General features: G+C 66.1%; 810 protein-coding genes, 13 tRNA genes, 4 pseudogenes and 2 riboswitches (2 of these 829 running past the window's edge). Of the genes and pseudogenes, 343 read left to right on the top strand and 484 right to left on the bottom strand.

Annotated elements, in window-relative coordinates; all coding sequences use genetic code 11:
* Positions 1 to 66, bottom strand: partial view of a class III poly(R)-hydroxyalkanoic acid synthase subunit PhaE gene (gene phaE / locus QP457_RS13425; RefSeq protein ID WP_205405857.1) — the 5' end (the start) only. 993 nt of this gene lie to the left of the window's left edge; 66 of the gene's 1,059 nt are visible here — the first part of the coding sequence; the start codon lies at positions 64 to 66; the stop codon falls past the left edge of the window.
* 22 nt (positions 67 to 88) lie between these two features.
* Positions 89 to 703, bottom strand: coding sequence for a phosphatidylcholine/phosphatidylserine synthase (locus QP457_RS13430; RefSeq protein ID WP_025879258.1), 615 nt, complete (start codon positions 701 to 703; stop codon positions 89 to 91).
* A gap of 345 nt (positions 704 to 1,048) precedes the next feature.
* Here QP457_RS13430 and QP457_RS13435 point away from each other — a divergent pair, with 345 nt between their 5' ends.
* Complete coding sequence (locus QP457_RS13435) at positions 1,049 to 1,699, top strand: class I SAM-dependent methyltransferase (RefSeq protein ID WP_205405859.1); 651 nt, start codon at positions 1,049 to 1,051, stop codon at positions 1,697 to 1,699.
* Between the two features lie 96 nt (positions 1,700 to 1,795).
* On the opposite strand, the gene QP457_RS13440 is transcribed toward QP457_RS13435, so the two are convergent.
* The 3 genes from QP457_RS13440 to QP457_RS13450 all read right to left on the bottom strand — a co-directional run bounded on the left by QP457_RS13440 (position 1,796) and on the right by QP457_RS13450 (position 3,882).
* Positions 1,796 to 2,284, bottom strand: coding sequence for an 8-oxo-dGTP diphosphatase (locus tag QP457_RS13440; protein WP_100552866.1), 489 nt, complete (start codon positions 2,282 to 2,284; stop codon positions 1,796 to 1,798).
* Positions 2,285 to 2,324: 40 nt separating this feature from the next.
* The gene (locus QP457_RS13445; protein WP_025879261.1) at positions 2,325 to 2,837 is read right to left on the bottom strand and encodes a DUF1249 domain-containing protein; all 513 of its coding nucleotides are present in this window, start codon (positions 2,835 to 2,837) and stop codon (positions 2,325 to 2,327) included.
* Between the two features lie 223 nt (positions 2,838 to 3,060).
* Positions 3,061 to 3,882 carry a pyruvate, water dikinase regulatory protein gene (locus QP457_RS13450; RefSeq protein WP_089236004.1) on the bottom strand — a complete coding sequence of 274 codons (822 nt, stop codon included), beginning with the start codon at positions 3,880 to 3,882 and terminating at the stop codon, positions 3,061 to 3,063.
* Between the two features lie 144 nt (positions 3,883 to 4,026).
* Here QP457_RS13450 and ppsA point away from each other — a divergent pair, with 144 nt between their 5' ends.
* Both ppsA and QP457_RS13460 read left to right on the top strand, forming a co-directional pair.
* Positions 4,027 to 6,405, top strand: a complete 2,379-nt coding sequence (gene ppsA, locus QP457_RS13455) for a phosphoenolpyruvate synthase (RefSeq protein WP_089236005.1) — start codon at positions 4,027 to 4,029, stop codon at positions 6,403 to 6,405.
* A gap of 147 nt (positions 6,406 to 6,552) precedes the next feature.
* The gene (locus QP457_RS13460) at positions 6,553 to 7,446 is read left to right on the top strand and encodes a mechanosensitive ion channel domain-containing protein (RefSeq protein ID WP_205405861.1); all 894 of its coding nucleotides are present in this window, start codon (positions 6,553 to 6,555) and stop codon (positions 7,444 to 7,446) included.
* A gap of 81 nt (positions 7,447 to 7,527) precedes the next feature.
* On the opposite strand, the gene QP457_RS13465 is transcribed toward QP457_RS13460, so the two are convergent.
* The 4 genes from QP457_RS13465 to tadA all read right to left on the bottom strand — a co-directional run bounded on the left by QP457_RS13465 (position 7,528) and on the right by tadA (position 10,926).
* Complete coding sequence (locus tag QP457_RS13465) at positions 7,528 to 8,643, bottom strand: alkene reductase (protein ID WP_205405863.1); 1,116 nt, start codon at positions 8,641 to 8,643, stop codon at positions 7,528 to 7,530.
* 124 nt (positions 8,644 to 8,767) lie between these two features.
* The gene (locus QP457_RS13470; protein WP_180167399.1) at positions 8,768 to 9,640 is read right to left on the bottom strand and encodes an EcsC family protein; all 873 of its coding nucleotides are present in this window, start codon (positions 9,638 to 9,640) and stop codon (positions 8,768 to 8,770) included.
* 113 nt (positions 9,641 to 9,753) lie between these two features.
* Entirely contained in the window at positions 9,754 to 10,326 is a 573-nt protein-coding gene (orn, locus tag QP457_RS13475; RefSeq protein WP_180167400.1) for an oligoribonuclease, read from the bottom strand.
* 75 nt (positions 10,327 to 10,401) lie between these two features.
* Entirely contained in the window at positions 10,402 to 10,926 is a 525-nt protein-coding gene (gene tadA, locus QP457_RS13480; RefSeq protein WP_180167401.1) for a tRNA adenosine(34) deaminase TadA, read from the bottom strand.
* Between the two features lie 158 nt (positions 10,927 to 11,084).
* Here tadA and QP457_RS13485 point away from each other — a divergent pair, with 158 nt between their 5' ends.
* A complete protein-coding gene (locus QP457_RS13485) occupies positions 11,085 to 11,522 on the top strand; it encodes an acetyltransferase (protein WP_205405864.1) in 438 nt (145 codons plus the stop codon).
* Between the two features lie 30 nt (positions 11,523 to 11,552).
* On the opposite strand, the gene QP457_RS13490 is transcribed toward QP457_RS13485, so the two are convergent.
* Positions 11,553 to 12,059 (bottom strand): N-acetyltransferase, encoded by a 507-nt coding sequence (locus tag QP457_RS13490; protein WP_205405866.1) that lies wholly within the window; start codon positions 12,057 to 12,059, stop codon positions 11,553 to 11,555.
* 483 nt (positions 12,060 to 12,542) lie between these two features.
* Between QP457_RS13490 and QP457_RS13495 the strand changes: the two genes are divergently transcribed.
* Together QP457_RS13495 and QP457_RS13500 are read left to right on the top strand one after the other, a co-directional pair.
* Positions 12,543 to 13,196 (top strand): hypothetical protein, encoded by a 654-nt coding sequence (locus QP457_RS13495; RefSeq protein ID WP_132824819.1) that lies wholly within the window; start codon positions 12,543 to 12,545, stop codon positions 13,194 to 13,196.
* Entirely contained in the window at positions 13,193 to 14,515 is a 1,323-nt protein-coding gene (locus tag QP457_RS13500; protein WP_205405868.1) for an XVIPCD domain-containing protein, read from the top strand. The genes QP457_RS13495 and QP457_RS13500 overlap by 4 nt, the downstream gene beginning before the upstream one ends.
* A gap of 61 nt (positions 14,516 to 14,576) precedes the next feature.
* Here QP457_RS13500 and QP457_RS13505 read toward each other — a convergent pair whose 3' ends face one another.
* From QP457_RS13505 to QP457_RS13610, 23 genes and pseudogenes are all read right to left on the bottom strand, one after another.
* Positions 14,577 to 15,977: a hypothetical protein gene (locus QP457_RS13505; RefSeq protein WP_286040605.1), complete on the bottom strand. Its 1,401-nt coding sequence runs from the start codon at positions 15,975 to 15,977 to the stop codon at positions 14,577 to 14,579.
* A gap of 95 nt (positions 15,978 to 16,072) precedes the next feature.
* Positions 16,073 to 17,089, bottom strand: coding sequence for an XVIPCD domain-containing protein (locus tag QP457_RS13510; protein WP_205405870.1), 1,017 nt, complete (start codon positions 17,087 to 17,089; stop codon positions 16,073 to 16,075).
* 57 nt (positions 17,090 to 17,146) lie between these two features.
* A complete protein-coding gene (locus QP457_RS13515; protein ID WP_089236016.1) occupies positions 17,147 to 17,683 on the bottom strand; it encodes a hypothetical protein in 537 nt (178 codons plus the stop codon).
* 358 nt (positions 17,684 to 18,041) lie between these two features.
* Positions 18,042 to 19,085 carry a DUF4189 domain-containing protein gene (locus QP457_RS13520; protein WP_205405872.1) on the bottom strand — a complete coding sequence of 348 codons (1,044 nt, stop codon included), beginning with the start codon at positions 19,083 to 19,085 and terminating at the stop codon, positions 18,042 to 18,044.
* Positions 19,069 to 19,536: a DUF4189 domain-containing protein gene (locus QP457_RS13525; protein WP_205405873.1), complete on the bottom strand. Its 468-nt coding sequence runs from the start codon at positions 19,534 to 19,536 to the stop codon at positions 19,069 to 19,071. Before QP457_RS13525 ends, QP457_RS13520 begins: the two co-directional genes overlap by 17 nt.
* Positions 19,537 to 20,489: 953 nt before the next feature.
* Complete coding sequence (locus QP457_RS21590; protein ID WP_338126713.1) at positions 20,490 to 21,026, bottom strand: DUF4189 domain-containing protein; 537 nt, start codon at positions 21,024 to 21,026, stop codon at positions 20,490 to 20,492.
* Positions 21,027 to 21,589: 563 nt separating this feature from the next.
* Entirely contained in the window at positions 21,590 to 22,138 is a 549-nt protein-coding gene (locus QP457_RS13535; protein ID WP_338126714.1) for a DUF4189 domain-containing protein, read from the bottom strand.
* Between the two features lie 6 nt (positions 22,139 to 22,144).
* Positions 22,145 to 22,465, bottom strand: coding sequence for a hypothetical protein (locus tag QP457_RS21595; RefSeq protein WP_338126715.1), 321 nt, complete (start codon positions 22,463 to 22,465; stop codon positions 22,145 to 22,147).
* A 134-nt stretch (positions 22,466 to 22,599) separates the two neighbouring features.
* Positions 22,600 to 22,740, bottom strand: a complete 141-nt coding sequence (locus QP457_RS21600) for a hypothetical protein (RefSeq protein ID WP_338126716.1) — start codon at positions 22,738 to 22,740, stop codon at positions 22,600 to 22,602.
* Positions 22,741 to 22,911: 171 nt separating this feature from the next.
* Entirely contained in the window at positions 22,912 to 23,451 is a 540-nt protein-coding gene (locus QP457_RS13545; RefSeq protein WP_205405875.1) for a DUF4189 domain-containing protein, read from the bottom strand.
* Positions 23,452 to 23,487: 36 nt separating this feature from the next.
* Positions 23,488 to 24,624 carry a type IV secretion system protein gene (locus QP457_RS13550; RefSeq protein ID WP_205405996.1) on the bottom strand — a complete coding sequence of 379 codons (1,137 nt, stop codon included), beginning with the start codon at positions 24,622 to 24,624 and terminating at the stop codon, positions 23,488 to 23,490.
* 64 nt (positions 24,625 to 24,688) lie between these two features.
* The gene (locus QP457_RS13555; protein ID WP_240196636.1) at positions 24,689 to 25,513 is read right to left on the bottom strand and encodes a hypothetical protein; all 825 of its coding nucleotides are present in this window, start codon (positions 25,511 to 25,513) and stop codon (positions 24,689 to 24,691) included.
* A complete protein-coding gene (locus QP457_RS13560) occupies positions 25,510 to 27,954 on the bottom strand; it encodes a VirB4 family type IV secretion/conjugal transfer ATPase (RefSeq protein WP_025878713.1) in 2,445 nt (814 codons plus the stop codon). Before QP457_RS13560 ends, QP457_RS13555 begins: the two co-directional genes overlap by 4 nt.
* A gap of 76 nt (positions 27,955 to 28,030) precedes the next feature.
* Positions 28,031 to 28,339 carry a VirB3 family type IV secretion system protein gene (locus QP457_RS13565; RefSeq protein WP_025878714.1) on the bottom strand — a complete coding sequence of 103 codons (309 nt, stop codon included), beginning with the start codon at positions 28,337 to 28,339 and terminating at the stop codon, positions 28,031 to 28,033.
* The gene (locus QP457_RS13570; protein ID WP_205405876.1) at positions 28,332 to 28,736 is read right to left on the bottom strand and encodes a TrbC/VirB2 family protein; all 405 of its coding nucleotides are present in this window, start codon (positions 28,734 to 28,736) and stop codon (positions 28,332 to 28,334) included. The genes QP457_RS13565 and QP457_RS13570 overlap by 8 nt, the downstream gene beginning before the upstream one ends.
* A gap of 568 nt (positions 28,737 to 29,304) precedes the next feature.
* Positions 29,305 to 29,769: pseudogene (locus QP457_RS21605) on the bottom strand (lytic transglycosylase domain-containing protein); the annotation flags it as partial.
* A gap of 15 nt (positions 29,770 to 29,784) precedes the next feature.
* Entirely contained in the window at positions 29,785 to 30,828 is a 1,044-nt protein-coding gene (virB11, locus tag QP457_RS13580; RefSeq protein WP_180167411.1) for a P-type DNA transfer ATPase VirB11, read from the bottom strand.
* An 11-nt stretch (positions 30,829 to 30,839) separates the two neighbouring features.
* On the bottom strand, positions 30,840 to 32,111 hold the full coding sequence (locus tag QP457_RS13585) for a TrbI/VirB10 family protein (RefSeq protein ID WP_205405878.1): 1,272 nt from the start codon (positions 32,109 to 32,111) through the stop codon (positions 30,840 to 30,842).
* Positions 32,108 to 32,887: a TrbG/VirB9 family P-type conjugative transfer protein gene (locus QP457_RS13590; RefSeq protein WP_205405879.1), complete on the bottom strand. Its 780-nt coding sequence runs from the start codon at positions 32,885 to 32,887 to the stop codon at positions 32,108 to 32,110. The genes QP457_RS13585 and QP457_RS13590 overlap by 4 nt, the downstream gene beginning before the upstream one ends.
* Positions 32,884 to 33,957, bottom strand: coding sequence for a type IV secretion system protein (locus QP457_RS13595; RefSeq protein WP_205405880.1), 1,074 nt, complete (start codon positions 33,955 to 33,957; stop codon positions 32,884 to 32,886). Before QP457_RS13595 ends, QP457_RS13590 begins: the two co-directional genes overlap by 4 nt.
* Before the next feature lie 89 nt (positions 33,958 to 34,046).
* Positions 34,047 to 34,493, bottom strand: coding sequence for a hypothetical protein (locus QP457_RS13600; RefSeq protein WP_180167415.1), 447 nt, complete (start codon positions 34,491 to 34,493; stop codon positions 34,047 to 34,049).
* Between the two features lie 416 nt (positions 34,494 to 34,909).
* Positions 34,910 to 36,589, bottom strand: a complete 1,680-nt coding sequence (locus QP457_RS13605) for a type IV secretory system conjugative DNA transfer family protein (RefSeq protein WP_205405881.1) — start codon at positions 36,587 to 36,589, stop codon at positions 34,910 to 34,912.
* A gap of 37 nt (positions 36,590 to 36,626) precedes the next feature.
* Positions 36,627 to 36,884, bottom strand: coding sequence for a hypothetical protein (locus QP457_RS13610; RefSeq protein WP_099820666.1), 258 nt, complete (start codon positions 36,882 to 36,884; stop codon positions 36,627 to 36,629).
* A 122-nt stretch (positions 36,885 to 37,006) separates the two neighbouring features.
* On the opposite strand from QP457_RS13610, the gene QP457_RS13615 reads away from it, so the two are divergent.
* The 5 genes from QP457_RS13615 to QP457_RS13635 all read left to right on the top strand — a co-directional run bounded on the left by QP457_RS13615 (position 37,007) and on the right by QP457_RS13635 (position 40,072).
* Positions 37,007 to 37,459, top strand: coding sequence for a phosphohydrolase (locus QP457_RS13615; protein WP_205405882.1), 453 nt, complete (start codon positions 37,007 to 37,009; stop codon positions 37,457 to 37,459).
* Between the two features lie 78 nt (positions 37,460 to 37,537).
* Complete coding sequence (locus tag QP457_RS13620) at positions 37,538 to 38,749, top strand: MFS transporter (RefSeq protein ID WP_100460361.1); 1,212 nt, start codon at positions 37,538 to 37,540, stop codon at positions 38,747 to 38,749.
* A 90-nt stretch (positions 38,750 to 38,839) separates the two neighbouring features.
* Positions 38,840 to 39,313, top strand: coding sequence for a hypothetical protein (locus QP457_RS13625; protein WP_100460362.1), 474 nt, complete (start codon positions 38,840 to 38,842; stop codon positions 39,311 to 39,313).
* A 112-nt stretch (positions 39,314 to 39,425) separates the two neighbouring features.
* On the top strand, positions 39,426 to 39,695 hold the full coding sequence (locus tag QP457_RS13630; protein WP_180167420.1) for a hypothetical protein: 270 nt from the start codon (positions 39,426 to 39,428) through the stop codon (positions 39,693 to 39,695).
* A gap of 128 nt (positions 39,696 to 39,823) precedes the next feature.
* Positions 39,824 to 40,072: a hypothetical protein gene (locus QP457_RS13635; RefSeq protein ID WP_180167421.1), complete on the top strand. Its 249-nt coding sequence runs from the start codon at positions 39,824 to 39,826 to the stop codon at positions 40,070 to 40,072.
* Positions 40,073 to 40,110: 38 nt separating this feature from the next.
* Here QP457_RS13635 and QP457_RS13640 read toward each other — a convergent pair whose 3' ends face one another.
* The gene (locus QP457_RS13640; RefSeq protein WP_205405883.1) at positions 40,111 to 41,646 is read right to left on the bottom strand and encodes an FAD-dependent monooxygenase; all 1,536 of its coding nucleotides are present in this window, start codon (positions 41,644 to 41,646) and stop codon (positions 40,111 to 40,113) included.
* An 82-nt stretch (positions 41,647 to 41,728) separates the two neighbouring features.
* On the opposite strand from QP457_RS13640, the gene QP457_RS13645 reads away from it, so the two are divergent.
* Positions 41,729 to 42,433, top strand: a complete 705-nt coding sequence (locus tag QP457_RS13645; RefSeq protein ID WP_205405884.1) for a TetR/AcrR family transcriptional regulator — start codon at positions 41,729 to 41,731, stop codon at positions 42,431 to 42,433.
* Between the two features lie 11 nt (positions 42,434 to 42,444).
* Here the strand turns inward: QP457_RS13645 and QP457_RS13650 are convergent, their stop codons facing one another.
* Positions 42,445 to 43,023, bottom strand: a complete 579-nt coding sequence (locus QP457_RS13650) for a hypothetical protein (protein ID WP_240196638.1) — start codon at positions 43,021 to 43,023, stop codon at positions 42,445 to 42,447.
* 49 nt (positions 43,024 to 43,072) lie between these two features.
* Positions 43,073 to 43,354, bottom strand: a complete 282-nt coding sequence (locus QP457_RS13655; RefSeq protein ID WP_033831436.1) for a hypothetical protein — start codon at positions 43,352 to 43,354, stop codon at positions 43,073 to 43,075.
* Between the two features lie 209 nt (positions 43,355 to 43,563).
* Here QP457_RS13655 and QP457_RS13660 point away from each other — a divergent pair, with 209 nt between their 5' ends.
* The 8 genes from QP457_RS13660 to QP457_RS13695 all read left to right on the top strand — a co-directional run bounded on the left by QP457_RS13660 (position 43,564) and on the right by QP457_RS13695 (position 50,519).
* The gene (locus QP457_RS13660) at positions 43,564 to 44,238 is read left to right on the top strand and encodes a response regulator transcription factor (RefSeq protein ID WP_205405885.1); all 675 of its coding nucleotides are present in this window, start codon (positions 43,564 to 43,566) and stop codon (positions 44,236 to 44,238) included.
* A gap of 17 nt (positions 44,239 to 44,255) precedes the next feature.
* Entirely contained in the window at positions 44,256 to 45,587 is a 1,332-nt protein-coding gene (locus QP457_RS13665) for a HAMP domain-containing sensor histidine kinase (protein ID WP_240196788.1), read from the top strand.
* A gap of 71 nt (positions 45,588 to 45,658) precedes the next feature.
* The gene (locus QP457_RS13670; RefSeq protein WP_180167426.1) at positions 45,659 to 45,835 is read left to right on the top strand and encodes a hypothetical protein; all 177 of its coding nucleotides are present in this window, start codon (positions 45,659 to 45,661) and stop codon (positions 45,833 to 45,835) included.
* Positions 45,836 to 45,839: 4 nt separating this feature from the next.
* On the top strand, positions 45,840 to 46,331 hold the full coding sequence (locus tag QP457_RS13675; protein ID WP_240196639.1) for a hypothetical protein: 492 nt from the start codon (positions 45,840 to 45,842) through the stop codon (positions 46,329 to 46,331).
* Positions 46,332 to 46,467: 136 nt separating this feature from the next.
* Positions 46,468 to 47,658 carry an efflux RND transporter periplasmic adaptor subunit gene (locus QP457_RS13680; RefSeq protein ID WP_205405887.1) on the top strand — a complete coding sequence of 397 codons (1,191 nt, stop codon included), beginning with the start codon at positions 46,468 to 46,470 and terminating at the stop codon, positions 47,656 to 47,658.
* Positions 47,655 to 49,619 (top strand): MacB family efflux pump subunit, encoded by a 1,965-nt coding sequence (locus QP457_RS13685; protein WP_205405888.1) that lies wholly within the window; start codon positions 47,655 to 47,657, stop codon positions 49,617 to 49,619. The genes QP457_RS13680 and QP457_RS13685 overlap by 4 nt, the downstream gene beginning before the upstream one ends.
* A gap of 90 nt (positions 49,620 to 49,709) precedes the next feature.
* Entirely contained in the window at positions 49,710 to 50,108 is a 399-nt protein-coding gene (locus tag QP457_RS13690; protein WP_180167429.1) for a hypothetical protein, read from the top strand.
* A gap of 33 nt (positions 50,109 to 50,141) precedes the next feature.
* Positions 50,142 to 50,519, top strand: a complete 378-nt coding sequence (locus QP457_RS13695) for an EF-hand domain-containing protein (protein WP_205405998.1) — start codon at positions 50,142 to 50,144, stop codon at positions 50,517 to 50,519.
* Positions 50,520 to 50,566: 47 nt separating this feature from the next.
* On the opposite strand, the gene QP457_RS13700 is transcribed toward QP457_RS13695, so the two are convergent.
* Positions 50,567 to 51,892 carry an XVIPCD domain-containing protein gene (locus QP457_RS13700; RefSeq protein WP_205405889.1) on the bottom strand — a complete coding sequence of 442 codons (1,326 nt, stop codon included), beginning with the start codon at positions 51,890 to 51,892 and terminating at the stop codon, positions 50,567 to 50,569.
* A gap of 26 nt (positions 51,893 to 51,918) precedes the next feature.
* Complete coding sequence (locus QP457_RS13705; RefSeq protein ID WP_205405890.1) at positions 51,919 to 52,782, bottom strand: hypothetical protein; 864 nt, start codon at positions 52,780 to 52,782, stop codon at positions 51,919 to 51,921.
* Positions 52,783 to 53,302: 520 nt separating this feature from the next.
* Between QP457_RS13705 and QP457_RS13710 the strand changes: the two genes are divergently transcribed.
* Positions 53,303 to 53,662, top strand: coding sequence for a helix-turn-helix transcriptional regulator (locus QP457_RS13710; protein ID WP_205405891.1), 360 nt, complete (start codon positions 53,303 to 53,305; stop codon positions 53,660 to 53,662).
* A 73-nt stretch (positions 53,663 to 53,735) separates the two neighbouring features.
* Here the strand turns inward: QP457_RS13710 and QP457_RS13715 are convergent, their stop codons facing one another.
* Positions 53,736 to 54,143, bottom strand: coding sequence for a hypothetical protein (locus QP457_RS13715; RefSeq protein ID WP_205405892.1), 408 nt, complete (start codon positions 54,141 to 54,143; stop codon positions 53,736 to 53,738).
* A 1,037-nt stretch (positions 54,144 to 55,180) separates the two neighbouring features.
* On the opposite strand from QP457_RS13715, the gene QP457_RS13720 reads away from it, so the two are divergent.
* From QP457_RS13720 to QP457_RS13730, 3 genes are all read left to right on the top strand, one after another.
* Entirely contained in the window at positions 55,181 to 55,819 is a 639-nt protein-coding gene (locus QP457_RS13720) for a hypothetical protein (RefSeq protein ID WP_205405893.1), read from the top strand.
* Complete coding sequence (locus tag QP457_RS13725; protein WP_205405894.1) at positions 55,816 to 57,294, top strand: XVIPCD domain-containing protein; 1,479 nt, start codon at positions 55,816 to 55,818, stop codon at positions 57,292 to 57,294. The genes QP457_RS13720 and QP457_RS13725 overlap by 4 nt, the downstream gene beginning before the upstream one ends.
* A 221-nt stretch (positions 57,295 to 57,515) precedes the next feature.
* Complete coding sequence (locus QP457_RS13730; RefSeq protein ID WP_205405895.1) at positions 57,516 to 57,986, top strand: hypothetical protein; 471 nt, start codon at positions 57,516 to 57,518, stop codon at positions 57,984 to 57,986.
* Positions 57,987 to 58,045: 59 nt separating this feature from the next.
* On the opposite strand, the gene QP457_RS13735 is transcribed toward QP457_RS13730, so the two are convergent.
* Positions 58,046 to 58,135, bottom strand: a tRNA-Ser gene (locus tag QP457_RS13735).
* Between the two features lie 85 nt (positions 58,136 to 58,220).
* A complete protein-coding gene (locus tag QP457_RS13740; RefSeq protein WP_025878750.1) occupies positions 58,221 to 59,213 on the bottom strand; it encodes a LysR family transcriptional regulator in 993 nt (330 codons plus the stop codon).
* Between the two features lie 122 nt (positions 59,214 to 59,335).
* Here QP457_RS13740 and QP457_RS13745 point away from each other — a divergent pair, with 122 nt between their 5' ends.
* Both QP457_RS13745 and QP457_RS13750 read left to right on the top strand, forming a co-directional pair.
* Entirely contained in the window at positions 59,336 to 59,923 is a 588-nt protein-coding gene (locus QP457_RS13745) for an NAD(P)H-dependent oxidoreductase (RefSeq protein ID WP_093819104.1), read from the top strand.
* A gap of 134 nt (positions 59,924 to 60,057) precedes the next feature.
* On the top strand, positions 60,058 to 60,408 hold the full coding sequence (locus QP457_RS13750) for an SH3 domain-containing protein (protein WP_205405896.1): 351 nt from the start codon (positions 60,058 to 60,060) through the stop codon (positions 60,406 to 60,408).
* A gap of 282 nt (positions 60,409 to 60,690) precedes the next feature.
* Here QP457_RS13750 and QP457_RS13755 read toward each other — a convergent pair.
* The 3 genes and pseudogenes from QP457_RS13755 to serS form a co-directional block, all read right to left on the bottom strand.
* Positions 60,691 to 60,945, bottom strand: a pseudogene (locus QP457_RS13755) (serine--tRNA ligase); the annotation flags it as partial.
* 19 nt (positions 60,946 to 60,964) lie between these two features.
* Positions 60,965 to 61,984 (bottom strand): SUMF1/EgtB/PvdO family nonheme iron enzyme, encoded by a 1,020-nt coding sequence (locus QP457_RS13760; RefSeq protein ID WP_205405897.1) that lies wholly within the window; start codon positions 61,982 to 61,984, stop codon positions 60,965 to 60,967.
* Between the two features lie 333 nt (positions 61,985 to 62,317).
* Entirely contained in the window at positions 62,318 to 63,598 is a 1,281-nt protein-coding gene (serS, locus tag QP457_RS13765; protein WP_205405898.1) for a serine--tRNA ligase, read from the bottom strand.
* Between the two features lie 113 nt (positions 63,599 to 63,711).
* On the opposite strand from serS, the gene QP457_RS13770 reads away from it, so the two are divergent.
* Together QP457_RS13770 and QP457_RS13775 are read left to right on the top strand one after the other, a co-directional pair.
* On the top strand, positions 63,712 to 64,356 hold the full coding sequence (locus QP457_RS13770) for an energy transducer TonB (protein WP_205405899.1): 645 nt from the start codon (positions 63,712 to 63,714) through the stop codon (positions 64,354 to 64,356).
* A 118-nt stretch (positions 64,357 to 64,474) separates the two neighbouring features.
* On the top strand, positions 64,475 to 65,041 hold the full coding sequence (locus QP457_RS13775; protein ID WP_205405900.1) for an energy transducer TonB: 567 nt from the start codon (positions 64,475 to 64,477) through the stop codon (positions 65,039 to 65,041).
* A 132-nt stretch (positions 65,042 to 65,173) separates the two neighbouring features.
* Here the strand turns inward: QP457_RS13775 and aroA are convergent, their stop codons facing one another.
* The 4 genes from aroA to QP457_RS13795 form a co-directional block, all read right to left on the bottom strand.
* Positions 65,174 to 66,481: a 3-phosphoshikimate 1-carboxyvinyltransferase gene (aroA, locus tag QP457_RS13780; RefSeq protein ID WP_205405901.1), complete on the bottom strand. Its 1,308-nt coding sequence runs from the start codon at positions 66,479 to 66,481 to the stop codon at positions 65,174 to 65,176.
* 74 nt (positions 66,482 to 66,555) lie between these two features.
* Positions 66,556 to 67,746, bottom strand: a complete 1,191-nt coding sequence (pheA, locus tag QP457_RS13785) for a prephenate dehydratase (RefSeq protein ID WP_025878757.1) — start codon at positions 67,744 to 67,746, stop codon at positions 66,556 to 66,558.
* 51 nt (positions 67,747 to 67,797) lie between these two features.
* Positions 67,798 to 68,883, bottom strand: a complete 1,086-nt coding sequence (gene serC, locus QP457_RS13790) for a 3-phosphoserine/phosphohydroxythreonine transaminase (protein ID WP_205405902.1) — start codon at positions 68,881 to 68,883, stop codon at positions 67,798 to 67,800.
* Positions 68,884 to 69,136: 253 nt separating this feature from the next.
* Positions 69,137 to 69,946, bottom strand: coding sequence for an FHA domain-containing protein (locus QP457_RS13795; protein WP_205405903.1), 810 nt, complete (start codon positions 69,944 to 69,946; stop codon positions 69,137 to 69,139).
* A gap of 124 nt (positions 69,947 to 70,070) precedes the next feature.
* Between QP457_RS13795 and QP457_RS13800 the strand changes: the two genes are divergently transcribed.
* The 3 genes from QP457_RS13800 to QP457_RS13810 all read left to right on the top strand — a co-directional run bounded on the left by QP457_RS13800 (position 70,071) and on the right by QP457_RS13810 (position 72,173).
* Positions 70,071 to 70,346, top strand: coding sequence for a polyhydroxyalkanoic acid system family protein (locus tag QP457_RS13800; protein WP_025876985.1), 276 nt, complete (start codon positions 70,071 to 70,073; stop codon positions 70,344 to 70,346).
* A gap of 81 nt (positions 70,347 to 70,427) precedes the next feature.
* Complete coding sequence (locus QP457_RS13805; RefSeq protein WP_205405904.1) at positions 70,428 to 70,919, top strand: phasin family protein; 492 nt, start codon at positions 70,428 to 70,430, stop codon at positions 70,917 to 70,919.
* 237 nt (positions 70,920 to 71,156) lie between these two features.
* On the top strand, positions 71,157 to 72,173 hold the full coding sequence (locus QP457_RS13810) for a restriction endonuclease (RefSeq protein WP_205405905.1): 1,017 nt from the start codon (positions 71,157 to 71,159) through the stop codon (positions 72,171 to 72,173).
* A 101-nt stretch (positions 72,174 to 72,274) separates the two neighbouring features.
* Here the strand turns inward: QP457_RS13810 and hutC are convergent, their stop codons facing one another.
* Complete coding sequence (hutC, locus tag QP457_RS13815) at positions 72,275 to 73,003, bottom strand: histidine utilization repressor (RefSeq protein WP_205405906.1); 729 nt, start codon at positions 73,001 to 73,003, stop codon at positions 72,275 to 72,277.
* Positions 73,004 to 73,031: 28 nt separating this feature from the next.
* Positions 73,032 to 74,402, bottom strand: a complete 1,371-nt coding sequence (locus QP457_RS13820; RefSeq protein WP_205405907.1) for a formimidoylglutamate deiminase — start codon at positions 74,400 to 74,402, stop codon at positions 73,032 to 73,034.
* Positions 74,403 to 74,469: 67 nt separating this feature from the next.
* On the opposite strand from QP457_RS13820, the gene hutI reads away from it, so the two are divergent.
* The 4 genes from hutI to hutU are packed head-to-tail and all read left to right on the top strand — an operon-like array spanning position 74,470 to position 79,746.
* The gene (gene hutI, locus QP457_RS13825) at positions 74,470 to 75,693 is read left to right on the top strand and encodes an imidazolonepropionase (RefSeq protein ID WP_205405908.1); all 1,224 of its coding nucleotides are present in this window, start codon (positions 74,470 to 74,472) and stop codon (positions 75,691 to 75,693) included.
* A complete protein-coding gene (gene hutH, locus QP457_RS13830) occupies positions 75,690 to 77,231 on the top strand; it encodes a histidine ammonia-lyase (RefSeq protein WP_205405909.1) in 1,542 nt (513 codons plus the stop codon). The genes hutI and hutH overlap by 4 nt, the downstream gene beginning before the upstream one ends.
* The gene (gene hutG, locus QP457_RS13835; protein WP_205405910.1) at positions 77,228 to 78,082 is read left to right on the top strand and encodes an N-formylglutamate deformylase; all 855 of its coding nucleotides are present in this window, start codon (positions 77,228 to 77,230) and stop codon (positions 78,080 to 78,082) included. The genes hutH and hutG overlap by 4 nt, the downstream gene beginning before the upstream one ends.
* Entirely contained in the window at positions 78,079 to 79,746 is a 1,668-nt protein-coding gene (gene hutU, locus QP457_RS13840) for a urocanate hydratase (protein WP_205405911.1), read from the top strand. Before hutG ends, hutU begins: the two co-directional genes overlap by 4 nt.
* Before the next feature lie 167 nt (positions 79,747 to 79,913).
* Here the strand turns inward: hutU and QP457_RS13845 are convergent, their stop codons facing one another.
* Positions 79,914 to 80,372 carry an Imm30 family immunity protein gene (locus QP457_RS13845; RefSeq protein WP_205405912.1) on the bottom strand — a complete coding sequence of 153 codons (459 nt, stop codon included), beginning with the start codon at positions 80,370 to 80,372 and terminating at the stop codon, positions 79,914 to 79,916.
* An 89-nt stretch (positions 80,373 to 80,461) separates the two neighbouring features.
* Complete coding sequence (locus QP457_RS13850) at positions 80,462 to 80,875, bottom strand: hypothetical protein (protein ID WP_205405913.1); 414 nt, start codon at positions 80,873 to 80,875, stop codon at positions 80,462 to 80,464.
* 324 nt (positions 80,876 to 81,199) lie between these two features.
* Here QP457_RS13850 and QP457_RS13855 point away from each other — a divergent pair, with 324 nt between their 5' ends.
* The gene (locus tag QP457_RS13855; RefSeq protein ID WP_205405914.1) at positions 81,200 to 82,636 is read left to right on the top strand and encodes a serine hydrolase domain-containing protein; all 1,437 of its coding nucleotides are present in this window, start codon (positions 81,200 to 81,202) and stop codon (positions 82,634 to 82,636) included.
* A gap of 190 nt (positions 82,637 to 82,826) precedes the next feature.
* Positions 82,827 to 84,935 carry a TonB-dependent receptor gene (locus tag QP457_RS13860; RefSeq protein WP_205405915.1) on the top strand — a complete coding sequence of 703 codons (2,109 nt, stop codon included), beginning with the start codon at positions 82,827 to 82,829 and terminating at the stop codon, positions 84,933 to 84,935.
* A gap of 42 nt (positions 84,936 to 84,977) precedes the next feature.
* Here QP457_RS13860 and QP457_RS13865 read toward each other — a convergent pair whose 3' ends face one another.
* The 4 genes from QP457_RS13865 to QP457_RS13880 all read right to left on the bottom strand — a co-directional run bounded on the left by QP457_RS13865 (position 84,978) and on the right by QP457_RS13880 (position 87,431).
* Positions 84,978 to 85,439, bottom strand: a complete 462-nt coding sequence (locus tag QP457_RS13865) for a hypothetical protein (protein ID WP_286040606.1) — start codon at positions 85,437 to 85,439, stop codon at positions 84,978 to 84,980.
* A gap of 102 nt (positions 85,440 to 85,541) precedes the next feature.
* Entirely contained in the window at positions 85,542 to 86,264 is a 723-nt protein-coding gene (locus tag QP457_RS13870) for a hypothetical protein (RefSeq protein ID WP_205405999.1), read from the bottom strand.
* 23 nt (positions 86,265 to 86,287) lie between these two features.
* Positions 86,288 to 86,665 carry a VOC family protein gene (locus QP457_RS13875; RefSeq protein WP_180166492.1) on the bottom strand — a complete coding sequence of 126 codons (378 nt, stop codon included), beginning with the start codon at positions 86,663 to 86,665 and terminating at the stop codon, positions 86,288 to 86,290.
* A 187-nt stretch (positions 86,666 to 86,852) separates the two neighbouring features.
* Positions 86,853 to 87,431 carry a TetR/AcrR family transcriptional regulator gene (locus tag QP457_RS13880; protein WP_180166491.1) on the bottom strand — a complete coding sequence of 193 codons (579 nt, stop codon included), beginning with the start codon at positions 87,429 to 87,431 and terminating at the stop codon, positions 86,853 to 86,855.
* 69 nt (positions 87,432 to 87,500) lie between these two features.
* Between QP457_RS13880 and QP457_RS13885 the strand changes: the two genes are divergently transcribed.
* A complete protein-coding gene (locus QP457_RS13885; RefSeq protein WP_100552923.1) occupies positions 87,501 to 88,046 on the top strand; it encodes a thioesterase family protein in 546 nt (181 codons plus the stop codon).
* A 39-nt stretch (positions 88,047 to 88,085) separates the two neighbouring features.
* Here the strand turns inward: QP457_RS13885 and QP457_RS13890 are convergent, their stop codons facing one another.
* Both QP457_RS13890 and QP457_RS13895 read right to left on the bottom strand, forming a co-directional pair.
* Positions 88,086 to 88,358: a hypothetical protein gene (locus tag QP457_RS13890; protein WP_205405917.1), complete on the bottom strand. Its 273-nt coding sequence runs from the start codon at positions 88,356 to 88,358 to the stop codon at positions 88,086 to 88,088.
* A gap of 222 nt (positions 88,359 to 88,580) precedes the next feature.
* Positions 88,581 to 89,708, bottom strand: a complete 1,128-nt coding sequence (locus QP457_RS13895; RefSeq protein WP_205405918.1) for an agmatine deiminase family protein — start codon at positions 89,706 to 89,708, stop codon at positions 88,581 to 88,583.
* A gap of 144 nt (positions 89,709 to 89,852) precedes the next feature.
* Here QP457_RS13895 and QP457_RS13900 point away from each other — a divergent pair, with 144 nt between their 5' ends.
* A complete protein-coding gene (locus QP457_RS13900; RefSeq protein ID WP_205405919.1) occupies positions 89,853 to 90,713 on the top strand; it encodes a LysR family transcriptional regulator in 861 nt (286 codons plus the stop codon).
* A gap of 72 nt (positions 90,714 to 90,785) precedes the next feature.
* Here QP457_RS13900 and QP457_RS13905 read toward each other — a convergent pair whose 3' ends face one another.
* The 3 genes from QP457_RS13905 to QP457_RS13915 form a co-directional block, all read right to left on the bottom strand.
* Positions 90,786 to 91,508: an SGNH/GDSL hydrolase family protein gene (locus QP457_RS13905; protein WP_240196654.1), complete on the bottom strand. Its 723-nt coding sequence runs from the start codon at positions 91,506 to 91,508 to the stop codon at positions 90,786 to 90,788.
* Between the two features lie 118 nt (positions 91,509 to 91,626).
* Complete coding sequence (locus QP457_RS13910) at positions 91,627 to 92,595, bottom strand: DUF2268 domain-containing putative Zn-dependent protease (RefSeq protein WP_205405921.1); 969 nt, start codon at positions 92,593 to 92,595, stop codon at positions 91,627 to 91,629.
* A 41-nt stretch (positions 92,596 to 92,636) separates the two neighbouring features.
* A complete protein-coding gene (locus QP457_RS13915; RefSeq protein WP_240196642.1) occupies positions 92,637 to 93,056 on the bottom strand; it encodes a hypothetical protein in 420 nt (139 codons plus the stop codon).
* A 7-nt stretch (positions 93,057 to 93,063) separates the two neighbouring features.
* Between QP457_RS13915 and QP457_RS13920 the strand changes: the two genes are divergently transcribed.
* Entirely contained in the window at positions 93,064 to 93,720 is a 657-nt protein-coding gene (locus QP457_RS13920; protein WP_240196643.1) for a hypothetical protein, read from the top strand.
* A gap of 13 nt (positions 93,721 to 93,733) precedes the next feature.
* Here QP457_RS13920 and QP457_RS13925 read toward each other — a convergent pair whose 3' ends face one another.
* Entirely contained in the window at positions 93,734 to 94,057 is a 324-nt protein-coding gene (locus QP457_RS13925; protein WP_205405922.1) for a hypothetical protein, read from the bottom strand.
* Positions 94,058 to 94,212: 155 nt separating this feature from the next.
* Positions 94,213 to 96,675 (bottom strand): prolyl oligopeptidase family serine peptidase, encoded by a 2,463-nt coding sequence (locus QP457_RS13930; RefSeq protein ID WP_205405923.1) that lies wholly within the window; start codon positions 96,673 to 96,675, stop codon positions 94,213 to 94,215.
* Between the two features lie 293 nt (positions 96,676 to 96,968).
* On the opposite strand from QP457_RS13930, the gene QP457_RS13935 reads away from it, so the two are divergent.
* The 3 genes from QP457_RS13935 (at position 96,969) to QP457_RS13945 (ending at position 98,268) form a co-directional block, all read left to right on the top strand.
* Positions 96,969 to 97,283 (top strand): hypothetical protein, encoded by a 315-nt coding sequence (locus tag QP457_RS13935; protein WP_205405924.1) that lies wholly within the window; start codon positions 96,969 to 96,971, stop codon positions 97,281 to 97,283.
* A gap of 11 nt (positions 97,284 to 97,294) precedes the next feature.
* Entirely contained in the window at positions 97,295 to 97,639 is a 345-nt protein-coding gene (locus tag QP457_RS13940; RefSeq protein WP_205405925.1) for a hypothetical protein, read from the top strand.
* Between the two features lie 101 nt (positions 97,640 to 97,740).
* Positions 97,741 to 98,268: a hypothetical protein gene (locus QP457_RS13945; RefSeq protein ID WP_240196644.1), complete on the top strand. Its 528-nt coding sequence runs from the start codon at positions 97,741 to 97,743 to the stop codon at positions 98,266 to 98,268.
* Between the two features lie 64 nt (positions 98,269 to 98,332).
* Here the strand turns inward: QP457_RS13945 and QP457_RS13950 are convergent, their stop codons facing one another.
* Complete coding sequence (locus tag QP457_RS13950; protein WP_025876944.1) at positions 98,333 to 98,668, bottom strand: hypothetical protein; 336 nt, start codon at positions 98,666 to 98,668, stop codon at positions 98,333 to 98,335.
* A gap of 728 nt (positions 98,669 to 99,396) precedes the next feature.
* Here QP457_RS13950 and QP457_RS13955 point away from each other — a divergent pair.
* The 4 genes from QP457_RS13955 to QP457_RS13970 all read left to right on the top strand — a co-directional run bounded on the left by QP457_RS13955 (position 99,397) and on the right by QP457_RS13970 (position 102,558).
* Positions 99,397 to 99,903, top strand: a complete 507-nt coding sequence (locus QP457_RS13955) for a hypothetical protein (protein ID WP_240196645.1) — start codon at positions 99,397 to 99,399, stop codon at positions 99,901 to 99,903.
* Between the two features lie 13 nt (positions 99,904 to 99,916).
* Complete coding sequence (locus QP457_RS13960) at positions 99,917 to 101,347, top strand: XVIPCD domain-containing protein (RefSeq protein WP_205405927.1); 1,431 nt, start codon at positions 99,917 to 99,919, stop codon at positions 101,345 to 101,347.
* A gap of 64 nt (positions 101,348 to 101,411) precedes the next feature.
* A complete protein-coding gene (locus tag QP457_RS13965) occupies positions 101,412 to 102,188 on the top strand; it encodes a HipA family kinase (protein ID WP_205405928.1) in 777 nt (258 codons plus the stop codon).
* The gene (locus tag QP457_RS13970; RefSeq protein ID WP_205405929.1) at positions 102,166 to 102,558 is read left to right on the top strand and encodes a DUF3037 domain-containing protein; all 393 of its coding nucleotides are present in this window, start codon (positions 102,166 to 102,168) and stop codon (positions 102,556 to 102,558) included. Before QP457_RS13965 ends, QP457_RS13970 begins: the two co-directional genes overlap by 23 nt.
* A 4-nt stretch (positions 102,559 to 102,562) precedes the next feature.
* Here the strand turns inward: QP457_RS13970 and QP457_RS13975 are convergent, their stop codons facing one another.
* Genes QP457_RS13975 through QP457_RS13985 form a run of 3 tightly spaced genes read right to left on the bottom strand, consistent with a single transcriptional unit; the run spans position 102,563 to position 104,449 of the window.
* Positions 102,563 to 102,946: an energy transducer TonB gene (locus QP457_RS13975; protein WP_157805975.1), complete on the bottom strand. Its 384-nt coding sequence runs from the start codon at positions 102,944 to 102,946 to the stop codon at positions 102,563 to 102,565.
* A gap of 47 nt (positions 102,947 to 102,993) precedes the next feature.
* Positions 102,994 to 103,533, bottom strand: coding sequence for a DUF4952 domain-containing protein (locus QP457_RS13980; protein ID WP_286040607.1), 540 nt, complete (start codon positions 103,531 to 103,533; stop codon positions 102,994 to 102,996).
* Between the two features lie 7 nt (positions 103,534 to 103,540).
* Positions 103,541 to 104,449 carry a LysR substrate-binding domain-containing protein gene (locus QP457_RS13985; protein WP_205405930.1) on the bottom strand — a complete coding sequence of 303 codons (909 nt, stop codon included), beginning with the start codon at positions 104,447 to 104,449 and terminating at the stop codon, positions 103,541 to 103,543.
* Positions 104,450 to 104,571: 122 nt separating this feature from the next.
* Between QP457_RS13985 and QP457_RS13990 the strand changes: the two genes are divergently transcribed.
* Positions 104,572 to 105,561, top strand: coding sequence for a zinc-dependent alcohol dehydrogenase family protein (locus tag QP457_RS13990; protein WP_205405931.1), 990 nt, complete (start codon positions 104,572 to 104,574; stop codon positions 105,559 to 105,561).
* Positions 105,562 to 105,635: 74 nt separating this feature from the next.
* On the opposite strand, the gene QP457_RS13995 is transcribed toward QP457_RS13990, so the two are convergent.
* The 8 genes from QP457_RS13995 to ligA all read right to left on the bottom strand — a co-directional run bounded on the left by QP457_RS13995 (position 105,636) and on the right by ligA (position 118,707).
* Positions 105,636 to 107,066 (bottom strand): serine hydrolase domain-containing protein, encoded by a 1,431-nt coding sequence (locus QP457_RS13995; protein WP_205405932.1) that lies wholly within the window; start codon positions 107,064 to 107,066, stop codon positions 105,636 to 105,638.
* 87 nt (positions 107,067 to 107,153) lie between these two features.
* Positions 107,154 to 109,685 carry a membrane-bound PQQ-dependent dehydrogenase, glucose/quinate/shikimate family gene (locus QP457_RS14000; protein WP_205405933.1) on the bottom strand — a complete coding sequence of 844 codons (2,532 nt, stop codon included), beginning with the start codon at positions 109,683 to 109,685 and terminating at the stop codon, positions 107,154 to 107,156.
* 130 nt (positions 109,686 to 109,815) lie between these two features.
* The gene (gyrA, locus tag QP457_RS14005) at positions 109,816 to 112,530 is read right to left on the bottom strand and encodes a DNA gyrase subunit A (RefSeq protein WP_099820756.1); all 2,715 of its coding nucleotides are present in this window, start codon (positions 112,528 to 112,530) and stop codon (positions 109,816 to 109,818) included.
* Between the two features lie 232 nt (positions 112,531 to 112,762).
* Positions 112,763 to 113,827 (bottom strand): S-methyl-5-thioribose-1-phosphate isomerase, encoded by a 1,065-nt coding sequence (gene mtnA, locus QP457_RS14010; protein ID WP_205405934.1) that lies wholly within the window; start codon positions 113,825 to 113,827, stop codon positions 112,763 to 112,765.
* Positions 113,828 to 113,873: 46 nt separating this feature from the next.
* On the bottom strand, positions 113,874 to 114,608 hold the full coding sequence (locus tag QP457_RS14015; protein WP_205406002.1) for a DUF3011 domain-containing protein: 735 nt from the start codon (positions 114,606 to 114,608) through the stop codon (positions 113,874 to 113,876).
* 137 nt (positions 114,609 to 114,745) lie between these two features.
* A complete protein-coding gene (epmA, locus tag QP457_RS14020; RefSeq protein WP_205405935.1) occupies positions 114,746 to 115,702 on the bottom strand; it encodes an EF-P lysine aminoacylase EpmA in 957 nt (318 codons plus the stop codon).
* Positions 115,699 to 116,184, bottom strand: coding sequence for a GNAT family N-acetyltransferase (locus tag QP457_RS14025; protein WP_025876917.1), 486 nt, complete (start codon positions 116,182 to 116,184; stop codon positions 115,699 to 115,701). Before QP457_RS14025 ends, epmA begins: the two co-directional genes overlap by 4 nt.
* A gap of 51 nt (positions 116,185 to 116,235) precedes the next feature.
* Entirely contained in the window at positions 116,236 to 118,707 is a 2,472-nt protein-coding gene (ligA, locus tag QP457_RS14030; RefSeq protein ID WP_205406003.1) for an NAD-dependent DNA ligase LigA, read from the bottom strand.
* Positions 118,708 to 118,888: 181 nt separating this feature from the next.
* On the opposite strand from ligA, the gene QP457_RS14035 reads away from it, so the two are divergent.
* Positions 118,889 to 120,013, top strand: coding sequence for a pyridoxal phosphate-dependent aminotransferase (locus QP457_RS14035; RefSeq protein WP_205405936.1), 1,125 nt, complete (start codon positions 118,889 to 118,891; stop codon positions 120,011 to 120,013).
* A 77-nt stretch (positions 120,014 to 120,090) separates the two neighbouring features.
* Here the strand turns inward: QP457_RS14035 and zipA are convergent, their stop codons facing one another.
* The 6 genes from zipA to QP457_RS14065 form a co-directional block, all read right to left on the bottom strand.
* Entirely contained in the window at positions 120,091 to 120,828 is a 738-nt protein-coding gene (gene zipA, locus QP457_RS14040; RefSeq protein ID WP_100552946.1) for a cell division protein ZipA, read from the bottom strand.
* 46 nt (positions 120,829 to 120,874) lie between these two features.
* Positions 120,875 to 124,378, bottom strand: a complete 3,504-nt coding sequence (gene smc / locus QP457_RS14045) for a chromosome segregation protein SMC (protein ID WP_205405937.1) — start codon at positions 124,376 to 124,378, stop codon at positions 120,875 to 120,877.
* A gap of 402 nt (positions 124,379 to 124,780) precedes the next feature.
* Positions 124,781 to 125,233 (bottom strand): 50S ribosomal protein L9, encoded by a 453-nt coding sequence (rplI, locus tag QP457_RS14050; protein ID WP_089236101.1) that lies wholly within the window; start codon positions 125,231 to 125,233, stop codon positions 124,781 to 124,783.
* Between the two features lie 105 nt (positions 125,234 to 125,338).
* Positions 125,339 to 125,569 carry a 30S ribosomal protein S18 gene (gene rpsR / locus QP457_RS14055; RefSeq protein ID WP_002804494.1) on the bottom strand — a complete coding sequence of 77 codons (231 nt, stop codon included), beginning with the start codon at positions 125,567 to 125,569 and terminating at the stop codon, positions 125,339 to 125,341.
* A gap of 11 nt (positions 125,570 to 125,580) precedes the next feature.
* Positions 125,581 to 126,018: a 30S ribosomal protein S6 gene (rpsF, locus tag QP457_RS14060; protein ID WP_025876882.1), complete on the bottom strand. Its 438-nt coding sequence runs from the start codon at positions 126,016 to 126,018 to the stop codon at positions 125,581 to 125,583.
* A gap of 208 nt (positions 126,019 to 126,226) precedes the next feature.
* Entirely contained in the window at positions 126,227 to 126,565 is a 339-nt protein-coding gene (locus tag QP457_RS14065) for an iron-sulfur cluster assembly accessory protein (RefSeq protein WP_033831500.1), read from the bottom strand.
* A gap of 130 nt (positions 126,566 to 126,695) precedes the next feature.
* Here QP457_RS14065 and asnS point away from each other — a divergent pair, with 130 nt between their 5' ends.
* From asnS to QP457_RS14120, 11 genes are all read left to right on the top strand, one after another.
* Entirely contained in the window at positions 126,696 to 128,090 is a 1,395-nt protein-coding gene (gene asnS, locus QP457_RS14070; protein WP_099820767.1) for an asparagine--tRNA ligase, read from the top strand.
* Positions 128,091 to 128,123: 33 nt separating this feature from the next.
* Entirely contained in the window at positions 128,124 to 128,423 is a 300-nt protein-coding gene (locus QP457_RS14075; RefSeq protein WP_006376524.1) for a hypothetical protein, read from the top strand.
* A gap of 7 nt (positions 128,424 to 128,430) precedes the next feature.
* The gene (locus QP457_RS14080) at positions 128,431 to 128,745 is read left to right on the top strand and encodes a hypothetical protein (RefSeq protein ID WP_180166464.1); all 315 of its coding nucleotides are present in this window, start codon (positions 128,431 to 128,433) and stop codon (positions 128,743 to 128,745) included.
* 9 nt (positions 128,746 to 128,754) lie between these two features.
* The gene (locus QP457_RS14085) at positions 128,755 to 129,393 is read left to right on the top strand and encodes an FMN-binding negative transcriptional regulator (RefSeq protein WP_205405938.1); all 639 of its coding nucleotides are present in this window, start codon (positions 128,755 to 128,757) and stop codon (positions 129,391 to 129,393) included.
* Positions 129,394 to 129,466: 73 nt separating this feature from the next.
* On the top strand, positions 129,467 to 130,129 hold the full coding sequence (gene can / locus QP457_RS14090; protein WP_049469052.1) for a carbonate dehydratase: 663 nt from the start codon (positions 129,467 to 129,469) through the stop codon (positions 130,127 to 130,129).
* 24 nt (positions 130,130 to 130,153) lie between these two features.
* The gene (locus tag QP457_RS14095) at positions 130,154 to 130,675 is read left to right on the top strand and encodes a 3-hydroxyanthranilate 3,4-dioxygenase (protein WP_089236108.1); all 522 of its coding nucleotides are present in this window, start codon (positions 130,154 to 130,156) and stop codon (positions 130,673 to 130,675) included.
* Positions 130,676 to 130,842: 167 nt separating this feature from the next.
* Positions 130,843 to 132,117, top strand: a complete 1,275-nt coding sequence (kynU, locus tag QP457_RS14100) for a kynureninase (RefSeq protein ID WP_205405939.1) — start codon at positions 130,843 to 130,845, stop codon at positions 132,115 to 132,117.
* A gap of 29 nt (positions 132,118 to 132,146) precedes the next feature.
* Complete coding sequence (locus QP457_RS14105; RefSeq protein WP_205405940.1) at positions 132,147 to 133,514, top strand: NAD(P)/FAD-dependent oxidoreductase; 1,368 nt, start codon at positions 132,147 to 132,149, stop codon at positions 133,512 to 133,514.
* Entirely contained in the window at positions 133,514 to 134,953 is a 1,440-nt protein-coding gene (gene sbcB / locus QP457_RS14110) for an exodeoxyribonuclease I (RefSeq protein WP_205405941.1), read from the top strand. Before QP457_RS14105 ends, sbcB begins: the two co-directional genes overlap by 1 nt.
* Positions 134,950 to 135,636: a DUF2461 domain-containing protein gene (locus QP457_RS14115; protein WP_089236112.1), complete on the top strand. Its 687-nt coding sequence runs from the start codon at positions 134,950 to 134,952 to the stop codon at positions 135,634 to 135,636. The genes sbcB and QP457_RS14115 overlap by 4 nt, the downstream gene beginning before the upstream one ends.
* A gap of 73 nt (positions 135,637 to 135,709) precedes the next feature.
* Positions 135,710 to 136,261 (top strand): DUF2939 domain-containing protein, encoded by a 552-nt coding sequence (locus QP457_RS14120; RefSeq protein ID WP_108268062.1) that lies wholly within the window; start codon positions 135,710 to 135,712, stop codon positions 136,259 to 136,261.
* 152 nt (positions 136,262 to 136,413) lie between these two features.
* On the opposite strand, the gene QP457_RS14125 is transcribed toward QP457_RS14120, so the two are convergent.
* The 3 genes from QP457_RS14125 to QP457_RS14135 form a co-directional block, all read right to left on the bottom strand.
* On the bottom strand, positions 136,414 to 137,358 hold the full coding sequence (locus QP457_RS14125; RefSeq protein WP_033831508.1) for a 5'-nucleotidase: 945 nt from the start codon (positions 137,356 to 137,358) through the stop codon (positions 136,414 to 136,416).
* 46 nt (positions 137,359 to 137,404) lie between these two features.
* A complete protein-coding gene (locus tag QP457_RS14130) occupies positions 137,405 to 138,178 on the bottom strand; it encodes an NAD kinase (RefSeq protein WP_089236114.1) in 774 nt (257 codons plus the stop codon).
* Between the two features lie 195 nt (positions 138,179 to 138,373).
* Positions 138,374 to 143,350, bottom strand: coding sequence for an NAD-glutamate dehydrogenase domain-containing protein (locus QP457_RS14135; RefSeq protein WP_205405942.1), 4,977 nt, complete (start codon positions 143,348 to 143,350; stop codon positions 138,374 to 138,376).
* A gap of 250 nt (positions 143,351 to 143,600) precedes the next feature.
* Between QP457_RS14135 and QP457_RS14140 the strand changes: the two genes are divergently transcribed.
* Genes QP457_RS14140 through QP457_RS14150 form a run of 3 tightly spaced genes read left to right on the top strand, consistent with a single transcriptional unit; the run spans position 143,601 to position 148,740 of the window.
* A complete protein-coding gene (locus QP457_RS14140; RefSeq protein ID WP_025876846.1) occupies positions 143,601 to 144,257 on the top strand; it encodes a TetR/AcrR family transcriptional regulator in 657 nt (218 codons plus the stop codon).
* Positions 144,257 to 145,552 carry an efflux RND transporter periplasmic adaptor subunit gene (locus QP457_RS14145; protein ID WP_205405943.1) on the top strand — a complete coding sequence of 432 codons (1,296 nt, stop codon included), beginning with the start codon at positions 144,257 to 144,259 and terminating at the stop codon, positions 145,550 to 145,552. Before QP457_RS14140 ends, QP457_RS14145 begins: the two co-directional genes overlap by 1 nt.
* Positions 145,553 to 145,566: 14 nt before the next feature.
* Positions 145,567 to 148,740 (top strand): multidrug efflux RND transporter permease subunit, encoded by a 3,174-nt coding sequence (locus tag QP457_RS14150; RefSeq protein ID WP_205405944.1) that lies wholly within the window; start codon positions 145,567 to 145,569, stop codon positions 148,738 to 148,740.
* Between the two features lie 154 nt (positions 148,741 to 148,894).
* Here the strand turns inward: QP457_RS14150 and QP457_RS14155 are convergent, their stop codons facing one another.
* Together QP457_RS14155 and QP457_RS14160 are read right to left on the bottom strand one after the other, a co-directional pair.
* A complete protein-coding gene (locus QP457_RS14155) occupies positions 148,895 to 149,182 on the bottom strand; it encodes a hypothetical protein (RefSeq protein WP_205405945.1) in 288 nt (95 codons plus the stop codon).
* A gap of 145 nt (positions 149,183 to 149,327) precedes the next feature.
* Positions 149,328 to 150,476 carry an acyl-CoA dehydrogenase family protein gene (locus QP457_RS14160; RefSeq protein ID WP_205405946.1) on the bottom strand — a complete coding sequence of 383 codons (1,149 nt, stop codon included), beginning with the start codon at positions 150,474 to 150,476 and terminating at the stop codon, positions 149,328 to 149,330.
* 162 nt (positions 150,477 to 150,638) lie between these two features.
* On the opposite strand from QP457_RS14160, the gene QP457_RS14165 reads away from it, so the two are divergent.
* From QP457_RS14165 to metH, 3 genes are read left to right on the top strand one after another with little or no spacing between them, the layout of a single operon-like run.
* Positions 150,639 to 151,568 carry a metalloregulator ArsR/SmtB family transcription factor gene (locus QP457_RS14165; protein WP_089236121.1) on the top strand — a complete coding sequence of 310 codons (930 nt, stop codon included), beginning with the start codon at positions 150,639 to 150,641 and terminating at the stop codon, positions 151,566 to 151,568.
* A gap of 7 nt (positions 151,569 to 151,575) precedes the next feature.
* Entirely contained in the window at positions 151,576 to 152,670 is a 1,095-nt protein-coding gene (locus QP457_RS14170; RefSeq protein ID WP_205405947.1) for a homocysteine S-methyltransferase family protein, read from the top strand.
* A gap of 57 nt (positions 152,671 to 152,727) precedes the next feature.
* Positions 152,728 to 155,412 carry a methionine synthase gene (gene metH / locus QP457_RS14175; protein ID WP_205405948.1) on the top strand — a complete coding sequence of 895 codons (2,685 nt, stop codon included), beginning with the start codon at positions 152,728 to 152,730 and terminating at the stop codon, positions 155,410 to 155,412.
* An 80-nt stretch (positions 155,413 to 155,492) separates the two neighbouring features.
* Here metH and QP457_RS14180 read toward each other — a convergent pair whose 3' ends face one another.
* The 5 genes from QP457_RS14180 to QP457_RS14200 form a co-directional block, all read right to left on the bottom strand.
* Entirely contained in the window at positions 155,493 to 156,176 is a 684-nt protein-coding gene (locus QP457_RS14180; RefSeq protein WP_100552962.1) for a DUF2058 family protein, read from the bottom strand.
* Positions 156,177 to 156,186: 10 nt separating this feature from the next.
* Positions 156,187 to 156,426: a SlyX family protein gene (locus tag QP457_RS14185; RefSeq protein ID WP_025876828.1), complete on the bottom strand. Its 240-nt coding sequence runs from the start codon at positions 156,424 to 156,426 to the stop codon at positions 156,187 to 156,189.
* Positions 156,419 to 157,768: a UDP-glucose/GDP-mannose dehydrogenase family protein gene (locus QP457_RS14190; RefSeq protein WP_100552963.1), complete on the bottom strand. Its 1,350-nt coding sequence runs from the start codon at positions 157,766 to 157,768 to the stop codon at positions 156,419 to 156,421. Before QP457_RS14190 ends, QP457_RS14185 begins: the two co-directional genes overlap by 8 nt.
* Positions 157,769 to 157,791: 23 nt before the next feature.
* A complete protein-coding gene (locus tag QP457_RS14195) occupies positions 157,792 to 158,769 on the bottom strand; it encodes an FKBP-type peptidyl-prolyl cis-trans isomerase (protein ID WP_180166452.1) in 978 nt (325 codons plus the stop codon).
* Positions 158,770 to 158,865: 96 nt separating this feature from the next.
* Positions 158,866 to 159,453 (bottom strand): glutathione peroxidase, encoded by a 588-nt coding sequence (locus QP457_RS14200; RefSeq protein WP_100552965.1) that lies wholly within the window; start codon positions 159,451 to 159,453, stop codon positions 158,866 to 158,868.
* A 624-nt stretch (positions 159,454 to 160,077) separates the two neighbouring features.
* Between QP457_RS14200 and QP457_RS14205 the strand changes: the two genes are divergently transcribed.
* The 6 genes from QP457_RS14205 to QP457_RS14230 all read left to right on the top strand — a co-directional run bounded on the left by QP457_RS14205 (position 160,078) and on the right by QP457_RS14230 (position 164,422).
* The gene (locus tag QP457_RS14205; RefSeq protein ID WP_012511573.1) at positions 160,078 to 160,437 is read left to right on the top strand and encodes a GntR family transcriptional regulator; all 360 of its coding nucleotides are present in this window, start codon (positions 160,078 to 160,080) and stop codon (positions 160,435 to 160,437) included.
* Positions 160,437 to 161,327: an ABC transporter ATP-binding protein gene (locus QP457_RS14210; protein WP_089236130.1), complete on the top strand. Its 891-nt coding sequence runs from the start codon at positions 160,437 to 160,439 to the stop codon at positions 161,325 to 161,327. Before QP457_RS14205 ends, QP457_RS14210 begins: the two co-directional genes overlap by 1 nt.
* Complete coding sequence (locus tag QP457_RS14215; protein WP_205405949.1) at positions 161,324 to 162,349, top strand: hypothetical protein; 1,026 nt, start codon at positions 161,324 to 161,326, stop codon at positions 162,347 to 162,349. The genes QP457_RS14210 and QP457_RS14215 overlap by 4 nt, the downstream gene beginning before the upstream one ends.
* Before the next feature lie 23 nt (positions 162,350 to 162,372).
* Positions 162,373 to 163,257, top strand: a complete 885-nt coding sequence (locus QP457_RS14220) for a DUF2807 domain-containing protein (RefSeq protein WP_205405950.1) — start codon at positions 162,373 to 162,375, stop codon at positions 163,255 to 163,257.
* Positions 163,258 to 163,287: 30 nt separating this feature from the next.
* On the top strand, positions 163,288 to 163,890 hold the full coding sequence (locus tag QP457_RS14225; RefSeq protein ID WP_205405951.1) for a DUF2884 family protein: 603 nt from the start codon (positions 163,288 to 163,290) through the stop codon (positions 163,888 to 163,890).
* Positions 163,891 to 163,996: 106 nt separating this feature from the next.
* Entirely contained in the window at positions 163,997 to 164,422 is a 426-nt protein-coding gene (locus QP457_RS14230; protein ID WP_032951937.1) for a hypothetical protein, read from the top strand.
* Between the two features lie 82 nt (positions 164,423 to 164,504).
* On the opposite strand, the gene QP457_RS14235 is transcribed toward QP457_RS14230, so the two are convergent.
* Positions 164,505 to 165,944 (bottom strand): class II fumarate hydratase, encoded by a 1,440-nt coding sequence (locus tag QP457_RS14235; protein ID WP_205405952.1) that lies wholly within the window; start codon positions 165,942 to 165,944, stop codon positions 164,505 to 164,507.
* 289 nt (positions 165,945 to 166,233) lie between these two features.
* Between QP457_RS14235 and purB the strand changes: the two genes are divergently transcribed.
* The 7 genes from purB to QP457_RS14270 all read left to right on the top strand — a co-directional run bounded on the left by purB (position 166,234) and on the right by QP457_RS14270 (position 176,948).
* Positions 166,234 to 167,601, top strand: coding sequence for an adenylosuccinate lyase (gene purB, locus QP457_RS14240; RefSeq protein ID WP_205405953.1), 1,368 nt, complete (start codon positions 166,234 to 166,236; stop codon positions 167,599 to 167,601).
* 772 nt (positions 167,602 to 168,373) lie between these two features.
* Entirely contained in the window at positions 168,374 to 169,771 is a 1,398-nt protein-coding gene (locus QP457_RS14245; protein ID WP_205405954.1) for a cupin domain-containing protein, read from the top strand.
* Positions 169,772 to 169,774: 3 nt separating this feature from the next.
* Entirely contained in the window at positions 169,775 to 170,677 is a 903-nt protein-coding gene (locus tag QP457_RS14250) for a GNAT family N-acetyltransferase (RefSeq protein WP_205405955.1), read from the top strand.
* 186 nt (positions 170,678 to 170,863) lie between these two features.
* Entirely contained in the window at positions 170,864 to 173,695 is a 2,832-nt protein-coding gene (locus QP457_RS14255) for a 2-oxoglutarate dehydrogenase E1 component (protein WP_100460485.1), read from the top strand.
* Positions 173,696 to 173,734: 39 nt separating this feature from the next.
* Complete coding sequence (sucB, locus tag QP457_RS14260) at positions 173,735 to 174,934, top strand: dihydrolipoyllysine-residue succinyltransferase (protein ID WP_205405956.1); 1,200 nt, start codon at positions 173,735 to 173,737, stop codon at positions 174,932 to 174,934.
* 63 nt (positions 174,935 to 174,997) lie between these two features.
* The gene (lpdA, locus tag QP457_RS14265; protein WP_100552977.1) at positions 174,998 to 176,434 is read left to right on the top strand and encodes a dihydrolipoyl dehydrogenase; all 1,437 of its coding nucleotides are present in this window, start codon (positions 174,998 to 175,000) and stop codon (positions 176,432 to 176,434) included.
* 277 nt (positions 176,435 to 176,711) lie between these two features.
* Complete coding sequence (locus QP457_RS14270) at positions 176,712 to 176,948, top strand: hypothetical protein (RefSeq protein ID WP_205405957.1); 237 nt, start codon at positions 176,712 to 176,714, stop codon at positions 176,946 to 176,948.
* Between the two features lie 62 nt (positions 176,949 to 177,010).
* On the opposite strand, the gene QP457_RS14275 is transcribed toward QP457_RS14270, so the two are convergent.
* The 11 genes from QP457_RS14275 to QP457_RS14325 form a co-directional block, all read right to left on the bottom strand.
* The gene (locus QP457_RS14275) at positions 177,011 to 177,271 is read right to left on the bottom strand and encodes a hypothetical protein (protein WP_205405958.1); all 261 of its coding nucleotides are present in this window, start codon (positions 177,269 to 177,271) and stop codon (positions 177,011 to 177,013) included.
* Positions 177,268 to 177,486, bottom strand: a complete 219-nt coding sequence (locus QP457_RS14280) for a hypothetical protein (RefSeq protein ID WP_205405959.1) — start codon at positions 177,484 to 177,486, stop codon at positions 177,268 to 177,270. Before QP457_RS14280 ends, QP457_RS14275 begins: the two co-directional genes overlap by 4 nt.
* 211 nt (positions 177,487 to 177,697) lie before the next feature.
* Positions 177,698 to 179,287, bottom strand: coding sequence for an alkaline phosphatase D family protein (locus QP457_RS14285; protein ID WP_205405960.1), 1,590 nt, complete (start codon positions 179,285 to 179,287; stop codon positions 177,698 to 177,700).
* On the bottom strand, positions 179,287 to 181,530 hold the full coding sequence (locus QP457_RS14290; protein WP_205405961.1) for a TonB-dependent receptor: 2,244 nt from the start codon (positions 181,528 to 181,530) through the stop codon (positions 179,287 to 179,289). Before QP457_RS14290 ends, QP457_RS14285 begins: the two co-directional genes overlap by 1 nt.
* 201 nt (positions 181,531 to 181,731) lie before the next feature.
* Positions 181,732 to 183,162, bottom strand: a complete 1,431-nt coding sequence (locus QP457_RS14295; protein ID WP_099821134.1) for a replicative DNA helicase — start codon at positions 183,160 to 183,162, stop codon at positions 181,732 to 181,734.
* Positions 183,163 to 183,375: 213 nt separating this feature from the next.
* Entirely contained in the window at positions 183,376 to 183,936 is a 561-nt protein-coding gene (locus tag QP457_RS14300) for an NAD(P)H-dependent oxidoreductase (RefSeq protein WP_205405962.1), read from the bottom strand.
* A 66-nt stretch (positions 183,937 to 184,002) separates the two neighbouring features.
* On the bottom strand, positions 184,003 to 185,946 hold the full coding sequence (gene asnB, locus QP457_RS14305) for an asparagine synthase (glutamine-hydrolyzing) (protein ID WP_180166439.1): 1,944 nt from the start codon (positions 185,944 to 185,946) through the stop codon (positions 184,003 to 184,005).
* Positions 185,947 to 185,949: 3 nt separating this feature from the next.
* Positions 185,950 to 188,229, bottom strand: coding sequence for a thiamine pyrophosphate-dependent enzyme (locus QP457_RS14310; protein WP_205405963.1), 2,280 nt, complete (start codon positions 188,227 to 188,229; stop codon positions 185,950 to 185,952).
* Between the two features lie 90 nt (positions 188,230 to 188,319).
* Entirely contained in the window at positions 188,320 to 188,979 is a 660-nt protein-coding gene (locus tag QP457_RS14315; RefSeq protein WP_205405964.1) for a glutathione S-transferase family protein, read from the bottom strand.
* 164 nt (positions 188,980 to 189,143) lie between these two features.
* Positions 189,144 to 189,692 (bottom strand): GNAT family N-acetyltransferase, encoded by a 549-nt coding sequence (locus tag QP457_RS14320; protein WP_205405965.1) that lies wholly within the window; start codon positions 189,690 to 189,692, stop codon positions 189,144 to 189,146.
* A gap of 102 nt (positions 189,693 to 189,794) precedes the next feature.
* The gene (locus QP457_RS14325) at positions 189,795 to 190,634 is read right to left on the bottom strand and encodes a glycine zipper 2TM domain-containing protein (RefSeq protein WP_089236153.1); all 840 of its coding nucleotides are present in this window, start codon (positions 190,632 to 190,634) and stop codon (positions 189,795 to 189,797) included.
* A gap of 164 nt (positions 190,635 to 190,798) precedes the next feature.
* Between QP457_RS14325 and QP457_RS14330 the strand changes: the two genes are divergently transcribed.
* Positions 190,799 to 191,014 (top strand): DUF6116 family protein, encoded by a 216-nt coding sequence (locus tag QP457_RS14330; RefSeq protein ID WP_180166435.1) that lies wholly within the window; start codon positions 190,799 to 190,801, stop codon positions 191,012 to 191,014.
* Positions 191,011 to 191,784 carry a TatD family hydrolase gene (locus QP457_RS14335; RefSeq protein ID WP_205405966.1) on the top strand — a complete coding sequence of 258 codons (774 nt, stop codon included), beginning with the start codon at positions 191,011 to 191,013 and terminating at the stop codon, positions 191,782 to 191,784. Before QP457_RS14330 ends, QP457_RS14335 begins: the two co-directional genes overlap by 4 nt.
* 79 nt (positions 191,785 to 191,863) lie before the next feature.
* Here QP457_RS14335 and QP457_RS14340 read toward each other — a convergent pair whose 3' ends face one another.
* Entirely contained in the window at positions 191,864 to 192,691 is an 828-nt protein-coding gene (locus QP457_RS14340; RefSeq protein WP_205405967.1) for a tRNA threonylcarbamoyladenosine dehydratase, read from the bottom strand.
* 79 nt (positions 192,692 to 192,770) lie between these two features.
* Between QP457_RS14340 and QP457_RS14345 the strand changes: the two genes are divergently transcribed.
* Both QP457_RS14345 and QP457_RS14350 read left to right on the top strand, forming a co-directional pair.
* Positions 192,771 to 193,205, top strand: a complete 435-nt coding sequence (locus QP457_RS14345; RefSeq protein WP_180166432.1) for a cytochrome c — start codon at positions 192,771 to 192,773, stop codon at positions 193,203 to 193,205.
* 130 nt (positions 193,206 to 193,335) lie between these two features.
* Entirely contained in the window at positions 193,336 to 193,833 is a 498-nt protein-coding gene (locus tag QP457_RS14350; RefSeq protein ID WP_100552990.1) for a glycine zipper 2TM domain-containing protein, read from the top strand.
* 88 nt (positions 193,834 to 193,921) lie between these two features.
* Here QP457_RS14350 and QP457_RS14355 read toward each other — a convergent pair whose 3' ends face one another.
* Positions 193,922 to 194,131 carry a cold-shock protein gene (locus tag QP457_RS14355; protein WP_025876765.1) on the bottom strand — a complete coding sequence of 70 codons (210 nt, stop codon included), beginning with the start codon at positions 194,129 to 194,131 and terminating at the stop codon, positions 193,922 to 193,924.
* A gap of 237 nt (positions 194,132 to 194,368) precedes the next feature.
* Between QP457_RS14355 and QP457_RS14360 the strand changes: the two genes are divergently transcribed.
* The 3 genes from QP457_RS14360 (at position 194,369) to arsC (ending at position 196,472) form a co-directional block, all read left to right on the top strand.
* Positions 194,369 to 194,854 (top strand): DUF456 domain-containing protein, encoded by a 486-nt coding sequence (locus QP457_RS14360; protein WP_099821145.1) that lies wholly within the window; start codon positions 194,369 to 194,371, stop codon positions 194,852 to 194,854.
* A 122-nt stretch (positions 194,855 to 194,976) separates the two neighbouring features.
* Positions 194,977 to 196,131, top strand: a complete 1,155-nt coding sequence (locus tag QP457_RS14365; protein ID WP_180166431.1) for a phospholipase A — start codon at positions 194,977 to 194,979, stop codon at positions 196,129 to 196,131.
* Positions 196,131 to 196,472 (top strand): arsenate reductase (glutaredoxin), encoded by a 342-nt coding sequence (gene arsC, locus QP457_RS14370; RefSeq protein WP_180166430.1) that lies wholly within the window; start codon positions 196,131 to 196,133, stop codon positions 196,470 to 196,472. Before QP457_RS14365 ends, arsC begins: the two co-directional genes overlap by 1 nt.
* A gap of 49 nt (positions 196,473 to 196,521) precedes the next feature.
* Here the strand turns inward: arsC and QP457_RS14375 are convergent, their stop codons facing one another.
* From QP457_RS14375 to QP457_RS14385, 3 genes are all read right to left on the bottom strand, one after another.
* Positions 196,522 to 197,157: a glutathione S-transferase family protein gene (locus QP457_RS14375; protein ID WP_205405968.1), complete on the bottom strand. Its 636-nt coding sequence runs from the start codon at positions 197,155 to 197,157 to the stop codon at positions 196,522 to 196,524.
* A gap of 53 nt (positions 197,158 to 197,210) precedes the next feature.
* On the bottom strand, positions 197,211 to 197,555 hold the full coding sequence (locus tag QP457_RS14380; RefSeq protein ID WP_205405969.1) for a hypothetical protein: 345 nt from the start codon (positions 197,553 to 197,555) through the stop codon (positions 197,211 to 197,213).
* 540 nt (positions 197,556 to 198,095) lie between these two features.
* Complete coding sequence (locus tag QP457_RS14385; protein ID WP_099821151.1) at positions 198,096 to 199,613, bottom strand: fumarate hydratase; 1,518 nt, start codon at positions 199,611 to 199,613, stop codon at positions 198,096 to 198,098.
* Between the two features lie 148 nt (positions 199,614 to 199,761).
* On the opposite strand from QP457_RS14385, the gene QP457_RS14390 reads away from it, so the two are divergent.
* From QP457_RS14390 to QP457_RS14405, 4 genes are all read left to right on the top strand, one after another.
* Positions 199,762 to 200,658, top strand: coding sequence for an RNA polymerase sigma-70 factor (locus tag QP457_RS14390; protein WP_205405970.1), 897 nt, complete (start codon positions 199,762 to 199,764; stop codon positions 200,656 to 200,658).
* Between the two features lie 36 nt (positions 200,659 to 200,694).
* Positions 200,695 to 201,144, top strand: coding sequence for a carboxymuconolactone decarboxylase family protein (locus tag QP457_RS14395; RefSeq protein WP_205405971.1), 450 nt, complete (start codon positions 200,695 to 200,697; stop codon positions 201,142 to 201,144).
* Between the two features lie 388 nt (positions 201,145 to 201,532).
* Complete coding sequence (locus QP457_RS14400) at positions 201,533 to 203,404, top strand: ABC transporter ATP-binding protein (RefSeq protein WP_099821153.1); 1,872 nt, start codon at positions 201,533 to 201,535, stop codon at positions 203,402 to 203,404.
* A 79-nt stretch (positions 203,405 to 203,483) separates the two neighbouring features.
* On the top strand, positions 203,484 to 204,263 hold the full coding sequence (locus tag QP457_RS14405; protein WP_049466610.1) for a ferredoxin--NADP reductase: 780 nt from the start codon (positions 203,484 to 203,486) through the stop codon (positions 204,261 to 204,263).
* 111 nt (positions 204,264 to 204,374) lie between these two features.
* Here the strand turns inward: QP457_RS14405 and QP457_RS14410 are convergent, their stop codons facing one another.
* Positions 204,375 to 204,854 carry a glutathione peroxidase gene (locus QP457_RS14410; protein ID WP_205405972.1) on the bottom strand — a complete coding sequence of 160 codons (480 nt, stop codon included), beginning with the start codon at positions 204,852 to 204,854 and terminating at the stop codon, positions 204,375 to 204,377.
* A gap of 162 nt (positions 204,855 to 205,016) precedes the next feature.
* Here QP457_RS14410 and QP457_RS14415 point away from each other — a divergent pair, with 162 nt between their 5' ends.
* The gene (locus tag QP457_RS14415; RefSeq protein WP_099821155.1) at positions 205,017 to 207,182 is read left to right on the top strand and encodes a M3 family metallopeptidase; all 2,166 of its coding nucleotides are present in this window, start codon (positions 205,017 to 205,019) and stop codon (positions 207,180 to 207,182) included.
* Positions 207,183 to 207,322: 140 nt separating this feature from the next.
* Here QP457_RS14415 and cfa read toward each other — a convergent pair whose 3' ends face one another.
* Genes cfa through QP457_RS14430 form a run of 3 tightly spaced genes read right to left on the bottom strand, consistent with a single transcriptional unit; the run spans position 207,323 to position 209,681 of the window.
* On the bottom strand, positions 207,323 to 208,441 hold the full coding sequence (gene cfa, locus QP457_RS14420; RefSeq protein WP_205405973.1) for a cyclopropane fatty acyl phospholipid synthase: 1,119 nt from the start codon (positions 208,439 to 208,441) through the stop codon (positions 207,323 to 207,325).
* A 19-nt stretch (positions 208,442 to 208,460) separates the two neighbouring features.
* Positions 208,461 to 209,342 carry a DUF3298 and DUF4163 domain-containing protein gene (locus QP457_RS14425; protein ID WP_180166420.1) on the bottom strand — a complete coding sequence of 294 codons (882 nt, stop codon included), beginning with the start codon at positions 209,340 to 209,342 and terminating at the stop codon, positions 208,461 to 208,463.
* Between the two features lie 36 nt (positions 209,343 to 209,378).
* Positions 209,379 to 209,681 carry a GNAT family N-acetyltransferase gene (locus QP457_RS14430; RefSeq protein WP_089236171.1) on the bottom strand — a complete coding sequence of 101 codons (303 nt, stop codon included), beginning with the start codon at positions 209,679 to 209,681 and terminating at the stop codon, positions 209,379 to 209,381.
* Positions 209,682 to 209,889: 208 nt separating this feature from the next.
* On the opposite strand from QP457_RS14430, the gene QP457_RS14435 reads away from it, so the two are divergent.
* On the top strand, positions 209,890 to 210,051 hold the full coding sequence (locus tag QP457_RS14435; protein ID WP_165780990.1) for a hypothetical protein: 162 nt from the start codon (positions 209,890 to 209,892) through the stop codon (positions 210,049 to 210,051).
* A 58-nt stretch (positions 210,052 to 210,109) separates the two neighbouring features.
* On the opposite strand, the gene QP457_RS14440 is transcribed toward QP457_RS14435, so the two are convergent.
* Together QP457_RS14440 and QP457_RS14445 are read right to left on the bottom strand one after the other, a co-directional pair.
* Positions 210,110 to 210,736, bottom strand: coding sequence for a rhomboid family intramembrane serine protease (locus QP457_RS14440; protein ID WP_093819014.1), 627 nt, complete (start codon positions 210,734 to 210,736; stop codon positions 210,110 to 210,112).
* 7 nt (positions 210,737 to 210,743) lie between these two features.
* Positions 210,744 to 212,309, bottom strand: a complete 1,566-nt coding sequence (locus tag QP457_RS14445) for an oligopeptide:H+ symporter (RefSeq protein ID WP_205405974.1) — start codon at positions 212,307 to 212,309, stop codon at positions 210,744 to 210,746.
* A gap of 162 nt (positions 212,310 to 212,471) precedes the next feature.
* Here QP457_RS14445 and QP457_RS14450 point away from each other — a divergent pair, with 162 nt between their 5' ends.
* Positions 212,472 to 213,308 carry an endonuclease/exonuclease/phosphatase family protein gene (locus QP457_RS14450; RefSeq protein WP_100460526.1) on the top strand — a complete coding sequence of 279 codons (837 nt, stop codon included), beginning with the start codon at positions 212,472 to 212,474 and terminating at the stop codon, positions 213,306 to 213,308.
* Positions 213,309 to 213,450: 142 nt separating this feature from the next.
* Here the strand turns inward: QP457_RS14450 and QP457_RS14455 are convergent, their stop codons facing one another.
* Positions 213,451 to 214,062, bottom strand: a complete 612-nt coding sequence (locus QP457_RS14455; RefSeq protein ID WP_089236174.1) for a superoxide dismutase — start codon at positions 214,060 to 214,062, stop codon at positions 213,451 to 213,453.
* A 223-nt stretch (positions 214,063 to 214,285) separates the two neighbouring features.
* Here QP457_RS14455 and QP457_RS14460 point away from each other — a divergent pair, with 223 nt between their 5' ends.
* The gene (locus QP457_RS14460; protein ID WP_100553005.1) at positions 214,286 to 214,741 is read left to right on the top strand and encodes a ribonuclease domain-containing protein; all 456 of its coding nucleotides are present in this window, start codon (positions 214,286 to 214,288) and stop codon (positions 214,739 to 214,741) included.
* The gene (locus QP457_RS14465; protein WP_099821159.1) at positions 214,738 to 215,151 is read left to right on the top strand and encodes a barstar family protein; all 414 of its coding nucleotides are present in this window, start codon (positions 214,738 to 214,740) and stop codon (positions 215,149 to 215,151) included. The genes QP457_RS14460 and QP457_RS14465 overlap by 4 nt, the downstream gene beginning before the upstream one ends.
* Positions 215,152 to 215,274: 123 nt before the next feature.
* On the opposite strand, the gene QP457_RS14470 is transcribed toward QP457_RS14465, so the two are convergent.
* Together QP457_RS14470 and QP457_RS14475 are read right to left on the bottom strand one after the other, a co-directional pair.
* Positions 215,275 to 217,026, bottom strand: a complete 1,752-nt coding sequence (locus tag QP457_RS14470; RefSeq protein ID WP_205405975.1) for a hypothetical protein — start codon at positions 217,024 to 217,026, stop codon at positions 215,275 to 215,277.
* A gap of 10 nt (positions 217,027 to 217,036) precedes the next feature.
* Complete coding sequence (locus QP457_RS14475; RefSeq protein ID WP_165377620.1) at positions 217,037 to 217,636, bottom strand: NfuA family Fe-S biogenesis protein; 600 nt, start codon at positions 217,634 to 217,636, stop codon at positions 217,037 to 217,039.
* Positions 217,637 to 217,726: 90 nt separating this feature from the next.
* Between QP457_RS14475 and QP457_RS14480 the strand changes: the two genes are divergently transcribed.
* The 3 genes from QP457_RS14480 (at position 217,727) to zupT (ending at position 219,397) form a co-directional block, all read left to right on the top strand.
* Entirely contained in the window at positions 217,727 to 218,077 is a 351-nt protein-coding gene (locus QP457_RS14480; RefSeq protein WP_205405976.1) for a 4a-hydroxytetrahydrobiopterin dehydratase, read from the top strand.
* Positions 218,074 to 218,490, top strand: coding sequence for an energy transducer TonB (locus QP457_RS14485; protein WP_180166415.1), 417 nt, complete (start codon positions 218,074 to 218,076; stop codon positions 218,488 to 218,490). Before QP457_RS14480 ends, QP457_RS14485 begins: the two co-directional genes overlap by 4 nt.
* 97 nt (positions 218,491 to 218,587) lie before the next feature.
* Positions 218,588 to 219,397: a zinc transporter ZupT gene (gene zupT, locus QP457_RS14490; protein WP_025876721.1), complete on the top strand. Its 810-nt coding sequence runs from the start codon at positions 218,588 to 218,590 to the stop codon at positions 219,395 to 219,397.
* 546 nt (positions 219,398 to 219,943) lie between these two features.
* Here zupT and QP457_RS14495 read toward each other — a convergent pair.
* On the bottom strand, positions 219,944 to 220,918 hold the full coding sequence (locus QP457_RS14495) for an RluA family pseudouridine synthase (RefSeq protein ID WP_180166414.1): 975 nt from the start codon (positions 220,916 to 220,918) through the stop codon (positions 219,944 to 219,946).
* Positions 220,919 to 221,324: 406 nt separating this feature from the next.
* On the opposite strand from QP457_RS14495, the gene QP457_RS14500 reads away from it, so the two are divergent.
* The gene (locus QP457_RS14500; protein WP_205405977.1) at positions 221,325 to 224,561 is read left to right on the top strand and encodes an Rne/Rng family ribonuclease; all 3,237 of its coding nucleotides are present in this window, start codon (positions 221,325 to 221,327) and stop codon (positions 224,559 to 224,561) included.
* A gap of 192 nt (positions 224,562 to 224,753) precedes the next feature.
* Here the strand turns inward: QP457_RS14500 and QP457_RS14505 are convergent, their stop codons facing one another.
* From QP457_RS14505 to QP457_RS14550, 10 genes are all read right to left on the bottom strand, one after another.
* A complete protein-coding gene (locus QP457_RS14505) occupies positions 224,754 to 225,635 on the bottom strand; it encodes an endonuclease/exonuclease/phosphatase family protein (protein ID WP_205405978.1) in 882 nt (293 codons plus the stop codon).
* Between the two features lie 2 nt (positions 225,636 to 225,637).
* On the bottom strand, positions 225,638 to 228,805 hold the full coding sequence (locus QP457_RS14510; protein WP_205405979.1) for a discoidin domain-containing protein: 3,168 nt from the start codon (positions 228,803 to 228,805) through the stop codon (positions 225,638 to 225,640).
* On the bottom strand, positions 228,802 to 229,638 hold the full coding sequence (locus QP457_RS14515) for a carbohydrate ABC transporter permease (protein WP_089236185.1): 837 nt from the start codon (positions 229,636 to 229,638) through the stop codon (positions 228,802 to 228,804). The genes QP457_RS14510 and QP457_RS14515 overlap by 4 nt, the downstream gene beginning before the upstream one ends.
* On the bottom strand, positions 229,635 to 230,516 hold the full coding sequence (locus QP457_RS14520; RefSeq protein ID WP_089236186.1) for a sugar ABC transporter permease: 882 nt from the start codon (positions 230,514 to 230,516) through the stop codon (positions 229,635 to 229,637). The genes QP457_RS14515 and QP457_RS14520 overlap by 4 nt, the downstream gene beginning before the upstream one ends.
* Complete coding sequence (locus QP457_RS14525; RefSeq protein WP_205406004.1) at positions 230,513 to 231,853, bottom strand: sugar ABC transporter substrate-binding protein; 1,341 nt, start codon at positions 231,851 to 231,853, stop codon at positions 230,513 to 230,515. Before QP457_RS14525 ends, QP457_RS14520 begins: the two co-directional genes overlap by 4 nt.
* 4 nt (positions 231,854 to 231,857) lie before the next feature.
* Positions 231,858 to 233,462: a glucoamylase family protein gene (locus QP457_RS14530; protein ID WP_089236188.1), complete on the bottom strand. Its 1,605-nt coding sequence runs from the start codon at positions 233,460 to 233,462 to the stop codon at positions 231,858 to 231,860.
* 246 nt (positions 233,463 to 233,708) lie between these two features.
* Positions 233,709 to 236,795: a TonB-dependent receptor gene (locus tag QP457_RS14535; RefSeq protein ID WP_205405980.1), complete on the bottom strand. Its 3,087-nt coding sequence runs from the start codon at positions 236,793 to 236,795 to the stop codon at positions 233,709 to 233,711.
* A gap of 76 nt (positions 236,796 to 236,871) precedes the next feature.
* On the bottom strand, positions 236,872 to 237,894 hold the full coding sequence (locus tag QP457_RS14540) for a LacI family DNA-binding transcriptional regulator (RefSeq protein WP_089238008.1): 1,023 nt from the start codon (positions 237,892 to 237,894) through the stop codon (positions 236,872 to 236,874).
* A gap of 164 nt (positions 237,895 to 238,058) precedes the next feature.
* A complete protein-coding gene (locus tag QP457_RS14545) occupies positions 238,059 to 238,334 on the bottom strand; it encodes a BolA family protein (RefSeq protein WP_100460571.1) in 276 nt (91 codons plus the stop codon).
* Complete coding sequence (locus QP457_RS14550) at positions 238,331 to 238,630, bottom strand: YciI family protein (protein ID WP_089238010.1); 300 nt, start codon at positions 238,628 to 238,630, stop codon at positions 238,331 to 238,333. Before QP457_RS14550 ends, QP457_RS14545 begins: the two co-directional genes overlap by 4 nt.
* Before the next feature lie 372 nt (positions 238,631 to 239,002).
* Between QP457_RS14550 and QP457_RS14555 the strand changes: the two genes are divergently transcribed.
* From QP457_RS14555 to QP457_RS14565, 3 genes are read left to right on the top strand one after another with little or no spacing between them, the layout of a single operon-like run.
* A complete protein-coding gene (locus QP457_RS14555) occupies positions 239,003 to 239,908 on the top strand; it encodes a ScpA family protein (RefSeq protein ID WP_089236191.1) in 906 nt (301 codons plus the stop codon).
* 13 nt (positions 239,909 to 239,921) lie between these two features.
* A complete protein-coding gene (gene scpB / locus QP457_RS14560; protein ID WP_205405981.1) occupies positions 239,922 to 240,794 on the top strand; it encodes an SMC-Scp complex subunit ScpB in 873 nt (290 codons plus the stop codon).
* Positions 240,787 to 242,514, top strand: coding sequence for a pseudouridine synthase (locus QP457_RS14565; protein ID WP_191077875.1), 1,728 nt, complete (start codon positions 240,787 to 240,789; stop codon positions 242,512 to 242,514). The genes scpB and QP457_RS14565 overlap by 8 nt, the downstream gene beginning before the upstream one ends.
* Positions 242,515 to 242,587: 73 nt before the next feature.
* On the opposite strand, the gene QP457_RS14570 is transcribed toward QP457_RS14565, so the two are convergent.
* Positions 242,588 to 243,466: a helix-turn-helix transcriptional regulator gene (locus tag QP457_RS14570; RefSeq protein ID WP_286040617.1), complete on the bottom strand. Its 879-nt coding sequence runs from the start codon at positions 243,464 to 243,466 to the stop codon at positions 242,588 to 242,590.
* A 45-nt stretch (positions 243,467 to 243,511) separates the two neighbouring features.
* On the opposite strand from QP457_RS14570, the gene QP457_RS14575 reads away from it, so the two are divergent.
* Positions 243,512 to 244,639 (top strand): MFS transporter, encoded by a 1,128-nt coding sequence (locus tag QP457_RS14575; RefSeq protein WP_205405983.1) that lies wholly within the window; start codon positions 243,512 to 243,514, stop codon positions 244,637 to 244,639.
* 95 nt (positions 244,640 to 244,734) lie between these two features.
* A complete protein-coding gene (locus QP457_RS14580) occupies positions 244,735 to 245,028 on the top strand; it encodes a hypothetical protein (protein WP_100460594.1) in 294 nt (97 codons plus the stop codon).
* Here the strand turns inward: QP457_RS14580 and QP457_RS14585 are convergent.
* From QP457_RS14585 to QP457_RS14595, 3 genes are all read right to left on the bottom strand, one after another.
* Complete coding sequence (locus tag QP457_RS14585; protein ID WP_180166407.1) at positions 245,015 to 245,452, bottom strand: hypothetical protein; 438 nt, start codon at positions 245,450 to 245,452, stop codon at positions 245,015 to 245,017. The genes QP457_RS14580 and QP457_RS14585 overlap by 14 nt on opposite strands.
* Positions 245,453 to 245,557: 105 nt before the next feature.
* Entirely contained in the window at positions 245,558 to 246,364 is an 807-nt protein-coding gene (locus tag QP457_RS14590) for an amidohydrolase (RefSeq protein WP_205405984.1), read from the bottom strand.
* A 14-nt stretch (positions 246,365 to 246,378) separates the two neighbouring features.
* Positions 246,379 to 247,527 carry a pyridoxal phosphate-dependent aminotransferase gene (locus QP457_RS14595; protein ID WP_099821180.1) on the bottom strand — a complete coding sequence of 383 codons (1,149 nt, stop codon included), beginning with the start codon at positions 247,525 to 247,527 and terminating at the stop codon, positions 246,379 to 246,381.
* Positions 247,528 to 247,735: 208 nt separating this feature from the next.
* On the opposite strand from QP457_RS14595, the gene ccmA reads away from it, so the two are divergent.
* From ccmA to QP457_RS14650, 11 genes are all read left to right on the top strand, one after another.
* Positions 247,736 to 248,365 carry a heme ABC exporter ATP-binding protein CcmA gene (ccmA, locus tag QP457_RS14600; RefSeq protein ID WP_191077876.1) on the top strand — a complete coding sequence of 210 codons (630 nt, stop codon included), beginning with the start codon at positions 247,736 to 247,738 and terminating at the stop codon, positions 248,363 to 248,365.
* Positions 248,362 to 249,057, top strand: coding sequence for a heme exporter protein CcmB (gene ccmB, locus QP457_RS14605; RefSeq protein WP_100553021.1), 696 nt, complete (start codon positions 248,362 to 248,364; stop codon positions 249,055 to 249,057). Before ccmA ends, ccmB begins: the two co-directional genes overlap by 4 nt.
* Positions 249,058 to 249,100: 43 nt before the next feature.
* Positions 249,101 to 249,874 carry a heme ABC transporter permease CcmC gene (gene ccmC / locus QP457_RS14610; RefSeq protein ID WP_205405985.1) on the top strand — a complete coding sequence of 258 codons (774 nt, stop codon included), beginning with the start codon at positions 249,101 to 249,103 and terminating at the stop codon, positions 249,872 to 249,874.
* On the top strand, positions 249,871 to 250,062 hold the full coding sequence (ccmD, locus tag QP457_RS14615; RefSeq protein ID WP_100460628.1) for a heme exporter protein CcmD: 192 nt from the start codon (positions 249,871 to 249,873) through the stop codon (positions 250,060 to 250,062). The genes ccmC and ccmD overlap by 4 nt, the downstream gene beginning before the upstream one ends.
* Positions 250,059 to 250,520, top strand: coding sequence for a cytochrome c maturation protein CcmE (gene ccmE / locus QP457_RS14620; protein WP_100460633.1), 462 nt, complete (start codon positions 250,059 to 250,061; stop codon positions 250,518 to 250,520). The genes ccmD and ccmE overlap by 4 nt, the downstream gene beginning before the upstream one ends.
* On the top strand, positions 250,521 to 252,440 hold the full coding sequence (locus QP457_RS14625; RefSeq protein WP_205405986.1) for a heme lyase CcmF/NrfE family subunit: 1,920 nt from the start codon (positions 250,521 to 250,523) through the stop codon (positions 252,438 to 252,440).
* Between the two features lie 9 nt (positions 252,441 to 252,449).
* Positions 252,450 to 253,067, top strand: coding sequence for a DsbE family thiol:disulfide interchange protein (locus QP457_RS14630; protein ID WP_025876469.1), 618 nt, complete (start codon positions 252,450 to 252,452; stop codon positions 253,065 to 253,067).
* 34 nt (positions 253,068 to 253,101) lie between these two features.
* Positions 253,102 to 253,530 (top strand): cytochrome c-type biogenesis protein, encoded by a 429-nt coding sequence (locus QP457_RS14635; RefSeq protein ID WP_240196665.1) that lies wholly within the window; start codon positions 253,102 to 253,104, stop codon positions 253,528 to 253,530.
* The gene (locus QP457_RS14640) at positions 253,524 to 254,513 is read left to right on the top strand and encodes a tetratricopeptide repeat protein (RefSeq protein WP_205406005.1); all 990 of its coding nucleotides are present in this window, start codon (positions 253,524 to 253,526) and stop codon (positions 254,511 to 254,513) included. Before QP457_RS14635 ends, QP457_RS14640 begins: the two co-directional genes overlap by 7 nt.
* A gap of 115 nt (positions 254,514 to 254,628) precedes the next feature.
* On the top strand, positions 254,629 to 255,741 hold the full coding sequence (locus QP457_RS14645) for a homoserine O-acetyltransferase (protein WP_205405987.1): 1,113 nt from the start codon (positions 254,629 to 254,631) through the stop codon (positions 255,739 to 255,741).
* Positions 255,741 to 256,085, top strand: coding sequence for a DUF1294 domain-containing protein (locus QP457_RS14650; RefSeq protein ID WP_205405988.1), 345 nt, complete (start codon positions 255,741 to 255,743; stop codon positions 256,083 to 256,085). Before QP457_RS14645 ends, QP457_RS14650 begins: the two co-directional genes overlap by 1 nt.
* A gap of 176 nt (positions 256,086 to 256,261) precedes the next feature.
* Here QP457_RS14650 and cydC read toward each other — a convergent pair whose 3' ends face one another.
* Together cydC and cydD are read right to left on the bottom strand one after the other, a co-directional pair.
* Positions 256,262 to 257,941 carry a thiol reductant ABC exporter subunit CydC gene (cydC, locus tag QP457_RS14655; protein ID WP_205405989.1) on the bottom strand — a complete coding sequence of 560 codons (1,680 nt, stop codon included), beginning with the start codon at positions 257,939 to 257,941 and terminating at the stop codon, positions 256,262 to 256,264.
* Complete coding sequence (gene cydD / locus QP457_RS14660; protein ID WP_205405990.1) at positions 257,938 to 259,683, bottom strand: thiol reductant ABC exporter subunit CydD; 1,746 nt, start codon at positions 259,681 to 259,683, stop codon at positions 257,938 to 257,940. The genes cydC and cydD overlap by 4 nt, the downstream gene beginning before the upstream one ends.
* A gap of 228 nt (positions 259,684 to 259,911) precedes the next feature.
* On the opposite strand from cydD, the gene QP457_RS14665 reads away from it, so the two are divergent.
* From QP457_RS14665 to pgaD, 10 genes are all read left to right on the top strand, one after another.
* Positions 259,912 to 261,495, top strand: coding sequence for a cytochrome ubiquinol oxidase subunit I (locus QP457_RS14665; protein WP_099821188.1), 1,584 nt, complete (start codon positions 259,912 to 259,914; stop codon positions 261,493 to 261,495).
* 15 nt (positions 261,496 to 261,510) lie between these two features.
* Positions 261,511 to 262,665 carry a cytochrome d ubiquinol oxidase subunit II gene (gene cydB / locus QP457_RS14670; protein WP_088101726.1) on the top strand — a complete coding sequence of 385 codons (1,155 nt, stop codon included), beginning with the start codon at positions 261,511 to 261,513 and terminating at the stop codon, positions 262,663 to 262,665.
* 54 nt (positions 262,666 to 262,719) lie between these two features.
* A complete protein-coding gene (cydX, locus tag QP457_RS14675; RefSeq protein ID WP_025876452.1) occupies positions 262,720 to 262,833 on the top strand; it encodes a cytochrome bd-I oxidase subunit CydX in 114 nt (37 codons plus the stop codon).
* 56 nt (positions 262,834 to 262,889) lie between these two features.
* Positions 262,890 to 262,966: transfer RNA gene (locus QP457_RS14680), tRNA-Pro, on the top strand.
* A 138-nt stretch (positions 262,967 to 263,104) separates the two neighbouring features.
* Positions 263,105 to 263,181: transfer RNA gene (locus QP457_RS14685), tRNA-Pro, on the top strand.
* A gap of 226 nt (positions 263,182 to 263,407) precedes the next feature.
* Positions 263,408 to 264,613 (top strand): MFS transporter, encoded by a 1,206-nt coding sequence (locus QP457_RS14690; RefSeq protein WP_205405991.1) that lies wholly within the window; start codon positions 263,408 to 263,410, stop codon positions 264,611 to 264,613.
* A 373-nt stretch (positions 264,614 to 264,986) separates the two neighbouring features.
* Positions 264,987 to 267,026, top strand: a complete 2,040-nt coding sequence (pgaA, locus tag QP457_RS14695) for a poly-beta-1,6 N-acetyl-D-glucosamine export porin PgaA (RefSeq protein WP_205405992.1) — start codon at positions 264,987 to 264,989, stop codon at positions 267,024 to 267,026.
* A 10-nt stretch (positions 267,027 to 267,036) separates the two neighbouring features.
* Positions 267,037 to 268,935: a poly-beta-1,6-N-acetyl-D-glucosamine N-deacetylase PgaB gene (gene pgaB, locus QP457_RS14700; protein WP_205406006.1), complete on the top strand. Its 1,899-nt coding sequence runs from the start codon at positions 267,037 to 267,039 to the stop codon at positions 268,933 to 268,935.
* Between the two features lies 1 nt (position 268,936).
* Entirely contained in the window at positions 268,937 to 270,190 is a 1,254-nt protein-coding gene (gene pgaC / locus QP457_RS14705; RefSeq protein WP_100460680.1) for a poly-beta-1,6-N-acetyl-D-glucosamine synthase, read from the top strand.
* The gene (gene pgaD, locus QP457_RS14710) at positions 270,187 to 270,678 is read left to right on the top strand and encodes a poly-beta-1,6-N-acetyl-D-glucosamine biosynthesis protein PgaD (RefSeq protein ID WP_205405993.1); all 492 of its coding nucleotides are present in this window, start codon (positions 270,187 to 270,189) and stop codon (positions 270,676 to 270,678) included. The genes pgaC and pgaD overlap by 4 nt, the downstream gene beginning before the upstream one ends.
* A 567-nt stretch (positions 270,679 to 271,245) precedes the next feature.
* Here pgaD and QP457_RS14715 read toward each other — a convergent pair.
* The 11 genes from QP457_RS14715 to QP457_RS14765 form a co-directional block, all read right to left on the bottom strand.
* A complete protein-coding gene (locus QP457_RS14715; RefSeq protein WP_205404705.1) occupies positions 271,246 to 272,517 on the bottom strand; it encodes a glutamate-5-semialdehyde dehydrogenase in 1,272 nt (423 codons plus the stop codon).
* Positions 272,514 to 273,671 (bottom strand): glutamate 5-kinase, encoded by a 1,158-nt coding sequence (proB, locus tag QP457_RS14720; RefSeq protein ID WP_205404706.1) that lies wholly within the window; start codon positions 273,669 to 273,671, stop codon positions 272,514 to 272,516. Before proB ends, QP457_RS14715 begins: the two co-directional genes overlap by 4 nt.
* A 10-nt stretch (positions 273,672 to 273,681) precedes the next feature.
* The gene (locus QP457_RS14725; RefSeq protein WP_089236219.1) at positions 273,682 to 273,945 is read right to left on the bottom strand and encodes a YciI family protein; all 264 of its coding nucleotides are present in this window, start codon (positions 273,943 to 273,945) and stop codon (positions 273,682 to 273,684) included.
* Positions 273,945 to 275,240 carry an argininosuccinate lyase gene (gene argH / locus QP457_RS14730; RefSeq protein ID WP_033831569.1) on the bottom strand — a complete coding sequence of 432 codons (1,296 nt, stop codon included), beginning with the start codon at positions 275,238 to 275,240 and terminating at the stop codon, positions 273,945 to 273,947. Before argH ends, QP457_RS14725 begins: the two co-directional genes overlap by 1 nt.
* A gap of 18 nt (positions 275,241 to 275,258) precedes the next feature.
* A complete protein-coding gene (gene argC, locus QP457_RS14735) occupies positions 275,259 to 276,215 on the bottom strand; it encodes an N-acetyl-gamma-glutamyl-phosphate reductase (RefSeq protein WP_205404707.1) in 957 nt (318 codons plus the stop codon).
* Positions 276,216 to 276,225: 10 nt separating this feature from the next.
* The gene (locus tag QP457_RS14740; protein ID WP_205404708.1) at positions 276,226 to 276,825 is read right to left on the bottom strand and encodes a GNAT family protein; all 600 of its coding nucleotides are present in this window, start codon (positions 276,823 to 276,825) and stop codon (positions 276,226 to 276,228) included.
* 5 nt (positions 276,826 to 276,830) lie between these two features.
* Positions 276,831 to 278,159 carry an acetylglutamate kinase gene (locus QP457_RS14745; protein WP_180166388.1) on the bottom strand — a complete coding sequence of 443 codons (1,329 nt, stop codon included), beginning with the start codon at positions 278,157 to 278,159 and terminating at the stop codon, positions 276,831 to 276,833.
* 74 nt (positions 278,160 to 278,233) lie between these two features.
* The gene (locus tag QP457_RS14750) at positions 278,234 to 279,322 is read right to left on the bottom strand and encodes an acetylornithine deacetylase (protein ID WP_205404709.1); all 1,089 of its coding nucleotides are present in this window, start codon (positions 279,320 to 279,322) and stop codon (positions 278,234 to 278,236) included.
* A 125-nt stretch (positions 279,323 to 279,447) separates the two neighbouring features.
* Positions 279,448 to 280,641 carry an argininosuccinate synthase gene (locus tag QP457_RS14755; protein WP_165377653.1) on the bottom strand — a complete coding sequence of 398 codons (1,194 nt, stop codon included), beginning with the start codon at positions 280,639 to 280,641 and terminating at the stop codon, positions 279,448 to 279,450.
* Positions 280,642 to 280,698: 57 nt separating this feature from the next.
* Positions 280,699 to 281,709: an N-acetylornithine carbamoyltransferase gene (locus QP457_RS14760; RefSeq protein WP_025876421.1), complete on the bottom strand. Its 1,011-nt coding sequence runs from the start codon at positions 281,707 to 281,709 to the stop codon at positions 280,699 to 280,701.
* Positions 281,710 to 282,039: 330 nt separating this feature from the next.
* Positions 282,040 to 282,603 carry a hypothetical protein gene (locus QP457_RS14765; RefSeq protein WP_089236226.1) on the bottom strand — a complete coding sequence of 188 codons (564 nt, stop codon included), beginning with the start codon at positions 282,601 to 282,603 and terminating at the stop codon, positions 282,040 to 282,042.
* A gap of 186 nt (positions 282,604 to 282,789) precedes the next feature.
* Between QP457_RS14765 and cysS the strand changes: the two genes are divergently transcribed.
* Genes cysS through QP457_RS14780 form a run of 3 tightly spaced genes read left to right on the top strand, consistent with a single transcriptional unit; the run spans position 282,790 to position 285,917 of the window.
* Positions 282,790 to 284,166 (top strand): cysteine--tRNA ligase, encoded by a 1,377-nt coding sequence (gene cysS / locus QP457_RS14770; protein ID WP_180166386.1) that lies wholly within the window; start codon positions 282,790 to 282,792, stop codon positions 284,164 to 284,166.
* Positions 284,167 to 284,220: 54 nt separating this feature from the next.
* Complete coding sequence (locus QP457_RS14775; protein WP_099821206.1) at positions 284,221 to 284,673, top strand: SufE family protein; 453 nt, start codon at positions 284,221 to 284,223, stop codon at positions 284,671 to 284,673.
* Positions 284,670 to 285,917, top strand: coding sequence for an MFS transporter (locus QP457_RS14780; RefSeq protein ID WP_205404710.1), 1,248 nt, complete (start codon positions 284,670 to 284,672; stop codon positions 285,915 to 285,917). The genes QP457_RS14775 and QP457_RS14780 overlap by 4 nt, the downstream gene beginning before the upstream one ends.
* 603 nt (positions 285,918 to 286,520) lie before the next feature.
* On the opposite strand, the gene dksA is transcribed toward QP457_RS14780, so the two are convergent.
* Positions 286,521 to 287,741: an RNA polymerase-binding protein DksA gene (dksA, locus tag QP457_RS14785; RefSeq protein ID WP_180166384.1), complete on the bottom strand. Its 1,221-nt coding sequence runs from the start codon at positions 287,739 to 287,741 to the stop codon at positions 286,521 to 286,523.
* A 273-nt stretch (positions 287,742 to 288,014) separates the two neighbouring features.
* Here dksA and yidD point away from each other — a divergent pair, with 273 nt between their 5' ends.
* Genes yidD through QP457_RS14800 form a run of 3 tightly spaced genes read left to right on the top strand, consistent with a single transcriptional unit; the run spans position 288,015 to position 290,465 of the window.
* Complete coding sequence (yidD, locus tag QP457_RS14790) at positions 288,015 to 288,269, top strand: membrane protein insertion efficiency factor YidD (RefSeq protein ID WP_205404711.1); 255 nt, start codon at positions 288,015 to 288,017, stop codon at positions 288,267 to 288,269.
* Position 288,270: 1 nt separating this feature from the next.
* Complete coding sequence (locus tag QP457_RS14795; RefSeq protein ID WP_205404712.1) at positions 288,271 to 289,617, top strand: dihydroorotase; 1,347 nt, start codon at positions 288,271 to 288,273, stop codon at positions 289,615 to 289,617.
* A complete protein-coding gene (locus QP457_RS14800; protein ID WP_205404713.1) occupies positions 289,617 to 290,465 on the top strand; it encodes a M23 family metallopeptidase in 849 nt (282 codons plus the stop codon). The genes QP457_RS14795 and QP457_RS14800 overlap by 1 nt, the downstream gene beginning before the upstream one ends.
* Positions 290,466 to 290,596: 131 nt before the next feature.
* Here QP457_RS14800 and QP457_RS21610 read toward each other — a convergent pair.
* Positions 290,597 to 290,686 (bottom strand): annotated as a pseudogene (locus QP457_RS21610) (phytoene/squalene synthase family protein); the annotation flags it as partial.
* A 179-nt stretch (positions 290,687 to 290,865) separates the two neighbouring features.
* Here QP457_RS21610 and QP457_RS14805 point away from each other — a divergent pair.
* Positions 290,866 to 292,404, top strand: a complete 1,539-nt coding sequence (locus QP457_RS14805; RefSeq protein ID WP_205404714.1) for a hypothetical protein — start codon at positions 290,866 to 290,868, stop codon at positions 292,402 to 292,404.
* Between the two features lie 146 nt (positions 292,405 to 292,550).
* Here QP457_RS14805 and QP457_RS14810 read toward each other — a convergent pair whose 3' ends face one another.
* From QP457_RS14810 to efp, 5 genes are all read right to left on the bottom strand, one after another.
* Complete coding sequence (locus QP457_RS14810; protein WP_205404715.1) at positions 292,551 to 293,255, bottom strand: squalene/phytoene synthase family protein; 705 nt, start codon at positions 293,253 to 293,255, stop codon at positions 292,551 to 292,553.
* An 11-nt stretch (positions 293,256 to 293,266) separates the two neighbouring features.
* Positions 293,267 to 293,962, bottom strand: coding sequence for a phosphoglycolate phosphatase (locus tag QP457_RS14815; RefSeq protein ID WP_205404716.1), 696 nt, complete (start codon positions 293,960 to 293,962; stop codon positions 293,267 to 293,269).
* Positions 293,959 to 294,675: a bifunctional 2-polyprenyl-6-hydroxyphenol methylase/3-demethylubiquinol 3-O-methyltransferase UbiG gene (ubiG, locus tag QP457_RS14820; protein WP_033831579.1), complete on the bottom strand. Its 717-nt coding sequence runs from the start codon at positions 294,673 to 294,675 to the stop codon at positions 293,959 to 293,961. The genes QP457_RS14815 and ubiG overlap by 4 nt, the downstream gene beginning before the upstream one ends.
* Positions 294,676 to 294,701: 26 nt before the next feature.
* The gene (locus tag QP457_RS14825; protein WP_089236234.1) at positions 294,702 to 296,045 is read right to left on the bottom strand and encodes a TRZ/ATZ family hydrolase; all 1,344 of its coding nucleotides are present in this window, start codon (positions 296,043 to 296,045) and stop codon (positions 294,702 to 294,704) included.
* 219 nt (positions 296,046 to 296,264) lie between these two features.
* Positions 296,265 to 296,831, bottom strand: a complete 567-nt coding sequence (gene efp / locus QP457_RS14830) for an elongation factor P (protein ID WP_006379771.1) — start codon at positions 296,829 to 296,831, stop codon at positions 296,265 to 296,267.
* A 97-nt stretch (positions 296,832 to 296,928) separates the two neighbouring features.
* Here efp and epmB point away from each other — a divergent pair, with 97 nt between their 5' ends.
* Positions 296,929 to 297,969: an EF-P beta-lysylation protein EpmB gene (epmB, locus tag QP457_RS14835; protein WP_205404717.1), complete on the top strand. Its 1,041-nt coding sequence runs from the start codon at positions 296,929 to 296,931 to the stop codon at positions 297,967 to 297,969.
* Between the two features lie 69 nt (positions 297,970 to 298,038).
* Here the strand turns inward: epmB and QP457_RS14840 are convergent, their stop codons facing one another.
* The 3 genes and pseudogenes from QP457_RS14840 to QP457_RS14850 all read right to left on the bottom strand — a co-directional run bounded on the left by QP457_RS14840 (position 298,039) and on the right by QP457_RS14850 (position 301,349).
* Positions 298,039 to 300,165, bottom strand: a complete 2,127-nt coding sequence (locus tag QP457_RS14840; protein ID WP_205404718.1) for an EAL domain-containing protein — start codon at positions 300,163 to 300,165, stop codon at positions 298,039 to 298,041.
* Positions 300,162 to 300,257 (bottom strand): annotated as a pseudogene (locus QP457_RS21615) (metal-binding protein); the annotation flags it as partial. The pseudogene QP457_RS21615 and the gene QP457_RS14840, both read right to left, overlap by 4 nt.
* A gap of 321 nt (positions 300,258 to 300,578) precedes the next feature.
* Positions 300,579 to 301,349, bottom strand: coding sequence for an RNA methyltransferase (locus tag QP457_RS14850; RefSeq protein WP_180166375.1), 771 nt, complete (start codon positions 301,347 to 301,349; stop codon positions 300,579 to 300,581).
* 119 nt (positions 301,350 to 301,468) lie between these two features.
* On the opposite strand from QP457_RS14850, the gene QP457_RS14855 reads away from it, so the two are divergent.
* A complete protein-coding gene (locus QP457_RS14855) occupies positions 301,469 to 302,296 on the top strand; it encodes an inositol monophosphatase family protein (RefSeq protein WP_089236240.1) in 828 nt (275 codons plus the stop codon).
* Between the two features lie 170 nt (positions 302,297 to 302,466).
* Here QP457_RS14855 and htpX read toward each other — a convergent pair whose 3' ends face one another.
* Positions 302,467 to 303,333 (bottom strand): protease HtpX, encoded by an 867-nt coding sequence (gene htpX / locus QP457_RS14860; RefSeq protein ID WP_180166374.1) that lies wholly within the window; start codon positions 303,331 to 303,333, stop codon positions 302,467 to 302,469.
* A gap of 93 nt (positions 303,334 to 303,426) precedes the next feature.
* Here htpX and gluQRS point away from each other — a divergent pair, with 93 nt between their 5' ends.
* The 3 genes from gluQRS to phaR all read left to right on the top strand — a co-directional run bounded on the left by gluQRS (position 303,427) and on the right by phaR (position 305,830).
* On the top strand, positions 303,427 to 304,347 hold the full coding sequence (gluQRS, locus tag QP457_RS14865; RefSeq protein ID WP_205404719.1) for a tRNA glutamyl-Q(34) synthetase GluQRS: 921 nt from the start codon (positions 303,427 to 303,429) through the stop codon (positions 304,345 to 304,347).
* 17 nt (positions 304,348 to 304,364) lie between these two features.
* Positions 304,365 to 305,105, top strand: coding sequence for an acetoacetyl-CoA reductase (gene phbB / locus QP457_RS14870; protein ID WP_180166372.1), 741 nt, complete (start codon positions 304,365 to 304,367; stop codon positions 305,103 to 305,105).
* A 179-nt stretch (positions 305,106 to 305,284) separates the two neighbouring features.
* Complete coding sequence (phaR, locus tag QP457_RS14875) at positions 305,285 to 305,830, top strand: polyhydroxyalkanoate synthesis repressor PhaR (protein ID WP_108265878.1); 546 nt, start codon at positions 305,285 to 305,287, stop codon at positions 305,828 to 305,830.
* Positions 305,831 to 305,911: 81 nt separating this feature from the next.
* Here phaR and QP457_RS14880 read toward each other — a convergent pair whose 3' ends face one another.
* The 6 genes from QP457_RS14880 to QP457_RS14905 all read right to left on the bottom strand — a co-directional run bounded on the left by QP457_RS14880 (position 305,912) and on the right by QP457_RS14905 (position 313,462).
* Positions 305,912 to 306,859: a TraB/GumN family protein gene (locus QP457_RS14880; protein WP_205404720.1), complete on the bottom strand. Its 948-nt coding sequence runs from the start codon at positions 306,857 to 306,859 to the stop codon at positions 305,912 to 305,914.
* A gap of 2 nt (positions 306,860 to 306,861) precedes the next feature.
* Complete coding sequence (locus QP457_RS14885) at positions 306,862 to 307,791, bottom strand: DUF1684 domain-containing protein (RefSeq protein WP_205404721.1); 930 nt, start codon at positions 307,789 to 307,791, stop codon at positions 306,862 to 306,864.
* A gap of 11 nt (positions 307,792 to 307,802) precedes the next feature.
* Positions 307,803 to 309,704, bottom strand: a complete 1,902-nt coding sequence (gene mutL / locus QP457_RS14890) for a DNA mismatch repair endonuclease MutL (RefSeq protein ID WP_205404722.1) — start codon at positions 309,702 to 309,704, stop codon at positions 307,803 to 307,805.
* 128 nt (positions 309,705 to 309,832) lie between these two features.
* Positions 309,833 to 311,416 (bottom strand): N-acetylmuramoyl-L-alanine amidase, encoded by a 1,584-nt coding sequence (locus QP457_RS14895; protein WP_205404723.1) that lies wholly within the window; start codon positions 311,414 to 311,416, stop codon positions 309,833 to 309,835.
* A gap of 82 nt (positions 311,417 to 311,498) precedes the next feature.
* Positions 311,499 to 311,981, bottom strand: coding sequence for a tRNA (adenosine(37)-N6)-threonylcarbamoyltransferase complex ATPase subunit type 1 TsaE (gene tsaE / locus QP457_RS14900; RefSeq protein ID WP_099821225.1), 483 nt, complete (start codon positions 311,979 to 311,981; stop codon positions 311,499 to 311,501).
* Positions 311,978 to 313,462: an NAD(P)H-hydrate dehydratase gene (locus QP457_RS14905; protein WP_205404724.1), complete on the bottom strand. Its 1,485-nt coding sequence runs from the start codon at positions 313,460 to 313,462 to the stop codon at positions 311,978 to 311,980. Before QP457_RS14905 ends, tsaE begins: the two co-directional genes overlap by 4 nt.
* A 23-nt stretch (positions 313,463 to 313,485) precedes the next feature.
* Between QP457_RS14905 and queG the strand changes: the two genes are divergently transcribed.
* Entirely contained in the window at positions 313,486 to 314,556 is a 1,071-nt protein-coding gene (gene queG, locus QP457_RS14910; RefSeq protein WP_205404725.1) for a tRNA epoxyqueuosine(34) reductase QueG, read from the top strand.
* Between the two features lie 45 nt (positions 314,557 to 314,601).
* The gene (xseA, locus tag QP457_RS14915) at positions 314,602 to 315,942 is read left to right on the top strand and encodes an exodeoxyribonuclease VII large subunit (protein WP_205404726.1); all 1,341 of its coding nucleotides are present in this window, start codon (positions 314,602 to 314,604) and stop codon (positions 315,940 to 315,942) included.
* A 582-nt stretch (positions 315,943 to 316,524) separates the two neighbouring features.
* Here the strand turns inward: xseA and QP457_RS14920 are convergent.
* Both QP457_RS14920 and QP457_RS14925 read right to left on the bottom strand, forming a co-directional pair.
* Positions 316,525 to 317,415 carry a M48 family metallopeptidase gene (locus tag QP457_RS14920; protein WP_025876363.1) on the bottom strand — a complete coding sequence of 297 codons (891 nt, stop codon included), beginning with the start codon at positions 317,413 to 317,415 and terminating at the stop codon, positions 316,525 to 316,527.
* A gap of 102 nt (positions 317,416 to 317,517) precedes the next feature.
* The gene (locus QP457_RS14925; protein ID WP_205404727.1) at positions 317,518 to 319,401 is read right to left on the bottom strand and encodes a formylglycine-generating enzyme family protein; all 1,884 of its coding nucleotides are present in this window, start codon (positions 319,399 to 319,401) and stop codon (positions 317,518 to 317,520) included.
* 84 nt (positions 319,402 to 319,485) lie between these two features.
* Between QP457_RS14925 and rnd the strand changes: the two genes are divergently transcribed.
* Together rnd and QP457_RS14935 are read left to right on the top strand one after the other, a co-directional pair.
* Entirely contained in the window at positions 319,486 to 320,565 is a 1,080-nt protein-coding gene (gene rnd, locus QP457_RS14930) for a ribonuclease D (protein ID WP_205404728.1), read from the top strand.
* 422 nt (positions 320,566 to 320,987) lie between these two features.
* Positions 320,988 to 322,094 (top strand): serine hydrolase domain-containing protein, encoded by a 1,107-nt coding sequence (locus QP457_RS14935; protein ID WP_205404729.1) that lies wholly within the window; start codon positions 320,988 to 320,990, stop codon positions 322,092 to 322,094.
* Positions 322,095 to 322,232: 138 nt separating this feature from the next.
* Here the strand turns inward: QP457_RS14935 and QP457_RS14940 are convergent, their stop codons facing one another.
* Together QP457_RS14940 and QP457_RS14945 are read right to left on the bottom strand one after the other, a co-directional pair.
* Positions 322,233 to 324,563 carry a TonB-dependent receptor gene (locus tag QP457_RS14940; RefSeq protein ID WP_205404730.1) on the bottom strand — a complete coding sequence of 777 codons (2,331 nt, stop codon included), beginning with the start codon at positions 324,561 to 324,563 and terminating at the stop codon, positions 322,233 to 322,235.
* Positions 324,564 to 324,716: 153 nt separating this feature from the next.
* The gene (locus tag QP457_RS14945; RefSeq protein WP_205404731.1) at positions 324,717 to 325,307 is read right to left on the bottom strand and encodes a TetR/AcrR family transcriptional regulator; all 591 of its coding nucleotides are present in this window, start codon (positions 325,305 to 325,307) and stop codon (positions 324,717 to 324,719) included.
* A 101-nt stretch (positions 325,308 to 325,408) separates the two neighbouring features.
* On the opposite strand from QP457_RS14945, the gene QP457_RS14950 reads away from it, so the two are divergent.
* The 4 genes from QP457_RS14950 (at position 325,409) to QP457_RS14965 (ending at position 328,497) form a co-directional block, all read left to right on the top strand.
* On the top strand, positions 325,409 to 326,464 hold the full coding sequence (locus QP457_RS14950) for a sugar phosphate isomerase/epimerase family protein (RefSeq protein WP_205404732.1): 1,056 nt from the start codon (positions 325,409 to 325,411) through the stop codon (positions 326,462 to 326,464).
* Positions 326,465 to 326,484: 20 nt separating this feature from the next.
* On the top strand, positions 326,485 to 327,378 hold the full coding sequence (locus QP457_RS14955; RefSeq protein WP_205404733.1) for an alpha/beta hydrolase: 894 nt from the start codon (positions 326,485 to 326,487) through the stop codon (positions 327,376 to 327,378).
* The gene (locus QP457_RS14960) at positions 327,368 to 328,282 is read left to right on the top strand and encodes an alpha/beta hydrolase (protein WP_205404734.1); all 915 of its coding nucleotides are present in this window, start codon (positions 327,368 to 327,370) and stop codon (positions 328,280 to 328,282) included. Before QP457_RS14955 ends, QP457_RS14960 begins: the two co-directional genes overlap by 11 nt.
* 139 nt (positions 328,283 to 328,421) lie before the next feature.
* Positions 328,422 to 328,497: transfer RNA gene (locus tag QP457_RS14965), tRNA-Ala, on the top strand.
* 54 nt (positions 328,498 to 328,551) lie between these two features.
* Here the strand turns inward: QP457_RS14965 and QP457_RS14970 are convergent.
* A complete protein-coding gene (locus tag QP457_RS14970; protein ID WP_205404735.1) occupies positions 328,552 to 328,725 on the bottom strand; it encodes a hypothetical protein in 174 nt (57 codons plus the stop codon).
* A 180-nt stretch (positions 328,726 to 328,905) separates the two neighbouring features.
* Here QP457_RS14970 and QP457_RS14975 point away from each other — a divergent pair, with 180 nt between their 5' ends.
* Positions 328,906 to 329,358: a hypothetical protein gene (locus QP457_RS14975; protein WP_205404736.1), complete on the top strand. Its 453-nt coding sequence runs from the start codon at positions 328,906 to 328,908 to the stop codon at positions 329,356 to 329,358.
* Between the two features lie 70 nt (positions 329,359 to 329,428).
* On the opposite strand, the gene QP457_RS14980 is transcribed toward QP457_RS14975, so the two are convergent.
* Positions 329,429 to 330,448, bottom strand: a complete 1,020-nt coding sequence (locus QP457_RS14980; RefSeq protein ID WP_205404737.1) for an NADP-dependent oxidoreductase — start codon at positions 330,446 to 330,448, stop codon at positions 329,429 to 329,431.
* Between the two features lie 337 nt (positions 330,449 to 330,785).
* Between QP457_RS14980 and QP457_RS14985 the strand changes: the two genes are divergently transcribed.
* The 8 genes from QP457_RS14985 (at position 330,786) to dxs (ending at position 337,940) form a co-directional block, all read left to right on the top strand.
* Positions 330,786 to 330,861, top strand: a tRNA-Phe gene (locus QP457_RS14985).
* 42 nt (positions 330,862 to 330,903) lie between these two features.
* Positions 330,904 to 330,979 (top strand) — tRNA-Phe (locus tag QP457_RS14990).
* 101 nt (positions 330,980 to 331,080) lie between these two features.
* Positions 331,081 to 331,656 (top strand): hypothetical protein, encoded by a 576-nt coding sequence (locus tag QP457_RS14995; protein WP_205404738.1) that lies wholly within the window; start codon positions 331,081 to 331,083, stop codon positions 331,654 to 331,656.
* A 99-nt stretch (positions 331,657 to 331,755) separates the two neighbouring features.
* The gene (locus QP457_RS15000; RefSeq protein WP_205404739.1) at positions 331,756 to 332,307 is read left to right on the top strand and encodes a lipocalin family protein; all 552 of its coding nucleotides are present in this window, start codon (positions 331,756 to 331,758) and stop codon (positions 332,305 to 332,307) included.
* A 163-nt stretch (positions 332,308 to 332,470) separates the two neighbouring features.
* Positions 332,471 to 332,947, top strand: coding sequence for an LEA type 2 family protein (locus tag QP457_RS15005; protein WP_205404740.1), 477 nt, complete (start codon positions 332,471 to 332,473; stop codon positions 332,945 to 332,947).
* 65 nt (positions 332,948 to 333,012) lie between these two features.
* Entirely contained in the window at positions 333,013 to 334,803 is a 1,791-nt protein-coding gene (locus QP457_RS15010) for an acyl-CoA dehydrogenase C-terminal domain-containing protein (RefSeq protein ID WP_205404741.1), read from the top strand.
* Positions 334,804 to 335,261: 458 nt separating this feature from the next.
* Positions 335,262 to 335,927 carry an HNH endonuclease gene (locus QP457_RS15015; protein ID WP_205404742.1) on the top strand — a complete coding sequence of 222 codons (666 nt, stop codon included), beginning with the start codon at positions 335,262 to 335,264 and terminating at the stop codon, positions 335,925 to 335,927.
* A gap of 105 nt (positions 335,928 to 336,032) precedes the next feature.
* On the top strand, positions 336,033 to 337,940 hold the full coding sequence (gene dxs / locus QP457_RS15020) for a 1-deoxy-D-xylulose-5-phosphate synthase (protein WP_205404801.1): 1,908 nt from the start codon (positions 336,033 to 336,035) through the stop codon (positions 337,938 to 337,940).
* 145 nt (positions 337,941 to 338,085) lie between these two features.
* Here dxs and QP457_RS15025 read toward each other — a convergent pair whose 3' ends face one another.
* The 3 genes from QP457_RS15025 to QP457_RS15035 form a co-directional block, all read right to left on the bottom strand.
* Entirely contained in the window at positions 338,086 to 338,289 is a 204-nt protein-coding gene (locus QP457_RS15025) for a hypothetical protein (RefSeq protein ID WP_032978640.1), read from the bottom strand.
* Between the two features lie 174 nt (positions 338,290 to 338,463).
* Positions 338,464 to 339,027: a DUF3011 domain-containing protein gene (locus tag QP457_RS15030; RefSeq protein ID WP_089236266.1), complete on the bottom strand. Its 564-nt coding sequence runs from the start codon at positions 339,025 to 339,027 to the stop codon at positions 338,464 to 338,466.
* Between the two features lie 130 nt (positions 339,028 to 339,157).
* Positions 339,158 to 339,364: a hypothetical protein gene (locus QP457_RS15035; protein WP_100553073.1), complete on the bottom strand. Its 207-nt coding sequence runs from the start codon at positions 339,362 to 339,364 to the stop codon at positions 339,158 to 339,160.
* A 416-nt stretch (positions 339,365 to 339,780) separates the two neighbouring features.
* Between QP457_RS15035 and QP457_RS15040 the strand changes: the two genes are divergently transcribed.
* The 5 genes from QP457_RS15040 (at position 339,781) to QP457_RS15060 (ending at position 342,111) form a co-directional block, all read left to right on the top strand.
* Positions 339,781 to 340,044 carry a hypothetical protein gene (locus QP457_RS15040; RefSeq protein WP_205404743.1) on the top strand — a complete coding sequence of 88 codons (264 nt, stop codon included), beginning with the start codon at positions 339,781 to 339,783 and terminating at the stop codon, positions 340,042 to 340,044.
* Positions 340,045 to 340,056: 12 nt separating this feature from the next.
* Positions 340,057 to 340,290, top strand: coding sequence for a DUF1653 domain-containing protein (locus tag QP457_RS15045; RefSeq protein WP_100554160.1), 234 nt, complete (start codon positions 340,057 to 340,059; stop codon positions 340,288 to 340,290).
* A 70-nt stretch (positions 340,291 to 340,360) separates the two neighbouring features.
* On the top strand, positions 340,361 to 341,116 hold the full coding sequence (locus QP457_RS15050; protein WP_205404744.1) for a transporter: 756 nt from the start codon (positions 340,361 to 340,363) through the stop codon (positions 341,114 to 341,116).
* Positions 341,117 to 341,192: 76 nt separating this feature from the next.
* Complete coding sequence (locus QP457_RS15055; RefSeq protein ID WP_205404745.1) at positions 341,193 to 341,765, top strand: TetR/AcrR family transcriptional regulator; 573 nt, start codon at positions 341,193 to 341,195, stop codon at positions 341,763 to 341,765.
* A gap of 13 nt (positions 341,766 to 341,778) precedes the next feature.
* Positions 341,779 to 342,111, top strand: coding sequence for an SMR family transporter (locus QP457_RS15060; protein WP_089236273.1), 333 nt, complete (start codon positions 341,779 to 341,781; stop codon positions 342,109 to 342,111).
* 25 nt (positions 342,112 to 342,136) lie between these two features.
* Here QP457_RS15060 and QP457_RS15065 read toward each other — a convergent pair whose 3' ends face one another.
* From QP457_RS15065 to QP457_RS15075, 3 genes are all read right to left on the bottom strand, one after another.
* On the bottom strand, positions 342,137 to 342,310 hold the full coding sequence (locus tag QP457_RS15065; RefSeq protein WP_025876319.1) for a DUF1328 domain-containing protein: 174 nt from the start codon (positions 342,308 to 342,310) through the stop codon (positions 342,137 to 342,139).
* A 104-nt stretch (positions 342,311 to 342,414) separates the two neighbouring features.
* Positions 342,415 to 343,053: a LysE family translocator gene (locus QP457_RS15070; RefSeq protein ID WP_205404746.1), complete on the bottom strand. Its 639-nt coding sequence runs from the start codon at positions 343,051 to 343,053 to the stop codon at positions 342,415 to 342,417.
* 99 nt (positions 343,054 to 343,152) lie between these two features.
* Positions 343,153 to 343,785 (bottom strand): cation transporter, encoded by a 633-nt coding sequence (locus tag QP457_RS15075; RefSeq protein WP_205404747.1) that lies wholly within the window; start codon positions 343,783 to 343,785, stop codon positions 343,153 to 343,155.
* Between the two features lie 160 nt (positions 343,786 to 343,945).
* Here QP457_RS15075 and QP457_RS15080 point away from each other — a divergent pair, with 160 nt between their 5' ends.
* Positions 343,946 to 344,638 carry an aspartate/glutamate racemase family protein gene (locus tag QP457_RS15080; protein ID WP_180166349.1) on the top strand — a complete coding sequence of 231 codons (693 nt, stop codon included), beginning with the start codon at positions 343,946 to 343,948 and terminating at the stop codon, positions 344,636 to 344,638.
* Between the two features lie 21 nt (positions 344,639 to 344,659).
* Here the strand turns inward: QP457_RS15080 and QP457_RS15085 are convergent, their stop codons facing one another.
* A complete protein-coding gene (locus tag QP457_RS15085; protein ID WP_240196462.1) occupies positions 344,660 to 345,028 on the bottom strand; it encodes a hypothetical protein in 369 nt (122 codons plus the stop codon).
* A gap of 275 nt (positions 345,029 to 345,303) precedes the next feature.
* Here QP457_RS15085 and QP457_RS15090 point away from each other — a divergent pair, with 275 nt between their 5' ends.
* A complete protein-coding gene (locus QP457_RS15090; protein WP_205404748.1) occupies positions 345,304 to 345,807 on the top strand; it encodes a DUF3011 domain-containing protein in 504 nt (167 codons plus the stop codon).
* A gap of 115 nt (positions 345,808 to 345,922) precedes the next feature.
* Positions 345,923 to 346,372, top strand: a complete 450-nt coding sequence (locus QP457_RS15095) for a GNAT family N-acetyltransferase (protein ID WP_205404749.1) — start codon at positions 345,923 to 345,925, stop codon at positions 346,370 to 346,372.
* On the opposite strand, the gene QP457_RS15100 is transcribed toward QP457_RS15095, so the two are convergent.
* The 11 genes from QP457_RS15100 to thrS all read right to left on the bottom strand — a co-directional run bounded on the left by QP457_RS15100 (position 346,342) and on the right by thrS (position 354,816).
* Positions 346,342 to 346,683: a phosphotyrosine protein phosphatase gene (locus QP457_RS15100; protein WP_205404750.1), complete on the bottom strand. Its 342-nt coding sequence runs from the start codon at positions 346,681 to 346,683 to the stop codon at positions 346,342 to 346,344. The two genes, QP457_RS15095 and QP457_RS15100, sit on opposite strands and share 31 nt — an antisense overlap.
* A complete protein-coding gene (locus QP457_RS15105) occupies positions 346,677 to 346,880 on the bottom strand; it encodes a hypothetical protein (protein WP_205404751.1) in 204 nt (67 codons plus the stop codon). Before QP457_RS15105 ends, QP457_RS15100 begins: the two co-directional genes overlap by 7 nt.
* A gap of 118 nt (positions 346,881 to 346,998) precedes the next feature.
* Positions 346,999 to 347,075 (bottom strand) — tRNA-Pro (locus tag QP457_RS15110).
* A 67-nt stretch (positions 347,076 to 347,142) separates the two neighbouring features.
* Positions 347,143 to 347,499 (bottom strand): MerR family transcriptional regulator, encoded by a 357-nt coding sequence (locus QP457_RS15115; protein ID WP_005410431.1) that lies wholly within the window; start codon positions 347,497 to 347,499, stop codon positions 347,143 to 347,145.
* Positions 347,480 to 347,779: an integration host factor subunit alpha gene (locus QP457_RS15120; RefSeq protein ID WP_005410432.1), complete on the bottom strand. Its 300-nt coding sequence runs from the start codon at positions 347,777 to 347,779 to the stop codon at positions 347,480 to 347,482. Before QP457_RS15120 ends, QP457_RS15115 begins: the two co-directional genes overlap by 20 nt.
* Positions 347,780 to 347,806: 27 nt before the next feature.
* Positions 347,807 to 350,203 carry a phenylalanine--tRNA ligase subunit beta gene (gene pheT, locus QP457_RS15125; protein ID WP_205404752.1) on the bottom strand — a complete coding sequence of 799 codons (2,397 nt, stop codon included), beginning with the start codon at positions 350,201 to 350,203 and terminating at the stop codon, positions 347,807 to 347,809.
* A gap of 86 nt (positions 350,204 to 350,289) precedes the next feature.
* A complete protein-coding gene (gene pheS, locus QP457_RS15130; protein WP_205404753.1) occupies positions 350,290 to 351,285 on the bottom strand; it encodes a phenylalanine--tRNA ligase subunit alpha in 996 nt (331 codons plus the stop codon).
* Between the two features lie 194 nt (positions 351,286 to 351,479).
* The gene (gene rplT, locus QP457_RS15135) at positions 351,480 to 351,839 is read right to left on the bottom strand and encodes a 50S ribosomal protein L20 (RefSeq protein ID WP_005410435.1); all 360 of its coding nucleotides are present in this window, start codon (positions 351,837 to 351,839) and stop codon (positions 351,480 to 351,482) included.
* A gap of 11 nt (positions 351,840 to 351,850) precedes the next feature.
* Complete coding sequence (gene rpmI, locus QP457_RS15140) at positions 351,851 to 352,048, bottom strand: 50S ribosomal protein L35 (RefSeq protein ID WP_002811096.1); 198 nt, start codon at positions 352,046 to 352,048, stop codon at positions 351,851 to 351,853.
* 274 nt (positions 352,049 to 352,322) lie between these two features.
* A complete protein-coding gene (gene infC, locus QP457_RS15145) occupies positions 352,323 to 352,865 on the bottom strand; it encodes a translation initiation factor IF-3 (RefSeq protein WP_089236282.1) in 543 nt (180 codons plus the stop codon).
* A 49-nt stretch (positions 352,866 to 352,914) separates the two neighbouring features.
* Positions 352,915 to 354,816: a threonine--tRNA ligase gene (thrS, locus tag QP457_RS15150; protein ID WP_089236283.1), complete on the bottom strand. Its 1,902-nt coding sequence runs from the start codon at positions 354,814 to 354,816 to the stop codon at positions 352,915 to 352,917.
* A 417-nt stretch (positions 354,817 to 355,233) separates the two neighbouring features.
* Here thrS and QP457_RS15155 point away from each other — a divergent pair, with 417 nt between their 5' ends.
* Genes QP457_RS15155 through QP457_RS15165 form a run of 3 tightly spaced genes read left to right on the top strand, consistent with a single transcriptional unit; the run spans position 355,234 to position 357,363 of the window.
* Entirely contained in the window at positions 355,234 to 355,530 is a 297-nt protein-coding gene (locus QP457_RS15155) for a hypothetical protein (protein WP_025876254.1), read from the top strand.
* Complete coding sequence (locus tag QP457_RS15160) at positions 355,530 to 355,793, top strand: hypothetical protein (RefSeq protein ID WP_099819071.1); 264 nt, start codon at positions 355,530 to 355,532, stop codon at positions 355,791 to 355,793. Before QP457_RS15155 ends, QP457_RS15160 begins: the two co-directional genes overlap by 1 nt.
* 10 nt (positions 355,794 to 355,803) lie before the next feature.
* Positions 355,804 to 357,363 (top strand): PepSY-associated TM helix domain-containing protein, encoded by a 1,560-nt coding sequence (locus QP457_RS15165; RefSeq protein ID WP_205404754.1) that lies wholly within the window; start codon positions 355,804 to 355,806, stop codon positions 357,361 to 357,363.
* 25 nt (positions 357,364 to 357,388) lie between these two features.
* Here QP457_RS15165 and QP457_RS15170 read toward each other — a convergent pair whose 3' ends face one another.
* Entirely contained in the window at positions 357,389 to 357,781 is a 393-nt protein-coding gene (locus QP457_RS15170; RefSeq protein ID WP_180166340.1) for a VOC family protein, read from the bottom strand.
* 103 nt (positions 357,782 to 357,884) lie between these two features.
* Positions 357,885 to 359,075, bottom strand: coding sequence for a glycoside hydrolase family 18 protein (locus tag QP457_RS15175; protein ID WP_205404755.1), 1,191 nt, complete (start codon positions 359,073 to 359,075; stop codon positions 357,885 to 357,887).
* 205 nt (positions 359,076 to 359,280) lie between these two features.
* On the opposite strand from QP457_RS15175, the gene QP457_RS15180 reads away from it, so the two are divergent.
* Together QP457_RS15180 and QP457_RS15185 are read left to right on the top strand one after the other, a co-directional pair.
* Complete coding sequence (locus QP457_RS15180; RefSeq protein WP_205404756.1) at positions 359,281 to 360,282, top strand: hypothetical protein; 1,002 nt, start codon at positions 359,281 to 359,283, stop codon at positions 360,280 to 360,282.
* 103 nt (positions 360,283 to 360,385) lie between these two features.
* Positions 360,386 to 361,444: a serine hydrolase gene (locus tag QP457_RS15185; RefSeq protein ID WP_205404757.1), complete on the top strand. Its 1,059-nt coding sequence runs from the start codon at positions 360,386 to 360,388 to the stop codon at positions 361,442 to 361,444.
* Here QP457_RS15185 and QP457_RS15190 read toward each other — a convergent pair.
* From QP457_RS15190 to QP457_RS15325, 28 genes are all read right to left on the bottom strand, one after another.
* On the bottom strand, positions 361,413 to 362,972 hold the full coding sequence (locus QP457_RS15190; protein ID WP_205404758.1) for a winged helix-turn-helix transcriptional regulator: 1,560 nt from the start codon (positions 362,970 to 362,972) through the stop codon (positions 361,413 to 361,415). The genes QP457_RS15185 and QP457_RS15190 overlap by 32 nt on opposite strands.
* Before the next feature lie 147 nt (positions 362,973 to 363,119).
* On the bottom strand, positions 363,120 to 365,228 hold the full coding sequence (gene pnp, locus QP457_RS15195) for a polyribonucleotide nucleotidyltransferase (protein WP_025876239.1): 2,109 nt from the start codon (positions 365,226 to 365,228) through the stop codon (positions 363,120 to 363,122).
* 147 nt (positions 365,229 to 365,375) lie between these two features.
* Positions 365,376 to 365,636, bottom strand: a complete 261-nt coding sequence (gene rpsO / locus QP457_RS15200; protein WP_005410445.1) for a 30S ribosomal protein S15 — start codon at positions 365,634 to 365,636, stop codon at positions 365,376 to 365,378.
* A 177-nt stretch (positions 365,637 to 365,813) separates the two neighbouring features.
* Positions 365,814 to 366,722: a tRNA pseudouridine(55) synthase TruB gene (truB, locus tag QP457_RS15205; protein WP_205404759.1), complete on the bottom strand. Its 909-nt coding sequence runs from the start codon at positions 366,720 to 366,722 to the stop codon at positions 365,814 to 365,816.
* 109 nt (positions 366,723 to 366,831) lie between these two features.
* Positions 366,832 to 367,215 carry a 30S ribosome-binding factor RbfA gene (gene rbfA / locus QP457_RS15210; RefSeq protein ID WP_089236289.1) on the bottom strand — a complete coding sequence of 128 codons (384 nt, stop codon included), beginning with the start codon at positions 367,213 to 367,215 and terminating at the stop codon, positions 366,832 to 366,834.
* 99 nt (positions 367,216 to 367,314) lie between these two features.
* Complete coding sequence (infB, locus tag QP457_RS15215; protein WP_205404760.1) at positions 367,315 to 369,957, bottom strand: translation initiation factor IF-2; 2,643 nt, start codon at positions 369,955 to 369,957, stop codon at positions 367,315 to 367,317.
* A 92-nt stretch (positions 369,958 to 370,049) separates the two neighbouring features.
* On the bottom strand, positions 370,050 to 371,561 hold the full coding sequence (nusA, locus tag QP457_RS15220; protein WP_089236291.1) for a transcription termination factor NusA: 1,512 nt from the start codon (positions 371,559 to 371,561) through the stop codon (positions 370,050 to 370,052).
* Positions 371,562 to 371,565: 4 nt separating this feature from the next.
* Positions 371,566 to 372,156, bottom strand: coding sequence for a ribosome maturation factor RimP (rimP, locus tag QP457_RS15225; protein WP_089236292.1), 591 nt, complete (start codon positions 372,154 to 372,156; stop codon positions 371,566 to 371,568).
* A gap of 400 nt (positions 372,157 to 372,556) precedes the next feature.
* A tRNA-Met gene (locus QP457_RS15230) sits at positions 372,557 to 372,633 on the bottom strand.
* Between the two features lie 84 nt (positions 372,634 to 372,717).
* Positions 372,718 to 372,794 (bottom strand) — tRNA-Met (locus QP457_RS15235).
* 129 nt (positions 372,795 to 372,923) lie between these two features.
* Positions 372,924 to 374,384 (bottom strand): NADH-quinone oxidoreductase subunit NuoN, encoded by a 1,461-nt coding sequence (gene nuoN, locus QP457_RS15240; protein ID WP_100553092.1) that lies wholly within the window; start codon positions 374,382 to 374,384, stop codon positions 372,924 to 372,926.
* A 15-nt stretch (positions 374,385 to 374,399) separates the two neighbouring features.
* Positions 374,400 to 375,908, bottom strand: coding sequence for an NADH-quinone oxidoreductase subunit M (locus QP457_RS15245; RefSeq protein WP_089236294.1), 1,509 nt, complete (start codon positions 375,906 to 375,908; stop codon positions 374,400 to 374,402).
* A gap of 23 nt (positions 375,909 to 375,931) precedes the next feature.
* Positions 375,932 to 378,091, bottom strand: a complete 2,160-nt coding sequence (gene nuoL / locus QP457_RS15250; RefSeq protein WP_180166332.1) for an NADH-quinone oxidoreductase subunit L — start codon at positions 378,089 to 378,091, stop codon at positions 375,932 to 375,934.
* A gap of 7 nt (positions 378,092 to 378,098) precedes the next feature.
* Complete coding sequence (nuoK, locus tag QP457_RS15255; protein WP_006381125.1) at positions 378,099 to 378,404, bottom strand: NADH-quinone oxidoreductase subunit NuoK; 306 nt, start codon at positions 378,402 to 378,404, stop codon at positions 378,099 to 378,101.
* The gene (locus QP457_RS15260; RefSeq protein WP_099819058.1) at positions 378,401 to 379,057 is read right to left on the bottom strand and encodes an NADH-quinone oxidoreductase subunit J; all 657 of its coding nucleotides are present in this window, start codon (positions 379,055 to 379,057) and stop codon (positions 378,401 to 378,403) included. Before QP457_RS15260 ends, nuoK begins: the two co-directional genes overlap by 4 nt.
* A gap of 9 nt (positions 379,058 to 379,066) precedes the next feature.
* On the bottom strand, positions 379,067 to 379,555 hold the full coding sequence (nuoI, locus tag QP457_RS15265; RefSeq protein WP_005417924.1) for an NADH-quinone oxidoreductase subunit NuoI: 489 nt from the start codon (positions 379,553 to 379,555) through the stop codon (positions 379,067 to 379,069).
* Between the two features lie 3 nt (positions 379,556 to 379,558).
* Entirely contained in the window at positions 379,559 to 380,653 is a 1,095-nt protein-coding gene (gene nuoH, locus QP457_RS15270; protein ID WP_099819057.1) for an NADH-quinone oxidoreductase subunit NuoH, read from the bottom strand.
* Entirely contained in the window at positions 380,650 to 382,896 is a 2,247-nt protein-coding gene (gene nuoG, locus QP457_RS15275) for an NADH-quinone oxidoreductase subunit NuoG (RefSeq protein ID WP_205404761.1), read from the bottom strand. Before nuoG ends, nuoH begins: the two co-directional genes overlap by 4 nt.
* Complete coding sequence (nuoF, locus tag QP457_RS15280) at positions 382,893 to 384,233, bottom strand: NADH-quinone oxidoreductase subunit NuoF (protein WP_025876206.1); 1,341 nt, start codon at positions 384,231 to 384,233, stop codon at positions 382,893 to 382,895. Before nuoF ends, nuoG begins: the two co-directional genes overlap by 4 nt.
* 4 nt (positions 384,234 to 384,237) lie before the next feature.
* On the bottom strand, positions 384,238 to 384,765 hold the full coding sequence (gene nuoE / locus QP457_RS15285; protein ID WP_025876204.1) for an NADH-quinone oxidoreductase subunit NuoE: 528 nt from the start codon (positions 384,763 to 384,765) through the stop codon (positions 384,238 to 384,240).
* 97 nt (positions 384,766 to 384,862) lie between these two features.
* Entirely contained in the window at positions 384,863 to 386,170 is a 1,308-nt protein-coding gene (locus tag QP457_RS15290) for an NADH-quinone oxidoreductase subunit D (RefSeq protein ID WP_025876202.1), read from the bottom strand.
* The gene (locus QP457_RS15295) at positions 386,167 to 386,913 is read right to left on the bottom strand and encodes an NADH-quinone oxidoreductase subunit C (RefSeq protein WP_089236301.1); all 747 of its coding nucleotides are present in this window, start codon (positions 386,911 to 386,913) and stop codon (positions 386,167 to 386,169) included. The genes QP457_RS15290 and QP457_RS15295 overlap by 4 nt, the downstream gene beginning before the upstream one ends.
* A gap of 33 nt (positions 386,914 to 386,946) precedes the next feature.
* On the bottom strand, positions 386,947 to 387,501 hold the full coding sequence (locus tag QP457_RS15300) for an NADH-quinone oxidoreductase subunit B (protein ID WP_089236302.1): 555 nt from the start codon (positions 387,499 to 387,501) through the stop codon (positions 386,947 to 386,949).
* Positions 387,492 to 387,848 carry an NADH-quinone oxidoreductase subunit A gene (locus QP457_RS15305; protein WP_005414075.1) on the bottom strand — a complete coding sequence of 119 codons (357 nt, stop codon included), beginning with the start codon at positions 387,846 to 387,848 and terminating at the stop codon, positions 387,492 to 387,494. The genes QP457_RS15300 and QP457_RS15305 overlap by 10 nt, the downstream gene beginning before the upstream one ends.
* A gap of 111 nt (positions 387,849 to 387,959) precedes the next feature.
* A tRNA-Leu gene (locus QP457_RS15310) sits at positions 387,960 to 388,044 on the bottom strand.
* A 51-nt stretch (positions 388,045 to 388,095) separates the two neighbouring features.
* On the bottom strand, positions 388,096 to 388,533 hold the full coding sequence (gene secG, locus QP457_RS15315; protein WP_025876192.1) for a preprotein translocase subunit SecG: 438 nt from the start codon (positions 388,531 to 388,533) through the stop codon (positions 388,096 to 388,098).
* 50 nt (positions 388,534 to 388,583) lie between these two features.
* Positions 388,584 to 389,339 (bottom strand): triose-phosphate isomerase, encoded by a 756-nt coding sequence (gene tpiA / locus QP457_RS15320; protein ID WP_205404762.1) that lies wholly within the window; start codon positions 389,337 to 389,339, stop codon positions 388,584 to 388,586.
* A 711-nt stretch (positions 389,340 to 390,050) separates the two neighbouring features.
* Positions 390,051 to 391,028: a 2-oxoglutarate and iron-dependent oxygenase domain-containing protein gene (locus tag QP457_RS15325; protein WP_100461028.1), complete on the bottom strand. Its 978-nt coding sequence runs from the start codon at positions 391,026 to 391,028 to the stop codon at positions 390,051 to 390,053.
* Positions 391,029 to 391,183: 155 nt separating this feature from the next.
* Here QP457_RS15325 and QP457_RS15330 point away from each other — a divergent pair, with 155 nt between their 5' ends.
* From QP457_RS15330 to galE, 4 genes are all read left to right on the top strand, one after another.
* On the top strand, positions 391,184 to 393,067 hold the full coding sequence (locus QP457_RS15330) for a DUF3413 domain-containing protein (RefSeq protein WP_240196463.1): 1,884 nt from the start codon (positions 391,184 to 391,186) through the stop codon (positions 393,065 to 393,067).
* Positions 393,068 to 393,086: 19 nt separating this feature from the next.
* Complete coding sequence (locus QP457_RS15335) at positions 393,087 to 394,232, top strand: glycosyltransferase family 4 protein (RefSeq protein WP_100553098.1); 1,146 nt, start codon at positions 393,087 to 393,089, stop codon at positions 394,230 to 394,232.
* The gene (locus QP457_RS15340) at positions 394,225 to 395,082 is read left to right on the top strand and encodes a polysaccharide deacetylase family protein (RefSeq protein ID WP_099819051.1); all 858 of its coding nucleotides are present in this window, start codon (positions 394,225 to 394,227) and stop codon (positions 395,080 to 395,082) included. Before QP457_RS15335 ends, QP457_RS15340 begins: the two co-directional genes overlap by 8 nt.
* A gap of 70 nt (positions 395,083 to 395,152) precedes the next feature.
* Entirely contained in the window at positions 395,153 to 396,160 is a 1,008-nt protein-coding gene (gene galE, locus QP457_RS15345; protein ID WP_205404763.1) for a UDP-glucose 4-epimerase GalE, read from the top strand.
* A 72-nt stretch (positions 396,161 to 396,232) separates the two neighbouring features.
* On the opposite strand, the gene glmM is transcribed toward galE, so the two are convergent.
* From glmM to trpB, 5 genes are all read right to left on the bottom strand, one after another.
* Positions 396,233 to 397,597: a phosphoglucosamine mutase gene (gene glmM / locus QP457_RS15350; protein WP_205404764.1), complete on the bottom strand. Its 1,365-nt coding sequence runs from the start codon at positions 397,595 to 397,597 to the stop codon at positions 396,233 to 396,235.
* Positions 397,597 to 398,472, bottom strand: coding sequence for an acetyl-CoA carboxylase, carboxyltransferase subunit beta (gene accD, locus QP457_RS15355; protein ID WP_205404765.1), 876 nt, complete (start codon positions 398,470 to 398,472; stop codon positions 397,597 to 397,599). Before accD ends, glmM begins: the two co-directional genes overlap by 1 nt.
* A gap of 216 nt (positions 398,473 to 398,688) precedes the next feature.
* Positions 398,689 to 399,498 (bottom strand): tryptophan synthase subunit alpha, encoded by an 810-nt coding sequence (trpA, locus tag QP457_RS15360; protein ID WP_205404766.1) that lies wholly within the window; start codon positions 399,496 to 399,498, stop codon positions 398,689 to 398,691.
* 1 nt (position 399,499) lies between these two features.
* Positions 399,500 to 400,180 (bottom strand): hypothetical protein, encoded by a 681-nt coding sequence (locus QP457_RS15365; protein WP_100461041.1) that lies wholly within the window; start codon positions 400,178 to 400,180, stop codon positions 399,500 to 399,502.
* Complete coding sequence (trpB, locus tag QP457_RS15370; protein WP_108264918.1) at positions 400,177 to 401,394, bottom strand: tryptophan synthase subunit beta; 1,218 nt, start codon at positions 401,392 to 401,394, stop codon at positions 400,177 to 400,179. Before trpB ends, QP457_RS15365 begins: the two co-directional genes overlap by 4 nt.
* 96 nt (positions 401,395 to 401,490) lie before the next feature.
* On the opposite strand from trpB, the gene QP457_RS15375 reads away from it, so the two are divergent.
* A complete protein-coding gene (locus tag QP457_RS15375; RefSeq protein ID WP_099819045.1) occupies positions 401,491 to 402,378 on the top strand; it encodes a LysR family transcriptional regulator in 888 nt (295 codons plus the stop codon).
* A 54-nt stretch (positions 402,379 to 402,432) separates the two neighbouring features.
* Here QP457_RS15375 and QP457_RS15380 read toward each other — a convergent pair whose 3' ends face one another.
* The 14 genes from QP457_RS15380 to prmB all read right to left on the bottom strand — a co-directional run bounded on the left by QP457_RS15380 (position 402,433) and on the right by prmB (position 421,473).
* Positions 402,433 to 403,137: a hypothetical protein gene (locus QP457_RS15380; protein ID WP_205404767.1), complete on the bottom strand. Its 705-nt coding sequence runs from the start codon at positions 403,135 to 403,137 to the stop codon at positions 402,433 to 402,435.
* Between the two features lie 87 nt (positions 403,138 to 403,224).
* Positions 403,225 to 404,334, bottom strand: coding sequence for a toxic anion resistance protein (locus QP457_RS15385; RefSeq protein ID WP_205404768.1), 1,110 nt, complete (start codon positions 404,332 to 404,334; stop codon positions 403,225 to 403,227).
* Positions 404,335 to 404,377: 43 nt separating this feature from the next.
* The gene (locus QP457_RS15390) at positions 404,378 to 405,085 is read right to left on the bottom strand and encodes a hypothetical protein (protein ID WP_205404769.1); all 708 of its coding nucleotides are present in this window, start codon (positions 405,083 to 405,085) and stop codon (positions 404,378 to 404,380) included.
* The gene (locus tag QP457_RS15395; protein ID WP_205404770.1) at positions 405,082 to 410,454 is read right to left on the bottom strand and encodes a DNA repair ATPase; all 5,373 of its coding nucleotides are present in this window, start codon (positions 410,452 to 410,454) and stop codon (positions 405,082 to 405,084) included. Before QP457_RS15395 ends, QP457_RS15390 begins: the two co-directional genes overlap by 4 nt.
* An 82-nt stretch (positions 410,455 to 410,536) precedes the next feature.
* Positions 410,537 to 412,555: a hypothetical protein gene (locus QP457_RS15400; RefSeq protein WP_180166320.1), complete on the bottom strand. Its 2,019-nt coding sequence runs from the start codon at positions 412,553 to 412,555 to the stop codon at positions 410,537 to 410,539.
* On the bottom strand, positions 412,552 to 413,226 hold the full coding sequence (locus QP457_RS15405) for a DUF1449 family protein (RefSeq protein WP_180166319.1): 675 nt from the start codon (positions 413,224 to 413,226) through the stop codon (positions 412,552 to 412,554). The genes QP457_RS15400 and QP457_RS15405 overlap by 4 nt, the downstream gene beginning before the upstream one ends.
* Before the next feature lie 168 nt (positions 413,227 to 413,394).
* On the bottom strand, positions 413,395 to 414,051 hold the full coding sequence (locus QP457_RS15410) for a phosphoribosylanthranilate isomerase (RefSeq protein WP_100553111.1): 657 nt from the start codon (positions 414,049 to 414,051) through the stop codon (positions 413,395 to 413,397).
* Positions 414,048 to 414,818, bottom strand: coding sequence for a tRNA pseudouridine(38-40) synthase TruA (truA, locus tag QP457_RS15415; protein ID WP_180166318.1), 771 nt, complete (start codon positions 414,816 to 414,818; stop codon positions 414,048 to 414,050). The genes QP457_RS15410 and truA overlap by 4 nt, the downstream gene beginning before the upstream one ends.
* A gap of 32 nt (positions 414,819 to 414,850) precedes the next feature.
* Positions 414,851 to 415,210, bottom strand: coding sequence for a VOC family protein (locus QP457_RS15420; protein WP_025876153.1), 360 nt, complete (start codon positions 415,208 to 415,210; stop codon positions 414,851 to 414,853).
* Complete coding sequence (locus QP457_RS15425; protein WP_205404771.1) at positions 415,207 to 417,189, bottom strand: FimV/HubP family polar landmark protein; 1,983 nt, start codon at positions 417,187 to 417,189, stop codon at positions 415,207 to 415,209. Before QP457_RS15425 ends, QP457_RS15420 begins: the two co-directional genes overlap by 4 nt.
* Before the next feature lie 105 nt (positions 417,190 to 417,294).
* Entirely contained in the window at positions 417,295 to 418,323 is a 1,029-nt protein-coding gene (locus QP457_RS15430) for an aspartate-semialdehyde dehydrogenase (RefSeq protein WP_099819036.1), read from the bottom strand.
* Between the two features lie 90 nt (positions 418,324 to 418,413).
* On the bottom strand, positions 418,414 to 419,451 hold the full coding sequence (locus tag QP457_RS15435) for a D-glycerate dehydrogenase (RefSeq protein WP_205404772.1): 1,038 nt from the start codon (positions 419,449 to 419,451) through the stop codon (positions 418,414 to 418,416).
* Positions 419,444 to 420,547 carry a chorismate synthase gene (gene aroC / locus QP457_RS15440; protein WP_099819034.1) on the bottom strand — a complete coding sequence of 368 codons (1,104 nt, stop codon included), beginning with the start codon at positions 420,545 to 420,547 and terminating at the stop codon, positions 419,444 to 419,446. Before aroC ends, QP457_RS15435 begins: the two co-directional genes overlap by 8 nt.
* Positions 420,544 to 421,473, bottom strand: a complete 930-nt coding sequence (gene prmB / locus QP457_RS15445) for a 50S ribosomal protein L3 N(5)-glutamine methyltransferase (RefSeq protein ID WP_099819033.1) — start codon at positions 421,471 to 421,473, stop codon at positions 420,544 to 420,546. Before prmB ends, aroC begins: the two co-directional genes overlap by 4 nt.
* 123 nt (positions 421,474 to 421,596) lie before the next feature.
* On the opposite strand from prmB, the gene QP457_RS15450 reads away from it, so the two are divergent.
* Positions 421,597 to 422,247, top strand: coding sequence for an SCO family protein (locus tag QP457_RS15450; RefSeq protein WP_025876141.1), 651 nt, complete (start codon positions 421,597 to 421,599; stop codon positions 422,245 to 422,247).
* Positions 422,244 to 423,086, top strand: a complete 843-nt coding sequence (gene asd / locus QP457_RS15455; protein WP_099819031.1) for an archaetidylserine decarboxylase — start codon at positions 422,244 to 422,246, stop codon at positions 423,084 to 423,086. The genes QP457_RS15450 and asd overlap by 4 nt, the downstream gene beginning before the upstream one ends.
* Before the next feature lie 113 nt (positions 423,087 to 423,199).
* Here asd and QP457_RS15460 read toward each other — a convergent pair whose 3' ends face one another.
* Positions 423,200 to 423,547, bottom strand: coding sequence for a ribonuclease E inhibitor RraB (locus QP457_RS15460; RefSeq protein ID WP_180166314.1), 348 nt, complete (start codon positions 423,545 to 423,547; stop codon positions 423,200 to 423,202).
* A 23-nt stretch (positions 423,548 to 423,570) separates the two neighbouring features.
* Positions 423,571 to 425,181: a transglycosylase SLT domain-containing protein gene (locus tag QP457_RS15465; protein ID WP_100553116.1), complete on the bottom strand. Its 1,611-nt coding sequence runs from the start codon at positions 425,179 to 425,181 to the stop codon at positions 423,571 to 423,573.
* Positions 425,182 to 425,303: 122 nt separating this feature from the next.
* Here QP457_RS15465 and QP457_RS15470 point away from each other — a divergent pair, with 122 nt between their 5' ends.
* Positions 425,304 to 426,809 (top strand): helicase HerA-like domain-containing protein, encoded by a 1,506-nt coding sequence (locus QP457_RS15470; RefSeq protein WP_180166313.1) that lies wholly within the window; start codon positions 425,304 to 425,306, stop codon positions 426,807 to 426,809.
* Between the two features lie 78 nt (positions 426,810 to 426,887).
* The gene (greB, locus tag QP457_RS15475; RefSeq protein WP_100553118.1) at positions 426,888 to 427,403 is read left to right on the top strand and encodes a transcription elongation factor GreB; all 516 of its coding nucleotides are present in this window, start codon (positions 426,888 to 426,890) and stop codon (positions 427,401 to 427,403) included.
* A 42-nt stretch (positions 427,404 to 427,445) separates the two neighbouring features.
* Here the strand turns inward: greB and QP457_RS15480 are convergent, their stop codons facing one another.
* The 11 genes from QP457_RS15480 to QP457_RS15530 form a co-directional block, all read right to left on the bottom strand.
* A complete protein-coding gene (locus tag QP457_RS15480) occupies positions 427,446 to 428,270 on the bottom strand; it encodes a DUF3025 domain-containing protein (RefSeq protein ID WP_205404773.1) in 825 nt (274 codons plus the stop codon).
* Positions 428,267 to 429,628 (bottom strand): 30S ribosomal protein S12 methylthiotransferase RimO, encoded by a 1,362-nt coding sequence (gene rimO, locus QP457_RS15485; protein ID WP_180166311.1) that lies wholly within the window; start codon positions 429,626 to 429,628, stop codon positions 428,267 to 428,269. Before rimO ends, QP457_RS15480 begins: the two co-directional genes overlap by 4 nt.
* 147 nt (positions 429,629 to 429,775) lie before the next feature.
* On the bottom strand, positions 429,776 to 429,982 hold the full coding sequence (locus QP457_RS15490) for a hypothetical protein (protein ID WP_180166310.1): 207 nt from the start codon (positions 429,980 to 429,982) through the stop codon (positions 429,776 to 429,778).
* 88 nt (positions 429,983 to 430,070) lie between these two features.
* Positions 430,071 to 438,356, bottom strand: a complete 8,286-nt coding sequence (locus tag QP457_RS15495; RefSeq protein WP_205404774.1) for a host specificity factor TipJ family phage tail protein — start codon at positions 438,354 to 438,356, stop codon at positions 430,071 to 430,073.
* Complete coding sequence (locus tag QP457_RS15500) at positions 438,347 to 438,742, bottom strand: peptidoglycan endopeptidase (RefSeq protein ID WP_180166308.1); 396 nt, start codon at positions 438,740 to 438,742, stop codon at positions 438,347 to 438,349. Before QP457_RS15500 ends, QP457_RS15495 begins: the two co-directional genes overlap by 10 nt.
* Complete coding sequence (locus tag QP457_RS15505; RefSeq protein ID WP_032975025.1) at positions 438,742 to 439,203, bottom strand: DUF1833 family protein; 462 nt, start codon at positions 439,201 to 439,203, stop codon at positions 438,742 to 438,744. Before QP457_RS15505 ends, QP457_RS15500 begins: the two co-directional genes overlap by 1 nt.
* Positions 439,200 to 439,553: a hypothetical protein gene (locus tag QP457_RS15510; RefSeq protein WP_180166307.1), complete on the bottom strand. Its 354-nt coding sequence runs from the start codon at positions 439,551 to 439,553 to the stop codon at positions 439,200 to 439,202. The genes QP457_RS15505 and QP457_RS15510 overlap by 4 nt, the downstream gene beginning before the upstream one ends.
* On the bottom strand, positions 439,550 to 441,934 hold the full coding sequence (locus QP457_RS15515) for a phage tail tape measure C-terminal domain-containing protein (protein WP_286040707.1): 2,385 nt from the start codon (positions 441,932 to 441,934) through the stop codon (positions 439,550 to 439,552). The genes QP457_RS15510 and QP457_RS15515 overlap by 4 nt, the downstream gene beginning before the upstream one ends.
* Positions 441,935 to 441,953: 19 nt before the next feature.
* Positions 441,954 to 442,172, bottom strand: coding sequence for a hypothetical protein (locus QP457_RS15520; RefSeq protein WP_032975028.1), 219 nt, complete (start codon positions 442,170 to 442,172; stop codon positions 441,954 to 441,956).
* A gap of 104 nt (positions 442,173 to 442,276) precedes the next feature.
* Positions 442,277 to 442,621 (bottom strand): hypothetical protein, encoded by a 345-nt coding sequence (locus tag QP457_RS15525; protein WP_100553126.1) that lies wholly within the window; start codon positions 442,619 to 442,621, stop codon positions 442,277 to 442,279.
* Positions 442,621 to 443,079, bottom strand: coding sequence for a phage tail protein (locus QP457_RS15530; protein WP_180166306.1), 459 nt, complete (start codon positions 443,077 to 443,079; stop codon positions 442,621 to 442,623). The genes QP457_RS15525 and QP457_RS15530 overlap by 1 nt, the downstream gene beginning before the upstream one ends.
* Positions 443,080 to 443,446: 367 nt before the next feature.
* On the opposite strand from QP457_RS15530, the gene QP457_RS15535 reads away from it, so the two are divergent.
* Genes QP457_RS15535 through QP457_RS15545 form a run of 3 tightly spaced genes read left to right on the top strand, consistent with a single transcriptional unit; the run spans position 443,447 to position 444,720 of the window.
* Positions 443,447 to 444,118, top strand: a complete 672-nt coding sequence (locus QP457_RS15535; RefSeq protein ID WP_100553127.1) for a dienelactone hydrolase family protein — start codon at positions 443,447 to 443,449, stop codon at positions 444,116 to 444,118.
* Positions 444,115 to 444,537 (top strand): HIT family protein, encoded by a 423-nt coding sequence (locus tag QP457_RS15540; protein WP_205404775.1) that lies wholly within the window; start codon positions 444,115 to 444,117, stop codon positions 444,535 to 444,537. The genes QP457_RS15535 and QP457_RS15540 overlap by 4 nt, the downstream gene beginning before the upstream one ends.
* 15 nt (positions 444,538 to 444,552) lie before the next feature.
* Entirely contained in the window at positions 444,553 to 444,720 is a 168-nt protein-coding gene (locus tag QP457_RS15545; protein ID WP_025876120.1) for a DUF5668 domain-containing protein, read from the top strand.
* A gap of 65 nt (positions 444,721 to 444,785) precedes the next feature.
* On the opposite strand, the gene dcd is transcribed toward QP457_RS15545, so the two are convergent.
* Together dcd and apbC are read right to left on the bottom strand one after the other, a co-directional pair.
* Positions 444,786 to 445,352, bottom strand: coding sequence for a dCTP deaminase (gene dcd, locus QP457_RS15550; RefSeq protein WP_089236335.1), 567 nt, complete (start codon positions 445,350 to 445,352; stop codon positions 444,786 to 444,788).
* 79 nt (positions 445,353 to 445,431) lie between these two features.
* The gene (gene apbC, locus QP457_RS15555) at positions 445,432 to 446,286 is read right to left on the bottom strand and encodes an iron-sulfur cluster carrier protein ApbC (protein ID WP_089236336.1); all 855 of its coding nucleotides are present in this window, start codon (positions 446,284 to 446,286) and stop codon (positions 445,432 to 445,434) included.
* 217 nt (positions 446,287 to 446,503) lie between these two features.
* On the opposite strand from apbC, the gene QP457_RS15560 reads away from it, so the two are divergent.
* The 7 genes from QP457_RS15560 (at position 446,504) to QP457_RS15590 (ending at position 465,510) form a co-directional block, all read left to right on the top strand.
* Complete coding sequence (locus QP457_RS15560) at positions 446,504 to 449,299, top strand: TonB-dependent receptor (RefSeq protein ID WP_180166303.1); 2,796 nt, start codon at positions 446,504 to 446,506, stop codon at positions 449,297 to 449,299.
* A gap of 357 nt (positions 449,300 to 449,656) precedes the next feature.
* Complete coding sequence (locus tag QP457_RS15565; protein ID WP_180166302.1) at positions 449,657 to 452,464, top strand: TonB-dependent receptor; 2,808 nt, start codon at positions 449,657 to 449,659, stop codon at positions 452,462 to 452,464.
* A 389-nt stretch (positions 452,465 to 452,853) separates the two neighbouring features.
* On the top strand, positions 452,854 to 455,658 hold the full coding sequence (locus QP457_RS15570; RefSeq protein WP_205404776.1) for a TonB-dependent receptor: 2,805 nt from the start codon (positions 452,854 to 452,856) through the stop codon (positions 455,656 to 455,658).
* Positions 455,659 to 455,826: 168 nt separating this feature from the next.
* A complete protein-coding gene (locus QP457_RS15575) occupies positions 455,827 to 457,860 on the top strand; it encodes a prolyl oligopeptidase family serine peptidase (RefSeq protein ID WP_205404777.1) in 2,034 nt (677 codons plus the stop codon).
* Between the two features lie 177 nt (positions 457,861 to 458,037).
* Entirely contained in the window at positions 458,038 to 460,899 is a 2,862-nt protein-coding gene (locus QP457_RS15580) for a TonB-dependent receptor (RefSeq protein WP_205404778.1), read from the top strand.
* Between the two features lie 189 nt (positions 460,900 to 461,088).
* A complete protein-coding gene (locus tag QP457_RS15585; protein WP_100553135.1) occupies positions 461,089 to 463,194 on the top strand; it encodes a M13-type metalloendopeptidase in 2,106 nt (701 codons plus the stop codon).
* 309 nt (positions 463,195 to 463,503) lie between these two features.
* A complete protein-coding gene (locus tag QP457_RS15590; protein ID WP_205404779.1) occupies positions 463,504 to 465,510 on the top strand; it encodes a M13 family metallopeptidase in 2,007 nt (668 codons plus the stop codon).
* Between the two features lie 61 nt (positions 465,511 to 465,571).
* On the opposite strand, the gene QP457_RS15595 is transcribed toward QP457_RS15590, so the two are convergent.
* Positions 465,572 to 467,227, bottom strand: a complete 1,656-nt coding sequence (locus tag QP457_RS15595) for an SDR family oxidoreductase (protein ID WP_205404780.1) — start codon at positions 467,225 to 467,227, stop codon at positions 465,572 to 465,574.
* A 125-nt stretch (positions 467,228 to 467,352) separates the two neighbouring features.
* Between QP457_RS15595 and QP457_RS15600 the strand changes: the two genes are divergently transcribed.
* Positions 467,353 to 467,835, top strand: coding sequence for a VOC family protein (locus tag QP457_RS15600; RefSeq protein WP_205404781.1), 483 nt, complete (start codon positions 467,353 to 467,355; stop codon positions 467,833 to 467,835).
* A complete protein-coding gene (locus tag QP457_RS15605) occupies positions 467,832 to 469,418 on the top strand; it encodes an NAD(P)/FAD-dependent oxidoreductase (RefSeq protein WP_205404782.1) in 1,587 nt (528 codons plus the stop codon). The genes QP457_RS15600 and QP457_RS15605 overlap by 4 nt, the downstream gene beginning before the upstream one ends.
* Positions 469,419 to 469,559: 141 nt before the next feature.
* Here QP457_RS15605 and QP457_RS15610 read toward each other — a convergent pair whose 3' ends face one another.
* The 6 genes from QP457_RS15610 to QP457_RS15635 all read right to left on the bottom strand — a co-directional run bounded on the left by QP457_RS15610 (position 469,560) and on the right by QP457_RS15635 (position 475,369).
* Complete coding sequence (locus QP457_RS15610) at positions 469,560 to 470,234, bottom strand: rhomboid family intramembrane serine protease (protein ID WP_180166294.1); 675 nt, start codon at positions 470,232 to 470,234, stop codon at positions 469,560 to 469,562.
* Positions 470,235 to 470,327: 93 nt separating this feature from the next.
* Entirely contained in the window at positions 470,328 to 470,756 is a 429-nt protein-coding gene (locus tag QP457_RS15615; RefSeq protein WP_240196465.1) for an MGMT family protein, read from the bottom strand.
* Positions 470,663 to 471,583, bottom strand: coding sequence for a DMT family transporter (locus QP457_RS15620; protein WP_205404783.1), 921 nt, complete (start codon positions 471,581 to 471,583; stop codon positions 470,663 to 470,665). Before QP457_RS15620 ends, QP457_RS15615 begins: the two co-directional genes overlap by 94 nt.
* Before the next feature lie 398 nt (positions 471,584 to 471,981).
* A complete protein-coding gene (gorA, locus tag QP457_RS15625) occupies positions 471,982 to 473,340 on the bottom strand; it encodes a glutathione-disulfide reductase (protein ID WP_205404784.1) in 1,359 nt (452 codons plus the stop codon).
* 202 nt (positions 473,341 to 473,542) lie between these two features.
* Entirely contained in the window at positions 473,543 to 474,787 is a 1,245-nt protein-coding gene (locus QP457_RS15630; protein WP_205404785.1) for a DUF418 domain-containing protein, read from the bottom strand.
* A 99-nt stretch (positions 474,788 to 474,886) separates the two neighbouring features.
* Positions 474,887 to 475,369, bottom strand: coding sequence for a peptidylprolyl isomerase (locus QP457_RS15635; RefSeq protein WP_025876084.1), 483 nt, complete (start codon positions 475,367 to 475,369; stop codon positions 474,887 to 474,889).
* 111 nt (positions 475,370 to 475,480) lie between these two features.
* Here QP457_RS15635 and QP457_RS15640 point away from each other — a divergent pair, with 111 nt between their 5' ends.
* The 3 genes from QP457_RS15640 to QP457_RS15650 all read left to right on the top strand — a co-directional run bounded on the left by QP457_RS15640 (position 475,481) and on the right by QP457_RS15650 (position 478,509).
* Positions 475,481 to 476,020 (top strand): C40 family peptidase, encoded by a 540-nt coding sequence (locus QP457_RS15640; protein ID WP_205404805.1) that lies wholly within the window; start codon positions 475,481 to 475,483, stop codon positions 476,018 to 476,020.
* Between the two features lie 132 nt (positions 476,021 to 476,152).
* Positions 476,153 to 476,929 (top strand): C40 family peptidase, encoded by a 777-nt coding sequence (locus QP457_RS15645; RefSeq protein ID WP_099819007.1) that lies wholly within the window; start codon positions 476,153 to 476,155, stop codon positions 476,927 to 476,929.
* 227 nt (positions 476,930 to 477,156) lie between these two features.
* The gene (locus tag QP457_RS15650) at positions 477,157 to 478,509 is read left to right on the top strand and encodes a sigma-54 dependent transcriptional regulator (protein WP_205404786.1); all 1,353 of its coding nucleotides are present in this window, start codon (positions 477,157 to 477,159) and stop codon (positions 478,507 to 478,509) included.
* 44 nt (positions 478,510 to 478,553) lie between these two features.
* On the opposite strand, the gene QP457_RS15655 is transcribed toward QP457_RS15650, so the two are convergent.
* The 7 genes from QP457_RS15655 to QP457_RS15685 form a co-directional block, all read right to left on the bottom strand.
* Positions 478,554 to 479,843 (bottom strand): transporter, encoded by a 1,290-nt coding sequence (locus tag QP457_RS15655; RefSeq protein ID WP_180166289.1) that lies wholly within the window; start codon positions 479,841 to 479,843, stop codon positions 478,554 to 478,556.
* Between the two features lie 45 nt (positions 479,844 to 479,888).
* The gene (locus QP457_RS15660) at positions 479,889 to 480,641 is read right to left on the bottom strand and encodes a hypothetical protein (protein WP_100553145.1); all 753 of its coding nucleotides are present in this window, start codon (positions 480,639 to 480,641) and stop codon (positions 479,889 to 479,891) included.
* A 13-nt stretch (positions 480,642 to 480,654) separates the two neighbouring features.
* Positions 480,655 to 481,359, bottom strand: a complete 705-nt coding sequence (locus tag QP457_RS15665) for a C39 family peptidase (RefSeq protein ID WP_180166287.1) — start codon at positions 481,357 to 481,359, stop codon at positions 480,655 to 480,657.
* Between the two features lie 140 nt (positions 481,360 to 481,499).
* Entirely contained in the window at positions 481,500 to 482,882 is a 1,383-nt protein-coding gene (locus QP457_RS15670; protein WP_205404787.1) for an adhesin, read from the bottom strand.
* Between the two features lie 42 nt (positions 482,883 to 482,924).
* Entirely contained in the window at positions 482,925 to 483,539 is a 615-nt protein-coding gene (locus QP457_RS15675) for a hypothetical protein (RefSeq protein WP_205404788.1), read from the bottom strand.
* Positions 483,536 to 484,018, bottom strand: coding sequence for a hypothetical protein (locus QP457_RS15680; RefSeq protein ID WP_338126698.1), 483 nt, complete (start codon positions 484,016 to 484,018; stop codon positions 483,536 to 483,538). Before QP457_RS15680 ends, QP457_RS15675 begins: the two co-directional genes overlap by 4 nt.
* 287 nt (positions 484,019 to 484,305) lie before the next feature.
* Positions 484,306 to 485,640 carry a dicarboxylate/amino acid:cation symporter gene (locus QP457_RS15685; protein WP_025876066.1) on the bottom strand — a complete coding sequence of 445 codons (1,335 nt, stop codon included), beginning with the start codon at positions 485,638 to 485,640 and terminating at the stop codon, positions 484,306 to 484,308.
* Positions 485,641 to 485,794: 154 nt separating this feature from the next.
* Here QP457_RS15685 and QP457_RS15690 point away from each other — a divergent pair, with 154 nt between their 5' ends.
* From QP457_RS15690 to QP457_RS15710, 5 genes are all read left to right on the top strand, one after another.
* Complete coding sequence (locus tag QP457_RS15690; protein WP_180166284.1) at positions 485,795 to 487,501, top strand: alkaline phosphatase; 1,707 nt, start codon at positions 485,795 to 485,797, stop codon at positions 487,499 to 487,501.
* Complete coding sequence (locus tag QP457_RS15695; protein ID WP_205404790.1) at positions 487,498 to 488,043, top strand: WG repeat-containing protein; 546 nt, start codon at positions 487,498 to 487,500, stop codon at positions 488,041 to 488,043. Before QP457_RS15690 ends, QP457_RS15695 begins: the two co-directional genes overlap by 4 nt.
* 601 nt (positions 488,044 to 488,644) lie before the next feature.
* Complete coding sequence (tilS, locus tag QP457_RS15700; RefSeq protein WP_286040708.1) at positions 488,645 to 489,931, top strand: tRNA lysidine(34) synthetase TilS; 1,287 nt, start codon at positions 488,645 to 488,647, stop codon at positions 489,929 to 489,931.
* Positions 489,932 to 489,967: 36 nt separating this feature from the next.
* Entirely contained in the window at positions 489,968 to 490,228 is a 261-nt protein-coding gene (locus tag QP457_RS15705) for an exodeoxyribonuclease VII small subunit (RefSeq protein WP_006381978.1), read from the top strand.
* A complete protein-coding gene (locus tag QP457_RS15710) occupies positions 490,218 to 491,096 on the top strand; it encodes a farnesyl diphosphate synthase (protein ID WP_205404791.1) in 879 nt (292 codons plus the stop codon). The genes QP457_RS15705 and QP457_RS15710 overlap by 11 nt, the downstream gene beginning before the upstream one ends.
* A gap of 70 nt (positions 491,097 to 491,166) precedes the next feature.
* On the opposite strand, the gene QP457_RS15715 is transcribed toward QP457_RS15710, so the two are convergent.
* Positions 491,167 to 491,529, bottom strand: coding sequence for a DUF4870 domain-containing protein (locus QP457_RS15715; protein ID WP_099818995.1), 363 nt, complete (start codon positions 491,527 to 491,529; stop codon positions 491,167 to 491,169).
* A gap of 87 nt (positions 491,530 to 491,616) precedes the next feature.
* A complete protein-coding gene (pmbA, locus tag QP457_RS15720; RefSeq protein WP_205404792.1) occupies positions 491,617 to 492,984 on the bottom strand; it encodes a metalloprotease PmbA in 1,368 nt (455 codons plus the stop codon).
* A gap of 68 nt (positions 492,985 to 493,052) precedes the next feature.
* Here pmbA and yjgA point away from each other — a divergent pair, with 68 nt between their 5' ends.
* A complete protein-coding gene (yjgA, locus tag QP457_RS15725; protein ID WP_100553155.1) occupies positions 493,053 to 493,643 on the top strand; it encodes a ribosome biogenesis factor YjgA in 591 nt (196 codons plus the stop codon).
* 41 nt (positions 493,644 to 493,684) lie between these two features.
* Here the strand turns inward: yjgA and tldD are convergent, their stop codons facing one another.
* The 4 genes from tldD to QP457_RS15745 form a co-directional block, all read right to left on the bottom strand.
* Positions 493,685 to 495,130, bottom strand: coding sequence for a metalloprotease TldD (tldD, locus tag QP457_RS15730; protein ID WP_205404793.1), 1,446 nt, complete (start codon positions 495,128 to 495,130; stop codon positions 493,685 to 493,687).
* Positions 495,131 to 495,194: 64 nt separating this feature from the next.
* A complete protein-coding gene (locus tag QP457_RS15735; protein ID WP_205404794.1) occupies positions 495,195 to 499,064 on the bottom strand; it encodes a YhdP family protein in 3,870 nt (1,289 codons plus the stop codon).
* Between the two features lie 30 nt (positions 499,065 to 499,094).
* Positions 499,095 to 500,582, bottom strand: a complete 1,488-nt coding sequence (rng, locus tag QP457_RS15740; RefSeq protein ID WP_205404795.1) for a ribonuclease G — start codon at positions 500,580 to 500,582, stop codon at positions 499,095 to 499,097.
* Entirely contained in the window at positions 500,575 to 501,183 is a 609-nt protein-coding gene (locus QP457_RS15745; RefSeq protein WP_100553159.1) for a Maf family nucleotide pyrophosphatase, read from the bottom strand. The genes rng and QP457_RS15745 overlap by 8 nt, the downstream gene beginning before the upstream one ends.
* A gap of 130 nt (positions 501,184 to 501,313) precedes the next feature.
* Between QP457_RS15745 and QP457_RS15750 the strand changes: the two genes are divergently transcribed.
* The 4 genes from QP457_RS15750 (at position 501,314) to arcD (ending at position 507,480) form a co-directional block, all read left to right on the top strand.
* On the top strand, positions 501,314 to 502,051 hold the full coding sequence (locus tag QP457_RS15750) for an SIMPL domain-containing protein (protein WP_100553160.1): 738 nt from the start codon (positions 501,314 to 501,316) through the stop codon (positions 502,049 to 502,051).
* A 221-nt stretch (positions 502,052 to 502,272) separates the two neighbouring features.
* Positions 502,273 to 502,923, top strand: coding sequence for an energy transducer TonB (locus tag QP457_RS15755; protein ID WP_180166277.1), 651 nt, complete (start codon positions 502,273 to 502,275; stop codon positions 502,921 to 502,923).
* A gap of 216 nt (positions 502,924 to 503,139) precedes the next feature.
* A complete protein-coding gene (locus tag QP457_RS15760) occupies positions 503,140 to 505,950 on the top strand; it encodes a TonB-dependent receptor (RefSeq protein WP_205407024.1) in 2,811 nt (936 codons plus the stop codon).
* Positions 505,951 to 506,058: 108 nt separating this feature from the next.
* Positions 506,059 to 507,480 (top strand): arginine-ornithine antiporter, encoded by a 1,422-nt coding sequence (arcD, locus tag QP457_RS15765; RefSeq protein ID WP_205406251.1) that lies wholly within the window; start codon positions 506,059 to 506,061, stop codon positions 507,478 to 507,480.
* Positions 507,481 to 507,529: 49 nt separating this feature from the next.
* Here arcD and QP457_RS15770 read toward each other — a convergent pair whose 3' ends face one another.
* The 9 genes from QP457_RS15770 to QP457_RS15810 form a co-directional block, all read right to left on the bottom strand.
* Positions 507,530 to 508,489, bottom strand: a complete 960-nt coding sequence (locus QP457_RS15770) for an alpha/beta hydrolase (protein ID WP_205406222.1) — start codon at positions 508,487 to 508,489, stop codon at positions 507,530 to 507,532.
* Between the two features lie 159 nt (positions 508,490 to 508,648).
* Positions 508,649 to 508,725 (bottom strand) — tRNA-Asn (locus tag QP457_RS15775).
* A gap of 22 nt (positions 508,726 to 508,747) precedes the next feature.
* Positions 508,748 to 509,218, bottom strand: coding sequence for a 23S rRNA (pseudouridine(1915)-N(3))-methyltransferase RlmH (gene rlmH, locus QP457_RS15780; RefSeq protein WP_205406223.1), 471 nt, complete (start codon positions 509,216 to 509,218; stop codon positions 508,748 to 508,750).
* A 63-nt stretch (positions 509,219 to 509,281) separates the two neighbouring features.
* On the bottom strand, positions 509,282 to 509,695 hold the full coding sequence (gene rsfS / locus QP457_RS15785) for a ribosome silencing factor (RefSeq protein ID WP_025879295.1): 414 nt from the start codon (positions 509,693 to 509,695) through the stop codon (positions 509,282 to 509,284).
* A 58-nt stretch (positions 509,696 to 509,753) separates the two neighbouring features.
* Positions 509,754 to 510,419, bottom strand: a complete 666-nt coding sequence (gene nadD, locus QP457_RS15790; RefSeq protein ID WP_205406224.1) for a nicotinate-nucleotide adenylyltransferase — start codon at positions 510,417 to 510,419, stop codon at positions 509,754 to 509,756.
* Between the two features lie 3 nt (positions 510,420 to 510,422).
* A complete protein-coding gene (gene holA, locus QP457_RS15795; protein WP_205406225.1) occupies positions 510,423 to 511,460 on the bottom strand; it encodes a DNA polymerase III subunit delta in 1,038 nt (345 codons plus the stop codon).
* A 12-nt stretch (positions 511,461 to 511,472) separates the two neighbouring features.
* On the bottom strand, positions 511,473 to 512,048 hold the full coding sequence (lptE, locus tag QP457_RS15800; RefSeq protein WP_099818982.1) for an LPS assembly lipoprotein LptE: 576 nt from the start codon (positions 512,046 to 512,048) through the stop codon (positions 511,473 to 511,475).
* Positions 512,049 to 512,187: 139 nt separating this feature from the next.
* Positions 512,188 to 514,827 carry a leucine--tRNA ligase gene (gene leuS / locus QP457_RS15805; RefSeq protein WP_205406226.1) on the bottom strand — a complete coding sequence of 880 codons (2,640 nt, stop codon included), beginning with the start codon at positions 514,825 to 514,827 and terminating at the stop codon, positions 512,188 to 512,190.
* A 105-nt stretch (positions 514,828 to 514,932) separates the two neighbouring features.
* Positions 514,933 to 515,541, bottom strand: a complete 609-nt coding sequence (locus tag QP457_RS15810) for a DUF998 domain-containing protein (protein ID WP_100553167.1) — start codon at positions 515,539 to 515,541, stop codon at positions 514,933 to 514,935.
* A 153-nt stretch (positions 515,542 to 515,694) separates the two neighbouring features.
* On the opposite strand from QP457_RS15810, the gene trxA reads away from it, so the two are divergent.
* From trxA to QP457_RS15835, 5 genes are all read left to right on the top strand, one after another.
* Positions 515,695 to 516,552, top strand: coding sequence for a thioredoxin (trxA, locus tag QP457_RS15815; RefSeq protein ID WP_180166270.1), 858 nt, complete (start codon positions 515,695 to 515,697; stop codon positions 516,550 to 516,552).
* A gap of 107 nt (positions 516,553 to 516,659) precedes the next feature.
* The gene (locus QP457_RS15820) at positions 516,660 to 518,360 is read left to right on the top strand and encodes a FecR domain-containing protein (RefSeq protein ID WP_205406227.1); all 1,701 of its coding nucleotides are present in this window, start codon (positions 516,660 to 516,662) and stop codon (positions 518,358 to 518,360) included.
* The gene (locus QP457_RS15825; RefSeq protein ID WP_205406228.1) at positions 518,357 to 519,991 is read left to right on the top strand and encodes a CHASE2 domain-containing protein; all 1,635 of its coding nucleotides are present in this window, start codon (positions 518,357 to 518,359) and stop codon (positions 519,989 to 519,991) included. The genes QP457_RS15820 and QP457_RS15825 overlap by 4 nt, the downstream gene beginning before the upstream one ends.
* A 90-nt stretch (positions 519,992 to 520,081) precedes the next feature.
* Positions 520,082 to 520,534 carry a DUF4442 domain-containing protein gene (locus QP457_RS15830; protein WP_032975063.1) on the top strand — a complete coding sequence of 151 codons (453 nt, stop codon included), beginning with the start codon at positions 520,082 to 520,084 and terminating at the stop codon, positions 520,532 to 520,534.
* 53 nt (positions 520,535 to 520,587) lie between these two features.
* The gene (locus QP457_RS15835; RefSeq protein ID WP_205406229.1) at positions 520,588 to 521,307 is read left to right on the top strand and encodes a hypothetical protein; all 720 of its coding nucleotides are present in this window, start codon (positions 520,588 to 520,590) and stop codon (positions 521,305 to 521,307) included.
* 7 nt (positions 521,308 to 521,314) lie between these two features.
* Here the strand turns inward: QP457_RS15835 and QP457_RS15840 are convergent, their stop codons facing one another.
* Positions 521,315 to 522,586, bottom strand: a complete 1,272-nt coding sequence (locus QP457_RS15840) for a hypothetical protein (RefSeq protein ID WP_240196699.1) — start codon at positions 522,584 to 522,586, stop codon at positions 521,315 to 521,317.
* Between the two features lie 84 nt (positions 522,587 to 522,670).
* Here QP457_RS15840 and QP457_RS15845 point away from each other — a divergent pair, with 84 nt between their 5' ends.
* From QP457_RS15845 to QP457_RS15890, 10 genes are all read left to right on the top strand, one after another.
* Positions 522,671 to 523,354, top strand: coding sequence for a DUF502 domain-containing protein (locus QP457_RS15845; protein ID WP_100553172.1), 684 nt, complete (start codon positions 522,671 to 522,673; stop codon positions 523,352 to 523,354).
* The gene (locus tag QP457_RS15850; RefSeq protein WP_025879090.1) at positions 523,351 to 524,136 is read left to right on the top strand and encodes a queuosine precursor transporter; all 786 of its coding nucleotides are present in this window, start codon (positions 523,351 to 523,353) and stop codon (positions 524,134 to 524,136) included. The genes QP457_RS15845 and QP457_RS15850 overlap by 4 nt, the downstream gene beginning before the upstream one ends.
* 96 nt (positions 524,137 to 524,232) lie before the next feature.
* Positions 524,233 to 526,176 carry a DUF885 family protein gene (locus QP457_RS15855; RefSeq protein ID WP_180166264.1) on the top strand — a complete coding sequence of 648 codons (1,944 nt, stop codon included), beginning with the start codon at positions 524,233 to 524,235 and terminating at the stop codon, positions 526,174 to 526,176.
* A 16-nt stretch (positions 526,177 to 526,192) separates the two neighbouring features.
* Positions 526,193 to 527,263 carry a serine hydrolase domain-containing protein gene (locus QP457_RS15860; RefSeq protein WP_100553175.1) on the top strand — a complete coding sequence of 357 codons (1,071 nt, stop codon included), beginning with the start codon at positions 526,193 to 526,195 and terminating at the stop codon, positions 527,261 to 527,263.
* On the top strand, positions 527,260 to 527,664 hold the full coding sequence (locus QP457_RS15865) for a VOC family protein (RefSeq protein ID WP_205406231.1): 405 nt from the start codon (positions 527,260 to 527,262) through the stop codon (positions 527,662 to 527,664). The genes QP457_RS15860 and QP457_RS15865 overlap by 4 nt, the downstream gene beginning before the upstream one ends.
* Positions 527,665 to 528,036: 372 nt before the next feature.
* A complete protein-coding gene (locus QP457_RS15870; protein WP_205406232.1) occupies positions 528,037 to 528,486 on the top strand; it encodes a DUF2147 domain-containing protein in 450 nt (149 codons plus the stop codon).
* Between the two features lie 102 nt (positions 528,487 to 528,588).
* Positions 528,589 to 530,667: a methionine--tRNA ligase gene (gene metG / locus QP457_RS15875; RefSeq protein WP_205406233.1), complete on the top strand. Its 2,079-nt coding sequence runs from the start codon at positions 528,589 to 528,591 to the stop codon at positions 530,665 to 530,667.
* A gap of 76 nt (positions 530,668 to 530,743) precedes the next feature.
* Complete coding sequence (locus QP457_RS15880; RefSeq protein ID WP_205406252.1) at positions 530,744 to 531,334, top strand: HAD family hydrolase; 591 nt, start codon at positions 530,744 to 530,746, stop codon at positions 531,332 to 531,334.
* Positions 531,335 to 531,358: 24 nt separating this feature from the next.
* A complete protein-coding gene (gene rnfB, locus QP457_RS15885; protein WP_100461287.1) occupies positions 531,359 to 531,772 on the top strand; it encodes an Rnf electron transport complex subunit RnfB in 414 nt (137 codons plus the stop codon).
* A gap of 821 nt (positions 531,773 to 532,593) precedes the next feature.
* Positions 532,594 to 532,968 carry a hypothetical protein gene (locus tag QP457_RS15890; protein ID WP_180166260.1) on the top strand — a complete coding sequence of 125 codons (375 nt, stop codon included), beginning with the start codon at positions 532,594 to 532,596 and terminating at the stop codon, positions 532,966 to 532,968.
* An 82-nt stretch (positions 532,969 to 533,050) separates the two neighbouring features.
* Here QP457_RS15890 and QP457_RS15895 read toward each other — a convergent pair whose 3' ends face one another.
* Positions 533,051 to 533,398, bottom strand: a complete 348-nt coding sequence (locus QP457_RS15895) for a RidA family protein (protein ID WP_025879081.1) — start codon at positions 533,396 to 533,398, stop codon at positions 533,051 to 533,053.
* A 193-nt stretch (positions 533,399 to 533,591) separates the two neighbouring features.
* Between QP457_RS15895 and mprF the strand changes: the two genes are divergently transcribed.
* Positions 533,592 to 536,156, top strand: a complete 2,565-nt coding sequence (gene mprF, locus QP457_RS15900; RefSeq protein WP_205406234.1) for a bifunctional lysylphosphatidylglycerol flippase/synthetase MprF — start codon at positions 533,592 to 533,594, stop codon at positions 536,154 to 536,156.
* 284 nt (positions 536,157 to 536,440) lie between these two features.
* Here the strand turns inward: mprF and QP457_RS15905 are convergent, their stop codons facing one another.
* The 4 genes from QP457_RS15905 to QP457_RS15920 all read right to left on the bottom strand — a co-directional run bounded on the left by QP457_RS15905 (position 536,441) and on the right by QP457_RS15920 (position 539,311).
* Positions 536,441 to 537,769 (bottom strand): AcvB/VirJ family lysyl-phosphatidylglycerol hydrolase, encoded by a 1,329-nt coding sequence (locus QP457_RS15905; RefSeq protein WP_275890711.1) that lies wholly within the window; start codon positions 537,767 to 537,769, stop codon positions 536,441 to 536,443.
* A 96-nt stretch (positions 537,770 to 537,865) separates the two neighbouring features.
* Positions 537,866 to 538,483 carry a DUF998 domain-containing protein gene (locus QP457_RS15910; protein ID WP_205406235.1) on the bottom strand — a complete coding sequence of 206 codons (618 nt, stop codon included), beginning with the start codon at positions 538,481 to 538,483 and terminating at the stop codon, positions 537,866 to 537,868.
* Positions 538,480 to 538,659 carry an oxidoreductase-like domain-containing protein gene (locus QP457_RS15915; RefSeq protein ID WP_286041622.1) on the bottom strand — a complete coding sequence of 60 codons (180 nt, stop codon included), beginning with the start codon at positions 538,657 to 538,659 and terminating at the stop codon, positions 538,480 to 538,482. The genes QP457_RS15910 and QP457_RS15915 overlap by 4 nt, the downstream gene beginning before the upstream one ends.
* A gap of 49 nt (positions 538,660 to 538,708) precedes the next feature.
* Positions 538,709 to 539,311, bottom strand: coding sequence for a hypothetical protein (locus tag QP457_RS15920; protein ID WP_089236395.1), 603 nt, complete (start codon positions 539,309 to 539,311; stop codon positions 538,709 to 538,711).
* 228 nt (positions 539,312 to 539,539) lie between these two features.
* On the opposite strand from QP457_RS15920, the gene QP457_RS15925 reads away from it, so the two are divergent.
* Entirely contained in the window at positions 539,540 to 540,697 is a 1,158-nt protein-coding gene (locus QP457_RS15925) for a tetratricopeptide repeat protein (protein WP_180166256.1), read from the top strand.
* Between the two features lie 7 nt (positions 540,698 to 540,704).
* Here the strand turns inward: QP457_RS15925 and QP457_RS15930 are convergent, their stop codons facing one another.
* On the bottom strand, positions 540,705 to 541,040 hold the full coding sequence (locus tag QP457_RS15930; RefSeq protein ID WP_099818962.1) for a zinc ribbon domain-containing protein YjdM: 336 nt from the start codon (positions 541,038 to 541,040) through the stop codon (positions 540,705 to 540,707).
* Between the two features lie 179 nt (positions 541,041 to 541,219).
* On the opposite strand from QP457_RS15930, the gene QP457_RS15935 reads away from it, so the two are divergent.
* The 3 genes from QP457_RS15935 to QP457_RS15945 all read left to right on the top strand — a co-directional run bounded on the left by QP457_RS15935 (position 541,220) and on the right by QP457_RS15945 (position 543,308).
* Entirely contained in the window at positions 541,220 to 542,590 is a 1,371-nt protein-coding gene (locus QP457_RS15935) for an Hsp70 family protein (RefSeq protein WP_205406237.1), read from the top strand.
* Between the two features lie 275 nt (positions 542,591 to 542,865).
* A complete protein-coding gene (locus tag QP457_RS15940) occupies positions 542,866 to 543,114 on the top strand; it encodes a YkgJ family cysteine cluster protein (RefSeq protein ID WP_240196701.1) in 249 nt (82 codons plus the stop codon).
* Between the two features lie 11 nt (positions 543,115 to 543,125).
* A complete protein-coding gene (locus QP457_RS15945) occupies positions 543,126 to 543,308 on the top strand; it encodes a hypothetical protein (RefSeq protein WP_025879072.1) in 183 nt (60 codons plus the stop codon).
* A 49-nt stretch (positions 543,309 to 543,357) separates the two neighbouring features.
* Here QP457_RS15945 and QP457_RS15950 read toward each other — a convergent pair whose 3' ends face one another.
* From QP457_RS15950 to QP457_RS15960, 3 genes are read right to left on the bottom strand one after another with little or no spacing between them, the layout of a single operon-like run.
* Complete coding sequence (locus QP457_RS15950) at positions 543,358 to 544,236, bottom strand: DUF4097 family beta strand repeat-containing protein (protein ID WP_180166255.1); 879 nt, start codon at positions 544,234 to 544,236, stop codon at positions 543,358 to 543,360.
* A 12-nt stretch (positions 544,237 to 544,248) separates the two neighbouring features.
* A complete protein-coding gene (locus tag QP457_RS15955) occupies positions 544,249 to 544,782 on the bottom strand; it encodes a hypothetical protein (protein ID WP_099818959.1) in 534 nt (177 codons plus the stop codon).
* On the bottom strand, positions 544,779 to 545,357 hold the full coding sequence (locus tag QP457_RS15960; RefSeq protein WP_180166253.1) for an RNA polymerase sigma factor: 579 nt from the start codon (positions 545,355 to 545,357) through the stop codon (positions 544,779 to 544,781). The genes QP457_RS15955 and QP457_RS15960 overlap by 4 nt, the downstream gene beginning before the upstream one ends.
* A 126-nt stretch (positions 545,358 to 545,483) precedes the next feature.
* Here QP457_RS15960 and QP457_RS15965 point away from each other — a divergent pair, with 126 nt between their 5' ends.
* On the top strand, positions 545,484 to 545,663 hold the full coding sequence (locus QP457_RS15965; protein WP_180166252.1) for a hypothetical protein: 180 nt from the start codon (positions 545,484 to 545,486) through the stop codon (positions 545,661 to 545,663).
* Positions 545,664 to 545,698: 35 nt separating this feature from the next.
* Positions 545,699 to 546,292, top strand: coding sequence for a mechanosensitive ion channel family protein (locus QP457_RS15970; protein WP_080353823.1), 594 nt, complete (start codon positions 545,699 to 545,701; stop codon positions 546,290 to 546,292).
* Between the two features lie 528 nt (positions 546,293 to 546,820).
* Here the strand turns inward: QP457_RS15970 and QP457_RS15975 are convergent.
* Both QP457_RS15975 and QP457_RS15980 read right to left on the bottom strand, forming a co-directional pair.
* The gene (locus tag QP457_RS15975) at positions 546,821 to 547,087 is read right to left on the bottom strand and encodes a DksA/TraR family C4-type zinc finger protein (RefSeq protein ID WP_025879161.1); all 267 of its coding nucleotides are present in this window, start codon (positions 547,085 to 547,087) and stop codon (positions 546,821 to 546,823) included.
* A 106-nt stretch (positions 547,088 to 547,193) separates the two neighbouring features.
* Positions 547,194 to 547,751, bottom strand: a complete 558-nt coding sequence (locus QP457_RS15980; RefSeq protein ID WP_205406238.1) for a DUF2058 domain-containing protein — start codon at positions 547,749 to 547,751, stop codon at positions 547,194 to 547,196.
* Positions 547,752 to 547,812: 61 nt separating this feature from the next.
* On the opposite strand from QP457_RS15980, the gene QP457_RS15985 reads away from it, so the two are divergent.
* The 3 genes from QP457_RS15985 (at position 547,813) to QP457_RS15995 (ending at position 550,748) form a co-directional block, all read left to right on the top strand.
* A complete protein-coding gene (locus QP457_RS15985) occupies positions 547,813 to 548,313 on the top strand; it encodes a M48 family metallopeptidase (RefSeq protein WP_059064772.1) in 501 nt (166 codons plus the stop codon).
* Positions 548,314 to 548,359: 46 nt separating this feature from the next.
* The gene (locus tag QP457_RS15990) at positions 548,360 to 549,058 is read left to right on the top strand and encodes an RNA pseudouridine synthase (protein WP_205406239.1); all 699 of its coding nucleotides are present in this window, start codon (positions 548,360 to 548,362) and stop codon (positions 549,056 to 549,058) included.
* Positions 549,059 to 549,137: 79 nt separating this feature from the next.
* The gene (locus tag QP457_RS15995; RefSeq protein WP_205406240.1) at positions 549,138 to 550,748 is read left to right on the top strand and encodes a phospholipase D family protein; all 1,611 of its coding nucleotides are present in this window, start codon (positions 549,138 to 549,140) and stop codon (positions 550,746 to 550,748) included.
* 3 nt (positions 550,749 to 550,751) lie between these two features.
* Here QP457_RS15995 and QP457_RS16000 read toward each other — a convergent pair whose 3' ends face one another.
* Positions 550,752 to 551,831: an HDOD domain-containing protein gene (locus QP457_RS16000; protein WP_205406241.1), complete on the bottom strand. Its 1,080-nt coding sequence runs from the start codon at positions 551,829 to 551,831 to the stop codon at positions 550,752 to 550,754.
* Between the two features lie 269 nt (positions 551,832 to 552,100).
* Between QP457_RS16000 and QP457_RS16005 the strand changes: the two genes are divergently transcribed.
* Positions 552,101 to 553,198, top strand: coding sequence for a Glu/Leu/Phe/Val dehydrogenase dimerization domain-containing protein (locus QP457_RS16005; RefSeq protein WP_100553191.1), 1,098 nt, complete (start codon positions 552,101 to 552,103; stop codon positions 553,196 to 553,198).
* An 84-nt stretch (positions 553,199 to 553,282) separates the two neighbouring features.
* On the opposite strand, the gene QP457_RS16010 is transcribed toward QP457_RS16005, so the two are convergent.
* Positions 553,283 to 556,120 (bottom strand): autotransporter serine protease, encoded by a 2,838-nt coding sequence (locus QP457_RS16010; RefSeq protein ID WP_205406242.1) that lies wholly within the window; start codon positions 556,118 to 556,120, stop codon positions 553,283 to 553,285.
* Positions 556,121 to 556,301: 181 nt separating this feature from the next.
* Here QP457_RS16010 and QP457_RS16015 point away from each other — a divergent pair, with 181 nt between their 5' ends.
* The 3 genes from QP457_RS16015 (at position 556,302) to QP457_RS16025 (ending at position 558,503) form a co-directional block, all read left to right on the top strand.
* Positions 556,302 to 557,477, top strand: a complete 1,176-nt coding sequence (locus QP457_RS16015) for a thiolase family protein (RefSeq protein ID WP_100553193.1) — start codon at positions 556,302 to 556,304, stop codon at positions 557,475 to 557,477.
* Positions 557,478 to 557,601: 124 nt separating this feature from the next.
* Positions 557,602 to 557,943 (top strand): hypothetical protein, encoded by a 342-nt coding sequence (locus tag QP457_RS16020; RefSeq protein ID WP_089236409.1) that lies wholly within the window; start codon positions 557,602 to 557,604, stop codon positions 557,941 to 557,943.
* A 149-nt stretch (positions 557,944 to 558,092) separates the two neighbouring features.
* On the top strand, positions 558,093 to 558,503 hold the full coding sequence (locus QP457_RS16025) for a hypothetical protein (protein ID WP_089236410.1): 411 nt from the start codon (positions 558,093 to 558,095) through the stop codon (positions 558,501 to 558,503).
* A gap of 307 nt (positions 558,504 to 558,810) precedes the next feature.
* On the opposite strand, the gene QP457_RS16030 is transcribed toward QP457_RS16025, so the two are convergent.
* Positions 558,811 to 560,448, bottom strand: coding sequence for an acyl-CoA dehydrogenase family protein (locus tag QP457_RS16030; protein ID WP_205406243.1), 1,638 nt, complete (start codon positions 560,446 to 560,448; stop codon positions 558,811 to 558,813).
* Between the two features lie 114 nt (positions 560,449 to 560,562).
* Here QP457_RS16030 and QP457_RS16035 point away from each other — a divergent pair, with 114 nt between their 5' ends.
* Genes QP457_RS16035 through pdeM form a run of 4 tightly spaced genes read left to right on the top strand, consistent with a single transcriptional unit; the run spans position 560,563 to position 566,252 of the window.
* Complete coding sequence (locus tag QP457_RS16035; RefSeq protein ID WP_180166246.1) at positions 560,563 to 561,561, top strand: ligase-associated DNA damage response exonuclease; 999 nt, start codon at positions 560,563 to 560,565, stop codon at positions 561,559 to 561,561.
* Entirely contained in the window at positions 561,558 to 563,165 is a 1,608-nt protein-coding gene (locus QP457_RS16040) for an ATP-dependent DNA ligase (RefSeq protein WP_205406244.1), read from the top strand. The genes QP457_RS16035 and QP457_RS16040 overlap by 4 nt, the downstream gene beginning before the upstream one ends.
* Positions 563,162 to 565,621, top strand: a complete 2,460-nt coding sequence (locus QP457_RS16045; protein WP_205406245.1) for a ligase-associated DNA damage response DEXH box helicase — start codon at positions 563,162 to 563,164, stop codon at positions 565,619 to 565,621. Before QP457_RS16040 ends, QP457_RS16045 begins: the two co-directional genes overlap by 4 nt.
* The gene (gene pdeM / locus QP457_RS16050; protein WP_180166243.1) at positions 565,611 to 566,252 is read left to right on the top strand and encodes a ligase-associated DNA damage response endonuclease PdeM; all 642 of its coding nucleotides are present in this window, start codon (positions 565,611 to 565,613) and stop codon (positions 566,250 to 566,252) included. The genes QP457_RS16045 and pdeM overlap by 11 nt, the downstream gene beginning before the upstream one ends.
* A 33-nt stretch (positions 566,253 to 566,285) precedes the next feature.
* Here the strand turns inward: pdeM and QP457_RS16055 are convergent, their stop codons facing one another.
* The 8 genes from QP457_RS16055 to QP457_RS16090 all read right to left on the bottom strand — a co-directional run bounded on the left by QP457_RS16055 (position 566,286) and on the right by QP457_RS16090 (position 572,422).
* Complete coding sequence (locus tag QP457_RS16055; RefSeq protein WP_205406255.1) at positions 566,286 to 566,555, bottom strand: hypothetical protein; 270 nt, start codon at positions 566,553 to 566,555, stop codon at positions 566,286 to 566,288.
* A 177-nt stretch (positions 566,556 to 566,732) separates the two neighbouring features.
* Positions 566,733 to 568,001, bottom strand: a complete 1,269-nt coding sequence (locus QP457_RS16060; RefSeq protein ID WP_180166242.1) for an NAD(P)/FAD-dependent oxidoreductase — start codon at positions 567,999 to 568,001, stop codon at positions 566,733 to 566,735.
* Between the two features lie 288 nt (positions 568,002 to 568,289).
* A complete protein-coding gene (locus QP457_RS16065; RefSeq protein WP_019183439.1) occupies positions 568,290 to 568,496 on the bottom strand; it encodes a cold-shock protein in 207 nt (68 codons plus the stop codon).
* Positions 568,497 to 568,584: 88 nt separating this feature from the next.
* The gene (locus QP457_RS16070) at positions 568,585 to 569,331 is read right to left on the bottom strand and encodes an S-methyl-5'-thioinosine phosphorylase (RefSeq protein ID WP_099818943.1); all 747 of its coding nucleotides are present in this window, start codon (positions 569,329 to 569,331) and stop codon (positions 568,585 to 568,587) included.
* Between the two features lie 81 nt (positions 569,332 to 569,412).
* Positions 569,413 to 569,967: a hypoxanthine-guanine phosphoribosyltransferase gene (locus QP457_RS16075; RefSeq protein WP_025879180.1), complete on the bottom strand. Its 555-nt coding sequence runs from the start codon at positions 569,965 to 569,967 to the stop codon at positions 569,413 to 569,415.
* A complete protein-coding gene (gene nagZ / locus QP457_RS16080) occupies positions 569,967 to 570,974 on the bottom strand; it encodes a beta-N-acetylhexosaminidase (RefSeq protein ID WP_205406246.1) in 1,008 nt (335 codons plus the stop codon). The genes QP457_RS16075 and nagZ overlap by 1 nt, the downstream gene beginning before the upstream one ends.
* Positions 570,975 to 571,136: 162 nt before the next feature.
* Positions 571,137 to 571,844, bottom strand: coding sequence for a DsbA family oxidoreductase (locus QP457_RS16085; RefSeq protein WP_205406247.1), 708 nt, complete (start codon positions 571,842 to 571,844; stop codon positions 571,137 to 571,139).
* 92 nt (positions 571,845 to 571,936) lie between these two features.
* Positions 571,937 to 572,422, bottom strand: coding sequence for a CYTH domain-containing protein (locus QP457_RS16090; RefSeq protein ID WP_100461406.1), 486 nt, complete (start codon positions 572,420 to 572,422; stop codon positions 571,937 to 571,939).
* 93 nt (positions 572,423 to 572,515) lie between these two features.
* Here QP457_RS16090 and QP457_RS16095 point away from each other — a divergent pair, with 93 nt between their 5' ends.
* A complete protein-coding gene (locus QP457_RS16095) occupies positions 572,516 to 573,136 on the top strand; it encodes a hypothetical protein (RefSeq protein ID WP_205406248.1) in 621 nt (206 codons plus the stop codon).
* 49 nt (positions 573,137 to 573,185) lie between these two features.
* Here the strand turns inward: QP457_RS16095 and rlmD are convergent, their stop codons facing one another.
* Positions 573,186 to 574,520 (bottom strand): 23S rRNA (uracil(1939)-C(5))-methyltransferase RlmD, encoded by a 1,335-nt coding sequence (gene rlmD, locus QP457_RS16100; protein WP_099818938.1) that lies wholly within the window; start codon positions 574,518 to 574,520, stop codon positions 573,186 to 573,188.
* 128 nt (positions 574,521 to 574,648) lie between these two features.
* Between rlmD and QP457_RS16105 the strand changes: the two genes are divergently transcribed.
* Entirely contained in the window at positions 574,649 to 575,371 is a 723-nt protein-coding gene (locus QP457_RS16105; protein ID WP_025879186.1) for a response regulator, read from the top strand.
* Between the two features lie 558 nt (positions 575,372 to 575,929).
* On the opposite strand, the gene recO is transcribed toward QP457_RS16105, so the two are convergent.
* The 9 genes from recO to rpoE form a co-directional block, all read right to left on the bottom strand.
* A complete protein-coding gene (gene recO / locus QP457_RS16110) occupies positions 575,930 to 576,649 on the bottom strand; it encodes a DNA repair protein RecO (RefSeq protein ID WP_099818937.1) in 720 nt (239 codons plus the stop codon).
* An 18-nt stretch (positions 576,650 to 576,667) separates the two neighbouring features.
* Complete coding sequence (gene era, locus QP457_RS16115) at positions 576,668 to 577,564, bottom strand: GTPase Era (RefSeq protein ID WP_025877117.1); 897 nt, start codon at positions 577,562 to 577,564, stop codon at positions 576,668 to 576,670.
* Entirely contained in the window at positions 577,561 to 578,241 is a 681-nt protein-coding gene (rnc, locus tag QP457_RS16120; protein ID WP_032977092.1) for a ribonuclease III, read from the bottom strand. Before rnc ends, era begins: the two co-directional genes overlap by 4 nt.
* A complete protein-coding gene (locus tag QP457_RS16125) occupies positions 578,231 to 578,614 on the bottom strand; it encodes a DUF4845 domain-containing protein (RefSeq protein WP_100553201.1) in 384 nt (127 codons plus the stop codon). Before QP457_RS16125 ends, rnc begins: the two co-directional genes overlap by 11 nt.
* Before the next feature lie 34 nt (positions 578,615 to 578,648).
* On the bottom strand, positions 578,649 to 579,443 hold the full coding sequence (gene lepB / locus QP457_RS16130) for a signal peptidase I (RefSeq protein ID WP_025877111.1): 795 nt from the start codon (positions 579,441 to 579,443) through the stop codon (positions 578,649 to 578,651).
* Between the two features lie 54 nt (positions 579,444 to 579,497).
* Positions 579,498 to 581,291, bottom strand: a complete 1,794-nt coding sequence (gene lepA, locus QP457_RS16135) for a translation elongation factor 4 (RefSeq protein ID WP_162291979.1) — start codon at positions 581,289 to 581,291, stop codon at positions 579,498 to 579,500.
* Positions 581,292 to 581,476: 185 nt separating this feature from the next.
* Positions 581,477 to 583,015 (bottom strand): DegQ family serine endoprotease, encoded by a 1,539-nt coding sequence (locus tag QP457_RS16140; protein WP_205406249.1) that lies wholly within the window; start codon positions 583,013 to 583,015, stop codon positions 581,477 to 581,479.
* Between the two features lie 76 nt (positions 583,016 to 583,091).
* On the bottom strand, positions 583,092 to 583,967 hold the full coding sequence (locus tag QP457_RS16145; protein ID WP_205406250.1) for a sigma-E factor negative regulatory protein: 876 nt from the start codon (positions 583,965 to 583,967) through the stop codon (positions 583,092 to 583,094).
* Positions 583,964 to 584,584, bottom strand: a complete 621-nt coding sequence (rpoE, locus tag QP457_RS16150) for an RNA polymerase sigma factor RpoE (protein WP_025877103.1) — start codon at positions 584,582 to 584,584, stop codon at positions 583,964 to 583,966. The genes QP457_RS16145 and rpoE overlap by 4 nt, the downstream gene beginning before the upstream one ends.
* A 235-nt stretch (positions 584,585 to 584,819) precedes the next feature.
* Here rpoE and QP457_RS16155 point away from each other — a divergent pair, with 235 nt between their 5' ends.
* The 5 genes from QP457_RS16155 (at position 584,820) to QP457_RS16175 (ending at position 591,103) form a co-directional block, all read left to right on the top strand.
* Complete coding sequence (locus tag QP457_RS16155) at positions 584,820 to 586,883, top strand: 3-hydroxyacyl-CoA dehydrogenase NAD-binding domain-containing protein (protein ID WP_165377815.1); 2,064 nt, start codon at positions 584,820 to 584,822, stop codon at positions 586,881 to 586,883.
* 629 nt (positions 586,884 to 587,512) lie between these two features.
* On the top strand, positions 587,513 to 588,427 hold the full coding sequence (locus QP457_RS16160; RefSeq protein WP_205406424.1) for an IS110 family transposase: 915 nt from the start codon (positions 587,513 to 587,515) through the stop codon (positions 588,425 to 588,427).
* 318 nt (positions 588,428 to 588,745) lie between these two features.
* Entirely contained in the window at positions 588,746 to 589,609 is an 864-nt protein-coding gene (locus tag QP457_RS16165; protein ID WP_099818932.1) for a pirin family protein, read from the top strand.
* A gap of 121 nt (positions 589,610 to 589,730) precedes the next feature.
* Positions 589,731 to 590,450 carry an aquaporin Z gene (aqpZ, locus tag QP457_RS16170; RefSeq protein ID WP_089236428.1) on the top strand — a complete coding sequence of 240 codons (720 nt, stop codon included), beginning with the start codon at positions 589,731 to 589,733 and terminating at the stop codon, positions 590,448 to 590,450.
* A 194-nt stretch (positions 590,451 to 590,644) separates the two neighbouring features.
* Positions 590,645 to 591,103 carry a hypothetical protein gene (locus tag QP457_RS16175; RefSeq protein ID WP_180166231.1) on the top strand — a complete coding sequence of 153 codons (459 nt, stop codon included), beginning with the start codon at positions 590,645 to 590,647 and terminating at the stop codon, positions 591,101 to 591,103.
* Positions 591,104 to 591,187: 84 nt separating this feature from the next.
* Here the strand turns inward: QP457_RS16175 and QP457_RS16180 are convergent, their stop codons facing one another.
* Entirely contained in the window at positions 591,188 to 592,039 is an 852-nt protein-coding gene (locus tag QP457_RS16180; protein WP_205406321.1) for a pirin family protein, read from the bottom strand.
* A 269-nt stretch (positions 592,040 to 592,308) separates the two neighbouring features.
* On the opposite strand from QP457_RS16180, the gene QP457_RS16185 reads away from it, so the two are divergent.
* Entirely contained in the window at positions 592,309 to 594,390 is a 2,082-nt protein-coding gene (locus tag QP457_RS16185) for a carbon starvation CstA family protein (RefSeq protein WP_025877093.1), read from the top strand.
* Positions 594,390 to 594,614 (top strand): CstA-like transporter-associated (seleno)protein, encoded by a 225-nt coding sequence (locus QP457_RS16190; protein ID WP_089236433.1) that lies wholly within the window; start codon positions 594,390 to 594,392, stop codon positions 594,612 to 594,614. The genes QP457_RS16185 and QP457_RS16190 overlap by 1 nt, the downstream gene beginning before the upstream one ends.
* Positions 594,615 to 595,180: 566 nt before the next feature.
* On the opposite strand, the gene QP457_RS16195 is transcribed toward QP457_RS16190, so the two are convergent.
* Positions 595,181 to 596,437, bottom strand: coding sequence for a DUF819 family protein (locus QP457_RS16195; RefSeq protein ID WP_180166229.1), 1,257 nt, complete (start codon positions 596,435 to 596,437; stop codon positions 595,181 to 595,183).
* Between the two features lie 156 nt (positions 596,438 to 596,593).
* Between QP457_RS16195 and QP457_RS16200 the strand changes: the two genes are divergently transcribed.
* Positions 596,594 to 596,983, top strand: a complete 390-nt coding sequence (locus QP457_RS16200; protein WP_205406397.1) for a VOC family protein — start codon at positions 596,594 to 596,596, stop codon at positions 596,981 to 596,983.
* Positions 596,984 to 597,070: 87 nt separating this feature from the next.
* Here QP457_RS16200 and QP457_RS16205 read toward each other — a convergent pair whose 3' ends face one another.
* Both QP457_RS16205 and QP457_RS16210 read right to left on the bottom strand, forming a co-directional pair.
* Entirely contained in the window at positions 597,071 to 598,351 is a 1,281-nt protein-coding gene (locus tag QP457_RS16205) for a HAMP domain-containing sensor histidine kinase (RefSeq protein WP_180166226.1), read from the bottom strand.
* Complete coding sequence (locus QP457_RS16210; RefSeq protein ID WP_205406396.1) at positions 598,341 to 599,051, bottom strand: response regulator transcription factor; 711 nt, start codon at positions 599,049 to 599,051, stop codon at positions 598,341 to 598,343. The genes QP457_RS16205 and QP457_RS16210 overlap by 11 nt, the downstream gene beginning before the upstream one ends.
* A gap of 132 nt (positions 599,052 to 599,183) precedes the next feature.
* Between QP457_RS16210 and QP457_RS16215 the strand changes: the two genes are divergently transcribed.
* The 4 genes from QP457_RS16215 to QP457_RS16230 all read left to right on the top strand — a co-directional run bounded on the left by QP457_RS16215 (position 599,184) and on the right by QP457_RS16230 (position 606,045).
* The gene (locus tag QP457_RS16215; RefSeq protein ID WP_205406395.1) at positions 599,184 to 600,887 is read left to right on the top strand and encodes a glycosyltransferase family 39 protein; all 1,704 of its coding nucleotides are present in this window, start codon (positions 599,184 to 599,186) and stop codon (positions 600,885 to 600,887) included.
* Between the two features lie 112 nt (positions 600,888 to 600,999).
* Entirely contained in the window at positions 601,000 to 601,752 is a 753-nt protein-coding gene (locus tag QP457_RS16220) for a phosphatase PAP2 family protein (protein ID WP_100553213.1), read from the top strand.
* Positions 601,749 to 603,398: a phosphoethanolamine--lipid A transferase gene (locus QP457_RS16225; RefSeq protein WP_205406394.1), complete on the top strand. Its 1,650-nt coding sequence runs from the start codon at positions 601,749 to 601,751 to the stop codon at positions 603,396 to 603,398. Before QP457_RS16220 ends, QP457_RS16225 begins: the two co-directional genes overlap by 4 nt.
* Positions 603,399 to 604,074: 676 nt before the next feature.
* Positions 604,075 to 606,045 carry a M2 family metallopeptidase gene (locus QP457_RS16230; RefSeq protein WP_205406297.1) on the top strand — a complete coding sequence of 657 codons (1,971 nt, stop codon included), beginning with the start codon at positions 604,075 to 604,077 and terminating at the stop codon, positions 606,043 to 606,045.
* 121 nt (positions 606,046 to 606,166) lie between these two features.
* On the opposite strand, the gene QP457_RS16235 is transcribed toward QP457_RS16230, so the two are convergent.
* From QP457_RS16235 to QP457_RS16245, 3 genes are all read right to left on the bottom strand, one after another.
* Positions 606,167 to 606,559, bottom strand: coding sequence for a hypothetical protein (locus tag QP457_RS16235; RefSeq protein WP_089236443.1), 393 nt, complete (start codon positions 606,557 to 606,559; stop codon positions 606,167 to 606,169).
* Positions 606,560 to 606,636: 77 nt separating this feature from the next.
* Positions 606,637 to 607,533 (bottom strand): siderophore-interacting protein, encoded by an 897-nt coding sequence (locus QP457_RS16240; protein ID WP_205406296.1) that lies wholly within the window; start codon positions 607,531 to 607,533, stop codon positions 606,637 to 606,639.
* A gap of 141 nt (positions 607,534 to 607,674) precedes the next feature.
* Entirely contained in the window at positions 607,675 to 608,901 is a 1,227-nt protein-coding gene (locus QP457_RS16245; RefSeq protein WP_099818917.1) for a multidrug effflux MFS transporter, read from the bottom strand.
* Positions 608,902 to 609,200: 299 nt separating this feature from the next.
* Positions 609,201 to 609,303, top strand: a riboswitch (glycine riboswitch).
* A 61-nt stretch (positions 609,304 to 609,364) separates the two neighbouring features.
* Between QP457_RS16245 and gcvP the strand changes: the two genes are divergently transcribed.
* The gene (gene gcvP, locus QP457_RS16250; protein ID WP_205406295.1) at positions 609,365 to 612,232 is read left to right on the top strand and encodes an aminomethyl-transferring glycine dehydrogenase; all 2,868 of its coding nucleotides are present in this window, start codon (positions 609,365 to 609,367) and stop codon (positions 612,230 to 612,232) included.
* 96 nt (positions 612,233 to 612,328) lie between these two features.
* Here the strand turns inward: gcvP and QP457_RS16255 are convergent, their stop codons facing one another.
* From QP457_RS16255 to QP457_RS16265, 3 genes are all read right to left on the bottom strand, one after another.
* On the bottom strand, positions 612,329 to 612,739 hold the full coding sequence (locus QP457_RS16255; protein ID WP_165377825.1) for a VOC family protein: 411 nt from the start codon (positions 612,737 to 612,739) through the stop codon (positions 612,329 to 612,331).
* Between the two features lie 139 nt (positions 612,740 to 612,878).
* Positions 612,879 to 614,249 carry an amino acid permease gene (locus tag QP457_RS16260; protein WP_306669828.1) on the bottom strand — a complete coding sequence of 457 codons (1,371 nt, stop codon included), beginning with the start codon at positions 614,247 to 614,249 and terminating at the stop codon, positions 612,879 to 612,881.
* Positions 614,250 to 614,330: 81 nt separating this feature from the next.
* Positions 614,331 to 615,053, bottom strand: a complete 723-nt coding sequence (locus QP457_RS16265) for an AraC family transcriptional regulator (RefSeq protein WP_100460033.1) — start codon at positions 615,051 to 615,053, stop codon at positions 614,331 to 614,333.
* Positions 615,054 to 615,171: 118 nt separating this feature from the next.
* Between QP457_RS16265 and QP457_RS16270 the strand changes: the two genes are divergently transcribed.
* Both QP457_RS16270 and QP457_RS16275 read left to right on the top strand, forming a co-directional pair.
* On the top strand, positions 615,172 to 617,268 hold the full coding sequence (locus tag QP457_RS16270; protein ID WP_205406294.1) for a catalase: 2,097 nt from the start codon (positions 615,172 to 615,174) through the stop codon (positions 617,266 to 617,268).
* Positions 617,269 to 617,289: 21 nt separating this feature from the next.
* Positions 617,290 to 617,499, top strand: coding sequence for a hypothetical protein (locus tag QP457_RS16275; RefSeq protein WP_205406293.1), 210 nt, complete (start codon positions 617,290 to 617,292; stop codon positions 617,497 to 617,499).
* Here QP457_RS16275 and QP457_RS16280 read toward each other — a convergent pair.
* Complete coding sequence (locus QP457_RS16280; RefSeq protein WP_205406292.1) at positions 617,496 to 618,242, bottom strand: alpha/beta hydrolase; 747 nt, start codon at positions 618,240 to 618,242, stop codon at positions 617,496 to 617,498. The two genes, QP457_RS16275 and QP457_RS16280, sit on opposite strands and share 4 nt — an antisense overlap.
* A gap of 139 nt (positions 618,243 to 618,381) precedes the next feature.
* On the opposite strand from QP457_RS16280, the gene QP457_RS16285 reads away from it, so the two are divergent.
* Entirely contained in the window at positions 618,382 to 618,921 is a 540-nt protein-coding gene (locus QP457_RS16285) for a hypothetical protein (protein ID WP_180166205.1), read from the top strand.
* 14 nt (positions 618,922 to 618,935) lie between these two features.
* The gene (locus QP457_RS16290; RefSeq protein WP_205406291.1) at positions 618,936 to 619,226 is read left to right on the top strand and encodes a hypothetical protein; all 291 of its coding nucleotides are present in this window, start codon (positions 618,936 to 618,938) and stop codon (positions 619,224 to 619,226) included.
* Between the two features lie 84 nt (positions 619,227 to 619,310).
* Here QP457_RS16290 and QP457_RS16295 read toward each other — a convergent pair whose 3' ends face one another.
* Positions 619,311 to 621,437: a methyl-accepting chemotaxis protein gene (locus QP457_RS16295; protein ID WP_205406290.1), complete on the bottom strand. Its 2,127-nt coding sequence runs from the start codon at positions 621,435 to 621,437 to the stop codon at positions 619,311 to 619,313.
* 234 nt (positions 621,438 to 621,671) lie between these two features.
* Here QP457_RS16295 and QP457_RS16300 point away from each other — a divergent pair, with 234 nt between their 5' ends.
* A complete protein-coding gene (locus tag QP457_RS16300) occupies positions 621,672 to 622,637 on the top strand; it encodes a L,D-transpeptidase family protein (RefSeq protein ID WP_205406289.1) in 966 nt (321 codons plus the stop codon).
* A 4-nt stretch (positions 622,638 to 622,641) separates the two neighbouring features.
* Positions 622,642 to 623,286, top strand: coding sequence for a M23 family metallopeptidase (locus QP457_RS16305; RefSeq protein ID WP_205406288.1), 645 nt, complete (start codon positions 622,642 to 622,644; stop codon positions 623,284 to 623,286).
* A gap of 30 nt (positions 623,287 to 623,316) precedes the next feature.
* Here QP457_RS16305 and QP457_RS16310 read toward each other — a convergent pair whose 3' ends face one another.
* The 5 genes from QP457_RS16310 to hflK all read right to left on the bottom strand — a co-directional run bounded on the left by QP457_RS16310 (position 623,317) and on the right by hflK (position 627,918).
* A complete protein-coding gene (locus QP457_RS16310; protein WP_205406298.1) occupies positions 623,317 to 623,973 on the bottom strand; it encodes a hypothetical protein in 657 nt (218 codons plus the stop codon).
* Positions 623,974 to 624,061: 88 nt separating this feature from the next.
* Positions 624,062 to 625,354 (bottom strand): adenylosuccinate synthase, encoded by a 1,293-nt coding sequence (locus QP457_RS16315; protein ID WP_025877044.1) that lies wholly within the window; start codon positions 625,352 to 625,354, stop codon positions 624,062 to 624,064.
* A 314-nt stretch (positions 625,355 to 625,668) separates the two neighbouring features.
* Entirely contained in the window at positions 625,669 to 625,854 is a 186-nt protein-coding gene (locus tag QP457_RS16320) for a DUF2065 family protein (RefSeq protein WP_089236459.1), read from the bottom strand.
* Positions 625,855 to 625,921: 67 nt separating this feature from the next.
* Positions 625,922 to 626,785, bottom strand: a complete 864-nt coding sequence (locus tag QP457_RS16325) for a protease modulator HflC (RefSeq protein WP_089236460.1) — start codon at positions 626,783 to 626,785, stop codon at positions 625,922 to 625,924.
* On the bottom strand, positions 626,782 to 627,918 hold the full coding sequence (gene hflK, locus QP457_RS16330) for an FtsH protease activity modulator HflK (protein ID WP_205406287.1): 1,137 nt from the start codon (positions 627,916 to 627,918) through the stop codon (positions 626,782 to 626,784). The genes QP457_RS16325 and hflK overlap by 4 nt, the downstream gene beginning before the upstream one ends.
* Before the next feature lie 152 nt (positions 627,919 to 628,070).
* On the opposite strand from hflK, the gene QP457_RS16335 reads away from it, so the two are divergent.
* Both QP457_RS16335 and pilH read left to right on the top strand, forming a co-directional pair.
* Positions 628,071 to 629,066 carry a YhdH/YhfP family quinone oxidoreductase gene (locus tag QP457_RS16335; RefSeq protein ID WP_205406286.1) on the top strand — a complete coding sequence of 332 codons (996 nt, stop codon included), beginning with the start codon at positions 628,071 to 628,073 and terminating at the stop codon, positions 629,064 to 629,066.
* Between the two features lie 88 nt (positions 629,067 to 629,154).
* Entirely contained in the window at positions 629,155 to 629,526 is a 372-nt protein-coding gene (gene pilH, locus QP457_RS16340; protein ID WP_005410644.1) for a twitching motility response regulator PilH, read from the top strand.
* A 99-nt stretch (positions 629,527 to 629,625) separates the two neighbouring features.
* Here the strand turns inward: pilH and QP457_RS16345 are convergent, their stop codons facing one another.
* Positions 629,626 to 630,522, bottom strand: coding sequence for a DnaJ C-terminal domain-containing protein (locus QP457_RS16345; RefSeq protein WP_100460041.1), 897 nt, complete (start codon positions 630,520 to 630,522; stop codon positions 629,626 to 629,628).
* Positions 630,523 to 630,779: 257 nt separating this feature from the next.
* On the opposite strand from QP457_RS16345, the gene QP457_RS16350 reads away from it, so the two are divergent.
* Together QP457_RS16350 and QP457_RS16355 are read left to right on the top strand one after the other, a co-directional pair.
* Positions 630,780 to 631,262, top strand: coding sequence for a peroxiredoxin (locus QP457_RS16350; RefSeq protein ID WP_205406285.1), 483 nt, complete (start codon positions 630,780 to 630,782; stop codon positions 631,260 to 631,262).
* A 30-nt stretch (positions 631,263 to 631,292) separates the two neighbouring features.
* Positions 631,293 to 631,874, top strand: a complete 582-nt coding sequence (locus QP457_RS16355) for a ferritin-like domain-containing protein (RefSeq protein ID WP_180166190.1) — start codon at positions 631,293 to 631,295, stop codon at positions 631,872 to 631,874.
* A 241-nt stretch (positions 631,875 to 632,115) separates the two neighbouring features.
* Here QP457_RS16355 and pbpC read toward each other — a convergent pair whose 3' ends face one another.
* The 7 genes from pbpC to prpB form a co-directional block, all read right to left on the bottom strand.
* Complete coding sequence (pbpC, locus tag QP457_RS16360) at positions 632,116 to 634,500, bottom strand: penicillin-binding protein 1C (RefSeq protein WP_205406284.1); 2,385 nt, start codon at positions 634,498 to 634,500, stop codon at positions 632,116 to 632,118.
* A 49-nt stretch (positions 634,501 to 634,549) separates the two neighbouring features.
* Positions 634,550 to 639,436: an alpha-2-macroglobulin gene (locus tag QP457_RS16365; protein WP_240196703.1), complete on the bottom strand. Its 4,887-nt coding sequence runs from the start codon at positions 639,434 to 639,436 to the stop codon at positions 634,550 to 634,552.
* A gap of 246 nt (positions 639,437 to 639,682) precedes the next feature.
* Positions 639,683 to 641,143: a bifunctional 2-methylcitrate dehydratase/aconitate hydratase gene (locus QP457_RS16370; protein WP_205406282.1), complete on the bottom strand. Its 1,461-nt coding sequence runs from the start codon at positions 641,141 to 641,143 to the stop codon at positions 639,683 to 639,685.
* Between the two features lie 148 nt (positions 641,144 to 641,291).
* On the bottom strand, positions 641,292 to 642,470 hold the full coding sequence (gene prpF, locus QP457_RS16375) for a 2-methylaconitate cis-trans isomerase PrpF (RefSeq protein ID WP_205406281.1): 1,179 nt from the start codon (positions 642,468 to 642,470) through the stop codon (positions 641,292 to 641,294).
* A 51-nt stretch (positions 642,471 to 642,521) separates the two neighbouring features.
* The gene (gene acnD / locus QP457_RS16380) at positions 642,522 to 645,140 is read right to left on the bottom strand and encodes a Fe/S-dependent 2-methylisocitrate dehydratase AcnD (RefSeq protein ID WP_180166178.1); all 2,619 of its coding nucleotides are present in this window, start codon (positions 645,138 to 645,140) and stop codon (positions 642,522 to 642,524) included.
* A gap of 109 nt (positions 645,141 to 645,249) precedes the next feature.
* Positions 645,250 to 646,407, bottom strand: a complete 1,158-nt coding sequence (prpC, locus tag QP457_RS16385) for a 2-methylcitrate synthase (RefSeq protein ID WP_089236472.1) — start codon at positions 646,405 to 646,407, stop codon at positions 645,250 to 645,252.
* A gap of 35 nt (positions 646,408 to 646,442) precedes the next feature.
* The gene (gene prpB / locus QP457_RS16390) at positions 646,443 to 647,336 is read right to left on the bottom strand and encodes a methylisocitrate lyase (RefSeq protein ID WP_089236473.1); all 894 of its coding nucleotides are present in this window, start codon (positions 647,334 to 647,336) and stop codon (positions 646,443 to 646,445) included.
* Between the two features lie 156 nt (positions 647,337 to 647,492).
* Between prpB and prpR the strand changes: the two genes are divergently transcribed.
* Positions 647,493 to 649,076, top strand: a complete 1,584-nt coding sequence (prpR, locus tag QP457_RS16395) for a propionate catabolism operon regulatory protein PrpR (protein ID WP_205406280.1) — start codon at positions 647,493 to 647,495, stop codon at positions 649,074 to 649,076.
* A gap of 151 nt (positions 649,077 to 649,227) precedes the next feature.
* Here the strand turns inward: prpR and pdxH are convergent, their stop codons facing one another.
* Entirely contained in the window at positions 649,228 to 649,827 is a 600-nt protein-coding gene (gene pdxH / locus QP457_RS16400; protein WP_205406279.1) for a pyridoxamine 5'-phosphate oxidase, read from the bottom strand.
* Between the two features lie 40 nt (positions 649,828 to 649,867).
* Between pdxH and QP457_RS16405 the strand changes: the two genes are divergently transcribed.
* Positions 649,868 to 650,695 carry a kinase gene (locus QP457_RS16405; protein ID WP_205406278.1) on the top strand — a complete coding sequence of 276 codons (828 nt, stop codon included), beginning with the start codon at positions 649,868 to 649,870 and terminating at the stop codon, positions 650,693 to 650,695.
* Between the two features lie 6 nt (positions 650,696 to 650,701).
* Here the strand turns inward: QP457_RS16405 and QP457_RS16410 are convergent, their stop codons facing one another.
* Complete coding sequence (locus tag QP457_RS16410; protein ID WP_049465447.1) at positions 650,702 to 650,905, bottom strand: dodecin family protein; 204 nt, start codon at positions 650,903 to 650,905, stop codon at positions 650,702 to 650,704.
* Positions 650,906 to 651,003: 98 nt separating this feature from the next.
* Between QP457_RS16410 and QP457_RS16415 the strand changes: the two genes are divergently transcribed.
* From QP457_RS16415 to mdtD, 5 genes are all read left to right on the top strand, one after another.
* Positions 651,004 to 651,546 carry a shikimate kinase gene (locus QP457_RS16415; protein WP_099818888.1) on the top strand — a complete coding sequence of 181 codons (543 nt, stop codon included), beginning with the start codon at positions 651,004 to 651,006 and terminating at the stop codon, positions 651,544 to 651,546.
* Positions 651,543 to 652,655 (top strand): 3-dehydroquinate synthase, encoded by a 1,113-nt coding sequence (gene aroB, locus QP457_RS16420; protein ID WP_205406277.1) that lies wholly within the window; start codon positions 651,543 to 651,545, stop codon positions 652,653 to 652,655. Before QP457_RS16415 ends, aroB begins: the two co-directional genes overlap by 4 nt.
* 122 nt (positions 652,656 to 652,777) lie before the next feature.
* On the top strand, positions 652,778 to 653,017 hold the full coding sequence (locus tag QP457_RS16425; protein WP_099818886.1) for a WGR domain-containing protein: 240 nt from the start codon (positions 652,778 to 652,780) through the stop codon (positions 653,015 to 653,017).
* 28 nt (positions 653,018 to 653,045) lie between these two features.
* Complete coding sequence (gene hemE / locus QP457_RS16430; RefSeq protein ID WP_205406276.1) at positions 653,046 to 654,128, top strand: uroporphyrinogen decarboxylase; 1,083 nt, start codon at positions 653,046 to 653,048, stop codon at positions 654,126 to 654,128.
* Between the two features lie 91 nt (positions 654,129 to 654,219).
* Positions 654,220 to 655,629 (top strand): multidrug transporter subunit MdtD, encoded by a 1,410-nt coding sequence (gene mdtD / locus QP457_RS16435; RefSeq protein ID WP_100553245.1) that lies wholly within the window; start codon positions 654,220 to 654,222, stop codon positions 655,627 to 655,629.
* Between the two features lie 234 nt (positions 655,630 to 655,863).
* Here the strand turns inward: mdtD and QP457_RS16440 are convergent, their stop codons facing one another.
* The 3 genes from QP457_RS16440 to QP457_RS16450 form a co-directional block, all read right to left on the bottom strand.
* A complete protein-coding gene (locus tag QP457_RS16440) occupies positions 655,864 to 656,778 on the bottom strand; it encodes an IS110 family transposase (protein WP_205406424.1) in 915 nt (304 codons plus the stop codon).
* Between the two features lie 611 nt (positions 656,779 to 657,389).
* Positions 657,390 to 660,920 carry a hybrid sensor histidine kinase/response regulator gene (locus QP457_RS16445; protein WP_205406135.1) on the bottom strand — a complete coding sequence of 1,177 codons (3,531 nt, stop codon included), beginning with the start codon at positions 660,918 to 660,920 and terminating at the stop codon, positions 657,390 to 657,392.
* A gap of 96 nt (positions 660,921 to 661,016) precedes the next feature.
* Positions 661,017 to 664,562: an ATP-binding protein gene (locus QP457_RS16450; protein ID WP_205406136.1), complete on the bottom strand. Its 3,546-nt coding sequence runs from the start codon at positions 664,560 to 664,562 to the stop codon at positions 661,017 to 661,019.
* Positions 664,563 to 664,727: 165 nt separating this feature from the next.
* Between QP457_RS16450 and QP457_RS16455 the strand changes: the two genes are divergently transcribed.
* From QP457_RS16455 to QP457_RS16465, 3 genes are read left to right on the top strand one after another with little or no spacing between them, the layout of a single operon-like run.
* Complete coding sequence (locus QP457_RS16455) at positions 664,728 to 665,372, top strand: YceI family protein (protein ID WP_100553248.1); 645 nt, start codon at positions 664,728 to 664,730, stop codon at positions 665,370 to 665,372.
* Positions 665,369 to 665,941 (top strand): cytochrome b, encoded by a 573-nt coding sequence (locus QP457_RS16460; RefSeq protein ID WP_099818881.1) that lies wholly within the window; start codon positions 665,369 to 665,371, stop codon positions 665,939 to 665,941. The genes QP457_RS16455 and QP457_RS16460 overlap by 4 nt, the downstream gene beginning before the upstream one ends.
* Before the next feature lie 3 nt (positions 665,942 to 665,944).
* The gene (locus QP457_RS16465; RefSeq protein ID WP_099818880.1) at positions 665,945 to 666,517 is read left to right on the top strand and encodes a YceI family protein; all 573 of its coding nucleotides are present in this window, start codon (positions 665,945 to 665,947) and stop codon (positions 666,515 to 666,517) included.
* An 88-nt stretch (positions 666,518 to 666,605) separates the two neighbouring features.
* Here the strand turns inward: QP457_RS16465 and QP457_RS16470 are convergent, their stop codons facing one another.
* Positions 666,606 to 666,836, bottom strand: a complete 231-nt coding sequence (locus tag QP457_RS16470; RefSeq protein ID WP_100553251.1) for a glutaredoxin family protein — start codon at positions 666,834 to 666,836, stop codon at positions 666,606 to 666,608.
* Between the two features lie 101 nt (positions 666,837 to 666,937).
* Here QP457_RS16470 and QP457_RS16475 point away from each other — a divergent pair, with 101 nt between their 5' ends.
* Positions 666,938 to 668,320, top strand: a complete 1,383-nt coding sequence (locus QP457_RS16475; RefSeq protein WP_089236487.1) for an L-serine ammonia-lyase — start codon at positions 666,938 to 666,940, stop codon at positions 668,318 to 668,320.
* 152 nt (positions 668,321 to 668,472) lie between these two features.
* Positions 668,473 to 669,468 carry an alpha/beta hydrolase gene (locus QP457_RS16480; protein WP_205406137.1) on the top strand — a complete coding sequence of 332 codons (996 nt, stop codon included), beginning with the start codon at positions 668,473 to 668,475 and terminating at the stop codon, positions 669,466 to 669,468.
* A 90-nt stretch (positions 669,469 to 669,558) separates the two neighbouring features.
* On the opposite strand, the gene QP457_RS16485 is transcribed toward QP457_RS16480, so the two are convergent.
* Genes QP457_RS16485 through QP457_RS16495 form a run of 3 tightly spaced genes read right to left on the bottom strand, consistent with a single transcriptional unit; the run spans position 669,559 to position 672,886 of the window.
* Positions 669,559 to 670,626 (bottom strand): homoserine dehydrogenase, encoded by a 1,068-nt coding sequence (locus tag QP457_RS16485; protein WP_191078151.1) that lies wholly within the window; start codon positions 670,624 to 670,626, stop codon positions 669,559 to 669,561.
* Entirely contained in the window at positions 670,623 to 671,858 is a 1,236-nt protein-coding gene (locus QP457_RS16490) for an O-succinylhomoserine (thiol)-lyase (RefSeq protein ID WP_205406138.1), read from the bottom strand. The genes QP457_RS16485 and QP457_RS16490 overlap by 4 nt, the downstream gene beginning before the upstream one ends.
* On the bottom strand, positions 671,855 to 672,886 hold the full coding sequence (locus QP457_RS16495; RefSeq protein ID WP_205406139.1) for a homoserine O-succinyltransferase: 1,032 nt from the start codon (positions 672,884 to 672,886) through the stop codon (positions 671,855 to 671,857). Before QP457_RS16495 ends, QP457_RS16490 begins: the two co-directional genes overlap by 4 nt.
* Positions 672,887 to 672,962: 76 nt before the next feature.
* A riboswitch (SAM riboswitch) is annotated at positions 672,963 to 673,081 on the bottom strand.
* 138 nt (positions 673,082 to 673,219) lie between these two features.
* On the opposite strand from QP457_RS16495, the gene QP457_RS16500 reads away from it, so the two are divergent.
* From QP457_RS16500 to QP457_RS16515, 4 genes are all read left to right on the top strand, one after another.
* Positions 673,220 to 674,104: a M23 family metallopeptidase gene (locus tag QP457_RS16500; protein ID WP_205406140.1), complete on the top strand. Its 885-nt coding sequence runs from the start codon at positions 673,220 to 673,222 to the stop codon at positions 674,102 to 674,104.
* Positions 674,105 to 674,178: 74 nt separating this feature from the next.
* Positions 674,179 to 675,783 carry a peptide chain release factor 3 gene (locus QP457_RS16505; protein WP_100460065.1) on the top strand — a complete coding sequence of 535 codons (1,605 nt, stop codon included), beginning with the start codon at positions 674,179 to 674,181 and terminating at the stop codon, positions 675,781 to 675,783.
* A 96-nt stretch (positions 675,784 to 675,879) separates the two neighbouring features.
* Positions 675,880 to 676,518 (top strand): hemolysin III family protein, encoded by a 639-nt coding sequence (locus QP457_RS16510; protein ID WP_099818873.1) that lies wholly within the window; start codon positions 675,880 to 675,882, stop codon positions 676,516 to 676,518.
* A 112-nt stretch (positions 676,519 to 676,630) separates the two neighbouring features.
* Positions 676,631 to 678,604 (top strand): AsmA family protein, encoded by a 1,974-nt coding sequence (locus QP457_RS16515; protein WP_205406141.1) that lies wholly within the window; start codon positions 676,631 to 676,633, stop codon positions 678,602 to 678,604.
* Between the two features lie 379 nt (positions 678,605 to 678,983).
* Here QP457_RS16515 and QP457_RS16520 read toward each other — a convergent pair whose 3' ends face one another.
* From QP457_RS16520 to mtgA, 3 genes are all read right to left on the bottom strand, one after another.
* Complete coding sequence (locus QP457_RS16520; RefSeq protein WP_025877817.1) at positions 678,984 to 679,415, bottom strand: CBS domain-containing protein; 432 nt, start codon at positions 679,413 to 679,415, stop codon at positions 678,984 to 678,986.
* Positions 679,375 to 680,394, bottom strand: a complete 1,020-nt coding sequence (locus tag QP457_RS16525) for a glycosyltransferase family 2 protein (RefSeq protein ID WP_100553260.1) — start codon at positions 680,392 to 680,394, stop codon at positions 679,375 to 679,377. The genes QP457_RS16520 and QP457_RS16525 overlap by 41 nt, the downstream gene beginning before the upstream one ends.
* A gap of 111 nt (positions 680,395 to 680,505) precedes the next feature.
* Positions 680,506 to 681,255 (bottom strand): monofunctional biosynthetic peptidoglycan transglycosylase, encoded by a 750-nt coding sequence (mtgA, locus tag QP457_RS16530; RefSeq protein WP_205406142.1) that lies wholly within the window; start codon positions 681,253 to 681,255, stop codon positions 680,506 to 680,508.
* 77 nt (positions 681,256 to 681,332) lie between these two features.
* On the opposite strand from mtgA, the gene QP457_RS16535 reads away from it, so the two are divergent.
* The 3 genes from QP457_RS16535 (at position 681,333) to QP457_RS16545 (ending at position 686,332) form a co-directional block, all read left to right on the top strand.
* Positions 681,333 to 682,226, top strand: a complete 894-nt coding sequence (locus QP457_RS16535; protein WP_205406143.1) for an Hsp33 family molecular chaperone HslO — start codon at positions 681,333 to 681,335, stop codon at positions 682,224 to 682,226.
* Positions 682,227 to 682,346: 120 nt separating this feature from the next.
* Entirely contained in the window at positions 682,347 to 683,201 is an 855-nt protein-coding gene (locus tag QP457_RS16540) for a hypothetical protein (protein ID WP_032952038.1), read from the top strand.
* 374 nt (positions 683,202 to 683,575) lie between these two features.
* Positions 683,576 to 686,332 (top strand): TonB-dependent receptor, encoded by a 2,757-nt coding sequence (locus tag QP457_RS16545; protein WP_205406144.1) that lies wholly within the window; start codon positions 683,576 to 683,578, stop codon positions 686,330 to 686,332.
* A gap of 139 nt (positions 686,333 to 686,471) precedes the next feature.
* Here QP457_RS16545 and QP457_RS16550 read toward each other — a convergent pair whose 3' ends face one another.
* A complete protein-coding gene (locus QP457_RS16550) occupies positions 686,472 to 687,074 on the bottom strand; it encodes a TetR/AcrR family transcriptional regulator (protein WP_025877807.1) in 603 nt (200 codons plus the stop codon).
* A 142-nt stretch (positions 687,075 to 687,216) separates the two neighbouring features.
* Here QP457_RS16550 and QP457_RS16555 point away from each other — a divergent pair, with 142 nt between their 5' ends.
* The 3 genes from QP457_RS16555 to QP457_RS16565 all read left to right on the top strand — a co-directional run bounded on the left by QP457_RS16555 (position 687,217) and on the right by QP457_RS16565 (position 691,140).
* A complete protein-coding gene (locus QP457_RS16555) occupies positions 687,217 to 688,134 on the top strand; it encodes an alpha/beta hydrolase (RefSeq protein ID WP_033831779.1) in 918 nt (305 codons plus the stop codon).
* Positions 688,131 to 690,608 carry an acyl-CoA dehydrogenase gene (locus tag QP457_RS16560; RefSeq protein WP_099818865.1) on the top strand — a complete coding sequence of 826 codons (2,478 nt, stop codon included), beginning with the start codon at positions 688,131 to 688,133 and terminating at the stop codon, positions 690,606 to 690,608. The genes QP457_RS16555 and QP457_RS16560 overlap by 4 nt, the downstream gene beginning before the upstream one ends.
* Before the next feature lie 64 nt (positions 690,609 to 690,672).
* On the top strand, positions 690,673 to 691,140 hold the full coding sequence (locus QP457_RS16565) for a hotdog fold domain-containing protein (protein WP_089236502.1): 468 nt from the start codon (positions 690,673 to 690,675) through the stop codon (positions 691,138 to 691,140).
* A 513-nt stretch (positions 691,141 to 691,653) separates the two neighbouring features.
* Here QP457_RS16565 and QP457_RS16570 read toward each other — a convergent pair.
* The 3 genes from QP457_RS16570 to QP457_RS16580 form a co-directional block, all read right to left on the bottom strand.
* On the bottom strand, positions 691,654 to 692,004 hold the full coding sequence (locus QP457_RS16570) for a DUF1304 domain-containing protein (protein ID WP_191078159.1): 351 nt from the start codon (positions 692,002 to 692,004) through the stop codon (positions 691,654 to 691,656).
* 76 nt (positions 692,005 to 692,080) lie between these two features.
* Complete coding sequence (locus QP457_RS16575) at positions 692,081 to 693,409, bottom strand: MFS transporter (RefSeq protein ID WP_205406145.1); 1,329 nt, start codon at positions 693,407 to 693,409, stop codon at positions 692,081 to 692,083.
* 130 nt (positions 693,410 to 693,539) lie between these two features.
* The gene (locus tag QP457_RS16580) at positions 693,540 to 693,755 is read right to left on the bottom strand and encodes a hypothetical protein (protein WP_286041644.1); all 216 of its coding nucleotides are present in this window, start codon (positions 693,753 to 693,755) and stop codon (positions 693,540 to 693,542) included.
* Here QP457_RS16580 and QP457_RS16585 point away from each other — a divergent pair.
* Positions 693,697 to 695,097 carry a serine hydrolase domain-containing protein gene (locus tag QP457_RS16585; RefSeq protein ID WP_180166134.1) on the top strand — a complete coding sequence of 467 codons (1,401 nt, stop codon included), beginning with the start codon at positions 693,697 to 693,699 and terminating at the stop codon, positions 695,095 to 695,097. The two genes, QP457_RS16580 and QP457_RS16585, sit on opposite strands and share 59 nt — an antisense overlap.
* Before the next feature lie 127 nt (positions 695,098 to 695,224).
* On the opposite strand, the gene QP457_RS16590 is transcribed toward QP457_RS16585, so the two are convergent.
* Positions 695,225 to 695,983 (bottom strand): SDR family oxidoreductase, encoded by a 759-nt coding sequence (locus QP457_RS16590; RefSeq protein WP_205406146.1) that lies wholly within the window; start codon positions 695,981 to 695,983, stop codon positions 695,225 to 695,227.
* 112 nt (positions 695,984 to 696,095) lie between these two features.
* Here QP457_RS16590 and QP457_RS16595 point away from each other — a divergent pair, with 112 nt between their 5' ends.
* On the top strand, positions 696,096 to 696,998 hold the full coding sequence (locus QP457_RS16595) for a LysR family transcriptional regulator (protein WP_205406147.1): 903 nt from the start codon (positions 696,096 to 696,098) through the stop codon (positions 696,996 to 696,998).
* 82 nt (positions 696,999 to 697,080) lie between these two features.
* Here QP457_RS16595 and QP457_RS16600 read toward each other — a convergent pair whose 3' ends face one another.
* A complete protein-coding gene (locus tag QP457_RS16600) occupies positions 697,081 to 697,608 on the bottom strand; it encodes a histone (protein ID WP_100460080.1) in 528 nt (175 codons plus the stop codon).
* Between the two features lie 184 nt (positions 697,609 to 697,792).
* Between QP457_RS16600 and QP457_RS16605 the strand changes: the two genes are divergently transcribed.
* Positions 697,793 to 698,314, top strand: a complete 522-nt coding sequence (locus QP457_RS16605) for a hypothetical protein (RefSeq protein WP_180166128.1) — start codon at positions 697,793 to 697,795, stop codon at positions 698,312 to 698,314.
* 70 nt (positions 698,315 to 698,384) lie between these two features.
* Here QP457_RS16605 and gcvH read toward each other — a convergent pair whose 3' ends face one another.
* From gcvH to QP457_RS16635, 6 genes are all read right to left on the bottom strand, one after another.
* Entirely contained in the window at positions 698,385 to 698,780 is a 396-nt protein-coding gene (gene gcvH, locus QP457_RS16610; RefSeq protein ID WP_180166126.1) for a glycine cleavage system protein GcvH, read from the bottom strand.
* Positions 698,781 to 698,874: 94 nt separating this feature from the next.
* Positions 698,875 to 699,987 carry a glycine cleavage system aminomethyltransferase GcvT gene (gene gcvT / locus QP457_RS16615; RefSeq protein WP_205406148.1) on the bottom strand — a complete coding sequence of 371 codons (1,113 nt, stop codon included), beginning with the start codon at positions 699,985 to 699,987 and terminating at the stop codon, positions 698,875 to 698,877.
* A gap of 658 nt (positions 699,988 to 700,645) precedes the next feature.
* The gene (locus QP457_RS16620; protein WP_205406149.1) at positions 700,646 to 701,080 is read right to left on the bottom strand and encodes an NfeD family protein; all 435 of its coding nucleotides are present in this window, start codon (positions 701,078 to 701,080) and stop codon (positions 700,646 to 700,648) included.
* 1 nt (position 701,081) lies between these two features.
* Positions 701,082 to 702,041: an SPFH domain-containing protein gene (locus QP457_RS16625; RefSeq protein WP_089236512.1), complete on the bottom strand. Its 960-nt coding sequence runs from the start codon at positions 702,039 to 702,041 to the stop codon at positions 701,082 to 701,084.
* Positions 702,042 to 702,162: 121 nt separating this feature from the next.
* The gene (locus QP457_RS16630; RefSeq protein WP_099818855.1) at positions 702,163 to 702,906 is read right to left on the bottom strand and encodes a FadR/GntR family transcriptional regulator; all 744 of its coding nucleotides are present in this window, start codon (positions 702,904 to 702,906) and stop codon (positions 702,163 to 702,165) included.
* 102 nt (positions 702,907 to 703,008) lie between these two features.
* Positions 703,009 to 705,900, bottom strand: coding sequence for a TonB-dependent receptor (locus QP457_RS16635; RefSeq protein ID WP_205406150.1), 2,892 nt, complete (start codon positions 705,898 to 705,900; stop codon positions 703,009 to 703,011).
* Between the two features lie 243 nt (positions 705,901 to 706,143).
* Here QP457_RS16635 and QP457_RS16640 point away from each other — a divergent pair, with 243 nt between their 5' ends.
* Genes QP457_RS16640 through QP457_RS16660 form a run of 5 tightly spaced genes read left to right on the top strand, consistent with a single transcriptional unit; the run spans position 706,144 to position 713,128 of the window.
* Positions 706,144 to 707,583, top strand: a complete 1,440-nt coding sequence (locus QP457_RS16640; protein WP_205406151.1) for a polysaccharide lyase 6 family protein — start codon at positions 706,144 to 706,146, stop codon at positions 707,581 to 707,583.
* Positions 707,580 to 709,829, top strand: a complete 2,250-nt coding sequence (locus QP457_RS16645; RefSeq protein ID WP_205406152.1) for an oligoalginate lyase — start codon at positions 707,580 to 707,582, stop codon at positions 709,827 to 709,829. Before QP457_RS16640 ends, QP457_RS16645 begins: the two co-directional genes overlap by 4 nt.
* The gene (locus QP457_RS16650; RefSeq protein WP_180166118.1) at positions 709,826 to 711,130 is read left to right on the top strand and encodes an MFS transporter; all 1,305 of its coding nucleotides are present in this window, start codon (positions 709,826 to 709,828) and stop codon (positions 711,128 to 711,130) included. The genes QP457_RS16645 and QP457_RS16650 overlap by 4 nt, the downstream gene beginning before the upstream one ends.
* A 46-nt stretch (positions 711,131 to 711,176) precedes the next feature.
* Complete coding sequence (locus QP457_RS16655) at positions 711,177 to 711,929, top strand: glucose 1-dehydrogenase (RefSeq protein ID WP_089236518.1); 753 nt, start codon at positions 711,177 to 711,179, stop codon at positions 711,927 to 711,929.
* Positions 711,930 to 711,943: 14 nt separating this feature from the next.
* Positions 711,944 to 713,128, top strand: coding sequence for a GDSL-type esterase/lipase family protein (locus QP457_RS16660; RefSeq protein ID WP_205406153.1), 1,185 nt, complete (start codon positions 711,944 to 711,946; stop codon positions 713,126 to 713,128).
* A gap of 33 nt (positions 713,129 to 713,161) precedes the next feature.
* Here QP457_RS16660 and QP457_RS16665 read toward each other — a convergent pair whose 3' ends face one another.
* The 5 genes from QP457_RS16665 to nudE form a co-directional block, all read right to left on the bottom strand.
* Positions 713,162 to 713,464: a DUF962 domain-containing protein gene (locus QP457_RS16665; protein WP_180166112.1), complete on the bottom strand. Its 303-nt coding sequence runs from the start codon at positions 713,462 to 713,464 to the stop codon at positions 713,162 to 713,164.
* A gap of 94 nt (positions 713,465 to 713,558) precedes the next feature.
* On the bottom strand, positions 713,559 to 713,885 hold the full coding sequence (locus tag QP457_RS16670; protein WP_180166110.1) for a YnfA family protein: 327 nt from the start codon (positions 713,883 to 713,885) through the stop codon (positions 713,559 to 713,561).
* Positions 713,882 to 714,718, bottom strand: coding sequence for a nucleoside triphosphate pyrophosphohydrolase (gene mazG, locus QP457_RS16675; protein WP_205406154.1), 837 nt, complete (start codon positions 714,716 to 714,718; stop codon positions 713,882 to 713,884). The genes QP457_RS16670 and mazG overlap by 4 nt, the downstream gene beginning before the upstream one ends.
* A 14-nt stretch (positions 714,719 to 714,732) precedes the next feature.
* Complete coding sequence (gene cysQ, locus QP457_RS16680; protein WP_089236523.1) at positions 714,733 to 715,536, bottom strand: 3'(2'),5'-bisphosphate nucleotidase CysQ; 804 nt, start codon at positions 715,534 to 715,536, stop codon at positions 714,733 to 714,735.
* Positions 715,533 to 716,096: an ADP compounds hydrolase NudE gene (gene nudE, locus QP457_RS16685; protein ID WP_088100969.1), complete on the bottom strand. Its 564-nt coding sequence runs from the start codon at positions 716,094 to 716,096 to the stop codon at positions 715,533 to 715,535. The genes cysQ and nudE overlap by 4 nt, the downstream gene beginning before the upstream one ends.
* Before the next feature lie 77 nt (positions 716,097 to 716,173).
* Between nudE and bioA the strand changes: the two genes are divergently transcribed.
* Together bioA and QP457_RS16695 are read left to right on the top strand one after the other, a co-directional pair.
* Positions 716,174 to 717,565 (top strand): adenosylmethionine--8-amino-7-oxononanoate transaminase, encoded by a 1,392-nt coding sequence (gene bioA, locus QP457_RS16690; RefSeq protein ID WP_218946662.1) that lies wholly within the window; start codon positions 716,174 to 716,176, stop codon positions 717,563 to 717,565.
* Positions 717,556 to 718,293: a 16S rRNA (uracil(1498)-N(3))-methyltransferase gene (locus QP457_RS16695; protein WP_180166102.1), complete on the top strand. Its 738-nt coding sequence runs from the start codon at positions 717,556 to 717,558 to the stop codon at positions 718,291 to 718,293. The genes bioA and QP457_RS16695 overlap by 10 nt, the downstream gene beginning before the upstream one ends.
* Positions 718,294 to 718,394: 101 nt before the next feature.
* Here the strand turns inward: QP457_RS16695 and QP457_RS16700 are convergent, their stop codons facing one another.
* The 7 genes from QP457_RS16700 to pilG all read right to left on the bottom strand — a co-directional run bounded on the left by QP457_RS16700 (position 718,395) and on the right by pilG (position 730,318).
* On the bottom strand, positions 718,395 to 718,859 hold the full coding sequence (locus QP457_RS16700; RefSeq protein WP_205406155.1) for a chemotaxis protein CheW: 465 nt from the start codon (positions 718,857 to 718,859) through the stop codon (positions 718,395 to 718,397).
* On the bottom strand, positions 718,856 to 720,190 hold the full coding sequence (locus QP457_RS16705) for a chemotaxis protein CheB (protein ID WP_100554178.1): 1,335 nt from the start codon (positions 720,188 to 720,190) through the stop codon (positions 718,856 to 718,858). The genes QP457_RS16700 and QP457_RS16705 overlap by 4 nt, the downstream gene beginning before the upstream one ends.
* Positions 720,177 to 726,827: an Hpt domain-containing protein gene (locus QP457_RS16710; protein ID WP_205406156.1), complete on the bottom strand. Its 6,651-nt coding sequence runs from the start codon at positions 726,825 to 726,827 to the stop codon at positions 720,177 to 720,179. The genes QP457_RS16705 and QP457_RS16710 overlap by 14 nt, the downstream gene beginning before the upstream one ends.
* A gap of 100 nt (positions 726,828 to 726,927) precedes the next feature.
* Positions 726,928 to 728,964, bottom strand: coding sequence for a methyl-accepting chemotaxis protein (locus tag QP457_RS16715; RefSeq protein WP_205406157.1), 2,037 nt, complete (start codon positions 728,962 to 728,964; stop codon positions 726,928 to 726,930).
* Positions 728,965 to 729,005: 41 nt separating this feature from the next.
* Positions 729,006 to 729,536 carry a chemotaxis protein CheW gene (locus QP457_RS16720; RefSeq protein ID WP_025877750.1) on the bottom strand — a complete coding sequence of 177 codons (531 nt, stop codon included), beginning with the start codon at positions 729,534 to 729,536 and terminating at the stop codon, positions 729,006 to 729,008.
* Positions 729,536 to 729,898, bottom strand: a complete 363-nt coding sequence (locus tag QP457_RS16725; protein ID WP_025877749.1) for a response regulator — start codon at positions 729,896 to 729,898, stop codon at positions 729,536 to 729,538. The genes QP457_RS16720 and QP457_RS16725 overlap by 1 nt, the downstream gene beginning before the upstream one ends.
* Positions 729,899 to 729,916: 18 nt before the next feature.
* Positions 729,917 to 730,318 carry a twitching motility response regulator PilG gene (gene pilG, locus QP457_RS16730; protein ID WP_005418455.1) on the bottom strand — a complete coding sequence of 134 codons (402 nt, stop codon included), beginning with the start codon at positions 730,316 to 730,318 and terminating at the stop codon, positions 729,917 to 729,919.
* A gap of 240 nt (positions 730,319 to 730,558) precedes the next feature.
* Here pilG and gshB point away from each other — a divergent pair, with 240 nt between their 5' ends.
* On the top strand, positions 730,559 to 731,506 hold the full coding sequence (gene gshB / locus QP457_RS16735; protein ID WP_205406158.1) for a glutathione synthase: 948 nt from the start codon (positions 730,559 to 730,561) through the stop codon (positions 731,504 to 731,506).
* Positions 731,506 to 732,390, top strand: a complete 885-nt coding sequence (locus tag QP457_RS16740) for an energy transducer TonB (protein WP_205406159.1) — start codon at positions 731,506 to 731,508, stop codon at positions 732,388 to 732,390. The genes gshB and QP457_RS16740 overlap by 1 nt, the downstream gene beginning before the upstream one ends.
* A gap of 520 nt (positions 732,391 to 732,910) precedes the next feature.
* Here QP457_RS16740 and tsaB read toward each other — a convergent pair.
* The 4 genes from tsaB to mrcB form a co-directional block, all read right to left on the bottom strand.
* Entirely contained in the window at positions 732,911 to 733,624 is a 714-nt protein-coding gene (gene tsaB / locus QP457_RS16745) for a tRNA (adenosine(37)-N6)-threonylcarbamoyltransferase complex dimerization subunit type 1 TsaB (RefSeq protein ID WP_205405156.1), read from the bottom strand.
* Between the two features lie 9 nt (positions 733,625 to 733,633).
* The gene (locus tag QP457_RS16750) at positions 733,634 to 735,682 is read right to left on the bottom strand and encodes an ATP-dependent DNA helicase (RefSeq protein ID WP_205405157.1); all 2,049 of its coding nucleotides are present in this window, start codon (positions 735,680 to 735,682) and stop codon (positions 733,634 to 733,636) included.
* 575 nt (positions 735,683 to 736,257) lie between these two features.
* Positions 736,258 to 736,794, bottom strand: a complete 537-nt coding sequence (locus tag QP457_RS16755) for a tetratricopeptide repeat protein (protein ID WP_205405158.1) — start codon at positions 736,792 to 736,794, stop codon at positions 736,258 to 736,260.
* Complete coding sequence (gene mrcB / locus QP457_RS16760) at positions 736,791 to 739,232, bottom strand: penicillin-binding protein 1B (RefSeq protein WP_100460104.1); 2,442 nt, start codon at positions 739,230 to 739,232, stop codon at positions 736,791 to 736,793. The genes QP457_RS16755 and mrcB overlap by 4 nt, the downstream gene beginning before the upstream one ends.
* A gap of 95 nt (positions 739,233 to 739,327) precedes the next feature.
* Here mrcB and QP457_RS16765 point away from each other — a divergent pair, with 95 nt between their 5' ends.
* Positions 739,328 to 741,427: a glycosyltransferase gene (locus QP457_RS16765; RefSeq protein WP_205405159.1), complete on the top strand. Its 2,100-nt coding sequence runs from the start codon at positions 739,328 to 739,330 to the stop codon at positions 741,425 to 741,427.
* Here the strand turns inward: QP457_RS16765 and QP457_RS16770 are convergent.
* Both QP457_RS16770 and QP457_RS16775 read right to left on the bottom strand, forming a co-directional pair.
* Positions 741,424 to 742,989, bottom strand: coding sequence for a hypothetical protein (locus tag QP457_RS16770; protein WP_205405160.1), 1,566 nt, complete (start codon positions 742,987 to 742,989; stop codon positions 741,424 to 741,426). The genes QP457_RS16765 and QP457_RS16770 overlap by 4 nt on opposite strands.
* Before the next feature lie 30 nt (positions 742,990 to 743,019).
* Positions 743,020 to 745,176, bottom strand: a complete 2,157-nt coding sequence (locus QP457_RS16775; protein ID WP_205405161.1) for a bifunctional (p)ppGpp synthetase/guanosine-3',5'-bis(diphosphate) 3'-pyrophosphohydrolase — start codon at positions 745,174 to 745,176, stop codon at positions 743,020 to 743,022.
* A gap of 130 nt (positions 745,177 to 745,306) precedes the next feature.
* On the opposite strand from QP457_RS16775, the gene QP457_RS16780 reads away from it, so the two are divergent.
* Positions 745,307 to 745,843 (top strand): hypothetical protein, encoded by a 537-nt coding sequence (locus tag QP457_RS16780; RefSeq protein ID WP_205405162.1) that lies wholly within the window; start codon positions 745,307 to 745,309, stop codon positions 745,841 to 745,843.
* A 107-nt stretch (positions 745,844 to 745,950) separates the two neighbouring features.
* Here QP457_RS16780 and hrpA read toward each other — a convergent pair whose 3' ends face one another.
* Complete coding sequence (gene hrpA / locus QP457_RS16785; RefSeq protein WP_205405163.1) at positions 745,951 to 750,036, bottom strand: ATP-dependent RNA helicase HrpA; 4,086 nt, start codon at positions 750,034 to 750,036, stop codon at positions 745,951 to 745,953.
* An 86-nt stretch (positions 750,037 to 750,122) separates the two neighbouring features.
* Between hrpA and QP457_RS16790 the strand changes: the two genes are divergently transcribed.
* From QP457_RS16790 to QP457_RS16815, 6 genes are all read left to right on the top strand, one after another.
* Positions 750,123 to 750,671 (top strand): Dps family protein, encoded by a 549-nt coding sequence (locus QP457_RS16790; protein WP_025879374.1) that lies wholly within the window; start codon positions 750,123 to 750,125, stop codon positions 750,669 to 750,671.
* Positions 750,672 to 751,224: 553 nt separating this feature from the next.
* A complete protein-coding gene (gene recQ, locus QP457_RS16795) occupies positions 751,225 to 753,030 on the top strand; it encodes a DNA helicase RecQ (RefSeq protein ID WP_099818829.1) in 1,806 nt (601 codons plus the stop codon).
* 165 nt (positions 753,031 to 753,195) lie between these two features.
* Positions 753,196 to 753,582 (top strand): CopL family metal-binding regulatory protein, encoded by a 387-nt coding sequence (locus QP457_RS16800; RefSeq protein ID WP_205406275.1) that lies wholly within the window; start codon positions 753,196 to 753,198, stop codon positions 753,580 to 753,582.
* Positions 753,583 to 753,657: 75 nt separating this feature from the next.
* On the top strand, positions 753,658 to 755,472 hold the full coding sequence (locus QP457_RS16805; protein ID WP_191078722.1) for a copper resistance system multicopper oxidase: 1,815 nt from the start codon (positions 753,658 to 753,660) through the stop codon (positions 755,470 to 755,472).
* Positions 755,469 to 756,434: a copper resistance protein B gene (locus QP457_RS16810; protein ID WP_205406274.1), complete on the top strand. Its 966-nt coding sequence runs from the start codon at positions 755,469 to 755,471 to the stop codon at positions 756,432 to 756,434. Before QP457_RS16805 ends, QP457_RS16810 begins: the two co-directional genes overlap by 4 nt.
* 81 nt (positions 756,435 to 756,515) lie before the next feature.
* The gene (locus tag QP457_RS16815; RefSeq protein WP_205406273.1) at positions 756,516 to 757,028 is read left to right on the top strand and encodes a GNAT family N-acetyltransferase; all 513 of its coding nucleotides are present in this window, start codon (positions 756,516 to 756,518) and stop codon (positions 757,026 to 757,028) included.
* 6 nt (positions 757,029 to 757,034) lie between these two features.
* Here QP457_RS16815 and QP457_RS16820 read toward each other — a convergent pair whose 3' ends face one another.
* Positions 757,035 to 757,358, bottom strand: coding sequence for a zf-TFIIB domain-containing protein (locus tag QP457_RS16820; RefSeq protein WP_025874650.1), 324 nt, complete (start codon positions 757,356 to 757,358; stop codon positions 757,035 to 757,037).
* Between the two features lie 278 nt (positions 757,359 to 757,636).
* Between QP457_RS16820 and QP457_RS16825 the strand changes: the two genes are divergently transcribed.
* The gene (locus QP457_RS16825; protein WP_205406272.1) at positions 757,637 to 758,059 is read left to right on the top strand and encodes a response regulator; all 423 of its coding nucleotides are present in this window, start codon (positions 757,637 to 757,639) and stop codon (positions 758,057 to 758,059) included.
* A gap of 82 nt (positions 758,060 to 758,141) precedes the next feature.
* On the opposite strand, the gene QP457_RS16830 is transcribed toward QP457_RS16825, so the two are convergent.
* The 7 genes from QP457_RS16830 to QP457_RS16860 all read right to left on the bottom strand — a co-directional run bounded on the left by QP457_RS16830 (position 758,142) and on the right by QP457_RS16860 (position 762,212).
* Complete coding sequence (locus QP457_RS16830; protein ID WP_205406271.1) at positions 758,142 to 759,080, bottom strand: alpha/beta hydrolase-fold protein; 939 nt, start codon at positions 759,078 to 759,080, stop codon at positions 758,142 to 758,144.
* 87 nt (positions 759,081 to 759,167) lie between these two features.
* Positions 759,168 to 760,013: an alpha/beta hydrolase-fold protein gene (locus QP457_RS16835; protein WP_205406270.1), complete on the bottom strand. Its 846-nt coding sequence runs from the start codon at positions 760,011 to 760,013 to the stop codon at positions 759,168 to 759,170.
* Positions 760,014 to 760,159: 146 nt separating this feature from the next.
* Positions 760,160 to 760,624: a lysis system i-spanin subunit Rz gene (locus QP457_RS16840; RefSeq protein WP_205406269.1), complete on the bottom strand. Its 465-nt coding sequence runs from the start codon at positions 760,622 to 760,624 to the stop codon at positions 760,160 to 760,162.
* 3 nt (positions 760,625 to 760,627) lie between these two features.
* Positions 760,628 to 761,164: a lysozyme gene (locus QP457_RS16845; protein ID WP_180165661.1), complete on the bottom strand. Its 537-nt coding sequence runs from the start codon at positions 761,162 to 761,164 to the stop codon at positions 760,628 to 760,630.
* Positions 761,161 to 761,358, bottom strand: coding sequence for a hypothetical protein (locus QP457_RS16850; protein ID WP_025874660.1), 198 nt, complete (start codon positions 761,356 to 761,358; stop codon positions 761,161 to 761,163). Before QP457_RS16850 ends, QP457_RS16845 begins: the two co-directional genes overlap by 4 nt.
* A 124-nt stretch (positions 761,359 to 761,482) precedes the next feature.
* Entirely contained in the window at positions 761,483 to 761,911 is a 429-nt protein-coding gene (locus tag QP457_RS16855) for a hypothetical protein (RefSeq protein WP_100553301.1), read from the bottom strand.
* Entirely contained in the window at positions 761,901 to 762,212 is a 312-nt protein-coding gene (locus QP457_RS16860) for a YdaS family helix-turn-helix protein (protein ID WP_240198419.1), read from the bottom strand. The genes QP457_RS16855 and QP457_RS16860 overlap by 11 nt, the downstream gene beginning before the upstream one ends.
* 34 nt (positions 762,213 to 762,246) lie before the next feature.
* Here QP457_RS16860 and QP457_RS16865 point away from each other — a divergent pair, with 34 nt between their 5' ends.
* On the top strand, positions 762,247 to 762,753 hold the full coding sequence (locus tag QP457_RS16865; RefSeq protein ID WP_205406268.1) for a hypothetical protein: 507 nt from the start codon (positions 762,247 to 762,249) through the stop codon (positions 762,751 to 762,753).
* An 88-nt stretch (positions 762,754 to 762,841) separates the two neighbouring features.
* A complete protein-coding gene (locus QP457_RS16870) occupies positions 762,842 to 763,075 on the top strand; it encodes a hypothetical protein (protein WP_025874663.1) in 234 nt (77 codons plus the stop codon).
* A gap of 218 nt (positions 763,076 to 763,293) precedes the next feature.
* On the opposite strand, the gene QP457_RS16875 is transcribed toward QP457_RS16870, so the two are convergent.
* Positions 763,294 to 763,369, bottom strand: a tRNA-Lys gene (locus tag QP457_RS16875).
* A gap of 146 nt (positions 763,370 to 763,515) precedes the next feature.
* On the opposite strand from QP457_RS16875, the gene QP457_RS16880 reads away from it, so the two are divergent.
* Positions 763,516 to 764,475 (top strand): DUF2268 domain-containing putative Zn-dependent protease, encoded by a 960-nt coding sequence (locus tag QP457_RS16880; protein WP_205406267.1) that lies wholly within the window; start codon positions 763,516 to 763,518, stop codon positions 764,473 to 764,475.
* A gap of 72 nt (positions 764,476 to 764,547) precedes the next feature.
* Here the strand turns inward: QP457_RS16880 and queC are convergent, their stop codons facing one another.
* The 19 genes from queC to aspS form a co-directional block, all read right to left on the bottom strand.
* A complete protein-coding gene (queC, locus tag QP457_RS16885; RefSeq protein ID WP_191078216.1) occupies positions 764,548 to 765,213 on the bottom strand; it encodes a 7-cyano-7-deazaguanine synthase QueC in 666 nt (221 codons plus the stop codon).
* A 77-nt stretch (positions 765,214 to 765,290) separates the two neighbouring features.
* A complete protein-coding gene (gene queE / locus QP457_RS16890; RefSeq protein WP_100553344.1) occupies positions 765,291 to 765,992 on the bottom strand; it encodes a 7-carboxy-7-deazaguanine synthase QueE in 702 nt (233 codons plus the stop codon).
* Between the two features lie 139 nt (positions 765,993 to 766,131).
* A complete protein-coding gene (ybgF, locus tag QP457_RS16895; protein WP_088100990.1) occupies positions 766,132 to 766,950 on the bottom strand; it encodes a tol-pal system protein YbgF in 819 nt (272 codons plus the stop codon).
* Between the two features lie 3 nt (positions 766,951 to 766,953).
* Positions 766,954 to 767,472, bottom strand: a complete 519-nt coding sequence (pal, locus tag QP457_RS16900; RefSeq protein WP_089236555.1) for a peptidoglycan-associated lipoprotein Pal — start codon at positions 767,470 to 767,472, stop codon at positions 766,954 to 766,956.
* Positions 767,473 to 767,536: 64 nt separating this feature from the next.
* Entirely contained in the window at positions 767,537 to 768,856 is a 1,320-nt protein-coding gene (gene tolB, locus QP457_RS16905) for a Tol-Pal system beta propeller repeat protein TolB (protein ID WP_100460130.1), read from the bottom strand.
* Between the two features lie 143 nt (positions 768,857 to 768,999).
* Positions 769,000 to 769,416 (bottom strand): TonB C-terminal domain-containing protein, encoded by a 417-nt coding sequence (locus QP457_RS16910; protein WP_100553346.1) that lies wholly within the window; start codon positions 769,414 to 769,416, stop codon positions 769,000 to 769,002.
* A gap of 9 nt (positions 769,417 to 769,425) precedes the next feature.
* Positions 769,426 to 770,478, bottom strand: a complete 1,053-nt coding sequence (gene tolA / locus QP457_RS16915) for a cell envelope integrity protein TolA (RefSeq protein ID WP_191078218.1) — start codon at positions 770,476 to 770,478, stop codon at positions 769,426 to 769,428.
* Complete coding sequence (gene tolR / locus QP457_RS16920; protein ID WP_100553348.1) at positions 770,468 to 770,896, bottom strand: protein TolR; 429 nt, start codon at positions 770,894 to 770,896, stop codon at positions 770,468 to 770,470. The genes tolA and tolR overlap by 11 nt, the downstream gene beginning before the upstream one ends.
* A gap of 24 nt (positions 770,897 to 770,920) precedes the next feature.
* Positions 770,921 to 771,700 carry a protein TolQ gene (tolQ, locus tag QP457_RS16925; protein WP_025874672.1) on the bottom strand — a complete coding sequence of 260 codons (780 nt, stop codon included), beginning with the start codon at positions 771,698 to 771,700 and terminating at the stop codon, positions 770,921 to 770,923.
* Positions 771,701 to 771,710: 10 nt separating this feature from the next.
* On the bottom strand, positions 771,711 to 772,160 hold the full coding sequence (gene ybgC, locus QP457_RS16930; protein ID WP_100553349.1) for a tol-pal system-associated acyl-CoA thioesterase: 450 nt from the start codon (positions 772,158 to 772,160) through the stop codon (positions 771,711 to 771,713).
* Positions 772,150 to 773,190, bottom strand: a complete 1,041-nt coding sequence (gene ruvB / locus QP457_RS16935; RefSeq protein ID WP_180165674.1) for a Holliday junction branch migration DNA helicase RuvB — start codon at positions 773,188 to 773,190, stop codon at positions 772,150 to 772,152. Before ruvB ends, ybgC begins: the two co-directional genes overlap by 11 nt.
* Before the next feature lie 427 nt (positions 773,191 to 773,617).
* Positions 773,618 to 775,537, bottom strand: a complete 1,920-nt coding sequence (locus tag QP457_RS16940) for a potassium transporter Kup (protein ID WP_089236561.1) — start codon at positions 775,535 to 775,537, stop codon at positions 773,618 to 773,620.
* A 49-nt stretch (positions 775,538 to 775,586) separates the two neighbouring features.
* Entirely contained in the window at positions 775,587 to 776,180 is a 594-nt protein-coding gene (ruvA, locus tag QP457_RS16945; protein ID WP_089236562.1) for a Holliday junction branch migration protein RuvA, read from the bottom strand.
* A gap of 13 nt (positions 776,181 to 776,193) precedes the next feature.
* Positions 776,194 to 776,715, bottom strand: a complete 522-nt coding sequence (gene ruvC, locus QP457_RS16950; protein ID WP_089236563.1) for a crossover junction endodeoxyribonuclease RuvC — start codon at positions 776,713 to 776,715, stop codon at positions 776,194 to 776,196.
* Between the two features lie 129 nt (positions 776,716 to 776,844).
* Positions 776,845 to 777,576 (bottom strand): YebC/PmpR family DNA-binding transcriptional regulator, encoded by a 732-nt coding sequence (locus tag QP457_RS16955; RefSeq protein WP_089236564.1) that lies wholly within the window; start codon positions 777,574 to 777,576, stop codon positions 776,845 to 776,847.
* 153 nt (positions 777,577 to 777,729) lie between these two features.
* Positions 777,730 to 778,362: an alpha/beta fold hydrolase gene (locus QP457_RS16960; RefSeq protein ID WP_089236565.1), complete on the bottom strand. Its 633-nt coding sequence runs from the start codon at positions 778,360 to 778,362 to the stop codon at positions 777,730 to 777,732.
* 77 nt (positions 778,363 to 778,439) lie between these two features.
* A complete protein-coding gene (locus QP457_RS16965) occupies positions 778,440 to 778,961 on the bottom strand; it encodes a GNAT family N-acetyltransferase (RefSeq protein ID WP_205406266.1) in 522 nt (173 codons plus the stop codon).
* 32 nt (positions 778,962 to 778,993) lie between these two features.
* Positions 778,994 to 779,332 carry a DNA primase gene (locus tag QP457_RS16970; RefSeq protein ID WP_205406265.1) on the bottom strand — a complete coding sequence of 113 codons (339 nt, stop codon included), beginning with the start codon at positions 779,330 to 779,332 and terminating at the stop codon, positions 778,994 to 778,996.
* Between the two features lie 16 nt (positions 779,333 to 779,348).
* Positions 779,349 to 781,100: an aspartate--tRNA ligase gene (aspS, locus tag QP457_RS16975; RefSeq protein WP_205406264.1), complete on the bottom strand. Its 1,752-nt coding sequence runs from the start codon at positions 781,098 to 781,100 to the stop codon at positions 779,349 to 779,351.
* 160 nt (positions 781,101 to 781,260) lie between these two features.
* Between aspS and QP457_RS16980 the strand changes: the two genes are divergently transcribed.
* Positions 781,261 to 782,013, top strand: a complete 753-nt coding sequence (locus QP457_RS16980; protein ID WP_180165686.1) for a DUF3011 domain-containing protein — start codon at positions 781,261 to 781,263, stop codon at positions 782,011 to 782,013.
* Between the two features lie 112 nt (positions 782,014 to 782,125).
* On the opposite strand, the gene QP457_RS16985 is transcribed toward QP457_RS16980, so the two are convergent.
* From QP457_RS16985 to blaL2, 3 genes are all read right to left on the bottom strand, one after another.
* Positions 782,126 to 782,767, bottom strand: a complete 642-nt coding sequence (locus QP457_RS16985; RefSeq protein WP_205406263.1) for a hypothetical protein — start codon at positions 782,765 to 782,767, stop codon at positions 782,126 to 782,128.
* Positions 782,768 to 782,823: 56 nt separating this feature from the next.
* Entirely contained in the window at positions 782,824 to 784,038 is a 1,215-nt protein-coding gene (locus QP457_RS16990) for a cation:proton antiporter (protein WP_100553355.1), read from the bottom strand.
* A 117-nt stretch (positions 784,039 to 784,155) separates the two neighbouring features.
* A complete protein-coding gene (blaL2, locus tag QP457_RS16995) occupies positions 784,156 to 785,067 on the bottom strand; it encodes a L2 family extended-spectrum class A beta-lactamase (RefSeq protein WP_205406262.1) in 912 nt (303 codons plus the stop codon).
* Positions 785,068 to 785,242: 175 nt separating this feature from the next.
* Between blaL2 and ampR the strand changes: the two genes are divergently transcribed.
* Positions 785,243 to 786,106 carry a LysR family transcriptional regulator AmpR gene (gene ampR / locus QP457_RS17000; protein WP_100553357.1) on the top strand — a complete coding sequence of 288 codons (864 nt, stop codon included), beginning with the start codon at positions 785,243 to 785,245 and terminating at the stop codon, positions 786,104 to 786,106.
* Between the two features lie 91 nt (positions 786,107 to 786,197).
* Here the strand turns inward: ampR and QP457_RS17005 are convergent, their stop codons facing one another.
* On the bottom strand, positions 786,198 to 788,063 hold the full coding sequence (locus tag QP457_RS17005; protein WP_191078226.1) for an ABC-F family ATP-binding cassette domain-containing protein: 1,866 nt from the start codon (positions 788,061 to 788,063) through the stop codon (positions 786,198 to 786,200).
* A 334-nt stretch (positions 788,064 to 788,397) separates the two neighbouring features.
* On the opposite strand from QP457_RS17005, the gene QP457_RS17010 reads away from it, so the two are divergent.
* Both QP457_RS17010 and ybaL read left to right on the top strand, forming a co-directional pair.
* Positions 788,398 to 790,785, top strand: a complete 2,388-nt coding sequence (locus QP457_RS17010) for a TonB-dependent receptor (protein ID WP_205407026.1) — start codon at positions 788,398 to 788,400, stop codon at positions 790,783 to 790,785.
* A 168-nt stretch (positions 790,786 to 790,953) separates the two neighbouring features.
* Complete coding sequence (gene ybaL / locus QP457_RS17015; RefSeq protein WP_099820893.1) at positions 790,954 to 792,654, top strand: YbaL family putative K(+) efflux transporter; 1,701 nt, start codon at positions 790,954 to 790,956, stop codon at positions 792,652 to 792,654.
* A gap of 502 nt (positions 792,655 to 793,156) precedes the next feature.
* Here ybaL and QP457_RS17020 read toward each other — a convergent pair.
* Positions 793,157 to 794,443, bottom strand: a complete 1,287-nt coding sequence (locus QP457_RS17020; RefSeq protein ID WP_180165694.1) for an aminotransferase class V-fold PLP-dependent enzyme — start codon at positions 794,441 to 794,443, stop codon at positions 793,157 to 793,159.
* Positions 794,444 to 794,623: 180 nt separating this feature from the next.
* Between QP457_RS17020 and QP457_RS17025 the strand changes: the two genes are divergently transcribed.
* The 3 genes from QP457_RS17025 (at position 794,624) to QP457_RS17035 (ending at position 797,586) form a co-directional block, all read left to right on the top strand.
* Entirely contained in the window at positions 794,624 to 795,358 is a 735-nt protein-coding gene (locus QP457_RS17025) for a response regulator transcription factor (protein ID WP_205406008.1), read from the top strand.
* Positions 795,355 to 796,644: an ATP-binding protein gene (locus tag QP457_RS17030; protein WP_205406009.1), complete on the top strand. Its 1,290-nt coding sequence runs from the start codon at positions 795,355 to 795,357 to the stop codon at positions 796,642 to 796,644. Before QP457_RS17025 ends, QP457_RS17030 begins: the two co-directional genes overlap by 4 nt.
* Positions 796,645 to 796,785: 141 nt before the next feature.
* On the top strand, positions 796,786 to 797,586 hold the full coding sequence (locus QP457_RS17035) for a MipA/OmpV family protein (protein ID WP_180165700.1): 801 nt from the start codon (positions 796,786 to 796,788) through the stop codon (positions 797,584 to 797,586).
* Positions 797,587 to 797,671: 85 nt separating this feature from the next.
* On the opposite strand, the gene clpB is transcribed toward QP457_RS17035, so the two are convergent.
* Positions 797,672 to 800,257: an ATP-dependent chaperone ClpB gene (clpB, locus tag QP457_RS17040; protein ID WP_180165702.1), complete on the bottom strand. Its 2,586-nt coding sequence runs from the start codon at positions 800,255 to 800,257 to the stop codon at positions 797,672 to 797,674.
* A 194-nt stretch (positions 800,258 to 800,451) separates the two neighbouring features.
* Entirely contained in the window at positions 800,452 to 801,267 is an 816-nt protein-coding gene (locus QP457_RS17045; protein WP_205406010.1) for a DUF3014 domain-containing protein, read from the bottom strand.
* A gap of 148 nt (positions 801,268 to 801,415) precedes the next feature.
* On the opposite strand from QP457_RS17045, the gene QP457_RS17050 reads away from it, so the two are divergent.
* Positions 801,416 to 802,126, top strand: coding sequence for a glutathione S-transferase (locus QP457_RS17050; protein WP_205406011.1), 711 nt, complete (start codon positions 801,416 to 801,418; stop codon positions 802,124 to 802,126).
* Between the two features lie 59 nt (positions 802,127 to 802,185).
* On the opposite strand, the gene QP457_RS17055 is transcribed toward QP457_RS17050, so the two are convergent.
* The 4 genes from QP457_RS17055 to QP457_RS17070 form a co-directional block, all read right to left on the bottom strand.
* Positions 802,186 to 803,793 (bottom strand): hypothetical protein, encoded by a 1,608-nt coding sequence (locus QP457_RS17055; protein WP_205406012.1) that lies wholly within the window; start codon positions 803,791 to 803,793, stop codon positions 802,186 to 802,188.
* A gap of 688 nt (positions 803,794 to 804,481) precedes the next feature.
* Entirely contained in the window at positions 804,482 to 806,200 is a 1,719-nt protein-coding gene (locus QP457_RS17060) for a thiamine pyrophosphate-dependent enzyme (protein ID WP_205406013.1), read from the bottom strand.
* 109 nt (positions 806,201 to 806,309) lie between these two features.
* On the bottom strand, positions 806,310 to 807,170 hold the full coding sequence (locus QP457_RS17065) for an SH3 domain-containing protein (protein WP_205406014.1): 861 nt from the start codon (positions 807,168 to 807,170) through the stop codon (positions 806,310 to 806,312).
* A gap of 36 nt (positions 807,171 to 807,206) precedes the next feature.
* Positions 807,207 to 807,683, bottom strand: coding sequence for a DUF3574 domain-containing protein (locus QP457_RS17070; protein WP_191078236.1), 477 nt, complete (start codon positions 807,681 to 807,683; stop codon positions 807,207 to 807,209).
* Between the two features lie 241 nt (positions 807,684 to 807,924).
* Between QP457_RS17070 and QP457_RS17075 the strand changes: the two genes are divergently transcribed.
* The 4 genes from QP457_RS17075 to otsA all read left to right on the top strand — a co-directional run bounded on the left by QP457_RS17075 (position 807,925) and on the right by otsA (position 814,455).
* Positions 807,925 to 810,357 (top strand): TonB-dependent receptor, encoded by a 2,433-nt coding sequence (locus QP457_RS17075; protein WP_205406015.1) that lies wholly within the window; start codon positions 807,925 to 807,927, stop codon positions 810,355 to 810,357.
* Between the two features lie 158 nt (positions 810,358 to 810,515).
* On the top strand, positions 810,516 to 811,274 hold the full coding sequence (otsB, locus tag QP457_RS17080) for a trehalose-phosphatase (protein ID WP_099820904.1): 759 nt from the start codon (positions 810,516 to 810,518) through the stop codon (positions 811,272 to 811,274).
* A 38-nt stretch (positions 811,275 to 811,312) separates the two neighbouring features.
* Entirely contained in the window at positions 811,313 to 813,094 is a 1,782-nt protein-coding gene (locus QP457_RS17085; protein ID WP_180165718.1) for a glycoside hydrolase family 15 protein, read from the top strand.
* Positions 813,091 to 814,455: an alpha,alpha-trehalose-phosphate synthase (UDP-forming) gene (gene otsA, locus QP457_RS17090; RefSeq protein WP_180165720.1), complete on the top strand. Its 1,365-nt coding sequence runs from the start codon at positions 813,091 to 813,093 to the stop codon at positions 814,453 to 814,455. The genes QP457_RS17085 and otsA overlap by 4 nt, the downstream gene beginning before the upstream one ends.
* 127 nt (positions 814,456 to 814,582) lie before the next feature.
* On the opposite strand, the gene QP457_RS17095 is transcribed toward otsA, so the two are convergent.
* The 3 genes from QP457_RS17095 to rluD are packed head-to-tail and all read right to left on the bottom strand — an operon-like array spanning position 814,583 to position 816,764.
* The gene (locus QP457_RS17095) at positions 814,583 to 815,008 is read right to left on the bottom strand and encodes a thiol-disulfide oxidoreductase DCC family protein (RefSeq protein WP_100553372.1); all 426 of its coding nucleotides are present in this window, start codon (positions 815,006 to 815,008) and stop codon (positions 814,583 to 814,585) included.
* Entirely contained in the window at positions 815,008 to 815,775 is a 768-nt protein-coding gene (gene pgeF / locus QP457_RS17100) for a peptidoglycan editing factor PgeF (RefSeq protein ID WP_205406016.1), read from the bottom strand. The genes QP457_RS17095 and pgeF overlap by 1 nt, the downstream gene beginning before the upstream one ends.
* Positions 815,775 to 816,764: a 23S rRNA pseudouridine(1911/1915/1917) synthase RluD gene (rluD, locus tag QP457_RS17105; protein ID WP_099820878.1), complete on the bottom strand. Its 990-nt coding sequence runs from the start codon at positions 816,762 to 816,764 to the stop codon at positions 815,775 to 815,777. The genes pgeF and rluD overlap by 1 nt, the downstream gene beginning before the upstream one ends.
* A 115-nt stretch (positions 816,765 to 816,879) precedes the next feature.
* Between rluD and QP457_RS17110 the strand changes: the two genes are divergently transcribed.
* Together QP457_RS17110 and QP457_RS17115 are read left to right on the top strand one after the other, a co-directional pair.
* Complete coding sequence (locus QP457_RS17110) at positions 816,880 to 817,764, top strand: outer membrane protein assembly factor BamD (RefSeq protein WP_180165725.1); 885 nt, start codon at positions 816,880 to 816,882, stop codon at positions 817,762 to 817,764.
* A 152-nt stretch (positions 817,765 to 817,916) separates the two neighbouring features.
* Positions 817,917 to 819,116 (top strand): lipase family protein, encoded by a 1,200-nt coding sequence (locus tag QP457_RS17115; RefSeq protein WP_205406017.1) that lies wholly within the window; start codon positions 817,917 to 817,919, stop codon positions 819,114 to 819,116.
* A gap of 99 nt (positions 819,117 to 819,215) precedes the next feature.
* On the opposite strand, the gene QP457_RS17120 is transcribed toward QP457_RS17115, so the two are convergent.
* The 3 genes from QP457_RS17120 to sucC form a co-directional block, all read right to left on the bottom strand.
* On the bottom strand, positions 819,216 to 820,850 hold the full coding sequence (locus QP457_RS17120; RefSeq protein ID WP_205406018.1) for an NAD+ synthase: 1,635 nt from the start codon (positions 820,848 to 820,850) through the stop codon (positions 819,216 to 819,218).
* Between the two features lie 234 nt (positions 820,851 to 821,084).
* Positions 821,085 to 821,960, bottom strand: coding sequence for a succinate--CoA ligase subunit alpha (gene sucD / locus QP457_RS17125; protein ID WP_205406019.1), 876 nt, complete (start codon positions 821,958 to 821,960; stop codon positions 821,085 to 821,087).
* 21 nt (positions 821,961 to 821,981) lie between these two features.
* The gene (sucC, locus tag QP457_RS17130; protein WP_025874298.1) at positions 821,982 to 823,151 is read right to left on the bottom strand and encodes an ADP-forming succinate--CoA ligase subunit beta; all 1,170 of its coding nucleotides are present in this window, start codon (positions 823,149 to 823,151) and stop codon (positions 821,982 to 821,984) included.
* 377 nt (positions 823,152 to 823,528) lie between these two features.
* Here sucC and QP457_RS17135 point away from each other — a divergent pair, with 377 nt between their 5' ends.
* Positions 823,529 to 825,142, top strand: coding sequence for an ATP-binding protein (locus QP457_RS17135; protein ID WP_100553377.1), 1,614 nt, complete (start codon positions 823,529 to 823,531; stop codon positions 825,140 to 825,142).
* 54 nt (positions 825,143 to 825,196) lie between these two features.
* Positions 825,197 to 826,570, top strand: coding sequence for a sigma-54 dependent transcriptional regulator (locus QP457_RS17140; protein WP_100553378.1), 1,374 nt, complete (start codon positions 825,197 to 825,199; stop codon positions 826,568 to 826,570).
* 66 nt (positions 826,571 to 826,636) lie between these two features.
* Here the strand turns inward: QP457_RS17140 and pilB are convergent, their stop codons facing one another.
* The 5 genes from pilB to QP457_RS17165 form a co-directional block, all read right to left on the bottom strand.
* Complete coding sequence (pilB, locus tag QP457_RS17145) at positions 826,637 to 828,364, bottom strand: type IV-A pilus assembly ATPase PilB (RefSeq protein ID WP_205406020.1); 1,728 nt, start codon at positions 828,362 to 828,364, stop codon at positions 826,637 to 826,639.
* A gap of 113 nt (positions 828,365 to 828,477) precedes the next feature.
* The gene (locus QP457_RS17150; protein WP_100553380.1) at positions 828,478 to 828,888 is read right to left on the bottom strand and encodes a pilin; all 411 of its coding nucleotides are present in this window, start codon (positions 828,886 to 828,888) and stop codon (positions 828,478 to 828,480) included.
* Between the two features lie 93 nt (positions 828,889 to 828,981).
* Positions 828,982 to 829,878: a serine hydrolase domain-containing protein gene (locus tag QP457_RS17155; protein WP_205406021.1), complete on the bottom strand. Its 897-nt coding sequence runs from the start codon at positions 829,876 to 829,878 to the stop codon at positions 828,982 to 828,984.
* A gap of 20 nt (positions 829,879 to 829,898) precedes the next feature.
* Positions 829,899 to 831,011, bottom strand: coding sequence for an isoprenylcysteine carboxylmethyltransferase family protein (locus tag QP457_RS17160; protein ID WP_205406022.1), 1,113 nt, complete (start codon positions 831,009 to 831,011; stop codon positions 829,899 to 829,901).
* A gap of 170 nt (positions 831,012 to 831,181) precedes the next feature.
* The gene (locus QP457_RS17165) at positions 831,182 to 831,625 is read right to left on the bottom strand and encodes a pilin (RefSeq protein ID WP_100553383.1); all 444 of its coding nucleotides are present in this window, start codon (positions 831,623 to 831,625) and stop codon (positions 831,182 to 831,184) included.
* A 347-nt stretch (positions 831,626 to 831,972) separates the two neighbouring features.
* Here QP457_RS17165 and QP457_RS17170 point away from each other — a divergent pair, with 347 nt between their 5' ends.
* From QP457_RS17170 to coaE, 3 genes are read left to right on the top strand one after another with little or no spacing between them, the layout of a single operon-like run.
* Positions 831,973 to 833,232 carry a type II secretion system F family protein gene (locus QP457_RS17170; protein WP_205406026.1) on the top strand — a complete coding sequence of 420 codons (1,260 nt, stop codon included), beginning with the start codon at positions 831,973 to 831,975 and terminating at the stop codon, positions 833,230 to 833,232.
* An 8-nt stretch (positions 833,233 to 833,240) separates the two neighbouring features.
* A complete protein-coding gene (locus QP457_RS17175; protein WP_089236602.1) occupies positions 833,241 to 834,104 on the top strand; it encodes an A24 family peptidase in 864 nt (287 codons plus the stop codon).
* 11 nt (positions 834,105 to 834,115) lie between these two features.
* Entirely contained in the window at positions 834,116 to 834,727 is a 612-nt protein-coding gene (gene coaE, locus QP457_RS17180; protein WP_180165743.1) for a dephospho-CoA kinase, read from the top strand.
* A 99-nt stretch (positions 834,728 to 834,826) separates the two neighbouring features.
* Here coaE and QP457_RS17185 read toward each other — a convergent pair whose 3' ends face one another.
* The 10 genes from QP457_RS17185 to QP457_RS17230 form a co-directional block, all read right to left on the bottom strand.
* Positions 834,827 to 835,213, bottom strand: a complete 387-nt coding sequence (locus tag QP457_RS17185; protein ID WP_100553386.1) for a hypothetical protein — start codon at positions 835,211 to 835,213, stop codon at positions 834,827 to 834,829.
* A 564-nt stretch (positions 835,214 to 835,777) separates the two neighbouring features.
* The gene (locus QP457_RS17190; protein WP_100460170.1) at positions 835,778 to 837,148 is read right to left on the bottom strand and encodes a HAMP domain-containing sensor histidine kinase; all 1,371 of its coding nucleotides are present in this window, start codon (positions 837,146 to 837,148) and stop codon (positions 835,778 to 835,780) included.
* Complete coding sequence (locus tag QP457_RS17195) at positions 837,111 to 837,788, bottom strand: response regulator transcription factor (protein WP_025874286.1); 678 nt, start codon at positions 837,786 to 837,788, stop codon at positions 837,111 to 837,113. The genes QP457_RS17190 and QP457_RS17195 overlap by 38 nt, the downstream gene beginning before the upstream one ends.
* Before the next feature lie 8 nt (positions 837,789 to 837,796).
* Entirely contained in the window at positions 837,797 to 838,270 is a 474-nt protein-coding gene (locus tag QP457_RS17200; RefSeq protein WP_180165745.1) for a hypothetical protein, read from the bottom strand.
* Positions 838,271 to 838,359: 89 nt separating this feature from the next.
* The gene (locus tag QP457_RS17205) at positions 838,360 to 838,836 is read right to left on the bottom strand and encodes a hypothetical protein (protein ID WP_205406023.1); all 477 of its coding nucleotides are present in this window, start codon (positions 838,834 to 838,836) and stop codon (positions 838,360 to 838,362) included.
* 253 nt (positions 838,837 to 839,089) lie between these two features.
* Positions 839,090 to 839,968 carry a 30S ribosomal protein S6--L-glutamate ligase gene (gene rimK, locus QP457_RS17210; RefSeq protein ID WP_100553389.1) on the bottom strand — a complete coding sequence of 293 codons (879 nt, stop codon included), beginning with the start codon at positions 839,966 to 839,968 and terminating at the stop codon, positions 839,090 to 839,092.
* Between the two features lie 94 nt (positions 839,969 to 840,062).
* The gene (locus tag QP457_RS17215) at positions 840,063 to 840,305 is read right to left on the bottom strand and encodes a hypothetical protein (protein ID WP_180165749.1); all 243 of its coding nucleotides are present in this window, start codon (positions 840,303 to 840,305) and stop codon (positions 840,063 to 840,065) included.
* A 199-nt stretch (positions 840,306 to 840,504) separates the two neighbouring features.
* Entirely contained in the window at positions 840,505 to 840,885 is a 381-nt protein-coding gene (locus QP457_RS17220; protein ID WP_180165751.1) for a DUF805 domain-containing protein, read from the bottom strand.
* A gap of 342 nt (positions 840,886 to 841,227) precedes the next feature.
* A tRNA-Gly gene (locus QP457_RS17225) sits at positions 841,228 to 841,301 on the bottom strand.
* Positions 841,302 to 841,407: 106 nt separating this feature from the next.
* Entirely contained in the window at positions 841,408 to 843,252 is a 1,845-nt protein-coding gene (locus QP457_RS17230) for an autotransporter domain-containing protein (protein ID WP_205406024.1), read from the bottom strand.
* A 206-nt stretch (positions 843,253 to 843,458) separates the two neighbouring features.
* Here QP457_RS17230 and thiS point away from each other — a divergent pair, with 206 nt between their 5' ends.
* From thiS to QP457_RS17250, 4 genes are all read left to right on the top strand, one after another.
* Positions 843,459 to 843,659: a sulfur carrier protein ThiS gene (gene thiS, locus QP457_RS17235; protein WP_205406025.1), complete on the top strand. Its 201-nt coding sequence runs from the start codon at positions 843,459 to 843,461 to the stop codon at positions 843,657 to 843,659.
* 94 nt (positions 843,660 to 843,753) lie between these two features.
* Positions 843,754 to 844,548 carry a thiazole synthase gene (locus QP457_RS17240; protein WP_089236612.1) on the top strand — a complete coding sequence of 265 codons (795 nt, stop codon included), beginning with the start codon at positions 843,754 to 843,756 and terminating at the stop codon, positions 844,546 to 844,548.
* The gene (gene trmB / locus QP457_RS17245) at positions 844,548 to 845,282 is read left to right on the top strand and encodes a tRNA (guanosine(46)-N7)-methyltransferase TrmB (RefSeq protein ID WP_089236613.1); all 735 of its coding nucleotides are present in this window, start codon (positions 844,548 to 844,550) and stop codon (positions 845,280 to 845,282) included. The genes QP457_RS17240 and trmB overlap by 1 nt, the downstream gene beginning before the upstream one ends.
* A gap of 27 nt (positions 845,283 to 845,309) precedes the next feature.
* Positions 845,310 to 847,157, top strand: coding sequence for an SLC13 family permease (locus QP457_RS17250; RefSeq protein WP_100553409.1), 1,848 nt, complete (start codon positions 845,310 to 845,312; stop codon positions 847,155 to 847,157).
* Positions 847,158 to 847,505: 348 nt separating this feature from the next.
* On the opposite strand, the gene QP457_RS17255 is transcribed toward QP457_RS17250, so the two are convergent.
* On the bottom strand, positions 847,506 to 847,841 hold the full coding sequence (locus QP457_RS17255) for a Rieske (2Fe-2S) protein (RefSeq protein ID WP_049469607.1): 336 nt from the start codon (positions 847,839 to 847,841) through the stop codon (positions 847,506 to 847,508).
* Between the two features lie 178 nt (positions 847,842 to 848,019).
* Here QP457_RS17255 and QP457_RS17260 point away from each other — a divergent pair, with 178 nt between their 5' ends.
* The 4 genes from QP457_RS17260 to QP457_RS17275 all read left to right on the top strand — a co-directional run bounded on the left by QP457_RS17260 (position 848,020) and on the right by QP457_RS17275 (position 851,212).
* Positions 848,020 to 848,301 (top strand): hypothetical protein, encoded by a 282-nt coding sequence (locus QP457_RS17260; protein WP_089236615.1) that lies wholly within the window; start codon positions 848,020 to 848,022, stop codon positions 848,299 to 848,301.
* A gap of 70 nt (positions 848,302 to 848,371) precedes the next feature.
* A complete protein-coding gene (locus QP457_RS17265) occupies positions 848,372 to 849,088 on the top strand; it encodes a fumarylacetoacetate hydrolase family protein (protein ID WP_100553410.1) in 717 nt (238 codons plus the stop codon).
* A gap of 56 nt (positions 849,089 to 849,144) precedes the next feature.
* Positions 849,145 to 849,549 (top strand): large-conductance mechanosensitive channel protein MscL, encoded by a 405-nt coding sequence (gene mscL, locus QP457_RS17270; protein WP_046985469.1) that lies wholly within the window; start codon positions 849,145 to 849,147, stop codon positions 849,547 to 849,549.
* Between the two features lie 241 nt (positions 849,550 to 849,790).
* Positions 849,791 to 851,212, top strand: coding sequence for a M28 family peptidase (locus tag QP457_RS17275; protein WP_205406420.1), 1,422 nt, complete (start codon positions 849,791 to 849,793; stop codon positions 851,210 to 851,212).
* 77 nt (positions 851,213 to 851,289) lie between these two features.
* Here QP457_RS17275 and QP457_RS17280 read toward each other — a convergent pair whose 3' ends face one another.
* From QP457_RS17280 to QP457_RS17325, 10 genes are all read right to left on the bottom strand, one after another.
* Positions 851,290 to 852,741, bottom strand: a complete 1,452-nt coding sequence (locus QP457_RS17280; protein WP_205406419.1) for an alanine/glycine:cation symporter family protein — start codon at positions 852,739 to 852,741, stop codon at positions 851,290 to 851,292.
* Positions 852,742 to 852,754: 13 nt separating this feature from the next.
* Positions 852,755 to 853,747 carry a hypothetical protein gene (locus QP457_RS17285; protein WP_205406418.1) on the bottom strand — a complete coding sequence of 331 codons (993 nt, stop codon included), beginning with the start codon at positions 853,745 to 853,747 and terminating at the stop codon, positions 852,755 to 852,757.
* A gap of 271 nt (positions 853,748 to 854,018) precedes the next feature.
* A complete protein-coding gene (locus tag QP457_RS17290; RefSeq protein ID WP_240196724.1) occupies positions 854,019 to 854,792 on the bottom strand; it encodes a TrmH family RNA methyltransferase in 774 nt (257 codons plus the stop codon).
* Between the two features lie 52 nt (positions 854,793 to 854,844).
* Entirely contained in the window at positions 854,845 to 856,362 is a 1,518-nt protein-coding gene (locus tag QP457_RS17295; RefSeq protein WP_205406416.1) for an alanine/glycine:cation symporter family protein, read from the bottom strand.
* A gap of 180 nt (positions 856,363 to 856,542) precedes the next feature.
* Positions 856,543 to 857,082: a GNAT family protein gene (locus QP457_RS17300; protein WP_180165763.1), complete on the bottom strand. Its 540-nt coding sequence runs from the start codon at positions 857,080 to 857,082 to the stop codon at positions 856,543 to 856,545.
* Complete coding sequence (locus QP457_RS17305) at positions 857,075 to 860,200, bottom strand: efflux RND transporter permease subunit (RefSeq protein ID WP_100553416.1); 3,126 nt, start codon at positions 860,198 to 860,200, stop codon at positions 857,075 to 857,077. Before QP457_RS17305 ends, QP457_RS17300 begins: the two co-directional genes overlap by 8 nt.
* A complete protein-coding gene (locus QP457_RS17310; protein WP_100553417.1) occupies positions 860,197 to 861,303 on the bottom strand; it encodes an efflux RND transporter periplasmic adaptor subunit in 1,107 nt (368 codons plus the stop codon). The genes QP457_RS17305 and QP457_RS17310 overlap by 4 nt, the downstream gene beginning before the upstream one ends.
* Before the next feature lie 286 nt (positions 861,304 to 861,589).
* Positions 861,590 to 863,653 carry a TonB-dependent copper receptor gene (locus QP457_RS17315; RefSeq protein WP_205406415.1) on the bottom strand — a complete coding sequence of 688 codons (2,064 nt, stop codon included), beginning with the start codon at positions 863,651 to 863,653 and terminating at the stop codon, positions 861,590 to 861,592.
* A 72-nt stretch (positions 863,654 to 863,725) separates the two neighbouring features.
* The gene (locus QP457_RS17320) at positions 863,726 to 864,094 is read right to left on the bottom strand and encodes a DUF2946 family protein (protein WP_240196722.1); all 369 of its coding nucleotides are present in this window, start codon (positions 864,092 to 864,094) and stop codon (positions 863,726 to 863,728) included.
* 656 nt (positions 864,095 to 864,750) lie between these two features.
* Positions 864,751 to 865,734, bottom strand: a complete 984-nt coding sequence (locus QP457_RS17325; RefSeq protein ID WP_205406319.1) for a LysR family transcriptional regulator — start codon at positions 865,732 to 865,734, stop codon at positions 864,751 to 864,753.
* 208 nt (positions 865,735 to 865,942) lie between these two features.
* On the opposite strand from QP457_RS17325, the gene cysK reads away from it, so the two are divergent.
* On the top strand, positions 865,943 to 866,902 hold the full coding sequence (gene cysK, locus QP457_RS17330; protein WP_100553421.1) for a cysteine synthase A: 960 nt from the start codon (positions 865,943 to 865,945) through the stop codon (positions 866,900 to 866,902).
* Between the two features lie 321 nt (positions 866,903 to 867,223).
* A complete protein-coding gene (locus tag QP457_RS17335; RefSeq protein ID WP_205406318.1) occupies positions 867,224 to 867,820 on the top strand; it encodes an O-acetyl-ADP-ribose deacetylase in 597 nt (198 codons plus the stop codon).
* A gap of 73 nt (positions 867,821 to 867,893) precedes the next feature.
* Here QP457_RS17335 and QP457_RS17340 read toward each other — a convergent pair whose 3' ends face one another.
* From QP457_RS17340 to gap, 8 genes are all read right to left on the bottom strand, one after another.
* Entirely contained in the window at positions 867,894 to 869,006 is a 1,113-nt protein-coding gene (locus QP457_RS17340) for an ABC transporter substrate-binding protein (protein WP_180165773.1), read from the bottom strand.
* A gap of 136 nt (positions 869,007 to 869,142) precedes the next feature.
* Positions 869,143 to 870,147, bottom strand: coding sequence for a class I fructose-bisphosphate aldolase (locus tag QP457_RS17345; RefSeq protein ID WP_205406317.1), 1,005 nt, complete (start codon positions 870,145 to 870,147; stop codon positions 869,143 to 869,145).
* A 195-nt stretch (positions 870,148 to 870,342) separates the two neighbouring features.
* Positions 870,343 to 871,809, bottom strand: coding sequence for a pyruvate kinase (gene pyk / locus QP457_RS17350; RefSeq protein WP_089236630.1), 1,467 nt, complete (start codon positions 871,807 to 871,809; stop codon positions 870,343 to 870,345).
* Between the two features lie 181 nt (positions 871,810 to 871,990).
* On the bottom strand, positions 871,991 to 872,659 hold the full coding sequence (locus QP457_RS17355) for an HAD hydrolase-like protein (RefSeq protein WP_205406316.1): 669 nt from the start codon (positions 872,657 to 872,659) through the stop codon (positions 871,991 to 871,993).
* Positions 872,656 to 873,831, bottom strand: coding sequence for a phosphoglycerate kinase (locus QP457_RS17360; RefSeq protein ID WP_205406315.1), 1,176 nt, complete (start codon positions 873,829 to 873,831; stop codon positions 872,656 to 872,658). Before QP457_RS17360 ends, QP457_RS17355 begins: the two co-directional genes overlap by 4 nt.
* Before the next feature lie 636 nt (positions 873,832 to 874,467).
* Positions 874,468 to 875,844 (bottom strand): DUF3999 domain-containing protein, encoded by a 1,377-nt coding sequence (locus QP457_RS17365; RefSeq protein ID WP_205406314.1) that lies wholly within the window; start codon positions 875,842 to 875,844, stop codon positions 874,468 to 874,470.
* Positions 875,841 to 878,525, bottom strand: a complete 2,685-nt coding sequence (locus tag QP457_RS17370; protein WP_205406313.1) for a DUF2339 domain-containing protein — start codon at positions 878,523 to 878,525, stop codon at positions 875,841 to 875,843. Before QP457_RS17370 ends, QP457_RS17365 begins: the two co-directional genes overlap by 4 nt.
* Before the next feature lie 129 nt (positions 878,526 to 878,654).
* Entirely contained in the window at positions 878,655 to 879,659 is a 1,005-nt protein-coding gene (gene gap, locus QP457_RS17375) for a type I glyceraldehyde-3-phosphate dehydrogenase (protein WP_025874252.1), read from the bottom strand.
* A gap of 193 nt (positions 879,660 to 879,852) precedes the next feature.
* Here gap and QP457_RS17380 point away from each other — a divergent pair, with 193 nt between their 5' ends.
* The 3 genes from QP457_RS17380 to QP457_RS17390 all read left to right on the top strand — a co-directional run bounded on the left by QP457_RS17380 (position 879,853) and on the right by QP457_RS17390 (position 882,679).
* On the top strand, positions 879,853 to 880,482 hold the full coding sequence (locus QP457_RS17380; RefSeq protein ID WP_025874251.1) for an OmpW family outer membrane protein: 630 nt from the start codon (positions 879,853 to 879,855) through the stop codon (positions 880,480 to 880,482).
* A 567-nt stretch (positions 880,483 to 881,049) separates the two neighbouring features.
* The gene (locus tag QP457_RS17385; protein WP_099820844.1) at positions 881,050 to 881,868 is read left to right on the top strand and encodes a S1/P1 nuclease; all 819 of its coding nucleotides are present in this window, start codon (positions 881,050 to 881,052) and stop codon (positions 881,866 to 881,868) included.
* Between the two features lie 10 nt (positions 881,869 to 881,878).
* Positions 881,879 to 882,679 (top strand): MBL fold metallo-hydrolase, encoded by an 801-nt coding sequence (locus QP457_RS17390; protein ID WP_205406312.1) that lies wholly within the window; start codon positions 881,879 to 881,881, stop codon positions 882,677 to 882,679.
* 41 nt (positions 882,680 to 882,720) lie between these two features.
* Here the strand turns inward: QP457_RS17390 and QP457_RS17395 are convergent, their stop codons facing one another.
* Genes QP457_RS17395 through QP457_RS17405 form a run of 3 tightly spaced genes read right to left on the bottom strand, consistent with a single transcriptional unit; the run spans position 882,721 to position 884,853 of the window.
* Positions 882,721 to 883,281, bottom strand: coding sequence for a hypothetical protein (locus tag QP457_RS17395; protein ID WP_205406311.1), 561 nt, complete (start codon positions 883,279 to 883,281; stop codon positions 882,721 to 882,723).
* Positions 883,281 to 884,495, bottom strand: a complete 1,215-nt coding sequence (locus QP457_RS17400) for a TonB family protein (RefSeq protein ID WP_205406310.1) — start codon at positions 884,493 to 884,495, stop codon at positions 883,281 to 883,283. The genes QP457_RS17395 and QP457_RS17400 overlap by 1 nt, the downstream gene beginning before the upstream one ends.
* A complete protein-coding gene (locus QP457_RS17405; protein ID WP_100553432.1) occupies positions 884,488 to 884,853 on the bottom strand; it encodes a BlaI/MecI/CopY family transcriptional regulator in 366 nt (121 codons plus the stop codon). The genes QP457_RS17400 and QP457_RS17405 overlap by 8 nt, the downstream gene beginning before the upstream one ends.
* A 118-nt stretch (positions 884,854 to 884,971) precedes the next feature.
* On the opposite strand from QP457_RS17405, the gene QP457_RS17410 reads away from it, so the two are divergent.
* The 3 genes from QP457_RS17410 to QP457_RS17420 all read left to right on the top strand — a co-directional run bounded on the left by QP457_RS17410 (position 884,972) and on the right by QP457_RS17420 (position 888,163).
* On the top strand, positions 884,972 to 885,529 hold the full coding sequence (locus QP457_RS17410) for a flavin reductase family protein (RefSeq protein WP_205406309.1): 558 nt from the start codon (positions 884,972 to 884,974) through the stop codon (positions 885,527 to 885,529).
* Between the two features lie 33 nt (positions 885,530 to 885,562).
* Positions 885,563 to 887,515, top strand: a complete 1,953-nt coding sequence (locus QP457_RS17415; RefSeq protein WP_205406308.1) for an acetyl-CoA hydrolase/transferase C-terminal domain-containing protein — start codon at positions 885,563 to 885,565, stop codon at positions 887,513 to 887,515.
* A 99-nt stretch (positions 887,516 to 887,614) separates the two neighbouring features.
* Entirely contained in the window at positions 887,615 to 888,163 is a 549-nt protein-coding gene (locus tag QP457_RS17420) for an NADAR family protein (RefSeq protein WP_180166060.1), read from the top strand.
* A gap of 109 nt (positions 888,164 to 888,272) precedes the next feature.
* On the opposite strand, the gene tkt is transcribed toward QP457_RS17420, so the two are convergent.
* The 13 genes from tkt to QP457_RS17485 all read right to left on the bottom strand — a co-directional run bounded on the left by tkt (position 888,273) and on the right by QP457_RS17485 (position 904,223).
* Positions 888,273 to 890,270: a transketolase gene (gene tkt, locus QP457_RS17425; protein WP_205406307.1), complete on the bottom strand. Its 1,998-nt coding sequence runs from the start codon at positions 890,268 to 890,270 to the stop codon at positions 888,273 to 888,275.
* A gap of 201 nt (positions 890,271 to 890,471) precedes the next feature.
* The gene (locus QP457_RS17430; RefSeq protein WP_180165796.1) at positions 890,472 to 891,806 is read right to left on the bottom strand and encodes a dicarboxylate/amino acid:cation symporter; all 1,335 of its coding nucleotides are present in this window, start codon (positions 891,804 to 891,806) and stop codon (positions 890,472 to 890,474) included.
* A gap of 57 nt (positions 891,807 to 891,863) precedes the next feature.
* Complete coding sequence (locus QP457_RS17435; RefSeq protein WP_205406306.1) at positions 891,864 to 893,564, bottom strand: BatD family protein; 1,701 nt, start codon at positions 893,562 to 893,564, stop codon at positions 891,864 to 891,866.
* Entirely contained in the window at positions 893,561 to 895,426 is a 1,866-nt protein-coding gene (locus tag QP457_RS17440; RefSeq protein WP_205406320.1) for a tetratricopeptide repeat protein, read from the bottom strand. The genes QP457_RS17435 and QP457_RS17440 overlap by 4 nt, the downstream gene beginning before the upstream one ends.
* A 17-nt stretch (positions 895,427 to 895,443) precedes the next feature.
* The gene (locus QP457_RS17445; protein ID WP_205406305.1) at positions 895,444 to 896,448 is read right to left on the bottom strand and encodes a VWA domain-containing protein; all 1,005 of its coding nucleotides are present in this window, start codon (positions 896,446 to 896,448) and stop codon (positions 895,444 to 895,446) included.
* Positions 896,445 to 896,894, bottom strand: a complete 450-nt coding sequence (locus QP457_RS17450; RefSeq protein WP_205406304.1) for a DUF4381 family protein — start codon at positions 896,892 to 896,894, stop codon at positions 896,445 to 896,447. The genes QP457_RS17445 and QP457_RS17450 overlap by 4 nt, the downstream gene beginning before the upstream one ends.
* Positions 896,891 to 897,820, bottom strand: a complete 930-nt coding sequence (locus tag QP457_RS17455) for a DUF58 domain-containing protein (RefSeq protein WP_205406303.1) — start codon at positions 897,818 to 897,820, stop codon at positions 896,891 to 896,893. Before QP457_RS17455 ends, QP457_RS17450 begins: the two co-directional genes overlap by 4 nt.
* 8 nt (positions 897,821 to 897,828) lie before the next feature.
* Positions 897,829 to 898,854 (bottom strand): MoxR family ATPase, encoded by a 1,026-nt coding sequence (locus QP457_RS17460; RefSeq protein WP_205406302.1) that lies wholly within the window; start codon positions 898,852 to 898,854, stop codon positions 897,829 to 897,831.
* 224 nt (positions 898,855 to 899,078) lie between these two features.
* Positions 899,079 to 901,061, bottom strand: a complete 1,983-nt coding sequence (locus QP457_RS17465) for a type IV pilus secretin PilQ family protein (protein WP_205406301.1) — start codon at positions 901,059 to 901,061, stop codon at positions 899,079 to 899,081.
* A gap of 21 nt (positions 901,062 to 901,082) precedes the next feature.
* A complete protein-coding gene (locus QP457_RS17470) occupies positions 901,083 to 901,619 on the bottom strand; it encodes a pilus assembly protein PilP (RefSeq protein WP_170919634.1) in 537 nt (178 codons plus the stop codon).
* On the bottom strand, positions 901,616 to 902,272 hold the full coding sequence (pilO, locus tag QP457_RS17475) for a type 4a pilus biogenesis protein PilO (RefSeq protein WP_100553441.1): 657 nt from the start codon (positions 902,270 to 902,272) through the stop codon (positions 901,616 to 901,618). Before pilO ends, QP457_RS17470 begins: the two co-directional genes overlap by 4 nt.
* Positions 902,269 to 903,165, bottom strand: coding sequence for a PilN domain-containing protein (locus tag QP457_RS17480; RefSeq protein WP_205406300.1), 897 nt, complete (start codon positions 903,163 to 903,165; stop codon positions 902,269 to 902,271). The genes pilO and QP457_RS17480 overlap by 4 nt, the downstream gene beginning before the upstream one ends.
* The gene (locus QP457_RS17485; RefSeq protein WP_032951624.1) at positions 903,165 to 904,223 is read right to left on the bottom strand and encodes a pilus assembly protein PilM; all 1,059 of its coding nucleotides are present in this window, start codon (positions 904,221 to 904,223) and stop codon (positions 903,165 to 903,167) included. Before QP457_RS17485 ends, QP457_RS17480 begins: the two co-directional genes overlap by 1 nt.
* Before the next feature lie 217 nt (positions 904,224 to 904,440).
* Between QP457_RS17485 and QP457_RS17490 the strand changes: the two genes are divergently transcribed.
* Positions 904,441 to 906,867, top strand: a complete 2,427-nt coding sequence (locus tag QP457_RS17490) for a penicillin-binding protein 1A (RefSeq protein ID WP_205406299.1) — start codon at positions 904,441 to 904,443, stop codon at positions 906,865 to 906,867.
* A 727-nt stretch (positions 906,868 to 907,594) separates the two neighbouring features.
* Positions 907,595 to 908,239 (top strand): hypothetical protein, encoded by a 645-nt coding sequence (locus QP457_RS17495; protein ID WP_089236654.1) that lies wholly within the window; start codon positions 907,595 to 907,597, stop codon positions 908,237 to 908,239.
* A gap of 76 nt (positions 908,240 to 908,315) precedes the next feature.
* Here the strand turns inward: QP457_RS17495 and QP457_RS17500 are convergent, their stop codons facing one another.
* The 8 genes from QP457_RS17500 to QP457_RS17535 form a co-directional block, all read right to left on the bottom strand.
* Positions 908,316 to 909,053, bottom strand: coding sequence for a hypothetical protein (locus QP457_RS17500; protein ID WP_205405164.1), 738 nt, complete (start codon positions 909,051 to 909,053; stop codon positions 908,316 to 908,318).
* 69 nt (positions 909,054 to 909,122) lie between these two features.
* Positions 909,123 to 914,360, bottom strand: a complete 5,238-nt coding sequence (locus QP457_RS17505; protein ID WP_205405165.1) for an ESPR-type extended signal peptide-containing protein — start codon at positions 914,358 to 914,360, stop codon at positions 909,123 to 909,125.
* Between the two features lie 62 nt (positions 914,361 to 914,422).
* Positions 914,423 to 915,130 carry a pilus assembly protein gene (locus QP457_RS17510; protein ID WP_205405166.1) on the bottom strand — a complete coding sequence of 236 codons (708 nt, stop codon included), beginning with the start codon at positions 915,128 to 915,130 and terminating at the stop codon, positions 914,423 to 914,425.
* A gap of 16 nt (positions 915,131 to 915,146) precedes the next feature.
* Positions 915,147 to 916,256, bottom strand: coding sequence for a CfaE/CblD family pilus tip adhesin (locus QP457_RS17515; protein ID WP_205405200.1), 1,110 nt, complete (start codon positions 916,254 to 916,256; stop codon positions 915,147 to 915,149).
* A 20-nt stretch (positions 916,257 to 916,276) separates the two neighbouring features.
* Positions 916,277 to 919,000, bottom strand: coding sequence for a TcfC E-set like domain-containing protein (locus QP457_RS17520; RefSeq protein ID WP_205405167.1), 2,724 nt, complete (start codon positions 918,998 to 919,000; stop codon positions 916,277 to 916,279).
* Between the two features lie 51 nt (positions 919,001 to 919,051).
* Positions 919,052 to 919,558 (bottom strand): CS1 type fimbrial major subunit, encoded by a 507-nt coding sequence (locus QP457_RS17525; protein ID WP_205405168.1) that lies wholly within the window; start codon positions 919,556 to 919,558, stop codon positions 919,052 to 919,054.
* Positions 919,559 to 919,850: 292 nt separating this feature from the next.
* The gene (locus tag QP457_RS17530; RefSeq protein WP_100553448.1) at positions 919,851 to 920,216 is read right to left on the bottom strand and encodes a NirD/YgiW/YdeI family stress tolerance protein; all 366 of its coding nucleotides are present in this window, start codon (positions 920,214 to 920,216) and stop codon (positions 919,851 to 919,853) included.
* A 109-nt stretch (positions 920,217 to 920,325) separates the two neighbouring features.
* Positions 920,326 to 921,093: an alpha/beta hydrolase gene (locus QP457_RS17535; protein WP_205405169.1), complete on the bottom strand. Its 768-nt coding sequence runs from the start codon at positions 921,091 to 921,093 to the stop codon at positions 920,326 to 920,328.
* 93 nt (positions 921,094 to 921,186) lie between these two features.
* Here QP457_RS17535 and QP457_RS17540 point away from each other — a divergent pair, with 93 nt between their 5' ends.
* Positions 921,187 to 921,960, top strand: coding sequence for a helix-turn-helix transcriptional regulator (locus QP457_RS17540; protein ID WP_205405170.1), 774 nt, complete (start codon positions 921,187 to 921,189; stop codon positions 921,958 to 921,960).
* 237 nt (positions 921,961 to 922,197) lie between these two features.
* Here the strand turns inward: QP457_RS17540 and QP457_RS17545 are convergent, their stop codons facing one another.
* Positions 922,198 to 922,746, bottom strand: partial view of a hypothetical protein gene (locus QP457_RS17545; RefSeq protein ID WP_205405171.1) — the 3' portion only. The gene runs 546 nt beyond the window's last position; the window shows 549 of its 1,095 coding nt (coding positions 547-1,095); its start codon lies off the right edge, out of view — the gene reads right to left on this strand; it ends in the stop codon at positions 922,198 to 922,200.

Below are 922,746 nucleotides of genomic sequence, written 5' to 3' on the forward strand. Positions count from 1 at the left end.
ACCGAAGTACTGCCGGGCCAGGTTCTCGAAATCGCTGCTGCCGGCGTCGTTGGCCGAGCTGGTCATCGCGCTCCTCCGCAGGGCTGGATCATGGCTTGGGAATGCGCAGGGTCTTGCTGATCATCAGCGACCCGGACAGCGCGAACAGCAGCACCAATGGATGCAGCTGCCAGGGGCCGATCTGCCACTGGCCCAGCCACAGGTCGTGGCCGATGGCATCGGTGCCGGCGGCGATCGCCAGCACAATCACCAGCGCCAGGCTGGTGGGAATCGGCGTTCCCTCGAAGTACTTCACCTTGCCTTCGTCACCGCTCATCGCCTCGGCGGTCACGTTGTACCGGGCCAAGCGGCTGACGCCGCAGCAGACGAAGTAGCTCAGCACCAGCCAGTCCCAGCCGCCCTGCATGCCACAGGCATAGGCCAGCGCTGCCGGTGCGACACCGAAGGAAATGACGTCTGACAGCGAGTCCAGTTCGCGGCCCAGGGTCGAACTGGACTTGCGCCAGCGCGCGATGCGGCCGTCCAGTGCATCGAAAATGAAAGCCAGCGGGATCAGCGCCATGCCGAACAGCAGATAGCCGCGCTCGCCATCCTGCAGGAAACGCATCGCGGCAAACACCGCGCCGGTGCCGCAGAAAGCGTTGGCGAGGGTGAACCAGTCCGCCAGATGGAACTCGCGCAGCATCGAGAAGTGACGTTTCATGAAGTCTCACGGGGCATCAAGGCCCACAGGGTACCGCGAGCGCCGCCACCGGCAACAGCGTGGGCTGACCCCGCCCTTCACCCGTCACTCACCGATCCTCACCGGCGGTGAATTTTTCGCCACCCATCTTGACAGCCTAGGGGGGTGGTGCCTGCCAGTGCTTATCCACAAAGTTGCCCACGCGTAATCCACACCCCCTGTGGACAAGTGGTTCTCACCGACTGCGACGCTGGACATTTCCTGATCACCTCAAGCCGGGGTTTCCCTACTTCCCAAGCCGATCGGCTGGCGCTATGGTCTGCGGCGGACCCGCCGCCGCCACGTCCGACTCCCCACCCACGGACGATGTTGATGCTGGATGCACGCACCCTGGCCGCGCAGTTGCGGCAGCCCCATGGCGAGGCCGCGCTGGCCGTGGGCGAATCGATGAACCGCAGCAACGGCGCCCTCAACCAGGCCGCAATCGCGTTGCTGGCGGTCGCTCCCGGAGAGCAGGTGCTGGAGATCGGACCCGGCAACGCCGCCTTCGCGCCGCTGTTGCTGCAGGCCAGCGGCAGTCGCTACGTGGGCGTCGAGCTGTCCCGTGCCATGGTCGACGCCGGCAACCGGCATCTTGCCGCCAGCGGCCTGGCCGGGCGTGCCGTACTGCGCGAGGGCGATGCCCATGCCCTGCCCTTGGCGGATGCCTGCGTCGATGCTGCGCTGGCGGTCAACACCCTGTACTTCTGGCCGAACCTGGCCCCCGTGCTGGATGAACTGGCGCGGGTGCTGCATCGCGGCGGCCGGCTGTGCCTGGCCTTCGGCGATGCTGGATTCATGCGCAGCCTGCCCTTCGCCGCCGACTTCGAACTGCATGAGCTGGATGCCGTGGAGCTGGCGCTGCGGGTGTCCGGTTTCAGCGTCACGGCATGGCGTTCGCATCGCGAATGCACAGCCGGCAATGACGGCCAGCAGCGGGAAAAGCACTTCCACCTGCTGCTGGCGCAGCGGCGCTGAAGCTCTCCCCGCCGGGCATGGCCCGGCGCTACCGAGGCTGCGCCGGATGGGTAGCGCCGGGCCATGCCCGGCGAGCGCAGCGGCCTCCGGAATGCCTCACAGCCGGCTGAAGGACCAGCTCTGCATGCGTCCATCCCGGTAAGGCATCACACCGTGGAACGGGCGCGGATCGGCATCGAACACCAGCGGCAGGAAGTTGCGGTCGCCCTCCCACATGGGCAGCGTGTCCAGCTTGTCCACGTCCACCCACTCCAGGGTTCCTTCGTGGTTGCCGCCGTGCGGGGCACCCTCGAAGCTGTCGATGACGAACACGAAACCGAACCAGTCCTCGCCGTGCTTGCCGAAGCCTGGCCAACTGATGGTGCCGCGCAGGCGCATGGCGGTGCAGTCGATGCCGGCTTCCTCGGCGATCTCACGGCGCATGCCGGCAGCCACGTCCTCGGTCGGTTCGACCTTGCCGCCCAGGCCGTTGTACTTGCCCAGGTGGTGGTCGCCCGGCCGGGTATTGCGATGGATCATCAGCACCTGGCGACGATCGGGCGAGAGCACATAGCCCAGGGTGGCGACGATCGGGGTATACGGCATGTGCGAATCCGGCGGCGGGTCAGCCGTGGATTATGGCCGATCAACGCACCAGCGACAGGCGACGATCGCCGGCACCCACGGTGTTGCCGTCAGGGTCACGGCGCAGGGTGGCCACGCCATGGCCGCGTTCTGCCAGGTATTCCAGCCATTTGCCGAGGAAGGTGTTCATCCGCATGCGATGGCTGATCAGCTCGGCCGGCGGCGGGTACAGGCCCATGGTGTCCTGCCAGCGGCGGCCGACGTAGCAGTGGGTGGTCTCGGCCTGGCGCGCGTCGCGGTACAGGCGGACGAAGGCCGATGGGTCCGGTTCACCGGTCACCGGGTCGGCCAGGTCGTAGGTCAGGCGCAGCTCCACCGTGTAGCGGTGGCACTCGATCACATCCAGGCGCACGTCCAGGCCGTCACCTACCGAGGAGACGTAGCTTCCCGCCACCAGCTCGGCCGGCGCGAACAGGCGCACCAGGTGGCGGTAATTCTCCGCGTACAGCCCCATCAGCCAGCTCAGCCGGCTCAGGCGGGGAATGCGCTCGGTACGGGGCAATGCTCGGGCCATGGGTTGATCCTACACGTTGGCCCTTCAACGTGGGGACAGTTCAACCCGCAGCCAAGCCGCCAGCGGCGATCACCCCTGTAGAGCCGAGCCCATGCTCGGCTGCTCTTCGGCCAGAACCCGGTGGCCCAGCCGAGCGTGGGCTCGGCTCTACAGGGCGCAGTTGAAGCGCCCATTGGCAGTGCCGACCGCTGGCCGGCAGCGCGGCGCGGCGCGAGGGAAAGGATCAATACAGCTCGCGCTGCAGCCCCAGCGTGCCCAGCACCTTGCTGGAGATCTCCTCGATCGAGGTATGGGTGGTGCTGAGGGTCGGGATGCGTTCCATCTGGAACATGACCTCCGCCGCGGCCACCTCGCGCTTGCAGGTGTCCAGGTTGGCGTAGCGCGAATTGGGCCGGCGCTCCTGGCGGATCTGCTGCAGGCGGTCGGGGTCGATGGTCAGGCCGAACAGCTTGCGTCGGTAGTTGCGCAGCCGTGGCGGCAGACGGTCGCTCTCCAGGTCCTCGTCGGTCAACGGGTAGTTGGCCGCGCGCACCCCGTAGTGCAGCGCCAGGTAGATGCAGGTGGGCGTCTTGCCGGCCCGCGACACCGCCACCAGGATCACGTCGGCATCGTCGTAGTTCACCGCGATGCCGTCGTCATGGGTCAGCGCGAAGTTCATCGCGTTGATGCGCCGGTGGTACGTGTCGAAGTCGACCATGCCGTGGGCCTGGCCGACCCGGTTCAGCCGGGAACTGGACAGTTCGCGCTCCAACGGCTCGATGAACGGGGCGAACACATCCAGCATCAGCGCCCCGCTCTCGGACAGGATCACGCTCAGGCTCTGGTCCACGCAGGAGTTCACCACGATCGGCCGGACCTGGTACCGCTCCCCCGCCGCCTGGATCCGGGCACACGCTTCCCGGGCTTTTTCGGGGTCATCGACAAATGACATCCGGTCGGTAATGAAGCTGAACCCGGAGAACTGGGTCAACAGGCTATGCCCAATGGTTTCAGCGGTGATACCGGTTCCATCGGAAACGTAGAACACCGGACGGATGGTCGACATGCGCGCATTTACCCCCTACGAAGCCTAAAAGGGCCGCCAACACAAGCTTGTGCCGACGGTGGTCTGCCCGGCATCATATCGACTTCTTCCTACGGACGCGGCCATTCAGCCCGCCTCGGGCGATGGCCAAACGGAGCATCGCGCTTGAACGAGAACATCCTGTGGTTGCACGAACTGCGTCTGGCCGACCTGGCCCGCGTAGGCGGCAAGAATTCCTCGCTGGGCGAGATGATCGGCAACCTGGCCGGTCTGGGCGTCTCCGTTCCTGGAGGTTATGCGACCACGTCTGAAGCCTTCAAGGACTTCATCGCGCACAACGACCTGTCCAAGCGCATCTTCGACAAACTGGCCACGCTGGACGTCGAAGACGTCACCGCGCTGACCGCGGCCGGCAAGGAAATCCGTAGCTGGGTCATCGATGCGCCGCTGCAGCCGCAGCTGGACCAGGACATCCGCAGCGCCTACGCCAAGTTGAGCGCCGACAACGGTGGCGGCGACGTGGCCGTAGCCGTGCGTTCTTCGGCCACCGCCGAAGATCTGCCCGATGCCTCCTTCGCCGGTCAGCAGGAGACCTTCCTCAACGTCACCGGTGCCGACGATGTCGTGCACAAGGTCAAGGAAGTGTTCGCCTCGCTGTACAACGACCGTGCCATCGCCTACCGCGTGCACCACGGCTTCAAGCACGAAGACGTGTTCCTGTCGGCGGGCGTGCAGCTGATGGTGCGTTCCGGCGTCGGTTCCTCCGGCGTGCTGTTCACCCTGGACACCGAGTCCGGCTTCCGCGACGTGGTGTTCGTCACCTCCTCGTTCGGCCTGGGCGAAATGGTCGTGCAGGGCGCGGTCAACCCCGACGAGTTCTACGTCTACAAGCCCACCCTGCAGGCCGGCAAGCCGGCGATCCTGCGCCGTTCGCTCGGCAGCAAGGCGATCCGCATGGTGTATTCGGATGTCCCCGGCGAGCGCGTCAGGATCGAGGACACCCCGGCCGAACTGCGCACCACCTTCTCGATCAACGATGAAGACGTGGCCGAACTGTCGCGCCAGGCGCTGACCATCGAAAAGCACTATGGCCGCCCGATGGATATCGAGTGGGCCAAGGACGGTGTCAGCGGCAAGCTGTTCATCGTGCAGGCGCGCCCGGAAACCGTGAAGTCGCGCAGCCATGCCACCCAGATCGAGCGTTTCGCGCTGACCGAAAAGGGCGGCAACGTTCTCGCCGAAGGCCGCGCCGTCGGCGCCAAGATCGGTGCTGGCGTGGCCCGCGTGGTGAAGACGCTGGAAGACATGAACCGCGTGCAGCCGGGCGACGTCCTGATCGCCGACATGACCGATCCCGATTGGGAGCCGGTGATGAAGCGCGCGTCGGCGATCGTCACCAACCGCGGTGGCCGTACCTGCCACGCCGCGATCATCGCCCGCGAGCTGGGCGTGCCGGCTGTGGTCGGTTCGGGCAATGCGACCAAGGTCATTGAAGATGGCCAGCTGGTCACCGTCAGCTGCGCTGAAGGTGATACCGGCTTCATCTACGAAGGCAAGCTCGGTTTCGAGCGCACCACCACCGATCTGGGCAACATGCCGCCGGCACCGTTGAAGATCATGATGAACGTGGCCAACCCGGAACGTGCCTTCGACTTCGGCCAGCTGCCGAACGCCGGCATCGGCCTGGCTCGCCTGGAAATGATCATCGCCAGCCACATCGGCATCCACCCCAACGCGCTGCTGGAATACGACCGTCAGGACGCCGCGACGAAGAAGAAGATCGACGAGAAGATCGCCGGTTATTCCGATCCGGTCGGCTTCTACGTGGACCGCCTGGCCGAAGGCATCGCCACCCTGACTGCCTCGGTCGCACCGAATCCGGTGATCGTGCGCCTGTCGGACTTCAAGTCCAACGAGTACGCCAACCTGATCGGCGGCAGCGGCTACGAGCCGCACGAAGAGAACCCGATGATCGGCTTCCGCGGCGCCAGCCGTTACGTCGACCCGAGCTTCTCGGCCGCCTTCGCACTGGAGTGCAAGGCCGTACTGCGCGTGCGCAACGAGATGGGCCTGGACAACCTGTGGGTCATGATCCCGTTCGTGCGCACCCTGGAGGAAGGCCGCAAGGTCGTCGAGGTGCTCGAACAGAATGGCCTGAAGCAGGGCGAGAACGGCCTGAAGATCATCATGATGTGCGAAGTGCCGTCCAACGCACTGCTCGCCGATGAGTTCCTGGAAATCTTCGACGGCTTCTCGATCGGCTCCAACGACCTGACCCAGCTGACCCTGGGCCTGGATCGTGACTCGTCGATCGTCGCGCACCTGTTCGATGAGCGGAACCCGGCGGTGAAGAAGCTGCTGTCGATGGCGATCAAGTCGGCACGTGCCAAGGGCAAGTACGTCGGCATCTGCGGCCAGGGCCCGTCCGATCATCCGGATCTGGCCGAATGGCTGATGCAGGAAGGCATCGAGTCGGTGTCGCTGAATCCGGACACCGTGGTCGATACCTGGCTGCGCCTGGCCAAGCTGAAGGCCAAGGGTTGAGCTGTTGACGCTTGATGGCTGACGTCGTTTTCATCGACGTCGGCCCATACTGAAGCACGCAAGCCCCGCCTTCGCGGGGCTTGTCGTTTCTGGCGTCCGCACACGCCATGTTCCTGTCGCACCTGTTCCCGTCGCAAAGGAGTCCGCATGATCGCCGCTGCCCCACCCGCCCCCGCCACGACGTCCTGGTTCCATTCGCTCGACTGGGAGCGGCTGCTGGAAACCTATGGCGTGCCGTTGCTCGCTGCCATCGTCGTGTTTCTGGTCGGGATGTGGGTCGCACGCCGACTGTCCAATGCGATGCCCCGCGCGACCGCGCGGATGGGTGTGGACCCGATGCTGGGCAGCTTCCTGCGCAACGTGGTCTATGCGGCCTCGCTGGTGATCGTGGTGTTGCTGGCCATCGGCACGCTCGGTGTACAGATCACGCCGCTGCTGGCCGTGCTCGGCACCGCCGGCCTGGCCGTTGGCCTGGCACTGAAGGATTCGCTGTCGAACATTGCCTCGGGCGTGATGCTGGTGACCCTGCGCCCGTTCCGCGTGGGCGACGTGGTGACCATCGCCGGGCAGACCGGCACGGTGCGCGAAGTACGCATTTTCCAGACCGTGATCACCGGTGCCGACAACCAGCACACCACCATTCCGAACACGCTGATCACCGCCGCACCGATCATCAACCTTACGGCAGAACCCACCCGCCGCGTTGAACTGGTGGTGGGCATCGGCTATGAAGACAACATCCAGCTGGCCCGCGATACCGCATTGGCGCTGATGAAGGCCGACCCGCGCGTGCTGCAGACACCCGCACCGGACGTGGTGGTGTACGAGCTGGGTGCGCACGCGATCAATCTGGGGATCCGCTGCTACGTGAAATCGGCCGATCACTTCGGCACCAAGGTCACCCTGCTGGAGCAGATCAAGCTGGGCTACGACAAGGTCGGCATCAACATCCCGTATCCGCAGCAGGACATGCACCTGTACCTGCATGGCAAGGATGGCGGCGTGGTCGAGGCAGACGCGCTGGTGCGCGACAAGCCGTGATCCATCCTGGTAGTGCCGACCAACGGTCGGCACCCACCCACCAGCATCGGTAGCGCCGGGCCATGCCCGGCGGACGCGGAATCAGGCCTCCACGGCCTCCTCCAGCACCGGATAGTCGGTGAACCCGACCGCGCCACCGCCGAAGTACGTCGCGCGATCCGGCGAGTTCAACACCGCGCCGGTGCGCAGGCGCTCAGGCAGATCCGGGTTGGCGATGAACGGCCGGCCAAAGCCGATCAGGTCGGCCCAGCCTTCCGCCAGTGCCTGCCCGGCACGCTCGACGGTGTACTTGCCGGCGTAGATCAGCGTGCCCGGATAGACCATCCGCAGTGCCTGCTTGAACGCCACCGGCATCAACGGGGCATCCTCCCAGTCGGCCTCGGCGATGTGCAGGTAGCCCACACCCAGCTCGCCCAGCAGGTGCGCGGCAGCCAGATAGGTCGCCTGCGGCGTGTCGTCCACCGCCCCCTGCAGCGTGGTCAACGGCGCCAGACGCACGCCGACACGCTCGCCGCCAGCGACATCGACCACCGCCTGCACCACCTCGCGCAGGAAGCGCAGGCGATTCTGCAGCGCGCCGCCGTAGCCATCGGTGCGCTGGTTGGCCTGCGAATCGATGAACTGGTTGATCAGATAACCGTTTGCACCATGCAGCTCAACGCCGTCAAAGCCAGCGGCCAGTGCATTGCGGGTGGCCTGCGCATAGTCAGCTACGATGCCCGGGATCTCCTCTTCGCCCAGCGCGCGCGGCATCGAGTGCTGGATCATCTCGCCCACTCCGGATTCCGGACCGGCGCCGGTGGGGTCGACAAAGACCTTCACCCCTTCGGCCAGCAGTGCCGAGGAAGAGACCGGCGCCGCGCCGTCCGGCTGCAGAGCAACATGGGACACCCGGCCTACATGCCAGAGCTGGGCATAGATGCGACCACCGGCCGCGTGCACGGCATCGGTGACCCTGCGCCAGCCCTGCACCTGCGCTTCGCTGTGGATGCCAGGGGTCCAGGCATAGCCCTGGCCCTGCGGGCTGATCTGGGTGCCTTCGCTGACGATCAGGCCGGCACCGGCACGCTGGGCGTAGTACTCGGCCATCTCTGCGGTGGCGACATTGCCGGCAGCCGCACGCGAGCGGGTCATCGGCGGCATCACGATGCGGTTGGGCAGCGTCAGCGCGCCCAGGCGGTGGGGGGTGAACAACATGGCGGCATTCTCTTGCGGGGGATTGCCGGCAAGGATGGGGATGGCGCTGCGCGCGCAACAGGCGCGTTCGTGCAAAACAGTTGTGCCGCCGAGGCAACGATGCCGCATCCACGCATGGCGTGGATTACAACGTCGGCTCGATCAACACCCCGCCGTGCGCGATGCGGTCATAGCAGGTGCGCACCACTTCTTCGCCGTATTTCAGCTCCAGCCGGCGCACGATGAAATGGCCGCGGGCCATGTCCTGGTAGTAGTCGGTGAACATGGTGTTGAGCGTCGCGCCGGCTGCCGCACCGACGATCGGCACCGCCTGCGCGGCAAACTTCTCGGTGATCACCACACCGAAGCGCGCGGCGACCTTTTCCACCAGCTTGGCCAGCAGCTTGCCGGCTTCCTTCGGCGCCACGCCCAGGGTCAGGTCGCGTCCCGTCACCACGCGCCCGGCCAGTTCGGCCGACAGGTGGCGCATCACATCGGTGGTGAAGCCACGGGCCAGGTAGTAGCCGGTCTCGCTGGCGTCATCACGCGGTGAATTGCCGCCCAGCGCGAAGACCTCCAGGCAGGCTTGGCGGGTACTGAACTGCGATAGATCGAAGCCTTCACTGCGGGCAACATCGGCCACCGCACGCATCATGATCGTGGTCGACACCGGCAGCTCGATGAACAGCGCGGCAAAGCCGAACGCACCACCGACCGCGCCGGACGTCGCTGCCGCCAGCTTGTGCCAACGTGTCGAGGCGCCCTTGCCCGGGGTGTTGTCCATGCTCCACAGCGCGGCCTGCACCGATTTGGACAACGCCGCCTGCACCGCACCGTGGATGCGGTTGGAGACCGAGGTGGGAAGCGCCTTCACCGCGAACTCCAGCGGCGTGCCGACCAGGTTGGCCATGCGCGCGGTGATCGTGGGCGCTTCCAGCAGGGCTACCGCCCGCTGCAGGTCAGACCAGTCGCCAGCGTCGTGGGCGATATCACGGGGCAGCAGGATGGGCTCGTTCATGGGCCGATCTTAGCGCTGGAGAGTTGAACGCAGCGTAGTGCCGGCCGTTGGCCGGCAGCCCTGCGCCGCCGGCGAGCATCAGGCGGTTGCCGACCAGCGGCCGGCACTACCCATCAAGAGGTCGGCAGCCCCGACAGCGCGCCCATGAACTGGCGATAGTGGCGCAGTTCGTTGATCGAATCGTGCACATCGCTCAGCGCGGTATGGTTGCTGTTCTTGCCCACGCCCGCAGCCACGGTCGGCGCCCAGCGCTTGGCCAGTTCCTTCACCGTGGACACGTCCAGGTTTCGGTAGTGGAAGTACTTCTCCAGCCGCGGCATCTGCCGGTGCAGGAAGCGGCGGTCCTGGCAGATGGAGTTGCCCGCCATCGGCGACACGCCGGCCGGAATCCACTGCGCCAGGAAGGCCACGGTCTGCGCTTCGGCCTGGCCAAGCGTGGTGGTGCTGTCGATGACACGCTGCCACAGGCCCGAACGACGATGCTGGTTGCGGTTCCACTCGTCCATCGCTTCCAGTGTTTCCAGCGGATGGTGGATGGCGAACTCCGGGCCCTCGGCCAGCACGTTGAGCTGGGCATCGGTGACCACGGTGGCGATCTCGATGATCGAATCGTTGTCGGTATCCAACCCGGTCATTTCCAGGTCGATCCAGATCAGTCGCTCGTTGGCCGCGCCGTTCTCTGCCATCGTGTCGCCTCGTTGCTGGGCAGGCACGAGGCCGGCCGGTAAAGGAAAGTGGCGGCCATCATACCCTTTCGCCACTCAGCCCTCGCCAGCGTGGTCCTCCAGCAGCAGCGGCGGCTTGCCGCGCTTGGCCCGGAAATAGTTGGTCAGGCGGTTGCCCGCCTCCTTGGCCAGCACGCCGGCATGGACCTCGACCCGGTGATTGTGGCGGGCATCACCGACCAGATCGAACACGCTGCCACAGGCGCCGGTCTTCGGATCGCTGGCGCCGTAGACCAGGCGCGCCACACGGGCATGCACGATCGCCATCGCGCACATCGCGCACGGCTCCAGGGTGACATACAGCGTGCTGCCGATCAGGCGGTGATTGGCCAGCAACCGCCCGCCCTCGCGCATGGCCACGATCTCGGCATGCGCGCTGGGATCATGCGAGGCAATGTTGAGGTTCCAGCCCTCGCCCAGCAGTTGACCGTCTGCGCCCACCAGCACCGCACCGACCGGGATCTCGTCGAACTCACGCTGTGCGCGTTCGGCCAATGCCAACGCGTGACGCATCCAGTGCTCGTCGGCGTCGTGCACGGGCACGGCCAGGGTGTCGGTCATGGCGGTTCTCGAATTCGAACAGTTCAGAGCGACCGCAGTGTAACGCAGGCCTCTGTGACCACGTCGACAGCGCCTCGCAGGCCGCCTCCAAACGGCCTCTTCCCTCCAGTTCCGGCCGCTATACTTGTTTGCACTTGCGAAGCACCTTGGACATGCCCATGACCACCCTGCGCCCTTCCCGCGCTACCGATGGCGACGCTCTCGTCGACCTCTGGCGCCGGGCCGTCGACGCCACCCATGACTTCCTCAGTGCCGAAGACCGCCAGGCCATCGACGCCGAAGTCGCCGGCTTCCTGCCGCACGCCTCGCTGGTCGTGGCGGTCGACGACCAGGACTGGCCGCAGGGTTTCATGCTGATCGACGGCTCGCACATGGAAGCGTTGTTCATCGATCCCGACGTGCGCGGAACCGGCATCGGCCGCCAGTTGCTGCTGCATGCGGTGGCCCGGCACCCGCAACTGACCACCGACGTCAATGCGCAGAATGCACAGGCTGTGGGCTTCTATCAGCGCATGGGTTTCACTGAAACCGGCCGCTCGCTGGTGGATTCGCAGGGTCGTCCGTATCCCCTCATTCACCTTCGCCATCAAGGCTGACCGACGCCCGGAGCGCCGGCCATTCCCCGATCAACCGACCGCGTCGAACGCCGGCGAGTAGCGCACCTCGCCCTGCGCCATCGGCGGCTGCAGGCACAGGGCCTGGAAATACGCCGCCGGCACGCCGGGTAGGACCAGACCCGGCACGGCACGGAAGCCGAAGCGCCCGTAGTAGGCCGGCTCGCCCAACAGCACGCAGCCCCGCGCGCCCTTCCTGCGCAGAGCCTCGATCGCGGCCCGCATCAATGCCGTGCCCACGCCGCGCCCCTGCTGCTGCGGCAGCACCGAAATCGGCCCTAGCCCGAACCAGCCCTGGCTGCCGTCCTGCACGCTGACCGGGGACAGCGCGACATGACCCACCAGAAGGCCTGCATCCTCTGCCACCAGCGACATGCTCAGCTCGCCACGCTCACGCAATGCATCCACGATGTGGTGTTCGGTATGGCTGCTGTGGACAGCATCGCGGAACGCCATTTCGGTGAGCTTGTGAATGGCGACATGGTCGTCGATGGATTCTGGGCGGATTGCAAGGTTCATGGCAGGCACTTTGTCAGGGTAAGGAAGGTGTGAATTCATGATTCAAGTCACAAATTGATAGTGAGAGCCGATCGCGACATTGAAACGCCTTGGCGCTATCGAATCGCCTGTGCCGCAGTCGATTCACTGGCATCACCCTTCGCCGAATGCGTCAATAAATCGACACCCTTGTCCAGAGACGGCTGGCGCCAGCTTTCCCGGGCACTCCATAATCGCCGGACCTGTCACCAGGGAAGGATGCATGGACATGGATGTACCACGCCGTATCACGCCAAAGGGAGCGCATGAACGTCGAATCGCTCCTGATGCATGTCCCCCGCGCATCGAAGAGATTGCCGGATATGGCGCAAGCGGCGAGGAAGACCCGACGCGCTACCGGGTAGATCTGCGTGACGCGTTACTCTCAACCATGATCACTGCGCAGAATCTCGCGCGGAGAGTGGCCTGCTCCATGTATCCCTCTATGCCCCAGGGAGGCCGACATTGCGCCCCAAGATGCTTCCGTGCCTTGCTCTGCTTCTATTGACCGCCTGCAACCCGGAGTCCGCCATGAACCAGGAACGTGCCGCTGCCGAAGCCGATGTCGCCCAGGGCGGGCGTGGCCTCGCCAAGCTCAACCCCAGCCCGCGCAAGGCCTATGAACTGGTGCTGCGCCTGAAGGATGCCCCCGGCGATTTCGCGGTGGTCGAGGGCGTCGCGCAGTACGACGTCATCAACGAAGACCAGTGCGGTCACATCGAGCCCGCCACAGGCACCGCAGCGCGCATCACCAGCCAGGAACCGGTGCAGCTGCGCAAGGTTGCCGATGGCGAGTATCGCGGCACGTTGTATGTGGACCGTATGCTGGATGAGGACTACTACGGCCGCGGCGTCTGCAGATGGGAATTCAGCGGAGCCGGTGCCATGCTGAAAGCAACCGGCGCCGAAGACGAAACTCGCTTCCTGACCTTCGTCGATGCCAAGCCGCTGACCGACGGCAGCGCGCATACGCTCTACTATCCGGATCTGGTCTATCCGCGGGCAGATCGCGTTCCCAATTTCCCGGCCAGTGGTGAGCCTGATCGCAGCGGCTATGCCGCCGACCTGCAGGACAAGCTGTTCACGATCAGCCTTTCTGCGAGTGAGGTGGCACCGTGACCATCACCTCCCAGGACTACGCTGCGTTATCCGATGACGCCTACAAGGACCGCGCCGTCGGCCGACGTGCACCCGGCCAGGAAGAAAAGGTCACACTCAACGGCCATGAGTACAGAATACTCGAGCATGTCGACAACCGGCTCAACGGCTATCAGGGCACCGTCTATCAGCGCGTAGACAGCAAAGAGATCGTCATTGCCCATCGTGGCACGGAGGATATTGCCCGCGATGCGATCCTGACCGATGGCGGCATGGTGGTAGCGCGCACCAATGTGCAGGCACCTGACGCGATCGCATTGACCCAGAGAACGCTTGAATCTGCCGCACTCCAGTCCCGCTTGAATGGTGGACATACTCCCCAGGTCACCGTCACCGGCCATTCCCTCGGCGGCGCCCTTGCCCAGATCACTTCGCACCACTTCAACGTCAAGGGTGAGACCTTCAACGCCTATGGTGCGGTCAGCCTCAGCTACCGCATCCCCGAAGGCGGCAACACCATGATCAACCACGTCATGGCGTCCGATCCGGTCAGCGCTGCTTCGCCCCACTTCGGCCAGGTGCGCATCTACGCCAACCCGGATGAGATCAAGAGGTTGTCAGCGGCTGGCTTCAGCAACCACCCGCTGCGCGACCTGATCCCGGATCGTCCAATCCTTGCAGCAGGCAGCTCGTTCGGCGCGCACAAGCTGGGCAACTTCCTCGGCGACGGCTCGGTCCTGAAGCATCCGGATACGCAGCAGCTGGCGAAAGACAACGCCAAGATGATCGAGGAGTACCGCGACGACGTGGAATCCCTTCGCAGTGGCGTTACCCGCGCAGCGCGCGGCATTCCCGGCGGCGCCATCGATCTGTACGACCACATCCGTGGCCCGCTGCAGCCCGGTGAGCCGGCACGCCGCGAAGCGGAGAAGAACGGCCATCACACCAGCATGCTGCGCATGGACGATGCCAACCATCTGGGCAACCCGCTGTTCAACGACGCGATCCGTGGCGTGCATACCCAGGATGTGCGGGCCGGGCGCGTGCCGGACGTGATGAGCACGCAGCTGGCCGGCAGCCTGGCCGCCGAAATGCACGCCGCGGGCGGCAAGCGCATCGACGACGTGGTGATGAACGCCGATGCCTCGCGCAGCTTCGCGGTGCAGGGCCAGGGCGGTGACCCTGCCCATCTGCGTGTATCGGTGGACACGGCCGTTGCGATGAACACGCCGCTGGAGCAGAGCAGCCAGCGCATCGAGCAGCAATCTGCCGGTCAGGCCCTGGCGCGCGAGCAGCAGCTGGAACAGACCCAGGCGACCCAGCGCAGCCTGCACGCCTGAGACGATTGCTGGAATGAAAACGGGAGCCGGCACCGCCGGCTCCCGTCGTATCTGCGGTCGATCAGGGGCTGGAAACTGCCGAGTTCACCGTCGACCCTGCCAGCACGTACGCATCTGGGCCCGAGTCCGGGAAACCGCCGCAGGGCTTGTCGCCCGGCGCCACCGGATCGCACGGCCACTGCGCGCGCGTCACGGTATCGCGCAGCTCGAAGCTCGTACCGTTCCAGACCACGAAGGCCAGGTGCTCACGGTTCCAGTCGCTGAAGCTGTGCGGACCGGTCTTCTGCGGCGATTCCGGGTACTGCACGAACCAGCGCATGGCCGGCCCGTACTGCAACTTGCTGTGGTCGAGGCTGATCTTGCCTTCGCGGGTGCGGTGACGGGCACGATCGGCCTCGGCGATCGACGGTGCCGCCGGCATTACCTTCGCAGTGATGTCCTGCGGCACGCCGTCGCCGCCAACCAGGTAAACGCGCTGGCGGACGTAGGCCTGCCCGCAATCGCCGGCCGCAAGGCGGACTGGCTCTGCGGCGTTCTCGTTTGGCAGCGCGCCGTCGGCACAGTCGAATGGGGCCGAGACCAGGTAGGTGGTCGTGGACGAATCGGCGCCTTCAAACGAGCGCATCCAGATGTCGCCCAAGCGGGCGATGAAGTCTGGACGCTGGCCCATGCCTGCCACGGCCTTGAACCACGCCTTCTGGCGCACTTCACGCTCGCGCCAGCTGCGCGGCAGGTGGATGTCCTGCTCGGGCAACGCAACCAACAGCGCCGCCAGATGCGGCGGCAACGTGCCCTGGCAGGCACCGATCATCAGATCGCCCTGCGGTGCCAGGCGACCGGCCAGATCGACCGGGCAGCGCGCACCGAGCTGGCGCTCGGCGGCCTGGTCTGGTGCGAGCGGGATGATGGGTGGCACGACGGGGGCCGGGGCGGACGGCGGGACTGGTGCCGGCGGCACCTGTGCGGTGGCGGCAACCGGGGCCGGCACCTGCGCCGGAGCCGGCGGCGGAGCTGCGACAGGAGCCGTTGCGACAGGCGCAGCATTGGTGGGGGCAACGTCGGCCGCGGGTACTGCCGGTGTTGCAGGTGCTGACGGTGCTGCCGCGGCAGGTTCAGCGGCGACGGCTTCCGGAGCGACGCCCGTCGCCGGTTCCGGCTGCGGTGCGGGTTCGGGTGCGGACGGCATGGACGGCACAGGTGCAGCAACCACGGCAGGCACCGGCTCAGGCGCTGCGACGGGAGCGGGTGCAGCTACGGCAACAGCTGCGGTGTCAGCGGGCGTCTGCGCGTCCGCTGCGGCCACTACCGGTGCTGGCACCGCCTCCTCGACGGCGGGAGCCGCCGGGGCGTCCGGTGCATGCTGTGCGTGGGCCATGGCGGCAGCCAGTCCCAGCGGCAGCAACCACAATGCTGAAGCGCGACCACGCTGGGCCACGTTGGAACGCAGGAAAGTGTTTCGCATGTTGTGTCCTTACAAAGAGATCCATATAGGCACCCGAAGGTGCTCGGTGTCGTGCGATGGGCCCGCCGGTCTCCGACCTGCAGGCGGTGCCCAGATTACAGCGATCGCGGGCGGTTCTGCTCCTGCTCGCGGGTAGCTGAAGCGGTCTGTTCCTGGCGGGAAGAGGCTTCGGCCGCCAACTGCTGGCTGCTCTGCTCGAGCGGCAACTGGGCGGCGGCCTCACGCTCGACCATCGAGCGCTGCATCGCCGGGTCCCCCATGACGCCCTGCACTGCAAACAGCGCCCTGCCGTCGGTACCGGCCACCACGTGATCGATACGGCTCATCCCTGCCCTTTGTGCGCTCAACGCCAAGGCCCCGGCCGCATTGTCCAGTTCCTGCTGGCTGCGCATGCCACTCTGCGGCCCCATCTGCTGCAGATGACCCCGTGCGTCGGTGAACAACCGGTTGCCGGCATGGGCCGGATCGGACATATCGCGCGCGCGCTCAGGCAACTGTGCAGGTTCGCCCACTTCGCCGCGGGCAAGCCGGTCCATCACGTCGGGGGTCAGCTTCTGCTGCCACGCTTCAAAACGCTTGAGCCGGTCCTCCACCCCATTGATGGCGCCGTTGATGGCGTAGGTCGCCTCACGCACGTCCTCGCGCGCGTGTTCCGGCACACGGTTCTGCCATTGCCACACCGCGATGCGCCCTGCGTGTTCCGGCTGCGATGCCAGCTCGGGATGGTTGACCAGATCCAGATCCAGCGCTGCGCCGGCGCGCTCGTAGCTTTCCTTGCCGGTCAGCGGCAGATAACCGCGCCCGTGGTACTTCAGCGCATCACCGGGCGCGTCGTTGCCCATCCGGCCGCCATACATCAGCTCGGCCAGATCCTCCGGACGCCCTCGCAGGGCTTCCTGGCGCGCGGACTCCAGCGCCTCGGTGCCATTGCGCCACGCCGCTTCGACCGGGATCTGCGAGATGCCCCGGGTATAGTTGAAGCTCTCGTTGAGCCGGCTCAGGCCGCGCGACTCGTGCCCTGCCTGCGCCATGAAATTGGCCAGTTCAAGGGGGGAGTCGATGCCGGCTTTGGTCGCCTGCCGCAGCAGTTGCGACTCTCTATCGGTCGACACAGTGCAACTCCTGGATGTTCATCAGCGCGGATTCCTTTCCGCCGGTTGGAGCTTGGCTCATGGAAGCGACACCTCGGCGACACTGGACGGGTCGAAGTCCTCGAACCGCACCCTGCCCAGTTCCGCCACCGAGAAATCCCGGATGTTGGTCGCTTCGGTCTCGATATCCACGACCTTGCGTCTCACCCCATCCACCCAGCACGCCTTGTCCGCCGATGCATAGCGGAACCGGTACGTGCTGCTCCAGCGCTCGCGGCTGCCGCCGTTGGTGATCACGCTGAAGGTGTCTTCCTCAACCATTGCATACGCAAAAGGGTCGCCCGCCAGGCCACCGCGGGTGGAACACGGCACCAGCTTGTCGTTGCGCGCGGCCAGCTGCCAGCGCCCGCGCCCGTCACCGCGCAGCAACAGCAGCACCCGGTTCGGTCCGTGCTGGCCGGGCACCAGCCCTTCCGGCGTCGGCTGATCGATGACCAGCAACTGGTACTCGATGCCATCGCCGTTGAGCTCGCCCCTGACGGCTTCCAGCAGGTTCGCACCGGATGGAACAAATGCCAGGGCATCGTCCATGTGTGCGCCAAACCTGTCTTCCATCCCCTCCCACTCCTTCAATGTCGTCTTGCCGATGCCCGCCTCCCTGGCCGGTCGGAACGCGGTGTCCCGGCTCGCCCGCGCCTGCGCAGATGCGGATCATAGCCCCGCGCACGGCGTGGCCGCGATAGTGGCAAGCGTCACCCGTCGGACGGGCGGAGAGAGTCCTCATTGGACGGAAAAGCTCCTGCAATCGGTGGCGCCGAAGCGTCATTTTTCTGACACCAGAAGAGCTTAGCGCGAGGAGGTCTATTGCGTCGAAGAGCGCAAGCTTGAAAGAGCGCTACCAGTCACAAAACGCGGGTCTGCATCCACGAAGCAAGAAGGCCGCGGACGGCCCTGCGCCCCGTGGCATGCGGCGTCACATGCAATTGTTGAACACCAGAGGACAGGCTTTCGCGTCGGCGTCGATACATGCTCCCACTGCCTTTTCCTCCGCTTCTGGCAGCGTCTTGGCCACACCAGAATAAGTCTGCACACTGTCCCCCCCTCTACTGCGGGCACGGACCACTGCGGCGCACTGGCCGAGCGTGAACGCAGCCACCACTTTGCAGTCACCTGCCCTGCACTGGCTGACTGCGGTGTCACGTGCATCACGCTCGTTCAACCCCATATGGATCGCGTAGGCCTTGGGCGCACTGCCTGCAGCGATCGCGCTCCAAGACTGGGCCATGTTGGCCACCATGCGGCCATCCTTTGCGGTTCCCGTGGACGCGCCTCGCTTGTCGAGTGGCTTTGCGATGAACTCCGTGGCCCCAGGAAACGGCTGAAACTTCGGATCCGCAACCTTGCCCAGAACGTTCAGTGAAACGCGTTGAATGAAGCGCTCGGCCGCCTTGTAGCCGTACTTCCAGCCAGTGCAGAAAGCCTGCTCTGGCGGACTCTTGCAATCGCCACCACCCACCGCGGCACAAGCGCTGCCGGCTCCGGCCGCAGCCTCCTGCTTGCTGGCGCCATGGCCCAGGTACATTCCGCCGTGCTCGCTATACGCCGGGGCCACGCACGTGTTGGCAAAGGTGACAATCGGATAGCAGACGCCCTTGCACTGCTTCATGGCGTTGGTCAGTGCATCGTCGCTTGTCTCATCGTTCAGATGAACGTACCACGACCCATCTTCAGTGTTGACCGCCAGCGACCCCCACCAGTCGCGCTTGGCGTCCTTCCTCAGCTGCGCGTTGCGGGCTGCAGCGATGTTCCGCGCAATCTGGTCGGCGATATAGTCTTCTTCGGTGTACACATAGCTGCTGGCTTGCTGGCTCTGCTGCCACTGCACGTAATTGTTGACGTTCTGCGCGTGCTGCTGCATCTGCGCCTGACGACCATTCTGCGCCATCGCCGGCAACACGGCAGCCGTGAGCAGGACAGCAGACGACCAGCGCAAGCAACGGTCAGAAGCAGTATTCACTTTGCACCCCGCACTTCTCCGCACCCGAAGCCTGGCAACGATCCATCGCCTTGCGGCTCAGTTCGCCGGCTTTCACCGTGCGGCCATCACCTGCTTCCACGAAAGTGGCTCGGACATTGGGCCGGGAGTCTGCGTCGCTGGCGATCACCATGCAGTGGTGACGGATCGGGAATGTAATAAGATCTTCGCATCCGCCCCATTTCTTGCCGCAGTCGCGTCGCGCCATCAGTTTGGCCTCGACCTCCGAACCACCTACCGCGGTTACGACCTGCTGCTTGGCATCGCTCACCGCCATGCCGATATACATTTCCCTGCCTTCGGGAATCTGTGCGGTCATGGTTCCGGGAGGCGGCAACCCCTCCAGGCCAGAATTCTGCTGCGCGATCGCCCCGCCGCTTACGAGCAGCACGGCTGCCAGCCCACATCCCACGTGCTTCATGCGCTTCTGCATGTCCATTCTCCATTCATCGCCAGATCGGGCGCAGATCTTGCGCCACCAAGACGATTACAATAAAGCTCGAAACAGAACTGTAGTATCGGAACTTTCCTACAGTGAATCAGAGGGGGGGGAGAAGCCAAGCGCAAAAGGGGCTGAGCCCTGCTTGCTGCCCAGAAACCCAGCAGCTCGCTTATGCGGATGTGCAGATGCCCCCCTCGGAGCCAGCAACATTATTGAGGATCGTTGCCTCGTCCGGAATCGCATCCAACGCGCTAAACCAGACTAAGAGTCCCATTAACGCAATCTTTTCCAACCTTCTTTTCATCCCAGACGCTCAACGCATACCAATACTGCCGAAGAGGAATGCCCGGCATTGCGCCCGTCTCGCAGAGCGATGGCCCTCGCGGCCCGAGCAAGGATAACGTGGGAGATGTGAGCCAGCAGTGCCTTCCAGGACGCTGCCCGTTCAATTCCGGCAAGAATGATCTCGCGACGGGCTGCGAGCGAAACGGCTCTTTCTGGAACCTCAGTACTTTTTAAACAAAGGCGCCGTGCAGTCGCTATAGACTGCTTCGCAGGCACACGGTTTATCGTTCTCACAAATTCCTTGAGCCAGGCTCTCGGCGCGCTCCAAAGTCTGCCCACTGCACACTTTGCCATGGCATCGCGCTCAGCAGCCTTCTTCGAAAGCTGGCCGGTTGGAACACCCGCGTCTGACGTAGTCGGGGGTGCAGCGACGCCGCCCCAGGTTCTTATCTATTCACCCAAAGGTCTCGGGGGCGGCGACGGGCTCTGCTGCGAAACTCCGCCCCTGCACCTGGAATCGGGGCGCAGCCTTACACACCCTGCCCCCCGATAGCATACATGCCCGGGGGACATCCACCGCTACACTCCGTTTTTTCTACTGCCCGAGGCCTGACCGAATTTGCCCCTTTGCCCGCAGCCCGCTGCGTCAAGCATTCCTGTCAGAAACTCTCGAATCGGGGCTCACTACAGTCAGAATAGACAACCTCACACTGCAAGCCTCCCTCTTTAGTACAGGAATTCATTGCGGTGTCGGACGCGCTCTGTACGGTTGGACCACCTGCAAACGATGAACCGGTGTTGGATGCTTTGGGGGTGGCTATTGCGGCGCATTGATTCTCGTAGGCAAGCATGACCTTGCAGTCATCGCCCCCCCAAGTTGCGCACTGGGCAAGCGCCACCTTCTCGGCTTCTCTTTTTGAGTCCTTCCCCTTCGAAACCCCGGTATCTCCACCTCGCCCGATGGCCATGGCTCCCCACGTCTTATGCCATCGCCCAGTTGGTCGCGGGGGAGGTGCGGGCAACTGTTGAGAGCTCGCTCCACTAGCGCCAGGGATTGGCGCGCAACCCTGCACCCCTTGCCCACCGATGGGGTACATGCCAGGCGGACAGCCACCTTCAGCGACAGCGTGGAATGGCCATACAGAAACAAGAACCATCCCCCCCATGCAAAGGGCTTGTATACCTTTCGAGCTCATACTATTCCGCCTTCTCAATCCGAAGATGCTGCACCACGCTTACCAGTCTGGGGAACTACCATGCCCGAAGTGTCTTGGCCGGCAATACGGCTGGTGCCCTGGGTACCGTGCGAGACAGGGGTTCCCTGAGTTGCCGTAGGCATCGGCGGCGTGAAACCACCGCCACCACCACCACCCTGCGAGCCCGGCGGCTGACCCTGCGGGCCAGGCGAAGCAGCCCCGGCACTACCGCCTATCTGCGAATATGCCATGAAGGTACCCAAGGCACCCTAGAACAACATCGCGGCCATCCGGGCGCAGTAGAATCTGCGTGGTCATGAATTCATGCCCCGTACCGCAGCGTTATGCAGTATGCCCTCGGTCGGATTGGACACGGCCGCGCACTCAACCCGGGCACGGGCCACGACTAAGCAGCCATGCGCGCTACCACCTTCATCGCAGCACGAGTCATTACCACCTGAATTTTTGTTCAGATCATAATGCAGGCACTATCAAAAAAGTAACTTCAAAATATCGGCCTTATCATTCGTTGTTCAAGCATCATCAATCTTACTCGACAAAATTCAGTGGCGATCAAATACGGGTTTCGTACAATCCGCATACACTTCTTCACAGGCTCCCTGCCGATCGTTCTTGCACAACGATCGTGCGGTCTCTAGTGCAGCCTCGGGCGTGGGCCCCGCTCCTATACCAGACTGTCCTCCCCCAGAACGACCACTTGGAATTGCCCATGAGACGCACTGATTGAAATACGTCATGTTTATCGAGCAATCACGAGCTCCGCTCATGCTGCACTTAGACAGGGCCTCTTTCTCAGCGGAGCGCTTGGATCTCAACCCAGTTGAAACACCGGCGTCGGAAGTCGCCTTTGAGACGGCGATCGCACCCCAGGTTTTCACCCATTCTCCAAGCGGGCGTGCTGGTGCTGGCGTGGACGGACTCGTGGAGGCTCCAGCGGCACCAGGAATCGGCGCGCACCCCTGAACGCCCTGCCCGCCAATTGGATACATGCCGGGAGGACAATTTCCTTCTGCGAGAGCGGAGTGGACACCTCCAACCAGCCCAAAGGCAACGAGAAATATTGCTCCTGTCAGACTCCACTTCATTGCCATAGCCCCTTAACAAGAACCGGTCCCAGCACTACCGCCTATCTGCGAATATGCCATGAAGGTGCCCAACGTACCCTGGAAGAACATCGCGGCCATTGGGGGCGCAGTCAAAATCAGCGTCGTGAGGATCAACCCCATGCCGACCTGCTGCAGCGCCATGCTGCTCATGCCTTCGGTCAGGTTGGTGCTTGGCAGCGCGCCCAAGGCGGCAGCACCACAGAACGAGGCGGCAACGCGAGCAACCATTTGCATGGTAATACCCGTCATGGCTGCCAGCACAGCCATCGAGAACATGGTGCCAATGCCATAGAACAACCGGCGCTGGAACAAAGACTTGGCCTGTTCAGACAGCAGGCACAGAATGAACAGGGACCGAAGCCAATGAACATGGCCATCGCGACCTGGTACAGCAGCAACATGGCACCGGCAGTGACCTCAGGGGCACCTGCACCCAGGCCGATGAACTAAATCGCACGCGTCTTCGCGCTCTCCCGGCTGACGTCGCCGGCCACGTCCAGCACTCTCACCAACATCAGCGCCAACTGCATGTAGCCCAGATTGCGGTCGAACAGCTCTTCGGCCCTGTCATCCTTGCCAGTCTCCACCTCAGGCCATCTCTTCCTGAGCGTCCTCGGCGAGGGCACTTCCAGACTCTCGGTCGAATGGCCAGCTCAACCAACGTCAAACCATGGCATTTCGACTAGAGATCCTCGTCACTTCCGAACGAGTGGATATACCCTCGCAAGGACCAGACCCACACCGCAACTAAAGATCGGCTAGTACTTCTTAAAGATCTGCTCCGTGCAGTTCTCGTGAATCACAGTGCATGCCCCTGGCTGATCATTCTGACAGATTCCCTGCGCCATTTCCCCCGCGCGCTCGAGCGTTGGGCCGGTACCAATTCCAGACCTGCCGTTCCCTGTGCGGCCGCTGGGCACTACCCAAGACATACATTGATTAAAGTAGGTAACGCTTACCTTGCAGTCTCGTGCTCCGCTACCTGCACACTTTGCCATGGCATCGCGCTCAGCAGCCTTCTTCGAAAGCTGGCCGGTTGAAACACCGGCGTCTGACGTAGTCGGGGATACAGCGACGCCGCCCCAGGTTCGTATCCATTCACCCAAAGGTCTTGGGGGCGGCGACGGGCTCTGCTGCGAAACTCCGCCCCCTGCACCTGGAATCGGGGCGCAACCTTGCACACCCTGGCCCCCGATAGGATACGAGCCGGGGGGACAGCCGCCTTCCGCGTAGGCGACATGCGCCCCCAAGAAAGCGAATCCAAGAGTGCAAAGGCGTATGGACCGCAAACTAATCATAAGAAACCCTCTTCAAATCTCGAGCGGCACGGTCAATCAAGAGCCATTGGGTACAGCATTGCCTCTTTGGCCAGGAGAGGCGGGCGCAGCATCGTTGATCTTTGGCATGGCAACCTGCGCGGTAGCACTATCGGCCCTGTTCACCGAATGCTGCGGAGGCATGTACGCACCACCACCACCACCACCACCGTGCGAGCCCGGCGGCTGACCCTGCGGGCCAGGCGAAGCCGACCCAGCACTACCGCCTATCTGCGAATATGCCATGAAGGTACCCAGCGTACCCTGGAAGAACATCGCGGCCATTGGGGGCGCAGTCAGAATCAGCGTCGTGAGGATCAACCCCATGCCGCCCTGCTGCAGCGCCATGCTGCTCATGCCTTCGGTCAGGTTGGTACTCAACAGCGCGCCCAACGCGGACGCACCCCAGAACGAAGCAGCGACGCGGGCGACCATTTCCATGGCAATACCGGTCATTGCTGCCAGCACCGCCATCGAGAACATGGTACCGATTCCATAGAACAACCAGCGCTGGAACAGCGATTTGGTCTGCTCGAACAGCAGGCACAGGATGAACAGTGGGCCAAAGCCGATGAACATGGCCATCGCGACCTGGTACAGCAGCAACATGGCACCGGCAGTGACTGCAGGACCGCCCGTGCCCAGACCGATGAACCACATCGCACGCGTCTTCGCGCTGTCCAGGGTGACGTCGCCCGCCACATCCAGCACGCTTACCGATGTCAGCGCCAGCTGCATGTAGCCAAGGTTGCGATCGATCAGCTCTTCGGCCGTGTCATCCTTGCCGGTCACCACATAGGTGATCTCGTCCTGGACGTCCTGGGTCAGGAAGGACTGCAGATCCTTGCCGAACATCGCCATCGACGTGGCAACGGTGACGATGAGCGCCGCGCGCGCCATGTTCGTGGCCAGCGCTGCCATCGAATCGCGGCTGCGCCCGGTCACGATGCGGAAGCCCTGGATCAGCACCCACAGCGTCATCAGCACCAAGGCGATCGAGCCCACCCAGGTCATCATGCGACCGAGCACGCCTTCGCCGAAGTTGGCGATCTCCTCTCGCAGGTACTCCAGGATCAGCTTGAAGAACACAAAATCGCCCACTGAGGCGAACAGCGTTCCGTGCAGCAGATCCCCGATCACCATGCCCTGCATCATTCCCTGACTCATCACATCACCCGCCCCGCATGGGGGCCCTGCTGGAGTGCTTTACGCACGTGGTTCACTTGGAGAGAGCGGTTTTCAGCGCGGCAGCCTTGATCACGGTGCCAAGCGGGTTGCTCTCGCCTTTCAGTGCGCGCTCGGTAAGGTTGCGCTGGCGCCCCTGCAGGGCGGCAATCTGCTGGTCGTACACCTTGATCTTGGTTTCCCATTCCTTGAACGCCTTGTCCATCGCAAGCTGGCTGGCAGTATTGTTGGAAATATCCTCCTGCAAGGCACCCTCGTTGCGGAACGCGTTGCGGATGTTCCGAAGCTGCCCCAGCATCTGTTCCATGGCAGGCATCGACTTGGTCACAACGTCGACGGTTTCGTTGTACTTCTTGTTCTCGAGTACCTGGATGTAGGCACAGATGGAGCGCTGCTGCGCACCGATGTCACCACCCGGGCTGACACCCAGCAACGACATCAGGCCTTCCTGGCTGACCATCGAACCACCGCCGCATTTCTCGGCAACGTTCCAGGTCTCGGGAATCCGGGTAAGCACGGGCGTGGGCGGCATCAGGGGTGAAGCGATGATCTGGTACCAGTTCTGCAGCCTGGAGATCCAGTTGTCCACCGTCTTCATGTACTGCCCGGCGGTTTCCGACCAGCGCCCGGCCTCAGTGAGGTACTCACCAGCGGACTTGTATTCCTGCAGGAAGTTCATGATCCAGTTCGCAGGATCGTAGACAGTCATTGCCTGCGCCTGATGGGTTCCGGTACTGAACGTCGTACCCAAGGTCAGCATGGCGGCAAAGATCGGCGCCAAGCGCCGGCGACGCGGCGCGTTCTGTCGGGTTTCATTTGCCATGGCAGTTTCCTTGTGCAGATCGGTGATGGTCTTCATGCCGCCTCCTCGTCCTTATCGGCCCGCTTTCCCGAGCCCTTTCGATTCTTGTAGAAGGTGTCCAGCCACTGGTCCGGGGTCAGCTCGTCGACGGTGACCCGTGCACGCACTGCAGCGGTCTGCAGCACGCGATGCATGACCTCGATGTTATCGGTCGATGCGGAAATGACCGACAGGATGTCATCCATGCCGCGCAGGTTGAGCTGACACACGCTGGACGCGTGACCCTGTTTGACCAGGAAGCATCGCGAGCGTTCGTCCAGCGCAGTGACCACCTTGAACTCGGCCTCGGTCAGCTTCAGGCCGTCCATGTAGTCGCTCTTGCTGGCGTTCGGGTTGGGCAGCAGGATCAGCGTCGCGGTCTGCTCGATCAGCGCTGCGGAGATATCGCTCTTCAACGCATCTTCCGGGCTCTGCGTCGCGAAGATGCCGAGGCCGTTCTGCTTACGGATGGTCTTCTGCTTGTTCTTGGCGAACTCCTTCAGGCCACCTTCGCCGTCCAGGATCTTCCAGAACTCGTCCATCACGTAGATCAGCGGGCGACCATCGATCAGCGACTCCAGGCGGTGCAGCAGGTAGTTGATGACCGGCACGCGCACTTCAGGATTGTCGATGATGTCGGTGTAGTCGAAACCGATGATGTTGGCCTTGCTCAAGTCCACGGTATCGACCGGGTTGTCGAACACCCAACCCAGCGAATTTCCCGACGTCCAGCGGCGCATGCGCGCGTAAAGGCCGTCATCGCCCATGTTGGGCAGGCTCTTCTGGAAATTGGTCATGCTGCGCAGGTGCATCGGCGTGTCGAGCATGCTCTCCACCGCGCGGTAGATGTCCTCTTCCTCGCGGGCGCTGTACTCGCGCTTGCCGGCCAGCACCTTGATCAGGTCAGCCAGGAACTGCACGTTACTTTCGTTGTTTTCGCACTGGAAAGGATTGAAGCCGGTCGGCGCACCGTTCTCCAGGGCCAAGTAGTTGCCGCCGCAGGCGCGCACGAAAATCTCAGCACCGCGATCCTTGTCGAAGAAGAAAATGGTCGGCGAAGGCTCGTACTTCTGTACCTGGCTGAGCAGGAAGTTGATCAATGCCGTCTTACCGGTACCGGACTTACCAATCACCATGGTATTGGCGATCGCCTTCTCGCCCAGCGAATTTTCCGACGGGTGGGTCGCATGAAAATTGAAATAGTACGGCTGACCGTTGGTGGTCTGCAGAGTGGTGACGCAATCGCCCCACGGGTTGTTGTGCTGTTTGCCGGTGGCGAAATTGTGCAGCGGCGACAGACCCAGGAAGTTCAGCGAGCTGACGTTGGCCAGGCGCGTACGGAAGCGCCAGTTGGCCGGAATCTGCGAATAGAACGACGAGGTGACAGCCAGATCTTCCTTGGTCGACACGAAACCGGCGTTGGACAATTCAGCGCGCGTCGTGGCGACGTTCTGAGACAGCTTGGCCTGACTGTCACCGTACACGGCCATGATGAAATGATACTCACCCAGCACGAAGTTGCCCGACGACAGCTGATCCATCGCGTAGTCGAGCTCGGCGATCTGACTGACGGCCTTGTCACCGGACGAAATCATCATGCCCTTGGTGCGATCCAGCACCTTCAGCGCATCTTGCCGACCCATCGGACTGAATGAATGGGTGATGACGTATTCGTAGTCCAGGTACTTCAGGCCATTAAGGATGCCGGGATATGTGCCCTCCGCATACTCTTTGATATTGAGGATGGCGCCAAAGTGATTGACGCCATTTGGAGTATTGATGACGAAGTCACCGGTCTTCGCCGAAAACATATGACGACTGATCGGAAGATAGTCCTTCACCGGGGCGGACAGCACCGGCACCGGCTCGTCGACCCGGTTGATCAGGTAGCCGAACAGCTCCAGCGTTTCGGAGAAGACGACACCATTCTTGGCTTCATACATGCCCAGGCGGTACGGCGCATAGTCGCGGATGACTGCTTCAACGTTGCCGGCCAGCTCAAGCAGCTTTTCCACCGCCTGATCCTGTTCCCCCTGCAGCTTCTCGATGCTGGCCGATTTCTCGACGAAGCGCTTACCGGCCACGACCGGACGATAGATCATCGTCAGGTAAAGCTCGTTCTGCATGATGCGCTGCGATGACAGCATGCCCATGTACTGATCGGACACGTCCTGGTTGAAGCGCTGGTTGTAGCGACTCCCCCCCTTGAGCGTGCGGCGGCGACGGATGTCGTGCACCCAGAAGGCGACATTGACGAAATCTGGTGCGCGCAGGGTCTGCAACAGGCGGTTGAAGGTATTGTGACGGTGCTCCAGCTCCCATTCCTCGCGACCGACGAACGGCAGGCCTTCCAGGTACCACGTCAACAGATAGTCCCCGCCCGTGGTTTTGACCACGTTCGGTGCCACGTGTGACGAGAGAGGAACGAACTCGCTGATGGAGGTATCTGGAGAGAACATGCGACTGCTTCCAAAAAGTGCGCCAAGGAACTGCAAAGTGGGCAGGCGGGAGCGGGCACCCGCCTGCCGATGCCCGTCAATCCGTACGGGCGGCCTTCTTCCGGTAGTGGTTCGGGCTGAACACCCACATTCCATCGTGGTCCTGCAGGTTGCGCGCCTTGAACTTGAAGAGTAGACGCAGGCCCAGCAGGCGGAAAATCAGCTCATCCCGCTTGGCCATCTGTCGCATGATGAAAATCGCGACTGGAATGGCGAGCAGGAACCAGAAGTTGGTGTAGACGCTCAACAGCAGCAACCCACCTGCCACCATGAAGAATGGCAGGTAGGGAACGCCCAGAAACATCGCAGGGCGAGTGCAGCCGCGGAACAGGACGTTCTTATGCACTGTAGTACTGCAGTACGTTGTTGATGACGGCCGCCGAGCTGCCCGAGCAGTTGCCGTCACTGCCTTCACCCAGCAGCATCCGTGCGATCTGGCCGGCAGCACCGATCAGCACGCCACCGATGAGGATCGGCGCGACATCGGCGATGCGCTTGTGGGCGAAGGCGATCTGATAGCCAGCGAAGATCACGGCAATCGTCACCACGGCGATCGAGGCGATGTTCAGCAGGCCATTGATGTTATTGAAGAAGCCGCAGACCTTCTCGTCGGTGCCGCCGAAGTCGGTGGGGCCGGCAGCAAACACCTGCGGAGCGAACACTGCACCAGCAAAAACGGTGGCCATCAGCAGGGTCTTCAGCGTGCGCTGAGCCTGGACGAGATCGAGATTGGATCGCTTCATGGATTGATTTCCTTGTTGATGGACTAACACAACTGAATCGACCAGCCGGGGGACTGGCCGCACCACGACTTCGTCAGAACACGAAGGCCGCATCCCCTGCGGGAATCTGTTGCACTGGCATCTGTTGCGCCGGCGCGTTGTACATGTTGCCGGACGCTGCGGCGGGCGCGCCCTGCGCGCCCCATGGCTGCAGCATGACCGGACTTTCGCCACCGCCGGCGATCGCGCCGGGCAGCTGCTGCGGCATCATCGGCGGTTGGCCCGCCTGTGCTGCAGCGGTCTGCTGCGGGTAGCCCTGCTGCTGCGGGTAGCCGCTCTCCGGCTGCACCTGCGGCTGCATCATGCGGTCAACCGAGCCGAGCACAACCCGCGACAGCGCCTGGTCGGCGAGGTTGACCAGACTGCCGCGCGCCATCGCCCCAGTGGACGGATAGACGGTGTAAGCACGCGCCGGATCATTGGAGGGCACATAGACTGGGCCATTGGCCTGGGCAACGATGCGCGCCTGCGCTGGCGAGGCCAACTGCGGATGATGCTCCACCTTGACGCTACGACGTTCGCCACGGCCAACCACGTCGATGGGTAGCGCGCCATTGCTGGCCACCTGCTGCCCACGGCGCATCGAATCAAAGACCTTCTGCACGTAGCCGTGGCGGAAACCCGTTTCAAAGTTGCCCGAGTAGTAGCAACTGAAGGACTTGCCCCAGTCCTTACCCGAGCGCTTGTAGCACTCTGCAAGAATGCGAGAGCCGGCCTGCAGGTTCGGACACTGCTGGAACGCCTTCTCATAGGAGTCCAGACCATACTTGCCAAGATTGTAGCGATTGACCTGGGCCAGCCCGATGGAGAAGTTGTAGCCCTTCTCCTCGAGCATGCGCACGGTGGCCAAGGCCTCATCCAGCGCCTTGGGCTGGCGTACCAGCGCCCCACCAACCACACCGATGGCGTAAGGATTACGAGACGATTCAACGTTGATGACGTGCTGCATCACGTCCATCGAGACGGCCATCTCTGGGCACGCCATCATTTCCAGTCCTGGCAACATTGCTCAAGCCTCCTGCCCCTGGGCGCGCCCAGGATTGAAATCGATACCGGTGATATAGCGCGCACCTGCATGCGCCTTGATATGCACGACGATGTCGATGGTCATCATCAGTAGACGCTTGATGACGTTGAATTCCAGACCTGAGCCCTCGGTTGACGCTTTCACCATCAGCGCCAACTGGTCCCACGTCTGCTCCGGGCTGCCGGCGTGGCAGCTGGTGATCGAACCGGGGTGACCCGAGGCGCAGTTGCGGATGAAGTAGAACGCTTCATCGCCACGCAGCTCGGCCAGGATGATGCGCTCGGGCTTCATGCGCAGACAGGCTTCCATGCAGCTCTTGGCCGTGACGTTGCTGGCGCTCTGCCCGCCTTTCGAGTACAGCAGGTGCACCACATTGGGCTGGGTCAGGAACAGCTCGCGCGCGTCCTCGATCGTGACCAGACGCTCGCTGTCCGGAATGTGGTTGACCAGCGCCTTCATGAAGGTGGTCTTGCCGCTACCGGTCGCGCCAGAGACGACGATGTTCTTGCGATACATCACCGCGCGACGGAAAAACTCGGCGTACTCGCGGGAATGGCGCAGTTCCAGCAGCTCGCGGTCCTGCTCACTGACGCTGCCATCCTGCTCGAGAATCTGGTTGAAGAAACCATCCTCGTGGTACTGCGCAAGCGATTTGGTGTGCTTTGACGGCAAACGAATGGTGATCGAAACCTTGCCGGCATCACATGCCGGCGGGATCACGAACTGCGCGCGCTGCCCGGTTGGGAAGGTGAGCGACACCACCGGATCGGCATCGGTGATGCGCTGGCCCGTGTTGCTCTCGTTGACAACCGCGGTGCAGAACTGCCGCGCCCGCTCGAACGTCAGACTCGGCACGTCCATGCGCTGCCACCCTGACCGCGTCTCCAGGTACAGCTCACCCGGACGGTTGATGCAGATTTCCGTCACTTCGGGCGAATTCATGTACTCGGCGATGCCCAGCACTTCATACTGATAGCGCAGGAAATCGCTGGAGACGAGGGCGAGGGGTGACACTTCGGCGTCCATGGTCGTATGGGTTACCTGCGCGGGTTCAACACATTGGCGAAGTCGACGTCCTTGGCGACGTAGACATTCACGATCGTGCCTTGGTTGATCGTTACGGTCGGCTGACGACGACCTTCGCTGAGAGCCTCATTGGCCAGTCGCTCCATGGTGCGCGCCGTGGCACTTTCATACGGCGAGCGGACAGCAAACCCATTGCTTGCGACGGTCGTCGACTCCGGACCGTGCTCTGCAGCGGCGTATTTGAAGGCGTCGGCAATCAGGCTGATCATCAACGCCGAGGCGATGCGACTGCCCCAATGTGCGCTGTACTGGCCCGGATGACCTGCACCGCCAAGCTGGTCGACGCCGGGGCTGGACATGGCCACGTCGATGCCATTGGGGGTGGTGATGCGATCCCAGATGACTTCCACGCGCTTGCCATTCGGGCCACCGCCATATGCGCCATAGATCTTCGACCCCTTCGGCAGCAGCAGGTTGCGTCCATTGATCGAATAGACCGGCTCGGTCACCAGGCAGGAGGTATAGCCCGCGATGTCGGTGATGATGCGGGTTTCCAGCACGCACCGCAGGTAAGTACCACGAACCAGCAACGCATCAGGGCTGCGGATGAAGGCGGCATTGGAGACGTCTTCAACATCCGGGCCGCGGCGCACTTTCTGCTGTTGCTGGGCCTGCGGGTTTGCCGCCTGCATTGCAGCAATCATTGCCTGACTGTAGTCGGCACCCTGCCCCGGCGGCTTGCCGGAAGCATCGCCTGAGCTAAATCCGGCACTGCTGCCGATACGACGATCCAGCAGCGACGGCCCGCGGGGTTCATCGCTCTGCCGCAAGCGCGCACGGTCTGCATCCTGCAGACTGACCATCGGAATATCCGGCTGCGGCGCAGGAGGCAGCATCGGAATGGGATCGGCAGGTGCAACGGGCGCCGGTGCATTCGCCGTCGGCCCAACCGTTGGCAGATCCGGGGTGGACACGCGGGATTCCTGGCGGTTGCTTGGCGTGGCGTTCTTGTCGTCCTGCCCCTTGCGGAACAGCAGGAAACCCATGGCGACGAGCAGCACCACAATGCCACCAAGGAACATAAGTGCCTTGCGGTTCAGGCGCTGCTCTTCGGCGGAGCGCAACTGCGGTGCAGCGGCATCGAGGTTGGGCGCAGCTTCTGCCTGCTGAGCACCGAAGTAAGGGTTGGTCGGCGTTTCGGCCGGACCCTGCCCACCATAGGGGCCATGCCCTTCGTCGCGTCCGTTGTTGGGATCGTTTCCGGGAGTGTTCTGCTGGCTCATTTCTTCACGTTCCTTCGCAGACCAACGACATAGTCGCCGTGGCGGATGACCAGGTACGGGTAGGTCCCGTGGACGATCAAGGTGTTGCCTTCTACAGTGGTGTTGACGACGAAGTCCTCGCCGTATTCCTTTTCACGGCCGAACACGGCCGGGAAGATGCCGGTTTTGTATTCAGGTGAATTCGGCAGCTTCAGGTACGTGAAACGACCGTCGTCGTAGGCGTTGACCGGAATCAGCCACCCCATCTTCTTCGCCTTGCTGGTCGAATAGGAGTAGTTGAAGTTGTACTGTCGATCCTTGGCCAACTCGGTACTCAACAGCGGTTGCGCCTCTTCCTCCACGGCTTCCTGAGCAACACCGAACACGGTGTCGTTGGGATAGGTGAAGGCGATCTTGTACTGTACACCGGCACGACGGGCCTGCTCGAGCTGACGCCAGTCTGTTGCTACCACCTTCAATTCGAAGATGTAGGAATGAGTCTCGGTGCGAACCATCATGTTGGTGTCGACGTCGACGTTCTTCGGCTTGATGTAGAACACATTCTCGCGCCGGGTCAACTCCCACCCATTACTGAAACCGGTGCTGTAGTCGAGGATCTTTTCGCTCGGGCTCAGCTCGATCTGGGTGGTGAGACCCAGGCCGGTGCGAACCGGATAAATGCGATCCTTCTCATACTCGTAATGGTCTACCGCCTGCGCCATTGCCGCGTTGGAGAAAACCAGCGACAACAACGACAGCAGCGCCAATGCGCTCCCCCTGACTTTTCGACTACTCATCGGTTGCTTGCTCCATCAGCATTTCCGGTGGACTGATTCTGTACTGGCCTCATGGCCGGTTGACCGGGCATGGGCTGCCCTGGCGCGGCTTGCCCCTGCGTCGGCTGCTGCATGGGCTGTCCCTGCATGGGCTGTCCCTGCATGGGCTGTCCCTGCATCGACTGGCCAGGCATCGGCGGGGTGATCTGGACATCGCCTGGCACCGCCAGTGGCTGTCCCGTTGCCGGATCGATCATGGTGGCCGCTGCCGGGTTGTTCGGGTCATACACGCCCTGTTGTGCCTGCGCGGCCTGCTGTTCGGCCTGCTGCTGCAACTGCGCATCATCCGGACCCGGCACACCGCGCGAGTAATCATTGTCGCGGCGATACTCAAAGACCTGCATGCCCAACGGATTCAGAATGCGCTGCTGTTCGTTCAGCGCAAGATTCGAGTCATAACGGAACCGCAACGTGATCAACTGATTGTCCAGGTAGGACGTCGTCGCCTTGTTCTTGTCATAGACGCTGCGCTGGATTCGCACCGAGGCCCCGCGGAAACCACCGTTAACCTGGGCCTCCAACGGTGTAATGCTGAGAATCTTCACCCGGATGGCACGATCCTTGCCATACAGGGTCACCGGGCTCTGTGGGTTGTTCGGGGAATAGAAGGCACGGATGGCGGCGCTGGTGCGCGTGTCGGACATGACGTGCACCAGTGCCCAGTCACGCAGGCCCATGACAGCGAAATCGTAGGATTCGCGTGCCATGACGTACTGGGCTACGTTGCTGCGATTGATCGCATCGCTCGCGGTGATCGACTGCCCTTCAAAATTGCCGGTCAGCCGCGCAACCGTCGCCGTGCCCGTATAGGCATCGGCCATCACCAGGAACGGCACCTTCTCCTTCAACGGCAGCATGTAGTAGTAGCCACCGGCCAGCGCCAGCGACATCAGCAACGAGCCGGTGGCGACCCACCAGGCACGACGCTCGCTGCGCCGGGCCATGTCGGCCACGGTGATCTCGTAGCTGACCGCCTTGGCGACCGACTGCTCGACCTTGGGGCTGTTGCCTGCATCCTTCTTGCGGAACATGGGTTCTTCCGTACTGCTGAAACATCAATGGGCGCGACGCCCCTGCGCCAGGCGCGGGGTGCGGCACGTTCGATGATTTCGACGCGGTCTCAGCTGCCGCTGCTGGCTTGAGGATCCTGGGCCGACGCGGTTGGCGTCGATCCAGCGCTCTGCACGACGATCTGGTTGCCGACGATGGAGACGGAAACGCCCTGCGCCGCATAGGCCGCCGTGAGATCGATCACGGCCTGCTGTGCGTTGGTGGTATCGATCTCCGACACCGCGCCATACAGGGTGAAATCCGAACTGAGGCGATAGTCCAGCGTGCGACCGGAATCCTTGGCCCAGCGCTCGAGCATGGCCTTCAGCGTGCGATCCATCGGCGACGCCTGATAGACATAGCTGGAGTACAGCGGAATCTCGGTCGGAGCCGTCGCAAAACGGTTGACCGGCTTCCAGCGCCCTCCGAAGTCGGGTGCGGGCTTGGTAGCACAACCTGCCACCATCAACGCCGCCACTGCGGCGATGGACATTTTTGCGATAAACGCCTGATTCATACGGGCTTCACTTTGACGTACGAAAAAGCAGTCCCGATGTTGGTCCCTTGGTCGTCCGGCACTGCGCGATGCACGCCGGAAACGTAACGAATGCACTGCTTAACAGCACATGGGCACGGTTCCCCTGCAGCTCGAAAGCTGCCAACCAAGTCGCGTGAAGCAACCTCATCCGAGGCCCCTCTCACGCACCCTCACCAACGTCGGAACCATCCCTGTTCCCATGGCTGAAACTCCTGGCCACTCTGAAAGCATGACGAATCACACAGATTCGCAAGCCACGCATAGAGTCGCACAACTACGCGTCAATTCGATGTCAGACAAATCTGAATTTTGACCAACGTATGGCGCTTCTTTGACGCGCTTCACTAATTCACTTCCATGAATTCGTGCATCCGTCACACTTTCAAGTCTGCAACTTAGACATCAAGCATCGGCACGTCAACCTTTGGCAGTAGTCGTGACGTGAAATAGCGGTCCTTGTAATAGCGAATCTTGTCGCATTTGACCGGATGCGGAATGCCTTCGTACAGGAAGACCTCCTTGTCCGGCCCCATCGCCTTGAGCTCCTGCGGCAGCATCAGCGCGCGGCGCTCCTCGGTGAAGCTGTGGGTCTTTTCGCGCGCGTGGGTGACGTTCTTCTTGCGGATGGTGGTGTAGCCCAGCATGTCCGAATAGTCATTGGCGTCCTGCTGTTCGCGCGGGGCGTACAGGATCTGCAGCGCATGGTTGGTGATGATCGTGCGCGAGACTTCACGGCCATAGGTGGCATCAAGCTGCGACATGCTCTGGATGATCGGCAGCAGGCGCACGTTGTAACCGGCCATGTAGGACACCGCCGAGGCGATGATTTCGACCTTGCCGATCGAGGTGAATTCGTCCATCAACAGCAGGCACTGGTACTTCAGGTCCGGATTGGACTTTGGCAGTTCCTTGGTGTTGAGGTTGATCAGCTGGCTGAAGAACAGGTTGATGATCAATCGGCTTTCGGCCAGCTTGTTGGGCTGGATGCCGATATAGATGGTCATCTTCTTCTTGCGCACGTCGGTGAGCAGGAAATCGTTGGTGCTGGTGGCCTTGTCCAGCACCGGGTTGATCCAGGGATTCAACGGCTCCTTGAAGGTGCCCAGGATCGAGGCAAAGGTCTCGTCGGCCTGGGACAGCATGTTGGCGAATGCCGAGCGCGCGTTGCTGCTGAGGAATGGACGCTCGGACAGGCCCTTGAGGAACCTCTTCAGGTCGCTGCCATCGCCGGAGGACAGGCGGTAGACCGCACCCAGGGTCGGCGTGCCCTGCCCGCCCGGGAAGCCACTGCTGCGCTCGTCGTCCCAGTTCTCGAACAGATACAGGGTGAAGGCGATGAAGGCATTGCGCGCCTGGCTGATCCAGAACTTCTGGTCTTCCGAACCGTCGGGATAGAGCATCGCACCGATGCTCATCAGGTCCGACACCCGGAACGCCGGGTCGTCGGAGACGTAGCTGAGCGGGTTCCAGCGATGCGTACGGCGATCTTCGGCGAACGGGTTGAACAGGTAGATCTCCTGGCCCTGGCTGGCGCGCCAACCACTGGTCAGGTCGAAGTTTTCCTGTTTGATGTCCAGCACCACCAGTGATTCGCCGTACTCCAGCAGGTTCGGGATGACCACGCCGACGCCCTTGCCCGAACGGGTCGGGGCGGCCAGGATGACGAACTGCTGGCCATCCAGCCGCACCAGCTTGCCGCCATGGCTGCCGACCACGATGCTCTGGCCGCTCTTCTTGAACATGCCATGCTTGGCCAGATCGGCGCTGGTGGCAAAGCGCGCGTCACCGTGCAGTGAGCGTTTGTCCTTCTTCAACAGCACGACCAGGCCGACGATGGCCAGCACCAGCAGCGGCAGACCAAAGCCGAGGTAACCGGCCCATTTGATCTTGCCCACGAACGGGGCAACCTGCGGTTGGTCAATGGCGTGGAAATACTGGTAATAGGTATTCCAGGTGAGCAGCTTGGTATCCAGACCAAGCAGCAGCAGCGTCAGGTAACCGGAAAGCACGAACCCGAGCAGCAGGGTCGCCAGCGTGATGATGGCGATGAGCAGATACTTCTTACTGGACAACACCCGAATCCTCCATGATGCGCCCCATGGGCGCGACGGCTTAGCGGCGGCGTCGCTGCGACGCCTTCTTCCGCAGGTTGACTTCATTCTCCAGCCCGGGCTCCACACCCTCTTCCCGCACCAGTTCCTCAAGGTACCGGCGCGCATCGGCCAACGACATCAGGTCGGTCAGACGCTCCCCATCGTCGACGATGACCGCATGGCCGACCACATCGCCGGGAGCGTACACCGGCTCGTGGGTCACCGCTACCAGACGGAAGCGGCCGCGTAGTTCCAGCTGATGGGTGTATTCCTGCATGTCTCATCTCCCTGATGGAATCCAGATGCCATTCCTGCAGCGTCCGATGATGCCTGCACGGCCGTGGTGGCGGCATGCACACGACCCGTACGACAATACACGCTCGGGACGGAGAGATCGCGATGGACTGGGTGGCACGCGCACGCACGCTGGCGATGGAGGCCCATGCCGGCCAGGTCGACAAGGCAGGACAGCCCTACATAGGCCATGTCGGCCGGGTGGCCGCTGCCGTGCGTGGCGATGATGACGCCGAGGTGGTGGCCTGGCTGCATGATGTGCTTGAGGACTGCCCTGCCTTCGCTGAGCGGGTTCAGGCCTTCCCAGACCCGTTGCAGCACGCGGTGCGGTTGCTCAGCAGGACGTCTGCGGCGGATGCCGACACGTACTACGCGCGGATAGCGGCAGATCCGCTGGCGCTGAAGGTCAAGCTGGCCGATATCGCCGACAACGCCGATGAAGCGCGGCTGGCATCACTGGATGCCGCCACCGCCGAGCGCCTGCGCGACAAATACAGACAGGCGCTGGCGGCGCTTGGCCAGCAGGCAGCGCGGGCAGCACCACCCATCGAACACTGATTTACCCCCAGCCCGGCTGATGCCTGTTGCGGTGCAGCAGTACAATGGGGCGCTTCCCTGCCCCTTTGCGCCCCCCGAATGAGCCCCAATTCCCCCCTGGCCGCTCGGCTGACGCCGCGCCAGCGCACCCTGATCATCCTCGCCCTGTCATTGGGCGGCTTCGCCATCGGCACCAGTGAATTCGCCAGCATGGGCCTGATGCTGGAGATCAGCCGTGGCCTGTCGATCAGCGAAACGCAGGTCGGCCACCTGATCAGCGCTTACGCCATCGGCGTGGTGGTGGGTGCACCGATCCTGGCCTTCGTCGGCGCCAGCTTCCCGCGCCGCAAGCTGCTGCTGGCGCTGATGGGCTTCTATGCCGTCGGCAATCTGGCCAGCGCGTTGGCACCAAACTACGGCACGATGCTGGTGGCACGCTTCGTCGCCGGCCTGCCGCATGGCGCCTACTTCGGCGTGGCGATGCTGGTGGCGGCCGCGATCAGCCCGGCCGGCCAGCGCGGGCAAGCAATGTCGCGCGTGCTGCTCGGCCTGTCCGTGGCGATCCTGATCGGCAATCCGCTGACCACCTGGCTGGGCCAGCAGCTGAGCTGGCGTACCGCCTTCGCCCTGGTCAGCGTGCTGGCCATCGCCACGGTGGCGATGATCGCGCGCTTCCTGCTGCCCGACCCCGATGAGGTGCGGACCTCACCGATGCGCGAGCTGCGCGCGTTCAACACCACCCAGGTGTGGCTGGCGCTGTCGATCGGCGCGGTGGGCTTTGCCGGCATGTTCTGCGTGTTCACCTATCTGGCGCCGACCCTGGTGCAGGTGACCGGCGTGGCCGAATCGTGGATGCCGCTGGCGGTGGGCGTGTTCGGCATCGGCGCGATCATCGGCAACATCGCCGGCGGCTGGCTGGTCGACAAGTTCCACTTCAAGGCAGCCGCCGTGGTGCTGCTGTGGTCGATCGTGATGCTGCTGCTGTACCCGCTGGCCGCCGAGTCGGTGTGGACCATCGGCCCGATGATCATCACCGTGGGTACGATGGGCGCCCTCGCTGCGGTGCTGCAGACCCGCCTGATGGACGTGGCCGGCGAAGCGCAGACCCTGGCCGCCGCCTCCAACCATGCGGCGTTCAACACCGCCAATGCGCTCGGCCCGTGGCTGGGCGGCATGGCGATCAGCGCCGGCTTCAGCCCGGCCACCACCGGTTACGTGGGTGCGGCGACTGCGGTCGGCGGCCTGCTGCTGTGGTGCGTGTCGGTGATGCTGGAGAAGAACCGCAAGGCCGCTGTTGCCGGCAGCCGCTGAAGGCCCAGCTTCTCATCGCCTCGGTGATGCCCCACCATCTGCGCAGATCGGCCGCAACCGGCGGCCGAGGGTCTTGCTCAAGGATGCTCCGTGGCAGTCACTCCCCATAGACGCGAGAAGCTGCTCGACGACCTGCTTTCGCTGGGCCGCAACTGGGCCCTGGCCATCGCCATCGCCGGTGCCGGCGCGGCGGTGCACTACAGCGAATCGGTCTACGAGGCTGGGCTCTGGCGCGGGCTGCTGCCAACGCTGTGTTTCCTCGTCAGCGTAGTCTGGATCGTGCTGAGCATCATCCGCTTCGACCTGACGCTGCAGCAGCACGTCGAACGCAAGCGCTCACGATGGCTCAGCCGCCTGCTGTATGTGGTGCTGCTGGGTGCTGGCATCACCGCGGTGTTCTTCGTGATGGAGCTGGCCGGGAACAACCATATCGCCAAGATGTGCGACTCGGTGGCAAACGAACCTGGCAGCCGCATCCATCGCTCTGAGGAGTGCCAGCGGCTGTTCAAGCACCGCGCCGAGTACCGGCGTCGCCTGGAAGCGGCGGACGGCGAGTTCGACTGAGGCGACCACGCTGCGCGTGCGGTAACCACAGTGCAGGCTGACGAACACGCGGCGTAGATCCGCCTTGCTGCAGAGTTGCGCACGCCAGCTCCCCACGCGCGACACAACCCTCATGCACCGCCAGATTTCCCCCACCTGCCACGATGCGATTGCCCTGCGGGCCGGCGCGCTGGGCAGTGTGCTGGGCGTGGCGCTGTTCAAGGCCTTTGCGTTGTCCACCGCAGCGGCCGGCTCGATGATGACGGTCGGGCTGTGGCTGCTGGGATGTGTGCTGCTGGCGGCCTGGGCGCTGGCGGCCTGCCTGACCTGCCTGGCCCTGAGTCGGCGCGTGTTCGTGTTGATGCTCGCGCTGTCGACGGTGTTCCTGATCTGCATTGCCTGAGCGGCAGCCGGCAGCTTCCGAGTATTCCCACAATTGTTATTCAATAACAAGTGCTGCCAGTCGGCTTGCGCGTGCGTCGGGTCACGGATTGAATTCGATGGCCAGATCGGCCCCTTTCCGAGACCCTCATGCACCTCCTGCAGCCCCTGTTCCGCTCCGCCCTCGGTGTTCTCGCACTCGCGTCGATCAGCGCCTGTGCCACCTATGATGATTCGGCCATGCATGCCGCCTGCCAGGAGTCGCCGCATGTGAAGGACCTGCCGCCGGAGGTTGCCGCCCGCGAAAGCCGATGCAGCAAGAGCGTTGAGGTGTGGTCGAGCGAGCGTAAAGGCAGCGACCAGCCGCTGGACCTGAGCGGGAAGAAGAAGGACCTCTGAAAGAGGGCGGCGCAGCCCTGTGCGGACTGCGCCGGAACTCACGCAATCGCTTCCCTGCCAACGGGGCACCCCCATTGCCGTACGGCCTGCGCCAGTCCTGCCGCATCGGCACCATCACTGGCCCAGGCGACAATGCCATCCGGACGAACCAGCAGCGCGGACAGGCCCAGCGAATCCACAGCCGGCTGCGCGAAGGACAAGATGCGGGCTCGTTCGACATCAACCGCCGCGGACAACGAGGCAGCAGCATCGAACACCAGCAGCACCGCCTGCCCTGCCCGCAGCAGCTCTCCCATGCGACGACCATCGGCCAGCAGGAAATCCGGTGTGCTGCGGCCGACCAGCGGATGGGCCTGACCCAGATCCAGCTGCTGGCCCACGCCCCACACGCGCTCGGCAAGATACGTGGCGCCATCACGTGTTTCTGCCAGATCGGCCACGATCGCAGCCAATGCGCGTGAGCCCGCGCCCGGGCGCATCAGTGCGACCTGCGCGCGCGACCACTCCAGCACGCGGGCGCCGATCGGATGGCGTTCGGCCTGATAGGTATCCAACAGCGCTTCATCTGCGTCGCCGCGCACGACGGCGGCGAGCTTCCAGCCCAGATTCATCGCATCCCCCAGGCCCAGGTTCAGCCCCTGCCCGCCCAGCGGTGAATGCACATGCGCGGCATCGCCGGCCAACAGCACGCGGCCACGACGATAGGCGGTGGCCTGCCGTGCGCCATCGGTCCAGGTGGTGGCCAGCTGCAGTGTGGTGATCGTTGCGTCGCGGCCGGAGATACGCCGCAGCAGCGCCTGTGCCGTATCGCGGTCGAGTGGCTGGCGATGGCCGGCGCCGCCGTCGAAATCAGCCAGGGCGATGGTGCCCGGCGGATTGAAGTTGCACATGCCCTGGGCGGTAGTGTGACGCCCCGGGCTGAGCACCGTCGGATCTTCCAGCTCGACGCTGAGCGAGTGGCCGGTGAACTCCGGATCGGTGCCGGCGAAGGCAAAGCCGCACTGCTTGCGCACGGTGCTGCGGCCACCATCGCAGCCGACCAGCCAGCGCCCGCGGAAGGATTGCCCGCCTGCCTCGACCTGGACCTGATCGGTACCCGAGCGCACGTCCTGCACGCCCGCACCACGCAGGATCACCACGCCCAGCGCCTGCGCGCGCTCGGCCAGTACGGTCTCCAGCGCCTGCAGTTCCACCGCCATCTGCGTGCCGACCGGGCTGGGCAGCCGCCAGGGCCAGCGATCGCTGTCGACGTTGTCCAGCGCGAACGGGATACCCGCGAAGTGCCCGCCCAGCCTGCGCGGCTGCGACAACCAATGCGCGGTGCCAGGCGGCGGCGGGCCCTTCTCCGGTTTCAGCACCTGGCCGGCAGCCACGGCGTCCAGCAGACCGCGCCGGTCGAGCGCCTCCAGCGTGGGGGCATTCAAGCCGCGCAGCCCGAACGGCAGGCGCTTCAACGGCGAATCCGGCGAGGCCGCCTGCTCCAGCACCAGCACCGAGCATCCCGCCTGGCCCAGTTCGCAGGCCAGGAACAGCCCAACCGGGCCAGCCCCGGCAATGACGACGTCGTACAGCATTGGAAATCCTCGTGAGCACCGGGTCGGCGCTCTGGCGGCGACAATGTTACACTCGGTGCACGTTTCCACAAGTGAACCGCCCATGATCCCGTCACCCGGCCGTCGCGAGCAGCGCAAAGCCGAGACCCGCCAGGCGATTTCCGACGTCGCCACCCGGTTGATCATCGAGCGCGGCTTCGAGGCCGTGTCGATGAGCGAGATCGCCGACGCCGCTGGGGTGTCGCGCAAGACCGTATTCAACTACTTCGCCAGCAAGGAACAGCTGGTGTTCGACCGTGATGAGGAAGCGCGGCAGCTGCTGCGCGAGGGTATGGGGGCGCGCACGTCCATGGCGCCACTGGCCGCCTTCCAGGCGCTGGTGCGGGAACTGCTGGACACCGGCCACCCATTGCTGCGGATCAATGCCGGCGCAGCGTCGTTCTGGAAAACCGTGGCCCAGAGCGCGGTGCTGGTGGCCCATGCGCGGCAGCTGCAGGCGCTGCTGACCGATGACCTGGCGCAGTTGATGGCTGAGTCTGCGGGGCGACCCGTCGAGGATGCCGACGCGCGACTGGGTGCATCGATGCTGATGGCGTCGGTGGTGACCGCCTACGAACAGGGACTGCGCGTGCTGTCCTGCGGCGGCGATCCGCGGCAGGCGATGGTGCCGCTGATCGTGCGCGGCGCGACAGGAACGCTGGTGGCATTGGCCGGCACACCGTATACCGACCCGGCGCAGCGCCTGTCCAGCGCCCTGCGGATCGGGGCGCTGGACGAGGCCCCGGCAACTACCGCCCGGGGCCCTTGATGGCAGGCGTTTTACTGGACGTTGATCACCACATCGTCCGGGGCCAGGAAATTGCCGCTGTTGCTGCGTGATGCCGAGATCACGTAGGTCCCGGGTGCAGTGATCGTGCCATTGCAATGCCGTACGGGCGTGGTGTTGCCACCATCCAGATTGCCGCTGGTCTCGCACAGCATCTTGCCGTTGGCGAACACGTAGAAATTGCTGGTGCCATCCACCCTCCCGCCACCGGTGATGTAGATTTCCGACGGCGATCCGGCTACGCGTGGCAACGTTCCAACTTCGAACCGTGCCTTCACCGGGTGTGGCAACAAGCTGGGACAGGTCATCACGAAACCGTCCCGCGAAAAGCAGACTTCGGCATGGGCTACTGCGGGAGCGGCCATCAGGGCCACGAGCAATACAGACGTTCTGAACTCCATTCCAGCGTCTCCAGATGATCCCAGCGGAATCGCTGGGACCACCGTGGTAGCGATGATGGTGTTACAGGGGCATGAAGCAAAAGCAAAGCGCGGCGCTGCCGGCGGATGGTCGCGCCGCTGAAAGCCCCTGATAGCGAGCATCTGCAGGAAAATGATGCGTCGCGCACCCATGCGTGCAGGATGTCCACGCATCCCTGCCAGATGATCGGCGCGGCGATCGTCAGCCGGAGCAGGACACCAGCATCGAGCGCGTGGCCATCTGGGTGGAGGTGAAGCCGTTCTTGTTACCCACCGCAATGGCATTGCCCTCGTCGCCATCCTTGCTGAAGACCACGTAGCCACCGGGGCACATCTGCCCGGCTTTCTCGTAGCAACCGCTCCAGGAACTGGAGCCGCTGCAGTCGATGGAAACGCCACGGCGGCCGTCGGGAGTGACCGTCATCTTGGCGGTGGTGCAGCCGGTCAGCGTGGCGAGGAACAGCAGCGGAACGAACAACTTCATGGTGACTCCAGGGATGGGAACTGCGAAGGGCGCCAAGGCTGGAGCGCCTGGATTGCGTGAACCTTGCGCCGGCCCCTCGGTTTCACCGTCTCCTGCCATGGCCTTCCGGCAGATGCGGAGGCACGCCATGTTCACGCAATGTTCCTGTAATACGGTGCCGGCGCGTGCCGAACCGCCCTCTGCGGCCCCTCCCTGCCCAAGCCCTGCTGATGCACATCCTGCTGATCGAAGACGAAGCCGAACTGGCCGCCACCCTCAAGTCTGCCCTGCAGCGCGAGCGCTACGTGGTGGACCTGGCCAATACCCTGGCACTGGCCCGGGAGGCGGCGCTGTGCGGCCTGCACGATCTGGTGCTGCTGGACCGCACCCTGCCCGATGGCGATGGCCTGGCGTTGATTTCCCTGCTGCGCGAGCGCAATCCCGGGGTGCCGATCATCGTGCTGAGCGCGCTGGGCCAACTACCGGACCGGATTGCCGGCCTGGATGAAGGGGCCGATGACTACTTGGCCAAACCCTTCGCGCTGGAGGAACTGTTCGCACGGATCCGTGCTGCGGGCCGTCGCCCCAGCGGATTGCAGGTGGAGTCCATCAGCATCGGCCGATTGGTGTTCGACCCCGCCTCGGGCGAGGCCAGTGTGGGCGGCCAGCGGCTGGAGTTGCCGCGTCGCGAGATCCGGGTGCTGGCCGCCCTCGCACGGCGCCTGGGCCGCACCGTCTTGCGCGAATCCATCGAGATGGCGGTGTATGGCTTCGACGACGGCATCCATTCCAACACGCTGGATTCGCACGTCTCGCGCCTGCGCCGCAAGCTGGCTGATGCCGATGCTGGGGTGGAGATCCACGCCATTCGCGGGGTGGGCTATCTGATGCGGGAAAGCAAGTGAAGGCGCGTCGACCGTCGTTGAAGCGCCCACTGATCGTCAAGACGCTGATCTACCAGTTGCTGGCCCTGCTGGTGGCGTTCTTCGCCCTGCTAATGGTGCTGGTGCGCGCCGACAGCGGTGGCTACTACACCATCCAGACCTTCGCGCCGGTGGCTGCGGAGGCGGTGCACCGCGACCGCAATGGCGAACTGTACGTGCAGCACACGCCGGAGCTGGCCGAACTGCTGAAGATCGTACCCGGTGCGTGGTTCATCGCCGAGGACGAGCATGGGCACCACGTCACCTTCGGCCATGTGCCACCGGCCTATGCCTCGCTGGTCGGCGCCCTCGATGGCATCCCCTATGGCGACCTGCGCGGGCGCGATCGCAGCGATGGCCTGGCGGTAGTGGTACGCCAGCACAGTGGGCCGGCCGGCAAGCTGACCATCATGGCCCATGGCGAAACCGATTCGCTGACCATGCAGATGGCGTTGGCCGCGCACATCATCACCCTGCCGATCTTCCTGTTGCTGGCACTGGCCACCATCATCCTGACCCCGATCATCGTGCGGCGGGCACTGGCCGGTGTCGAACGCATCGCGCAGGAAGCCCGCAATATTTCGGCCAGCCGCCGCGGCATCCGCCTGACCGAGACCGCCGTGCCGGTGGAGATCGCGCCGCTGGTGACCGCCGTCAACGATGCCTTGGGTCGCCTGGATGAAGGGCACGAGCGGCAACGCCGTTTCATCGCCGCAGCGGCGCATGAGCTGCGCACGCCGATCGCGATCCTGCGGGTGAAGATCGATGCCGCTGATGATTCGACGTCGCGCAGCCTGGCGGTCGAAGTCGCGCGTCTGGCGACGCTGGCCGAGCAGCTGCTGGACCTGCATCGCATGGAGGAGGACGGCCCGAAGGAAACCCTCAACCTGGCCCGGGTGGCCAAACGGGTGGCGGCCGACCTGGCACCGCTGCTGATCCAGTCGGACAAGACCGTGGCAGTGGCAGTGGAGCCACATTTCCCGGTGCTGGGTGAGGCCGGCGCGGTCGAGCGGGTGATCTCCAACCTGGTGCTGAATGCCGCCGAGCATGGTGGCCGCCATATCATCGTGCGGGTGCAGGGCAGCTGCCTGGAAGTGGAAGACGATGGCCCCGGCATTCCGGTCGACCAGCGCGAACGCGTGTTCGAGCCGTTCCAGCGGCTGCGTCCCCGCCAGACCGGCGCGGGCCTGGGACTGAACCTGGTGCGGCAGGTGATCGACCGTCACGGCGGCCACGTCACGATTCTGGATGCCGCCGGTGGTGGCGCGCTGATCCGCGTCGAGTTTCCTCTGCATCCGGGTGTTGCCTCGGCACCGCCGGTAGAGCACTGAAGGCGCCCACACATCCGTGACTGCCGCCTGTCCATGCGCAGCAGGCAGCGGCGCAGGGCAAGGTTGCGGCAATGTTCGCTGCGCAGCATCGGGCCGATGACATCTTTGATGCCATCGCGTTCCATCCTGACAGGAAGCCTGCACGTGACCGAAGGAGTTCCTCCACCCTCCTCTTCTGCCCGATTCCGCGCGACGCCGGCTACATCCGGTTTGACCGCAGCTGCCTGGAATCGGCGTTCGCGCGCTGATCGAATGCGCGCGTTGCCGCATTGGCCGCGCTGGTTGCGCGTGATACCCGCAACGAATCGCCCGGACGCGCTGATGCGTGTTTTTGCCGTGCTGTTCCTGCTGCTGCCGGGCGGTGCGCTGGTGATCTCGACGCAACGCCATGCCCATGCAGCCATGGCCAGCGCCGTGCTGTTCTTCGTCGTCGCGCATGCCGCGCTGCATGCGCTGTCGGCATGGCGATCAACCACATCGCGGCTGCTCCCCGTACCTCTGCGCTACATCGACAGGCACGCGGCCTGGACGATGCTGGGCAGCGCGTGGGTACCCTTGGCGATACAAGGCGTGCACACGCAGCCGATCAGCATGCTCGCTGTCGCAGGGCTGGTAATCGGCGGGCTATGTCAGCTTTGCAGCGTACGCGTGACAGCCGACCGCCTGCGCAACGTGCTGCTGGTGGTGGGTAGCGCGTTGCAGTTCATCGCAGTAGCGCTTCTCAGCAGCATGGCCGTGGGCTGACAACCACGGCAGCACCGCAAGGTTCACGCAACCCATTGCATCGAGACTCGACGGCCATCCACGCGCGGCACCCGGCGCGTGAATCTCTCCTGCCGCGAGGACCACCAATGACTTGCCCCTTCTGGATGCTGTGCGAATGAGCACCGCGCCGCGCAAACACCGCCGACCGCTGATCATCGCTGGCGCCGTACTGTGCACTGCCATTGCCGCGTGGCTCTGGCTGCGACCCGCGCCGCCGCCACCGCTGCAGCTCGCGCCCGTGGTGCGTGGGAACATCGAAAAGGTGGTGGAGGCCACCGGCACCCTGAAGCCATCGCGACTGGTGAGCGTGGGCGCGCAGGTCTCCGGTCGTATCGAAACACTGCACGTAAAGCTGGGCGACAAGGTGAAGGCAGGCGATCCGATTGCTGACATCGATTCGCGTACCCAACGCAATGCACTGCTGAGTGCGCAGGCCGCACAGCGCACCGCACGCGCCAACCGCGATGCATTGGCCACCGATCTGCGCCAGTACGAACTGACCCTGCAGCGGCAGCAGAAACTGGTGGCATCACAGCTGGTGGCACGTGCCGACTTCGATGCTGCAAAGGCCAAGGTGGACGCGACCCGCGAACAGATCACCGCGCTGGACGGTGAGATCGTGCAGCGGCAGACCGAGGTGGACATCGCGCAGACCAACCTGGAGTACACCCGCATCACCGCCCCCACGGACGGCACAGTGCTGGCGGTCGTCGCCCGTCAGGGGCAGACGGTGAATGCGGTGCAGAGCGCACCGACCATCGTCATGCTGGGCAACCAGGACGTGATGACCGTCTATGCCGAGATCTCCGAGGCCGATGTTGTGCACACCACGGTCGGCCAGGAGGCCTTCTTCACCATCCTGGGCGATGCGGGCCGCCGCTACAGCAGCACCCTGCGCGACATCGCGCCAGCGCCCGAATCGATCACCAACGAAGATACGTCCAGCCTCGCGTCGCCAGCGCTTTCCGGTGGCAGTCGTACAGCCATGTACTACAACGGCCAGTTCGACGTGGACAACACCGACGGCCGCCTGCGCAGCTACATGACCGCGCAAGTACGCATCGTACTCGGCCATGCCCACAACGTGCTGACCATCCCCTCCGCGGCCTTGGGTGCGCGGGCTGGTGACGGCAGCTACACCGTGCAGGTGCGTGGCGCAGACGGGCGCGCCGTGGCGCGGCATATCACCATCGGACTGGACGACCAGATCCAGGTGGAAGTGCGCGGCGGCTTGAAGGAAGGCGATCAGGTGGTGCTAACGCAGGCCAGCGACGAAGCCGCCACCGCTCCCACGCAGCCCCGATGAACGCAGCCATGAGCGAGCCACTGCTGAGCGTGCGTGGGGTGCGCCGTGAATTCGCCGCCGGTGAACAGACCCTGGTGGTACTGGACGGCGTGGACCTGGACATCCGCGCCGGTGAACTGGTGGCCATCGTCGGCCAGTCGGGCTCGGGCAAGTCCACGCTGATGAACATACTCGGCTGCCTTGATCGGCCCTCTGCGGGCGCATACGAGATTGCAGGTCGCCAGACCGCGCAGATGTCGCCAGACGAGCTGGCCGAGCTGCGCCGCGAACACTTCGGCTTCATCTTCCAACGCTACCACCTGCTGACCGATCTGACCGCGTTGAGCAATGTGGAGGTGCCAGCCATCTACGCCGGCATGCCCGCCGCTGAGCGCCACGCACGGGCTGCTGAACTGCTGGCGCGGCTGGGCCTGGGCGAACGCATGCAGCATCTGCCCGGCGAGCTGTCGGGTGGCCAGCAGCAGCGCGTGTCGATTGCCCGCGCACTGATGAATGGTGGTGCGGTGATCTTTGCCGACGAACCGACCGGCGCGCTGGATACACAGTCGGGCAAGGAAGTGATGAAGATCCTCGGCGAACTGCATGCCGAAGGCCACACGGTGGTGCTGGTGACCCACGACATGGCCGTGGCCGAGCACGCCCAGCGCATCATCGAGATCCGCGATGGGCGGATTGTCGATGATCGTGCCACGGCTACCGCGTCGGCAACGGCCGTGGCGCCAACCACCTTGCCGCAGCCCAATGATGGTGGCGGATGGCAGGCTGTGCGCGATCGCTTCGCCGAGGCCTTCCGCATGGCCCTGCGCGCCATGAACGCACATCGCATGCGCACCTTCCTGACCATGCTCGGCATCATCATAGGCATCGCCTCGGTGGTGTCGGTGGTCGCGCTGGGTACGGGTGCGCGCCAGGCCATCCTGTCCAACATCTCCTCACTGGGCACCAGCACCATCGAGATCTATCCCGGCTCCGGCTTTGGCGATCTGCACGCGGCGCGGGTGGAGACCCTCACTCCTGGTGACAGCGTGGCCCTGGCCGGGCAACCGTTCGTGGACAGTGCCACTCCTGGCGTGGCCACCACGGGCACCGCCCTGCGCGGCAACCGTTCGGCCAGCGTGCAGGTACAGGGCGTCAGCGAGCAGTACTTCCGCGTACATGGATTGAAGCTGGGGGAAGGCGCCTTCTTTGGCGCACCGGGTGTGGTTGGCTACCAGCAGGTGGCGATCATCGATGCCAACACGCGTGCGCGCTTCTTCGCCGCAGCCGAGAACCCCATCGGGCAGACCCTGCTGCTGGGCAACGTGCCGGTGCGCGTGGTGGGTGTGGTGAAGAAGGACGCTGGCGCGGCCGGCGATGCCTCGCTGCTACGGGTGTGGATGCCCTACACCACGACCATGGCGCGGATGCTCGGCCAGAGCCATGTGTCCAGCATAACCGTGCGCGTATCCGATGCGATCAGCATGGAAGCGGCCGAGCAGGCCATTGCGCGCTTGCTGACGCGCCGCCATGGCAGCACCGACTTCTACATGAGCAACAACGCACAGATCCGCCAGTCGATCGAACAGACCACCGGCATCCTCACCATGATGATCAGCTCCATTGCCGCCATCGCGCTGGTGGTGGGTGGTATCGGGGTAATGAACATCATGCTGGTATCGGTGACCGAGCGCACCCGTGAGATCGGCGTACGCATGGCCGTGGGCGCGCGCCGCAGCGACATCCTGCAGCAGTTCCTGATCGAGTCGGTGCTGGTATGCCTGCTTGGTGGTGTGCTGGGCATTGGTGTGGCGTTGCTGCTGGGCGCGGTGCTGGCACTGGCCGACGTAGGCTTCAGCCTGGTGTTCTCGGCGAGTTCGATCATTGCGGCGTTCGCGTGCTCCAGCCTGATCGGCATCGGTTTCGGCTTCCTGCCTGCACGTCGCGCGGCGCAGCTGGACCCCGTGGAAGCGCTGGTCCGGTAGGCGCTGCAATTGCCTGCGGTGACGGCAGGTTCGCGCAATGTCTGCGGTGTGTACTGCAGCTACCGACGATGTCCGCACAGGAGCTGGACGATGTTTCTGAAAACAGGAAGAACTGCGCTGCTGCTGGCAGCAGCCGCACAACTGCTGGTGCTGATTCCCTACTCCGGCGACGCCCATGCGCAGCGTGGCGATCGCTACAACCCGCAGTGGAACCAGGACTATCGCGACCGCGAGCGCGATGACTGGCAGCGTCGCGAACGTGAGCGGGAGCGTGACCGCGAACGGGAGCGCCGACACGACGCCAAGACCACAGGCGTGGTGGTGGGCGTAGTGGGTGCGGCCGTGGTTGCCGGCGTGATCGCGGCGGCGGCAAAGCGCGAACGCGAAACCCGCGAGCGTGCCGACTACTGCATGAACCGCTACGGCAACTACGACCGCCGTACTGACAGCTATCGCGACCGCGATGGCTACACCTACCCCTGCCGCTGATCTCCCCTCATTGAAGGATTACACGCAATGCGTATGAACAAGACCGCCCTGCTGATTGCGCTGTGCGCCATCCCGCTGATTGCACAGGCCGCGCCCGCCGACCCGAAACAGGCTTATATCGATTCCACGTTCACCGCGATGGACAGCAACAAGGATGGTCGCGTCGACAAGGCCGAATTCACGGCGTATCAGCAGGCGCGCTTCAGCAAGCAGGCCGACTCGATCGATGCCGCGTTCGCTGCGATGGACAAGAACAAGGACGGGAAGATCAGCAAGGAAGAAGCGACCGTGGTGCCGGAGATCGCGAAGTACTTCACGGGGCTGGATACAGACGGCGATGGCCATCTGTCGCTGAAGGAAATGCAGCAGGCGATGGTGGCTGCGCAGACGGCGGATGCGCCGGGCAAGTGACCGGTGTGGGGCAATGGGAACACTCCATTGCTCCGCCCTGCTGCGCACTACGCCATGCGCATCTGCGGATGCTCGCGCACCTGGTTGTCCAGTTCCTGCTGCTGGCGTTGCGCCACGGCCTGCTGCCGTTCCGCGCTGGCCAGCTCCAGTCGCTGCAACGACTGCTCCACCGGCGTCTGCACCGCCACATCGGTGGGCATGGAAGCCCTCAGGTGCGCCGGGTCGTTGATATCACCCTGCACCACGAACACGTTGCGGCCCGCAGGGTTGTCCGCCGTCTGCGCGCTGAGCAGCACATGGTCGGCACGGTCCAGGTTGTTCTGACGGGCAAGGGCCATCACGCTGGCGGTCAGTCGCTCACTGCTTTCATCCGGCGTCCGGCCTGCTTTTGCGTCGATGCCGGCGACATGCCCGCTGACCTGCTGCAACAGGCCGTAATCGACGTGGCCCGGTCCGATATCTGCCAGACGCGTCGCGCCGCGCTGGAGGTCGGGCACGCCGTCAACCGATGCAGTGAGCGGGCTGCGTGTGATGGTTCGGTACGGATCTTCCGGGTGGAACTGGGTGGCCTTCTGCTGCCGCTCCAGGCGGACTTCACGCGCGTCGTTGAGTTCAGCGATGCGGCCAGGATCAGTGATCTCGCGCAGCGAACTGTGGCCGCCGCCGGAGGTGACACTGGCCCACTTGCCGTCTTTTTCAAAGTACAGCGCGTAGTCGTTGAGGCCGCCGATGACGTTGGGATCGACCGAAGAGCGGCCGCCCAGTGCCTGGGTGACTTCATGGAACGCCAGCGTGCCGAGGTACTGGCTTCCCTTGCTCAACCCCATCTGGGTGAACGCATCGCGGCTGGTACTTCCCACCCGCGGAAGCCCTACGCCATCGTTGTCGAGCATGTTGGTCCAGATCTGCTCCAGCTTCTGCGGGCCACTCTTTTCCAGAGCGGCCTGGAGGAGCACGCGGGGTGTCCAGCAGTTGGGATCGAGACGATGCTGCTCGAACGCACGGTCGTGCGCGGTCATCACATCCTTGCCGGGCAGGTTCAAGGCAAGTTCCGGGCGCTGCTGCTGCGACCAGTATTGCCGCAACACGAGGTCCTGTTTGAGCAGACTCTGTCCGAACGCCTCCCATTGCCGTTCACTCAACACCGCATTGGGGAAGCGTGAACCATCGTCGTGCTGCGTCCGTGCATGTTCCTGTGCGTAGCTGTTTGCCACCCGCCCAGGCAGGCTGTCGTTGCGCACAACGCCCAACGCCAGCGTTCCATACCCGTCTGCACCTGGCAGTTGCGATAGATAGTTCCAGTAGAGCTCCCGATTGCCCGAATCCGCATAGGCAGTGAGGATCCTGATGTCCTTCTGGGTCAGTCCACCCATGACTTACTCCTTGAGCTGTCTTCTGATCACCTGGCCTTGGTGCGTGCCAGGACATCACGTACCGCATCTTCCATGCGCTTCCAGTCCTTCAGGAACGCCCGCTTGTAGTTCAAGGTGATCGAAAGCTTGTTCTCGACATCCACGAAATAGTGGGTACAACCCGCTGCGACCGGGTCTTCCAGGTCGACGACCTGATCGCCTTCCAGGCGCACGCCATCACCCCGGAATCGGGTGGTTTCGCACTTCAGGAACGTTGTGAGCTGACCAGCGTCATCACGCGCAACGTACCAGTCATCCTCATAGGCCGGGTTGCGAACAGGAGGCTTGCCGTAGCGTGCTTCGTAGTCCTTCGAGTAGCGTGCCATCTTCTCTTCATCGATGGCATACGGGATCAGTCCCAGTGTCGGTGACCGGGCAATACGCAGGTCCAGGCGTGCCCGTGGATCACCTCGCTCCACCGATCCCTCCTCGGTGAGGGCCTCGTTGGACGACAGTCGGGCAAGCGAAGTTTCGATTGGAATCCTGTCGATGTAGTTCACCGCCACCGCGATCTCCTTGCGGAAATCATTCGTACGGGGATTGGCCCGGGCCCCCGGCAGCGTCGGCGTCATGTCCGGCCATTCGATCACCAGCGTCACACCCTCCCCCGGCCATGGCGCGATCTGGCTGTCCAGATAGTTGGCGGGGATACGGAAAGTAGTCGGTCCCAGCTTCACGTCCACGGGCGCGTTGGTATAGGTGTGGCCGTTGAGGGTGCGGCCGGTCTGCGTTGCGCCGGACATGGCAGGATTCCTTTCGTTTTCGGTGGACGGCGCACGTGCGCAGGCACTGGCGCTAATGGCGATTGCGATTACGAGTGCCAGGCACCGCGCGGAGGACATCGGGTGCATCGGGCCATTCCATTGCGGGGTTTGGAGCCACTATAGGCAATGGGAGATCAACGGGACAGGAACGTCATCACTACCCGCCCAGGATCAGATTTTCCCTACACATCTGCACCGTCTTGTCGGAGGGAGCCTTCAACGCCACTGCAGATCGACGTGGCATCGCGGGCAGGAGTGGTAGGCAGATGATGGGCGGACCACGAGTGCGCCCACAATGCCGATCAGAATCGACAGAGCGAGCATCCCAAGCACGCCCATCAGTACGAAACCGAATACCCCCCCAAGCAGCGCCAGAAACGTGAAGGCCCTCCAGGAGCCAGACCAATGCCTGCGGCCATCGCTGATGGCCATCGGGCCGCGCTATCCGCAGGCAAGGCAGATTGCCGATGTTGTGCTGCCACGCGGCGTTGGCCTTGAAGACGGCTTCATACGCTACTCCGACCCACAATGCTACAAATAATGTAGCATACGAATTGTGGGACGATTGCCATCCTGTGGACCGTTACAGAATGCGCCCAGGCGGGTAATGTCGCCCACACCTCTCCGCGACCAGTTCACCAAGCGCCTCAAAGAAGCGCGCTTGGCGATGGGCATTTCCCAGCGCGAGCTGGGCCGGCGCATTGGCTTGTCTGAGGATGTGGTGTCCAGCCGGGTGACACGTTACGAACAGGGCACGTCGGAGCCGGACTTTGCCACTGCCGGCAAGATGGCTGCCGAACTGGGCGTTCCTCTCGCCTATCTATTGGCCGATAGCGATGTACTGGCCAATGTCATTCTCGCCGCCGCCAGGATGCCGCACGCAGAACAGCGACGATTGGCGACTGAATTGAAAGAGCGCGCGAAGCGGTCGAGCGGCGCAGAGCAAGCAGAATGCGACAGCGACTAGCACGGCGCTTGAACTGCAGGCATGGGGACCACGTTGGAAGTCCCCACCCTTCCCGTTGCGGCGCACCTGTGAATCAAGGGTCAAGACAGCGCTCTACCTGCAGCGACAGTGCTTCGCATGCATCAAACAGACCATCGACCAGCGCCGCCGACGGATAGAAGCCCGGATCGTCGTTCTCCCGCGCTACGTGTGCGGCGTGCAATATGGCAGTGAGCGCAGTGATGCCCGATGCGCTTCGAGTGGCCAAGGCCAAGTCGAAAGCACGACCGGGCGTGAGGCGGTTTTCGGCCCACGGTGTGCCGTCCGCACGATGGCCTTTGCCGTGGCCTTGCAGGAACGTGAAGAACGAAGAGGGATGCGCGGACTCGGCGGCATCACTGAGTGCGTCTTCCATCTTTTCGGCGAGAGCATTGGGAAGATCGCGTACGGCATCGCCGAGCAGCGCGTGCAGACGGGGATAGTCGGGAAGCAGGTCAGGCATGGCAGCAACCTCGCGGTGTGGCCACCTGCAGATGCAAGGTGGCGGACGGTGCGGGTTGGCGTGCCGGATACGTACCGCTAAAGCCGGCGGATCGAGAGATCCCCACGCACCGTCCGCCATGGACTGGCCGTCGGTGCATTGTCGTGATTGCAGTTGTGGCTGCAAGCAAGACCGGTAGCGGTACGTAAGTTCGGGACGCCAATCCCGGCCAGGGCGGGTGCCCTAGCGAGGACATGGTTGCCTCGTTGCGACGGCGATGAAAAGTGAGGAAAGCTAGTACTGGCGCGTAGTCGCGGATGTTGCGTCATCGAATGCCGACTTGCGCATTGAGTGGCGCACTTCGCATGCCGGATACCGCTGAGAATCTGGACCGCCCGTACGCAGCGTGGTGTCAGAAGTGACATGTACCAAGCGGAGCGCTACGAGATCCGGACGGGTTCTACTACCCCGCCTCCCGGGACCCACTGTCCGAGACCGTCAAGCGCGCCAGATCTACGACAAAGCCAGGCCGCCTTCAAGCAAGGCACAGTGCAGGAGAAGAGACGCCGCATGATGACGGAGTAGGCCAACCTCTGCAGGTAGGCATTGCCGTGGACATCCGAATGGCCCCGCAGGCTCTCACGCCTCAATCATCTGCGCCGCCATCGGAAAATAGTCATGGGATGAGGCATTCTGAATGTGTGATCCAGCGCTCATACCTTGGCATGAAGGGTCGAGACCTTGGAGCCCGACCGATGCGGGTCGTATAGTCAGATGACGCAGAGCAATGGAGCGCCGGTGAACGCAATCCCGCAAAGCCCCGAATCACTGGGTCGCATGGATGAAGGCCGTGGAAATGGACAGCCAGCAGGGCCAAGGCTGTCGCGTTTGCCCCTAAGTTTGGCCCAAGGCGCCGTGTCCCACAACCGAACCCCGTGTCGGGCCCACAGGCGATCAGGCCAGCCCTATCGGCGGTTTCGCGCATTGAGAACCATGCTCCGTAGTCGCCCTGTGCAAGCCTACCCCCGTAGTACTTCAATCAGCGACATGGACCGCTCATGCTGAAATTTCTTAGAGCCCTTCCACACGTGGCATTGATCGCGTTGATCACCCTCGCCGTTCCAGGCTGCAACAAGGAACGCTCATACCCGGTCTACCGCGAGAATCCCGCACCAAAGGATGCGCTGCCGATTGTGATCCGGGTCCATGACGCACCTGTGGACGTCCCAATTCCCAAAGTAACCGTCTTGTACGAGATAGACCCGCTTTGCCTCCCCCCGATCAACAACTACGAGGGCGTGCATTACGAACCTAAATGGCACTCTGTTCAATTACAGGTACAGCGCGTAAGCCCAACCGACTTCACCACCACAGCGTTCAAAGATGGGATGGCGGTCGCTGACTATTACGGGCATGGCCCATGCAAATGGACGCCAAACACCCTGCAAGCTGCATTCCCAATGATCATTGATGGGCGCTCAATCTACGCAACAGTCGGCGTCTCTTTCCGGAGAATTGAAGAGGAGGGAGGCTCTACTACTTACGTAGAGAAGGCACTAAAGCCCCTGATCCCAGGGCAGACACCTGAACGGGCGTGGACATTGTCTAAGACTATGTTCGATAAGCGCCCACTCGCTGATCACCCGAAGTACTTCCCAATTGAGATCTCCACACGGATTCAAGGAGACGCTCCATGAACCCTATTACCAGCGCCACGCTCTCGGACCATGCCTACAATGAGCTATCTCCGGATGCTACGTCCGTCACCATTGCAGGAATCGAGTACGAGATATTGGCCAGACGGGATTCCAGCACTGGATACCAAGGTATTGTCTATCGCAAAGTTGAAACCGACGAAGTCATCATTGCCCATCGCGGCACCGAGTTCGATCGTCAGGCACTGCTTGATGGCGGCATCGACGCTGCGATGGTTACCGCGAGAATCAACGTACAACTCGACGACGCCCTGGCACTGACCCGGCAAGCTATCAAGCTGACCGATGAAAGGGGGATTGGGGCCGTGTACGCCACCGGTCACTCACTGGGCGGCGCGCTTGCACAGATCACTGCGCATCACTACAACCTCCCCGGCGACGCATTCAATCCTTACGGCGCCGCCGGGTTGGCCTATCGCCTTCCCGAAGGCCAGCCAGCCAATGCGGCCCCCTTCACCAACCATGTCATGGCAGGCGACCTGGTCAGCGCTGGCGGCCCGCACTACGGCAAGGTCGAGATGTACGCGCTCCCCAAGGAACTCGAGGTTCTTCGCAATGCCGAGCAGGGCCAACGCGTCGCGTCCCTCATAGCACCCGGATTGAGGAGCGGCCACGCCATCTCCGCTGCCGTGGCGGTCCAGCTGGGTGACTCCCATCGAATGGTTCATTTCCTTGACCGTATGACCGAAAAGGGGCCAGTGCAGTCCGTGTTGGATGACCCCAATGCCCGGGTTACAGATCCTGAAGACCTGCGCCGGATTGCCGACTACCGCAGTGACATCCATCAACTGCGCGCGGGAGTCACGGTGCTTGCAGGCGGTGGACCTGGCCTCCTGCGCGACGGGATCAATTACCTGCGTGGCACCGAGGATGCAGGCGCATACGCTCGCCGCGAGGCCGAAGCGGAGCAGCAGCCCCGCATTGCGCTCAAACCCGGTGAGCGAATGGCACAGGACGCAACTGACAAGGGCTCTCCCTCTCTCAGCAATCCGGGCTTCTCTCCCAAGAGCCTGTTGCAGCAAAGCATCGAATCCACATTGGACAAGGCAGGCTTGGATCCCAGGAAGGAAGGCCATCCTGACCATTCGCTCTACCAGCAGATTCGCGACGGCGTATCCGCCGTGGATGCCAAGCACGGGCGCAGCTTCGACGAAACCAGTGAGCGGGTAACAGCCAGCTTGCTGGCAACGGCCAAGAGCAACGGCCTGGAGCGCGTGGATCATGTGGTACTGGGCAAGCCGCCCAGCAACGAGTCTGGCCCGCGCATGTTCGTCGTGCAGGGCGAGCTCGACAACCCGACACACCTGCGCGCATCGGTGGCGGTCAGCGAGGCAGTCAACACACCCGTTGAGCATTCGCTTGCCAAGATCGAGCAGGTTTCGCAGGCTCAGCAGGTCGCGCAGCACGACATCGACCATGCCCAAGAGCAGACGCGAGCAGCGATGCGCAAGGGCTGACTGCAGTCACTCAAAGGCGGTGTGAATCGGCACCCCCGCCCGCAGAATTCATCAGCGAAACGCCCATCTGATAGTCAGACTCAGCAGTACTTATGGCGACCTGCTGGCGAAAACCGACGTTCCTGTAGAGCCATGGACGAAGGTACCTCGGCTTCCTGTAAAGTCGCGCCAACAGAGCGAGCTTTCGCGCTGGGACAGGTCTTTTCTACAGGGAGGGAAGCATGTATCGCAGAACCGCCAAGATCATGATGTGTACCGCGATGTGCGCCGTTCCACTGCTGGCCACGAGCTGCGCCTTGCCTACCCGGCAGCCCGAGGTCGCTGACGTAAGGCCAGTGCCCGCTGAGCGGGTATTCCCACTTGCCGATCAGGGGCCCTCCACTGGCAATGTCGTAGTGACACGCGATATAGGTGCGATCAACGGGATGTGCGCCGTGGGCGTCATGGTTGACGAAAAGATGGCCGCCCATCTCAACACTGCTGAAACGGTGACGTTTGCCTTGAAACCGGGTCGGCATCTGATGACCGCGACTGTGCTGGAGGCTACGGGCCTGTGCGCGCTGGGCGTGACCAAGGCTGCGATGGCCAGGCGACGCTCCACCGAGATCCTGGTGGATGTGGACACCACGCGGAAGTATCGGCTTTCCTACCCGACGGCGGATTCTTCTCCGGTGATCGAGCCTGCATTCTGACGAAAGGGCCTCGGTCCTGTGCAAACGCAAACGCCCCTTACGGGGCGTTTTTGCATTCTTGGCGGAGAGAGTGGGATTCGAACCCACGGAAGGTTTAACCCTTCGCCGGTTTTCAAGACCGGTGCCTTAAACCGCTCGGCCATCTCTCCGTATCGGCCCAGCCTGCTGGCCGGGCACGCATTCTCGCACGGCCGGGCGATTTGCCCAAGACCGTCGTTCCGTTGGGCTTGTTCCTCAGCCCGCGTCCACCGCCAACGCCCCCAGCGCACTAGCCTTGATGCGCTCCTTGGCCTTTTCGCAGGCGCCACCGCAATCCAGGCGCGAGGCCTCCAGTTGCGGCGGCAGGTGCTCGGCCAGGAAGTCGATGAACACCCGCACCGCCGGCAGCAGGCCGCGGCGCGAGGCGAACACGGCATGGCACACGCCCTGCGGCAGCGACCAGTCCGGCAGCACCACTTCCAGCTCACCATTGCGCACGGCATCGGCGCAGACCGTTTCCGGCAGCATCGTGATGCCGAAACCGTCCTTCACCATGCTCTGCAGCAGCGGGAAGTCGAAACCGGCCACGCGCGGCTGCAGGTCCACCCGGCGTACCGCGCCTTCCGGTCCGTGCAGTTCCCAGCGCTGGCGTGCCTCGTCTTCGCTGATGCTCAAGGTGACGTGGTTTGCAAGTTCTTCCGGGTCCTTCGGGCGGCCGGCGCGGTCCAGGTACTTCGGGCTGGCCACCAGCAGTTCCTGCACCTGGCCGAAGCTGCGCATCACCAGACTGCCGTCGTCGTCCAGACGCGAACGCACGCGCAGGGCGACGTCGTAGCCTTCGTTGATGATGTCCACGCGACGGTTGCTGATGTTCAGCTGCAGCCGCACCTTCGGGTACTGCTCCAGGAACTTGGGCAGCAGCTTGGGCAGCTGCATCTGCGCCAGCGAGACCGGCACGCTGGCGCGCACCAGGCCGCGTGGCTCGGCGCTGAGACGGTCCACCACCTCGCGCGCGGCCTGCGCCTCGGCCAGCATGGTCTGGGCGTGGCGGTGCACGCTGGTACCGACGTCGGTGACAGCAAAACGCCGCGTGGAGCGCTGCAGCAGGCGCACGCCCAGGTCGGTTTCCAGCTGGCTGATACGGCGGCTCAGGCGCGACTTGGGGATGCCCAGTGCGCGTTCGGCGGCGGCGAAACCGCCGTGGTCGACCACCATCGCGAAGTAGTACAGATCATTCAGGTCATGCATACCCTAGTTCCATTAGTAGAACAATACGTGGCATTCAACCACCTTTATCCCGCCCTTGCAACAACCTATTGTTCTCTCCGTCGGCGGCAAGTCCGCCATCTCTCCCGAACATAGGTACTGCCATGAAGCTTCTGCACATCGACGCCAGCGTGCTTGGCGACAACTCCGTCTCCCGCCACCTGACCGCCGCCGTGGTGGCCCAGTTCAAGCAGCAGATCGACGGCCTGCAGGTTGATTATCGCGATCTTGACGCCAATCCGGTACCGCATCTGCGCAGCGGTTCGCTGGCCAAGACCGATCCGGCCGAAGCTGCCGATGCTGAACAGGTGCTCGAGCAGTTCCTGGCTGCCGACATCGTGGTGATCGGCGCGCCGATGTACAACTTCAGCGTGCCCTCCACCCTGAAGGCCTGGATCGACCGCGTGGCGGTGGCCGGGCGCACCTTCAAGTACACCGAGAACGGCCCGGTGGGCCTGGCTGGTGGCAAGCGGGTGATCGTGGTCAGCAGCCGTGGCGGCATCTACACCGACTCGCCGGCGGACTTCCAGGAGCCCTTCCTGCGCCAGACGTTCGCCTTCTGGGGCATCAACGACATCGAGTTCGTGCGTGCCGAGGGCATTGCCTATTCGCCGCAGCACCGCGAAGACGCGATTGCCGGTGCGCTGGCGGCACTGCCGTCGCATGAGACGGCAGAAGTGGCAGCGGCGTAACGCGGTCCAGCGTTCGGCGCCTCTCTCCCTCGTCTGGGCGCTGAACGCGGGCCGGGATTCCTCCCCCATCCCGGCCCACCCTACCCTGGCGGCCCTGCTCTTGCGGGGCCGTCTTTTTTTGCCACCATGGCGCGATGAACTACATCGTGACGGCTGCGCATCGCAGCGAGTTTCCGCACCCCATCACCCTGCACCGTGGGCAGGCGCTGGTGGTGGGTGAGCGTTATGAGGGGCCCGAGGGTTGGGAAGACTGGTATCTGTGCGAGGCCGAGGGGCAGCAGCCGGGGTTCGTGCCGGCGCCGGTGATCGGTTGCGATGCGCAGGGCGGCGCGTTTGCCACGGAGGACTACTGCGCGCGGGAGCTGGATGTGGACCCGGGGCAGGCGCTGCGCGGGGTACGCACGCTCAATGGATGGGCGTGGTGCGTGCCGGAGAGTGGGGAGGCGGGCTGGGTGCCGCTGGAGAAGCTGCGCTTGGCGGGCTGATGGATTGCGCTATCCACGCATGGCGTGGATCTACTGCAGCGCCTCAGGCCCCCAGCGCCTGGATGCCGCACTGCCTCAGTAGATCCACGCCATGCATGGATGCCGCACCGCCCCAGTAGATCCACGCCATGCGTGGATGTCGCACCGCCTCAGTAGATCCACGCCATGCGTGGATGCCGCACCGCGCCAGTGGATCCACGCCATGTGTGGATGAGGTGCCATGCAAGCATGGCACCCACCAAAGCCAGAGCAGTGCCATGCAAGCATTGGCATCTACCGGGTTCAACCGATGGTTTCGATACCGCCCATGTACGGGCGGAGGGCTTCAGGCACGGTGATACTGCCATCGGCGCTCTGGTAGTTCTCCATCACCGCGATCATCGCCCGGCCCACCGCGACGCCGGAGCCGTTGAGGGTATGCAGCAGCTCGGGCTTGCCGGTGGCCGGGTTGCGCCAGCGCGCCTGCATGCGGCGGGCCTGGAAGTCACCGCAGTTGGAGCACGACGAGATCCCCGGGTAGGTGTCCTGCGAGGGCAGCAACAGTGCAGAAACGGCGTTACAAGACTGGCGCTGGAAGGTTGACCACACAGCGCGCGGTGATCTCAGTGCGATGGAAGCGGCCCTTATCGCTGTACCCCTCTGGCTCACGCGCGCTGCGCGCCGTTGCCAGTGCCCCACCCCACTGATGATTCGGCTGCTCGGATACGCGCTGCACCTTCATGCCATTCCCAAAGTAGCTTTTGGTTACGGGCCCATCCGGCCCCTGCGGATCCTGCAGAGGCGAGTACTGGTAGTAGTCCCTGTCGTACCAATCCTTCACCCACTCCAGCCCGTTGTCGGTCATGGCATACAGGCCCAACGGATTGGGAGGAAACTTATCAACGGGAAGCGGCGGCCTGCGTGCCATCACGCCGCTAGGCCACCCCATAAGCTGCGCAAAATCACTTCGGTCCCCCGATGTCGATACATTTATCCCTCGCGGACCGCCGTCCCATTCATAAGACGTGTAGGGAGCATTGGTACCCCTGAGCGTTCCGTCATTCGTTGCAGCATAGACAAAGTCACCGCGGCTGCGTGCTGCGTATTCCCATTGCGCTTCCGTGGGGAGCGCGAAAGGCAGCTTGGAGACTTCAGCCAACCACTTGCAGTACTGTTCCGCCTCATGCCAGTCCATCCTTGCCGGCAGGTTTGGAACGGAACTGATGGCTACTCTAAAATCATCTGGATCCCCATTCTCATGCGTAGTGCGCAGCGTCTTGCCGTTATGCTTGAGATATATCTGGTATTCCCGGTTTGTCACCTTGAACTTGGCAATGGAATAGCTGCTTAACCTTACCGTGTGCATGGGCGAGGCGTCATCATCGCTGCCGTGGAAAGGTTTCTCTACTGCGTGGATGGGCAGGTAGGCACCCATCAGAAATTCCCCCCCTTCGACGAAGATCATGTTCTTCTTGATCAGCCCGATGCTGATCCGTGTGTCTTCGTCCAACTCCGCAGTTGCACCAGATGAAGTCGAGGCTCCGCCGCTCCGGCATCCCGCTAGAATCGGGGTCAGGCCGAGCAGAATCACCAACATTAGCTTGGGCACGGTGGCTGTTTCCTGTTCATGAATTCAATTCCGACGGCCAATGCAGGCATCCGCGCTGAACCTGGCCAGACATCATCGGCCGGCAGGGCGTCGGGGATTTGGCGTTCAGCATGGCGCAGGCTTCGTCCCCCGACCATGCAACATGTACGAAATTTGCTCAGATCAGAATACGCAGGCCGATGCGGCCGGGGCGCGGGCAGCCACGTATGACGTGGTTTGCCGCGAGGATGCCGGGGGAACGGGGCGTCAGGTTCCGGCGGGCCATGACGCAAACAAAAAACCCGCCTTTCGGCGGGTTTTTTCATGCGTCACGGCGCTTGATCAGCCGATGGTTTCCAGGCCACCCATGTACGGGCGCAGGGCTTCAGGCACAGTGATGCTGCCGTCGGCGTTCTGATAGTTCTCCATCACTGCGATCATCGCGCGGCCGACGGCCACGCCCGAGCCATTCAGCGTATGTGCCAGCTCCGGCTTGCCGGTGGCCGGATTGCGCCAGCGGGCCTGCATGCGGCGGGCCTGGAAGTCGCCACAGTTCGAGCACGAGGAAATCTCGCGGTAGGTCTCCTGCGACGGCAGCCAGACTTCCAGGTCGTAGGTCTTGATCGCCGAGAAGCCCATGTCGCCGGTGCACAGCAGCACCTTGCGGTACGGCAGGCCCAGCTTTTCCAGCACCACTTCGGCGCAGCGGGTCATGCGCTGGTGCTCGGCGTCGCTGTCTTCCGGGCGGCAGATCGAGACCAGCTCGACCTTCTCGAACTGGTGCTGGCGGATCATGCCGCGCACGTCGCGACCACCGCTGCCGGCTTCGGAACGGAAGCACAGCGAGTGGGCGGTCATGCGCAGCGGCAGGCGCTCGGCGTCGAGGATCTCGTCGCGGGCGATGTTGGTCAGCGAGATTTCCGAGGTCGAGATCAGGTAACGCTTCTGCTCACCCAGCTGGGTGATGAACATGTCCTCTTCGAACTTGGGCAGCTGGCCGGTGCCGTACAGGCTGTCGGCGTTGACGATCACCGGCACGTTGGTTTCCTGGTACGCGTGCTCGCCGCTGTGCAGGTCGAGCATGAACTGGGCCAGGGCACGGTGCAGGCGCGCGATCGGGCCACGCAGCACGGTGAACCGCGAGCCGGACAGCTTGGCCGCGGTCTCGCCGTCCAGCCACTTGTTGCGCGCGCCCAGTTCGACGTGGTCGAGCACCTTGAAATCGAACTGGCGCGGGGTACCCCAGCGCGACTGCTCGACGTTCTCGCTCTCGTCGGCGCCGGCCGGTACGTCATCGGCAGGAAGGTTCGGGATGCCCATCGAGATCGTGTCGATCTTCTCGCGCAGCTCGTCCAGGGCCACTTCCGAGGCCTTCAGCTCGTCGGCGAAGGCGGCCACCTCGGCCATGATGGCCGAAACGTCCTCGCCCTTGGCCTTGGCCTGGCCGATGGCCTTGGAGCGGCTGTTGCGCAGGCTCTGCAGCTCCTGGGTACGCACCTGGATGCGCTTGCGATCCGCCTCCAGTGACTCCAGGGCAGACACGTCGAGCTCGAAGCCGCGGCTGGTGCGCAGGCGTTCGGCGAGGTCGGCGGGCTGGTGGCGGAGCAGGGCTGGATCAAGCATGGCAGGCGTCGTGGTGGGTAACAGGAACGGGATTATCGCCTGTTATACGGAATTCTGCCGCCCGGTTCATTCCGGCCGTGGCAGAATCGAGGCATTCCGTACTGGTCTGGTCCATGTCTGCTCCCCGTCCGTCGCCTGCCAAGTCGTTCACCGTGCATATCCCGCGCAACGCCCTGAAGATCGCCGGCATCGCCTTCGGCGTGGGCATCCTGCTGTTCGTGCTGGTCTGGCTGACCGGACGCGACAAGCAGTTCTTCCGCGCCGACCCGGCCGCGCAGACGCCGCAGGAAACCGCCCAGGTGGAACCGCTGCCCGAGCCGCTGGCCGCAGCGGCAGGCTCCAGCGACATGCCCGACGCCAAGCCGGCCCCGGTGCCGGACGAAGAAGATGCGCCGAAGCTGGTGGAAACCGCCCCGCCGCCGCCGCCGGCCGCGGTTGAACCAACCCCGGCGGCGCCGGGCACTGCGGCACCGGCAACCGCCAATGCGCAACCGATGCCGATTGCCGGCCAGTCGCCGCCGCCGGCCTACCCGGCCGCCGCCCTGCGACGCGGTGAAGCGGGCAGCGTGGTGGTGCGGGTGGAAGTGGACGCCACCGGTTATCCAAACAACGTGACGGTGATCCAGCGCAGCGGTTCGCGTGAACTGGACCGTGCGGCAACGGACGCGGTGCGTCGCTGGCGCTTCAGCCCGGCAGTGAGCAATGGCCAGCCGGTGCCCGGCAGCATTGAAGTGCCGTTCGATTTCAAGCCGCAATAACTGAACGTTTCCCCGCAGAAAAGCTGAACCTTGCAGGTTGCGTTGACGCAATGCTGACACGCTGCGACGCCGCCTCGGGCAACACTCTGGGCGTCGTTACTGACGTGAGGAGTTTGCGATGACTGCCACCACCCACGAAAACCTTCATTCCCCGCAGCTGCAGCAGGATGGCGCGCTTGCGCCCCGCTCGGCCTCTCCTTGGCTGTGGCTGGCCCTGATCGTGGCGATGTTCGCCGCCGCGCTGGTCTGGCTGCGCTTCGCCAACCATGACGAGGTTGCGCCAGCGCCAGTAAGCGAGCGCATGCTGCCGGCCACTGAAACACCGGTTGCCATCGCACCGGCCCCCGCTAAGCGCCAGGCCGCGCCCGCGCAGAGCGAGCGCAAGGCGGCTCCGGCCGTACGCAACCGTGAGGCGCGTCCGCTGGCCAGCAACAGCAAGCCCAGCTATCCGGCCGCCGCGCTGCGTAGTGGCGTGCAGGGCAGCGTAGTTGCCAGCTTGAATGTGGATACCCGCGGCAACGTGACCAATGCGGCGATCGTGTCGCGCAGCGGTGAACGCAGCCGCGATCTGGACCGCGCCGTGTTGAACACCGTGCAGGCTTGGAAGTTCGAGCCGGCGGTGCAGCAGGGCCGTGCCGTGGCCAGCGTGGTGCGCGTACCGGTGGATTTCCGCACCGAGCGTTGATCTTCGGTAGCGTCTGAAATGGAAACGGAGGCTTCGGCCTCCGTTTTTTTATGCGCAGAAGCGTGCCAACCGAGGTTGGCACCTACCAGGCCATGTGATCCGCCAGGCCACGCCCGGCGGATGCGGTGCCGATCAGGCCAGGTTGAAGCCGGCGCTGCGGGCCAGGCCGTCGAAGTCCGGGAAGGACGTCGCGACGTTGGCGATGTCGTTGATGCGCACTTCGCCATGGCTGATCTGGCCGGCAATGGCGAAGGCCATCGCGATGCGATGATCACCGTGGCTTTCAATGGTGCCACTGCCCAGCGATACGCCGCCGTGCAGGGTGGCGCCATCTTCGGTTTCGTCCACCTGCATGCCCAGCGCGCGCAGGCCGGTCGCCATCGCCGCCAGACGATCGGATTCCTTCACCCGCAGTTCGGCGGCGCCGGTCACCACGGTCTGCCCTTCAGCGGCGGCAGCGGCCACGAACAATGCCGGGAACTCGTCGATCATGTCCGGCACCAGTTCCTCGGGAATGCGCGCGCCCTTCAGCGGCGCGTAGCGCACCACCAGGTCGGCCACCGGTTCCCCGCCCTGCTCTGCCGGGTTCTCTTCGGTGATATCCGCGCCCATCAGGCGCAGCGCGTGCAGCAGGCCGGTACGGCGCGGATTGAGGCCGACCTGCTTCAGGCGCAGCTCGGAGCCGGGAATGATGCTGGCCGCGACCAGGAAGAACGCAGCCGAGGAGAAGTCGGCCGGCACCACGATGTCGGTCGCGCGCAGGCGCTGGCCACCGCGCAGGCGGGCCTTGCCCGGCGAGAACGCGATGTCCACGCCGAACGCGGACAACATGCGCTCGGTGTAGTCGCGGGTCGGGTGCGGTTCGGTCACGCTGGTCTCGCCATGCGCATACAGGCCGGCCAGCAGCACGGCGGACTTGATCTGCGCGCTGGCCACCGGCGAGGCAAAGTCGATGCCGTTCAGCGTCTGCCCGCCATGCACGTGCAGTGGCGGCGTGCCGTCTGCCTCGGTGTCGATCTTCGCGCCCATCTGCGACAGCGGACCGGTGACGCGGCGCATCGGACGGCCGGACAGCGATTCGTCGCCGACCAGCGTGCAGTCGAATGCCTGACCGGCCAGCAGGCCGGCCAGCAGACGCATGCCGGTGCCGGCATTGCCGCAGTCCAGCGGTGCGCTGGGTGCCTGCAGGCCGTCGATGCCGACGCCATGCACGATGCGCCGCGACGCGCTGGGGGTTTCGATGCGCACGCCCAACTGGCTGAAGATGCGCGCGGTGGCGCGGGTGTCTTCGCCTTCCAGGAAGCCTTCGATGTGCGAGGTACCGTCGGCCAGCGCGGCGAACATCACCGAGCGGTGCGAGACCGACTTGTCGCCGGGAATGGTCAGGCTGCCCTGCAGGGGCTGGCCCTTGCGGGCGATCCAGTGCTGCGCGTTGCTCATCGTTGAATTGTTCCGTAAACGCCGGGTCACCGGCGATGCATCAGGGACGGCGGCCGCAGCCGCCGCAGCAGGGATCAGGGCACGGCCACCGGATAGGAGCCAAGCACCTTGATCTGCGCCGAGTGCGCTTCCAGTTCGGCCAATGCGGCCTGCATCGGCGCGTCGTCGATATGGCCAGCCAGATCGATGAAGAAGCCGTATTCCCACTTGCCGTGGTGCGAGGGACGCGACTCGATGCGGTTCATGCTGATGCCATGGCGCGCGAACGGGCTGAGCACATCGAACAGCGCACCCGGCTTGTCATGGATGAACACCAGCACCGAGGTACGGTCGTGACCGGAGGTCGGGAAGATGTTGCGGCCCACCACCAGGAAACGGGTGGTGTTGTCGGCATCGTTCTGGATCGGCTTGGTGACGACCTTCTTCAGGCCGTACACGTGGCCGGCGCTCTCGCCGCCAATGGCCGCGGCGTCGTCGGCATTGCGCGCACGGCGCGCACCTTCGGCGTTGCTGGCCACCGGGATCTTCTCGGCCTTGGGCAGGTTGGCGCGCATCCATGCCGAGGTCTGCATGAACGACTGCGGATGGCCGTAGACGCGTTCGATGTCTTCGATGCGGCCACTGCGCGACATCAGGTACTGCTGCACGCGCAGTTCCACTTCGCCGCAGATCTTCAGGTTGGAGGTGAGGAACATGTCCAGGGTGATCTGGATGGTGCCCTGCCCCGAATTTTCCACCGGCACCACGCCGAAATCGGCGTTGCCCGCTTCCACTTCCTGGAACACTTCTTCGATGCTGGCCATCGGCAGGCCCAGCGCCGAGCGGCCGAAGTGCTTGAGCACGGCCTGCTGGCTGAAGGTACCTTCCGGGCCGAGGTAACCGATCTTCAACGGCTCCTGCTGGGCCAGGCAGGCCGACATGATTTCGCGGTAGACATGCACCAGCAGTTCATCGCTGAGCGGGCCTTCGTTGCGGTCCACCACCATGCGCAGCACCTGCGCTTCGCGTTCGGGGCGGTAGTAATCGACGGCGGCGGCGAGCTTGCCCTTGGCCTTGCCGACCTGGTGGGCGAACTGTGCGCGCTCGGCGATCAGGCTCTGGATGTCACGGTCGATCTGGTCGATCTTCGAACGCACATCGGCCAGCGCCAGTGGCGCCAGGGTCGGCACCGCGGTTGCCTTCGACTTGCCCTTCGGCTTGGAGGTGGCGCTGTCCTTGGCCGGTTCGGCCTTCTTCGACGCCTTCTTGCTGGGTTTGCTTGCCATCGGAATTCCTTGTTGCGGGGCGCGCACCCGACGATGCGCGCCGTTCATTGCTCAGCCGTGACGCTGCTGGAAATCGGCCATGAAGGCGACCAGCGCCTCGGCCCCGGCCAGCGGCATGGCGTTGTAGAGCGACGCACGGATGCCGCCGACCACCTTGTGCCCCTTCAGCGCCAGCAGGCCGGCGGCCTTGGCTTCGGCGACGAAGCGGGCATCGAGGTCGGTGCTGGGCAGGAAGAACGGGATGTTCATCCGCGAGCGCGCCGAATGCGCGACCTCATTGCGATAGAAACCGCCGGAGGCATCGATGGCGCCGTACACCAGCGCGGCCTTGGCGGCGTTGCGCTTGGCGAACTCGACCACGCCGCCTTCGGCGAGCATCCACTTGAACACCAGGCCGGCCAGATACCAGTTCCAGGTCGGCGGCGTATTGAGCATGGAATCGCGGGCGACGTGCGAGCGGTAATCGAAGATGTCCGCACGCGGCTGGCCACTGCGCTCCAGCAGGTCGCGTCGGATGATCATCACCGCAATGCCGACGGGGCCCAGGTTCTTCTGCGCACCGGCATAGATCACGCCGTAGCGGCGCACATCCAGCGGCTCGCTGGCGATGGACGAGCTGAAATCGGCCACCAGCGGCACGTTGCCGGTCTCGGGCACATCACGGAACTCGACGCCGTGGATGGTCTCGTTGGCGGTGATGTGCACATAGGCAGCATCGGGCGACAGCTGCCAGCCGGCGCGCTCGGGCAGCTGGCGATAGCCTTCCGCTTCGCTGCTGGCGGCGACGTTGACGTCCACGTACGGGCTGGCCTGCTTGACTGCGGTCTTGCCCCAGTGGCCGGTGACCACGTAGTCGGCACGCTGGCCGTGGCAGGCGAAGTTGAGCGGGATCAAGGCCTGCTGGGTGGTGGCGCCACCGGGCAGGAACAGCACCGCATAGTCCTCGGGGATGTCGAGCAGGCGACGCAGGTCGGCCTCGGCCTCGGCGGCCACCGACATGAATTCCGGTCCGCGATGGCTCATTTCCACGATGGAGGCACCGCTACCGTGCCAGTCCAGCATTTCCGCCTGCGCCTGGCGCAGGACCGATTCCGGCAACGTTGCAGGGCCGGCACTGAAGTTGAACGCGCGCGTCATGGCACACCTGTGGGGCAAGACCCCTAGTATGCCGCACTGCACCAGCCTTGCGGCCTAGTGGCGCAAGGGAAATTTGGTTGCATCCGTATCCATTGGCCGCGCGCGGTGCGGGGCCGTACATGGTCTTGGTAGCCGCCAACCGTGGTTGGCGTGCGCCGGCAGGCGTCATGCGTGCGGAGGGAACGTGCCAACCAAGGTTGGCATCTACCAGAGCGAAGGCCGGCAGCGCCGGGCCATGCCCGGCGGATGTGGCTCAGCGCGCGCCGAACCAGAGCAGCAGGCTGAGCACGGCTGCCAGCAGCAACGCACTGCCCAGCAGCCACGGCCAGCGGCGCACCCGACGGGGGGCCGCAGGCACCACGGGCGCCTGTTCGGCTTCGTCGCTGCCTTCGTCATCGGCCAGCGGCGGGCGCCGGCGCGGGTCGTGCGGCACTTCCAGCACGAACCGGTGCTGGCCATCGAACACCACCTGGTCGCCAGCCTGCAGCCAGCAGTGGCGGACGGCAACACCGTTGACCCGAGTGCCATCGGCACTGCCCAGGTCACGCAGCAATACCCGCTCGCCGTGTACTTCCACCCGCGCGTGCTGTTCGGCGAAGGCAGGCTCATCGATCTCGATGTCGACATCGCTGCCACGGCCGATCACCCGCGTGCGCGACAGGGGGTAGCTGCGGCCGTGATGCAGGCCACCGACACCGCGCAGCAGGCGCTGCTCGTCACCGTTGCCTTCAACGCTGGCGGCCGGTGCCGGTGCCTGCAGCAGGGTGTCGACCTGGCCCTGCAGGACCATTTCCACGCCGTCCACGTATACCGCGTCGCCGGCGCGCAGCAGGGCCATGCGCCGTACCGGGCGACCATTCACATGGATGCCGCGGATACCGTTGCCGACCTGCAGCCAGAGGCCGCGGTCGTCCATGCAGAACTGCGCGAGCAGCAGTGCGCCGTTGCCGGCATCACCGAGGCGCACGCTGCCGTTTGCCTGGCGCACGATGCGCTGCACCCCGGGCCGTAGCGGCTGGTCGGGCTGTTGTTGTTGACTGAAGTGAACTAGCAGGTTCTGCACGCGGCGCAGACTAGCAGGTTGGCCGCCCACGAAGAAGAACCTGCGATGAGCGCTTGGCGTGGGCGCTGTCGATGCGCACAATGCTCGCCCTCTCACTGATCCCCGCCCTGCGCCAGGAGCCTGCATGTCCACGATCGATGTCCGCCACGCCCATACCCTGCCCGACACCCAGGCGCGTGAGGCGATCGAACAGGTTGCCGCCAAGCTGGGCGAACGCTTCGGCCTGAAGTCGTCGTGGGCCGCCGACGTGTTGAACTTCTCCGGCAGCGGCGTGGACGGTGCGATCGAACTGCAGCCGGGCGCGGTGCGGGTGACGGCCAAGCTGGGCTTCCTGCTGTCGGCGATGAAGGGCATGGTCGAAAGCGAGATCCAGCGTGTGCTGAAGGAAAAGCTGGGCTGAACCTGCGCTGCGGCCATCACGGCCCAGCAACGTCGGCGCGCGCTACTCTCGGGGGTAGGCCCAACTCCCCCGGGGAATGCGATGAACCGTTACGAGAATGACGACCGCCGCGACGACGATGCCGGCTTCGGCGACCAGGCAGAACGCTTTTCACGCAAGCTGAGCGATTCGGCACAGCAGGTCTGGCTGGCCGGACTGGGCGCTCTGGGGCGCGCGCAGGCAGAAGGAGGCCGTTTCTTCGATGGCCTGGTGAAGGAAGGCGAAGCCTGGGAAGCCCGCCGCCGTGAGCGTAGCGGCGAGCAGGAACCGGGCTGGCGTGACAACGTCGAGCACTCGCTGGACGAAGCGCGCGAGAAGGCCTCTGGAACCTGGGACAAGGTCAACAGGGCGTTCGATGACCAGGTGCAGGGCGTGCTCAAGCGTCTGCACGTGCCGACGGCCGATCAGGTGACCGCGCTGGAAGCACGCATCGACGCGCTGACCGCGCGCTTGGCCAAGCTGGAACACCGCGCCTCCGCCGACGTCGATGCCCCCTCACCCGGCAGCCACCAGTCACCGGGCAGCACGCCCTGAACCGCCTTTGTTGCAACGCAATAAATTTTCGTTGACAATCGCGTAGAACCCGCCAATCGCTTCGGCTGCCGTTTGTTCCCTCCCCTCACGGCTTCAGGATTGGCGGGTTTTTCGTGTCTGGCGCGTGCGGATCTGCGGGCTGCATCACGCTTGCTGTCGGGGTCACCCTGACGCAATCAACCGGTCGGCCCTTTACACTGTGGGCTTCCGTTTTCGCCCCTTCCGTCGTCGCCCTGCATGCTTCCCTGGATTCTGGCCCTGCTGTCGGCCTTGCTTACCTGCACCCTGGCCACCGTCTATCTCTGGTGGTTCAAGCGCCGACGTACCGAAATGCAACTGGGCCTGCAGGCCCTGGCTGGCATGCACTGGCGCGAGTTTTCCACCCTGATCAAGCGCATGCTGCGCGAGCAGCGCGGCCTGCGTGAACTGCAGGACCCGAGCGAGGAAAGCCGCGAGCCGAGCAGCGATTTCCTGCTCAGCGACGGCCCGAACAGCTGGCGGGTATCGTGCAAGCACGGCCTGGCCTATCGCATCGGCACCGCTGCGGTGAACGAACTGGGCGCTGCCGCGCGACTGGCGGGCGCCAAGGGCGGCATGCTGATCACCGAAGGCCGGGTTGAGCGCGATGGCCTAGGCGCTGCGGAGAAGCAGGCGGTGGAAGTGATCGATGGTCCGCGCCTGTGGCCGCTGCTGCAGCCCTACCTGCCGACCGATGTTGACACCCGCGTACGCGCGATCGCCCGCCATGAAGCGCTGCGCCGCATCGCCATCGCTGCGCTGGCTTCAGTGACGCTGGGCCTGCTGGTCGGGCTTGGCCTGCAGGGCCTGCGTACCGGACAAACAGACCCGACTCCGGCACCCGCTGTCGCCCCCGTGGCGCCCCCGGCCGCACAGCCCTCGCCGACGCCCGCCGAGCCGGACAAGGCCGCCGATGCGCCTGCCCAGGCGGCTGCCGCACCCGCGCCGCAGAGCACCGACGACGCGCGCAGCAACCCCAACCCCGACGCTGCCACGCTGGACCGCTACCAGGCCGAACTGGCCCGCGCCCTGGCGGGGCAATCCGGCATCGCCAGCGGTGTCTGGCTGACCCGGCAGACGCTGGCGATCAACCGCACCGGCGAACTGGAAACAGTGTGGCCTCGCGTGTGCCAGGAAGTGCTGCGCTACCCTGCCCTGCGCAATGTGCGCGTGCAGCTCAACGCCCGCCCCGGCGTGGATGAGCCGGTACGCTGGCGGCAGTGCGCGACGTATTGATCAGGCAGCATCCACGCATGGCGTGGATCTACCCGGGGTTCTCGCGCACCGCGTAATCCAATCCGGGATTCAGTAGATCCACGCCGTGCGTGGATACGACCCTATCGCGCTCCGGGCGCGAAGCGGGCAACCAGATCCCACGCATCCCCCAAGAACATCTGACGCACGCGGGTGATCGGCTGTTCGCCGCGCCAGGTCAGGCGCTCGATCACCAGGCAGGCGGTACCGGGCTTCACGTCCAGCAGCTTGGCGGTGGGCGCGTCGGCGCCCCAGGCGCTGATACGGTGCTGGGCGCGCGTCCACGACACGTTCTGCAGCAGCCAGCTGCCCGGCGCAGTGGTACTGAAATCCACGTCCAGCACCTCGGGCACGCCGACCGGGCTGATCAGGCGATGCTCCAGCGCCAGCGGCCGGCCATCGGCCAGGTGCAGGCAGCGCATCGCCAGCAGCTGCTCGCTACCCGCCAGCTCCACTTCGCCGGTATTGCCGGCGTCAGCCAGGCGCAGCTCACGCTGCAGCAGGCGGTAGCCGTACTGATGTCCGCGCGAGCCGACCTCCATCGCGATGTCCGGGATCTCCAGCGCCACCTGCTCCAGGTGCGGTGGCTGCCGGGCCACGAACGAGCCCGCCCGGCGGCGGCGCTCGATCATGCCGCTCTCGGCCAGCGCGGTCAGCACCTTGTTCACCGTCATCCGCGAGCAGCCGTACTGCTCCATCAGCTCGTGCTCGTACGGAATACGGAAGCCCGGCGCCCACTCCCCGCTGAGGATGCGGCTTTCCAGGTCGCTGCGGATGCGCTGGTTGAGCGTGGCGGACTTGCTGGCCTTCACGTAGTGGGGTCTCGATGGTGGGAGGCGATCAGCCCAGCACGCCACGCAGGGCAGCGGCGAAGGCGGTGGTGATGGCCTCGCGCTGCAGGTGGCGGCCCTCGGCCACGCACTGGCGGCCATGGCGCCAGACCGATCGCAGCGCGCCATTACGTGCGGCGAACACCCAGCTGTCAAGCCATGCGTCACCGTGTCGCGCCTGCAGCGCGGGATGCGCGGCATCCAGTTCAACCATGTCTGCACTGGCGCCCACCTGCAGGCCGGCAGACACGCCCAGCGCCTGTGCACCGCCCTGCAGCGCCCCTTCAAACAGGAAGCGCCCGGTGCTGCGACCGGCATCCGGGGCCAACACGTTGCGACCCCGCAGGGTCAGGCGCTGGCCGTATTCCAGCAGGCGCAGCTCTTCTGCGGCATCGATCAGCACGTTGGAATCGGAGCCGACGCCGAAGCGCCCGCCCTCGCGCGAGAAGGCCTGCATCGGGAACAGGCCGTCACCCAGGTTGGCTTCGGTAATCGGACACAGGCCGGCCACAGCCTTGCTGGCGACCATCTGCGCACGCTCGTCGTGGGTGATGTGGGTGGCGTGCACCAGGCACCAACGCGCATCGACCGGGGCATGTTCGTACAGCCACTGCACCGGGCGCATGCCGCTCCATGCCAGACAGGCTTCGACCTCGCGCACCTGCTCGGCGATATGGATGTGAACCGGCCCGTCGGTCAGCGGCAGCAGCGCGCTCAGCTCGTCGCCGGTCACCGCGCGCAGGCTGTGCGGGGCGATACCAAGCACCGCATCGGGCAGCGTGGCCAGCGCGGTGCGGGCACCATCAAGCAGCTGTGCGAATCCGTCTACGTCATGGATGAGGCGGCGCTGTGCCGGGTTCGGCGGCGCCCCACCGAAATCGGCGTGGGCGTAGAACACCGGCAACAGGGTCAGGCCGATGCCGGTCTGCTCGGCCGCAGCGGCAATCTGCACGCTCATCTCGGCGCGGTTGGCGTAGGGGCGACCATCGGCATCGTGGTGCAGGTAGTGGAATTCGCCGACGCGGGTGAAGCCGCTTTCCAGCATCTCCATGTAGGCCTGGGCAGCGATGGCCTGCACTGCGTCCGGGCGCAGATGGGCCAGGAAGCGGTACATCAGTTCGCGCCAGCTCCAGAAGCTGTCGCCGTCGCCGCCGCCGATCTCGGTGAGCCCAGCCATGCCGCGCTGGAAGGCGTGGCTGTGCAGGTTCGGCAGGCCCGGCACCAGGATGTCCACGAGGATGTCGCCCTGCTGCGCAGCCTGCCCACGCGTGACCGCGGCGATGCGCCCCTCCTGCACCTGCAGGCGGACGTCGGCGGCCCAGCCGTCGGCCAGCAGGGCGTGGGCGGCATGGAAGGAGTGCGGGGAACGCGAATCGGACATGGCTGGACAACCCGAATTGGACGCCTATATTGTATAGACATATAAGCACAGCCGCGTTGTGGATGCCATGCACGTCGATACCCTCTGGTCCAACGTCCACCTGATGACCCTCGATGGCGAGGGGCTGGGTGTCCTTCGCGATGCAGTACTGGCCGCCACCGATGGCCGCATCGTGCACGTCGGCCCCGCCGGCAGCGATGCCCACCTGCAGCCGACCACCCGCATCGACGGCGAAGGCCGCTGGATGTCGCCGGGCCTGATCGATTGCCACACCCACCTGGTCTACGCCGGCAACCGCGCCAACGAGTTCCAGCAGCGCCTGCAGGGTGTGAGCTATGCCGAGATCGCCCGTGCCGGTGGCGGCATTGTTTCCACCGTGCGCGCCACCCGCGCAGCCTCGCCAGAGCAGTTGGCACACGAGAGCCGCCCGCGCCTGTTGGCGATGCGTGCCGAAGGCGTGACCACCATCGAGATCAAGTCCGGCTACGGCTTGACCCTGCAGGACGAGCGCAAGCAGCTGCAGGTGGCCCGCGCATTGGGCGAGGAATGCCGGGTGAACGTGGTGCCGACCTTCCTGGGTGCGCACGCGGTGCCGCCCGGACGCGAGGCGCAGGAATACACCGACGAGGTGTGCGAGGTGATGATCCCCGCCATCGCTGCCGAAGGCCTGGCCGAAGCCGTCGACATCTTCTGCGAGAACATCGCGTTCTCGCCCGCACAGGCACGCCAGGTCTTCGAAGCCGCCCGCGCGCATGGGCTGGCGATCAAGATCCATGCCGAACAGCTGAGCAACCAGCATGGCGCCGAACTGGCGGCCGGTTTCGGTGCGCTGTCGGCCGACCATATCGAACACCTGGACGACGCCGGCATTGCCGCGATGGCGGCCGCAGGTACCGTCGCCGTGCTGCTGCCTGGCGCGTTCTATTTCACCCGCGACACCACCCTGCCGCCAATCGCTGCGCTGCGCTCGGCCGGCGTACCGCTGGCGCTGGCCACCGACAGCAACCCGGGCACCTCGCCGCTGACCAGCCCGCTGCTGGCGATGAACATGGGCGCCACCCTGTTCCGCCTGACCGTGGACGAATGCATCGCCGGCTTCACCCGTGAAGCGGCGCGCGCGCTGGGCCATGGCGAGCGCATCGGCCGCCTGGCCGTCGGCATGGACTGCGACCTGGCGATCTGGGACATCGACGCGCCCGCCGACCTGGTCTATCGCATTGGATTCAACCCGCTGCACGCGCGCGTGGTGCGCGGACAGCCCGACCTGCCTGCCTCCTGGAGCAACACATGAGCAACACCCTGGTTCTTCGCCCCGGCCATGTCACCCTCGCCCAGTGGCGGCAGGCGTATCGCGGTGCGCCGCTGTCGCTTGACCCGGCCGCGTTGCCGGCGGTGCGCGCCAGCGCTGCGACGGTGGCTGCCATCGTCGCCAAGGGCGCACCGGTGTATGGCATCAACACCGGCTTCGGCAAGCTGGCCAGCGTGCGCATCGAGCGCGAGGACCTGGCCACCCTGCAGCGGAACATCGTGCTTTCGCATGCCGCGGGCGTGGGCGAGCCGATGCCGGGGAATGTGGTGCGACTGATGATGGCGTTGAAGCTGGTCAGCCTGGCCCAGGGTGCTTCCGGCGTGCGCGAGGAAACGCTGCTGCTGCTGGAAGCCATGCTGGTGAAGGGCGTGCTGCCGGTAGTGCCGGCGCAGGGCTCGGTTGGTGCTTCGGGCGACCTGGCGCCGCTCTCGCACCTGGCCAGCGTAATGATCGGCGTCGGCGAGGCCTTCGTTGGCGATGAGCGCCTGCCCGCCGTGGACGCACTGGCACGTGCTGGCCTGCAGCCGGTGGAACTGGGCGCGAAGGAAGGCCTGGCCCTGCTCAACGGCACCCAGTTCTCCACCGCGTACGCACTGGCTGGCTTGTTCGAGATCGAAACCGTGTTCCAGGCCGCACTGGTCACCGGCGCGCTGTCGGTGGAAGCGGCCAAGGGCTCGGACACGCCGTTCGATCCGCGCATCCACGCGCTGCGTGGCCAACGTGGGCAGATCGCCACCGCCGCCACCCTGCGCACGTTGATGCAGGATTCGGGCATCCGCGAATCGCACCGCGACAACGACGTGCGCGTGCAGGATCCGTACTGCCTGCGCTGCCAGCCGCAGGTGATGGGTGCGGCACTGGACATCCTGCGCCAGGCCGCGACCACGCTGGAAATCGAAGCCAACGGCGTGTCCGACAACCCGCTGGTGTTCACCGATACCGGTGAGGCGCTGTCCGGCGGCAACTTCCATGCCGAGCCGGTGGCCTTTGCCGCCGATATGCTGGCGATGGCGGTGTGCGAGATCGGTTCGATCAGCGAACGTCGCCTGGCGATGCTGGTCGACCCGGCGCTGTCCGGCCTGCCGGCGTTCCTGACCCCGCGCCCCGGTTTGAATTCCGGCTTCATGATTCCGCAGGTCACCGCCGCTGCGCTGGTCTCGGAAAACAAGCAGCGCGCCTACCCGGCCAGTGTCGATTCGATCCCGACGTCGGCCAACCAGGAAGACCATGTGTCGATGGCCGCGCACGGCGCACGCCGGCTGATGCAGATGGCCGAGAACGCGGCCAACGTGATCGGCATCGAGCTGCTGGCCGCCGCGCAGGGCTGCGACTTCCATGCGCCGCTGCGCTCCAGCACTGCACTGGAGAACGTGCGTGCCACCCTGCGTGCACAGGTGCCGACGCTGGAAGAAGATCGCTACTTCCACCCGGACATGGTGATCGCGACCGATCTGGTCCGCAGCGGCGCACTGGCCAAGGGCCTGGTAGAGCTGCTGCCCACGGTGGAACCGCAGGCATGAGCGGCCATCCCGATTGGCTGACCGTGCACGAGGGCGATGCCCCGCTGATCGTCAGCTTCCCGCACACCGGCAGCGAACTGCCGCATGACCTGATCGGCGCTTTCCATTCGCCGTGGTTGGCGCGTCGCGATGCAGACTGGTGGGTGCATGAGCTGTACGACTTCGCACGCGGCATGGGCGCGACCACCGTGCGCTCGGCCATCTCGCGCTCGGTGATCGATCTCAACCGCGATCCCAGTGGCGTGTCGCTGTACCCGGGCCAGAACACCACCGGCCTGTGCCCGCTGACCACCTTCGACAACCAACCGCTGTACCACGCGGGTCGCGAGCCGGACGACGCAGAAATCGCCCGCCGCCGCGACACGTATTTCGCGCCGTACCACGACGCACTCGCCAAGCAGATTGCACGCCTGCGCGCACGCCACGGCACCGTGGTGGTGTACGACGCGCATTCGATCCGCTCGCACATCCCGCACCTGTTCGATGGCGAGCTGCCGCAGTTCAACCTGGGCACTGCCGGGCCGTCCGGTGCACCGGATACCTCCTGCGACAACGCGCTGAGCGATGTGGTGGAAAACCTGCTGAAGATCAGCGGCATGAGCCACGTGCGCAATGGCCGCTTCAAGGGCGGCTGGATCACCCGCCACTACAGCAGCATTGCCGGTGGCGTGCACAGCCTGCAGATGGAACTGGCTTGCCGCGGCTACATGCACGAGCCCCTGCCCGACCAGGTGGACGAGCACAGCTGGCCCACCCCGCTCGACCCCGACCACGCCGCACCGCTGCGCCACACCCTGGCGCAGGTGCTCAATGCCTGCCTTGAATTCGCTACGAACCGGAGCGCCGCATGACCCGCAACGACCCGTCCCGCACCATCGCCGCGCCGACCGGCACCACGCTGAACGCAAAGAGCTGGCTGACCGAAGCGCCCCTGCGCATGCTGATGAATAACCTGCACCCGGACGTGGCCGAGCGGCCGCAGGAACTGGTGGTATACGGCGGCATCGGCCGCGCGGCGCGCGACTGGGAGAGCTTCGACGCCATCGTCGAAACGCTCAAGCGCCTGGACGATGACCAGACCCTGCTGGTGCAGTCTGGCAAGCCGGTGGGCGTGTTCCGCACCCATGCCGATGCACCGCGCGTGCTGATCGCCAATTCCAACCTGGTACCACGCTGGGCCAACTGGGACCACTTCAACGAGCTGGATAAGAAAGGCCTGGCGATGTATGGCCAGATGACCGCCGGCAGCTGGATCTACATCGGCGCGCAGGGCATCGTGCAGGGCACCTACGAAACCTTCGTGGAAATGGGCCGCCAGCACTACAACGGCAGCCTGGCAGGCAAGTGGCTGTTCACCGGCGGGCTGGGTGGCATGGGCGGCGCGCAGCCGCTGGCCGCCGTGATGGCTGGTGCCTCGTGCCTGGCGGTGGAGTGCCGCAAGAGCAGCATCGAGATGCGCCTGCGCACCGGCTACCTGGATACCTGGACCGACAACCTGGATGAGGCCCTGCGCCTGATCGAAGAATCGTGCACCGCCAAGAAGCCGCTGTCGGTCGGCCTGCTCGGCAATGTGGCCGACGTGCTGGACGAACTGCTGATCCGCGGCGTGAAGCCGGACCTGCTGACCGACCAGACCTCCGCACACGACCCGGTCAACGGCTACCTGCCGCAGGGCTGGACGGTGGAAGAATGGGATGCCAAGCGCGTAACCGCGCCGAAGGAAGTGGAGAAGGCCGCGCGTGCGTCGATGGCCAACCACATCCGCGCCATGCTCGGCTTGCACTCACTGGGCGTGCCTACCGTGGACTACGGCAACAACCTGCGGCAGATGGCGCTGGAAGAAGGTGTCGAGGACGCGTTCGATTTCCCGGGCTTCGTGCCGGCCTACATCCGCCCGCTGTTCTGCCGTGGCATCGGCCCGTTCCGCTGGGCCGCACTGAGTGGCGACCCGGAAGACATCGCCAAGACCGACGCCAAGGTGAAGGAGCTGATTCCGGACAACCCGCACCTGCACCGCTGGCTGGACATGGCCGCCGAGAAGATCAAGTTCCAAGGCCTGCCGGCGCGCATCTGCTGGGTCGGCCTGGGCGACCGCGATCGCCTGGGACTGGCCTTCAACGAGATGGTCGCCAATGGTGAGCTGAAGGCGCCGGTGGTGATCGGCCGTGACCATCTGGACAGCGGCAGCGTGGCCTCGCCGAACCGCGAAACCGAAGCGATGGCAGACGGCTCGGATGCAGTGTCCGACTGGCCGCTGCTGAACGCCCTGCTCAACACCGCCAGCGGTGCGACCTGGGTGTCGCTGCACCACGGCGGCGGCGTCGGCATGGGCTTCTCGCAGCACGCCGGCATGGTGATCGTCTGCGATGGCACTGAAGCGGCAGCCAAGCGGATTGCACGCGTGCTGTGGAACGACCCGGCGACGGGCGTGATGCGCCATGCCGATGCGGGCTATGAGATCGCGATTGAATGCGCGAAGGAGAAGGGGTTGGATCTGCCGGGAATCCTCGGCTGATCCGACTTGAGGTAGTGCCGGCCGCCGGCCGGCACCGGCCGATGCGTTGCCCGTGCCGCCGGGAATGGCCCGGCGCCACCTGGAACTCCCGTGTCACCGGCCGATGTTCGCTCGCCCGGATGCTGGGACGCTCTGGTAGATGCCGACCTTGGTCGGCGCTCGCACCGCTACATCAGTGCCGAAGCGACCACCGATGCCTTTGCTCGGATACTGTCCGACGCATCATCGTTCAGCGCTTCGATCAGGAAGACGACTTCTGCTGCGCCCTTCGTCGAGGCCATGTTTTTCAGGTAGGCAATCAACACATCTCTATGTAGATCACTATTCAGCAATCTGCAGATGAACGTCTCCAACCATTCTGGCGCCAGGCGACGCATGTAGGGAGCTGATTGGACAAGCGCGGAAATCAAAACCTCGCTGTCACTTGTCTCGACGAGATGAACAAGCCCCCACATGACTTCATGATGCGGAGTGTCATCGGCGAATATCGAGAAGAGAAATCCCAGCTCTCGACTGGAGAATTCCAGTCCTGATAGCACCTGAACCGTCCGGTCAAATACGGCAACCTCTTCTGAAGTAAGCATTCGCGAAGCCCGCAACAGCTCGTCCAGAAGTTGGTCTTTCATCACAGCTTCATTGGCGGAACCTGGCATTACTTGCACCGGTGCATCAGCGGAGTGGCATCCAACTGTGCCAACCTCTGATGCTGCCCGGCTCATTCCTCATCGTCGGGCGATTCGCACTCTTCAACAATGGACGGTATCCACTTCGTTTCGTCGTCCACCGGTTGCGGCAATCTCCCCTCCAGCCACTCAAGCACTTCATTTGGTGTGATGCCGGGTAGCGTCGACTCGATGCGCCAGCCCAGGTACCAGCAGGCAGGACCGTTGAGATAAGGTGGTGGCGCCGTAGGCAGGAAGCGGGTAGGTAGATGCTCCGCCACCGAAAGCGTATTGAGTACATGTGCCAGTTCCTGCACTGCGCTCCACGCCAGCGGGTGCTCCAAGGCAAGCGAAAAGCCGACATACCAAGTGCCATCGTCGCAGCGCTGCCAGTGGATGGGCTCGGACAGCGCAGGAATCTTTTGCAGGTATGCCACCAGTTTTTTGAATTCACGGGGCTTGGCCATTATTTGCTTCCAGTTGCGGGTGACCGCAGATTCACTCGATCCGGCAGTCACAGTGGTACGAGGTGGTGACGCGGTCAACAGACCTTCAATGGACAGGTCTATCCAGTTGGGGCTTGATCCAAGATCGCCGCGCTCCGGTCCGACGTTGTATCTGAAGGCCCCGCGCGCCAGAAGGGTCAATCGCGACAGGCCTGCCACAAGAGGCTTCCGCCTTACTTCATTCCTGCTCCCCCTATGTCCCTGCGTGGAACAAAGAATCGGCCCGGCTTGACCCCAACTCCCGCCGTGACCAAGATGCGCCATCGCCGCTGACGGAACACCGCGATGTACCGCACGCTTGCTGCCCTATTGCTCTGCGCCCTGGCCATCGCCCTGCCCGCTTCTGCGCGTGACGTTCCAGGCGAGCTCACCACGCAGCTCGACGCACAACTGCAGGCCAACCGCGAGCGCTACGGCATCGCCGGGCAGGCAGTGCTGGTCGCGCACAACGGCTCGGTGCTCTACCAGGGCACCAGCGGCGAACGCGACCCGTCCACGCATGCGCCCGCCACCATCGATTCCATATTCGCCGCGCAGTCGGTAGCGAAGCTGCTCACCAGCACGCTGGTAATGCAGCTGGTGGAGCAGGACAAGGTGGATCTGGAAGCACCGGCCAGCCGCTATGTTCAAGGCCTGCCCATCGCGTGGCAGGAGATAAGCCTGCGCGATTTCCTCAATCACAGTTCCGGCATCGCCGAGTACTACGACCGCAAGGGCGAACACTGGGTGAGCAAGGGCTACAACGGCCTCGCACCCGATCTTGCCGCCGCACTGAAGGTCGCCGGTTCGGCGCCAATGCAGTTCGCACCCGGCAGCCGCGTGCAGTACACCCAGGCCAATTACCTGGTGCTCACCGCGTTGCTGGAAGCGCATTACCGCAAGGCCTATCCAGCCATCGCGCGCGAGCGCATCCTGCAGCCGCTGAAGATGACCAGCACCTCGTGGGGCGTGGCCAGCGTACCCGCGCAGCGCGCGGCGGTGCCTTACATCGGCAAGGACGGCCAACTGCAGCCGGCCAACGAAGATCCCTGGCCGGACTATGGCTGGGGCCATGCCGATCTGCAGACCACCGTCGGCGACATGAATCGCTTACTGCAGGCGCTCGCCACCGGCAAGCTGGTGCGGACGGCAACGCTGGAAACGCTGTGGCAGCCACAGAAACTGACCGGTGGCGGCAGCAACTTCTTCTCCACCGGCTGGGATACCACCCGCAGCGACGGCTACACCCAGGTCGGCCACGATGGCGGCACCCGCGTGCGGGCGCGGCTGGCCTACAAGGGCTCGCTGGCCAGCGGTTACTGGGTGTTCGTGTACCTGACCAACGGCAGCGCCCGCAATGTCTGGTCGAGCACGCTGGTGGAAAGCACGATGGCGGTGGCTGCGCCGCAGGAGTTTCCGCATGCAGTGCTTTCCGAGCGGCTGATCGGCTATGCGCTGGATGAAAGCACCGATGCGACACAGGCGATGCGTAGCTGGCTGCGCGACAGCAATGGGGTTCCCACGGGCGAACTGGAGCGTGCGATCAATGCCGATGGTTACGCTATCCGCGAGAGCTTCGGGGCACGCAAGGCGTTGAAGGTTTTCGCCCTCAACAGCGAGCTGTATCCGGAGTCGGCCAACGCTTGGGACAGCCTGGCCGAGTGCCATGCCGCGTTGGGGGAGAAAGAAACCGCTGATCGGCTGTATGCGAAGTCGAAGGCGCTGGCGAAGCCTTCGCCGTAAACCCTGTAGAGCCGAGCCCATGCTCGGCTGCTTTTCGTTGCGATTGGAGAAAACCCGCGCTGCGCGCGATAGCCGAGCGTGGGCTCGGCTCTACAGGGACACTGCGGGCGGCCATACGCAGGTGGAGGGTGACGTGGGGCCATCGACCTGTTAACTTGCGCGCCAATCTCGTGGTTTACAGCATTCCTGCATGTCGCTCTCGTCTTACCGCCCCACCCCGTCGCTGTTGTTCCTGGCCGTATCCCTCGGCCTCGCTACCACCGCCCAAGCCGCCCCGCAGGCCACCACCCTCGATGCGGTGCAGGTCACTGCCGCCGATGCCAGCGCGCAGGCGCGCGAAGCGCTGAAGCGCGTGCCGGGCGCCAGCAACGTGATCGACGTGGCCAAGGCGGACAGCCGCCTGGCCAGCAGTGCCGATGTGCTGGCCTACCAGCCGGGCATCAGCGCGCAATCACCGGGCAACGAAGGCACCAAGGTGTCGATCCGCGGCTCGGGCATCAACCGCGGCCCGGGCGCGCATGCTTCCGGCATCGCGGTATCGATCGACGGCCTGCCGCTGACTGGCCCCGGTGGCACACCCTACGAATTGCTGGAGCCTCTGTGGCTGTCGCGTGTGGAAGTACTGCGGGGGGCGAACGGCTTCGAACGCGGCGCCCTGGCACTGGGCGGTGCCATCGACTACATCAGCCGCAGTGGCCGCGATTCGGCCGGTGTGCAGCTGCACTACGAAGCCGGCAGCCGTGGCTACCAGAAGCGCGGCCTCAGCTGGGGCGGCGTCAGCGGCGACGTCGATTACTTCCTGGCCTACACCGATACCGAATTCGATGGTTACCAGCGCCATGCGTCCGGCGATGGCAAGGGCGCGATGGCCAACATCGGCTGGCAGATCACGCCCGACCTGCAGACCCGCTTCTTCGTGCGCTACCGCGAAACCAACCACGAAACACCCGGGCGCCTGACCCGCGACCAGATCCGCAACGATCCGCGCGCGGCGAACCCGGCCAACCTCGCGATCGATGCGCGCCGTCCGCAACCGGGCAGCACCTGGGTGGGCAATGTCACCACGCTGCAGATCGACGAGGATTCCTCCCTGCAGGCCGGGCTGGTCTATCACAAGTATCCGATGGACTTGAACGAGAGCCTGTACCGCCAGCAGCTGGACTACGCCAACCTCAACGCCACTCTGGACTACCGTCGCCGCCATACGCTGTTCGGTCTGGACAGCGAAACCACCATCGGCCTGCGCGTTACCCATGACCTGGATGCCGATGTGCGCGAGTCGCTGCGCTTTGCCAACAACGGATATGTCGCCGGCACCCGCACGCGCGACTTCCGCCACCATGGCACCGACAGCACGCTGCATATCGGCAACAACCTGGCAGTGAATGAGCGGCTGCGCGTACAGACCGGGTTTGCGCTGATCAACACCCGCCGCGATGTGCAGGTCACCTGGCCGAGCAGTGGTGGCCGCCTGCGCGAGCACGATTGGGATTACGCGCCGCGTGTGGGCTTCACCTGGCAGCAGACGCCGCAGACACAGTGGTTCGGCAACCTCAGCCGTTCGGTGGAAGCGCCCCATCCGTGGTCGATGATCTGGGGCTCGAACCAGTACTTCGGCGCGGGCAATGGTCCGTCCACCGGCCGCCAGCGCGCGCCGGTACCAATGCAGAACCAGACTGCCACGACGCTGGAACTCGGTGCACGCGGCGACAACGCGCTGGGCCGCTGGGAACTGACCGGCTACTACGCGCACGTGAACCATGAACTGCTGAGCGTGGAACTGCAGCCGGTGCCGAACCTGTTCATCGCCGAGAACAACGCCAGCCCCACCGTGCACCGTGGCATCGAGGCCGGTCTGGACAGCACCCTGTGGCAGGCCGCAACGGGCCGTTTGTCGCTGCGCCAAGCCTATACCTTCAGCGACTTCCGCTATCGCCATGACACGCGCTTCGGCAGCAACCGCCTGCCGGGTCTGCCGCGCCATGCGTACCAGGCCGAACTGCGCTTCGACCACGCCTCGGGTCTGTATGCCGCACTGAACACCGAATACGCCTCGCGCATCGCGGTGGACTACGCCAACAGCTACTGGGCCGACAGCCACGTCATCTTCGGCAGCCGCATCGGTTACGACGCTCCGGGCGGCCGCTGGCAGCTGTGGGCGGAGATGCGCAACATCGGTGACCGCCATTACGCCGCCACCGTCACCCCCGGTTACAACGATGCCGGCAAGGACGTGGCGCGCTCCACGCCCGGCGAAGGCCGCGGCGTGTATGCGGGCGTGCGCTGGCGCTTCGATTGATTCGTAACGGGAGCGCCGGACATGGCCCGGCACCCCCTGGGATCACGCAATGCGCCAGGACGGAAGGCGCTCACTGCGCCGCCAGACCGTGGGCGCGAAGCCCATCATCAACAGCCCCGCCAGCCACTTCGGCGACGTACTGAGCAGCGTAGCGGCCAACGCAGCATCCAGCGGCGCGGCGTCCTCCTGCCAGGGGTTGTAACCGAGGTAGATGATGCTGCCCGCCCACCACAGCAGGGCCACCCCGATACCCACCAGCAGCATGGCCATCGTGCGGCAGGTCCAGCGCTGCGAGGTCGTCCCCCATTCGCGGGAAATGGCTACAAGCAGGCCGACCACCAGCAGCGACACCAAGGCCACCAGACCGATGTCGACCTTGTGCCCGATGCGTTCATAGGTGCAAGCGCGGCATTGGGCTTCTTCTGCGGCCGCCTCCGTTGTGGGCGGAGCCGCTGTGGGTCCCGACTGGGCCATCACCGCGAAGGGCATCAGCAGCGCGATCATCGCCACCATCAACCAACGAACGAACTTCCTGTTACTGCGTGCAGCGACATCCATGCGCTTCTCCTTGCGTTTGATTGAAATTCAACGTGGTGGCAGATCCTGCTAAAACGCCTTGAACACCTGCATCAGGCTGACCGCATCCGGCGCCAGCTCCTGCGCAAGCCAGCCCAGACCGGCGAAGAACACCAGCAGGCCCAGCAGCGGCCAGATCGTATGGGACAGGCACAGCCGCCACCAGCCCTGCTCCTGCATCCCCTGCATACGCTTGTACAGACCGCCGGCGATGGCCGCATCCACCAGCAGTTCGGCCATCAGCACGGGCGCCGACCAGACCACCCAGACACTGGCCAGGAGCACCGTAGCCACCAGCGCTATGATGCCGAGAACGGCCAGCAGCGGCAGGCCTGCCTCGCCGTCGGCTACGTCCAGCAACGACGCGCTGTCGGCGCTCGTGCTGGAAGACGCTGCGGCTTCGCCCCAGGAAGCGGACGCGCCACCACCGCCGGAATGCCCGCCGCTGCCGGTCCACGGCGATCCCGGGCTGCCACCGCCTCCGGGCCCGGAACCCAATCCGTCGGCCACCGCATCCCAGCGCCAACGGATCCAGAGCCACATCAGCAGCAGAAACACGCCATAGGCCACCAGCACGGCCAGTGGATAGCGCAGCAGCATCGCGTCCATGCCCGCCAGGCGCAGCACGTGCGAGGCGAGGAACCCCGCAGCACCCGTCAGCACCACGATCAGGGCCATCTGCAACCGTGGCCAGCCACGATGCTGCAGCTGCCGGCGTGCGTGCATCGCTTCAGTGCTGCGGCTGCTCGGCATGGAAACGGGCGGGCGTCCGTTGCTCATATCGCCGCCTTGGTCACCGCCTCGATGCGATGGCCGTCAGGATCGATCACGAACGCGGCGTAGTAACGGTCGCCGTAATCCGGGCGCTGGCCCGCAGGTCCGTTGTCCTGGCCTCCGGTTGCCAACGCAGCACGATGGAAGGCGTCAACAGCCGCGCGCGTGGTTGCCGCCAACGCCAGATGGAAGCCGGGTCCCGGCGCCGCCGCATCGTCGCGCAGCTTCAGGCAGAGCAGGTCTTCATCGTCGACCAGGCCATAGCCGATCGCGGTGTCGTCTTCGAAGACGCGGCGATAGCCAAGCGCTGCGAGCACTGCATCATAGAAGCGGCCTGCAGCGTGCAGATCGCGAACCCCGAAAGAAAGATGGTGCAGCATGCGGACATCCTTGCCTGGCACGCGGGTGATGGTTGGCGGATTGTAACCACGAATCGCGGCCGCTGCCTGCCAACTCACATGCGTGCCGGATGCTGCAATGCAGGACGACGAGGGAGGCGGCGACATTGCAACCGGCCCATCGTGGCAACCAGCCAGGCCTCGCGATGCGTCTCCCGGCGCGGATGATTCAAACGGGCGGTGCAGCCGCCTTCAACAACTGCGCCGCCACCCGGTCGAACGGGGCGATGTCCTGCAGCGCGCGGCTCATCGCAACCGCCCCTTCCACGCTGGCAATCACCAGGCTGGCCAGCCCGTTCGCCGCAGCAGGTTCGTGGCCATCGGCAATGAAGGCAGCAGCCAAGTGCCCCTGCCAGCGCACGAACACTTCGGCGGCCGCTGCACGCGGCTGGCTCGGCGTAGCCTCCACCGGCTCCTCGACAGCCGCCGCCAGCACCGGGCAGCCGGCACGAAAACCGGTGCGCAGCAGGCGCTCGCGCCACAGTGCCAGGAACTGCTGCAACCCCTGCACTGCACCGCCCTTCAACAGCTCGATCAGCAGCGCCTCCACCTTGTCGCCGGCCATGGTGGTGGCCCGCGCCAGCAGCTCCTGCTTGCCGCCCGGGAAGTGGTGATACGTGGACCCCAGCGGCGCTTCGGCCAGCTTGGTCACTTCGCGGATGCTGGTGGCATTGAGGCCCACCCGCGCGAGCATCTGCGCTGCAGCATCGATCACGCGCTGGGGGGCATCGGACGATCGCGGGCTCACGGCAGGCTCCTTGCTAAGACAGTCGTCATAGACTAGCGTATCGACCGTTCTATAACAGTCGTAATAACCATGAATCTCTGGTTCCGCCTGCTCCACCTGCTGCTGTGCAGCCTGTTCCGGCCCAAGCTGGACGCGCCATTCGGGGTCTCGCGCCTTTCGTTCCGGGTGCTGCCCAACGACCTGGACAGCAACCTGCACATGACCAACGGCCGCTACTGGAACATCTTCGACCTGGGCCGGCTGGACCTGATCCTGCGCATGGGGCTGGGCAAGGTGGCGCTGCGTGAGAAGTGGGCGCCGATCGTTGGCGCCGGCACCATCCAGTTCCGCCGCGAGCTGAAGCCGTTCCAGCGTTTCACCCTGGAAACGCGGCTGGTCGGCTGGGTCGGCACACGCGGCATCATGGAGCAGCGCGTACTGATCGGCCCGGAACAGAAAACCGCCACGCGTGCGCTGCTGATCACCGGCATCTACGATCGCCGCGCGCGACAGTTCGTCGGCATGCCGCAGATGATGGAATCGATCGGCGTGGTTGCTCCGCCTTCGCCGGCCCTGAGTGCGGCAGCCGAGGCACTGCTGGCTGCCGATGCTGCATTGAAGCGCGACGATGCATGAGCAACACGACCCGTAGCACACGCCGGCACGGTCAAGCGTTCAGCGGAGAACCTGTACCAATCCGACCACGCCAGCAGCCACACCTGCCAACATGATCGAATAGATCAGCCACACCGGGCCGCCCTGCGTGTAACCGTAGGTCACCAGCGCCTCACGGATCGGGCGACGTGACAGCCAGGAAACCAGTACCAGCGCCAGCAGCGCAGAACCGCAGCTGATGCCCATACCCAGCAACAACGGACGCGAATCGGTATGGGGGTAGTGGCCCAACGGCCAGATCAGCAGGCTGCCAGCGATCCCAAGCAGGAACAACGCGTTCGCACTCCATACCGCAACACGATGCCTGCGCCGCAGATACGTCAGGCTGCGGCCGCGGTAGTGGCTTGGAAGCCGCTCAGCGGCTCGCCGCGCAATGACTGTGGCGATACTGCCACCGACCATGCCACTCCAGACCGCAGTATCCAGATCCATTTGTCACTAGGCATGCCACTGTTGCCACATCATGGCATGCCGTCGGCAATGCCGGTAAGGACCTTACCCGACCCGCGGCATGTTCTTGGTCACGCAATGGATGCCGCCGCCACCGCCGGCGATCGCATCGATATCCACCTGCTCGATGGTGCGGCCGGGATACAGGTCTTCCAGCAGTTCACGGCAGTAACCATCCGCCTTCGCGTCACCAAACTGCGGCGCGATCACCGCACCGTTGATCGGCAGGTAATTGATGTAGCCCCGGGCCAGATCGTCATTGTCGCGGGTGTGCACATTGTCGCGCCCGCCCAGCGGCGGCGGCAGCGTATGCACCTGCAGCCTGCGACCGTCGGCATCGGTGGCGCCGCGCAGGATGTCCAGATGCTCGCGGGTCAGATCGTAATCGTACGACTCCGGGTCGTTGTCCAGGTTGGCGATCACCACGCCGGGGCGCACGAAGCGTGCGTAGAAATCCACGTGCGCATCGGTGATATCTTCGCCAGCGATGCCGGGCAACCAGATCACCTTGCGCAGGCCCAAGTGGTGCTTCAACTCCGCTTCGATATCCGCGCGTGACCAGCCTGGATTGCGGTTGCGGTTCACCCAGCAGCTTTCGGTCAGGATCGCGGTGCCGTGTCCATCAACTTCGATGCCACCGCCCTCGCCCACCAGATCGCTTTCCAGCAGCGTCGCGCCGGTCATCTGCGCCAGCCACGGTGCTACTGCACCGTCGTTGCGCGCACTCTGCTTGCCGCCCCAGCCATTGAAGTTGAAGTCGACCAGGCCCAGCTCGCCCTTGCCATCGGTAACGAAACAGCCGCCGTAGTCACGCACCCAGATATCGTCCAGCGGCACGTCGAGGAATTCGGTGTTGTCACTGCCGCAGCGCTCCTGCGCCTGCCGGCGCTGTGCAGGACGGCACAGCACGCTGACCGGCTGATGGCGGGCGATGGTGCGCGCCAGCCGGGCGACGGCATTGTTCACTGCATCGGCCTGCGCGCCCCATACCCGCGGCTGTGCAGCGAAGGCCAGGAAGACGCGTTCCTGCGGACCGTGCTCATCGGGCATCTGCCACCCGGCCGGTGCAGCAGCGCGGGCGCGGGCGGGCAGTCCGGTCAGACCCAGCGCGGCCAGGCCGCCCAGGCCGGCGGTTGCGGCGAGTTGGGTGATGAAATGGCGTCGGGTAGACATGACAGGCTCCAGAGACGGACCGTGAAGTCCAGCTGATCAATTCAAGCGCACCGACTGATGCGCGACGGACCCATGTTGCCCTTGCTTATGGATGAGAACAAACGATAGATTCAGCGGGAATACGATCAGCCAGGCTTATCAATCATGCTCAAGCATTGGCCCCCGTTGAACGCCCTGCGCGGCTTCGAGGCTGCCGCCCGACTCGGCAGCTTCCATCGTGCCGCCGAGGAGCTGCACCTGAGCCAGTCTGCCATCAGCCAGCAGATCCGCGGGCTGGAGGACTCCCTGGAACAGCCGCTGTTCTTCCGCCAGGGCCGCAGCGTGACCCTCACCGATGCCGGCATCGACCTGCTGGAAACCACGCAGTCGCTGTTGCGGCAACTGGCCAGTGGCATCCGTCGGCTCGATCAGTACCGCAAGCCGAATCAACTGATCGTCAACACCAGCCCCGCCTTCGCGCGTCACTGGCTGGTACCGCGGCTGGGCGATTTCCGCCGCCACCACCCGCAGGTTGACCTGTGGCTGCTGACCAGCGAAGAGGCGCCGGACATGACCGCGCAGACACTGGACATCAGCATCCGCGATGATCTGCAGGCACAGGCGCATTGCGAGCATCGCGTACTGCTGCAGGACCGGCTGTATCCGGCCTGCCACCCCAGCGTGCTGGCGCTACCGGCTGCCGAGCGCAGCACCCTGCACGGCGAGCGCGAAATGGACTGGAGCCAGTGGCAGGTGCAGGGCGGCGCCGACGTCGGCCAGCAGCGCGAAGGCCTGAATTTCTCCGAGCCAGGACAACTGCTGGATGCTGCCTGCCAGGGCCTGGGGATCGCACTGGTCAGCGAACTGCTGGCCGCACCGGCGCGCGCGCAGGGCCTGCTGCAGCCGCTGGATGAGGCCTATGTGCGCGGACCGCGCTGGAGCTGGTTGCTGCACGAGGACAGCGCCCGCGATCCGCTGGTGATGCGGTTCTGTGGGTGGCTGCTGGCGGAACTGGCGATAGGGTAGTGCCGGCCGCTGGCCGGCAATCCGTTCGCCATGCAGATTGAGGTTGCCGGCCAGCGGCCGGCACTACCCATCTCAGCGCTTGGGCGCGTTCGCCTGCGCGCGCTTGATCGCCGCTTCGGCCAGCGGTGCCATCAGCGCATAGCCCTTCGCCGTCGGGTGCACGCCATCGGTTGCCAACTGCGCATCCAGTCCACCAGCACGGTTGGCCATCGCTGCGTAATAGTCCAGATAGACCAGACCCCGTGCATCGGCATGGCGCTTCAGCGCAGCATTCAATGCACGCACCTTGGGCGCAGGCGTGATGCCCGGCATCCACGGGTACTCGCTGACAGGCAGCACCGACGCCAGCACCACCGCGATGCCATGCGCCTTCGCCAGATCCAGCATGGCCTGCAGGTTGTCCTCGATCATCGCCTGCGTGGCCGGACCGGTGTTGCCGGCGATATCATTGGTGCCGGCCAGAATCACCACCACGCTCGGGCGCAGCGCCAGCACATCCTGCGAAAAGCGCACCAGCATCTGCGCGGTGGTCTGCCCGCTGATGCCACGATTGATGTAGCCCTTGCCCGGGAAGAAGGTGCTGCTGCCGTCCGCACCCCACCCTTCGGTGATCGAATCGCCGAAAAACACCACGCGTGAGTGACCGGCCCGTGGCGCTGGCAGCGCGGCATTGGCCGCGCGGTACTTCTGCAGCTGCGGCCAGTCGGACAGGCGCTGCTGCATGAAACGCACCTCGTCCGGCTGCACCTGCTCGACCGGCCTGGTCAGCAGCGGAGTGCTGGCTGCCTGCACCATCACGGGCGTGGCCAGCGAGGCAATGAGCAGACCGGCCGGTAGCCGGACCATCGAAACCATCCTGCGCATGAGCGTCCTCCGCTGTCGACACGGGCAGTCTAGCGCGGCCTGCGAATGGTCATTTTGCCGATGCAGCCGCCCTTGCCGCTACACCGGTCACCTTGGCCGGCATCCACATCCCCGGCGTCCAGCCACTGGCCTGCAGGATCTCCTTCGGGTTGTCCTGCTGGATCAGCGCACGCACAGCATCGCGTTTGTTGTCGGCCTGCAGGTAATACGCCTTGGCGATGCGATAGCCCACCCAGTAACCGAGGTCGTAGGGCTCCTGCGAACCCGGCGTGTAGTTGTACAACCAGGGCTTCAGATCGGTGCTGTCCATATCCAGCGCGAACGCGCTTTCGATATGCACTTCCCTGCCCCGCGTCCATCCAGCGTGGCGACCATTGCCGACGTTGCCGGAAATCAGCTCGGCGATGAACTCGGCGATCCCCTCGCCCAGCGACTCGCGCAGCACCGTCGCCTGCGGGTCGCCCGCTTCGTATTCGCTCACGCCGGTCTGCTGGATATGCACGTACTCGTGCGCAATCACGTGCACAAAGCGGTCCTGCGCATTGGCGTTCATGAAGTCGGCCGCGCACAGCGCTTCCAGGCCGATCACCACCCCGTCCGGGTACGTCATGCCTACTGGCTTGCCGCGCCCCACCACGATCGCCACGGGCGGGAACTTCGCCTGCGGGTAGATCGCCTGCAGATTGGCGAACACCTGCACCAGTCGCTGCCGCACCGCCGGCAACTCCGCCAGACAGGCCCGTCCATTGGCATACACCGCAGGCTCGCGCGCCATCGCCTCGGCCATGCGCTCGGCGGTCACTCGGCGCAGCTTCGCGAACTGGGCCAGGCTCGGCGTGCCCTGTGCCAGATACTGCCCCAACTGGGCCACGCTGGGCTTGCCGCCGGCCGCCTCGTACAGCGCGTAGAAGCGGGTGGCGTCGGAGGTCAGGATTTCCGGTCCCGGCACCGCCGCCTGGGTGGTGCCGACCACCCCGCCGAGGGCCAGGGCTAGCAGGCAACGCAACGACACGAACATGGCTCCGTCCTTGGTGGAGTGCACGCGAAGCGCGCAATCTATCACCGTGGCGGCGCATGCGCTGCCGTATCGTGCAACGCCCTCCCCTGCTGTGCCAGACTCGCGGCGACCGGCTGCCATGGACGCAAGGGGAAGATAGGATGATGATCGTTCCAGCCTACTGGGCCGAAGCCCGCCTGCAGGACAGGTACAAGGGCCGGCCGGTGGTGGTACGCCGGTTCGGCTGGTCCGACGACGACCAGGATGCCGCACAGGCCCACGCCGATGCGCGTGCACGCGAAGCGCTCGATGACATCCTCAGCGGCCAGTCCGTGCCGCGTCGCGAGCGACGAACCAACTACGGTGTCGAGGGCATCCCGATCCGCGAGCAGATCGTGCAGCGCAGGGATGATGTCATCGTCACCCGCAACAGCTACGGCGCGTTGTGCCTGAACACCCCCCGACGTCCTGTTTGCGGACATCGACCACGTGCCCACTCCATCAGGCTGCGCATTGCCGCTGTTCGGCGCACTCGGGCTGCTGGCAGCCGGCGCACTGATCGGCGTTGCATTGGGCAACTTCAACATCGGCCTGGCGGCCGGCGGCATCGCGATGGTGGTGGTCAACCAGATCATGTCGGGGCGGCGCAAGCGCCGGCTGGCCCGGTCCGGTGGCGTCGAAGGCCTCGCGCTGCAGCGCGTACAGGCGTTCGTCGAACACCATCCCGACTGGCATCTGCGTGCCTACCGCACCCCGGCCGGGCTGCGCGTGCTGGCGATGCATGCCACGTTCGAACCACAGGATGCGCAGGTGCATGCCTTCTTCAAGGCACTGGGCACCGACACGTTGTATGCACGCATGTGCACGCTGCAGCATTGCTTCCGTGCACGGCTGACACCGAAACCGTGGCGGCTTGGCATCATCGCCCGCATCCGTCCGCCGGTGGCCGCCTGGTCGGCCGAGCAGGCCAGCAACCCCGACCGCCTGGCCTGGATTGCCGAATACGAAAGGGAAAGTGCCGGTTTCGCCGCATGCGCCTATGTGCGCAGCTTCGGCGATGAGCGACGTGTGGACGCCAAGGCCGAACGCGTGCGCGACCTGCACGATCGGATGTCGCGCGCACTGGATAACCTGCCGCTGGGATGAGAGCGGATCTCGCTCAGCGGCCGCCCTGCACGAAGGGCTGACCCGCCAATGTGGTTCCCACCTGCAGAGCGACCTGCTGCCCATCCTTGGCGAAGGTGCTGCTGCAGTTGTTGCCGCCCTTCTGGCAGCCCACTTCCGGGAAACCCTCCAGTGCTTCAGGCGCATCGCGTGGCGGGCTCGCCTGCCATCCAGCAGCATCAAGCAGTCGCTTGGCCTTGGTGTAGGGCATGCCGGGGGTGATGCCCAACGCTGCCAGCTCAGCCGGCAGCGGCTGGGCGAATGCAGCGCACGGGACAACGGACATCGACAGCGATGCGGCGAGGATGAAGGCCTTCATGGAGCGAACCCGTAGCGGACATCAGATGCGCAGCGTACCGCAGCTTTGTGGCCGGTCCATGCCTGCATCACAGATGGTTACGCAACACCCACAGGGGGATACCTGGAGACGACGCCTGAAACAGAAAGGCCGCCCCGGAGGGCGGCCTTGCCGGATTACTTCGCGTTCTTCACGTAAGTGTCGAACCAGTTGAGCATTTCATAGACCAGCTGTTCGTTCGACTCCAGCGCGGTGTACCAGTGCGGCTCGTTCGGCAGCATCACCAGGCGGGTGGTACCGCCATTGCCGCGGATCGCCTGGTACAGCTTGCGCGACTGGAACGGCTCGGTGCCCGGGTTGGCATCGTCCTCGCCATGGACCAGCAGCAGCGGCAGCTTGATCTTGTCGGCGTAGAAGAACGGCGAGGCCTTCAGGTACACATCCTGCGCCTGCCACACCGAGCGGCGCTCGTTCTGGAAGCCGAACGGGGTGAAGGTCTTGTTGTACGAACCACTGGTCGCCACGCCGGCCTTGAACAGGTTGGTGTGGGCGATCAGGTTGGCAGTCATCAGGCCACCATGGCTGTGGCCGGTCACGCCGATGCGGTTGCGATCGACCACGCCCAGTTCCACCGCCTTGTCCACCGCCGCCTTGGCGTCGGCTTCCAGCTGTTCCAGATAGGTGTCGTAGGCATTCTTCGGGTCACCGACGATCGGGAACGAGGCGTTGTCGATGATCGCGTAGCCGGCCAGCAGCATCAGGCGGTACGGCTGCAGACGGGTGAAGGTCTGCTGCGAACCGGAGACCTGGCCGGCCTGTGCGGCATTGGCGAAGTCGGCCGGGTATGCGTACAGGATCGCCGGTACGCGCTGGCCTTCCTTGTAGCCCGGCGGCGTGTACAGGGTGAACGACAGGTCCACGCCATCGGCGCGCTTGTAGGTCACCAGGCGTTTCTGGATCTGCCGCACTTCCGGGGTCGGGTCGACCAGCTTGGTCAACGCAGTGGGCTTGGACTCGAACTGCGCTTCGCCGGCCTTGGCATCGGCGATGCGCTCACCGAGCAGACGCACGAACGCGTTCGGCGGGTCCATCACCGACTGGTGCCAGGTGACCAGATGGCCCGGCGTGGCACTGAAACCGATGACCTGCTCATACGCATCGGCAGCGCTGCGGAACAGGCGTTCGCTCTTCAGCGTACCCAGGTTGAGCGCATCCAGGAACGGACGGTCGCCCTGCGGCGACGCGCCCTGCCCGCGCAGGAAGACGGTGTTGCCCTCCTGGCGCACCACCGGCGCACCGCTCGGCAGGCGCTTGAACACCAGGTTGCCCGGGTTGCCGTACAGCTCATCGCTGGACATGTCCCACAGCAGGCGACCTTCCTTCTTCGGCTGGTCCACATCGACGATGCGGGCCTGCATCCAGTGGCGGTTCTCGTCGTTCTCGAACTGGAACGACACGGCCGGGTCGGCTGACCACGCAAAGCCCTCGAAACGCTGCGCGGTGCGGGCGATTTCCACCGGCTTGCCGGTGAACGGCGCCTTCAGCATCAGCACGCGATCGCGATGCGGCACGCTCACCTTCCAGTCGCCCTTGTCCAGCGCTTCGGCATAGACCAGGGTGGCCGGGTCGGTGGAGCGCCAGTCGTAACCGCGCGGGCCTTCCGGCACCCCGTGTACCGGCACGCGATCGGCCAGCGGCAGGCTGGCCAGCACCGTGTTGCGGCCATTGCCGAGGTCCAGCACGGCCACATCGTTGGCGAAGCGCTGGTAGGTCACGGCATGCGAGAACGGCGCCTTCAGGGTTTCGGTCAGCACATGCACGCCATCGGGTGCGGCGTTGACGTCGTTGTACAGCGCAGGCTGGCCAACTGGGCGCACGCTGCCGGCAGCGGCATCGACCACCGCCAGCTGCGAGGCACCGTAATAGGCGAACAGCTTTTCATCGTGCACGCTGGTCAGCGTGTCGCGCGCTTCATAGGTGCTGCTCTCGCCACTGCTGCCCAGCGATTCCTGCGCGTCCGGACCTGTGGGCGTGCCGCCGTTGGACGGCGCCGGCCCCTGATTGGCCGGCACCAGCTTCACCAGCAGACTCTGGCCGCCACCCAGCCACTGCACGGTGCTGCCGAAAATGGGATTCAGCTGCACGTTCGGCACCTGCTTCACCTGGCCGGTGGCGGCGTCGCCCACCCACAGCTGCACGCTGGTATCGACCGCATTCTGGAAGGCGAAACGGCTGCCATCGGCCGACCACTGTGCGGCCCCTGCGCAGCCCTGCGGCAGGTTGACCTTGGTGCTCTTGCCGCTGGCGATCTCGATCAGGGTGAAGTCGGCCACACAGGCCGGAATGCCATAGCCGCCGGGGGTGTCGTGGCGGCTGCGGTTCTTCGGTTCCAGGCGCACGCCGGCCAGCTTCAGGTACGGCTGGGCCACGCGGGTGATGGACGGATAGGTCTGCGCGGTGGTCAGCAGCAGCCGTTGCCCGCTGGGGTCGATGTTCGGTGCTGGCGGCGGCGGGGCCTTGAGTACCTTGAGCAGGTGTTCCGGCGGCTTGGCGTAGTCGGCGAAGGCCGGGCCGGCGGCCAGCAGGCCGAGCGTGGCAACGGCAACGGCCGCCGCCAGAGAGGTACGACGGATGAGCATCCTTAATCCCCTGGGCTATGGATGGGAGCCCGAAAACGGGCAAGGTCCCGAATCTAGCACCGCAGGGGTTGTCGTGAATGGGCCGGAAGGACTAGTGGCCGGATGGGGCAAAGCCTGGCCTGAAGCGCCCCCCCCCGCTTGCCAACAGCCAATCGCGGGGGGAGCAAGCCTTTCGGGCCAACGCTTCCAGCGCATTTCGGTTCTGTCTGCGGCTATTGCCGTTCGAGTCAACCATGGCATGTGGGTCTGCGCGGCGCCTAAAATTGGAAACGCGATCCCCAACCCCGTGATTCATGATCCTGCGCAAAATCTATCTGTACCTGAACCCAGACGAACATTGGGGTGATCTGATTTCAGATCTCGGGTTTCCGCTGGACACCGCGTTCGGATTCAAACCAGATATATCTGCAATTATCTGGAACGCCACCTCAAGAAGCTCAGGTTCAGAACGACTGGCTTCAACAAGATCTGTATTCAAGGGTCAAAGCTGGAAACCGCAACGTGGGCCGTACAAGGGGCCAATGCCGTTGTTCCGCGCGTTTCATTTTACGCCAACCTGTATGAATCGCTTGATGACCACAGCAGGCATGAGCTTTACATCTCCATGATCTTGGACGGAATGTCCAGTCTCGCCAACCACCAGGTCATCCCGATTGCGGAGATCCTCAACGGGATCGCCGAATTCAGGGCCGGCGGGCACAAGAACGAATGGATCCACCAGTCCAAGTACTACCGCACTGATCGGGTTCGGGCAACGCTCAACTGTAGCCTCACACCAAACAACTTCACCTTGACACTGGAAATCAACAAGGACGGTCATACCGTGCTGAAAGAGATCATTCTGGAATCGCTCCCGGACGAAATCATTTTTGCCCATCAACTGGGCAGCCTTGAGCGGAGCGAGGACACTATCATTGTCCGCCAGAAGGGTGGGGCGAACCTCTATCGCTCTACGAGCATATGACTTCCTCAAGTCCGGACACAAGGTCGATAGGGACTATCAGATGGAAGACTGGGCAACATGTCGTCCTTCAGCTGAGGGACGACCTGTTCACAATTGCGCAGATGCGCAACCGACCTGTGATGCGCTTTTTCGATATCTACTCAAATGAAGACTCTTGGGATTCCCCTGACCTGAGCCAATATCGCCCATTGTTCCAAGCTTTCGTCGGCAAGGTAGTTCAGCAACGACTTGTGACGCGCAAGATAACCATAGGCACACCTTGTCCGACCGAGCTTCCTCACTACTGGATTCGCCCCTATACCTCCTTGGACGGGCAGTACTTCAAGGGCGGCCCTGACCGCCTCTTCTTTGGCGGACGTCTAATCGACCTTGGAGCCGGGAATGACATTTGTGTCACCCAAGCTCCTGTAGTCAAACAAGGCTTGTCCATTGAAGAAGACCGAGAAGCAATCGAACGCTATGAGCTGACCAACATGTGGGGAAACCATGACCTGCAAGACAGGCTCATCCGGCACTTCACAAGTGGCGTAAATCGTGATGATCTCAAGTTTGAAGTCTTCCCCGACCTTTGGCCAGATCGGCGGGACTTGAGTCCACTTACACGACGGCTGCCGGAGCGGCTCCGCTAGCTCCGGCGTCATAAGTCTTCCGTCTTCGCGCGGTCGGCCAACAATTGCCAGGCATGGCCTGGCACTACTGCCGTGCGTGCAGCTCCCAGGTGGACAGATAATCGGGATCGATCACCGTCACGCCACTGGACCGCAACTGGTACTCACCCGGCGCGGCCGGCAGGTACTGGTCCAGCATCGGCGGTAGGTAGCGCTCATGTCCGTCATCGCCATCGGCCAGCACCAGTCCCTCTTCGGCACTGACCCGCAGCACGGTACCGGCAAACTGCTCCAGCCCCTGCACCTGGCCATCGCCGCCAAAACGGGTAACGCCCACCAGCACCAGCTTGCCAATCATCTGCGCGGCCTTGGCATCATCCAGATCCAGGGGCGGCAGGGCTCCTCTCGATTCGTTGCTCATCGTGCACCTCGGAAGCCTGCGTGGACATCGTGGACGAGATGCGCGCCCAGTGCTGCGAACAAAGCAGCGTCGTGGGGCGACTCGCATGCATGTAGTGGCTCCGCGCACTGCGGGATGCAGAGCCAACCATCGGTGCTCAACTCACGGAAGAATTCTGTCTGACGCTGCATGAACCGCAGCAGCGGTTTCAGCATGTTCGCCGACACCAGCGCGTTTGGCCTGGGCAACAGGCCGGTCGCTGATGCGGTAGGGGTACGCGTGAACAAGACAGTGCATCGCGGGCCTCCTTGCCGGGGGAGTGGCCTCGCAGGACCACCTTCAACGCTGCGCAATGTGCCGGATACGAGTTGCGAAGTGCCGGTCGCGGGAAAGCGGCAGGGACACCCGCTACGCAAGGCCACGCCTGCGCTTGATCGTCTACACGGTTGGATGCTGCCACCGCTGACGGAATGGCGAAGTGAAGAAGTTCCGTGGCATCCGGGCCCGGGGCCACTCCGCTTGCAGCAAGTACCTGAGCCGAACGCACCCTGCCCCGATTCCAGCAATCGTCAATTACATTTAACCTGTGATTCACCTGGCCCACTTTACGGTCAGCGCTCAACATGCAGGGAACGCTTATGTTTGGGTACGCATTCACACGGCCGTGGGCAATCGCCCTATGTTCGGCCTCGCTCTGCGCCTGCACACACGCGACTGATCATTCGTCGACTTCTCAAGGACCCGTTACCATGGCATCGACCGCCTCCGACGCCGCAACGCCTTCTGCGCTCAGCGCAGACCAACTGCTGTTGCGCCTGCTGGATCTGATCAAGGACACCACCTCCACCCGTGAACTGACCCTTGAACGGGTATCGCAGGCCATGCGGGCGCCCGCGCAGCGTTTCGGCCCGGGACATTTCGGCTATGGCGGCACACTGACGCCGGAATGGAGCTACGGCCTCGAGATCAAGAAGGCTGGCGCCGCCGATGCGCGTCTCGATCTCAATTTCATCGACACCACCGCCGACCGCAAAGCCAACGCAGCGGCGATCTGCCAGGTCGACTTCGACCAGTTCGCCTCGGGTCTGCAGGCCGCGGGCTTCAAGCGCGACACCATCCGCGGCGAGCACGGCCGGGTCATCCATGACCGTTTCGATCGCCCGGATCTGACCATCAAGGTCGACACGATGGCTGAGGATGCAACCCCGTCTGGCAAGCCGGCGCATGCCTGCGTCCGCCTTGTGACCGTGCAGTAAGGAGCACCGCACCATGCCTACGCTTTCAGCGGATACGGAACGCCTGCTGACCGAATTTGCAGGAAAACCCGATGTTACGGCCGATCAGGTCGACAACCTTCGCAAGGCCATTGCCAATTCTCCGGCGCTGGCAACCCAGGTCGACTTGGCCATCACCGCCGGTCATCTGCAGCGCTTCGAGCTGTTGCCCGCCGACAGCAATGTGGGCGGCGAGTACGTCAGCGGCGCAAAGGCCATCCGCCTGCCGGCATCCAGTCTGTCCACGCTGGCAGCCCCGGACAAACACGATGCTGCAGAGCTGACCTTCGTCCTGGGCCATGAGATCCAGCATGGGCTCAATGATGCAGCGACCGAACGGGCCTACGAGCAGTTTGAATCCGATATTGCAGACATTGCCGCGCGCGATTCGACCCACGACTACACCCAGGCCATCGGCACCCTGCTCGCAGCCAACCGGCGCGACGAGGCATCGGCGAACATCGAGGGCTGGAATGCACTGGTCGGCATGGTCAAGACCGCCAATCCGGACGCCACGCTGGAAGATGTATACAACGCAAGTACCCGTGCAAACGAGTTCGTGCGCGTGCAGCCCGGGCCGCCGATGACCTACGCCGCGCATCCGGACCTGACGCTCAACGCAGACCTGAGCATGACCGCCACCGCTGCCAATATCGAGGGCATGGGCAAGCACTACTACGACGAAGGCGTGTCGTCCGGGCTGGGGCCCAACGGCAATTCTGACTACCAGAATTTCTACGCTGCCTCTGCCATCAGCCGCGCCTGCGAGGAAGAGGCCAGGAATCCGGCACCCGATGGCATCAGCAGGATGTCGGTGAACATGGCACAGCTGGGCCTGCAGGAAAGCCTGCTGGAACAGAACGGGCTGTATCTGGGCAAGGGCACGCCGCCACGGCAGCCCTACTTCGATACCAGCACCTCGCCGTCCACGCTGCATTATTTCGACCACACCGAGGGCACCTACGCCCACGTGCCCATCACCGCGCAGGCGACCGCCGCTCCCTCGAACGAGGCGCAGGTTGCGTTGGCGGGCGGCAACGACCGTGCCCTGCACGATCAGATCCGCGGCAAGGTGGCCGAGCTGGATGCCGCCAACGGCCGCAGCTTCGACGCCTCCAGTGAACGCCTGAGCGCAAGCCTGCTGGTGCTGGCCCGCGAGAACGGCCTGGACCGCGTGGATCATGTGGTGCTCAGCCGTCAGGCGGGAGAAGTCGCCGCGGCACAGAACGTGTTCGTGGTGAAGGGTGCGCTGGATGATCCTGCGTCGCTGCGTGCGTCGGCAGCTACGGCTGAAGCCGCCCAGCGGCCGGTGCAGGAAAGCCTGGAAAGCCTCGCCATCGTCAACCAGCGCCAGGCTGACCACACCTCGCAGGAACAGACACGCCAGCAGGTGCAGGAACAGCAGCGCAGCGCACTGTCGCATTGAGGTCAGGGACGGCGCCGGGCATCGCCCGGCGCAACCCGCGCATGGGCCACGCTAGAATGCGTGCATGCGTACCGTCCATGCCCTTCGCTACATCACCCCCTTGCGGGAAGGTGGCTCACTGCCTGCCGTGGTCGAGACCGACGACGACGGCATGGCCGTACTCAAGTTCCGTGGTGCCGGCCAAGGGCCGAAGGCGCTGATTGCCGAGTTGATCGCGGGCGAGATGGCACGCGCGGTGGGCCTGCCGATTCCGGAGATCCTGTTCGTGGAGCTGGACAGCGAGTTCGCCCGCACCGAGCCCGACCCGGAGATCCAGGACCTGATCCGCGCCAGCGAAGGCCTGAACCTGGGCCTGGATTACCTGCCCGGCGCGATCAACTACGACCCGGCTGCGATGCCGGTGGACGCCGAGCTGGCCTCGCGCATCGTCTGGTTCGATGCGTTCACCAGCAACGTCGACCGCACCACGCGCAATCCGAATCTGATGGTCTGGCACCGCAAGCTGTATCTGATCGACCACGGTGCGGCGATGTACTTCCATCACGACTGGGCCAACGCCGGCGATGCCTGCGAGAAGCCCTTCGTGCTGATCCGCGACCACGTGCTGCTGTCGTTCGCCAGCCGTATCGCCGAGGTGGATGCCGAACTGGCCGCGCGCCTGCCGGATGCGGAAATCGAGCGCATCGTCGGCCTGGTGCCGGACAGCTGGCTGGTCGATGAGCCGGCCTTCGAGAGCCCCCAGGCCTACCGGCAGGGCTACATCAACTACCTGAAGCATCGCCTGAAGGTGCGTGCGGTGTTCGTGCAGGAGGCCATCCGTGCCCACGCTGCACACGTATGACTATGCCGTCATCCGCGTGGTACCGCGGGTGGAACGCGAGGAGTTCATCAACGTCGGGGTGATCGTGTCCTGCCCCGGCGCACGTCACCTGGAAGCGGCGATCGAGCTCGATGCCGCACGCCTGCAGGCCTTCGCGCCGACGCTGGATATTGAAGCGCTGCAGCCGTGGCTGGATGCCATCGTGGCGATCTGCCGGGGCGATGCCAACGCCGGCCCGATCGCGCAGCTGCCCGCGCGCGCGCGCTTCCATTTCCTGACCGCCAAGCGCAGCTCGGTGGTGCAGATGTCCAGCACACATGTGGGCCGCACGGCGGACCCGGCCGGCGTGGTCGAACACCTGATGGCGAAGATGGTGCGGGTGCCGACCTAGCGCGCTACTTGCCGCCGCCCCAGCGTGCGGTCATTTCGCTGCGGATCGGCGTGCGTTCGGTGTTGCTGTCCGTGGCGGTGAAGCGCATCGCCTTGACCGCGTTCAACGCCCAGCCGCTGAAGGCCGTCGACGGCTTGGCATCCACCACCTTTACGTCATACGTGCGGCCGCGCTTGTTGACCGAATAGGCCACGGTCACTTCCTCTGCAAACTGCACACGCCCGGGATCGGCATTCAGTCGTGGGCGGAAGGTGCCTTCCACCGGCTTCCAGTATGTCAGCGCTTCGGCCTGCTGCAGCTGCAGCGGCTCGGGAGACGCGGCGATGGCCATCGGACTCATCGCCAGGGTGAGCGCGAGGGCAGCAGCGCGGAGCAGCATGGGAGGCATGGTTGTCATTCCTTGTACGCCAGTGGTCGGTGCTCAAGCGTACGCCATCACGGGCTTTTCCGGTTCACCGCAACGGTCACCGAGAAGTAGGGAATCGCGCTCCACTGCCCGCGCGGATGATGCAGCGATTCCACGCCCATGCCGATCTGGTAGTTCACGCTGCCCGGCTGCTGGCGCCAGAAATAAGGCGCACCGTTGCTCCAGCCACAGCAGACGTACGTCAATGACGGCATGCCGAAGGTCTGCTGCAGGTAGGCTTCAACACCCGCCGCCGATGCGCCGCTGACGCGATACAGCGCTTCCATTGGCTGGAGGTAGGAAGCGTCGTCCTGGGTGCAACCGACGTATTCCAGATCGGCGGGTTTTCGGCCCATCGCCTGCAGGAAATCCTGGCAGACGGTATCGGGCCGGGCCAGGCCTTCGGCGCGGCCGTGCAACTCCCACTCAGCGATCGCAGCGGCGGGCGTCTGTGCGCTGGCAGTGACGACGCTGCCAATCAGCAAAAGATGCAACAGGGTGATGGCAGATCCTCTGCGGGCGTGGCAAGACGTCATCGTAAACGACCGACGCCACCACTCGCTGCGCACGCTTCGATCAACGCTCACGCGCCATGCTCTGTTCGGTGAAGCGCGCCACGCAGAACTCCAGGAAGCTGCGCAGCTTCGGCGTGACCTGGCGATCGCGGGGATACAGCAGGTTGATCGAAGTGGACACCGGCACGAATCGAGGCAGCACCTCCACCAGTTCGCCGCGCGCCAGAGCAGCGGACATCATCTCGAACGGCTGCAGGATCAGTCCCAGCCCACCGACCGCAGCGGTCAGCAGCGGCTCGGCCTGGTTGACCATGAAGCGACTGGAGACCGGCACGGTCAACACCCCGCCCTGCGGGTCATGGAAGCTCCACCGCGTACGGATCACCGAGTGGGCGAAGCCCAGGCATTCGTGCCGGCTCAGGTCCTGCGGGTGAACGATCGGTGGCCGTGCGGCGAGATAGCCGGGGGCAGCGCACAGGGCCAGCGGATACGGCCCCAGCCGCCGTGCGACCAGGCCGCTGTCGGCGAGATCACCCGTGCGGAACACCAGGTCGTAGCCGTCTTCAACCACGTTGACCAGGCTGTTGGACAGGTTCAGATCCACCTGCACGTCGGGATACTGCTGCATGTAGGCCACCACCGCCGGCCCCAGCGCGTGCACGCCGAAGGTGACCGGCGCACTGATCCGCAGCCGGCCCATCGGTCGACCGCGCGCGATTTCGGCCAACTGCTCGGCACTCTCCACTTCTTCCAGGATGACCCGGGCGCGGGCCAGGTACGCCTGCCCGAAGTCGGTCAGGCTCTGCTTGCGCGTGGTGCGGTTGAGCAGGCGCACGCCCAGATGCTGTTCCAGCGTCTGCACATGCTTGCCGACCAGCTGCGGCGACAGGTCCAATGCGTCGGCAGCAGCGGCGAACGAGCCCACCTCGGCCACCTTGGCGAAGCTGCGCAGGGGTACGATCAGGTCCATTGCAAACTATTGTTTTCCAATGAAACGCCAGATTACCCCTTCTATCGTTCGCCGGCCACGCGCACAGTAGCGCTCTGTTCCCCCTGCCCGGCCACCAGCCGGCGTTCCCTTTGGAGACCCCCATGACCCAGGTTGTCCGCATCCACGCCTATGGCGACGCCGATGTGCTGCGCGTTGACGATATCGACGTACCCGCTCCTGCCGCCGATGAGATCCAGATCCGGGTCAAGGCCATCGGCCTGAACCGCGCCGAGGTGATGTTCCGCAACGGCGCCTATCTGCAGCAGGCAGAGTTCCCGAGCCGCCTGGGCTATGAGGCGGCTGGCCTGGTTGAAGCCGTCGGCAGCGCGGTGACCGGCTTCGCTGCAGGCGATGTCGTCAGCGTCGTGCCGCCGCTGGATATCGCCCGCTGGGGCACCTACGGCGAGCTGGCCAACGTGCCGGCGCGACTGGTGGTGAAGCATCCGTCGTCGTTGGGCTTCGAGCAGGCCGCTGCGGTGTGGATGCAGTACGTCACCGCCTGGGGCGCGCTGCTGGAGCAGGCCAAGCTGGGTGCCGGTGATTTCGTCATCATCACTGCAGCGTCAAGCAGCGTTGGCCTGGCCGCCATCCAGATCGCCAATGCGGTGGGCGCAACGCCGATTGCGGTGACCCGTGGCCCGGGCAAGCGCCAGGCGCTGCTCGATGCCGGCGCCGCTCATGTCATCGCCACCCAGGAGCAGGACCTGGTAGCCGAAGTTGCCCGCATCACCGCAGGCGCTGGCGCACGCGTGGTATTCGATCCCATCGGCGGCCCGCAGTTCGTACCGCTCACCGAGGCGATGGCACGCGGCGGCATCCTGCTGGAGTATGGCGCGCTGAGCAGCGAGCCGACGCCGTTCCCGCTGTTCAACGTATTGGGCAAATCGCTGACGCTGAAGGGCTACCTGTACTCGGAAATCGTGTCCGATGACGCGGCGCTGGCGCGTGCGAAGGCGTTCATCGTCGATGGCCTGGACAAGGGCGTGCTGGCGCCGCTGATCGCCAAGGTGTTTACGTTCGCACAGATCCAGGACGCGCACCGTTACCTGGAATCGAACGAGCAGATCGGCAAGGTGGTGGTGACGGTTTAACCGGTTGCGCGATACCCCTGTGGCGTTGGGAATGTACCCGCAGGGGTCGTCAATGCTGTTGCCAGCGCCGTGTGCTACAGAGGCACGCGGCGGGCGATGTAGTTGATCACATTGCCCACGGCATCCGGATCGACGTTGGCCAGGCCGACCAGTACGTATCCCTGCTCAGGCATCACCACAATGGCGCTGTTCGAACCGGGCGCCCCGCCCTCGTGGCCGAACTGGCGCTGCCTTCCCTCGCCCTGAACCATGAACCCGTAGCCATACCAGCCCTTGTGGTTCTGTGGACGGGTGGCCTGCTGCAACCACACTGGCGAGACCAGCTTGCCGGTACGCAGGGCCTCGGCGAACTTCAACATGTCGCCTGCGGTGCTGTAACCGCCGCCGGCGGCAGTCCCTCGCCATGGCAGGGACTTGGTTTCGCTCACCCACAGCCCTTTCACTAGGGTATAGCCGGTTGCACGATGTGGAACGTCCACCGATTCCGGTTCAAAACCGGTTTCCGTCATGTTCGCCGCGCGCAGAACATGCTCGTTGACATAGTCGTAGTACGTCTGCCCAGACACCGCCTCGATGATCCGGCCGAGCACGACGAAACCATAGTTTGAATACCCATCCTGGCTGCCTGCAGCAAACTGCGGAGCACCCTTGGCGAAGCGCTTCACATAGTCGCTGTGCGTTTTCAGCGACGCCGCGTAGTGCTCGAAATCATCACCGAAGAAATCTCCGAGGCCGCCGGTATGGCTGAGCAGTTGCCGGATCGTGACCGTGCCTGCCACCGTTTTGTTCGGATAGTCCGGCAGGCGCTTGCCGATGGTGTCATCCAGGGCCAGGCGACCTGCTTCGGCCAGTTGCAGGATGGCCACTGCGGTGAACATCTTGTTGGACGAAGCAAGGCGGAACTGCGTCTGCGCATCGACGGGCACGTGCTGCTCGCGGTTGGCCAGCCCTCCCTGCCACTGCAGCAGCACCCTGCCATCGTGCGCGACCAGCACGGTGCCAGACAGCGAATCGCTTGCCTGCAGGGCGTTGAGCCGGGCGGTACTCTGGACCAGGAGTGCCGGCAGCTCCATGCGCACAGGCTGGAACTGCGGCGGTGTCGGTACGCCTTCCAACTGGAACACCTTCACGTGGCGCGGCGCGGCAGGGTCCATTTCCGCAGTCAACAGCATCGCCCGTTCGCTGTCTTCGCCCAGCACCAGCACTTCGGCCTTCTCAGGCGTGTTTGAGCGTACTTCGAGCACCTTCATCGGCCCATTGGACGCACGGAACTCCAGGTAATCCTGCGGACCGCTGCCGGTCCTCTTTGCGTACCTGTCGGCGAACGCCTGCAACGCCTGGAGACTGTTGGCATTGAAGGCGGACAGCCATTCATCGACGGCGTTCTGTGCGCGTGAGCCGGTTGATTCAACTGGCACTGCAGCCGCACCAGCACTGAATGACACCGCCAACAGCAAGGCGAAGGTCAGTGGGAAGACACAGAAGCGTCGACGACGCACGGACATGGCGGATCCTTCGCAGACAGGGCGTAGCCCCATCCTAGACGACAACCGCGCAGGTCGCTGCACTGCAGCCGGCATCAGATGCCGACGCTATTCCGGCAACGCATACGCCATCACATAATCCCCCGCCGGCGTCTCCATGAAATGATGCCCGCCGGCCATGATCACCACGTACTGCCGCCCGCCCTGCTCATACACCATCGGGTTGGCCTGGCCACCTGCTGGCAGTTTGGTATGCCACAGTTCCTTTCCGGTCTTCAGGTCGATGGCGCGCAGCAGGTCATCGGTCGCTGCGGCGATGAAGATCAGGCCACTGGCGGTCACCACCGAGCCACCATTGTTCGGCGTGCCGATTTCAATGGGCAGGCCGGAGCGGATGCCGAAGGGCCCGTTGCCGCGTGCGCTGCCGAACGGCCGGTCCCACAGCAGTTTGCCGCTGCGCAGGTCGATCGCACGGATGCCACCATAGGGTGGCTGCTTGCACAGCAGGCCGGTGAACGGCAGCCGCCAACCGGCGTTGACGTCGATGCCATAGGGCGTGCCCACCTGTGGGTCCCCTGCCCCTTCGGCACCGCCCCTATCAGCGCGGATCTGCTCGCGCGGCAGCCAGCCTTTACGGTCGGCCTCGGCGCGCGGCACCAGCCGGTTGTAGTTGGGCATGTCGTTGTAGTTGGCCACGATCACGCCACGTCGCGTATCGATGGCCACGCTGCCCCAGTCCGAGCCGCCGTTGTAGCCGGGGTATTCGATGGAATGGTGATCGCTGCTGGGCGGCGTGTAGAAACCTTCGTAATGCGCCTTGCGGAACTGGATGCGGCAGACCAGCTGGTCGATGGGAGTGATGCCCCACATGTCGCGCTCGGTCAGCGCATCGTCGCGCCGCAGCGTGTGGTACAGCGAGAACAGCTGGGTGGCGGCACGCTGCTCGGGCTCTACACCGCCCTGCGGCACCTTGCGCTCTTCGGCCGGAGTCAGCAGCTGGCCGTTGCGACGGTCGAGGATGTACATGTCGCCCTGCTTGGTGGGCAGCAGGATTGCCGGCACCTTGCCGGATGCTGTCGGGTAGTCGATCAGGCTGGCCTGCGAACCCAGGTCGTAATCCCAGACGTCCTTGCGCACCGCCTGGAAATGCCAGACCGGCTTGCCCGTGGCTACATCGATGGCGACCAGCGAGGTCGCGTACCTGTTCTGGTTCTCCGTGCGCGAGCCACTCCAGTAGTCGCCCGCGGCATTGCCCATCGGCAGGTACACCAGGCCCAGTGCTTCATCACCGGTCGCGGTGGTCCACATGTTCGGTGTGCCACGCGTATAGGTCTGCTCGCGCGGTGGCAAACCGCTGCGCTCGGGCTGGTCCATGTCCCACGCCCAGCGCAGCTTGCCGCTGATCGCATCGTAGGCCTGGATGACGCCGGAAGGCGCGTCGCGGCGCTGGCCGTCCAGTACCTGGTGGCCGGTGACGATGACACCGCGGACGATCGCGGGCGGCGAGGTGATCGAGACGTAACCCGGCGGCACCTCGCCCATGCCCAGGGTGATGTCGACCTGGCCGTTGTTGCCGAAATTCGCACAGGGGCGACCGCTGTCGGCGTCCACCGCGATCAGGCGGCCGTCCAGGGTGCCTTCGATGATGCGTGCACTGCACGCTGCGCGGCTGCCGGGCGCCGCGCTCCGGCTGGTACGGGTCGGCGGTGGTGCGGGCAGCGCCAGATCGGCGGCGACGTCAGCCAACGCGGCATCGGCGAGGGTCGGCGCACTGGGCTGTTCGTAATAGGACACGCCACGGCAGGCGGCCGTGTACGGGATCGAGGCATCCTTCACCTTCGGATCGAAACGCCACAGTTCCTTCCCGCTTCCGGCATCGAGGGCGATCAGCTGGTTGCGGGCGGTGCACAGGTACAGTCGGTCGCCGATCTTCAAGGGCGTGGTTTCCGCACCCCAGCGCTTCTTGGGCAGGTCGCCGGTGCGGAACTGCCACGCGAGCTGCAGGGAGCCTACATTTTCAGGGGTGATCTGCTGCAGCGGCGAATAGCGGGTGGCCGCATTGCTGCGCCCCCAGGCCGGCCAGTCGCCCTCCGCCGGCTGGTCGGCCGGCTGCAGACCGGTGGTCTCACGGGTCGGATCGAGCCCGGCGCTGACCGCCGGCTCCGGGAACGGCTGGTGCCCGTCGACCAGGCCATGGGGGGCGAACGCGAGACCGAAGGCGGCCACGAACACCAGCATCAGCACGGCGGCCACACTGCGCGACAGGCGCTTGGGTACCGGCGCCTGCAGGGTCGGCGCCAGCAACGCCAGGATGATGCCGAGCACCGTCACCAGGCCCAGCCGCGGCACCCAGCGCCAGTACTCGCTGCCCGACTCCCACCAGGTCCACAGCAGGCTGCCGAGGGAGACCAGTGCATACAGCAGCGCACCGCTGCGGCGATTGCCCCACAACAGAATGCCGCACACCAGCAGGCCGAGGCCGGCGATGGCGTAGTACCAGGAGCCCCCGAGGCTGGCCAGCCAGCCACCGAGCCCGCCGATGATCAGGCCGAGCACGATCAGCAACAAGGCCAGGACGGTGATCAGCGGGTGGCGCGAGGTGGGCGTTGCGGCGGAAGCGGACTGCGGCGTGGCGGACATCGACGCTCTCCGGGGGCAGCATGCGCCCTTATGCCACCGTCACCGTGAAGTGCGTGCGTATTTTGGACGGCAGACACGACGACGCCGGCACAAGGCCGGCGTCGTCGGGTACCTCAGCATCGCGGCAGGATCACTCCTGCGCGGCGTCCTCGCTGCTGGCAGCAGCCGGTGCGCCGTCGGTCGCGGCCGGGGTGGCGGCGGCCACCTCGTCCTCGTCCTCGTCGATCGAGGCATCCATGCGCTCCACCGCCTGCAGCTTCTCGTCCTTGGACAGGCGGATCAGGGTCACGCCCTGGGTGTTGCGGCCGACGCGGCTGATTTCCGAGCCACGCGTACGCACCAGGGTGCCGCCGTCGGAGATCAGCAGGACTTCATCGTCGGTACCCATCAGCACCGCGGCGACCAGCTTGCCATTGCGCTCGGTGGTCTGGATGCCGATGACGCCCTGCGTGCCACGACCCTTGCGCGGGTAGTCCGGCAGCGGGGTGCGCTTGCCGTAGCCGTTTTCGGTGGCGGTGAGGATGTAACGCAGGTTGGCATCGTCGGCACCTTCGATCACCGCGTCGCCGGTGGCGATGGCTTCCTCGACACCGTTGTCGTCCTCGCTCTCATCCTCGACGCCGCCAGCACTCTCGGCCACGATCAGGCTGACCACTTCCTCGCCGGCCGGCATCTTGATGCCGCGCACGCCGGTAGCGGTACGGCCCATCGAGCGGACCTTGTCTTCGCCGAAGCGCACGGTCTTGCCGTTGGAGGCGAACAGCAGGATGTCACGCTCGCCATCGGTCAGGCCGACGCCGACCAGGGCATCGCCCTCGTCGAGGTTGATCGCGATCTTGCCGCGGGCCAGACGGAAGGCGAACTCGCCCAGCGGGGTCTTCTTGACCGTACCGTTCTTGGTGGCGAAGAACACGAACTGGCCATCGGCGTACTCGCGCACCGGCAGCACGGCCTGCACGCGTTCGCCCGGCTCCAGCGGGATCCAGTTGATGATCGGACGACCGCGGGCGTTGGAACCGGCTTCGGGCAGCTGGTACACCGGCAGCCAGAACACCTTGCCCGAACTGGTGAAGGTCAACAGCGTGTCGTGCGTGTTGACCAGCCACAGCTGTTCGATGAAATCCTCTTCCTTGGTCGACGCCGCGCTGCGGCCACGGCCGCCACGGCGCTGCGCGCGGTACACGCTCACCGGTTGGCGCTTCACGTAGCCGGCGTGGGAGACGGTGACCACCACGTCTTCCGGGGCGATCAGGTCGAGGATGTCGAGATCTTCCTCGCTGTGGCGGATCTCGGTACGGCGCTCGTCACCGAACTCGGCACGCACGTTGATCAGCTCTTCGCGGATCACCTGCAGCAGGCGGTCGGGATCTTCCAGGATGTGGATCAGCCCGGCGATCACTTCCAGCAGCTGCTTGTATTCCTCGGTCAGGCGGTCCTGCTCCAGCCCGGTCAGGCGGTGCAGGCGCATTTCCAGGATCTGGGTCGCCTGGATCTCGGTCAGCTGGTAGCCGCCTTCGATCAGGCCCACACCCTTGGGCAGGTCATCGGGACGCGAGGCTTCGGCACCGGCGGCGCCGAGCATCGAACCGACCAGGCCCGGTTCCCACAGGCGCGCAAGCATGCGCTCGCGTGCCTCGGTGGGGTTCGGCGAGGTCTTGATCAGTTCGATCATCTCGTCGATGTTGGCCAGCGCAACGGTCAGGCCTTCCAGCACGTGGGCACGGGCGCGCGCCTTGCGCAGCTCGAACACGGTGCGGCGGGTGACCACTTCGCGACGGTGGCGGACGAAGGCCTCCAGCATCTGCTTGAGGTTCATCAACTGCGGGCGGCCGTCGACCAGCGCCACCATGTTGATGCCGAACACCGACTCCATCTGGGTCTGCTGGTAGAGGTTGTTGAGCACAACCTCGGCCGACTCGCCGCGCTTGATTTCGATGTAGATGCGCATGCCGTCCTTGTCGGACTCATCGCGCAGCTCGCTGATGCCTTCGATCTTCTTTTCCTTGACCAGCTCGGCGATCTTCTCGATCAGACGCGCCTTGTTCACCTGGTAAGGAATTTCAGTGACGATGATCGATTCGCGGCCGTTGTCGGCCACTTCGACATCGGCCTTGGCACGGATGCGCACGCGGCCACGGCCGGTGCGGTAGCCGGCGATGATGCCGGCGGTGCCGTTGATGATGCCTGCGGTCGGGAAATCCGGGCCCGGGATGAACTCCATCAGGCCGTCGATATCGATTTCCGGATTGTCGATCAGCGCGATGCAGGCATTGATCGATTCGGTGAGGTTGTGCGGCGGAATGTTGGTCGCCATGCCCACCGCGATACCGGCCGAACCATTGACCAGCAGGTTCGGGAACCGGGTCGGCATGACCGTCGGCTCCAGTTCCTTTTCGTCGTAGTTGGGCTGGAAATCGACGGTTTCCTTGTCGATGTCCGCCATCAGCTCATGCGCGAGCCGCGACATGCGCGCCTCGGTGTATCGCATCGCCGCGGCGGAGTCGCCGTCGACCGAACCGAAGTTACCCTGGCCATCGACCAGCATGTAACGCAGCGAGAACGGCTGTGCCAGACGCACCAGCGTGTCGTACACCGACTGATCGCCATGCGGGTGGTACTTACCGATGACGTCACCGACGATACGTGCCGACTTGAAGTAGGGCTTGTTGCTGTGCGCGTTGAGTTCATTCATCGCAAACAGCACACGACGATGCACCGGCTTGAGGCCATCGCGCGCATCTGGCAGCGCGCGCCCCACGATCACGCTCATGGCGTAATCGAGGTAGCTCTTGCGCATCTCGTCTTCCAGGTTGACCTGGATGATTTCCTTGGCGGTTTCTGCCATTCGGGTTCCGTTGTCTGGTAGCGGTCCAGTCCGGCGCATCCACCCGGGGGCGGTCGTGCCGGAACCTCGATTCAACCGCTGGATTCTACCACACGGGGCCGTTTTCCGCCTGCTTTTACGGTGATTTTACCGGCACAAATCAGGAACTTAGGGGTTTGCCGGCCAGCGCCCGGCACTACCGGACGCTGGGCCGGGGCGCTTTCCCGTGGAAAGGCTCCCGCCCCTGCCCGCGTCAGCCGCCGAAGGCGGCGCGCATGTTCTCCGCGGTCGGGTTCAGGATCACCCCCCGCTCGGTCACGATGGCATCGATCAGCTCGCCCGGGGTGACATCGAACACCGGGTTCCAGGCAGCGATGCCCTCGGCCACGGTGCGGGTGCCGCCCACGCCGTACAGTTCGCCCGGATCGCGCTGTTCGATCTCGATCTGGCTGCCGTCCACGGTATCCATGTCCACCGTCGAGGACGGTGCCACGACCATGAACTTCACCCCGTGGTGGCGGGCCGCGATGGCCAGCTGGTAGGTGCCGATCTTGTTGGCGGTATCGCCATTGGCGCAGATCCGGTCGGCGCCGACGATCACCCACTGCACGGCACCGGTCTTCATCAGGTGGGAGGCGGCCGAGTCGGCGATCAGCGTCGCGTCGATGCCATCCTGCTGCAGCTCCCACACGGTCAGGCGCGCACCCTGCAACCACGGCCGGGTCTCGCCGGCGAACACCCGGGCAATGCGGTCCTGGGCCATCCCGGCGCGGATCACGCCCAACGCCGTACCGAAGCCGGCGGTGGCCAGCGAACCGGTATTGCAATGGGTCAACACGCCGCTGCCGGCCTCGATCAGGCCGGCACCGAGGGCGCCCATATGGCGGTTGGCGGCCAGGTCTTCTTCAGCGATGGCCTGTGCCTCGGCCTCCAGCAGCGCCTTCCAGTCGGCACCGGCGGCACTCAGGCAACGTCGCATGCGTGCCAGCGCCCAGGCCAGGTTCACTGCGGTCGGGCGTGAGGCGTTCAGCCGCTGCAGCGCCGGCTCCAGCTGCTGCAGGGCATGCGCGCCGTCGGCGGCCTGCACATCACGTGCGGCCAGCACCACACCCCAGGCGGCGGCGATGCCGATGGCCGGCGCACCGCGCACGGTCAGGGCGTGGATGGCGGCGGCCACCTCATCGCTGTCATGGCAGGCTACATGCTCGACCACGAACGGCAGCTTGCGCTGGTCAAGCAGTTGCAGGGTATCGCCGGTCCACAGGATCGGGCGGATGTGGTCGTAGCGGGCGTAGTCGAGGTCGGTGGCGGTATTCATGGGCCCATTGTAGGGCCACGCCACGCGCGGATGGATCCTGTCCGGATCAGTTCACCGAGAATTCGGCGCGGCAGCCGCCGTCGACCCAGATGCCGTTGCGGTTCCAGCCCCAGGTGCTGCCTTCCTCGCACGGGGTGCTGGAAAGCTGGTTGGAGATGGTTGCGCTGGTGGAGATGCTGGCGCCACAGAAGCGGCGCTTCTTGGACTTGGATTCGCAGGTCAGCCGGCGCGGCATGTCGACGAAACGGCCCTGCTCGTCGGCCACCTCGAAGTCACCCTGGCACCCCCGGGTGGTCCATACCTCATTGCGCTTGTAGCCCCAGCCCTGCCCTTCCCGGCACGGCAGCACCGACAGCTGGCGCAGCAACCGCACCGGCGCACCATCCAGGCGCACCGGGCAACTCTGCGGGCGACCGTTGGACTCACAGCGCACCACCCGCCGCACCAGACGCTTGCGACCCTCGGTCGACGGCGCCGCTGCGTCCGTCTCTGCCGGGCGCGCGCGGAACTCGGCACGGCAGCCCAGGGTCACCCACACGCCACTGCGGTCGGTGCCCCACTCGCTGCCACGGATGCAGCTGTTGCTGGACAACTGGCGGATCAGATCGACGCCGTTGCTGACATCGATATCGCAGTGCACCCAGCCCATGTCGCGGGATTCGCAGGTCACCACTTCGCTGTCATAGCCAAGCGACTGCGCCGATGCGGTCGACGGAAGCAGGCCACCCCATATCGCCACGGAGTACATCGGTGCCGCTACGACCGCGAACCACTTGACCAAAGCCTTCCCCATGAATGGATGAACCACGACGCAAGTGTGCGGTATCGGCTGTGATAAGAGCATCATCGTGCTTGCTGAATCAAGCGCGACAAAGCGCGTTTTCGTTCAGCCTGCCAGGTCCATGGGAAATCGTCGGGTCATGCGTGGGCGAAATCGAATGCAAGTACATCTGCAATGCGCGGTGTACGGTGCATCGCCATCAACAGGCGATCAATGCCGACGGCAACGCCGGCACAGGCCGGCATTGAAGGCAGTGCACGCAGCAACGCTTCATCCAGCGCGGGCTGCACCTGCCCCCGTACATGACGGCGCTGCAGGTCATGCTGGAAACGCGCGCGTTGTTCAGCCGCATCGTTCAGTTCGTGATAACCGTTGGCCAGTTCCACCGTGCCCAGGTACAGCTCGAAACGCTCGGCCAACGGCGGTGTGCCGGCGCGGATGCGCGCCAGTGCCGCCTGGCTGGCGGGCCAGTCGTGGACGACGGTCATGACCGCGTCATCGAAATGCGGTTGGATACGGTGGGTCATCAACAGATCCAGCCAGTCATCGCGGGTCAGGCCCACCGGATCAATGTGCACTTCGCCAAGTGCGGCGCGCAGCGCTGCCTCATCGGCATCGAACGGGTCCACGCCGGCGTGTTGCTGGAACAGTTCGCGATAGCTCAGCACACGCAACGTCGCGCTGCGACCCACCAGCGCCAGCGCCTGCCCCACCAGTTCTGCGGTTTCCTGCAGCAGCCGATGGTGGTCCCAGCCAACCCTATACCACTCCAGCATGGTGAACTCGGGATTGTGGCGGCCGCCCGCTTCGCCATTGCGGAACACCCGGCCCAGTTCATAGCAGTCGCCCACGCCGGCAGCGAGCAGTCGCTTGAGCGGGAACTCCGGCGAGGTGCGCAGCCAGCGGCGGCGACCGCCCGCATCGACGTGACCGCTGAAATCGGTGTGGAAGCTGTCGATGTTCGGCTCGGTGTTGCCCGCCACCGACAGGATCGGCGTTTCCACTTCCAGCACGCCGCGCTCGGCGAAGAAGCGCCGCACCAGTGCATTGAGGGTGGCGCGCTGTTGCAGGCTGCGCAGCAGTGCCTCGCTCACAGGATGCCCTCCGGGCGCGGATGATCCAGCGGCAGGGTCAGCAGATCGCGGGTGTCATCGATGTAGCCGCTGGCCAGATACAGGCGGCGCGCCAGTTCGTTGTGATGATTGACCTCCAACCGCAGCCGGCTCACGCCGCGCCCCCGCGCGCGCTGTTCGCAGATGGCCAGTGCCCGCTTGCCACGGCCACGGCCGCGTGCGCGGTGGCTGAGATAGAGCTCGTCCAGCAGCATGAAATGGCCGCCCTGCTCCAGGCTGAAGCCCATCGCGATCACCGCATAGCCGACGACGGCTGCGGCCTCGTCCAGCCACAGCAGCACTTCACCGTTGCGCGGATCGGCCAGCAGCGCATCGACACCACGGCGCACGCGCGCATCGTCGAATTCGATCTTGTCTTCGGCGTAGAAATCGCGCATCAGCGCGATCAGCAGTTCCTCGTCGGCACGGGTGGCCAAGCGGAAATCCAGCGGAGCGGTCTGCATCAGTGTTCCTCTGCGGTTGCGTGCCGGGCGCCTGCGCACCCGGCCGATTCATCATTCGTGTTCGGAGAGGTAGGCCAGCAGGCGCTCTTCATCCCACACCGGAACGCCCAGCGCTTGCGCCTTGTCCAGCTTGGAACCGGCCTCGGTGCCGGCCACCACGAAACTGGTCTTCTTCGAGACGCTGCCGGACACCTTGGCCCCCAGCGCCTCCAGGCGCTCCTTGGCGGTATCGCGATTGAGCTGGGCCAGCGTGCCGGTCAGCACCACCGTCTGCCCGTCCAGCGGGCCGGCCACCACTTCGGCCAGGGCCGGTGCGCTGGCCAGGATGTGTTTCATCTCCACCTCGGCCGCGAGCAGCATCGCGCCATGGCCCTCGCTGTCCAGCCAGTCAGCGAAGCCTCGCGCGGTGTCATCGGGCAGACCGGCGTTGACGAACTGGCCGTGTTCGGCGTCCAGCACCGACTGCGCGCTGGGCAGCGCTGCGACCAGCTTCTCGGCACGCAGGCGGGTGATGCCGGGAATCTCCGCTTCAACCAGCAGTTGCGCCAGGTCAAGACCTTCGCGCAGCTTTGCGCTCGGCGGATGCACGTCGCTGATACGTACCTGCCCCACCTGCAGCAGTGCATCGATGGCCTGCTGGTTGCCCTCCTGTTCGAAGAAATGGCCCAGCGAGCGCGCGACCTCGCCACCGATATCCGGCACGCGCTTGAACAGCGGCCACGGCAGACGGCGGATCAACGCCAGATCGCCAAACCACTGTGCCAGCGCCTTGGCGGTGCTCTCGCCGACGTGCTCGATGCCCAACGCGAACAGCAGTCGCTCCAGCGTCGCATCACGGCTGGCGTCGATCGCAGCAATCAGGTTGTCCGCCCACTTGGTGGCGATCTTCTTCGTATTCCATTCGAAGGCTGCCGGCTGCGCCAATGCCTGCGCGCGCCATCGCGCATCGTTGCCATCCAGCTTCAACACGGCGTTGAGCACCGCGCCGCTGCCTTCGGCCGGCAGGTGCAGTTTCAGGCTGGCTGCGAGTGCCGAAGGGTCTTCAGCATCCAGCACCAGCTTCAGGTGCAGCAGCTGGTCACGGGTGAGGCGGTACAGATCGGCCACGCTCTTGACGATGCCGGCGTCCACCAGGGTTTCGATGTACTTGTCGCCAAGGCCGTCGATATCCATCGCCCGTCGCGAGGCGAAGTGGGCGATGGCTTCCTTGCGCTGCGCCGGGCAGGACAGCTCGCCCGAGCAGCGCCACGCGGCGGCCCCCTCCTCGCGCACGATCTCCGAGCCGCACACCGGGCAGCTGGTCGGCATCTGCCAGGGCGTGGTGCCCGCAGGACGGCGGTCGAGGATGACGCTGACCACTTCCGGGATCACATCGCCAGCACGGCGCACGATCACACTGTCGCCCACGCGCACGTCCAGCCGCGCGATCTGGTCAGCGTTGTGCAGGGTGGCGTTGGAGACGATCACCCCAGCCACCGCGACCGGCGCAAGACGTGCCACCGGGGTGGCAGCACCGGTGCGGCCGATCTGGATTTCGATGGCTTCCAGCGTGGTGCTCTGTTCCTGCGCCGGGAACTTGTGCGCGATGGCCCAGCGTGGCGCGCGCGAAACGAAGCCCATGGTCTGCTGGCCGGCGCGGTCATCGAGCTTGTAGACCACACCATCGATATCGAATGCCAGGCTGTCGCGACGCTCGCCGATGTCCCGGTAATAGGCCAACAGGCCGTCGCTGCCTTCCACCACCTTGCACAGGTCGCTGACCGGGAAGCCCCATTCGCGCAGCTGTGCCAGCGTACCCGAATGCGTATCGGGCAGCTCACCGCCCTGCACGTCACCGGTGCCGTAAGTGAAGAAGCTGAGCCTGCGCTGCGCGCTGATCTTCGGGTCGAGCTGGCGCAGCGAACCGGCGGCGGCATTGCGCGGATTGGCCAGCACCTTGCCACCGTGCAGGCGCGCGCGCGCGTTGTAGGCCTCGAAGTCGGCGCGGGCCATGTAGACCTCACCGCGCACTTCCAGCACATCCGGCCAGTCCTTGCCTTTCAGACGCTTGGGGATGTCGCCGATCTCGCGCAGGTTGGCGGTCACGTCCTCGCCGGTGCTGCCGTCGCCACGGGTGGCACCCAGCACGAAATGGCCGTCCTCATAACGCAGGCTGATCGCCAGGCCGTCCATCTTCGGTTCGGCGGAAAAACGCAGGGTGCCGCGGCGCAGACGCTCATCGATGCGGCGTACGAAGTCAGCTACTTCCTCATCGCTGAAGGCATTGGACAGCGACAGCATCGGCACCGCATGGGTGACTTCGGCAAAGCGTCCCGACGGCCGGGCGCCCACCTGCTGGGTCGGGCTGTCGGCACGGGCGAGATCGGGATGCTCGCGCTCCAGCGCCTCCAGCTCACGCACCAGACGGTCGTAGTCGACGTCGGGGATCTCCGGCGCATCCAGCTCGTGATAGGCGCGGTTGGCCTGGGCGATCTGCCGGCGCAGGTCTTCGGCACGTTCGGCGGGGCTGGGGCTCATCGGAATCCGCGGGTTCTGGGATGGCCGGGAATTCTACCGCGCCTGCGCGTCAGGCCCTGTCTGCAGCGTCGAGCCAGGCTCAACGGGCGGCGAACAGCAGACGTGCGCGGCTCGACTCTGGACAACCGCTTGCCGGCAATCACTGCCAGCGCTAGCGTGCGTCGATAGCCCTTCAGGAACCGCGCCTGTGACCCTGCCTGCCTCCCGCCGCCACTTCCTGCAACTGGCCGGCGCCGGTCTCGCTCTTGCCAGCAGCGGCCTGCCTCGGCCCGCCCTGGCACAGCCAGCAACTGTGGCCCCGCCAACCGCCAATGAAGGCGCGGTACTGCTGAATTTCAACGAGTGCCCGTATGGCCCCTCGCCCGCCGCACAGCAGGCGGCGCGCGACAGCATCGCCAGCTGCGGGCGTTACCGCTTCGCCTTGGCCGGTGAGGTGCGCGATGCCTTCATCGCCCAGGCCGGCGTTCCCGCCGACCACGTGCGCCTGTATCCGGGCTCCAGCGAGCCGCTGAACCGCGCGGCGACGCTATGGACCGGCCCGCAGGCGGGCCTGGTGGTGGCCGACCCGACCTTCGAGACATTGGGTGAGATGGCAGCCGCGCGCGGCGCGCATGTGCAGAAGGTGCCGCTGCGCAGCGATGGTGCGCACGACCTGCGCGCGATGGTGGCCGCCGCGCACGCGCGACCGACTGGCCTGCTGTACGTGTGCAACCCCAACAACCCCACCGGCTCGATCAGCCCCGCCGACGAGCTGGCCTGGCTGCTGGTCAACAAGCCCGCCGGTACCCGCGTGCTGCTGGACGAGGCCTATCTGCAGTACAGCGAACAGCCCAGCCTGATTGCACAGGTGGCCCGGCGCGATGACCTGATCGTGCTGCGTACCTTCTCCAAGCTGTACGGCATGGCCGGACTGCGCCTTGGCGTGGCGGCGGCACATCCCGAGCGCCTGCGCGAGCTGGCCAGCCTGGGCGAGAACCCGCTGCCCGTGCCCGCACTTGCAGCGGCACTGGCCAGCCTGCGTGACCCGCAGCTGGTTCCGCAGCGACGCCTGCAGAATGCCAAGGCCCGGCAGACCACCATCGCCTGGCTGGGCAAGCGTGGCTTCGACTGCCTGCCGACGGAAGCGAACTGCTTCGTGGTGGATGTGCAACGTGACGGCGCGGCCTTCGCCAAGGCCATGGCGGACAACGGCGTGGTGATCGGCCGCAGCTGGCCGATCTGGCCGCAGCGCGTGCGCGTGACCGTGGGCACCGAAGAAGAGATGGCGCGCTTCCGCAGCGCGTTCGCGAAGGTGGCGGGCGTGCCGGCGTAGACCGCATCCACGCACGGCGTGGATCTACTGGTCTGGTGGGTGCCGACCGTTGGTCGGCACGCCAGGACCTGCTGCGCTTACCAGCGCGGGGTCTTGGTCAGCGGGGGGGCCTGGTGCTGGCGGTCATAGGCGCGCAGCTCATCACGGATATGGGCGATGCGCTGGCGACCGAGCGCGTTGCGGCCGTCATCCAGTACCACGCCATCCAGCAGCTCGGCCATGCGCTGCACGGTCGGCAGCATCTTCTCCCAGGCGTCCAGCGCGGTCAGCGGCGCCGGCAGGGTCAGGAAGAAGGCGATGGCCGGGGTTTCCATGGCGCGGATGTTGCCCATGTCGAAGCTGCCCGGCTTCATGATGCTGGCCATCGAGAAGATCGGGCCGCGTTCGGGATGACCCTCGACCAGCCGGTGGAAGACATTCATGTGGCCAAACACCAGGCCGGTCTTTTCCGCGGCCACGACGATGTCTTCGCCACGAAGCTGTTCGCCGGCGCGGGCGGCCACGAACAATGAAACGATCTTGTCGAAATCCTGGGTCGCACGCTTGCCCAGGTCGCTGGCCGCGCCATCGACGTCGGGCAGTCCCAGTTCGGCCTGCTCGACCGCATCGCCCATGCCAGGCTCGACGCGGGCATCGGCCACGGGCACGCCATCCTCGCCCAGCACCGGCTCGCGGCGCTCGCCGCTTGCCGGCTCGGCGCTGTCCAGACGACGGCCCTGGGGCTTCTTCTTGGGACGGCCAAACAGGAAGATCGCAGCGACCAACAGCAGGCCGGCGGCCAGGATGCCGATGCGCAACAGTGCCGTGTCGGACATTCGTTAGGTTCTCCGGCTAGTTCATTCAGGTAACTAGGATGGCACGTCAGGCCGCGCCCGCCAATCGCGCGGCTTCTTCCAGGTCCACGCTGACCAGGCGGCTGACGCCCGGTTCGCGCATCGTCACGCCCGACAACTGGTGCGCTGCTTCCATCGTGGCCTTGTTGTGGCTGACGAACAGGAACTGCACCTTCTCGCTCATTTCCTTGACCATGTTGGCCAGGCGGCCGACGTTGGCTTCATCCAGCGGAGCATCCACCTCGTCCAGCAGGCAGAACGGCGCCGGGTTGAGCTGGAAGATCGCAAACACCAGCGCCACGGCGGTCATCGCCTTTTCGCCACCGGACAACAGCGAGATGCTCGACACCCGCTTGCCCGGGGGGCGCGCCATGATGGTCACACCGGTGTCGAGAAGGTCTTCGCCGGTCAGTTCCAGGTAGGCGTGGCCGCCACCGAACAGGCGCGGATACAGCGCCTGCACACCGGCATTGACCCGATCGAAGGTGTCCTTGAAACGGCCGCGGGTCTCGCGGTCGATCTTGCGGATCGCATCTTCCAGGGTCTCCAGCGCCGTGGTCAGATCCACGTGCTGGGCGTCCAGATACTCCGAGCGCTGCGAGGCTTCGCCATATTCGTGGATCGCGGCCAGGTTGACCGGCTCCAGCCGGCGCATGCGGCCATCGATCTGGTGCACGGCTTGTTCCCAGTCGCCCAGGCGCGCCTCTTCGGGCAGCGTGTTGATCACATCCTGCAGCACGAAACCGGCCTTCTCCACCGCGCCCTGCAGGGTTTCGGCACTGAGCACCAATGCCTGCTGGTCCAGCTTGCGCTGCGAAATGCGCTCGCGCTGGGCCAACGCCTGCTCGTCGCGCTGGTGGCGGGTCTGCTCGTAATTGCGCAGCTCGGCGTCGATGCCATCCAGCAGCGTGCGCGCCTCGGTCAGCACGCGATCAGCACGTACTCGCTCTTCCAACGCGTTCTGATGCTCTGCCTGCAGCGACTCGACTGGTGTATCGCCTTCGTCCAGCTGCGAATGCAGTTCGCCCAGGCGCGAATCCAGCTGGCCACGCTGGGTGTTCATGCGTTCCAGTGCCTGGCTCAACGAAGCCACCTGGGCACGCTGCGATTCCAGGGTCAGCGCCAACGCGTGCGAACGCTCGCGCACCGCACGGGCGGCGTCGCGGGCCAGATCACGCGCCTCGGTCAACTGACGGCGTTCGCCCTCCAGGCCCTGCCGGTTCGACTCCAGGTCGCCCATGCTGTTGACCGCATTCTCCAGCCGCGAACGCGCTTCACGCGCCTGTTCGCGATTGATGTCCAGGGTCTCCAGCAACTGGCTGAGCTCGCCTTCGATGCGGTCGATGCGCGTACGTGCCGCCTCGACCTTGCCCTGCTGGCCCTGCAGCTGGCCAGCCAGTTCGGACACCGCGCGGTGCGCCAGGTACAGCGCCCGCTGCGCATCCTCGCGCTGCTGTTCGGCCGCCAACAGATGCTCACGGAAACCGGCCAGCTGTTCTTCCAGTTCGGTTTCGCGCGACTGCAGCTGTTCGATCTGCTCGCGCAGTTCATTGATTTCGCGTTCGCGCAGCAGCGCGCCCTGCTTGGCAGCGCCGGAGCGCGACACGCGCACCCAGCCCTCGCCCAGACGCTCACCGCCCTGGGTGATGATGGAATCGCCCTCAGGCAGGCTGGCCTGCAGCGCATTGGCTTCGGCCAGGTCGCGCGCACCGTGCAGGCGCGCAAGCAGGCGACGGATCGGCGCCGGTCCACGCACACGTGCAGCCAGCGAGGTTGGTGCGACCTTCAGGTCCGCGCCGTCATTGGCGACCAATGCAATGCGGCCTTCGCCCAGCTCGCCCAATGCATCGACCAGGCTGGCCGGATCATCGACCAGCACGCCTTCGATCAACTGGCCGAGGGCGCTTTCCACTGCATTTTCCCAGCCGGCATCGACATCCAGGCGTTCACCCACGCGTGCGGCCGAATCCAGGCCACGCGACTTCAGCCACGCCACCGCCGCGCCCTGCTCCTGGCCGAGTGCGGCCTGCTGCAGGGTTTCCAGCGAGGACAGGCGCCCACGCAGGCCATTGACCTGCTTGCGCAGCTCGGCCAGTTCGTTCTGGCCGTTACGTTGCTGCTCCTGCACGGCGGCAACACCGTGCTTGCGCTCCTCGACCTGTTCGGTCAGCTCATCCAGCGCGGTCTTCTGCGTCTCGTGCTGCAGGTGCAGCTGCTCGAAGACCTCGTCCAGCGCATCCACGTCCAGGCCAGCGCGCTCGGCCGCCAGTGCTTCGCGGCGACGATCGGCATCAAGGATCTGCTTGTCCAGGTAGTCCACGCGGGTGCGCTCGACCTCACCGGCGCGCGAGGCCTCCGAACTCTGGGAGGTGTGCTGCTCCCAACGCTGCTGCCAATCGGACAGCCGCGTTTCGGCCTCGCGCAGGCCTTCCTGCTTGATCTCGTTCTCTTCCTGCAGTTCTTCCAACTGCGGGGTGGCCGCATCGACCGCTTCGCGCAGCACCATCAGCTTGGCTTCGTCACCACTGATGTGCTGGCCCAGTTCGGCCAGTGCCTGGCGGGTTTCATCGCGCGCCTTGTGCAGGCGCTGCGACAGTTCGCGCTGGTGCTGGATCTGCTGTTCGAGACGGGCCAGCGTGCTGCCCACCTGGTAGACCTCGGCCTGCGCGGCATTGAGCGCGTCTGCAGCCTCCTCGCGACGCACACGCGAGGTCTCGATCCGCGCCTCGGCGTCACGCTGGTCGGCGATCAGTTGCTGCAGCTTGGTTTCTTCCTGCGACAGGCCTTCGCGCAGCTTGGACAGGCGACCATCCAGGCCGCGGTATTCCAGCGCCTTCCACTCTGCGTCCTTGACCCGGCGCTCTTCCTGCAGCGCCTGGTACTGCTCGGCCTGTTTCGCCTGCCGCTTGAGGTGTTCCAGCTGCTTGGTGATTTCCTCGCGCAGATCGCCAAGGCGGTCCAGGTTCTCGCGGGTGTGGCGGATGCGCGTCTCGGTTTCCTTGCGGCGCTCCTTGTACTTGGAGATGCCGGCAGCCTCTTCCAGGTACACGCGCAGGTCTTCCGGACGCGCCTCGATGATCTGGCTGATCATGCCCTGCTCGATGATCGAGTAGCTGCGCGGGCCCAGGCCGGTGCCGAGGAACAGGTCGGTGATGTCGCGGCGGCGGCACTTGGTGCCGTTGAGGTAGTAGTTGCTGCTGCCGTCACGGCTGACGGTGCGCTTGACCGAGATCTCGTTGAACGAGGCGTACTCGCCGGAAATCGTGTGATCCGAGTTGTCGAAGATCAGCTCGACGGTGGCCTGCGAGACCGGCTTGCGGGCATTGGAACCGGAGAAGATCACGTCGGTGAGCGAGTCACCCCGCAGGCGGCTGGCCGAGCTCTCGCCCATGACCCAGCGTACGGCGTCGATGATGTTCGACTTGCCGCAGCCATTGGGGCCTACCACGCCGGTCATGTTGGTCGGCAGGTGCAGGGTGGTCGGATCGACGAAGGACTTGAAGCCGGACAGCTTGATCGTGGAAAGACGCATGGCGTGATTGGGTTCCGGGCAAGGGCCTTACGGCCGCCACCATAGTGGATGTCAGGTCAGCCAGCACCTCAAGCCCTTGATTTCAAAAGAATTCAACAGGGCCAAGGGTGACGCAATGGAATGAGTATAGCGGGGCCAATGTTCCACGGGCGGGATGACCGGGGGAGGAAGCTCCGCGCTCACGCCCGCCCCTGCTCTCCGGCGTCGCCGCAGGCCGCCCGGGACACCTACCCGTGTCCGGAAAATGAGAGCAACGTGTTGATATTCATGGATTCATGCTGAATCCGCCGGCACATGCGTCACCCGCCAAGCACCGGCCCGGCCAGGTCGCCTTCGCCCAAAACAAAAACGGGCACCCTTGCGGGCGCCCGTTCTGGTGATACCAGGCCTTGCGGCGTGGGATCAGGCCTTTTCGGCTTCAACCACGACCTTGACGGTGGTCTCGACGTCCGCGTGCAGGTGCACCAGGACTTCGTACTCGCCAATGTTGCGGAAGGCGCCTTCGCCCAGGATGACTTCGCTCTTGCTCAGCGGCAGGCCGGCAGCGGTGAAGGCATCGGCGATTTCGCGGGCGCCGACCGAGCCGTACAGCTTGCCTTCGGTCGAAGCGTTGGCGGCGACGGTCACGCTCGCGCCTTCCAGCTTGGCCTTGCGGGCTTCAGCGTCGGCGTGGATGGACTGGGCCTTGGCTTCGTAATCAGCGCGCTTGGCTTCGAACTCGGCCTTGTTGCTCTCGGTGGCCGGAACGGCCTTGCCCTGCGGCACGAGGAAATTACGGCCGTAGCCCGGCTTCACGTCGACCAGGTCGCCGAGGTTGCCGAGGTTGGTGACTTTCTGCAGGAGGATCAGCTGCATGGTATTGCTCCAGATAAGTTATTCGTTAGCGAGGCGCGGGCCCCGCAACAAAGGCTGTCCGAATAGCTGGCACAGCGGGGGCAGCGCGGAGCTGCCCCGCCGGCATCAGACGTCGTGGTTGTCGGTGTACGGAATCAGGGCCAGGAAGCGAGCGCGCTTGACGGCGGTCGCCAGCTGACGCTGGTACTTCGACTTGGTACCGGTGACGCGGCTCGGCACGATCTTGCCGTTCTCGGTCAGGTACTGGCGCAGGGTGTTGAGATCCTTGTAGTCGATCTCCTTGACACCTTCGGCCGTGAACTTGCAGAACTTGCGGCGACGGAAGAACTTGGACATGTCAGTGCTCCTTAGGCGGCCGAAGCGGCGTCGTCGCCGGCATCGTTGTCAGCGGCGGGGGTGGTTTCGCCTTCTTCGTCATCACGACGACGACGCTCACCACGCTCGGGCTTGTCGCCCTTCTCGTCCTTGCTCTTCATGATCAGCGACTGCTCGGTGTCAGCCTCGTCACGCTTGATGACCAGGTTGCGCAGCACGGCGTCGTTGAAGCGGAAGCTCTCGGTCAGTTCGGTCAGAACGGCCTGGTCGACTTCGATGTTCAGCAGCACGTAGTGCGCCTTCACCAGGTTCTGGATCGGGTACGCCAGCTGGCGGCGGCCCCAGTCTTCCAGACGGTGGATGGTGCCGTTGCCGTTCTCGACCAGCGACTTGTAGCGCTCGATCATGGCCGGGACCTGCTCGCTCTGGTCCGGGTGGACCATGAACACGATTTCGTAATGACGACTCATGTTTTTCTACCTTTCGGATGTGGCCTTGCGGCCGGACAGCCCCCCGCCGTTGATACCGCGGTGGGGCAAGGGATCCTGCCAGGGAGGCAGGAAGCCGCGCATTATGGCGCAGATGGGGGGGCTGGGCAACCGGTGGGTAACCGGGCCACCTGAATCGGGGGCGCCCTGCTCCCGTGCCGACCAAGGTCGGCATCTACCCAAGCGGGGCTCAGGCCTTGTCGGCGTCGGTGGTGAAGCTCTCGCCGCAACCGCACTCGGCGGTGGCATTCGGGTTGCTGAACGTGAAGGTCTCGCTCAGGCCGTGCTTGCCGAAGTCGATCACGGTGCCGTCCACCAGGGCCAGGCTCTTGGCGTCGACGTAGATCTTCACCCCGTCCTGGTCGAACACGGTGTCGTCCGCGCGCTCGTCGCGGGCCAGGTCGGTGATGTGGCCCCAGCCGGAGCAGCCGGTCTTGGTCACGCCAAAGCGCAGGCCCAGCGCGCCGGGGGTCTGGGCGACGAAGCGCTGCACGCGCTCGAAGGCAATAGGGGTCAGGCTGACAGCCATGGTGGATCACTCCAGAGGTACCGGGACATTATAGGGAGCCGATGACCGCAGAAATGCCTCGCAAGCAGAACGCTGCAACCGGTAAACTCCCGTGTTCAGAGATCGAGTCGATCAGCAGAGGATTCAAGTCATGACGGTGGTCAGCGTTGAACATGCGCTTGCCGGGAAGATCCCGGAAGGTGGCGAAGTCACGGTACGCGGTTGGGTGCGCACGGTGCGCGGTTCAGCAAATCTGGCTTTCGTGAATGTGACCGACGGCTCCTGCTTCGCCCCGATCCAGGTCGTGGCCGGCGACGCGCTGGCCAACTTCGACGAAATCAAGCGCCTGACCACCGGCTGCTCGCTGGTGGCCACCGGCACTTTGGTGAAGTCGCAGGGCAAGGGCCAGTCGTTTGAGATCCAGGCCAGCGCGGTCGAGGTGGTCGGCTGGGTCGAAGACCCGCTCACCTACCCGATCCAGCCCAAGCCGATGACGCCGGAGTTCCTGCGTGAAGTGGCGCACCTGCGCCCGCGCACCAACCTGTTCGGCGCGGTCACCCGCATCCGCAACTGCCTGGCCCAGGCCGTGCACCGCTTCTTCCACGAGAACGGCTTCAACTGGATCAGCACCCCGATCATCACCACCTCCGATGCCGAAGGCGCCGGCCAGATGTTCCGCGTGTCCACCCTGGACATGGTGAACCTGCCGCGTGATGCCCAGGGCGGGATCGACTTCAGCCGCGACTTCTTCGGCAAGGAAACCTTCCTTACCGTGTCCGGCCAGCTGAACGTCGAGGCCTACTGCCTGGCGCTGAGCAAGGTGTACACCTTCGGCCCGACCTTCCGCGCCGAGAACAGCCACACCACCCGCCACCTGGCGGAGTTCTGGATGATCGAGCCGGAAATCGCCTTCGCCGACCTGGCCGAAGACGCACGCCTGGCCGAAGAATTCCTGAAGTACCTGTTCCGCGCGGTGCTCAACGAGCGCGGCGACGACCTGGCCTTCATCGCCGAGCGCGTGGACAAGAACGCGATCACCAAGCTGGAAGACTTCATCAACGCGCCGTTCGAGCGCATCGACTACACCGATGCGGTCGCCCTGCTGCAGAAGTCCGGCAAGAAGTTCGACTTCCCGGTCGAATGGGGCCTGGACCTGCAGACCGAGCACGAGCGCTGGCTGACCGAGGAACACGTCGGCCGCCCGGTGGTGGTGACCAACTACCCCGAGCACATCAAAGCCTTCTACATGCGCCTGAACGATGACGGCAGGACCGTCGCGGCGATGGACGTGCTGGCCCCGGGCATCGGCGAGATCATCGGCGGCAGCCAGCGCGAAGAGCGTCTGGATGTGCTGGATGCACGCATGGCGCAGTTCGGCCTGGATCGCGAGCATTACAGCTGGTACCGCGATTTCCGCCGCTACGGCTCGGTGCCGCACGCCGGCTTCGGCCTGGGCTTCGAGCGCCTGGTGGTCTACGTCTGCGGCCTGTCCAACATCCGCGATGCGATCCCCTACCCGCGCGCCCCGGGCAGCGCGGACTTCTAAGCCCACACGCCCGACCACGGAGGTACTGCCCCCATGACCCTGTTCTTCGCCCTGTGTTTCGTCGGCGTTGCAGTGGCCGGGTTCAGTGCCTTCGTGATCTTCTGGCCGCTGACCCTGGTGCATGTGCGCGATCGCCATCCGGCGCTGGCGCAGCGCTTCGGCAGTGGTGCCTTCCTCAAGCCCGATGCGCTGGGCTGGCTGCTGCGGCGCGAATACCGCACCCAGCCGGACCGCTCGCTGTCCGGGCTGGCGACGCCCGCCTGGGTATCGCTGCTGACCCTGCTGGCTGGACTGGGCATGGCTGCCCTGCTCTGGCTGGCCTCGCTCTGGTAATACACACATGAACGACCTTTCCCACGCCCGTGACAGCTGGTGGCTGGCCAGCCTCGGCAACACCCTGATCTGGGCACGCCTGCGCATCCGCGAGGCCGGCACCGCCGAAGTACTGGACAGCGATGGCAATACACTGAGCTACGACAGCGAAGACACCGCCCGCTCGCAGCTGTTCGACGCCGAGTTCGTCGAGTACGACGGCCTGGACGAAGAAGATGCGCTGGTGCGCGGCTTCTCGCTGCATGAAGTGCAGCCACCGCAGGCGGGCAGCGACGAAGGCCTGCGCGGGCGCATGGTGCAGTCACTCGGCAGTCGCGCCTGAGGCCAGCCGATGTTCACCCCGCGCGCTTTCGCACAGACCGACCTGCAGTGGCTGGATCGCCTGCTGGCGCGTGATCCATTCGTCACCGTGCTCACCGCCGGTGGCGATGGCCTGCCGGAGCTGACCCGGTTGCCGGTGCTGTACCAGCGCGACGGCGACCACATCGAGCTGCGCGGCCACTGGGCCCGCGCCAACCCGCAGGCACGCCACAGCGGTGCGGCCAAGGTGCTGGTGGACGGGCCGCATGGCTATGTCTCGGCCAGCTGGTACCCGGACAAGGAGCCCGCCGCGCGGGTGCCTACCTGGAACTACGCCGCCGCCGAACTGCGCGGCCAGCTGCAGACCTTCGACGATACCGATGCCCTGGCCCAGCTGGTCAGCGATACCGGTGACCGCTTCGAAGCCAGCATCGGCCAGGCGTGGCGGTTCGAACCCGAGCGTGACGACCACCGTCGCCAGCTGCGCGGCATCATCGGCTTCCGCTTCACCGTCGAACAGGTGCAGCTGACGTTGAAGCTGAGCCAGAACCACCCCGAGGCCAACCAGCAGGCGGTGATGGCCGAGCTGGAACGCCTGGACAATCCCCATTCCACCGAACTGGCGCAGTGGATGCGCCGGTATCGCGACGAAGCCGCCGCAGGCAGCTGAGCGCCCTGTTTCCCGCGACGACGCGACCAGAACGGCCGCGCCTTGCCCCCACCCGACGTCAGGGACCCCGAACATGAAAGACATCCACAAGCTGCTGCAGAACAACCGCGACTGGGCGGACCGGATCGAGAAGGAAGACCCGGACTTCTTCCATCAGCTGGCCAAGCAGCAGCATCCGGAATACCTGTGGATCGGCTGCTCTGACTCGCGCGTGCCGGCCAACCAGATCATCGGCATGGCTCCGGGCGAAGTGTTCGTGCATCGCAACGTAGCCAACGTGGTGGTGCACACCGACCTGAACTGCCTCAGCGTGATCCAGTACGCCGTGGACCAGCTGAAGGTGAAGCACATCCTGATCGTCGGCCACTATGGCTGCGGCGGCGTGCACGCCAGCTTGAACAACACGCGGGTGGGCCTGGCCGACAACTGGCTGCGCCATGTCGGTGACGTGGCACAGAAGCACGCGGCGATCATGGACGCGATCGAGGAGCCGGAGCTGAAGCATGCACGCCTGTGCGAACTGAACGTGATCGAGCAGGTGGTCAACGCCTGCCGCTCGACAATCGTGCAGGACGCCTGGGCACGCGGCCAGAAGCTGATGGTGCACGGCTGGGTGTACAGCCTGAAGGATGGCCGCGTGCGCGAAATGGGTATCGACGTGGGCGCACCGGAAGACCTGCAGCCTGCATATGAGAAGGCCCTGTCCTACGTTCCGCGCCGCGGCCGCCGCGACTGACCCCCCCTCCCACGGACACTCCACATGCTTGCCTCCCCCATCAACCTGCTGGGCTGGATCGAGGAAAACCGGCATCTGTTGAAGCCGCCGGTCGGCAACAAGATGATCGACAACGGCGATTTCATCGTGATGGTGGTCGGCGGGCCGAACAGCCGCACCGATTTCCACTACGACGAAGGACCGGAGTGGTTCTATCAGCTGGAAGGCGAAATGGTGCTGAAGGTGCAGGAGGATGGTGCGGTGCGCGATATTCCGATCCGCGCTGGCGAAATCTTCCTGCTGCCGGGCAAGGTGCCGCACTCACCGCGGCGCCCACCCGGCGGCGTCGGCCTGGTGGTGGAACGCAAGCGCCTGCCGCATGAGCGCGACGGCGTGATCTGGCATTGCGAGCGCTGCAACCACAAGCTGTACGAAGAGTACTTCACGCTGCAGAACATCGAGACCGACCTGCCGAAGGTATTCGCGCGCTACCAGGCCAGCCTGGAACTGCGCACCTGCAGCGAGTGCGGCCACGTGGATCCGTTGCCGGCACCGGCGACGGCCTGACAGCGCCACCGCGCTGGTAGATGCCCACCTTGGTGGGCGCTCGGTCGGAAGTGCGCCAACCAAGGTTGGCGACTACCGCATCATGCGGCGCTGGTGTTGGGTTGGCAGGCACCGGGTCATGCCCCAGGCGCTACACTGGCAGTCCCGTTGCAGCCTGTTGCCCGACCATGTCCGACCTGCTCAGCCGCACCCACGCCATTGCCCTTGATGCCGCCGATCCGCTGCGGCCGCTGCGGCAGGAATTCCTGATTCCGCGCCACGGTGGTGGTGAGCAGACCTACTTCGTCGGCAACTCGCTGGGCCTGCAACCGCGCGGCGCGCAGGCGGCGGTGCAGGAAGTGATGAAGCAGTGGGGCGAGCTGGCGGTGGAAGGTCACTTCACCGGGCCGACCCAATGGCTGTCGTACCACCGTCTGGTCAGCGCGCAGCTGGCACGCGTCGTCGGCGCACTGCCCAGCGAAGTGGTGGCCATGAACACACTGAGCGTGAACCTGCACCTGATGATGGTCAGCTTCTACCGGCCCACGGCCGAACGCCCGGTGATCCTGATGGAAGCCGGCGCGTTCCCGACTGACCGCCATGCAGTGGAAGCACAGATCCGCTTCCATGGCTTCGACCCGGCCGACTGCCTGGTGGAAGTGCAGCCGGATGAAGCCAACGGCACGATCTCGATGGCCGCGATCGAACGCGCGATCGCCACGCACGGTCCGCGCCTGGCGCTGGTGCTGTGGCCTGGCGTGCAGTATCGCAGCGGCCAGGCCTTCGACCTGGATGCGATCACCCGCGCCGCACGCCTGCAGGGCGCGCGCATCGGCTTCGACCTGGCGCACTCGGTCGGCAACCTGCCGCTGCACCTGCATGACGTCGCCCCGGACTTCGCCGTGTGGTGCCACTACAAATACCTCAACAGCGGCCCGGGCGCCGTGGCCGGTGCATTCGTGCACGAACGCCATCATCGCGACACCACGTTGCCGCGTTTTGCCGGCTGGTGGGGCCATGACGAAGCCACCCGCTTCCAGATGGCCCCGCAGTTCCAGCCCGCGGTTGGCGCCGAGGGCTGGCAGCTGAGCAATCCGCCGATCCTCGGCCTGGCGCCGCTGCGTGCATCGCTGGACCTGTTCGAACGTGCCGGCATGGACTCGCTGCGCAGCAAGTCGCTGGCGCTGACCGGCATGCTCGATGCACTGGTACGCGCGCGCCTGCCGCAGGTACTGGAAATCGTCACCCCAGCCGAACCCGAGCGCCGCGGTTGCCAGCTGTCGCTGCGGGTGATTGGCGGCCGCGAGCGCGGACGCGCCCTGTTCGAGCATCTGCGCGCCATCGGCGTGCTGGGTGACTGGCGCGAACCGGACGTCATCCGCATCTCGCCCACCCCGCTCTACAACCGTTACCTGGACGTGCACCACTTCGTCGAGGAAGTGGAAGCCTGGGCCGGCCTGTAAGCCGCCCTCCCCTACTGCTGGACAGTTCGTTGATCGCACATGCATCCCGCTCGCTGAGCATTGTCGGCGCCGGCCTGGCCGGATCCCTGCTGGCCATCCTGCTGTCACGGCAGGGCTGGCGCATCACCCTGTACGAACGCCGTGGCGATCCGCGCATCGCCGATTACGAAAGCGGCCGCTCGATCAACCTGGCCCTGGCCGAGCGCGGACGCAACGCGTTGCGTCAGGCCGGTGTGGAAGACGAAGTGATGGCGCGTGCGGTGATGATGCGCGGGCGCATGGTGCATCCGCGCGAAGGCGAGCCGCAGTTGCAGCGCTACGGTCGCGACGACAGCGAAGTGATCTGGTCGATCCATCGCAGCGACCTCAACACCACACTGCTGGAACTGGCCGAGCAGGCCGGTGCCACCGTGCATTTCCACCGCCGCCTGCACACGGTCGATTTCGATGCCGGCTACGCGCGCTTCATCGATGATCGCGACGACAGTCCGCACGATATCCGCTTCGATACGCTGGTGGGTGCCGACGGCGCAGGCTCGGCGCTGCGTGCGGCGATGAACCGTCGCGACCCGCTGGGCGAGGACATTGCCTTCCTCGACCATTCCTACAAGGAACTGGAGATCCCGCCCACCGACGATGGCGGCTTCCGCATCGAGCGCAATGCGCTGCACATCTGGCCACGCGGCCACTACATGTGCATCGCCCTGCCCAACCACGAGGGCACGTTCACGGTGACCCTGTTCCTGCCCAACCAGGGCGATCCGAGTTTCGCTACGGTCAACACCGGCGTCCAGGCGGAAGCACTGTTCGCGCGCGAGTTCGCCGATACCCTGCCGCTGATTCCCAACCTGCGTGCGGACTGGGAGCAGCATCCGCCGGGCCTGCTCGGCACGCTCACCCTGGAACGTTGGCACCAGCAGGACCGCGCCGTGCTGATTGGTGATGCTGCGCATGCAATGGTGCCGTTCCACGGCCAGGGCATGAACTGTGCGTTCGAGGACTGCGTGGCACTGGCCCGCCATCTGATGGAGGCGGACGACCTGCAGAGCGCCTTCGCCGCGTTCGAAGCCGAGCGCAAACCGAATGCGCGCGCGATCCAGCAGATGGCGCTGGAGAACTATCTGGAAATGCGCGACCGGGTGGCCGATCCGGCCTTCCTGCTGCAGCGCGAGCTGGAACAGGAACTGCAGCGGCGCTGGCCGACGCGTTTCGTCCCGCACTACACGATGGTGACCTTCCTGCACACGCCCTATGCCGAGGCCCTGCGCCGCACCGACATCCAGCGCGAGATGCTGATCACCGCCACCGCAGGCCACGACACGCTGGACAACATCGACTGGAACGCACTGGAGGCGCAGATCCATGCGCGGCTGCCGGTGCTGGAGGGCGCGCACTGATGGCCGACAGCTTCCTGTTCTACGACCTGGAAACCTTCGGCCAGGATCCGCGCCGTACCCGCATTGCCCAGTACGCGGCGATCCGCACCGACAGCGATCTCAACGAGATCGACACGCCGGTCAGCTTCTTTGTTCGTCCGGCCGATGATCTGCTGCCCTCGCCGATGGCCACGATGGTCACCGGCATCACCCCGCAGCAGGCGCTGGCCGAAGGCACCAGCGAAGCTGAAGCATTCGATCGCATCAACGAGCAGCTGTCGCGTCCCGGCACCTGCGCGCTGGGCTACAACACCCTGCGCTTCGATGACGAGTTCATCCGCTACGGTCTGTTCCGCAACTTCCACGACCCGTACGAACGCGAGTGGCGCAATGGCAATTCGCGCTGGGACCTGCTGGACATGCTGCGACTGATGCATGCCATCCGTCCGGAGGGCATCCATTGGCCCAAGCGCGAGGACGGCGCCACGTCGTTCAAACTCGAACACCTGGCCGAGGCCAACGGCGTGCGCGAGGGCGATGCCCACGAAGCACTGTCGGACGTGCGCGCGACGATCGGCATGGCGCGCCTGTTCAAGCAGTCGCAGCCGCGCCTGTGGGACTACGCGTTGAAGCTGCGCGACAAGCGTTTCGTCGGCAGCCTGCTCGACATCACGGCGCTGAAGCCGGTGCTGCATATCTCGATGCGTTACCCGGCCAGCCGCCTGTGCGCGGCGCCGGTGTTGCCGCTGGCGGTACATCCGACCATCAACAACCGGGTGATCGTGTTCGACCTCGATGGCGATATCGATGACCTGCTGGAACTGCCTGCCGAGGTGATCGCCCAGCGCCTGTACCTGCGTGCCAGCGAGCTGCCCGAAGGCGTCGCCCGGGTGCCGTTGAAGGAAGTGCACCTGAACAAGGTGCCGGCGCTGGTGGCCTGGAACCACCTGCGCGCCGATGACCACGCACGACTCGGGCTGGACGTGGCAGCGATCGAAGCCAAGGCTGAACGACTGCGCACGTTCGCACCGCAGCTGGCCGAGAAGGCGCGCCAGGTCTACAACCAGCCGCGCGCGGCGAGCGTCTCCGACGTGGACGCTTCGCTGTACGACGGCTTCCTCGGTGCCGGCGACAAGCCGCTGCTGGCACTGGCACGGACCACGCCACCGGAACAGTTGGCTGCACTGGAAGGCCGCTTCCGCGACCCGCGCCTGCCCGAGCTGTTGTTCCGCTACCGCGCCCGCAATCATCCCGGCAGCCTCGCACCGGAAGAACGCGAGCGCTGGAATGCCTATCGCCGCCAGCGCCTGCTCGGTGAGGAAAGCCTGGGCGAACTCAACCTGGCCCAGTACCAGCAGCAGTTGGATGCGCTGGCGGCCGAAGCACCCGACGATGTTCGCCGCGCCACGCTGCTGCAATCGCTGCGTGACTGGGGCCAGCACCTGCAGGAGGACCTGTGAGCACCTATTTCTCCGATGCCAGTTTCAAGTTCCTGCGCAGCCTGGCGCTGCACAATGACAAGACCTGGTTCAACGACCATCGCCAGCAGTACGAAGACCACGTGCGGCAGCCGTTCCTGCGCCTGCTGGGCGACCTGCAGCCGGCACTGACCGAGGTAAGCGGACACTTCCGCGCAGACACCCGTGGCGTGGGCGGCTCGTTGTTCCGCATCCACCGCGACGCGCGTTTCTCCAACGACAAGTCGCCGTACAAGACCTGGCAGGGCGCGCGCCTGTTCCATGAGCGCCGCCGCGAAGTGGCCGCACCCTCGTTCTACGTGCACCTGCAGCCGGGCGAGAGCTTCGTCGGTGCGGGGCTGTGGCATCCCGAACCGGAAACCCAGCGCCGCGTCCGCCACTTCATCCTCGACAACCCGGGCAGCTGGAAGGCAGCCGCGCATGCACCGGCGCTGCGCAAGCGTTTCGACTTCGAGGAAACCGAGAAGCTGGTGCGACCGCCGCGCGGCTTCCCGGCCGACTTCGAATTCATCGATGACCTGAAGCATCGCAACTGGGTGATGTGGCGTTCGCTGGACGATGCCACGATGACCGGTCCGCGCCTGCTGTCCACGCTTGGCAAGGATCTGGCAGGATTGGGCCCGTTCGTCGACTACCTCTGCGCCGCGCTGGATCTGGAGTTCTGAACTGCGCCGGGGCCATCACCGGCATCACCCGTCGTTCACCACCGGTACCCCCACTTGCGGCAGGCTGTGCACCATGAAGAAGCTCATTGGCATCCTCGTTCTGCTGATCGTCGTGATGGCGGGCTGGTGGTTCGGCGGCCCGTACCTGACCGTGCATGGCCTGTCCAAGGCCATCGAACAACGCGACACCGCGCGCCTGGAGCGCTACGTGGATTTCCCACGCGTGCGCACCAGCCTGCGCGCCCAGCTCAATGATTACCTGGTGCGCCAGGCCGGCCCCGAGGTGGCTGCCAGCCCCTTCGGCGCGCTGCTGTACGGGTTGGGCGACCAGTTGGGCGGTGCCGCGGTGGAAACGATGGTCACCCCCACCGGCATCGGCGCGATGCTGCAGGGCCACGTGCTGTGGAAGCGCGGCCGCAATGAACTACAGGGTGGTGATGCCTTCGGCACGACCGAACCGGCGCGACCGCTGAAGAACGCCGAACACCACTTCGAAGCCCTGGACCGCTTCGTGGTGGACGTTGATCGCGGTCCCGGCCAGCCACCGTTGAAGGTAGTGCTGGAACCGCAGGGCCTGCGCTGGAAGGTGGTGGACCTGCAGCTGGGGATGTCAGCCACGCCTTGATCGGTAGACGCCCACCTTGGTGGGCGCCGATACAAAGAAGTGCCAACCAAGGTTGGCAACTACCGGGGCATGGCACCCTGGTAGACGCCCACCTTGGTGGGCGCCGATGCATGGCAGTGCCAACCAACGGTTGGCACCCACCGGCCATGGTTTCAGCCCTCGTTGGCGACACCATGCGGCACATGGCCGGCCGCCACGTGTTCACGCGCACTGTCGATGTTGTGCTGCGAATCATCAAAGAAGATATCCGCGCCGAACGCCTGCAGGAACGGGCCCTTGTGCCGCCCACCGAGGAACAGCGCCTCGTCCAGGCGCACGCCCCATTCGCGCAGGGTGCGGATCACGCGCTCGTGCGCCGGTGCAGAACGCGCGGTCACCAGCGCCGTGCGGATGGGCGCGCTGTCGCCAGCCGGGAATACTTCCTGCAACGTGTGCAGCGCAGAGAGGAAACCACGGAACGGACCGCCACTGAGTGGCTCGCGTGCACGCTCGCGTTCGTGCCGGCCGAAGGCTTCCACGCCCTGCTCGCGCGAGATGCGCTCGCTCTCATCGCCGAAGATCACCGCATCACCATCGAAGGCGATGCGCAGCTGCCCGGCCGGGCGGGTGATGTCGATCTGGTCGGCGGCAGCGGCAGCGGTCTCGCCCGGTGGCTTGGGCAGGATGGTCGCCGCGGCGATGCCATGGCGCAGCGCGCTGCGTACCGATTCCGGGTTGGCCGACAGGAACAGGTCGGTGCCGAACGGCTTCACGTATGGCCAGGTCGGCTCACCGGCGGTGAAGGTCGCGCGGATGATGCCCAGCCCGTAGTGCTGGATGGAATTGAAGATGCGCAGGCCGGTATCGGCCGAGTTGCGCGACAGCAGGATCACTTCCACGCGCGGGTTCTCGGGGCTGGCGCCCTGGTTCAGCGCCAGCAGCTTGCGCACCACCGGGAAGGCCACGCCCGGCCCGAGGATGTCGTCCTCGTGCTGGCGCTGGTACTCGGCATAGGCGGCCACGCCATCGCTCTCGAACAGCGCATGGCTTTCTTCCAGGTCGAACAGCGCACGCGAGGTCACCGCGACGGTCAGCAAACGGGGGGAGTTGTCGCCCATCGGTGGGGTCCTTCAAGCGGTCGGCAGTGCCGGCCGCCTATTGTCGTCAAAAAACGAACTGTTCGCTCAGGATCCTGTCTTCCAGGTTGTGCTCCGGGTCGAACAGCAGGGTCACCCGGTGCTCGCGCGACTCGCGGATCGTCACTTCGACCACATCACGGGTCTCGTGCGAATCGGCGGTGACGCTGACCGGACGCTTGTAGGGATCGAGCACGCGGAAGCGCACTTCGGTGTCGGCTTTGAGGATGGCGCCACGCCAGCGCCGCGGGCGATACGGGGCCAGCGGCGTCAGGGCGATGGTGTGCGAGCCCAGCGGCAGCACCGGTCCATGCGCCGAGTAGTTGTAGGCGGTGCTTCCGGCCGGGGTTGCCACCAGCACACCATCACCGATCAGTTCGCCTACCCGCTCCTGGCCATTGAGGTCGATGCCGATATGCGCCGCCTGCCGGGTCTGCCTCAGCAGCGAGACATCGTTGTAGGCCAGCGACCCGGTGGTGGTGCCCGATTCGGTCAGCGCCACCATTTCCAGCGGGCGCAGGTGGGCCGGCTCGGCGCGGGCGATACGCGCGTGCACGTCGTCGTCGCCACGGTACTGGTTCATCAGGAAACCCACCGTGCCCAGCTTCATTCCGAATACCGGTTTGCCCAGGTGTCCGTGCCGATGCAGGGTCTGCAGCATGAAGCCATCGCCGCCGAGCGGGCACAGCACGTCGGCCTGGTCGGGCGCGTGGTCGCCATAGCGCGAGACCATCGCTGCGCGGGCCATCTGCGCCGGTTCGGTGGTACTGGCCAGGAAAGCGATGCGGGGGGTGTCGCTCATCGGTGGATCCGGGGAGGTTTGATGGAGAGCATAACCGAGCGCCGGGAGTTGGACCCCGTGGGGCGGATGACCGGCAGGTTCACGGCCGGCGTCGGGTCAGGTGGTCGCAAAGGTCAAGGGCAGAAACAGAACGGCCCCGCTTTCGCGGGGCCGTTCCGGTTCACGCATGCCAGGCATGGCCTGGCACTACATCACTTACGCGCCGTGGGCAGCGAGCTGACCCAGGCGCTGCACTGCGACCGAAACGGTCGGGTAGTCCAGGGTCTTCTGCTCGGCCAGTTCAGCCAGCATCGCCAGGGTGAAGCGCAGGCTGCTGTCGTCACGACCGATCCACGCGGCCACCTTGGCTTCAGCGGTGCTGCCCTTGGTGGCCAGCACCTGGCCAGCCAGGCTGCGGTGGTGCGCGGCCAGTTCGTCGCGCAGCACGCCACGTGCCACCGCGTGCCAGCGGCCGTTGACCTCCAGCGCGTCGATCTGCTCGAACAGCCACGGCAGCTGCAGGGCGTCGCCCAGGCGGAAGTGGATCTTGGAGACATCCACCGGCTTCAGCTTGCGGGTACGGGCCAGTTCGATGATGTCGAACGCCGGTTCCAGGAAGTGCAGTTCGGCCAGCTGCTGTGCCAGTGCCGACGGCAGGCCCTTTTCCTTCCACTCGGCCACCAGGGCTTCGTAGGTCGGACGCTGCGAATCCGGCAGCACACCCGAAGCAACACGGATGTCGTTGAACGGACCCTGGTAGCGGTTGACCGCCTCGGTGATGCCCGGCATCGGGCCCGGGCGCGACAGCAGCCAGCGTACGAACGAACGCTGCAGCTTCCAGATCACTTCCAGCGCATCGATCTGCACCGACTCCGGCAGAGTGCCGTCGAGGGCGTCGATCTGCGCCCACAGCGCGCGTGCATCCAGCGTTTCGCGGCTGATGGTGTAGGCCTTGGCGACCTCGGCGATGGTGCGGCCGGTGTCTTCCTGCATGCGCATCAGGAAGGTGGCGCCCATGCGGTTGATGGTCTGGTTGGTCACGGCCGTGGCGATGATTTCGCGCTTCAGGCGGTGACGCTCCATCGCGTCGGCGTACTTCTTCTGCAGCGGGGTCGGGAAGTAGCGCTGCAGTTCCTTGGACAGGTACGGATCTTCCGGGATGTCCGAATCCAGCAGCTGGGCGAACGCCACCAGCTTGGAATAGGACAGCAGCACCGACAGCTCCGGACGGGTCAGGCCCTGGCCGCGCGCCTTGCGCTGGGACAGCTCGGCATCGGATGGCAGGAACTCGATCTGGCGATCCAGCAGGCCCTGCTGTTCCAGGGTACGGATGAAGTGCTGCTTGGAACCCAGGCGCTTGACCGCCATCCGCTCCATCAGGCTCAGGGCCTGGTTCTGGCGGTAGTTGTCGTTGAGCACCAGTGCGGCGACTTCGTCGGTCATCGACGCCAGCAGCTTGTTGCGCTGCTCGACGGTCAGCTTCTTGGCCCGCACCACATCGTTGAGCAGGATCTTGATGTTGACTTCATGGTCGGAGGTATCCACACCGGCCGAGTTGTCGATGAAGTCGGTGTTGAGCAGCACGCCAGCCTGGGCGGCTTCGATGCGGCCCAGCTGGGTCATGCCCAGGTTGCCGCCCTCGCCCACCACCTTGCAGCGCAGCTCGCCACCGTTCACGCGCAGGGCGTTGTTGGCGCGGTCGCCGACATCGCTGTGCTGCTCGCTGGCGGCCTTGACGTAGGTACCGATGCCGCCGTTCCACAGCAGGTCGACCGGTGCCTTCAGGATCGCGCTCATCAGGTCATTCGGCGACAGCGCCTTGACGCTCTCGTCCAGGCCCAGCACCTCACGCACCTGCGGGGTGATCTCGATCGACTTCAGGCTGCGCGGATACACGCCGCCGCCCTTGCTGATCAGCTTGGCGTCGTAGTCCGCCCAGCTCGAACGCGGCACGGTGAACAGACGCTCACGTTCGACGAACGTGGTCGCTGCATCCGGGTTCGGGTCCAGGAAGATGTGGCGGTGGTCGAACGCAGCGACCAGGCGGATGTGGCGCGACAACAGCATGCCGTTGCCGAACACGTCGCCGGACATGTCGCCGACGCCGACCGCGGTGAAGTCCTGGGTCTGGCTGTCACGGCCCAGTGCACGGAAGTGGCGCTTGACCGACTCCCATGCGCCGCGCGCGGTGATACCCATGCCCTTGTGGTCGTAGCCGACCGAACCACCGGAGGCGAACGCATCGCCCATCCAGAAGCCGTGCGCGATGGCCAGGCCGTTGGCGATGTCGGAGAAGGTCGCGGTGCCCTTGTCGGCAGCCACCACCAGGTACGGATCGTCCATGTCATGACGCACGACATCCACCGGCGGCACGATCTTGTTGTTGACGATGTTGTCGGTGATGTCCAGCAGGCCCTGGATGAACAGCTTGTAGCAGGCCACACCGTTGGCGAAGATCGCATCGCGATCGCCGTTCACCGGCGGCATCTTGGCGAAGAAGCCACCCTTCGCGCCGACCGGCACGATGACGGTGTTCTTGACCATCTGCGCCTTGACCAGGCCCAGCACTTCGGTACGGAAGTCTTCGCGGCGATCCGACCAGCGCAGGCCGCCACGGGCGACGGCACCGAAGCGCAGGTGGGTACCTTCCACGCGCGGGCCATACACGAAGATTTCGCGGTACGGGCGCGGCTTCGGCAGGTCCGGCACCAGGGCCGAATCGAACTTGAAGCTGATGACATGGCCATGCTGGCCGTTGCCATCTGTCTGGTAGTAGCTGGTGCGCAGGGTCGCATCGATCACGCCCATGAAGGAACGCAGGATGCGGTCCTCGTCCAGGCTCGACACGCGGTCCATCAGCTTCAGCAGCGCTTCGCGCGCGGCCTGCATCTGCGCATCGCGGTCGCCCTTGCGGGCGTCGACCACAGTCTTGAGCACCTTCAGGGTGGCCTCGTCGCCGGCAGCCGGCACGTCGAGGTGGGCCTTCAGCTGGGCCTGGCCGGTGGCGATGTCTTCCTTGCTTTCATGACCGGTGGCCGGATCGAAGCGGGCTTCGAACAGTTCGACCAGCAGGCGTGCCAGCAGCGGGTAGCGGGTGAAGGTACCTTCGACGTACGCCTGCGAGAACGGCACGCCGGTCTGCAGCAGGTACTTGCAGTAGCCACGCAGCATGGCGACCTGGCGCCAGTGCAGGCCGGCCGCCAGCACCAGGCGGTTGAAGCCATCGTTCTCGGCATCGCCGTGCCACACGCGGGCAAAGGTCTCACCGAAGGCTTCATCGACGCTGGCCGCGTCGATCGCACCGGCGGTCGATTCGACTTCGAAGTCCTGCACGTACACCGGCGCGTTGTCCACCGACAGGCGGTACGGACGCTCGGCGATCACGCGCAGGCCCATGTTTTCCATCATCGGCAGCGCGTCCGACAGCGGGATGTCATCCAGCTGGCGATACAGCTTCAGGCGCAGGCCATCGCCGGATTCGCGCGGCACGGCCTGCAGGCTCAGGCGCAGGTCGTCCGGGCCGGTCAGCGCGTCGAGCTGGCTGACATCGTTGGCGGCAACGGCGGTGCTGTTGTCTTCGATGTAACCGGCCGGCAGCGCCTTGCCGATACGCGCAGCAATGCGCAGGCCTTCGGCTTCGCCATGGCGGGTGACCAGCGCTTCGCGCAGATCGTCCTGCCAGTTGCGCAGCACCTGGGCCAGCTTCTGCTCCAGTTCGGCGGTATCGACGTCGAGCATTTCGCCCGGCTTCGGACGTACGATCAGATGCACCTGGGCCAACGGCGATTCACCCAGCACCACCGAGCTGTCCACGTACTCGCCGTGCAGTGCTTCCTTCAGCATCGCTTCGATGCGCAGACGCACGTCGGTGTTGAAACGCTCGCGCGGCAGGTAGACCAGCGCGGAAATGAAACGGCTGTACTTGTCGCGACGCAGGAACAGGCGGCTGCGCACACGCTCCTGCAGGCCCAGCACGCCCATCGCGGTGCGGAACAGTTCGTCCTCGCTGGACTGGAACAGTTCTTCGCGCGGCAGGGTTTCCAGGATGTGACGCAGGGCCTTGCCGCTATGGCTGGAGCCGGCCAGGCCGGACTGTTTCATCACGTGTTCGTAGCGCTGGCGCACCAGCGGGATTTCCCACGGGCGGCGGTTGTAGGCGCTGGAGGTGAACAGACCGAGGAAGCGCTGTTCGCCGATGATCTTGCCCTTGGCGTCGAATTCCAGCACGCCGATGTAGTCCATGTAGCCGGCGCGGTGCACGCGCGAACGGGCATTGGTCTTGGTCAGGATCAACGCGTCCTTCAGCCCGGACGTAGTGTTCAGGCCCTGGGCGGCCAGGGTCTTGACCGGACGTGCGGCCGACTTGTCCTTGCCGCGCATCAGGCCCAGGCCGGTGTCGTTCAGCGGTGCCAGCACGTCTTCCTTGCCCTGCTTCTCGACGCGGTACTCGCGGTAGCCGAAGAAGGTGAAGTGGTTGTCGGCGGCCCAGCGCAGGAATTCCTGTGCTTCCTTGCGCGAGGCAGCGTCGACGGGCAGCTGGCGGCTGCCGAGGTCGTCGGCCAGCGCCAGCGCCTTGTCCTGCATCGGCTGCCAGTCGCGCACGATGGCGCGCACTTCATCCAGCGCCTTGTTGATGGCCTGCTCGATGTCTGCCATGGCTTCGGCCGGCTGGCGGTCGATCTCCAGCAGCATCACCGATTCCAGCGGGCCCTCGCCGACCTTGGTCAGCTTGCCGGCCTTGTCACGGGTGAAATGCAGCACCGGGTGACCCAGCACATGCACGCCAACGCCGTGCTCGGCCAGCGACATGGTCACGGTGTCGACCAGGAACGGCATGTCGTCGTTGATGATCTGCAGCACGGTGTGCGGCGATTCCCAACCGTTGGCCTTCACCGTCGGGTTGAAGACGCGGACGTTGGCCTTGCCGGACTTGCGGGCGCGGGCGAACTCCAGCGTTTCGGCGGCAAGCGCGGCCCATTCCTCAGCGCTGTGATGGGGGAACTCGTCGGCCTCCATGCGCTTGTAGAAGCTGGAGGCAAATGCCACTGCCTCGGCCTGAGCGGCCGCGGGGTAACGCTTGCGCAAGGCCGTGTACACCGGCTCCAGGGAGAAACCAGCGGTCACTGCGACCTCCGACTCAACTGGTTTGCTTTTGTTTTTCACGGTCTTGGCTGCGGTTTTTTGCGGTTTCATGGCAGAGCGGCGCGCTTGCTCAGTTGGGAAAATGAAATTGTAGCCCTACCGCACGAAAAGGCCTTGCTGCAGGACGGAATAACCAGATTCGGGTTTGCTGCGGTTTAGACGCCCTATTCAGTTCGCACCGGTATGGGCATCGCGGTCGCACAGCGTTGCCGACAGGATCGGCAAAACGTGTTACCGGAAGACACATGCGGCAACATCGGCGCGATTCCACAATCCTGAACTGGACGGTATAGTCCACCGCGTGAATCCGGCCTACCTTCCTGTCGCCCTCGACGCGCGTGATGAGCGCGTGTTCGATGCCGTGCGCGAACTGCTTGCCCAGCAGGGCATGCAGATGAGCATGGACGCGGTTGCCCAGCATGCCGGCTGCTCGAAGCAGACCCTGTACTCGCGCTACGGCAACAAGCAGGCCCTGCTGCGGCGGGTGATGCAGCGCCATGTCGGTCACGCGACCGGGGCCATGCTACGTGCACTCCGCGGTGACGACCTGCGTGGCAGCCTGCTGCAGTTCGCCACCGACTTCCTGGAGCACTTCAACCAGCCCCACGTCGGTCAGGCCTGCCGCCTGATCGCCGCCGATGCAGCACAGTTTCCCGAAGAGGCGCGTACGCTGTACCGGCATGGCGCCGGCGCGCTGACGCTTCATCTTGCTGAATGGATTGAAACCGTTTGCAGTCGCGGTCTGCTGCGGCATGACGACCCGCACTTCATGGCCGAACTGCTGCTGAGCATGATCGCCGGTCAGGATTTCGACAAACAGCGCTTCCATACCCCCCATCGTGATGACGCAGCGTTGCGTCGGCGCTGGGCAGAGTTCTCCGTCGATGGCTTCCTGCGCGCGTTCGCGCCGCAGCCCTCGCCGGCCCCGTCTTCAAACCAACCCCGGAGTTCCTCCTGATGACCGCCCCACTCCGCACCCTTGCCTTGACGTGCGCCGTTGCTGTCGCCGTAGCTGCCTGCAAGAAGCCGGAACAGCCGACGCCCCCACCGCCGGAGGTGGGCGTGATCGACGCCAAGCCGCAGACCCTGCCGCTGCAGCGCGAGCTGGTCGGTCGCCTGTCGCCGTTCCGCAGCGCCGATGTGCGCGCCCGCGTACCTGGCGTGCTGCTCAAGCGCGTCTATCAGGAAGGCAGCGAGGTCAAGCAGGGCCAGACCCTGTTCCTGATCGATCCGGCACCGCTGCGCGCCTCGCTCAGCGCCTCCGAAGCCCAGCTGGCGTCGGCCCGCGCGACCTACGCCAACGCCAAGGTCGCCGCTGACCGCGCCCGTTCGCTGGCACCGCAGAAGTTCGTGTCCAAGGCCGACCTGGACAACGCCGAGTCGGCCGAGCGCACCGCGCTGGCCGCAGTCAAGCAGGCCGAAGCCTCGGTGACCAGCAGCCGCATCAGCCTGGGCTACACCAACGTCACCGCCCCGATCAGCGGCGTGGCCAACAAGCAGCAGGTGACCGAAGGCGCGCTGGTCGGCCAGGGCGATGTGACCCTGCTGACCACCGTGGACCAGCTCGACCCGCTGTACGTGAACTTCTCGCTGAGCGTGGATGAACTGACCCAGCTGCGTGCGCAGCAGGCCAAGGGCACGCTGGCCCTGTCCGGCGACGGCAAGGCCACGGTCAACGTCAAGCTGGCCGACGGCAGCACCTACAGCGAACCGGGCACGCTGGACTTCTCCTCGACCACGGTCGACCCGGCCACCGGCGCGGTGTCGCTGCGTGCGGTGCTGCCGAACCCGCAGAAGATCCTGCTGCCGGGCGCCTTCGTCAGCTTCCAGGCCAACCTGGGCGAACGCAACAACGCCTACCTGGTGCCGCAGCAGGCGCTGCTGCGCGATACCACCGGCGGCTATGTGATGGTGGTCGGCGCCGACGGCAAGGTCGTCCGCAAGAACGTCAAGACCGACGGCGCGCAGAACGGCAACTGGCTGGTCAGCGAAGGCCTGGCCGCCGGTGACAAGGTGGTCGTCGCCGGCGTACAGAAGGTCAAGGAAGGTACGCCGGCCACGGCCAAGCCGTGGACCCCGGGCCAGGACGCCAACGGCAAGCCTGCCGCCGGCGCCGCTGCTCCGGGTGCCGCTGCTCCGGGTGCCGCTGCTCCGGGCGCGGCTGCTGCGGCTCCGGCCGACGCCAAGGCACCGGCCAAGGCTGACCAGGCCGACAAGGCCGAGCCGGCCGCCACCGAATCGAACAAGCAGTAACGGGACCTTCCGTCATGCCTAAATTTTTCATTGAACATCCAGTCTTCGCCTGGGTGGTGGCGATCCTGATCTCGCTCAGCGGCGTGATCGCGATCCTCAACCTCGGCGTAGAGTCCTACCCCAACATCGCCCCGCCGCAGGTGACCGTCTCGGCCACCTACCCGGGCGCGAGCGCGGACACCACGGAGAAGTCGGTCACCCAGGTGATCGAGCAGCAGCTGACCGGTATCGATCACCTGCTGTACTTCAGCTCCTCGTCCGCGTCCAACGGCCGCGCCTCGATCACCCTGACCTTCGAGACCGGTACCGATCCGGACATCGCCCAGGTGCAGGTGCAGAACAAGGTCTCGCTGGCCACGCCGCGACTGCCTTCGGAAGTCACCCAGCAGGGCGTGGTGGTGGCCAAGGCCAACGCCGGCTTCCTGATGGTGGTGGCGCTGCAGTCCGATACGCCGACCATCAACCGTGACGCGCTGAACGACATCGTCGGTTCGCGTGTGCTCGACCAGGTCTCGCGCATCCCCGGCGTCGGCAGCACCCAGCAGTTCGGTTCCGAGTACGCCATGAACATCTGGCTCAACCCGGAAAAGATGCAGGGCTATGGCCTGTCGGCCAGCCAGGTGCTGGCGGCGGTACGTGCGCAGAACGTGCAGTTCGCCGCCGGTGCACTGGGCTCCGACCCGTCACCGGAAGGCCAGCACTTCACCGCCACGGTATCGGCCGAAGGCCGCTTCAGCTCGCCGCAGGAGTTCGAGAACATCATCCTGCGGGCCAACGCTGATGGCTCGCGCGTACTGTTGAAGGACATCGCCCGCGTTGCCTTCGGTGCCAACAACTATGGCTTCGATACCCAGTACAACGGCAAGCCCACCGGCGCCTTCGCGATCCAGCTGCTGCCGGGCGCCAACGCCCTGAACGTGGCCGAGGCCGTGCGCGGCAAGATGGACGAGCTGCAGCCCAGCTTCCCCTCCGGCGTCACCTGGTTCTCGCCGTACGACAGCACCACCTTCGTCAAGATCTCGATCCAGGAAGTGGTCAAGACCCTGTTCGAAGCCGTGTTGCTGGTGTTCCTGGTGATGCTGATCTTCCTGCAGAACTTCCGCGCCACCCTGATCCCGACGCTGGTCATCCCGGTGGCCCTGCTGGGTACGTTCCTGGGCATGTGGATGATCGGCTTCACGATCAACCAGCTGACCCTGTTCGCGATGGTGCTGGCGATCGGCATCGTGGTCGATGACGCGATCGTGGTGATCGAGAACGTCGAACGCATCATGACCGAGGAAGGCCTGGCGCCGAAGCCGGCCACGCAGAAGGCGATGACCCAGATCACCGGCGCGGTGGTGGCCATCACCGTGGTGCTGGCGGCGGTGTTCATCCCCTCGGCCCTGCAGGGCGGTGCGGCCGGTGAAATCTACAAGCAGTTCGCCCTGACCATCGCCATCTCGATGGCGTTCTCGGCGTTCCTGGCACTGGGCTTCACCCCGGCGCTGTGCGCGACGTTCCTCAAGCCGACGCACAACGACAACCCGAACATCATCTATCGCACCTTCAACAAGTACTACGACAAGATCAGCCACACCTATGTGGGCCACATCACCTCCGCGGTGCGCCATGCACCGCGCTGGATGATCCTGTTCGTGGTGCTGACCGCGCTGTGCGGCTTCCTGTTCACCCGCATGCCGGGCAGCTTCCTGCCGGAAGAAGACCAGGGCTATGCACTGGCGATCGTGCAGTTGCCGCCGGGCTCGACCAAGAGCCAGACCAACGAAGCGTTCGCACAGATGCGCGGTATCCTGGAAAAGCAGGATGGCTATGAAGGCATGCTGCAGGTGGCCGGCTTCAGCTTCGTCGGTTCCGGCGAGAACGTGGGCATGGGCTTCATCCGCCTGAAGCCGTGGGAAGAGCGCAAGTTCACTGCTCCGGAGTTCATCCAGAACATGAACGGCGCGTTCTACGGCATCAAGGAAGCGCAGATCTTCGTGGTCAACCTGCCGACCGTGCAGGGCCTTGGCCAGTTCGGTGGCTTCGACATGTGGCTGCAGGACCGTAGTGGCGCCGGTTACGAGCAGCTGACCCAGGCCCGCAACATCCTGCTCGGCCAGGCCGCGCAGAAGCCGGACCATCTGGTCGGCGTGCGCCCGAACGGCCTGGAAAACGCCCCGCAGCTGCAGCTGCACGTGGACCGCGTGCAGGCGCAGTCGATGGGCATGTCGGTGTCGGACGTGTACAGCACCATCCAGCTGATGCTGGCCCCGGTGTACGTCAACGACTTCTTCTACGAAGGCCGCATCAAGCGCGTGACCATGCAGGCCGATGGTCCGTACCGCACCGGCCAGGAATCGCTGAAGAGCTTCTACAGCCCGTCCAGCCTGACCACCAATGCCGATGGCACCAACGCGATGATCCCGCTGAGCACGGTGGTCAAGTCCGAATGGGTCTCGGCACCGCCGTCGCTGAGCCGCTACAACGGCTACTCGGCAATCAACATCGTCGGTTCGCAGGCACCGGGCACCAGCTCCGGTGAAGCGATGCAGACGATGGAAGGCATCGTCAACGACGACCTGCCGGCGGGCTTCGGCTACGACTGGTCCGGCCTGTCCTACCAGGAAATCCTGGCCGGCAACGCCGCGACGCTGCTGCTGGTGCTGTCCATCGTGGTGGTGTTCCTGTGCCTGGCCGCACTGTATGAAAGCTGGTCGATTCCGGTGGCGGTACTGCTGGTGGTACCGCTCGGCGTGCTGGGTGCACTCGCCCTGTCGATGATGCGCGGCCTGCCGAACGACCTGTTCTTCAAGATCGGCCTGATCACCGTGATCGGCCTGGCCGCGAAGAACGCGATCCTGATCGTGGAGTTCGCGGTGGAGCAGCGTGCGGCGGGCAAGACCCTGCGCGATGCCACCATCGAAGCGGCGCGCCTGCGATTCCGCCCGATCCTGATGACGTCCTTCGCGTTCATCATGGGCGTGATCCCGATGGCGATCTCCACCGGTGCAGGCGCCAACTCGCGTCACGCCATCGGCACCGGCGTGATCGGCGGCATGCTGTTCGCCACCCTGCTCGGCCTGCTGATGATCCCGGTGTTCTTCGTGGTCGTGCGGCGCATGCTGGGCGACAAGCTGGATGAACCGTCGAAGGAATTCCTCGGCCGCCAGCGTGACGCGGAATCCGCCCACCGCCCGGATCGTTGATCCAACGGTGAGTTGAAACGAGAAAGGCCCCGGAGCGATCCGGGGCCTTTTTCTTTGCTGCTTTTGAATCCATGCCAACCAAGGTTGGCATCTACCAGAGCAGCGGCACGCCCGGTAGCCGCCAACCTTGGATGGCGCTCTCCAAGGCGACGTGTCAGCGCAGCACTGCGGTCACCACGCACACAGCCACGAGAATCAGCGCAGCCCACTGCATCGGCACGAAGAAGAAATGATGGGGTGCGGCCTCTCCCTTCTGCCGGGGCACACGGTTCAGCCACAGGCCCAGGAGCACGTTCACTGCCGCACCGATGCCACCGCCCAGCAGCACCTGCTGCAGCGGAATGTTGCCCTTGGGGCCGTCGTGCGGGAAGAAGTACGCCAGCAACAGGATGCCTGCGATCGGCGTCACCAGCGTCATGAAGCCCCAGCCGCGGTAGATCATGCGGTATCTCCAGAAAAACGATCCGCATTACAGCAGCATGGATCCTGGCAGGCCAGAGGCGGGTACGCCACTTGGACACAACGCCATCCACGCGTGGCGTGGATCTACGGCCGCGCCGCCATTGCAGCGGCGCGGCCGTTGGTGATCAGCGCAGGCCGGTCTCGTTGCGGGCGATCACGAGGCGCTGGATCTCCGAGGTACCTTCGTAGATCTCGGTGATCTTGGCATCACGGAAGTAGCGCTCCAGCGGCATTTCCTTGGAATAGCCCATGCCGCCATGGATCTGCACGGCCTGGTGGGTGATCCACATCGCCGCTTCCGAAGCAGTCAGCTTGGCGATGGCCGCCTCGTTGCTGAAGCGCTTGCCCTCGCCTTTCACCCAGGCCGCACGCAGGGTCAGCAGCAGCGCCGCGTCCAGCTTGCACTTCATGTCGGCGATCTTCGCCTGAGTCATCTGGAAGGTACCGATGGCCGCACCGAAGGCCTTGCGATCCTTCACGTACTCCAGGGTCGCTTCATAGGCGGCACGCGCGATACCGATCGCCTGCGAGGCGATGCCGATGCGGCCAGCGTCAAGCACGCCCATGGCGATCTTGAAGCCCTCGCCTTCCAGGCCCAGCACGTCTTCCGGCTGCGCCACGTAATCGTTGAACTCGATCTCGCAGGTGGCCGAGGCACGGATGCCCAGCTTCGGTTCGGTCTTGCCGCGACCGAAACCGGACTTGTCGGTGTCGATCATGAACGCCGTGATGCCGCGCGCGCCCTTGTCAGGCTCGCTCATCGCGAACAGCACGATGTACTTGGCCACCGGGCCCGAAGTGATCCAGCTCTTCTTGCCGTTGATCACGTAGCTGCCGTCGGCCTGCTTGATCGCACGGCAACGCATCGCGGTGGCGTCCGAACCCGACTGCGGCTCGGTCAGCGCGAAAGCACCGATGGCCTCGCCCTCGGCGATGGCGCGCACGTATTTCTGCTTCTGCGCTTCACTGCCATGGGTCAGGATGCCATTGCAGAACAGCGAATTGTTGACCGACATGATGGTCGAATGCGCAGCATCACCGGCGGCGACCTCCACCATCGCCAGCACGTACGCGATCGGGTCCATGCCTGCGCCACCATACTCGGACGGCACTTCGATGCCCATCAGGCCGTTCTCGCCCAGCAGGCGGATGTTGTCCAGCGGGAACTCGCCCGTACGGTCATGGTGCTCCGCACTCGGGGCGATCTTTTCCTGCGCAATGCGACGCGCCACGTCCTGCAGCATCAACTGCTCTTCGGTAAAGCTGAAATCCACAACACCCTCCCGGGTACATGATGTTATGGGCGCGCAGCGCGCGCCCAGGTGCCCCGATTGTACCGGGGCCGCGCATCGGCGGCTGACTGGCGGGGAGCTGCGACTTGACCACAAGGGGGACGGTCGGCGAATATATCTCTATATCGCGATAGGTAGATATTTATGGATCTGGAAGACTGGTCGACCCGCCTGAAGGTGTTCGCCGACGCTACCCGTGTGCGCCTGCTGGCGCTGCTGGAGCAGGAAGAGCTGACCGTGGCCGAACTCTCGGCCATCACCCGGCTGGCGCAGCCGCGGGTGTCCACTCATCTGGCGCGCCTGAAGGAAGCCGGCCTGGTGCGCGACCGCCGGGCGGGCGTGTCGGCCTATTACCGCTTCGACGAGGCCCAGCTGGACCCGGCGCAGCGTGCATTGTGGCATGCACTGAGCAACGGAAGCGACGACCCCTTGCTGCGCCAGGACGCTGAGCGGGTTGCTGCGGTGCTTGCCCACCGCGCTTCCGACCAGAACTGGGCCGACAGCGTGGCCGGTGACATGGAACGCCACTACTCTCCGGGGCGCACCTGGGAAGCGCTGGCGCGCACCGCGCTGCCGTTGCTGGAAACCGGCGACGTGCTGGATATCGCCTCCGGCGACGGTGTGCTGGCCGAACTGGTTGCCCCGCACGCCCGGCGTTACGTGTGCATCGACACCAGTGCGCGCGTGGTGGCCGCCGCCAGCGAACGCCTGCGGCGCCTGCCCAATGTGGAAGTGCGCGAGGGCGACATGCATGCCCTGCCCTTCAAGGACCGCAGCTTCGACCTGGTCGTGCTGATGCACGCGCTGACCTACGCCAGCAAGCCGGCGCAGGCCGTCACCGAGGCCGCGCGCGTGCTGCGCCCCGGCGGTCGCCTGCTGCTGTGCAGCCTGGCCCGCCACGAGCACAAGGCCGCGGTCGATGCCTATGGCCACGTCAACCTCGGCTTCAGCGACAAGGAGCTGAAGAAGTTCGTCGACAAGGCCGGCCTGCAGGTCTCCAACCTGGAAACGGTCACCCGCGAAAAGCGCCCGCCGCATTTCGAAGTGATCTCGCTGATCGCCAACAAGCCCTGAGGTCGACATGCCCGCCCTGCCCTGGCTGCACCCGGAACGCGTGGAATTGCTGCTCGCCGCCCTGCGTGATCGCATCCTGATCATCGACGGCGCGATGGGCACGATGATCCAGCGACATGGCCTGCAGGAAGAGGACTATCGGGGCGAGCGCTTCGCCGGCGGTTACGACCACACCCATGGCCCTGGCTGCGACCATGGCGCAACACCGGAAGGCCACGACCTGAAAGGCAACAATGATCTGTTGCTGCTGACCCGGCCGGAGGTCATCGCCGGCATCCACAGTGCGTATCTGGAAGCCGGCGCGGACCTGGTGGAAACCAATACCTTCAACGCCACCTCGGTCAGCCAGGCCGACTACCACCTCGAACACCTGGTGTACGAGCTGAACAAGGCTGGCGCTGCCGTCGCCCGTGCCTGCTGTGATGCGGTGGCGGCGACCACGCCGGGCAAGCCACGCTTCGTCATCGGTGTGCTCGGCCCGACCAGCCGCACGGCCTCGATCAGCCCGGACGTCAACGATCCCGGTTTCCGCAACACCAGTTTCGACGAGCTGCGCAGTACCTACCGCGAAGCCATTGATGGCCTGATCGATGGTGGTGCCGACACGATCATGGTCGAGACCATCTTCGATACGCTCAATGCCAAGGCCGCGCTGTATGCCATCGAGGAAGCCTTCGATGCACGTGGCGCGCGACTGCCGATCATGATTTCCGGCACCATCACCGATGCCTCCGGGCGCACCCTGTCCGGGCAGACCGCCGAGGCCTTCCAGGCCTCGCTGGCGCATGCACGGCCGTTGTCGATCGGCCTGAACTGCGCGCTCGGCGCCGACGCGATGCGTCCACATGTGGAAACCCTGTCGCAGGTGTCGGACTGCTACGTCAGTGCCCATCCCAATGCGGGCCTGCCCAATGCGTTCGGCGAGTACGACGAAACACCCGAGGAAATGGCGGCCACCCTGCGCGGCTTTGCCGAAGATGGTCTGCTGAATCTGGTCGGTGGCTGCTGCGGCTCCACCCCGGACCACATCCGCGCGATCGCGCTGGCGGTGGCCGGTCTGCCGCCGCGCGCCCTGCCGGCCGCCCAGGTCCAGGCCGCATGAGCAGCACTGACACCGCCATCCATCTTCCGCCCTGTTGCCGCTGAGCCGCCGCCCGCCATGACACCTGTCCGCCCTACCCGCCTGTCCGGCCTGGAACCGCTGGTCATCACCCCGGACCTGCTGTTCGTCAACGTCGGTGAACGCACCAACGTCACCGGCAGTGCGCAGTTCCGTAAGCTGATCAAGGAAGGCCGTTACGAAGAAGCGGTGGACGTGGCCCGGCAGCAGGTGGCCAGCGGCGCACAGATCCTCGACGTCAACATGGACGAGGGCCTGATCGATTCGGAAGCGGCAATGACCCGCTACCTCAACCTGATCATGTCCGAGCCGGACATCGCCCGGATTCCGGTGATGGTCGATTCCTCCAAATGGAGCGTGATCGAGGCTGGCCTGAAGTGCCTGCAGGGCAAGAGCGTGGTCAATTCGATCTCGCTGAAGGAAGGCGAGGAGCTGTTCCGCGAGCATGCGCGCAAGGTACTGCGCTATGGCGCCGCCGCGGTGGTGATGGCCTTCGATGAGGCCGGGCAGGCCGACACCTGCGCGCGCAAGGTCGAAATCTGTACCCGCGCCTATCGCCTGCTGGTCGATGAGATCGGCTTCCCGCCGCAGGACATCATCTTCGACCCGAACATCTTCGCCGTCGCCACCGGCATTGAAGAGCATGACAACTACGCGGTCGACTTCATCGAAGCCACCCGCATCATCAAGCAGACGCTGCCGCACTGCCATGTGTCCGGCGGCGTGTCGAATGTTTCGTTCTCGTTCCGTGGCAACGAGACCGTGCGCCAGGCGATCCACTCGGTGTTCCTGTACCACGCGATCGCCGCGGGCATGGACATGGGCATCGTCAACGCCGGCGCGATGCCGATCTACGACGAACTGGAACCGGACCTGCGCGAGCGGGTGGAAGACGTGATCCTCAACCGCCGCCGTGATGCCACCGAGCGCCTGCTTGAAATCGCCGAGCGCTACAAGGGCAGCAAGGGCGCGGCGAAGACCGAAGACCTGGCCTGGCGCGAGAAGCCGGTGGACGCACGCTTGGCGCATGCGCTGGTGCATGGTCTGGACGCGTGGGTGGAAGCCGATACCGAAGAAGCCCGGCAGCGCTCCAGCCGTCCACTGGACGTGATCGAAGGCCCGCTGATGGATGGGATGAACGTGGTCGGCGATCTGTTCGGTGCCGGCAAGATGTTCCTGCCGCAGGTGGTGAAGTCCGCACGCGTGATGAAGAAGGCGGTGGCCTACCTGCTGCCCTACATCGAGGCCGAGAAGGCACGCAGTGGCGACACCGCCCGCAGCAATGGCAGGATCATCATGGCCACGGTCAAGGGCGATGTGCACGACATCGGCAAGAACATCGTCGGCGTGGTCCTGGCCTGCAACAACTTCGAGGTGATCGATCTCGGTGTGATGGTACCGGCGCAGAAGATCCTGGATGCCGCGCGCGAGCACCATGCCGACATCATCGGCCTGTCCGGCCTGATCACGCCGTCGCTGGAGGAAATGAGCCATGTCGCCCGTGAAATGCAGCGACAGGGCTTTGACCTGCCGCTGATGATCGGCGGTGCGACTACCTCGCGCGCGCACACCGCGTTGAAGATCGACCCGCATTACAAAGCGCCGACGGTCTGGGTGAAGGATGCCTCGCGCGCCGTGGGCGTGGCGCAGTCGCTGATCTCGCGCGAGCTGCGCGATGCGTTCGTCGCTGCCAACGAGGCGGACTATGCCGAGATCCGTACCCGCCATCGCAACCGCGGCGACGCCAAGCGCCTGGTCTCGCTGGAGCATGCACGCGGCCAGAAGTTCAAGTGCGACTGGGAGGCGTACACGCCACCCGCACCGAAGCAGCCGGGTCTGCATGTATTCGATGACTACCCGCTGGCCGAACTGGTGCCCTACATTGACTGGACGCCGTTCTTCCAGGCATGGGAACTGGCCGGCAAGTACCCGGCCATCCTCACCGATGAAATCGTCGGCACCCAGGCCAGCGAGCTTTACCAGGACGCGCGCGCGATGCTGGACCGCATCGTCAACGAGAAGTGGCTGCAGGCCAAGGGCGTGTTCGGCCTGTGGCCCGCCAACAGCATCGGCGACGACGTACGCGTGCAGCATCCCGATGGCGAGGCCACCCTGCACTTCCTGCGGCAACAGGTGGACAAGCCTGCCGAACGCCCGGATTTCTGCCTTGCCGATTTCATCGCCCCGATCGACAGCGGCAAGCAGGACTGGATCGGCGCCTTCGCAGTCACGGCAGGCATCGGTATCGACGCGCACGTGGCTCGTTTCGAGGCCGACCACGACGACTACAACGCGATCCTGTTGAAGGCGCTCGCCGACCGCTTTGCCGAAGCCCTGGCCGAACGCCTGCACCAGCGCGTACGCACCAGCTTCTGGGGTTACGATCACGCCGAAACGCTCGACAACGAAGCGCTGATCGACGAAAAGTACCGCGGCATCCGCCCCGCGCCCGGCTACCCCGCCTGCCCCGAGCACAGCGAAAAGCGCCGATTGTTCGACCTGCTGGGCGCGGAAACCAACGCCGACATGCAGCTGACCGAGAGCTTCGCGATGCTGCCGACCGCGGCAGTGTCGGGCTATTACTTCAGCCACCCGCAGAGCCAGTATTTCGTGGTCGGCCGTCTCGGTCGCGAGCAGGTCATCGATTACGCACGCCGCAAGGGCGTGGACCGCGCGCAGGCCGAGCGCTGGCTGGCATCGAACCTCGACTACGACCCGGAATGAAAAAGGGGACGGAGGGGATTACGTCGTTTGTGCGATAAACGACTTAATCCCCTCCGTCCCCCTTTAATTTATGCCGGTGCTTACCAGACCAGGTCGTCTGGCACCTGGTACTGCGGGTCGGCGTAGGGATCATCCTCGGCCGGCGCATTCGGGTCGACCTTCAACGCCACCGACGCGGCAAACACCGCCTCGGACTGGGCCAGAACGTCGGCCGTCACCAGCAGGTAGCGACCGTTGAGCTGGACCACGCCCAGTTCGCCGGCGTTGAGTGCCTTGAGCTGCTCGGCGGTGACGTAGATGCGCTTGATCTTGCCGCCGTACGGGAAGTGGCGCGCGATATCAGCCGCTTCGGCATTCAGGCTCTTGTCCTTCAGCAGCTCTTCCAGCTTCACCTTGGCCTCGCGGCGCTGGCGTGCCTCTTCCTGCTTCAGGCGCTCGGTCTCGATGCGCTCTTCCTTTTCGCGCTGCGCACGGATCGCGTAGGCCTTGGCCAGATCCATTTCCTCAGCGGTACGTGGCTTGCGCGGGCCCTGCCCCTGGCCCTGGCCACGCTGCTGGCCGGGCTTGCCCGGACCACCATTGCCATGCGCCCGCCGCTCGCCAGGCTTGTGTTCGCCCTTGCCTGCGTGCTGCGGCTTTCCATTGCCAGCGCCACCCTTGCCCTGCGGGCGGCCATCACGGCGGGGGCCATCATTCTTGCGCTCGGGCTTGGGCGCGGGCTTGAAGCCCAGGCCCATCAGCTGGTCGCGGAGGGTATCGCTCATAGGATATGGATCAGTAGTGCGGCGGCGGCGGTTCGCTCGCCGGATCAGAAGAATTCAATGCATTGCGGACCTTGCCCAGGTCCTCCAGCAGCACGCGCAGGATGCCGGCATTGCGGCTGCCTTCCATACGCGCGTCTGCCAGCGCATCGCTCAGTTCGGCCAGCGCGTGTTCCTGGAAGGACACGCGCATCTCCAGTTCGACCAGGCGCGCTTCCAGCGCCTGCTCGCGTTCGGTCGGCACTTCAGACATGCAGCGAACGTCCCCGGCCTATGCCGTAATACGCAAGGCCAGCGGCCTCGACTTCGGCCGGCTCGTAGAGATTGCGGCCATCGAACACCACCGCATCCTTCAGCCGCTCGCGCAGCATCTGGAAATCGGGGCTGCGGAACTGCTTCCACTCGGTCACCACGACCAATGCATCGGCGCCCTGCAGCGCGTCGTCGGCGCTGTCACAGAACACCAGATCGTCGCGCTCGCCGAAGATCCGCTGCGATTCATGCATCGCCTCCGGATCGTAGGCACGCACCGTTGCACCGGCTTCCCACAACTGGGCCAGCAGGCGGCGGCTGGAGGCCTCGCGCATGTCGTCGGTATTCGGCTTGAACGCCAGGCCCCACACGGCAAACGTCCTGCCGCGCACGCCTTCGTCTTCGCCCTTGTCATAGTGCCGCTGGATCAGGGCGAACAGGTGCCCCTTCTGCGATTCATTGACCGCCTCCACTGCGTTCAGCAGCTTCGGCTCAAGGCCGGCCTGCTGCGCGGTGCGGGCCAGTGCCTGCACATCCTTGGGGAAACACGAACCGCCGTAACCCGCACCCGGATAGATGAAGTGCCAGCCGATGCGCGGGTCCGAACCGATGCCCTGGCGGACCTGCTCGACGTCGGCGCCCACGCGCTCGGCAATGTTGGCGATTTCATTCATGAACGAAATCTTGGTTGCCAGCATTGCATTGGCGGCGTACTTGGTCAGCTCGGCCGAACGCACGTCCATCTCCACCACGCGATCGTGGTTGCGATTGAACGGTGCATACAGGCGACGCATCACGGCGACCGACTCGGCGCTGGTCGCACCGATGATGATGCGGTCAGGCCGCATGCAGTCGGCAACGGCGTCGCCCTCCTTCAGGAATTCGGGATTGGACACCACATCGAAGGCGATATCCGCGCCACGCGCTGCCAATTCCTCGGCAATGGCCGCACGGACCTTGTCGGCGGTGCCCACCGGCACCGTCGACTTGTTGACCACCACCGTCGGCACCGAGATGTACCGGCCGATGGTGCGGGCCACGGCCAGCACGTACTGCAGGTCGGCGCTGCCATCCTCGTCCGGCGGCGTGCCCACGGCGATGAACACCACCTGGCCGTGGCCGATGGCGGTCGCCGCGTCGGTGGTGAACGCCAGCCGCGACGCGGCGTGGTTGGCCTTCACCATCGGCTCCAGGCCGGGCTCGTAGATCGGGATGATGCCCCGGTTGAGGCCATCCACCTTGGCCTGGTCGATATCGACGCAGACCACTTGGTGGCCGACGTCGGCCAGGCAGGTGCCGGTCACCAGGCCTACATAGCCCGTACCAAAAATCGCAACGCGCATATCCGTACTGACTCCGTGGTGGCTTACGGCAGAACGCCCAGCAGCTCGACGTCGAAGGTCAGGGTGGCGTTCGGACCGATCGGACCACCCGGGGTGCCGTTCTCGCCGTATGCCAGTTCACCCGGAATCCAGAAGCGGTACTTCGAGCCGACCGGCATCAGGGCCACGCCCTCGGTCCAGCCCTTGATGACCTGGTCCAGACCGAACTCGGCCGGACCACGGCCCGCGGAACTGTCGAACACGGTGCCGTTGAGCAGCTTGCCTTCGTAGTTCACGCGCACCTTGCTGGACGGCAACGGACGCTCGCCGCTGCCCGGACGGATCACCTGGTACTGCAGGCCCGACGGGGTGGTCACCACGCCCGGCTGGGTCTTGTTCTTGGCCAGGAACGCATTGCCTTCCTGACGGTTGGTCTGCGCGGCCTGTGCGGCCTTGGCCTGCATTTCGGCCTGCTTGGCGCCCATGAACGCCTGGATGGTGGCAGTGGCGTCAGCTTCGGTCATCTTCGGCTGGCCCTTGCTCAGGCCAGTGTTGATCGCGTCAAACAGCGAGGCGGTATCGATATCGTCCTTCAGCTGTGCCAGCGACGGCCCGACCGAATAGGCGCCGATCATCTGTGCGACCTTGACCCGGTCGACCTTCGCCGGCTGCGAGCCCGGCGCAACGCCCGGCACCTGCTGGCCGCTGCGGGCCATCACGACCTGGCGCAGGGCGGCATCGGTGGCCTTGGCCTGTTCCTGGGTGATCTGCGGCTGCAGGCCTTCGAAGGAACGTTCCACGGCAGTGCGCAGCGCGGCCGCATCGATTTCATCGGCGATCGGCGCGAACGACTTGGCCACATCCAGACCAATGGCGTAGCCGAGCTTCTGCTTGGGGGAATTCAAGGGTGCGGTCTCCTTGGCGGCCGAGGGAGCGGCCGGTTGTTGCGACAGGGCGACACCGGAGGTGCCCATCGCCAGAATCAGAACCGACGCCGCGGCGCCGCGCATTCCCATTTTCATTCGCTGCATTCCTGGAAGTGACTGGACGCCGACGTCGGCGCGAAAACACGTATTGTCGCACGCATGCCGTCGATGTCGAGGCATCCATGCCGGCATTCAATGTGCAGCTGGTGCTGCAAGCGCCTTGTCGATGGCCGCTTTCAGCTGCGGATCATCCGGGGTGACCTTGCTGGCGAACTGGGCAATTACCCTGCCATCGCGCCCGACCAGATACTTGTGGAAATTCCAGGCGGGCGCCACGCCGGTGGCGGCGGTCAAGCGCTGATACAGCGGCGTAGCCTGCGCGCCGGTCACGTGCACCTTTTCGAACATCGGGAACTTCACACCATAAGTAAGTGTGCAGAAATCCTGGATCTGCTTTTCGTCACCGGGCTCCTGTCCCTTGAAATCGTTGGACGGGAAGCCGAGCACTGCAAATCCCTTGCCGGCGTACTGCTTCTGCAGCGCTTCCAGGCCTTCGTACTGCGGGGTATAGCCGCACTTGCTTGCGGTATTGACCACCAGCAGCACCTGGCCGTGGTAACGCTGCTGCAGGTTGACCTGCTGCTTGCCCGCCAGCGGCCGATACGACAGATCCAGCAGATCGGCGGCGAACGCGCCGGCCGACGTGGCCAGGCCTGCGGCCAGCAGGGTCAACAGGGACAGGCCGCGAAGGCGGCGAGAGGAGGCAGTCGACAAGGGCATGGGAGACGTTCCGCGGTAGCCGTTCCAGGGGTCCGGCCGTGGCCGGCCGGGAATCGGCCGAACTATAGCACCGGGGTCTGCCCCCCTCTGGAGCACAGGCGCTGTTGCGCTTTGCGCGGCGTGGCGGAAGTCGCCGGAAACGCGTCTCCGTCCTCAGCTGATGACATAGCATGGACATGACTGAATGGGAGATTGGCCGAGAACAGCCTTCCGAAATTTAGCTTTTTCAATGAAAATCAAATGGTTGAATAATTATTTCGGTGCCATGACCACCCCTGCCATCAGTTGGGTAGGGGCAGGACTTGCACACAGGCGTGCCGGTGTTATAGTTGCATACAACACCAGTCACCTGAGACAGGGGGGAACCATGAACACCCGGATGCGTCGCAGCCTTACCGCCCCCGCGGTCACCGCGGTATCAACCCTGTTCGTCCTGGTCTGGCTGGCCATGCCGGCCCCACCGGCCGCTTCCTCCCCCGCCCTCTCCGACGACAGTACGCAGGACGCAGCAGTACCCCCGGCAGGGAATGCCGCTCCCTCCCCCTCCCCCCCGCGTCGGCTGCACAGCTCCCTGTCCATGCCGTATTTCTCGTTCGCACAGCCGCTGACCCCACGGAGCTGAATATGAGCGACATCCAGTGGAGCGACGGCGCTCCCATCTACCGCCAGCTGAAGGAACGCGTGATCGCCATGATGCTTGACGGAATCCTCAAGCCGGGCGATGCCCTTCCCTCGGTGCGCCAGGTGGCCGCCGATTACCAGCTCAACCCCATCACCGTTTCGCGCGCTTACCAGGAGCTGGCCGATGAAGGCCTTGTCGAGAAGCGCCGCGGGCTGGGCATGTTCATGACCGAACAGGCGGCCACGCAGCTGCGCAGCAGCGAGCGCGAACGCTTCCTCAATGAAGAATGGCCGGCCGTACTGGAACGGATCCAGCGACTGGGCCTGAGTCTCGACGAATTGTTGCCCCAGGGGAAATTCTGATGAATGCCAGTCCCACTACCGCTGTGCCAAGCGACGCTGTCATTACCGCCCGTGGCCTTCGCAAGGCCTACAAGAACACGCTCGCGCTCGACAACGCCAGCTTCTCCATTCCGGCAGGCCGCATCATCGGCCTGATCGGCCCCAATGGTGCCGGCAAGACCACCGCGCTGAAGGCGGTGCTCGGCCTGACCTCGGTGGAAGGCGAGCTGAGCGTGCTCGGCCGAGACCCGCGTGCGCACCGCGACGATCTGATGAACGACATCTGCTTCATCGCCGATGTCGCCGTGCTGCCGCGCTGGCTGAAGGTGCGTGAGGCGATCGACTTCGTCGCCGGCGTGCACCCGCGCTTTGATCGTGCCCGCTGCGAGCGCTTTTTGGCCAACACCAAGCTGCAGCCCAAGCAGCGCGTGCGCGAACTGTCCAAGGGCATGATCGTGCAGCTGCACCTGGCCCTGGTGATGGCCATCGACGCCAAGGTGCTGGTGCTGGACGAACCCACGCTCGGCCTGGACATCCTGTACCGCAAGGAGTTCTACCAGCGCCTGCTGGAAGACTACTTCGACGAGCAGAAGACCATCATCGTCACCACCCACCAGGTGGAAGAGATCGAGCACATCCTCACCGACGTGATGTTCATCCGCGACGGCCGCATCGTGCTCAATGCGGAAATGGATGAGGTCGGCGAGCGCTATACCGAGCTGCTGGTCGGCGCCGACCAGCTTGAAACTGCCCGCGCACTGAAGCCCATCGACGAGCGCAGCCAGGCCTTCGGCAAGACCGTCCTGCTGTTCGACGGGGTGCCACGCAGCCAGCTGGCCAGCCTGGGTGAAACCCGCAACGCCGGCCTTGCCGATCTGTTCGTCGCTGTCATGAAGGGGACCTACGCATGAATGCCGTCAATCATCCCGTCAGTCCGGCCGGCACCCTGCGCTGGCTGCTCAAGCGCGAATACTGGGAAAACCGTGGTGGTTTCCTGTATGCCCCGGTGATCGCCGGCATCGTTTCGCTGCTGATGAGCGGCATCGGCATCGGCCTGGGCCTGTTCGCCCTGCATCGTGCCGCGCGCGATGGCGGCCTGCACATCGACGGCGAGAGCGTGAACATCAACGGTCTGGATCTGGCCGTGCTGACCCGCGACATCAGCGCCAAGGACATGGCCGACCTGGGCAACGGCCTGGACCTGGCGATGGTACTGACCTCGTCCTGGCCGCTGATCGTGCTCGCGTTCGTGGTGTTCTTCTACTGCCTGGGCGCGCTGTATGACGACCGCCGCGACCGCAGCATCCTGTTCTGGAAATCGCTGCCGCTGTCGGATACCCAGACCGTGCTGTCCAAGGTGTTCAGTGCGCTGATCGTCGCACCGCTGATCGCCATCATCGCGTCCAGCCTGACCCTGCTCGTGTTCATGCTGGTGCTGTGCCTGGTGGTGGTCTCGCACGGCGGTGACGCGATGCAGCTGATCGTCGGCCCGGCCAACCCGATGAGCCTGGTGCTGGGCATGTTCGTGTCCATCCCGGTGTACGCCTTGTGGGCGCTGCCTACCGCCGGCTGGCTGCTGCTGTGCTCGGCCTGGGCCAAGAGCAAGCCGTTCCTGTGGGCGGTCATGCTGCCGCTGTTCGCCGGCATCATCGTCAGCACCACCAAGCTGATGCACCTGTTCGACCTGACCACCGGCTGGTTCTGGCAGCACATCGTCGGCCGCCTGCTGCTGGGTGCGATGCCGGGGATGGACCTGCTGTACCGCGCCGGTGGCGGCGAATCCAGGCAGGATCTGGACTCGATCGTGGCGCTGATGGCGCCCGCCGCCCAGCTGAAGTCGCTGGCAATGCCCGACCTGTGGATCGGCGCGGCCTTCGGCGTGGCCTTCATTTTCATCGCCATCCGCCTGCGCAAGCGCGCCGGCGAAATCTGATCTTCAACCTGGAGGCACCACCCATGCGTTCCTTGATTGCCTGTAGTGCGCTGTTGCTGTTGCCCTTGTCGGCGCTGGCCGCCGATGCACCGAACTGCAAGTACTCCGCGCCGCGCGCGCTGAAGATCGACACGGCCGGCGCCAAGGCGGTGGTGTTCGAGATCAACCAGCATGACCTGAAGGTGGTCGCCAGCGCGGGTGGCGGCCAGCTCGACGGCCGCGCGTGCGCGTCCAACAAGGACTGGCTGGATCAGTTGGTATTGGACCAGCGGCGCGTGGGCGACAAGCTGGTGGTGAGCCTGCGCCGCGACAGCCGCGACGCGCTGTCGATGGGCAACAGCTATGCCTGGCTGGACATCCGTGGCAGCGTGCCGGACAACCTGCCGCTGCAGTTCAAGATCGGCTCCGGTGATGGCAGCATCGAGAACGCGCAGTCGCTGAGCATGGACGTGGGCTCCGGTGATGGCATCGCCCGCGGCACCCGTGGCAGCGTGCATGCCGCCGTGGGTTCGGGCGACCTGGACGTCGATGGCGCCGCATCGTTCAACCTGCTCTCGCTCGGTTCGGGCGACGTCAACGCCCGCAACATCGGCGGTGATGCCAGCGTCGGCACCGTCGGCTCCGGTGACCTGAAGGTGACCGACGTGCGTGGCAACGCACGGCTGGATACCGTCGGCTCCGGCGACATCGGCTTCAAGCAGGTGCAGGGCAACGTCGAGATCGGCGTGGTCGGCTCCGGCAATGTCGAGATCGAGCAGGTCGGCGGCAATGTCCGTGTGCGCAGCCACGGCTCGGGCGACATCGATGTCGATGGCGTCCGCGGCAACCTCACCGTCGAGCACAGCGGCAGCGGCGACGTCCAGCATCGCAGCGTGACCGGCACCGTCACCCTGCCCCGCGGCAAGTAACGCCCAACCATCCGATTCGAGGGGAATGCCATGAACCTGCTGCGCCTGCTGCCTGCTGCCCTGCTGTGCCTGCCGCTGATCGCCTGTGGCGACACCTCCAGCCCCGACAAGACCGCCGGCAAGGCGGTGGCCGAGACCGCCGGTGGTGTCGGCCAGACCGTCAAGGAAGCGATGGACGACGCCCGCAAGGAAATCGCCGAGGGCAACATCAAGATCTCCGCCGACAACCAGCCGCGCGCGGAGATCACCCCGCAGGGACAGCTGTTGATCGGCGGCAAGCAGGTGACGCTGGACGATGGCCAGCGCCGCCAGCTGCTCGATTACCGCGGCCACGTGGTGGCGGTGGCGATGGACGGCATGGATGTGGGCCTGGCGGGGGCCAAGCTCGGCGCCAACGCTGCCGGGGAAGCACTGAAGGGCATCTTCAGCGGCGACAGCGAAGGCATCGAAAAACGGATCAACGCCGAGGCCGCCAAGATCGAGGCGCAGGCCAAGCGCATCTGCGACCGCATGCCGGCCCTGCTGGCCAGCCAGCAGGCGCTGGCGGCCTCGCTGCCGGCGTTCAAGCCCTACGCCACGATGGACCAGAGCGATGTGGACGACTGCGGCAAGGACACCGTCGTCAACCGCTGACCCTGTGACAGATCAGCGCACCCGGCCGGCAGCGCGCAGGCGTTGCCGGCTGCTGCGCCCCAGCGGGCTTACAATGGCGGCCCCGGATGCACTCGATTGAACCGCCATGAAAAAGCTGTTTCTGCTGCTGGCCGCCCTGCTCTGCCTGGGCCTGGTCGGCTGTGACCAGGATTACCGCAACCACCGCGCCGAGCGCGGCAAACCGAAGATCTCGGTCAGCGAAAGCATCGTGACCGTGCGTCGCCAGCCGGCGCCGAACATCATCATCCTGCCCGACGGGCAGATGAAGATCGACGAGATCCTGATCCCGCTCAACGCCGAGCAGAAGCAGATGCTGCAGACGATGTTCGGAAAGCTGCAGGTGCTGCGCCAGAACACGTTGGTGGCCGCCCCGGCCGATCCCAACATGCAGCCGGTGAAGATCGTGCCACCGGAAGGCATGCAGGTGATTCCGCCGGACCTGGTGCAGACCATTCCCGAGTTCAAGGATTACACCGAGACCTTCGGCAACATCGTCGCCGACCGTCGCTGAAACGAGAACGCCGCCCTCCCGGGCGGCGTTTCCGTTTGTAGGGCCGAGCATAGGCTCGGCTCTACAGAGTGCAGATTGCAGATCAGCCGCCGGCACCACCTCCACCGGCCTGGATGCCACCGGCGGTCAACGCGGCCGGGTCCAGCAGCCGGCGCAGCTCGGCTTCGGCCAGGCCACTGTCTTCCAGCGCCACGTCCAGCACCGGTCGCTGTTCCTTGTAGGCACGCTTGGCGATCGCTGCGGCTTTCTCGTAGCCGATGATCGGGTTCAGTGCGGTCACCAGGATCGGATTGCGTGCCAGCGCTTCGGCCACACGGTCTTCGCGCACCTTCAGGCCGGCAATGGCGCTGTCGGCCAGCAGGGTCGACACATTGGCCAGCAGGCCGATGCCATCGAGCAGGTTCACCGCGATCAGCGGCAGCGTCACATTGAGCTGGAAATTGCCGGTCTGGCCGGCCACGGTGATCGCCGTGTGGTGGCCGATCACCTGCGCGCAGGCCATCACCGTCGCCTCCGGAATCACCGGATTGACCTTGCCCGGCATGATCGAGGACCCCGGCTGCAGCGCAGGCAGTTCGATCTCGCCCAGGCCCGCCAGCGGACCGGCATTCATCCAGCGCAGGTCGTTGGCGATCTTGATCAGGGCCACCGCCAGCGCATTGAGCTGGCCCGACAGTTCCACCGCATCATCCTGCGCGGCCAAGCCTTCGAACTTGTTCTCGGCACTGTCGAACTTGAAGCCGGTCTGCTGCTTCAGCGCCTTGGCCACCTGCGCACCAAAGCGCGGGTCGGCATTGATGCCGGTGCCGATGGCGGTACCGCCCAGCGGCAGGCGGCGCACGCGCTTCAGGCTGTCCTCGATGCGCTCCTGTGCCGAGGCCAGCTGCGCCGACCACGCACCAAATTCCTGTTCGAAGGTCAGCGGCATCGCGTCCATCAGGTGGGTGCGGCCGGTCTTGACCACCTTGCGCAGGCTGCGGCCCTTCTTGTCCAGCGTCCTGCGCAGGTGCACCAGCGCCGGCAGCAGCTGCTCATGGGTGGCCAGCACGGCCGACACGCGCAGCGCCGTCGGAATCACGTCGTTGGAGCTCTGCCCCTGGTTGACGTGATCGTTCGGGTGCACGGTGGTCTTGCCTGCCTTGCCGGCACGGTTGGCCAGCGTGGCGATGACCTCGTTGGCATTCATGTTCGAGGAAGTGCCCGAGCCGGTCTGGTAAACGTCGATCGGGAACTGCGCGTCCCACGTGCCGTCAGCCACTTCGGCGGCGGCAGACTGGATGGCCTTGGCTACGGTCCTGGGCAAGTGGCCCAGCTCGGCGTTGACGCCGGCGGCGGCTCCCTTGACCAGGCCCAGTGCACGGATGAAGCCGCGCGGCATGCGCTGGCCCGACACCGGGAAATTCTGTACAGCGCGCTGGGTCTGCGCGCCCCACAGGGCGTCGGCAGGCACCTGCAGCTCGCCCATGCTGTCGTGCTCGATCCGGAAACCCTTGGGGGCGCTCTTGCTTGCAGCTTTGCTCATTGCATCAACTCCGCACTACTTCGGTTGGGGAAAGGGAAGCGGCGGCTGGCAGGGTGTCGCTTCCCGGGCTGGCGGCTGCGACAACGATACTCCCTTGTCCGCAGCGTGGGATGGCGAGGACGGGCCAGATCGTTTCATCCGAAGGGCCGATTGAACGGGTAGCGCCGGGCCGCGCCCGGCGAGCGCGCAGCGCGGCCATCCTCCGCCGGGCATGGCCCGGCGCTACCAAGCATGCGATGGCCACGCGTCGTAGAATATCGGCCCCGCCGCTCGTCCCAGCCCTGCCGACATGTCCGAATCCGCCCTGCTCGCCCTGTCCCCGCTCGATGGCCGCTATGCCGGCAAGGTCGACGCCCTGCGCCCGATCTTCTCCGAGTACGGCCTGATCAAGGCCCGTGTCACGGTCGAAGTGGAGTGGCTGCTGGCCCTGGCCGCCGAGCCGGGCATCGTCGAGCTGGCCGCGTTCTCCGATGCCGCGATCGCCCGCCTGCGTGCGCTGGCCAGCGGCTTCAGCCCGGCCCAGGCCGCGCGCGTGAAGGAAATCGAGCGCACCACCAACCATGACGTCAAGGCGGTGGAGTACTTCATCAAGGAACAGCTGAAGGACGATGCCGAGCTGGCCCCGGCGCTGGAATTCGTGCATTTCGCCTGCACCAGCGAAGACATCAACAACCTCAGCTACGGCCTGATGCTGGAACAGGCCCGTCGCGACGTGCTGCTGCCGACCCTGGACGGCGTCGCCGATGCACTGCGCACGCTGGCCCACGCCCAGGCGGGCCAGCCGATGCTGTCGCGCACCCACGGCCAGACCGCCTCGCCGACCACCCTGGGCAAGGAGCTGGCCAACGTGGTCGCCCGCCTGGAGCGCCAGCGCCGGCAGATTGCCGCGGTCGAACTGACCGGCAAGATCAACGGCGCGGTCGGCAACTACAACGCACACATCGCCAGCTACCCGGACGTGGACTGGCCGGCCTTCGCCGAGCGCTTCGTCACCGGCCTGGGCCTGGTGTTCAACCCGTACACCACGCAGATCGAGCCGCACGACAACATCGCCGAAATCGGTGATGCCGCCCGTCGCGCCAACATCATCCTGATCGACCTGGCCCGCGACATCTGGGGCTACGTCTCGCTGGGCTACTTCAAGCAGCGCCTGAAGGAAGGCGAAGTCGGTTCGTCGACGATGCCGCACAAGGTCAACCCGATCGATTTCGAGAACGCCGAAGGCAACTTCGGCATCGCCAACGCGCTGTTCGAGCATTTCAGCGCGAAGCTGCCGATCAGCCGCTGGCAGCGCGACCTGACCGATTCCACCGTGCTGCGCGCGCTGGGCACCGCATTCGGCCACAGCCAGGTGGCGCTGGATTCGCTGGCCAAGGGCCTGGGCAAGCTGGAAGTGAACCCGCAGCGCCTCGACGCCGATCTGGATGCGGCCTGGGAAGTGCTGGCCGAGGCCGTGCAGACGGTGATGCGCCGCCATGGCCTGCCGAATCCGTACGAGCAGCTGAAGGCACTGACCCGTGGCCAGGGCATCACGGCCGAGTCGATGCGCACGTTCGTGCAGGGGCTGGAACTGCCGGCCGATGCCAAGCAGCGCCTGCTGGACATGACTCCGGGCAGCTATACCGGCCTGGCGGAGTCGCTGGCGAAGAAGATTTAAGGGTTTTCCTTGCGGCGGCGGCCGCGGGCGCTGCCTGCGGCAGGCTTGTACTGCCAAGGCAACGGCAACGGCAACGGCAACAGCAACTGCAACGGCAACGGCAACGGCAAAAGCGGCTCTGGATTGCTGCTCGCTGGGCGGGTCGGGATGGGCCAACGGGACACGCCGTGAACCCATCCATGGGGGCTCGATGGCGCCATCCATGGCGCCAACGGTCCCGCTGGCCCATCCCGCCCCACCTCTGACAGTTGTCCGGTGACGGATCGAAGAGCATTGGGTTGTCGGGACGGAATTTGAAAGAGGGACGCGGCTTCGCCGCGTCCCTCTTTGTTTTGGTTTTTGGGGTCTTTGTAGAGCCGAGCCCATGCTCGGCTGCTTGTTCCAACAGCAAGCCGAGCGTGGGCTCGGCTCTACAGATGCACGAGCAAGCGCAGCGCGCGACCCGCTCTTGCCTTTGATTTTCTTCTTCCATTCCGTGGCGGGCCACGCAGGAAACTGTCAGGGCCGGGCGGGTGGGCCATGCAGGGGCGTTGGCGCCATGGATGGCGCCATCGAGCTTACAGGGACGTACTTGCAGCGTCCCCTGCATGGCCCACCCGCCCGGCCAAGCGCGGCTTTTGATTGTGAACCACCCGCCACGAGGGGCTCAGCCGTTGGCCGGAACCTCGCGACAAACCACCACACGTGCGCAATCCCAAGGAACGTCGGACAATGGAGGCCTTGGCGGCCCGCCACGCCGCCCCTCCCGCTTTCCGCTGCAAGGAACTCCCCCATGGCCGCCCGCAAGTCCACCTCCCCCCTGATCGAAGTCCACGCCCGTCGTGGCCAGCCGCTGGGCATGTCCCCGGCCGTGTTCCTGCGCGACTTCTGGCAGAAACGCCCGCTGTTGATCCGCAACGCCTTCCCCGACTTCCAGACCCCGGTACAGCCGGAAGACCTGGCCGGCCTGGCCTGCGAAGAGGGCGTGCTGGCCCGCCTGATCGAGCACGACAAGGCCCAGGACAGCTGGCGCGTGCGCAGCGGCCCGTTCCAGGAAGACATCTTCCCGGCCCTGCCCGACCACGACTGGACCCTGCTGGTGCAGGACGTGGACAAGTGGGACAAGGACGTGCGCGCCCTGATCGAACACTTCAGCTTCCTGCCGCGCTGGCGCATGGACGATGTGATGATCAGCTTCGCCGCTACCGGTGGCTCGGTCGGCGCCCATGTCGACCAGTACGACGTGTTCCTGCTGCAGGCCCACGGCCACCGCCGCTGGCAGATCGATGCCAGCGAATCGATCAAGGGCAAGCGCCCGCCGCTGGGCTTCCGCCCCGACGTGGAACTGAAGCTGCTGCAGGTGTTCAAGCCGACCCACGACTGGGTGCTGGCGCCGGGCGACATGCTGTACCTGCCGCCGAACGTGCCGCATCACGGCGTCGCCGAAGACCCCTGCCTTACCTTCTCGTTCGGCATGCGCGCGCCGTCCTCGGCCGAGCTGATCAGCGACTACCTGGACACGTTGATCGCCGATGCCGACGAAAACATCCGCTACCAGGATGCCGACCTGAAGGCACCGGCCGACCCGAACGAAATCGACACCGTGGCAATGGCGCGGGTGATCACCGCGCTCAACGCCATCCGCATGAACGACCCGGACAAGCTGGGCGACTGGTTTGGCCGCTTCATCACCACCTACCGCGCCGCCGGCGAGGTGATGGCCCACCAGGCCGCGCCGCCGCAGGAAGAAGTGATCGAAGCCCTGCAGTCGGGCCTGCTGCTGCAGCGTCACCCGTGGGCGCGCCTGGCCTGGCGCCGGGCCAAGCGCGGCGCCAGCCTGTATGTCAGCGGCCAGGACTTCGCCCTGCCGGTCAAGGACGCGCAGCGCCTGGCCGGTGCCGAGCAGCTCGACGCTGCCGCCTACCGCGGCCTGTCCGACAAGGGCCGCACAGTACTCCAGCAGCTGCTGGTCGGCGGTGTGTTCCAGCTGATCGATCCGAACGAGGTGTATGCCGACGAGGAGGAAGCGGTGCTGGGTGAGGTGATCGAGGGCCGCGAGCAGGTCGAGGTCATCGACGCGGACGCCATGTCCGATGACGTCCGTCTGGTGACCGTGCACGACGACGGCATCGAAGTGATCGTCAACTTCGACGACCACGACGAAGACGACAGCGACCCCAGCCGCGACTGAACCATGAGTCCGCTCCGGGTCCAGCAGGTACGCCATGCCGAGGCCCACGTCGCCATCCACGACGTGCGCCAACGGGTGTTCGTGCAGGAACAGGGCATCGACGCCGCACTCGAGCGCGATGACCTGGACCCGGTCTGCGCCCACGTGCTGGCGCTGGATGCCGACGGGCAACCGGTCGGCACCGGGCGGCTGGCGCCGGATGGTCGCATCGGCCGCATGGCGGTCTTGGCTGCGTATCGCGGCCACGGCGTTGGCGAGGCCCTGCTGGAGGCGCTGGTACAGGCCGGGCGCCAGCTCGGCCTGGCCGAGCTGCACCTGCATGCGCAGCTGCCGGCCCGCGACTTCTACGCCCGCCAGGGCTTCCTGCCGGAAGGCCCGGAATTCGAAGAAGCCGGCATCGGCCACCAGCAGATGCGGCGCCGGCTGCAAGCCGTTTCCGCCATCGACAGCCGTGCTGAAGCGGTGGCGATCACCACGGCAATCATCCACCGCGCACGCCGCCGGCTGTGGCTGCACAGCCGGCAGCTGGACCCCGGCCTGCTGGATGCGCCACCGGTGCAGGCGGCCCTGCGCCGCTTCGTCACCGCCCGCCACGACAAGCAGTTGCGGGTGATCGTGCATGACGCGGCCGCCATCGCCAGCGCCGGTGCGCCACTGCTGGCGCTGTTCCAGCGCCTTCCCAGTGTGATCCAGTTCCGCGAGGTGGCCGATCCGATCGATCGCGCCCTGGCCTCGGCCTGTCTGCTCAACGATGCAGGCGACTTCTACTTTCGTCTCATCGGTCATCGCCTCGACGGCGAATCCGCAATCGCGCTGCCGGCACGTTCGCAGCCGTTCGAGCAGCAATTGCAGCGTGTCTGGGACCGTTCGCGCGAATGCAGCGAATTGCGCGCACTCGGCATCTGACCGCGACCGGTGCGCTCAACCTGTCTGGGACCGACACCGGGGGACGCCCGATGCCCTCGTCGCTGCCCCTTCGTGTCCGGATGGGGGTACAATTTGGCCGTTTGAACGCGCCCGTGCATGGCTATTCATCTTCGTGCCGGGTCCTTCTGAAGCCATACCCCACAAAGCGAATCAGCACCCTCCATCGTGGACAATCAACTGAAGCAGTTTGCGCAATCTTCGCAACTCGCCGGCGGCAACGCCTCCTATGTCGAGGACCTGTACGAGCAGTACCTGGTCTCCCCGGATAGTGTCGATCCCAAATGGAAAACCTACTTCGACGGCTTCAAGGGCCGCGAAGCAGGCGACATTCCGCACTCGGCCGTCATTTCCCACATCGCGGACGCGGCCAAGGATGCGCTGAAAGCAGGCACCGGCACCGGTGCAGGCGATGAGCGCGAGCGCAATGTCGGTCGCCTGATCACCGCCTACCGTTCGCGTGGTCATCTGGACGCCCGCCTGGACCCGCTGGGCCTGGCCGCTCCGGTCAACACCCCGGACCTGGGCCTGCCCTTCCACAACCTGTCCGATGCTGACCTCAACAGCGAGTTCAGCACCGGCGGCGTGGGCGGTCAGCCGCGCATGAAGCTGCGTGACCTGCTGGCGCGCCTGAAGGCGACCTACACCGGTTCGATCGGTGCGGAGTTCATGCACATCTCCGAGGTCGAGCAGCGCCAGTGGATCTACAAGAAGCTGGAACTGGCCGGTGGCAACTACCAGCTGGACGCTGACACCCAGCGCCGTACGCTGGAGCGCCTGACCGCCGCCGAAGGCCTCGAGCGCTACCTGCACACCAAGTACGTCGGCCAGAAGCGCTTCTCGCTGGAAGGCGGCGACTCGCTGATCCCGATGATGGACACCATCATCCGCAGCGCCGGCAAGGATGGCGTCAAGGACGTGGTGGTGGGCATGGCCCACCGTGGCCGCCTGAACGTGCTGGTCAACACCCTCGGCAAGAACCCGCGCAAGCTGTTCGACGAATTCGAAGGCAAGTTCGAGCACGACGAGCACGCCTCGGCCGGCGACGTGAAGTACCACATGGGCTTCTCCGCCGACGTCGCCACTGAAGGTGGCCCGGTCCACCTGGCGCTGGCGTTCAATCCGTCGCACCTGGAAATCGCCGACCCGGTGGTTGCCGGTTCCGTGCGTTCGCGCCAGGAACGCCGCAAGGACACCGCGCGCAAGCAGGTGATGCCGATCCTGATCCACGGCGACGCGGCCTTCTCCGGCCAGGGCGTGGTCATGGAGCTGTTCCAGATGTCGCAGGCCCGCGGCTTCGCCGTCGGCGGCACCGTGCACATCGTGGTCAACAACCAGGTTGGCTTCACCACCTCCAATCCGCTGGATACGCGCTCCACGCGCTATGCCACCGACGTGGCGAAGATGATCGCCGCACCGGTGCTGCACGTGAACGGCGATGATCCGGAGGCGGTGGTATTCGCCGCGCAGCTGGCCTTCGAGTTCCGCCAGAAGTTCGCCAAGGACGTGGTCATCGACCTGATGTGCTACCGCCGTTGGGGCCACAACGAGGCCGACGAGCCGGCGATCACCCAGCCGCTGATGTACCAGGTGATCCGCAAGCACGCCACCACCCGCGAGATGTACGCCGAGCAGCTGGAAAAGGCGGGCGTGATCGCCGCCGGTGCCGGCAAGGCGATGGTCGATGCGTACCGTGAGAAGCTCGATGCCGGTGAAGTGACCACCGAGCTGGCCAAGGTCGAAAAGACCCCGCCGACCAGCCCGCTGTTCGTTGATTGGCCCAAGCTGCTGGAAGGCAAGCTGTCCGACCCGGTGTCGACGAAGGTCGACAAGGACAAGCTGGTCGCGCTGGCCAAGCTGATCAACACCGTGCCCGAAGAAGTGCAGCTGCACTCGCGCGTGTCCAAGGTGTACGACGACCGCCGCAAGATGGCTGCCGGCGAGATCCCGGGCGACTGGGGCTTTGCCGAGAACCTGGCCTACGCCACCCTGCTGGATGAAGGCAGTGCCCTGCGCCTGGTCGGCCAGGACGTCGGCCGCGGTACGTTCACCCACCGCCACGCGATCCTGCACGACCAGAAGACCGACAACTACTACCTGCCGCTGCGGCAGCTGGTGGATTCGCCGGAGAAGGCCACCATCATCGATTCGCTGCTCAGCGAAGAAGCCGTGATGGCCTATGAGTACGGTTTCTCGACCACCGATCCGAACACCCTGTGCATCTGGGAAGGCCAGTTCGGCGACTTCGCCAACGGCGCCCAGGTGGTGATCGATCAGTTCATCGCCGCCGGTGAAGCAAAGTGGGGCCGTATTTCCGGCCTGACCCTGCTGCTGCCGCACGGTTATGAAGGTCAGGGTCCGGAACACAGCTCGGCGCGCCTGGAGCGCTTCCTGCAGCTGTGCGCGCTGGAGAACATGCTGGTGGTGGTGCCGTCGACCCCGGCGCAGGCCTTCCACATGCTGCGTCGCCAGCAGCACCTCACCACCCGCAAGCCGCTGGTGGTGATGTCGCCGAAGTCGCTGCTGCGCCACAAGCTGGCCGTGTCGACCCTGGACGAGCTGGCCAATGGCGAATTCCAGCACCTGATCGGCGATGCCAATGCAGATGCCAAGAAGGTCAAGCGCGTGGTGCTGTGCTCGGGCAAGGTCTACTACGACCTGCTGGAAGACCAGACCAAGCGTGGCCAGGACGACGTGGCGATCATCCGCGTGGAGCAGCTGTATCCGTTCCCGCGTGCGCTGCTGGCTGCCGAACTGAAGAAGTACGGCAAGGCCACCGACGTGGTGTGGACGCAGGAAGAGCCGCAGAACCAGGGGGCGTGGTACCAGATCCGCCACCACCTGCAGTTCTGCCTGGCCGATGGCCAGAGCCTGCACTACGCCGGTCGCGCACGTTCGGCTTCGCCGGCTGCCGGTCACATGGCTGACCACGTCCGCGAACAGCAGCAGCTGGTCGCCGATGCACTGGTCAACCCGTTCAACGACTCGTTCGCTGAATAACTCTCCCCCTATTTAGAAGACAAACCAGGAAGCTCCCGCATGGCCACCGAAGTCAAAGCCCCGGTACTGCCCGAATCCGTCGCCGACGGCACCATCGCCACCTGGCACAAGAAGGTGGGCGACGCCGTCAAGCGCGACGAAAACCTGCTTGACCTGGAAACCGACAAGGTCGTCCTGGAAGTGCCGTCGCCGGTCGATGGCGTGATCAAGGAAATCAAGTTCAAGGAAGGCGACACCGTCACTTCCAGCCAGGTCGTGGCGATCATCGAAGAAGGCGCCGTGGCCGCTGCCCCGGCTCCGGCTGCCGAAGAAAAGAAAGCTGAGGCCGCTCCGGCCGCTGCTGCTCCGGCCGCTGCCGCTGCTCCGGCCCCGGCTGCCAAGTCGGCTGCCGATGCACTGCCGCCGGGCGCCCGTTTCAGCGCCATCACCGAAGGCGTGAATCCGGCCGACGTCGATGGCACCGGCCGTCGTGGCGCCGTCACCAAGGAAGACATCGTCAACTTCGCCCGCAACGGCGGTGCCGGCAAGGCCGGTGGCGCACGTCCGGAAGAACGCGTGCCGATGACCCGCATCCGCAAGCGCATCGCCGAGCGCCTGATGGAGTCGAAGAACTCCACCGCCATGCTGACCACCTTCAACGAAGTCGACCTGTCCAAGGTGTCGGCGGCGCGCAAGGAACTGCAGGACGAGTTCGTCAAGGCACACGGCATCAAGCTCGGCTTCATGAGCTTCTTCGTGAAGGCCGCCGCCAACGCGCTGCAGCGCTTCCCGCTGGTCAATGCCTCGATCGACGGCGACGACATCATCTACCACGGCTACTCGGACATCTCGATCGCCGTGTCGACCGAGAAGGGCCTGGTCACGCCGGTGCTGCGCAACGTCGAGCGCATGTCGTTCGCCGACATCGAAAAGACCATCGCCGACTACGCCAAGAAGGCCCGTGACGGCAAGCTGAGCCTGGAAGAACTGCAGGGCGGCACCTTCACTGTGACCAACGGCGGCACCTTCGGTTCGCTGCTGTCGACCCCGATCATCAACCCGCCGCAGAGCGCCATCCTCGGCATGCATGCCATCAAGGAGCGTCCGATCGCCCAGAACGGCCAGGTCGTGATCGCGCCGATGATGTACCTGGCGCTGTCCTACGATCACCGCATCATCGACGGCAAGGACTCGGTGCAGTTCCTGGTGGACATCAAGAACCAGCTGGAAAGCCCGGGCCGCATGCTGTTCGGCCTGTAAGAGACCTCCCGCCCCTCCGCGCCTGCGCGGAGGGGTTCTGGTAATGCAACAAGGACTATTTCAATGGCTGAACAATTCGACGTCGTCGTCATCGGTGCCGGCCCGGCCGGTTACCACGCTGCCATCCGCGCGGCCCAGCTTGGCCTGAAGACCGCCTGCATCGACGCAGCGCTGGGCAAGGACGGCAAGCCGGCCCTGGGTGGCACCTGCCTGCGCGTGGGCTGCATCCCGTCCAAGGCGCTGCTGGATTCCTCGCGCCAGTTCTGGAACATGGGCCACATCTTTGGCGACCACGGCATCAGCTTCAAGGATGCCAAGATGGACGTCGAGGCGATGGTTGGCCGCAAGGACAAGATCGTCAAGCAGTTCACCGGCGGCATCGCCATGCTGTTCAAGGCCAACAAGGTCGCCGCCTATTACGGCTTCGGCGAACTGCAGCCGGGCAACGTGGTCAAGGTCACCCAGCATGACGGTTCGGTCGTCGAGCTGAAGGGCACCAACGTCATCATCGCCGCCGGTTCGGACTCGATCGAACTGCCGTTCGCCAAGTTCGACGGCGACACCATCGTCGACAACGTCGGCGGCCTGGACTTCACCGAAGTGCCGGCGCGCCTGGCCGTGATCGGCGCCGGTGTGATCGGCCTGGAGCTGGGCAGCGTGTGGAAGCGCCTGGGTTCGGAAGTGACCATCCTGGAAGCGCTGCCGGACTTCCTGGCGGCGGCCGATACCGAAGTGGCCAAGACCGCCGCCAAGGAATTCAAGAAGCAGGGCCTGGACATCCGCCTGGGTGCCAAGGTCTCCAAGGCCGAAGTGACCGGCAAGGGCAAGAAGAAGGAAGTCGCCCTGACCTACACCGACGCCGAAGGCGAGAAGTCGCTGGTGGTGGACAAGCTGCTGGTGGCCGTCGGCCGTCGCGCCGCCACCAAGGGCCTGCTGGCCGAAGGTACCGGCGTCAAGATCAACGAGCGTGGCCAGATCGAAGTCGACGCGCACTGCCACACCGGCGTCAACGGCGTCTGGGCGGTGGGTGACTGCGTGCGCGGCCCGATGCTGGCACACAAGGGCTTCGAGGAAGGCATCGCGGTTGCCGAACTGATCGCCGGCCTGCCGGGCCACGTCAACTTCGACACCATTCCGTGGGTCATCTACACCGAGCCGGAGCTGGCCTGGGTCGGCAAGACCGAGCAGCAGCTGAAGGCCGAGGGCATCCCGTACAAGGCCGGCAGCTTCCCGTTCGCCGCCAACGGCCGTGCCGTGGCGATGATCGAGCCGGCAGGCTTCGTGAAGGTTCTGGCCCACGCCGAAACCGATCGCATCCTGGGCATGCACCTGGTCGGCGCCAACGTGTCCGAGCTGGTGCACGAAGGCGTGCTGACCATGGAGTTCAGCGGTTCGGCCGACGACCTGGCGCGCATCTGCCACGCCCATCCGTCGCTGTCGGAAGTGGTGCACGACGCGGCAATGGCCGTGAGCAAGCGCGCGATCCACAAGGCGAACTGATCCATCTGACGGTGCCGGCCGCTGGCCGGCATCCCCGGATGCTGAAAGCCCCGCCTCGGCGGGGTTTTTTGTTGCACGATGACTGCGGAGCAAGGGCGGAGCCCATTGGCACTCGGCGCGTGGCAGGCAAACAGTGTCACCCTCGCCCTCACACGGGCCTCGACCTCCAGTGCGGTAGGCTCACCGCTGAGGTCGCGTTGCATCGCCAAGCCACGGATGCGCGACAGGTGGTGCTCCCGCACCTGCTCGTGGGGCTGCTCAGACAGTGGAGATCTCCATGGAAAACGAACGAATCGAGACTCGCGGCGAAGATGGCCGAAGAGTGTTGGTGTTCAAGTTCTGGCCGCAGTTCGACGCAACGATTCTTCCAGGCACAGGCCTGGTCGAAGACGTGCCGAGGTATGCGCTGGCAAACGGCAATTCCGTAACCTTCAACGGCGTGGATTTCGAAATCGCAGCGACCGGTGAAGAGCTGGTCCGGTCGTTGGCCATCAGCCGACCGCCATCGGGCTGAGTCGTTCGTCGTCCGGGTCCTGCCGCACACCGGGACTGCCTGACCACATCGCGGGTCGCGCATCAACGCTGCGGCGGTGCAGTTTCCCGGTCCGTAGTGTCCGGCTTCGGCGGATCGTCACAGATACGGTGCTGGGCGATCACCTCACCCACCTTCCATTCCTTCACCACCCGGCAGCTCTCCTTGCCGGCGTCCTTGTCGGTCGCCTTGGCTTCCGTCTTGCCGGCAGGGTGCTGACGCTCAAGGTAGGCCGACGTCGGTTGCCTGGCCAAGGCCGGCGCCGCCATCAGCAGCGCCAGCGTCGCGACGGCAAGCGGCCTCATGCCGTCACCGCGCCGCGGCCACCGCCGAGCAGGCGTGCCGGCAGCATGAACAGCGCGCGCAGGAAGGCGAACAGCGCCGAGAACGTGATGCCGACCATCCGGAACGGCAGGCTCAGCAGCCATACGAACGGCCACGCGATCAGGGCGAGGATCGCCAACGGCCAGCACAGCACGAACAACAGGCACCACACACCGAGCGCGAACAAGGTCTTCATCACAGGCTCCCTCGGCGGCACCTCGCCGCCTGCCATCACCTTGGCGCCCTGCCCCGGCCCGGGCAAACGGTTTGCGATGAAACCCGGTTGGGGGCGACGAAACCGGTCGATCTGCGCCCTGCCTCTGCCCGGTAGCGCCGGGCCATGCCCGGCGGGTTGCATGAGTGTGCGGACCAAGGTCCGCACCCACCGAGGAGGTCCGCACCCGCCATTACACCGGCACTGCCCCCGGACGACCGTGGCTCACCTGGAACCGGGCGGCAGTGCGAACTTCCGCATCGCGCCGCAGCACGCTGTCGGCGAAGCGCAGTTCTGCGTCCACGGTCTGCCGGTTCAACTGCAGCTTCCACCAGCCACGCCGGTCGCCATCGAAGTACCGGATGTGCGGATTGTGCGGGAACGACGGGCCGTAATACGGGCCATACGGGGTGTCATCGCCACCGCTGCTGATCGCCGGGGCGATGAACTCGGTGGCGATCACCGCTGCATCCGCGGCATCGAAATCCAGCTTCAGGTCATTGACGAACGTGGAGTGCCAGTCGCCGCCCAGTACGATGGCGTTGCCCTGCCCACCGGCCTGCATCGCCTGCAGCAGGCGCTTGCGGGCGGCCGGGTAGCCATCCCAGGCGTCGTTCCAGAAACGTTCGCGCGGCGTGCCCTGCTCCAACCGCAACTGCGCCATCAACAACTGCTGCACCACCACGTTCCAGCGCGTTCCCGCCGCAGCCGCCATCGACTGCGCGAACCAGGCTTCCTGCCCCACCCCGAGCATGCTCATGCGCGGGTCCAGCGCCGCCCCGCAGCGCGCCGATTCGCCGACGCCACAGGGATTGGCGGGACGGAACTGACGGCAATCCAGCAGCGTCAGCTGGGCCAGGTCGCCGTAGCGCAGGCGACGGTGCACGCGCAGGCCACCGTTGCCGGTGGGCGTACTGCGCATCGGCAGGTGTTCGTAGAACGCGCGATACGCCGCGGCGCGACGGACGATGAAGTCCTCGGTCGGTACGTCGCTCTTTTCCGGATGGATGCCGGAATAGTCGTTCTGCACCTCGTGGTCGTCCCAGATCACCGCGAAGGCGTGTGCGGCGTGCGCGGCCTGCAGGTCCGGGTCGAGCTTGTACAACGCGTACTGGTCGCGATAACGCTCCAGGCTGAGGGTTTCACCGCTGAAGCGCTGTGCATCCAGGGTGCTGCCACGCGCGTTCTGCAACGGGCTGTATTCGTACAGGTAGTCACCGGCATGCAGCACCAGATCAACATCGCTGCGGGCGATATCCGCCAGTACCGGGTAGTAGCCACTGTTCCAGGCCTGGCAGGTGCACAGCGCCAGCCGCAGCTGCTGCAGCTGCGCATCCGGCAGCGGCGCGGTGCGGAAATGCCCGACCGCACTCTCCTCGCCGCCGTCGCAGGCGAATCGATAGTAGTAATCGCGCCCTGGACGCAGGCCGGTCACTTCCACGTGCACCGAATGGGCAAGCTCCGGCACGGCCGCCGCCACGCCACGCTGCACCAGCCGGCGCATCGACGGATCTTCGGCAACGAACCAACGCACCGGGATCGCCCGCGACGGCATGCCACCGCCGTTGAGGGGATCCGGTGCAAGACGCGTCCACAGCACCGCGCCCTGCGGATCCGGATCACCTGCGGCGATGCCGAGGGTGAACGGATCGCGCCCCAGTCGCGGCCGCGGACCGGTGGCGGCGACGCCGGGCATGGCCGCCAGTGCGATCGCCGCTCCGGTCCCCTGCCAGGCCAGGCGCAGCAGACGACGGCGGGTTTCCGGATCGGCGATGTGCTTCATCAGAAGCGCACGGTTGCGGTGGCCATCACCTGCCGCGGCGCACCGACCTGCATGGTCGCCAGGCTGCGGGTGGGATCAGCGGCGTAGGTACCGTTGGTGTTGATGGTTGCCAGATACTGCTTGTCAGCCAGGTTGGTCAGGTTCAGTGCCAGGGTCAGGTTCTGCGCCGGGCCGAGCTTGCCCATGTCATAGGCCACCGACGCATTGATCAGCCAGTAGCTCGGCACGGAGACGTCATTGGTGTAGGTCACGTAGCGCTTGCCGACGTGGTTGGCGGCCAGGCGCAGGTCCCACGGGCCCGGCGTCCACGCCAGGGTGCTGGCGAACATCCATTCCGGCGTGTCGACCGTCTTCTTGCCGCGGGTCGGCACCACGCCGTTGTTGACGTAGTCGTTGTCGTAGCTGCTGTCATTCCACGACAGCGCATTGGACCAGCTCAGGTCGCGCATCGGCTTCAGCTGCAGGGTCGCCTCGGCACCGCGGCTGGTTACCGAACCCACGTTGGAATACAGCGCCGGGCAACCCAGGATGCCAACGCACTGGGCGATGGCCAGCAGGCGGTTGTCGAACTTGACGTCGTAGACCGCGACCGAGGCTTCATAGCCCTGGCCGTAGCCGCGCCAGCCCAGTTCGATGGTGCGCGACTGTTCCGGCTTCAGGTCCTTCGCACTGGCATCGAACGCCACCTGCGGGACATTGAACGGACTGCCCACGCCCAGCGCATAGGCCGCGATGTTCTTCGCATAGGAACCGAAGATTTCATTGCGCTCGTCCAGCTTGAAGTTGAAGCCGGCCTGCGGCAGCAGCCCCTTCTTCGCGGTCAGGCTGCTGTTGCTGGCATAGCTGCCCAGCGGCGTGCGCACGCTGGTGCGGGTGTTGGGCGACTTGGCGCCGACGTCGATGGTCAGGCGGTCATCGAACAGGCGGAAGCGGTCCTGCACGTAGAACTGGCGGGTGATGGTGGTGTAGCGCTGGTGCCACACGCGCTGGTCCGGGTTGCGCAGGAAGAAGTCGTCGGTGATCGGCCCATCGATGTAGTAGAAGTTGCGCTGCACGCTGTGGCCGTTGTCTTCGTACCAGAGGCCCGCTTCCAGCTCATGGCCACCCACGTTCCAGGTGAACGCCGAGGTCACGCCGGTGCGGTCGATCGCATATTCGGTGGTTCGGATCGAGATCGGAATCTCGCGGCTGGTGCCCGGGTTGGACGGATTGGACGGGCTGAACCAGTGGCCCTGGCCGCGGTTGCTGTGGTTGTAGACGTTGACCTTCAGGCGCATCGTCTCGTTGAGGCCGAAGTCACCGGCGATGCTGGAGACATCATCGTTGCGCAGGCCGTGGCCCGAGTAGTACGCATCCCACGGGCTGTTGACGCCGCCGCTGTACTGGCCACGCGCAGCGGCCAGGGCACGGTTCCAGTCCGGCGCATAGTTGTCCCAGTTCCAGCCCAGGCGATCGATCATCTCCAGCGACAGATCCTGGTAATCGGCTTCAACCCGGCGCGAGGCGTTGAACAGCGCGGTGATGCGGCTGTCGACGCCGAAGTTGTAGGTCGCCTTGCCGTTGAACTGCTTGAGTTCGTGCGAGCCCTTGCCCTTCCACTTGTCGCTCTCCGAATACGCACCGGACAGGTAGGCGGCGAAGCCCTGGTGTTCGCCGGTTTCCAGGCGGGCATAGCTGCGGCGTGCGCTGTCGCTGCCCAGGCTCTGCGCCAGCACGACACCGTATTCGGTGGAGGGATCGATGGAATAGAACTGGAACACGCCGCCCAGGTTGCTGGTCGACGGCGTGCCCAGCGCGCCGATACCGGTGGAGACCTCGGCGCCGCCCAGGTTCTCGCTGATCACCGCGCGGCTGATGTGCAGGCCGTTGCTGTTGCCATAGCTCATGTTGCCCAGCGGGATGCCATCGAGCGTGTAGCCCAGGCGGTTCTGATTGAAGCCGCGCAGGCTGATGCTGGTGGACCACTCGTAGGCACCGGTGGCATCGGCCGATTCGAAATGCACGCCCGGCTTGCTGGCCAGCAGCTTCAGCGGGTTGGCGCCGGGTGGCAGCACCTTCATGTCCTCGGCGGTCACGCGCTGGACCTGGCGCGCCTCGCCGCGGCCGATCACCGAGACCGAATCCAGGGTAGTGGCCGACTGTGCGTCGACGGCAGGAGCGGTTTCAGCGGCGGCCAGCGAAGGCAGTGAGGCACAGACCAGCAGGGCCAGCAGATTGCGGCGAAGCGGAGCATGGCAAGACATGGGGATTCCTTGGGCGCGCTGGACGCCGAAGGGCGGCGTCAAAAGAGCAGCAGCGGCGGAATCGTAGAAGCGTTGCGTTACATGTCATTTACACGCCACGTACGGATTTTTGGCGATCCGGACGGAGAACATGAGGTCGCGGGCCCGAACGAAAAGAGCCGAGCGTGGGCTTGGCTCTCCAGGGCGCGCCGGAATCGTCGGTTATTCGAACGAACCGACCGAGTCGTGGGCCAGGTTGTCGAAACGGGTGTACTCGCCGAAGAACTTCAGCTTGCACGAGCCGGTGGGGCCACCACGGTGCTTGCCGATGATGATCTCGGCCAGGCCCTTGTCCGGCGAATTTTCCTTGTTGTAGTAATCGTCGCGGTAGATGAAGACGATCATGTCCGCATCCTGCTCGATTGCGCCCGATTCGCGAAGGTCGGCCATCACCGGGCGCTTGTCGGTACGTGTTTCCAGCGAGCGGTTGAGCTGGGACAGCGCGATGACCGGCACGTGCAGTTCCTTGGCCAGGCCTTTCAGCGAACGCGAGATCTCGGAGATTTCGGTCGCGCGGTTCTCGCTGTTGCCCGGCACGCTCATCAGCTGCAGGTAGTCGATCACGATCAGGCCCAGGTCGTGCTCGCGCTTGAGGCGGCGGCACTTGGAACGCAGGATCTCCGGCGACACGCCCGGCGTATCGTCGATGAAGATCTTGGTTTCCTTCAGCATCTTGATCGCACCGGTCACCCGGCTCCAGTCCTCGTCCTCCAGCTGGCCGGTACGCAGGCGCTGCGCGTTGATGCGGCCATTGGAGGAGATCAGGCGCATCGCCAGCTGCGATGCGGACATTTCCATCGAGAACACCGCCACGCCCTTCTTCGACTTGATCGCCGCGTACTCGGCGATGTTCAGGGCGAAGGTGGTCTTGCCCATCGCAGGACGCGCGGCAAGAATGATCAGGTCGGTCGGCTGCAGGCCGGCAGTCATCGCATCGAAATCGGTGTAGCCGGTCGGCAGGCCGGTGATGTTGCCGCCATTCTCGAAGCGGTTGCGCAGCTCTTCGAACGCGTCCTTCAACGCGCCGGGCATGGCCACGAAGTCGGTACGGCCGCGCGCGCCCTGTTCGGCAATGGCGAACACGCTCTTTTCCGCAGCAGACAGCAGCTCGCTGCTGTCGCGGCCCTCGGGCTGGAAACCATCGTTGACGATATCGGTGCCGACCTGGATCAGCTGCCGCAGCACCGCCTTGTCGCGCACGATCTCGGCATAAGCCACGATATTGGCCGCCGACGGCGTGGTGCTGGCCAGTTCGATCAGATAGGCGCCATCGCCCACCAGCTCCATCTTGCCCTGCGATTCGAACCATTCGCCCAGGGTCACCGCATCGAACGGACGCTCGCGCTCGGACAACTCGCGGATCGCCCGGTAGATCATCTGGTGGTCGCGGCGGTAGAAGTCACCCTCGGTCAGCTGGTCGTTGACCCGGTCGTAGGCGTCCGGTGCCAGCATCAGGCCACCCAGCACCGCCTGTTCGGCTTCCACCGAGTGCGGCGGCACGCGCAACTGGTCGATACGCGATTCATCGCGATCGCGATCGAAGCCATCGCCGCGCTCTCTGCGGTTGGAACGGAAGCCGGAACGGGCGGACATGCTGCGGTGTTTCCTGCAAAAGGGGCCAGACCAGTGTAGGCATGCGCCGACCCCGGCGGCCATGGACAAATCTGTGGATAAGCCGTGGAAGAACGGGGGATATCCGCCTGAGCCTGTCCAGACTGGCGCGGGGGCGTCGCATTGCCTGCGACGGGCGTCGTTGCGACGCCCGCAGCGGAGCATTATCGCAGATGGCGACCGCGGCCGCTGGCGTCAATCGCCCTTGGCATGTACCGCGATCAGGGCCAGGAACCGGTCCACGTAGCCCTTCAGGAACGTCTGCGTGCCTTCATTGTGGATCGTGCCGTCGGCATCGATCAGGCCATCCTTGAAGTGGATGAACGCCTCGGGCTGGCCAAGCACGTGCATGTCCAGGAAGGCCAGGCTGTTGCGCAGGTGCTGCTGGGCCACCGCCGTGCCGATCTGGCCGATGGAGGCGCCGATCACCGCCGCTGGCTTGCCGGCGAAGGCGCTGTCGCCGTAAGGGCGCGAGCCGATGTCGATCGCATTCTTCAGCACGCCCGGCACGGAACGGTTGTACTCAGGGGTAACGAACAGCACGGCGTCGGCGGCACGCACCTGGTCTTTCAGGCGCGTGCCCTGCGCCGGATAGCTGGCGTCGAAATCCTGGTCGTACAGCGGCAGGTCGCCGATCTGCACATACTGGAAGCGCGCCTTGTCGCCGGCCAGCTTCTCCAGCGCGTGGGCCAGCTTGCGGTTGCACGATTCCTTGCGCAGGCTGCCGACGAAAACGGCAATGGTGGGGACGGACATCAGGACATACTCCTCACGGTGCGGAAGAGCCAGCCTAGCGGCCGCGCCCTTCCCCACCGGTGAAGATCAGCCGCGCTGTACGCCTGCGCGCACCTGCCGCCAATGGTCCTGCCAGGCCTGGAACATCAGCACGTTCCACAGGTGCGTGTGCCACTTGCGCTGGCCGCCCAGGAACTGCTGCCACAGCGGCTGCACAGCCGCGGCCGACAACACCCCTTCACGTTCCAGCCGCGCCGGCTGCAGCAGCTCGTCCGCCCAGGGCTTCAGATCGCCCTTCAGCCAATCACTGACCGGCGCGCCGAATCCACGTTTGGGCCGGTGCACCATCGACTGCGGCACGTACCGCCCCAGCACGCGCTTGAGCAGCACCTTGCTGGTCGATTCGCTGCGCTTGAAGCCCAGCGGCAGCGACCACGCGAACTCGGCCACGCGCCAGTCCAGCAAGGGCGCGCGCGCCTCCAGGCTGACCGCCATCGAGGTGCGGTCGACCTTGCACAGCAGGTCATCGGGCAGATAGCTGACGAAGTCGGCCAGCATCATCGCGTCGGCCGGCGTACCGGCACCATGCAGCGGATCGGCCAGATCGTAGAAGCTGCCCGCCTCGCTCGCACCGATCACCGCCGCCGCCGGATCGCGCCAGCGCGAAATGCGGTTGCGATACACATCGCCGATGCCGCGCGCGCCGGTTTCGGCCAGCAACGCGGCCAGCCCACCAGTGCGCGATGCTTCACCCTGCTGGTGCGCACGCGCGCCCATCCAGCGCCGCAGCGGTGCGGGCACCCGTCCCAGCATCTGCCAGTTGCGCAGCGCGCGTACATAGCGGGTGTAGCCGAAAAACAGTTCATCGCCACCGTCACCGGACAACGCGACGGTCACGCCCTGCCGGGCGAGGCGGGCGACCAGCGCGGTCGGCACCTGCGAGGCATCGGCAAAGGGTTCATCGAACATCGCCGGCAGCTGCGGCACCACCGCCAGCGCGTCCGCGCCGCTGACGTACAGTTCGGTGTGATCGCAGCCAAGGTGGGTGGCAACTTCCCTGGCCAAAGGCGCCTCGTCGTGGTGGGAGCCGCTGAAGCCGATGCTGAAGCTGTGCACCGGCTGCCCGCTCTGCGCCTGCATCAGCGCCGCCACCAGCGACGAATCGGTGCCGCCGGACAGGAACACGCCCACCGGCACATCGGCCACCATGCGCAGCGCCACCGCATCGCGCAGCAGGCCATCCAGCTGCTCCTCGGCCTCCTCGATGCGGCCCTGGAACGGTGCGGCCAGTGCGGCCTGCATGCGCGCACGCGCGTCCCAGTACGGGCGCTGTGCCTGCTCAGGGCGATGTGCGCTGGCCCCTGCCGCCACCGCCGCCGCATCCAGCCGCAGCACGCGGCCAGGCATCAGCTTGTAGCAGCGCTGGTGGATGCTGTGCGGTGCGGGGATGTAATCCAGCCGCAGCAGCAGCGTCAGCGCATCGCGGTCGATATCGTTGTCGAAATCCGGATGCTGCCACAGCGCCTTCAGCTCGGAGCCGAACACCAGCGCATCACCGGCCCAGCCGTAGTACAGCGGCTTCTTGCCGACCCGGTCACGGGCCAGCCACAGGCACTGTTCCTGGCGATCCCACAAGGCGATGGCGAACATGCCGTTGGCGCGCTGCAGGGTGTCCTCGACGCCCCACTGCAGGATCGCGGCCAACAGCACCTCGGTATCGGAATGGCCACGGAATGCATGGCCCAGCGGTTCCAGTTCGGCGCGCAGGGCGGCAAAGTTGTAGACCTCGCCGTTGTAGGCCATCACATAGCGGCCGTCGGCCGAGGCCATCGGCTGGTGGCCCAACGGTGAAAGATCGAGGATGCTCAGGCGCCGGTGGGCCAGGGCGATGCCGGCGGCGGCATCGACCCAGGTACCGCCATCATCCGGCCCGCGATGGTGCAGCGCCTGGCCCATGGCCAGCGCCTGCGCCTGCAGGACCTCGGCCGGCGTCTGTGCCGCCGGCAACAACATACCCGCCAATCCACACATGCATCAGGGTTCCTGCGCCAGGTCGAGGGCGGCGCCAATCACCGCATTGTCGCTTGGAAGCCCGAACATTGCTGCCCCCGCCAGCGGCGTATAGGTATCGGCACCGCAGACCCGGCGCACCGGCAGGTGGCCATGGCCGGCCTCGACCAGCGCGGTGATCACGCCCTCGCCGACGCCCCCGCTCTGCCGCCCCTCGTCCAGCACCAGCACCCGTTGCGCGGTGGCGGCCTGGGCGCCGATGAAGGCGGCATTCAACGGCACCAGCCAGCGCAGGTCGACCACCCGCACCTGCCAGCCCAGCTGCTGCTCGATGCCGGTCGCTGCGCGCAGCGCCATCGGCACACCGTTGCCGTAGGTGAAGATCACAAGATCGGTGGCATCCGGCGCGTACACCCTGCCCTCGCCCAGCACCAGCGCCTGCCCGGGTGCGGGGTAGTCGAACAACCACTGGCCATCGCCGGCAGCGTGCAGATCCTTGGTCATGTACAGGGCGATCGGTTCCAGGAACACCGCTACCCGGCCGTCCACGCGGGCCAATGCCGCCAATGTGCGCAGCATCATCACCGCATCATCGCCACGCGACGGGCAACCCACCACCAGCCCCGGGATGTCACGCAGCGCCGTGATCGAATTGTCGTTGTGGAAATGGCCGCCGAACCCCTTCTGGTAACCCAGCCCGGCCACCCGCACCAGCATCGGGTTGCGGAACTGGTCGTTGGAGAAGAACTGCAGCGAGCAGGCCTCGCCGCGCAGCTGGTCGATGGCGTTGTGCAGGTAGGCCAGGTACTGGATTTCCGGAATCGGCAACATGCCCATGTTGGCCAGACCCTGGGCCATGCCCAGGATCATGGTCTCGTCCAGCAGCGTGTTGAATACCCGGCGCGGGCCGAAGCGGCGCAGCAGGTCGCGCGTCACCGTGTAGACGCCGCCTTTCTGCGCGACATCCTCGCCAAACAGCAGCGCCTGCGGATACTTGCCCAGCAGTTCCTGCAGCCCGTGGTTGATCTGGATCGCCAGGTGCCGCGGCGGTTGCCGTTCGGGCAGCGCGTCGGCGCCGCCGTACAGCGCCTGCCGGGCCTCGACGGGCGCCACGCGCTCGGCCTCGGCCTGTACCGCTGCCGGCGTATAGGGCGCCAACGGCGTGATCACTTCCTGCAATGTCTGCAGCTTCGGACGCGTATCGGCATCGATGGCAGCGGCCATGCAGCGCGCGCGCAGGGTTTCATAGGCGGCCTCGACGCCTGCCGCATCCATCCAGCCCGATTCCAGTGCGATCTGCGCCGAGCGCAGCAGCGGGTCCTGCGCCTCGGCCGTGCACAGCTCCGCCAGCGCACGCCATTCCACCTCGAAGTCGGTACCGGCATGGCCCATCAACCGCGTGGTCCGCAGGTGCAGGAAGGTGGGCCGACGCGTGCGCCGGCAATGCTCGACCGCCGCCTGCACCTGCGCGTGCCCGGCCGCCAGGTCCAGGCCATCGGCGAAGAAATAGTCCAGGCCCGGTTGCCGGCTGAAGCGCTCTGCGATCCATCCTTCAGGTGTCTTCACCGAAATGCCGAGACCGTTGTCTTCGCACACGAACAGGATCGGCACCGGCAGCTTCTGGTAGGCCGACCACATCGCGGTATTGAACGCAGTCTGCGCGGTGGCGTGGTTGGCCGAGGCATCGCCGAAGGAGCACATCACGATGCTGTCGGCTGGAATCGGCAGCGGCTGACTCAAGCGCCTGCCACTTTCGATCGCCAGCGCGGTACCGAGCGCCTTGGGCAGGTGCGATGCGATGGTCGAGGTCTGCGGCAGCACCCACAGCGGCTTGCTGCCCCACACTTTGTGACGGCCGCCACTGGCCGGATCGTCGGCACTGGCGGCGAAAGACAGCGCGGCGTCGCGCACGGGATCCATGCCGGGCACCAGCCGAGCGCGCTCGGCCATGAAGGCGCCGGAACGGTAGTGCAGGAAGGCGGGATCGGTGTGCCGGCAGGCGCGCGCAAGCAGCGCGTTGCCCTCATGACCGGACGAGCCGATGGTGTAGAAGACCTTGTTCTGCACGCGCAGCACGCGCGCCATCAGATCCAGCTGGCGACTGAGCAGCTGCGATTCGAACAGGTCGCCGAAGGCGGCGGCCGTCAGGGTGCTGCCCGGCAGGATCGGCGCATCCGGCGCCGGGCGCGGTCGCGGCATGCCGCGCCAGGCGCGCACGGCCTCGAGGAAATTGACGTCACAGACTTCGGCGCGGTTGAGACCGCGCATGCGTGCGGGAATGGGATCTGGAACCACAGCGAACATCGAACACCCTCCGTGCCGTTGTTGCGAACCGTGGCGTCAGGCCTGCGCGACCCTTTCCACCGGTCGAGCACGCCCGACGCTGCAGGGGAATCAATCCGGTGCGTTGAACCGCGCGCGCACCTCGGCAGTCACCGCGGGCATGGGCACGAAGCGAGGCTGCGCACGCACCCGCTGCAACCAGGCCCGCACCTGCGGGAATGGATCCAGTGCGATGCCACCGTCGGCGGCGACATCGGAATAGGCAAACAAGGCGATATCGGCGATACCGTAGTCATCGCCGGTGAACCACTGCGCCTGCCGCAGATGCTGTTCCATCACCGCCAGCGCGCCGGCAGCGCGCTCCTGCAGGCGCGGCAGTTCAGCACGGCGTGGCGAGTCGGCCGGCGTCCAACCGCGGATGAAGCGTGCCACCGCCACGCACGGCTCATGCGTGTACTGCTCGAAGAACATCCAGCTCAATGCCTGCGCACGCTGCCAGCCGTCGGCGGGAAGATAGGGCGTGCCCTCGGCCAGCCAGAACAGGATCGCATTGGATTCGGTCAGCACGCGGCCGTCGTCGCGCACGATCAACGGCACCTTGGCATTGGGATTGAGGGCGAGAAATTCCGCGGTATGGGTCTGGCCGTGGGCACTGTCCACCTCCACCCAGCGGTAGCGGCTGCCGAGCTGTTCCAGCAACAGGCGCACCTTGTGGCAATTGCCCGAGACCGACATGCCATGCACCGTCAACGGAATGCGCTCTTCCACCATTGCCTGCTCCAGAGAGGTCCCGGCCTGCAGCCGGCTGCCCGCAGTCTGGCAAGCAGCCCGGCGATTGCCAAGCGCGGGTGCAGCATGGCGGGCGATGCATCCTCTAGATGCCGAGCCCATGCTCGGCTGCTGCTCGCCAAATGCAGCCGAGCATGGGCTCGGCTCTACAACGGCGAACGGCGCTGCTGCCATTGCCCGCGCGATTGCCCCCAGATTTCCAGCGGCTTGCCTTCATAGGGCGGCGGCAACTGCCCCATGCGCAGCAGCGTGCTGCCCAGCTTGCGCGCAACCACTTTCGAGTTCTCGTTGTCTTCGGCGATGGTGTGGATCACCTCGTCCCAGCCCAACGTATCGAACGCCCAGTCGATGGCGGCGATCGCCGCCTCCGGTGCGTAGCCCTTGCCCCAGCTGGCACGGCGGATGCTCCAGCCGACCTCGGTACCGGGCCAGTCCTGCGGCTGCCACGGTCCCATGCGGCCGATCCATTCACCGCTGGATTTCTCGATCACGCTGAACATCGAGAAGCCGAACAGCTGCCACGCGCCGGCCAGGCTGCAGAAGCCGCGCCATGCCACCGACGGTGACTGCACGCCACCCAGCGTGCGCATCACCTCTTCGTCGGCACAGAACGCCAGATAGGGTGCGTAGTCCTGCCGCTGCGGCGGGCGCAGGATCAGGCGTTCGGTTTCGATGCGCAGGTCAAAGATGCTCATGGGGTCATGGTAGATCCACGCCACGCATGGATGAACCCCACCCATGCAAAAAAAACAGGCCGGCAAAAGCCGGCCTGTTCCATGCTGCGTCGTAGTCTGGGATTACTGGCGGTTGGCCGTCGAATCCGCGGCGGCGGCGGTCTGGGTGACCAGCTGCCCATCCACCACCGGCAGGCGATCGCTGGCCGGCTTGTTGTCCAGACGCACGGTCTTCTCTGCACCGTCGTAGCGGTAGGTCACGTTGTAGCCCTTGACCACGTCGCTGGTGCCCATGGCGATGCGGTTGCCCGGCTTGCTGCCCATGCGCATGGTGCCGGTGGTGCCGTCTTCATTGCGGTAGGTCACGTTGTAGCCGGTGACACGGCTCGACTCGGAGGTCGCCGTTTCGGTGTGGCACTGGCGCTCGGTGCGGTTGACCACGCGGCCACCCACGTGGCGCTTGTCGACCTGGTTGCCGATGAAGCCACCGGCCACGGCACCGGCAGCAGTTGCAGCCTTCTTGCCGTTGCCGCCGCCCACCTGGTTGCCCAGCAGGCCGCCGACCACGGCACCGACCACGGTGCCACCGACGTTGCCATCACGCTCGGGCAGGCGCTCCTGCACCACCACGTCCTGACAGACCTCATGCGGGGTCTGGGTAGTGGACGTCTCGCGCACCGGATCGGTGCCGATCACAGTGGCATAGGCCTTCTGCTTCTCGGTGATCGGATCGACCTTCAGCACATCGGCGTATTCCAGACCACGCGGCGCAGTGGCGTCCACTGCGTCGCCACGCGCGCCATCGTCGGTGGCATTGCCATCGACCAGACGCGATTCACTCGGGTTTCCGGCGCTGAGCTGCTCAGGCGACTTGTCGCCACTCTTCATGAAGGCGGCGGTTGCGATACCACCGACCAGCAGCGCGCCCGCTGCGACCAGGACAGTTGTAGTTGTGCTTTTCATGACCTGCTCCTTGCGGACCGTCCGCAACGTTCTCAGGCCAGATTGCAGCATGCGGTGCCTGAACGGAATCTCCACATTTCCTGCTCACCGCCGTAACCCATTCAGCATCGGGAAATGCTGGGCCCGTGGTAGCGTTTGCACATTCCCCCCAGGAGCACCCCGTGATGGCCAATCCGATGCTGCTGCCGGTCCTGCAATGGGCGCGCCGGCTGCGCTACCCCACCCTGTTCAAGCTGACCGCCGGCCTGTTCGCGCTGACCCTGTTCATCCCCGACCCGATTCCGTTCATCGACGAACTGATGCTGGGCCTGGGCACCCTGCTGCTGGCCAACTGGAAGAGCCGCAGCGCGACCACGCCACCACCGCTGGAGCAGCGTTGAATCTGCTGGTCGACAGCCACTGCCATCTGGATGCCAGCGAATTCGACGGCGACCGCGAGGCGGTCATCGACCGCGCACGCGCTGCCGGCGTGCAGTGGCAGGTGGTGCCGGCCGTCACTGCGGCCAGCTGGCCAAAGCTGCGCGCGGTCTGCCAGCAGGCGACGGGGCTCTACCCCGCCTATGGCCTGCACCCGATGTTCCTGGACCAGCACCGGCCTGAACACCTGCCGCAACTGCGTGCGTGGATCGAGCAGGAGCGACCCTGCGCGATCGGCGAATGCGGGCTGGATTTTTTCGTCGAGGGCCTGGATGCCGAGGCCCAGCAGGCGTATTTCCTCGGCCAGCTGACGCTGGCGCGCGAGTTCGATCTGCCGGTGATCGTGCATGCCCGCCGTGCAGTGGATGCGGTGATCGCCGCGATCCGCCGCATCGGTGGCCTGCGCGGGGTGGTCCACAGCTTTTCCGGCAGCCCGGAACAGGCCGCGCAGCTGCACAAACTGGGATTTCTGCTCGGCCTGGGCGGACCACTGACCTACGAGCGCGCGCAGCGCCTGCAACGGCTTGTCCGCGAGATGCCAATGGAACAACTGCTGCTGGAGACCGATGCGCCGGACCAGCCCGACGCGGGGATCCGTGGCCAGCGCAACGAGCCGGCGCGGCTGGCGGTCATTGCCCGCCACATCGGCGCGCTGCGCGGAATGGACATTGAAGACGTGGCGCGGGCCACCACGGACAACGCGCGGCGGCTGTTCAGCCTGCCCGCACCATAACGCTAGTGCCGGCCGCTGGCCGGCAACCCCGAAACGTTTGAATCAGCGCAGATGCCGGCCAGCGGCCGGCACTACCCGATCACACCCCGGCCTCTGCCTCAACCGCTTCGGCCTTCACCTTCTTCGGCTCCAGCAGCATCTCCAGCGCCTTGCCCACGGCGGCAAATGCGAACGCGCCGGTGATGTGGGTGGCCGCGCCCAGGCCAGCGCCGCAATCCAGCTTCAGCGCCGCATCCGCGCCCAGGTGCGGCCGCAGGCCACAGACGCTGCCGTCGGCCTGTGGATACTTCACGTTCTCCAGCGAATACACCGCCGGCACGCCGAAATAGCGCTTGGCATTCTTCGGGAAGTTGAATTCGCTGCGCAGCTTCTTGCGGATCAGCGCCAGCATCGCGTCATGCTCGGTGCGCGAGACATCTCGGATGCGCACCAGGGTGGGATCGGTACGGCCGCCGGCCGCGCCGACGGTCAGCAACGGCAGCTTGCGGCGGCGGCACCAGGCGATGGTTTCCACCTTCACCCGGAAGCTGTCACAGGCGTCGATCACCAGGTCGAAACCGCGGTCCAGCAGTTCGGCCATGTTGGCCGGGGTCAGGAACGCCTGTACGGCGTCGACCTCGATCTGCGGATTGATCGCTCGGCAGCGCTCAGCCATGGCCTCGGCCTTGTTGCGCCCGTAGTTGCCTTCCAGCGCCGGCAGCTGGCGGTTGGTATTGGATACGCAGATGTCGTCGGCATCGATCAGGGCCAGATGGCCGACCGCAGAGCGCGCCAGCGCCTCCACCACCCACGAGCCGACACCGCCCATGCCGACCACGGCGACACGGCTGCCCTGCAGGCGCTCGAGCGCGCCGACGCCATACAGCCGTTCGATGCCGGCGAAGCGTTGTTTGACCTGTTCGTTCATCGGGCTATTTTAGCGTGCAGATCCCATCACTACTGCACGCCGACACCGAACCCACCGTTGCATGTCCGGAGCGCCCGCCATGAGTGCCAGCCCACCCCGCCGCCCGTCCACCGCCTACCGCTATCTGTTCGTACTCGGGCTGGGCCTGCTGATCGGCCTGATTGCCACGGTGATGGTCGGCCGTGCCCTGCAGGCGCGCCGCGACCCGTTCCCGGACAGCCTGATGCAGGTGATGCAGCGACAGGCGGATCTGCTGCAGCAGGCGCAGCAGCAGAACCGCTGCAGCCTGGGCGACAGCGTCCCGCGCCTGCAGGTGCTGCGACTGCTGTCCAACGACCTGGACCTGGCCTTCCCCGGGTTGAAGGACAGCCGGCAGTTCCAGCAGCACGCCAGCAAGTACCGCGCCGACCTCAATGCGGCTTTGGCCAGCCCTCCCACCGACTGCACTGCGTTGGCGCAGCAGGTGCAGGCCCTGAAGGACGATTGCCGGGCCTGTCATCAGGATTTCCGCTGATTCATCTTCGAGTGGGCGAAGGCACATGTGGTTGGCGCCTTGTTCACGTTGAAAAGAGGAGGATTCGCTCACCCTGCTGCATGACGCAGTACCACCCAACGCACCCGCCTTCACGGCCAGGAGACGCCCCATGAAGATCCAGCTCATCGCCGCCAGTGTCATCGCAACCGTCGGCCTGGCCGGCTGTGCCACCTCGCCGGGCTATGGCGGTGGTGGTTACAACAACAACGGCTACAACAACGGCGGCTACGGCAACAACTCCGGTTACAACCAGGGTCGTTGCGCCGACTGCGGCATCGTCACCCGCATCAATGCCGTGCAGTCTGGCCGTACCGCGCCTTCCGCCACCGGCGCGATCCTCGGCGGCATCGTCGGCGCGGTCGCCGGCCATGAGATCTCCGACCACACCGGCGGCAGCCGCGGCAACAAGAACATCGCCGCCGCCGCCGGCGCCGTGGGTGGTGCACTGGCGGGCAACCAGATCCAGAAGAACGTCACCAGCGATACGTATGACATCAGCGTGCGCATGGATGACGGCCGCACCATCGTGGTCAACCAGCGCGACCTCGGCGGCATCCGCGAAAACACCTATGTCCGCGTGGTCAACGGCAAGGTCATCCTGCGCTGAACCGAAGCGGGCCCCGGCCGAACAGAACCGGAGCAACAAAAAAAGGCCCGCTTGCGCGGGCCTTTTTCATGCCGGCAAGCGGCAGGAATTACGCCGGCTGGACCTTGTCGGCCTGCAGGCCCTTCTGGCCCTGCACGACTTCAAAGCTCACAGCCTGGCCTTCCTTGAGGCTCTTGAAGCCCTGGGTCTCGATGGCACGGAAGTGCACGAACACGTCCTCGCCATTCTGCCGGCTGATGAAGCCGAAGCCCTTGGCATCATTGAACCACTTCACGGTACCGTTCTCGCGATCAGCCATCTCACTAACTCCCTTTGACTCTCTACTTGTTGTTGGATACGCCTGTTGGGCGGCTGACAAGCAAGGGGGAAGCGAGGTGCATCGATGCAGCGGATCGGAACGATCTTGCTTCATCAGGCCACGATCCACGGTGACCTTGCCAAGCTCAGCGACTGCAACTTAACCCGACCAAAACGAAAAAGCAACTGGCAAAAACCTTTCACTGTCAACCCCAAAAACACAACCATACTGGACAGCATGGACCTCTCATTCATCTTGTATCTGCTAGCGGTCATTTTTGTCCTGATCGGCATCGCAGGCATCGTCCTGCCGGCCCTGCCGGGCATCCCGCTGGTCTTCGTCGGATTGGTACTTGCTGCGTGGGCAGACGGCTTCGTCCATGTCGGCTGGCCCACCCTGCTGATCCTCGGCGTACTGACCGCGCTGTCGCTGCTGGTCGACGTGCTGGCGACCGTGGTTGGCGCCAAGCGCGTGGGCGCCAGCCGCAAAGCACTGTGGGGCACCTTCATCGGCAGCATCGTCGGCCTGTTTTTCATGCCGATCGGCTTGTTCGCCGGGCCCTTGCTCGGCGCCCTGCTGGGCGAGTACTGGCATACCCGCGAGCTCGGCCGCTCGACCAAGGTCGGGCTGGCCACGTGGCTCGGCATCCTGCTGGGTCTGGCGCTGAAGCTGGCGCTGGTGATCGCGATGCTGGGCCTGTTCGCCTTCGCCTGGTTCCTGTGAGGCAGGCGGCCTTCACGCAGCGCGCACGCACACGCCGGGCATAAACCCGTGGGGCTGGCCGTTACCGGATGCAGCCGCCACACTGTGCCTCTTTCCGCATTCATTCCGAAGGGCCTGCTGCAATGACCCTCTCTCCGTTGTTCCCCCGCCTTGCACCGCTGGCGTTGGCCCTGGCCAGCGCGCCAGTGGCAGCGCAGGAATTCGCGCCCAGTGCCGAGGCCTCGCCGGCCGCCTGCGCGGCCATCACCACCGATGCCGCACGCCTGGCCTGCTACGACCGCCAGTTCGGGCGCACGCCGCAGGCCACCGCCGAAGCTGATGCGGCCGCCGAAGCCGCCGCACAGGCACGCCGCGAGCAGCGCAACACCACGCGGGTAAGCCAGGGCGAGGAAAAACTGCGCGAACGCGTCAGCGATCTGTTCCGTTCCGAAGCGCCGGACAGCGCACTTGCCAACGCCGGCCGTGGTTCGCTGCTGGACAGCCGCTGGGAACTGGCCGAGGACTCCAAGCTGGGCCCGTTCCAGCTGCGTGCGTACAAGCCCGTGTACCTGCTGCCGGCCTTCTGGACCAGCGATCGCAACACCATGCCGCACTCGCCGAACCCGGCCAACAGCGTGACCACCCCGCAGGTGCTGGACAGTGCCGAGCTGAAATTCCAGATCAGCTTCAAGACCAAGATCGCCGAAAACCTGTTCGGCGACAACGGCGACATCTGGGCCGGCTACACCCAGAGTTCGCGCTGGCAGGCCTACAACGGCGAGGACTCGCGCCCGTTCCGCGAGACCAACTACGAGCCGGAAGTGATGATGGTGTTCCGCAACGGCTACTCGATCGGTGGCTGGCGTGGGCGGATGACCGGCATCAGCCTCAACCACCAGTCCAACGGCCGTGCCGATCCGCTGTCGCGCAGCTGGAACCGGGTGATCCTGAATGTCGGCCTGGACCGCGAGAACTGGGCACTGGTGCTGCGTCCCTGGTACCGCATTCCTGAGACCCGCAGCGACGACAACAACCCGGACATCGAGGACTACATGGGCCGCGGCGACGCGACCCTGACCTGGAACCGCAAGGGTCACGAGGTCTCGTTGATGGCGCGCCACTCGTTGCGTACCGGTGACCGCTCGCACGGCGCCCTGCAGCTGGACTACGGCTTCCCGATCAGCAACCTGCTGCGCGGCCATGTGCAGATCTTCGACGGCTATGGCGAAAGCCTGATCGACTACAACCACAAGGCGACCTATGTCGGCGTGGGCGTGTCGCTGCTGGAATGGTTCTGATGGAGGTGACCATCTGGCATAACCCCGCGTGCAGCAACTCGCGCGGGGCGCTCAAACTGATCCGCGACGCGGGTGTCGAACCGCTGGTGATCGAGTATCTGGGCAGCCCGCCCGACGTGGCCACGCTGCGCCAGGTGCTGGCCGAATCCGGCCTGGCAGCCACCGAACTGGTGCGCAGCAAGGAACCCGAGTTCGCCGCACTGGGCCTGCACGGAACCGACGACGACGCCCTGCTGGCCGCCATGGCCACCCACCCACGGCTGATCAACCGCCCGGTGGTACGCACCGCAAAGGGCACCCGCCTGTGCCGGCCACCGGAAACGGTGCTGGAGATCCTGTAACCCGCCCCGCTTTGGTAGAGCCGAGCATGGCTCGGCTATACAGAACGGGTTACCGCCAGTCGGTGATGCCTTCGCGGCGATAGACCTCGGCGAACGCCGGGCGCGCCTTCAGGCGGTCCGCATACGCCTTCAACACCGGCCAGTGGTCGCTGGGCGTGGGCATGTTGCGCGACCAGCGCATCAACATCACCAGCATGAAATCGACAACGCTCGGCGCATCGCCAAGCAGGTAGGGGCCGCCGCTCTGCAGGTGCGTGGCAACGTGCTGCCACGCCGCTTCCAGCTGCTGCCGCGCCATCGCACGCACGCCGTCGATGCACTCGCCACCCGCCGCTTCATGCGCGTAGAACCAGGCGCGGTACGCCGGCTGCACGGTGTTGGCACACCAGAACATCCAACGATAGGCCTCACCGCGTGCGGGCGCACCGACGGCAGGCAACAACCCTGCCTGCGGATGACGATCTGCCAGATACAGCGCAATCGCGGCCGCCTCGGTCAGTATCTGGCCGTCGATCAGCAGGGTCGGCACTCTGCCTGCCGGATTGAGCGCCAGATAGTCAGCTGATTTGTGCTCGCGCGTGTCGAAATCGAGCAGCACCAGTTCGTGCTCGATGCCCAGCTCGATCAGCAGCCAGTGCACCACCAGCGAGGCGGTGCTGGTGGAACCATACAAGGTGGTGCGCATATGACCGGTCCTGTGCGGGGAACGGATGATTATGCGCGCTGTCGCCGGCGTGGTCAGCCGCAGCTGCTCATACAGGTATCACGACGCTCACCGCAGCCCATCATCGGCGCCCGCAGCGTGCAGTCGTGCGCCTTCAATTCGCAGGAACGACGCAGTTCCGGATGCTCGATGTCCTTGCAGCGTTTGTCCGGCGTCGGCGCCACCTGCTGCTCGCAGCTGGACTGGCGGCTGCCGATCCCCGCGCCTTCGGCCATGCAGCTGCGGTAGCTGGCCTGGCATTGCATCTGGCACTGGGCACCGGCGCTGAAGCCACCCCCACCGTCATACGACGAGGACGATGTACTGCATCCGGCAAGAGCCAGCAGAGTGACCAAGGGAAGGCTGCGCAACAGGTTCACAGGACACTCCTTGTTCAATAGACCGGAAGACTGCCGGAAGAACGGGTTTCGCTTACCGATCCGCCGCAATCGAGTACACACTGGGCCCGGGTCGCATCACAGGCGCGCGTATCGGCTGCAACGGTGCAGTATGCGCCGGCGCCACGTGCGCCCTCGCAACGATGCCGCATCTTTTCGTCAGCGATATCGCTGCACTTGTCGATGACACGTGCTTTGTCCGCCTGACAGCTCTGCTGCGCCGTTTCGGCCATAGAGCGCGCCTGACCCGCACATTGCAGATGCCGCTGTACGCACCCTGCCGCACACACGCGGCCGGCCTCACTGGTGGGTTGCTCCACGTAGTACTGCGGCGCGCAGCCTGCCATCAACGCAATGGCGACTGCAGCGAAAACGATCCGTATTGCTTGACGCACAAGCGGCTTCCCTTCCATGGCAACGCGCTCACCCTAGCAAAGCCGCGCGAGTGCAAACGTTAAACGACGAACGGCGCCACCAGGGCGCCGTTCTGCAATCGGACAGGCATGGATGACGCCGCGCCGATCACTCCACCACGACAGGAATCTTGCCGATACGGGCCTGCCATTCGCGCGGGCCGGTCTTGTGCACCGACTCGCCGGTGGAATCGACGGCCACGGTCACCGGCATGTCTTCCACGGTGAACTCGTAGATCGCTTCCATGCCCAGGTCGGCGAAGCCGACGACCTTGGCCGCCTTGATCGCCTTGGACACCAGGTAGGCCGAACCACCGACGGCCATCAGGTAGGCCGACTTGTGCTTCTTGATCGCTTCGATCGCGGCCGGGCCGCGCTCGGCCTTGCCGACCATGCCCAGCAGGCCGGTTTCGCTCAGCACCTGTTCGGTGAACTTGTCCATGCGGGTGGCGGTGGTCGGACCGGCCGGGCCCACCACTTCATCACGCACCGGATCGACCGGACCGACGTAGTAGATGAAGCGACCCTTGAGATCGACCGGCAGCTGCTCGCCCTTGTTGAGCATGTCGACCATGCGCTTGTGCGCGGCGTCGCGGCCGGTCAGCAGCTTGCCGTTGAGCAGCAGGGTCTGGCCCGGCTTCCAGCTGGCCACGTCTTCCGGCGTGATCGTGTCCAGGTCCACGCGGGTGCCCTTGGAGGCGTCGTAGGTCAGCTTCGGCCAGTCTTCCAGCGACGGCGGGTCCAGCATCACCGGGCCGCTGCCATCCAGGGTGAAGTGTGCATGCCGGGTGGCGGCGCAGTTCGGAATCATCGCCACCGGCAGGTTGGCCGCGTGGGTCGGGTAGTCGTTGATCTTGATATCGAGCACCGTGGTCAGGCCACCCAGGCCCTGAGCGCCGATGCCCAGCGCGTTGACCTTCTCGTACAGCTCCAGGCGCAGCTCTTCAATGCGGTTGGACGCACCGCGGGCCTGCAGCTCGGTGATGTCGATCGGCTCCATCAGCGCTTCCTTGGCCAGCAGCATCGCCTTTTCGGCGGTGCCACCGATGCCGATGCCGAGCATGCCCGGCGGGCACCAGCCCGCGCCCATGGTCGGCACGGTCTTCAGCACCCAGTCGACGATCGAGTCGGACGGGTTGAGCATGGCGAACTTGGTCTTGGCTTCCGAACCACCGCCCTTGGCGGCGACGATCACCTCGACGGTGTTGCCCGGCACCACCTTGACGTTGACCACGCCGGGGGTGTTGTCCTTGGTGTTGATGCGCTTGCCGGCCGGATCGGCCAGCACCGAGGCGCGCAGCTTGTTGTCCGGGTACAGGTAGGCGCGACGGATGCCCTCGTTGGCCATGTCCTCCACGCCCATGGTGGCGTCATCCCAGCGCACGTCCATGCCGATTTCCAGGAACACGGTGACGATGCCGGTGTCCTGGCAGATCGGCCGGTGGCCTTCGGCGCACATCCGCGAGTTGATCAGGATCTGCGCGATCGCCTCCTTCGCTGCCGGCGACTCCTCGCGCTCGTAGGCGGCGGCAAGGTTCTTGATGTAGTCGACCGGGTGGTAGTACGAGATGTACTGCAGAGCGTCGGCGACGGACTGGATGAGGTCTTCCTGCTTGATCGATGTCACGGATTGCTCGCTTGCTGAAGGCTGGCGGGGGTAATCCGCCCATTTTACCCCCTCCCTCGGCCGCGGGGTGGCAGTGCCGGCCGCCGGCCGGCAAGATCTGAGCCCTGCCCTCTGTCACGCCCGCGCCTGCCCCGGCGTCCTTGCCCATATGAACGCCGAAACCGCCTTCCATACCCACCGCCCGCGCCTGATGGCGCTGGCCTACCGCCTGCTGGGCAGCCGCAGCGACGCCGAGGATGTGGTGCAGGACGCCTGGCTGCGCTGGGCCGGCGCCGATACCGCGGCCATCGCCGACCCGGAAGCCTGGCTGGTCACCACCGCCACCCGCCTGGGCCTGGACCGGCTGCGCGCGGCCAAGCGTGAGCGCGCGCACTACGTGGGCCCGTGGCTGGCCGAACCGTTGGCGATCACCCTCGAACCTGATCCGGCGCCCGGCCCGGCCCAGCTGCACGCGCTGGCCGATGATGTATCGGTGGCCTTCCTGACCCTGCTCGAGCAGCTCGGCCCGGAGGAGCGCGCCGCCTTCCTGCTGAAGGAAGCCTTCGACCACGACTATCGTGAGATTGCCGAGCTGATCGGCCACAGCGAAGCCAACTGCCGCCAGCTGGTGCACCGGGCCCGGCAGCGCCTGCAGGCGGGCCGACCGCGCTTCAACGCCGACGCCAGCCAGCACCGGCAGCTGCTGGCGCGCTTCATGGACGCCTCCCAGCGCGGCGACAGCGAGGCCATCCAGGCGCTGCTGCATGCCAATGCGCTGCTGGTCTCCGATGGCGGTGGCGTGGTTACCGCGGCGGTGCGTCCGCTGCTGGGCGCCGAGCGTATCGGCCGCCTGTACTGGGCGATCGCCCGCCGCGGCGCAGCGCATCCGGCGCAGATCGGCTACGTAAACGGCGAGCCGGCGATCCTGCGTTTCGAAGGCGACCACCTGCACTCGATCACCACCATCGAGGTGGTCGATGGCCGCATCGCCAATCTCTACAGCGTGCTGAATCCGGAAAAACTGCCTGCGGTTGTCACGCGCGCCGACACTGCGGCGTCCTTGTAACGAAAGGCGGCCATCGTGGCCGCCGTGGAGCTGAAGATGTCCAACCATGCCTCTCCCCGCGTTCCCTACACCCGCCTTGCCGCTGATGCCTTCAAGGGTCTGCTGGCCACCAGCAAGGCGGTGCATGACAGTTCGATCGATCCGACCCTGATGGAACTGGTGTTCCTGCGCGTCTCGCAGCTCAACGGCTGCGGCTACTGCATGGACATGCATGCCACCACGCTGCGCAAGGGCGGCATCGAGCCGCGCAAGCTGGATACGCTGCCGGCCTGGCACGAGAGCCGCTTCTTCGACGAACGCGAACGCGCGGCGCTGGGCTGGGCCGAGGCGCTGACCCGGTTGACCGACGGCGCACCGTCGCAGGCGGCGTTCGATGCGTTGGCGCCGCACTTCGATGAGAAGGGCATCAGCGACCTGAGCATGGGTATCGCGGTGATCAATGCCTGGAACCGGTTGGGCGCCGGGCTGCTGCCGCCACTGCCGTAAGGGGGTTGCCGGCCGGGCTGCGCCCCGCACCCGCCTGTAGTGCCGGCCGCTGGCCGGCAACCTCAACAGCAACAGCAACAGCAACAGCAGAAGCTGGCTTCCTGCGGGATGGCGGGGTGGGGCAGGTCGCAGGGGACGCTGCAAGTACGTCCATGTAAGCTCGGTCGCCGCATCCATGCGACTCACGCCCCTGCGACCTGCCCCACCCCGCCTTCGACAGTTTCCTGCGGCTGTTCGGTAGCTGTCGACCTTGGTCGACACGGTAGATCCACGCCACGCGTGGATGTGGTTGGGTCGGCCCCCTTCGCACTGCGAAGGGCTCTGACCCCGCGCTGCCACACGGCTGCACTGACCCCATCTGCACGCATCAGGCGCGCACAATGGCGGCATGCCTGCTTCCCCCATTGCCGGCGCTGCCGGCGCCAAGAAACCCAGCCTGCGTCAACGCTTCAAGGCGATGCGCAACCTGCCGCCGTTCCTGCGCCAGGTGTGGCAGACCAGCCGCGCCCTGACCATCGCCAGCCTTGGCCTGCGCCTGATCCGTGCGCTGCTGCCGGTGGCGATGCTGTACGTCGGCAAGCTGATCATCGATACCGCGCTGCACCTGAGCCAGCACGATGCCGGCTTCCCACCGCTGGGAGAGGCCCTGTCCAGTGGGCTGCTCAACCCGTTGCTCGGCCTGCTGGCGCTGGAACTGGGCCTGGCGATCGCCTCGGACCTGCTCGGCCGCCTGGTCAGCTACGCCGATGCGCTGTTGTCGGAGCTGTTCGCCAACGCCACCAGCGTGCGCCTGATGGAACATGCGGCGACCCTGGACCTGGAGGACTTCGAGGACCCGGACCTGCAGGACAAGCTGGACCGTGCGCGGCGCCAGACCATGGGCCGGATGAACCTGATGAGCCAGCTGTTCGGCCAGGTGCAGGATGCGATCACCGTCGCCAGCCTGGCCGTCGGCCTGCTGGTCTACGCGCCGTGGCTGATCCTGCTGCTGGCGCTGGCGCTGGTGCCGGCCTTCATCGGCGAATCGCACTTCAATGCCGCCGGTTACAGCCTCAATTTCCTGTGGACGCCGGAACGCCGCCAGCTGGACTACCTGCGCCAGCTCGGTGCCAGTGTGGAGACGGCCAAGGAAGTAAAGATCTTCAACCTGCACCGGTTCCTGGTCGACCGTTACCGCAGCTTGTCGGCGGCACTGTTCCTGGCCAACCGCGCGCTCGCCCGGCGGCGTGCGTTCTGGGGCACGCTGCTGGCCGCGCTGGGCACGCTGGGCTACTACACCGCGTATGCCTATATCGCCTGGCGCACGGTGCGCGGCGATTTTTCGATCGGTGACCTGACCTTCCTCGCCGGCAGCTTCCTGCGTCTGCGCCAGTTGCTGGAAGGCCTGCTGATCGGCTTCTCGCAGGTGGCCAGCCAGGCGTTGTACCTGGACGACCTGTATTCGTTCTTCCAGATCGAACCGGAAATCCACTCGCGCAAGGACGCGGTGCGCGTGCCGCAGCCGATCCGCGAAGGCTTCGTGTTCGAAGACGTGGGCTTCCGCTACCCCGATGCCGAGCAGTGGGCCGTGCGTCACCTCGATTTCCAGCTGCACGCGGGCGAAGTGCTGGCACTGGTCGGTGAGAACGGTGCAGGCAAGACCACCCTGGTCAAGCTGCTGGCACGCCTGTACGAACCGGACGAAGGCCGCATCCTGCTCGATGGCCGCGACCTGCGCGACTACGACCTGGACGACCTGCGCGCCAACCTCGGCGTGATCTTCCAGGACTTCGTGCGTTACAACCTCAGTGCCGGCGAGAACATCGGTGTCGGCCAGGTCGAAGCGATGGACGACCGTGCGCGGATCACCGATGCCGCCCGCCGCGGCATGGCCGAGGAAGTGATCGCTGCCCTGCCCGGCGGCTACGACCAGCAGATCGGCCGCCGCTTCAAGCAGGGCGTGGACCTGTCGGGTGGCCAGTGGCAGAAGATCGCGATCGCCCGCGCGTGGATGCGCGATGCACAGGTGATGATCCTGGATGAGCCCACCGCGGCGCTGGATGCCCGCGCCGAGTTCGAGGTGTTCCAGCGGTTCAGGGAGTTGGCGGATAATCGCACTGCAGTGCTGATTTCCCACCGTTTCTCATCCGTGCGCATGGCCGACCGCATCCTGGTACTGGCCGATGGCCGGATCGAGGCCAGCGGCACCCACCAGGAGCTGATGGCACAGGGCGGCCGCTATGCCGAGCTGTTCGAACTGCAGGCGGCAGGTTACCGCTGAGAACGCCTCTCGTTCCGCCTAATGAGAACCTGTCTCATTTGAGATAGAATTGTCCCGACGACTTCCGATAGATACGCCCATGTCCTCCGCTTTCGGCGCCGAAACGGTGCTTGAGGTCCGCCACTGGACCGACGCCTACTTCAGCTTCACCCTCACCCGTGACAGCGGTTTCCGCTTCGAGAACGGCCAGTTCGTGATGATCGGCCTGGAGACCGACGCGCGGCCGCTGCTGCGCGCGTACTCCATCGCCAGCGCGAACTGGGAAGAACAGCTGGAATTCTTCAGCATCAAGGTGCAGGACGGCCCGCTGACCTCGCGCCTGCAGCACATCAAGCCGGGCGACAAGGTCCTGGTCGGCAAGAAGCCCACCGGCACCCTGCTGATCAGCGACCTGCACCCCGGCAAGCACCTGTATCTGCTGGGCACCGGCACCGGCCTGGCGCCGTGGCTGTCGGTGATCAAGGACCCGGAGACCTACGAGCGCTTCGACAAGGTGATCCTGTGCCACGGTGTGCGCTACGAAAAGGACCTGGCCTATCGCGATTATTTCGAGAAGGAACTGCGCGAGCATGAGTTCCTGGGCGAAATGGTCGGTGACAAGCTGCTGTACTACCCGGCAGTGACCCGCGAACCGTTCCCGAACCAGGGCCGCCTGACCTCGCTGATGGAAAGCGGCGAGATGCAGCGCACCCTCGGCCTGCCCGAGCTGAGCCCGGAAAACGACCGCGCGATGATCTGCGGCAGCCCGCAGATGCTGGCCGACCTGCGCACCGTGCTGGACAGCCGCGGCTTCCAGACCTCGCCGCGCATCGGTACGCCCGGCCACTACGTGTTCGAGCGCGCGTTCGTCGAGAAATAAGCCGGGCTGTCGTAGAGCCGAGCCCACGCTCGGCTGCTCTGCCGGCCGACCATGGCAGGCACGCACGCTGCGCGCGTAAGCCGAGCGCGGGCTCGGCTCTACAGAGAGCGGCTACAGCAGCGCCTCGATGCCGCCGCGCAGCTGCTCCGGCGTGGTGGTCGGCGCATAGCGATCCACCACCTGCCCTTTGCGATCGACCAGGAACTTGCTGAAGTTCCACTTGATGCGGGCGATGCCCAGCAGCCCGCGCTTCTCGTGCGACAGCCACGCCCACAGCGGGTCGGCCCCCTCGCCGTTGACCTCGATCTTCTGCGACAGCGGGAAGCTGACCGGGTAATCAATCGAACAGAACTGGCGGATCTGCGCGACATCGCCCGGTTCCTGCGCGCCGAACTGGTTGCAGGGAAAGCCGATCACCACCAGGCCGCGATCACGGTAGTCCTGCCACAGCTGCTCAAGCCCGGTGTACTGCGGGGTGAAGCCACAGCGGCTGGCCACGTTGACCAGCAGCAGCGGACGGCCCTGGTACTGCGCCAGCGCGTGCGGCTGGCCGTCGAGGTCGCGGAAGCTGAAATCGTAGGCGGTGGTCATGGCAACGGGCCTGGGGGGCGGTGTTCTCCATGGTACCCGGGCAGCCACCCATGGAGTGGCTCTGCAGCAGGTCTGCGTTGCCAACATGCCTTTTGACACAAGTGCAGGCGCGCCGGGCCGGGTTACCCTCGGGCCCTTGTTTGCCTTACCGGAGTATCGACCTTGACCACCCGCCTTGCCCTTGCCGTGGCCATGACCCTCGGCCTTGCCCTGCCCGCCTATTCGGCCAGCGCCGCCACCCCGGCCGCTGCCAACGCCCAGCAGGCCAATCCGTTCTTCGCCGACAGCCCGCTGCCGCTGCATTTCCCGCAGTTCGACAAGATCAAGGACAGCGACTTCGCCCCGGCCTTCGACGCCGGCATGGCGCAGCAGCTGAAGGAAGTGGAAGCGATCGCCAACACCAAGGCCAAGCCGACCTTCGACAACACCATCATCGCTCTGGAAAAGAGCGGTGACACCCTTGATCGCGCGACCACCGTGTTCTTCAGCCTGGTCGGCGCCGATACCAACGACACCCGCAAGAAGCTGCAGGCCGACTACTCGGCGAAGTTCGCCGCGCACAGCGACGCAATCGCGCTGAACGGCAAGCTGTTCGCGCGCATCCAGGCGCTGTATGACAGCCGCACCACCCTGGGCCTGGACGCTGAAGGCGTGCGCCTGGTCGAGAAGTACTACGACAACTACGTGCGCGCCGGCGCCAAGCTGTCCGAGGCCGACAAGACCAAGCTGAAGGAAATGAACGCCGAGCTGGCCAACCTGGGCACCAAGTTCAGCCAGAACGTGCAGTCGGAAGTGAACGCTTCGGCGATCACCGTCAACGACGTCAAGGAACTGGACGGCCTGTCCAAGGAGCAGATCGCCGCCGCCGCCGAAGCCGCCAAGGCCCGCGGCCTGGACGGCAAGTACGTGATCACCCTGCTCAACACCACCGGCCAGCCGCCGCTGACCAACCTGGCCAACCGAGCCCTGCGCCAGAAGATCTACGAAGCCTCCACCACCCGCGGCAGCCGCGGCGGTGAGTTCGACAACACCGCGCTGGTCGCGCGCATCATGCAGCTGCGCGCCGACAAGGCCAAGCTGATGGGCTTCCCGAACTTCGCCGCCTACAACCTGACCAACCAGACCGCCAAGACCCCCGAAGCGGTCAATGCGATGCTGGGCAAGCTGGCCCCGGCCGCGGTGGCCAATGCCAAGCGCGAAGCCGCCGACCTGCAGGCGATGATCGACCAGGAACAGAAGGCCGCCGGCAAGCCGACCTTCAAGCTGGAGCCGTGGGACTGGGCCTTCTACAGCGAGAAGGTGCGCCAGGCCAAGTACAACTTCGACGAATCGCAGCTGAAGCCGTACTTCGAGATCAAGAACGTGCTGGAAAACGGCGTGTTCTTCGCCGCCAACCAGGAATTCGGCCTGACCTTCAAGCAGCGCACCGACCTGCCGGTCTACCACGACGACGTCACCGTCTATGACGTGTTCGATGCCGACGGCAGCCAGCTGGCGATCTTCATCTTCGACCCGTACGCACGCGCCTCCAAGCGCGGTGGTGCATGGATGAACTCGTACGTCTCGCAGTCCAAGCTGACCGGCTTCAAGCCAGTGGTGGCCAACCACCTGAACATCCCCAAGCCGCCGGCCGGCCAGCCGACCCTGCTGACCTGGGATGAAGTGAGCACCACCTTCCACGAGTTCGGCCACGCCCTGCACGGCATGTTCTCGAACGTGAAGTATCCGTACTTCTCGGGCACCGCGGTGCCGCGCGACTTCGTCGAGTTCCCCTCGCAGGTCAACGAGATGTGGGCCGACAACCCGGCCATCCTGAAGAACTACGCCAAGCACTACCAGAACGGTTCGGTGATGCCGCAGGCACTGCTGGACAAGGTGCTGGCCGCGGCCAAGTTCAACCAGGGCTTTGCCACCACCGAGTACCTGGGCGCCGCCATGCTCGACCAGCGCTGGCACCAGATCGGCCCGGACCAGGTGCCGGCCGCCAAGGACGTGATGGCCTTCGAGCGCGCCGCGCTGGAGAAGGACGGCATCTACTACGCGCCGGTTCCGCCGCGCTACAAGACCCCGTACTTCAGCCACATCATGGGCGGCTACTCGGCCGGCTACTACGCCTACATCTGGTCGGAAGTGCTGGACGCCAACACCCAGAAGTGGTTCCGCGACAACGGTGGCCTGAGTCGCAAGAACGGCGACCACTTCCGCGCGACCCTGCTGTCCAAGGGGGGCAGCGTGGATGCGATGCAGCTGTTCCGCGATTTCGCCGGCCACGAGCCGCAGATCGAACCGCTGCTGGAAAAGCGTGGCCTGACCGGCACCGGCAACTGATCGCCGGCACCGTAGCGTGAAATGAAAACCGCCCGGGAGACCGGGCGGTTTTTTTTATGCGTCATCCACGCATGGCGTGGATCTACCGCAGGGTTGCGTGATCCCAGTAGATCCACGCCATGCGTGGATGCTCTTCCAGATCACCTCGGCGCCACATATCCCCCGGGTACGCCCTGCGGCGACAGCACCAGCTGCCACAGCTGCGCATGCCGGCTGCGGAACGTCGCCATCGATCCAGCCAGGTAGAACCGCCACAGGCGACGGAACCGCTCGTCATAGCGTCGCGCATCCAGTGTCGGCCACGCCGCTTCCACATTGCGTCGCCACGCCTGCAGCGTCAGGTCATAGTCGGTACCGAAGTTGTGCCAGTCCTCCAGCACGAAACGCCCTTCAAACGCGCGACTGATCTGCGCCGCCGACGGCAGCATCGAGTTGGGGAAGATGTAGCGCGCGATCCACGGGTCGGTGCGATGGCGCGAGATGTTGCTGCCAATGGTGTGCAACAGCAGCAGCCCGCGCGGCGACAGGCAGCGCCGCGCCACGTCGAAGAAACTGCGGTAGTTCTTGTCGCCGACGTGCTCGAACATGCCGATCGAGAAGATCGCATCGAACGGCTCGTCCAGCTCACGATAGTCCTGCAGCCGGATCTCGATCGGCAGGCCCGTGCACAACTCACGCGCGTAGTCGGCCTGCTCCTGCGAAATGGTGATGCCCACGCCACTGACACCGTAGCGCTCGGCCGCGAACTTCAGCGCCTCGCCCCAACCGCAGCCGATATCCAGCACGCGTTGCCCGGGGCGCAGCCCGAGCTTGCGGCACACCAGATCGAGCTTGGCTTCCTGCGCCGCATCCAGATCGTTGGCGTTGCGCCAATACCCGCAGCTGTAGACCAGGCGCTGGCCAAGCATCGCCTGGTACAGATCATTGCCGAGGTCGTAGTGGCGACGGCCGACTTCATAGCTGCGTTGCCCGGCCTGCAGGTTGAACAGACGCGCCTTCAAAGCGTCGGCCACCTCGCGCCAGCCGTGCACCCGTTCGTCCAGGTGCGCCTGAATCAGGTGGTACAGAAACTCATCAAGGACGTTGGCATCCCACCAGCCGTCCATGTAGCTCTCGCCCAGGCCGAGTGAGCCGTGCGCCATGACCCGCGCGAAAAAGCGCGGGTCATGCACCTGGATATCCTGCGGCCGGGTTCCATCGATCTGGACCCCGGCCTCGTGGAGCAGGCCGGTGACCCGCTCCTGCAACCCTGTATCCACGACACCTCCTCGTCTGCGGTTACCCGCGCGCGAACAGCTCCACGTAGTCCTTGGCCACGTGCGGCAACACCACCGAGGCCGGTACATCGGCGGTCTGGGTGCCATCCGAGTATGGACCCACCTGGTAGGGTGGGAACACGAAGCGCAGCGCGGTGATCTGACCCTTGTCGTCGGTCAGCGGCTGGAACTGGCTGAAATTGTCGGCCTGCGGACCGGTGCCGTCGGCGATCATCCGCGAGGCATTGCGCAGCGATTCCTGCAGCTGCGACGGGTCCATGTCCTCGCCGCTGAGGCGGGTGGCCACGCGCTCGCGCAGCTGGTCGGCGACGAAATCGCTGATCGCCTTCCAGCCCTTGGCATCGGTCACCAGCTTGTCGGCGCTCAACATCTGCTGCTGCGCCGGCAACCACACGAAACGTGCAACCAGCGGTTCGCCGTGGGCGCCACCGGTGTAGCGGCTGCCGTCGGCGCTGACCACCACCAGCTGCGGCGTCTCCAGCAGCTTCTCGAAGCTCAGCGACAGCTCATAGGGCATGGTCGGCTTGTCGTTGCCCAGACCGTCCAGCGCCTGCTGCAGATCGCTGCGGGCGGAGGTGGCATAGGCCTGCAGCGCGCGCGCCAGGCCCGGATAGCGATCGATGCCCGCCGGGTAGCTGATGCCGACCACTTCACGTTCGTTGTTCTCGATCACATCGCGCAGATCCAACGGCGCTTCCGCTGCGGGTGTCTCGGCGGTGCCAGTGGCTTCGGCCGCAGGCGCGGCGTCGGTGGCCGGTGCCGCCTCGTTCTCGCGCTGGCAACCGGCCAGCAACAGCACGCCCATAGCGCCGGCCAGCACGCTGGCGTGCAGTGGCCGGTTGTTTCCAATCTTCATCGGGATCCCCTGTTCATGTTCATACATCATCGCCTGCCCTGGCTGAAGCGTTGCCCGCTGGATTCAGCCCACAAGCAGATCGTGATACTCCTCGTGCCGCTGCAGGAAGGCCTCGGCATAGGCACATGCCGGCACCACCTTGTACTTCTGCTCCCGGGCGAAACGCAGTGCGACCCGGGTCAGCTCACCGGCAATGCCACGGCCGGCGATCGGCTCGGGCACTTCGGTATGGGTGATGACCATCCGCCTGCGTTTGATCTGGTAGTCCAGCAGTGCCACCTGCCCGCGCACGCGGGCGGTGAACCGGTGGTTGACCTGATCGTGTTCGACCTCGTAAGCCAGACCGGGGGGCGTGACCGAAGCCATGGGACTGTCTCCTGCGGCGACTGCGTGGATGGTGCGCAGACGGGCGCCATGATCGCGTGAAGCCTGAACAGGGACAAGTCTGTGCCTGCTGCGTCAGTTATTGCCCTCAAGCTGCAGCCCGGCCGGCCGCTAACCCCTCTGCAGGGGTGCGCCAGGCTGGCATGCCCCTTGCGACAGTCGACCAAGCGATCTGCCGTGGAGGCCCGCGATGCACCCCAGCGATTCCCATTCCGATACCGATCACGCCCTGCTGGAGGGCCTGCTGCAACTGGCCGTGGAGGGACAGACCGAAGACCAGGCGTTCCAGAGCATCGGCGAGGAAGTGTTCTCCCGCCTGCTCGATACCTACGGTCAGGAAACCCGGGCCTGACCCGGAGCGGGGCCGCAGCCCCGGGGGTCGGATCCCGTGGATCCGACCCCAGCCACCCTCAGCCGCCGCCGAGGCGGAAGGTCGGGTTGGACAGCTCGCGCAGGAAGTGACTGAAGATGCTCGGCTGCATGGCCAGCATGAAGATCACGCCGAACGCCGCACCGGCCAGATGCGCGCTGTGGTTGATGCGATCGCCACCGCGCTTGTCCATCCAGATGCTGTAGCCGACGTAGAACGCGGCATAGACGATCGCCGGCGCCGGGATGAAGAACACCAGGATGATCGACCACGGCTTGATCAGGATGAAGGCGAACAGCACCGCCGACACCGCCCCGGACGCACCGAGGCTGAGGTAGTTCGGGTTCTTCTGGTTCTTCAGGTAGCTGGGCAGGATCGAGACCAGCAGCGCGCCGATGTAGAACGCCGGATAGACCAGGTAGCTGCCGGTCAGCTGCACCATCACGCTCTCGATGAATCCCCCGAAGAAGAACAGGGTGATCATGTTGAAGATCAGGTGCGACCAGTCGGCGTGGATGAAGCCGTAGGTGATCAGCCGGTCGTACTGGCGGTGGCGATCCACCGCCGGCGGCCACAGGATCAGGCGGTCGGCCAGCTTGCGGTTGTTGAACGCCATCCACGACAGGATGGCGGTGATGGCGATCAACAGCAGATTGACGGGGGTCATGTCAGGCTCAAACGGTGCGGTAGTTGTCGACCATACGATAGCGTTTCGCATACCAACCGAAGGCCAACGCCGCGACGAAAGCAAAACCGGCGAAGAAGAACATCAGGAATGCCGCCTCGCTCAGGCCCGTACTGGCGATCCTGTGGGTGACCGTGTCATTGCGCACGGCGGCATTGGACAGCAGCACCCACAGGTTGCCGATGGTGGTGGTCAGGTTCCAGAAGCTCATCACCACGCCCTTCATGGCCTGCGGTGCCTGGCTGTAGGCGAACTCCAGGCCGGTGGCCGAGACCAGCACTTCACCGAAGGTCAGCAGCGCGTACGGCAGCATCTGCCAGAAGATCGACATCGCGTTGCCACCGTCCATCACCACCTGGATGCCACCGACCACGATCCAGGCCAGGCCGCTGAAGGCGATGCCGGCGGTCATCCGGCGCAGCGCGGTCGGCTCGAAGCCGAAACGGCGCAAGGCCGGGTACAGCACCAGGTTGTTGAACGGAATCAGGATCATCACCAGCAGCGGATTCAGCGCCTGCATCTGCGAGGCGGTGAACCAGCTCGGCATCTGCATCTGCTGGCCCTGCAGCACCCAGGTCGAGGCCTTCTGGTCGAACAGCGAGAAGAACGGGGTGGTCAGCGCGAAGATCACCAGCACCCGCAGCACCGAGCGCACGCCCTCCACGGCTTCGGCCGGGTGCTGGCCACGGGCGCGGTCCAGCTGCAGCCAGGTGCCGCCACCGATGCCTGCCAGGATCGACACCAGCGCCAGGCACAGGCAGATCACGATGCCGAGCGAGCCGACCAGACCGAACGAGGCCACGGCCAGCACCAGCCCGACCACGGCCATGACCAGGCCCGGACGGCCCTGGCCGGCAACGCGCGCGGTCAGCGCGGTGCGCACCACGTTGGCGAACGAATGCGGGTCCTTCGGCGGCAGCGGCACCAGCACGTAGCGCTTGCGGCCCAGCCAGAACACGAAGGTGGCGATGAACATCAGGATGCCCGGAATGCCGAAGGCCCACTGCGGGCCCCAGTTCTTCAGCACCAGCGGAATCAGCAGCGAGGCGAACAGCGAGCCGAAGTTGATGATCCAGTAGAACGCGTCGAAGACGATCTTGGCCAGGTGCTTGTTGCTCTGGTCGAACTGGTCGCCCATGAACGAGGCCACCAGCGGCTTGATGCCACCGGCGCCGAGTGCGATCAGGCCCAGGCCGAGGAAGAAGCCCTCACGGCTACCCTCGAACAACGCCAGGCACAGGTGGCCCATGCAGTAGACCAGGCTGAACCACAGGATGGTGTGGTACTTGCCGAAGAACTTGTCGGCCAGCCAGCCACCGAGCAGCGGGAAGAAATACACGCCGATCATGAAGCTGTGCATGATGTCCTTGGCTTCACCGGCACGGCCTTCCGCAGTGATTTCCTGCAGCAGCAGCGAGGTGATCAGGAACTGCACCAGGATGTTGCGCATCCCGTAGAAACTGAACCGCTCGCAGGCCTCATTGCCGATGATGTACGGGATCTGGCGCGGCATCTTTCCCTGGCCGGCGATGGGGGCGACTGCGTCGTGGCTCATCCTGTAAGGCATTCCTGCAAAACGAAAGGCGCAAGAGTACCGGAACCTGTGCGTGCGAAGCACGCTGCAGGGCTGCATGACAGCCGCGCCAAAGCATGGCAGGCACATGCAGCCCTGCCGGAAGTCACGGAACCTGCACGGCAAAAGCGTAAACTTATCGTTATGCGCCCCCTGCCCTTTGCCCGCATCCTGCCCAGCTGCCTTGCCCTCATGCTGGCCGTGCCTGCGCTGGCCAGGCCACAGGCGCCGCCGGCCACAGGCCTTGCCACAGAGGTGCGGCAATTGACCGTCGCCGCACTGGAACTGCCCAGCCGTGACGAAGGCCAGTGGAAACAGCGCCGCGAACAGGTGCTGCAGCTGCTGACCGATCTGCAGCCGGATGTGATTTCGGTGCAGCAGGTATTGCAGCAGCAAGGGCGCAATCCGGCCTGCTGGTTGGCCAGCCGGCTGCGCTACAGCTGCGATTTCGTCACGGCCGACCCGCCGAGCCAGCCGGTCCGGCACGGCAACGCGATGCTCAGCCGGCTGCCGGTCAGCGAGGACGGGGTCACCCTGCTGCACCCGCCGGGCACCTTCAGCGCCGCCGGCATGATGCGCCTGCGCCTGGGCGACAACGACGTCAACGTCTACATCGCGCGCCTGCGCCCGGATCCCGACGAGGCCAATGCCCGGCAACATCAGACCAGCGACCTGATGACCTGGATCGGCGCCACGGCCGAGGGCATGCCGAGCCTGATCGCCGGGGATTTCTCCGCCAGCACCGTCGAGCTGGTGCGCAGCACGCCCGGCTTCCAGCCGGCCCGGCGCAACCCCGGCGCACCGGCGGCCAGCGGCGGGGGGGCCAGTGGCCATGGGTTGGATGTCCTGTTCCAGGTCAAGCACTTCGGTGGCATCCGCCAACAGGCGATCCTGCTGCCCGCCGATGGCGACCTGCCCGGCCTGCGCCTGGGCGTGATGGCGACGCTGCGGCTGCAGGACGTACCCGCCACCACCGAATGAACGCGCCGCTGCGCTCGCCGGGCACGGCCCGGCGCTACCCCCGTTTCCGGTAGCGCCGGGCCATGCCCGGCGGGTGCGGTCACAGACAAACAAAAAGGCCGGGGTCTCCCCCGGCCTTTCTGCGTTCACGCAGGCACTGCGATCAGGCGATCGCTTCCTGGTAACGACGCTCGACTTCATTCCAGTCGATGACGTTGAAGAACGCGCCGATGTATTCCGGACGACGGTTCTGATACTTCAGGTAGTACGCGTGTTCCCACACGTCCAGACCGAGGATCGGGGTGTTGCCTTCCATCAACGGGCTGTCCTGGTTGCCGCTGCTTTCGACCACGACCTTCTTGTCCGGGGTCACGCTCAGCCAGGCCCAGCCACTGCCGAAACGGGTCAGTGCGGCCTTGGTGAAGGCATCCTTGAACTTGTCGAAACCGCCCAGGTCCTTGTCGATCGCCTTGGCCACATCACCGACCGGATTACCGCCAGCGTTCGGGGCCATCACGGTCCAGAACAGCGAGTGATTGGCGTGGCCGCCACCGTTGTTGCGCACCGGCCCCTGCAGGTTCTCCGGCAGCGACTTCAGCTTCTTCACCAGTTCTTCGACCGGCAGGTCGGCGTACTCGGTGCCTTCCAGCGCAGCGTTGACGTTGTTGATGTAGGTCTGGTGATGCTTGGTGTGATGGATTTCCATCGTCGCCGCATCGATATGCGGTTCCAGCGCGTCGTAGGCGTAGGGCAGCTTGGGCAGGGTGTAGGCCATGATGCATCTCCTGATAGCGAGGGCACCCGACGGCATCGTCGGGCGGTGCGCGGTGAATGATGGGGACAGACCGCAAGATTACCAAGGGGGATGTAAAGGAAATTGCGTCCTGCAGGTGAGCATGCCGGCAATTGTTACGCAGCAGTGACGCAGCGCGTGCCCTCATGCAGGGTGCAGCGCGCAGGCGCTACAGTGGGCGTACCACCCTCGCCCGCTCCTGCCCATGCGCAACCCCCGGCTATTGATCACCGCCATCGCCCTGCTGCTGCTCGGCCTGGTCGTCAATCATTTCCTGCAGCGGCCGCCGCCGCCGCAGTTCGCGCCTGACCTGCAGAGCACGCCGGCCGCCAGTGCACCCGCGGTGCGCAGCAACGGCACTGACAGCGGCCTGCCCGCCTTCCTGCCGGCCGAAGCCCGCCAGACCATCGCGCTGATCCAGCGCGGCGGCCCGTTCCCGCATCGCCAGGACGGCAGCACCTTCGGCAACCGCGAACAACAACTGCCACAGCGTCCGCGCGGTTACTACCGCGAGTACACCGTCGACACGCCTGGCGCGGGCAACCGCGGTGCGCGGCGCATCGTCACCGGTGGCAACCCGCCCGATGCCTGGTACTACACCGATGACCACTACGAATCGTTCCGCAGCTTCACCGTACCGGCCTCAGGAGAACGTCCATGAGCCACGATGATTTCGGCCTCGGCCTGCATGACATCAACAATGCCGGCGTCTACGCGATCGACACCTCGGATATCAGCGCGCTGTCGGCAGCGATGCGCGATGCCGACCTGAAGGTGATCCGGATCGACCTGGATGGCGTGAGCGACAAGCGCACCCTGCTGGCACGGCTGGCCGCCCAGCTTGATTTCCCTGCCGGCTTCGGCGGCAACTGGGATGCACTGGCTGACAACCTGCGCGACCTGCAATGGCTACCGGCCAACGGGTACGCACTGTTCCTGGCCGATGTCGATGCCCTGCGCGCCGGTGCAGGCAAGGAGTTCGACACGCTGCTGGACATCCTTGATGAAGCCAGCCGTGACTGGGTGGGCCGCGACGTCCCGTTCTGGGTATTCCTGTCGCAGAGCGCGTGACCCGGTAGAGGCCGACCTTGGTCGGCATGCACGCGCAAGCGCATGGATCATCCACGCATGGCGTGGATCTACCCGGTGCAGCTGGATGCTCAGTAGATCCACGCCATGCGTGGATGCGGCACCCTACCGGCTGCCGTTATCTTCCTGCAGCTCTTTCTTGAACGGGATATCCGGCGGCGGACGCGCCACCGCCGGCTGGTCCTGCATGTTCGGATCGGTGAGGCCGCAGCCGCCACCGGCCTGCAGGATCGAGATCACGCAGGAAATCTTCGTGCTGGTGCCCGGCAACGGAATCTCCATCGCCTTGACGCCCTTGCGCACCCATTCGGCAAGCAGCGATTCCTGCGGCACCCAGTACTTATCGAACGAGGTGGGCGTGTAGTCGTACGGCGGCCGCTTCAACCATTTGCCGGACTCGGCGATGCGTTCCTTGCTCCAGCCGTCGTTGGCTCCACCAGGTGCGCCACGCTCGGCCTTGCCGGCACCGTCCTGGGCGGTCACGCGCACGCTGCCGTCGGCATTGAACAGACCTTCCCCCTTGCCGGCGCTGGCCTGCGCGGCGCCCTGATTGGCACCATCGCGATTGCGGCTGGAAGCGCCCCAGTCGTCCCCGCGTGCAGGTGTCGCCCAGTTGCCCGGGGTCGGCGCCGGGCGTGCACCCGCCTGCGCGGGGGCAGTACTGGTCGCCGCAGGACGCGCCGCGCTGGCGCTGTTCTGGGCTGCGCTGCCTGCGGGTGCCGGCGTAGGCGTGGTCGCACTGCCGGCCGAGGTCGACGCAGCCGGTAGCGGAGCGGCTGCAACCTCGCGTTCGCGCACCTGCACTTCGCGCCCGGCAGGCACACGCACGGTGGGCTCGCGCCCTGCGACGGCGGCCATGCGCACCTGCGGATCGGTCATGGCCTGCACTTCGCGTTCGCGCACCTGCACCTCACGCTGCGGCACGCGCACCTGGATGTCGGTGGTGCGCATCGGCTGCGAGGCCACCGGCGCTTCGACCGTGGCGATTTCGCGTTCCTGCACCTGCACGTCGCGCACGCGCGGCGCCTGCACCGCCACCTCAGGCGTGCGCACCGGCATTGGTGTCGGCGCAGCCTGTACCGGCTGCACGCTGCGCTCACGCACGGTCGGAACGGTGTCGCGCGGGACGATGCTGACCTCGGTCCGCGGCGGCGCCATCGGCGGCACCACGAAATCGGTGGTCGCCTGCGCCACTTCGGTGGCCTGCACCGGTGAGGGCGGTGGTGCGGCCACCGGCGCCGGCTCGACCTCGGGCGGCGGCGGCACGCTGGCGGTCGGAGACGTGGCAGCGGCGGCGGATGACGGCGCAGGCGCAGCAGGCTGCGGGCGCGGCGCAGTGGCAGCTCCCGCCTCCTGGCCGGCGGCTACGGCACCGGCTGCTGCAGCCGCCGCCTCGGCTCCGGCTTGGTCGCCACCGCCTTCCTGCGCAGCACGGCCGACGAATTCAATCTGCACGCGCTCACCCTCGCTGCCCTGCTCGTCCGGCGAAGACGTGCGGATCACCGCTACCCACAGCAGCAGCAGGAAGAACAACAGATGCAGCAGCGCGCTGAGCAGCGCCGAGGTCCAGCGCATCCAGCGCTGGTCGCGAGGCGCCGGATCCCAGTCCTGCCAGAACAAGCGGCGCAGGGACGCCCATGGTCCCAGCGCCGGCAATTGCCCAGGGGGGCCTGGCAGCGGTCGCGGCAGCAGCACCGCGATCACTTCGCGCGCGTGCAACGGACGTGGCAGCGGCGTCAGCGTCCGCAACCAGATCGCCCAGCCGTACGGCAGGCCGGTGTTCTTCTCGAGGATGGGCGGTCGCTGCTGGCGCGCCAGCAGCAGGTCGATGAGTTGCTCGGCTCTGGGCAGAGGCACGCGTTGGCGATCAGGCGGCGTTGCCGCGCGGAATATACGGGGCGTGGCCGCTGTCGTGATCGGTGGCGTCACGCACGGCGGTCACTCCGGGCACACGGCCCATCAGGGTCTTCTCGATGCCCTGCTTGAGGGTGACGTCGGCCATGCCGCAACCCTGGCAGCCACCGCCGAAGCGCAGCAGCACCACGCCGTCGGCCGAGACTTCCTGCACGGCCACCTTGCCGCCATGCGAGGCGAGCTGCGGATTGACTTCGTTTTCCACCACCCAATGCACACGTTCGACCAGCGAGGCGGCATCGCCGGGCGCTTCGCCCTTGATCCGCGGCGCTTTGATCGTCAGCTGCTGGGTGCCGGCCGTACCGGGCACGATGTCGATCTCCGCGCCGTCGAGCCAGCCAACGCTGGTGGCGTCGACATAGAGCGTGAAGCCATCACAGTCCACCGCCCACTCGTCGCCGAGCAGGTCGGTCGGCTCGGCGAACTCCAGCCGGGCGTCGGCACGCGGGGTTCCGGGTTCGACCGCACTCAAGCGCACGCCCATGCCGGGCACGCCCTCGCGTTCGATCAGCTTGCGGAAATGGGTCTGGGCAGTGTCGGAGATCTGGATCATCAGGCTATTCTAGCCAAGTAAGCGTCAGCCGCTCATTCGTTTTATACACCGGCCGGCGCATTGTTCAGTCAACACGAGGTGGAGGAACCCATGGTCGACCTGATTCCGCTGGCGCAGGCCCGTTGCGTGCCGCGCAAAGGCAGCGACCACAAGCTGGGCGAGGCCCGCCTGGCCGAACTGTTGCCGCAGGTTCCCGGCTGGGAGCTCGCCGAGGCCGGCCAGGCGCTGGTGCGCACGTTCCGCTTCAAGGATTACTACGCCACCATGGCCTTCGTGAACGCGCTGGCCTGGATCGCCCACGGCGAGGACCATCACCCGGACCTCGGCGTCCACTACGACCGTGCCGTCGTCCGCTACTCCACCCACGACGTGGGCGGCCTGAGCGAGAACGACTTCATCTGCGCAGCGAAGACTTCGGCCCTGACGGAGCAACTGAAATGAACGTGCGATTGCTGAGCCTGTCCCTGCTTGCCGCGACCACCCTGGCCGGCTGCGGCACCTCCGAGCCGCCGGCAGCGCCGGCTGCGGCCCCCACCGAAGTGGCTGCGGTAAAGACCCCGCCGCCGCAATACCCGCTGGAACTGGCCTGTACCGGCGTGGGCGGCACCAGCACCTTCAAGGTGGTGATCGGCACCGACGGCAAACCCAGCGAGGTCACCCTGCTGACCGGCGCGGGCAACCCGCAGCTGGACGATCTGGCCAAGACCGCCGTGCAGGGCTGGCAGTTCAAGGCCGCTACCCGCAATGGCGAGGCCGTGCCGGCCACGATCCAGGTGCCGGTCAGCTTCAACCCGCCGCAGCCGAAGCCGGACCAGTGCTTCGCCATCGAAGAAAGCCTGCGCCGCGGCGGCTGATCGCCTGTCGCTGACGAGGCCAGCCGACGCCCGCCTCGCCTTTGCCGCCCCGGCCCGCGCCGGGGCGATTGCTTGATGACAAGGAACGCGTCGGTACATGCTGCAGATTCCCCCCGAAAACATCTGGATCGCCCTGGCGGTCACCCTCGCTGCTGGCCTTGCCACCGCCATCGGCAGCCTGCTGGTGCTGTTCTCGCGCCGCCCCAACCCGCGCCTGCTGGCCTTCGGCCTGGCCTTTGCCGGCGGCGCGATGGTGTACGTCTCGCTGTCGGAGATCCTCAACAAATCCATCGCCTCGTTCGCGCTGGCCTATGGTGAGCGCACCGGCTTCACCTACGGCACCCTCGCCTTCCTGCTGGGCGTAGTGGTGATCGTGTTGATCGACCACTTCATTCCCAACCCGCATGACAGCTTGGACAAGCAGGACCCAGCCTTCCGCGAGAACAGCCGCGAATACCTGAAACGGGTCGCCCTGCTAACCTCGGTGGCGATCACCGCGCACAACTTTCCGGAGGGGCTGGCGACGTTCTTCGCGACGCTGGAGAGCCCGTCGGTGGGCATGCCACTGGCCTTCGCCATCGCCATCCACAACATTCCCGAGGGCATCGCCATTGCAGTGCCGGTGTACTTCGCCACGCAGAACAAGTTCTACGCGTTCGCCGCCAGCCTGCTGTCAGGCCTGGCCGAACCGGTCGGCGCAGCGATCGGCTATGTACTGCTGTCCGGCTCGCTGTCCCACGCCACGTTCGGCTGGGTGTTCGGCCTGATTGCCGGGGTGATGGTGTTCCTGGCGCTGGACGAGCTGCTGCCGGCGGCCAAGCGCTACGCCAAGGGGCACGAGACGGTGTACGGGCTGGTGGCGGGCATGGGCACGCTGGCGATCAGCCTGGTGCTGTTCAAGTGGTGAAGGGTGTCCGGCCAACGGGCTGAGCCCCCTCGCGGCTGGCAGAGCGAAATTCTGCGGTTGGGCCGGGCGAGGTGGGTTTGCGGCGGACGCCGTAAACCCATCCATGGGGGCTTGGGCGCGCCATCCATGGCGCTTACACCCCCGCAAACCCACCTCGCCCGGCCTCGGACAGGCTACGTGCGTGCCAGCCGCGCAATGAAAGAATGAAAAGCGAAGCCCGCGCTGCGCGCGTGAGTCGAGCGTGGCTCGACTCTACAAAGGCTGCGTGCGGCCATGGGTCTACGCTGCGGCTGTCGGGTCCGCCTTGCAGCGAGCCGAGCACCGCAGGTCCGGCGAGGGCGAAGAGGCGCGGATGTCTGAGCGCAGCGAGTTCCGCGCCGCCCCTCGGCGGAGCGAGGAGCACAGGGTACCGGCGCGCAGCGCCGGCTCGCGGATGGCGGCGTGTTTCTTTGGTTACTTTCTTTGCACGAGCAAAGAAAGTGACAAGCCCACTCATCGCGGGGGAACGACGACACCGACCAGGCCCCCGGCGCCGCCGAACTGCCGTCAGCGGAGTCTGTCCAGCGCCTCGACCAGCTCATCCGCCAGCGGCGCACTCAGCACATACGGGCTCTTGCCGTCGTCCAGTGCGAACTCCAGCGACGCGGCATGCAGGAACAGGCGCTTCAGCCCGATCTGCTCACGAAGCCGCTTGTTGACTGCAGGATCGCCGTATTTGTCGTCTCCGGCTACAGGATGCCCCAGATGCTGGGCATGCACACGGATCTGGTGGGTGCGGCCGGTTTCGATGCGCACCTCGCAGTAGGAATGGCCGCCCTTGCGCTCCAGCACCCGGAAATGACTGATGGACTCCTTGCCGATCGCGTTGACCTGCACATGACGCTCGCCGCCCTGGCGCAGGCCCACGTGCAACGGCGCATCGACCGTCATCACACCGTCCGGCATGCGCCCGGCAAGCAGGGTCAGGTAACGCTTGCGGATGCCCGCGCCGTGGTCTTCACGCAGCAGCGCCTGCAGCTCGCTCAGTGCCGAACGCTTCTTGGCCACGATCAGCAGGCCCGAGGTGTCACGGTCCAGCCGGTGGACCAGCTCCAGGGTCTGCCCAGGGCGCAGGGCGCGCAGGGTCTCGATGGCACCGAAGCTGATGCCGCTGCCGCCATGGCTGGCGACGCCGGTCGGCTTGTTCAGCGCCAGCAGGCGGGCGTCCTCGAAGACGATGGCCTGCTCCAGCCGACGCATGAACGCCTCGGGCGGACCCGCCTTGTCTCCTTCTTCGGTGAGACGAACCGGCGGTATCCGCACTTCGTCGCCGGCCTCCAGCTTGCGCTCGGCCTTGGCGCGGCCGCCATTGACGCGCACCTGGCCGCTGCGGACCAGCTTGTAGACCAGGCTGCGCGGGGCACCCTTGAGCTGGCCGAGCAGGAAATTGTCCAGGCGCTGGCCGGCGCGGTCGGCCGGAACGGTGATCATGCGCACGGAAGGCTTGTCGCCGGCCGGCTTGGTGGGGTCTTGTGCAGTCATCAGCCTGTTTATTCTGTTACACTCGGGGGGCGAGATAAGGGATTGATTTCGTTGGAAGTTACTCAGGGCCAGAAGCCCCGCTTCCGACGAATCCGGCACAGTGCGCGACCACCGCCCGCGGGGCGGCCATGTTAGCGGCTCACCGGCGTTCCCGGCCATCGCCGATTGCCTGACACGCAGTCGCGCTGAACATGTCCCGTGCGGCGCTCCAGCCTGGCTGACAGCTGCCTCCGGCCCTGCAACACCCAAAACCAGAAAATTGAAGCGCTCCCGCGGCCTGCCGTGGTGTCGTAGCGCTGGAAACCCAAGCCGCCCTCCCCGCGCTTGCGCGAATGGGCGGCGAGCCGTGTCCAGAGGCGAAACTCCATGGCGTTCCGCGCGGTAGCCGCTTGCGAGGAACGCAACAATGAAGCGAATGCTGATCAACGCCACACAGGCTGAAGAGCTGCGTGTTGCCATCGTGGATGGCCAGTCGTTGTATGACATCGACATCGAGCAGCCGTCCAAGGAACAGAAGAAGTCCAACATCTACAAGGGCCGGATCTTCCGCATCGAGCCCTCGCTGGAAGCGGCCTTCGTTGAATACGGTGGCGGCCGCCACGGCTTCCTGCCGCTGAAGGAAATCTCCCGCGATTACTTCCAGGCCGGTGTCGACCACAACAAGGCCGGCATCCGCGAGCTGCTGAGGGAAGGCCAGGAAATCGTCGTCCAGGTGGACAAGGAAGAACGTGGCAACAAGGGCGCTGCCCTGACCACGTTCATCTCCCTGGCCGGACGCTACATGGTGCTGATGCCGAATTCGCCCAGCGCCGGCGGTGTTTCCCGTCGCATCGAGGGTGAAGACCGGGCCGCCCTGAAGGACGCCCTGGACAAGCTGAACATCCCCGACGAAATGGGCGTCATCATCCGTACCGCCGGCGTCGGCCGCGATGCGGAAGAGCTGCAGTGGGATCTGGACTACCTGCTGAACGTATGGCGCGCCATCGCCGAAGCCGCCCTGAGCAAGCCGGCCCCGTTCCTGATCTACCAGGAATCGCGCCTGATCGTGCGCGCCCTGCGTGACTACCTGCGCGCCGACATCGGCGAGATCCTGGTGGACACCGAGGAGATGTACGAGCACGCCAAGGAGTTCATGCAGCAGGTGATGCCGCAGACCCTGCGCAAGCTCAAGCATTACAAGGACGACATCCCGCTGTTCAACCGCTTCCAGATCGAATCGCAGATCGAAGGCGCCTACGAGCGCAACGTGCGCCTGCCGTCGGGTGGCTCGATCGTGGTCGACCAGACCGAAGCGCTGACGGCCGTCGACGTCAACTCCTCGCGCGCCACCAAGGGCAGCGACATCGAGGACACCGCGTTCCAGACCAATCTGGAAGCGGCCGAAGAAGTGGCCCGCCAGCTGCGCCTGCGCGATCTCGGCGGCCTGGTGGTGATCGACTTCATCGACATGGCCTCCAACAAGCACCAGCGCGAGGTCGAGAACCGCCTGGCGAACGCGCTGAAGTACGACCGTGCACGCGTGCAGGTCGGCCGCATCTCGCGCTTCGGCCTGCTGGAAATGAGCCGCCAGCGCCTGCGCCCGAGCCTGGGCGAGTCCAGCCAGATCGTCTGCCCGCGTTGCGACGGCCATGGCCGCATGCGCAGCGTCGAGTCGCTGTCGCTGTCGATCATCCGCGTCGCTGAAGAGCATGCGATGAAGGAGAACACCGGACAGGTGCTGGTACAGGCCCCGGTGGAGATCGCCAATTACCTGCTGAACGAGAAGCGCGGCGCGCTGGGCGAAATCGAGAAGCGCCACGAGGCGCCGATCGTGATCGTTGCCGACGAGCAGCTGCACACCCCGCATTACACCGTCACCCGTCTGCGCGACAACGAACTGGGCGAGGAAAGCGGCAAGCCAAGCTACCAGCGCGGTACCCCACGCAAGCTGCCGGTACATGCGCTGACCAAGGGCCAGCTGAACATCCCGCCGCCGATGGTGACCCAGGTCAAGCACAACTCCCCCGCCCCAGTGCGTGACGAAGTGGAACCGACCGCAGCGCCGGCGCCCGCGCCGGTGGCCGCAGTGGCTCCGGCTGCTGCCGCCAGTGGCGGTGTGGTTGGTTGGCTGAAGCGCATCTTTGGCGGCGAGCCGGCACCGGCGCCCGCACCGGCCCCGGCCGCACGTCAGCCGCAGCAGGATGGCGGCCGTCGTGACCGCAACAAGGATCGCAACAAGGACCGCAAGGACCGTCGCGAGGACAGCCGTGGCAACGGCGGCAATGGCAATGCGCAGCAGCAGAAGGACGGCGGCAACCGCAAGGACCGCGGTGAGCAGCGCAAGGATGGCCGCAACGGCGGCAACCAGTCCAATGGCAATGGCCAGCAGCAGCCGCAGCAGCAGGGCAAGCCGAAGGATGCCCAGCAGCCGCAGCAGCAGAACAAACCGCGTAACGAGCAGGGCCAGGGCCAGCAGCAGCCGAAGCTGAAGCAGCCGAAGCAGCCGCGCCCGCAGGACGGTGACAAGCCGGCCGAGAAGCCGCAGCGTGCCGCTGCCGAAGCCCCGGCCGATGTGGTGACCGCAGCAGCGGCCGTCGCCACCACGACCGCGGTTGCCGCCACGGCCGTTGCGCAGGAAGAGAAGGCACTGGCACCGGCCGTTGCTACTGAAAACGTGGTCGACACTGTCGCGGCCGTGGATACCACCGCCGCCGCGACCGACGCCGAGGTCGTGGTTGCGACCGGCGCTACCGAAGAGGCTGCAGCCGATGCCGCAGGCGATCAGACCGGCGAAGGCGCAACGCGCCGCCGCCGTGGTCGTCGCGGTGGTCGTCGTCGTCGTCGTGGTGGTGCCGAGAACGCCGCCGGTGGCGACGCGCTGGGTGATGACCTGGACGACGGCGATGATGCCGAGGGCGATGACAACGACGGCGATTCCGTCGAACACAACGCCCAGGCTTCGGTGAACACCCCGGTTGCCGCCGTGCAGCCGTCGCGTTCGCAGCCGGAATTCGATTTCGATGACGAAGTCGAGCCGGCCGCCGCTGATGCCGGTAAGCCGGCACGTGCACCGGTTGCGGTAGCCGCCGCAGTTGCTCCGGTCGCTGCCGTCAGCAGCGCCGTGGTCGAAGCAGCCGTTCCGGTGGCAGCCACGGTGCAGACCCCGGCCCCGGTGGAAGCCGTCGCCAAGGTCGAACCGACCCCGTCGCCGGTGCAGACCAGCATGCTGGATGCCATCGATGCAGCGACGCCGGTACAGCCGGCGCCCGAAGCAGCGGCGGTGAGCGAGGCGAAGCCGCCGGTGGTCGAGACCGCTGTCGCGATCGAAGCCGCCCCGGTCGCTGAACCGACCGCGGTGGTCGAAGCCGCTCCGGCGGCCGAGCCGAAGCCGGTGGTAGCCGACCTCGCGCCGGTGGTGGACGCTGCTCCGGCAGTCGAATCGAAGGCCGCGGTTGAAGTCGCCCCGGTCGTCGAGCTGCCGGCTACCCCGGTGGCTGTCGAAGCCGCACCGGTGGAAACCGCTGCACCGGTCGCCGATCCGGTCGTACCGGCGGCGGTCGACCCGATCGCTGATGGCCATGCCGACGCTGCCGCACAGGCCGCCGACGCGCAGGCCTCGGAAGAAGACGAGGACGCTGGCAAGCGCACGCCGCCTGCCGCCTGATCCATCGTTGATCGGCAACAACGAAACGGCGGGGATCGATGATCCCCGCCGTTTTTTTGTGCGTCTGCCGCCCAGCGCCCCCTGCCATCAATAGGGCACGCTCTGCTAGAGGCCAACCTTGGTTGGCGCCGTGGGTTTCATGCGCGCGGCAGCGCCTGTGCCAACCAAGGTTGGCCTCTACCAGGGCGTGCGTCAGTTTGCCGGCGCGAACTGCAGCCGGGTCCACACCCCGTAGTGATCCGACGCCCAACGGCCGCCGTCATCGGGCTGATCGAACAGGATCTTCGCTTCGCGCGCGACCATCTCGTCCTGTTGGAAGAAGATGTGGTCGATCCGCGACGGCGCCTGGTAGTAGTGACGGTTGAGCGTACTGACACCGGCCAGGTCGGTGTTGACGTGCACGCTGCCGTAGCTGTCGCCGTAGTGGCTGCGCAGCTCGCTCAGATCGCCGGCATCGACCAGTGCATTGAAGTCGCCGGCAATCACCACCGGCGCACCCGCAGCGCTGCCGGCAATGAAACGCAGCAGATCCTCGACCTGGCTGCGGCGGATGCGCTGGCCGGCGTCGTCACTGCGCTCGTTGAGATGGGTCGCATAGACATTGACCGGCTTGCCGTCCACGTCGATGCGCAGATGGGCCACGGTGCGGTAATCATCCAGCGGCAGCAGCAGGTGCTCGCTACGGGCCAGGATCGGGCGCCGGGTCAGCAGCGCATTGCCGTAGCGCTTGGGTGCCCCCACTGGATCGGTGGACACGAACACGTAGCGGTAACCGAGCTGGCTGGCCAGCCACTGCGCCTGGTTGCGCACGTTGCGCTTCTGGATCACTTCCTGCAACGCGATGGCATCGGGCTGCAGGCGCTTGAGCTCGGCCACGATCGTGCGACGGCGGCTGGGCCAGTCCTCGCGGTCATGGTGCAGGTTGAACGTCACCATGCTCATGCCGGGCTCGCTGACGGCCGCCGCGTTCGCCGCGGCGACCGGCGCAGCGGCTGCGGCCAACCCCGGCAGGGCCAGCGCGATCGCCAGCCCCAGCACGCAGAGACTGCGGCCGATTCCGAGCGGACCTCGCATGCTTACTTTTCCTTGCGTTCGGCGCGGCGCACTGCGCTGGGCACGTCGATCTCGACCCGTGCCGGCAACTGGTGCACATGCAGCTCGTTGTTGATCCATTCCACCGTCTCGCCATTGACCGTCGCCTGGCCGGGTTCGCCTGCATACGGCCATGGCAGCACCACGCCGCCGGCGGGTGGTACCAGCCCGGGTTGCACGTCCAGCACCAGCTGCTTGTCGCTGCGCTGCAGGCGATAGTTGAGCTGCCCCTGCGGCGTGCGCAGGCCCTGCACGGCGATGCCTTCGCCCTGCAGCCACGCCACCGGGATACCGGCGGCGAGTACCAGTGCCTCATCCGCATCGCGGTTGTAGGCGAACATGTCCAGCGCCGAACGGACGAAGTCCGAGGCCACCCAGGCATGCGGCAGGTCACCCACGAAGAACGGCTTGCGCGGCGTACGCGAGACCACCTCGGCCCACTGGTTCCAGGCCTGCGGCGCGCGATCCTTGAAGAAGAACTCGGTGGCCTGCCAGGCACGATCACGCCAGCCTAGGCGCACGAACGCGGCGACGTTGCGCCATTCGTACGGCGTGTAGTCCTTCCATTCGCGCTTGCCATCGCGGCGCGCGACGAATTCATTCCAGTAGCGCTGGAAGGTTGCGTCCAGCGCCTCCTGCGGCAACCGCCCCTGCTCGCCGCCCGGTGCCAACGCAATCGTGGTGGAGGTGGCGTCGAAGTCACCCAGCTCGGCCGAACCCGGCAGGTAGTCGATGCGATGCTGCTGCATGGCCGCCAGCAGCGAGGCCTGCAGGTCATCACGGAACTGATCGCGCGATTCGCTGATCTGCATCGCCTCGACCTTGCCCAGCTGCGCCGCCAGCTGCGCGGCATCCTTGTAGCCACGCAGCGCCCAGAAGTTGTCCCAGTACGAATGCATCGGCTTGGCCGAATAGCCCTCGTGGCTGATCGAGGCCGGCATCATCCCGTAGAAGGCAGGATTGCGCGCACGGTTCTCCTCGGTGCGCTCGCTGCCGCGCAGTTGTTCCATGTAGCTGTAGGCGCCCAGCACGTGCGGCCACATCTGCTCGAGGAAGGCGGTGTCGCCGGTGTAACGGCCGTATTCGGCGATGTTGTAGATCAGCTCGCCATGGCTGTCGTTCTCCGGCACCGGATCGCTGCCACGCGCATCGACACAGCACGGCACCTTGCCATTCTCAAACTGATAGGGCGCGTACCACGTCACGTAGTCGCGCACGGCATCGCTGCGGCCCATCCGCAGCAGGCCTTCGGAGATCATCGCGCCATCGCGGATCCAGCTGCGCGCGTACGAGCGCGTACCCGGCTGCAGGCGCGGGCCGACCCGCGAGATCAGCATGTGCGCCACCGCGGTGCGCAGGGTTTCCACCAGCGGTTGGCCGGCAGCCGGCACCTGCAGGGTCACAGCACCCAGCTTGTCGCGCCACATTGCCGCAACCTGCTGCTGTGCCTTGGCCACGTCCAGCGCCTGCGGCGCCCAGCTGCCGGTCTGCGGCAGCACGATCGCCACCTCGCGGCTCTGCCCGGGTTCGAGCTTGATCGTGTACAGCAGTGCGCCGGACGCCATGCCGGTCGGATCCTTCACGGCGGTGGTGGCGGGCAGCTTGCCGCTGGCCAGGTGCATCGCATCCAGCTTGCCGTCGAAACTGCTGGCAAAGCGCGCATCCGGCACCTGCAGGGGATACAGCCGCGGTTCGCCATTGATGCGCACCAGCTGCTCGCCCACGTCCACGCTGTCGATGCGGCTGAAGCCGCCCACCGTGTTGAGGAACTGCGTGGGCGGATTGACCTGCCACGGGCGGATCGCCAGTGCCAGGGTGTATTCGTGCGCGACCTTGTCCGGGTTGCTCAAGCGGTAACGCCCGATCAGCTGCGCGCGTTCGGGCGTGCCCTGCACGAAGCTGGTCACCGACAGGCCGGCCTTCTCGTGCACCCAGTCGACCGTGGCGATCGGCAGGTAGCGATCCTGCAGCGACTGGGTGATGGCAACGTCGGCCCAATCCAGCAGCTTGCCGTCGAGGCGGATGAACGGCTCGATGCTGAAGCTGCCCTTGGCCGGCTCCAGTGCGCCGTCCTCACTGATCAATGCCTGTTCCTGGCCACCGTCCAGGCCCAACAGGGTCCAGTACGGCTGCTCGCCGACGTAGGCGCGCGGCAATGTGCCACGCGGCAGGTCGGCCGCCACCGAGGACAGGAAGGCATTGGGAGTCGCGGCGAACGCCAGCGGCTTCAGGGTGATGTCACGGATGCCGTAGCGCCAGTTCGGTCCGCCCTGCAGGTCGAAACGGACGTAGCGTGCATCGGTGTCGGGCAGTGCCAGCCAGTCACGGCCGCCGGCACCGGCGGTCACTTCGCGCACGGTACGCCAGTCACGACCGTCCTCGGAGGTACGCACGGTATAGCGGTTCGCTTCCAGGTCCGGCAGCCAGTCGATCACCGCACCGCCGATCTCGCGGCTCTTGTGCAGGTCCAGGCTGATGGTCTGCTGCTTGACCCCGCCACTGATCCAGAAGGTATCGGACTTGCCGTCGATCATCCGGTCCTGCAGCGCGGTTGCGGTATCGGCGATCACCGAGGGCCGCAGCGCCGAATCATCCTGCGCGGGCAGGCCCTGCAGGGTCAGCTTGTCGAAGCACACCGTGCCACGGCCGCCGACCTTGCTGTAGATCGTGAATTCCATCGACGCGCTGCGCGCCATGTCCTTCTCTGGCGATGGCCCCCAGGCCTTGTCGATCTGCCGCCGCCGGTACTCCACCGGCGTCCACGCCTTGGGGAAGGCGTAGCCGGGGCGGTTGACCCACCACACGTTGTCGCCGCTGGCGTCGATCAGCTTGAACTGCAGGTCGTTGGCCGGCGAATCACCGCGCAGCTGGAAACCGAAACGGTAGTTGGCCGGGTACTCGATGTTCAGCGGGCGACGGATGCCGACGTAGCCGGAGACCTCATGGAAGTCGTAATCCAGGCACAGCGCGCGGCCACCGCCGGCGCCACTGACCGGCCGCAGCGAGCCGCTGACCTGGTCGGACAACACCAGCTTCCATGCGCTGATGTCGTCGAAATCATCCAGCACCTTCGGCGCGGGCAGCGCCGGTGGTGCGGCGATCGCCAGGGAAGACCACAACAGGCCCAGTCCAACGGCGATCGCACGCTTCATCCCTTCACGCTCCCCAGCAACAATCCTTGGATGTAGTACCGCTGCAGCACCAGGAACAGCGCCAGCACCGGAACCACGGTGACCACCGCGCCGGCCATCATCATTTCCACGTCCATGATGTGTTCGCGCGAGAGGGTGGCCAGCGCCACCGGCAAAGTGTAGTGCTCCTGGTCGGTCAACACGATCAGTGGCCACATGAAATCGTTCCATGCGCCCATGAAGGTGAAGATCGCCAGCGTCACCAGCACCGGCTTCAGCATCGGCAGCACGATCTGGAAGAAGATCCGCAGCTCCCCCGCCCCGTCGATGCGCGCCGCTTCCAGCAGCTCATCGGGAATCGAGCGGGCGTACTGGCGCACCAGGAAGATGCCGAACACGCTGGCCAGCGCCGGCACGATCACGCCGCCGAAACTGTTGACCAGGCCCAGCTGCTTCATCAGCAGGAACAGCGGCAGCATCGCCACCTGCGCCGGGATCACCAGCGCCGCCATCAGCACCTGGAACAGGCGCTCACGACCGACGAAGTTGAGCTTGGCGAAGGCGTAGCCGGCCATCGTGTTGAGCAGCAGCGAACCGAGGGTGATCGCCAGCGACACCAGCAGGCTGTTGGCGAAGTTGCCGCCCATGCCGGTGCGCGCAAACAGCTCCGTGTAGTTGTGCGTGGTGATGCTGGACGGCAGCAGCGGCGGCGGGAAGTGGGTGGCCTCGCCCTGCGGCATGAACGAGACCGACAGCATCCACAGCAATGGTGCCAGGCTGACCAGGGCCAGCACCAGCAGCGCGCCGTTGATCATCCACGGGTGCCAGCGTGACTGGCCGATTTCACGACTCATACCAACTGCCTCTTGCGGCCAAAGCGCAGCATCACGGTGGTCACCGCCAGGATGATCAGGAACAGCAGGAACGCCACAGCCGAGGCGCGTCCCAGGTTCCACCACTTGAAGCCTTCCTCGAACATGAAATACAGCACGCTGACGGTGCTCTGCAGTGGATCGCCGCGGGTCATCACGTAAGGTTCTGCAAACAGCTGGAAGTAACCGGACACGGTGATCACCCCGACCACCAGCAGCACCGGGCCGAGCATCGGCAGGGTGATGTGCAGGAACTGCTTCCAGCGCGAGGCGCCATCGATGCGCGCGGCCTCGTACAGGTCATGCGGGATCGCCTGCAGGCCGGCGAGGAAGATCACCATGTTGTAGCCGAAGTTCTTCCACACCGCGAACAGCATGATGGTCGGCATCGCCCAGTTGGGGTCGCCCAGCCAGTCGATCGGGCTGATGCCCAGGTGGCCGAGGCCGTAATTCACCAGACCGTAGCTGGTGTGGAACAGGTAGCGCCAGATCACTGCCACTGCCACCAGCGTGGTCACCACCGGGGCGAACAGCGCCGTGCGGAACAGCGCCTTGAAGCGTGCCGCCGGGGCATTGAGCAGCATCGCCGCGCCCAACGATACGCCGATCGACAACGGCACGCCGATCACCACGAAATACGTGGTGTTCCACAGCGACTTCCAGAACATCGGCGTCTGCAGCAGGTCGATGTAATTGCCGAGGCCCACGAAGCGCAGGTTGCTGCTGTCGGCCAGCGCGTACAGGTCAAAGTCGGTCACGCTCAGCGCCAACGCCGAGGCTACCGGCAGGCCGAAGAACACACCAAGCACGATCAGCGAGGGGCCGGCGAAGATCCAGCCAGCAAGGGAAGAACGTTTCATTGCGGGCTCCCGGCCGCGACTGCACTGGTCGAACCCGAGGGGGGTGCGCTGCGCTGCAGGCGTTGTTGTTCATGCATCCAGCGACGCTTGGCCAGCACCTTGTCCACGCGCTGGTCCAGTTCGGCCACGGCTTTGTCCTGCGGCAGGCCACCGCGCACCACCTGTTCGGTGACGATGCGCATTTCCTGCACGATACGCTCCCATTCGAGCACCTTCGGGGTCGGCTTGACCCGCTCCAGCTGGTCGCGGAACGCGGCGGCAAGCGGATCGTTGGCCAGCGACGGCGCGTTCCAGGTGCTGCGGCGCGGCGGCAGGTCGCCGATGATCGCGTGGAAGCGCGCCTGGATTGCCGGCCGCGACAGGAACTCGATCAGCTTCCAGGAGGCTTCCTTCTGCTGCGACTTGCGGAAGATCACCAGGCTGGTGCCACCGGCGATGCCCGCGCCCGGACCCTCCGGGCCCGGCAGCGCGGCGGTGCCCCACTGCCCTTCCAGCTCCTTCGGCTGCAGCTTCTTGAACTCGCGGATGTTCCACGGGCCGGAGATGTAGAACACGTTGAAGCCGCGGAAGAATTCATCCCAGACGTTGGAGATCTGCGTCTCGGACATCTTCGGCGCCCAGCCCTGCTCGAACATGTTGGCGTAGAAACCGAGCGTGCGACGGAAGCCGGGGCTGGAGAAATTGCCGCGGGTGTCATCGTCGCGCAGCAGCGGATCGGGCTGCTGCAGCGCCAGCGACAGCTGCTGCTCGAACTCGTTGATCGGCATCAGCACGGCATAACGGTTCGGGCCCTGCATGCGCTTGATCGCGGCCATCTGCTCGTTCCATTCCGCCCAGGTGCGCGGCGGGTGGTTGAAGCCGGCCTTGGCCAACAGGTCCTTGCGGTAGTAGATCAGGCGGGTATCGACGTACCACGGCACGCCGACCAGCTCGTCGTGGATCACGTTGGTATCCCAGATGCCCTGGAAATAGTCCTTCGGATCGACCACGGTCGAGCGCTGCACGAACGGCTGCAACGGCGTCAGCGCGTTGAGTTCGGCGAACTCGGGCACCCAGGTGTTGCCGAGCTGGCATACGTCGGGCAGGCCATCGGCGGCGAACGCGGTCAGCAGCTTCTCGTGCGCGGCCGTCCACGGGATGTTCTGCACATCGACCTTGATGCCGGGGTTCTCCGCTTCGAATTCGTGGATCAGCTCGCTGACCACTTCGGCCTCGCGGCCCATCGCCCAGAAGCGCACGGTGGTGGTGCCCTGCTCGGGGCGGGCACAGCCGGCCATGACCAGCGCGGCCAGTGCAGGCAATGCCCAGCGTCGCAGGCGGTGTTTCCAGTCGTGCACCTTGTTACTTCCCCTGGCCGGTGTTGCGGTTGGCATTGTTTTTCTGTTCCTGCGCGGCGGCCGCACGTGATTCAGCGATACCGACCGCACGTGCCGCTGCGGCCTTCTCATCCTTCTGCAGCTCCAGCGGCTGGAAGGAACCTTCCGGCGCCAGCCAGCCACCACTGAAGCCCGCCCGTTCCAGGCCCTTGCGGATGTACGGGTTCTTCTTCATCACATCCCAGACGAAGTCATTGCGGTAGTTGGCGATCATGGTCAGGATCGGGCCCTGGTCGATGGCGATGTAGTCGCTGGCGACCCAGCCGCGATCAGGCACCACGCGCCCGGTCTTGATCGGGATGTCGTAGTTGAAACTGGGATTGAACGAATCCAGGAAGCCATAGCTGGAGTAGATGTAGTCGCCGTAGCGCTTGTGCATCTCCAGCGTCGCCGGGATCACTTCCTCGGGCGCGAACACGACCGAGGAGATCGCGGCGGTTGGCGCGATCGTGCCGTCATCGAAATTCTCGCGCAGGCCTGCGCCGCGCGAAGAGTAATGGCGGAACTGGCGCTGCTCGCCGCGGTATTCCTGGGTGGTGTTCTGCGGACCATCACTGGCGGTCAGGCCCCACACGTTCTCGCCGTACTCCTTCCAGTTCATCGGATTGGCGATGGCGTACTCACGCTGGGCCAGCGCGGCCGAACGGCTGTTGAGGAAGTAGGTGCTGCCACGCTCGCGCATGTAGGCATCCTGGATGTCGCGGAAATCGATCCAGACGTGGCTGTACTGGTGGCCGAACAGCGGGCCGAAGGACAGGTATTCCTGGCCCTGGTAGACGCCCCAGTCGTTGTCGTAGGTGCGCGTCCACACCGTCCACGCATCCGGACTGACCGGATGGCTGGGCGAACCCAGGGCAAGGATGTAGACCATCATCGCCTCGTTGTAGCCCATCCAGTCATGGTCGATGAAGCCGTTCTCGGGGAACCAGCCCATCGAGATCAGCGGCGCACGCTGCTGCAGCCACGGCCAGTCGACCTGCTTGTACAGGGTGTCGGCGATCTGCCGGATTTCCTTCTCGCGCGGATCGTCGCCATCGTAGTACGACTGCGCGAACAGCACGCCCATCATCAGCAACGCGGTGTCCACCGAGGACAGTTCCACCCAGCTGTCGTAGCGGCGCCCTTCCTGCATGTCCAGGAAGTGGTAGTAGAAACCCTTGTAGCCGGCCTTGCCGGTGCGCTGCGGGCCCATCGGCACGTCGCGGAAGAACTTCAGGGTGGTCAGGGTGCGGTCGATCGCCTGGTTGCGGCTGACCCAGCCGTTCTCGATGCCGATCGGATAGGCGGTCAGGGCGAAGCCGACCGAAGCGATGCTGGCAAACGGCCGCGACGGATAGCGGTCCGGGGTGAGGCCGTTGATCTCGTTGGTGGTATCCCAGAAGAACTGGAAGGTGCGGCGCTCGAGGTCATCGAACAGCGGCGGCAGCTCAGGCTTCATCGGCCGAGGCGGTGCGTCGGCCTCGATCAGGATCACCGGCGGGCGCGGCTTGGCAGGCTCCTGCTGGGCCGGTTTGCAGGCGGCGATGGCCAGGGTCATCGCAGCGGCGGTCATCAGGTGGCGTGCCTGCATGGCGCGGTTCCTCCGGTGGGCTGATCGATGAAAGAGCATAACGTCCAATGACCTGAAATCGTTTACAAAGTGCGGTCTTAAAAAACCACGGAAACGTGGTCGATGACACCGCGGTCATTGCCCACGCCATTGCCCCCTGTCTGGCAATGGCGTGGGCAATGGACCGGCCCGGAGGCCGGCCATTGCCGTTGAAGCCGGAGCCATCGGCGAACCGATGGCTCCGTGATGCTGCATCAGGCGTTCCGCTTAGAAGCGGAAGCCCACTTCGGCCTTGACCTGGCGCGGAGTACCGATGACGTCGCCGGTCTCGTTGTAGCTCACCAGCAGCGTGCCGTCCTGCTTCACGTAGTTCAGGTTCGAGAAGTTGTCGAAGTTGAGCACGTTGATGATGTCGATACGGGCATACAGCTCGGTATCGCCGGCCAGCTTGAAGGTCTTGGTCGCCTGCAGGTCCAGCGAGCGGTAGCCGAAGATCTTGCCGCCGAGCAGGAAGTGGCCATTGCCCGACGGGGTGCCGGCAGCCGGGGTCGGCATGCAGTTCGAATTGCCGGCCTGGGCGATGCAGGACCAGTCGTTGCCCGGGGTCGGCGTAGCCAGGGTCAGCTTGCCGCCAAAGGTGATGCCCCAGAAGCCGTCATACGAACCGGTGACCACCAGGCGATGACGCGGCGCGCCATTGGACTTGATGGTCGGGTACTCGCCGATGGTGCCGCGATCGAACGAGTAGTGCTCGTTGATGTTGCGGTTGTGGCGCGCATTGGTCCAGGTGTAGGCGATCGAGGTGCCCCAACCGCTTTCCTTGGTGTACGGCTTCTGCGCCGACAGCAAAATCTGGGTGGAACGGGTCTTGATGCCCTGCTGGCCGATGATCAGGCTGCCGAAGCCCGGGATGTTGCAGTTCCACGGCTGGCCATAGGTCGGCTCCTTGGCGCCACACAGCATCTGGTTGTCAAAGAAATTGCCGTTGTTGAAGCGGTTGCCCAGGGTGAAGGCGAAGCCGTCATAGGTCAGCGTGCGCGAGATCGTGGCATCGGTCAGCCACTCGCCGAACTGGTTGCTCATGCCCAGGCTGAACTGGTCAGCGTAGGGCACCTTCATGTTGTTGTTCAGCAGATCGACTTCCATGCCTTCGTTGCTGGTGGAACCCAGCAGCGCCTGCACGTTCTCGATGCCGTTCAGCAGGTTCGGGTTCCAGTCGAAACACGGGGTCTGGCCATACATGCAGTTGCCGGTGGCCGGGTTGCGGAAGAACACGGTCGGCTGCGGCAGTGCCAGCTTGGTGGTTTCCAGTGCCAGGTTGTCGAACAGATCGCGATCATAGGAACGGCCGGCGCCACCGTGGAACACGTGCTGCTCGTCGGCGTTGACGTCATACGAGAAGCCCAGGCGCGGCTGCCATGCATTCTTGAAGTTCTTGCGGTTGCGACCGGTGCTGATGTAGTCGTTGACGTCCAGACCGCTGCGCGCGAGGGTTTCGGCGTAGGTCTGGGAGACGCCTGCCGGCGCGTTCGGATCCTGCGAGAACAGTGCTTTCACAACCTCCGGCGGGGTCACGAAATCGGTGTAGATCGGATTCTTCTCGTAATCCCAGCGCAGGCCGATGTTCAGCTGCAGGTGGTCGTTGACCTGCCAGTCATCCTGGATGAACAGACCGATCTGCTTGACCTTGGCGCGCACTTCAGACTGCACGCCGGTGACGCCGGTGCTGGCCTTGGTGAACTGCGCCTTGTACGGGGTGCCGGACGGGAAGGCGGGGTTGTCGATGGTGTAGGAGAACTGCGGATTGATCTGCGCCGCGTCGGAGGCGTACAGATCGATCTGCTTGTACTTGGCACCCATCTTGATGGTGTGGTCACCGGCCCACTGCAGACCATCGAGGGTCAGGTTGTCCTCGATCGCCCAGCCCTTCTGGCCCTTCACCTGCGAGGCGAAGGCATCTGCCGCGCCGACCTGGACGAGGGTCTTCTCCTGCGGACGGTTGGCGTCGGAGTCACCAAAATCCGGTGCGGTGTAGATGATGCCGTTGCCGTAGTTCAACGGCAGCGGGTTGTTGAAGGCTTCCTCGTGGGTCACCATCAACTCGTTGTAGAAACGCTCACCGCTGTGGTTCCAGCGCAGGGCGTAACGACGGTCGGTGTTGTCCACGACCTTGCCGTGCACCTTGGCGGTCTGGCCACTGAACTGCTGCTGGGTTTCGTCGCGGTCCTGGAAGGTCAGTTCGATGCGATCGTTGTCGGTCGGCTCGAAGTCGATCTTGGCGAAGATCAGGTCCTGCTGGAACGGCTGGCTGGCCGGGCCAAGACCGGCGGCACCGTCAGCCGGCAGGTTGGCGGCCGAGGGGGTCACTGCGCCGTCCGGCGCGATGGTCACCGGCAGGTCGAAGCGCTTGGCTTCATAGGTGACGAAGAAGTGGGCCTTGTCCTGGATGATCGGGCCGCCCAGGGCGAAACCGTATTCCTTCTCTGCCGACTCTTCCTTGCTCTTGCCCGGCTGGCGCTCGGCCGGGGTCATCGCACGCATGCTGTCGTTGGTGTAACGGTAGAAGGTTTCACCCTTGAACTCGTTGGTACCGGACTTGGTCGCTGCAGTGATCGCGGCACTGGAAACCTGGCCGTACTCGGCCTTGTAGTTGCCGGTGATGACCTTGTACTCGCCGATGGCCAGCTGCGGGAACGGATTGCCGGCGCTGCCGGACTGGCCGGAGATACCACCGCCCTTGACGTAGCTCTTCTGGCCCACGCCGTCGATATAGACGTTGGTGCCGTCGGAGTTGGTGGCGCCGCCGCGCAGCGAGGTGTTGCCCTTGGCATCGCGGGTGAAGATCATGCCCGGCACGGCGTCGGCAAACTCCAGGAAGTTGCGCGACACCTGCGGGGTGGTCTGGATCTGCTGCAGGCTGACGGTCTTGCCGACTTCGGAGGTGCGCACTTCCTGCAGCAGGGTCGGCGCGACGACGTTGACGGTGTCCAGGTTGGTGGCGGCGGTCGTGCCGGTACCACCAGCAGCCGCCTCGCTGAAGTTCAGCGTCGCGGTCGAAGCGACGGTAACGGTGATCTTCTGGGTCTGGCCGTTGGCAACGACATTGTAGGTGCCCGGGTCCAGGCCCATCAGCGAATAGCTGCCGTCGGCGCGCACGGTGCCGCGACGCACGGTACCGGTGGCGATGTTGGTGGCGGTGACTTCGGCACCGGCCTGCGCGCCGGACACCTGGCCACGCAGGCTGGCGTTGGCCGACTGCGCCATGACGTTCGGGGCGGCGGCCAGCATCAGGCAGCTGACCAGGGCGGTGCTCAGCAGCCGGCGCGCCGGCGTGCGGATCGTGGAATGCATCATCAACTCAATCTCCGGGTGGCGGTGACCGCTTGCGCGGCACCTGCGATCAATCAAAAAAGAAGGAACGCCTCTGGCTTCAATGGCCGGATGGCGGAGTGGTGGAATCGCGAACAATCAGGCGCGGGACCAGGGTCTGCTTGTCCCCTGTCCCATCCGTGGAGGTGCCGTCCATCAACTGCAGCAAACGCGACATCGCCCGATCGCCCAGCTCGGCGATGCTGACCTGCATGGTGGTCAGCGACGGGTGGACGAAACGCGCAAGCGGAATGTCATCGAAACCGGCCAGGGCGACATCGGAGGGCACATGGACACCTGCCTGCGCGAAGGCATACAGGCAACCCAGGGCCATCATGTCGTTGGCGGCGAATACGGCATCGGGCAGCGTGCCGGCTGCCAGCAACTCCTGACCGGCGCGATGGCCGGAAGCTTCGTCGAAATCACCGGGCAACTCGATCCCCTCGGCGCCACCGCCAAAAGCCGCCAGCGCATCACGGAAGCCGCGCAGGCGCTCACGCGCGTCGAAGTTGAGGTCCGGGCCAGAAATGAATGCAATGCGCCGATGGCCGGCGTCGAGCAGGTGGCGGGTCATCGCCATCGCCCCGGCGTGGTCATCGATGCTCAACACCGGATGGTCCTGCCCAGGCAGGTAGGTGTTGATGAGTACCGTCGGCAATGCCTGCGGCAGGTTGTCGGTCAGGAACCCCGGGCTCTCGGCATAGGGTGAGAGCACCAGCAGACCGTCGACCCGGCCGCGCATGGCACGCAGGGCTGCGCCCTGCTGCTCCTGGTCGCCGTGATAGCTCGACACCAGCAGGTGCTGGCGCCGGCTGCGGGCGACGTTGTCGATGCCACGCATCAGTTCGGAGAAGAATTCGCCGTACAGGTCTGGAAGCACCACGCCCACCGTATTGGTGCGGCGGCTGCTCAGGCTGCGGGCGGCGGCGTGCGGGGTGTAACGCAGCCGTGCGGCCACCTCCAGCACAAGCTGGCGGACCGGTTCGGCGACATTTTCATGCCCGTTGAGCGCGCGCGAAACGGTGGCCACAGAGACCTTGGCTTCACGGGCGACGTCTTTGATTGTTATGGCTGCTTTGTTCACGAAGCCGCCCTCCACGGCTTGGATCTACCAGCAATGGCGCGGAATGTAAGCGTTTCCATCTGCGCTTGTAAACAGTCCGTTAGGCGAATGTCCCTAAACGGACACAGAAATCTGTCCTTGGCAGGCCCCTCGACGGACCTGCCAGGACAGCTCGGGACAGGGTTTCAGCCCTGCTCTGACGGGGTGTGTGCGCGTATGGACAACGCGTGGATGTCGGTTTCCATCAGGGTGCCCAGCGCCGCGTAGACCGCGCGATGACGGGCCAGCGGAGCCATTCCCGCGAAGCGCTCGCTGACCACGTGCACGTTGAAATGGCCACGACCATCGCGCGCTCCGGCGTGGCCTGCATGGCGATGGCTGTCGTCTTCGATCTCAAGCACGCTGGGGGCCAGCGCTTGCTGCAGCGCATCACGAATCTGCTCGATCCGTTTCGCGTTCACGGCAGCACCTTGCGGAACGGACGCACCTGCACCCGCACGTAGACGCCTGCGGCGACGTAGGGGTCGGCATCGGCCCAGGCCTGGGCCTGCGGCAGCGAATCGAAGCTGGCAATCACCACCGAGCCACTGAACCCTGCCGGGCCCGGGTCTTCGCTGTCGATCGCCGGACACGGCCCCGCCAGAAGCAGGCGGCCTTCATCGCGCAGTGCGGTCAACCGCGCCAGGTGCTCGGGCCGCGCCTGCAGCCGCTGGGCCAGTACATCCTGGCCGTCGTAACCTTCAATCACATACCACACCGGCATTTCCTCGCTCGCGTTGCTGGTGAAGCGATTCTAGCCAATCCCGCCCCCTGCCCGGCCTCGGCTGGACACTGGCGCGGCAAAGGCTTACCCTAGCAACCATTGCACGTGGCTGGATGCAGCAGCCCGTCGGTTTTTGCGGCCAACGCAGCCCCCGACGACCGACCCGCTGCTTCGAACCGGTCCACATGACCGGGCCCCGTAGACGACCTCCCGTAGTCCTGTCGCTGCCGTGTCCTGCGGAGCGTCCTGTTGTTTGATGTGTGGAACCGCGCCGAGACAGGCGCGCCTGGTGTCCTGGCGGTCCGTGGCAGTTGCCCGGTATGCCAGCTGCCGCGACTGGTCCGTTGCAATCCTGATCTCCATTAGATGACTTCCGAACTCGCGCTCGACGCGAACACGCCAACCCGGCCGCCCGCCCCCCAGCAGCAGGAAATGCCGCTGGCCGTGGTGCATGGGCAACCGGTCCTGCAGATTCCGCAGGACCTGTACATCCCGCCGGATGCGCTGGAAGTCATCCTGGACGCCTTTGAAGGACCGCTGGACCTGCTGCTGTATTTGATCCGCCGGCAGAACCTGGACGTGCTGGACATCCCCGTGGCCGAGATCACCCGGCAGTACGTGGAATACATCACCGTGATGCGCGAGCTGCGCTTCGAGCTTGCCGCCGAGTACCTGGTGATGGCGGCGATCCTGGCGGAAGTGAAGTCGCGCATGCTGCTGCCCCGTCCCCCCAGCGTGGAGGGCGAGGAAGCCGATCCGCGTGCGGAGCTGGTGCGACGGCTGCAGGAGTACGAACGCTTCAAGCAGGCCGCCGAGGATATCGATGCCCTGCCCCGGCAGGACCGTGACACCAGTGTGGCGCATGCCTTCATGCCCGAGCGCGCCGCAGTGAAGCTGCCGCCGCCGGTGGACCTGAAGGAAATGCTGATGGCGCTGCACGACGTGCTCAAGCGCGCCGAGCTGTTCACCGGCCACGCGATCAAGCGCGAGGCGCTGAGTGTCCGGCAGCGCATGGGCGAAGTGCTGGGACGGCTTGAAGACGGCAGGTTCTACCGTTTTGAAAACCTGTTCACCGCCGAAGAAGGCAAGCTGGGCGTGCTGGTCACGTTCCTGGCCGTGCTGGAACTGGCCAAGGAGCAGCTGCTGGACCTCGTGCAGGAAGAACCGCTGGCGCCGATCTACGTGAAGTCCCTGGCCGCCGGCAACACCAATGCCCCGCTGCAGTTCAGCAGCGAATTCGACGACAACGACGCCGCCAATGAAAACGAGTGAGCGCTGACTGCCGATGGATCAAACGCTGATCAACCGCATTGTCGAAGGTGCGCTGCTGGCCTCCAGCCAGCCGCTCACCCTGGCCCAGCTGAAGGACCTGTTCCCGGAAGATGAGCCGGCGCCGCCTGGCAGCATCGAACGTGCGCTGGAACGGCTGCGCGAGAGCTGCCAGGACCGTGGCGTGGAACTGGTGGAGGTGGCCTCCGGCTTCCGCTACCAGGTGACTGCCGAAGTACATGGCTGGATCAGCCGGCTGTGGACCGAACGCAAGACCCGCTATACCCGCGCCACCCTGGAAACGCTGGCACTGATCGCCTACCGGCAACCGATCACCCGTGGCGAGATCGAGCAGGTGCGCGGCGTGGCGGTCAGCAGTAACATCATCCAGGCGCTGGAAGAGCGCGAGTGGATCCGCGTGGTCGGCCACCGCGACGTACCCGGCAAGCCGGCCCTGTTCGGCACCACCAAGGGCTTCCTGGACTACTTCGGGCTGAAACGCCTGGACGAACTGCCGCCCCTTTCCGAGCTGAAGGACCTGGGCGACCTGGAACCGCAGCTGGCGCTGGATCGCGACGCACCGCCGGTCGCCAGTGCCGACGGCCCGGACGTGAGCGCCGACCCGGATACCGCTGCAAATGACGACACCAGCATCACCGCTGGCGACACCCCTGATTCTGCCGACGCACGTCCTGCGGCGGCCGACGATGAGCAAGCACCTTCGCCCTCCGATGATGGGCACCCCGATTCCGCGCCGGGCGAGCGCGCGGTGACAGTGAACGAACGCGAAGACAACGCCGTCGCGAAGACGACCGTGGCTGTTGACCAAGCCGATTCCGAACCAGAGGCCGACCTCGAAACCGTCGGCCGGAGCAAAACTGATGAGTGACACCCCCCGCAAGCCCTCGTTGAACAAGCTTTCGCTCAAGCGCGAAGCCACGTCCGAACAGTTCAAGCTGGAAGAACGCCTGCACAAGGTCCTGGCCCAGGCCGGCCTCGGCTCGCGTCGTGCGCTGGAACAGCGCATCGCTGAAGGCCTGGTCAAGGTCAACGGTGAAGTCGCGCAGACCGGCATGTCGGTCAAGAGCGGTGACAAGATCGAGCTCGACGGTCGCGGCTTCGTCGCCACCGCGCTGGCCGAACCGTCGCGTGTGCTGGTCTACAACAAGCCGGAAGGCGAAGTAACCACCCGCGAAGACCCGGAAGGCCGCCCGACCGTGTTCGAATCCCTGCCGGCGCTGAAGGGTGCCCGCTGGATCGCCGTCGGCCGCCTGGACATCAACACCACCGGCCTGCTGCTGGCGACCACCGACGGTGAGCTGGCCAACGCCATGATGCACCCCTCGTTCGAGGTCGAGCGCGAGTACGTGGTGCGCGTGCGTGCCCCGGAAGGCGAGGACAAGGTGCCTGACGCCGTCGTCGACCGCCTCACCCGTGGTGTCGCGCTGGAAGATGGCCCGGCCAAGTTCGATGAGATCGAACGCATCGGCGGCACCGATTCGCACGACTGGTTCCGCGTCGTGGTGAAGGAAGGCCGCAACCGCGAAGTGCGCCGCCTGTGGGAATCGCAGGGCTGCCAGGTCAGCCGCCTCAAGCGCACCCGCTACGGCAAGGTCAGCCTGCCGCGCGAACTGGCCCGCGGCCAGTCCGTCGAACTGCCGGGCAGCCAGGTCGAAGCGCTGCGCGCCGAACTGAAGCTGGAAGAAGGCGCGCCGTCGGCCCTGACCCTGCAGCCGGTGATCGGCCAGCGTCGTGCCGCCAAGACCACCGTGCGCGTGCGCGAAGGTGGCCGCGGCAACGCCTACGTCAACGGGCACAACACCGCCGATGAAGGTCGCGAACTGCGTCGCTTCGACAACGTCCGCGAAGACCGCGGCCGCGGTCGCGGCGGCAAGGGTGGCGGCGGTTTCAAGGGCGGCCTGACGGTCAGCGGTGAAGCCGCAGCCAAGCAGGCGCAGCGCCCGTTCAAACAGCGCGCGCCGAAGAACGACCGCTCGCTGCCGGAAGGCAACCCGGCCGCATTCCGTACCTGGTACGTGCCTGATGGCGTCAGCACCGGCCCGAGCGGCCACCGCAATGCCGGTCCGGGCGCACGTGGCCCGGGTGCCCGTGGTCCGGGCGCAGGTGCAGGTGCAGGCGGCCAGGGCCGTCCGTACGGCAAGCCGAAGGGTCCGGGCGCCGGCGCCGGTGGCGGCCAGGGTCGCGGCGGTTACGGCGGTGAAGGTCGTGGTGGCTACGGTGGAGAAGGTCGTGGTGGCGCCGGCGGCCAGGGTCGTCCGGCCGGTGCGGGCAACCGCTCGCAGGGCCAGGGCAACAAGCATCCGTACGGCCATCCGGGCAATGCCCCCAGCTTCCCGTCCGACCACGCCAATCCCGGCTTCAGTCCGTACGGCACCTCGCGTCCGGCCGGCAACGGTCGTCCGGGCGGCAATGCGAATGCACGTCCGGGTGGTAACCGTGGTCCGGGTGGTCCGGGCGGCAATCGCGGTCCGGGTGGCCCCGGTGGCAATCGTGGTCCCGGCGGCCCGGGTGGCAACCGCGGCCCGGGTGGCCCCGGCGGCAACCGTGGCCCGGGTGGCCCACGTCGCAGCGGCCCGCGCGGCGGCTGATCGGCCGCACTGCTGACACATGAAAAACCCCGGCTCCGGCCGGGGTTTTTCTTTAAACAGGGGACAAAGGGGATCAAGTCGTTTTTGCCAGACTGTGTGTCAAACGGGCGAAAGCGACTTGATCCCCTCCGTCCCCTTTCGCGTGGCGCTGGAAGGCGGCGGGTGTGGTGCCAGCCATGCTGCGGAAGAAGGCAATGAACGGGCTCTCTGCCGAGAAGCCGGTGTCCTGCGCGACGTGTGCGACGCGATGGCCAAGCAGCAGCAGTTCCATCGCCCGCATCAGGCGCCATTGCTGGCGCCAGGCTTGGTAGCCCATGCCGGTGTCGCGCTGCATCAGCCGGCCCACGGTACGCACGCTCAAGCCCGTACGTGCGGCCAGCTCCCCCAGTTCGGGCGGCAGGTGTTCGGCCAGCGGCAGGCAACGTGCGATGCGTGGATCGTGCGGCAATGGCAGGTCCATCGGCGCTACCGGTGCGGCGGCGATCTCCAGCAAGCACAGCGCGAGCCGGTGGTGCGCACGTGGCACCTGCCAGTCGTGATCGAACGGTGCCTGCGCGATCGGCTCCAGCAGCGCCTGCAGCAAGGGCCCCACCCCGATGATTGCCGGCTGCTGCGGCAGCTGTGCCGACAGCGTGGTATCGAAGTACAGCGAGCGGTAGTCCACCGCCTGACGCATCTGCGCGCGATGGCGCAGGCCGCCAGGGATCCAGGCCGCGCGCGACGGCGGCAGCAGACTGATGCGGTCACCAAAAGTCAGCCGCGTGCAGCCCTGCCGCGTGTACAGCAGCTGCGCACGTGCGTGCTGATGCCAGCCCGAATCGTGATCAGCCAGCGACGAGGCAATGCCCAGCACCGGCGCGTCCCAGGCATCGGCATCGAAGTGCGCATCCGGCTGCAGCCAGGCCATGTCCGATTTCCTACACTTTCTGTCAGGATCGACAGCTTGCGCCAATGCGCCGGCCACCACAATGCGCGGCCCCGATTCCGGAGCGCCCGCATGTCGCGTCGCCTGTTGCTGCTCACCATCGCGCTGCTGATGTTCCCGCAGCTGGCCCAGACCCTGTACAGCCCCGCCCTGGCCGATCTCGCCGGGCGCTTCGCGCTGCCCCCGGGCGCCGCCAGCCAGGCGATGAGCCTTTACCTGTTCGGTTTCGCCGCCGGTGTCGCGCTGTGGGGATGGCTGGCCGACCGTATCGGCCGCCGCCCAGCCCTGCTCGGCGGCCTGGCCGTGTTCGCACTGGCGGCCTGCGGAGGCCTGCTGGCCAGCACGTTCGGCCAGGTCCTGCTGGCCCAGGCACTGGCCGCGCTGGGCGCGGCGACGGCCTCGGTGGTGACGCAGACAGTACTGCGCGATCACCTGCAGGGGCCGGCCTTGGCGCAGGCGTTCTCGTGGATCGGCATGGCGCTGGCATTGAGCCCGGCGATCGGGCTGGCACTGGGGACGTTGCTGGTTGCCACCCATGGCTATGCCGGCGTGCAGGCAGGCCTGCTGCTGATTGCCCTACTGCTGATGCTCGGATGCACATCCGGCCTGCACGAGAGCCGCCCTGCCAACGTCGGGCACACCCCTCTGCTGCCACTGCTGCGGCAACTGCTCTGCGACCGCTGGATCTGGTCACAGGCGCTGCTGGTGATGGCATTCAACGTGGCCATGTACAGCTGGTACGCCCTGGGGCCCTTCGTGTTCGAGCGACTGCACTGGCCGCTGGCCTGGTTCGGTGCCAGCGGAGCGCTGCTGGCGCTGGGTTCGGCGCTGGGCGCCTGGGGCAATGGCCGCCTGCTACGCGCAGGCGCGTGCGCCACCACCCGCATCCAACTCGCCGCGGGGCTGGTGCTGGCCGGTGGCCTGTTGGCTGTACTGCTGCATGATCGACCCGCTCTGGTCGTGGCGATGGTGCCGGTGGTGACCGGCTTCGGCCTGGCCATTCCCAATGTGCTCGGCCAGGCCCTGTGCGGCTATCCGCATTGCCTCGGCAGCGCAGGCGCGCTGTTCGGCCTGCTCTATTACCTGTTGATCGGCGTGGCGATGGCCGTGGTCGGTGCACTGCAGCTGCTGGCACCGACGCTCATCGCATGCGGGCTGCTTGCACTTTGGCTGCAGCGGCCGCGCGCCGTTGTGGCCTAGGAATTATTGCAAAGGCCATGCGCTGTGCGCTGCTTCCGGAATCGCCCCCTATGCACTGGCTATCGTGCGCACTCTCCCCAACGAGGCAGATGCCCATGATCACCATCACCGCCGAACAGGCCCGCGCCAACGCAGATGCCGCTACGCGTCCTGTCGACCAGTACTACCGCGATCTCGACACGTCGATCCAGGCGGGGTCGGAAAATGGCCGCCGCTACATCGTGTTCGGCTTCAGCCAGGCTTTGGCCAGCGAGCGGCTCGTCGAGGGCGTCGTCGCGCAGTTGCAGAAGAATGGCTTCGAGGTCGAACGACTGCCCAGCGATGCCGAGCAGCATTACATCCGCATCAGCTGGGAAGGAGCCGCGCCGGCCCGGCTCAACGCCGGCTGATGGTGAACGCCGCGCCGTCCACACCCAGGTCCCAGCCCTTGCCGGTGCCGGACAGTGCCAGCGAGATATCGCCCTTGGTCATCACCTGCGCGTTGCTGGACTTCACTGCACCCGCGTGCGCGCCTACCGAGGCGTAGGTGCCCAGCAGCTCGCCGACGCTGCTGGCGCCGGTGAAGCTGCCACGGCCATCGGTGATCTTCGACTTGCCGACGGTCAGGCCGCCACCCTTCAGTTGGATCCGCACCGGCATGCTGGCGCCGTTGGTGCAGTGGATGGTGCCGTTGCCCGAGGCGGTCTTGTAGATCAGCGACCAGCCCGACAGGTTGTAGCGCAGCTGGCAATCAAGATTGCCACCGGCCTGCGCGGTCGGGGCCAGGGAGGCAGTGGCCAGCGCCAGCAGCAGGGCAAACGGCTTGGTATTCATCGGCAGAACGTCCACATCGGTCGGAATGTGGGCGAATCTAGCAGCGCGCGCGTGCACGATGGATGCAGGCGCGCGCGGTGAGGCGGGAGGCGTTCAGCCGCCGTATCAGGCCTGCACATCCAGATGGAAGGCATCGGCATCGAGCATCGCCGGGAAGCGTGCACGGTGCGAGGCCAGCGCTTCGGCGGAGATGGTGGTGGTCACCACCTGCTCGCGCTCGCGGATCTCCACCTGCGGCTGGCCAAGGAAGTCGATGACCGCGCTGTCGCCAGCGTAGTGCAGCTGGTTGCCGTCCACGCCTACGCGGTTGACCGCAGCGACGAAGCACAGATTCTCGATCGCCCGCGCGCGCAGCAGGGTCTTCCACGCATAGGCGCGCGCCGACGGCCAGTTGGCGACGAAGATCTGCAGGTCGAAGTCCAGCTGTTCAACACGCTCGACGTTGTAGCGGTTGCGGCAGAACACCGGGAAACGCAGGTCGTAGCAGACCTGCGGATTGATCCGCCAACCCTTCCATTCCACGCACAGGCGGTCGCGGCCGGCGGCGTAGCGCTCGTGCTCGCCGCCGTAACGGAACAGATGGCGCTTGTCGTAGTACTGCAGGCCACTGTCGGGGGTGGCGAACAGCAGGCGGTTGTAGACACCCTCGCCATCGCGCAGCTGCACGCTGCCGATCACCGCCGCGTTCAAGGCCTTGGCCTGTTCGCGCACCCAGGCCACGGTCGGGCCGTCCATGCCTTCGGCCTGGGCGATGGCTTCGTTGGAAAAGCCACTGGTGAAGGTTTCCGGCAGGATCACCAGATCGGTGGTCCCCGCCAGCGGCGCCAGCAGCGCACCGTAGTAGGCGCGGTTACCGGCCGGGTCGTGCCAGCGGGTGTCGCCTTGCACGAGGGAAATGCGCAGGTCCTGCATGCCGTCTACTCCGCTCACAGCAGGCGCAGGCGTTCGATCGCCGCGTCCAGGGTGGCCTCGTTCTTGGCGAAGCACAGGCGCACCAAGCGCTGGCCGGCCGGCGCGGTTTCGTAGAACGGCGACAGCGGGATGGCGGTGACGCCCTTCTCGATGGTCAGCCACTTCACGAACTCGTGGTCCGGCAGGTCACTGATGGCCGAATAATCGACCAGCTGGAAGTAGCCGCCCGGCACCGGCAGCGCCTTCAGGCGGGTACCGGCCAGCTGCTCGCGGAACCGGTCGCGCTTGGCTTCATAGAACGCGCCCAGTTCCAGATGGTGCTGCGGTTCGTCGCGGATCATCGCGGCAAAACCGTACTGCGCCGGGCCGAAACTGGTGAAGGTGTTGTACTGGTGCACCTTGCGGAATTCAGCGGTCATCGCCGGCGGCGCCACCGCGTAGCCGATCTTCCAGCCGGTGCAGTGGTAGGTCTTGCCGAAGCTGGAGATGACGAAGGTGCGCTCGCGCAGCTCCGGGTAGCGCAGTGCCGATTCATGACGGCGGCCGTCGTAGATGATGTGCTCGTACACCTCATCGGAGATCAGGTAGATCTGCGTGCCGCGCAGCACATCGGCCAGCGCCTGCATGTCCGCTTCGTCCAGCATCGCGCCGGACGGGTTGTGCGGGGTGTTGACCATCAGCAGGCGGGTGCGCGGGGTGATCGCCGCACGCACGCGGTCCCAGTCCACCGCGAAGGTCTGCGGGTCCAGCGGCACATGCACCGCCGTAGCACCGGCCAGTTCGATCGCCGGTTCGTAGCAGTCGTAGGCCGGGTCGAGCACGATCACTTCCTCACCGGCACGCACCACGGCGTGGATGGCGTTGAAGATCGCCTCGGTGGCGCCGCTGGTGACGGTGATCTCGGTGTCCGGATCGATCTGCGCGCCGTACAGGTCCAGCGACTTCTGTGCGATGGCCTGGCGCAGCGGCGCCACGCCGGTCATCGGCGGGTACTGGTTCAGGCCGGCGGCCATCGCCTTGCTGGTTTCGTCGATCAGCCGCTGCGGCGCGGAGAAATCCGGGAACCCCTGGCCGAGGTTGACCGCGCCATGTTCGGCGGCGAGCTGGGACATCACGGTGAAGATCGTGGTACCGACCTTGGGCAGCTTGGTGTTCGGTTGCATCGGCCTGGGCTGTGGGGAAACAAGGGCTGGAAGTGTACGAAATCCCGACCCGGCCTGCGGCGCCGACGGTAGCGCCGGGTCATACCCGGCGGCTCTTTGCACATGCCACACCGGCGCCTGGCAGAGCTGCCGGCCAGCGGCCGGCACTACCCGATGCGGTTTCACCGCTACAATTGCCGCCGCACTCCTGCATGAAGACCCCTGCGCCTTGAACACCCCTGCATTGCTGGCTGCCAGCGGCCTGAGCTTCTCCCGCAATGACGAGCCGGTGTTCGGCCCGCTGGACTTCCACGTGGATGCCGGCGAAGCGCTGCTGGTGCAGGGCGGCAACGGTGCCGGCAAGACCACCCTGCTGCGCGTGCTGTCGGGCCTGGCGCGCCCGGGCGCGGGCCAGGTGCTGATCGACGGCAAGCCGGCCAGCAACGCCGAGCGTGCGCGCTATGTCGCCTACCTCAGCCACCTGCCGGCGCTGAAGCCGGACCTGGACACGCTGGAGAACCTGCATTTCCTGTGTGGCCTGCACGGTCGCCGCGCACGGCAGATGCCGGGCAATGCGCTGGCCATCGTCGGCCTGGCCGGCTACGAGGACACCTTGGTGCGGCACCTGTCGGCCGGACAGAAACGGCGCCTGGCACTGGCCCGCATCTGGCTGTCGCCAGCACCGCTGTGGCTGCTCGACGAACCCTATGCCAACCTCGACCTGGAAGGCATCAACCTGGTCAACCGGATGATTTCCGCACACCTGCGCAGCGGCGGCGCCGCCCTGGTCACCACCCATGGCGCCTATGCCGCACCGCCGGTACGCACCCGCCAGCTCGATCTCGGCGGTGCCGCATGATCGCGCCGGGCACTGAACCGGGCCTGTGGCAGACCGCCCGCGCCCTGGTGGCGCGCGACCTGCGCCTGCTCTGGCGCCGTCGCGGCGATGCACTGCAGCCGCTGCTGTTCGCCCTGCTGGTGGTGGTGCTGTTCGCCCTCGCCCAGGGCCGGGATCCGCAGCCGCTGGCTGCCACCGCCGGTGCGGTGCTGTGGTTGGCGGTGCTGCTGGCCGGGCAGCTGGCGCTGGATTCGCTGTTCCGCTCCGATGCCGAAGACGGTTCACTCGAACAATGGCTGCTGGCGCCGGTGCCACTGGCGTGGCTGGTGCTGGTGCGCGTGCTGCTGCATTGGGCGACCACCGCCCTGCCGTTGATCCTGCTGAGCCCGCTGCTGGCGGAAATGCTGCATCTGCCGCATGACCAGCTGCCGATGTTGCTGGCATCGTTGCTGTTGGGAACACCGTTGTTGAGCCTGATCGGTGGCGTGGTCGCTGCACTGACCGTGGGCATCCGGCGCTCTGGTATTCTCGTGGCGTTGCTGTCGTTGCCGCTGTACGTACCGGTGCTTGTCTTCGGTGCCGGCAGCCTGGCGGCAGCCAGCCGCGGACAGGATCCGGTCGGTGCGCTGCTGATGCTGGGCGCTGGACTGGTGATCGCCCTGGTGCTGGCACCGCTGGCGACCGCCGCTGCGATTCGTATTTCTCTGAGTTGACCGAGCTGAGAGCCAATCCACCCCTGCTGGATAGCCGCCACGCATGAATCCGATTGTCCGCTGGTTCCATCAACTCGGCTCGCCTCCCACGTTCGATCATTTCGCTGCCCGCTGGTCGCGACTGTTCTACATCGCCGCGGTACCGGTGCTGCTGGTCGGCATGTGGCAGGCGCTGCTGGTGGTGCCGCCGGAAGCCCGCCAGCTGGACAGCTTCCGCATCCTCTACATCCACGTGCCCAGCGCCTGGATGAGCCTGTTCGTGTTCGCGCTGATGGCGCTGTATGCCGCCATCGCATTGATCTGGCGGATCAAGATCTGCGAGATCCTGGCCATGGCGTGCGCGCCGATGGGCGCCGGTTTCACCCTGATCACCCTGGTGACCGGCAGCATCTGGGGCAAAGGCACCTGGGGCACGTGGTGGGACTGGGACCCGCGCATGACCAGCGAGCTGGTGCTGCTGTTCCTGTACCTGGGCGTGATCGGGCTTTACCACGCCATCGAAGACCGCCGCAGTGCCGCGCGTGCCGCCGGCCTGCTGGCCATCGTCGGCGTCAGCCTGTTGCCGGTGATCCGTTACTCGGTGGACTGGTGGGGTGGCCTGCACCAGCGCCAGTCGATCAGCGTGTTCGGTGAATCGGCCATCCGTACCGAGCTGATTGCTCCGCTGTGGTGGATGGTGGTCGCCACCAAACTCTGGTTCTGTGGTTCGCTGCTGGCCAAGGCACGCGCCGACAACCTGTACCGCGAAGCCGGCAAGGCCTGGGTTGGCGACCGCGTGGATGCCCGTGCAACCGAGGTGGAGGAATCGCGGCCATGACTCACCTGCCCTTCGTGATCGGCGCCTACGCCGTGTTCGTGCTGGTGCTCGGCGCCGATGCCCTTGGGTCGTGGCTGCGCCTGCGCGCGGCACGCCGCCAGGCGCAGTCGCGCCAGCAGCGGCAGCAGGCCCGTCAGGCCGCACAGCAGGTCACCGCGCCTGCGCTGTCGGCGGAGCTGGAGCGATGACGCCGGTACAGCGCCGCCGTCTGGTCTGGGTGCTGCTGGCCCTGCTCGCCTCCGGGCTGGCCACAGCGCTGGTGGCGATGGCGCTGGAGCGCAACATCGCCTACCTGTACACCCCCTCGGAAGTACTGCGCGGCGATGTCGATGCACAGACCCGGTTCCGCCTCGGCGGCATGGTGGTGAAGGGTTCCTTCAACCGCCCGCTCGGCTCGTTGGAAGCGCATTTCAAGGTCACCGACGGCGATGCGCAGTTGCCGGTGTCCACCTCGCGGATCCTGCCGGACATGTTCGCCGAAGGCACTGCCGTGGTCGCAAGTGGTCGCCTGCAGGACGGTACGTTCGTCGCCGACGAGGTACTGGCCAAGCACGATGAAAAGTACGTGCCCAAGGAAGTGGCCGACAAGATGGGCCAGGCCCATCGCAAGCATGATGTGCCGGTCACGGCGCCCGAGGTGCGCTGAGTGCTTCCCGAATTCGGTCAGATCCTCCTGCTCTGCGCATTGCTGGCCTCGCTGCTGCAGGCAGTGCTGCCGCTGGTCGGTGCGCAGCGCGGCAACGACGCATGGATGTCGGTTGCCCGTCCGGCTGCATTTGCCCAGCTTCTGCTGCTGGCTGGCGCCTTTGCCGTACTGACGGCGGCCTTCGTGCAGCAGGACTTCTCGGTGCGCTACGTGGCCGAGAACTCCAATTCACTGCTGCCGCTGATCTACCGCTATTCGGCGGTGTGGGGGGCGCACGAAGGCTCGCTGCTGATGTGGGCGCTGGTGCTGGCGCTGTGGACCGGCGCGGTGGCGTTGTTCTCGCGGCACCTGCCGGCACCGGTACAGGCGCGCGTGCTGGCGGTGATGGGCGTGGTCAGTGTCGGCTTCCTCGCCTTCCTGATCTTCACCTCCAATCCGTTCCTGCGCTTGAACCCGGTGCCGCTGGAGGGACGTGACCTCAACCCGCTGCTGCAGGACCCGGGGCTGATCATCCATCCGCCGATGCTGTACCTGGGCTACGTCGGCTTTGCGGTGCCGTTCGCCTTCGCCGTGGCGGCGTTGCTGGAAGGCCGCGTCGACGCACGCTGGCAACGCTGGACGCGACCCTGGACCAACGTGGCCTGGGGCTTCCTGACGCTGGGCATCGCACTGGGCAGCTGGTGGGCGTACTACGAGCTTGGCTGGGGCGGCTGGTGGTTCTGGGATCCGGTCGAGAACGCCAGCTTCATGCCATGGCTGGTTGGCGCGGCGCTGATCCATTCGCAGGCGGTGACCGAGAAGCGCGGCACCTTCGGCAGCTGGACGCTGCTGCTGGCCATCGCGGCGTTCGCGCTGTCGCTGCTGGGCACCTTCCTGGTCCGCTCCGGCGTGCTGACCAGCGTGCATTCGTTCGCCGCCGATCCCTCGCGTGGGCTGTTCATCCTGATCTTCCTGTCGGTGCTGGTGGGTGGCAGCCTGCTGCTGTATGCGCTGCGTGCGCCACGGCTGGCCGTGGATGCTGGCGATCCGCGCCGCGGCTTCACCGCGACCTCGCGCGAAACCCTGCTGCTGGCCAACAACCTGCTGCTGGCCAGCGCCTGCGCGATGGTCCTGCTCGGCACGCTCTACCCGCTGCTGGCCGATGCGCTGTCGCTGGGCAAGATCTCGGTGGGGCCACCGTACTTCGGCAGCCTGTTCCTGCTGCTGATGGCACCGATGGTGATGCTGCTGCCGTTCGGTCCGCTGGTGAAGTGGCAGCGCGACCAACCCTCGCGCGCACTGGCATTGCTGCTGCCATGGGCGGGTCTGGCCGTGCTGCTCGGTGCCTGGGCCTGGTGGCAGGCGCCGCAGAATGGCTGGAAGGCCGGCATCGGCGTCGCGGCTGCAGCCTGGGTCGGCCTGGGCACCGCCCGTTTCGTCTGGCAGCGCCTGCGTGGCAATGGCCGCTTCACTGCCGAGATGCTTGGCATGATCGTCGCCCACGCCGGTGTCGCGGTGTTCCTGGCCGGCGCGCTGCTGGTGGAAGCGTTGAACGTGCAGCGCGAAGTGGCGCTGTCACCCGGCCAGCAGGTGGTGGTCGCCGGCCACGAGGTGCGCTTCGAGGGCGTGGACCACCGCGAAGGCCCCAATTTCATCGCTGACCGCGGCCATCTGCGGGTGCTGCGCGAGGGTCGCGAACTGGCCCTGCTGCATCCGGAGAAGCGCCAGTACGCCAGCGGCGGCCAGGTGATGACCGAAGCAGGCATCGATGCACGCCTCAGCGGTGATGTCTACGTGGCATTGGGCGAGCCGCTGGGCAACAATGCGTGGGCGGTACGGGTGCACATCAAGCCCTTCGTGCGCTGGATCTGGCTGGGCGCGCTGTTGATGGCCCTGGGCGGATTCATCGCCGCCGCCGATCGCCGCTTTCGTCGTCCGTAGGAGTTCCCCATGTCCGAGTCACCCGCCCCACGCCCTTCCCGCCCGCTGCCGCCGGTAGCCATCGTGATTGGCGTCCTGTTCTTCTTCGGCCTGCTTGGCCTGATGATCTACGGGGTGATGAAATCGGGCGATCCGCAGCGCGATGTGCTGCCTTCGGCACTGATCGACAAGCCGGCGCCGGCGTTCGCGCTGCCGGTGCTGCATGACCCGCAGATGATCGTGCGCAGCGAAGAGCTGCGTGGTGCGCCCTACCTGCTCAACGTCTGGGGCAGCTGGTGCGCGGCCTGCCGCGAAGAACATCCGGTGCTGACCCGCTTCGCCGAGAGCAAGCGCGTACGCGTGATCGGCTACAACTGGAAGGATGAACCCACCGACGCGCTGCACTGGCTGGAACAGCTGGGCAACCCGTTCATGGTCGTGCTGAGCGACATCGAAGGCCGCACTGCCATCGACTGGGGCGTGACGGCCGCACCCGAAACCTTCCTGGTCGATGGCAGTGGCATCGTGCGCTGGAAGTACAGCGGTGCGATGACCCAGCAGGTAGTCGACGAAAAATTGATTCCGGCGCTGGAGAAGCTTGAAAAGGCCCAAGGCGATGCCGGCAACACCCTGCACGCCTCGCCGTAAGCACATGCGCTGGCTGCTGCCGCTGCTGCTGGCGATGACCCTGGCGCTGCCGAACGCCGGCCTCGCCCAACAACCGGTGCATGATGCGCGGCCGCTGGTGTTCCGCGATGCGGCCGAGGAAGCGCGCTTCCACGACCTGGCCGCGCAGCTGCGCTGCGTGCAGTGCCAGAACCAGTCACTGGCCGATTCCAATGCGCAGATCGCCCAGGACCTGCGCCGTGAAGTGCTGCAGTTGATGCAGCAGGGCCTCGACGATGCGGCCATCAAGCAGTTCCTGGTCGCCCGCTACGGCGAGTTCGTGCTGTATCAACCGCCGCTGCAACCCGGCACCTGGCTGCTGTGGGGCGGTCCGCTACTGGTACTGGGTGGCGGCGCGCTGGTGGTGATGGGTATCGTCCGTCGTCGCAGCCGACAGATGGATGCGTCCGCTGTGGTGAACCCAACCGAGGGAGAAGACTGGTGACGCACTGGTTGCCGATGCTTGCTGCGGTGGCCGCTGCGCTGTTGGCGGCCGTGGTGCTGTGGCCGCTGCGCCAGCAAGGCCGTCGCAGCTTCGTGCTGGGGGTGGTGGCTCTGGGTGTGGCAGGCGCCTGCCTGTACCTGCTGGTCGGCAATCCACGCGCTGCACAGGTGCAACCCGCGCCTTCGGTGGCCACCCTGCGCGACGGCGTAGAGGCACTGCAGCAGGCGTTGCAGCGTGACCCGCAACGCGCCGATGGCTGGGCACTGCTGGGCCGTTCGCAGGCCGAACTCGGCAATGCCGCCGCTGCAGCCGATGCCTTCAACCGCGCCGCAGCACTGGCGCCGGACGAACCGGGCGTGCTGGTCGAGGCCGCGCAGGCACGCGCGCAGGCCGATCCGGGCAAGCAGTTCGATGACACCGCGCTGGCATGGCTGCAGCGTGCGCATACCTTGTCGCCCGATGCCGAGCGCGCCAGCTGGTTGCTCGGCATCGCGCTGCGCCAGCGTGGCCGCAACGCCGAGGCTGCCGACCTCTGGAGCACGCTGCTGCCTCGCCTGGAACCGGGCGCGGCGCAGGCGCTGCAGGCGCAGATCGCCATCGCCCGAGAGGCGGCTGGCCAGCCGTCGGACACACCGGCAGCGGCACCGCCGCTGCTGCAGGTGCGGGTGCACCTGCCCGCATCGCTGAAAACGGGTGACTGGCCGGCCAGCACCCAGGTGTTCGTGCTGGCGCGCGCAGTGGGTGGCCCGCCGATGCCGGTGGCTGCACGCAAGCTGCCCTTGGCCAGCTTCCCTGCAACGGTCGGCCTCGGCGACGGCGACAGCCCGATGCCGACCGCACCGTTGTCGGCGCATCGCGAAGTGGAAGTACTGGCACGCATTTCGCGCAGCGGCAGCGCCAACCGCAGCGAAGACGACCTGCAGACCGCGCCGGTCAAGGTCAGCCTGCCGCATGACGGCGTGGTCGAGCTGCGGTTCCCGTAACGTACCCGCGCGCACCAACGGTAGCGCCGGGTCATGCCCGGCGGATCCACGCTCAGCCCGCCCATGGAAACCAGCGTGTCGCCAGCTGCACATGCCGCCCCGCTAGAATGCCCACATGACCGAATTCATTCCGCCCGGCACCCGCTTCCATGCACTGCCCTCGCCCTTTCCGTGCAAACGCGGTGGCGCCCTGCACGGTGCGCGCGTGGCCTACGAGACCTGGGGTGCGCTGGACGCAGACGCCGGCAACGCGATCCTGATCGTCACCGGCCTGTCGCCCGACGCACATGCAGCGGCCAACGAAGCCAATCCTGCGCCGGGCTGGTGGGAAGCCATGATCGGCCCCGGCAAGCCGATCGATACCGACCGCTGGTTCGTGGTCTGCGTGAACTCGCTGGGCAGCTGCAAGGGCTCCACGGGCCCTGCATCGATCAATCCAGCCAGCGGCGAACTGTATCGTCTGGATTTTCCGGAACTGTCGATCGAAGACGGCGCACGCGCGGCAGTTGACGTGGTACGCGCGCTGGGCGTCGAGCAGCTCGCCTGCGTGATCGGCAATTCGATGGGCGGGATGACCGCGCTGGCGGTGTTGCTGCTGCATCCGGGCATCGCCCGCAGCCATATCAACATTTCCGGCAGCGCGCAGGCATTGCCCTTCTCCATCGCGATCCGTTCGCTGCAGCGCGAAGCCATCCGCCTGGATCCGCGCTGGAACGGTGGCCACTACGACAATGAGGCATACCCGGAATCGGGCATGCGCATGGCACGCAAGCTGGGTGTGATCACCTACCGCTCGGCGCTGGAATGGGATGGCCGCTTCGGTCGCGTGCGGCTGGATTCCGACCAGGCCGACGATGATCCGTTCGGTCTGGAATTCCAGGTCGAAAGCTATCTGGAGGGACATGCACGCCGGTTCGTGCGCTTCTTCGATCCGAACTGCTATCTATACCTGAGCCGCTCGATGGACTGGTTCGACCTGGCCGAATATGGCGATGGCGATGTGCTGGCCGGACTGGCCAGCATCCGCGTCGACAAGGCGCTGGCAATTGGCGCCAACACCGACATCCTGTTCCCGGTACAGCAGCAGCAACAGGTGGCCGATGGCCTGCGCGCCGGCGGCGCGGATGCGCGTTTCATCGGCCTGGAATCACCGCAGGGCCATGACGCGTTCCTGGTCGACTTCGAACGTTTCGGCCCGGCCGTGCGCGGCTTCCTCGACGAACTGTAATGGTGTGGCGGCGCAATCTCGCACTGGCCGCGTTCGGTGCGTTGATCGGCTTGACCGCAACCGGCGTGTTTCCGCTGTGGCTGGGCGCATGGTGCGCACTCGCCAGCGCGGTGTCGTTCGGCTTGTATGGACACGACAAGCGGGCAGCGCAGCGCAATCAGCAGCGGACGCCGGAACGCACGCTGCAGCTGCTGGCATTTGCTGGCGGCTGGCCTGGTGCCCTGCTCGGCCAGGCGGTATTCCGCCACAAACATCGCAAGATGCAGTTCCAGTGGGTGTTCTGGCTGTGCGTGCTGGCCAACGTGGCCTCGATCGCGGTGATGCTGCGCGAATTTTCCCGGTAGCCGCCCTGTAGATCCACGCTACGCGTGGATATGCCGACCAAGGTCGGCATCTACCGAAGCGTCTCGCGAATCAACACCCCTTCGCATAGTGCAGTTCCAGCGGGTGCTCTGGTCGTACATGCTGGCCAACGCTGTAGATCCATGCCACGCGCGTATGTGCCGACCAAGGTCGGCATCTACCGAAGCGGTTCGCGGACCAATACCCCATCGCGCAACCGGTACTGCACATCCACCACACCGGCCGGCAGGTCATCGTGGGTGATCATCAACAGGCTGCGTCCTTCCAGCAGAGCTGGCAGGTCCTGCAGCAGTGCGCGCGCGGTATCCACGTCCAGGCCTTCGGTGGGCTCATCCACCAGCAGGATCGGCGCATTGCGCAGCAGCGCGCGGGCAAGCGCCAGGCGCCGCGCCTGGCCGGCCGACATCGTTGCGCCGTTCTCGCCCACCCAGGCCTGCAGGCCGCCATTGCGCTCGGCCCATTCGCCCAGCCGTACCCGTTGCAGCGCCGACCACAACGCCTTGTCACTGGCCTCGGGATCGCCCAGTCGCAGGTTTTCGGCCACGCTGCCGGCAAATACCGGCGCGTTCTGCGGCAGCCATGCCAGATGCCGGTGCCAGTCGGCCTGGGCGACATCGCGCAGGTCCTGGCCACCGTAGGTCAGCCGTCCGTGCTGCGGATCCCACAGACGCAACAGCAGGCTCGACAACGTGGTCTTGCCGCTGCCGCTGTCGCCACGGATGGCGATGCGCTCGCCCGGCGCCAGCGTCAGCTGCAGGCCACACAGCACCGGCCGCGCGGCGCCCGGCCACTGGAAGTGCACATCGTCCCAATGCACAGTCGCGGCCGACGCCAGTGGCTGCGGCGATGCAGGTTCTTCCACCGAAGGCGGTTGCTCGACGATGGCCTGCAGACGCGCGGCGGCAATGCGGCCCGATTGCAGCGATTGCCAGGCCAGGCCCATGCCCGCCCACAGCTCGATCATCGCTACCGTCAGGAACACCAGCCCGGCGGCCATTTCCGGTGCGATGCGCTGTTGTTCGGCCGCATGCAACGCCAGTGCCAGCATCGCCACCAGGCCGAGCCCGGCCAGCACGCCATGCAGCGTCGATGCAGCGATCAGCCGCAGGCGTCGACGACGATCGCGCGAGGCCACCTGCTTGGCCGCCACCCGCACCTTCAACTGCCAGGCGTTGCCAGCATTCAGCGCGGCCAGATCAGCCGCCCCTTCCAGTCCCTCGAATGCTGCCGTGCGCAGCGCCGCACGATGGGCAGCGCGGTCGGCCTCTTCGCTGTCATGGCCACGTACGCCCAGCCACGGCACGCCAACACCGATCAGCAGCGCCAGTACCGCCAGCAGCAGCGCTGCCGATGGCAGGATCAACGCCGCCGAGCCCACGCCCACCAGCGTCAACGCAGCCAGCGCCAGCAGCGGGCCGATGGCACGCACCAGCAGGCCGTCTATTTCGCCGATGTCGCCCAGCAGCCGCGCCAGCAGATCGCCGGTGCGGGTCGCACCCAGCCGTGCCGGCGCCAGCGGCAGCGCGCGGCGGAAGAACCACACGCGCAGGTCGCGGGCGATGCGCAGGGTGGCGTCATGCCCCACCAGTTTTTCGAAGTAGCGCGATGCGATGCGCGCCATGGTCAGCCCGCGGATGCCGGCCGACGGAGTGAAGAAATTGAAGCCCTGGCCAAGGCCCGCTGCACCGGCCAGCGCTGCAGCGGTCAGGAAGCCGCCGGACAGGCCCAGCAGCGCGGTGCCGGCCAGCATCGTGGTCCACAGCAGCAGCACCGCCAGCAGCAGGCGCGGGCGATGGCGCAGGAACACCGCTCGCAGTGAATCGGAAGAGCGGCTCATGCGCGCACCGCCTGCGCCGGCTCAACCAGGCGCCCTTCGGGCAGCAGCAGACAGCGGTCGGCCCAGGCGATCACCGCCGGGCTGTGGGTCGCCACCACCACGCTGCGTCCGCGCGCATACGCAGCCAGGCTGCGCAGCAGCGCCGCTTCGGTTTCGGCGTCGAGGAAGGCAGTAGGCTCATCCAGCAGCAGCACCTGCGGATCGCGCAGCAGCAGACGCGCCAGGCCGATGCGACGTGCCTCACCACCGGACAGGCCGAAGCCGCGTTCGCCGATCAGCGTATCCAGCCCTTCTGGCAGGCGCTGCGCGAACTGCAGCACCTGTGCGGCTTCGGCAACAGCGCGCAGGCGCGCGTCACTGGCACCGGGATCGGCCAGGCGCAGGTTTTCGGAAATGGTGCCGTGGAACAGATAGGGACGCTGGCTGGCATAGGCCACCTGCAGTCCCGCCCGCAGCTGCACCCGGCCCGCGCGCGGCGGCAGCCACCCGGCCAGCGCTTCCAGCAGCGTGCTCTTGCCGCTGCCACTGGGGCCGACCAGGGCCAGGCGCTGGCCCGGTTCCAGCTGCAGGTCGAGGTTCTGCAGCACGTCGTGAGTAGCGCCCAACGGACGCAGTACCAGACCGTGCGCCTGCAGCGGCGGCAAGGCGGCCTCGGCCGGCTCCGGTGCCAGCGGCACGCCGTCCTGTGCAATCCTGGCCTCGTCTTCCGGCAGCGTCTGCAGCAGGCGCTCCACCTCGGCGGCAGCGGCCAGCGCGTTGGCGCGGTCGTGATAGTGCGCGGCCAGGCGCCGCAACGGCGCGTAGAACTCCAGTGCCAGCAGCAGGCAGAACAGGCCAGCCCCCAGCGTCGGCACGGTCGCATGCAACGACATCAGGCCCAGATAGCTCAGGCCCAGATACAGCGCGACCATCGCCACACTGACCGACGCAAAGAATTCCAGCACGGTGGAGGACAGGAAGGCGATGCGCAGCACCTTCATGGTGCGCACGCGAACGCCCTCGGCCGCAGCCTCGATGCCGGCCAGCTCGGCCTCCCCGCGGCCATACAGGCGCAGCAGGCCAAGGCCCTTGATGCGATCGGCGAAGTGCCCGCTCATGCGCGCCAGTTCGCCCAACTGCGCGCGTCCGGCCGCTTCGGCGCCCCAACCCACCAGCATCATGAAAAACGGCACCAGCGGTGCGGTGAACAGCAGGATCAGTGCAACCACCCAATCGACCCAGGCCACAGCAGCCAGGATCAACAACGGCACCACCACCACTTCGGTGCGTACCGGCAGGAAACCACTGTAGTAGTTCTCGATGGCATCGCCGTGATGCAGCATCAGCTCACCCAGCTCGCCGGTGCGGCGCTGCCGCAGCCACAGCGGACCATGCCCGAGCAGACGCGCGAAGACACGCTCGCGCAGGGACAGTCGTGCGGCATCGGCAACGTCACCGGCCGCAGCCTGGGTGACACTGCCCAGCAGGGTGCGCACCACCAGGATCAGCGCCAGCGCGGCCAACACCGGCAGGCCCTGGGCCAACGGCGCGCGCTCGACCAGCACCTGCTGCACCAGCCAGGCGATGGCGGCGGCTTGACCGATCAACAGCGTGCCGGACACGCTGATGCACAGCGACGCCAGCCGCTGCCGTCCCTTCGCGGCGCGGGCCAGATCGGCCAGCCACGCGGTGCGGACACGCCGCAGGCGGGTCGATTCGTCATCCCGATCAGGGGCGTCGGCGGTCGGTTCGGCAGCGCTCAAGGCTCTTCACAGGCAGCAGGGGGATGGACGGCATTGTAGGCGCAGGCAACCGCCTTCCCCTGCGGCCGGCGGTCGCAGTCTTCATCGGGTTGGCATACGATCCCCCTGAACACGTGTTCATACATTGATCTGGATCAAGGCTGTTTGAAGTAGTCGGTCACATCATTCACCCCGTAGACCACCCTTCCCGCCACCTGCAACGGCACTATCCAACGAGGTAGCCAGGCCATGATTGATCAGACAGTCGTAGAACTGTCGCGGCTGCAATTCGCTCTGACCGCGATGTACCACTTCCTATTCGTACCGCTCACGCTTGGCCTGTCCTTCATGGTGGCCATCATGGAAAGCGTGTACGTCATGACCCGCAAGCAGGTCTGGCGGCAGATGACCCTGTTCTGGGGCACCCTGTTCGGCATCAACTTCGCCATCGGCGTGGCCACCGGCCTGGTGATGGAGTTCCAGTTCGGCATGAACTGGTCGTACTACAGCCACTACGTGGGTGACATCTTCGGTGCGCCGCTGGCCATCGAAGGCCTGATGGCGTTCTTCCTGGAAGCGACCTTCATCGGCCTGTTCTTCTTCGGCTGGAAGCGCCTGAGCCCGGTCAAGCACCTCACCGTGACCTGGCTGATGGCGCTGGGCACCAACCTGTCGGCAGTGTGGATCCTGATCGCCAACGGCTGGATGCAGAACCCGACCGGTGCGGTGTTCAACCCCGAAACCATGCGCATGGAAGTGGTCGATTTCGCTGCGGTGCTGCTGAACCCGGTGGCGCAGGCCAAGTTCGTGCACACCGTCAGCGCCGGTTACGTGACCGGTGCGATCTTCGTGATGTCGATCAGCGCCCTGTACCTGCTGCGCAACAAGCACAGGGACATGGCCCGCCGTTCGTTCGCGGTCGCCGCGGCCTTCGGCCTGCTGTCCTCGCTGTCGGTGGTCGTGCTGGGTGACGAAAGCGGTTATGCCGCCAGCGAACACCAGAAGATGAAGCTGGCCGCGATCGAAGCGATGTGGGAGACCGAGCGTGCACCGGCGGACTTCACCGCCTTCGGCATTCCCAACCAGGACACCCATACCAACGATTACGCGATCAAGATTCCGTACCTGATGGGCCTGATCGCCACCCGTTCGCTGGACCAGCCGATTCCGGGCATCCTCGAACTGGTCGACCGTGCAGAGCACCGCATCCGTGGTGGCCAGATCGCCTACGGCGCGCTGGAACGGGTGAAGAAGGACAAGAACGACCTCGAAGCACGGGAGATGTTCGACCGCCATTGGCAGGATCTCGGCCATGGCCTGCTGCTGAAGCGTTACCGCGAAGACATCCTCAACGCGACGCCGGAGGAAATCTCCAAGGCCGCGATGGATACCGTGCCGCGCGTGGCGCCGCTGTTCTGGACCTTCCGCATCATGGCCGGGCTGGGCTTCTACCTGATCGCCTTCTTCGCGCTGGCCTTCTACTACTCGTGCCGCAACAACTTCCAGGACAAGCGCTGGTTCCTGAAGCTTGCCGTGTGGAGCCTGCCGGCGCCGTGGATCGCGATCGAATGCGGTTGGTTCGTGGCCGAGTACGGTCGCCAGCCGTGGGCGGTGGATGGCGTGCTGCCCACCTTCTATGCGGCATCGGGCCTGGCACTGCATGAAATCCTGACCACGCTGGCGGTGTTCACCAGCCTGTACACGGTGCTGCTGATCATCGAAATCAAGCTGATGCTGAAGGCGGTCCGCAAGGGTCCTGATGACATCCTGCCGACGCTGCAGGCCGACATCCGCCCTGTTTCCCCCAATGCCGTTGCCCCCGGCCAGGCCTGAGGCAGGAGAATCCAGATGGAATTCATTGCACTTGATTACACCACGCTCCGCGTGATCTGGTGGCTGCTGCTCGGCATCCTGCTGGTCGGCTGGGCCGTCATGGATGGTTTCGACCTGGGCGTCGGCACCCTGCTGCCGTTCGTGGCAAAGACCGATGAAGAACGCCGACTGGTGATCAACACTGTCGGCCCGGTCTGGGAAGGCAACCAGGTCTGGTTGGTGCTGGGTGGCGGCGCGATCTTCGCCGCATGGCCGCCGCTGTATGCGGTCAGCTTCTCCGGCTTCTACCTGGCGGTGTTTGCGATGCTGTTCGGGCTCATCCTGCGCCCGGTCGGCTTCAAGTACCGCAGCAAGCTGCCGTCCAAGCGCTGGCGCGACAACTGGGACCGCGTGCTGTTCGTCGGTGGCCTGCTGCCGGGCCTGATTGCCGGCGTCGCGGTGGGCAACGTACTGCTGGGTGTGCCGTTCCACTTCGATGACACGCTGCGCGTGACCTACACCGGTTCGTTCTTCGGCCTGCTTACGCCGTTCGCGCTCATCGCCGGCCTGATCAGCGTGGCCATGCTGGTATCGCACGGTGCGGCCATGCTGGTGCTCAAGACCGACGGCCCGGTGGCCGAACGTGCGGCGCGCTACGGCAGCATCGCCGCCATCATCAGCTTCGTGTTGTTCGCCGCTGCCGGCGCCTGGGTGGCCTTCGGCCTGCCGGGCTACCAGATCACCTCGCAGGTGGTGACCGACGGACCGACCAATCCGCTGTTGAAGACCGCCGAACTGGGCACCGCCGCCGGTGGCTGGCTGCGCAACTACAGCAGCATGCCGGCAACGCTGGTGTTCCCGGTGCTGGGCCTGCTGGGTGCACTTGCCAGTGCGGTGCTGTTGCGCGCGCGTCGTGGCGGCCTGGCCTTCATCGCCTCGGGCGCGTCCATTGCCGGCATCATCCTCACCGTCGGCTTTGCGATCTTCCCGTTCCTGCTGCCGTCCTCCAGCCAGCCCACCTCCAGCCTGACCGTCTGGGACAGTTCGTCCAGCCACCTCACGCTGTGGGTCATGCTGCTGGCCACGGCCATCTTCCTGCCGATCATCCTCGCCTACACCACCTGGGTGTACCGCGTGCTGAAGGGCAAGACGACGGTCGAGGACATGGACGACAACCCCAACGCGTACTGATTGCCCGTGTGCCGGCCCAGGGTCGGCACACCCCTCGCACACAGGAGATTGACCATGTGGTATTTCGCTTGGATTCTCGGCGCTGGCCTGGCTTCGGTCGTGGCCATCCTCAACGGGATGTGGTTCGAAGCACGCGAAAGCGCGCGCGCCGACAAGGAAGTGCGTTGAAACTGTAAAAAAGGGTTGCCGGAACGGCCTTCACACCGTATTCTTGGCGGCTCCTTCGGGGTGTAGCTCAGTCTGGTAGAGCGCTACGTTCGGGACGTAGAGGTCGCAGGTTCGAATCCTGTCTCCCCGACCACTTCGGTGGTCGCATTGAAGCCTGGTGAAGTCTTCCAGGCTTTTTTGTTCCCGCAGGAGTCGCTGTCACGGCAGCGAAGCAGAACGGTCTTCCCCCTTGCCGCCATCGGGGGAAATGGCTAGAATAGGCGGCTCCCTTCGGGGTGTAGCTCAGTCTGGTAGAGCGCTACGTTCGGGACGTAGAGGTCGCAGGTTCGAATCCTGTCTCCCCGACCACTTCGGTGGTCACCAAGAAGCCTGGAAGACATCCGTGTCCTCCGGGTTTTTTTGTGCCTGAATTCCGGGACAACCGGCTACGCCGCCATCAGCACATGCCGCCGGGGACCTGGCCCGGCCCGGCCACGTACAATGGCCGCCACTCCCCCACCTGCCACACCGGCCCTGTCCGGTGCGGGCGCTGCACGTCACCTGCGCGGCGTGCGCCACCTGCAAGGAACACCGCATGACGTCCCCCACCTCCCCTTCGCCATCATTGCTGCACGGTCGCCTGCTGGCGTTCGCCGCGATCCTGCTGGCAGCGGTCAACCTGCGTACTGCGGTCACCTCGATCACTCCGCTGCTGGACGTGCTGGGCCAGCAGTTCGGCTTCGGCACCACCATGACCGGTGTGCTGGGCATGCTGCCGACCGCCTCGTTCGCATTGTTCGGCGTCGCCACCCCGGCGCTGGCACGACGCCTGGGCCTTGAGCGCACCACGCTGCTGGCCATGCTGATGGCCGCCACCGGCCTGCTGCTGCGCTCCAGCGCCGGCAATGTCGGCACCCTGCTGCTGGGCTCGGTGATCGCACTGGCCGGCATGGGCATCGGCAACGTGGTGGTGCCGCCGCTGGTGAAGCGCTACTTCGCCAACAAGGTCGGCACCATGAGCACGCTGTACATCAGCGTGCTGCAGCTGGGCACGATGATGCCGGCGCTGCTGGCGGTGCCGGTGGCCAACGCCGCAGGCTGGCGGGTGTCGCTGGGCATGTGGGCGCTGCTGGCGCTGGCGGCGACCCTGCCATGGATGCTGCTGGCACGCAGTGCGCCCAGGCCGGTGCTGGACAGCAGCGATCCCACCGCGCAGCCGCACGGGAAGGTCTGGCGTACCTCGTTGGGCTGGAGCATGACGCTGATGTTCGGCATGACCTCGCTGATGACCTATTCGATGTTCACCTGGCTGCCGCGCATCGTGGTCGAAGCCGGTGCCACGCCCGCCTTCGGTGGGGTGATGGTGGCGGTGTTTTCGGCATTGGGCCTGCTGCCTTCGCTGGTGATCCCATCGCTGGCGGTGCGCCTGCAGAACCCGTTCCCGCTGGTGCTGATCGGCTTTTCCGCTTTCGTCATCGCCTTCGCTGGCCTGCTGTTCGCGCCGATGAAGGCGCCGTTGCTGTGGGCCTGCCTGCTGGGCGTCGGGCCGTCCACGTTCCCGCTGGCGCTGACCCTGATCAATCTACGTACGCGCACCCCCACCGGCTCGGCCGCCTTGTCCGGCTTCATGCAGGGCGTGGGCTACAGCTTCAGCTGCCTGGGCCCGTTCCTGGTCGGCTGGCTGCATACCGTCAGCGAGGGCTGGACCCTGCCCTTCGCCTTCCTGTTCGGCTGCGCGGTGCTGATGCTGTGCGCCTCGTGGGTCGCCTGCAAGCCGCGCAAGCTGGAAGACCTGTGGTGACCGCCCCGGCTGCCTGACGCCCGCCGCCGTGAAGCTGGACCCACACACCCCACTACCGCGACCTACACACCGCCACCGCAGCGGGTGACGTAGCGTGTCCAAAGCTGACCCGGTTCGCGTCCAGAGCCGGGCGCGGCTTGGGGTGCCGGACAGCCCGGGGACGTGCCGTGCTGCCGCCCCCTTGCCGCCGGAGCAATCAAAAATACCTTTTTCAACAATGCGTTGCAGAAGGGTTGGCCGATCCGTCACGGACTTTCCGTCAATCTGGTACGGACCGCAACTGCCCGCATCGGCAAAGCGTCAGCTACAGTTGGCATGTGATGTGCGTCACACTTTGAGCGCATCGTTCAGGTATGGATGCTTAGGGGGTCTCATGGTTGTCTACCGTCCGCTGGCGTTCTGCGTCGGCCTGGCCTGCGCCACTCTGGCGTCCTGGGCTGATGCGGCGCCGCCGCCCACCGCGACCACGCGCGCCGAACGGCTCGCCGAAATCGGCCACTACCGTGACCAGGCGCGCTGGGTCGATGCCCTGGCGGCAATCGAGCGGGCGCAGCTGCGCGAGCCCAACGACGACCTGCTGTACAAGCTGCAGGTATTGACCCTGGGCGACATCGGCAATGCCCATCGCGCCTGGCGGCTTTACCAGGCCCGGCCCAACCTGTTCGACCAGGACCAGAAGGCGCGGCTGGAAGCCAACTACGTGGCCAAGCTGGTCAACTGGAGCCTGGCCTACGGGGAAACCGAAGACACCCGGCTGGACGAGGCCGAGGCGTCGCTGGCGGAAATGGAGCAGTACGTCGAGCGCGATGGCACCGCGCAGGCGCAGGCGCCGCTGCGGATCCGCATGGACCGGCTGATCCTGCTCAACCGCCTGGCCCGTCACGCGCAGGTGCGCGACGAAGCCCGGGCGCTGCAGCGCGAGGGCCATGCCCTGCCCGACTACGTGCTGCCAGCGGTGGGCGACTCGCTGATGTCCACCCAGAATCCGGAAGAAGCCATCCCGTTGCTGGAGGCCGCCGCGAAGAACGATCCCTCGCGCTTCCAGTCGCGCTCGGAGCTGGCCTATGCCTACCTGGAAACCGAGCAGGCGGAGAAGGCGGTGGGCTACCTGCAGGCGTGGCAGAAGGATGAACCGGCATGGCGCTGGGGCGGTGGCAAGACACCCTTCCAGAACTGGGCACGCTACGAAGCCGACCTGAACCTGGCGATGGTGCGGGCCTACAGCGGCGATCTGCCCACGGCCCAGCGCGAGCTGGAAGCGCTGGTCGACGTCGGCCCGGGCAATGGCAGCCTGCAGACCTCGCTGGGCAGCGTCTACCAGATGCGCGGCTGGCCACGGCGCGCACTGGAACGTCACCAGATGGCCTACACCCTGGACCCGCGTGACATCGCGCCGCGGCTGGGCATGTACGAATCCTACGTGCAGCTGCAACGCGACGACCTGGCGCGACCGCTGCATGACGATCTTCTGGCCCGCTATCCAAGCCAGCCGTCGGTGCAGCGCATGGACCGCGACTGGCGCGCCCATCGCGGCTGGCAGCTGTTGGCCAAGGTCGAGGGCGGCCGCAGTTCCGGCGGTGGCGGCACCTCGCCGCTGGGCAACGACGACCTGCACTACGGCATGGAAGTCGCCTCGCCGGTGCTCAACGACCGCTGGCGCCTGTTCGCCTTCGCCGACCGCCGTTCGGTCACCTTCCAGGATCAGGATATCGATCCGCTGTGGATCGGTGCCGGCGTGCGTTACCGCTTCGACCGCGTCGATGCCGAGGCGGCGGTGCTGCGCCCCAATGACAGCATCGGTGACACCGGTCTGCGTGGCAGCGTCGGCTGGCAGTTCAACGATCGCTGGCACGCGGGAGTAACCGCTGCCCGCAATGACCCGGAAGCCTCGATGCAGGCACGCGTGGCCGGCATCACCGCCGACAGCGTCGCCGTTGCCGTGGATTACACGCGCAACGAACGCACGCACTGGAGCATCGGTGGCAGCCAGTTCCGTTACGACGATGGCAACCGCCGCGACACGCTGAACAGCGCGATCGAACAACGGCTGTTGACCCGCCCGCGCCTGTTGATCGATGGCCTGGGCAGTGTCTACACCAGCCGTGGCAGCCGCGACGATGCGCCGTACTTCAACCCCTCGCGGGATCGCTCGGTGGAAGTGGGCCTGCGCATCGATCAGCAGTTGTGGCGCCATTACGAGCGCCACTTCCGCCATCGCCTGACGGTGTCCGTTGGCAACTACTGGCAGGAAGGCTTTGGCAGTTCAATCATTCCGACCGTGGCCTACCGCCACGAATGGCAGTTCGATCAGAGGCGGATCCTCGAGTACGGCGTGAGTTGGTCGCGGCCGGTCTACGACGGCCAACGTGAACGACATATCGGCTTCGATGCCGCGCTGCGCTGGGGAGAATGAGATGGAACGGATGCTTCGCAACCTGACGATCGTACTGCTGCTGGCGCTGCTGTGCCTGGCCCTGCCCGCCGCAGCCCAGCGCGACCGCTCGGCCGCGGACCTGGACGCGGCCGACAACGGCCTGCTGGTCCTCAGCTATCACGACGTGCGCGATGATGTGCTGGAAAAATCGGATGCCGACGCCTACGCGGTCAGCACGCAGAACTTCGCCGCACACCTGGACTGGCTGTCCGCCCATGGCTATCACCCGGTCTCGCTGTCGCAGCTGATCAAGGCCTCGCGGGGGGAAGCAAAGCTGCCGCCGCGGCCGGTACTGCTGACCTTCGACGACGGCCTGCGCAGCGTGTACAGCCGTGTCTATCCACTGCTGCGCGCGTACAACTATCCGGCGCTGGTGGCGGTGATCACCGACTACGTCGACATGGCACCGGGCCGCACCATCGACTACGGCTACCGTCCGTTCGGCCATGACGATTTCCTGACCTGGGACCAGCTGCGCGAGATGCAGGCCAGCGGCCTGATCGAACTGGCCAGCCATACCGACAACCTGCACCACGGCGTGCAGTCCAACCCGCAGGGCAACCAGACCCCGGCGGTGATCACCCGCATCTACGACCCGAAGGCGCAGCGCTATGAAAGCGCGCAGGAGTACGAGAAGCGCCTGCGCGATGATCTGGGCCGCAGCGTGCAGCGCATCGAGAAGGAACTGGGCGTACGCCCGAAAGCGATCGTCTGGCCGTATGCCGCCTACAACCAGTTGAGCAATGACATCGCCGAGCAGCTGGGCATGCCGGTGTCCTTCGACCTGGAAGGGCGCAGCACGCCTGTAACCGCCGACCTGCACGGCCTGGCACGCCTGCTGGTGACCAGCAATCCGAACGTCACCTCGCTGGCCTTCGAGCTGCGTCGCAACGTCAACCTGGACGGCACCCGTGCACTGCAGATCGACCTGGATTCGGTCTACGACAGCGACCCTGCACAGCAGGCGCGCAACCTGGATGCCCTGATCGAGCGCGTGAAGCGGATCGGCCCGACCCATGTCTACCTGCAGGCCTTCGCCGACCCGGACGGCAACAACACCGCCGATGCCCTGTACTTCCCGAACCGCCACCTGCCGATGCGCGCGGACCTGTTCAACCGTGTCGCCTGGCAGCTGAAAACCCGCGCCGGGGTGAAGGTCTACGCGTGGCTGCCGGTGCTGGGCTATGAACTGCCCGACGCTGCGCAGCGTGCGGCGCTGGGCATCCAGAGCCCGGAACGCGATGGCATGTACCGCCTGGATTTCACCAAGCCGCAGGCACGGCAGATCATCAAGGACATCTACGAAGACCTGGCGATCAATTCGTACTTCGAAGGCCTGCTGTTCCATGACGACGGCTACGTACGCGATACCGAACTGACGCAGCTGCCACAGGAAGGCAGCGACGGTGGCCGCACCCAGGCGCTGATCGATTTCACCCTGGAACTGCGCGACAGCGCACAACGCTGGCGCCCCAAGCTGGGCACCGTACGCAACCTGTACGCGCAGCCGGTGCTGGAGCCGCAGAGTGCGGCATGGTTCGCCCAGCGCCTGGATCTGTTCAACAAGGCCTATGACCGCACCGCGCTGATGGCGATGCCGTGGATGGAAGGCAGCCGCCGTCCCCAGCGCTGGATGGACCGCCTGGTGGTGGCAGTGCGCGAGCACGACCCGGACCTGAAGCACACGATGTTCGAGCTGCAGACCGTGGACTGGCGCACGCAGACGCCGATCAGCGGCGAACAGCTGCGCGCGCAGATCCGCCGCCTGCAGGCCCAGGGCGTGCGTCATTTCGCGTGGTACCCGGACGATTTCATTGCCGACAAGCCGTCGACCCAGGATGCACGCGCGGCGATGTCCGCGCGCAACTTCCCGTATCCGGAGAAGTGACGTGGACATGAACCCGTGGCTCAACGCCATGTTCCAGTTCGCCTTCTTCTACCCCATGGTGATGGCGTTCTTCTGGATGTCCGGTGGCCTGTACTACTTCTTCCGCCGTGAGCGGAAATCGCGGCCGCGCAACGATCCACCGCCCATGGCGGAGTATCCGTTCGCCAGCCTGTTGATTCCCTGCCACAACGAATCGGCCAACCTGGACGACACCCTCGGCGCGGCATTGGCGCAGCGCTATCCGGACTTCGAAGTGATCGCCATCAACGATGGCAGCAGCGACGATACCGGCGCCCGCCTGGACGCACTTGCGGCCCTGCACCCACGCCTGCGCGTGGTCCATCTGGATCGCAACCTGGGCAAGGCCAACGCGCTGCGCATGGGCGCCCTGGCTGCCCGATCGGAATACCTGGTGTGCATCGACGGCGACGCCATGCTGGAAGAATTCGCCATGCACTGGATGGTCTGGCACCTGACCAGCGGCCCACGCGTGGGTGCGGTGACCGGCAATCCACGCATCCGCAACCGCTCCACCCTGCTCGGCCGCCTGCAGGTGGCGGAGTTCTCCTCGATCATCGGCATGATCAAGCGCGCCCAACGCGTGTACGGCCGCATCTTCACCGTCTCCGGCGTCATCGCCGCATTCCGTCGCACCGCCCTGCACCGCATCGGTTACTGGGCCGATGACATGGTCACCGAGGACATCGACATCAGCTGGCGCCTGCAGCTGGATCATTGGGACATCCGTTACGAGCCCAACGCGCTGTGCTTCATCCTGATGCCGGAAACACTGAAGGGACTGTGGCGGCAGCGCCTGCGCTGGGCGCAGGGCGGTGTGGAAGTGCTGCTGCGCCACGGCTCCTCGTTGTTCAGCTGGCGCAAGCGGCGCATGTGGGGCGTGCTGCTGGAATACATCCTCAGCGTGCTGTGGGCCTACACCATGCTCGCGATCATCCTGCTGTGGGCACTGGGCAAGTTCATCCCGGTGCCGCCGCAGTTGTACATCGACACGTTGCTGCCGCAATGGCATGGCGTGATCCTGGCGTTGGTCTGCCTGCTGCAGTTTGCCAGCAGCCTGATCATCGACAGGCGTTACGAAACGCATATCGGCCGCAACTATTTCTGGGTCATCTGGTACCCGATGGCGTACTGGTTGATCAGCCTGTTCACAACGCTGGTGGCGCTGCCCAAGACCCTGCTCAGGCGGCGTGGCAAGCGTGCAACCTGGGTCAGCCCAGACAGGGGTATCCGATGAACGCACATCGCCAGACCGCCACGAGGAAGCCGTCCAACCGCTTCGACTCGCGCCTGATCCAGAAACCGCGCCAGCAGCCCCGCCTGCAGCGCACCGCCTGGGGGTTTGTGACCCTGGCGTTCTGGGGGTTCTACTTCTATCTATGGGCGCCGCTGATCACCCTGGTGTCCTGGGTGCTGGGTGGGCAGCAGGCGTGGCTGCAGCTGTACGAGCGCAAGCAGCAGCTGGATCCGTTCGTGATCATCGCCCTGCCGGTGATCCTGGCCGGCTGCGCGCTGCTGCTGATCGCCTGGGCCGAATACAACCGCTACCGCTTCGCCGGCAGGGAACGGCGCAACCCACGCGAGGACGCCAGCCGCTCGGAGATCGCCCGTTCGCTTGGTGCTAGTGATCAGCTCGCCGAACAGATGTTCAATGCGAAGGCCATCACCCTGCACATGGATGAGCATGCGCGGCCGCTGGGCATGACTGCGCAGCTGTTGCGGTGACGGGGTTCGGCCGGGCTGCGCCCGGCACCTGCAGAGGCAACGGCAACGGCCGAAGCAACAGCAACAGCTGGCATTCCGTGGGATGGCGGGGCGGTGTCGGATTGCGGGGACGCCGCAAGTACGTCCTTGTAGGCTTGGCCGCGGCATCCATGCCGCGGACACCCCGCAATCCGACACCGCCCCACCTCTGACAGATTTCCGCAATCTGGTAGATCCACGCCATGCGTGGATGAATCTCCATCGGAATCGAATATTTCGAATTCGGAATGAAAAGCATCCACGCATGGCGTGGATCTACGTGTCGACCAAGGTCGACACCTACCAACAGCAGCACAGAATGCCGTTCCGACAGCTCGCGGAAATCTGTCGAAGGCGGGGTGGGTCCGGTTGCGGGGGTGTAAGCGCCATGGATGGCGCGCCCAAGCCTACAGGGACGTACTTGCGGCGTCCCCCGCAACCGGACCCACCCCGCCATCCCACAGGAACCCAGCTGTTGCCGTCGCTTCGGCCCTTGCTTCGGCATTTGCCGTTGCCTCTGCGGGTGCCGGGCGCAGCCCGGCCATGAACCTAGCTACGAACCTGGCCTTCGCCGCGCACCACGAAACGTTCGACCGTGAGTGCTTCCAGTCCCATCGGGCCATAGGCATGCAGGCGCGTGGTGGAGATGCCGATTTCGCTGCCGAGGCCGAGCTGGCCGCCATCGGAAAAGCGCGACGACGCGTTGACCATCACCACCGCCGAGCGCAACGCGTTGACGAAACGTTCTGCACTGGCCACGTCTTCGGTGGCGATCACTTCGGTGTGGTCTGAGGTGTAGGTGCGGATGTGCGCGATCGCTGCGTCAAGATCGTCGACCACGCGGACCGCCAGTACCAGATCAAGGAACTCGGCGGCATAGTCGTCCTCGCTGGCAACAGTGCTTCCCGGCAGCAACGGCTGCGCGCGCGCGTCGGCACGCAGCTGCACACCACGTTCGGCCAGCGCCTGCGCAGCGCGCGGCAGGAAGTCTGCGGCAATGTCCTGGTGCACCAGCAGGGTTTCCAGTGAATTGCACGCGGACGGGCGACTGCACTTGCCATCCACCAGCAGATCGAGCGCTTTGGCAGGGTCGGCACTGGCATCGACGAACAGGTGGCAGACACCCTTGTAGTGCTTGATCACCGGTACCCGTGCGTGTTCTGCAACGAAGCGGATCAGGCCCTCGCCACCGCGCGGGATCGCCAGGTCGATCAGTTCATGCAACTGCAGCAGTTCCAGCATGGCTTCGCGGCGCAGGTCGGTCAGCACCGTCACCGCGGCAGGGGGCACGCCGTTGGCCTTCAATGCCCCGGCCAATGCCTGGGCGATGGCAGTGTTGGAATGGATGGCCTCCGAACCTCCACGCAGAATCACGCCGTTGCCCGCCTTCAGGCACAGCGCGGCGGCTTCGGCGGTCACGTTCGGGCGTGCTTCGTAGATCATCGCGATCACTCCCAGCGGCACGCGCACCTTCTGTACGCGGATGCCGTTCGGTCGCACGTCGTCGCGGGTCACCTGCCCGACCGGGTCCGGCAGGCCCGCCACCTCACGCACGGCGTCGGCCATCGCCAGCAGGCGCGCCGGGTCCAGCGCCAGGCGGTCGAGCATCGCACTGCCCACGCCCTTGTCGCGGGCGGCGGCGAGGTCGCGCGCGTTGCCTGCAAGAATCTGCCCGGCATTGACCTCCAGTGACTGCGCCATCGCCTGCAGCAGCGCCCTGCGGGCACCGCTGTCGAGGCCAGCGACCACCTGGGCTGCGTCACGGCAGGCGCGGGCCTGCGATTCGATCTCACTCATCGGGACATCCTGCAATGGGTTCATGGCAGCACCAGATCGTCACGATGGACGACGGTACCGCCGTAGTTGTAGCCGAGCACGGTCTGGATGTCGCGCGTGTGGCGGCCGGCAATGCGGCGCACGTCATCGGCGGCGTACTGGCTGACACCACGGGCCACGCAGACCCGGCCGGCTTCGGTGTTCCAGCACACCTGCACCATGTCACCACGGCGGAACGCGCCTTCGGCACCGGTGATGCCACCGGGCAGCAGTGAGGCGCCCTTCTCGCGCATCGCCTGCGCTGCGCCGGCGTCGATCAGGATCGCGCCTTCGGCCAGCGGCGCGTGCCGCAGCCAGTGCTTGCGGGCGGCCTCGCGGCTGCGCGCCGCGTGGATGCGGGTACCGAACAGGCGATCCTGCGCCAGCGCGCGCACCACCTCGCCGCTGCGGCCGTTGAACAGATAGGTTTCGATGCCGACACGACCGGCCTTGGCCGCGGCCTCCAGCTTGGTGCGCATGCCACCGGTACCGGCGACTGAACCGGCACCACCGGCCATCGCCAGCACGGCATCATTCAACTCGGGCACGTCGTGCAGCGGCCGTGCATAGGCATGCGTGCGCGGGTCGGCACTGTAGAGGCCATCGATGTCGGTGGCGATGAACAGTGCATCGGCATCGACCAGCGCCGCCACGGTCGCAGCCAGGTTGTCGTTGTCACCGAGCTTGAGCTCGTCCACCGACACGGTGTCGTTCTCGTTGACCACCGGCAGCGCACCCAGCCGCAACAGCTCGTTGAGGGTGGCCCGCGCATTGAGGTAGCGACGGCGGTTGCGCAGATCGTCATGGGTCAGCAGCACCTGCGCCACCGGGCGCTCGAAGAAGCGCTGCCACAGACCGATCAGCTGCGCCTGGCCAAGCGCCGCCAACGCCTGTCGCGCAGCCATCGCTGCACCGGGTTCATCGGCCCTGGGCAGGATCGCGCGGCCGGCAGCGACCGCGCCGGAGGAGACGATCACCACTTCGCGCCCAGCCAGCACGTTGGCCGAGACGAACTGGGCCAGGCCCAGCGCATGACGCGGCGACAGGCCACCGCCATCGGCCGCGAGCAGGCTGCTGCCGACCTTGAGCACGGCACGCCGCCACGACGGCAGCGCTTGTTCGGGGAACGGCGATGCAACGGTGGCGGCGTGGACAGTCATCAGGAGCGCCTCAGCGGGTATTCCATTCGTGGACACTCAGCGCCGATGCCTGCATCGTCACCAGCGGATCGGTGGCGACGATGGCCTGTGCCTGCGCCAGGCTGTCGACGTTGCACAGCACATAGGCGCCGCCACTGCCATCGGCAAAGCCACCGGTCAGCTGCAGCTTGCCCTCGGCCTGCAGCGCATCAAGAAAGTCGCGGTGCGGTTGCACCACGGCGTCGGTGAAACCGGGCTGGCGCATCGCCAGCACCAGGTAAACGGTGCCGGCCATCAGGACAGCGCCTGCCAGCGCGCGCGCAGTTCATCCAGGCGCAGGTCCGACGCCGACCCCGGCGATACACGCGCCGCCAGGCTGCCTTCCGGCGTACGCCCCTGCCCCGCGCTGTCGGCGCCGGCAGCAGCGGCCTTGTAGGCCTCGCGGAAGGGTACGCCCGCGACCGCAGCTTCCACCGCTACATCGGTGGCGTACATGCCCGAATCGATCGCTGCGCGCAGCTTGTCATCGCGCCATTCCAGGTTGGCCAACAGCGCCGGCAGCAGCTCCAGCGCGGCCAGGCCACGACCGAAGCCGTGGAAGATCGCGCCCTTGGACGACTGCAGATCGCGGTGGTAGCCCGACGGCAGCGACAGCAGCTGCTCGATCTCGGTGCGTGCGGCTGCGACGCTGGCATGGGTCGCCCGCATCAGCTCGATCACGTCCGGATTGCGCTTGTTGGGCATGATCGAACTGCCGGTGGTGTACTGCGCCGGCAGCGCGACGAAACCGAATTCGGCGCTGGTGAACAGCGACAGGTCCCAGGCGATGCGGCGCAGGTCCAGGGTCGCACCGCCCAGCGCTTCCAGTGCAGCCAGTTCGAACTTGCCACGCGACAGCTGCGCGTAGATCGGCGAGATCTGCATGCGCGCAAAGCCGAGCGCAGCGGTGGTGTGTTCGCGATCCAGCGGCAGGTTCACGCCGTAACCGGCAGCGGTGCCGAGCGGATTGGCATCAACCAGTGCATGGGTATCGCGGGCACGCACAGCGTTGTCGATGAAAGCCTCGGCCCACCCAGCCCACCACATGCCTGCCGAGGACACCACGGCACGCTGGATGTGGGTGTAACCGGGAATCGGCAGATGCTGCTCGGCCTGCGCACGGTCGAGCGCCACCTTGGCCACTTCGGCACTGACCTGCGCGACGCGCTGCAGCTTCTCCTTCAACCACAACCGGGTGGCGACCAGGATCTGGTCGTTGCGGCTGCGGCCGGTATGGATCTTGCGGCCGGCATCACCCAGGCGCTCGGTCAACCGTGCCTCGATGGCGGAATGGCCATCTTCATACTGCGTATCCAGCACGAAGCGGCCTTCGCGGAAGTCCTGCGCCAGCACCTCCAGTTCGCGCAGCAGGCCAGCGAGTTCATCGGCGCTGAGGATGCCGATGTGCTGCAGGCCCTGCGCGTGCGCGGCGCTGGCGGCGATGTCATGCAGGAAGAATTCGCGGTCGAGGATCACGTCGTCGCCGGCGAGGAAGGTCTGGATCTGGGCATCGACAGCGACGCCGGGCTTCTGCCAAAGAAGGTCTGCCATGGGGGCTCCTGTGCGGTTTCAGTGCGGGATCGACGTCAGTTCGTCGATGCCCAGCGCGAGATTGAGGTTCTGCATGGCCTGGGTGGCCGCGCCCTTGAGCAGGTTGTCCAGGGTCGCCACCACCACCACCCGCTTGCCGCCCGGGGCCAGCGTGAAGCCGCCGACCTGGGCGCCATGGCGGCCAGCGATGCGGCTCACCCACGGCGCCTCGTCCACGACCTCGATGAGTGCTTCACCGGCATAGGCCTGCTGGAAGCGCTCGACGATCTGCTCGCGGGTCTGCACACGGTTCAACCACAGGTTGGCGGTGAGAGTGATGCCACGGAAATGCGGCGCGACGTGCGGCATGAATTCGACGGCCACGCCGAGCTGCACGGACACCTCACGCTCGTGCACGTGGTTGGTCAGCGCGTACGGCATCAGGTTGTCGGCCAGCAGCTCGACATTGTTCTTGTCCGACGGCGAGGTGCCGGCACCGGAGTAGCCGGACACACCGAAGCACTGCGGCGGGCCCGCCAGCAGATCGCGCAGCGGATGGATCGCCAGCTGCATCGCGGTGGCATAGCAGCCGGGATTGCTGATGTGCTTCTGGCCGTTGTAACGGTCGCGGGTAAGCTCGGGCAGGCCGTAGTACCAGGCAGTGTCGAAACGGTAGTCGGCCGACAGATCGACGATCACCGTGTCCGGCTTCGCCGTTTCCAGCGCCGCCACGAACGGAGCAGCCAAGCCATTGGGCAGCGCCAGGATCACCGCATCCACGCCCTTGGCGGCAACGGCATCGGCGTCGAGATTTTCGAACTGCAGATCACCCTGCCATTGCGGGTAGTGGTCGGATACGCGCTGCCCGGCCAGTTCGCGCGAAGAGACGAAGCCCAGCTGCAGGCTCGGATGCGCGGCCACCAGCCGGATCAGCTCGGCACCGGTATGGCCGCGGGCGCCGACGATGCCGACGGTGAACGAGGAGGAAGTGCTCATGCGTGCGTGCTCATGCGTGCGAGTCGAGGCGGTGCTGCAGGTGGCGTTTCACGCCCTGCCATTCCGTGTCGATGATGGAGAAGATGACGGTGTCGCGCGGCGTGCCGTCGGGATGACGACGGTGATTGCGCAGCACGCCATCCTGCTTGGCGCCCAGGCGTGCGATCGCGGTACGCGAGGTGAAGTTGAACCAGCTGGTTTCAAACACCACGCTCAGGCATTCCAGCCGCTCGAAGGCATGGCTGAGCAGCATCAGCTTGGTTTCGGTGTTGACTCCGGTGCGCTGCACCGACTCGCCATACCAGGTGTAGCCGATGCTGAGCCGCGGCACGTCCGGTTGCAGGTCGTAGTAGCGGGTGGTGCCGACGATCTGGTCGTTGGCATCGAACACCACGAACGGCAGCACCTTGCCCTCGGCCTGAACCTGCAGCGCGGCCTGCACATAGCTGGTCATGGTCTTCGCATCAGGCACCTGGGTGTACCAGAGCTTCGACAACGCACCGTCACCCAACGCACCGCGCAGGCCGTCGATATGGTTCATCTGCAGCGGTTCGAGCCGCGCATGCGTGCCGGTCAGCGTGGGTACCCGGGTCCAGTCGGCGTGGTTCATCGCGCTCAGCCCTCCAGGCTCGGTGCGCGCACGGCGCAGTGGTCGACATAGGTCCTGATCCGGTCGATGCCATCAGCACCGTACCAGAACACCTTCCAATGGCCCTGCTTGTAGCAGCCATCGGATTCGGCGTAGTAGAAATGGTTGATCGGATTGCCGTTGCGCGAGCGCCAGAACAGCTGCGGGGTTTCCTCGCGCATCACGTTCCAGACGGCGCGGCCAAGGCCTTCGCCCTGCGCATCGTCGAGCACGGCGAACTTGTCCAGGTACACGCCCTCGGCCTCATCGGTGAGGATCACCGCCGTGCGGTAGTTCTCACTCACATAGGCGCGCAGCAGCGTGGTCTTCTGGAAATAGTCCGCCACCAGGGTACGACCGAAACTGGATTCGATCAGGCCCTTCAGGCGCGGCAGGTCCAGCTCGCTCCAGGCGGTTGCACGCAGCACCTTCTCGCCCTTGCGCACCAGCGTGCCCGAGCCCTTGTGGGTGAACAGTTCCTTGGCCAGGTCGGCGGGCCGGGTGATCGACACCGACGATTCCAGCGGCAGGCGATCCAGCAGCGACTTGATCTGTTCGATCTTCACCTTCATGCCGCCATGGATCCACGGTTGCGCGATCAGGTGGTCGTACTCGGTGGACAGGTTGATCGAATCGATCACGTTGCCCGCTTCGTCCAGCAGGCCGCCGGTACCGGTCAGGAAGATGATCTTGTATGGCTGCAGTTCCTGCACCAGTTCGTTGGCGGCGAAGTCGGCATTGACGTTGAGGATCTGCCCGCCGGCGGTCTCACCGAGGCTGGTGATGACCGGGATCGAGCCGGCACGCAGGCTGGCTTCGATCGGTGCCAGGTTGACCTTCTTCACCTCGCCGACCAGGCCGTAGGTATCCAGGCCCAGGTACTCCGCCTCGAACACGCCACCCGTGATGGACGTGGCGCGCGCGCCGTTCTGCTGCAGGGCTTCGACCAGGCGCAGGTTGGATTGCTGGAACACCCGGCGCACGATCGCCAGCGCTTCCGGCGAGGTCACCCGCAGGCCGTTGACCGTCTGCTTTTCAATGCCGGCGGCCGCCAGTTCCGCATCCAGCTGCGGGCCGGCGCCATGCAGCACGATCGGGGTCAGGCCGACCTCCTGCAGGAACGACAGCGACGAGGTCAGCGCGTCGAGATCGTCGCGCAGCACTGCGCCGCCGACCTTGACCACGGCGAAGCGCTTGGCGTCCAGCTGCGAAAAGCGCTTGAGGTACTGGCTGATCTCCTTCGCGCTGGCCATGCTCGAGAGCAGGCGCACGATGGTCTGGCGGGTCTGACGGTGGGGCTGGAGGGCAGGAGACATTTCGGTTTCGTCACAGGCGGCGGTCGCCGCGTTGCAGTTCCGCCGCGCAGAAGCGCAGCGGCGTTGTAGGTCGATCAGGCGCCGGCGGCGATGATCCGGTGTACGGCGTCGGTGTAGCGCTGCAGCTGCTCCAGCGTCACGAACTCGTCGGCGGTGTGGGCCTGGGCGATGTCGCCCGGGCCGAACACCAGCGTGGTATAGCCAGCGGCCGAGAACAGCGACGCCTCGGTCCAGAAGTCCACCGCGTTGCCGATCGGAATATCCAACGCATCGGCCACGTCGCGCGCCAGCAGGCGGCGGTTCTCGGCTTCGGCGATGTCGCCCGCCGGCAGGCTGGGGCCACGGAAGGTTTCGGTGAACAGTGCCGCTTCCGGTTCGGCGAAACCGGCAAAGGTCGCCAGCAGCGCATCGATATCCATCGACGGCAGCGGCCGGAAGCCGAAGCGCACTTCCGCCGCCGGCGCGATCATGTTGGCCTTGATGCCACCTTCAACGCGCCCGATGTTGAAGCGCAGGCCGGTCAGTCCACCAAAGCGTGCAGAAGCCAGCGATTCGACGTGGTCCAGCGCGCGGTTGCCCCAGCGCATCGCCTGGTGCAGCGCGCTGGCGGCGGCATCCTGCTTGCCCGACGCATGGCCGGCACGGCCGGCGAACTGCATCAGCACCGAGCTGATGCCACGATGCGCGAGCACCGCTTCGCTCATGGTCGGTTCGGCCACCAGCACCGCTTCGTACTTGATGCCCCGGGCCAGGAACGCAGCAATACAGCGCGGATCGTTGGCTTCTTCATCGCTGGAGAACAGGAACGCCGCGTCGCCATCACTGGCATTGGCTGCAGCCACCAGCGCAGCAGCCGCCCCCTTGATGTCACACACACCGAGGCCGACCACGCGGTCGTCCAGGCGGCGCATCACGTGCGGATCGGCACTCCAGTGCGGCGAGTCCGGCACGGTGTCCAGATGCACGTTGAACAGGTACTTCGGCGTACCGCGCACGGCATACAGGCTGACCGCGCCAGCGCCATGGTCGATCACCTCGACATTGAACCCGGGCAGGTTGTCGCGCAGGTAGTCGAAGATGCCGCCGGTGGTGATCGCACGCGGCGGGTTGCGCGTGTCGAAGGACACCAGTGCCTGCAGGTGATCGAGCGTCTGTTCAAGCATGAATCAAAGATCCTTCAGTACAACGTGTACCGGCTGGAGGAGAGCCCCCTTGATGTTCAAGGGGGCGCGCCAACGGCGCGGGGATTAGGTGAAATGCGCGGGAGACGCGCGCGCAATTCAATCGCTCAGCGATTGACTTGCGCGTAAAGCGTCGAGCTCATGCCGAACAGCTTGATGAAGCCTTCCGCTTCTTCCACGCCCCAGTCGGCCGACTGCGCATAGGTGGCGCCCTTGGTGTTGAGCAGGTGCGGCGACTTCACCGCCACGGCGTCGACGCGACCGCCACGGGTTTCCAGCACCACTTCGCCGTTGACCTTGGCCTGCGAGGATTTCAGGAAGGCTTCGATGTCGGTCTTCAGCGGGTCGTGGTAGAAGCCTTCGTACACCAGCTCCACCCACTTGCGCGCCACGTCCGGCTTGAAGCGGTTCTGCTGCTTGGTCAGCACCGCATCTTCAAGCGCACGGTGCGCGGCCAGCAGCGAGACCAGGCCCGGTGCCTCGAACACGATGCGGCCCTTCAGGCCGATCACGGTGTCGCCGGTGTACACGCCACGGCCGACGCCGTAGGGGGCAAACAGCTTGTTGAGCTGGGCCAGGATCTGCTCACCCGGCAGGGCCTTGCCGTTGAGCTCCACGGCTTCGCCTTCGACAAACTTCAGGGTGACGGTCAGCGGTGCTTCCGGCCATTCGCTGCGCGGTGCGCACCAGCCACGGGCGCCCTCGCCCGGTGCTTCCCAACGATCGATCTCGCCGCCGGACATGGTCAGGCCCAGCAGGTTCTCGTTGATGGTGTAGGCCTGCTGCTTGGCGCGCACGCCGAAGCCACGCTCTTCCAGGTACTTCTGCTCGTAGGCGCGGGTCTGGGTGTGTTCCTTCTGGATCTCGCGGATCGGCGCGATGATCTGATAGTCACCCAGGGCCTTCACTGCCAGGTCGAAACGCACCTGGTCGTTGCCCATGCCGGTGCAGCCGTGGGCGATGATGTTGGTGCCCAGTTCGGCGGCGCGCTTGAGCGCGGCATCGACGATCAGGTAACGGTCCGACACCAGCAGCGGGTACTGGCCCTGGTAGCCTTCACCGGCCCACACGAACGGCTTGACGAAGCCGGACCAGATGGCCGGACCGCCATCGACGGTCTGGTGGCTGGTGACACCCAGTTCGGCGGCACGCTTCTCGATGAAATCGCGCTCTTCGTCATCCACACCGCCGGTATCGGCGAACACGGTATGCACGTTGTAGCCGCGCTCCTGCAGGTACGGCACGCAGAAGCTGGTATCAAGGCCGCCGGAGAAGGCGAGAACGACGTCTTTGTTGCTCATGGGGGTATGTCCTGGTAGCGCCGGGCCATGCCCGGCGGAAATGTTCGAATGGAGAAATCAGCGCCCGGCAACAGCGGCCATGATCGCCTTCTGCACATGCAGGCGATTCTCGGCCTCGTTGATGGCGATGCACTGCGGCGAATCCATCACGCCGTCGGTCGCCTTGACGTTGCGGCGCAGCGGCAGGCAGTGGCTGAACACACCGTTGTTGGTCAGCGCCATCTTCCGCTCATCCACGATGAAGTGCTTGAACTGGTCGCGGATCGGCTTCTCCGGTTCCCAGTTGCCGAAGAACGGCAGCGCGCCCCAGCTCTTGGCATAGACCACGTCGGCACCGGCATAGGCGCTGTCGATGTCATGGCTGATCTTCAGCGAACCACCGCTCTCGGCCACGTTCTGCTCGGCCCAGCCCATGTAGCGCTCGTCGAGGATGTAGTCGGCGGTCGGGCACAGCAGCGTCACGTCCATGCCCATGCGGGTGGCGATGGTCAGCGCCGAGTTGGCCACCGCGGTGTTCAGCGGCTTGGGATGGTAGGTCCAGGTCAGCACATACTTCTTGCCGCGCAGGTCCTGGGTACCGAAATGCTCCTGCAGGGCCATCACGTGCGCCAGCTCCTGGCACGGGTGGGTGATGGTCTCCATGTTGATCACCGGCACCGGCGAGTACCTGGCGAAACTCTCCAGCACGACGTCCTGGCGGTCGTAGGCCCAGTCGACGAACTTCGGGAACGCACGCACGGCGATGATGTCGCAGTAACGGCCGAGCACCTTGGCCACTTCAGCGATGTGCTCTTCGGTATCGCCGTCCATCACCGTGCCGAGGTTGAACTCGATCGGCCATGCATCCTTGCCCGGCTGCAGCACCACTGCGTGGGCACCGAGCTGGAACGCGCCCAGCTCGAAACTGGTGCGGGTACGCATGGACGGATTGAAGAACACCAGCGCGATCGACTTGCCCTTGAGCTGGTCGCCGAGCTTGTTGCGCTTGAACAGCGCAGCCTGGGTCAGCAGCGCGTCAAGTTCGCTGCGGCTCCAGTCCTGGGTGTTCAGGAAGTGCTTGGGGGACATCATCATTCCTTGCATGAGCGGCGCCGGTGGCCGACGCGGTGGAAGGTGGAAGGGAAAACCGGGAACCAAGGTGATACGAAAAGGTTGCAGATGAAGCTTTTCAGAACGCGGAAACGAAAAAACCCAGCCGGCGGGCTGGGTTTTTTTCGGACGAACAGCAGAAAGCTCCGGATTACCCAGCGAGAATGTGGGGTTCCGGTCGACGGGCACGCGACGTCATGCCAGTGGCCTGGCGGGCGGCGCTGCTGTCGTGCTGGAAGTCGGTGAGCTTCATTGGTCGGCAATCTTTACATGCGGCCGAGGCCGGCGCAAGAGGCCGGCGTCGCAGAATCAGGGGGTACCAGCGGCAGCCTGCTCGGGGCCTACCCACGGGGTGATCGAAACCCGGATCTTCAGCCGGTTGCCAGGGTCCTCCGGCAGCCGTGAACGGTACTTGGTGCCCTTGTAGACATAGTCCACGTCGTAGGCGATGGGGCGGCGGAACTCACGCCCGACAGGCACGATGCGACAGTCACGGGTCAGCATCGGACCGGTATTGGCCGGCGCCGGGGCGGGGGTTTCCGCCGGAAGCTCCTCCAGCGTCTCCTCGTCGCTGCGCTTGAACATCGAGCGCACCGAATCCCACAGGCGGCCGATGCGGCCCTTGTCCTCGACCGGCTCCTCGCCGGTGACGTTGACCGGGGCCAGGGTGCGGGTCGAGACCGGCTCGCAGTGCTCCTCGGTACGGGTTGCGCGCAGGGTCTGGAACACCGGCTCCACGTTGAGCACCTGAGCGTAGTCGAACTTCACGTTCTCCACGATCACCACCCGGTTGCGGGGCTCGGCCTCCTGGGCCAGGACCACGGCGGGCAGCGCCGACAGGCAGGCCAGGGTCAGCAACGCGGTGGTTTTCATTGGCGATGGGAGCAGGGACACGGCAATAGTGTAGGCAGTGGTGACCGCAAGGGGCTGAACATTACCCGTCCGCGTCGTTCCTGCCCACCCCACCCACCCGCCGGTGACGTCCACCGGTGGCAATGGTCCCCCCAAAGGGGCCCGACACGTTCTAAAATCACAGGCTTGTCCCCCAGTCACAGACCCATGACCCTGCGCCTGCACAACAACCTGACTCGCCAGCTCGAACCGTTCACCCCGCTCGACCCGGCCTGTCCGACCCTGTATGTGTGCGGCCCGACGGTCTACAACTACGTGCACATCGGCAATGCCCGTGGACCGGTGGTGTTCGGGGTGCTGGCCGACCTGCTGCGGCGGCGCTTCGGTGCCCTGCGCTATGCCCGCAACATCACCGACGTGGACGACAAGATCAACACCGCCGCACGCGAGCAGGGGGTGCCGATCAGCACCATCACCGACCGTTTCGCCGCGGCCTACCGTGAAGACATGGCCGCGCTGGGCGTAGTGCCGCCGGACATCGAGCCGGAAGTGACCGCGCACATGGCGCAGATCATCACCATGATCGAGCAGCTGGTCAGCAGCGGGCATGCTTACGCTGCCGAGGGCCATGTGCTGTTCGCCGTCGGCAGTTTCGAGGGCTACGGCAAGCTGTCGCGCCGCGATCCGGACGAAATGCTGGCCGGCGCCCGTGTCGAGGTTGCTCCCTACAAGCGCGCGCCCGGCGACTTCGTACTGTGGAAGCCGTCCGGCGACGACCTGCCCGGCTGGGAATCGCCGTGGGGCCGCGGCCGTCCGGGCTGGCATATCGAATGCTCGGCGATGGCCGCCGCACACCTGGGCGAGACCATCGACATCCATGCCGGTGGCGTCGACCTGCAGTTCCCGCACCACGAAAACGAGATCGCGCAGAGCGAGTGCGCGCACGGCGGCAAGGTGTTCGCGCGCTTCTGGCTGCACAACGGCATGCTCAACTTCGGCGGCGCCAAGATGAGCAAGTCGATCGGCAACATCGAGCGCGTCCACGACCTGGTGCGTAAACACGCCCCCGAGGCACTGCGCCTGGCCTTGCTGTCGGCCCACTACCGGCAGCCGCTGGACTGGTCCGACGCGCTGATCGAACAGTCCGGGCGCACCCTCGACCGCCTGTACGGCACGCTGCGCGAGCTGGCCGATGTGGCCGCCACGGCAGTGATCCCGGCAGACATCGAAGCAGCATTGGATGACGATCTCAATACGCCGCAGGCGCTGGCCGAAGTGGCCCGTATCGCCGGCGAAGCGCGCCGCGCCACCGATCCCGGCGAACGCGCACGCTTGAAGAGCGAACTGCTCGGCGCCGGCCTCGCCCTGGGCCTGCTGCAGGCCGACCCGGCGCAATGGTTCGGCAACGCCGCTGGCGACAGCGACGACGACGCGCGCATCCAGGGCTTGATCGACGAACGCGCGGCGGCCAAGCAGGCGCGCGACTTCGCCCGTTCCGACGCCATCCGCGACCAGCTGGCCGCCGAGGGCATCGTGCTGGAAGACACCCCGCAGGGCGTGCGCTGGTCGCGCAAGCGCGGCTGACCTGCCCTGCCCCGTGGCCGGCCCGCCGGCCACGCTCCCACTGTAGAGACTGTTGTGATCGACTCCCCATTCCCGCTTGAACCCACTGCCGCCGAGGCACAAACGGCCATCGCCGAGGAATTCGGTTTCTTCGGCGACTGGTCCGAGCGCTACCAGTACCTGATCGACCTCGGCCGCAAGCTGCCCGCCTTCCCGGAAGCATGGAAGACCGAAGAGCACCGCCTGCTCGGTTGCCAGTCGATGGTCTGGATCGTGCCGGAAGGCAATGCGCAGTCGCTGCGTTTCCACGCCATCAGTGATTCGGCCATCGTCTCCGGCCTGATCTTCCTGGCGCTGCGCGTGTACTCCGGGCGCACCGCGCAGGAGATCCTGGCCACCGAACCCAGCTATATCCAGGATATCGGCCTGTCCCGCCACCTGTCGCCGACGCGCAGCAACGGCGTGGCGGCGATGCTGGCCTTCATCCGTGAGACCGCGCAGGCCCAGCTGCAGCGCGATCCGTCGTGAGCGAACCTGCCACGGCCGAAGACACCGCGCTGGGCCTGCTGTCCCGGCCCGGTTTCGCCCGGCTGCTGGCGTACCGCATCTTCGCGATGCTGTCCTACCAGGTAGTCGCGGTCACCGTCGGTTGGCACATCTACGAAGTCACCCGCAATCCGTTCTCGCTGGGCCTGATCGGCCTGGCCGAGGTGCTGCCGTTCTTCTGTGTGGCCCCGTTTGCCGGTTATCTGGTGGATCATCTGCCGCGCCGCAAGCTGGGCATGGTCGCCTGTTCCGGACTGATCGCCACCGCGCTGGTGCTGACCAGCGTAGCCAAGGGCTGGCTGCCGGTTGACGGCGTGTGGCCGATCTATGCAGCCATCGCCCTGACCGGCATGGTCCGCGCCTTCCTGTCGCCGATCTACAACGCCCTGTTCGCCCGCGTGCTGCCACGTGAACATTTCGCCCGTGGCGCCGGCCTGGGCGCCGTGGTGTTCCAGACCGGCATGATCGCCGGCCCGGCACTGGGTGGGGTGCTGGTCGGCTTCGGTGGCAAGGGCCTGTCCTATGCGGTGGCCACGGCCTTCGCGCTGGTGGCGATGGGCTGCCTGGCCACGCTGAAAGTGGAAGAACCGGTGCATGCCGGCCCGGCCGCCCCGATCTTCAAGAGCATCGCCGAAGGCGCCCGCTTCGTGGTTGGCAACCGGATCATGGTCGGCGCCATGGCGCTGGACATGTTCTCGGTGCTGCTGGGCGGCGTGGTGGCGATGCTGCCGGCGTTCCTGCACGAGATCCTGCACCACGGCCCGGAGGGACTGGGCATCCTGCGCGCGGCCCCGGCGCTGGGTTCGGTGTGCGTCGGCCTGTGGCTGGCGCGCCACCCCCTGCACCGCAACGCCGGTCGCGTGCTGCTGTTCGCCGTGGCCGGCTTCGGCCTGTGCGTGATCGGCTTCGGCCTGTCCCAGCACTTCTGGCTGTCGGCGTTGATCCTGCTGTTCTACGGCGCCTTCGACGGCGTGTCGGTGGTGATCCGCTCCACCATCCTGCAGCTGGCCACGCCGGAAGAGATGCGCGGCCGGGTATCGTCGATCAACGGCATCTTCATCAGCTCGTCCAACGAACTGGGCGCGTTCTATGCCGGCACGATGGCCAAGGTGCTGGGGCTGGTACCGGCGGTGGTGCTGGGCGGATTCGCGGTGCTGAGCGTGGCCGGGATCACCGCGTGGAAGAACCCGACGCTGCGGAAATTGAATCTGCGCGATCTGCAGTAGCGTCGGCTCGTCGTTTCCGCGACAGCGGGTTTACGTGCGCCGACGCACTGGTAGCGCCGGGCCATGCCCGGCGGCCCTTTTCCGCGACCGCGGCGGGAACGCGCCGCCATCCGCGAGCCGGCGCTGCGCACCGGTGCCCTGCGCTCCTCGGTGAATCAGGGGACGGCGCCGAACTCGCTGCGCTCAAACAGCGGCGCCTCTTCGCCCCTGATTCCCCTGCGGTGCTCGGCTCACTACAAGGCGGACCCAACAGCCGCGAGCGCACGCATGACCGCTCCTGGTAGAGCCAAGCCATGCCTGGCTGCTCTTGCTCTTGCTCTTCCCTGCCATCCGGCTTCGGCCTGAGCCGAGCATGGGCTCGGCTCTACAGAGGCTGCGCGCGCAGGGAAGCGTCGAGAGCCTGCGGGTGGGTGCGGGCAGGACCGTCCGCGGCATGGATGCCGCGGCCGAGCTTACAGGGATGTACTTGCAGCGTGTCCTGCCCGGACCCACCCGCAGGCTCACCCCGATACCCGGAAGGCGCCGCCCTACGCAGCCAACTCGAACCCAACAAAAAACCCGGCCGAAGCCGGGCTTTTCGCATGACATCACAACGAACCGGAATCAGTCGCCCTGCTGCTTCTGCAGGTGCTCCCAACGCTCCTGGGCGTCGATGGTGCGCTCGGCGGTCAGGCGCGCTTCGAGGCGCTCCAGGCCGATTTCTTCACCGGTGTCCACGCAGTACCCGTAATCGCCCGCTTCCAGGCGCTTGAGGGTGCTGTCGATCTTGCCGATCAGCTTGCGGTAACGGTCACGGGTGCGCAGTTCCAGCGAGTTCTCGGTCTCGCGGGTCGCGCGCTCGGCTTCATCGCCGATGTCACGCACTTCCTCACGCAGGTTCTCGATGGTCTGCTTGGACTCTTCCACCAGGTCGGCGCGCCAGTTCTGCAGGCGCTGGCGGAAGTACTCCTGCTGCAGCGGGCTCATGTACTCCTCGTCCGAGGCCGGCTTGTAGCCTGCGGGCAGGATCGGGCGGCCAGTGGCCTCGTCGGTCTTGTATTCGACGACCTTGTACTTGCTGCGCGGCGCAGGTGCCGACGAACGGGCGGCGACGGCCACGGCAACCTTGCCCACGGGGCGGGTCACGGTCTTCGGAGCGGAATCGGATTTCACGGCGGTTTTAGCAGGCGATTTCGAAACGGGCACGGGATTCTTGGATTGCGGGGCGGTCGATGCTGCAGAAGCGGCGGCCGGGGCCGGCTTGGAGGCCGGTTTGGCTGCTGCCACTGCCGCGGTCTTGGCCGGGACAGACTTGGCCGGGGCCGGCTTCGCAGCTGGCTTCGGTGCGGACTTCACTACAGGGGCCGGCGTCGGCTTGGCAGCCGGCGGGGCGACATTCTTGGCAGTCTTGGCGGCAGGTGCCGGCTTGGCAGGCGCCACCTTCTTTGCTGCCGGCTTCGCAGCAGGCGCGGCGGCAACCTTCTTCACCACCGCCTTCGGCGCTGGCTTGGCTGCTGCCTTCTTCGGTGCCGGCTTGGCAGCGGCCTTCTTCACCGGCGCAGCCTTGCTGGCAACCTTCTTCACCGCCGGTGCCTTCTTGCTGGCAGCGACAGGTTTGGCCTTGACCGGCGCAGCGGGTTTCTTCGCCACTGCCGGCTTGCCGGACTTGGCCGGCGCTTTCTTTGCGGTGGCCTTCCTGGCCGCCGGTTGTGAGGATGCCGCCTTGGTCACCGGCTTGCTGGCCGGCTTCTTGGCAACGGGCTTGGCCGCCAACTTCTTCACAACAGGCTTGGCGGTTTTCTTGGCGGCCTTGACGGCCTTCTTTGCAGTTTTTTTAGCAGCCACGAAACGCTCTTCCTTGGATTCCCCGGGGCCCGGGAAAGCGGGCCTTTATAGCCTACCCGACCCGCAGCAGCAACCTTGGGGGCCCGCTCCATTCAGTCCAGGAGTCAACGGGTCCAAGGTGCGGTCCGACGAACACGGACCGCCTTGCGCGGTACGGAACCTGTCCGGCACCTGGAGGGGTGCCGATAGCGGTCGCAGGCCATCTACGACATGCGACCAACGGCCCATCCTGCACAAATGCGGCCTTCATGCCAACTGGCTTAAGATGACTGAGTGATCTCGCGCCTGCTCATCGCCCTGCTGCGCTTCTACAAGCGCTTCATCAGCCCGCTGCTGGGGCCTCGCTGCCGTTTCGTGCCGAGCTGCTCTGAATACGCCATGGACGCCATCTCCCGGCACGGCCCGCTGCGCGGCAGCTGGCTGGCCGCGCGACGGCTGGGCCGCTGCCATCCGTTCCATCCCGGCGGCTTCGATCCAGTACCCGAATCTCCCGACGCCCATTCTTGCCGTTGCACAGGAAAACACTGACATGTCCTCCACGCTCATCACCAACGCCCGCCTGGTCAACGAAGGCCGCACCTTCGAAGGCGACCTGCGCATCGAGAACGACCGCATCGCGCAGATCGGCAAAGGGTTGACCCCGCGTGATGGCGAACAGGTGGTGGATGCGGCCGGGCGCTGGCTGCTGCCCGGGATGATCGACGACCAGGTGCACTTCCGCGAACCAGGCCTGACCCACAAGGGCGACATCGCCAGCGAGTCGGCCGCGGCCGTGGCCGGTGGCCTGACCAGCTTCATGGACATGCCCAACACCAACCCGCCGACGCTCGACTCGACCATCCTCGAAGCCAAGTACGAGCTGGCACGCGGCCGTGCCTGGGCCAACTACGGCTTCTACCACGGCGCCAGCAACGACAACCTGGACGCCATCCGCGCGCTCGACCCGAAGAAGGCGCCGGGCGTGAAGGTGTTCATGGGTGCGTCCACCGGCAACATGCTGGTCGACAACCCGGAAACCCTGGACGCGATCTTCCGCGAGTGCCCGACCCCGATCATCACGCACTGCGAAGACACGCCGATGATCGATGCCAACCTGAAGGCCTTCCAGGAAAAATACGGCGACGCGCTGACCCCGGAGATGCACCCGGACATCCGTTCGCGCGAAGCCTGCATCAAGTCGACGCGGCTGGCCATGTCGCTGGCGCGCAAGCACGGCACCCGCCTGCACGTGCTGCACATCTCCACCGCCGACGAACTGGCGCTGTTCGAGAAGGGCCCGCTGATCCGCGCCGACGGCAGCCGCAAGCAGATCACCGCCGAGACCTGCGTGCATTTCCTGCACTTCGCCCGCCCGGACTACGCCACCAAGGGCAACCTGATCAAGTGCAATCCGGCGATCAAGGACGTGGCCGATCGCGAGGCGATCACCGCCGCATTGGCTGACGACGTGCTGGATGTCCTGGCCACCGACCACGCCCCGCATACCTGGGAAGAGAAGCAGAAGCCCTATGCGCAGGCGCCGTCCGGCCTGCCGCTGGTGCAGTACGCGCTGGTCGCCGCACTGGAACGCGTGCACGAAGGCAAGCTGACCCGCGAGCAGGTGGTGCAGAAATTCGCCCATGCTCCCGCCCAGTTGTTCGACGTGGAAGAGCGTGGTTTCCTGCGCGAAGGCTACTTCGCCGACCTGGTGCTGGTGGAAGACGTCCCGTTCACGGTCAAGCGCGAGGACGTGCTGTCCAAGTGCGGCTGGTCGCCGTTCGAAGGCACCACGTTCCAATCGCGCATCGCCTCCACCTGGGTCAACGGCCAGCTGGTGTGGGACGGCAGCAAGCTGGTGGGTCAGCCCGCCGGCCAGCGCATGACCTACGACCGCTGATGCGTTCGGCACTCATGTTCGGGGCGCTGCTGCTGGCGACGCCCCTGTTCACCGCACCGACGGCACAGGCGCAGGACGGCATCGGCGACCTGATCGACAGCCGCGTGGTGTTCCCGGCCAGTGCGTCGCAGGGCGCGCTGGTGATCGGCAAGGTTCCCGCCGGCAGCAGCGTGCGCTACGCAGGCCGCGAGCTGCGCGTGAGCAGCTATGGCAGCGTGGTGTTCGGCATCGGTCGCGATGAGAAGGGACCGCTGCAGGTACAGATCCGCCGACCGGATGGCGGCAGCGAGACGGCCACCATCACGGTGACCCCGCGCGACTGGCCCACCGAGCGGGTCAACGGCGTGCCGCCGAAGACGGTCAATCCGCCGCCGGCCATCGCCGAGCGGATCAAGCGCGAGCAGGCGCAGGTCGCCGCGGCGCGCGCGCGCGACGACAACCGCACCGATTTCACCCAGACCTTCATCTGGCCGGTGCAGGGTCGCATCAGCGGCCGCTTCGGCAATGCGCGCGTGTACAACGGCCAGCCGGGTGCCGGTCACTCCGGCATGGACATCGCGGTGCCGACCGGCACCCCGGTGAAAGCACCGGCCGCTGGTGTAGTGACGTTCGCAGGCCCGGATCTGTACCTGACCGGCGGCACCTTGCTGCTCGATCACGGCTTCGGGGTCAGTTCGAACTTCCTGCACCTGTCGCGCATCGACGTGAAGGTCGGTGATCGCGTCGAACAGGGCCAGGTGATCGCCGCCGTCGGCGCCACCGGTCGCGCTACCGGCCCGCATCTGCACTGGGGCATGAACTGGTTCGACACCCGCATCGACCCGTTGCTGGTGCTGGAACGGAAATAACGCCCATCGCCCGTTGCGGTGGTGGGCCGCTGCCGTAGAGCCGAGCCCACGCTCGGCTCTACAGACAGCATGCAATCAACCCTGCAGGGGGTAGCGCCGGGCCATGCCCGGCGAGCGCAGCGGCCGAGGGCTCAGCCGCGCGCGGCCCACCACACGCGCAGCAACGTGCGCACCGGCGTCGCTTCAATCGGCTTGCCTGCGGCCTGCGCCGCCAGGCGGGCGCAGCAGCTGGAGATTGACGTAATCGGCCAATCGAGCGATCAGGGACGTATCGCCAGCGCCCCTGTAAGCTATTGATATCTATAAAATCCCCGATTGATGAACAGCGAAGTGGGCGAGCAAATTGTCGGCATGAACGCTCTCCTCCTACCTTTGGGCGTTTCCCACAGGGTGCCTATCCATGCCCAAGGCCGGAGACATCTTCGCAAGCTTCAATCAACGCCTTGAAGCCTTTGTCGCGTTCCAGCTCACGCCTCGGGAGTCAGGCGGTTCTTGGCCTGTCTTAACCCTGGACTGGAGCGGCCCGGCGTTGCCCACCAAGTCAGAAATCAACGCCATGCGCCCCGCTGAGTTCACCTATCCGACCCTGCTGAAAAGACCCGCTCCCTATCAACACGTGGTCGCATGGTCTGGCGCCATGCCTCGCAGCTACCAGCACGTGGGCTGGCGCGAACCAATGATTCTGGACGCTCCAAGGATGTTCAGTAGATGGCCCGACGGAACCGCCATTGTTCATCAACGCGCATGGGATGCGCATGATTCGAAGATGATGCAGGCCTACCTGGCGTGCCAACAGGAGCCGGATCAGACGGTGCTTCTCCAAGGCGAGGAGTGGGCGGTAACCCGTAGTGCCAAACGCGTGGACAGCCAAGCCTTATCTATCGCCGAATCATTTGAAGTATTCGACCAACTCCCCATGTTGGAATTCATTCGCATCACTCAATCGCATGACGGCCTCTTCCGCTGGCTTCGCACACGCTCATTGATCACAAGGATGCAGATCTCAGGGCAGAAGGATCCAGTTCTCGATCTGCGAGGAACCCATCTCCGCAACCTCGAGCTGGACGTTGCCGGCCTGAAGGATGTCCGTCTCAACAGCTCCCTTGAGCACCTCACCATTACAGGCACCTGCGACCCTTCGCTCGTCATCAGCTGTGAGTGCAACGGTCGTAATCTGATCGTCAACGCGACAGATCCAACTCTCACGTGGGAAGGTCTGCCCGAACTTGGAGGACTGGAACTCTGGGAGGTGGACGGCTTCGATCCTGATCTTGTGGTTGCGCGGTTCCCTGAACTGACCGCGCTGGCTGTAGCTGGGCGCATCTGCCGCACTTCGACGCTGCTTCCATTGGGCAGACTGTCACGCCTTCAGTTCCTTTCACTTACGGAAGTCTTTCCCGAGCAGGCCGAATTTCCCTCACCAGCCTGCTGGCCACAACTGACCCTGCTCAGGCTCCACAGTGTCCCTGATGCGATCGCGAAGGCAGTCAAGAAGTCCTTCAAGTCGTTGGCTCCGGACGAGCTCGACCTTGATGTCCGCCGCCCACGCAAACCCGAATGGCTGGCGGCCAACATGGACAACCCGTTCCGTGACTGGGAGGGCAGATCAGGCATCAGCACCAGTCAAGCAAAGAAGGCGGCCACGCTCTATCGGAATGCGCGAAGTAGCGCACTGGATCGTGCTACTCAACTGGCTGGGCAGCCTGCAGCGCTGACGGAAACACTGACGCAGATCGCAACAAACTACATCGATGGATTCAACGCGATGGACCGCCGCGCGCAGATCATCGAAACCGTTGAACGCGAGGAGATCCTGGATGCCTTGGCCACCGTCATCGGCGCAGTGGAGAGTGTGCGGCAGACGCAGCTGGGGGCTGATGTTGTCCCGCTGGACCGACGGCCGATCCTCGTTTCGGTCGAGGCGCTGCGGGAGTTCTGAGCGTGATCGGGCAGCGGGTATTCATCCACGCATGGCGTGGATCTACTGCCGCCTCGGCGGTAGTGCTGACCGCTGGCCGGCAACCTCATGATGTTCAGCAACCTACCCGGATTGCCGGCCAGCGGCCGGCACTACAAGGCAATCGATCAGCCGCGCGCGGCCCACCACACGCGCAGCAACGTGCGCACCGGCGTCGCTTCAATCGGCTTGCCGGCGGCCTGCGCCGCCAGGCGGGCACGCGCCAGGCTCGACCACACGCGGCGCGCGCGCGGACCGGGCACACGGGCGCCCCACCCTTTCAACAGCTGCTGCGCCCAACGCTGCGCAGCGTTGCCGGCATCCTCGTCCAGCAGGCTGCGCGGCACGCCGGCCACACCAGCGTCCTGCAGGCGCTGGGCCAAGGTCTGCAGCAGCACTGCACGGCCAGCGCCCTTGCGCGGCGTGTCGGCAAACACCACCGCTTCGACCGCAGCCACTGCTTCGGCATAGTTGCCCAGTGCGCGCTCGGCAGCGGCAGCGTCCAGCGCGACGGTGCGCGCCTCGACCAGATCCGGCAGCGTGTCGGCCAGCTGCACCCACGGTGCCCGCACCGGCTCCAGCACGCGTCCCAGCGGATGCCGCGAACGCTGCGCGGCCCAGCTGCGCAGTTCCTCGCCCCACCAGGCCAGCTTGGCGTCGGCCGGCAGCGGGTCGCCACTGGTGTTGAGCATGTCATCGAATTCCTGCAGCAGCGCGAACCACGCCAGCGCCACAGGGCGCTGCGGTTCGGCCACGAACGGCTCAGCCACCGACCATTCCGGCCAGCGGCTGCGCCACTTGTCGAGGAAACTGTCCAGCGCGGTACTGCTCACTACGTTGTTCCTTACGGCTGGGCCGGGGTCGCCGGCCGGGTCGGCCAGAGGCTGGCCAGTTGCAGGAGTTCGGCGTTCTCGACCAGCACATCGGCCTGCCAGGCCAACGGGTCATCGCTGTGCAGGCGGTAGCCCCACAGTGCCGCCACCGACGGCATGCCGGCGGCACGCGCGGCGATGATGTCGCGCTCATCGTCGCCGACATACACGCAGTCTTCCGCTGCGATGCCGATCAGCTGCGCGGCGTGCAGCAGCGGCAACGGATGCGGCTTGCGCTCGGCCAGGGTGTCACCACCGACCAGCACCGCGCAGCGCTGCTGCCAGCCGTACTGCGGCACGATCAGCCGCGCCAGGTACTCGGGCTTGTTGGTGACGATGCCCCACACCGTACCGGCCGCGTCCAGCGCATCGAGCATGCCGGCGACGCCGTCGAACAACACGGCGTGCTGGCCGATCAAGGCTTCGTAGCGCTGCAGGAATTCCGGAATCAGCGCATCGCGCGCGGCCGCTTCCAGTTCTGGAAACGCGGCCGACACCATCGCCCGCGAGCCCTTGGACACCACCGGACGCAACTGCGCCGGATCGATCGGTGCGCGGCCACGCTCGGCCAGCATCACGTCAAGCGTGGCGACAAAATCCGGTGCGCTGTCCAGCAGGGTGCCGTCCAGGTCGAACAGCACCGCACGCGGAAATGCTGCGGCGGTCACGGCGCCTTGACCGCGTGGGCCAGGTAATTGATGTCGGTACGGCTGCTCAGGCGGGCGCGGTTGCGCCACGGCTCGTAGGCCATGCCGCTGACATCGGCCAGCTGCAGGTCGGCTTCGCGCAGCCAGCGCGCCAGCTCGGCCGGCTTGATGAATTCCTGGTAGTGGTGGGTGCCCTTGGGCAGCAGCCGCGCCACGTACTCGGCACCGACAATGGCCACTGCAAAGGCCGCGGCCGTGCGGTTGATGGTGGACAGGAACAGGTGGCCGCCCGGCTTCAGCAGGCGCTTGCAGGCCTCGATGATCGCGCCCGGATCGGGCACGTGCTCGAGCATTTCCATGCAGGTCACCACGTCGAAGCTGCCCGGCTGTTCGGCGGCGAGGTCTTCGGCGGCCTGTACCCGGTAGTCGACGCTGACACCACTTTCCAGTGCATGCAGGCGCGCGACCTTGACCAGCTCCGGCGCCAGGTCGATGGCAGTCACCTCGGCACCGGCCTGGGCCAGCGCTTCACTCAGCAGCCCGCCACCGCAACCGATGTCGAGCACGCGCGCACCACGCAGCGGCGCGCGGTCAGCAACGTACTGCAGGCGCACCGGATTCAGTGCGTGCAGCGGCTTCTGCGGGCCATCGGCGTCCCACCAGCGGTTGGCCAGCGCGGCGAACTTGTCCAGCTCGGCCTGATCGAAATTGGAAGAAGCGTGGGGGGCAGTCATGACGGTTGTCCTTGCGGCGCCTGTACTCAGGCGCGGATATGACGGATACGCTCGCGCCACTGGCGCGCGTTGGCGATGATGCCCGGCAGGTCCATGCCGACCAGCTCACGCTGCACCAGCTTGGGCTTGCCGGCGATCCAGACATCGCTGACCTGCTGGCGGCCGGTGGCGTACACCAGCTGCGACAGCACGTTGTGCAGCGGCTGGGTCTCCAGCGCGGACAGGTCGACGCAGACCAGGTCGGCCTGTTTGCCGACCTCGATCGAGCCGATGCGCTCGCCGAAGCCGAGCGCGCGGGCGCCACCCAGCGTGGACGCGCGCAACGTGGTCGCCGCGTCCAGCGCGGTGGCGTCGTCGGCCACGGCCTTGGCCAGGATCGCCGCGGTGCGGTTCTCGCTGAACATGTCCAGGTCGTTGTTGCTGGCGCAGCCGTCGGTACCGATGGCCAGGTTCACGCCAGCGCGCTGCAGGGCGCAGGCCGGGCAGAAACCGGAGGCCAGTTTCAGGTTCGATTCCGGGCAATGCACCACGCTGACGCCGCGCTCGGCGCACAGGTGGATCTCGGCCTCGGTCAGCTGGGTCATGTGCACCGCGATCAGGCGGTCGTTGACCAGGCCGAGGCGATCCAGCCGCGCCAGCGGACGCTGGCCGTGCAGCTTGATCGAATCGGTGATTTCCTGCGCGGTTTCATGGGTATGCAGGTGCACCTGCATGTCGAGCTGGTCGGACAGCATCCGCACCCGCTCGAAATTGGCATCGTTGACTGTGTACGGCGCATGCGGGGCGAACGCGGTGCCGATCAGCGGGTCGGTGCGCCACTGGTCGTGCAGTTCACCGGCCTTGGCGAAGTACTCGTCGTCGGTCTTGGCCCAGGCGGTGGGGAAATCGATGATCACCGCGCCGACCAGCGCGCGGAAGCCGTGCTTCTTGTAGACAGCGGCCTGCACGTCACCGAAGAAATAATTTTCGTTGGCGCAGGTGGTACCGCCACGCAGCATCTCGGCGATGGCAAGGGTAGTGCCGTCGGCCACGAACTCGGGGCCGATCACCGCCGCTTCCACCGGCCAGATGTGCTGCTGCAGCCAGGTCATCAGCGGCAGGTCGTCGGCGACGCCGCGCAGCAGGGTCATCGGGTTGTGCGTATGTGCGTTGACCAGGCCCGGCATCAGCGCGGCCTCGGGCCGGCTGACTACCTGGGTGGCGCGGAAGCGCGCACGCGCCTCGGCACGCGGCAGGATGGCCACGATCTCGCTGCCACGCACGGCAACGGCATGGTCTTCCAGCACCACCGCATGCGGCTCGATCGGAACGACATAACCGGCTTCGATCAGCAGATCGCAGGCTTCGGGGAGGTGCGGGCTATCGCTCATGCGGGCTCACTGGCTATGGGGGAAGGACCGTACGTAGCCTTGGCTCCGACCTGGCGACTGATCACCGGTCAAACGGCTACCGCTGAGCTTCTGGAAGGCAAGCCCCTGAGTCAGGGGCGGCCGCGAAGCGGCGGGGTGTGGGTGCTGGTGAGCGGGGGCCCACGATCCGCATGGCGGATCGTGGGAGCGCCAGCGCGAATGCGCCGGCGCATACCCGGATTACTTGACGCGCGAGGAGTACTCGCCCGAACGGGTGTCGACCTTGATGATTTCATCCTGGTTGACGAACAGCGGCACGCGCACCACGGCACCGGTTTCCAGGGTGGCCGGCTTGCCGCCGCCGCCCGAGGTGTCGCCACGGACGCCCGGGTCGGTCTCGGTGATCTTCAGTTCGACGAAGTTCGGCGGCTGCACGAAGATCGGCGAGCCATTGAACAGGGTGACGATGCAGGACTCTTCGCCCTTCAGCCACTTCTCGGCGCCGCCCATGCCGGCCTTGTCGGCCTGCACCTGCTCGAAGGTTTCCGGGTCCATGAAGTGCCAGTACTCGCCGTCGCTGTACATGTAGTCCATGTTGGTATCGACCACATCGGCCACTTCCACGTCGTCGGTCGCCTTCATGGTCATTTCGACCGTGCGGCCCGACTTGATGAAGCGATAGCGCACGCGGGTGAAGGCCTGGCCCTTGCCCGGCTTGATGAACTCGGTCTCGGAGATGACGGCCGGTTCATTGTTGACCAGGATCTTCATCCCGTTCTTGACATCGTTCATGCCCGCAGTGGCCATGCTCAAGCTCCTCAAATGGCGAAACCGCCGCGCGTGCGGCGAGCCGGATAGAATGGAAAGCCCACCGGAACCCCGGCGGGCAACTGTTTATGTGTCCATGATAACCGCAGGCCCCCTCTCCATGCAGCTTTCCGCCTTCCCCCGGACCCAGTCGCCAGGCGCGCCCGCGCGCTGGCAGCAGCTGTGGCGGCAGGCCCTGCGCGACCCGCAGACGCTGCTGGCCCGGCTGGATCTGGATGCCGCGGCGCTGGGTGTATCCGAGGCCGCCATCGCCCAGTTCGCGCTGCGCGTGCCGGAGGGTTTCGTCGCGCGCATGCGCCGTGGTGATGCCCACGATCCGCTGCTGCGGCAGGTGCTGCCGATCGACGCCGAGATGCGCCCGGCCCCCGGGTTCAGCTTCGACGCGGTGGGCGACGGTGCAGCAAAGAAGGCCACCGGGGTCATCCAGAAGTATCGTGGCCGGGCCCTGCTGGTGGCCACCGGCAGCTGCGCGATCAACTGCCGCTACTGTTTCCGCCGACATTTCGACTATGGCGCCGAAAATGCCGCCAAGGGGGGATGGCAGGAGGCGGTGGAGGCCATCGCTGCAGACCCGGACATCGATGAGGTGATCCTGTCCGGCGGCGACCCGCTGTCGCTGGCCACCCACAAGCTGGCCGAGCTGACCGATGCACTGCGCGGCATCGCGCATATCCGCAGGCTGCGCATCCACACGCGCCTGCCGATCGTGCTGCCCGAGCGGGTGGATGACGAGCTGCTGGCCTGGCTGGGCGACCTGCCCTGGCCGCTGGCGATCGTGGTCCACGCCAACCACGCCAATGAATTCGACGCCAGCGTCGATACCGCGATGGCCCGCCTGCGCGGCATCGGCGCCCAGCTGCTGAACCAGGCGGTACTGCTGCGCGGGGTCAACGACAGCGTGCAGGCGCTGCAGGACCTGAGCGAGCGCAGCTTCGCCGCCGGCGTGCTTCCCTATTACCTGCACCAGTTGGATAGGGTCGAGGGCGTGGCCCATTTCGAAGTGGACGACGTCCAGGCCAAGGCCCTGATTGCCGGGCTCACTGCGCGGCTGTCCGGCTATCTGGTACCCAAGCTGGTCCGCGAACTGCCCGGCGACCCGAGCAAGCGCCCGGTGTAACAGCAGGTCCACGCCATGCGTGGATGCTTCTGCCAGGAAAGCCCATCCACGCATGGCGTGGATCTACTGTCACACGCCCGCCTCGATCATCCGCACCACCTCGGTGGCAGTGACCGGGTGGCTCAACCTATAGCCCTGGCCCAGATCGCAGCCACGCTGGGCCAGCAGCTCGAACTGCGCCTCCTGCTCGATACCTTCGGCCACCACCGTGATGCCCAGTGCGTGGGCCATGGCGATGATCGCCGTGGTCAGGGCCAGATCGTCAGGGTCGCGCTGCATGTCGGCGACGAAACTCTTGTCGATCTTGACCCCGTCCACCGGCACCTGGCGCAGGTGGCTGAGACCGGAGAAGCCGGTACCGAAGTCGTCCAGCCACACCTTCACCCCCGCCCGGTGCAGACGGTCCAGCAGCTGCGCGGCCAGCATCTCATCGCCGATCACCGCCGTCTCGGTCAGCTCCAGGTGCAGCCGCGAGGCCGGCAGGCCCGACTCCTGCAGGCACTGCGCGACCAACGCCGGCAGCTCGCCACCGCGCAACTGCCGTGGCGACACATTGACCGAGACGAACAGCTCGTCGCCGGCCACGCCACTGGGCCACTGCACGGCTTCCATGCAGGCGGCACGCAGCACCTTCGGGCCGATGATCTCGATCAGGCCACTCTGCTCGGCAACCTCGATGAACACCGATGGCGGGATCGTGCCCAGCGTCGGGTGCTGCCAGCGCAGCAGCACTTCCACACCGACCATGCGGCGGTCGCGCATGCGGAAGATCGGCTGGTAGGCCAGCCGCAGCTCGCCGCGCTCCCAGGCGCCGCGCAGCTCCTGTTCCATGTGCACGCGGCGTTCGACAGCGTGATCCATGGCCCGGCTGTAGTAGCGGTAGCAGTTCTTGCCCGCCATCTTCGCCTGGTACATCGCGATGTCACCGTTCTTCAGCAGCGTTGTCGCATCCGCAGCGTCGTCAGGGAACAGGGTCACACCGATCGAAGTGCCCAGGAACAGTTCCCTGCCCTGCACCACCAGCGGCTTGCCCAGCTCGCGCACCAGCACTTCGGCCAGCAACCGCGCATTGGCCGCGACATCGCCATCGCCAACCAGGATCACGAATTCATCGCCGCCGAACCGCGCCAGCAATGCGTCATCGCCGCCGGCCTCGGTCACGGCACGGCCGATGCGCTGGGCGAACTGCAGCAGCGCCTCGTCGCCGGCCTCATGACCCAGCGTGTCGTTGACCCGCTTGAAATCATCGATATCGGCGAACAGCAGGCCCAACCGGTGATTGGACGCACGTGCGGCCATCAACCGGTGGTCCAGCGCCTCGCGGAATGCCAGCCGGTTAGTGAGCCCGGTCAACGCGTCGGTGTAGGCCATGCGCCGCACTTCGCGGTCGTGGCGGGCAATCGCATCACGCATGCGTGCAAAGCCGCGCACCAGTTCACCCACCTCGTCATCGCGGGTGTTTTCCCGCAGCGGCGCCTGGTAGTCGCCGGCTTCGATGCGCCGGGCAGCCGCGGCCAGATCGCGGATCGGCGCCACCAGCGTGCGCTGCACGTACAGGATCACCACCACGCCGATCACCACCAGCAGGCCCAGCATCAGCAGCAGCCAGCCCAGATGCCGGCTTCCCATCTGCTGCAGCCGCTCGTCGAGGGTCGCATTGGCCGCCTGCTCTCGCTGCAGCACTTCATCCAGCGCCATGCCGACGCGGACACCACCGATGCGCTGATTGCCCATCCTGATCGGCATCGCGTTGTCGAGCACCGTGGGCGATTGCTGCACCACCAGCGACTGGGCGGCAACCGCCCCGGCAGCCAGCGGATCGTTCATCGGCTGTCCGGATCCGGGCACCCCGGCCGAGCCGTCGTGGACCAGCCGCCCGCGGTCGTCGAACACCAGTACGTAGCGCACCACCGGCTGCCGCGAAATGCTGCGCACCAGCGCTCCAACCTGGTCCAGGTCGTTGTTGCGGAGCGGACCGGCAAGCGCATCGGACAGCTCGCGCACCATGGCCTCGCCACGGCTGCGCACGCTGCGGTCGAACAGTTCGTGGATGACGCCGTTGCTGAGCGACCTCACCTCGCCCTGCATCGCCGCCTGCCGCCCCAGCAGCACAGCCAGGATCGCCACCACCACCAGCATCGCCCCGCCCATCGCAAGCAGGAACCGGGCCTGCATCCCCGAGCCGAGCAACTTCATTCCACTTCCATCCGCACGCGCGTCAACCCTTGTTTCAATCCATCCAGCCACGGCTGCGCATGCGCGTCGACGCGGCGGAAACCGGAAGCCCCCAACACCTTCTCAAACGCACTCTGCACCCGCCGATAACAGACGACACGCGGCAGCACGCCGGACGCGCGGCCGAACGCCGGCGGCGCCGGTCCGGCAACCGCACGGTCCACACTGCCGAGCGCATGATCCTGCGTCATCGCGAGTCGCCCCTCTCCGCTGCCCAACGCCCCCATCGCCGACCCGGCGCAGCGCGCGCCGTCCCGGCCAGCAGGGCCAAGGCCAGGCTCAGCAGTTCCCCCTGCATTGCCCTACGCAGACCCGACACAAGCTTCATCCCCCAAGGGTATCCAGACAGACTACCCGAAAAAACGGGACTGTCGTCAGCTGTCCTTGCCGTTGTTCTGGGCCAGGCGCGCCATGCGCTGGGTATCGGCCAGGATCCCGCGCAGCAGGCGCACTTCCTGCTCGCTTGGCTCGCTGCGCAGGAACAGACGGCGCAGCTTGCGCATCGCCGACTCGGGCGCGCGCCCCTTGTGGAAATCGATCTCGTCCAGCGTCTCGCCGAGCTGGGCGAAGAAGCTCTCCATCTGATCGTGGCTGGCAGCCTGCTCACGGCTGTCCGGCTCGGTCGCGGCCACGGGCTGTGCGCCCAGCAGCTGCATGCGCACTTCATAGGCCAGCACCTGCACCGCGGCCGCCAGGTTGAGCGAGCTGAACTCAGGATCGGACGGAATGTGCACTGCGGCATGGCACAGCTGCAGCTCCTCGTTGGTCAGGCCGGTACGCTCACGGCCGAACACCAGCGCCACCTCGGCGCCTTCGCCGGCCTTGGCCACTGCGCGGGCGGCGGCATCGGCCGGCAGGAACTCCTCCAGCTGGACCCGGCGCGCACGTGCGGTGCAGCCCAGCACGAACCGGCAGTCGGCCACGGCTTCGGCCAGGGTGGCCACCACCGGTGCGTCGCCGAGCACGTCCTCGGCACCGGCCGAGCGCCGGAAGGCCTCTTCATCAAGCGGCTTCTCCGGTGCTACCAGGACCAGGCGGGCCAGGCCCATGGTCTTCAGGGCACGGGCGGCGGCGCCCATGTTGCCGGGGTGTTGGGTCCCGACCAGGACGAATCGGAGGCGGGTGGCGGCAGGAAACTGGGACATGAACAGGGAAAATGTCGAGCTGGACGAAGACCAATGGTAAACTGTGCGGCCGGCCACTGCGCCGGACCCGCTCTTTTCCCCGCCAGCCCTTCTCTTCTGCCCTTCCGGGAGCCCATGCCATGCAGAAACCCGCCGTAACCGTCATGGTCAAGGCCGCCCGCCTCGCCGGCAACGTCCTCTTGCGCAACATCAACAAGCTCGAGGCACTGAATGTAGTCCAGAAGGGCCGCATGGACTACGCGAGCGAAGTCGATGCGGACGCGGAAAAGGTGATCGTCAAGGAACTCAAGCGCGCTTACCCCGAGTACGGCATCTTCGGTGAAGAAGGTGGCGTGCAGAGCGAGCGTCGCCACATGTGGGTCATCGACCCGCTGGACGGCACCAGCAACTACCTGCGCGGCGTACCGCACTACTGCGTGTCGATCGCCCTGGTCGAGAACGGCGAGCCGACCGACGCGGTGATCTTCGACCCGCTGCGCAACGAGCTGTTCACTGCCAGCCGCGGCGCCGGCGCCGTGCTCAACGACCGCCGCATCCGCGTGGCCGACCGCAAGGATCTGGAAGGCACCATGATCCACACCGGTTTCGCCCCGCGCGAGCGCGCACGCGCCAGTGCGCAGCTGAAGTCGGTGGACGCCCTGCTGGTGCACGCCGAGGACATCCGCCGCTCGGGTTCGGCCGCGCTGGACCTGGCCTATGTGGCCTGTGGCCGCGCCGACGCCTACTTCGAGGCCGGCGTGAAGGCCTGGGACATCGCCGCCGGCGTGCTGCTGGTGCGCGAGGCCGGTGGCAAGGTCTGCGACTTCAAGGGCGCGACCCCGGCCCGCATGGACAACCGCGGCCCGGACACCCAGCAGATCGTGGCCGGCAACCTGAAGGTGGCCGAGTCGCTGCAGAAGGTGCTGGTGAACACGGGCTACGCCGCCGAGTTCGACGCGAAGTTCTGATTTTCTGCGTAAAGCGGTTCATGGAGACGGCACCTGCGAAGGTGCCGTTTTCGTTTGCGCGCCCACGCATCGGTAGCGCCGGGCTCGCCCGGCGCCAGCAATGCCTCCCCGCAAACAAAAACGCCCGGCGCGAGGCCAGGCGTTCCTGCATCTCCATCGGAAGCCAGAGCTTACGCCGCGGTTGACGCCCGCAGCGCGGCAATGCGCTCTTCCAGCGGCGGATGGCTCATGAACAGCTTCTTCGCCGTCGAACCGGCAATACCGAACGCGGCGATCTGCGTCGGCAAGGTGCTCTGGCCGTGGTTGAGCTGCAGGCGCTCCAGCGCCGAGATCATCTTCTGACGACCCGCCAGCGATGCACCGCCGGCATCGGCACGGAACTCGCGGTGGCGCGAGAACCACATCGAGATCATCGTGGCGAACAGGCCGAACACCATCTCCAGCACGAATACGATGATGTAGTAGGCAAAGCCACGGCCGCCGCCTTCGCGGTTGCCGGACAGCGCGCTGTCGATCACGCCGCCGACCACGCGGGCCAGCACGATCACGAAGGTGTTCAGCACGCCCTGCAGCAGAGCCATGGTGATCATGTCACCGTTGGCGACGTGGGCGATCTCGTGGCCGAGCACGGCTTCGGCTTCGTCCTCGCTCATGTTGTGCAGCAGGCCGGTGGACACCGCCACCAGCGCGTTGTTGCGGTTCGCACCGGTGGCGAACGCGTTGATCTCCGGGCCGTCATACACCGCCACTTCCGGCATGCCGATACCGGCCGCCTTGGCCTGTCGTTCGACAGTGGCCAGCAGCCAGCGCTCGGTCTGGTTGCGCGGCTCGGTGATCACCACCGCACCGGTGGAGCGCTTGGCCATCCACTTGGACAGCAGCAGCGAGATGAGGGAGCCACCGAAACCGAAGATCGCGGCCATGACCAGCAGGCCACTCATCTGGTTCGAATTGACCCCCAGCAGCGACATCACGATGCTGGCGAGGATCAGGACCGCGAGATTGGTCGCCAGGAACAGGGCAATGCGGGTAAACATGGGAAATTCCGGCTTGGAAGGGGTTGATATCCGTCAATTTGCGGTGCGGTCAGCTTGAATTCAAGCGCCAACCTGACCGACGATTCAGCCTGCATGACCTCCAACCTTCCCTGCGGCCGTTTCGCGCCCTCGCCCACCGGCCTGCTTCATCCCGGCTCCCTGCTTGCCGCCTTCGGCAGCTGGCTGCTCGCGCGCCACCATGGCGGCCTGTGGCGGTTGCGCATCGAGGACGTCGACCCACCCCGCACGGTGGCCGGCGCGGCACAGGCGCAACTGCAGACCCTGGCCGCGTTCGGCCTGGCCCACGACGGGCCGGTGATCTGGCAAAGCGCGCGCGGCGACGCTTATCAGACTGCGCTGGACCGCCTGCTGGCCGATGGCCACGCCTTTGTCTGCCACTGCAGCCGCAGCGATCTGGCCGCCAATGGCGGCATCCATCACCACTGCGTTGCGCGGCAGCCACGAGCGGACCCGGCCGTCCGCTTCCGGGTACCTGCGGGCAGCGTGGTGCATTTCGAGGATGGCCTGCGCGGCCGGCAACAACAGGATGTCCACGCCGAGGTGGGCGACTTCGTATTGCGCCGCGCCGACGGCTGCTGGGCCTACCAGTTGGCGGTGGTCGTCGACGATGCCGCGCAGGGCGTGAACGAGGTCGTGCGCGGCGCCGACCTGCTCGATTCCACCGCCCGGCAGATCCTGCTGCAGCAGGCGCTGGACCTGCCGACGCCGCGCTACTGGCACCTGCCGCTGCTGCTGGATGCACCGGGCCACAAACTGTCCAAGTCACTGGCCGCGCTGCCGGTGGAAGCCCGCGAGCCGGTACCGGTGCTGCGCCGGTTGTGGGAACTACTGGGCCAGCTGAGCACCGCACTGGAAGGCATCGACGAGCGGGATGCGCTGTTGGCCACCGCGCAGCGCAGCTTCGACCCCGGCCTGCTGCCGCGCGCGGACATCCTGCTGCCGGCGGGCGCACTTTCCGCGCCGATGTTGCAGAATCCCCCTTCCCCCACCTGATATCCGGACAGCTTTCCATGACATCTCGCGTCGCACTGGTCACCGGCGGAACCGGCGGCATCGGTACCGCCATCTGCCAACGCCTGGCCGACCAGGGCCACCGCGTCGCCACCAACTACCGTGACGAGGCCAAGGCCCGAGCCTGGCAGCAGACGATGACCGAACGCGGCTACCAGGTGTCGATCTTCCCGGGCGATGTCTCCGACTCGGCCAGCGCCGAAGCCCTGATCCGTGCGGTCGAAGCCGAACTGGGCCCGGTCGAGATCCTGGTCAACAACGCCGGCATCACCCGCGACACCACCTTCCACCGCATGCGCGCGGAGCAGTGGCACGATGTGATCAACACCAACCTCAATTCGGTGTTCAACGTCACCCGCCCGGTCATCGAAGGCATGCGTCGACGCGGCTGGGGCCGGGTCATCCAGATCAGCTCGATCAACGGCCTGAAGGGCCAGTACGGCCAGGCCAACTACGCCGCCGCCAAGGCCGGCATGCACGGCTTCACCATCTCGCTGGCGCGCGAGAATGCAGGCTTCGGCATCACCGTGAACACCATCTCGCCCGGCTATGTGGCCACCGACATGGTGATGGCGGTGCCCGAGGAAGTGCGCGCCAAGATCATCGCCGACATCCCGACGGGGCGCCTGGGCAAACCGGAAGAAATCGCCTATGGCGTGTCCTTCCTGGTAGCCGAAGAGGCCTCCTGGATCACCGGCAGCAACCTCGACATCAACGGCGGCCACCACATGGGCTGGTAAACGGCGCCAACATCGAAGGTTCCTGTGCTGCACCCTGCCGTTGGTCATGCTGCGCAGCACGCAAAGCCTTGTTGCGCAACATTCCGGCGACGGAAAACCAAGCCTGGCGGGGGCTGGGGCGGTTGCAACCGCTGCTGCACTGCGCCATGCTGCGCGTCTACTGTGACGAGTACCGCTTCATGGCTGCGACCCGCATCATCAAGAAGTATCCGAACCGCCGTCTGTACGACACCGAGATCTCCAGCTACATCACCATCGAGGACGTGCGCCAGCTGATCCTCGACGGCGAAGACTTCGAAGTCCGTGACGCCAAGAGCGGCGACGACCTGACCCGATCGGTCCTGCTGCAGATCATCGCCGACCAGGAGCAGGACGGTGAACCGATGCTTTCCACCCAGCTGCTGAGCCAGCTGATCCGCTTCTACGGCGATTCCCTGCAGGGCTTCATGGGCAACTACCTGGAGCGCAGCATGCAGGTCTTCCTCGACCAGCAGCAGCAGTTCCGCCAGCAGATGGGCAACCTGCTGGGGCAGACGCCGTGGGCGATGATGAACCAGCTGACCGAGCGCAACCTGGAGCTGTGGCAGGAATTCCAGCGCAACATGGGCAGCGGTTTCGGTGGCCCGCGTCCCGGTGGCACCGGAACGGGCACCGGCACCGGCACGGCCGGCAAGCCGAGCGAGCCGACCGGCGGCACCGGTACCGGCGGCAAGACCCGCCGCTGAGGCAACCGCCCCGGGTGATACGAAAACGGCGCGCCATGGGCGCGCCGTTTTGTTTTCAACGACACCACGCGCGGCGTGGATCTACGGACGTTTGGCCTTGCATGCCGAGCACACCCGCTCGACCTTGTAGCCCTTCGCGCGCAGCTTCTCCACCACGCCATCGTTGCCCAGCAGGTGCAGGCCGCCCACCACCACCAGCGTACCGCCCTGCCCGGCCTGCAGGTACGGCAGCAGCTTGGGCACCCATGCATCGTTGCGGTCGGTATTGATGCGCTGATAGAGCTGCGGATACTTCTGGCGCATCTCCACGCCCATCCGGTTCCACAACAGGCGATCGTCGCCGCGACGCCAGGCCTCATGCAGCATCTGCGCCTGGGCATCGCCCTTGCCTGCTTCGTCCAGCGCCTCGGACAGCATCTGCCGCTGCTCCTGCACGCTCATGCCATCGAGCAGGTTGATCTGGCTGGACATGTCTTCCAGGCCTGCGGTCTTCTTGCCCGCCTTCTGCGCCCGCTGCATGAAGTGACGGTCCAGCCCCAGCTCCGGGTCCAGCCCCAGCTTCTGCATCTGGCCCACGGTGATGGTCAGGCCGACGAACCACGCCTTCATGCCCTGCAGCTGCGCCAGTGGCAGTTTGTTCTGCGTCGCATAGGCCTGCAGCTTCTGCCAGGTCGGCGAATCCAGGTCACGCTTGAGTTCGCTGCCATCCTTGCGGGTAGCCACCTGCACCATCTGGCTGGCCATCTGCGGCGACTGCAGTTCCTCCGGCGTCACTTCGAACAGCACGCGCTGCGAGGCTTCGAATGCCTGCTCGACGTCGCTCGACAGCGGATAGTCCTGTGGCTTCAACAGATGGAAAGAACCCAGCAGGTACAGGCGTGCATCTCCCTGTCCGGTGACCTTCCACAGCAGCGGCACCGGCGGCTTGCCAGCCGATGTGTCGGCTGGCGCATCGCGCGCGATGGCCAACGGGCCGGCGGCGCAGGCAACGAGAAAAACGGCACTGCGCAACAACAGTTTCATCAACATGTTCAGCCCTCTCCTTCAGGCAGGTGATACGCCTTTTCACCCGCTTCCACGCGCAGATCCAAGCGGTTTTCCGGCGGCGCCAACGGGCAGGTCGCATAAGCGGTGAACGCGCACGGTGGGTTGTGGGCGTGGTTGAAGTCGATCGTCACGTGACCGTCGGCGGTGGGCGCATCGGTATCCAGATAGCGGCCAGCAGGATAGCTGCCGTGGCCACTGGTCCGGTCGGCGAAGATCAGGAACAGCGGCTGCCCCGGCTCGCCGATCGCTTCCAGCCGCCAGCTGCGGCCGTCACGATCGAATTCCACCGCACCGGCGTTGGGCATCTCGGTGGTCAGTCCGGTGATGTCCACGATCGGCAGGGTCTTGCCTGGTGGATGCGCGATGAAACGCGCCTGCACCTGCCATTGCGGTCCACCGGGCCAGTACTGCAGGCCGGCGAAATCGCGGCGCGCGGGTGCATCGGCATGCTTGACCCGCAGCGCATCGCGCGCGCCGCGACGGATCAGGCTGAGCTGGCCCTTGCCACCATCGAAGGCCAGCAGGGTCGGCTGCGGATCCTTGTCGGTATCCATGCGGACACGCCCGCGCACAGGCTGTCCGTCGAGGGTGACATCCGTGCCGGACTCCGGCGTGAACCACCACTGGTCGCCTTCACGGCGCAACAGCCCCAGCTTGGCCGGCCCCACCGCCAGGCGGACGCCGCTGGTGGCACCACTGCCGACGAAGTGCGACCGGTTCTGCAACCAGTGCAGGCCGACCAGCGCGGTCCACCCATCGGGCCGGGTCAGGTCCTGGTAACGCAGCACCCGCCATTGCTGTTGCTGCGCGGCGAATGCCGGATCCTCAACGACGGCTGGCGCCGGCGTCGATGCCGGGCTGCAGGCCGCCAGCAACAGGGCCGCCAGCAGGCCGCCCATTCCCCAAAGTCGCATCGGTGCTCCCCTCAACGTCCGCGCAGGAACCAGCGGTCGATCTCCGCCAGCGAAAAACGGGCCCAGGTCGGCCGGCCGTGGTTGCACTGGCCGGACCGCTCGGTGATTTCCATGTCGCGCAGCAGCGCGTTCATTTCCGGCACGGTCAGGCGCCGGTTGGCACGCACGGCGCCATGGCAGGCCATGGTCGACAGCAGCTCGTCGCGCGCAGTGGCGATGCGACGGCTCTGGCCATGCTCGCGCAGGTCGGTCAGTACGTCGCGCAGCAGGCCTTCGGGCTCGGCATGGGCCAGCAGCGCCGGGATGCTGCGCACGTGCAGTGCGCCCGGTCCGGCGCGGGTGATCTCGAACCCGAGGGCGGCCAGCGTATCGGCCTCCGCTTCAGCGGTGTCGGCTTCGCGCTCGCCCACCGCCAGGGTGATCGGCACCAGCAACGGCTGAGACTGCAGGCCGATGCCATCGTGCGCATTCTTCAACCGCTCGTAGCCGATGCGTTCGTGCGCCGCATGCATGTCGACCACGATCAGGCCTTCGGCATTCTCGGCCAGGATGTAGATGCCATGCAGCTGAGCAACGGCGTAACCCAGCGGCGGCACCCCGGCGTCGGCACTGGTGACCGGCAGTCCGTTCTCCATCGGCATCGGCGGCAGTGCCGCACCGCGCTCGGCACCGGCGGGCGAGGCATACAGCGCAGCATAGGCCGCGGGTGCATCGGCAACCTGCAGGCCCAGCGGCTGCTGCGGGCGCCAACCGGAAAAGCCACCACTTCCGCCCTGTCCCGCACCGGGTGCCGGACCGCGCACGTAGCCGAAGCTGGAGGCCGTGGCCCCCGGCATCGCAGACGCGCTGCCGCCCTCGGCCGGATGCACGGCTCCTGCACCGATCTCCTGCGCGCTCATGCCGGCGCGGGTGTCGGCCAGCGCATCCTTCAAGGTGCGGTAGACGAAGTCATGCACCAGCCGCGAATCACGGAAGCGCACCTCATGCTTGGCCGGATGCACGTTCACATCGACGCGCGTCGGGTCCAGTTCCAGGAACAGCACATAGGCTGGCTGCCGACCGTGATACAGCACGTCGCCGTAGGCCATCTTCACCGCGTGGGCAACACTGCGGTCACGCACCGAACGGCCGTTGACGTACAGGTACTGCTGATCGGTGCTGGCACGCGAATAATGCGGCTGCGCGATCCAGCCATGCAGGCGCAGGCCGGCACTGCTGTGGTCCACGCGCACAGCCTGGCTGGCGAAGTCTTCGCCCAGGGTCTCGGCCAGGCGCACGTCCGAATACAGGTCACCCGGCTTGTAGCGACGCGATGCCTTGCCGTTGTGCGAGACACGCAGCTCGACATCGGGACGGGCCAGTGCCAGCGAGCGCAACCACTCTTCGATATGCCCCAGTTCGGTGCGCTCGGCACGCAGGAACTTGCGCCGCGCCGGCACGTTGTAGAACAACTCGCGCACTTCCACCGTCGTGCCCGGCGCATGCGCGCGCGGGGTCACCTCGCCGAGCTTGCCGCCTTCGATCTGCAGTGCCGAACCGTGCTCGTCGTGGGCACGGCGCGAGGACAGGGTGAAACGGCTGACCGAAGCGATCGACGGCAGCGCTTCGCCACGGAAACCCAGCGTGGCCACTGCTTCCAGCTCGTCCAGGTTGGCGATCTTGCTGGTGGCGTGCCGCGAGACCGCCAGCGGCAACTGTTCTGCGGCAATGCCGCTACCGTTGTCGCGGATGCGGATCAGGCGCACACCGCCTTCTTCCAGTTCGATGTCGACGCGACTGGCGCCGGCATCGATCGCGTTCTCAACCAGTTCCTTGACCACCGATGCGGGCCGTTCGACCACCTCACCGGCGGCAATCTGGTTGATCAGGATTTCCGGCAGCGGCCGGATCGGACGCGGATCGGGCGCGTTCATGGGCAGATGGGGCAGGCAGACGTCATGCCACGATGATAGCGGAGCGGCGACAGGTAGAGTCGAGATCCACCGTGTGCAGCGCAAGCCAGGCAGGGTCTGGCTCCAGCAGAATCAGACGGTCCAGCGGTTTACTTGCTGCCGCCGGCCACGGTGCTTGCGGCGTCGATCTCGGCCTGCGCGCGCGCGGCGTACAGCGTCCCCGGCGGCGGTTGCCGGCTGAAGAACGTGTGCACGCCGTCCAGCACTGCACCGGCGACCTTGCGCTGGTAGGCCGGGTCGATCAGGCGGCGCTCTTCATCCGGGTTGGAGATGAACGCGGTTTCCACCAGCATCGCCGGCATGTCCGAGGTGCGCAGCACGGCGAAGTTGGCGCGCTCGATGTTCGGCTTGTGGTTGTTGCCGATCCGCTTCAGCCCGCCCAGCACGTGCCCGGCAGCATCCTCGGAGGATTTCATGTAACCGCTCTGGGCCAGATCCAGCAGGACGTTGGCCAACGTGCCTTCGGTCTGCTGCAGGCGCACGCCACCGACCAGATCGGCCGCGTTTTCCTTGTCCGCCAACCAGCGCGCACGCTGCGAAGAGGCGCCCTTGGTCGACAGCACGTACACCGACGAACCGGTGGCCGAACGGTTCTCGGCGGCATCGGCGTGGATCGAAATGAAGATGTCGGCCTTGTTCGCGCGTGCCTTCTGCGCACGCATCGGCAGCGGAATGAACACATCGCTGTCGCGGGTCAGGAACGCTTTCAGGCCGGGCGTGGCATTGACCTGTCGGGCCAGTTCACGCGCCACCGCCAGGGTGACGTCCTTCTCGCGCTTGCCGGTCGGGCCGATGGCACCGGGGTCCTGGCCGCCATGGCCCGGATCGATCGCCACCACCAGATGACGCATGCCCGGCTGCATACGGATGCGCGAGGCATCGCTGGGCATGGTCGGACGTGGCGACTCGGTCGGCGCAACAGGGGCCGGCACCGGCTTCGGCTGGGTGGTCACCACCGCGGTGGTGGCCTGACCGGCCAGGATCGCAGCCGGCGATGACGTCGGCGTGCTGCTGGCGGTGGTGCCCGCTGCCGCCATCTGCACCGGCGCGGTGCTCGGCGCAGGCGTCGGCGCGGCGGGTGCCGCGGCGCTGGCGCTGGCCTGCTGCTGGACCTGCGCGGTCAACAGCGCGGTGGCCCGCGCGGCATCACCACGGGACTGAGCGGTCTGTGCTGGGGTCGGGGTCGGGTTCGGGGTCGAAGCCAGACTCACCGAAGATGCTGCAGGCGGCTGCGTCGGCACAGGGGTCACCGCGGGTCGGCTGGCGGCCACGGCCGGCCCATCGCCCGGCCACTCGATCACCAGCTTGGATTCATTGCCTTCGCGCTGCATCTGCGGGCGGAAGGGCGCGACCGTCTCGGCCAGGTCGAATACGACACGGAAGGTGCCCGGTACCGGCTGCCCGGTGCGCACCGCTGTGACCACGCCCTGCGGCGAAGGCATCTTCAGGTTGCGCACCGCGCTGGAATCGGGGAAATCGACCACCAGCCGGTTCGGACCGGCCAACGACAGGGTCTTGTAGCCGCCACTGCCGACCAGCGCGATTTCCGCACGGGTTCCGGTAGAACCGGTATTCAGCAGGACCTGACGGACCTCACCGGCCCACGCACTGACGCTCGCCAGACCAAGTCCGACGGCGGCACAGATGGCAATGAGTCGATTCCCCGGGCGCATGACTCAGGATTCAATCACCGCACTGAACGGAATGCAACACCTTTTTCCTTAATAATCCGTAACCTGCCGGTGTTTGTTCTCGTCAGCCGACAGAAAGGGCCTGCAAGTCGCCACCTTCGGGAAGCCGCAACAGCCATTCACGTCCCGCGTCGCTGACGCCAGTGAGACGCACGCGACGCCCCTGCCCTTCAATTTCCAGTGCCACGACCAGATCGGTGGGCGGAAGTGCGCCGGCACCGCGCTCGGGCCATTCGACCAGCCACAGCACCGCGCTGCCCTCGTCCAGCCCAAGGAAATCCAGCTCGCCGGCCTGGCCGATGCGATACAGGTCCAGGTGCCAGGCTTCGCCGCCACTGGACAACGGATAGCGCTCGACCAGGGTATAGGTGGGGCTGCGGATCGCACCCTGCACGCCCAGCGCACGCAGCAGCGCGCGCGCCGTAGTCGATTTGCCGGCGCCAAGATCGCCGCGCAGTTCGACCAGCGCCTGTGGCGGACGTGTGGCTGCCAGCCACTGCCCCAGCAATTCGGTGGCATCGCTGTCGGCAAGGAAGAATTCGGTCATCGGGAACATTCCGGGTTGGCCAGCCGCCGCAGGGGCGCCAGCAGATCAGTGGGAAGCAGCCCGCGCGCACCGTCGGCAGCGGCGACGTCACCGGCCAGGGCATGCAGCAGCGCACCGCCTGCCGCCGCATCGAATGCAGACAGGCCCTGCGCGCGCAGGCTGGCGATGATGCCGGTCAACAGGTCACCCATGCCACCTACCGCCATTCCCGGGTTGCCGGCAGCAATCAGTCGAAGTGTGCGGCCGGGCGCGGCGACGATGCTGCCAGCGCCCTTCAGCACCACCACCGCGTGATAGCGCCCGGCCAGCGCCTGCGCGCTGCCGTAGCGATCGGCCTGGATTGCCGCCGTGGTGGTTTCCAGCAAGCGCGCGGCTTCGCCGGGGTGCGGGGTCAGGATCGCATCGGTCATCGCATGCGCGTCCTGCGCCAGCAGGTTCAGCGCATCGGCGTCGATCACCAGCGGCAGGCCCGACTGCAGCACACGCGCATACAGCGCGCGCGCCCATTCGTCCTGGCCCAGACCCGGGCCGATCGCTACGACCTTGGCTTTTGCCAGCAACGCGGGCAGCGCAGCGCCATCTTCCAGCGCATGCGTCATCGCCTCAGGCAACCTCGCCAGCAGCGGGCCGACATGATCCTGACGCGTGCCGATGCTCAGCAGACCTGCACCAGCGCGCAGCGCGGCTTCGGCGGCCATCGCGATGGCACCGCCGCTGCCATGGTTGCCGCCCACGCACAGCACATGGCCGGATTCACCCTTGTGGCTGTTGGCACGGCGCGGCGGCAGCAGATCCGGCAGGCGCGACTGTGTCCAGCACTCTGCATCAGCAACGACACCCTGCCAGGCCTCGTCGGGCAGCGTCAGCGGTGCCAGCTGTCTGCGCCCGGTGTATTCCAGCGCGTCGCCGGTGTACAGGCCACGATGGGCGACGATGAACTGCAAGGTCAGGGTCGCGCGCACGGCGGCGCCCGGCACGCAGCCACGGTCGGCATCGACGCCGCTGGGCACATCCAGCGCCAACACCGGTGCCTGCTGCGCGTTCAGCGCCTCGATCAAGGCCTGTGCTGCACCGCCCGGTGCGCGGGCGAAGCCGAGACCGAACAGGGCATCGACCCATACATCGGCCTGGGCCAATTCGCCGTTGAAATCAGCGACGGTTCCCCCGGCGGACCTGAAATCCGTTGCGGCACGCTGCGCCAGTGCCGTGGAAGGCGGGCTGCCCGGCAGCGCGACCACCTGAACCTGCAGCCCCGCCTGCAGCGCATGGCGGGCCAGCACGTAACCATCGCCGCCATTGTTGCCGCTGCCAACGACCACGCCGAGCCGGCGCGCCTGTGGCCAGTGCTGCAGCAGGCACTGCCAGGCCGCCTGCCCCGCCTGGGCCATCAGGCCCCAGCCACCCTCGCCCGCCAGCGCGGACGCCTGGGCATCGAGTGTGCGTGCGGCACGGGAATCGAACAGATCGGCAAGGTTGGCCATGCAGGGATTTTATACTGGTGCACATGTCCCCCGCCCCTGCCCTACTCGATCCGGCCCTGGCCGTACAGCGCATCCGCGACCTCGCGCGTGCGCATGGTTTCCAGCGCTGTGGTATCGCCGGCATCGAACTGGGCGAGGATGAGGCGCACCTGGCCGACTGGCTGGGCCAGGGCCTGTACGGCACGATGGACTGGATGGCCCGCCACGGCACCCTGCGCGCGCGCCCGGCAGAACTGCTGCCCGGCACCGTGCGGGTGATCTCGGTGGGCATGGACTACAGCCACAAGGATGACACCGAAGCCTGGGCCACGTTGGCCGATCCGGGCCGCGCCTATGTGGCGCGCTACGCACTCGGCCGCGACTATCACAAGCTGATGCGCAACCGCCTGCAGAAGCTGGCCACGCAGATCAACGATGAGGTGGCGCCGCTGGGCTACCGCGTGTTCGTCGACTCTGCGCCGGTGCTGGAGCGCGCACTGGCACGCAACGCGGGGCTGGGCTGGATCGGCAAGCACACCTGCCTGATCGACCGCCACGGCGGCTCGTGGTTCTTCATCGGCGAGATCTACATCGATATCCCGCTGCCGATTGATACGCCGGCCAGCGCCCACTGCGGCACCTGCACCCGTTGCATCGACGTCTGCCCGACCCAGGCCATCACCGGCCCGCAGCGCCTGGATGCACGCCGCTGCATTTCCTACCTGACCATCGAGCATGACGGTGCGATCCCCGTGGAGATGCGACCCCTGATCGGCAACCGCATCTATGGCTGCGACGACTGCCAGCTGGTCTGCCCCTGGAACAAGTTCGCCAAGCGCACCGACGAGGCCGACTTCCGCGCCCGCAACAACCTGGACACCGCGCGCCTGGACCAGTTGTTCGCGTGGGACGAAGCTGAATTCCTGCGCCGTACCGAAGGCAGCCCGATCCGCCGCAGCGGCCACGAGCGCTGGCTGCGCAACATCGCCGTGGCACTGGGCAATGCGTCGACCACGGCAGAGACGCTGTCGGCACTGCAGACACGCGCCGAAGATGCTTCACCCGTGGTCCGCGAACACGTGCAATGGGCGCTGGGCCAGCACGGCCTGCGCTGACGTGCGATCCTGAGGCCCCTGCTCCATCTGCCCCACGCCGTAACCATGCAGCCACGCAACAACGACGTCTTCACCCCCAGCCAGCTCAATACCCTCGCCCGCGACCTGCTGGAAGGCAGCTTCCCGGCGATCTGGGTCGAAGCCGAACTGGGTAGCGTGGCGCGCCCGGCGTCCGGCCATCTGTACTTCACCCTGAAGGACGCGCGTGCACAGTTGCGCGCTGCGATGTTCAGGATGAAGGCGCAGTACCTGAAGTTCGTGCCGCGCGAGGGCATGCGCGTACTGGTGCGCGGCAAGGTGACCCTGTACGACGCCCGTGGCGAGTACCAGATGGTGCTGGACCACATGGAAGAAGCCGGCGAAGGTGCACTGCGTCGCGCATTCGAGGAACTGAAGGCGCGGCTGGAGGCCGAGGGTCTGTTCGACCCTGGACGCAAGCGGCCGATGCCGGCCCATGTACAGCGCCTGGCGGTGATCACCTCGCCCACCGGTGCCGCCGTGCGAGATGTGCTGAGCGTGCTCGGCCGCCGCTTCCCGTTGCTGGAAGTGGATCTGCTGCCGACCCTGGTGCAGGGCGCGACCGCTGCCGCGCAGATCACCCGCCTGCTGCAGGCCGCCGATGCCAGCGGCCGCTACGACGTGATCCTGCTGACCCGCGGCGGTGGCTCGCTGGAAGACCTGTGGGCGTTCAACGATGAAGCCCTGGCCCGTGCAATCGCCGCCAGCCGCACGCCGGTAGTTTCGGCGGTGGGTCACGAAACCGACTTCAGTCTCAGCGATTTTGCCGCTGACCTGCGCGCACCGACGCCATCGGTGGCCGCAGAACTGCTGGTACCCGATCAGCGCGACCTGGCCCTGCGCCTGCGCCGCAACGCGGCTCGCATGGTGCAGCTGCAACGCCACACCCTGCAGCAGGCCATGCAGCGCGCCGATCGTGCCCTGCTGCGTTTGAATGCACAGAGCCCGCAAGCACGGCTGGATCTGCTGCGCCGACGCCAGCTGGACCTCGGGCGACGACTGCATGCGGCGCACAACCAGCAGCAGGAGCGTCGCGCGGCCCGCCTGCGCCACGCCGCCGCAGTGTTGCGAGGTCATCATCCGCAACGGCAGATGGAGGCACTGCGACGTCGCCTTGCCGCGCTGGGCGGGCGCCCACAGGCGACACTGCAGCGCCTGCTGCAGCGTGATGCGCTGCGTCTGCGTGGCCTGGCGCGTTCGCTGGAAGCAGTCAGTCCACTGGCGACCGTCGCCCGTGGCTACAGCATCGTGACCCGTGCAGACGACGGCGCGCTGGTACGAAGGGTCGAACAGGTGCAACCGGGTGACGCACTGCAGGCCCGCGTCGGAGACGGCGTGATCGACGTCCAGGTGACGGCGGTCAAGTAAGGGGTGTTCGGCAGGGCTGCGCCCTGCACCTGCAGATGCGTTCAAGCAACGGCAACGTCAAATGCAACAGCCGGCGCTGAGCTATCTGTGGGTTTGGTGGGGCGGTGTCGGATTGCGGGGACGCCGTAAACCCGTCCGTGGGGGCTTGGCAGCCGCATCCATGCGGCTGACACCCCGCAATCCGACACCGCCCCACCTTCGACAGTTTCCCGGTGACGGTTGGCACATCCACGACATGCGTGGATGAATCTCCATCGAAATCGAATATTTCGATAATTCATCGAAGAGCATCCACGCATGGCGTGGACCTACGTGTCGACCAAGGTCGACACCCACCAAGAGCAGGCAATGCCATTCCAACAGATCGCGGAGATCTGTCGAAGGCGGGGTGGGTCCGGTTGCGGGAGTGTCCGCGGCATGGATGCCGCGGCCAAGCCCCCATGGATGGGTTTACGGCGTCTCCCGCAATCGGACCCACCCCGCCATCCCACGGATAGCCCGCTGTTGCTGTTGCTGTTGCTGTTGCTTCGGCTGGTGCTCCAGCCTCGGCGGGTGCAGGGCGCAGCCCTGCCCAACCACCCTTTACCTGGCCTGCTCGCAGAACTTCTGCCGGTACTCCAGCGCCTTCGGCATCAACGCCTGCAGATTCTGGATACGGGTACCCGGATTTGGGTGGGTCGAAGCGAATTCCGGCGGCGACTGGCCGCCACCGGCCTGACCCATGCGCTGCCACAGCGGCACCGCCTCGCGCGGATCGAAACACGCCGCCGCCGCCAGCATCAGGCCTACTTCATCAGCCTGCGTCTCGTGGCTGCGCGCATACGGCAACAGATAGCCGTAGCCCATCGCCGACATCATCATCTGTTGCTGCTGCGCATCCATGCCGCTGGCGGCGCCGGCCACCTGGCCGATCTGGGTCAGCTTCTGCTGGGCCATGCGCTGTGCACCGTGGCGCAGCAACGCATGGGCGATTTCATGACCCATCACCACCGCCATCGCATCGCGGGTGCGCGCGACCGGAATCAGCCCCGTGTACACGGCCATCTTGCCGCCGGGCAGGCAGAACGCATTGGCCTGTTCGGACGGAATCACATTCACTTCCCACTCGAAGTCGCGCGCGAAGTGTGCCGGTTGCAGCCCGTGTTCCTGCGCCAGCGCGGTCTCCACCACGTCCACCTTGGCGATCAGTCGCTCGGCAATCGCCCGGACATCCCGCGAGACCTGTTCGTTCGGGCCCAGCGGGCGCTCCTGCGACAGGATCTGCTGGTAGGCCTGCAGGCCCAGTGCCTTCTCCTGGCTGGCGTCCAGGCTGCTGTCGATCAGCACCTTCTCGCCGGTATAGGGGTCGACCGCACGGTTGGAGAACCAGTAGAACGCCGCATAGCCGGCGGCCAGCAGCAGCACCCACCAGCGGATGTTGCCGAACAGGCCACGCCGCTGCTGCGGCGAGCGGGAAAAAGGATCATTGCGCATCGGCAGGTCTTCCAGCTGACCCCGCCGGCCGGCGGGCACGGCGCAATCTTAGTGCGGCGCTGCCTGCGGCGGGTGAAACCGGCGCCGATCCAGGCGTGCCCGTCAGATCCCGCGGACCAGCCGGAAGCCGATGCGCGCGCTGGTGGTATCCGAATCCTGCGACTGCCGCCAGGCCGCCCGGGTCTGCTCCGGGGCATTGGCCCAGTTGCCACCCCGGATCACCCGTGAACGGCAGCCCGGGTTGAACCAGGCCACACCATCGGCCGGAGCGCGCCGATAGCTGGCATGCCAACAGTCGGCCACCCACTCGCTCAGGTTGCCGCCCATGTCGTGCAGCCCGAAGCCGTTCGCCTGGAAACTGGCGACCGGTGCCGGCCCCCACCAACCATCGCCATAGCCGACGAAGGCATTGTGCCAATGCCTGCCGGACGGTGAAACGTCCTTGCTGCCGGTGTAATTGCCACTGCCTTCCGGCGGCAGCCCGGCATCGCCCCACGGGTAACGGCCACTGCTGCCGGCACGCATCGCGTACTCGAACTCGGCCTCGCTGGGCAGGCGGTAGCTGCGGCCGGTCTGCTCGGAGAGCCAGGTCGCGTAGTTCTCCGCATCACGCACGCTGACGTGCATCACCGGCGAATTGCCCAGCGCGCGCCCACCGTCATAGTCGGATCGCCAGTCCACGCCGCTGCGACGGATGAAATTGCCGCTGCGCTCGTCATAGACCACCGAATGTCCACGCCGGGTCGCGCGTGGACGAGCGTTGGTCGCCTTCACATAGCGCTCGAAATCACCCACGGTGATCTCGGTGATCGCCATCGCGTAACCGCGCTCGAAGCGCACATAGTGCGACGGCCGCTCCGCATCGGTTGCGCCCGGCTCGGTATCACTGGCACCCATCTGGAATCCACCGTGCGGTACCACGATCATCTGCGGTCCACGGCCGCCATCACGCAGTGCGTCGCTGAACACCTGCCCCGGCCGGAAACTGCCGTAATGGGTGGCCAACTCGATGCGCTCGCGCAGCTGCGCCACCACCGCGTCGCCCGGCAAGGCGATGCGCAGCGCTTCGGCCAGCTTCTCGCGCGCAGGCTTCAGTCCCTGCGGAGTGGTGAGATCATGCAGGCCGCCATCGCGCAGCTGGACCAGCGCTGCTGCGCGGATCTGCTCGATGCGCTCGAACGCATCGGCGATGGTCGGTGACGAGTCACGCACCTTGCTGGCTTCTGCCAACCACGCGCCGGCGCTGGCGAAATCGCGGATGCGCGCGGCATCCTCGGCCCGCCGGATCAGTCCGCTTTCGGCAGCGGCCAGACCCTGCCGCGCACGGCGGTTGTTCGGGTCCAGCGCCAGTGCCTCGCGGAAATTGCCGATGGCGCCGTCGCCCGCCTCACCGATCCGGTCGGCACGCAGATCGTCCTCGCCCGCGCGGTTGTAGGCGACCACACGCTGCGCCGTCTCCACCCGGCCCTGCAGCGCGCGCACCTTCTCATCCTTCGGCGCCAGGGTCAGCAGTACCAGCGCCTGCCGCCCGGCTTCGGCCAGTGCCTCACGCTGCTGCAAGGGCCGCTGCAGCAACGCATCGGCCTGCTGCAGCAACTTCTGTTTCGCGCGTTGCAGCCCCTGCCGCGCCTGCCGATCATCGGGCTCCTCTTCCTGCACCGCCAGCCACAGCGGCACCGCCGCATCGCCATCTTCGTACAGGTGCCCCTGCGCGAACGCCTGTTCGGCGGCCCGGCGCAGCTGTGCCAGCGTACGTCCCTGGCGATCGACCCGCGGCGGCGTCCACTGCTGGATGTCCTCGGCCGCATCGTCACCGGCAATGGTCACCGTGCCCTGCCCGCTACCAGACGCCGGATCGGCCTCTGCTGCGGGATCGGCCGGCTGGCCTGCGGTGCCATTGGAGGTCTGCGCAGGGGGCGACGGCGTGCAACCGGCCAGGCCCACGGCCAAGGCGGTAGACAGCGCGGACGACAGCAGAAAACGCAAGCAGGGCCTCCTTCGGCACGGATGCGGACCGACGTTAGGCTATTCTCACCTGCCTGAGCAAACACGAGTAGTAGGCCCCGACCTGTGGCAACCTGGATCACCACCCCCGCCGAGCTGGACACATACCGCCAGCAACGGCCGACCCGCATCGGCCTGGATACCGAATTCATCCGTGAACGCACCTTCTGGCCGCAGCTGGCGCTGGTGCAGATGGCCGTCGGCGAGGACATCCTGCTGATCGACCCGTTGATTCCCGGCATGCCCGAGGCGTTGGCACCGTGGCTGGCCGATGAATCCATCACCAAGGTGATGCACAGCGCCAGCGAAGACCTGGTGGCGTTCAAGTGGACCTGCGGCGTGCTGCCGCGCCCGTTGTTCGACACCCAGATCGGCGCCGCCCTGGCCGGCATTGGTGCTGGCATGGGCTACCAGAAGCTGGTGCAGGAGATCACCGGCGTGGCACTGGAAAAGGGCGAAACCCGCTCGGACTGGATGCGCAGGCCGCTGTCGGACTCACAGCTGAAGTACGCCGCCGACGACGTCGAGCACCTGTTCGCGATGCATGACGCGATTTCCGCCAGGCTGGAATCGCTGGGGCGCCAGCAGTGGCTGCACGACGACGGCGAGCGCCTGCTGGCCAGCGTCGCCAATGACGAGGACCGCTGGCCACACCTGGGCATGCGCTCGGCGCAGTTCCTGGACGCGCCCGCGCAGCGCCGCCTGCTGCGCCTGCTGCGCTGGCGCGACGTGCAGGCGCGCGCCAGCGACCGTCCGCGCAGCTGGATCCTGGACAACGAACTGGCCGCGACCCTGGCACGCACGCCGCCAGCCGACGCGGCTGCATTGAGCAAGCTGTTCGAACAATTCCCGAAGGCGCCGCGCAAGCTTGCCGCTGCGGTATGGGAGGCGCTGGATACCCCGTTGGCCGACGAAGCCGATGCACCATTGGCAATGCAGGCCAGCGATGCCAGCAAGCAGCTGCTGAAGAAGCTGCAGGATGCCGTAGCCGAACGCAGCCGCGAGCTCGGTCTGGCTGACGGCGTACTGGCCTCGCGCAAGCATCTGGAAAGCTATCTGGAGCATCGGCAGTGGCCTGCCGCATTGGCCGGTTGGCGCCAGCAGGAACTGGAGCCGGTGCTGGCACCGCTGTTGCCCGCCGCCTGAGTATCCTGCCGTCGTCGCGCACGCAGCGCGGCGACGGTACACCCTGGCACTGCCATGAGATCTCGCGGCGCGTGCCTGCTGCGCGAGACACGTCGCGCTGCCGCCTCTCGAAACCCATGCGGCGCTGATTGCTCCTTGGAGCGAGCCCTGCCGCGATCCTGTATGTCCGCCAACAGGATCGCGCCGCTCGGTTTATGTACATGACTGCAGACACATACGCCTGCGTCGGCGGCGTGCAAGAGTGAATCGCACGTCACCTTGTACGCCTGTTCAAGGCACGAGTGGACGATGCACCCCGCAGGACCGATGCCGTCGGCGCAGGTCCTGCCCACGCTGCTGCGCAAAGGACTCCCATGCACACGATCATCTCCGAACGGACCGCAGCTTCCCCCTCTCGCCCTATGCGCCACCTGCGCCGATGGTTGGGCGTTTCACTCCTGTGCGTCGCTGCCAGTGCAAGCGCCGCCGATAACCTGCAGGCACGCATCGCTCAGGCATTACAGGGCACGACGACGCCGGCCATGGGTGTGCTGATGATCCGCGACGGCAAGATCGCCGAGCAGGCCGTCAGCGGCGTGCGCCGCAATGATGAAAAGGTGGCCGTCAGCACCGGCGATGCCTGGATGATCGGCTCGACCGGTAAACCGATCACCGTGGCGATGATCGCGCGCCTGGTCGAACAGGGCGTGCTGAAGTGGGATGCGCCGCTGTCGACGATGCTGCCCGACCTCGCGGCACAGATGCAGCCGGCCTACCGCAACGTCACGCTGGTGCAGCTGCTGTCGCACCGCGCGGGCCTGCCGGAAAACCTCACCGATGGCACCGCTCTGGATGCGTTCTTCACCGACACGCGTGCCCTGCCGGTGCAGCGCGAGGCCTACATCAAGGCCGCGCTGTCAGAGGCGCCGGTCCACCCGCCGGGAACGGAATTCGCCTACAGCAACAGCGGCTTCCTGATCGCAGCCGTGATCGCCGAGCGCGCCACAGGCAAGGACGTGGAGACGCTGATCCAACGCGAGGTGTTCCAGCCACTGAAGATGACCGGTGCCGGCTTCGGGCCGACCACGGCAGGGCAGCCGTTGGGCCACCGCGGCGGCAAGCCGGTCACCCGCGCGCCGCAGAAAGCCGACGATGGCGTACCGCCGATCTACACCGCCGCCGGCAACCTGCACATGCGCCTGCAGGACCTGGCACTGTTCGCCATCGACCAGCTCGCCGGCAGCCACGGCAAGGGCACGCTGTTGACGCCGGCGTCCTACACGCTGATGCAGAGCGCGCAACCGGGCAGCCCCTCAGGTCTGGACTGGGGCGTGCAGCCGTCCATCGCCGGTCGCCAGGGCCCGGTGCTGGTGCACGGTGGCTCCGATGGCAACTGGCTGGCCTGGGTGGTGCTGTTCCCCGCACAGAACAGTGGTGTGATCGCCATTGCCAACGCCGCCGAAGACATGGGCGCCGACACGGCAACCATGGGTGTGCTCGGCGGCCTGTTCGCCGAGCTGGCCCCTGCTGTCACGCCCGCCGCCAAGTAGACCCGTTACGACGCCCTGCACCTGCGGGGCGTCGATTCCGCGTGTCAGTTCCCACAACGGCAAACGCCCTGCACAGGCAGGGCGTCTGGAAGGTAGTGCAAAGGTGTCGGTACCGCGTGCGGTACCGACCGATGCGTCTTACCAGTTCATGTTCAGCGACACACCCACGGTGCGCGGTTCGTTGTAGACCGCCGCCATGTAGTTCTCGATCACACCCTTGAGGTTCTTCTCGTTGGTGATGTTGCGCGCGAACAGCGCCACTTCGTAGGCACCGTAGTTGCCCGAGTAGCCGATCTTCAGGCCGCCCTCGAAATCACCCTTGGAGTTGAACTCCTGGCTGTCGTACAGCACGAAGCTGGTGTAGCCCTGCTTGTTCCAGTCGGTGGACACGAACATCGTGCCTGCATCGCTGACCGGGAAGTCGTAGCGCGCGGCCAGGTTGATGTTGTACTTCGGCGCGTTCGGCAGCGGGTTGCCATCGATCTGGGCGAAGGTGTTGGCACCGACCTTGATGGTCGGGTCATCGACGGTGCACACCACCTTGCCGTTCAGGGCGCAGACCTGCGCATACACGCGCTTGTCCTTGATCTCGCTGTGCAGCAGGCTCAGGCCGGCACTCAGGGTCAGGTTCGGGATCGGGCGCAGTTCCATGTCCGCTTCGAAGCCGTAGGCCTTGGCCTTGTCGGCGTTGAACAGCACGCCGTTGCCGTCCGAATCGTTGCCGTTGAGCTGGATGTCGTTGACGGTGTAGGTGAACGCGGTGGCATTCAGGCGCAGGCGGTTGTCCCACAGGCTGCTCTTCACGCCCGCTTCCCAGGACAGGATCGTCTCCGAATCGGCGGTGGTGAAGTCAGCGTTGAACACGGCCGAACGGCCCTGGATGGTCGGGCCGCGGAAGCCGCGCGCGACCTTCGCGTAGACACTCACGTCCGGGGTGATCTGATACATCGCGCTCAGATCCCAGCTCGGGGTGGTGTCGGTCATCTTGACGTCGGTGCGGCCCTTGTAGGTGACCAGGCCGGCGGCGGTATCAGCCGTCTTCAGCAGGCGGGTGTGCTTCTCATCGCGGGTCTGGCGCAGGCCGGCAGTGACGGTGAACTTGTCGGTGAAGGCGTAGCTGAGCTGGCCGAATCCGGCCCACGAGGTGTTCTTGTTGCGCAGGCGCACCCAGTTGTTCGGGTTGCGCGCCGCGCCCTTCAGGAACCAGGCGCGCTGGTAGAAGTCGGTGGTGTCGCTGCCGTTGAAGTAGAACGCGCCGGCCTGCCACTGCAGGGCGCTGTCATCGTGGCTGGCCAGGCGGAATTCCTGGGTCCACTGGTCCAGGTCACGGATCTGGCCCATCGACTGGCCAAAGCCGTTCGGCACGCCATTGACCGGGAAGTTGACCGCAGCGCCACCGTCGGTGTCACCACGGCTGTAGCCGGAGGTGGTTTCGTAGGCGGTGATCGAGGTGAAATCGATCGCGCCGAAGTCATAACGCGCCTTCACCGAACCGCCGTAGGTCTTGTACGCCTGCGGGTTGTTGTCGGCCTCGTCATAGGCGACCTGGTCACGCGGCACGTCGGTCTTGTTCGAGCCCTTGGTCAGCGCATTGCGCAGGAACAGGGTCGAGGTGCCTTCGTAGTCGCGGGCGTGGGCCGAGGCGAGGATCGAGAACTGGTCGCTCGGGGTCAGCAGCAGCTGCGCGCGAACGTTGCGGTCGTCGAAGCCGCCCATGGCGTTCTTCCTCGGGCTGACCGTGCCGTCGGCGCTGGGGCCGGTGTAGGTGTTGTCGACGTAGTCGTCGCGGTGCTGGTACAGGGCCGACACGCGGAACGAAGCGATGTCGTTGATCGGGCCACCGAAGCCACCGTCGATCGACACGCTGTTGTAGGAAGCGTAGCTGGCGCTGACACGGCCGCTGTAGTCCTGGGTCGGCTTGAGGGTGTCGAACTTGACGATGCCGGCGGTGGTGTTGCGGCCGAACAGCGAGCCCTGCGGACCGCGCAGCACTTCCACCTGGTCGACGTCATAGACCGGGTTGGACTTCAGCACCACGTGTTCCAGCACGACGTCGTCCTGGATGATCGACACCGGCTGCGACGCACCCAGGTAGAAATCGATGTTGCCCAGGCCGCGGATGTAGAAGCGCGGGAAGATGCGGCCGGTGGTGGTTTCCGCATACAGGCTCGGCACGCGGCCGGACAGCGCCAGCAGGGTGTCGTCGCCGCCGGCGGTGAAGTCGCGCATGCGCTCGCCCTGCACCACGCCTACCGACACCGGCACTTCCTGCAGGTTCTGCTCGCGGTGCTCGGCGGTCACGGTGATGGTGTCCAGCCCGGTCGGGGTCGGCGCACTGTCCTGCGCGGCAGCACCGAAGCTGGCAGCCAGGGCCAGGCCTGCACAGGCCAGGGCCAGCGGATGGCGACGGAAGGAAACGAGGGAGGACGACATGCCCGACGAACGGCGGGAATCGGAATGGGAAGGCATCGAAAGCTCTGAGGAGGCGTCCGTGCGGCCTGCGCTGACCGGGCGGCAAATAGGAGGAAAACTGCGCAAGCGGCCATTATCCTCCAAATTGTTACAATTTCGTTGCGTCGACAGACCGCGGGGTGATCAGGCCGATTTCGGCACAGTCTGCCCTCAGCCCTGCTGCGGCAACGGCGCCAGCGCAACCTCGACCATCGCCAGCAGGCGCTCGCGGCTGACCCCATCACGCGCCTGCACCGAGATGCCATGCAGCACCGTGGCGAAATGATCGCCCAGGGCCTGCACGGACAGATCGGCAGACAGCTCGCCGGCTGCCTGCGCCTGCTGCAGCCGCGCGATGATCGCCGCCGTGCGCTGGCGACGATGGCTGGCCAGCCAGTCTCGTACGCCCTCGCCCTCCGGTGACACGCTGCTGGCCGACGACACCACCAGGCAGCCATGCGGACGACCACGACGGGTATAGGTCAGCACGGCATCACGCAGCATGCTGCCGATCGCATCGCGCAGTGACGCCTGTTCCAGCGCGCGCGGCGCGAAGCCGCCCTCGCCTTCCTCGTACAGCGCCACCGCTTCGCGGAACAACTGCTCCTTGCTGCCGAACGCGGCGTAGATGCGCGCCGAGGCAATGCCAAGCGCTTCGACCAGGGCCGACATCGAGGTGCCCTCATAGCCGTGCTGCCAGAACAGCAGCATCGCCCTGCGCAATGCCTGGTCCCTGTCGAATTCGCGCGGTCGCCCTGCCATCTGCCTGCCTGCCGTTCTGAGGCGCGCAGTGTAACGCGGGTGTTGACCATCCCGATGCACGCGCCTATTCTTTGTCGACCGACAAACAATTGGAGCAACACATGCAAACCCTCAAAGGCCCCAGCCTGCATCTGGCGCAGTTCGCTGGCGACCAGCCGCCGTTCGACAGCCTGTCCGGCATCGCCGCCTGGGCGGCCGGCCACGGTTTCAAGGCCCTGCAGATTCCGGCCTGGGACGCGCGCCTGTTCGACCTGGCCACCGCCGCCGACAGCCAGGACTACTGCGACGACCTGCGTGGCACCCTGGCCGAGCACGGCCTGCAGGTCAGCGAGCTGACCACCCACATCCTCGGCCAGCTGGTGGCCGTGCATCCGGCCTACGATGAACTGTGCGATGGCTTCGCCCCGGAGGCGCTGCGCGGCAACCCGAAGGCCCGCAGCGAATGGGCACAGCAGCAGTTGCATCTGGCCGCCCGCGCCTCGCGCCGGCTCGGCCTGCAGGACATGGGCACCTTCTCCGGCTCGTTCGCCTGGCCCTACCTGTTCCCGTTCCCGCAGCGTCCGCCGGGCCTGATCGACGCCGCATTCGATGAGCTGGCACGACGCTGGCGGCCGATCCTCGATACCTGCGAGGACAACGGCATCAACCTCTGCTACGAAATCCATCCCAGCGAAGACCTGCACGATGGCACCAGCTTCGAACGCTTCTTCGAGCGTGTGGGCCAGCATGAGCGCTGCCGCATCCTGTTCGATCCCAGCCACTTCGTGCTGCAGCAGCTGGATTACCTGCAGTTCCTGGACATCTACCATCCGCTTGTCCGCATGTTCCATGTCAAGGACGCGGAGTTCCGCCCCAATGGCCGCCAGGGCATCTACGGTGGTTACGCCGACTGGACCGAACGCGCCGGCCGCTTCCGCTCGCTGGGCGATGGCCAGGTCGATTTCAAGTCGATCTTCTCCAAGCTGGCGCAGTACGACTACGCCGGCTGGGCAACGCTGGAATGGGAGTGCTGCCTGAAGGACCAGGAAGCCGGTGCGCGCGAAGGTGCCGCCTTCATCCGCGACCACATCATTCCGGTCACCGACAAGATCTTCGACGACTTCGCCGGCGCGCCGATCAGCAGCGCCCAGATGCAGCACATGCTCGGCATCGCCTGAGCCCCCACAGGAACATCCCCATGAAGAACATCCCCACCGCTGGCACCTCCGGCGACGATACCCTGCGCCACCACTACCTGCGCATCGACGGCCAGCGCGTGCATTGCGTCTCCGCTGGTAGCGGGCAACCGGTGCTGTTGATCCCGGGCTGGCCGCAGACCTGGTACGCCTGGCGCCACGTGCTGCATGCGCTGGCCGAGGCCGGCTTCGAAGCGATCGCGGTCGACCCGCCCGGCATCGGCGAATCCGATCGTCCCGCGCACGGCTATGACACCGGCAGTGCCGCCGCGGTACTGCACCAGACCATGCAGGCCCTCGGCCACGAGCGCTACCAGGTGGTCGGCCATGACATCGGCATGTGGATCGCCTATGCGCTGGCCAGCGACCAGCCGCAGGCGGTACAGCGCCTGGCCGTGACCGAAGCGGTGATTCCCGGGTTGGCACCTGAGCCGGGCATCTTCGCCGCGCCAGCCGACAACATTTTCCTGTGGCACTTCATGTTCAACCAGGTGGCCGATCTGCCCGAGGCACTCATCAGCGGTCGCGAACGCGCCTACCTGGACTTCATGTTCGACCGCTGGTCGTACCGGCGCGATGCGGTAGCCAGCGAAACCTACATCGCCGCCTACAGCCGCCCCGGCGCGTTGCGTGCAGGGTTTGCCTGGTACCGCGCGATTCCGGAAACCATCCGCCAGAACCAGGTCCGCGCACAACGCCGGTTGACGATGCCGGTGCTGGCCATCGGCGCCGAGCACGCCACCGGCAACGCCCCGATGCTGACCCTGCAGCCGCACGCCGATGATCTGCGCGGCAGCGTCGTTCCGGGCTGTGGCCACTTCATCATGGAAGAAGCACCGCAGGCCTTCCTCGCCCAGCTGCTGCCGTTCCTGCAGGAGGCTGACCATGCCGCTTGAACCTGCGTTGCAGGCGTTCGTGGATGCGGTGGCGGCGCAACCGCTGCCGGACGATCTGCTGGAACTGCGCGCACTGAGCGAGCAGGCGCTGCCCACGCTGCAGGGCGCCACCGAGGCGATATCGCATGTCGTGGAGCACGTCATCAGCGCGCGCGACGGCCATGCGCTGGTCGTGCGCCTGTACACGCCCGCGGCCATCAGCACGGAACCGCGCCCGGCCCTGTTGTTCGCCCACGGCGGTGGCTGGTTCCAGTGCTCGCTGGCGGTCTATGACGGCCCCTGCCGGGCCTTGGCCAATGCCAGCGGCCATGTCATCGCTGCCGTCGGCTATCGCCTGGCCCCGGAGCATCCGTTCCCGACGCCGCTGCACGACGTCGTCGACGCCTGGCTGTGGCTGCAGGCCAATGCCGCAGACCTGGGGCTTGATCCAGCACGCCTGGTCATCGGCGGCGACAGCGCGGGCGGCAATCTCGCCGCAGCGTGCTGCCTGCTGCTGCGCGATCAGGGACTGCCGCTGCCATCGCATCAATTGCTGCTGTACCCGGCATTGGATGCCACCATGGCCAGCAGCACCTACGGCGAGTTCGCCGACGGCTACTACCTCAGCGCCGAACTGATGCAGCGCTGCTGGCAGGCCTATCTGGGCGACGGTGACCGCCGACAGGCGCTTGCTTCGCCCCTGCATGCCCGCGATCTGCGCGGGCTGCCGGCGGCGACGGTACTGAGCTGTGAGTTCGACCCGCTGCGCGACGAAGCTGAACAGTACGCCGCGCAGCTGCGGGAGGCGGGCGTGGACTGCACGCTGGAGCGCCTGCCGGGAATGATCCACGCCTGCATCCACCTGCATGGCGTGTCGGCTGCGACCGACATCGCGATCCAGCGCGCGGCGGCCCTGCTGCCCTGAAACGACGGGCCGCAGAGGGATGCAGCGGCGATTCCGCTGCGTCCCTGCGTGCCCCTTGGCAGCCGGCACCGGCCAGCGCTATGCTAGGGCCGTCACGTGGCGCCAGCTCCGCTGCCCACGGGATGCAACACCACCCCTTGGGGCCATAGCTCAGCTGGGAGAGCGCGTCGTTCGCAATGACGAGGTCAGGAGTTCGATCCTCCTTGGCTCCACCATATGAAAAACAGAAAGCCCCGGCACTGCCGGGGCTTTCTGTTTTGGCGAACCGCTCAGGCCGGGTCCTGCCCGCCGTCCTTGCGCACCGGTGCACGCGAATGCGCGTCACGTACCTTCTGGTCCTGCTGGCCAGGACGCTGCTTGGCCACTTCATCCTGCTGCCGGTCCTGGCGACTCTCCTGCACGCCTTCGTGGGCGTTCGTGGTCTTCTTGTCGTGTTCGGTCATGAATCGCTCCCATGGCGCCGGCAACAGGCCGGCGTGACGCAGACAACGCTATCCGCGCCTGCGTGATGCGGTGGTCGGCTGCCTGCGAACAACGCGTGCAGCCATCACGCTCCTGCAGTGCTTGTGATCGTCATCGTCGCGTGATCACAATCGGCGGATCACCTCGCACAAGGACGCGCCATGTATCGCCCTGCCCTGTTGATTCCACTGCTGCTCGCCACTGGCTGCGCGCATCGCCTTGACCGGCAACCGATGCCGCCACCGGGCTATATCGGCAACTACGAAGCGGTGCGTGCGGCGCAGGATGATCCCTCTCGCGGCATCTCCGGCGTTTTCGTGCTGACCGTACAGGCCACCGGTACCGAAGGCGAGCGCATCTACCTCAACAGCGAGCGCGATTACCGCCATCCACTCAACATCACGCTCAACATCGATGCCGCGCTGCGCCCGGAACTGGAAAAAGCGTTCGGCATGAAGCTCGAACAGCTGCAGAACCGGCGCCTGCTGGTGCGCGGTACCGCGGGTCGGGTACGCATCGCCTTCATCGATTCGAACGGCCAGCAAAGCGACAAGTACTACTACCAGACCCAGATCGAGATCCGCGACGCCAAACAGCTGCGTTTCGCCCCGTAAGCCCACGAACGGCGCGCGTCGAAGATTGAGGGCACCGGTTCCGTTCCGGTGCCCTCAATGAAGCAATCGCTCAATCCAGCTTCACCACCAGCTTGCCGAAATTGCGCCCCTGCAGCAGGCCAAAGAAGGCTTCCGGCGCACTCTCAAGCCCCTGCACGACGTCTTCGCGGTACTGGATGCGCCCATCGCGCAGCCACTGCGGCATGTCGCGCTCGAAATCCGGCCACAGATGCTTGAAGTCGTGGACGATGAAGCCACGCACGGTCAGCCGCTGGCGCAGGATCTGGCTGAACAGCGCCGGCAGCCGATCCGGCCCAGGCTGCGCGACGCCGCGGGCGTTGTAGGTGGCAATGGTGCCGCACACCGGAATGCGCGCGAAATCATTGAGCAGCGGCAGCACGGCGTCGAGCACGTGCCCGCCCACGTTCTCGAAATACACGTCGATGCCATCCGGCACGGCAGCACGCAGCTGCCCGGCAAAATCGGAGGCGCGATGGTCCAGCGCCACATCCACGCCCAGTGTTTCCAGGTACGCCCGCTTGGCCTCGCCACCGGCGATGGCAACCACGCGCGCACCCTGCAGCTTGGCCAACTGCGCCACGGTGGCACCGACCGGCCCACTGGCAGCAGCCACCACCAGGGTCTCCCCGGGTTGCAGCTTGCCGATTTCGATCAGGCTGGAGTACGCGGTGAACCCCGGCATGCCGTACACGCCCAGCGCCGTGCTCAGCGGCAGCCCGGCCGGATCCAGGCGCCGGCTGATCGCATCACCCGCCACCACAGCATGGGTCTGCCAGCCGCCAGGGGCCAGCACCAGGTCGCCCACCGCCAGGCCAGGCGCCTGCGACTGCAGCACTTCGGCCACGGTCTGGCCCTCCATCACCGCATCCACTGCCACCGGCGGTGCGTACGACGGGCCATCGTCCATGCGTCCGCGCATGTACGGATCCAGCGACAGGTAGCGGTTGCGCAGCAGCACCTGGCCGGGGCCCAGCGCCGGAAGGGGCGCCTGTTCGAGGCGGAAATTGGCGGCGACCGGCGCGCCTTGCGGACGCGAGGCGAGCACGATGCGGGTGGTTGAATCGGACATGTCCAATGGCTCTGCTGCGGGCAGCGTCGGGGAGGGAACCGCGACAGTACGCCGCGCCGTGCCCTCGTGGGCGCCATGAAAACAGCGTTCCATCGGCGCCTTCCCCACGCCGGCGCTGTATCGCTTGCCCCGTCAGCTTTGGCGTCAGCGACGGGCTGCTGTTTTCCGCCTCCAGCATTTCCGGCCAAGCTGGCTCAACGCAGGATCAACCACTTGCACGGCCTTCCACCGGTCGCAGACACCAATGTGAAGATTTTTTTCCAAAACGCTTGCCGAACCTGTCCTACGTCCGTAATATGCGCGTCCTCGGCAGCGACATCGCTGCAACGAAACAAGTGGCCGAGTAGCTCAGTTGGTAGAGCAGGGGATTGAAAATCCCCGTGTCGGCGGTTCGATTCCGTCCTCGGCCACCACTTTCGAAGACCTGCAGAAATGCGGGTCTTTTTTTTCTGCATGGCCGGGTAGCTCAGTTGGTAGAGCAGGGGATTGAAAATCCCCGTGTCGGCGGTTCGATTCCGTCCTCGGCCACCATGTTCGAAGACCTGCAGAAATGCAGGTCTTTTTTTTTGGCGTATTCATTGTCGCTGGCACTGTAGTACCGTCCACGGTTCACTGCATGGAGCACTGATGACATGGACGACACCCTGGCCCTGCCCCGCCTGCAGCAGTCACTGCGCCGTCTGCAGTACCTGGTTGCCGCATTGGCCACCCTGCTTCTGTTGCTCGCGGGCATGACGGGCTGGCTGCTGCTGCAGCGGAACGCCCCGCTGCATGCCGACAGCATCAGCACGCAAAGGCTGCAGGTCCTGGATGATCGCGGCGTGGTACGAGTGCAGATCGGCCAGGATGCGGACGACGACGACCGACGCAGCCGCTCCGCGGGCCTGCTCATCTTCGACCGAAGTGGTGTCGAGCGCGGCGGCCTGAGTACCTTTGAAGACGGCAGCACTGCTCTCGCACTGGACGCCCCGCTGGGCATGGGGGACGCCCGTTTGCGCGACCGCGCCGGGCTGCGCGTGGACGCCGATGGCTCGGCCCAGCTGTTGCTGACCGACAACCTCACCCGTGGCGTGGTGCGCCTGCATTCGAAGGGCACCGGCGGCGGCGGCATGGACACCTTCAGATGGGACATGTCCAACGGTACGTTGCACACACGTACCCTTACATACGATGGCGACGAGCGCAGCCAACGCGCCTTCGACCCGTAGCTGACCGCCGGCGGCAGGCACGATCCGGTGCCGCATGGAACTTTTACACCGGCATGCCGCCGCTGGCCTAAGCTCCAATCCTCCTGCCGGAGCCGACCAATGCACCTGCGCCCTGCCCTGCTGACCTGCCTGCTGCTTTTCGCCGCACCGGTACTCGCTGCCGAGCCCGTGCGCGCCGTCAGCGAACTGGACATCGATCGCTACGCCGGCCAGTGGCACGAGATCGCACATCTGCCGGTGTCGTTCCAGAAGCAGTGCGTGGGCGAGATCACCGCCAACTACGGGCTGCGCCGCGATGGTCGCATCAGCGTCACCAATGCCTGCCGCAAGGCCGATGGCGAGCGGGTTGTCGCCGAAGGCGTGGCGCGGCCCGTTGCGGGACAGCCCGGCCAGCTGCAGGTGCGCTTCGTTCCTGACTGGCTGAGCTGGGTACCGCTGGTCTGGGCCGACTACTGGGTGATCGCGCTGGACCCCGACTACCAGTGGGCGATGGTCGGTGAACCCGGCCACAAGTATCTGTGGATCCTCGCGCGCCTGCCGGAGATGGACCGCGCCCTGTTCGACCGGCTCAAGGCCAAGGCCGAAGCGATGGGCTACGACCTCGCACCGCTGCGCATGATGGCGCCCCTGCGCGACGCGCCCGCCGATTGAGGCGCCGCCCAACCGGGACACGCTACGTCCGCAATCCGGCATCGCGCACGCCTCGCGTACATCTTCACGCGCTACCCTCTGTGGCCGGTCGCCGCAGGCGACCCATTCCACCATACGCCGTAGTATGCTTACTCCACGCACCGCCTTCAGAGGACCTGCGCCCATGCTCCACCGCTTCCGTACCGTCTTGATCGTCCTGTGCACCCTGGCCCTGGTCGCTTGCGGCGATGGCATCGTCAAGCGTGTTTCGGAACCGGCCGCGAGCCTGCAGCAGCTGACCGTGCAGGCCAACGGCGACTGGACCGTCGCCCTGCGTCTGCAGAACTACAGTTCGATGCCGATGAGCTTCGACGACGTCGCGCTGACCCTGACCATCGGCGACACAGAAGCCGGACACCTGTCCGCCAAGCCGGGCATCTCCATCGGCGGCGTCTCTGCCGATGTCATCAACGTCAACTTCAAGCCCAGCCCGGCTGCACGCCTGGTGATCGCCGACGCACTGGCCAGCAACCGCACCCTCGCCTACAGCCTGAAGGGCACGGTGTCGGCCACGCCGCAGGAAAAGAAGCAGCGCACCTTCGATATCAACAGCCGCAGCACGCTGAACCAGGCCCCGGGCCTGCCGGGCGTGTTGCGCTGATCTCCGCTTTCCGCCGCGACGCATCGCGCCGCTCCCCCTGTTACCGATCAAATCGAGACGCACCGATGAGCAGCTACACCGCCCCGCTTTCCGACCTTCGTTTCGGCCTGCACGATGTGCTGAAGGTCGAGCCGCTGTTCGCCCGTCTTGGCTTCACCGACGCCACCGCCGATGTCGTCGATGCCGTGCTGGAAGAAGCCGGCCGCTTCAGCGCCAGCGTACTGGCCCCGCTCAACAGCGTGGGCGACGAGATCGGCTGCGTGCTCGACCAGGCCAGCGGCGAAGTGACCACCCCGCCCGGCTTCAAGCAGGCCTACGATCAGTTCGTCGACGGCGGCTGGACCGGCCTGACCGCGTCGCCGGAACTGGGCGGCCAGGGCCTGCCGCACACGCTGGGCGTGCCGCTCAATGAAATGATCAACGCCGCCAACCTCGCCTGGGGCAACTTCCCGCTGCTGTCGCACGGCGCCATCGAAGCGCTGAAGCAGCACGGCGAAGCCTGGCAGCACGAGGCGTTCCTGAAGCCGCTGATCGAAGGCCGCTGGACCGGCACCATGTGCCTGACCGAGCCGCATTGCGGCACCGACCTGGGCCTGCTCAAGACCAAGGCCGAGCCGAACGCCGATGGCAGCTATTCGATCACCGGCACCAAGATCTTCATCACCGCCGGCGAGCACGACCTGACCGGCAACATCGTGCACCTGGTGCTGGCCAAGCTGCCCGACGCCCCGCCGGGCGCCAAGGGCATCTCGCTGTTCGTCACTCCGAAGTTCAAGGTCGACCGCGACGGCAACGTCGGCGAGCGCAACGCGCTGCGCTGCGGCTCGATCGAGCACAAGATGGGCATCAAGGGCTCGGTCACCTGCGTGATGAATTTCGATGGTGCCCAGGGCTACCTGGTCGGCCAGCCGCACAAGGGCCTGCAGGCGATGTTCACCATGATGAACACTGCGCGCCTGGGCGTCGGTCTGCAGGGCATCGGCCTGTCCGAGCGCGCCTACCAAAATGCGCTGAAGTACAGCCGTGAGCGCCTGCAGTCGCGTTCGCTCAGCGGCGCCAAGTTCCCGGACAAGCCGGCCGACCCGATCCTGGTGCATCCGGACGTGCGCCGCATGCTGCTGACCATCAAGTCGCTGGTGGAAGGCAGCCGCCTGCTGGCCCTGCATGCCGCCACCCTGATCGACGTCGCCCACCATGCAGAAGATGCCGGCGAACGCGAGCGCGCCGACACCCTGGTGAGCTTCCTGACCCCGATCTCGAAGGCCTGCCAGACCGAATGGGGCATCGAGAACACCTACAACGCCCTGCAGTGTTTCGGTGGCCACGGCTACATCCGCGAACACGGCATGGAACAGCTGGCCCGCGATGCCCGCATCACCACGCTGTATGAAGGCACCACCGGCATCCAGGCGCTGGACCTGATCGGCCGCAAGACCGCGTCCAGCCAGGGCGCTGGCCTGAAGCTGATGCTGGCCGAGATCGAAGCGTTCGCCAAGGCCAATGAAGGCAACGAAAGCCTGGCCGAGTTCATCGGCCCGCTGCGTGCCAAGGCCGCCGAGTGGGGCAAGCTGACGATGGACGTGCTGCAGCGTTCGGCCGCCAACCCGGACGAACTGGGCGCAGCCAGCTACGACTACCTGTTCTATTCGGGGTATGTGGTGCTGGCCTACTGGTGGGCGCGCAGCGTTGCCGCCGCCGATGCCAGCGCGCACGGCGCAGCATTCGCCCAGGGCAAACGCGAGACCGCGCGCTTCTACTTCGCCCGCGTGCTGCCGCGCGCCCTCAGCCACGCCGCCGCCATCCAGGCGGGTGCCGCACCGCTGATGGCAATGGACGACGAACGCTTCGGCGCCTGAGCCGGGCCGCGCCCGGCACCCGCGGTAGTGCCGGCCGCTGGCCGGCAACGGCAACAGCTGGAGCAACAGCAACAGCTGGTTTCCTGCGGGATGGCGGGGTGGGTCCAATTGCGGGGGACGGCGCAAGTACGTCCCTGTAGCCTCGGTCGCGCCATCCATGGCGCTCACGCCGCCGCAACCGGACCCACCCCGCCTTCGACAACTCCCCGCGGCTGTTGGTAGGTGTCGACATTGGTCGACACGTAGATCCAGAAACCACCTAAATCCATCTGGAGAAAAGCCCCCCTTTGTTAAGGGGGGCGCGCCGACGGCGCGGGGATAGGAGGAATGCGTGGGCATCCCAACCCGCCATCGGCGGGCTGGGATGCGGAATGCGCGGACCTGAATCTTGCGATTTGGGTATCGCCCTCCAGGGAGATACCCAAATCGCAATGATTCAGGTATAAGCTGTTTTCCCGATGGAGACAGACACTACACGCTTGGGTCTGATCGAAGCCGGAGCTCCGTTTTCTGCTCCGGGCGCCGAAGCATCGCCCAACGTCACGACGCTGCATCGCCCCGGCACGGTCCGGTTGCTCTCACTTGATGGTCACGGGCGGGTCCTGGATTGGATCACCTGGCAGGACGCCGCCTGCCTCTACGCCCGCGATGCGGTCGCCTGGACGCTCGGCGACCCCTGCCTGCACATCCACGGTGGGACAAATCGTCGCAGTGGCATGCAGAGCGGGATGGACCTGCACCCGATCATCGCCGCGCGCGGCCACGCCCGCTCACGCGCGCTGGACCCGACGCCGAACCTGACCAACCCGGCCCTGTTCGCCCGCGATGCCCATCTCTGTCTTTACTGTGGCCAGCAGTTCGGACGCCCTACCCTCACCCGCGACCACGTCATGCCCTTGTCCAAAGGCGGCCTGGATACCTGGGAAAACGTAGTCACCGCCTGCTTCCACTGCAATTCGCGCAAGAGCGACCGCACCCCGCAACAGGCCGGCATGCCACTGCTGGCGGTGCCCTACCGGCCGAGCTGGATCGAGCACCTGATCCTGTCCAACCGCAACATCCTGGCCGACCAGATGGCGTTCCTGAGGGCCCAGCTGCCCAAGCGTTCCAAGCTCTGCACCTGAACTGCCGGGAATGCAACCCTCACCGTCCTGTCACGGACGGCGGCGTTTGCTTGCCCCACCCCCGTTTGAGGGCGAAAATGGGCGTTCAGAACAAGTGCGAACATGATGATCGACTCTGCCCGCTATCCCCGCCTCGCGCGCATCCAGACACCGGATGACCTGCGCACGTTCGACGAATCCGAACTGACGGCGGTTGCCGATGAACTGCGTGCCTACCTGATCGAATCGGTTGGCAAAAGCGGCGGCCATTTCGCCGCTGGCCTGGGCGTGATCGAGCTCACCGTGGCCCTGCACTACCTGTACCAGACCCCGGTCGACCAGCTGGTCTGGGACGTCGGCCACCAGACGTACCCGCACAAGATCCTGACCGGCCGCCGCGACGAGATCCACACCGTCAAGCAGAAGGATGGCGTCGCGCCGTTCCCGAAGCGCGAAGAGAGCGAATACGACACCTTCGGTGTTGGCCACTCCTCGACCTCGATCTCGGCAGCGCTGGGCATGGCCATCGCGCGCCAGACCGAAGGTGACGACCGCAAGGTCGTGGCTGTGATCGGCGACGGCGCGATGACCGCCGGCATGGCGTTCGAAGCGCTGATGCACGCCGGTGGCATGGAGCCGGAACCAAACCTGCTGGTGATCCTCAACGACAACAACATGTCGATCTCCGAGGCAGTGGGTGGGCTGACCAAGATGCTCGGCCGCGCCACCGGCAGCCGCACGCTCAATGCGCTGCGCGAAGGCGGCAAGAAGATCCTCGGCGACAAGAAGAACAACCCCGCCCGTTTCGTGAAGCGCTGGGAAGAACACTGGAAGGGCATGTTCGTGCCGTCCACGATGTTCGAGGAAATGGGCTTCCATTACACCGGCCCGATCGACGGCCATGACCTGCCGGCGCTGCTGTCCGCGCTGAAGACGCTGCGTGCCTCCAAGGGCCCGAAGCTGCTGCATGTGATGACCACCAAGGGCAAGGGCTACGAGCCCGCCGAAGGCGATCAGATCGGTTACCACGCGGTGGGCCCGTTCGATCCGGACAAGGGCCTAGTGGCCAAGACCGGCGCCAAGAAGCCCACCTATACCGACGTGTTTGGCGACTGGCTGTGTGACGCCGCCGCGGCAGAGCCACGCCTGTATGGCATCACCCCGGCGATGCGCGAAGGCTCCGGCCTGGTGCGCTTCAGCAAGGAGTACCCGCAGCGTTACTTCGACGTGGCCATCGCAGAGCAGCACGCGGTGACCCTGGCTGCAGGCATGGCCACCCAGGGTGGCAAGCCGGTGGTCGCGATCTATTCCACCTTCCTGCAGCGCGCGTACGACCAGCTGGTGCACGACGTGGCCATCCAGGATCTGGATGTGCTGTTCGCGATCGACCGCGCCGGCGTCGTCGGCCCCGATGGTGCAACCCACGCCGGCAACCTCGACCTCAGCTTCCTGCGCTGCGTGCCGAACATGGTGGTGATGGCTCCGTCCAACGAAGCCGAGTGCCGGCAGATGCTCAGCACCGGACTGCAGCACCCCGGCCCGGCTGCAGTGCGCTATCCGCGCGGCAGCGGTACCGGCGTGGATGCCGGCAGCGATCTGTCGACCCTGCCGATCGGCAAGGGCGAGCTGCGCCTGCAGGGCAACCGCGTCGCCCTGCTCGCCTTCGGCAGCACCGTCGCCGCCGCCGAACAGGTCGGTCGCGAACTGGGTTTGAGCGTGGTCAACATGCGTTTCGTCAAGCCACTGGATCGCGAACTGGTGCTGGCCATGGCCAACCAGCACGACGCACTGGTGACGATCGAAGACAACGTGGTGGCGGGCGGCGCCGGTTCGGCCGTGGCCGAACTGCTCAATGCCGAGGACGTGCTGCGCCCGATCCTGCACCTGGGCCTGCCCGATGCCTTCCAGCATCACGCCAGCCGCGAGGACCTGCTGGCCGAGGCCGGCATCGATGCCGCCGGCATCCGTGCCGCCCTGCTCAAGCGCTGGCCGCAGCTGGCCGCTGGTAACCCGCCGCTGAGCGCGACGGGCTGAGAAACCGCGGAGGTATGGGCCACGTCATGCGTGGCTCCCCAAGCCCCTCATCCACGCATGGCGTGGATCTACCAGGGTGCTGGTGACGCAACAGTAGATCCACGCCATGCGTGGATGCCGCAGACCCTGCCGGCGATCGGCGCTCTCAGCCGTAGCTGATCGCTTCGACAAAAGCACCGCTGGACTCCACCCGCACCGAGGCGCGCTGGCCGGTATCGGTGAAATGCAGGCGGGCCAGGGTTTCGGCGAAATCGAAGGCACGGACGCCATCGCGGAACTCGATCGGTTCCGGCTTGTCCGGGTGCAGCACGCGCCATTGGCGCTGCTCACATTGCAGTCGGATCAACATGCGTTGCTCACTCCTTGAACAGCGTATCGACGACGAGAGAATGACCGCACCAGGCGCGACAGGGATGGCCAGTGCGAACCTGGACGCGCAAGGCGTCCCGGGAGTCGACAATACGAGGAAAGAAGTGTGATCGCTATCAGATTTCTCTGATCTTGAGCCGATTGCGTCGGCCGCTCAATTCACCTGGAACTGGGCCCTGCAGCCGTTGCTGACCCAGATACCACGGCGGTCCCAGCCCCAGCTCTGGCCTTCGATGCAGGCACTGCGCGATTCCTGCCGGACCAGACGCACGCCGCGACGAACCTGTGCGTCGCAGTACTGCTGGCGCCGGTCATTGGAATGGCAGGCAATCACCTGGCCGCCACCACCCCACTGGCTTCCACCCCAGCCGTTGCCACCACCGCCGCCCCAACCACCGCCGCCACCGCCCGGTCGCCGATATTCACCGACGAATTCGGCACGGCAGCCTTGGGTAACCCAGACACCGTAACGGGACTGGCCCCAGGTCTCACCTTCCACACAGGGGGAGCCGGACAACTGGCGGATCATGCGCGCGCGCCCTTCCAGCCGGCACTCGTTGCTGCGGTTCTTGATCGATTCGCAGCGCACGATGCCATTGCCACCACGATCATCGTAGCGATCGTCGTAGCCATAGTTCTGCGCCTGCACGCCGCCAGCGGCAGCCATCATCGGCAACAGGGTGCACGCCACGGTGCGCCAAGTGAGTCCCTTGCCCATCCCTCGTCTCCAGGTGAATACGGTGGAGGCAAGCATCGGGGATTCCGGGCGTGGCGCACAGAGGGAGCTGCGACGGCGGTTTTTCCCCCATTCAACCAACCCAACCGCAACTGACTGCGGCTGCGGCGGCTCAGCGGCCGAAGTGCAGCGCGTCGACCGCGGTGCCCAGTGCTTCCACGCGCACGGTGCTGTGCTGGCCTGTACGGCAGTGATGTTCGCTGGCCCGCGAGGCAGCGGCGTCGAAGGCGGCCGCACCGGTGCTGAACTCTTCGGTCGCGCGTGTCTGCGGATCCAGGACGGACCAGCGCTGGGCGGTGCATTGGACAGTGATGACCATGGTGGGCTCCTGCGTTTCTGGGAAATCCGGGACCGGCGCAAGGCCGATCTCCGATGCCCGACCAGCCTAGCCAGCGCCCCGGGGAAGACCTATCGGATTTATCCGAAAACTCCCTACCGGCACCTCAGAAAGCGCCGCCCATCACATCCCTGAGGCCATTTAGGAAATCCATTCCGTGACCCTTGTCACGAAGTCAGCCGCGCTTCACACTATCGTCATCAACAGGGGCCCCTTCCACATGCGCACCTCGCTTCCACTGCAGCGTTCGACGCTGCTGAAGTTCTATTTTGCCGCCAGCTACGTGGTATTGATCGAGGAACTGGTCCGCGCATCGCTGAGTTGAGGATTGGCCAGCGATGCTTGCCGCTGCTGCGGGGACCGAACAAACTGTCGGTTTACGGCACGGAGCCGCGCCCATGAAAGTCTTGTTCCTGATCCCGCTGCTGGCCCTGGCCGCGTGCGCCAGCCCGGAAAAACCGGCCACCCATGACACCGCCACGCCCGTGGTTGGTGGTGACCGCGATGCACACGGATGCATCGGTTCGGCCGGCTATCAGTGGTGCGAGCACAGCCAGCGCTGCGAGCGCCCGTGGGAACTGGCGCAAGCGCAGGGCCTGGCCAACACTGCCGAAGCCATCGACGCCTACTGCGCCACGCCGGCAACGCCGGCGCGCAGGTAACGGGTGCTGCCGATGACCGACCTGGCCCCACTGCCCGCGCTGACACCTGGCCGCTACCGTCACTTCAAAGGTGGCGAGTACGAGGTGATCGACATCGTCCGCAGCAGTGAAACGCTGCAGCCGATGGTGCTCTATCGCGCCCTGTACGGCGAAGGCGGACTGTGGGTGCGTCCCTATCCGATGTTCATTGAACAGGTGCCCGGCGAGCACGGCCCGCAAGCACGCTTCGCCCGTATCAGCGACTGAACGGCGCGACTCACGCCGCGCGCACGGCATCGCCGCGCATGCTGAAGCCTCCCTGCGAGACGGAGCCCGCATGCGCCACACCCTGTTGATCGTCCTGTCGCTGGCCAGCACCCCGGTGCTGGCCGCAGAACCTCCCAGCTTCGACCGTCCCGGCATCGGCTTCGGCACTGACACGGTGCCGCGTGGCGGCCTTGCCGTCGAAGTGGGCCTGCCCAGCTATCAACGTGATCGTGATCGCGACGGCCTGCGTACGACCTCGCTGTCGAGCGACCTGTTGCTGCGCACCGGGTTGGCGCCGGGCTGGGAACTGCAGTTGGCGTCCACACCGTGGCAGCGCCAGCGCGAACGTGGCCCTGACATGCCACGCACGCAGCAGCGCGGCGCCGGCGACAGCACGGTCGGAGTGAAATGGGCCGGTCCCGGCAGTACCGAGCGCACGGCCTGGGCGCTGCTGGCCAGCGGTGTGATCGCGCGTGGCGATGCCGCCTTCAGCGATGGCCGCCAGTACGCGCTGGCCGCCAGCGTCGAACACACCTTCAACGAGCGCTGGAGCGGTGCGCTGTATGGCAGCCATCAGCGCGGCGCAGGCCAGCGCAGCACGACCTGGTCGCCAAGCCTCGCGCTGAGCGTGACCGAGCGGCTGGGCACCTATCTCGAAGCCGGCTTTACCCACGCCAGGCAGCAACCCGACCAAGCCATCGCCGGCGCAGGCCTGACCTGGATGCTGCGGCCGAACGTGCAGCTGGACGCCTCTTTCGATCTCGGCCTCAATCGCAACAGCCCCGACCTGCAGCTCGGCACCGGCATCGCGTTCTATCTGCAGTGACCTGCTGAACTGATCGTGCGCGTCGGGCAAGTCGCCCCCGCGCTACAATCATACCGTCCAGTCGGTTTCGTCTCCCATGCCAGAATCCCCTCCCCGCTCCCGCCGCAAGGCGCCCGACAGCGTGCGCCAGGCGCTGTTGCAGGCGACCGCCCACACCATCGGCCAGAATGGACTGGCGGCCCTCACCGTGCAGGACGTCGCCGACGCGGCCGGTGTCAGCAAGGGCGCGCTGTTCCATCATTTCGGCAGCAAGCAGGACCTGATCGAGGCGACGCTGACTTCGCTCATCGCCGACTTCGAGGACAGGGTGCGCGAGGTGCTGCGGCAGTCCCCGCCGCGCCATGGCGGCTTCAGCCGTGCCTATGTGCAGGTCAATTTCGAACATCTGCTGCAGCAGGAGCAGATCAACGACATCGGGCTCACCATGGGCAACATGCTGGAGCCGGCGCTGCTGGTGTACTGGCGAACGTGGCTGCGCGGCATGCTGGCCGAGTTTCCGGATGAAGCCTGCGATCCGCGGCTGTATGCCGCACGTTGCGTTGCCGATGGGTACTGGGCCACCGCCTATGGGCGGCCCTTGGATGAAAACGAACGCCAGAACGCCCAGGCCATGGCCCTGGAGGCACTGAAGCTGTGCGAACCGGCATGAGCGGGAGACTGCGATGAACCCCTATTTCTACCTGGCCGGCGCGATCGTGCTGGAAGTGATCGCCACCTCCCTGCTCAAGGCATCGGAAGGCATGACCCGCCTCGGCCCCACGCTGGGCGCGCTTGCCGGTTACGGTGTGTGCTTCTACCTGCTGTCGCTGACGATGAAGTCGATCCCCACCGGCATTGCCTATGCCATCTGGTCCGGCGTCGGCATCGTGCTGATCTCGCTGATCGGCCTGCTGGTGTTCAAGCAGCGCCTGGATGCACCGGCGCTGATCGGCATCGGCCTGATCTGTGCCGGCGTACTGGTCATCAACCTGTTCTCGCACAGCAGCGCGCATTGAGCGCGCCGCTGTACGAACTGCCGGGCTAGGCGACCTTCTTCGCGACGGTCATGCCGAGCACAAAAAGTACGACGGCGATGATGATGCCGGCCCAGAACAGGAACTTGGCGATCCCCACCGCGGCGCCGGCAATACCGCCGAAACCCAGCGCACCGGCGATCAGGCCGATGATGGCGAAAATGATGGCCCACTTGATCATGTCGATCCTCTCCCTGACGGGAATACTGAAGGTGCGATCAGGTTAGGCAGGCCGCGATGCCACACGCGTGAACAGGTCGCAGGCGCGGCGTGAAACGATCCGGTTCAGCGCGGCCGGAAGCGCAGCAGCGCCACTGCGAAGGCGAGAAACACGCTGCCGACCAGGCGTTCGAACCAGCGTTGCGCAAAGGGCTTTGCCAGCCAACGGCGCAGCCCATGTCCACCCGCCGCGTACATCACGTACCAGAACAGTTCGCAGGTAGCGAAGGTGGCCACCAGCACCGTGTACTGCACGGCCTGGCCACGCGCGGGGTCGACGAACTGCGGCAGGAACGCGGCGGCGAACAGCAGCAGCTTGGGATTGCTCAGCCCCACCAGCAGACCACCACGGAACACTGCCCAGGCACCATGCACCGGCGCCAGCGCTGCATCGACGTCTGTCGCCACCGGCGCCTGCCGGTAGCTGTCCCGCCAGGCCTTGATGCCCAACCAGGCCAGGTAAGCCACACCCAGATAGCGCAGCACATCGAACAGCATCGGCGACGAGCGCAGCACCGCGCTCAGGCCGGCCGCGGACGCCGCAAGCACCAGCAGCATCGCCAGCAGGCAACCGGCCATGGCGGGCACGCTGCGACGGAAGCCCAGGCCGACACTGCGCCCCAGGATGTGCAGCATGTTCGGACCCGGCGTGCCGCACAGCACGAACACTGTCGCCAGGAACCACCACCAGGTATGCAGGGCCATCACTTCGTCCACCGGAATAATCCCTGCAAGGATAGTGCGCAGCGGCTGTCACCACCATGCACAGTCCAGGGTCGATTCGACGGTTACAGCTGCTGCGACTCAGCCGCTGGCAACGCGCGACGCACGCAGTTCGGCCATCGCGATGCGCAGCACCCGCAGCGCCGAGCGCAGGAACACGACCAGCAGTGCGACCGCGACCAGCAGGTCCGGCCAACCGGTACCGAACAGCGCCACCAGCCCCGCCGCCAGCACCACCGAAATGCCCTCGAAGATATCGTTGCGCGCGCATTCCCAGGCCGATGCCAGGTTCACGTCGTCATTGCGATAGGGCGTCAGCAGCCACAGGCAGAAACCGTTCGCGGCCAGGTTCAGCAGCGCGGCCAGGCCCATGCTTTCGAACAGGGGAACCTGCGGATGCGCCAGCCGCCATCCGATCTGTACCGCCACTGCCACCGCCGCCGCCAGGATCAGCACGCCCTTGAACAGCGCAACCCGCGCCTTGGCCGCCACGCCGGCACCCACCACCAGCAGGCTCAGCAGGTAGGTGGCGGCGTCACCCAGGTTGTCCAGCGCACCGGACAGCAACGCGGACGAGTGGCTGTACCACGACGCACCGACCATCATCAGGAAGGTCGCCAGGTTGATCAGCAGCACGATCCACAGCACCCGCCGGTGGCGCGCCTGCATGGCCGCCACATCCAGCGTCTTGCCGCAGCCACAGCATTCGCCCATCGCCCTGCCCTCTGCCTGTCGTGGCCCATTATCACGCCGATCAGCCGTGTCGGCAGCTGCTGCGGCGGGCCCATCTGCGATTGCGCGCCCCGGCCGCGCCGGCACGCGGTGTCCCGGCCTGCGATGTGCTGCAATGGCACTCCCCGGCACGGAGAGACCCATGAAGACGCTTGGCCTGATCGGTGGCATGAGCTGGGAAAGTTCGGCGCAGTACTACCGCCTCATCAACGAAGAGGTACGCGCGCGGTTGGGCGGTGCGCACTCGGCGCAGTTGCTGATGTGGTCGCTGGATTTCGCCCGCATCAAACAGCTGCAGCATGACGGTGACTGGGATGCGCTGGGCAACGAGATGGTCGATGCGGCCCAGCGGCTGCAGGCCGGTGGCGCCGAACTGCTGCTGATCTGCACCAACACCATGCACAAGCTTGTTGGTGAGATCGAGGCGGCCTGCCCGCTGCCCCTGCTGCATATCGCCGACCCGACCGCCACCGCGATCGTGCAGGCCGGTCTGCAGCGTGTCGGCCTGCTCGGCACGGCCTTCACCATGGAAGAGAACTTCTACCGTGGCCGGCTGAGCGAGCGCTTCGGCCTGGACGTACTGGTTCCGGAGGCCGACGACCGCCGCGATGTGCACGCGATCATCTACCAGGAGTTGATCGCCGGCGTGGTCAACGAGCGATCACGGCGGGTGTACGTCGAGGTGATCGAACGCCTGGTTGCCCGCGGTGCCGAAGCGATCATCCTGGGCTGTACCGAGATCATGCTGCTGGTGCGTGCCGAAGACAGCCCGGTGCCGCTGTTCGACACCACGACCCTGCATGCGCGCGCGGCGGTAGACGCGGCGTTGGCATGACGCACATCGCCGTACACCCGGTCACGCAGTCGGTTCGGGCTGCACTGCCAGCGAAGTGACCAGCCATTCCACCACCGGTGGCGAATCGCACAGGAAGAACACGGCGTCGCCGCTGCGGGCTTCGGTCAGCATCCGGTAGACGCTGATCGCCACGCCCGATTGGTTGGCGATGAAAATCTCACTGCTGCGCGGCCCGTCGGCCTGGCGGGAAACCAGCCGCAAGGCACGCCGGGCCGCGACCGTATCTTCCGGCTCGGCTTCGCGGGTCAACTCCAGGCCACGCAGGCCCCAGGCAACAAAAACACGCTTGCCCTTGAACGTCGTGTCCAGGACCTGCACTTCGACCGCGCCTGTGCCGGCCGACCGATGAATGACGATACTGCTGATCAACGCAACCCCCTGTGGTCGTCGTGGTCCGCACATCCTTGTCCGCACCCGCGCCAGCAGCCACGGGCGAGGCCCGAAGGTCGCGTTCGAAAGCGCTGGAACGTGTAAAAAACTGTAAACCGATGCAATCGGATGTGCCGGGGATGATACGGGATGTAACGCCCTGCATGCGCCGCCGGACACTTATAAATCCGTCCTGAGCCGGCGCAGGGCCCGGTCGTCGCAGAGCGCCGCACGTGCGCCATTCTTGCGTCCCACTCCCAACCCGAGGTTTTTCAATGAGCCTTCGCCTGTTACTGCCCCTGGGCGGTTCTGCGCTTGCCCTGCTGCTGGCCGCCACCACTGTCTCGGCCCAGGATTACGACATCGAGTCGTCACCGCGCACCACCTGCGAATCGCACTTCAACAAGACCCAGCAGTGTCCGTTCGAGGGACGCGCGCGCCTGGCGCGGCAGCTGTCGGTGACGCGGTGCGTGGAAGATGACAACTGGGGACAGCGCCGCGGCATGCTGTGGGTCACCGACGGCTGTCGTGCCGAATTCGTCGCCGAAGAGCGTGGGCGAGGCCGTTGGCCCGGACGTGACCGTGATCGCGATGGCGAGCGCCTGGTCTGCGAATCCTATGAAAACAAGGAGAAACAGTGCCGCATCCGCGTCCGTCATGACGTGCGGCTGGTCAAGCAGAAGTCGGTCACCACCTGCACCGAGGACCGCAACTGGGGCTGGGACCGACGCGGCGTATGGGTCAGCGACGGCTGCCGCGCCGAATTCCGCGTCTACTGAGTGCGATGGCGGCGCGCCCATCCTCGCTAGAATGAGGCTCCCACAGCAGGAAACACCGCATGGAACGCTGGAATCTGGGAACGATGATGTCCTTGCTGCTGCGCAGCCGTCCGCGATGACCCGGCAGGCTCCAGCACTTCAGATACGCGCGGCCGCATGCACGGATCTTCCGGCACTGATCGCCCTCGACAGCGTTGCGGCGCATGACCCACGACGTGCGGTGCAGATCGGCGAGTGGCTGGCGGACGGCCACATGCACGTTGCCGAGCTCGATGGCACGCTGGGCGGTTACCGCGTGCAGCATCGGCACTTCTTCGGCGAAGCCTTCATCGAGATGCTGATGGTGGCCGCGCCGCTGCGCGGATACGGCATCGGCAGCGCGTTGCTGCTGCATGCCACGTCGATCAGCGCTGGCACCCGACTTTTCAGCTCGACCAACCAGTCCAATACCAGCATGCAGCGGCTGCTGGCAGCCGCTGGCTTCGTAAGGTGCGGGATCGTGCACGGCCTCGACGAAGGCGACCCGGAGCTGATCTACCGCTTCGCCACTGACGATGTGAGGTAAGGGGCGACCTTCGCTTCCAGCAGCGCCATCAACGTCGGATCCATGCAGCGATAGTCGTCGGTGATATCCAGGCAGTGCAACGGCGTGTGTTCAAGCAGGCGCGCGAAATTCGCCTGCAGCCGATGCTGGTGCTTGGGCTCCATCACGAAGATGACATCGGCCCAGCGGATATCCGCTGGGCTGATGGGCCGGCGCGCGTGCGGGCTGGTGCCGGCAGAGCGCGCACTGATACCGGGCCGGCGCTGCCACATCGCTTCGGCGGTGGGGCTGCGCAGCTGGTTGCGGCTGCAGACAAACAACAGGTTCAACATTCCTGATCCAGCAGTTGCTGCGGGCTGAGGACCGGATAGGTGAAACCCAGCTGGCGCGCCCGCAGCAGCTTGTCGCCACGCGTATACATCAGCTTCCAGTTCTTTTCCGGCTTGAAGATCGGCACGGGTGCCGTGTGGTCGCCGCCGTGATGGCGCGACTGCGAGCGCCTCCAGGCGCGGTTCCTTTGCGTTTCCATGATCGTGTTCTCGTGGGTACCGGGTTCAGCAGCCGCGGTAGTACGAGTGCGCGCAGGATACAACGCCGCAACAAAAAAGCCCACGCATCGCTGCGCAGGCTTGTCTGTTTCATCACAGTGGTCGGGACGGCCGGATTCGAACCGACGACCCTCTGCCCCCCAGGCAGATGCGCTACCAGGCTGCGCTACGCCCCGACTGATGCTGCGATGTACCCGCCAGTGCGGCGGGCCGTGAAGTATAGCGGATTACGGCGGAAATGGGTCAGCGACGCAGCAGTTGCAGCACTTCTTCCAGTTCCATCCGCACCTGCTTGATGATCTGGTTGCTCAAGGCCGATTCCTCGCGCGCATCCGGACCATCCAGGCGCAGGCGCGCGCCACCGATGGTGTAGCCCTGTTCGTACAACAGGCTGCGGATCTGCCGCACCATCAGCACGTCGTGGCGCTGGTAGTAACGACGGTTGCCACGGCGCTTGGCCGGCTCGAGACTGGGAAACTCGGTTTCCCAGTAGCGCAGCACGTGCGGCTTGACGTCGCACAGTTCGCTGACTTCACCGATGGTGAAGTAGCGCTTGGCCGGAATCGGCGGAAGTTCGCGGTTACTGCCCGGATCCAGCATAAGCTTCCACCCTCTCCTTGAGCTTCTGGCCCGGACGGAAGGTAACCACCGTACGGGCGGAAATCGGAATTTCCTCGCCGGTCTTGGGGTTGCGACCCGGGCGCTGGTTCTTGCGCCGCAGGTCGAAATTGCCAAAGCCCGACAGCTTCACCTGACGTCCCTGTTCCAATGCTTCACGCAGCACATCGAAGAACGCGTCGACGAATTCCTTGGCTTCCCGCTTGTTCAGACCGACTTCGTCGAACAGCTTTTCCGCCATCTCCGCCTTGGTCAATGCCATTGCCTGCTACCCCCGAGTGCTGCCCGCTCAGCCGCGGATCCGGGCGTGGTGTTCACGCTCGATGGCAGTGACCGCCTCGGCCACTACCGCTTCCACGTCGCGGTCCGTCAGAGTGCGCGACTTGTCCTGCAAAATCAAGCCCATAGCGAGACTCTTGAATCCCGGCTCGACGCCCTGGCCGACGTAGCGGTCGAACAGGTTCAACTCGCGCAGCAACGGGCCGGCAGCCTGGCGGATGGTCGCGGCCAGGTCACTCCAGGCCACCTGTTCAGGCACCAGGAAGGCCAGGTCGCGGCGCACCGCCGGGTAGCGCGACAGTTCACCGGCGCGCGGCAGCGCACGGGCGGACAGCGCTTCCAGATCCAGCTCGAAGGCGTACACGTCCACGTCGATGTCCATCGCCTTGGCCAGGCGCGGGTGGATCTGACCGATCCAGCCGATCGCCACGCCGTCGCGGAAGACTTCGGCCGAACGCACCGGATGGCCGTAGGCACGGCTGGACGGGCGGAACTCCAGCACCGCGCCACTGGCAGCGGCCAGCGATTCCAGGTCGCCCTTCAGGTCATGGAAATCGACCTTGCGGGTCGGCAGGCCCCACTGCACCGCCTGCGCTTCACCGCAGACCGCAGCGGCCACGCGCGAGGTTTCCAGCGGCGCCGGCCGGCTTTCGCCGAGCGACGCGTCACCGGCCTGCTGGGCGAACACCCGGCCGATCTCGAACAGGCGCACGCGGCCCAGCTGGCGGGCGGCATTGCGGCCCAGGGTAGCGACCAGGCCCGGCAGCAGCGCCGGACGCATCACCGCCAGCTCGGCCGACAGCGGGTTGGCCAGCGGCACCAGGTTGTCGCGCAGCTGCCACTGGCTCAGCAGTGCGTCGTCGACGAACGCGAAATTGACGGTTTCCTGCAGGTCGCGGGCAACCAGCTGGCGGCGCACGCTGAGCGTGTCCAGCTGGGTCTCGGTCGGCATCGCAACACGCGATGCACCACCCGGCAGCGTGGTCGGGATCTGCTCGTAACCGTGGATCCGGGCCAGCTCCTCGATCAGGTCTTCTTCGATGGCGATGTCGAAGCGGCGGCTCGGTGCAGTGACCTGCCAGCCTTCGCCAGCGACCACCACCTGCATGCCCAGCGCGCGCAGGATGCGCTCGACTTCGGCGTCTTCAATGGTGATGCCCAGCACGCGGGTGATGCGTGCGCGGCGCAGCAGGATCGTGGCCGGCTGCGGCAGGTCGGCCGCGTTCACCGCCTCGGTCACCGGTGCCGGGGTACCGCCGGCCAGGTCCAGCACCAGGCGGGTGGCGTATTCGATGGCGGTACGCGGCAGCGCCGGGTCGACGCCACGCTCGAAACGATGGCCGGCATCGGTATGCAGGCCCAGCTTGCGGCCACGGCCCATGATCGCGGCCGGTGCGAAGTGCGCCGCTTCCAGGAACACGGCGGTGGTGGCATCGGTAACGCGCGTATCGAAGCCGCCCATCAGGCCGGCCAGGCCGACCGCGCGGTCAGCGTCGGTAACCACCAGGAAGCTGTCGTCCAGCGCAGCATCACGGCCGTCCAGCAGCTTCAGGTTTTCGCCGGCGCGCGAACGACGCACGCCGATCGTGCCCTGCAGGGTGCCCAGATCGTAGGCGTGCATCGGCTGGCCCAGTTCGAGCATCACGTACTGGGTGATGTCGACCAGCAGCGACACCGGGCGCACGCCACTGCGACGCAGACGCTCGGCCATCCACAACGGAGTCTTCGCCGCAGCGTTGACACCTTCGATGACACGACCGAGATAGCGCGGCGCTTCGGCACCGGCATCGAGCTGGATCGCCAGCTCGCGGCTGCCGTGGGCAGCGATCGGCTCTGCGATGAAATCCAGTACTTCGCTGCGCGTGGCTGCAGCAACGTCATAGGCGATGCCGCGGATGCTGAAGCAGTCGGCGCGGTTGGGGGTCAGCTTGATCTCGATGCTGGCGTCCGGCAGGCCGAGGTACTCCACCAGGGTCTGGCCGACCGGCGCGTCATCCGGCAGTTCCAGCAGGCCGGAGGCATCGTTGTCCAGGCCCAGCTCCTTGGCCGAGCACAGCATGCCGTTGGATTCGACGCCGCGCAGCTTGGCCGGCTTGATCTTCAATTCACCGATCTGCGCACCGACCATCGCCAGCGGCGCGACCAGGCCCGGGCGCGCATTCGGCGCACCACAGACGATCTGCAGCAGCTCAGCCTGTCCCGCATCAACCTTGCACACCTGCAGGCGGTCGGCTTCGGGATGGCGTTCGGCTTCGACGATACGCGCGACGACCACGTGCTGCAGGCCGTCGCCAAGCGCGGTCACGTCTTCCACTTCCAGGCCGATGGCGGTCAGCACCGCGCTCAGCTCATCGCGCGAGGCAGTGGTCGGGACGTGGCTGCGCAGCCAGTTTTCGGAGAATTTCATGGGGTCACCCTGGTGGGCCCGGCGCATGCGCCTGGGCTTCGGATTCAAGTGCAGCCGGGCATGGCCCGGCACGACATGGTTGTGGCTTACGCGAACTGCTTCAGAAACCGCACGTCGTTCTCGAAGAACGCGCGCAGGTCGTTGACGCCGTAGCGCAGCATCGCAAAACGCTCCACGCCCAGACCGAAGGCAAAGCCGGTGTAGCGCTCCGGATCGATGCCGACGTTGCGCAGCACGTTCGGGTGAACCATGCCGCAGCCAAGCACTTCCAGCCAGCGGGTGCTGCCATCGGGCTGCTGCCAGGCGATGTCCACTTCCGCGCCGGGTTCGACGAACGGGAAGTAACTGGGGCGGAAACGCATCTCGAAATCACGCTCGAAGAACGCGCGCACGAACTCGGACAACGTGCCCTTCAGATCGGCGAAGGTCGAGTGCTCGTCGACCAGCAGGCCTTCGACCTGGTGGAACATCGGCGAATGGGTCTGGTCGCTGTCGCTGCGATAGACCTTGCCGGCGGCGATCATGCGCAGCGGCGGCTGGTGTTCGCCCATGTAGCGCACCTGCACACCGGAGGTATGCGTGCGCAGCAAGCGACCGTCACCGAAGTAGAAGGTGTCATGCATGGCGCGCGCCGGATGGTGCGGCGGGAAGTTCAGCGCCTCGAAGTTGTGCCAGTCGTCCTCGATCTCCGGCCCTTCGGACAACTCATAGCCCAGCCGGCCGAAGATGCCGGTGATGCGCTCGAGGGTGCGGGTGATCGGGTGCAGGCCGGCGCGTTCGCCGCTGCGGCCGGGCAGCGTGATGTCGATCGCCTCGGTGGCCAGGCGCGCGTCGAGTGCGGCATCTTCCAGCACCGCCTTGCGCTCGCCCAGCGCGCTGCTCAGCGCATCGCGGGCCTGGTTGATGGCTTCACCGGCGGCCTTGCGCTCGTCGGCCGGCAGCGCACCGAGCTGCTTGAGCTGCGAGGTGATGCTGCCGCTCTTGCCAAGCAGGGCCACGCGCAGCTGTTCCAGCGCGTCAGGGCTCTGCGCGGCGGCCACGTCGGCCAGCGCCTGGGAAGTGAGGGATTGAATGTCGCTCATGGGTAGCCGGAACTCCAGTCGGTCTGCCATCGCGATGCGCGAAGGGCCGCGCCGTCGCCACCGCTTGCCGGTCGCCCGCCATCTGCACAGCTGCGCCCGGCACAAAAAAGAATGGGGAAGGACTTGCGCCCTTCCCCATGCATTGCCTCTACCTGACACCGTTCTCCGTGAACGGCAACGGCATCGGGAAGGACTTATGCCGCCAGTGCGCCCTTGGCCTTTTCGGCCAGTGCAGCAAAGCCAGCTGCGTCGTGCACGGCGATGTCAGCCAGAACCTTGCGGTCCAGGGTGATGCCAGCCTTCAGCAGGCCGTTCATGAAACGGCTGTAGCTCAGGCCGTTGATGCGGGCAGCCGCGTTGATGCGGGTGATCCACAGCGAACGGAAGTTGCGCTTCTTCTGCTTACGGCCGATGTAGGCGTACTGCTGTGCCTTGATGACCGCCTGCTTGGCGACGCGGAAGACCTTGCGACGGGCATTGTAGTAGCCCTTCGCCAGATCAAGGATTTTCTTGTGGCGGCGACGCGCCTGTACGCCACGCTTAACTCGTGCCATTTTTCAGTTCCTCAGAGGTAAGGGAGCATGCGGTCCAGACGGCCTGCGTCTTCTGCGCGGACGTGATTCGTCTGACGCAGGTTACGCTTACGCTTGGTCGCTTTCTTCGTGAGGATGTGGCTACGGTTGGCGTGGCCGCACTTGTACTTGCCCGAGGCGGTCTTGCGGAAACGCTTGGCCGCCGCCCGGTTGGTCTTGATCTTGGGCATTGCAATGTCCTTGATGGGATATGACCCTGGTTTCTGACTGATCTGGCGGCGGCCTGGGCCGCTCTTTCCGTCCTGCCATGATCGGCGTACGACCCGTCCTGGGTGGGTCGAGCCGGGCATGATACAGGCAAAACCGCCCTGTAACCAGCCCCCATACAGCTTTTCATCCGCAACCCGGCTGCGCCGGACCCGGAAAAGCAAAAGGACGCCAGCGGCGCCCCTTCACCTTCATCCATTCAGCCGCCAGGCGCCCCGCGACGCAGCCCGTCAGGCCTCAGGTCTTCTTCTTCGGCGCGATCATCATCACCATCTGACGCCCTTCCAGGCGCGGACGGGATTCGATGACGATGTCCTCGCCCAGATCACCCTCGATCCGGCTGGCCATCTCGCGACCCAGTTCCTGGTGGCTCATTTCACGGCCACGGAAACGGATGTTGACCTTGATCTTGTCGCCTTCTTCAAGGAAACCGCGCATCTTGCGCAGCTTGATCTGGTAGTCGCCCTCGTCCGTGACCGGACGGAACTTCACTTCCTTGATCTCGACCTGCTTGGTCTTCTTCTTGGCCTCGCTGGCCTTCTTCTGGGCTTCGAACTTGAACTTGCCGAAGTCCATGATCTTGCACACCGGCGGGTCGGCCTGCGGCTGGATCTCGACCAGGTCCAGGCCTTCATCTTCGGCCATGGACAACGCTTCGTCTCGCGTCAACACGCCGATCATTTCTCCGTCACTGCCGATCACGCGGACGCGCGGCACACGGATTTCCTGATTCTTGCGGTTCTGTTTGTTGTCAGGGGTACTGATATTGCGATCTCCCAAGGGTGTCGAACCCGGCCCGGGCGCCAATGCGCACGGGCCGGACCTTTGTTTACGCGCCCTCGGCCTGGAGCCGCTCGGTGAAAGCCTGGAGGCTCATGCTGCCGAGATCTTCGCCAGAACGCGTACGCACCGCCACAGCGCCGTTTTCCTTCTCGCGGTCACCAATGACCAGCAGGTACGGCACGCGCTGCAGCGTGTGCTCGCGAATCTTATAGCCGATCTTCTCGTTACGCAAATCGGCGCTGACGCGGAAGCCTTGATCCGCAAGGCTTTTGGTCACGGCAGAGACGTATTCAGCCTGCGCATCGGTGATATTGGCCACCACCACCTGGGTCGGCGCCAGCCAGGCCGGGAACTGGCCGGCATGGTGCTCGATCAGGATGCCCAGGAAACGCTCCATCGAGCCGACGATGGCCCGGTGCAGCATCACCGGATGCTTCTTCTGGCTGTTTTCGTCCACGTATTCAGCGCCCAGACGGCCAGGCATCATGAAATCGACCTGCATGGTGCCCAGCTGCCAGGTGCGGCCGATGGCGTCCTTCAGGTGGTACTCGATCTTCGGGCCATAGAAGGCGCCCTCGCCCGGCAGTTCCTGCCATTCCACCCCGCAGCTGGACAGTGCCGAGCGCAGCGCGCCCTCCGCCTTGTCCCAGGTGGCGTCATCGCCCAGGCGCGATTCGGGGCGCAGCGCGATCTTGACCTGGATCTCCTCGAAGCCGAAGTGCTGGTACACCGCCAGCGCCTGCTGGTGGAACGCGGTCACTTCCGCCTCGACCTGGTCTTCGGTGCAGAACACGTGACCGTCGTCCTGGGTGAAGCCACGCACGCGCAGGATGCCGTGCAGCGCGCCGGAGGGCTCGTTGCGGTGGCAGGCGCCAAACTCACCATAGCGGATCGGCAGATCGCGGTAGCTGTGCAGCCCCTGGTTGAACACCTGCACGTGGCCCGGGCAGTTCATCGGCTTCAGCGCGTAGGTACGCTTCTCCGACTCGGTGAAGAACATCGCGTCCTGGTAGTTGTCCCAGTGGCCCGACTTCTGCCACAGCGACACGTCCAGGATCTGCGGGCAGCGCACTTCACCGTAGCCGGTGCTGCGGTACACCTTGCGCATGTACTGCTCGACCACCTGCCACAGCGCCCAGCCCTTCGGGTGCCAGAACACCAGGCCTGGGGCCTCTTCCTGCAGGTGGAACAGGTCCTGCTGCTTGCCGATGCGACGGTGGTCGCGCATCTCCGCTTCTTCGATGCGCTTGATGTACGCATCGAGCTGCTTCTTGTCGGCCCAGGCGGTGCCGTAGACGCGCTGCAGCTGCTCGTTCTGCGCGTCGCCGCGCCAATAGGCGCCGGAAATGCGGGTCAGCTTGAAGGCCTTCAGGAAGCGCGTGTTCGGCACGTGGGGGCCACGGCACATGTCCACGTATTCCTGGTGGTAGTACATGCCCATCGCCTGGATGTCAGGCGACATGTCCTCGATCAGGCGCAGCTTGTAGTCCTCGCCACGGGCCTTGAAGATCTCGATGACTTCCGCGCGCGGCGTCACTTTCTTGATGACGTCGTAGTCCTGTGCGATCAGCTCGCCCATGCGCTTTTCGATCGCCGCCATGTCTTCGGGCGTGAACGGACGCTCGGAGTAGATGTCGTAGTAGAAGCCTTCGGCGATCACCGGACCGATGACCATCTTCACGTCCGGGTACAGCTGCTTGACCGCATGGCCGACCAGATGGGCGCTGGAGTGGCGGATGATTTCCACGCCCTCCTCGTCCTTGGCGGTGATGATGCGCAGGGAGGCATCGTGGTCGATGACGTCACTGGCATCGACCAGCACGCCATCCACCGAACCGGCGATGGTGGCCTTGGCCAGGCCGGCACCGATCGACTGGGCGACGTCCATGACGCTGACGGGATGTTCGAATTCGCGGCGGCTGCCGTCGGGAAGGGTAATCGTGATCATTGCAATGGCTTCATGCGGGGCCCGCCGGGCGGGCTGGAAAGCGCTCCCGGGGCAACGCCCGGGCAATAAAAAAGCGCCGCGAGGGCGCCTGGAATACAGGGCCTTCGGGGCAGGTCAACAGTGGGCGGTGGTAGTGCTCATGTCGCACGCTCGGCCGGCGCTGGGCGCGGGCCACCTTGTTCCAGGATGGGGTTACCGATGATCTTAAACCAGTGGCCGACAAAGCCCAAGCGGCGCCTGAATGGCGCTGGCTGGCGGCGTGAAAACGCAATGATTACCATGTGCGCGCAGCCAGCCCCCGTGCCGGCCTGCCCGCTTCCCCCAGGACCCTGCAATGCGCCACCCGCCCCGACCGGCGCCCGCCGGTCCCGCCCGTGCCCCGCGTTCACCGGCCGTATGCCGGGCTCGGAGCCCGCAATGATCACCGTTGGCCTGTCGACCCTGGGCTTCTGCAGCCTCGGCATGCTGTCGGCGATGTTCTCCGCGCTGGCGTTCTATGCCGCCTCCCCCCACTGCCGTTGGCCACGGCTGCGCCGTGCCGGGCGCCTGGGCCGGCAGATCGGCCTGGTCGCTGCCGTGGCCGCACTGTGGCTGTGGATGGCCGAACTGGGCTTTGCCGCCGGCCTGGTGGCGATGCTGTGCACCTGGATGCTGGCCGCCATGCTGCTGCCGGCACTGGCTGCGTGGCACCGCCCCGATGTGGAGCCGCGCTGATGTGGTCGCGCGCACTGGCCGGCATCGTCGCCGGCTTCTTCCTTGCCGCTGCGGCGACCGGCCTGGTCGCCTGGCTGCCGCCGGGCCCCTGGCAGAAAGCCCTGGTGCCGAGCCTGATCGCGTTCGTCCCGTTGTGGATGCTGGCCGCGCTGTGGGCCTTCAGTTTCCGCAGCCCGTTGCGCGCCTGGCTGACCCTGGCCGGTTGCGCGGCCCTTGGCTTTGCCGCACTCGGCCTGCTGCGCCTGACCGGCGCGGTGCAATGAGATCGACCGCATGAAATTCAGTTCCCAGACCCTGCGTACGTTCACCACCCTGCACACCTGGGTTGGCCTGGTCGCCGGCTTCGGGCTGTTCGTGGCGTTCTATGCCGGCGCGCTGACCCTGTTCCACCACGATCTCCCGCTGTGGCAGACGCCTGGCGCGGCAACCGCATTGCCCGCCGGCCTGGATGACGCGCAGTACCTGCTCGACGACGTGCTGGCCACGCACGCGGAGGCGCGTCGCCACGTCGGCATGACCTTCCCGGGCGCCGATCATCCGCAGCCGCTGGCCTACTGGCAGGCCGAGGACGGCAGCTGGCGCTATGCATGGCCCGGACAGATCGGCGGCAGCCCGACGCCACCGCAGACCGGGCTGGCCGAACTGGTCAACGAACTGCATTACAGCCTGGGCCTGCCGGTGGCCGGCATCTACGTGATGGGCATCGTCAGCCTGCTGTACGGCATGGCCCTGCTCAGCGGTCTGGTGATCCACCTGCCCAAGCTGCTGGGCGATCTGTTCGCGTTGCGCCCCGGCCGCAACCTCAAGCAGCAGTGGCAGGACGCGCACAACGTGATCGGCGTGCTCAGCCTGCCGTTCCATCTGATGTTCGCAGTGACCGGCGCCCTGCTCTGCCTGGTGTTCATGCAGATGGCCGTACTCAATCCCCTGATCTACGACGGCAAGGCACTGCAGGCGGTACCGACGGCGATGGATACCGCGCCGCTGCGCGAAGCCAGTGGCATCCCGGCTGCACCGGGCAGTCTGCGCGAACTGCACGCACGGGCGCTGGAAGTGGCGCGCGCGCAAGGCGTGGCCAACTTTGAACCGGCCTACCTGAAACTGGCCAATGGTGGTGATGCCAACGCGACCATCGAGATCACCGGCGAGGCCAGCGGCACGCTTGGCCCGCTCGGTGCTGTGGCGCTGGATGTCGAAAGCGGCCGCGTGCTGGCCAGCCAGCTGCCTGGCCAACGCGATGCCAACCACGCCACGCTCAGTGCAGCCTATGCCCTGCACTTCGGCGAATTCGGCAATGGCGTGGTGGTCTGGCTGTACTTCCTGCTCGGCCTCGGCGGCGCCTTCCTGTTCTATTCGGGCAACCTGCTGTGGATCGAGTCGCGCCGCAAGCGCCGTCAGCCGCAGCAGTCACGCGCTGCCATCAACATGGCGCGGGCCACGGTGGGTGTCTGCATCGGCCTGTGCGTGGCAATCTCGGTGGCCTTCGTAGCCGCACTGGTGCTGGAGCGGGTCGCCCCTGCCCAGGTCGACCACGGCATCCGCTGGGCCTGCTTCGTGACCTGGGCGGCGTGTGCGCTGTGGGCAGCCCTGCGCCGCCCGGCACAGGCGGCGCGCGAGCTGCTGTGGGCCGCAGCGATCAGCACCGCGCTGGTGCCGGTGGCACACGGCGCCCTCAACGGTGACTGGCTGTGGTTGGCCGCCGCACGCGGCCACTGGCCGTTGTTCTGGATCGATGCGATGGCACTGGCGATGGCCTTCGGCTTTGCCTGCCTGGCATATGCGAGCCAGCGGCGGGCCCGCAATGGTGACCCCAACAGCGTGTGGGCGAACTGACCACGCGTGCGCGCAGCCTGCGCGGTTACGTGGCGTCCACGTAGCGGGCAACTTCAATCAGGTTCCCGTCCGGATCACGGAAGTACACCGACTCGATCGGCCCAAGCGCTCCCGTACGCGGCACCGGCCCTTCTTCAACCGGCACCTGCTCTGCCTGCAGGTGGCCCAGCACCGCCTGCACGCCCATCCGAGTGATCAGGCAGAGATCGGCACTGCCGCGGGTAGGCTGCAACGCGTGGGGCTGCAGCGGCGCGCTGGCCGGGTGCAGGTTGATCTTCTGCTGACCGAACTGCAGGGCGACGCGACCGGCGCCGAAGCGCACGACCTGCATGCCCAGCACGCGCTGGTAGAAGTCACAGCTGCGTTCGATGTCGGCAACGGTAAGAACCAGATGGTCCAAGCGGTCGATGATGATCATGCACGCAGCTTAGCGCTGCGTGCGTGGCGCAGATGTGCGGTTTCGGGCCGCAGGCCGTGCCTGGAACCGCCGAACCCGGACTGGCTCGAACATGTTGAAGCGCTCAGTCGCCAACGCGCGCCTTCTGCCAAGGAGCCAGCATGGCGTTGAGCAGGCTGGCCTGCTCGTCGTCACCGGTCAGCTCCCACATGAAGACACCGGCCAGGCCCTGCTCGCGCGCGAACTGCGCCCGCAGCCCGATCGAACGCGGGTCTTCATAGCTGATGAAGATCTTCTCGGTCGGGTTGTACAACCACGGGCTCTGCGCCTGCGGCTGCCAGTGTTTGTTCCAGCCCGGCTGGTCGAGATAGCGCGCCTTGATCACCCGCCAGTCACCGGCATCGGCCGGAGCGCTGTAGGCCTGGTACAAGCCATCTGCCGACTCGCCGGTGACCTTGAAACCGCGCCCATAGAACGGCACGCCCAGCACCAGCTTGCTCGCCGGTACGCCGTGCTCGCGGTAGTACTGCACGGCACCGGCGACGTTGTTCCAGCGCCGCAGTTCCGGCGCCAGCGGGTCGGCAGGCACTTCATGCAGGGGGGCATTGAAGGTCGAGACCGACGAGAAGCCGGTGCCCATGTCGTAGCTCATCAGGTTGATGAAATCGAACACCTTGGCCAGCGCCGGCAGATCGTAGCTGGCGACGGGATCGTACGGACCGTCGGTCTGCAGGCGACCTGCCGCCAGCGCCGCAGTCAGCAGCATCGGCTGCCCCGCCTTTCTGCCGCGAGCATCCAGCGCCACGCGGAAGGCCTGCGCAAGCTTGGTCAGGTTGGCACGGTCCTGCGGACGGTGCGCCAGTTCCTTCGGGCCACCACTGACCGGGAATTCCCAGTCGATATCCACACCATCGAAGCTGCCGGCATGGCGCTCGAAGAACAACGCCATGCACGAGTCGACCAGGCGCCTGCGGCTGGCCTCGGTCAACGCAGCGTCGGAGAATCCTCCTGCGCCCCAGCCACCGATCGAAATCAACGTGCGAAGATGCCGATGACGGCGCTTGAGCTCGGCCAATGCGGCGAAGTTGGCCGGCGCCTCGGCTCCGATCGCACAGCGTCCGTCCTCGATGGTGGAAAACGCATAGAACAGATGGGTGAGCCGTTCGGCCGGGATGCTCGATACCGGATAGCGCTCGGCCGAACCGCCGGGGTAGTACGCACCGAAGATCGGCGTTTGCGCGGGTTGCGCCTGCGCGGCAATGGGCAGGGTACCGGCGATCAGCACTGCAAGTACGGCCAAGGTCTGGCGGAACATGGAAACTCCCGGGTCGAAGGCGCAGCCACGTTAGCAAACAGATCGGCCCAGGGTGCGGATGTCCGTGCAAGTCGTCCGCCGGACAGTGGCCGGCCACTGGAAGCTGACACGGTCGTGGCTGCGTAACGTCGAAAGCACTTCGCTGCAGGACAACACACGACCTGCCTGAGCTAAGGTGGCGCTGGATCTTCAATGGCACACGGACATGACCGCAGACCACGACGCAGACGACAAACTGCTGGACGACGAAACCCTCGAAAAGCTGCAGGCAATGGAAGCGCGTGCCTATGTAGCGTTCGATGCTGGCGACCTGGCGGAAGCCACTGCCCTGTTCGGCGAGCTGATCGAACTCACACCCGAACTGCCCAATCTGCACTACATGCGCGGGTTGGCGCACAAGTACCTGCGCGACTGGCCGGCGTCGCTGCAGGACAACCTGCGCTCGGAACAGCTGCGCGATGCATTCGACGAGGCCAGCGCATGGAACGCCGGCATTGCCGCCACCGGCGCCGGTGACTGGGCCGAGGCGCGCCGGCAATGGACCCGTTGCGGCATCACACTGCCCGAAGGCGAAGGCCCGATCGACGGCAATTTCGGCGTTGCCTGTGTCCGCTTGAATCCGTGGTCCAGCGGCGAGACCGTGTACATGCGCCGATTGGATCCGGTGCGTGCACGGGTGGAGAACGTACCGCTGCCTGAGAGCGGGTTCCGCTTCGGCGACATCGTGCTGCATGACGGCGCATCCACCGGGCATCGCAGCCATGGTGAGCGCCAGGTACCGGTGTTCAACGCCATGCAGCGTCTGCAGCAATCGGACATGGCAACCCATGCCGTGTTCGTGCGGTGCGACGGGCCGGAGGACATTGCCGCGCTGCGTGCGCTGACTTTGCCGGGCATCGGCCTGGTCGAGGACTGGACCGAGTCGGTGCGTCACCTGTGCCTGCGCTGCAGCTATGGCACGCCGCACCAGCACGATGACGACCGTGGCGATGACGAGACCCGTGATGATGACGATCACTGGGAAAGCGAACGCAACCTCGGTATCGCCGCACAGGGCCGGACCGCGGTGGAGAAGTTGATGGCGGTATGGACGGCAGCCGGCAGGGGGCGCGTGCTGGAGGCGATTGAACAGCGCGAGCATCCACTTCCGGATCCGGAGCCCGGCCAGGTGTGGTGGCTGGGGCACGAAGAAGAACAGCCCGTGTAGCGCCGAGCCTTGCAGCGCAAGGCTTTCAGAATTCTTCAGGGGAATTTCCAGCACTTCAGCCGCTGCTCTGGCCCAATCGGGCTCCTTTCGATGGAGCCCGATCATGCGTTCACTCCTGGCCATTTCCGGCCTGCTGGCATCTCTTCTCAGCCTGCCCTGCACTGCCGCCCCACCCGACCCTGCGCGCCTGCAGGCACTGGAACACGCCATTGCCAGCGATGAACTGAAGCAGATCCGCAGCGTACTGCTGCAGGTGGATGGCAAGGTCGTCTACGAGGGCTACTTCAACGGCGCCGATGCGCAGACCCTGCACGACGTGCGTTCGGCCAGCAAGAGCGTGACCGCCCTGCTGGTGGGGGCCGCCATCGGCGAGGGCAAGCTGCCGGGCGTACACGCGCGCGTCTATGACTACTTCCCCGCTTACACCGCGCTCCATGCGGTGGACCCACGGCTGCGCCAGACCACCGTGGAAGACCTGCTGACCATGAGTTCCCTGTGGGAGTGTGATGACGAGAATGCGTTCTCGGCAGGCAACGAAGAGCGCATGTACGTGACCGAACGCTGGCTCGATTTCACCCTGGGGTTGCCGGTCAAAGGATTTGCACCGTGGATGCAGCGCCCGGCGGACAGCCCGCACGGGCGCGCTTTCGCTTACTGCACCGCCAATTCCTTCGTGCTCGGCGCGGTGCTGGAAAAGGCGACCGGCCAGCCGCTGGCAGACTACGCCGCACGCGTGCTGGAGCGACCGCTGGGAATCACCGCAAGCCACTGGAACCGTTCACCCGAGGGCATCGGCATGGGCGGCGGCGGCACCCGCTACCGCAGCCGCGATCTGGCCAGGCTGGGCCAACTGGTACTCGATGGCGGCCGCTGGCAGGGCCGACAACTTCTGCCGCGCGGCTACATCGCCGCCATGATCCAACCGCAGGCACAGGCCGGCGATGGCAGTGACTACGGCTATCAATGGTGGGGATTGAAACTGGTGGTCGACGGCAAACCACAGACGGTGTGGGCAATGTCCGGCAATGGTGGCAACTATGTCTTCGTGCTGCCGCAGCATCGCGCCGTGGCCGTGGTTACCAGCCAGGCCTACAACCGCAGCCTGGCCCACCCACAGTCGCGACGGATTCTCACCGAGTTCCTGTTGCCGGCGCTGCGCTGAGGCCCGAGAGATCGGCGGGACGCCAGTCGGCAGCCAGTACCCGGCTGCGTTGGCGCGCGATGTCGGCATCGATGCGCGCCAGCAGTGGCATCCATTCCGAAGTGTTGTGCAAGGGCGCGAACAGCGGCGTGGCGCGCAGCCACGCCGCATCGCGGAAGCCATCATTGACCGCCTGCTGCAGCGCCGCCATCGCCGCAGCGGTGTTGCCTGACGCCTGCAGCAGCAGGGCCCGCTCCAGAGCAGCATCGGACCAGCCATCACCGGCCTGTGCCTGCAGCGACGTGAGGCGGTTGCCAATCCATTCCGGTGGCGGGCCCGGCACTGCGTACAGCATGGCCAGGGTCTGCCCGAACGACTGCTGCGGGCGCAGTTGGCGCCCCTGCTCGAAGGCAGCGGCGGCGGCGGCGCGATCCCCGGCCTGCAGCGCCAGTTCGCCCTGCAGCCGCAGCAGTTGTGGATGCGGGGTGCCGCGCGACAGCGCTTCGGACAGCGCCTGTCTGGCTGGCCCGTATGCACCGGCTGCAAACAGGCTGCGCGGCCAGGCGATGTTGGCAAAGACGTTGTCGGGGTACAGCTGGAAGTTCCGCGCGTGACGTTGTGCCGCCGCTTGGGTGAAGCCCAGCAGCTCCAGTTCACGTGCCACCTGCACGTCGCGGAAACGCAGGCGCTCGGGCGCCTTCAATGCGAGATTGTCGCGCAGCGCAAGAACAAGATGGCCCTGCTCCTGGTGAAGATAGGCCAGCGATGCGCGCGTGCGCTCATCAGCGGGATCCAGCTGGATGGCGCGCTGGTAATCGGCAATGGCCTCACCCATCTGCCCCAGGCAGTCGTAGGCATAACCGCGCAATGCGTGTGCCGCACCGTCATCGAAAGCGCGACGGAGTTCAGCGTCCGCCAGGGCAAGGGCTTCGTCCATCTGCACAGTCGAGCCATTGAACAGGCAGCCCTGCGCGGACAAGGCACGTGACAGCCCGCGTCGTGCGCTGCTGGATTCGGGATCCACCTGCAGTGCCTGCCGGTACAGGGCAATGGCACGCTCGTTGTTGCCGGCCTGGCCGATGCTGGCGTAGTACTCGGCGCGCTGCAGCAAGGCCTGTGCGGCCGGCGGCGATGGCGTAGCGGGCCACAGTAGAACAGTGGCCAGTACGGCAACGACGGCGGCACCGCCGGCCAGCCAAGGCCACTTGCGGCGTGCAGCTGGCGGCGAGGTCCGCTCCAGCACGACCGGCGCAGCGCACAGCTGATAGCCACGCCCACGTACCGAGCGGATATAGCGCGGGCGGCGGCTGTCGTCGCCCAGCGCCTTGCGCAGCAGCTTCACCCGCTGGCTGATCGCATCTTCGCCGACGACCGCTGGTGCCCAGACCTGTTCGGCCAAGGTGTCGAAATCGACGATGTCGGTACCACGCTCCAGCAGCACTTTGAACAGGCGCCAGCTCAGGCCATGGAGCGGCAACGCCACACCTGCGCGGGTGACCCGCTGTGCAGGGCAATCGATTTCAAGGTCGAGCAGACGCAGGCTGTCCATGCGCGAAGCATAGCGGCCGGTGCGGCCTGCGGGACGACAGGCAAAGAAAAAGCGGGCCGAAGCCCGCTTTTTCATTTCGGCGTGTCAACCAAGGTTGACACCTACCGGAATCGAGGCGTGCCAACCAAGGTTGGCACCCACCGTCGATTACTCGGCGGTGGCGCCTTCGCCTTCCTCGACGGCCTTCATCGACAGGCGGATACGGCCCTGCTTGTCGACTTCCAGCACCTTGACCTTGACCACATCGCCTTCCTTCAGCACGTCGCCGACCTTCTCGACGCGGTCGCTGGAGATCTGCGACACGTGCACCAGGCCGTCCTTGCCCGGCAGGATGGTGACGAACGCACCGAAGTCCATGATCTTGGCGACCTTGCCTTCGTAGATGCGGCCCGGCTCGACGTCCGAGGTGATCTGCTCGATGCGGGCCTTGGCAGCCTGCGCAGCGATGGCATTGACCGACGCGATGACGATGGTGCCGTCATCCTGGATGTCGATCTGGGTGCCGGTTTCCTTGGTGATGGCCTGGATGGTCGAACCACCCTTGCCGATCACTTCGCGGATCTTGTCCGGGTGGATCTTGATGGTCAGCAGACGCGGCGCGTAGTCCGACAGCTCTTCGCGCGGAGCGGTCAGGCCATGGGCCATTTCGCCCAGGATGTGCAGACGGCCAGCCTTGGCCTGCTGCAGAGCCTGCTTCATGATCTCTTCGGTGATGCCTTCGATCTTGATGTCCATCTGCAGGGCGGAAATGCCCTCAGCGGTACCGGCAACCTTGAAGTCCATGTCGCCCAGGTGATCTTCGTCACCCAGGATGTCGGACAGGACGACGAAGCGATCGCCTTCCTTGACCAGACCCATGGCGATACCGGCAACCGGTGCCTTCACCGGCACGCCGGCGTCCATCAGGGCCAGCGACGAGCCGCAGACCGAGGCCATCGACGAGGAACCGTTCGACTCGGTGATTTCCGACACGACGCGGATGGTGTACGGGAAGGATTCCAGCGACGGCATCACTGCCAGCACGCCGCGCTTGGCCAGACGGCCGTGGCCGATCTCGCGACGCTTCGGGCCCATCATGCGGCCGGTCTCACCCACCGAGTAGGGGGGGAAGTTGTAATGGAACAGGAAGTTCTCTTTGTACTCACCGGAGACGGCATCGATGACCTGGCCATCACGGGCGGTGCCCAGGGTGATGGTCACGATGGCCTGCGTTTCGCCGCGGGTGAACAGCGAGGAACCGTGGGTACGCGGCAGGATGCCGGTCTTCACTGCGATCGGGCGGACGGTGTCCAGCGCACGGCCGTCGATGCGGACCTTGGTGTCCAGCACCGAGTTGCGCATGGTGCTGTATTCCAGCTCGCCGAATTCCTTCGACAGCTCGGCCGGGTTCCAGCCTTCAGCGGCCACGCGGCCAGCCAGCGACTCGACCACGTCTTTCTTGATCGCCGAGATGGCGTCGCGGCGCTGCAGCTTGTCGCGCACCTGGAAGGCTTCGCCCAGACGCGGGCCGATGGCTTCCTGCAGGGCGCTGATCAGCACGTCGTTCTTGGCCGGGGCGACCCAGGTCGACGGCTTGGTGCCGGCTTCCACGGTCAGCTCGTTGATCGCGTTGATGACCTTCTGCATTTCGCGGTGACCGAAGGTCACGGCGCCCAGCATCACGTCTTCGGACAGCAGCGCGGCTTCGGATTCCACCATCAGCACAGCGTTGGCGGTACCGGCAACGACCAGCTCCAGCTCCGAATCCTTCAGTTCGGTCACGGTCGGATTGAGGATGTACTCACCGTTCTTGTAACCGACCTTGGCAGCGGCGATCGGACCCTTGAACGGGGTGCCGGCCAGCGACAGCGCAGCCGAGGCACCGATCAGCGCCGGGATGTCACCGTCGATGTCCGGGTTCAGCGACATCACCGTGGCGATGATCTGGACTTCGTTCTTGTAGTCTTCCGGGAACAGCGGACGGATCGGACGATCGATCAGACGCGAGATCAGGGTTTCCTTCTCGGTCGCGCGGCCTTCGCGCTTGAAGAAGCCACCCGGGATACGGCCACCGGCGTAGAACTTCTCCTGGTAGTCACAGGTCAGGGGGAAGAAGTCCTGGCCCTCACGCGCGCTCTTGGCGGCAACGGCGGAGACCAGCAGCACGGTATCGTCGAACTTGACGATGACGGCGCCACCGGCCTGGCGGGCGATTTCGCCGGTCTCAAGCGTGACGGTGTGCTTGCCGTACTGGAAGGTTTTGGTGATTTTTGCCACGGGGGTGTCCTTGGGGATGCTGTCTGCGAATGGACCGGGGGCGACCCTTGCCGCCAACGGATGACCGGTCGTTCCGGTCTGAAAAAGGTATTGCGGTGCTACAAAACAAAACCGCGGCGCATCGCTGCGCCGCGGGGGATTCGTTGCTTAGCGACGCAGGCCAAGCTTCTCGATCAGGGCCTTGTAACGCTCGACGTCCTTCTTCTTCAGGTAGTCGAGCAGGCTGCGGCGGCGGTTGACCATCTGCAGCAGACCGCGGCGGCTGTGGTGATCTTTCTTGTGGGTCTTGAAGTGGCCGGTCAGCAGTTCGATGCGGGCGGTCAGCAGTGCAACCTGGACTTCCGGGGAGCCGGTGTCAGCCGAGCTGCGCTTGTTGTCTTCAATGACCTTCTGGGTGTCGATCGACATGTCTTTTTTCTCTGTGATGCGTGGCCGGCAGGAACGCGCTTTCGCGCACCGCCTGGCTCGCCGTGAACCAACAAATGGATGAAACCCGCCTTCGGCAGGCTGCCGTAAAACGGCCGCGGAATTGTAACGGCCAGGGGGCTTTGGAACAAGGTCCGGGGCTGAACCGGGCCTCCCCGTTCAGAGGTTGAAGCGGCGCTGCGGGGCCAGCAGACCGCTATCGTCGACCTGGCCCAGGCCCTGCGCCGCCGATCCGGGACCGAACACGGCCACCAGGCCGCGCGGCCAGAAAGGGTCGCGCTGGCGCTGGCCCACGCAGAAACGCTGGGTCTGCTCGGCGTCCAGGTCGACCCGGGGATACTCGGACAGACCGGCTGCCAGCGGCAGCAGCAGCGCGTCCATGGCGGTCTCGTCCTGCGCTTCCACCAGGGCCCTCAGCTGCTCCAGGGTGACCATCGCCGGTTCGTGGAACGGCTCCACCCACAAGCGACGCAGGGCACTGATGTGCGCCCCGCAGCCCAGCGTTTCACCCAGGTCACGGGCCAGACTGCGGATATAGGTGCCCGAGCCGCAGGTGACCCGCAGCCGCAGCCGCTCGGGCTGCTGCTCCAGTATCTCGATGGCATGGACCTTGACCTGGCGCTCGGGCGCCTCGATGGCGTCGCCTCGGCGGGCCTTCACATAAAGCGGTTCCCCGCCCTGCTTGAGCGCGGAATAGATCGGCGCACGCTGCAGGATGTCGCCCAGCAGCGGCGCGATCGCCGCCTGCAGGGTCTCGGGACTGATCGCAGGCACCGGCCGCTCGAGCAGCACCTGGCCCTCGGCGTCGTCGGTATCGGTGGTCTGGCCCAGCACGATCTCGGCGTCGTAGGCCTTGGCCGAGCCCAGCAGCAGGCCGGCGATCTTGGTGGCCTCGCCGAAGCACAGCGGCAACAGGCCGGTGGCCAGCGGGTCAAGGCTGCCGGTGTGGCCGCCCTTTTCCGCACGGAACAGGCGACGGGCGACCTGCAGCGCGGCGTTGGAGCTCATGCCGGTCGGCTTGTCGAGCAGCAGGATGCCATCCAGGCGGCGGAACTGAATTCGGGTCATGACAGGTACGGGTAGCGCCGGGCCATGCCCAGCGAGCGCGCAGCGCGGTCTGCATCAGACATCGCGCAGCCGGAATGCAACAACGCCGGGCATGCCCGGCGTCGCGCGGTTATTCTTCGTCGCCTTCGCGACGCTTTTCGGCGGCCACGGTATCGGGCAGGTCGCGCAGCAGGTTGTCGATGCGCTCGCCACGATCGACCGAGTCGTCGTAATGGAAATGCAGCTCCGGCACATGCCGCAGCTTCATCGCGCGCGCCAGCTCCATGCGCAGGCCCCAGGCCAGTTCCTTCAGGCCCTTCATGGCTTCAACCGAACGTTCCGGCATCAGCGCGGTGACGAACACCTTGGCGTGGGCCATGTCGCGGGTGATTTCCACGTCGGACACGCTCACCGAGGGCAACCCGTGCTCGCGCACGGCGTTGTGCACCAGGGTGCCGAGTTCACGGCGCAGCTGGGCGGATACACGGTCGGTTCGGTGGAAAGTCTTGGGCACGCGGCAGGCTCTTGATTCGATTGTGGCCCGACCGAGGTCAGGCACTACAGTTTACGGGATGAAACGAGACCGGCCCGTGAGGGCCGGTCCGTTGCAGCATTACAGGGTGCGCGGCACTTCGATACGCTCGAAGCACTCGATCTGGTCACCCGGCTTGACGTCGTTGTAGGCCTTCACCGCGATACCACACTCGGTACCGTTGCGGACTTCCTCGACGTTTTCCTTGAAGCGGCGCAGCGATTCCAGTTCGCCTTCGAAGATCACCACGCTGTCGCGCAGGACGCGGATCGGCTTGTTGCGCTTGACCACACCCTCGATGACCATGCTGCCGGCGACCGCACCCAGCTTGGAGCTGCGGAAGACGTCGCGGACCTCGGCGATACCGATGATCTCTTCGCGGATCTCCACGCCCAGCAGACCGGAGGCCACCTGCTTCACCTGATCGATCACGTCATAGATGATCGAGAAGTAACGCAGGTCCACGCCGTTGGATTCGATGATGCGACGGGCCGAAGCATCCGCACGCACGTTGAAGCCGATGACGGTGGCCTTCGAAGCGGCAGCCGAATTGGCGTCCGACTCGGTGATGCCGCCCACGCCGGAGTGGATCACGTTGATGCGGATGTCGTCGTTGGACAGCGCCACCAGGGCCTGGCTCAACGCCTGCACCGAACCCTGCACGTCGGCCTTGATGACCAGGTTGAGGACCTGCTGGCCCTCGCCCTTGCCCAGGGTCGCCATGATGTCTTCCATGCGGCTGCCAGCGGTGGCGACCAGGCGCGATTCACGGCGCTTGGTCTCACGCTGCTGGGCAACGTCCTTGGCCAGACGCTCGTCGTCGACGACGACGAAGTCGTCACCGGCTTCCGGCACGCCGGACAGGCCCAGGACCTGCACCGGGATGGACGGACCCGCGAACTCCGGCTGCTTGCCGGTTTCGTCGAACAGCGCACGCACGCGGCCGTACTGGATACCGCACACCAGGTAATCGCCCTTCTTCAGGCGGCCCTGCTGCACCAGCACCGTCGCGATCGGGCCACGGCCCTTGTCCAGCGACGATTCGATGACCACGCCGTTGGCACGACCCTCGTCGACCGCCTTCAGTTCCAGCAGCTCAGCCTGGACCGAAACAGCTTCCAGCAGATCGTCGATGCCCAGGCCGGTCTTGGCCGAGATCTCCACCATCTGGGTGTCGCCACCGAAGTCTTCGGCCACGACCTGCTCGGAGAGCAGCTCGTTCTTGACCCGCATCGGGTCGGCGCCGGACTTGTCGATCTTGTTGATCGCCACGATCAGCGGCACACCCGCCGAACGGGCGTGCTGGATCGCTTCCTTGGTCTGCGGCATGACGCCGTCATCGGCAGCCACGACCAGTACCACGATGTCGGTCAGCTTGGCACCGCGGGCACGCATCGAGGTGAACGCGGCGTGGCCCGGGGTATCCAGGAAGCTGATGACGCCCTTCGGCGTTTCAACGTGGTACGCACCGATGTGCTGGGTGATGCCGCCGGCTTCGCCGGTGGCGACCTTGGTGCGACGGATGTAATCAAGCAGCGAGGTCTTGCCGTGGTCGACGTGGCCCATGATGGTGACCACCGGCGGACGTTGCACAGCCTCGCCCTTGTTCTCACCCGCCGATGCCAACAGCGCGTCTTCGGCGTCGTTGTCGCTGGCGCGGATCGCCTTGTGGCCCAGCTCTTCGGTGACCAGTGCCGCGGTGTCGTGGTCGATGGACTGGGTGATGGTGGCCATCACGCCCATCTTGAACAGCGCCTTCACCACCTCGCCGCCCTTCAGCGCGAGCTTCTGCGCCAGGTCGGCCACGGTGATGGTGTCACCGATCGCCACTTCACGCACGACCGGTGCGGTCGGGCGCTCGAAGGCGTGCGGGCCGGAGTTGCCACCGCCGCGCGACATGTCGCGACGGCCGGACGTCGGACGGCTGCCCGGGCGACCACGGCTGTTGCTGTTGTTGCTGTTGCCACGGCGTGCACGATCGGCAGCGGACAGGTGCATCTGACCGGCAAAGCGGTCACCCGGTCCACGCTCGTTGCGCGGCGCGTTGCGGTTGTTGCGGTCGTCGCTGCGCGGCGGCGCTGCACTACGCGGAGCAGCCGGGGCTGCGGCCGGAGCGCGCGGCGGGCGCGGCGCGGTTTCGTCGATCGGAGCACGCACCTTGGGCTTGCTGGCAGCCAGGGCCTCGGCAGCCTTGGCGGCAACCGCAGCTTCCTCGGCCGCCTTCTTCTCGGCCTCGGCACGCTCCTTGGCAGCGACCTCTTCCTCGCGTGCACGAACGATGGCCTCGTCACGCAGGCGGTCCTTCTCGGCCAGGGCCTGCTGCTCGGCAAGGTTGCGTGCGCGCGACTCTTCCAGCTTGCGCAGGATGTCGGCACGCTCTTCGTCCGGGGTCATCGCACGCGCACCATCCTTGACGTAGGTGCGCTTCTGGCGCACTTCCACGTTCACGGTTGTCTTGCTGCGACCGGAACTGACCGTCACTTCCTGTTGCTTGCGACGGTTGAGGGTGATCTTCTTGGCAGATTGATCAGTCTCTTCCGGGGCCTGCTCGGGCTTGCCGTGCGAGCGACGAAGGAAGCCCAGGAGCTTCACTTTCTCGGAACTGGTCACGACCTGGTCGGGACCGCTGAACTTCATGCCGGCACCAGCCAGCTGTTCCAGCAGTTTTTCGACCGGTGTATTGACCAGTTCAGCAAGCTTGCGGATGGTGGTTTGCTGCGACATTCGGATCCTATGATCTTGTGGGCGCCCCCCCGCATCTGGAGGTGGCGCGGATTCTACGCCCTGATCGGCTCAGGGCCCTGTTCATTGCCGGCTCATTCGCCGCGTTCCAGTCGGGCGATTTCCTCGGCACGCGCGGCCAGGATCAGCGCCGCGGCGCGCTCCTGGTCCAGCCCTTCAATGCCGAAGTCCATGACCTCGTCGGCGGCCAGGTCGGACAAGTCCTCGCTGGTACGCACGCCGTGGCCGGCCAACGCATATGCGGTGGCTTCGTCCATGCCCTTCAGGGACAGCAGGTCCTGTGCCGGCTGGCCGTCCTCCAGGCCTTCCTCGACTGCCAGGGCCTCATTGAGCAGCGCATCGCGGGCACGTGCGCGCAGCTCTTCGACGATGTCTTCGTCGAAACCTTCCACGGCCAGCAGTTCGCCGACCGGTACGTATGCAATTTCCTCGACCGTGCCGAAGCCTTCGCTGACCAGGATGCCAGCGATTTCCTCGTCCACTTCCAGCTTATCCATGAACAGCTGGCGGGCCGAAGCCTGCTCGGCTTCCGACTTGGCGGTCACCTGGTCCTGGGTCATCACGTTGAGCTGCCAGCCGGTCAGGCGGCTGGCCAGGCGCACGTTCTGGCCGCCCTTGCCGATCGCCTGGGCCAGGCGGTCTTCAGCAACGGCCAGGTCCATCGAATGCTTGTCTTCATCGACGATGATCGACTGCACTTCGGCCGGCGCCATCGCATTGATGACGAAGTTGGCCGGGTTCTCGTTCCACAGGACGATGTCCACGCGCTCGCCATTGAGCTCGTTGGACACGGCCTGCACGCGCGAACCACGCATGCCGATGCAGGCGCCGATCGGATCGGTGCGCTGGTCGTGGGCGAGCACGGCGATCTTGGCGCGGTCGCCCGGATCGCGGGCACAGGCCTTGATTTCCACCAGGCCCTGGCCGACTTCCGGCACTTCCAGCTTGAACAGCTCGATCATGAATTCCGGCGCGGCGCGGCTGATGAACAGCTGCGGGCCACGCGGCTCCGAACGCACTTCGGCCAGGTACCCGCGGACGCGGTCGCCGGCACGCAGGACATCACGCGGAATGCCCTTGTCCTTCGGAATGAAACCTTCAGCGTTGCCGCCAAGGTCGACATAGATGTTGCCGCGCTCGGCGCGCTTGACCACACCGGTGATCAGTTCGCCCACACGGTCGGCCCACGCATCGACAACCTGCTGGCGCTCGGCTTCGCGCACGCGCTGCACGATCACCTGCTTGGCGGCCTGGGCGGCGATGCGACCGAAGTCGGGGTTCTCGATCTGCTCTTCGATGTAATCGCCGACGTCCACGCCTTCGGCTTCGTCGATCGCGTCCATCAGGCGGATCTGGCGATCCGGCGATTCCATCACCACGTCATCGGCCACCACTTCCCAGCGGCGGTAGGTTTCGTAGTTGCCATCCTTGTGGTCGATGACCACGCGGGTCAGCACTTCCTCGTCGGGATAGCGCTTCTTCGCTGCCGAGGCCAGGGCGGCCTCGATGGCATCGAAGATTACTTCACGCGGCACGCCCTTCTCGTTGGCGACCGCGTCCACTACCAGCAACAGTTCCTTGCTCATTGGCTCACTCCGCGCGCGGCTTCTTTGCCGCCGGCTCGTTGGAAGAAGAATTCTTGTTCGGCTTCGGACGCTTCGGTGCCGGACCGGTCGGCTTGCTCGGGGCCAGCCCCAGCGCCACCCAGTCAGGCATGATCCGCGCCTTGTCGATGTTGTCGGCCGACACCACCAGTGCGGTGTTGTCGACGATGAAGGTGATGCTGCCCTGCGCCTCGTCGATCGCGTCGATGCGACCCTGCAGGCGACGGCGGTTTTCCTGCGGCAGCTTCAGGGTGACCTTGGCCGATTCGCCGAGGTGACGACCGAACTGCTCCAGGTTGAACAGCGGGCGATCCACGCCCGGCGAGGACACTTCCAGCGTGTAATTGCCGCTGATCGGGTCCTCGACGTCCATCTGTGCAGAGACTTCGCGGCTTACCCGCTCACAGTCGTCCACATTGATGATGCGCTCGGGCTGTTCCGCCAGCGGCACGTCGATGTAAAGGCGAAGGGTCGCACCGCCGGGGGCCGGCAGATACTCAACGCCCAGCAGCTCCAGGCCCAGCGACACAACGGTCGGGGCGAGCAGATTCGCGATGTCGGTTGCCTTGTCGCTCACAGCCTGCCTTGATCTCTTGGTTGGGTGCCGGCCGTGGCCAGCATGGAAACATGACGCCCCGAAAACGACGAAGGGCCCGCTGGGCCCCTTTTCCGGAAAGACTCCGGTGACTGGATTCCGGTTGCAACGCGCTGAACAAGCGTGTTGCGGCCCTCCTTCCGGGTGGATCTCCGATGGGGAGCGCCGCCGTCAGGGGTACTTCTAGGCCGCTGATGATAGCCCCTGCACCGCTCTGGTGCAAGGCTGCGGCCGTGCTGAAACCCTCCGCTGCGCTCGCCGGGCATGGCCCGGCGCTACCGGATGACCGCGCGATGGCAGCGCCGGGCCATGCCCGGTGGATCAGCGGAAGCGCCAAAGAAAAACGCCTTCGAAGCAGAACTTCGAAGGCGCATTCTTTACTTGGTAGCGGGGGCAGGATTTGAACCTGCGACCTTCGGGTTATGAGCCCGACGAGCTGCCAGACTGCTCCACCCCGCATCAGAAGCGGAATTATGAGGGATGACTTCAAAACCTGCAAGCTTTTCCTCATTCATCGAACTGGTTGGCGCCGATTCGATGTGTTGGTAGCGGGGGCAGGATTTGAACCTGCGACCTTCGGGTTATGAGCCCGACGAGCTGCCAGACTGCTCCACCCCGCACCGGAAGTGTTTGAACCGCTGCCTCCACTCTGGCGAGGGAGGCGCTCCGCAACGATGTTCTGGCTGAACCGCTGCAGTGACAACTCAAGCTGCGTATATTACACGAATCGCGCAGCTTTGTGTCAACTTTTATGCAAGATGCGCAAATGCCTGCTGGCACCAGACCATGATCGGGTTCCAGGCCAGGCCCAGCGCCAGCAATGCCAGTGCGTTCACGCCCAGCACCACGCCCAGCACACGGTCCTTGCTGCGCGGCATGGCCTCACCCACCGGCTCATCGAAGTACATGACCTTGATGACGCGCAGGTAGTAGAAGCACCCGACCACGGCACACAGCACGCCCAGGATCGCCAGCCACAGCAGGCCACCGTTGACGGCGGCGCCGAGCACGGCCAGCTTGGTCCAGAAACCGAGGAACGGCGGGATGCCTGCCAGCGACGCCATGATGCACAGCACCAGGCCGGCCATCCACGGGTTGCGGGCGTTCAGGCCCTTGAAGTCCTCGATGTTCTCGGCCTCGAAGCCAGCACGCGACAGCGCGATGATCGCGCCGAAGGCCGCAGTCGACATGATCGCGTAGGCCAGGGCGTAGAACAGCGCCGCCGCATAGCCCTGCGAACCGCCACCGGCGATGCCCATCAGCAGGAAGCCGATGTGCGACACGGTGGAGAACGCCAGCATGCGCTTGAGGTTGCTCTGCGCGATGGCCATCAGGTTGCCGATCACCAGCGACAACGCGGCAAGGCCGGCAATCATCAGCTGCAGTTCGGTCGACAGCGGGCCCACGCCCATTTCGAGCAGGCGATAGGCCATGCCGAAGGCGGCCAGCTTCGGTGCCGAGCTGATGAACAGCGCGATCGGTGCCGGAGCACCCTGGTACACGTCCGGCAGCCACATGTGGAACGGTGCGGCACCCAGCTTGAAGGCAACACCGGCAATCATGAATACCGCGCCGGTGATCAGCAGCACGCGCTCTTCCGAGTGCGGGATGGCGGCCTGGATGGCATCCAAGTGCAGGCTGCCGGTAGCGCCGTAGATCAGCGACATGCCGTACAGCAGCAGGCCCGAAGCCAGCGAGCCGAGGACGATGTATTTCATCGCCGCTTCCGAGGCCAGGCCGCTTTCGCGGTTGCTGGCGACCAGCGCGTAGGAGCACAGGGCCAGCAGTTCCAGGCCCAGGTACACCATCAGCAGGCTGCCGGCGGAGACCAGGATCATCATGCCGGCGGTACCGAACAGGATCAGCACCGGGATTTCACCCTGGAACAGCTTGCGCTCGCGCAGGTAGCCCCAGCCATAGATCAGGGTCAGGCCGCTGAGCAGCACGATCCCGGTCTTCATCACGTCCGCGGCGGTATCGCGCACGAACATGCCATGGAAGACCTCCCCCTGCCCGCCCACGCCGGTGGCCAGCATGAACAGCACTACGGCCAGTGCGGCGACCGAGAACAGGTGGGTGACGATCTTGTTCCGTTCACTGACGAACAGGTCGAGGATCATCAGGGCGAAGGCGCTGCCGATCAGCACCAGCTCGGGAGCGAGCGGTGGCAGGTCAGCGGCGGTCAGTGGCAGCAGCGGCGAGGTGGTCATCATCAAATCCTGGAATTACAGCAGCTTGCTGGATGCGATCTGCATCGCCAGCTTTGCGATCGAGGGCTCCATCAGGTCGGTCAGCGGCTTGGGATAGATGCCCAGGGCCAGCACGCCAATGGCGAACACGCCCAGCACCAGCCATTCGCGGCCGTTGATGTCCTTCAGTTCGGCGACGTGGCTGTTGGCCACCTCGCCGAAGAAGACGCGCTTGTACAGCCACAGGGTGTAGGCCGCGCCGATGATCAGGGTGGTGGCTGCGCCCAGGGCGATCCACGGGTTCCGCTGGAACGCCGCCAGGATGACCATGAACTCGCCGACGAAACCGCTGGTACCCGGCAGGCCAGCATTGGCCATGAAGAACAGCATGGCGAAGGTGGCGAACCAGGGCATCACGTTGACCACGCCGCCGTAATCGGCGATGCGGCGGCTGTGCATGCGGTCGTACAGCACGCCGACGCAGGAGAACATCGCGCCGGACACGAAGCCGTGCGAGATCATCTGCACCATGGCGCCCTGCAGGCCCAGGCGGGCCGCATCGACGTTGCCCGCTTCACGCACCAGCCACAGGGCAATGAAGGTGCCCAGGGTGACGAAGCCCATGTGCGCGATCGACGAATAGGCGATCAGCTTCTTCATGTCGTCCTGCACCAGGGCGACCAGGCCGACGTAGATCACCGCAATCAGCGACAGCGCGATGACCAGCCATGCCCACTCCTGCGACGCATCGGGGACGATCGGCAGGTTGAAGCGCAGGAAACCGTAGCCACCGATCTTCAGTGCGATGGCGGCCAGGATCACCGAACCGGCGGTCGGCGCTTCCACGTGCGCGTCCGGCAGCCAGGTGTGCACCGGGAACATCGGCACCTTGACCGCAAACGCGATCAGGAAGGCGAAGAAGATCCAGGTCTGTTCCTTGCCCGACAGCTGCAGTGCATAGAGGTCGGCCAGCTGGAAGCTGCCGCCCTTCATGTACAGGTAGATCAGCGCCACCAGCATCAGCACCGAGCCGAGGAAGGTGTACAGGAAGAACTTCAACGCGGCGTAGATGCGGCGCGGGCCGCCCCAGACACCGATGATCAGGAACATCGGGATCAGCATCGCCTCGAAGAACACGTAGAACAGCATCGCGTCCGTGGCCGAGAAGATACCGACGGTGACACCTTCCAGGATCAGGAAGGCAGCCACGTACTGGTTCACGCGCTTGTCGATCGCGCTCCAGGCACCGATCAGGGCGAGCACGCTGACCAGCGTGGTCAGCAGGATCAGCGCTACGGCGATGCCGTCCACGCCCAGGTTGTAGCCGATGTTGTAGGTCGGGATCCAGGCGTGGGTCTCGACGAACTGCAGCGCGTCGATGCCCGGGTTGTAGCCGCCCAGCAGCGAGAGACTCGCCACGAAGGTCAGCACCGCGACGCCCAGCGACGCCCAGCGGGCGGTCTGCGCATCACGGATCGCAAGGATCAGGGCACCGCCGAGGATCGGCAGCCAGATGAGGACACTGAGTAGAGGCCAGTTCGACACGTCTTCTTATTCCGTACAGGTCATCAACGCAGGTAATGCATCAGCACGCCCAGGAGGGCAATCAGGCCGATGATCATCGCGAAGGCGTAGTGATAGAGGAAACCGGATTGGGTACGACGCAGCACGCTGGCTGCGACGTCCACAACACGTGCCGAGAGATTGACCACGCCGTCGACGATGTTGCTGTCGATCCAGCGCGAGACCTTGCCCAGCTTGACGCTGCCACCGGCGAGGCCATCGATCCACAGCTTGTCGAAGCCGTACTTGTTTTCCAGCACGGACACCACCGGGGCGAAGGTCTTGCGCGCCTTGCCCGACAGGTCCGGCTTCCACAGGTAGAACAACGCAGCCAGCAGGAAGCCTGCCAGGGTCAGCCAGAACGGCGGCAGCATCATGCCGTGCAGCGCGAACGCCACCGGACCATGGAACTCCTCGCCCAGGAAGGCCACGGTGTTCTTGGCCGGATCGTAGAAATCGACGATGCCGGTGAAGAACGTGTTGACCTGGCCCTTGATCGCCGCATGGGCGTGGTGACCGGCCCAGTCGGTGCCGTGCAGCATCGGACCGATGCTGAAGAAACCGATGGCGATCGACGGGATGGCCAGCAGGATCAGCGGCAGCGTCACCACCCACGGCGTTTCATGCGGCTCATGCGGACCGTGGCCATGGCCGTGGTCGTCATGCGCGTCGGCATGGTGTGCGTCGGCAGCATGGTGGTCGTCATGACCATGGCCGTGATCATCGTGTGCATCGCGGAAGCGTTCCTTGCCGTGGAAGGTCAGGAACAGCAGGCGGAAGCTGTAGAAGCTGGTCACCAGCACGCCACCCAGCACTGCCCAGTAGCCATAGGTGGCCACCCAGCTGTTCTGCATGTGGGCATGGATCTCGGCGGCCTCGATGATGGTGTCCTTCGAGTAGAAGCCGGAGAAGAACGGCGTACCGACCAGGGCCAGGGTACCGATCCACATGGTGATGAAGGTGATCGGCATGTACTTGCGCAGGCCGCCCATCTTGCGCATGTCCTGCTCGTGGTGCATCGCGATGATGACCGAGCCGGCACCCAGGAACAGCAGCGCCTTGAAGAAGGCGTGGGTCATCAGGTGGAACACAGCAGCGGAGTACGCCGACACGCCCAGCGCCACGGTCATGTAACCCAGCTGCGACAGCGTGGAGTACGCGACGACGCGCTTGATGTCGTTCTGCACGATGCCGATCAGGCCGGTGAAGAACGCGGTGGTGGCACCGATGAACAGGATGAAGTTCAGCGCGGTCTGCGACAGCTCGAACAGCGGCGACATGCGGGTGACCATGAAGATACCGGCGGTCACCATCGTCGCGGCGTGGATCAGCGCCGAGATCGGGGTCGGGCCTTCCATCGAATCCGGCAGCCACACGTGCAGCGGAACCTGCGCCGACTTGCCCATGGCGCCGATGAACAGGCCGATGCAGATGACGGTGGCGATCGACCAGATCACCGGCTCGTTGAGCAGCTGCATGCCGAACATGGTGCCGTCCCAGATCTGCAGCTGGGCGCGCGGGTCGGCGAGCATGCCGGCCTGCGAGAACACCTGCGAGTAATCCAGGGTACCGAACACCCACAACACACCGGCGATGCCCAGCAGGAAGCCGAAGTCACCGACGCGGTTGACCAGGAACGCCTTCATGTTGGCGAAGATCGCGGTCGGACGCTTGAACCAGAAACCGATCAGCAGGTACGACACCAGGCCCACTGCTTCCCAGCCGAAGAACAGCTGCAGGAAGTTGTTGCTCATCACCAGGGTGAGCATCGAGAAGGTGAACAGCGAGATGTAGCTGAAGAACCGCTGGTAACCCGGATCGTCCTGCATGTAGCCGATCGTGTAGATGTGGACCAGCAGCGACACGAAGGTCACCACCACCATCATCATCGCGGTCAGCTTGTCGACCATGAAACCGACGTGGGCCGAGTACTGGCCGACTTCGAAGAACGTGTACAGGTTCTCGTTGAACGGCTGAGCCCCGCCCCACAGCAGCTGGTAGAGCGTGTGCATCGACAGGCCGCAGGCAACGGCGACACCGAGGATGGTGATGGTCTGCGCGCCGAAGCGCTTGACCTGGCGACCGAACAGGCCGGCGATGATGCTGCCGAACAGCGGTGCAAGCACCACTGCGATCAACAGACTCTTGGAGAGAGTGATTTCCATCTGTGGATCAGCCCTTCAACGAATCGACTTCGCCGACATTGATCGTTCGGCGTGTACGGAACAGGGTCACCAGGATCGCCAGGCCGATGGCGGCCTCGGCTGCGGCGACGGTCAGGATGAAGAACACGAACAGCTGACCGGACGGATCACCCAACTGACGCGAGAATGCGACGAAATTGACGTTCACCGACAGCAGCATCAGTTCGATCGACATCAGCAGGACGATGACGTTCTTCCGGTTGAGGAAGATGCCGGCCAGGCTGATGGCGAACAGCACCGCGCCGAGCGCAAGCATGTGGCCAAGGGTAATCACGGCTGGGTCTCCTCGCCGGCAACCGGCTTGCTGTTGCTGTGCACGACCGGCACTTCGGCGCCCATCTTGACCATGCGCAGGCGGTCGCCCGCCTTGACCATGGTCTGCTCACCCGGGTTCTGGCTCTTTACACCGGTACGACGACGCAGGGTCAGCATTACCGCGGCCACCACGGCCACGGTCAGGATGACGGCAGCGAACTCGAACGGCAGCAGGTATTCAGTGAACAGGGTGCGGGCCAGCCAGGTGACGTTGGAGCTGTCGGCGGCGAGAGCGGCGGCGTTGTCGGCCGGGAACGGAGTGACCGCCCTGCTCTTCACGCCGATCAGGGTCAGCATCTGCACCAGCATCGCCACGGCAACGATGAGGCCGACCGGCAGGTAGCGCACCCAGCCTTCACGCATCTTCGTAGGATCGATGTCGAGCATCATCACCACAAACAGGAACAGCACCATCACCGCGCCGACGTAGACCAGCACCAGCGCAACACCGAGGAACTCGGCGCCGACCAGCAGCCACACGCAGGCGATGGAGAAGAAGGTCAGCACCAGGCACAGGACAGCATGCACGGGGTTGCGCACGCTGATCACTGCAGCGGCCGAAACCGTTGCCGCGATGGCGAAGACCCAGAAAGCGATATTTACCCAATCCATCTCTCGACCTCAGCGGTAAGCGGCATCGGCGGCACGACGCTCGGCGATCTCGGATTCGAGACGGTCGCCCAGGGCCAGCAGCTGCGGCTTGGTAACGATGTTTTCGCCACGATTCTCGAAGTGGTACTCGAGGATGTGGGTCTCGACGATCGAGTCCACCGGGCAGCTTTCCTCACAGAAGCCGCAGAAGATGCACTTGAACAGATCGATGTCGTAGCGCGTGGTACGGCGGGTGCCGTCCTCGCGCTTGGCCGAATCGATGGTGATGGCCAACGCCGGGCACACCGCTTCGCACAGCTTGCAGGCGATGCAGCGCTCTTCACCGTTGGGATAACGGCGCAGGGCGTGCAGGCCACGGAAGCGCGGCGACTGCGGGAACTTCTCCATCGGGTACATCATCGTGTACTTCGGCTTGAAGCTGTACTTCAGCGTCAGCCAGAGACCGGCCAGCAGTTCGAGCAGCAACAGGCTCTTGAAGTAATGGGTAATCCTGTTCATCACTTAGACGCCCTTTTGAATCACGCCGAAGAACACCATGACGGCGGTAACCGCAATCCACAGAATGGCCAGCGGGATGAAGACCTTCCAGCCCAGGCGCATGATCTGGTCATAGCGGAAGCGCGGGAAGCTGGCACGGAACCAGATGTAGGCACTGGCGAAGAAGAACACCTTGACGAACAGCCACGGTGCACCGCCCTTCCAGATCCAGTCGACCAGTGGCGAGATATCGCCCGGGTTGACCCAGCCCTGGATCGGGCTCAGCCAGCCGCCGAGGAAGAAGATCGAGATCAGGAAGCTGATCAGGATCATGTTCGCGTATTCGGCCAGGAAGAACAGCGCGAACGCACCGCCCGAGTACTCGACCATGTGACCGGCGACGATTTCCGACTCACCTTCCACCACGTCGAACGGCGCGCGGTTGGTTTCGGCAACGCCCGACACCCAGTAGATGACGAACAGCGGGAACAGCGGCAGCAGGAACCAGTCGAAGAAACCGGAATTGCCGGCCTGCGCCATCACGATGTTGCTCAGATTCAGGCTGCCCGCAGCGATCATCACGCCGACCAGGGCGAAGCCCATGGCGATTTCGTAGCTGATCATCTGCGCCGAGGCGCGCATCGCACCCAGGAACGCATACTTCGAGTTGGATGCCCAACCGGCCAGGATGATGCCGTAGATGCCGAGCGAGGTCATCGCCAACAGATACAGCAGGCCGGCGTTGGCGTTGGACAGCACGATCTGCGAATCGAAGGGCACCACCGACCAGGCCGCGAAGGCCGGAGCCAGGGTGATCAGCGGCGCCAGCAGGAAGATCGCCTTGTTGGCGCTGCTCGGCTGCAGGACTTCCTTGAACAGCAGCTTGAAGACGTCGGCGAAGGCCTGGAAGATGCCCATGCCCACGTACATCGGGCCGTGGCGGACGTGCATCCAGCCGATCAGCTTGCGTTCCCAGACCACGTAGAAGGCCACCGAGACGATCACCGGAACGGTGATCACCAGGATCTTCAGGATGATCCAGATCAGCGCGCCGATGTCACCGAGGCCAAGCAGCCACTGGTGCAGCGGATCGACCGCGTTAATCAGCAATTCGTTCATGCAGCCACCACCGAAACACGAGCGGCACCCAGCGGCGCGGTTGCGCCGTGGCCCGATTCAATCCAGACCGAACCCGCAGCGACGCGGGCGTCGACCACCACCGGCAGGGTGGCCTTGCCGGCATCGGTGCCGACCTTGGCCATCTGCCCTTCCTGCAGCTGCAGGCGGGCGGCATCGTCAGCGTTGAGCACGATGCGCGGGGCGTTGTTGAGCGGATGCGACTGCAGCGCCGGGGCGCGACGGACCACCGCATCGGTGCGGTAGATCGCAGCGGTCGAGGCCACTTCCAGGCCTTCGCCGGCAAGGGCCGGCTGGGCCGAGGCAGCGACGGCAACAGTCACCGGGGCCAGGCTGGCGCGCAGGCCGGCCAGGTCGATGAACTCGAAGCCGGCGACGGCCAGCTCAGCGCCAAGCGCACGCAGCACTCGCCAGCCCTCGCGGGCCTCGCCCGGCAGCTTGCCGCCGGCACGGGCCGACTGCTCGCGACCGTCGAGGTTGGTCAGGGTGGCATCGATTTCCGGCAGTGCACCGATCGGCAGGATCACGTCGGCGACGTCGCGGGTCGAGGCGCAGGCGAACTGGCTGAAGGCCACCACCTGTGCGCCGACCAGCGCCTTGCGCGCGGCCGGAGCATCGGCGAAGTCCAGGCCCGGTTCCAGGCCGTAGACCACGTAGGCCTTGCGCGGATCGGCCAGCATCGCGGCGACGTCCTTGCCGGCCGGCAGCACGCCGGCGCGGGTCAGGCCGATCGCGTTGGCGCCCTGCGGGATACGGCACAGCTTGGCACCGGTGGCGGCGGCGAAGTCACGCGCAGCGGCGCGGATCGCGGCAGCCTGCGGATGGTTCTCGGCGATGCCACCGACGATCAGCACGGTGTTGGTACCGCCCTGCACCGCCGAACGCAGCTCGGCGTTGGCCAGTGCATCGGCGAACTTTGACGGGGCCACGATCTGCTTGCCGGCAATGCTGAACGCGAAGTCGAAGTCGACCGGGTTGACGACGTGGATCTTCGCGCCGTTGGTCGTCTGCGCCTTGCGCAGGCGGGCGTGCAGCAGCGGCAGTTCGTGGCGGATGTTGCTGCCCAGAACGACGATGCGGTCGGCGCCTTCGATCTCGGCCAGCGGCAGGCCGAACACTTCGGCGGTGGCGGCGTCGGAGAAGTCGCGGTTGTTGATGCGGTGGTCGATGTTGCTCGAACCCAGGCCAGTAGCCAGGCGGGCCAGCAGTGCGCCCTCTTCGTTCGAGGTCGACGGGTGCACCAGCACGCCCAGGTTGTCGCCCTGGTTGGCCTTGAGGATCTCGGCGGCCGCGGCCAGGCCTTCGGCCCAGCTCACTTCCTTCCACTCGCCATTGACCTTGCGCAGCGGCTTGACCGCACGGTCTTCGCTGTACAGGCCCTGGTGCGAATAACGGTCACGATCGGACAGCCAGCACTCGTTGACCGACTCGTTGTCGCGCGGCACGGTACGCAGCACTTCGCCGCGACGCACGTGCAGGAACAGGTTCGAGCCCATCGCGTCGTGGTAGCCCAGCGATTCGCGCGCGGTCAGTTCCCACGGACGGGCGCGGAACTGGAACACCTTGTTGGTCAGCGCGCCGACCGGGCACACGTCGACCACATTGCCCGAAAGCTCGGTGGTCAGCGGCTTGCCGTCGTAGGTGCCGATCTGCAGGTTTTCACCGCGGTACATGCCACCCAGTTCGTAGGTACCGGCGACGTCGGCGGTGAAGCGGACGCAGCGGGTGCACTGGATGCAGCGGGTCATCTCGGTGGCGACCAGCGGCCCCATGTCCTCGTCGGCCACCACGCGCTTGCGCTCGTTGAAGCGGCTGACCGAACGGCCATAACCCAGCGACACGTCCTGCAGTTCGCACTCGCCGCCCTGATCGCAGATCGGGCAATCCAGCGGGTGGTTGATCAGCAGGAACTCCATCACCGAGCGCTGGAACTTCAGCGCCTTCTCACTGCGGGTGGCGACCTTCATGCCGTCCATCACCGGCGTGGCACAGGCCGGCGCCGGCTTCGGCGACTTTTCCACGTCGACCAGGCACATGCGGCAGTTGGCAGCGATCGGCAGCTTCTCGTGGTAGCAGAAGCGCGGAATCGAAATGCCCGCCTTGTCGGCGGCCTGGATGATCATCGAACCCTTGGGCACGACCAGCGACTTGCCATCGATCTCAATGGTGACGTGATCCGGTGGCACGCTGGGGGTCACTCCAGGATTATTGGGTTGCGCGCTCATGCAGCGGCTGCCTCCACCTTCTTGCCGTCAACCATCGAATGACCGTTGACGATGTAGTACTCGAATTCGTCCCAGAACTGGCGCAGGAAGCCCTGGATGGGCCACGCCGCCGCTTCGCCGAACGCACAGATGGTGTGACCTTCGATCTGACCGGCCACGGTCTTCAACTGGTGCAGGTCTTCCATCGTGGCCTTGCCGGCGACGATGCGCTCCAGCACGCGGTGCATCCAGCCGGTACCTTCGCGGCACGGGGTGCACTGGCCACAGGATTCCTTGTGGAAGAACTGGCTGATGCGGCAAGCGAACTTGACGCAGCAGACGCTGTCATCCAGCACCACGACCGCACCGGAACCCAGGCCGGAGCCCAGCGCACGGATGGTGTCGTAGTCCATCGGCAGGCCCTTCAGCTCGGCCGCAGTCAGCACCGGCATGGACACGCCGCCCGGGATCGCGCCCTTGAGCTTGCGGCCCGGCTTGAGGCCGCCAGCCATCTCCAGCAGGTCGTCGAAGGTGGTACCGAGCGGCACTTCGAAGTTGCCGCCCTTCTGCACGCAGCCGGACACCGAGAAGCACTTCGGACCGCCATTGGCGGTCAGGCTCAGGCCCTTGAACCACTCGGGACCATTGCGGATGATCGCCGGCACCGAACCATAGGTTTCGGTGTTGTTGATCGTCGACGGCTTGCCATACAGGCCGAAGTTGGCCGGGAACGGCGGCTTGTAGCGCGGCTGGCCCTTCTTGCCTTCCAGCGATTCCATCAGTGCGGTTTCTTCGCCGCAGATGTAGGCGCCGGCACCGAGGGCGCCGTAGATGTCGATATCCACGCCCGAGCCCAGCACGTTCTTGCCCAGCCAGCCGTTTGCATAGGCATCGGCCAGGGCCTGCTCGAAGTGCTCGAACGGCTCGTGGTGGAACTCACCGCGCAGGTAGTTGTAGCCCACGGTGGAACCGGTGGCGTAGCAGGCGATCGCCATGCCTTCCACCACCGAATGCGGGTTGTAACGCAGGATGTCGCGATCCTTGCAGGTGCCCGGCTCGGATTCATCCGAGTTGCAGAGGATGTACTTCTGCACGTTGCCCTTGGGCATGAAGGACCACTTCAGGCCGGTCGGGAAACCAGCGCCGCCACGGCCGCGCAGGCCCGAGGCCTTGACCATCTCGATGACCTGCTCCGGCGGGATCTTTTCTTCGAGGATCTTGCGCAGGGCGGCGTAGCCACCGGTCTTCAGATAGCTTTCGTACGACCACGGGGTGTCGTAATGCAGGGTGGTGTAGACCACCTGGTGCGGCAGCGGCGCGGGGCCGACCGGACCCTTGGATTCGTGGTGATGTGCCATGCCCTTACTCCAGCCCGTCCAGAAGCTCGTCGACCTTTTCCAGGGTCAGACGCTCATGGTAGTGACCATTGATGACCATCATCGGTGCACCCGCGCAGCCGGCCAGGCACTCTTCCTCACGCTTGAGGTAGACGCGGCCGTCAGCGGTCGACTGACCGTTCTTGATGCCCAGCTTCTTCTCGCAATGGCGGACGATGTCTTCGGCGCCATTGAGCCAGCAGCTGATGTTCGTGCAGATGGCCACGTTGTTGCGACCCACCTTCTCGGTCTCGAACATCGAGTAGAAGCTGGCAACCTCGTAGGCCCACACCGGCGGCAGGTCCAGGTACTTGGCCACGCCGGCGATCAGCTCGTCGGTCAGCCAGCCCTGGTTCTGCTCCTGGGCAGCATGCAGACCCTGCAGCACGGCAGAGCGCTTGCGGTCCGGCGGGAACTTGGACAGCCAGTGATCGATGTGAGCGCGGGTTTTGTCGCTCAACACCACCATCGGGTCGACGTCGCGCGCCGCCTCGAAATTACCTGTCGCCTTCATCGGCCGACCTCAGCGAAATGCATAACGTGAAATTGCAGAAACTGCGGCGCCGGCTTGCGCCGGCTGCCTGCAGCGGGCGTTGGCGTGGCGGACGGCATTACCGGTCAACCTCGCCGAACACCAGATCGTAGGTACCGATCATCGCCACCACGTCGGCCAGCATGTGGCCGCGCACGATCGAATCGATCGAGGACAGGTGGGCGAAGCCCGGCGCACGGAGGTGTACGCGGAACGGCTTGTTGGCGCCGTCGGAAACCAGGTAGCAGCCGAATTCGCCCTTGGGCGCTTCAACCGCGGCGTAGGTCTCGCCGGCCGGCACGCAATAGCCTTCACTGAACAGCTTGAAGTGGTGGATCAGCGCTTCCATGTCGTCCTTCATGTCCTCGCGCTTGGGCGGAGCGACCTTGAAGTTCTTGACCATGACCGGGCCTGGGTTGGCCTTCAGCCACGCCACGCACTGCTTGATGATGCGGTTGGACTCGCGCATTTCGGCCACCCGGCACAGATAGCGATCGTAGCAATCGCCTTCCTTGCCCAGCGGGATGTCGAAATCGACGGCATCGTACTTCGCGTACGGACGCTTCTTGCGCAGGTCCCAGGCGACGCCAGAACCACGCAGCATCACGCCGGTCATGCCCCACTGGTGGGCCAGTTCCGGGGTGACCACGCCGATGCCAACGGTACGCTGCTTCCAGATACGGTTGTCGGTCAGCAGGGTCTCGTATTCGTCGACACGGCCCGGGAATTCATTGGTGAAGTTTTCCAGGAAGTCCAGCAGCGAACCTTCGCGCGAGGCGTTGAGGTTCTTCAGGGCCTTGCCCTTGTGCCAGCGCGATTCCTTGTACTTCGGCATGTGGTCCGGCAGGTCACGGTAAACGCCGCCCGGACGGTAGTACGCCGCGTGCATGCGCGCGCCGGAGACCGCTTCGTAGCAGTCCATCAGCTCTTCGCGCTCGCGGAAGGCGTACAGCATCACCGCCATAGCACCCAGGTCGAGTGCGTTGGAGCCCAGCCACATCAGGTGGTTCAGGATGCGGGTGATCTCGTCGAACATCGTGCGGATGTACTGCGCGCGCTCCGGCGCCTCGATCCCCATCAGGGTCTCGATCGAGCGCACGTAGGCGTGCTCGTTGCACATCATCGACACGTAATCCAGGCGATCCATGTAGCCGATCGACTGGTTGAACGGCTTGGACTCGGCCAGCTTCTCGGTGCCCCGGTGCAGCAGACCCACGTGTGGGTCGGCACGCATGATGGTCTCGCCGTCCATCTCCAGGATCAGGCGCAGCACACCGTGCGCGGCCGGATGCTGCGGGCCGAAGTTCATGGTGTAGTTGCGGATTTCCTGCCGGCTTTCGGCAGCATTGCTGGCGAATGCTTCGCCGGCCTGGTGTACGTGACTCACTTCACTGCCTCCTGCGAGCGCTCGCCGGCAGCGGTCTGCAGGCGGGCGTCGTCGCGGATCACGCGCGGCACGCCGACACGCGGCTCCACCGAGGTGACCGGTTCGTAGATGACACGCTTCTTTTCTTCGTCGTAGCGGACTTCGACGTTGCCGATCAGCGGGAAGTCCTTGCGGAACGGATGACCGACGAAACCGTAGTCGGTCAGGATCCGGCGCAGGTCCGGGTGACCTTCGAAGATCACGCCATACAGGTCGAACGCTTCGCGCTCGAACCAGTTCAGGCCCGGCCAGATGCCGGTCAGCGAGGACACCACCGGCAGCGCTTCGTCAGGCGCGAAGCAGCGCAGGTGCATCATCAGGTTGTGCTGGTACGAACGCAGCTGTGCGACCACGGCAAAGCGCTGGGTCGGCATGTGCTGCGGGCGGGCACCGTCGGCGCTTTCTTCGCTGGGGAACTCGCCCCAGGCGAAGCGGCCCTGGGCCTTGCCTTCGACACCGCGGCTGAAGCCCTGCGAGGACACGTCGGCGGTGTCCCACTCATCGGAGCCGTAACCGAGGTAATCGACGCCGCAGAGGTCCACGGCCTGCTCGAAACCAAACTCGTCACGCAGCGCGAGGGCGGTGGCGTGCCACTCAGCGGCAGGCACTTCCAGCGTCACTTCGCCGCGGGGTTCGACCACGATGACCTTCGCACCTGCGAAACGTGCGGAGAGTCGGTCGATGAAGGATGCTTGCTCTGCCATGGGGGCTTGGCGCGCTCTTGTCAGGTGAAGGGGTCAGCGGGCGATGGTCTGTGTACGCCAGATCTTCTTCTGCAGCTGCAGGATCCCGTACACCAGCGCCTCGGCGGTCGGCGGGCAGCCCGGGACATAGATGTCCACCGGCACCACGCGATCACAGCCGCGCACCACAGAATAGGAGTAGTGGTAGTAACCACCGCCGTTGGCGCAGCTGCCCATGGAGATCACCCACTTGGGGTCGGGCATCTGGTCATAGACCTTGCGCAGCGCCGGGGCCATCTTGTTGACCAGGGTGCCGGCGACGATCATCACGTCGGACTGACGCGGCGACGGGCGGAACACCACACCGTAGCGGTCAAGGTCCAGACGCGCCGCACCTGCGTGCATCATTTCGACCGCACAGCAGGCCAGACCGAAGGTCATGGGCCACATCGAACCGGTACGTGCCCAGTTCAGCAGGGCATCGACGCTGGTGGTGACAAAGCCCTTTTCCAGCAGCGGGTTGTCGCCTTCCGGCCGCAGGATGTCATCAACCCGCCCTTCCGGGACAGGATTGGTCATCAGGCCATCGAGAGTCTGAATCACTCCCATTCCAGCGCTCCCTTCTTCCAGACATAAATGAAACCGAGGAACAGCATGCCGACGAACAGACCCATGGTGACGAGCGAACGCGCGCCAAGCTCCATGAAGACCTGCGTCCACGGCACGATGAAGATGATTTCCAGGTCGAAGACGATGAACTGGATCGCGATCAGGTAGTAGCGCACGTCGAACTTCATGCGTGCGTCTTCGAAGGCTTCGAAGCCGCACTCGTACGGCGACAGCTTTTCCAGATCGGGGCGGCGGGGACCGAGGAATCGACCAACCAGCATCAGCGTAATGCCGATACCGGTGGCAACGATCAGAAACAGCAGAGACGGCAAATATTCGGCCAGCACAGCGATTCTCTCTTGCCTCTGCCGCTGCGCCTGCAGGCGCTTTGGCATGGGGGAGTGGACGGGAATCTGCCTGGCGCCTTGCGCGCCAGACCAACCCGCTTACTTACTAAATGGTGCCCAAGAGGGGACTCGAACCCCTACGACCTAAGTCGCTACCACCTCAAGGTAGTGCGTCTACCAATTCCGCCACCTGGGCAAACGATCACATCAGACTATCTTCCCGATGCGCCGCGTATTGTAACCGGCTTCAGTCTTTCTGGGAGCCTTCCGAAGGCTTTTCTTCACCAGAAACCGAAGATTCCGCCTGAGCCGGCACAGTTGCGGCCGGAACCGGGGCGGCCGGGACCGCATCGGCCTTCGGAACGGCCGGCAATTCGCCCGCCGGAGCGGCCGGAGCACTGGCCGCCGGGGCGGACATCAGGCCCAGATCCTGATCGGCGGCCGGGCGGTTGCCATGGCCGGCGTACCAGGCCATGAAGAGGCTGATGCCGAAGAACACCACAGCCAGCCACTTGGTCGACTTGGACAGGAAGTTGGACGCGCCACGCGCACCGAACACGGTCCCCGAGGCGCCAGCGCCAAAGCCCGAACCTGCCGCCGCACCCGAGCCACGCTGCATCAGGATCAGCGCGACCATGGCTACGGCAACCAGCACGTAGACGACATTGAGGATCAACATCAGCATTGGAAATCCGCCCTCGGACTAGAGTGCCGGCAGCTAGCCGGCAACCGTAACTAATTGTTTGCCGCCGCCTCTGCGATGGCCAGGAAGTCGGCGGCCACCAGGGAGGCACCACCAACCAGCCCACCATCGACATCCGGCTGCGCGAACAGTTCCCCGGCATTGTCGGGCTTCACGCTACCGCCGTAAACAATGGGCAGTGAATCAGCAATTCTAGCATCGATGCGCGCGACTTCGCCACGAATGAACGCGTGCACCTGCTGCGCCTGCTCCTTGGTGGCGGTACGGCCAGTTCCGATCGCCCAGACCGGCTCGTAGGCGACCACGGCATTGGCGAAGCCTTCCGCCCCGACAAGCTCCAGCACCGGGGCCAGCTGGCTGGCGATGACCGACTCGGTCTGCCCGGCCTCGCGCTGCTCAAGGGTTTCACCGACGCACAGCACCGGCACCAGGCCGGCGTGCAGGGCGGCAGCGAACTTGCGCGCGACCAGCTCACTGCTCTCGTTGTGGTACTGGCGGCGCTCGGAGTGGCCGACCAGGCCATAGCGGGCACCCACCTCGTGCAGCATGGCTGCGCATACCTCACCGGTGTAGGCGCCCTTCTCGTTGCTGCTGACGTCCTGTGCACCAAAGGCCAGGCCGGCGTCGCCGAAATCTTCGACCAGCTCACCCAGGTAGGGCATCGGCGGCAGGATCACCACCTCCACCCCGCGCTTCGGCAGCCCGGCAGCGACCTGCCCCAGCAGTTCGGTGGCGAATTGACGGCTGCCGTGCAGCTTCCAGTTTCCAGCGACGATCTTGCGGCGCATGAGCGGGTGGCTCCTGTGTGAACTCAGCCGCCCATGATACCTGCTGCGGCAAAAAACCGTTTCTTTGTAAGCGGTTACATGGATTTTCAGCCAACGGCGCAGCCCCTCGTAGCGGGGGCTTGGGTTGGGTTGGTCGCGGAAAGCTCCGGCTGGGTTCGTGGGGTTGGCCGAGCGGGCGGGGCTGGCAGGGGTCGCTGCAAGTACGTCCCTGTAAGCTCGGGCGCCGCATCCATGCGGCTCACGCCCCTGCGCAGCCCCACCCGCCCGGCCCATGACACATTGCGGCGATTCGCCCGCCACGGAAAGAAAAAAGAAGATCAAAAGCAAAAGCGAAAGCAGAGCTTCGGCCCCCTCCCCTGCTTCAAGATCTGACAGATCTCATCCACGCATGACGTGGATGGATCGTGTCGACCAAGGTCGACACCTACCAACAGCCGCGGGAAATTGTCGGGGGTGGGGCGGTGTGAGCTGGCAGGACCGTTGGCGCCATGGATGGCGCCATCGAGCCCCCAGGAATGGGTTTACGGCGTGTCCTGCCAGCCCACACCGCCCCGCCCAACCCGCAGAAACCCGGAGCTGCTTTGGCTTTAGGCTTTGGCCCTGGCCTCTGCGGGTGCAGGGCGCAACCCTGCCGAACACCCTCCGCTGCGCTCGCCGGGCATGGCCCGGCGCTACCCGTAATGAAAAAGCCGCCTTTCGGCGGCTTCTTCATTACTTCAGCTTGATCTCGCGCAGGCGCTCTTCGAGGAAGCCGTGTGCGGTGATCGGCTCCGGGTACCGGCTCGGGTTCTCCTCGCTGATGCACGAGGGCAGCACGTCGATCAGGAAATCCGGGTTCGGGTGCAGGAAGAACGGCACCGAATAGCGCGGCTGGCGGGCCAGCTCGCCCGGGGGATTGACCACCCGGTGGATGGTCGACGGATACACATGGTTGGTCAGGCGCTGCAGCATGTCGCCGATGTTGACCACGATGGTGTCCGCGTCCGAGGTGAACGGCACCCAGTCCCCATCATGCGACTGCACTTCCAGGCCTGCCGCGCTGGCACCGACCAGCAGCGTGATGAAGTTGATGTCGCCATGTGCACCGGCACGCACGTTCGGGATGTCGTCGGTGGTGATCGGCGGGTAATGGATCGGGCGCAGGATCGAATTGCCGAAATTGGTCTTGTCGGCGAAGAAGTGCTCCGGCAGGCCGATGTGCAGGGCCAGGGCCGACAGCACGCGCGAACCCAGGTTGTCCAGCGCCTGGTACAGGCCGTAACCACGCTCACGGAAGCCCTCGACCTCGGACGGCCACAGGTTCGGCGCCATCACGTCCCGGTACTTGGAGTCGTCGGCGATCTCGCGGCCGATGTGCCAGAACTCCTTCAGGTCGAAGTGCTTGGAGCCCTTGGCGGTCTCCACACCGAACGGGGTATAGCCACGGGCGCCGCCGCTGCCCGCCACGTGGTACTTGCGCTTGGTCTCATCCGGCAGTGCGAAGAAGGCCTTGAAGACGTCGTAGGCCGCATCGATGTCGGCCTGCGGGATGCCGTGGTTGCGGATGCCGGCAAACCCCCATTGGCGATATGCCGCCCCCAGCTCGGCCACGAAGGCGTCGCGGTCACTGTCGAAACGGGTGATGTCGAGGGTGGGGATCTGGCTCACAGCGGTTCCTGGCTTGTCGTTGAGTCGGTACGGGCCCGCCATGTCATGGCGACCGATCTGAACATTGTGACAGATAGATCGGGGCACGCCACCGACACACTGAAACAAACCGATACAATGCGCCACCCGCGCGCGGTTTAACGACTTCGTCACGCCGGGAAACGCCACCCCTTACCCCATCCCAACCCGCCTTCTCCATGGACGCCGCCCTGCCCGACGCCACCGCAGCCGCTCTTCCCGGCCCCGCCCGACGCTGGCGCAGGCTGGCCTGGTGGTCCCTGTTCATCGCGGCCAACGCGGTGCTGGCCGCGATCATCGCGCTGGGCAACGTTCCGCTGCGCGACAACCCCGGCGGGACACTCGGCCTTGCCTATCTGGCGATTGCCCTGCCCGGCCATCTGCTCGCGTTCGGCGCACTGGCCGGCCTGCTGCCGCTGGCCATCGGCCTGTGGCCGCGCAGCGCGCGCGCGCTCAGCGTGTCGGCGGTGATCTGCCAGGGTCTGTGGCTGTGCCTGCTGCTGGTGGATGCCAAGGTGTTCGCGCTGTATCGCTTCCACCTCAACGCGATGGTCGCCAACATGGTGTTCGGCGGCGCACTGCAGGATCAGGTGAGTCTGTCCTGGAAGACCTGGCTGCAAGCGGCTGCCATGGTATCGGCGATCTTCGCCGCGCAGGGCCTGCTGGCCTGGGCCTGCTGGAAGCTGCTGCCCGCAGCGCCGCGGCGGCGGCGGGTACTGCAGGCCTGGGCGGTGATTGCCCTGCTGATGGGCGGCGGCCAGGTCGCCACTGCCTACTACGACGCGCTTGGCGAACGCGCAGTGATCAGCCAGTGGAATTACCTGCCATGGGCGCAACCGATCACCGCCAAGAGCGCGATGCGCCGCTTCGGCGTGGTCAGCCAGCACCAGGTCGGCCTGCCCGATCCGCGCCATGCCCAGCTCAACTATCCATTGCAGCCGCTGCGCTGCCAGAGCCACCAGCGGCCGAACATCCTGATGGTGGTGCTGGAGTCGGTGCGCCATGACGTGCTCACCCCGCAGTTCATGCCCAACGCATCGGCACTGGCCCGCTCCTCGCGGGTGTACGAACATCATTTCAGCACCGGCAACGCCACCCGCTATGGCCTGTTCGGCCTGCTGTATGGCCTGCCGGGCGGCTACTGGCCCAGCATGCTCGACGAACAGCGTGGCTCGCAGCTGTTCAAGGTGCTGGGACAGCAGGGCTATGACCTGCATCTGTATGGCAGCGCGCCGCTGTACAGCCCGGAGTTCGATCGCACTGCGTTCGCCGATGTCCGCGACCAGCTGCACCAGGGACCGTCCGAACTGACGTCCGACGGCCGCGATGCCGCCATCGTCGCTGGACTGCAGAAGGACATCCGCGCCAGCCAGGCTGCACAGCGCCCATGGTTCGGTTTCGTGTTCCTCGATTCCACCCACGCGCCTTACCACATGCCGGCCGGCTATCCGCCGCTCGCCACGCCGATGGCCGATGCCATCGATTTTCTCAAGTTCGGCCCCGAGCACGATCCAACGCCGGAATTGAACCGTTATCACACCGCGGTGCATTACGCCGACAGCCTGATTGGATCACTGCTGGATGATCTGCGCGCACAGGGACTGGACCAGGACACGATCGTGCTGGTGACCGGTGACCACGCCGAGGAATTCAACGACCTCAAGCTCAACTACTGGGGCCACAACGGCAACTTCTCCAACTACCAGTTGCAGGTGCCCTTCGTGCTGCATTGGCCCGGCCAGGGTGGCGGCCGCGACGCGCGGGTCAGTTCGCATGAAGACTGGGTGCCGACGCTGATGCGCCACGGCCTGGGCTGCGAGAACGCATTGACCGACTACAGCACCGGCCATGACCTGCTGGCTGCACCGACCGGCAAGCGCGCGCTGGTGGTGGAAAGCTGGTCGCAGCGCGCGGTGCGCAATGGCGAGGCGATCTACGTGTTCGACAAATTCGGCAATGCCACCGCGCTCGATGCGCGCTACCGCCCCCTGCCGCAACAGACCCCCGACGCCGCCAGCCTCCGCGCGGCATGGGAAGCGCTGACGCGCTTCCGCAACCGCTGAATCCAAGGACCGATCCACCATGAACCGTCCGCTGCGCATCCTGCATACCGAAGCCGCCAAAGGCATGGGTGGGCAGGAGATCTACATTTTCCGCCACATGCAGGTGATGCGCGCGCGCGGTCATGACGTCGCCCTGCTGTGCCAGCCGGACGCGCGCCTGGCCACCCGCGCGCGCGATGATGGCTTCACCGTGCATACGCTGCGCATGGGCGGCATGGGCCGGCTGCTGCGCGGCATCTGGTCGGTGTCACGGCTGGTGCGCCGCGAGCGCTACGACGTGGTCAACACCACCAGCCGTCGCGATGCATTGATTGCCGCCGCGGGTGCACGCCTCGGCGGCACACCGCTGGTGGTGCGCTCGCGCCACCTGATGAGCCCGGTGAATTCGCTGCTGACCTACACCGGCCTGCCGCACCGGGTCATCACGGTAAGCAACTTCGTCAAGCAACTGCTGGCGGACCGCGGAATTCCCGCCGACCACATCGGCATCGTGCCGCCGATGGCGGTTTCTCCAACCGGCATCGACGCCGCGCAGGAGCCGTCCTGGCAGGCGCTGCAGGAGACGCGTTCACGCGTGCGCGCCGAGCTCGGATTCGACGAACAGGACATCGTGGTGGGCTGCGTGGCCGTGCTGCGCGAACCCAAGGGCCACGCCGAACTGCTGCAGGCCATGGTGCCGCTGTGCAAGGCCAACCCCCGCCTGCATCTGGTGGTGGTCGGCGATGGCCAGGCCGTGATGCAGCGCCTGCAGGCCACCTGCGCCGAACACGAGCTGCAGCGCCAGGTCCATCTGCTGGGCTTTCGCAGCGATGCCAGCCAGCTGATGCCGGGCTTCGACATCTTCGCGCTGGCCACACACAAGGAAGCATCGGGCACGGTGTTCCTGGAAGCGGCACAGGCGGGCCTGCCGATCGTGTCGCACCGGGTCGGTGGCGTGCCCGAAATGCTGGTGGAAGGCAGCAATGCCATCCTCACCCGGCTGGGTGACAGCGCCGCCCTCACGGGCGCGCTGCGGCTGCTGGTGGACGATCCCGAGCGTCGCCGGCAGATGGGACGTTCCGGCTGGGACTGGATCCGCAGCGCAAAGCGTTTCAGCCCCGAAGGCCACGCTGAAGCCACCGAACACTACTACCACCAATGGATGAAGGAGCTGGGTCATGGCTAATGCCAGAACCGTACCGGTGCTGATGCATCATCACGTCAGCAACTCGCCCGGCATGATCACGGTGTCGCCGGAAAATTTCGAAAGCCAGATCGCCTGGCTGGCGCGCACCGGCTGGACTTCGTTGACGCTGGACCAGTACGCCGGCTTCCTGGCCGGCAAGCCGGTGCCGCGCAAGTCGATCGTGATCACCTTCGATGATGGCTACCTGGACAACTGGGTCTACGCCCACCCGATCCTGCAGAAGTACGGCATGCACGCGGTGGTGTTCGTGGTGACCGGCTGGATGCACGAGGGCCCGATGCGCCCGCATGCCGGCATCACCGGTGCCACGCTGCCGGAAACGCCCGAGCATCGCGCCTGCGAAGACCTGATCTACAAGCAGGGCCGCAGCGACGAAGTGATGATGCGCTGGAGCGAAGCACGTGCGGCCATCGAGGCCGGCACCTTCGAGATCCATTGCCATACCCACACCCACACGCGCTGGCTGCGCCGCCAGGACCTGGACCGCGCCCAGCGCCGTGCCGGTATCAGTGGCGACCTTTCGAAGGCCAGGGAAGTGCTGCTGGAGAAGCTGGGCGAGGTATCGGACACGCTGTGCTGGCCGTACGGTGATTTCGACCAGGACTACATCGAAGTGGCACGTGAGCAGGGGTTCCGCTACCTGCACACCACCCATCCGTTCGGACGCAACGTGGTCGGCGGCGATCCCGAGCGCATCTACCGCTTCGCCATCCGCAACCGGCCGGCAAGCTGGCTGCGCAAGCGCATCGCGTGGAGCTACAACCCGCTGATCGCACCGCTGTTCAATGGCTTCAAGGCGCGGCAGAAGAAGATGGTGCCCGGGCCGTGATGGCGCTGCCAGCACTGGGCTGACACGGCTTCGGCAAGGAAGCTCCAACAGAGTGGAAGGACTACAGGAAATGAACGTTCTGGTTACCGGCGGCGCTGGATTCATCGGCTCCCACACCTGTGTGGAACTGCAGCAGCAGGGCCATACGGTGGTCGTCGTCGATTCACTGTGCAACAGCGACGCCGGGGTGATCGGCCGGATCGGCGACATCACCGGCATCACGCCGCTGTTCGTACAGGCCGACGTGCGCGACCGTGCGCGGATCACCGCGGTGCTGCGCGAGCATTCGATCGATGCGGTGCTGCATTTTGCTGCGCTGAAGTCGGTTGGCGAATCGCGGCAGATGCCGCTGGACTACTTCGACAACAACATCAGCGGCACCCTTGCCCTGCTCGGCGCCATGCGCGATGCCGGCGTGGGCACGTTCGTGTTCAGCTCGTCGGCAACGGTGTACGGCGACCAGGACCATTGCCCGGTGGCCGAGACGGCCTCGACCTGCGCGATGACACCCTATGGCCGTTCAAAGCTGGTGGTGGAGCAGCTGCTGTCCGACCTGGTCAGTGCCGATGCAACGCTGCATGCGGCAACGCTGCGCTACTTCAACCCGGTGGGTGCGCATTCAAGCGCTCTGATCGGCGAGCTGCCGCACGGAACCCCCAGCAACCTGATGCCCTACATCGCCCAGGTCGCTGCCGGCCTGCTGCCCGAAGTGCAGGTATTCGGCGATGACTACCCGACCTGCGACGGTACCGGCGTACGCGACTACATCCATGTGGAAGACGTGGCGCGGGCCCACGTGCTGGCGCTGCAGTACCTGCGCGACAAGCGCCGCAGCATCACCCTGAACCTGGGCACCGGGCAGGGCCACAGCGTGCTGGAACTGATCAAGGCCTTCGAGCAGACCATCGGCCGGCCGATTCCGTTCCGGATCACCGGTCGCCGCACCGGCGACATCGCGGTGAGCTTTGCCGACCCGTCCCTTGCCCTGCGCGAGCTGGGCTGGACCGCGCGCCATGGCCTGGCGGACATGTGCCGCGACACCTGGAAATGGCAGACGGCGATGCCGCGCAGCGCCTGATACCTTGCTTGCGCCAGACAGCAACATGGCCGCACAGGCGGCCATGTTGTCGGTTCGATCCAGCGACAGGGCTCAGGTCGCAGCCGCTGTCCTGACCGCCGCCGAAAGCCGATCCAGGGTGTCCTGCATCAACGTCGCGTCATCGGCCTCGACCGTGACCCGCACCACCGGCTCGGTGCCGGAGGGACGCAGAAAGGCACGCCCTCGACCGGATACCGCCTGCTGCGCTTCGGTCAGCGCAGCCTGCACGCTCTCGGCCTGCACGGTGGCCTTGGCCGAGACATCGCCGAGGCGCACGTTGACCGTCTTCTGCGGCACCTTGGACAAGGGCTGCAGCGCTTCGCGCAGGTTCTTTCCCTGCTGCTTCAGCGCCACCAGCACCTGCAGGGCACTGACGATGCCGTCACCGGTGGTGGCCCGGTCCAGGCACAGCAGATGGCCGGACGCTTCACCACCGAGCACGCCGCCTCCCTCCACCAGCGCCTGATGCACGTAGCGGTCGCCGACGTTGCTGCGCTGGAACGGAATCTGCAGTTCGGCGAGGGCCTTTTCCAGACCGAAGTTGCTCATCAAGGTACCGACCACCGGGCCGTGCAGGCGACCTTCGGCCTGCCACGCGCGCGCCAGGATGTACACCAGATCATCGCCGTCGACCGGGTTGCCGCGGTCATCGGCCATCAACACCCGGTCACCATCACCGTCGAAAGCGATGCCCAGGTCGGCGCGGGTCTCACGCACCTTGGCAGCGAGGTTGTCGATGTGGGTCGAACCGACGCCGTCGTTGATGTTGACGCCATTGGGTTCGGCACCGATGCCGATGACCTCCGCACCCAGTTCGCGGAACAGCAGCGGCGCGATCTGGTAGGTGGCGCCATGCGCGCAGTCGAGCACCAGGCGCACGCCGCGAAGATCGAACGAGCGCGGCACGCTGGACTTGCAGAACTCGATGTAACGGCCGACGGCCTCGCGTGCACGCGAGGCCTTGCCGAGCTTCTCCGAAACGGCCGTGGTGAACGGCACGTCCAGTGCAGCCTCCAGCGCCAGCTCGGTGGCATCGTCGAGCTTCTCGCCCTGGGCGGAAAAGAACTTGATGCCGTTGTCGTAGTGCGGATTGTGCGACGCACTGATGACGATGCCCGCATCCACGCCGAGGGTGCGGGTGAGGAAGGCAACGGCCGGGGTCGGCATCGGGCCGAGCAGCTGCACGTCAGCCCCGGCAGCGACCAGCCCAGCTTCCAGCGCCGCTTCGAACATGTAGCCGGAGATCCGCGTGTCCTTGCCGATCACCACGATCGGACGGCGCCCATCCTGGCCACGCTGGGCGACCAGCACGCGGCCCAGGGCGTTGCCCAGGCGCAGCACGAAATCAGCCGAGATCGGCCCTTGGCCGACCCGACCGCGGATGCCGTCGGTACCGAAGTACTTGCGGCTCCCCATCAAACCTCCTCCGGTGCCGGCTCGCGGCGCAGCATCGCCAGCAGGTCGGCCAGGCGGTCGCGCAGTTCACGGCGGTCACAGATCTGGTCGATGGCACCGTGCTCGAGCAGGAACTCCGAACGCTGGAACCCTTCCGGCAGCTTCTCGCGCACGGTCTGCTCGATCACGCGCGGGCCGGCAAAGCCGATCAGTGCACGCGGTTCGGCGATGTTGATGTCGCCCAGCATTGCGAACGACGCCGACACACCGCCGGTGGTCGGGTGGGTCAGCACCGAAATGTACGGCTGCCCGGCTTCACGCAGTTTGCCCAGCGCGGCCGAGGTCTTGGCCATCTGCATCAGCGAGAACAGGCCTTCCTGCATGCGCGCGCCACCACTGGCGGAGAAGCACACGTAAGGTGCGCCAATCTCGGCGGCAGTCTCGGCGGCAAGGGTGAAGCGCTCACCGACCACCGAACCCATCGAGCCGCCCATGAAGGCGAAATCGAACGACGAGGCCACCAGCGGACGGCCCTTGAGCAGGCCGCGCATGGCAATCAGCGCGTCGTACTCACCGGTGTTCTTCTGCGCGATCTTGATGCGCTCGCCGTACTTCTTCTGGTCCTTGAACTTCAGCAGGTCGGTCGGCCCCAGGCGGGCAGCGATCTCGGTGGTGCTGTCGGCGTCGAACAGCGCGGCCAGGCGCGCACGCGCACGGATGGCCATATGGTGGCCGCACTTCGGGCAGACCTCCAGATTCTCTTCCAGCTCCGGACGGTACAACGCACTGCCGCAGTTGCTGCACTTTTCCCACAGGCCCTCGGGGACGCTGCGCTTCTTGCTGGGGGTGTTGTCGGTGCGGATGCCAGACGGCATCAACTTGCTGAGCCAACTCATGCGGGAGGACACTTCCGTTCAGGGCGGCCCGGGGGCCGCAAAGGCGGACAGTCTAGCTCCGCTTTCCCCGCCCGTGCACCCCCTGCCCGGCCTTGGCCCCGATGGAAAAAACCATGCTGGGACGTACGTTTAGGTGTTGGGGAGTGCCTGCCGCTGGCCGGCAGCGCTTGCAGGCGGGCAGGTACGGAGGATGCCGGCCAGCGGCCGGCACTACCGTTACGCGTCGAGCGCCTGCCGCAGCGGAGCCAGGAATGCAGCGGCGCGCTGCGCAGCCTCCTCGGCGGAACCCGCTTCGGCGAGCACCGCCACCAGCGCACTGCCGACCACCACGCCGTCGGCCTGGCGGGCCATGGCCGCCGCACTGGCTGCATCCTTGATGCCGAAGCCGGCCACCACCGGCACGCTGGCCTTGGCCCGCAGCGCCTGCAGACGTGCACTGGCCGCGTCGCTGTCCAGGCGTTCGGAAGCGCCGGTGACACCGGCAAAGCTGACGTAGTAGAGATAGCCGCGGGCCAGCGCCAGCAGCTTGTCGGCGCGCGCCTCGCTGGTGGTCGGCGATGCGAGCAGAACCAGTGCCAGGCCTGCGGCATCGAAGGCCTGCTGGGCTTCAGCGGCCTCTTCCGGTGGCAGATCGACCAGCAGCACGCCGTCCACGCCAGCGGCCACCGCCGCATTGGCGAACGCCACGTAACCGTGGATCTCCACCGGGTTGAGATAGCCCATCAGCACCACGGGCGTCTGCGCATCGCGTTCGCGGAACCGCGCAACCGCCTGCAACACATAGCGGGTGCCCGCGCCGCGGGCCAGCGCACGCTCGGAGCTGCGCTGGATGGTCGGGCCGTCGGCCATCGGATCGGAGAACGGCACGCCCAGTTCGATCACATCGGCACCGGCCTCGACCAGCGCGTGCATGACCGGCACCGTGGCTTCCAGGGAAGGATCACCGGCGGTGATGAAGGGGATCAGGGCCTTGCGCTGCTGCTCGCGCAGGCGCTGGAAACAGGCATCGAGTCGGGATACGGACATCTCAGGCACATCCTTCAATCAGTTCAATCGCTTCACTGGTTCCCCAGTACATCTGGAGGACCTTCCCTTCAAACAGTTCCACGCGGATGCCGAGGGCCGAGCCCGGGTCCTGCCAGGTCAGGTATTCGCCCTGCTCGCCGTCGTAGGCATGCGGGCTGGACACAGGCGGCTTCGGGAACCGGGCGACCGCCTGGGCGCGGGTCATTCCCACGCGCAGGCCAAACGGGCCGGGCTGCTCGGCTGGCGCCCCGCTGTCCGGATCCAGGCCGAGGTCGAAACGAACCACGCGGTCCTCGTCGGTCATCATCGACACGCCCGCCGGCAGGGCCGTGCCGTCGTAATACTCGCAACTGCCGCCGAGGGCTTCGACCGCCCCTTGCGCCGTCCACGGCCCGAGTGCCTTGAGATCGTTCAAGTGCTGGCCGATCAGCACCTCGCCGGCATGATCCAGCGCCACCGAGACCACGGCCGGGCCCTCGTCGTCGCCCTCACCTTCCGCTGCGGGCGGGTCATCAATCGGCGTGCGCGCCAGAGGGTCGACATCTTCATTGGCGGCGGCCTGCTGCGCAGGCTGCGTGGTTGCCTTGGCCGCCGGCGCCAGTACGGGCGGCTCCGGCGGCTGGCACGCGGCCAGACCGAATGCCAGCAGCAGTACGCTGCTGTTGCGCATCAGCGCACTCACAGCACCAGGCCTTCGCGCGCCGCGATGGTATGCACGTCCTTGTCGCCGCGACCGGAGAGGTTGCACAGCACGATCTGGTCACGCGGACGCCCGCGCGCAAGCTTCATCGCCTGCGCCAGTGCGTGGCTGGACTCCAGCGCCGGCAGGATGCCCTCGGTGTGGGCCAGCAGATGGAAGGCCTGCAACGCCTCTTCGTCGGTGATGCCGACGTAGCGCGCGCGGCCGCTGTCGGCCAGGAACGCATGCTCGGGGCCGACGCCCGGGTAGTCCAGGCCGGCCGATACCGAATGGGTCTCGATGATCTGGCCGTCGTCGTCGCACAGCACATAGGTGCGGTTGCCGTGCAGCACGCCCGGACGACCGGCGGCGATGGAGGCAGCGTGGCGGCCGGTGTGGATGCCATCGCCGGCGGCTTCAGCGCCGACAATCTCGACCTCGCGGTCGTTGAGGAAGGCATGGAACAGGCCGATCGCATTGCTGCCGCCGCCGACGCAGGCAGTGATCGCATCGGGCAGGCGACCGTACTCGGCCAGCATCTGCTCGCGCGCCTCGCGGCCGACGATGGCGTTGAAGTCACGCACCATGCGCGGGTACGGGTCCGGGCCGGCGACCGTGCCGATGATGTAGAAGGTGTCCTGCACGTTGGTGACCCAGTCGCGCATCGCCTCGTTGAGGGCGTCCTTCAGGGTGGCCGAGCCGGAAGTGACCGGTACCACCGTCGCACCGAGCAGCTTCATGCGGTAGACGTTGATCTTCTGCCGCTCGATGTCGGTGGCGCCCATGTACACCACGCACTCCAGGCCCAGCCGTGCGGCGACGGTGGCGCTGGCCACGCCATGCTGGCCGGCGCCGGTCTCGGCGATGATGCGCTTCTTGCCCATCCGTGCAGCCAGCAGCGCCTGGCCGATGGTGTTGTTGATCTTGTGCGCGCCGGTGTGGTTCAGGTCCTCGCGCTTGAGCAGGATCTGCGCGCCGCCGACGTGGTCGCTGAGGCGTTCAGCATGGTAGATCGGGCTTGGCCGGCCCACGTAATGGGCCAGGTCGCGGTCGTAGGCCAGCTGGAATGCCGGGTCCTGACGGGCCTGGTCATAGGCCTGAGCCAGTTCCTGCAGCGGGCCAACCAGGGTTTCGGCGACGAAGCTGCCACCGTAACGGCCGAAGTGGCCCTGGGCGTCAGGGAATGCGTGGAAATCGGCAATGGGAGAGGCAGACATGGAGACGACCGGTCGTTCAGACAGGTGGATACTCTAGCGCACGGATTGTGTCCGGAAAATGGATATTATCTGGCGCATCCCGTCAGGAAATCTCACATGAGCACGTCACTGCTGCCGCCGCTGAATGCCCTGCGGGCATTCGAGGCCACCGCACGCCTGGGCGGCGTTGGCCGCGCTGCACAGGCCCTGCATGTGACCCATGGCGCGATCAGCCGCCAGCTGAAGCTGCTGGAAGACCATCTGGGCCTGGCCCTGTTCCAGCGTGCAGGCCGCGGCCTGCGCCTCACCGCCGCCGGCACACGCCTGCAGGAAGCCTGCAGCGAGGCCTTCAGCGGCATCGAGGACTGCGTGCGCGCATTGCAGCGGCCAGCGGCTTCGCCGGCGCTGGTGCTGGGGTGCAGCGGCAGTGTGCTGGCGCGCTGGATGATTCCGCGGCTGCCGGCCCTGCAGGCGGCCCTGCCCGGCGTGCACCTGCAGTGGTCGGCCCTGGATGGCAGCTTCACAGAGACGCAGGCCACCCTGGATGCGGTGCTGCTGCTGGCGCAGGGGCCGTGGCCGCGCGGCTGGCAGGTACGCGAACTGGCACCGGAACGGGTGGGCGTGGTGGTGGCGCCCTCGCACCCGGCGGCGCATCGGCTGCGCCATGTGCCGCCGTCCACCCTGCTGCAGGAAACGCTGTTGCATACCAGTTCGCGCCCGCAAGCGTGGCCGGCGTGGGCGCAGGCACATGATCTGGATCCGGCCCAGCTGCAACTGGGTACCGGCTTCGAACACCTGTACTACCTGCTGGAAGCGGCGGTGGCGGGGCTGGGCCCGGCGATCGCGCCGGAGCCACTGGTGGCCGAGGACCTGGCCGCAGGGCGGCTGGTGGCACCGTGGGGGTTTGCCGCGACCGGCGGTTTCTGGGTGCTGGCGCGGCCGGATGGCCCTGTCGATGCGCGCGTGGACGCGCTGGCGGATTGGGCCGCCGCCCAACTGCAGTGACGATCGCCGCGCAGAGACGGACGCGACAGCCGGCAGAACCTCGCTTTACGGGCATTACATGCCGCTGGAAAACACTTCGAGCGTGTCTGCGCTGACCCAGCCCTGCGCGCAGTTCCCCGCATAGTGTCCCGGCGCTGCCACGTGGCAGGCTTCGCCCCTGGTGCCCTTCATGCCGCTGATGGGCCTGTCGCCATAGGTGTCACACAACGCGTTGCCCTTGCACTTGCCGACCGTGTTGGCCGGAATGGCGACAACGTAATAGAACAGCGGATTCTGTCCGGTGCGGCCGATGCCCTGCACGCAGACCAGTTGCCCCTTCGACAGTTTCGCGGTGGCGGAGGCCTTGCTGCCGCTGCCCGGTACCGCGTCCAGCGTCTCCACGCCCTTGGCCTCGGCCACGCCAGCGAAGAATCCCTGGTCGCCGCAGTCCGGCGACAGTTCGACGTCGTAGAAGTCGCCGCTGTCGGCATCACCTGCCGTGCAGCCAGTACCGGCACTGGCATTGCTGCACGCCACCGCGCTGGCGCGGATCAGCACGGCCAGTCCATCGCGGGCCACTGCCGTAGTGGACACGGGTACCGCTGTCGCTGCAGAGACCGGGACCGGGGCCGCGGCAGGCGCGGCAACAGCGGCGGGCGACACTGCGGCGGGATTCGATGAATCTCCCGCTGCACACGCGCCCAGGGCAAGCAGCAAGCCGGGAACCAGCGCAACGCGGGCCACGCGGAAACAGCGGGAGGAAAGACAGAGCAAATCCATTGCGACCTCATTGAAGGCTTGACGCACCGCAGGCGCGAGAAATGTACACCCGCTCAAACCCGACTGTGGCGGGGGCGCAGGTCCAGGCTACGACGCCGTCGGCGCCGCCAGGCGTTGCTGCAGATCCTCGCGCAGGCGCGACAACTCGACTTCGGCCTGCTGACGCTGCTGCATGCCCTCGCGATGGATGCTGCGCACCTCTTCGACCGTTGCGATCAGCTGATCGTGCACGTGGCGCAGAGTCGCCACGTCGATCACGCCGCGCTGGTTGCTGCGTGCGGTGTCCACCGAGGCCTGGCGCATCAGATCGGCATTGCGTCGCATCAGCTCATTGGTCGCATCATCGATGGCATTTGCCAGCTCGGCCGCGTTCTTCTGCTCGCCCAGCGACAACTGGATCGCGAACTGACGCTTCCACGATGGGATGGTGATGTCGCGGACGGTGTTGAACTTCTCGATCAGCTGCAGCGCATTGGCCTGGATCAGGCGGATCATCGGCAACGACTGATCAGCCGCATGCTGCATCAGCTGCAGGTCGGAAACGCGCTTCTCGATCAGGCGGATCGCATTGTCGATCTCGCTCTGACGGATGCGCTGCTGCGGATCTTCGCTGCCCTGCCCCAGCAACTGCTCGGACTGCAGCTGGGCCAGGCGCTGCTTGCCGGCAGCGGCATACAGGCCCAGGGCGTGACGCTCCTCGCGGACGATGTCGTGCATGCGGTCGAAATCGCTCACCCGATTGCCCATCAGCGCCTGTTGCGCGCCGACGTCGCCGAGCAGCTGTTCGATCTGCGAATTGGTATCGCTGAACTTCTGCACCAACTCGCCCTTGGAGGAACGCAGGCGATCGATCAGGCCACCGATCAGCGGCACCTTCGAGCGTTGGGAAAAACCATCCAGCTTGAGCTCGCGCGCGATGCGTACCACTTCGCCGAGCTTCTCGCCGTTGGCGTCGAGGTCACGATTGCGTACCTGGTCCAACAACTGGCTGGAGAAGGCCGTCGTCCGTGCGGCGGCTTCACGGCCGAACACCTGCAGGTTGCCTGGGCGCAGATCTTCCAGTTCGCGGCCGATTTCGGCGATGCGCGGCAGGTCGTCGCGGACCAGGCCGAGGGCCTTCAACATGCTGTCATCTAGTTCCGGGGCGGGCGTGGTGGCGGGCACGAGCGTGCCGGAGTTCTGGCTGTCCTGGGTCATCGGGCAGTGTCCTTGCGGTGGATAAGCGGCAGCGGCGGCCGGCTCAGGGCAGTCTAGCCTGAGCAGCGGCCACTTCGTCGTCGATCTGCGCCTGCAGCGTAGCTGCCTGCGTGGCCTGTGCTGCCTGCGCCTGTGCCTGGCGTGCCAGCGCGGCCTGGCGCCAGGCGGGAAGCAGCACGTCATGGATGCGGACGAAGCGCCGCAGCAGGGCTTCGTCCTGCTCCTGCAGCAGCTGCCATTGCCCGCCTTCGATGCGCCGCAGCGTGGCCAGACGCTGCAGGTGGTCTACGCGTGGTGCCAGCGCGGCCTGCGCAGCGCCTTCCAGGCTCGCCAACTGCGCGGCGCCGAACGTGGCCCAGGCCTCCAACGCGGCGGCAGCCGCGTCGTTGTCGATGATGGTCTGGGCACGCTGCTGCACTCGCTGCGCGAGGCCCTGCGCCTGCTCGCGTGCCTGCAGCGCCAGCACGCCCAGCTGCGCCTGCAGCTCCTGCGCCTGCGCCTGGCGTGCCACATCGCGACCGAGCAGACGCCCCCACCAGCTCTCCTGCCGCCGCAGCCGCGCCGGATCGCCGGCCTGCAGGGCCAATGCGATCCGCGCCAACGCAGCCACCAGCCCTTCGCCGCCGCTGCCGGCCTGCAACGGTGCCGGCTCACCCAGCACCTGCAACAAGGGACTGCCGTACGCAGCCAGCGCGGCCACATCGGCGCACGCCGGAAGCGTTGGTCCGGGCAGGGAGCGCGCGCGGGTCACGGCAGTGGCGGCGGCCGTGGGCCGTCATCAGCCACCGTTTCCGGCGGCAATGATTCGCCGTAGAAGTGGCGCATCAGCGCTTCGTCGAGCGCACGTTCTTCCGGTGTCGCTGCACGACGCACGCGCGGACGACGACGCGTGTCGGCCGTGGCCACATCGGCAGTCACCTGCTGCCGTGCCCACCCGGCGAAGGCCGCCAACGTCTGCGACAGCTGCACCTGCTGCTCCTGCGAAGCGACCAGCAGCTGCAGCAGCGGTGCCAGCCCGGCCTGAAGGTCTTCGGCCAATGGCGTGGCGACCGGCTGCGGTACGGCAGCGGCCGGCGCGCTAGCGGGGCGTGCATCCGCCAGGCGCTGCAGCGCCGCCAGCAGGGCCGGCCATGGCGCAGGCTCGGGTGCGGCGGCTACCTCCGCCGGCGCTGGCGGCAGCTGCAACGCGCTGGCGATGTCGGCCAGCTGCGCGACCACGCGGCCACCGACATCGCTGTCACCGGCGCCCATCGCCTTGTTGCGCAGGAAATCTCGCTTGATCTGCGCCCAGCGTTGCGCGCGCTCGTCATCGAGCACACCACGCATCTCGGCCAGCTTCAGCAGATTCTCTTCGGCACCGGTGGTCAGCAGCTGCGCTTCGCCCAGGTAGTGGTCGGAGATCAACTGCTGCAGCTCGTCGTCATTCATCACCGGCGAAATCTTCTCCGCCAGTTTGTTCATGTTGCGGTAGCTGCCCTGCAGGCGGAACGGCGGCTCGGTGCGATAGCGGTCGTCCTGCGCAGCGCTGGCGATGTACTGCTGGTTGACCCTGTAGACCACGTCGCGCACGCGCAGCATGCGCTGCAGGGTGGCGGTGATTTCGTTGACCTCGGCGCCACTGTAGGCATGGCTCAGGCCGTTGCTGGAGACATCCTTGCCCATCGCGCGGTCGACCAGCAGGTACAGGTCGGCCATCTCGCGCGTGGCCAGCGGCGCCAATACCGGGTTGGAGGTCAGGCTGTTCTCGATGTAGCTGAGGGTGAAGGCCGTTTCCATGCCGCCAAGCACGTCGCCGAGGTTGTAGATGTCGGCACGGTTGGCCAGCATGTCGGGGATCTTGAACACTTCGCCGGACTCGGTGTACGGGTTGCCGGCCATGACCACGCAGAACTTCTTGCCACGCATGTCGTAGGTCCGGGTGCGCCCGCGCCAGACGCCTTCGATGCGCCGCGTGCCATCGCACAGCGAGATGAACTTCTGCAGGAACTCCGGGTGGGTGTGCTGGATGTCATCGACATACAGCATGGTGTTGTTGCCCATCTCCAGCGCCAGGTTGAGCTTCTCCAGTTCCTGCCGCGAGGTCGCGTCCGGCGCCTGCTGCGGATCCAGCGACCGCACTTCGTGGCCCAGCGCCGGTCCGTTGATCTTCATGAAGACCAGGCCGAGGCGATGCGCCACGTACTCCATCAACGTGGTTTTGCCGTAGCCGGGCGGCGAGATCATCATCAGCAGGCCCATCAGGTCGCTGCGCTTGTTCTCGCCAACGGTACCCATCTGCTTGGCCAAGTTGTCGCCGATCACGCCGAGATACACGTCGTTGATCAGCTTGTTGCGCACGAAGGACGACAGCGGCCGCGCCTTGAACTCCGACAGCCGCAGGGTTTCGCGCTCGCGGCCGATGATGCCCTGGCGCACGGCCTGATAGGCATGGAATGCCGGCACGAAGGACTGCAGGTGGTGCTGCAGGCGTGCCAGGAAATCATCCAGTGACACGGTCAGGCTGCCATTGTGGATGCGGGCATGCTCGCCCAGCAGGCCATTGACCTCCGCCTGCAGCGGTGCATCGCTGGAACGCGTGCGCAGCTGTCGCTGCACCAGCAGCAATGCTGCCGCTTCTTCCACATAGCCGGCGTGCGCCGATTGTGCCGGCAGCCCGGCGAGCGCCCGCAGCCATTGCCCGGCCAACGCCCAGCGCGTGGCCAGCAGATCCTGCGAGCGCTGCAGCGCACGTTCAAGCGCTTCACGCTGGCCCGCCTGCTCCAGTTGCTGCGACAGCGCGTCCAACAGCGCCTGCGCGTGGCGGCTGCTGCTGAACACCGGCTCGCCGGCGACCAGTTCTTCGCCCAGATACGCCGCTGCAGCATCGGCGGCGGCGGCGTCGAACGGCAGTGCATGGGTCTGTGCGTAGTCATGCAGCGCCTTCGCCATTTCCGCGCGCAGCGCCTGACGCCCCTCATCGGAACCGAACAGGCGCGCGATGGCCTCTGCACCGGCCTGCCGACCAGGCCACTGCGCCACGGCTTCATCGCGTTGCCGCGCGGCCCAGAACAGCAGCGCCAACGCACGCACGTGGGGCGAATGCCGCAGCGGGCCGGCGGCCTGCTGCAACGGCAACAGCGCGCGCAGGATCAGGGCGGCGTCATGGTCATGGATACCGCGCTCGTAACCCTCGCGGTAACGCGGCGCGGCAAAGGCACGGACCCGCTGGTCCAGCGCTTCGGGTTCGGCTGCATCGTGCTGCAGCTGGGCCAGGTCCAGGCCATCGCGGCCCTCCTCCGCCGCCAGCAACAGGCACCCGGCCAAGTATTCGCCGCGGTAGATCGCGTCCGATTCCGAATCCAGGGTCACCTGCCAGAATGGCTTCAGCGCATCCAGCTCGGGATCGTGCAGGGTCTCCAGGAAGTCGGTACCGGTGAGATGGATGGCAAGGGTTTCGCCACGCGGCAGCAGGGTCAGGTCCAGCGCCTGGGTGTTCACGCTGAAACGATGGCGCGGGCCAAGGCGGACGACGTTGCCTCCTGCCTCGTACAGGTCGCTGCGGTCGCGCAGCTGGCGCACGGCCTGGTCGCGCACACCCTTCAGGCGCGCCTCGACATCGTCAGCCTTGACGTTGTCGCGCAGCGCACGCAGGCGCTCGGCCAGTTCACGCAACTTGAGGATCAGCGGATCGCCGGCGAAGAACGCGTTCAGTTCGTCGGCCGTGCCGAACCGCTCGGTGCGCTTGCCCAGGCCGTCGAGGATGCGGTTGGCGGCATCGAGCACCGAGCGCGCCTTGCGCTGGCGATCATCCAGCAGGGCCTGCTTGTGCGTGTCGAAGGCTTCGACCAGCTCTTCGCGTTTGCTCAGGATGTCGCCGAGGAACTGCTCGTGCTCGCCGAACTGGCTTTCCAGTTCTTCCAGCTGCACCAGCAGGCGCGACAACTGTTCGTCGGCCCGCTCAGGGTCGCTGGCCATCGCCAGCGCGCTGGTGATCGACTGCGAGAACAGGGCGAACTGGGCGGCGAACTGGGCCACGGCTTCGGCCGAGCCCAGCGTCTTGCGACGCTGTTCGGCCCTTGCGCGCGCCTGGTTCAGGCGCCCGTACAGCAGCGAGATCGATTCGACCACGCGGGTGCGCGCGGTCGCATCGTCGACCTTCAGCCCGGCCATCAGCTCGGACAGCATGTCCAGATCACCGGCCATGTCGCGCAGGCCGTCCAGCTGCTCATCCAGCTGGCGTGCACTGGCGGCCTGCTGTGCGGCCTCGTCCAGCGCCTGCATGCGGGCGGTCAAGGGCGCCAGTGCCGCATCGCCGGCGAGGAAGGTACCGGTGGCGGCGCCGACACGGTCGTGCGCCTGCACCAGCTCCGCTGCCATCGCCTCGATGCGCGCGGTGTCGATGTAGCGCAGTTCGCGGATGGTCAGCAGGCGACCGCGCAGCGCGGTGATCGCGTTGAGCGCTTCAACGAAGGCCTGCACCTCGTTCCAGTTTTCCGGCTGCAGCCGGCCCAGCAGCGCCTTGTGCGTGCTCTCGGCCTCGGCCATCGCCTGCGCCGACTGCTGGCGGATCGACTGCACTTTCTCGTATTCGTCCAGCACCGACTCGCCGGTGGCGCTGATCTGCCGCAGCAACGCTTCGGCACCATCACACGCCTCGTCGCCCAGCCAATGATGGGCATCGAAAAGCCGCCGGGTGTCGGCCACCAGACGCTGGTAGCGCTGCACCGATACATCCTGGCCATCGATCTCGCGCGCCAGGTTGAACAAGTTGGAGATGCCACGCACCAGCTCGGCGTTGCCGATGCGCCCCATGAAGGTATTGCCGGGCGGACGGCTGGCGGCGAACTCATCGCTGCTGAAGGGCGTCTGCCAGACCTGCATCGGATGGATGCGGGTCGGCTCGGTGCCTTCGGCATGGAACAGCACCATGCGCCCATCCTGCATGAAGGCATAGCCGTGGCCGAAGACCGGGTTCTGCAGCACGCGCTGGATGGTGTTGTAGACGAACAGCGCCGAGCGCCCGCCTTCGCGCTCGTAGAAGATGTACAGCACGTCCTCGCCGTTGGGCGAACGGATGCTGCGCTTGAACTGCATGCCATCCATCGAGGCGTCGAACGCCTTGTGCTCGCCACCCTGCAGGTAATAGCCACCGGGGAAGATGATGCCGTGGTCTTCGGGCAGCTGCACGCAGGCCTGGACGATGGCATCGTTGCGCACGATGTCACCGGTGAGCGTGTTGTAGATCAGTCCGCGCCATTCGGTTTCGCGGTAGGGCAGCACTTTCAGCAGCACCAGCGAGCCGACACGGGCAAACTCGAACTGCGCGTCGTCGAGCGACTGCGTGCTGTCTTCCACCGGTTCGCTGTAGATGCCCTGCCCGGTTTCGGTGTTGTTCTCCACCTTGATGGTCAGATCACCACCGGTGGTTTCCACGAACAGGGTATCGAGGATGTTCAGATGCGAGTGGCGGCCGTTGACAGCAAGGTCGCGCGTGGCGCGGGTCCATTCGAAATCGAACGGCGGTGGCAAGGCGATGTCACGCTCGCCACGTGCATCGAGATAGGTCAGTTCACCTTCGCGTGACAGCGCCCAGCGGAACACGCGCACGTCGCTGCTGCGCTCGCCGATCTGGAACGAGGCCAGCAGCTTGTCGCCCACCACGATCAGCTGCAGCAGGCGCGCGTGCTTGTAGTACGCGTACAGCTCGTTGAAGTCATGCACGAAGCCGGGCTGGTCGAGGAAACTGCCCTTCAGCTCCAGCGCGGCGACGTCGTAGCCCTCAGTGCCCTGCACCAGCCGGTACAGGCCGAACACATCTTCGATGCGGGTCTGGGTCTTGAGCCCGATGAACACGTTGTAGCCGAACAGCAGGCGGTCCGGGCCGACCTGGACGATGTCGCGGCCTACGCAGTTGTTCTCGCTGCGGATGCGGAAGCGGCCGACCACCTCCAGGCGGCTGTCGCCGAACTCGGCCAGGCGCTGGCGGTTCAGCTGCTCGGCAACGGCCTGCAGGCGCTGGCCCTGTTCGCCAAGACGGCGTCGCAGGACTTCATAGGCGCCGCCCTGGGCTACGGCCTGGTCGACGGTATCGCCGGCAGCCTCTGGTGCGGCGGACTCGGTGGACGGTTTGGTTTCGGACATCAGCAGGTTTCCGGCTCACGGACGGCCGGCCGTCAATGCGGCCGGCACGGGTGGGCGATGGCCGTGGCCATCGCCGGGTGGATCAGCGCGCGCTGTCGACCACAACGGTCGCCGCGACGGGCGCGGTCTCTGCGTCCTCGGCGATCTGCCGCGGTGCATTGTCGGCGACGTTGACGCCCAGGTAGCGCTGCATCAGGTCCTGCACGATCGGGCTCTTGCCGGCGAAGCCTTCGATCGACTTGCCCAGCGAAACCGCCTTGATCAGGTTCTCGAACATGCCGCCGTCGCCGCCAACCAGGTCGATGTCGGCGTTGCGCAGCGCGCTGGCGATCACGCCCGCGTTTTCGCGCGAGACTTCCTTGCCGGCTTCGATCGAAGCCAGCGCCTGCTTCAGGCTGTTGTCCAGCATCATGCGGAACTCTTCATGGCCACGTGCCTGGTCGCTCAGCGAGGCGATCGCTTCAAACTTGCGGACCAGGCCTTCGGCTTCGGCCAGCAGCTTCTTCTGCACCACGCCGGCTTCGGCATTGCCCAGCGATTCGGTGGCGGTAGCGCGGGCCAGGCCCATCTTCTCTTCGCCCTGTGCCTGTGCCTGCAGCGTCTCTGCAAGCACGCGCGCCTCGTTGCTGCCCTGCTTCAGGTTCGCTTCGGCCTTGGCTTCGATCACGCGTGCTTCGGCGATGCCGACCTTCTCGATGGCCAGCGCCGACGCTTCGCGTACCTGCGCTTCGGCAAGACCCGGTGCGGCCTGCTCGGCACGGAACGCGTCGGCCAGCAGGCGCTTGGCTTCGGCCTGCTTGCCGGCCGCTTCGTGCTCGGCCTGCGCCAGCGTGGTCAGCTCCACCGCGCGGTGCTTGGAGGCGGTCTCGCGGGCCTGCGCTTCCTTCACTTCGCGCACCAGCGATTCCTGCGCCTTGGCTTCAGCTTCCAGGATCAGCACCTGCTTCTGGCGGTCGGCCTCGGAAACTTCGCGCACTTCCTTGATGCGCTCTTCTTCCTGCGCCACGGTCTTGTCGATGGAGATGCGTTCGCGGGTGATGTTGGCCACGTCCATCTTGCCCTGCTCGACCACCTTGTCACGCTCCACGCCCTGCAGCTGTACTTCGCGGTCGGTGGTGACCTGCTCCAGCTGGCGTGCACGTTCGACGCGCTCGGCTTCGATGGCCACGGCGCGCTGGCGGTTCTGTTCGGCCACTTCAACTTCGCGCATGCGGTTCTGCTCGCGGATGTCGATCACCTGCTGCGCTTCGATGCGGGCGTTCTCGGACAGCTGGCGCTGCTCTTCCTGCACCTTGGCGGTCTCGGCTTCCTCGCGCGCACGGATGGTTTCGATCTCGCGCTTCTGCCGTGCCTCGGCCTCGGCCTGCTGGCGTTCAAGCGCCAGCAACGCTTCGCGCGCTTCCACGTTTTTCTTGGTGATGGCCAGCTTCTCGTTCTGCTCCAGTTCGTTGGTCACCACGTTCTGCGCAGCGGTCAGCTCGGTGATCTTGCGGATGCCCTGCGCGTCGAGGATGTTGAACTGGTCCAGCAGAGATTTCGGCGTCTGCTCCAGATAGTCGATGGCCACGTCTTCCAGCACATAGCCATTGAGGTCATTGCCGATCACCGCGATGATCTCGTCGCGGAATTCCTGGCGCTTCTCGAACAGCTCGGTGAAGTCGAATTTCTTGCCGACCGTCTTCAGTGCTTCGGAGAACTTGGCGTTGAACAGTTCATCGACCGCGTGCTTGTCAGAGGCGCGGTCGGCGCCGATGGCCTTGGCCACACGCAGCACGTCGGCCTGGGTCTCGTTGACGCGCAGGTAGAACGCCACGGCGATGTCGGCGCGCATGTTGTCGCGGCAGATCAGGCCTTCCTTGCCGCGGCGGTCGATCTGCAGGGTGATCAGGCTGATGCGCATCAGCTCGGCGCGGTACAGCACGGGAATGATCAGCGCGCCGGTGAAATGCACTTTCGGGGTGGAACTCATGTCATTGACGATCAGGGCCACGCCCTGGTCGACCTTGCGGTAGAACGCCTTGAACAGGCCGGCCACGCCGAGCAGGAGGGCAAGCACGCAGCCCACGATGAAGAGGAAGGGGAGCACGGAAGCCAACGTCATTGATGATTCTCCTTGTTGCCCGGAAGCAGGTTGTCCTGGAAGTCGAGGGCGACCGCGTCGGCGCGGACCACCCGGTAATGGTGTTGTGCTGCCACATGCTCGACCAGCACGATGCGCTCGCCGCGCTGCAGTTCGATGTCGCTGCGGATCTGCAATACCAGGCCGGCACCGCCGTCATCGACGGTGGCATGGCCACTGCGCGTGTCGACCTTCGGCGAAGCGACCACGCCGACCCGGCCCAGCAGCGAGGCCTGCGGCACCGGACGCAGGCGCAGCAGGAAGCGGCGGATGGGGCGCAGCAGCAGCGCGGTGACCGGCACGGCCGGCAGTGGTGCGAGCACCGCCACCACGGTGCCCAATGACCAGCGCAGCAGGTCGGGCAACGGCAGCAGCAGGTACAGATGGATGAAGTAGGTGAGGGTCCAGGCGAACAGGCTCAGCAGCGTCACCACCACCATGAGCGGCACACCTCCGAGACCCCAGCGCGCCAGCAGGGCGGACAGACCGCTGAGATGGGCGTCGCCTTCGAGGGCACCATCGGCACCGGCCTCGCCGAAACCGTCATCGACCAGGCCGAAGGCGGCAATTGCCCAATACAGAACCGCCACCGCCAGCGCGACGCTGTACGGGAGGGTCGGATAACCGAGTACAACGGTGAGGAATTCCTGCATCGCTTGCCTTCCTGGGCGGGGGCGCCAGGCGCCCGTTCGGAGCACGCCAACAGCGGCTCCGTCGATCCTCGTGCCGGCCCTCATGGCCAGCACGCTTGGGATCATCCTATGTGAAGAAGGTGTGCAGGCTCAAATGTGAAGGCCGGACACGCCAGAATGGACCACGACTCAATCCAGCACGGCGCAATCGGAGCGGCGGACTTCTTCCACGAACGTGCGCATCTTGTAGCCGTCCTTGATGCCCGGCTCCAGTTCGATGCCACTGGACACATCCACGCCCCACGGCAGGGTCGCCAGCACGGCGTCGTACACGTTTTCCGGGGTCAGGCCACCGGCCAGCAGGAACGGACGATGCAGTCCGGTCGGCACGCGCGACCAGTCGAAGGCCACGCCGGTACCGCCGCCGCCGCCCGGGGCATGGCTGTCGAACAGGAACCCGGCGGCGCTGGGGTAGCGCAGCTGCAGGGTGCGCGCATTGATCTCCTCACGCCCACCCATGGCGATCGCCTTCAGGTACGGCATGTTGAAGCTGCGGCAGAAGCTTTCGTCTTCCTCGCCATGGAACTGCAGCAGGGTCGGCCGCACGGTGCGCAGCACCTCACGCACTTCTTCCTTGCTGTTGTTGCGGAACAGCGCCACCACGTCGACCATCGGTGCGATCGCCTGGCGCATCGCGCGCGCTTCGGCCGGTGCGACCCGGCGGCTGCTCTCGCGGGCGAAAATGAAGCCCACCGCATCCACGCCCAGCTCACCGGCCAGGCGCACGTCGCCGGCGCGGGTCATGCCACAGAACTTGATGCGGGTACGGTAGTAGGAGCGGCTCATAGCGTTACCTCGGCGGGCAGATGCCAGTTGTCGGGGTACAGCGGCCCCAGGAACACCAGTCCCTGCGGAGGAGCGGTGGGACCGGCTACGGTTCGGTCGCGCCCGGCCAGCAGTTCGGCGATCCACTCCACCGGTTTCTCCCCACTGCCAACCAGAATCAACGAGCCGACAATATTGCGGACCATGTGATGAAGGAATGCATTGCCACGCACCGCCACCTCGATGACGTCGTCGTGGCGGCTGACCTGCAGTGACTGCAGCTCACGCCGCGCATGCAGGGCCTGGCACTGGACGGAGCGGAAGGCGCTGAAGTCGTTCTCGCCCAGCAGGGCCTGCCCGGCCAGGTGCATGCGCTCGGCATCGAGCGGGCGGCGCTCCCAGCTGAGGGTCTGCCGGCCCAACGCCGGACGCACTTCGCGGTTGAGCAGGCGGTAGCGATAACGTCGTGCCCGCGCGGAGAAACGGGCATGGAAGTCATCGGCCACCGGCACGCACCAGCGCACCGCGATCGAACGCGGCAAGCGGGTGGTGGTGCCGAGCATCCAAGCGCGCGGATCACGCACCACGTCGGTCTCGAAGTGCACGACCTGGCACTGACCATGCACGCCGGCATCGGTGCGGCCGGCGCAGACCACCTGCACGGGGGTGTCGGCCACCGATGACAGGGCCTGTTCCAGGCTGGCCTGGACACTGGGTCCGCCCTCGCCCAGATTCTGCCATCCCCTGAAATCGCTGCCGTCGTACTCGACGCCGAGCGCGTAACGCATGTGCTACCTCGATGTTGCGGGTGGGGCGGCGCTCAGGCCGGGTCGCGCTCGGACCAGACCGCCAGTTCATTGCCACCGGGCTCGACGAACTGGAAACGGCTGCCGCCGGGAAAAGAGAACACGGTTCGCACGATCTGGCCACCGGCCGCGCGCACCGCCGCTTCCATCGGCGCCAGCTGGTCGGCATACAGCACCAGCAGTGGCGCGCCTTCGCTGGCGCGCTGTGGCTGGCCGCGGAAGAAGCCTCCCTGCAGGCGGCCATCATCGAAAGCGGTGTAGTCGCTGCCGTAATCGACAAACGACCAGCCGAACACGACCTCGAAGAACGCGCGGCTGGCAGCCGGGTCGCTCGAGGCGAATTCAACGTAGTCGAGACGGCGTTCGCGGGTCATGGCAGACGGGCCAAAAGTTCGCGGGCCTGCGCCTGGCAATGCAGATCACCACCTTCGGCAACCTCCTGCAGCAGGGTGCGCGCAGTCTGCGCGTCGCCCAGATCCAGATAGGCGATGGCCAGTTCCAGCCGCTCCTGGCCGACGCGCGGGGCCCAGTCATGGCCACTGTCTGCCGGAGATCCGACGGCGTCCTCGTCGGCAGCATGGTCGTCGTGCAGGTCAACCGGGGCACCCGCCTCATGCTCATGCGGTTCGGCAGGCAGATCGAACACGCCGCGGAACTGCGGCTCCTGTTCGGCCTGCAGCGCGTAGTCGGGCACGGCCACCTCGGCCGGTCCGGTCGGCGCGACCGGGGCAGCGGCAGCAGCATCGTCCCAGCGCGGCAGGTCGTTCACCGCAGCAGGCAGTTCAGCCAGTTCGTCGTCATCAAGCTCACCCGCCCGCCACTCGGCCGGCGCGGCATCCGCACGGATGTCCGCATCCGGCGCATCATGGTCAGCAGGGCTGGCCCAGGCCGGCATCGCCGGTTCCTGACGCCCGCCTTCGGCTGCGAAGCCCGCCCCAGCGTCGTGCTCGGCCAGGGTATCGAGCGCGGCACCTGCCGGCAGCGCTGCGGCCAGGCCGGCGGCATCGTGCTCCTCGCGCAGCGGCGGCAGCGGCGAGGGCTTGCGACGACGCAGCAACCAGGCGCCCAGCGCAACCAGCACGAGCAGCGGCAGGCCCAGCCAGTACCACGGCGTGCCGGCACCCGGCGCACCCGGCGCCTGCGCCAAGCGCTGCTGCGCGGCGGCCAGGTCATTGTCCTTCATCGCGATCAGTGACTGCTGCTGCTCCTTGAGCTTCTCCAGCTCCGCCACGCGCTGCTTCAGATCGCCGATCTCGGCATCGCGGGTGGCGATGTCCTCCTTGGCCTGGCGCAGTTGTTCGTTGCCCAGCATGTCACCCTCGCTGCCGGCAGTGGTGCCGGTGGTTGTGCTCGCGTGCGCGGCGTCGGACGCCAGCGCCGGAGCGATTTCAAGTCGTGCCCCTGTGGCCGCAGCCGGGGAAGAAGCCGCGCCGTCGGCCTTGGCCACTGGCACCGGGGCGCCAGCCGGCTGCGGCACGGTGCGTGCCTGTCGCCACTGCGCGGCATGCTCGCGAACCAGTGCGGTGGCCTCGGCCGCATCCACCGCGGCCAGTGCGGTATCGCCCGGCATGCGCAGCACCGCGCCCTGCTTGAGCAGGTTGACGTTGCCTCGAATGAAGGCTTCGGGGTTGGCACGCAACAGCGCGATCATCGCCCGGTCGCGACTGATCTGATTGCCACGGGCCAGCGACCCGGCAATCTGCGAAAGGGTCTGTCCGCGCTGCACGGTCACGCTGCCGTCTGCGGCCAGTGCGGGCGCTGCTGGTGCTGGCGCAGATTCCGCAGCGCGCGGACGCGGTGCAGGCGGTACGGCTGCCGGCGTGGCTGGTGCCGGCTCGGCTGCGGTTGCAGCGGCGGCAGGCGCATCGCGGACGATGGTGTCCGACAGCACACCGGCCGGCGCGACGATCTCCGGTTCGGCCACGGCCAGTGCACTGGCCGGTGCATCAACCAGCGCCGAGTACTCACGCACCAGCCGACCCTGGCCCCAGTCGGCCTCGACCAGGAAGCTCAACGACGGTGTTTCCACGGGCGTCTGCGAGGTGACCCGCACCACCGCCCTGCCCTGTGCATTGCGGGTCAATTCGAACTGCAGTTCGCTGACCAGGCCTGCCGGACGCTGCAGGCCAACGCGCTCGAAGGTGACCGGCGAGGCGAGCGCGACACGCAGGTTCTCAAGTTCGGACGGATCGGCCGAGATCACCGGGATCTCGGCCAGCAACGGCTGTCCCGGCTTGGACAGGACCCGGATGTCGCCCAGGCCCAGGGCCATGGCCGAACTGCTGACCAGGGCCAGCAGCGCGGCGGAGAGACAGGTGAGCGGACGCCATGCGCCCTTGGCTCGTTTATTCATGGGCGACACTATAAAGCGTGCGGACCAAGGTCCGCACCCACCGGGGAGGCGGCCTGCGGCAATGCCGGCCAGTGGCCGGCACTACCGGTCAGGCAACAGCGGCGATCAACGCGTCTCGGCGGCGACCAGCTCGGCCAGCTGCACCGCGTTGAGGGCAGCACCCTTGCGCACGTTGTCCGACACGATCCACAGGTTCAGGCCACGCGGATGCGACAGGTCCTCGCGGATGCGGCCGACATACACCGCGTCCGTGCCCGAGGCATGGGTGACCGGCGTCGGGTAACCACCGGCTTCGTGACGATCCACCACTTCGATGCCCGGCGACTGTTCCAGCAGCGCGCGCGCTTCGGCCACGGTCACCTTGTCACGGGTTTCGATCGCCACCGATTCGGAGTGACCGTAGAACACCGGCACACGCACTGCGGTCGGGTTCACCAGGATGCTGTCGTCACCCAGGATCTTGCGGGTCTCCCAGACCAGCTTCATCTCTTCCTTGGTGAAGCCGTTGTCCAGGAAGTCGTCGATGTGCGGGATCAGGTTGAAGGCGATCTGCACCGGGAAACGCTGCGGATCGATTTCCTGGAAGCTCAACAGCTGGCCGGTCTGCTTGCCCAGTTCTTCCAGCGCCGAACGACCACCGCCGGATACCGACTGGTAGGTGGACACATTGATGCGCTCGATGCCGTACTTGCGGTGCAGCGGTGCCAGCGCGACCAGCATCTGCATGGTCGAGCAGTTCGGGTTGGCGATGATGCCGCGCGGACGGTTGCCGATCTGGTCCGGGTTGACCTCCGACACCACCAGCGGCACGTCATCGTCGTAACGGAAGGCCGAGGAGTTGTCGATCACCACCGCGCCAGCGGCGGCGAACTTCGGGGCGTATTCCTTGGACACGCTGCCGCCGGCCGAGAACAGGGCGATATCCACGCCACTCGGGTCGAAGGTGGCCAGGTCCTGGATCTTGACCTTGCCGCCGTTGAACTCGACTTCACCGCCGGCCGAGCGCTCGGAAGCGAGCAGGCTCAGGGTGCCGACCGGGAAATCGCGCTCGGCCAGGATGGCCAGCATGGTCTCGCCGACCGCACCGGTGGCGCCGACGATGGCGACGTGGAAGCTGCGTTGTGCATTGCTCATGGGGGAACTCTCACGAAAACGGGAAGGGGGAAAACTCACGCACGACAGCTGGGTTCGGGGAGCCTCCTCGGATGGATGCGCGGAGGTTCCCTATCGTTTCCCGCTTTTTTCATCCATCGAGGCGCGCGCGGCAAGGGCCGCGTCGGCGTTGATCGCGCTCGGCATGTGCGACGGGCTGCCGTCCAGGCCAAGGCCGGCCAGCAGATTGTCCACGGCCATCTGGACCATGGCGGTACGCGTGGCCAGCGAGGCGCTGCCGATGTGCGGGGTCAGCACGATGTTGCGCAGGGCCAGCAGCTCCGGCCGCACGTTTGGTTCGCCTTCGTAGACATCCAGGCCGGCCGCCGCCAGGCGACCGTTGGCCAGTGCGTCGGCCAGCGCCAGTTCGTCGACGATGCCGCCGCGGGCGATGTTCACCAGCGTGGCAGACGGCTTCATCTTGGCCAACGCGGCGGCGTCGATGATGTGGTGCGAAGCGGCGCTGTACGGAAGTACGGTCAGCAGATGGTCGGATTGTGCCAGCAGCGTATCCAGGCCCACGTAGGTCGCGCCGAGCGCGGCTTCGACGTCGGCCGGCAAGCGCGAACGGTTGTGGTACAGCACCTTCATGCCGAAGCCGTGCGCACCGCGACGGGCGATACCCTGGCCGATGCGGCCCATGCCGAGGATGCCGAGCGTGCTGCCATGGATGTCGGCACCGAGCATGGTCTGGAACGACCACTGCCCCCACTGCCCCTCGCGCAGCCAGCGCTCGGATTCGGTGATCCGGCGTGCGGTGGCCATCAGCAGGGCGAAACCGAGATCGGCGGTGGTCTCGGTGAGGACGTCCGGGGTGTTGCTGGCGAGGATGCCGGCGGCGCTGAGCGCGTCGACATCCAGGTTGTTGTAGCCGACCCCGACATTCGCGATCACCTGCAGCTGCGCGGCATCGGCAACCTGGGCCGCGCCGATGCGCTCGTTGAGGGTGATGATCGCGCCGTCAACGTCAGCCAGCTGCGCGGCGATCTGCTGCGGCGACCAGGCGGTGACGGTATCGGTGGTGCGCAGCTGCACGCGATCGCGCAGCGGCACGATGGCCGCGTCGATCAGCGGCTGGCTCACCCACACCGTCGGCCGCGCATCAGCCATCAAGCTGGCCGGGAATGCGCGGGGTGATGGTGCCGACGTCACCGCACTGCGCGCGGTGGCGCAGCGCCTGGTCCATCAGCACCAGTGCCATCATCGCCTCGGCGATGGGGGTGGCGCGGATGCCGACGCAGGGATCATGGCGGCCGGTGGTGACCACCTCCACCACATTGCCGGCCGTATCCAGCGACTCACCCGGCAGGCGCAGGCTGGAGGTCGGCTTGAGCACCATCGAGGCAACCACCGGCTGGCCGGTGGAGATGCCACCGAGAATGCCGCCGGCGTGGTTGCTGGCAAAACCCTGCGGGGTCAGCAGGTCTCGGTGTTCGGTGCCCTTCTGCATGGCGCTGGCGAAACCGTCGCCGATCTCCACGCCCTTCACCGCGTTGATGCTCATCAGTGCGGCTGCGAGCTCGCCATCAAGCTTGCCGTAGATCGGCTCGCCCCAGCCCGGTGGCACGTTGTCGGCGACCACGTCCACACAGGCGCCGACCGAATCACCGGACTTGCGCAGCGCATCCATGTACGCCTCCAGCTCGGGCACCTGTGCAGCGTGCGGCCAGAAGAACGGGTTGTCCTCGACCACCGACCAGTCGAAACCGGCCGGGGTGATCCCGCCCAGCTGCGACAGGTAGCCGCGCACGGTGATGCCGAAGCGTTCGGCCAGCCATTTCTTGGCGACCACGCCAGCAGCCACGCGCATGGTGGTCTCGCGCGCCGAGGAACGGCCGCCGCCACGCGGGTCGCGGATGCCGTACTTGTGCCAGTAGCTGTAGTCGGCATGCCCCGGACGGAACTGCTGGCCGATGTTGCTGTAGTCCTTGCTGCGCTGATCGGTGTTGCGGATCAGCAGCGCGATCGGGGTGCCGGTGGTCAGGCCCTCGTACACGCCGGACAGGATCTCGATCTCATCGGCCTCGCGCCGCGCCGAGGTATGCCGGCTCTTGCCGGTGGCACGGCGCTGCAGGTCATGGCTGAATTCGGCCGCGTCCAGCGCCAGCCCCGGCGGGCAGCCATCGATCACGCAGCCGATGGCCGGCCCGTGCGATTCGCCGAACGTGGTGACGGTGAACAGCTTGCCGAACGAATTGGAGCTCACGGGCGCTGTGCCGCCAGTTCGGTGATGCGTGCGCTGTGGGCGATCAGCTCGCGGCACTCGACCGCGAAGATGCCCATCTGGCCGACCTTGAATTCGACCCAGGCGAAATCGACTTCCGGCAGCAGCTTGATCAGGTGCTGTTCGGATTCGCCCACTTCACAGATCAGCAGGCCGTCCTCGCTCAGGTGCAGCGGCGCGTCGCGCAGGATCTTCAGCACCAGGTCCAGGCCGTCGTCGCCGGCACGCAGGCCCATCTCCGGCTCGTAGGAGTATTCCTGCGGCAGGGCATCGGTCTCGTCGTTGGTGACGTACGGCGGGTTGGTGACGATCAGGTCGTAGTGGCGGCCGGTCAGGCCGTTGAACAGGTCCGACTTCAGCAGGGTCACGTTGTGCGCCTGCAGGCGTTCCTTGTTTTCTTCGGCCAGCGACAGCGCATCATCGCTGAGGTCCACGCCGTCCACTTCCCAGTTCGGGTAGTAGTGGCCCATGGCGATGGCGATGCAGCCCGAACCCGTGCACAGGTCCAGCGCGCGGCTGACGTCGCGGCCAGCCAGCCACGGCTCGAAGCCGCACTCGATCAGCTCAGCGATCGGCGAGCGCGGCACCAGGGCGCGCGTGTCGCTCTTGAAGCTGAGGCCGGCGAACCAGGCTTCACCGGTCAGGTAGGCCGCCGGGATGCGCTCGTCGATACGGCGCTGGAACAGCTCCAGAACCGCCAGCTTCTCTTCCCGCAGCAGGCGCGCCTGGCCGTAGGCCGGGCCGAGGTCGTGCGGCAGGTGCAGGCCGTGCAACACCAGCTGGGTGGCCTCGTCCAGGGCATTGTCGTAGCTGTGCCCGAAGGTCAGGCCCGCAGCATTGAAACGGCTGGTGCCGTAGCGGATCAGATCGATGATCGTATGGAGTTCGGCGGCCGTTTCAGCGGTCATGGCGGTACTGCGGGCAAAGTGGCCCCCGATTATAGGGGTTGCCGCCTGCGCCGGCATCCGTTGCGGCAGAAACGATCCAGTCGCAGCCGGTATGATGGTGGCCACTTCCTGCGGCGGAATCCCATGTTCAATCGCAACGTCGGCATCATCCTGCTGATCGCCCTGGCGGCGGGCCTTGGCCTGCTCGCCGCCCAGCAGGTGTTCGCGCCGAAGCCGCCGGCCGGGCAGCCGGCCACCGAAGCGATCACCCTGTACCCGCAGCCGCGCGCCCTGCCCGACTACAACCTGGCCCAGTCCGACGGCACGCGCCTGATTCCCGGCGAGCTGAAGGGCCACTGGACCCTGGTGTTCCTCGGCTTCACCTTCTGCCCGGACGTGTGCCCGACCACCCTGGCCGAGCTGGCCGGTGCGCAGAACCAGTGGGAAGCCCTGCCCGATGGCCTGCGCCCGCGCGTGCTGTTCGTCTCGGTCGACCCGGAGCGCGACACCGCCACCCGCCTCGGCGAATACGCCCATGGCTTCCACAAGGACACCCTGGCGGCGACCGCCGACATCCCCTCGCTGGAGCGCTTTGCCACCTCGCTGGGCTTCGTGTTCCAGAAGGTACCGGGCAAGCACTTCGACGAGAATCCCGAGGATTACACCCTCGAGCACTCCGCCAGCCTGGCCGTGCTCGATCCGCAGGGCCGGCTTGCCGGCCTGGTGCGGCCCCCGTTCAACGCGCCGGCGATCGCCCGCGACCTGCAGAAGCTGACCGAGAAATCCGCCCCATGAGTCTGACCACCGCCCTGACGTACGTCCTGCCCCACCGCCTGCTGTCCTCGATGGCGCGTTCGCTGGCGTACTCGGACAACCCGCGCGTATCGCGCTGGCTGATCGACACGGTCACCCGCAAGTTCAACGTCAACCTGGATGAAGCGGCCAACCCTGACCCGCGCAGCTACCCGACCTTCAACCAGTTCTTCACCCGCGCGCTGAAACCCGGCGCGCGCGTGGCCGATGCGGATCCGCGCAGCCTGGTGATGCCGGCCGATGGCCGCATCAGCCAGCTCGGAAAGATCGACGCCGGCCGCATCTTCCAGGCCAAGGGCCAGTCCTTCACCGCCGCCGAGCTGCTGGGCAGCGCCGAGGATGCCAAGCCGTTCAACGATGGGCTGTATGCCACGGTGTACCTGTCGCCGCGCGACTACCACCGCGTGCACATGCCGTGGACCGGCACCCTGCGCGAAACCGTGCACGTGCCCGGCCGCCTGTTCAGCGTTGGCCCGGCCGCGGTGAACAACGTGCCAGGCCTGTTCGCACGCAACGAACGCCTGGTCTGCCACTTCGACACCAGTTTCGGCCCGATGGTCAGCGTGATGGTCGGCGCGCTGCTGGTGTCGGGCGTGGAAACGGTGTGGAGCGGCGAAGAAATTCCGCATTACGGCGACCGCATCACCCGTAAGGATTACCGGGGTCGCGGCATCACGCTGCAGCGCTTCGAAGAGATGGCGCGCTTCAATTACGGCTCGACCGTGATCGTGCTGCTGCCTCCGGGCGTGGCCGAATTCGCCCCGCATCTGGATGCCGAGCATCCGGTGCAGCTGGGCCAGGCACTGGCGAAGCTGCGCTGAGGTTCATGTAGAGCCGAGCCGTGCTGGGCTCACGCTTGGCCAGTGGATCCACGCCATGCGTGGATGGCTTCAACGGAATGCCGGCCAGCGGCCGGCACTACCGGATGGGGGCGTTACTGCAGGGTCGGCGCCGGGCCGACGTCCATGCCGTCGTAGTCTTCCACGCCCATCTGCGTGGCCAGCGCGCTCAGTTCCTGGTTGCGCTTGTCCAGCGAGGTTTCGTCGTGGACTTCCACGCGCTCCACGTGCAGCACGTGGAAGGCAGCGTCACCGTCCTCCGGCTCCTGTTCGAACATCTCCACCAGCACATAGCCCTGCGCCTGCAGGTGGGTGGCCAGTGCCTGCAACGGCTCGGCGGTGGAGTGCACGAAGAAGTAACCCCACAACAGCGGGGCGTCCAGGTTCCAGTCGGTGTTCTCGCGGAGGTTGGTGAACAGGTTGCGGGTGTCTTCGAGGTCCATGCGATATCCAGAGTGCGGAGAGATTATTTGTCGCAGCCCTGCAGCTTCAGCACCTGGCCGTGGCGCAGGCTGTAGCCCGGGGCCTTGAGGCCATTGGCGCGGGCCAGCACCGGCACATCGCACTGGAACTTCGCGGCGATCCGGCCCAGGGTCTCACCCTTGCCCACCTTGTAGCTGCGGGCCGGCTTGGCGCGCGGGGCCGGCGCCGGGCGCGGCGCAGCCACGGGCGCTGCAGGCGTGGTCGGCACGCTGCTGGCGGCATTGGGATCGACCACCGGCACCACCCCGCCCACGGCCACGCTGCCGGTATAGCTGGCGGCGCTCGGGCGCACGATCGCGGCATTGAGGTCGGCGGTGATCAGGGTGCGGGCCAGATCCGCACGCGGGCCGCTGACGCAGTTGCGCGCGTACAGGCCGGCAATGCGGTTGGTGGCGTTGATGAGGGTCCCGGCCGGGATCCAGCCATCGGCTTCATAGCGCGGGTTGAGGTTGCGCAATGCGCGCATGTAGCCATCGCGGGTGCCATGGCTGCCCAGGCAGATGGTCAGCTCGTAGATCGTGGTCGAGCGGGCCAGGCGGATGGTGGCCGGCTGTGCATTGATCTTCGGGAACTCCACGCCGTACTGCTGCGGGTGCAGGAAGATCCAGGACGCGGCGATCACCATCGGCACGTAGTCCTTGGTCTCGCCGGGGAACTGGTTGTAGACGCTGTCCACCCAGAAGCTCTGGCCCGGGTACTGCTTGTAGACGCGCGCCGCGCGGCCCTCGCCGCCGTTGTAGCCGGCCAACGACAGTTCGACGTTGTTGTTGAGCTCGCGCATGCGCTCGTTGAGGTACGTCGCGCTGGCTTCGGCGGCGCTGCGCGCGTCGAAGCGGGTATCGAAACCGGTACCGTCCGGGCCCAGGCCGAAGCGGCGGCCGGTGGCCGGCATGAACTGCATCAAGCCCGCCGCGCCAGCACGTGAGGACGCATGCACGCGGCCATTGGACTCCTTGGCCATGATGCCGAACAGCAGCGCCTCGGGCAGGCCGCGCTTCTCCCATTCCGGCCACATCACCGCGCGCAGGTTCTGGTAGTTCTCGTAGGTGGTCATCAACGCCGGACGCATGTCGGTCAGCCAGCGGCGGATGCCGGCCTGCACGGCCGGGTTGTACTCGACCATGTTGTCGAAGGCATGGCGCTTGTCGTTGAGCAGCGCCGCTGCGCGGGCGGCCTCGGGCACGTCGGCAGCCAGCGGGCCGACATGGTCCGGGTCGGCTTCCAGGCGATCGCCGGCTTCATCGGCCACGTCATCATCGGCGGCGGCATCGGCGTCATGCTTGAGCAGCCGCTTGTAGGTCGCCAGCATGTTGCTCATCTGGCAGCCCTTCTGCTTCACGCACTCGCTGATGACATCTTCCATGTCCTCCAGCGCGGCATCGGCCTCGTTGCGACCCTTCGGATCGGCGTTGGCCACCAGCAGCACGGCATCGCTGTAGCGCTTCTCGGCAGCCGTCATGCGCTGCTGCAGTGTATCCACCTTCACCTTGTCCCGGGCCGAAACCCGCTGTGCGTGGGCCTCCGGCGCCAGGGAAACCAGGCCAGCCAGGGCCAGCAGCGGCCAGGTACGGGAAATCAGGACAGGAACGGGCATTGGTGGCACTGTGTATGAAACAGGCAGGCAGAGTAGCGGCGCTGCCAAGGTCGGGGCAAGCCGACCTTCGGCCCGTCACTGTCGGCGGTTAACATTGGCACATTCATCACAAGGGCTGGACCATGGATCCGATTCTGCTCGGCAAAGGCATCACCGACGATGTGGCTGTCACCCTGCTGCCGAAACTCGGCAACCGCCATGGGCTGGTGGCCGGCGCTACCGGCACCGGCAAGACCGTGACCCTGATGACCCTGGCCGAGGGTTTCTCGCGGATCGGGGTGCCGGTGTTCCTGGCCGATGTGAAGGGCGATGTGTCTGGTCTGGCGGTGCCGGGTACCGGCGCTGAGAACCTGCTCAAGCGCGCGGCCGAGATCGGCGTGGGCGACTACGCCCCGGCGGCCAGCCCCACCGTGTTCTGGGATCTGTACGGCAAGCTCGGCCACCCGGTGCGCACCACCGTGAGCGAGATGGGCCCGACCCTGCTGGCACGCATCCTGGAATTGAACGACACCCAGGCCGGCGTGCTCGACATCGTGTTCAAGCTGGCCGATGACCGCGGCCTGCTGCTGCTGGACATGGACGATCTGCGCGCCCTGCTCGGCCTGGTGGCCGAGGAGCGCAAGGACATCTCCACCGAGTACGGCCTGGTCAGCGCGCAGTCGGTGGCCGCCATCCAGCGCGCCCTGCTGCGCCTGGCGCAGGACGGCGGCGAGCACTTCTTCGGCGAACCGGCGCTGGAGCTGGCCGACATCATGCGGGTCAACCATGACGGCCGCGGTGTCATCGGCATCCTTGCCGCCGACCAGCTGGTGCTCAAGCCCAAGCTGTACTCCACCTTCCTGCTGTGGCTGCTGTCGGAGCTGTTCGAGCAGCTGCCCGAAGTCGGCGACCTCGACAAGCCGAAGCTGGTCTTCATTTTCGACGAAGCGCACCTGCTGTTCGACGATGCACCGCCTGCACTGGTACAACGCATCGAACAAGTGGTGCGGCTGATCCGCTCCAAGGGCGTGGGCGTGTATTTCTGCTCGCAGTTCCCGGACGACGTACCGGCCAACATCCTCGGCCAGCTCGGCAACCGCGTGCAGCACGCGCTGCGCGCATTCACCCCGCGCGACCAGAAGGCAGTGAAGACCGCCGCCGAGACCTTCGTGCCGAACCCGAAACTGGATGTGGTGAAGGTACTCAGCCAGCTCGGTACCGGCGAGGCGCTGGTGTCCACGCTGCAGGACAAGGGCGTGCCGATGCCGGTACAGCAGACGATGATCGCCCCACCGCGCTGCCGCATGGGACCGGTCACCGAGGCCGAACGTACGCAGGTGCGTGCCGGCAGCCCGGTCGGCACGCGCTACGACACTGCCGTCAACCGCGAATCGGCCGCCGAACTGCTGGCCCAGCGCGCGCAGAAGGCGGTTGAGAAAACCGATGCGCCGGCCGCACGCAGCCGTGAGCAGGACGAGGCGCAGGAAGGTGGCTTCGGACAATCGATCAAGGACGCAATCTTTGGCACCAAGCGCCGCCAGGGCATGATCGAGACGATGGCCAAGCAGACAACGCGTACGGTCGGTACCAAGCTGGGCAACCAGATCGTGCGCGGCATCCTCGGTGGCATCTTCGGCGGCAAGCGCTGAGAACCCCGGCAGCACCTTCGCGGCGCGCCGGCAGCGGCGCGCCGTATTTGTTTCATTCCGTACGAGAAGCCGCATTACATGTCGCGTTGGCGTCCCCCCGCAGAAAAGAGCACCGCGCTGATCACCGCCGCCGGCCATGCACGCTTGAAAGCCGAGCTGGATGAGCTGTGGCGGGTACGTCGACCCGAGGTGGTCAAGGCGCTGGCCGCCGCCGCGGCCGAAGGTGATCGCTCGGAGAATGCCGAATACACCTACCGCAAGAAGCAGCTGGGCGAGATCGATCGTCGCGTGCGCTACCTGACCAAGCGCCTGGAATCACTGCGCGTGGTCGACACCACGCCGACCGATCCGCAAGCGGTGTTCTTCGGTGCCTGGGTGGAGCTGGAGAACGTGGACAGCGGGCAGACCAGCCGCTACCGCATCGTCGGGCCGGATGAGACCGATGCAGGACTGGGCTGGATCAGCATCGATTCACCGTTGGCGCGGGCCCTGTTGAAGAAGCGCCTGGATGATGAGTTTTCGGTGGAACTGCCCAGTGGTCATCACACCTTTGCGGTGATCGATGTCGAGTACGAGACTGCGGCCAAGGGCTGAGCCTCTGGCGGGCGGCAGCGCTCAACGAGCACGGGCTCGGCTCTACAGGAGCGGCAGCGGCGGCGGGTAACGACGGCCTTCGCGCAGCGGGCGGAAATAATCGGCGTTCGCGAAGAAGGCTGGCGTCTGATCGGTGTGCCAACCCGGAATGCCCGCCAATGGCAGCGGGCGCAGCTCCAGAGGGTCGAGCAGCACCCTGCTCTCGTCGATGGCCTGCGCGACCGCACCGACGCAGTCCGCATCGTCATCGCCCTGCAGCACGATGCATTTGCCCACCAACAGCCGGCCCGGCAGCAGCGCCTGTTCCATCAAGGCATGACCAAATACAGCGGCAATGGCGATCCGCCCTGACTGCCAATGGCTCGGTTCGAACAACGCGCGCCAATCGTGAGCATCCCAGACTGCCAGCAACGCCGGATCGCGCACGCGCACCACCACGCCGGTTTCGTCGAACTGGGTCAGCGCAGCCTGCGCGCGGTTGCGCTGTCCGGCGGCCATGCGCTCGATGTGCCGGCATTGCTGCGTGTTGAGTGCGCACTTGATCGGCAGGTAGCATGCCCAGGCCAGGGCATTGAACAGGTCGTGCCAGTTGTCGGCACGGGTGGCGATGCGGCCTTCGGCGATGCGCGTTTCATAGTGCAGGCCATCGGCCAGCAGCGCCGCATCCTGTTCAACGATGCGCTTGCCCGGCAGCGCCAGGCGCGCGTCCAGGTCGGACACGCGCGGCCAGTCCGCTGTGGTCAGCAGATCACCGAATTCGGCGATACCGGCAAACACTGGATGATCGAACGCAGACCGATCCACCGCCGCGCGCAGCGGTGCCACGAAGCGGCGGGGGCCGCCATCAGCAGCCTCCGCCCCGGTCACAGCACCTTGAGGTCGAAGGCCGGGCGCGTGGTCGGCGGCAGTGCGTCGCCGTAGAGGTCGTGCTCGTCGCTCTCGGTGATTTCCACGTCGACGAACTCACCCACGCGCAATGTCACCTGGTCGGCGTTCTGGATGTGCACCAGGCCGTCGATCTCCGGCGCATCGGCCTTGGAACGGGCCACGGCGATATCGCCTTCGATGGCATCGACCAGGCATTGCTGCACCGTGCCGATCTTGGCTTCCAGACGCGAGGCCGAAATCTGCGCCTGCTTTTCCATGAAGCGCGCCAGTCGTTCCTGCTTCACCTCTTCCGGCACCGGGTCCGGCAGGTTGTTGGCCGTGGCGCCCTCGACGGGCGAATAGGCGAACGCACCGACGCGGTCCAGCTGCGCTTCGTCCAGGAAGGACAGCAGCTCTTCGAACTCGGCCTCGGTCTCGCCCGGGAAACCGACGATGAAGGTCGAACGCACGGTGATGTCCGGCGCGATGCGGCGCCAGTTCTGCACGCGCTCCAGGGTCTTTTCGACCGCGCCGGGGCGCTTCATCAGGCGCAGGATGCGCGGGCTGGCGTGCTGGAACGGGATGTCCAGGTACGGCAGGATGCGGTTCTCGGCCATCAGCGGCACCACGTCATCGACGTGCGGATACGGATAGACGTAGTGCATGCGCACCCACGCATCCAGCTCGGACAAGCCTTCGCACAGTGCCTTCAGACGAGTCTGGTAGGCCTTGTCGCGCCACATCTTCTCGGCGTACTTCACATCCACGCCGTAGGCCGAGGTGTCCTGCGAAACCACAAGCAGTTCGCGCACGCCGCCGCGCACCAGGCGCTCGGCTTCGCGCAGCACGTCATCCACTGGGCGCGAGACCAGCTTGCCGCGCATCGACGGAATGATGCAGAAGCTGCAATGGTGGTTGCAGCCCTCGGAAATCTTCAGGTAGGCGTAGTGGCGCGGGGTCAGCTTGATGCCGTAGTCCGGCACCAGATCCACGAACGGGTCGTGCTTGGGCGGCAGCGCTGCATGCACGGCTTCCATCACACTCTGGTAGTCCTGCGGCCCGGACACCGCCAGCACGTTCGGGTATGCCTCACGGATCTGCTCCGGGCGCTTGCCTAGGCAGCCGGTGACGATGACCTTGCCGTTCTGGTTCATCGCCTCGCCGATCGCATCCAGCGATTCGGTCACCGCCGAATCGATGAAGCCGCAGGTGTTGACCACCACCACGTCGGCCGAATCGTAGGACGGGACGATGTCGTAGCCTTCCGACCGCAGCTGGGTGAGGATGCGCTCGGAATCGACGAGGGCCTTCGGGCAGCCAAGGCTGACGAAGCCGACTTTGGGGTTCAGCTGGGACATGGAATCGCGGGACTCTGGGGGCCTGGGCCCCTGCCGGCATGGCAGGGGAACCTGGGGGCCGGGGCCTTAAAGGGCGCCAGTATACCGGGGTTGGGCCATGGTCCCTGAACTGCCGCGACAGCCCCTTGTCCGCCCCATCCCGACCTTTCAGGACAGGGCGGAGGGCAATTCGTCCACTTCCACCGGCTCGAACCGATACAGCCCCCCGAACTTCAGGGCGTAGGCATCGGCCGGTGCCACCGGAATCACCATCTGCGGCAGGACCGCCTCCCCCTCCGCGCGGAAGTGCAGGTTGACCACGCCGGGTTGCTCCACGGCGCGGGTAAGCAGGACAAGTCGAGCATTGAATTTCATGAGAACTCCAGGAAAAAAAGAGGCCGCTTTCACCGGCGGCCGATACGGTTGACAAGCAAGGCGTCTGCCGTCGCCGGCAGACGCCCTGTCACCACACACCCATGCGCACGCGCAGACGTCCGGCTTCGTCGAAGACACGCCAGTTGCCGTCGCTGTACTCGGTACGCCGGCCGCCGCCCGGTGCGCTGACGCTGAATGCATCGGCCACCACGTCGAAGCGCGAGACCAGACCATTGGAAGCCAGCTGCACACCCCCTACCCTGCCGTCGGCGCGGACGTTGACCGACCACTGTGCCGATGACTCGGTGCCACCTGCCGACCAGGTCGGTGGCGTGGTTGCTGCCGCATCCACCTGACTGAGCATCGGGCGGAACAGCCAGAAATAAGGCGTATCTCCACCGGTTCCAATCACGATGACGCGGAAGCGCGCAAAAGACGCCGTTGCGGGTGCCTTGGTGATCAGGAATGTCCGCGACAAGCGGTCGAGCGTGATCGGAGTTCCCGTATCGCTCCTCACACCAGGGCTGTGGACCAGGCCAAGATGATTGCCGGACGCATCGAAGAACGTCATCTCCAGCTTGGCTTCCACGCGATGGGTATTGATCCAGGCAGACGCGCAATAGGTCTTGCCCCCCTCGATGGCGATGTCGTACTCGGTTCCCCACCACGCCACTTCACCTGCCGCGACGATACCGGGTGTCACCGCGCCCAGCCCGAAGATGCCCTGCGGATGCCAACTGTCATCGCCGGTGGGGTTGCCAAGTTCGGACCAGCGCGCGTTCGGATTGCTTCCCCATCCCCAGCCCGAGCGCTGCCAGAACGGGAAGGTGGTGTTCATCAGCAGGTTGCCGCCCGAACCGAGGTTCCTGACCTGCGCCTGCATGCTGGTAACCACGGCAGCGTCCGCCTTGCCGCCCAACGATGCCTGCACGCCATCCACGCGCCCGGACAGTGCCGTCAGCTGTGTTCCCTGCTGGCTCACCTGGCTTTTCAGCTGCGAGAAGCCGCTGGCCGACACATCGCCCACCTGCGTCTTGAGCTGGGTCAGGTCACGCGCGGTGGTGTCCAGCTTGCTGCCCTGCTGCGCAACGGACGTGCTGAGCCCGCTGATCGCTGAGGCATTGGCATCATTGGCCAACTGATCGGTGATGTCGTACACCTGCACACTGTCCACGCGCACCTGGCCATTGTCCGGATAGGCATACACATTCAGCCGCCACGCGTCGATCCCGCTGTTGAACGCATCGAAATCGAACGTGCGGGTCTCGAATGCCTCCACAGCGAACACGGCACGCAGGTCCTGGTTGGACTGCTGTCCGGCGACGCTTCTGCGATACATCCGCACCATCAGGTTGTTCGCCCCACCTGCGCCACAGGCACGTACGACCACGCGCAATCGACGCGCACCATTGATTGGCACCCACTTGCCACCATTGGGCTGCAGCGTGGGATTCACACTGGTATATCGATTGAGCAGCACGCCCGGACGGCCGTCGCCGTTGACCGTGCTCCACACTGCGCCGTTGGCGGCTGCCGATGCGGTCCAGCCTCCCAGGCCCTCTGCGAAATCGGGATTGGGCAGCAGGCCGCTGCCGGTATTGAGCACTCCCTTCAGGCTGCTGGAAAGATCAGTGACCTGCTGTGCCTGTGCATCGATCCTGGTGCCCTGCTGGTCCACCTTCGTGGTCAGCGCAGTGACTGCCGTTGCCGTGGCGGCGGCGCTCTGCTGGGCGGCGTAGGCATCGGTGACATCGATCATGCGGATATCATCAACCTGTACGCGGACGCCCACTTCCCGTGCGCCATTTCCACCCGGGATACTGACGAGCATCCGCCACTTCGCGGCAGAGGCCGCAGTATCCATGTAGCCGCTGACCTTGGTCCATGCATCCTTGCGCAGGGAGGCCAGTGCATAGGCCTGCAATGGCCACAAGCTTTCCGCGTTGGCTTCGTTGGTAGTCTGCCAGCCCACCCGGATGGAACCTCCGGTCGGCTGGATGCTGTCCGGATGCAGGCGTGCGTAGTACTCCACGTAGATGCGACGATTGCCGGTGATGGGGGTCCACTGGCCGACGTACATGTCCGCGTTTGTGCTCTGGCTGGTGTTGGCTGCGACATTCACGTCCAGGCCCCGCTCACCGGTCCGGCGCGCATCGGCGCGGGCGGTGTAGATCGTGCCCGCCGCACTCGCCAGCAGTTGGCCGTCCTGGAAGGTTTCGAACGATCCCAGCGGGAACAGGCTGTCGCTTCCGTTGAGAATCGACTGCACATCCGACTGCAGCTTGACCACATTGGTCGCGCTGCTGGTGACGCGGTCGCCAAGCTGCACCACGTCGGTGCGCAGGTTGGAGATCGCCGTGGCATTGCCGGCGATGTCCTGTGCATCGGTGATGTCGTAGAACTCGACGCGGTCGAACAGCACCTTGCCATTCGCATTGGTCAGATGCACCTGCGGCATCACTTCATTGCGGTCAAGCCCCGTCGACCACTCCGCCGTGTACGTTTTCCAGGCACCGTCAGTCAGGTTCAATGTCACGTCCGCATGGCTTTCGCCAACGCCCGTGGTGCGCACCCTCAGGCGACATACCAGCGTCGCCGTCGCGCCATCGAAGGCACGGGCGATCATCACCATCCGGTACCGGCGTGACTTGCCGGCAGCCACCGGCAACCAGCGCGCATCATTGGCCGTGATTGCCGGATTCTGGCCCGCCTGCGGCCCGTGCGTCATCAACAACGCATCGCCGCCCTGGCCAGAGGCCTTCACCCACTCCACGGTGTTGGCCGGCAGCGTGCGGGTCAACGTCCACCACGCGGCACTGCCGGCGAAGGTGCTGTTGCGCAGCAGGTTGTCATTGCTCACCACGGACGTATCGATCCGTGCACCCAGACTGGTGATGCTGTCCGCCGCAGATGCCAGGTCGGTGCCGAGCTTGCCCACATCGGTGCGCAGCCCGGTCAGCGCTTCGGCATTGGCCCGCGAGGCACGGTCGAGCGCCGACGAGTCCTGCGATCCGGTCGGCACACCATTGAGCAGGGTGATGGTCATTTCCACCCACATGCCAACGCGGCTGGCATCCAGCGCGGGCGGAGACAGGATCTGCCTGCCGCCACCGGCGCCACTCTTCCTGCGCCCGACCATCACCAGCATCCGTCCGCCGGAAAGCGCCACAAGATTCTCCTGCGACAGACCGGCATCAAGCAGGCGCGTGCGCAGGCCGACGGTGTCGGCGTTGGTACCACTGCTGATCGCCCCCACCGCGTCAGACGTATAGGCGATGAAGTACTGGTTGTCCTTCAGGGTCTCGTCGTACCAGGCGTTGAAACGGGCCGATTCAGCCTGCAGATTGCCGTACGTGTCGAACACAGCGGTACTGCTGATGCTGTTGTCCGCATTGATCACCCCTACCCGCAGGCCGCGGTTGGCCCCCATGCCGGCCACGATGCTGCCGTTGGCGCGGTAAACACCCGATGCACGCGGTCCGCCGGTGGGCCAGGCGTTGATGTGCGCATTGGCAATGATGTTGTAGGCCACCATGTTGCCGATACCGGACGCCAGGCGTGTCACATCCTCGGCGGCGGTCGTCAGCTTGCCATCGATCTGCTCCACCTTGGTCGACAGACCCGTGATCGCCGAAGCATTCGCATCGGCGTCGGTCACCTCCTCCACCCACAGGTCATCCAGCCACAGCGTGCCGGCCGTGCCGTTGCGATTGATCGTGACCTTGATGCCCTGCACCGTGCCGGAGGCCGGCAGGTTCACGAAGGTCTCGGTTTTCACCCAATCCACGGACCTGGGGAACGACGCTGTCGCAGCCGCCATCAGATTGCCGTTCTGGTCGCCGATACGAAGCTTGGTATTGTCGGCCGTACCATCGAAGTCCTCGCTGGTCCGCGTCCAGCAGGAAACGCGATAGCGGCGCCCGGCCGTCAAGGCAATGATCCGCCCCTCATTGACCGCCGCGCTGACCACCGTGTTGGCGCCACCGGCATAGGGGCCGGCCTTCCAGCACAGGCTGTTGCCACGCCCCTCCCGCACCACCGATGCAGCCGTTGTATTGAAGAACGTCCAACCTTCGGGGCCCAGGTTGAAGTCACCATTGAGCGCGAGGTTGCTGCCCGCCCCCATCACCGCCTCCATCCGGCTCTTCAGCTGCACCAGGTCCTGGCTGCTGGTGGTGACTTTGCCGTCAAGTTGCCCCACTTCCGACTTCAGCGCATTGAAGGCACTGGAGCCGACCTTGTCACCCATCGTGGCGTCCAGGCTGTCCACACGACGCCCCAGCGCGGTATCGGCAGTGACCATTGCCTGTTGCAGGCTGCTGACGCTTGCATTGGTAGCCACCGCGCCGGTACCTGCGGGCATGCGTGCCTGCAGTGCCTGGATCGATTGTGCGTTGACCTGGTCACCGCTGAGCCGCGCGGACTTCTCCGCCGCGATCAGGCCCTGGCTGACGCCCGCCAGATCGCTTCCTTCGTAACTGCCTCGCAGCTGCACGCCGAGTGTCTCTCGACGACTGGCCTCGCTGGAATCGGCTGCGATGCGTGCACTGGCTTCGTCCTGCAGCATCGCCACCGATGCTCCCGGTGTCGGTCGGCCGATCGCCACCCAGTCCAGCAGGAAGTAGTGGGCATCGGTCTGCGCCTTGGACAGATCCAGGCGGATCTGGTCGACCACGGTTCCGTTCCACGGAATGTTGTCCACATCCAGCGTCGCGATGCCATTGCTGTCATAGCCCGGCTCTGCGAACTGCACCATGCGCGCGTCGTCCCACGACTGGCCGGGGCCGTTCCACAGCAGTCGCCCGTCCCAGGCAGGACTACCCACCTTGCGGATGCGCAGCTTGACGAAGCGGTGCGCCGCGCCCTGGACGTCCTGGCCACGCGGGCTGGTCACGAAGGCATCGCTGGCGTGGTTGGCCGGACGCAGCCAGCCAGCCACCAGCGTAGGACTGCCACCGTTCGCGCCCCATCCTTCCACGCTGCTGTCGAAGTACCAGATGCGCTTGCTGTCAAACTGCACGCCACTGCCGGCCGACAGCTGGCTCACCATCCGCGTGAGATTCTCGACATCCGACCGGCGTTCGCTGGTTTCGCGGCTCACCGCCGTGGTCAGCTCGGTGCGGGTATTCAGATCGCCTGCAGCGCGGTCCAGCACTTCGCGCGCCAGGCCATCGGTGCTTGCCTTGATCGCCAGCGCCTGCTGGTCCAGCTGCCCGGCCTGCTGGGCAAGGTGCGTGGCACTCTCGGTGATCTGTCCCTGCAGACGCAGCGATTCACTGCGCAGTGCTTCGGCCGCCTGGGTGGCGTTGGCCAGGTCGTTGTCGATGCGGGCAGTGATTTCCTTGCCCAGATCCTGCTTGACCGACTCCACCACGCCACCGATTCCCTCCAGCGTCTGCCCGACGTTGCGGCCAAGCGAACGTCGCACGTAGCGGGCGGCCGTCGACAGTACGCCCGAGGTGTTGCGACTGCGGCAGGCAAAGGTCCAGCTGCCCGACGCCGGCAGCACCGCTTCGATCGCGGCAGTGAAGAAGCCACCCGCATCGCCGAGCGGTGTCATCTGCTCCCACAGCGGGTTGTCGATGCTGCCCGCGGTGTAGCGGATCTCCACACCGGCGAAGTCGGTCGATTGCACCGTATCGCTGAAGAAGCCCCATACGTAGCGGCGCACACCGCCACTGAGCTCTTCGATGTCGAACAGGTCGACCAGGACAGGCGGGGCATCGGCGCCCATAGTGGTGTACTGGATGGATACCGCCACGCCGGCGCGTCCCTCCGGACTGTACGGACGCACGACGACGGGATAGGTGCCCGCACCGGGGATCGACCAGCTTGCCGAGCGCGTCGTGGTGCGTGCGACTTCCTCCAACGCGGCATTGCCGTCTGGATCGGACAGCACCAGCGTGTCACCCACCGGCCCGCTGATGTCGAAGCTCGCCTGCAGTTCGGTATGGACGCTGCCGCCCTGACTGACCTGCCGTTCGATCACTTTCAGGTTGCTGGCGATCGGCCGGGTCTGCAGCGACGATTCGTTCGACGGCGGCACGTACTGGCCGGTGCGCACGTAGTGCCAGAACGCGGGCCCTTCCTGCACCACGTCCACCGATGCACCCTTGAGGTCGCCTTCCGGACGGATGCCGGTCACGCGCACGCGGGTACCCGGCGTCTGCTTGAAATCGTAGATCCAGATCGTGTCGTGGGCAGGATTGTTCTCGCTGCTGCCAGGCAGCGACGCGTCGGCCGGCCAAGGGTCCGCCAACACCAGGGTGTCGCTCGGCTCACTGCCAGGTACCACGCGCAGTACGCGGTAGACGCGCTCGCCCGGGATGCGCAGGCCAATGAACGCACTGCCCACCGCCGGCGGCGGCACCGGCTCGTCCAGCTGCAGCGTGGTCACACCTTCGGCATCGACCGTCGCGCCGATCAGGCGGCCACCGAAGCCCCACTGGGTCAGGTCGTGCTGCAACGCCAGCACCGACAACCGCGAGTAGGCCAGGTGCTCGATGTCGGTGCTGTAGCTGATCGACTTGTACTGATAGACGCTCTGCGCCAGATGCCAACGCGCCAGCATCGCGGCGTGGGCTTCGGTGCTGACGCCCTCGCCGGTGATCTTGGCCGGGTTGAGCATCACTTCCACACCCGGTGCCGGCACGCGCAGCGTCGCCGCCTTCCAGGTGCGGCGGTCCAGATAGCTGTACTCGATGCCGTCGGCGGCATTGGCCAGGGTGTAGTCGACCTGGAACTGGCCCTTCTTGATCGTCGCCATGTTGACTACGCCGGAGAGCGGCTGCTCGTCGGCGGCCCATGCCACGCCCAGGCGACCCTTTGCCCATGTCACCTGGCCGAAGCCGGCCAGGGCGATGGCGTCCAGTACCGCCTGGTGGCTGCGCACTTCGGTCAGCCAGTAGTCATAGCCAAGCGCATTGTCTGCGCAATGCAACATGAAGGCCTTCAGGCTTTCAATGTCGATGCGTCGATCCGCCATGCCCAGGCCGGCGATACGCTTGCCATTCTCGTCGTTGATGCCACGCACGTAGGCCAGAATCTGCGCGCCCGGGTTGCTGGTCTCCTCGGTCACCCAGCCAACCGCATCGCCCTTCCACACCGGGATCGGCCGCGAATGGGCCACGCAGCGGATTTCATCCGGGGTGCCGTTGAGCTGGCCGGAGGCCTTCATCTGCAGGCCGATCGCGGGAATGCCGGCATGGCTGGCATCGTCACGCTGCACGCTGACCAGCGTGGTCCAGGTGAAGTTCGCCTGCGCACCGCTGCCATCGGTGTTCTGTCCAGCCACGCGCACACGCACGTCGTACTGGCCAAGCTCCACATCGCGACCGTAGCTCACCCGACGCGCTTTCTGCGTGCGCCCCACAAGGTTGTAGTTGCCGAACAACTGCCAGTTGGTGGTGCCTACCGGGCGGTACTGGATCTGGAGCTGCTCGCGGTTGTCCTTGTCCTTGCCCTTGGAGGTCGTGTCCCACAGACGGAATTCAACGTTCACCTGCAGGCGCAGCGTCTCGGCCGAACTGGTGCGCTCCACCCACGGGCTGGCCACATGCTTGGCGTCGCTGCCGGTATCCAGCAGTTGAGCGCCTTCGATCACGTCCGCATTGCTGTACAGCGGAATCGCTTCGTCCGGCATCTGCGGGAAGCCGCGGAACCAGGTGCGCACCCCCTCATAGCTGGACAGCGGTGACTCACCGTTCTGCAGCGCCTCGACACGGCCGACATTGATGCCTGGGCTCAGGGTCATGCCGACGAACTGTTCATCGCCCTCGAACCAGGTATAGGGACGGCTGATCAGATCGGGCGCCACGCGCGTGGAGCCGAACAGCAGGCCCAGCGGCTCATAGGCGCGCACGCGGTTGCGAGGCGCAGCCAGCGAATAGGCGGTATCGGCAACACCACCACCACCGGGCCGGGGAGGCTTCGGGCCCAACACCTTGTTGATCAGCACGCTGCCGGCCACGTACACCGCTGACGCCAGAGCAGTGCCGTAGGTGGCGCTAAGCCCCGCTACCGCGCCCGCGCCCCAGGCCGAGCCTGCCACCAGCGTGCCGATGCCGAAGGTGAAGTAGGTCAGCGCGATCATCGCCACCAGCGGGATCACCGCTTTGCCGACCACGCTGCGCACCTCGATCAGCTGCCCATGCCGCGGGCGCACCTGCATCCACTGCTCACGCGGGACATCGATACCATCCACGCAGACCTGCCAGGCCTGCCCATCGAGGCCATCGATATGGCGCATGAGGAAGGCGTACAAGCTTTCGCCCGGGCGCAGGTCGACCGGCACGTTGCGCTGGCCATCCAGCAGCACCGGATGCGGGGTGATGATGAGGCGACCGTCGGTCGCCGGTTGTGGGGTCAGTTCCATGCGTAGTATCCCTCGATCCTCAGCCCATATCCGGGCAGGTCACGAACGCGGTGCAGCACGCTGCAGCCGTTCGTTTCATTGCTGTGCAGAACCCAGCCCTCGTGGGCCAGGAAAAAGAAAACCCCGGCATGGCCGGGGTTGTGCTGTCCGCGTTCAATCATCAGTACCAGGTCGCCATCCTGCGGTGGGCCCTCGCGGGCAACCGCCTGCGCGCGCGACAGCGCGCCCAGCTCGGCCGAGCCGCGCCGCCCGCGCGGTCGCCGTCCGGGCAACTCCACTTCACGGGCGAACAGCGCCCGCTGCACCTGCACCACCAGGTCGGCGCAGTCGCACGCGGCTTCGTCATAGGGAATGCCCACCCATCGCTCGACGTCGACCAGGCGCATCAGAAGATCCCCGGCAACGTGAAAGGATTGGCGTGCAGCAGCACGGCCTGCTGGCGCATCAGGAAATCGACGCCGCACTGGGCGCTGACCGTACGCGTGTTGACCGATACCTGGGTCATCGGCAGGTCGTACTCGGCCTCGATGGCATCCGGGTTGGCACGGTCGGTCAGCATCAACCGGGCGGTCACCATCTCGCCCGGGGCCAGTGCTTCCAGGTCTTCGGTGAGTGCGCGGCCGATATTGTCGATCACCAGCTGCGCACGCGGAGCCTGCCCGCTGACGTCGTCGGGAAGCTGAAAGCCGAATGGCGCGGCGATGAACTCGCTGCCGTTGCTGGTCCAGTTCACGTTGTCGTTGACGATCCGCAGTACTTCCGGCATCGATGGTGCCGACACTTCCAGCAGCATCAGCGGCCCCTGGGTATCGGCCAAGCGCTGGCGACGTTCATGGAACGAGCTCATCGCATGTACTCCAGCACCAGATCACGCTTGGAAAAACGGAACTGGGTGTTGAGCGGCATCAGGCGGCCGATCCCCTGCGGAAAGCGGGCGCTGATCGGCTGCCCGGTCCGCGGGTGCTCCATCGTGAACCAGCCGACACGACCGACATCGCGCAGGTACCACTCCTCGAACGCCTCGGCGTCGGCCGCACTGCGGAACTGCACCGAGGCATACACATTCTTCATCACCCGGCTGTTGAGCGCGCGCATCTTGCTCGGCCCGCGCTCCATGTCGGTCCGCTCTTCGGACGCGACGATCTCCTCGCCATAGTCGGCGAAACGAATCTCTGCATACTCTGGCCAACTGCTCATCCCACTGCCTCCGTCCATCCATATCGGGCCCGTCCAATGGCGCCCAGCTCGCCACCGTTGAGGCTGTCGCCCACGATGTCGATCACCAGTCGCCGCACTTCGCTGCCATCCGGCATGCGTTGTCGCTCTTCCCGGGTATTGACCCGGCTTTCGCCGTAGTTGTTGATTTCCACGTTCATCCCACCCTCGCCGGCTCGGGCGATCGGCACCTGCACATAGCCACCGCTGTCGCCACCGGACAGGCCATTGCCGGTCCGCAGCGACGTGCGCAGGGCAAAGAATGCCGATGGACCGCCGAGTGCTGCCATGTCTTCCTGGCTGAGTACACCTTCGCCCTTGTGGACGATGCCGGCCGGTTCGTACTTGCCACCGGGGCCTGTGTAACCGCCGATGGAAAAGCCGGTGATCTTCGGCCCGAACAACTGCCCGACCGACCTGATCAGTCCACTGACCATCTGTTTGGCTGCCAAGCGCGCCAGATCGGCGATGATCGAGTCGGCCAGGTCGGAGAAGGACAGCTTGCCGGTCTGGGCAAACTTGACCAGGCCTTCTTCCAGCCCCCCCAGGGCATTGCTGAACACGCCGTGGCTCAGCTCGGCAGCGTTGGCGGCAGCGTCGGCGTAGTCCTCGAAGGCCCGCATCGCGCCGTTCTTCCAATCGGACTGGTATGCCTTCTTGCTCTCCTGGAACGCGGCCTCGCGTTGCAGGGACTGCTCATGGAACGCATCGAGCTCGGCCAGCAGGGTCCTGTAGCGCTCCGATTCGATGACCTTGCCGTCTTCACTGCGCGACTCGTCGTCCAACGCACGCTTTCGGTTGTCGCGGTCCTCATCCAGCGCGGAACGGCGTTGCATGCGATCCACGCTCGCTGCGCCATGGCCGATGCCGAACAGTTCCTGGTCGTTGCCGCGCTGCTGTGCCTGCGCCGCCTGCTGGAGCTCCCGCTGCAGCTTCAGCAGGTCCTGCTGGGCCTTCTTCGTAGCCTCAAGTGCTGCCGCTTCCTTGGCGTTGACGACAGCGCCCGCGAGCGATGCTTCGATCCGCTGGCGCCTTTCCAGACTCAGCTGTTTTTCGGCATGCCGCATTTCATCCAGCAGGGTGATCTGCAGCTTCTCTGTCGCAGTCATGCCCTCCTTCAACTGGCTCTGCACCCGGTCCTGTGCGATCTGCTTGTCAACGCGGTCGATAAGAGATTGATAAGCCGCCGCTTCAGCATCGACCCGCTCAACAGTCCGCTGCGATCCCTGCTGTTGCTCGCGCAACCGATCCTTGCGCTCGATGTCCGCCTTCTTCAGCGCCGCCAGCGCATTGAATTCGGCGCGGCTACGCGCGTTCATCTTGTCCGGGCCGCCGGCTGCATTGATCTGCTTTCCACGCTCGACCATCCACGCCGCGTACTCGCCACGGGTCTGGCGGATCCATTCCACCTCATCCCGCCACGCATCACCCTGCATTCCGCCCAACATGCCGCTGATGGCCGAGCCCGCCTGCAGCGCCTCCCACTTGGCAGCGCCAAGCTCCGCCTTGAGCTGGACCAACGTCTGGATGTCGAGATTGCTGATGGCGTCCTGGACCCTCTTGAACAGCTCTGGATCCATTGAGCCACGGATATGTTCCTGCAGCTCCTGGAACTGGCGCCGCACCGGATCGGTCTTGCCTTCAAACTCCTTCAAGGCGTCCTGCGCGGCCTTCAGCCCTGCGTAGTCGGCCCCCGCGCTCATGCCGGCGCCCTCCCGCGCCGACTGCTGGCCATAGGCCACGCGCCCTTCCCAATGGGTGACGGCCCCCTCCAGCGCGCGCTTGCGCGCTTCGAGCTCGCGCATGGCCTTCGCCTGCTCATGCAGCGAAGCGACGGCGACATCCATCGGCATGCTGCGATCCCGCAGACCCTTGCCGACTTCATCCATCGTGAACGACATCAGCTTCAGCGATTGCATCTGTTCATTGAACTCGGCGCGGGCACGTTCGGATGCCTTGACCATGTCCACGTACGCTTCGCCCAGCTTCTGCACCGACGCGATGGCGATGCCCCATGGGCCGCCTGCAGCAGTCAGCAGGCCGTTGCCAAGCTCCTTCACGCCGCTGCGGAGTACATCTTCCCCGCCTTTTGCGCTTGCCCCTGCCTTTGCCGCCGCGCCTTCCGGTGCCGAATGCACACGCGCCAGGGCCGCTGCCGTCCGCTCTGCCTCTGCGCGCAGCGTCTTGAGATTCTGCGTTGCCAGGCGGCTGGCCTCCGCCATTGCGTTACGGAAGCCCGTCGTGTTGACCCGCAGTACTACGTCTAGATTCTGGTTAGTGGACGCCATATGCGTTCCTCCAAGAATGATGAGGGGCCCCGCAGGGCCCCAGGTTCGATTGCATGCCTCACCTCGGAGAAGCAATGCCCTGCCCCGCCTGGGTTCACGGCGCAGCGTTGCGGCGCGATGCGCTGCCGAACATCTCCAGCAGCTGCTGCGAGCGTTCCTTGGCAGCCTTCTCCGGCGAGGCGCGCGGCCGCACCAGCAGGAAGTCCTCGGCCGTGGTCGCGTTGCCATGCACCTGGGCCAGCACACTGGTCAGCTGCGCAAGCATCCCCTGCAGTGGCTGATCCATCGGTTCCAGGCGTGCGAACGCGTACATCTCCGAGAGCTGGCGAGAGGTCACTCCCGCCAGCAGGTGGTCCGGATGCGGGAGGCCCAGCCTCCACGCAATCCGGAACTGAAGCCGGCGCTCAGGCCGGCGGATCAGTTTTTTTCCAGCTCTCCCACGGCCGCATCGCCGAGCGCATTGAGCGTCTGTGCGACACGGAACACGCGATCCAGCGCCGCGGCCGATTTCGCGCCCAGCTGGGCCACCTCATGGTCGGAGAACAGGCGCCCCCCCATTTCATCGACCAGACACAGGCCGACGAAGCGCGCACGGAAGTCATCCACCTTGGGCGTATCACCGCCATAGGTCTCCTGCTCCCAGCGGTCACGGTCGCTGGCCGACATCATCGCCACACGCACATTGCCGCCCCATTCGGGCACGGCGATGTCCTCATGGCGGCGATCATGTGCATCCAGGATCTGCTGCTTGCCCAGCAACATCACGGATTGCCGCCAGCAGCAGCGGTGACGATGGCGAAATCACGCGGCAACAGATCGGCGGTGAAGGTCAGCACCTGGTTGGTACCCGGGGCGACGTTGAAGGCTGCGACCTTGGCCACGAAGGTGGCGGCATCGCCGGTGGGCAGCACCATCAGGAAGTGCAGGTCGGCATCCGGATCGGCGTCACGCAGGATTTCCTGACCGGCCGAGCTGCCCACCGGCCAACGATGGCCGGACACCTGTACGGCCTGGCCGCCGGACAGGCCTGCGATGTTCTCCATCTGCTTGGAACGCAGGTTGGTTGCATCCAGGGTGTTGGCCTGACCACGGCCGAACGGGAAGGCGGTGAGACCGTCGATCTCGGTGTAGCCCGCCGGATTGTTCGGCGCGGTCGGCGCGGTGCCGGCCTTCACATACAGCGCGGAGTCCTGGGCGGAAATGGCTTGATTGATGGACATGGTGTTGATTCTCCTGGAAATGAAAAAGCCGCCTTGCGGCGGCTGGGTTTCGGGGTTGTCAGGCTCGGGTCGGCCTGGATGTCTTCGTCGCGGTTGGCCCGGCACAGCCGCCTGTTTCCACGCCGCCCTCGGGCAACGCGCGGGCAACAAAAAAGCCCCCGGCTTGCGCCGGAGGCTTGTATGTCATCCTGGCTGAAAGCTTAGGCTCCGGGTGTGCACCGGTCAATGCGAAAACCACCATCTGCACCGCCTTGGGAAACCACCGCCATTTCCCCGTAGCCGCCCGATGCGGCACAGCCGCTGACATCGCGCTAACCCTCACAACGTCGACAATGCCGTTCTGTTCCCTGCAACGAGGTACCCCCCGATGTCCGAATGGATCACCCTGGATACGCATTACGGTCCGGTCCGTGCCTGGCAGGTCCTGCCCGAAGGCCCTCCGCGTGGCAGCCTGGTGGTGGTGCAGGAAATCTTCGGCGCCAACCCGCACATCCGCAGCGTGGCCGAACGTTTCGCGGCCGAGGGCTACGCGGTGCTGGCACCGTCATTCTTCGACCTGGTGGACGGCCCCGAGGCCGATCCGGATGCCCTGCCCTATACCCCCGAAGGCGTGAAGGATGGCCTGGAACGGGTCACCGCCCTGGGCATGGAAAAGGCGCTGGAAGTGGTCCGCGCCGCAGCCACCCGGCTGGCGCCGCACGGCAAGGTGGGCACGGTCGGCTACTGCTGGGGCGGCAGCGTCGCGCTGCTGTCCGCGCTGCGCCTGGGCCTGCCCTCGGTGAGCTACTACGGGGCGCGCAACGTGCAGTTTCTGGATGAAACGCCGAAGGCCCCGGTGATGTTCCACTTCGGCGCGCAGGACAAGAGCATCCCGCCGGCGGCGATCCAGGCCCACCGCGAGAAGCTGCCGCAGATGGCGACCTACGTCTATCCGGCCGATCATGCCTTCAACCGCGAGGTCGGACATGCGTATGATCCAGACAGCGCCGCCCTGGCGCTGCAACGCACCCTGGACTTCTTCTCGGAGCATCTTGGATGAGCGATTTCGAACTCGATTCACGCCTGGCCACCGATAGCGTGCTGGTGGCCGAAGGCCCGTTGTCGCAAGTGCGACTGATGAACGACGAACGATTCCCCTGGCTGGTCCTGGTGCCGCGCCTGGCCGGGGTGACCGAGTGGATCGAGCTGGACTGCGATCAGCAGGACAAGCTGCGCACCGAGCTCAACCGCGCCTGCAAGGCGCTGCACGGTTCCGACGGGGTTGAGAAGATCAACATCGGCGCGCTGGGCAACATCGTGCGCCAGCTGCATTTCCACGTGATCGGCCGCCACGACGGCGATCCGGCATGGCCGGGACCGGTCTGGGGCAGCGGCCCGGCGCACCGCTATGAACCGGCCGCGCTGGACCAGCATGTCGCCTACTGGAAGGAACGGCTAGGATATCCGGCCCATTCCTGAGCCAGTGCCGACCCGATGCGATTCAATATCGTCGCCGCCATCCTGCTGATCCTGATAGGCCTGTTCATGCTGGCCAGCAACCTGGGCTGGACCAACCTGAACCTGTCGCGCCTGCTGCTCACCTGGTGGCCGCTCGGCCTGGTGGCCGTAGGCATCGCGATCCTGTTCGGTCGCGGCAAATAAGCAAAGGCGGCGCATGCGCCGCCTTCGTGATCACGCAGAACGCCGGGCATCGCCCGGCGCCACCTTCAGGTGCGCGGCAGGGTCACGCCGGTCTGGCCCTGGTACTTGCCGCCGCGGTCCTTGTACGAGGTCTCGCACACTTCATCGGACTGGAAGAACAGCATCTGCGCCACGCCTTCGTTGGCGTAGATGCGTGCCGGCAGCGGCGTGGTGTTGCTGAATTCCAGGGTCACGTGGCCTTCCCACTCTGGCTCCAGCGGGGTCACGTTGACGATGATGCCGCAGCGCGCATAGGTGCTCTTGCCCAGGCACACCACCAGGGTGTCGCGCGGGATGCGGAAATACTCGACCGTGCGCGCCAGCGCGAAGCTGTTCGGCGGAATGATGCACTCATCGCCAACGATATCGACGAAGCTGCCCGGATCGAAATGCTTGGGGTCCACGATCGTCGAGTTGATGTTGGTGAACACCTTGAACTCGCGCGAGCAGCGCACGTCGTAGCCGTAGCTGGAAGTGCCGTAGCTGACGATGCGCTCGCCGTTGACCTGCTTGACCTGCCCGGCCTCGTACGGCTCGATCATGCCGTGCTGTTCGGACATCTGGCGGATCCAACGGTCACTCTTGATGCTCATGCTCTGTCCTGGGTGCAAGGGGGCGCGAGGATTCTAACAGGGGGCCGGGCGTCGCCGCCGCAGCCCCGCCAGCGGCCCCTTACAGCAGCGAGGACAGGATCGGGATCGAGGCGCGCGGGCGCTTGCCCACCTCCTCGACCAGACGCTGGGCAGCGCGATGGTAGGCCTGGGCCGCCGCCGAATCCGGCTGCGCGGCGGTGATCGGGGTACCGGCATCGCCCTGCTCGCGGATGCCGATCTGCAGCGGCAACGACCCCAGCAGCGGCACGCCGTACTGCGCCGCCATGCGCTCGCCACCACCCTCGCCGAACAGGTGCTCCACGTGCCCGCAGTTGCTGCAGGTATGCACGGCCATGTTCTCGACCACGCCCAGCACCGGCACCTCGACCTTCTCGAACATCTTCAGCGCCTTCTTCGCGTCCAGCGTAGCGATGTCCTGCGGCGTGGTGACGATCACCGCGCCGGCCAGCGGGATCTTCTGCACCAGCGTCAGCTGGATGTCTCCGGTGCCCGGCGGCAGGTCGATCAGCAGATAGTCCAGGTCGTCCCACAACGTGTCTTCGAACAGCTGGGTCAGCGCCGCCGTCGCGCGCGGTGCGCGCATGATCAGCGGTGTCTCGTCCTCGACCAGATAACCGATCGACATGGTGTCCACGCCGAACGCACGCATCGGCTCGATGCTCTTGTTGTCCGGGCTTTCCGGGCGGCCGGACAGGCCAAGCATCGCCGGCACGCTGGGGCCGTAGATATCCGCGTCAAGCACGCCGACGCGCGCGCCAAGCTGCTGCAGGGCAACGGCAAGGTTGACCGCCGTGGTCGACTTGCCCACCCCACCCTTTCCCGAGCCCACCGCGATCACGTTGCGGATGCGCGCATGCGGCGCCAGTCCCTTCTGCACCTGGCTGGCATGCGGACGACGGGAAGAACTGTTCACTGCGGACTCCGGGGTGAATCGATAAGAAGAGCCGGACATCATACTAGCTGGACGTACGCTGACTGAAATTCAGGATTGCTACAGATTCGTGCACAGATTGTTAAGTTCATGTTACGTTCGCTGAGCACTGGTTTTGGGCTCCGCGGCTGGTTGTTGCAGCACGCACGATGGCGCATGCGCAGTGCCGTACTCGTATTTGCTCTTTGAACGGAACTACATGAAAGACCTTCGCAATTCCGCACGTCGCAACACCCTCGCTGTCGCCTTGATCTCCGCCCTGGTTGCCGCCTCGCCGGCAATGGCCCAGGACAAGGCCACCAACCTGGACAAGATCACCGTCACCGGCTCGCTGATCCCGCAGACCCAGGTTGAAACCCAGACCCCGGTGATGTCGATCTCCGCCGAGGACATCCAGACCCGCGGCTTCAGCAGCGTTGCTGAAGTGCTGCAGCAGTCCTCGCTGACCACCGGCGGCCTGCAGGGCGGCCAGACCTCGGGCGCCTTCACCCAGGGCGCCGAAGCGGCCGGCATGTTCGGCCTGAACCCGGGCTACACCAAGTACCTGATCAACGGCCGCCCGATGCTTTCGTATCCGGCGCTGTACAACGGTAGCGAAACCTTCAACAACATCAGCGGCATTCCGATCGACATCGTCGAGCGCATCGAAGTGCTGCCGGGCGGCCAGTCCTCGCTGTACGGCTCGGACGCGATCGCCGGCGTGGTCAACATCATCCTGAAGGAGCGCATGGACGGCGGCACCGTGACCGTCCGCGGCGGCACCTACACCGAGGGTGGTGGCAACAACATCCGCTTCAGCGCGGCCAAGGGCTTCAACGCCTTCGATGACCGCTTCCATGCCCTGGTCAACGTGCAGCTGGAGAACAGCAGCCCGATCTGGGGCTTCCAGCGCGACATCACCAAGCAGAACAACCCGGTCGGTTACACCGCGCAGCTGCCGTCCAACGACTTTGCCGTGATCGGCAACTCGGACAACAAGCTGTACATGATGGACCCGACCCGCTGCGGCAACGTGGCTGGCCTGTATGACGGCACCACCACTGTCGGCAAGCGCACCTCCGGCGAGTCCTGCGGCTCGGTGTACAGCGCCGGCTACAAGACCCTGAAGAACGGCAAGGACAGTGGTCAGTTCTACTCGTCGATGACCTTCGACGTGAACGACAACTTCCAGCTGTTCGCCGATGTGCTGTACAGCAAGGAAAAGACCGAGTTCACCTCCGGCTCCAGCGCCCTGTGGTGGGGCACCAAGTCGGTCATGGGCGGCTTCTACGACCAGGGCCTGGGCAAGGTCGTCAATCTGCAGCGCGCTTTCGCACCGGAAGAAATCGGCCCGGGCCACTACGACAACATCCTGAACTCGGATGAGAGCCGTTCCTACCAGGTCACCCTGGGTGGCAAGGGCATGGTCGGCGACTGGGACTACAGCGCCAGCTTCACCCGCGGTGAGTACCGTCTGGACCAGAACCGCTTCGTGCGCTGGAAGGACAAGATCGAGGACTTCTTCGGCCAGACCGTGCTGGGCCCGCGCCTGGGCACCACCGCTGATGGCTTCGGCATCTACAACCCGAACTACGCTGCGTTCTACTCGCCGATCACCCCGGACCAGTTCGCCAGCTTCACCGGCTACGGCACCCACCGCAGCAAGACCTGGCAGAACCTGGCCCGTGCACAGGTGACCAACGGCTCGCTGTTCCAGCTGCCGGGCGGCGACGCCGGCCTGGCGATCGTCCTCGAGGGCGGCAGTGAAGGTTGGGATTACTCCCCGGACCAGGCGTTCGTCGATGGCAACGTGTGGGGCACCACCGCCGTGGCCGGCGCCGGTCATCGCAGCAACTACGCGGTGACCAGCGAACTGCGTATGCCGGTACTGGAGACCCTGACCGTCAGCGCCTCAGGCCGCTATGACGCGTTCAAGATCGGCGACGGCACCGTCGACAAGGCCACCTACAGCATCGGTCTGGAATTCCGTCCGATCGAAAGCCTGCTGTTCCGCGGCAAGTACGGCACCGCCTTCCGCGCGCCGACCCTGTCCGATGCCTACCAGGGCATGAGCGGCTCCTACGCCTCAAGCCAGAACGACTACTACCGTTGCAGCCAGCTGGGCTACGCCCTGCGCGACGAAGCCTGCTCGTTCTACAAGACCACCTCGGTGTACAGCGAAAAGTCCGGCAACCCGGAACTGAAGCCGATCACTGCCGACGTGTGGAGCGCAGGCGTGGTGTGGGCTCCGATCAGCAACTTCTCGCTGTCGGCCGACTACTACAACTGGAAGATCAAGAACGAGGTCAAGACCCTCAGCACCGACCAGCTGCTGCTGGCCGAGTACCAGTGCCACAACGGTCTGCCGAACAACACCTCGGCCAGCTGCCAGAACGTGACCGACTGGGTGACCCGCGATGCCGGCGGCAACCTGACCCGCGTGTACACGCCCAAGCTCAACGTTGCCAGCCAGAACCTGGAAGCGGTGACGGTCAGCGCCAAGTACCTGCAGGACATGGGCCGCTTCGGTTCGCTGCAGTTCTCGGGCAACTACACCAACATGCTGAAGCGTGAAGTGACCCCGCTGCCGGGTGCACAGAAGCTGGATCTGCTGAGCGATCCGTACAACATGTGGTACTACGACAACTTCGCCAAGGTCCGTGGCGATCTGTCGGTAGGCTGGAACATCGGCAAGTTCACCACCACCGTGTATGCCAACTACGTCGGCAGCACCCCGAACTACCTGGCCTACACCGGCCGCAGCTATGACTACGTCCACTCCTCCGGCGCCAAGGCCGGCAAGTGGGGCTCGTACACCACCTACAACATGAGCCTGAACTACCAGGCGCAGGACGATCTGACCCTGTCGCTGATGGTCAACAACGTGTTCAACAAGCTGCCGGAAGGCCAGCGCTACAACTACCCGGGCAATGAATCGACCCCGTTCAATGGCGGCTTCTACAGCGTCTACGGCCGTCAGATCTCCGCCCAGGTGAAGTACGACTTCGGCAAGTAATCCCGTCGTTTTCCGGGTCATATTCCGGACCAGGCCCCGCTTCGGCGGGGCCTTTTTTTTGGGCTGGACACGCCGCGCCAAATGCAGCGACGCCTCAATTGTTAATCAAAAAATATTTACACAACATTCATTCCGCCAAACTCGGCAAAGCATGGAAGATCTCGCAAAATGTTGTTTTTAAAGACCTTTTGATTAACCTCACATGCCGCCCCATTGGAACGTTACAAAGCCGCGCAAATCAAGTTAAGCGTGTGTTACGTTCGGAAAACGCCGCCTTTCTGCGTCTGCAGGCTGCTGAACAATCCATGAGTTCCCAGGAAAGGGAAACGCGTCTCTCACGACCACACGGAGTACCGCATGTCTCGCAATGGCTTCCCGCGTCACCCGCTCACCCGCGCCGTCCTCAGCGGCCTGATCCTGGCCAGCAGCAGCGCGATCGCGCTCGCCCAGGAGAACACTCCCACCGATCTCGGACGCGTGACCGTCACCGGCTCACTGATCCCGCAGACGCAGATCGAGAACCACACGCCGGTCCTGACCGTCACCGCCGAGGACATCCAGACCCGCGGATTCACCAGCGTGGCCGAGGTGCTGCAGCAGAACTCGCTGACCACCGGCGGCCTGCAGGGCGGCCAGACTTCCGCCTCGTTCACCCAGGGCGCTGAAGCCTCGGGCATGTTCGGCCTCAGCCCGAGCTACACCAAGTACCTGATCAACGGACGGCCGATGCTGTCCTACCCTGCCCTCTACAACGGCAGCGACACCTTCAACAACCTCAGCGGCATCCCGATCGACATCGTCGAGCGCATCGAGATCCTGCCAGGTGGCCAGTCGTCGCTGTACGGCTCGGACGCGATCGCCGGTGTGGTCAACATCATCCTCAAGGACCGCATGGACGGCGGCGTGCTGAACGTGCGCGGCGGCGGCTACACCGAGGGTGGCGGCAACGATTTCCGCGTCAGCGGCGCGCATGGTTTCAACGCCTTCGATGACCGCTTCCACGCGCTGGTCAACGTGCAGTACGAGAAGAGCAGCCCGATCTGGGGCTACCAGCGTGACCTGACCAAGCAGAACAACACCAAGGGCTATACGCCGCAGGTGCCGACCAACGACTTCCTGGTCTACCTGCCGGACCAGCAGAACGCTTACGTGATGATGGACCCGACCCGCTGCGCCAACGTGGCCGGTCAGTTCGGCGGCACCACCGTACTGGGCACGCGTGCCACCGGTGAATCCTGTGGCTCGCCCTTCAGTGCCGGCTACAAGACCCTGAAGAACGGCAAGGAAAGCAGCCAGATCTATTCGTCGATGTCCTTCGACGTCAACGACAACTTCCAGCTGTTCGCCGATGCGCTGTACAGCCTGGAAGAGGTCCAGTACAACGCCGGTTCGGGCTATGCCTTCTGGGGCAGTGATGTCGGCTTCGGTGCGTTCGTCGACCAGGCCAGTGGCGAATACATGAACCTGCAGCGCGCGTTCGCGCCAGAGGACATCAGCGCCGCCGGCTACCGCGACATCATGAGCACCGATCGCAACAAGGCCTACCAGGTCACCCTCGGCGGTCGCGGCAACGTCGGCAACTGGGACTACAGCGCCAGCTTCAGCCGCGGCGAGTACAAGCTGACCGAACGCAGTTTCGCGCGCTGGGCCAACGAGATCGACAGCTACTTCGAAGATCGCGTGCTGGGTCCGGTACTGGGCGTCACCGACGACGGCTACAACATCTACAACCCGAACTGGGGCGCGTTCTATTCGCCGCTGCCGGCTGGTGATTTCCAGACCTTCACCGGTTTCACCTACAACAAGAGCCGCACCTGGCAGAACCTGGGCCGCGCGCAGATCACCAACGGTTCGCTGTTCAAGCTGCCCGGTGGCGATGCAGGCCTGGCCGTGGTCGCCGAAGCCGGCAGCGAAGGCTGGTCGTATACGCCGGACCAGCGCCTGCTCGATGGCAGCGTGTGGGGCACCACCTCGGTCGCCGGCGCCGGCCATCGCAGCAACTACGCGCTGACCAGCGAACTGCGCATGCCGCTGCTGGAGTCGCTGACCGTGACCGCCTCCGGCCGCTACGACGCGTTCAAGATCGCCGACAAGACCGTCGACAAATCGACCTACAGCATCGGCGTGGAATTCCGCCCGATCGAAAGCCTGCTGTTCCGCGGCAAGTACGGCACCGCCTTCCGCGCGCCCAGCCTGTCCGATGCCTTCCAGGGCCGCAGCGGCTACTACGCCAACGGCTCGGTCGACTATTACCGCTGTGGAGAGCTCGGCTTCAACCCGAGCGACACGGTGGGCTGCGCGTATGCCAACGAATCGGTGTTCGGCGAACAGTCCGGCAATGCCGAGCTGGAAGCGATCACCGCAGATGTATGGAACGCCGGCATCGTGTGGGCCCCCATCAACAACCTGTCGGTGTCGGTGGACTACTACAACTGGAAGATCAAGAACGAGGTCAACACCCTCAGTTCCGACCAGTTGCTGCTGGCCGAGTACTACTGCCGCAACGGCCAGACCAACAACACCTCGGCCAGCTGCCAGAACGTGAGCGACTGGATCACCCGTGACGGCACCGGCAAGCTGGAGAAGATCTACACGCCGAAGATGAACATCGCCAGCCAGAACCTGCAGGCGGTGACGGCCAGCTTCAAGTACGTGCAGGACATCGGCCGCTTCGGTGCGCTGCAGTTCTCCAGCAACTACACCAACATGATCAAGCGCGAACTGCAGCCGCAGCCGGGCGACGACTACCTGGACCTGCTGCGCGACCCGTACGCGATGTGGAACTACGACCAGTACGCCAAGGTGCGTGCAGATGGTGCGGTGGGCTGGGCGAAGGACAAGTGGACCACCACGCTGTACTTCAACTACATCGGCAAGACGCCCAACCGCATGGCCTATCTGGGCAAGGGCTATGACTACGTGCATCCGTCTGGTTACGAAGCCGGAAAGTGGGGCTCGTACACCACCTACAACCTCAGCGTGAACTACCAGGCGATGGACAACCTGACGCTGTCGATGATGGTCAACAACGTGTTCAACAAGATGCCCGACGGCCAGGCCCACAGCTACGCCGGCAACATCGGCGCGCCGTACAACAGCAGCATCTACAACCCCTACGGCCGTGCGGTCTACGTGCAGGCCAAGTACGAGTTCGGCAAGAAGTAAGCGCCGCTCTCGCAGCAACCCAAGGGCCCCGCTTCGGCGGGGCCTTTTTTCATGCCCGCCAATTGAGACGAATCAAAGCAATAAGTCCCATAAATTAAATAATCAGAAAGAATCTGAAAGCGACCCCAAGCCTTTGATCCTGAAGACAAATATTGCTGTCGAAGCATATTGTTCTGCATCGCAACATTTTGAAACATTCCCAGACAAATCCGTTTATCCATTGATTACAAAGGAATTTCCCGGGAGCACGTGGCACATCCGTATGACCGCACCATTCTGACAACGTGAACGTCGTGTTACGGTCCTGCTGAATGGATTGCAACTGAACAAATCATGAAGATGTCACGGAGGACATCAGCCAGACGACATCGCTCACACGGGGATCCATCATGTCTCGCCATCGCTCCACGCCATCGCGTCACCCCCTGACCCTCGCCCTGATCGGCACCCTGCTCGCCTCCGGCGCGGCCCACGCGCAGGACAACGCGCCGACCCAGCTCGACCGCGTCACCGTCACCGGGTCACTGATCCCGCAGACGCAGATCGAGAACCACACGCCGGTCCTGACCGTCACCGCCGAGGACATCCAGACCCGCGGTTTCACCAGTGTCGCCGACGTCCTGCAGCAGTCCTCGCTGTCGACCGGCGGCCTGCAGGGCGGACAGACCTCTGCTTCGTTCACCCAGGGTGCCGAGGCAGCCGGCATGTTCGGGCTCAGCCCCGGCTACACCAAGTACCTGATCAACGGCCGCCCGATGCTCTCGTATCCGGCGCTGTACAACGGCAGCGACAGTTTCAACAACATCAGCGGCATTCCGATCGACATCGTCGAGCGCATCGAGATCCTGCCCGGTGGCCAGTCGTCGCTGTACGGTTCGGATGCGATCGCCGGCGTGGTCAACATCATCCTCAAGGAGCGCATGGACGGCGGCGTGCTGAACATCCGCGGCGGCGCCTACAGCGAAGGGGGCGGCAACAGCTTCCGCTTCAGCGGCGCCCGCGGGTTCAATTCCAAGGACGACCGCTTCAATGCCCTGGTCAACGTGCAGTACGAAAAGACCAGCCCGATCTGGGGCTACCAGCGCGACCTGACCAAGGTCAACAATCCCGACGGCTACAGCCCACAGTACGTCTCCAACGACTTCCTGGTACTGCTGCCGGCCAACAGCAACCGCTACGCGATGATGGACCCGAACCTGTGCGCCAACGTGGCGGGCCAGTTCGACGGCACCACCGTGCTCGGCACCCGGCCGACCGGCCAGGCCTGTGGTTCGGTGTATGGCACCGGCTACAAGACCATCAAGAACGGCAAGGAAAGCGGGCAGATCTACAGCTCGATGACCTTCGATGTGAACGACAACTTCCAGCTGTTCGGCGACGCGCTCTACAGCCTGGAAGAAGTGAAGTACGCCACCGGCTCAGGCTACACCTGGTGGGGCACCTCCTCCGGCTGGGGCCGCTTCTATGATCAGGACAGCGGCCAGTACATGAACCTGCAGCGCGTGTTCGCGCCGGAGGACATCGGCGGCGGCGGCTACCGCGACATCATGAACACCGATCGCAACAAGGCCTACCAGGTCACGCTCGGCGGTCGCGGCACGGTCGGCAACTGGGACTACAGCGCAAGCTTCACCCGCGGCGAGTACAAGCTGACCGAGCGCAACTTCGTGCGCTGGAACGATCCGATCAACGATTACTTCGAGCAGCGTGTGCTGGGGCCCGTGCTGGGTACCACCAGTACCGGCTACGACATCTACAGCCCGGACTGGGAAGCGTTCTACTCGCCGCTGCCGAGTGGTGATTTCCAGAGCTTCACCGGCTACACCTACAGCCAGAGCCGGACCTGGCAGAACCTGTTGCGTGCGCAGGTCACCAACGGTTCGTTGTTCAAGCTGCCCGGCGGCGATGCCGGCTTCGCAGTGGTGGTCGAAGGTGGCAGCGAAGGCTGGGACTATACGCCGGATGCACGCCTGGTCGATGGCAGCGTCTGGGGCACCACCGCGGTGTCCGGCGCAGGCCATCGCAGCAACTATGCAGTGACCACTGAACTGCGCATGCCGTTGCTGGAATCGCTGACGGTAACCGGCTCCGGTCGCTACGACGCCTTCAAGATCGGCAGCAGCACCGTCGACAAGGCAACCTACAGCGTCGGACTGGAATTCCGTCCGATCGACAGCCTGCTGTTCCGTGGCAAGTACGGCACCGCATTCCGTGCGCCTACCTTGTCCGACGCTTTCCAGGGTGTCAGCGGCTATTACGCCAACGGCTCCACCGACTACTACCGTTGCGGCCAGCTTGGCTACGACCCGGCCAACACGACGGGCTGCCCGTATGACAGCGTGTCGGTGTTTGGAACGCAGTCCGGCAACCCCGACCTGGAACCGATCACCGCAGATGTATGGAACGCCGGCATCGTGTGGGCCCCCATCAACAACCTGTCGGTGTCGGTGGACTACTACAACTGGAAGATCAAGAACGAGGTCAACACGCTCAGCTCCGATCAGCTGCTGCTGGCCGAGTACTACTGCCGCAACGGCCAGACCAACAACACCTCGGCCAGCTGCCAGAACGTGAGCGACTGGATCACCCGTGATGCCTCCGGCGTACTCGATGAGATCTATACGCCGAAGATGAACGTGGCCAGCCAGAACCTGCAGGCGCTGACGGCCAGCTTCAAGTACGTGCAGGACATCGGCCGCTTCGGTTCGCTGCAGTTCTCCGGCAACTACACCGACATGCTCAAGCGCGAACTGCAGCCGCAGCCGGGCGATGAGTACCTGGACCTGCTGCGCGACCCGTATGCGATGTGGGTGTACGACTCGTACGCCAAGGTGCGCGCCGACGGTTCGATCGGCTGGGCCAAGGACAAGTGGACCACCACCCTGTATGCCAACTACATCGGCAAGACGCCGAACTACATGGCCTACCTGGGCAACGGCTACGACTACGTCCATACCTCCGGCTACAAGGCCGGCAAGTGGGGCTCGTACACCACCTACAACCTCAGCGTGAATTATCGGGCGATGGACAACCTGACCCTGTCACTGATGGTCAACAACGTGTTCAACAAGCTGCCCGACAACCAGCGGTACAGCTTCGCCGGCACCAGCGGCCAGCCGTACAACAACTACCTGTACAACGCCTACGGCCGTGCCATCTACGTGCAGGCCAAGTACGAGTTCGGCGACCACTGATCCGTCGATACGTTCGCGTACAGCAGAAGACCCCGCCCCGGCGGGGTCTTCTGCGTTGAGGCCCGCCCAGCCTGTCCGGCGGGGGCATTTCACGCCAAGTTGACGGGCGAAGGCTGTTCGTTCATCTTCAGGTCATCTTCCAGTCACGCTGCCAAGGATGCCCTGTACATGAAAGACGCCCGCCTCGCCGCCCGCCTGGGCATCGCTGCCACCCTGCTCGGCCTGGCCGTGGGCCAGGTGCTGGCCACCCCTCTGCCTGTCGACGACTTCGCCAAGATCCCGGCCATCCAATCCGTGACCATGAGCCCTGATGGCAAGCAGCTGGTTGCGATCATCGCTGCCCCGGGCAGCGACAACGGTGACACCGCACTGGCCAACTGGAACCTGGACAATCTGGGCGCCGGCCCGGTGGCCATCACGCCTTCCGGCGATCGCATGAAGTTCATCGCCGCCAGCGCCCTGAAGGCCGGCCGCAGCCTTGTCATCGGTCGCCAGGAACTGACCGCGCAGCTGGCCGGTTGCGGAGAAGGCAACTCGGTGGGAACCACCAAGACCTTTCTGTCGAAGGCTTACCTGACCGACACTACCCAGACCAAGTTCGACGAGGCCTTTGCCGACAATTCGCGCAAGCTCGGCATCAGCGAACAGACACAACGCTGCCTGGAGCTGGCAGGTACCGCGTCGCTGGTGCATTCGCTGCCGCTGGACCCTGACAAAGTCATCATTTCGCAGATCAACCAGTCAACGTTCTCTGCAAGCTACTACCTGTTCAACCTCAAGAGCGGCCAGACCGAACTTCTCTTCCGTGGTGATGCGCGCTCGACTCCGGGGCTGTTCCACCCCCGCAGCGGCGAGCTCCTGACCAGGACCCAGATCGAACCGGCCGGGTCGAACGAGTACGAACAGCAGATCCTGATCAAGGACAAGACAAGCGGCAAGTTCGAGAAGCACGATGCGCTGACGACCAAGCTCAGTGAGCGCTACACGATGGACGTGGCCGGCATCGACGACCAGACCGGCAAGCTCTACATCCTCACCGACAGATATTCCGAGCAGGTGCAGGCCCGCCTGTACGACCCGGCAACCCGGAGCTTCGACAAGGAGCCGTTGGCCGCACACCCGCAGTACCCGATCAGCGGCCTCATCCTGGGCAGCAAACCCAGCAACTTCAACCAGGTTCTGGGCTTCTATGTAGATGGGCCGCGACGCGAGGCGATCTATGTCGACCCGCAGATGAAGGCCCTGTATGACGGCCTGAAGCAGGCCTATCCGGGAAAGTACGTCGCCATCACCGGTTACAACGACGACCTCTCCCGCGTGCTCTTTATCACCAACGGCGCCAACACTCCCACCACCTATCACGTACTCAGCGACCGCAAGCAGGTGACGACCCTGGGCAGTGAACGCCCGTGGATCGATGGCAAGCAGATCGGTGAGCAACGCTGGGTGACCTACACCGCTCGCGACGGACGAAAGATTCCTGCCATCCTGGATCTGCCTGCTGGCTGGAAAGAAGGTGGAGAACCACTGCCCGCGCTCGTGCACCCGCACGGCGGCCCGTGGGCGCGTGACTATGCCGGTTGGGATGTCTCCGGCTGGGTGCCGTACTTCACTTCGCGTGGCTACGCCGTCATCCGCCCCCAGTATCGCGGTTCCACCGGCTTCGGTCGCGACCACTGGATCGCAGGTGACAAGCAGTGGGGCCTGACGATGCAGGACGACAATGACGATGCGGCGGCGTGGCTGGTGCAGCAAGGGATCGCCGCAAAAGACCGCCTGGCGATCTTCGGATACTCCTACGGCGGCTTCGCTGCAGCTGCAGCCACTGTCCGCAGCCCCTCTCCTTTCCAGTGCGCCATTGCCGGCGCACCTGTCACCGATCTCGGCAGAGTCGGCATGTCCTGGAGCGAGAACCGCCTGCAGCGCATCCTGCAGGGGCAGACCGTCAAAGGCATGGACCCGATACAGAACACGGCCAAGGCGAACATTCCGGTACTGCTGTACGTCGGAGATCGTGACGTACGCACTCCGGCGTTCCATGCCCGATCCTTCTACAACGCCGTCCAGGGCAAGGTTCCGGCGAAGTTCGAACTGATTGCCGACATGCCGCACAGCATGCCGTGGTACCCGAGCCACTACCGGGCCACGTTGCCGCTGATGGCCGACTTCCTGGCCAAGGACTGCGGCCCCGGCGGCCTGTAAGCCACCCGGGTGGAAACCGCCACCCCGCTGGTCAGGCCAGTGGGGTTTTTCACGCCCGAACCCCTGAATTTCCCCTTAGCAACAGTGAGTTACACAACGAGGGTATTCATGTTGCATTTAATTTACGCTGTGCATACACTCCGTTAACCGAAGCATAACAAGTGGGGATCCGACACAATGCGCAAGACCAACCGCCTTATTACGCCCAGCCGCCTGCCGCTCGCCCTGGCAGTGCTTGCCTGCCTGCAGGCAGCTCCGGTGCTGGCCCAGGAATCCACCCGCGAGGAAGCAGCGGCGTCAAGTGCTTCGAAGTCTGACAAGAAGGCAACTGACCTTGACAAGGTCACGGTCACCGGCTCCCTGATCCGTCGGGCGGACTACGAGACCACCTCGCCGGTGTTCACCATCGACACCGAGCGCAATGCCGCCCAGGGCCAGACCAGCGTCAGTGAATTCCTGCAGAAGTCGGCGATCGGCGCCGCCGAAACGCAGATCACCAATCAGTTCGGTGGTTTCACCACCAACGGTGGTACCGGCGTACAGACCTTCTCGCTGCGTGGCCTGGGCGCGAACCGCACGCTGATCCTGCTGGACGGCCAGCGTCCCGGCCCGGCCGGCACCCGCGGCGCGGTCGGCGCATTCGACCTGAACGTGCTGCCCACCGCTGTCCTGCAGCGCGCCGAGATCGTGAAGGACGGTTCGTCCTCGATCTATGGCTCCGACGCCGTGGCCGGCGTGGTCAACCTGATCACCAAGAAGAATTTCGAACGTCCGGAACTGACCATCAGCGGTCGCGTTCCGACCGAGGGCGGCGGCGAAGTGTTTTCCGCATCGCTGGCCAACGGCTGGAACTTCGACAACGGCAGCATCGTTGCCGCCGTGGAATGGTATCGCCAGAACGAACTGACCCGCGGCGACCGCGATTTCTTCAAGTGCGCTGAAGACATCGTATGGGACGACAAGGGCAACCGCATCGACCGCGTTGACCGTTCGATCCTGGCCGGCACCAATCTGGCCAACTGCCAGAACATGCTGCACAACGTCATCGACGTCGGCGCTACCCGCTACGTGCCCAGCACTGATGGCAGCACGGTCGGTCCGTTCCCGGGCTATCGTCCGCGCGCGAACCAGACCTATGCCAACGGCAATCCGCTGGCGACCTATCAGGAGCCGTACAACTTCCCGGCCTATGGTCAGAGCCAGATCATCAACCGCCAAGAGCGCAAGACGGTCTACTTTGCCACTGACTTCGGCTTTGACTCGTTCAACTGGAAGACCCAGTTCCTGTACAACAACCGCACCACGGACAACTTCGCCTGGCGCCAGTTCTTCCCGACCGTGCTGATCCCGGGCACCACCACCCGCGCCCAGCCGGTGCTGCCGTTCAAGTCAGCTTCGGAGACCGAAGTTGACTACTACTACTTCGCCAACAAGTTCGATGGCGGCTTCGGCAGCAGCACCTGGGGCTGGGAAGTCAACGCCAACTACAGCCACTCCAGTGGCAAGTACAGCAACCTCGGCATCCGCAACTCGATCAGCGGCGACATCGGCCGTCCGGGTACCGGCACCGCAGCGGCGAACTACTTCGATCCTGGCTATCTGAATGGCTCGAAGGTCGACGAGCTGGTCTCGATCCTCGGCGTCTGGGCCAAGGGCAAGACCACCTACGATCAGACCACGGTCAACGCCGTGTTCAGTGGTGAGCTGTTCGATCTCCCGGCCGGTGCCGTGGCCACCGCCGTCGGTGTCGAGTACCGCAACTACAAGATCGACGACCAGCCGGGTGCCGATTTCGCCGACATCTGGGGTTCGACCACTGCGGGTCGCACCAAGGGCGATGAGAAGGTGAAGGAAGCCTTCCTGGAACTGGACGTGCCGGTCATCAAGGGCGTTCCGGGCATCGAGTCGCTGTCGCTGAATGGCTCGGGCCGCGTCTTCAAGTACGACACCGTGTCCGGCTCGGACAAGGTGTGGAAGTTCGGCGTCAACTGGCAGATCATCCCGTCGCTGCGTCTGCGCGGCACCATCGGCACCTCCTACCGTGCACCGGGCCTGTACGAGCTGTATCTGGGTAACCAGACCGGCTTCCAGGCGCAGACCGCCATCGATCCCTGCATCCGCTGGGCCGAAGGCAACAACAGCAACGCAGCTGCCAACTGCGCCGCTGCCGGTATTCCGGGCGACTACACCGCTGCGGGCAACAGCAGCGCCACCGTCTTCACCCGCGGCGGCGCTGGCGGCGACCTGAAGCCGGAAACCTCGCGTGCACGCAGCCTCGGCCTGGTGTTCACCCCGGAATTTGCTGACCTGAGCATCGCGATCGACTACTTCGACTACGAAGTCAGCGACCAGATCACCGCGCTGAGTGCAGCCTCCATCCTGGAAGGCTGCTACGAGTCGACCACCTATCCGAACCGGTACTGCGACCTGATGCGTCGTAACCCGAATTCGGGTGCCAACGCCAACATGGTCACCGAGGTGTACGCGCAGTACTTGAACATCAACCGCCAGCGTACCCGCGGTTGGGATCTGACCCTGAACTGGGAACACGAGTTCAGCTTCGGCAAGTTCTCGCTGGATTCGCAGGTCACCTATACGGTTGAAGACACCGCCGAGCTGTTCGACAGCGCAGCTGCCAGCGGCCTGTCCTCGTCCGATCAGCTGGGTGATTTCGGTCGCCCGGACCTGGTCGGCAACCTGGGCCTGAGCCTGGAGCGCGGCGACTGGACCTACAACTGGATGACCCAGTACATCGCGTCGACCCAGGACCCGGACCTGTCGGAGACCTTCACCTATCAGGGTCGTCCGAATTCGTACCGTGACATCACCGCTGGCAGCCGCTGGTACCACACCGCCTCGGTGAGCTACGAGCAGGCCGATTGGCAGATCCTGGTGGGCGTCTCGAACGTGTTCGATGCCAAGCCGCCGCTGATCTCCAGCAGCGTGTACTCCTCGCGCTACGGCAACACCCACCCGTTCGCCACCCAGTACGACTACTACGGCCGCACCCCGTTCGTGCGTCTGAAGTACAAGTTCTGATCCAGCAACAAATGCAGTACCCCCGACAGACCCGGCTTTTGCCGGGTCTGTCTTTTTCCGGTGCCGGCAAGGCCCTTGCGCCCGGCCATGACCTTCGACACCCTTGCAGTGCGGGCCGGCGGCGTATCGTTCGGCCCACGGCCGTCACCACGGCCCTTCCCTGACTCACTCGGCCTGGAGGCCATTCAAGTGACCCGTACTCCCAAGATCGTGCTGCTGACCCTGGCCGTTTCGGCCGCGCTGGTCGGCTGCGGCAAGAACGAAACCCCGGCAAAGGATGCCACCGCCTCCACGCCGGCCGCGGCCGACGCCGCCACCACCTACAAGCTCGACGAGAGCAAGCTGCCCGCCTACAACGCCTTCCAGGCCAGCGATCTGGACAGCAACCTTGACGCCTGCACCGCCTTCGGCGACTACGTCAACGGCAAGTGGCTGGCCGCCAACGAGATTCCGGGCGACCGCACCAGCTGGGGCGCCTTCACCATCCTCGACGAGCGTTCGGTGGCCGTGCAGCACCAGCTGGCCGAGCAGGTCGCGCAGGTCAAGAACCCGGCCGGCATCGAGAAGATCGTCGGCGACCTGTGGGCCACCGGCATGGACGAAGCCAAGGTCAACGCCCAGGGCATCGAGCCGCTGAAGGCCGACCTGGCTGCGATCGATGGCCTGCAGGACAAGGCCGCCATCGCCAACTACCTGCGCACCAGCGCCGCCAAGGGCGAGAACGTGCTGTTCGGCTTCGGCGCCGAAGCCGACTTCAAGAACTCGGCCGTGAACATGGCCTACGCCAGCCAGGGCGGCCTGGGCCTGCCGGACAAGACCTTCTATACCGACGCGTCCAAGGCAGACAAGCTGAAGGCCTACCAGGCCCACGTGGCCAAGGTGCTGGAACTGTCCGGCGTCGCCGCTGCCGATGCTGCCAAGCAGGCTGAAGAAGTCGTCAAGTTCGAGACCCGCCTGGCCAAGGCATCCAAGTCCAGCGTCGAGCTGTCGCGCGATGTCTCGCTGTACTACCACCCGGTCAGCCTGGCCGAGGCCGATGCGCTGACCCCGAACTTCAGCTGGACCGAGTTCTTCAAGTCGCAGAACGTGGCCGCGCCGGAGAAGTTCTCGCTGGCCATCCCGGCCTTCCACCAGGAAGTGAGCAAGGCGCTGGGCGACACCGATCCGTCGGTGTGGCGCGCCTACCTGCGCTTCCACACCGTGGACAGCGCTTCGCCGTACCTGGCTGATGCCTTCGTGCAGGAAAACTACGAGTTCTACGGCAAGACCCTCAATGGCCAGAAGGAACAGAAGCCGCGCTGGAAGCGCGTGCTGGGCACCATCGAGAGCGACGCCGGCGAAGCCTTCGGCCAGCTGTACGTGAAGGTCGCCTTCTCGCCGGAAGCCAAGGCGAAGATGGAAGAGCTGGTGAAGAACCTGGCCGCCTCGCTGAAGGAACGCATCCAGGGCCTGTCCTGGATGAGCGAAGAGACCAAGGCCAAGGCGATCGCCAAGTGGGAAACCTTCACTCCGAAGATCGGTTACCCGGACAAGTGGCGTGACTGGTCGGGCCTGCAGACCAACCGTGACAGCTACCTGGGCAACGTACGCGCGGCCACCGCGTTCAACTACCAGTACAACCTGGCCAAGATCGGCAAGCCGGTGGACAAGACCGAGTGGGGCATGACCCCGCAGACGGTCAACGCCTACTACAACCCGCTGCAGAACGAGATCGTGTTCCCGGCCGCCATCCTGCAGCCGCCGTTCTTCGACCCGAAGGCCGACGACGCGCTGAACTACGGCGGTATCGGTGCGGTCATCGGCCACGAAATGACCCACGGTTACGACGACCAGGGCAGCCGCTTCGGGCCGACCGGCAACTTCGAGAACTGGTGGACCGAAGCCGATTCGAAGAACTTCGCTGGCCTGACCGGCAAGCTGGTCAAGCAGTTCGACCAGTACAAGGTCGACGGCCAGGCCGTGAACGGCCATCTGACCCTGGGCGAGAACATCGCCGACCTGGGTGGCCTGGCCACCGCCTACGACGCACTGCAGAAGGCGTCGGCCGGCAAGGAAGACGCGAAGATCGATGGCTTCACCCGCGATCAGCGCTTCTTCTTCAACTGGGCTACCGTGTGGCGCACCAAGTACACCCCGGAGAACGCCAAGGTCCGCCTGGCAACCGACCCGCACGCGCCGGCGCAGTTCCGCGCCATCGGTGCGCCGTCGAACCTGCCGACCTTCACCGCGGCCTTCCAGTGCAAGCCGGGTACGCCGATGTCGCGCACCGGCGACTCGCAGGTGGTGATCTGGTAAGCCACGGCTGAGGCCACGGTTTGCCTGCAGAGGCCCGGGATTTCCCGGGCCTTTGTTTTTTTGCGGCGCCAACCATCCACGCGTGGTGTGGCTCTACTGGCGCCGGCGCTGGCCCAAGCCGTTGATGGAGGCCGACCTTGGTCGGCGCATGGCGCGAAGAACCACCGCGATGCGTGCATGCCGTGCCCATGCCACCCACCCGGTAGCGCCGGGCCATGCCCGGCGGATGCACCGTGATGCGTGCATGCCGCGCCCATGCCCGGCTTGCTATAGTTCGCCCGCCCTCAATCCATCACGGATTCGTTCTACATGCCCAACTTCCGTCCGCTTGCCATCGCCCTGGGCATCAGCCTGGCGACCCTGGTTCCGACCCACGATGCGTTCGCCGCCAAGAAGAAGGCCGCGCGCGCCCCGGCCGTCAGTGCGCAGTGCAGCGATTTCTACGACGCCACCAACGCGGGCTGGCTGAAGGCCAACCCGGTGCCGCAGATCGGTGCCGCCACCGCGTTGGGCCAGCTGGTCGACCGCAGCCGTCAGCAGCAGCGTGAGCTGCTGGAAGCCTCGATGAAGGCGCCGCAGGGCAACGTGCAGAAGCTGCTGGGCGACTTCTGGGCCAGCGGCCTGGACGAAGCTGCAGTGGAGGCCGATGGTTCCAACCCGATCGCGCCGTTGCTGACCCGCATCAACGCGATCAAGAAGGCCAAGGACATTCCCGCCTCGATCGCTGCGCTGCACCAGGTCGGCATCCCGGTGGCCTTCAACTTCGGTCCGGACGTGGACCTGAAGGCACTGGACCGCCACATCGGTTACTTCATGCAGGGCGGCATGGGCCTGCCTGATCCGGCCTTCTATACCCGCACCGACGCCGACACCGTCGCGCTGATGGGCCGCTACCGCAACTACGTCAAGCAGATCCTGGCACTGACCGGCACCCCGGCGGCCAAGCTGGACGCCGAGTCGCAGGCAGTGATCGCGCTGGAAACCGAACTGGCCCGCAACGCGCAGTCGCTGGCGGGCATCAACAACCCGTTCAACAACTACGCGCCGATCTCCACCAAGGACCTCAACAGCCGCTATCGCAACCTGCAGCTGGATGCGTTCCTGAAGGCGCAGGGCGTCAACGATGACCTGGTCTCGCTGGCCGATCCGGCGCTGTTCAAGCAGCTCGACGGCATGGTCACCAAGCTCAAGCCGGACCAGTGGAAGGCCTACCTGCGCTGGCGCGTGGGTGACTCGATGGCACCTTACCTGTCCAAGGCGTACCGCGATGCGGAGTTCGAATTCCGTGGCCGCGTGCTGCGTGGCGAGACCCTGCCGCCGCAGCGCTGGGAAAGCGTGCTGGACGCGATCAACGTGGCCGCTGGCCCGATGGTCGGCCGCGAATACGCCGCGCGTTACCTGTCTGCCGAAGACCGTCGCCAGGCGGCGTGGATCGTCGACAAGGTGCGCGAAGTGCAGATCGAGGCGGTCAAGAACAACAGCTGGATGAGCGCCGAGGCCAAGACCGAAGCGCAGGCCAAGCTGGCCGCGCTGAAGATCGAGATCGGCACCCCGCTGCGCGACCTGGATTACAGCGTGCAGCCGATGGGCCGTGGTTCGTTCGGCGGCAACATGCTGATCGCTTCGACTTGGCGTCACCGCGAGGAAATGAAGCGCATCGGCAAGGGCAACGCCGACCGCCGCTGGGACGTGCTGCCGCAGCAGCCGTCGCTGGCCTATGACCTGGCGCAGAACCGGCTGATCGTCACCGCCGCGATCCTGCAGGGTCCGGTGTTCAACGCCAAGGCCGATGCCGCCGACAAGTTCGGCAGCTTCGGTGGCCTGGTCGGCCACGAGCTGACCCGCGCGATCGACGCCAAGGGTGCGCTGGTCGATGCCAAGGGTGAACTGCGCAGCTGGTGGACGCCGGCCGACAAGACCGCCTGGACCCTGCTCGGCAGCCGTGTCGCCACGCAGTACGGCGCCTACGAGTTCCCCGGCGTGAAGGGAGCCAAGGTCAACGGCACGCTGACCCAGGAAGAGAACCTGGCCGACATCGCCGGTCTGGAACTGGCCTGGGCCGCCTACACCGCGCAGGAGCCGAAGGCCAAGCCGGCACAGCAGCAGGGCTTCTTCCGCGCCTGGGCCGCGCTGTGGCCGCAGCAGCTGTCGCCGAACGAGGCCGCACGCCGCCTGACCGCCGACATCCGTGCACCGGGCCGCTGGCGCACCAACGGCCCGCTGTCGAACCTGCCGGCGTTCGGCGCCAGCTTCAGCTGCAAGCCGGGCCAGCCGATGCAGCGTACCGACGCCGAGCAGATCAAGGTCTGGCGCTGAGGTTGATGCAATAGCCGTAACGGAAAGGGCGCCTTCGTGGCGCCCTTTTCGTGGATGGGCATCAACCCGGCCTCAACGTTCCCCTGTAATGCACGATCCGCCCCACCACTGGCGCGCCGATCTCCACGTCGAAGACAAAGCATCCGTCCTCATCACTCTCGAAACTGTTTTCCCCCGGCAGCAGCCATTGCGGCAACGGCATGCCCAACAGCGACCAGCGTCGTGGCACCAGTTGCAGCCGCCCGTTGTCGACCAGCAGCGCCAACGCTACCGAGATCACGCCGAAGCGCTCGACCAGCAGTGCCTCGTTGCGCCCCTGCCCCTGCGTCTGCAGCGAAGAGAAACGACGGCCCGCAAAGGTCCGCGTCCAGCGCTCACCGCCGGCCTCCGGGGTGAACTCCACACTGACCGGCAGACTCTCGCCCGCCGCGGGAAAGCCGAACACCTTCCCCAGCAACCGCGACAGCAGCCCGCGACCACGTTCGACCGATGCCGTGCCGCTCCAGCGCTTGGCTGCAGACGGTGCGTGCAACGCCTGCACGCTGGCCGGCAGTTGCGCGTATGCGCTGCCAAGCACGCGCTGGTACAGGCTGGCACCCGGCATGTCCCGGCGGAAACCGGTGTGGATGGTGCGGCCTTCAAACAGGCGGTCGTAGTCGCTCAACTCCAGCGCATGCGTGGCCGCGCGCGCCCCAGGCGTCGGCCGATCACCGGCCAGCTGCTTGCGGATTACCGCCTCGATCGCCATCGACGGAATGTACGGACCGTCATCGGCCTCGGCCAGCAGGTGCCAGCTCTGTTCGATGCGCGCACCATCGCGGGTGCCCACCGCGCGTACGATCATGCCGCCGCGATGTTCACCGAACTTCATCAGGTTCAATACGGTGTAGAACAACCGCGAGCACGGCTCCAGCGACGGTAGTTTCAGGTGCAGCCGCGCCTTGGCCAGCAGGTTCAGCACGCGATGCAGGATTTCCGGCACCGGGCCAGCCCCCATCCAGATGTCGGTCATCGTCGGATGTTCGGGTGGCAGCACCTGCAGATCAGGCACATCCACCAACGAGAAATGCAGGTTGCGCAGCGGCAGCCGCCCCGGCACCGCGACGGTGAAGCGGCGGCTCTCGGCCAGGCCGATGCCGTGCCCGTCGCGACCGTTGCGGCGCAGCTTCACCGGCGAACCGGCATAGCCGACCACCGCACGCATCACGTTCAGGCCGATGCCGGCATACGGCGATGGCGCGATGCCGCCTTCCACGCTGACGATGTCCATGTGCGAGGCCATCTCGCGCAGCACCGCCGCAGTCAATACCGGGAAGCTGCTGACGCCGGACAGCACGTAGATACCGGCCGCCCTGGCCTGCGCGTCGTACTGCGAAACGCCGAATACGAAGTCCGCCGCGTCGGCGAAGTCCAGATAATCAATGCCGGCAGCGATGCAGGCTTCGATCGCCGCGTAGCGATGTTCGCCGTAGTCCTGGAAAGGACCGGAGGCATCCACCACGAGGTCCGGTCGCTCGGCCTGCAGGGCCGTGGCCAACTGTTGCCGGTCGACCTGCAGCGGGCGCAGTGTCGATTGCCCCACGTAGCTTGCACAGAAGGCCTGCGCCGCCACCAGGTTGCGGCCACCGATCAGCAGTTCCAGCATCGGCAGGTCCGCCAGCAAGCGGACCAGACGCCCCCCGAACACCCCATATCCACCCAGAATCAGGATCTTCACGCATCGTCCCTGTCGTGTCGTCTGCCCATGGTAGCGCGACGCCGCCAGCTCCCGCAGTGCAGCACGATCCGGCATTAACACGACCCATGCTATCGCTGCGCCTTCGTCCACTGCGGAGCCCCGCCATGGCTCACAAGAACACGATCTGCGTCTGGTACGACAACGGTGCACTCGAGGCCGCCACGTTCTACGCAAAGACCTTTCCCGACAGTGAAGTAACCGCCGTGCACCACGCGCCAGGCGACTTCCCCGATGGCAAGCAGGGCGACGTCCTCACCGTCGAATTCACGGTCTGCGGTGTCCCCTGTGTCGGCCTCAATGGCGGCCCGACCTTCAAGCACAGCGAAGCGTTCTCGTTCCAGATTTCCACCGAGGACCAGGACGAGACCGATCGCCTGTGGAATGCCATCGTCGGCAATGGTGGCCAGGAGAGCCAATGCGGCTGGTGCAAGGACCGCTGGGGCATTTCCTGGCAGATCAGCCCACGCATGCTGATCGAAGCGGTGACCAGCAAGGACAAGGCCCTGGCCAAGCGCGCCTTCAACGCGATGATGCCGATGAAGAAGATCGACATCGCCACCATCGACGCGGCGATCCGCAACGCATGACGACGTGGGACACGATCATCGTTGGCGGCGGCCACAACGGGCTGGTGTGTGCGGCGTACCTGGCGCGCGCGGGGCAACGGGTGCTGGTGCTGGAGCGCCGCGGTGTACTCGGCGGTGCGGCGGTCACCGAAGAGTTCCATCCCGGCTTCCGCAACTCGGTGGCCTCGTACACGGTGTCGCTGCTGCAGCCGAAGGTGATCGAGGAACTGCAGCTGCATGCGCACGGGCTGCGCATCGTCGCGCGGCCGGCCAACAACTTCCTGCCATTGCCCGATGGTCGCTACCTGCTGTCTGCACCGGGCCGCACCCAGGCGGAAGTGGCGAAATTTTCCGAGCGCGATGCGCAGGCGCTGCCCGCCTATGAAGCGCGCCTGGAAGTATTTGCCGACGTGCTGCGCGACTGGGCGCTGCGTCCGCCGCCCGACCTCGGGGTGACAGCTGGCTGGCGCGCGCTGCCCGCGCTGTGGCAGATGGGCCGGCTGGGGCGCGAGCTGGCCGCACTCGATCCTGCATTGCGGCAGGAACTGCTGGATCTGTTCACGCTGTCGGCCGCCGAATACCTGGACCGCTGGTTCGAGAGCGAGCCGATCAAGGCCCTGTTCGGCTTCGATGGCATTGTTGGCAACTACGCCAGCCCCTACACGCCCGGCAGCGCCTACGTGCTGCTGCATCACGTGTTCGGCCAGTGCAACGGGGTCAAGGGCGCCTGGGGCCACGCCATCGGTGGCATGGGTGCGATCAGCCAGGCCATCACCGCATCCGCGCGTGCGGCCGGTGCCGAGCTGCGCGTGGATGCCGGCGTGCAGCGCCTGCTGGTTGAAGACGGACGCGTGGTCGGCGTCGCGCTGTCCGGCGGCGAGAGCCTGCGCGCACGTGCCGTGGTGGCCAACGTGAATCCGAAGCTGCTGTACGAACAACTGCTTCAGCCCGCCCAGGTTCCCGCCACCACCCGCGAACGCATGGCGAACTGGCGCTGCGGCTCGGGCACGTTCCGGATGAACGTGGCGCTGTCGCGGCTACCGGATTTCCGCGCCCTGCCCGGCCCCGGCGACCACCTCAGTGCCGGCATCATCATGGCGCCCAGCCTGGATTACATGGACCGTGCCTGGCTGGATGCACGCCGCGATGGCTGGTCGCGCGAGCCGATCGTGGAGATGCTGATTCCGAGCACGCTGGACGACTCGCTGGCGCCACCCGGCCAGCATGTGGCGAGCCTGTTCTGCCAGCACGTGGCGCCGGAGCTGCCCGATGGCCGTCACTGGGATGACCACCGGGATACCGTCGCCGACCTGATGATCGCTACCGTCGATCACTACGCCCCCGGCTTCGCCGACAGCGTGCTCGGTCGACAGGCGCTTTCACCGTTGGACCTGGAACGGACGTTCGGGCTGATCGGCGGCGACATCTTCCACGGTGCGCTCAGCGCCAACCAGCTGTTCTCGGCACGGCCGATGGTCGGCCAGGCCGGCTATCGCGGCGCCTTGCCCGGCCTTTACCTGTGCGGCGCGGGCACGCATCCGGGCGGCGGGGTGACCGGTGCGCCCGGGCACAATGCGGCGCAGGTGGTGCTGCAGGACCAGTAGATCCACGCCATGCGTGGATGTGGGTACAACCCGCCGCCTGCATTGCCCGCTGTTGGTAGGCGCCAACCTTGGTTGGCACAACGTGGCAGAGATGATTGCCAACCAAGGTTGGCATCTACCGGCGTCAAATGAGCCTGCGGCTCATTTGACGCTGCGCAGATGATTCGGGCGCTTCGGCGGGCCGGGGGGACGACGCTTGTTGAACGGCGGTTGGCCACGCCAGTAGCGGATCAGCAGCCAGCCGAACAGCATGCCGCCCAGGTGCGCGAAGTGGGCCACGCCCGGCTGCCAGCCGGTCATGCCCAGCACCAGCTCGCCCACGCCGAACAGGATCACGAACGTACGCGCCTTCATCGGGATCGGCGGGAACAGCAGCATCACCCGCTGGTTGGGGAACAGCATGCCATAGGCCAGCAGCAGGCCGAACACACCACCGGAAGCACCCAGCACCGTGGCCGGGTTCTCCAGCATCGTGCCGACCAGCAACTGGCACAGGCCGGCGCCGACAACGCACACCAGGTAGTAGATCAGGAAGCGCTTCTCGCCCCAGGTCTGTTCCAGCGGCGCGCCGAACATGAAGACAGCCAGCATGTTGAAGAACAGATGCCCGAAGCTGCCATGCAGGAAGCCGTAGGTCAGTAGCTGCCACGGCTGGAAGTTGCCACCCGGCGAGAACGCATCGAAGCCCTGCTGCAGCGGCTGCAGCATGAACGGTTCGAAGGTCTGCATGCCGAGCAGGAACGGCTGCTGCAGCAGAAACAGGATCGCGTTGGCGATCAACAGGGCCTTGGTAACGGTTGGCAGTCGCGGGAACATGGGGACACCGGCATGGAACGGCCTCCATCATAGCCGCAGCACCGGCCCTTTTTGACCCGAGCGGACGGTCGCCCGTTCAGTCGCAGGCAGCGATCAACCCGGTCCCCATACGGCCGCATCCAGCGCCGCCGCCGGGTCGGTCGCGGGCATCCGCACTCGGCCGTTTTCCACGACGACACCCTCCGCACGCAGCCGCTGCGATTGTTCGCGCCAGCCGGCCGAACCTTCGGCCATGGCGATGCGCCCATCCGAGCGCAGCACCCGGTGCCAGGGCAGTGTGGGATCCTCATTCTGGCCGAGGATGCGCGCGGTCAGCCGGGCGCGTCCGGGCAGGCCCGCGCGCATTGCGACCTGGCCGTAGCCCATCACCTGTCCCGGCGGAATCGCATGGATCACCGCCAGGATGCGCGCACGCGCCTGCTCCGGTGTCAGCGGCGCAGCCGCGTCACCAGCAGTACGCCGAGCAGGACCAGCACGGTGCCGGCGATCTGCGCCGGCCCCATCGGTTCGTCGAGCAGCCATAGGCTCATCACGATGGTGGAAACCGGGCCCAGCATACCCACCTGCGCGGCCAGCGACGAGCCGACGCGCTGCACCGCCAGCATGATCGCCAGCACCGGCAGCACGGTGCAGACCGTCGCATTGATCAGCGACAGCCACTGCACCGCAGCGGGGGCCTGCCACAGCAACGGCAGTGGATGGGTGATGGTGAAATGCAGCAGCACCAGCACACTGGCCACGCAGCTGGCATAGGCGGTCAGACGCACCGCGCCGATACGGGCGACCACCTGACCGCTGCCGAACAGATAGAGCGCATAGCTGAGCGCACTGCCAAGCACCAGCAGGCTGCCGAGAATGATCTGCCCACCTTCGCGCTGCAGGTCATGGCCGAACGCGATCAGCACGCCGAGATAGCTGAGCACCAGCGCACCGATCTGCCAGCGACCCGGCCGCTGCCGCGCCAGCAGCACGTTGATCAGCAGCACCAGGGTCGGGTTCAAGTACAGGATCAACCGTTCCAGGGTCACACTGATGTACTGCAGGCCCTGGAAATCCAGCAGGCTGGACAGGTAGTAACCAGTGAAGCCGAGCCACAGCACGCGTGCGCGGTCAGCCCAGGACAATCGCTCCGCACGGCGCGACGCCCACACCGCCATCAGCGCGAACAGGGGCAGCGCCATCAGCATGCGCAGCGCCAGCAGCGTGGTCGCGTCCACGCCATGGCGCAGCCCCAGCTTGACGATGATGGCCTTGCCCGATGCGGCAATGGCGCCGATCGCAGCCAGGCCGATGCCGCCCAGGGCGATACGCGGGGACGTGGTGGCAATGCGGGTGGAAGAGGTAGACATCAGGAAGAAGACGGGCCGCACGGGCGGCTGGAAGGAGCCGGATAGCTTCCAATTGTCTCATGGCACTTCCGGGCGAACGATCCGATTCCCGTTCATGCCCACTGCAATTCCTGATCCACGCATGGCGTGGATCTACGTGTCGACCAAGGTCGACACCTACCAACAGCAACACAGAACGCCGGTCCGACAGATCGCAGCAATCTGTCGAAGGCGGGGTGGGTCCGGTTGCGGGGGACGCTGCAAGTACGTCCCTGTAAGCTCGGTCGCGCCATCCATGGCGCTCACGCCCCCGCCACCGGACCCACCCCGCCATCCCACGGAATGCACGCTGTTGCTGTTGCTTCGGCTGTTGCTGTTGAGGTTACCGGCCAGCGGCCGGCACTACCGTGAGTGTCGGCTCAGCGCATCAACACCACTTCTTCAGCAGACGTCGGGTGAATCGCCACCGTGTCGTCGAACTGGGCCTTGGTCGCACCCATCTTCACCGCCACCGCGAAACCCTGCAGGATCTCGTCGGCCGCTTCACCCAGCAGGTGTACACCCACCACACGCTCTTCCGGCCCGGCACAGACCATCTTGAACAGGCTGCGCTGGGTGCCGTTGGCCAGTGCCTGCAGCATCGGCCGGAACCGGCTGTGGTACACCGTCACCTGCTCGAAGCGCGCACGTGCGTCTTCCTCGCTCATGCCCACTGCGCCCAGCGGCGGGTGCGAGAACACCACGCTGGCCACGTTGTCATAGTCCATCTTCGCGTCCGGGCGGCCACCAAACAGACGATCCATCAGACGACGCGATGCAGCCACGGCAACCGGCGTCAGGCCGACCTTGCCTGCGATGTCACCGACCGCATGCACGCTCGGCACCGCCGTGGTCTGCCACTCGTCCACCTCTACCTGCTGGTGTTCGCCGATGCCGATGCCCAGTGCCTCCAGACCGAGATCCCTGCTGTTGCCGCGCCGGCCGGTCGCGAAGAACACGGCGTCGAACACGCTGTCGATCGGACCATCATGACCGAACGCGCGCACGCGTTCGCCCTCGCGCTTCAACTCACGCAGGCGGTAATCGAAGTGGATGCGGACACCCTGCTGGCGCAGGTTCTCGGCCAGCTGCGCGGTCAGCTCGTAGTCGAAGCGCTCCAGCAGGCGACTGCCACGTACCAGCAGGCTCACCTTGCTGCCCAGCGCCTGCAACAGCCCGGCAAGTTCCACCGCGATGTAGCCGCCGCCGATGATCGCGACCTCGGCCGGTGCCGCGCGCAGGTCGAAGAAATCGTCGGACACCAGGCCCAGTTCGGCGCCGGGAATGTCGGGCCGCTGCGGATGGGCGCCGGTAGCAATGAGGATGTGTGCAGCGCTGTACTGCACGTCATCACTGCACGCCACGGTGTGCGCATCCAGCAGATGGCCACGGGCCGGGATGCGCACCACGCCGGTTTCATCCAGGCGCTTGTGGTAACTGGTGTGGATGTTGCTGATGTAGGCCTGGCGATGGATCACCAGTTCCTTCCACGACAGCGCCGGACGCGCCTCCACGTCGAAGCCCATCGCGCTGGCCAGGCCGATGCGCTCGGCCAGATCGGCGGCAAGCCACATCGCCTTCTTCGGCACGCAGCCTACATTCACGCAGGTGCCGCCCAGTTCACCCGGCTCCAGCAGGGCAACACGCTTGCCATGCTGCGCAGCGCGGATGGCACCGGCCAGGCCAGCGGAACCGCCGCCAAGGACGATCAGATCGTAGTCATAAGAGGGAGTGTTCATCGGAATCGCTCGGGTCGACAGGGAACAGGATCGATGACGGGCGCGTGCCCGCAGAAAAGATCGACAGGCAGCTGGCTGGCGCAGGCGCTCATGTTGCTGCGAGCATGCCATGGCCCGCTGCAGGCCAGACGTGAGGGTATGCAGCGACACGCGTGGCGATGCACGCAGCCACGCAGGACGATGCACGCGCAGTCGGCATCGATCAGCCCTGCCCGGCCCTACCGCGCATTGCCGGCCACTGCTGGTATGTCATCGCACGCCACAGCCATTCCATCGGACCGAAGCGGAAACGGCGCAGCCACAGATGGCTGAGGATTACCTGCACAGCGAACAGCAGCAATGCCAACAGCAGCTGCCAGGCACGCGGCACTGCATCGAACCACCCCAGCCCGTAGTGATAGAACAGCAACGTACAGACCAGCGATTGACCAAGGTAATGGGTCAGCGCCATCCGGCCGACCGGCGCCAGCCAGCCCATGCGCGCGCGCCAGTGCACGATCCAGGCCAGGTAGCCCAGGCACGTCGGCACGCCACCCACGGCCACCAGTGCCATTGCCGCAGTGGTCGGCAGGTCATAGACACCCGGCGCCAGATAGGGCTTCCACAACACACCCGCCAGGGTGACCAGCAGGCCCAGAGGCAGCGCGACCCAGCGCAGGCCGGCATACAACCGGGGGAAACGCTCGGGCGCGGTCAATGCGCCGCTGCCAGCGAACCAGGCACCCAGCAGGAACATACCCAGCACTTCGGGTCCGGAAATGAACATGCCGCCCAGCGACGCGCCGAACTCATGCAGGCGCTGCACGTTGGCCTGCATCCAGTCGCCCTGGCCATACACCAGACGTTGCTGGTCGATGCCCTGCTGCGCGTCGACCAGCATTTTCTGCAGGTCCTGCGGGGTGGCCATCGACACCATTGCGCCGACCAGCAGCATCAGCGCGACACCCAGTGCATACACCAGCAGCCCCATCCACGGCAGCCAGCTGCGCGGTGCTTCGCGGCAGGCCAGCAACGGCAGCGAGGCCAAGGCATACAACACCAGGATGTCGCCGGACCAGACCAGCAATGCGTGGCACAGGCCGATCAGCAGGAGCCCGGCGCTGCGGCGCAGGTAGAACGGCGTGAACGGGCGGCCCGCTGCCTCGGCACGCTGGGCCATCACCGCAAAGCCCGCCCCGAACAGCAGCGAGAACAGGGTGAAGAATTTTCCCTGCACGAACACATAGACGAAGGCATCGGCCCAGTAGTCGATGCCCTGCCAATGCGCGTCGATGCCCGTAAAGGCCAGGTCCAGCGGCCCGCTGAGGGCCTCGATGTTCATCAGCAGGATGCCCAGCAGGGCAAACCCGCGCAGTACGTCCAGCAGGGCGATGCGTTCGCCGGAAGCCACCGGTTGCAGGGAAGGGGAAGCGGTGTTCACGGGGCATCCGGCGTGCAGGTCCGTCATTATGCCGCCGGCCTGCGGACCATGGATGGCTCCGCCCTGTTCCACATACGCAACGGCCCGCCGAAGCGGGCCGTTGCTGCCATCACGATCGCAGCGCGATCAGTGCTGGTGACCGCCGTCGCCGTGGACGTGGCCGTGTTCGAGCTCTTCCTTGCCGGCTTCGCGCACGTCGACGATCTCGACGTCGAAATGCAGGTCCTTGCCGGCCATCGGGTGGTTCAGGTCGACGTCGACCACGCTCATGCCGACCTTCTGCACGGTCACGGCACGCGGGCCGAAGTTGGTCTGCAGCACGACCTGCTGGCCCGGGACCAGCTTGGCGGTACCGAAATGCTTCTTCGGCACGCGCTGGGACAGGCCATCACGGCGCTCGCCGTAGGCATCGGCCGCCTTGACGTCGACGTCGAAGGTCGCGCCGGCTTCCTTGTCCATCATGGCGTTTTCCAGGCCCGGGATGATGTTGCCGTGGCCGATCAGGATCGCCAGCGGCTCGCCGCGGTCCTTGGACGATTCGATCGGCTCCTGGCCGGCCTCGGAGACGGTGTAGTGGAAGCGGACAACGCGGTCTTTTTCGATCTTCATGCGCAACTCTGTCTGGATCTGCCGGAGGCAGGCGGGTTGGGGCGGGTTGTCGCCCGGCGGGGACGCCGCCATCATGACGGCCAATCCAAGGTCGCGCATTATCCGGAGAACATGCACATCACGCCAGTTTCGTCCGGCACGCGCCGGCGCCTCGCGCCCGCCCTGCTGCTCGCCCTGCCCCTGCTGCTGACCGCCTGCGGCGGCGGCAAGGCCGTTCGTTCCGCCCCGCCACCGCCTTCGGCAAGCTGGCCCAGCACCACGCCGGACAACCCCGAGGCCGCCAATTCGGTGCTGATGCGTGCCATCAGCCTGGTCGGCACGCCCTACCGCTATGGCGGCAACACGCCCGAATCCGGCTTCGACTGCAGCGGCCTGGTCGCCTACGTCTACCGTGAAATGCTGGACCTGAAGCTGCCGCGGACCTCACGCGACCTGGCGGCGGTACAGGGCCCGAAGATCGACCCGAAGCGCCTGGCAACCGGCGACCTGGTCTTTTTTGGCAGCCGCGGCAGTGTCAGTCACGTGGGGATCTACGTCGGCGAAGGTCGATTCGTGCATGCCCCGAGCACCGGCGGAACGGTCCGCCTGGATTCGCTCAGCGGCCCCTATTGGAAGGACCACTACACAGGGGCAAAACGCGTCCTTCGCTAAAATGAACAGGCGATATGTTAAAAACTGTGACAACCATCACTATGAAACTAACGATTTACTAACGGAATTTTTAACTTATTACCGCTTTTACAGGGCATGATGCCCCATCGTTTTTTTCCTTGTGACCGACGCGTGACGACAAACGACCCGACGTGCCAAGGCCAGACCGCCGCTTCTTCGCGTAGTGTCCGCCCGCTTCTGCTGGGCTTGGCATTGTGTCTGACCAGCCTTCCGGCCTGGTCGCAGTCCGCTCCCACCCGTACCGATGCGACCCCGGCTTCGACCGCCGAGACCGCCCCCCGCGCAGCCGCCAAGGCCGACGCCACCGCTCCGCAGCGCAGCCGCGCCGATGCCGCCGCCAGCGCCACCCTGGCCGCCCTGCTGCCGCATCTGGCCGCCAATGACACCATTCCCCTGATGGACCGCTCGGCCATGGTGGCCGGTGACCTCAGCCGCCTGCTCGCCAATTACGACACCAGTAGCGCCGCCAATGGCAGCATCGTGGTCGGCAACGCTGCCGACAACGGCAAGGTGCAGTCGCTGCTGCGCCGGGCCATGACCCTGCTTGGCACCCCCTACCGTTGGGGTGGCAGCAATCCAGACAGCGGCTTCGACTGCAGCGGCCTGGTCGGTTATGTGTTCCGCTCGGCTCTGGGCATCGAGCTGCCGCGCGTCTCGCGTGAAATGGCACATGACGCCAATGCCGAACTGATCAACGACCGCGCCGCCCTGGCCGCAGGCGATCTGGTGTTCTTCGGCCGCAAGGGCCGGGTCGACCACGTCGGCATCTATGTGGGCGACGGCCGCTTCCTGCATGCCCCGAGCACCGGCAAGGACGTCCGCGTCGACACCCTGCTCAGTGGCTACTGGGGCAACAAGTTCATGCAGGCCCGCCGGGTCGATCTCTGATTCGAGGCCGCCCACGCGTGACCTGACAAGCCGCTGCCCTGCAGCGGCTTTTTTGTTGGCTGACCGAAAGCATGGCCGCTGGTCGACGCATGCTGCGTTGGTCATTGATGTCACGGTCCGGTTGGGCCGCAACCGGCCACCCACGTGCGGCCGCAGCATCCCGGCGTGGGGCGGCACGCCGAGATGGCCCGTCTGCCGCTCGCGTTGCCCGGATGCTGGGGGAAGGCATGGCGGCAAGCCTGGAGATTCCATCGCGCTGCGTGATCTGGTTTGGCCAGCCACCGGCAGCCGAGCGCGGCGCGCTGGCGGCCGCCGGCTGGCAACTTCGCTGTGTCAGCCCGGCACCTGCCATGGCCATTGGCCTGCGCGGCCGCGACCATCTGGTCGCCGTGGTCGATCTTCGCCATCTGGATGCAGAGGCGGCGCAGTTGCTGCTGCCGTGGATCGAAAAGCACCATCACCTGCCGTGGTTGGCCGTGCTGCCCGCGGGGCTGGGCAGTCCTCCACCGGCCTGGGGGGCGCTGCTGCGGGCCTGCCAGGATCAGTTCTCGCTGCCGCTGGAGCTTCCCGATCTCCTGTCGGCGATGCAGCGCCAGTGCGACGGCGACGACGTGCCGCTTGCCGCGACCCACAACGGTGGCGGTCTTCCCGCACTGATCGGCAACAGCGCCCCCCTGCTGGCCGTCCGCGCTGCCCTGCACAAGTTCGCCCCGGTCGAGCTGCCGGTGCTGGTGACGGGCGAGACCGGCACCGGCAAGGAGCTGGCCGCGCAGGCGCTGCATGCGCTGTCCGGGCGTGCGGGAAAGCCCTTCCTGGCGGTGAACTGCGGCGCCATTCCCGCCAACCTGGTCCAGTCCGAACTGTTTGGCCACGAGCGTGGCGCTTTCACCGGTGCCTCCCAGCGTCGCATCGGCCTGTTCGAAGCGGCCCACGGCGGCACCGTATTCCTCGATGAGGTTGGCGACCTGCCCGCGGATGCGCAGACCAGCCTGCTGCGGGTGCTGCAGGAGGGCACGCTGGAACGGGTGGGCAGCAACCAGCCACTGCGGGTGGATGTGCGCGTGCTGGCGGCCACCCATGTCGAACTGGAGCAGGCAGTCGCCCACGGCCGCTTCCGGCGCGATCTCTATTACCGCCTCAACGTGCTGCGCCTGCCGATGCCATCGCTGCGCGAACGTGGCGCCGATGTCCTGTTGCTGGCCGAACACTTCCTGCGCGCATTCCGCCAACGTCATGCCGGCCGTGCACGTGGCTTCGATCCTGGCGCGCACCAGGCGATGCGTGGGTTCGACTGGCCGGGCAACGTGCGCGAACTGTTGAACCGCGTACAGCGGGCGGCGATCGTGGCGGAGGGAGAACTGATCAGCGCGGCCGACCTGGATCTGGTCGAACCCGATGCGCCCGCACGGCGCGCGCTGCTGCAGGATGCGCGTGGCCAGGTGGAGCGCGATGTACTGCTGCAGGCCCTGCGCCAGCATGGCTACAACGTGTCGGCGTGCGCGCGGCACATGCAGATCTCGCGGGTGACGGTCTATCGGTTGTGCCGCAAACATCATCTTGAGCTGCCGGCGCAGCGCTGACCGCTGGCAGCTTGAAGCAGCCGGGCATGGCCCGGCCGCCCCGCCTACAACATGTACGGCACCTTGAAGGCCAGCGTGAAGTCCGGCGCATCCGGGGTCAGGCCGATGCCCAGCATCGTCACCAGCGTGGTGTGCTGGTTCAACGCGTAGGTCACGCCGAGATTGAGCGAGGCCGCATTGGCATCGCTGCCGATCACCTTCACCCATTCACCGCCCTTGAAACGCGTCGAGGCGCGCGTGCTGATCTTGTCGCTGAAGGAAATGCTCAGGCTGGTGCGCTCGTTGAACGCGAAGGCCACACCGGCACCGAAGTACACCGAACCACCCAGCTTCACGTCACCGGGGTTGACCGTGTCCGGGTTGCTGTCGATATCGCTGAAGCCACGCGGGAACGAGTGGATATAGCCGGCGTTGGCGAACAGGATGGCCGGATCGGCGGTCTTCACCATCGACACGCCCAGGTTGGCCTGCCACACCCCGTTGCCGGTCGGCTGTTCCTGCGGCACCGCGAAGCGGATGTAGTCATCGTCATCGCGCTCGATCACTTTCCAGTCCAGGCCATAGGGCGCGCGACCCGTTGGAGCAGTCACGCCACCGGTCAGTACCGTCTCCGGGCGCCAGCCGCGTTCGGCGAACAGCCGGTAATTGGCACTCAGGCTGACATCGCCGATGCCACTGCCGTTGGTTTCTTCCTGCGCGATCGCCGCTGCTGCACCGCCGGCACCGCCCTTCTGGTAGACCGTGCGCCGGGCCAGATATGGGACGTCCAGGTTCAAGGTGAGGTTGGGGCTCACGCCCCAGCGCGCGGCCAGGTTGTAGGTCAGCGAATCGGATTCGACGTTCTCGATCGCGATGTTGCCGAGGAAGATCGCATCCAGGGCGAGGAAGCCGTTGAGGGTGAGTTGCTTGCGGTCATAGCGCGCATAGGTGAGGCCGTTTTCGATGGTGAACCGGCGCGAGAACAACGCCGCCTGCTGCTGCTTGACGTCGTCCACGCTGCGCCGTGCCTCCTGCTTGGCCTGCTGTGCCTCGGCCGCGCTGCTGGCATAGCCTTCGCTGCTGGGCGGAACGGCGGATGCTGCAGCGGGCGCCAACGGCGCTGCGGGCGTTGTACCGGGACCTGCGCGACCACTCAGCCGCGCCTGCATCGCCTGCACCTGCATGTCCAGTTCGCGCAGGCGGCGGACCTCCTGTGCGTAATTGGCCTTGAGCTGTTCCAGTTGCGCGATCAATGCCTGCATGTCGGCGCCGTCACTGGGCGCGGGCTGCTGGGCGAAGGCAGTGACCGCCAGCGCCGCCAGCGCCAGCGGAGTAAGCCGGTAGAGAGTGTGCATGTCGGTGACCTGCGTTGTACGTCGATTCCCCCCGACCAGGCCGTGTTACTGGCCTGGGCCCATGCCGCGGTTCATCCCGATCGCCTGGGCCACGTTCTGGCTCAAGGGCAGGTTGTTGGCCGCGGTATTGCGTACCAGCTCCAGCTGCAGCCGGTTGCTGGCGGTCTGACCATCGCCGGCCAGGGCAATGCCCTGCCCCACGCTGCCATTGCGGATCCATTGCTGTACCAGGCTCTGCCCGTCGACCTGCAGCAGCAGGCGCGCCTGGTTGCCATCGAGCATGGCCGTGGCGGTAGCGCCACCCTGTTGTGCCTGCGCCATGCGGCTGCCGTCATCGGTCATCGCTGTCGGCACCGCGCCATCACGCACGGTCAGCGTGGTCACGTTGCGCGCTGTGTTGCCATCGCCGGCCACCTGCACGCTCTGCACCAGTCCGCTGGCATTGGCCAGGCCGGTACTGTCGATGCTGCGCCCTGCCGTGGTCGGCAACGGTGCGTCAGCGGCAGTGACGTGGACGCTGGGCTGGAAGCTCAGTTTCGGTGTCCCGCCATTGCGGAAATCCATGCCCAGGGTCAGCGCGCCCTGCACCACCGCACCGTTGGGTCCCTGCCACTGCGAAATCATCGTCACCCCGAACCACGCCACGTTGTTGCCACCGACGGTGTAGCGGCCACGCATCAGGTTCAGTTCGGGATCGGGTATTTCCTTCAGGCCACGCCCCGGTGCACCGTCTGCCGCCATCAACGGCGACACCGACAGCATCAGCAGCAGGGCGAGTACTACACGTTGGCATTGCATGATCGTGCCTCCTTCAGAACAGGTCGGCGTGGCTGAAGCCGAAGTCGACCAGTTCGGCATCGGTGATCGGTCCCTGCCGCGCATACAACGCGCGGGCACTGGGCCGTTCGCTGGGTTGCAGCAGCACCGTGTTGCGATCGAAGTCGCTGCCGATCACGACGAAAACAGCACGTGACGGCCAGGCGGCGCTGAACTCTTCCAATGACAGGCTGCGGTTGCCCAGAATCGGATCGGCCACTTCCACCACGCCGTCGCGCACCTGCTTGAGCACGACGAAATGCCGGAAGCCGCGTACATCCATCAGCACCAGTCCAGGAACCCGCAACGTGCGCAGCCGCGATTCATCGATGCGATAGCCGCGTCCACGCATGCCCAGCGATTCGACATAGCGTTTGATGTCCAACAACGAGAAACCGCGTTCCTTGACCAGCTGTGGATCGGATACCCCCATCATTCCCTCGATCACCGTCGCCTCGGTGGTGTCCAGGTGGTAGGCATAACGCAGGATGGTGGCCAGAGCGGCCGCCCCGCAGCTGTAGTCGGTGTGCTGCCGCACCAGGTTGCGATAACGCCGCTCCTGCATGCTTTCCACCTTCTGCTGCAGCAGCGCACCATTGGGCAGCACCCCGCTGAACACCACCTCGCCCGCCCAGCCAGATGCGCTGGTCAACAGCAGCAGGCAGGGCAGCAAACGCAACCACCAGCGATGACCGGCCATGCTGTTCTCCACGAGAAGGAAGGAGCCCCTGCCCCAAGGGGGAGGAGGGACAGGGGCTCCCGGGGGAACCCGGCCATTGGCGGATGGCCGGGCTTGTTGCGCTCAACGCAGGTTCGCTGCGAAAGCGGTCACACCGTGGATCATTCGCCGCCGCCGGTCCCACCGCCGGTGCTCGGCTGTGCCACGGCCAATGCCAGGCTGTTGGCCTGCAGGTTGCCGGTACCCGATGCCACGTTCACGCCGATGTTGCCGGACGCGCCGGAGAACGCGCTGCCGGACAGTGCCGAGGTGTTGGTCGCATTGACGTTCACCCAGCGGGTGGTGCTGACCGTGCCACTGAGGCTGGCATACAGGTCGGCCACGCCCAGCTCGACGAACTGGCTGGTGCCGCTTTCACGCGTATCGAAGCCCAGGCCACCCACTCCCGGCCGGTTCGGGTTCATCGTTGCGTTCTGGATCTCGTTGTCCAGATCGATGTGCCCGGTCGCATTGCCACCCGGATGCGGCAGATCGCCACTCCACGTATCGAGGTAGTAGTTGGCCATCTGGTAGGCATTGCCGGTGCCGCGATAGGTACCGGCACCCACGGCCAGGGTACCGCCAGCGACGCGACCGCTCAGGCCGACCTGCACCGTATCGGTGTAGGACTGCACGAAGCCGGCGTTGGACACGGTGTTGCCGGTGGACACCTGGTTGGAGCTGATGCTCGACTGCGCCATCGCACTGGTGGCTACCGATGCAGCAAGTGCGTTCTTCTGCTCGTTGTTGTTGCCCGAGGCGATGTTCACACCGATGTTGCCCGATGCACCGCCGAAGGCATTGCCACCGAGGCCTGCGGCGTTGGTGACGCCGGAGTTCATGGTGGTGTTGCCGAAGCCGGCCTGGTTGACGAACACCTCGGCGTCGGCCATGCCGAAGCTGAAGGAGGCATCCGCAGCCGACAGCGACGCAGCATTGTCCTGCGCGTTGTTGTCACCAGCCACCACGTTGAAGCCGAGGTTGCCGGAGGCACCGGCGCCGACATCATCGGCGATCGAAGCGCTGTTGGTGACCAGGCTGTTGCCGGTGAGGTTGTTGCTGATCGACTGGCGGTTGTCGATCACGGCGATGGCGGCCGAATCCAGATCGATGTCACCGGTGATGGTCGGATCGCCGGAGAAGTTGATGTCCGAACTCAGCCGCAGGTCCTTCTCCAGGTTCACGTCGACGCCGTGGTTGTTCTTTTCCTTGCGCTCGTCGGCCTGGATGTTGCTGTTCTTCTGCACCTGCTCGTTGACGTTCACCGTGCGATTGCGGGTCACGTTCGAGGTGTCGGTGCTGTTGCGTACCGTGGTGTTGGTGCGGGTCCAGTTGCGGACTTCGTTGTCGGTGTGGTTGTGCGTGTCGTTGCGGGTTTCGGTCACGACGTGGTTGTGGTTGATGTTCGCGTTGGCGTTCTGGTTGTCCCAGCCATTGGCCGCAGCAGCGGTCGAGGCAGTGGCAATTGCCATGGCGAGTACGGTCTTTTTGACAGTCGCTTTCATGGTGCCCTCTCTCTCATCAGTGATACATCGGGTGGGTGGTACTCACGGGTTGCCCTGCACGACCAGGCCCAGAACATTGGCCGTATCGTTTCGCGCTCCCGCGATCTGATTGAGTTGCAGGACACCGTCGAAGCCCCGCAGTGACGTCGAGGAAACGCCGACACTGCGGATACCCGCCGCAACACCGTCACCGGTATCGCCCTGCCCCCCTGCTGACGCGATGTCCGAGGCGGCCAACGCCGTGTCATCGGACTCGCGTATTCCTTGCCGGGCCAGCGTCGCGCTGACGACATTGAGCGTCGTGTTGGCGATGCCGCTGGCCTGGTTGATCGATGCAATGCCGCTGGCCCCTGCCAGCGCCTGTCCGGCGATGTGCGCGCTGGCTTCCAGTGGTGCCGACAGCACGACATCGTTGCTGTGCTGCTGCCGTGCGGCGATGGCCACGTCGGCGCGGTCGCCGCTGGCCATGCCATGCAGGTTGGCCTGGATGTTGAGATCGCCCGCCGCCTGGTTGATGGCGATGGCACCACTGGCACCGGCCAGCGCGCGGCCGTCGATGCGGGTCACATCGAGGTAGGCCAGCATCCCGCTGTAGTCGTCGGCCAAGGCTACGGCCGGCACTGCCAGCCAGGCCGCCAGCAGCACTGCGCGCTTCACTTGCCACCCGCCTGCGCCGGTGCGCCCAGCGGGAACTGCGACAGTGCGCCGCGCACGGTATCGCCGATGCCGCGTGTGGTATTGCCGACCGCACCCAGCGGGCCGCTCATCGCACCGCTGAGGCTGCTGCCACTGATCATCCCCTCGCCCGAGCGGCCGAGGGTTCCGCCCAATGCCTGCTGGGTCACCCGCTCGACGGTGGTGACACCGTGCGCGTGCACGTTGCCGGACTGACCGGCACCGAGACCGGCGTAGTCGTCCTCGCTGAGTTCATCCATGCCGCTGGCGGCGCCACCGCTGCCGAGTGCAGCGGCGATCTCCTGTTGCGGTTTCGGATCGGCGATCAATGCCACGCCGGGCGGCGCCATGCGGTAGGCCGGGCGCGTGGCGACATCGCGCAGCAGGACGATTTCACCCGGCTGCGCCTTCACCCCCTGGCGGGCACCCGAGGCCGCAGCCGCCAGCGGAACGACCAGCATCAGCAGCAGCGCCAGCTGCCGGCCCGAAACAGTGAAAAGGGTGGTGCTGCCGTCCATGCCGCTCTCCCGTTGCCTATGCGCAGGGAGTGAGCAGCTTTCGTGCCAACTCCGGGAGGCTGTCGCAGCAGGGGTTTGACCGGCAACAGCACGGCGGCATGACGCCGCAGTGTTACAACTTCGTTCGGATTTCGTTGGCCTTAACGCGCAGGAAACACCACTGCGCAAGGCGCCATCGGGGCTGTATCAGCAGTGTTACAGGTACTGATACAGCCCGTTGCAGTGCCGCTTCAGGCGCGCGGCGGGCTCGGGTCGGGATCATCGATGCCGACGTTGGTGGACGGGTTGTCGTACACCGTCTGGTCGAGCAGGCCCGTTTCCTTGGCCACCAGCACCGGCACCAGCATCTGACCGGTCACATTCGTCATCGTGCGCATCATGTCCAGGATGCGATCGATCGCGTACAGATAGCCGATGGTTTCCAGCGGCAGGTTGGCCGCGCTCAGTACCACCGTCGCCATGATCACCGCCGTACCCGGCACGCCGGCGGTACCGAAGCTGCCCAGCACCGAAGCGATCAGCACCACCACGTACTGCTCGGGCGTCAGCGGCACACCGCTGTACTGGGCGATGAACACCGCGCACAGCGCCGGATAGATCGCGCCGCAGCCGTCCATCTTGATGCTCGCGCCCAGCGGCACCGCGAACGAACCGTAATCCTTGTTCACGCCCAGGTTGTGGGTGATCGAACGCAGCGCGACCGGCATCGCCGCGAAGCTGGAGGAGCTGACGAACGCCACCTGCATGCCCGGCGCCGCGCCGCGGAAGAACTTCAGCGGGTTCAGGCCGTGCGCCAGCAGCAGCGCGCTGTACACCACCACGATGTGCAGCGCGCAGGCCACGTACAGCGCCAGCACGAAGTGGCCCAGCGGCAGCAGCTTCTCGAAACCATAGCTGCCGACCAGGCCGGCGATCAGGCCGAAGGTGCCGATCGGGGTGACTTCCAGCACGAAGCGGGTCACCTGGATCATGATGTCGCTCATCTGCCCGACCAGCTTGCGCGCTTCGGTCACCTTCTCGCCGAGCTTGACGATGGCAAAGCCAACCAGGCCAGCGAAGAAGATCACCGGCAGGATGGAACCACGGCCTGCGGCCAACACGGTTTCACCGGCGGCGTTGACCTTGGTGCCGATGCCCGACAGCGCGTAGAACACGTTGGACGGCACCACATCCAGCAGCACCTGCACCACGCTGGGTACTTCGCGCGGAACATAGTTGCTGGCCATCGACAGCTGCAGGCCACCGGCGCCGGGCTGCAGCACCGTACCCACGCCCAGGCCCACGCATACCGCGAGCGCGGCAGTGATCACGAACCACAGGAACGTGCGCCCGCTGAGCGCGGCCACCGATTTCTGGCCATGCAGCGAAGAGATCGCGTTGATGACCGCGAAGAACACCAGCGGCACCGCGATCATCTTGATCAGGGTGACGTACAGCTCGCCGAGCGGGCCGAACCAGGTTTCAGCGGCCGGGCCAAGCGCCCAGCCGGCCAACGCACCGAGCACGAAGCCACCGACCACGCGCTGCCAGAATGGAATCCGCAGCCAGGCAGAGACCAGCTTCATAGGCAATCCAAGGGGGTAGGAAGGGATGCTGGCACGATAGCCCAAGGCGGGCCGCAGAACGACCGCCCACATGGCAAATCAGTGTGTCATCGGCGTGCCTTGCGAGGCCGGGCATAATGAACGTCCCGTTACACTTTGTGAGATCCCAGCGTCCATGCGTCGTTCCGTCTCCCTGTTGGCCGCCTGCGCCACGACCCTGCTGCTGGGCGCCTGCGCCAGCACCGCCCCTGCGTCCGCCCCGGCCGGCCTGAAGGTCAGCGTCGCCCCCGTCGCCCACCCTGCCGGTGAAACCCCGCAGTGGTGGTACCGCAGCGGTGCCGCCCAGGCGGCCGCCAATGGCGCGATGGCCGGCAAGGCCAAAAACGTCATCCTGTTCCTGGGTGATGGCATGAGCCTGACAACCGTGGCTGCCTCGCGTATCTACGAAGGCCAGCAGAAGGGCGGCTCGGGCGAAGAGAACCTGTTGTCGTGGGAGCGCTTCCCGGCCACCGCGTTCAGCAAGACCTACAACACCGATTCGCAGACGCCGGATTCGGCCGGCACCATGACCGCCATCACCACCGGCGTGAAGACCCACATGGGTGCGATCGGTGTCAGTGCCGGCAGCCGCACCGACTGCGCCGACAGCCTGTCCAAGGGCCTGCTGACCTGGCTGCAGCTGGCCGACAGCGCCGGCCTGGCCACCGGCGTGGTCTCCACCGCACGCCTGACCCATGCCACGCCGGCCGCGACCTACGCGCATTCGCCCGAGCGCAACTGGGAAAACGACACCGACCTGACCGAAGCGGCCAAGGCCGCCGGCTGCAAGGACATCGCCCAGCAGCTGCTGTCGACCTCGCGCTACGGCCGTGGCCCGCTGGTCGCCCTGGGCGGCGGTCGTGGTGAATTCACCACCGTGGAAGAGCGCGACCCCGAGTACGACGACAAGGTCGGCCAGCGCCTGGACGGCCGCAGCCTGGTGCAGGAATGGCAGCAGGCGCACCCGCAGGGCGCCTATGTGTGGAACAGCAAGCAGCTGCAGGCCGCCGCCAACGCTCCGGCGATTCTTGGCCTGTTCGAGCCGGACCACATGCGCTACGAGTACGAACGCCCGCAGGACCCGGCCGGTGAGCCGAGCCTGGCCGAGCTGACCGCTGCAGCGATCAAGAACCTGTCGCGCCATCAGGAAGGCTACGTGCTGATGATCGAAGGCGCGCGCATCGACCACGCCAACCACAGCGGCAACGCCTACCGTGCGCTGACCGAGACCGTGGCCCTGTCCGATGCCGTGCGCGTGGCCAACGAGCTGACCTCGGCCGACGACACGCTGATCATCGTCACCGCCGACCATTCGCACACCCTGAACTTCGTCGGCTACCCGGCCCGTGGCAACCCGATCCTGGGCAAGGTGAAGGACAAGGGCGGCGAAGACGGCGCGGGCAAGCTCGACCTGGCACTGGATGGCAACGGCCAGCCCTACACCACCCTGAGCTATGCCAACGGCCCCGGCCACACCGGCACCAGCAACCAGCAGCCGGCAGGCCCGAAGCGCTACCCGCACAACCCCAGCAGCTTCGAGCCGGCCAACGGCCGCCCGAACCTGCACGATGTCGATACCGAGCATCCGGACTACATGCAGGAAGCGTTGGTCCCGATGAAGTCCGAATCGCATGGTGGCGAGGACGTCGGCATCTGGGCACGCGGCCCGGGCAGCAAGGCGATCCGCGGCACCTTGGAACAGAACGCGATCTACCACATGATCGTGCAGGCCACCCCGGCCCTGCGCGACCGCCTGTGCAAGGCCGGCACCTGCGACGACAAGGGCGTACCGGTGGAACTGCCGGCACCGGTCACCTTCGAACGCAAGGCTGACAGCAAGTGATGGCCCGGCCGGCACGCCCTGCCCTGGCCAGCCTGCGCCATGCGCGCTGGCTGGCCCTGCTGGGCGTGCTGGCCAGTACCTGCGCGTCAGCGCAGGGGCCGGCCTGCAAGGTCATGACCGAAGAACACGGGTTGTGGATGCTGCCCGGCTGCAAGCTCGTCGATCACAAGCCGCAGATCAGCGCGGACACCCTGCAGGATCTTCCCTACGACGCCGATGGCCTGGCGCTGGTACAGACTGCCGACGGTTTCCACTACGTCGACCGTCGCGGCCGCAGCCAGGCGGTGATCACCTGGGACAACGGCGCAGATCCGCTGCAGGAAGGCCTGTTCCGCGGCCGCGTCGGCGACCGTGTGGGCTACTTCAACGCCGCCTTCGAGCAGGTGATTGCGGCCACGTTCGATTTTGCCTGGCCATTCCAGGACGGCGTGGCCGAGGTCTGCAACGGCTGCCGCCGAGGCACGCCCGATGGCGACGGGCATACGCCGATGGAAGGCGGCGAGTGGTTCCGCATCGATCGTTCCGGTCGCCGGCTGAAGTAAGGGGTTTATCGGCAGGGCTGCGCCCTGCACCTGCCGAAACAACGGCAACAGCCGAGCAACAGCGACAGCAACAGCGGCATTCCGTGGGATGGCGGGGCGGTGTCGGATTGCGGGGACGCCGTGAACCCATCCATGGGGGCTTGGCAGCCGCATCCATGCGGCTGACACCCCGCAATCCGACACCGCCCCGCCTTCGACGGTTGGCCGGTGGCCAGTAGATCCACGCCATGCGTGGATGCTCTTCGATCAACTGTCGAAATATTCAATTTCGATTGAAATTCATCCACGCATGGCGTGGATCTACGTGTCGACCAAGGTCGACACCCACCAAGGGCAGGCCATCCAAGGGCAGGCCATGCCGTTCCAACAGATCGCGGAGATCTGTCGAAGGCGGGGTGGGTCCGGTTGCGGGGGCGTAAGCGCCATGGATGGCGCGACCGAGCTTACATGGACGTACTTGCAGCGTCCCCCGCAACCGGACCCACCCCGCCATCCCACGGAATGCTCGCTGTTGCTGTTGCTTCGGCTGTTGCTTCGGCTGTTGCTCCAGCCTCTGCGGGTGCAGGGCGCAGCCCTGCCGACCCACCCTATACTTGCCGCCGTGACCGCCTTCCCCGCCCTCGTTCCGCTGGATGTACCGCTGCTGGTCGGGTACAGCGGCGGCCTGGATTCGACCGTGCTGCTGCACTGGCTGTGGCAATCGGCGCAGGCCGCCGGCACGCCGCTGCGTGCCATCCATGTCCACCACGGCCTGCAACCGGCTGCCGATGATTGGGTGCGCCACTGCCAGCAGCAATGTGCTGCGCTGGGCATCGAACTGGCCGTGCACCACGTGCAGGTCACGCGTGAGGGCGGCCATGGCCTCGAAGGTGCTGCCCGGCTGGCACGCCGCGCGGCATTCACCGCCGAATTGCAGGCTGGAGAAACCCTGGCGCTGGCCCAGCACCAGGACGACCAGGCCGAGACCTTCCTGCTGCGCGCGTTGCGCGGCTCGGGCATTGATGGGCTGGCGGCGATGACCGCTGACAGCCAACTCGACGGCCATCGGCTGTGGCGGCCATTGCTCGATGTGCCTCGCAGCAGCCTGCAGACCTACGCCACGACTCACGGCCTGCAGTGGATCGAAGACCCCAGCAACAGCGAAGACCACGCCGACCGCAATTTCCTGCGCCTGCGGGTACTGCCACTGCTGCGCCAGCGCTGGCCACACGCCACGGCCGCATTGGCCGGCAGCGCCGCGCTTTGCGCGCAGACCCGTGCATTGCTGGATGAAGAAGACGCCGAGCTGCTCGCTCACCTGGAAGTAGCACCACGGGTGCTGTCGCTGGAGCTGCTGCGCCAGGTTGCACCGGAGCGTGCTGCGCGCGTGCTGCGTGCGTGGGTACGCCGCCATGACGCAGCACCGCTGCCGGCGCACGTACTGCGGCAGGCACAGAACGAATTGATGATCGCCGGCGCCGATCGGCAATCGCAGGTGCGTTGGCAACAGCACGCCATCCGCCAGTGGCGCCAGCACGCCTACCTGCTGCCGGCAGAACTGCCGGCTCTGCCGAAGGACTGGCAGGCGGCGTGGGACGGCCGCGCGCCGTTGCAGCTGCCCGACGGCGGCCAGCTGCGCCTGCTTGGCACGGACGGCTTCGAACACCCGCTGCAACTGCGCGCCCGTCAGGGCGGCGAACGCATCGTACTGCCCGGCCGTACGCATTCATCCGCGCTGAAGGACTGCCTGCAGCGCGAGCATTTGGCGCCCTGGCGACGCGCGCAGCTGCCCCTGCTGTTCGACCGAGAGCAGCTGCTGGCGGCCGCCGACGTGGTTGTTTCCGCACCGCTGCAGGCCTGGCTGCAGGCACACAATGCACAGTTGCAGTGGCATCCGGGCGGCTGGTGAATTGACCCTCGCGCGCGCGCCGTCCACACTTGTCGCATGGCCAAGAAGTCCCCCGAAAACGCCTCCCCGGTCGCCCAGTTCGAGCAGTCGCTCGAATCGCTGGAACAACTGGTGGAGCAGATGGAAACCGGCGAGCTGAGCCTGGAAGCCTCGCTCAGTGCTTACGAACGTGGCGTCGGTCTGTACCGCCAGTGCCAGCAGGCGCTGGAGCAGGCCGAACTGCGCGTGCGTTTGCTCAGCGATCCGGCCCAGCCCGAAACCGCCGAACCCTTCGATCCGCCCAGCCATGACGGCTGAGGCGTTGTTCGCGCGCTGGCGCGACCGTATCGAAAGCCAGCTCGACGCCGCCCTGCCCTCACCGGCCGAAGCCCCGCAACGCCTGCACCAGGCAATGCGCTATTCCGTGCTCGGTGGCGGCAAGCGCATGCGCCCCTTGCTGGTCTATGCCGCCGGCCAGGTGTTCGGTGCCCCGCTGGACAGGCTCGATTCCGCAGCGATGGCGGTGGAGCTGATCCACGCCTATTCGCTGGTGCACGACGACCTGCCGGCCATGGACGACGACGCCCTGCGCCGTGGCAAGCCCACCACCCACATCGCCTTCGACGAAGCCACCGCGATCCTCGCCGGTGACGCACTGCAGACCCGTGCGTTCGGCCTGCTGGCCGATGCGCCCCTGCCGGCGGCATTGCGTGTGGCATGCCTGCAGACCCTGGCCCATGCCTCCGGCGCGGCCGGCATGTGCGGCGGCCAGGCGCTGGATATTGATGCCACCGGCCAGCAGCAGTCGCTGGCAGCGCTCACCCGCATGCATGCGCTGAAGACCGGTGCGCTGATCCGCGCTGCCGTGCGCATGGGCGCGCTGTGCGGTGAAGCGCCCGAACCCGTGCTGGCCCAGCTCGACGGTTTCGCCGATGCGCTCGGCCTGGCCTTCCAGGTCCGCGACGACATCCTCGATGTCGAAGCCAGTTCCGAGCAGCTGGGCAAGACCGCCGGCAAGGACCAGGCCCAGGACAAGAGCACCTTCCCCGCCCTGCTCGGCATGGATGGTGCCAAGGCGCAGCTGCGCGAACTGTCCGCTCGCATGCAGCAGGCGCTGGCGGGCTATCACGAAGAAGCCGATGCGCTGCGCGCGCTGGCCACGCTGGCGGTGGAACGCGACCACTGAGGCAGCGTGCCGCCACCAACAAAAAACGCCCGGCAGTGCCGGGCGTTTTCGTATCCGCGTACAGCCTGTCTTACTTGATCAGGCGCAGTGCGAACGGGTAACGGTAAGCTTCGCCGTTGTTGGCCTTGACCGCAGCGATGATGCTGAAGACCAGGCTGATCAGGCCGACGATCGGCATCAGGATCGCGCCGATGACCACGATGGTCAGGATGATGCACACCACCATTGCGATGGCCACGGTGATCTGGAAGTTCAGCGCTTCCTTCGACTGGTCGGTGACGAAGGCCTTGCTGGCGTCATCCTTGTTGATCAGCCAGATGATCAGCGCGCCGATGAAACCGGTGAAGATGCCCAGCAGGTGCGCTGCCAGGGCCATGGTGCGCTGGTCGGCAGGCACGCTGCTCGCCGCCGGGACGTTCTCGAATTCGCTCACGACAAAACTCCTTTTTATTGGGTGGTCTTGACCGACCGGCGGCAAGCCGGTCGCGTCAGGCGGGCCTAGCTTACGCCATCAATGGCATCAATCATTGCCGGCGATCGTCATCCGCCCCACCAGGATCGAGCCGGTGCGGATATGCGAGCGCGGATCGACGTCGCTGCCAACCGCCTCGATGGCCATGAACATGTCGCGCAGGTTGCCGGCGATGGTGATGCCGTCCACCGGATACTGGATCTGGCCGTCCTCCACGCGGAAGCCGCCGGCGCCGCGCGAGTAGTCGCCGGTCACCCCGTTCACCCCCTGCCCCATCAGCTCGGTCACCAGCAGGCCGTTGCCCATCTGCGCGGCGATCTCCTGCAGCGAACCGGCATTGGCCGCCAGCTGCAGGTTGTGCACGCCGCCGGCATTGGCGGTGGTCTGCAGGCCCAGTTTGCGTGCCGAATAGCTGCCCAGCACGTAGCGCTGCAGCACGCCGTCGCGAACCAGGGCCGACGCACGCGTGGCCACGCCGTCGCCATCGAAGGCGGCCGAGCGCAGGCCGCGGCGCAGGTGCGGCAGCTCCTCGATCTGCATCCAGTCGGGGAACAGCTGCTGGTCGACGCTGTCCAGAAGGAAGCTGGCCTGGCGGTACAGTGCGCCGCCGGACACCGCCGACAGCAGATGGCCCACCAGGCTGCGCGCCACTTCCGGCGCGTACAGCACCGGCATGCTGCCGGTCGGCAGCGAACGCGGCTGCAGGCGGGCGATCGTGCGCTCGGCGGCGCGGCGACCGACGCTGGCCGGATCTTCCAGGTCCTCGCGGGCCAGTGCGCCGGTGTACCAGCCGTCGCGCTGCATGCCATCGCCGGTGCCGGCGATCAGCGCACAGCCGATCGAATGGTGGGTACCGCGCTCGCGGCCGATGAAGCCGTGCGAATTGGCATAGACCGACACGCTCTGCATGCTCGACACCGAGGCGCCATCGGAATTGCGGATCTGCGCATCGGCCTCGCGGCCCGCGGCCTCGCAGGCCAGTGCCAGGTCCACCGCCTCGTCGGCCTGCAGCTCCCAGGGATGCCAACCGTCCAGTTCGGGGAAGTCGCGGGCCATCAACCCGGCGTCGGCCAGGCCGGCGGCCGGGTCGTCCTCGGTATGACGGGCGATCGCGCAGGCCTGCTCGACGGTGGCCAGCAGGCTGGCCTCATGCAGGTCGGCGGTGCTGGCACTGCCCTTGCGCTGGCCGAAGTAGACGGTCACGGCAATGCCGCGGTCACGGGTGGACTGCACGGTCTCGACCTCGCCGAGACGCACATTGACCTCCAGTCCGCGGTCCTCGCTGCAGCTGACCTCGGCCTGGCTGGCGCCCAGCGCGCGGGCACGCAGCAGCAGCTGCTGGGAGATGTCGGCCAGCCGTTCCAGCCTGGCCGGGCTGTCGTCGCCGACGGCAACTTCAGGGGCGATCACGTTCAATGCTTTATCCTGTGCGGGTTGGGCCCGGCATCACGCCGGGCGACTTTTTTTGAAATCAGGTATGGACGATGCGCGGACGCGACGAAGAAACCGGTGAATTCCACGACAAGAGCCGCAGCCAGAACCGGCGCGATGCGCTCGACGTCCTGGCCCTGGGCGAGAAGCTGGTGTCGCTGACCCCGGCCCAGCTGGCGCGCCTGCCGATCCCGGAGGACCTGCTGCCGCACATCGCCGAGTGCAAGCGGATCACCGCCCATATCGCGCACAAGCGGCAACTTGCGTTCTTGGCCAAGCACATGCGCCGCGAGGACGATGCCGCGCTGGACGCGATCCGCGATGCGCTGGACGCCAACAGCGACACCGGCCGCCGCGAAGTGGCGATGATGCACCGTGCCGAAGACTGGCGCGAACGCCTGATGAACGAGGGCGACACCGCGCTGGCCGCACTGCTCAACGATTACCCGCAGGCCGACCGCCAGCAGCTGCGCACGCTGGTGCGCAACGCCCAGGCCGAAAAGGCCAAGAACAAGCCGCCGCGTGCCTACCGCGAAATCTTCCAGGTGCTGCGCGCGCTGATGCTGCCGGCCGCGCTGGGCCTGAAGGCATCCGGTGAGGATGTCGAGGCGGACGCGCCGGTCGACGACACCGACGAGGACTGAGTCCCCGTCGGGCATGGCGGTGGCGGTGGCCATCGCCGTGCTCAGGCCTGGGTACCGCCGACGGTGATGCCCTCGATCAGCAGCGAAGGCTGGCCGACACCGACCGGCACACTCTGCCCGTCCTTGCCGCAGATACCCACGCCCTCGTCCAGGGCCAGGTCGTTGCCGACCATGCGCACCTTCTGCATGGTTTCCGGGCCGTTGCCGATCAGGGTCGCGCCCTTCACCGGCGCGGTGATCCGGCCATCCTCGATCAGATAGGCCTCGGTGGCCGAGAACACGTACTTGCCGCTGGTGATGTCGACCTGGCCGCCGCCGAAATTGACTGCGTACAGGCCCTTCTTCACCGAACGGATCATTTCCTGCGGATCGTGCTGGCCGGCGCGCATGTAGGTGTTGGTCATGCGCGGCATGGTCATGTGCGCGAACGATTCACGACGGCCGTTGCCGGTCGGCGCCACGCCCATCAGCCGCGCGTTGAGGCTGTCCTGCATGTAGCCGACCAGGATGCCGTCCTCGATCAGCGTGGTGCACTGGGTGGGATGGCCTTCGTCATCGATGTTGAGTGAACCACGGCGCCCATCCAGGGTGCCGTCGTCGACGATGGTCACGCCCGGGGCGGCCACGCGCTCGCCGATCCTGCCGGCGTAGACGCTGGTGCCCTTGCGGTTGAAGTCACCTTCCAGGCCATGGCCGACCGCCTCGTGCAGCAGCACGCCCGGCCAGCCCGGCCCCAGCACCACCGGCATCACCCCGGCCGGCGCCGGCACTGCCTCCAGGTTCACCAACGCCTGTCGCAGCGCCTCGCGGGCGAAGGCTTCCGGGCGGCCATCGGCAAACAGGGTTTCATAGCCGTAGCGACCACCGCCGCCGGCATAACCCGACTCGCGGCGGCCGTTCTGTTCAACGATCACCTGCACGTTCAAGCGCACCAGCGGGCGCACATCGGCGCCCAGCACACCATCGGTGCGGGCAACCAGCACGGTATCGACGCCACCGGACAGGCTGACCATCACCTGCTTCACGCGCGGGTCGGCCGCGCGCAGGTAACCGTCCAGGCGCTTGAGCACCTCGACCTTGGCTTCGTTGCCGATGCCGTCGATCGGGTCCAGTGCCGGATACAGCACGCGCGCATCGCCGCGCAGCAGCGAGCGTCCGGTCTGTGCGCCACCTTCGCGCGAGATCGCACGTGCCGACTGCGCCGCAGTCAGCAACGCACCGGCGTGGATGTCGTCGGAATAGGCAAAGCCGGTCTTCTCGCCGGCAATCGCGCGCACGCCCACGCCCTGCTCGATGGAATGGGCGCCGTCCTTGACGATGCCGTCTTCCACGCTCCAGCTTTCGCGCCGGGCGTGCTGGAAGTACAGGTCGCCGAAGTCCACACCGGGGCCGAGCAGTTGGCCGAAGGTGCGCTCCAGGCCGGCGGTATCCAGGCCACCGGGGCGCAACAGGCGGTCTTGGGCAAGCGTCAGGGCGTTGTCAGTCATGGTCTCGATCTGGGGGTGTGAAGGCGGCCAGGCAAGTCCGCCGGGGGAAACGGGGACGCCGGGCTCAACGCGGCGGCGGCGGTTCGGTGACGGTCGGCGGCGCGGCCGGCAATGGTTGTATGCGCGGCGGCGGTGCCGGCGCTGGCGCGCGTTCGCGGCTGCGCTCGATCACTTCCACCTTGGGCTCCTTCCACGGGCCGGTCACCTTGTAGGTGCGGGCGCCGATCTCGCCCAGTGGCTTGGACAATACCGCATTGGTGGCGGCACCCAGCGCCGCGCCGACCGGGCCGCCGGCCACCGCACCGACCACGGTCAGCAGGTTGCCCGCGCGCGGGTTGACGTCGATGGTCTGGTCGAACTGCTGCTTGCGCAGGTCGGCTTCGCCACGGATGGTGATGTTCGCTGCCGGCCCTTCGATCAGCACCTTGTCGGTACGGGCCATGCCCTCGCCGAACTGCACGCTGCCCTCGACCTGGTTGAACGCGAAGCCCTTGGAGAAGAAGTCGCGGAAGTCGAACATCAACCGCCGCGGCAGCTGGGCGACGCTGAGCAGGCCCAGCACGCGGCCGGCACCTGGCTCCAGCTCCAGCAGCTGGCCATTGCGGGCATTCACATCCAGCTGGCCCTGCAGGTTGCCCAGCTGGAAGTCCGAAGGACCACCGGGCCACGACGCCTGCAGCTGGGCGTGGCCGGAGCCGCCGCGCAGCTGACCGCCGTAATCGAGGTTCTGCAGCAACCCGCCCAGGTCTTCACTGCGCACCTGCGCATCGAGCGCGGTGCGCGAGCCGCCGCCCTTGCCGAGCCAACGGCCACGGATGTCGATCTCCTGGCTGGGGGCACGGAAGCGCAGTTCTTCCACGCTCAGGCCGTTGGCGATCGGCCGCGTGCGCAGCACCGCCTGGCCCAGCACCACCTTGCCGAACTTCAGGTCGGCGATGTCCAGTGCGAACGGCGGCAGTTTGGCCGGGTCCATGTCGTCGGCACCGGCCTGCACCCGTGCCGGTGCCGCAGTGGCTCCGGGAAGGGTCGGCAACGATTGCCAGTACACCCGCTCAAGCTGGCCGCTGATGGTGCCGCCCTCGGCGTTGGGTACGTTCAATTTGCCGGCCAGCGACGGGCCATCCAGGCGCACGTCCAGCGCCTGCGGGCCGGGATGCAGCTGCAGACGGGTCTGCTCGAACACGCCACCGATCAGCATCAGCTGGCCGACCTGCACGTCAACCGCGCGCAGCGGCATCGGATCGCCATCGCCACCGGCGCCACGGGCCAGGCCGATCCATTCCAGCGCATCCAGGGTCGGGCTGCGGCCATTGATGGTCAGCCCGCTGGGCGGTGGCTCGCGGTCGACACGGTCGCTGCCCAAGGTGACCTGCACACCCGTCTGGTTGTTGTGGCTGCGCGCGGCCAGCGCCAGACGCTGGCCGAATGCCACGTCGATGCGGCCAGCGCCCATCGGCAACTGCGCGGCTACGGTGGTCGGCAGCGGCTCGCTGGCGGGCTTCTGCAGCGGTGCCGGCAGGTCCAGGCGGGTGCCCACCAGGTCCGAACGCAGGCGCAGCTCACTTGGCGGCGCAGGCGCACCCGGTGCCACCTTCGGCAGGTTCACCGCGATGGTCCACGGCGAGGTGCCATTGATGTACGGCTTCAGCCACGCCATTTCCGGTGCACGGTCGATCAGCACGCCCGCGTCGAGCGTGGCGGCCAGTTCCGATTCGAAGGCCAGCTTGGGGTCACGCACGAAACCACCGGCGCGCAGGCTCAGCCGGCCGTCCTGGCCGAGGTGGCGCACCGCCAGTTCCTCGGCGGCAAAGCCGGCGTTGCTGTAGCGGGCCTGCCCGCGCATGTTGTCGAATTCCAGCTGGAAGCGCTTGTCGACCAGCTTCAGCCCTGCCAGGTCCACGGTGCCCTGCAGGTGGCCACCACCTTCGTCATGATGCAGAGGCTGCAGCAGGTCGAAATGCACCTTGGCCGGACCGCTTGCCGCGAGGTTGTCCAGGGTGTCGCCGTACTCCTTGTGCAGCGGACTCTGCCTCAGCATTGCCAGCAGCTTGCCGGCATCGCCCTGGCTGTCGGCGCGCACGTACAGCGGTTGCTGGCCGAAGTCCTGGATGCCGGCTTCGAATTTCTGCACTGCGACACCAGCCAGATCGCCGCGGCCCTGCATGTGGAAACCGGGGCCGATGAAGGCGACATCGGCGTCCACCTGGCTCATCAACGGCCAATCGTGCTGGAAGCGGATGTCACCGTTGGTGATGTGACCGGTGGCCTCGAAGCGGCCGTCGTTGTTGTCGAACGGCCAGTCGTCCAGATCACCGCTGACCAGGCCGATGCCGTTGCGCACCTGGCCACCGGCCAAGGCCATGTCCAGCCAGTCGGTGGCGCCCTTGCTCATTTTGGAATGGATCCAGAAACGTTTGGCGGCGGTCATCGGCACGTCGTCCAGCTTGGCCACCAGCTGCATCCACGGCCGGGTGCCATCGCCCTGGAACCAGAGGCCACCGCGCACGTCGGCGGCGTAGTCGGTACCTTCCACGCGCATCGCCGGGGTGCCGATGCGCCAGCCACCGGCCTCGTCGCGCCAACCGACAATCTGTCCGGCCAAGTGCAGGTCGTGGCGCACGCCGAAACCGGTCGGCCAATCGAACTGCAGCTGGCGTTGCGGCTGCAGCTGCAGGCTGAAGCCATCGGCATCGCCCTCGAAGCGGCCGCCCAGGCCGCGCAGGCCCGGCGAGTTGCCAACGCTGGCAAAGCCCAGCGACTGCAGCTCGCCCTGTACCCACAACGGGCCATCCTGCTGACCGCGCACCTGCAGCTGCGCCACGTCCAACTGCGGCTTGGCCAGGTACAGCCAATGGCGCAGGCCCGCATCCAGCCGGTCGCCGAGTGACAGCGCGCGCAGCGCGAGACCCGCCTGCGCCGCCCCTGCCTGCACCTGCATCTGCTTGCCCATCCGCACGTGCAGGCCGTCCAGCTGCTGCTGGCTGCCCTCGGCCTGCAGGCGCAGGCGCGGCACCTGCAGCGCCCAACCGTCTGCGGTCCGCTGCCAGCGCAGGCGCGCCTGCAGCCGTTGCAGCTGCATCTGCGGAGCCGCGATGCCAGGCATCGGCGCGCCTTCGATACGCAGATCACGCAGATCCGAATCGGTGGTCAGCGCCACCGGCGCGAAATCCCGCAGGGTCAACCACAGGTTGAGCTCGCCCTTGCCCTCGCGCAGGCGCATGCCACCGGCCGCCAGCAACGGCGACCAGGCGCGGAAATCAACCGGATCGGCACCCACCCAGGCCTGGCCGTTGCCGCGCTGGCGATCCAGGTCCAGCACCGCCGTCAGCGGCAAAGCGTCGATCTCTGCCCAGGCACGCACGCCCACCCGCAGGCGGTCGCCATCCACGCGCAGGCGCAGATCGATGCGTGGCAGGCTGGCGTCGACGCCCAGCGCAGGCGCATGCACGCCCAGGCGGCCGCCAATCACCTGCAGTTCGCCCAGCCGGCGCAGCGCATCCAGTGGATCGCCGCCAGCACTGGACTGCGGCAGGCCCCGCACCGACCAGCGGCCATCGGCGGCCTGCTGCAGGTCCAGCGCCAGGCCGCGCAGGCGTAGTTCGGTCAGCGAACGGCCCGGCAACAGGCCGCTGTACATCGACACCAGTACCTCGGCTTCGCCGATGGCCAGGCCCTGGCCCGCGCCGATGCGCAGGCCCTTCAACTGCAGCAGTGGACCGCGTCGGGTCCAGGTGGTGTCCAGGCGTTCGAAGCGCACCGGTTGCCCGGCGCGCGCGCTCAGCCAGGCCGCGATCCTGTCCGGATGGCGCTCAGCCAGCGGCAGCAGCTGGCTGAGGGTGCCGACCAGCAGGGCAAGCCCGACCAGGCCGACCGCGCATGCGGCGATGAAATGACGGCGGATCCTTCGCAGTCGCAGGCGCGGCGGCGCGCTCATCGGCCACCGAAAGCAGACAGTCGGCCTGGATCAGAGCAGAACAACATCGAACTGCTCCTGCAGGTACTGCTCATCCGCCTGGAAGCGGATGCTCTTGCCGAGGAACTCCTCCAGCTCGGCCACCGCCGTGGATTCCTCATCGGTGATCCGCGCCACCACCTTGCTGGAGGCGATCACCAGCAGGCGCGCGGCATCGAACTGGCGCACCGCACGGGTGATCTCGCGGAAGATTTCATAGGTCACCGTTTCGGTGGTCTTGATGGTGCCGCGGCCACTGCACTGCGGGCAGGTCTCCGACAGCTGGCGCTCCAGGCTTTCCACCGTGCGCTTGCGGGTCATCTCCACCAGCCCCAGCGGCGAGAAGTCGTACACCGTGGTCTTGGCGTGGTCGCGGGCCAGCGCCTTTTCCAGGGTACGCAGCACCTGGCGGCAATGCTCGGCGTCATCCATGTCGATGAAGTCGATGATGATGATGCCGCCCAGGTTGCGCAGGCGCAGCTGCCTGGCCACCGCCTGCGCGGCCTCCAGGTTGGTGCGGAACACCGTCTCTTCCAGGTTGCGCTGGCCGAGGAACGAGCCGGTATTGACGTCGATCGTGGTCATCGCCTCGGTCTGGTCGATCACCAGATAGCCACCGGACTTCAGCGGTACCTGCTTGTCCAGCGCACGGCCGATCTCGTCCTCGACCCCGAACATGTCGAAGATCGGACGATCGCCGCTGTACAGCTCGATCTTCTCGGCCAGCACCGGCATGTACTTGGCCACGAAGGCCTGCAGCTGGGCGAAAGTCTCCTTCGAGTCCACCTTCACCTTGTCCACGTCCTTGCGGATCAGGTCGCGCACCGAGCGCAGCGGCAGGCTCAGGTCTTCATAGATGTTGCTGCACGACGCCGCCTCGCGGCCGCGACGCTCGACCACGTTCCACACCCGTGACAGGTAGGCGATGTCTTCGGCGATGGCCTCGGCCGGCTGGCCCTCGGCATTGGTGCGCACGATGTAGCCGTAGCCACCGTGCTGGGCCGACAGTTCGGTCACCAGCGTCTTCAGCCGTGCGCGCTCGCCTTCGTCCTCGATACGCGCCGACACGCCCACCACCTTCGATTGCGGCAGCAGCACCATGTAGCGCGAGGGAATGCTGATCTGGGTGGTCAGGCGTGCGCCCTTGGTCCCGATCGGATCCTTCACCACCTGCACCACGATGTCCTGGCCGTCGCGCAGCAGTTCCACGATCGGCACACTGGACGGCGGCGGCAGGGTCGTGTTCTCGGTATCGGCACTGGCCACCGGCGCCGGCCGCACCACGTCGTTGGCGTGCAGGAACGCGGCGCGGTCCAGCCCCACTTCGACGAAGGCCGCCTGCATGCCCGGCATGACCCGCTGCACCTTGCCCTTGTAGATGTTGCCGACCACACCCCGGCGCCAACCGCGCTCGATGTGCAGTTCCTGCAGCATGCCGTTCTCGATCACCGCGACCCGGGTTTCGCGCGGGGTCACATTGACCAGGATTTCCTCAGACATCGGCAGCCTCCCTGGCGGCATCAGCAGTTGGGGCCAGCACGCCGCAGCGGGCCAGCAGACGATCGGTATGCAGCAACGGCAGCCCCATGACGCCGGAGTAGCTGCCGGAAAGGTGTTCGATCCAGCGCTCGGCGCCGCCCTGGATGGCATAGGCGCCCGCCTTGTCCAGCGGCTCGCCGGTGGCGACGTAGGCGGCGATGTCGGCGGCACTGATCGGGGCGAAAGTGACTTCGGAAACGACCAGTTCGCTGTCCAGCCCCTGCGCGTCCACCACCACCACGGCGGTCATCACCTGATGGGTGCGCCCGGCCAGCCGCGCCAGCATCGCCCGCGCGTCGGCGGCATCGGCCGGCTTGCCGAATACGTCGCCATCGAGCACCACTTCGGTATCCGAGCCCAGCACCCGCGCCTGCGGGTCCTCGGCCAGCACCCGCGCCAGGCCGGCGCGCGCCTTGTCGGCGGCGACCCGGCACACATAGTCCTGGGCACTTTCAGAGGCCGCGCGCTGCTCGACGACCTCCAGGTCCAAGGCCTGGAAAGGGCGTCCGAGTCGGGCCAGCAGCTGGTTGCGTCGGGGGGAGCGGGAAGCAAGATAGAGCATCGACACAGCATAACCTGACGCCGGTACCTGAATCGTCGGACAATCCTTCCCCGGCGCCTGCAACCCCGAATGGACTCACAGCGCGTTCATCGCTACGACACCACCCTCACCGCCACAACAAGGAGATCCCATGCGCCGCACCGCCACCCCGCTGCTGCTTGCCCTGTCCCTCGCTCTTGGAGCTTCGATGACCGCCCATGCCGACCCGTCGTCGCCGTCGATCGCCGCCGCGGCCGAAGGCACGCTGCTGAACATCTCGGCCAACGCCGAAGCCACCCGCGTGCCGGACGTCGCCACCCTGTCGGCCGGCGTGGTCACCCAGGCCGCCGACGGCAACAGCGCGATGCGCCAGAACGCCCAGCAGATGGACAAGGTACTGGCCGCGATCAAGGCCGCCGGCATCGCCGAGCGCGACGTGCAGACCAGCGGCGTCAGCCTCAACCCGCAGTACCGTTACGCCGACAACGAAGCACCGAAGATCACCGGCTACCAGGCCAGCAACACCGTCAGCCTGAAGGTCCGCGACATCGCCAAGCTCGGCAAGGTGCTGGACGCGCTGGCCGCGCAGGGCGCCAACCAGATCAACGGCCCGCAGTTCGAGATCGACCAGCCCGAACCGGTCTATGACGAAGCCCGCCTGGCGGCACTGAAGAAGGCCCAGGCCCGCGCCCAGACCTATGCGAAGTCGCTTGGCCTGCAGGTGCGCCGTATTGTCAGCATCTCCGAGAACGCTGGTGGCGGTTTCCGCCCGCCGATGATGATGCGATCGATGGCAGCGGGCGCGGCGATGGACAAGGCCACCCCGGTCGCCCCGGGCGAATCGACCGTCTCGGTCAACCTGGACGTGGTGTTCGAACTGGGCCGCTGAAGCCCCTGCCCGCTTCCTGCAACGGCGCCCTGCGGGGCGCCGTTTTCGTTTCCGTCGCCGCCGTGCCCGCCCCGCTAGATGAAGGCCAGCTCAACGCTGCCGCCCCTGCCTCTAGGCAGTGGTGGAGGCGGCGCGCTAATGATTGACTGCCAGCCGCGTGCGGCAACCCCGATGGCGGCCCTGGTGCGTTGAGGACTTCAACACTGGCATGGAGGTGGACCATGGTTCGTACGTATCCCGTAGTACCCCTGCACTTCGATCCCGCCCGCGTTGCCGCCTGGAGTGCGGCCATCGCCCTGCATCTGCTTGCGTTCCTGATGTTGCTGATTCCGGCGACCTACCAGGCCGTCACCGCACTTCCCCGCGACCAGACCACGATCCGGTTCATTCCGAAGGAAGAACCGAAGCCGCCGGTACCGCTGCCGACCGAACCCGAAAAGGTGGAGGTGGTGCACAAGCGGCAGGCCACGCCGGTGCCCGCACCGCTGCCGACGCCTACCGCCACCGTCGAGGAGGCCCAGGGCATCATCCTGCCGGCCGCCGAGCCGACAGTGGTGCAGACGGCGCCGACGATCGCCCCGTCCACGCCGTTGGCCGGTGCCCAGCTGCAGTACCGCAGCAACCCGCCGCCCAGCTACCCGATCCAGGCGCTGCGCAACCACGAGCAGGGCACGGTGCTGCTGCGGGTGGAAGTGGACCCCAGTGGCCAGCCGGTGAATGTCAGCATCGAACGCAGCAGCGGTTCCCGCAGCCTGGACCAGGCCGCGCGCCAGCAGGTGCTGCGCCACTGGCGTTTCGTGCCGGCCGAGCGTGATGGCATGGCCGTTCCGGCGATCGGCATGGTGCCGGTGCAGTTCTCCCTGCCCGACTGAGTCAGAGGCCGGCCCGGCAGCGCGCCGGGCCGGCCACAACGGTGAATGGGCCGGAACAGGGCCAATCTGCCCGGTTATTTGAACTTCGTTGGAAAACCGTTACGAATTTAGTAAAACTTCACACCTCCGTCACCTGCCGGAAACCTAGATTGACGCGTCCCGGGACACACCGGAGACAGCCCTCAATGCTCGAGTTTTCCAGTCAGGAGAGAAGCTGTGAAACACCCGATCCAACGGCCCGCCAGCCGCCGCCGCAACCACCTGGCAACATCCATCACCCATATCCTCACCGGCGGCGCCCTGCTGCTCGCCGGCGCCGTGGCCTCCTCCTCTGCATTCGCACAGGAACAGGCCACCAACCTTGACCGGATCACCGTCACCGGTTCGAACATCCCGCGCACAAACACCGAGACACCGTCACCGGTGCAGGTGGTGACCCGCCAGGAGATCGATCGCACCGGCAAGACCACACTTGCCGAGTACCTGCAGACCATCACCGCCGATGGCGCCGGCTCCATCCCCAAGACCTTCGGCAACGGCTTCGCCGGTGGCGGCGCCGGCATTTCGCTGCGCGGCCTGGGCGCCGGCTCGACGCTGGTGCTGTTGAACGGCCGCCGCATGGCCACCTACGGCCTGGCCGATGACGGCCAGAAGGTGTTCACCGACCTCAGCACCATCCCCCTCGATGCCGTCGAGCGCGTGGAAGTACTGAAGGACGGCGCCTCGGCGATCTATGGTTCCGATGCCATCGCCGGCGTGGTCAACATCATCCTGCGCAGCGACTTCCAGGGCGCGATCCTGCGTGCCTCCTACGGCACCTCCGGTGATGGCGACGGCGATGCCAAGAAGGCCACCCTGACCGCCGGTACCGGCGATCTGGCCACCGATGGCTGGAACGCATTCTTCAGCCTGGACGTCGGCAAGACCGATGCCATCAAGATCAGCGACCGCAAGAACCGCAAGTGGATCGGTACCGGCGATACCCGCCCGTGGGGCTACGACGCAGCCGACTCGCAGTTCCTGGGCGGCGCGTATCTATCCAGGGGCACGGCAGGCGGCGTCGGCCCCAATGGTTCGGTCTTCGACGACCGCAATGTAACCAGGGACAATCCTGCCTTCCTGGTTGCGCTGCCGGGTTGCGCGAACCTCACCACAATTCCGGGCCAGACGGATGCAAGCGCGCAGGCGCAAGGCTGCCTGTGGGATCCGGCGCAGCAGTATCGCGACCTGACTCCCGAAGAGAAGTACATCAACGTGTTCGGCCGTGCCAGCTTCGCTTTCGGCGAAGGCGGCGAGATCTACACGGAGATCGGCTACTCGAAGAAGGAAACGATCTTCAGCAACACCCCGTCAGGCGCTGCGGGTACCTGGGGCTATCCAGGCGGCGTCGTCACCGCGAACAGTGGCTCCAAAGCCACCGTGCTCGGCCCGAACCATCCTGACAACCCGATTCCCGGCCAGGCCTCCAGGCTGCGCTATTCGGCGTGGGATGTCGGTCCGCGCGTGACCAACAACACCAACGAGTTCAACCGCTTCCTGGTGGGCGTCAAGGGCAACTGGGGTGACTGGAGCTACGACACCGCCTACCTGCATTCGGCGACCGACCTGGTCAACAAGCGCACTGGTTTCCTGCGCTACAGCGCCGTGCAGTGCGCGCTGGGCAATCCGAACTGCGCAGGTGGCGTGTGGCGCATCGGCGACAATGCCAATCTGAATTCGCAGGCGTTGTACGACTACATCTCACCAACCATCAGCGCCCGTGCGAAATCCGGCCTGGACATGTTCGACTTCACCGTGTCGCGCAGCCTGATGGACCTGAAGGGTGGTCCACTGGGCCTGGCAATCGGCACGGAATGGCGCAAGACCAGCAACAGCCTGACCCCGCAGACCTACACCGACACGGGTGACATCATCGGTCTGGGTTACTCGGCCTACGACGGCACCCAGAACGTGTATGCCGGTTACGTCGAACTGTCCGCACCGGTGCTGGAACAGCTGGAACTGTCTGGTGCCCTGCGATACGACAAGTACGAAAGCGGTGAAGGCAAGGCCACGCCGAAGCTCGGCGTGAAGTGGACTCCTGCCGACTGGATCGCACTGCGTGCCAGCTATGCTGAAGGCTTCCGCGCACCGAACCCTGCCGAAAATGGTGACGGTGGCCTGGCTGCATTCTCGAACGCATCCGACCCGGTTCGTTGCGCCATCGACGCCGGCGAATGTACCGCCCGTACGGTAGCGATCATCACCCGCCCGAACAAGGATCTGAAGCCGGAGGAATCCAAGAGTTACTCGGTGGGCATCGTGCTGCAGCCGACGTCCTCGACCTCGTTGACCGTCGATGCGTGGCAGATCAAGCGCACCAACGAAATCGCCCAGGGCAGCACGACGGCAGCGATCCGGGCCGGCAATGTGGTGCGTGACATCAACAACATCGGCGGCGTTCCCAACAGCGGCAACATCCTCGCAGTCAACACGGCCTACGTGAATGCCAACTCTTCACGTGTTCGCGGCATCGATACCGATATCCGCCAGACCTTCGACATCGGTCCGGGCCAGCTGGAAATGGACCTGCAGTGGAGCCACGTCCTGAAGTTCGAGCGTACCGAAGGCGATGAGACTGTCGACTATGCCGGCACCCACGGCAATTGCGACGTCACCAACTGCATCGGCACCCCGAAGGACAAGATCAACTTCGGTACCACCTGGCGGCAGGGACCCTGGAGCGTCAGCGGCATTGCCAACTACATCGGCAAGATGGACAACACCGACAAGCGCGGCGGCACGTATCAGGCGTTCTATGAAGATGGAACGCCGGTGAAGAAGATCTCTTCGTTCACCACCTTCGATCTGTCCGGTCGCTGGAACATCACCGAAGCCTTCGAGCTCAATGCCTCGGTGGCCAACGTGTTCGACCGTATCGCCCCGCTCGATCCGACCACCTACGGCGGCGTGAACTACAACCCGATGCACTTCTCCGGTGCGCTGGGCCGTTACTTCACCGTCGGTGCCAAGTACACGTTCAAGTAATCCTGCTGCAACGTCATCAGCAAAGGCCCGGGCTCTCGCCCGGGCCTTTGCTTTTTTCCGCACGCGACAGCGTCCATCATGGACACCCCTACAGCTGCGGCGCGCGTGATGCCCTCTTCCAACCAACGCCTTGGCCTGGCCGCACTGACCGCACTGGTGGTCGGCTCGATGGTCGGTGCCGGCATCTTCTCGCTGCCGCAGAACGTGGCGCGCAGTGCCGGTCCGGCCGCCGCACTGATCGGCTGGGCAGTGAGCGGCGCCGGCATGCTGATGCTCGCCTTCGTGTTCCAGGCCCTGGCCAATCGTCGCCCCGACCTGGACACCGGCATCTATGCGTACGCGCGCGCAGGCTTCGGCAACTACATCGGATTCTCTGCGGCCTGGGGCTACTGGGTCGCTTCGGTGCTCGGCAACGCCAGCTTCTTCGTGCTGATCTTCAGCGGCATCGGCCACTTCGCGCCGGTGTTCGGCGAAGGCAATACACCGGCCGCCATCGCAGCATCGTCCGTGCTGCTGTGGACCGTGCACCTGCTGGTGCTGCGCGGCCTGCGTACCGCCGCGATCATCAATAGCCTGGTCACCGTGGCCAAGCTCGTGCCGATCGCGCTGTTCCTGGTTCTGGCGGCCGGTGCGTTCCGCATGGACGTGTTCCGCGCCGACTTCTTCGGCGCTCCCGCACTGGGGGACATGGGTCAACAGCTGCGCGGAATGATGCTGGTCACCGTGTGGGTGTTCATCGGTATCGAAGGCGCCAGCATCTACTCGCGCCGGGCCACACGACGCGCCGATGTCGGCCGCGCCACCGTGATTGGCTTCATCGGCGTGTGGCTGCTGCTGGTGCTGGTCAGCCTGCTGTCGATGGGCGTGCTGTCGCAGGCCGAGCTGGCGGGCCTGCCCAATCCCTCGATGGCCTATGTGCTGCGTGCGATCGTGGGCGAATGGGGCGCAACGGTGATCATCATCGGCTCGATCATCTCGGTGCTGGGTGCACTGCTGGCATGGGTACTGCTGTGCGCCGAAGTGCTGTTTGCCGCCGCTGGCGATGGCACGATGCCGGCATTTCTCGGCCGCGAAAACGCGCGCGGCGTACCTGCCAATGCGCTGTGGCTGAGCAACGGGCTGATCCAGCTGTTCCTGCTGCTGGTGCTGTTCAATTCGGGCAGCTACACCAGCCTGGTGCTGCTGGCGGCGTCGATGAGCCTGGTGCCATATTCTCTATCCAGCGCATTCGGCGTGAAGCTCGCCTGGCAGGGCGAGGCGTACGCCAGCGCGGGCGGCGCCCGCTGGCGCGACTTCATCGTCGCGCTGCTGGCCAGCGCCTATGCGCTGTGGCTGGTGTATGCCGGTGGCCTGGACAACCTGCTGCTGTCGGTGCTGCTGTATGTGCCGGGCGTGGTGCTGTACGCGTTGACCCGGCACCAGCGCGGCGAGCGGATTTTCACGCGCTGGGAGTGGATATTGTTCGGCGCGATCCTGGTGGTGGCGATCGCAACGCTGGTGGCATTCTGGAAAGGCCAGCTGACGCTGTAGAGCCGAGCCCGCGCTTGGCTTCGCGCAGGCAGCCGAGCAGGGCTCGGCGCTACAACCGGCGTTTCGGCAGCATGCCGATGTCGTGCATCCAGCGTTCGGCCAGGCTGGGCCATGCCGACACCGGCGCATCTTTCAGCCGCAGGCCGAACGCGTGACCGCCACGCGCGAACAGATGCATTTCCACCGGCACACCGGCCTCGATCAGTGCGCGCTGATAGGTCAATGCATGACGGACATCGTCCGTCGGATCATCGGCGGCCTGCACGATGAATGTCGGCGGCACCTTGGCATCGACCACGATGTCTTTTTCCAGCGAATCATCCTTGCGTACCCAGAGATGCCCCGGATACAGCAGCATCGCGAAATCCGGCCGGCTGGACTGCGCATCCGCCGCATCCAGCGGTGCATAGCTGCGCTGCACATGCGTGCTCAACCCGGCCACCACATGGCCGCCGGCCGAGAAGCCGATCACGCCCAACCGTTGCGGATCGATGTTCCAGTGCGCGGCCTGCGCACGCAGCAGGCCCATTGCCCGTTGCGCATCCTGCAATGCCATCGGCACGGCGGGAATGTCGCGGCAGTTGCATTCGCGATTCCAGTTCGGTCCCGAGGCGGGTACGCGATACTTCAGCAGCGCACAGGTGACGCCTTGTGCGGTGAGCCAACCACAGATCTCGCTGCCTTCCAGGTCGATCGCCAGCACGTTGTAGCCACCGCCCGGTACCACCATCACTGCGGTGCCGCTGGGCGTGCCTTTCGCCGGGAACACGGTGAGCGTGGGCACGGCCACGTTCTGCAGCATCATCCAGTGCTCGCCACTGGCCCTGGAGACGGTTTCGCTGACCTGCTCGGGGCCTTTCAGCTTCGGCGGCGCCATCACCTGGCCGTCGGGCCAGAGCGGCAGTTCCGTGGTGCCGGCGGGCGGTTGCCAGGTCGCTGGCGCGGCGGCAGATGCAGCGAACGGCTGCAAGGCCAGCAGCAGTGAAACAGCGAGGCCGATCGCACGCATCGTCAACATCCACATGATGAAACCGCATTGTAGAGTCGGGTTCGCTCGACAGAGTGCGCGCAGTGCATCCACGCATGGCGTGGATCTACCCGCGCACGCGACTGCATGGTTCGACGCAACAAAAAAGGCCTGCATCTTGCGATGCAGGCCTCTTGAATGTGGCGCCCGAAGTTGGACTCGAACCAACGACCCCCTGATTAACAGTCAAGTGCTCTAACCGGCTGAGCTATTCGGGCAGACCGCCAGTATAACGACTCTTCACGCGCGATGGTAGGGGTGATTGGCCAACATCGCAGCGGCGCGATACAACTGCTCGGCCACCAGCAGCCGCACCAGCATGTGCGGCAGCGTCAGCGGGCCGATCGACCACTTTTCATCGGCCAGCGCAGACACTTCCGGCGAATGGCCTTCCGGCCCGCCAATCAGGAACGCCAGGTCCCTGCCCTGTCCGCGCCAGTGTTCCAGGCGCTGTGCCAGCTGTTCGGAACTGAGCTGGCGGCCCGGCACGTCCAGTGCAACGACATAGGCATTCTTCGGCAACGCAGCGATCACCCGCTTGCCTTCGTCTTCGGTGGCGCGACGTGCGTCCCGCCCTTTGCCGCGCAGGCCGGGCTCGATCTCAACCAGCTCAAAGGGCAGCCAGTGCGAGAGCCGCTTCTGGTACTCGGCAAATCCCTGCGCTACCCAGCTGGGCGCGCGTTCGCCAGTGGCGATCAGGCGGGCTTTCATCAACATTCCTCCAAAACGTCGACGGCGCCATCGGCGCCGTCGAAAACCGCATCAACGAATGGCTCAGGCCACTTCGTCGTCGTCGTAGGACGGCGGCTGGTCGCCAACGGTCCACAGGCGCTCGAGCGCGTAGAACTCGCGCACGCGCGGCAGCATCACGTGCACGATGACGTCGCCCAGGTCGACCAGCACCCATTCGGCTTCACGCTCGCCTTCAACACCCAGCGGCATGACGTCGATGTTCTTGGCGAAGCGCACGACTTCGTCGGCGATGGACTTCACATGGCGGGTAGAAGTACCCGACACGACCACCATGTAGTCGGCGACGCTGGACTTGCCGCGCACGTCGATCTCGACCGGGTCCTTGGCCTTCAGGTCTTCGGTGGCTTGACGGACGCTGGCCAGCAGTTCCGGCACGGAGGGCGGCGGGCTGGGCAGATCGACCTTGATGGTCTGGGGCTGGGTCTGGTTGCTCAAAGCGGGTCGACTCGATAAACGTGGGGGCGATTATACGGCCACAGCGCGGCAACCGTATTCACGAGGTGGCGGAGCGGTACAGGCCGTGGCCAGAAACATAGTCGGCCACCGCCGGCGCCAGCATGGCCCGCCAGGGGCCGCCTGCGGCGATCTGGGCGCGGACGGCACTGGCCGATTCCTCGCGCAGCGGGTGGTGCAGGCGCAGGATGCGGCCGGCCGGGCTGGCAAACAGGGCCTGCTCGTTGTCGGCCCAGCGGCCCTCGGTGGCCTGACCCAGCGCGCCATCTACGCTGGCCCGCAGCGGACTGCCCGGACGCTCGGCGACGATGAAATGGGCCAGCCCGAACAGCGCCTGCCACTCATGCCAGCTGGGCAGGCCGAGCAGGCTGTCGGCCCCCACCAGCCACGCCAGCGGGCGGCTTGGGCCAAGTTCGGCACGCAGTTCGCGCAGGGTGTCGACGGTATAGGACGGCCGGCCGGGAGAGCGCGCGGCCCGATCCAGCTCATGACGGTCCAGCAGCAGGCCCGGCTCATCGCCGATGGCCAGGCCGAGCATGGTGCAGCGTTGTTCGGCGGTCGCGCCCGGTACCGCGCGGTGCGGCGGGTCGGCGGCAGGCAGCATGCGCACCGCCACCTGCAGTTCATCGCGAGCAGCGCGCGCGATCGCCAGATGGCCCAGATGCACCGGGTCGAAGGTGCCCCCGTAATAGATCCGCAGGCTCATGGATCAGGCCCGGGCGAGCAGCCGCACCGCGCGTGCCTCGGCCACCGCCACCAGCAGGCGCTCAAGTGCAAGCCAGGCGTCGCCGTCGGCGCGCCCCTTGGCGATGCGGTCAACCAGCCCGGCTTCGGCCACGAAACGCTCCCAGCGCTTGCCTTCCGGATGCCGCTGCAGCGCGCGCTTGTAAGGTGCCTGCCGCGATTCCCAGATACCGCGGGATTTCATCTCCGCAGCCAGATTTCCGCCGCGTGCCTGGACCCGCGCCAGGCCGGCACCGGCCAGCAGCTCGCGGATCACGATCGGCATCAGCGCGGCCACGGCCTCGCCCTCACCGCGCAGGCCGGCCAGCATCCTCAGCACCGCCTGTGGCTGGCCGGAGAACGTCGCCTCCACCAGCCGGAACACGTCGTAGCGGGCGGCATCGGCCACCAGCGATTCCATCCGTTCCACGTCCAGGGCCTGGCCATCGGCCAGCAGTGCGAGCTTGTCGATCTCCTGCGCCGCGGCCAGCAGGTTTCCTTCCACGCGCTCAGCCAGGCGCTGCACAGCAGCGGGCTCGGCGCGCAGCCCCCTGCTGCGCAGGCGCCGCTCGATCCAGTCCGGCAGCTCGTGTGGCTTGATCGCCCAGGCCACCGACAGCACGCCGACACGGTTCACCGCCTCGGCCCACTTGCCCTGGTGGGCCTTGCTCCATTCATTGGCGGTGATCATCAGGATCACGTCCGGCGCCGGATTGGCGCAGAACTGGCTGATCACCTCGCCACCCTCCTTGCCCGGCTTGCCGCTGGGCAGGCGCACTTCCACCAGGCGGCGCGCGCTGAACAGGCTGGGGGCGTGGAAACTGGCGTCGAGCTGGTTCCAGTCGAAATCGCGGCCATCGGCATCGAACACTTCGCGCTCGTCGATGCCGGCTGCGCGTGCGCGGGCACGCACGGCGTCCGCCGCCTCCAGCACACGCAGTGTTTCCGGACCGGCGATCAGATAGACCGGCGCCAGCGCCGTGTCAGCGCCCTGCCCGGCCAGCTGTTCCGGTCGCAGTTCCATCAGGCGCCCGGCTCAGTGCTGGACGGCGGGTGCGGGTTCGACCGGATCGTGCTCGACCGGCTTCGGCGCCGACAGGCTGCCGCCCTTTTCCAGTTCGGCGCGGACCACGCTGTCGATACGGCGGATGATCGAGGCCGACATTTCGCGGCGCAGTTCGTCAGCCAGGATCTCGCGTTCGGTGGTGGTACCGGTGGCGTCGGTCGGCGGCGACACGTAGTCGCGCGACAGTTCGATCACCTGCTGCGGCACCAGCTCGCTGCCATCTTCGCGGCGGAAGATGAAGATCACCGCATAGCGCAGGCTGTATTCCTGCGCGCGGCCCTGCGAGTCGATGGCGATGGGCAGGTCGCCCCAGCGTTCGGACAGCACCTGCAGCTGGGCATTGGGACCCTTGCTGTCCTCATCGGCCAAGCGTGCACCGGAGGCCAGGAGGCTGCGGTTCAATAGCTTGACCAGTTCGCTGTAGGGTGCGGTGGATACCACCTTCACCGGCGCCGTATCGGTCGGCAGCATCAGCTTGTTGCGCAGGTGGAAACCACAGCCGGCGAGGCCGAGGGCGAGAACGAGGGCAAGCAGGATTCGGGTCATGGAGACAGTCTGGCGGAGCCGGGCGATCACGGCAACAGACAGGGTGCCCGAGGCCGCGTGAACGCAGGGCCATCGGCCGGGCACGCCCGGCGTGGCGACAATGCACCGGCCACCAGGGTGGCGGCCGGTGCCGGGGACATCAGGCAGCAACGATGTTCACGATCTTGCCGGGAACGATGATGATCTTGCGCACCGTCAGGCCTTCCAGGAACTTGGCCGCGTTCGGCTCGGCCAGGGCCAGCGCTTCGATCTGCTCGCGCGCGGCATCGGCGGCGACCTCGATGGTGCCACGCAGCTTGCCATTGACCTGCACGGCCAAAGTCAGCGCATCGCGCACCAGCGCACTGCTGTCGGCCTGCGGGAACGGCTGGTCTTCCAGCAGCGTTTCGCCATGGCCCAGCACCTGCCACAGGGCGTGGCTGGCATGCGGGGTGATCGGGTTGAGCAGCAGCACGATGGCCTGCAGTGCTTCCTGGCGCACGGCGCGCCCCTGTTCACTGCCGTCCTCGAACTTGGCCAGCGCGTTCATCAGCTCCATCACCGCGGCAATGGCGGTGTTGAAGCTGTAGCGGCGGCCGTAGTCGTCGCCGACCTTGCCGATGGTCTCGTGGGTCTTGCGGCGCAGGGCCTTCTGGCCGGCATCCAGCGCGGCCGCGTCGAGCGCCGGTGCGGCACCCTCGGCAGCGTGCTTCTGCACCTGTGCCCACAGGCGGCGCAGGAAGCGGGCCATGCCGTCCACGCCGGCTTCGTTCCATTCCAGCGACTGTTCCGGCGGTGCAGCGAACATCGAGAACAGGCGCACGGTATCGGCGCCGTACTTGCCGACCATCGCCTGCGGGTCCACGCCGTTGTTCTTCGACTTGGACATCTTCTCGGTACCACCGACCACCACCGGCTGACCGTCGGCGATCAGGGTGGCGCCGGTGATGCGGCCGCGCTCGTCGCGCTGCACTTCCACATCGGCCGGGTTGATCCAGTCCTTCGAGCCGTCCGGGTTCGGGCGGTAGTAGGTCTCGGCGATCACCATGCCCTGGCACAGCAGGTTGCGCGCCGGTTCGTTGCTGTCCACCATCCGCGCGTCGCGCAGCAGCTTGTGGTAGAAGCGGAAATACATCAGGTGCAGGATCGCGTGTTCGATGCCACCGATGTACTGGTCCACCGGCAGCCAGTAGTTGCCGCGCTTGTCGACCGCATCGCGGGCGCCCGGCGAGGTGTAGCGGGCGTAGTACCAGCTCGACTCCATGAAGGTGTCGAAGGTGTCGGTCTCACGCTCGGCCGCACCGCCGCAGTCCGGGCAGGTGGTCTTGCGCCATTCCGGATCGGTCTTGATCGGCGAACCGGTACCGGCGAACGCCACGTCTTCCGGCAGCACCACCGGCAGCTGGTCTTCCGGCACCGGTACCGCGCCACACTTGTCGCAGTAGATCACCGGAATCGGGCAGCCCCAGTAGCGCTGGCGGCTCACGCCCCAGTCGCGCAGGCGGTAGTTCACCCGGCGCTGGCCCTGGGCCTTGCGCTCGAACCGTTCGGCCAGCGCCTCGAAGGCGCCCTGGAAGTCCAGGCCGTCGAACTCTTCGGAGTTGACCAGTTCGGTCTCGCGGGTCTTGTCGCCGTACCAGTCCTGCCAGCGCGTCGCGTCGTAGGCGCCTTCGTCCTTGCGCAGCGACTTCAGCGCGATGACCTGGCGGATCGGCAGGTTGTACTTGTTGGCGAATTCATTGTCGCGCTGGTCGTGGCCCGGTACGGCCATCACCGCGCCAGTGCCGTAGCCCATCAGCACGAAGTTGGCGACCCACACCGGCACCTGGGCACCGGTAACCGGATGCACGGCGCGCAGGCCGGTATCCATGCCGCGCTTTTCCTGGGTCTCCAGCTCGGCCTCGGACACGCCGCCCTGCTTCATTTCCGACAGCAGCGCAGCCAGTTCCGGGTTGTTCTTCGCCGCATGCAGGGCGAGCGGGTGTTCGGCCGCGATCGACACGAAAGTCACGCCCATCACGGTGTCCGGGCGGGTGGTGAACACGCGCAGCGGATCCAGTGCGGCACCGTCGACGTCGCGCACGTCGAACTGGATTTCCAGCCCTTCGGAGCGGCCGATCCAGTTGCGCTGCATGGTCTTGACCGAATCCGGCCACCCATCCAGCTCATCCAGGCCATCCAGCAGTTCCTGGGCGTAATCGGTGATGCGCAGGAACCACTGCGGAATCTCGCGCTTCTCCACCAGCGCGCCCGAGCGCCAGCCGCGGCCGTCGATGACCTGCTCGTTGGCCAGCACGGTCTGGTCGACCGGGTCCCAGTTCACCACCGCGTTGCGGCGATAGGCCAGGCCCTTGCGCATCAGGCGGGTGAACATGCGTTGCTCGTGGACGTAATAGTCCGGGCGGCAGGTGGCGAACTCGCGCGACCAGTCGATGGCATAGCCCAGCGACTGCAGCTGGCTGCGCATGTGGTCGATGTTCTTGTAGGTCCAGGCGGCCGGTGCGGTCTTGTTCTTGATCGCGGCGTTTTCCGCCGGCAGGCCGAACGCGTCCCAGCCCATCGGCTGCAGGACGTTGTGGCCGGTCATGCGCTTGTAGCGGCTGATCACGTCGCCGATCGTGTAGTTGCGCACGTGGCCCATGTGCAGCGCACCGGACGGATACGGAAGCATCGACAAGCAGTAGTACTTCGGCTTGTCCGAGGCTTCATCGACCTCGAAGGCACGGGTAGCATCCCAGTACTGCTGGGCGGCGGATTCAACCTGCTGCGGATCGTAAACGTTGGGTTCGACGCTGGTCATGTAACACGCGGTTGCGGCGGCAAAGCGGTACAGCGTACCGCAGTGCGGCAAATGGCTCCAATCCTGCCTGCCGGGCCGGCGCGCGGCGAGGCAGCAGAAACCGTCTCAGCGCCTGCGCGACAGAGGCAGGGCCAGGGCCAGCCACAGCGCCCAGCAGGCAAAGGCCAGCCGCTGCGCCAGCGCCGCCGGCAGTACGCCCGGCAGTCCAAACGCGAGCAGACCGGCACCGATCCCGCAGCCCAGCGCCAGCAGGCCCAGCCTGCGCCCGCCGGAATGCCGCAGTCGTGCCGCCCCCAGCATCACGCTGCCGGCGACAAAGGCCAGTGCCCAGACCATCCACACGCTGGCGTGCAGCTTGCTGGCCGGGCCCTGCATGTCCATCTGGTCCTCGAAATCCAGCGGCAGCAGGCCCATTGCGATGAAGGCAAGCGCGGCCAGCAGCAGCATCTGGCTGCCCACGCGTGCCGTCCAGGCGGCGTCCACCGGCAGTTGCCGGCGCAGGCGCTCGGCCACGACCACCGCCAGTGCACCTGGCAGCACCAGGCCCAGCAGGTTGAAACCCAGCGCATGGGGAATGCCGTGCGCGCCCAGCCAGGTCACCGGATGCAGTGCCTGCGAATAGTCCGGCAGCGCCGCACCGAAGCCGACCACCGACAGCACGAACAGGGCTGCGGCGAGCACGCCCACCCAACGATCCAGCCGAACCACGGACATCGCAGCCACTCTTCAGAAGAACATCAGCACATTGTCGCGGCAGGCGGCACCTCCGCCAAGCTGTCCAGGATTTCACGATGGGTATGACCGCAGGGTTGAGACCGACATGGTTCGTCACCATAGAATCGGTCTCCAGATGCCGAACGATGCCCCATGACCGAGACGACCTACGTATTCGACGCCACCACCGCTACCTTCGAGGCGGAAGTGCTGCAGAAGTCGCTGCAGACGCCGGTCCTGGTGGACTTCTGGGCGACCTGGTGCGAGCCGTGCAAGACCCTTGGCCCGATGCTGGAGAAGCTGGCCGGCGAATACAACGGCGCCTTCGAGCTGGCCAAGGTCGATGTGGACAAGGAACAGCAGATCGCGGCGGCCTTCCAGATCCGTTCGGTGCCCACCGTGTTCCTGGTCAAGGGTGGGCAGCTGGTGGACGGCTTCCCCGGCGCGCTGCCGGAAGGTCAGCTGCGAGAATTCCTGGCACAGCACGGCGTGGTGCCGGCTGATATCGGCGACACCATTGCCGAGGACGAGGCCCCGCTGGACCCGCAGGCGCAGGTAGACGTGCTGCGCGCGCAGATCGCCGCCGAGCCGGACAAGGACGAGCTGAAGCTCGACCTGGCCCTGGCCCTGCTGCAGGTTGGCGGCGTGGACGAGGCCGGCACCCTGATCGATGCCCTGCCCGCCAACCTGGCCACCGACGACCGCGCCGTGCGTGGCCGCGCGCGGCTCTCCTTCGCCGCCGCGCTGAAGGAAGCCCCGCCTGCGGAGGTGCTGGATGCGCGCATCGCCGCCGATGGCAAGGATCTGCAGGCGCGTCACCTGCGCGGTGTGCAGCTGCTGCTGGCCGGCCAGGACGAAGCCGCGCTGGAACAGTTCCTGGAGATGCTGCGGATCGACCGCGGCTTCCAGGAAGGACTGCCGCGCAAGGCGCTGATCGATGCCTTCAACGTCATCTCCGATGAAGACCTGGTAGGCCGCTCGCGGCGCCGGATGGCCTCCCTGCTGTTCTGAACGGCAACGGCACCGTTCAGAATCCCTGCACTGAACGCGGGCAATAATGCCCGCGATGGTGGCCTCCAGGGCCGCCACGATCCGTTCGGGGGGATGAGGTCGGGGCCATGGGGTCTTGCAGCTGCGCCCCCGCTTTGCCGGGACAGCATTCCGTGACCGTTGGCCGCTCGTCGTCTTTAATCATCCGTTTCCTGCGCACGGTGTTGTGTGCCCTCTTCCTGTTGCCGGCGCTCGCCGGCGCGCAGGACTGGAACTATCGGGTCCGCCCCGGCGATACCCTGTGGGACCTGGGCGCTGCCTACCTCAAGCCGAGCGTGGGCTGGCAGCAGCTGCAGCAGCACAACCGCATCGACAACCCTTACCGGCTGCCGCCGGGCGAACTGCTGCGCTTCCCGATCGGCTGGCTGCGCGTTGAACCCGCCCCGGCGCGGGTACTGGCCGTGCGTGGGCAGGTTGAACTGAGCGCAGCCGATGGCAGCAGCAACCGCGCCGTGCGCGCAGGCGAAGAGCTGCACATCGGCGATGCGATCCAGACGAAGGCCGATTCCAGCATCACCCTGGAATTTGCCGACGCGTCGCGGTTGCAGCTGCGCGAGTACTCACGCCTGCGCCTGGACCAGCTCAGCCGCTATGGCCGCACCGGCATGGTCGATACCCGCCTGCGCCTGCAGCAGGGCCGCGCCAGCAACCGGGTCACCCCGGCGCGCGGGCCGGCCTCTCGCTACATCATCGATGCACCGACGGCCACCAGCAGCGTGCGCGGCACCGTGTTCCGGGTCAGTGCCGGCGACGACGCCCAGGCCGGCGCCACCGAAGTACTGGAAGGCAAGGTGCAGGTCGGCAACCCGCATGGCCAACGTCTGGTGCACCCTGGCCAGGCCAGCCGCAGCGCGGGCAGCGGAACGGCACCCGAAGCGGTTTCCGGTCTGCTGCCGGCACCGCACCTGCGTGCCGATTCGACCCGCCTGGGAGCCCTGCCGGCCCAACTTGCCTGGGAACCGGTGACGGGTGCCGATCACTACCGGGTGGAAGTCGTGCAGGCCGCAACTCCGGAAATCCTGTTGTTTGCGGCCACCACCACCGACACCGGGCTGGCGATCGGCGAGCTGCCGCCGGGAGCGCTGCGCCTGCTGCTGCGCGCAGTGGATGCACAGGGTGTGGAAGGTCTCGATGCCAGCGAGGATTTCCTCCTCGGCGACCAGCCGCCACCGCCGCTGACCATTTCCCCGGTGCAGGGACAGACGGTCAACAGCGACCGGCCGCGCTTCCACTGGAGCCAGGCGCCCGGTGCCAGCAGCAGCGTGCTGCAGGTGGCCGACGAGCCTCAGTTCCTGCAGCCGCTGCGCGAGCAGAGCACCGGCAGCACCGACCTGCGCCTGGGTGAGCCGCTGCCGCCCGGCCAGTACTACTGGCGGATCGCTTCGCGTGATGGCCAGGGCCACCAGGGTCGCTATGGCCAGGCGTTGGCGCTGCAGTTGAGCGATGAACCGGTGGACCCGGCACTGCAGCCGCCCGAGGCCATCGACGGCGAGCTGACCCTGCGCTGGCAGGCGGGAAGCGATGGCCAGCGCTACCGGGTGCAGGTCGATCGTCGCGGTGATTTCAGCGCGCCGCTGCTCGATACCACCGTTGACGAACCGCAGGTCAGCTTCAAGCGCCCGTGGCGCGGCACGCTGCACATCCGTGTGCAGTACATCGATGATGACGGCCACGCGGGCCCGTTCTCGCCTGCCCAGCAGGTCAAGCTGCCGTGCCGCCTGTGCTACGGCGCGGGCGGCGGTGTCCTGCTGCTGTGGCTGTTGCTGTGAGGCGCTCGCCGCTGCCGTGGTCGCGACGGATCCTGCTGGCCCTGCTGGCAGGTGTAGCGACTGCGGTGGTCAGCCACGGCCAATGGCTGTGGCGGCAGGACGAAACGGCGTACGACATGATGGTCGGCAGCTGGGATTACCGTCCTGACCCCAGCGTGCTGATCGTCGCCATCGACGAGGGCAGCCTGCAGCGGCTGGGTCAGTGGCCGTGGCCGCGCTCGGTGCATGCCCGCCTGCTGGACCGCCTGACCGACGCCGGTGCCGAGCGCGTCGCGCTGGACCTCATGCTGTCCGAGCCCGACCGCCGCGATGCACGCCAGGACGCCGAGCTGGCCGCGGCGATCCGTCGCAACGGCCGCGTGGTGCTGCCGGTGCTGGCCGCGCCGGCCGCCGGCGACCGCATGGCCGAGGAGATGCTGCCGATCCCGCTGATTGCTGCCAGCGCTGCCGCCATGGGCCACAGCGATGTTGAAGTCGACGGCGATGGTGTCGCCCGCGGGGTCTACCTGCATGCCGGCATCGGCCAGGCGCACTGGCCGGCACTCGGCCTGGCGTTGACCGGTCTGCCGCCGCAACGCGCACACGGCCTGCCCGACCCCGACCCGGCGCTGGACTCGCCCTATCAATGGCGCCGCAATGATTACGTGCGCATGCGTTATGCCGGGCCACCGGAACGCCTGCCGCAGGTGTCCTACGCCGATGTGCTGGATGGGCGCGTGGATGCCTCGATGCTGCGTGGCAGGCGCATCGTGGTCGGCATGACGGCCAGCGGCATCGCCCTCCGCCTGTTGACACCCACCACCCGCGAATACTGGATGAGCGGCAGCGAGTACCAGGCCAACCTCGCCTCGATGCTGCTGCAGGACAAGCAGATCGACGTGTTGCCCCGCGCCTGGCAGGACACCCTGGCCGGCGTGCTGGTGGCGATGTGCGTACTGCTGCTGGGGCTGCGTCTGCCCTGGGTGGTTGCCCTGTGCTCGCTGCCGGCCGCGCCGCTGCTGAGCTGGCTGCTGCTGCGCACCAGCAGCCTCTGGTGGGCGCCGGCCAGCGCGCTGCTCGGCGTCGTGCTGGTATTGACCGTATGGGCGACCTGGCGGATCGCCTCCTGGCACCGCCAGGCCAACCGCGATGCGCTGACCGGACTGGGCAACCGCCTGCGCTTCGAACAATCGCTGCAACAGGAATGCGACGCGGCACGCCGCAGCGGCAAGCCACTGACCCTGGCCCTGATCGATGTCGACCACTTCAAGCACCACAACGATCGTCATGGACATCAGGTCGGCGATCGTGTGCTGTGCGAAGTGGCCCGCCTGATCCAGGCGCATGCCCGGCGCCCCCGTGACATGGCCGCCCGCTATGGCGGCGACGAGTTCGCATTGGTGCTGCCCGACACCCCGGTTGAAGGCGCACGGCAGGTGATCGAAGACCTGATCTCCTGCATACGCGCCCTGCCGCCACCCGGCGATGGCAGCGACACGGGTGTCACCCTGACCATCGGCGTCTATACCCGCGTGCCGGACAGCGACCTGCAACCGCATCATTTCGTCGAAGGCGCCGACAACGCGCTTTACCGGGCCAAGGACAATGGCCGCGACGGTTATGTGATCGACGGCGGCACGCCCGGGCCATAGCGGCCAGCAGGCCTGATGTGGATGCCACGGGCTACAACATACGCATGCGAATGGTTAGACTGGGATCCCTGCCCCCTGCCCGGTTCCCGCATGAAAGCCAGCACGTTCCGCTTCGGCATCAATCTGTGGCCACCGTTCCTGTTCACCGGCATCCATGTCACCCGGATCACCCCGGACTACCGGCAGATCGACGTGGAACTGCGCCTGCGCCCCTGGAACCGCAACTACGTCGGTACCCACTTCGGCGGCAGCCTGTTCGCGATGACCGATCCGTTCTGGATGCTGGGCCTGATGCATACCCTGGGCCGTGACTATTACGTCTGGGATCGCGCCGGTGCGATCGATTTCCTCAAGCCCGGCCGCGGAACGGTGCGTACCTCGTTCCGCATCGATGACGCCCTGCTGGATGAACTGCGTACGGCGGCGGCCGGCGGCGAAAAAGTGCTGCGCTGGTTCAGCAACGACGTGGTCGACGAAGCTGGCGAGGTCGTCGCGCAGGTACGCAAGCAGGTCTATGTGCGCCTGAAGCCACACGCACGGTAAAGCGGGTCGGCCGACGCCCCGCTATCCTCTGCAGCCCTGCCATGGAGGCTGCAATGCGCCTTTCGTTGTTTGCTGCGGCGCTGGCCGCCCTGCCCTTCACCGCCACCGCACTGGACGTGCCGCCGGTGCGCTATCCCTCCCTGCCGGCGCACGCCGCTACGGCTGAGGGGTTCGTGCCTGCCGGCTGGGCGCTGGAATACAGGATCGAAGGCGACCTCGACCACGACGGGCGCGCCGACCTTGCGCTGGTACTGCGCCAGCACGACCCGCGCAACATCATCGAGCACGATGGGTTCGGGCCGTCGCCGTATGACAGCAACCCGCGCATCCTCGCCATTGCCTTTGCGCGACCGTCGGGTTACGTGCTGGCGGCGCAGAACCACACGCTCATTCCGCGCCCGGACTCGCCCGTGCTCAGCGATGCGCTGGCCGAAGGCACCGGCGTGTCGATCCAGCGCGGCGCACTGCGGGTGGGCCTGTACTCGTTCTCCAGCGCGGGCAGCTGGTCGACCAGCACCACCACGTTCACGTTCCGCTGGCAGGAAGGCCACTTCGCGCTGATCGGCTACGACCGCGACTCGATGATGCGCAATTCCGGGCAGACCGAAGGCCTCAGCGTGAACTTCTCCACCGGCAAGGTGAAGCTGACCCAAGGCAGCATGCAGGACGACAAGGAACAGGTGCGCTGGCAGACCCTGGCTGACCGCAAGCGCTGGACGCTGGACAGCGTTGGCGATGGCTGGGCGTTCAATCCGCGCGGCGACGGCGGCTGAGCCCGGGTCAGTCCGCCCGCAACGGCATCGACAGATACGGGCCCTCGCCTTCGCGCGCCGGTCCACGCCGCAATACCTGCAGATGGCGACCGTCGGCAGACAGTTGTGGCATGCGGGTGTCCGAACGCCACTGCGCCGGCAACCGCGCCAGTGCCTCGTCGGCTGGCCCGGCCTGTTGCCGCAGCCAGCGCTGCGCCCCAAGCAGGCGGATCATCGCTGCTGCGTCCTGGCTGCGCGCCGCGTACTGCGTGTAGGACGGCCCGGCGATGGCGCTCACTGTGCATCCCAGCGGATTGGCCACGCAGCCCACATCCCATCGGGGTGGTGGCGGGACAAGGAGCGGGACATCGGCTGCCAGCGCCTTGGCTGCAGCGGGGCGGCATGCCCAACCGAAATTGCCGGCGATCCGGGCCAGGGTGTGGTCGCGATCCAGCAGCAGGCGGCTGCCTGCTGTCTGCGTGGACGCCTCGATGGCCGCCTTGTTCATCGCAAATTCGCCCTGCATCGCTTGACACAGGCTCTGCTCGTCGGCGTCCAGCGGCTGCAGCGCCACCTCGCAGGAGGCGGGCAGCACGTAACCCGGCGATTGCTCGACCAGCATGTCGCCCAGCAACGCGGCATGGGTCCTCACCACAACAGCGCCCATCATGCTGTCCATCAGCGTGCTGCTGGTGCGCATCATCCGCCGCCCGAACCGAACCGATCTGCAGCCTGCCTCGACGGCACCGGCAACATCGCCCTGCAGATAGGCCAGTGCCTGCGCACTGGCGCCATCCAACAGCGGCGTGTACGCCGGTAGTGGCATGAGTTCGATTCCGCTGGGCTGGAACGGGGAATCGAAACGATCGAAGTCTGCCAACCGGGCCAGTCGCTGGTGCAGGCCGGCATGCCCGGTGTGGGCGTCAGCGAAGCGCTGCGGATCAGCGCGCACCTGCGCCAGGCAGCCCACGGGCCCAACGGCACAACGACCTGCCCCATCCAGAGTCAACGGTGCGTGTTTGGCCGCCAGCAACGAGGCGTGCGACGCCTGCGATGGCGAGGCCTTCCAGCGCTGCACATCGTCGGCCAACGCCGCCTCACGCTGGGCCTGGTCGAGCCCATCGAAGGGCAGCGTCCACAGCAGGGCGAAGCCGTTGCGACCTTCGTTGGGTTGCACGGCCTCAAGCAGACGCCTGTCTTCCCGCTGGGCGGCCGACAACGGCCAGAACCTCGACAGCAGCCATGCCGCGACGGCCATCACCACCAGGGCCAGCATTGCCCAGCCCAACCACCGCAGCATCTTCAACACAGCATCCTTTCCCTGCATGGCCAGCACCGCCAACGGACAGCGTAAAGGAGCGGCCGCGACCGCTACAATGCGCGCATGTCGCTCGAAGCCCCCGCCCTGGTTCCCCGCCCCTCCCTGCAGCGCCTGTTCCTGACCGGCCTGCTGACCCTGTTGCCGATCTGGCTGACCTGGGTGGTGGTCAAATTCGTGTTCGTGCTGCTGTCGGGCATTTCCAGCCCGCTGGTAGTGCCGCTGTCCGAACAGATCGCGACCAACTTCCCGCATTACCTCGGCTGGGTCCGCGCCGAATGGATCCAGAACACCATCGCCCTGCTGGCCACCCTGCTGGTGATCCTGGCGGTGGGCGTGGCCAGCCGCCGCGTGGTCGGCCAGCGCCTGCTGCGCTGGGTTGGTGCAGTCATCAAGCGCATCCCGCTGGCCAGCATCATCTATGACAGCGCCAAGAAGCTGCTGGACATGCTGCAGACCGAGCCGGGCAGCACCCAGCGCGTGGTGCTGATCGACTTCCCGCATCGCGACATGAAATCGGTCGGCCTGGTCACCCGGGTCATCAAGGAACAGGGCACCGACCGCGAACTGGCGGCCGTCTACGTACCCACCACGCCGAACCCGACCTCGGGCTATCTGGAAATCGTGCCCGTCGAGCTGCTCACCCCGACCGACTGGACGGTGGACCAGGCGATGAGCTTCATCATTTCCGGCGGTGCAGTGGCGCCCTCCAGCGTTCCGTTCACCCGCGCTGGCGATCGTTCCGAATGAGTGAGGCGTCGCACGCGCGCCCGCTGCAGGACCGCGCGGTCCTGCTGTTCATCGTGCTGGCCGCGTTCTTCTGCGGCAACGCCGTACTGGCCGAACTGATCGGGGTGAAGATCTTCGCCCTGGAAGACACCCTCGGCATCGATCCGCTGAACTGGAACCTGTTCGGCCAGACCGGCTCGTTGAGCTTCACCGCCGGCACGCTGCTGTGGCCGGTGGTGTTCATCATGACCGACACCATCAACGAATTCTTCGGCAAGCGCGGGGTGCGTTTCATCTCGTGGCTGGCGGTGGTGCTGATCGCCTACGGTTTCCTGTTCGCCTTCGCTGCGATCTCACTGGCACCGGCCAGCTGGTGGGTGACCTCGATGGATGCCCACGGCGTGCCCGATTACCAGGCCGCGTTCGCGGCGGTGTTCGGACAGGGCATGTGGACCATTGCCGGTTCGCTGGTGGCGTTCCTGTTCGGCCAGTTGATCGACGTGGCGGTGTTCCATCGCATCCGCCAGGCCACCGGCGAGCGCCATGTATGGCTGCGTGCCACCGGTTCCACCGCGGTCTCGCAGCTGGTGGACAGCTTCGTGGTGATCTGGATCGCCTTCGTGCTCGGCCCCCAGCACTGGCCGACATCGCTGTTCCTGGCGGTGAGCAGTGTCAACTACGTCTACAAGATGGGCTTTGCGATCGCCCTGATTCCGTTGCTGTACCTGATGCGGCGTGCAATCACCCGCTATCTGGGCGAACACCGCGCCGCCGACCTGCGCGCCGCAGCCGCGGCTGACTGAAGCCCCAGCGGCGCGCAAGCTGACTGCGCCCTCACGCTGGCCGTACGCGCGCGGATCGTGCAAGCTCCACGGTCTGTGTTCCACGGAAGCTTCTTGATGCCGTATTCCCCCCGCGTCCTGGCCGCCGCCATCGCCGCGTTGTTCCTGTTCAGCGCCGTTCCGCCGGCCGAAGCAGCGAAGAAGAAGGGCAGCCGCCCCGCCGCCGCGCAGACCCGCCAGGCGGCCAAGCCGAAGGCGCGCGCCGGCACACGTGCCACCCCGCCGGCCCGCGGCAGTTCGGCGCGCCGCGCCGCGCCGCGTCCGGTCGCCCCGGCCCGCGCAGTGCCCAAGCAGGTGCAGCTGGAGCGCTTGTACGACGAATACTGGGATGCCTCCATGCGGTTGAACCCGCTGCAGGCGACCTTCCAGGGCGAGCCGCGCTACAACGACCAGCTGCCCAACATCCTCTCCGCCGCCTGGCGCCAGCAATCGCACGACTTCACCACCGAATGGCTGGGCAAGGTCGAGAAGATCGGCAGCGACGGCCTGCAGGGGCAGGACCTGCTCAGCTACGAGATCTTCGTGCGCGACGCCCGCGCCTCGCTGGCCGCCGAGCGTTATCCAAGCTGGATGATGCCGATCAGCCAGTACTACAACGTCGGCAGCATCATGGCCATCCTCGGCGCCGGTGCTGGCGCGCAGCCGTTCAACACGGCCAAGGACTACGACACCTGGTCGCGCCGCTCGCTGGGCATTCCCGATCTGTTCGACCAGGCCATCGCCAACATGCGCCAGGGCATGAAGGCCGGCGTGGTGCAGCCGCGCGACCTGATGGAAAAAGTACTGCCGCAGCTGGACGCGGTGATCAAGCCGACCGCCGAAGAGAGCATCTTCTGGTCGCCGATCCGGACCATGCCGGAGTCCATCTCCGCCGAAGACAAGGCGCGCATCAGCGCCGAGTACAAGCGCATGATCGAACTGCGCATCATGCCGGCCTACCGCGCCCTGCGTGGCTTCATCGCCACCGAATACCTGCCTGCCACGCGCAGCAGCAGCGGCCTCGGCGCACTGCCCGATGGGCAGGCGTGGTACGCCAACCTGATCGTGCAGACCACCGCCAGCCAGCAGACCGCCGCGCAGCTGCATGCGCTGGGCGAGCAGCGCGTGCAGGAGCTGCAGGCACAGATCACCACGGTGATGCGCGATGGCAAGCTGCGCAGTTCGCAGGCCAAGCTGCTGCGCAGCATGCGCAACGACCGCCAGTTCCAGTACAGCGACGCCAACGCGCTGCTCAACCGTTACCGGCAGGTGCAGCAGCAGGTCGATGCACGCCTGCCGCTGGTGCTGGACACCCTGCCGAAGGCGCCGCTGCAGATCCATGCAGTGGAACCGGAACGCGCCATGACCGCCGCCGCAGCCTCCTACCAGCCGTCGCCCCCAGGGCAACCCGGCGTGCTGTTCGTCAACACCCGCGACCTGCCCAGCCGCAAGCGCTGGAACGTGCCGGTGCAGTACCTGCATGAAGCCATTCCCGGCCACCACGTGCAGCTGGGCCTGCAGCAGGAACTGACCAAGCTGCCGCGCTTCCGCCGCCTCGGCGGTGACCTCGCCTTCGTCGAAGGCTGGGGCCTGTATGCGGAGACCCTGGGCGAAGACCTCGGCGCGTACACCGATCCGTACGACCGCATCGGCTATCTGTATTCGCGCCTGCTGCGCGCCGCGCGCGTGGTCGCCGACACCGGCGTGCATGCGCAGGGCTGGAGCAAGCAGCAGGCCGTGACCTATCTGCAGAAGACCGTGGACATGAGCAGCGACGACGCCAACGCCGAGGTCGAACGGATCATGGCCCAGCCTGGCCAGGCGCTGTCCAACGTGGCGGGCCTGACCACGATCATCGCCCTGCGCGACAAGGCCAAGGCACGCCAGGGTGCAGCGTTCGACCTGCGCCGCTTCCATGCCGAAGTGCTGAAGGACGGTTCGATGCCACTGGATGTACTGGACCACAAGATCGAACGCTGGCTGGCCCAGCCGGCCACGGCAACACCAGCACCCGCACCCTGACCGTCACGGAGCTGCCATGCGCCCTGCCGCCCTGCTGTGTATCGCCGTCCTCGCTGTGCTGCCGTCGATCACCCTGGCGGCGGCACCGCTGGCGCCGCCGGATGCAGGCATCGATGGCCTGATGCAGGCCTACGATGGCCAGGTGCCGGGTGCGGCGGTGCTGGTGCTGCACGACGGGCAGCCGGTATTCCGCCGCGGCTACGGGTTGGCCGTGGTCGAAGATGGCAGCGCCGTGACGCCGGCCAGCAATTTCCGCCTGGCATCGGTCAGCAAGCAGTTCACCGCTGCGGCGGTGCTGTTGCTGATCGAGGACGGTCGCCTCGCACTGGACCAGCCGGCGCGGCGCTGGCTGCCGGAACTGCCGCCCGCCGCTGCCGCCATCACCTTGAGGCAGTTGCTGTCGCACACCAGCGGCCTGCTGGACTACGAAGACCTGATGGACCCTGCCGACACCCGGCAGGTGCACGACGCCGATGTGCTTGCCCTGCTCGCCCGCGAAGATCGGCTCGCCTTCGCACCCGGTACGCAGTACCGCTACAGCAACAGCGGCTACGCATTGCTGGCGCTGATCGTCGGCCGCGCCGCCGGCAGCGACTTTGCCAGCTTCCTGCAGCAGCGCATCTTCCGGCCACTGGGCATGGCGCATACCGTCGCCCACCAGGACGGTGTCGATGTTGTGGCGCAGCGTGCCTATGGCTACAGCGAGGTTGACGGCCACTGGCAACGCACCGACCAGAGCACGACCAGCGCCGTACTCGGCGACGGCGGCATCTACGCCTCGCTGGACGACCTCGCGCGCTGGGATGCGGCCCTGTACGACGACCGCCTGCTGTCAGCCGCATCGCGCAAGGCGATGTTCAGCCCGGCCACCGCCACCACCGAAGCGGACGTACCGCACTACGGTTTCGGCTGGCGCTTGAACGGCCGCATGCAGTGGCACAGCGGCGAAAGCATCGGCTTCCGCAACGTGATCCTGCGCTACCCGGACAAACACCTGACCGTGATCGTGCTGAGCAACCGCAACGCCCCCGAACCCTATCCGCTGGCGCTGAAGATCGCCCAGCGCTGGCTGGACACCCTGCAATGACCCCCGATACCACCGGCCTGCTGGGCATCCACCATGCCGCACTGATCTGCAGCGACTACGCGCGCTCGAAAGACTTCTACGTGCGCGTGCTGGGCCTGCGCATACTGGCCGAGAACCACCGCGCCGCACGCGACTCGTGGAAGCTGGACCTCTCCCTGCCCGATGGCGGCCAACTGGAGCTGTTCTCCTTCCCCTCGCCGCCCGCAAGGCCCAGCCGCCCCGAAGCCCAGGGCCTGCGCCACCTCGCGTTCCGGGTAGCCGCGCTGGAACCGTTCATCGAACGCCTGGCCAGCCACGGCGTAGCCTGCGAACCGATCCGCGTGGACGAATACACCGGCCGCCGCTTCACCTTCTTCGCCGACCCCGACGACCTGCCGCTGGAGCTGTACGAGATCGGTTGAGCGATCCTCAATCGCGAAGTTCATCCACGCATGGCATGGATCTGCGTGTCGACCAAGGTCGACACCTACCAACAGCAGGCCATGCCATTCCGACAGATTGCGGGAGCCTGTCGAAGGCGGGGTGGGTCCGGTTGCGGGGGCGTGAGCCGCATGGATGCGGCGACCGAGCTTACATGGACGTACTTGCAGCGTCCCCCGCAACCGGACCCACCCCGCCATCCCACAGAACAGCCGCTTTTGCCGTTGCTCCGGCCGTTGCCTCTGCGGGTGCCGGGCGCAGCCCGGCCAAGCCCCCCTTCCCCATACCCCGCCGAATGGGTATACAGTCGACCCGTACCGGCATCGTGCCGGAATGAACCCTGGGAGGGGACCATGCGCAAGACCTTCAAGACCCTGCTGCTGGCGCTGCCGCTGTGCCTGGCCGCGCTCTCCGCGCAGGCCGCCGACAGTGCCGCCGGCCGCTGGAAGACCATCGACGACAAGACCGGCAAGGTGAAGTCGATCGTCGAGATCAGCCAGGCCGCCAACGGCACGCTGACCGGCCGGGTGGTCGAGATCCTGCATTCGGACAAGGGCCCGAACCCGGTCTGCGACGGTTGCGAAGGCGCCAACAAGAACAAGCCGGTGCGCGGCATGACCATCCTCTGGAACCTGGCCCAGGACAAGGGCAGCACCAGCAAGTGGTCCGGCGGCACCATCCTCGACCCGGGCAACGGCAAGACCTACAAGTCCAAGCTGGAACTCCAGGCGGGTGGCACCAAGCTGGATGTGGCCGGCTGCATCGCCTTCATCTGCCGCACGCAGACCTGGGTGCGCGAGTAAGCGCACCGGTCCTGCACGGCCCCCAGTGACCCGGCTCCGGCCGGGTCACCGCGTTGCGGGCATGCGATAATCCCCGGTTCCCCCTGGCTGCACCCCGTGACCATGACCCGTACCGCGCTCGTCACCACCGCCCTGCCCTACGCCAACGGCCCGCTGCACCTGGGCCACCTGGTCGGCTACATCCAGGCTGACATCTGGGTGCGTGCGCGTCGAATGAGCGGCGGCAAGGCCTGGTTCGTGTGCGCCGACGACACCCACGGCACGCCGATCATGCTGGCTGCGGAGAAGGCCGGGGTCACCCCGGAAACCTTCATCGCCAACATCCAGGCCAGTCACGAACGCGATTTCGCCGCCTTTGGCGTCGCCTTCGACCACTACGACTCGACCAATTCAGCCGCCAACAAGGCGCTGACCGAGGCGTTCTACCTGAAGCTGGAAGCGGCCGGCCACATCAGCCGTCGCTCGGTGGCGCAGTTCTACGACCCGGCCAAGGGCATGTTCCTGCCCGACCGCTACGTCAAGGGCATCTGCCCGAACTGCGGCAGCGCCGACCAGTACGGCGACAACTGCGAAGTCTGCGGCGCCACCTATGCGCCGACCGACCTGAAGGAACCGCGCTCGGTGATCTCCGGGGCCACCCCGGAAATGCGCGATTCCGAGCACTTCTTCTTCGAGGTCGGCCACTTCGACGGTTTCCTGCGCGACTGGCTGGCCGGCGATGTCGCCCTGCCCGGCGTGAAGGCCAAGCTCGGTGAATGGCTCAATGCCGAAGGTGGCCTGCGTGCGTGGGACATCTCGCGCGATGCGCCGTACTTCGGTTTCGAGATCCCCGGCCAGCCGGGCAAGTACTTCTACGTCTGGCTGGACGCGCCCATCGGCTACCTGTCCAGCTTCCAGACGTTGTGCGGCAAGATCGGCGAGGATTTCGAAGCGCACCTGCGCGCCGGCACCAGCACCGAGCTGCATCATTTCCTCGGCAAGGACATCGTCAATTTCCACGGCCTGTTCTGGCCGGCGGTGCTGCACGGCACCGGCCACCGCGCGCCGACCCGCCTGCACGTCAACGGCTACCTGACCGTCGATGGTGCGAAGATGAGCAAGTCGCGCGGCACCTTCGTGATGGCGCGTACGTTCCTGGATGCCGGCCTGGAACCGGAAGCGCTGCGCTACTACTTCGCCGCCAAGTCCGGTGGCGGCGTCGACGACCTCGACCTGAACCTGGGCGACTTCATCGCCCGCGTCAACGCCGATCTGGTCGGCAAGTTCGTCAACCTCGCCAGCCGCTGCGCCGGTTTCATCAGCAAGCGCTTCGATGGCCAGCTGGCCGCGCAGCTGCCCGACGCGGCGCAGTACCAGCGCTTCGTCGATGGTTTGGCGCCGATCCGTGAAGCCTACGAGCGCAACGACCCGGCCGCGGCGATCCGCCTGACCATGACCCTGGCCGATGAAGCCAACCGCTACATCGATGACGTCAAGCCGTGGGTGATCGCCAAGCAGGAAGGCGCCGACGCGCAGCTGCAGGCGGTGTGCAGCCAGGGCCTGAACCTGTTCCGCGTGCTGGTCACCGCCTTGAAGCCGGTGCTGCCGGCCACCGCCGCGCAGGCCGAGGCCTTCCTGGCTGCACCGGTGAATGACTGGACCGAGTTGGCGCAGCCGCTGCTGGGCCACCGCATCACCGAATACACCCCGCTGTTCACCCGTATCGACCCGAAGAAGATTGACGCCATGATCGACGCCTCCAAGGACACCCTGACTGCCGCCGCGGCTGCCCCCGCTGCCAAGGTTGAAGCAAGCAAGCCTGCCGCACCGGTGGTGGCCAAGGACGAAGCAAACAGCGCTGACGCGCCGGCCTACATCGGCATCGACGACTTCGCCAAGCTCGACCTGCGCATCGGCAAGGTGCTGGTGTGCGAGTTCGTGGAAGGTTCGGACAAGCTGCTGCGTTTCGAACTGGATGCGGGCGAACTCGGCAAGCGCCAGATCTTCTCCGGCATCCGCGCCAGCTACGGCGAGCCGGAAGCACTGGTCGGCCGCAGCGTGGTGTTCATCGCCAACCTGGCCCCGCGCAAGATGCGCTTCGGCCTGAGCGAAGGCATGATCCTGTCGGCCGGTTTCGATGGCGGCGCGCTGGCCCTGCTGGACGCCGACAGCGGCGCGCAGCCGGGCATGCCAGTGCGTTGATGCAACACGGGCGCGGCCCCGGCCGCGCCCAGCCTTGAGCACCGCGAAGGGAGGTACCGTGATGGGAGATGCTGCGTTGGAACTGGCGCTGTTCGACTTCGACCACACCGTTACCACCTGCGACACCTACGGCCGCTTCCTGCGCCGGGTCGCCACCGCCGAACAGCTGGCACAGGCGTGGTGGAAAGTCGGCCCATGGCTGCTGGCGTACAAGCTGAAGCTGATCTCTGCCGAGCGCATCCGTGCACGGGTGACCCGGTTGACCTTCAGCGAGCGCCACGCCGATGACATCGAGACGCTGGCGGCGGGCTTTTCCCGCGAGTTCCTGCCCGATGTCGTGCGTCCGGAAATGCTGGAGCAGATCCTCTGGCACAAGGCGCAGCAGCACACCGTAGTGGTGGTATCCGGTTCACTGGATCTGTACCTGCGGCCGTGGTGCGAACAACTGGGCCTGCAGCTGATCTGCAATCGACTGGAAAGCGAAAGCGGACGCCTGACCGGCCGCTACGCCGGCGGCGATTGTGGCCCGCGCAAGGTCGAGCACATCCGTCGCCAGTTCGATCTGTCACGCTACACACGCATCCATGCCTACGGTGACAGCGCCGAGGATCGTCCGATGCTGGCGCTGGCGCACGAGCGCTGGTACCGCGGCAAACCCCTGAAGTAACCACACGCGCAGCCTTCGCCACGCATGAGCCTGATTCCGCCCCTGACCGAACGCCTGGACCGCTTGCTGCCGCAGACCCAATGTGGGCAATGCGGCTACGACGGCTGCCGCCCGTACGCGCAGGCGATGGCGCGTGGCGAGGTGGGGGTGGATCGTTGTCCGCCGGGCGGCGATGCCGGTGCGCGGGCGTTGGCGCAGGTGCTGGGTGTGCCGGCGCTGCCGTTTGATCGCAGCCGGGGCGAGCACAAGGCACCGCAGGTGGCGTTGATCGTGGAGGCTGACTGCATCGGGTGTACGAAGTGCATACAGGCGTGCCCGGTGGATGCGATCGTCGGCGGGGCGAAGTACATGCATACGGTGATTGCAGATCTGTGCACCGGCTGCGAGTTGTGTATTCCGCCGTGTCCGGTGGATTGCATCGAGCTGGTGTTGGTGTAGGTTTCTTTTGCGACGCGGCGGCGTCGCGTTGCGCGTTTTCAAGCAACAGCAACGGCAACAGCCGGAGCGTCGGCTGGCTGGGTTTGATGGTCCGGGCTGGTGGGCGGGGGCAAGCGGGACACGCCGTGAACCCATCCATGGGGGCTCGATGGCGCCTTGCTCGTGTGCGCTATCCTGCGCACACGGCAAGACCGGGGTTGGGCGTCCTGCCCAACCCGCCAGGCGGCATGCGCCTGGCCCATGGCGCCAACGGTCCCGCTTGCCCCCGCCCACCAGCCCCCGACAGATATCCGTCACGGACGGTCGAGCAACTGCAATGCTATGGCTGGGATGTTGGTAGGTGCGGACCTTGGTCCGCACCATCTTTCCGACGTCATGGACCTTCGTCGCAAACGACCTGCCCTGTGTGCACTGGCAACTATCGAATCACGATGCATGTCGCAGATTGCTCGATCATTCGCGACCCTTGCGCCAGCTGCGCTTGAGGCCGTTCAACAGCATGCAAAAATGCTGAAAGCGTCTTGATGGTGCGAGCAATGCAACTCGTCTGATTGGCATTCCGCCGCAGCGGGTTTACAGATGGTGAGCCACCGGAACAGGGTGGCCGGGTGTCGAAAACCCGCGACGCAAGATGTTTTTTACGCTTGCCAGCCGGCGTCACTTTGCGTGGCGCCGGCTGGCAATCCGTCTGCCGGCTATGGCGGGCGGAGCGTGGGGGCTTTCGGGTCCACCGGTTTCGTCTTGCGTCCCGGTTTTCGAGCCACGTCTCCGTCCGCCACCTTTGAGTGGCGGCTACCGTCTGTCCTGCACGGAGCCTTGCCATGAACGCATCGGATTATCGTCATCTGCACGCTTGCCTCGACCCGGCTGCTGCCGGCGAGGACACGGAACCGTCGCCAGCGCTTGATCCCAACACGCTGGTTGCGACCTTGCGCCGTATCGGCACCGGCGCTGCAGCCGATGGCCAAGCGTGGCCGGAGCGGCATCAACTTCCCAGCCGGTGCATGGCACTGGCCGATGCCGACTGCGCGCTGGCCGGGCTGCGGGTGGTGCAGGAGGTCATGCTGGCCGCCGAACGCACCCGGCAGAACGGTGCGCCGGAGGAATACGTCGGCGACCGGGTCATGGAAGGGTTGATGCTGGCCTGCCTGGCCTTGTGTGCGCAGGCAAGCTCACGGTTACAACCGCCGCTGTAACGGATGTTGCAGCGTCAGCCCCCGGGCAAACGGGGTCAGATCCCTTTTCCGGAGGAAAAGGGATCTGACCCCTGTCCGGTCATTACGGCACGGCCGCCGTCACGATGATCTCGACCTTCCATTCGGCGTGCGCAAGCTTGGCTTCGACGGTGGCACGGGCCGGGGTCGCGCCCTCCACCACCCACTCGTCCCACGCCTTGTTCATGCCTTCGAAGTCAGCCATGTCGGCCAGGAAGATCTCCGCACGCAGCACGTGCTGGCGGTCACTGGCGACCAGCGCCAGCAGCTTGTCGATCTCGGCCAGCACCTGCCGGGTCTGCCCGGTGATGTCCTGGCTGGTGTCCTCCGGAATCTGGCCGGAAAGGTAGGCGACCTTGTTGTACACGGTCATCTCGGACATGCGCGGTCCGACGTCGTAACGCTCCATCATGGGCGTGGCTCCTGCGGGTGGTCTGAACTGCATTCTCACCCAGCCGGCGTTGCAAGTGTGTGCCCGGTGCGGCCACTGAATACCGCCAGCGGCGGCACAGCCGCACCGCTGGTCAAACCGCGCTGGCAGGCGCACGATGCGCGACGCCCTGCGTTGACACCGCCCTCGCCCTTGCTGCCGCACCCTTGCGCCGATGACCGCCCCTACCGATTCCGTCCCTGCCGCCTCTGCCCCGACCTGGAAGCGGGTCGTCACCATCGTCGTTCCATTGTTGATCCTGGCGCTGGCCCTGCACGGGCTGGCCGGTGAATTCGATGAGCACGGCTATCGCGCGATCCGCCAGGCCTTCCGTCAGCTCAGCGGTGCCCAGATCGCACTGACCGTGCTGCTCGGTCTGGCCAGCTACGCGTGCCTGATCGGCTTCGATGCAATCGGCCTGCGCCGCAGCGGCATCCGCGTGCACCCGGCGCGGATCGGCATCACCGCCTTCCTCGCCCATACACTGGGTCAGACCGTGGGCTTTGCCGCACTCACCGGTGGTGCCGTGCGCCTGCGTGGCTACCGCAGTGCCGGCCTGGACCTGGCACAGATCGGCCAGGTGGTGCTGATGAGCACGCTGGGCTTCATCTTCGGCGCGTGGCTGCTGATCGGCGTGGCGCTGTGCATGGAGCCGGCCGCTGCCGCGCTTGCGCTGCCGCTGGATCCCGCTGCAGTGCGCGTGGTCGGCATCGTTGCACTGATCGCCTTTGCCGCCACCTTCATCCTGGTCGGTCGCGACGGTCGCCAGTTCCGCATCTTCGGCCATGGCCTGTGGCTGCCCGACCGACGCACCATGCTGGGTGTCACCGTGCTCAGCGTGGTCGAGCTGGTGTTGGCCAGTGCCGCGTTCTACGTGCTGCTGCCGGATTCCACGCCGACCGGCCTGCCCGGTTTCGTCGGCCTGTATCTGGTCGCCGTGCTGGCCGGTCTGGTCTCCACCGTACCGGCCGGCCTGGGTGTGTTCGAGTGGAGCCTGCTGAAGCTGCTGCCGCAGGTGGCGCCCGCGGCGGTGCTGGCGGCGGCGTTGATCTACCGCGTCAGCTACTACGTGCTGCCGCTGCTGCTGGCCACCGTGCTGGCACTGGCACCCGCACTGCGGCAACCGCTGCAGGCCAGCGCAGGCGCAACCCGAGCTGGTTGGTACGCGCTGCGTCCGTGGTTGCCGCAGATCATCGCGCTGGCGGCCTTCAGTGTCGGCGCCGCGCTGGTCATCGACGGCACCCTGCCCACACCACGGCGGCACCTGATCAATGCCTCGCTGCCGATCCTGGAAACCTCGCACCTGATCGGCAGCCTGGGCGGCGTCGCCCTGCTGCTGATCGGCCAGGGCCTGGCCCGCCGCAGCCACGCGGCGTGGATGCTGGCGATGGCGATCTGCGTGATCGCGCCGCTGCCGATCTGGCTGCGCGGCGGCCAACCACTGATCGCCTTGTCGGCGCTGCTGGTGGCGATGGCGCTGTGGGCGGCGCGACGCGAGTTCTATCGCCAGGGCGCGCTGCTGGACGAAGCCTGGTCGTGGCCATGGCTGCGCAACCTCGGCCTGGTGCTGGTGGCGGTGACGTGGCTGCTGTTCTTCACTTACAGCCATGTCGAATACCAGAACGAGCTGTGGTGGCAGTTCGCGGTGTCCGGCAATGCACCGCGCGCGCTGCGTGCGCTGCTGCTGGTGGCGATGGCACTGGTGATGTTCGGGCTGGCGCGGTTGCTGCACAGCACGCGCAGCCCGCTGCCGCCTGCCGACGATGCAACCCTGCAGGCGCTGGCACCGGTGCTGGCCGGCGCTACCGACACCCAGGCCTGCCTGGTGCTGACCGCCGACAAGGCGGTACTGCGCGATGCGGAACACAAGGGCTTTGTGATGATGCAGCGCTACGGCGGTTCCCTGATCGCGATGGGCGATCCGGTCGGGCCACCCGAGGTGGCGCGTGCACTGATCTGGCGCTTCCGCGAGGAAGCCGACCGGCTCGGCCTGCGCCCGGTGTTCTACCAGGTGGGTGAGGCGTATTGGCAGACCTATCTCGATCTCGGCCTGGGCCTGGTCAAGCTGGGTGAAGAGGCCATGGTGCCGCTGCACGACTTCGGCCTGGAAGGCCGCGAGCGTGCCGACCTGCGGCAAGCCTGGAACCGCGGCAAGCGCGGCGGGCTGTCCTTCCGCGTTGCACCGGCGGAAGAAATCCCTGCCCTGCTGCCACGCCTGCATGCCATTTCCAACGCGTGGCTGGACGACAAGTCCGGCGACGAGAAGGGCTTCTCGCTGGGCAGCTACGACCCGGATTATCTGGTGCGTTTCCCGATCGCCCTGGTCGAAGCCGAAGGCCGGATCGTGGCCTTTGCCAACCTGTGGCAGGCACCAGCTGGCGCTGAGTTGTCAGTGGATCTGATGCGCCACGTCAGCGACGCACCGAAGGGCACGATGGATTTCCTGTTCATCGAGCTGTTCCTGTGGGGGCGCGCACAGGGGTATGCGCGATTCTCGCTGGGCATGGCGCCGCTGTCCGGCCTGGCCCAGCACCGCCTGGCCGGTCGCTGGAACCGCCTGGCCGGCCTGCTCGCGCGGCATGGCGAGCGCTTCTATGGCTTCAGCGGCCTGCGCCGGTTCAAGTCGAAGTTCGATCCGCAGTGGCGACCGCGCTACCTGGCCGCGCCCGGCGGCATGCACCTGCCGGCCGCGCTGCTGGATGCCACGCGGCTGATCTCGCTGGACCCGCGGCGGAATTGAGGTCACGATCCGCCGGGCATGGCCCGGCGCTACCTGCCGCCCGGTAGGTAGCGACCTTGGTCGACACGCTCCCTTCCGTGATGGTCCAAGCCGCAGCGCCGACCAAGGTCGGCGTCTACCAGAGGCCTACGCGCCGTCCTTACCCGCGGCGGAATTGAGGTCACGATCCGCCGGGCATGGCCCGGCGCTACCTGCCGCCCGGTAGGTGTCGACCTTGGTCGACACGCTCCCTTCCGTGATGGTCCAAGCCGCAGCGCCGACGAAGGTCGGCGTCTACCAGGGACCTACGCGCCGCCCTTGAGGATCACCTCGGCCAAGCGATCGTAGTCACCGCCGAAGTGATGGTCGCCCGGCAGCTTGACCTTGTGCACGCCGTCGTTGCCCGGCAGATCGGGGCACAGCGCGTCCTTGTCCTTGTCGCCGTATACGCACAGAGTTCTGTCCGCCGGCAGCTTGGCCACTTCCGGCGCGATCGGCAAACCGTCGCCGCCACCGCCCAGCCAGTTGCTGACATGGAATTCAAAGTCGGCGTTCCTGCCCACCGACAGCAGCACGATGCGCTCGAGACCGGCGCGGGTGCCCGCATCCAGCTGGTTGATGGTGGCCGGCAGCACATCAGCGCCCTGCGAGAAACCGATCAACATCACCTTGTCGCGCTGCCATTGCTGGCGGTAGTGACCGATGATCTTCTGCAGATCGACAGCAAATCCCTGCGGCGTGCGTTCGCTCCAGAAGTAACGCAGCGAATCGAGGCCAACCACCGCCACGCCATGTTCGGCCAGGGCACCCGCTACATCCTTGTCCAGGCCGGCCCAGCCACCATCGCCGGAAACGAACACCGCCAGTGTGTCACCGCTGCCCTGCGCCGGCACTTCCACTACCGGCAGACCCTTCAGGGCATCCGGCGGCGGTGCCAGCGCGACCCCGGCCTGCGCGCCGATCACCCGGGCGGCTGCCACCAGCCCCGGTGTCGCATCGCCGGCAACGGTGCGCTTGAATTCACGGGCCATCGCAACCTGCTGCACGAACGGGCCTGCACTGTTGGTTGAACACCCCGGCGCACCGGCCGCGTTCAACCACGGGAAATTCAGTTCACTGGGCTGCAGGCGGTCGTGCTTCACGCCATCGCCGCAGACCATGCGCTCGTGCGTGTGCGCCGGGCAGAAACCCGAGGTCAACAGGCCGGCGAAGACCTGGGTGTCGGCCTGCGCTGCCAGCGCATAGGCCAGTTCGGCGCCTTCGCCGCTGCCACCGACCAATGGCAGGTGATACCCCGGTAGATGCAGGAATGCCTGCACCCAACGCGAGAAATTCTCGACATCGCCCGCCCCGAACGCGCAGCTGCTGTTGCCTTCGCGCTTGAGCACGCCGCGCAGGTGGGCCACATCCACCGATGCGACCAGCGCACCATCGGCACGCAGCGCTTCGATCGGGCTGCGGCCGGCATCAGCACCATCATGGAACCAGATCACCACCCGTTGTGGCGCCCCGGCCGGCACATGCACCGGTACCTGATCGAAGCGTCCGTGGCTGACCTGCTGCACTGCCGCCACCGCTGGCAACGCCGCCAGCGCCAACACCAGTCCCATCGCCCTGCCCAGCCCTGCACGCATCGTTTCGCATCCCGTTGGAATGCGCACACGATACGCCGCCACTGCGTGCACGGCACGTACCGGTACAGGCGACCCGCAACGCAGCGGGTAGTCGATTCAGCGGATGCCGGTGGCACGCCCGCGGCGATACAGCGCCAGCGCCAGCCACAGCAGCCAGCCAACGATCACGGCGATCACCAGCTTCTGCCCCAGCCCACGCGGCGGACCGCCGCGCCAGAGCACGTGCATCCACAGCAGCACGAAGGCCAGCCATGCCCAGCCCCACAGCAGCGCCGCATTGCCTTGCCAGCCAGGCTCGCGGCGCAGGTACCAGGCCTGCAGCAGCATGCCGACACTGGCGCACAGGAAGGCGGTGTTGGCGGCCAGCCCGTGGATCAGCGGTGCCAGCAACGGTGTTGCCTCGGGCAGCCAGCTGTCACCGATGGCAACGGTGGCGAGGCCGCCGGCAGCCACGCAGAACAGCAACGGTGCCGCTGCGCTGCGCCGTGGCCCCACGCTGTACCGGTACAACGCAATACCGAGCACGGCGATGGCCAGTGCCAGCAGGCAATAGGCCGTGCGCAGCGCCAAGCCCCACGGCCCATGCAGGTACAGGCTCAGGGTAGCCTTCACCCAATCCAGATCCGCACGCGCGAACTGCGTCCACAACGCGGTCGCCACGAACAACAGCAGTGCCACCAGCGCCAGCATCGCGGCTGGACGGGCACGACTCATGGGTCGGCGTCCGGGTGCCGTGCCTTCCAGTCAGCCAGCGCCTTGCGGTAACGCTGCAGCTCCTCGGTGTACAGGTCGAGCACGCACAGCGGGCAGCCACTGCCGCAGCATTCGTTGGGGCCGGGTTCTTCCGGCGGCAGCGGACGGGGATCGGCAGGGGTATCGGAGACGGTCACGGCTGGAAACAACACCACGCGGTTGCAGGTGGATAGTGTAGCGGCGCGCTCAGGCGCCCAGTTGGCGGCGCAGGTTGGCCCGCGCGGCAGCATCAAGCCGCTGGTCGAAAAAGTCGCTGAGGAAGATCCGCGGCGCACGCAGCAGCCCCTGCAGGAAGCGCCGGCGCCCGGCGCGGTACAGGAAGCCCGGCACCACGCCCTTGTACTCTTCGGCCACGCCACGGTCGTAGGCGGAGAACACCGCTTCCGGCGCCGCCAGGATCGCCATGTCGCAATCGAGGAACAACGCGGCTTCGGCATCGACATCGGCCGGGCCCAGCGCGCCATGGCGGGCGGTAAGCAGGATCAACTGCTCGACCCGGCCGGCGTCCACCGATGCCAGCTCCGGTGAGTCCGCGATGGCCTGCAGGGCCAGCGCTGCCGACTTTGCCTCGTTGTCCTTGCGCCCGGCCTGGTAGACCGCATCGTGGTACAGCGCCGCCAGGTAGACCTCGGCCGGCTGCTGCCAGCCCGGCCCCTCGGCCACCGCCTGGCAATGCTGCAGGACCGCGCGCACGTGGCCGAAGTGGTGGTAGGCGCGCGGCGGCGTCGCATAGGCATCCTGCAGTGCCTGCCAGTGCGCGGGAGCGAGGGTCAGCGGGGCGAAGTCCATGCGTGGATGATCCCGCCCTTGGCAACGCCGGGCAAGCTGGCTGTTTTTTCACCATCATTTCACGCGCCGCGCCAGGCAAGGCCCGGCAGCAGTTGTCCACAGGTTTGTCGCGCGCTGGTCCACACCGGCTGTGGATGATCGACGCGCTGATCGCCAGTGGATGCGGACCGCCACATGCAGGTCTACACTGGCTGCAGGCGGGAGCGCCCGCCGCTGCCGGAAACCGTCATGCGCCGTCTTGCCGCTCGATGCTTTCTCCTGTCACTGGCCGCGCTCGGCGCGCCAGCCCTGTCCGCGCAGGATGCTGCGGCTCCTGCGCCCGCCATCCCGACCATCTCCACCGTAAAGGTCACCGCCGCCAGCGTGCCGACGCCCGAACAGGTGTTCGCGATCCCGCCGGCGATGCGCGAGATGCTGCAGAAACAGGTGATCAGCCGTAGTTACTCGCGCGATCAGCGCCTGCAGGCGCTGGTGGAAATGATCTTCAGCCAGCACGGCCTGGACCTGCAGTACGACGCCGATGCGACCTACACCGTCAGCGAGATCTGGCAGCACCAGCGCGCCAACTGCCTCGCCTTCACCCTGCTGTTCGTCACCCTCGCCCGTGAGGCCGGCATCCAGGCGCGGGTGCAGGAAGTCGGCCAGGTAGTGTCGTGGTACCAGGACCAGGACCAGGGCGTGGTCTACAACGTCGGGCACGTCAACGCCGGCGTGGATGTCGGCGGCCGCTACGGCACCGTCGACCTGGACCGCAACGTGCTGTACGACCGCCATGGGCCGCAGCCCATCGGCCGTGAGCGGGCGCTGGCGCACTACTACAACAACCGTGGCGCGGAACATCTGGCCGACGGCGACCTGAGCGGCGCGCGTGCCTTCTTCGATGCCGCGCTGGCGCAGGACCCAAGCTTCGCCTCGACATGGAACAACATTGGCGTGCTCGACAACCGCCTGGGTGACGACCAGGGAGCTCGCACGGCGCTGGACACCGCCCTGCGCCTGGACGGCCGCCAGAGTGCCGCGCTGAACAACGCCAGTGCGCTCTATCGCAAGCTCGGCATGACCGCGCAGGCGCAGTCGATGCAGAAGAAACTGCAGTCGGTGCAGCGCGAGGATCCGTTCGCGCAGTACATGCAGGGCGCCCAGGCCGAACGCGCTGGCGACCTGGACAAGGCGATCACGTACTACCGGCGGGCGGTGCGCCTGTACGACACCGCGCACCAGTTCCACTTCGGCCTGGCGCGGGTGTATTTCCTGACCGGCCGGCTGCAGCGTGCAGACCGCGAACTGCTGCGGGCGCAGGAACTGGGCGGTTCAACCCAGCAGGCCCGCTACCAGGCCAAGCTGGACAGCCTGGCCCGCTGGCGGGCGCAGCAGGCCAAGCGCTGAGGCGCGATCAGGCCTTCTTGAGGAAGCAGGTCTTCAGCACCAGCCCCTTGATCTTGTCCGAGTTGCCTTCGATGTGTTCGGCATCGTCTTCGACCAGGCGGATGTTGCGGATCACGGTGCCCTGCTTGAGCGGGATCGAGGAACCCTTGACCTTCAGGTCCTTGATCACGGTGACGGTGTCGCCGGTCTGCAGGGTATTGCCGTTGCTGTCACGCACGACCAGGGTCGAGCCAGCACCTTCTTCGGCCGTCCACTCGAAGCCGCAGTCGGCGCAGATCCACAGCGCGCCATCGGCATAGGTGTTTTCCAGGGTGCACTGCGGGCAGGCGGGAACAGAAGACATCGCAAGTACCTCAAAATGAATCAACAGCCGCCATTGTAACCGCCCGGCCTTTTCGTTCATTTTCCGGCGGCGTCCCGGCTGGGCCCCCGCCCGCCCCCGCACAAGGCAGGCACCGGAACTTGCAGCGCGCGGCAAACTCCAGCAGAGTGCGCGGCCCCTGATCGTCCCCGGACCTCCCCATGCGCCTCGGCATCGACTTCGGTACCAGCAACTCCGCCGCCGCCATCGTGCGTGATGGGACGCTGCTGCCGATCCGCTTCGGCGAGGCCGAACAGTTCCGTACCAGCGTCTACTTCCCCGGCGTGGTGCCCGATCCGGAGGATTTCCAGCTCGACGCCGGGCAGGAACACGAACTGCAGCAGCTGATCGACAGCGCCGCCCGTGCCGCCCGCGCCGCCCGCGCCGCCGGCCAGGAACGCACGCCACAGGCCCTGCGCCGCGAGGCCTTGCGCGCCCTGCGCCGGGAGTGGATGGAGGCGCGCGCTGGAAAGGAACGCAGTGCCAGCGACCTGCTGCAGAACGCGGTCTATGGCGACGACGCGCTGGAAGCGTATTTCGAGGAGCACGAGGGCAACCTCGTGCAGAGCCCGAAGTCCATGCTCGGCTACAACCTGCACCCGCGCGCACGGCAGACCATCACCGGCATCGCCGCGCACATCCTCGAACACATCCGCTTGACTGCCAGTGCCCAGCTCGGCCAGCCGCTGCGCAGCGCCCTGCTCGGCCGCCCGGTGCAGTTCCGCAGTTCGATCGGTGAGGCCGGCAACGACCAGGCCCTGGACATCCTGCGCGAAGCGGCCAGCCAGGCCGGCTTCGACCAGATCGACTTCCTTGAAGAGCCCGCCGCCGCAGCCATGCATTACCACGCTGAAAGCAGCGATCGCCATCAGGCGGTGATCGTCGATATCGGCGGCGGCACCACCGACATCGCACACGCCGAAGTGGGCGGCAGCGAAGCGCCACGCATCCACCGTGCCTGGGGTATCGCCCGCGGCGGTACCGATATCGACCTGGCCCTGAGCCTGTCCGGTTACATGCCGCTGTTCGGCCGTGGCATCACCCGCGTACCCACCCACCACTACGTGGAAGCGGCCACCGTGCAGGACATGACCCGCCAGCGCGAGTTCCGCCAGCACAACTACGACAACGTGGATGCGCCGTGGGGCGCGCGCCTGCAGGCACTGCAGGACACCGGCAACACTGCCCGCCTGTACCGCGATGTCGAGCGCGCCAAGATCGCCCTCAGCGGCGCCAGCGAGCATCGCAGCACACTGGACTACATCGCCCGCGACCTGCACGTGGACAACAGCGCCGACGGTCTGGCCGCCGCCGCCCATGGTTACCTGACCCAGATCCGCGAACTGCTTGCGCAGGTCCGCAATGACATCGGCGGCGACCCGGACGCGGTGTTCCTGACCGGCGGCATGTCCCGCGCCCGCTACCTGCGGCAGGCCGCTGCCGAGGCCTTCCCGGGCGCCCGCATGGTCCACGGCGAGCCCTCGCTGGGAGTCGTCCAAGGCCTTGCGCTGGCGGCAGCCAGCCGGGATTAACAAAACGTTACGCGGTCTGCGCTACCCTTGGCCGGCTAGAAAACCGCTGCACCTTCCGCTGGCCTCGCCGGTGTGTGTACCCATGGTGCAGCCTGCCCCGCCCAGCGGGTCTGGCGACCATGCCCTCTGGCTCGAACATGGTCTGCGTACTACCCGAGCCGCCATCGAGACCCGCTTTGGGCACCCGCCAGGCCCCTGTGGCCGTACAACCTGACGCTGAACCAGCACCCATCGACTGCCGCCGTTGTGACGCGGTCTGTTGCCGGTTGCCGGTCCTGCTGCAGCCCGGCGACCACGTGCCCGGCCAGCTCCTGTCGCGCGACGCCCACGGCCGTGCCGTGATGGCGCGCAACGAGGAAGGCTGGTGCGCGGCGATCGATCCGTATCACCTGCGCTGCACGATCTATTCGCAGCGCCCGGCGATCTGCCGCCAGTTCTCGATGGGCGGCGACGACTGCCGCCGCGAGCGGCAGGACTACCTGCGCCAGGCTGAGTCCTGCGCGCTTTCCTCCCCTTCCACCTGACAGGAGCAACCATGCCCCGCAAGGCAAAGACCCCCGCGAAGGCCAGCAACAGCATCCGCAGCGAACGCAAGGGCGCATCCGCCAGCACCGTGGTCAACAGCGACTCGATCGCCTCCGACCTGGCCGCGTTCCGCAAGAGCGGTGGCAAGATTGAAGTTCTCGGTACCACCTGGGCGCTGAAGAAAGCCAGCTGACCCACCCCCGACCGCGGCGGCGCTGCCGCCGCGGCCTGCCGGGCCGCGCTCAGCGGTCCAGGCGTACCTGCACACTGCCCGAGTGCGACTGCACGCGGATATCGCCGTCGCCGCTGCCCAGGCGGGCATCCAGGCTGCTGCCCGGTCCATAGCGCGGCCGCTCGACCTTGCCGGCGTCGCTGTTGATCGACCCGCTGAAGCTGTTCACCGACAGCTGCGCCGACACCGTGCGCGGCAGCCGCAGGCTGACCGATGCACTGACCGACTCCACGTTGATGCGTCCGCCCGGCGCCAGCCCGGCCGCCGACAGGTCGATGCTGCCCGACACGGTTTCCACCGCAAGCCGCTGCACGCGACCGGCGTCGACCTCGACCCGGCCGGACACCGTCTGCGCACCGATATCGCCCGACACGCCGCCGCCGGCTTCGATGCGGCCACTGACCGTGTTCACGTCCAGCTTCGGCGTCTGCAGTCGCGCATTGACACTGCCACTGACCGTATTGAGCTTGCTGTCGCCACTGCGACCCGATGCACTCAGGCTGCCACTGACCGTATCGGCCTGCAGGCGGCGCACGTCAATGCCGCTGATGTCCTGGCTGGCACTGACCGTGCTCAGCAGCAGTTCCACCGAGCGCGGCACGTTGAGGGTCAGGGTGGCGCCGCCACTGTTGCCGCGTCGCGGATACTCGATTTCCCAACGCACACGGTTGGCGCTCTTTTCCTGGCGCAGCTGCAGGCCGTCGCTGAGCGTGCCGGTAAGCTGCACGTCGTTGCGGTCCCAGCCGCGCACGCTCACCTTGCCGGCCACATTGCTCAATTCGATACGACCGCCCGCAGCCAGCGTGTGGCGTTCGTCGATGCGGGTGTCGGCCAGCGCCATGGTGGGCACCAGCAGCAGGGCCGCGCAGAAGGGGAAAAGGGTTCGCATCGGGGGGTCTCCTCAGGTCGTCAAGCCGGATTCGGCGGCATAGGCCGCCTGCCGGGTCAGTTCCAGCCGCAGCGCGTAAGTGCGCCTGAGCTGGCCAAGCAGGTGCGGTGCACGCGGGTCCTGCGCCAGCGCGGCACGGATCTGTGCCGCACTTTCATCCAGTTCGTGCAGGGCGGGCTGCCATTCCGGCGCCCGCCCATCAGGCAGCGAAGCCACGGCCTGCTGGTACTGCTCGGTCATCGCCGCGGCCTGCAGTTGCAGGGCGGACGGTGCCGGCGCGTCCAGCTGCGCATGCCGCCATGGCGCCACCGCGTAGAGCGCGAGGCTGGCCGCCAGCGCCGCGCCAACCGGCAACCACCAGCGTCGACGGCTGCGCAGTGGCAACGCCACTACGTTGTCCGTCGGCACCTGCGCGGCAACCGGCTCGCGGGGTGGCAACCGCGCCGACAGGCGTTCCCAGCCATCGGTGGGTACGCTGCGTTCGCTCGGCAGCGCGCGCAGCCGGGCCAGCAGGTCGTGGTCGGAATCGTGGTCGTGTGTACTCATGTCATGTCTCCCAGCCGCGCGCGCAGCAGGCCACGCGCGCGATGCAGCTGTGCTTTGGAACTACCGACCGCCATCTGCAGCTGGCCGGCGATTTCATGGTGTTTCCAGCCTTCGATATCGTGCAGCACCAGCACCGCACGTGCGCGCGGTGGCAGGGTCGCCAATGCGCGTTCCAGATCGCGTTCGGTGCCGGCGCAGCCGTCATGCACCGCCATCTCTGGTATCCCACCGTCAACGTCGTCCAGGCTGTCGTGGTCATGCCCGGCGGCGCGGCCGCGCAGTTCCATCAACGCGGCGTTGACCCCCAACCGATGCAGCCAGGTCGACACGCTGCTCTCGAAACGAAAGCCGGGCAGTGCCTTCCATGCCTGCAGGAACGCCTCCTGCAGTGCATCCTCGGCACGTGCCTGCTGGCCGCCGCACAGCCGCCACAGGGTGGCAAACACCCGCGGCGAGTGCCGCCGATACAGCAGTTCGTAGGCAGCGGTATCGCCGGCCGCCGCCGCACGCACCAAAGCGGTTTCGTCGACGACGTCGTTGGCGGCAGGCGGCGCGGGCATGGTGGTGTCGAGCATATCCGTTGGATGCGGCCTGCCGGAAAAAGGTTTAGATCTGCCGACGCGCTTTCTGCTTGCAACCTTTTCGCGGCTGGCTGCATCCATCACAGGTCCCCCGCAGGCCTGCCCGGCCAGGAGCCTCCCATGTCCAGTCCTTCCTGCGCCGCCCTGCTGGCGATCGTGGCCTGCATGCTGCTGCAGGCGTTCGGCGTTTCCCTGCACTGGCGTGCCGAGAGCGGCCGCGCCTGCCTGCAGCAGCACAAACAGGATCTTGTCTGCCTTGCCTGGGTACAGGCGGTCGAAACGTCGACACGCGCCGGGTAACATCAAGACCCGTTTCCGTCACATGTTGTCGCCCCATGATGTTGTCGCTGAAGGACCACCTGCCCGCCTGGACCCACCCCTGGCTGCATGACATCGGGATCGCCCTGCAGATCCTGATCACCCTGCTCGCCGCCTGGCTGCTGCGGGTGCTGGCCCGGCGCCTGATCCGCCGCTTCGCCGATCACTACACGCTGCCACCGGAAATGGTGATGGGTGCGCGCCGGATCACCAGTTTCGTGGTCTATTTCAGCGCGGTGCTGTACATCCTCAGCCTGCTCGGCGCATCCCCCTCGGTGTTGTGGACGGCCTTCACCGGTTTTGCTGCGGTGGGCGCGGTGGCGTTCTTCGCGGCCTGGAGCGTGCTGTCCAACATCTTCTGTACGCTGCTGATCTTCACCACGCGGCCGTTCCGCCTGCATGACTACATCGAAGTGCTGGAAAACGGCGAAAAGCCCGGACTGAAGGGCCGGGTGATCGACGTCAACCTGATCTACACCACGTTGCAGGAAACCGGTGACGGCCACGAGGGCACGGTGCTGCAGCTGCCGAACAACCTGTTCTTCCAGCGCACGGTGCGCCGCTGGCGCGACCCGACGCAGGCGCCCGGCGGCATCCAGGGCGACGGCTGAGGTTGGGTTGGTCGGCAGGGCTGCGCCCTGCACCCGCCGAAGCGGTAGTGCCGGCCGCTGGCCGGCAACCTCAACAGCAAAGGCTGGGTTCCTGTGGGATGGCGGGGTGGGCCCGGTGGCAGGGGCCGCTGCAAGTACGTCCATGTAAGCTCGGTCGCCGCATCCATGCGGCTCACGCCCCTGCCACCGGCCCCACCCCGCCTTCGACAGATCTCCGCGATCTGTAATCCACGCCATGCGTGGATGCTCTTTCATCAAATTCCAATATCGAAATATTCGATTTCCATCGGAATTCATCCACGCATGGCGTGGATCTACCAGGCACCGGAAAACTGTCAGAGGTGGGGCGGTGTCGGATTGCGGGGTGTCAGCCGCATGGATGCGGCTGCCAAGCCTACAAGGACGTACTTGCGGCGTCCCCGCAATCCGACACCGCCCCACCACCCCACGGAATGCCAGCTTTTGCTGTTGCCTTTGCCTTGGCTTGAAGCATCTGCAGGTGCAGGGCACAGCCCTGCCGCCCCCCCTTCACCGCAGCTGGCTGTCCTTGCTCCCGCGCCGGTTGTAGCCACTCTGCGCCTGTTCCTCTTCGTCGTGCGCCTGCTGGCAGTTCACGCACAGCCGAACCCCAGGCACCGCCTGACGCCGCGCCAACGGAATCGGCGCGTCGCATTCCTCACAGTGTTCCAGACCTGGGCCCTGGCGCAGCTGACGCCGCGCGCGGGCAATCGCATCGTCGACGGTGGCGTCGATCTGGTCCTGGACCGCGCCATCTCCGGCCCAACCGGTAGCCATGGCCATCCTCCGCAGGGGTGTCGCCTGATATGGGGACGATACACCCCGCCGCAATCGGTAGCGCCGGGCCATGCCCGGCGGACGCTGCGGCCGGTTCAGCGCCGCCTTACCAGACCAGGTCGTCGGGAACCTGGAACTGCGCGTAGTAGGCGTCGTCCTCGGCGTTGCCGGTGGAAATCTCGGCGCTGGAGCCGGGCGTGCCATGGTCGACAACAATCGCTTCCGGGGCGCGCTCACGCACTTTTTCAGCCGCCGCGCGCGGCAGCACCGCGTAGCCGTCGCCGTGGGCCACGATGACCAGCACGCCCACCGACAGCGCCTTGCGCAGCTTGGTATCGATCAACAGGGTGCGGATCACCGCGCCATCGCTGAAGCGGTACTCGTCCTCGCCTTTGTGCGGCACGGCGTGGGCGCTGATGATCTGTTTCGCCTGCGCCTTCTGTTCAGCCAGCTTGGCCTGCGCGTTGCGTTCGGCGGCCAGCGCGCGGTCGCGCTCGACCTTCTCGGCGCGAGCGCGTTCAGCTTCACGCTGGACTTCCGCCGACGTCGACTCGGCCTTGCCCTGGCGGGCCTTGGCCTGTTCACGCGCGGCGGCGCTGGCCTGCGACTTCTTGGCCAGGCCGGCCTTGAGCAATTGTTCCTGCAGCGCGTTGGGCTTTGCCATGGTCGATACGTACCGCGTGTAATCTGGATGCCCCATTCTACCGACGCGCCGACGCCCCTGCATGGCTGTCCTGAAGTACCTCACCGGCTACCCCGAACCCCTGGTCGCCCAGGTCAGCGACCTGCTGGCCCAGGGCAAGCTGGGCCCCTGGCTGCAGCAGCGCTACCCGGACCCGCATGAGGTGCGCAGCGACCGCCAGCTGTACGACTACACCCAGGACATGAAGGACCGCTACCTGCGCAAGTCGGTGCCGCTCAATAAGGTCTGCTACGACAACACGCTGGAAGTCATCAAGCATGCCCTGGGCACCCACACCGCCATTTCCCGCGTGCACGGGGGCCGGCTCAAGGCCAGCCGCGAGATCCGCATCGCCACCGTGTTCCGGCAGGCGCCAGCCGCCTTCCTGCGCATGATCGTGGTGCACGAACTGGCGCATCTGAAGGAGGCCGACCACAACAAGGCCTTCTACCAGCTGTGCCAGCACATGGAGCCCGATTACCTGCAGCTGGAGTTCGATACCCGGCTGTACCTGACCGAGCTGGCCAACCGTGGCCAGCGCTGAAACGGCGTAGCGGCTACACTGCGCGCCCCCTGCCCGACCTTTCGCCATGGAACCGACCCGACTCGACAAACGCCTGTCCGCCCTGCTCGGCATCCCGCGTGGTGAAGCGCGGCGCTATATCGAGGGCGGCTGGGTCAGCGTCGATGGCGAGGTGGTGGAACAGCCGCAGCGCCCGGTGGACGAGAGCGCCAGCATCGTGGTGGCCGAGCAGGCCAGCGACAGCAAGGCCGAGCGCGCCAGCATGCTGCTGCACAAGCCGGCAGGCGTGCCGGCCGATGCCCTGTGCGCGCTGATCCGCACCGAAGCCCGCAGCGAACTGGATGCCAGTGACATCCGTCCGCTGCAGCGGCACTTCCACGGCCTGCAGCTGGCCTCCTCGCTGCCGGCCGACGACAACGGGCTGGTGGTGGTCAGCCAGGATCCGGCCGTGCTCGCGCACCTGCAGCGGAACCTGGGCCGCACCGAACAGGAATATCTGGTCGAAGTGGCTGAAGGCGGCCCGGAACGTGGCCCGTGGCTGATGGCCCGGCTGCAGCATGAAGCCGGCGGCCCCAAGGTCAGCTGGCAGAGCGAGCAGCGCCTGCGCTTTGCAGGCAAGGGGCTGACCGCGAAGGGACTGAGGACTGCGGTGACGGCCGCCGGCCTGCAGGTTGTGGCCGTACGCCGCCTGCGCATCGGCCGGGTGGCGCTGGGCCCGCTGGCCGTGGGCCAGTGGCGCTATCTGGGCAGCGACGAGCGGTTCTGAGTCACGGCGCTTCATCCACGCATGGCGTGGATCTACTGATGGCGCTTCATCCACGCATGGCGTGGATCTACTTCCAGGCGTGGCGTGGATCTACGCGCGGCGTGGAACTACCATCGGCGTCATGAGTCTGCGCAAACCCCTATGGCGGCGTCTGCTGCGCGTCGCCGCGATCATCATCGCTGCCCTGCTTCTGCTGGTCCTGTCCGGCCTGCTGCTGGCCGACCACCTGGCCCCGCAGGCGCGCGGTGAAGCGTCGCAGGTGCTGCCACTGCAGCCTGCGCAGACGCCCATTGATCGACAGATCATGCCGCTGCAGGCTGCCCATCCTGGGCAGTCTGGCGTGGCCTTCCTCAGCGATGGCATGGATGCGTTCGCCGCCCGCGCGATGATCACCGAACATGCAGGCCGCAGCCTGGACCTGCAGTACTACATCTGGCACGACGACCTGATCGGCCACCTGATGGCCAAGGCGCTGTACGACGCTGCCGAACGTGGCGTGCGCGTGCGCATCCTGCTCGATGACATGAACGCCAAGGACAAGGATGCGCTGATGATGGCGCTCGATGCGCATCCCAACATCGAGCTTCGCCTGTACAACCCGTTCCGCAACCGCAGCGGCATCGCCCGCACGCTGGAACTGGTGCAACGCGCCTTCAGCGTGAACCACCGCATGCACAACAAGAGCTGGATCGCCGATGGGCGCATCGCCATCGTCGGCGGCCGCAACATCGGTGAAGAATATTTCAGCGCGCGCAGCGATGTGAACTTCCAGGACCTGGACCTGGTGGTGGCCGGCCCGGCCGTGCAGCAGGCCAACCAGATCTTCGACGACTACTGGAACAGCGACGCGGCCATTCCGATCTCGGCGCTGGCGACCTACACCGATGCGCAGCTGCGCCAGCTGGTACGCCAGTCCGATCTGGACGCGCTGCATGCGCAGGCGCAACCGTACCTGCAGCGCGTGGCAGAGTCGCGCCAGCGCCAGCGCGCCAGCCCCGAGCCGCTGCACTGGAGCACGCAGGTACGGATCCTGTCCGATCCACCGATGAAGCACCACGGCGATGCGCATGACGACTGGCTGGTCACCGCGCTGGTCCGGCAGCTGCAGTCGACGCGCTACAAGGCACTGTTGATCTCACCGTACTTCGTGCCCGGCAGCGAAGGGCTGGACGGCCTTTCGGCGATGGCGGGGCGTGGCGCCCAGGTCGGCGTGGTGACCAACTCACTGGCGGCCAACGATGTGGCTGCCGTGCACGGTGGTTACATGGGCTACCGGGTGCCGCTGCTGAAGGCCGGCGTGCAGCTGTACGAACTGAAGGCGAGCGGCCAGACCGGTGACAGCAGCCTGTTCGGCAGCAGTGGCGCCAGCCTGCACACCAAGGCATTGCTGGTCGACGACCAGCGCGGGTTCGTCGGATCGTTCAACCTCGATCCGCGTTCGGCCTATCTCAACACCGAGATGGGCGTGCTGTTCGACGACCCGGTGCTGGGCGCGCAGCTGCGTGCGGAATACCTGCGCCTGGCCAGCCCGGAACACAGCTGGTGGCTGGCGCTGGGCGCTGATGATGAACTGCGCTGGCTGCAGCGCGAGCCGCCACCGCATTGGGTCGAAGCCGAGCCCGGCAGCAGCCTTGGCAAGCGTTGGACGGCGCGGGTGATCAGCTGGTTGCCGCTGGAATCGCAGCTGTAACGATCAGCGGGCGAGCCCTTCGCCATCGCCGTGCAGGCTCTCGTCCAGGGTTTCCACATTGCGCCCGTGCAGGCGCCGCCAGATCCAGCGCAGCGCGTGCGGCGGCGCTGCCGGCAGCTGTTCCAGCAAAGCCAGCATGCGGCCCTGGCTGGCATGCCCGTGCCGGCACAGCAGGCTGGCCGCCGCAGCGGCGCTGGCCAGTCGCAGGCTGTCGGCCAGCGGACCGTCAGCGTCAGGCGCCAGGGCCTGATGCACCGGCTCGGGCAGTTCCCAGGCGGCAGCCACCCGCTGTGCCAGCGGTAGTGACCACTGCTGCAGCAACTGCAGGGTCAGCGCCGGCTCCACCTCTTCGCCGCGTGCCTGCGCTTCCTGCAGCAGTTGCCGCATGACCAGCGCTGCGCCCAGGCCCTGCACCAGGCCCAGCCATTGCGCAGCGAAGGCATCGCCGAAGGTGACCGTGCGCGCGTGGTCGGCGGCCGCGCGCGAAGCCAGCAGCGCGTGCTCCCAGATGATCGAACTGAACTGCGGGAACACCTCGCACTGCACCTGCATCACCGGCTGCACCAGCACTGCGCTGATGATCTGCCGCACGCCTTCGGTGCCGACCAGGGTCACCGCCCGCTGCAGGCTTTCCACGGGCCGCTCGTGCACCTTGTAGGCCGGGCTGTTGGCGATCCGCAGCAGGTTGCCGGTCAGCACCGGATCCTGGCCGATGATCGCGGCCATCACCCGCGCCGATGCAACGTCGTCATTGACCGTCTGGATCAGCTGCGGCAGCAGTTGCGGACGCCGCGGCAGCTGCCGGGTAGCCCAGTCACGGTCCTGCAGCGCGCGGTCCACCGCCTCGGCCAGACCCGACGCGCTGACCGCGGTCGGTTCGCCGGCCAAGCGCGGATACAGGGCCAGTGCATGCAGCCCGCGCTGCAGGTGAGCGGCGACCTCGGCCGCCGGCAAGGCGTCACCCTGCAGGCTTGCCGCCGCCGCGGCCACGGCCTGGCGGGGGGCTGCGGCCAGACGTGCCGGGGCCTGCCCGGTCAGCTGCGACAGCCAACGCAGCACAGATCGCCACCACGCTGCGGTCATCGCCGCCCATCCTGTCGTTTTCCTGCTGCTGCCACTGCCTGCGCCTTCATCACATCCGGCCACCTGCCGTCGTCGCAGCATCGGCCGCACTTTCATCTTCTTTAACCCGGGCGCTTCCTGCGTCGACGGCATATCCCGGGCGAATGGACTAGAATGGCGCCGCGCGACCCGTCCCCCTGTACCGACGACGTCGCTTTTTTTGTTTTCGGACCCTACCGTTCATTGGCAGTTCGCCGCAGTTCACCGCAGATCGCGCCATCGGAGACCCCATGCTATTCGAAACCCTCGCAACCACCGGCCACGAACAGGTGGTGTTCTGCCACAACCAGGATGCCGGCCTGCGGGCGATCATCGCCATCCACAACACCACCCTGGGCCCCGCCCTGGGCGGGGTGCGCATGCGCCCTTACGCCAGCACTGACGATGCGCTGGCCGATGTGCTGCGGCTGAGCCGCACGATGACCTACAAGAATGCGCTGGCCGGTCTCAATGTCGGTGGCGGCAAGGCGGTGATCATCGGCGACCCCAAGGTCGACAAGACCGAAGTGCTGTTCCGCGCCTTCGGCCGCTACGTCGATTCGCTGGGCGGTCGCTACATCACCGCCGAGGATGTCGGTACCGACGTCAACGACATGGAGAACATCTACCTGGAGAGCCAGTTCGTCACCGGCGTGCACCAGGTCCATGGCGGCTCGGGTGATCCGGCCCCGTTCACCGCCTATGGCGCGCTGCAGGCGCTGATGGCCTCGATGCGCTTCAAGTTCGGCCATGAGGAAGTGGGCAAGACCAGCATCGCGGTGCAGGGCCTGGGCCATATCGGCATGGAACTGGTGAAGCTGCTGCGCGACCGTGGCGCCAAGCTGTATGTCACCGATCTGGACAGCGCGCTGGTGGATCGTGCGGTCAACGACTTCGGCGCCGAGGCCGTCAAGCCGGACGAGATCCACGAAGTGAACGCCGATGTGTTCGCGCCGTGCGCGCTGGAAGGCGCGATCAACGCCGACACCCTGCCGCGGATCAAGGCGAAGATCATCTGTGGCACTGCCAACAACCAGCTGTCCAGCCTGGAGATCGGCGACGAACTGCATGCGCGCGGCATCCTGTATGCGCCTGACTACGCGGTCAACGCCGGTGGCGTGATGAACGTGTCGCTGGAAATCGACGGTTACAACCGCGAGCGCGCGATGCGGCTGATCCGCAGCATCTACCACAACCTGACGCGCATCTTCGAACTGTCGCAGCGCGAGAACATCGCCCCGCAGCGTGCCGCCGACCGGATCGCCGAAGCGCGCATCCTGTCGATCGGCAAGCTGAAGATGCCGCTGGGCCGCAGCACGCCGCGCCTGGGCAATCTGCGCGGCGGCTGATCGCCGCCTCGCGAACCGTGCGCGTGCCGACCCATGGTCGGCAGCGCCGGATGAACGCGCCGGGCGGCAGGCCCGGCGCTACGATCAGAAGCCAGCGCTGTAGCGCAGCGCCGCCTGACGTGCATCGTTGCCACCCACGCGCTGGTCGATACCCAGGCTCAGGCGGCCATTGCGGCCCCACCATGATTCCAGCGCCAAGCCGAACAAGGCACTGCCCCGCGGTGCGTCGACACCGGCCAACGGCGCCCAGGCATCAACACCGACGAAGCTTGCCTGCCAGGCCTGCTCACTGCCATCCAGCCGTTGCTGCCACTCGGCATGGCCGCGCAGGGTCCAACGACCCCACTGCCGCTCGCCGCGCAGGCCCGCCAGCATCTGGCTGCGCTGTGCACGTGACGCCTCCCCGCGCAGGCCGAAGCCGAAGCCACCCTGCTCGCTGAAGCCATCGGTATCCAGGCGCGTGCTGCTGGCCCCCAGGTACGGGGTCAACGACGCACCGATGCGCCCGAAACGATAGCCGCCTTCGACGCTGGCACTGCTGAAACGCCCGCCGTAGCGCGCGGACACACCGTAGGCACCGGCACCCAGCAGCAACTGACGGTCCAGTTCACGGGCGAACTGGCCGGTGCCGAACTGGGCCAGGGCATAGCCACGCCCCAGGTTCCAGCCGGCATAGAGTTGCGCCTGCGTCTGGCGGTCGCGACCGCGATCGCCACTGAAGTTGCTGCCGCCGTTGCTGCGGGTTTCACCGAAAGCCATGCCCAGCAGACCGTTGCTGCCCAGTGCTACGTCCTGGCCGGCCATCCAGCCCCGGCTGTCGGCGGCATTGCCGGCAAAACTGCCCTGCCCGGCTTCACCCAGCGCGCTCTGCCAGGCGCCACGCAGCTTCGGCGCCGCCTGCACGCGGTCGAAGCGCTCGGCAACCGCACGGCGCGACATGTCCACGCTGTCGAAGGTCGAGGCTTCGGCACGCGCATGCGCCTGTCCGGACAGGCTCTCCAGGCTCGCCGACAGGCCATCGGTGCCGCCCGCCGTACGCTGCAGCGCGCCGGCGGCCGCACCGAACGCCGAACCCTGCAGATCCGCATTGCGGTCCAGCGCGGTGAATGCCGACTCCACCCGCAGTGCCGATGCCTGTGCATTGGCGCCCAGGCCGGACGCAGCGGCGGAAACATTGACCTGGGTCAGGTCCATCCACGCGTCGTTGCTGCCATAGCCGTACTGTGCCTGCAGCAGGGTCAGGCCGTTGGCGCCGGTGTTGGACACCGGTGTGGTGAACGTACCGTTGATACCGCCGTTGGCGTGGATCAGCGCTTGGCGGCTGCCGACCTGCGGCACGTAACCGGAAACGATGCCATCGACCACCACGCCGCCGGCCAACCGTGCGGTACCGGTCACCTGCAGCGCGTTCACGCCCAGCGCGACGATCAGCCGCGCATCCGGACGCTGGCTGTAATTACCTTCGATGGTCGCGGTGGTGTTGGCGTTGATCAGCACCACGCTGGCGCCGTTGTCGACGTTGCCGATCACCCGCGGCGTGCCCGGCATGAACTGCAGGCCGGCCATCGAGACACCGCCGGCACCAGAGATGCTGACGTTGGAACGGATCACTGCGCCGCCCCGCAGGGCCAGGCTGCCGCGCTCGATGCGGGTATCGCCGCTGTAGCTGTTGTTGCCGCTCAGCTCCAGCCGGCCATCGCCGCGCTTGACCAGGCCGCCAGCGCCAGCAATGTCGTTGCTCCAGATCGAGCCCGAGGATGGCGCGTCGACATTGACCGTGACATCGCCCCAGTCGAAGCGGCCGGGACCGTTCACCGCCTTGCCGACGTTGAGCAGGCCGTAGCCGTAGATCGGATCGACGCCGGGCGCACCGATGTCGGTGGCCGTGCCGAGCAGGGTCTGCCGCACCAGGTCGTTGTCGAAGTACGGGTAGCGCTGCCAGACCAGCGCCGCAGCGCCGGAGATCAGCGGCGCGGCGAAGGATGTGCCGTAGTTCCACAGATACTTGCCGGTACCCGGTTCGGGGAACACCGCGCTGCCGGGAGCGGTCAGGCAGTAACGCGCGGCGTCGCCACAGGCATTGGCCCAGGGGGCACGCTCACCCGGCTTGTTCGGATCGATCGCGGTGGCCACCAGCCAGCCTTTTTCCAGATCGGCTGCGGGCAGCGATCCGCCGAGGCCACGCTGGCTGGGCAACGCGGCCACGCTGCTGGGCTGGTCGCGCCCCTCATTGCCTGCGGCGAACACCACCAGGCCACCGTGGTTGATGATGAAGGGGCGGTATTCGGCCGCGACCTGCGCGGTGGTGCCGAGGTCGGTCCAGTACAGGCCGCCCCAGGAATTGTTCATCACCTTCACGCCGTAGCCGATCAGGTCCTGGTGGACCCCGGCCACGCCCAGCGTGCCGCTGAAGGAGTTGCCCTTGCCGCTGCCGTCATCCTGGGGCGCGGTGTCGGAAATGATCCGCGCCGAGACGATCTCCGCACCCGGTGCGATGCCTCCGGGCCAGACCCCCACCGATGCACCGGCAGCCAGGCTGGCCACGGCCGTGCCATGGCCAAGCACGTCATCGACGTTGAGATTGTTGCGGCTCGGGTCGATGTAGTTGAGGTTGGCCACTACCCGTCCGTTCAGTGCCTCGGCGTTGCGCAGCACGCCCGAATCGACAATGCCGATGCGCACGCCGCGGCCGGTCACGCCAGTGGCCTGTGCGGCACGCGCGTTGGTCTGTGCCAGATGCGCATCCACCGCCGGCTCCAGCGGCTTGGACGCGGGAGGCGGGGTGACCGGGGGCGTGACCGGTGGCGTAACCGGTGGCGGGTCGATGCGCACGTTGCTGCCGCCCCCTCCACCGCCACACGCCGACAGCGCCACCGCCAGCGCCGATGCCAGGACCGACCTTCCCATCGTCTTACGTTCCATCGTTTCCTTCCCATGAACGTTGGCCTGCCGCCATCCGGGCAGGCATCCAGGACTGCCCAGCGGCAGTCTTCGCCGACCCTCTATACTGAGCCGACCCCCACGCAGTCTGCCGGGAAACGGCGCCGCTTCCAACGCCCGTCGTCTCCTTTCCGAACATTGCTCACGCATCAACGAGATTGCCATGTCCAACATCGTCATCGCCGCCGCCAAGCGCACCGCCATCGGCTCCTTCCTCGGCCAGTTCAACGGCGTTCCGACCCCGACCCTCGGCGCGGCCGCCATCGCCGCCGCGCTGGAACAGTCGGGCGTTCCTGCCAGCGACGTCTCCGAAGTCCTGATGGGCTGCGTGCTGCCGGCCAATCTCGGCCAGGCCCCTGCCCGCCAGGCAGCGATCGCCGCCGGCATCCCGCTGTCGGTCGGCGCGACCACCCTCAACAAGGTCTGTGGTTCGGGCATGAAGGCCATCATGCTCGGCCATGACCTGATCAAGGCCGGTTCGGCCAAGGTCGTGGTCGCCGGCGGCATGGAATCGATGTCCAACGCCCCGCACCTGCTGCCCAATTCGCGCACCGGCAACCGTTTCGGCAACTTCCAGGCTGTGGACCACATGGCCCACGACGGCCTGGTCAACGCCTATGACGGCAAGGCCATGGGCGAGTTCGCCGAATGCGCCGTGGACAAGTACCAGTTCACCCGCGAAGAGCAGGACGCTTACTCCATCGAATCGGTCAAGCGCGCACAGGCAGCCCAGGCCAACGGCGCGTTCGCCGACGAAATCGTTGCGGTGAAGGTCGCCACCCGCAAGGGTGAAGTCGAGGTCGCCAGCGACGAACAGCCCGGCCGTTCGGACATCGCCAAGATCCCGACCCTGCGCCCGGCCTTCAAGAAGGACGGCAGCGTGACCGCCGCCAGTTCCTCCAGCATTTCCGATGGCGCCGCCGCCGTGGTCCTGCTGACCGAAGAAGATGCTGCCGCACGCGGCCTGCAGCCGCTGGCGCGCATCGTCGGCCATGCCACCCATTCGCAGGAACCGGAGTGGTTCACCACCGCCCCGATCGGCGCCATCCACACCCTGCTGGAGAAGACCGGCTGGTCGCTGGACCAGATCGATCTGTTCGAAATCAACGAGGCCTTTGCCGTGGTGGCGATGGCACCGATGCGCGAACTGGGCATCCCGCACGACAAGCTCAACGTGAATGGCGGTGCCTGCGCGCTGGGCCATCCCATCGGTGCCTCCGGCGCACGCCTGGTGGTCACCCTGGTCAACGCATTGCGCACGCGCGGCGGCAAGCGCGGCATTGCCACCCTGTGCATCGGCGGCGGCGAAGCGACGGCTATCGCCATCGAGTTGATCTGAAAGGGTTTAACGTCTATTTCGCAAAAATGAATGCGGGATCGCTTGACACCCAATCTTGGCTTGTCATCATGTTGTCGGCGCGCAGCATGCGCGTTGCCTAATTCTAACGACGAGGATTTACACAATGAGCATCAACAAGCTGCTGGTCGCGATGTCCCTGGCTCTGGCCCTGGCCGCCTGCTCGAAGCAGGAAGCTGCCCAGGACGCCGCTGCTTCGGCCAACCAGGCCGCCACCGAAGCCCAGGCTGCTGCCGACCAGGCCGCCGCTGCTGGCGCCCAGACCGCCGACGCTGCCCAGCAGGCCGCTGACACCGCCGCCACCGCTGCTGACGCTTCGGTTGACGCCGCTGCCCAGGCTGCTGGCGCTGCCACCGACGCTGCTGCCGGCGCTGCTGCCGACGCTGCCAAGGCTGCTGAAGGCACCGCCGAGAAGGCCAAGGACGCTGCTGAAGAAGCCAAGAAGTAATAACTTCTTTCTTCAAGCTGTTCTGAAGAAGCCGCTGGTTCGCCAGCGGCTTTTTCTTTGCGCGCAGTTCCGTGTGCAGGTCACCACCACGTCTTCACAACGGTATGAATAGGCTGGCGTCCCCATCCATTGCAGTACCGGAGACCGCCATGAAGATTCGCCCGCTGACCACCACCCTGCTGGCCGCCTCCCTGCTGCTTGCACTGGCTGCCTGCAAGGGCCCGGAAGCCGAACAGGCCAAGCAGGATGCCGCGCAGGCCGCCGACAGCGCCGGTGCCGCCGCACGCGATGCCGTCGACAAGGCCGCCGCAGCCACCCGTGACGCCGCCGACAAGACCGCCGCCGCCTCCGAGCAGGCTGCCGCCGACACCCAGCAGGCGCTGGACAGCGCTGCCGCCGCCACCGCCAACGCGGCCGACAAGGCCAAGGTCGCAGCGACCGATGCCGCCGCGCACGCCAGCGACGCCACTGCCGATGCCGCGCAGAAGGTCGCCGACAAGGCTCGCGATGTGGCCGACGACGCCAAGGCCACCGCCGCCAAGGAAGAAGCCAAGCACTAAGGCCTTCGCGTTCGCCGGGCATGGCGCGGCGCTACCGGAAAAGCCGAGCACGGGCTCAGCTCTACAGGAAAAGCCGCGGCATCGCCGCGGCTTTTCTGCTTTTCGCTTCTTCTGTTGATTCCGTGCTGGGCGCCCACGGAAACCGCCCAAGGCCGCGCGGGTGGGCTGCGCAGGGGCGTGAGCCGCATGGATGCGGCGACCGAGCTTACAGGGACGTACTTGCAGCGCCCCCTGCGCAGCGCACCCGCGCGGCGCTGCTCACACTCCAGCAGCGCCCACCACGAGGGGCTCCGCCGTTGGCCGTCACCTACGGCAGCGCGCGCGCCAGCATCCCCGCCACATCCACCCCGGCCGGCAGCGTGCCGAATGCCAACCCATGTTCGCCCTGCAGCCGGCTGCGGATGAATGCATCGGCCATCGGACTGCGTGCACGCAGCAACAACGCCGCCTGCAGCAGCAAGGCCGTGCGTTCGCAGAACACCCGCGCCTGTGCCTCCTCCGGTGCCGCCGCATCGCGCCACTGCTGCAGCACCGCCGCATAGCGCGCATCACGGTCGGATACCGCCTCCAGTTCACCGCGTAGTGCCGCCAGCACCTCCGGTTCGCGCGCCAGCGCGCGCAGCACATCCAGGCACTGGATGTTGCCGCTGCCCTCCCAGATCGAATTCAACGGCGCCTGCCGGTACAGCCGCGGCAACATCGATTCCTCCACGTAGCCGGCACCGCCCAGGCACTCCTGTGCTTCGTTGACGAACGCAGGCGCACGCTTGCATATCCAGTACTTGCCCAATGCCGTACCCAGCCGCGCAAGTGCGGCCTCGGCCGGATCGCTACCGGCGTGATCGACCGCGCGCGCGATACGCATCGCCAGCACCGTGGCGGCTTCCGACTCCAGCGCCAGATCGGCCAGCACGTTGGCCATCAGCGGATGGTCCATCAGTGGCTTTCCAAAGGTGCGTCGATGCCGCGCGTGATGCAGCGCCTGTGCCAGCGCCATGCGCATTTCCGCCGCAGCGCCAAGCATGCAGTCCAGCCGGGTCATCATCACCATGCCGATGATGGTGGCCACGCCACGCCCTTCCTCGCCCACCCGCCAAGCCTGCGCACCGCAGAACTCCACTTCACTGGAGGCGTTGGCCCAGTCGCCCAGCTTGTCCTTCAAGCGCATCAGGCGAAACGCATTGCGATCGCCGTCGGCCAGCCGCCGTGGCATCAACAGGCAGGTCAATCCGGCCGGCGCCTGCGCCAGTACCAGGAAGCCATCGCACATCGGTGCGGAGAAGAACCACTTGTGCCCGATCAACCGATAGCGCTCGCCATCGATGGGTTCGGCGCGGGTAGTGTTGGCGCGCACGTCCGAGCCGCCCTGCTTCTCGGTCATGCCCATGCCCAGGGTGATGCCGGCCTTGTCGGCCACCGGCACATCACGCGGGTCGTATACCGGTGCGGCGGCCTTGCGCGACCACTCGGCCAGATGCGGCTGCCCGCGCAGCACGGCTACCGCTGCATGGGTCATGGTCAACGGGCAGCTGGTGCCGGCCTCGGCCTGGTGGTGCAGGTAGCTCAGTGCAGCGCGCGCGACATGGGCGCCGGGCTGCGGCTCATGCCAGGACAACCCGGCAACGCCATGCTCCTTCGCCGTCTGCATCAGCTGGTGGTACGCCGGATGGAATTCCACGGTATCGATGCGATGGCCCTGCGCATCGTGCGTGCGAAGGCGTGGGCGGTCGCGGTTGGCGTCGAAGCCGATGCGGTACAGCTCGTCCCCGGCCAGCCCTCCATACACCGCCAGGCGTGGCGCGAACGCTGCCGCACCCTCGCGCTGCACGGCCTCCATCAGTGCGACGTCGTCGGTCCACAACTGGCGACCGGCGAACGGTGGCGGCTGGTTGAGCACCACGTGGGTTTCGTAGGGAGCGCTGCTGTTGAAGCTCGGTCCACTCATCGGTTCCTTCCCCGCCGGCAAGAGGTGTGCGGCCCGATTGTGCCGTATCGTCCGGCAACCCCGCGTTCAGGCCGATTCTCGCCGCGTGCACGACCGCCACGCCACAGTGAGGGCATGGCAGGCAATGACGATCTGGTGGTACTGCGGCCGGAAGGGCTGTACTGCGCGGCAGGCGATTTCCATATCGATCCCTGGCGGCCGGTGCCGCGCGCGGTCATCACCCATGGCCATGGCGACCATGCGCGTCCGGGCATGGGGGAATACCACTGCAGCACCGGCAGCGTGCCGATCCTGCGCTGGCGCCTGGGCGATGTGCCGCTGCACGCGCATGCCGAGGGCGTGCCGTTCGCGCTGGGCCGGGTGCAGGTATCACTGCATCCGGCCGGCCACGTGCTCGGCTCGTCGCAGGTGCGCATCGACGACGGTGAGCAGGTCTGGGTGGCGTCGGGCGACTACAAACGCCAGCCCGACCCCACCTGCACACCGTTCGAAGTGGTGCCCTGCGATACCTTCATCACCGAGGCGACCTTTGCACTGCCGATCTATCGCTGGCCGGATACCCGCGCCGTGGCGGCCGAGATCGCCGCCTGGCGTCGTGAGTGTGCGCAGCGCGGGGAGGCGGCCGTACTGCTCTGTTATGCACTGGGCAAGGCGCAACGTGTGCTTGCCGAGCTGCGCGCGGTGGATGACCAGCCTGCCTGGCTGCATGGCGCCATCGCCAACGGCGTCGCCGTCTATCGCCAGGCCGGTGTACCGATGCTCGAAACGCTCACGGTTGCCGAGCAGGGACGTCAGCCCGATGCCGCAGGCCAGCTGATCCTGGCGCCACCCTCGGCCGCCGGCACGCCATGGCTGCGTCGGTTCGGCCGCCACCAGCTCGGCTTCGCCTCGGGCTGGATGCAGTTGCGCGGCAACCGCCGCCGCCGCAACGTCGACCGTGGCTTCGTGATCTCCGACCATGCCGATTGGCCAGCACTCCTGCAGACCATCACGCAGACCGGCGCGCAGAGGATCATCGCCACCCACGGCAACACCGATGCGCTGATTCCGTACCTGCGCGAACGCGGCATTGCCGCCGAAGCCTTCCGCACCGATTTCGGAGGCGAGGAATGAAGGCCTTCGCCGCGCTGTACCAGCGGCTGGATCGCAGCACCGCGACGCTGGACAAGCGCGCGGCATTGATCGACTACTTCCAGCATGCACGACCGCACGACGCGGCGTGGGCGCTGTACCTGCTCAGCGGCGGCAAGGTGAGCGGCGCGCGCCGCAAGATTGCAGGCAGTGGCGAACTGCGGGCGTGGATCGCCGAAGAATCCGGCCTGCCGCCATGGCTGGTCGAGGACAGCTACGCGCAGGTCGGCGACCTTGCCGAAACACTCACGCTGCTGCTGGATGATCCTGACAGCGAAGGCGAGGATCGCCCCCTGGCCGACTGGATCGAACAGCACCTGCTTGCCGTCGCCAACCAGCCGGAGCCCGTGCGTCGTGCCGCTGTAGTCGAGGGCTGGCGACAGCTTGCATCGGCCGAACGCCTGGTCTTCAACAAGCTGCTGACCGGCGCACTGCGCGTTGGCGTGTCGCAGCGCGTGGTGCAGCAGGCATTGGCCGAGTGGTCCGGACTGGACATCGCTCGTATCGCCCAGCGCATGCTCGGCGACTGGGTGCCCTCCCCCGGCCTGCTGGCCACTTTGTTGTCTGCCGAAGAACTGCCGACCGATCGCCAGCAGCCCTATCCGTTCTTCCTGGCCTCGCCGCTGGAAGGTGAGCCCACCGAGCGGCTGGGCGACATCAGCAACTGGCTGCTGGAATGGAAGTGGGATGGCATCCGCCTGCAGTTGCTGCGGCGCCAGGGTGAGGTGGCGCTGTGGTCGCGCGGCGAAGAACGGCTGGACGGTCGCTTCCCGGAGATCGAACAGGCCGCCGCATCACTGCCCGATGGCTGCGTGCTGGATGGCGAGCTGCTGGCATGGGACGATGCTGACAATCTGCCGCGTGCATTCACCGCGCTGCAGACCCGCATCCAGCGCCGCAAACCCGGCGCCGCCACCCTGCGCAACACACCGGTGCGCGTGCTCGCCTACGATCTGCTTGAACGCGACGGTGAAGACCTGCGTGCGCTGCCACTGCAACAACGTCGCGCGCAGTTGGCCGAGGTGGTCGGCGCGCTCGGCGATCCGCGCATCCAGCTGTCGCCCGAGGTGCCCGCCGACGATTGGCAGCATGCCGCGCAGCTGCGCGAAGCATCGCGCGAGCGCGGCGTGGAAGGGCTGATGCTGAAGCGCCGCGATTCGATCTACCAGTCCGGGCGTCGCCGCGGCGACTGGTGGAAGTGGAAGGTCGAGCCGCTCACCATCGACGCCGTACTGCTGTATGCACAGGCGGGTCATGGCCGGCGCAGCACGCTCTACACCGACTACACCTTCGGGGTCTGGGACGGCGACACGCTGGTTCCCGTGGCCAAGGCCTATTCCGGGCTGGACGACAAGGAAATCCTCGCCCTCGATCGTTGGATCCGCGCGCATACCCGCGAGCGCTTCGGTCCGGTACGCAGCGTCAGTGCCGAGCAGGTGTTCGAACTCGGCTTCGAAGCGGTCAACCGCAGCGCGCGGCACAAGTCCGGCATTGCCGTGCGCTTTCCACGCATCCTGCGCTGGCGTCACGACAAACCGGCTGCCGAAGCCGACCACCTGGCCCAGTTGCAGGCACTGGCGCGATGAAGCGCAGCGATGCGCTGCAGCGCCTGAACGACTGGTTCGGCAGCCGCGGTTGGCGCCCCCTGCCCTTCCAGCGCGCGATGTGGCGCCACTATCTGGCCGGAGAATCCGGCCTGCTGCACACCCCCACCGGCAGCGGCAAAACTCTGGCCATGTTCGGCGGCCCCTTGCTGCAGGCGATGCTCGACCCGCCCCCCACACCGCGTCGTGCCAGCGCGGTACGCCCGCTGCAGGTGCTGTGGGTGACACCGCTGCGGGCGCTGGCCAGCGATACCGCACGCGCGCTGCAGGCACCGATCGACGGCCTTGGCCTGGGCTGGCGCGTGGGGCTGCGCAGCGGCGATGCCAGCAACCGCGACAGGCGCCTGGCCCGCGAAGGTCGCATCGACGTACTGGTGACCACACCGGAGTCGCTGGCGCTGCTGCTCAGCTATCCCGACACCCTTGAACGCATGCGCCAGCTGCGCTGCGTTGTGGTGGACGAATGGCACGAACTGCTGGGCAACAAGCGCGGCGTGCTGCTGCAGTTGAACCTGGCGCTGTTGCGTCAGACAGCACCCACGATGCAGCTGTGGGGGCTGTCGGCAACATTGGGCAACCTGCCGCAGGCACGCGACGTACTGCTGCCGCACCAGCCACAGGCACCGATCGTGGAGGGCGCACGGCAGCGGCCGGTAAAGATCCGCAGCCTGCTGCCCGAACCCGGCGAACGCTTTCCCTGGGCCGGGCATCTAGGCCTGGCGCAACTGCCGCGTGTGCTCGATGCAGTGTTCCGCGCACGCAGCAGCCTGCTCTTCACCAATACCCGTGCACAGGCGGAACTGTGGCACCAGGCCCTCGCGGCGGTGTGGCCGGAGGATGCCGGGACGCTCGCCCTGCACCACGGCTCATTGGATCCCACGCTGCGCCAGCAGGTGGAAGACGGACTGCGTGCCGGCACGCTGCGGTGCGTGGTGGCCACGTCCAGCCTGGATCTGGGTGTGGACTTTCCGGAAGTGGACCAGGTGCTGCAGCTGGGCAGTCCGAAGGGCGTAGCCCGCCTGCGCCAGCGGGCCGGGCGTGCGCGCCATCGGCCCGGCGCCAGCGGCGAGATACTGTGCATTCCCAGCCACGCGCTGGAACTGGCCGAGTACGCGGCGGCCCGACGCGCGCTGCATGACGGGGTGATCGAAGCACGACGTCCCCCTACCTTGTCACTGGATGTACTGGCCCAGCATGCCGTCAGCCGCGCACTGGCTGGCGGCTTCGATGCCGATGCACTGTTGCAGCAGGTTCGTGACACGCATGCCTTCGCCGCGCTGGACGACGCACAGTGGAATGCCGTGCTCGATTTCATCGTGCAGGGCGGACGAGCACTGTCCCGGTATCCGGAGTTCCACAAGGTGGTACGCGATGCCGATGGTCTCTACCGCATGCCCGATCGCCGCCAGGCGCTGCGCCATCGGCTGTCGATCGGCACCATCAGCAGCGACGGCAGCGTGCGCGTGCAGTTCCTGCGTGGCGGCAGTCTGGGCGCGGTGGAAGAGCAGTTCGCCAGCCGCCTGCGCCGGGGCGACCGCTTCCAGTTTGCCGGGCGTCTGCTGGAGCTGGTGCAGCTGCGCGACATGACCGCGTTCGTGCGCGTGGCACGCGGTGGCGGCGATGGCGTGGTGCCGCGCTGGCAGGGCGGGCAGCTGCCGTTGTCGATGCCACTGGGGCGCGAACTGGAGAGGGTGCTGTCGGGCGCCGACCAGAGTGCGGAGTCGCGCTGGCTTGCGCCGCTGCGGGCGTTGCAGTCGCAGCTGTCTGCGCCGCCATCACCTGGCCACCTGCTGGTGGAAGATGTGCGTCGGCGCGAGGGCCAGTTCCTGTTCGTCTATCCCTTTGCGGGCCGCCATGTGCACGAAGCGTTGGCCGCGCTGCTTGCCCTGCGCTGCACCCGGCAGCAGCGCAACAGCATCGGCTATGCGGTGAACGACCATGGTCTGGTACTCGCGCCGGCAACGCCGGTGGAACTGCAGGAACAGGACTGGCGGGCGATGCTGGATGCTGACGGTCTGCTGCAGGACCTGCGCGAAGCGGTGAACCTGGGCGAGCTGACGCGCCGTCAGTTCCGCGGCATCGCGCGCGTGTCGGGCCTGCTGGTGCCCAGCCTGCCCGGTGGCATGCCGCGCTCGCTGCGCCAGCTGCAGGCTTCCGCCGGTCTGCTGCATGACGTGCTGCGCGAGCACGACCCGGAGCATCTGCTGCTGGCATTGGCCGAGCATGAGGTGCTGCACGACAGCCTGGATCTGCCCGGACTGCAGCAGGTGCTGGCAGGCATCGCCACACGTTCGTTGTCGTTGCAGCAGCCATCCTCACTGACCCCACTGGCATTTCCGCTGTGGGCCGAGCGCCTGCGTGGGCAGTTCAGCAATGAAGACTGGCGCACGCGCGTGCAGCGTGCGGCGCAGCAGCTGGAGCGCCGCCATGGCCGCTGATCTGCCGCTGCAGCTGGGCGGTGAGTCGATGCTGCTGCTGGGTGGTCGGGCGCTGCTGTGGCCGGCACGTCGCGCGTTGTTGATCGCCGACCTGCACCTGGGCAAGGCGGACGTATTCCGGCGCGCGGGAATCGCCCTGCCGGCCGGCGGTACCGGCGATGACCTGAAGCGCCTGCAGGAACTGGTGACCACCCACCACTGCCAGCAACTGTGGATTCTCGGCGACGTCCTGCATGGTCCGGCGCATCGCGCGGCCTGGTACCAGCAATGGCTCGGTTGGCGCGAGCAGCATGCTGCGCTGGACATCCACGTGGTGCGCGGCAATCACGACCGTGATCTACCGAAGGCCGCGCTACAGGTGCAGATGCATGACGACGCACGCTTGGGGCCGTTCCTGCTGCGGCACGAGCCGCTGGCCGATGCCTCCACGCACGTGCTTGCCGGCCATGTGCACCCGCAGGTTGCGTTGCCGGCGCTGCGTCGACGCTTTCCCGCGTTCTGGCTGCGCCAGGGCATCACCATCCTGCCGGCGTTCTCTGCATTCACCGCCGGTGTCGTGCCTGTACTGGCACCGGGCGAACAGCTGCTCGCCTGTGTGGAAGACAGCGTGGTGCCGCTGCCGGTTCGCTGACTCGTCGAGGCCTGCGTCGAGGCCTGCCCTGCATTACGACGGGCGGGCGACGATCCCGGGCATCAGGCTGAAATCCGACACTTGCTCGTCAGCGTGGCGCGGCAGCGCCTGTATCGCCACCAGCATCTCGTGGGCGCAGGCGCGGATATGGTCGTGGTTTTCCGGTGATGCGTGGCTGATCAAACTGCCGACATGGAACTCGAACACATCTTCCAGTACGTCGGGCTGGTCCTCGTGCAGCATCCGCAGCAGACCGCGCAGCTTGCAGATTTCCGATTCCAGCTTCTCGACCGCGAACAACATGGCGTCCTCCTCGTGCATCGTGCGGCGCATCCGGGCCGCAGCAGGCAGCGACGGCGGCGCCACCCGGGCCACGCGATGATCGATCACGAAAAGGAAAACGGGCGACGCGGCTGCCGCGTGCTCATCTCTTGTCGCATATACGGGGTGAGGTAATCGTTAATCGACGTGACGAAAGATTCACGCGGTGGCCGGAATTGCCACGCTCTGTGCGGCCGAGGGTGCGGCGGCCAGCGCGTCGATGAATGCCGGATCGAGCGGCAACGCGCCCAGCCACCCGTGCTGGGTACCGCTGAGCACGCGCAGCATGTGCCCGCGCCCGCCAGGCAGTCGTCCCATCGGCCCCAGCAGCACGTCGCGGGCTTTTGCCCACGCATCGCGATCGGACTGGAACAGCGGCGTCAGCCAGCGGCTCCAGCGCTGATAGACCGCCACGTGCGCACGCCGTTGCGCTTGGTAAGCCTGCAATGCAGGTTCGCCTGCACCGTGGGTGCGCAACGCGTCGCGCAGTGCCAGCGCATCCAGCAGCGCCATGTTCACGCCCTGCCCCAGCTGCGGGCTCATCGCATGTGCTGCATCACCGACCAGTACCAGCCGGCCCTGATGCCAACGCTTCATCACGGCATCGCGGTACACCGCGCGCGCCAGTTGCCCAGCGTCCTGCAGATGGGTAAAGCGCGCGCCCGCCTGTGGCCACAGCGTATGCAGTTCTTCCAGCCAGGGCGCCATGCCGTCGCCCTGCCAGCGCTCGAAATCCGCGCGCGGCAGGCTCCAGAAGAAGCTCAGGCGAGGCGTATCGTCACCCGGACGGGTACCGACCGGCAGCAGGCCGATCATCTTGCGCGCGGCGACGTAGCGCTGCCGCAGCTGCTGCATGTGCGGCCAGTCTTCGGCCGGCAACAGGCACCACAGCGCGCCCCACGGGTACACCCGGTCCAGCGCCGCGCCACCGTCGATGCCGTTGCGCAGCGTGGACGCAGCGCCGTCGGCGGCAACCACCAGATCGAACGGTCCATGCGTGCGGCCGTCGCTGTCGCGCAAGCGCCCCTGCTGGTGGTCGACCTCGACGATGGTCGTACCGACGTGCAGCTCGCCGGCGCCTTCGCGCGCCTGGTCCAGCACCGAGAACAACGCGCCCCGCTGCATGCCCAGGCCATGCAGGCGCGCATCCAGGCCGTCATAGCCCATGTCCATCACCGCGCGCTCGCACGGGGTATCGCCATACAGCCGGCGCACCGGCATGGCGTAGCCACGCACCGCATCGAGCAGGCCCATCTGCCACAGCACCTGCAGTCCGCTGGGCTGCAGCAGGAATCCTGCGCCCACCGGCCCTGGCGTCGGCACGCGTTCGAAGATCTCCACCTCGTGGCCATCACGGGTGAGCAGGATGGCCAATGCCTGGCCAGCGGTGCCGTATCCAATTACGGCGATGCGCAGTCGTTCCGTCATGCCCGCATTGTGCCATCGGCGCAGGGGCGGTACATCAGCTGCCTTCCCAGCAGAAGCGGTGCATCGGGCTCCGCCGGCTTTCATGGCCTCTGTTGGCGCGCGCGTGATTCCGCAACGGAAGCGCCTGTCCTTGCGTGCGAAGTAAAGGAGGAGGCGATGGCCGCAGGCCGGCGCCGGGGGACATTCGCACGCAAGGACAGGCGCTCCCACAGCAAGGGCATCTTCACGTTCACGGCCCGCAAAAAAAAACCCCGCCGAAGCGGGGTTCTCAACGCACTATCGAGTGGATCACTCGGCCGGAACGATGTTCGAGGCCTGGGCGCCCTTCGGGCCCTGGGTCACGTCGTAGGTGACCTTCTGGCCTTCCTGCAGACTGCGGAAGCCCTTGGAGTTGATCGCGGAGAAGTGCGCGAAGACGTCGGCGCTGCCGTCCTCCGGCGAGATGAAGCCAAATCCCTTGGCGTCGTTGAACCACTTGACGGTACCGTTCGGCATGGTGATGCGTGACCTTATGCAATGAATGGGTGGTGTACGCTGAACCCGCGCACAAGCTGAGTATGCAAAGCTTGTTACGCGAAGACAATCACCCCCGCGCCAATTCGCCGACCAGTTCCGGAAGTCCGTTGCTGGCGGCCTGCACATTGGCCAGTACTTCGGCCATGGTGATTTCCTCGCCGTCACCGCACCCGGCGGCCCAGTTGGCAACGATCGCCAGGCAGGCGTAATCCAGCCCCAGCTCGCGTGCCAGCGCCGCTTCGGGCATACCGGTCATGCCCACCAGGTCGCAACCATCGCGGCGCATACGCGCGATTTCAGCGATGGTTTCCAGTCGCGGGCCCTGCGTTGCGCCGTAGCAACCGCCATCGTGGACCTTCACGCCGGTCACCTTCGCCGCCGCCAGGATCTTGCTGCGCAGCATCGGCGTGTACGGATGGCCGAAGTCGACGTGCACCACGTCGGTGCCTTCTTCTTCGCAGATCGTGCTGATCCGGCCCCAGGTGTAATCGATTACCTGATCCGGACAGGCCAGCACGCGCGGACCGAAATCGTCACCGATGCCGCCCACGGTATTCAGCGCCAACACACGCTGCGCGCCGATCTGCTGCAGCGCGGCCAGGTTGGCGCGGTAGTTGATCTTGTGCGGCGGCAGCGAATGACCTTCACCGTGGCGCGCCAGGAAAGCCACGCGATGACCGAGCAATGTCCCGACCCGCACCGGGCCGGACGGCTGTCCGAAACGGGTCGAGACTTCGTGGGTCTGCACGTCGTCAAGCTTGGCCAGGTTGTAGACACCGGTGCCGCCAATCACGGCCAGGGCGATCTGTTGCATGAAGAGCACTCCAGAGAAAAAAGAACGCCGGCACCCGAGGATGCCGGCGGCAGGAAACGCGGGCCGCAGGCGGCCGCGTTGTTATTCCTTCATCGCGTAGATGGCCGGCACGCAGCGCAGGGTTTCGTTGACGTCCATGCCGAAACCGAACACGTAGCGATCCGGCAGTTCGATGCCGGCGTAGTCGGCGGTGACGTCCGGCAGCGCGCGATCGTGCTTCTTCACGGTCATCGCGGCAATGCGCACGTCGGTCGCGCCCTGCTCCAGGCACCAGGTGCGCACGCCCTGCAGGGTGTAACCCTCGTCGAGGATGTCATCGACCAGCAGCACGCGGCGACCGAACAGCGCGGTGGCCGGCTTGTGCTTCCACACCAGGTCGCCACCGGTGGTCTCGCCACGGTAACGGGTGGCGTGCAGGTAATCGAACTGCACGTCCTGGCCACGCGCCCCCAGTTCCAGTGCCAGCTGGCCTGCGAACGGCAGCGCACCGTGCATGATCGACAGGAACAGCGGCACCTCGCCCTGGTAATCGCGCGCGATGGCGTCGGCGATGCCGGCAATGGCCTTGTCGATGGTGGGACGATCGACCAGCAGGTCGGCTTGGGCCAGGGCCTGGGAAATGGTGAGGTTCGGCATCAGACGGTTCTTCCAAGGGTTTGAAGCAGACGGGATTGGGTGTCGCCATGGCGGGCATCGGCCAGCAGGCCATCCCAGCCAAGCGCGCCGCGGCCGAGCAGGCCCAGCAGCGCGGCGGTATTGAGGGAGCGTCCCTGCACCGCGTGCAGGGCTTCATCGACCAGTTCCGGGTGGCAGACCAGCACCACGTCGCAGCCGGCATCCAGGTGTGCGTGCACGCGCGCCGGCACGCCACCGGCGCTGTGCGAGGCGGCCATGCCGATGTCATCGGAGAACACCACGCCGCGGAAGCCGAGCTCGCCACGCAGGATCTGCTGGATCCAGCGCGGCGAGTAGCCAGCCGGTTCCGGCGCAACCTGCGGATAGATCACGTGCGCCATCATCACCGCATCGGCACCGGCGGCGATACCGGCCGCGAACGGGACCAGATCCTGTGCGCGTAGTTCATCCAGCGCACGCGGATCGATCGCGGTATCCACATGGGTGTCTTCCAGCACGGTGCCATGGCCGGGGAAATGCTTGAGGGTGGCGGCCATGCCGACCGCGTGCATGCCACGCACATAGGCGGCGGTGAACGCGGCCACGACCTGCGGGTCTTCACTGAAGGCACGGTTGCCGATGGCGCGATTGCCACGCCCAAGGTCGACCACCGGCGCGAAGCTCAGGTCCACACCGCTGGCACGCACTTCACTGGCCATCAGCCAGGCGTGCTGCTCGGCCAAGGCAAGCGCAGCGTCGGGGTCCCTGGCGTACTGGACACCAATGTCCTGCAGCGGCGGCAGCTCGCTGAAGCCCTCGCGGAAGCGCTGCACGCGCCCCCCTTCCTGGTCCACGCAGATCAACTGCGGGCGCGGTGCGGCAGCGCGGATCGCCGCCGACAGTTCGGTCACCTGCTGCCGCGAAGCGAAGTTGCGCTTGAACAGCACCACCCCGGCCACAGCATCGTGCTGCAGCCAGTCACGTTCCTGGGCGGTCAGTTCAGTGCCGGCAACGCCGATCAGCAGCATGGTCGATCTCCACAACGGGCGCCCGCATGGCGCAGTGCCGCATTGTCGCAGAACCGGCCAACAGGCGCAGTGGTCAAAAAAGGGGACGGAGGGGATTAACGCGCAATCGGCCCACTGGTGCCGAATACGACTTAATCCCCCCCGTCCCCTGTTGCGGTCCGGTCAGACCTTGCAACCGTCCGCGCCGCAGGCGTCGTCGCTGCCATCCGGGGCACCCTGCGCGCCCCGCCCTGTCGCCTGCTCGACGGCAATCTGGCGCAGCGCGTTGGCGAAGGCTTCCGGCGGCTGCGCGCCGGATACAGCCCAGCGGCCGTCGATGACGAAGGTGGGCACCGAGGAGATACCCAGGGCATGGGCCTGCGCCAGGCCCGCTTCCACTTCGGCCAGGCCACGATCGCCGGCCAGCATCTGCTGGATCTCATCTGCGCCCAGACCACCTGCGGCGCCGGCCTCGACCAGCACCGCCGGGTCGGCCAGATTCCGCCCATGCTCGAAGTGGGCGCGGAACAGCGCCTCGCCGACCGCCTCCTGCACGCCGTGCTGGCCAGCCAGCCACAACAGGCGATGCGCCGGCAGCGTGGTTACCCGCACCTGGCCCTGGCCGAAGTCCATCGGCAAGCCCTCGGCCCGCGCAGTGGTCTGGGTCTGGCCAAGAATCTGCTCGGTGCGCTCGGCACCGCCGAACTTGCGCTCATAGGCCTCGCGCAGCGGCACCGGGGTGGCGTCCGCATCCGGATCGAGCTGGAACGGCTGCCAGTGGATCTCAAGTTCGGGCGCGTCGGCGCCCAGCAACTGCACACCCTGCTGGAAGCGATGCTTGCCGATCCAGCACCAGGGGCAGACCACGTCGGAGTAGATGTCGATTCTCATCCCTGCGACATGTGGCCTGCTCGCCCCGAAAAAAGGGGACGGAGGGAATTAAGTCGCATTCTGCACAGCTGGGATCAAGACGCCCCTCTACTTCACCACTGTGAATAGGGATTATTGGCCAACGCCACGTTGTAGTAGCGCGCGTCGTCGGTCACCTCAGCGCCGATCCAGTCCGGCAGGTCGATGGCCTGATCAGCGCTGTCGAGCTCGACTTCGGCAACCACCAGGCCGGCGTTGTCGCCAAGGAACTCGTCCACTTCCCAGGTCAGGCCGGCGTACTCGACCAGGTGCCGGCGCTTGTCGATCAGGCCGCCGACGCACAGCGCCAGCAGGTCGCGCGCGTCCTGCACCGGGATCGGGTAGTCGAACTCCTGCCGGGTATGGCCCAGCGTTCGCGACTTCAGGTTCAGTGCGGCCTTCTCGCCTTCGATGCGGACCCGCACCGAGGCGTTCTGGGTGCCGCGGTCGAGCGCACCCAGATCGTTGATGTAGCCCTGCGCCATCGGGATGACCCGGTGCGCGGCGGTGCGCCACCCATCATGGGTGACGAGGAATTTGCGTTCGATTTCAATGCCCATGGGCACAGTATGCGGCTCACGCCAGACGCTGCCTATCGGCGCGGCGACAGGCACGACTACACTGCGCGGCCCCCAACCAAGGAATGGTCGCTCATGACACTTTCCCGTCGTCTTCGTCGCTGCCTTGCCCTGTCGGCACTGCTGCCGTGTGTGGCCGCCAATGCCGCATCAACGGCGATGCCATCGCTGCAGCAGGCACAGGCCGCGATGGACCGGATGTTCGATCAGGCCATTGCCGATCGCCCCGCCAGCGACAGCAGCCGCCTGGTCGCCGAGACCTTCCGGCCCCGCCTGCAGGCCCTGGACAGCTGCGCAGCCGCCGAGGCCGGCGACGCCGTCGATTGCATCGCCACCGCCAGCGCAGGCATCGATTCGCGACCGCAGCTGCTGCGGCTGGCACTGGTGGGCGGCGTGTGGACCCTGCCTGACCAGCGCGATGTCCCGGTTCCGGCGCCGCCGAAGGATCGGGTGCAGGCCCTGCTGCGGGAACGGATCGCCGCACAGGCGCAGCAGCAGGCCGACCCCGCCCTGCGCGCACGCTACGAGCAGGCGGCCGGCACCCTGCAGGTGCAGGACGTGAGGAGCTGCGACGTTGCCAGCGACAGGGCCGTCATCGAATGCACGGTGCGCGCCGGCGACGGCAACGAGCACGGCGAGCAGTCCATGGCCTTCGTGCGCGTGGACGGCCAGTGGCAGAACGCCCCGGCCGACTGAGCGCGCTGCTTCCGCAGCAGGCGCCGGGCAGACCCCGGCGCTGCATTCATCAACGCTTTTCGAACACCGCGATGCTTTCCACATGCGCGGTATGCGGGAACATGTCCATCGCACCGGCGCTGACCAGAGTGAAGCCCTGTTCGTTGACCAGGTAGCCGGCATCGCGGGCCAGCGAGCCCGGATGGCAGCTGACATAGACGATGCGCTTGAACTGCTTCAACGGCAGCTGCTGCAGCACTTCGATGGCACCGGAACGCGGCGGATCCAGCAGCAGTTTGTCGAAGCCCTGGCGCATCCACGGCGTGCTGCGCTGGTCCTGGGTCAGGTCGGCGCTGTAGAACTGCGCGTTGGCCAGTCCGTTGCGCTCGGCGTTCTCGCGCGCACGCGCCACCAGCCCGGCATCACCTTCCACGCCCACCACTTCGCGCACCTTGCGTGCCAGCGGCAGGGTGAAGTTGCCCAGGCCACAGAACAGGTCCAGCACGCGCTCGTCGGCACCCGGCTCAAGCAGGTCCAGCGCGTGGGCGATCATCTTCTCGTTGAGCTTGGCATTGACCTGGATGAAATCCAGCGGACGGAACGCCAGTTCGACATCCCACGGCGCCAGCCGGAACGACAGCGCCACGCCCTGCCCGTCCAGCGGCTGCACGGTGTCCACGCCACCCGACTGCAGGTAGATGACAAAGCCCTGCTGCTGGCCAAAGGCCGCCCAGGCAGCGCGATCAGCGTCACTCAGCGGCTGCAGGTGGCGCACGGTCAGTACCACCGCCTGGTCACCGGCGATGAACTCGATCTGCGGGATGTCGCGCTTGCCGTCCAGGGATTCGATGAAGGTCGACAGCACCTCCACCTTGGTGCCGATTTCCGGGATCACGGTCAGGCACTGCTGCAGGTCCGCGACGAAGCGCGGGTCCTGCTCGCGGAAGCCGACCAGGGTCTTGTCCTTCTTCTCGACCCGGCGCACAGAGAACCGGCCCTTGCGGCGGTAGCCCCAGCTGTCGCCGACCAGCGGCGGCAACACGGTGCCCGGCTTCACATGGCCGATGCGCTCCAGGTTGTCCATCAGCACGCGCTGCTTGGCGACGATCTGCTGGTCTTCATCCAGGTGCTGCAGCACGCAGCCGGCGCAGGTGCCGAAATGCGGGCACTTGGGGGTGACCCGCTGCGGCGAGGCCTGCAGCACCTGCACCGTGCGCGCCTCATCGAAGTGGCGGCTGCGGGCGGTCTGTTCGGCCATCACCACTTCGCCCGGCAGGGCGCCGCTGATGAAGGTGACCTTGCCGCCCTCGCCTTCACGGCGGGCAACACCGCGACCATCATGGCTGAGGTCGAGGATCTCGGTCTGGAAGGGAGTACGGTCGATACGGGAGCGGGATCGGGCCACGTGGCAACAGGCTGCGGGCAAAAGTGGGGCCGTATTGTCGCAGATCCTGACCGGCGGGGCCGCTGGCCGCTTGCGCCCGCCGCCGCCGTGCTTGATGATTGACCCCAGCTGACATGGAGGCAGCCCTGATGCAGATGACCCCGCGGGCCAGTCGACCCCGCTTCCTGCTTGTCGAGGACGACATCATCAGCCGCGGTTTTTTCAAAGCGGCGTTGGAAACGTTACCAGCGGATGTGGACACCGCCGATTCACTGGCCAGCGCTTTGGCACGCGCCGAGCCCGGTGCCCACGATCTGTGGCTGATCGACGTCAACCTGCCCGATGGCAATGGTGCCCAGCTGTTGCACCAGCTGCGCCGCTCGCACCCGGACACCCCGGCGCTGGCGCATACCGCCGACGGCGATGCCGCCATTCACGCACGCCTGCGCGAGGCTGGCTTCAGCGACACCCTGGTCAAGCCGCTGGGCCGCGACCAGCTGCTGAAGGCGGTCCGTCGTGCGCTGGTCAACAGCCCTGCCGGTTCCACGGTGCCGCCAGCGGCGGTCGAGCTGGCGCTGGAGGACTGGGATGAAACCGCCGCTCTGGCCGCGCTCAATGGCCAGCGCAACCACCTGATTGCCCTGCGCGAACTGTTCCTGGCCGAACTGCCGGGCGTGCGCGACGCGGTCGAACAGGCCGTGGACCAGCACGACGAGCGCCAGCTGCGCAGCCAGCTGCACCGGTTGCAGGCCAGCTGCGGGTTCGTGGGTGCAGCGCGACTGGCACGCGCGGTGCGGCAGCTGCACCACACGCCCGAATCGGGGCAGGCACAGGCGGGGTTCCGCGCCGCCGTAGCGGCCCTGCTGCACTGAGGGGTTCGGCCGGGCTGCGCCCGGCACCCGCAGAGGCAACGGCCGGAGCAACGGCCAAAGCAACGGCCAAAGCCAAAGCGGCTTCCTGCGGGATGGCGGGGCGGCATGGGCTGGCAGGACACGCCGTAAACCCATCCATGGGGGCTCGATGGCGCCATCCATGGCGCCAACGGTCCTGCCAACCCATGCCGCCCCACCCCTGACAGTTTCCCGTTGTCTGGTAGATCCACGCCATGCGTGGATGAATCCATCGAAATCGAATATTTCGACAATTGAACGAAGAGCATCCACGCATGGCGTGGATCTACGTGTCGACCAAGGTCGACACCTACCAGAGCCGGAAGCCGTTCCGACAGCTCGCGGACAATTGTCGAAGGCGGGATGGGTCCGGTGGCAGGGGCGTGAGCCGCATGGATGCGGCGACCGAGCCTACAGGGACGTATTTACGGCGTCCCCTGCCACCGGACCCACCCCGCCTACCCACGGATAGCCAGCTCTTGCCGTTGACGTTGACGTTGATTCGGCAGGTGCAGGGCTGCAAGCCCTGCCGAACACCCCTCAACGCCTGGGCGCGAGCTGCTCCAGCATCTCCCACGACTTCAACCCGCGCGCGCCAAGGTGATGAGCCAGCACCCGCCGCATCGGCAGGCGCAGGCTGGCCAGATCGGCTGCGTCCGGCTCATCGTCGGCTGCCAGCGCCAACAGTGCTGAGCCGGTAGCCGCTGCACGACGCTCGCCGCCGCGCTCGCTGAGCAGGCGCTGCGGTCCTTCCTGCGGGTCCAGTTCATAGCGCGCCGCGGGGTCGATCGGCTGGCCATCGCTGGCGGTCTCCAGATCGAAGCCCACGCCCAGCGCCGCCAGCAGCTCGCGTTCGAAACGACGCAGGGTCCAGGCCAGGCCGGCACCCACGGCCAGGCGCGCACGCGCTTCGCCGTAGGCCAGGTACAACTCCGGCAACGGATCCTGGCGCGGCGCCAGGCGCAGGGTCAGTTCACTCAAATAGAACCCGGCCAGCATGGCCTGGCCGAGCAGGCGCGGCGCCACATCCAGCGCTTCAGCACCGCGCAGCTGGGCCAGTTCGCCACGCTGCAGCGCGCTGAAGCGGATCCACTGCAGGGGCTGCAGGGCCGCTCTCAGCACCTGGCCCTTGGCGGTGGAAACGCCGCGCGCGAGCAGGCCGATCCGGCCGTGCTCGGCGCTCAATACCTCGACCAGCAAGCTGGTCTCGCGATAGGCCCGCGCATGCAGCACGAAGCCGGTGTCGTCCTCGATCAGCATCGAAGCGACCGTCGCGGCTTATTCGTAGCCGAAGGCCTTCAGCGCGGCCTCGTCATCGGACCAGCCCTCACGCACGCGCACCCAGGTTTCCAGGAACACCTTGGCCCCGAACAGACGCTCCATCTGCAGGCGGGACTTGGCCCCGATCTCCTTCAGGCGGGTGCCGCCCTTGCCGATCACGATCGCCTTCTGGCCTTCGCGCTCGACCCAGATCACCGCACCGATGCGCAGCAGGTTGCCGTCCTCGGTGAAGCGCTCGATCTCCACCGTGGTGGCGTACGGCAGCTCTTCGCCCAACTGGCGCATCAGCTGTTCACGCACGAGTTCGCCCGCCAGGAAGCGCTGGCTGCGGTCGGTGATTTCGTCTTCGCCGAACATCGGCGGGGCTTCCGGCAACAGCGCCAGCACATCACGGACCAGGGCTTCCAGGCCGTTGCGCTTCTGCGCCGAAATCGGATGCACCGACGAGAAGTCACGGCCAGCGGTCACTTCCTGCAGGAACGGCAGCAGTGCGCCCTTGTCCTTCATGCGGTCGATCTTGTTGACCACCAGCACCACCGGAATACCGGCGTCACGCAGCACGTTGAAGGCCAGGCTGTCCTCTTCGTCCCAGCGTCCGGCTTCGATCACCAGCAGGCCGGCGTCAACGCCTTCCAGCGAACCGCGCGCGGCGCGGTTCATGACCCGGTTCATCGCACGCTTCTGCACCTTGTGCAGGCCGGGCGTGTCGACCAGCACCAGCTGCCCTTCCGGGTAGGTGGCGATGCCCAGCAGGCGGTGACGGGTGGTCTGCGGCCGGTTGGACACGATGCTGACCTTGGCCCCGACCAACGCATTGGTCAGGGTCGATTTGCCCACGTTCGGGCGGCCGATGACGGCCACGCTGCCGCAATGATGGGGAGTTTGTTCGCTCACTTGGAATCCAGTTGTTCAAGGACGGCCGCAGCCGCTTGTTGTTCGGCGATCCGCCGCGAGGAGCCTTCGCCCTCGGTGCTGGCGGCGGGGTCGGCTACGTTGCAGCGTACCCGGAAGTGTTTGGCGTGGTCGTCACCGGATTCTGACACCAGTTCGTACTGGGGCAACGCCTTCTGTCGGCCCTGCAGCCATTCCTGCAGGCGGGTCTTGGGATCCTTCTCCGGTCGCCCGGTGGCCGGCAGCGCCTCCATCGAGGCGGCAAACCAGGGCAGGACCATCGCCCGGCAGGCTTCAAAGCCCACGTCCAGGTAGATCGCCGCGACCACGGCCTCGAATGCATCGGCCAGGGTCGAGTCGCGGCGATGGCCGCCGGACTTCATTTCGCCAGGCCCCATCGTCAGCCGATCACCCAGCTGCAGGGTGCGGGCGATCACCGCCAGCGCACCCTCGCGCACCAGTTCGGCGCGGGCGCGGGTCATCGCGCCTTCGTCTGCCTTGGGCCAGCGCAGGTACAACGCCTCGGCGACCATCATGTTGACGATGCTGTCGCCAAGGAATTCCAGCCGCTCGTTATGCGGCGCGCCGGCACTGCGATGGGTCAGCGCCTGCTTGAGCAGGTCTGGATCGCGGAAGGCATGACCGATCAGGTCTTCACGTTGGAAAGATTTATTCGGCACCGCTACGGGTCAGGTCCTGGGAAGAATCGAATTTGCCAACCACGTCCAGGTTGCCGACCAGCGGGCGGCGCACTTCGTAGTTGACCTTGAGGGTCCAGCCATTGTCGCGACGGTCGAACTTGACGTTGGCCGGCTTCACATTGTCCGAGTAGTTGATGTACAGCCGCTTGAAGAACAGGTCCTGGATGTTGGCCGGCGCCATGCTGCCGATACCGGGTTCCTTGGCCAGGCTCTTCATTGCCGAGCGCACCGCGTAATACTCCTGGTACATCGGGAACAGCTTCATGCCGACGTAGAGGAAGAAGCCAACCACGATCAGGACTACCAGGAACGAAGTCAGGGTCATGCCGCGCTGCGTGTTCATCGTCTTCATTGCGTTCTCCCCAGATACGCGAGTGGATGTGAAGTCAGTTGATGCTCGAGCCGATCCGCGACGGTTCGAAGCCGTCCTTGCAGAACCAGCCCTGGCAGTTCAGCCAGATCAGGAATGCCTTGCCACGCAGGTTCTCTTCCGGCAGCAGGCCCCAGAAACGGCCGTCGTCGCTGTTGTCACGATTGTCGCCCATCACCAGGTACTTGCCAGCCGGCACGGTCCACTGGCCCTGGCCACGCGGATAGTCGGTCTCCAGCACGGTGTGGGTGCGGCCCGGCAGGTGCTCGACCAGCAGGTTGGCGCCCTCGCCCTGGCCCTTGTGGCCGGCGTAGATGCCCTTGTTGTCGTACTTCAGCGGCTCGCCGTTGAGGATCACGCCGTCGCCTTCGAACACCACGGTGTCACCCGGCACGCCGATCACGCGCTTGATGAAGTTCTCGCCCTTGGCCGGGTCGTTGTCGCCATGGCCGGGGAAGTGGAACACCACCACGTCACCGCGGGCCGGATCGCCGACCGGCACGAAGCGGGTATTGGTGATCGGCAGGCGCAGGCCGTAGGAGAACTTGTTGACCAGGATGAAATCGCCGATCAGCAGGTTCGGCATCATCGAGCTGGACGGGATCTTGTACGGCTCGGCGATGAAGCTGCGCACGATCAGCACGATCGCCAGCACCGGGAAGAACGCACGCGAGTAGTCCACCAGCACCGGCTCGGTGTCGAGCAGGCCGGCGCGCTGGGCGCGACGCTTGGCCAGGTACAGCTTGTCGGCCAGCAGGATCAGGCCGGAGGCCAGGGTCAGCACGACCAGGAGGATCTCAAACAGTTTCATTCAGGGTCCTTTGCAACGTCACCGGACGATCGGCCCGAAGGCCGGTTTCGGGGCTTATTTGTTGTCCATCTGCAGCACGGCCAGGAAGGCTTCCTGCGGAATTTCCACGCGGCCGACCTGCTTCATGCGCTTCTTGCCTTCCTTCTGCTTTTCCAGAAGCTTCTTCTTGCGCGAAACGTCGCCACCATAGCACTTGGCCAGAACGTTCTTGCGCATGGCCTTGACCGTGGTGCGCGAGATGATCTGCGAGCCGACGGCGGCCTGGATGGCGACGTCGAACTGCTGGCGCGGGATCAGGTCCTTCATCTTCTCGCACAGCTCGCGACCACGACGATCGGCATGGCTGCGGTGCACGATCAGCGACAGCGCATCGACCTTGTCGCCATTGATCAGCACGTCCACGCGCACGAACGGACCGGCATCGAAGCGCACGAAGTGATAGTCCAGCGAGGCATAGCCACGGCTGACCGACTTCAGCTTGTCGAAGAAGTCCAGCACCACTTCGGCCATCGGCAGCTCGTAGCTGATCTGCACCTGGCTACCCAGGTAGTTGATGCCGAGCTGGCTGCCGCGCTTTTCTTCGCACAGCTTGATGATGTTGCCGATGTACTCCTCGGGGGTGAGCACGTTGGCGCGGATGATCGGCTCGCGGATCTCCTGCACATGGTTCACCGGCGGCAGCTTGGCCGGGTTGTCCATGTTGATGATCGTGCCGTCGGTCTTCAGGACTTCATACACCACCGTCGGCGCGGTGCTGATCAGGTCCAGGTTGTATTCGCGCTCCAGGCGTTCCTGCACGATTTCCATATGCAGCATGCCGAGGAAGCCGCAGCGGAAACCAAAGCCCATCGCTTCGGAACTTTCCGGCTCGAAGCGCAGCGCGGCATCGTTCAGACGCAGCTTGTCCAGCGCTTCGCGCAGATCCGGGTAATCCTCGGCATCGACCGGGAACAGGCCGGCGAACACGCGCGGCTGCATTTCCTGGAAGCCCGGCAGCGGCTTCGGCGCCGGGTCGGCAGCGAGGGTGAGGGTGTCACCGACGGGCGCGCCGTGCACGTCCTTGATGCTGGCGGTGACCCAGCCCACCTCGCCCGCGCGCAGTGCCGGCAGCACCTTGCGCTTGGGGGTGAACACACCGACGTTGTCGACCTGGTGGTTGCGGCCGGTGGACATCACCTGCAGTTTGTCGCCGGCCTTGATCTCGCCCTGCATCACGCGCACCAGCGAGACCACGCCCAGGTAGTTGTCGAACCACGAGTCGATGATCAGCGCCTGCAGCTTGTCGGTATCACGCGGCACCGGCGGCGGAATGCGATGCACGATCGCTTCCAGCACGTCGACCACGTTCAGGCCGGTCTTGGCACTGACCGGGACCGCGTCGCTGGCATCGATGCCGATCACGGCCTCGATCTCGGCCTTGGCGCGCTCGATATCGGCGGTAGGCAGGTCGATCTTGTTGATCACCGGCACCACTTCCAGCCCCTGCTCCACCGCGGTGTAGCAGTTGGCCACCGACTGCGCCTCCACACCCTGTGCCGCATCGACCACCAGCAGCGCGCCCTCGCAGGCGGCCAGCGAGCGGCTGACTTCATAGGAGAAGTCGACGTGGCCGGGGGTGTCGATGAAGTTCAGGTGGTAGGTCTGGCCGTCCTTCGCCACGTACGGCAGCGACACCGACTGCGCCTTGATGGTGATGCCACGCTCGCGCTCGATCGGGTTGGAGTCGAGCACCTGCGCTTCCATCTCGCGGGCCTGGAGGCCGCCACAGAGCTGGATGATGCGGTCGGCCAGCGTGGACTTGCCGTGGTCGACGTGGGCGATGATGGAGAAGTTGCGGATGTTCCGCATCGAATCAGAGGACATAGAGAGGTGGCGGCGGCGCGCGGCGTCGTCAGGGTAACGGTCGATTATCGCATGCCCGGAGGGTGACCGCGTGGTTGGCCTGTCCGGGCAAGCCCCGGAATGGCCGAAGCCCCGCCGGGGCGGGGCTTCGGGGATACCACATGGGCCGCCGTGAAGGCGGCCATCCGTTGTTACGGGCCGGCCTTGACCGCCACGAAGGCGCTGTTGCCGCTGCCGGTGCGGACCAGCAGCATGACCACGTCACCCTTCTTGTACCCGGAAAGTGCACGGTTCAGGGTTTCCACGCTGCCGACCGGGGTGCTGGCCACCTGCAGGATCACCATGCCGCCGGACAGGCCGGCATCCCGGGCACCCTCGCCCTTCACTGCGGTGATGCGGACACCTTCGCCCGTCTCCAGGCCCAGCTGCTTGCGCTGCGGCGCAGTCAGGTCGGCAACCTCCAACCCCAGCAGGGCATTGGCGCCGGTCTGCGGGGCTGCCGTGTCATTGCCTGCGGACGGGCTGCGGGCGTTGCCCTGCGCATCCTCGGCCAGGGCCGTCAGGGTCGCGCTCAGGTCACGCGGCTTGCCGTCGCGGATCACGCCCAGGGTGACCCGGCTGCCCGGCGCCATCGCACCGATCAGCGGCGGCAGATCGGACCAGCTGTTGACCGGCGCGCCGTTCACCGTGCGGATCACGTCACCGATCTTGACCCCGGCCTTGGCCGCAGCGCTGTCCGGCACGATCTGGTTGACCAGCGCGCCGCGGCTGTCGGGCAGGCCCATCGCCTGTGCCTTCAGGCCGTCGATTTCCTGGACCACCGCGCCGAGCTGGCCACGGGTGACCTTGCCGGTCTTCTTGATCTGCTCGACCGCACTCATCGCCAGGTCGATCGGGATCGCGAAGCTGATGCCCATGTAGCCACCCGAGGCCGAGAAGATCTGCGAGTTGATGCCGACTACTTCACCGCGGGTGTTCAGCAGCGGACCGCCGGAATTGCCCTGGTTGATCGCCACGTCGGTCTGGATGAACGGCACATAGCGCTGGTCCGGCCCACCGGTATTGCGGCCGAGGGCGCTGACCACGCCGGCGGTAACCGAGTGGTCCAGCCCGAACGGCGAGCCGATCGCGACAACCCACTGACCGGGCTTCAGGCTGTTGGAATCACCCACGCGCACGGTCGGCAGGTTCTTGCCGTCGATCTTCAGCAGGGCCACGTCGTACTGCTGGTCGCTACCGACCACCTTGGCGGTGAATTCGCGACGATCGCCGAGCTTGACCTTCACTTCACTGGCGTCGGCGACCACGTGGTAATTGGTCAGCACGTAGCCGTCAGGCGAAATGATGAAGCCCGAGCCCATGCCGCGGCCCTTGATGCTGGGTCCGCCGTCCTGGCCGCCGGGGCCCTGCCCCGGCATCGGGAAATCCGGGCCGAAGAAGCGGCGGAAGAACTCCGGCATCTCGTCATCACCCGGGCCCATGCCGCCCCGTGCCTGGCGGTTGCTGCGCACGATGGTGGTGTCGACGTTGACCACACCGGGGCCGACCTGTTCCACCAGATTGGTGAAATCAGGCAGACCGCTGACCAGCGGTTGCGCCGGTGCGCGGGGCGCCGCAGCAGCGGCTGCGGCCTGCGGCTGGGCGGCAGGCGCCGCCGGTTGGGCGCAGGCCACCAGCGGCAGGGTCAGGGCGAACAGGCCAATGGCATGTGTGCGCAGTCGGGGAGTCATCGGACGGCAACCTCCGGGTCGGATGGAAAGGGAAAGAAGCGCCCCGCCGACGGCGGGGCGTGGGACGGCACCCGGCTCAGTCGCGCGGGCGCTGCGACGCCGGCAGGTCGTCCTGCAGGCGTGGCTCGAATGGATAGAACGCGGCGCCACCGGCATGGGCCGGGAAGCTGGCATTGAGAGCGCCACCGGCGGCGGGCGCCAGGCTGGAACGCGGCCACGGCCGTGCCTGCAGGCTGCCGACCTCGCCAAATGGCAGGTTGCGCGCGCTACTGGCGGGCACGGTCGGGGTCAGCGGCGTCTGGCTGGCGACCGCGCGCAGCGGTGCGTCATCGCGCTGGGCCACGCGTGCGGCCTGCTGGCTGCGGGTGGCGCTGGCGCGGCGTGCGTCCTGGCGGCGGCTGGCTGCGGCCATGGCCACCGCCGGCACGCTGGCCACGGCCATCGCGGCGGTGTCCACCGATGCCTCGGTCACAGCCGCAGGCTGCCCGGATGCCGGCGGCAACTGCGCCTGGCTGGCAATCACCTGCGGTGCGGAGACATCGACGGGCGGTGCCTCCTGCAGCTTTTCGCGGCCTACGAACAGCGCCACGGCGGCAACCGAAGCCACCAGCGCGCCACCACCCCAGGCACGCCATCCACTGCGGCGGGCCTGACGCTTCGGCTCAGCCTGCGGCGCAGGCTCGGCGGCGATGGCGGCAGCCACGGCGGCACTGAAACCGGCCGGTGCCAGCAGTGACGCCTGGCCACGCATGACGTCACCCAGCAGCTGCCAGCGTTCCTGGCAGCCTGCCAGTTCCGGATCGTGTTCCATGCGGCGCACCAGGAAGCGCGCCTCGTCTGCCCCCAGCTCGCCGTCCACCAGCGCCGACAACTGCTGGCGATGGCGTTCGTCCAGGCGTTGCCCGGCGGGAGACTGGTGGTTGTGCGATTCGTTGTTCGGAATGCGGGTCATATACGGCTCTTCTCGCGGGTGGCGCTGCCGATGTCCAACAGCGGCCGGAGTTCGGTGTCGATCGCCTCGCGCGCCCGGAAGATCCGTGAACGCACGGTGCCGATCGGGCACCCCATCTTCTGCGCGATTTCCTCGTAGCTCAGGCCTTCCACCTCGCGCAGGGTGATCGCTGACCGGAGTTCTTCCGGCAGCGCATTGACGGCCTTCATCACCGTCTGTTCCAGTTCCTGGCGCATCAACTCGCGCTCGGGCGTGTCGGTGTCGCGCAGGCGTGTTCCGCTGTCGAACTGCTCGGCGTCGCCGATGTCGATGTCATCGGTCGGCGGGCGGCGATTGTGCGAAGCCAGGTGGTTTTTGGCGGTATTCACGGCGATCCGATGCAACCAGGTTGAGAACTGGGCGTCGCCACGGAAGCTTCCAATCGCACGGTAAGCACGGATGAAAGTGTCCTGGGCCACGTCCTGACATTCACTCCAGTCGGCGATGTAGCGACCGACCAGGGCCACGACCCGATGCTGGTACTTGCGCACCAGGACATCGAAGGCGGCACTCTCGCCGTGCTGCACGCGCCGGACCAGTTCCAGATCCAGCTCCTGTGGTGTATCAACATCGGCCATGAGGGGCCGCACTCCTGTCAGCCCAACCGACGTCGGGCAATGAGACTGCCAATCCCGGGAAAAGTTCAGTCGCCGATCACTTGGCGCCGCACCAGCTTTTAACCACCGTTCCGTTAACGTTCCGGTCCAAGGCCTGCGATCCGGGGCGCCACACCCCTGCTATTGGGATTTGACGCGGGGGAAACAACCTCTGGATCATAGCCCCCTTCTCCATACACAACCGGATGGAACGTCCATGCTCTCAAGCTTCGATGGTCTCCGCTTCAGCCACTGGCACCCCGAGATCCGCGACGATGGCGTGGTGGTCCTCTCCCTTGATCGTCAGGACAGCAGTGTCAACGCAATGTCGCAGGATGTCCTGCTGGAGCTGGGCGATCTGCTTGAGCGCATCGCCATGGACCCACCCAAGGGTGTGGTGATCCAGTCGATCAAGAAGGCAGGCTTCATCGCCGGCGCCGACCTGAAGGAATTCCAGGAATTCGATCGCCGCGGCACCGTCAACGATGCCATCCGCCGTGGCCAGTCGACCTACCAGAAGCTGGCCGAACTGCCCTGCCCGACCGTGGCCGCCATCCATGGCCATTGCCTGGGCGGCGGCACCGAGCTGGCCCTGGCCTGCCGCTACCGCGTCGCGTCCAATGACAGCTCCACCCGCATCGGCCTGCCGGAAACCCAGCTGGGCATCTTCCCGGGCTGGGGTGGCAGCGCGCGCCTGCCGCAGCTGGTCGGCGCGCCGGCGGCGATGGACATGATGCTGACCGGACGCACGCTGTCGGCCTCGGCCGCACGCGGCATCGGCCTGGTCGACAAGGTGGTGGCACCGGCCGTAGTGCTCGACACCGCCGTGGCGCTGGCGCTGTCCGGCACCACCCGCCCGTTCAAGCAGCGCGCGACGGCGTGGGCGACCAATACCTGGCTTGCACGCCAGCTGCTGGCACCGCAGATGGTCAAGCAGGTTGCGCGCAAGGCGAAGAAGGACCAGTACCCGGCGCCGTATGCGTTGATCAGCACCTGGCAGCGCAGCGGCGGCAAGCCGGTGCAGGCACGCCTGGACGCCGAACGACGCGCGGTGGTGAAGCTGGCCAGCACGCCGACCGCGCGCAACCTGATCCGCATCTTCTTCCTCACCGAACGCCTGAAGGGCCTGGGTGGTGGAGATTCCGGCATCCGCCACGTGCACGTGGTCGGTGCTGGCGTGATGGGCGGTGACATCGCGGCGTGGGCCGCCTACAAGGGCTTCGACGTGACCCTGCAGGACCGCGAGCAGCGTTTCATCGACCCGGCCATGGAACGCGCGCAGGCGCTGTTCGCCAAGAAGGTGCGTGACGAGAGCAAGCGCCCGGCGGTGGCCGCACGCCTGCGTGCGGATCTGGAAGGCAACGGCGTGGCGCAGGCCGATCTGGTGATCGAGGCGATCATCGAGAACCCGGAAGCCAAGCGTGCGCTGTACCAGACGCTGGAGCCGAAGATGAAGCTCGACGCGTTGCTGACCACCAACACTTCGTCGATTCCGCTGGTGGAACTGCGCGATCACATCCAGCGTCCGGCGCAGTTCGCCGGCCTGCATTACTTCAATCCGGTGGCACAGATGCCGCTGGTGGAGATCATCCATCACGACGGCATGGCCGCTGAAACCGAGCGTCGCCTGGCGGCCTTCTGCAAGGCGCTGGGCAAGTTCCCGGTGCCGGTTGCCGGCACTCCCGGCTTCCTGGTCAACCGCGTGCTGTTCCCGTACATGCTGGAAGCGGCCACCGCGTATGCCGAAGGCATTCCGGGTCCGGTGATCGACAAGGCGGCGGTGAAGTTCGGCATGCCGATGGGCCCGATCGAACTGATCGACACCGTGGGCCTGGACGTGGCCGCCGGCGTGGGCAAGGAACTGGCACCGTTCCTGGGCCTGCAGATTCCGGCGGCGCTGCAGACGGTGGAACCGGACAAGCGCGGCAAGAAGGATGGCCAGGGCATCTACACGTGGGAAAACGGCCGGGCCAAGAAGCCGGACGTGGCGCGCGACTACCAGGCGCCTGCCGATCTGGAAGATCGCCTGATCCTGCCGCTGTTGAACGAGGCAGTGGCGTGCCTGCACGAGGGCGTGGTCGCCGACGCGGACCTGCTGGATGCGGGCGTGATCTTTGGTACCGGTTTCGCACCGTTCCGCGGCGGTCCGATCCAGCACATCCGTGCAGTCGGTGCCGATGCACTGGTGGAACGCCTGAAGGCGTTGCAGCAGCGTCACGGCGACCGTTTCGCACCGCGCCCAGGCTGGGACAACCCGCTCCTGCGCGAACCGGTGGTGTGATCGGCCGGGCCTGCGGCCCGGCACCCGCAGAGGCAACAACAACAGCTACAGCAAAAGCCAGGGCCAAAGCGGCTCTGGCTTTTCTGTTTGTTGGGCGGGGCGATGTGGGTTGGCAGGACACGCCGTAAACCCATCCATGGGGGCTCGATGGCGCCATCCATGGCGCCAACGGTCCTGCCAACCCACACCGCCCCACCCCTGACAGTTTCCCGGTGACGGTCAGTGAACTGCGATTGCTGGTAGGTGTCGACCTTGGTCGACACGCTTGATCCACGCCATGCGTGGATGCGAGCGAAGCGACCAGCGTTTGATTTTGATTTTCTTTTTTCTTCTCCGTGGCTGGACGACACACGGAAACTGTCAGAGGCCGGGCGGGGTGGGTTCGCGGGGGTGTCCGCGGCATGGATGCCGCGGCCAAGCCTTATCTGATTGGAATCTGGCAGCGTAGGTGTCGAGAGCCGGCGTGGGCCGCCGTGTAAGCCTGGATCTCGACGATCGCCTTGGAGCTTGGCGCCCACGCCGGAATCTCCCTTGATCCGCCCGAACAGTTGCTGGAGCTGACACTCGCAGTAATAAGACTGGGCAAGCGGGGGAGCTCTCGACCCTTCCAGACTATACGGAGTCCGGTGATGAACGGGATCGGGATTGATGTCAGCAAGCGCCAACTGGATGTCGGCACGACGGATGGAGAGGTGCTGCAGGTCAGCAATAGCGCTTCGGGTTTCGCTGAATTGGATCTCTGGTTGAGGAAACATCCGGTGAGCCAGATCGTGCTGGAGGCCACTGGGGGCTACGAACAGTCAGTACTGAACTTCCTGCACAACGCCGGTCATGCGGTGGTCCGTGCCAACGCGCTGCGGGCTCGCAGGCTGGCCCAGGGAATGGGCCAGGTGGCCAAGACCGACCGTCTGGATGCCTATGCATTGGCGCAGATGGCGGCCTTGGTGAAACTGCCCGCTTATCAGCCACTGGAGCCCTGGCAGCAAAAGCTGCGGGAATTTGTGCGGGCGCGTCGACAGACGATGGAAGCCCTGACCGTAGCGCGCCAGCAGCAGGAGATGGTGACCGATCGTGAGTTGCGCCGACTGCTGCAAGCCAACATCAGCCGCCTGCAGAGGATGGTTGGGCGTTTGGGACAGCAGATTGCCGAGCAGGTTGCCCAGCAACCTCAGCTGGCGGTACTGAAGTCGATGAAAGGCGTGGGCCCTGTCCTGCAGGCGGTATTGGCCAGCTATCTGCCGGAGCTGGGCAAGATCAGCGGCAAGGCCATCGCCAGTCTGGTCGGTGTAGCACCCATGTCCCACGACAGCGGAACCATGCGCGGCAAACGAAGCATCCATGGCGGCAGGGCCGAGATCCGTCAGGTGCTTTACATGGCCAGCATGTCGGCCATGCGGCATGAACCTCGACTGCGCGATTTCTACCAGTCGCTGCGAGCCCGAGGCAAAGAAGGAAAAGTAGCCATCGTGGCGGTGATGCGGAAGATGCTGGTGATTCTCAACGCCCGCATGCGTGACGCTCAAGGCGGATCGATCCCCGCCTGAAGCCAGTCTGCGCGTGCCCCAAAAGGCTGCCGGCCAGCGGCCGGCACTACCGTGCGTGACTGTCGGAGGGGCCGAGGCCCCTCTCTCAACACAGTTGCTCCAAGGACGGATTCACGGCGTCCCCCGCGAACCCACCCCGCCCGGCCAAGCGCGGCTTTTGATTTTGCTTCTGCCTTACGCGACCAAACAACCAACCAACCAACAGCCACGAGGGGCTGCGCCGTTGGCTGGAACAACCTGTTACCCGAACGGGGAATGTCACCGTCACGACAGCATGCGATCCTGACCGCCTTGATCCCTGCCAGCGAGAACGCCCGCATGACCACCATCATCGCCCCGCGCGTACACGACATCGGCGGCCTGGAAGTGCGCCGTGCAGTGCCCACCCTGCAGGCCCGCAGCATCGGTTCGTTCGTGTTCGTCGACCAGATGGGCCCGGCACTCATGCACCCCGGTACGGCCATCGACGTGCGCCCGCATCCGCATATCGGCCTGGCCACCGTCACCTATCTGTGGTCGGGCGCCATCGGCCACCGCGACACGCTGGGTTCGGACCAGGTGATCCGCCCCGGCGACGTCAACTGGATGACCGCCGGCCGCGGCATCGCCCATTCCGAGCGCACGCCGCAACCCGATCGCGACCATGACAACCCGATCCACGGCATGCAGACCTGGGTAGCGTTGCCGAAGTCGCATGAGGAAATCGAACCGGCGTTCTACCACCATGCGGCTGCCACCCTGCCCGAGCAGCGTCGCAACGGCGCCTGGCTGCGGGTGATCGCCGGGCGCGCCTACGGCGAGGAGTCGCCGGTAAAGGTGTTCGCCGATACGCTCAACGTGGCGATCGACCTCGACCCGGATGCAGAGATCGACATCGATGATGGTCACCGCGAGCGTGCGCTGTACATCCTCGAGGGCGAAGCGCAGCTGGATGGCGTGGACATTCCGGCCCAGCACCTGGTGATTCCCGAAGCCGGCGCGCGCGGCCGCCTGCGCGCGAAGACGCCAGTGAAGGCGATGCTGTTCGGTGGCGAGCCGCTGGATGGCCCGCGCCATCTGTGGTGGAACTTCGTTTCCAGTTCGAAGGAACGTATCGAGCAGGCCAAGCACGACTGGGAAGCCGGGCGTTTCGGCACCATTCCCGGCGACGACAAGGAATTCATTCCCCTGCCCGAGCATTGAGCATCGCGTGTTGCACACATCCGAGGGTGTATCCCTGCACCCGGCGTTGACGCTACAGTCACCCGCTGATCACTGAAATGTGACATAAATCACACTTTCGACCGTCAAAGGAGTGCAACACATGAGCATGGGTAAACGCTTGTCCGCCGAGTTCCTCGGCACGTTCTGGCTGGTTCTGGGTGGCTGTGGCAGTGCCGTGCTGGCCGCCAAGTTCGGTGGCGACGGCAATCCGCTGGGTATCGGTTTCCTCGGCGTGGCGCTGGCCTTCGGCCTGACCGTGGTGACCGGCGCCTACGCGTTCGGCCATATCTCCGGTGCGCACTTCAATCCGGCCGTCAGCGTGGGCCTGTGGGCCGGCGGCCGCTTCCCGACCAAGGATCTGCTGCCCTACATCATCGCCCAGGTGGCCGGCGGCCTGCTGGCGGGTTTCATCCTGCTGCAGATCGCCTCCGGTGCCAGCGGCTTCGCCATTGATGGCAGTCAGGCGGGTGCGTTCGCCAGCAACGGCTATGGTGCGCTGTCACCCGGTGGCTACAGCGTGGCGGCCGCGTTCCTGTGCGAAGTGGTGCTCACGGCAGTGTTCCTGATCGTGATCATGGGCGCGACCCATGGCAAGGCGCCGGCAGGTTTCGCGCCGCTGGCCATCGGCCTGGCCCTGACCCTGATCCACCTGATCAGCATTCCGGTCACCAATACGTCGGTGAACCCGGCCCGCTCCACGGCGGTGGCCTTCTTCGCCGGCAGCGGCGCAACCGGCCAGCTGTGGCTGTTCTGGGTCGCCCCGCTGCTGGGCGGTGCGATCGGCGGCATCATCTACAAGTGGATCGGCAACGACCGCTGAGCCGTGACCGTGCCATTGCGGCCGACCTTCGGCCGCAATGGTTACGGATGTAACCGCGATTTGTGCGATCGCTCACGTTCCGTTAAGGTCTGGTCATCCGCCCGTGCTTGTGCCGGGCAGAACGGCATCCGGGGATGGGATGCCTCGGCCGCCGGTGACCGGCGGTGCCAACGACACGTCACCTTGGGGGATGCATGAAGTTCGCGCCTGTTGTTTTGTCGAGCCTGCTGTTCGTTGCGGCGTCTGCCTGCGCGCAGGCCCCGGTCGAATGCCCTTCGTTGCCCGCCAGCAGCGGCCTGCAATGGCAGCAGCAGGTACAGTCCGGTTTCCTGATCTGCCGTGCGGCCACCGGCGACGGTCGCGAAGTGCTGAGCCTGATGCTCAGCCAGCGCGATCCGGGCATTCCCCTGACCCGCTCGCTGCGCCAGGAAAAGGGCAGCTTTGCCGGTGAATCGATGTACTGGTATCAGCCGGATCTGGGCGGCCAGGAGCCACCGGGTTATGCCGAACGCCGCATCAGCGTGGTCAAGCTGGACAAGGGTCGCTACGCGCAGATCGCGCTGTATCCCGACAGCTCCCAGGAACTGGGCACACTGCAGCAGCTTGCGCAGGGCATGAACCTGACGCCGTCTGCCGTGGCCGACGGCCGCTGAGAGGGTGCGGGGATGACTGCTTGGCAGCGTCCCCGCAGGATCCAGTACACCGGGCATCCGCCGGGCATGGCCCGGCGCTGCCCCTCAGAACCTGCCTTCCTGGAAATCAACGAAGGCCTGCATCAGTTCTTCGCGGGTGTTCATCACGAACGGGCCGTGGCGCATCACCGGCTCGCGCAGCGGTCGACCCGCCACCAGGATCAACCGCGCACCGTCAGCACCTGCCGACAGATGCAGCTGCTCGCCGCCGCCCAGCACCGCCAGTTCCTGCCGTGCCACGTCGCGCGCAGCATCCTGCTCACCCACCGTCAGCGCGCCTTCGAACACGTAGACGAACGCGTTGTGGCCTTCCGGCAGCACATACGTCCAGGCGCGGTCGGCGGCCAGTTCGATATCCAGGTACAGCGGATCGGTGGCGGGCTGCGCGATCGGGCCCGCCGTTCCCTCGACCGTACCGGCGATCACCTTGACCTGCACGCCTTCGGCCGGCCGCACCACCGGAATCTTTTCGGGAGCGAATTCCTGGTACTTCGGCGCGGTCATCTTGTCGCGCGCCGGCAGGTTCACCCACAACTGGAAGCCGCGCATCTGCCCGCTTTCCTGCTCGGGCATCTCCGAATGCACCAGGCCACGGCCGGCGGTCATCCACTGCACGCTGCCCGGGGTCAACAGGCCTTCGTTGCCGTGATTGTCGCGATGCCGCATGCGGCCATCGAGCATGTAGGTGACGGTCTCGAAACCACGATGCGGATGCTCGGGGAAACCGGCGATGTAGTCCTCGGCACGATCGGTGCCGAACTCATCGAGCAGCAGGAACGGATCAAGGTCGGGCAGCGACGGACCGCCGATGACCCGGGTCAGGCGAACACCGGCACCGTCGGAGGTGGGCATGCCACGGATGGTGCGCAGGACGCGGACCGGCTCGGGAAGGCTCATGGTGACTCCTGTTGGATGGATGCCAGTAAAAATGGACGCTGCGGCGCGCAACGCCAATGGATGCCGTCGCAACCGATTGTTCCATCCCTGGTGTTCGCCGCATGTCATGTCCGCACGCCGGCACCGCCTGCGTTGTGGGCAGCGAGGGAACATCGCCACCTGCCACCCCCATGTACGACCAAAGTACTACCGCAGAATGGTCCCGTGCACATTGACCCTGCCAGGGGCACGCGGGACTCTTTGCCTGTCTTTCCGGGAGAGAGCACCTCATGAAAGGTTTTTCCAAAATAGGCTGGGCGGCCCTCGCCCTGCTCGGCGCGTTCTGCCTGGGTACGGTGGCGCTGCGGCGCGGTGAGCACATCAATGCGTTGTGGATCGTGGTGGCGGCGGTATCGCTGTACCTGGTCGCCTACCGCTTCTACAGCCTGTTCATCGCCGACAAGGTGATGCAGCTCGATCCGACCCGGGCCACCCCGGCGGTGATCAACAACGATGGCCTGGATTACGTGCCGACCAACAAGCACGTGCTGTTCGGCCACCACTTTGCCGCCATTGCCGGTGCCGGCCCGCTGGTCGGCCCGGTGCTGGCCGCACAAATGGGCTACCTGCCCGGCCTGCTGTGGTTGGTGGTCGGCGTGGTGCTGGCCGGCGCTGTGCAGGACTTCATGGTCCTGTTCCTGTCCAGCCGCCGCAACGGCCGCTCACTGGGTGACCTGGTGCGCGAGGAAATGGGCCAGGTGCCCGGCACCATCGCGTTGTTCGGTGCCTTCCTGATCATGATCATCATCCTGGCCGTGCTGGCGATGGTGGTGGTCAAGGCACTGGCGGAAAGCCCGTGGGGCATGTTCACGGTGATCGCCACGATGCCCATCGCGATCCTGATGGGCGTCTACATGCGCTACATCCGGCCAGGCAAGATCGGTGAGATCTCGGTGGTGGGCCTGGTGCTGCTGCTGGCCGCAATCTGGTTCGGCGGCAAGGTGGCAGCAGACCCGACCTGGGGCCCGGCCTTCACCTTCACCGGCACCCAGATCACCTGGATGCTGATCGGCTACGGCTTCGTCGCCTCGGTGTTGCCGGTGTGGCTGCTGCTGGCACCGCGCGACTACCTGTCGACCTTCCTGAAGATCGGCACGATCATCGCGCTGGCCATCGGCATCCTGGTGGTGATGCCGGAACTGAAGATGCCGGCACTGACCCAGTTCGCCGCCAGCGGCGACGGCCCGGTGTGGAAGGGCGGCATGTTCCCGTTCCTGTTCATCACCATCGCCTGCGGCGCGGTGTCGGGCTTCCATGCGCTGATTTCTTCGGGTACCACGCCGAAGCTGCTGGCCAATGAAGCGCACATGCGCTACATCGGCTACGGCGGCATGTTGATGGAATCGTTCGTTGCCGTGATGGCACTGGTGGCCGCTTCGATCATCGATCCGGGCATCTACTTCGCGATGAACAGCCCGGCGGCGGTGATCGGTGCCGATGCGGCCTCGGCCGCGCACTACATCACCAATACCTGGGGCTTCACCATCACCCCCGAACAGCTGACCGCCACGGCCGCAGCGATCGGTGAACCGACCATCCTGCATCGTGCCGGTGGTGCGCCGACGCTGGCGGTGGGCATCGCGCAGATCCTGCATGAGGCGATCCCCAGCAGCAGCGACGCGATGATGGCGTTCTGGTACCACTTCGCCATCCTGTTCGAAGCACTGTTCATCCTCACCGCTGTGGATGCGGGTACCCGTGCCGGTCGCTTCATGCTGCAGGACCTGCTCGGCAACTTCGTTCCTGCACTGAAGAAGACCGAGTCGTGGACCGCGAACATCATCGGTACCGCCGGCTGCGTGGCGCTGTGGGGCTACCTGCTGTACACCGGCGTGGTCGATCCGTTCGGCGGCATCCAGACGCTGTGGCCGTTGTTCGGCATCTCCAACCAGATGCTGGCGGGCATCGCGCTGATGCTGGGCACGGTGGTGCTGTTCAAGATGAAGCGTGACCGTTACGCGTGGGTCACTGCGGTGCCTGCAGTGTGGCTGCTGATCTGCACCACCTATGCAGGCTTCATCAAGATCTTCGACAGCAACCCGGCGCAGGGCTTCCTGGCCCAGGCACACAAGTTCCAGGACGCCCTGGCCAGCGGCACCATCACCGCACCGGCGAAGTCGGTCGCACAGATGCAGCAGATCGTGGTCAACGCCTACGTCAACACCGGCTTGACTGCGCTGTTCCTGCTGGTGGTGGCGTCGGTGCTGGTGTATTCGATCAAGACGATCGTGGCGGCGCGCCGCAATCCGCAGCGCAGCGACCGCGAGACCCCGTACGTGGCCCTCAAGCCGCATGAAATGGTGGACCTGTAATGAGTACGCAACTGGTTCCGGTGGGGCAGTACCAGGCGCATCGCCGCCTATGGCGACGTCTGGTGCAGACAGCACGACTGTGCTGCGGCATTCCCGACTACGACAACTATGTGCGGCATGTGCGGGAGAAGCATCCGGACCGCGAGCCGATGGACTACAAGACGTTCTTCCGCGAGCGGCAGGAAGCGCGGTATGGCGGGCGCAACGGCGGTCGCTGCTGTTGAAGTGTGAAGTGGGTGCCGGGCTTGCAGCCCGGCGCCCGCAGAAGCGACGGCAACTGCAACGGCAACGGCAGCAGCCGAAGCGTCGGCTCTGGGGTTCTGTTTGGTTGGCGGGGCGGTGTGGGCTTGCAGGACACGCCGTAAACCCGTCCATGGGGGCTCGATGGCGCCATCCATGGCGCCAACGGTCCTGCAAGCCCACACCGCCCCGCCTTTGACAGATTTCCGGTGACGGCGCGAAACATCTGGGGTCGGATCCGTTTTCCTTGGAAAACGGATCCGACCCCTTCTTTGTTCATGGAGACCGATGGAATTCATCCAGGGATGGGATGGATCCAGCAGATCGCGGAAAACTGTCGGAGGCGGGGTGGGTCCGGTTGCGGGGGTGTCCGCGGCATGGATGCCGCGGCCAAGCCCCCAGGGATGGGTTTACGGCGTCCCCCGCAACCGGACCCACCTCGCCATCCCACGGATAGCCCGCTGTTGCTGTTGCTTCGGCTGTTGCCGTTGAGGTTGCCGGCCAGCGGCCGGCACTACCGCGGGTGCCGGGCGCTGGCCGGCTGGACTACTCAGCCGTTGGCCATCCACTTCAGGATCAGCCCGGTCACGTATGCCAGTCCGGTACCGGTGGCATAACCGACCGTGCCGAGCAGCACGCCTACCGGCGCCAGCGTCGGATGAAACGCTGCCGCCACCACCGGTGCCGAGGCAGCGGCGCCGATGTTGCCCTGGGAGCCAATCGCGAAGAAGAACAGCGGCGCGCGCACCAGCTTGGCAACGATCCACAGCACCAGCACGTGGGTGGCCATCCAGATCGCACCGAGCAGGAACAACCACGGACGATCCAGCAGCGAGAGCAGGTTCATCTGCATGCCGATGCAGGCGATCAGGAAGTACAGGAACACGGTGCCCAGGCGCGAAGCACCGGCCGCTTCCAGCCGCCGTGCGCGGGTGAAGCTGAGGGTCAGGCCCATCGCGGTGGACAACAGGATCACCCAGACGAACTGGCTGTCGAGGCTGAACTGGCTGGCCCAGCTGACATTGGCCTTGAACCAGCCGGACAACGGTGCGGCGATGGCATGGGCCAGGCCGACCCCGCCCAGTGCCACGCCGACAATCACCATCAGGTCGGTCATGCTCGGGATGCGGGCATTCTGCGCCTCGTAGGCGCTGATGCGTGCCTTCATCTCATCGATGGCGCGGGTGTCGGCACCGTTGCGTGCATCGATCTGCTGGGCGCGGTTGGCCATGAACAGCAGGATCGCCATCCACAGGCTGGCGCAGGCCACGTCGACCACGGCGAACTGGCCGAAGGTGGTGGCATCAGTGCCGAACACTTCGCGCATGGCGACCATGTTGGCGCCGCCGCCGATCCAGCTGCCGGCCAATGCAGCCATCCCGGCCCAGGTGTCACCGGCGACGGTTTCCGGATGGATCAGCTTCATCACCTGGAAGGAGACGATGGCACCGAGCATGATGCCGGCGGTGCCGGCGCAGAACACCAGCAGCAGCTTCGGGCCGAGCTTGGCGATGCCTTTCAGGTCGATCGACAGGGTCAGCAGGACCAATGCCGCCGGCAGCAGCACGTCACGTGCGACCGGGTTGTACAACGAGGTGTTGTGGCCATCGATGACACCGGCGGTGTTGTAGATGGCGGGGATGAAATAGCACAGCAGCAGTGCGGGTACCCAGGCGAAGATCTTCTTCAGCAAGGGCGTTGGGCCGCTGGCAGCCCAGAAGATCAGGGCGAGGGTGGCGGCAATCAGACCAAGGCCAACGATGTCGTTGCTGATCAGGGCAGTAGCGGTAGCGGGTTCGGTCGGCATGGGATCCTCTGTCGATCGAAAGAGCGGAAAAGAAAAGCGCCGCATAAGCGGCGCGGGTCGAAATTAACATAGTCTTCACGCAGGGTCATGCTGCGCTGCTTGCGGCAACGCGCAGGCCTGCCGAGAATCGCAGCATTCCCTTCTGGAGCCTGCCCCATGCAACTCGGCGCTTTTTCAGTCAGCCTGGCGGTAAAGGACCTGGCCACCTCGCGTGCGTTCTATGAGGCGCTCGGGTTCTCGGTAACCGGTGGTGATGCGGCGCAGAACTGGCTGGTACTGCGCAACAACGGCATCGTGGTCGGCCTGTTCCAGGGCATGTTCGAGGGCAACCTGCTGACCTTCAATCCCGGCTGGGACCAGCACAAGCAGGAACTGGCATCCTTCCAGGACGTCCGCGAGATACAGGCCGAACTGGATGCCAAGGGCATTGAACTGGCGCTCCGCACCGATCCTGATGGCCAGGGCACGGGCTACCTGCAGCTGGCTGATCCCGACGGCAACGTGATCCTGATCGACCAGCATGTGGCGCGGCCGACGGCGCGGTGACGCGGCCAGCGTGCCAACCAAGGTTGGCACCTACCAGAACGCACGCGGCCATTGCCTGGTAGGCGTCGACCTCGGTCGACGGACAGGTCAGCCTGGCCGCGATGTACCAAAGTCGAGCGAAGCCAGGGTGCCGCGCGGTTCGCAGGGCTGCAGCTGCAGGGTCCAGCCCAGGTGTTCGCACAGCCGCGCGATCAGTTCCAGGCCGATGCCGCCGCGGTCACCACGCTCCCCGCGTGCCATCCGCGCGTGGATCGCAGCGATCTCTTCCGGACTCATGCCATGGCCGGGGTCCTGCAGGGTCAACACCGCTGCCGAGGTCAGGCGCAGCTCGATATGACCGCGCCCGCTGTTCTCGATGGCATTGCGCAGCAGGTTGCCGATCGCTGCCTGCACCACGGCCAGTGGTGCAACGATGTCCACCGGCGCAGCCTGGATGCCGATGCTCAGGTCCTTGTCGCCCAGCAGATGGCGATGGTCGTCGACGATCTCCGGCAGCAGCTGGTCCAGGGCGATGCGCTCGGCGCGGCTGGCCAGACGTGCGGGATCACGCGCCAGCACCAGCAACAACTCGATCAGCTGCTCGACACCCTGCGCGGTGCGCAGTACGCGCTGCATCTGCTGGCGTGCGCGCTCGGGCAGGCCCGGCTGCTCCAGGGCCAGCTCGGCGGCACCGGTCATCACCGCGATCGGCGTGCGCAGTTCATGGCTCGTGGTGCTGATGAACACCCGCTCACGCTCGACGAACTGCTCGTTGCGATCAAGGTAATCGTTCAGCGCATCGGCAATGGTATGCAGCTCGGAACTACCGCGCGGATCGACGTCGATGCGCTGGCCCTGCACGCCAGGCCGCAGTGCACCGATGTGCTGGGCCAGCAGGCTCAGCGGGCGCACCATGCGCTCCATGCCGAACGAGGCCATCAACACGGTGACGAAGATCATGATGATGCCGGCAAGCATCACCCAGCGTGTGGCGAACTGTTCCAGGTCGTGGAAATCGGAGATGTCCAGGGCCAGCGCAACCCGTCCCATCGAACCGGTATCGCGCACCATCACCGCCGTCTCGCGCTCGCCGATCATCACTCCGTCATGCAACCCCGGATGCAGGGTGCGCAGGCTGGCGGGCATGTTGGCTTCGTTGAAGCGGAACAGGCTCAATGTGTCCGAATCCTGCCAGCGATAGTGCGGCTCGTGCTCGGTGTGATCGACAATGCTGTCCAGTTCCGAATTGAGCAGCGCGCGCCACGCGGCATGCTCGGCGTGTTCGTGCACGTAGTTGCCCACGCTGAACACTGCCAGCGAGATCAGCGCCAGGTAGCCCAGCAGCCACCACACCACCCGCCGGTACAGCGGCCCGGGTTTACGCGCCATCGTCATCGTTCCGTACGTCGGCGCCTGCAGTCGACGCCAGCCGGTAACCGACCCGAGGCAGGGTGTGGATCAACTTGTCGGCAAACGGGCCGTCCACGCTGCGCCGCAGCTCGTACACATGCGAGCGCAGCAGGTCGCCATCCGGCGGCTCATCACCCCACAGGGCGAATTCCAGCTGCTGCCGGGTCACCGCACCCGGGCTGGCCCGCATCAGCACTTCCAGCAGCTTGCGGCAGGCCGGGTACAGGTGCAGCACCTGGCCGGCACGCTGCGCCTCCAGGGTCGCCAGGTCCAGCACCAGGTCGCCCACCTGCAAGCGCTTGCGCGGATTCCGGCCCTGCGCCCGCAGCAGCAGCGCCTCCAGGCGCACTTCCAGTTCCGGCAAGGCGAATGGCTTGGTCAGGTAGTCATCCGCGCCGGCACGGAAGCCCGCGATCTTGTCCGGCAGTTCGTCGCGCGCGGTCAGCATGATCACCGGCACTTCCGAGACGTGCTCGGAGCGCAGCCGGCGCAGCACCTCCGGGCCCTCCATGCGCGGCAGCATCCAGTCCAGGATCACCGCGTCGTACGGGTGGCTGCCGGCCAGGTGCAGGCCGGTGATGCCATCCGGGGCAACGTCCAGCACATGCCCGCGCGACTCGAAGTAGTCGAACAGGTTGGCCACCAGCTGGCGGTTGTCCTCGATCACCAACAGGCGCATGCACGAAACATCCACGGGAAGTGCCACCATGGTAGCGCCGCGGATGTCGGAATGCGGTCGCCATGGCGGCGGCTCCGACGGCTTTCCCACGTGCCCCTCATCAGAATGGCCGTTTTGCTGCCGGAGCCCCCCGTGCCCGTTGCCCTGCCCCGCCGCTGGCACCTTCCCCTGCTGTGGCTGCTGATCGTGATGGCGCTGGCTGCCGGTCTTGGCATGCGCCAGCCGCAGCCACCGGACGAGCCACGGTTCGTACTGGCCGCGCGGGCCATGGTGGAGAGCGGCGAGTGGCTGCTGCCGCACCGGGGCAGTGAGCTGTACGCCGAAAAGCCGCCGGTGTTCATGTGGCTGCAGGCCGCTGCCCATCAGGTGGTCGGCAGCTGGCAGTGGTCGTTCCTGCTGCCGTCGCTGCTGGCCGCGCTGCTCAGCCTGTGGCTGGTTTCGGACCTGGCGCGCCGGCTTTGGTCGCCACGCCATTCGCTGTATGCACTTGGTGCACTGTTCTGCACCCTGCAGTTCGGCCTGATGGCCAAGCGCGCGCAGATCGACATGGTGCTGGTGGGCATGACCACGCTGGCCCTGTGGGGCCTGCTGCGCCACCTCTGCGAGCGCCGCAACCTGCCGGCGCTGTGGCTGGCCGGCTTCGCCGCTGGCGTGGGCACGGTGACCAAGGGTGTGGGTTTCCTGCCGCTGCTGATGGTGCTGCCCTGGTTCGGCTGGTGGCTGTACCAACGCCGTCGAGGCCAGGTGGTGGACGGCCCCCACCCGGCCAGCCTGCTGTGGCTGGTCCCGGCCTTCCTGCTGGGCACCGCGGTATGGCTGGCGCCGCTGGGCTGGGCGCTGCTGCATGAACCCAGTGCATCGCTGCAATCGTACGCACACGAGCTGCTGTTCAAGCAGACCGGCACCCGCTATGCCAACGCCTGGCACCATCGCCAGCCGGCCTGGTATTACCTGCAGGTGATCGCCACCCTGTGGCTGCCCGGCGCCCTGCTGCTGCCGCTGATGATCAAGCCGTGGTGGCGTCGCCTGCGTCGCGGTGACCAGCGCCAATGGCTGCTGCTGGGCTGGGCCGCGCTGGTCCTGCTGTTCTTCACTGCCAGCCCCGGCAAGCGTGAGGTGTACGTGCTGCCGATGTTGCCGGCGATGGCACTGGCAGTGGCACCGTTGCTGCCCGGCCTGCTGCGTCGCCTGTGCGTGCGCCGCTACCTGTTCGGCTACAGCCTGCTGCTGATGCTGGCTACCGGCGCGCTTGGCGTGATGATGCTGACCGACAGCCCCTGGGCGCAGGCGCAGCTGGCACGGCGGGCGATGCCCGACACGTTGCTGCCCGTATTCGGCGACGGCCTGCTGACCTTCGCCATCGCCGTGGCGACGCTGGCGGTATGGCTGCGGGTGCGACGCGCGGCCACACTCGTACTGCTCACCCACGGCCTGCTGTGGATGCTGTATGGACTGGTGCTGATACCGGCGCTGGACCCCTATGCCTCGGCGTCGGCGGTGATGCGCCGGGTGGGTACGCGGATCGGGCCCGATGCGGAACTTGCGCTGGTGGCCTGGCGCGAACAGAACCTGCTGCAGGCCGACCGGCCGGTGCGCGAGTTCGGCTTCAAGCGGCCGTGGGCGGAGCAGTGGCACGACGCGGGCCCATGGTTGGCCGAGGCCCCGGACAAGCGCTGGTTGCTGGTGCTGGACGAGGCGATGAGCCCCTGTGTCGATCCGGCCCAGGTCATCGAGATCGGTGTTGCAAACCGCAATCGTTGGCAGTTGCTTCCGGGGACTGCGTGGGACCCGGCGTGCCACGCCGAACGCGCCGGCGCCAACGACGATGAAGACTGAACGACGATCTGCGCCGGGTGCGTATTAACCCGGCGCAAACGCATGTACGACCCTTCTCCGACATGCCAGTGACGAGCATGGCCGCGGATTCCCGTAACGGCCCCTTCCCTGCATGCCCGCTCGTCCTCTTGCCCCGGCAGTCTCCTTCGCGCCATCGCTGTTGGCGTCGCGTTTTGCCGTTACCCATCTTTGGCTGCCCTCTGTCATCGGCATTGCGGTGTTCACCCTGCTGATGGGCTTCGGTGGCGATCAGTGGCTGGCCGACCATCTGTTCCGCCTGGAGGGCGGTCAATGGGCCCTGCAGAACAGCTGGCTGACCCGTTCGGTAGTGCATAAAGGCGGCAAATGGTTGAGCACCGCTGCGGCCCTGGTGGTGATGCTGCTGTGCTTCCACCACTGGCGTCGTGGTCGCGATCGCACGCTGCGCTGGGCGCTGCTGTATGTGGTGATTGCCATGGCTCTGGGTACGGGCGCGATTTCCCTGCTGAAGTCGCTGGTACCGATGGACTGTCCGTGGGATCTGCTGCGCTATGGCGGACACGAACCGTTCGTCGGCCTTTTCAGCAACCGCCCGACCGGCATGGCCGCCCGCGCCTGTTTCCCCGCCGGCCACGCAAGCGCCGGTTACGCGTGGCTGTGCCTGTACTTCTTCGCTCTGCTGTGGCGACCGTCGTGGCGCCGGGCCGGCCTTTGGATCGGCCTCGGCAGTGGCCTGGTGTTCGGCATCGGTCAGCAGCTTCGTGGCGCCCATTTCCTTTCGCATGACGTTGCTACCGCGTTGATATGTTGGCTGCTGTCGCTGGGCCTGTACCTGATGGTCCGCCGTCAGTTGGACCGCTCGACCCGCCAGGAGGCGATTGCATGAACGCATCGGTCCAACGTTCCTTCCGGTTGCCGACATTGGCCAGCGTCCGCGCATGGCGGCCACAGCTGTCCACCGAAGCGCTGATCATTCTCACCAGCCTGTTCTTCGCTGTGGCCGGCAATGGCCTGTTCTGGCACAGCGCCATGGCCAGCCATCCGGGCAGCCTGCGCTATGCGCTTTCGCTGCTGTTGCTGCTGCTGGGTGCACACGGCGTGCTGCTGGGCATCCTGGTGTGGCGCTGGAATGCCAAGGTGGTGATCAGCGTATTGCTGCTGGTCACCGCGTTCGCCGCGCACTACATGAGCCGTTACCACATCTATCTGGATGCGGACATGCTGCGCAACGTGCTGGCCACCGACCCGAAGGAAAGCCGCGAACTGATGACGGTGTCGCTGCTGTGGCCGGTACTGCTGCTGGCCGCGCTGCCGATGGTGGTGCTGTGGCGCGTTGAACTGCGCCGCCGCAGTTGGGGCCGCAGCCTGCTGTGGCGCATCGGCTTCCTGCTGGTCGCTGCGGCCACCGCACTCGGTGGCGCGCTGGTGTCCTTCCAGGATGTGTCGGCCCTGATGCGCAACCAGCGCGAAGTGCGCTACCTGGCAACGCCCGCCAATGTGCTGCTGGGGCTGCCGCGTGCGCTGCGCGGCGACAACCCGGTGCAACGCGCGCCGAAGTTGCCGATCGGTACCGATGCCAAGGCGACCCCGCGCGCACCGACCAGCAAGCCACGCCTGCTGGTGATCGTGATGGGCGAAACGGTACGCGCGCAGAACTGGGGCTTGAATGGCGGCCGCAACACCACGCCGGAGCTGGCCCAAGCGGCGGTGGTCAATTTCCCGGACATGCACTCCTGCGGCACCAGTACCGAGGTGTCGCTGCCGTGCCTGTTCTCGCCGTGGGGACGCCACGAGTACGACGAAAAGAAGATCCGTGCGCACCAATCGCTGCTGCATGTACTGAACCGCGCGGGCATCACACCGCTGTGGCGCGACAACCAGTCCGGCTGCAAGGGCGTATGCGAGGGCCTGGATTTCCAGTCACTGTCGGATGCGACCACGCCGGGGCTGTGTGCCGATGGCCGTTGCATGGACGAGATCCTGCTGCAGGACCTGGCGACCCAGGTGCGTGCACGCCCGGGTGACCGGGTGGTGGTGATGCACCAGCTGGGCAACCATGGCCCGGCCTATTTCGAGCGCTACCCGCCCGCCTTCCGCCGCTTCACCCCGACCTGCGATACCCGCGACATCGGCCGCTGCACGCGCGAAGAAATCACCAACAGCTACGACAACGCCGTGCTGTACACCGATCATTTCCTGAGCAAGACCATCGGTACGCTGCAGGGCCTGCAGGACTACGACACCGCGATGATCTACCTGTCCGACCACGGTGAGTCGCTGGGCGAAAAGGGCCTGTACCTGCACGGCGTGCCATACGCGATCGCACCGGCCGAGCAGACCCGGGTACCAATGACGATGTGGTTCTCACCGGGCTTTGCCAGCAGCCGTGGACTGGATCTGCAGTGCGTGCGCAAGCGCTCGGCCAGCTACACCGACCACGACAACCTGTTCCCGTCGGTGCTGGGGCTGATGCAGGTGAAGACCTCGCTGTACGAGCGTGATCGCGATCTGTTCGCTGGCTGCGAGAGTTAGGGTTTGTCGGCAGGGCTTGCAGCCCTGCACCTGCAGAGGCAACGGCAACGGCCGAAGCAAAAGCAGAAGCGGGTTTCCTGAGGGTTGGCGGGGTGGGTCCGGTGGCGGGAGACGCCGTAAACCCGTCCATGGGGGCTTGGCCGCGGCATCCATGCCGCGGACACTCCCGCCACCGGACCCACCCCGCCTTCGACAGTTGGCCGCAATCTGTCAGGCCATCTCTCGGGGTCAGATCCGTTTTCCGGAGGAAAGCGGATCTGACCCCGTTTTTATTGTCGATACCTGACAGATGTGTCGACCAAGGTCGACACCCACCAACAGCCGCGGAGATCTGTCAGAGGTGGGGCGGTGTCGGAGTGCGGGGTGTCAGCCGCATGGGCCCGAGGCATGCCTCGGGCGGGTTGGGCAGGATGCCCAAACCCGGTCTTGCCGTGTGCGCAGGACAGCGCACACGAGCAAGCGGCTGCCAAGCCTACAGGGACGTACTTGCGGCGTCCCCGCACTCCGACACCGCCCCGCCATCCCACGGAATCCCCGCTTTTGACGTTGACGTTGACGTTGCCGTTGCTTGAAGGCCTCTGCGGGTGCCGGGCGCCGCCCGGCCGACTTCCGCCACTTGCGGTGGCAAGCCCTGCCCACTAGCCTTCGGCGGTCGTTCACCACCCAAGGATCGCCCGTGAAACACCGTCATCTCCTGCTGGCCGCGGCAATCGCCGCCGCTACGCTGGCCCTGGCCGCCTGCAAGAAGGAAGCTGCCCCAGGCACCGATACCGCCAGCAGCAGCGCACCGGCCGGCGAAACCGCTGACCAGTTCGTGGCCCGCATCAATGCCGAATTCAAGGCGGCCTACCCGGAGATGACCTCGGCCCAGTGGCTGTCCTCCACCTACATCAACGGTGATTCAGAGCGCATCGCGGCCAAGGCCAACGAGCGTTCGCTGACCCAGCTCAACAGCTGGATCGAGCAGGCCGGCAAGTTCGACGGCAAGCCGATGAGCGAGGACAGCAAGCGCGCGATCCACCTGCTGAAGCTGATGTCGTCGATGCCGGCACCGCGCGACCCGGCCAAGCTGGCCGAACTGACACAGATCGCCACCCGCATGGAAGGCAGCTACGGCGCAGGCAAGTACTGCTCCGACGCCAACGATCCGAACTCCTGCCGCCAGCTGGGCGAGCTGGAGCAGGTGCTGGCGCGCAGCCGCGATTACGACCAGCAGCTCGATGCCTGGCAGGGCTGGCACAGCACCACCAAGAGCATGCGTGGTGACTACCAGAAGTTCGTCGGCCTGGTGAATGAAGGTGCCAAGGGCATGGGCTTCACCGATGCCGGGCAGATGTGGCGCAGTGGCTATGACATGCCGCCGGAGCAGATCGGCCCGGAAACCGATCGCCTGTGGGAACAGGTCAAGCCGATGTACGAGCAGCTGCACTGCTATGCGCGCGGCAAGCTGGACAAGACCTATGGCAAGGACAAGGCCGAGGTGGGCAACGGCCTGATCGCCGCGCACCTGATGGGCAACATGTGGCAGCAGGACTGGTCCAACCTGTGGGACCAGCTGGAACCGTACCCGGGCGCCGGCAGCCTGGACATCACCGCGGCGCTGGAAAAGCAGTACCAGACCAACCTGAGCGCGGCGCTGGCCAAGGCTGGCAAGGATGCGAACGTGGCCGCGCAGTACAAGGCGCAGCGCGAAGCCGAACTGCGCACAGCCAAGCAGATGACCGAGCGTGCGCAGGACTTCTACGTGTCGCTGGGGATGCCGTCGTTGCCGCAGTCGTACTGGGACAAGACGCAGTTCATCAAGCCCGACGACCGCGACGTGGTCTGCCACGCCAGCGCCTGGGACATGAACATGGAAGGCGACGTGCGCACCAAGATGTGCATCAAGCCCAACGAAGAGAACTTCACCACCATCTACCACGAGCTGGGCCACATCTATTACGACCTGGCGTACAACCCGCTGCCGCCGCTGTTCCAGGGCGGTGCCAACGATGGCTTCCATGAAGCGATCGGCGACACCATCGTGCTGGCGATGACGCCGAAGTACCTCAGCTCGATCGGGCTGGTCGATGCGCCGACCGAGAGCCGCGAAGCGGTCATCAACAACCAGATGCGCATGGCGCTGTCGGGCGTGTCGTTCCTGCCGTTCGGGCTGATGATCGACCGCTGGCGCTGGGGCGTGTTCGATGGTTCGATCACCGCGGACAACTACAACAAGGCCTGGTGGGACCTGAAGGCCAAGTACCAGGGCGTGGCACCGGCCAGCACCCGTGGCGAGGAGTTCTTCGACCCGGGTGCCAAGTACCACGTGCCGGGCAACACCCCGTACACCCGCTACTTCCTGGCGCGCATCCTGCAGTTCCAGTTCTACAAGGGCCTGTGCGATGCCGCCGGCTTCAAGGGCCCGCTGCACGAGTGCACCTTCTACGGCAACAAGGAAGCCGGCCAGAAGTACTGGGCGATGCTGAGCAAGGGTGCCAGCCAGCCGTGGCAGGCCACGCTGAAGGAACTGACCGGCTCGGACAAGCTCGATGCCGGCCCGATGATCGAGTACTTCAGCCCGGTCAATGCCTGGTTGAAGCAGCAGAACGAAGGCCAGATGTGCGGTTGGCAGGCCAACGCGGCACCGGCAGCGGCGGCGAAATGAAAGAAGGGGCGGGTCCGCGAGGATCCGCCCCTTTTGATCCGGTAGCGCCGGGCCATGCCCGGCGGCTTTTCATCACACCGCTGCGCTCGCCGGGCATGGCCCGGCGCTACCGCGATGACGATCAGTTGCTCTTCTTCGCCGCCAGCTGCGCGGCCAGCGCGGCCTTGAATTCCTCGAAGGTCTGACCCTTCTCGTTGGCTTCGGCCTGCGCTGCATCGCGCAGCGCATCCGAATAGATCAAGCGCACCGGCGTGCCCTGCCGTTCGTGCAGTTCACCGGCCTGCATGATCAGCGCCAGCACCTGCGCCGCACTTTCGCTCTGACCGGCAATGCGGCCATCCATGCCCAGCACCCATTCGCCATCGCGACGGACGACGCCGGCCAGCAGCGTGCGCTGGGTGTCGCGCAGTTCGGCATGCGGCTCGACGGGCGAGGCGGTGGCGGCAGCCTTGTTGGCAGCCTGCTGTTCCTGGCGACGGCGCTGGTCGCGGCGGGATTTGGAAGAGGTCGACATCAGTGGGGCTTGCATTGCGGGGGCGCAAGGATAACCCACGCCCCCTGCATGCTGGTTCACACCGGCACGGTATCGACTCAGTCCAGCACCCGCCCCTGCCGCCAATAGCCCATGAAAGTGATCGCGCGGCGATCCAGGCCGCAGTCCTTCACCAGATACCGGCGGATCGCCATCACCGCGCCGGCCTCGCCCGCCACCCAGGCATACATCGCGCCGTCCGCGCTGGCATCAGCCTGCTCCCACAGGATCTGCGCGTCGACGTCGATCTCGTCCAGTTCTGCAGCCTCGGCCACCGCCGGGGCCGCCACCAGCCGCGCCTGCACGGCCTGCAGCAACCGCTGCCCATGGGCCTGCTGCCCGCGCGGCAACCACACCAGTTCGGCCGTGGCCGGTGCCTTCAATGGCACCGCATCGCCCGCCTGGGCGATCTCCAGCAGGGCCAGCGTGCGCGGCGGATCGGCCAGCCCGGCCAGTTCCTCGAGGATGCCGGCCACTGCCGGCAATGCCGTCTCATCGGCCACCAGCAACACCTGGCCGACCCCGGCTGGCGGCTTCCATTCCCAGCCCTCGCTGCTGTCCGCACAGTCGGCATCCGGGGCCAGCAGCACCACGCGGTCGCCCGGCCGTGCGTGCGTGGCCCAGCGCGAGGCCGGTCCGGTCTCGCCATGCAGCACGAAGTCAACGTCGACCTCGCACTCCTCAGCGCGCAGTTGGCGGATGGTAAAGGTGCGCATCGGCGGCCGCGCGTCATCGGGCAGTGCGCGGTAACGGGCGTACCAGTCTTCGCCGCTGGGCACGTCCGGCGCGTCCTGGCCGGGCAAGGGGAAGAACACCTTGATGCGTTGGTCCGGGCCTTCGGTCTTCATGCGCGCTACGTCGGCGCCGGTGAACACCATGCGGTCCAGGGAAGGAGAAAGAACGCGGCGCTCCTTCAGCGCCACCTCGAACAGGCGGTAGGTCTGCTGCGCAGCCATGCGGGTACCTCATACGACGACATCGGAATGGCTGGCTGTCGTGCATCCACGAACCGGCTCGCTGGAAACCCCAGCCTAATCCCTGCCCGCGGCGCCGCAACGGGCCCGCGCGTGATGGCGCACCCTACCCCTGCGCGACGCTCAAAGCGCCGTGCCGGCTGCCTCTGCTGCGCGCTCGCGCTGATGTTCCCAATACCAGAACACGAAGCCGGCCGCGAAGAAGGCCGCCTGTCCCAGTGCCAGATGCAGCGGGCTGTCGTGCAGCAGTGGCGATACCACGCCGGCCACCACGGTGCTGATCATCAGCTGCACGAAGGCCTGCAGCGACGAGGCCAGGCCGCGCTGCTGCGGATACATGTCCAGCACTGCCAGCGCCAGGATCGGGAAGATCAGCGCCATGCCCATGCCGCCGAGGAAGATCGGCATCACCGCCCACGGCAGCGCGAACTGCGGCGCCAGGCTGACGTAGCCGATGTTCAACACGGCAGAGACCGCGCACAAGGTAAAGCCCAGGGCCACCTGCCGCGTCGGTGTGCTGTGCCCGGCCATGCGCCCGGACAGGAACGAACCGGTGGTCATGCCGCCGATGGTGGGAATGAACAGCCAGGCAAAGCCGCCTTCACCCAGATGCAGGTGCTGCATCACGATGGCCGGCGCCGAGGAGATGTACAGGAAGATGCCGCCGAAGCCGATGCTGCCGGCCAGCGCCAGGCGCAGGAAACGCGGGTTGAAACCGATGCGCACGTAGTCGCGCATCAACGTGCGTGGCGACAGTGCGACCCGTGCCTGCGCCGGATGGGTTTCCGGCAGGAAGCGCGCGGTGGCCGCCAGCAGCACCAGCGCGAATACCACCAGGAACCAGAAGATCAGCGGCCAGCCGGCACCGCTGAGCAGGATCCAGCCGCCGATGATCGGCGCGATGGCCGGGGCGATACCGAACAGCATCGACACTTGGCTCATCAGCCGCTGCGCGTCGTGGCCGTGGTACAGATCGCGGATCACCGCGCGGCCGACGATCATGCCGACACCGGCAGACAGGCCCTGCAGTGCGCGGAACGCCAGCAGCGTGGTCAGGTCGGTGGACAACGCACAGCCAACCGAGGCACCGACGAAGATCACCAGGCCGCCGAGGATCACCCGCTTGCGCCCCCAGGCATCGGACAGCGGGCCGTGGGCCAGGCTCATCAGGCCGTAGAACAGCAGGTAGACGCTGATGGTCTGCTGCACCGCCACCTCGTCCACCGCCAGGCGCTGGGCCAGCTGCGGAAACGCAGGAAAGATGGTGTCGATCGAGAACGGACCGAACATGGCCAGGCCAGCGAGCAACAGGGCCATGCGGCGGGTGGAAGGAGCAACAGCGGCGGTCATCGGGCAAGCGTCCGGCAGGGCCATGCGTGACACGCACGGCGGGCGCCGATCCCCTGCAGCAGGGACGGCGCCAGATGAATACGAGAATCCGACCATCATAGGTGGGGAATGCGTGCGACGCCATGCACGGGTGCACAGAACGCACGCCCGGGCCATCGGCCATTCAGGCCTGTGAGGCCGCTGCGGGCCACCGTCGGGCACCGGCAAGAGGCTATAATCGGCGGGCAACACGGTGGGAGAAGCAGGTCACCGCTGCCGAAGGCGCAACGCCCGTAATCGCTCAGGCCCGATACCACCCGTAACAGAACTCTGGAGAGACCGGTTCGATCCGGCGCCGAAGGGGCACGAAGCTGCGGTTTTCCGCGCTTTTAAACTCTCAGGCAAAAGGACAGAGGGGCGCCCGCAGACCGCCGACCGGCGGCTTGTGCCCGTGCGTGTGCCCTTTCCTGACGGATCCTTCGCCATGTCCCAGAACACCCCTTCCCTGCGTGAGCTCGAGCACCATTCGGCGTTCGTCGAGCGCCACATCGGCCCCAACGATGCCGAGATCGCGCAGATGCTCGGCGTCATCGGCCACGCATCGCTGGATGCGATGACCGATGCCATCGTCCCGGCCAAGATCAAGTCGCCGGCACCGCTGGCGCTGCCGGAGTCGATCACCGAAGTGCAGGCGCTGGCGAAGATCCGCGCGATCGCCGACAAGAACACCGTGCTGCGCAGTTTCATCGGCCAGGGCTACTACGGCACCCACACGCCGAACGTGATCCTGCGCAACATCCTGGAAAACCCGGCCTGGTACACCGCCTACACCCCGTACCAGGCGGAAATCTCGCAGGGCCGCATGGAAGCGCTGATCAACTTCCAGACCCTGTGCGCCGACCTGACCGGCATGGAAATCGCCAACGCCTCGCTGCTGGACGAAGCCACTGCCGCTGCTGAAGCGATGACCCTGGCCAAGCGCTCGGCCAAGTCGAAGTCGGACACCTTCTTCGTGCACGATGCCGTGCACCCGCAGACACTGGAACTGCTGCGTACCCGCGCCGAGCCCATGGGCATCGTGCTGCGCGTGGGCACCCCGGCCGAAGCGCTGGAAGCGGAAGCCTTCGGCCTGCTGCTGCAGTACCCGGATACCTTCGGCCAGGTCGGCGACTACAAGGCGCTGGTCGATGCCGTGCACGCGCGCGGCGGCCTGGTGGCCGTGGCCACCGACCTGCTGGCCCTGACCCTGCTGGCCGCCCCGGGCGAATGGGGTGCGGACATCGTGGTCGGCAACAGCCAGCGTTTCGGCGTGCCGTTCGGTTTCGGTGGCCCGCATGCGGCGTTCATGGCCTGCCGTGACGCCTACAAGCGTTCGATGCCGGGCCGTCTGATCGGTGTCTCGATCGACGCGCAGGGCAATCCGGCCTACCGCCTGACCCTGCAGACCCGCGAACAGCATATCCGCCGCGAGAAGGCCACCTCCAACATCTGTACCGCACAGGTGCTGCTGGCAGTGATGGCCTCGATGTACGCCGTCTACCACGGTCCGGAAGGCCTGACCCGCATCGCCCGCCGCACCCATCGCCTGGCCGCGATCCTGGCCAGCGCGCTGCGCACCGCCGGTGTGCAGGTCGGCGCCGACTTCTTCGACACGCTGCACGTGACCGGTGTCGACGCCGACGCGATCCATGCCAAGGCCCGTGCGGCCGGCTACAACCTGCGTGCGATCGACAGCAGCTCGGTGGGCATCAGCCTGGACGAGACCACCACCCGCGCCGACATCGTCGCCGTGGGCGCGCTGTTCGGTGCCAACGTTGATGTGGACGCGCTGGATGCCAGCACCGCCGACGCGCTGCCGGCCGGCCTGCTGCGCCAGTCCGCGTTCCTGACCCACCCGGTGTTCAATACCCACCACAGCGAGCACGAACTGCTGCGCTACCTGCGTTCGCTGGCCGACAAGGACCTGGCGATGGACCGCACGATGATCCCGCTGGGCTCGTGCACCATGAAGCTCAACGCCACCGCCGAAATGATTCCGGTGACCTGGCCGGAGTTCTCGCAGATCCACCCGCTGGTGCCGGCCGAGCAGGCGCTGGGCTACAAGGAACTGATCGATTCGCTGGAAGCGATGCTGGTCGAGTGCACCGGCTACGATGCCGTCAGCCTGCAGCCGAACTCCGGCGCGCAGGGCGAGTACGCCGGCCTGCTGGCGATCCGTGCCTACCACCGCTCGCGCGGCGAAGATCACCGTGACATCTGCCTGATCCCGGATTCGGCGCACGGCACCAACCCGGCCTCGGCACAGATGTGCGGCATGAAGGTCGTGGTCACCAAGACCGACGCCAACGGCAACGTCGACGTCGAGGACATCCGCCTCAACGCCGAGAAGTACAGCGACCGTCTGGCCGCGATCATGATGACCTACCCGTCCACGCACGGCGTGTTCGAGGAAGAGGTGGTGGAGATCTGCGAGATCATCCACAAGCACGGCGGCCAGGTGTACACCGACGGTGCCAACATGAACGCCCTGGTCGGCGTGGCCAAGCCGGGCAAGTGGGGTTCGGATGTTTCGCACCTGAACCTGCACAAGACCTTCTGCATCCCGCACGGCGGCGGCGGCCCGGGCGTTGGCCCGTGTGCGGTCAAGTCGCACCTTGCCCCGTTCCTGCCGGGCAAGCTGGGTGACAATGGTCCGGTCGGCATGGTCAGCGCCGCCAGCTTCGGCAGCGCCTCGATCCTGCCGATCAGCTGGATGTACATCGCGATGATGGGCACCGAGGGCCTGCGCAAGGCCACCCAGGTCGCCCAGCTCAACGCCAACTACATCGCCAAGCGCCTGGCCCCGCACTTCAAGACGCTGTACACCGGTCGCAACGGCCTGGTCGCGCACGAGTGCATCCTGGACGTGCGTCCGCTGGAGAAGACCAGCGGCATCGGTGCCGAAGACGTGGCCAAGCGCCTGATCGACTTCGGCTTCCATGCCCCGACCCTGAGCTTCCCGGTGGCCGGCACGCTGATGGTCGAGCCGACCGAAAGCGAATCGCTGCACGAGCTGGACCGCTTCATCGACGCGATGATCCAGATCCGCGAAGAGATCACCGCGATCGAAGACGGCCGCCTGGACCGCGAGGACAACCCGCTGAAGAACGCGCCGCACACCGCCACGGCGGTGACCGCCAGCGAATGGACCCACGCCTACCCGCGCGAGCTGGCCGCCTTCCCGCTGCCGAGCCTGAAGCTGCAGAAGTACTGGCCGCCGGTGGCACGTGTGGACAACGTGTACGGCGACAAGAACGTGATGTGCGCCTGCATCCCGGTCGATGCCTACAAGGACGATGAAGTCGAGGCGTAAGCCTTCGCGCTATCGGTGATTCGGTAACAGAACGGCCCGCGCAAGCGGGCCGTTTTCCTTTCCAGTAGATCCACGCCATGCGTGGATGCTTTGCCATCACGGATCCGGCACCTGCCCCAGGCTCAATTGCCACGACACGCCGAAACGGTCCTGCACCCAGCCATAGCGGCTGCTGAACTCGTAGTCGCCTACCGGCATCAGCCAATGCCCGCCGTCGCCCAGCACGCGCGCGGCACGTTCGAACGATTCGGCACCCGCACATTCCACGAACAGCGACATCGAGGGCGTGAACGTGAAGTCGTGCACATCCAGACTGTCGAAGCACAGGTAGTGGGTGCCGCCGAGCAGGAAAATGGCCTGGCGGACCTGGCCGGGCACGCCCGCGCCCGCCCCGTCCGGATGGCGCTGCAGGGCCAGCAGGCGGAATTCGGCGAAGGCTTCGGCGTACAGGGCCAGCGCTGCTTCGGCCTGGCCGGTGAACATCAGGAAGGGACGGCTGCGCAACATGCGGTGCTCCCGTTCGTCGGGCCGGTATGGCCCACGCGATCAGCATCGCACGCGGGACGTATGCCTTCTGTAGAGCCGAGCCCATGCTCGGCTGACGTCTGCCCGAACAGCAGCCGACCGTAGGGTCGGCTCTACAGAATCACGCCTCGCGCATGCGCCGGGCGATGGCGCTGCTGGCCGCGATGGTCGCCGTCAGCGCCACCATCGACAGGAACTGGAGGCGCGTATGCGCTTCGCTCAGCAGCAGGCCGAAGATCAGCGCCAGGATCGCCAGCGCACAGACGGTCAGCCACGGGAAGCCGGCCATGCGGAACGGCAGGCGCGTGCCCAGGCGGTCGGCGCGACGGCGCAGCACCAGCTGCGAGACCAGCGACAACGTCCACACCAGCAGGCAGGTGGAACCGACGATGTTCAGCAGTACCGGCAACACCTTGTCCGGGAACAGCAGTTCCATGATGGTGGCAGCGAAACCGAACAGGACGCTGGCCAGCACCGCGATCACCGGTACCTGGCGCGGGTCGGTCCAGCCCAGCACGGCCGGTGCTTCGCGGCGTTGCGCCAGCGAATACATCATGCGCGAGGCGCCGTAGAGATTGGCATTGAGCGCCGACAGCAGGGCGATCACCGCGATCAGGGTGATGGCCGTGGCCGCACCCGGAATATTGGCGACATCGAGAACCGCGGCGAACGGTGATTTCAACGCTTCGCTGGTCCACGGCACCACGGCGATGATCACGCTCAGCGAACCGATGTAGAACACCAGGATGCGCCAGGCGACGGTGCGGATGGCACGGGCGATGCTGCGCTCGGGGTCTTCGGTTTCCGCCGCCGCGACGGCCACGATCTCGGTGCCGCCGAAGGCGAACACCACCACCAGCAGCGCAGCACCGATACCGGCCAGGCCCTTCGGTGCGAAGCCACCGTGCTCGGTGAAGTTGCTCAGGCCCGGCGAGGCCACCTGCGGCAGCCAGCCCATCAGCAGCGCCACGCCAACGGCGATGAAGGCCAGGATCGCCGCCACCTTGAGGATGGCGAACCAGAATTCGAACTCACCAAAGTTCTTCACCCCGAGCAGGTTGATCGCGGTGAAGAACAGCATGAATGCCAGTGCCGCCATCGGTACCGGCACCACCGGCCAGACCGTGGCCAGCAACCCGGCCGCGCCCACCGCCTCGGCGGCGATGACGATGACCAGCTGCACCCACCACAGCCAGCCCACGGTGGCACCCGCGGTGGCGCCCATGGCATCGGCTGCATACACCGAGAACGCACCGCTGGTCGGCTTGGCGGCCGCCATTTCGCCCAGCGCGTTCATCACGATGATCACCAGCGCACCGGCCACCAGGTAGGACACAAGCACCGCCGGACCGGCCGCCTGCACGCCCACGCCGGAGCCGAGGAACAGGCCGGCGCCGATGGCGCTGCCCAGCCCCATCATGATCAGCTGGCGTGGCTTGAGCGAATGGCCGAGGCGGGAGGGCGAAGCAGTCTGATCGGGGGTGGCGGGCATCGGCAGGGCTGGCGGCGGCGATAAGGGCGACACCTTACCGTGTCCTGCCGCCGCGGGGATAGGCACAGCGCAGCAGGGAACTCAGGCCGGTAGCTGCTCGCCGACATTCCCACCAATACGGGCGCGGTAGGCGCGCGGCGAGAAACCGGTTTCGGCCTTGAACTTGCGGGTGAACGCGCTCTGGTCGCTGAAACCGCAGGCCTGGCCGATGCAGGCGATGCTCTCGTTGCCATGCAGCAGGTGCATGGCCATCTGGATCCGCAGCCGGGTCAGCACCTGCTGCGGGGTCATCTGGAACACCTTGCGGAAGCTGCGCTCCAGCTTGGACAACGAGAATCCGGTGATGTCCAGCAGGGTCTGCATCCGCACGTTCTCGGCGTAATGCGTATTGAGGTGGGCCAGGGCCAGCCGCAGCTGCTCGTACTGGGTGCCGAGGCTGTCCTTCTGGCCGAGGTCGCGGGAGATGCCGATCAGCCCTTCGACCTGCCCGTCCACCACCAGCGGGCGCTTGCAGGTCAGGCACCAACCCGGTTCGCGGTTGGCGAACAGGTGCAGTTCCATCAGGTTCTCGATCACCTCGCCGGACAGCACGCGGGCGTCCTGGTCGACATAGTCCGCGCTCAGGCCGGTGGGGTAGATCTCGGCCGCGGTGCGCCCGATCACGTCCTTGCGCGCACGCAGGCCCAGCCGTCGCAGCATGGTCTGGTTGACGTAGGTGTAGCGGCCCTGGCGGTCCTTCATGAAGAACAGCACGTCCGGAATGGCGTCGAACAGGGCTTCGATGTCGGCGGGTTCGACTCGCATGCGGCAAGCATACCCGAGCCGCCGATTTGTCTGCGCGTTCACTCCCACGGGACCCTGTATTAACGCCGCCGGCGCCAGTGTCTGGGGTCTGCCCCCTACCCGCTCCAGGAGATCCTCCATGGCCGCCAGCAAGCCGACCGGCAAGCGCGCTCCCGCCACTCCCGCCGCCGACCGTGACAGCCGCGGCCAGGGCGATGAACTGCATCAGCTCGCAGGAGGCGCCCATCCGGTACTGACCAGCAACCAAGGCATCCCGGTCGCCGACAACCAGAATTCCCTGCGCCAGGGGCCGCGTGGACCGACCCTGCTGGAAGACTTCCTGCTGCGCGAGAAGATCACCCACTTCGACCACGAGCGCATTCCCGAGCGCATCGTCCACGCGCGCGGCTCGGCTGCCCATGGCTTCTTCGAACTGACCAAGTCGCTGGGCAAGGTGACGCGGGCGAAGATCCTCACCGAGGTCGGGGTGAAGACGCCGGTCTTCACCCGTTTCTCCACCGTCGCCGGCGGCGCCGGCTCGGTCGACACCCCGCGCGACGTGCGCGGCTTCGCGGTGAAGTTCTACACGAAGGAAGGCAACTGGGATCTGGTCGGCAACAACATCCCGGTGTTCTTCATCCAGGACGCGATCAAGTTCCCCGACCTGATCCATGCGGTGAAGATGGAACCGGACCGCGCGTTCCCGCAGGCCGCCAGCGCGCACGACACATTCTGGGATTTCGTCTCGCTGATGCCCGAGTCGATGCACATGATCATGTGGGCGATGAGCGACCGCACGATCCCACGCTCGCTGCGCACCATCGAAGGTTTCGGCATCCACAGCTTCCGTCTGCTGGATGACGAAGGGAACTCCACCTTCGTCAAGTTCCACTGGCGCCCGAAGCTGGGTCTGCAATCCACGATCTGGGACGAGGCGCTGAAACTGCAGGCCGCCGACAATGATTTCCACAGGCGCGACCTGTTCGAGGCGATCCAGCGCGGCGACTTCCCCGAGTGGGAGCTGGCCGTGCAGTTGTTCAGCGAGGAACAGGCCGACGGCTTCCCGTTCGACCACCTGGACCCGACCAAGATCATCCCCGAGTCGCTGGTGCCGCTGCAGGTGATCGGACGCATGGTGCTGGACCGCTGGCCGGACAACTTCTTCGCCGAGACCGAGCAGGTTGCGTTCTGCCCGGCCAACGTGCCGCCTGGCATCGACTTCAGCAACGATCCGCTGCTGCAGGGGCGGCTGTTCTCCTATCTGGATACCCAGCTGATCCGCCTCGGCGGGCCGAACTTCAACCAGATCCCGATCAACGCACCGAAGTGCCCGTTCGCCAACCACCAGCGCGATGGCCACATGCAGATGCAGGTGCCGAAGGGACGCGTAGCCTACGATCCCAGTTCGCTGCAGGAAGACAGCCCGCGCGAGACCCCCGCCGGTTTCCGCAGCCATGCCAGCGCCGATGACGGGCGCAAGGGTCGTACGCGTGCGGAGAGCTTTGCCGACCACTACAGCCAGGCACGGATGTTCTTCCGCAGCCTGGAGAAACCGGAGCAGGCGCACCTGGCCTCGGCGCTGGTGTTCGAGCTGTCGAAGGTGGAAACGGAGAAGGTGCGCGTGCGCACCGTCAGCCATCTGCGCAACATCGACGAAGGACTGGCCAAACGCGTGGCCGATGGGCTGGCCCTGCGTACCCTGCCCGACCCGGCACCGACGGCGACCCCTGCACAGGACCTGCCCGCCGCTCCCGAAGTACGGGTGATCGGCCGCAGCAAGCCCCTGCTGCAGGGGCGCAGCATCGGCATCCTGTTCGATGAAGGTTCCGATGCACGGGTGATCGCCAACCTGCGCAAGGCCGTTGAAAAGGCCGGCGCCAGCGTCAAGCTGGTCGCACCGAAAGTCGGTGGCGCCACGCTCAGCGACGGCAAGGTGCAGGCCGCCGATGGACAGCTGGCCGGTACCCCGTCGGTGGTGTTCGATGCAGTGGCGGTAGTGCTGAGTGCCGATGCCGGCAAGGCCTTGGCCAAGGAAGCGGCGGCCATTGGCTTCGTCAGCGACGCTTGGGCGCATCTCAAAGCGATCGCCAGTGACGAAGGTGCACAGGCCCTGCTGAAGGCAGCGCGCGTCGGCAACGATGCCGGCACCGTCGAGGCAGAAGACAGCAAAGCCTTCCTCACCGCTGCCGCCACCCGCCAGTGGGCGCGCGAGCCGAAGCTGCGCCTGCTGGCATGATCATCCAACAGGAGAATTCCCATGCCCCGTGGTGACAAATCCGCCTATACCGACAAGCAGAAACGCCAGGCCGAGCACATCGAAGAGAGCGAGCGCGAACGCGGTGCAAGTGAAGGCACCGCCGAGCGCATCTCATGGGCCACCGTGAACAAGCAGGATGGTGGCGGCAAGCGCAGCGGCAGCGCGCGCACGAGTACGAAGAAGGCAGCGCCGGCCCGGGCCAGCAGTTAACCCGCAGTCGGCAGCGCCCTCACCCAACCGGCCACCACGGCGGCGGCCGGTTCGGCACAGGCCTGCAGCAGCAGATGCGGCCCTTCCAGTGCAACGTGCCGCGCATGCGGCAACAGCGCCTGCAGTTCGGCCACACTCGGCGGCCACAGCAACCGGTCCTGGCGCGCCTGCAGGCACAGCGTCGGCACCGTGATCTGCGGCAGCAGTGCGCGTACGTCCACCCTCAGGGTTGCTGCGGCGCGCTGCCGCAGCGTGGCGGCCGGGATCTGAGCCAACGCATCGCGCAACATCGACAGGTGCTCGCGTGTGCGCCATCGCCCCAGCAGCAGGCGTGCCAGCAACGCTACCGGAGGCATCGGCCAGGCCGGCGACAGCAGTGCCGCGCCGGCTGCCGGCAATGGCACGGGCCGACGTGCGAAGGTAGCGGCCAGTACCACTCCGCGCAGCCCGGGCGGATGCCGCATTGCGAGTTCAACCGCCAACGGGCCCGAGAAGGACTCGGCAAGCAATATGAATGGTCCGTGTGGCAACCGTGGCCACAACCCCTCGGCAAGCGTGGCGTAATCCTGCCCTCCCTGTGCAGGCAGTGCGATGGCCTGCGTTGTCAGCCCATGAGCCTGCAGCGCGGACAGGAGCGAGGTCGACATCCTGCCGGTGCCATCCAGGCCTGGCAGCATCACTACGTGCAGCGGCGTGGTCGACGCGGCATCACCGCCCTGCTTTTCCTCGCGTCCAATTTCCATGCCATCTCCTAGGCTGACAAGCATCGCCCGGATCGGCGGCCGAAGGAACCTCTTCTTTGGCTATCCCCTGCTGTGCCGGTCAAGGTTGCGCGATACTGCCGGCTTCGCCGCAGGATGCGGCTACCAGGGAGAACCGTTGATGCGATGGACCTACGCACTGGCCATGATGGCCCTGATGCTGCCACTGACCACCTTTGCCGGCGATGGCTGGATAGATGGCGACGGAAAGGCGGTGCCGCAGACCGATGCCATGAAGTCCAAGGATGGATTTGCGGCATCACTGCTGGTCACCTCCGACGCCGATTGGCGGGCCAAGTGGGAAACCCCAGCGGACACCACGCCGAACTTCACCGAGGCCAGCGACGTGCAGCTGGGCGGAGAGTTGTTCGTGCTGACGTTCCTGTCCAACCCGCAACTGGGCGAGGATGGCGCAGCCAAGGTCCACTGCGACGTGCGCATGCTGCGCCCGGACGGCAGCACCAGCGCGGATGAGCGCGATGTTCCCTGCTTCACCGCCCGTCTGCCGGGACCACCCACCTTGTTGTACATGACCAACGTGCAGCTGAAATTCGTCGCCGAGCCCGGCGATCCGAAAGGTACGTGGACTGCGCAGGTGGTGGTCAAGGATCTGCTGCGGGGTGTGGGCCTGCCGCTGCAGGCGCGCTTCGAGGTCCGTTGAAAGGAAGCCTGCGGATGAAGAAGCGACGACTCCTTAGCTGGGCCGGCCTGGCGCTGTGCGTGGCCTACCTGCTGTTTACCGCGTGGCTGGTTCACGGCGCGCAGTCGGATGCGGACCCGAAGGGTACCTACATCCTGATGGCCCTGCCCATCACCCTGCAGTCTGCTGCGCTGGATGCCATCGGCGCAGGCAGCCTGCTGTACGGCAAGCCCTGGTCGACCGCGTATGCGGTGCTGGTACCACCAACGCTGCTGTTGCTGTACGCGGCCGGTTGGTTGATCGAACGCTCGGCGCGCGGGCGCTGACGGCACTCAACCGTTGCGTGCATCGACGCCCTGCATGCGGGTCATCGCATGCAGGGCGCCCTCCAACATCGCGCTGCCGTTGGCTTACGCCGCGCGTGCAGGCACGATGGGCATGCGCGCCCCTTGCTCCAGCTGGAACACCGACACCGAGGTCGTCAGTGCATGTGCCTGCTCTTCCAGCGCGCGGCTGGCAGCGGTGGCTTCTTCCACCAGGGCCGCGTTCTGCTGGGTCACCTGGTCCATCTGCACCACCACCTGGTTGACCTGCTCGATGCCAGCCGCCTGTTCCTTGCTGGCGGCGGCGATGTCGCTCATCAGCAGGGTGGTACGCGAACTGGCCTGCGCCACGCGCGCAATGGCAGCTTCGGACTGCACCGTCACCGCCAAGCCGCTCTGCACCTTGGCGGCGGCGTCCTCGATCAGTTCCTTGATCTCCTTGGCAGCGACGCCGGCACGCTGTGCCAACGTACGCACTTCGCTGGCGACCACCGCGAAGCCGCGGCCCTGCTCACCGGCGCGCGCCGCTTCCACCGCGGCATTCAACGCCAGGATGTTGGTCTGGAAGGCAATGCCATCGATCACCGTGGAGATTTCCGAGATGCGCGCGGAAGACTGATCGATCTCGCCCATCACGGTCGCCATCTGTGCCATGGCCTGCTCGGTCTCGCGCACGGCAACGCCGGCAGCGTGCGCTTCGCTGTCGGCCTGGCGGGCCAGCTCGGCGTTCTGGCGCACGGTCGAGGTCAGCTCTTCCATCGAGGCGGCGGCCTCTTCCAGATTCGCGGCCTGTTGTTCGGTACGGCGCGACAGATCGTTGTTGCCGGCGGCCAGTTCCTGTGCCGCGTTGTTGATGCTGTCGGCCGCTACCTGGATGCCGCGCACGATGCCGGTCAACTGCGCGGTGGTGGTGTTGGCGTCGTCACGCATGCGCGCGAACACGCCTTCGTACTCGCCATCCATGCGCGCGGTGAGGTTGCCATGCGAGATCGCGCGCAGCACGTCGGAGACATCGGCAATGCTGGCCTGCGAACTGGCCATCATGCCGTTGAGGTGGTTCACCATCGCCTGGAACTGATACTGGAATGCCGCGGCGTCGCCACGCATGCTGAAATCGCCGGCGCGCGCGGCACGGGCCAGTTCATCGATCTGCGCGTTGATCGCCATCAGGCTCTGCTTGACCGCCGCCAGGGTGCGGGTCAGCGTGCCCTTCTCGCCGGGGTACTCGGGCAGATCGCGGCTGAGATCGCCGATCGCATAGCGCTGCATCACCTCGGCCATCAGCAACTGCACCTGCACGTGCGATTCGACCAGGTGATTGGTGGCCTGCACCATGCGACCGAAGTCGCCGGGGAACGCACTGGCATCCATCCGGTAACGGATCGCACCGGCTTCATGCTGCTCGGCCATCTGCAGCTGCGCGCCGATCGCCGCCTGCACACTCTGGCGCACGCTGGCCATGGCCTCGCCAAGCTGGGTCAGCTCGTCACGACCGCCCAGGCGGAATTCCTGGTCCAGTTCGCCCTTGGACAAGCGCTCGGCCAGCTGCACCGCACGTGCCAGCGGGCCGGTCATGCTGCGGCCGATCAGCACCGACGCGGCGATGCCGACCAGCAGGGCCACGCCGCCCAGCGCCAGCAGCTGCAGCAGGCTGCGCTCGCCCAGGCGGATCGCCTCGGCAGCGGCCTCGCGGCTCTCCTTTTCCTCATAGGCCACGCCATCGGCCAGGGACTTGTTCCAGCCATTGGCCGCTTCCTGCACCGGGCCCAGGGTCAGCGCCACGGCAGCGGGGAAATCGCCCTGCTCCATCAGCTCACTGGTCTGCTTGTTGAGCGGACGGGCGAGCGCGCGCTTGGCGGCGATGGTCTCGCCGATCACCTTGCCCTCGGCATCGCCGGGCAGGGCCTGGTAGGCAGTCCAGCTGGCCTCGTAACGCTTGACCAGATCGGCGATGCGCTGCTCGTCGTTGGCGCGGTCTTCGCCCTGGCGGATCAGCATCTCGCGGCGCACGACCATCATCTGGTTGTTGGCATCGAGCATCTCCGACAGCAGCCGTACCTTGGCTACGCCAACCTCGACCACCTGCTCCATCGCGCGCTTCTGCACGGTGGTGGCGGTAGCGCCGGTGGCCACCACGGCGGCAACCAGCAGCAACAACAGGCCAAAGCCAAGCCCAAGACGCCAGGCAACCCTGACGTTCCTCAAGTAGTTCATGGGGTGAATCCAAAACGGGGGGGATGCGCCCATATCGGCCTGCCGACCGGGAATCTTGATCGCCCCACGCTCGCCTGCGTCGGAAGCCGTTCACCTTGGTGAGGCGCCGCCCTTCGCTTCTGCGGTGGGAAGGTGGCCCTGCGGCTTGGCCCCACTGCTCATGCTGGCATCAGTTTTCTTTCACGGCGGCTGCGCAGCATGTACGGGCAGGGTGGAGGCGTGATCTGCCTGGAGATGCCCATGCCCGTATGCCGCCCCGCCCTGCTCGCCCTGTCGCTGCTGATGTCGCCCGCCTTTGCGCAGACGCCCCCGCCCGCCGGCCTGCCAGCGCCCATCGCCGAAAAGGCCGGCCCTGACACTGCGGCGCACTCGCCCCTGCATGCACAGGTACTGCTGGATCGCGCGAATTTCTCTCCGGGCGAGATCGATGGCGAAGTGGGCAGCAATCAACGCCGTGCGGTGTCCGGTTTCCAGGCTGCGCACGGGCTGACCGTCAGCGGTGAACTGGACGACGCCACCTGGAAGGCCCTGCAGGCCGATTCGGCTGGTCCGCTGGCAAGCTACACGCTGACCGCCGAAGACGTGGCCGGTCCGTTTGTCGCCATCCCGAAGAAGCCGGCCGAACAGGCCAAGCTGAAATCCCTGGGCTTCAGCAGTATCGAAGAATCACTGGGCGAACGTTTCCATGCCGCCCCGGAGCTGCTGAAGGCCCTCAATCCCGGCGTGGATCTGAGCAAGGCCGGCAATCGCATCCAGGTGCCCAACATTGCGCCTGCCGCTTTGCCCAAGGCGGCCAAGCTGGTGGTCGACAAATCCGACTCCACCCTCCAACTGCTGGACGTGCAGGGCAAGGTGATCGCGCAGGTACCGGTGTCGTCGGGCAGCGAGCACGACCCGCTGCCGATCGGGGAGTGGAAGATCCTCGGCGTGTACCCGGACCCGCCATTCCACTACAACCCGAAGCTGTTCTGGGACGCGAAGAAGGGCGATCGCAAAGCCACGATTCCACCCGGCCCGAACAATCCGGTCGGCCGGGTCTGGATCGACCTGTCCAAGCCGCATTACGGCCTGCACGGCACGCCGGTGCCCGGCCACGTCGGCAAGACCGAATCGCACGGCTGCGTGCGCATGACCAACTGGGATGCACTGCGCGTGGCCGCGGCGGTGGATACGTCGGTAGTCGTGGTGATGCAGGAGTAAGCCGATGCGACTTGCGCAACTGATCGTGCTGGGACTGGTGATGGGCGTGGCTGCCGGGTGGTGGCTGCAGCGCGATGGCGAGCCGTCCGATGGCGCGACTGTCCACCCTCCTGCAGTGGTTGCGGCGGACCACGCACATGCCGTACCCGCGGAGCAGGCAGCGACGGCAATCGCTGCGCCCGCCCCAGCAGCCACCGGCGACACACCCTCCGGTCTGCTGCTGCCGGTACAGGGCATTGCGCCGTCGCAACTGCAGGACACCTTCACCGACGCACGCAGCGAAGGCCGTGTGCACGATGCCATCGACATCATGGCCGCTGCCGGCACGCCGGTGCTGGCCGTGGCCGATGGCCATGTCGAGAAACTGTTCGACAGCAAACGCGGCGGCCTGACGATCTACCAGTTCGAACCCAGCGGCCGCTGGTGCTACTACTACGCGCATCTGCAGCGCTACGCCGACGGCCTGGCGGAGAAGCAGACCCTCAAGCGCGGCGATGTGATCGGCTACGTCGGCAGCACCGGCAACGCCAACCCCGAGGCCCCACACCTGCATTTCGAAGTACACGCGCTGGGACCGGAAAAACAGTGGTGGAAGGGCGAATCGCTCAACCCCTATCCGCTGCTGAAAAAAGGGGACGGAGGGGATTAAGTCGCAACCCCCACGGTTTGTCCGGGGCGTCTATGCAGCGCGTGGTCCCTTCCTGCGCAGCGCGATGGTGAAGATCACCAGTGCGATGCCTGGAATCAGCAGCAACAGCGCCACCAGTTTCCAGAAGAAGAATGGCCACAGCCAGATGTAGTCCAGGTCGGTCAGTTTCAGAAGATCCAGCGGCGGTTGCAGCTCGACGGTTGCCGGCCTGCCGGCCAGCGCCGGCTCCACCTCCAGCACGGTTACCCGCAGCCAGGATCGGCCACGGGGCAATGCGTCACCGCGGCCATAGCCGAAGTACGCGGCGGTGAAACCCGCCGTTTCAACGGTTTCCACCCGGCGCACGACCTCCGTCGCGGGCGGGCCAGATCGCAGGCTTGCGCGGAAGTCCGCGTGCTCGTTGGGCGTTTCGATGCGCATCAGCACCTCGGGGTCGAGGGCCGGGTCGGCAGCGTTGGGCGGGTAGCGCAGCCGCAACCGCAGGCGATCGTCAATGAAGCGGTAGACCGTGATCTCCGCGCTCGCTCCGGGGCTCAGCACCAGCGGCAGTGTCTGCGTGCGTGAGGCCAGGTGGTTGGCCACAGCGCCCACCGCCAGCACCACACAAGCGGCTGCCCACAGGCCCCAGAACACCCACAGGGTGATCCGCAGCACCCTGGTCCCTTTTACGCTGACATCGTCGGTCATCGGTCCGCTTCCCTGCTGGCACGGCGTACACACTAACGAAAAAGCCCCGCTTTCGCGGGGCTTTTCCTTCACGTCAGCGTGCGGTCGCTCAGGCGAACGGATCCTGCAGGACCATGGTGTGGTCGCGGTCCGGGCCGGTGGAGACGATGCTGATCGGGCAGCCGGCCAGTTCTTCCAGCGAACGCAGGTAAGCGCGCGCGGCCGGCGGCAGGTCGTCCCAGTTGGTGATGCCGTGGGTGTTCTCGGTCCAGCCCGGGAACTCCAGGTACACCGGGGTGCACTCTTCCCAGCCCTGCGCGTCCAGCGGCGCGTACTCGGTACGCTTGCCGTTGTATTCGTAGGCGATGCAGACCTTCAGCTTTTCCATGCCGTCCAGCACGTCCAGCTTGGTGATGCACAGGCCGCTGATGCCGTTGATGGCCACGGCGCGCTTGAGGGCGACGATGTCCATCCAGCCGCAACGACGCGGGCGGCCGGTCGAGGCACCGTACTCGGCACCGCGGTCGCGGATGCCCTGGCCGATTTCATCGTCCAGCTCGGTCGGGAACGGGCCACCGCCAACGCGGGTCGCGTAGGCCTTGGCGATGCCCAGCACGTAGTCGATCGCATCGGCGCCGACGCCGGCACCGGCCAGCGCACCACCCACGGTGGTGTTGGAGCTGGTGACGTACGGGTAGGTACCGTGGTCGATGTCCAGCAGCGCGCCCTGCGCACCTTCGAACAGCACACGCTTACCCTGCTTGCGCAGGTCATGCAGGATGCCGGCAACGTCCGACTTCATCGGCTGCACGTACTCGCCGAAGGCCAGCGCCTCGTCGAAGGTCTTCTGGAAATCGACCGCGTCGGTGTTCAGGTACTTGGTCAGCACGAAGTTGTGGTAATCCAGCGCGGTGCGCAGGAGTTCTTCCAGCTGCTTGGGGTAATGCAGGTCGGCGATGCGGATGCCGCGACGCGCCACCTTGTCTTCGTAGGCCGGGCCGATGCCACGGCCGGTGGTGCCGATCGCCTTGCCGCCGGCAGCGCGTTCGCGCGCCTGGTCCAGGGCGATGTGGTACGGCATGATCAGCGGCGCGGCCGGGGAGATCTTCAGGCGCGAACGCACTTCCACGCCGGAGGTTTCCAGCTCGGCGATTTCCTTCTGCAGCGCAGCCGGCGAGATCACCACGCCGTTGCCGATCAGGCACAGCGCATCGTCACGCAGGATGCCCGACGGGATCAGGTGCAGGACGGTCTTCTTGCCGTTGATGACCAGGGTGTGGCCGGCATTGTGGCCGCCCTGGAAGCGCACGACCGCGCCGATTTCCTCAGTGAGCAGATCGACGATCTTGCCCTTGCCTTCATCGCCCCACTGGGCACCAAGCACTACGACAGACTGACCCATGACGGGTTCCTCTATTTGTTGCGGCCATCGGGGCCGCGGACGGGTAAACCGCAGCGGGGCTGGCCAGCGCTTGGGTGGCGGCTCCAAACGGGGAGCGGCCGGCGATGGAAGGCCCAGACACGGAAAAAGCCGAACGGGGAGGCCCGTCCGGCTTTTGTGCATTATCCGGGTTTCCGGGGTCGGCTGCCACCTTTCCGACGGACGGCTTCACCGGCCGGTCAGGCGCCCTGCCCCGGTGGTGCCGGCCGCTGGCCGCCAATGCCAACCAAGGTTGGCATCTACCAGAGCCAGACGCAGGCGGCCGTGCCGGGCCCTCAGTGCCGCACCCACCACAGCAGGCTCAGCCCGGCCAGCAAGACCAGGCCACCGAAGCTGCGCAGGGCCGGGCTGGGCAGGTCCAGCAGGCGTTCGGCCATGCGCTTCCATGCCACGGGGGCGGCGAACAGCAACAGGCCTTCCAGCACCGCGACCAGGCAGACGGCGGCGAACAGATCTTTCATGGGGGAACTCCGGAAAAGCACGGGGCCCGGCGTATGGCCGGGCCCCGTGAGGTACTGCCGTGCGGACTCAGCGATCGTTCTTGAGGTACTGCAGGAACGGGTCGTTCTTGTCCAGCACGATCACGCCGTTGCCGTCGGTCATCGAGCCGCGATAGGCCTCGAGGCTGCGGTAGAACGCGTAGAACGACGGGTCAGCCGAACCAGCCTTGCCGTAGATGCGCGCGGCCTCGGCATCGCCTTCACCACGCAGGCGCTGGGCATCGCGTTCGGCTTCTGCGATCAGCACGGTGCTGTCACGGTCGGCCTGGGCGCGGATGGTCAGCGACTGCTCCTCGCCTTCGGCGCGCAGCTTGGCGGCTTCCTGCTTGCGCTGGGCGCGCATGCGCTCGTACACGTCATTGATCACCTGGCTGTCGGTCGGCAGATCCACCTGCTTGATGCGCAGGTCGATCATCTGCATGCCCAGACCGGCAACGGCTTCGTTGATCCCCTTCAGCTGCTCGGCGATCAGCTCGCTGCGGTCGCCGGAGACCAGCTGCTGCAGGGTGCGCGAGTTGATCTGGTTGCGCAGCGAGTCGGTGATGATCGGTGCCAGGCGGGCGTTGGCGATACGCGGATCGCCACCGGTGGCACGGAAGTAATCACCCACGTTGGAGATGTAACCGATGGCGAAGAAGTCGACGCTGACGTCCTTCTGCTCGGCGGTGAAGTAGCGTGCCGGGGCAGTGTCCAGCACCTGGAAGCGGCGGTCGAACACCCGCACCGTTTCCACCACCGGCAGCTTGAAGTGCAGGCCCGGCTTGATGTCCGAACGCACCACCTTGCCCAGGTTCAGGACCATGGCGGTCTGGTCCTCACGGACCACGTACACCGAGCCCAGCAGGCCCAGCAGCACCGCTACGACAACGGCGATCCACATTGAATTTCTCATCGGCTGCCCTCCTCACGGCCGCTCGAACGCCCGGTCGGGCGGCCCACCGGCCGGCCCGGATCACGGGAAGCTTCCACTGCCGTGGTACCCGGCAGCGACGGCATCACCACGTCCGGGTTCGGTACCGGCGCCTGTGCCGAGGTGCTGGCACGGGTATCGCCGGTCATCGGCACGTAGATCAGCTGACGGCCATCGCCGCCAATGACCTTGCGGTTCTCGCTCAACACCTGCTGCACCGTTTCCAGCCACAGGCGCTTGCGGGTGACTTCCGGTGCTTCCTTGTACTGGGCCTGCAGCAGGCTGAAGCGCTGGGCATCACCCTCGGCCTTGGATACCACGGCCTGCTTGTAGCCTTCGGCGGTGGTACGGGCACGCGAGGACTGGCCACGCGCTTCAGGCACGACCTTGGCCGCATAGGCCTGGGCTTCGTTGATCAGGCGCTCCTTGACCTGCTGGGCACCGTTGACCTCGTCGAAGGCCGGCTTGACCTCTTCCGGCGGACGGGCGTCCTGCAGGGTCAGGCCGGTCACGGTCAGACCGGTCTTGAAGGCCGCCAGCAATGTCTGCAGGCGCTCTTCAGCGGCCACGGCCAGCGGGCCACGGTTGTTCAACACGGCGTTGAGGTCGGCGCGGCCGACTTCCTCGCGCACCGCGCTCTGCGCCGACTGTTCCAGCACCTGGTTGGCATCGACAGTGCCGAACAGATACTGCTGCGGGTCATCGATGCGGTACTGCACGTTCAACGAGACGTTGACGATGTTCTCGTCGCGGGTCAGCACCGGCACCTGGATCGAGAAGGTCTTGATCTCGGTGGCGTTGACCTTGGTGACCGATTCGATCGGCCAGGGCAACTTGAAGTTCGGGCCTGGGGTCAGGATGCGCGAGAACTGGCCGAAGCGCAGCACGACGCCACGCTGCTGTTCGCCGATCAGCTGGAAGCTGGAGAACAGCACCAGCAGGACCACCGCTGCCACCACCCAACGCAGGATGCCGCCATCGAACAGGTCTTTCAGCGGTCCGGGCAATCCGCCCCAGCCGCCACCATTGCCACCGCCGCGCGACCCGAACGGCCCGCGTCGATTGTCCTCGGGGCCTTGTCCGCCCTTGTTGCCGCCGGGTGTATTCCAGGCCATGCACGCTCCATCAAGATGTGGGCTGCGACGCGGGCCCTTCCCGCAACGCCAGCCATGAACCACTACCGATCATACAAGATGGGGCTGACCGGCAGGATTGAAAGGGTCCGGAACGGGTAAGGTGGCGTTTTCCTTGAAGTCAGGCAACGCCGATGGCCCCCACCACCCCGTTCACCGCCTTCCGCATCGAAAACGACGACGCCGGTTACCGCAGCGGCCTGGTGCCGCTGAGCCTGGACGACCTCAACCCCGGCCAGGTGCTGATCCGTGCCCACTGGTCCTCGGTCAACTACAAGGATGCCCTGGCTGGCACCGGCAAAGGCCGGATCCTGCGCCGATTCCCGCTGGTGGGCGGCATCGACGTGGCCGGCACGGTGGTCGCCTCCACCGATCCGGCCTGGCGCGAGGGCGATGCGGTCCTGGCCACCGGCTGCGGCCTCAGCGAAACCCGCGATGGTGGCTACAGCCAGTACGTGCGACTGGAATCGAGCGCGGTCATCGCCCAGCCGGCAGGCCTGAGCCCGCGCGAGGCAATGGTGCTGGGCACCGCCGGCTTCACCGCAGCGCTGGCCCTGCTGCGCCTGCAGGACAACCGGCAGACGCCAGAGTTGGGGCCACTGGCGGTCACCGGTGCCAGCGGTGGGGTCGGTGCCCTGGCTGTGGACATCTTCAGCCGCGCCGGCTATGCCGTGCACGCGATCAGCGGTAAACCGGAGCAGATCGACTTCCTGCGCGGCATCGGTGCTGCCGAAGTGTTGCCGCGTGATGCCCTTGCCGACACCGGTCCGCTGCAGTCGGCACGCTTCGGTGGAGGCCTGGACAACGCCGGCGGGCCGATGCTGGCCAGTCTGCTGGCACAGACCGTGCCCTATGGCAGCGTGGTCAGTGCAGGCCTGGCCGCCAGCCCGACGCTGGACATGACCGTGATGCCCTTCATCCTGCGCGGTGTATCGCTGCTTGGTGTGTCGTCGGCCAATGCCCCGCGCGCGCTGCGCGAAGAAGTGTGGGCACGCTTGGGCGACGCGTGGAAACCGCAGCACCTGGACCGCATCTGCACCGCCGAAGTCGGCCTGGACGGCCTGCCTGCGGTGTTCGATCGCATGCTGGCGGGCGGCTCGCTTGGCCGCACGGTGGTGCGGATCGACTGAACGTCGCAGGCAGGCGACGGACGGCAGCTGTCGCCCTCCCGCCAACCGGATGCCGGCACTACACTTCCGGCATCACATGGGGAACAACATGGCACGCATTCTGATCGTCGACGACTCACCGTCGCAGCTGTTGGGGATACAGCGCATCGTCGAGAAGCTCGGGCACCAGATCCTGACCGCCACCGATGGCGCGGCCGGGGTGGAGACCGCCAAGGCCGAGCTGCCCGACCTGGTGCTGATGGACGTGGTGATGCCCAACCTCAATGGCTTCCAGGCCACCCGCACCCTCGCCCGCGATGAAGCGACCCGGCACATTCCGGTGATCCTGGTGACCACCAAGGACCAGGACACCGACCGCATGTGGGGCATGCGCCAGGGTGCCAAGGCCTACATCACCAAACCGTTCTCGGAAGACGAACTGTCCGAAGTGCTGGAGCGGGTGTTCGCCGGCCAGGGCTGACACACCGCTCTGGCAGGTGCCAACCTTGGTTGGCACCCCGCCCTGGTAGATGCCAACCTTGGTTGGCACGCCTTTGCCGGCCAGCGGCCGGCACTATCTTCAGATCGTTTCGCCAAACGCCTTGGCCAGATTCCGATAGGCCTTCTTCTGCGCCTCGTCGGTCGCCGCCGGGGCGACAATCTCCAGCTCGACGATCTGATCGCCTTCCGGGCTGCCCGGCAGGCCGCGCCCACGCAGGCGCAGCTTGCGACCGGCATCGGAGTCGGCCGGAATCTTCAGCTCCACCGCTCCGCCCAGGGTCGGCACGCTGATGCTGGTGCCCAGCGCCGCCTGCCACGGGGTGACCGGCAGCGTGTACAGGATGTTGCGGCCATCCACCTCGAACTGCGGATGCGCGGCGTACTCCACTTCCAGCAGCAGGTTGCCGCCGTGGTTGCCCTGCCCGGCCAGGCGGATCACCTGCCCGGGACGGATGCCCTTGGGCACGCGCACGTCCAGCTGCTTGCCGTTGACGGTGATGCGCAGGCTGTCGCCGTTGTAGGCCGCCTCCAGCGGTACCGACAGCTTGGCCCGGGTGTCGCGGTTGGGCGCGTGGCCGTGGCTGCTGAAGCCCGGACCGGGGCCCGCGCCCTGGCCGCCGCGCTGGCGCGCGAACAGGCTCTCGAAGAAGTCGCTGAAGCCCCCGTTGGGGCCACCGCCACCACCACCGAACACTTCCTCGAAATTGAAACCGCCGCCGCCATAGTTCGGCGGCACGTTGAATTCCTCGCCCGGGCGATAGCCCTGCGCGCGCAGCTGGTCATAGGCCGCGCGCTTCTCGGGATCGCGCAGCGCCTCGTAGGCCTCGTTGATGGCCTTGAACTTGTCTTCGGCCCCGGCCTCCTTGCTGACGTCCGGGTGGTACTTGCGTGCCAGCCGGCGATAAGCGGTCTTGATTTCCGCTTCGCCCGCGCTCGGTTCCACCCCCAGGGTGGCGTAATAATCCTTGAATTCCATCCAGCTACCTCGATTCGCTTCGGCGGCGCCGGTGGCGCCGCCCCGGGTTCATTCTACGCGCCGGCGATGCTACGCCGCCGGTCGTGCGGCAACGGTGAGGCCGACTGATCCAGCGCAATGCGCCTGCCATCGCCCTGCCCCATGCTGTGGCTGAGAGCCCCCGCAGACGACGGAAATGGGGTGTATACATGGGTTTTCCAATGTCTTGACGCGTCCGTCCCCTCCTGGCCCCTACCCTCATCCAGCAAGGAGTTCCCATGACCATCCATGTCGGCGACCGCATTCCGGAAGTCACCCTCAAGCGCATCCGCGAAGGTATCGAGACCCTCGATACCCACGCCCTGTTCGACGGGCGCAAGGTGGTGCTGTTCGCCGTGCCCGGTGCCTTCACCCCCACCTGCTCGGCGCGCCACCTGCCGGGCTACGTGGAATCATTCGATGCCTTCCGCAAGCGCGGCATCGACGTCTACTGCATGGCGGTCAACGATCCGTTCGTGATGAAGGCCTGGGCCACCGACCAGCACGTGCCCGACGGTCTGCTGATGTTGTCCGACGGAAACGCGGAACTGACCCGCGCGCTTGGCCTGGAGCTCGATGCCAGTGCCTCGGGCATGGGCACCCGTTCTCGCCGCTTTGCCCTGTACGTGGTGGACGGCACGGTACGCGCAGCCTGGATCGAGGAACCCGGGCAGTTCGAGGTGTCTTCGGCCGAGTATGTGCTGGAGCACCTTCCAACCTGAAACCCTGACTGCAAAGGAAACCGGCCAGCCATGTCCAACAAGCCAGCCAAAGCCAGCAACGCCTCCCCTTCGGCCAAGGTCGCCGGCATCAGCGACCGCCAGACCCTGCGCGAGCGGGCGCGGAAGAACATCGAAGACGGTGCGATCACCGACAGCTACAGCGCCGACCGCAAGGTGGTGATCAAGCTGCTTAACGACGCACTGGCCACCGAATATGTGTGCGTGCTGCGCTATTACCGCCACTATTTCATGGCCAAGGGCATGCTGGCCGATGCAGTCAAGGGGGAGTTCCTCGAGCACGCGCAGCAGGAACAGGCACATGCGAGCAAGCTGGCCGAGCGCATCGTCCAGCTCGGCGGCGAACCGGACCTCAATCCGGACACGCTGACCGCACGCTCGCACGCCGAATACAAGGAAGGCAGCGACCTGCGCGACATGGTCCGCGAGAACCTGGTGGCCGAGCGCATCGCCATCGACAGCTACCGCGAGATGATCAACTTCATCGGCGACAGCGATACCACCACCAAGCGCATTCTGGAGGAGATCCTGGCGCAGGAGGAGGAGCACGCCGATGAGTTCGCCGACCTGCTGGAGGGCTGGATCGGGGAATAACAGCTCCGGGCCATGGCCGGCGAATACTCCGGTAGTTGCCAACCTTGGCTGGCAGTTTCTGCGCATGCCAACCAAGGTTGGCATCTACCGGGTCATGGTGCATCAGGGGTGCCGGACCATGCCCGGCGAACGCCTTGGTAGTCGCCCACCTTGGTGGGCAGCTTCTGCGCGTGCCAACCAAGGTTGGCACCTACCGGGTCATGGTGCATCGGTAGCGCCGGGCCATGGCCAAGGTCGGCACCTACCTGAGGACGTTGAACCTCACCTGCGTCCAGGCGCCGTCAGCGGCCAGCGCGGTCAACGTATGCGTCCCCGGATCGGCGAACTCGCGCTGCATCAGCTGCGCACCGCGCGTCTGCGCGATCCAGCGGCCATCCAGCAGCCAATCCACCGCCTGCTCGCTGCCCAATGCGCGCAGCTGCAGGCGTACACCATGCTCGGCATTCGGCGCACGCGCCAGCGTCGCGCCCTCGTTGAGGCCATCGATATGCAGGGCCACGCTGGCCTCGCGACCATCGTCGCGGCAGTCCGGCGACAACGCGGGAAGCTGTGAGGCATCGCGCGTGGCCTTGGGCAGCCAGGGCGACAGCAGCGCCGGCCATCGCGCGATCTCACGCGCGACTTCGTCATGCGGTGCGCTGCAGTCGGCCGATACCCGCAGGCCGGTGCGCGCGTCGGCCAGATAACGCTGACGACCGGGCTGCCAACGCCGCGCGTCGCGCTCCGGGAACGTGGGCGGCGCAGCACCGTCCAGCAGGTAAGCCGACAGGCGTCGCTGGCAGAGCTCGGTGGGCAACGCTTCGGCCAGTCCACCGGTCGGCCAGCAGATGTCCGCTTCGGTCACGCTGGCCGGCATCGGCGCGGCCGCCGCATCGCCGCGCTGGCGCGGCAGGCTGTCGACCACTTCGAACATCAGCGGCAACGCCGTGACCGCACCGTACTGGCCCGGCAAGGGCGTGCCATCGGGCCGCCCCACCCACACACCCACGGTGTAGTGGCGGGTACTGCCGATCGCCCACGCATCGCGGTAGCCGTAGCTGGTGCCGGTCTTCCAGGCCACGCGCGGCCGCCCGCCAACATCGAACGTGCCAACGCCATAGCCCGGGCGCGGGTTCGATTCCAGCATCTCGCGCACGATCCAGCTGGCACCGGGCGACGCCAGGCGCCGTTCGATCATCGGTTCGTCATCGGTATAGCGCACGCGGCCGGCAATACCGTTGCGGTTGAGTGCGGCAAACGCACCGACCAGGTCTTCCAGGCGCGCGCCGGTGCCGCCAAGAATCAGCGACAGATTCGGCGAGCTGCCCGGCGGGAAACGCAGCTGGATGCCGGCGTGCGACAAGCGCGCGGCGAAGCGTGCGGCACCCACCCGTTGCAGCAGGTCGACCGACGGCACATTCAACGACAGACGCAAGGCACTGGCGGCACTGATCGGTCCGTTGAAGGCCATGTCGAAGTTGCCTGGCCGGTAGTTGCCGAAACTCTGCGGCGCATCCACCAGCAGGCTCTCGGAATGGATCAGGCCATCATCAAGTGCCATCGCGTACAGGAACGGCTTCAGCGTGGAGCCCGGGGAACGCCAGGCCTGCACCATGTCCACGTGACCCAGCCGTTGCCGATCACCGAACGACAGCGTGCCGACGTAAGCACGCGCCTGCAGGGTCTGGTTGTCGACCACCAGCAGCGCCGCCGAGGTGCGCTCGGGCAGCGTGGAGAAATAGCTGGCCACGCGCTCTTCCAGGGTGCGCTGCAGGCCGATGTCGATGCTGCTCTGGATCCGCGCCTTGCCCGGCTGCGCCGAATGCAGGCGCTGCGCCAGCAGTGCGGCATGCAACGGCGGACGCAGTGAGCGTGCAACCACGTTCTCGATGCGCGCATCTTCCACTTCGTCCGGCGTCCACGCGCCGAGCTCGGCCATGCGCGCCAGCACCTTGTCGCGCGCCTTCTGCGCGGCTTCGGGATGACGGTCCGGGCGCAAGCGACTGGGCGCCTGTGGCAGCACCGCCAGCAGCGCGGCCTCGGCATGCGAGAGCTGCGCGGCCGGTTTGCCCAGATAGGCCCAGCTGGCCGCTTCCACGCCCTCGATAGTGCCACCGTAGGGCGCGCGCTCCAGATACAACGCGAGGATCTCGCGCTTGGACAGGTGCACTTCCAGCTGCACCGCACGCAGCATCTGCTTCAGCTTGCCCCAGGGGGTGCGTGTATGCGGATCCAGAATGCGCGCGACCTGCATGGTCAGGGTCGAGCCACCGGAGACGATGCGGCCACCGCGCAGCAACTGGCCGCTGGCACGCAGGATCGCCAGCGGATTGATGCCCGGGTGCTGCCAGAACCAGCGATCCTCGTAGGTCAGCAGCGCCTGCAGGTACAGCGGCGAGACGCTGTCGACCGACGCCGGATAGCGCCACACGCCCTCGGCGTCGGCGAACGCACGCAACGGGCTGCCGTCAGCGGCAACCACCAGCGTGCTGGTGTCGCGCTGCTTCGGCAACGGTGGCGGGAAGACGACATCCAGCACCAGCAACAGCGCCAGCAATGCAGCCGTGCCCCAGCGCAGCCACGGCCACAGCGGTTGCAGCCGCTGCGGCAGGCGCGGCAGCCGCGTTTTCAGCGATCCCACCTTCATCCACGGCATCCCGTGGGACGGGCCGCGCCGTCGCGGCCCGTCCGCACGATCACGGCTGTACCACCGTCAACGTGGTCGGGTTGCTGCGGCCGACGCCACGCAGCTGCGGCCGGTACATGTCCTCCACCAGCGACGGCGGCACCGTGTAGGTACCCGGAGTGACCGCACGCACCAGATAGAACACATTGGCCTTGCTGCCGCGCGAGAGCTTCAGCGCCGCCACGTAGCGGTCATCGCGGAACTCTTCGTGCTTGGTATCGGCCGCTTCGCTGCGGTCGCTGATGGTGATGCCATCCACCACCACGTCGGCCCACTGCTTGGCATCGCCCAGGTTGAGGTTCTCGATCTCCAGGCCTGCCGGCAGCAGGTCGGTCAGCAGCGCATCGGGCATCTCGCTGTCGGCGGTGATGGTGACGCGCACGATCAGCGCTTCACCCTCCTTCAGCGGACGCGGCGACCACGGCTTGCCATCGGTGCCGAAGTAACTGCGCTCGACGCCGATCACGCTGTTGTCCGGTGCCGGTGCGCTGCGCGGGATGCCGGCCACGTCGATGCTGGCGAACATCGGCGGCTGCCCCTGCGGCGTGAAGCGCACGCCCGCGGCCAGCTTCCCTGCGTCGAAGTTGCGGCCAAACAGCTTGCGCTCGCCGATGGCCTCGGTGCTGCCACCAATCACCAGCTCACCGGCCACCAGTGCCTTCTGGTTGGCAGCCAACGCCTTGCCGAGGCGGGCGATGGCCACCTGTTCCTGCGTGCTCAGCCACATCCAGCCACTGTTGCGGCGCGCATCCAGGCCGCGGCCAAGATCGACCGCGCGTGCATCCCATGCCGGCTTGGCCAACTTGTTTTCGTGGGTCAGCGCGATCATCAGTGCGTCGTCGCGTACGGCACTGCCGTAGTCGCCGAAGTACGACGGACGTTCGCTGCTGGACTTGGCGAAGCCGGCCGCAAGAGCAGCCTGGCCACGCTTGGCATCGCCCTGCAGCGACAGTGCCACGCCCAGATGCACCAGCGACAGGCCACCCACGGCCTTGCTGCGTTCGTTGTCGTACAGCGTGCGCAGGGTGCCCAGCGGCGCGCGATTGACGCGGGCCAGCACGTAACCCGAGTACGCCTGGTTGGCGAACTTCAGGCTTTCGCGTTTTTCCTGACCGTAGAACTGGTTGCCACCGGACAGCAGGTCTTCGCTCAGGCGGTTCAGCGCCTTCTGCAGCACGTTGTCCGGCACCGCAAAACCACCGTCCTTGGCATCGAGCAGGAACTCGGCGATGTACGGCGTCAGCCACGGGTTCACGTAGCCGTCGTCACCCCACATCGAGAAGTTGCCGTTGGCCACCTGCATCGACGCCAGGCGACCGAACGCACCTTCCATGCGCTCGCGACGGGTCTTCGCGTCCAGCCCATCAGCGCCGAGCATGGACGAAGTCGCCTGGTCCAGGATCAGCGCGGCGTAGCCCTTGCTGGTGGTCTGTTCGGCGCAGCCGTACGGGTAGTTCAGCGCGCCCTGCAGCGCACTGGCGAACGGGATCGGCGGCAGCGGGCTGACCAGCAGGCGGGCATTGACCGATTCGGACATCAGCCCGTCCATCAGGCTGCCATCCAGGCTCACCGCAGCCAGCGGATCGAGCGTGCGCACCTGCGAACGCAGCACCTGCGGCCACGCCGCGCGTACCGGCAGATCGTAGCGGCGGTCGGCTTTGAAGCCGTTGCCATCCACGCGCACGCGCACCTTGGCCACGCTGTGGCCCTCGCGCGCCGACAACGGGAAGCTCAACGTGGTCTTGGCATCAGCATTGAGCTGCACGCTACGGGTGCCCTCGCTCAGGCTGAGCGGGCCTTCGCTGTCCACGCGCACGTTGAACTGACCGGGCTTGCCGGTGAAGTTCTGCACGTCCAGGGTGACGGTGCTGCGGTCGCCCGGGGCGAGCACGCGCGGCATGCTGGCCTCGGCCAGGATCGGCGCGCGCACGATGGTTTCCACATCGCGCTTGCCGTACTGGTCATCGCTGTAGACCAGCGCTGACACGCGCAGGGTGCCATTGAAATCCGGCACCTTCAGGCGGATGCGGGCAATGCCCTTGGCATCGAGCTGCACCGGGCCGGAGAACAGGTCCACGGTCTGCACGCGCGCGGTCGGCCGCTTGGCCTGCGGCAACGCCTGCAGTGCCATGTCGCCACCGAACTTCAACTTGCCACTGCTGCCGTCGAAGCTCTCGATCACCCGGCTGTAGATGTCATAGGCATCGATGCCAAGGCGGCGCTGGGCGAAGAAGTGCGCGCCAGCATCAGGCACCGGGAAGCGGGTGATGTTGAGAATGCCCACGTCCACCGCCGAAACAGTGACGTGCGCGGTCTTGCCGGCCAGCTGCGGTGCGCTGACCGTCACCGGCAGATCCTGCTCCGGTCGCATCTGCTTGGGTGCGGCCAGGCCGACGGCTACGGTGCGGCCCTTGCGGTCCATCGGCACGTGCACCACGCCCACCGCGCGGGCCGGGGTGATCTTGCTCGGCGCACTACCGCCGCGGAACACCAGGGCGGTGATGTAGACGTCGTGGCGCTCCCAATCGGCGGTGACCGGAATCTTGTAGGTGGCACCGGGCTTGGCGTCGATGTCCTGCACGTACAGCATGCGGTCGGTCTCGACCATCAGCACACCCTTGCCGGCGTGCGGCGGGGTCACCGTCACTTCCAGGGTATCGCCGGCCTTGTAGCCGGTCTTGTCCAGGCCCAGCTTGACCTTGTCCGGGCGGGCATCGAGGCCACGGTTGTCATCGCCCCAGCTCCAGCCGGCGCGGAAGGGATAGCGGCTGGTCAGGCCGGTGGACGGATCGAACACGTCCACCCGGTATTCGCCCCACTCCACCGGGAAGTCGAAGGCGACCGCGCTGCCGCCCGCATCGACGGTACGGGTTTCCTTGTTTTCGAAACGGCGGGTGAAATCGTAATCCCAGCGGTTGTCGTTGAAGGTCCAGTGGTAGTCGCGCAGCTCGCGCACCAGGGTGATCTTCAGGCCCTTGGCCGGCTGCGGCTTGCCGTCCGCATCCACGCGCATCAGTTCAAAGCGCGCGTTGCCGTTGGAATCAGCGCCGTCGTCCGGGTTGAACAACGGGCGCACGCCGACCAGTGCGGCGGCCGGCCACACCACCCGCTTCAGGGTGCGGGTGACCGTGCGGCCACCGGTTTCATACAGGCTGCCAGACAGTACCACCGCGATCGGCGCCTTCGCTTTGACCGCTTCTTCCGGCAACGACACGTCTTCGCGCAGCTGGCCATTGGCCGGCAGCGTGGTGTCGATCACATCCTTGGCTTCGCGCGGCAGCTGCAGGGTCGGGTCGCCGAAGAAGTAACCCGGCAGCCCCTCCACCGGCTTCTGTTCGGCGGCCACCGCCATGCGCGCGGTGAAGCGGTTGCCATCGGCCGGGGCACCATACAGATAGGCACCGTTGGCCTGCAGACGCAGGTCTTCGCCCGGCTTCAGCGTCTTCTGGGCGCTGTCCAGGTCCAGCTTCATGCGCTCGGGCAGGAACTCCTCGATGCGCAGGGTCATGCCCTGGATCGCTTCCTTGCTGGCCGGGTCGGTGCGGAACTCGACCTGCCAGCGCCCGGTCGGCGCCTCGGCGGGAATGGTCTGCTCGAAATTGATGTAGCCCTGTTCGCCCGGTTGCACGCGGGTTTCGCGGAAGGTCTTGCCGTCGGGCTGCTTCAGGCGCAGGAACACCGGCTGACTCTTCACCGGCTTGCCATCGTTGTCACGCAGCAGCGCCGACAGGCGCACCGTCTCACCCGGGCGGTACAGGTCGCGGCCCGACCAGGCGTAGACATCGAACCAGGCGTTGTCACGGCCGGCCACGGCGAACTCGCTCAGGTCCAACGCGGGCTGGTTGAAGGGCAGGAAGCTGGTGTCCTTGCCGCTGCTGGCCACCAGCACGTGGGTGGCGTCCAGGGTGTAGTTCAGCAGCGCATTGCCGTTGCTGTCGGTGCTGCCCTTCAGCACCACCTCGCCCTTGGCATCGAGCACGCGAAGGTCGATACCCTTCAGCGATGCACCGTCCTTGAGCGCGGCGGTGTGTACGAACAGCTTGTCCTTGTACGCGCGGGTGTGCAGGCCGATGTCGCTGACCGAGAAGAACGCGGTATCGAACTCGCCCTCGTAGTCACCGGTGCGCTTGAGCAGGGCGAAATACAGCCCCGGCTCCTGCAGCTCCTTGATGTCCTGGGTCGGCAGGTAGGTCAGCACCCGCTCGTTCTGCTTGCCACCCAGAATGAAACGGTTGACGTAGACCGGCTCGGCCAGCTTGTTGATCGGGCTGCGCTCGTAGTCGCTGCTCAGTTCCCAGCTGCCACGGCGACCGCCGCGCTGGTACTGGCTGAAGAAGGTCGGCAGGTCCTTTTCGCGCACGCGCAGGAACTCGACATCGACCTCCGGCACGTTCACCGACACCACCGGCAGGCCGCGGCTGTCCTTGGCCGGCAGCACGCTGCCCTGCGAGGCGAAACCGGCCACCGGCTTCAGCTCGCCGCTGAACACCTTCTGCTTCAGTTCCTTGCCCAGGCGGCTGCCATCGGCGGCCAGCAGGTCCGGGGAGACGACCAGACTGAATTCCTTGCCGGCTTCGACGAAGGGGTAGCGCAGGGTCAGGCCGTCATCGGACAGGGTCCAGCTACTGTCATCGTTGCCGACCTTCTCTTCGAAGCGCACCAGCTTGTCGAAGTCCTGGGTGCCGACCAACGGGCGCGAGAACTCCAGCGCCAGCGACAGTCCTTCACTTTTCTGGTCCGGGTAGGCTCGCAGCAGGGTGAACTCCTTCACCTGCTCGGCCTTGGTGGCGATGGCCTCGCCGCTGGCCTTCGGCAGCTGCCCGCTGTCGTTGCGGCAACCGGCCAGGCCCAGCAACAGGCCTCCTGTCAGCAAAGCTGCCGTCCATCCCCACCGCATCCGCCGTGCCGGACCGCTCATGTCGTCACTCCTTGATCGAGGTACCCATTATAGGGCCGCCGCGTCAAGGCGTTGACGCCGGGCACCCGGTAGACGCCAACCTTGGTTGGCGCTGTGCCAATCGAGGTTGGCACTCACCAAAGCAGGTCCGGAAGCCCGGTAGTCGCCAACCTTGGTTGGCGCCGGACCTCGACCGGGCGATGCCGAGGCCGTGCCAACCAAGGTTGGCACCCACCAAAGTGCGCCCTACCCCGGCAGGTACAGGTCCACGTAGTCGGTCACCGGCATCGCCGCCAGCGCGACCGGGTCCAGCGAGGCAGCCAGGATCCGTTGCTGCTGGGCAGTCGGGAAGCGGTGCGCCAGATGCCGGCGGAACTTGTCCATCAGCAGCGGAATACCCTCTGCGCGCCGGCGCGCGTGGCCCAGCGGGTACTCCACCAGCACCTCCGGCAGCGCGCTGCCATCACTGAAACGCACACTCAGGCCGTTGGCGATGCTGCGCTTGTCGGGATCCAGGTAATCGGCGCTGAGCTGCGGGTCTTCATGGCAGGCCATCTTCGCCCGCAGCGTGTCGATGCGCGGATCGGCCGCCATGTCGTCCTCGTAGTCCTCGGCCACCAGCCGCCCATGCAGCAGCGCGATGGCGACCATGTACTGCACGCAGTGGTCGCGGTCGGCGGGGTTATGCAACGGGCCCTGCTTGTCGATGATGCGGATGCAGGCTTGCTGGGTACGGATCGCGATGTGCTCGATGTCCTCGACCTTCCGCCCCAGCGCGCGGAGCTGATGGTGCAGCAGGACCGCAGCCTCCACCGCTGTCTGCCCGTGGAACTCGGCCGGGAAACTGATCTTGAACAGCACGTTTTCCATCACGTAGCTGCCGAAGGCGCGGCCGAGGGTCAGCGCCTGGCCATGCATCGATACCGCCTCGAAGCCCCAGGTCGGTGCACTGAGCACGCTGGGGTAGCCCATCTCGCCGGTGGCGGCCATCAGCGCCAGGCGCACGCCACGGCTGGTCGCATCACCGGCTGCCCAGCTCTTGCGCGAGCCGGTGTTGGGCGCATGCCGGTAGGTGCGCAGCGCCTGCCCATCCACCCAGGCCAGCGACACCGCATTGAGCATGCGCTCGCGGTCCAACCCGAGCATCTGCGCGACGACGGCGGTGGTGGCCACCTTGACCAGCAGCACGTGGTCCAGGCCAACGCGGTTGAAGGAGTTCTCCAGCGCCAACACGCCCTGGATCTCGTGCGCCTTGATCATCGCCAGCAGCACGTCGTGCACGGTCGGCGGCGGGCGTCGCAACGCGGCCGCATTGCGGCCGAGCCAGTCGGCTACGGCAAGGATGCCACCCAGGTTGTCCGAGGGGTGGCCCCATTCGGCGGCCAGCCAGGTGTCGTTGAAATCCAGCCAGCGCACCATTGCGCCGATGTTGAAGGCCGCCTGCACCGGATCGAGTACGAAGTTGGTGCCGGGGACACGCGCGCCATTGGCCACGCTGATGCCCGGCACCAGCGGCCCCAGCAGCTTGCTGCAGGCGGGGAAGGACAGCGCCTCCAGCCCGCAGCCAAGCGTGTCGAGCAGGCAGTGATGCGCAGTCTGGAACGCCAGCGGTGAATCGATGCGGGTGTCACGCACGTAGTCGACGATATCCATCAGCAGCGCATCCCAGGCTGCACGCGTGTTGGACGGGGTGTGATTCTCGGACATCGTCGATCTCCTCGTAGGTTTGCCAGGCCACGCCAGACCCGGTAGTCGCCAACCTTGGTTGGCGCGGACGTTCACCCGGCGCTGCCTTCTCCATGCCAACCAAGGTTGGCATCTACCGAAGCATGTGATGCCACCGCCGACCAGCCCATCACTCGGCGGGCACCCGCACCTTGCCTTCCATCAGCACGCGGGCACTGCGGCTCATGATGGCCTTGGACACCGTCCACTGGCCGTCAACGAGCGCCGCCTGCGCACCCACACGCAACGTGCCGGAGGGATGACCGAAGGTCACCGCTTCACGTTCGCCGCCACCGGCCGCACGATTGACCAGCGTGCCGGGGATTGCCGCGGCGGTACCGATCGCCACTGCAGCGGTGCCCATCATCGCGTGGTGCAGCTTGCCCATCGACAGCGCGCGTGCATGCAGATCGATGTCCGCAGACGAAATCGCCTTGCCGCTGGACGACACGTAGTCCTGCGCAGGGGCAACGAAAGCCACCTTCGGCGTGTGCTGGCGGGTGGCCGCATCTTCCAGCGCCTGGATCAGGCCCATGCGCAAGGCGCCATGGGCACGGATCTTCTCGAAGCGCTCCAGGGCCGCCTTGTCTTCATTGATCGCCGGCTGCAACTCGGTGCCGGTGTAACCGAGGTCGGCAGCGTTGAGGAAGATGGTCGGGATGCCGGCAGTGATCATCGTCACCTCGAAACTGCCCACGCCCGGCACGTCCAGCGTATCGACCAGGTTGCCGGTGGGGAACATCGCGCCAGCATCGCCATCGTCGGACGGGTCGATGAATTCCAGCTGGATCTCTGCGGCCGGGAAGGTCACGCCATCCAGCTCGAAATCGCCGATCTCCTGCACTTCACCATCGCGCATCGGCACATGGGCGATGATGGTCTTGCCGATGTTGGCCTGCCAGATGCGCACGGTGCACAAGCCATCGCGCGGCACCCGGGCCGGATCGATCAGGCCGTTGGCGATGGCGAACGGCCCGACAGCGGTGCTGAGATTGCCGCAGTTGCCGCTCCAGTCCACGAATGCCGTGTCGATCGACACCTGGCCGTACAGGTAATCCACGTCGTGGTCGGGCACCGAAGCGGTGGAAATGATCACGCACTTGCTGGTGCTGGACGTCGCGCCGCCCATGCCGTCGGTCTGCTTGCCATACGGGTCGGGCGAACCGATCACGCGCATCAGCAGCGCATCGCGCGCGGCGCCCGGCGTCTGCGCGGCTTCGGGCAGGTCCTGCAGGCGGAAGAACACGCCCTTGCTGGTGCCGCCACGCATGTAGGTGGCGGGGATGCGGAGTTGCGGGAGAAATGCCATGGATCGATTCCTTGCAATGAAAGACGGCCCTTTTCCGGGCCGTCGGATGTCTCACGCCACCTTGGCGCCTTCCAGGAAGTCCTGGGCGAAGCGCTGCAGCACGCCGCCGGCCTCGTAGATCGCCACTTCCTCGTCGCTGTCCAGGCGGCAGGTCACCGGCACGATCACGTCCTGGCCATCGCGGCGGTGGATGACCACGCGCAACTCTGCGCGCGGCGTCCGCTCGCCGATCACATCGAAGGTCTCGGTGCCGTCGATGCCCAGGGTCAGGCGGGTGGTTCCCGGCTTGAACTCCAGCGGCAGCACGCCCATGCCGATCAGGTTGGTACGGTGGATGCGCTCGAAGCCTTCGGCAACGATGGCCTCTACGCCAGCCAGACGCACGCCCTTGGCGGCCCAGTCACGCGAACTGCCCTGGCCGTAATCGGCACCGGCGATGATGATCAGCGGCTGCTTGCGCTCCATGTAGGTCTCGATCGCCTCCCACATGCGCATGACCTTGCCTTCCGGCTCCACGCGCGCCAGCGAGCCCTGCTTCACGCTGCCATCTTCGTTGCGCACCATCTCGTTGAACAGCTTCGGGTTGGCGAAGGTGGCACGTTGCGCAGTCAGGTGGTCGCCGCGGTGGGTGGCGTAGGAATTGAAGTCCTCTTCCGGCAGGCCCATCTTCGCCAGGTACTCACCGGCAGCACTCGACGCCAGGATCGCGTTGGACGGCGACAGGTGGTCGGTGGTGATGTTGTCCGGCAGCACTGCCAGCGCACGCATGCCCGCCAGCGTGCGCTCACCGGCCAGTGCGCCCTCCCAGTACGGCGGGCGGCGGATGTAGGTGCTCTGCGCGCGCCAGTCGTACAGCGGACTGACCTTTGCAGCGTGCTCCACGCGCACGTTGAACATCGGGTTGTAGACGCTGCGGAACTGCTCCGGCTTCACTGCAGCCTTCACCACCGCGTCGATTTCGGCGTCGCTCGGCCAGATGTCTTTCAGGCGCACCTCGTTGCCGTCGGTGTCCACGCCCAGCACATCCTTTTCGATGTCGAAGCGGATGGTGCCGGCGATGGCGTAGGCGATCACCAGCGGCGGCGAGGCAAGGAACGCCTGCTTCGCGTACGGATGGATGCGGCCGTCGAAGTTGCGGTTGCCCGACAGCACCGCGGTGGCGTACAGGTCGCGATCGATGATTTCCTGCTGGATCTTCGGATCCAGCGCGCCGCTCATGCCATTACAGGTGGTGCAGGCGAAGGCGACGATGCCGAAGCCCAGCTTCTCCAGGTCCGGCAGCAGGCCGGATTCCTCAAGGTACAGCTGCACGGCCTTCGAACCCGGCGCCAGCGACGACTTCACCCACGGCTTGCGCAGCAGGCCACGCTCGTTGGCCTTGCGTGCCAGCAGCGCCGCAGCGATCACATTGCGCGGGTTGGAGGTATTGGTGCAGCTGGTGATGGCGGCGATGATCACCGCACCGTCGGGCATCAGGCCCTGTGCCTGTTCGGCCTTGCCGGCCTCCAGCTTGGCGGCATCGGCGATGCCACGCTCGACCAGTTCCGATACCGGCAGGCGGCGATGCGGATTGCTCGGGCCGGCCATGTTGCGCACCACCGTCGACAGATCGAAGTGCAGTACGCGCTCGTACTCCGCGGTGACCAGGTCATCGGCCCACAGGCCGGTGCTGCGCGCGTAGTTTTCGACCAGTGCGACCTGCGTTTCCTCGCGACCGGTCAGGCGCAGGTAATCAAGCGTCTGCCCGTCGATATAGAACATCGCGGCGGTGGCGCCGTATTCGGGGCACATGTTGGAGATGGTGGCGCGATCACCGATGGTCAGTGCGGCGGCACCCTCGCCGAAGAATTCAAGCCAGGCGCCGACCACGCGTTCCTTGCGCAGGAACTCGGTCAGGGCCAGCACCACGTCGGTGGCAGTGATGTCCGGCTGCGGCTTGCCGGTCAGCTCGACGCCGATGATGTCCGGCAGGCGCATCCACGACGCGCGGCCCAGCATCACGTTCTCCGCTTCCAGGCCGCCCACGCCGATGGCGATCACGCCCAGCGCATCCACATGCGGGGTATGGCTGTCGGTGCCCACGCAGGTATCGGGGAAGGCCACACCGTCCTGCACGTAGATCACCGGCGACATCTTCTCCAGGTTGATCTGATGCATGATGCCGTTGCCCGGCGGAATCACGTCCACGTTCTCGAAGGCCAGCTTGGTCCAGTCGATGAAGTGGAAGCGATCTTCATTGCGGCGATCCTCGATGGCGCGGTTCTTCTCGAACGCCTGCGGATCGAAACCACCGCACTCCACCGCCAGCGAGTGATCGACGATCAGCTGCACCGGCACCACCGGATTGACCTTGGCCGGGTCACCGCCCTTGTCGGCGATCGCATCACGCAGGCCAGCGAGGTCGACCAGCGCGGTCTGGCCGAGGATGTCATGGCACACCACGCGCGCCGGGAACCACGGGAAGTCCAGGTCGCGACGGCGCTCGATCAGCTGCTTCAGCGAGTCGGTCAACGTGGCCGGGTCGCAGCGACGCACCAGGTTTTCGGCCAGCACGCGCGAAACGTACGGCAGCGTGGCATAGGCACCGGGCTGGATGGCATCGACCGCGGCGCGCGCGTCGAAGTAGTCCAGCGAGGCGCCGGGGAGGTTCTTGCGATAGTCGATATTCATGGGCTGGCGGAATGCTTGAGGCGGGCCGGGTGCCGGCGATGCGGCGGCGAAAACATCCGGCCGGCACGGGGCCGGCCGGATGCATGCAGCAGTGCAACAGTGGCGATGATCAGGAACGCTTGTCGATGGCCACGAACTCACGATCTTCCGGGCCGATGTAATTGGCGCTCGGGCGGATGATCTTGCCGTCGATGCGCTGTTCGACGATGTGCGCGCTCCAGCCGGCGGTGCGGGCGATCACGAACAACGGGGTGAACATCGCGGTCGGCACGCCCATCATGTGGTAGCTGACGGCGCTGAACCAATCCAGGTTCGGGAACATCTTCTTGATGTCCCACATCACCGTTTCCAGGCGCTCGGCGATGTCGTACATCTTCAGGCTCGACTGTTCTTCGGACAGTTCGCGGGCGACGTCCTTGATCACCTTGTTGCGCGGATCGGACACGGTGTAGACCGGGTGGCCGAAACCGATCACCACTTCCTTGCGCTCGACGCGGGCCTTGATGTCTTCCTCGGCTTCGTCCGGGTTGTCATAGCGCTTCTGTACTTCGAACGCCACTTCGTTGGCGCCACCGTGCTTGGGACCGCGCAGCGCACCGATGCCACCGCAGATCGCGCTGTACATGTCGCTGCCGGTGCCGGCAATGACGCGGCAGGCGAAGGTCGAGGCGTTGAACTCGTGTTCGGCGTACAGGATCAGCGAAGTGTGCATCGCCTTCACCCACGAATCCTGCGGCTTCTCGCCGTGCAGCAGGTGCAGGAAGTGGCCACCGATGGAGTCATCGTCGGTTTCCACGTCGATCGCGCGGCCGTTGTGGCTCCAGTGGTACCAGTACAGCAGCATCGAGCCCAGGCAGGCCATCAGCTTGTCGGCGATGTCACGTGCGCCCGGATGGTTGTGGTCGTCCTTCTCCGGCGACACGCAGCCGAGTACGGACACGCCGGTGCGCATCACGTCCATCGGGTGCGCCGACGGCGGCAGCTCCTCCAGCGCAGCCTTCACCGCAGCCGGAATGCCACGCAGCGACTTCAGCTTGGCCTTGTACGAAACCAGCTCGGCGCGGGTCGGCAGCTTGCCGTGCACCAGCAGGTAGGCGATTTCCTCGAACTCGCTGGTATTGGCCAGGTCCAGGATGTCGTAGCCGCGATAATGCAGGTCGTTGCCACTGCGGCCGACGCTGCACAGCGCGGTGTTGCCGGCGGCGGTGCCGGACAGGGCGACGGACTTCTTCGGCTTGAAGGTCGGGGTTGCGGTCGTATCGTTCATGTTTCCCTCCGAAACTTGATGGTGCAGGGTACTGCTTATTTCTTGGCGGCGAACAGCGCATCGAGCTGCTGCTCGAACGCGTGGTAGCCGATACGGTCATACAGCTCCTCGCGGGTCTGCATGCTGTCGATCAGGTTGCGCTGGTGGCCTTCGCGGCGGACCGTCTGGTAGACGTTCTCGGCCGCCTTGTTGGCAGCGCGGAACGCCGACAGCGGGAACAGCTGGATGGCCACGCCGGCCGAGGCCAGCTCGTCGCGGCTGAACAGCGGGGTCGCGCCGAATTCAGTGATGTTGGCCAGCACCGGCACCTTCACCGCATCGACGAAGCGGCGGTAGGTCTCCAGGTCGTAGGCGGCCTCGGCGAAGATGCCGTCGGCACCGGCTTCGACGCAGGCGATGGCGCGCTCGATGGCCTTGTCCACGCCGTCCACCTGGATGGCGTCGGTGCGTGCGATCAGGAAGAAGTCCGGATCGGTCTTGGCATCGGCAGCCGCCTTCACGCGGTCGACCATTTCACCCTGCGAGACGATCTCCTTGCCCGGGCGATGACCGCAGCGCTTGGCGCCGACCTGGTCTTCGATATGGCAGGCGGCCGCGCCAGCCTTGATCAGCGACTTCACGGTGCGCGCGATGTTGAACGCGCTCGGGCCGAAGCCGGTGTCGATGTCGACCATCAGCGGCAGGTCGCAGACATCGGTGATGCGGCGCACGTCCACCAGCACGTCTTCCAAGGTGTTGATGCCCAGGTCCGGCAGGCCCAGCGAGCCAGCCGCAACGCCGCCGCCGGACAGGTAGATGGCACGGAAGCCGGCGCGCTTGGCCAGCAGCGCATGGTTGGCGTTGATCGCGCCGATCACCTGCAGCGGCGATTCGGCAGCCAGCGCCTCGCGGAAGCGGGCACCAGCGGAGAAGGGGGTGGAAGCGGTCATGCGGCGATCCAGGTTGAAGGACAGGGAGGTAAGCGCAAGCACCGTGCCAACCTGCAAGCGATTGATTTCACGGGGATGACCGCCCAACCCCGGCTAAACATATGAAACATTGAAACAGATGTATCATGAAACATCGCCACACCCGATCCCCGCGCCATGTACCTGCCCCGCTCGCCCTTGCGCCATGCCGATGCCGACCCCGGCCGCCCGGTGATCTGGACCGTCAGCGTCTCGCGCCTTACCGGCCTGCTGGGCGATGTCATTCCCGAATTCGACCGCCGCGCCCGCATCGAGCAGATCAACCTCGGCTTCGAGGAAGCAGTGGAAGTGATCGGCCAACGCCTGCGCCGCGAGCACTGCGATGTCGTGATCGCTGGCGGCTCCAACGCGGCCTGGCTGCGCGGCCGCCTGGACCTGCCGCTGGTGCCGATCCAGGCCAACGGTTTCGATCTGATGGAAGCGCTGGCGCGGGCGCGCCGCATCGCCCCACGCATCGGGCTGGTCACCCACGCCAGCGACGTGCCGGTGTTCAGCAGCTTCCAGCAGAGCTTCGGCCTGGACATCGAGCATCGCCGTTTCGTCACCCGCGAAGACGCCCGCGATTGCATCGCCGACCTGCGCGCCAACGGCATCGAAGTGATCGTCGGCACCGGCATGGCCATCGACCATGCCGAACAGGCAGGCCTGCCCGGCGTACTGCTGTACTCGGCAGATTCGGTGCGGCAGGCCTTCGAGCACGCGCTGGAACTGACCCAGACCCTGGCACGATCGGCGGACGCGCGCCCGGCTACGCGCCGACGGGCCACACCGCGCGCCGATGCGCATGCGCTGCTCGGCGACAGCAACGCGATGGCCGACGTGCGCGCTCAGATCGCGCTGTACGCCCCGCACGACAGCACCGTACTGGTCACCGGCGAGACCGGCACCGGCAAGGAACTGGTAGCGCGGCAGCTGCATGCGGCCAGCGGCCGGCGGGGTCGCTTCGTCGCACTGAACTGCGGCGCGATCAGCGAATCGCTGCTGGAGGCCGAGCTGTTCGGCTACAGCGATGGCGCCTTCACTGGTGCGCGGCGCGGTGGTCGCGTCGGCCTGGTCGAGGCCGCCGACGGCGGTACATTGTTCCTGGATGAGATCGGCGAACTGCCGCTGCCGTTGCAGACCCGCCTGCTGCGCGTGCTGGAAGAACGCGAGGTGCTGCGCGTCGGTGCAACCGAACCGACGCCCGTCGACCTGCGCGTGGTCGCCGCCACCCTGCAATCGCTGGAACAGCGCGCGGCGGCTGGCAGCTTCCGTCGCGATCTGTATTACCGGCTGGCCGCGTTGCGCATCGCGTTGCCCACTCTGCGCGCGCGTCGCAGCGATATCCCGCTGCTGACCACGCACTTCTTCCGCGAACTGCGCGGCATCGATGCACCGCTGGATGCAGAAGCGCTGGCCCTGCTCGGCGCAGCCGATTGGCCGGGCAATGTGCGTGAACTGCGCAATCTGGTGGATCGGCTGCGCATCCACTGGCAGCCCGGTGAAGGGCTGATCGATGCCGCGCGACTGCTGCAGCTGGCGCCGGAGCTGTTGAACGAAGGCGTCGCGGCACTACCGGTGGAAAGCAACGGCAAGCGACCGCCGCGTGCGCAGCTGGAGGCGCTGCTGCAGGAACACCGCAATGACCGCGAAGGCATGGCACAGGCGCTGGGCGTATCGCGCACCACGCTGTGGCGGTGGCTGCGTGCGGAGGGGTTGTAACCGCCTGTTGCCTGGTGAGTGCGAACCGATGTCTGGTGGGTGCGAACCTTGGCTCGCACCGCTCTTCCGTCAAACACCTCATCCACGCATGGCGTGGATCTACTGGCATCGCGGGGCACTACAAGTGCCACACGCGCCTCATCACTACGCCTTACGGGTACAGCAGGCGCTTGCTCCAGCGCCCTTCGGCACCCGCTTCATAGCACCAGCGCTCGTGCAGGCGGAACTGCGCGCCGTACCAGAACTCAATACGGTCGGGCACTACCCGCAGACCACTCCAGCCGTCCGGACGCGGCACGTCCGTGCCGTCGAAACGTGCCTCGACCTCGGCCACGCGCGCGTCGAACTCCTCGCGCGTGTTCAAGGTCTTCGACTGCAGCGACGCCCATGCGCCGATCTGGCTCATGCGCGGACGGCTGGCGAAATAGGCATCTGCCTCGGCGTCGGCCACCTGCTCCACGCGCCCCTCGATGCGCACCTGGATGCCGGCCTCGCGCAGGCTGCGCCACAGGAACAGCAGCGCCGCCTGCGGATTGGCCTGCAGCTCGCGGCCCTTGTGGCTGTCCAGGTGGGTGTAGAACACGAAGCCGCGCTCGTCGAACGCCTTCAGCAGCACGGTGCGCGCCGACGGCCGGCCCTGCGTATCGGCAGTGGCTACGGTCATCGCATTGGGCTCCACCTCGCGGCTCTGTTTCGCTTCTTCGAACAGGGCGGCAAAGGTCGACAGGGCTTCGGCGTACAGGTCGCTCATGACAGCATTCTTCTCACACGGTTTGGGCTATTGTGGCGGCATGGTCGCTGCTGCGTACATGCCCCAGGTGAAAGGATTCCCCGAAACAGTGGTCGAGCAGGCGCTGGATGACGCGCTGGGCAGCAGCACAGCCGTTCCAGTATTGGCGATCAGCGGCCTGCAGGGGAGCGGCAAATCGACGCTGGCCGCGCAGGTGGTCGCCCGTGCCCAGGCTCGTGGCCTGAACGCCGCAACGCTCTCCATCGACGATGTCTACCTGACCCGCGCGCAGCGCCAGCGCCTGGCCCGGCAGGTGCATCCGTTGTTGATCACCCGTGGACCGCCAGGCACCCACGACCTGCCACTGGCGCACGCGGTACTGGATGCAGTGGCCGCACGACAGCCGCTGGCCCTGCCCCGCTTCGACAAACTGGCCGACGAGCGCCTGCCCGAAGCGCAGTGGCCCCACCTCGAAAAGCCGCTGGACCTGCTGGTGTTCGAGGGCTGGTTCCTCGGCACTCCGGCGCAGGACGAGGCCGAACTGGATACTCCTCTGAACGCCCTGGAGCGGGAGGCCGATGGCGATGGCCGCTGGCGGCGCTGGTGCAACCAGGCGCTGGCCCGCGACTATCCGGCGCTGTGGCAGCGCTGCGACCGCCTGTGGTTCCTGCAGCCCCCGGATTTCTCGGTGGTGCCGCGTTGGCGCTGGCAGCAGGAGCAGAACCTGCAGGCGGCCCAGCCGGGCCGGCACGGCATGAGCCGGCCACAGCTGGAGCGCTTCGTGCAGTACTACGAGCGGGTCAGCCGGCAGGCATTGCGTGCGCTGCCGGCCATTGCCGACCGGATGGTGGTGCTGGATGCGCAGCGCCAGGTGCTGGGGCTGCGCTGAGCAGGCTCACTCCACCAGGAAGGTGATCCGCAGGTTCACCCGCCATTCGGTGATCTCACCGTTGCCGTCGGTGACCACCTTGGTCTCGTTGATCCAGGCGCCCTGGATGCCCTTGACCGTCCCGGACACCTTCTTCAATCCGCTGCGCACCGCGTCCTCCACGCTCTTGGGCGAGGACGCATTGATTTCGATGACCTTGGCAACCGACATGGCAGGTACTCCGTCAGGCGCGGGAAACCCCGCAGGAACCTCCACCCTGACGTGAAGAACGTAAAGGCCAAGGCACGGAGGTGTTAGCATCAGAGGGCATGAATCCCGCTCCGAACCTGATCCTGATCGGCCCGATGGGCGCCGGTAAAACCTGCATCGGCCGCCGCCTCGCCGAGCGCTTCACGCTGGACTTCGTCGACGTCGACCAGGCCATCGTCGATGCGACCGGGGCCAGCATCCCCACGATCTTCGAACACTCCGGCGAGGCCGGCTTCCGCGCCCATGAGCGCCAGGCACTGGCACAGGTGCTGGCCGGCCGTGGCCAGCTGGTGTCCACCGGCGGTGGTGCCGTGCTCGATCCGGACAATCGCGCCCTGATCGCCCGGCGTGGCTTTGTCGTCTACCTCCGGGTCAGCGTCGCGGCCCAGCTGGAGCGCCTGTCACGCGACAAGGCGCGCCCCCTGCTGCAGCGGCCGGACCGCGAACAGGTACTGCAGGATCTGGCCGCGCATCGCGACCCGCTGTATCGCGAGCTGGCCGATGTCACCCTTGATACCGACCCGTTTACCGCAGCCGATGCGACCGCCCAGCTTGTGCTCAAGCTGGCCACGCACTGGCAGCGACAGGACCCCACTGCATGACTTCCCCTGCCCTGCTGCAGGTCGCCGTTGGCGGCGACCGCCCCTACTCCATCACCATTGGCGCCGGCGCCCAGACCGAAGGTTCCGCGCTGGCCAACCATGTACGTGGCCGCCATGTGCTGCTGGTCAGCGACAGCGAGGTTGCGCCGCGCTATCTGGATGCCGTCAAACAGACCCTGCTGGCCGCACGCCCGGACCTGATCGTGGGTGAGCATGTGCTGGCTGCCGGCGAAGCCTCCAAGACCCTGGCCGAGTTCGGCTCGGTCATCGAGGCGCTGGCTGCGCTCGGCGCAACCCGGGATGCCTGCGTGTTCGCCCTCGGCGGCGGTGTGGTCGGCGACCTTGCCGGCTTTGCCGCGGCCTGCTGGATGCGCGGCGTCGACTGCGTGCAGCTGCCGACCACGCTGCTGGCGATGGTCGACTCCTCGGTGGGCGGCAAGACCGCCGTGGATATCCCGGCCGGCAAGAATCTGGTCGGCGCGTTCCATCCGCCGCGTGCGGTGATCGCCGATACCCGCGTGCTGGCCACCCTGCCGCCGCGTGAACTGCGCGCCGGCCTGGCTGAAGTGGTGAAGTACGGTGCGCTGGGTGATGCGCTTTTCTTCGAGTGGTTGCAGCAGCATGCCGACGCCCTGGTGGCCGGCGAGGATGCCGTGATCGCCGAAGCCATCGCCCGCAGCTGCCGGCACAAGGCGGCGATCGTCGAGCGCGATCCCTTCGAGAAGGGCGAACGCGCCCTGCTCAACCTCGGCCACACCTTCGGCCACGCCATCGAAACCGAACAGGGCTATTCCGCGCCGGGGCGCGATGCGCTCAACCACGGTGAAGCCGTGGCGGTGGGCATGGTGCTGGCCGCCCGCCTCTCCACCCAGCTGGGCCTGGCCGAGGACGCCGACCGTGTGCGCCTGCAGGCCCTGTTGGAGCAGTTGGGCCTGCCGGTGGCAATCCCCGCCGGACTGGACCCGCAGGCCCTGCTCGGCCGCATGCGCCTGGACAAGAAGAACGTGGCCGGCCGCCTGCGCCTGGTGCTGTGGCGCGGCATGGGCCGTGCCGAAGTGGTGCCGGATGTGGATGAAGCGGCGGTACTGAAGGTGCTGGGCGAAGGCTGACCGCTTCCGCGTTCGCCGGGCATGGCCCGGCGCCACCGGGGAGGTTTCATGAGGTTGCCGGCCAGCGGCCGGCACTACCGCGTTGCGGCAGGGGTCACACCACCCCCGCTACAATCGACGCCATGCACGTCCACCTGCAACAACCCGCCGACGGTGCCCAGGCACCGCGCTTCCTGCGCCTGACCCTGGTCCCGGACCTGTTCGGCGGCTGGGAGCTGCTGCGCGAATCCGGCCGCGTCGGCGCCCGCTCGCAGCTGCGGCGCGAGCTGTACCTCAAGGCCGACGAAGCCCGCCACGCCTACGAGAAGGCCCGCGATGCCGAACTGCATCGGGGCTTCCAGATTCTTTCGCACGGCGACTGACTGCGCCGCTGCCCTTTTCGCCCAAGGAATGCCCACTGTGACCAGCCCTCTCCGCAACGATCGCCTGCTGCGCGCCCTGCGCCGCGAACCGGTGGACTGCACCCCCGTCTGGCTGATGCGCCAGGCCGGCCGCTACCTGCCGGAATATCGCGCCACACGGGCCAAGGCCGGCAGCTTCCTGGCCATGGCCAAGAACCCGGAGATCGCCTGCGAAGTCACCCTGCAGCCGCTGCGCCGCTTCCCGCTGGACGCGGCCATCCTGTTCTCGGACATCCTCACCATTCCCGATGCAATGGGCCTGGAGCTGTACTTCGTCGAAGGCGAAGGCCCGAAGTTCCGCCACCCGGTGCGCGATGAAGCGGCCATCGCCAGGCTGACGGTCCCGGACATGGAACAGGACCTGGGCTACGTAATGGACGCGGTACGCCTGATCCGCCGCGAACTGGACGGCCAGGTGCCGCTGATCGGTTTCTCCGGCAGCCCGTGGACACTGGCCTGCTACATGGTCGAAGGCGGCGGCAGCAAGGATTTCGCGCGCATCAAGGCGATGGCGCTGAATCATCCGCAGGCCCTGCACCGCCTGCTGGAGGTAACCACCGACGCGGTGATCGCCTATCTCGGCGCGCAGCGCGCGGCCGGTGCGCAGGCCCTGCAGGTGTTCGACACCTGGGGCGGCGTGCTGTCGCCGGCGATGTACCGCGAGTTCTCGCTGCGCTACCTGCAGCGCATCGCCGAAGGCCTGGAGCGCGGCGAAGGCAGCGAGCGCACGCCGCTGATCCTGTTCGGCAAGGGCACCGGCCTGCACCTGGAAGCGCTGTCGCAGACCGGCGCCGATGCGCTCGGCCTGGACTGGACGCTGGACCTGGATGAAGCACTGCGCCGCACTGGCGGGCGCGTAGCCCTGCAGGGCAATCTGGACCCGACCACGTTGTATGCCTCGCCCGATGCGATCGCCGCCGCGGCCGCACGCGTACTCGACACCTATGCCGCCGGCAATGGCGGTTCGCGCGAGGGCCACGTGTTCAACCTCGGCCACGGCATGTCGCCGGACATGGACCCGGCCCATGTACAGGTGCTGGTCGACGCGGTGCACGCGCACAGCCAACGCTGAGCATTCCGCATGCAGTCGCGGCGCGATGTTGATCGCGCCGTGACCCGCAGTGCGCGATCATGGTGCCCCCACGCTGCACCGGCCCCACCCCATGTCCACAGCGCCATCGACCTACACCCGCCAGCGCCCACTGCTGTGGCTGGTGTCCTTGGCGATCTTCATGCAGATGCTGGACTCGACCATCGTCAACACGGCGCTGCCGGCGATGGCGGCCAGCCTCGGCGAAAGCCCCCTGCAGATGCAGTCGGTGGTCTTCAGCTACGCACTGGCCGTGGCCACCTTCATCCCCGCCTCCGGCTGGATCGCCGACCGCTACGGCACCCGTCGCACCTTCCTGGTAGCGATCATCCTGTTCACCCTCGGCTCGCTGGCCTGCGCCTTGGCCCAGCACCTGCACCAGCTGGTCGGCGCACGCGTGCTGCAGGGCATCGGTGGTGCGATGCTGCTGCCGGTCGGGCGCCTGGCGGTGATGCGCTCGGTGCCTCGCGAGGACTTTCTGCGTGCGATGAGCTTCATCGCCATCCCCGCACTGGTCGGTCCGCTGATCGGCCCGACCCTGGGCGGCTGGCTGGTCGAAATCGCATCATGGCACTGGGTGTTCCTGATCAACCTGCCGATCGGCGTCATCGGCTTCATCGCAGCGATGAAGATCATGCCCGACCACTACGCCAGCCACCGCACCCGTTTCGACCTGCGCGGCTACGCCATGCTGGCCTTTGCGATGGTGGTGCTGTCGCTGGCACTGGATGGCATCTCCGGGCTCGGCACACCGCACGCGCTGGTGATGCTGATGACCGTGGCCGGCCTGGCTGCGCTGGTCGGCTACTGGCTGCACGCGGCAAATTCAACGGCACCGCTGTTCTCGCTGGCGCTGTTCCGCGTGCCCAGCTATCGCATCGGCATTCTCGGCAACCTGTTCTCGCGCATCGGCAGCAGTGCCATGCCGATGCTGATTCCGCTGCTGCTGCAGGTCGGTCTTGGCCTGGGGCCGATGAACGCCGGCCTGATGATGGTGCCGGTGGCGGCCGCGGGCATGGTGTCGAAGAAGTTGGCGGTGAAGCTGGTTGAACGCTACGGCTATCGCCGCGTACTGATGACCAACACCGTGCTGGTCGGCCTGGCGATGGCCAGCTTCATCCTGATGACACCGGGCCAGCACCTGAGCGTGCGCCTGCTGCAGCTGGCCTTCTTCGGTGCGGTCAATTCGCTGCAGTTCACCGTGATGAACACCGTCACCCTGCGCGACCTGGATCGCGAGTTCGCCAGTTCCGGCAACAGCCTGCTGTCGATGGTGATGATGCTCGCCGCCGGCTTCGGTGCGGCAGCTGCAGGCAGCCTGCTGGCCGCGTTCGGCACGCAGCTGGAAGGCCACGGCGCGACGGCTGCGCTGCATGCCACGTTCCTGTGCGTGGGCGCGATCACCCTGACCTCGACGCTGATCTTCTGGCAACTGCCCGACACCAAGCCGGAGCCGCGCGAGGTCGAGCACGTAGCGGAGTAGTGGGTTCGGCAGGGCTGCGCCCTGCACCTGCAGAGGCCAGAGCAACGGCAACAGCCGAAGCAACAGCAACAGCTTGCTATCCGTGGGATGGCGGGGTGGGTCCGGTTGCGGGGGACGCCGTAAATACGTCCCTGTAGCAACTGTGTTGAGAGAGGGGCCTCGGCCCCTCCGACAGTCACGCACGGTAGTGCCGGCCGCTGGCCGGCAGCCTTTTGGGGCACGCGCAGACTGGCTTCAGGCGGGGATCGATCCGCCTTGAGCGTCACGCATGCGGGCGTTGAGAATCACCAGCATCTTCCGCATCACCGCCACGATGGCTACTTTTCCTTCTTTGCCTCGGGCTCGCAGCGACTGGTAGAAATCGCGCAGTCGAGGTTCATGCCGCATGGCCGACATGCTGGCCATGTAAAGCACCTGACGGATCTCGGCCCTGCCGCCATGGATGCTTCGTTTGCCGCGCATGGTTCCGCTGTCGTGGGACATGGGTGCTACACCGACCAGACTGGCGATGGCCTTGCCGCTGATCTTGCCCAGCTCCGGCAGATAGCTGGCCAATACCGCCTGCAGGACAGGGCCCACGCCTTTCATCGACTTCAGTACCGCCAGCTGAGGTTGCTGGGCAACCTGCTCGGCAATCTGCTGTCCCAAACGCCCAACCATCCTCTGCAGGCGGCTGATGTTGGCTTGCAGCAGTCGGCGCAACTCACGATCGGTCACCATCTCCTGCTGCTGGCGCGCTACGGTCAGGGCTTCCATCGTCTGTCGACGCGCCCGCACAAATTCCCGCAGCTTTTGCTGCCAGGGCTCCAGTGGCTGATAGGCGGGCAGTTTCACCAAGGCCGCCATCTGCGCCAATGCATAGGCATCCAGACGGTCGGTCTTGGCCACCTGGCCCATTCCCTGGGCCAGCCTGCGAGCCCGCAGCGCGTTGGCACGGACCACCGCATGACCGGCGTTGTGCAGGAAGTTCAGTACTGACTGTTCGTAGCCCCCAGTGGCCTCCAGCACGATCTGGCTCACCGGATGTTTCCTCAACCAGAGATCCAATTCAGCGAAACCCGAAGCGCTATTGCTGACCTGCAGCACCTCTCCATCCGTCGTGCCGACATCCAGTTGGCGCTTGCTGACATCAATCCCGATCCCGTTCATCACCGGACTCCGTATAGTCTGGAAGGGTCGAGAGCTCCCCCGCTTGCCCAGTCTTATTACTGCGAGTGTCAGCTCCAGCAACTGTTCGGGCGGATCAAGGGAGATTCCGGCGTGGGCGCCAAGCTCCAAGGCGATCGTCGAGATCCAGGCTTACACGGCGGCCCACGCCGGCTCTCGACACCTACGCTGCCAGATTCCAATCAGATAAGGCTTGGCCGCCGCATCCATGCCGCGGACACCCCCGCAACCGGACCCACCCCGCCTTCGACAGATTTCCGCGATCTGTCGGAACGGCGTTCTGTGTTGGCTCTTGGGGTCAGATCCGTTTTCCGATGGAAAACGGATCTGACCCCAGAATTATTTCGATATCTGACAGAGATTTATCCAGGCATGGCGTGAATCCATCAGCCACCAGAAATCTGTCGAAGGTGGGGCGGTGTCGGATTGCGGGGTGTCAGCCGCATGGATGCGGCTGCCAAGCCTACAGGGACGTACTTGCGGCGTCCCCGCACTCCGACACCGCCCCGCCATCCCACGGAATGCCAGCTTTTGCTTCGGCTGTTGCCGTTGCTCTGGCCTCTGCAGGTGCAGGGCGCAGCCCTGCCGAACTTCTACCGCCCCAGCACGCGGGCGATCGCTTCCACCAGCAGCTCACCGGTCACCGGCTTGCGCAGGAAACCACCGATGCCCGCCGCTTCCACCTGCTGCTGCAGATCGGGGTCGGTACGCGCGGTCACTGCCAGCAGCGGCAGCGTGTAGCCCTGGTTGCGCAGATGCTGGGCGAGTTCGAAACCGCTCAGGCCCGGAAGATCCAGATCAAGCAGGCCGACATCGAAATCACCTGCGCTGATCTCACGCAGTGCGGCCAGCGCGTGGGCGGCGTGGACCACCTCATGGCCACGGGTCGCGAGCAGGCCACACATCACATCGGCCACGGTCGCATCGTCCTCCACCAGCAACACCCGCAGCGGTGGCATGTTGACCGCGGCAGCAGCAGCATCACTGTCGGAACCTCCGTCGCTGGCCGCACCCTGTTGCAGCGGCAGCGGCAGGCTGACACCGAAGCAGGTACCGCTGCCCAGCTGGCTTTCCACGCGGATCCGGCCCTGCATGGCCAGTGCCAGCTCGCGGCAGATCGCCAGGCCCAGGCCGCTGCCACCGTACTGCGCGGCCGTGCGCGCGCCATCAGCCTGTTCGAAACGCCGGAACAACCGTTGCTGCTGCTCCTGGCTGATGCCCGGGCCGGTGTCGCGCACCTCGAAATACAGCCCACGCGGCCCTTCCTCGCAGCGCGCGTGCAGGGTGATGCTGCCGCGGCTGGTGAACTTGACCGCGTTGGAGAGCAGGTTGAGCAGGATCTGTCGCACCCGCATCGCATCGCCGGTCGCTTGCAGCCCTGCCGGCAACTGGTTGTCGAGGATGAACCGCAGGCCCTTCTGCGCAGCCAGCGGTCCCATCAGCGCGGCCAGATCCTGCAGCAGACGATTGAGACCGAACGCATTGGATTGCAGTTCCAGGCGCCCGGACTCGATCCGCGCCAGATCCAGCGCATCGTTGACCAGATGCAGCAGGTGCTCACCCGCATGCCGGATCGACTGGGTGTAGCCGCGCTGCTGCGGATCCAGCGGCGAGGCCAGCAACAGTTCACTCATGCCCAGCACGCCGGTCATCGGCGTGCGGATCTCATGGCCGAGATTGGCGAGGAAGCGCGTCTTGGCCGCCGAGGCGTGCTCGGCCAGATCCTGCTTGTGCAGGGCGAGCTGATAGGCGTGCTGGCGCTGCAGCCGGCGCCGGTAGAGCCAGGCGAACCAGCTGGTCAGCAGCAACGCAATCGAGGCCAGCACCAGCAGGCCGGACAAGCTGCGCCACCATGGCGGCTGCACGTGGAATTCCAGGGTCTGCACCCGCGACCACACGTGGTCGGCCGAGCGCGCCTGCACTTCCAGCCGGTAGGCCCCGGGTGGCAGGCGTGAGAACAGGCGCTCGCCTGCCGGGCCCACCTCGACCCAATCAGGGTCATAGCCGGCCAACCGGTAGCGGTAGGTGTTGGAGGCCGAATCGGCGAAGGACAGCAGGCGCGCGACGATACGCAGGTCGCGGTCGCCATCGGCGATCTGCAGCGGCGTGTCATGGGTCAGGTCCAGCAACTGTTCGTTGCGGCGCACCTCCACCCGCTCGATCACAAGCGGCGCACGCCGGGTGGAAGGCCGCACCTGCTCAGGATCGAATACCACCACACCAGCGGGGGTACCGGCCACCATGCGCCCAGCGGCGGAGGCAATCAGGGTGTGTTCGCGGAACTCCTGGCTGGGAAGCCCATCGTGCACCCCGTACAGGCGTACGCTCTCGCCATCGGCACTGACCCGCACCAGGCCACGGGCACTGGTCGCCCACGCCACGCCCTGTGCGTCGACCACCAGACCGGTGGCGGAGATCGCCGGATAGCCCTGCTCCGCGCCCACTACCGCCTGCCGTTCCAGCCTGCCCTGGCTCCAGAGGTAGCGCGACAGGCGACCATCTTCGGACAACCAGACCTGCCCGTCCTTGCCGACGTGCAGGGCATACACCGCCGTGGCCGGCGCGCCGGGCACCGGCTGGAAGCGCTGCGCGTCCGGTTGCCATTGCAGCAGGCCACGGCTGCTGGCCAGCCAGATCCGGTCCTGCGGACCGCATTCCACGTCCAGATTGAGCTGACCCGCCTGCAGACCGTCCTGGCCGTTTTCCAGCTGCCGGCGCACGTGCCCGTCCAGGTCGCGCTGCTGCAGGCCCGCCGACAGCATCAACCACAGGCTGTCGCCATCGCAGGTCATCATCGCCTCGATGTTGCCTTCCATGGTCGCGTCGGCACCGGCATCCCGGCCCCAGCGCCGCAGCTCGCCCCGGCGCGGGTCGTAGCGCATCAAGGCGTCGGTCGAACCCACCCACACCCGTCCCTGCCGGTCTTCGCGCACCGACGTCAGCCAGTGCATGCCGTTGACGAAGGTGCGGTGCTGCTCGATCACGCCCGTGCGTGGATTGAAACGGTCCAGCGCGCCATGGCTGCCGACGGTCCACACGCCACCATTGCTGGAGGGGCTGGTACCCAGCACATAGGAATTGCGCAGCGAGGACGGATCATCCTCCAGCCGCGAGAACACCGAGAACTGCCACCAGCGCGGCAGTAGATGCCACAGGCCGGCATTGGTGCTGGCCAGCCAGATGCCGCCTTCGCGATCCTCATAGGCGCCGGTCCAGTTCGGCCGCACCAGGCCACGGGCGATGGCGCTGTACAGCGGCACTGTCTGGTAACGGCCATCGATGCCCCGGCCCAGGCCACTGCGGGTATCCAGCCAGTGCCCGCCCTGCTCGTCGCGCAGCATCATGCCCAGCACCTGGTCGCCGGCCGGCAATGTCCAGGGCACGGATTCGAAACGGCCATCCGGGCGGCGCACGGTGGCCCCGGCCATCGTGCTGATCCAGAGGCTGCCGTCGGGCTCGGCGGTCAAACCATTGATCAGCAGGCTGGGCACCAGGTCGCCGCCGATGCGTTCGAAATCGGTGCCGGTCCAGCGCGCCACACCATGCTTGGTGCCGACCCACAGGCTGCCGTCGGCAAGCGTGGCCAGGTACGGTACCGATGCGGCCGGCAGACTGCGCGGGTTGTTGGCTTCGGGCAGGAACCGCTGCAGGCGGTCATTGCTGTCCAGCCGGTACAGGCCGCCCTCGTGGGTGCCGAACCAGATCGCGCCATCCGGCGTCGCAGCCAGGCTCCAGACCGTATTGCTGCCCATCAGTGGCTGGCTGCTGCGGTCGTAGAAGCGCAGCTGCCGGCGATCGGCCGACATCCGCACCAGGCCGGCATTTTCAGTGCCGATCCACAACTCGTTGCGGGCATCGACCAGCACGCTCCAGATGCGGTTGTCGCGCAGGCCGTCTTCGGAACGCCAGATGCGGTAATTGCGCCCGTCGTAGCGGGCCAGGCCATCGTTGGTGGCAATCCACAGGTAGCCGTAGCGGTCTTCGGCCATGCGGTTGACGGTGTTGGACGGCAACCCATCGAACACGGTGACCTGCCGCGGCGAAGGTGGCACCGGCTGCGCGGCAGCGGGCGCCAGGCAGCACAGCAGCAGCATCAGCAGCGTCACTGCCCGCAGATACACCACCGATGGCCTCCTCACGCTGCTGTTGATGATGCCCACGCCGTGGGCGTCGGCATGGTAAACCGAAAGTTGCGGGATTCACGCCGCAAGATGCCGTACTCAGCTGAGGATCTGGCGTTTACTGCGCGCCTGGGCAATCGCCGCCACCAGCAGATCGCCGGTCACCGGCTTGCGCAGGAAACCATCGAATCCGGCCGCAAGCACCTGGGTCTCGGCATAGGCATCCGAGCGCGCGGTAACGGCCACCAACGGCAGTTCGTAGCCCATCGCGCGCAGCTGGCGGGCGATGGCGGTGCCGTCGAGTGCCGGCAGGTCGAGGTCGAGCAGGCCGACATCGAATCCCTCGGTGGATATCTCCGACAGTGCGCCCAGGCCATGCAGCACGTGCACCACCTCATGCCCGCGGCCGCGCAGCAGGCCAGCGATGACCTCGGCAACGGTTGCATCGTCCTCGACCAGCAGGATGCGCAGTGCAGGCAGGGTCGGCGACGCTGCCTCACCAGGGCTGGAGGCCTGCTGCCGGCTCCATGGCAGCGGCAGCCGCACTGCGAAACGTGCGCCGCGCCCCGGCTGACTGTCGACATCGATGCGGCCGCCCATCGCCACGGCCAGCTCCTGGCAGATCGCCAGACCCAGCCCGCTGCCGCCATAACGCGAGGCGGTGCGCGGGCCATCGGCCTGTTCGAAGCGGTGGAACAGGCGCTGCTGCTGTTCGGCATTGATGCCCGGCCCGCTGTCGCTGACTTCAAATGTCACCGCGCCACCGTCCTCGTCCAGACGCGCCGCCAGACCGACATGGCCGCGCTCGGTGAACTTGATCGCGTTGCCCAGCAGGTTCAGCAGGATCTGGCGGACGCGCATCTCATCGCCACTGACGCAGATCGGGCCAGGCAATGCATCCCCGCGCTTGAAAGCCAGCCTGCGCTGTTGTGTCATCGGCTGCATCAATGCCTGCACCTGGTCCAGCAGTCCGCCCAGGTCGAACGGCCGGATGTCCAGTTCAAGCCGGCCGGCCTCGATCCGTGCCAGGTCCAACGCATCGTTGACCAGCCGCAGCAGATGGCTGCCGGCCTGCTGGATCGAGCCGGCATAGCTGCGCTGCACCGGATCCAGTTCGGTGGCCAGCAGCAGTTCGCTCATGCCCAGTACGCCGGTCATCGGCGTGCGCACTTCGTGGCCCAGGGTCGCCAGGAAGCGGCTCTTGGCCTGCGATGCCTGCTCGGCGATCTGCTGCTTGTGCACCGTCAACTGCCACTGCTGGCGCCGCCGCAGCCGCCTGCGGATCGACCACAGCAGTGCCAACAGCAACAGCGAGCCCAGCATCACGTAGCCGAAGATCGCCATGCCGCTGCGCCACCAGGGCGGCAACACCTTGATGTGCAGCTGCTGCGAGGGTGTCCACGGGCCACTGGCCGATGCGGCCTGCACCTCGATCGAATAGGCCCCGGGCGGCAGCCGCGACAACGTACGCTGGCCATCCCCGCCCTGTTCCACCCAGTTCTGGTCGTAGCCCTCCACACGGAACCGGTAGCGGTTGCCCTGCGGGTTGGCATAGGACAACAGCCGCGCATCGATCTGCAGGTCACGGTCATCGGGCCCCAGCAACAGCAGGCCGGAGGTCGGCAAGGGCTGCCAGCCGCGCGCATCATCACGACGCACGCGCACCTGCGCGATCACCAGCTGCGACGGTGGCAACTCGACATCCGCAGCATTCGGATCGAAGCCCACCATGCCGGTCTGGGTAACGGCCAGCACCCGGCCATCCGCATCGATCGCCGGCGGGCGTCCGGTGAACTCGGCATCGAGCAGGCCATCGCGCTCATTGAATATCTGCAGGCGACGCTGTTTCGGATCCCAGCGCAGCAGGCCACGCGGTGTCGTCGCCCACAACTGCCCGTTCGCGGCCAGGGCCAGCCCACCCATGCTGACCGGCGGCACTCCGGCGCCAGCATCGACGCGCTGGATCAGGCGCAGGCTGAGGCCATCCCACTGGTAGCGTTCAAATGCGCCCTGGCGTGCGATCCACATCTGCCGGGGATCGATCCACACCAGATCGTAGATCGGGCCCCTGGAAACGCCGGGTACCGCTTCGAAGCGGTCACCCTGCTCGCGCAGGATGCCCATTTCCCCCATCACCCAGGCCCGCCCCGTGGCATCGAAGCGGATCTGTTCGACCGGTGCATCGGTATCACCACGCAGCATGGCGCCATCGAAACTGCGCAACAGGCGGCCCTCGGCACTGCGCTGCTGCAGGCCCAGATTCATCACAGACACCCAGACCGTGCCATCAGGCGCCTGCCGCATCAGATCGATCCGCTGCCGCAGGTCGGAGCCGCCGCCGATGCGCCAGTCGCGCAGCGCACGGGTGGCGGGGTCATAGACGCTGATGCGTCCGGCGCGGCCCAGCCATAGCCGCCCATCGGGACGTGGCAGCACCGACCACACCGCGCCACCGCCGAGCTCGCGGTCGCTGGCCAGCAGCCTCAACGTCCCCTGCGCATCGATCTGGTAGACACCATGGGCAGAGCCAACGTAGTAGCTGCGACCGTCACTGGCGGCGCTCAACAGGTACTGGCTGTCGAGCGGTTTGCCATCAAGCTGGTACCAGGTCGAAAAACGCCGCCAGTCTGGCGGAAGGTAGGCCAGGCCCTGGGTCAACAACGCGACCCACAGCCCTCCTTCATGATCCTGCAGCAGGTCGAGCACGCCACTATGGCCCGTCAGGAAGCCACTGCCACGGTCGCCTTCCAGCTTGCGCAGCACCTGGCCGTCACCGCGCAGCAGGCCATCGGAGGTTCCCGCCCAGTAGCCTCCGCGGCTGTCGGGCAGCACCAGTGCCGAACGCAGACCGGCGCTGTCGGCCCAGGCAGGTCGCGTTACCCGATCCTGCGCATCGATGCGGTACAGGCCGTCGTTCTGTGTGCCGACCCAGACTGCGCCATCGGCATCGCGGCTCAACCGCAGCACACTGACCGCTGCCAGTTCGCGCGGCGCCACTACTTCAAAGGCCTGGCCATTCCAGCGCGCCACGCCGGCTTCGGTTCCCACCCACAGCCGTCCCTGCGCATCAACCAGACTGCTGAAGACGGTGTCGCTGGGCAGCCCACCGGGCTGCGCCGGATCATGCTGGAAATGTCGCAATGAGCCATCTTCGCCGAAGCGGCAGACCCCATGACTGCTGCTGCCGATCCATAGCGCATCCTCGGCATAGGCCAGCGTCCAGAACTGTCCCTGGCAGCCTTCAGTGACGGAATCGAAGGTCTTGAAGCGCTCGCGATCGGCATCCAGGCGGGCCAGCCCCTTGCCGTTGATGCCGACCCATACCCGGTCGAGCGGGTCGACCAGCAGGGTTTCGATCTCGTTGCCGGGCAGCGAATCCGGTTGTGCCGGGTCGTGCTGCCACACCCGCAGTTCACCACCGTCATAGCGGGCCAGGCCGCCGTCGGTGGCAGCCCACACACGGCCCTGACGGTCTTCGGCCAGCGCGACCACCATGCGCGAGGGCAACCCCTCGGCCGCGCCGAAACGGCGCAGGCGCGGCGTTTCGCCGGCCATGTCCAAGGTCGCGGCTGCCGCGGAAAGCGCCAACAGCACCAGACCTGCTCCTGCAATGCCTTGGCACCACCGGCGCCAGCCGCTCGTCATCCTGAACCCCCTGTCCTGTGCCGATTGTCACACAGGGCTGCAGCCATCGCTGCAACAGCCTGTTTCCGGCCACATCGGCACCACGAACTGTTGCAGCCATGCACACAGCGTTGCGCAGGGGCTATGGGTATGATCGAACAGTCTTTTTCCCGGAGTCCACCGCCGATGCGCCACTGCCTGGCCCTGCTGCCGATGCTGCTTGCCGTCGCCCCCGCCTGGGCAGGCAACGATGCCTACCGCATCGATCCGGTACACACCCGGGTGCTGTTCGCCATCGACCACGCCGGCTACTCGCAGGCGCTGGGTACGATCTCCGGAAGCCAGGGCCAGCTGCAGTTCGATAGCGACAACTGGCGCGATGCAACGCTGGACGTCGAGATTCCGGTAGCACGACTGGACCTGGGTGATGCCAAGTGGAACCAGGCCACGCTGGCGCGCAGCCTGCTCGATGGCGAACGCTTTCCCACCGCCCGCTTCGTCTCCCACCATGTCGAACCGATCGACGCGAAACGTGCCCACGTGACCGGGACATTGACCCTGCGCGGGGTCAGCCAGGAGGTCACGCTGGAGGTGACCTTGAACCAGGTCAAACGCTATCCGCTGCCGCCGTTCCGGCGTACTGCAGGATTCTCCGCCACCACGACACTGAGCCGCCGCGCCTTCGGCATCACCGCCTGGCCGGGCGTGATCGGTGATGCGGTGCAGGTGCGGATCGAGGCTGAAGCCACGCTCGACCGCAGCGATTCTCCGGGAACTCCCGCGCCCCAACCCCACTCCGACAGCCAGACGGCCACCAAGGACCCTTCATGACCGCCAAGAACACCCCCGCCGCCTGGGGGAGTGTCAGCCAGACCCTGCACTGGCTGATCGCATTGCTGATTCTCGCCCTGGGCATCGTCGGCCTGACCATGGGCGAACTGCCGAAGACGCCCAAGTATTTCTGGGTCTATACCGCGCACAAGTCGATCGGCATCACCGTGCTGGCACTGGTGGTGCTGCGCCTGGGCTGGCGCCTGTATGCGGGTGCCCCCAAGCCGGTACCCGGCGTGCCGGGCTGGCAGGAGCGCATCGCCAGCGCCACCCATGTGCTGCTGTATGTGCTGATGTTCGCCATCCCGTTGTCGGGCTGGCTGTACGACTCGGCCAGCGGCCTGCGCCCGTTCCGCTGGTTCGGCCTGGTCGAGGTGCCCAAGCTGAGCGGACCGGACCCGCAGGTCGTGGCGGTTTCCCATGCCCTGCACGAATACGGCTTCTGGCTGTTGATCGCGGTGGTACTGGCCCATGCCGGTGCTGCCTTCTACCACCACCTGTTCCAGCGCGATGCCACCCTGTCCCGGATGTTGCCGCGTGGCTGGCTCGCCTCTCCCCAGAAGGACTGACCGATGAACCTGAAACTGACCACCCCGGCCGCCGTGGCCGCCGCCCTCGCCGGCATGCTGGCCACCGCACCGGTGCTCGCCGCCGATTACGCCCAGGCGCCAGGTGCCGGTTCGTTCCTGGCCTTTGCCACCAAGTACGACGGTGAAGTGTTCACCGGCAGCTTCCCGGGCTTCGCCACCAAGCTCAGCTTCGACCCGGCCAATCCGGCTGCGGGTTCGCTGGACGTGGTGATTCCGCTGGCCGGCGCCAAGAGCGGCAACAGCGATCGCGACTCCACCCTGCAGGGCGCGGACTTCTTCAACGTCGGCAAGTTCGCTACTGCACGCTACACCGCCAAGGGCTTCCGCGCGCTTGGCAACGACCAGTTCGCCGCCGATGGCACGCTGGAACTGCGCGGCGTCAGCAAGCCGGTCACCTTCACCTTCACCTGGAAGCCCGGCGCGCAGCCGGTGCTGACCGGCAAGGCCACGGTCAAGCGCCTGGACTTCGGTGTCGGTGGTGGCGACTGGGCCGATACCAAGACCATCCCGGACGAAACCGCGATCAGCACGATCGTGAAATTCGACGCGAAATAAGACGCCTTGGCGTCCGCGGTAGCGCCGGGCCATGCCCGGCGGCTTCCCCCGATGGCCGCGCTTCGCGCTCGCCGGGCATAGCCCGGCGCTACCTGCCCGCAGCCAACCAGGCCTGCACCGCAGCCGCATCAAACGGCCAGTCCAGCTCCCGCCCGCCGGTCTCATCACGCAGCACCGGCACCCGCGCCCCATAACGCGCCTCCAGCGCCGGCTGGTCATCCAGGAACACCGATTCGAACTCGGGCGCCCGCGCCTTGGCCAGTTCGGCCAGGGCCATGTCACACAGATGGCAGTCGTCACGCTGGAACAGGGTCAACACCGGGGTTTGCTCCCTTGGCGGAAATGCTGCGCCGCAGCCATGGAAGTGCGGCGTGAACCGCTAGAATAGCGGTCTCTCCCGGTACCCGCAGTACGGCAACCATGGCTGTCAGCACGTTCGACGTTTTCAAGATCGGCATTGGCCCGAGCTCCTCGCACACCGTCGGGCCGATGAGGGCCGCCGAGCGTTTCATCCATCGCTGGCTGCTCGACCCGGGCAAGCTGGGGGAGGTCGCACGCATCCGTGCCGATGTGTACGGCTCGCTGGCGCTGACCGGTCGCGGCCACGGCACCGACAAGGCGATCCTGCTTGGCCTGGAAGGGCAGCGTCCGAACCTGATCGACCCGGACATCATCCCGTCCACGCTGGAGCGCATCCGCAGCAGCAAGCGGATCATGCTGATGGGCCAGCACGAGATCGCCTTCGACGAAAAGCGCGACCTCGGCCTGAACAAGCGGCAGAAGCTGCCCTACCACACCAACGGCATGCGCTTCACCGCGTACAACGCCGATGACGAAGTGCTGGCCACCCGCGATTACTACTCGGTGGGCGGTGGTTTCGTGGTCAACCAGGACGACGCGGCCGATGACCGCATCGTGCCTGATGAAACGCCGTTGCCCTACCCGTTCAAGAGCGGCGACGAGCTGCTGGCGCAGACCGCACGCAGTGGCCTGAGCATCGCCCAGTTGATGTTCGAGAACGAGAAGTGCTGGCGCACGGAAGACGAGATCCGCGACAACCTGCGCGAGATCTGGAGCGCAATGCAGGCCTGCGTGGCGCGCGGTATCCGCGAGGAAGGCGTGCTGCCGGGTGGCCTGAAGGTGGGCCGCCGCGCGCCGGCGCTGTACCGCGAGCTGTCGTCGAAGCCGGAAGCGGCGATGCGTGATCCGCTGACCACGCTGGACTGGGTCAACCTGTACGCGCTGGCCGTGAATGAAGAGAACGCCGCCGGTGGCCGTGTGGTCACCGCGCCCACCAACGGCGCGGCGGGTGTACTGCCGGCGGTGCTGCACTACTTCGACCGCTTCTGCCCCGGCGCGAACGAGCAGCGGGTGTTCGACTTCCTGCTGACCTCGGCGGCGATCGGCATCCTGTACAAGGAAAACGCCTCGATCTCCGGCGCCGAAGTGGGCTGCCAGGGCGAGGTCGGCGTGGCCTGTTCGATGGCCGCCGGTGGCCTGGTCGCGGCGCTGGGTGGCAACCCGAGCCAGATCGAGAACGCGGCGGAAATCGGCATGGAGCACAACCTGGGCCTGACCTGCGATCCGATCGGTGGCCTGGTGCAGATTCCGTGCATCGAGCGCAACGCGATGGGTGCGGTGAAGGCGATCAACGCCTCGCGCATGGCCATGCGCGGCGACGGCAAGCACAAGGTGTCGCTGGACAAGGTCATCAAGACCATGCGCGATACCGGCCGCGACATGCAGGACAAGTACAAGGAAACCAGCCGCGGCGGGCTGGCGGTGAACGTCATCGAGTGCTGATGGTTGGCGCAGCCAGGCATGGCCTGGCTCTACTGTGCAGCCGAGAATGGCCTGGCTCTACTGTGCAGCCGAGCATGGCCTCGGCTCTACAGCGGACAACACCGTCCCCGCTTTCCGGTTAGGCTCGGGCATCCCCTGCTCCGGAATGTCCCATGCGTGTGATCGCTGCTGCCCTGCTTGCCTGCGTTCCGTTGTCCGCTCTCGCCGCGCCGGCCTACGGGCCGCGGCTGGAGGGGTTCGATTACGGCTATCCGGTGAAGACCTTTGCGTTGGAATCGCAGCGCCAGCCGCTGGAGATGGCCTATCTGGATGTCGCGCCGAAGAAGAAGCCGATCGGCGTGGTGGTGCTGCTGCATGGCAAGAACTTCTGCGCAGCGACCTGGAAGGAGACGATCAAGCCACTGGTGGCTGCAGGCTACCGGGTGATCGCACCGGACCAGGTGGGTTTCTGCAAATCGAGCAAGCCCGAGCGCTACCAGTATTCATTCGGGCAGCTGGCCGACAACACCCATGCGTTGTTGCAGCAGCTGCAGCTGGGTGACGTGCCGGTGCATGTGGTCGGTCATTCGATGGGCGGCATGCTGGCCATCCGCTATGCGCTGATGTATCCGCAGGAACTGCGCAGTCTGTCGCTGGTCAATCCGATCGGGCTGGAGGACTGGAAGGCGCTGGGCGTGCCCTGGCGCAGCGTGGACGCGTGGTATGCCGGCGAAATGAACATCAGCTATGACAGCATCCGCCGCTACCAGCTGGACGTGTACTACGACGGCAAGTGGAAGCCGGCGTACGAACCGTGGGCGCGCATGCAGTCAGGCATGTACGAAGGCCCGGGCAAGCAGCAGGTCGCCTGGAGCCAGGCGTTGACCTCGGACATGGTGTTCAACCAACCCGTCGTCCATGAACTGAAGAACCTGCAGGTGCCGACCACCTTGTTCATCGGCCAGAAGGACCGCACGGCGATCGGCCGTGACCAGGCATCACCCGAACTGAAGGCGACGCTGGGCAACTACCCGGCACTGGGCAAGGCGGCAGCGGCGGCGATACCCGGCTCGACCCTGGTCGAGTTCGCGGCACTGGGCCATTCGCCGCAGGTGCAGGACCCGAAGCAGTTCAATGCGGCGTTGCTGAAGTCGCTGAAGGCGCGTTGACGTTCCATGACCGCCGGGCATGGCCCGGCGCTACCAGGATCGGTATCGGTAGCGCCGGGCCATGCCCGGCGAGCGCAGCGGCGGCTGGGGTCAACCCACGATCCGCAGCACGTCATCCAGCAGCGCCGCTGCGGTGACTTCCGCACCCGCGCCCGGCCCCTGGATCAACAGCGGCTGCGCGCGGTAGCGATCGCTGTGGATGGCCACGCGGTTGTCGGTGCCCGCGCCCTGTGCCAGCGGATGGTCGGCCGCCAGCTCACGCAGGCCTACCTGCGCACCCTCACCATCCACACGTCCGACAAAACGCAGCACCCGACCGTTCGCGCGCGCCTGCTGCCAACGCGCCTGCAGCGGTGCATCCAGCTGCTCCAGCGCATTCACTGCATCTTCCAGCGGCAACGCTGCCAGCGTATCCGGCACCAGTGAATCGACCTGCACCTGCGAAGCGTCCAGCGCCAAGCCGCTGCTGCGCGCGAGGATCAACAACTTGCGGCGCACATCCTCGCCGGAAAGATCCAGTCGCGGGTCCGGCTCAGTGTAGCCGGCCGCCAGCGCTTCACGCACCGCTGCCGAGAACGGTGACTGGCCGTCATACCGATTGAACAGCCACGCCAGCGAGCCGGAAAGCACGCCTTCGATGGCATGGATGTGGTCGCCACCGGCCACCAGCGCACGCAGGCTGCTGAGCAACGGCAGACCCGCGCCGACGGTGGCACTGTCGCCGTAGCGCGCACCGCTGTCGGCGCAACGGTCGGCGATGGCCTGCGCACGCGACAGGTGCGCGCCACGGCCGAGCTTGTTGGCGGTCACCACGTGCACGCCGCGCGCCAACCACTGCACATGGCGCGCCGCTACGTCTTCGCTGGCGGTGGCATCGACCACTACGTCACCACGCTCCAGCCCTTCGGCGCTGGCCCACGGCGGCGAACTCTGACCATCACGTGGCGCACGGCGTGCCAGTTCCAGCGGCAACGCCAGATCACGGTCGATCGCCAGCGCCGTGCGCGAATTGGCCAGCCACTGCACGCTGGGCAACTCCAGCCCACGTGCCTGCAGCGCCTGGTAGCGCTGTACGAAGGCCGAACCGACGGTGCCGGTTCCGAGCAGCGCCAAGCGGCCGGTACCCAGCAGCGGAATCTCGACAGGCAAAGCGCTCATGCGTCTGCCACCTGTTTGCCACGCGCCACCGCATCGATCACCGCCTCCGCACGCGCCAGTGCAGCGCCCAGATCCGCCAGCAGATCGCGCTCGCCTTCGATGCCAACCGACAACCGCAGCAGGCCTTCGCTGATGCCCGCAGCAGTGCGTGCTTCGGCCGTCATCGCCGCGTGGGTCATGGTTGCAGGGTGTGCGATCAGGCTCTCCACCCCACCCAGCGACTCGGCCAGCGTGAAGTAGCGCAGGCCATCGACAAACGCGCGCACAGCGGCATGCGGATCATCGCCGGCACAGCTGGCCAGTTCGAAGGACAGCATTGCGCCGAAACCACTCTGCTGGCGGGCGGCAACGGCGTGGCCCGGATGATCGGCCAGGCCCGGATAGTAGACCTTGGCCACCGCCGGATGCGCATCAAGCAGTGCCACGATCGCGGCAGTATTCTCCTGGTGCGCGCGCAGGCGTGCATCCAGCGTACGCAGGCCGCGCAGGGTCAGGAACGCATCGAACGGTGAACCGGTAAGGCCCAGTGCATTGCCCCACCACACCAGCTGTTCGTGCACGGCGGGATCGCGGGCAATCACCGCGCCGCCGACCACGTCGCTGTGGCCGTTGATGTACTTGGTGGTGGAATGCAGCACCACGTCCGCACCGAACGACAGGGGCTGCTGCAATGCCGGCGACAGGAACGTGTTGTCGACCACCACCAGCGCACCGGCCTTGTGCGCCGCGTCGATGACGAAGCGCAGGTCGGTGATGCGCAGCAGCGGGTTGGATGGCGTTTCCACCAGCACCAGCTTCGGCTGCGTGGCCAGCGCCTGGGCCAGCGCGCGCGGGTCGGTCAGGTCGGCGGTGACCAGTTCGAAATGGCCCTTCTTCGCCAGCGCGTTGAACAGGCGCCAGCTGCCGCCGTACGCATCATGTGGCACCACCAGGGTATCGCCGGGCTGCAGCAGTGCGTTCAGCACCAGGTTGATCGCGCCCATGCCGGTGGCCGTGACCACGCCACCGGCGCCGCCTTCCAGTTCGGCCAGCGCTTCACCCAGCAGGTCGCGGGTGGGGTTGCCACTGCGGGTGTAGTCGTACTGGCGCTTGTTGCCGAAGCCTTCAAAGCTGAAGTTCGACGACAGCACGATCGGCGGCGTGACCGCGCCATGGGCGGTGTCCCGATCGATGCCGGCGCGGACGGCGGCGGTGGTGCGACAACAGGACGGTTCAGCGGCGTGCAGGCTCATGCGGACTCTCCAGAAGTGCGGAAGGCGGTGGCGAGGATCGCGTCGATGCGATCGGTTTCTTTCAGGAAGGCGTCGTGACCGTAGGGCGAGCGCAGCACGCGCAGGCTGCCGCGCGGGCCCAGTCCCTCGACCAGGCCGACCAGGTCGGCAAGCGGAACCAGGCGGTCGCCTTCAACGGCAACCACCACGGTCGGCGGCAGGATCGCGCTCGGGTCCACGCGGTGCAGGTCGATCGACTCGGACAGACGCAGGTAGGCATTGACCGGCGTGCGCGCCACGTACTGCGCGCCTGCGGCGTCGAGATAATCTTCGGCGGCGACTCGGACGCGGCCATTGACTACTTCCGGTGCTGCGTCGAAGCGCTCGCCGAATTCTTCCGGCGTGCGATAGCTGAGCATCGCGAACTGGCGTGCCAGCGCCAGACCGTGGTCTTCGCCACACTGCAGCTGGCCCAGCGCCACGGCACGACGCTGCAGCGCACGCCAGGCGGCGGCATACGGATGCGGGCGGTGCGCGCCGCTGACCAGCACCAGCTGGCGTACCCGTGCGCGGTGGCGGATCGCGAACTGCTGGCCGACCAGCGCACCATACGAATAGCCGACGAACGCCTTCAACGTGCGGATGCCGAGGTGATCCAGCAGCAATGCCAGCGCATCGGCCTGGTCGGCGGTATCGATCGGCACATCCAACGCACCGTCGGCGCCGATGAAATCGAACGCGAGCACACGCAGCTGCTGCGGATCCAGTGCGCGACCACTGCCGACCAGGCCTTCGGCCCAGCCCTTCTCGGTGAACTGCGCATTGGAGGCCACATGGCGGTGCGCGGAAATGCCGCCGGCCAGCACCACCACCGGTGCGTTGACCGGACCGACCCATTCATAGCGCAGGCGCACCGGGCAAGGGCCGGCATGGCGCATCGACAGCACGGCGGCGAACTCGCCGCGCTCGGCGTGCACGCGGTCATCGACCGGCACGCTGACGGGGACAAAGGGTTCGGGGCGAAGCACGGTGCTGGTGGCGAAGCTCATGGCGGGTTCCGGTAGGGAAATCGGCCATCGAGCCTTCGCGGGGCTCGCGTTCGAAATGCACGTTGTGTGCAGGTTCGAACCATCTTTCGGTGGACGCCACGGTCCCCGCAGGATTTGGCACCTACGCAGGCGCTTTCGCGTCTGCGGGCTGCCCCGGCTTCAAAGGGCCTGTCCCTCTGCCGGTCTCGATGGTGGAGCCACGATGCCAGTCCTTTCCGGGCATGTCAATCCCTTCATGCGGATAAAGAGATGAATAAGCAGAGAGCCCGCCGCCCTTCCCCCTTCCCGGCAGCTTGCGTAGAGTCCCGGCGGTCCATGTCGCTGGAGCCATCGATGCGCCGCTTGCCCCTGTCCTGCCTGCTGCTGCCCCTGTTGGCGAGCGCCTCCGCGAACGCCGCCGACTGGCGCCGGGGCTGGGGAATGGTGCCGAAGACTGCAGCCGCGCCCAGTACCGAGGCTGCGCCGCAAGCGACGTCGATGGCGCACCTGCGGCTGCAGCCGATCGGCGACCAGTGGCAGGCACGAATCGACAATCCGCTGTCCGGCCCGGTGCAGATCGAGCTGCGCGCGGCCCCCGGCACGCAGGTGGACGGCCTGCCGCTGCAATCACTGGTGCAGGCGACCGGCAGTCTGGTGGTGGGCCACCTTCCCTCCCCTTCCAGCGGCAAGGCACTGGACCTTCGCCTGCAGTCGGTGCCGGGCAATCCGGCCGCGCGCGCCGAAGACGTCGCCTATCGCCTGCCCTTCGAGGCTGTCCAGCTGCGCGTGGACCAGGCCCCACAGGGCCGGTTCAGCCACGATGACGAGGAGAACCGCGACGCCATCGACTTTGCCCTGCCCGAAGCAACGCAGGTCCTGGCCGCCCGCGAGGGCACGGTGATGCAGGTACAGGACGGTTTTCGCGGCAATGGCCTGGATCGTGAACGCGATGCCGGACGCGCCAACTTCGTTCGCATCCTGCACAGCGACGGCAGCATGGCGATGTACGCCCACCTGCAGGCCGGCGGCATGCGGGTCCGTCCCGGCCAGGCCGTGCAGGCGGGCCAGCCGATCGGCCTGTCCGGCAACAGCGGCTACAGCACCGCACCGCACCTGCACTTCGTGGTGCAGCTCAACCGGGGCATGGGGCTGCGTTCGGTGCCGGTGCGCATCCTCGCCCCACAGGGCGAATTGCACTTCGCCCGCGAGGGCAGCGGCGACGCCAGCGCCGGGCGCTGACCCGCCGACGCCAGCAGGCCGGTATAATCGGGCGCTTATCTCTTTGAAAAGCGCCCCGTGCGGGCGCCACTGCCATGTCCGAAGTCGCCACCGAAGCGTCGCGTCGCCGCACGTTCGCCATCATTTCCCACCCTGACGCCGGCAAGACCACGCTGACCGAAAAGCTGCTGCTGTTCGGCGGCGCGATCCAGATGGCCGGCTCGGTGAAGGGCCGCAAGGCTGCCCGCCACGCCACCTCGGACTGGATGGCGCTGGAAAAGGAGCGCGGCATCTCCGTCACCTCCTCGGTGATGCAGTTCCCGTACGAAGGCAAGATCATCAACCTGCTCGACACCCCCGGCCACGCCGACTTCGGCGAGGACACCTACCGCGTGCTGACCGCGGTGGACTCGGCGCTGATGGTGATCGACGTGGCCAAGGGCGTGGAAGAGCGCACCATCAAGCTGATGGAAGTGTGCCGCCTGCGCGACACCCCGATCATGACCTTCATCAACAAGCTCGATCGCGAGGGCAAGGAGCCGATCGACCTGCTGGATGAGGTTGAAAGCGTGCTCGGCATCCAGTGCGCACCGGTCACCTGGCCGATCGGCATGGGCCAGCGCCTGAAGGGCGTGGTCCACCTGATCACCGGCGAAGTGCACCTGTACGAACAGGGGCGCAACTTTACCCGTCAGGATTCGACCATCTTCCCGTCGATCGATTCGCCCGGGTTGGCCGAGAAGATCGGCGAGCGCATGCTGGCCGATCTGCGCGACGAACTGGAACTGGTGCAGGGCGCCAGCCACCCGTTCGACCTGCAGGCCTATCGGGCCGGCAAGCAGACCCCGGTGTTCTTCGGTTCGGGCGTGAACAACTTCGGCGTGCAGCCGCTGCTGGACTTCTTCGTCGAGCACGCGCCGTCGCCGCAGGCACGCTCCACCACCGGCCGCGACGTCGCCCCGCAGGAGCCGAAGCTGACCGGCTTCGTGTTCAAGATCCAGGCCAACATGGATCCGCAGCACCGTGACCGCGTGGCGTTCATGCGCGTCTGCTCGGGCCGGTTCACTGCCGGCATGAAGACCCTGCACGTGCGCACCGGCAAGGACATGAAGCTGGCCAATGCGCTGACCTTCATGGCCAGCGACCGCGAAATCGCCGCAGAGGCGTGGCCGGGCGATGTCATCGGCATCCACAACCACGGCACCATTTCCATCGGTGACACCTTCACCGAAGGCGAAGCGATCACCTTCACCGGCATCCCCAACTTCGCCCCGGAACTGTTCCGTCGCGCCCGCCTGCGCGATCCGCTCAAGCTCAAGCAGCTGCAGAAGGGCCTGGCACAGTTGTCCGAGGAAGGCGCGACCCAGTTCTTCCGTCCGCTGACCAGCAACGACCTGATCCTGGGCGCGGTGGGCGTGCTGCAGTTCGATGTGGCTGCCTACCGCCTGAAGGACGAGTACGGCGTGGAAGCCACGTTCGAGCCGGTCAGTGTCACCACCGCACGCTGGGTCCATTGCAGCAACGAGAAGAAGCTGGAGGAGTTCCGCGAGAAAAACGCGCTGAACCTGGCCCTCGACGCCGCTGGCCACCTGGTCTACCTGGCGCCGACCCGGGTCAACCTGCAGCTGGCGCAGGAACGCGCGCCGGATGTGCGTTTCTCGGCAACCCGGGAAGCCGCGCATACGGTCACCGGCAACTGATCGCAGCGACCATACGGTGGCGGGGGTGCACGCGCCCGCCATCGCGGCGATGATAGGGGGGTGCGGGTCCCCCTCCCTGCAGACGATGCCCATGCCATGTCCACGACTTCTGTTGCTTCGATCCGTGAAGAAATCGCCAGCGCCCTGACCCACGGGCTGGGTGCGGTGCTTGCCCTGGCCGCCAGCGCGGTACTGATCACCCTGGCCGCGATCTACGGCGATGGCTGGCAGCTGGCCAGCGCGATCGTGTTCGGCATCGCCCTGCTGCTGCTGTACACCGCCTCCACGCTGTACCACGCCATCCAGCACCCGCAGGCCAAGGGTCGCCTGAAGGTGTTCGACCACTGCGCGATCTATGTGCTGATCGCCGGCACCTATACCCCGTTCACACTGATCGGCCTGCGTGGTCCCTGGGGCTGGGGCATGTTCACCGCGATCTGGGCGCTGGCGCTCGGCGGCGTGGTGTTCAAACTGTTCTACACCGGTCGCTTCAAGCTGCTGTCCACGGTGATCTACATCGCCATGGGCTGGCTGGTGGTGGTGGCGATCAAGCCGATGTGGGCCTCGATCGATGGCGGCACCCTGGCCTGGCTGTTCGGCGGCGGCCTGTCCTATACGCTGGGCACCTACTTCTACCACCGCGAATCCATCCCCTATTCGCATGCGATCTGGCATCTGTTCGTGATTGGCGGCAGCGTCTGTCACTTCGTCGCAGTGACCCGACAGGTGCTGTGACCGCTGATCTGCGGTAGCGCCGGGCCCTGCCCGGCAAGCAGGCGTCCACTGTGCACGCCATGCACATGAACGCTTCGCGCCCCGTCCACCGCGACGGGGCAACCATGGCAACGTGAATGCTGCCTCTGCTCCTGCTGCTCCCAAGGCGTCGCGCTGGCGCCTGCGTCGCCCCGGTCCACGCGGGCAGCGCTGGCTGGCCGTGCTGGTGTTCCTGTTCGCGGCAATCCTGATCCTCATTGCCCTCTGGGACTGGAACTGGTTCAAGGGCCCGGTGGAACGTGCGGTGCAGGCCCGTACCGGGCGCGCCCTGCACATCGGCAACCTGGATGTCGACCTCGGCCGCACCACCACCGTGCGCGCCGATACCCTCACCTTCGCCAATGCGACGTGGGCGAAACAGCCGAACATGGCCAGCGCCGACCGGGTCGAGATCGACGTGCGCGTATGGCCACTGCTGCGCGGCAACGTGCAGCTTCCCGAAGTGCGCCTGACCCGCCCTGACGTACTGCTGGAGACGGCGCCGCGCAAAGGTGACCCGGGCAACTGGAATTTCCTCGGCGACAGCAAAGGCGGCACCACACCGCAGCTCAAGCGCCTGCACATTGATGATGGCCGCCTGCAGTTCCTCGACGCGCTCGGCCGCACCGATATCCTGGTAAACGTGCGCAGCGGCGAACCGAAACGGGCCGACGCCGCACCACCCTTGCTGGTCGCCGGCAAAGGCCGCTGGCGGGGCAATCCCTTCATCCTGAGTGGTGGCACCGAATCGCCGCTTGAACTGACCGACAGCGCCCATCCCTTCCGCATCCATCTGGATGGTCGCGCTGGCGCGACCCACGCCGTTGCCAGCGGCACCTTGACCAACCCGTTCCAGCTGCAGGTGTTCGACCTGCAGTTCGCGCTTAGCGGCAACGACCTGGCCGACCTCTATCCACTGCTGGGCATCGCCATTCCACCCTCCCCGCCGTATGCCCTGGACGGTCGCCTGAAGCGTGATCACCAGGTGTGGCGCTACGAGCGCTTCACCGGCAAAGTCGGCGACAGCGATCTGGGCGGCGATGTGCAGTTCGATGTCTCCCGCGAACGACCACGGATGACCGCGAACCTGGTGTCGCGTCGTCTTGATTTCGATGACCTTGCCGGCTTCGTCGGTGCGCCGCCGAAGACCGGTGGCGGCGAGACCGCCAATGCAGAGCAGAGGGCCGAGGCTGCGCGCGTGGCCGCCAGCGCAAAGGTGCTGCCGGCCACCCCGTACAACCTGGGCAAGCTGCGTGCAATGGATGCCGACGTGCGCTGGAAGGCCCAGCGCATCAATGCGCCGAAGCTGCCGCTGGACGACATGGATGCGCATCTGCTGCTGGATGATGGTGTGCTGCGGCTGGACCCGCTGAACTTCGGCGTTGCCGGCGGCGACATCCGCAGCACGATCCGTATGGACGCACGCCGCCCGCAGATCGCCACTTCGCTCAAGGCCAGCGTGCGCGGCGTGCAGCTGGGCCAGTTGTTCCCCGATGCCAAGCTGGCCGAGCAGGCCAAGGGGGGTATCAGCGGCGACATTGATCTGACCGGCAACGGCAACTCGATCGCGGCGATGCTCGGCAGCAGCAGCGGCAACGTGGCCTTGGGCATGGGCCGCGGCCATGTCGGCAACCTGCTGATGGAAGTGGCAGGGCTGGACATCACCGAGTCGCTGAAATTCCTGTTCACCGGCGACAAACAGATTCCGCTGCGCTGCGCCTTCGCCGATTTCGGCGTGCGCGAGGGCCTGATGCATACCCGGTCGATGGCAGTGGACACCACCGATACGATCATCCTCGGCGAGGGCGATGTGAGCCTGCGCGATGAAACACTGGACCTGCTGCTGAAGCCACGACCGAAGGACAGGAGCATCCTGGTGCTGCGCTCGCCGCTGCGCATCGGCGGCACCTTCAAGGACCCGTCATTCCGCCCCGACTTCAAGGCGCTGGGTATCCGTGGTGCGGTGGCGCTGACGCTGGGCAGCATCGCGCCGCCGGCGGCACTGCTGGCAACCATCGAGCTGGGCCCGGGCAAGGATGCCGACTGCGGTGGGCGCTACGCGAAGTAGAGCGGTCGTTCGGCGCCTTGATTCCCATGCGGAGAGCCGGAGCAAGGCAACAGGCAGGACACGCCGTAAACCCGTTCATGGGGGCTCGGTCGGCGCATCCATGCGCCTCACGGTCCTGCCTGCCGCCTTGCTCCGGCTTCGGACAGTTTCCTGCAGCCGTGTAACGAGAGCAGGAATTCAAAGTCAAAAGAAAAAAAGCAGAATCAAAAGCAGTGCCAACCAAGGTTGGCATCTACCAACGGCAGATTGTCGGGGCTGAAGCCAGCCGCGCTGGCAGGAACATGCCCTCCGCCTCCCCGCACATCAGGAAGGCGCTGCTTTGGCTTTGGCAGTTGCTTGAAAAAGCGGCCGGCGGGCCGCAGGCCCGCCAGCGACAAACTCACCCCGCCACGATGTACTGCTGCAACTGATCCAGCTCGCGCCGCTGCGCATCGATCACCGACTTCACCAGGTCACCGATGGAAATCACCCCCAGTACCTGCCCGCCCTCGACCACCGGCAGATGGCGGATGCGGTAATCGGTCACCAGTTGCAGGCAGTGTTCCACCTGCTCACCGGGACTTACTGTCACTACTTTCGCGGTCATGATCTCCGACACCGCCGTGTCGCGCGACGAACGATCGTGGAGCACGATCTTGCGTGCGTAGTCGCGCTCGGACAGGATCCCGACCAGTCGCGGTCCGTCCATCACCAGCACCGCACCGATGCCCTTCTGCGCCATCAGCCGGATCGCATCGATCACCGCCGCGCCAGGCGCGACCGCATGCACTTCAGGGGACTTGCCGTCCAACAGTTGCCGTACCGACGTCATCTGCCTGCCCTCCCAGGGTGGGTTGCAGCTCCGAGTCTGCCACGGAAGGGGCCAACCATGCGTCAACCAGGTACAACGGCCGCTGCTTGGACTCCTCGTACAGGCGTCCCAGGTACTCGCCGATAAGCCCCAGCGCGATCAACTGCACGCCCCCCAGGAACAGGATCACCGCCATCATCGTCGGCCAGCCGGCCACCCGGTCGCCATACATCGCAGCCTTGGCGATCACCCAGATGGCAAACACGAAGGCCACGCCCGCGGTGGCCAGCCCCATGTAGGTGGCCGCCCGCAGCGGGACCGTCGAGAAGCCGGTGATGCCTTCCAGCGCGAAGTTCCACAGCCGCCACAGGCTGAACTTGCTGCTGCCGGCCAAACGGGCATGCCGGTGATACGGCACCGCCACGCGGCGGAAGCCGACCCAGCTGAAGAGCCCCTTCATGAACCGGTGACGTTCGCGCATCTCGCGCAGTGCGCTCAGCGCGCGCGGCGACAGCAAACGGAAATCGCCGGTATCGGCAGGGATGGGCGTGCGCGAGAGGCGGCCGATCACCCGGTAGAACACCGATGCGGCAGCACGCTTGCTCCAGCTCTCACCGTCACGCACCAGACGGGTGCCATAGACGTTGTCGTAGCCTTCGCGCCAGCGCTCGACAAAGTGCGGCACAAGTTCCGGCGGGTCCTGGCCATCGGCGTCGAGGATCATCGCCGCGCCTTCGCGCACATGGTCCAGGCCGGCGGTCAGCGCCGCCTCCTTGCCGAAGTTGCGCGACAGCTTCAGCGCCGATACCCGCGGGTCGGCCTGGGCCAGCGATGCGATCAACGACCAGGTCGTGTCACTGCTGCCGTCATCCACGTACAGGATGTGTCCATCGATTCCGGCCAAGCCGTCCAGTACCGCGCACAATCGCGGATGCAGCTGGGGTAGAACCAGCTCTTCATTGTGCGCGGCGATGACGAAGGTAAGACGCTCACGAGTCATCGCCGGATTGTACGTGGTTGACGGGCGTGCAGCCCGCCCGTCCACCGTTCACGCCACCCGCTTCCGGCACCAGAAGCAAAGGCAGCACGGACGCCGCTGCTGTCGGCGCCCTCAATCCTCGGCCAGATACCCCGCTCCACCCAGCTGCCGTGCCTGCCGCTGGATCCACGCCGCGCGCCGCTGCACGTACGGGCCTGGCTTGGCCGCGTTGTAGCGACGCGGCGCCGGCAACACTGCCGCCAGACGTGCGCTCTCCGCAGGGCTCAGCCGCGCGGCGTCCTTGCCCCAGAATGTCTGCGCCGCCGCCTGGGCGCCGTACACGCCGTCGCCGAACTCGGCGATGTTGGCGTACATCTCCAGGATCCGCTGCTTCGGCCAGAACGCTTCGATCAGCACCGTGTACCAGACCTCCAGGCCCTTGCGGATCCAGCTGCGGCCCTGCCACAGGAACAGGTTCTTGGCCACCTGCTGGCTGATCGTGCTGGCCCCGCGCAGGCGCCCGCCGCGCGCGTTGTGGTCGCGCGCCCTTTCAATAGCCTGCAGATCGAATCCGCTGTGGTCAGGGAAGCGCTGGTCCTCCGCGGCCACCAGCGAAATGGGAAGGCTCGGCGCCATCTGGTCCAGGTCCCGCCACTGGTAGTGCAGCCGGTAGGACCAGTCGCCTTCACCCAGTGCCTCGCCGAAACGCCAGACCATCACCGTGGACAGCGGCGGATCGATGAAACGCAGCACCAGCACCTGCAGGCAGCTGAAGGCCACGAACAGCACCGGCAGCCACAGCAGCCGCTTCCAGCGCCAGCGCCGACGCGGCGCCGTTTCGGCGGCGGCCACTACCTTGTCCTGCTCTCCCCCTGCCCCCATTACTGGTGCATCCTTCTTATGCCTGGTTGTCGGCGCATTATCCGGCAACCATCCCCGTTTCCGCGCGATGTGAGCCGATGACCGCCCAATCCGATTCCCTTATCCGTTTCCTGCTCCCCGACGCCGGTGTCCGTGGCGTCCACGTGCGCCTGCAGGCCACCTGGCAGGACATCCAGTCCCACGGCGAGTATCCGGACAGTGCCACCGAACTGCTCGGCGAGGCCTGCGTGGCCTCGGCGCTGTTCACCGGCCACACCAAGGTGGACGGCCGCCTGTCGATCCAGCTGCGCAGCAACACGGCCCTGCGCACGCTGTTCGCCGAATGCACTGCCGCCGGCACCCTGCGCGGCATCGTCCAGCTGGCCGAGGGCGGTGACGCCCCCCGCGACCTGACCGACCTGGGCCAGGACTCGCTGCTGGCCATCACCATCGAGAATCCGGGCCTGGATCCGCGCGAACCGCAGCGTTACCAGAGCCTGGTCGCGCTGACCGCGCCGGAACTCGATGAAGCGTTCGAGGACTACTTCCGCCAGTCCGAGCAGTTGCCAACGCGCCTGCTGCTGGCCGCCGACCGCGAAGGCGCTGCCGGCCTGCTGCTGCAGAAGCTGCCGGGCGACGAGGGCGACGACGACGGCTGGGCCCGCGCCAGCGCGCTGTTCGACACCCTGGGCAAGGCCGAGCTGCTGGCTACCCCGGCCGAGGAGCTGCTGCACCGGTTGTTCCACGAGGAAAAAGCAGAGCTGGTGGGTGACAAGGCGCTGTCCTTCGCCTGCTCCTGCTCGCGTGAACGGGTTGCCTCGATGCTGGTCTCGCTGGGCGAGGAAGAGGCTCGTGCGGCTGCCGAAGACACCGGCGCGGTGGACGTACGTTGCGAATTCTGCGGACAGGAGTATCACTTTCCGTTGACGGAGTTCGGCATACTGTTCCACGGTGCCCAGGGGGCTGTACCGGCACCTGAACGTCTTCAGTGAAAACGAATGAGTCTTGTATCTGGGGAGGAACAAGGCTTGTTAAGAATTCATAAACACCCTAGGATCGAGTTCCCGCCCCAGCGGGAACTTTCACTGTCCGTCCCTGTCTGAACTGGTCCGATGCGTACCTTCCTGCGTCTACCGCTGGCCCTGCTGATCGCCCTTGGCGCGATCACGGGCGTGCATGCGCAGAGCAAGGACACCCGCACCGTGATTCCGGTCTGGAACAAGGGCAGTGGCAAGGTCGAGGCCCTGCTGTACCTGGAGCCGACCGGTGAACAGGCCGTCGGCGCACGCTGGCATTTCGGCCGCAATTCGCTCGATGCTGCGTTCGGCCTGTCCTCGGGCGACTCGCTGGGCCTGCTGTGCAACAGCAGCAGCGGTTCGAGCATCAGCGGACTGGCGAGCCATTGCATGCTGGCCAGCCTGGGTGACGACGATGACGCCATCGGCTCCAACCGGCGCCTGACCGGCACCGCCGCGCTCAACCGTGGTACCGGCCGCCTGGGAATCACTGCCGGCACCGGTCGCGAGACCCTGCCCGCCTGGCTGGCGACGCCCAGCAAGACCCCCTCGCTGCGCGCCGAACAGAATGACCTGACCGTGTTCGCACAGAAGAACATCGGTCGCGAGGGCTTTGTCTCCATCGCCGGCACGTATGCCAAAGCACGCCTGGTACCGCTGGCTGACGCCTCGCCGGCCATCGTCGACCGCTGGGACAGCAAGAGCCTGAGCCTGGGCGCCGGCTACGGCAATTTCAGTGGCAGCATCATCGGTCGCGTGGTTGACGTTCCCGGCAAGCCCGGCAAATGGGAAGGCTTGGGCATCGGCCTGACCTGGCGCACCCCGTGGTCCGGCCAGCTCACCGTCGGCGCGGAAAACGTCATCAGCCGCGGCAAGAACCCGTTCTCCCCGCGCAATGAAAGCAACGATGACGGCACCGTGCCGTACGTGCGCTACGAGCAGGATCTGTAGCCGCTCATCGACTGGTAACAAGCAGTGTTCAACATCGGGCGCCCTGGGGCGCCCGAATTGTTTCCGGACACCTCTGTCAAGTGCGAAAAGCACTCATCTGTTACAAACAGATACATCACGACATGCATCAACTGAAACTTTTTTGTGCTTCGGAGGCGGGCAGACGCAGTGGCGCCCGCCCGCGCACCAGCATAACTCGTTGAAATAAAAGAAATCTAAGCGCATTCACGTGTAACCACAGCGTGAATTAACACAGCTTTAATTTTTGGCAGAGGGCCGTTACTATCGATTCAGCCTCGCGATTTTGGAGCCCTCTTTTGGACTCCGCCGCGCAGGCACTACCCCAGCCAAGATTTCTTGGAGAGAGAGAGCCAATGAATTTCCAGTCCAACAAGCTGCGTGACGCTGTCGTCGTCGCGCTGATCGCCGGTGCGGCGACGTCCGTAACAGCCCAGGCGCAGGAAGCGACCAACCTGGATCGCATTTCGGTAACCGGTTCGCGCATCAAGAGCACCGATATCGAAACCTCGCAGCCGGTCCTGAGCCTGACCCGCGCCGACATCGAGAAGCAGGGCGTGACCTCGGTCGCCGACATCCTGCAGCGCGTTGCCGCCAATGGTGCCGCACTGAACCGCACCTTCAACAACGGCGGTGACGGTTCGGCCGGCGTAAGCCTGCGCAACCTGGGCGCCGAGCGCACCCTGGTGCTGGTCAACGGCCGTCGCTGGACCACCGGTCTGGACGGCAGCGTCGATCTGAACACCATCCCGACCGCGATGATCGAGCGCATCGACGTACTGAAGGACGGCGCTTCCACCATCTACGGTTCGGACGCCATTGCCGGCGTGGTGAACATCATCACCAAGCAGAACTTCGACGGCGCCGAAGCGAACTTCTACAAGGGCCAGTACAGCGCAGGCGACGGCGAGCGTGAAGCAGCCGACTTCACCATCGGCACCACCACCGATCGCGCATCGCTGGTGTTGGGTGTGTCCTATGTGAACGAAAAGGAAGTCATGGCGGGTGATCGCAAGATCTCCGCAGGCGGCCCCCCGTTCTTTGGCGGCCAGAGCAGCACCGGCATCCCGGGTTCCTACATCCGCAATGACGAGCGCTACGTCATCGTCAATGGCGTTGAAACTCCGTTCGACTCCAATGTGCACGGCTACAACACTTCGCCGGACAACTACCTGCTGACCCCGAACGAGCGCACTTCGCTGTTCGCCACCGGTTCCTACAACGTCACCGACAACATCACCTTCCGTACCGAGGCGATGTACAACGAACGCAAGTCCGAGCAGCTGCTCGCGGCGATGCCGGTGACCGGCCGTCGCCTGAGCGCCAGCAGCATGTACAACCCGTACGGTGTAGACCTGACTGGTGTGAATCGCCGCTTCAATGAAACCGGCGGCCGTTCGTTCAACCAGAACGTCAAGAACTGGCACTTCTACGGTGGTTTCGAAGGCTTCTTCGAATTCGCCGACCGCAACTTCGACTGGGACGTTGGCTACCGTTACGACAAGACCGACCAGAATGATCTGACCTATGGCCTGTTCAATGTCCAGCGCTTGAACGAGGCCTATGGCCCGTCGGCCATTCGTGATGGCCAAGCCGTCTGTCTGACCGCAGGTGGCGCTGTCATTCCGGGCTGTGTGCCGATGAATCCGCTGGGCGGGCTGGGCTCGATCTCGCAGGAAGCACTGGACTACGCCTCCTTCACCGCGCATGACTCGGCCAGCCTGGTCTCCAAGAGCTACTACGCCAACATCTCCGGTGAAATCGTGCAGCTGCCGGCCGGCGCGCTGGGCTTTGCAGCCGGTTATGAAGGCCGCAAGGAAAGTGGCCAGTTCGATCCGGACGCGTTCATTGCCGCTGGCCTGAGCACCGGCAACGGTGCTGCACCGACCAAGGGTTCCTACGACCTCGACGAGTTCTTCCTGGAACTGTCGATTCCGATTCTGGCTGACCTGCCGGGTGCCAAGCTGCTGGACTTCAGCGTGGCTTCGCGCTACTCGAAGTACAGCAACTTCGGCAATACCACCAACAACAAGTTTGGTTTCCGCTGGAAGCCGATCGACGACCTGATGGTGCGTGGTAACTACTCCGAGGGCTTCCGCGCTCCGAGCATCAACAACCTGTATCGCGGCGACGCTGATTCGTTCGAAACCTATGCCGACCCGTGCTCGGCCTCCAGCGGTCGTCGCACCGGTGCGGTGGCTGCGCAGTGTGCCGCTGAAGGCGTGCCGGCAAACTTCCAGCAGCCGGGTGCCGGCAGCGGCGCCAACAAGCAGACGCCGGAAGCGTTCACCTGGAAGTCGAATCCGGATCTGAAGCCGGAAACCTCGACCAGCAAGACGCTGGGCCTGGTGTGGAGCCCGAGCTTCGTCCAGGGCCTGAACGTGACCTTGGACTGGTGGCAGATCAAGATCGAAGACGCGATCACCCGCCCGGCGATCCAGGACATCATGGATCGCTGCTACGGTGGCTCCCCGCAGGAACAGGCCGCCTACTGTGGCCTGATCACCCGTGATCCGAACTACGGCACTGCGACCCAGCGCTACACGATCACCAACGTCGACATGCCGCTGCAGAACCTGTCGTCGTACAAGGTGGAAGGCTGGGATCTGGGCATCCTGTACAAGCTGCCTGAAACCTCGTTCGGTCAGTTCACCATCAGCCTGGACGGCACCTACCTGTCCAAGTGGGACACGAAGTCGACCGAGGATGCACCGCTGGATGGCCGCGCCGGCCGTTATCTCGACCAGGATCCGTACTGGCGTGTCCGTTCCAACCTGTACGTTGATTGGAGCTACGGCGATTTCGGCGTGAACTATGGTCTGCGCTACAAGTCCGGCATGACCGAAGACTGCCCGTTCGATCCGGTGGCTGATTCCGATCTGGTCGGCTACTGCTCCGATGGCCAGAACGGCAAGAACCACATGGGTGCCACCACCTACCACGACATCCAGTTCCGCTACAACACTCCGTGGAAGGGCACCATCATGGTCGGCCTGAACAACGTGTGGGACAAGGATCCGCCGGTCTCGTACTCGACCTCGTACAACATGTTCGACCCGCAGTACGACCTGCCGGGCCGCTACATGTACATGCAGTACAAGCAGAAGTTCTGATCGATTCATTGATCAGCTGATGCAGCAACGGCCCCGAAAGGGGCCGTTGCTTTTTGTGCGTTCGTCGCTGGCGTCATCGACAACGAAAAAGGCCGCGTCACTGCCGCGGCCTTTCTGCATGCAGCGGAAGAAAAAAGCCTCAGCCGTTCGGAATCAACGTATCGATCAGATGCTCGACGTACGCTTCGAAATCCTCGCGCGCCTGCTTGGGCTGCTGCAGCTGCAACGACAACTGCAGGAAGCCCACATACGCTGCATAGGCCAGGCGCGCACGATGGCGCGCATCGGTCGAGCTGAGCCCGGCCTGGCGGAACGAGGCGATCAGGTAATCGAGTCGGCGTTGCGAAACACGGTCGATCACCGGCCGCACCATCGGATGGTCAAGGGCCTTCAGCAGCTCGCTGTAGATGATGTGCGGCTGCACTTCGTGCGCCACCATCTGGAACAGCTGGCGCAGGCGCACGCGCGGGTCCGGCACGTCTTCCAGGCTGCCGAACACCTGTTCCTGCTCGAACAGTTCCCAGCGTTCCAGCGCGGCCTGCAGCAGCGCGTCACGCGAGGGGAAGTGCCAGTAGAAACTGCCTTTGGTCACGCCAAGGCGGCGCGCCAGCGGCTCCACCGCGACGGCGCTGACACCTTGCTCGGCAATCAGATCGAGGGCCGCCTGGGCCCAGTCTTCGGCACTCAGGCGGCTGTTGCGGCCGGCACGCGGTTCGCCGGCGGAAGCGTCAGGTTGATTCATTTGCTGATTTAACCATACGCCGGGGTTCGTTGCAGTACGCGGTTGCGGCCGAAACCGTCGGCAACCGGGACAGAAGGGATTCCTGCAGCGCACCATACCGTGCAGTATTGACTTCCTGCAGAAGCAATCCATACTAGCGAGTATGGTTATGTCCCCTACTCCCGCTGCATTCCATGACCTGCGCCTGGAGGCTGCCCACGGCGCCTCGCTGGCTGCAACTGCCAGCACCTCCGGCCGTCGCGGACGCGTGCTGTTCGCACACGGCTTTGGCCAGACCCGCCACGCTTGGACGACCACGGCCAAAGCACTGTCGGCCGCTGGCCTGCAGACTCTGGCCTACGACGCCCGCGGCCATGGCGATTCCGACTGGAATGCAGCCGATCTGGCCTATCACGGCGAGCAGTTCGCCGATGACCTGATCGTGCTGGCCGGCGAGCAACCGCGACCGCCGGTGCTGGTGGCCGCGTCCATGGGGGGCCTGTTCGGCCTGTTGGCCGAATCACGCTGGCCCGGGCTGTTCTCGGCCATGGTGCTGGTGGACATCACCCCGCGCTGGGACACCGCTGGCGTCGAACGCATCCTTGCCTTCATGACCGCGCACCCGGAAGGATTCGCCTCGCTGTCGCAGGCTGCCGACGTGATTTCGGCCTATGTGCCGCACCGCCCGCGCAAATCCGAGGATTCACTGCGCGCCCTGCTGCGCGAAGATGGCCACGGCCGCTGGCGCTGGCATTGGGACCCGCGCCTGGTGGCCGAACTGGCCCGCGACAGCGAGCAGCACCAGGATGCACTGGCCGAGGCCGCGCGCCAGGTGAAGTGCCCCCTGTTGCTGGTCAGCGGTGGCCGCAGCGACCTGGTCACCCCGCAGACGGTGGCCGAATTCCTGGCATTGGCGCCGCACGCGCGCCACGTACAGTTGCCGCAGGCCACGCACATGGTCGCCGGTGATGACAACGACGCCTTTACCGCTACTGTGTTGGACTATCTGGACGTGTTGCCCGCAGCGGATGCTGCAGCTTCGTCCGCCATAAACGAGCACGTCACCGGAGCACGCTCATGAGCCTCGTCATTCCCTTCCTCGCCCTGCTGCTGGCAGGCGCGTTCGTTGCCTACCACCGCATGCGCCTGCTGACCTGGACGCTGATCAGCGTGGCCCTGCTGGTCGCCTGCTGGTTCATTCCCTACGTCAACCAGACCGCCACGATCGTCGCTGCTGCCGTACTGGCCGTGATCGTCGTGCCGCTGCTGCTGCCGTTCATCCGCAAGCCGCTGCTGACCGGCCCGATGATGAAGGTGTTCCGCAAGGTGCTGCCGCCGCTGTCGCAGACCGAGCGCATCGCCCTGGAAACCGGCTCGGTCGGCTTCGAAGGCGAACTGTTCACCGGTGACCCGGACTGGAACATCCTGCTGAACTACCCCAAGCCGCAGCTGAGTGCTGAAGAACAGGCCTTCCTCGATGGCCCGGTCGAAGAGCTGTGCAAGATGGTCAACGACTGGGAGATCACCCACGTCCATGCCGACCTGCCGCCGGAACTGTGGAGCTTCATCAAGAAGAACAAGTTCTTCGGCATGATCATTCCGAAGGAATACGGCGGCCTGGGCTTCAGCGCGCTGGCCCACCACAAGGTGATCCAGAAGCTGGCATCAGTGTCGAGCGTGGTCAGCTCCACCGTTGGCGTACCGAACTCGCTGGGCCCGGGTGAGCTGCTCAACCATTACGGCACCCAGGAACAGAAAGACCAGTACCTGCCGCGCCTGGCCGATGGCCGCGAAGTGCCCTGCTTCGGCCTGACCGGTCCGTTCGCCGGCTCGGACGCCACCTCGATCCCCGATTACGGCATCGTCTGCAAGGGCGAGTGGAACGGCGAGCAGGTCCTCGGCGTCAAGCTCACCTTCGACAAGCGCTACATCACGCTGGCCCCGGTGGCCACGCTGATCGGCCTGGCCTTCCGCATGTACGACCCGGATGGCCTGATCGGCACCACCCGCGATATCGGCATCACCTTGGCCCTGTTGCCGCGTGACACCGCCGGTGTGGAAATCGGCCGTCGCCATTTCCCGCTCAACTCGACCTTCCAGAACGGCCCGATCCGTGGCAAGGATGTCTTCATCCCGCTGACCCAGCTGATCGGCGGCGCCGAGAAGGCCGGCAAGGGCTGGAACATGCTCAACGAGTGCCTGGCCGTCGGCCGCTCGATCACCCTGCCCTCCACCGCCAGTGGCGGTGCCAAGGCCGGCGCGGTGGTGACCGGTGCCTACGCGCGTATCCGCAAGCAGTTCGGCCTGTCGGTCGGCCGCTTCGAAGGCGTGGAAGAAGCGCTGGCCCGCATTGGTGGCAAGGCGTACAAGATCAGCGCGCTGTCGCAGGCCACCGCTGCCGCTGTGGACCGCGGTGACGTGCCGTCGGTGCCGTCGGCGATCGCCAAGTACCACTGCACCAACATGAGCCGTGAAGTGATCTCGGACGTGATGGACGTGATCGGCGGCAAGGGCATCATCCTGGGGCCGCGCAACTTCGCCGGCCGCAGCTGGCAGGCCGCACCGATCGCGATCACCGTGGAAGGGGCCAACATCATGACCCGCAGCCTGCTGATCTTCGGCCAGGGTGCGATCCTCTGCCACCCGTGGGTGCTGAAGGAAATGAAGGCCGCGCAGGATCCGGACACCCGTGCCGGCCTGCAGGACTTCGACCGCAGCCTGTTCGGCCACATCCGCTACGGCATTTCGAATGCCGTGCGTTCGTTCTGGTTCGGCCTGACCGGCGCGCGCTTCGGTGCCGCCCCGGGTGACGCCTACACCCGCCGTTACTTCCGCAAGCTGGACCGCTACTCGGCCAACCTGGCGCTGATGGCCGACATCTCGATGATGACGCTGGGCGGCAAGCTGAAGTTCAAGGAATCGCTGTCTGGCCGCCTGGGCGACGTGCTGAGCCACGTCTACATGACCAGCGCCATGCTCAAGCGCTATCACGACGAAGGCGCACCGCAGGCCGACCAGCCGCTGCTGGCCTGGGCTTTCCATGACAGCGTGCACAAGATCGAGGAATCGCTGTCGGCCGCGCTGCGCAACTTCCCGATCCGTCCGATCGGCTGGCTGATGTGGGCACTGATCTTCCCGCTGGGCCGTCGTGCCGAGGCCCCGGGCGACCGCCTGAGCCGTCGCGTGGCTGCGCTGCTGATGGCACCGAACGAAGCCCGCGACCGCCTCGCCAGCGGTGTGTTCCTGACCCCGTGCGAGAACAATCCGGGTGGCCGCATCAACAGCTACCTGAGCAAGGCGATCATGGCCGAGCCGGTGGAGCGCAAGTTCATCAAGGCGCTCAAGACCAAGGGCATCGAAGCGCTGGATTTCGTCACCCAGTTGGACGAGGCCGTGGCCGAAGGCGTGATCACCCAGGACGAACGCACCCTGCTCGAGGAGCTGCGCACGCTCACCCTGGAAACCATCACCGTGGACGACTTCGATCCGGAAGAGCTGCGCTCGGCGGGCTACTACAAGCGCGAACAGAAGGGCGCGCAGTCGCAGGCCGCGTGATCGCAGCCACCATGTAAACGACAACGGCGGACTTCGGTCCGCCGTTTCTTTAGGGAGACACGCGATGTCTGCTCCACTGCTTACGCTTTACCACCGCCTGCAGCGCTGGCCTGCCGGCAACTGGTTGTTCTCGCGCGCGGTGTGCTTCAAGGCACCCTACTTCGCCAGCATCGCCCCGCGCATCACTCTTCTCGAGAACGGCCGCTGCGAGGGCACGCTGGCCGACCGCCGCAAGGTGCGCAACCACATCGGTACGGTGCACGCGATCGCGATGTGCAACCTGGCCGAGCTGACCGCCGGGCTGATGGTGGATGCGTCGCTGCCGAAGGGCATGCGCTGGATTCCGAAGGGCATGCAGGTGCAGTACCTGGCCAAGGCCCGCGGCACGCTGCATGCGGTGGCGTTGCCGGCGCAGCCGATCGTGGTGGCGGCCGAAGGTTACGCGTTGCCGGTGACGGTGAGCGTGCGCGACCGCGCGGGCACGGAGGTATTCAGTGCGGTGATCGACATGTGGGTGTCGCCGGCGAAGTGATGTTCCTGCGAACGGCGCAGCCCCTCGTGGGTGGGACGCTGGAAGCGGGTCATGGGTTGGGCCGGAGGGCTGGGGCCAGGCGGGGACGCCGCAAGTACGTCCCTGTAGGCTTAGCCGCGCCATCCATGGCGCGGATAACCCGCCCGGCCCCAGCCCTCCGGCCTCTGACAGTTCTCTGCGGCGTCCACCCACGCAAGAGAAAAAAGAAGAGCAAAAGCAAAAGCAAAAGCAAAAGCGGCCCGGTGGCCGCTTTTTTCATGCGCGCAGAACCCACGAGCGCAGCGACCCGCTGTTGCTCTTGATCTTCTTTTTCTTCTCCGTGGGCTGGCCGCGCACGGAAACTGTCGGGGGTCGGGCGGGTTGGGTTCGCGGGGGTGTCCGCGGCGTGGATGCCGCGGCCAAGCCTACATGGACGTACTTGCGGCGTCCCCCGCGAACCCAACCCGCCCGACCCAACCACATGACCCGCTCTACGCGACCCACCCACGAGGGGCTGCGCCGTTGGCTGGAAACTCACGCCACCGCGCGAAGGATCAACGCCAGGATCGCCGGCACCGCCTGGATCATGAAAATGCGCCGGCTCACGCTGTACGCGCCATAGCACCCCGCCACCACCACGCACGCCAGCGAGAACGTCACCAGCACCGGCTGCGCCAGCACCAGCCCCACCACGATGCCTGCCGCCAGGAAGCCGTTGTACAAGCCCTGGTTGGCCGCCAGCACGCGCGTGGTCTCCGCCTTCTCCGGCGTATTGCGGAACGTCTTCAGGCCCAGCGGGCGGGTCCACAGGAACATCTCCAGCACCAGGAAATAAACGTGCAGCAGTGCGACCAGCAGGGTCAGGGCGAGCGCGATCCAGTACATGGGCGGTTCCTTGAACAGGGATGGAGAATGGGGTCAGATCCCTTTCCCTGCGGGAAAGGGATCTGACCCCGGAAAATCAGCGGTCGCGCGGCAGCTTCTTTTCTTCGCGCAGCACGCCGAACGCCGCAGCGGTCATGCAGGCAGCCACCACCACGCCACCGATGAACACCACGTGCGAACCGAACAGGGACAGCCCCTTGTGCAGCCAGGCGAAGCTCAGGTCAGCACCACGATAGACCACGGTGTCGATGGCCGCACCGGCCTTGTAGCGCCACTGGCGGTCCACGCGGGTGTAGATGGTTTCGCGGGCTGGCTTGGCCAGGGCGAATTCGCTGGCGCGGGTCATCACCTGCACCACCGCCACCATCAGCGGCATCGGCGAGGCGGCCAGCACCGAGAAGCCGATCAGGATCGCAAAGCCCGGAATCAGCAACGCCGGTGCGATGCCATGGCGCGACAGCAGCCAACGGGTCAGCCCGAGCTGCATCAGCAATGCCAGCGCATTCACCGCCAGGTCGATGCGCGAGAAGAACGCGGTACTGACAGCCGCATCGGTGAACGAGGCACGCACGATGGCGGCCTGCTGGTTGTACAGCAACGTGCCGACACCCACGCCGAACACCACCATGATCGCCAACCAGCGCAGCAGGGGCTCGCGCACGATCAGCTTCAGGCCATCAAGCACACTGCCGCCCATCGGCTGCTCACCGGACACCAGCTGTTGTTCGCGCTCGCGCAGCACCGCCCAATGCCGCAGGCGCCAGATGCACAGCAGGCAGACGGCCAGGAAGCCGGCCGACACCAGCATCAGGTTGGCGATGCCGACGCGCTGCACCAGCGCACTGGTGATGATCGGACCGAGGAACGCGCCGACGGTACCCGCTGCACCGATATAGCCGTAGTACGCCCGCGCCTGCGCATTGGAGAACACGTCGGCCATGAAGCTCCAGAACACCGCCACTGCGAACAGGTTGAACACGGTGATCCAGAAGAAGAACGCCATGCCACGCCCCGGCATGCCACTGTCGAACAGGGCATAGAACCCGAGCAGGGTGGCGATGAAGAAGCCATACACCGCCGGCAGGAACACCCGCCGCGGGAAGCGACTGACCAGCCAGCCATAGACCGGCTGCAGCACCAGCATGATCACGAACACGCAGGAAAACAGGAACTGCAGGACGAAGTCCTTCAGCGCGATGCCGTGGCTGGCGAACCAGGCGATCAGCACCGGCGGGAACACCGTCTCCAGGTCGGCCGAGGCGGCCATCGCCTCGCGTACCGGGCGCAGCACGTAGTAGCCGCTGAGCAGGCAGAAGAAGTACAGGAACGACCACCAGAGCGCCGGCGACTCGCGCAGCGCTGCGACCAGCTTCTTCAGCGGACCGCCCGCAGTGGCCGCGCTCACGCGGCTCCCCTCGCCAGCGAACGGCGGTTGGACAGCGGCATGGCAGGCTCCGGGGGCAGTGAAGCGCGTACGTTATCCAATGCACTGCAACATCGCCAGCGCAGGCCGCACCGATGGCTGCAACGAAGTGTCACGGCATCCCACGCACGACACCTTCTGATACCCGCTTTTCTGGCGTCAAAAATCCAACTTTTTCAACGAGATGCGCATTCATCTTCGCTTTGTTTGTGCACAGGCGAAAAGCGGCGCTAGAATCATCCCCAGCAGTCGCGCACGGGTTCCAACCGATGAAAAAGAACAGCCTGCGTCGTCCGATCCGTTCGGCGGCCACCGGTTTGCTGGGCATGTTGATGCCCCTTGCCTTGTCCACCACCGCGCAGACCCCGCCGGCCTTGCCGCCGATGCCGACCAACATCGAGACCGCTGCCGGTGGCGCCATCCCCCACACTCAGCCGGCGGCTTACCGCACCGGCCTGGTGCCGCAGGTGCAGTTGCCGGCCGCCGGTTTCAACGTCGCCAACATCGAATCGATGGCGCAGCAGCTCACCTATGGCGAGCGCGTGCCGGGCATGGCGGTGGCCATCGTGCAGGGTGGTCGCGTGCTCAGCGCGCGCGGCTACGGTGTCACCGACGTCAACAACCCGTTGCCGGTCGACGCCCACACCGTGTTCCGCCTGGCGTCGCTGTCCAAGGCCTTCGCCGGCACCATGGCTGGCCTGCTGGTCAACGACGGTACCCTGCGCTGGGACAGCAAAGTCACCGACTATGTGCCGGGCTTCCGCCTGAACTCGCCGGAGGCCACCGACCGCCTGACCGTGGCCGATGTACTCAGCCATCGCGTCGGCCTGCCGTACAACGCCTACGACCGCGACATCGAAGGCAATGCCGAGTACTACGCGCTGACCCAGAAGCTGGCCAACACCAGCCTGAAGTGCCTGCCGGGCGACTGCTACGCCTACCAGAACGTGGCCTTCAGCCTGATCGGCGATGTCGTGTATGCCGCCTCCGGCAGCTTCTACGAGCAGTCGGTCGAACGCCGTATCTTCAAGCCGCTGGGCATGAACGATGCCAGCCTCGGCTTGGCCGGCATCCAGGCCAGCTCGCGTTGGGCACGCCCGCACGTGCGCAGCCGCAACGGCTGGGTATCGCTGACGCCGAAGCCGACCTATTACCGCGTTGCCCCGGCTGCCGGCGTCAACGCCAGTGCCAGTGACATGGCGCAGTGGCTGCTGGCCCATACCGGCCACCGCCCGGACGTGCTGCCGGCGCCGCTGCTGGCCACCCTGCACTCCAGCCTGATCAACACGCCGGGCGAGATGCGCTCGGGCTGGCGCCGCGAACGCCTGCACTCGGCCGGCTACGCGCTCGGCTGGCGAACCTTCGACTACGCCGGTCACGATGTCGTGTTCCATGCCGGCGCCGTGCAGGGTTACCGCGGCCTGGTGGCATTGGTGCCCGAGCGCGACCTCGGCATCGCCATCATGTGGAACGGTGAAAGCGGCCTGCCCAGCGGCCTGCTGCCGACCGTGCTCGACGCCGCCCTCGGCCTGCCGTCGCAGCGTTGGCTGGACGTGGACACCGACTTCGGCAGCGACAACCTGATGGCCGAGGGCGCCGCCCCGGCACAGCAGGACAAGCGCAAGGGCAAGGGCGCCTCGGGCAACCGCGCGGTGGCCTCGCCGCGCTGAACTGGCGAGCTCGACCGTAAGCAGAAGGGCGGCCCTCGGGTCGCCCTTTTTTTGTTGTTGCAAAGCCGAGCCCATGCTCGGCTGATTCAAGCAGCCGAGCCTGGCTCGGCTCTACCGTTCCGCAGCGCTAGTGGGCGAAGTAGTGCATTCCGCCATCCACCGGAATCACCGCGCCGGTGATGTACCCCGCCAACGGTGAGGCCAGGAACGCGACCAGGTGCGCCACCTCCTCCGGTTCGCCGAAACGCCCCATCGGGATGTTGCGGGCGATGAACTCACGCCGGCTCTCTTCGGTGGGATGCAGTCGATCCAGGATCTGCGCACTGTTGATACGCCCTGGTGCAATCGCGTTGACGGTGATGCCCTCGCCTGCCACGTCGCAGGACAGCCCCTTGCTCCACAGATGCAGCGCCGCCTTCGCCGGGCTCGCGGCATTCACCGCGCGCGGCTCCATCGACCCACTGAGGTTGATCACACGCCCCCAGCCATTGGCCCGCATCGACGGCAGCAACGCCTGCGTCAACCGTCTTGCTGCCGAGAAGTTCAGCGCCATCGCCTCGTCCCACACGTCGTCTGCGGCAGCCACCCCGGCCAGCCGCGCGCCACCAGCCGCATTGACCAGGATATCCACGCGCTGCAGCGCCCCCAGCGACGCGCTGGCGATGCGCTGCACGTCGTCGGTGTCGGTCAGATCGCCCAGCAGCACGACCGGTGCTGGCCCACCCGCCGCCTCGATCGCGGCCGCCACCGATTGCAACGGCGCCTGCCGCCGCGCAGTGATCGCCACGCGCACACCCAACGTCGCCAACACCCGCGCGACACCGGCGCCGATGCCACTGCCTGCGCCGGTGACCAGCGCGGTACGTCCTTCAAGATCCAGTTTCATGTGTTGCCCTGCCAGGTTCTGACGGCCCATCTGGCCGTGCGGACATGCTCTTTGAATACCCTCGATTGATAAACTCCAGCGAGGTTTCAACATTCAGAACCCGGGGTGTCAGATGAACCTGTTGGAGAGCATGCAGGTCTATGTGCTGGCCGTGGAAAAGGGCAGCCTGAGTGCCGCGGCGTCGGCACTGGACATCTCCGCGACGATGGCCGGCAAGCACCTGCGCGCCCTGGAGGAACGGCTGGGCATGCAGCTGTTGAGCCGCACCACGCGACGGCAGCACATGACCGCTTTCGGTGAGGCCTACTACGGCCGCTGCAAGGAGATCCTGCGCCTGGTCGAGGAAACAGATGCGCAGGCACAACATCACCATCTGGCACCGGCGGGCACGCTGCGGATCAGTGCACCGGTGATCTTCGGCACGCATGCGCTGGTGCCGTCACTGTCGACCTACATGGACCGCTACCCCGAGGTCAGCGTCGAACTGGTCCTGACCGATCGCGTGGTCGAACTGGCCGATGAGGGATTCGAGGCTGCCATCCGCATCGGTACGCTTGCCGACACCAGCCATCTCGTAGCGCGTCCGCTCAGCCCCTACCGGCTGACCTTGTGTGCATCACCGGCCTATCTCGCGCGGCATGGCACGCCGCACAGCGCGCAGGCGCTGCAGCAGCATCAATGCCTGTCGCTGGATCCGGCTGCGCTGTCGCACTGGCTGGGCAACGAGGCAACATCGGCGGTGCAACCGCCCTCAGGACGCCTGCAGATCAACAACGGCGAAGCGCTGCGGCTGGCCGCGCTGCAGGGCCTGGGCATCATCCTGCAGTCGAGCCTGCTGCTGGCAGCGGACATCGATGCGGGTGGCCTGGTCCCGTTGCTGCCGGAACTTGGTCAGCGCGGTCGGCCCACGCACGTGGTCTATCCGCACGACCGTTATCACTCGACCCGGCTGCGCAGCTTCGTGGATTTCCTGGTCGAGCGGTTTCCCGGTGAAGCAGCTGGCCATCGCAGCTAGCCAACGCTGATGCCCATAAAAAAACCCCCTCCCCGCTGGGCAGTCGGGGAAGGGGTCTCAGGGTACGGCTATCGGGAGGTGCTTAGATCAGCGGTGCCGGCGTTGCCGGAAGGGCCACCGGGGCGGCCTTCTTCTTGCGGGCGGCCGGCTTGCGCTTGGCAACCTTCTTGGCAGCCTTCTTCGGGGCAGCCTTCTTGGTGGCCTTCTTCGCAGTCTTCTTCACCGCCTTCTTGGCGGTCTTCTTTACCGCCTTCTTCACTGCCTTCTTGGCGACCTTCTTGGCCGGCTTGCGGGCAGTGGTCTTCTTGGCGGCTTTCTTGGCAGTCTTCTTGGTGGCCTTCTTGGCTACCTTCTTGACGGCCTTCTTCGCGGTCTTCTTTACGGCCTTCTTGGCAGCGGACTTCTTGGCTACCTTCTTCGCAGCCTTCTTCACTGTCTTCTTCGCCGTGGCCTTCTTGGCGACCTTCTTGGCAGCCTTCTTCACTGCCTTCTTGGCGGTCGCCTTCTTCGCGACCTTCTTCACTGCCTTCTTGGCAGCGGCCTTCTTGGCGACTTTCTTCACCGCTTTCTTGGCGGCGGGCTTTTTCTTCGCAGCTTTCTTGGTTGCCATGGTGATGGCTCCTCGTCAGTGATAGGGAGTTGAAACGCCCAGGTGGATCAAACCCGCCCATGCTGCGTGCGGGGACCGCCGGCGCGTCAGGCGCGCCGTTACGGATGCGGTGATGCCCGCCACGATCAGCGGAGCAGGCATCGGAACAGGGGTCGCCTTGCATTTCTCCGGGGGAAGCGGGGCCATGTCCACCGTCTTGAGGATCGCGGTGGTCTTCGAGGGGCTGCTTCGCATCGGACGATTGATTCTTCGCACTCGGTTTGGCAGGCAAGGTCTGCTGAGGCGAAACCTAATCACGGTTTTTTTTACTGTCAACAACCCCCGCGAAAAATTTTCACATCCGCCGCGTCCCGGGAGCCCTTCCCGCGCCTGCCGATGTTCCTCCGCGAGCGCCGTCAAACACGGCATCGCGCATCGTCGCTGCCATCGGCTGCGTACGAACAGCGAAGAAAAAACACTTGAAACAAGCACTCTGCGTCATGTAGAGGTCTGGAGTGGAACGCCACACGGCGACGTGGTCGTGCACGGCGATGCACTCGCCAACGCCAGCACAACGGACCTGCAACAAGGCCAAAAACTTTTCACATCCGGGCGCGCCGCCGCGGGGGTGGAAACGCGGATTTGCGCAAAACTGCGCACGCCTTTTGGCCGCGCTCAACTCCGGCTGATGCCATGGCGATGGCATGCGGCGAACCGGTCGGCATAAGTTCGACGCGTCCTCCAAAACGAAAACGGCCACCCGAGGGTGGCCGTTTTCGTACCGGGGAAACGACGACTCAGTGCTCTTCGTCTTCCAGGCCTTCGGCGTACGCGTCCGGGTCCAGCAGCTCGTTGAGCTCTTCGCTGTTGGACACTTCGACCACGAACATCCAGCCTTCGCCGTAGGCGTCCTCGTTGATGGTTTCCGGCTTGTCGGCCAGCGCCGAGTTGACCTCGACGATGGTGCCGCTGATCGGGCTGTAGACGTCGGAGGCGGCCTTCACCGACTCGACGACCGCGATCTGCTCGTTGGCCTTGGCGGTCGTGCCGACTTCCGGCAGCTCGACGTAGACCAGGTCACCCAGCAGGCCCTGAGCGTGGTCGGAAATACCGACGGTAACGCGGCCATTGCCTTCGACACGGGCCCACTCATGGGACTTGAGGAACTTGAGGTCGCCGGGGATCTCGCTCATGGGACTGCTCCAGAGATATGCAGGGGGTGGAAAAAACGGGGCTAGTGTAACCAACCGGCCGCCACTGCTGGCAGTGACGACCGGCACGTTTGGATCACGCGTCGGTGAGCACGCCGGGCTGGGCCTGGCCTTCGCGCACGAACGGGAACTTGACCACCCGCACCGGCACCTGGCGGCCGCGGATGTCGACGGTGACCTGACCGAGTTCACCGGCCGGTACGCGCGCGAATGCGATGCCCTTGGTCAGGGTCGGCGAGAAGGTGCCGGACAGGATCTCGCCCTGGCCGCCGGCCGTGGTGACCGCCTGGCCATGGCGCAGCACGCCCTTCTCATCCATCACCAGGCCGATCATCTGACGTGCGTTGCCGGCCGCCTTCTGCGCCTCCAGCACGTCGCGACCGATGAAGTCGCGACCTTCGTCCAGCGACACCGTCCAGGCCAGCGCCGCCTCGTACGGGCTGATCGCTTCGTCCATGTCCTGGCCGTACAGATTCATGCCGGCTTCCAGGCGCAGGGTGTCGCGCGCGCCGAGGCCGGCCGGCTTCACGCCAGCAGCAAGCAGGCGGTTCCAGAACGCGACCACGGCATCCTGCGGCAGCAGGATCTCGAAACCGTCTTCGCCGGTGTAGCCGGTGCGGGCGACGAACAGTTCAACGCCGTCATCGGACTGCACCTGCAGCGCGGCGAAGCGGCCGAGCTTGCCCAGCGACTCACGGTCGGCTTCGCCGGCCAGGCCGATGACGATGTCGCGCGCCTGCGGACCCTGCACGGCGAGGATCGCCAGGTCCGGACGCTGCTCGACGGAGACGTTGAACGGCGCCGCCTGCTCGCGCAGCCACGCCAGATCCTTCTCGCGGGTGGAGGCGTTGACCACCATGCGGAAGAAGTCTTCGCCCAGGTAATAGACGATCAGGTCATCGATGACGCCGCCCTGCGGATTCAGCATGCACGAGTACAGCGCCTTGCCGGTGGCCTTGAGCTTGTCGACCGAGTTGGCCAGCAGGCGGCGCAGGAACGGCTTGACCTGGTCGCCGCGCAGGTCGACCACGGTCATGTGGCTGACGTCGAACACGCCCGATTCACGACGCACCAGGTGGTGCTCGTCCAGCTGCGAGCCGTAGTGGATGGGCATGTCCCAACCCCCGAAATCGACCATCTTGGCGCCAAGGGCGCGGTGGGTATCGTTGAGCAGCGTCTTCTGGGTCATGACCGGGTCCGGCAGCAGAGGAAACAAGAACGCGCATTATCCCAGATCGGTCGGCCGCAGGTCGCGCCGCAGCGCAGCGGGGGATGTTGGCCGGCCTGCGGCCGGCGGGTGCTTTCTACAAGCCAGGCAACGGCAACGGCCAAAGCGCATCGGCTCGGCGACGTCTGTGGGGTGGTGGGGCGATGTGGGGTTGCGGGACACGCCGCAAGTACGTCCCTGTAGGCTCGTAGGCGCCATCCATGGCGCCTGCGGTCCCTCCACCCCACACCGCCCCACCCCGACAGGTTCCCGGAGACGGGACGGAAGGCAAGAGCGGTTGTGGATGTCGATACATATGATGTCGATACATATAAGGAGAGGGGTGGGATTTCTTTTCCTGCCGAAAAGAAATCCCACACCGGCCATGACCCGCGAGCGCAGCGACCCGCTTCTGCTTCGCTCTTATTTTCTTTTCCGTGGGTGGACGCCACCGGAAACTGTCAGAGGTCGGGCGGGTGGGCTGGGCAGGGGTGTCCGCGCCATGGATGGCGCGGCCAAGCCTACAAGGACGTACTTGCGGCGTCCCCTGCACAGCCCACCCGCCCGACCCAACCCAACCCAGCATCTGCTTTTGCTTTCAGCGACCACCCACGAGGGGCTGCGCCGTTGGCTGGAAAACTCAGCCGGCAGCTTCGACCACCAGCGCACTGCCCTGCACCGCCACTACCCGAACCAGCGTGCCGGCCGGCAGCTCCGGCCCACTCACCTGCCACGACGCGTCATCGATGCTGACCCGGCCCTGCCCGCCGACGATGGCCTGCTGCAATGGCACCACCCGGCCGACCAGTTGTTCAGCGCGACGGTTCAGCAGCGGCGCGTCGCTCTGCCGCGCACGCGGCTTGCCCCAGCGCCGGTAGCACTGGATCGACAGCACGCTCAGCACCACGAAGGCGACCACCTGCCACAACACCGGGATATCGGCGAACACCGCCACCAGCGCGAACACCGCCGCCGCACCGATGCCGATCCACAGCATGAACGCGCCGGGCGCCAGCGCTTCGGCGGCGAACAGCAACAACGCCAACGCACCCCAGGCAACGACTTCCCAGCGCATGTCAGCCTCCAATCGGCGGCGGCCGCTTGGCCGGCGACCGGGTTTCCTGGTTGGACAGCGCCTGCTTGGCAAGCTCGGCCACGCCGGCGATCGAACCAATCACGCCGCTGGCTTCCATCGGCATCAGCACCAGCTTCTGGTTCGGCGACGTGGCCAGTTCCTTGAACGCTTCCACATACTTCTGTGCGATGAAGTAGTTGATGGCCTGGACGTCGCCGTCGGCGATCGCCGCCGACACCACCTGGGTCGCCTTGGCTTCGGCTTCGGCCAGGCGCTCACGCGCTTCGGCGTCGCGGAACGCGGCCTCGCGCCGCCCCTCCGCTTCCAGCACCGTGGCCTGCTTCTCGCCTTCGGCACGCAGGATCTCGGACTGTCGGGAACCTTCCGCCTCGAGGATCTGTGCGCGCTTCTCGCGCTCGGCCTTCATCTGCCGCGCCATCGCATCGAGCAGGTCGCGCGGCGGCTGGATGTCGCGGATCTCGATGCGGTTGACCTTCACGCCCCAGGGATTGGTCGCATGGTCGACCACACTGAGCAGCTTGGCGTTGATCACCTCGCGCTGGCTGAGTGATTCATCCAGGTCCATCGAGCCGATCACGGTACGGATGTTGGTCTGCACCAGGGCGATCATCGCCACTTCCAGCACCGACACCTCGTAGGCGGCCTTGGCCGCGTCCAGTACCTGGAAGAACACCACGCCATCGACGCGCACGGCGGCGTTGTCCTTGGTGATCACTTCCTGGCCGGGCACGTCCAGCACCTGCTCCATCATGTTCACCTTGCGCCCCACCCCGTAGACGATCGGGATCAGGAAATGCAGGCCGGGCGACATCGTGTGGGTGTAACGGCCGAACCGCTCGACGGTCCACTCATAACCCTGCGGCACCATCCGTACCGCCTTGAACAGGATGACCACGGCCACGAAGGCCAGTACCGCGCTGAAGAACATGGTCGGGAACATCGCGCTTTCCTTATGGGAGACGTCCGGAGCCCAGCATAGCGCGCGGATGCAGGCAGTGCGGGTGCGGGAGGTTCCAGCGGAAAGCAGCAGAGCGTGGCCCGGCTCTACAGCATGGGCCCGGTCAGATCCGGGTCGTGGCCAGGAAGCGCTCGCGGTCCTGCTGGGTCTGCCGGCGGATCTCGGCCAGCGCCTGGCTTTCGGTCGCCTCCAGCATCGCCTCGAACAGGCGCTGGAAGTGATGCCGCATCGCATTGCGTGCCGCGACCGGATCGCGCGCGCGCAGACCTTCGAAGATCGCCATGTGCTCGTCGGCGCGGCTGGCACCATCGTCATGGCACACCCGGGCATAGACCTCGGTCACCCGCGGCAGCTCACTGCGCATGCGCCAGATCTGCTGCACGAAATACTCGACCACCGGATTGCCCGACAGGCGGGCGATGGTCAGATGGAAGCGGCGATCGTAGTCGCCGGCCTCTTCATCGCTGAGGTCACGCCGGCACAGTGCTTCGGCCAGCACCTGCAGCTCGGCGATGCCGGCCTCATCGATATTGCTTGCCGCCAGCGCGGCGGCTTCTGCCTCGAACACGGCACGCGCAGCGGTCAGGTCGAAGGCGCTGATATCGGGCAGCCCGCCGGCAGCCTGTGCCGGGCGCGGCTTCACATAGACACCCGAGCCGATACGGATCGCGATCCAGCCCTGCGCTTCCAGGGCGATTTCCGCCTCGCGGATGGTGACCCTGCTGACGCCGAAGCGTTCGGCAAGTTCACGTTCGCCCGGCAGGCGCGAACCCGACGGATATTCGCCATCTTCGATCAGCTTGCGGAGCTTGGCGGCGATGGTCTGGTAGAGACGGTTGGCGGACATGCGGCTGACCCTTGGCGGTTCCCTCCGGGCCCGTCCCCGGCCACCGGGCACGGTGCGGGTCCGGTTGGAGCGACGGCGCGACCATTGGCCGCGCCGCCCTGTTCAGAACTTGTATCGTACACCGAAATACGCACGCCGCCCGTAGCTCACCACCTCGCGGAAATTCCCGTAAAGCGGCTGGTACGCCACGCGTGGCTCGTTGGTCAGGTTCATCAGTTCCAGCGACAGCGACAGCTGCTTGTTCACCCGGTAGCGCAGGCGCAGGTCGACGCTGGTGTTGTCATCGTAATAGCGGTTCTGCTGCGCCGTGTTGCCGGTGAAGTCCTGGTAATAGTGCGAACGGAACTTGCCGATGGCCTGGATGTTGAAGCGGCCCACGTCCCAATAGATCGAACCGGACAGCACGTGCCGCGAGAATCCGCTCAGGCCGGCCGGCGGCACGATGGCCGGGATGATCGATCCGTCGGCGGCCAACTGCTCGCCCAACCGCGAATCCTGGGTCTGGTAGTCGGCGTCGGCATAGTTGTAGCTGACCTTGAAGCCGAGGCCATCGAACGGCTTGGGCAGGTACGAGAACCGGTGCGTGGCACTGAGCTCGATACCGGTCAGGGTGCTGTCCTCATCGGTGGTCACCTGCTGGCGCACCGGCACGGTCACCGTCTGTCCGTTGATGGTGTAGGTTTCCGGCACCAGCGCGGTGGCGGTGCCGCCGTTGAACTGCTTCCAGTACACCGCACCGGCCAGCAGCGTGTCCGGGTTCGCATACCACTCCAGCGAGACATCACCGTTCCAGGACATCAACGGCTGTGCGGCCGGATTGCCGCTGGCACTGATGTCGTCCAGCGCGTCGGCCAGGCCGGTATAGGTGGCATCGCTGCTGACATTGATGGTTCGACCGGCACCGAGTGCGGCGATATCCGGGCGTGACATCGCCCGATACGCGCCCACCCGCAGAAGCAGGTCCGGCTTCAGCTCGAAGGCGGCATTCACGCTTGGCAGCAGCTTGTCGTTGCCCGACTTGAACACCTGGGTGGTGAAATCACCCGTGGGCTGCAGGCGGATCGTGCCGTCGCCGTTGTCGATGATCGCCAGGTCGGTGCGCACACCTTCCGAGCGCACATCGGTCTTGACCCAGCGCAGGCCGACATTGCCGGTGACCGGCAGCCCGAACAGTGTGCTGCTGAACTCGCCCATCAGGTACAGCGCGCGGGTTTTCTCGGTCACATCGACGTTGTTCGGATCCTGGAAATCCGGATCTAGGCCGCTGTCGCTGGTGCCGCGGAAGGACTCGTAGAGGCAGCTCGGATCGAAGTACGCCCACGAGGAGATCGTGTTGCCGCTGGCCGCATCCATGAAGTCATCCTGCGGGAACGGTGCACGGCAGGCACGATTGGCGGCAATGATCTTCGCCTTGTCTGCCGCAACGCGCTGGTCGTAGTCGGTCACCAGGGTGTTGTCGCGCAGGCGGTAGTCGGCCTGGCTGGCGCGCACGCCGCCCTTGATTCGGGTGAAGAAACCGGACTCGGGCATGAAGCTGGCATCGAAGCGGCCAGCCTTGATCTTGTGGTCGTTCTCGGTAGCGCTGGAGGTGACCCGCGCTGCACCGGTGTAGGCATCCCAGTTGTTGGGATCGAAGTTCGGCGCCAGCGCCACGCTCGGCACCTCGCCATGCCAGTCCCAGTCGTAGTCGACATAGCCGGTGGCGCCGCTGCTGATGCCCGGCACGATGGCGTTGTTGACGTCGCGCTGGTTGGCGCGCAGCCGGGTCATGCGCTCGCTGTCCAGGCGGTTGGTATGCGAATAGGAAAGATCGGTGGACAGCTCCCAGGCCGGGCTCGGGCGCAGGATCAGGTTGAGGCCGCCACCGGTGTACTCCTCGCCACGCCAATAGCGGTTGGAGGTCGAATCGATGGAGGTGCTGCCATGCAGGTGGCGGACGATGCCGTCCTCGTCCACGTCACGCTGGGTGATGCCGCGACGCGCGTTGGACAGGCTCAGGTCGCTGCGGTTCTCGTCCCAGTTGCGCTCGGTATGCTCGAAATCGAGGTTGACCTCGACCACGTCGTTGGGCCGCCACTGGAGCGCCGCGAACTCGCTCTGGCGATCATTGCGTTCCTGCTTCATGCGATAGATGCGGCTGCTGGGCACCAGGTAATACGGGGCACCGTTGGCGATGGCCTGGGCGCTGACTTCACTGCAGTTGGCATTGGCCACGTTCTGCCTGCCGTCGCAGGCATACCAGGTGGAGCCGCTGGTAATGCTCTCCTCCGGATCGGTGCCCTCCAGCCGCTGGATGCCCAGCGAGATACCGAGCTTCTGGCCGTTGCCGAATTCGAACTGGTCGATGTAGCTGGCGGTACCGCGATAGCCGATGCCATCGTCGTCGCGGTACTTCTTGTCATACTCGGCCCAGCTGCCACGCAGATCGATCTGCGCCGAGCGCTTGCCGTACTCCAGCGGCTTGACCGTCTCCAGCCCGATGGTGCCGGCGACACCGCCTTCGATGATGTCGGCACGCTGGGTCTTGTAGATCGCCACCGTGTTGATCAGCTCGGCTGGGAACATGTTGAAGTTCACCGAGCGGTCGCCGCTGCCGTTGGTGATCTCGCGGCCATTGAAGTTGGTGCTGCTGAGGAATGCGCCAAGCCCACGGATCGAGATTTCCGACGCGCCGGTCTTGTCGCGGGTCGAGGCTGCACCGGTCAGCGTTTCGATCGCATCGGCCAGCGATGGCGCGGGCAGGTCGCCGATGTCATCGGCCGACAACACATCGGCGATCACCGTGTCGTCCCGCTTCTTGTTGATCGAACTCTGCATCGACTCGCGGATGCCGGTGACCTGGACCTGGTCCAGGGTGGTGGCGTCCTGCCCGGAACCGGTAGCGGCAGACTGCGCCTGTACGGCCGGCGAAGCGGCCAGCGCAGCGAGCAGTGCCACGATCAGTGGTGTGGGTGACAACGGTGTACGACGTACAACTCCGGCAGGTTGCCGCATGGTTTTCCTCCTCCCAAAGGATCGCCCGGACGGTAGGCGTGGGACGCAGCTTCGACACGCCGACACAGAAATGTCAACCAACTGGACTGGATTTTTCGTAATACCTTTGATTCAGACCGGTTGCCCGCCATTTCATGTGCTGATGCAGCATGACTTTGCGCGCAACGTGGCTTACAACACACCCAACAAGTGGTATGCACACCCACTCTGAAACCGCGGCATCGCCGTCTCTGGAAGGACTTCATGCGCATTCAATCGACTTCGCACCGCCTTTCGAAACCTGCGCTTGGATATTGCCTGGCAATTGGACTGGCAACATGCCTGACCAGTTCGCCGGCAACAGCTGCCAGCTGGCTCGTACACGACGTCGGCGCGTTCGCCACCGCCGCTGCCGCCCTGCAGCCTGGCGATGAGATCGTGCTGGCCGATGGCACCTGGACCGACGCGCGCCTGCTGCTGAAGGGCCAGGGCACGGCCGCCGCACCGATCGTGCTGCGCGCGCAGACACCCGGCAAGGTGATCCTCAGCGGGGCGTCGGACCTGCGCCTGGCCGGCAGCTACCTGCAGGTCTCCAACCTGGTGTTCCGCAACGGCTACACCCCGGGTGACGCGGTGGTGGCCTTCCGCGAGTCGAGCAAGGCGGTAGCCAGCCACAGCCGCGTCACCGGCCTGGTCATCGATGACTACAGCAACCCCGATGGCAGCGACCAGGACTACTGGGTGTCGGTGTACGGCAGCAACAACCGCCTCGACCACAGCCAGCTGCGTGGCAAGACCAACGCTGGCCCGACGGTGGTGGTGGTGCGCGATGCCACCCAAGGCCTGGACAACCAGCACCGCATCGACCACAACTGGTTCGGCCCGCGCCCTGCACTGGGCGTCAATGGCGGCGAAACGATCCGCGTCGGCACCAGCGACACCTCGCTGAGCGATTCCAACAGCACTGTCGAGAACAACTGGTTCGAGGGCTGCGATGGCGAGACCGAGATCGTCTCCAACAAGTCCGGCGGCAATACCTTCCGCGGCAACGTGTTCTATCGTTCGGCCGGCGCGCTGACCCTGCGCCATGGCAACGGCAACCGGGTGATCGACAACCTCTTCCTCGGCGACGACAAGGCCGGCACCGGCGGCGTGCGCATCATCAATGCCGACCAGACCGTCAGCAACAACTACTTCGAACGGCTGGCCGGCTCCAGCAACCGTTCGGCGCTGGCGGTGATGGACGCACAGGCCAATCCGCCACTGTCCGGCTATGCGCCGGTGGTCAACGCAACCATCAGCCGCAACACTTTTGTCGACGTGGCGAAGATCAGCTTCGGCGTTGGCCACGACGAGGCCAAGGGGATCGTGGTCGCGGCCAGCAACAGCCACTTCAGCGGCAACCTGATCGTCAACCGCACCAGCAAGAATCCACCGAATGCGGCCAGCTCGCTGGCGGGCATCGCCTTCAGCAACAACGTGCAGTCGCCGCAGGCCAGCAGCGTATTCCCGGGCGGAGTGAGCAGCGCCAGCATCGCCCTGCAGCAGGCCGCCAGCGGCCTGTGGGTGCCGGCAACGCCGCTGCCCACCATCGGCGCCGATCCGGCGCTGGCGATGACCCCGCGCGAACAGACGGGGGTGGACTGGTATCCCAAGGTGGGCGAGGTTGCCCTGTCACGCACCAGCACCGGAGTTGATCGATGAGGTTGCAGCCGCTGTCCCTGTGTTCCCACCGCCTGGCGCTCGCCCTTGCCCTCGCCGCTCCCTTCGCCCTGATGCCGACGGCACCGCTGCACGCGGCACCTGCCGCAGCCGCGCGACAAGGCGATACCGCGCCGGTCCTGGTGACCGCTGCGCAGTGGCAGCAGATGGCCAGCGAGGGCAGCCGCTACCCGTGGTTCGCCAAGGAGCAGGCGCGTACGCAGAAATCGCTGCAGAAGATGATGAAGGCCGGCATCGACGTGCCGGTGCCGAAGGACAAGGGCGGCGGTCGCACCCATGAGCAGCACAAGCGCAACTACCAGGCACTGCTGGCCGCCGGCACCCTGTACCGGCTGACCGGCGACAAGGCCTATGTCACCTATTCGCGCGACATGCTGCTGCAGTACGCCAAGCTCTACCCGACCCTCGGCCCGCATCCGGAAGGACGCGGGCAGATTCCCGGCCGGGTGTTCTGGCAGGTGCTCAACGATTCGGTCTGGCTGGTCAACGCCATCCAGGGCTACGACGCGATCCGCGATGCGCTGTCGCCGCAGGATCGGCAGACCATCGAATCGCAGGTGTTCCGGCCGATGGCCGAGTTCCTGGCCAGCGAGCCGAAGAACTACGACCAGATCCACAACCACGCAACCTGGGCGGTGGCGGCCACCGGCATGACCGGCTACGTTCTGCGCGATCCGGAACTGGTGGAGAAATCGCTGCGCGGCAGCCGCAAGGATGACCAGTTCGGTTTCCTGCGGCAGATCGACCTGCTGTTCTCGCCCGATGGCTATTACGAGGAAGGCCCCTACTACCAGCGCTACGCGCTGGCGCCGTTCCTGCTGTTCGCCAACGCCATTGAGCGCAACGAGCCGCAGCGGAAGATCTTCGCGCGCCGCGATGGCGTGCTGCTGAAAGCGGTGGACGTGCTGGTGCAGACCAGCTACGACGGCCTGTTCTTCCCGATCAACGATGCGATCCTGGACAAGGGCATCGACACCGAAGAGCTGGTGGCGGGCATCGGCATCGCCTATGCGCAGGCCGGCGATGATCGCCTGCTGTCGGTCGCGCAGCAGCAGAAACGCCTGCTGCTGTCGCCGGAAGGGCTGCAGGTGGCGCAGGCGTTGGCCGCCAACAAGGCCAAACCGTTCGATTACCGGCCGATGCTGCTGCGCGATGGCCCGGATGGAGAGCGCGGTGGTCTGGCGATCCTGCGCATGGGCGGCGAACACGGCCAGGCGCTGGTGCAGAAGGACACCATGCAGGGCATGGGCCACGGCCACTTCGACAAGCTCAACTGGTTGTTCTACGACAACGGCAATGCCGTGGTGACCGACTACGGTGCGGCGCGCTTCCTCAACGTGGAAGCCAAGCGAGGCGGCATCTACCTGGCCGAGAACCGCAGCTGGGCCAAGCAGACCGTGGCCCACAACACCCTGGTGGTGAACGAGCAGAGCCACTTCAAGGGTGACTGGAAGCGCGGTGAGGAACATGCACCCACGGTGCGTTTCTTCCAGGCCAACGCCGATACCCAGATCGCTTCGGCGACGATGCGCGATGCTTACCCGGGCGTGGTATTCACCCGCACCCAGGCATTGCTGCGCCACCCCGAACTGGGCCTGCCGGTGGTGCTGGACCTGCTGCAGGTGCACGGCGACAAGGCCGCGCGTTACGACCTGCCGCTGCACTTCAACGGCCATATCGTCACCACCGGATTCGAGGCCGAGCATTTCCCCACCCAGCGCCCGGTGCTCGGCGGCGACAACGGCTATCAGCACCTGTGGCTGGACGCACGCAGCAAGGCCGGCAGTGAACCGCGCACGCTGGCATGGCTGCTCGACGGGCGTTTCTACACCTATCGCTTCGGCAGCAGTGCGCCATCGCAGGCGTTGCTGGTGGAAAGCGGCGCCAACGATCCCGAATTCAACCTGCGCCGCGAACCTGCGCTGCTGCAGCGCGTGGAAGGACAGAAGGATGTGACCTTCTTCAGCGTGCTGGAGCCGCATGGCGAGTACAACGGCACCGCCGAGTACGTGCACGGCGCCGACAGCCGCATCAGGGAGATCATCCGAACGCGCGGCAATGATGCCGAGGTGCTCGAACTGCGCCTGGCCAGCGGCGCACGCATCGCACTCGGCGTGGCCGACGACAGCGACGCGAAGGGCGAACACAGCGTGACGGTGGACGGCCATGCCTACCGCTGGAGCGGCAGCCATGCGCGCATGGACCGCGGCAAGGGTGACGTGCGATGAACGGCCCCTCGGCCCTGGCCACGCTGCGCAAGGTGCCGGTGCGCTCGGCCGTGCGCTGGCTGATCGTCGGCCTGATCGCGGTGGCCACGGTGATCAACTACATCGACCGCAATGCGCTGGCGGTGATGTGGCCGGAGATCGCCAAGGAGGTCGGCGCGACCAAGGACGACTACGCGCTGCTGGTAACGGTGTTCATGCTGTTCTACGCCGCTGGCCAGTTCCTGTTCGGGCGCCTGTTCGACATGATCGGGACGCGACTGGGGTTCGCGTTGTCGATCAGCGTGTGGTCGATCTCGATCGCGCTGCATTCGGTCACCCACTCCATGCTGTCCTTCAGCGTAGTGCGGGCGATGCTGGGCGTCAGCGAAGCCGGCGCCTGGCCCGGTGCGGTGAAAGCCAACGCCGAATGGTTCCCCGCGCGTGAGCGCGCCCTCGCACAGGGCATCTTCAACGCAGGTGCGTCCATCGGCGCCATCGTTTCCGCACCGGCCATCGCCGGCCTGTACCTGTGGCTGGGCTGGCGCGGCACCTTCGTGCTGGTCGGTGCGCTTGGCTTCCTGTGGCTGCTGCCGTGGCTGTTCGTCTATCGCGCCGGCCCGGACAAGCACCCGTGGGTGAGTGACGCCGAGCGACGCCTGATCATGGAAGACCAGACCGGCCAGCAGCGCGCGGATGCGCCCAAGGTGAGCGTGCGCTCGCTGCTGGCGCACCGGCAGAGCTGGGGCATGTTGGCCTGCCGTTTCCTGCTGGACCCGATCTGGTGGCTGTTCGTATCGTGGCTGCCGATCTATCTGGCCGAGACCTTCGGCTTCGACATCAAGCAGATCGGCCTGTTCGCCTGGGTGCCGTTCGTCGGCGCCATGCTGGGCAGCCTCAGCGGCGGCTGGCTGTCGGGGCGGCTGATCAATGCCGGCCATGGCGTGGACCGCGCACGCAAACTTTCGATTTCGCTCGGCTGCGTGATCATGGCACCGGCCCTGCTCGGTGCGGTACTGGCCAACCAGCCGCTGTTTGCGGTGCTGGCGATCGCTGCGGTGCTGTTCGGTTTCCAGATCGCCATCGGCAACATCCAGACCCTGCCCGGCGATCTGTTCGACGGCCGCTCGGTCGGCACGCTGGCCGGTCTCGGCGGCCTGGCCGCAGTGGCCGGCACGTTGATCACCACCTGGCTGGTGCCGGTGCTGACCCGCCATTCCTACGCACCGATCTTCATCCTCGTTGCCGCACTGGTGCCGCTGTCGCTGGTGGCGCTGTGGTGGTGGACCGGACCAATCCACAAGCTCGACCGCAACGACGGTTGAGCCCCCCTTTCCCTCGCATTCCCCCGCAAACCAAGGAGTTTCCCGCATGTCGTTCCAGGACAAGGTGGCCATCGTCACCGGTGGTGGCCGTGATATCGGCCGTGCCGTCTCGATCAAGCTGGCTGCGGCCGGTGCACGCGTCTGCCTCAATTACGCCAACGACGAAGCCAGCGCACAGGAAACGCTGGCGCTGATCAAGGCGGCCGGTGGCCAGGCCATCGCTCACCGCGCCGACGTCACCGATCCGGCCGCGGTGGCCGGTCTGGTCGCAGCAACCCAGGCTGCATTCGGCCAGCGCATCGATGTGCTGGTGAACGTGGCCGGCGGCATGGTCGAGCGTCGTCCGCTGGCCGACATCGATCCCGCGTTCTTCCACAAGGTCATCGACCTCAACCTGACCTCCACCTACCTGACCACCCACGCCGTGGTACCGCACATGGGCGAAGGTGCGGCGATCGTGAACTTCGCCTCGCAGGCCGGTCGCGATGGCGGTGGCCCTGGCGCGGCGATCTACGCCACCGCAAAGGCCGGCGTGATGACCTTCACCCGGGCCATGGCAAAGGAGCTGGGGCCGAAGGGCATCCGCGTGAATGCGCTGTGCTGCGGCATGATCGCCACGCGCTTCCATGATGAATTCACCAAGCCGGAAGTGCGCACGGCGGTGGCCGGCGCGACGCCGCTGCGTCGCCAGGGGCTGCCGGACGAAGCCGCCGATGCAGCGGTGTACCTGGCGTCGGACGCAGCAGCGTTCGTCACCGGCGCCAATCTGGACGTCAACGGCGGCACCTACTTCTCCTGACCGGACCGAAGCCCATGCAGCGCTGGATCACCCTGCTTTCCCTGGCCATCGGCAGCGCCGTGGCCGCCCCCGTGGCGCTGGCCGCACCGGTCTGGGTCACCGCCTGGACCGCCTCGCCCGCGCCTGACCGCAAGGATGGCAGCGCCGACGCGCCCGTACAGTTCGCCGCGCAGACCGTGCGCCAGGACATGCGCCTGGGCAGCAAGGGCGATGCGCTGCGTCTGCGCATCAGCAACGAGCTGGGCACCACGCCGCTGCATGTGGAAGAGGTACGGGTGCGCCTGAAGGATGGCAGGGCGACAGCGCTACCGGTCACCGTCGATGGACGCGCGTCCATCGACGTACCAGTGGGTGCCGCGCTGCTGAGTGATGCGTTGCCATTGCAGGTCGCCGCACTGCAGGAGATCAGCGTGACCGCGTACTTCCCGCAGCCCACCCGCCCTGCGGTGCGCCGCACCGTGGTGCGGGTGGCCGACGGCAAGCAGGATGCGGTGGCCGACAGCGTGCGCGTGGGTTACCAGCAGAATGTGTTCTCGGCCGTGCTGGTGCAGCGCGCGGATCGGCCGCAGGTGATCGTGGCCCTGGGTGATTCCATCACCGAAGGTGCGACGGCCTCGCGTGGCTCCTTCAACCAATGGCCCGAGCGGTTGGGCCAGCGTCTGCAGCAGGCCTGCCCGGACCGCTTCGTGGTGCTCAACCAAGGCATCAGCGGCAACAAGCTGCTGGACCATGGCCGCAGCCACAGCGCGCTGTCACGGCTGGATCGCGACGTTATCGCGGTTGCCGACGCCGACCAGGTGATCCTGTTCGAAGGCATCAATGACATCCGCCACGGTGGCGGTGCACAGCCGCTGCCGGGACGCAGCACGACGGACATGCTGCTGGGCTACCGCCAGGTGGCCGCACGACTGCATGCGCATGGCATCCGCGCTCATCTCGGCACACTGACGCCCTTCGGCGATTCGGAGCGCTACGAACCGGTATCGGCCGCCACCCGTACCGCGATCAACCAGTGGGCGCGTGGCAAGGACACCGGCTTCGATGGCGTGGTGGATTTCGATGCGGCGCTGCGTGATCCGAAACAGCCGGAATCACTGCCAGCCGGCATCACCCGCGATCACCTGCACCCGAACGACGAGGGCTACCGGCGCATGGCCGATTCGATCGACCTGGCGATGCTGGGCTGCACGGCGCGTTGAATCACGCAGCGCGGGCCAGCTCCCCGGGCAACATCACCATTTCACCCTGCCGCGCAGGATGTCGGCGAACATCACCCAGTCACCGATGAAGGAATACAGCGGATGGCGGAAGGTTGCAGGGCGGTTCTTCTCGAAGAAGAAGTGGCCGACCCAGGCAAAGCCGTAGCCGCAGGCCAGTGCAGCCAACAGCAGCAGCGGCTGCCCTCGCAGCACGGCGGCGGCGACCAGCAGCAGCACGCCGCAGCTGCCGATGAAGTGCAGGCGACGCGACACCGTGTTGCGGTGCTCGCTGAGATAGAACGGGTAGAACTCGCGGAAGCTGGCGAAGCGGGACATGCGCATGCTCCGTTCGTTGAGGGTAGTGCCGGGCCATGCCCGGCTTCCTTTGCCAACAGCGGTCGAACATCACTCGACTCTACACCGCCGCGGCTTACCCCGGCTGCCGCGGCCCGAACATGATCACCGCCATGCCGGCCAGGCAGAGTGCAGCACCCAGCATGTCCCAGCGGCTGGGACGGATGCCGTCGACCAGCCACAGCCAGAACAGCGCCGTGCCGATGTACACGCCACCATACGCGGCGTAAACGCGGCCGCTGGCGGTCGGGTGCAGGGTCAGCAGCCAGGCGAACAACGCCAGGCTGGCCGCCGCCGGCAGCAGCAGCCAGATGCTGCCGCCCCTGCGCAGCCACAGCCAGGGCAGGTAACAGCCGACGATCTCGGCCAGCGCGGTCAGCAGGAACAGACCCAGCGTTTTCACGCTTTTTCCGCAGCCTTGGCGTGCTGCCAGAGCGCTTCCTGCGCATCCAGATCGAGTGCAGCCAGCGAATCGCCGTGTGCCTCGGCCTGCGCCTCCATCGACCGGAAGCGACGTTCGAACTTGTGGTTGGCCCCACGCAGCGCGGCACCCAGATCGATGTCCGCATGCCGTGCCAGGTTGGCGCAGACAAACAGCAGGTCACCCAGTTCCTCCTGCAGGCGCGCCTTGTTGCCGGCGATGTCACCGCGCTCGAACTCCTCGCGCAGTTCCTGCAGTTCCTCGGCTGCCTTGTCCAGCACCGGCAGCGGGCCGGGCCAGTCGAAACCGACCTTGGCTGCGCGAGACTGCAGCTTCACCGCCCGCTGCCATTCCGGCAGGCCACGCGAGATGCCCGCAAGCGCCGAGGTGTCCCGCTCACCCTTGGCCGCGCGCTCGGCACGCTTGATCGCGTCCCAGTTGCGCATCACACCATCAGCATCGTCGACGCTGACATCGGCGAACACATGCGGGTGCCGCCGTTGCATCTTGTCGCTGATCGCGCGCGCGACCTCGGCAAAGGCAAACGCGCCCTGCTCTTCGGCCATGCGCGCATGGAACACCACCTGCAGCAGCAGGTCCCCCAGTTCATCGCAAAGGTCGTCAAGATCGCCCCGATCGATCGCATCGGCCACCTCATAGGCTTCTTCGATCGTATAGGGGGCGATGGTGGCGAAGTTCTGCTCCAGGTCCCAGGGGCAACCGCCCTGTGGGTCGCGCAGGCGCGCCATGATGGCCAGCAGGCGCTCCAGCTCCGCGCTGGCGTCGCCGGTGGCAGGGGTGTCGTGCGTGCTCATGCGTTTCTCCAGCATCAATCAGACAACCAGTCGCGCCACGGCAGGCTGGTATCGCCCAGCGCCATGAACTCGCCGTTCAACAGCGTCGGCCGGCGGTTGTAGCGGAACGGCTTGCCGGTGCCGACCGAGAGCACCGCACCACCGGCCGCGTGCAGTACGCACTGGCCAGCAGCGGTATCCCATTCGGAGGTCGGGCCCAGCCGCGGATAGACATCCAGTCCGCCTTCGGCGATCCGGCAGAACTTCAGCGACGAGCCCTGCACCACGGTCTCGATGTCGCCCATCCGGGCCAGCAACGCATTCGTCTCGGCTGAGCGATGCGAACGGCTGGCGGCGACCCGCAGCGGCGCAGTCGCGGGTGTACGGGTACGCAGTACGGTGTCATGTACGCCCTGCCGGCGATACGCCAGCTCGCCCCGCATCGCGTGCCAGACAATACCGGTGACCGGCGACTGGACCACGCCGAAGGCCGGAGCACCCTGGTAGATCAGCGCAATGTTGACGCTGAACTCGCCATTGCGCTTGACGAAATCACGGGTGCCATCCAGCGGATCGACCAGCCAGTACGCGCCCCAGTGCTGGCGCTGCTCCCACGGCACCAGCGGCGACTCCTCCGACAGGATCGGCAGGTCCGGGGTCAGCTGCCGCAGCCCCTGCTGGATCACCCGGTCGGCAGCGAGGTCGGCAGCGGTGACCGGGCTGTCGTCGTCCTTGAGTGTCACGTCGAAACCGTTGCTGTAGATCTGCATGATGGCCTGCCCGGCTTCCTGGGCGATGGCGATCGCGGTCTCGCGCAGTTCCGTGGTCAGCTTGATCATCGTGCTCCCTGCAGCCACTGGCGGGCGATGAACAGCGCCGCCAGCGAACGCCCTTCGGAAAAGTCCTCGCGCAGCATCAGCTGGTCCAGATCGGCCAGCTTCCACGGCACCACTTCCAGCTCTTCCGGCTCGTCTCCGGCCAGCTTCTCCGGATACAGGTCGCGCGCGACCACCAGCCAGGACTGATGGCTCATGTAGGTCGGCGCCAGGGTCATCGCGCGCAGCACGTCGACCTGCCGTGCGCCATACCCGGCCTCTTCCTTCAGCTCACGGTCGGCGGCCTGCTCCGGCGTTTCGCCGGCATCGATCCGGCCCTTGACCAGGCCAAGCTCGTAGCGATGCATGCCGGCCGCGTATTCACGCACCAGCAGCACGGTTTCATCATCGAGCATCGGCACCACCACCACCGCGCCATGGCCACGGCTGACCAAGCGTTCGAAGCGACGGCGTTCGCCGTTGGAGAACTCCAGGTCCAGGTGCTGGCGCTGGAAGGGCCCGTTCTCCTCGTCGGTGATCCGATGGATGATCGGCAGAGGACGCCTGGCGCGGTCATCGTTCATGCGGAATCTCCGTGGCAACCGGCGCATGCGCCGAGGCCGATAGAATGTGCAGGCAGCAACATGTTCATGAGCCCGAAATGCTAGCAGACCCAACCCCCTCTCCGCTGGTCCAGCACTGGCGGCAACGCGACCTCCAGGTCCTATGGCACCCGTGCACGCAGATGCGCGAGCATCCGCACACGTTGCCGCTGGTGCCGATCGCCCGCGGCGAAGGCGCCTGGCTGATCGATCACGACGGCAACCGCTACCTGGATGCCGTCAGCAGCTGGTGGACCAACCTGTTCGGCCATGCCGAGCCGCGCATCGGCGGTGCCATCGCCGCCCAGGCCGGGCAGCTGGAACAGGTGATGCTGGCCGGCTTCGGCCATGAACCGGCGATCACCCTGGCTGAACGCCTGCTGGCCCTGGCGCCGCGCCAGCCCGGCCGCGCGCCGCTGGCCAAGGTGTTCTACGCCGACAACGGCTCGGCCGGCGTCGAAGTGGCGCTGAAGATGGCCTTCCAGTATTTCCAGAACCGCGGTGAGACCCGGCGCACGCGCTTCGTCTCGCTGGAGAACGGCTACCACGGCGAGACGCTGGGCGCCCTCGCACTGGCCGACATCCCGCTGTATCGCCGCGTCTATGCGCCATTGCTGGCCGAGGGCCTGTTCGCGCCCTCGCCCGACGCCTACCTGGCCGAGCCCGGACAGAGTGCGGCCGACCGCGCACGCCAGGCCGCCGACGGCCTTGCCACGCTGTTCGACCAGCATCCGGGCGAAATCTGCGCGGTGATCCTGGAGCCACGGCTGCAGTGCGCCGGTGGCATGCGCATGCACGATCCGGCCTATCTGCAGCGCGTGCGTGAACTGTGCGACGCCCATGGCGCCTTCCTGATCGCCGACGAGATCGCCACCGGCTTCGGCCGCACCGGCACGATGTTCGCCTGCGAGCAGGCCGGGGTGATGCCTGATCTGCTGTGCCTGTCCAAGGGCCTGACCGGCGGTTTCCTGCCCTTGGCTGCGGTGCTGGCCACGCAGGCGCTGTATGACGCGTTCCTTGATGATTCGCGCGAACGTGCCTTCCTGCATTCGCACAGCTATACGGGAAACCCGCTGGCCTGTGCGGCGGCGTTGGCCACGCTGGACATCTTCGGCGACGACGATGTGATCGCGCGCAACCGCGGCATCGCCTCGGTGATGGGAACCTTGGCCGCACCGTTCGCCGACCATCCACACGTGGCCGATGTGCGCCAGGCCGGGATGGTGGTGGCCTTCGAACTGACCCGCAACGGCGACAAGCGCACGCCCTTCGATCCGGCGCTGAAGCTGGGGCTGCATGCCTACAAGGCGGCGCTGAAGCGCGGTGTGGTGCTGCGCCCGCTGGGCAACGTGCTGTACTGGATGCCACCGTACTGCGTGGACGACGAACAACTGGAGCTGCTGGCGCATACGACGCTGGCAGCCATCGACGAGGCGATTGCATGCGCGTGACCCGCTGCCCCATCGACCTGGCGCTGCACAGCGGCCAGACCGTGACCCTGCCGGAAGAGACGGCCAACCACCTGGTGCGGGTGATGCGCCTGCGAGAGGGTGACACCTGCGTGCTGTTCAACGGCGATGGCCACGACTATACCGCGACGCTGACGCTGGCCGGCAAGCGCGAAGTGCAGGCGCGCATCGACCAGGTGCAGCCGATCGGCAACGAATCGCCGCTGACCATCACCCTGCTGCAGGGCATTGCACGCGGCGAGAAGATGGATCTGATCCTGCAGAAGGCCACCGAACTGGGGGTGAGCGCGATCGTTCCGGTGAATGCCGAGCGTACCGAGGTGAAGCTGGATGCAGCACGCGCGGAAAAGCGCGTGGCGCACTGGAACAACGTGGTGCAGTCGGCCTGCGGGCAGTCCGGCCGTGCGCGCATTCCGCAGGTAGGGCCGCCGCAGTCGCTGGCGCAGGCCAGCGCGGCACTGCCCGCCGACACGTTGCGGTTGACCCTGGACCCGCTGGGAGCGCACCGGCTGTCGACACTGCAGGCGGCGCCCGCCGGCGGCGTGGTGATCGCCATCGGCCCGGAAGGTGGCTGGTCGCCACGTGACCGTGAACAGCTGGCGGCCGCAGGCTTCCAGGGCCTGCAGTTGGGCCCACGTATCCTGCGCACGGAAACCGCAGGCCTGGCCGCGATCGCGGCATTGCAGGCACGGTTGGGCGATCTGGGATAAGCGACGGATCGCGCGACCACTGCGCTCGCCGGGCATGGCCCGGCGCTACCCGATATCCGGAACGCCTGCGGTAGCGCCGGGCCATGCCCGGCGGATTCCGGTCACGCCGTCAGCGAATCCAGCGCGGCTTCCAGTGCGTCGAGATTCGGCAACAGCGCGCTCTGTTCACCCAGCAACACGCGCATGTGCACGATGTCGGGCAGGTTTTCCTCGGACGCGTCGGCCAGCAGGCCATCGCGCGGTACCGAGATCAGCTGCGGGAAGCTCTGCGTCAACAGCGCGTAGTAGGGACGCTCCGGGTTGCCGCTGAGTGTCTTGAGCACCACCACCTTGTTGTGGCCGGCCACCGTCTCTTCGCCCAACCCGGAGAGCCGTGCGAACGACACCAGCGGCACCTGCCAGCCGTGCCAGCCGATCTCACCCACCAGCCAGCGCGGAGCGTCGTCCACCGCCTGCACCGGCACCCGCGACATCATCTCGGCCACGGTGGCATTGGGCAGCAGGACCCGTTCGGCACCGGCCGAGATCAGGACGCCGCGGATCTCATCATTGCTGGCGTAGCTCATGCGGCATCTCCGTCGTCATCCAGGCCCCAGCGCGCGGCGATCACCTGCGCCAGTTCCTGCGGTTCACCGGCCACCATGCCGGCTGCGACCACGGCCGTTGCCGCAGCCGGGTCGTAGCAGCCTTCGCCCACCTGCCCGGCTACCCAGGCGCCGGCGGCGGCAAGATCCAGCGCCGGGCCGACATGGGCCAGATCGGCACCACTGAGCAGCACCAGCGCGCTGTGCTCGGCCGACAGCGCGGCAATCGAGATGCCCTGCGCTTCGGTCTGGAAATACAGGCCGTCGGCAGCAGCGTGCACGCCGATGTCATCGGCCAGCACATGCACTTCGCCCGCGGTGGCGCGCTGGCCGGCTTCGGCCAACTGCACCGGCAGCGGTGATACGCGCGCCATCTGCTTGACCAGGTTGCCGTAGCGGCCGCCGTCCAGGCGCATGTGCACCAGAACCGGCACGGCCAGCCCGCTGGGCAGTGCCGCGAGCAGGCGGCGCAACGCATCGGGGCCGCCGATACCGGCCAGGACCAGCAGCGCACCGGCGCGGCTGCCTGCGGGTGCGGCGGCGTCCAGGTCGACCAGTGACAGATGCTCGGTGTCGAACGCCGGTTCCGGCGCCGCGACCGTCGCAGCAGCACGCGGCTCTGCCGGCGCGTCGCTGGCCTCGTCGACCAGCGACCAGGCCGTGTGATCGGTGAACGCCGTCGGTGGAGCTGCCGGCACCGGCGGCGGTGCAGCCGCTGCATCAGCGGGCGTCGCCGTCTCCGCCAGCACCGGCTGCAGCGCCGCCAGTGCCTGCTCCAGCGCGATCGGCTCATGCAGATGTGCCGGCGGCGAATAGAGGCCATCTGCCGGCACGTCGTCGGCCCACGAACGGGCCTGTTCCAGGTGCGGCTGCAGCGCGGCTTCCTTCGGCACCGGCGGCGGCGTCGACGGCCGGCCCGGCTCAAGCTGCAGTGCCGGTTCGTCCTCGGCACCCGGCGGCAGCACCTGCTGGTGGCCGTGCAGCTTGGCGGCCAGGTGGCGGCCCCAGCGTTGCGCTTCCCACCCATCGCGGCGCGCGGCCAGTTCAGCCTCGTCGAACACCAGGGTCAACCCGGGTGCCGACAGCGCCGGTTCCAGGCGCTCCAACGCATCTTCAATGGCCGCTTCCAGCGCGATCACCACGAACTGCGGGCGTGCATCCTGCAGCGCCTGCGGTTCCAGCGTGATGGGATCGTCTTCCAGCACGATCTGCACGTCGGCATGGGCCAACGCCTCGCGCAGGCGCTCGCGCGCCGCGCCCGGGCGGGCCAGCAGGGCTACGGCCGGAACCGGATCGAGGTCACTCACGGACACGGGCAATCCCCAGCAAGTCGTACACGTTACGCATCAGGTCCAGCTCCTGGTACGGCTTGCCCAGGTAGCGCTGCACACCGATTTCGAAGGCGCGCTGGCGGTGCTTGTCGCCGCTGCGCGAGGTGATCATCACGATCGGCACGTCCTTGTAGCGCGGGTCGGCGCGCATTGCGGTAGCCAGCTCGTAACCGTCCATCCGCGGCATTTCGATATCCAGCAGCATCAGGTCCGGCACGCGCTCTTCCAGCTGTTCCAGGGCTTCGACGCCATCGCGGGCGACGCTCACCTCGAAGTTGTGACGCTCCAGGATGCGGCCGGTGACCTTGCGCATGGTCAGCGAATCGTCCACCACCATCACCAACGGCACCTGGCGTTCCTGACGGGGTGCATTGACCAGCACCGGCGCGGTCGGGTTGGCCAGGAAGCGACGCACCAGCGGGGCCACGTCCAGGATCACCACCACGCGGCCATCGCCGGTGATGGTGGCGCCATAGATGCCCGGTACCGAGGCGATCTGCAGGCCCACCGGCTTGACCACGACTTCGCGGTTGCCCAGCACCTGGTCGATCGCAACGGCGGCGCGCAGGTCGCCCGCGCGGACCAGCAACAAGGGCACCTGGGCCTGGCCGTCGGCGCGCGCCGGCGCCTGGCCGACCAGACTGCCGAGGTCGTACAGCGGATAGTCTTCGCCGCCGTAGCGGTAGCTGCTGTCGGCCGCTTCGAAGCGTTCGTGCGACAGCCGTCCAATGCCACTGACCGACGCCACCGGTACTGCGAAGGTGGTTTCGCCGATCTGCACGAACACCGCCTGGGTGACCGCCAGCGTCTGCGGCAGGCGCAGGGTGAAACGCACGCCCTGGCCACGTACCGACTGGATATCGACCGAGCCGCCGAGCTGGCGCACTTCGTTGCCGACCACGTCCATGCCGACGCCACGGCCCGCCAGCTGGCTGACCTGGTCGGCAGTGGAGAAGCCCGAAGCAAAGATCAGGTTGTCCAGTTCCTGCTCGCTCGGCTGCGCATCGGCAGGCAGCAAGCCGCGTTCGATGGCGCGACGGCGGATTGCCTCACGATCCAGGCCCGCGCCGTCGTCGGCCACGTCCAGCACGATTTCCGAGCCTTCACGGTGCAGGCGGATGGCGATTTCGCCCTCTTCCGGCTTGCCGGCGGCACGACGTTGTTCCGGCGCTTCCAGGCCATGGGCAACCGAGTTGCGCAGCATGTGCTCCAGCGGCGCGACCATGCGATCAAGCACGTTGCGGTCGAGTTCGCCGTGGGTGCCTTCCAGGGTCAGGTGGACCTGCTTGCCGGTGTCCATGCCGGCCTGGCGGACCACCCGGCGCAGGCGCGGCACCAGGCCGTCGAACGGCACCATGCGCGCGCGCATCAGGCCGTCCTGCAGTTCCGAACTGACACGCGACTGCTGCTGCAGGAGCGAATCGTACTGGCGCGACAGATCGTCCAGCACGCCCTGCAGGCCACCCAGATCGGCGGCGGACTCGTTCAGCGCGCGGCTGAGCTGCTGCAGGGTGGAGAAACGGTCCAGTTCCAGCGGATCGAACTTGTGGTCGGCCTGGTCCTGCTCGCGCTGGTAGCGGGCAACGATCTGCGCCTCGGTTTCCAGGTCCAGGCGACGCAGCTGGTCGCGCAGACGCGCGTTGGTGCGTTCCAGCTCGCCCATCGCGCCGCGGAAGGCACCGAGCTGCTGTTCCAGGCGCGAACGGTAGATCGCCACTTCGCCGGCGTGGTTGACCAGGCGGTCAAGCAGGTCGGCGCGCACACGCACCTGTTCCTGCTGCGGACGGGCCAGCGGGTCTTCTTCGGTGGAGCCTTCCACCGGCAACGGTGCCGACAACGGGGCGTCGACCACGGCCACGGCCGGAGTGACCTGCGGAGTCTGCTCCGCCTCGGTGGCAGCAGCGGCTGCAGCTGCGCTGGCAGCGGCGGCGATGTCGGTCGTGGTCCGTGCTTCAAAGGCATCGAGCAGATCCTGTGCCGGCTCGACAACGCGATGTTCACCAGTGCGCGTCAGCAGCTGGTGCAGGCGGTCGAAACCGCGCTCCAGCATCTGCACGTCACGACGTTCGATCTCGGTGCGCCCGCCGGCGACAGCCTCCAGCAGCGATTCGATGCTGTGGCCGAGATCGCCGATGGCGTTGATGCCCGCCATGCGCGCGCCACCCTTCAGCGTATGCAGATCGCGCTGCAGGCCGGCCAGGGCTTCGCGATCCTGCGGCGCTTCGCGCAGTTCGCTGATCAGCCCATCGCAATGATCCAGCAGGTCCTTGCCTTCCTCGACGAAGATGTCGACCAGCTCGCGGTCATAGACGCTGAAGTCGAGCAGGTCGGCGCTGTCTTCGGACTCGGACTCGGTCTGGGCCTCGAGTACAGCCGTATCCGCCGGCACCACCGCATCGGCGCTGTCGACGGTGACAGGTTCGGCGTCGATCGCCGCAGCCTCCATCGCGACCGGCACCACGATCATGCCGCTGTCCGCCACGGTAGGCTGGCCCGGAGCATCTTCCAGTTCGAAGAAACGAGAGGGCGAAACGGCGTCCTGCGTCGAGTCCGTGGACTCGGCGTCTTCCACCGTCGCCGGGGACGGCTGGTCAGTGCTCTCTCCTTCACCGACCGCCGCCTCCCCGCCGACGTCCGCATCCTCGGCAAAGGCTTCCGCCTCGCCAGGCGCGAGTTCGCTGGCCTGCAGGCCGAGCACGGGCCATTGTCCGTCTTCGTCCCGGCCCTGCTCCTCGTCGATCACGTGCAGGCCGGCCTCGAGCGCGGCTTCCAGCGTGACCGGGTCTGCGAAGCCCGGCACAGCCATTTCATCCTGCAGGCTGGACAGCTCGCTGTCGAGTGGCACTGCAGCAGCGTCGTCATCCACCGCTGTTTCAGGTGTGAACGGCAGCGGCGTATTCAGGTCGTTTGCGACATCCGGGTCGCGGTCGTCAACCGGCAGCGCGCTGGCGTCCAGATACGGCGACAGATCGTCCACCGCAGTCAACGCGGCGTCTTCCAACGCAGTGTCTTCCGATGCCGCCACCGCCTGTCCGGCTTCAATCTCCGCGGCAACGAGCGTGGAAGCAGCCACTTCCAACGTCGATTCCGGTGCCGGGGCGTCCGGCATCGAAGGCCACCCTGCGTCGAAGTAACGCGACAGATCATCGCTGCCGGTCAACTCAGCGGACTCCAGGCCCGCGTCGCTCAACGCGTCCTCGCTGACCTGCACTGCATCCAGCACGTCGGTATCGACATTATCGGTATCACGCCCGGCTTCCGGCTCGATCCCGACCTCATGCGTCGACACGTCCACATCGGTATCGGCATCGGCGACCAGCGAAAGCAGCTGGTCGTCTTCGTCTTCATCCTCGACGTCCAGCCCGGTCATCGGCCAGCGTGCTTCCGGCAGTTCACCGGCCAGCGCCTGCAGGCGCTGCGCCAGTTCAGCCTGCGGCGCAATCCGCGGCTGCTCGGCCTGCAGCGCGTCCATGGTCGCGTTGATCGCCTGCGCGGTCTCGTCCAGGGCCGCCACGGCGTCATCACCGGGCACCACCTCGGCGGCCAGCGCGCGCTTGATGTACGACTCGGCGCCGCCGGTAACGGCGGTGATTTCCGGCACTTCGGTCATCGCGAAGGCGCCGTTCATGGTGTGCACCGCACGCAGCAGCGCATCGCTGACCGGCTGCGGCGCCTGCTGCGCCGAGCGCAACCAGCCCTGCAGCGTGGCCTGGTGCAGTTCCACCTCGGCTTCCAGGATTTCGCGCAGCACGCTGTCGATGTTGGCCGGCGTACCCGCCGCTTCGACAGCGCTCTCTGCCGGGGCGTCGACAACCGGCTCGGCGCTGCCAACGGGCTCGACAGCATCGGCCGCTGTCACCAGCGCCGGTGCAGCAGCGCCCGGCAGCGCAACGTAGAACGTCTCTTCGCCTGCACCTACGCGATCGGCGATGGCCTGCATCGCCTGCAGGTCCACACTGACACGCTGCCCGTCGCGCAGTGCCGCGTTCAACTGCGGCAGTGCCGTGTATGCGTGATCGACCATCGCCAGCACCGCCGGCGTGGGGGCACGGGTGCCATCGAGCACGCGATTGAGCATGCCCTCGATCTTCCACGCGAACTCACCCAGGGTACGTGCGCCGACCAGGCGGCCACTGCCCTTCAGTGTGTGGAAGATGCGCCGGATCGGCCGCAGCCGATCCATGTTGTCCGGCTGCATGCGCCATGCCGGCAGCAGCGTACCGAGATTGCCGAGCTCGTCGTCGAATTCTTCCAGGAACACCTCGCGGATGTCCTGGTCGATGTTTTCGGCATCGTCGTCGAAACCCGCATCGAACCCGCCCTCGGCCACGGCCGGCGGTACGGTTTCGGCCGGCCCGGCAGTTGCCTGCATGGCCTGGGGATTGAAGTCGGCGGCGGCGGCATTCAGCTCTGCGAAGAACTGCGCATCGGCCTCGCTGAAGTCGATCGGCGCGATGGTATCCACATCGACCAGAGACACGGTCGGCGCAGCCGCCGATGCCGGCAGGTCTTCGGGCGCGCGCAGATCAGCGACCGGTTCAACGTAAGCCTCAGCCTCGGTCTCGGCGGTGGCGTCGGTCAATTCGGCAATGGCCAGGCCGTCGTCGAACTGCGGCACCGCAACTGCATCAATGAGTTCCAGCGTCGCAGGCGACTCCTGTTCGTCGTCCAGCGACAGCGTTTCCATCGCCTCCAGCGACAGCACGTCATCGGCGTTGTCCAGCAGGCTGCTGTCGAAACGGAACACCACATCGTCGTTCGGCTGCGGCTGGCCGTCCTGTTCGGCGGCAACCGGATCGAATGCCGGCGAAATGACCGCATCCAGCGGCGCAGCCAACGACGCCTCGTCCAACGACGTCGCCAGGAAGGCGTCATCGTTGCCGTCCACGGTGGCTACCTGCGCGTTGCCGTGTTCCAGCACCGGCGCTTCGGACAACGTCCAGGCAGCGGTATTGGACTGCTCGGCGGACAGCGGATCGAAGCTGACCGGATCGAAGCTGGCGAAGGTCGGTGCACGCTCGTCGCTGTGTTCGGCAGCCGTACCTGCCGGCGCGTCGAACCCGCCCAGTTCCCATTGCGGCACTTCCGGCGCGGGTGCGCTGGAGGCGGCAAACAGCAGTGGCGCCGGGGTGTCGCGCGGTTCGGCAGGGACAGCCGGCGTAGCCAGCGATCCGAACATCAGGCCATTGTCGGCGGCCGGGGCCTCCGGCAGCGGATCAAAGGTGAAATCGGGCAGCGAGGCGGGCACGTCGCCCGGTGTCGGCGCGGCGGCCTGCACGATGGCGTCCAGCGGTTCGATCTGCAGCGGAACGGCCGACACGGGCACGGCTTCGCGCTCGACCGGTTGCACCTGCTCGGCTGCGGCCACGCCGCGCTCGGGCAGCGGCCAGTAGCGCAGCGCTTCCAGGCTGCTGCGGGTGATGTCGAGGATGTCTTCGCGACCCGGACGGCGGTCGCGCAGCGCTTCCAGGTAGTACTCCAGGCTGGCCATGGCATCGGCCAAGGTGTCCAGCTGGCGTCCACTGGGCACGCGCTGGCGACCGATCAGTTCAGCTTCGATGTACTGCTGCACGCCGCGCAGGTAGTCGGCGGCGGTGCCCAGGTCGAGCATGCGCAATGCGCCGGAAACATCGCCGAGCAGGCGCGGCACGTCCTGCAGCTCCGCGTGGTTCCAGCTGGTTTCAATGAAGGCGACGAAATGCTCGCGGGCGGCGGCGAAATTGGCGATCGCCTCGTGCGCCAGCACTTCCACCGTGCGCCGGTTCTCCACCGCGCTCGGATCATCCTGGCCACTGCCACTGGCACCGAGGTGTGCGACCTGGTCGTCCAGCGATGCATCGACATAAAGCAGCGCACCGGCGATATCCAGCAGCATGTCTTCGTCGATCTGCTGGCGGCCTTCGACAACCCCGCGCAGTGCATCACGCTGCTGCACGACCACGCCGCGCGCGGCGCCCAGGCCGAGCATGCCCAGCGTATCGGCCACCGAGCCCAGCTTGGTCACCTGCTCCTGCAGCTGTTGCGGCGCGCCGTCGGTACGCAGGTGCAGGTCCAGGGCGTCCTTGACCTGCAGCAGTTCTTCCTTGACCGCGTTGCCGACGGTATCCAGCAGTTCGCGGTTGCGGCCGCTGAGGCTGCCACGCGCGTGGTCCAGCTCCGCTTCGGTGGCGGTCACCGAATCGGGCGCGAACGCGAACAGCACGCTGTCGTTGATCAGCGCTTCGCCACGTGCGGCGCGGATCTCGTTGAGCAGCGGCTGCAGCACGATCGGAATGTCACGGTGCCCGTTCTGCAGGCGCTCCAGGTAATCGGGCAGCAGCACGCTGCCGCGCATCAGGGTAGCGCAGGCCTCATCGCGCTCGGCCACCTCGCCCTTGCCGACAGCAATGGCGAGCTGTTCCAGCTCTTCGGCCACCATCGCCGGTGCATACAGTTCAACCATGCGCAGCGTGCCCTGCACCTGGTGCAGATAGCCGGCGCAGATGCGCATGCGGCTGCTGTCGCCCGGGTCTTCGGCGAAGTACTCGACCTCGTTGCGCACCAGGCGCAGGGTCTCGTCCAGCTCGGGCTTGACCCAGCCCAGGGCCGCGTGGCTCATCGCATCGCGCAGGCTGCTCATGGATGCGCTCCGGTCGCCGCCGCGCGACGGTCGCGCGGATCCTGGCGTGGGAAATGGAAATGCTTCATCGACTGGTTCCTTGCTCGCCGCCCTGCCCGTGTCACGCCGGCAGCTTGAAGTCGGCGACCGAACGACGCAGGTCGGCCGCCAGCTGCGCCAGGTGGCCGATCGACTCGGCGGTCTGCCCGGCACCCTGCGAGGTCTGGCCGGTGATCTGGCGGATCACGCCCATCGTGCGGGTGATGTCCGACGCCGCCGACGACTGCTGCTGCGCGGCGATGGAGATGTTCTTGATGAGGGTGTTGAGTGCGTTGGACACGCGCTCGATCTCGGTCAGTGCGGTACCGGCGTCTTCGGCCAGGCGTGCACCGGACACCACTTCGGCGGTGGTCTGTTCCATGGAGGTGACCGCTTCGTTGGTATCGGCCTGAATGGCCTGGACCAGGTTCTCGATGCGTCGGGTCGCACCGGAGGTGCGCTCTGCCAGGCGCTGCACTTCGTCGGCCACGACCGCGAAACCGCGACCGGCTTCACCGGCCGACGCCGCCTGCACGGCCGCGTTCAACGCCAGGATGTTGGTCTGCTCGGAAATGTCGTTGATCAGTTCCACGATCGAGCCGATCTCCTGCGAGGACTCGCCCAGGCGCTTGATGCGCTTGGAGGTTTCCTGGATCTGGTCGCGGATCTGGTCCATGCCCTGGATGGTCTCGCGGACCACGCCGGCACCCTCGGCGGCGATCACCACCGAACGCTGTGCCACGTCGGCCGACTCGGCCGAGTTGCGCGATACCTGCTCGATGCTGGCGGCGATTTCGCCGATCCGGTCCGATGCCGAGGTGATCTGGTTGGCCTGGTGGCCGGCCGCTTCGGCCAGCTGCATCGCCGTTGCCTGCGTTTCCTGGGTCGACAGCGCGACCTTGGCCGAGGTGTCGTTGATGGTGGTCACCAGGTGGCGCAGTTCATCCACCGCGTAGTTGATGGCGTCTGCGATCGCGCCGGTCATGTCCTCGGTCACCGAGGCTTTCACGGTCAGGTCGCCCTCACCGAGCGAGGAGATTTCATCCAGCAGCCGCATGATCGCCTGCTGGTTGCGGCTGTTGAACTCCACCTGGGTCTGGTAGCGCAGTTCCTGTTCGCGCGAGCGGCTGCGCACGTTGGTGGAGACGAAGCCGATGATCGCGATCAGCGACAGCGCACCGGATACCACGCCGATCCAGAAATTCGGGAACAGGCGGGTGTCGGACACCGAGCCGAACGAGGAGAACGCTTCGAACAGCTTGCGGCTGTCGGTCAGCATCTTCGCCGAACCCTGGCCCAGCGTGGCGGCAGCGGACTGCGCGGCGAACAGCTGGCGCGAGCTGGCCAGGATCGCGTCGGCGTCCTGCTTCATCGCCTCCCACTTCTGCTGCGACTGCTCCAGCGCCGCAACGGCGGCAGCGCCGCGCACGGCGGTGATGCCCAGATCCTCGTTGCCATTGCGCAGCGCATCGAGCACCTGCGAGAACACGGTGATGTCGCGGGCCAGCGCGTCGCCGGCAGCGGCCGCAGCCGTGCCGCCGGCACGGATTTCAGTCACGCGACGGGCCATCGAACCGGCCACCACCACCTGCTGCAGGGCACTGTAGACCTGCGACGCCGGGGCGCCGGAGGCGGACATCGCACGCACCAGTTCGTTCAACTGGGCCTGCAGGCCCGGCACCGCACCGGAGAAGTTGTTGGCGTTGCCGGCCAGGGCCAGCACCGCCGGCTCGCTGGCGACCAGCTGGCCGGCCTGCTTGCCCAGCGGCGTCCAGGTGTCGGCCAGGGTCGAGATCGCCCCGGAGACGCCCGGCTCGTTGCCGTAGCGCCCCTGCAGGGTCGACACGTTCTGCTCGATCGCGTTGCGGGTGGCCTTGAAGGCGGTGAAGGCCTGCGCGTTGCCGCCGACCGCGTCACGACCCTGGTTGGCCAGCTGCTGCGACAGCACCTGCAGGTCCGCTGCCTTGGAGCCGGCATCGGCCAGGCGGCTGCCCTGCCAGGTGGACACACCCGTGTTCACGCCGAACAGGATCATCGACAGCGCCAACAGCGCCAGCCAGAGGTTGCTGCCGCCCAGCCGCAGCTTGCCGGTCTTGGTGGCATCCGAAGCAGTACTCATCGTTCAACCTCGATTTTCAATGCAGGGGGCGATGCCCGGCCTCAGGCCGCGGCTTGCCGGAATTCAGGGGTACGCGACAGCAGCGAGAGCGAGAACACGCCCCAGTCGTTGCCATCGGCATGGAAAGCGCGATCGACGAAGTGCCCGTAGCGTCCTTCGGCCAGTGAACCGGCCTCGATCTGCTGGGTCAGCTCGAAACTGCGCTGGCCGAACAGTTCGTCGATGGTCAGGGCGACGTCGCCACCGGCCTGGCGCATGATCAGCACGCGCTGGCCTTCCTGCTGGACGGTGCGCGCACCTTCCAGGAAGTACTTCAGGTCGACCACCGGGAACAGGTTGCCGCGCAGGTTGCCCACGCCCAGCAGCCATGGCTGCGCGCAGGGCACCGGGGTCACCGGCGGCATCGGTACGATCTCCACCACTTCGCGGAAATCGGACACCAGCCGGCGCTGGCCGACACGGAATCCGACGCCACGCCACAGGTCCTGGGCGAACTGTCGCCCGGGTAGCTGCACCGCGTGGGCCAGGCTGCGCCGTTCGTAGGCTTCAAGAATGTCGAAGGGCGAGCGCATCAGGCCACCAGCTCGTTGATCCGCGCGATGAGTTCTTCCTCGCGCGGCGGCTTGACGATGTAATCGGCGGCGCCCTGGCGCAGCCCCCAGGCCTTGTCGGTTTCCATCGCCTTGGTGCTGACGATGATGACCGGGATGTGCTTGATCGCGGCGTCGCGGGCCATCGCCCGGGTCGCCTGGAAACCGCTCATGCCCGGCAGCACCACGTCCATCAGGACCAGCTGCGGCACCTGGTCGCGGACCAGCTGCAGGCCATCTTCGGCATTGTCCGCTTCCAGCACCTCATGGCCGGCACGGCGCAGCCATTGGGTGAACACCGCGCGGTCGGTCGGTGAATCCTCGATCAGGACGATACGAGCCATTGTGCCTTTCCCCCCTGGTCAGGCGTTGACGTACGTGCGGATGGCACCCAGCAGTTCTTCGCGCGTGAATGGCTTGGTCAGGTACTGCTCCGAGCCGACGATGCGCCCCCGCGCCTTGTCGAACAGACCATCCTTGGACGACAGCATGATCACCGGGGTCGCCTTGAACAGCTGGTTGCCCTTGATCAGTGCGCAGGTCTGGTAGCCATCCAGGCGCGGCATCATGATGTCGACGAAGATGATCTGCGGCTGCTGGTCGGCAATCTTGGCCAAGGCCTCGAAACCGTCCGTTGCGGTCACTACTTCGCAGCCTTCGCGCTTCAGTAGTGTTTCCGCAGTCCTGCGGATGGTCTTCGAGTCATCGATGACCATCACCCGGAGTCCTGCGAGCTCCCCGCCCGCAGTCGTGTTTTCAGTCATTGCCATTCCCCAAGCGCGCGGCCCAATCTTTGGCGGGAGCCGCTGCGAAAGCGTATCTATATCGCACTTCCCGCGCCCGCTTCAAGGGCGGTCCGTGGCGCGGGGCGTGGCGCCGGGCTGAACGTGACCGGATTGGCAATCACTGCGCAGCCGGGCAAGGGACGCTGCGTTGCACATCGCCGGGGAGGCGCACAGCCGGCGTTGCCGCTACCATCAACGCCTTGCCTGACAGGTGCGCCCATGCCGTTGAACGTCATCGTGGTGATGGATCCCATCGCCCACATCAAGATCGCCAAGGACACCACGTTCGCCATGCTGCTGGAAGCCCAGCGCCGCGGCCACGCCCTGCACTACGTGCGCCCGGGCGGACTGGCGCTGGAAGGCGGGTTGGCCGTGGCCTGGACCGCCCCCCTGCAGGTGCGCGACGACCCGGCCGGCTGGTACGAGCTGGGCGCATTCAGCCGGACTGAATTCGGCCCCGGCCAGATCGTGCTGATGCGCAAGGACCCACCGGTCGACGCGGAGTACGTCTACGACACCCAGGTACTGGATGTTGCCGCCGCCGCCGGTGCTTGCGTAGTCAACAACCCGCAGGGCCTGCGCGACTACAACGAGAAGCTGGCCGCGCTGCTGTTCCCGCAGTGCTGCCCGCCGACCCTGGTCAGCCGCGATGCCAAGGCGCTGAAGGCCTTCGCGCTGGAGCATGGCCAGGCCGTGCTGAAGCCGCTGGATGGCATGGGTGGGCGCTCGATCTTCCGCAGCGGCCAGGGCGACCCCAACCTGAACGTGATCCTGGAAACGCTGACCGACGGCGGCCGCAAGCTGGCCCTGGCCCAGAAGTTCATCCCCGACATCACCGCCGGCGACAAGCGCATCCTGCTGGTCGATGGCGAGCCGGTCGACTACTGCCTGGCGCGCATTCCGCAGGGCGATGAGTTCCGCGGCAACCTGGCCGCCGGTGGCCGCGGCGAAGGCCGCCCGCTGAGCGAACGCGACCGCTGGATCGCCGCCCAGGTCGGCCCGGAGATGAAGCGTCGTGGCATGCGTTTCGTCGGCCTGGACGTCATCGGTGACTACCTGACCGAGGTCAACGTGACCAGCCCGACCTGCGTGCGCGAACTGGACGCGCAGTACGGCCTGAACATTGCCGGCACCCTGTTCGACGCGATCGAGGCCGATCTGCACTGATGGATGCCGCACCTGCCGTCCTCGCCCCGCCGCCGCGCGAAGCGCAGCGGCTGGGCGCCACCATCGCCCTGTCGGTGCTGGTGCACGCCCTGCTGATCCTCGGGGTCGGCTTTGCCGTGAAAGGCGATGCGCCACTGGTGCCGACCCTCGAAGTGATCTTCAGCCAGACCCGCACCGCGTTGACCCCGAAGCAGGCGGATTTCCTGGCCGCCGCCAGCCAGGAGGGCGGTGGCGAACATGATCGTGCGCAGCGCCCACGCGACAACCAGGCCGGCATCGTGCCGCAGGCGCAGTCCGGCATCAGCCCGGTACCGCAGCAGCAACAGTCGGCAGCACCGGTGCCGCCGCCGCAGGCGCGCGTGGTCAGCAGCCGCAATGGCGAGGACACGGTGGCGCTGGCGCAGTCGCGCCCTACCCCGCTGCAGCCCACGCCGGATGCACCACTGACCGCACGCGAACAACGCGATGCCGAGATGGCGCGGCTGGCGGCGGAAGTGCACCTGCGTTCGGCGCAGTACGCCAAGCGCCCGAACCGGAAATTCGTTTCGGCCAGTACGCGCGAATACGCCTATGCCAATTACCTTCGCGCGTGGGTGGACCGCGCAGAGCAGGTCGGCAACCTGAACTACCCCGACGAAGCACGACAGCGCCGGCTGGGTGGACAGGTGGTGATCAGCGTGGGGGTGCGCCGCGATGGCAGCGTGGAAAGCAGCCGCATCCTGCGCTCCAGCGGCACGCCCCTGCTGGATGAGGCGGCGCTGCGGGTGATCCAGCTGGCGCAGCCGTTCCCGCCGTTGCCCGACAGCGACGATCAGATCGACATTCTGCAGGTCACGCGCACGTGGGTGTTCCTGCCGGGCGGCGAACTGCGCGACGACCGGTAAGGTTTTCTGCCCGGGCCTGCGGCCCGGGACCCGCTGGAAGCAACTGCCACTGCAACGGCAAGATCAAGAGCGGCGGTTGGGCTGTTGGTTTGGCGGGGCGGTGTGGGCTTGCAGGACACGCCGTAAACCCGTCCATGGGGGCTCGATGGCGCCATCCATGGCGCCAACGGTCCTGCAAGCCCACACCGCCCCACCTCTGACAGATCGCGGCGCATCTTTGCTGTTGGTAGGTGTCGACCTTGGTCGACACGACGTATCCACGCCATGCCTGCACAGTAGATCCACGCCATGCGTGGATGCGAGCGAAGCGATCTGCTTTTGACTTCGATCTTGTTTTTTTGATTTTGCGTGGCGGACGCGCACGGAAACTGTCCGTGGCCGGGCGGGTGGGCTGCGCAGGGGCGTGAGCCGCATGGATGCGGCGACCGAGCTTACATGGACGTACTTGCAGCGTACCCTGCGCAGCCCACCCGCCCGGCCAACCCACGGCTTCTGCTTTCAGCGACACGCCACGAGGGGCTCAGCCGTTGGCTTTCGCCTTCGCGTCCCGCGCAGCCTGCTGCTCGACCAGCGTCAGCGCCACGTTGTCACGCAGGTACGCCGGCTCGACCTTCTCCGCAGCAATACCTTCGCCGCGTGCGAACGCCGGCACCGCCAGTGCCAGCACATCCGCTGCATGCGGCAGCGCCGTCGCATCGAAGCGGCGCAGACCCGCACCCAGCTGCGCGACCAGCGCGCCCTCCGCCGCGGCAAAACCGGTGCCGACGCCGTAGACGGATGCGTCTTCCGGCAACGACACCGCCGTCGGTACGCACACGCGCTCGGCATCACGCGCCACCGGCAGTCCATCCACGCGCTCGAAACGTGCCACGTACAACTCGCCCATCCGCGCATCGATCGCCGACAGGATCTGCTTCTCTTCCATCGGCGCGCGCAGTGCCAGCACCTGCAGCGTCGACACCGGCAGCAACGGGCGATCCAGCGCCAGCGCGATGCCCTGCGCCAAGGCGATCGCCAGGCGCACGCCGGTGAACGCACCGGGACCACGACTGAGTGCGATGCCGTCCAGCTGGCGGCGGCTGATGCCGGCCTCGGCCAGCAGCTCCTCCGCCCACGGCAGACTCAGTTCGGCATGCCGGCGGGGGGCGATCTCGAAGCGTTCCAGTACCTGCCCATCGACATGCAGGGCTACGGAACAGGCTTCGGTGGCGGTTTCAAAGGCGAGCAGTTTCATCGGATCGGGTCAGAACAGGGGGAACGTGGCACCGGGGGCCGGCTCCGGGCCCGCCACGGCGGCGGTCGGGGCTGCGGCATCTGCCACGGGGGCCCATTGTGGCGCAAAGAAGGCCTGCACATCGGCCAGTGCCCGGGTTCGCCGGAACGGCGGCAGCGACTGCAGGAAGACCTTGCCATAGCCACGGTTGAGCAGACGCGGGTCGCACAGCACCAGCACGCCGCGGTCGGTCTCGCTGCGGATCAGCCGGCCAACGCCCTGCTTCAGGGCAATGACCGCCTGCGGCAACTGCTCGTCGCGGAACGGATTGCCGCCCTGGGTACGGATTGCTTCCAGCCGCGCTTCATACACCGGATCATCGGGCGTAGCGAAGGGCAGCTTGTCGATCACCACCACGCTCAATGCCTCGCCAACCACATCCACACCCTCGCGGAAGCTGGCCGATCCCAGCAGCACGCCATTGCCGGATTCGCGGAAACGCTGCAGCAGGGTCGCGCGCGGCGCTTCGCCCTGCACGAACAGCGGCCAGGGTCCATCACGCAATGCCTCGGCTGCTTCGCGCAGCGCACGATGCGAAGCGAACAACAGGAACGCCCTGCCCTGCGACGCCTGCAGCACCGGGCGCAGCACCTGGATCAATGCGGTTCCGAAACCGCGCGCGGCCGGATCGGGCAGACCTTCAGGCAGATAGCACAGTGCCTGCTCGGGCCAGTTGAACGGGCTGGGCTGCACCAGTGTCTGCGGATCGTCCAGGCCCAGGCGCGTGGCGATGTGCTCGAAGCCGCCGCCAACGGTCAGCGTGGCCGAGGTGAAAATCCATGCGGCATGGCTGCGCTCGCGATGTTCGCGCAGCGGCGCGGACACATCCATCGGCGTGCGCTGGCAGCGGAAACCGCGCGGGGTCAACTCGTACCAGAGCACGTCGCCGGCGGCGGCGCTCGTTTCGGCGGGATCGGCATCGAAGTCGAGTGCGGGCTCTTCATCGCCGAGCCAACGGCCCAGCCGCGAGATCGCCTCACGCGCGCGTGCATGACAGGCATCCAGGCCGGCAGCGGCTTCGCGCAGCGGTTGCAGTGCCTGCTCCAGCACCACCAGGCTGGACATCACCGCATCGAAACCCTCGCGCACCTGCGGCATTGCCAACGCCCGCCACTGCGTACCGCGCGCGGGCAAGCCCTCCATCGCAGCACGCAGCGCAGACAAGGCCTGCTGCAGATGATCGACCGGTTCCTGCAATGCCGACTGCGCGCCACCCACGCCGCGCGCTTCAACCAGACAGTCACGGCCCAGCTCCTGCCAGGGGCGCATGCCGAAGCCCTCGCCGAAGAACTGCGCGGCCAGCTCGGGCAACTGATGGGCCTCGTCGATGACGAAGGCCTGCGCGCCGGGCAACAGCTCACCGAAGCCCTCCTGCTTCAGCGCGAGATCGGCGAGCAGTAGATGGTGGTTGACCACGACCAGGTCGGCGGCCTGAGCACGCTGGCGGGCACGCACGACGAAGCAGTCATCCCAGAAGGGACACTCGTTGCCCAGACAGTTGTCGACGGTGGAGGTGACCATCGGCAGCAGCGGCGAGTCATCGGCCAGGCCATCGAGTTCAGCGATATCGCCCGAATCCGAGCGGCCGGACCAGGCCAGGATGCGCTGGAACTGTGCCGCCTGTTCGGGGCTGGAGAATCGCGGTTCACCGCGTGCCTGCTGCAGGCGATAGCGGCACAGGTAGTTGCTGCGTCCCTTCAGCAACGCGCTGCGCAGGCCGACGCCCAGCGCTTGGCGCACGCGCGGCAGGTCACGGTGATAGAGCTGGTCCTGCAGCGCGCGGGTACCGGTGGAAATGATGGTGCGCATTCCGGACAGCAGCACCGGCACCAGATAGGCAAAGGTCTTGCCGGTGCCGGTACCGGCTTCGGCGAGCAGCAGGTCGCGCTGCTGCATCGATGCGGCAATGGCCTCGGTCAGGCGCAGCTGCGCAGGACGCGGAACGAATGCATCCAGATGGGAGGCGAGCGCGCCGCCTTCGCTGAGGGCTTCGCGGCTGGCATGGACAAGGTCGGACATCAGGTGGAAAGGATACCCGGCCGGGCGCTGCCCGGCACCCGTTTCAAGCCGGAGCACAGGCAAAAGCAACGGCAACCGCGTTTGTTCATGGCTCTGGGTTGCTACGTGCTGGGGTGGGTCGGACAGGGCAGGCAGGACACGCCGTGAACCCATCCCTGGGGGCTCGATGGCGCCATCCATGGCGCCAACGGTCCTGCCTGCCCTGCCCGCCCCACCCTCGACAGTTTCCCGGTGACGGGAGGCAAAGGCGGAGCAGAAGCGGTTGGTTTGGACGGGGAAAGTAGAACGGGTCGGAGCCGTTTTCCCTTGGAAAACGGCTCCGACCCCTCAGCGAGCGCGCGCAGCGCGCGACCCGCGTTTGAGTTTGATTTTGTTCTTGCCTGCGGCGGCCACAGGAAACTGTCCGTGGCCGGGTGCATGGGCTGGACAGGGGCGTGAGCCGCATGGATGCGGCGACCGAGCTTACATGGACGTACTTGCAGCGCCCCCTGCCCAGTCCATGCACCCGGCCAACCCACATCAGGCCATCAGCCCGCCCGCCGCAGAGGGGGCAGCGCCCGATGGAGGGGAATACCTCAGTACCGCTTGATCCCCGGCACCGTGCAACCTTCAATCTGCGCATGCGCCGACACCGCATTCTCCTTCTCGCCCCGCGCCAGGCGCGCCTGTTCGATCGTCGCCCAGTGCCGGCGGCACAGCGGCCCCGTCTTCGAACCCAGGTCCACGGCCTTGCGCGCGAACGTTTCCGCCTCTGCCCACTGGCCCTGCAGCAGCGCCAGTTCCGCGCGTTCCTGCAGTACCGACGGATCACCGGCCACGATCTGCAACGCCTGGTCCAGGCTGGCGGCCGCGCCGGCCAGATCACTGGCCTGGCGCTGGCTCAGCGCCGTCTGCCGCAGATCCTCAACCTGTGAATCGCGCAGCGGCTGCACCGACAGCTCCTTGTCATCCGGGCCTGCTGCTGCTTCCACGGCTGCCAGCCGCTGTGCGGGCGTGGTGGTGTCCACCGGCTTGGTGACCTGCGGCGCGCTGCTCACGCAGGCCGCCAGGGCCAGGCTGAGGCCACTCAGGACCAGGGGCTGGAACAGCGAACGGATAGTCATCGGCATCATCGGCTTGGAGGAGGAGTCGCTGCAGCGGGTGCTGCGGCAGGTTCAGCGGCGGGTTCCGGTTTACGGTCAAGGCCGAACCAGCTGCGCCAGCCGCCGCCCTCGCCTTCGGCACCGCCCTGGGCGTCCGGCACGGCGGCCGGTGCACACGGTTCGTAGGCAGGCGCATAGCCCACCACGAACGGGAATCGCCGCGCGCCCGGGCAGCCTTCATCGGTGCTGTTGGTACCGGTCGCCGCAACCGGCTGCCAGTCGAGGCCCTTGTTGCTGACTTTCAGCGGCGCGGTCGGCAGGCGCTGGAAGATGCCTGACCAGACGCGCATCGCGCCGGTGGCGCCGTACAGGCCGGCCTGTTCGTTCTGGTCGTTGCCCATCCAGATCACCGCCAGATGGTCGCCGGTGTAACCGGCATACCAGCTGTCGCGGCCATCATTGGTCGTGCCGGTCTTGCCGGCCGGCTGCAGCCGGCCCAGGCCATCGGCATTCAAGCGCTGCGCGGTACCACTGGCCACCACCTGCTGCAGGCCGATGCTGATCAGGTTGGCGGCAATCGAGTCGCCTTCCTGTGCCGGTGCGGGGGTCTTGTCGTAGCGCTTGAGCAGCTTGCCTTGCGGATCAAGGACACCACGCACTGCGTGCAGCGGCTGGATCTCGCCACCTGATGCCAGGAACTGGTACAGCTGCGCCATCGCGTACGGGCTCTGGTCGGTCGAACCGAGGATCACCGCCGGGTTTGCCTCGGCCTTGATGCCGGCCAGCACGTGGATCAGCTGGGTCACCCGTTCCGGGCCGACCTGCATGCCCACGCGTACCGTGGCCTGGTTGTAGGAATGAGCCAGCGCATCGATCAGGCGCACGGTGCCATGGCTGCGGTTGTCCGCATTGCCGGGATTCCAGTTGCGGCCGCGGCTGAGCTGCACGGTCACCGGTGAATCGTCGACCCAGCTGGCCAGCGAGTAGCGGTCCGGCTGCGCGAGTGCTAGCAGGTACACGAAGGGCTTGAGCAGCGAGCCAACCGGGCGCTGCGCCTCGATGGCGCGGTTGAAGCCGACCTCGGACACTTCGCGGCTGCCGATCACCGCCACCACGTCGCCGTTGTGCACGTCGGTCATCACCAGGCCAGCCTGCAGCTCGGGGCGACGCTTGCTTTCCAGCGACTTGATGGTGCGCGTGACCGCGCCTTCGGCATAGGCCTGCGCGGACGGCGACATGCCGCTCATCACGCTCAGGCCGGCACCCTGCAGGGCAGATTCCGGATAGTCGTGGCCAAGCTGGCGACGCACCAGGTCAACGTAGGCGGGGAAGCGGTTGGCCGCCACCAGGCCCGGGGTCTTGGGCACGCCCAGCGGCGCCTTCAACGCACGCTGGTACTCGGCATCATCGATCAGGGTCGCCTCGTGCAGCTTGCCCAGCACGAAGTTGCGACGGTCCAGCGCACGCTCGGGATTGCGGCGCGGGTCGTAGTACGACGGCCCCTTGACCAGGCCGATCAACAGCGCGATCTGCTCGGTTTCCAGCGAGGAAAGATCGCGCCCGAACCAGAACTCGGCACCGGAGGACATGCCGTGGATCGCCTGGCTGCCGCGCTGGCCCAGATACACCTGGTTGAGGTAGGCCTCGAAGATGGTGCGCTTGTCATAGCGCGCTTCCATGATCAACGCATACAGCACTTCGTTGAACTTGCGGGTATAGGTCTGTTCCTTGCCGATACCCAGCAGGCCACTGCGGGCCAGCTGCTGGGTCAGGGTGGAAGCGCCCTGCCGGCTCTGCCCGCCGGAACGGACCGTCACCCAGACCGCGCGCGCGATGCCGGACAGATCGATGCCGTGATGGCGGTTGAAATCCTTGTCCTCGACCGCCTGCAGGCCAGTGACCAACAGGTCCGGGGCCTCGTTCATGCGGATCAGGCGGCGCTCTTCCTGCTTCTGCCCATACAGCGTGGCGATGCGCGCAGGATCCATGCGGGCCGCCTTCAGCGCCTTGCGGCTGTCGGCGTCGCGCAGCGAGGCGATGCTGCCGCCGGACAGCGACAGCTCGACCCGACGCGCCGCGACCTGGCCGTCGACATCGTTGTAGCCGCGGCTGGAGATGACGAAGCGGCCGCCCTGCACCGCATAGGTTGCCGGTTCCTTGCCCTGGCCATCATCGCGATAGGCCGAGGCGGCCAGCTCGGTCTTCAGGGTCGCCGCATCCATCGCCTTGCCGGGTATCAGCACCAGCGGGCGTGCATAGACGCGCGTCGGGATCTGCCAGCGCAGTTCACCAAAACGTTGCGTCACCTGTTGGTTCAGGTACAGCGTATAGGGGATCAGGAAACCCAATCCCAACGCGACCGCCGCCATGCTCCAGGTGATCAGCCGGCGGCGCCAGAGCGGACCGGTGTCCTGCTGGTCGTCGTCGTCGAAATCGTCGATATCGTCTGAATCGTAGCGTCGGGGCACGGGAATGCGACAATGTAGGGTCTGGCGAGTCTACCCCAGCCGCTGCGGCAGGCGAATTCTCCCGGCCCCCCTGCTTAAGCTGGAGTTGCACCCGGATGGCGATGTCCCTGGCCGAAATCCGCTACCTGATCAATCGCCTGACCGGGCTGGCCCGCCGCAGCCTGGCCAGCCTGCGCACCCGCGGCTGGCGGGCCACCTGGCAGCGGATCCGCGTGCACAGCCAGCGCGCCGTCCCAGCACCGCGCAAACCGTTGTACCTGCCACCGGCACAGCCGTTCGCTCCCTTCACGGTGCCGACCAGCGATACGCCGGACGTCAGCATCGTCATTCCGGTCTACAACCACGTCGACCATACCCTGGCCTGCCTGCGCGCCCTGGCCGCGCACCCGCCGTCGGTGCCCTGCGAGATCCTCGTCGTGGACGACGGCAGCAGCGACGCTACGGTGCAGTGGATGCCGCAGATCAGCGGTCTGCGCTACGAAGTGCGCGAGCGCAACGGTGGCTTCATCGAGGCCTGCAACGATGGCGTGTCGCGCACGCGCGGTCGCTACGTGGTGCTGCTCAACAACGATACGGTGCCGCAGCCGGGCTGGCTGGAAGCATTGCTGGACACCTTTGCGACCGTCGCCGATGCCGGCCTGGTCGGCAGCCAGCTGCTGTACCCCGACGGCCGCCTGCAGGAATCGGGCGGGGTGATCTTCGCCGATGGCAGTGGCTGGAGCTACGGCCGCTTCGAAGCGGCCGATGATCCCCGCTTCGCCAGCCTGCGCGACGTCGACTACTGCTCCGGCGCCGCGCTGATGCTGCCCCGCGCACTGTGGCGACAACTGGGCGGCTTCGACACCCGCTACAAGCCGGCCTACTACGAAGACACCGACCTGGCCTTCCGCGTACGTGCGCAGGGCCTGCGCGTGCTGGTGCAGCCGGCCAGCCGGGTGATCCACGATGAAGGCACCAGCAACGGCACCGATACCGGCAGCGGCGTGAAGGCCTACCAGGTACGCAACCAAGGTGTTTTCGCAGCCAGATGGGCCGCTGAACTGGCCTCCCATCCGAAGGTCGGCGAAGTGCCCTCGCCGGCGCTGCTGCTGCGCGGCCGGCGCCAGGTGCTGATCCTGGATGAGGAAGTGCCGCGCCCGGAGCGCGACTCCGGCTCGCTGCGGCAGGTCAACCTGATCCGCCTGCTGCTGCAGGGCGGCGCCCACGTGGTGTTCGTGCCCACCCGGCGCGAACACGGCGGCACGGCGACCGAAGCTCTGCAGCGGATGGGCGTGGAAGTCTGGTACACGCCCTTCCTGGACGGTGTTGCAGGCTGGCTGCGCAGCCACGGCACCCGCTTCAACGTGGTGATGATGGTGCGCCACCACGTCGCCAACGAATGCCTGCCGCTGCTCAAACGCTATGCACCGCAGGCCCGCACCGTGTTCGACACCGTCGACCTGCACTACCTGCGCGAGCGCCGTGGGGCGGAAGTGGCGGGCGATGCTGGCCTGCTGCGCAACGCCGAACGCACCCGCGCCAGCGAACTGGCAGTGATGGACCGGTGCGACATCACCGTGCTGGTCAGCGCCGCCGAGCGCGAACAGCTGCAGGCCGATGCACCCCAGGTGCGGGTGGAGCTGATCTCCAACCTGCATGAGGTTGCCGGCGCGGGCGCGCCGTTCGCGCAGCGCCACGACCTGGTGTTCGTCGGCGGCTTCCGCCATCCGCCGAACCTGGATGCGATGGAGTGGTTCATCGGCGACGTGTTCCCGCGCATCCGCGGTGCGCTGCCGCAGGTGCGCCTGCATTGCATCGGTGCCGGCGCACCTGACACGCTGCATGCCCTGGCAGCCAACCAGCCGGGCGTAGTGATGCATGGCTTCGTCGAAGACATCGTTCCGTACATGGACGGTGCCCGCATCGCCATCGCGCCGCTGCGTTTCGGCGCTGGCGTGAAGGGCAAGATCAACCTGAGCATGGCCCATGGCCAGCCCGTGGTCGGCACCACCTGCGCGGTGGAAGGCATGCACCTGCGTGCCGGCCAGGATGTGCTGGTGGCCGACGATGCAACGGGCTTTGCCGATGCGGTGGTCCGCCTGTACCAGGACCCCGTTCTCTGGCAGCAGCTGGCCGCCGCTGGCCTGGCCAACGTGGCCGAGCATTTCTCGCTGGATGCCGCGTCGGCGACCGTGCAGCGGGTGTTCTTCGACTAGTCGATGTGGCCGCCAGCGTGCCGCAGGCGGTCCTCGAACGCGGCAAGTTCGGCCAGATCCGGCTGCAGCCGCCGCACCTGCTCCACGGCCGAGGCGGCAAATTCCACATCACCGCGACCCAGCCGCTCGCTGCCGATCGCCAGCCAGCGCTGTGCCAGGCGGGAACGCGCATCGGGCAATCCTGCGGCGGTCGGCGCCAGCGTCTGCCAGGCCTGCAGGCAAGCGCCCGCAGCCTGCACCCGGTTCTGTCGCAGGTTGTCATCGAAGCAGGACCTGCTGGCGGGCAGCAGACGCGCTGCCGCCGCCTTGACCCGGCTGTCGCGCGGCGCCAGTGCCTGCGCTTCGCGCAACGCATCGAAGGCGCTGTGACCGGGGGGGCTGATCCACTGCCCGGCACGCTCGGCACGATCGATCTGGCGCAACCGATCACGCAGCTGGCGCTCACGCTGGGCAGCGCTGATGCCCGGCTGCTGCAACGACTGGCGTGCCTGTCGCGCACGCTGCAGGCGCTGTGCCAACTGCTGCTGCGCCGCCTGCGAAGCACCAAGCCCTGCCGCCAGCGCAGCATCCTTGTCGGCCGCCTCGAACTGGAAGTCGTCGGCCCGCTTCTGGCTGCGCGCCAGCAATGCCTGCACGGTCTGCTCGCGCCCACGCAGTGCAGTGGGATCATCGGACGTGACCGCCAGCACGGCCTGGAAACTGTCTGCGGCCGTCTCGAGCTGCTGACGTTTGAGCGCACGCTGGCCCTGCTGCAGCCGCTGGTCGACGGCCTGGGCCAGCGCTTCCTGGCTGGCAGGAAGCTCGGAATGACCTGCATCGAACTGGCGTGCACGCTGCAGGATCGCGGCCGCCGTGGCCAGTTCGCCGCGCGCGGCCTGTGCACGCGCCTGCTGCAGCAGATCGCTCAATGCATCCTCGCGACCTTCCAGCGCAGGCAGATAGTCCGGCTGCAGCGCCAGCACACGCTGGAACAACGGCAGCGCGCTGCTGTCGCCGTCGTCCAGCCGCCCTGCTGCAAAGGCATTGCGGGCCTGTGCAAGCAAGGCACCGATGCCAGCGCCGGCGCGACGACGCGCCTGCAGCTGCTGGGCCACTGCATCCGCTTCGGCGCGCGGCACCTGCAGCTCACGCGCCAACGCCAGGGCCTGCGCACTGCCGTCCAGGTCGCCCGCCTGCAGCCGCTCACGCGATTGCTGCAACGCCGCCGCGCCGGTGCGGGCCAGGCCCTGCCGCGCCTGCGGGCGGTCGCCATCCAGGGCCAGCACCGCCTGGTAGCGCTCGCGTGCGCCGCTGCCGTCGACCGCAGTCAGGCGCCCGTCGGCCAGCGCGCGATCGCCCTCGGCCAGCAGTTGCTCTATCTGTGGCTCATCCCAGAACCAGTCGGCCAGCGGCTTGCGCACCAGCACCAGCAGCACGAACACCGCTGCAGCCGCCAACAGCGCCCAACGCCACACCCGGCGCGCATGGCGCGCCTGCAGCCACCACCAGCGGCTTTCGCGGCGAACGCGATCGAGCGCCGGATGTGCGGCGCCGTGTGAGCGATGCGGGGGCTCGCGTTCCATGCGTGCAGGGTAGCCGGGGCAGCGTGAAGCTCAGCCCAGACGACGCGCCTCGCTGACGCCCGGCAGCGCATCGAGCTTGCCCAGCAGATTCGACAACTGGCCGTAGTCGCTGACCTTCAGCCGCAGGCGCAGATGCGCGCGGCCGCTGTTGCGGACGTTGTCGCTGTGGATGTCCAGCACGTAGGCGTCTTCCTGTGCGATCAGGTTGGTGATGTCCTTCAGCAGCCAGCGGCGGTCAACTGCCTCGACCACCACGTCCACTTCATAGCCGCCGCCGGCCTGGCCCCATTCCACCGGCAGGATCCGCTGCGGGCTGGTCGCAGCCAGCCGCGCCAGTGCAACGCAGTCTGCACGATGCACCGTGACACCCCGGCTACGGGTCAGGTAGCCGACAATCGGTTCGCCCGCCACCGGCTGGCAGCAACGCGCCAGCTGTACCAGCAGATTGCCCACGCCCTGCACGGTGAACTTGGACTTGCCCAGGTTCTCGCGGCGCGCGGTCGGCCGCGGCAGGGACGGCGGTGCGACCGGCTGGCTGGCCGCACGCTCGGCTTCCAGCAGCGAACGGCTGACCTGGTTGGGGCCGGTATCGCCCAGCGCGACCTGGATGTACAGGTCGTCGACACTGTCGGCATGGAACTTCTTCGCCGCTGCGGACAGGTCCGAATGCTGCAGGCCCAGCCGCTTCAGTTCGCGCTCCAGCAGCTCGCGCCCTGCCTGCACGTTGCGCGCCCGGTCCAGCTTGTGGAACCAGCTGCGCACCTTCTCGCGCGAGCGGTTGCTGGCCAGGAAGCCGTTGGCCGGCATCAGCCAGTCGCGGCGCGGGTCGGCCTCCTTGCCGGTCAGGATCTCGACCCGGTCACCGCTGCGCAGGCGATAGGTCAGCGGCACGATGCGCCCATTGACCTTGGCCCCGCGGCAGCGGTGCCCGACCATGGTGTGCACCTGGTAGGCAAAATCCAGCGGCGTTGCGCCCTGCGGCAGGTCCAGCACCTCATCCTTCGGGGTCAGCGCGTAGACCCGGTCCTCGGTCAGCTCGGCATCGAGCGCGCCAGCCAGTTCATTGCCCTGCCCGTCCTGTGCTTGCTCCAGCAGCTGGCGCATCCAGGTGATCTTGCGATCGAACGACTTCTCCGCGCCCTTGCCGCCTTCCTTGTACTTCCAGTGCGCGGCCACGCCCAGCTCGGCCTGCGCGTGCATGTCGTGGGTGCGGATCTGCACTTCGATGGTGCGCCCTTCCGGGCCAACCACCGCCGTGTGCAGCGAGCGGTAATCGTTGGCCTTCGGCCGGGCGATGTAATCGTCGAACTCGCTCGGCACCGGCGCCCACAGCGCATGCACCACGCCGAGCGCGGCGTAGCAGGCGGCCACGTCATCGACCATCACCCGTACCGCACGGATGTCATACAGCTGGTCGAAGGCCAGGCGCTTCTTCTGCATCTTCCGCCAGATGCTGTAGATGTGCTTGGGCCGGCCACTGACCTCGGCGTGGATGCCCTGCACGCCCAGTTCGCGCGACAGCACCTTCTTCACGTTCTCGACGTAGCGCTCGCGGGCGATGCGCGTTTCGTCGACCTCGCGCGCGATGCGCCGGTAGGTGTCCGGTTCCAGGTGGCGGAACGCCAGGTCTTCCAGTTCCCATTTCAACTGCCAGATGCCCAGCCGGTTGGCCAGCGGCGCATGGATGTCGCGGGTCAACTGGGCCAGTGCGAGTCGCTGCTCCTCATCGAGCTTGTCGGCCGCGCGCATGCGCGCCAGCTGCCGGGCCAGCAGGATCGGCACCACCCGCAGGTCGCGGATGATGGCCAGCAGCAACCGGCGCAGGCCTTCGCTGTTGCGGCCCGCCTCGCGACCGGCATGCAGGGCCCAGACGGGATCAGCCGCATCCTGTCCATCAAGCAGCCCGATCACCGCCGCTTTGTGGCTACCCAACGGCAGCGCGTCGAGGTGGACGCGCAGGCCCGGCAGATCGAACAGCAGGGCCGCCACCACGGCGCCCTCGTCTGCCGAGAGCATTGCCAGCGCATCCAGGGTATCGCCCAGCACCGACCAGCTGGCACGCATCTGTGGGTCGCAGTCCGGCGATTCCCAATGCCCGCGCAGGGCCTGGCGCAGCGGAGCCGGCAGCACGGCTGCCGAGGGACGGTTCAACAAGGCATCCAGGCCGGGGACGGAAGCGCGGTTCACAGCATCGAGCAGGCAAGACAGAAGCCCCTACACTAGCGCCGCAGCCGTTCAGGAACAATCGCCGCGGCCACCATCGCCGGGAATGTGGACATGCCGTTACACTCGCCGGCATCCACCGGAGAGTTCCGCCATGCCTTCGATCACCCTGCCTTTCCGCCCGCGCCTGCTGGCCTGTGCCGCCCTGCTGCTGTCCCTGTCGGCGCCCGCGCTGGCCCAGCGCGTGGTGCAGGGTGACCTGCAGCAGCAGATGTCAGCAGCCGAATTCAAGGCCGCTGGCTTGGACAAGCTCAATGCCGCCGAGCTGGCCACGCTGAACCGCTGGCTGCAGGGCAAGGTTGAAGCCGCCACCACCGAAGCCGTCGCTGCGGTGCGCGAAGAAGCGCGTGAGGAAGGCCGCCAGGAAGTGATCGTGAAGAACCGCGGCTTCTTCGACTTCGGCAGCAACGAGCCGATCAGCGGTGTGCTGCAGGGCGAGTTCCGCGGTTTCGGCAAGGGCCGGATCTACGTGCTGGACAATGGCCAGCAATGGGAACAGACCGATACCACCTCGGTTTCCGGCGTGCGCAAGCAGTCGCCGAAGGTCAGCATCAGCCCCGGGGTGATGGGCGTGTGGTACATGAAGGTCGACGGCGTGAACACCCAGCCCAAGGTGCGTCGCACCAAGTAACGGCACCATCGGCCGCTACCGCCGGGACCCGCAGCAGATCCACGCCACGCGTGGATGGCATTCCGCTTGACCCCACCGGCGAGCACCCGGCGGGGTCGGACCAAGGGTTACGAGGCCTGGCGCAGTGCGGTCACCCGCTGCGCCAGTTTCTTCGCCGAAACGCCGGTGCGTGCGCCCAGTTCCTGCGCGAACAACGACACCCTCAGTTCTTCCAGGTCCCAGCGCAGTGCCTGCCACTGCGGCCGCTCGCGCAGGCCCTGCTGCTCGCCCACCTGCAACGCCTCCAGGAACGGATGCAGTTCCAGCATGCGCGCCTGGTCACGCGGCGGATCGCGCTTGGCACGCTCGGTGCGCAGGATCATCGCTTTCAGGTAGCGCGGGTACTGCGCCAGGGCGTCAGCCGGCGTGTCACGCAGGAAACCCGGATGGATCAGCCCGACCAGCTGCGCTTCCATGTCATCCAGATTGCCGCGCGCCCAGCCCATCAACGGCGCCTCCAGCATCGGCTTCAACTCGGCCACCAAGGCAAGGATCGACTCGGCCAGCTTCAACCGCTGCATGGCTTCGCCGAACAGCGTTTTTGCTGCGTGTTCGCGGCGCTGCTCGAATGCCGCCGCATCGCGGATATCGCCCAGACCATCAGCCAGCACGGCATTCAGCGCCGCGTCGACCAGATCGCCACGCAGGCGTTCCTGGGTTTCGATCGAGGCGTACAACAGTCCGGTTTTCGGCGCGACCGGCAACTGCTTGCGTGCCTGCTTGATCTTCTCGCCCAGGCCGATCTCCAGCAGTCGGCGCACACCAAGCGGGTGTGATTCCTCGGCCTGTTGGCGATCGGCGTAGATACGCAATGCGACGCTGTCACCCTCATCCTTCAGTGCGGGATAGGCCGGCACGCCGGCCTCGCCCGGTACCTGCAGCGGAATCGGTGTGGCCGGGAAGGTGCGCAGACCATCGGCCGCCATCTCGCGCCCGGCACGCGCGGCGAACGCATCGCCGGCCCGGCCGCCAAACTTCGCACGCAGCGCATCCAGGTCGCGCGATGTTGCCAGCACCTTGCCCTGCTCGTCGCGCAGGCGCAGGTTCATGTGCAGGTGCGGCTCGATTGAACCGGGCTCGAAATCGGTCGCGGCCACGCTTGCCCCGGTTGCCCGTGACAGGAAGCGCGCCAGCTCACCGGTGATCGCGTCGGCGCTGGGCTGCGGGAAGGCCTCGTAGAACGCGCGCGCGAAATCCGGTGCCGGCACGTAGTTGCGCCGCATTGCCTTGGGCAGGCTGCGGATCAAGGCCGCCGCCTTGTCGGCAACGAAACCCGGCGCCAGCCACCCCAACTGCACTGCATCGAGTGCATTGAGCAGATGCAGCGGCACGTCCAGGGTCACGCCGTCATCTTCAGCCCCCGGTTCAAAGCGGTAGTGCAGCGGCAACCGTGCCTGGCCCAGCGCCAGGTACTTCGGGTAGCGCTCCTGCTCGCTGCCTTCGCCCGGCAGCAGATCCACCAGCGACCAGTGCAGTCCCTTGCGCTGTTCCGGCGGCAACCCCTTCCACCACGCATCCAGTCCAGACGCGGAGTGGATCTGCGGCGGCACCCGGTCCAGGTACCAGCGTGCCTGCCAGTCCTCGTCGGCGACGATGCCGGCACGGCGCAGCTTGGCTTCTTCCTCGCGGGCCTGCTCCAGCACCTTCTGGTTGTCGGCCACGAAGCTGGCACGGGTGTTGATCTCACCGGTCACCAGCGCCTGCCGCACGAAGATGTCGTGCGCTTCGCCGGCATTGATGCGGCCGTAGTGCACCGGTTTCTTCGGTGCCAGCACCAGCCCGAACAGGCTGATCTGCTCGGAGGCCAGCACCTGTCCCTGTGCACGCGACCAGTGCGGATCAAAGTGCTTGCGCAGCAGCAGGTGCGGCAGTTCGGCAATCACCCAGTCCGGCTCGATTGCCGCCAGGGTCATGCCCCATACCTTCTGCGTATCCAGCAGGTTGGCCGCCAGCAGCCACGGCGGCGGCCGCTTGGACAGCGTCGAGCCGGGGAACGGCAGGAAGCGCCGCTGGCGCGGCGCCTGGAAATCGCCCTTCTCGCTGCGATGGCCGATCTGCGTGGGCAGGCCCGCCACCAGCGCCCGATGCAGGGTCTGGTAGGCATTGGCGCGCGCGCGTTCGCTGTAGCCGCCGCCCTCCGGAGCCTGATCTTTCTGTGCGCGTGCAGCAACCGGTGCCGGCGTTGCTTCGGCCTTGCCCTCGCGGGCCAGGCGCGCGGCACGGTGCAGCTGGCCACGGGTCGCCTTCACCGCCGCGGCATCATCGCGCGTCGGCGCCGGCGCACTGCTGCCGGCCAGCAACGGCGCCATCGATACCTCATTGGTCTCTTCTTTCCAGCCCAGTTCCTCGCACAGCAGGCGCAGCTGCCGGTGCAGCTCGCGCCATTCGCGCATGCGCAGGAAGCCGAGGAAGTGGCGGCCACACCAGTCGCGCAGCTTTGACTGGGTCAGATCCTCATGGGACTGGCGATAGGCATCCCACAGGCGCAGCACACCGACAAATTCAGAGCGGCCGTCGGCGAACTGTGCATGTGCGTTGTCGGCGGCGCCACGGGCTTCGGGCGGGCGCTCGCGCGGATCCTGGATGCCCAGGAACGAGGCGATCACCAGCATCGGCCGCAGGCAGCCGGCCGCCTGTGCGGCCACCAGCATGCGCGCCAGCTTCACGTCCACCGGCAGGCGCGCCATCTGCTTGCCGATCGCGGTCAGATGGCGCTCGCTGTCGATCGCCCCCAGCTCGGTCAGATGCTGCCAACCATCAGCGACGGCCCGCTCATCCGGCGCCTCAAGGAACGGGAAGTCCTCGATGCGGCCCAGGCCGAGCTGCAGCATGCGCAGGATCACCCCGGCCAGGCTGGAGCGACGGATTTCCGGATCGGTGAACTCCGGCCGCGCCTGGAAATCGGCCTCGGCATACAGGCGGTAGCAGATACCTTCAGCCACACGGCCACAGCGGCCCTTGCGCTGGTTGGCGCTGGCCTGCGAGATCGGCTCGATGTGCAGGCGGTCAAGCTTGTTGCGCGGGCTGTAACGCTTGACGCGGGCAAAACCGGGGTCGACCACATAGCGGATGCGCGGCACCGTCAGCGAGGTCTCGGCCACGTTGGTGGCCAGCACGATGCGCCGGTTCGGGCTCGGGTTGAACACCCGGTCCTGGTCCTGGTTGGACAGCCGCGCGTACAGCGGAAGCACTTCGGTATTGCGGTACTTGCGCCGTTCCAGTGACTGGTGCGCATCGCGGATCTCGCGCTCGCCCGGCAGGAAGATCAGCACGTCACCGCGCGAATCCAGGCGGGTGATTTCATCGATGGCCGAGACGATCGCATCGTTGACCGTGCGCTCGCCCTGGTCTTCGCCCTCGCCTTCCAGCGCGCGATAGCGCACCTCCACCGGATAGGTGCGGCCTTCGACGCTGATCACCGGCGCGTTGTCGAAATGCTGGGCGAAACGCTCGGTGTCGATGGTCGCCGACGTGACGATCAGCTTCAGGTCCGGGCGCTTGCGCAGCAGCTGCTTGAGATAGCCGAGCAGGAAGTCGATGTTGAGGCTGCGTTCGTGCGCTTCGTCGACGATGATCGTGTCGTAGTTCGACAACCAGCGATCACTGGCGATTTCGGCCAGCAGGATGCCGTCGGTCATGAACTTGATGCGGGTGTCTTCGCCGACCTTATCGTTGAAGCGCACCTGGTAGCCCACCAGCTGGCCCAGTTCGCTCTGCAGCTCCTGTGCGACGCGACTGGCCACCGCACGCGCGGCGATCCGTCGCGGCTGCGTGCAGCCGATCATGCCCGCCTGGCCACGGCCGGCGGCCAGGCACAGTTTCGGCAGCTGCGTGGTCTTGCCCGAACCGGTTTCGCCGGCGATCACCACCACCTGGTGGTCGCGGATCAGCTGGGTGATGGTCTCGGCTTCACGCGCAATCGGCAGCTGAGGGTCCAGAGTAATGGCCGGCTGTTGTTGCGCCCGCGCCTGCCGGCGCTGCACCGAAACCTGCAAGGCCTGCTCGAAGCTGGCGGCCAACGCCGCATCCTGTGGCTTGGCCTGGCAACGCGAGAGCATTCCCAGCAATCGTCCACGGTCGCGGCTCATGGCGCCGTCGATGGCGGCACGCTGTTGGCGCTGGCGGGGCTGCGGCATTTTGTCGATAGCGTTCATCAATCGGTTCGTTTAAAACTTTGAATGCGACCAGTCATCAAGACTGATTTATTGTGAAGGCCAACGATTCCACAAGGAGGAACCCCATGGCGAAGACCAAGAGCACGACCAAGCCCAAGACCGGCAAGCAGAAGCTTGCGGCTTCCGCGCCGTCGGCCCCCAACATCGATATCGGGATCACCCAGGGCGACCGCAAGAAGATCGCCGACGGTCTGGCGCGGTTCCAGGCCGATGCGTTCACGCTCTACCTGAAGACCCACAACTTCCATTGGAATGTCACCGGGTCGATGTTCAACTCGCTGCACACCATGTTCGAGACGCAGTACACCGAGCAGTGGGCGGCACTGGACGATGTGGCCGAGCGCATCCGCGCACTGGGCTTCAATGCCCCGGGCTCCTACCGGGAATTTGCTGCGCTGACCTCGATCGTCGAGGAGCCGGGCCTGACCGACAGTGCGGACTGGCGTGAAATGGTACGCCAGTTGGTGGTCGCCAACGAAGCGGTATGCCGTACGGCACGTGAAGTGCTGGATGTGGCCGACGACGCTGACGACGCCCCGACCGAGGATCTGATGACCCAGCGCCTGCAGACCCACGAGAAGTACGCGTGGATGCTGCGTTCCCTGCTGCAGTAAGGGTTGGGGGTTCTCGGCGGGGCTGCGCCCTGCACCCGCAGAGGCAGCTGCAACTGCAACGGCAACGGCCAAAGCAGGAGCTGGTTTCCTGCGGGTTGGCGGGGTGGGTCCGGTTGCGGGGGACGCCGTGAATCCGTCCATGGAGGCTCGGTCGCGCCATCCATGGCGCTCACGCCCCCGCAACCGGACCCACCCCGCCTTCGACAGTTTTCCGCGATCTGCCTGCCCTGGTAGAGCCGAGCCATGCTCGGCTCTTTTCGTTTCGATCTCGAAATATTCGATTTCGATGGATTTTGATCCACGCATGGCGTGGATGGACCCACCGCCACCGGGAAACTGTCGAAGGCGGGGCGGTGTCGGATTGCGGGGTGTCCGCGGCATGGATGCCGCGGCCAAGCCTACAGGGACGTACTTGCGGCGTCCCCGCACTCCGACACCGCCCCGCCAAACCACGGATCACCCCAGAGCCGGCTGTTGCCTTTGACGTTGCTCTGGCTCGTAGCAGGTGCAGGGCGCAGCCCTGCCGACTCCCCCGCCGGGGTAAACTAGCCGGATGGCTTCCCGTCCCGCGCACGACCTGCTCCGCCGCGTCTTTGGTTACGACGATTTCCGTGGTCCGCAGCAGGACATCGTGGAGCATGTGGCTGCCGGTCACGATGCCCTGGTGCTGATGCCTACCGGTGGCGGCAAGTCGCTGTGCTACCAGGTGCCCGCCCTGCTGCGTGACGGCTGTGGCATCGTCATCTCGCCGCTGATCGCGCTGATGCAGGACCAGGTCGAAGCCCTGCGCCAGCTCGGCGTGCGCGCCGAATTCCTGAACTCGACCCTGGACGCAGAAACCGCCGCCCGGGTCGAGCGCGAACTGCTCGCCGGTGAGCTGGACATGCTCTATGTCGCCCCCGAGCGCCTGCTGACCGGCCGCTTCCTGTCGCTGCTGTCGCGCAGCCGGATCGCCCTGTTCGCCATCGATGAAGCCCATTGCGTGTCGCAATGGGGCCACGACTTCCGCCCCGAATACCGGCAGCTGACCGTCCTGCACGAGCGCTGGCCGGAGATTCCGCGGATTGCCCTGACCGCTACCGCCGACCCGCCGACCCAGCGCGAGATCGCCGAGCGCCTGGACCTGGCCGAAGCACGTCACTTCGTCAGTTCCTTCGACCGCCCCAACATCCGCTACACCGTGGTGCAGAAGGACAACGCCCGCAAGCAGCTGAGCGATTTCCTGCGCAGCCATCGCAGCGAGGCCGGCATCGTCTACTGCATGTCACGGCGCAAGGTGGAGGAAACCGCCGAGTTCCTGTGTACGCAGGGTTTCAACGCCCTGCCCTACCACGCCGGCCTGCCCTCGGAAGTGCGTGCCAACAACCAGCGTCGGTTCCTGCGCGAAGACGGCATCGTCATGTGCGCGACCATCGCCTTCGGCATGGGCATCGACAAGCCGGATGTGCGCTTCGTCGCCCACACCGACCTGCCCAAGTCGATGGAAGGCTATTACCAGGAGACCGGCCGCGCCGGTCGCGATGGCGAGGCCGCCGAGGCCTGGCTCTGTTACGGCCTGGGCGATGTGGTGCTGCTCAAGCAGATGATCGAGCAGTCCGAGGCCAGCGAGGAGCGCAAGCAGCTGGAGCGGTCCAAGCTCGACCACCTGCTGGGCTATTGCGAATCGATGCAGTGCCGCCGCCAAGTGCTGCTGGCCGGTTTCGGTGAAACCTATCCCAAGCCCTGCGGCAACTGCGACAACTGCCTGACCCCGCCGGCGGCCTGGGATGCCACCATCCCCGCGCAGAAGGCTCTGAGCTGTGTGTACCGCAGTGGCCAGCGCTTCGGCGTCGGCCACCTGATCGATGTCCTGCGTGGCAGCGAGAACGAGAAGGTCAAGCAGCAGGGCCACGACAAGCTGAGCACCTACGCCATCGGCCGCGATCTGGATGCGCGCACCTGGCGCAGCGTGTTCCGCCAGCTGGTGGCCGCCAGCCTGCTGGAAGTGGACAGCGAGGGCCACGGCGGCCTACGCCTGACCGATGCCAGCCGCGATGTGCTGACCGGTCGCCGCCAGATCAGCATGCGCCGTGATGCGGTCAGTGCCAGTACCGGTCGCGAACGTAGTGCGCAGCGCACCGGCCTGTCGGTGCTGCCACAGGACCTGGCCCTGTTCAATGCGCTGCGCGGCCTGCGCGCCGAGCTGGCGCGCGAGCAGAACGTACCGGCCTTCGTGATCTTCCACGACAGCACCCTGCGCAACATCGCCGAACAGCGCCCGACCTCGCTGGACGAACTGGCCCGGGTCGGTGGCATCGGCGGCACCAAGCTCAGCCGCTATGGCCCGAGGTTGGTGGAAATCGTGCGCGAGGAAGGGTAGCGCCAACCGTACGCTGATGCCCCTGTAGAGCCGAGCCCGCGCTCGGCTGCCGTTCGCGCAGAAGCAGCCGAGCATGGGCTCGGCACCACATTGGTGCAGCTCCAACCTTGAACGCACCATTCAGCATGAAGTGCATCCGGCCCCGCTTGCGGCTAAATTGACGCCATGTCCCTCGCCTCGACCCTGCTCCGTGTCGTGCTCATGCTCAGCCTGTTGCTCAACGGGCTGAACGCGGCAATGGCCAGCGGACACGAGGACATGGGTCGCATGGCCCATGCGATGACCTCGGCCATGACCGATGAGGGCGACGCGGACTGCCACCATCACGCCGGCATGACCGCCGACGAGACGCCGCAGGCCAAGGCTCCCGCCCATGACGCGCACTGCCAGATCAAGGACTGCGTGCGCAGCTGCGCCCAGCACCCGCTGCTGGCGGTGCAGGCACTGCCGTTCCTGACGGGTCCCGGTCTCTCCTTGACCCCGCAGCCGATGCCTGCCAACGGCCGCCCGGCACCGCCGCTGCCGCCGATCTCACGCCCTCCCATCGGCTGATCCAACACGCCTCGTGCGCGCTGCGCACTGAAGCCGGCCCTGCGCTGGCGTCTTTCCGTGTTTGGAGTCACCACCATGAGTACCCGTATTCCTCCCGGCCCGGGCGCTGTGCCCATGCCGTCGCGCCGTCTTTTCGTGCAGGGCATCGCCGCTGGCGGCGTGGTTGCCGGCATCGCCGCAGCCGGCGTCCCGCAGCGCGCGCTCGCCGCCGCCTCTGCCGCGCCCCGCCTGGCCGGCGCGCCGGCGGTCATCAGCGATACCCGCGTCGAACTGGCCATCGGCGAGTCGCTGGCCAACTTCACCGGCCGCACCCGCCCGGCGATCACCGTCAACGGCTCGCTGCCGGCACCGATCCTGCGCTGGCGCGAAGGCCAGACCGTGGACCTGTTCGTGCGCAACACGCTCGGCCAGCACCCCACCTCCATCCACTGGCACGGCATCCTGCTGCCGGCCAACATGGATGGCGTACCCGGCCTGAGCTTCAACGGCATCGGCCCCGGCGAGACCTACCACTACCACTTCGATCTCAAGCAATCCGGCACCTACTGGTATCACAGCCATTCGCTGTTCCAGGAACAGGCAGGGCTGTACGGTGCGCTGATCATCGACCCGGCCGAACCGGCGCCCTACCGGCATGACCGCGAGCACGTGATCATGCTGTCCGACTGGACCGACATGGATCCTGGCGCGCTGTTCCGGCGCATGAAGAAGCTCGCCGAGCACGACAACTACTACAAGCGCACCCTGCCTGACTTCCTGCGCGACGCCCGTCGCGATGGCTGGTCGGCCGCACTGTCCGACCGCGGCATGTGGGGCCGGATGCGGATGACGCCCAGCGACATCTCCGACATCAACGCGCACACCTACACCTACCTGATGAACGGCACTGCGCCGGCCGGCAACTGGACCGGGCTGTTCCGCAGTGGCGAAAAGGTGCTGCTGCGCTTCATCAATGGCGCGTCGATGACCTACTTCGACGTACGCATCCCCGGCCTGAAGATGACCGTGGTCGCCGCCGACGGCCAGTACATCCATCCGGTCAGCATCGACGAGTTCCGCATCGCCCCGGCCGAAACCTACGACGTACTGGTCGAACCCAGCGGCCAGGATGCCTTCACCATCTTCTGCCAGGACATGGGCCGCACCGGCTATGCCGCCGGCACCCTCGCCGTGCGCCATGGTCTGCAGGCACCGATTCCCGCGCGCGACCCGCGCCCGCTGCTGACGATGAGCGACATGGGTCACGACATGGGCAGCGGTGGCCATGGTGGCCACGACATGGCAGCAATGAAGGGCATGGAAGGCGGCTGCGGCGCCAGCATGGGCCACGGTGCGCATGGCGGCGGCAGCGATGCCGCCAGCAAGGCGCCAAAGCATCCGGCCAGTGAGCGCAACAATCCGCTGGTGGACATGCAGAGCTCGGCCACCGAGCCGAAGCTGGACGACCCCGGCATCGGCCTGCGAGACAACGGCCGCCAGGTGCTCACCTATGGTGCGATGCGCAGCCTGTTCGACGACCCCGATGGCCGCGAGCCCGGTCGCGAGATCGAGCTGCACCTGACCGGCCACATGGAAAAGTTCTCCTGGTCATTCGATGGCATTCCCTTCGCCGGTGCCGAGCCGCTGCGCCTGAACTACGGCGAGCGCATGCGCATCGTGCTGGTCAACGACACGATGATGCAGCACCCGATCCATCTACACGGTGTGTGGAGCGACCTGGAGAACGCACAGGGCGAATTCCAGGTGCGCAAGCACACCATCGACATGCCGCCCGGCACCCGCCGCACCTATCGCGTGCGCGCCGATGCGCTCGGCCGCTGGGCCTACCACTGCCATCTGCTGTACCACATGGAAGCCGGCATGATGCGCGAAGTGAGGATCGAAGAATGAGCCGTTCCCTGCTTGCTCCGAGCCTGTTGACCCTCGGCATGTTGGCCGCGCTGCCCGCGTTCGCGCAGTCCCATGCCGGTCATGACATGACAGCGCCCTCGCCTCCTGCCGATACCACGCCAGCGGCAGCGGCCGACGTGGATCATTCGAAGATGGACCACTCGAAGATGGATCACGGCGCGATGGACCATTCAACGATGGATCATGGCGCGATGGATCACTCGAAAATGGGCCATGGCACGCCCGCACCTACCGAGCCACGCGAGCCGATCCCGGTCCCCACCGATGCCGATCGTGCGGCCGCGTTCCCACCCATCGCGCATGGTGCGATGGAGCACGCTCCGGAGATCAACAGTCTGCTGCTGATCGATCGCCTGGAGCACTGGGATGGAAAGAACGGCAACGGCCAGGCCTGGGAGGCCAGCGGCTGGATCGGCGGCAACATCAACCGCCTGTGGCTGCGCACCGATGGCGAACGCAGCAACGGCCGCACGGAATCCTCGGGCGTGGAAGCACTCTACGGGCGTGCCATTTCGCCGTGGTGGGACGTGCTGGTCGGCGTACGCCAGGACTTCCGCCCCGCCGATTCACGCACCTGGGCGGCGATCGGCATCCAGGGGTTGGCACCGTACAAGTTCGAAAGCTCGGCCACGCTGTATGCCGGTTCCGGTGGCCAGCTGATGGCCAAGGCCGAGATCGAATACGACGTGTTGTTGACCAACCGGTTGATCCTGCAGCCACTGCTGGAAGCCACCGTGGCCAGCAAGGATGAACCCGAGTACGGCATCGGCCGCGGCCTCAACAAGGTCGAAGCCGGCCTGCGCCTGCGCTACGAGTTCAGCCGCCGCTTCGCGCCGTACATCGGCATCAGCCACGAACGCGCGTTCGGCGACACGGCGGACTATGCCGGCGACCATGCACGCGATACGCGCTGGGTCGCCGGCATCCGCATGTGGTTCTGAGCAGCGGATCATGAGCAGCAGCCAGCCCCGGCAACCGCCGGGGCCGGCTACACTGCCGCACGTTCCATTGCAGGCTGCACCATGTCGTTGCACATCCGCCGCGCCACCCTGGCCGACGTCGACGCCCTGTCGGCGATCGCCATCGCCACCTATACCGAAACCTGGGGCGATTCCTATCCGCCGCAGGACCTGCACACCTTCCTGCAGGATCACTACGGCACCGCACCGCAGCGGGTCGAGCTATCCGACCCGCGCAGCGCGGTGTGGCTGCTGCTGGAGGGCGAAACGGTGGTGGGCTATCTGGCCGCCGGCGCCAACACCCTGCCGCATGCGGACGCGCGCGACGGCGACGTCGAACTGAAGCGTCTGTACATCCTGTCCAGCCACCAGAACGGTGGCCACGGTGCGCGGCTGATGGATGCGTTCATGGCCTGGCTGGACCAGCCACAGCGCCGCACCCTGTGGGTGGGCGTGTGGGAAGAGAACTTCGGCGCGCAGCGCTTCTACGCGCGCTACGGCTGCAGCAAGGCCGGCGAGTACGACTTCATCGTCGGCGACAGCCGCGACCGCGAGTTCATCCTGCGCCGGCCCTGAGCGACCTCAGAAATCGAACAGCTCGGAGAGGAAGCTCTCCTTCTTCTTTTTCTTGTAACCCTGACTGTACTGGCCACGGTTGTCATCATGGCGCTGGCCGAGATGACGGGTATCGCGGTGCATCACCGGCGGCGGTGCGGCCTGCGGTTGCACAGGCGCGGGCCCTGGCGGCGGCATGGCGGCGCCTGCACCATCGGTGGCGCGTTCGATGATCTTGTCCAGTTCGCCACGATCCAGCCATACGCCACGGCAGCTCGGGCAGTAGTCGATCTCGATGCCATGGCGCTCGGCCATCTGCAGGGTCTGGGTCTTGCACACGGGGCACAGCATTCGCATTGCTCCTGTCGGTCTGGCCTCGACTGTACCTGCGTGCGGATGACTGTGCGGCAACGCATGACCGATGGCACGGGGACTTCCGGCGCGTGCCGCTGCGTCCGACTGCCCAGCGCACCGCACCTGCAGGCGGTGGCAGCACTGGCCTGGCATGCGCGCCGCCAGCGCAGCTAGGTCTTGTAACGCCCACTTAGCCAATCCTGCACACGGGGCTCACTGGGAGCTTGCGCATACTTGCGCGCCTTTCATGCCCTGCCGTCCGGAGTTGTTGCGTCATGCTGCTGTCCAAGCGCCACGTTGAACCACGCGTCCTGCTGATCGAAGACGCCGAGGAAACCCGTGAACTGAGCCGGATGGCGCTGGAGAGCCAGGCCTGCCACGTCGCAGGCGTGAGCAGCGCCGAAGCCGCGCTGGGCCTGCTGGCGGCCGGTGAGCGCTTCGACCTGATGTTCACCGACGTCAATCTCGGCCGGGTCAGCGGTATCGAGGCCGCCAACCGCGTGCGCGGTCTGTACCCCGAGCTGCCGATCCTGGTGACCTCGGGCATGGACCAGCACGCTGTGCTGCCGCAGCTGCAGAACGGCATCCACTTCCTGCCCAAGCCCTACAACATGAGCGAGCTGCTGGATGCGATCCGGCTGTGCTTCCGGCATGCGGATGTCGGCATGTTGACCGGGGCGGATGCACAGGCAGCGTGAGGTCCCATCCACGCATGGCGTGGATCTACCGACTCCATGCCCCATGCAGTAGATCCACGCCATGCGTGGATGGGATTGGCCGTCAACCGCCGGTATACGGTCCTTCGCCTGGAAGCACCTGCAGCAGCGCACGGGTGATCACGCGCGGATACACGGTGAGATGGTCTTCGCCATCAATCACGATGTTCTCCACCTGCAGCTTGCGACCGCTGCCCTGCAGCTGGCCGGCGAAGTCGGCGGCCTGCTGCAGCATGTCGTTGCCGGTGGAGTAGCGCGGCCCTTCCTTGACCGTCTCGTAGCTGCCCACTGACAACAGCACGCGGGTCGGCTGCGCCGGGATGACGGCAGCGTCCTGCATGCGCGGCAACAGACGCTGGTCGAACCACAGCGACGGGCTGGACAGGATGTAGGTGCTGAACATGTCCGGCTGGGTCGTCAGTACGTAAGCGCCAAACAGCGCGCCATAGGAATGCCCCGCGAACACGCGCCGGGCCGGATCGGTACGGTAGCGCGCATCGATCATCGGCAGCGCGTGGTCTGCCAGGAAGCCGCGGTAATGGGCCGCGCCACCGTAGGTGACGTCATCGCTGTAGTAGCCGGCTGGCGTGCGCACCGGGTTGCTGGGCGTGTAATCGCGCGAGCGGCTCTGCTTGGACGTCAGGCCTTCCTGCGGCGGCAACCCGACCAGGATGAAATCCTCGATGTTGACGCCCTGCTGCCCTACCAGGTTGCGCACGCTGCGCACCAACGGGAAGCTGTACAGCGCATCGGTCACGTACAGCACCGGATAGCGCTTTTCAGGATGCGCGGCATAGTCGGCCGGAAGCGCCACCCATATCGGATAATCACGACCAACAGGATCGTGCACGCGCAGCGCTTCGGTATCCGGCAGCACCACGCCCTGCACAGCGGTGGCCGCGCTCTCCTTCGCTTCACCCTGCGCGGCCGGCGGCGCCACCGACATCGCACAACCACTTACGGCCAGGCAGACCGCCACACTCCATCCACGCACACGCTGCATCCGTTCGCTCTCCCGTTGCGGGCGGCGCACGCAGGTGGCGCCGCTACCGCATCCTCACACGCCGCGTTGCCGTACGCCAAGCCACTCTCAGGGCGAAGCCGGCGGCGGTGCCGGGAACAGCGTCCGCAGGGCCTGCAGTGCCGCGGGGTGATAGATCGTCGCGTGGGTCTCTTCCGGCAGCGGCTGGTACTTCACCAGCGTTGCCGGTGATGCCTGCTGCATCACTGCCGCCAAGCGTGCGCTCGACGCGGCCAGCTCCGGCTGACCACTGCTGGCCAGGAACAGCCGTGCGCCACTGCGGGCAACTGACGGCAACTGCTTGCCTGCGCCAGACAGCAAAGCGCTGCGGTTCCACCACAGGCTGGGGTCCAGCGCGATGTAACTGTTGAACAAGGTCGGTTCCTGCAGCAGCGTCTCGACCACGAACAGGCCCGCCAGCGATTCGCCGATCAGCGCGCGCTCGTCGGTGGTCGGGTAGCGCTGGCGCACCTGCGGCATCAGTTCATCGCGCAGGAAATCGCGATATGCCGCCGAGCCACCAATACGTGGCGCGATCTTGCGATCCTCCGCCACGTTGCTGGGGCCGGTCATGTCGCGGCGGCGCTCGGTGTTCTCGATACCGACCAACAGGAATGGACGCATGCTGCCATTGCCAGTCAGCACCTGCACCAACCCGGCCACGTGCAGGAAGTCCTCGCCGATGCCGCCGTCCGGCATGTAGATCACCGGCAGCGGCGTCTTCGAGTCCAGGCCCCATGGCTTTGGGCGGTACACGTTGATGCGGCGGGTTTCGCCCAGCGCCTTGGATTCGATGGTGAAGGTTTCGCCGATGGCCAGCGGCGAAGCGACCGCCGGCTCAGCCGCAGACTCGGCGGCCATCAGCGGCGCGGCGGAGACCGCGGACAACAACAGCGACAGCACGATCAAACGCATGGGGCGGCCCATCCTGGGAAAGACGCTGAGCATAACGCCACGCTGATCGCACGGCAGACTTCATCTCGACCCCGATTGCGAAGATCCGCTGCTGAACGCTCGTCATGGGTTACCGAAGGTCTGACCCCACCCCGACCCGCACGCCTTCAACGCCGGTCCAACGCGATCACCGCCTGGCAGCTCCTGAGCTGGTCGTCGGCGTCGCGTCCGATTCGAACAAGCGCTGCCGCAACCTCTGCTCGTAGTTGGGCGCCCGCATCACGTTCGCGGGCGCTGGCGGTGGCGTCGGACAGGCGACCGGTATGGCAGGCGGCGAGGTCGTTGCGCAACCGGAGACTGCCAGCACGCAGGCCAGCGACCACCTCGTCTTCCACTTCGGCCGCACGTTCGCGATCTTGTTCATGTCGTACTCCCAGCGAGGCCATCGCCCCGGTCTGTACCGCCTGTCGTTCGCGTGCTGCGCGCTCGGCCTGCATTGCCTCGGCGTGCTGCAGCGACGCAACCTCTGCCTTTGCGGCATCGCTGCGATCGCCACGCCAGCCCCAGCCAGCCGCGAACATCACCGACGACCACAGCACCAGCAGCGCTATCGCGATCAATGTGCGTGGCATCCCTCACTGCTCCGCCAGGCAGCGGGCATGACGCTGTTGCTGCCGTTGCCATACGCCCCAACACACCGTATTGGGCTGTCCGTTGACCCGGGTCGAGCAGTCGTAGCCCCCTGCCCGCTTCCACAGCAGCAGCGCATCGCATGCCTGGCGGTATTCACCTCGCAGGAGGTGCCCGCGCATGGACGATCCATTCCAGTTGCCGATCCCATACTGGTAGAGGAAGTCGACATAGGTGTCGTACTCACCCTGGGTCAGCGCGACGCCCGGCAACGATGCGCGGAACTGCGATTCCTCGCGCGCCAGATGTGCTTCCACGGTACGCAGCGCACGGACCGGTGTAGTCCGGTCTCCGAGCCGCACCGGCGTGCCATCCTCGCGTCGGGTCGAGCCAAAACCATAGGTCGGCCGATCATTGCGGGTCGGCACCACCGCCGCGTCGGTATAGCCCTCATGCTCGACAATGGCGATCAGGCCTGCGGCACTGAGGACCAGCGCGGCAACCAGACGGCGTACAGGCAACGCTGTGGCCGGCCTGCTCATTCGCGTCCCTTCCGCCGCCACTCGCGCAACCAGCGCCAGCACAGGTAAGCGATCTGGGCGGCGAGATAGATGATGGTCAGGACCACCACCAGGCGGTCCAGGGTTATGCCGGCGGCAAGTGCACCGGCAACGGTTACCGGCGGAGCCGATTTGGCCGCCGCTGCGCCCACTGCGCTGAAGATTTCTTCTTTCATGGAAAGTCCAGGATTCGATGCTGGCCACGACGTACGGAGGTGGCCGGGAGAGGTGCCCGTCTCGCTGCCGGCTGGGCGCGAGGGTTCATCCGGTCGGGAGACGGGCGAAAGTTGAGCCCACCGCTCATGCGGCCTGGGCGATGCCTTCCATCCAGCCGCGCACGCGCTGGAAGCCCAGCTCGACCAGATTCAGGTAATGCCGGTTGGAGACCGGTCGCTGCCCGCAGTTGGCGAGCAGCAGATTGGCGGTCTCGAAGCGCTCGACCTTGCGACGGCCGCGACCGCAGTAGTAGCCACGCAGTGCGCAGGCCATCGCCACGTTGTCACGGGCAACTGCGGTGATGATGTCTTCAATCTGCTGCGCCAGCAGATCCGTCTCCAGTGGCTTGTACCCCTGCGCACGGCCAGGCATGTCGCCGCGATGCTCGATCAGGACAGCCAGCAGGTTGCGTGATTGGAAGCCCAGGTATTCGCAGTCGCGATGCAGGGCGTACTCACCGCCCCAGTGCTCCAGACGGCTGCGGACGTATTCGCCGAACGTATCAAGCTGCATGGTGGGCTTCTCCTTGGATGGACGACGGACCCGGCGCGAACACATCCGGGCGCAGGAATTCGCGGCGGACCGCGCCGGCCGTGGCCAGCTCGATGCGTCGGCACAGACGGGCACCGGGCAACTTGTGGCCGCGGGCGATCATGTAGAGGGTCCGCAGCGCACAGCCGGTCTGGTGGGCCAGACGGCGCATCACGGGGCAACTGGGGGTGCCGTAGCCCCCTTGGGAGATGGCGTAGTCGATGAGGTTCATGGTCCACACATTACCGTCAAGGTAATGGATAGTCAATACCGTTTTGGTCATTTGCTGGATTGGTAATGCAGAGCACCATCTACACATGGACGCCAGTACCGCCCGCACCCTCAACATGCGCCTCCGCGTTGCCGCTGCCGGCGGCCCGGCCGAATGGGCCCGCCTGTTCGGCGGCACCCGCTGGGCGCAGCCCCAGGTCAGCCAGTGGATTTCGGAGAGCAACCCGAAGAGCATCGGCCATCGCCTGGCCCGCGATCTCGAGTCGGCAATGCAGCTCCCGCACGGCACGCTTGATCGTGCCGATCAGGACGTTGATGTGTCGCTTCAGTCTCAACCTACGGGACTGGATTTCGAGAAGATGAGCGCTGCGGTCAAGGTGCTTTCGCACTACCTGGAGCTGGTCGGCGATCCACCGGAATGGATCTACGATCCTGTGCTGCTGGAGACCGCATTCATGGTCGTGGACGCGTTCGGTCAGCCTTCGGCGCCGGACAATGTGCTCGACCTGACGAAGCTTCTGGCAAAACGGATCAGGGAGGCGAAGGATGACTCACACGCGACTCGAGGAGCTCGCACAGCGGTTGGCCGCTAGGACCCAGGAACTGCGCGGCGGTCGCAGCCCGGTGCCGGCCTTGCGGGTGGTGGCCGGTGAGGCGCATGCAGCCCCGGGGGAACGGCGGATGGACGCCATCATGCGCGAGTGGCATTGCCGCATGATCCGCAACGTACGGCGGCGCTGGGGGGAGCCGATGCAGCATGTGATCGACCAGGCCTGTTGCGGAGTGGTGGACATCGACCAGCTCGCCGACGATGCCCTGATCCAGCTGCACAAGGACATGGAACGCGCCGAGGAGTGCATCCGCGAGGGGATTTCCTTCCACGACGCCGGGCTTCTACGCGCGCACTACGGTTGAAAAAGACCTGGCCGGTTGATTCTGACCGGCCAGAGTCGCACGATTCATTACTTAATATTCCCTAATTAATTACCTTAAAGGTAATTATTCGGTGTTGCTGGAAGATTTCCTGCGCCAGCGTCGCGGGCGTGGCCGACCGTGGCCGCACGCGGGCAACAAAAAAGCGCCTCTCGGCGCTTTCTGGCTTGCGCAGCAGATGATGCCGGCGCTGTCTACGATGGTGGGCCGTGATGGATTCGAACCATCGACCAAAAGATTAAAAGTCTTCTGCTCTACCGACTGAGCTAACGGCCCATGCAACATCCCTGCCTATCGGCGGGGTGGGCATTCTACCCTACTTTGCGCGGCAGAGAGAAATCATTGCAGTATCGGCCTGCAGTTAAACCGTTCCATGCACCGGACGCATCTCATCCACGATCCTTCTTCCTTCGGAGCCACGGATGCGCCTGTCCTTCTGTCTGTACGCCTGCCTGCTGCTGCACTGCGCCATCACCACTGCTGCGACCCCATCGGTACAGACAGATGACATCGCCCGATTCTGGAGTACCTACGATGCGGTGCTTGCCGAGCCCGATGGCGCGCAGCGGGTGGCCCTGGTCCGGCAGCACTACATCGAGCCGGGTAGTGCCGGCCTGCATGCACTGATGAAGGTGCGCAACTACACCGCCGTCGAGTACGCCGACGCAATGCTCGCCTGGCCGCGCTTCTGGGCCTCGGTGCGGCCGCTGACCGCCAACGCCCAGCAGGCCAGCGCCATGCTTGAGCGGGATCTGGCGGCGTTCCGCAGGCTCTACCCCGCCCTGCGCCCGGCCAGCATCACCTATGCCGTGGGCGTGCTGCGCACAGGTGGCACCACGCTGGGCAACCAGGTGCTGATAGGCGCGGAGATGGCACTCGGCGATGCAAGCGTGGATGTCAGTGAACTGCCGGAGCCGTTGCGCAGCCGCCTTCGGGTCTTCTACGACAGCACTCCCGGCGCGAACAACGCGCAGAACAACCTGCACGAGTACGTGCACACCCAGCAGCGCGAGACCACCGGCTCGCTTGCGCAGTACGCGGTGCGCGAAGGCGTGGCCGAGTACATCGCCGAACGGATCAGCGGTCGCCGACCGGCGCTGCCGCTGTACACCTACGGGCCGTTGCATGAATCCGACATCCGCGCTCGCTTCATCGTGGAGATGGACGGCAATGATCTGGACAACTGGCTGTACAACAGCGCACGCAATCCGTTCGGGGTGAGTGATGTGGGCTACTACGCCGGTTACCGCATCGCGCAGGAGTACATGCGCCAGCAGCCGGATGAGCAGGCGGCGATCGCACGGATGATCGAGCTGGATTACACAGATCCGGCCACGGTGCGGGCGTTTATCGAGGCGTCGGGGTGGTTGCAGCAGCGGTAGCGCCGGACAGTGCCCGGCGCACAGTGCCAACCAAGGTTGGCACCTACCATTGGGGCATCAGCCCCCATTACCTCAGGCGTACAGCGTCGGGTCGGCCACGCCGGCGTCGGTGAAGCCCTGCGCGCGCAGGCGGCAGGCGTCGCAATGGCCACAGGCCGCGCCGCTGGCATCGGCGTTGTAGCAGGACACGGTCAGGCCGAAGTCGACGCCCAGGCGCACGCCTTCGCTGACGATCTGGCCCTTGCTGAGGAACTGCAGCGGCGCATGCACGGTGATGCCCGCGCCTTCCACGCCCGACTTGGTCGCCAGGTTGGCCAGCGTCTGGAAGGCGGCGATGAACTCGGGACGGCAATCCGGGTAACCGGAGTAGTCCACGGCGTTGACGCCGCAGAAGATGTCGTTGGCACCGAGCACTTCGGCCCAGCCCAAGGCCAACGACAGCATGATGGTGTTGCGCGCCGGCACGTAGGTGACCGGGATGCCCTCGCCGCCCGCCTCGGGCACATCGATGTCATCGGTAAGCGCCGAGCCGCCGATGCTGCGCAGGTCCACGTCCACGGTCTTGTGCACGATCACGCCCTGGGCCTTGGCCACGCGCGCGGCGGCATCCAGCTCGGAGGTATGGCGCTGGCCGTAACGCACGCTCAGCGCATGCACGGCGAAGCCCTGTTCCTGGGCCATGGCGATGACGGCGGCTGAATCCATGCCGCCGGAGAGAAGCACGACTGCCTTCTTCATGGGTAAATCATCCGGTTTGGGGGAAAAGCCAGCACGCTGTCCCGCGCCGGAACTACATCAAGGAATAACGGACGGGCTCAGCGGCCCGGCTCGTCATTCCAGAGAATCTTATGCAACTGCATCTGGAAGCGCACCGGCAGCCGGTCTTCCACGATCCAGTCCGCCAGCTGGCGGGCAGTGATCTCGCCCTTGCTGGGCGAGAAGAACACCATCGTGCGCTGTACCAGTTCGTGTTCGGCGACCATGGCCTTGGCCCAGTCGTAGTCTTCGCGGTTGCAGATCACGAACTTGATCTGGTCGCGCGTGGTCAGCAGCGGCAGGTTCTCCAGCCGGTTGCGGGCGACCTCGGCCGAGCCGGGGGTCTTGATGTCGACCACACGCGACACGCGCGGATCGACCGCGCCGACGTCCAGCGCACCTGAGGTTTCCAGCGACACATCCAGGCCGGCATCACACAGCTTCTGCAGCAGCACCAAGCAGCGCTTCTGTGCCAGCGGCTCGCCGCCGGTCACACAGACGTGACGCACGCCCTGCGCCAGCACCTCGGCGACGATGTCATCGATGTCCCACCAGGTGCCGCCGTGGAAGGCGTACGCGGTGTCGCAGTACTGGCAGCGCAGCGGGCAGCCGGTCAGGCGCACGAACACGGTCGGCCAACCAGCGGTATCGGCTTCGCCCTGCAGCGAGGTGAAGATCTCGGTGATCTTCAGGCGCGGCAGTGGCGACTGCACGATTTCGCTGGGCGTGGCGACGGCGGCGGACGGGGAAACGGCGGTCATGGCAAACAATTCTTCATGGGACGGGCGACGGATGTATCGGCGCCGGAAACGAAAGCAGCCGAGCATGGGCTCGGCTCTACAGGAGGCTGCCGGGAGTCAGCCCGGCGCCAGGGTGCGTATTGTACGCCCGGTCAGCGGATCAGCGGATCTGATTGCCGAGGCGGATCGATTGCAGGCGGTCCTGCGCGGTACGCGCGGCATCCGAGCCCGGGTATTGCGCCACGACGGTCTCCAGCGTCTGCTGGGCCTGGTCGACCTTGCCCTCGCCATACTGCGAGAGGCCGACCTTGAGCAGGCCACCTGCGGCCTTGTCGTGGGTGGGATAGCGCGAGAGCAGTTCGCGGAACTGGGACTCGGCCATCGGGAAATTGCGGGTAGCGTAGTAGCTCTCGCCCAGCCAGTACAGCGCATTGGGGGCGTAGACACCGTTCGGGTAGAGCTCCAGGAAGCTCAGGAACAGCTGCGCCGAATCATCGTACTTGCCTGCCTTCAACGCATCGAAAGCCACGTTGTAGGACGTACGCTCGTCACCGGTGACGGCCAGGCTGCCCGGGTCACCATGGACGGAAGGCGGCCGCTCGGAAGTGGCCGCCGCTGCGGGTTTTGCCGGGGCTGCAGGAGCCTTCGGTGCGCTCGCCGGAACAGCAGGCAGGGCCGGGGCGGCAGAGCCCCCTTCCAACCGGTTCAGGCGGCTGTCCAGATCCAGGTACTGGTCCTGGGCGGACTGCTTGAGCTGGGCGTTGTCGTGCTGGAGTTGCTCGATCGAGGCCTGCAGGCTGGTGACCTGCTGCCGCAGCTGGTTGATCTGGTTCAACAGGTCCTGGTTGGCACTGTTGTTGTACATCTGCTGCTCGAGCGAACCGACACGGTCGGCCAGACTCTGACGTTGTGCATGCGCCGGTGCGGCAGCCACGAGGGCTGCCGCAACGACCAGCATCAGTTTGATGCCAAGGCGCATGGATTACTGCGCGGTGTAGACGATTTCGACGCGACGGTTCTGCGACCAGCAGGACTCGTTCGACTCGGTGCAGACCGGACGCTCTTCACCGTAGGACACGACGGTCAGCTGCGAAGCCGAGCCACCGTTGGCCTGCAGCGCCGAGTTGACGCCGTTGCCACGACGCTCGCCCAGAGCCTGGTTGTACGCGCGCGAACCGCGCTCGTCGGTGTGGCCCTGCAGGGTGATGCGCGAAGACGGACGGTCACGCAGGTACTTGGCGTGGCAAGCCATGATGGCCTGGAATTCCGGCTTCACTTCTTCCTTGTCCAGGTCGAAGTAGACAACGCGCTGACGCAGGCAGGCATCGGTGTCCAGATCGCCCGGGCCGTACAGGCCGGAGGTGGACGGACCGGTCGGGGTGGTGGTCGAGGTGCCGGTATCGACCGGAGCCGGGGCTTCTTCCTTGACCTTCTTCGAGCAACCGGCCAGGACGGCCACGGACAGCAGGGAAACAAGCAGAACGCGGGTGGACTTGTTCATGGCGATACCTTTGTGGCTCCTAAGCCGATGAGGGGTTCAATACAGAGAAAATATTAACACTCTTTTAGCGCTGGGTACGGTATGGGGACCATGCCGGCTCGCGCACATCACCGTCTGCCAGGACCAGGCGCTGGCGCACGCGCGCGTCGGCCGAGACGGCGTACAGCACACCACGACCACCCTCACGGGCGGCATACAGCACCATGCTCGCGTTGGGCGCGAAGCTCGGCGATTCGTCCAGCGAACCCGGCGACAGCGTGCTCCAGCGCGGCGAGCCCAGCGAGCTGTCCATCAGCGCGATCTTGTAGCTGTTGCCCGAACCCTGGGCGACAGCGATCTTCTTGCCGTCGTAGGACACCGACGGCTTGGCGTTGTAGTTGCCCTGGAAGGTCACGCGCTCGGCGCTGCCACCACCTGCGCCGACCTTGTAGACCTGCGGACGGCCGCCGCGATCAGAGGTGAAGTACACCGCGCTGCCGTCCGGGGCCCAGGTCGGCTCGGTGTCGATGGCGAAGTGGTTGGTCAGCTGGGTCAGCTGCTTGCTGCCCAGGTCCATCACGTAGATTTCCGGGTTGCCCGAACGCGACAGGGTCAGGGCCAGCTTGCGGCCGTCCGGCGAGAAGGCCGGGGCGCTGTTGATGCCGCGGAAGCTGGTGACCAGTTCACGGGCGCCGGTGGAGATGTTCTGGATGTAGATGGCCGAGTTGCCACGCTCGAAGCTGACGTAGGCCAGTTTGTTGCCATCCGGGCTCCACGACGGCGACAGCAGCGGCTCGGCCGAACGCACGATGGTCTGCGGGTTGAAGCCGTCCGAATCGGCGACCATCAGCGCATAGCGCATGGCGTCGCCCTTGCCGCTGGCGGTCACGTAGGCGATGCGGGTCCAGAAGGCGCCACGGACACCGGTGATCTTTTCGTAGATGGCGTCGGCCATCTGGTGGGCGACGTCGCGCATGGCGTTGCCGCGCGCGGTCATCGCCAGGCCCAGCAGGCGCTCGCCCTTGGGCACGTCGAACAGTTCGTACTCGACGCGGTAGGCGCCGGCGCCGGCATCCATGACCCGGCCGACGACGATGTAGTTCTGCTTCAGCGCGCGCCAGGTGGCGAACTGGATGTCACCGCCACGGATCGGCTTTTCGACGATCTGCGCTTCGGGCAGCGTGCGGAACTGGCCCGAACGCTCGAGATCGGCACGGACCACACCGGCGACGTCGGTCTGCGGAGCGGCCGCCGAACCCTGGTAGGGCATCGGCACGATGGTGATCGGGAGGGCGGAGGCATTGCCGCCGATGATGTCGATATCCAGCCCCTTCTGCTGCGCGACGGCAGCAAAGGGCAGCAACAGAGCCGCAAACACGGCAAGCCAGCGAGGCATCTTCTTCATGGAGAGCTCAAAAAAGGGAAACCGGAACGAGGGATAGCAAAACGGGAGTGAACCGCTTCGCAATCATGAACCAAGGGTACGTGAAAGGAGAGTCACTTGGGGCAAGACAATCACGCGCCTTTAACGAAAACGCAGGATCTCTACTACTCCGCGACAAAGGTCAGCTGTAGATGTCGCACGTAGACAGACTGGAATCCCTCGATGGGCAATGGCTGCGCCCTGCGGACGGCATCCTCCAGAGACGACCGCCCCACGGCATCGAACTGGCAGTCGGACTGCGTCTCTACGGAGATGACGGTGCCGGTGGGCAACTGCAGGACGCGCGCGGAGCACCGTTGGCCCGGCAGCACCGAAGCTGGACGAAGCCAATGCTCCACAATCCGCGCGCGAACAGCGTCGGCGTAGGCCTTCTGCAATGCCAGATGATCATTGCGGGGCGAGCCTGCGTGCTCTGCTGCCGATAACGACAGCGCCATCGGCAACGACAGCGCGAACGCACACAGACGCAGGGCTCCTTTCGTCGCGGGTCCTCCACAGCGCGGGGGGCGGGCGTTGGTCATTCTGTTCCGTCAGTCCTGAGCAGTGAAGGTCAGGTTGAGCGTGCGGTTGAACACCTTCTCGAAGCCCCGGTATGGCAACGGCTGGGCGTTGAGAACGGCCGCTTCGATCGAGCGCCTGCCCGCTTCATCATAGGCGCAGTTGGAACTCACCTTGGCCTGCAGCACCTGCCCGCCCGGAATCTGGGTGATGGTGACCTGGCACTTCTGCCCCAGCGGTACGCTGTCCGGACGTGTCCAGGTATCGCGCACCTTGGCCTGGATGGCCGCAGCGTACTTGGCAGACAGGTCGTCACTGCTGCCACCACCACCGGCGGCCGGCTGTGCGGCGCCGCTGGCACCGGCAGCGGCCGTGCCTGCGGCATTGCGCGCGGCGGCAACCTGGCGCAGCTTCTGCTCGGCCAGCTTGGCTTCCTTCTCGGCCTGCTCGCGGCGGGCACGGATGTCGGCGATCTTCTTCTGCTTCTCGGCCTCGGCCTTGTCGGCCGCCAGACGCTCCTGCTCGGCCTGCTTCTTCTTGGCGTCCGCTTCCTGCTGCTTGGCCAGGCGCAGCTTCTGCTCGGCCTCTTCCTGGCGCTTGCGCTCGGTCAGGTCGATCTGCTCCTGGCGGCGCTTGGCTTCCTGCTCCTGCTTGGCCTTTTCCTGCGAGATCGCCAACGCGCTGACCGCATCCTGGTCCTTGGTGTCGGGCTGCGCCACGCGCTCCTGCGCCTGTTGCTGCTGCGGCGTCGGCGCGTCCTGCGGGCGCGGCTCTTCAATCGGCTGCGGCGGCGGGATGGTGTCTTCCGGCACCGGGATCGGCTCGGCCACCGGCGGCGGCAGGTCTTCCAGCTTCTCCGACTGGCGCAGGGCCTGGCGCGCGGCAGCCGCCTCGGAGGCGGACAGCGCCAGGCTGGCCTCCACCGAGGGATCGCCTGCGGCGGCATCGGTATTGCGCTGGGGCGACCACAGCCAGGCGCCGATGAAGATCAGCGCCACCAGCAGGTGCACCAGCACGGCCAGCACCAGGGGCAGGCCCCAGCCCGGTTCCTCCGTATGCGGCGGCGGCAGGGCGTCAGCGTGCATCGGTGGCCAGGCTCACCTTGTCGACGTGGGCACGCTTGATCACGTCCATCGCATCGATGACCTTTTCATAGGCCACGGCACGGTCGGCGGCGACGATCACGCGCACGTCCTTGTCCTGCGCGGCGATGCCGGACAGGTGGCCCTGCAGTTCCTCGGCGGTGACTGCGGTGGGCTCCTTGGCGTCGGGCAGCTTGAGGCTGAGCTGGCCGTCCTGGCGCACCGAGACGATCAACGGATCCTGCTTGCTTTCCAGCGCCTTGGCGTTGGAATTGGGCAGGTCGACGTCGAAAGTCAGGGTGAGCATGGGCGCGGTGACCATGAAGATGATCAACAGCACCAGCATGACGTCGATATAGGGAACGACGTTGATTTCCGATTTCAGCTTGCGGCGCTTGCGGCGACCGATGGCAGCGGACATGGCTTGGACTCCCGGGTCTGGCGCTTACTCGTCGCCAGCGCTCTGGCGCTGCAGGATCGAGCTGAACTCGTCGGCGAAGGTCTCGAAACGCACCGACATGCGCTCCACGCGGGTGGTGAAGCGGTTGTAGGCCCACACTGCCGGAATCGCCACGAACAGGCCGATGGCGGTGGCGAACAGCGCCTCGGAGATGCCCGGGGCGACGGCGGCGATACCGGCCTGGGCACCGCTGCTGATCATGTCGTGCATGGTCACCATGATGCCGAACACGGTGCCGACCAGGCCCACATACGGGGCAGTGGAGCCGATGTTGGCCAGCAGTTCCAGGTTGCGCTCGAGCTGGTCGACTTCGCGGGTATAGGTGGTGCGCATCGCGCGCTGGGCACCTTCCAGCTGGGCACGGCCATCCAACCGGCGCTTGTCGCGCAGGCGGGTGTACTCGCGGAAACCGGCTTCGAAGATCGCTTCCAGCCCGCCGACATTGCGGCTGCGGTCGGTGGCCGAGCTGTACAGCTTGCCCAGGTCGGCACCGGACCAGAAGCGGTTCTCGAACTCATCGGCTTCGCGGGTGGCCTGCTTGAAGATGCGGGCCTTGCGGAAAATGATCACCCAGCTGACGAACGAGCCGACCAGCAGCGCCAGCACGATGATCTTCACCGGCAGGCTGGCCTTGGCCATCAGTTCGAGGTAGTTGATGCCGCCGCCGGTGGTGGCCTGGGCAAGGGTCTGGGTCGCGGCATTGCTGACGTCAGCCGGCAAAGCCTCGGTGACCGTGGCCTGCAGGGCCAGGAGCGTTGCGATCATCCGTTGTTCCTCAAGAGTTCTGTTCGGATTCGGGGTGGAGGTGGGGTTGCAGCGCGGCAAGGACCAGATCGTCCATGCCACGCGGGCGGAAACTGGCCGCGTCCAGTGCGGCGATGCGGACCTGCGCGGACAGCAGCAGCTGGCCGTCGCGCAGGACCTGCTGGTCGAAGACCATGCTGGCCTTTTTCAGCTGGACCAGGCTGGCGCTCACCTGCAGCTGGTCATCCAGCCGTGCCGGCTTGATGAAGTCCATCTGCATGGAGCGCACCGCGAAGACCATGCCGTGCTCGGTACGCATGCGCTCCTGGCCGAAGCCCAGCGCACGCATCCATTCGGTCCGGGCCCGTTCCATGAAGGCCACGTAGCGGGCGTGGTAGACCACTCCGCCAGCGTCGGTATCTTCCCAGTAAATGCGTGTCGGCCAACTGAATCGGGGTTCAACCGAGGGTTCAACCGACATCGGGGACCTCGGCGAACAGATCCTGCGGCGGGTTTTTCGGCTTCAGGCCCATGTGCCGGTAGGCCTTGTGGGTGGCCATGCGGCCGCGCGCGGTGCGCACCAGGTAGCCCTGCTGGATCAGGTACGGCTCGACCACATCTTCGAGCGTGCCACGCTCTTCGGACAGCGCCGCAGCCAGCGATTCAATGCCAACCGGGCCACCGTCGAAGTAGTCGACCATGGTCTTCAGCAGCCGACGATCGAGCTCGTCGAAGCCCTCCGGGTCGACCTTGAGCATCTGCATCGCCGCCTGGGCCACGGTCTGGTCGATGTGGCCACCGGCCTTGACCTGGGCGTAATCGCGCACGCGGCGCAGCAGGCGGTTGGCGATACGCGGGGTGCCACGCGCGCGGCGCGCGATCTCCCCTGCCCCGTCGGCGGTGCAGTCGATGGCCAGGATGGCGGCCGAGCGACGCACGATGCGGGTCAGTTCTTCGACGCTGTAGAACTCCAGGCGCTGGACGATGCCGAAGCGGTCGCGCAGCGGCGCGGTCAACAGACCGGCGCGGGTGGTGGCGCCGATCAGGGTGAACGGCGGCAGATCGATCTTGATCGAGCGCGCCGCTGGGCCCTCGCCGATCATGATGTCGATCTGGAAATCTTCCATCGCCGGGTACAGCACTTCTTCCACCACCGGCGACAGGCGATGGATTTCGTCGATGAACAGCACATCGTGCGGCTGCAGATTGGTCAGCAGCGCGGCGAGGTCGCCGGCCTTTTCGATCACCGGGCCGGAGGTCACGCGCAGGGCCACGCCCAGTTCGTTGGCGATGACATGGCTGAGGGTGGTCTTGCCCAGGCCGGGCGGGCCGAAGATCAGCACGTGGTCCAGCGCATCGCCACGACCCTTGGCGGCCTGGATGTAGATATCCATCTGCTCGCGCACCGGCACCTGGCCGAGGTAGTCGGCAAGTCGCTTGGGTCGGATGCTGGCGTCGGCGGCGTCATCCTCGCGGGTGGCGCCGGCGGCGATGATGCGGTCGTCGGTCATGTGCTGATTATGCGGCAAAAACGGGGGGATTCGGCCGGGCTGCGCCCGGCACCTGCAGAGGCAACGGCAACGTCAAAGGCCGAAGCAAAGCGGGCATTCCGTGAAATGGCGGGGTGGGTCCGGTTGAGGGGGACGCCGTAAACCCATCCTTGGGGGCTTGGTCGCGGCATCCATGCCGCTCACACCCCCTCAACCGGACCCACCCCGCCTTCGACAGATCTCCGCAATCTGTCGGAATGAAATGGCCTGCTCCTGGTGGGTGTCGACCCTGATCGACACGGTATGGCCTGCTCTTGGTGGGTGTCGACCTTGGTCGACACAGTAGATCCACGCCATGCGTGGATGGCGCTGGATGGCGCTGGATGGCACGAACCGAACATGGGGTCAGAGCCCTTTTCCCGTGGAAAAGGGATCCGACCCCGTGCGGTCAGATCTCCACCTGCGCGCCCAGCTCTACCAGGCGGTTGCCCGGAATGCGGAAGAAGCCCGTCGCCGGGGCGGCGTTCCTGTGCATCAGCGCGAACAGCTTGTCGCGCCAGATCGGCATGCCACGGTTGGCGGTGGCGACGATGGTTTCGCGGCTGGCGAAGAAGGTGGTGTCCATCGGGTCGAAGTAGATGCCGCCGTGGTCGCACGAGCGCATCAGTGCCAGCGGGACGTCGGGGGTCTCCATGAAGCCGAAACGCACGTAGACGCGGTAGAACTCATCGCCCACCGATTCGATCTTGAGGCGCTGCCCCTCCGCCGCGTACGGCACCGGCAGGGTCACCACGTGCAGGAACACGTTGCGCTCGTGCAGCACCTTGTTGTGCTTGAGGTTGTGCATCAGCGCATGCGGGGCCACGGTCGGGTCGGCGGTGAGGAACACCGCAGTGCCCGGTACGCGTACCGGCGGCGCCAGCATCAGGCCCGGCAGGAAGGTGTCGATGCGGATGCCGTCCTTGCGGATCTCGTCGCGCAGCAGTTCGCGGCCACGGCGCCAGGTGCGCATCATGGTGAACAGGAAGATGCCCAACACCACCGGGAACCAGGCGCCCTGCAGCAGCTTGGCGCCGTTGGCGATGACAAAGCCCAGATCGATGACGAAGAACACCACGCACAGCGGCAGGATCCAGTTGCGTGCCTTCGGCCACAGCGAACGTGCGACCAGGGCCAGCAGCAGGGTATCGATCAGCATGGTGGCCGATACCGAGATGCCGTAGGCCACGGCCAGGTTGGACGAGCTGCGGAAGGCCAGCACCAGGCCGATCACCATCACCGCGATGCCCCAGTTGATGCCGGGGATGTAGATCTGGCCGATGGTGTCGTGCGAGGTGTGCTTGATGCGCATGCGCGGGATGTAACCCAGCTGCATGGCCTGGCGCGAGACCGAGAAAGCGCCGGTGATGACCGACTGCGAGGCGATCACTGCGGCCATCGTGGCCAGCACGATCATCGGGTACAGCGCCCACGACGGTACCGCCTCGAAGAACGGGTTCTTCACCGCCTCGGGATGATTGAGCACCAGCGCGCCCTGCCCCAGGTAGTTCAGCACCAGGCACGGCAGCACGAAGAAGTACCAGGCGTGGCGGATCGGCTTGGCACCGAAGTGACCCATGTCGGCATACAGCGCCTCGCCACCGGTTACCGCCAGCACCACCGCGCCGAGGATGAAGATGCTGTGCCAGCCGTGTTCCATGAAGAAGCGGATCGCCCACCACGGGTTGAACGCTTTCAGCACTTCCGGCGCATCGACGATGTTGTAGATGCCGATCGCCGCCAGCGAGATGAACCAGATCGAGGTGATGGGGCCGAACAGCTTTCCGATCTTCTCGGTACCAAAGCGCTGCACCGCGAACACCGCCAGCAGCACCACCACGGTGATCGGCACGATGAAGGCATGCAGCCCGGGGGCCGCCACCTCCAGGCCTTCGACCGCGCCGAGCACCGATATCGCTGGCGTGATCACGCCGTCGCCGAAGAACAGCGACGCGCCGAAGATGCCGAGGATGCCGACCACGTACGCCGAGCGTGACCCGTTGCGCAGCGTGCGCTGGGTCAGCGCCATCAGCGCCATGATGCCGCCCTCACCGTCATTGTCGGCGCGCATGATGATGGTCACGTACTTCAGGGTGACCACGATGTTCAGCGCCCAGAACGCCAGCGACAGCACGCCCAGCACGGTGTCGTGGTCGCTGGTGAGCCCGTAGTGCGGCGAGAACGCCTCCTTCAGGGTGTACAGCGGGCTGGTGCCGATATCGCCGAAGACCACGCCGATCGCACCGATGATCAGCGCCAGCCCCCCGGCGGGGGGAGCGTGACCATGGCCGCCATGGGCGGCGGTGTGCGGGGTTTGACTGCTGGACATGGGGCTCCTGGCGAAGCTCAGGGTGTAATGGGAAAGGAAACGGCGCGGCTCAGCGCAGCGCCGATTGCAGGGCCTTGCGGATGACCATGGCCACTTCGTCGCCCTCGTTGAAGGCTTCGCGCGCCATCCGCGCCGCCTCGGTCGGCTTGTAGCCCAGCTGCTGCAGCGCCACGGTGGCATCGGACAGCGGATCGGCCGGGGCCGGGCCACTGCCGGTCGGCAGTGCGCCACCGGCGCCGAACTGCGCCGCGCGGTCACGCAGTTCCAGCACCATGCGCTCGGCGGTCTTCTTGCCGATGCCCGGGATGCGGGTCAGCGCGGTGATGTCGCCGGCCTGGACCATGCGTGCGAATTCTTCGACGGTGACGCCGGACAGCACGGCCAGCGCGATCTTCGCGCCGATGCCGCTGACCCGCTGCACGTCGCGGAACAGGCGGCGCTCGCCTTCGCGCAGGAAGCCGTACAGCGAGACGCTGTCTTCCTTCTGCGAATAGTGGGTGTAAAGGATGACCTCACGGCCGAGCTCGGGCAGGTCGTAGAAGGTGCTCATCGGCGCCTCCAGCTCGTAGCCCACCCCGTTGACGTCCACCACCAGCCACGGCGGCGCCTTGTAGGCGACGATTCCGCGCAGTCGACCGATCATTGCGTGCAGCTCCTCATTTGCGACCCCACGCCTGGCGGGCAGTCAGCCCCAGGCGGTTGGCCGTTGCCCTTACGTGGGCATGGGTGATGGCCACGGCCAACGCGTCGGCCGCGTCGGCCTGCAGCTTGGTTTTCAGGTTGAGCATGAGCCCGACCATGTGTTGAACCTGTTGCTTTTCGGCGCCGCCACGACCGACAACCGCCAGCTTGATCTCGCTGGCAGCGTATTCGTGCACGGGCAGGTCGCGCAGCACCACCGCCGAAATCGCCGCGCCACGGGCCTGGCCCAGCTTCAGCGCCGAATCGGGGTTGCGTGCCATGAACACCTTTTCGATGGCCACTTCCTGCGGCTGGTACTCGTGGCACAGCTCGGCCAGGCCCAGCACCAGCAGCTTCATGCGCTGCGGGAAGTCGTCGGCCCCCAGCAACACCAGCGGCTGGTGATGCACGTGGCTGACCCGGCCGCTGGCATCGACATCGATGATGCCGACCCCGGTCCGTTGTGAACCCGGGTCGATGCCGAGAATACGGGTCATGCGGCACACACGCAGGCGCCGCTGATCCAGGCAGGACGCATGCGGCGGTGATGGCTGGAAACGTCTGGGGTCATCATGGTCCGCATTGTCCGCTCACCGGCCGCCAAAGGCGACCGGTGGAGCGTACGTTCAGGCGTAGGCGTCCGCGCCGAGATCGGCGTTGGAGTACACGTCCTGCACGTCGTCGAGGTCTTCCAGCATGTCCAGCAGCTTCTTGACCTGCAGGACGGTGTCGCCCTCGACCTTGATGTCGTTGTCGGCGCGGAAGGTCAGCTCGGCATGGTCCGGCGTGCGGCCAGCCGCCTGCATCGCATCCTTGACCGCGTGGAAGCTGTCCGCGGCGGTGAGCACGTCGATCGCGCCATCCTCCGGGTAGACCACGATGTCATCGGCACCGGCCTCGATGGCCGCTTCGGAGATGGCGTCCTCATCGGCGCCGGCAGCGTAATGCAGCACGCCCACGCGCTTGAACATGAAGCTGACCGAGCCTTCGGTGCCCATGTTGCCGCCGCACTTGCTGAACGCATGGCGGACATCGGCCACGGTGCGCACGCGGTTGTCGGTCAGGCAATCGACGATGACGGCGACGCCACCGGGCGCGTAGCCCTCGTAGCGGATCTCTTCGTACTCGACGCCTTCCAGTTCACCGGTGGCCTTCTTGATGGCGCGCTCGATCACGTCCTTGGACATGTTCGCGGTCAACGCTTTGTCCACGGCCACACGCAGGCGCGGGTTGTTGTTGGGGTCGCCTCCACCGCCGCGCGCGGCGACGCCGATCTCACGGATGATCTTGGTGAAAATCTTGCCGCGCTTCGCGTCAGACGCGTTTTTGCGGTTCTCGATGGAGGGGCCTCTACCCATGGGTCTTTCCGTACGTGCGTTGATGGATAAGGCCGCGGATTCTACCTGATCGGGCCCGGCGACCGTGTCGAGGGCGGACAGATGCCGCATGGCCCGGCGCCCCGGTAGCGCCGGGCCATGCCCGGCGAGTGCAGCGGCGCTGGGTGACGTCGCTCAGGCCGCAGCGGCGTCGCGGCCATGGTCGAACTGGCCATGGCGGAGGAAATGCGCGGTCTGTCGCGCGGCATCGGGCGACACCACCAGGCCGCTGTGGCTGGTGCGCACCACGCAGTGGTCGGACAGGCCCGGCAGGCGGGTCTCGGCCAGTGCCACGGTACCGTCGGAATCATCATCCAGCGCCCCGAGCAGGCTGCCCAGCCCATGTGGCACCGAGCCGGCGATCAGGCCGACCGCGGCCTTTCCCTGCCAGTCCGGCAGCCCGTCCAGCAGCAGTTCGCTGCTGCGGCCCAGGGCCAGGCCCCAACCATGTTCGGACAACGAGCGTGCGGTGCCACTGCCACGCAGTGGCGAACCCAGGCAGACCACGCGCTGCACGGGCAGCTGCGGCTGCCGGCGCAGGGCTTCCAGCGCCAGCAGGCCGCCAAGGCTGTGCCCGACCAGCGACAGCGGGCCTGCGTCTGCCAGCCGCTCCAGCAACTGCGGGACGGCCACATCGGGGCCGCCGAATACGGACGAGTAGCCAAAGGTATGGACCTGGAAGCCGCGCGCGCGCAGGCGCCAGGCCAGTGGCCCGACCCAGGCACGGGCATTCCAGATGCCATGCAACAACAGAACGGGGGGAGTCATGTGCAACAGCCTGGCGGTCAGCGGGGCGGAACTACGGTGATTGAACAGAAGCCAGGGGCAAGCGGCGGTGAACGGCTTCAGGCCGGATGCGGCAGACGGCGCAGGATGAACTCAAGATCGTTGGTATCACCCACCGGGAACAGGTACTCGCCGGCCTTTTCGAAACCATACCGGGCGTAGAAACGCTGGGCACCGAAGTTTTCCGACCACACACCCAGCCACAGCGTGCGCGGGCCGTCGCGTTCCAGCCAGGTCAGCGCGGTTTCCAGCAGGCGGCTGCCCCAGCCGCAACTCTGCTGCGTCTTGACCAGGTACAGGCGCTTGAGTTCGCCGTCACCGGGCTTCACGTCCGGATGCGGCAGCCCACAGAGGCCGGCGGCGGCGTGGCCGACCGCCTCCCCATCCAGCTCCAGCAGCCACACCGCGTAATCGGGGTGGCCCAGGATCGTGCGCTGGCGCTCGACCGTGTAGGACGCGTCGATGAAGTCCTGCAGGTCCTGCGGCGGATACAGATGGCCGAAGGTTTCGGTGAACGTGCGCGCGGCCAGCGCCGACAGGGTCGGCGCGTCGTCCACAGTGGCGCGGCGGATCGAATACATGGGTCGAGTTGACGCCAGGACAACGGTTCGGGTCAAGCCCGCTCCGCCGGTTCCTTTTCGTCCTCTTCTTCCTCTTCCTCTTCTTCGTATTCCTCGTCGTCCTCTTCTTCCTCGCCTTCTTCCTCTTCTTCGCCTTCCTCGTCCTCGTCGTACTCTTCCTCTTCGTCGTCTTCGTAATCCTCGACGCCGAAGTCTTCACCGTCCCAGCGACCTTCGCCGTCGGCGACGAAGGTCAGGGCCATGGCCGACGGGTTGGTACCGACGCGGACCAGCCAACCACCGAAGACACGTGCACGCTCGGTGACCAGGTTGGCCTCGGAGCCTTCATTGCCCAGCTTTTCCCACTCCAGCGAAAACGCAAACTCGGTCATTGCCTGGATCTCCTGATCAGTTTTTCTTGGGGCGAACCTGGATGTGCACTTCGGCCAGCTGCTCGTCGACGATCGGCGACGGCGCGTCGGTCATCAGATCCTGTGCACCGGTGGTCTTCGGGAACGGGATGACGTCGCGGATCGATTCGGTGCCGGCCATCAGCGCGGCGATACGGTCGATACCGAAGGCGATGCCACCGTGCGGCGGCGCGCCGTAGTTCAGCGCGTCGAGCAGGAAGCCGAACTTGGCACGGGCTTCTTCGGCACCGATGCCGAGCAGTTCGAACACCGCGCTCTGCATGTCGGGGCGGTGGATACGGATCGAACCGCCGCCGATTTCATTGCCGTTGAGCACCATGTCGTAGCCGCGCGAAACGGCCGTCTTGGCGTGCGCGCGCAGATCGGCGATGTCGTCCACGGCCGGCGCGGTGAAGGGGTGATGCAGGGCGACGTAGCGCTGTGCTTCCTCGTCCCACTCGAACATCGGGAAGTCGGTGACCCACAGCGGCGCCCAACCGTCGGCGACCAGGTTGAAGTCCTTGCCGGCCTTCAGGCGCAGCGCGCCCATGAAGTCGGACACCTTGTTGTAGCCGCCGGCACCGAAGAACACGATGTCGCCGTTGCCCGCGCCGACGTGCGCCACCAGCGCAGCGAAGCCTTCTTCGCTGAAGAACTTCTGGATCGGCGAGCTGATTTCACCGGTGTCGCTCACCTTGATGTACGCCAGGCCCTTCGCGCCGTACTTGGCGGCGTGCGCGGCGTACTCATCGATCTGCTTGCGCGACAGGCTGGCACCACCCGGGATGCGCAGCGCGGCGACGCGGCCATCGGCATCGTTGGCAGCCGCGGTGAACACCGGGAATTCGCTGGTCTTGACCAGTTCGGCCACGTCCACCAGTTCCAGCGCGATGCGCAGGTCCGGCTTGTCCGAACCGTAGCGACGCATCGCCTCGGCCCAGGTCATGCGCGGGAAGCTGGTGTCCAGCTCGACGTCGACCACTTCCTTGAAGATGCCGCGGATCATGTCTTCGACGAAATCCTGCACGTCGCGCTCGCGGACGAAGGCGAACTCCATGTCCAGCTGGGTGAATTCCAGCTGGCGATCGGCACGCAGGGCCTCGTCGCGGAAGCAGCGCGCGATCTGGTAGTAGCGGTCGAAGCCGGCCACCATCAGGATCTGCTTGAACAGCTGCGGGCTCTGCGGCAGGGCGTAGAACTCGCCGGGGTGCATGCGCGCCGGCACCAGGAAGTCGCGTGCGCCTTCCGGGGTGGCCTTGGTCAGGATCGGGGTTTCGATGTCCTGGAAGCCCTTTTCGTCCAGGTGGCGGCGCAGGGCCTGCACCAGCTTGATGCGGGTGCGCTGCATGCGCTGCATTTCCGGACGGCGCAGGTCCAGGTAGCGGTACTTCAGGCGGGTTTCTTCGCCCGGGTTCTCGTGGGCGTGGAACGGCAGCGGCGCGGCCTTGTTCAGCACGGTGATGGCAGTGGCGATCACTTCCACCTTGCCGGTGCGCAGCTTGTCGTTGACTGCGTGGCGGGCGCGCACGACGCCTTCCACCTGCAGCACGTCCTCATAGCCCAGGCTGGCGGCCACGGCGAACACTTCGGCGTTGTCGAGCTCCACCGTCACCTGCACGATGCCTTCATGATCGCGGAGATCGATGAAGCAGACGCCGCCCTGGTTACGGGCCACGTCGGTCCAGCCGGCGAGGGTGACAGTCTGGCCAATCAGGGTCTCATCGACCAGGCCGCAGAAGTGGGTACGCATGGGGGGAAAGCTCCGCTGGAGAACGCCGGCGCCTGATGGGGGCCGGAAAGCCTCTTATTCTGCGGCCGAGGCCCCGGCCGGGGCAAATGCAGACGGTCACGCGGGCTTGATCGCCCCGGTCCTTATAGTCGCGCACCTACTCCCGTATGGGGATGTCGCCATGAAACCGCAGTCCCTGGCCAGCCTGGCCGTGATCCTGGGTACCTTTACCGCGCTCGCCCTGCCCTCCGCCCCTGCCGCCGCGCAGGACGGGGTGGTTCGCTGCGAGAGCCAGAACAACCGCGAACGTGTCTGCAACACCGGCTGGCGCGACGCGCAGCTGGTCCGCCAACTGTCCGGCTCGGCCTGCGTGGAGGGCCGCACCTGGGGCACCCGCAATGGCAGCATCTGGGTCAACAACGGCTGCCGCGCCGAATTCACCCAGGGCCGCGGTGGCTGGGGGGGCGGCAACGGTGGCGGTTGGGGCGGCGGCAACGGCAACGGCGGCACCGTGCGCTGCGAAAGCCAGGACAACCGCGAACGCAGCTGCCCGGTCGGCTGGCGCAACGCGCGCGTGGTCCGGCAGATATCCGGTACCCAATGCGTGGAGGGCCAGAACTGGGGCGTGCGCAACGGCGCCATCTGGGTCAACCGCGGCTGCCGCGCCGAGTTCGCCGAAGCCCGCGGCGGCTGGGGCGGCGGCAATGGTGGGGGCAATGGCGGCGGCTGGGGGGGCGGCAACAGCAACTACACCGTGACCTGCAGCAGCAACAACAACCGCCAGCAGAGCTGCAACTGGGATGAACGCCAGGGCCGGCCGGTGCTGCAGCAGCAGCTGTCCGGCAGTGCCTGCCAGGAAGGCCGGACCTGGGGTTACTCGCGCGGCAACGTGTGGGTCAGCAACGGCTGCCGGGCGCGCTTCGGCACGCGTTGAGGGGTAGCGCCGGGCCATGCCCGGCGAGCGCAGCGGCAGGATCTCCGCTTGAAAGCCGCCGGGCATGGCCCGGCGCTACCGGGCTGTCCGCGGCAGCATGCCAGGGCGCCGATCAGGGTGCCGGCGAAGCCTGATCCCCCCAGGGGGCGGGCGGCAGTGCGACCGGCTTGCTGAGGTCGAACTGGACCCGGAATCGACGGCCCTCCGGACGGGTCAGCTCGTAGACGAAGCGCTGGTCCGGCTCGATCTCCATCGCCCACGTGTTGTGGGTCGAGGCCAGCATGTCGGCACGACGGAACATCGCCACCGATTCGCCATCGGCAGGGAACTGCTGGCGTTCGGCGGTACCCGGCGGCTTGCTGTCGCCCCCGTACAGGGTGATCGCATCGGGGCTGCCATCAGCGTGGCGGTGGTCGTGCTTCAGGCGCAGCCCATGCTCGGTGCGGGTCAATACCCAGGTGCGCGAATGGTCATCGCCCACGTGGAACGGGATGCGCAGCTCATGCCCCGGGTCGGCACAGCCACGCACATGCATCACCAGTTTCTGCCCGGCAAAGGGATCGTTGCCGGTGGGCGCCGGCGTGTCTTCCACCACCTTGCCCTCGTAGGCCTGGCCGCAATGGGCTGCGATGGCGGCCATGAAGGCGTCGGCTGGTGCGGTCGCCAGATCGTGGTTGACCGTATGCGATGGCTGCGAGCAGGCGGCGAGGCCGAGCAGGGCGATGGCGGAAGCAACAGCGGCGATCGGTTTCATGCCCCAACCCTAACGGCCATGGCCGATGCGCGCAAACCGCACTCCCTGGATCTGCCTCAGCGCTCGGCTGCAGGGGCGGCCGCAACCACTTCGGTCGCCGCCACCGGCGCATCTTCGCCCTGCCCTGCCGGCTCCTGCTCGACCGGGTCGACATCGAACGGCGTGCGGAACACCAGCGAGGGCAACAGCGTGGTCAATGCGGCGTACAGCAGCAACGCGCCGAACAGCACCGCCGGAATCTGGAAGCGATCGCGCATGATCGCGGCCAGCACCAGGGTGAAGATCAATGTCGGTGCCAGCGCCAGCGACACACGCAGGCTGCTGCGGAAGCTCTCGCCGAACATCACGCGGCGCTGCAGCCAGACCACCGCGATGCGCAGCGGCAGCACCACCAGGGTGATGACGATGCCCAGCCCCAGCGCTTCCCAGCTCAGCGCTTCGCTGGGCACCTTGGTGCCGGCGTTGAAGAAATAGAACGGTACGAAGAACGAGGCGAACAGACGCAGCGCATGCAGGTTTTCGTGCGAGGCCAGCAGCGGCATGCGCTGGTGCAGCAGGCGCGCGACCAGGCCGGCGATGAAGGCGCCGACCAGGTAGTACACGCCCAGCAGGTAGGTGATGTACGCCGCCACCATGCCGACCATCACCAGCAGCGAGAATTCCGAGCCCGGCGCGTGCGGTGCGACCCAGCGACCGAGCGCGATGAACACCAGCGGCAGGCCGACCATCATCGCCAGCAGCGCCGTGCTGGACAGCGCCATGTGCGCCGGATCCCCCGCCTGCAGCACGATGAACAACGCCGCCAGGGCCAGCAGCTCACCGGCAATGGCCTTGCTGGTGACCCAGAACCGTTCGTCCTCGCTCAGCCCCAGCCGCGACAGCGAATCCATGATGAAGCCGGTGGACGGGGTCAGCAGCGCCAGCGCGAGCAGCCCTGCCGCCTGCCATGGCAGACCGGCGTAACGCCAGGCCAGCCAACCGACGCCGAACAGGGTCGCACTGCGGATGAGCAGATGCGCCAGCAGCGGCCACATGCCGCGGCGCAGGGCCTGCAGGTCCACTTCCAGGCCGGCAAACAGGAACAACGAAGAAATGCCCAGCGTGGCCAGCAGCCCGATGACCGCATCGTGCGCCTGGTCGCCCAGCCAGAGCATGCCGATGATGCCGAACAGCAGGCAGGTCAGGGGCGCGGGCAGGCTGAACCGCTGCAGCGCGCGCGGGATCACCAGCAGCGCGAAGATCAGCAGCAGGTAGACCAGTTCATGACTCATCGGCGACTTCCATGTGGATCGAACGCGCGCAGGATGCACGCCTGCGCGCGGCGGGACAAGTAGAACATTGCTGAAAATCAGCCCCTGCCCTGCCACATCCATGCACAGCTGCTGCGCTCAGCCGATCAGCCCATCGGCGATGCGACCGACCTGCGCAAGCACAGCCGCGCGCTGTTCGAAGCTGATCGCGCCCGCCTGCAGATAGGCCGTGACGATCCAGGGCGAACCACCCTGCACCGGCCACAACACGGCGATGTCGTTGCGGGCGTCTTCACCATTGCTGCCGGTCTTGTCGCCCACCCGCCAGCGTTTGCCCAGGCCTGCACGAAGGCAGGCATCACCGGTTTCGTTGTCGATCAGCCAGTCGGCCAGCTGCTGGCGTGAGGCCGGCTTGAGTGCATCGCCCAGCACCAGCCGCTGCAGCGTCGCAGCAATGGCTGCCGGGGTGGTGGTGTCGCGCGGATCGTCGATGGCGAAGCTGTTCAGTTCCGGCTCCAGGCGATCGCTGCGGGTGATCGTATCGCCGGTGGCGCGCAGGAACGCGGTCACTGCCGGCGGCCCACCGATCGCCGCGAACAACAGATTGGCGGCGGTGTTGTCGCTGGTGATCAACGTAGCCCTGCACAGGTCACGCACGGTCAGGTCCTTGCCGACGTGACGGCGGGTGACCGGCGCGTGCTCGAGGATGTCCTGCACCCGCACCGGCAGGCGCTGGTCCAGCAGGGCCGGATCGCGCTCGGCCTGCTTGAGCACCGTGGCAGTCAGCACGCTCTTGAAGGTGCTGCAGAGCGGGAAGCGCTCGTCCTGGCGATGGCCGAGGCGACGCCCCCTGCCGGTGTCGAGCAGGGTCACGCCGAGTCGACCGCTGCACGCCTTTTCCAGCGCGGCGAAATCGCTGGCGGCGGCGATGGCGGCAGGGGTTGGCGCGGCGGCCATGGTTGTTGTGGCGGCACGGGCGAGCAGCGGTGCGGCGAGCGCGGAAGCGGCGGCAGCGCCACTGAACTGCAGGAATCGGCGACGAGCGAGCATTCGGGTTCTCCTGGGCGAATTCCGATTATCGGAGGCCATCAACGCTGGCTACCAGCGCGGATTTTCAGGAGGAGGCATTAGGTTTATTCATGCATGACGCAGACATCTTGCGGCTATTTCAAAGCCACCCGCCAACCAGATACGATCAGCCATCATTCCGGCTCACGGCTCGCGCATGCTTCACCCCACTCTGCCGCTGAATGCGCTGCGCGCCTTCGAAGCCGCTGCCCGGCACCAGAACTTCACCCGGGCTGCTCTGGAACTCTGTGTCAGCCAGGCAGCGCTGAGCCACCAGATACGCGGGCTGGAAGACCGTCTGGGCGTCCGCCTGTTCCATCGCCTGCCCCGCGGCGTGGCACTGACCGAGGAAGGAGCAGCGCTGTACCCGGTGCTGAATGAATCCTTCGAACGCATTTCAGCAAGCATCGCCCGCTACACCGGCGGCCCGGCACGGGAAGTGCTGACGATCGGCGTGGTCGGTACCTTCGCCACCGGCTGGCTGCTGCCGCGGCTGGCCGCGTTCGACGCCGCGCACCCGGATATCGAGCTGCGGCTGCAGACCCACAACAACCGCATCGATCTGGCCGGGGAAGGCCTGGACCTGGCGATCCGTTTCGGTGATGGCGACTGGCAGGGGCAGACCTGCACGGCGATCCTGGACGCGCCGTTCGCACCCTTGTGTGCACCGGCGCTGGCACGGCGGCTGAAGCATCCGCGCGACCTGGCGACCTTGCCGCTGCTGCGTTCGTACCGCAGCGACGAATGGCCACGGTGGCTGCAGATGGCCGGAGCCAACGGCGTGGAAGCACGCGGTCCGGTGTTCGATTCGTCGTTGACGCTGGCCGTGGCTGCCGCTGGTGGCGCAGGCGTGGCCTTGCTGCCATTGCGCATGTTCGAGGCGGACCTGGCCGAGGGCCGGCTGCTGCAACCGTTTGCTACCACGCTGGAACTGGGCCGCTACTGGCTGACCCGGCTGCGCTCACGCGCAGAGCGGGAACCGGCCAAGCGGTTCCGCGAATGGCTGCAGGCGCAGGGATGAAACACGTGCGCCGCGGGTAGCGCCGGGCCATGCCCGGCGAGCGCAGCGGATGGGAAAAGCCGCCGGGCATGGCCCGGCGCTACCGATGGAATCAGGATTCCAGCAGTTCCATCCAGGCCGCTTCGGCCTTTTCCAGCTGCGCGGCGGTGGCTTCGCGGTCGCGGCCGAGCACCGCCATGCGCGTGGCATCGGCATAGTTGCTCGAGTCAGCAAGCTGCCGGTCCAGTTCGGCCAGCACGCCTTCCAGCTCGGCGACCTTGGCTTCGGCACTGGCCAGTTTGTGCGGGTTGACCGGCTTCTTCTGCACCATCTGCGCGACCGGTGCGGTCTTGACCACCACCGGCTCCTCCACCTGCTCCATGCGTACCTTGGTGCCCTGCGCCTGCGGGCGCGTGCGCAGCCAGGCAGCGTACGCGTCGAGGTCGCCGTCGAACGGTTCGACCACGCCATCGGCCACGCGCCAGAAGGTGTCGCAGACCAGGCCGATCAGATGGCGATCATGCGAGACCATCACGATTGCGCCGTCGAAATCGGCCAGGGCTTCGGCCAGCGCTTCGCGCATTTCCAGGTCAAGGTGGTTGGTCGGTTCGTCCAGCAGCAGCACGTTCGGCTGCTGGTAGGCGATCAGCGCCAACGCCAGGCGCGCGCGCTCGCCACCGGAGAAGCCGTCCACCGGTTCAAAGGCACGGTCGCCCGGGAAATTCCACTTGCCGAGGAAGTCGCGGAACGACTGGTTCGGTGCATCCGGGGCCAGGTCGCGGAAGTGCTCCATCGGCGACTGGCCTTCATGCAGCGACTCGACCGTGTGCTGGGCGAAGTAGCCGATGCGCAGGTCCGGATGCGCGGCGCGCTCGCCGGCGATCGGTGCCAGTTCGCCCACCAGGGTCTTCACCAGCGTTGTCTTACCGGCGCCGTTGGGGCCCAGCAGACCGATGCGCTGGCCCGCTTCCAGGCCGAAACCCACGTTGTGCAGGATCACCGAGTCGCTGCCGTAGCCGGCCTCGACGTGGTTCAGGCGGATCAGCGAGAACGGCAGCTTGGCCGGCGGCGCGAACTCGATGCGGAACTCGCGCTCGGCGCGCACTGCTTCGGTACCGGCCAGCTTGGCCAGTCGCTTCATCCGGCTCTGTGCCTGCGCGGCCTTGCTGGCCTGGGCCTTGAAGCGGTCGATGAAGCTCTGCAGATGCGCGCGCTCGGCCTGTTCCTTCTCGTGCGCGATCTGCTGCTGGCGCAGCTGTTCGGCGCGCTGGCGCTCGAAGTCGGTGTAGCCGCCCGGGTAAAGCTTGGCGCCGCCACCGTGCAGGTGCAGGGTGTGGGTGGCCACGTTGTCGAGGAACTCGCGGTCATGCGAGATCAGCAGCAGCGTGCCCGGGTACTTCAGCAGCCACTGTTCCAGCCAGTACACCGCGTCCAGATCCAGGTGGTTGGTCGGTTCGTCGAGCAGCAGCAGGTCGCTGGGCATCATCAGCGCGCGGGCCAGGTTCAGGCGCACGCGCCAGCCGCCGGAGAACGAGGACACCGCGCGGTGGTGCGTTTCGGCCGGGAAACCCAGGCCATGCAGCAGCTTGCCGGCGCGCGCTTCGGCGTCGTAGGCGTTCAGCTCGGCCATGCGCGTATGCGCCTCGGCCACCGCTTCCCAGTCTTCGCGGGCGGTGGCTTCGGCCTCGGCAGCCAGCACGGCGGCCACTTCGATATCGCCGCCCAGCACGAAGCTCAGCGCCGGGTCCGGCAGCGACGGGGTTTCCTGGGCGACGCTGGCGATGCGGATCTTGCCGGGCAGGTCGACGTCACCCTTGTCGGCCTCCAGCTCGCCCTTCACCGCCGCGAACAGGCTGGACTTGCCAGCACCATTGCGGCCGACCACACCCACCCGGTAACCGGCGTGCAGCGTCAGGTCGACATTGGACAACAGCAGCCGCTCGCCGCGGCGCAAGGCGAAATTACGAAGCGAAATCATGGGGGGAGGCGTCCATATAACCGAATGGAATGTGCTGGTAAGCACTGTTCCTGCGACGCAATTCTAACGTTAACGAATACTTGACGCGCCCCGGGATGCGCGGCGGGCGACGTTCCTCTCTCCCACGTCCTGTCCGCGCGCCTCCCGGGCCCCCTCCCCCGTCACTGCCTGTCGCAGCTAAATGGTTGCTGCTGCAACGTTTTTTCTGATGACAGACATTTGACAGGCACTGAATATCCCGTTAATTCCTGTATTGCGCACCGCAACAACCGTCGTCCGCTCACCCCCGTGATGTCGATTCCGGTGCCATCCCGCCAACCGGAGCCCCCTCCCGATGACCCGCAAGACCAGCCTGATCGCCGCCGCAGTCGCTGTCGCACTCGGTGGTTCTCCGTTCGTTGCCGCCGCCCAGCAGGCCGGCACCGCCGCCAACACCCTGGATACGGTGATCGTCACCGGTACCCGCGTGGCAGACCGCACGGTCGCCGAATCGCAGTCGCCGATCGACATCATCACCCCCGAGATCCTGCAGTCCACCCGTACCGGTGAACTGGCCACCGCGCTGTCGCGCGCGCTGCCCTCGCTGAACTTCCCGCGCCCGGCACTGACCGACGGCACCAGCGGCGTGCGCCCTGCACAGCTGCGCGGCCTGTCGCCGGACCAGGTGCTGGTGCTGGTCAACGGCAAGCGCCGCCACACGTCGGCGATGATCAACGTCAACGGCAGCATCGGCCGTGGCTCGTCGGCAGTGGATATCAACGCGATTCCGATCGCCGCCATCGAGCGCGTCGAGGTGCTGCGTGACGGCGCCTCCGCACAGTACGGTTCGGATGCCATCGCCGGCGTCATCAACATCGTGCTGAAGGGCAGCGGCAGTGGCGGCAGCCTGGCCGTCGACTACGGCCAGTACTCGGCCGGCGACGGCAACAAGTACCAGCTGTCCGGCGATACTGGCGTGGAATTCGGCAACGGCCGTGGTCGCGTGCACGTAGCCGGCCAGATCAGCCAGCAGGACGAGAGCGACCGCGCCGGTCCCTACCGCGGCACCACGCCGAACACCGGCAACTTCCCCAGCGTTGGCCAGACCACCTTCATTGTCGGCGACCCGAAGGTCGACGCCACCGCTGCCTCGGTCAACGCCAGCTACGACTTCAGCGACCACGTGACCGGCTATGCCAGCGCGCTGCTCAGCAACCGCGACATCACCTCGTTCGCGTTCTACCGTTCGCGCAACCACAGTGGGCAGACCGCGCTGCTGGCGCAGACCTACCCGGACGGCTACGTGCCGCAGATCAACCAGTACTCCAAGGACCGCTCGCTGGTGGCCGGCGTCAAAGGCAACACCGACAACGGCTGGACCTGGGACCTGAGCCTGAACCACGGCGAGAACACCCTGGATTTCCACACCCGCAACAGCATCAACTACAGCCTGGGCGCCACCAGCCCGCGTTCGTTCTACGACGGCACGCTGAAGTACCAGCAGGACATCTTCAACGCCGACCTGACCAAGTCGCTGGACTGGGGCCTGGCCTATCCGGTCACGCTGTCCTTCGGCGGTGAGTACCGTCGCGAGAAGTGGGACCAGAACCCGGGCGAACTGAACTCCTACACCGGCACCGGTGCGCAGGGCTTCGGCGGCTTCACCCCGACCAACGAAGTGCACACCGACCGCCACAACTACGCGGTCTATGCGGGCCTGGAAGCGGACCTGACCGAGAAGTTCTCGGCCGGCATCACCGGCCGCTACGAGGATTACTCGGACTTCGGCGACCGCTTCTCCGGCAAGCTGTCGGCGCGCTACGCGTTCACCGACAAGGTCGCGCTGCGGGCAACCGCTTCCAGCGGCTTCCGCGCGCCTTCGCTGCCGCAGCAGGGCTACCAGGCGGTGACCAGCCAGTTCACCAACGGCGTATTCGTCGAACGCGGCACCTTCCCGACCACCAGCCAGGCCGCACAGGCGCTGGGCGCTTCGCCGCTGAAGGCCGAGACGTCCACCTCCTACAGCCTGGGCCTGGTACTGCAGCCGATCGACCGCCTGTACGTCACCGTCGATGCGTACCAGATCGACATCGACAACCGCATCGCGCTTTCGTCCAGCATCACCACCAACGCTGCATCCAGTGCGCTGCTGTCCGGGCTGGGCCTGCCGCAGGTCACCGCGTTCTCGTACTTCACCAATGGCCTGGACACCCGCACCCGTGGCGTCGACTTCGTGTCCAGCTACACCGTGCCGTTCAGCGCCAGCAGCCTGGAACTGACCGCGGCGTACAGCTACAACGACACCGAAGTGCAGCGCGTGGGCGGCACGCCGGCGGTGTTCGGCACGCTGGGCCTGACCCAGTCGCTGATCGGCCGCGATGAGATCGGCCGCATCGAAGACAGCTACCCGCACGACAAGACCATCCTCAGCGGCACCTGGCGCTCGGACCATTGGGAGCTGGGCCTGGCGGCAACCCGCTACGGCAAGTTCACCGTGCGCAACTCGGCCACGGCCGCGCGTGACCAGACCTACGGCGACAAGTGGGTGCTGGATGCTTCGGCCAGCTACAAGCCGAGTGCGAACTGGACGCTGACGGTGGGTGCCGACAACCTGCTGAACGAGTACCCGGACCGCACCGAGGATCTGCAGAACTCGACCTTCGGCATGCTGCCGTACAGCAACTACTCGCCGTTCGGCTTCAATGGCGCGTACGTGTACGGGCGGATCAAGTACAACTGGTAAGCGGTAGCGGGCGTGCCGGGCCCTGCCTGGTGGCTGCCCTGCTAGTGCCGGCCGCTGGCCGGCAACAACGCGTGGGCACCCGCAGGCCACGAATCATGGCCTGCGGGTTTGCCGTATCTGGCCGCATCGGTGAAAATCGGGGCATCCCCCCGATTTCTGCGAGAGCCGATGCACCATGACACCGACCTGATCAACATCGTTGCCGTTGGTCTCGGGCTCGCCTTCATCTTCGGCGCGCTGGCCAACAAGCTCCGCTTGTCTCCTCTGGTCGGTTACCTGGTTGCTGGCATCTGTGTAGGCCCGTTCACCCCCGGCTTCGTCGCCGACCAGGCCCTGGCCAACCAGCTGGCCGAACTGGGCGTGATGCTGCTGATGTTCGGCGTCGGCCTGCACTTCTCGCTGAAGGACCTGATGGCGGTCAAGGCCATCGCCATTCCCGGTGCCATCGGCCAGATCCTGGTCGCGACCCTGCTCGGCTGGGGCCTGGCGGCATTGATGGGTTGGCCGGTCATCCACGGCGTGGTGTTCGGTTTCGCGCTGGCCACGGCCAGTACCGTAGTGCTGCTGCGCGCGATGGAGGAGCGCCGCCTGCTGGAAACCCAGCGCGGCAAAATCGCAGTCGGCTGGCTGATCGTCGAAGACCTGGCCTGCGTGCTGGCACTGGTGATGATGCCGGTGATGGCCGGGGTGTTCGGGCCCGACGCGGCCAATGAACACCACACCATCGGCAGCGTGCTGGCCAGCATTGGCTGGACGTTCGTGCAGCTGGGCCTGTTCGTTGCAGTGATGCTGGTGGTCGGCCGCCGGGTCATTCCGTGGATCCTGGAGCGCATCGCCGGTACCGGCTCGCGCGAACTGTTCACCCTGTCGGTGCTGGCGATCGCGCTGGGCGTGGCGTTCGGTTCGGCGATGCTGTTCGGCGTGTCCTTCGCGCTGGGCGCGTTCTTCGCCGGCATGCTGCTCAACGAATCCGAACTCAGCCACAAGGCGGCCAGCGATTCACTGCCGCTGCGTGATGCATTCGCGGTGCTGTTCTTCGTTTCGGTGGGCATGCTGTTCAATCCCGGCATTCTGATCGAGCACCCGTGGCAGGTGCTGGCCACCGCCGGCATCATCATGTTCGGCAAGTCGGCGGCGGCGTTCTTCATCGTGCGCGCGTTCGGCCACCCGACCGGCACCGCATTGACGATCTCGGCCAGCCTGGCGCAGATCGGCGAGTTCGCCTTCATCATCGCCGGCCTCGGCGTGACCCTGAAGATCCTGCCGCCCACCGGCCAAGCGCTGGTGCTGGCCGGCGCGCTGATCTCGATCATGCTCAATCCGCTGGTGTTCGGTCTGCTCGACCGCTGGCTGCTGAAGCACCAGGAAACCACGCCTACGGCGGTGGAGACCGAGCTGCCGCCAGGACCGTCGCTGGACCTGCACGACCATGCCATCGTCATCGGCTACGGCCGCGTTGGCAGCGCGCTGGCACAGGTGCTGCGCGACCGTGGCGTGCCGGTGATGATCATCGACGACAACAAGGAACATGTTGCCGAAGCGCATGCGGCGGGCCTGCCCGGCATCCGCGGCAGCGCCGCGTCGGACAAGGTGCTGGCCGAGGCCCATCCCGAGCGCGCGAAGATCGCGGTGCTGGCGATCCCGCAGCCGCTGGAAGCCGGTGAGACCCTGGCCAAGCTGCGTGCGATCAACCCCAACCTGACCCTGCTGGCGCGCGCGCACAGCGATGCCGAAGTGAAGCATCTGCTTGAACACGGTGCCGACGGCACGGTGATGGCCGAGCGCGAGCTGGCCTACTCGCTGGCTGAAATGGTGATGGCGACTCCGCCGTATCGCAGTCTTGGGCAGCACAGCATTCCGGTGGTGTGAGGGGTGTGCGGCAGGGCTGCGCCCTGCACCCGCGGTAGTGCCGGCCGCTGGCCGGCAACCTAACAGCCGAAGCAACAGCAAAAGCGGGTTTCCTGTGGGTTGGCGGGGTGGGTCCGGTGGCGGGAGACGCCGTAAACCCGTCCATGGGGGCTTGGCCGCGGCATCCATGCCGCGGACACTCCCGCCACCGGACCCACCCCGCCTTCGACAGATCTCCGCGATCTGCCGGGATCGCATGGCCTGCTCTTGGTGGGTGTCGACCTTGGTCGACACGTCGATCGACGTCATGCGTGGATGCTTGTCGTCGGACTATTGGATTTCGATTGAGATTCATCCACGCATGGCGTGGATCTACCGGGGTGGGTTGCGCCTCAAAAAAATCCCCGGCCGACCCGCATCGGCCGGGGATGATATCGCCACGCCCTTGGAGAGCGTCTCTACCGTAGCGCGTTCCTACGGCGGTGGTGATCGCCTGTGGCGATGACAACCAAGCCGGCGGCTATCAGGCGTCGGCCAACGCCTGTTCCAGGTCAGCGCGCAGGTCGCCGATGTGCTCGATGCCGATCGACAGGCGCACGGTGTCCTCGCTGACCCCGGCCCTGGCGAGCTCGGCCGCATCCAGCTGGCGATGGGTGGTCGACGCTGGATGGGTGGCCAGCGACTTTGCATCCCCCAGGTTCACCAGCCGGGTGAACAGCTTCAGTGCATCAAGGAAACGCGCGCCGGCAACGCGCCCGCCGGGCAGGCCGAAGGTCAGCACGCCGGAGCCGTGGCCGCCCAGATAGCGCTGCGCCGCCGCGTGTTCGGGGTCGTCGGGCAACCCGGCATAACGCACCCACGCCACCTTCGGATGCGCGCGCAGGTACTCCGCCACGGCCAGCGCATTGGCATTGATCCGCTCCATGCGCAGGGCCAGGGTCTCGATGCCCTGCAGGATCAGGAAGGCATTGAACGGTGACAACGCTGCGCCGGTATTGCGCAACGGCACTACCCGCGCACGGCCGATGTAGGCCGCCGCGCCGAGCGCTTCGGTGTAGACCACACCGTGATAGCTCGGGTCGGGCTGGTTCAAGCGGGCAAAGCGTTGCGGCTGTGCCGTCCAGTCGAAACGGCCCGAATCGACGATCGCCCCGCCCAGACTGGTGCCGTGGCCGCCGAGGTACTTGGTCAGCGAGTGCACCACGATATCGGCGCCATGTTCGAACGGGCGCAGCAGGAACGGCGTGGCCACGGTGTTGTCGACGATCAGCGGCACGCCCGCCGCATGCGCGACCTCGGCGATGGCGGCGATGTCGGTGACGTTGCCGCGCGGGTTGCCGATCGATTCAACGAACACCGCCTTGGTGCGCTCGTCGATCAGGGCTGCGAACGCAGATGGGTCAGCCGGATCGGCAAAACGCGTCTGGATGCCGTACTGCGGCAGCGTGTGGGCCAGCAGATTGAGGCTGCCGCCATACAGCGCGCTGGCGGCAACGATGTTGTCGCCGGCCTCGGCAATGGTCTGGATCGCATAGGTGATCGCCGCCTGTCCGGAGGCCAGTGCCAACGCGCCGATGCCCCCTTCCAGCGCCGCCACGCGCTGCTCCAGCACATCGGTGGTGGGGTTCATGATGCGCGTATAGATGTTGCCCTGCACCTTCAGGTCGAACAGGTCCGCCCCGTGCTGGGTGTCATCGAATGCGTAGGCCACGGTCTGGTAGATCGGCACCGCCACCGCGCGGGTGGTCGGGTCGGGACGATAACCGCCGTGCACGGCCAGGGTTTCCAGTTGCCACTGCGGATCGCTCATTGCGCCAGGCTCCATCCGGGGAAACGCCCACCATAGGCCAGCCTTCGACCGCCACTGAGAGCCCCTGGCGATGACGCCAGTACCGGCGGTTATCAGGTTGCCCGGGATTCAGGCAGTCGTCATGGGCCATTGCTAGGGTTCGCCGCCGGGCCTTTCGCCCCGGACAAGGACGCCCTACCGATGCAGCCCTCCCCGTGGACTCCCGCCACCGGCAACCCGACCCAGGTGCTGCTGGTCGAGGACGACCGCCGCCTGGCCGAGCTGGTCAGCGACTACCTGCGCGAACATGGATTTGCCGTGCAGCACGTACCGCGCGGCGACCTGGGCAGCGCGGCCTGTCGCCAGCACGCGCCGGAACTGGTGGTGCTGGACCTGATGCTGCCTGGCCTCGGTGGCATCGACGTGTGCCGGCAGATCCGCAGCTTTTCCGACGTGCCGATCCTGATGCTGACGGCGTGCGAGGACGATATCGAACAGGTGCTGGGCCTGGAGTCCGGCGCCGATGACTACGTGCACAAGCCGATCGAGCCGCGCCTGCTGCTGGCGCGCCTGCGCGCACTGCTGCGCCGTCGCCATGGCAGCGGCCCTGCGGGCGTGCCGTGCCGGCTGATGCATGGCGAACTGCTGATCGATCGCGTGCAACGCGAGGTTCACCTGCATGGGCAGCCGGTGGAACTGGGTACCACCGAATTCGAGATCCTCTGGCTGCTGGCCAGCCAGCCCGGGCAGATCCTCTCGCGCGACCAGATCCTGCAGGCGGCGCGCGGTATCGGTTTCGACGGCCTGGACCGCAGCGTGGATGTCTGCATCGGCAAGCTGCGCCGCAAGCTCGGCGACGACGCGCGCGAACCACGCCGTATCAAGACCGTGTGGGGCCGTGGCTACCAGTTCAATCCGTCGGCCTGGTCGGCGTGAAGCGCCTGTTCCTGTGGTTGTGGTTCGTTACCGGTGCCTGCCTGCTGGTGTCGGTGTTCAGCCTCAACCATCTGCTGGACCGCATCTACACGCCCCTGCAGGAACGTGTCTTCGCCGAACAGGTGCGCGGCCAGGTGTATGCACTGCGCAGCGGACTGGCCGGCCTGGACCGCCCGCAGCAACAGCAGCGCGTGGCGCAATGGCAACCGCACTACGGCATTGCACTGTCACTGCTGGATGCGCCGCCGGCACTGGATGACGAAGAGCGCAGCGCCCTGCGCGGTGATGGCTTCATCGTTCGTGAGCGCTACCAGCAGGTCCTGCTGCCCATCGAGGGGGCTGACGGACGCTGGCTGCAACTGCGCTTTCCCGGCGAAGTGCAGATGACCCTGTACATGACCATCGCCGCGTACCTGTGCATCCTGCTGCTGGTTGGCGCCTGCCTCTATGCCTGGGTACGCCTGTTGTGGCGCGACTTGGAGGCGCTGCGGGGTCATGCAGACCGCATCGGTGCCGGCGATCTGCAGGCCCGTGCGCAGGTATCGCCGCGCTCGCAGATCCGGGTCATCGTCGAGCATTCCAACCGCATGGCAGCGCGCGTGGCCGAACTGGTGCAACGACAGCGCGACCTTACCCACGCCATTTCCCACGAGCTGCGCACGCCGATCGCACGCCTGGCCTTCGGCCTGGACCTGATGCAGGACAGCAACGATCCGGCGCGGCGGGCACACCTCGCTACCGGCCTGCATGGCGATCTGGCCGAGCTCAACCGGTTGGTCAGCGAGCTGCTGGCGTACGAGCGGCTGGAGCATCCCAACGATGCCGAGCCCATGCAGCGGATCGAAGCGAACGATTGGCTGCAGGCCTGCATGGAGGACGCGCGGCGCGATGCCGAGCGCGCGGGACTGGTGCTGCAGGTGTGGCCCAGTGCGCTGCCACGCGTGGATGCCGAGCCGCGCCTGCTGCAGCTGGCCCTGAGCAACCTGGTCGGCAACGCGATGCGCTATGCACGCACCCGCGTGGAGGTGTCACTGGTCAGCGTGGCCGGCAAGGCCTGCCTGCGCGTGGATGACGATGGCCCCGGCATCGCCGAAGGTGATCGCGAAAAGGTGCTGCGCCCGTTCACCCGCCTGGATGACAGCCGCAGCCGCGATACCGGCGGCTTCGGCCTGGGCCTGGCCATCGCCGGGCGCATCGCGGTTCGGCACCACGGCGAACTCCGCGTGGGACGCGCGACCCTCGGTGGCGCGCGCCTGGAAATGCACTGGCCAATGGCTGCCAGCTGAACGGCGCAGGCCGCGCTTACAGTTGCTTACAACTCCCGCACAACTGCGGACGGATTGGTCGCCGGCGTCCCGCCACGCTGGCGACCCTGCAGCACGCGCCGGATGCGCGCGCTGTACTTCCTCCCAATGCAGAGAGTTGCCATGTCCCACCTTCGCCGTTTCCCCACCCTGCTCGGCCTGGCCCTGTTGCCCTTGTTGGCAACGTCCGCAGCGCATGCCAAGGATGACCAGTGGACCTTCGAGCTTGCTGCTGGCGGTGGTGTCGCCCCGCGTTACAGCGGCAGCGAGGAATTCCAGGCCGCACCGACGCTGTCCTTCGACGTGACCTCACCGGGCGGCTGGTTTCTGGGTACCAGCGGTGCGGGTTGGGGTACGGCGATCGGCGAACACACCCGCGTGCGTGCCTACGTCGGTGGCAGCGGCAGCCGCCGCGAGAAGAACTCGATCCTCGGCGGCTCGGACTTCCTGCGTGGCATGGGTGATATCGATACCCGGCCCCTGGTCGGCCTGGCGGCTGGCTATACGCTGGGTGAGGCGGTGCTGAGCGGTTCCTGGCAGTACACGCTGAAAGACGACGACAAGGGCGACAACGGCCTTGCGACCCAGCAGATCCATCTGAACCTGGAAATGCCGTTGTTCGATCTGGCCGGTGGCGTGGTCAGCGGCAGCGTATCCACCGACTACGGCAACCGCGGCTACATGCAGACCTGGTATGGCGTCAGCCCTGACCAGGCCGCTCGCACCGGTTTCGCCCAGCACAAGCCCAAGGCCGGTCTGGTCAGCGCCGGCCTGGGCATGAAATGGAGCCATCGCGCCGGTCGCAACGGCAACTGGTACATCGCTGTGGAAGGCACCCGACTGCTGGGCGATGCGGCCGACAGCCCGATCGTGCAGAAGGCAAACCAGTTCGGATTGATGACCGGGTATACGCACCGGTTCTGAGCATTGCCGGCAAGCGCCGGATGCGGCCGGTCGCTGCAACCGAAACGGGGCGCTGCACTCATGCAGCGCCCCGTTCGGCTCAGGCTCAGGCCTTGGCGAACACCAGATGGCCGCCGTCGTTGCCCACTTCGATGGTATCGCCGTTGACGAACGCACCGGACAGGATCTTCTGTGCCAGCGGGTTTTCCAGCTGTGCCTGGATCGCACGCTTCAACGGACGCGCACCGTAGACCGGATCGAAGCCAACGTTGCCGAGCAGATCGAACGCCGCATCGGACACCACCAGCTTCAGGCCACGCTCGGCCAAGCGCTTTTCCAGGCCACGCATCTGGATGCGCGCGATCTGCTTGATCTGCTGCTTGTCCAGCGGATGGAACACCACGATGTCGTCCAGCCGGTTGATGAACTCCGGACGGAAGTGCGCCTGCACCACGCCCATCACCGCCGCCTTCATCTGCGTGTAGGCCTCCGGCGTGTCATCGCCACTCATGTCCTGGATCTGGTGCGAACCCAGGTTGGAGGTCATCACGATGACGGTGTTGCGGAAGTCCACCGTGCGGCCCTGGCCGTCGGTCAGGCGACCGTCGTCCAGCACCTGCAGCAGGATGTTGAACACATCCGGATGCGCCTTCTCAACCTCGTCCAGCAGGATCAGCGAATACGGGCGACGGCGCACGGCCTCGGTGAGGTAACCACCCTCCTCGTAGCCCACGTAGCCCGGGGGCGCACCGATCAGGCGTGCAACGCTGTGCTTCTCCATGAACTCGCTCATGTCGATGCGGATCATCGCGTCGGCGCTGTCGAACAGGAACTCGGCCAGCGACTTGCACAGTTCGGTCTTGCCCACGCCGGTCGGGCCCAGGAACAGGAACGAGCCACCCGGTCGATTCGGATCAGACAAGCCAGCGCGCGAACGACGCACCGCGTCGGACACCACCTTGATTGCCTCTTCCTGGCCGACCACACGGTTGTGCAGCACCTCTTCCATGCGCAGCAGCTTGTCGCGCTCGCCTTCGAGCATCTTGTTGACCGGAATGCCGGTCCAACGCGAGACGACTTCGGCGATCTCCTCGTCGGTGACGCGGTCCTGCACCAGCTTGAAGTCGTGGTTCTCCACTTCCTGGGCGGCCGCCAGCTGCTTCTCCAGCTGCGGCAGCACGCCATACTGGATCTCGCTCATGCGGGCGAAATCCTGCCGGCGCTGCGCAGACTCCAGTTCGACCTTGGCCTGCTCGACCTGCTCCTTGATCTTCGTCGTGCCCTGCAGCGCGGCCTTCTCCGACTTCCAGACCTCGTTCAGATCGGAGAACTCGCGCTCCAGCGCATCGATATCGTTTTCCAGGTCAGCCAGGCGCTGCCGCGAGGCATCGTCCTTTTCCTTCTTCAGCATCTCGCGCTGGATCTTCAGCTGGATCAGGCGGCGTTCCAGCCGGTCCAGTTCTTCCGGCTTGGAGTCGATCTCCATGCGCAGGCGTGAAGCGGCCTCGTCCATCAGGTCGATGGCCTTGTCCGGCAGCTGGCGGTCGGTGATGTAGCGGTTGGACAGGGTGGCCGCAGCGACGATGGCCGGGTCGGTGATTTCCACGCCATGATGTACCGCGTACTTTTCCTTCAGGCCACGCAGGATCGCGATGGTGTCCTCCACCGTCGGCTCGCCCACGAACACCTTCTGGAAGCGGCGCTCCAGCGCGGCATCCTTCTCGATGTACTTGCGGTACTCGTCCAGCGTAGTCGCACCGACGCAGTGCAGTTCACCGCGTGCGAGCGCCGGCTTGAGCATGTTGCCGGCATCCATCGCACCATCGGCTTTGCCCGCGCCGACCATGGTGTGCAGCTCATCGATGAACAGGATGATCTGACCTTCGCTCTTGGCCAGGTCGTTGAGCACACCCTTCAGGCGCTCCTCGAATTCGCCGCGGAACTTCGCACCGGCGATCAGCGCGCCCATGTCCAGCGACAGCACGCGCTTGCCACGCAGGCCCTCGGGCACTTCGTCGTTGATGATGCGCTGGGCCAGGCCTTCGACGATGGCAGTCTTGCCCACACCGGGTTCGCCGATCAGCACCGGGTTGTTCTTGGTACGACGCTGCAGCACCTGGATGGTGCGGCGGATCTCCTCGTCACGGCCGATCACCGGGTCGAGCTTGCCGCTCTCGGCACGCGCGGTCAGGTCGATGGTGTACTTCTCCAGCGCCTGCCGCTGTTCCTCGGCGTTCTCCGACTGCACGTTCTCGCCGCCACGCAGCTTGTCGATGGCGGTCTGCAGGCGCGCCTTGTCGGCACCGGCAGCGCGCAGCGCCATGCCCAGCGTGCCGCCGTCTTCCAGCGCGGCCAGCACGAACCACTCGCTGGCGATGAAGGCATCGCCCTGCTGCTGTGCCAGCTTGTCGGTATGGTTGAGCAGGCGGTTGAGATCGTTGCCGATCGACAGGTTTCCGGCCTGGCCGGACACCTTCGGCAGTGCTTCAAGCGCCTCGTCCAGGCGCTCGCGCAGCACCGGCACGTTGACGCCGGCCTGGGCCAGCAACGGCCGCGTGCTGCCGCCCTGCTGGTCCAGCAGGGCACTGAAAACATGTACCGGTTCAATGATGCTGTTGTCGCGGCCTACCGCCAGCGACTGCGCGTCTGCCAGCGCCTGCTGGAAACGCGAGGTGAGCTTGTCCATGCGCATTGTGAAACCTCATCGGTCATCTTGGCCGGCCGCGCCGGCGATGCTGGAAAGATGCGGTTGCCCCACCCGGTTTCAAGGGTGGCTGCGACTGCATTCGAAGGCCAGTCAGCCTGCGGCCAGCATGCCGGACGGGGTGTGGTCGGCGCGTTGATCCGGATCACATCCGCACACTGCACACCCGCACACTGGAGGGGTCAACGGGTGATCGCGGCCCGGATCGCCCGCAGCTGCTGCTTGACCGCCCGCGCCTGCGCCGCGTCCATGCGCAGCAAGGCCTTCTGGCCGATCGAGCGCGATTGCAGGGTGGAATCGACGAAGCGGTAACGTCCGCGCTCATCGCGCTCAACCAGTGGCGCTTGAGCCAGCTCAGGGGTGTCCAGCAGATGATCAATGACTGACACCAAGCGATCATTGAAGTAGCCGTCGGGCCGGCCAAGATCGACATAGGCCTGCTGGATCAACGGATAGAAGCGCTTGTAGGCATCGGCCGCGGCCGCTGGGTCAATCGCAGCGAAGGACTTCACGTAGGGCGCATAGCGCGCCGCATTGGCCGCAGCGATGCGGTCCCCGCCCTCGCCCTGCTCCACCTGCAGACTGCCCGGCAGCGGCCGAGCGGCCAGCGCGGTAGGCGGCACACTGGCCTTGTCCAGGTTGTCGACCTGGGTAACCAGCCGCTGGATCAGGTGATCGCGCAGCAGAACGGTCAACGCACCCTCGCCCTTGAACAGCTGGCTCAATGCGCTCCAGGCAGCGGTATCGCTGTCAGCGAGCTTCGGCAGCGCCGGGTCAGCGGCAGCCTCGGCATCCAGCGGATGCCTGATCGGCGGTGGTGCGGGCTCTTCGACAGCAACAGGCTTCGGTGCGGCGCCTGCCGAGGTCGGCGCGGATTGCACCGGCACCGATACGCCATCTGCCAGGCCCTGCAACTGGTCGCGGAACAACCATGTGCCCGCGCCACCCACCACCACCACGCCCAGAACCCAGGGCCAGACCGCTTTTCCACTCTGCATGATGCAGTACCTCGCTTTTCACCTGCATGGACAAGGTGTGACTCCCCTCGTTCCGCTGGGTTCCCTCCCCGTTCCGCTGGCGTTGTGGTTCACGCCTGCTTTGCGCGGTACGCGCGACCCTGCTGTTCTTGTCTTGCGGAGAAGCCTCATGCAGTACGCGCTGTACTACTGGACCGGCATCCAGGGCCGTGGCGAATTCGTGCGGCTGGCGCTGGAAGATGCCGGCGCCGACTATGTCGACATGGCGCGGGTGCACGGCGACGCGGTGATGCAGCCGTTCCTGGACGGCCACAGCGAAGGTGCGCAACCTTTCGCGCCACCGTTCCTGAAGGCCGGGCGACAGGTCATCGCACAGGTCGCGGCCATTCTCGATTTCCTCGGCCCGACACTCGACCTGGTTCCGCAGGCCGCCTCGCGGCGCATGCAGGCGCTGCAGTGGCAGCTGACCATCGCCGATCTGGTGGCCGAGGTGCACGACACCCACCATCCGATCGCCGCGTCGAAGTACTACGAAGACCAGAAGACCGAAGCCAGGGCGCGTGCAGCAGCGATGCGCGGTGAGCGCCTGCCGAAGTTCCTCGGCTACTTCGAGCAGGTGCTGAAGGCCAATGGTGGTCGCCACCCACTGCGCGAACACTCCTACGTGGATCTGTCGCTGTTCCAGCTGCTGAGCGGGCTGGACTACATGTTTCCGCGCCGCATGCAGGCGCTGTGGCCCACGTTGCCGTTGCTGCGCGCGTTGAAGGATCGAGTGGAACAGCGGCCCGGCATTGCCGCCTATCTCGCTTCGGAGCGGCGGCTCGCCTTCAACACCAACGGCATCTTCCGGCATTACCCGGAACTGGATGACGGGAAGTAGCGCCGGGCCATGCCCGGCGGCAACGCAACCCAACGCCGGGCATGGCCCGGCGCTACCGGTCAATGGGCGTTTTCAGCCAGCGGCTTCACCGCCTGCTTCTGCAGTGACAGCAGCCCCAGCAGGATGGCCAAGGCCACATACGCGCCGGCGAACTGCCAGCTGATCACGCGGGCCAGGCCCTGCAGATCCCACGGCAGGTAGATGCCGCCGCGCGGATCCACCGAATGGATCAGGCCGAACAGGGTGAGCGCCGCCGCCACCAGCAGGAAGCCGCAGGCGCGGCGCAGGCGGCCATCGACCATCGCCGCGACGGTGGCGATCCACAGCATCGAGGTGATGATGAAGCCATTGCCCAGCGCGAAGATCACCGCCAACTCCGGCAGGCCGTGGCCATCGACGTGGGTGAGCAATGCCCCCATCTGCTCGGCCGGAATCCAGCCCGGCGCCTTGATCGCCAGCAGGTAGGCCGCCGACGGCAGGAAGCCCAGCACCATTGCACCAGCATGCTGGCGCGGCGTCGCCTGGAACGCCTGGGTGGTGATGTCGATCGACACGTACACGATGATCGGCGCCAGCACCGCCAGCGGCAGCCACTGCACCAGCCCGGAAATGATGCCGAGCATGCCGCCGATGCCAACGAACAGGCCGGTCAGCAGCGTGTAGCCGCTGCGCGCGCCCATGTGCTTGTAGGCCGGCTGACCGATGTACGGGGTGGTCTGCGCAACGCCGCCGCAGACGCCAGCCACCAGCGTGGCCACCGCTTCCACCAGCAGGATGTCGCGGGTGCGGTAGTCATCGCCGGCCGCGCGCGCGCTCTCGGAGACGTTGATGCCACCGACCACCATCAGCAGGCCGAACGGCAGCAGCAGCGGCAGGTAGGTCATCGCGGTCGGCAGGCCCTCGATGAAGCCCAGCGTCGGCAGCGGCAGTACCACCTGCGGCGGCACCCAGGCCGGAATCTGGAAACCGGGCACGCCCAGCCCGGCCAGGCCAAGCCCGTAATACAGGACGGTGCCGAACACGAACGCCAGCAGCACGCCCGGACCGCGCACCGGCAGCCTGCCCTTGGCGATCAGCACGTACAGCAGCAGGCCCAGCGTGGTGAAGCCGACCAGCGGCGAGCGCAGGGTTTCCAGCAGCGGCAGCAGGCCCATCAGCACCAGTGCGATGCCGGCGATGGAGCCCAGCAGCGCGGCACGCGGCAGCGCGCGGGTCACTGCTTCGCCGAAGAAGGACAGGATCAGCTTGAGCACGCCCATGATGACCAGCGAGGCCATGCCCAGCTGCCAAGTGGCGATGGCAGCGGCATGCGGGTCCAGGCCCTGCTGCTTGAAGGCCAGGAAGGCCGGGCCCAGCACCAGCAGTGCCATGCCGATGCTGGTCGGCGCATCCAGGCCCAGCGGCATGGCGGTGACGTCGTCGCGCCCGGTACGTGCGGCCAGGCGCCGTGCCATCAGGGTGTACAGCAGGTTGCCGACCAGCACGCCCAAGGCGGTGCCGGGGAACATGCGGCCGAAGACCACGTCGGCGGGGAACTGGAACATCCCGACCAGGGCCATGGCGATGAAGCCGAGGATGGAGAGATTGTCGACGACCAGGCCGAAGAAGCCGTTGAAGTCGCCAGCGACGAACCAGCGGCGCGGCGCGGTGGAAGCGGGAGCGGACATGGAAGGGGCGGTGGGGGTGGGGACCGCCGATGGTAGGCCCAGCGGGGCCGGCGCGCCAATTCCCGCGTGGAATGATGGGTTCCAGCCAACGGCGGAGCCCCTCGTGGTTGGTCGCGAACTACGATTTCCCTTGTTGGGCCGGGTGGGTAGGCTGCGCGGGGGACGCCGTGAACCCATCCTTGGGGGCTTGGCCGCGGCATCCATGCCGCGGACACCCCCGCGCAACCTACCCGCCCGGCCCCTGACAGTTTCCTGCGGGCGCCAGCCACGGAAGAGAATCAAAGATCAAAAGCAGACGCCGGTCGCTTCGCTCGCGAGCCGGGCATGGCCCGGCTCTACAGAGATCACATCCGTCGATATGCCCAGAAATCCACCCACGCATCGCGTGGATCGACGTGTCGACCAAGGTCGACACCCACCAAAAGCAGTCGACACCCGTCAGAAGCAGGCCATGCCATTCCGACAGATCGCGGAAGCCTGTCGAAGGCGGGGTGGGTCCGGTTGCGGGGGCGTGAGCGCCATGGATGGCGCGACCGAGCTTACAGGGACGTACTTGCAGCGTCCCCCGCAACCGGACCCACCCGCCACCCCACGGATACCCCGCTGTTGCTTCGGCTGTTGCTGTTGCTTCGGCCGTTGCCGTTGCCTCTGCAGGTGCAGGGCGCAGCCCTGCATAAAACCCAACCTCTTACTTTTTCAGGAAGTTGTCCACCAGCAGATGCTTGACGTCGTCGATGCGACCACTCAGCACCGCCTTGGCCGCGTACAGCGCCGTACCCGCCACCTGCTTGGCCTCGATCTGCGGCGGCATCACCAGCTCCGCGCGACTGGTGTGCACGTCCAGCAGGGCCGGCCCACGCTGGGCCAGGAAATCCTGCACCGCTTCCTCCAGATCCTCGCTGCGGGTCACCGTGCGGCCGTGGAAGCCGGTCACCTCGGCCAACCGCCCGAAGTCCGGATTCTTCAGGTCGGTGTAGTTGTCCAGCAGGCCTTCCACCTTCTGCTCCAGCTCGACGAAGTTCAGCGAGCCGTTGTTGAACACCACCACCTTGATCGGCAGGTTCTCCTGTACCGCGGTCAGCAGATCGCCCAGCAGCATCGCCAGCCCACCGTCGCCGGACAGCGAAATCACCTGCCTTCCCGGAAACGCCTTCTGCAGACCCAGCGCCTGTGGCATCGCGTTGGCCATCGTGCCGTGCAGCAGGCTGGTCAACGTACGGCGCCTGCCGTTCACCCGGATGTGCCGCAGCACCCACACCATCGGCGAGCCACCGTCCGCGGTGAACAGTGCATCGTCGGTAGCGTATTTCGACAGCAGCGCGGTCAGGTGCTGCGGATGGATCAGCTCGCCTTCACCCGGCTGTTCCTCCTGCTCGCGCTTCTTCAGCGCCTTGTCGCGGTGCCCGATGCACTCGTCCAGGAAGCTGCTGTCTTCGCGAGGAGGCAGCAGCGGCAGCAGCGCATCCAGCGTCGGCGCGATATCACCGACCACGCCCAGGTTCACCGGATGGCGACGACCGAGGTGGCTGCCGTCGCGGTCGACCTGGATGATCGTGGCCTTGTCCGGATAGAACTGGCCCCAGGCGAAATCCGCGCCGAGCAGCAGCAGCGTGTCGCACTCCATCAGCGTATGGAATCCGGATTCGATGCCGAAAACACCGGTCATGCCCATGTTGTACGGGTTGTCCGGTTCGACGAAGTCCTTCGCACGCGACGTGTGCGCCACCGGTGCCTGCAGGCGCCGCGCCAGTTCCAGCAGCTGCGCATGCGCGCCCTGGCAACCGGCGCCGGCATAGATGCCGATACGCTTGCCCTGCCCCAGCAGTTCGGCAATCTGCTGCAGTTCGCTATCGGACGGGCGCAGCACCGGCTGGGTGTAATGCACCGAGAACGGCACATCGTGCTTCACGTCCGCTTCGCTGATATCGGCCGGCAGAATCACCACCGCCACGCCGCGCCGGCTGATGGCCGCCTGGCAGGCCAGCGCCACCACGCGGCGCGCCTGCGCCGGGCTGTGCACCTGCTCGCAGAACACCGTGCAGCTGCCATACACCGCCTTGAAATCCACTTCCTGCGGGAATTCCATGCCGAGTTCGCTGGTGACCACCTGGCTGGCGATCAGCACCATCGGCGCACGGTTGCGGTTGCTCTCGAAGATGCCGTTGATGAAGTGCAGGCCGCCCGGCCCGCACGAGCCTGCGCAGGCGGTCAGCTGGCCGCTGATCAACGAATCGGCACCGGCCGCGAACGCCGCGACTTCTTCATGGCGGACATGCACCCACTCGATCTCACTGCGATGCAGTGCGTCGGTGACATGGTTCAGGGTGTCGCCGACGATGCCATAACAACGGCGGACGCCCGCCTGCTGCAATGTATCGACGACGATCTCGGCAACGCGCTTGCTCATGGTGCTGCAGCCTGGTTCGGGGGAAACCCGAGGCTAGACCCGGTGAAGTGATGCTCCCGTGGGCAAGAGGCCGATCGCTTTGTTGTGCAAACTCCGGGCAGCGCTGCCGTCAATCGTTGACGTTGATCCAGCCCTCGATCGCGCCCTGTTTCGGAGTGCGGTAACGCAGCTTCACCCAACCATCCTGCTCATCCAGCATCTCCACCTGATCGCCCTGAACCAGGTAGCGCTTGGTGCTTGATGCGCCGGGCCGGTCGAACAGGAACAGGCGCGCAGGCACCACGGTGGCGTCCAGGCCCCGCAGCGGTGCGCTGCTGGCGGGTGCGCCCAACCCGTCGCCAATGGCGCTTTCCAGCACCTTGCCGGCAGGATCATAGGTGCGCCACACCGCCAGCGGGCCTTGGTTTCCGGTCTCTTCCCAGCGCAGCGCCTGGTTGAGCGTATCGCCCAGCATCAGCACATTCTCACCGCGATACAGATAAAGCTGCGGGCCGTTGAAGCGATACACGTCGGTGTACCACATCGGCCCGCTGCGGCAGCTGGCAGTCAGCGTGCGCGTGGCGGCATCGGCAGTGAGGCCCATCAGTTCACCGCACTGATCGTGTCCATGGGTCACCGCCTTCAGCGCGCGGAATTCACCGCTGCCCACGTCGAAGCGATAGACCGCAACAGCCTCATTGACCATGCCCACCGCCGCGCGCGCGACCAGTTCAGGGTGTCCATCGAAATCGAGATCCTCTGCGCTCAGGCGTGAATTGCCATCGGCGTCCGGCGCGCCGGGCAAGTGCTGGCGCTTCCCGGCCGGCTGCAGCAGCACGGCAAGCATGCCGTCCTCCTGCACCTCGGCCGTCACCTGCACACCCGCTGCCGGCGAAAACCGCAGCGGGCCCTGGCCCTCATCCTGCGCCTGCGCCACGGGCACCAACACGCCGGCCAGCATCACGCCCAACAGCACATCCCTGGGTTTCATCGTCATTCCCTGCAGCGCCACTGTGGCGCCTCTGGGTCAGAACGATACGTCAACCGGCTGCCGCGACCACAGCACCGACTGGTGCTTGGTCTGCTGCTTCCACGCCAGCCGGATCGCTTCGATGTCGGCGCGGCGCTGCGGGCTGTCCTCGTGCAGCACCACCAGCACCTTGGTGCGCAGGCGGTTCGGGGAGGCATCGCCACGGAACAGCCACTGGCCGTAGGCATCGAACACGGTCAGCCCATCCGGGAAGCGCGGTGTCACTTCCTTGTCCAGGAAAGCGCGCCACTGCGCATCGCTGATGGTGTCGGCCTGCGGGCGGTCACCGGCGCCCTGCTCCTCGCCCACGCCGAAGTACAGCTCGCTGCGCACCCAGCCGTGGCCGCTGGACGGACGCGCGGCGTCGCCCTGCAGGTCGGCGGTGGTGGCATAGGCGCTGGGCGCCTTGGAAGACAGGCTGGCGCAGCCACTGGTGGCCAGCAGCACGGCGAAGACAAGGCCAAGGTGTTTCATCGGGAACAGCACTCCGGGAAGGGGAAAAAGCACGACGAAGGGGCACGGAGGGTACACCTGCGCCTCGGTTGCGGCTGCAACCAATACCCTCATGCCGGCAGGGCATGAAGTGATGCGATGGGAGAAGGGGCTTGCATCGCACCACCTCCTCACGCCAAGATAATATATCGCTTCATCCGGATGGATGTAAGTGAAACTATCTCCCCCGCCCCTTCCCCACGTCGTTGCTGCTGGAGTCCGCATGTCCCCCCGCCTGTCCGCGTCGCCGCTCGGCCTCGCCATCGCGCTCGCCCTGTCCCCCGCCCTGGCTTCGGCCCAGGACGCCGCCACCAACCTGGACACGGTGATCGTCACCGGTACCCGCGCCGCCGACCGCACTGTGCTTGAGTCCACTTCGCCGGTGGACGTGCTGACCGCCGAGGACATCCGCAAGGCCGGCGTGGTCAATGGCGAGCTCGGCAGCGCCCTGCAGGCCCTGCTGCCCTCGTTCAACTTCCCGCGCCAGTCCAACTCCGGCGGCGCCGACCACGTGCGCGCCGCGCAGTTGCGCGGACTGTCGCCGGACCAGGTGCTGGTGCTGATCAACGGCAAGCGCCGCCACCACACCGCGCTGGTCAACACCGACAGCAAGATCGGCAAGGGCACCACCCCGGTCGACTTCAATTCGATTCCGGTCAGCGCCATCAAGCGCATCGAAGTGCTGCGCGATGGCGCCGGTGCGCTGTATGGCTCCGATGCGGTGGCCGGCGTGATCAACGTGATCCTCGACAACGGTGGCGACGGTGGCGAGATCGAAGCCAGCTACGGCGCCAACCACACCGATCTCAAGCCGATCGGCCGCACCCTCACCGATGGCCAGACCGGCAACATCAGCGCCAAAGTCGGCACCTCGCTGGGCGAGGACGGCGGCTTCCTGCGCGTGGGCCTGGAATACAAGAAGCGCAACGGCACCAACCGCGCCGGCTTCGACCAGATTCCGCCGTGGGACCAGACCGAGGCCAATCTTGCCCTGCAGGGCAAGCGCAACTACGTGCTCGGTGATGGCGCCAGCAAGGACATCAACCTGTGGCTGAACACCGAGATTCCGGTGGGCAAGACCGCGACGTTCTATGCGTTCGGCACGTTCAACCAGCGTGACACCGAAGGCGCGAACTACTTCCGCTACCCCGACGGCGATGCCAACTGGAAGCAGGTCTACCCCAACGGCTACCGGCCGATCTCCGAAGGCGAGAACCGCGACGTGCAGGCGGTGGCCGGTGTGCGCGGGCAGTGGGGCGAATGGGCTTACGATGGCAGCCTGGATTACGGCCAGAACGACTTCACCTACCGCCTGCGTGATTCGCTGAACGCCTCGCTGGGCCCGACCAGCCCGACCCGCTTCAAGACCGCCGACTACGAGTACGCGCAGACCGTGGGCAACGTCGATCTGAGCCGCGTGTTCTCGCAGTCCGACAGCATCAGCCACACCCTGGGCCTGGGCGCCGAAGCCCGCCACGAGCGCTACCAGACGCGTCCAGGCGACCCGGCCAGCTACGCCGCCGGCCCGTACACCGATCGCCCGACCGGTTCGCAGGCGGGCGGCGGCCTGACCCCGCAGGACGCGGCCACCCTGTCGCGTGATGTGGCCAGCGCCTACGCCAGCCTGTCCAGCCAGTTCGGCGACAAATTCTCCACCGATCTGGCGGCGCGCTACGAACACAGCGATGACTTCGGCGGCGAGCTGACCGGCAAGCTCGGCCTGCGCTACGAATTCACCCCCGCATTCGCCCTGCGCGGCGCGATCTCCAACAATTTCCGCGCGCCGTCGCTGGCGCAGATCGGCTACGAATCCACCTCCACCGGCTACAACGCCGGTGGCCAGCTGGTGCAGGGCCGCCTGCTGTCGGTCAACAACCCCATCGCCCGTGGCCTGGGTGCGCAGGACCTGAAACCGGAGAAGTCGCTGAACACCTCGCTCGGCTTCACCAGCCGCATCGGCGAGCACTTCGACCTGTCGCTGGACTTCTTCCAGATCGACATCGATGACCGCATCGCACTGTCGGAGAGCATCACCGGTGATGCGCTGACCGACTACGTGGCCGCCAACTACGGCGTCAGCGGCCTGCAGAGCGCCAGCTTCTTCGTCAACGCCGCCGACACGCGCACCCGCGGCGCCGAGCTGGTGAGCAACTGGCGGCAGTCGCTGGGCGATGGCCAGCTGCTGCTGACCGGCACCTACGCCTACACCAAGACCACCTTGAAGAACGTATTGGCCACGCCCGCGCAATTGCAGGCACTCGACCCGGACTACGTACTGTTCGGCATCGAAGAGACCAATACGCTGACCGATGCCACGCCGCGCACCCGTGGCAGTTTCGCGGCCAGCTGGAGCAACGACCGCTGGTCGCTGAGCAGCCGGGTGAACCGCTACGGCAGCGCGACACGCGTATTCAACTTCGGTGATGGCTACATTCCGCGTCAGACCTACCAGGCCGAATGGCAGCTGGATGCGGAAGTGGAATACCGCATCACGCCGCAGTGGAGCGTGGCGATCGGTGGGCAGAACCTGACCGACAACTACCCGGATCGATCCAACGAGGACATCCACTACTTCGGCAACCTGCCCTACGACGTGCTGTCGCCGATCGGCAGCAACGGTGCGTACTACTACGGGCGCGTGCGTTACACGTTCTGATTGCTGCGAACGGCGTGCCGACCAACGGTCGGCACCCACCGGGACGCCATTGATCGCTGCGGGTGGGTGCGGACCGTTGGTCCGCACAGCCGGCACGACCCTCAGCCGTAGCCGGACCTCGACCCCACGTACACGCTGGCGCTGGCATGGTGGTCGCCATGGCTGAACCGCTCCCCCTGCGTCCGCCACCTCCATTGCTGGACGACGCCTGCGCGTTGTTCCTCGATGTGGATGGCACCCTGATCGAATTCGCTGCACGCCCCGACGCCGTGCAGCTTCTCCCCGATGTGCGTGAAGCCATCGGCCGCATCAGCGATCGACTGGAAGGTGCCGTGGCACTGGTCAGTGGTCGCCCGCTTGAACAGCTGGACCAGTTGTTCGCGCCACTCAAGCTTCCCGCCGCGGGCCTGCATGGCCACGAGCTGCGTGCACAGGATGGGCATGTCATACGCGATGAGCATGGCGACGACACCGCCGACTGGCTGCATGCCCTTCATCAACAAGCCATGCGTTTCGCCCATGGCCACCCCGGCGTACTGGTCGAGAACAAGGGCGTAGGCCTGGCCCTTCACTGGCGTGGCGCGCCGCATGCCGCCAACGACGTGCGTGCCTTCGCCGACCGCCACATCCGCGGCCGTGCCAGCTACCGCTTGCAACCCGGCGACCATGTCGTTGAATTCGTTCCGGTGGCTACCAACAAGGGCCGGGCCGTACGTCGGCTGATGCAGTACCTGCCGTTCCGTGGGCGTCTGCCCGTGTTCCTCGGCGATGACCTGACCGATGAATTCGGCTTCGATGCGGCCAACGGCCTGCACGGCTGGAGCGTGTTGATCGGTGAACGTGAACCCAGCGCGGCGGTGTTCGCGCTGCCCGACATACGCAGCGTGCACGCCTGGCTGCGTGAGAATGCGTATTGACCCCGGCCCCCACGGCCGCAACCGAGATGTACCGCGTGATGACCCAACCCGATCTTGATCTGGGCGTGGTCGGCAACGGCAGCTTCGGCGCCCTGGTCGACAAACACGCCCGTGTTGTCTGGAGTTGCCTGCCGACCTTCGACGGCGACCCGACCTTCTGTGCCCTGCTCAGCCCCAACCAGCAGACCGGCGGCGACTTCGCCATCGAGCTGGAGGACTTCGCCGACAGCGAACAGGAATACCTCACCAACACCGCGATCCTGCGCACCGTGCTGCGCGATGCGCATGGCGGCGCGCTGGAAATCCTCGATTTCGCCCCGCGCTGGCGCCAGAACGATCGTTTCTACCGGCCGGTCAGCCTGATCCGCCAGGTGCGTCCGTTGTCCGGCAGCCCGCGCATTGTCATCCGTGCGCGCCCACTGGCCGACTGGGGCGCGCGCGTGCCCGAGTCCACCTGGGGCAGCAACCACGTGCGCTGGATCCTGCCCGAGCATGTGCTGCGCCTGACCACCGACGTACCTGTGCGCTTCGTGCGTGATGGCATGCCGTTCGTGCTCAACCATCCCATCCACCTGATCCTGGGCGTGGATGAATCGCTCAACCGTTCCATCAGCGGCTACGTGCAGGAAGCCTTCCAGCGCACCCGCGACTACTGGCGCGAATGGGTGCGCTACTTGTCCATTCCGCTGGAATGGCAGGACGCGGTGATCCGCAGTGCGATCACCCTCAAGCTCTGCCAGTACGAGGACAGCGGCGCGATCATCGCGGCGATGACCACCTCGATTCCGGAGGCACCCGGCAGCGTGCGCAACTGGGACTACCGCTACTGCTGGCTGCGCGATGCCGCCTTCGTGGTGCGCGCGTTGAACCGCCTGGGCGCCACCCGCACGATGGAGCAGTTCCTCGGCTACATCTTCAACCTCGCCACCACCGACGGCACCCTGCAGCCGCTGTACGGCATCGGCTTCGAAGCCAAGCTGGACGAGGATGAAGTACCCAGCCTGTCCGGCTACCGCGGCATGGGCCCGGTGCGGCGCGGCAACCTGGCCTGGGTGCAGCGCCAGCACGATGTCTACGGCAGCGTGGTGCTGGCCTCCACCCAGCTGTTCTTCGACCGCCGCCTGCAGGATCCGGGTGACAGCCATACCTTCGCACGGCTGGAACCGCTGGGCGAACAGGCCTTCGCCCTGCACGACGTGCCCGACGCCGGCCTGTGGGAATTCCGCGGCCGCACCGAAGTGCACACCTACACCAGTGCGATGTGCTGGGCGGCGTGCGATCGCCTGTGCAAGATCGCCGTGCGCCTGAAGCGTGATGACCGCGCGCAGTACTGGCGCGAACGTGCCGACACCATCCACGCACGCATCATGGAAAAATCCTGGAGCGAGGAGCTCGGCCACTTCACCGATACCTTCGATGGCCATCGACTGGATGCCTCGTTGCTGCTGCTGGCCGATATCGGCTTCATCGACGCCAACGACGCACGCTTCGTCGCCACCGTCGAGGCCATCGGCCGTGATCTCAAGCATGGCAACGCGCTGTACCGCTACATCGCACCGGATGATTTCGGCGAGCCGGAAACCAGCTTCACCATCTGCACGTTCTGGTACATCGATGCGCTCGCTGCGATCGGCCGCATGGATGAAGCGCGTGAGATGTTCGAAGCGCTGCTGCAGCAACGCAATCATCTGGGCCTGCTGTCGGAGGACCTTGCCTTCGACGGTGGTGAAGCCTGGGGCAACTTCCCGCAGACCTACTCGCATGTCGGCCTGATCACCGCGGCGATGCGCCTGTCGCGTTCCTGGCAGGAGGCCTCATGAGCCGTCTTGTCATTGTTTCCAACCGCGTGGCCGTCCCCGGCGAGAACCGCGCCGGCGGCCTCGCCGTGGGTCTGCTGGCGGCACTGAAGGAGCGCGGTGGGCTGTGGTTCGGCTGGAGTGGCAAGAGCGTGCGCGAGGCCAGTGGCGCACTGCACGAACAGCGCGATGGTGACATCCAGTACGTCACCATGGACCTGGCCAAGCGCGATGTGGATGGCTACTACAACGGCTTCGCCAACCGCACCCTGTGGCCCCTGCTGCATTTCCGCCTGGACCTGGTCGACTACGACCGCGGCACCCGCGAGACCTATCACCGGGTCAACGCACTGTTCGCCGACAAGCTGGCGCCGCTGCTGCGCGAAGACGACATCGTCTGGATCCACGATTACCACCTGATTCCGCTCGGCGCGATGCTGCGCGAGCGCGGCATCGGCTGCCGCATCGGGTTCTTCCTGCACATCCCGATGCCCTCGGCCGACCTGCTGCAGGCCATGCCCGACCATCTGCGGCTGTTCTCAGCGCTGTATGCCTACGACCTGGTCGGCTTCCAGACCCAGCGCGATGCCGATCGCTTCCAGACCTACCTGCGCCTGTTCGGCGGCGGTCGTGTGCTCGACAACGGCAACCTCGAAGCGCCCGGTGGACGCCACTTCCGCGCCGCGGCGTTCCCGATCGGCATCGACACCGAACTGATCGCCCGCCAGGCCAGCACCGCCGCCAGCAAGGCGGCAGTGAAGAACCTGCGCAGCAGCCTGCGCGACCGCCAGCTCGCCATCGGCGTGGACCGCCTTGACTACTCCAAGGGGCTGCCCGAGCGTTTCCTCGGCTTCGAACGCTACCTGCAGCGCCATCCCGACCAGCGCGGCTCGCTCACCTACCTGCAGATCGCCCCGGTCTCGCGCGGCGATGTCACCGAGTACCGGCAGCTGCGCAGCCAGCTGGAGCAGATCGCCGGCCACATCAACGGTGGCCACGCCGAGCCCGACTGGACCCCGCTGCGCTACGTCAACCAGAACTTCACCCACGCCACCCTGACCGGTTTCTACCGCGCCGCCGCTGTCGGCCTGGTCACCCCGTTGCGCGACGGCATGAACCTGGTCGCCAAGGAATACGTGGCCTCGCAGGACCCGGAAGATCCCGGCGTGCTGGTGCTGTCCCTGCTTGCCGGCGCCGCCGATGAACTGAAGCAGGCGCTGCTGGTCAACCCGCACGACCTGGACGGCGTGGCCGATGCCATCGCCACCGCCGCGACGATGTCACTGCGCAAGCGCCAGGAACGCTGGCACGCGATGATGGAACACCTGCGCACGTACGACATCAACCATTGGCGCCGCAGCTACCTCGAGGCGCTGGAGGGCTGAGGCAAGAGCTCCTGTAGAGCCGAGCCATGCTCGGCTGGCTTTTGTAGAGTCAAGCCATGCTCGATTGCTCCGCTCAACTCTGCGGAAAAGCCAGCCGAGCATGGCTCGGCTCTACAACAACAGGCGATCAATCGAGGAAGCGCGCGGCCTGTGCCGGCGTCGGCAGGAAGCAGGCGTCATGCCGCCCGAACCAGCGATAGCGGTTGCGTGCCAGCACACGGTACGCACCATCGCGCCAGCGCCGTGGCAGCACGCGCAGCACGCCCGCCAGGCGCCAAGCACCGCCCAGTGCGTCCAGAACGCGCAGGATCGCATCGGTATCGGTCCACGCGCCCTGCCCGTCCAGCAGCAGGAACGACGTCGGGTCGTGCGCGTCCAGGCCGTGCGCCCGCAACAGCGCGCTGCCCTGCGCGCCCTGCATTGCCGCGAAGCGAAAGCGCTCCTGCCGGTCGAACCGCAGCAGGAAACGTACCCAGCGGCTGCACAACGCGCAGACGCCGTCGAACACGATCACACCGCCAGGTTCTGCACCCGCAACGCGATCGCCCCGCATCAGTCCATCCACACCAGCGTCGCCATCCGTCCGGTACGGCGGTCGCGGCGATGCGAGTACAGGTCTGCATCGGCCATGGTCGAGACCGTGCCGCCATGGATGTTGCCCAGCTCCATGCCCGCCGCCTGCAGGCGCTGTCGCGCCAGCGCGAACAGATCCACCTTCCAGTGCCCGGGCCGGGTCGCCACGAAGGCCGAAGCAGCGGCCGCGTCGTGGCCGACGAAGGCGTGGTACACCTCTTCGCCGATCTCGTAATCGGCCGGTCCCGCTGCCGGGCCCAGCCACGCGCGCAACTGTGCTGGCGGCGTCTGCATGGCGGCCACGGTGGCCTCCAGCATGCCGTCGGCCAGGCCGCGCCAACCGGCATGGGCAGCGCCCACCTCGCTGCCATCGACAGCGGCGAATACCACCGGCAGGCAGTCCGCGGTGAGGATCGCCAGCACCACGCCAGGGACCGACGTCACCGCGGCATCGGCCACCGGTTCGCTGGCTCCCTCCACCGGCGGCGCGCCAAAGCGCAGCACGGTGCTGCTGTGTACCTGGCGCAGCCAATGCGGCGCCGACGGCAACGCCAGCCCCTGCTGCAGCAACTGCCGGTTGTGCTCGACGTTGGCCGGCGTGTCACCGTCGGCCGCGTGCCGGTTGCCCAGGTTGAACTGGGCGAACGGCTCCGGCGAGACGCCCGCGCCATGCCGGCGCGTGGTCAACGCATGCACGCCCGGGGGCGTCGGCCAATCAGCCTGCAGCAGCGGGAGCGCGGTCGTCATTACCAGCGGTTCCGCTCGCGCTCGGCGAAGGCAGCGCTGTCTTCGCGCAGCACCTTCATCAGGTGCAGCATGTCAGCCGGCGCCGGCGCGGTATTGCGCACCGGCTCACCGCTGATCGGATGCACGAATTCCAGGGTCTCTGCATGCAGGGCCTGGCGCTTGAAGCCGCGCAGCGCGGCCACCAGCTCGTCGCTGGCACCCTTGGGCAGCTTCAGCGCGCCGCCGTACAGCTGATCGCCCACGATCGGATGACGCAGGTGCGCCATGTGCACGCGGATCTGGTGGGTGCGTCCGGTTTCCAGGCGGCATTCCAGTGCGGTATGCGCGCGGAAGCGCTCGCGCAGGCGGTAATGGGTCACCGCTTCCTTGCCATCCTCGCGCACGCCCATCTTCAGGCGGTCGCGCGGGTGGCGATCAATCGGCGCATCCGCAGTACCACCGGCCACCAGCGCGCCCATCACCACGGCCAGGTACTGGCGGTGCACGTCACGGGCAGCCAGCTGCTCGACCAGCGCGGTCTGCGCTTCCAGCGTGCGGGCCACGACCATCACGCCGCTGGTGTCCTTGTCCAGGCGATGCACGATGCCCGCGCGCGGCAGCACCGCCACCGACGGGTCGCGGTACAGCAGCGCATTGACCAGGGTGCCGCTGTGGTTGCCGGCACCGGGGTGCACGACCAGGCCGACCGGCTTGTTGATCACCAGCAGGTGCTCGTCCTCGAACAGCACGTCCAGCGGGATGTCTTCCGGCTCGGCGGTGGTCTGTGTTTCCAGCACCACCTGCAGGGTAACCACCTCGCCGCCGCGCAGTGCATCGCGCGGGCGCGCCTGTGCGCCATCCAGCAGGACGTCGCCGGCCTTGATCCACTCGGTCAGACGGGAGCGGGAGTATTCGGGGAACAGCTCGGCCACGACTGCGTCGAAGCGACGGCCGGCGGAGGTGTCGGGGACAATGGCCTGGCGGGCCGATTCGGAGGGTTGTTCAGACATGGCAGGGGGGGCATCTTTGAAATTTTGGGGTCCCGGCGAGCCGGTTTCAGTCGCTGGACAGGACACTAGGCTATCATCGACCCTTCGTATTCCAGCCGCGTCCCGCATTGACCCCATGATCCGACGCTCCGTCCTGCTCTCCGCGCCCGTCCGCCTCACCGCCCTTCTGCTGGTGCTGGTCATCGTCGCCACCGGCTGCAACCGCGGCACCAAGGGCGATCGCCCTGATGAAGGCACCCCGGTCGAACAGCTCTACGAAAAGAGCCACAAGCTGATGCAAGGCGGCAACTGGAGCGGCGCTGAAGCCAGCTTCCGCCGTCTGGTGGCGCAGTATCCCTACGGCCCGTACACCGAGCAGGCGATGATCGAATCGGCCTATGCCCAGTACAAGGCCGGCAAGCACGATGACGCCGTGTCCAGCATCGACCGCTTCATCCGTACCTACCCGACCCACCGCAACATCGCGTACCTGTACTACCTGCGCGGCCTGGCCAACTCCAATCGCAATACGGTTTTCCTGCGTCGCGTATGGTCGCTGGACGCCAGCCGCCGCGATCTGTCCACGCCGCACCAGGCGTATTCAGACTTCAACATCGTGGTCGACCGCTACCCCAACAGCCGCTATGCCGCCGACGCGCGCCAGCGCATGCTGGTGCTGCGTGACGTATTCGCCCAGCACGAGCTCGACAACGCGCTGTACTACATGCGCCGTGGCGCCTACGTCTCGGCCGCCGGCCGCGCCAACTACCTGCTGGAAACCTACCCGCAGAGCGCGTTCCAGAACGATGCCGTGGCGGTACTGGCCGATTCCTACACCCACCTGGGCAACAAGACCCTGGCCGACGACGCCCGCCGCGTCCTGCAGCTGAACCAGCCGGACCACCCGTGGCTGGAAGGCAAGTGGCCGAAGTACCCGTGGATGGTCCGCAAGCTGAACCCGTTTGCCGGCGAGAAGTCCGCCGCCACCGGCCAGCGCAACGCGCGACTGGAAAAGAAGTAAGAAAAGAGGCCCCGCAAGGGGCCTTTTTTTGCCTGGCGTCATCGCTAGGAATTCTCCGAATCCGCGATCGCTGCGACGTTCGTCCCAGTCAGCGCGAAGGACAGCTTCCAGACTGCGGCGCAAAGGCCATCCCGGCCTGCATGGAGCGCCACATGTCCTCATCGTCCCTGCGGTTCCGCCCCCGCCCGACCCTGCTGGTCACGGCCCTGCTCGTTCTGGCCGCCTGCCCCGTTGCCGCCCTCGCGGCGCAGCCGGGCGACCTGCTCTCAGCCTCGCCCTACCGCGCGAGCTGGGTGCCTTCCAAGGCCGCCCAGGCCTACAAGCTGGCCTACCGCACCCCCGATCATCACGGTCGCCTGGCCCAGGCCACCGGGCTGGTCTACCTGCCCGCCGGGCCTGCGCCGGCAGGTGGCTGGCCGGTGGTGTCCTGGGCGCACGGCACCCAGGGCATCGCCGACCACTGCGCGCCTTCGGTATCGGGCCCCTATCAGCCCGAGCGCGATGGCCGCTTCCTCGACCAGTTCCTGGGACAGGGCTATGCCGTCGTTGCTGCCGATTACCAAGGCCTGGGCAGTCCGGGTGACCATGCCTACCTGCACGTGCGTACCTCCGCGCGCAACGCCATCGATCTCATCAAGGCCGGCCGCCATTTCCTCGGCACTGCCACGCTGTCGCCGCGCTGGGTCTCCGTGGGCCACTCGCAGGGCGGCGCCGCCGCACTTACGGCCGGGTATCTGGCGCCATCCTATGGCCCCTCGCTGCAGTACCGCGGCAGCTTCACCACCGGCACGCCCACGGCCGTCGAACTGACCGCGCTGGTCATGAAGCCCGACAACCGCGCCGCCAATCCCGGGGCGGTCAACGCCTATCACGCCTACCTGCTCGATGGCCTGCTGCAGGTGGAACCGCGCATCGCGCAGGTGCTCAGCGATGAAGGCCATGCTCGGGTCGCGCTGGCACGCCAGCAGTGCCTCGGCCCATTGGCTGCCACCCTGGAAGGCGCCAACACAGGAGAAATGTTCAGCGCGCCGCTGACCTCGGTACCTGGCATCTGGGCACTGCTGCATGACTACCTGGGCGTGCCACGGCGGGGCTTCAGCCAGCCACTGATGCTGGGCCACGGCAGCCAGGACCGCGACGTGCCCTATCTCACCACCCTGCTGTATGCCGTCGGCCTGGCCCTGCGCGCCGAACCGGTGGCATTCCGCCGATACCCGGTCGACCATCGGGGCACGCTTGACGCCGCAGCGGCCGATGGCCTGGCATTCGTTCGCGCGCGGCTGGGCAACGATTCCTTCAACGAGGCCGCTGAAACCGCAGGCCTGGAACAGCTGCTCAACGAAGCCCAGTAGATCCACGCCATGCGTGGATGGGCGGTACACGCGGTTGCCGGCCAGCGGCCGGCACTACCTATCGTCTGGTAGCGCCGGGCCATGACCGGCGACCGGCCCTCAGCTCTTGTAGCCGTTGCTGATCGGGTACCGGCGCTCACGCCCGAACGCGCGGCGTGAGACCTTCGGGCCCGGCGCGGCCTGGTGGCGCTTCCACTCGCTGATGCGCACCAGCCGCAGCACACGATCCACCACCGCTGGGTCATAGCCAGCGGCGACGATCTCCGTGCGCGACTGCTCCTGGTCGATGTAGCGGTACAGGATGCCGTCCAGCACATCGTAGGCCGGCAGCGAGTCCTGGTCGGTCTGGTTCTCGCGCAGTTCGGCCGATGGCGGGCGGCTGATCACCGCCGGCGGGATCACCGGTGCGCCACCCACCGTGTTGCGCCACTTGGACAGGCCGAACACCTCGGTCTTGTACAGATCCTTCAGCGGCGCGTAGCCGCCACACATGTCGCCATAGATCGTGGCGTAGCCGACCGCGTATTCGCTCTTGTTGCCGGTGGTCAGCAGCAGGCCACCGAACTTGTTGGCCAGCGCCATCAGGATCACGCCACGGCTGCGCGACTGCAGGTTCTCTTCGGTCACATCCGGCGTGGTGCCCTCGAACATCGGCGCCAGCGCCTGCATCAGGCCCTGGAATGCCGGCTCGATGGAAACGGCTTCCAGCTTCACGCCCAGCGCTTCGCACTGCTCGGCGGCCAGGTCGTTGGACATGCCTGCGGTATAGCGCGAGGGCAGGCGCACGGCGGTGACGTTCTCCGCACCCAGCGCATCGACCGCCATCGCCAGCACGATCGCCGAGTCGATGCCGCCGGACAGACCCAGCCACACCTTCTTGAAACCATTCTTGCTGCAGTAGTCCTGGATGCCGCGGGTCACCGCGCGCCAGGCCAGCGCATCCATGCTTTCGTCGCCGTCGTCCATCCACACGTGTGGCATGAAGCGGCGCGTAGCGCCATCGTACTCCACCACCAGCCATTGGTCGACGAAGGCAGCTGCGGCCGGATGCACCGTGCCATCGCCGTCGGCCACCACCGATGCACCATCGAACACCAGCGCATCCTGGCCGCCCACCACGTTGAGGTAGGCGATGGCCGCGCCGCTTTCGCGGGTACGTGCCGCCAGCACCGCATCGCGCTGGGCATGCTTGCCGCGTTCGTAGGGCGAAGCGTTGGGCACCACCACCAGCTGCGCACCGGCACGCACCGTATCGGCCAGCGGCTCGGCGAACCACAGGTCTTCGCAGATCAGCAGGCCCACCGGAATGCCATCAACCTCGAACACGCAGCTGCCACCGTCGGGGTCGACATCGAAGTAGCGGCGCTCGTCGAACACCGCGTAATTGGGCAGCTCGCGCTTGCGGTAGGTCTGCTCCACCAGGCCATCGCGCAGCACGCTGGCCGCGTTGTAGACCACCGCACCGGCCGCCTGTGGCCAACCGACCACGGCGGTGATGCCACGGCAGGCAGCGGCAATGCGGGTCATCGCCTGCTCGCACTCATACAGGAAGCCCGGGCGTAGCAGCAGGTCCTCCGGCGGATAGCCGCTGACTGCCAGCTCGGGGAACATCACCAGCCCGGCGCCGTACTCGTCGCGCGCCTGGCCGATCATCTCAATGATGCGCTCGGTGTTGCCGGCGACATCGCCAACCGGGAAGTCGAACTGCGCCATCGCGATGCGGATCGAAGCCATGAGGGTCCAGCCTGTGGTTGCAATGCGCACATTGTAGCGCCGCGCCATGTGCGCGCCGGGCGCTCCCACTCCATGGACAGGCCCTGCTCAGTAGATCCACGCCATGCGTGGATGGGGTTGGCTGCGATGCTCAGGACACCAGACGCAGAAAGGCCGCCCGGAGGCGGCCTTTCTGTTTCAGGCAGCCGAGCGTTGGCTCGGCTCTACAGAATCGTCTGCCAGAGGCAGTCGATCTTATTTCACCAGCTTGGCGATGGCAGCGCCCAGGTCGCCCGGCGAACGCACGGTGACGACGCCAGCAGCTTCCATTGCAGCAAACTTGCCTTCGGCAGTGCCCTTGCCGCCCGATGCGATCGCACCGGCGTGGCCCATGCGCTTGCCGGCCGGAGCCGAAGCACCGGCGATGAAACCGACGACCGGCTTCTTCACGTGGTTCTTGATGTACTCGGCACCGGCTTCTTCAGCGTCGCCGCCGATTTCGCCGACCATGATGATGCCTTCGGTCTGCGGGTCATCGTTGAACAGCTTCAGGCAGTCGACGAAGTTCAGGCCGTTGATCGGGTCACCACCGATGCCGATGCAGGTGGACTGGCCCAGGCCGACTTCGGTGGTCTGCTTGACCGCTTCATAGGTCAGGGTGCCCGAACGCGACACGATGCCGATCTTGCCCGGCTTGTGGATGTGGCCCGGCATGATGCCGATCTTGCACTCACCCGGGGTGATGACGCCCGGGCAGTTCGGCCCGATCAGCACGGTGTCCGGATGCGAACGGGTCAGCACGTTCTTGACGCGCAGCATGTCCAGCACCGGGATGCCTTCGGTGATGCAGACGATGACCTTGATGCCGGCAGCAGCGGCTTCCAGGATCGCGTCAGCCGCGTACGGCGGCGGCACGTAGATGACCGAAGCGTTGGCGCCGGTGCTCTGCACGGCGTCGGCAACGGTGTTGAAGACCGGCAGGTCGATATGGGTGGTGCCACCCTTGCCCGGGGTCACGCCGCCAACAACCTGGGTGCCGTACTCGATCATCTGAGTGGCGTGGAAGGTGCCCTGCTGGCCGGTGAAGCCCTGCACGATCACCTTGGTGTTCTTATTGATCAAAACTGACATTGGATTTCCTTCGGTGTCGGATCAGGCGGCGTTCTTGACAGCTTCGACGACCTTCTTGGCACCGTCGTTGATGTTGTCGGCCGGGATGATGGCCATGCCGCTGTCACGCAGCAGCTGCTTGCCTTCTTCCACGTTGGTGCCTTCCAGACGCACCACGACCGGAACCTTGACGCCCACTTCCTTCACAGCGGCGATGATGCCTTCGGCAATCATGTCGCAGCGGACGATGCCGCCGAAGATGTTGACGAAGATGCCTTCGACCTTGTCCGAGGACAGGATCAGCTTGAACGCTTCGATGACGCGCTGCTTGTTGGCACCGCCGCCCACGTCCAGGAAGTTCGCCGGCTCGCCGCCGTTGAGCTTGATGACGTCCATGGTGGCCATGGCCAGGCCTGCGCCGTTGACCATGCAGCCGATGTTGCCGTCCATGGTGACGTAGTTGATGTCCAGCTCCGAAGCGATCACTTCGGTCGGATCTTCCTGGGTCTTGTCGCGCATGGCGACCAGGGCCTTCTGGCGGAACGCGGCGTTGTCGTCGCTGTCGAACTTGCCGTCCAGCGCGTACAGGTTGCCGTCGTCCAGGATGGCCAGCGGGTTGATTTCAACCAGCGCCAGGTCCTTTTCGTTGAACAGGCGGTACAGGTTCACCATGATGTTGGCGAACTGGCCGGCCTGCTTGGCAGTCAGGCCCAGCTTGAAGCCGAAATCACGACCGTGGTAACCCTGCACGCCTTCGACGAAGTCGACGTTCAGCGAGTGGATCAGCTCCGGGGTTTCAGCGGCAACCTGCTCGATCTCCACGCCGCCTTCCGAAGAAGCGATGTAGGTGATGGTCTTGGTGCCACGGTCAACCAGCACCGACAGGTACAGTTCCTTGACGATCTCGCCAGCGGTGGTCACCAGCACCAGGTTGACCGGCAGTTCAACGCCAGCGGTCTGGTAGGTGGCCATCTTGGTGCCGAGCATCTTGGCCGCAGCGGCCTTCACGTCGTCGGTGGTCTTGCAGAACTTGACGCCGCCAGCCTTGCCGCGGCCGCCAGCGTGGATCTGCGCCTTGACCATCCAGGGGCCCTGGCCCAGGGAGTTGGCAGCGGCAACAGCTTCGTCCGGGGTCGCAGCGACCTTGCCGGCCGGGACCGGGATGCCGTACTCGGCAAGCAGTTGTTTTGACTGGTATTCGTGGAAATTCATGCGTCACCGTGGGAATAGGAACGACCGCACGCAATTCCTCAGGGCCCCGGCGGGGCGCCGGCATGGACCGCGGCGGGCCCACTATTGTGGCCGAGCCAGCGCCGGGGCGCAAAGAAGTATGGACAAAAGGCCGGAACCGGCCAGATTTCCACGGTCATTCAGGCAGTTGCGGCACGGCCCGGTTCGCCGCCCAAAGGCGGGGCCCGGCCGATTGCGCAGTCCAGCCCGCTGCAGGCGCCCTATACTGACCCCGTAAATTCGAGCCCACGGTGCCGGTAACCGGGCAGCGAGCAGATCCGACGATCGGGGGACGTCGGGAAGGTTCGGCCCACCGCCGGCATGATCCAGTTCCAGGCAGCCAGAAGGGGAGTTCCGGCGTGTCACCCAGTGCTTCATTGATCGACCGCATCGAATCGATACCGCGGCGAGAGCTGTATTTCTTCGCCCTGTACCGGGTGCTGATCGCCTCGGTCATCGCCGCCCTGCTGTACAGCCCGCTGTCGGCCATGGTCGGCGAAGCCCACCACCCTCGCTTGGCCAACAGCGTAGGCGCGGCTTACCTGCTGCTGTCCCTGTTGTGGCTGGTGATCGGCCGCAACGAACGCTGGCTTCGGCAGATCGTGGTCGGCGGCGTGCTGCTGGACATCGTCGCCGCGAGCCTGCTGGCGCACGCGCTGCCCGGTGCCAGCGCCGGCATCTCGATGTCGCTGCTGTTCAACATCGCCGCTGCCGCCACCCTGCTGCCGCTCAGCTGGGGCCTGCTGCTGGCACTGGCCGCCAGCGTCGCCACGGCCGCCGAATACCTGTGGAAAGTGCTGGAAGGCGGCGATCCCACCCGCACCCTGGCCGAACTGGCGATGTTCGCCACCAGTTACCTGGCGCTGGCCTTCATCAGCTACCAGGTCGGCAACCGCGCGCGCCGCAACCAGCAGCTGGCCAACCAGCGCGGCGACGAAGTGGCCAACCTGTTCCAGATCAACGAACTGATCATCCGCCGCATGCGTACCGGCGTCGTGGTGGTGGACGCCGACAACCGCATCACCCTGGCCAACGAAGCGGCCTCGATCCTGCTCGGCGACAGCGATGGCAACAGCGATTCCGGTCGCCTCGACCTGGCCAGCGTCGCCCCCGAACTTGCCAGGCGCCTGCAACGGTGGCGCAACGGCTGGGCGCAGGATGAAATGCCACTGCAGCTCAACCCCGACCAGCCGGAAGTGCAACCGCGCTTCGCCCGCCTGCTGGCCGGCAGCGACCTGGTGCTGGTGTTCCTGGATGACTCCAGCGTGGTCTCGCGTCGCGCCGAATCGCTCACCCTGTCGGCGATGGGGCGCTTCTCGGCCAGCCTCGCCCACGAGATCCGCAACCCGCTGGCGGCCATCAACTACGCCGTGCAGCTGCTCGAGGAAGGCACCGGCTTCAACGAGAGCGACCGCCGCCTGCTGCAGATCATCCACCAGCAGTGCCAACGCACCAACGGCATCGTTGAAAGCGTGCTGGGCCTGGCCCGGCGCGAACGCGCCAATCCGGAAAACGTCGACCTCGCCGCCTTCGTGCGCCGCTTCGTGCTGGAGTACAAGCAGGGGCAGACGCTGGAAACGGACAGCATCGAACCGATCATCAACGACACCTCGGTGCCGGCCCAGGTCGATCCGCGCCACCTGTACCAGGTGCTGACCGTGCTGGTGCACAACGCACTGAAGTACGGCCGCATCGGCGAGCAGCCCGCGCGCGTGCGGCTGCGCGTCGCCCAGCACGAACGCAGTGCGGTGATCGACGTGATGGACCGTGGCCCCGGCATTCCCGAGACCATCGCCGCGCAGCTGTTCCGCCCCTTCTTCACCACCTCCGAGCACGGCACCGGCCTGGGCCTGTATATCGCCCGCGAGCTGTGCCGGGCCAACCAGGCGCGGCTGGATTACATTCCCGTCCCCGCCGGCGGCTCCTGCTTCCGATTGGTTCTGCCCGGCCCGCACACCCTGCTTCCGCACTGATCCCACGCGTCAAACATTTGTCGCCTTCCACCCCCTCGGCTATCTTTCCCTCCCATGAACGAAACCCGCAGCGCCCTCGTCGTCGACGATGAACGCGATATCCGCGAACTGCTGGTGTTGACCCTCGGCCGCATGGGCCTGCGCATCAGCACCGCCGCCAACCTCGCCGAAGCCCGCGAACTGCTAGCCAGCAATCCGTACGACCTGTGCATCACCGACATGCGCCTGCCCGACGGCAACGGCATCGAACTGGTCAGTGAGATCGCCCAGCACTACCCACGCACGCCGGTGGCGATGATCACCGCCTTCGGCAGCATGGACCTGGCAGTGGAAGCACTGAAAGCCGGCGCCTTCGATTTCGTCAGCAAGCCGGTGGACATCACCGTGCTGCGCGGCCTGGTCAAGCATGCGCTGGAACTCAACAACAGCGAACGCCCCGTTGCCGGACCCGCCGCGGAACAAGCCGCGCGCCTGCTCGGCGAATCGCCGGCCATGGACGTGCTGCGCGCCACCATCAGCAAGGTCGCGCGCAGCCAGGCGCCGGTCTACATCCTGGGCGAATCCGGCGTAGGCAAGGAACTGGTCGCACGCACCATCCACGCACAGGGTGCACGCGCGGCCGGGCCATTCGTGCCGGTCAACTGTGGCGCCATCCCCACCGAGCTGATGGAGAGCGAGTTCTTCGGCCACCGCAAGGGCAGCTTCACCGGTGCCCACGCCGACAAGCCGGGGCTGTTCCAGGCCGCGCACGGCGGCACCCTGTTCCTGGATGAAGTGGCCGAACTGCCGCTGCAGATGCAGGTGAAGCTGCTGCGTGCGATCCAGGAAAAATCGGTGCGTGCGGTTGGCGCGCCCAGCGAAGAACCGGTAGACGTGCGCATCCTCTCGGCCACCCACAAGGACCTGGCCGAGCTGGTCGAAGACGGGCGTTTCCGCCACGACCTGTACTACCGCATCAACGTAATCGAACTGCGCGTGCCGCCGCTGCGCGAGCGCCGCCAGGACCTGCCGGCGCTGGCCGCGTCGATCCTGGCACGGCTGGCCCGCAGCCACGGCCGCGCCACCCCGCTGCTGGCGCCCTCCGCTCTGGACGCACTGGCGCAGTACGGCTTCCCCGGCAATGTGCGCGAGCTGGAGAACATCCTGGAACGCGCGCTGGCGCTGGCGGAAGAAGACCGTATCGGTGCAGACGACCTGCGCCTGCCGCAGCACGCGCCACGCTCACCGGGCAGTGCTGCCCATGCCGAAGCCGTGGTCGACCTGCACCCGGGCAGTGCCGCCCTGCCCTCGTACATCGAGCAGCTTGAGCGCAGTGCGATCCAGCGCGCGCTGGAAGAAAACCGCTGGAACAAGACCCGTACCGCCGCGCAGCTGGGCATCACCTTCCGCGCACTGCGTTACAAGCTGAAGAAGCTGGGGATGGAATAGGTAGTGCCGGCCGCTGGCCGGCAACCTCAGGCGCCGCGCATCCACGCATGGCGTGGATCTACTGCATCAATCCTTGGTGACGCGGTTAATCTCGGCCAGGCTGGTCACACCTGCAGCCGCCTTCTTCAACGCCGACTGCCGCAGGTCGTTCACACCGATCGCCTGCGCAGCCTCGGCAATCTGCAGCGCGTTGCCGCCCGCCAGCACGATGGTCGCGATCTCGTCGGTCATCGGCATCACCTGGTAGAGACCGGTACGGCCCTTGTAGCCCTCGGTGCATTCATCGCAGCCGACCGCTTCGTGCAGCTGGATGCCCGCATCCAGCTGCGCCTGGGTGAAGCCTTCTGCCAGCAGCGCATGCGCGGGCAGGTCTGTCGGCCGCTTGCAGTTCGAACACAGGCGGCGCGCCAAGCGCTGGGCGATCACCAGCGTCACCGAGCTGGTGATGTTGTACGGCGCGATGCCCATGTTCATCAGGCGCGCGATGGTCTGCGGCGCGTCGTTGGTATGCAGCGTGGACAGCACCATGTGACCGGTCTGTGCGGCCTTGATCGCAATTTCCGCCGTTTCCAGGTCGCGGATTTCGCCGACCATGATGATGTCCGGATCCTGTCGCAGGAACGAGCGCAGGGCTGCGGCGAAGGTCATGCCGCGCTTGTTGTTCTGCTGCACCTGGTTGACGCCGGGCAGACGGATTTCCACCGGGTCTTCGGCCGTAGAAATATTGCGGGTTTCGTCGTTGAGGATGCCCAGCGCGGTGTACAGCGACACCGTCTTGCCCGAACCGGTCGGGCCGGTCACCAGCACCATGCCATACGGTTTGTGGATCGCTTCCAGGAACAGCTTCTGCTGGTCCGGCTCGTAACCCAGCTTGTCGATGCCCAGCTTGGCCGCGCTGCCATCGAGGATACGCAGCACCACCTTCTCACCGAACAGCGTCGGCAACGTGCTGACACGGAAGTCGATCTGCCGGGTCTTGGACAGGTTGAGCTTGATGCGACCATCCTGCGGCACGCGCTTTTCCGCGATATCCAGCTGCGCCATCACCTTCAGGCGCGCAGCGATGCGCTGGTTGAGCTTGGTCGGCGCGCGCGCGACCATCTTCAGCAGGCCGTCGATGCGCAGGCGCACGCGATAGTCGTCTTCGTAGGGCTCGAAGTGAATGTCCGACGCGCCCTTGCGGATGGCGTCGATCAGCACCTTGTTGATGAACTTGACCACCGGGGTGTCGTCGCCCTTGGCGTCGATGCCGCTGTCGGTGCTGGCCATCTCATCGTCGCCACCGGCGATGTCGAGGTTGGCCATGGCATCGTCGTCGCCGCCGAGCGCATCGCCCATGGTGTCGTGGCTGGCATGCCACTGCTCCAGCGTGCGACGGATCTGGTCCTCATCCACCAGAATCGGCTCAACCACCAGATTGGTGTGGAACTTGATCTCATCCAGCGAGTGGGTGGGGTTGCTGGTGCCGACGAACAGCTTGCCACCGCGTTTGAACAGCGGCAGCACGTTGTGCTTGCGCAGCAGTTCCTCGCTGACCAGGCTCATCGCGTTCTGGCTGCTGTCGAAGGTGGACACATCGAACAGCGGCATGCCGAACTCGAGTGAGTTGGCGGCGGCCAACTGGGCCGCGCCGACGACCTTGTTCTGCGCAAACCATGTTGGCAGCGGCTGACGCGCGGCGGTGGCCTTGGCCATGGCGTCGCGGGCAGCGACTTCATCCATGGCGCCGTCCTGTACCAGGCGGCGGGCCAGACCGGTGATGCCGACGAGGTTGGCGGTGGTAGCTGCGTTCATTGAAGTACTCCTGCTTTGAAGGCCAGACTACCGAACCTGACGACGTGTCGAAAGATCCAGATCAGCCAAGGCGTTGCTCACACTCCTGCCTGCAAAGCACAAGGGGTCAACACTCACCGGCATTCCGCTGGCACGTATTTGGAGTCACCGGAAACCTGCGCACATTTCCAGCGAACCAGGTCGCTCGGCCTGAAGGTCGGAGTCAACGTCAGTGACACGCCTCCAGCCTTGGTGGTCGTCATCATGGTAAGTACACCATTCCCCGTGCAGGTGAGGGTCTGAACGTTAACCGTCGCTGCGGGCAAATCATCCACACCCAAACAAGACGTAGAGTCCAAGGCATTGATGTTGTTTATGTTTTCAGTAACCGTCACCTTCGCATACGACGCAAGCACCAATGCCTCCGATACCCGGGCGCGAATGGTGTAAGTCTGGTATGCAGGCAATGCTATCGCAGCAAGGATTGCGATGATTGCGACAACGATCATTAGTTCAACCAGTGTGAAACCGCGATTCCTGTTCATGTCGATGCACCTCCCCTAGGGCACAGTTCTATATCGGTTTGAAAAACAAAATTTTTGGCTCCCTGCCGAATGTGAATCCAGTACTTGCAGCGATTAAATCCGCTGGTGATGTTCAGCATTTCTGATCGGCATGCAGGCCCACATCTTTTTCATGACAGACTCGGCGGTCGCATCAACATCCTTGGGGTCACCCTTGAAGTACGCCACGAGCAAACGATCACTTCCGTCGGTAGCCGCAATGGCAAGCGCCCCAGGGAGACGTCCGAAGTGAGACCACTCTGGATAGCCTGGCTTGGACCAGTGCCGCCAGGCATACGCGTAGTAACTCCCATCAGGAAGTGAAATCTCGGTTGGCATGGAATGAAGAGGAAGCATTTGTTGAAACACTGCATAGGCATCCGACAGCGAGCTGCGCCACCCGCCTGCGGCGCCCAAAGGACTTCGCACAGCTGCATCGACATGGGGAGGAAGCGGGGTTGCATCAGATTTCAACAACTCACCAAGGACGCAGTAGCCCGCATTGCTGTAGATGATCCTTTCACCAGGCGGGAATTCGGGATTCCGTCCGAGGACAACGCCTGCAGCGAATTCGCAATCCGGCTCTCCACCGGCAAACAGAGGATCGCTAGCTGCACGATCAAAACCTGCCTGATGCTGGATCAATTGCCTCAATGTAACTGCGCCTGTTTCAGCATCAACTCGACGGTCCTTCACAAGCGCCGCCAACGGGGTATCCAGACTGAATTGCCCTCGCTCAATGCGGAGCCTGATCTCTTCGGCGATCAATGGCTTGGTCAAGCTCGCCATGGGCAAAACAGCGTCTCGCCCGAACGCACTCCAACTCGCGTGAGCGCGGTCAATCACGCCTCGTCGATCACCGAATACAGCCTGCCCATCATGGAGCTCCTCCTGCCCAAGCGCATGCCGCATGCAACCAACTTCCGACCGATCGGAAGAGCAGGATGAAGCCGCCATCACCAGGAACAGCACTGCCGCTGATCTTGCGACATTCACGCAAAGACCCTCAGCCTGGCGGTCAGGAACCGCCGAAGCTTGGCAACAACCCCGTTTTCACGTATCCACTCCGTGTACTGGACATACACAGGATCCTGGCGCAGATGCCGCTCTTCGGTACGGGCTCTCAGGTAATAGATTGCGTTGACCCCGAGTAGCGCCATGCAATGCAACACCGCCTGCCCCCAACCCATAACGGGCAGGAAGGGAACGGAGATGAGCCACCAGGACAGGTTCTTCCCTAGATAGGCCGGATGCTTGCTCCATCGGTAGGGCCCCGACGTAATGATTCCTCGATGAGTCAGATTGGAGAAGCGTGGCCCGAACACGATGGTTGACCACGTGTAGATCCAGGTCAGCGCAAGGATTACACCACCCCAAGCATAGGCTGCAATGCTGCCGGCCTGCAGCCAAGCGGTCCAATCGCTGGCATGACGATAGACTAGGATCACATCAAAAATAAGAGCGCTCAGCGGTGGGTAACAGGCTAGGGCAGAAAGCCATCCCAACCACGTTGAATCAACCGAGCGAATATGCGCATCGATGCTTCGACTGGTGGACATGTAGCCTAGCGCTCCGAACGCGGTATCAATTGCATACATGCACAGGAACGGAGCCGAGAACCAGAACATGAAGTCCGTTCCATCAAGCTGTCGTTCAAAGCCATCAAGCCAAACCAAGGCCCAGCCCAGCATCAATGGCAGGAAAACCGCCTTCACGGCCCAACCCAGAAACGCCGTGCGTTCATCGGGATCGAGGGCCTTCCGGCGAACCATTTTCCCCACTGCATTGCCTGCAAGGAGAATGCTCATGCTGATAGAAGCGGGCCGAAGGAGCGCGAGAAGAAGCCCCACTGCCGCAACCAGCAATGCAGGCAGCAACAGCACACCAACAGCTGCCCCCTTCATCCCGCCCACTGCCAGTTGGATGAGGATGCTGCAGATCATAAGTGAGCAGACGACCAGCATTCCCGGCAGCGCCTCAGAGACCAAAGGCATTGCGTAGTCCCTGCGAACGGGCCTGTACTCCAACCACCACATCGGCACAGCTGCACCCACCAGCAGCGCAAGCAGTAGCGTCGCCGCCCCACCACCCAGCGCAAATGCCACGCCGAGTCCCAGCAAGGCCCCGGCAGCCCCTAAACAGCCTACCCGAGCCCTGACAGCACTTTCCGGGCGTCCAGACATATCCCATTCCCCAATGGTCAAATGCCGAAACAAAGCGGGGGGGCATTAGCCCCCCCGCTGTACGTCACGTGCTACACGGAGTCAGCCGTGTATTAGCCACCCGTGGCCGGAGCAGCGGTACGGCATTCGGCCGGGTAGTACGCAGCCTTGCCACCGGTTGCCTTGCAGGACCACTTGGTGCCGGCAACACCGGCGCCTGCGGTCGGGGTGAAGGTCAGGGTCACGGAACCGGCCTTGGCAGTGGTAACAACACCGATCGCGCCGGAAGCATCAGCGCAGGTGAAGGACTGAACGTTGGTGGTGGCCGGAGCGGTGGTGTCAACGCCCAGGCACGAACCGGCAGCGATGGTGCCGCCATTGTTGGCGATGTTCTCAGCGACAGTCGTCTTTGCACCCGAAGCCAGGACAGCAGCTTCGGACACGCGAGCGCGGATGGTGTAGTCCTGGTAAGCCGGCAGAGCGATGGCGGCCAGGATGGCAATGATCGCAACAACGATCATCAGTTCGATAAGGGTGAAGCCCTTCTGGTTCTTCATAGTGATACATCCCCAAGATAGTGGTGGTTGAGTCAGTGCGCAGGATCGATCCGGCCATCGGCCGGTTGAGCGGGTCCTGCACCTGCGGGTGGATCAACGCAGGTTGCGTGCCAACCCCGGCACGCCTCCCCCTGGATTTCCCCGCGCCCATGATGGCAGCAATTTCTGGGATGTGAACCCCCCGGTCATCATTCTGCGACGGACCCAGCAATGTGACGCAGTGCGTCACCTTTGGTCGGCAACCGGCACGAATTCGCATTCTGGCCGGCTGCGGCTCTGCCAAGTCGGTGATGAACCCGCTACCATCGGCAGATGCCCGTCTGGGGATGGCGGGCCGGGGAGCCAACATGTCTGTCAGTCGCAGTGCGATCAAAAAGGAACCCGTGGCCCGCGCCACGATAGAGTTGCAACCGTTTGTCTGGGTCGGGACGGACAAGCGTGGCGTGAAGATGAAGGGCGAGCAGTTGGCAAAGAACGCCAACCTGTTGCGCGCCGAGCTACGTCGACAGGGCATTAATCCGGGCCAGGTCAAACCCAAGCCAAAGCCGCTGTTCGGCGCAGCCGGTAAAGCCGTCGGCGCAAAGGACATCGCCTTCTTCAGTCGGCAGATGGCGACGATGATGAAATCCGGCGTGCCGATCGTGTCCGCACTGGAGATCATCGGCAGCGGGCACAAGAACCCGCGCATGAAGAAGATGGTAGATGGCATCCGCACTGACATCGAAGGCGGCTCGTCGCTGTATGAGGCAGTCAGCAAGCATCCTGTGCAGTTCGATGAGCTCTACCGCAATCTGGTTCGTGCTGGTGAGGGCGCGGGTGTTCTGGAAACCGTACTCGACACCGTTGCCACCTATAAAGAGAACATTGAATCCCTCAAGGGAAAGATCAAGAAGGCGCTGTTCTACCCGGCGATGGTGGTAGTGGTGGCATTGCTTGTCAGCGCCATCATGCTGATCTTCGTGGTTCCGCAGTTCGAGGAAGTTTTCAGTGGCTTTGGTGCGGAACTGCCGGCCTTCACCCAGATGATCGTCAACCTGTCCAGGTTCATGGTGTCTTGGTGGTGGCTGATGGCCATCGTTCTGGTCGGTACGTGCGTGGCCTTGGTCATGAGCTACAAACGCTCACTGAAAATGCAACACACGTTGGATCGACTGATCCTCAAGGTCCCGGTCATCGGCCAGATCATGAACAACAGCGCGATTGCCCGTTTTGCCCGGACCACAGCGGTGACCTTCAAGGCCGGCGTGCCGTTGGTGGAAGCGCTGGGCATTGTCGCCGGCGCCACCGGCAACAAGGTCTACGAAGAGGCCGTACTGCGCATGCGCGACGACGTATCAGTCGGCTACCCGGTCAACATGGCCATGAAGCAGCAGAATCTGTTCCCGCACATGGTCATCCAGATGACCGGCATCGGCGAAGAGGCCGGCGCCCTGGATGCCATGTTGTTCAAGGTTGCCGAGTATTATGAGCAGGAAGTCAACAATGCAGTGGATGCCCTGAGCAGCCTGCTCGAACCGATGATCATGGTCTTCATCGGCGTCGTCGTAGGCGGTATGGTCATCGGCATGTACCTGCCCATCTTCAAACTCGGCGCCGTCGTCGGCTAAAGGTAACAATGGCATTTCTCGACCAGCATCCCGGCCTCGGCTATCCCGCCGCGGCCGGCCTGGGGCTGCTTCTGGGCAGTTTCCTGAACGTCGTCATCCTGCGCCTGCCCAAGCGGCTGGAGTGGCAGTGGAAGCGCGATGCGCGCGAGGTTCTGGAAGAGCCGGACTTCTACGAGCCGCCCCCGCCGGGCATCGTGGTGGAGCCTTCGCACTGCCCGCACTGCAAGCACAAGCTGGCCTGGTACGAGAACATCCCGCTGTTCAGCTGGATCATCCAGGGCGGCAAGTGCCGCCACTGCAAGGCGCCGATCTCCATCCAGTACCCGCTGGTGGAAGCGCTGACCGCGGTGATGGTGCTGGCCTGCGTGTGGCAGTTCGGCTTCGGCTGGCAGGGCTTCGGCGCGATCGTGCTGACCTGCTTCCTGATCGCCCTGTCCGGCATCGACCTGCGCACCCAGCTGCTACCGGATCAATTGACCCTGCCCCTGATGTGGCTGGGGTTGATAGGCAGCATCGACAACCTGTACATGCCCGCCAAACCGGCCCTGCTCGGCGCCCTGCTGGGCTACCTGTCGCTGTGGTCGGTGTGGTGGCTGTTCAAGCAGCTGACCGGCAAGGAAGGCATGGGCCACGGCGACTTCAAGCTGCTGGCCGCGCTGGGCGCCTGGTGCGGGATGAAGGGCATCCTGCCGATCATCCTGATGTCGTCGGTGCTGGGCGCCATCATCGGCTCGATCTGGCTGTACAGCCGTGGCCGTGACCGGGCGACGCCGATCCCGTTCGGCCCTTATCTGGCGCTGGCCGGCTGGCTGTTCTTCATGTGGGGCGAGCCCCTGTTGAACCAGTATCTGGTGATGAGCGGGCTGCGCTGAGGGAAGTCCCCATGAGCCAGTATGTGGTTGGCCTGACCGGCGGCATCGCCTCGGGCAAGAGTGAGGTGACCCGGCGCTTCGAGGCGCTGGGCATTGTTGTGGCCGACGCCGACCTGGCCGCGCGCGCGGTGGTGACGGTGGGCAGCCCTGCCCTGTCCCTGATTGCAGAGCGCTTCGGCGCGGACATGCTGCTGGCCGACGGCAGCCTGGACCGTGCCCGCCTGCGCGCCCACATCTTTGCAGACCCGGCCGAGCGGACGGCGCTGGAAGCGATCACCCACCCGGCCATCCGCCGGTTGATGCAGCAGCAGTGCGAGCAGGCCGCCAGCCCCTATGCACTGGCGGCGATCCCGCTGTTGACCGAAGTGGGCGGCCGCCAGGCCTACCCGTGGCTGGACCGGGTGCTGCTGGTGGACGCGCCCGAGGCCGTACAGCACGCCCGGCTGATGCAGCGCGACGGCATCGACGCCGCGCTGGCCGACCAGATGATCGCCGCCCAGGCTACCCGCGCGCAGCGCTTGGCGCTGGCTGATGACGTGGTCGTCAATGATGGACATCCGGATGACCTGCAGGCGCAGGTGGAGCGGTTGCACGCTCGATATCTGGGGTTGGCTGTCGGGTAAGCCGGCAGGTCTACCGGCTCCGACCGAACAAGCATCCACGCATGGCGTGGATCTACTTCACCAGCACCGCGCGAACAGGCATCCACGCATGGCGTGGATCTACTCCAGCTGCTGGCGGGCGTAGCGGGCGAGTTCGCGGGCGGCCAGCAACAGGCCTTCCACTACGTCCGGCGGCAGCTGCTGGCCTGCACTGCCCTGCACCCGGGCCGCTTCGGCGGCGTGCAGCATCTGGATCAACGCATTGAGACCGGCCAGGGTGCGGCTGAGGCTGGCCAGGGTTACCGCCTGCGTCGGGGTGAGACCGGCGCCCTGCCGGGTCTGGCCATCGGCGTTGTCGCGGCCATCCATGCGCGCCATCAGTGCCGGCAGCAGGTCGCTGGGTTCGGCCAGCACGTCTTCGATGCGTTCGGCGATGTCGGCCGGCAGCTGGTCGGCGGATTCGCCGACCAGGCGGCGCAGGTTCGGATAGGTGGTGCGTGTGGACATGGCAGTGCTCCTCGCAGACGGCAAGGCCACCCGCAGATGCGAGGTGGCGGACGGTGCGGGTTGGCGTACCGGAGACCCAACAACTCGAAAGCAAGGAAAAAGACTCCAGCGGACTCTTGCGAGTCCCCACGCACCGCCCGCCGAAGCAGAAGGCATGCGGTGCATTTTCCATGATGGCCAAAGCGCATCTGGAGCTTTCAAGTTGTCGGGTTTATTCAGGACGCCAATCCCGGCCAGGGCGATGGCCCCAGCCATGCCATCTCGCCAGCTGCATGCACTGCGGTCATGAGGCGAAAACGCCATGTGGGCCAACCGTCTGCGGAACCGTGCGGTGTGACACGCTCAGCGCGCGGAGTACGTCACGCAGGTGTCGTGCGGGGCCAGAAACGCCGCGCCTTCGCGAAAACTGCATTGGCGTTGCATGCGACATTTCGCGCCGAGTGGGAGATTTTGGCGACGGATGGATTCGTGCCGACCAAGGTCGGCACCCACCAGAGCAGTATCGGCGACGGATGGATTCGTGCCGACCGAGGTCGGCACCTACCAAAGCGGCAGCCAGAAGGATTACAGCGGCTTCGGCGAGAACGTCAGGGTGGCGATCACGCCACGGGCGCCGCCCGGGCGCACGCTCACCTGCCAGCCGTACAGGTCGCACAGGCGGCTGACGATCGACAGGCCGATGCCGCCGCCCTGCGAGTGACCGGCATGGGTGCCGCGATAACCGCGCTGGAACAGCTTGGCGGCATCTTCCTCGCTCAGGCCCGGCCCGCTGTCGGTCACCGATACGGCGTTGGCGCCCACATGCACGCGGACCTCGCCATCCTGCGAATACTTCACCGCATTGCCGATCAGGTTGCCCAGCGCCACCGACAACGCCGCTTCGGGGGCGTCGATGACCAGATCGCGTTCGCCATCCAGATGCAGTTCCAGCGGCTTGCCACCCAACTGCGCGCGATGCGCATCCAGCAGCTGTTCGGCCACACGCGCCACATTGCTGCTGCCCTGCCCGCGTTCGTTGCGCGACAGCAGCAACAGTGCGCCGATCAGATCGCTGCACTGTTGCTCGGCACGTTGGATGCGCTGCAGGCGCTGCAGCACCTTCTCGTCCAGGCCCGGGCGGGTCAGCAGCAGCTCGGTAGCGCCACGGATCACCGCCAGCGGCGTACGCAGCTCATGGCTGACGTCCGCATTGAACTCACGGTCGCGCTGCACCACTTCGGTCAGCCGCGAAGAATAGTCATCCAGCGCTTGGGCCAGCTGCCCCACTTCGTCATCGGGGAAGCGCGGCGCCAAGGGTTCGGGGTCGCTGGTGCCGCCACGGTACGCACGCAGGCGCGCGGCCAGATCCGAGACCGGCTTCATCACCTTGGAGGCCGACCACCAACCCAGCACCAACGACAACAGGCTGAACACCAGCACCGACAGGAACAGCGCGCGGTTGAGCTGCTGCCCACCGCGAACGCTGTCGGTCATGTCGTAGGCCAGGAACGCCCAGGCATCAGGGGTCTTGCGCACGGCCAGCTTGTAGGAATAGCGCTCTCCGCGCTCGTCCACACCGCCCATGTTGTACAGGCCGTCCTTGAACTCGTACCAGTCCGGCTCCTCCTCGCGCAGCGCCTCGAACTTGTCCGGCTTGATCAGGCGCGCGCGCATCTGCTGCACCGGCAGGTCGGGGTTGCGGTCCGGGCTTTCGTAGTAACGCCGCACGTACTCGCTGATGTTGCGGTTCATCACGTCTTCCACCAACTGGTTTTCCACCCGCATGCGGGCCCAGTTGGTGGCAAACGCGAACAGTGTCGTCAGGCAGAAGCCCAACAACACGAACGAGACGATGATGCGGCTGCGCAGACGCCGCCGATAAGGCGTGCGCCGGCGCTCCCCCTTGCTTGCCACAGAATCAGGCTTCCGGCGTGGCGATGCGGTATCCGATGCCATGGCGGGTCTGGATCATCGGCACTTCAAAGGGCTTGTCCACCACAGCGCGCAGGCCATGGATGTGCACGCGCAGCGAATCGGAGTCCGGCAGCTCTTCGCCCCAGACACGGGTTTCCAGTTCCTGCCGGGTGACCACGGCCGGGGCCGCTTCCATCAACGCCTGCAGGATCTTCAGTGCGGTCGGGTTGAGCTGCAGCAGCTTGCCCTGGCGGCGCACTTCCAGCGTATCCAGGTTGTACTCCAGGTCGCCGGTCTCCAGTACGCGGGTCTGCACGCCCTTGCCGCGACGCGACAGGGCGTTCAGACGTACTTCGACTTCCTGCAGCGCGAACGGCTTGATCAGGTAGTCGTCAGCACCGGAATCAAAGCCGGCCAGTTTGTTGTCCAGCGAATCGCGCGCGGTCAACATCAGCACCGGGGTCTGCTTGCGTGCTTCGTTGCGAAGCTTGCGGCAGACCTCGATACCGTCCATGCCCGGCAGGTTGAGATCCAGGACAATCGCGTCGAACTCGTGCACGACAGCCAGATGCAACCCGGTCACTCCGTCGGCAGCGAAGTCCACGGTGTGGCCCCGGTCCTCCAGGTAGTCGCCCAGATTGGCCGCAATGTCGCTGTTGTCTTCGATTACCAGGATTCTCACTGTCACCTCTAATTGACGAATTTACCGACGCGCTGGGCCTGGCCCATGTCGCGCTGTGCCTTGTCCTTCTGCCGAGCACGCTCGGCGACGGTCATGCATTGCGTGGACGACATGTTGGAACCGATGGCCTTCTCACGTCGGCATATTAGACGACTATCTTCACGCGCCTGTGTCAAAACGGTGTTCACGACCTGCTGATCGTTGAAGACCTCGGTTCGTACCGATTCAGGCATCGCCTCCCTGGTCGGATACTGCTCGGCGGCGGCACGGATGCGAACCAGGGTCTCACGGACCTTGCCGCGCTCTTCCTGGCGCAGCTCGGAATAGGTTTCGCCGTCGTTGAGTTCGATCTCGATGCGCTCTACCTGCTGCAGCAGCGGCTGGCCCGGCAGGAATACCTCTTCGGCACTCTTGGCCCCTGCCGAGGCAGCGACCAGGGCCAATGCCGAAACCAGAACCGCTGATATCACTGGATGCTTCATGACAAACGAATCCCTGTTTGAGGTGAACGCCGACTGTATGCGGATGCGCGCTCTGCCAGCAAGTGCTGGCCGGCAGGGTGCAGGTGGCCCTAAAGCTTGGAATCCGGGTTCAAGTTGCTGTAGGTGCGTTGGTCGTTGAGCAGGGCCTTGCCCTTCTCTTCAATACGGCGCCGTTCGGCCACGGTCATGCAGCGGCTCTTGGGCATGTTGCTGCCCGTGGTGCGCTGGTATGAGCAGATCTGGCGACTGTCGTTGTGGGCGCGCGTCAGGATGCTGTTGACCCGCTCCTGATCGTTGAAAACGTCGTTCTGCACCTGCGGCGGCAGCTCCTGGACGGTCTGCCGGTCGCCAAGCCGCTGGGTGATCCGCGCCAGTGCCTGCTGGACCTGACTGCGGTCCTCGGCGGAGATTTCGCTGTAATCGCCCTGCTGCAGGGCTTTTTCGACCTGGCGGACCTGCTCGGCCACCGGGCTCTGGCGGTCCATCTGCACAGCCGCCTTTTCCGGCTTGGCCAGTGCAACGCCAGGCAGGCACAGCAACAGCACGATCATCGTGGTGCGGTACATCGCCAACCTCCCGATCCTTCGGAACGAAGGCCCAACTCTACGAGTGTCCCCGCGCGCCCACAAGGGACCCTTGGCAGGGGGCGCGGGCATAAAAAAGACCCAGGCGGTGCACCCGCCTGGGCCTGAAGTTGTATCCCGATACCGATCCTGCTGAGAGGCAGAGCTGCGGTTCGTTGAAGGCTACGCCCGGGGCGATTAAAGCGGTGTTAAACCCGCCAACCCTGCCTGAATTAAATTTCAAATCGCTGAAATATCAAGGTTTTTTGATTTTCTCGACATGCGCGATGATGCGTGCGGCCACGTCCACCCCGCAGGCAGCCTCAATCCCTTCCAGGCCCGGGGTGGAGTTCACTTCCAGCACCAGCGGGCCGCGCTCGGAGCGGATCAGGTCCACGCCACAGACGCCCAACCCCAGCGCCTTGGCCGAACGCACCGCCACCTGCTGCTCGGCCCGGCTGGCCTTGGACGCCACCGCGGTACCGCCGGCATGCAGGTTCGAGCGGAAATCCCCTTCCGGGGCCTGGCGCTGCATCGACGCCACCACCTGGTCGCCGACCACGAAGCAGCGCAGGTCGGCGCCCTTGGCCTCGCCGATGAACTCCTGCATCAGGAAGTTGGCATACAGCCCACGCAGGGCTTCGACGATGCCGCGCGAAGCGCTGGCCTTCTCGGTAAGGATCACACCGCGGCCCTGGGTGCCTTCATTGAGCTTCACCACGTGCGGAGGCGGGCCGAGCATGGACAACAGGTCGACGGTGTCGTCCGGGTTGTCGCCAAAGACGGTGACCGGCATATCGATGCCCTTGGCCGCCAGCAGTTGGTGCGCCCGCAGCTTGTCGCGCGAGCGCAGGATCGCGTCGGACGGGTTGGGGGTACGCGCGCCCATCAGCTCGAACTGACGCAATACGGCGGTGCCATAGCGGGTGACCGAAGCGCCGATGCGCGGGATGACCGCGTCCACGCCAGTCATCGGCCGGCCCTTGTAGTGCATGGAAAAGCCGTCCGCGGCGATGCGCATGTAGCAGCGCAGCGGATCCAGGATGCGTACGGTATGGCCGCGCGCGCGCGCGGCCTCGACCAGCCGACGGGTGGAGTACAGCCGGGTGTTGCGGGACAGGATGGCGAGCTTCATCGCAGTGGGATCGGTCGGCAGGCGCGCAGCATAGCGTGGCGACGTTGCGTCTGGATGATGCTGTTCGGTCCACGCGCGGCAGTGGCTGCCCAGCTCAATCGGGGCCTGGCAGCGCCAACGGATAAGTGCGCGCCGCTTCGCCCAGCGCCGCGATGCAGGCCATCTGGATCGCCGATCCACTGAAGGCCTCCTGATAGATCTGCCCGATCAACTGCGCCGCCTGCGGGCCACCGGCGCGCCCGAGTGCTCGAACCGCTTCAACCTGTTTGGCCGAGCCAATGCCAGCGGAAAGAAAGATCCGATGCAGCGCGGTGACGACGTCATCCCTGCGATCCATGCCTGCGTACTCCCTGAAATGAGAGCAATACGCTAGCGAAGACCGCAGCGGTCGGACATGCGGATTGTTTGAATCTGTACGCCGTGCGCAAACGAAAAACCCCGGAAACGACAATGCCGCTTCCGGGGCCTGGATTCAGGAGCGGGCGAAGGGAATCGAATCCCAACCCGCCCAACCGAAGCGGTGGGGTCCATGGTGGTCAACCAAATCTATTCTCTTCCTCGCTGCCGGGGAGAAGCATCACCGGAAACAGAACGAACACCCCTAGAGGAACCAACGCAATCACAACGAACCACCCAGACTCATCAATGTCGTGCAGTCTTCGAACGGTCAGTGCGAGCATTGGCAGAGGGAAAAGTATGAGTGCAACCAACGCTACCCCCCGTCCCGCATCCCCGAGACGCGAGGACAGTTCCCAGCTGTGCAGATCGGTGCCGATCAGCCAGTACCCGGCATTGTCCAAGCTATAGCTGAGCGCCGCGACGAGAGCAGCAAGCAGAAAGAACGACCAGAATTCTGTCCGGTTGGATCGCCCTGAAAAATCGAAGCACCGTCTGATTGGCAAAAGTGCAGCGATCATTCGCGCTCCGGACAACGGATGATGAAAACCCCTAGCTAACGATCTTTTAGCATCTCCAAACCAAGCAACAACTGAACTATCGGTTCGACAGGAACCGGAAGGTCGAAGGAGGAGCGAAGGGGATTTTCAATTCCGCGATCTCCACGCCGAGACGGCGCAGACAGGGCCTGTTTGGCAATCGACATTCGCGAGGTGCCGGCCCGGCTGGGGCATTGACCGGTCACCACGACCGGGATCCACGTCCAGAAGAAAAGACACTCCAAAGCCACTTCGACGCAGCGAATTGCGGAGCGGTCCGGATATCGCGGAGTGGTTGGAGAAGCAGCAGACCTTAGGGAGGCATGGAGCGGGCGAAGGGAATCGAACCCTCGTCAGTAGCTTGGGAAGCTACAGCTCTACCATTGAGCTACGCCCGCGTTGCCCGACAAGTCTATGCGGGGCACGTGTTCAAACGCAACGGGCAGGCCCTTGCAGCCTGCCCGTCGAGTAGACGGCAAGCCCGCAGGCCTGCCGTCGTGTGCATCAGAAGCTGCCGCTGAAGCTGGCAAACAACGTCGCGTCCTGCGCACGCTTCTGCAGGGTGGTGGCGCTCAGGCCGATGTTGCTCTGCAGGCCGAACAGTTCCATGCGCGCGCCCAGGATAGCGGTCGCATAGTTCTTGTCGAAGTCCATGCCCGGTACGCGGTACATGCCCACGTCTGGCAGGCTCTGCACCCAGGCGCTGGCCTGCTTGGTGTCTTCGAACTCGTGGTCGTAGGTCACCTGCACGTACGGCTTGACGGTGCCGCCGTCGAAGCGGGCCTGCCAACCGATACGGCCCACGGTGGAATCGACATCCTGCTTGCCGTAGCCCAGCGCGGTAGCCAGGGTGCCGGCATCGGCGCTTTCGGTGTAATCGTCGATCTTGACCTGCTGCCAGATCACCGAGGCGATCGGGCCGTGGCGGAAGCCGCCTTCGGTGCCGAACTCGTAACCGGCATTCAGGGCGGCGGTCAGGTTGCTGCCGTCCGGCGAGCCGCTGTGCTCACGGGTAGCCGGGCCGAGCTGGACCTTGCGGTTCACGTCATAGGACAGCCAGGTGTAGCTGACCTGGCCGTTGACCCAGATGCGGTCGCCGTACCAGCCAGCGAACAGACCTGCGGTCGTGTCCTTCTGGGTGAAGTCGCCACGGCTGTTGCCGAAGTCGGCATTCAGACGGCCAAAGCCGGCGAAGCCGCCGAAGACCATGCCGTCACGCGCCCAGTCGATACCGAACAGGCCGGCCGGGGCCAGACCGTCGTACAGATCGGCGTGGTCATAGCGCTGCATGTCGCCGCGCACGCCGCCCCACCACGACAGGCCGTCAGCCGGGCGACCCGCCTGGTGCAGGCTGACCTGGTCGGCACGCGAGCGGCCGATGGTCTGTGCCGAATGGCTCAGCACCTGCTGCAGGCGCGGACCTTCGAGGATCGACACCGCGTACTGGCCCAGCAGCGCATGACCGGCGGTGGTCGGGTGCACGCCGTCGGCGAACAGATAGGCGGTGGCCGCATCCGGGCTGACGTAGCTGGTCGGGTTGCAGGTCAGGATGCTGGTGGTGGTGTCAGCAGGGTTGATCCTGCAACCGGTGTCGGTGACGTTGCGGAAACCGTACATGGCCGGGTTGGCCGCCACTTCACGCAGCACGGTGAAGGTATCGAGCGGGATGAACTCGATGCCGGCCTGCTTCAGGCCGCCATACAGGGCCTTGTTGTAGCCAGCCGCCAGCGCGGTGGCCTGCGCGGCACCGGCCGGACCCAGCGAGCGGAACTGCGGGGCAATGCCGACGTCCGGCAGGTTGGGGACGAGCACGTACTCGGCACCGGCCTGCTTGAGGGCGCCCACCAGGGCCACCTGGTCGGTGACAGCCGCGCCGATGATGGCCTGCGCCTGGGCCGGCGCACGCGCTGCGGCGAACAGATCGTTGGCACCGCCCCAGACCGTGTACAGGGCATTGGCGTCAGCCTTGCCGCCGTTGGCAGCCAGGTAGCGGGCCGTCTGGCTCTTCAACGATGGGATGGTGCCCAGGGCACTGGCCACGTCGACGCCGACACGGGCACCGCCGACAGCGTAGTTGTCGCCGTTCTGGCCGTTGCCGTTGGCAGCGCCATTGAGGCCGTAGTAGTTGGCCACCTGCTGCGACCACACCCAGCCCGGGTTGGTGGTGAACTGGCCGGTGACCGGGCGCACGTCGGCCGGCAGCAGCGGACGGAAGTAGCCGGCGTCGGTCAGGCTGTCGCCGAAGAAGACCGCGTGGCTGTAGGGGGATTCGCCTGCCATGGCCGGCAGCGCGGCCAGCGCGATCGCGGCCGCCATGAGGGAGCGGATCGGGCGTTTGCTGAGCAGCATGTAAAAACTCCTGTGGGGATATCGTTGAGGTTCCGACGCACGTACGCCGGCGCACGGTGAATGGTTTCACTGCGCCGCCAATTGCTCACGCTGCGCCGCCGCATGGATTGTCGCCCGAGCCAGGCCTGGCGGGCTTTGCCGGTGCGGGCGTAGCGCGCAACTTGCAACGGTTCCGATGCGAACCGGCGATCAGCGACAATGGCCGCATGAACATCCAGCTCAATGGCGAACCCCGCACCCTGCCCGCTTCGGCGACCCTCCTGGACCTGCTCGTGGCCGAGCAGCTGCTGCAACGCCGGGTGGCGGTGGAGGTCAACGGCGAGATCGTCAGCCGCAGCCGTCATGCCGAGCATGTACTGGCCGAGGGCGATGTGGTGGAGATCGTGCATGCGCTTGGCGGTGGTTGAAGCAAGGCCCGTGCCCGGCGCTACCAGCGAAAAATGACCCTCGCCCCCGCATCCGCGTGACCCCATCTTCAGGCGGATAAGCGATAATCGCGTCATGAACGCTCATGTCTCCCCCGATTCGCTGGTGATCGCCGGCAAGACCTACAGCTCGCGGCTGCTCACCGGCACCGGCAAGTTCAAGGATCTGGAAGAAACCCGCCTGGCCACCGAGGCCGCAGGCGCCCGGATCGTCACCGTGGCCATCCGCCGCACCAACATCGGCCAGAACCCGGGCGAGCCGAATCTGCTCGACGTGCTGCCACCGGACCGTTACACCATCCTGCCCAATACCGCCGGCTGCTACACCGCCGAGGATGCCGTGCGCACCTGCCGCCTGGCCCGCGAACTGCTGGACGGCCACAACCTGACCAAGCTGGAAGTGCTGGGCGACCAGAAGTCGCTGTACCCGGACGTGGTGCAGACCCTCAAGGCCGCCGAACAGCTGGTCAAGGACGGTTTCGAGGTGATGGTCTATACCTCCGACGACCCGATCCTGGCCAAGCGCCTGGAAGAGATCGGCTGCGCTGCGGTGATGCCGCTGGCCGCGCCGATCGGCTCGGGCCTGGGCATCCAGAACAAGTACAACCTGCTGCAGATCATCGAAGACGCCAAGGTGCCGATCATCGTCGACGCCGGCGTGGGCACTGCATCGGACGCGGCGATCGCGATGGAGCTGGGCTGCGACGGCGTGCTGATGAACACCGCCATCGCCGGTGCGCGCCACCCGGTGCTGATGGCCAGCGCGATGCGCAAGGCCGTGGAAGCAGGCCGCGAGGCATTCCTGGCCGGCCGCATTCCGCGCAAGCGCTACGCCAGTGCGTCCTCGCCGATCGATGGGTTGATCGGCTGATGACCAATCCATTCGACAGCGCCGGTTCGAAGGCGCCGCCCAAGCCGTTCACGGTCAATGAAGGCCGCCGTGAAGTGCGCAGCTTCGTGCTGCGCCAGGGCCGTTTCACCCCCGCCCAGCAGCGCGCGTTCGACGAGCGCTGGCCGCGTTTCGGCCTGGATTTCAGCGGTGAACCGCGTGATCTGGATGCCACCTTCGGCCGCGATGCCCGCAAGGTGCTGGAAATCGGCTTCGGCAACGGCGCCGCGCTGCGCTTTGCCGCACAGCACGACCCGAGCCGCGACTACATCGGCCTGGAAGTGCACGCGCCCGGCGTCGGCCGCCTGCTGAACGCGCTGGCCGACGACAACGCCGACCACGTGCGCCTGTACCACCACGACGCGGTGGAAGTGCTGGAAAAGGAAATCGCCGATGGCGCGCTGGACGAAGTGCGCATCTATTTCCCCGACCCGTGGCACAAGAAGCGCCACAACAAGCGTCGCCTGATCCAGCCGGGCTTTGCCGAGCTGCTGGTGCGCAAGCTGCGCTCCGGTGGCCGTCTGCACTGCGCCACCGACTGGGAAGATTACGCCGAGCAGATGTGGGACGTGCTGGATGCCACCCCCGGCCTGGTCAACCGCGCCGGCCCGCGTGGCAGCGTGCCCCGTCCGGACTGGCGCCCGCAGACCCACTTCGAGACCCGCGGCCAGAAGCTCGGCCATGGTGTCTGGGACCTGTTGTACGACCGCACCTGATGAACGCCTGAGGACGCCGCGCCCCACATGGATACCGCGCTGACGCTGACCACTGACATGAAGCTCGTGCTCGGGCTGGTCGGCTTCACAATGGCGATGTTCCTGTTCGAGCGCATCCGCGCCGACGTGGTCGCGCTGGTGGTGCTGGTGGTGCTGGGCGTGACCGGCCTGATCGCGCCGGAGGAGATCTTCGGCGGTTTCTCCGGCAACGCGGTGATGAGCATCATCGCCACCACCATCCTCGGCGCCGGCCTGGACCGCACCGGTGCGCTGAACCGCCTCGCGGCCTGGCTGCTGCGGCGCGGGCATGGCGTGGAGCAGCGGCTGCTGATGATGACCACGGCCATCGCCGGCCTGAACTCGTCCTTCATGCAGAACCCATCGGTGATGGCGTTGTACCTGCCGGTCGCCTCGCGCCTGGCCGCGCGCACCGGGCTGACCATGCAGCGTCTGCTGCTGCCGATCTCGGCGGCGATCGTGATGGGTGGCGCGCTGACCATGGTCGGCAACTCGCCGCTGATCCTGCTGAACGATCTGCTGGCCTCGGCCAACAACAACCTGCCCTCCGGCCTGGCCACCATCGAGCCGCTGCGCATGTTCGCGCCGCTGCCGATCGGCATCGCCCTGCTGATCGCCTCGCTGCTGTATTTCCGCTATTACGGCGACCGCAAGCTGGTGGAAGAGGAAAGCCTGGTCAACGACGGCACCACGCCGGCCCGCACCGAAAGCTACTTCGCCAAGACCTACGGCATCGAAGGCGATGTGTTCGAGCTGGTGGTCACCGCCGAGAGTCCGCTGGTCGGCATGACCCTGGGCGAAGCGGAGAACCTGCATGACGCGCCGCTGCTGCTGGCACTGAAGACCGGCAATGACACCCGCCTGGCGCCGCCGGCAGAAATGCGCATATGGGTGGGCAGCGTGCTGGGGGCGATGGGCCCGCGCGAGCAGATCCACGATTTCGCGCAGAACCAGTTCCTGCGCATGTCCTCGCGCCTGAAACACCTGGGTGACCTGTTCAATCCCAGCCGCGCCGGCATTTCCGAAGCGGTGGTGCCGCCGACGTCGAACGTGATCGGCAAGAGCGCGGCCGACCTGCGCCTGCGCAAGGAACGCGGCATCAGCCTGCTGGCGATCAACCGCGACAAGCAGGTGATCCGCGAGGATGTGCGCGATGTGCAGCTGCGTGCCGGCGACATGCTGGTCTTCCACAGCATCTGGACCGACTTGGCGCAGGCCGCCAAAAGCCGCGACTTCGTGGTGGTGACCGACTACCCGACCGGCGAGCAGCGCCCGCACAAGTTCAAGATCGCCATGGCGATCTTCGCCCTGACCATCCTGATCGCGCTGACCAGCAAGCTGCCGGTAGCGCTGACCCTGATGACCGGCGTGGCCGGCATGCTGCTGACCGGCGTGCTGCGCATGGACGAGGCCTATGCCTCGATCAACTGGAAGACGGTGTTCATGATGGCCGGGCTGATTCCGCTTGGCTGGGCGATGGATTCCAGCGGCGCGGCGGCGTGGGTGGCCGGCCATACCATCGACAAGCTGCCCACGGGTATTCCGATCTGGGTGCTGGAGCTGGCGCTGGCGCTGCTGACCACGGTGTTCTCGCTGGTGATCAGCCATGTGGGGGCGACGATCGTGATGGTGCCGATCGCGGTGAACCTGGCGCTGGCGGCAGGCGGTAACCCGACCGCGTTCGCGCTGATCGTGGCGCTGTCGGCGTCCAACAACCTGATGACGGCGTCGAACCCGGTGATTTCGATGATCACCGGCCCGGCCAACTACACCCCACGCGAGATGTGGCGGGTCGGCGGCCCGCTGTCGCTGATCTATACGTGCGTGGTGGTGGTGATGATCAACCTGATGTTCTGAGGGGTCCTCTCTGCAGGGCTGCGCCCTGCACCCGCAGAGGCAACGACAACGGCAACAGCCGGAGCAACAGCAAAAGCTGGCTTCCTGCAGGATGGCGGGGTGGGTCCGGTTGCGGGGGACGCTGCAAGTACGTCCCTGTAAGCTCGGTCGCGCCATCCATGGCGCTCACGCCCCCGCAACCGGACCCACCCCGCCTTCGACAGATTTCTGCGATCTGCCTGAACGGCGTCGTGCACCGCTTTGGTAGGTGTCGACCTTGGTCGACACGGTAGATCCACGCCATGCGTGGATGGATCTGAATACCCATTGATCCTGTGGGTGCGGACCGTTGGTCCGCACACCGATGCATCAGGCCAGGTAGACCTGCCCATCGCGCACATCCACCGGCACTGCGCGCAGGCGGTCGCCCTTGCAGGGGCCGGCGATGCAGTCGCCGCTGTCCAGCGCGAACGAGGCGCCGTGGGCGGCGCAGACCAGGTGGCCTTCGCGGCTCTTCAGGAACTGACCCGGAGCCCAGTCCAGACGGCGGCCCGCGTGCGGGCAGATGTTCAGGAACGCGCGCACCTGTTCACCGTCGCGGTACAGCAGCAGCGACTCGGCATCGCCATCGACCACCGCTTCAACCTCGGCAAACGCGCCATCGGCAATGGCATCAAGGGTGATCAGGGCGACAGCGGCAGTCATGGCGAAGGCTCGGACGGAATCGCGCATTGTCGCATGCCTGGTCATGTGACTAGCTGCGACATGAACACAAGTCATTGATCCGTAATAAGCCAAGGCTATATTTAACGAGTTTTTCACTCAATGACAGTGGCAGCTGCCGATACTCATGGCTCGCTGATTTCCAGCCTATCGAGCCACCATGTTCAATCGCGATTTCGCCTTCAACCAGTTCCGCACCCTGTTTGCCCCGCGCAAGCCGCGCCATCCGCTGGTGCGCGTTGCCGTAGGCCTGCTCGGCCTGGCGATCCTGGCCGCGATGGTGTTCATCGGCGTATTCGTCGGTGCGGCCATGATCCTGGTGGGCCTGGCGTGGAAGCTGCTGGCTTCGCGCAAGCCCGGCCCGAGCCGCCCGGCCGACCCGAACGTGGTCGAGGGCGAGTACCACGTGGTGCGCAAGTCGGCGCTGCCGGCCTCGCGCTGATCGACGCTGCCCGCTGACGGCGGGCCTTGCTGCGTTCTAGACTGCGGGCACTCCCTTCCTGGATGCCCGCATGTCCGATGTCTCCGATGTGATCCCTGCTGCAGCCACGCCGCGTGTACCGGTTGTTGGCGGCGGCAGTTTTCCTGTGCACCGCATCTACTGCGTCGGCCGCAACTTCGCCGACCATGCGCGTGAGATGGGCGCTGCCGTGCCTGCAGCAGACGATCGCGGCCGCCCGATGTTCTTCACCAAGCCGGCCGACGCCATCGTGGTCGGCCACGACGATGTGATCCCCTACCCGCCCGCCACCAGCAACCTGCACCACGAGGTGGAACTGGTGGTGGCGATCGGCCGTGACGCGCCCGCCGGCGAGCTGGCCGTGGCCGATGCCGAGGCACTGGTCTATGGCTATGCCGTGGGCCTGGACCTGACCCGCCGCGACCTGCAGGCCGCGGCCAAGGAAAAGGGCCACCCGTGGGATTCGGCCAAGGGTTTCGATGCCTCCGCGCCGATCAGTGAGATCGTGCATGCCGGTGAAGTCGGTGACCTGGCTGCGCTCAACCTGTCGTTGGAGATCAACGGCGAAGTACGCCAGCAGTCCCTGCTCGATCAGATGATCTGGAACGTGCCGGAGATCCTGCACGAGCTGTCCAAGCTGTGGCAGCTGCGTGCTGGCGACCTGGTGTTCATGGGCACGCCGTCCGGCGTGGCCGCGCTGAAGCCCGGCGACCGTTTCAGCGCACGCCTTGAGAACGTGGCCGAGCGCCACGGCGTGATCGCCGGCTGACATCACCTGCGCTACCCTGCGCGCTGTCCCCCCTCGCCCTCAGGAGAAAAACAACAATGGGAATGCTCACCGAGTTCAAGGAATTCGCGATGCGCGGCAACGTCATCGACCTCGCCGTCGGCGTGGTGATCGGCGCGGCCTTCGGCAAGATCGTCACCGCGCTGGTGGAGAAGATCATCATGCCGCCGCTGGGCATGCTGATCGGCAAGGTCGATTTCTCGCAGCTTGCGTGGACGCTGTCGCCGGCCAGCATCGGCGCCGATGGCAAGGAGATTCCGGCCGTGGTGATCGGCTACGGTGATTTCATCAACACGCTGATCCAGTTCGTGATCGTGGCCTTCGCCATCTTCCTGGTGATCAAGGTGATCAACCGCCTGTCGCGCAAGAAGGAAGCGGCACCGGCTGCACCGGCCGAAGAAGTGGTGTTGCTGCGCGAGATCCGCGACAGCCTGAAGAAATAAGGTGTCGGGCGCCGTTGGCGCACCCGCCGCCTGTAGAGCCTAGCCCACGCTCGGCTGATCTGGAAACGGCAGCCGAGCATGGGCTCGGCTCTACATGACACGCGAAAGCCCCGCTCCGGCGGGGCTTTCGCTTTGCTGCATCTGGCGGAAAACAGCATCCGCAGCGGCCATGACCTCCCACCCATGCGCGGCGCTGAACGACTGTTAAGCTCCAAGGCTTACACCCTTCCCGGAGCTGTCCATGCGTCGCCGCGTCCTTGCCATCGCATCCTCCCTCGCCCTGCTGGCCGCGCCGGCCTTCGCGGCGCCGCATGCCACCACCCTGCCGCCGGCCTCGCTGGCCACCGCCGCACAGCTGCGCGACCAGGCGCTGGCCGACGACACCGGCTGGAAGGTGGTCGAATCGCTGACCACCGAGATCGGCCCGCGCATCGCCGGCAGCGAGGCCGACGCCCGGGCCGTGGCCTGGGCCGAAGCCAAGTTCAAGGCTCTGGGCTTTGACAAGGTATGGAAGGAACCGGTGACCTTCCCGAAGTGGGAGCGCCGTAGTGAACACGCTGCGGTGACCGGCAGGAACCCGCAGCCGCTGCAGATCACTGCGCTGGGTGGCAGCCCGGGCGGTACGGTGGAAGCCGAGGTGGTGCGCTTCGCCGATCTGGCTGCGCTGCAGGCCGCACCGGCCGGTTCGCTGAAGGGCAAGATCGCCTTCGTCGATTACCAGATGCTGCCGTTCCGCGATGGCCGCGACTATGGCCGCGGCGGCGCGATCCGCAGCAAGGGCCCGTCCGAGGCCATCCGCAAGGGCGCGGTCGGCTTCCTGATGCGTTCGGCCGGTACCGATTCGCACCGCGTGCCGCACACCGGCATCACCCGCTTCGATGATGGCCTGACGCCGGTACCGTCGGCGGCGCTGTCGGTGCCCGACGCCGACCAGCTGGCACGCCTGCTCGCCCGTGGCGCGACCACGGTGAAGGTGGCGCTGGACTGCGGTTGGGATGGCACGGCGACCTCGTACAACGTGATCGGTGAGATCACCGGCCGCACGCTGCCGAAGGAAGTAGTCGTCATCGGCGGCCATCTGGATTCGTGGGACCTGGGCACCGGCGCGGTCGATGACGGCGCAGGCGTGGGCATCACCATGGCCGCTGGCCATCTGATCGGCCAGCTCAAGCAGGCGCCGAAGCGCACCATCCGCGTGATCGCCTTCGCCAACGAAGAACAGGGTCTGTATGGCGGCAAGGCCTACGCCGAGACACACGCCAAGGACGTGGCCCTGCATCAGCTGGCCGCCGAGAGCGACTTCGGTGCCGGCCGCATCTACGCCTTCAACACTGGTTCGCCGAACCCGGAAGGCTCGCGCGAGGCGACGAAGCAGATTGCCGAGGTGATGAAGCCGCTGGGCATCGAGTACCAGGCCGACAAGGGTGGCCCGGGCCCGGACGTCGGCCCGCTGGCGGCCAAGGGCGGTGCATGGGCGTGGCTGGCGCAGGATGGCTCGGACTACTTCCACCTGCACCACACCGCCGACGACACGCTCGACAAGATCGACCCGAAGGCGCTGGCGCAGAACGTGGCGGCCTACACCGTGTTTGCCTATCTGGCCGCCGAAGCCGATGGCAGTTTCGGCAGTGAAGCGAAGGCCACCACGCCGCCGAACGAGTGAAGCCGCATCCACGCATGACGTGGATCAACGCTTGACCAGGTAGCGCCGGGCCATCCCGGCGCTACCTGCCTGGGCACTTACTCCGCCCACACGCTGGTATTGCGAACCCCCAGCAGCTTCGGATTGAACAACGGATCACGCCCGTGGCGCCGGTGGTTCTCGTAATCGCGCAGTGCTGCCAGCGCGGGCCGCTGCAGCAGCAGGATGGCGATGATGTTCAGCCAGCTCATCATGCCTACGCCGATATCGCCCAGCGCCCACGCGACTGTCGCACTCTTCATCGCCGAGTAGCCCGTAGCAGCCAGGAACAGCAGCTGGAAGGCACCCATCACCCACTGTCGGGGACGATCGCGGCAGAGGTAGCTGACGTTGGTCTCGGCCATGTAGTACAGGGCGAGGATGGTGGTGAAGGCGAAAGGCAGGATCGCCAGCGCGACGAATGACTTGCCGAAGCCGGGCAAGGCCGACTCCACCGCGTGCTGCACGAAGCGCGGCCCCGCTTCCACGCCAGGAAGGTTGCCCAGCAGCAGTCGTGCCTCATCGGGCACACCGTTCACCGCCGGGTCGTAGACGTTGTAGAGCCCGGTGGAGAGAATCAGGAAGGCCGTCGCGCTGCACACGACCATGGTGTCGATGTACACCGAGAACGACTGCACCAGCCCCTGCTTCACCGGGTGTGACACTTCCGCTGCGGCGGCAGGATGCGCGCCGCTGCCCATGCCCGCTTCGTTGGACAGCACGCCACGACGCACCCCCCATTGGATCGCGGTGCCGATCATCGCGCCGAATGCGGCGTCAACACCGAATGCGCTGCGCAGCACCAGGGCGATGACCTCAGGCACTCGCTCGATGTTGAGTACCATCACCACCGCAGTGACCAGCAGATACGCCACGGCCATCACTGGCACGACCCATTCGGCGACGCGCGCGATGCGACGCACGCCGCCGAGCAGGATCGCCGCCAACACCACCAGCAGCACACCGGTGGTGACCATTACCGGAACATCCCACGCTTCGTTCACCGCACTGGTGATGGCGTTGGACTGCGTACCCGCCAGCATCGCTCCCGCCAGCACCGTGACCAGCGCGAACAGCACGGCGTACCAGCGCTGGCCCAACCCCTTTTCGATGTAGTACGCCGGACCACCGCGATACTGCCCCTTGGCATCGCGATCCTTGTAGATCTGCGCCAGGGTGGACTCGATGAACGCGCTTGAGGCACCGAGGAAGGCGACCACCCACATCCAGAAGATCGCGCCGGGACCGCCGAAGGCAATGGCCATGGCGACACCGGCGATGTTGCCTACGCCCACCCGGCTGGACAACGACAATGACAACGCCTGGAACGGCGAGACACCGGCATCGGAGCGCTCGTGGCGGAACATCAGGCGCAGCATGTCCGGCAGCGCACGCAGCTGGATGAAGCGGGTACGCACGCTGAAGTACAGACCCGTCGCCAGGCACAGCACCACCAGGTACGGGCTCCAGACAACGGCAAGAACGGCATTGACGATCGATTCGACATTCATCGCAGGGCCCCCATCAGAAGAACATGCCCAGGGCGACCTGGGGGCTGATGATGCGGCCGGTATTGCGACCGGCAACGGTGAATTCGACGCCGGCAATCACCCCCAGCGACGGACTGAAGTGGTACTCGATCGCCGGCGCGAAGGTCAGGTTGCGGCTGGCAGGACGGGCCTCATCGATGCGCTGGAGCGTACCGGCCGCGTCCGGTGCGAAGCCGGTCAGCCGCTGGCCGCTTTCACGGCTGGCGGCCATTTCCATGACGCCCACCCAGCGTTCGTTGAAGCTGTATTCGGCACCCACCGAAAGGCCCAGCACCGAACCGCGCGCGATATGTCCCTGGAAGCCGTCATCGGTGCCATACACGCTGCCGCCGGAAATCGCAGTGCGTGAGGGCGATGGCCCGGCACTGAGCTGCGCGCGCCAGCGCAGCGGGCGATCGTTCGCCAGCCACACCACCTGCTGCACCGCCAGCGCAGCCACGGTGCGCTGCGTGCCGTCACCCTGGGCGTCGAGCGGGTTGCCGGTGATCCGGTCGTGACTGCCGGTGCTGAAGCGCTGCACAAGCGCAACTGACACCGCCGGGGTGGTGCCATCGGCACTGGAAGGCTGCAGCAGGTACTGCAGGCGTGCGGTGGTGTCGCCGGCGCGGAAACCACTGCTGCGCGCATTGCCTGATTCTGCACGCGAGGCACTGAGGTTGACCTGGGCGGTCACCCGCTCGCTGAACCCGTAGGCGATGGGCACCACCATCGCCCACGCGCCGCTGCGCTCGTCGCTGCGCTGACGGTCGCCGTTGTGGTCGAAGGACGAGGAACTGTCGACCCGCACCAGATAGGGTTCGACGTACCAGCGACCTGCCGGCATACCGGCAGGATTGGGGGTGATCAGCGGGCCGGTGAAGTTGACGCCGTCGAGCGTGCGCTCGTTGGCCTGCGCGGACACGGCGGCAAGCGCACTGAATGCCAGTACCAGGCAGACACGCACCGTACTGCGGGGAGGATGATGCATGGGGACCACTCCTGTACGACGTTGGATGGACTTCCACCCTGCGTCGCCGGGAACGGCACACCAATAAGGAAACTTTCAATTCGTCATGCATGCTTTGCGCATCGCACTGTCAGGAAATCCACCGGGCGTTGCCCGGCGCTACCGGTGAACCGTGCGCGCCTTGCGTAGTGCAACGCAGGAGGCACCTTCCCGGCACGAAGAAATCCCGCACGACGTGGATCTGCTCCGATCCGCGGGCACCGGCGTTACCCGGCGCCCGCAGACCCGCCCATCAGCGGCGCTGGCTGACCCACTGCGCCAGCAGCACGGCCGTGGCGGAAGCGACATTCAGGCTTTCAACCGCGCCACTGCCGGGAATCGACAGCTGCTGGTCGCACTGGCTGGCCAGGCCGCGATCCATGCCTTCACTTTCCGCGCCCATCACGTAGACCAGGCGGGCCGGCAACGATGCGCGGAACACGTCATCGCCACCGTCGACCAGGGTCGCGGCAAGGCCGAAACCGGCCGCGCGCAGCTGCGCCATCGCTTCTGCGTCTTCAGGCAGCTGCACCAGCGGCACCGACTCTGCACCGCCCTCGGCCACGCGTGCGGCCGCACCGGACAGTGCCAGCGTGCTGCTGGCCGGCAGCAGCAGCGCCTTGGCACCGAAGTGCGCGGCCGAGCGCAGGATCGCACCGAAGTTATGCGGATTGCCGACGCCATCCAGCCACAGTGCCAGCGCCGGGCCTTCGCCCAGTTCGGCCAGCCACTGCGCCAGCGGCACCACCGGCGCGCGCAGCACGTCGGCCACCAGGCCTTCGTGGTGGGTGGTAGCGGCCAGCTTGTTGAGGTCGCCCTCTTCCACCACGCGGTAGCCCACGCGGTTGGCCACGCACCACTTCAGCACCGGCTGCATGCGCGGAATCAGTGAATCCACCAGGTACAGCTTGCGCAGCGCCTGCGGACGCTTGGCGAACAGGGCCTGCACCGCGTTCCAGCCATACAGGCGCAGTTCGTCGTTGCCACGCCCCGGTGGCGGCGGGGTGCCGCCCTCACGCGGTGGCAGCGGGGTGGCCCGCGGCGGTCGCGACGACGGGCGGCGGGCATTCTTCCAGGGATCATTCACTACGGGACAACTCCAGCTTGCGTTGACGCCAGAAATCGGCGTTCTTGATGCCCAGGGCATCGGGGTCGAAGATCGGATCCAGGCCGAGCTTCTTCTGTCGTTCGTAATCGCGCAGGGCCAGCATGGCCGGCTTCTGCACGATGAGGATGGCGATGATGTTCAGCCAGGCCATCAGGCCTACGCCGATGTCGCCCAGCGCCCAGGCCAGGGTGGCGTTGTGGAAGGCACCGAACACCACCATGCCGATGATGCCCAGGCGCAGCAGCAGCACGGTGAGCGGCCGCTTCCTGTTGTGGTTGACGTAGGTCAGGTTGGTTTCGGCCATGTAGTAATAGGCCATGATCGTGGTGAAGGCGAAGAAGAAGATCGCGATGGACACGAAGGCCGAACCCCAGCCCGGCAGCACTGCTTCCACACCCGCCTGCGCGTAGCCAGCACCTTCGGGAATGCCGGCCAGGCCCTGGAAGATCGGCTCGGCGCCGGCCACCGGCGAATACACGTTGTAGGTGCCGCTGGCCAGGATCAGGAACGCGGTGGCGGTGCACACCATCATGGTGTCGAAGTAGATGGCGAAGGCCTGCACATAACCCTGCTTGGCCGGGTGCGAGACCTCCGAAGCCGCCGCAGCGTGCGGACCCGAGCCCTGGCCGGCCTCGTTGGCGTAGATGCCGCGCTTGATGCCCCACTCCACTGCCAGGCCCATCATCGCGCCGAACGCGGCGTGGGTACCGAAGGCGCTCTTGAAGATGATGCCGAACATTTCCGGCACGCGGTCGTAGTTGATGATCATGATGACGATGGCCATCAGGATGAAGCCGGCCGCCATGAACGGCACCACCACTTCGGCGAAGTTGGCGATGCGCTTGACGCCACCGAAGATCACCACGCCCAGCAGCAGGGCGACGACGATGCCGATGCCCAGCTTCAGCGCCTGCGCCGATTCCATGCCGAAGGCCTGGCCATCGAGCGGACCGCACAGCGCGGTGCCACGGCAGGCATTGATGACGCTGTCGGCGATGGCGTTGGCCTGCACGCCCGGCATCAGGAAACCGGCGGCGATGATCGTGGCGATGGCGAAGGCCATGGCATACCACTTCAGGCCCATCGCCTTTTCGATGTAGTAGGCCGGGCCACCGCGGTAGCGGCCTTCGGCATCCTTGGTCTTGTAGATCTGCGCCAGGGTGCATTCCACGTACGAGGTGGATGCACCGAGGAAGCCCATCACCCACATCCAGAAGATCGCGCCGGGGCCGCCGAAGGCGATGGCGGTGGCCACGCCGGCGATGTTGCCGATGCCCATGCGGCCGGCCATCGACATGGCCAGGGCCTGGAACGAGGACACGCCGGCGTCGGATTTCTCACCAGACACGGTGAGGCGGCACATCTCGACGAAACCACGGATCTGCATGAAGCGGGTGCGCAGGCTGAAGAACAGGCCGGCGGCCAGGCACATGAAGATCAGCGCCTTGCTCCAGATGATGCTGTTGATGAAATGTACGGTAGCTTCCACGCGCGCTCTCTCCAGTCGGCGGGTTGTGAGGACGTCCCGTCGGCTGGAAGGGACCGGTCGATTCTCCCTGATCGACGGTCGCTGCGATAGCGCTGTTTTGTAGAGCCGAGCCCATGCTCGGCTGCCGTCAGGGGCCCAAGCCGAGCATGGGCTCGGCTCTACAGCGGCCAGCCCGCGTGTTCAGGGCAGCTGCGTGCGCACCCGGGCGAATCGGCGCAGGTCATGCAGGACGCCGCGCTTGTAAACGGCGCAGCGCTCCACGCCCTCTTCCTGGAAACCGTTCTTTTCCAGTACCCGGGCCGAGCCCAGGTTGAAGTCGACCACCGTGGCCTGCAGCCTGAACAGGCCAAGCTCGTCCATCACCCAGGGCGCGAACAGACCGACCACACCGGTCATCAGGCCCCGTCCCCAATGGGCCTGGCCGAGCCAGTAGCCCAGTTCAGCGGTATGCCCGCGCTCGGCCACACCCTGTTGGGCGCCCACGCTGCCGCAGGCCTGGCCGTCGATCTCGATGGCCAGGTTCAGGGTGCCGGGGGCCAGCACGCGCCCGCCCAGGAAGGCTTCGCCATCCTCGCGGGTGTACGGATACGGGAAGCGGTCACGCAGTCCACGCGAGACGTCCGCGTCGTTGGCGTGGCGCAGCAGCGACTCCAGGTCATCGCTGCGCCAGGGCCGCAGGAGGAAGCCTTCGCCCTGCAGAATGCGCGCCGGCTCAGGCATGACCACCGACCGACGGCGAGTCGGCCTCCTGCTTCTCCAGCTCGCGCTTCACCGCTTCTGGCGAGCGGGTATACGGGGCCAGCCGCGCGTAGAACGCCGGCACCACGAACAGCGACAGGAAGGTGGACAGGGTGACGCCGAAGATGATCACGATGCCGATGGTGCCACGGCTGGCCGAACCCGGGCCACCGGCCACCACCAGCGGAATCGCGCCGACCACGGTGGCGATCGAGGTCATCAGGATCGGACGCAGGCGCACCATCGCCGATTCGATGATCGCTTCGCGCACGGTTCGCCCGTCGTCACGCAGCTGGTTGGCGAATTCGACGATCAGGATGCCGTTCTTGGCCGCCAGGCCTACCAGCATGACGATGCCGATCTGGCTGAACAGGTTCACCGTGCCGCCACTCAGCCACAGGCCAACCAGCGCACCGAGCACGCCCAGCGGCACGGTCAGCATGATCGTCAGCGGGTGGATGAAGCTCTCGAACTGTGCAGCCAGCACCAGATACACCACCAGCAGGGCCATGGCGAAGGTCAGCAGCACCGCGCCGCCCGCGCTCTGGTACTCGCGCGATTCGCCCTTCCAGTTCACCTGCGCGTACTGCGGCAGCTCTTCGCGGGTCACCTGCTGCGCCCAGGCGATGGCCTCGCCCAGCGGATAGCCCGGTGCGAGACCGGCGCTGATGGTGATCGAGCGCAGCCGGTTGAAGCGGTTCAAGGTACCCGCTTCGGCTACTTCGCTCAGCGTGACCAGGTTGGACAACGGCACCAGTTCGCCGGAGGTCGCACGCACGCGGATCGCGGCGAGGTCGGCCGGGCTTGCGCGGCCATCGCGGCCGGCCTGGACCAGCACGTCGTACTCCTCGCCGTTGTCGACGAAGGTGGTCACGCGGCGCGAGCCCATCATCGTTTCAAGCGCCGAACCGATCGCGGTGACCGGCACGCCAAGGTCGGCCGCACGCTGGCGGTCGATGTTCACCCGCATCTGCGGACGGGTTTCCTTGTAGTCCGAGTCCGGACCGACCAGGCCGGGGTTGTCGGCCATGCGCAGCAGGATGCGGTCGCGCCACTGCGCGATCTCGGCATATTCCGGGCCACCCAGCACGATCTGGAACGGCTGCCCGCCACTGCGCACCAGGCCGCCACCGACCTGGGTGCGTACGCGCACGCCACGGATGGTGTCCAGTTCCTTCTGCAGTTCGTTGGCTACTTCCGGCGTGCCTTCGCTGCGCTGGCGCCACGGCTGCAGGAACACGCTGACACGGCCGGTGTGCATTTCCTCGCTTGCGCCGAAGCCGCCGGGCACGCGCGGGTTGGCGCGCACGATCGGCTTGTCCGCGCCCACATGCGGGGCCAGCAGCGCTTCGACCTGCTGCACCTGCTGCACGGTGTAGTCGTAGCCGGCGCCCTCCGGGCCATCGATCATGATCTGGAACGAACCTCGATCTTCGGCCGGGGCCAGTTCCGAGGGCAGAACTTTGATCAGCAGCCAGCTGGCCGCCAGCGCTGCGACCATCACCAGCAGATAGATCCACGTGCGATCGACATGATGATCGAGCACGCGACCGTAAGCGCCGGCCAGGCGTTCCAGATTGCGGTTGATGAAACCGTGCAGCCCGCGCGGTGCCTGCCCGGTATGCGGCTTGAGCAGCTTGGAGGCCATCATCGGAGTCAGCGTCAGCGCGACGAACGCGGACAGCGCGACCGCTGCGGCCAGGGCCACCGCCAGTTCACGGAACAGGCGCCCGGTGTTGCCTTCCAGGAAACCGACCGGCAGGAACACCGCCACCAGCACGGCGGTGGTGGCAATCACCGCGAACGCCACCTGTGCGGTACCGCGCTTGGACGCCACCAGCGGCGGTTCGCCGAGGTCGATGCGGCGCTGCACGTTCTCCACCACCACGATCGCGTCATCCACCACCAGGCCGATGCACAGCACCAGCGCCAGCAGGGTCAGCAGATTGATCGAGAAGTCGAACGCATACAGCGCGATGAACGCCGCCACCAGGCACACCGGCACCGTCACTGCGGGAATCAACGCCGCGCGGAAACTGCCGAGGAACAGCCAGATCACCGCCAGCACCAGGATCATCGCCTCCACCAGCGTGGCGTACACGCGGTCGACAGCGGCCTCGATGAAGGTGGTGTTGTCGAAGGCAACGAAGATCTGCGTGCCCTTGGGCAGGGTCAGCGCAACACGTTCGGCCTCGGCGCGCGCGGTGCGCGCCACGTCCAGCGAGTTGGCGGTGGAGGTCTTGACGATGCCCAGGCCGATGCCGGGCTCGCCGTTGCTGCGGTAGTAGGCGCGGCGCTCGGCCGAGGCCAGCTCGATCTTCGCCACATCGCCCATGCGCACCACGTAACCATCACTGCCCTTGCCCAGCGGGATGGTCGCGAAGTCTTCGGGCTTGATGTAGTTGCGCTCCACGCGCAGGGTGAAATCGCGGTCGGTGGATTCGATGCGGCCGGCCGGCAGTTCCACGTTCTCGTTGCGCAGCGCGGTTTCGATATCGCCGGTGGTCAGGCCACGTGCGGCCAGCTGGTCACGGTCCAGCCAGATGCGCATCGCATAGCGCTGGCGGCCGCCGATGCGGACCTGGGCCACGCCATCGAGGCTGGAGAAACGATCGACCACGTAGCGGTCGGCGTAGTCGCTCAGTTCCAGCGTGTCCATGGTCGAGGACACCATGTTGAACCAGATGATCGGGTCGGCATCGCTCTCGACCTTGGCGATCTCCGGTGGCCGCGCCTCTTCGGGCATGCGGTCGGCCACGCGGCTGACCGCATCGCGCACGTCGTTGGCCGCCGCTTCGATGTCACGGTTGGAGGTGAATTCGATGCTGACCTGCGAACGGCCGTTGGTGCTGCGTGCGTTGATCGTATCGATGCCCTCGATGCCGGCCAGCGCGTCTTCCAGCACCTGGGTGATCCGGCTCTCGATGACGGCTGCCGAGGCACCGGTGTAGTCCACCGACACCGAAACGATCGGCGGGTCGATGGCCGGCAGTTCGCGCAGCGTCAAGCGGGTGAAGGACATCACGCCCAGCACCAGCAACAGCAGGCTCATCACCACGGCAAACACCGGCCGCTGGATGGAGATGTCAGACAGCTTCATCCGCCGTGACCCTCGGCAGCGACCGGTGCTTCAGCCGTCACCGGTTGCGCGCCACTGGCGGGCGCGGCGTCGGTGGCCGCCACCTTCAGGCCTGCACGCAGCTTGCCGGTGCCGTCCACCACGATGCGCTGGCCTGCCTGCAGGCCCTGCTTGATCTCGACCACGCCAGCGCGACGCGCGCCGGTGACCACGTCCACGCGTTCGACGGTGTCATCGGCCTTGATGCGGTACATGAAGCTGTCGCGACCGACCTGCACCACGGCAATTTCCGGCACCACCAGTGCGGGTCGATCGGGATGGAACAGACGCACGTCTAGCAGCATGCCCGGACGCAGTGCGTGGTCGCCGTTGGCGAAGTCGGCACGCACGGTTACCGCACGGGTAGCGGGGTCGATGCGTGCATCGATGGTGCTGACCTCGCCTTCGAAGGTGCGGCCCGGCCAGGCCACGCTGGTGGCCTGCACCTTGTCGCCGATGGTCAGCGCGGCCAGCTCCACTTCCGGCACCTGGAAATCGATGTGCATGCGCTCGACGTCGTCGAGGGTGGCGATCACCGTGGTCGGCGTCAGCAGCGTGCCCGGGCTGATCTGGCGGATGCCGAGGACGCCGGCGAACGGCGCGCGCACACGACGATCACCGATGTCCGACTGCATCTGCGCCACGCGTGCTTCGGCGGCGTCGCGGATCGACTTCTGCGTATCCAGGGTAGCGCTGGACACCAACCGCTGTGCCGCCAGTTCGCGCTGGCGCTTGTACAACTGGTCGGCTTCGCGGAAGGTCGCCTGCGCCTGCACCAATGCGGCTTCCTGGGCCTGACCGCGCAGGGTCACCAGCGGCGCGCCGGCGGCGACCTGCTGGCCACTTTCGAAATGCACGCGCTCGACGATCTCGCTCACCTTGGCGGTCACGCTGATCGACTCGCGCGCCTTGGCCGTGCCCAGCGCCTGCAGCGTGTCGCTCCACTGCATCGCCTGCACGACCTGCGCGGTGACCGGCACGGCTTCGCCCTGCCGACGCGCGGCGGCCTCCTGTTTGCCTGCGCACCCGGCCAGCACGGCCAGGCTGAGGCCAAGGGCCAGGGTCGAAGCGATACGAGCCAACATGAACAATCCTGAGCGATCCACGGCCGCCGAGTGTAGGCAAGGCCCCGCAGAAGCGATATGTGCCAAGCGTTTACCGGTGTGGAACAGGTACTGCGATAGCGCTGTGCGCCCATTCCATGCAAGGGTCTGCAGCACGGTGTCGGCGTATGTCGGGATGTATCCCGGCGCGCCATGAGCGGCGACGCCGTCGTAGAGTCGGGAGGCCCGGCCGAGGGCGCCGGGCGGGGTCGGAACCTGGCGGGGATCCGACCCCGTTTTCTTTGGACGCCGGCCTTCTTCCGGCAGATCAGTACCGGTAGTTCACCTTCATCCACAGGCTGCGGCCGGGCTCGTTGATGCGTACCGGATCGGCCGGGAAGCCGAAATCGGCGCTGCCGGCCAGATTCAGATGCTCGCTGTAGGCGCGGTCGAACAGATTGTCGACACCGGCGCTGAGCTGCAGCTGCGAACTGAAACGATAGGCCGCATTGAGCGCCAGCGTGGCAAAACCGCTGCTCTGCCCGAGGTCCTGCGCCACCACGTTGCCCTGCCCGTCCGCGACCCGATGCTGATGGGTGACCGCGCGTACCAGCGCGCCGGCACTCCAGCGCTGGCCTTCCCAGTCAGCACTCAGGCGCGCTTCCAGCGGCGGCATCTGCGGCAACGGGCGATGCTGGTCGCGGTTCTCGCCCCAGGCATAGGCCAGGGTGCCACCCAGCTTCCACTGCGCGTCGAGCTGCAGCTGCACGCCGGCCTCGGCACCGGCGATGCGCGCCTGCACGTTGTCGGCCTGGCTCATGCCCATCATGCCGCTGCCGCGATAGGTGAACAGGATGTAGTCCTGGATCTGCCCCGCATAGGCGGAGACCCAGGCCTGCACGCGCGGGCCCTTGTATTGCAGGCCGACGTCGAGCTGGGTGGTGCGTTCGGGCTGGATGCCAGCGAACGCGTTCACCGCACCTGCCGGCCCATGATCGGGCGAGAACAGTTCCCAGTAGTCGGGCATGCGCTGGCTGTGGCCCAGCCCGGCATACCAGGTCAGGCCATCGGCGAGATCCTGTTCGTAGCGCAGGAACCCACTGCCCAGCCATTCCCTGCGGCGCTGGCCGGCGGTGGGATTGGGCATGGGCATCATCATGCCGCCGATGCCGGCGCGCTCATCGCGCACACTGGCACGATCGACGCGCAGGCCGCCGATCCAGCGCTGGCCGGTGCCGGCGCCGAGGGTCAGTTCGGTGAACGCACCGTAGCGACGGAAATTGGCGTCGGTGCTCCAGCTTGCTTGTTTGTAGGTGTCGCGCCCCATGCCCATGCGGCCGCGATGTCGGCTGTCCTCGCCGTCGACGCCGGCCACCAGCTGCACGTCCTGCCAGCGCCATTCGGAGCTGATGCGCCCACCCTGCGTGCGGCGATCCACGTTCGACGCCATCGGCATCGGCATCATGCTGTGCGGGTTCGGTTCGCGCAGCGTGTAGTTGTCCATCACGTGGTCGGCTTCGTTGTAGTACACGTTGGCCTGCAGCGTGTCCCACGCCCCGGGCAGGTTGCGCTTCTCGAAGCGCGCGGCGTAGCTGGTGCGCTCGAACGCGGCACCGTCCATGCCGCGCCCGGCGTAGCGCGCGATCGCATCGCCGGCACCGGCGGATACTTCGAGCAGGGTATCGGCATCAGGCGTCCAGCCAACGGCTACGTCGCCATTCCACTTGCGCCATTTCGACGGAACCACATCGCCGTTGCCGTCCTTGTAGTCGTCGGCTTCGGAGCGATTGCCGCTGGCACGCACATAGCCCATCGGATTGCCCAGGGTGAGGTCCAGCACCTGGTCGTTGCGGTTGCGCGAACCGACCAGCGTGCTGGCATCGGCACGCAGCCCCGGCTCGTCGAAACGCGGGGTATCACGCTCAAAACGCACGGTGCCCGCAGACGCACCCGCGCCCCAGCGCACGCTCTGCGGGCCCTTGATGATGGTCAGCCGGTCAAAGCTCTCCGGCGAGATGTAGGACAGCGGGTTGTCCATGCGCGAGGGACACGCACCAATCAGATTGCCATCGTTGCTGAGGATGTTCAGCCGCGAACCGAACATGCCACGCAGCACCGGGTCGCCGTTGGTGCCGCCATTACGGATGGCGGAAAAGCCGGGAACGGTCTTCAGGTAATCGGCGCCATCGCTGGCCGGCACCGGCTGTCGCGGCAGGCGCGGATCGGTCACCCAGTGCAATGGCGAGGACGGTGCAGCGGCGGTGACCACCAGCGTATCCAGCGTCCGCGCTTCTTCAGCGGGCGCGGCATGGGCGAAGGGCGCGGCCAAGGCAACGCCAAGGGTAAACGGCAGGCGCGCTCGGGCGCCCGCGCCGGGGAAAGTCATTTTCATGGAAACAGCTCCAAGGTACGCACGCGCGCACGACGCCCTTGCAGGCATCGTGCGACGGATTCGATAGGGAAATCAGCGGACGGTGGAGACCAGCGGCGGGCCACGCGCGGCATGTGCGGGCCAATGCAGCAGCGGCAGTCGCGGTGGTGACCACGGGAACACCAGCGTCGGCCGCCACAGCAGGGGCAGCAGCAGCACCAGCACTGCCAGCCACGGCAGCAGGCGCATGGCCAGCACGCAGTACTCGCAGGCCTCGCCATGCATGGCGTGCGGATCGGCGGGCGGGCTGGGCACAGCCGGATCTGCATCGTGGTGCGCGTGACCGGCCATAGCCATGTCGCGCATGTCATGGCTCATGGCCGTATGGTCCATGCCTGCCATGCCCGCATGATCCATCGGCTGCGCCTGCAGCGCGCGGCTGACCAGCGGCGCGAGCACCATCAGCAGCGTCGCGATGAAGGCGAGCTGGAGCAGGGTTCGATGCAGCTGGACGGTACGGATCACCGCGCTAGTTTAGAGGTGCCCCCCGGGGGCGCCGTGCGACGAACCGTCGCAGGAGGGGGGGTATCGGCAGGGCTGCGCCCTGCACCCGCAGAGGCAACAGCAACGGCAACGGCCGAAGCAACAACAGAAGCTGGCTTCCCTGTGGGATGGCGGGGTGGGTCCGGTTGCGGGGGACGCCGTAAATACGTCCCTGTAGGCTTGGCCGCGGCATCCATGCCGCGGACACCCCCGCAACCGGACCCACCCCGCCTTCGACAGATTTCCGCGATCTGTAGATCCACGCCATGCGTGGATGAATCTCTATCGAAATCGAATATTTCGACAATTGATCGAAAAGCATCCACGCATGGCGTGGATCTACCGTGTCGACCAAGGTCGACACCTACCAACAGCCGTCGAAGTCTGTCAGAGGCGGGGCGGTGTCGGATTGCGGGGTGTCCGCGGCATGGATGCCGCGGCCAAGCCTACAGGGACGTACTTGCGGCGTCCCCGCACTCCGACACCGCCCCGCCACCCCACGGAATGCACGCTGTTGCTGTTGCTGTTGCTCCGGCCGGTAGCAGGTGCAGGGCGCAGCCCTGCTCGACCAACCCTCAGACCGTGATGGTCTGGGTCAGCGATTCCCAGGTCGGCGGCACCGGCCAGGACGCGGCCTGGTTGCCGTCCAGCACCCGCCGCAGATCGCGCGGATCGATCTGCGGGGCCAGCACATGCACCAGCTCCAGCGCGTAATCGCGCAGCACCCGGTCGCGTGGCAGCACCGCCCAGGCGACGCACTCGGTGATCGGCACCGGTGCCGGCCATACCCGCAGATCCTCGTCGTTGGCGCTGATCGCCATCTCGGCCAGCAGCCCCACCCCCAGACCGGTGCGCACATAGGTCTTGATCAGGTCGGCGTCCAGCGCGGTCAGCGCCAGATCGGGTACCAGGTTCTGCGCGGCAAAGGCGCGCTGCAGGGAGGAGTTGGGTCGGGTCGAGGATTCATAGCTGATCAGCGGCTGGCGGGCCAATGCTGCCAGGTCCGGCACGCGCCCGGCGCGGTCCAGTGGATGGCCCTTGGGCACCACCACCAGCCGCCGCCAGCGGAACAGCGGCACGGCGATGCCGTCGCTGGGTTCGCTGCCGGCGGTACTGATGATCGCGATATCGGCATCGCCCTGGTTCAGCCGGTCCAGCGCATCGGCCTCACCGGCCTGCTGCAGGTGCACGCTGACCTGCGGATAAGCCTGCTTGATGCGCGCCACGGCTGGCGGCAGCACGAAGCGCGCCTGGGTGTGGGTGGTAGTCAGGATCAGCTGACCCTGGCTCTCGCGGCGCTGGTTGGCCGCGTAGGTGCGGATGTTGTTGGCTTCGGACAGCACGGCGCGGGCGCGGCTGATCACTTCGGTGCCGGCCGGGGTGACCGACTCCAGGCTGCGTCCCTTGCGCACGAACAGCAGGAAGCCCAGTTCGTCCTCAAGCTGCTTGAGCTGCTTGGACAGGCCGGGCTGGGTGGCATGCACCCGCGAGGCGGCGAGCGTGATGTTCAGCTCGGCGTCGGCGATGGCAACCAGGTAGCGCAGCTGGGTCAGCGTCATGGCAGGCGGGCGATGTGGGGGCGGAGGTCCACTCTAGGGTCAATTGCCGTCACCAGCTTATAACCAAAGGTTGTTTAAGAAAGGTATCTGGTCATTTCCGGGCGTCATATGCCGGCGCTACGGTCAGCCGGCAGCCGCTGGCCTGAACAGCCAGCCTTCTTCCCTTATGCCCGCCGAGCCCGGCGCGGCCTGTTCCTGGAGCGCTCCCATGGCCCTGTACGACTCCATCCTCGACACCATCGGCAACACCCCCATCGTCAAGCTGCAGCGCCTGGCGCCGCAGGGCGTGACCGTGTACGCCAAGGTTGAATCCTTCAACCCTGGCGGCTCGGTGAAGGATCGACTGGCGCTGGCGATCATCCTCGATGCCGAACAGCGTGGCCTGCTCAAGCCCGGCGACACGATTGTCGAGGCCACCTCGGGCAACACCGGCGTCGCCTTGGCGATGGTGGCCGCCGCACGCGGCTACAAGTTCGTGGCGACGATGGTCGAGACCTTCTCGGTGGAACGCCGCAAGCTGATGCGCGCCTACGGCGCGAAGGTCATCCTGACCCCGGCCGCCGAGCGCGGCAGCGGCATGGTGCGCAGGGCGCGCGAACTGGCCGAGGAGCACGGCTGGTTCCTGGCCAGCCAGTTCGCCAACCCGGCCAACCCGGCCTACCACCGCAACACCACCGCCGCGGAGATCCTGCGTGATTTCGCCGGCAAGCGCCTGGACTACTTCGTCAGCGGCTGGGGCACCGGCGGCACCCTGACCGGTGTCGGTGAAGTGCTGAAGGTCGCCCGCCCCGACACCCGCATCATCGCCACCGAACCGGCAGGCGCCGCCTTGCTGAAGGGCGATGACTGGAAGCCGCACAAGATCCAGGGCTGGACCCCGGACTTCGTGCCCGATGTGCTCAACCGCAATGTGGTGGACGAACTGGTGACGGTGGAAGATGATCGCGCGATCGCCACCGCCCGCCAGCTGGCCGCAGAGGAAGGCATCTTCGTTGGCATCTCCGCCGGTGCCACCGTGGCCAGCGCACTGGACGTGGCACATCGCGCTGAACCGGGCGCGGTGATCCTGGCGATGTTGCCGGACACCGGTGAACGCTACTTCTCCACGCCGCTGTTCGCCGACGTCAATGAAGGTTCCGACGACGACTGGCTGGCCGGTCTGCCCTGATCGCCGCGTTGTCGATGACAGCAGGATGACGCCCACCCTCGCGGTGGGCGTTTTCATTTGGGCAATCCTGACTGCGCATTGCCGTTGCAAGCGGACCGTTTTCCCCGGAAATCAGAAGCAATCCAATTCGGAAACTTTCGTTTCGCCTGCGTGCGGCGCTCGCTTCAGCCTGCGTGAAGGCGCTGCCGGCCATCGTGCATGAACAGCGCGGATCGCAGTGCGTGAGACGGTCATGACGCAGCATCGATGCCCTGTCCCGCAAGATGCGGGTGCAGCCAGCGTGGGCACGGCGCGCAACAACTACAGGCAGGAGACGGACGCATGAAGATCGAAGTGTGGCAGGGCGACATCACGGCCCTGGCGGTGGATGCGATCGTCAACGCGGCCAATGAATCACTGCTCGGTGGCGGCGGTGTCGACGGCGCGATCCATCGTGCGGCTGGCCCCGGCCTGCTGGCCGAGTGCGAGCGTCTGCCGGAGCTCCGCCCCGGCGTACGCTGCCCCACCGGTGAGGTGCGCGCAACCGGTGCCTATGCGCTTCCGGCACGGCACGTACTGCATACCGTCGGCCCGGTCTGGCACGACGGCCAGCGCGACGAGCCGGCACTGCTGGCGAACTGCTACTGGAAGTCGCTGCAGCTGGCCGAATCGCTGAATCTGCAGTCGATCGCGTTCCCGGCCATCAGCTGCGGGGTATATGGCTATCCGCTGTACCAGGCGGCGCAGATCGCGGTCACCGAAACTCTGGCCTGGCAGCGCAGCCATGCCCAGCCGATGCGGATCGTGCTGGTGGCGTTCAACACAGCGACGGCCAAGGCCTACCAGCAGGCGCTGTCGGCCGCAGGCCAGGTCGCCGACAGCGGGCGCGGGTCGCTGCTGCCCCCACTGGGCGATACCGGATTCGTGCCGGCGCATTGAAACAATGCGGGGCGTGGAAGAAAAAAAGGCCGGGCATTGCCCGGCCTTTTCGTTTGCATCCGTCGCGACAGCGTCAGTTCGTTACTTCGGCGGCAGCGTCGGCGGCCGCCGTAGCAGCCGCCGATGCCGCGGCCGAAGCGGCGCCGTCGACCTGCACACGCACTTCCACCATGCCCGCTTCGTCGCTCAGGCTGGACACGTCCACGGTGTAGTGGCCGGCCGGCAGCGATTCTTCCAGGCGCGCGTTGGTGCCATTGCCCCCATCGTCATCGGCCAGTTCCACGTCGCCGCCGACCACGCGCAGCACCGTATCCACCTCGCTGGACACCGCATCCAGGCGCACATTGGCCGGACGCGGCAGACTCAGCAGGAAGCGGCGGCGGCCTTCGCCATCAAGCATGGCGAACACGCTGCCGGACGTCGGCAGGGTGGTGCCATCGCGCATGACCATGTTGGCCGGCAACTCGGCGCGCTTGGCAGTCAGCGTGAAGGCGCCGGTAGCGTCTTCGCCGAGGCTGCGCACGCGCAGGGTGTACTTGCCCGGCTCCAGCGGCATGCGAAGCTGCGAATTGGTGCCATCGCCATCATCGTCGTTCTCCGCCTGCGCGCCGTTGCCGTCCAGCTTCAGCACGGTGTCGAACGCTTCCGATTCCAGGCGGATCTCGTACATGCCCGCTTTTTCCACCTGCAGGGTGTAATCCTGCGACTTGGAGACCAGCAGGTCGCCGATCTCGCCTTCGCCCACCATCGGCTTGCCGTCATACGGCACCAGCTTCTCGGCGCGCACGCGGTACGGACCGAAGGCAGAGGGGCCGTCGGCGTTGATCGCCACCTGGTAGCTGCCAGCACCATTGGCACGGAACGCCAGCGAAGCGTCGTTGCCGCGCTCATAGGCCGGGCTGCTGCTGGACACCAGGACGCCATTGTTGAACACGGCGATCGAGCCGCGCAGCGCACCGGTCAACTTGATGCCGACCAGTTGCTTGTCGTCCAGCTTCAGCTGGTACAGCTGATGGTGGCTGCCATCGTTGAAATTGACGCCGCTGCGCGAGGTGATTTCGCCGGAGACCGGCTTGTCGAACTCCAGCGAGGGGGCCTTGCCCACGTCCGGGCTGCCACCCATCCGGTTGCAGCCGCCGACAGCCAGCACGGTGGCCACGGCCAGCGTGATTGCGGTGATACGCATGTTTTTTCTCCTTGGCCTTCCATGTATGCCCCCACGCACTGGCCTGGCGTGCGGGAGGCGGCAACGATACCGGCAAAAGCAAACGCCGGCGTGATGCCGGCGCTGCCTTGTTCAGTTCATGCTGCGAAACGGCGGATCAGCCGTTCCACTTGCCCAGCGCGGCCTGGCCGTTTTCCTTGGCGCGCTCGTAGACGGTCTTCTGCGCGGCGGCGTAGTTGCCCTTCATGTCCTTGGCCCACAGCTTCAGTGCCGCCTGCTGCATGGCACGGCCATAGGAGAAGCTCAGCGGCCACGGCAGGTGACCCATCTGGTTCATGGCATTGAGGTGGGCGGTGGACTGCTCATCGCTCTGGCCACCGGACAGGAACACCACGCCCGGCAGGATCGCCGGCACGGTGCTCTTCAGGCACATCACGGTCGACTCGGCCACTTCCTCGACGTCGGCCTGCTCGTCGCAGCCCTTGCCGGAGATGACCATCGAGGCCTTCAGGATGGTGCCTTCCAGCAGCACGTTCTGCTGGTACAGCGCGTCGAACAGCGAGCGCAGGGTGGCTTCGGTGACTTCGTAGCAGGTCTCGATGTCGTGCTCGCCGTCCATGATCACTTCCGGCTCGACCATCGGCACCAGGCCGCATTCCTGGCACAGCGCGGCATAGCGGGCCAGCGCATGCGCGTTGGACTCGATGCAGGTGCCCGACGGAATGCTCTCGCCGATGTTGATGACCGCACGCCACTTGGCGAAGCGCGCGCCCAGCTTGTAGTACTCCTGCAGGCGCTCACGCAGGCCGTCCAGGCCTTCGGTGACCAGCTCGCCCGGGCAACCGGCCAGCGGGTGCGCGCCCTTGTCCACCTTGATGCCCGGGATCATGCCGTGGTCGGCCATGTACTTGGCGAACGGCACGCCGTCCTTGGTCGACTGACGGATGGTCTCGTCGTACAGGATCGCGCCGGAAATGTGCTCGTTGAGCTTCGGCGTGGTCAGCAGCAGTTCGCGGTAGGCGCGACGGTTCTCTTCGGTGTTCTCGATGCCGACGCTGGCAAAGCGCTTGGCGATGGTACCGGTGGATTCGTCGATCGCGATGATGCCCTTGCCCGGGGCAACCATGGCCTGGGCGGTTTCAGCCAGCTGTTCGATGCTCATGTACTTCCTGTGGCGGGTGCGGGAAAAACGTAAGTATAGCCCCGCTACCCGTTGCCCCGACGTGGAGGCTCGGATGGAACCGGTTCCACTGTCTGTGCGGGACAGGAAATGTCCTGCCGGATCGGGTCAGAGCCCCTTCAGGGATCTGACCCCGGGTCGGACCCGCGCAGCGGGTCCGACCCGACGCGATACGTCTTACAGGTCGCCGAGACCGCTGGCGCGGCCGTCGTCGCCCACTTCCAGCAGGCGCAGGGTATTGGTCGCGCCGTGGGTTTCCATGTGCTCACCGCTGGTGAACACCACGCGGTCGCCGGCCTGCAGCATGCCGCCTTCCACCAGCAGGCGGATGCTGCCGCGTGCGGCTTCGCGCGGGGTGAAGCCACGGCTGTCGAAGTTGATCGGGAACACGTCGCGCATCAGCGCCATCTGCCGGCGGGCGCCGTCGTGGCGGGTGACCGCGAACACCGGTGCCGAGGCACGGAAGCGCGACAGGTAGCGGGCGGTACCACCGGATTCGGTCATCGCCACGATCGCGCGCACGCCCACGTGCTGGGACAGGAACATGGTGGCCATGGCAATGGCCTGGTCGGCACGTTCCAGGTTGCGCGGCGAGGCGCCGAAGTCGGTCTCGGTCTGGAACTGGCGCTCGGCGCCCAGGCAGATGCGCGCCATCGCCTCGACCGCCTTGACCGGATACGCACCAGCGGCGGTTTCGGCCGACAGCATCACCGCATCGGTGCCGTCGATGACCGAGTTGGCCACGTCCAGCACTTCGGCGCGGGTCGGGATCGGGCTTTCGACCATCGACTGCAGCATCTGCGTGGCGGTGATCACCACCTTGTTCTGCGCCAGCGAGGCCTTGATGATCTTCTTCTGCAGGCCCGGCAGCTCGGCATCGCCGATTTCCACGCCCAGGTCACCACGCGCCACCATCACCACGTCACTGGCGTCGACGATCTCTTCCAGGTTCTCGATGGCTTCGGTGCGCTCGATCTTTGAAACCAGCGCGGCGTAGCAGCCGTGCGATTCGGCGATCTCGCGCGCATCGTTCATGTCCTGCGCATTGCGGCAGAACGACACGGCGATGAAGTCCACGCCGATCTTGGCGACGATGCCGATCAGCTCCTTGTCGCGCTCGGTCAGCGCGCCCAGCGACAGGCCACCGCCCTGCTTGTTCAGGCCCTTGCGATCGGACAACGGACCGTCATTGAGCACGGTGTTGATGATGCGCTCGCCCTGCACTTCCACCACCTGCAGCTGCATCAGGCCATCGTCGAGCAGCAGCACGTCACCGGCGGTCACGTCCTGCGGCAGGCCGAGGTAGCTCACGCCCACCTGGGTCGCGTCGCCGGGGCCGGCATTGGTGCTGGCGATCAGGTCGAAACGGTCGCCCGCCTTGAGATGCACCTTGCCTTCGGCGAAGCGCTCGATGCGGATCTTCGGGCCCGGCAGGTCGGCCAGGATGCCCACTTCCACGCCCACACGCTGCGCGGCGGCGCGCACATCGGCGGCACGCTTGGCCTGGCCGGACGGGTCACCGTGGCTGAAGTTGAGGCGCACCACGTTGACGCCGGCGCGGAACAGATCCTCCAGCACGCCCGGCGGATCGGTAGCCGGACCGAGGGTGGCAAGGATCTTGGTGCGACGCTGACGCTCGAACATGATGGATGGGCCTCTCCCGTTAAAGGACGGAAATTAGCACATCCTTCACGTCCCATGTATACGGTTACAGCCTTGTGCTGCCTGACTCTGCGGGACATCGCACGGACATGTTCCGGACATACGCCGGCCGATGGCAGCGGAAACGCCGCCGGGCAAGGCCCGGCGCGCTGTCTCGTCTACGTCAGGCCAGCAATGCCAGCAGCTGCGTCGGATCACGGGCCAACTGCCCTGCACCGGCCTCGGTCAGCTCCTGCTCGCCACCAAAGCCCCACAGCACGCCCACGCTGCGCAGGCCGTGCTGTCGGGCGCCTTCGATGTCCATGCGGCGGTCGCCGATCATCCAGCAGCGTTCCGGCGCCAGCTGCAGGCGATGCAGCGCTTCGCCCACCAGCTGCGGCTTGCTGCTGCGCGAACCATCCGGCGTTGAACCGATCACGTCCTCGAACAGCTCGCCGAACGGCAGATGCTCGACGATGCGGCGGGCATGCGGCTCGTTCTTTGCAGTGACCACCGCAAGACGATGGCCGCGTTCGTGCAGTGCGCGCACCACCGCTTCGATGTCCGGATAGATCGTGTGCTCGCGCCAGCCTTCCACGTCGAAGCGCTCGCGATAGAAGGCCACGGCCTGCTCGACCCGTTCGGCATCACCGAACAGCGGCGCGAACGTGGTGCGCAGCGACGGACCGATCCAGCCCAGCAGCGTTTCCTGCGACGGCACCGGATGGTCCATCTTCTGCAGCGCATAGGCGATGCAGGTGGTGATGCCCACTTCCGAATCGATCAGCGTACCGTCCATGTCGAAGAAGAGCGTTGCACGCTCTTCTCCGTCCACCCGCAGGTCGACGCTCATGCGCCGCGCGCGGCCAGGGCGGCGACGGCCGGCAGGGTCTTGCCTTCCAGGAATTCCAGGAATGCGCCGCCACCGGTGGAGATGTAGCTGACCTGCTGGGCGATATCGAACTTGTCGACCGCGGCCAGGGTATCGCCACCACCGGCGATGGAGAACGCCGGCGAACTGGCGATGGCGCGGGCCAGCGCTTCGGTGCCCTTGCTGAAGGCTTCGAACTCGAACACGCCGACCGGACCGTTCCAGACCACGGTGCCGGCCTTCTGGATCAGCTGCGCGTACTGCGCGGCGGTCTGCGGGCCGATGTCCAGGATCAGATCATCTTCGGCCACCGCATCGACGGCCTTCACTTCGGCAACCGCGTCGGGCAGGAACTGCTTGGCGGTGACCACGTCCACCGGCAGCGGGATGTCCGCACCGCGCGCCTTGGCGTCGGCCACGATCTTCTTCGCGGTATCCAGCAGGTCCGGCTCGTACAGCGACTTGCCGACCTTGTAGCCGGCCGCCGCGATGAAGGTGTTGGCGATGCCGCCACCGACGATCAGCTGGTCGACCTTGCCGACCAGGTTGGCCAGCAGTTCCAGCTTGGTGCTGACCTTGCTGCCGGCGACGATGGCCAGCAGCGGCTTGGCCGGTGCATCCAGTGCCAGTGCCAGCGCATCCAGCTCGGCCATCAGCAGCGGGCCACCGGCCGCGACCGGGGCGAAACGGATCACGCCATGGGTGGACGCCTGCGCACGATGCGCGGTACCGAACGCATCCATCACGAACACATCGCAGAGGGCGGCGTACTTCTTCGACAGGGCTTCATCATCCTTGCCCTCGCCGACGTTCATGCGGCAGTTTTCCAGCAGCACCAGCTGGCCCGGCTGCACGTCGACGCCGTCGACCCAGTCACGCACCAGCGGCACTTCGCGGCCCAGCAGCGCCGACAGGCGCTGCGCAACCGGCGCCAGCGAATCGGCTTCGCTCCACACGCCTTCCTTCGGGCGGCCCAAGTGCGAGGTGACCATCACCGCCGCGCCCTGCTCCAGCGCGCGCTTGAGCGTCGGCAGGGAAGCGGTGATGCGCTGTTCGGAGGTGATGCGGCCATTCTCGATCGGCACGTTCAGATCCTGGCGGATCAGCACGCGCTTGCCGGAGAGGTCGAGGTCGGTCATGCGGACGATGGACATGGGCAACTCTTTGGCTCTGGAAATGGGATGCCGGTTTGCGGCAGACGGTCATTGTATCGGGTGGCGATGCCTGCGACAGGCAGAGGCAACAGCAGGTGCAACGGCAACAGCAACGGCCAGAGCGCTGGCGCTTCGTGGTGCTGTGGGTGGGCCGGGGCCGTGTGGGATCGCGGGGGACGCCGTGAATCCATCCCTGGAGGCTCGGGCGCGCCATCCATGGCGCTTACGCCCCCGCGAGCCCACACCCCCCCGGCCTCGACAGGTTCATGGGGCGGAGCGGACGGCAAAGGCGAAAGCAAAGGCGGTTTCTGGTGTCGGATGAAGATGGAAGGTAGAGCCGAGCCGATGCTCGGCTGGAGATCTCGCGGAGAGCAGCCGAGCATCGGCTCGGCTCTACAGGGAGCGCCCAGCGAAGCTGCTCTTGCTCTTTTTTTCTCTTCCGTGGGTGGACGCACACGGAAACTGTCAGAGGCCGGGCGGGTGGGCTGGGCAGGGGTGTCAGCCGCATGGATGCGGCTGCCAAGCCTACAGGGACGTACTTGCGGCGCCCCCTGCACAGTCCACCCGCCCGGCCAAACCACGGCTTCTGCTCTGAACGACCGACCACCCACGAGGGGCTACGCCGTTCGCTGCAAACTACGCCGAAGGCGACGGCTTCTGCTTCAGCAGGCTCAACGCCAGTCCACCGACAACCAGCACCCCCAGTCCCAGCAGCGCCCACAGCAGCCACGCCTTCCAGTCGTGCTGCGGCTTCAGCGCCGCATCACCGGCCAGCGTCTCCGGACTGCCTTCCAAGCGTGCCAGCGTCGGCTGCCACGACGGATCGTTGCGCTGGCGCAGCTCCTCGATCAGCACCGTGATCGGTGCCTCTGCGCGGCGCGCGGTGGTACTGCCCACGGCCAGCGCGTAGGGCGCCGCACCCTGGCTGAGGAACACCATCACTTCCGGTTGATAGCCCAGGCGCAGGGTCGGCGCGCTGGTGGTCTCCACCGGGCTCGCTACCAGCTTCCAGTAACGGTCGCGGTACATGCCGCCCAACGGCTGTGCCGCCGATTGCTGGCGCTGGCCCGGTGCGCCCTGCTGCAGCTGATAGGCAATCCAGGGCGCGCTGCGGCGCTGCCATTCGGCGGCAGCGTCATCGCGACTGAACAAGGTCCACTGCACCAGGCTGTTGTCGGTGCTGGCCACGTCGGCGCGGGTCACCGGGAATCGACCATCCAGTTCAAAGGTGAATTCACCCTTGCCCTGCGCGGTCGGTTCCAGCGACAGCCACTCCCACGGCACCGTTGCCGGCGCCGGCGGCAGTTCCGCCAGGACGCTGCGCAGCTCCGGCAGGCGCGCCTCGCCCTGCGGCAGGATGCGCAGGTAGCGCACGTTGCTGTCGACCTGCAGGCGGCGCTGCAGCAGGCGCTTGCCCGCGCGCTGCAGATCCACCAGGGGGACGTCGCGGGCGATCGACTGCCAGCGCTGCAGATCGTCGCTGGCATCCAGCTGTACCTGCGCCTGCAGTGGCTGGCTGCTTTCGGCCCAGTCCAGCACCAGCGCTGCCAACGGTTGCTGGCCGAGCACGCTGGCATCGATCAACCAACCACCCTGCCCGTTCGCTACCGCACCACCACCAAGGCGAGCTTCGACCCGACGCACACGGCCGTCGGTATCGCGCTCGGTCAGCAGCTGCAGGTCGTTGCGCTGGGCCTCGGCCAGCGGGGGCAGCGCGAACCACGGCAGCTCGCGCTGCACCGGCGGCTGCGCCAATGGCTGGTCCGGCGCCAGCAGCGCCGACGGCAACGCCTGGCCGGCGGCGTTGAACACCTGCAGGTCGCCCAGATCGGCTGTGCCTGCACGGCGATAGATCGCCGGCTCCAGCACCACGCGGTAGGCACCGGACTGCGCGCTGGACAGGCTCAGCGGCCATTGTTCGGCGTACTGCGCGCGGTAGTCCGTGGCCTGTGCAGCAACTGCACCGGCGACGCAGAACAATACCGGCAGCAACGCTCGGCTCCACTTCCTCATTGGTTTTCCTCCACGGTTGGCGGCGCGCTCGGCGGCGCGGGCGCCAGGTAACCCACCACGGTGCACAGCAGGCCGTAGGCGATGAACGATGCGATTCCCAGCAGGTTGCCCAGGTGTTGGCGATCGATCAGCACCAGCTTGGCCAGTACCACGGCCATCAACACGGCACCGACCATCCACAGCACACGCTGGCCGCGACGCGAGCCCCAGACCCAGGCGATCACGCCGAGCACGCTCCACAACACGGTCAGGCTGGTCTGGGCCAGGCTGAAGCGGGCCATTGTCGGATCCCAGACCACCCCGCCCCAGTGATGCACACCATGCAGCACGGTGCTGGTCAACGCGATGAAACCGGCCACGGCCAGCACCGGCACACGCAACCGCTGCAGCGGCGCCGGCCCCTGTGCGTCATACAGCCAGCGCGCGATCAGCAACAGGCTGACCCACTGCGCCAGTTCGGCAGGATTGAGCAGCGGCAGCCACGGCAACGGCGTGGCGTCGCCCGCCAGGGTCAGGCCGAACAACCAGGCCAACGCCAGCACCGCGAAAATCACGCACTGCAGCGGCAGGCGCACCGGATCAAACGCAGCACCCAGCGGCCAGCGCAGCACGTTCCAGCGCCACAGCGACAGCGCCGCCAGCAGCAACCACGGCAGGGTCACCAGCAACGCGGTCCAGCCCTGCGCCAGGCGCGCGTCGCCGCCGCCCCACAGGGCCAGCAGCGAAAGCAGCGATGGCCACAACAGCCACCACAGGAACTGGGCGATACGGGCCACGCCACCACTGCCCTGACGCAGGCACAGCAGGCTGCGTACGCCGAGCACGGCGAATACTGCCCATGCCAGCGCGCCATAGCCGGCAAACGGCTGCTGGTGCGCGTCGCTCTGCAGCAGCGCCAGCGGGAAGCCTGCTGCCAGCATCACCAGCGCGGTCACGCCCAGCGCACGCGCCGGCATGCGGCGCTGTACTTCCGACGCCAGCCAGGCGGTGACGGCGGCCAGCACCAGCACGGCATCGGCCTGTGCCGAATGTGGGAAGAAGCGGCCGATTTCATGCACCAGACCGCCCAACCACCACAGCAGGCCCCACAGGTAGTACGCCAGGGCGATGTCATGGCGCTGCCTACGCTGATAGCTCCATGCCGCCGCGAAACCTGCCACGGCCAGCAGCAGCGCGCCGATCGCGGTCGGGTTGAGCAGGAAGCGCTGGTCCTGGTGCCAATGGTCGGCACCCACCACGAACGCGAATGCGGCGGCGAGCTGCAGCAGCGCACCGGTCACCTGCGGCAACCAGCGCTTCTGGCGCAACCCCAGCCACGCCAGGCCGGCACCTTCCAGCGCGAACACCGCGCCGGTGGCCCGCGCCGAGAATGCCAACGGCACCGCCAGCGTCGCAAAGCCCACGGCCAGTACCGCATGCGACTGCGCCAGCACCGTATACGACGCGCGTGCGATCAGAGCGCGGGCCAGCAATGCGTAGATCGCGGCCAGGCCCAGCGCACACAGGGCCAGCGTCATCGGCTGTTCGTGCAGCATGCCGGCCTGCAGCGAGAAGGCGATCAGCGGCGTGCCGAACACCAGGCTGCCATCAACCAGATCGCGACGCCCGGCCGGCTGACGGCGCGCATACAACAGCGGAATCAGCAGGTAGAAGGCGAAGAACAGCAGCAGGAACGGTTCGGTGCTGGCGAACTTGGCCGCGTCGTACTGCAGCACGCCCCAGAACGTGCCGATGCCGAAGGTGAACGCGAAACCGAGCAGGTTCAGCACACGCCACGGGCGATACCAGGCGATGGCGAAAATACCCGCGTTGAGCACAGCGTAGTAGCTGAACAGCCCGACGTGGTTACCACTGCCGGTGGACAGCCACAGCGGCGCCATGAAGCCCGCCAGGATGCCCAGCACCGCCAACGTGCGCGAGTTCTGCACCACCGCCAGCACGCACAGCCCCGCCACCAGGGCGATCGAGCTGGCAAAAGCGAAACCGGGCGCGAGCAGATCGAAACGCTTGAAGGCAGCGAAGATCGTCAGCAGCAGCACGCCGATGGCGCCGCCCTGCAAGGCCAGCGCGAACATCCGCCGGCGCTCGCGCTGGTGCCAGCCGAAGGCCAGCAGGCCCAGCGCACCGACGGTGATGCCCGCCAGCCGCAGTTCGACCGGCACCACCAGCCAGCCCTGGTCGCTGACGTACTTGAGCAGCGCGGCGACACCGGCCAGCAGCACCAGCATGCCGATCTTCACCGGCACGTTGCCTTGGGTGAACCAGTGTTTGACCGCACCGATCGCGCGCTCGACCAGGTTCGGCAGGGCCGGTTCTGCCGGCAGCGGCGGCACTGTGGGCTCCGGTGGCAACGGCGGTGGCGGCATTGGGCGCGCGGGCTGGGCCGGCGGCGGCAGCTCTTCGCGGGCGGCGACCGGCGCCGGTGCCGGAATTGCCGTGGGCCGCAGGAACGAGGGCTCGCTGCTGGGCTCGCGTGTTGCCGCAGGGGCGCGCGGCGGCTCGGCTACTGCCGAGGGCGCACGGCCTATCGTCCCTGCCGGAGTGGGCGCGACCTGCACGGTCTGTGCGGCCTCCAGCGCGGCGACCCGCCTGCGCAGGCCGGCAATCATCACCAGCGCCACCACCAGCAGCAGCGGTATCGCCAGCAGGACCAGTACTGCCAGGACCAAGAGTGCTTCCATTCCTCGCCTTCCAATGCGATCCCGCGCGCCACGATGGCGGCGGTCGACGGGCCCATGCTACGTCAGGCCGGGCCCCTTAAACGACGAACCCCGGCCAGGCCGGGGTTCGCGCAACGATCTTCGCAGTCCTTACTTGGCCGCGACGACCTTGGCCATTTCCAGGCACTTGTTGGAGTAGCCCCACTCGTTGTCGTACCACGACACGAGCTTGACGAAGGTGCCGTCGAGGGCGATGCCGGCGTCGGCATCGAACACCGAGGTGTGGGTTTCACCGCGGAAATCGGTGGCAACCACCTTGTCTTCGGTGTAGCCCAGGATGCCCTTCAGCGCGCCTTCGCTCTGTGCCTTCACTTCGGCGCAGATCTCGGCGTAGGTGGCTTCCTTTTCCAGCTCGACGGTCAGGTCGACCACCGACACGTCCGAGGTCGGCACGCGGAAGCTCATGCCGGTCAGCTTCTTGTTCAGTTCCGGAATGACCACGCCGACAGCCTTGGCTGCGCCGGTGGAGGACGGAATGATGTTTTCCAGGATGCCACGGCCGCCGCGCCAGTCCTTGTTGGACGGGCCATCGACGGTCTTCTGGGTGGCGGTGGCCGCATGCACGGTGGTCATCAGGCCGCGCTTGATGCCCCACTTGTCATTGATGACCTTGGCCAGCGGCGCCAGGCAGTTGGTGGTGCACGAGGCGTTGGAGATGATCGCCTGGCCGGCGTAGGTCTTGTCGTTCACGCCGAACACGAACATCGGCGTGTCGTCCTTCGACGGTGCCGACAGGATGACCTTCTTGGCGCCGGCATCGATGTGCTTCTGCGCGCTGACCTTGTCCAGGAACAGGCCGGTGGCTTCGAGCACGACGTCAACGCCGACTTCGTCCCACTTCAGGTTGGACGGATCGCGTTCCTGGGTCAGGCGGATCTTCTTGCCGTTGACCAGCAGATCCTTGCCATCGACGGCTACGTCGGCCTTGAAACGACCGTGCACGGAGTCGTACTTGAGCATGTAGGCCAGGTAATCCGGCTCCAGCAGATCGTTGATGGCCACGATTTCGATGTCGTCGCCGAAGTTCAGCACCGCCGAGCGCAGGACGTTACGCCCGATGCGACCGAAACCGTTGATACCAACCTTGATTGCCATGTTCTCAAGCTCCTGCAGCCGCGACAGGTGCGGCGGGGTGGATAGGGCCCACAAGTCTAGCAGGCCGGCCTTGACCACCGCCGGCCAAGGCCGTCGCCCGGACGGGGGCCGGACAGGATTTGATCCGGATCAAAGCGTTAGCGCGGCGTGAGGCCGAGACTGGCCACATCCACCCAGCAACGAGATCACCCCCATGCGCAAGACCTCCCCCCTGATCGTGGCCAGCCTGGCCGCCGCCCTGTCGCTGGCCGCTGCTCCGGCCATGGCCCAGTCCAAGGGTGACTGGACCCTTTCTGCCGGCGTGCACCAGGTCGCCCCGAAGTCGAACAACGGCTGGCTGGCCGGCGGCACCCTGAAGGTCGACGTCGACAACGACGTCAAGCCGACCATCACCGGTGAGTATTTCATCGCCGACAACCTCGGCATCGAAGTGCTGGCGGCGCTGCCCTTCAAGCACGACATCAACATCAACGGCCTGGGCCGCGTGGGCAGCACCAAGCAGCTGCCGCCGGTGGTCACCCTGCAGTACCACTTCAACAGCAAGGGCAAGGTGTCGCCGTTCGTCGGCGCCGGCCTGAACTACACCACCTTCTTCAGCGAAGACACCACCGGTGCGCTGGCAGGCAGCAAGCTGAAGCTGCAGGATTCGTGGGGCCTGGCCGCGCATGCGGGCATCGACTTCGCGATTGGCGAGAAGGGCGCCCTGCGCGTGGACATGCGCTGGATCGACATCGACAGCAAGGTGAAGCTGGATGGCGAGAAGATCGGCACGGTCAACATCGATCCGCTGGTCTACGGCGCGTCCTACGTCTTCAAGTTCTAAGGGGTTGTTTGGCGGGGGCTTCGCCCCCGCTCCCCCGCTACAGGCAAAACCCTCGCAGCATGTTGCCCCGGTATGTGTGTGCCGGGGCTTTTTTGTTGGGCACGACCGGCGCAGGTACCGGTGTGGGTCGAGGCAGGGGAAGGGGCCGGGACACGCCGTAAACCCATCCCTGGGGGCTCGATGGCGCCATCCATGGCGCCAACGGTCCCGTCCCCTTCCCCTGCCTCGCCCTTCCATTTTCCACGCGCGCGCAAGCGCAGGCAGAAGCCGGCAACCGCATTGCGCAGTTGCCGTCGGCTGCATGCGATTGCGGGCTGCAGGATGTGATCCTGCATTTGACTGTGATTCTGCTTTTGTCGTTTGCATCCGCCAACGCGGCCATGTTGGATGGTGGCTGCAGGGGCAGGCGCTGCGGGACCGTCCGCGGCATGGATGCCGCGGCCGAGCCTACAGGGACGTACTTGCGGCGTGTCCCGCAGCGCCTGTCCCTGCAGCCATCCGCCCAGAGAACAGGAACGCGCCGCTTTCCATCAACCACCCATCTCCCCCGCTGGCTAGAATGAGCGGATGAAAGCACTGCACTCCCTGTTCCTCGCCGCCGCCCTCGCGCCGGCCCTGCTGACCCTGTCCGCACCCGCCCATGCCTGGGGCGCGCAAGGCCACCGCCTGGTCGCCGAAGTGGCCGACAGCCGCCTCAATCCGACCGCGCGCGCCGAAGTCGACCGCCTGCTGGCCACCGAACCCGGCGCCACCCTCGCCAGCATCGCACCCTGGGCCGACCAGCTGCGCGCCAAGGACCCCGGCCTGGGCCGTCGCTCGGCCGGCTGGCACTACGTCAACATCGCCGAAGATGGCTGCCACTACGAGGCGCCGAAGCACTGCAAGAGCGGCAACTGCATCGTCGAAGCGCTGAAGGCGCAGAGCGCGATCCTCGGCGACCGCAGCCTGACCGATGGCGAGCGCCTGCAGGCGCTGAAGTTCGTCGTGCACCTGGTCGGCGACATCCATCAGCCGATGCATGCCGGCTACGGCCACGACAAGGGCGGCAACGATTTCCAGCTGCAGTTCGGCAACCGCGGTACCAACCTGCACTCGCTGTGGGACAGCGGCATGCTCAATACCCGCAAGGTCGACGATGCCGGATACCTGCCGGTGCTGCGCGCGCTGCCGGCGCCGAAGCTGGCACGCCAGTCCAACCCGCAGCGCGACCCGGTCAGCTGGGCCGAAGCCAGCTGCCGCATTTCCGTGCAACCTGGCGTTTACCCTGCCTCGCGTAAGATCGGCGACGACTACACCACGCGTTACCGGCCAGTGGCCGAAGCGCAGCTGCGACTGGCGGGTGAGAATCTGGCGCAGTTGCTGAACCGCGTGCTCGCCACACGCTGAGGAGTATCCGATGTCGGTCCAGGTGCAATCGTTCTTCCACCGTGACAGCAATACCTTCAGCTACCTGGTCAGCGACCCGGCCAGCAGGGAGGCCGCGCTGATCGACCCGGTACTGGATTACGACCCGGATACCGACGCCAGCAGCGAATCGCCGGTGCGCGCGATGCTCGATGCCATCGCGCAGCAGCAGCTGCACGTGCGCTGGCTGCTGGAAACCCACGCCCATGCCGACCACGTGTCGGCGGGGCGTCGACTGAAGCAGCGGTTCCCGCAGGCGACGTTGGCCATCGGCGAAGGCATCCGCGCGGTGCAGGCCACGTTCGCACCGCGCTATGGCCTGCAGCTGCCCGATCAACATGCGATCTTCGATCACCTGTTCGCCGACGGCGAGACCTTTGCACTGGGAGAGTTGCAGGGGCGCATCATCGCCGTCCCCGGCCACACCAGCGACAGCATCGCCTATCTGATCGACGATGCCGTCTTCACCGGCGACTCGCTGTTCATGCCCGATGGCGGCACCGCGCGCTGCGACTTCCCCGGCGGCGACGCCGCGCAGCTGTACCGCTCGATCCAGCGCCTGCTTGCCCTGCCCGATGCCACCCGCGTGTTCGTCTGCCACGACTACGGCCCGGGCGGCCGCGATTTCGCCAACGAAACCACCATCGGCGAACAGCGCGCGCACAACATCCACGTGCATGAGGGCGTGGCCGAAGCCGAATTTGTCAGCGTGCGTCAGGCGCGTGATGCGACGCTGGCAGAGCCAACGCTGATGCAGCCGGCGGTGAAGGCGAACATCCAGGGCGGGGCGTAAGGGCCGCACAGTCGCTTCATTGCGGCGGGAATGACGCGACGTCATTTGCCCTGCGTGCGCACCACATGCTGGCCCTTCACGATCTCGAACGTGAAGGCATACAGCAGGCTCACCGGCACTGGCTCAACGCGCTCGGCGCCTTCGCAGTCGCCACGGTCGCTCGGCACCTTGCCCGGGGCGAAGTGGCAGACGGCGGCGGGTGAATACTTCCACATTGCCACTGCCTCCTGCGCCGCCTGCAGCAGAGGCGCGTTCTCGCTCGCCGCGCCTGCCGCACATTCGCTGCGGTCGACCAGCGCCAGGCTTCGCTCGACAGCGCCTTCGGCATCGATCACCAGTTGCAGGCAGATGGTGGTCGGCGCCAGCTCGGTACGCGGGTCACGATCACCGATCTGCGGATCCGGCGCCACATACAGCTGCGGCATCCGATAGCCTTCGGTTGCACCCAGTGTGTACGCCTGCACCTGGCCACTGCCGCCTTTTCCTTCCGCATGCAGGCGCTGATGGCCAACGCTTTCATTGCGGGTGTCAACGGTGCTCAGCCGTTCCTGGGTGGCGCAGCCCGCCAGCATCCCCGCTGCCATCAGCAGTGCGAAGCGCATCACCTGGTGGTCTCCGTCACGTCGTCGTTCTCATCCATGGCGAAGGTGATCGGAATGCGCACGGCGCCCGCCACTGGCTTGCCGTTCTTCAGCGCCGGGCGGTAGGTCCAGCTTCGCGCTGCTGCGATCGATACCGCTTCAAACACGCCCGGATTGGTGGCGCTCACTACACGCACATCGCTGACAGCCCCCTGCGCATCAACGTCGACGCGGAGCACCACCACGCCTGTCTGGCTCTGCTCGAACGCGCTCTTCGGGTAGCTCGGCGGTGGCATCTTGTCGACCCGGATCTCCCGATCCATGACGGCCACCGTTGGGCCGACCGCCATTGGGCCACTCTGGCTCGCCCACGCCACCGCCCCCATCCCCAGGCACAACCCGACCACCAGCACCTGACCCGACACCCACGGCAATGCCTTCCGCTTGGACTGCTTCAACATGGCGATACGCTCCTTCAACACAGGTTGGCTGCGCCAGTGGCAGACCGCCGGCGCAACCGGGTGGACCAGCTGCGCCTTCAGCAGCGTGCTGGCGTAGAGGCCGCGCAGCGCGGGCTGCGGGGCAATGGTGCGGGCATCGCAGGCCAGTTCCTGGTCACGCAGGAAACGACGTGCAGCCCAGGGCAGCAGCGGGTGGAACCAGAACATCGCGCGCATCAGCAACAGCGCGCCGTTGGCCCAGTGATCGCCATTGCGACGATGGCTGCGCTCGTGCTGCAGGATCAGACGCTGCTCCTGCGCGCTGAACTGCCGGTCGAAATCCGGGCCGACCACGATGCGTGGCCGCCACAGGCCCACCAGCGCCGGCAGCCCGGGATCGCCACTGGCCTGCCAGCTGCCATCGGCGCGTGCCTGCAGGCCGCCCATGCCACGCTCGAAGCGGCGCTGTGCGCGCAGGTCGCGCAACAGGCAGACGCCCGCGCCCAGCGCCCACACCAACAAAAGCAGCAAGGGCCATTGCAGAGATGACGCAGGCAGGCCCTCCACTGCTTCGGGCACCACCTTCAGCGGCAAGGTCGGCACATGCTGCAACAACGCAACCTGCGGCAAGGGAAGCAACAGCGCGGCCAGCAGCAGCGGCAGCAGCCACCAGCTGCGATACACCACTCCAGCGCCGCCCAGCCGCAACAGCAGCGGCCGCACCGTCGCCAGCAGGATTACACCCAGCGCCAGCCACAGGCTGGCCCGCCACAGTCCGTCGAGCAGCTCATTCATCATCCAGCTCCTGGATCAGCTTCTTCAGTTCGGCGATGTCCTGTGCGCTGAGCTGGCCGCGTTCGCTGAAATGCGCCACCAGCGGTGCCACCCGGCCCTCAAACACACGCCCGAGGAAGTCCTGGCTCTGCGCCTGCACCCATGCCTGGCGCTGCAGCAGCGGCCGGTACAGATAGCGCCGGCCATCGCGCTCGGCGGCGATCGCGCCCTTGGTCAGCAGGCGGTTGAGCAGGGTCTTGATGGTCGGCTCGGCCCAGTTGCGGTGGGCCAGTGCCGCCACGACCTCATCGGCGGTGCGCGGTGCCTGCTGCCACAGCACCTCCATCACTACGGCCTCTGCTTCGCTGATCGGGGTCATGGTTTACATCCGTAATCGATTGCTTGATTACGCGCGTAATCGAACCGACTGTCAAGCCCTCGACCGGTACTTCATCGCGCCTGCGCCAGCATGAGGGGCCTCCATCGTAGGTACCGGCATGAAGCCCTTGCGCAAGCGTGATTTCCCCGTCGAACAGGCCCGGCGCTTCCTCGAACCTGGCCCGATCGTGCTGGTCAGCACCGCGTGGCGGGGGCAGCGCAACCTGATGACGATGGGCTGGCACATGGTGATGGGCTTTTCGCCCTCACTGGTGGCCACCTACCTGTGGAACGAGAACCACAGCTTCGGCTTGGCCCGTGGCAGCGGCGAGTGCGTGATCAACGTGCCGGGAGTCGAACTGCTGGACACCGTGGTTGACATCGGCAACTGCAGCGGCCGCGACGTGGACAAGTTCGAACGGTTCGGCCTGGATGCGGTGCCGGCGCGGGACGTGGGGGCACCGCTGGTAGGCCAGTGCCATTCCAGTTTCGAGTGCCGCCTGCATGACGACAGCCAGGTCGAATCGAGCAATCTCTTCATCTGGGAAATCGTGCGCGCACACGTGGCGCCGCGGCCGAAGCTGCCACGGTCGGTGCACTATCGCGGCGATGGCCGGTTCATGGTGTCCGGCGCCGAAGTCTCGCGTCGACGGCGGTTCAAGCCCGACATGCTGTAATGCCAGCACTCCCCCCAAGCAGGATCGCCCCGGATGACCGAACACCTCACCGACCTCGACGCCGCCGTTGACTGGCTGTTCGCGCGCGTGGATGGGCCGCTGCGGATCGGTGCACCGCTGGCGCTGGGTAAACCTCACCGCCTGCTCAACGCCTTGTATGCGCGTGTGGAACAGGACCCGTCGCGGCCGCTGCAGCTGTATACCGCGCTGTCGTTGAATCCGCCGCAGGCAAAGGGAGACGGCCTGGAAGCGCGCTTCATGGCGCCGTTCGCGTCCCGCCATTTCGGTGAAGACTTCCCGCGCCTGGCCTATGCCGATGCGATCGCGCGCGACGCATTGCCAGCGCACGTGCAGGTGGAAGAGTTCTACATGCAGTCCGGTGCCCTGCTCGGTTCGCGGCAGGCACAGTCCAGCTACACCAGCCTCAACTACACCCACGCTGCCGACGCAGTGGCCCAGCGCGCGCCGCAGGTGATCGTGCAGAAAGTAGCGATGCGCCCGGACGACCGGCGCCTTTCGCTGTCGTGCAACAACGACATCACCCAGGACACGCTGGACGCGATGACCGCGCGCGGCCTGCCGCGCCCGCTGCTGGTTGCCGAGATCGATCCGCAGCTGCCGTATCTGGGCGGCACGGCCACGGTCGACGTGTCCTTCTTCGATCTGGTCATCACCCCGCCAGCACCGTATCCGGCGTTGTTCGGGCTGCCGCGGCAACCGGTTGCCGACGCCGACTACGCCATCGGCCTGTATGCCAGCACCCTGGTGCGCGACGGCGGCACGCTGCAGATCGGCATCGGCACCTTGGCCGATGCACTCAGCCATGCACTGGTACTGCGCCACACCGACAACGCGCGCTACCGGCGCGTGCTGGATGCACTGGACCCGCAACTTGCCAGCCATCCGCTGGTACAGGAGATCGGCGGGCTGGAGCCGTTCGAGATCGGCCTGTACGGCTGCAGCGAAATGCTCAACGAGGGCTTCCGCCGGCTGGTGCAGACCGGCGTGATCAAGCGCAAGGTGCATGATGACCTGGCGTTGATGCAGCGCATCGAGAACGGCAGCACGCTGTCCATCGATCACGCCACGTTGGAGGCGGAGGGCGAGTATCTGCACGGCGCGTTCTACCTGGGCTCATCCGAATTCTACGAATGGCTGCGCACCCTGCCCGAGGACGAATGCCGGGCGATCGGCATGCGCCGCATCAGCGAGATCAACCAGCTGTACGGCGGCAACGAAACACTGGAACGCCTGCAGCGCCGGCACGCGCGCTTCTTCAATTCCTGCATGATGGCCACCGCACTGGGCGCAGCGGTGTCCGATGCACTGGAAGATGGACGCGTGGTCTCCGGTGTGGGCGGCCAGTACAACTTCGTGGCGATGGCGCATGCGCTGCCGGAAGCGCGCAGTGTGTTGATGTTCCGCGCCGCCCGTGATGATCGCGGCCAGCGCGAATCCAATGTGCGCTGGAATTATGGGCACACGACCATTCCGCGCCACCTGCGTGACATCTATCTCAACGAGTACGGCATCGCCGATGTGCGCGGCCTGACCGATGACGACTGCGTGCACGCGATGGCGGCGATCACCGAGGCGCCGTTCCAGGACGCACTGCTGCAGCAGGCCTTCGCGGCGCGCAAGCTGGCAGCAACGGCACAACCCGATGTGCAGCGGCAGCAGCGCAACACACCACAGGCACTGGCGGCGACGCTGGCGCCGTTCCGCAACGATGGCACCCTGCCCGATTACCCGTTGGGCAGCGACTTCACCGAGATCGAACAGGTGCTGGTGAAGGCGCTGGGCTGGTTGAAGGCCAACACGCAGACGCGCGGCAGCAAGCTGCGCACCGTGTGGGCCGCGCTGTGGCAGCCTGCAGGTGATGGCGACGCGGTGTACCTGCAGCGGATGGAACTGCAGTCGCCCAAGGACTTCGGCGAACGGCTCAATGCACGTTTGTTGAGGCTGGCCCTGGCGCGCACCGCGTAATCGCGCGGATGGTAGCGCCGGGCCATGCCCGGCGGATAACGATCAGTGCCAACCAAGGTTGGCACCTACCGCAGTGGCGCGGCACGCTATCCTGTGCGGATGAACAACGATTCCCGTTTCCTGCATGACCTGCAACGCCGCCAGGCCGATGGCGAGCACCTGCGCTATCTCTGCTTCTGGGGCCACCAGCCGCCGCGCACGGGCGTGGCGGCGTCGTGTTTCAGCCAGTGGTACGACGCAGGTTTCAACATCGACGGCGTGCACTACCCCACCGCCGAGCACTTCATGATGGCCGGCAAAGCGCGACTGTTTGGTGCCACCGACATCCTCGAACAGGTTCTCGCCAGCCGCACGCCTGACAAGGTGAAAGCGCTGGGCCGGAAGATCGAGGGCTTCGACGAGGCTCTCTGGGCGCAGGCGCGCTACGCCCTGGTGGTCGAAGGCAATCGGGCCAAGTTCTCGCAGAATGCGGCGCTGGGCGATTTCCTGCGCTCCACGGAAGATCAGGTACTGGTGGAAGCCAGTCCGGTGGATTTCGTCTGGGGAATCGGCCTGGCCAAGGATCACGCCGACGCACACAACCCGGCGCAGTGGCGCGGATTGAATCTTCTGGGGTTTGCGCTGATGGACGTGCGGGACGCGATGTAACGCCTATCCACGCATGGCGTGGATCTACTGACGCGCGGGCGATTCGTTTCGCTCCGCAAACGAGAAAGGCCGGCTTGCGCCGGCCTCCCCGTATTCCATGCAGCGCGGCTTACAGCGCCTTGGCCGCTTCCACCACGTGCGCGGTGGTGATGCCGAAGTGCTGGTACAGCTTGTCGGCCGGGGCCGACGCACCGAAGGTGTCGATACCGATCACTGCACCGTCCAGGCCGACGAACTGGCGCCAGAAGCCGGTGATGCCGGCTTCGATCGCCACGCGCTTGCGCACGGCGTTCGGCAGCACCGATTCGCGGTAGGCCGCATCCTGGCGCAGGAACACATCGGTGGACGGCATCGAGACCACGCGGGTCTTCAGGCCGGCCGCATCCAGCTGCGCCTTCGCTTCGGTCGCCAGCGAGACTTCCGAACCGGTCGCGATCAGGATCACGTCCGGGGTGCCGGCAGCATCGGCCAGCACATAGCCGCCACGCTCGATCTGTGCGATCTGCTCGGCGTCGCGCGGCTGGTGCGGCAGGTTCTGGCGGCTGAACACCAGGCAGCTCGGGCCATCCTGGCGGGTGATCGCAGCCTTCCAGCTCACGGCCGACTCGACCGCATCGCACGGGCGCCACACGTCGTTGTTCGGGATGTAGCGCAGCGAGGCCAGGTGCTCCACCGGCTGGTGGGTCGGGCCGTCTTCGCCCAGGCCGATCGAGTCGTGGGTGTAGACGTGGATGGCGTGGGCCGGGATCAGCGCGCTCATGCGCACGGCATTGCGGGCGTAATCGCTGAACACCAGGAAGGTGGCGTCGAACGGAATGAAACCGCCGTGCAGGGCCAGGCCGTTGGCGATCGCGGTCATGCCGAACTCGCGCACACCGTAGTACACGTAGTTGGCATTGGCATCGTCGGTGGCGACGGACGTGCTGCCCTTCCACAGGGTCAGGTTCGAGTGCGCCAGGTCAGCCGAACCGCCAACGATTTCCGGCAGCAGCGGTGCGAACGCCTCGATGGCCAGCTGCGACGCCTTGCGCGAGGCGATGGTCTGGCCTTCGGCGGCAACCTGGGCGATGTAGGCGTCGGCCTTGGCGGCGAAGTCGGCCGGCAGATCGCCATGCGAGCGACGGGTCAGCTCAGCGGCTTCGGCGGGGTACTGCGCAGCGTACTTGTCGAACTGCTGCTCCCACTCGGCCTGGCGCAGAGTGCCAGTACCGCCAGCACGCCAGCCGGCGTAGATCTCTTCCGGAATCTCGAACGGGCCGTAGTTCCAGTCCAGCGCCTTGCGGGTGGCTTCCAGTTCGTCCTTGCCCAGCGGTGCGCCGTGGCTGGATTCCTTGCCGGCCTTGTTCGGCGAACCAAAACCGATCGTGGTGCGGCAGCAGATCAGGGTCGGCTTGCCGTCCTGCGACAGGGCCGCTTCGATACCGGCCTTGATGCTTTCCGGATCGTGGCCATCGACGCCACGGACCACGTTCCAGCCATAGGCCTCGAAACGCTCCGGGGTGTTGTCGGTGAACCAGCCTTCGGTGTTGCCGTCGATGGAGATGTGGTTGTCATCCCAGAAGCAGACCAGCTTGTGCAGGCCCCAGGTGCCGGCCAGCGAGGCGGCTTCGTGGGAAATGCCTTCCATCAGGCAGCCGTCACCCATGAACACCCAGGTACGGTGGTCGACGATTTCCAGCTCCGGGCGGTTGAAGCGCTGTGCCAGCAGCTTCTCGGCCAAGGCAAAACCGACGGCATTGGCGAAACCCTGGCCCAGCGGACCGGTGGTGGTCTCCACGCCCGGGGTCTCATGACGCTCCGGATGGCCAGCGGTGTGGCTGCCCAGCTGGCGGAAGGCCTTCAGCTGCTCGATCGGCAGGTCATAGCCGCTCAGGTGCAGCAGCGCGTACTGCAGCATCGAGCCGTGGCCGTTGGACAGCACGAAGCGGTCGCGGTTGAACCACTGCGGGTTGTTCGGGTTGTGACGGTGGTAGTCGTTCCAGAGGACTTCGGCGATGTCGGCCATGCCCATGGGCATGCCGGGGTGGCCGGACTTTGCGGTTTCAACCGCATCGGCGGCGAGGAAGCGGATGGCGTTGGCCAACTGGCGACGGGTAGGCTGCGTCATGGTTCTGTCGGAATCGGGAGGCGGCCGCGGAACTGCGGGCGGCCTATTGTCCCACAGACGCCGGGTGGGGTCAGGCCAACAAGGCGGTAGCGCCGGCCGCTGGCCGGCAACTTCATGATTTCCGCTGGATTCCGCATATGAGAAGGGGTCGGAGCCCTTTCCTGCGGAAAGGGCTCCGACCCCGATCAGGTATTGCCTGGGTCAGTTGTCCAGACGGGCCGCGGCGGCAGCGATCTCGGCCGGGGTGTCCGGCGCTTCGCCCTTGGCCACCAGCGTGGTCAAGGCCAAGTCGCCGGTCACGTTCAGCGCGGTGCGGCACATGTCCAGGAAGTGGTTCACGCCCAGGATCAGGCCGATGCCCAGCGGATTGACGCCGACCATCGCACAGATCATCGCCACCACCGGCAGCGAGCCGGACGGCACACCGGCCGTACCGATACCACCAAGGATGCAGACCGCCATCACCATGACCTGCTGGCCGATGCTCAGGTCGACACCGAAGAACTGGGCCAGGAAGATCACCGTCACGCCCTCGAACAGTGCGGTGCCGTTCTGGTTGGCGGTGGCACCCACGGTCAGCACGAAGCGCGACACGCGCTGCGGCAGGCCCATCTGGTCGGCCACGCGCAGCGCGGTCGGCAGGGTTGCGTTGCTGGAGGCGGTGGAGAAGGCCATCACCGTGGCCTCCTGGGTCTGCCGGAAGAATGCCAGCGGCGAACGCCCCGACAGCCATACCGCGGTGCCGTAGGTCACCACCATGTGCAGGCCCAGCGCCAGCACCACCACGCCCACGTAGGCACCCAGGCGGATGATCAGGTCGAAGCCGAACAGCGCGGCCAGGTTGAACATGAAGCAGGCCACGGCATACGGCGCCAGGCGGATGACCAGATTGATCAGGGTCATCGAGATTTCGAACACGCCTTCGATGGCGCGACGCAGCGGGGCTACCTTGGCCTCGTCGGTCAGCACCATGCCGATACCGAACATGAGCGCGAAGAACATCAGCGACAGGATCGCGCCATTGTCCGAAGCGGCCTGCAGCACGTTGCTCGGCACGATCGACAGCAGCATGTCCATGCCCTTCGGCGTGCCATGGATGCCAGCCACGATTTCCTTGCTGCGCTCGGCGTTCTCCGACAGCATCAGCGCGGCCACCTGCGGGTCGACGCCGGCACCGGGCTTGAGCAGATTGACCAGCACCAGGCCGATACCCACAGCGATGCCGGACAGCAGCACGGTGTAGGCCAACGTCTTCCAGCCGATACGGCCAAGGGCGCGGATGTCGCCCATCTCCGACACACCCATGATCAGCGCCGAGAAGATCAGCGGCACGATCAGCATGAAGATCAGGTTGAGGAACAGGCCCGAAGCCGGGGTGGTGACGTAGTCCATTACCCACTTGGCACCGGTCTGCAGGCCTTCGATGCTGCCGCCCAGGGCATGCACGATCAGTCCCAGGACCAGGCCGATCGCAAAGCCGATGCCCATCTTCCAATGCAGGGGCAACTTCTTCTTGTCGGCAGCAGCTGCTGTCATGCGCGGGATTCCTCGAAAAATGAATCTACTCTAACAAAGCGCGCAAGCCGCGCCGGTTCAGGGTTGCCGCGGCGGATACAGCGGCGGCAGCCCAGTGTCGACGGCGCCGCTGGCGCCCGACCAGTGCGGTCCGTCACGGAAGCTTTCGCGCAGGCGGGACCGCAGCACGGAGACATCGCCCATCCCGCCCCAGCGCGCCTGCTGCAACGCCTGCAGGGTCTGCCGCTGGGCCGGGTCGGCCAGCCGCTCGATCACCTGTTCCAGGCGCTCCACGCCCGCCATCGAACACAGCAGCGCCTCCACCTGGTCGAAGCCCTCGCCATCGATGGCCCGGCGCAGCTCGGCCACGCTGGCACGCGACGACGTCGCAGGTGCGACAACTCCAGGGCGGGGAACCGGGCGGGCATGGTCGACTGCATGGCGACCACGTCGCCATCCCCATGCCAGGGTCAACAGCCACAGCACGGCCAGACCTGCGGCGGCGGCCATCCACGGCCACGGCCGGGTGCCGGCTGCGGTCGGTGCAAGAGAGGATGCAACCGAAGGGGCGGCGTCTTCCGGCAGCGCGGCATCGGTATCGATCGGTTGTGCCACGGGCGCGCCGGCGCGGCCCGCCGCCACGGCCAGTTCCAGATCCGGCAGGCTGGCCTGCTGGGCACTGCCGCTGTCCACGTTCCACCAGGCCACGCGTGGCCCGGGCACGCGCAGCGATCCAACCTGCCGCGGCACGATCGAATAGCGCCGGGTGATCTTCAGGCGTGGCGTACTGCCGTTGAAGGTCTCCTCGTACTGGGCCGGTTCGGCGAACACCTGAGCGGCGTCGCCGAGGTCGGGCACGGGCAGATCGGTGAACTGGGCCCGGGTAGCGCCGTTGGCGATCGCTTCGACCATCACGGTGGCCGCTTCGCCCGTGCGCGCACTGCTGGGTGCCGTGGTGTAGCGCAACTGCAGGCTGTGCAGGGGCAGCCACGGCTGCACGGCCTGCGCCGGCTGCGCCTGCACCTGCAGCGTGCGTTCGGCACCGACGGCATTCATGCGGCCATCGCCACCGTTGCCGAAGAAGTCATCGAAGAAGCCACCTGCACTGCGGCCGGTGAAGCGCGCGCCAGGTAGACGCAACGCACCGCTGCGCTCGGGGATCAACAGGAAGCGACGTTCGACCACGTTGTAGCGACGGCCGTTGACCTGGCGCACGTCACTGCGATCCTCGCCCACCCGTTGCAGCGACGCGCCACTGGGGGTGTCGAGCACCAGTTCGCCCGACGCCAGCTGCGAAGCGAAGTACAGCCTGACCACCACGCCCACGCTCTGCTGCACGTAGGGCGTAGGGTCATCCACCTCGGTTTCGATGAAGGCGGTGGCATTGCTCTGCGGGGTGGCCACCACGGCATCACTGACCTGCAGCACCAAGGGCAGCGTGCGTGCACTGCCGACCTGCAACGAGGGCACCTGCAGCGTACCGGTGCGGCGCGGCGTCAACGCAACCGTATAGAGGTTGCGCTGCTGGACGCCGCCATTGCTCCACTGCACCTGGCGATTGCTGCTCTGCGCGCTGAGCGCGAAATCGGCATTCAACGGTGCATAGTCCGGTGCACCTTCGTCGGTCTCGATGTGCAGGGTGACCGCATCACCGGCGGCGATGCTGTCCTGTTCCAGCCAGGCGCGCGTCTGCGCCATGGCCACCATCGGCAGCCACAGCAGCAGCATCGCCAGCACAGGCAGAGGCCACCGGAATTGCCTGCTCGCCATGCCTGTCATCGCCCTTCCCTCTTTCTACGTTCGTTTTCCAACTGGAACTTGGCCCGCAGCAATGCCCCCGGATCATCCGGTACGCGCCGCATCCAGGCCTCCACGGCCTGCTGCTCCTCGCGCTGTTGCGGTGTGCCGCCAGCGCCGCGCACTGCCGTCTTGCCGGCTTCGCCAGCACGCGCCTGCTGCAGTGCCTGCTGCATGCGCTGACGCTGCTGGGCATCGGCCTGCGCCTGGGCCTGCGGGTCAGCTGCCTGCGGCGGCTCCTGTTTCGCACCCTGCTGGCCGGAACCTGTAGACGCCGGATTCTGCTGGCCCTTCTGGCCCTGCGGTTGCTGCTGGCCTTGTTGACCCTGTTGCGGATTCTGCTGGCCTTGCTGCGGATTCTGCTGGCCCTGCTGCGGCTGATTCTGCTGCCCTTGCTGCCCTTGCTGCCCTTGCTGCCCTTGCTGTCCCTGCTGGTTCTGCTGCTGGCCCTGCTGCGGCTTCTGCTGCCCCTTGCCCTGCCCCTGGTCATTGTTCGACGGCGGCTTGCGCTTGCGCGCAGCGTCGACCACGGCGCGGTTGGCGACGGCGTCGGCCATCTGCGGGTGGCGCGTCAGGGCCTTGTCGTAGGCGGCGATGGCGCCGTCGTAGTCACCCTGGCGGGCAAGCACGTTGCCGAGGTTGTACCAGCCGGCGTCGCTGTCGATGCCTTCGAACTGCTTGCGGGCAGTAGCGAAATCACCTTGACGGTAGGCCTGCACGCCCGCAGCCAGGCGCGCATGCTCACGCTGGTCGGCACGCTCCCACAACGTGCCCGCTGCAGGTGCAGGTGTCTGTGCAGCTGTCGGCGCGCGCGGCTGCGCCTGCAGCTGCCCGCTCAAGGGCAGAAGACCCAAGGCCAGCACTGCCGCCAGCACCGCACGGCGGCGGAACGCCAGCAGTGCCAACAGCATCACCGGCGGCAACAACCAATAGCCTTCGTCCTGCCATTGCCGGGCCTGTCCGGGCCGCTGCAGTGCGCCGCCATCGCTGGCATCCAGCACGCCCAATGCCTGCAGGTCGCGATCATCGCTGGCGATGCGCTGGTAACTCCCGCCGCCTGCGGTGGCGACGGCACGCAGGCTGGTTTCATCCAGCGCGGCCTGAGCGATCTGGCCTTGACCATCGCGATAGGCGGCGCCGGACGGCGTGCCCAGGCCCAGCACCGACACCTGCAGGCCGAGACCACGCGCCTGCGTTGCCGCAAGCATCGCTTCGCTGTCAGCCTGGTCGCTGACCAGGAGAATCTGGCCGCGCAGGGCACCGGTCTGCCGCAGCAACCGGACCGCCCAGTCGATGCCACGATCAGCACGCTGGCCATCACGCGGCATCACCTCCGGCGCCAGCGCATCCAGGTACAGCGCCACGTTTGCAGCGTCGTCGGTCAACGGCGCCACGGTATAGGCATCTTCGGCATACACCACCAGACCCACCTGCCCGCCTTGACGGGCACGCAGCAACGCACCGATTTTTGCCCGCGCCTGCAGCAGCCGCGAGGGTGGCAGGTCGGTCGCGGTGATGCGGCTGGAGAGATCCAGCACCACCACCAGCGGCGCGCTGGCCTGATAGACCGGCTGCGCCTGCTGCCGCCAGCTGGGGCCAGCCATCGCCAGTGCAGCCACGGTCCAGCCCAGCAGCAGAGCCCATGGCAGGCGCGCGCGTCGCTTCCCCTCACCGGCCAGCAGGTGGGACAACAGATGGGCGTCGACTGCCTGCCGCCAGGCGTCGCTGCGCCGCTGCCGGTATACGGCCACCGCCACGATCAGCGGCAGTGCCGCCAGCATCCACAACCACTCCGGGCGCAGGAAATGCAGCGCGCTCCACTCGAACGCGCTCCAGTCGGGCATCTTCAGGAAGGTGGCGCTCATCGGCGGCGCTCCGGCCATACCCACGCCAACGCGCCCAGCAGCAAGGCGACAGCCAGCGGCCATGCATAGCGCTCGTTGCGCGGACGCAGTGTCGGCCCCTTCGCGGCGATCGGCTCCAGCCTGTCCAGTTCGGCATAGATGCCGGCCAGCTGGTCGGTGTCACGCGCACGGAAGAAGCGACCACCGGTCATCTCTGCGATCCTGCGCAGCGTTGCCTCGTCCACCGGGTCGCGGTCGGCGGCCACGGGAATGCCGAAGAACCGCGCACTACCGTCGCTGCCAAAGGCTACGGTATGCACGCGCACACCTTCCGCACGTGCCAGCTCGGCGGCGCGCAGGGGTTCCAGCACACCGGCGTTGCTGACGCCGTCGGTCAGCAGGATCAGTACACGCTGCCCTTCGGGCTGGCTGCGGAGGCGTTTGACCGCCAGCGCGATGGCATCACCAATGGCCGTCTCGCGCCCGGCCAGGCCGACCACGCTGTCGCGCAGTTGATCACGCACGCTGGACAGATCCGCAGTCAACGGCGTGAGTGTGTAGGCACGATCGCCGAACACCAGCAGGCCGACGCGATCGCCGGCACGACGGTCGAGGAAATCAGCCAGCACCGCCTTGGCAGCGGTCAGACGCTCGACCGGCTGTGCGCCAAGCACCATGTCCGGCTCGCTCATGCTGCCGGACACGTCCATTGCCAGCATCATCTGCCGGCCTTCCTGCGGCGGGGTGATCGCCTCACCCAGCTGCTGCGGGCGCGCCATCGCCACGCACAGTGCCAGCCAGCCCAACCAAAGCAGGCCGCTGCGCAACCAGGAAACCCCGATGCGCCCGCCACCGGCCAGCGCTTCCAGTTCGGCAGCGGCGTACGGCACGCGCAGCGCCGCGCCCGGGTCGGCACGCCGTTTCCACGCGTGCATCAGGATCGGCAACGGCATTGCCAGCAGTGCCAGCGGCCACGCCAGCTGCAGATCCGGCCAGGGCCAGTAAGCTGCCAGCGCGCTCATCGACGGCGCTCCTGCAGCAACGCCAGGTAACGCGCCCGCGCCCACGCGCGCACGTCGGCCACGGCAGCGGCATCCACGTGAGGACGATAGGCACCCTCGGCCAACAGATTGCGCTGCGCAGGCGGCAGGGTGTCCTTGGGATCGACATGCTGCCACCACGCATCATCGCGCAGTGCTTCGCTTCCGGGGCGTGCCTGACGCGCCGCACGCCGCAGTAGGCTGGCGATGATCGCCAGTTCCGACGGCGCGCCGTTCACGGCCGCAATCTCCTGATCGAACACACGCATCCACTGTTGGCGTCGGCGGCGCCGACGCCAGGCCAGCGCAGCAACGATTGCCAGCAACAGCAGAATCAGTGCGATCAGCATCAGCCAGCCAGGTGCGGGGGGCCACCACGCTGGCGAGGCCGGCAACTGCACATCACGCAGCGGCAGGGAGGCACTCATGCCGGCACCTCCGTCGGTGCCGGCGCCAGCCAGGCATCACTGGCCGCATCGGTGGAAAGCACCTGCACATCGACGCGACGTGCGGCAAGCTGGCTGCGCAGCTGCTGCAGCGGTTCGACGAAATGCGCTTGCCAGTGCGCCTGCACATCGCTGCGACGCAGGTCCAGGCCGATGCGCTGCTGTACGGCAAGAAACTGCAGGGGCGCCGCTGGCGGCTGCAACTCCAGCGGATCGACCAGCAGCAGCAGACTCAGGTCATGGTGCTGGGCCAGTGCGCTCCAGCGCGCTGGCGGAATGCGAAGCGCCTGCTGCGGATCAGCCAGCACCAACATCCGTGCGCCAGGCCGCAGCACCCTCCCGGCATGGTCCAGCGCGCGCTCCAGGCCGAGGTCATCGGCCGGTGGCTGCGCGTACCAGCGCGTGAGTGCATCAAGTACACGCAGTACCCCACGGGCACCGCCGGCCGGTGCGATCGGTGCCTCACGATCACTGCCGCGCAATGCACCGATGCGGTCGCCGCGACGCTGTGCGGACCATGCCGCAACGGCACCAGCGCGCGCGGCCTGCACCGACTTGAAGCGCACACGGGTACCGAAGTACAGCGCAGGCGACGTATCGGCAACGATCAGGGTGACCCGCTCGCGTTCCGCCTGGAACAGCTTGGTATGCGTGCGACCAGTGCGCGCGGTGACGCGCCAGTCGATGTGGCGCGCGTCGTCGCCCGCCACGTACTCGCGCGATTCTGCATATTCCATGCCGCGTCCGCGCAGCGGCGAAGGTGCCTGGCCTGCACTGCCCGCGCGCCCTCGACGAGGCGGTGGCGGACGCTGTGCCAGGCGGCGCAGTGCCACCAGCTCGGCCAACTGCGGTCGCAGACCATCGCCTTCGCTGGTACCCGGAGCAGGTCCGTTGGTCGTGCCGGTCATGCGCGCACTCAGGGTGCCGGTACCCGGGCCAGCAGCTCCTGCACCAGGCGCTCACCATCCCACCCTTCGGCGACGGCTTCATAGCTGGGCAGGACCCGGTGGCGCAACACATCGGCGGCCACGGCACGCACGTCGTCGGGGGTGACGAAATCACGCCCAGACAACCACGCCCGCGCCCGTGCGCACCGTTCCAGTGCGATGGAGCCACGGGGGCTGGCGCCCCAGGCAATACGGCGCGCCAGCGAGGCGTCGTAGCGCGAAGGGTCACGCGAGGCCAGCACCAGTTCGATCAGATAGCGCTCCAGCGCGGGGGCCATGTGCAGCTCCAGCACCTCACGGCGCGCGTCGAAGACATCCTGCATCGGCAGTTTCTCCGGCGTCGCTGCGGCCTCACCAAGCGCACCCCTGGCACGCTCGCGGGCAAGCCGCAGGATCTCCGACTCGGCCGTCTGGTCTGGATAACCAATGCGCACGTGCATCAGGAATCGATCCAGCTGCGCTTCCGGCAGCGGGAACGTGCCTTCCTGCTCGATCGGGTTCTGCGTGGCCATCACCAGGAACAGCGACGGCAGCGCGTAGGTGTGGCGGCCAACGGTGACCTGGCGTTCACCCATCGCTTCCAGCAGCGCGGACTGCACTTTGGCCGGCGCGCGGTTGATTTCATCGGCCAGCAGGATCGGATGGAAGATCGGCCCCGGCACGAACTCGAAACGCCCTTCCTGCGGGCGCCAGATCTCGGTGCCGGTCAGGTCGGAAGGCAACAGGTCCGGGGTGAACTGCACACGTGCGAAGTCTGCTTCCAGCCGTGCCGCCAAGGCCCGGATGGCCGTGGTCTTGGCCAGGCCCGGTGCACCTTCCACCAGCAGGTGGCCATCGGCCAGCAAGGCGATCAGAAGACGTTCGACCAGCGCCGCCTGACCGACGATCTCGGCCGACAGTGCATCGCGCAGGTCGCTGAAAGCGGCATGCAGGCGCGAGGTGACGGGGGCAGGCGGCGGAGAAATGGATTCGGGCATCGGCGGAGGCAGGTTCATGGGGGCCTTTGACCGGCGCAGGATGGCTCGGGTTCCCCACATCATCGCAGGCCGTCCGGCTGCTGGCATCAAGAACGGCTGAACAGCCTCCACGCATGGCGTGGATCTACTGGAGGGACATGGCGTGGATCTACTCACCCATCCACGCATGGCGTGGATCTACTGGCGCAAACGACGCGGGGCCGCACGTGGCGGCCCCGGTCGGATGCAACAGGTGCAACGTCTCAGTTCTGGCGCGCCACGCGCAGGACCTTCGGGGTCACGAACACCAGCAGTTCGGCCTTGTCCTTGTTGCGACCGCGCTTCTTGAACAGGTTGCCGAGGAAGGGCACGTCGCCCAGGAACGGCACCTTGCTGACACTGTTGCGATCGGTGAACTCATACACGCCACCGATCACCACGGTCTGCCCATCTTCCACCAGCACGGCGGTATTGACCTCGCGGCGGTTGATGTTGGGCACCTGGCCGTAGCCCTCCAGCACGATGTAGCTTTCGACCTCATCCTTCTTCACCGCCATGTTGAGGAACACGCGGTTGTCGTTGGTGATCGTCGGGGTGACCTTCAGTTCCAGCACCACTTCCTTGAACTGCACGTTCGGGGTAGCTGCACCGCCGGCACCGCCACCACTGATGGTGACATAGCCGATTTCCTTGCCCTGCTTGATCAACGCTTCACGCTGATTGGTGGTGACCACGCGCGGGTTGGAGATCACTTCGCCGCGCGACTCTTCCTGCATGGCCGACAGTTCGACGTCCAACAGGTAGCCCGCGTTGAGGATCGACAATGCCAGCGAGCCCGGATTGCTGGCCGCTGCCACTGGCAGGTTCCAGTTCAGCCCGCGGGTGATGGCCGAACCGACCGAAACCGGCGGCGGACCCACGCGGCCACCGGCGATCCAGTCGCGCTCAGCCTTCGCATTGGCGTTGTTGGCGTCCACCTGCGACTGACGGGTCTTGGCGTTGGCTTCCAGGTTGCCGCTGAAGTACACGTTGTCGCGACTGCCGCTGATGCCGAACTTGGCACCCAGTTCGCGGGCGAACGTATCGGTGGCGATGACGATGCGGCTCTCGATCAGCACCTGGTCGACCGGGCGGTCGATCACGTTGATCAGTTCGCGCATCCGCGCGATCTTCTTCGGGATGTCGCTGATCATCAGCGTGTTGGTGCGTTCGTCTGCGACGATGCGGCCACGCGCGGACAGGAAACCACTGTCTTCCTGCGACGCCGACCCGCTGCCACCCTGACCACCGCCGCCACCACCACCGGAGCCGCCGATGCCCTTGGCCTCGGTCAGCGCTTTGAAGATCTGCGTGGCGCTGTGGTAGTTGATCTGGACGTAGTCGGTCATCAGATCTTCGCGGTTCTCGATCGCGATGCGCGCGTCTTCCTTCTCCTGCTCGAACTTGGCCAGCTCGGACTGCGGCGCAACCCATACCACGCTGCCGTCACGACGCTTGTCCAGGCCCTTGGCACGCAGCACGATATCCAGCGCCTGGTCCCACGGCACGTTGACCAGGCGCAGGGTCACATTGCCCTGCACCGAGTCGGAGGCCACCACGTTCAGATTCGACTCTTCGGCAATCAGCTGCAAGACAGTGCGCACGGGCACGTCCTGGAAGTTGAAGGTCACCGGCTTGCCGGCGTAGCCGCGCTGCGGCACGCCCTTGGCGGCCTGGGTCACGCTGCCGGCAGTGACGGCGCCAACGGCGGCCTGGGCCTGCCGCGGGCTGATCTCCACCACATACTCGTTGCCACTCTGGTAGGCCAGTGACTCGACCGGACCGCCGGTGCTCAGCACCAGCTGGGTGCCGGCGCCGGACGGCTTGGCGTCAATGCGCTGCACCGGGGTGGCGAAGTCGGTGACGTTCATCGGCTTCTGCAGATTGGCCGGCAGGCGTGCGTTGCCGACATCGACAACCACGCTGTTGCCCTGGCTGCGCAGGTCGGGCATGGCGCCCTGGCCGTCGAACTGCAGGATCAGGCGGCCCGCGCCGTCATCGCCACGCTTGAAGTCGATGCGTGCGACCGAAAGGCCTGCCGGCGCAGCGGCCGGCGTCGCCGCCAGCGCGGTGCCGGTCGGCTTTTCCGACGGTGCGGCGGCCAGCGCCGGAGCGCAGGCCAGCATCAACGCGACTCCCAGCGCGCTGATGCGGTTCAAGGTAGAGCGCCGGATGGGACGCAGCCCCTTGGCTTGGTGAAAGGTCATCGTGCTATCCCCAGTAAACGATCATTGATCTTCCAGCGCGAGTGTTGCTGGACGTTCCAGCCAGCCACCCGCGCCATCCGGCACCAGTTCGATCAGCTCCACGCGGTCTTCGAAGACCGCGGTGACCCGCCCGTCGCTCTGCCCCAGGTAACCGCCGGGACGCACCCGGTAGGTCACCTTGTCCGGCCCCATCACCAGCGCCACGGTGCCGGCGCCTGTTCCGATGGTGCCGACCATGTCCAGCGCGTCAAGCGGGAAGCCTTCCATCGGCTCCTTGCGTCGGTTCGGATCTGGCCGCAGTCCCCCATTCCCCTGCTGCGGGTTGGTCCAGGCATCGGTGAACGGATCGCGCATGCCCTGCGCGGAATACTCGAAGGTCTCGAACTGCTGCATCACCGGCAGCGGCTCCAGCGGCTGCGCCGGTCGCGCACGCTCGCTTTCGACCCACTTTTCCAGGTTGGGCGCATCACCCGGCGTGCTGGTCACGCCGCGGCCGCAGGCGGCCAGCAGCAGCACCGTCAACGCCATCCCACCACGTGCAATGAAGGAACGGATCACTTCTTCGCCTCCTTGCCCGCTTCAGCCTTCTGCTGTTCCTCGACCTCGGCCTCATCCAGGTAACGGTAGGTCTTGACCGTACCGGACAGTTCAAGCGCACCGGCACGGATGTTGCCGCCGGTCTTGTCCTTCGGCTTGAGGTTGATGTCGTGCATGGTCAGGATCACCACCCGCGGCAGCGAGGCCACGCCGCTGACGAAGGCACCGAACTGATGGTAACTACCCACCATCCGCAGCTTGATCGGCTTCTCGGCGTAGAACTCCTTGATCTGCTCCTGCTCGGGTTCAAACAGCTCGTTGGCCAGGCCGCTGGACAGTGCGGTCTGCGAGATGTCGATGATCAGGTCAGGCATCTCGGTCTTGCTCGGCAGCTGCCGCAGCATCTGCTGCAGGACCTGCTCCATCTGTGCCAGCTGCTGCTTCAACGGTTCCAGGTTGACCGCGCGTTCCTGTTCCTTGGTGAACTCGGCACGCAGCTCGGTTTCCCGCGACTCCAGACCGGCCAGTTCCTCGCGCTTGCCGCTGACCAGCAGCATCCAAAGCACGAACATGATGACCAGGGCGATCAGCGAGCAGAACACGATCTTCGCGTTCCTCGGCCAGTTGCCGATGTCGTTGAAGTCCAGGTTCTTGATGTCGACTTTCTTGCTCATGCGCGATCCCCCTGCAGCGGGGCGTGGAAGGCCTGCGGCGGCTGCGCCAGGCGGCTGCCCTCAGGCTTGGGTGCGGGTGCGGCCTGCGCTGGCTTGGCCGGCGCAGGTGCTGCCGGCGGTGCCGGGGCCTGTGCCGGAGCAGTTGCAGGCGTGGCTGCCGGTGCCGGCGTAGATCCCGGCGCTGGTGCGGCAGCAGCCGGCGCTGCCGCGTCGGGCCCTGCGCTGAGCGGTGCGACGGTCGGTGCCACCGGCGCGGTGCCGGCCACGCTGCCATCAGGGTTCAGGCCTGGAGTGGTCGCTGCTTCCTCGCTCTGCGCGGGCAGCTTGACCTTGACCTTGAACACGTACGGCAACGCCTTGATGTCAGCCACCGGGCCGGTCGCGCGCCCTTCCTTGTCCTTGTCCGGTTCACGCGCCTCGATGATCGCCAGCTCCGGATTGGTCATCCAGCCAGAGACTTCCAGGTTGCGCATGTAGGCCGAGACACGGGCGTTGGACTGGGTGCGGCCTTCCAGCGTCAGCACGTCGCCTTCCTGCTGCAGGGCGGTGAGCACCACGCCATCGGGGATGGTGCGGACCAGCGCATCGAACAGGTGGACCATCTGCGAGCGCTTGGCCTGCAGCTGCTCGATCACGGCCTTGCGGGCCAGCAATCGATTCTTCTGCTCGTCAAGGCGGTCGATTTCCTTGTTCTGCTCCTTGACCTTGTCGATCTCGGTCTGCAGGTAGGCGTTGCGATCGCTCTGCCCGCTGACCTGCATGTCGTAGTAGAACCAGATCAACAGCGACAGCAGCAGGCCACCAAGGGCGGCCATGCCCAGCATGATGCCGAACTCGCGCTGGCGTTGCTTGCGCCGTTCGGCGCGCCAGGGCAATAGATTGATGCGTGCCATCAGTCAAAGCTCCTCAGCGCCAGACCGGTCGCGATCATCAGCGCGGGGGCGTCCTGGGCCAGCGCGTGCGCCTGCACCTTCGGCCCCAGGGTCATCTGTGCCAGCGGGTTGGCGACCACGGTCGGCACACCCAGCTGTTCCTCGACCATCTCCGGCAGGCCTGCAAGGGCAGCACAGCCGCCGGCCAGCACGATGTGATCGACCCGGTTGAATTCGCTGCCGGCATAGAAGAATTGCAGCAGACGGCTGATCTGCTGCACCGTGGCTTCCTTGAACGGCTCCAGCACTTCCATCTCGTAGCTTTCCGGCAGCCCGCCCTGGCGCTTGGCCAGACCGGCTTCCTCGTAGCTCAGGCCATAGCGGCGCATGATCTCGTCGGTCAGCTGCTTGCCACCGAACACCTGTTCGCGGCTGTACAGGCTGCGGCCACCGCGCAGTACGTTGAGGGTGGTCATGGTGGCGCCGATATCGACCAGCGCAACTACGCCCTCGGCCGAAACCGGCAGCTCGCTGGCCACCAGGGCGAAGGCGTTCTCGACCGCGAAGGCCTCCACGTCCATCACCTTGGCCTGCAGGCCACCCAGTTCCAGTGCCGACTGGCGCAGTTCAACGTTTTCCGAACGCGAGGCAGCCAGCAGCACCTGGACCATTTCCGGGTTGTTCGGGATCGCCCCGATCACCTCGAAGTCCAGGTTCACTTCCTCGATCGGATACGGAATGTAGTTGACCGCTTCCAGCTCGATCTGGGCTTCCATGTCGTTCTCGTCCAGGTCGGCCGGCATCGGGATCACCTTGGTGATCACCGCCGAACCGGCCACGGCCGCAGCGGCCAGCTTGGCCTTGCTGCCGGAACGGTTCATCGCCCGGCGGATGGCCTCTCCCACGGCCTCCACTTCGACGATGTTCTTCTCCACCACCGCGTTCGGCGGCAGCGGTTCCACGGCGTAATGTTCCACACGGAAACGGTTGCCGCTGCGGGAAAGCTGCAACAGCTTTACCGCAGTCGAACTGATGTCGACGCCAATGAGCGGCGACTGACTTTTTGGGATGAGCCCCACGGTTTCTCCCCTGCCGACGGGCACTTGGACGCAAGAGCTGCGTCCGCGCATTAATAACGTATTCTTAGCAAATGGCAACCGCCCTGCTGTGACATCCCTCACAGGATGAACACGCAGCCCCTGGCGTCCCCTTGCACTCCCCAGTGCCGGCCCCAGCCGCCACCTTGCGTAATCTATACTCTGCGACCACGAAATTCGCAATCGGAATCTGACACCGATGACCCGTCTCCGCCGCTGGCTGCGCTGGATCTTTCTTGTTGTCCTGGTCCTGGCGCTGGTCGGAGCGGCCGCCGTTGGCGGCCTGTACTACGCCGTTTCTTCCAAGCTTCCCGACGTGCAGACCCTGCGCGACGTGGAAATGCAGGAGCCGATGTACGTCTACGCTGCCGACGGCAAGCTGATGGCGGTGTTCGGTGAGACCCGGCGTACCCCCATCACCATGAAGGACGTGCCGGAGAAGCTGAAGCAGGCGTTCCTGGCGACCGAGGATGCCCGCTTCTACGAGCACGGCGGCGTGGACTACAAGGGCATCGGCCGCGCGGTGTGGCTGCTGGCCACCACCAACGACAAGCGCGTGCCCGGTGGCTCCACCATCACCCAGCAGGTGGCCCGCCAGTTCTTCCTCAGCTCCGAGTACAGCTATACCCGCAAGCTGGCCGAGATCCTGCTGGCGCGCAAGATCGAGTCCGAGCTGAGCAAGGACGAGATCTTCGAGCTGTACCTGAACAAGAGTTTCTTCGGCAACCGCGCCTACGGCGTGGCCGCCGCCGCCGAGTTCTACTACGGCAAGAAGCTGGGCGAACTGGACCTGGACGAGATGGCCTCGCTGGCCGGCATCCCCAAGTTCCCGTCCTCGGGCAACCCGATCTCCAACCCGGAGCGCGCCCGCCAGCGCCGTGACAACTATGTCCTGCAGCGCATGGCCGACCTGAAGTTCGTCAGCCAGGCCGAGGCCGACGCGGCCAAGGCCGTGCCGATGCACGCCACCGCGCATGAGCCGCCGGTGCAGGTCGATGCGCCCTACGTGGCCGAACTGGTGCGCCAGGAAATGATCGCCCGCTTCGGCGGCGACGTGGTCAACAAGGGCTACCACGTCACCACCACGATCGATTCGACCCTGCAGACCGCTGCCAATCTGTCGGTGCGCGACGGCCTGCTGCTGTACGACCACCGCCACGGCTGGCACGGCGTGGAGAAGCAGGTACAGCTGGGTGCCGGCGATGATGCCGCTGCACTGGCCGAGCACCTGCGCGGCATGTTCGGCCAGGCCGGCCTGCTGCCGGCGATCGTCGCCAGCACCGGTGCCGACGGTAGTGCCACCGTGGTGCTGGCCAACCGCAGCGAGATCGTGCTGCCGGCCGGTGCCGCCAAGTGGGCCAACAAGAGCCCGGCCAAGCTGGTGCAGCGTGGCGACATCGTGCGCGTGCGCGCCGGTGCCAAGGAGGGCGAGTGGCTGCTCGACCAGCTGCCGCGCGGCCAGTCCGCGCTGGTCTCGCTGGACGCCCACAGCGGCGCACTGAAGGCCCTGGTCGGTGGCTTCAGCTTCTCCGGCAACAAGTTCAACCGTGCCACCCAGGCCCGTCGCCAGCCGGGTTCGAGCTTCAAGCCGTTCGTCTATGCGGCCGCCTTCGACAAGGGTTACAACCCGGCCTCGATCGTGCTCGACGCCCCGGTCGTGTTCCGCGACCGCCGCGGCAAGACCTGGGCGCCGCAGAACGACGGAGGTGGCTTCCGTGGCCCGATGCGCCTGCGTGAGGCGCTGGTGCAGTCGCGCAACCTGGTCTCGGTGCGCCTGCTTGATGGCATGGGCGTGGACTACGCGCGCAAGTACATCAGCCAGTTCGGCTTTGCCGAATCCGAATTGCCGCCGAACCTGTCGATGTCGCTGGGTACCGCCTCGCTGACCCCGCTGTCGGTGGCCCGCGGCTATGCCGTGTTCGCCAACGGCGGCTCGCGCGTGGACACCTGGCTGATCGACCAGGTCAACGACCGCGATGGCAACCTGGTGTTCAAGGAAAACCCGGCGATGGCCTGCCGCGACTGCGCGGGCAGCAGCGACCAGCCGGTGAACCAGGTGGTGGACGGCTTCAACTTCGGCGCCCCGGCCCCCAAGGTTGACGCCACCGCCGCCGCCAAGCCGGAAGCCAAGTCCGAAACGCCGGCCGCACCGGTCAACCCGGACGCGCGTACCGCACCGCGTGCGATCGACGCCCGTACTGCCTACCAGCTGGTGTCGATGATGCGCGACGTGGTCCAGCGCGGTACCGGCGCGCAGGCCAAGGTGCTCGGCCGCGAGGACGTGGGCGGTAAGACCGGCTCGACCAACGACCACCGTGACGCCTGGTTCTCCGGCTTCGGCGGCCCGTACGTGACCACCGTGTGGGTGGGCCGCGACGACTTCCGCTCGCTGGGCTACCGCGAATACGGTGGCAAGGCGGCCCTGCCGATCTGGATCGACTACATGCGCACCGCGCTGAAGGACACCCCGATCGCGCAGAACGAACCGCCGAGCGGCATGGTCCAGGCCACCCTCAACGGCGCGGTGGAGTGGGTGAAGGTGGAAGACATGGACCGCCTGACCGACTACGACCTCAACCTGCAGAGCACCCCGCAGGCGGACGCGGCCGCGTTCGATATCTTCTAAAGGTGCAGGTGCGGTGGGTGCCAACCGTTGGTTGGCACGATGGCCCGGCGTTGCCCTGGTAGTCGCCAACCTTGGTTGGCGCCCCGTGCCGACCAAGGTCGGCATCTACCGAAGCGATTGCATCCGGCAGCCGAAGGGCTCTACGGGCACGGCCCGGCCCTGGTAGTCGCCAACCTTGGTTGGCGCCCCGTGCCGACCAAGGTCGGCATCTACCAAAGCGATTGCATCCGGCAGCCGAAGGGCTCTACGGGCACGGCCCGGCCCTGGTAGTCGCCAACCTTGGTTGGCGCCCCGTGCCGACCAAGGTCGGCATCTACCAAAGCGATTGCATCCGGCAGCCGAAGGGCTCTGCGGGCACGGCCCGGCCCTGCCCTGGTAGTCGCCAACCTTGGTTGGCGCCCCGTGCCGACCAAGGTCGGCATCTACCGAAGCGATTGCATCCGGCAGCCGAAGGGCTCTGCGGGCACGGCCCGGCGTTGCCCTGGTAGTCGCCAACCTTGGTTGGCGCCCCGTGCCGACCAAGGTCGGCATCTACCAAAGCGATTGCATCCGGCAGCCGAAGGACTCTGCGGGCATGGCCTGGCCCGGCCCGGCCCTGGTAGTCGCCAACCTTGGTTGGCGCCCCGTGCCGACCAAGGTCGGCATCTACCAGATGCGGTTCAAATACCCACGCAGATGTCACATGCCTGCGCTAGTCTGTAGCCAGGTCGCAACAGGGAGTCATCGCATGCACCGCGCTCACCAGCATGCTGCCAGCCAGACCCGCGAACGGCGTCATCGCCTCGCCCACGAAGCCGCCCGGCTGATGGCCGAAGGCGGAATCCGCGACTTCCACCAGGCCAAACTCAAGGCCGCCAGCCGTCTTGGCATCCACGACGATGCCTCGCTGCCCCGCAACGTCGAGATCGAACAGGCCCTGCGCGAGTACCAGCGGCTGTTTTCCGGCCCACAACACGGCAATGAGCTGCAGCGGCGGCGTGAGTCCGCGTTGCGCGCGCTGGAGTTCCTGCACGGCTTCTCGCCGCGCCTGGCCGGACCCGTTCTTGACGGCACTGCCGATGCCAACAGCCCCGTGCAGCTGCACCTGCACAGCGACGACCCGGAGGCCGTGCATCGCTTCCTGGACGAACATCGCATCCCCGCCGAATCGCGTACGCGGCGCCTGCGGCTGGACCGCGAGCGCAACCTGGACGTACCGGTGTGGGTGTTCAGTGCCGAAGAACTGACCTTCGACCTGGCCGTGCTGCCCTACGACGCCCTGCGCCAGGCACCGCTGTCGCCGGTGGATGAGAAACCCATGCGCCGGGCATCGGCCACGCAGTTGCGGCAATTGCTGGCCGAGACGGAGATCACCGCCTACATCGGCGGGTGACTGGCGTAGAGCCGAGCCCATGCTCGGCTCGAGGCTGCCTCGATCTGCGCGGAGAGCAGCCGTGCATGGCTCGGCTCTACGGGAAGATCAGCTTTTCTTCGGTCGGGGTTGCCAATCGTGCCAGCCACGGCACCGCAGCACGGTACGGGTACTCGGCCATCATGCGCGCATGCATCTTCTGCAGGTCATGCAGGTTCCAGGCGTGCGAGTACACGTCCTGGAAATCATCCGCCCAACCGCTGCGCACCCGCATGCGTTCGCCATCAAGATTCGGCACCAGGTACCACGGCACCTGCAGGATCTCGGCCAGGGCCTTGTTGCGTACGGCGCTCTCGCGCCCCGACCGCTGCAGCTGTTCGATGCGGAAACTCACGCGGCGGCAGGGAAAAGGCATGCAGGCACCGGTAGCGTTGATGTAGTCCGCGATGTCCGCGTACATGTCCGCCTGCAGCTTCATCGGTACCGGGTCCTGCAGCGTCTGCCGCACCCGCAGCGTACGCTGGGTGCTGCCGCGGATCTCCGCGGCGCTGTAGAAGGGATGACCCGGCGTCGTGCCGCCGTGGCGCACCAGCACGATGCGATGGATCGCTTCGTCGGTCAGCACTTCCACCCGCACGGCAGCGGCCTCCGGATGGATGCGCGGCGGCGGCACGTTCACCACGCGCCAGAACCCCCACACCATCAACCCCATGCAGATCATCAGCACCAGGCACGCCAGCGTCCACGTATCCATGTCGTGGGTGACGTAGCGGATGCGGGCGCGCCAGACGTAGTAGCGCCGGTAGGTCATGAAGCGGCTCATGAAGTTGTACATCGCAATTTCCTCTGCAATGGCCCCGGCGCGGCGGGGCTCGTTACGCGCACCACACCGGGGCGCCATGGCTTACCAGCCGATGCCCACACCCACGCCCATGCTGCGTTCACCGCTGTTGGTGAACGCGCCATTGAGGCTGAAGGTGGCTGAGCCCTTGTCGTTGAGTACGCGCTGGTAACCCACCGCCATGGCCGACTCGCCCTCGGCGTAGCCCACGCCCGCACCGAGGCGGTTGTAGGTGGCCAGGCCGGCGGTGTTCATGGCCATGGCCGTCTGCGCACTGCTCATCGCCGCCATGCGGTTGAAGCGCTTGTCCATCTTGTCCAGGCGACGCTCGAAGTTGCTGATGGCACCATCGGTGTACTCGTTGGCGCGGGCCAGCATCTTCTCCAGTTCAGCGGTATCGACCTGCGGCGTGGGCGACGGCGTGTCGTCCTGCTTCGACTTCGGCTGCGGCGTAGTCGAAGTGCCCTCGCCTGCCGAGGCCACCTGCGGCGAATCGCTGGCTTCCGGCGTCGGCGTGACCTGTCCGGTCGGCGCAGCGGAAGAGGTAGCCACCGCACGCGACTGCGGCTGGCCATCGACGCGCTGCTCCAGCCCGTCCATGCGGCCATTGAGTTGCTGCTGCACGGCGTGCAGCTGGCCACCGTTGACCGCCTCGCGGCTGCCGGCAGCGATCAGGCCGTTGGCCACGTTGGAGATGACCATGCCGTTGGCGCCGGCCAGGGTGAGCTGGGCGGTGCCGTCGCTACGGGTAGAGGGGGTTTCCTGGAAGACCGAGCGGAGCTGGGTTTCGACGCGGTCCATGCGGGAGCCGGTGGTGACTACGGCGGAGTCCAGCGTGGTGAGAGCGTCGTTGACGGTGCTCTGGTGCTGGCCCTGGACGTTGAAGCCGGGGGTGGTGACGTTGCCGTTGGCGTCGATGTTGCCGCCGAGGGTGGACAGGGCGCCGCGGAGCTGGCCGATGGTGGCTGCGTTGTGGTTGGCGGTGCCGTTGGCAATATTGGTGAGGCGTCGCTTCAACGACATGTTACCGAATGAAGCCTCCATCTCGGATTCAGCGATCGACTGCGCACCCACAGCAACGGCAAACCTTGCCCCCACCTTTACCCTACTGTAACTCCCCAGAGCAACACCCCAATCTGCGAACACGCCTGCGGCTTGGCCAAGCGAAACCCCGGTAAGTGCATCGGCAGCTATGTGCGCACCGTATCCAATTGCGGTGGATTGCTTACCACGTGAAGATGCATAGCTACCAACTGAAGTCGATCCTTCCCCCAAAGCCCGAGTGTCTCCACCAACGGCCACGGATAGGAACGCTGCCTCAGCCGGAGTACTTAGGTCATCGTGATCCACGATCACGTTGTTGAAACGATCAGCCAAACTAGCTACCACCTCATTGGTCCGGAATAGCTGACTACCGCGCACAACGTCCGCGCTGTCAGCCGACAGCTTCGCCTCAGCCACACCAGTCAAGCGCGCGCCACCATAGTCGATGACGCTCGCATCCCGTCCACGCATCGCCGCCTCAGCCATCTCCCGCTCCCTGCGCATGGCCTCCAGATCATTCCGATTCTGCGAGATCTTCTGCTCTGCGGCGTACAACTGATTGCCGGTTACGGCATCACGGCTCCCTGCGGCAATACGACCATCAGCAAGGTTCGACAGAACCATGCCCTGCGCACCTGCCAGATTCAGCTGGCCAGTTCCATCCACTCTAGTTGAGGGTGACTGCTGGAACGTCGCACGCAAATGATTTTCGATGTTCTCTACGCGACTATCAGCTCTGACCACTGCGCCATCCAGGACGGCCAAAGCGTCTCCGACGTTATTCTGCGTTCCACCCTGCATTCCATAGACAGGAGCAACAACGCTGCCGTTTGGATCGACGCTGGCACCTCCACCGAGGGCAGAGACAGACTCGCTCAACTGCGCGATGGTTGCGGCGTTGTCACCGGAGGTACCCCGCGCAACATTCGTAAGCCTGCGCTTCAGGGTTGAGCTCCCTATGGATACCACTCGCTCCTCCTCGGCGATCGAATTTGCACCAAGTGCAACCGAGTTAAAGGCACCAGCCCTTATCTCTGAGTATGACCCCAAGGCGACGCCATGATCCTGAGAAACTGAAGCGCCAGCACCAAGCGCGAAACCCGCTTCAGCAATTTCCTCGACTAGCGAGCCACGCCCCAATGCGACCGAATTTTTGCCCAATGCAGTGGAGTAACTGCCAACTGCAGTCCCCCCCTCTGTGCGGAGCGACGCCTGCGCACCATTTCCAATGGCGACGCCAAACAGACCGGATTCTGCATCCATAGCTCCAAACTCCTTTCCGAAGTCAACCAAGCGATCCTTCAACTCAAGTGCTTCTATGCGAGAGTTGGTCGCAAACAGCTGCCCGCCATTCACCGCATCCGTGCTGGTCGCAGAACTGATATCCCCCGCCGCCACACCCGATACGCGGGCGCCCGCCATGTCCACCAACCGGCGGTCAGCACTGAACTTCACCACACCATCCAGATCCGGATCGAAGTTGTCGAAGTCCGTACGCAGCGCATCCAACTTGACCCGGTTGTCCGTGATACGCGCGTCCTGATCCGTCAGCTGCTGCGCATGCCCAGCCAGAGCCTGTCGCTGCGTCTCCACCAAGGCGTTGGTTGCAAACAGCTGCTGCCCGGTCACCGCATCCGTGCTACCCGCGCCAAGCGTTCCGTTGGCGATGTTGTAGATACGTCGCTTGGCTCCGGCCTTGTTTGCGACATCCACAATGGTGCCGGTGTTCTCTGCACCGAGGCGGACGTTGCCGCTGGCAGATACCTGACCCACCAGTCCGCCCAGGGCATCAGCCTTCAGCACAGCGCCATCGGCTACGCCACGAGCGGCGTCGGCCGCAGTTTTCGCCGCGGTCGCCGCCGTGCGCACACTGGTCACTTCGCTATTAGTGGCATTGAGCTGCTGCCCAGTTACCGCATCGGCGCTGGACGCGCTGAGCACGCCGTTGGCCAGATTCTGCAGCCTGCGCTTGGCGCCGGTCTTGTTGGCAACGTCGACGACGGTGCCGGTGTTGTCTGCACCCAAGCGCACGTTTCCGCTTGCCGAGACCTGCCCCACCAGGCCATCCAGCACCGCCACCCGCGCCTGCGCACCGTCCGCAGTCGCCTTCACAGCAGCCACGCTGATGTTGGTGGCATGCAGCTGCTTGCCAGTCACCGCTTCACTGCTGGACGTACTCAAGGCGCCATCGGCCACGTTGACCACTTTGCGCTTCAACGAGCCGTTGCCCACCGAGACCTGATTGGTTGCAGTCGTGGCTGAGCCATTGCCGAGCGCAACCGCGCCCGCATGTGCCGCACTGGCGCGATCACCGAGGGCCAACGCGCTCTGCGCCGTGGCACTCGCCTGATTGCCCACGGCCGAGGCATACAGGCTGCTGGCAACGGCCCCGCGCCCAACGGCCGTGGCCTGGTTGGCCGACGCGTTGCTCTGGAATCCCAGCGCAGTGGCGTGCGTGCCCTTGCCGGACGCCTCATGACCGACGGCAATACCACGATCACCCGTTGCCACAGCGTCCAGTCCAAGTGCCACCGCACCGTTGCCACTGCGGGTGCCAGCACCGATGGACACACCTCCGTTGCCGCTGATCTTGTTACCCGCGTCATCCACCGTCGCGCGAGCGTCTGCGCCCATGGCGACGCTCTTGCCGTTGTAGGCTTTGGCGTTGTTGCCCAGCGCAGTACTGATGCCGTAGCTGGCCTGCTCCGCGACAGCTCCCGCGCCCAGTGCCACGGCACTAGCATTCAGCCGTGCGGCCGTTGCGTCGGCTGCTGCCTGCGCCTTGCTGACATTCGCATTAGTGGCGTTGAGCTGCTTACCCGTAACCGCCTCGGTGCTGGTCGTGCTCAGCGCTCCATCCTTCAGACCGGTGATGGCGCGAACAGCATTGGACTTGTTGCGGGCATCCAGCACCGTGCCGGTGTTCTCGCCGCCCAAACGTACGTTGCCACTGGCCGATACCTGGCTGACCAGGCCACTGACCGTATTGGCCTTGGCCAATGCAGTGTTGGCATTGGTATTGGCCGTAGTGGCCGTGGACTGCGCGGCCGTGGCCGTCGTCTTCGCGGCATCGGCTGCAGTTCTGGCACTGGTCACATTGGTGTTGGTTGCATTGAGCTGCTTGCCCGTCACGGCTTCAGTGCTGGATGCAGAAAGCGCCCCATCCTTCAAGCCGGTGATGCTGCGAACTGCGTTGGACTTGTTGCGCACATCCAGCACGGCGCCGGTGTTCTCGCCGCCAAGGCGCACGTTGCCACTAGCCGAGACTTGGCTGACCAGGCCGCTGACCGCATTGGCCTTCGCCAGCGCTGTGCTGGCATTGGTGTTGGCCGTGTTGGCGGTGGATTGTGCTGCAGTGGCTGTCGTCCTCGCCCCATCGGCTGCTGCCTGGGCCCTTGCTACGTTGGAATTGGTGGTATTAAGCTGCCTTCCATTCACCGCGTCAGTACTGGCACTGCTCACAACGCCATCTGCGAGATTCACGATGCGACGCTTGGTCGAACTGTTGCCAACAGAGACCGTGTTGGCCTGGTCTGCAACGGAATGCGACCCCAGAGCAAGGCTCCCAGACTTGGTGGCTTTGGCGCCATAGCCCAGCGCGATGCCGTCGTACTCAGCACGGGAAGCACCACCGACGGCCACTGCACCGGTGTAGCCGTTGGTACCTGCATACGCGTCGCCACCAATGGCAATCTTCGAGACACCCGCTCCTTCTGCTGTCCGCGAGCCACTGCCGACGGCAATCGAGTTCTCGGTATATGCCTTGGCATTGTGACCAAAGGCGGTAGCCCCAATGCCATCACCACTGGCATAGGCACCAAACACCGACACGTACCCCTGCGAGCCCTTCGCCCAATAGCCGAAGACAGCATTCCTGTCGCCCACCGAGGACGTTCGATGACCGTAGCTGGTGGAGTAGCTACCATCTGTCCACGCAGATGCACCGAATGCCAGGAAAGACGAACTTCCACTGGCGTAGCCTGGAAAGGCGCTGTTGTCTTCGTGACCAATCACCGGCAGGCAGTATGTCCCCGAAGTTCTGCAGCCGATGAAGACATCGTCGAGAAATCCGGCATGGGCACTGGCCATACCCATGGAAGCGGATGCTGCAGATATCGCAATGGCCAGCGCACGCTTACGCGAATGAGCGACGGTTCCAGACGTACTGGATGCGCCACATTGGTTGCTGGCGATCTCACTGGCTACCACCCAGCACTGCTTGGCGCGGCTCCACAGACGACGATAGATACGATTCATTGGATCTCCTTAACACGGATGTCAGAAAGAGCCCCACCAGCGCCGCCGGTGGGGCTGGGGAATCAACCGGCGCTAGGCGCCAGGGTCTGTACATGCTCGCGATAGCCATCGCGGGTCAGTCGGTAGCGCAGCTGCAGCGTGTGTCCGGGCTGCACGGGGAAAGGCAGCTCCAACGCACTGCCTGGATACAGGCTTCGCGACACGTCGTGCGCGATGCAGCGCGCACCATCGCAGTCGGCGATGCTGGTGATGCCCACGCGCACCGTGCCGGTGTTGCGCAGGCGATTGCCTTCCACCTGCACCGCCATGGCCGGCTGCGCGGGCAGCACATTGACCAGCGCGCCCCATATCAAGCTGACACCGACATTGGCCTGAGCGCGCTCGGCCTCGCCTGCGCGCTCAATGCCGTCTGGGCCACGCACACCTTCGAAGTACACGCGGTAGGCGGTTTCCTTCTCGACCGGCTGCAGCGGAATCACCCGGATCAGGCGATTGCCCCCCCCGGCCAGCGCGAACTTGCCGGGGGTGATGGCGATGGCCGCTTCGCCGGGCTCGACCTCAACCTCCTGCTCGTCTGCGCCAGCGGGATTGACGATGCGCTTGATCGAGGCTTGCACGTACTGTGGCTGGGTGGACTGCGAATAGATACGGATCTGCGCGCCCTTCTTCACGTCCACCGACGTGCGCATGGGGTGCACGGTGAGGTTGGCGTGGGCAGGCATCGCCATCAGCAGCGACAAGGGAAGCAGGCAGCGAATAAGAGGCTTCATCGGGGCTCCATGGGAATCAGGGCGTGACAGTGGGAACGCGCAGTTCCACCTTGAGATCGCCGTCGTAGTAGCCGGGGCGTTTGCTGCTGACCGGCACGCGTGGGGTGTCCAGCGTCAAAGGCGTGGGTACGCAGAACACGGGTTGCGTCATCCCGGGCAGCAGCACCAGGCGCAGCTTTGCGGTATCGATGCCGTGCAGCAGCTGCTCCACGCCGTTGCGCAGTGGCAAGGCGCTGCCGTTGTGATCGAGGGTGACGGTGTAGTCCACGCGTTGCGTGGCGTCGCTGCCGCCGTCTGTGTGCCAGACCGAGTAGCCGGAAGGCCCAGGGGGGCGTGGCCCACTGTCGCGCACGGTGACGCCCAGGTACTGGCTCTGCGAGCCCAGCCCGTCATACAGGCACATGTCGAGTTGGGTTCGGCCCCCGATGGTCTGTGCGAGCGGGTCGTACTGCAGGTTCAAGCCGACATGCGGGGTGACCTGGTCGAACAGCGGGAAGTAGATGGAGACCGCGTTGTGGTCGGTGATGGAGAACTCGAATGCAAAGGTATATTCGGCCAGCAACGCACCCGCGATTTCGCTGTACATGCCAAGCACCAGCTGTGCACGCCATTTTCCTGCTACGAGCCGATTCAACTCAGAGACAGGGACTCGGAGGCTCGCTCCAATGCCGGCCGACTGGTCTCTCCCGCAAACATCGATGTCCGCAGCCCAAAGAGGCCTGATTACAGGTGCCCAGTAGTCCGACGAGCAGGCCTGCCCGGTCATGGGGCGGCGTCGGCTACCGACTGCTCGGATTTCCTCTCGCAGGCCAGATCTGGTTTCGATTGCCTGAATCCATATTTCTCCGGCTCCATGCAAGCTCGCCTCTGAGCCGAGCACAGGGCACTTGCCGTTGGATGATTCGCTAGCCGACGAGCAGACAAGATGGGATTTTGCGTAGGGGAGTCCGCCTATGGATTGGTAGGCGAGCAATGTATCTGCCGCCCACAACTCAATATCCCCAGGCATCGCAGAGCGATCCCAGCTCATCACGATGTCGCGGTGCTCACTCGTCGGATGCGTCTCCGGCGGCCGCTGCGCCATCGCTCGCGGCATCAGCACCACCAGTGCGCACAGCACCGCCATCACCCACCACACCCGCCGGCTCACTGCGCACCTCCTGCTGCTGCGGTCTGCGGCGTGGCAGCAATCAACGCCTGCTCCTGCAGCAGTCGCGTCACCCGTGCCTGATGGCGGATATCGGCGGGCAGCTGGGCCACGGCCAGCGGTTCGCACTGCACGGTGCCCACCAGCATCACCACACTGCGGCGCTCGCGCACCTGCAGCGGGCAGTGCAGCAGCCGGTCGTCCTGCAGCAGGTACAGGGTCGTTTCGCGTCGTGGGAAGTCGGCCACGAAGCCTCCATTACTACCGGTGCCGGGCACCGGCGCGTTGAGAATGCGAGCGCCGCGCAGCGGTGCACCGGCGATGTCGTGGGCGTTGCCGATGAAGGTGTAGGTCACTTCAATCGGCACCGGCATGCGCACCAGCCGCCCGGGCGACAGGAACAGCGGGCGCGCGCCACCCACGCCGCTCACACGCACCGCCGCGATGCTGTCCAGTGCGCTGGCGTCCTGCACTTCAGCGCGGTGCGATTGGTACGCGGAAATCGGCAGCAGGCGGCGTTCGCCCAGCTTCAGCCGCTGCCGGCGCAGTCCGCCTACCTGCAGTTCGGCGGCCACGCCGGTCAGGTCCAGATCGTCGGTGCCATCCACCTGCACCGCCAGCCCGGCATCGGCGCCCACGCCTGCGCCCCAGTACAGGCCACGCGTGCCGATGGCCAGACCAGAACTGTGCGTGGCGCTGTACGCCACCTCGTTGCCACCTTGGTGCTGGTAGCGCGATACGGTGGCGCCGGTCTGGCCGATGCGGTTCTGCAGCTGCCCGCTGAGCGTGGCGCTGTAGCGTTCGTTGTTGTTGCCGCGCAGTTCGCCGGACACTTCGCGGTACTGGTCTTCGTATTCCTGGCGCAGGGTCTGGCCGGCGCTGTAGTTGACGTCGGGCCGCGTGTGCTGAGGCTGGCGCACATCCAGGCCGTAGCGGCGCTGTGAGCTACCGCGATCACCGCGCTGCAGGCGGTTGAGGCTGAAGTTGAAATAGATGCCGCGGTCACGCCCGTCGCGCAGGCCGCCGCCGCTGGTCTGCTGCCATACGCCGATGCGGCTGGAGACACTGAACTCGCCCCAGCGCTGGCTGCGGCTGTAGCTGGCCTGCCAGGTGCGGCTGAGCTGCGGCACGCGCGTGGGCTGCGGAATCCACGGCGGCAACAGCGTGTCGAGCCCGGCCAGTGGGTCATCCCCCAGCCCCGGCTGCACGGTGCCTGCGCGCCAGGTCTGGCGGCGGGTATAGGCCAGATAGGCATTGCCGCCAGCCACCGGCAGCGCCATCGAGGCGCTGAGCGAATCAGCACAACCGAGCCGGTCGCGCGCATCGTCCTCGAACTGGCAGGCGCGGCCACGCATGCGCTGGTGGTACACATTCCACGAAGCACGGCGGCGGTAGGACAGCTGATGCTGCTGGCCACGGCTGCCATCGCTGCCGTGCATGCCACTGAAGGTGGCGCGGATCTCCTGGGTGGCGAAGACATGGCGCAGGTCCAGCCGCAGTTCGCCATAACTGAAGCCACCCAGGTCTGCGAGGCCGGCCGTCATCGCCACGTTGCGCGACACCGGCACGCGCACGCCGCCCATCGCCGCCAGCTCATCATCGAAGCGGTCACTGCGGCGCTCGTTGCGGCGGCCGCCCTGCAGGAACCACTGCACGCTGCTGTCGGTCCAGTCGCCGCCCTTGTCGAACGGCGCGTCCTCGCTGCGCACCAGTACGCCGTCTTCGTAGATGCGCAGGGTGATGGTGTAGTTCCCCAGCGGGAACCGGCGCGTATCGAGCTGGTTGATGCCGGCCTGCAGGTAGAAGGTCTGCAGCAGGCGCTCGCCGTCGAAGGCATCCACCCGTGCATCGCGCGCCAGCAGCACGGTGAGCGGCGTGGCCTGCACGGCAGCGGCGGCATCCACGTAGGCCTGCGTGGTACCCAGCCGCAGGCCCTGGAAGCGATCCATCGGCAGCATGCTGAAGCTGAAGGTGCCGCCCTGCGGACTGCTCAGGTTGCGGCGGTCCATGCGCCCGGCCTGCAGGTAGTGCTGCTGCCCCAGGTCATGGCGGTAGTAGGCGTTGTCCAGCTGGAAATCACGGTTGGCACGGCCACCGCGGTAGTGCTGCTGGCTGAAGGTCCAGTCGGCGGACAGGTGCCCGCGCTGGAACACGCCCAGCGCACCCATGCCCTGCGCGGCCAGCGACTGGTAGCCGCGGCCGCCACTGACATTGAGCGTGTGCTGGTGCAGGAAGGCGTTTTCGGCATTGGCGCTGACCTGGTGGTAGCGCTCGGCGGCCGGTTCGCCGGGAATCCATTGGCGGGCGACGAACAGGCGCACGGCGCCCTCGCCTTCGTCATACAGCGCGCGCACGGCGGTGGGCTCCTCGGGGGGATCGATGTAACCGCAACCGGCGCTGGCGCCGCCATAACGGCAGGCCAGATGGCTGTTGCGCGGCAGCGGCTGCGACAGCGCCGGCAACAACGCGACCTGTGCCTCGGCCGGCAGCTGCAATGCCTGCAGCGCCTCCGCCGGGGCCTCCAGCTGCACGTGTTCCAGGGTCACGCGCACCGGCACCAGCCCGGTCGAACGGCCGAACAGGCGTACCTCGAGTTGTTCGGTCTGGCCTTCGACCAGATCCTCGAAACCGGCGGGTACGCCGCGCGCCGCGACCAGGGGCATGGCCAACGACAGGGCGAGCGCGACCGCCAGCCGGGTGACGGCGGGTGCGGGAGATTTCATGGGGGTATTACCGGAAGCGGCCGGCCCGGGGAGCGGGCCGGCGCGGGCGCCTTACGGGCTGGTGGTCTTCTGCTGCATGGCGATGGTGACGATGCCCTCGTAGGTGCCGCCCTTGGCGATCGGCGCCTGGTTGGTCTGCGCGATACGCAGCGGCATCGGGATCGATGCGCCCGGCAGCGCGCCGTCGAACAGGTCGGAGGCGGCGAAGTCCTGCGCGGCTACGGTCAGCGCCTTGCCGTTGAGGCTGACGGTCAGCGGCACCGGGGCGCCACTGCCATCGGTGTTGAGCAGCTGCGGCGTGCTGCCGACGCGCACTTCGATGTCCTTGTCTTCATCGTTGGAGTAGACGCGCACCTGCTGCGACCACGGCACCAGACCAGTGACCGGGTTGTGGACCATGTTGACGACCGAATCCAGTGCGGTGCCATCGGCCTTGAGCAGGGCCAGGGTCGGGTCGACGTTGGCCCAGACCTTGATGTCGGCGTCGAAAGCATTGGCGGACAGCGAAACGGTGGCCAGCGCTGCAGCGAGCGTGGCCTTCTTCAGAATGGCGTGCATGGTTGTCTCTCTCGGACAGGGGGATATGAAAGCTCCCCTCCCCAAGGAGAAAGGGAGGGAAGCGCCGTCCGCAGAGGTGGGTGCGGCCGACGAGAGAATGGTAGGTATGCCTACCCCGCGCCGGCCATTCAAGCTTTCCTAAATAACTGAACGTTAAGGAGATTCCTTGAAGGCGTTCAATGTTTGAGGGTTATGCAAACTTCCTCATCCGATCTTTGCAACAACCCTCATTGCGCGGCATGCACTTTGCAGAGTCGAGCCATGCTCGACGCACGGGTGCACCACCGCCGCCTCAACGCGTGCTGACGATCCGCACATGATCCACGTCGATGTCGGTGGGCTTGAAGCGGTGCGTATCCACTTCACCGTGCAGCTCCACCACGGTGGTCGCGCTGACGGCCTGGTGGCTGGGCAGATCCTTGTCGTCGATTTCCACATCGATCTCGCCGGTGGCGTCCTTGAACCGGTAGCGCTCGTGGCCGATCTTGGCCACCAGCGTGCCCTGCAGCACCACCGGCTGGTCGTCACGCTGGTCGCGCGCCTCGGCAACCGTGGTGACGGCACTGGTGGCGCCCGGGCCGGTGTACTGGGCAAAGGCGCCAGCGCTGAGCAGGCTCAAGGAGGTGGCGAGGAGCGCAAGGGTGAGTCGTCGGTTCATGGTGTTCTCCATGCAGGGATAAGTACCCTCAGGTTCTATCGCCTCGAATGTGATGCCCATGCAATAACTCCGAAAAGATGTGAAAACGACATCGAATGTCAGAAACCATTCATCCCGGACCCGACGCCTCTTTCAGGAACGATTCCATGGCCGCCACCAAGGCCAGCGGCGTCTCGTTCATCGGGTAATGCCCGGCATCCTGCAGGACCTCCATCGTGGCCTGCCGGTAGCGGCGCAGATACGTGCGCTCCATCAGTGCACGGTTGAAGGTGGGATCGTGCCCACCCACCAGCACCTTCAACCGGTGATTGCCGACGATCTCATTGCTGAAATCGGTATCCGCCCACGCTGGAAGATAGGCAGCAAATGCTGCAGGTGAAGCATGTGCCGCCGAATACGCGGCCTTCCAGTCGAGCCATTGCGCCGGCAGCCGTCCGCCGGTACTGCGATCGATGATGGTCCGGCGGATGCTTACGTCTCCGGCTGCGGCTTCAAGCAGGCCGCGCGTCGCGGCGTCGTAGGCAATGCCGCCGCAGGGCACCGGCGCAATGGCCACCATGCCGCGCACCCGTTCCGGCGCAAGCACCGCCATGCGTTCAATGGCCATGCCGCCCATCGAATGACCCGCCACGCTGAAGCGTTCGTGGCCCAGGGCAGTCATCAGATCCAATGCGTCGGATGCAATCTCGTCGATGGTGTAGGCCCCACGTGCATCACGCATGCCGCCGTAGCCCCGGCAGTCCATGAAGAGGTAGCTGAAGTCGTCGCGCGATAACCATGGCTCGATCGGCTCGAACGCGTGCGCGTCGCCGAACCAGCCGTGCAGGACCAGGACAGGGTGCGATCCGTGCCCCACGCGATGAAAGGTATTGGCCATGGGATTCCAGTGCAGTTGGGGGAATCCCCGATGCTAGGCATCGCACGTCAGTCGCACCGTCGATGACGGGTCAATCGCTATAGAATCCGGGCCATGCGCAACTCGCTGCTTGACCCCTACGAAGACCTGCCACGCGATGTCGTGGTCACCTCGAACGACTACGCAGCCGAGTCCACGTTTCCCCGTCATGCCCATCGGCGCGGACAGTTCGCGTTCGCTGCGCGCGGCACCATCAGTGTGGCCACGCCGCAGGGGCGCTGGCTGGTTCCGCCACGGCGCGCCTGCTGGGTGCCTGCAGGCCTGGCGCATGAGATGACCATGCGGGGGCCGGTAACGATGCTCAACGCCTTTCTCTCCGCCGAGGCGGCCGACGCAGTGGCGCTGCCGGAGCAGTGCCGGGTGTTCGCGGTCTCTGCGCTGTTGCAGCAGCTGCTGGAGGCGGCGGTGGATCTGCCCCCGCTGTACGACGAGGACGGGCGAGCAGGCAAACTGATGCAGTTGCTGGTGGCGGAAATCGCATCGATGCCGACACTTTCCCTGCATGCACCGCTGCCTGCCGATGCACGCCTTGCACGTGTCTGTCGTGCCCTGTTCGATACTCCCTCGCTGGCAACCCGCCTCGATGACGTTGCGGCCGAGGCAGGCATGAGCCGGCGCACGTTCACGCGCCTGTTCCGCGCCGATACCGGGATAGGATTTGCCGAGTGGCGGCAACAGGTGTGCCTGCTGGTGGCCATCGAGCGGCTGGGACAGGGCCAAGCGGTGACCCGTGTCGCGCTGGACCTTGGCTATGCAAGCCCCAGTGCGTTTTCTGCGGCCTTCCGGCGTGTGCTGGGATGTTCACCGAGCCGTTACGTGGAGGCGTAGTACCCGGCCTGCGCGTGGTTGTTGCTCGCGCTGCGTGCGTGCGTCGAGCGTGGCTCGACGCTACAGATGCTCATGCGCCACTGGATGGCATCAGGCCGCCTTGCGGCGGCCTGATGGGTCTCACTCAACGACACGATCTCAGAAGAAGATCGCGTACAGGATCAGCAGTGGAATCGGTACGCCCAGGAACCAGAGCAGAAGCGTCTTCATGGCAGGTCTCCTTTCATCAGATGCGGATTACAGGTCGCGGCGACGGCCGCCCCAGGTGGCGCTGAGGCTGGCGAAGAACGCGCCGATCAGCAGGGTGATGAACAGCCACAGCGCGGCATAGGCCGTTGCCTTGCGGGCATCGTCGGCAGCTTGCTTGGCGGTGGTCTTGGCCTTTTCCAGTGCAGCACGCATGCGGGTCTGCACATCGGTCACACGGGCCTGCGCTTCGGCCGGGCTCATGCCCGTCTCGCGCGCGATCAGCTGCGACAGGTACTGGGTATCGGCCGGGTCCAAGCCATCCCCCTGCAGACTGTTGACGATGATGCGGTTCACTTCGGCACGGACTTCGCGACGGTCACCCATCGGGCCATTGCCCGGCATCGGGCGCGGCGGCGGCGGGACCGTGCGAGCATCACGTGGGCCAACGCTGGCGGCAGGCGGCGGCGGTGCGGCAGGGTCCATCGGGCCGTTGCCCGGTGCTGCGCCCGCTGCCGGCGGAGCCGGAGGTGCACCGGCAGCGTCCGGGCCCGGCGTGGTGGCGTTGCGGAACAGCGAATCCACCCAGTAGTTGAGGTC

Origin of the sequence: Stenotrophomonas sp. As-7, from assembly GCF_030291015.1 — a bacterium.
In the GTDB taxonomy this organism is placed as follows: Bacteria; Pseudomonadota; Gammaproteobacteria; order Xanthomonadales; family Xanthomonadaceae; genus Stenotrophomonas; species Stenotrophomonas lactitubi.

Coding starts and splice junctions, on each gene's coding strand:
- QP457_RS13430 (WP_025879258.1), bottom strand. CDS start 703: ATGAAACGTCACTTCTCGATGCTGCGCGAGTTCCATCTGGCGGACTGG.
- QP457_RS13435 (WP_205405859.1), top strand. CDS start 1,049: ATGTTGATGCTGGATGCACGCACCCTGGCCGCGCAGTTGCGGCAGCCC.
- QP457_RS13440 (WP_100552866.1), bottom strand. CDS start 2,284: ATGCCGTATACCCCGATCGTCGCCACCCTGGGCTATGTGCTCTCGCCC.
- QP457_RS13445 (WP_025879261.1), bottom strand. CDS start 2,837: ATGGCCCGAGCATTGCCCCGTACCGAGCGCATTCCCCGCCTGAGCCGG.
- QP457_RS13450 (WP_089236004.1), bottom strand. CDS start 3,882: ATGTCGACCATCCGTCCGGTGTTCTACGTTTCCGATGGAACCGGTATC.
- QP457_RS13460 (WP_205405861.1), top strand. CDS start 6,553: ATGATCGCCGCTGCCCCACCCGCCCCCGCCACGACGTCCTGGTTCCAT.
- QP457_RS13465 (WP_205405863.1), bottom strand. CDS start 8,643: ATGTTGTTCACCCCCCACCGCCTGGGCGCGCTGACGCTGCCCAACCGC.
- QP457_RS13470 (WP_180167399.1), bottom strand. CDS start 9,640: ATGAACGAGCCCATCCTGCTGCCCCGTGATATCGCCCACGACGCTGGC.
- orn (WP_180167400.1), bottom strand. CDS start 10,326: ATGGCAGAGAACGGCGCGGCCAACGAGCGACTGATCTGGATCGACCTG.
- tadA (WP_180167401.1), bottom strand. CDS start 10,926: ATGACCGACACCCTGGCCGTGCCCGTGCACGACGCCGACGAGCACTGG.
- QP457_RS13485 (WP_205405864.1), top strand. CDS start 11,085: ATGACCACCCTGCGCCCTTCCCGCGCTACCGATGGCGACGCTCTCGTC.
- QP457_RS13490 (WP_205405866.1), bottom strand. CDS start 12,059: ATGAACCTTGCAATCCGCCCAGAATCCATCGACGACCATGTCGCCATT.
- QP457_RS13505 (WP_286040605.1), bottom strand. CDS start 15,977: ATGCGAAACACTTTCCTGCGTTCCAACGTGGCCCAGCGTGGTCGCGCT.
- QP457_RS13515 (WP_089236016.1), bottom strand. CDS start 17,683: ATGGAAGACAGGTTTGGCGCACACATGGACGATGCCCTGGCATTTGTT.
- QP457_RS13525 (WP_205405873.1), bottom strand. CDS start 19,536: ATGCAGAAGCGCATGAAGCACGTGGGATGTGGGCTGGCAGCCGTGCTG.
- QP457_RS21590 (WP_338126713.1), bottom strand. CDS start 21,026: ATGAGCTCGAAAGGTATACAAGCCCTTTGCATGGGGGGGATGGTTCTT.
- QP457_RS13535 (WP_338126714.1), bottom strand. CDS start 22,138: ATGGCAATGAAGTGGAGTCTGACAGGAGCAATATTTCTCGTTGCCTTT.
- QP457_RS13545 (WP_205405875.1), bottom strand. CDS start 23,451: ATGATTAGTTTGCGGTCCATACGCCTTTGCACTCTTGGATTCGCTTTC.
- QP457_RS13550 (WP_205405996.1), bottom strand. CDS start 24,624: ATGATGCAGGGCATGGTGATCGGGGATCTGCTGCACGGAACGCTGTTC.
- QP457_RS13555 (WP_240196636.1), bottom strand. CDS start 25,513: ATGAAGACCATCACCGATCTGCACAAGGAAACTGCCATGGCAAATGAA.
- QP457_RS13560 (WP_025878713.1), bottom strand. CDS start 27,954: ATGTTCTCTCCAGATACCTCCATCAGCGAGTTCGTTCCTCTCTCGTCA.
- QP457_RS13570 (WP_205405876.1), bottom strand. CDS start 28,736: ATGAAGCGATCCAATCTCGATCTCGTCCAGGCTCAGCGCACGCTGAAG.
- virB11 (WP_180167411.1), bottom strand. CDS start 30,828: ATGGACGCCGAAGTGTCACCCCTCGCCCTCGTCTCCAGCGATTTCCTG.
- QP457_RS13585 (WP_205405878.1), bottom strand. CDS start 32,111: ATGAGCCAGCAGAACACTCCCGGAAACGATCCCAACAACGGACGCGAC.
- QP457_RS13590 (WP_205405879.1), bottom strand. CDS start 32,887: ATGAGTAGTCGAAAAGTCAGGGGGAGCGCATTGGCGCTGCTGTCGTTG.
- QP457_RS13595 (WP_205405880.1), bottom strand. CDS start 33,957: ATGTTCCGCAAGAAGGATGCAGGCAACAGCCCCAAGGTCGAGCAGTCG.
- QP457_RS13600 (WP_180167415.1), bottom strand. CDS start 34,493: ATGAATCAGGCGTTTATCGCAAAAATGTCCATCGCCGCAGTGGCGGCG.
- QP457_RS13610 (WP_099820666.1), bottom strand. CDS start 36,884: ATGCAGGAATACACCCATCAGCTGGAACTACGCGGCCGCTTCCGTCTG.
- QP457_RS13615 (WP_205405882.1), top strand. CDS start 37,007: ATGGACTGGGTGGCACGCGCACGCACGCTGGCGATGGAGGCCCATGCC.
- QP457_RS13620 (WP_100460361.1), top strand. CDS start 37,538: ATGAGCCCCAATTCCCCCCTGGCCGCTCGGCTGACGCCGCGCCAGCGC.
- QP457_RS13630 (WP_180167420.1), top strand. CDS start 39,426: ATGCACCGCCAGATTTCCCCCACCTGCCACGATGCGATTGCCCTGCGG.
- QP457_RS13635 (WP_180167421.1), top strand. CDS start 39,824: ATGCACCTCCTGCAGCCCCTGTTCCGCTCCGCCCTCGGTGTTCTCGCA.
- QP457_RS13640 (WP_205405883.1), bottom strand. CDS start 41,646: ATGCTGTACGACGTCGTCATTGCCGGGGCTGGCCCGGTTGGGCTGTTC.
- QP457_RS13645 (WP_205405884.1), top strand. CDS start 41,729: ATGATCCCGTCACCCGGCCGTCGCGAGCAGCGCAAAGCCGAGACCCGC.
- QP457_RS13650 (WP_240196638.1), bottom strand. CDS start 43,023: ATGGGTGCGCGACGCATCATTTTCCTGCAGATGCTCGCTATCAGGGGC.
- QP457_RS13655 (WP_033831436.1), bottom strand. CDS start 43,354: ATGAAGTTGTTCGTTCCGCTGCTGTTCCTCGCCACGCTGACCGGCTGC.
- QP457_RS13660 (WP_205405885.1), top strand. CDS start 43,564: ATGCACATCCTGCTGATCGAAGACGAAGCCGAACTGGCCGCCACCCTC.
- QP457_RS13670 (WP_180167426.1), top strand. CDS start 45,659: ATGTTCGCTGCGCAGCATCGGGCCGATGACATCTTTGATGCCATCGCG.
- QP457_RS13675 (WP_240196639.1), top strand. CDS start 45,840: ATGCGCGCGTTGCCGCATTGGCCGCGCTGGTTGCGCGTGATACCCGCA.
- QP457_RS13680 (WP_205405887.1), top strand. CDS start 46,468: ATGAGCACCGCGCCGCGCAAACACCGCCGACCGCTGATCATCGCTGGC.
- QP457_RS13685 (WP_205405888.1), top strand. CDS start 47,655: ATGAACGCAGCCATGAGCGAGCCACTGCTGAGCGTGCGTGGGGTGCGC.
- QP457_RS13690 (WP_180167429.1), top strand. CDS start 49,710: ATGTTTCTGAAAACAGGAAGAACTGCGCTGCTGCTGGCAGCAGCCGCA.
- QP457_RS13695 (WP_205405998.1), top strand. CDS start 50,142: ATGAACAAGACCGCCCTGCTGATTGCGCTGTGCGCCATCCCGCTGATT.
- QP457_RS13700 (WP_205405889.1), bottom strand. CDS start 51,892: ATGGGTGGACTGACCCAGAAGGACATCAGGATCCTCACTGCCTATGCG.
- QP457_RS13705 (WP_205405890.1), bottom strand. CDS start 52,782: ATGCACCCGATGTCCTCCGCGCGGTGCCTGGCACTCGTAATCGCAATC.
- QP457_RS13710 (WP_205405891.1), top strand. CDS start 53,303: ATGTCGCCCACACCTCTCCGCGACCAGTTCACCAAGCGCCTCAAAGAA.
- QP457_RS13715 (WP_205405892.1), bottom strand. CDS start 54,143: ATGCCTGACCTGCTTCCCGACTATCCCCGTCTGCACGCGCTGCTCGGC.
- QP457_RS13720 (WP_205405893.1), top strand. CDS start 55,181: ATGCTGAAATTTCTTAGAGCCCTTCCACACGTGGCATTGATCGCGTTG.
- QP457_RS13725 (WP_205405894.1), top strand. CDS start 55,816: ATGAACCCTATTACCAGCGCCACGCTCTCGGACCATGCCTACAATGAG.
- QP457_RS13730 (WP_205405895.1), top strand. CDS start 57,516: ATGTATCGCAGAACCGCCAAGATCATGATGTGTACCGCGATGTGCGCC.
- QP457_RS13740 (WP_025878750.1), bottom strand. CDS start 59,213: ATGCATGACCTGAATGATCTGTACTACTTCGCGATGGTGGTCGACCAC.
- QP457_RS13745 (WP_093819104.1), top strand. CDS start 59,336: ATGAAGCTTCTGCACATCGACGCCAGCGTGCTTGGCGACAACTCCGTC.
- QP457_RS13750 (WP_205405896.1), top strand. CDS start 60,058: ATGAACTACATCGTGACGGCTGCGCATCGCAGCGAGTTTCCGCACCCC.
- QP457_RS13760 (WP_205405897.1), bottom strand. CDS start 61,984: ATGTTGGTGATTCTGCTCGGCCTGACCCCGATTCTAGCGGGATGCCGG.
- serS (WP_205405898.1), bottom strand. CDS start 63,598: ATGCTTGATCCAGCCCTGCTCCGCCACCAGCCCGCCGACCTCGCCGAA.
- QP457_RS13770 (WP_205405899.1), top strand. CDS start 63,712: ATGTCTGCTCCCCGTCCGTCGCCTGCCAAGTCGTTCACCGTGCATATC.
- QP457_RS13775 (WP_205405900.1), top strand. CDS start 64,475: ATGACTGCCACCACCCACGAAAACCTTCATTCCCCGCAGCTGCAGCAG.
- aroA (WP_205405901.1), bottom strand. CDS start 66,481: ATGAGCAACGCGCAGCACTGGATCGCCCGCAAGGGCCAGCCCCTGCAG.
- pheA (WP_025878757.1), bottom strand. CDS start 67,746: ATGGCAAGCAAACCCAGCAAGAAGGCGTCGAAGAAGGCCGAACCGGCC.
- serC (WP_205405902.1), bottom strand. CDS start 68,883: ATGACGCGCGCGTTCAACTTCAGTGCCGGCCCTGCAACGTTGCCGGAA.
- QP457_RS13800 (WP_025876985.1), top strand. CDS start 70,071: ATGTCCACGATCGATGTCCGCCACGCCCATACCCTGCCCGACACCCAG.
- QP457_RS13805 (WP_205405904.1), top strand. CDS start 70,428: ATGAACCGTTACGAGAATGACGACCGCCGCGACGACGATGCCGGCTTC.
- QP457_RS13810 (WP_205405905.1), top strand. CDS start 71,157: ATGCTTCCCTGGATTCTGGCCCTGCTGTCGGCCTTGCTTACCTGCACC.
- QP457_RS13820 (WP_205405907.1), bottom strand. CDS start 74,402: ATGTCCGATTCGCGTTCCCCGCACTCCTTCCATGCCGCCCACGCCCTG.
- hutI (WP_205405908.1), top strand. CDS start 74,470: ATGCACGTCGATACCCTCTGGTCCAACGTCCACCTGATGACCCTCGAT.
- hutH (WP_205405909.1), top strand. CDS start 75,690: ATGAGCAACACCCTGGTTCTTCGCCCCGGCCATGTCACCCTCGCCCAG.
- hutG (WP_205405910.1), top strand. CDS start 77,228: ATGAGCGGCCATCCCGATTGGCTGACCGTGCACGAGGGCGATGCCCCG.
- hutU (WP_205405911.1), top strand. CDS start 78,079: ATGACCCGCAACGACCCGTCCCGCACCATCGCCGCGCCGACCGGCACC.
- QP457_RS13845 (WP_205405912.1), bottom strand. CDS start 80,372: ATGAAAGACCAACTTCTGGACGAGCTGTTGCGGGCTTCGCGAATGCTT.
- QP457_RS13850 (WP_205405913.1), bottom strand. CDS start 80,875: ATGGCCAAGCCCCGTGAATTCAAAAAACTGGTGGCATACCTGCAAAAG.
- QP457_RS13855 (WP_205405914.1), top strand. CDS start 81,200: ATGTACCGCACGCTTGCTGCCCTATTGCTCTGCGCCCTGGCCATCGCC.
- QP457_RS13860 (WP_205405915.1), top strand. CDS start 82,827: ATGTCGCTCTCGTCTTACCGCCCCACCCCGTCGCTGTTGTTCCTGGCC.
- QP457_RS13865 (WP_286040606.1), bottom strand. CDS start 85,439: ATGATCGCGCTGCTGATGCCCTTCGCGGTGATGGCCCAGTCGGGACCC.
- QP457_RS13870 (WP_205405999.1), bottom strand. CDS start 86,264: ATGCCGAGCAGCCGCAGCACTGAAGCGATGCACGCACGCCGGCAGCTG.
- QP457_RS13875 (WP_180166492.1), bottom strand. CDS start 86,665: ATGCTGCACCATCTTTCTTTCGGGGTTCGCGATCTGCACGCTGCAGGC.
- QP457_RS13885 (WP_100552923.1), top strand. CDS start 87,501: ATGAATCTCTGGTTCCGCCTGCTCCACCTGCTGCTGTGCAGCCTGTTC.
- QP457_RS13895 (WP_205405918.1), bottom strand. CDS start 89,708: ATGTCTACCCGACGCCATTTCATCACCCAACTCGCCGCAACCGCCGGC.
- QP457_RS13900 (WP_205405919.1), top strand. CDS start 89,853: ATGCTCAAGCATTGGCCCCCGTTGAACGCCCTGCGCGGCTTCGAGGCT.
- QP457_RS13905 (WP_240196654.1), bottom strand. CDS start 91,508: ATGGTGCAGGCAGCCAGCACTCCGCTGCTGACCAGGCCGGTCGAGCAG.
- QP457_RS13910 (WP_205405921.1), bottom strand. CDS start 92,595: ATGTTCGTGTCGTTGCGTTGCCTGCTAGCCCTGGCCCTCGGCGGGGTG.
- QP457_RS13915 (WP_240196642.1), bottom strand. CDS start 93,056: ATGTCCGCAAACAGGACGTCGGGGGGTGTTCAGGCACAACGCGCCGTA.
- QP457_RS13925 (WP_205405922.1), bottom strand. CDS start 94,057: ATGAAGGCCTTCATCCTCGCCGCATCGCTGTCGATGTCCGTTGTCCCG.
- QP457_RS13930 (WP_205405923.1), bottom strand. CDS start 96,675: ATGCTCATCCGTCGTACCTCTCTGGCGGCGGCCGTTGCCGTTGCCACG.
- QP457_RS13935 (WP_205405924.1), top strand. CDS start 96,969: ATGATCCTGCGCAAAATCTATCTGTACCTGAACCCAGACGAACATTGG.
- QP457_RS13940 (WP_205405925.1), top strand. CDS start 97,295: ATGTCCAGTCTCGCCAACCACCAGGTCATCCCGATTGCGGAGATCCTC.
- QP457_RS13945 (WP_240196644.1), top strand. CDS start 97,741: ATGCGCAACCGACCTGTGATGCGCTTTTTCGATATCTACTCAAATGAA.
- QP457_RS13950 (WP_025876944.1), bottom strand. CDS start 98,668: ATGAGCAACGAATCGAGAGGAGCCCTGCCGCCCCTGGATCTGGATGAT.
- QP457_RS13955 (WP_240196645.1), top strand. CDS start 99,397: ATGGCATCGACCGCCTCCGACGCCGCAACGCCTTCTGCGCTCAGCGCA.
- QP457_RS13960 (WP_205405927.1), top strand. CDS start 99,917: ATGCCTACGCTTTCAGCGGATACGGAACGCCTGCTGACCGAATTTGCA.
- QP457_RS13965 (WP_205405928.1), top strand. CDS start 101,412: ATGCGTACCGTCCATGCCCTTCGCTACATCACCCCCTTGCGGGAAGGT.
- QP457_RS13975 (WP_157805975.1), bottom strand. CDS start 102,946: ATGCCTCCCATGCTGCTCCGCGCTGCTGCCCTCGCGCTCACCCTGGCG.
- QP457_RS13985 (WP_205405930.1), bottom strand. CDS start 104,449: ATGGACCTGATCGTACCCCTGCGCAGCTTCGCCAAGGTGGCCGAGGTG.
- QP457_RS13990 (WP_205405931.1), top strand. CDS start 104,572: ATGACCCAGGTTGTCCGCATCCACGCCTATGGCGACGCCGATGTGCTG.
- QP457_RS13995 (WP_205405932.1), bottom strand. CDS start 107,066: ATGTCCGTGCGTCGTCGACGCTTCTGTGTCTTCCCACTGACCTTCGCC.
- QP457_RS14000 (WP_205405933.1), bottom strand. CDS start 109,685: ATGTCCGCCACGCCGCAGTCCGCTTCCGCCGCAACGCCCACCTCGCGC.
- gyrA (WP_099820756.1), bottom strand. CDS start 112,530: ATGGCAGAAACCGCCAAGGAAATCATCCAGGTCAACCTGGAAGACGAG.
- mtnA (WP_205405934.1), bottom strand. CDS start 113,827: ATGAATACCGCCACCGACCTCGACTACGCCCGCTACGACCACATCCGC.
- QP457_RS14025 (WP_025876917.1), bottom strand. CDS start 116,184: ATGCAGACCGCTCCGCTGGATTTCCGCTTGGCCACCCGTGCCGACGAG.
- zipA (WP_100552946.1), bottom strand. CDS start 120,828: ATGTCCGACACGGCACTGTTGCGCATCGGCATCCTGGCCGCCGGCCTG.
- smc (WP_205405937.1), bottom strand. CDS start 124,378: ATGCGTCTTTCCACGATCAAGCTGTCCGGCTTCAAGTCCTTCGTCGAT.
- rplI (WP_089236101.1), bottom strand. CDS start 125,233: ATGCAGCTGATCCTCCTGCAGAAAGTCACCAACCTCGGCAACCTCGGC.
- rpsR (WP_002804494.1), bottom strand. CDS start 125,569: ATGTCCAAGTTCTTCCGTCGCCGCAAGTTCTGCAAGTTCACGGCCGAA.
- rpsF (WP_025876882.1), bottom strand. CDS start 126,018: ATGAGTCGTCATTACGAAATCGTGTTCATGGTCCACCCGGACCAGAGC.
- QP457_RS14065 (WP_033831500.1), bottom strand. CDS start 126,565: ATGGCTGTCAGCCTGACCCCTATTGCCTTCGAGCGCGTGCAGCGCTTC.
- asnS (WP_099820767.1), top strand. CDS start 126,696: ATGACGGTGGTCAGCGTTGAACATGCGCTTGCCGGGAAGATCCCGGAA.
- QP457_RS14075 (WP_006376524.1), top strand. CDS start 128,124: ATGACCCTGTTCTTCGCCCTGTGTTTCGTCGGCGTTGCAGTGGCCGGG.
- QP457_RS14080 (WP_180166464.1), top strand. CDS start 128,431: ATGAACGACCTTTCCCACGCCCGTGACAGCTGGTGGCTGGCCAGCCTC.
- QP457_RS14085 (WP_205405938.1), top strand. CDS start 128,755: ATGTTCACCCCGCGCGCTTTCGCACAGACCGACCTGCAGTGGCTGGAT.
- can (WP_049469052.1), top strand. CDS start 129,467: ATGAAAGACATCCACAAGCTGCTGCAGAACAACCGCGACTGGGCGGAC.
- QP457_RS14095 (WP_089236108.1), top strand. CDS start 130,154: ATGCTTGCCTCCCCCATCAACCTGCTGGGCTGGATCGAGGAAAACCGG.
- kynU (WP_205405939.1), top strand. CDS start 130,843: ATGTCCGACCTGCTCAGCCGCACCCACGCCATTGCCCTTGATGCCGCC.
- sbcB (WP_205405941.1), top strand. CDS start 133,514: ATGGCCGACAGCTTCCTGTTCTACGACCTGGAAACCTTCGGCCAGGAT.
- QP457_RS14120 (WP_108268062.1), top strand. CDS start 135,710: ATGAAGAAGCTCATTGGCATCCTCGTTCTGCTGATCGTCGTGATGGCG.
- QP457_RS14125 (WP_033831508.1), bottom strand. CDS start 137,358: ATGGGCGACAACTCCCCCCGTTTGCTGACCGTCGCGGTGACCTCGCGT.
- QP457_RS14130 (WP_089236114.1), bottom strand. CDS start 138,178: ATGAGCGACACCCCCCGCATCGCTTTCCTGGCCAGTACCACCGAACCG.
- QP457_RS14135 (WP_205405942.1), bottom strand. CDS start 143,350: ATGAAACCGCAAAAAACCGCAGCCAAGACCGTGAAAAACAAAAGCAAA.
- QP457_RS14145 (WP_205405943.1), top strand. CDS start 144,257: ATGACCGCCCCACTCCGCACCCTTGCCTTGACGTGCGCCGTTGCTGTC.
- QP457_RS14150 (WP_205405944.1), top strand. CDS start 145,567: ATGCCTAAATTTTTCATTGAACATCCAGTCTTCGCCTGGGTGGTGGCG.
- QP457_RS14155 (WP_205405945.1), bottom strand. CDS start 149,182: ATGATCTACCGCGGCTGGGGCTTCATGACGCTGGTGACGCCGATCGCA.
- QP457_RS14165 (WP_089236121.1), top strand. CDS start 150,639: ATGGATCTGGAAGACTGGTCGACCCGCCTGAAGGTGTTCGCCGACGCT.
- QP457_RS14170 (WP_205405947.1), top strand. CDS start 151,576: ATGCCCGCCCTGCCCTGGCTGCACCCGGAACGCGTGGAATTGCTGCTC.
- metH (WP_205405948.1), top strand. CDS start 152,728: ATGACACCTGTCCGCCCTACCCGCCTGTCCGGCCTGGAACCGCTGGTC.
- QP457_RS14180 (WP_100552962.1), bottom strand. CDS start 156,176: ATGAGCGATACCCTCCGCGACCAGCTGATGGGCCTGGGCTTCAAGCCC.
- QP457_RS14185 (WP_025876828.1), bottom strand. CDS start 156,426: ATGTCTGAAGTGCCGACCGAACGCGAGCAGGCGCTGGAAGCGCGCCTG.
- QP457_RS14190 (WP_100552963.1), bottom strand. CDS start 157,768: ATGCGCGTTGCGATTTTTGGTACGGGCTATGTAGGCCTGGTGACCGGC.
- QP457_RS14195 (WP_180166452.1), bottom strand. CDS start 158,769: ATGAAAATGGGAATGCGCGGCGCCGCGGCGTCGGTTCTGATTCTGGCG.
- QP457_RS14200 (WP_100552965.1), bottom strand. CDS start 159,453: ATGCCCTTGTCGACTGCCTCCTCTCGCCGCCTTCGCGGCCTGTCCCTG.
- QP457_RS14205 (WP_012511573.1), top strand. CDS start 160,078: ATGAGCGACATCCAGTGGAGCGACGGCGCTCCCATCTACCGCCAGCTG.
- QP457_RS14210 (WP_089236130.1), top strand. CDS start 160,437: ATGAATGCCAGTCCCACTACCGCTGTGCCAAGCGACGCTGTCATTACC.
- QP457_RS14215 (WP_205405949.1), top strand. CDS start 161,324: ATGAATGCCGTCAATCATCCCGTCAGTCCGGCCGGCACCCTGCGCTGG.
- QP457_RS14220 (WP_205405950.1), top strand. CDS start 162,373: ATGCGTTCCTTGATTGCCTGTAGTGCGCTGTTGCTGTTGCCCTTGTCG.
- QP457_RS14225 (WP_205405951.1), top strand. CDS start 163,288: ATGAACCTGCTGCGCCTGCTGCCTGCTGCCCTGCTGTGCCTGCCGCTG.
- QP457_RS14230 (WP_032951937.1), top strand. CDS start 163,997: ATGAAAAAGCTGTTTCTGCTGCTGGCCGCCCTGCTCTGCCTGGGCCTG.
- QP457_RS14235 (WP_205405952.1), bottom strand. CDS start 165,944: ATGAGCAAAGCTGCAAGCAAGAGCGCCCCCAAGGGTTTCCGGATCGAG.
- purB (WP_205405953.1), top strand. CDS start 166,234: ATGTCCGAATCCGCCCTGCTCGCCCTGTCCCCGCTCGATGGCCGCTAT.
- QP457_RS14245 (WP_205405954.1), top strand. CDS start 168,374: ATGGCCGCCCGCAAGTCCACCTCCCCCCTGATCGAAGTCCACGCCCGT.
- QP457_RS14250 (WP_205405955.1), top strand. CDS start 169,775: ATGAGTCCGCTCCGGGTCCAGCAGGTACGCCATGCCGAGGCCCACGTC.
- sucB (WP_205405956.1), top strand. CDS start 173,735: ATGGCCACCGAAGTCAAAGCCCCGGTACTGCCCGAATCCGTCGCCGAC.
- lpdA (WP_100552977.1), top strand. CDS start 174,998: ATGGCTGAACAATTCGACGTCGTCGTCATCGGTGCCGGCCCGGCCGGT.
- QP457_RS14270 (WP_205405957.1), top strand. CDS start 176,712: ATGGAAAACGAACGAATCGAGACTCGCGGCGAAGATGGCCGAAGAGTG.
- QP457_RS14275 (WP_205405958.1), bottom strand. CDS start 177,271: ATGAGGCCGCTTGCCGTCGCGACGCTGGCGCTGCTGATGGCGGCGCCG.
- QP457_RS14280 (WP_205405959.1), bottom strand. CDS start 177,486: ATGAAGACCTTGTTCGCGCTCGGTGTGTGGTGCCTGTTGTTCGTGCTG.
- QP457_RS14285 (WP_205405960.1), bottom strand. CDS start 179,287: ATGAAGCACATCGCCGATCCGGAAACCCGCCGTCGTCTGCTGCGCCTG.
- QP457_RS14290 (WP_205405961.1), bottom strand. CDS start 181,530: ATGTCTTGCCATGCTCCGCTTCGCCGCAATCTGCTGGCCCTGCTGGTC.
- QP457_RS14295 (WP_099821134.1), bottom strand. CDS start 183,162: ATGTCCGCCCGTTCCGGCTTCCGTTCCAACCGCAGAGAGCGCGGCGAT.
- QP457_RS14300 (WP_205405962.1), bottom strand. CDS start 183,936: ATGTCCGTCCCCACCATTGCCGTTTTCGTCGGCAGCCTGCGCAAGGAA.
- asnB (WP_180166439.1), bottom strand. CDS start 185,946: ATGTGTGGATTGGCGGGTATGTTGTTGCCGGCGGCACAGACGCCGGCC.
- QP457_RS14310 (WP_205405963.1), bottom strand. CDS start 188,229: ATGTTCGCTGTGGTTCCAGATCCCATTCCCGCACGCATGCGCGGTCTC.
- QP457_RS14315 (WP_205405964.1), bottom strand. CDS start 188,979: ATGGTGGAAGAGCGCATTCCGTTGACGGTGCATGGCATGTCGGTCTCG.
- QP457_RS14320 (WP_205405965.1), bottom strand. CDS start 189,692: ATGAGCATCTTTGACCTGCGCATCGAAACCGAACGCCTGATCCTGCGC.
- QP457_RS14325 (WP_089236153.1), bottom strand. CDS start 190,634: ATGAAAAGCACAACTACAACTGTCCTGGTCGCAGCGGGCGCGCTGCTG.
- QP457_RS14330 (WP_180166435.1), top strand. CDS start 190,799: ATGGCCAATCCGATGCTGCTGCCGGTCCTGCAATGGGCGCGCCGGCTG.
- QP457_RS14340 (WP_205405967.1), bottom strand. CDS start 192,691: ATGAACGAACAGGTCAAACAACGCTTCGCCGGCATCGAACGGCTGTAT.
- QP457_RS14345 (WP_180166432.1), top strand. CDS start 192,771: ATGAGTGCCAGCCCACCCCGCCGCCCGTCCACCGCCTACCGCTATCTG.
- QP457_RS14350 (WP_100552990.1), top strand. CDS start 193,336: ATGAAGATCCAGCTCATCGCCGCCAGTGTCATCGCAACCGTCGGCCTG.
- QP457_RS14355 (WP_025876765.1), bottom strand. CDS start 194,131: ATGGCTGATCGCGAGAACGGTACCGTGAAGTGGTTCAATGATGCCAAG.
- QP457_RS14360 (WP_099821145.1), top strand. CDS start 194,369: ATGGACCTCTCATTCATCTTGTATCTGCTAGCGGTCATTTTTGTCCTG.
- QP457_RS14365 (WP_180166431.1), top strand. CDS start 194,977: ATGACCCTCTCTCCGTTGTTCCCCCGCCTTGCACCGCTGGCGTTGGCC.
- arsC (WP_180166430.1), top strand. CDS start 196,131: ATGGAGGTGACCATCTGGCATAACCCCGCGTGCAGCAACTCGCGCGGG.
- QP457_RS14375 (WP_205405968.1), bottom strand. CDS start 197,157: ATGCGCACCACCTTGTATGGTTCCACCAGCACCGCCTCGCTGGTGGTG.
- QP457_RS14390 (WP_205405970.1), top strand. CDS start 199,762: ATGAACGCCGAAACCGCCTTCCATACCCACCGCCCGCGCCTGATGGCG.
- QP457_RS14395 (WP_205405971.1), top strand. CDS start 200,695: ATGTCCAACCATGCCTCTCCCCGCGTTCCCTACACCCGCCTTGCCGCT.
- QP457_RS14400 (WP_099821153.1), top strand. CDS start 201,533: ATGCCTGCTTCCCCCATTGCCGGCGCTGCCGGCGCCAAGAAACCCAGC.
- QP457_RS14405 (WP_049466610.1), top strand. CDS start 203,484: ATGTCCTCCGCTTTCGGCGCCGAAACGGTGCTTGAGGTCCGCCACTGG.
- QP457_RS14410 (WP_205405972.1), bottom strand. CDS start 204,854: ATGACCACCGCCTACGATTTCAGCTTCCGCGACCTCGACGGCCAGCCG.
- QP457_RS14425 (WP_180166420.1), bottom strand. CDS start 209,342: ATGTATGAACATGAACAGGGGATCCCGATGAAGATTGGAAACAACCGG.
- QP457_RS14430 (WP_089236171.1), bottom strand. CDS start 209,681: ATGGCTTCGGTCACGCCCCCCGGTCTGGCTTACGAGGTCGAACACGAT.
- QP457_RS14435 (WP_165780990.1), top strand. CDS start 209,890: ATGCACCCCAGCGATTCCCATTCCGATACCGATCACGCCCTGCTGGAG.
- QP457_RS14440 (WP_093819014.1), bottom strand. CDS start 210,736: ATGACCCCCGTCAATCTGCTGTTGATCGCCATCACCGCCATCCTGTCG.
- QP457_RS14445 (WP_205405974.1), bottom strand. CDS start 212,309: ATGAGCCACGACGCAGTCGCCCCCATCGCCGGCCAGGGAAAGATGCCG.
- QP457_RS14450 (WP_100460526.1), top strand. CDS start 212,472: ATGCGCCCCCTGCCCTTTGCCCGCATCCTGCCCAGCTGCCTTGCCCTC.
- QP457_RS14455 (WP_089236174.1), bottom strand. CDS start 214,062: ATGGCCTACACCCTGCCCAAGCTGCCCTACGCCTACGACGCGCTGGAA.
- QP457_RS14460 (WP_100553005.1), top strand. CDS start 214,286: ATGCGCAACCCCCGGCTATTGATCACCGCCATCGCCCTGCTGCTGCTC.
- QP457_RS14465 (WP_099821159.1), top strand. CDS start 214,738: ATGAGCCACGATGATTTCGGCCTCGGCCTGCATGACATCAACAATGCC.
- QP457_RS14475 (WP_165377620.1), bottom strand. CDS start 217,636: ATGATCCAGATCTCCGACACTGCCCAGACCCATTTCCGCAAGCTGATC.
- QP457_RS14480 (WP_205405976.1), top strand. CDS start 217,727: ATGGTCGACCTGATTCCGCTGGCGCAGGCCCGTTGCGTGCCGCGCAAA.
- QP457_RS14485 (WP_180166415.1), top strand. CDS start 218,074: ATGAACGTGCGATTGCTGAGCCTGTCCCTGCTTGCCGCGACCACCCTG.
- zupT (WP_025876721.1), top strand. CDS start 218,588: ATGCTGCAGATTCCCCCCGAAAACATCTGGATCGCCCTGGCGGTCACC.
- QP457_RS14495 (WP_180166414.1), bottom strand. CDS start 220,918: ATGACTGCACAAGACCCCACCAAGCCGGCCGGCGACAAGCCTTCCGTG.
- QP457_RS14500 (WP_205405977.1), top strand. CDS start 221,325: ATGAAGCGAATGCTGATCAACGCCACACAGGCTGAAGAGCTGCGTGTT.
- QP457_RS14505 (WP_205405978.1), bottom strand. CDS start 225,635: ATGCGAGGTCCGCTCGGAATCGGCCGCAGTCTCTGCGTGCTGGGGCTG.
- QP457_RS14510 (WP_205405979.1), bottom strand. CDS start 228,805: ATGAAGCGTGCGATCGCCGTTGGACTGGGCCTGTTGTGGTCTTCCCTG.
- QP457_RS14515 (WP_089236185.1), bottom strand. CDS start 229,638: ATGAGTCGTGAAATCGGCCAGTCACGCTGGCACCCGTGGATGATCAAC.
- QP457_RS14520 (WP_089236186.1), bottom strand. CDS start 230,516: ATGAAACGTTCTTCCCTTGCTGGCTGGATCTTCGCCGGCCCCTCGCTG.
- QP457_RS14530 (WP_089236188.1), bottom strand. CDS start 233,462: ATGCAGGCACGCCACCTGATGACCGCCGCTGCGATGACCCTGGCCATC.
- QP457_RS14535 (WP_205405980.1), bottom strand. CDS start 236,795: ATGATGCATTCCACGATCCGCACGCCGGCGCGCCGGCTGCTGAGCACC.
- QP457_RS14555 (WP_089236191.1), top strand. CDS start 239,003: ATGACTTCCGAACTCGCGCTCGACGCGAACACGCCAACCCGGCCGCCC.
- scpB (WP_205405981.1), top strand. CDS start 239,922: ATGGATCAAACGCTGATCAACCGCATTGTCGAAGGTGCGCTGCTGGCC.
- QP457_RS14565 (WP_191077875.1), top strand. CDS start 240,787: ATGAGTGACACCCCCCGCAAGCCCTCGTTGAACAAGCTTTCGCTCAAG.
- QP457_RS14575 (WP_205405983.1), top strand. CDS start 243,512: ATGTCGCGTCGCCTGTTGCTGCTCACCATCGCGCTGCTGATGTTCCCG.
- QP457_RS14580 (WP_100460594.1), top strand. CDS start 244,735: ATGATCACCATCACCGCCGAACAGGCCCGCGCCAACGCAGATGCCGCT.
- QP457_RS14585 (WP_180166407.1), bottom strand. CDS start 245,452: ATGAATACCAAGCCGTTTGCCCTGCTGCTGGCGCTGGCCACTGCCTCC.
- QP457_RS14590 (WP_205405984.1), bottom strand. CDS start 246,364: ATGCAGGACCTGCGCATTTCCCTCGTGCAAGGCGACACCCGCTGGCAC.
- QP457_RS14595 (WP_099821180.1), bottom strand. CDS start 247,527: ATGCAACCGAACACCAAGCTGCCCAAGGTCGGTACCACGATCTTCACC.
- ccmB (WP_100553021.1), top strand. CDS start 248,362: ATGATCGCGCCGGGCACTGAACCGGGCCTGTGGCAGACCGCCCGCGCC.
- ccmC (WP_205405985.1), top strand. CDS start 249,101: ATGAATCCGATTGTCCGCTGGTTCCATCAACTCGGCTCGCCTCCCACG.
- ccmD (WP_100460628.1), top strand. CDS start 249,871: ATGACTCACCTGCCCTTCGTGATCGGCGCCTACGCCGTGTTCGTGCTG.
- ccmE (WP_100460633.1), top strand. CDS start 250,059: ATGACGCCGGTACAGCGCCGCCGTCTGGTCTGGGTGCTGCTGGCCCTG.
- QP457_RS14630 (WP_025876469.1), top strand. CDS start 252,450: ATGTCCGAGTCACCCGCCCCACGCCCTTCCCGCCCGCTGCCGCCGGTA.
- QP457_RS14635 (WP_240196665.1), top strand. CDS start 253,102: ATGACCCTGGCGCTGCCGAACGCCGGCCTCGCCCAACAACCGGTGCAT.
- QP457_RS14645 (WP_205405987.1), top strand. CDS start 254,629: ATGACCGAATTCATTCCGCCCGGCACCCGCTTCCATGCACTGCCCTCG.
- QP457_RS14650 (WP_205405988.1), top strand. CDS start 255,741: ATGGTGTGGCGGCGCAATCTCGCACTGGCCGCGTTCGGTGCGTTGATC.
- cydC (WP_205405989.1), bottom strand. CDS start 257,941: ATGAGCCGCTCTTCCGATTCACTGCGAGCGGTGTTCCTGCGCCATCGC.
- QP457_RS14665 (WP_099821188.1), top strand. CDS start 259,912: ATGATTGATCAGACAGTCGTAGAACTGTCGCGGCTGCAATTCGCTCTG.
- cydB (WP_088101726.1), top strand. CDS start 261,511: ATGGAATTCATTGCACTTGATTACACCACGCTCCGCGTGATCTGGTGG.
- cydX (WP_025876452.1), top strand. CDS start 262,720: ATGTGGTATTTCGCTTGGATTCTCGGCGCTGGCCTGGCTTCGGTCGTG.
- QP457_RS14690 (WP_205405991.1), top strand. CDS start 263,408: ATGACGTCCCCCACCTCCCCTTCGCCATCATTGCTGCACGGTCGCCTG.
- pgaA (WP_205405992.1), top strand. CDS start 264,987: ATGGTTGTCTACCGTCCGCTGGCGTTCTGCGTCGGCCTGGCCTGCGCC.
- pgaB (WP_205406006.1), top strand. CDS start 267,037: ATGCTTCGCAACCTGACGATCGTACTGCTGCTGGCGCTGCTGTGCCTG.
- pgaD (WP_205405993.1), top strand. CDS start 270,187: ATGAACGCACATCGCCAGACCGCCACGAGGAAGCCGTCCAACCGCTTC.
- QP457_RS14715 (WP_205404705.1), bottom strand. CDS start 272,517: ATGAACCCATTGCAGGATGTCCCGATGAGTGAGATCGAATCGCAGGCC.
- proB (WP_205404706.1), bottom strand. CDS start 273,671: ATGACTGTCCACGCCGCCACCGTTGCATCGCCGTTCCCCGAACAAGCG.
- QP457_RS14725 (WP_089236219.1), bottom strand. CDS start 273,945: ATGGCCGGCACCGTTTACCTGGTGCTGGCGATGCGCCAGCCCGGTTTC.
- argH (WP_033831569.1), bottom strand. CDS start 275,240: ATGGCAGACCTTCTTTGGCAGAAGCCCGGCGTCGCTGTCGATGCCCAG.
- argC (WP_205404707.1), bottom strand. CDS start 276,215: ATGAGCACTTCCTCCTCGTTCACCGTCGGCATCGTCGGCGCCCGCGGC.
- QP457_RS14740 (WP_205404708.1), bottom strand. CDS start 276,825: ATGAACCACGCCGACTGGACCCGGGTACCCACGCTGACCGGCACGCAT.
- QP457_RS14745 (WP_180166388.1), bottom strand. CDS start 278,159: ATGTCTCCTGCCCTCCAGCCCCACCGTCAGACCCGCCAGACCATCGTG.
- QP457_RS14750 (WP_205404709.1), bottom strand. CDS start 279,322: ATGCTTGAACAGACGCTCGATCACCTGCAGGCACTGGTGTCCTTCGAC.
- QP457_RS14755 (WP_165377653.1), bottom strand. CDS start 280,641: ATGAGCAACAAAGACGTCGTTCTCGCCTTCTCCGGCGGCCTTGATACC.
- QP457_RS14760 (WP_025876421.1), bottom strand. CDS start 281,709: ATGTCCCCCAAGCACTTCCTGAACACCCAGGACTGGAGCCGCAGCGAA.
- QP457_RS14765 (WP_089236226.1), bottom strand. CDS start 282,603: ATGAAAACCACCGCGTTGCTGACCCTGGCCTGCCTGTCGGCGCTGCCC.
- cysS (WP_180166386.1), top strand. CDS start 282,790: ATGACCCTGCGCCTGCACAACAACCTGACTCGCCAGCTCGAACCGTTC.
- QP457_RS14795 (WP_205404712.1), top strand. CDS start 288,271: ATGTCCTCCACGCTCATCACCAACGCCCGCCTGGTCAACGAAGGCCGC.
- QP457_RS14800 (WP_205404713.1), top strand. CDS start 289,617: ATGCGTTCGGCACTCATGTTCGGGGCGCTGCTGCTGGCGACGCCCCTG.
- QP457_RS14805 (WP_205404714.1), top strand. CDS start 290,866: ATGCCCAAGGCCGGAGACATCTTCGCAAGCTTCAATCAACGCCTTGAA.
- ubiG (WP_033831579.1), bottom strand. CDS start 294,675: ATGACTGCCCCCCACGCTTCTTCCAATTTCGATCAGGCCGAGCTGGAC.
- QP457_RS14825 (WP_089236234.1), bottom strand. CDS start 296,045: ATGAGCGATAGCCCGCACCTCCCCGAAGCCTGCGATCTGCTGATCGAA.
- efp (WP_006379771.1), bottom strand. CDS start 296,831: ATGGCCACTGCGGGCATGAACGATGTCAAGAACGGGATGAAGATCCTG.
- epmB (WP_205404717.1), top strand. CDS start 296,929: ATGATAACCGCAGGCCCCCTCTCCATGCAGCTTTCCGCCTTCCCCCGG.
- QP457_RS14840 (WP_205404718.1), bottom strand. CDS start 300,165: ATGAAGTTGCTCGGCTCGGGGATGCAGGCCCGGTTCCTGCTTGCGATG.
- QP457_RS14850 (WP_180166375.1), bottom strand. CDS start 301,349: ATGTCCCAGTTTCCTGCCGCCACCCGCCTCCGATTCGTCCTGGTCGGG.
- QP457_RS14855 (WP_089236240.1), top strand. CDS start 301,469: ATGCAGAAACCCGCCGTAACCGTCATGGTCAAGGCCGCCCGCCTCGCC.
- htpX (WP_180166374.1), bottom strand. CDS start 303,333: ATGTTTACCCGCATTGCCCTGTTCCTGGCGACCAATCTCGCGGTCCTG.
- gluQRS (WP_205404719.1), top strand. CDS start 303,427: ATGACCTCCAACCTTCCCTGCGGCCGTTTCGCGCCCTCGCCCACCGGC.
- phbB (WP_180166372.1), top strand. CDS start 304,365: ATGACATCTCGCGTCGCACTGGTCACCGGCGGAACCGGCGGCATCGGT.
- phaR (WP_108265878.1), top strand. CDS start 305,285: ATGGCTGCGACCCGCATCATCAAGAAGTATCCGAACCGCCGTCTGTAC.
- QP457_RS14880 (WP_205404720.1), bottom strand. CDS start 306,859: ATGTTGATGAAACTGTTGTTGCGCAGTGCCGTTTTTCTCGTTGCCTGC.
- QP457_RS14885 (WP_205404721.1), bottom strand. CDS start 307,791: ATGCGACTTTGGGGAATGGGCGGCCTGCTGGCGGCCCTGTTGCTGGCG.
- mutL (WP_205404722.1), bottom strand. CDS start 309,704: ATGAACGCGCCCGATCCGCGTCCGATCCGGCCGCTGCCGGAAATCCTG.
- QP457_RS14895 (WP_205404723.1), bottom strand. CDS start 311,416: ATGCGCCCGGGGAATCGACTCATTGCCATCTGTGCCGCCGTCGGACTT.
- tsaE (WP_099821225.1), bottom strand. CDS start 311,981: ATGACCGAATTCTTCCTTGCCGACAGCGATGCCACCGAATTGCTGGGG.
- QP457_RS14905 (WP_205404724.1), bottom strand. CDS start 313,462: ATGGCCAACCTTGCCGATCTGTTCGATTCCCGTGCCGCACGCACACTC.
- queG (WP_205404725.1), top strand. CDS start 313,486: ATGTCCCCCGCCCCTGCCCTACTCGATCCGGCCCTGGCCGTACAGCGC.
- xseA (WP_205404726.1), top strand. CDS start 314,602: ATGCAGCCACGCAACAACGACGTCTTCACCCCCAGCCAGCTCAATACC.
- QP457_RS14920 (WP_025876363.1), bottom strand. CDS start 317,415: ATGCGCAATGATCCTTTTTCCCGCTCGCCGCAGCAGCGGCGTGGCCTG.
- QP457_RS14940 (WP_205404730.1), bottom strand. CDS start 324,563: ATGCCTTCCCATTCCGATTCCCGCCGTTCGTCGGGCATGTCGTCCTCC.
- QP457_RS14945 (WP_205404731.1), bottom strand. CDS start 325,307: ATGGCAGGGCGACCGCGCGAATTCGACAGGGACCAGGCATTGCGCAGG.
- QP457_RS14950 (WP_205404732.1), top strand. CDS start 325,409: ATGCAAACCCTCAAAGGCCCCAGCCTGCATCTGGCGCAGTTCGCTGGC.
- QP457_RS14955 (WP_205404733.1), top strand. CDS start 326,485: ATGAAGAACATCCCCACCGCTGGCACCTCCGGCGACGATACCCTGCGC.
- QP457_RS14960 (WP_205404734.1), top strand. CDS start 327,368: ATGCCGCTTGAACCTGCGTTGCAGGCGTTCGTGGATGCGGTGGCGGCG.
- QP457_RS14970 (WP_205404735.1), bottom strand. CDS start 328,725: ATGACCGAACACGACAAGAAGACCACGAACGCCCACGAAGGCGTGCAG.
- QP457_RS14975 (WP_205404736.1), top strand. CDS start 328,906: ATGTATCGCCCTGCCCTGTTGATTCCACTGCTGCTCGCCACTGGCTGC.
- QP457_RS14980 (WP_205404737.1), bottom strand. CDS start 330,448: ATGTCCGATTCAACCACCCGCATCGTGCTCGCCTCGCGTCCGCAAGGC.
- QP457_RS14995 (WP_205404738.1), top strand. CDS start 331,081: ATGGACGACACCCTGGCCCTGCCCCGCCTGCAGCAGTCACTGCGCCGT.
- QP457_RS15000 (WP_205404739.1), top strand. CDS start 331,756: ATGCACCTGCGCCCTGCCCTGCTGACCTGCCTGCTGCTTTTCGCCGCA.
- QP457_RS15005 (WP_205404740.1), top strand. CDS start 332,471: ATGCTCCACCGCTTCCGTACCGTCTTGATCGTCCTGTGCACCCTGGCC.
- QP457_RS15010 (WP_205404741.1), top strand. CDS start 333,013: ATGAGCAGCTACACCGCCCCGCTTTCCGACCTTCGTTTCGGCCTGCAC.
- QP457_RS15015 (WP_205404742.1), top strand. CDS start 335,262: ATGGAGACAGACACTACACGCTTGGGTCTGATCGAAGCCGGAGCTCCG.
- dxs (WP_205404801.1), top strand. CDS start 336,033: ATGATCGACTCTGCCCGCTATCCCCGCCTCGCGCGCATCCAGACACCG.
- QP457_RS15025 (WP_032978640.1), bottom strand. CDS start 338,289: ATGTTGATCCGACTGCAATGTGAGCAGCGCCAATGGCGCGTGCTGCAC.
- QP457_RS15030 (WP_089236266.1), bottom strand. CDS start 339,027: ATGGGCAAGGGACTCACTTGGCGCACCGTGGCGTGCACCCTGTTGCCG.
- QP457_RS15035 (WP_100553073.1), bottom strand. CDS start 339,364: ATGGTCATCACTGTCCAATGCACCGCCCAGCGCTGGTCCGTCCTGGAT.
- QP457_RS15040 (WP_205404743.1), top strand. CDS start 339,781: ATGAAAGTCTTGTTCCTGATCCCGCTGCTGGCCCTGGCCGCGTGCGCC.
- QP457_RS15045 (WP_100554160.1), top strand. CDS start 340,057: ATGACCGACCTGGCCCCACTGCCCGCGCTGACACCTGGCCGCTACCGT.
- QP457_RS15050 (WP_205404744.1), top strand. CDS start 340,361: ATGCGCCACACCCTGTTGATCGTCCTGTCGCTGGCCAGCACCCCGGTG.
- QP457_RS15055 (WP_205404745.1), top strand. CDS start 341,193: ATGCCAGAATCCCCTCCCCGCTCCCGCCGCAAGGCGCCCGACAGCGTG.
- QP457_RS15060 (WP_089236273.1), top strand. CDS start 341,779: ATGAACCCCTATTTCTACCTGGCCGGCGCGATCGTGCTGGAAGTGATC.
- QP457_RS15065 (WP_025876319.1), bottom strand. CDS start 342,310: ATGATCAAGTGGGCCATCATTTTCGCCATCATCGGCCTGATCGCCGGT.
- QP457_RS15070 (WP_205404746.1), bottom strand. CDS start 343,053: ATGGCCCTGCATACCTGGTGGTGGTTCCTGGCGACAGTGTTCGTGCTG.
- QP457_RS15075 (WP_205404747.1), bottom strand. CDS start 343,785: ATGGGCGAATGCTGTGGCTGCGGCAAGACGCTGGATGTGGCGGCCATG.
- QP457_RS15080 (WP_180166349.1), top strand. CDS start 343,946: ATGAAGACGCTTGGCCTGATCGGTGGCATGAGCTGGGAAAGTTCGGCG.
- QP457_RS15090 (WP_205404748.1), top strand. CDS start 345,304: ATGAGCCTTCGCCTGTTACTGCCCCTGGGCGGTTCTGCGCTTGCCCTG.
- QP457_RS15095 (WP_205404749.1), top strand. CDS start 345,923: ATGACCCGGCAGGCTCCAGCACTTCAGATACGCGCGGCCGCATGCACG.
- QP457_RS15100 (WP_205404750.1), bottom strand. CDS start 346,683: ATGTTGAACCTGTTGTTTGTCTGCAGCCGCAACCAGCTGCGCAGCCCC.
- QP457_RS15105 (WP_205404751.1), bottom strand. CDS start 346,880: ATGGAAACGCAAAGGAACCGCGCCTGGAGGCGCTCGCAGTCGCGCCAT.
- QP457_RS15115 (WP_005410431.1), bottom strand. CDS start 347,499: ATGCTGGATCCGGGCAGTAACCGCGAACTTCCGCCGATTCCGGCCAAG.
- QP457_RS15120 (WP_005410432.1), bottom strand. CDS start 347,779: ATGGCATTGACCAAGGCGGAGATGGCGGAAAAGCTGTTCGACGAAGTC.
- pheT (WP_205404752.1), bottom strand. CDS start 350,203: ATGAAATTCTCCGAAAACTGGCTGCGCAGCCACGTCCCGACCACTGCC.
- pheS (WP_205404753.1), bottom strand. CDS start 351,285: ATGAGCGACATTCAATCCCTCACTTCCCAGGCGCTGGCCGACGTGGCC.
- rplT (WP_005410435.1), bottom strand. CDS start 351,839: ATGGCACGAGTTAAGCGTGGCGTACAGGCGCGTCGCCGCCACAAGAAA.
- rpmI (WP_002811096.1), bottom strand. CDS start 352,048: ATGCCCAAGATCAAGACCAACCGGGCGGCGGCCAAGCGTTTCCGCAAG.
- thrS (WP_089236283.1), bottom strand. CDS start 354,816: ATGATCACGATTACCCTTCCCGACGGCAGCCGCCGCGAATTCGAACAT.
- QP457_RS15155 (WP_025876254.1), top strand. CDS start 355,234: ATGATCACCGTTGGCCTGTCGACCCTGGGCTTCTGCAGCCTCGGCATG.
- QP457_RS15160 (WP_099819071.1), top strand. CDS start 355,530: ATGTGGTCGCGCGCACTGGCCGGCATCGTCGCCGGCTTCTTCCTTGCC.
- QP457_RS15165 (WP_205404754.1), top strand. CDS start 355,804: ATGAAATTCAGTTCCCAGACCCTGCGTACGTTCACCACCCTGCACACC.
- QP457_RS15170 (WP_180166340.1), bottom strand. CDS start 357,781: ATGATCATCATCGACCGCTTGGACCATCTGGTTCTTACCGTTGCCGAC.
- QP457_RS15175 (WP_205404755.1), bottom strand. CDS start 359,075: ATGTTCCGCCAGACCTTGGCCGTACTTGCAGTGCTGATCGCCGGTACC.
- QP457_RS15180 (WP_205404756.1), top strand. CDS start 359,281: ATGACCGCAGACCACGACGCAGACGACAAACTGCTGGACGACGAAACC.
- QP457_RS15185 (WP_205404757.1), top strand. CDS start 360,386: ATGCGTTCACTCCTGGCCATTTCCGGCCTGCTGGCATCTCTTCTCAGC.
- QP457_RS15190 (WP_205404758.1), bottom strand. CDS start 362,972: ATGGACAGCCTGCGTCTGCTCGACCTTGAAATCGATTGCCCTGCACAG.
- rpsO (WP_005410445.1), bottom strand. CDS start 365,636: ATGTCGATCGACACCCAGAAGGTCATTGAAGACAACAAGCGCAGCTCG.
- truB (WP_205404759.1), bottom strand. CDS start 366,722: ATGACCCGAATTCAGTTCCGCCGCCTGGATGGCATCCTGCTGCTCGAC.
- infB (WP_205404760.1), bottom strand. CDS start 369,957: ATGTCGCAGCAAACCACCATCCGCAAGCTTGCTGAACTGGTCAATACA.
- nusA (WP_089236291.1), bottom strand. CDS start 371,561: ATGAGCAAGGAACTGTTGCTGGTAGTGGACGCGGTCGCCAACGAGAAG.
- nuoN (WP_100553092.1), bottom strand. CDS start 374,384: ATGACCACCTCGCCGCTGCTGCCACTGACCGCCGCTGACCTGCCACCG.
- nuoL (WP_180166332.1), bottom strand. CDS start 378,091: ATGGAAATCACTCTCTCCAAGAGTCTGTTGATCGCAGTGGTGCTTGCA.
- QP457_RS15260 (WP_099819058.1), bottom strand. CDS start 379,057: ATGGATTGGGTAAATATCGCTTTCTGGGTCTTCGCCATCGCGGCAACG.
- nuoI (WP_005417924.1), bottom strand. CDS start 379,555: ATGAACAGGATTACCCATTACTTCAAGAGCCTGTTGCTGCTCGAACTG.
- nuoH (WP_099819057.1), bottom strand. CDS start 380,653: ATGAACGAATTGCTGATTAACGCGGTCGATCCGCTGCACCAGTGGCTG.
- nuoG (WP_205404761.1), bottom strand. CDS start 382,896: ATGAGCGCGCAACCCAATAATCCTGGAGTGACCCCCAGCGTGCCACCG.
- nuoF (WP_025876206.1), bottom strand. CDS start 384,233: ATGGCACATCACCACGAATCCAAGGGTCCGGTCGGCCCCGCGCCGCTG.
- nuoE (WP_025876204.1), bottom strand. CDS start 384,765: ATGAAGGCGACAGGTAATTTCGAGGCGGCGCGCGACGTCGACCCGATG.
- QP457_RS15295 (WP_089236301.1), bottom strand. CDS start 386,913: ATGGCAGAGCAAGCATCCTTCATCGACCGACTCTCCGCACGTTTCGCA.
- QP457_RS15300 (WP_089236302.1), bottom strand. CDS start 387,501: ATGGGAGTGATTCAGACTCTCGATGGCCTGATGACCAATCCTGTCCCG.
- secG (WP_025876192.1), bottom strand. CDS start 388,533: ATGCTGATGTTGATCCTCAATGTCGTCTACGTGCTGGTTGCCGTAGCC.
- tpiA (WP_205404762.1), bottom strand. CDS start 389,339: ATGCGCCGCAAGATCGTCGCTGGAAACTGGAAGCTGCACGGCAGCCGT.
- QP457_RS15325 (WP_100461028.1), bottom strand. CDS start 391,028: ATGGCGGGCCCGTACCGACTCAACGACAAGCCAGGAACCGCTGTGAGC.
- QP457_RS15330 (WP_240196463.1), top strand. CDS start 391,184: ATGGACGCCGCCCTGCCCGACGCCACCGCAGCCGCTCTTCCCGGCCCC.
- QP457_RS15335 (WP_100553098.1), top strand. CDS start 393,087: ATGAACCGTCCGCTGCGCATCCTGCATACCGAAGCCGCCAAAGGCATG.
- QP457_RS15340 (WP_099819051.1), top strand. CDS start 394,225: ATGGCTAATGCCAGAACCGTACCGGTGCTGATGCATCATCACGTCAGC.
- galE (WP_205404763.1), top strand. CDS start 395,153: ATGAACGTTCTGGTTACCGGCGGCGCTGGATTCATCGGCTCCCACACC.
- glmM (WP_205404764.1), bottom strand. CDS start 397,597: ATGGGGAGCCGCAAGTACTTCGGTACCGACGGCATCCGCGGTCGGGTC.
- accD (WP_205404765.1), bottom strand. CDS start 398,472: ATGAGTTGGCTCAGCAAGTTGATGCCGTCTGGCATCCGCACCGACAAC.
- trpA (WP_205404766.1), bottom strand. CDS start 399,498: ATGTCCGTATCCCGACTCGATGCCTGTTTCCAGCGCCTGCGCGAGCAG.
- trpB (WP_108264918.1), bottom strand. CDS start 401,394: ATGTCTGCCTCTCCCATTGCCGATTTCCACGCATTCCCTGACGCCCAG.
- QP457_RS15375 (WP_099819045.1), top strand. CDS start 401,491: ATGAGCACGTCACTGCTGCCGCCGCTGAATGCCCTGCGGGCATTCGAG.
- QP457_RS15380 (WP_205404767.1), bottom strand. CDS start 403,137: ATGGATTTGCTCTGTCTTTCCTCCCGCTGTTTCCGCGTGGCCCGCGTT.
- QP457_RS15385 (WP_205404768.1), bottom strand. CDS start 404,334: ATGACCCAGGACAGCCAGAACTCCGGCACGCTCGTGCCCGCCACCACG.
- QP457_RS15395 (WP_205404770.1), bottom strand. CDS start 410,454: ATGTCCGAAACCAAACCGTCCACCGAGTCCGCCGCACCAGAGGCTGCC.
- QP457_RS15400 (WP_180166320.1), bottom strand. CDS start 412,555: ATGACGTTGGCTTCCGTGCTCCCCTTCCTCTTCATCGTGGGCTGCGTG.
- QP457_RS15405 (WP_180166319.1), bottom strand. CDS start 413,226: ATGCAGGAATTCCTCACCGTTGTACTCGGTTATCCGACCCTCCCGTAC.
- QP457_RS15410 (WP_100553111.1), bottom strand. CDS start 414,051: ATGAGCCGCTCCTACTACCGTACCCGCATCAAGTTCTGTGGCATGACC.
- truA (WP_180166318.1), bottom strand. CDS start 414,818: ATGCGTTACGCGCTCGGCGTCGAGTACGACGGCAGCGATTTCAGGGGA.
- QP457_RS15420 (WP_025876153.1), bottom strand. CDS start 415,210: ATGACCCGCGAACGCCGTCTCGACTACGTTGAATTCGCCTCGAGCGAC.
- QP457_RS15425 (WP_205404771.1), bottom strand. CDS start 417,189: ATGAATAAACGAGCCAAGGGCGCATGGCGTCCGCTCACCTGTCTCTCC.
- QP457_RS15430 (WP_099819036.1), bottom strand. CDS start 418,323: ATGAGCAATGCACAACGCAGCTTCCACGTCGCCATCGTCGGCGCCACC.
- QP457_RS15435 (WP_205404772.1), bottom strand. CDS start 419,451: ATGGCTGATGCGCGGCCGACGGTGTGGGTGAGCCAGCCGCTGATCGAC.
- prmB (WP_099819033.1), bottom strand. CDS start 421,473: ATGACCGCTGAAACGGCCGCCGAACTCCATACGATCATCGATCTGATC.
- QP457_RS15450 (WP_025876141.1), top strand. CDS start 421,597: ATGTTCAATCGCAACGTCGGCATCATCCTGCTGATCGCCCTGGCGGCG.
- asd (WP_099819031.1), top strand. CDS start 422,244: ATGAGTCTGACCACCGCCCTGACGTACGTCCTGCCCCACCGCCTGCTG.
- QP457_RS15460 (WP_180166314.1), bottom strand. CDS start 423,547: ATGGACCTCGAAGACACCCGCAACCTGTTCACCAACCTCCGCGAGAAC.
- QP457_RS15465 (WP_100553116.1), bottom strand. CDS start 425,181: ATGCCCGTTCCTGTCCTGATTTCCCGTACCTGGCCGCTGCTGGCCCTG.
- QP457_RS15470 (WP_180166313.1), top strand. CDS start 425,304: ATGGATCCGATTCTGCTCGGCAAAGGCATCACCGACGATGTGGCTGTC.
- greB (WP_100553118.1), top strand. CDS start 426,888: ATGTCGCGTTGGCGTCCCCCCGCAGAAAAGAGCACCGCGCTGATCACC.
- rimO (WP_180166311.1), bottom strand. CDS start 429,628: ATGTCCCAGCTGAACCCCAAAGTCGGCTTCGTCAGCCTTGGCTGCCCG.
- QP457_RS15490 (WP_180166310.1), bottom strand. CDS start 429,982: ATGAAATTCAATGCTCGACTTGTCCTGCTTACCCGCGCCGTGGAGCAA.
- QP457_RS15495 (WP_205404774.1), bottom strand. CDS start 438,356: ATGGAACTGACCCCACAACCGGCGACCGACGGTCGCCTCATCATCACC.
- QP457_RS15500 (WP_180166308.1), bottom strand. CDS start 438,742: ATGCGCCTGGTCGACGTCGAGCGATGGGTGGGCATTCCCTATGACGAA.
- QP457_RS15505 (WP_032975025.1), bottom strand. CDS start 439,203: ATGAGCTCGTTCCATGAACGTCGCCAGCGCTTGGCCGATACCCAGGGG.
- QP457_RS15510 (WP_180166307.1), bottom strand. CDS start 439,553: ATGAGCAGTTGGCCAGAGTATGCAGAGATTCGTTTCGCCGACTATGGC.
- QP457_RS15520 (WP_032975028.1), bottom strand. CDS start 442,172: ATGTACGCGTTCGCACGCCTGGAACCGATGGATCAGCCACTGCAGGGG.
- QP457_RS15525 (WP_100553126.1), bottom strand. CDS start 442,621: ATGTTGCTGGGCAAGCAGCAGATCCTGGATGCACATGATCGCCGCCAT.
- QP457_RS15530 (WP_180166306.1), bottom strand. CDS start 443,079: ATGTCCATCAATCAAGCCATTTCCGCCCAGGACTCCGCGCTGTATGTG.
- QP457_RS15535 (WP_100553127.1), top strand. CDS start 443,447: ATGTCCGAATGGATCACCCTGGATACGCATTACGGTCCGGTCCGTGCC.
- QP457_RS15540 (WP_205404775.1), top strand. CDS start 444,115: ATGAGCGATTTCGAACTCGATTCACGCCTGGCCACCGATAGCGTGCTG.
- QP457_RS15545 (WP_025876120.1), top strand. CDS start 444,553: ATGCGATTCAATATCGTCGCCGCCATCCTGCTGATCCTGATAGGCCTG.
- dcd (WP_089236335.1), bottom strand. CDS start 445,352: ATGAGCATCAAGAGTGACCGTTGGATCCGCCAGATGTCCGAACAGCAC.
- QP457_RS15560 (WP_180166303.1), top strand. CDS start 446,504: ATGAAAGACCTTCGCAATTCCGCACGTCGCAACACCCTCGCTGTCGCC.
- QP457_RS15565 (WP_180166302.1), top strand. CDS start 449,657: ATGTCTCGCAATGGCTTCCCGCGTCACCCGCTCACCCGCGCCGTCCTC.
- QP457_RS15570 (WP_205404776.1), top strand. CDS start 452,854: ATGTCTCGCCATCGCTCCACGCCATCGCGTCACCCCCTGACCCTCGCC.
- QP457_RS15575 (WP_205404777.1), top strand. CDS start 455,827: ATGAAAGACGCCCGCCTCGCCGCCCGCCTGGGCATCGCTGCCACCCTG.
- QP457_RS15580 (WP_205404778.1), top strand. CDS start 458,038: ATGCGCAAGACCAACCGCCTTATTACGCCCAGCCGCCTGCCGCTCGCC.
- QP457_RS15590 (WP_205404779.1), top strand. CDS start 463,504: ATGCCCAACTTCCGTCCGCTTGCCATCGCCCTGGGCATCAGCCTGGCG.
- QP457_RS15600 (WP_205404781.1), top strand. CDS start 467,353: ATGGCTCACAAGAACACGATCTGCGTCTGGTACGACAACGGTGCACTC.
- QP457_RS15605 (WP_205404782.1), top strand. CDS start 467,832: ATGACGACGTGGGACACGATCATCGTTGGCGGCGGCCACAACGGGCTG.
- QP457_RS15610 (WP_180166294.1), bottom strand. CDS start 470,234: ATGTTCCCGCGACTGCCAACCGTTACCAAGGCCCTGTTGATCGCCAAC.
- QP457_RS15615 (WP_240196465.1), bottom strand. CDS start 470,756: ATGGCTGCTCGACGAACCGATGGGGCCGGCGCAGATCGCCGGCACCGT.
- QP457_RS15620 (WP_205404783.1), bottom strand. CDS start 471,583: ATGTCTACCTCTTCCACCCGCATTGCCACCACGTCCCCGCGTATCGCC.
- gorA (WP_205404784.1), bottom strand. CDS start 473,340: ATGAACACTCCCTCTTATGACTACGATCTGATCGTCCTTGGCGGCGGT.
- QP457_RS15630 (WP_205404785.1), bottom strand. CDS start 474,787: ATGACGGACCTGCACGCCGGATGCCCCGTGAACACCGCTTCCCCTTCC.
- QP457_RS15635 (WP_025876084.1), bottom strand. CDS start 475,369: ATGAAGATCGAAAAAGACCGCGTTGTCCGCTTCCACTACACCGTCTCC.
- QP457_RS15640 (WP_205404805.1), top strand. CDS start 475,481: ATGCACATCACGCCAGTTTCGTCCGGCACGCGCCGGCGCCTCGCGCCC.
- QP457_RS15650 (WP_205404786.1), top strand. CDS start 477,157: ATGGCGGCAAGCCTGGAGATTCCATCGCGCTGCGTGATCTGGTTTGGC.
- QP457_RS15655 (WP_180166289.1), bottom strand. CDS start 479,843: ATGCACACTCTCTACCGGCTTACTCCGCTGGCGCTGGCGGCGCTGGCG.
- QP457_RS15660 (WP_100553145.1), bottom strand. CDS start 480,641: ATGCAATGCCAACGTGTAGTACTCGCCCTGCTGCTGATGCTGTCGGTG.
- QP457_RS15665 (WP_180166287.1), bottom strand. CDS start 481,359: ATGGCCGGTCATCGCTGGTGGTTGCGTTTGCTGCCCTGCCTGCTGCTG.
- QP457_RS15670 (WP_205404787.1), bottom strand. CDS start 482,882: ATGAAAGCGACTGTCAAAAAGACCGTACTCGCCATGGCAATTGCCACT.
- QP457_RS15680 (WP_338126698.1), bottom strand. CDS start 484,018: ATGCTGGTCGTTCCGCTGGCGGCTGCGGCCTCGGGTGCCCGCCAGGGG.
- QP457_RS15685 (WP_025876066.1), bottom strand. CDS start 485,640: ATGAAGCTGGTCTCTGCCTGGCTGCGGATTCCATTCTGGCAGCGCGTG.
- QP457_RS15690 (WP_180166284.1), top strand. CDS start 485,795: ATGCGTCGTTCCGTCTCCCTGTTGGCCGCCTGCGCCACGACCCTGCTG.
- QP457_RS15705 (WP_006381978.1), top strand. CDS start 489,968: ATGGCCAAGAAGTCCCCCGAAAACGCCTCCCCGGTCGCCCAGTTCGAG.
- QP457_RS15710 (WP_205404791.1), top strand. CDS start 490,218: ATGACGGCTGAGGCGTTGTTCGCGCGCTGGCGCGACCGTATCGAAAGC.
- yjgA (WP_100553155.1), top strand. CDS start 493,053: ATGCGCGGACGCGACGAAGAAACCGGTGAATTCCACGACAAGAGCCGC.
- tldD (WP_205404793.1), bottom strand. CDS start 495,130: ATGACTGACAACGCCCTGACGCTTGCCCAAGACCGCCTGTTGCGCCCC.
- QP457_RS15735 (WP_205404794.1), bottom strand. CDS start 499,064: ATGAGCGCGCCGCCGCGCCTGCGACTGCGAAGGATCCGCCGTCATTTC.
- rng (WP_205404795.1), bottom strand. CDS start 500,582: ATGTCTGAGGAAATCCTGGTCAATGTGACCCCGCGCGAAACCCGGGTC.
- QP457_RS15745 (WP_100553159.1), bottom strand. CDS start 501,183: ATGCTCTATCTTGCTTCCCGCTCCCCCCGACGCAACCAGCTGCTGGCC.
- QP457_RS15750 (WP_100553160.1), top strand. CDS start 501,314: ATGCGCCGCACCGCCACCCCGCTGCTGCTTGCCCTGTCCCTCGCTCTT.
- QP457_RS15755 (WP_180166277.1), top strand. CDS start 502,273: ATGGTTCGTACGTATCCCGTAGTACCCCTGCACTTCGATCCCGCCCGC.
- arcD (WP_205406251.1), top strand. CDS start 506,059: ATGCCCTCTTCCAACCAACGCCTTGGCCTGGCCGCACTGACCGCACTG.
- QP457_RS15770 (WP_205406222.1), bottom strand. CDS start 508,489: ATGCGTGCGATCGGCCTCGCTGTTTCACTGCTGCTGGCCTTGCAGCCG.
- rlmH (WP_205406223.1), bottom strand. CDS start 509,218: ATGAAAGCCCGCCTGATCGCCACTGGCGAACGCGCGCCCAGCTGGGTA.
- nadD (WP_205406224.1), bottom strand. CDS start 510,419: ATGAGCCTGCGGATCTATTACGGGGGCACCTTCGACCCGGTGCATCTG.
- holA (WP_205406225.1), bottom strand. CDS start 511,460: ATGGAACTGCGACCGGAACAGCTGGCCGGGCAGGGCGCTGACACGGCG.
- lptE (WP_099818982.1), bottom strand. CDS start 512,048: ATGACCCGAATCCTGCTTGCCCTCGTTCTCGCCCTCGGCCTCGCCGGC.
- leuS (WP_205406226.1), bottom strand. CDS start 514,827: ATGACCAGCGTCGAACCCAACGTTTACGATCCGCAGCAGGTTGAATCC.
- QP457_RS15810 (WP_100553167.1), bottom strand. CDS start 515,541: ATGTCCGTGGTTCGGCTGGATCGTTGGGTGGGCGTGCTCGCCGCAGCC.
- trxA (WP_180166270.1), top strand. CDS start 515,695: ATGACCGAGACGACCTACGTATTCGACGCCACCACCGCTACCTTCGAG.
- QP457_RS15820 (WP_205406227.1), top strand. CDS start 516,660: ATGGGGTCTTGCAGCTGCGCCCCCGCTTTGCCGGGACAGCATTCCGTG.
- QP457_RS15830 (WP_032975063.1), top strand. CDS start 520,082: ATGAAAGCCAGCACGTTCCGCTTCGGCATCAATCTGTGGCCACCGTTC.
- QP457_RS15835 (WP_205406229.1), top strand. CDS start 520,588: ATGCGCCTTTCGTTGTTTGCTGCGGCGCTGGCCGCCCTGCCCTTCACC.
- QP457_RS15840 (WP_240196699.1), bottom strand. CDS start 522,586: ATGCTGCGGTGGTTGGGCTGGGCAATGCTGGCCCTGGTGGTGATGGCC.
- QP457_RS15845 (WP_100553172.1), top strand. CDS start 522,671: ATGTCGCTCGAAGCCCCCGCCCTGGTTCCCCGCCCCTCCCTGCAGCGC.
- QP457_RS15850 (WP_025879090.1), top strand. CDS start 523,351: ATGAGTGAGGCGTCGCACGCGCGCCCGCTGCAGGACCGCGCGGTCCTG.
- QP457_RS15855 (WP_180166264.1), top strand. CDS start 524,233: ATGCCGTATTCCCCCCGCGTCCTGGCCGCCGCCATCGCCGCGTTGTTC.
- QP457_RS15860 (WP_100553175.1), top strand. CDS start 526,193: ATGCGCCCTGCCGCCCTGCTGTGTATCGCCGTCCTCGCTGTGCTGCCG.
- QP457_RS15865 (WP_205406231.1), top strand. CDS start 527,260: ATGACCCCCGATACCACCGGCCTGCTGGGCATCCACCATGCCGCACTG.
- QP457_RS15870 (WP_205406232.1), top strand. CDS start 528,037: ATGCGCAAGACCTTCAAGACCCTGCTGCTGGCGCTGCCGCTGTGCCTG.
- metG (WP_205406233.1), top strand. CDS start 528,589: ATGACCCGTACCGCGCTCGTCACCACCGCCCTGCCCTACGCCAACGGC.
- rnfB (WP_100461287.1), top strand. CDS start 531,359: ATGAGCCTGATTCCGCCCCTGACCGAACGCCTGGACCGCTTGCTGCCG.
- QP457_RS15890 (WP_180166260.1), top strand. CDS start 532,594: ATGAACGCATCGGATTATCGTCATCTGCACGCTTGCCTCGACCCGGCT.
- QP457_RS15895 (WP_025879081.1), bottom strand. CDS start 533,398: ATGATGGAGCGTTACGACGTCGGACCGCGCATGTCCGAGATGACCGTG.
- mprF (WP_205406234.1), top strand. CDS start 533,592: ATGACCGCCCCTACCGATTCCGTCCCTGCCGCCTCTGCCCCGACCTGG.
- QP457_RS15905 (WP_275890711.1), bottom strand. CDS start 537,769: ATGCGTGCAGGGCTGGGCAGGGCGATGGGACTGGTGTTGGCGCTGGCG.
- QP457_RS15910 (WP_205406235.1), bottom strand. CDS start 538,483: ATGAGTCGTGCCCGTCCAGCCGCGATGCTGGCGCTGGTGGCACTGCTG.
- QP457_RS15920 (WP_089236395.1), bottom strand. CDS start 539,311: ATGGACTTCGCCCCGCTGACCCTCGCTCCCGCGCACTGGCAGGCACTG.
- QP457_RS15925 (WP_180166256.1), top strand. CDS start 539,540: ATGCGCCGTCTTGCCGCTCGATGCTTTCTCCTGTCACTGGCCGCGCTC.
- QP457_RS15930 (WP_099818962.1), bottom strand. CDS start 541,040: ATGTCTTCTGTTCCCGCCTGCCCGCAGTGCACCCTGGAAAACACCTAT.
- QP457_RS15935 (WP_205406237.1), top strand. CDS start 541,220: ATGCGCCTCGGCATCGACTTCGGTACCAGCAACTCCGCCGCCGCCATC.
- QP457_RS15945 (WP_025879072.1), top strand. CDS start 543,126: ATGCCCCGCAAGGCAAAGACCCCCGCGAAGGCCAGCAACAGCATCCGC.
- QP457_RS15950 (WP_180166255.1), bottom strand. CDS start 544,236: ATGCGAACCCTTTTCCCCTTCTGCGCGGCCCTGCTGCTGGTGCCCACC.
- QP457_RS15955 (WP_099818959.1), bottom strand. CDS start 544,782: ATGAGTACACACGACCACGATTCCGACCACGACCTGCTGGCCCGGCTG.
- QP457_RS15960 (WP_180166253.1), bottom strand. CDS start 545,357: ATGCTCGACACCACCATGCCCGCGCCGCCTGCCGCCAACGACGTCGTC.
- QP457_RS15965 (WP_180166252.1), top strand. CDS start 545,484: ATGTCCAGTCCTTCCTGCGCCGCCCTGCTGGCGATCGTGGCCTGCATG.
- QP457_RS15970 (WP_080353823.1), top strand. CDS start 545,699: ATGATGTTGTCGCTGAAGGACCACCTGCCCGCCTGGACCCACCCCTGG.
- QP457_RS15975 (WP_025879161.1), bottom strand. CDS start 547,087: ATGGCTACCGGTTGGGCCGGAGATGGCGCGGTCCAGGACCAGATCGAC.
- QP457_RS15980 (WP_205406238.1), bottom strand. CDS start 547,751: ATGGCAAAGCCCAACGCGCTGCAGGAACAATTGCTCAAGGCCGGCCTG.
- QP457_RS15985 (WP_059064772.1), top strand. CDS start 547,813: ATGGCTGTCCTGAAGTACCTCACCGGCTACCCCGAACCCCTGGTCGCC.
- QP457_RS15990 (WP_205406239.1), top strand. CDS start 548,360: ATGGAACCGACCCGACTCGACAAACGCCTGTCCGCCCTGCTCGGCATC.
- QP457_RS16000 (WP_205406241.1), bottom strand. CDS start 551,831: ATGACCGCAGCGTGGTGGCGATCTGTGCTGCGTTGGCTGTCGCAGCTG.
- QP457_RS16005 (WP_100553191.1), top strand. CDS start 552,101: ATGCTATTCGAAACCCTCGCAACCACCGGCCACGAACAGGTGGTGTTC.
- QP457_RS16010 (WP_205406242.1), bottom strand. CDS start 556,120: ATGGAACGTAAGACGATGGGAAGGTCGGTCCTGGCATCGGCGCTGGCG.
- QP457_RS16015 (WP_100553193.1), top strand. CDS start 556,302: ATGTCCAACATCGTCATCGCCGCCGCCAAGCGCACCGCCATCGGCTCC.
- QP457_RS16020 (WP_089236409.1), top strand. CDS start 557,602: ATGAGCATCAACAAGCTGCTGGTCGCGATGTCCCTGGCTCTGGCCCTG.
- QP457_RS16025 (WP_089236410.1), top strand. CDS start 558,093: ATGAAGATTCGCCCGCTGACCACCACCCTGCTGGCCGCCTCCCTGCTG.
- QP457_RS16030 (WP_205406243.1), bottom strand. CDS start 560,448: ATGAGTGGACCGAGCTTCAACAGCAGCGCTCCCTACGAAACCCACGTG.
- QP457_RS16035 (WP_180166246.1), top strand. CDS start 560,563: ATGGCAGGCAATGACGATCTGGTGGTACTGCGGCCGGAAGGGCTGTAC.
- QP457_RS16040 (WP_205406244.1), top strand. CDS start 561,558: ATGAAGGCCTTCGCCGCGCTGTACCAGCGGCTGGATCGCAGCACCGCG.
- QP457_RS16045 (WP_205406245.1), top strand. CDS start 563,162: ATGAAGCGCAGCGATGCGCTGCAGCGCCTGAACGACTGGTTCGGCAGC.
- pdeM (WP_180166243.1), top strand. CDS start 565,611: ATGGCCGCTGATCTGCCGCTGCAGCTGGGCGGTGAGTCGATGCTGCTG.
- QP457_RS16055 (WP_205406255.1), bottom strand. CDS start 566,555: ATGTTGTTCGCGGTCGAGAAGCTGGAATCGGAAATCTGCAAGCTGCGC.
- QP457_RS16060 (WP_180166242.1), bottom strand. CDS start 568,001: ATGACGGAACGACTGCGCATCGCCGTAATTGGATACGGCACCGCTGGC.
- QP457_RS16065 (WP_019183439.1), bottom strand. CDS start 568,496: ATGCCGAACGGTACCGTCAAGTGGTTCAACGACGCCAAGGGATTTGGC.
- QP457_RS16070 (WP_099818943.1), bottom strand. CDS start 569,331: ATGCAACAGATCGCCCTGGCCGTGATTGGCGGCACCGGTGTCTACAAC.
- QP457_RS16075 (WP_025879180.1), bottom strand. CDS start 569,967: ATGCCGAACCTCACCATTTCCCAGGCCCTGGCCCAAGCCGACCTGCTG.
- nagZ (WP_205406246.1), bottom strand. CDS start 570,974: ATGCTGCTGATCGGCGTTGCCGGCACTGAACTGACCGCCCAGGAACGT.
- QP457_RS16085 (WP_205406247.1), bottom strand. CDS start 571,844: ATGAGAATCGACATCTACTCCGACGTGGTCTGCCCCTGGTGCTGGATC.
- QP457_RS16090 (WP_100461406.1), bottom strand. CDS start 572,422: ATGGGCATTGAAATCGAACGCAAATTCCTCGTCACCCATGATGGGTGG.
- QP457_RS16095 (WP_205406248.1), top strand. CDS start 572,516: ATGACACTTTCCCGTCGTCTTCGTCGCTGCCTTGCCCTGTCGGCACTG.
- QP457_RS16105 (WP_025879186.1), top strand. CDS start 574,649: ATGCAGATGACCCCGCGGGCCAGTCGACCCCGCTTCCTGCTTGTCGAG.
- recO (WP_099818937.1), bottom strand. CDS start 576,649: ATGCTGATCGAGGACGACACCGGCTTCGTGCTGCATGCGCGGGCCTAT.
- QP457_RS16125 (WP_100553201.1), bottom strand. CDS start 578,614: ATGAAGACGATGAACACGCAGCGCGGCATGACCCTGACTTCGTTCCTG.
- lepB (WP_025877111.1), bottom strand. CDS start 579,443: ATGAAACTGTTTGAGATCCTCCTGGTCGTGCTGACCCTGGCCTCCGGC.
- lepA (WP_162291979.1), bottom strand. CDS start 581,291: ATGCGGAACATCCGCAACTTCTCCATCATCGCCCACGTCGACCACGGC.
- QP457_RS16140 (WP_205406249.1), bottom strand. CDS start 583,015: ATGACTCCCCGACTGCGCACACATGCCATTGGCCTGTTCGCCCTGACC.
- QP457_RS16145 (WP_205406250.1), bottom strand. CDS start 583,967: ATGACCCGCATTCCGAACAACGAATCGCACAACCACCAGTCTCCCGCC.
- rpoE (WP_025877103.1), bottom strand. CDS start 584,584: ATGGCCGATGTTGATACACCACAGGAGCTGGATCTGGAACTGGTCCGG.
- QP457_RS16155 (WP_165377815.1), top strand. CDS start 584,820: ATGCTCTCAAGCTTCGATGGTCTCCGCTTCAGCCACTGGCACCCCGAG.
- QP457_RS16160 (WP_205406424.1), top strand. CDS start 587,513: ATGAACGGGATCGGGATTGATGTCAGCAAGCGCCAACTGGATGTCGGC.
- QP457_RS16165 (WP_099818932.1), top strand. CDS start 588,746: ATGACCACCATCATCGCCCCGCGCGTACACGACATCGGCGGCCTGGAA.
- aqpZ (WP_089236428.1), top strand. CDS start 589,731: ATGAGCATGGGTAAACGCTTGTCCGCCGAGTTCCTCGGCACGTTCTGG.
- QP457_RS16175 (WP_180166231.1), top strand. CDS start 590,645: ATGAAGTTCGCGCCTGTTGTTTTGTCGAGCCTGCTGTTCGTTGCGGCG.
- QP457_RS16180 (WP_205406321.1), bottom strand. CDS start 592,039: ATGAGCCTTCCCGAGCCGGTCCGCGTCCTGCGCACCATCCGTGGCATG.
- QP457_RS16185 (WP_025877093.1), top strand. CDS start 592,309: ATGAAAGGTTTTTCCAAAATAGGCTGGGCGGCCCTCGCCCTGCTCGGC.
- QP457_RS16190 (WP_089236433.1), top strand. CDS start 594,390: ATGAGTACGCAACTGGTTCCGGTGGGGCAGTACCAGGCGCATCGCCGC.
- QP457_RS16195 (WP_180166229.1), bottom strand. CDS start 596,437: ATGCCGACCGAACCCGCTACCGCTACTGCCCTGATCAGCAACGACATC.
- QP457_RS16200 (WP_205406397.1), top strand. CDS start 596,594: ATGCAACTCGGCGCTTTTTCAGTCAGCCTGGCGGTAAAGGACCTGGCC.
- QP457_RS16205 (WP_180166226.1), bottom strand. CDS start 598,351: ATGGCGCGTAAACCCGGGCCGCTGTACCGGCGGGTGGTGTGGTGGCTG.
- QP457_RS16210 (WP_205406396.1), bottom strand. CDS start 599,051: ATGCGCCTGTTGGTGATCGAGGACAACCGCCAGCTGGTGGCCAACCTG.
- QP457_RS16220 (WP_100553213.1), top strand. CDS start 601,000: ATGCCCGCTCGTCCTCTTGCCCCGGCAGTCTCCTTCGCGCCATCGCTG.
- QP457_RS16225 (WP_205406394.1), top strand. CDS start 601,749: ATGAACGCATCGGTCCAACGTTCCTTCCGGTTGCCGACATTGGCCAGC.
- QP457_RS16235 (WP_089236443.1), bottom strand. CDS start 606,559: ATGTCGACCTCTTCCAAATCCCGCCGCGACCAGCGCCGTCGCCAGGAA.
- QP457_RS16240 (WP_205406296.1), bottom strand. CDS start 607,533: ATGGCTGCGCAGCAGACCTACCGCCTGTTCGAGGTGGCGCTGAAGGAG.
- QP457_RS16245 (WP_099818917.1), bottom strand. CDS start 608,901: ATGACCGCCGCTGTTGCTCCTTCCACCCGCCGCATGGCCCTGTTGCTC.
- gcvP (WP_205406295.1), top strand. CDS start 609,365: ATGTCCCAGAACACCCCTTCCCTGCGTGAGCTCGAGCACCATTCGGCG.
- QP457_RS16255 (WP_165377825.1), bottom strand. CDS start 612,739: ATGTTGCGCAGCCGTCCCTTCCTGATGTTCACCGGCCAGGCCGAAGCA.
- QP457_RS16260 (WP_306669828.1), bottom strand. CDS start 614,249: ATGCCCGCCACCCCCGATCAGACTGCTTCGCCCTCCCGCCTCGGCCAT.
- QP457_RS16265 (WP_100460033.1), bottom strand. CDS start 615,053: ATGCGAGTCGAACCCGCCGACATCGAAGCCCTGTTCGACGCCATTCCG.
- QP457_RS16270 (WP_205406294.1), top strand. CDS start 615,172: ATGGCCGCCAGCAAGCCGACCGGCAAGCGCGCTCCCGCCACTCCCGCC.
- QP457_RS16275 (WP_205406293.1), top strand. CDS start 617,290: ATGCCCCGTGGTGACAAATCCGCCTATACCGACAAGCAGAAACGCCAG.
- QP457_RS16280 (WP_205406292.1), bottom strand. CDS start 618,242: ATGGAAATTGGACGCGAGGAAAAGCAGGGCGGTGATGCCGCGTCGACC.
- QP457_RS16285 (WP_180166205.1), top strand. CDS start 618,382: ATGCGATGGACCTACGCACTGGCCATGATGGCCCTGATGCTGCCACTG.
- QP457_RS16290 (WP_205406291.1), top strand. CDS start 618,936: ATGAAGAAGCGACGACTCCTTAGCTGGGCCGGCCTGGCGCTGTGCGTG.
- QP457_RS16295 (WP_205406290.1), bottom strand. CDS start 621,437: ATGAACTACTTGAGGAACGTCAGGGTTGCCTGGCGTCTTGGGCTTGGC.
- QP457_RS16300 (WP_205406289.1), top strand. CDS start 621,672: ATGCCCATGCCCGTATGCCGCCCCGCCCTGCTCGCCCTGTCGCTGCTG.
- QP457_RS16305 (WP_205406288.1), top strand. CDS start 622,642: ATGCGACTTGCGCAACTGATCGTGCTGGGACTGGTGATGGGCGTGGCT.
- QP457_RS16310 (WP_205406298.1), bottom strand. CDS start 623,973: ATGACCGACGATGTCAGCGTAAAAGGGACCAGGGTGCTGCGGATCACC.
- QP457_RS16315 (WP_025877044.1), bottom strand. CDS start 625,354: ATGGGTCAGTCTGTCGTAGTGCTTGGTGCCCAGTGGGGCGATGAAGGC.
- QP457_RS16320 (WP_089236459.1), bottom strand. CDS start 625,854: ATGAAAGATCTGTTCGCCGCCGTCTGCCTGGTCGCGGTGCTGGAAGGC.
- QP457_RS16325 (WP_089236460.1), bottom strand. CDS start 626,785: ATGAGAAATTCAATGTGGATCGCCGTTGTCGTAGCGGTGCTGCTGGGC.
- hflK (WP_205406287.1), bottom strand. CDS start 627,918: ATGGCCTGGAATACACCCGGCGGCAACAAGGGCGGACAAGGCCCCGAG.
- QP457_RS16335 (WP_205406286.1), top strand. CDS start 628,071: ATGGCCCCCACCACCCCGTTCACCGCCTTCCGCATCGAAAACGACGAC.
- pilH (WP_005410644.1), top strand. CDS start 629,155: ATGGCACGCATTCTGATCGTCGACGACTCACCGTCGCAGCTGTTGGGG.
- QP457_RS16345 (WP_100460041.1), bottom strand. CDS start 630,522: ATGGAATTCAAGGATTATTACGCCACCCTGGGGGTGGAACCGAGCGCG.
- QP457_RS16350 (WP_205406285.1), top strand. CDS start 630,780: ATGACCATCCATGTCGGCGACCGCATTCCGGAAGTCACCCTCAAGCGC.
- QP457_RS16355 (WP_180166190.1), top strand. CDS start 631,293: ATGTCCAACAAGCCAGCCAAAGCCAGCAACGCCTCCCCTTCGGCCAAG.
- pbpC (WP_205406284.1), bottom strand. CDS start 634,500: ATGAAGGTGGGATCGCTGAAAACGCGGCTGCCGCGCCTGCCGCAGCGG.
- QP457_RS16365 (WP_240196703.1), bottom strand. CDS start 639,436: ATGCGGTGGGGATGGACGGCAGCTTTGCTGACAGGAGGCCTGTTGCTG.
- QP457_RS16370 (WP_205406282.1), bottom strand. CDS start 641,143: ATGTCCGAGAATCACACCCCGTCCAACACGCGTGCAGCCTGGGATGCG.
- prpF (WP_205406281.1), bottom strand. CDS start 642,470: ATGGCATTTCTCCCGCAACTCCGCATCCCCGCCACCTACATGCGTGGC.
- acnD (WP_180166178.1), bottom strand. CDS start 645,140: ATGAATATCGACTATCGCAAGAACCTCCCCGGCGCCTCGCTGGACTAC.
- prpC (WP_089236472.1), bottom strand. CDS start 646,407: ATGAACGATACGACCGCAACCCCGACCTTCAAGCCGAAGAAGTCCGTC.
- prpB (WP_089236473.1), bottom strand. CDS start 647,336: ATGACCGCTTCCACCCCCTTCTCCGCTGGTGCCCGCTTCCGCGAGGCG.
- prpR (WP_205406280.1), top strand. CDS start 647,493: ATGTACCTGCCCCGCTCGCCCTTGCGCCATGCCGATGCCGACCCCGGC.
- pdxH (WP_205406279.1), bottom strand. CDS start 649,827: ATGAGCGACCTGTACGCCGAAGCCCTGTCGACCTTTGCCGCCCTGTTC.
- QP457_RS16405 (WP_205406278.1), top strand. CDS start 649,868: ATGGTCGCTGCTGCGTACATGCCCCAGGTGAAAGGATTCCCCGAAACA.
- QP457_RS16410 (WP_049465447.1), bottom strand. CDS start 650,905: ATGTCGGTTGCCAAGGTCATCGAAATCAATGCGTCCTCGCCCAAGAGC.
- QP457_RS16415 (WP_099818888.1), top strand. CDS start 651,004: ATGAATCCCGCTCCGAACCTGATCCTGATCGGCCCGATGGGCGCCGGT.
- aroB (WP_205406277.1), top strand. CDS start 651,543: ATGACTTCCCCTGCCCTGCTGCAGGTCGCCGTTGGCGGCGACCGCCCC.
- QP457_RS16425 (WP_099818886.1), top strand. CDS start 652,778: ATGCACGTCCACCTGCAACAACCCGCCGACGGTGCCCAGGCACCGCGC.
- hemE (WP_205406276.1), top strand. CDS start 653,046: ATGCCCACTGTGACCAGCCCTCTCCGCAACGATCGCCTGCTGCGCGCC.
- mdtD (WP_100553245.1), top strand. CDS start 654,220: ATGTCCACAGCGCCATCGACCTACACCCGCCAGCGCCCACTGCTGTGG.
- QP457_RS16440 (WP_205406424.1), bottom strand. CDS start 656,778: ATGAACGGGATCGGGATTGATGTCAGCAAGCGCCAACTGGATGTCGGC.
- QP457_RS16450 (WP_205406136.1), bottom strand. CDS start 664,562: ATGACGAGCGGCTGGCGCCGGTGGTGCCAAGGCATTGCAGGAGCAGGT.
- QP457_RS16455 (WP_100553248.1), top strand. CDS start 664,728: ATGCGCCACTGCCTGGCCCTGCTGCCGATGCTGCTTGCCGTCGCCCCC.
- QP457_RS16460 (WP_099818881.1), top strand. CDS start 665,369: ATGACCGCCAAGAACACCCCCGCCGCCTGGGGGAGTGTCAGCCAGACC.
- QP457_RS16465 (WP_099818880.1), top strand. CDS start 665,945: ATGAACCTGAAACTGACCACCCCGGCCGCCGTGGCCGCCGCCCTCGCC.
- QP457_RS16475 (WP_089236487.1), top strand. CDS start 666,938: ATGGCTGTCAGCACGTTCGACGTTTTCAAGATCGGCATTGGCCCGAGC.
- QP457_RS16480 (WP_205406137.1), top strand. CDS start 668,473: ATGCGTGTGATCGCTGCTGCCCTGCTTGCCTGCGTTCCGTTGTCCGCT.
- QP457_RS16485 (WP_191078151.1), bottom strand. CDS start 670,626: ATGAGCGCTTTGCCTGTCGAGATTCCGCTGCTGGGTACCGGCCGCTTG.
- QP457_RS16490 (WP_205406138.1), bottom strand. CDS start 671,858: ATGAGCCTGCACGCCGCTGAACCGTCCTGTTGTCGCACCACCGCCGCC.
- QP457_RS16495 (WP_205406139.1), bottom strand. CDS start 672,886: ATGAGCTTCGCCACCAGCACCGTGCTTCGCCCCGAACCCTTTGTCCCC.
- QP457_RS16500 (WP_205406140.1), top strand. CDS start 673,220: ATGCGCCGCTTGCCCCTGTCCTGCCTGCTGCTGCCCCTGTTGGCGAGC.
- QP457_RS16505 (WP_100460065.1), top strand. CDS start 674,179: ATGTCCGAAGTCGCCACCGAAGCGTCGCGTCGCCGCACGTTCGCCATC.
- QP457_RS16510 (WP_099818873.1), top strand. CDS start 675,880: ATGTCCACGACTTCTGTTGCTTCGATCCGTGAAGAAATCGCCAGCGCC.
- QP457_RS16520 (WP_025877817.1), bottom strand. CDS start 679,415: ATGACGTCGGTACGGCAACTGTTGGACGGCAAGTCCCCTGAAGTGCAT.
- QP457_RS16525 (WP_100553260.1), bottom strand. CDS start 680,394: ATGACTCGTGAGCGTCTTACCTTCGTCATCGCCGCGCACAATGAAGAG.
- mtgA (WP_205406142.1), bottom strand. CDS start 681,255: ATGGGGGCAGGGGGAGAGCAGGACAAGGTAGTGGCCGCCGCCGAAACG.
- QP457_RS16535 (WP_205406143.1), top strand. CDS start 681,333: ATGACCGCCCAATCCGATTCCCTTATCCGTTTCCTGCTCCCCGACGCC.
- QP457_RS16540 (WP_032952038.1), top strand. CDS start 682,347: ATGCGTACCTTCCTGCGTCTACCGCTGGCCCTGCTGATCGCCCTTGGC.
- QP457_RS16545 (WP_205406144.1), top strand. CDS start 683,576: ATGAATTTCCAGTCCAACAAGCTGCGTGACGCTGTCGTCGTCGCGCTG.
- QP457_RS16550 (WP_025877807.1), bottom strand. CDS start 687,074: ATGAATCAACCTGACGCTTCCGCCGGCGAACCGCGTGCCGGCCGCAAC.
- QP457_RS16555 (WP_033831779.1), top strand. CDS start 687,217: ATGGTTATGTCCCCTACTCCCGCTGCATTCCATGACCTGCGCCTGGAG.
- QP457_RS16560 (WP_099818865.1), top strand. CDS start 688,131: ATGAGCCTCGTCATTCCCTTCCTCGCCCTGCTGCTGGCAGGCGCGTTC.
- QP457_RS16565 (WP_089236502.1), top strand. CDS start 690,673: ATGTCTGCTCCACTGCTTACGCTTTACCACCGCCTGCAGCGCTGGCCT.
- QP457_RS16570 (WP_191078159.1), bottom strand. CDS start 692,004: ATGTACTGGATCGCGCTCGCCCTGACCCTGCTGGTCGCACTGCTGCAC.
- QP457_RS16585 (WP_180166134.1), top strand. CDS start 693,697: ATGAAAAAGAACAGCCTGCGTCGTCCGATCCGTTCGGCGGCCACCGGT.
- QP457_RS16580 (WP_286041644.1), bottom strand. CDS start 693,755: ATGCCCAGCAAACCGGTGGCCGCCGAACGGATCGGACGACGCAGGCTG.
- QP457_RS16590 (WP_205406146.1), bottom strand. CDS start 695,983: ATGAAACTGGATCTTGAAGGACGTACCGCGCTGGTCACCGGCGCAGGC.
- QP457_RS16595 (WP_205406147.1), top strand. CDS start 696,096: ATGAACCTGTTGGAGAGCATGCAGGTCTATGTGCTGGCCGTGGAAAAG.
- QP457_RS16600 (WP_100460080.1), bottom strand. CDS start 697,608: ATGGCAACCAAGAAAGCTGCGAAGAAAAAGCCCGCCGCCAAGAAAGCG.
- QP457_RS16605 (WP_180166128.1), top strand. CDS start 697,793: ATGTCCACCGTCTTGAGGATCGCGGTGGTCTTCGAGGGGCTGCTTCGC.
- gcvH (WP_180166126.1), bottom strand. CDS start 698,780: ATGAGCGAGATCCCCGGCGACCTCAAGTTCCTCAAGTCCCATGAGTGG.
- gcvT (WP_205406148.1), bottom strand. CDS start 699,987: ATGACCCAGAAGACGCTGCTCAACGATACCCACCGCGCCCTTGGCGCC.
- QP457_RS16620 (WP_205406149.1), bottom strand. CDS start 701,080: ATGCGCTGGGAAGTCGTTGCCTGGGGTGCGTTGGCGTTGTTGCTGTTC.
- QP457_RS16625 (WP_089236512.1), bottom strand. CDS start 702,041: ATGTTCCCGACCATGTTCTTCAGCGCGGTACTGGCCTTCGTGGCCGTG.
- QP457_RS16630 (WP_099818855.1), bottom strand. CDS start 702,906: ATGTCCGCCAACCGTCTCTACCAGACCATCGCCGCCAAGCTCCGCAAG.
- QP457_RS16635 (WP_205406150.1), bottom strand. CDS start 705,900: ATGCGGCAACCTGCCGGAGTTGTACGTCGTACACCGTTGTCACCCACA.
- QP457_RS16640 (WP_205406151.1), top strand. CDS start 706,144: ATGCGCATTCAATCGACTTCGCACCGCCTTTCGAAACCTGCGCTTGGA.
- QP457_RS16645 (WP_205406152.1), top strand. CDS start 707,580: ATGAGGTTGCAGCCGCTGTCCCTGTGTTCCCACCGCCTGGCGCTCGCC.
- QP457_RS16650 (WP_180166118.1), top strand. CDS start 709,826: ATGAACGGCCCCTCGGCCCTGGCCACGCTGCGCAAGGTGCCGGTGCGC.
- QP457_RS16655 (WP_089236518.1), top strand. CDS start 711,177: ATGTCGTTCCAGGACAAGGTGGCCATCGTCACCGGTGGTGGCCGTGAT.
- QP457_RS16660 (WP_205406153.1), top strand. CDS start 711,944: ATGCAGCGCTGGATCACCCTGCTTTCCCTGGCCATCGGCAGCGCCGTG.
- QP457_RS16665 (WP_180166112.1), bottom strand. CDS start 713,464: ATGTCCCGCTTCGCCAGCTTCCGCGAGTTCTACCCGTTCTATCTCAGC.
- mazG (WP_205406154.1), bottom strand. CDS start 714,718: ATGAGCACGCACGACACCCCTGCCACCGGCGACGCCAGCGCGGAGCTG.
- cysQ (WP_089236523.1), bottom strand. CDS start 715,536: ATGATCAAGCTGACCACGGAACTGCGCGAGACCGCGATCGCCATCGCC.
- nudE (WP_088100969.1), bottom strand. CDS start 716,096: ATGAACGATGACCGCGCCAGGCGTCCTCTGCCGATCATCCATCGGATC.
- bioA (WP_218946662.1), top strand. CDS start 716,174: ATGCTAGCAGACCCAACCCCCTCTCCGCTGGTCCAGCACTGGCGGCAA.
- QP457_RS16695 (WP_180166102.1), top strand. CDS start 717,556: ATGCGCGTGACCCGCTGCCCCATCGACCTGGCGCTGCACAGCGGCCAG.
- QP457_RS16700 (WP_205406155.1), bottom strand. CDS start 718,859: ATGAGCTACGCCAGCAATGATGAGATCCGCGGCGTCCTGATCTCGGCC.
- QP457_RS16710 (WP_205406156.1), bottom strand. CDS start 726,827: ATGAGCAGCCTGCGCGATGCGATGAGCCACGCGGCCCTGGGCTGGGTC.
- QP457_RS16715 (WP_205406157.1), bottom strand. CDS start 728,964: ATGAGTACTGCTTCGGATGCCACCAAGACCGGCAAGCTGCGGCTGGGC.
- QP457_RS16720 (WP_025877750.1), bottom strand. CDS start 729,536: ATGCGCTCGCCCTTCGACATTCTTGAAGCCTACGAACGGCGCAGCCTG.
- QP457_RS16725 (WP_025877749.1), bottom strand. CDS start 729,898: ATGGCTCGTATCGTCCTGATCGAGGATTCACCGACCGACCGCGCGGTG.
- pilG (WP_005418455.1), bottom strand. CDS start 730,318: ATGACTGAAAACACGACTGCGGGCGGGGAGCTCGCAGGACTCCGGGTG.
- gshB (WP_205406158.1), top strand. CDS start 730,559: ATGCCGTTGAACGTCATCGTGGTGATGGATCCCATCGCCCACATCAAG.
- QP457_RS16740 (WP_205406159.1), top strand. CDS start 731,506: ATGGATGCCGCACCTGCCGTCCTCGCCCCGCCGCCGCGCGAAGCGCAG.
- tsaB (WP_205405156.1), bottom strand. CDS start 733,624: ATGAAACTGCTCGCCTTTGAAACCGCCACCGAAGCCTGTTCCGTAGCC.
- QP457_RS16750 (WP_205405157.1), bottom strand. CDS start 735,682: ATGTCCGACCTTGTCCATGCCAGCCGCGAAGCCCTCAGCGAAGGCGGC.
- QP457_RS16755 (WP_205405158.1), bottom strand. CDS start 736,794: ATGATGCCGATGACTATCCGTTCGCTGTTCCAGCCCCTGGTCCTGAGT.
- QP457_RS16765 (WP_205405159.1), top strand. CDS start 739,328: ATGGCGATGTCCCTGGCCGAAATCCGCTACCTGATCAATCGCCTGACC.
- QP457_RS16770 (WP_205405160.1), bottom strand. CDS start 742,989: ATGGAACGCGAGCCCCCGCATCGCTCACACGGCGCCGCACATCCGGCG.
- QP457_RS16780 (WP_205405162.1), top strand. CDS start 745,307: ATGCCTTCGATCACCCTGCCTTTCCGCCCGCGCCTGCTGGCCTGTGCC.
- hrpA (WP_205405163.1), bottom strand. CDS start 750,036: ATGAACGCTATCGACAAAATGCCGCAGCCCCGCCAGCGCCAACAGCGT.
- QP457_RS16790 (WP_025879374.1), top strand. CDS start 750,123: ATGGCGAAGACCAAGAGCACGACCAAGCCCAAGACCGGCAAGCAGAAG.
- recQ (WP_099818829.1), top strand. CDS start 751,225: ATGGCTTCCCGTCCCGCGCACGACCTGCTCCGCCGCGTCTTTGGTTAC.
- QP457_RS16800 (WP_205406275.1), top strand. CDS start 753,196: ATGTCCCTCGCCTCGACCCTGCTCCGTGTCGTGCTCATGCTCAGCCTG.
- QP457_RS16805 (WP_191078722.1), top strand. CDS start 753,658: ATGAGTACCCGTATTCCTCCCGGCCCGGGCGCTGTGCCCATGCCGTCG.
- QP457_RS16810 (WP_205406274.1), top strand. CDS start 755,469: ATGAGCCGTTCCCTGCTTGCTCCGAGCCTGTTGACCCTCGGCATGTTG.
- QP457_RS16815 (WP_205406273.1), top strand. CDS start 756,516: ATGTCGTTGCACATCCGCCGCGCCACCCTGGCCGACGTCGACGCCCTG.
- QP457_RS16820 (WP_025874650.1), bottom strand. CDS start 757,358: ATGCTGTGCCCCGTGTGCAAGACCCAGACCCTGCAGATGGCCGAGCGC.
- QP457_RS16825 (WP_205406272.1), top strand. CDS start 757,637: ATGCTGCTGTCCAAGCGCCACGTTGAACCACGCGTCCTGCTGATCGAA.
- QP457_RS16830 (WP_205406271.1), bottom strand. CDS start 759,080: ATGCAGCGTGTGCGTGGATGGAGTGTGGCGGTCTGCCTGGCCGTAAGT.
- QP457_RS16835 (WP_205406270.1), bottom strand. CDS start 760,013: ATGCGTTTGATCGTGCTGTCGCTGTTGTTGTCCGCGGTCTCCGCCGCG.
- QP457_RS16840 (WP_205406269.1), bottom strand. CDS start 760,624: ATGCCACGCACATTGATCGCGATAGCGCTGCTGGTGCTGTGGTCGTCG.
- QP457_RS16845 (WP_180165661.1), bottom strand. CDS start 761,164: ATGAGCAGGCCGGCCACAGCGTTGCCTGTACGCCGTCTGGTTGCCGCG.
- QP457_RS16850 (WP_025874660.1), bottom strand. CDS start 761,358: ATGAAAGAAGAAATCTTCAGCGCAGTGGGCGCAGCGGCGGCCAAATCG.
- QP457_RS16855 (WP_100553301.1), bottom strand. CDS start 761,911: ATGCAGCTTGATACGTTCGGCGAATACGTCCGCAGCCGTCTGGAGCAC.
- QP457_RS16860 (WP_240198419.1), bottom strand. CDS start 762,212: ATGACCAAAACGGTATTGACTATCCATTACCTTGACGGTAATGTGTGG.
- QP457_RS16865 (WP_205406268.1), top strand. CDS start 762,247: ATGGACGCCAGTACCGCCCGCACCCTCAACATGCGCCTCCGCGTTGCC.
- QP457_RS16870 (WP_025874663.1), top strand. CDS start 762,842: ATGGACGCCATCATGCGCGAGTGGCATTGCCGCATGATCCGCAACGTA.
- QP457_RS16880 (WP_205406267.1), top strand. CDS start 763,516: ATGCGCCTGTCCTTCTGTCTGTACGCCTGCCTGCTGCTGCACTGCGCC.
- queC (WP_191078216.1), bottom strand. CDS start 765,213: ATGAAGAAGGCAGTCGTGCTTCTCTCCGGCGGCATGGATTCAGCCGCC.
- queE (WP_100553344.1), bottom strand. CDS start 765,992: ATGACCGCCGTTTCCCCGTCCGCCGCCGTCGCCACGCCCAGCGAAATC.
- ybgF (WP_088100990.1), bottom strand. CDS start 766,950: ATGCGCCTTGGCATCAAACTGATGCTGGTCGTTGCGGCAGCCCTCGTG.
- pal (WP_089236555.1), bottom strand. CDS start 767,472: ATGAACAAGTCCACCCGCGTTCTGCTTGTTTCCCTGCTGTCCGTGGCC.
- tolB (WP_100460130.1), bottom strand. CDS start 768,856: ATGAAGAAGATGCCTCGCTGGCTTGCCGTGTTTGCGGCTCTGTTGCTG.
- QP457_RS16910 (WP_100553346.1), bottom strand. CDS start 769,416: ATGACCAACGCCCGCCCCCCGCGCTGTGGAGGACCCGCGACGAAAGGA.
- tolA (WP_191078218.1), bottom strand. CDS start 770,478: ATGCACGCTGACGCCCTGCCGCCGCCGCATACGGAGGAACCGGGCTGG.
- tolR (WP_100553348.1), bottom strand. CDS start 770,896: ATGTCCGCTGCCATCGGTCGCCGCAAGCGCCGCAAGCTGAAATCGGAA.
- tolQ (WP_025874672.1), bottom strand. CDS start 771,700: ATGATCGCAACGCTCCTGGCCCTGCAGGCCACGGTCACCGAGGCTTTG.
- ybgC (WP_100553349.1), bottom strand. CDS start 772,160: ATGTCGGTTGAACCCTCGGTTGAACCCCGATTCAGTTGGCCGACACGC.
- ruvB (WP_180165674.1), bottom strand. CDS start 773,190: ATGACCGACGACCGCATCATCGCCGCCGGCGCCACCCGCGAGGATGAC.
- QP457_RS16940 (WP_089236561.1), bottom strand. CDS start 775,537: ATGTCCAGCAGTCAAACCCCGCACACCGCCGCCCATGGCGGCCATGGT.
- ruvA (WP_089236562.1), bottom strand. CDS start 776,180: ATGATCGGTCGACTGCGCGGAATCGTCGCCTACAAGGCGCCGCCGTGG.
- ruvC (WP_089236563.1), bottom strand. CDS start 776,715: ATGACCCGTATTCTCGGCATCGACCCGGGTTCACAACGGACCGGGGTC.
- QP457_RS16955 (WP_089236564.1), bottom strand. CDS start 777,576: ATGGGTAGAGGCCCCTCCATCGAGAACCGCAAAAACGCGTCTGACGCG.
- QP457_RS16960 (WP_089236565.1), bottom strand. CDS start 778,362: ATGACTCCCCCCGTTCTGTTGTTGCATGGCATCTGGAATGCCCGTGCC.
- QP457_RS16965 (WP_205406266.1), bottom strand. CDS start 778,961: ATGTATTCGATCCGCCGCGCCACTGTGGACGACGCGCCGACCCTGTCG.
- QP457_RS16970 (WP_205406265.1), bottom strand. CDS start 779,332: ATGACCGAGTTTGCGTTTTCGCTGGAGTGGGAAAAGCTGGGCAATGAA.
- aspS (WP_205406264.1), bottom strand. CDS start 781,100: ATGCGTACCCACTTCTGCGGCCTGGTCGATGAGACCCTGATTGGCCAG.
- QP457_RS16980 (WP_180165686.1), top strand. CDS start 781,261: ATGAAACCGCAGTCCCTGGCCAGCCTGGCCGTGATCCTGGGTACCTTT.
- QP457_RS16985 (WP_205406263.1), bottom strand. CDS start 782,767: ATGAAACCGATCGCCGCTGTTGCTTCCGCCATCGCCCTGCTCGGCCTC.
- QP457_RS16990 (WP_100553355.1), bottom strand. CDS start 784,038: ATGAGTCATGAACTGGTCTACCTGCTGCTGATCTTCGCGCTGCTGGTG.
- blaL2 (WP_205406262.1), bottom strand. CDS start 785,067: ATGCTCGCTCGTCGCCGATTCCTGCAGTTCAGTGGCGCTGCCGCCGCT.
- ampR (WP_100553357.1), top strand. CDS start 785,243: ATGCTTCACCCCACTCTGCCGCTGAATGCGCTGCGCGCCTTCGAAGCC.
- QP457_RS17005 (WP_191078226.1), bottom strand. CDS start 788,063: ATGATTTCGCTTCGTAATTTCGCCTTGCGCCGCGGCGAGCGGCTGCTG.
- QP457_RS17010 (WP_205407026.1), top strand. CDS start 788,398: ATGACCCGCAAGACCAGCCTGATCGCCGCCGCAGTCGCTGTCGCACTC.
- ybaL (WP_099820893.1), top strand. CDS start 790,954: ATGCACCATGACACCGACCTGATCAACATCGTTGCCGTTGGTCTCGGG.
- QP457_RS17020 (WP_180165694.1), bottom strand. CDS start 794,443: ATGAGCGATCCGCAGTGGCAACTGGAAACCCTGGCCGTGCACGGCGGT.
- QP457_RS17025 (WP_205406008.1), top strand. CDS start 794,624: ATGCAGCCCTCCCCGTGGACTCCCGCCACCGGCAACCCGACCCAGGTG.
- QP457_RS17035 (WP_180165700.1), top strand. CDS start 796,786: ATGTCCCACCTTCGCCGTTTCCCCACCCTGCTCGGCCTGGCCCTGTTG.
- clpB (WP_180165702.1), bottom strand. CDS start 800,257: ATGCGCATGGACAAGCTCACCTCGCGTTTCCAGCAGGCGCTGGCAGAC.
- QP457_RS17045 (WP_205406010.1), bottom strand. CDS start 801,267: ATGCAGAGTGGAAAAGCGGTCTGGCCCTGGGTTCTGGGCGTGGTGGTG.
- QP457_RS17050 (WP_205406011.1), top strand. CDS start 801,416: ATGCAGTACGCGCTGTACTACTGGACCGGCATCCAGGGCCGTGGCGAA.
- QP457_RS17055 (WP_205406012.1), bottom strand. CDS start 803,793: ATGTCCGCTCCCGCTTCCACCGCGCCGCGCCGCTGGTTCGTCGCTGGC.
- QP457_RS17060 (WP_205406013.1), bottom strand. CDS start 806,200: ATGAGCAAGCGCGTTGCCGAGATCGTCGTCGATACATTGCAGCAGGCG.
- QP457_RS17065 (WP_205406014.1), bottom strand. CDS start 807,170: ATGAAACCCAGGGATGTGCTGTTGGGCGTGATGCTGGCCGGCGTGTTG.
- QP457_RS17070 (WP_191078236.1), bottom strand. CDS start 807,683: ATGAAACACCTTGGCCTTGTCTTCGCCGTGCTGCTGGCCACCAGTGGC.
- QP457_RS17075 (WP_205406015.1), top strand. CDS start 807,925: ATGTCCCCCCGCCTGTCCGCGTCGCCGCTCGGCCTCGCCATCGCGCTC.
- otsB (WP_099820904.1), top strand. CDS start 810,516: ATGGCTGAACCGCTCCCCCTGCGTCCGCCACCTCCATTGCTGGACGAC.
- QP457_RS17085 (WP_180165718.1), top strand. CDS start 811,313: ATGACCCAACCCGATCTTGATCTGGGCGTGGTCGGCAACGGCAGCTTC.
- otsA (WP_180165720.1), top strand. CDS start 813,091: ATGAGCCGTCTTGTCATTGTTTCCAACCGCGTGGCCGTCCCCGGCGAG.
- QP457_RS17095 (WP_100553372.1), bottom strand. CDS start 815,008: ATGCGGGGCGATCGCGTTGCGGGTGCAGAACCTGGCGGTGTGATCGTG.
- pgeF (WP_205406016.1), bottom strand. CDS start 815,775: ATGACGACCGCGCTCCCGCTGCTGCAGGCTGATTGGCCGACGCCCCCG.
- rluD (WP_099820878.1), bottom strand. CDS start 816,764: ATGTCTGAACAACCCTCCGAATCGGCCCGCCAGGCCATTGTCCCCGAC.
- QP457_RS17110 (WP_180165725.1), top strand. CDS start 816,880: ATGATCCGACGCTCCGTCCTGCTCTCCGCGCCCGTCCGCCTCACCGCC.
- QP457_RS17115 (WP_205406017.1), top strand. CDS start 817,917: ATGTCCTCATCGTCCCTGCGGTTCCGCCCCCGCCCGACCCTGCTGGTC.
- QP457_RS17120 (WP_205406018.1), bottom strand. CDS start 820,850: ATGGCTTCGATCCGCATCGCGATGGCGCAGTTCGACTTCCCGGTTGGC.
- sucD (WP_205406019.1), bottom strand. CDS start 821,960: ATGTCAGTTTTGATCAATAAGAACACCAAGGTGATCGTGCAGGGCTTC.
- sucC (WP_025874298.1), bottom strand. CDS start 823,151: ATGAATTTCCACGAATACCAGTCAAAACAACTGCTTGCCGAGTACGGC.
- QP457_RS17140 (WP_100553378.1), top strand. CDS start 825,197: ATGAACGAAACCCGCAGCGCCCTCGTCGTCGACGATGAACGCGATATC.
- pilB (WP_205406020.1), bottom strand. CDS start 828,364: ATGAACGCAGCTACCACCGCCAACCTCGTCGGCATCACCGGTCTGGCC.
- QP457_RS17150 (WP_100553380.1), bottom strand. CDS start 828,888: ATGAACAGGAATCGCGGTTTCACACTGGTTGAACTAATGATCGTTGTC.
- QP457_RS17165 (WP_100553383.1), bottom strand. CDS start 831,625: ATGAAGAACCAGAAGGGCTTCACCCTTATCGAACTGATGATCGTTGTT.
- QP457_RS17170 (WP_205406026.1), top strand. CDS start 831,973: ATGTCTGTCAGTCGCAGTGCGATCAAAAAGGAACCCGTGGCCCGCGCC.
- QP457_RS17175 (WP_089236602.1), top strand. CDS start 833,241: ATGGCATTTCTCGACCAGCATCCCGGCCTCGGCTATCCCGCCGCGGCC.
- coaE (WP_180165743.1), top strand. CDS start 834,116: ATGAGCCAGTATGTGGTTGGCCTGACCGGCGGCATCGCCTCGGGCAAG.
- QP457_RS17185 (WP_100553386.1), bottom strand. CDS start 835,213: ATGTCCACACGCACCACCTATCCGAACCTGCGCCGCCTGGTCGGCGAA.
- QP457_RS17190 (WP_100460170.1), bottom strand. CDS start 837,148: ATGGCATCGGATACCGCATCGCCACGCCGGAAGCCTGATTCTGTGGCA.
- QP457_RS17200 (WP_180165745.1), bottom strand. CDS start 838,270: ATGAAGCATCCAGTGATATCAGCGGTTCTGGTTTCGGCATTGGCCCTG.
- QP457_RS17205 (WP_205406023.1), bottom strand. CDS start 838,836: ATGTACCGCACCACGATGATCGTGCTGTTGCTGTGCCTGCCTGGCGTT.
- rimK (WP_100553389.1), bottom strand. CDS start 839,968: ATGAAGCTCGCCATCCTGTCCCGCAACACCCGGCTGTACTCCACCCGT.
- QP457_RS17215 (WP_180165749.1), bottom strand. CDS start 840,305: ATGGATCGCAGGGATGACGTCGTCACCGCGCTGCATCGGATCTTTCTT.
- QP457_RS17220 (WP_180165751.1), bottom strand. CDS start 840,885: ATGATCGCTGCACTTTTGCCAATCAGACGGTGCTTCGATTTTTCAGGG.
- QP457_RS17230 (WP_205406024.1), bottom strand. CDS start 843,252: ATGCTGCTCAGCAAACGCCCGATCCGCTCCCTCATGGCGGCCGCGATC.
- thiS (WP_205406025.1), top strand. CDS start 843,459: ATGAACATCCAGCTCAATGGCGAACCCCGCACCCTGCCCGCTTCGGCG.
- QP457_RS17240 (WP_089236612.1), top strand. CDS start 843,754: ATGAACGCTCATGTCTCCCCCGATTCGCTGGTGATCGCCGGCAAGACC.
- trmB (WP_089236613.1), top strand. CDS start 844,548: ATGACCAATCCATTCGACAGCGCCGGTTCGAAGGCGCCGCCCAAGCCG.
- QP457_RS17250 (WP_100553409.1), top strand. CDS start 845,310: ATGGATACCGCGCTGACGCTGACCACTGACATGAAGCTCGTGCTCGGG.
- QP457_RS17255 (WP_049469607.1), bottom strand. CDS start 847,841: ATGACTGCCGCTGTCGCCCTGATCACCCTTGATGCCATTGCCGATGGC.
- QP457_RS17260 (WP_089236615.1), top strand. CDS start 848,020: ATGTTCAATCGCGATTTCGCCTTCAACCAGTTCCGCACCCTGTTTGCC.
- QP457_RS17265 (WP_100553410.1), top strand. CDS start 848,372: ATGTCCGATGTCTCCGATGTGATCCCTGCTGCAGCCACGCCGCGTGTA.
- mscL (WP_046985469.1), top strand. CDS start 849,145: ATGGGAATGCTCACCGAGTTCAAGGAATTCGCGATGCGCGGCAACGTC.
- QP457_RS17275 (WP_205406420.1), top strand. CDS start 849,791: ATGCGTCGCCGCGTCCTTGCCATCGCATCCTCCCTCGCCCTGCTGGCC.
- QP457_RS17280 (WP_205406419.1), bottom strand. CDS start 852,741: ATGAATGTCGAATCGATCGTCAATGCCGTTCTTGCCGTTGTCTGGAGC.
- QP457_RS17285 (WP_205406418.1), bottom strand. CDS start 853,747: ATGCATCATCCTCCCCGCAGTACGGTGCGTGTCTGCCTGGTACTGGCA.
- QP457_RS17300 (WP_180165763.1), bottom strand. CDS start 857,082: ATGCCTGAGCCGGCGCGCATTCTGCAGGGCGAAGGCTTCCTCCTGCGG.
- QP457_RS17305 (WP_100553416.1), bottom strand. CDS start 860,200: ATGAAGCTGTCTGACATCTCCATCCAGCGGCCGGTGTTTGCCGTGGTG.
- QP457_RS17310 (WP_100553417.1), bottom strand. CDS start 861,303: ATGTTGGCTCGTATCGCTTCGACCCTGGCCCTTGGCCTCAGCCTGGCC.
- QP457_RS17315 (WP_205406415.1), bottom strand. CDS start 863,653: ATGAAAATGACTTTCCCCGGCGCGGGCGCCCGAGCGCGCCTGCCGTTT.
- QP457_RS17320 (WP_240196722.1), bottom strand. CDS start 864,094: ATGGTGCTCGCGCCGCTGGTCAGCCGCGCGCTGCAGGCGCAGCCGATG.
- QP457_RS17325 (WP_205406319.1), bottom strand. CDS start 865,734: ATGACGCTGACCCAGCTGCGCTACCTGGTTGCCATCGCCGACGCCGAG.
- cysK (WP_100553421.1), top strand. CDS start 865,943: ATGGCCCTGTACGACTCCATCCTCGACACCATCGGCAACACCCCCATC.
- QP457_RS17335 (WP_205406318.1), top strand. CDS start 867,224: ATGAAGATCGAAGTGTGGCAGGGCGACATCACGGCCCTGGCGGTGGAT.
- QP457_RS17340 (WP_180165773.1), bottom strand. CDS start 869,006: ATGCGTATCACCGCAATCACGCTGGCCGTGGCCACCGTGCTGGCTGTC.
- QP457_RS17345 (WP_205406317.1), bottom strand. CDS start 870,147: ATGAGCATCGAACAGCTGGCTGAAACCGCCCAGGCCATGGTTGCCCCG.
- pyk (WP_089236630.1), bottom strand. CDS start 871,809: ATGTTCGAGCGTCAGCGTCGCACCAAGATCCTTGCCACCCTCGGTCCG.
- QP457_RS17355 (WP_205406316.1), bottom strand. CDS start 872,659: ATGAGCGTCGACCTGCGGGTGGACGGAGAAGAGCGTGCAACGCTCTTC.
- QP457_RS17360 (WP_205406315.1), bottom strand. CDS start 873,831: ATGTCCATCGTCCGCATGACCGACCTCGACCTCTCCGGCAAGCGCGTG.
- QP457_RS17365 (WP_205406314.1), bottom strand. CDS start 875,844: ATGAGGAAGTGGAGCCGAGCGTTGCTGCCGGTATTGTTCTGCGTCGCC.
- QP457_RS17370 (WP_205406313.1), bottom strand. CDS start 878,525: ATGGAAGCACTCTTGGTCCTGGCAGTACTGGTCCTGCTGGCGATACCG.
- gap (WP_025874252.1), bottom strand. CDS start 879,659: ATGGCAATCAAGGTTGGTATCAACGGTTTCGGTCGCATCGGGCGTAAC.
- QP457_RS17380 (WP_025874251.1), top strand. CDS start 879,853: ATGCGCAAGACCTCCCCCCTGATCGTGGCCAGCCTGGCCGCCGCCCTG.
- QP457_RS17385 (WP_099820844.1), top strand. CDS start 881,050: ATGAAAGCACTGCACTCCCTGTTCCTCGCCGCCGCCCTCGCGCCGGCC.
- QP457_RS17390 (WP_205406312.1), top strand. CDS start 881,879: ATGTCGGTCCAGGTGCAATCGTTCTTCCACCGTGACAGCAATACCTTC.
- QP457_RS17395 (WP_205406311.1), bottom strand. CDS start 883,281: ATGCGCTTCGCACTGCTGATGGCAGCGGGGATGCTGGCGGGCTGCGCC.
- QP457_RS17400 (WP_205406310.1), bottom strand. CDS start 884,495: ATGAATGAGCTGCTCGACGGACTGTGGCGGGCCAGCCTGTGGCTGGCG.
- QP457_RS17405 (WP_100553432.1), bottom strand. CDS start 884,853: ATGACCCCGATCAGCGAAGCAGAGGCCGTAGTGATGGAGGTGCTGTGG.
- QP457_RS17410 (WP_205406309.1), top strand. CDS start 884,972: ATGAAGCCCTTGCGCAAGCGTGATTTCCCCGTCGAACAGGCCCGGCGC.
- QP457_RS17415 (WP_205406308.1), top strand. CDS start 885,563: ATGACCGAACACCTCACCGACCTCGACGCCGCCGTTGACTGGCTGTTC.
- QP457_RS17420 (WP_180166060.1), top strand. CDS start 887,615: ATGAACAACGATTCCCGTTTCCTGCATGACCTGCAACGCCGCCAGGCC.
- tkt (WP_205406307.1), bottom strand. CDS start 890,270: ATGACGCAGCCTACCCGTCGCCAGTTGGCCAACGCCATCCGCTTCCTC.
- QP457_RS17430 (WP_180165796.1), bottom strand. CDS start 891,806: ATGACAGCAGCTGCTGCCGACAAGAAGAAGTTGCCCCTGCATTGGAAG.
- QP457_RS17435 (WP_205406306.1), bottom strand. CDS start 893,564: ATGACAGGCATGGCGAGCAGGCAATTCCGGTGGCCTCTGCCTGTGCTG.
- QP457_RS17440 (WP_205406320.1), bottom strand. CDS start 895,426: ATGCCCGACTGGAGCGCGTTCGAGTGGAGCGCGCTGCATTTCCTGCGC.
- QP457_RS17445 (WP_205406305.1), bottom strand. CDS start 896,448: ATGAGCGCGCTGGCAGCTTACTGGCCCTGGCCGGATCTGCAGCTGGCG.
- QP457_RS17450 (WP_205406304.1), bottom strand. CDS start 896,894: ATGAGTGCCTCCCTGCCGCTGCGTGATGTGCAGTTGCCGGCCTCGCCA.
- QP457_RS17455 (WP_205406303.1), bottom strand. CDS start 897,820: ATGACCGGCACGACCAACGGACCTGCTCCGGGTACCAGCGAAGGCGAT.
- QP457_RS17460 (WP_205406302.1), bottom strand. CDS start 898,854: ATGAACCTGCCTCCGCCGATGCCCGAATCCATTTCTCCGCCGCCTGCC.
- QP457_RS17465 (WP_205406301.1), bottom strand. CDS start 901,061: ATGACCTTTCACCAAGCCAAGGGGCTGCGTCCCATCCGGCGCTCTACC.
- pilO (WP_100553441.1), bottom strand. CDS start 902,272: ATGAGCAAGAAAGTCGACATCAAGAACCTGGACTTCAACGACATCGGC.
- QP457_RS17480 (WP_205406300.1), bottom strand. CDS start 903,165: ATGGCACGCATCAATCTATTGCCCTGGCGCGCCGAACGGCGCAAGCAA.
- QP457_RS17490 (WP_205406299.1), top strand. CDS start 904,441: ATGACCCGTCTCCGCCGCTGGCTGCGCTGGATCTTTCTTGTTGTCCTG.
- QP457_RS17495 (WP_089236654.1), top strand. CDS start 907,595: ATGCACCGCGCTCACCAGCATGCTGCCAGCCAGACCCGCGAACGGCGT.
- QP457_RS17500 (WP_205405164.1), bottom strand. CDS start 909,053: ATGTACAACTTCATGAGCCGCTTCATGACCTACCGGCGCTACTACGTC.
- QP457_RS17505 (WP_205405165.1), bottom strand. CDS start 914,360: ATGAATCGTATCTATCGTCGTCTGTGGAGCCGCGCCAAGCAGTGCTGG.
- QP457_RS17510 (WP_205405166.1), bottom strand. CDS start 915,130: ATGAAGCCTCTTATTCGCTGCCTGCTTCCCTTGTCGCTGCTGATGGCG.
- QP457_RS17515 (WP_205405200.1), bottom strand. CDS start 916,256: ATGGCGGTGCTGTGCGCACTGGTGGTGCTGATGCCGCGAGCGATGGCG.
- QP457_RS17520 (WP_205405167.1), bottom strand. CDS start 919,000: ATGAAATCTCCCGCACCCGCCGTCACCCGGCTGGCGGTCGCGCTCGCC.
- QP457_RS17525 (WP_205405168.1), bottom strand. CDS start 919,558: ATGCACGCCATTCTGAAGAAGGCCACGCTCGCTGCAGCGCTGGCCACC.
- QP457_RS17530 (WP_100553448.1), bottom strand. CDS start 920,216: ATGAACCGACGACTCACCCTTGCGCTCCTCGCCACCTCCTTGAGCCTG.
- QP457_RS17535 (WP_205405169.1), bottom strand. CDS start 921,093: ATGGCCAATACCTTTCATCGCGTGGGGCACGGATCGCACCCTGTCCTG.
- QP457_RS17540 (WP_205405170.1), top strand. CDS start 921,187: ATGCGCAACTCGCTGCTTGACCCCTACGAAGACCTGCCACGCGATGTC.